Genomic DNA, 683129 nt, shown 5'->3' with positions numbered 1-683129 from the left:
GACATTTGTTTTATTCATTTTTTATCTTAAAATTAGATTATAATTTAATTTTTTCTCTATTTTGACATTAATTTTTTTGATAAATTAAAAATTGTTAATAATTGAAAGTTGAAGATTCTTTTAAAACAAAAAGAAATAGTTTTTTAAAACATTTTTTTAACAATAACTTTTTTTATTAATTAATAATTAATAATCAGGTTCTAATTTTTTTATTTTTTTTGGTAAAATATATTCTAGTATTTTTATTAGACACTAAGCAAAGGAGAATTTTATTATGAAAAGAACATATCAACCTAAAAAACGTAAACACATTAAAGTGCATGGTTTCATGGCAAGAATGCAAACTAAAAACGGACGTAAAGTTTTAGCAGCAAGACGTGCTAAGGGAAGACATAGATTAACTGTATCAGACGAAAAATAGTTTTGATACCTTTTTATTATTATTAAATTAAAAAAATATGAGTAAAAAAAATACTGTTAGAAAAAATTGAGAATTCCAAAAAATTCTTGATAATCACAATCAAGTCATTTCTAGAAATTTAATTATTTATTTTAGTAAATCCAACTATTTTAGAGTGGGTATTTCTATACCAAAACAATTTGCCAATGCGGTTAAAAGAAATCATTATCGAAACCAAATTAGAGCAATTATTAGAAACATGGATACTAGTAACATTAATTATGACACCATAATAATAGCTAGAAAAAGTTTTTTTGACCTTAGTTGAGATGAAAAAGTAAAAGCTATTCACAAAATATATGAAAGGATAACAGATGGCAAAGAATAATAGTTCTAAGCATTACGATGCGTTTAGAATGAATCAGTCACCTGATTCTAAACAACCAAAGTCTGTGTGAAAAAAGGTATGAAAATGAATTAAAATAGTTTTTATTATCTTGTTTATTTCCATTGGTTTAGTTGGTTGCGTGCAATCTATGACTGGTAAATCTGGAACTAAAGTTGGATCTGGTCAAGAAGTTTATTCAAAATCAGATTATGTTTCACCTAATATTGTTACAATGAGATGAAATAAAGCTAAAAACGAATTTTACGTTCCTAATATAAATGAATCGGCTGGCGTTATAGTTAATACTTACCTAGGTCTTGAAGATCCAGAACAAATTAAATTGTTAAAAGAACAAGATGCTAAAAATGGCGGCCAATATGGAATTTATGGTGGTTCTTCATTTGCGTTGCAACTACAAAAACCTACAAATTTGGAAGTTCCATTTGATGAAAAATCTAAAAATTGAACAAACATTTCAAAAATAGAAATAAAAAACGAGCCTGGTAAAAAAGGTGTAGTTTATGGAAATGGTAAAAACTACATATATATGAACTTTGGCAATGACAAAGGAGTAGGAAAAACTAAAACCTACACACCAGTAAATAAATTAATAGATGTGTATGTTCCTATATCAATTATTTTTGAAACTTATCAAAAAATACAAAAAGATCCAAAAAGTGGAAAAGCTACACCAATTCCACACAATGACTATACACATATGAAAGAAATGCAATTAGCTAAAACTTCATTAGCTTCTATAGGCGGTTCCGAAATATATAACACATTATTAGCTGATATTTTTAGTACTCTTTTAGTAGAAACTTTTAGCACATGATTAAATGATTCTAAAAATAGATCTAATTTTGCAAATGCAGTTTCAAAAAGAAATGGTAAAACTATTGCAGAATTAAAGGCGTTGCCTAAACATGAATTAGTAAATGAATGAAATAAATATATTCTTTCATTCAAAAACTTAATTGGTCCAGCACAAGGTTTAACTAAAGAAGAAGGTCAAGCTTTAAATACATTATTTTTATCAACAGCAGCAATGATGCAAAACTATTTATCTATTGCTTCTTTTAGTAAGACTAATTACAAGGTTATGGATGCTGAATATGGAAAAGAAATTAATACATATTATGTTTCTTCTATAAATAAAGCAGGTAACTATAAACCTGAAGCTTGAAAATATAGAATGTTTTCTAGTGATTCATTAGTGCCACAAAAACCTATAAGCACATATAAAGAATATTGACAACAAGGACCATTTTATGGTATGTTCGTGTATCCATTTGAACATTTTATGATGTCAATCATAAGAGGTTTAGGAACAACTGGATGAAGTATCATTCTTGCTTTATTTATTACTGTTATTATAGTTAGATTAGTAACCTTCTTTGTTTCGGCAAAAAGTATATTTAGTACTAATAAAATGGAAGAACTAAATCAAAAGAAAGCTAAAATTGAAGCAAAATACGAAGCATATAAATATGACAAGCAAATGCAACAACGTAAACAAATGGAAATTTCTGAATTATATAAAAAAGAAAATGTTTCGCCTTTAGCTCAACTTGTCAGTTCTCTAATAACATTGCCTATATTAATTGTTGTGTTTAGAATTGTTTCAACAGCTCCCGAAATTAAACAAGCTACATTATATTCAATTCAATTATCAGCAACATCTATAAGTAGATTATTTAAATTAGGCGAAATGCAATATCTACCAATAGTTATTTTATCGGCAGGAATTCAGCTATTAGCTCAATTTATGCCAAAAATTCTCAGAATGAAAAGAAAGAAATCTCTTCGAGCCGATGCTTATCAAAGAGCTGCTATGAAGAAATCAAACAAAAAAGCATTGTTAATTCCATTAATATTTGTTGTTATAGGTCTATTCTTTAGTGCTGGGTTACAAATTTACTGAATAATTGGTGGGCTTTTTACAATAGTACAACATATTGCTGTTCATTACATCCAAAAAACAAAATGATACAAAAACAAATTAGAACCTTTCTTGTTTAAAAAAGCTACTGCTTAGTTAATAAAAAATCTCGATTTAATTATTTCGAGATTTTTATTTTTTTATTTTTTACTTTTTTTGTTTTATTTCTTTTAAAGCTTATTTTATTTAATAATAAGGTGGCAGCTTGAAACCCTGAAAATAAAGAAAAAATAGGGATTATAAATATTGCTGAATACATAAATAATTTTTCTAATTTTTTATCATTTATTGATTTTGCATATTTAATACCAAAAATTGAATTAGTAATTAAAATTAATATAATAACAATAAACCACATAGTAATAAAAATATAAGCAAAATTAGATGTCCAAGTTATAGTTTTCTTATTTGGCAAATAAATAGCCAACAACACTCCAATAAAAGCAGCTAATAATGCAATAAAAAAACTGCCAAAAATAAATTGCACTAAACATAAAGCTTTTGCTTTTTTTAAATTATCATTTGCCTCTGATTCCATTTATAGCCTCCAATTGTATTTATATTTTTATGGCTTAATAATATATAATTTTATTATATTTAAAAAATCTAATTCTTATTTTTTAAAAAAGAAGGAAATATGAAATTAAAAGACCACATATCAATTTATTTTTTTAAAACAAAAAAAATAGCTCAAAAATTTCGCAGAAAAGAAATTGTAACATTACAGTTTTTTCAAAGACACAATAATGTAAAACTTTGTGGAATAAATGAAGTTTTAAAACTTTTATGCAAAAATACAGATACTAGCAAATATATAATAAGATATTTACCAGAAGGTTCTATTATAAATAATAGAGAAGTAGTGTTGGAATTAGAAGGTCACTATTATGACTTTGGTATTTGAGAAGGTATGATAGATGGAATTTTAGCAAGACAAACTTCAATAGCTACTAATGCCTATAATGTAATTAAAGCTGCTAATGGAAAAAATGTTGTAAGTATGGCTGATAGAGCCGATCACTATATAAATCAACAAAATGATGCTTATGCCTTAAAAGTGGGTGGTATATTAAATCATTCTACTTTATTAAGTTCTAATTACGATTTAGCAAGAACATTTGGAAGCATGCCACATGCATTAATTCAAATATTTGAAGGAGATGTTATAAGAGCAACCGAAGCTTATCATAAGACTTTTCCAAATGATAATCTTTATGCTTTGGTAGATTTTCATAATGATGTTATATCGGATTCATTAGCTTGTTTAAAAAAATTTGGAAAAACTTTAAAAGCAGTTAGAATCGACACTTCTAAAGCTTTGATTGATAAGATGTTCAAAGAAGGAGAAGCTGAATATGGTGTAACTCAAAACCAAGTCAAAAGATTAAGAGAAGCACTAGACAGAAATGGTGGAGAACATGTAAAAATTACAGTTTCAAGTGGCTTTAATGTCAAAAGAATTAAAGAATTTGAGGATGAAAATACACCTGTAGATACTTATGGTGTAGGAGCTTCTTTATTAAAAATATGAGTTAATTTTAGTGCTGATGCAACTAAATTAAATGATAAACTTATAGCAAAAGAAGGAAGAAGTTATTTAAAAAATGATAAACTAAAACAATTTAAGGGAGAAATTTTGTAATGGATCAAAAACAAATAAAAAAACAACAAACAAAAGAAAAAATGTTTAATATTTTGGGATTTATGGTTATTTTTGCTTTTTTAGTTATAGGAATAATTTTATTTCTAACTGGGGCACATGTATTTGGCAAAATTAATTTAGGCGGCACTATAGCTTCATATATTTTTGCTTCAATTTTTACAATTATTTTTATATTAATTATTATTAAAATTATATTAATTATAAAATCTGAAAATAAATATGCAAAAAGAGCAATTGATGTCAAAAAAATATTTGAGGAATCTAGCTTAACTGAGGAAGAAAAACAAATTAATGATTTGTTTAATGATAAATATAGCAACCAAACTTCAAGTTTAAATATTTATTTTGGAGTATTTGCTGATATTGAAGCAAAATATTACAAAAAAGAAGTAGATATCAACAGCGCAAAAGTAAGAATGATAATACAAAAAATGATAATAGAAACAACAAAAGAATTTGGAATATTTGATGTTTATATGGCAATTGATTTTTCAAAAACTATAAATAAAAAATTAGTTTGAAAAGGAGATTTTAAAAAGTATAAAACTTATTTTACTTATATTAGAGAATTATTTCACGCAGCAGATGATTATATATATGATAAATATTTTATTACAAAACCTAAAAAATAAAAATTGCCAAATTATTAAAAGTTTTATAATGCACAATTGTATTCAATTGTGTTTTTTTAACAAAAACTTATAGTAAATCATATTTTTACTCAATACCAGAATTATAATTTTTAATGTAAGATGATTTACATATTAGAAAAAAAATCACTTGATATATAAAAAATAATATGCATTTAAAAATATACAATTCAACGGGGTATGAGTATGAAAAAATTATTATTAAGTTTTGCAATTTCTTGTGTTGCTTTGTCACCTATTTCATTAGTTGCTTGCCAAAACACTTGAACTAAGGATTTTAACAATATTGCAGATAGTTGCTCAAAAACCAATTCTTTATTAGATGTGAAATTAACAAAAAATACCATTTTTAAAAATAATAAATTATTTAATGAAAACAATTTAAAAGAAGAAAGTGTTTATTTTAAATCAATAGCTCAAATTTCAAATGCTGATGTATATTGAAAAAGACCTTGTCCTATTAAAGAATATAATATATATAAAAATGAAAATTGAAAAGACCCAGATATTGATTGCCAAGATTATTATGATCATAGAGCAATATCTAAAAATGTTATAAACCAAATAAATGAACCTTATTGATTTATATTTTCAAAAAATGGACAAAATATTTTAACAAAAAAATTAAATGAAAAAGATGCTAATAAAAATCTTTTAGAAAAATATAAGTTTTTAAATTTTTTAATAGACAACAATAATGACATACAATATGAAAACTTTTTAAAAGAATTAAACAATAAATTAGATAAAAATAAAAATTATATTTTTGTTTTTCAACCTTCAATTTATTTTAATTATAAAAATATAAATGACAATATCTCGAAAAGTTCAATAGGTATAGAAAATAATAAAATTAGTATTGTTCAAAATTTATCTGTTTTAAATTTATTTTTAAAACCTAGTGAAGCATTAAAAGCATCATACTGATATAACTATAAGCTTGATATCAATGTATTTGAAATTAAAGATAATCAAATTAATGAAAATAATTATGAAGATTTTATAAATAAAAAATTAACAAAAAAATAGGTAGTGTTCAAAATTTAGGGGTTTAGAATATTTAACAAGCTAGAAAACAGCTTGTTTTTTATTTCTTTACATTTAGAAAAAATATTTAAGGAAAAAAATGAAATACCAGGAATTTAAAAATTGCATTAATCCTGGAGATAAAAGTAAATCAAGTTATACAGTAATTTCAGATATTATTTATTTAGTTTTAGTTGCTACAAAGAACACAAAACTTTTTGGAGCCTACATAGCTTTATGAAAAAGATTTAATAAATCACAAAATTCTTGAACTTTTAATGATGAAAATGGGATTTTTATAATTTATCCAGCTGAAGAGCTTGCAAAAACATTAAATGTTAGTATTAGAACCTCTAAGCAATATTTAACTGATTTAAAAAATCTAAAAATTATTGTCACTTCTAGTGAAGGCGTTGGTTATAAAAATAAAATTTATTTTAATAAACATGATTTTGTTTGAGAAGAACATATTGAAAATTCAGAAATTAAAGAAAGAATTAATGAATTAGAAATTAATAAGACTTTCGAAAATTTACTAAAGGATTATGAAAATGAAGAAACAAAAAAACGAGGGTATTAATTTTTCATTTTACTAAAGATCTGTTTTGAAATTTTATATTTTAGCGGGTTTTGCAAAAAGGCCAGGCTTACAAATTTAGTAATTTTGCCTACCAAAGCAAACATTTGCACTTGACTATGCAGACTTTTGCACTTGACTATGCAGACTTTTGCACTTGACAGGTGAAACTTATTGCACTTACTACCTTATTAGTTATTAATTACATAAGTTATTAATTACTTAGTTATTAATTACAAGAGTTAAATATATACATATACTTTAGTTTATTTAGAATTTATTAGTACATTAACAAATATTTGATATTTATAGAGTAAGTTTAAATATTTAGTAAGTTTAAAAAAAGAAAATAATACAAAAGAAAAAAGAAAGGAAAAAAAATGAAAATAAGCAAAATCAAATCAAATTTTAATATTTTTAAAAATTTAACTTCAGAAAGATATTACAACAATAAATAAAGTTAATTATTATGATTAAAACTAATTATAAAAATTGAAAAGATTTTGAAGAAAAAGCTATTAAATTAGTTAGAGTTAGTCCAATTTCAAAAATGGCTACTTGACAAATTTCTGTTGAAGGTATTAAAGACATAAAAAGTTTTTATAAAATTGTTCTTGATAAAAAATATTCTTTCATTAGGACTGCTAGAGCTGCAAAAGTAAGAGATGAATTTTTTACTTTTAAAACAATTCAAAAAGAATCGTTATCTAATTATGATATTTTTGAAATTGATTTATTAGGCGAAAAAGGTTTGAAAGAAAAATTTGATGAATTTTTATCTAATAACACTTTAGAAGAACAAATAGACAAAAACAATGAAGTTTTAAACACTAACGATGACACTAAAGAATTTTAATTTTTAATCTAATAAATTCAAAAATTAAGTATTTGTGCTAAAATGAAAATAAGTAGGATTTATGAAAAAACAAAAATTATTTTTAATGTTATCTCCTTTAGTCGCAACTATACCAACCTTACCGTTAATATCTGCAAGTTGTGATTGACTATATGCCAAACCATATAAACCTCAACCCAAAAAACCTGAAATTAAACTACCAAATGTCCCAAAACCAGATGAATCTAAAAGATTTGATACCAAATTGCTATATGAATGCCCTAAACCCTTGGCTTCAAATAATGATTGACCTGGACCTCATCAATTTTGACATTATTTTATAAATATCAACAAACTTAAAGTTTTAGACTCTTTGGGAAACGAAACTAGTGAATATGAATCTAAACAAAGAAAAATTGAACGTTATAAGGAAGCTCAAAAAGCCATAGACGATTTCTATCAAAGTATGACAGCAAATGATGCTTTACCTGAAGAATGAGCTCAATTAAAATTTCAAGCTATACAAAAATGAAAAGCTGAACTTTTTGAAAAAAATCCAGAATTATTACATGTTTCAGATCAATGAGAGAGTAATTATCAATTTTTTACCGAATCAAGACTTAGAGATAAAGACCCATATATCGCTTATTTTTCAAAAGATGCTATTGAAGAAATTAGAAAACAAAATATTTCTATTGTGCCTTTATGACTAACTTTTGAGGCTTATTTGCATTCAAAAAGTCAAACAGCTGCAATTAAGTTAGCAACTAAAAAAATTAATAAATTCTTTGTTTATCTTTTAGAAAATGTTAATGATGAATCTAAAACCTTAAAAGAACAATTAGATTTAATGCCAAAAGACCAAAAAGAAAATTTAAAAGAATTAATACAAATCATTTTAATAGATAAAATGTTAATAATTGATGTTAATATAGCTTTAGAATTGGAAAATAAACTTTATGCTTTTCCTGTTCCTATACTAGAGCATTTTTATGATCCGGCAAACCAATATAATAAAATTGTTAAGCTTTTAAATGAATTTTATAATCCCTTAGCTTACTTAATGGGTTTTAATACCGAAGACAATGATTTCTTTTTTGATAATAAAATTCCAAAATATATTTGAATTAAAAAATACTTTTTAAATAAAACAGAATATGGTTCAAATCCAAAAGGCCACAAGATTTTAGCTCTTAAAAAACACACTTTACAAAGTTCTATTAAAGCTTTGGAAACTTGATTTGACGAAAACAATAATTCCTTAAATTTAAAATTTAAATCAATTAATTAATTTTTTTCTAAATGTTAAAGTAAATAAAAAACAAGCACTATATCAAAATAGGGTGAACCCCAAAAGTTGGACTAAAAAAATTATTTTAAATTATTAAGCGAATGGCATCTATATTGTTTAGGTGTCATTCCTCTTAATTTTGTTATTATTCTATTTTCATTATAATACTTTATATATTTGTGCATTGCGTTTTCTAATTCATCTAATGACTTAAATTCATATTCATGACCGTAAAACATTTCATTCTTCATTGTTCCGAAAAAAATTTCAATTATACAATTGTCATAACAATTTCCTTTTCGAGACATGCTTTGCAGAATGTTTTTTTCTTTTAGAATATCTCTATATTCTTTCATTTGATATTGTCAACCCTGATCAGAGTGCAAAATTAAACCATTTAAATTTTTGTGTTTTTTAAAGGCAATTTTTAACATATCAATAGTTTGTTTAAAATTTGGACTTCTTGATATTGTGTAAGATATAATTTCGCGACTATTTGCATCTATAATTGGTGATAAATATACTTTTCCAGAAGCAATATGAAATTCTGAAACATCTGTACTCCAAATTTGGTTTATGTTGCTAGTTTGAAAATCTCTATTAAAATAAGTAATATTTTTATTCTTGTCAACAACTTTTTTTAATAAAAGATTTTTGCATATTTTGCCAATTTCGCCTTTATATGATTTATATTTAGCTTTAGGTTGCTTACCGTATATATTTAGCTCACTCATTAATCGTTTTACTTTTTTATGATTGATAATAAAGCCTCTATTTTTTAGTTCTAAAGTTATTCTTCTATATCCATACCTTGCTTTATTTTTATTAAAAATGTCAAGAATTAATTTTTTTTCTTTCTTGTTAGAATCCTCTTCATTTATATTTTTTAAAATATAAAAATATGTAGATTTAGCAATTTGAAAAAATAATAGCATTTTATTTAAAGGATATTTTAGCCTTGATTCATATACAACAATTACTTTTTCTTTTTTTGTTGCTCTTTCCTTTGTTGAACCAAGGCTCTCAATTTTTTTAGCAAATCATTTTCCATTTCAAGCTGAGCATTACGTTCTTCTAGTTCTTTTATTTTTTTATCTTTATCTGTTGTTGTTTCTTTTTCTTTAAGTTTTTTATTTAAATTCATTTTACATGGCCTTCCTATTTTTCTTTTAAGACCATTATAATCTAAATTTAAATATTTTTTTATTCAACTATAAATAACACCAGAATTTATGTTAAATTTCACAGCAATATCGTGAATAGAGCGACCAGTTTTAACTAATTTAATAATTCAAATTTTAAAATTAAAAGAATAGTTATTTTTTTTTGTTTTTGCTTAAGAAATCATATTTATGTATTTTATATAGAGATCTAATAGTCGCTATTGTAGTTTTGCTTACATTATACATTTCACATAAATCTTTAATGCTATAACCTTCATTTGAAAGTTTGATTATTTTTATTTTTTCTTCATTTTTTAATTTCATAATAAAAACCCCTAAAGTTATTCCGTTGTTTGGTCCAACTTTAGGGGTTCACTATACAAGACTAATCTACTTTTATTTGACATAATTTTTCTCCTATTTTAATATTGTTTTTTATAAAAACTACAATAATTATAATAAAAATTATGTTTCTATTTAAATAAATATAATTAAAATTTAAGTCTATTTTTTATTTTTGTGCTTTTTGAATAAAAATTAACAAGGTGGCGATTAAACAAATTAAGCTTACAACTATGTTAGAAGATAAAAGGATTAAAAATTTAATTATTTTTATTTTGTTTGCATTTTGTTTTTTTGTTGTATTTTAATGTGTATTTTAAATATTAAAGATATTTATAGCTTTTTGGTTATTTTTATAAATTATCAAGGTTTTTTAAAAAATTAAAATACAAACAAAACAACTAAAAATAGTCTTGAAAATAAGTATTTAGTTTTTTTGTAAAAAAAATTTTTTTCTATATTATAATAATCTATGCTAATCAATATGGAGGGGTAGCGAAGCGGCCAAACGCGGGTGGCTGTAACCCACTTCCTAACGGTTCGGGGGTTCGAATCCCTCCCCCTCCACCATATTGCCCTTTAGCCAAGTGGAAAGGCAGCGGTTTTTGGTACCGTCATTCGTTAGTTCGAATCTAACAAGGGCAGCCATATCGTTTTAAGCGATTAATAAATATGAAGAAATTTAACTTCATATTTTTTTATTTTTTTTATAAAAAAAATAGGCTAAGCCTATTTAATAATAATATTTAAGATTTTGTTTTCAATATATATGACTTTAACTATTTGTTTGTTTTCTAATCATTTTTTAATAGTTGGAATATTTTTAGCTATTTCTATTATTTCATCTTCATTTCACTCAGGCAATATTTCAATTTGACCTCTAACCTTACCATTAATTTGAATTCCAATTTGAACATTTTCAGAAATTATTTTATCTTTGTCGGCATATGGCCAATTTTGGTATTGCATTGATTTTTCATCAATTAATTCTAAGAATTCTTCAGATATATGAGGGGCAAAAGGAGATAATAAAATAGCAAAAATTTTAATAATATTCAAAGAATTAATTTTATTTAATGTTGACAAATAATTAGCAAAAACCATAAATTTACTAATAGCTATATTAAATTTATATTTTTCAATATTTTCATTTATATCTAATATTAATTGATTAATTTTACTATCTAATTTTGGGTTTTTTTCCGCTATATCTATATTATCCTTTAAATTTAATATTAAATTATAAATCTTATCTAACCATTTTCTCATACCATTTAAAGAGTCTGTATTTCAAGATTTAGAATCTGTTAAAGGCCCCATGAACATTTCATATAATCTTAAAGCATCTGCTCCATGTGATTCAACCAATCCATCTGGGTTTATTACATTTCCAAGAGATTTTGACATTTTTTGACCATCAGGACCTAAAATTAAACCTTGATTTATTAATTTAGCAAAAGGTTCCTTAGTATTGACTATACCCAGATCATATAAAAATCTATGTCAAAATCTTGCATATAATAAATGTAATACTGCATGCTCTTGACCACCAATATATAAATCTACAGGCATTCAGTTTTCAAATCTTTTTTTAGCTTCTTCACTATTTAAAGGAGTATAACTTCCATCTTCATTTTTTAATATATAAGCTAAAAAATATCAACTTGAACCGGCTCATTGTGGCATAACATTTGTATCATGTTTATATTTTTTATTTTTATATTCGACATTCATTCATTCTTTAACATTTGCTAATGGCCCATTAGTTGTACCTGATGGTTTTATATTATTTATTTCTGGTAATTTAACCAATTCTTTTACTAAATAAATATTATCTTCCTCATCAAATAAAACTGGAAATGGCTCTCCTCAATATCTTTGACGTGAAAAAACCCAATCTCTAAGTTTGTAATTTGTTTTCTTTTCAATTTTTTTAATATCTTTTAAAGCAAAATAAATTGATTCCTTAGCTTCTTCAATATTCAATCCATTAGCCATGTCAGAATTGATATGTTTTCCATCTTCTAAATAAGGTAATTCTTTGGTTTCGATAATAGGTTTTATGTTTAAACTATATTTTTTAGCAAAGTCATAATCTCTAGAATCATGAGCAGGAACTGACATGACAGCCCCAGTGCCATAAGTCATTAATACATAATCAGAAACCCATATTTGAATTTTTTCTTTTGTTAATGGGTGTATTGCATAAGTTCCTATAAACAAACCTGTTTTTTGTTTATTTAATTGTGATCTTTCTAAATCGTTTTTAGTTTTTGCTATTTCTATATATTCTTTAACTTCTTTCTTTTTATCTAAAGAAGTTAATTTTAATAATAATGGGTGTTCTGGACTTATTACTAAAGCTGAAACTCCAAAAATCGTATCTAATCTTGTAGTAAATGTTTTTAATGTTTTATCTGAATTTAAAATGTTTCATTCGACAACATGACCTTCTGATTTACCAATTCAATTTCTTTGTAATAATTTAAGACTTTCGGGTCAATCCAATTCATTTAAACCTTCTAATAGCTTATCAGCATAAGCAGTTATTTTTAAAACCCATTGTTTCATAGGTTTCCTAATAACTGGGAAATGCCCTCGTTCCGAAACTCTAATTCCATCGATTTCAATTATTTCTTCATTTGCTAAAACTGTACCCAAACCTTCGCATCAATTGACATCAATTTCCTCGATTGATGCTAAACCTTGTTTATATAATTCTTTAAAGATTCATTGAGTTCAAACATAAAATTTAGGATCAGTTGTATTTATTTCTTTTTTATAGTCATAAGAGAAACCTATTAATTTTAGTTGTCTTCTAAAGTTATCTATATTTTTTAATGTAAAAGAAGCTGGATGATTTCCTGTTTTTAAAGCATACTGTTCAGCAGGTAAACCAAAAGCATCCCAACCTATTGGATGCAATACATCATAACCATTTAATCTTTTATATCTTGAAATTATATCCGTTGCAGTATATCCTTCTAAATGTCCGACATGAAGCCCGGCTCCAGAAGGATATGGAAACATATCTAAGATATAAGATTTTTTATTATGTTTTTCAGTTGTTTTAAAAGATTCGTTTTTTTCTCAAAAATCTTGTCATTTTTTTTCAATTAATTTGTGATTATACATGTTATTAATTTTACATTAATAAAAAACTTTTTTTATTTTAAAAAAAACAAAATTTAAAAAAGCAATAATTAAATTTTTATCTAAAAATTAAAAGAATTTTTTCTAAACTAAATAATTATTATAAGCAAAGACATTTTTTTTAAACTAAATGTTGTAAAATTTATATATTATTTTTTAAAAATAAGATATAAGGTGATATTTATGGAAGAAAAAAACAAAGATTATAAAAATACATTATTAATGCCTAAAACTGATTTTTCAATGAAGGCCAATTTATCAGAAAAAGAAATTTTATATAGAAAAAGATGAGAAGAAATAAATTTATATAAAAGAGTATTAGAACAAAATAAAAACAATAAATCATTTATATTACATGATGGGCCTCCATATGCAAACGGAAACATTCATGTTGGTCATGCCTTAAATAAAATTTTAAAAGATATTATTGTTCGTTCTAAAAATATGCAAGGTTTCTACAGCCCTTTTGTAGCAGGATGAGATACTCATGGTTTACCTATTGAGCATAAAATGCTATTAGAAAGAAAAATGAGTGCCAAAGATTTTTCAATTTCTGAATTAAGAAAAGCTTGCGGAGAATATGCTTTAAGTCAAGTTCAAAAACAAAAAGAACAATTTAAACAATTATCTTTATTAACTGATTTTTCTGAAATTTATATTACTCTTGATAAAGAATTTGAAGCTGAACAATTAAAATTGTTTAAAAAAATGGTTTTTGATGGGTTGATATATAAAGATTTAAAACCTATTTATTGATCTCCTTCTTCACAATCAGCTTTAGCTGAAGCTGAGGTAGAATATGCAGATCATATTTCACCATCCTTATATGTTGCATTTAAAGTTAATATAGGAAATAATTTGGTTTCTAAAAATGACTTTATTTTAATTTGAACAACAACTCCTTGAACTTTAATTGCTAATTCAGGTGTAGCTATTAATAAAGATTTTGAATATATAAAAGTTAAAGTTAATAACAATAATTATGTAGTTGCAAAAGAATTATTAGAATCAATAGCAAACGCCTGCAAATGAGAAAATTATAAAATTATAGGTTCAAGTTTTAAGGGAAAAGAACTTTTGAATGTGAAATATGAAAGTCCAATTAATAAATTATTATGTCCAATAGTAGAAGGCCACCATGTTACTCTTGAAAATGGTACAGGTTTAGTTCATATGGCACCTTTATTTGGAGAAGATGACTTTATTATTGGTAATAAGAATAATTTAGAAAAAATAATGCATGTTGAAGATGACGGAACATTAAATGAAAAAGCTTTACAATTTAATGGAATTTTTTATGATGATGCAAATCCTTTAATAGGTAAATTTTTGGAAGAAAATAACTTATTACTAGGATTTAAGAAAATTAAACACTCTTACCCACATGATTGAAGAACTCATTTACCAATTATGTATCGTGCAACACCACAATGATTTGTATCTTTAAAACCAATTAAAGATAAAATTATTCAAGAAATTAATAATGTCAAAACATATAATGATTGGTCAAAAAATAGATTACTACTTATGCTAGAAAATAGAGATACTTGATGTATTTCTAGACAAAGATCATGAGGAGTACCTATAATTGCTTTTTATGATAAAAATAAAAAACCTGTTTTAAAAGAAGAAATTTTTGATTATGTAATTGATTTAGTAAAAAAACATGGCTCAAATATTTGATATGAAAAAACAGTTGACGAATTATTGCCAGAAAAATATAGAGGTTTAGGATTTTATAAAGAAAATGATATTATGGATGTCTGATTTGATTCTGGTTCTACTTCATTAGGAGTTAAACCTTCAAATATTGAAGCACCATTTGATTTATATTTGGAAGGTTCAGACCAATATAGAGGTTGATTTAATAGTTCAATGATTAACTCAGTAGCTTGAAGAAACAAAAGTCCTTTTAAAGCTTTTATTTCTCATGGTTTTACTCTTGATGGTAAAGGTAGAAAAATGTCTAAATCTTTAGGAAATACAGTGGATCCTCTTGAAGTTTCAAAAAAATATGGTTCAGATATTTTGAGATTGTGAGCAGCTAATTCAGAATATACAGCTGATATTACTATTGATAATAAAATATTAGACCAAAATGTAGAAATCTACCGTAAACTAAGAAATACAATTAAATTTATGCTAGGTGGTATTTCTGATTTTGATTTTAAAGAAATTAAAATTGATGGTATACATGCTTTAATGCTAGAAAAATTAAACAATTTAGAAGCAAAAGCAATTCACTATTATGATAATTATAGATTTGTAAATGTGGTTAAAGAAGTTAATAACTTTATAATTGATTTAAGTTCATATTATATTTCTATTACTAAAGATATTCTTTATTTGGATAGAGAAAATGATTTAGAAAGAAGACAAGTTCAAACAGTTTTTGCTAAAGTTTTAGAATCATTGATGCAAATTTTAGCTCCGATATTACCAACAACAATGGAAGAAGTTTATGAATTTTATAATGTTCCTTCTAAAATGCCTTCTGTTCATTTACTAAAATGAAATTTAGCAACAAAACAAAAAACTGATTTAGAAAAACAATGAGAAGAATTTTTTATTTTAAAAGATGAAGTTTATAGATTAATTGAAGAAAATATTAAAAATCAAGTTATGAAACGTCAAAATGAAGCTTTTGTAACTATAAAAACTGATTCTAAATTTATTAAATCTTTACCTTTAACTAAATTATTAATGGTTGCAAAAGTCGAATTTGGAAAGGAAACTAAAGTTTCAAAATTAGAATCTAAAAAATGTTTAAGATGTTGAAACCATTTTGAACAAAAAGATTTTAATGAAAAATTAGAAATTTGTAAAAGATGTGAGGGAGTAATCAATGGAAGATAAAAAATTAAAATATTTTTCAAAAGAATATTGAAAAAAATATTGAAAAATAATTGTTATTAATATTTCTATTTTTATTGGTGCTATGTTTCTTTTTGCATTAGTAGATTTATTGACTAAAGAGTTTCTTTTTAAATGAAAAGATAAAGCAAATTTAATAGTTAATGAAGATTATGCTATAGGAAATTCATTTATTATTTTTAAATCAATTCTTCATAAGGGTACAACAATAGGAATTTTTGAATCAAATATGACTATGCTTCACATAATAAGCTTTTTAATTATATTTGGAGCTTTGTTTGGAATTACTTTTATTAAAGATAAAAATTTTATTTCAGTATCGGTTTTTTTAAGTATGGTGGCCGGCGGATCTTTTGGCAATATGTATGACCGTTTTGCTTTCGGTGGAGTAAGAGATATTATTAACTTACCTTGAGCTAACTATGGAGTATTCAATTTTGCAGATGTATGATTGGTTGTAGGAGCTATTGGAACATTATTATCGATAATAATAACAATTAGTGTTGTATATGCAAAAAATAAAAAAAAGCAAGAAAATGACCAAAATTTTGAAAATGACTCTGTTTCATTTAACAGCCAAAACTAATGGCTGTTTTTTTCTTAATTTTTTCTTTATTTTTATATTTAAATTTTTATATTTGTTATAGATATTGGTGGAGGTAAATATGAAATTGCAAAAATTAAGTGAATATGAAGCTAATGAATTAGCAGGAGGAATGGCCATATCAGGAATTATTGGTTCTATTTTAAGCGCTCTTCCTATTGTGTTATCTGCTGTCGGTTCAACGGTTGGATTAATTAGAAGTGCAAGTTCCTCAAAAGGAGAAATTAAAACAAAAGATGGTTTTAACGCTAAATGAGAAGATTCAGACAATTCTATTGGATTTAATGTAGGGTTTCATTACTGCATTTAATAATAAAAAACTCAGGGTAAAACCTGAGTTATTATTTTCTGCTAATTAGAACTATTTTTTTGATTTTTCTAATATCTTATTAAATCTTTCTACACGACCACGAGCTTTAACATCTGTACGATTTCCTGTGTAGAATGCATGACAATTAGAGCAAACATCTAAAGTTACTTTTTCAGCAGTTGAACCAAAAATAAATTCTGAATTACATGATGAACATGTAGCTTTTATTTCAGCATATTTTGGATGAATTTCTTTTTTCATAGCATGCTCCTTTATAGTATAAGTTAATTAACTAGGTATTATTTTACCAAATTTTTTTTATTCGTTGATATTTTTTCATTTTCATTCAACAACTTCAGGCATATCATAACCATATTCACGTATATATTGAGTATGTTCTTCTAATTTTTTATCCATTAAGTCTAAAAATTGTTGTTCTTGTTTACCAAATAATTTAGCTATAGCATTTTTAGCAATGTGATATCTATCCATGTGGCTTAATTGCCTTATATCAAAACTGGTTGTTATATCACCATTTTCTCTATATCCATGTATTACTAAATTATGATTATTTCTACCGAAAAATATATCTCTTATTAATCCTTCATAGCCATGGAAAGCAAAAACTATTGGTTTATCTTTTGTAAATACTGCATCAAATTCTTCTTGACTTAATCCACGAGAATCAATTTTAGGAACTCTTAATTTTAATAAATCAACAACATTTACATATCTAATCTTCAATTTAGGAAAATATTTATTAATTATAGAAATGGCAGCAAGTGATTCTAAATTAGGTTCTACGCCAGAAGAAACAAATACAATTTCAGGTTCTTCTTTTTTATTAACATTAGAAGCTCAATCTATAATTTTATATCCTTTCTCAACTAATTCTTTAGCTTCGTTTTTGGTAAAAAATTGTTCTCTAGGTTGTTTTGATGCAACTATTAAATTAATTACATTTCTATCTTTTAAAGATTTTTCCATTACTGCTAATAATGTGTTAGCATCAGCAGGTAAATATTCTCTAATTAATTCTGGTCTTTTATCTGCTAAATGACCCAAAAGCCCTGGGTCCTGGTGAGTATATCCATTATGGTCTTGTTGAAAAGCGGTAGATGTTGCTATTATATTTAAAGATGGATAATCTTTTCTTCAAGGCAATTCTAGTGACTTTTTCACTCATTTCATGTGTTGAGTTAACATCGAATCCACAACTCTCAAAAATGATTCATAAGAAGCAAAAAAACCATGACGCCCTGTTAATACATAACCTTCTAAAAAACCTTCTGCTTGATGTTCACTTAATTGTGAATCTATAATTCTTCCTTCTGGAGCTACTCATTCATCATAAATTTCTGAAGCATTTTCCAATCATTGTCTTTTAGTAACATCAAATAAAGCAAATAACCTATTTGATTTAGTTTCATCAGGCCCAAAAACTCTAAAGTTTTTGGGGTTTCTAATAATAGTATCGGCCATATATTTTCCTAATTCCACCATATCTTGGGCTTTTTTAGAACCAGGATAATCAATATTTAAAGCAAATTTTTCTCAAGAACTTAAATCTAATACTTTAGAATTTATTCCTCCATTAGTAATTGGATTTGTTGCCATTCTAGAATCGCCTTTTGGAGCCAATGATCTAATTTCTTCAATTATTTTTCCGTCTTGGTCAAACAATTCCTGAGGTTTATATGATTTAAGTCATTTTTCTAATTCTTTAATATGTTCTGTTTTAAAGGCACTAACTGGCAATGGCACCTGATGAGCCCTAAAACTACCTTCTATAGCATTTTCGTCTCACTCTTTTGGGCAAGTTCAACCCTTTGGAGTTCTAACAATTAAAACTGGTCAATTAGGTCTTTTTGCTTTGGATGCACCCATTTTTTTTGCTTCTTTTTTAATATTAATTATTTTTTCTATTGCTTCATCCATTAATAAAGCCATTTCTTTATGTATTTCAATATTATTTTTTTTAGAAGACCAATTAAACACGATCGGATCTCAACCCATACCTTTAAAATATTCTTTTATTTCTGATTCAGGTTTTCTTGATAATAAAGTTGGGTTAGAAATTTTACCTCCATTTAGATGTAATATAGGCAAAATTACTCCATCATTTACAGGATTAATAAAAGAATTAGAAAATCAACCAGCACACAATGGACCAGTTTCTGCTTCTCCATCTCCTATTATAGTTGCAGCAATAACATCAGGGTTATCTAAAATTGCTCCTGTAGCATGAGACAATGAATACCCTAATTCTCCTCCTTCGTGAATAGAGCCTGGGCTTTCTGGCGCGGCATGACTTGCTGTACCTCCAGGAAATGAAAACCTTTTACACATTTTTTGCAAACCTTCAACATTTTCAGTAATTTCAGGATAAATTTCAGTATATGACCCATCTAAATATGAATTAGATATCATAACCTGACCCCCATGACCAGGTCCTTCTATATAAAACATATTTAAATCATATTTATTAATAACTCTATTTAAATGTACATAAATAAAATTTTGTCCCGGTATTGTTCCTCAATGCCCAATTGGATATAGTTTTATATCATTAGCACTTAATGGTTTTTGTAATAATGGGTTGTCTCTTAGGTATATTTGAGCTACACTCAAATAATTGGCTGCCCTAAATCATTTGTCCATCGATTCAAAGTATTTAATTTCATCATATTTATTTTTATTATTTAATTTCATCGCTCCTCTTTCTTTAATGTATTAATATTTTACCTTATTTCAATATTTAAAAATGATAATAAAAAAATGCCATAGGCATTTATTTATAAACCTAATTCTTCGTCTGTAGGTATTTTTAAATTTGAACCTACATATGCAAAAATTTCAGGGCTTTGTTTTAAATATTTTCCATCCAAAATTCTTTGAACTGATTTTACAGTATCTTCTAAAGATACATAAACTCCAGGGTTTTTAGTAAAATGCTCAGTCATAAAGAAATTTTGAGTGAAAAAGTTTTCTAATTGCAAAGCTTTTTTAACTGTATTCTTACTTTGGTCATCTAATTCATCAAAACCTAAAATCATAATAACATCTTCTAAATCTTTATATGCTTTTAGAATTCTTTTAGTTTCTATGATAGCTTCAAAATGTTTTTTTCCTATAATTTTTTCATCAACAGAATTAGATGAACTAGCCAAAGGATCAAAAGCGGGAAAAATATTTTTAGCTGTTTGATTACGAGATAAAACTAAATTACCATCCAAATGATTAAAAACTGCAACTGCTGAAGGATCGCTCAAATCATCCATTGGTAAAAAGATAGTTTGAAAAGAAGTAATTGATCCATTTTTATTTTTATACAATCTATTTTCAACATTAGCAATATCGCTTTCAAGAGTGGATTGATATCCTCCTACTGAAGGCTTTTTGCCTAAAGAGGCACTTACTTCATTTTCAGCTTGCACAAAACGATAAATGTTATCAATAAATAATAAAACGTCTTCTTTATCTTTATCTCTTAAATATTCTGCAGCTGTAATACCAATAGGAACTATTGACATTCTAGCTCCAGGAGATTCGTTCATTTTAGAAATATACATAACTGAGTTTTTCATTAATTTTGAAGATTCTAATTCATTAAATAATTCAATAGCTTCACGAGAACGTTCTCCAGAACCTATAAAAACATTTGAAGTTTTTTTAGATTCTTTATTAATGTTGAAAATTATTTCCTTCATTAAAACTGTTTTACCAACACCGGCTCCTCCAAAAATACCTAATTTATAACCTTTTATAATAGGTATAAAAAAGTCGATTGCCTTAATACCAGTTTCAATAATTTCTAATTTATTATCTAGGTAACGATCTTTATTAATTGTAGAGTTCATTTCTACATAATTTGGCATAGTTAATCTATTTTCTAAAAGTGGTTTACCTTCAAAAGAATAAATATTATTTTTAGAGTTCAGACCAACAGGAACCATAAAACTTTTTTTAGTATTAACTATTTCATCTTCCATTGTTATTTCTTTAGATGCATAAATAATTATTGCTCTTACTGTTTCTTCGTCTATTATTCTTTTAACTAATAAAAATGTTTTTCCTTTATTTGTAGTTAATAAATGATTAACTGAGGGCAAACCATTTTTAGGAAATTTAATTTCAACTATATCAGATCATAATTTTATAATTTTACCCATTATTTATCCCCTAACATTTTTGCTATTTTTTCTAAATAAGAATTATTAAATTCAACAAATTCATGTTCATAATCAGTTTTTCAACCTAAATTTAAATAATCTGAATATTGTTGCAATGCATAAGCAAAAAAGTCTTTAATTAAATCATCATCATAATTATCGCTAGTTTGAATTGTGTTATAAACTTTTTTAGCTTCTTCATTTGTATCAATTAAAGTATTTATAAATTCTAAAGCTTTTTGTTCATTTTTAATTCCTTTTAAAATTTTTCAAGAAATTAATTTTGACATTAATAAAACAAATTTATTTGAATATAAAGAATGCCCTTTTTGAATAAACATTTTATCAATCATTTTTCCCTTATATAAAAGTTCTGAAGTTTCTTTGTTTAATTCATAATCTAACATTGCTAATTTTAAATGTCTTTTATATTGTCTAAAAGTTTTTCCTACTTCAGAAGCAACTTTTGACATTATTCTATTTTGAACAGAAGAACCAGTTCTTGATACTGAAAGATTAATATTAACAGCTGGCAATATACCTTGTGAGAATAAACTAGCACTAGTTACTATTTGACCATCCGTAATAGAAATAACATTAGAAGAAATTAAAGATGTAATATCACCATCTATTGTTTGTATTATTGGCAAAGCTGTAATTGTTTTTTTATTAACAAATGATCCAGCTCTTTCTAATAATTGTGAATGCGCGAAAAATATATCTCCAGGCATTGCTTCTTTGCCAACTGGCTTATCAGTTAATAAAGCAATTTCACGAATTATATTAGCGTGCTTAGTTAAATCATCAAAAATAATAACCACATCTTCTTTTAAGGAAATGTTTTCTGCATGAGCCATTCCTACGTAAGGCGCTAAATATTGTTCATATGCACTTGTTGCAGGAGCATCTATAATTATTGTATTTTTTAAAGCATCATGTTCTTTTAAAGTGTTATAAATTTTTGAAATACTTTCTTTCTTTTGGCCTATTGCAACATATATACATTTAGTATTCGTCTTCGCTTGATTAAGAATAACATTGATTGCTATGTGTGTTTTTCCTGTTTGTCTATCACCAATAATTAATTCACGTTGCCCTTTACCAATAGGTATCAATAAATCTATTGAAGTAAAACCTGTGTACAATTGTTCATTTAACATTTTAACAGTCATTAAATCATGAGCTAATTTAAAAATAGGACTATGAGGGTCTTTAGAATTTATTTTTATTTCTTGATATTCAGGCAAAATAGCATTTCCAAAAATATCTATTACTTTCCCAAAATGTTCATTTGAACTATAAACATCGCTTCTTTCGATAGCTTTAATTGTGTCATTAATTTTTAATTCTTTATTATCATTATTAGCCAATAAAAATGCTCTATCCAAAGTACAGTTTATTAATATCATTTTAATAGATGAATCTCTTGTACATACAAATTGTTGGCCTTGTTCGTAAGTAAATTCACCCACAACTTCTACAATATATCCAAAAATAGAAACAATTCTAGGTTCTTTTATTGATTGTGTATTCTTTTTAGTTGGCATTTTTTTCTCCTTTAACCATATTTTTAAAATAGCTTGACATAATATATATTCTAAAATTACTAGAATCTTTGGTTTTATATAAAACTATATTTGGTAAAAATTCAACATAATAATTTTCTAATAAATTGTCAATTTCTAAATTATAAAAATTTTCAAAACCAGTAGTTGATAAAACATTTTTTAAATTAAAATTAATAACAGGGACTTTTTTGCTAATACTAAATTTCTTATCATTTTGAAAATCAATTGCGAAATTTATAAAATCTATTTTTTCAAAATTTTTTAAAGCATTATTAATTTTATTCAAAAAAGAAACAAAATCTTTATTATCTTTTGTTAAAGAATTAGTTAACAAGACAGTAGATAATAATTTATCAAAATTAATAAAGTTGCCTTTCGTTAATTTTTTTTCTAATCAAAATAAAATATCGTCTTTATTTGATTTTAATTCTAAATCAGTGTTTTTAAGCATTAGATCTTCCTTAAAATTTATTTTAAATGTTTATAAATTATAAACTTCTTTACCTTAAAATTCAATAGAAAATATTTTTTATTAAAATTTATTAGTTAATATTATTTAAAAATGCAAAATATATTTTTTTACCTCTTTCTATAGTTGCAAATTTCATTTTAAATTATTGTTTTTCACTGTATTGCTTTTTAAAAAAATATAGGCCAAACTTTGCTTCCAAAATACTTTTTTTATTTTTATCGCTATAGATATATAAATTTAATTCTGTTTTTTTCATAATAAATTTCTTTTTAATTTTTTAAATCTTTAATATTAACTATATAAAATCCATCACTAGTTTTTCTAGTGTTACCCACACCAACTAAAATCATCAAAAAAGATGGTTCTATGCTATTTTCAACTTTAATATTATTTTTAACTTTATTTAAAGATTCTTTTGCTTGTTCAATATTTTTTTCACTATCTGAAAGTTTAATTTCTACAAGTCCTCATTTACCATTTCTCAAAGAGATGGCGGCATCAATTTCTAATCCATTTGAATCTTTATATTTAAAAACTTCTCCATTTATACTTTGAGCATATACCCTTAAATCTCTAATACATAAGTTTTCAAATAAAAACCCTAAAGTATTAAGATTTTGTAGCAACAACTCTTCATTTAAATTAAGAGCTGCAACAGCTATAGAAGGATCAACAAAATATTTTGTAGGACTTGTTCTTATAATGCTTTTAGATCTTATTTTAATCGAAGTCCACGATTCTAATTCTTCAATGATAAATAAATTTTTTAAATAAGACAAATAGTCAAAAACAGTTGACTCTGATATTTTTATACTATTATTTTCTGAAACATCATTAATTAAAACATTTTTTGACGATTGAGATCCTATATTTCTAGAATAAGATTTCATTATTGCACTTACATAATTAGTATTCAAATTTTTTGAAACAAAATAATTAATGTCATACTTTATTAAATTATTATAATATTCATAAACATAATTTATTTTTTCTTTTGAGTTCATATCTAATGTTGCAGGTCAACCCCCTTCGCAAACATCAGAAATAACGTTTTTTATATTTACATCATTTTTATAATAAAATAATTCTTTATTTTCATTATAAAATAGAGATTCTAAAGAAATTCGTCCAGAAGATTTTTTTTGCTCTCATAAACTCATTGTGCGAAGAACAAATCTATTAATTCTACCAATACCTGAATGCATAATTTTGTCAATATTTTTTGGAGTAGAAGAGCCCGTTAATATAAACGCACCTTTATATTTATTTTTATCAATTTCATTTCTTAAATAATCTCATAATTGGGGAAGATCTTGTCATTCATCAAACAAAATTGGTTTATCAGTATTAAATATTTGACTTTTATCTAATACTAGTAATTCTTCAACATTATTTTTTTCGTTAGGGTCACTTAAAAAATACTTTGTTTTTGATAAAAAAGAAGCTGTTTCAGTTTTTCCAACACCTTTAGCTCCAGTTATAAGAATACCTCCACTTATTTTTAAAAGGTCTTCTAATATTTTTTCTGACACACGTTTTCTATAAGCCATTATCATTCCTTATCTTTTATATAAATCTTAGATATTTATTTTAAAATTATACAATAAGATATGATTTGTGACAAAAATAACACATGATTTGTGACAAAAATAACACATGATTTGTAAATTTTATACAAAGCCTTAAAATTTCATTTTAATTATTAATACAAAAAGACATTTAGAATTTTGTTAATTAATATTCTTATTCTTAAATTAATCTAATTTACTATTAATTAAATTGTAGACTTTAATATGTTGTTTTTACTTTTTTAGTTATAATTAATAACTATAATGTAATTAACAAGGGGGAGTATTAAAATGTTGGATGTTTGTGGGATAAGCAAAATTTTTCCAGACAAAAAACTTTTTAGCAATATAAATTTAAAGTTTTTACCAGGAAATGTATATGGAATTATAGGTGCTAATGGAGTAGGAAAATCAACTTTTTTAAAAATATTAAGTGGGGAAATAGAAGCTTCTGAAGGGCAAATTATTAAGGATAAAAATGCTAGAATGAGTGTTTTAAGCCAAAATCATGACGAATACAATGATTATAATGTTACTGATGTTGTCATAATGGGCAATAAAGAGCTTTATCAAATTAATTTAGAAAAAAACAAAATTTATGAAAACCCAGAAGCTACAATGGAAGATTATGAAAAAGCAAGTGTATTAGAACAGCAATATGGAGAAATGGGTGGATGAAATGCTGAAAATGATGCACAAACACTTTTATCTAATTTAGGCATAGAATCAAGTAAATGAAATCTTAAAATGTCAGAATTAAAAGCTAACGAAAAAGTTAAAGTTTTATTAGCTAAGGCTCTATTTGGAAACCCCGATATTTTAATTATGGACGAACCTACAAATAGATTGGATCTAAGGACAATAAAATGATTAGAAAACTTTTTAATGGATTACCCAAATATAGTAATAGTTGTAAGTCACGATAGTGACTTTCTAGATGCTATTTGTACTCACATAATTGACATTGACTATTCTGAAGCCAAATTATTTGTCGGAAATTATTCGTTTTGAAAACAAACTAGTCAATTATTAATAGAAATGCAACAAAAAACCAATCTAAAAAAAGAGGAACAAGCACAGAAATTAAAAGAATTTATTGCTCGTTTTTCTGCCAATGCTTCAAAATCTAAACAAGCTACAAGCCGTAAAAAATTATTAGAAAAAATTGTCATAGATGAAATTAAACCTTCTTCCAGAAAATATCCATATATTAAATTTGATTTAAACCGACTTCCTGGAAAACAAATTTTAAGTGTCAAAAATTTAACATATATAAATGATGCTGGTGACATCCTTTTTGAGAATGTAAGTTTTAGTTTAAAACCTGGCGATAAAATGGTAATTATAGGAAATGATGACATTGCTAAAACTAGATTATTGGAAATTTTAATTGGCAAAAGAAAACCTACATCAGGTATTGTAGAATGAGGTATTACAATAACTCCTAATTATTTTCCTTCTAATAATTCTGAATATTTTCAAGAATCAAAATCAATAATAGATTGATTGAGTAAATGACCTTTAAATAATACAACTCAAGAAACAAAAGATAATAGCGACGCTAGAATGAGAGCATTTTTAGGAAGAATGCTATTTTCAAATGATAGTGTATTCAAAAATGTTAAAGTGACAAGCGGAGGAGAAAAAGTTCGCTTAATGATGTCAAAATTAATGTTGGAAGAAAGTAACTTTTTAATTTTTGATCAACCATTAGATCATTTAGATTCAGAATCAATAGATAGTTTAATTGAAGCAATAAAAAATTATAAAAGTTCTTGTATATTTACGACATATAATAGAGCAATGATAAAAGAATGCGCTAATGTGTTATTAGAAATTAAACCTAAAGAAAGCTATTTATTTTATGGTAATCTTGAAGAATATGAAGAGGCTATGGGATATTAATTAATACTAATTTTAATAAGATAATAAGAGACTTTGTTCTCTTTTTTTATTTATATTTTTTTACTATTTAAAAAAATCTATAAAATTAAAAGTATAAATATTAAAGGAGTAAAAATAAATGGAAAAAATGAAAGCTTTTGTTGTAGAAAGCCCTAAAAAATGAAGTATAAAGGAAATAAATATTCCTGAACCAAAATATAAAGAAGTATTAATTAAAATGGAAGCATCAGGAGTTTGCCACACTGATTTGCATGCTGCAAATAATGATTGATTAATAAAACCAAAATATCCTTTGACTCCAGGGCATGAAGGAATAGGAATAGTTGCAAAACTTGGAAAGGGATGCACTAGATTAAAAATAGGTGATAGGGTTGGATTGGCTTGATTACATGATGCTTGCGGACATTGTGAATATTGTTTAAAGGGGAGGGAAACTCTTTGCGAAAATCAAAATATGACTGCATACACAAAAGACGGTTCTTTCGCAGAATATGCTATAGGTCATGAAGATTTTGTAGCAATTATTCCAGAAAATTTAGACATTATTTCTGGAGCACCAATCATTTGTGCTGGTGTAACAACATACAAAGCAATTAAAAAAGCGAATTTAATTGCGAATCAATATTGCGCAGTTATTGGAATAGGTGGTTTAGGACAACTTGCTATTCAATATGCAAAGGCAATGGGATATAAACCAATCGGAATAGATATATCAAATGATAAAGTTGAATTAGCCCTTAAATCAGGCGCTATAAAAGCTTATAATTCTTTAGAAAATTCCAATTTTATTGAAGATATTATTAAATATACAAAAGGCGGTGTTCATGCTATCATTAATACCTCAGTAGCATCAAAGGCCGCTTATCAGGCTATGAATATTTTACGAAAAGGTGGCAGGCAAGTTCTTGTAGGTTTACCATCAAAGGATGAAAACGGTAAGGATGAATTTTCAATTTCTATTTTTAAAACCGTTTTAAATGAAAGAGAGATTGTGGGTTCTATTGTTGGAACTAGACAAGATCTTCAAGAAGCTCTATTATTTGCCGCTGAAGGAAAAGTAAAATCAGAAATAACAAAAATAATTAAATTAGAAGAAGTTTCAGAAATTTTTAAAAAACTTGAAAAAGGTGAGTTTGTAGGAAGAGCAGTAATAGATTTTAGAAAAAAATAAAAATGCCTTTATTTTAGGCATTTTTTAATTATTTGCTTCAATCTATTTCTATATAATCGTACTTTTTATCTTTGGTTTTTTTAGAAATAACTTTAAAAGTAATTTTGTTGTTTAAAGTAAATTTTGCGTTTTTACGCAATGTATGATTCATTTTAAATTCCAATCATTCTGAAAGAGTTTGATTTTTTTCTTTATCGCTTAATGTATATTCTTCTAAATAGTCTTCTAATTCCAATTGTTTTCACAAAGTTTTCATTAAAACTGTTCCCTTAGCTTCAGACCTTTCAAGGCTTATTTCATAAATTTGTTCGTCATCATCGTACTCGTCATATATTTCGCCAACAACTTCTTCAAGAATATCTTCAATAGTTATAATACCTATTGCCTTATCATCATTATTATTTTCTGTAACAAAAGCCATTTGTGCTCTTGCTTGACGCATTTTTTCAAGAGCTACTGATAATAAAGAATGTGCTGAAACATTAGGAACTGTCTTAACATAGTTCATAATATTGCCTCTGGATAAAAAGAAAATATCTTTTAATAAAATAATTCCTATAAGGTCGCCATCTTTTTCTACTGGAATTCTCGAATAATTTGTTTCTTTAAACATATTAAGAGTTTCTTTCATTGTTGATTTTCAATTAATATAATCAACATTTTTTAACTTAATGTAATGCTGTGAAACTTTTGTTGAATCTAAATCTAATACATTTTGAGCCATTATTGATTCATTAGTTTCTAAAACTCCTTCATCATGAGCTATATTTAATAAACTTTTTACTTCTTCTTCGGTGTTGGTAATATAAATTTTTTTACCAATTTTTGAAATAGGATAAGTAATTGGAATAAATAACCAATACAACATTTCAATAAATCAATAGTAAGCCCTCACAGTTTTTTCTGGTCTAGATTTGGCTAATAATTTAGGTATAATTTCAGCAAATAAAACTATTATTGGTGTCATAACAATAGTAGAAATTAAGGAAGCTAAACCTGTTTTTTCCGGACCAAAAGCATTTGTTAGTAAAAAAACTAACAATGTAGAGGCTCCAATATTAACTAAATTATTTGCAATTAATATTGTTCCTAAAGTTCTATTAAAAAATTGATGTTGTTTTAAAATAGCTTTAGCACCTCTTACTTTTTTTTCAACTAAAGTTTCTATTTTTGCTTTTGATAAAGAAGTATAAGCTGTTTCTGAGGCTGAAAAAATACCTGAACAAATTAATAAAAATAATAATAGTATTGAATAAATTACAGTTTGCCAAACAGGTGTTTGCGTAATAGTTACTGTTGTGCCTGAATCATAATTGATAGCGAGCGATACATCCATTTCTAAAATCTTCTCCATTCATATATGCTTATGCATAAAGTATTATTAATTATAAACTATAAAAATGTATTATATATAAAATATATTAGTTTTAAACTTTACTAAGTAGATTATAAAAACTAAAAAACAAAATAACATTTATTAAAAATTATTAATTTATAATAATTACATGTATAAATTTGAAGATGTAAAATTAGTAGAACTTCCAAACGAAGTTTTACGTAAGAAATCATTAGATGTTGAACTGCCACTATCGGAAGAAAATATTAATTTAATAGAAAAAATGATTTACCACGTTTCTGATAGCCAAAAAGCTAATACAAAATTTAGACCGGCTGTAGGTGTGGCAGCAGTTCAATATGGAATATTAAAAAAAATTTTTTATATTTTAATAACAGATAACGAAAACAACATAATTTTTAATGATGTTTTAATTAATGCTAAAATGCTAGGACATTCAGATCATAAAATAGCCTTATCAGAAGGTGAAGGTTGTCTAAGCGTTAATGAAAAACACCCTAAACAAGAAGGTTTTGTTCCTAGATATTCTAGAGTTATTGTTGAAGCATATTCTTATTTTGAAAAGAAAGTTAAAAGATATGAACTATCTGGCTACCCAGCAATAGTTTGTCAACATGAATACGATCACTTGCAAGGTAATTTATTTATTGATAGAATAAATCAAAAAAACCCTTGAAAAAAAGATAAGGATATGAATATTTTATAAAAAATTAATATTAAAAAATGTATAAGCACTATATGCTAAACCTCCCTAAGTTATTTCATTGTTTGATTCAACTTTCAGGATTTAATATACTGCTCATACATTTTATTTTTTTATTTTTTTAAATTTTAATGGCACTTCAAATTCTATATCTTCCAATATGGGTTGAATATAAATTCCATATTCCGTTCTATATTTACCTAATTTTTCAGTGTTAGTTGATAATGTTAAAAGTTTTGCTTTAAATAATAGGGTTGTTCCCGTTTTTCAATCTGAATTATCTATATTTTTTATTTGAATTTCTGAGCTAAAAACTAAAGGAGAAAACAAATTATTAGTATCCGTTACTATGTTGGGTAATAATCTCATTTTGTCAATTTTATCAATTATTTTAGGTTCAGTTAATAACCAACCAAGATTTAAATTATTATATTTATTTGATTTAAATTTATCATTAAAATCTTTAATAAATTTTTTAAATTCATTTTTATATTTATTAATTGTTTCTTCTGAAAATGGTTGATTTAGATCTACTGGTAAAAATAAATTATAAATTAGTTTATTTTTTAAATTGTTAATAAATTCTTTATTAAATTCCTTTTGTTTTTTTTCTATTGATGATTGATCAAATTTAATAGTTTCTTTTGTAGTTTTAATAGGAAAATTTTTTAAAACAAAAGATACAGATTTATTATTTGGAACTTTAAATGCTAAATCAATATACAAAGTTTTCTTAGATACTGTATCAATAATGAAATTATATGGTTCGATAAATCAATTTTTGGTATTGTTTTCAAAAGTAACATAATCCTTTAATATTTTTGATTTTGTGACTTCTTTGCTTTCATTAACTAACTTAGTTAGTATTTCTTCAGGTGTGCCTTCTAAACCTTTTTTATTAAATATATTTATGGAAATGCCATGTTTTGATTGGTTTAAATCTTCAAGAACTATTTTAGGCACACTATCATATCAGTAAGTTAATAAAAACTTTGGTCTATTAACAGATACACCTATTGCCGCACCCAAGACTGCCACTAATGCTGAGCTTGATAAAGTTCAGAATAATATTTTTCTAATTTTTTTCGCTCTAACAGTTTTTTGAGCAAAATCTTTGTGCTTTAATTTATCTTCATCACTAATTTCTTTGTTAATAGAATCTTCTCAATCAAAAATTGGTTTTTTATTTTTTTTAGAAGCCATTTTATTCACTATCCTTATTATTTAATTCTGGCATATTTGTATCTTCTTCTTCATCTAGCAAATTAAAGTTTTTAATAATCTCTTCGGAATCGTCATTTAAAGATGGTAATGTTTCAATTTCTATTTTTTTATCATGCTCATTTGTATTATCGGCTATTGAAGGATCAATCTTATTTTTTGCTAGTATTTCATCAAAATCTATTTCGGTAGTTTTTTCTATGTCTATATTATTGTTATTAGTTTCAAAGTCTTCATTATCATTACTTATAATAGTAAACTCTTCAGTATTTTTTGAAGAAGCTTCATTTTCATTTATATTTAAGTTTTCTCGGTCTTTATCTAAATCATCTGAAACTAAATTATCATGTTTTGTGTCTGTATCTTCATCTTCCATTTCAGCAAAATTCATTTCATCAGAATTTTGAATTTCTAATTTTAATTCAATTTTGGGTTCATTTTTTTTGAAATTATTAGGTTCTGATAACATATCAATATCATCAATTTCAGCTTTACGATTTTCACCTAAATTTTGTTCTTCATATAAATCAATTTCTTTAGAGACAGATTCTTGATCTTCTATATAATCAACTGGGTAATCGTCTATTTCGTCGTCTTCTTTTATTTCTTTATTTGTTAATTCTGTTTTAGGTTTTGCGTCATTATTTTTTGATATATCATTTTCCTTTGTAAAACTTTCTTTTAAATCAATATCTGAAATTGAATCTTCCATTTTATAAGAAACATCATTAATTGTTAATTTTTTAGCAGTGTTTTCTTTTTCTCTTCTAAATTCTGCATTAATAATACTTTCTTCATAAATTACTCTTTTTAAATAAGAAAATATTTTATTTTTATTTATAGGCCATTCAATTTCTGAAATATAAATAATTGGATACTCTTTTGATTCTAAAAACTTAATAGAATCTCTAAATATTAAATATTTTTGATAATCATTTTTATAACTAAAAATGTCTAATATAAAACCTTGAACCATTTTTTTGTTTAAATTATTAACCAAAACAATATCAATAGTTTTGGTTCCTACTGAATAATTAACTTCAAATTTAAAATCAGGTTTATCTATAATTAATTGTTTTAAACTATCTAAAACATCTACTTTAAATTTCAAATCTTCTGGAATAACGTTGATTTTAGTTGCTAAATAATCGTTTGTTTCATCTAAATAATTTTTTTGGCTTTCTAATGGTAAATCTAAAAATTTTAACCAATCTCTAAACATAATCATGTCTGTAGTTGATTTGTCACTAATTTCAATATCATCAGCATAAATTGATTTTACTACCATAACCTTTTCACGAGCTCTTGAAATAGCAACATTTAAAGCATTTTTTCCACCATTTCTAGCAACATATGTATTTTGTAAAGAAGTGTTTTTGTCATAAACAACTGACATAATAACTAAATCTGCTTCATCACCTTGAACATTTTCTATATTTTTAATAATTATTTTTTCATTCATTAAAGCCTCTTCTAAGGCTGGTTCTAAACCAAATATTTTATTCATTAAATAATCTTGTTGTTTAGAGTTAAATAAAAGAATAATAATTTTATTGTATATTTTAATATTTTCGCGCGCTAATTCAATTACTTTTAAACCTTCTGCTTCATTCATACTATTATCCCAAGTACCATCAACTTGTATAACTTCTATTGCTTTGTCTTTTGAAAGGGATAATTCATAATTATCTATAACATCTAGCTTTGATTCATAAAAATGTTTAGAAGAAAAAGTCATCAAAGTAGCTTTTTTTGAACGATAGTTTTTATCTAAAAGAACAGAGTAAACTCCTAAAACCATAGCATAATCTAACAACGATTTTATATTGCCAAAATCGTCTTCTTCATCAAAACTATAAGATGCTGAAAACCATCTTGTAGGTTGCATTTGTTGATTATCACCTGCTAATATTTTTCTTTTTGCTAAATACAAAATTGGTATTCCTTTTTCTAAGAATACTTGTGACGATTCATCTAATATTGCATAATCAAATTCTTCTTTTGATCACATAGATAAATCTAATTCTGGGGTTGTAACAATTATTGGAAATAAGAATTTAATCATTTCTTTATGTTTGTGAAAAAACTTATATGGTTTTAAACTGCCAATTCTAATTGCCATAGCAAAAGAAGTATATTGCCTTTTTTGTTCTTCAGTAAAATTATTAATTTTTTCAAATGTTTTTTCTAAAAGGATTTTTGTTAATTTTTTATCATCATTTAATTTTAGAGTTTTTGAAATTAATATTTTTTTGTATTGTTCTGAGAATTTAACAATTTCTTCATAACTAACCGAATTAACATATTTTAAGGCTTCATCAATATCAATTGTAAATAAAGATTCGTCTTGAAGAATTAAATCTGCCATTCTTTTTATTTCGCCTGGTACTATTGTAAAAATAGTACGTCTTTTGTTATAGTTTGCTTCATATAATGTGTTAATTAACTCTTTTCGATCTTTTGTAATTTTTGAAAGATTATATTTTAAACTAGGATCAAGCAATTTTAAACTTTCATAAGTTTGATTATTGAAGTTTCCATTCATAATGGCTGCATAAAAATTTATTATATTTGATAAATTTGGAGTTTGTTTTATTAAATTTACATTATCAACATAATTTTTATCTTCATCAGAAAAAACACTGAAACCTTCTTCCATCTCTGATTTTTGATAATTTTCAATTAAATATATAAATTCTCTTAATGGTTCATAAAAAGTTTCTAATCTTAAGTTTTTATCATTTAAAGCAAATAAACAAAAAATAGAAAGTTTTTTCATTCTGTTTTTTAAAACATCTAAGGCAGCTTTTTTCTGACTTACAACTAAAGCTGTATATCCTCTTGCAATTATATTTGTAATTAAATTTGAAATAGTTTGCGATTTACCTGTTCCTGGTGGACCTCAAATAATTGTATCTTGGTACAACGATGAAACTGTTGCTACGTCTTGTGAATAATTGGTTTCTTGGATTTTAAAAAGTTTAAAATTATCATCAAAAATAACTTTTTGCACTTTTTGACGATATACATTCTTGTTTACATTTGGTTGTAAAATCTTATCAAATTCGTCGTTTTCTATAATTTTCTTCATTTGATTTCATAAATAACCTGAAGAAACATTAAAGAATCCTAATACTATTCCCGAGTGAAATAATATTGAAGTATTTTTTATATTATCAACATTTAAATTTTTAATTCCTTGTTTTAATGTTTCAGGCATAGAAAATAAAGGAGATCATATTTTTTTAAAACGTTCAAAAACCTCTCTAATAGATAAACCTGTAAAGTCAAAAGAATCAACATTTAATGAAAAACCTTCTTGATTTAAAAAAGTCACTAATTTACTATTAACTCTTATATCTGAATTAGAACTAATATAAACTAACGAATTTCTTACTTCTACAAGTATTTCTTTAAAAAACAAAGGAGCATAAATAGTTTTGTTTTCTGTTTTTATTGAAATATAAAAAAATCCAATATGTAATGGTCAAATATTGGTTTCAATATTAATGTTTTGAGCTTTGTTTAAGATTTTTTTTCATTTAACAATGGATTTTTGAAATTCTGTTTCTTGCTGCGAAATAATTATATTTTTTGCTTTATCTAAATTAGAAGACAACATCTTAAATATGTTGTCATCTAATCTTTTGTTGTATTCCTTAAAAATATTTACTATTTCTGTTTTATTGCGAGCCTCACTTACTCTTTCAGCGATTGTTCTATTAGCTGCTTCTGCTAAAACACAGTTAATATTAAATTTGTTATAAATTTCATTGAATGTGTCTTCACCAAAATTTTTATAAACATCAAAATATCGTTCGTTATCAATTGCACTATATAATGATGAATCATATGTATCAATGTTTAAAAGATTAGCCATTAAACTTTGATACTTTGTGTTATTTGAATCCATCTATTTTACCTCGTTTATTAATTCTTCAACATGTTTAGCTGTATTACCTAAAACTAATGATACGCTACCACTTTGTAATGCTATGCCACTTACTCCATCTAATTTTTTTAACTCTAAAGAATTAACTTTTTGCTTATCAAAGAAAAAAACCTTAAGAATTTTTTGAGTGGATGATAATGATTTGATATTATCCTTACCACCTAGATTTTTCAATAAATCTTCTAAATCAAAACTTATTTTTGTTTCTTTTGATAAATAATCTTTTTGTTTTATTTGTCTATATTTTTTCTTTCAATATATTAATATAAAACCAAAAGTTATTATTATTAAAAAAAAGTATAAAAATTTATTCTTACTATTCATTAAATATACTCCTTTGATTTTTTAGTTCATTTTAAATTATATTTTAATTTATAATTAAAACTATAAAAAGAATTATATATTAATGTAATGTTTCTCTTTATTTTACATATTTGTATTTGTTTTAATAAATTTTCAATTTATTTTTAGAATAAAAGACATAGCTAATAAATTAAGGATTAATATTACTTAATATTAATAATTTAATTTTAAAAAAGTAATAAAATTTATAAAGACTTTATTTTAAAAATAAGGAGAAACTAATGAATAAAAAAAGAGTATTAAGTGGAATTACAGCTACTGGCAAATTAACATTAGCCAACTATATTGGTGCTATAAAAAATATGGTGAAGCTGCAAGAAGAATATGAAAGTTATATTTTTATTGCTGATTTGCATGCGCTAACATTACCTATTGATCCAAAAGTTTTAGAAGAAAATAGGAAAAATATATATGCATTATTTATGGCTTGTGGAATTGACACAAATAAAACAACATTATTTTTTCAATCTGATGTAATGGAACATGGATTAATGAATTGATTAATTTTGGTAAATACAACGATTGGAGAATTGTCTAGAATGACGCAATTTAAGGACAAGTCTTCAAAAGTTAAATCTGCTAATGGCATGGAAACTATACCAACAGGTTTACTAATGTACCCAACACTTATGGTAGGAGACATAATTTTATATGATGCAGATTTAGTTCCTGTAGGAATTGATCAAAAACAACATGTTGAGCTAACAAGAAATTTAGCTCAAAGATTAAATAATAAATTTAATTTAGATTTTAAAATTCCAGAACCTTATATACCTGAAATAGGCGCAAAAATAATGTCATTAGCTGAACCAACTAAAAAAATGTCAAAATCTGACATCAATGAAAAAGCTTCTATTTATTTATTAGATGATCCTGAAAAAGCTTATAAAAAAATATTAAAAGCGGTTACAGATTCAGAAGGAAAAATATATTTATCTGATGATAAGCCAGGAATTAAAAATTTATTAACAATTTATTCAGTGCTTAAAGATATTTCTTTGGAAGAAGCAGTTAAATATTTTGAAAAGAAAAATTATGGAGAATTAAAACAAGAAGTTGGGTTAATAGTTAAAAGCTTTTTAGAAAAAATTCAAACTAATTACAAAAAAACAATTTTAGAAGTTGAAAAAGAAGCAAAAAAAGGCGCTTTAGTTGCATCTAAAATTGCAAGCAACAATCTTAAAAAATTAATGAAGGGACTTGGACTAAACAATGAAAGCAAATAGTAAATTAAATCACTCTACTAGTCATTTATTAGCAGCAGCTATTTTAAAATTATATCCAAATACAAAACTTGCAATAGGCCCGGCTATAGAAGAAGGTTTTTATTATGATTTTGAATTTGAAAACCCAATTCTAGAATCTGACTTACCAAAAATTGAAAAAACAATGAAAAAAATGGCAGAGCAAGGATATGAAACAAAAAAAGTTGGAATAGAATTTTTTTGTTTTGATAATCAACCATATAAAAAAGAGCTTTATGATGAATTTTTAAAAGAAAAGAAAGAAATAACATTTTTTCAATTTATTCATCCTAAAACAAATGAAATCTTATTTACTGATTTATGTGCAGGTGGACATGTAGATGATACTAAAGAAATTAAACACTTTAAGTTATTATCAATAGCGGGAGCATATTGAAGAGGAAATTCTGATAATAAAATGTTAACTAGAATTTATGGTACTTCTTGAGAAACAAAAGAAGAACTAGATAAATACTTAAATATATTAGAAGAAAGAAAAGAAAGAGATCACCGTAAATTAGGAAAAGAATTGAATTTGTTTATGTTTAGTAATTTAAGTGGACAAGGATTTCCTATTTGATTAGAAGATGGTATGAAAATACATAATGCAATTAGAAATTATGTATTAAAATTGGATAAGAAATTTGGTTTTACTGAAGTTTTAACTCCTCATTTTGGTGAAAAAAAATTGTATGAAATTAGTGGACATTGATCACATTATCAAGATACTATGTTTAAACCAATTAAAATGGATAATGAAACTTTAGTTGCTAGACCAATGACATGTCCTCACCACATTATTTTATTTAATTCAACAAGACGCTCTTATCGTGATTTGCCAATAAGATATTCAGAGCAATCTAGATTGTATCGTTACGAAAAATCAGGTGCCCTAAGTGGATTAGAACGTGTTAGATCTATGGATTTAACTGAAGGCCATGTTTTTGTAAGACCAGATCAAATTAAAGATGAATTTAAACACTTATATAAAATGATTTTGAAGGCTTTAAAAGATTTTGATATTGAAATAGATCACGTTTCTTTGTCTTTAAGAGACCCAAAAGATGAAGAAAAATTCTTTAAAGATGATGAAATGTGAAATAAAGCTGAAGACGATTTAAGAAAAGTTTTAAAAGAATTAAATATAGAATACAAAGAATTTGTTGGTGAAGCTGCTTTTTATGGACCAAAAGTAGACTTTCAAGTTAGAACTGTTCTTAATAGAATTATTACAATGTCGACATTACAATTAGATTTTTTATTACCACAAAGATTTGATATGAAATTTGTAGATGATAATGAACAATTTCAAAGACCTGTATTAATTCATAGAGGTTTAATTGGAACTTATGAAAGATTTATAGCTACATTGTTAGAGCAAACAAAAGGGGTGTTACCTTATTGATTAAGTCCAAGACAAGTTACTATATTACCTATTAGTGATGACCAGAATGATTACTGCCAAAAATTATATGAAGAATTTTTAGATTTAGATATTAATGTTAATATTGATTTAAGAAAAGAAAGAATAAACAAAAAAATGCGAGAAGCACAAATTCAAAAAACTAAATTTATAATTGTTATTGGCAAACAAGAAATTGAAAACAACACATTGGCTGTAAGAGAATATGGTAGCGATCAAACTAAAATTTATAATAAAAAAGAATTTATTAATAAATTATTTGAACTAAAAAGAAATTTAAAATAAAAATTCGGTTTCCCGAATTTTTTTATATCTATATATTGACAAAATTAAATTTTGTTTGTTAAACGAAGTATTAATAAAATTAAGTTAACAATAATTAAAATTGACAAAATTGTAAAGAATGTTCAGAATAATCTTTTTTGTCTTCTTCTACCATATGCTGGGCTTGTGTGGTGAGCGCATGCTACTTGTTTTTTAAAACCTGAAATTACATATTCATGTGCTTTTGAAGTTTCACCATCATGTTCCAAGTGATATGTTACAACAACTTTTTCTCCACTTAATGGAGTTACTTTTTCAATTACTGTTGTATATTTTGATTTTGATTTAACATCCATTGCAAAAACTTGGTTTGCAGTTTTTTGAGACATGTTTTCAACATAAAATGTTGCTTTTGATGCTTCTGAATCTAAGCTAAATGGAGCTTTCTTTTCTACAACTTTTTTAGTTGTTGTTGTTGTTTTTTTAGGTGCTGGTTTTTCAACTAAATTTTCTTTTTCTATAAATGTTATAGCATCTTGATTCTTAACATTTTTAGCTTTAATTCTTTCAACAATTAAACGGGCTTTATCAATACCAACGCTTCCACGGTATGCACCATCACGGTGGAATCATACACGTGTTTCATTTTTTGTTTTTTCACTTACTCTGATGAATTCTGAAACTGCATCAGTAAATTCTAAAAAGTTACCTGAAATTTTTTGGTTAGCTTTTTTAAAATTAAATGTTACATTTCTTTCTTTATCAAATTTTTCAGAGATGTAGTATTTTTCTAATGTGCTTTTTGCCATTTTTTTCTCCTAATTTGAATAATATTTTTTTATTCAGTATTTATACGTATACATTAATAATTTTAGATTAATAAAACTTTTTTTTATTAAAAAGAACAATAAAAAACGTATTTTTTACTAAATTCAATGTTTTTTAATCAATTTATACAAAAATACGCATAATTTTCAATGTTTTTCAATGTATAAGCAATATGTATTCAATGTCTTATCAATATATTAAAAAACATTGAATTACACTCTTTTTAGCTTTAATAATTTAATTATTTGTTGAACATTTTCGGCACTTAAAACCGGTTTCAAATTTTTCTTAATATCTATAAAAAATTCATAAAAATTTTCTAATGAAGTATATGATAAATGAGAAGGGACATTATCTATATCAAAATTATTAATATTATTAAAAGAAAGAATACCAATAACAGGTAAATTTTTAGGTAACATAGGAAGAAAATCTTGAATATTTTTATTTAACTTTCAGAATGGGTTATAAATATAATATTTAGCTTTTTCTTTAAAAATAAATCATTCCCTACTATTAAAACTTCCTTGTATGCTTTTGCCTTTATAACCAAACTCATTAATAACAAATAAACCATAACTATTAACTAGTATAGGCCCAGATTCAAAATTTTTAAAATTAAATGAATAAATTCCTTCCATCAGATAATCACAATTAGATACTATTTTTGAAATTTTAGACATTTCTGTTTCCAAATTAAGAAACTCTATTTCTCCTGTCTCTTCAAATTTTTTAAGTTTTTTGTTTTTGACTTTTTTTACAATAAGCAAAGCACTAACTAATATTAAAATAATACTAGATATCGCACTCACACAAATTATTGCAATTAATTGTGGTTCCATTTTATTCTCCTTATAAAATTTTAATCAATAATAAAATTATTTAATTTATAAATGCTTTCTTTATAATCGGGTATAAATTTTTTTACTATTTCTCAAAATCCTTTACTATGGTTATGTTCAATTTTGTGAGCTACTTCATGATAGGCTACATACTTTATTAATTTTTCTGAAAAATGCATAAGATCAGCATTAATGTTAATTGTATTAGAAAAAGTATTTATTGTTGCTCAAGTTAGCTTTTTTCTTTTAATTGTATAACTAAATTCTATTTTTTTGTTTAAGATAAGCAAACTAGCCTCGCTAGCATACTTACTAAAAATAGATAATAATATTTTTTTCATGTGATTCTCTATAAGCGAAATGACTTTGTCATTATTATTTTTATAAGGTTTGTTTATTTTGTCAATTAAATTACCTTTATTATCATAAATCCAAATTAAAGTATCATTAAAATCGAAATTAACTTTTTTTCCAAAATAACATAAGGTTTTTGTAATTAAATTAATTTCAATAATTTCTTTTTTGTTTGAAATTTTATTTTTTGATTCTTTTTTCAGTTGTTTTTTAATTGAATTAATTAAAAAAGTTTCAAATTTAGGACCAAATAAATTGTATACTGCTCCCCTCAAACTAAAAACGCCATTATCATAAGTTAAATAAACATTTTTAGCTTTTGTATAAAAAACTTGTATTTCATATTCCTTGTCATTTACAAATCTTCTAATTAAATCATCATACTTTTTCATATTTATTAATTTTATTGAATTAATTTAATAATACTAATAAAAAATAAAGTATTATTATGCTTATAGTTATATATTCATCAAAAATTGGATAAAAATAAAAAAAAATACTTTTTTTATGTAAAATTATGTATGCTAATTAATTTTTAGCAAGAAAGGCAACAAAATGGCAAACATTAAATCAAAACAAAAAGCAATATTATCTAACGCAAAAGCAAACGCACGTAACTCAGCTATCAAGTCAACAGTTAAAACAGCAATTAAAAAAGCTAAATTAGCTGCTCAATCAAAAGATGAAAAAGCTGCTGAATTAGTTGCTAAAGCACACCACGAAATTGATAAAGCTGTTTCAAAAGGTGTTTTACACCAAAATAATGGTGCAAGAAAAGCTAGCCGTTTAGATGCATTTATTGCTAAAGAAAATAATTAATTTCCTACAACTAAAAAATTAATATAAGCTAAATATAATAAAAACTCAGAAATTATTAATCTGAGTTTTTATTTTTTTTCAAATCTTCATATTTGTTAACTTTTATATGTTTTGGTTTTTTAATTCAAAAAACTAATGAAAACTCTCCTTTTAAATTTTCTTTATTTAACATTTTTTTAATTTCTAAGGGTTTCCCCGAAAATTCTTGCTCATGTAATTTAGTTAATTCTTTGCATAAATATAATTCAATATTATTATCAAAAACTACTATAAAATCATCCAATGTGGTTAATAGTTTATAAGGCGATACATATGCTACATAAATACCTTCAGATAAACTTTTAAGTTGGTTTTGTCTTTCGCCACTTTTATCTTTTAAAAATCCTAAAAAACTAAAAGTTGAACCAAAATTAGATTTTATAAAAGCATGGCTAAAAGCCGTTGGTCCTCCTATAATATCTATAAAAATCCCTTCTTTTTTAGCTTCGGTTATTAAATTAAAGCCAGGGTCCGAAATGCAAGGCATTCCAGCATCAGAGATTAAGGACACATTATTTCCTTTTATTATTAAATCAATTACTTTTTTAGCTAATTGCTTTTCATTAAATTTATGATAAGAAATTAATTGCTTATTTAATATATCATAATGTTTTAAAAGCTTTTGACTCACTCTTATATCTTCACATAAAATAATATTTGATTCTTTTAATGTTCTAATTGCTCTATAAGTAATATCTTCTAAATTGCCTATTGGTGTGCCTACAATTGAGATTTTATATGCCATAATATTTCTCCAACATTAACAATAAATTACCTTTTTGCAAATTAAAATTTGAGGCTTTTTTGAAATTGTCTTTTGTTTCTTTAATTAATTTAATTATTTTATATATAGGTACATAGTCAAATGCTTCTTCAGAAATTTTTTTGTTTTCCAAAACATTTTTAGCCTTTAAACCTTTTTTGATTGAATAAATATCATTAAAGGCTAAATTTAAAAAATTAAGTATTATTTCTTTATTATTATAGTCCAATGATTTTACTATCAATTTTAATAGTAATGAAGGATTTTTATAAGATTGTGCTATAGCTTCAGAATATTCATCAAACAAACTTACTAATTCTTCATTATATTCACTATTGGTTTCAATAAAATAATTGTGATAAGGCTTATATTCTTCTATTGATTTCTTAAAAGATTCATTAATTTCAATAATAAAAGCTCTAGATTTAATTGTTTTTAAAACTTGAGATATATAATTGCAAGTCATAAAAACAATAGTATTATATGGAGGGTTTTCTAAAAACTTTAATAGGCTATTTAAAGATTGCGCCGTTCCATTTTCTACATTATTTATTATTAATATTTTTTTCTTAATAGGGTCTAATATTGAAGTCTCTGAAACATCAGACATAGACTTTAATACATTTTCCTTATTTATTACACTATCCTCAGAACCGATTCAAAAATATAATTCTCCAAATTGAATATCATTAATTGAAGAATTATTTTCTTTGTTAACAGAATTTATAAAATATAAAATATATTCATCAAAAGATGTTTGCTCTTTTGATGCAATTAAATATACTTGGCTTAATTTATTTTCATTAATTGAATTATTTATAATTTTTTTATAAACATTTGAAATCATTATAAGACTTCTTCTTCTTTTAAAATTTTAATAACTTTTTCAAATAATTCTATTATTGAACAATTAGCATCCACTATTCTATATTTCTTAGGATTTTTTTGTATTACTTGTTTATAAGCTTTTCTTAAAGATACATAATAATCAATATCTGAAGTTTCTAAACGATCCATGCCTTCACGCATTTTAGTAATTCTTTCCACTGAAATAGCTGGCTCTAAATCAAAAAATAATATTAAATCTGGTTCAGTATTGCTAGTTGCTATTTTATTTATTGTTTCTACATTATTTAAACCAGCATCACCAAGAACTCCTTGATAAACATATGATGAAGTAGTATATCTATCTGTAATTACATGTTTGTTTTGCTCTAAAGCTGGCCATATTCCTTTTTCTAAATTTAATCTTCTACTTGTGGCAAATAATAAAGCATCAACCATCGAACTAAAAGAATTTTCATTATCTAATATCAGTTTACGTATTTTTTCTGCTTCTTTTGAAAAAGCAGACCCTGGTTCTCTTGTGAAAACAAAATTATCAATTATTTTCTTTGTTATTAATTCATTTTTTAACATTGAAATAATTGTTGATTTTCCAGAACCATCCATGCCTTCAATGGCTATAAATTTAGCTTTTTTCATATATTTTCTCCACTTTTTTAGATTTAATTTATTTTTTTCTTGTTTATAATAGATTGTTTTAATGTTATAGGGTCAACTACTTCTATTGACATGCCAAAAGGTATTCCAATAGATAATTGATAAACGTTGTTATATTTGACTTCATCTCTTAATTTCTTTTCAATATAACGCATAGTTACTTGACCATTAAAGTCTGAATTAAGAGCCAAAATTATTTCATCAAATTTACCACATAATGAAAATAATTTACTTATTTTTTTATCTATATCCAAATTAGGCTGTTTTAAATTAATTATGTCACTAAAAACAAAATACTTACCTTTTGGAATATCTAATGATTCAAATTTGCTTATATCTTGATTGTTTGAAACTACATATAATTTTTTTTGTCTAGTTTTATCTAAACATATATCACAAATTTCTTTATTAGAATAAGCTAAACATTGTTTGCATTTGGTAGTTTCTTTTTGCAATGATATTATTTCTTCAAATAGTTTTTTAGAAAATTCTATATCATTTTCGAGAAAAAAATTAATTATTTTATTAGCTTGTTTACTAGAAATTCCTGGTATTTTTTTTAACAAAATAATTATTTCTTGAATTTTTTTATCCATTAAAATGGCATTCCACTATTTGAAAACTTTTCAGAAATCTTATCATAGGCTTTTTGAACTTTATCAATAGCCTCATTTACTGCTAACATTACCAAATCTTGAACTAATTCAGGATCTTCTGGATCAATTAAGGCTTCATTAATAGTAATTTTAGTAATTTTTCTATCTCCATTCATTGTAACTGTTATACCTTGTTTTTCAACAACAAATTCTGTGTTAGCAACAACTTGCTCTTCTTTTTCCATTTCGCCTTGAATTCTTTTAGCGTTTTTTAACATTTCATTTATATTCATATATATCTCCTTATTATTTTTTTGGTTCTTTTACTATATCACCAAATATTTTTTTAGCATATTCTACAGAAGGACTTGTTTTATTTCTATATTTATCTAAACTCGGCAATTTTATTAAAGGTTGTTGTTCATTTTTTTTGGCTTTTCAAGTATTTTTGCAATTTTCAATAGCAATGTTAAGTTGATCTTGATTAATTGCTACAACATTTAAATAACGATTAAAAATATTAAATAATGCTTCCATTAATTCTGTATCTGTTCTTTTTAAATTTAATTGACGCACTTTTATAATATCTGCCGATTTTAAAACTATTAATTGATCGATTGAAAAAAATATTTTAAAACCTGATAATAGATCTTTTAAGTGTATAAATTTTGAACCTATTTTTTTATCTAGCATATTGTAATTCATCACATCTAATTCACTTTGTTTTTTGTTTCCATAGTTATAAATGTTTTGCTTTGCATATTGATAAATAAAAGCTAAATTATCAACTTCACTTTGACTTAATTCAGGTTTTAAGACATTTACATCATTTTTGGTCTCTGAAATATCGTTTGAAAACTCACTAGTTATTATTTCGTTCAAAATATCATCATTTTCATATTCTTTTGTAGCATCGGATATAAGAATTTCGGAAGTTTTTTCTAAAATTTTATCTAAATTTTCTTCTTTAAGACCAAGGCTTTCAACTTTAGCATTATTTTTATTTAAACTAATATCATTTTTTGTATTATATGAATTTGATATATTTGCTAAATTAAACACTGAATTAAAATCCTTAGCATTATTTTTATAATTAGTCTTTGTTTCTGTTTCGTTATCGTCCAATAGTTCTTTATTAACCAAATGAAAATCATCTTCTTCATTGTTTTCAGAATTGTTTTCAAAACCATATAACTGATCTTTAACTATATTGTTTTGAGAATTATTAGAATTAAAATTAATTTTTAAATCTTGATCTTGATTTTTAGATTTATTTGAAGCCATCTTCAATAAATAAATTTCCATAACCTGTCTTGGAAGATCAGAATATTGAATTTCTTTAATTGCTTCTGTAATTAATTCAATATATTTAAATAATCTATCATCATCTATATTTAATTCACTAATAGCTTGTTTTGAAGCATATTCCAAAAGTTTTTCATCATTAGTTTTTTTATAAATTGCATAATCTTTTAATGTTTTAAAAATTTGCAACGATAATTTTTCTATACTTGCTCCATTATCAACTAAGGAATTAAATTTATCTATTAACAATTTAAAGTCAGCATTATCTATTAATTTAATCATAGATCAAATGTTGTTAAAATCAACAATTCCATATAGATCTTCTATTGATTTTTTATTAATTAAATCATTAGCACAATAAATAGCCACCTGATCAGCAATACTCAAAGTATCTCTAAAACTACCATTGCCTAGTTCTACTATTAACTTAATAGCTTCATCATCGGCTTTAATATTCTCTTTTATAAAGATATCTTTAATTTGATTAAATAAAATTTCCTTATCAATTTTTTTGAAATTAAATCTTTGAACTCTGCTTAAAATAGTTAATGGAATTTTTTGTGGGTCTGTTGTTGCTAAAATAAAAATAACATGTTTAGGAGGCTCTTCAAGAGTTTTTAATAAAGCATTAAAAGCTCCTTTAGATAACATGTGAACTTCATCAATTATATAGACTTTATATTTTCCATTTGTTGGAAGTAATTTAATTTTTTCTCTAAGTTGTCTTATATCATCAATACCAGTATTAGAAGCAGCATCTATTTCTATAATATCCATATTTCTATCAATAGAAGCAATACACTCATCGCAAGGATTTTCTGATGTTCTATGAGAACAATTTATTGCATTTGCAAATATTTTGGCTGTTGAAGTTTTACCATTGCCATGAGGACCACAAAAAAGATAAGCATGCGTCAATTTGTTTTCTTTAATGATATTTTTTAAAGTATTAATAATATGTTCTTGACCTTTTACTTCATCAAAAGTCTTAGGACGGTATTGGCGATATAAAGCCAAATATTTTTGAGTTAAAGACATTATTCCTCCTAAATGTTATTTATATTTTACCAAATTAAATAAAGGCAAAAAATAAAACTTCTTTTTTTAAGTTATTAATGATTTAAAAACATAAAATCGCAAGTTTTTATATATTAATAATAATATGTTTTTAAACTTAATGAATAAGTATATAATAATTTATATGAATAAATTAAATCTTACTTTAAATGAAATAAAAAACAAAAATTTTTACACTCATTTTATTCTTACAATAGTTTCTTTAGTAGTTATTATTTTTCAATTTATTGCTATATTTTTTATTGCCCCAACGCAAAAACCAATAGTTTTTTATTCTATATTAACAATAATAATTTTATCTTCAATTATATTAGTTCTTTTAGCTTTTAGCTTTTTCAGTATATATAGAGATAGAGCTGATTATAAAAATAAAAAATTATTGAAAGTTAATTTTGGTTTTATTATTTCAATAATTGTTTTAGCTATTATTTTTATTACAACGGCTTTAATCTTTAATTCTTTTAAGCAAACAATTATTATTGCTTTAAGTAATAAAGATAACAATAAATCTTTAACATATAAAAATTATTTTTATATAGCAAAAAATATTTTTTATTTTTTGAGTGCATTAGCATTATTTAGTTTGATTATAATTTTGTCCATTAATATTGTTATTAAAAAAGAAATAAAAAAAGTATTAAATAAAAGGAGTTAAATATGAAACATGAAAAATCTTGTGGTGTAATAGCACTTAAAAATATTGAATCAAAGCTTTATGTTTTACTAGTGCAACAAACTGCTGGACATTGAGGTTTTCCTAAGGGTCATGTTGAGGGTAATGAAACAGAACATGAGACAGCAATTCGTGAAACTAAAGAAGAAACAAATATTGATGTTGAAATACTTGAAGGTTTTAGAGAAAAGAGTACTTATTCTCCATTTCCAGGTATAACAAAAGATGTTATATTCTTTTTAGCCATTCCTAAATCTTTTGATTTAAAAAAGCAACCAGGAGAAACAGATGTTGTTGAATGAGTAATTGCTAAGGAAGCTTTAGTAAATAAAATAACCTATGATGCTGATAGAGAAATACTTGAAAAAGCTATAGATTATTACATAAACCACCATTGAGAATATAAAAAATAATAATAAAAATCCTTAAGTAGCGACTGAAGGATTTTATTTTTATTTAGTTTCTTGTTCTGTTTTTTCTTTTTTGTTTGAGTTTACTATTTTTTCTAATCTTAATTTTAAATCTGCAAAAATCTCGTTTTTCTTAAATTCTATTTGCTTTTCAATTTCTTTTTCATCAATACCTTGTGAAATTAAATGTCTTCTTTCAGAATCTAATAAATAATTAATAAAATCATTAACTTGTTCTAAACTTGCTGTAGCATTATTATCTGAGTTATTAATTCATGGTAAATCAATTTGGCTATTTGAAGAAGGCAGGGCATCATAATTATTTAATAAATTAATACTACATTCTAAAGCTATTCTATCTGTTAGTTCTTTAAATTTTTTTGAACCTAATTTTGTATAAATTTGATATGGATTCTTTTGAGCATATTGTACTAAATGAGTGCTACGACGTAATTTATCCATTATATTAATATGATCTTGTCAACCATTATCAAAAACAGATAAAATTATATTTCTCTCTGAGTTAGCTAAAGCAGTAAGACCATATTTTTCAATAATATTTTCTCTTAAAATATCATATTCTTTATATCAAATTAAAACAATGTAATTAATAAGTTCTTCACGATCCATTTTTTTAATTTCATCAACTGTAAAAACATGTTTTGTTAATACCATAAAATTTTCATTTAAATGTCTAGTAAAGTTTTCAAAATCCATAGTATCATTTTTTTGAACAAAATAAGGATTATTTACAATTTGCTTAACTGCAACTTGAAACATTTTTCTAATAATTGAGCCCAGATCATCTCTCTCTAATATTAAATCACGTTGTTCATAAATTAAGTCACGTTGTTGTCTAATAACGTCATCAAAATTTAAAACACTTTTACGGTTGTCATAGTTAAAACCTTCAATTTTCTTTTGAGCTCTTAAAAAGGCTGATCTAATTGATTCACCAGGTATTGGATCTGAACCATATTCTTTAAAAATTTCTTTTCACTTATCTTGAACTGAAAACCTTAAAATTAATTGATCATCTAATGAAAGAAAGAATTTAGTATAGCCTATATCTCCCTGACGCCCTGAACGACCCTTTAATTGATTATCAATTCTACGCGATTCTGCTTTTTCAGTGCCCAATACGTATAAACCGCCAACTTCTAAAGCTTCTTTAGTAGGTTTAATATCAGTTCCACGGCCAGCCATATTTGTTGCTATTGTTACAGCACCTAACTCTCCAGCATGAGAAATAATATCTGCTTCTGATGCATCTTGTTTTGCATTTAAAACAGTGTGAGGTATTCCTTCATTTAATAAATATTCATGTAGAACTTCTGAATCTTCCACTTGTGCAGTACCTATTAGAATAGGCTGTTTACGTTGATAAGCTCTTTTAACTTCTTTCGTTACAGCTTGTCATTTTGAATGCATATCAACATATATTTCGTCTTTATCATCAATTCTTATAATAGGTTTATTTGTTGGAACAACATTAACACGCATATTATAAATATCAATAAATTCTTTTTCTTCTGTTTTAGCTGTACCGGTCATACCACTAATTTTTTTAAATAATCTAAAAAAGTTTTGATAAGTAATAGTTGCTAATGTTTTTGTTTCAGATTCAATTTCAACTTTTTCTTTTGCTTGAATTGCTTGTTGCAAACCTTCCGAATAAGCGCGACCTTCCATAATACGGCCTGTAAATGAATCAACTAATTCGATTTTATCGTCTCTAACTATATATTCAACATCTAATTTCATAACTTTATGTGCTCTTAAAGCGTTTTGAATACGATGAACTAATTCAGAATTTTCTAAATCATATAAATTATTAAAATTAAAATATTTATTGGCTTTTTCAATACCTTTATCAGTCAAATAAACTGATTTTGTTTCTTCATCGATGAAATAATCTTCGAAATTTAAAGTACGTACAAATAAATCAGCTATATTATACATTGAACTTTCTTCTTGATCTCCGCCCGAAATAATCAATGGTGTTTTTGCTTCATCAATTAAAATAGAATCGACCTCATCTAATAAAATAAAATCCAATCCTCTTTGAACTTTTTCTTCTTTGGACATAGCCATATTATCACGAAGATAATCAAATCCTAATTCTGAGTGAACTGAATAAACAACATCACAAGCATAAGCTTGACGTTTTAACATAGCAGGCATTTGTGCTTTATTAATACCAACGCTTAAACCTAAAAATTTAAATACTTGGCCCATTTCTTCAGCATCACGTTCAGCTAAATATTCATTAACTGTTGAGACAATAACACTAGAACCATCTAAAGTATTTAAATAAACAGGTGCTATAGAAGTAATAGTTTTACCTTCACCAGTTTTCATTTCCGCAACAGAACCCAAATCTAAGATAATTCCACCTATCATTTGCACATCATAGGGTCTTTTTCCTAATATACGTTTTGTTGCTTCGCGCGCTACAGCAAAAACTTCGGGTCTAATATCTTCCCGAGTTTCACCCAGTTTTAATCTTTCCTTAAATTCTATAGTTTTAGCCTTAAGTTCATCATCGCTTAATAGTTTTATACTATCTTCTAATTGATTTATTTTTTTTAGAGTGTGCTCTGCTATTCGCATTTCAGTTGATTTAAATTTAAAAAATTTCATAATTTAATATTTTATATTAAATTTCTTAAAAAAAGTCAAAATTAAAAAAGGCTAGTTAATAAAAACCGCCTTTTTTTGATAAAATATAAACTTCATTTTATCTAAATAAACGTAAAACATCTTGTGAGAATATATTATATACACCTACAATTAAACCATAGATAATAAAGGCTAACATTACTAAACCTACTATAGCAACCAAAGAAATTCCAATTATACTCAAAACTCTTTTTGCAATTCTCTTTTGTTTTGTTTTTGCTATTAATAAACTAAAATCTTTATTTTCCATATTCTATCCTTTTGTTGCATTTCCTTGTCTAGAAATTGCATTCATAATTCTTCTTCTTAGTATAAAGTATACTATTATCATAGGTGTTATGGCTATTAATGATGAAGCCATTCTAATTGATAAAACAACTTGTATTTCGCCTGGATTTACTTCAAATTTACCAGTAGTAAATAATCATAAGTTCATTGGAGCTCAATAACCCGCTGTTTTTCCAGGTGCAGAAGTTCATAATATTGCTGGTCATGTATATGAATTTCATGAAGCCAAAGTTGTTAATATAATAACTGTTCATGTTGTTGCTTTAACCATAGGTAAAGCTATGTTAAAGAAATATTTAAAGCCATTCGCTCCATCAAGCATTGCTGATTCTTTAACAGAATTAGGAATTGCTTCAAAAGCATTTTTATACATATAGGCTTGAAATATAGATGTTGCGAATGGTACTATCATTGCCACTATCTTGTAAGGACTATTATCACCAATTCAATTAGCTTTTGATACTAATGTATATTGTAGTGATATAAGTGTTATTTCAGGAATAACCATTAACGATAATAAGAAACTGAAAAAAGCATGTCTTCCTCTTCAATTTCTTAGTGATAATGCATAACCCAAAGTAATTGAAAAGAATAAACGAACCATAACTGAAATACTTGTATATCCAGCTGTAAATATTAAAGCTTGGAAATACCCTGCTTCAAAAGCACTTTTAAAGTTTTCAAAATGCAAACTAGTTCTTAAAAATATTGAAAAAGTTTTACCATTATTTTCATAATCTTTATAGTTAAATGGCCATCAAGCTATTTGATTTCCTGTTTGCCCTGAATAAAATCTAGCATCAACTAGTGATTGTTCAAACATAAAATAAAATGGAAGGATTATTAATATACTGAAAAATGTTAGAATTAAAATTTTAAAAACTCATTCAAAAACTCTACCAACCGTTTCTGTGGTTGAAAAAGGTTTTGACATCATCTCTTGTTTAGATTTTAAAACTGATAATTCTCTTTTGCGCCTGATTTTTAATCTTGTTAGCAACATTTTTTTCTCCTAAATGAATATATAATCTATAAGCTAATGAAACAGCTTTCTTTAATGAAAAAGAAATTGTTACACCTAATATAAATAGAAATACAGATGCAGCCATAGACCTTCCAAAACCATTGGTTGCAAATTTTATACTATGAAAAATATAAATTAATAATGTTCCTGCATTTTCTGCTATTGCTGTACTAGGATCATTATTGTATAAAGCTAATGGAAAAACCTTAATACCATTTATTATTCCTATAGTAAATAAAAATGAAATTGTTCTACGAATTGATGGTAAAGTAATTTTAAAAAATTGTTTTATTGATGATGCGCCATCAATGGCAGATGATTTGTATAAATCGGGGTTAACTGAAAGCATAGCTGTTGTCAAAATTAAAACCTGAAATGCTAAACCTCCTCATATACCACGAATTAGTATAACAAAGAATGGGTTTCAACTGTTTCCTGTCCCATAAAGCATTGGAAAAATAGCTCCTTCTGATGCTTTACCAAATAAGGCACTAAATGTTAAAGAAATTGCAACAGCTCCTGTCATATATGGAAGAAAAAATACTGTTTGTCAAAAACCACGTGCCCATTTTTTTACAATCATTGTAATTGCTGAACTAATTAATAAAGATGTTCCTAATCCTAAAGGCAAAGCAAAAATTGCATATATTAAAGAATTTGACATTGATGTTAAAAATTTTGGGTCGTAAAATATACCAACTTCACTACTTCCATCTCTAAAATAATTATCAAAAGATCATCCAAAGCGAGTAAAAGTTGTAGGAGCTCTAAACGAACCAATAATAACAAATATAAATGGAATTATAACCATAAATAATAAAGCTAATAAAGAGGGTAGAAATAATAAAAATGGTTTTCAGAAAGGTGTTCTAGTGTTAAGAACACTTAATGCTTGACCTGTTTTTTTAATTCTATATTTTTTTCAAAAATATGTTTTCATTAAACTCTTTCCTTAGTATCAACATCAAACATATGGTATAAATCTTCTCTTTTAATAGATAATTTAACTATTTCTCCTATTTCATATTTTGTTTTATTTGTCAAAAAAACATTAGCAATTTTATTAATTTCTTTAATAAAAATTTGGGCTTGAATTTCTTTACCTAAATATTCTACTAATCTAATATCTCCGACAATAACACCTTTTTCATCTTCGACTAATGATTCACCACGGAAGCCTAGATCTATTTTGTTTTTATTATATGTTTCTGGAACTTTAGTTAATTTTTTATTGTCATAATAAATATAGCCATCCTTAACATCAGCTTCAAAAACAGTCATTTCTGGCATTCCTAAGAATCTTGCTACAAATTCGTTTTTAGGTTTTAAATATAAATCCATAGGTGCACCAATTTGTTGAACTTTAGCCGTTGACATACAAATAATCTTATCGCTAATAGACATAGCTTCTTCTTGATCATGTGTAACAAAGACAGTTGTTATGCCTAATTCTTGTTGAATTGAACGTATTCATTTTCTTGTTGATATACGCAATTTAGCATCAAGATTAGATAAAGGTTCATCTAATAATAAAATCTTAGGTTTCTTAACAATTGCTCTAGCAATAGCAACACGTTGTTGTTGCCCTCCAGATAATTGGGTTGGTCTTTTACCAAGATTTTTAGTAATTTCAACTCTTTGTGCAACATCTAAAACATCTCTAACTATAGCTTCTTCAATTGTTAAAACATCTTTACCTATAACTTTAATTTTATCTTGCAAATCTTTTGGAAGAGTTGCGATTAAAAGATTTAAGTTTCTAACAGTATTATTAGTTTTTTGGATTTTTTGAGCTTCCATAATAGAATTTAAAATTTCTAAAACTGATTGCTTATAAACAATATCTGTATCTTTATCAATAGTTTTTAAACGAATTTTAACGTTTTTTATTTCTTGAACTAAAGGATGAGTTTTTTGTTGTTGTTTTTTAGTTTTTAATTCTTGTTTAGCCTGTTCAATTTTTTCTAAATATTCTTTTTTTGTTTCATAATATTTTGATTCATATTCTTTAACTAATTTTTCAGTCTTTTGGCTAAATTTTAACTTTTCTTCTCGAATTTTATCCTTTAAGTTTAAATCTATCTTTGCTATTTTTTCCTTATAATCTTTTTTAGCTTCTTCAATATCTTTTAAAACTTTTTTTGTTAAAGAAGAAAGAAGACCTGTTTTCTTTGTTAATAAGAAATTTAAATTATTTACTTCTTCTTCTATAAAATCATTAAATTCTGTTGTTAATTGAGTTAAATAAACTCTTGTTTCTTTTGGATTATCGATGTTATGATACAATTTTGTTCTTGTATCTTCTATTTTTTCTTTAGATACCCCAAAATGTTCAAAAATTAATTCAAATATTTTTTGTTGAGCTAATTTTGTTTTTTCGATAGTTTCTTCTTTTCAGTGTTTATCATTCATTAATGGAAAAGCAATGTTTTCATACACTGTCATATGAGGATATAAGGCATAGTTTTGAAAAACTAAACCTAGCTCTCTTTGCTGAGGAGAAAATTTAGTTACATCAACTCCTGAAAAAAATATTTTTCCACTTGTTGGGCGTAACAATCCCGAAATAGCATTAAGAGTCGTAGTTTTACCAGAACCTGAAGGGCCTAGTAAAGTTACTAATTCTCCTTTTTTAATAACAAAAGAAGCTTTATCAACAGCTAAAGTTTCACCAAAGTCTATAACTAAATTTTCTACTTCTATAGCTGGTATATTTTTTTTAGCTTGATAACGTTCTTTTGAAAAACTATGAATATCACTTTGAGTTAACTTGCTTTTAGCTATTTCATTACTAGCTAATTCACTTTTTGTTTTATTCATTATTTTTTTCCTTAAAAATTTATTTAAATATTAATTATTTTGTTTTTGTTTGTTGATTGTTTTTTAAAAATTCATATATGTTCATTTTTGGATTTCAATATGATCTGCTAATATAACTAGGATACATTATTCTATATCCATCCAAAATTAAAGTTTCTCCGTGAGAAAGATATTCTTTTGAAAGAGCTTGAGGATTTTTAAATTTAATATTAGTTTTTTTACCATTTAATTTGATGTTAACTCCATTTGAATTATAAAAACCTTTTTTATTTATAAAGCCTTCATTAAAAGCATGAGCAACAAAAGGCAATAAATAATCAGAAACTAAAGATTTATCTTTTTTATTATATTCAAACATAAAACTTTTTAAAACTCTTTCATTAAATCTTGGTAAAGTTCAACCATTTGCTAGCATACTAATACTAAAGTTTTTTTTGTATCCATCTCCATAGAATAAATAGCCAACACTTCTATCATAAGATTTGTTTATCCAACCATCATCAGAAATTAATCTAACTTTAGAACCAATAGGCAAAATACTTCTGGCGTATTCACTATCAAGGTGTGCTAAATTTTTTTCTCTCTCAGTAACATCTTCAGTATTTTCTTCAAGAGTATCAATTAATGGAATTCTAATTTTAATCAATTGTCCAATTTTTATAATTCCATTTGGTGAACCTTTGGTTACTTTTATATTAATTGTGTCTCCATCTGAAACCTTAGCAATATTTCCTTCTACAAGAGAAAAGTATTCTCATAGGGTTGTAGTTTTTTCTGTTTCTTCCCCCGTAATTTTGTTGTATTCAGAATATTTAATATTTCGATCGAACATAGTTCCCACATTATCAATATCCTTAATATCAATTGAATATGTTTTATTTAATTTTAAATCTTTATAATTGGTGCAAGAAATAGCAACAATGGGAAATGCAACTAATGGTGCACCAAGAATAAGATTTAAAAATTTATTTTTCTTGTTCATCATTTTTTTCCTTAGATAAAAACAACAAAAAATTAGTTATTTTTTGTCATTTTTTTTAAAAATTCTTACTTGAATGCTTTTTGGATTTCTTCTAAAAATTGTTCAAATGTAGGGTTTTTGTTAGTACTTACTTGAGTAGTCATTGTACTTCCACCTATTCTAATTGCATCTCTTAATTTATCAGATAAAGAAGAAGCAACATCTTCTGCAACTTGATATTCACCAGGGTTTTCAGCAACTAATTTAAAATTATTAAATGTAAGTTGTTCTGCTGGTGTTAAAGTTTTTATTACCTCTGCATTGTTAGGATCAAAGTATGAATCTGTTGGTGAAATATAACTTCCGGCTTGATTAAAGGCATCAACTGAATTTAAATTATTATATTTTTTATTTTTGATTTCTAATTCTGTGTGTTTATGTCTAAATAATCACTTTACTAATAATTTAGTAGCTTTATCTTCTTTTTCATTAGCATGAATTAATACTAATGATGGACCTTGTACAAATACTGATTTTTTATCTTCATGGGTTTTTCTCAAAGGAGCACTTATTCAATCAGCTTCGTCTCTATTTAAAAGTTTATTAGAATCTATTTTTTTTGATTGTACTAAAGATTTTTCAATTAAAACATAATTTGTTGAACTATTAGCAAAAACCTTGTTGCCCACATTAAATACTTTTTTAAGTTGTTCTGGACTTAAAATAATTTCGTTTCCCTTACTTGTTAATTTTGATTCTTTTTCTTTTAATTCAGCTTCTAATAAATCATATCCATCTTTAAATAAACTATTGAATTTATCTTCAGCTTCTTTTGAAGCGAATTGTTTATCATATTTGCCAATCTTGGTTCCTTCTTCAACCTTAGCCTTGAAGATCTTGTTTGTATAGCTTCCAGATTTTATATTAAATGCTATATTTTTATCAGTTTGTTTACTTAATTGACTTGGTCTTTCAACTTCTAATTTTTCATCATTAATATAGTAAATTGTTAAATCATTTTTAATAAATGTGTGATAGAAACCTGCTGTTGAACCTATACTAATAGCTAAATTGTGTCTTGTTAATAAATTTGAACCATATGAACCGGCTCCGCCAATTCAAACTGCTCCTGTTCTAATATCTTCAAAAACATTTTTAAGTAAATTTTTGAATAATTTATTTTGTTCTGTACCTTCTTTAACAAATGATTCATAATCAAAACCACCTGTTCTCAAATGTTCCTTTGAAGGGTTAATATATTGTTTTGATTTATTACCTTTTGTTACAGCATAATTCATAACATTAATTGCTGAAGGTAAAGAGTCAAATGCTAAAATATATTTTCCATTATCTTTAGCATATAATCTTTTGGCTGCTATTGAAAACTTAATCAAATTATCATATTCATAAAACATGTCATCGCTTAATGTTATATTCATTTCTTTAATTGCTTTTTTAACATTATCTAAATCTGTTCCTGTTACTTTGGCTTTGTCTCATTCTTCATCGACATATTTACTATCATCGCTTTTTTCTTTTTCATATAAAGCAATATATTTATTTATAGTCTTAAGTTTTTCAGAATTTGAATCTACATTTACACCATCTATTGCTTTAATTTCTTTTAGTAATTTACCTAAAACTACCATATCAATTGATGACATTTCTGAAGAACGTGAAAATGGAATAACCCATTTTTCTTTCTTTTCAGTGTTTCCACCAATACCATCATTTACATCTTTAAATGTCTTAAAAATGCCTAATTGTTCATATTCATCTGCTGGAAATGCTAAATTCATTTCTTTAGTAGCAAGAATTGAAGCTGCTGTAGGATAATTAATAAAAATATTTCAAAATTTATTTTTTTCCTTTGCTGCTAATTGAGTTGTTAAAGGACCAGTGCTATATCCATTAGGTAAGAATTCTACTTCTGTAGGTAAATATCCTTCTTCTTTACGTTGTTTTTGTTCTTCTGCTGTTCCTGATTTTAGTCAATTATTGTAAGCTTCAATAACACTTTTCATTGCTATACCTTGATTATTATTTTCAGAAAATCCAGTAGCAACTTTTAATTTTCCATCATAGTTTTGGTCAAATCTTCCTCCACCACATGAAATAGCTGCTAGTGGCAACACTAAAGCTGCTGCTGGTGTTAATGATAATAATATTTTGTTTGTTTTTTTCATAAATATTTTTCCTTTCTAAAAAATTAATTTAAATAATATAAAAATACAACAACAATTAGCGAACTAATTGTTGCTGTGGAGTTGTGAAAATAGAGTTTTGATTTGTATAATTCACAATATAATTTTATTGTATTTTTTTAAAAAATTAGAATTTTTATTAATAAAAAAGCTTATTAATATAATATTAATAAGCATTAAACCAAAATATTAAACTTTTTAAATTACCTTTTTACTAAAGAAGAATTTAAATATTTGAACTCAAAATTATTAAAAGACAATAAATAAAAATCATTAAAAGAAGAATAATTTTTAACTGAATTTAAAATATAAAATTCATATATAGTAATTGACAAGCCTAGTGAAAAAATAGTAGATATAAATACAATAATAATTCTTATAATAGCTGATAAAGTATCCTTATCACTTTTAGAAAAAGATATTCCAATTGCTATTCCTATTAAAATTAAATCAATTACAAGAGGAATCAAAATATCTAAGATTACAATTCTTATTATTGCATGTTTTCTTTGATTTTCATAATTTGGTTCTAAAAATGAATGAATAGCAAAATCAGTATCTATTTCATTAACTAAATTTTTATATTGAGGCGAGCTCAAACTATAATCTAAAATTTTAGCTACTAAAGAAATAAATGCACTTTTAGTTAATTTAGTTGCATCTTTTTTATAAAACTCCATAGGTATTTTAGAATCTTTAAAAAAAGTGTATTTAGATTTGTTTTTTAAAGAATTCAAATAACAATAATAAGTAAAATAATCCTTAATATAAGATCTTTTAATTAAATCTAAAAATATAAAAGCTAATAGTATAACTATTATTCCTGAAATTAGACCTGATATTATGCTTACAACTAAATCATTTGTTATTTTAAAAATACTATCTGATGAATAAATATTTTGAAAAATAGCAACTAAATATATAATCAATACTCAAGCTGCTGATATTGCACATAATGCTAATATCAAGTATCAATTAGAATGAATTTCGTGTTTCTTTATTTTTTTTAATTCTGCTTTTCTGTTATCCATTATATTTTCCTTAAAAATATATATCATAATTATAAATAAAAAAGCTCCTTATTTTTAAAAAGGAACTTTGAAAAGTGAAAAAATCATATGGTGCTCCAGACTGGACTTGAACCAGCACAGCTCTTAACCGGTTGATTTTGAGTCAACTGCGTCTACCATTCCGCCACTGGAGCATATTATAAATAGTACTAAAATTATAAATTATTTTTCAAAAAACTTTGTTTATTTAAAATAGGTTTTTATATTTAAATATTTTAGGTTTAAGTATTATAATTCTAATATTATGAAATTACAATTAATTTTTGATGCCCAAAAAAGATTAGATAAAGCTTTTAGTGATAATATAGATAAAAAAGAACGTGAATTATTTGATATTAAAATAGTTATAGCTTTGTTAGTTGAATTAGGAGAATTTGCTAATGAAGTTAAAGCTTTTAAATATTGAAAAAAAGATAAAAAAATTGATCGGCAAAAAATGTTAGAAGAATTTGCTGATGGAATTCATTTTATTACAAGTATTGCTTACCCTTTAAATGTTTCTAGTGAAATTGAGCCTGAAATTAAGTATGATAATTTTAATTTACAATTAGCATTAACCTATAAATTATTTTGTAATTTATTGGAAAATAAAAATAAAGAAAGTGTATTTGAAGCTTTTAAGGCTTATTTAGGTCTCGGTTCTTTAATGAATATAAAAGAAAATGAAATAATTGAGTCTTATTTATTTAAAAATCAAAAAAATTATCAAAGAATTAAAGATAAATATTAAAAAATAGGCACCGCGCCTATTTTTTTAAATAATCATTATTTTGCATTCATTTGTTCTGCAACTTCAGCAGCAAAATCAACACTTTTCTTTTCAATTCCTTCGCCAACTTCATATCTAATTGAATTAATTAATGATAATTTAGATTCTTCTAAATATTGAGCTACTGTTTTAGAATCTTCCATAACAAATGGTTGATATAATAAAATACCTTTTTCATTGAATTCTTTTTTTAATAAACCAGCTTTAATTGTTTGTTGAATTTTTTCTGGTTTATTTTTTAGCGCTGGACTTGCATCTAATTTGTCATGAATCTCTTTTAATTCTTCTACACTTAAATTGCTTTCACTTATATAAGATGGGTTCAATGCAGCAACATGCATTGAAACATTTTTAAGTGCTTCAGCATTTGATCCTTTAGCAATTAATATTGTAGCAACACGATTATTAGCATGAGTATAGCCTGCTACAACTTCATCATTTTTAGCAATAAATTTTTGAGCTCTTCTTAAAGAAATTTTTTCTCCAATTTTTGCTGTTAAGAAATTTGTTTGTTCTTCGATTGAAATACCATCAATTTTTAAAGCTAAAACATCTTCGATTGAATTAAAATCGTTTTCAATTAATGTTTTTGATATTTTATTTGCTAAGCTAATAAAAAGATCATTTTTTGCTACAAAATCTGTTTCCGAATTTAATTCAAAAATAACTGCAATATTATCTTGAATAGTAGCTTTAACAATACCATCTGCAGCAATTCTGCCTGCTTTTTTAGCAGCTTTTAAAATTCCTTTTTCTTGTAATCATTCAATTGCTTTTTCAACATCATTATTAGTTGCTTCTAAAGCATTTTTTACATCTAAGAAACCAGAATTTGTTCTTTCTCTTAATTCTTTAATTTTTTTCAAATCTACTGACATTGTTATAACCTCTCTTATTTTTATAATTTATGTATTATTCTGTTTGTTCTTTATTTTCAACAGATTCTTCAACTCTAGGTTTTCTTACATATTTTCTAGTTGGAGTTGATTCTTGCTTTTGTTCTTCTGGAAGAATAATTTCTTCATTTGGTTTGTAAGCAAATAATTGTTTTTCACCTCTAGCAGAAGCAATAGCATCAGCTAAAATAGTAGTAATTAAGGTAATTGATTTTACAGAGTCATCATTTGCTGGAATAACAAAATCAACTAAGTCTGGGTTTGAATTTGAATCTTGAATTGCAAATACTTTTAAACCTCTTCTTTTTGCTTCTCTAATTGCAATTTCATCTTCTATTGGAGATGCAACAATCATAACTTGAGGCATTTGTGACTTACCAGCTAATTTTCTAATACCACCAAGGTTTTTTTGCAATTTTGCAATTTTTTTGTCATTTAAAAGACCTTCTTTTTTGGTATATCCTTTATAACCATTTTTTTGAAGTTCTTCTAATCTTTCTAATTCTTTAACACTTCTAAAAATTGTTTGTGAATTAGTTAATGTACCACCCAATCAACGTTCAGATACATAAACCGAATTAGTTCTTGTTGCTGCAGATTCAATAGCAGCTTTAGCTTGTTTTTTTGTACCTACTCAAATAAATGAAATTGGTTTTTGAGCCATTTTATTTAATAATTTGTAAGCATATTCCAAAGTTTTTTGAGTTTTAGCAATATCGATTATATGAATACCTGATCTTTTTCCATAAATATATTGTTTCATTTTTGGATTTCAATGGCTTACTCTATGGCCAAAATAAACTCCAGCTTCTAAAAGTTTTTCTCTAGAAACTATTGCGGGTTCTGTATTAACTACAGTTTTTTGTTCTGTTTGTTTTTGTTCAGACATAATATTTCCTTTTTTTTAATTTAATTTTTTATTTGTTAAACTTCCTATTACTTCTAACAGCTTACACCTTAAAATATGTAAGGCACTTGCATCTGAATTCATAATAGTGCTTGATAAATTAATATGAATTGAATAATCTATCGATACTTGTTTTAAAGTACTTATATATTTTACCATAAACGATATTTTTTATAGATTTTTATAAATAAAAATATCCCCAGCAAAAATAGCTGAAGATTTTTAAATATATAAAATTAAATAATTTTATAGATAACTATCACTTAACATCTTTACGTGATAAAGGCATTGACATACAACGAGCATTACCCATACCTAATGATAATTGGTTACCGTGGAATGGAAGAACTTTAATTCCTGCAGCTTCTAAAGCAGCATTTGTTTTTTCATTACGTGCATAACCAATAACAACTCCTGGTTTAATAGCTAAGTAGTTTGTTCCATCAAAGTGTGTTTCTCTTTCGATTTCAATTTGTGAAGCATGGTTTCCTGCTATAGGAATTAAAACAGGTTTCTTGTTAATAATTGATTGTAATAAACCTTCTAATGGTAAACCATTTTCTTTTGGTTGTGGTTCTTCTCCACCGTTTACTAAATCATAATCTCAGAATTTAAATACATCGTTAGCAATTGGTGAATATAAGAATTTATCTTTATCCAACATTGTTAGTCATGTGTCTAGGTGCATTAAGTTTGTTCATTTAGGAACATTAATTGCAACAATACGTTTGAATTCAACTTCTTTATTTGCCTTAATGTTTTTAGCTAATAAAGTAATTGTGTCTAAGTCAGTTCTTTCTGAAACACCAACTACTAGTGTATCATTGTTGTAAATAAATACGTCACCACCTTCGATTGACATTTTCATTGCTGGGTCATAGTATCATGGGGTGTTAACTAGTTTAGGGTGATTTGAGAATACAAATCTTGAGAATAATGTTTCACGTTGTCTAACTTTGTAACGCATGTAGTGAATTGTAACACCGTTACCTACTGATGCAAATGGGTCACGTGTGAAGTATAGGTTTGGCATTGGGTCCACGATTAATTCGTGATCTGTTTCAATACCTAAATCATATTTTGTGATACCTGCCATCATAAATTCAACCATTTCTCTTGTTGATTTTCTTGATGTTAAGAATTTCTTAACAGCTACTTTGTGTTCTTTTGATAAAACAGGTTCTGAATCTTCTAAAAATTCTTCTATTAATTTTTCTTTTTCAGCTTGTGAAGCTAAATCATATGTTTCTGAAACTAAATCAGTTAATTCAACAACATTAATTCCGTTGTCTTTTAATTGTTTAACAAATGATTTGTGTTCTTTTCTTGCATCATGGCTTTCTAGAATAGCTGAGAATAATAATTCATCAAGTCTAGCTGGTGTAATGTAGTCAATTTCACGTCCTGGTTCGTGAACTAGAACTGTTTCTAATTCACCAATTTCTGAATAAACGTGAATTCCTTTAAATTTACTGTCAAATACAGACATTGTTTTTTTCCTTTCATATAAATCAAATAAATGATGTTATTATAATGCGTATAAATATGCTATGTTAGGTTTATATATTAAAAATCTTTAATGTAATCATTTTAACTTTAGTTAACATGTAATTTATACAATTATATTATACTATTTTTTTACTTTTTTGCTTCTTTGAATGACATTTTTAATAATAAGGTTAAAATTTTATATTTTTCGATTTATTTAAAAGTATAAATTTTTAATTTTTTCTTCTTAAAATAAGGAATTTTTAAATCATTTATTAAATAATTCTTTTTTTTATATAAAAAAGTGGTTTAACATAATATAATTTTTTATTATTAAAGAATTTGGTAAGTTTAAAATAACCAAAATTTAAAAAGTATTGGAGTTAATATGAAAGATACAGAATATAAAACATTATTAGACATCGCAGAAGATGTTTTAAAAGAAAAAGAATCTTTAGATTTTGCAACATTATTTAACAAAATTAAAGAAGTTTTGTTTAATAGATGAAGAATGGAAACTAATTTTAGTATTACCGATGAACAATTGTTAACTAAAAAACGGGGAGAATTGTACCGTTTATTAACAATTGATGGAAGATTTTTCCATAATATTGATGGAACATGAACAACAATTCGCCCAGAACATAATTAATAATATATGTCATTAGTTAATGCAAAAGAAATTTTAAAAAAAGCTTATATAAACAAAAAAGTTGTTTTCCATATTAATATTAACAATTTAGAATGAACTAAACAAGTTTTATTAGCAGCACAATTTACTAAAAAACCTATAATTTTAGGTCTAAGTCCTTCAGCAGCTGATTATTTTGGTGGTTATAAGGTAGCTTATAATATTGTTGTCTCATTAATAGAAGAATTAAAAATTAGTGTTCCTGTTTGTTTGCATCTTGATCATGGAAATTATGAAGACTGTTTAATGGCTATTGAATCTAATTTTAGTTCCGTAATGTTTGATGGTAGCAAGCTCCCATTTGAAAAAAACTTGGAATTATCTAAAAAAATAATAGATATAGCAAAAACTAAAAATGTATCTGTAGAATTTGAAACTGGAAGAATAGGTGGATCTGAAGATAATATTATTAGTGGAATAGTATATTCAAAAATAAACGAAGCTTTAAAATTTAAAGAAATTGGCGTTGATATGTTAGCTATAGGAATAGGCAATGTTCATGGCGAGTATCCTAAGAACTGAACTGGCATTAATTTTAAATTATTAAAAGAAATAAATGAAAAGCTACAAATTCCTTTGGTATTGCATGGCGGTTCAGGAATTTCAAAAAAAGATATTAAACGTTGCATTGAATTAGGAATAGCAAAAATAAATATTAATACAGATTTGCAAATTGCTAATGCTAAAGCACTAGAAGAATATATACAAAATAATAATATTATGGAAAATAAAAATTACAATCCTCGAAAATTATACAAGTTATCAAATCAAAGAATTTTTGACAAAACAGTAGAAATATTAAAAGAATACTAAAAGGATAAAAACATGAAAAAGAAAATACTTATTTTTAGTTTAATACCTCTATTGACAATTAGTTCAGTTGGTTTAGTTCAATGTGCTAATACTTACTCTATAGATTCATTAAAAAAATATAACGATATTAAAAATTTAGAAATAAAATCATATTCTATTTTAATGGAATCAAAAATTATTGAAGAAGCAAATTCTATTAAAAGCAAGCCAATTAGTAATTTTTATAACGAACAAGGAAACAAACATTTAGAAATCGTTTTAAAACTGCTAAAAATGGTGGAAAGCAAAAGCATTAACGAAATTTCTTTGTCTTCTACTGATTCAAAAATAAATGAAAAAATACAAATAATTAATGAAATAACAGAAACTTTAATAAATAAAGATAATTTTATAGATAACAAAGTTTTAGCGGAATATTTAATAGAATATTTTTATTTAAGAACATCAATAACTAATAAAAAAATTCATGACGAAGAATCTTTTAATGAAATAATTAAAAAAGCTATTATTTTAGCTAAAAAATTAAGAAATTTAATTTCTCAAGAATATGAAAATTTAAGTCCAACTCAAAAAGATGAATATAAAAATAATCATCCAAATTATAAATTTATTGATAACAAAATTAGCAATTCAGATTTAGATAAAATTTTAAATATAGAGCCAATAAGTCCAGATGATGATAAGCCTAAACCGGATGATGATAAACCTAACCCAGAAGAAGATGAACAACAAGAACCAAATAAAATTTCTTGAATAGATAAAAAAAATAATCAATTAATTTTAAATAAATATATTTATAAGTTTTCGAATGAATTTAAAGTAATGCATGCCACTAGAGTTATAACTTTAGAAAAAAAAGATGGAGACACAACTGTCTTTAAAAATAAAAACAATAATGAATATGGAAAATTTAGATATTCAGGAGTTGACACCCCTGAAACCTGAAAAAAAGTTAATGGACAATTCGTACCAACTGATGGGCTACAATTGAAGTATGGCACTATGGCTAAAAACTTTACTTCAAAAAATTTAGATGAAGCTAAAGAAATTTGGGTTATACCTCAAAAAACAATAAGCGATTATAACAAGGAAACAAATAAAGAGTATTATGACCATTATGGAAGAATTGTTGGAATAATTGTTGTAGTAAATCAAAAAGATGAAGTTTTTTGTTTGAATGAACAACTAATTTTTAATGGTTTTGCAAAAGTTAGCTATATTAGTTTAGACAAAAATAGCAAATATTATACAATAAATGAAAATTACTATCATTGAATTAAAGATTCAGAAAAAGAAGCTAGAAATAATAATAAGGGAATTTGGGGCGATGATATAAAACAAATATACCCTAAAAAGAATTAAAAGATTTATAAACAAAAAAAGAAACAATTTATACAGTTTCTTTTTTTTACTATTTTATTTTTTAATTTTTTAAGTATGTTTTTAGTATATAATAATACTTGCTAATGTGTACGGGTAAGTACTCAAGTGGTCGAAGAGGCGGTCCTGCTAAGACTGTAGGGGTGTTAAAGCACCCGCGGAGGTTCAAATCCTCTCTTACCCGCCATTTTTTTATTTCTTTTATTTATACATAAATAAAAATTATTATTTAATTTCTGTAATATCTATAGTTTGATAGGTATTATTTATTTTTAATTCTATTGTATAACCTATATAATTTTCTAATTTGTAAATTTCAATTGTAATAGGAATTTTTTTACTTTCTTCACCTTCAAAATAGTATTCAGAATTATTTTCTTCTTTATAATACTCATATCCTAAGCCTCATTTCAAATGAAAAGAATTATTTTTTGTATATTCATAAGGTTTGTTATTGTCTAAAAGGTAACATATTTTTAATTCTTTATTTTTATACTTTAATTTATCCTTATAAGGAATTAAGAAGTAAATTACTTTATCTTTTCCTTTTTCACCCTTTAAAATCCTTTATAGTTATAGATTGATAATTAGGATCAACACTCTTATCTTCTAAACTAAAAATGATATCATCTTTTTTATAAGCGGGTTCTTTTGATAATCCACCTGAAATTGAAACTATTTTTAAGCCTTTAATTTTTTCAATATTTTCATGTAATTCTTTTTTGTCATATTCTGGTAATAGGCCACAAGAAGCAGACACAATAGATATAGGTATAGTAGGGATTATTAATGAACTAAGTAGAAAAAATTTTTTCATTATGATATTATTCCTTTTCTTTTTAAAATTTGTTCAAAGTCTCATCCATCTATAAATTTATTATCATATTTGAAAAATTTATTTTGACTCATATTTGATCTTGATTTATCATTTATTGCGTAATTCATTCCGTGGCTAAATAATTCCTTAGTAACAAAAACCTGACTATCATTTACTTCTTTATTAAAATTTAAGTATTTTTTACTTAAAGGATTAACTTCAATTATTTTGCCATTTGCCAAACTTATTATTGAATATCCTTTATTTACATAAACAACTAGTAATGACCTTAATTTTTTATCAACATCTAAATATTTTGTAAATTTTATTTTAACATCTTTATTTCTAATTATATTTTTATAATCATTTAAAGCATTTTTTTGTGTTAATGAAATATCTATCTCATTATTTTTTTCTATTTTAGCGCTGACAATAGTAAAAGGCACACTTACTAAAGCACTCCCTAAAAATAAAATTTTTTTCAATCAATGTTCTCCTAACTTATTTTTTTATATATAGATAAATACACTCTATATATCTCAATTCTATCAATGAAAAAAGCAATTAAATAATTAATTATATAAAATCAATAAAAAAGCCTTAATTTTTAATACAACTTGATTTTTTGCTTATTTTTTAAAAATTAAATAATGTAATTAAAAAATAAAAATTCAAGCTTTTACAGATAATTAACTGTAATTAAACTTGAATTTATAAAACATTCTAATTATTCTAAATCTGCTTTCATATATTTTATAAAATCATTAACTTCATCAATATTAAAAAGCAATTTTAAAATTTCTAGGGCAAATTCCAAAGAAGCTGAGGGGCATTTCCCAGTTACTATTTTTCCATCAATAGTAACATTTTTTTTATTTCTTTTTAAACCATGCTTAAAATTAGAGCTTATTGGATAGGAACTATAATTAATAGAGTCATCTATAATATTATTTTCATATAAAACATTAGGAGCATCACAAATGGCAAATATATATTTGTTTTTATCTTTAAAATGTTTTATAGCATTTAAAGATTCTTTATCTTTTCTTAATGTTTGAGCTCCCTTGCCACCAGGAATAAAAATTGCATCATATTCTTCTATATTTATTTTATTTTCACAATCTAATTTTAAAACATTTCCTTGCCCCGTAACAGACTTTAAATTTTTGTTAGGATTAAAAATTGTTATTTTATCAAAGTGATTGAAATAATTAAATATAGAATATGTGGTTCCAAGTTCTATATTGTTAAAATCATTATGCACTAAAATTAATAATTTCATATTTTCTCTACATTCTTTCTGGAATATCAAGATCCATTAATTTCATAGCATCAGCTAAGACATTCTTAACCGCTAAAACTAAGGCTGCATAGCTTTCTTCATTTTTAGAATCAATAACCTTTACATTTGAATAAAATGAATTAAAAGCTCCGGCCAATTTTAATAAATAAGGAGGTAATAAATTAACTTTATATGTTTTAGCCATTGTAGATATTAAATCTGGGTATTCTTTTAGTTCCGCTACTAATTTTTGTGAATATTCATCACTCAAATCTTTGGCCTGTGGATTTTTATACGATAATTTTTGTAATAGTTGAACACAACGAGCATGAGCATATTTAATAATATACATTGAATTTGTTTCATCAGAACTGGTTACTTTTTTAATATCGAAATCAATTTTCGAATTATATGATCTTTCAATTAAAAAGAACCTAATTGCATCTTTACCAACTTCATCCATTAATTCTCTTAAGGTTAAAGATGTTCCAAGACGCTTAGACATTTTAATTTCTTTGCCATCCTTCATAACTCTAATCAATTGAAATAAAATTATTTCTAATTGATCTCTTCTATAACCCAAATCTTCAAAAGCAAACTTAACACGTTCAACATATCCAGAGTGATCAGCTCCTCAAACATCAATTATAATTCCTTTTTCCGGGTCTTCTAATTGTCTAAATTTTTGTTCATGATAAGCTATATCGGCACATAAATAAGTTGAATCACCGTTAGTTTTAATAATTACACGGTCTTTATCGTCCTTGCCGCCTTTTGTGGTTTGCAATCAAGTGGCTCCATCTTTTTTATATGTAGTTTTCAATCTTCTAATTGCAGGTCAAACTAAATCTTTTTCATATTGAGCTTTTTCTGATGTATATAAATCAAATCACACTCCAAATTTTTTTAAATCTTCTTCAATATTTTTTAAAGCAAATTCTCTACCAAATTGTCTAAATAATTTTTCTAATTCTGGTGTATATTCAGCACCTTTAAATTGTTCTTTATATTTTTCAAAAAATGCTTGAGCAAATTCTATAATATCTCCACCTCTATATGCATCTTCAGGTAGTTCATATTTTTTATCAAATATTTGTTGATATCTTGAATAAATAGAAATAGCTAATTTATTCATTTGATTTCCATAATCATTTACAAGATATTCTCTAACAACTTTATGACCGGCTTTTTCTAATATGTTTGACAGTGTTGCGCCAATTGCAGCATTTCTTGCATGACCTATATGCAAATAACCAGTTGGATTTGCAGAAACAAACTCTATATTTATTTTTCCTTTATTTTCTTTAGAACCGTTTCCATATTCTGAACCTAGTTTATTAATTAGATTTATAGTATCTGATATAACAGAATTAGATACTCAAAAATTAATAAAGCCTGGTTCTGCGACTTTAATTTCTGAAATTTCTTTATATTTATTTAAATCAATGTTTTTAACAATTTCTTGAGCTATTTCTGTTGCTTTTTTATTTAGTTCTTTTTGCAAAGTTAAAGCAATATTAGTTGAATAGTCTCCGTAGTTTTTTGCCTCCGTTAAAACTACTTTTTTATTAATTTTTAATTTTTCTAAAGCTTCTTCAATTGAGCTTATAATAATATCTTTTGCCGTTTTCATAATATTATAATTATATAATTAAAATTCAAAATGTTTGACTAGTTTTATTACATTAATAAAAAGATATAAAAAGGCAACTATTTACTGTCGCCTTTTTCTTTAGTAGTCTTTGTTGTTCTAGCATTTGATTTAAGTGCTTCATTAAAAATTGAAGCTAATGATGTTACTTTTGTTATTTCTGATGGAAGAATTAAGGTATTATTAGAACCATTTGCTATTTTTTTTAATGTTTCTAATGATTGAAGCAAAATAGTTTTATCATTTGGAACTGAACTATTTAATAATTGCATATATTTGTTTTTTGCTTCTGCTTCAAGAATTATTTCTTGCTTTTTAGCTTCAGCTTTTAATATTGTTGCAATTTTGAAACCTTCAGCTTTTGTTATTTCGCTTTGTTTAATTCCCTCTGCTTCTAAAATTCTTTCTCTTTTTTCCCGTTCTGCCCTCATTTGCTTTTCCATAGCATTTCTTATGTCTTTTGGAGGCAAAATATTTTGTAATTCAACGCGAAGAACTTTCATTCCTCATTTATCAGTGGCTTCATCAAGGACATCTCTAAGTTTTTCGTTAATAATGTCTCTTGAAGTTAGTGTTTCATCTAATTCCATATTACCTATAATATTTCTTAGTGTTGTTGCAGTCAAGTTTCTAACTGCATACATAGGTTGTTCTGCTCCATATGTAAATAGTTTTGGATCAAAAATTTCCAAATAAACAACTGTATCAATTTCCATAACAACGTTATCTTTAGTAATAACATCCTGTTTTGGGAAATCTAAAACTTTTTCTTTAAAAGTGTTTTTTTCAACTATCTTATCAAAGATTAATAGTTTTCAATGTAATCCACTTGTTCATGTTTTATAATATTTACCTAATCTTTCAATAATAAAAAAATCCCTATTTTTAACTACTCTAAGACCTACTAATAATAAAAGAATTATTATGGCTGATAAAGTGCCTAATATACCAAATACAATTCCTAAAATTTGTCCTGTGCTCATCTTATTTTCCCTAATATTTTGTATACTTATATTATAAAATATAAAATTTTTATTATTTAAAATAGCGTTAAATATTAAAAAAAATAATTTTATTTTCTTATTCTTAATAAACTACAATAAATTACTTATAATTTATGATTATGAATATGCAAAAAAAATATTATTTATGTGGTCCAACAGTATACAACTATCCACATATTGGAAATCTTAGACCAACAGTAACTTTTGATATCATGATTAGAGCTCAAAGATATTTAGGCGAAGACATTTATTATTTAAATAACATTACTGATATAGATGACAAAATTATTAAGAAAGCTATTGAAAAAAATAAAACAGAATTAGAAATATCTGAAAAATATTCAAAGTACTATTTAGAATTATTTGATACTTTTAATCTTCAAAAACCTACTAAAATTGTTAAAGTAACTGAGTCATTAAAAGATATGTATGAATATATACAATTAATGATAAATAATAAATCTGCCTATAAAATTGACGGTAATGTTTTCTTTGATGTAAGAAAATTTAAAGATATATATGGGTCAGTAAGCAACCAAAAAATTGATAATTTAGTTACTGATGAATCAAATGAATATGGCAAAAAAAATCCTGAAGACTTTGCTTTATGAAAATCAACAACAGAAGGAATTAAATTCGATAGTCCTTTTGGTTTAGGTAGGCCTGGTTGACATACTGAATGTAGTTGTTTTATATCAAAATACTTTAACGGAGAAACACTAGATATACATGGCGGTGGAATTGATTTAATTTTTCCACATCATGAAAATGAAAACATTCAACATTATTCAATATATAAAAAACCTATTTCAAAAAAATGAATGCATTTTGGAACCTTAAATTATAAAAACCAAAAAATGTCTAAATCAATAGGTAATTTAATTTTTCCACATGATTTTTTAAAAAAATATAGCACGGATACATATAAATTATTAATGCTAACAACAAATTATTCAAAACCTATTAATTTAACTGATGAATTATTAGAAGCAAATCAAGCTATAATTAATAAATTTATAGTTATAAAAAACCAAAATGAATTAAAAAACAATAATAACCCAATTGATGAACAAAAAATTATAGAAATAATAACTAACATAGCTAACTTAAATTTTTCTGAAGCATATAAAGAAATAATCAAATTATCAAAGCAAGAAAAAGATGCAAACACTTTTATTAAAACATTATCTATTTTAGGTTTTATTTTTACTAAAAATAAACTTAACAAAGAAGACATTGAAATATATAAAAAATGACAAAAATTAATAAAAGATAAAGATTATGAACAAGCCGACTCAATAAGAGATGAATTAAAGAAAAGAAACATTATATAATGAAAAACTTTATTTATGGAAAAAATTCAGTTCTAGAAGCACTCGAAAATAATTATCCTATTTTGGAAATTTATTTATTAAAAGGAACTGATAATAAAAAAATTAAATTTAATAAAATCTCTTATTTAAGTATGTCAGAAATGAATAAAATAATAAATGGCAACCATCAAGGATATATAGCAAAAATTGCCCCATTTCAATATTATGATATAGGAACAATAATAAAAGATAAACCTAATCATGTTTTAATTTTAGATCATATTCAAGATCCTCAAAACTTTGGTGCAATTATTAGGTCAGCTAATGTTTTTGGAATTAAACATATAATAATACCAAAAGATCGAGCAGTCGAAGTAACACCTACAGTTTTAAAAATATCTTCAGGCGGTTTTAAAACTATCAAAATTATAAAAGTTGCTAGTTTATTAGAATCAATTGAGTTTCTAAAAAAGAACGGTTTTTGGATGTATGCAACAGCCTTGAATGAAAAGGCTACAAGCTTAAATAAAATCAAATTTAGTAACCCTAGCGTTATCATTGTCGGAAACGAAGGAACAGGTGTATCTAAAACTTTATTAAAAAAATCTGATGAAATTATATATATTTCTCAAAAAGCAAATTCTGTTCAATCGCTAAATGTTTCGGTAGCAACAGGAATAGTTTTATATGAATTGACAAAAGAAAAATAAATAAAATCTCGGCACATTATGTACCGAGTTTTTTATATATAATTTAAAATTAGTTTAAAGTAACTTTTGTTCCGATTTTTTCGTCAATAATGTCTTCTAAATCTTTTAAATCACCGATGAATGCAGCTTTTCCGCCTTCTTCAACGAATTTAATTGCAGCTTGTACTTTTGGCAACATACTGCCTGGTGCAAATTGTTTTTCAGAAATGTATTTTTCTAATTCAGCTTTTGTAACATGTTTTAAGTCCTTTTGGTCTGGTTTACCAAAGTTTACTTTAACATAGTCAACAGCTGTTAGAACTATAAAATAATCTGCATTTGATAAGGCAGCCATTTTTGCTAATGCAAAGTCCTTATCAATAACACCATCAACACCTTCTATAAATCCATTTTTATCTTTAACTGTTGGGATACCACCACCACCACCAACGATTACAGTAGCACCTGAGTTAATGGCATTTTTAATTTGATTAATACCAACAAAGTTGATTGGTTTTGGTGAAGCAACAACTTTTCTAAAACCACGTCCAGCATCTTCAACAATAACACTGTTAGGGTTAGCTACTTCTGCTTCTTCTTTTGAACTAAAGAAAGGTCCTATTGGTTTTGTTGGATTTGAAAAAGCAGGGTCCTTTGGATCAACAATTGTTTGAGTTAAAATATATAGAACTTCATTATCTGTTAATCCTTCTTCTTTGAATGCATTGGTAATGGCATTAACCATGTGGTAACCAATGTATCCTTGTGACATAGCTCCAGCTTCTGGCAATGGCACTAATGGTGATTTTGAATTAACTGAAGCTGCGCTTACAAATCCATTAAAAATCATACCTACTTGTGGGCCGTTACCATGTCCAACGATAACTTCGTGCCCAGCTTTAACTAATTCAGCAATTTTTTTTGCAGGAATTTTTACTAATTCTTTTTGTTCTGCTGGAGTATTTCCTAAAGCATTACCACCTAAAGCAATAACAATTCTACTCATAATTAGTATCCTATTGTAGCTAAAATTACTGCTTTAATTGTGTGCATACGGTTTCCAGCTTGTTGAATTGATTTGTTGTATTTTGATTGGAATACTTCGTCGGTAACTTCCATAGCACCCGTTGCAACAACTGGGTATTTTTTACCTAATTTTTCTTTAATTTCTGATGAGAATAAAGTTTTATCATCATGGAATGCAGGTAAACAGTGTAAGAAAATAACACTTTCTTTAGCTGCCTTAATCATTTTCATATCAACTTGGAAATCACCCAATTCTTGAATACGTGACTCAAATAATTCAAATGGTTCTCCTAATGATACTCAAACGTCTGTGTAAATTGCATCTGCATTTTTAGCAGCTTCAATTTTGTTGTCTGAGAATGAAACTGATCCACCATTACGTTCAAATAATTTTTGAACAGCTTTGTAAACTTCTTTGTGGTCTGGTCCATTTTTAACAATATCTCATTGAGCTTTTGGTCCGCATAGAACAATGTTAACTCCAAAGAATGCAGCACCAATCATTAATGAACGAGCAACGTTATTTTTAATATCGCCAGCAAAAACAATTTTCTTGCCTCTTAGGTCTCCTACGTATTCTTTCATTGTTAAGTAATCAGCTAACATTTGTGTTGGGTGTTCAGCATCAGTTAAACCGTTTCAAACCGGAACTCCTGAATATTTAGCTAGAGCTTCAACATCTGATTGTTTGAATCCACGGAATTCGATACCATCATAAATTTCTCCTAAAACCATAGCTGTATCTTCAACTGATTCCTTTTTACCAAAGTTTGAACCTGTTGGTCCAATGTATGTACAGCTTGCTCCTAAATCAGCAGCCGCTACTTCAAAAGAACAACGTGTTCTTGTTGAGTCTTTTTGGAACATTATAACAATATTTTTTCCTACTAAAGGACGATTGTTAACATGTAATCCTTGCATTTTAGCTTTCTTTAAATCTAAAGAAAGATCTAATAAATAATTAATTTCTTCGGTTGTAAATTTTAGAGCTGTGTCTAAACTACGACCTTTTAAATTCATTGGCATTTTTTCTCCTATTTTGTTTATCTATACTCGTTTAAAAACAAGCATATTTATTTTTTAATATTTTTAGATAGACTTTTAGTGTTTTTATTTTATAAAACACTTTTAAATTATAACAATTTTTTTTAATTTATTATTAATGTAATTTATATAAAATATTAAACAAAATATAAAAATTAAATTTGCATTTTAATATAAAAAAGCATAATTACTCAAATTTTAAATAAAATGCTAATTATGCTTTTTGTTTGTTAAAATAAATTAGTTTTTAAAACCGTTTATTGAAATAGTAATGTTTCATATTTTATTTGAATAATTTAAAGAAACAGATAGTTTTATATTTACAATTCCTGTTGAATTAAATTTAGCGAATTCTTTGCTTTTAATTATTAAAATATCTTCTCCTAAAACAATTTCAAAATCTTCTTCATTTGTAGCTTCTGCTTGAATTGTGCTTTTGTCGCCTTTATAGTTAACATTTATTTTTGATTGAATTTCTGCTTCCGATCATTTGGTAGGCTCGCCAGTTTTTAAATTTGAAATTGTTATAGTTATATTTCCTAATAATTTTCCATAAGCAAATTGTTTGGCCACTATAACCGCAGTTCCCGCAGTTACATCTACTGTATTTGAAACAAATTCATAAGTATAATCTTCACTTTTTGAATTTAAATTGATTGGTAAATCTGTATCTCTTAATGCTTCAGCATAAATTTTTCCATTTATTTCAGTAGTTGTTTCATTTGTAATACCAAATGGCATTTGAACTAATAAATCATTTTGATCAAAAATAAAATCTTTTTTAAAACCTTTAATTGTTTTTTGGTGTCGTGTTATTGTTGAATTATCTTCGGCGTTTTTTTGAATATAATTCACAACTAATTCTCCAACTGTAGAACTATCAATACCAATTAATTGGTATGCATATTTTCCATTTAAACTTGAAAACTCGATTTCTTCTTCTTTTATAGACTTAGATGATCTAGTTATATATTGAGATTCCAATAAATTCTTAATAGTAATTTTGGCATCATTTTCATCTTCTGCTAATTGTTTTTTAAAGCCTTTTATAACTAAATAAGCTTCCTCGCCATTATCGTTGCCTTCTAAGTCTTGTTGTGTAATTCTAACTCTTAATGTTCCTTCTTGTAGATCCTCTACACTTTTTGAAATATAGTATTTGTATTTATTGCTTTTACTTTTACCTTCGTAGCTAAAATTATGCGAAGAATAGTAATTTGGATAATCTGCTTCTGTTAATTTTTTGTTTGACTCATCAGTTAATTCAACAATTACATCAGCCAATATTTCTGCTTCTGCTGAAATTTTAAAACCTGATAATTCTTTTGTAAAAGTATAAAACTTATCTTTTTTTGTAGATTTAATTGTTATTACCACAATATCGTCTGTAGCGCCCTTTACAAAGCTTTGAATTTCTCCAGCTCAACCTTCAGGGTTTGTAATTGTAAATTTTGTACTATCAATTTCTTTAAATAAAGTATTTTCTTTATTTGGATAATCAACTATTGTTTGTGTTTTAACTTGTTCTTCAGTTAATTCAGTTGAAGTCGGTTCTTCTTTAAACCCCGTTAATTCTTTTGTAAATGTATATTTAGTTGAAGATTTAGTTGCTTCAATAGTTAAAATTATTTTTTTATTAGTTGCATCTTTCTGAGCGGCCTTAATAGTAAAAGTTCAGCCTAATTTTGATTCAATAGTTACTTTGTTTTTATCAAAATTCTCTATTTTTACTTTACTGATATTAGGATAAGTTGGATTAGCAAATTTCTTTACCTCATCTTCTTTTTCGATTTTTTGACAACCTGCGGCAATCATCGTTGGAGCTATTGCTAACCCAGGTATAAAACCTAATAGCATTAAATATTTTTTGTTAATTTTCATTAATTTTCCTTTCTAAAAATTGTCTATATATAAAATGTTTTATATACCTTAATTTTAGCAAAGTTTAAAAAGAAAAAAATTTTAAGAAAATTTATTGCAAAAAACAAATATAAAATTTAATATTTTTTAACAAAAATGTTAATTTTGTTCTAAAAAATAAAAAAATACCTATTTATAATTAAAAACAGGTATTTAACAGTATTAAAAAATAAAAATAATTTTAAACATTGTCTCTATCTTGTTCAGAATATTTATAATATAAATTTTCGATTTCATTATATATTTCTTGTCTTAAAACTGCTCTATTATAAGCACTATTTTTATCTCTAACAGATGGGTATTTATTTTTTTAAAGTATCCTTTAACCAAATTTAAAAAAGAAGTGCCTTCAAGACTAATTTTCTTAGTTAAAAATGAATTATAAAGAAAATCATTTACATCTAATTCATTTAATTCATATTTTATACATATTCCGCTTAAATCTTTTTGATATTGTCGGTTTGTATTTTGCTCAAATTGCTTAATAATTTCTTGATCATGTCATTGAGAAATATTATTGTCCATTACAAATTTTAAAATAAGATCTTTTTTAGATTTAAGACCAATGTTACTATCGATTTTGTTATTAACTAATTCAATAAGTTTTTCTTTTGGTTCTTTTTTATTATATATGATAATTATTCCAATATGACATATTACAAAAAAAGAATTATAATAATAAATATAAAAAAGTTAAAAATGTTAAAAAGTAAAAAAATTTTTATAAATTAATAAAAAAAGCACCCCTAAATTAGCGTATTTAAATAACGTTCTTTAATTTAAATTTTATTTTCGGCTTCTATTAAAATTTCATTTAAATCATCTAAAAAAGGAATAAAATTTTTAAAATCTATATTTTCATAATTTTTATAAACATATTTAGCAAAAATGTTTTTGCTATAGGTTTTTATATAGTCAGTTTTAGATAAATCTGGGTATTTTCACTCAAATTTTTTTTCATTAATTGTTGTTTCTGTAGTTGTATCTAAAAATAAGTTTTCAATTTCTCAATTTTCCTTTTCTATTTTTTTATTTTTATGAACTATTCATATATATAAATTTTCATTTAAATTAATGTAATGATTTTCTTTTAATTTTTCAAATTTAGATTTATCTTTTAATTTATTATTTATTTTTCGCAAGGGTTTATCTTTTCCATCTTCATTATCTAGAAGCAAAATAACTGGATTTTTTGGCTTTTTATTTTTATTGACAATTCTATTTAGATAATTTCAACATCATCCTGTATTCTTATAGTTTTGAATGTCTGTATTGTATAAATTAATAATTTTTTCTAAATTAGAAGCCCCGAAAGAATCAATATTTAAAAAAGTATAAAAATTTATTTACTTTTTTTAAATTTGTTATTTTTATATTTTTATAAATATTTATAATTTCATTTCAAATTTCATTTAATTCTTTGCTAGTTTTTTTATTTACAATTTCTTCTCAAAAATAATTTAACTTTAATTTAATTTTTTCAAAACTTGTTTTATTCGCAACTATCTTAGATTTAAAAATTTCTTTAATTTTTTCAATAGAATCAATAACATATTGAATAATATCTTCTAGTTTTTTGTCATCTATATTTTCTATCACATCTTTTAATATAATTTCTATTTGTTGAAAATTTTTATCTAATCTTTCTTTATAATTTGAAAATTGTTTATTTTCTTTAGCTAAAAATTTGACTTTATATGAAAAAGTACCATTTAAATTTTTTTGTATTATGTTAGGATATTTTTCATAAAATTTTTTTAATGCTGCCTTAATATACAAAATATCTGTTTTCCCCTCAGTAATTATTATAGGCTTAGACGGATTATAAAAAAATTTATAAAATAAAAATAATTTATATTGTTTTTCCCTTGAATTTAAAACATAATAAAAATCTTTATTTTTATTTTCATACTTATTTGATTCTATATTGTTAAATTTATCTATTTGATTTATAAAGCTAAAGCGTCCTTCTAACTGGTTTAATTTTCCTATCTTGTCATTTATTTTGAAATATCCATTTCTATAGAAATTCAGGGCCATTGATTTAGTATTTTTATAAAATTCTCTACGGACAGATAATTTTTGGTTAACAACTAATCCCGTCACCCTTTGACGAGATTTATAAAATTCTATTTGTGTTTTTTTATCATTAATTTTAAATCCATTTTTATTTATGCATTCATTTAATTCTGATATAAAATTTTCGTAAGAATTTAAAAAATTGTTGTCGTTTGTAGAAAATGTCATATCGTCTGCATATCTTGTATATTTTAATTTATATTTTTTTGATAATTTTAATATTTCATAATCAATAGTTCTAAATATTAAATTGCTCAAAATAGGTGAGCATGGTGATCCTTGAGGCAAACATTGTTTATAGCAAAGTAAATTAGATATTAAAATAGAAATTTTTTTTACTGTATCATTATTTTTAGAATTAATTTTGAATTCTTTACTTTTCATAAAAAAACCACAAATTCTTCCAAAATGAAATGAATCAAAAAAATTTTTAATATCAACGTTTAAAACATATTTTTTATTTCTATGATTTTTTGCATTATCAATGATTCCGTTGTTTTTTTTAAAACCGAAAGATATTTTATCTTTTATTTTTTTCTCTTTTGTATAATTCAAATGACGATTCTTTAAAATAATAAACAGCTTATTCAATGCTTTTTTTAATTCTTTTTTTGGAGCATTAATAGTTCTTTCGCCGCCTAATTTTTTGGTTATAGTAAATTGTGTGTACAATTTATTTGGCTTGTTAGAATTATTAGAAAAATAATATAACTTATTTATTGTTATATTTAATGCTTTTGCTAGATCTTCAACTTTTTTAATTTCTTCAAATTTTTTCATAATAAAAAAACGCGAGCTATTACCTTTATATTTACTTGACATAGTCAATCATTCGTAACATATAGTGTTATCGAAGGAATATAGCAATTGTAGATTATTTCTACCATTTTTGTCTTAGTTTGAGATACCCAAACTTTTTCTAATTACTCGCTAATAAAATTATAGCATTATTATAAAAATTTAAAAACATATCAAATAATAAAAATTAGTTAAAAGTTTAGCAAAAACAAAAATTTTTATTTTTTATTTGAAAATATAATTATATTTTGCAAGATTTTATAAAAAATAATTACTTAATTTACTTTATTTTGTCTTTATTTTTTAATTTCATAATAAAAACCCCTAAAGTTATTCCATTGTTTGGTCCGACTTTAGGGGTACTATAGCTTACACAAATATTTTATTAATAAGGTGTTAAACTTAAATTTTTGATTTAGCAATCTAGAAAATTCTAACTTTCTATGATTTTTACTTATGTTTTTCAAACCTACTTTTTTATTATGATGCAAATTGTGAACTAGTTATTGTTTTTGAAATACTATTATGATTTAAAGCAACACCATCCACTTTTAATACAATAAGAATAACAAATTTATCGCTTTGTTTAGATACTTCAAAATAAGATATTTCTACTGGCAGAGTATAAGTGCCATTTAATTTACCTTTAATTTCATTTTTAAAAGTATTTAAAAAAGTTTTGTTTGAAGGATATTCTATGACTACATTTTCAAGTGCTTGTTCGGCAACATTAGCTCTTAAAATAGATTGAGAATACAAATCAGTCATTTGACTAATAATTGTTGAATCATCTAAGTCAGAAGCAAAATAATCAATATTGCCTTCTATTTCTTTTAATTTATCTAGATACGTTTTTTGTATATCTAAATATTTTTTAATTGTAGTATCATTTTCACCTTTATTTAAATTATTTTTATAAGAAGCATAAATATTAATCATTTTTCCTCTGTTTAAATTCAATAATTTAATCTTTGGTTCTAAATAATCAATAGCTTCTTGTAAAAAATTAAAATTATTAGGGTCTTTATTAAAAATTTTATATGCTTCTGTTTGATGTCTTATCATTCATTGTCCAACTACTGGAGGAGTAGACGAATCTATTTGACGTATTTTTTGAATATAACTTTGAAAAATCCTATTATATTCTTCTTTTGCACGAGCTTTTAATTCAGATAATCTTTCTTTAGATCTATTTAAATTTGTATTAAGTTGATCTAAATGTTCTTGTATTGGAGCTTTTTGATTAACATCAATATTATTTTGATTGTAAACATCTTGTATTTTTTGAATTATAGGCTCAAATTTTTCAATATTTTTTTTAGCCTCAGTTGGGTCTATTGAATTATTTGTGTATGTTTCATCTATTGCAGATTTTATTTTTTTATTAGCTTCATTTAAAGCGTTAATTACATTTTTCTGTCTTCTTAATTCAGCTTCATTCAATTTTTTATGTGCTTCTTTTGATATTTCATTATATTCATCAATTTTTAGTTTGAAATTGTCTAAAATCGGTTTCAAAAATGAATTTTTATCTAAAGCTAATTTCTCATATAAATCTGTTGCATTACTTATTGAACTATCTAAGTTTGGTAATGTATTTTTTAAATATTCAATATCATCTGGATTTTTATTTAATTCGTCAGCCTTAAGCTTCATATCATTTATAAGTTCTTCAATAGCATCTTGAATTTTTTGAATATAACTAGGAATAGAATTAGTATTTATTTCATTAACTAAATTTTGTAGTTCCAAAACTTTATCTTTTATTTCTTGTTTTGAATCTTCTGTTATTTTTTCAAAAGATTTTAAATTATTTTTTTGATTATTAATTTCATTAATTAAAATTCTTGTCTTATCTGTTAAGTTTTCAACTTTGTTTTGGTTATTTAAAACATCTTGATTTTTATTGTTGATTTCTTCAATGCTTTTGTTTATTAAATTTAAATTTTTAATATTTTTTAGGTCTTCTATTGTTTTTTTAGATTCATCTATTTTATTTTTTAAATTTTCTAAAGATGAATTAATATTAGTGTCTTTTTTATTTTCTTCATTATTATCTTTTTCATATTCTTTTTCAATTTCTTTAGTTTTATTTTCTAATGAAGATAATTTTTCATCTAATTTATTTAAATCATCTTTTGAATTTTTGGTTTTATCAATAACTTCATTTAAAATTAAAATTCTTTTATTAATTTCAGTAATTGTTTTTGCTTTTGAATCATTAGCGTCTTTTATATTTGAATCTGTTTTATTACTTTTTTGAGCTTTATTTTTGTGTTTCAAACCAAAATAAATAGCTGTTCCTGCCGCTCCTAAAACTGCAATAGTCCCCAGCATTGAACCTAATATAATTCCAGCTTTTTTGGCTTTTGGTTTTTTAACATTAAAATTGTTTATTTTTTTATCATTTGGGGTCAAAATTTTTCCTCTTTCTGCATTGCATGCTGTTAATCTAAAAAATTATACTAAATTTGTTTAAAATTTACAAAAAAAATACTAAAATTAAGCAAAAAAATAGGCCTAAGCCTTATTTTTTTATGAAGTAATAATTTATATATTATTTTTATTTTAATTGGATTAATTAAAATGCCTTTTTCATAATTCTTCTACTTCTTCGTATTCTGCTTCTTTATTAGATGAATTATGTCTTGTATAAATAGCATAAGAATATGTTTGGTCATATTTTTTTAACAAATAATATGGAGCATCTATATTTTTTTCTATATCAAGAACAAGTATTTCGATAGATTTATAGTAAATAGTTTTAACTTTAACTTTAGGAATTTTCTTTCCCGCAAAATCTTTTTCTTTTAAAAGATTGTTCAAGTATTCTTGATTCAAAAGTTTTTTATCTTTTTCTATTAAACCACAAACATTTCCTTCATCGTCCACACCATATATTAAATATGAATTATTTCTCTTTTTCGATTCATCATCTTTATATAAATTATTAGCCATTGAAATTATGTCTTTTAGAAGATCGCTTGTTTTATTTTTATTATCACTACTAAAATATTCTTTTTTATAATCACAAAAAGATAATTCTTTTTTATTATCTATTAGTTCAATAATATCCAAATTATTTTTTTCTAAATCAATTTTTTCGTTTCAAAAATTTTCAACTAAAGTTTGTAAATATATATCATATTTAGCTTTTTCACCATTTACTACAATTTTTGTATTACTCTTTTTATCAAAATGAACGTTTACAACAGCTTTTGAATTTTTAAAATTAATTAAATAATGCCATTCCGTCTTTTTAGTATTTTCTTTAATCAAATATCCTATGTTATTTAAGTTCTCTATTAGTTTCTTGATTTTTTCTTCTTGTTCTTTATTCATAATATTAAAATTATATGACTATATTTAAAAGAAATTTAAATTCCTGTTTTATGTTTTACTAGAAAATGCACAATAAGCACATTATAAAAAATTTTTAATATACTTTATTTCCATTGAAACAATAAAAAAATATTAAATTGAAAGTTATTTTTTATTATTATAAGCTAAGCTGGAAAATTTTATTATTATTTTTTAATGCTATGTTTTAATATTATTTTATAATAATTTTTTCAATCTTGTTTTTACAAAAATTCATGATATACCTTTTTATAAATAATTTTTGTTATTTGAACTAAAGTAATATATATACCTAAAAACATTGCAAGTCAAGCATAAAAAATAGGTGGCAATGGCGCTAAAGAAAGATAAGAATTCATTTTAGGAATATAAGGCATAGCAGTTATTATTCCAACACCTAAGATAGTAGAAACTATAACTGCACTTGAAGCATTGGATTTAATAATAGGCATTTGATTAGTTCTTAAAAAATGAATTACAAATGTTTGAGTTCACATTGAAGTAACAAGTCATCCTGCTCAAAATAAATGTTTAAATTGCATTTGTTGAAATGCATTGGTCAAATCTTTTCATTGACCTCCGACTTGATTAGGAACAAACACATAGAATAAAACGACAAAAGTAATAATATCAACTATAGATGACACTGGTCCGAACCAAAACATAAATTTAAGCATAGATTTATGATTTCATTGCCGTGGTGTTTTTATAAATTCTTTATCAACATTATCTCATGGTATTGCTCCACAACAAAAGTCATATATTAAATTTAAGAAAATTATTTGAACTGGAGCTAAAGGTATAAATGGCAACATAATAGAAGCTATTACAACACTAAATATATTGCCAAAATTTGAGGAAATTGTCATTTTTATATATTTATTAATATTAGCATGTGTTTTTCTTCCTTCAACTATTCCTGTTGCTAATACATTTAAATCTTTTTCTAATAAGATAATATTAGCTGATTCTTTTGCTATGTCAACAGCTGTATCAACCGAAATTGATACATCAGCTACTTTCATTGCTGGGGCATCATTAATTCCATCGCCCATATATCCTACAACATGTCCATTTTTTCTAAGAATAGTAATAATTCTAGCTTTTTGATCTGGACTTAATTTTGCAAATATTTGCGTTTTTTCAACCTCTATTTTTAATTCTTCATCTGAGAGTTCTGCTATATCTTTTCCAAGCAGGATTCTATCATAAGGAATACCGACTTTTGAACAAACGGCTTGAGTAACTAAAGGATTGTCTCCTGTTAGAATTTTTACTTCTACCCCTAAATTATGCAGTTTTTTAATTGCATCTTCGGCCGAGTCTTTAGGAGGATCTAAGAATGTCAAATATCCAATTAAAGTCATTTCTTTTTCATCGCGAACAGATAACTTTCCAACTGCTTGGATATTAGATTTTTTAGAAGCTACAGCAACAACTCTCATTCCTTCTTCACTAAATTCTTCTACTTTACGTAAAACTTTCTTTACTATTTTTTTATCTAAAGGAACTACTTTACCATCAAGATAAATCTTATTACATACATTAATAATTTCTTCTACTGCTCCTTTTGTTATCAAAGTAACCTTATCATTTTTTAAAGATTTAACTAGCACTGACATTCTTTTACGATTAAAATCAAAAGGTACTTCATCAATTTTTAAATAATGTAATTCTAGATTATCTAATGATTTTTCTTCATCTGCCAAATCAAGAGTTCTATTAATTATAGATTTGTCTAATAAGTTTTTAAGTCCTGTTTGATAATATGAATTTAAAAAAGCATATTTTAATACATGGGCATCTTCTTTACCATTTACGTCTAAATGACGTTCTAATATAATTTCATCTTGAGTAATAGTACCTGTTTTATCTGTGCATAAAATATCCATAGCTCCAAAGTTTTGAATTGAATTAATATTCTTAACTATAGTTTTAGCTCTGCCCATTGCTATTGAGCCTTTAGATAAACATGCTGTTACTATCATAGGCAGCATTTCAGGAGTTAACCCTACAGCTATAGATATTCCAAATAATAATGCATTAATTCAAGCATTTGCTCCTTCGGTTTTTTGATGCATTAAACCAACAATTAAAAATACCACAGGAATTACACATGCAATAATAATTGTTAGCATAATAGAAATTTTTTTAATTCCCTTTTCAAAATTAGAAGGTACTTGTTTTTCGTTTAATTTAGATGCAACATTACCAATAAATGTATCATTACCTACAGCTATAACTATTGCTTTAGCTGATCCTGAAATAATATTCGAACCCATAAATGCTAAGTTGTGTCTATCAGTCAAACTATCATAACTAGCTTTCATGTCAATTTCTCCATATTTTTCAATAGCATCGCTTTCACCAGTTAATGATGATTGAGAAACAAAAAGGTCTTTTGCAGAAATAATTCTAACATCTCCAGGAATAATGTCTCCAGCAGCTAAGTGAACAATATCACCTACAACTATTTCATCCATTGGTATTTCTTTTAAAACACCATTTCTTTCAACTAAACATGTGGTTTCAATAATAGCTATTAATTTATTTGCACTAGATGAAGATTTTTGTTCTTGTATAAAATGAATAATACTACTTGTAAAAACTATAACCAAAATTATAATCATAGTGACATAATTAGCTTCTTCCTTAGGACTTTTAGATAATGGAATAATAATATCAATTATGGCCGATATTAAAGCCAAAACTAAAAGAATAATATTAAATAAATTGAAAAATGATCTAACAAGTCTTTTTCCGACAGTGTCAGCACCTTTTTTTGAAATTTTATTTTCACCATATAGGTCACGATTATCTTCTATTTGATCTTCATCCTTAATACCATTTTTTGTACTATTATATTTTGTATATAATGATTCAAAATCACTATTAGAAGCTTCTATTAGTCTTTGATTGATTAAGTTTTTTCTTAATTCTTGTTTAGAAAGTTTTTGTTTATCTTGCAAAACAGTATTATTTGATTTATGTTTCATCTTATTTGCTCCTTATTTTTTTAAATAAGAGGCAGCTTAAAACAATTAAAAGATTGTGCTTATTGAAAACACAATATTCTTTTTGCTGCTGCGCTCACCACTTTGTAGTTCCATTAAGTCACCTTTCTTTTTTATGATATAAATTTTACCTTAAAATAAGTATTTTAAAACTAAAAAATAAAAATCATAGTAATAGCTATGATTCATATAATTTTTCTATTTCCTTTTGTGTTAAATTTTTAGGATTTCCAGTTTTCAATAATTTACCATCTTTAATAAGTTAAGTTTTTTATCAAATTAAAATTTTTTATTTTTTATATAACCCTATGCAATTCTTAAAATTTATTTTAGTTTTACAAAGATTCAAAAAATAAGCTCTTTTGCGGGGTTATTTTTTTTGTACAAAATCATTTGTTTCTTTCGTTTTAATTTTAATAGTTATTGGTTTATAGCCAAATCTTTTTGAGCTAATAGCTACAAAAATAGAAAAAAAGATAATTGAAGTTAATATTAGAACTAAAAACATTACTCAATCCGGCATGTTGTAACCAAAAAAATCTGTATTGTATGAATATTTATCTTTAAAGGCATTATATGTTGGCAAACTTTGAGTTTTAATTTTCTCTAATGTTCCATATAAAAAAACTTTTTTGAATAAGGAAGCAGAATAAAAGCCTGGAACAAATAAAACAAACTTTTGTAAAAAATCAGGAAGTACTCATAAAGGAATATATGCACATACTAAAAAGCCTATTGTTGATCCTATTATTGAACTAAAAATTGCCACTTGATTATGTTTAGTAAAAAAGCTAAGTATCAAAATAAACATCGTTGCTGAAGACAAAATTGAAATTATTATAATTAATATTCCATAAAAAACTAATGCTGCAGATATAAAGAAAGCTTTAGATATTGCTAAATAAGATAATATAACAAAATAAAAAACTAAATTAATTATAAATGAAGTAAAAAATGTGGCAAGAATGTAGCTAGCTATCAAAGTAGATTTTTTAATAGGAGATGCTTTAAATAAATAATCAACATTATTGATTTTGTCATCTACAATTCTTGTAGAAGCGCCTAAAGTAACTGTTATACATGAAACTGCAAGAATACCACAAGAAGCCCAAGACAAGGTTAATCAATTAGCATAGTTGTTTATTTCAGGAACTGAAGGAACCTTACTTATTATTTCATTCGTTTGAACCTTTTGCAAAAATAATAAAAACAATACCAAAACCAACAAGGGAGATAGTAAAGAAAAAAAGAATGAAACTTTATCTTTCATAAAAACAACAAAGTGTCTTTTAGATAAATGAAATAATTGTTTTAAATTTGTTTTAAAATTCATTTCTATATTCGCTTTCCTGTTACATTTAAAAATACATCTTGTAAATTACCTTTAATAATTTCTATATTTTTCATAATTTCTTTTAACTCTTTGTTTTCATATAATTTATGTACATTTTTAGAATCTTTTATTTTTATTAAATAATGGTCTTGATTATATTCATATTCTTTAAAATTCTTTTTTATTATTGCTTCAGTTTTTTCATTTTTTTCACAATAAATTTTTAAAAAATTGTAAGAATATTTATTTTTTAATTCAAGAGGCGTTCCTTCTGCTTTAATTTTACCTTTGTCAATAATTATTATTTTATTAGATGCTTCTGCTTCTTCCATATAATGTGTAGTTAAAAAAATTGTTATATTTTTTTCTTTAATTAAATACATAATAGCTTCTCATACTTTTTGCCTATTAACTGGATCTAATCCAGTTGTAGGTTCATCTAAAAATAAGATTTTTGGATTGTTAATTAATCCATGAGCAACATCAGCTCTTCTTTTTTGCCCACCAGACAAGCGATTGTATTTAGATTTTAATATTGGTTTTAAATCTAATATTGAATCTAAAAAATCAAGTTTATTTTTAAATTCTTTTTTAGAAATACCATATATATAGGCTTTTGTTTTTAAATTTGCTAAAACTGATAAATCTTTATCTAGGCAACTTCCTTGAAAAACTATTCCTATTTCTTTTTTTATTTCCAAACTATTTTTATCTATATTTTTATTTAAAATTTTTATTTCGCCAGAATCTCTATTTAAAACTTGACAAAGAATATTAATAGTTGTAGATTTGCCAGCGCCATTCAAACCTAAATAGGAAAATAAAGAACCTTTTTCAACATTAAATGATAAATTTGTTAAAACTTCCTTATTTTTGTATTTTTTATAAAGATTTTTTATTTCAATAGCATATTCCTTCATATTTTTGCCTCATTTAAAATAATAACAAAAAAATAAGCAAATGGCTTATTGAAAATTGGGTTTTATTTCTCTTATGTTTGAAGCGCTTTTAAACTTATTTATTTTATTTTTTTAGTAATTTATTTTCTAAAGAATAAATATAATAAATTCCCAAAAGCTAAACCAAAAAATAAAATAACTTTTGGGATTTATTATATTACTATGATTCATACAATTTTTCTATTTGCTTTTGGGTTAAATTTTTAGGATTTCCAGATTTCAATAATTTACCATCTTTAATAAAAATATAACGATCAAAAAATAATCTAATAATATTAAGGTCATGTATATTTACTAAAATGGTAGTTTTATGTTTTCAATTAATTTCTTTAATTAAAGACATAATATCTTTAGCGGTTTTTATATCCAAATTAGAAGTAGGTTCATCAGCTAAAATTAAATTTACATCTTTTAATAATAATTTAGCTATTTCAACTCGATGCTTTTGTCCACCTGATAATTCTGATACCCTAGTATATGCCTTATTTAATAAATCAAGTTCTTCAAGCAAATTAAAAATTTCTTCTTTTTGATTTTTTCTTAAAATTTTTAAAAAAGCAAAAAAAGGATTTGTATATTTTGGATAAAAATGTAATATGTTTTCATAAACATTTAGATGCTCAATTAAATTGGGTTCTTGAGACAAATAACCAACTTTTTTAATAATGTTTTTTCATTGTTTTTTTGAATAATCTTTAATATTTTTATCATTTATTAACAATGATCCATCTACAATTTCTAATTGTTTTAGTAAGGCATTAAATATTGTTGTTTTGCCTGCTCCTGATTTTCCAATAATAGCAATCATTTCTCCTTTAGAAATTGATATATTTATATTATCTAATATTGTTTTATTATCTTTTTTATATTTTGCTGTGTAATTATTGAAATCTATTTTTGTCATACAAAAATTATAAATAAAATATTAATAAAATCACCTATTAATTTAACTTTAATATATTTAAAAATTTAATTTTAAAAAGCTTAGTACCTTTTTTATTAAAAAAATGCTATAAATAAGGTGTTTTTTATGTTTACTTTACTGTTTTTCATTTATAATATAAAACAAAATGTATTTTTATATGAATGAAAGGTAAATAATTAAATGGACAACAAAAATAATATAAAAACGGCATTATCAAAACGTGCTCAAATTTTAATAGGCACTTTGGTACCCTCTGTTGCTATTTTAATTCCCGCAACAACAGTTGGTATTTATTACGCTGTTCGAAACAATAAAAGAGAAAATTCATTTTCTTATAAAATAGATATTTGAAAACAAGATATTCAAAGACATATTGAGGTTTGCAAAATATTAAAAGGTCAACAAAATATCGAAGCTATTGTTGCTTTTGATAATTCTTTAAAAAATATTAAAAAAGAAATACCCGAATTAGAATCAAAAGTTTCTTCTTCAAAAGAAAAAGATATAATTGCAAAATGAAAAGAATTTAAAGTTTATTTAAATAAAATTAAAAGTCATGATTTTGGAAATTTAAAAAATAAATGAAACGATAATATTGATAAACACATAAGCAAAATAAGAAATTCGCAAATTACTTTTAATGAAATACAAAAAGATAATTATGATTTATATAAAAAGGGATTAAAAGAATTTGAAAATATTGTAGAAAATGTCAAAAAATGATTTGACGACAATGGTCTAGAAAAATATACAAATGAATTTGCTTTTTTAACAATTAAGAGCCAAATACTTTTAGGTCTTATAAGAGATGAAAATAAAAAAATTGAACAAATTTATAAAATACACTTAAAAGAATTAGAAGATAAAGAATATTGGAAAGAGCAAGTTCAATATTTAAATTTATTAAGTAGTATGGAAGTTTTGGAATTAAAACATATAATTCAATTTGAAGTATGAAGTATTAACAAACTACCTTTAATTTTAGAAATTGAATCAAAATATTCAACAAAAAAAGAATTTCAAGAGTTATTGACAGAAATTAAGAATAAAAATAAAAATATTGCTAAAAAAGTACAAGAATTCAAAGAAAGAGAAAAAAGACAATTTGAGTTTTTTGTTAAAGAAATAAACAAAGAATATGACGAAGTTGTTAAAAACAAAGGAAATAACGAATATCAATCAAAAGTAGATAAATTTGTTTTTTCTTATAATATTATAAAAACTATTTACGAAGAAATTAATACGCCAGAGAATTTAGCTATGCAATTAAAATCTCCATGATTAAAAGAAATACTGGAAAAATATAAAAAAACATATGAGCATTTTAGAGATTTATACTTAAACATTATAAAAAAATAGACATTATTTGAAACCTAAACAATAATATTAGACACAATCATAAGAAATTGATTGTGTTTTTAATTTCAAAAAATAAAAAAAATAAGCTATTAGCTTATTCAAAATTTGGTTTTATTTCTAATTTTTGAAGTACTTCTAATACTGTTTCTTTCATTTCTTTTGAATAACTATCGAACATTATTTGTTCTTCTAGTTCAAGTCTAATTTTTGGTAAATGTCTATATCCGCACTTGCCCAAAATTACTGGAAGTCCAAAATAAATCCCACTATTAGTGTATTCTTTTGGCAATTTAACTCCTAAAGAATACACAGCTTGTCTATCGGTTAATATGGATTGAGTTATTTCGGCTAGATTTTCACCTATTCCAAAATTAGTTATACCTTTTCCGGTAATAATTTCAAAAGCTTCATCTTTTACTTTTTGATTCAAGTTATCTAATCATTCTTTAGTAATAGTTCCATTTGCTAATCAATCTTTTAAAGATCCAAGACCTATTCTCATTTTTGAAAAAGGTATTAAACAACGAGCTCCATGTTCTCCTATAACAAAACCTGTAATTGATCCCGCTTTTACATTTATTTTTTCTGATAAAAATTTCTTCATTCTTGCTGTTTCTAAAATAGTACCAGAAGAAATAACTTTGCAAGCTTCAAAACCAGTTACTTGTTCATAAACAGAAGCCATAATATCAACTGGATTAGATGCTATTATAGTTACTCCTTTAAAACCAGATTTTTTAACATTAAGAGCTATTTCTTTTATTAAATTTGCATTGTCTGTTAATAATTCAAGTCTATTTTTTAATGAGCCTTCTTTTGGTTTAACTGATGCAGTTATAACAATAATTTCAGCGTCTTTTAATTCCTTGTATGTTCCTGCTTTAAAAGTAGAACCATTATTAGTCATAGAACAAGCAGCATCGCTTAAATCTTTCGCTTGAGCTTTTGCATACTCAATAAATTTGTCTACTAAGATATAATCTGCTTCAATTCACTTATTCAAAGAAGCGTATAAAAATGCTGAACCAACTGCTCCTACCCCTATTATTCCAATTTTAGTCATTTTATTTTCCTCCCATTAGTTCATTAAATTTTTTTGTTAATTCTATATTATAAGTTCTTAACCCATCATCTTCAAAAGGGTCTATTTCCATCAAATATGCAGACATGATTGAGGCACGGTGTATAAAGGCGACCATTCAACCCAATGTTTTAGCATCTGAATCTTGAATTAATACTTTTATATTGGGAACTTCATAAGTAAAGTGGTTATCAAATACTGCCTTGCTAATTGTTTTACTAATATCATTATATGTGCGTTTAAATAAAAAACTAAATTCATCATCTTCAGATTCACTCATATAAGCGACATTATAATCTACTAAGGTATTTTTAAATATAAATTGTGTTTCAATTATCTTGCCTTCTTTTTCTGAAAAGAAATGCGATTCTATTTTAGCGTCAGATGGATAAACACCGCTTCTAACAATCATTCCTCTATTTTTTCTATAAGTTGTAACATTAAAATACATTGCTATTAATTGTGATAATTCTTTCAATGAATTAGAATTAACAATAACGTTTTCATATTTTCATTTTGCTTTATGTAATATCAATCTAGTTACAGCATAAAAATATGCAGAGTTATTTTTGTTTAGAGGTGTGGAAGAATAATAATCATTGGCTTCTCTTGCACCTTCCATATAGCTTTCGATATCTATTTTAGCACAAGCTAGGGGCAATAGTACTGCTGCCGAAAAATTTAAAAATCTATCTGTTGTATTATCCAACAATACTAAATGATTATATTTTTTAGATTGAACAATTTGAAATAATTTCCCATAATTATTATTTGTAGTTACAAAAATATATTGATTTGAATTTTGCTTTCCTAATTTGATATTTAATATTGAAACCAATTCTCTAAAAATAACTAATGATTCAATATTATCTCCACTTTTACTTATGACATTAATAGCAAATTTTCTATTTTCAAGATATTGGCATAACTGAGCTATATCCCTACCGTCTATATTTTCATCTATATATATAACCTCAATGTTAGATTTATTATATTTTCCAAAAACAAGATTTATAATAGCTTGCGATTGTAAACATATATACTTTGGAGCTATAACAACAAATACTTCTATTCCTTCATCGTTTAAATAATTAACTATTTTTTTTATTTTTTGTAAATCACCGGGTTGAACATTTTTTGTAACTTCAAAAAAACCTAAATGTTTTTGTCCTAATGCTTCTTTAGAATTAATTTTTGAATTCAATTCATTAGTAATATCTAAATATTTATCTTCTATTTTTTCTCGTTGCAAAATCATTGAACAATCAATTTCAATTCTGTTTTTAATTGCCATAATCTATTCCTTTATTTGTAAATTCTAATAAAGCCTTAAAATTTGTATTTTTCTTATCTAATTTAAACTTAAATGGATTTCTAAGTTCCTTAGGATGTATTTGTTTATATGAAACAATTAATGTTTTATTAGGCATTATTTCTAGAATAATTAATTCCTTTATATCATCTAATTTAAACATTAACTTTAGGTCTTTAATATAATAATCGCTAACTTCTGATATATTTAAATAACATCTAGTTAAATCCTTAGTAACAAAAGTTATAACATTTTTAGAAATACGTTGAACTTTGGCTTTAATTATACTTCCGACTGAGTATTCCATAATTTCTCCTTTTAATATATACTATTTAATTATATATTTATAACTACTAAAAATGGTTAATTGTGTAGTTTTTAATATATAATGTATTTTAATTTTAAAGAACAGGGGTGCTTAAAGCTGAGAAATACCCTCATTAACTGATCTAGTCAATACTAGCGTAGTGAGTTTCTTATTTTTAAGTATCTCTTTAAGGGGTATTTTATGAAAAAAATAAGTATATTTTTAAGTAGTCTATGTGCTTTTGGTTTGCCTTTGGCAGCTATTTCTTGTAATAATAAGAAAGGTTTATTTTTTGGGCTCAATTCTCCATGATATGGCAAAAAGAATGAAGATTTTTTTATAAAAGTTTTTGAACAATACAAAGAAAAAACAAATAACAAAAATTTAGAGTATAAAACTACTTTTGTAGCAGAAAATAATGATACAGTTTCATTGTTGAAAAAGGGAACCGTTAATATTGCCACTATAACAACTCCGCTTTTAATAAAACAAAAATCAGAAAATATTATTCCAATAATACAAACATTAACAAGAGCATTTAAATTTGATTTAAATGCCAGTGATTTATATTCAAATGGGTTAGAAAATGACAAATTAAGAAAAATAGCTAAAAATGTTCAAGAATTGTTTGATAAAAAACCTTATAAAGATTGAAGCGATGAAGAATATAAATGAAATGGTCATATTTATGAAACTTTTTATGCAAACAAGGACACACTTGTAGATTATTATCGAGGAATTATAATGATTCAAGGTAATGAAGAGCAACTAAAACAAATTAAAAAAGCTTGAGAAGAAAAAGATTGAAATACTTTTAGAAATTTTGGTATTGTTTTAGGAAAGGCAACAAGTGGATCTAAGTATATATTGCCAGAAGCATTATTTAAAAAACATTTTAATTTAGAAAATAATAAATTTACTTCTTTTGCTATTGACAGTTTAAAAAATTCAAAAAAATACTTAATTGAAAAAGCAAAAAATATAGGAAAAGGGTCTTTAAAAAATTATCATATTGTATTTGATGAAATGGGTTCTTTTGCTTATACAAATAATAAAAATGGAAATTACTACACTTTAGAAGATCCGAATTCAAAAATAGAGTTTCTAACCGCAACCGAACCATTAAAATATAATGTAATAGCAGTTAATAAAGATACATTTTCAGATGAACAAATTAAAATATTGAAAGAAATTATATTTTCATTGTGAAAGGAAGGAAAGGATAACTATGGACCAAGAGTGGGATTTAATGGTTATAAAATAATAAATGACATTAAAACAGAAGTAATTGATCCATATAATAATTTATTTAAATAATATGCATGCTACCAATGGACTTTTTAGAGAACAAATAAAAATTGATAATAATGCCACTTTGAAAAAAGGACCAATAAGGTCTTATTTAAAAGTGATTATTTGAATATTAATTATTGCTGCTTTTATAGGCTCAATTTTTATTATTAATTTTAGTTTTGCTAAAAATGGTTGGTCTTTATTTTTTAAAAATTGAAAAGATTTTTTTAGTCCTAGTTCTTTTAGTAATTTATATAAAGAAAATTTATTTTTAATATCAATTAAATTTCTTTGAAATAGTGTTAAAATAGTTTTTTTAAGCACAACCTTGGGTTTGTTTTTTGCTTTTATAACTTCTTATTTTGCAAATTATAAAACTAATTCAAAATACATTGCAATACCAGTAAAAATTTTAGTTATATTTCTAAGAATATTTCCTGAATTATTTTTTATATATTTATTTAAAGTGTCTTTTGATAAAACTCTAAGTATTCATTTTATTTTAACTTGATTTACATGATTATGATTACATGAATATTTTTCGCAAACAATTGAAAATGCAAATTTTAACATTTTTTATCATTTGGTTAAAATAAGAAATTCAAAATTTAAAGCTTTTTGAATTGAAATTTGGCCACAAATAAAAAGAAAAATTATAGGGTTCTTTTTTTATGCATTTGAATCTAATTTAAGATGAGCTACAATCTTAGCACAATTAGGGTATTTAGGTATAGGAATACTTACTAATCCACAACAAGAACCTATTGAATTTAATCAAATCCTGATACCTTTATTAATATTAGTTATATTTTTGGTAATAGTGGAAATTATAAGTCAAAATATTAATAAACTATTTTTTGAATCTAAAACTATTAATGAAATAAATCATAAAAAATACAAAGACAAAAAAATAATTAAACGTTTTTTTGGATGATTATTAATTATTAGCGCTTTAGTTATTTGTGGTTTTGGCATAGCAAGTTTAGTTGGACAAAAATTTTATGCTTCTGAAGTATCAAATTATTTTAAACAAATGTTTCAAGCTAATTGATCTCAAGTTCATTTAGATTTAAGCCAAGATGGTATCTTTTATATATTATTGCAATTGGGCGCTTTAGTTTTTGTTACTTGAGTATTGATATATATTATTTCATATTTTAGAATACTAATAATGACAAAATCTTTAGTTGGTTCTAAAATTAGTACAATTATAAAATATACAAATATGTTTATTAGGGCCATGCCTGTTGTGACAATTTTTCTTTTATTTTCAAATTTATTTAACGTATATGCAGCCGGGTTTGTTGTTGCCTTTGCTATACATGGTGTAACATCGTTGTCACGAAATTTAGCTCAGGCTACTAATGCAATTAGTACTGAAAAAATATATGAATTAAAAAAAATGAATTATAGTAATTTTTGAATTTATCGTCATTATATTAGACCTTTAGTTAGATTAGATTTTATAACATTGGGTAGTTTTCAAATAGAGAAAACAATACGTAATTTTATAACTTTCGGTTCATTGTCTTCTTCACTTCTGGGTGAACAAGCGACATTAAATAAGGTAAAAAAAATTTCTGATATAGCTCCTTATTTATGAATAGGTATGATAATAATCGCAGTAGTTAATTTAGTCGCTTATTTAATTAGAGTTAAATTTACTAAACAAAAATGAATATAAAAATATAGGAGTTTTTCTCCTATATTGCTGAATTGAAAATTCAAGTGCAACACTTTATTGATAAAATATTAGTGTGAGGTTGCTTGAATTTTTTTCTACTTAAAAAAATAAAAAAAGGCCTCACAAAAAACACCTAAGGAGACCTAATATGAATTATAAAGCATTTAAAAAATATTTTCACATTTCTTATGAAGAAAGATTTTTTATCAAAAAATTAATGGATAATGGCTATTCAATACGAAAAATTGCTAGACGATTACGCAGAAGTCCTTCAACCATTTCTAGAGAAATAAAAAGAAATCTTGATTTAACTGGAAATTATGATTCTTGTGCAGCAAATATAAAATCGTTTAAAAGACATTCTCATAAATATATGTTTAAATTTAATGTTAATTTTAGCTATAAAGAATTTACTAACATTTTTATTCAAAAATATGACAAAAAGTTTTTTGGTATAAAATCAACATATCACTATATTAAAACTAATTTTAAAATTAAATTACCATCACTAAGAACTGTTTTTAATTGGATAAAAAGCAATCAATGAACAATTAAAAAACATAATAGATTAAGGAGTTTTTATAAAAAGGGCGGCAAACGAACAGCTTCAGTTGTAAGCAGATTAGTTACAAGCGCTAGCTATGTTTTTCCGATTTGAACTAGACCTAAATCTATAGATTTAAGACAAGAATATGGTCATTGAGAAGCTGATCTAGTAATTGGCAAGCGCAGCACTGGTTTCAGAAATATTTTAACTTTAACAGAACGAAAAACAAGAATAGGCTTTGCAACATTTGTTTTAAGTAAATCAGGTTATGAAATTAATACTCAACTACGCAAGCTAATAAAAGAAAATAGTTTAATTGTTAAAAGTATAACAATTGACAATGGTATAGAATTTGAAAAAATAGGAATATTAGCCAAATGATTAAAAATAAAAATTTATCGAGCTGAACCTTATGCATCATTTCAACGTGGTTCAAATGAAAATTGAAATGGTTTAATTAGAAGGGAATATAAAAAAGGTTTTAACTTTAATACAATCAACATTGAAACATTACAAAATATTTCAAATAAAATAAATGAAATGCCAAGAGAAATACTTGGTTGAAAATCTTCAAAAGAACTATTTTTAAAAGAAAATTACATCTAAGCTAATAATTAACAAACAAATAAATTAGAATTTATTTCTACCGAATAAACGGTGTTTTTTGTTTATTTAAATTGTTTAAAAAATACATAAAAACAAAAAAACATATATTTTTACAAACTTTAAAATTTTAAATATATAATAAAAACATCAAGCACAATTATGTGTTGCACTTGATATTTCATTTAAGGAAGTGAGGTTAATTGCCTCACTTTTTGTATATTTCTTTTTGCTCATTAGAAAAATTATGACCTCGAACTTGGCTTTCATATTTTTCAGTTCTTGAAACAATATATTTAAAAGCTTTGTCAAAATCTTGAAAACAAAGTTTTCTAATTTTTTCAATACCTTCCCATTTCCGACCTTTGCTTATTTTATCGGCTACATATAATATTTTATCTAATAGATTCAATTCAAAATCTAAAGAAGTGTGTTTTTTAATTGCTTGTAAAACATTTTCATTATTATATTTATAAATATCTCTCAATCAAAAATAGGCGGTTGTTTGATGTAGTTTATATGGTTCAAGATTAGTTTCATTATACCCATATTTTTTTAAGAAATTATAAGATTCATTTATTGTTCAGTTTTTAGTAATATCATGAGCCAAACCTGCTTGATATGCATCTTTAATTTTGCAATTAAGATGTTTTGCTAAATTAGCTGCAAATTCAGCGGTTCATCCGAGATGAAAATATCTAAATTGTTTTTCTTTATCTTTTTTATCAAATAAAATACCTTTAGATATTTCATCAAAATATAAAAAGTTGTTTCCAATATATTCTTGAATTATTTCTGGAACTTGGTCTAAGTGCCCCTCTCTATATTTAGTAGATGAAAAATTATTAATAGGATTATCTAAAATTTGTACATTATATTTTTTTACATTTAATTTTGAAAATTTATTTCCTCTATTAAATGCAACTAATTTTACATTCTTAGATATTTTTTCAATTTCTTTTCATTTGTTTAGCAAGGGAATATTATCTGTTCCAATAAAAAATAAAATATCATCATTTGGAAACTTAGATCTAAAATACTTTACGGTATCGATTGTATATGAAACACCCCTTCTTTTAGTTTCAAATTCACTTACAAACATTTTTTCTTCTAAAATTAAATTAATCATGTTTATTCTGTGATTGTTATCGGCATAATGACATTCTTTTTTAAGAGGATTTTTATTTGTTGGAACAAAATATAAACTATCCAGTTTTAAATGTTTAATAGCATATTTTGCCAATTCAATATGTCCCTTGTGAATAGGATTGAAACTACCACCATAAATACCTATTTTCATTATTCCTCCAAATTGATTTTTTTATTATAAGGTTTTTTATTTTTTCTTAAAAATTTAATATTTTCTTGTTGAGCGCTTTTTTCTTTTAAATATTGTGCTCCTGTTTTTAATAAATTTTTTCCAAAACGATAATTACTATTATTTATTATTCTATCAATTTTAGATAATTTTTCTTGCTCAAAAAGGTTTATAGTTTTATTATTATCAAATATCGATTTTAAATAAGATAAAGACCCTCCGACACCTCTAATGTATTCATCATTCCATAAAGTATTAAATAAATTTAAAGCATATTGCCATAAAACCTCAAAGTCATTTGTTCAATTAGGAAGCGTTTTGCTCTTTTTTAATCAATTTTTTTCCTGCGTTCTTAATGATATAGAAATTTCTTTACATTCAAGATTTAAATCATTTGCTCTATTTACAATATTATTAATAATTTTTTTTAATTCATTTATTACAAATAAATAATTATTAGAATCATTAATCATAAAGGTTTCTGAATTGCTTATACTTTTAACTGTTTTGCTTAAAACATGTTGGTTTTTTTCGTTTTCTCCTTTTAAGTCTCCTATTAAATAATAATAATTTTTACCAAATATTTTTCTTAACAAAACATCGTTTTTGCAATTCAATAAATCTTCATATGTATAAATTCCTGCATTATTTAATTTAGGAGCATTTGCTCTGCCTATTCCAAAAATTTTGTTAATAGGTAAATTATAAAAATAAGAAGGTATATCCTCTTTTTTAGTTTCCACAATACCAAAAGTCTTAGCTTTATTTGTGGACATTTTTGCCAAAAATTTTGTATAAGAAATTCCTATTGAACATGGAATTTGAAAGTGTAAAAGTATAGACTTTTGAATTTCTTTAGCCATATTCTCAGGGCTTCCATATTTTTTATATTTTTGAGTAACATCTATATAACATTCATCTATAGAATATATTTCTAAATCTTTAGAAAAATTGTTTTCAATAAATTCAAAAATTTTAGTAGACATCATTGAATATAAATCGTAGTGAGGTTCAATAATAACAAGATCTTTTATTACTTTTTTTACTTTATAAAAAGGGTCTCCTGTTTTAAAACCCAAGTTTTTTACTTCATATGAGGCTGCAGAAATAATAGCCCTTTTTAAGTTTGATGCTATTACTATGGGCTTATTTATTAAAGAGTTATTTTTTGCTCTTTCACAACTTACAAAAAAGGCATCCATGTCAATATGAAAAATTATTTTAGCCATTAATACCCTTCTTAAAAGCTCTATAAATTATTGAGGCACATTCTAATCTATTTAAATGAGCTTTTACATTTTCAAAAACCAATAAATCATTTAATTCTATAGATTTATCATATTCATTTTGATTAATCATGTTAAAGTAATTATTTAAAATAATAGATATTTCTTTTTTTGATTTATTTAATAAATTTTTAATCATTATTTCAATACTTGAAATAAAAACTGCGCACCCAGTAGCAAAATACTTAGCCTCTATTAAATTATCATTTTTAAAATTTAAATATAAATTAATCTCATCAACACAAATAGATGAATGCTCTATAATCCCGCCTTCTTTTTTTTCTTTTAAAGAGTATTTAGGACTAGAATAAGCATTAAATATTACTTGTTGTTTTTCAATATTATTAAAAGATTTCAATAAAATTACCTCCTTTTTTTAATTCTTCTACCAATATATCTATATCTTTTTTTGTATTATACATAGCTAAAGATACTCTTACATATGAATTTGTTAATTTTTTTATTTCTTTAAATTTGTAGGCACAAAAAGCACCCGCCCTAACATATATATTTCTTTTGCCTAAATAGTAAGCAACTTCTTGAGAAGGAATGTTTTCTATATTAAATAAAATAATATTGTCTCCTCTTTTAGAATCGATTTTAATATTATTTACGGATAATAATTTATCATAAGCATAATTAGCTATCTCTTTTTCGTGATCTTTAATGCATTTTAAATCATAATTTGTAAAGAAATCAATAGCTTCGCCTAATTGCAAAATTCCGGCAAAATTAGCTGTCCCCGGTTCTCATTTGCCTATAGTATTTCTAGGATTTCAATTTCAAGAATCATAAATATCTTGAACTTGTCCGCCTCCTCATTTTTGTGGTAAAAGTTTATTTAACAATTCTTCTTTTATTATTAAAGCCCCTATTCCTGTTGGTCCGTAAAGTTTATTTCCAGAAAACACAATAACATCACTTAATTTTAAACTTACTTTTTCATGAACCACTGCTTGTGCTGCATCATTAATTAAAATGACATTGTATTTTTTACATTTTTCATAAATTTTTTTGAAATTATATTTCATTTGAAAATTATTAGTAATTTGAGGTATAACAACAATTTTGGTTTGAGAATTAATAGCATTAATTATTTCTTCTTCAGCAGAAAAATATAAAACTTTAAAATTTTTATTTTTAAAGTTTTCTAAAAAAGGAACAATAGCAGAAGAATGGTTATAATAACTAAATATAATTTCTCCTTCATTAAAAATATTTGATAACATTTTAGCAATAGTATTTAATCCTTCTGTAGAGCCAGAATTAAAAATAACTTCATTTGGTTTCGAATCTATAAAATTAGCTATTTTTTTTCTTACATCTAGTAAATCATTAGCCATTTTATATCCTAAAATTGAATCGGCGGTTCTAGTAGAAATTGAATATTTTTCATAAAATTCAATTCCTTTATTTATAACGCTTTTAGGTTTAAAAGCTAAAGCCGCGTTATCTAAATAAACAATCTTTTTATTATTTTTAAACATTGGAAATAAATTTTTAATTTTTTTAATATTCATTTGTATCTCCTTTTTGAAAATTTGCTAAATATTCAATGTTTTTTGATTTATCTCCCAGTATTGGGCTTTTTACAATAGGATTTAATAATTTAAAACCATAATTATTTGCATATTCTAAAACTCTATTAATAATAAAATTGTGGTGTTCTTCTTTTACAAAACCACCTTGTTCAACATATTTGCTACTTGCTTCAAATTGTGGTTTTATTAAAACAATAAGATTGTCAATTTTTTCAAACGTCTTAGAACAAGCTTCAAAAACATACTTTAAACTTATAAAAGACACGTCGCATGTAATTAAATCAATTTTTTCATTAAACATTGAAGATAATATATTTTTAATATTAGTTTTTTCATAAACAATAACTTTTTCATTAATTCTTAAAGAATAATCCAATTGGTTTGTTCCAGAATCTAAAGCAAAAACTTTAGAAGCCCCTGCTTCTAATAACACTTGAACAAAGCCGCCAGTCGAAGAGCCAATATCTAAACAAATTTTGTTATTAACATCTACTTTAAATTGTTTAAGAGCCTCTTTTAGTTTAAAAGCCCCTCTTGAAACATAAGGTATTTTATGGTTTATTATTCTTATTTTTACATTTTCAGGAAATTTAAGACTGGATAATAGTATTTTTTCATTATTTACTATTACTTTGCCTTGCATCACTATTGAATCTATTTCTTTATCATCTTCAAAATTAAAATTAAGTTTTAAAAGTTCTTTTAATGTTTTTTTCATTTTATTTATTTATTATATTTTTTGATACTAAATCTAATATTTTATTAATAAATTTATAATCTTCGTTTGGAGAAAATATTTTTGAAATATTAATCATTTCATTAATAACTATTTTTGGCTCATTATATGTCATTTCGTATATACCAAAAATTAAAATTGCTCTTGTTAATGGACTTATACGTTTTCATTCTCAATCTTTTGAAATATAATTTTTTGCAATATTACTAATAATTAAATATTTTGATTCTATTATTTTTAAGGTTTGTATTTCTTTGTTGTTTATATCATTTAATTCGTTATTTATTATTTCTTCTGAATTTAATTCCCTATCAAACAATTCAAATTGATAAATATAATTAATAATATTTTTTCTAAATTTATATCTTTTTCATAAAAAAAGATTTTTATTGTTTTCCTCCATTAATCCTCCAATATGTTAATTAATTTAATTTGTTTGTTGTTTTTGTTTTTAGTTAAAGTAAAAATTACTCCATTTAATTCACATTTGTTATCTGAAACCTTAAAAGGTAATTTTGAATCGTATCGCATTTTTTTATATACTTCTTCAAAATTAGATCCTATTGCACAGTCTCTTGGTCCACACATTCCAGCATCTGTTAAATAATAAGAACCTTTTGGCAATATTTTTGCATCATTTGTTTGAATGTGAGTGTGAGTACCAATTAAAGCATCAGCCTTACCATCAACATATAAACCAAATACTGATTTTTCTGAAGTTGTTTCGGCATGAAAATCTATAATATAATAATCTGCTTTATTTGATTCATACGCTTCATCAAATTTGTCAAAAAAGTTATTGGCCGAATCTTGTTTTCATGGGCTTAATAAAGGATTAAAAGTAATTCCCATAAAAGACATTATGGCTACTTTATTTCCTTTTATTTCAAAGATTCTAATTCCTTTCCCAGGATATCCTTCATTAATGTTGATAGGTCTTATTAAATCATCATTATTAATAATTTCTTTAATTTGTTCTTTGGCTCAAACATGATTTCCCAAAGTAAAAGCATTAATTCCCATAGATTTTAAACGGTTATAGTGTTTTGGAATAAAACCCTTTCTTCCTGAAACGTTTTCAGCTTGAGCAATAACAAAATCAATGTCATTTTCTTTTATTATTTTTTTAATTTGTTTTTCTACAAAAGTAATTCCAGGAGTTCCAAATATATCTCCCAAAAATAAAATATTTAAATTTTCTTTTTTCATAGTTTAAATTATATATAATTTATTTTTATTGTTTGCTATAAACAAAAATAAAGCAAAATAGAAATTATGCTTTATTATTAATTTTCATTTAGTTTTTCAATTACTAAATTATATATTTCATTATATAATTCTTTATTTGTTTGCAATAGCAAGGCAAGATTTACTTGTCCTTGTGCTATATTTTCATTATTATAACTATATCAAGAGCCCTTTCTATTGATAATACAAAATTCTTCTGCCATAGTTATTATTTCGGTAATTTTTGATATACCTTTAGAAAATACAATTTCAATTTGTGCCGTCTTATATGGTGGGGCTAGTTTATTTTTTACAACTTTACATTTTATTAAATTTCCAGTAATATCACCATTATATGTTATATTTTGTGATTTTCTTACTTCCAATCTTATTGAAGCATAAAATTTTAAAGCTTTTCCTCCTGATGTTGTTTCTGGATTTCCAAACATAACCCCTATTTTTTCTCTAATTTGATTTAAAAAGATTACTGAAGTTTCGTTTTTTGAAAGTGTACCAGTAATTTTACGCAAAGCTTTAGACATTAAACGAGCTTGAGCGCCTATTGTTTGTTCCTTAATTTCGCCATTTAGTTCAACTTCTGGTACTAATGCTGCAACTGAATCTACTACAATTAAGTCGAATGCTCCGCTTTTAGCTAGAGTATCTACAATCTCTAATGCTTCTTCTCCTGAACTAGGTTGTGATAATATTAAATTATTAATATTAACTCCTAAATTTTTTGCATAAATAGGATCGATTGAATGTTCAGCATCAATAAATGCTGCAACCCCCCCTTGTTTTTGAACTTCAGCAATAGCATGCAAAGCTAAAGTAGTTTTTCCACTACTTTCTGGCCCAAAAATTTCTATTACTCGTCCTCTAGGTCAACCACCTATTCCAAGAATATTATCAATTCACAAAGACCCAGAACTAAATGTTTTAGGAATAATATCTACACCTTCTCCCAAAACCATAATAGATTCCTTGCCAAACTTTTTTTCAATTTCTTTTAATGTTTCGTTTAATAATTTATTTTCTAATAAAAAATTATTTTCTTTTTTCTTTTCTTTTTCCATTTTTTATTCTCCATAAATTAACTATAAATATAATATTTTAATTTTTTTAAAATTTGAGAAACATTTAAGAAAACAACCATTAGTTTATTTTAATTTTTTTAAATATTTTTTTTGATTTTCATTAATTCTAAAACTTTCAATTGCTTTTTGAATTGTTTTTTTGTGAGTTCAATTATCAATTTTTTTATTTTCAATATAAGAAATAGTACTATTATATTGTTTTGCAAGGGCTGTAGCAAAATACCAAGCACGCATCATATTTATATAATAATTTGTAGATTTTATTGATAAAACAATATCTAAATGTTCTTTTTTGAAAGAATCATCTAAAAAATATGTCATAAGCATTTTAATTGCAAATCTAATTGTATAAATTTCATTTGCTTTAGTTCATTTTATAATTTGAATTTCTAATTTATTAATATTTTTAATAAAAGATTTTTTAGGATTTATTAAATCACAATTAGCTCAATTATTTACATAAGGCAAAAATATATTTAATTGCTTAATAACTTCATCGTAATTTTCCATTTCATTAATAATAAAGCCATGTATCGAATTCTCTTCAAAGTATTTATGTGGTAATTTAATTAAAAATTTTTTATATAAATTATTTTTAAAAAGATCTTTTGCAAATTTTCTTAAATTAGGAACTCTTACTCCTATAACTTCTTTTGCATTAATTTCTGGTATTAAATTACAATTAAATTTCTTGTATTTTAAATCCTGCATTAAAAATAATGTCTTTTGTATTTCTTCTATTTTCATAAAATTAATTATTGAAATCTTTATCAAATTGTTTAATTGCTCAATCTTCTATTTTAATTGATAAAGTTACTGCTTTTAAATTATCGGTTTTTTGATATACGTCAATAATTTTACATTGATGTATTCCAATTATATTTTTTAATTTTTGAATAGTGGAACTGATGCTTTCATTATTTTTTAATTCTATAGTAATATCTCTATTTTTTAATGGTTCATGGCGGTAATTTTTAAATTGTCTTGAAATATTTTTTATTTTGTTAAGTTTCATTTCAACAAAAATAGCATCGTTATTAATTAATTTAGGGTGTATTTTTGCTATATATCCTATTTTCTCATTATTCAAAAATATATCAGCTGAAACATTTGGATTAAATATTTCATTACTACTTTTTCTAAATTCTAAATTTTGATTAGTTAAAGATATAATATCTTTTTTAATTTCATTAAATTGCTTAGAATTAGAAATAATTCCTAAAACATCCATTTCTCTTCCAATCATTCCGATATCAAAATAAGAACCTTTGTCAAAACCTTGTTTTTTATTAAAAGTCAATATTTCATTTAAAGGTTCTATAAAAGATAACCTAATTTGAGAATGATCATAATTTTTTGAATCCTTAGCATTTAATGTTTCTTCAAAATTAAAAGGATTAAATTTATTATTTTCTGGTTTAATAAGTGTATATGTTCTTACATTAGAATAGTCTTTGTTTGCTAACATTTTAATAAAATTATAATTTTCATTTTTTTCATAGTTCAATCTTGAAAGTTTGGGTTGCTTTAAAGGAAAATTATTATATCCATAAAATCTAAATACTTCTTCAACAAAATCTTGAATACTTTCAAGGTCATAGCGATAAGTCGGAAAAGTTACTGCTGAAAAATCTGATTTAAATTTAAAGTCTAATGTTGCCAATTTGCCTAATATTTCATGATATTTTTTAGTTTTTGAAATACTAAAGCCAGCAAATTTTGTCAAATAAGCTTTATCAATTAATATAGTTTTTTTGTGTAATTTGGGAGCATTTATTTGAATTGAATAATCACTTAAATATTTAGCTAAAAAATTGTAAGCCAACACTACAGACCCATTAGAGATATCTCTACTTGCTCTTTGAGAAGCATCTGTCGTTAATTTAATTTGCTTTGAGTTTTTTCTTACATCTAAAATGTTAAAAGATGCAATTTCAAAAATTGCTTTTTGTGATTGAGGATTAAATTGTTTGTTTTGTAAACCAATTGTTGCTGCTAAAGAAACTGGTGTGTCACCATTTTTTACAACTAAAGCATTTTCCACTTCTATTTCTTTATTTCCTAAAATATTTAACTTACCTGTGTAATAATCAACACTAAATTGATTAGATTCTAAATCTTCCTTACTATAAACATGACAAGGTACTCCGGCAAATAGTAAAACTAAATTAGTCAAATCCACAGCATTTGAGAAAGTTTTAATTCCATGCTTTCATAAAAGCATTTTTTCCTTTAAGGATGTTTTTAAATTATTATTTGAAGCTTCTATCAAACTAAAAGCTTTAGTAGATTTTAAATTTGTTACTTCAAAATTAGATAATAAATTAGGGTTAGCTTTTCTTGGCCACTTTATTTCGGTGTCAAAATATGCGGCTAACTCTTTTGCCATTACTAAATATGATTGAGCATCTGCCCTATTTGATAATATAGAAACATCTATTAAATAATCATCTAAATCAAAATAACTAATAGGATCAATATTTAAATCAATTTTTTCAAGTTGAAAAATTTGGTCTTGAAATTCTTCTGGAATAACTTCAGGATCGAAACCTATTTCAGATAATCCAACAAACATTCCTTCTGAAACAATACCTTGCATTTTTCTAGGTTGAAAAATAGTTTTTTTGCTTCTTGAACCAGGAACAAATGACATAACATATTGTCCTTCTTTCATATTTGTTGCTGTTGTTTGAATAATAGCCTTATGACCATCGCCATATTCTACTTCGCAAACAGTCAAACGATCTGCTTCAGGGTTCTTATATGTTTTTAAAACATAACAAATTTGAATACCTTCTACATCAGAAAACTTTCTATATTCTTCCACTTCAAAACCTATTGAATTTATTGCTTCAACAACATCTTCTACTGTGTAGGTTTTTAGATTAGCCAAACTGCTTAATGTTTTATATGAAAAAATCATTTTCTACTCCTATCTAAATTGTTTTAAAAATCTTTTATCATTTGTGTAAAGTTCTCTAATGTCATCAATATCATATTTAATCATTGTTATTCTTTCAATTCCAATTCCAGCTGCAAAACCATTCATAGAATTAGTATATCCAGCTGATTTTAATACTTTTTCATGAAGCATCCCAGCTCCTAATACTTCAATTCATTTGTTTTTAAAAAATACATCTACTTCAACGCTAGGCTCAGTAAAAGGAAAATAAGAAGGACGCAATCTAATTTTTATTTTTTCTTCAAGGACATAAGAAAGCATTTCTTGCAAAGTGTACATTAAAGAAGCAAAAGAAACATTTCCAACGCTCACCAAGTCTAATTGAGTAAATTGATGAGTATGAGTTTTATCTTCTTCATCATTGCGATATACCTTACCAATTGTGAATTGAGAAAATTCTTGGTTAGCATACATTTCCAAGGCCCTTGCGCTAATACCAGTGTTATGAGTTCTTAACAATTCATTATCATTTAAATATAAAGAATCTTGCATATCTCTAGCTGGGTGTGATTTAGGTATGTTTAAATTTTCAAAATTATATTTGTCAATTTCAATTTCTGAATAATTTAATTCTATATAACCATTCATTATTAATCATTCTCTAAAACGATTTACAACAAGATTAATAGGATGTATGGAACCTTCATAATCTATAGGTGTTGCAAAATCAACAAATTCGTTTTGCAATTTTTTTTCAATTTCAAGTTCATTAATTTTATTTTTAGCGACTTCAAAAAACTCCTCAGCTTTGCTTTTTAATTCTTGAATTTTTTTTCCATAAAAAGCCTTTTCATCTTTATTAGCATTTTTTAATTTATTTATTAGTTCCTTAAGTTCCAAAGAAGACGAAAATTCATTTTTAGCTAATTTTAAGTCTTCAAAATTTTTTATTTTTTCTAAATCAAACATACTATCATTCTTCTTTCTTTATTTTATTTCAATATTCTTTAATTTTTTTCTCCATACCTTGATTTTGAAAATTAAATATTTCTTTATTTTTTAATTCATTTGGCAAATATTCTTGTTTTGTATAATTGTTTTCATAATCATGTGGATATTTATAATTTATACCTCTTCCTAATTTTTTGGCTCCTGAGTAATGTGAATCTTTTAGATGAATTGGAGGTTCATAAATATAACCATTATCAATTAAATTTTTTATTTTATTAATTGCCAAATAATTAGAATTAGATTTTGGGCTTAAAGCAACATTTAATATAGCAAAGCCAATTGGCAAATAGCCTTCGGGCATACCCAGTCTTTCATATGATTCAATAGCGCTTAATACTTGCTGACCCAATGCAGGATTGGCTAAACCAACATCTTCATAAGTGGCACATAATAATCTTCTAAATAAATTATCTACATCTCCGCTTTTTAAAATTAATAGTCCTCAATATAACGCTGCATCAGGATCAGATCCTCTTAATGATTTATGGAAAGCACTAAGTAAATCGTAATGTGCATCTCCATTTTTATCCGAATAAAATTTTATAGACGGTACTAAAAATTTGATTTGCTCTAAAGAAATTGTTTCTTTTTTTGATAACTTGTTTATTAATTCAACATTGTTTAAAGCTGAACGAAAGTCAGAATTAGATTGAATGGCAATAAATTCTTGAATATCTTTGTTTTTTAATCATTCAATATTGTTTTGAAAAGCTATTTTATTTAATTGAAATATGATATCTTTTGTGCTCGGAGATTCAATTTCTATAATATGACTACGAGATCTTAACGCTGGATTTATTTTAAAATAGGGATTTTCTGTTGTTGTACCATATATAGTAATAAAGTCATTTTCTAAATAAGGTAATAAAATATCTTGTTTATCTTTATTTAATCTATGTATTTCATCGATTATTACTATGTTATTATTTTTAATTTTAATTAATAAATCTTCTTTGTTATCAATAGCTGCATTAAAAAAATCATAACTACAATTTAAAGAATTAGCAAGAATATTAGCAATTGTAGTTTTTCCTGTTCCCGGTTTACCATAAAAAATAAAAGACGAGTAGTCTTTATTTTCAATAATTGATTGAAATAATTCTCTTTTTTGTGTAGAACAAACAAAATCATCTAATTTTTGTGGTCTTAAGGAATTTGCTAAATTTGCTTTCATGTATTAAATTATATAAGAATAATATGTTCTAAATAAAAATAGTTTCTTATTTTAATAAGAACTTATTCATTTTTGTTTTTTTGATCTAATTTGCATTTTTTAATTTCTCTGTAAACTAATATGCTTCCAGCAACTAAACTTAAAGTTTTAAGAAATAATGCACCACCAAGAGAAAATCAAAAAATTTTTTTATCTTCATTTTTTCAAGAATAATAAGAAATAATAATATTTATTGCCATTGATACTAAAAAAATGCATAAAAAAGTAATTAAAGAACCCAAAAATGCATTAGATAATTGTTTAAATTTTGCAGCTTCGCTGCTATTTAATGCTTTAATTAAGTCTTCATATTTCTTTAAATTATATTTAATAAATAATTCTGATTGGTAAGATAAATTTAAACATAAAGATGTAATAAAAAATATTGTTAGCATTATTGCTGAAACTGATACTACTATTTGAATAATTCCTATTTTTTTATTTTCCATATTTTCCCTTTAATAAAAAAATTATATTTTAATAAAAAAATAAATGCACAATTTTGTGCATTGCTGAATTGAAAATTCAAGTGCAACACTTTATTGATAAAATATTAGTGTGAGGGCACTTGAATTTTTTTCTACTTAAAAAAATAAAAAAGGCCTCGCAAAAACACCTAAGGAGACCTAATATGAATTATAAAGCATTTAAAAAATATTTTCACATTTCTTATGAAGAAAGATTTTTTATCAAAAAATTAATGGATAATGGCTATTCAATACGAAAAATTGCTAGACAATTACGCAGAAGTCCTTCAACCGTTTCTAGAGAAATAAAAAGAAATCTTGATTTAACTGGAAATTATGATTCTTGTGCAGCAAATATAAAATCGTTTAAAAGACATTCTCATAAATATATGTTTAAATTTAATGTTAATTTTAGCTATAAAGAATTTACTAAAATTTTTATTCAAAAATATGACAAAAAGTTTTTTGGTATAAAATCAACATATCATTATATTAAAAATAATTTTAAAATTAAATTACCATCGCTAAGAACTGTTTTTAATTGGATAAGAAGTAATCAATGAACAATTAAAAAACATAATAGATTAAGAAGTTTTTATAAAAAGGGCAGCAAACGAACAGCTTCAGTTGTAAGCAGATTAGTTACAAGCGCTAGCTATGTTTTTCCGATTTGAACTAGACCTAAATCTATAGATTTAAGACAAGAATATGGTCATTGGGAAGCCGATCTAGTAATTGGCAAGCGCAGCACTGGTTTCAGAAATATTTTAACTTTAACAGAACGAAAAACAAGAATAGGCTTTGCAACATTTGTTTTAAGTAAATCAGGTTATGAAATTAATACTCAACTACGCAAGCTAATAAAAGAAAATAGTTTAATTGTTAAAAGTATAACAATTGACAATGGTATAGAATTTGAAAAAATAGGAATATTAGCCAAATGATTAAAAATAAAAATTTATCGAGCTGAACCTTATGCATCATTTCAACGTGGTTCAAATGAAAATTGAAATGGTTTAATTAGAAGGGAATATAAAAAAGGTTTTAACTTTAATACAATCAACATTGAAACGTTACAAAATATTTCAAATAAAATAAATGAAATGCCAAGAGAAATACTTGGTTGAAAATCTTCAAAAGAACTATTTTTAAAAGAAAATTACATCTAAGCTAATAATTAACAAATAAATAAATTAGAATTTATTTCTACCGAATAAACGGTGTTTTTTGTTTATTTAAATTGTTTAAAAAATACATAAAAACAAAAAAAACATATATTTTTACAAACTTTAAAATTTTAAATATATAATAAAAACATCAAGCACAATTATGTGTTGCACTTGATATTTCATTTAAGGAAATTATTTTTAAAATAAATTTTATTTTATTTTTAATTTATCACTATTCTAAATAAAGTAAACAAAAATAAGAATTTAAAAACTTCTTTATTGGTTAAAAAAACAATAATTTGGAATACATATAAAAAAATAATATCTAAAATTTTTTTAAATTTTTTATATTATAATATATATATATATATATATATATGTGATTATTTGCGAATAAAAGAAATTACTTTTTATCTTAAGGAATTTTATGAATTTTGAAAATTTAAAATACATCGAACAAAAAATAAATGACTGTACAACTTTCGGTCAATTTTTTAAGATAATTTTAAAAGTATTAAATATTAATATAACAAAATTATCAATTGAAATAAAAGCCGATAGAAGAAAACTTATTAATCTTTTATATGACAATAAATCTGATGTTAGTTTAAATCTTATGCAAGATGTTGAGGATTATTTTAATTTAGAAACTGGATATTTAACTGATAAATGATACTTTTTTAAGAATAAAAAAATATATGATTATGATGAAAATAAATCTGAAAGTTTAATAAAAGTGTTTGGATGAGAAGTATTAGAAAAAAACCCATACATATTTAATACTTTGAATAATGTTGAACCCATCAAAGAACTCACAACTGAAGAAAAACTTAATTTAATTAAAAGGTTTTATGGAACTTTGGATCCCGAAGCATATCTTGAAGATGTACAAAAACATCTTTATATACATAAATGCAAAATATTTAAACCTTATCGTTTGCCCTTTATTAGATATTGCGAGTTATTTATTAAAGATTATTTTAAAGATTTAAATGGAAAAACTTTTAAATTGTCTAATAATTTAACTAAAAGTTTTATAGTAGAAATATTTGATATTTTATTCAGCAATAAAATGGAATTTAAAGACAAGTTTGAAAGGGCCTCGTTTTTACTATATCAAAGAGGAGTCGAAATAATTAAATTACCTTATGTAGAAAAATCATTTACAAGAGCTATTAGTTTTACATATGGTAAAAAGAAATACATTATTTTAACTGATATGTATAATTCAGAAATACTTATTTTGTTTGCTTTAATAAGAGAAATCATTTCGTGATTTTATCCCCTTTTAACAAAAGATGAATATTATGATTTGTTTAAAAAATATTATTCTTCTTGAAAAAATAAACATAAAGGAACTAAATTGGAAATGGCTTAAGATATTATCAAAGCAATTGATACAATTGGAACAATGGATCGAAATGACCAAACTTTTTATTCAAAAGTATCTGTAATTTATAGTGATTTGGCTAAAAAATATAAATTAATTAAGTTTGATTAAAAAGGAGAAAAAATGAATGACCAAAAAGAAATAAAAATTCCATCTCGTTATTTATATAATGGAAAACATTATTTTTTAGATGATGAAAATAAAGTAGTTAAATTAGAAGAAAATTACCATAAAAAATTATTAGCACATAAACCAGGCGCTTTTGGGGCTTTTAGAAAAATTACAGGTTCTGCTTTAGGAGACGTTTTAGAATTAACTAAATTTAATAGTCAATTTAGTGCTTTTGCCAGAATATCAGGCTTTGCGTTGCCCGTTTTAGATAAAAAATATGTTAATGCTGGTGTTAAAATTGAACCTAAAATTTTAGAAAAATTAGAAAATAAGTTTAATTTTAAAATTAAAAGATTTGATGCTAAAGAATATAATTACGATTATTTTAAAGAAAATGATCTTTTTGGGGGATTGCCCGATGGTTATTTAGAATCTGAAAACTTAGTTATAGAAATAAAAACAGCCGGGGCCAAAAAATTTGATTCGTGAAATAATGAAGGAATTAGTCCTAGTTACATAAAACAAGCTCAACTATATTCTTATTTAATAGGAGCTAAACGTTTTACAATAGTGGCTTGTTTCCTTGAGGAAGATGATTATAATAATCCTGAATGAGTAGATGTAAATAAAAGAATTTTAAAAAATTGATTTTTTAATGTTAATGAGAAACAAGTTGAAGATGATATGGAAACATGCCGTAAATGGTATGAACACTATACAAAAACAGGAATAAGTCCTAAATGAAATGATATGATCGATGGTGATTTAATAAAATATTTAAGATGTCATGATTCAAAAGAGTGAGAAGAATTATATTTAGAATGAGTTAAAGTGGGAAAAGCGGTTCCAGATTATGAAGAAAAATAAGAAATTTTATTCTTTTAATGATTTTGTAATTGCTAATACTACAAGACCTTGATTTATTTTTAATGATATTTCAACAGATTTTATTAATTTAAATCATAATGATTTAATTGAGAATATAAATGATTTAATTGAAGAAAAAAATGATAATTTAATTGAAGAAAGCCCCTTAGATTTATTAAATTTTAATATCGATGATATTGAATTGATTTTTGATAATTATATAAATAAGGAACTTAGCGAAGAAAACCAACAAAAAATTCAAAAAATTTCTACTTATGATAAGTTAGAGTTTTTAGAAAAAGAATTATCTAAAAATACTAAATTGCAAGAAAAATTTAATAAAGAAGATTTATATAAGAATATAAATTATTTATTTAAAATGTTTAATAATTATGAGTTATTAAATACAGGTTTAGATTTAGTTTCCAAACAAGGTATAGATTATTTAATTCAAACCTATAAAAATAATTATAAATTTAAGGAAGAAGAAATAATTTTTATTTCAGATAAACAAACAATTGAAACTAAAATAAAAGAAACACAAGAAGCCTTTAAAAAAAGCTATAAATTAATAATTAATCCTTGTCTTGAGTATAAAGGTTGCATATCTAAACCTATATTTATAGATATCCAAAATGGAATATTTGGTAATTTAAATTATTCTTCAAAAACAAAAAGAAAAAATTTATTAAAAGCATATTTTGATTATAAAATAATTTCTCAATATTTAGAAATTAAAAGCATAAAAATTTTAAGGCCTTTATACCAAAATAATAAAAACGTTAGAAAAGGTATTTTAAAATTTGAACTTTCAGAATATAGCTCGTTTTCAAAAGGTGGAGTTGATAGTAATTCTTTAAAAAATATACAAGCAGAAAGTGAAATTAATGCCAAATTAGTGTCTGATCCCAATTTTAACTATTCTAATACTAAAACTAAAAAAAATAATGTTACTATAATTGAACACGTTTTAAATGATTTAACTTCAGCGCAATATGATTTTAATGAAAAAAGGGTATTAATAGAAAAAACTAAATTAAGTAAATATACTTGTTCTTTTGATGAATTTTTATACCTTATAAAAAATCAAGATAATATAGATATAAATTGAAAACTTACTAAGGATGATTTTATTAATAATTTTGACAATGTTGGTTTTAATATTCTTATTAATAAAAATTATCCCCAATATCCTTTTGGTGCTAAAAAATTTTTTAAATTAATTTCAAATGAATTAATTAAAGAACCTGGTGATGATTTAAAAACACAAAAAGCAATCGAGTTTTTTACTAATAATTTAATATCTATTAATGAAAGCATAATTCAAACTGAAGAATATAAGGTTATCAGCGATACCAAAAGCAAAATTGCTTGATTTGATTTTGAAGGAGTTAGTTTACCTGTTCCTTTAGTAGATTATTTACGTCCTTGAAATCAAACAATATCTCAGACTTCGATTATTAAAACTCAAAATAATGAAATTTATGAGACATCTAATTATGTTTACGATCCATTAGAGTTAGGTTTAAATACTTATAAGAAAATAATTGATGATTTATACGATAATGAAATAGACTATTATATAGTTTATAATCAAAATTATGAAAAACCAAGATTAGAAGAAATTAAATTTAGATTAGGAATATATTTAGATAATAATAAAATTACTAAAAATGAATTTGAAAATTATGCAAATAAAATTGATTTCATAGTTAAAAGAATAGTGGACTTAGAAAAACTATTTTATAGTTCTAAAAATTTTGGTTGACCTATGGTATCAGATAGAATTATAAATATTGGATACATAAGGGATTCTTATTCAATAAAAAAATTAGAATATTTTGTTACTCAAAACCATATTTATAAATATTTAAAACATAAAATAACCCCTTATTCAGAATTAGAAGTAAAAAATGGAGCGTCTGCTCTATCCATAGCCACAACAAGAGCATTAAACGTTATAAAGGATAATGAATGAGCTAAAAAAGTAGAAGCTTTAAAAATTTATTGCCATAATGATGTTATGGCTATGCTTATGGTTGCTGATTTAGTTAAATTTTTAATGAAAAACAGTAAAGAATATTTTGATAATTTTAAAAAATACAATATTTAAAATAGCGAAAAAATAGGGAAAACAAACCCTATTTTTTGTGTTTTAATTTTAATATGAGTAGTTTACATAAAAATCGAGGAATGTTTTTGGAGACGATAATTAACCAAACCAAAGAATATTATTTAAAAAATAATATTTGTTTAATTCATAAAAAAAATTTAGATGTAACTTTTAGAAGCGTTGATTTAAATGATAAAAAATTAAAATTAAACGAAGCTCGTATAAAAACTAAAAGTTCAGTAGATTATTATGGAGTATATCAAGGAAAATTTTTAGCTTTTGAAGCAAAAAGCACAGAAGAAGATTTTTTACCTATAAATAATATAAAAAACCATCAAATAGAGTATTTAAATATAGTGGAAAAATATAAAGGAATATCTTTCTGAATTATCTTTTTTAAAAACCCAGGAAATTTTATTTTTATTAAACATAAAGATTTTGTTCAAATTTTAAAAAATAAAAAAGCAATCCATTATAAGGATGCTTTAACTATAGGAAAAAAATTAATTTTATCCTTTCCTGGAATTTTAAATATTGTGGAAAATATTATTTTTTAGTTTTTCTAAAAAATTCATCAACTTTTGTTTTTAAAACATCTGAAAATTTGAAACGTGGGTCCATTTTTTCAGGCACTTCTATGTTTTCTTTTGTAATATTGTGTTGTTGAACTTTGCTTGGAACATATTTAGAAGAAAAAACTCCAAAACCAGAAATTGCTACTTGTCTAGAACTTGCAATTTCTTCGATTATTATTTTAATCATCTCATCAAAGATAGATTCAATCATTGCTTGTTGAAATCCTGTTTGCTCTGAAGTTTTTCTAATTAATTCTTTTTTTGTCATGAGTTCTCCTTTACTAAACTCTAATCTGTAATTAGGTTTTTCATCAAACCTTTAATTATTTCTTTAGGGTTTTCTTTATTATATACTATTTTGTAAAGTCCATTAATTAAAGGTAATTTTATTTTATTATTGTCCTTATTTTGAGCATAAATATACTCTAACGCTTTTAAACCTTCAATTGTTATAGCATTTTCGTCAATTTTTTTATTAAAAAAACTTTTACCAAAACAATAATTTCTTGATTTATCCGATAATCCAGTTAGTATTAAATCACCTAACCCACTTAATTCATAAATTGTTTCTGGCCTCGCTCCCAAACTTAAAGAATATTTTTGCATTTCTTTTAAGCCTATTGTTAAGAGTGCTGCTTGAGTGTTTGTTGAATAACCTAAACCTTCAGCCATTCCTGAAGCTATAGCTATAACATTTTTAAAAGTAGATCCTACTTCCGCTCCAATAACATCATTATTAATTATGACTCCAAACCATTCATTTGAAAATAATTTTTTTACTTTTTTGGCTAATTGTATGTCCTTTGATACGCTATTAATTAAAGTAATATTTTTGTTTATTATATCAATAGCAAAAGAAGGACCTATCAAAGATACAATACCTTCTATATTAGGGTTTTCTTTTATTATTTTATCCATTTTAGTATGTATAAAATCGGTAGAATTTGGTCAAAAACCTTTAGACACATTTATGATTATTGTTTTATTGTTTATTTTTTTAACTAAATCAAAAAAAACATCAGGAATAAATTTGGTGGGTATTGCTATTAATATATAATTAGCTTCTTTTATTGCTTCTTCTAAATTTTTAGTCACTTCAAATTCATAAAGTTTTTTATTTTGAAAGTATTTAGAATTGTAACCTTTTTTTAAATCATCAAGTTCTTGATCATTTATCCCATATATAATAACATTTTGTTTATTTTCTTTTAATATAGAAGCACAAGCTGTGCCCATAGCTCCACTGCCTAATATTGCAATTTTATTTTCCATTATTTTTCCTCTCTTTTATTTTTATTTTTTAAAACTAATTGAATAGGAGTTCCTGAAAAATCATAGTTTTGTCTTATTTGATTTTCTATATATCTTAAGTAAGTAAAGTGAGCACAATTTGTATCATTAACAAAAAGCAAAAAAGTTGGTATTTTAGCTTCAATTTGTCTTGAAAAAGTAATAGATAATCTCTTACCTTTAATAGGTGAAGCAGGTTTAATCATTTGTGCTGTCATCATTAATGAATTAAGTTGATTTGTATTAATTTTTCTATTAATATTATTTTTTACTTTAATTATTTCATTTTTTAATTTAGATATTCTTTGCTTATTTTTAGCAGATATAAATACAACGGGAGCTCATTCTACAAATTTTAATTTTTTTGATAAAGATTTTTTATATTCATGCATTGTATTTGTATCTTTTTCAATCAAATCTCATTTGTTTACTATTATAATTAATGGTTTTTTTAGTTCGTAGACAATTCCTATTATATTTTGGCTAAAATGGCTAACTTCTTTTGTAGCATCTAACATCAATAAACATAAATCTGCTTCTTCTATTGAATCATTTGCTCTCATTAATGAGTAATGTTCAATACTATCAGTTAATTTGCTTTTTCTTTTGATTCCCGCTGTATCTATGATTTCAAATTCTTCTTCATTAATTTTTACAATAGTAGAAACAGAATCTCTTGTTGTTCCTTCTATGTCAGAAACTATAGATCTATTTTCATTTGATAGTGTATTTAATAAAGTTGATTTTCCAGCATTTGCGGGGCCGAGTATTGTTAGTTTAAAATTATTGTTAGTATTATCTTGGCTAAAATCTAAATTTTCAAGAATTTTATCTAAAAGGTTTCCAACACCATCGCCATGAATAGCACTTATTGGAAATATTTCTTTAAAACCAAGTTTATAAATTTGATTATCATAAACTTGATAATTTGTAGATTCCATTTTGTTTAAAACAAAAAGTATTTTTTTATTAGTTTTTCTTAATAAACTAGCTACAAAAAAATCTTCACTAGTTAAAGGTTGTCTTCCATCAACTATGAAAACAATAACTTTAGCTTCATTTATAGCAATTTCAGCTTGTTTTTTTATTTGTTCTTTAAAATCTTCATTTTCTTGTGTAATTCCGCCTGTATCTATAATTTTAAATTCATGACCAGATCACTTTGCGATGTCATAAATTCTATCCCTAGTTACTCCCGGAGTATCATATACTATTGATTTTCTTTTATCAATAACTTTGTTGAATAATGTTGATTTGCCAACATTTGGCTTTCCAATAATTGCAACAACATTTTTCATATTATTTTAACCTCTTCATAACTTCATCATACATAACTTTAAAATTTTCTTCAATACTTAAATTTGAGGTATCTATTTCTATGCTTCCCTCACTTACTTTTAAAGGATCAATGTCACGATGCATATCATTGTAGTCTCTTTCTTTTATTGATTGTAATATATCTTTGTAGTTTGAATTTATTCCTAATTCTAAATCTTGTTTAACTCTACGATCAGCTCTTATTTCTGGACTGGCTCACAAAAAGAATTTGACTTCAGCATTAGGCAAAATTCTATAGGTTGCATCTCTACCATCTACTATTATTCCTTTTTTATCTTCACCTAATTTTTGAATAAATTTGTTTACTTTTTCTCTAATAGAAGAAAATTTAGCTATACTTGAAGCGGCTTGTGATACTTTATCTTCTCTTATTTTTAAAGTTATATCTTCGTTATTTAAAATAATTTTGTCATCTTCAGTAATAAAAAGGTCCTTTATATTTCATGCTTTATTAATAGCTTCTTCATTAGCTAAATTAATATTGTTTTTTAATGCATTGTAGGCAATTGTTCGATATAAAGTCCCACTACTTATAAATTTATAACCTAATTTATTAGCTAGCATGTTAGCCATAATAGTTTTACCTACTCCTGAAGGACCATCTATAGCAATATTAATTTTTTTATTAGACATTTTAATCCTTTCAATCATCTTCAATTATTTTTTTAAATTTATCTTCTATGTTTATATTTTTCTTTTTTATACTATTTAAGTCCTCAAATTTACTCATTTTGTTTATTATTTTTTTTAATTCACCAGAAGCATAATGATGCCCTCTTTTTTTATTTTCTAAAAAAATTTTTAAATTATCAATATTTTTTAAATTATATTTTTTTGATAATTCAATTAAAAATTCTAATTCATTAATTGATTTTTTTCTAATATTTTTTAATTCAGTTTTTAATTCTTTATTATTACTTTTCTTATTTTTCTCCATCTTCAAATTCCAACGTAAAAATTTTAATTGAACCGTAACTTTCAATTTTTGGGTTTTTAATATTAACAAACTTAAATCTAATTGTTAATTCATTTAATCTTTTTCTAAAATTTCAAGATACATATTGATTATTATCATTAATTAAAGGCATTATTTTATATTCTTCTTTTTTATATATATCAGGGTAAGCTTCTGTTTTATTTATAACATCTGAAAATCAGCCAAATACTTCCTCTTGAAATTGTTGAGTTTTAAAGGTTTCATCTTTCTTTGCCTTTAATTCTTTTATTTCTAATTCTACTTGGCTTATTTTATTTATATCTTCAGAATTTTTATCTTCTTTATTCAAAAGAATTTCTAGTTCTTCAGTTTTTGATATTATTTCCTTGTCTATATTTTTATTAATTAATTGATATTTTTGAATTATTTTTTTTATTACTTTTTCATTAGTTGATCAATTATTAAAAAATAAAGTGCCAGGAGAAGTTTTTAATTCATTTGATAAAAACGTAGTATATTGAGTTGATTTATAATAATATTTTGATTCTGGAGTAGATCTAATTTTAGCTAATTCAAAACTGCCATTAGCATAAGTGTAATTTAAATAAACCTCAAAATGAATTTTTAATTTTTTGCTATCTCTTTCATCTTTTTCTAAATCAACAAATTTAAAATCTAAAAATTTAGTTTTTGTAAAATCTAAAAAATTATCAACATAACGACTAATAAATTCGTGAGAATCAAAAAGTTTAGGTGCGTTTTTTAGTATTTTAGATTTTTTATAACTTGATATATTATTATCTTTTAATTCGGGATGAGAATTTAAAAAATCTTGCATCTTTTTTTCACTCAATAACTTTTGAGCTTTAAAGTCTTTGTATAATGCTTCGGCCTCAATTTTTCCAATCACTTCGCTTTGTATTTTTATACTTTTAGCTGCTTTTTTAAACTGTTCAACTGATCAAAATTCTTTTTGTATACTTCTAGAGTTTTTAACAACATAATAAATTGCTCCGCCTATAGCAGGCAAAGTAATTGCAGGTACTAAAACCATTGTTAAAATTTCTGAAATTTTTCTTGCTCTTGATTTTTTATTTTTCATAGATACCATTTTACTTTAAAAATAATTTTTTAAAGCAAAAAACTAATAAAAAAGCTTAGTCTTAAGCGAGACAAAAGCTTTTTTATTGTTTTTCTTCTGTTTTTTTGTACTTTTTAAAAAAACGTTTTTTGGTTTTTTCTAAGTTTCTAATGTAATGACATTTAGGAAACGCAGAACATCCTATAAATTTTTGTTTTTTTATTTTTGTGTAACGATAAATTAGATTTGATCCACATTCAGGACATTTTTCATCTAATTCTTCACTTTTTAAAATGGTAATTTCTAAAGTACTTTCAATATCATCATATCTTTCATTAAAACTATCTCAGAATTTTTGCATAACCTTTTTATAATCTTCATTTCCTTCTGAAATTAAGTCTAATTTAGTCTCAATTTTTGCTGTATATTCTTCATTAATAGTTTTAGGAAAGCTTGTTAGCAATTTGTCTAAAACAACTTTTCCAAATTCTGTTGGATGTAAAGAGCCTTCTTTTGTTTCAACAAATAATCTTTGTTTAATAACAGATATTGTGGAAGCAAAAGTCGAAGGCCTACCAACTTTAATGTCATCTAATTTTTTAATTAAAGACCCTTCATTATATCTAGCTGGGGGCAGCGTTTCTTTATCTTCTTTTTCAAAATTATTAACTTTTATTTTTTGACCTTTTTTATAATCAGGAATATTAAGATCTTCAGTTTTACCAGAATAGGCATAATATCCATTAAATATAATTTTGCTAAACGATAATCTAAAGTTGTGCAATCCATTTATTAAATTAAAGCGATAAATTTCTTTAACCGGTGAAGCCATTAAAGACATGATAGTTTTATCATATATGATTTTATAAATATAAAAATCTATTTCAGAAAGTTTATACTCTTTTTTTGCTAATTCTGGAGTTAATTCAATTGAAGTTGGTCTTATTGCTTCATGCGCATCTTGCGTTCCGGCAAAACCCTTAACTTCTTTTGCAATATACTCTTGTCCATAATTATTAGCAATATATTTTTGAGCTTTGTCAATAAATGATTGGCTTAATCTAGTTGAATCTGTTCTTGGATAAGAAATTAAACCAGTTTCAAATAATTTTTGAGCTGAAGATTGAACTGTTCTAGAATTGTATTTTGCTTCTTTATATAAAATTGATTGTTTAAAAGGTGTATAAGCCGCTTCTTTTCTTTGGCTAATGGCTATATCATTTACTTCTAATTCATAATTGCTTTTTAAAAGTTCTTCATAAATGATTTGAGATTTTTCTCTTGTTAATCATGTATTATCCTCAAAATCTTTAGAATCTTTTAAATACAAAGAAGCTTTAAGTTCGTTTCCTAAATCAGCAAATATTTTTGAATAAATAATTGGGTTAAATTCTTCTATTTCTTTTTCTCTATCACAAACTAATTTTAATGCTATTGATTGAACTCTTCCTGCAGAGGGGTTTGTAGGAGTATTTTTAACTTTTTGTTTCATTAATTGTGATAATCTAAAACCAATTATTCTATCTAACATTCTTCTTGTTTTTTGTGCTTTTACTAAGTCATCATCTATAGATAAAGGATTATCTATAGCAAAATTTATTGCTTCTTCTGTTATTTCATTATATTTAATTCTTTTATATTTATCTTCTAATTTTAAAGTTGTTATTAAGTTGCTTGCTATAGCTTCACCTTCCCTATCAGGGTCTGTTGCTATTAAGACTTCAGAAGCATCTTTAGTAGTGTTTTTCAATTCCGTTATTATTGTTTTTTTTAAAGGATCAGGAATCATTTTTGGTTCTCAATTTTCAAAATCTATTCCCAAGTTATTTTTACCCGTTGTAGATAATTTTAAAATGTGCCCCACACTAGCTATAACTTTAATCTTATCTCCCACAATTTTTTGAATAGTATGAACTTTGTTTGGTGATTCCACTATCATAATTTTATTATCTGCCATAATGGATTCCTTTCTTTTATATAAGTATTTATTTTGAAATTTAAATTTAGTTTTAAAACCTAATTTATTGATTTATAAATAATAACATAAAAGAATTTAAATTAAAAAAAACGTTAGAATTGTTTTAACCAATCTTCACGTTTTTTATCTTCTTTATCTATCATTAAGTCCTTAATTTGTTTATTTTCATCTTTATTAAATTTAGGTATATAGACATCTAGTGAAACAATTAAATTACCTCTCCTTGATGAATTTTTATATGGATAGCCACAATTTTTAAAAACAAGAGGCTCATTTAAGCTTTGATTATTACTTAATTTTATTTGTTTTCTTCCATAAGGGGTAGGTATTTCTATAGTTTCTTCTAATAAAATGCTTTTTATAGATAAAGGCATTGTTATATATAAATCATTATTTTGTTTTTTATAATTTTTGCTTGGTTTTACTGATATTACGATGTATAAATCACCATTATTAGTTCCTGATGTTTCAGAAGGTAGGCCAAATCCTTGCAATTTGATGGTATCTCCGTTTTCAACTCCAGGCATGATTGAAAGTTTTTGAACAATATTCTTTTTTATTGATTTTTTACCATTACATTTATGGCATTTATTTCTAATAATTTTTCCTTGTCCGTTGCATGTTCTGCAAGGGGTTATTGTTGAAAAAATGGCTATTCTTTGTTTCACTTGTCCAGTTCCATTACAATCGTAACAAGTTACTATATCATTTTTTGATTCAGCACCATTCCCATTACAAAAATCACATTTTTCATACTTTTCTAAATTTAAATTAATTTCAGTTCCAAAAATTGCATCATTAAAGTCTAAATGCAATGCCATTTGCATATCGCTGCCATATGATTTTTGCTTTTGATTTCCAAATGAACCAAAAATATCTCCAAAAATATCTCCAGTTCCAAAACCAGTTCCAAAACCAGACCCAAAATTTTCAAAAAAGCTTCTAAAAATATCTTCAGAATCTCCGAATGAATATGAATTAGGATCAAATGCTGAATGACCATATTTATCATATTTTGCCCTTTTATCACTATCTGATAATATTTCATAAGCTTCTGAAATTTCTTTAAATTTTTCTTCAGCATCTGGAGAACTATTTTTATCTGGGTGGTATTGCATAGCTAATTTTCTATATGCAGTTTTAATTTCTTTTTCTGTGGCATTTTTATTTATGCCTAAAATTTCATAATAATCTCTTTTTTTCGACATAGTATATCAATTTTAGCACATTTTTAATTAGAGTGCTATTTTATTTATATTAAATTTTTATATTCAAAAATCGCTATTCTATTTTTTTTATTAATATCTTTTTTAAAAACCGTTTTTGGATAGTTTTTTTCTATTCATTTTTTTGAAAATTCATCAATTTCAAAAATTAAAAAACCACTATTTTTTAAGTATTTGCTAGCTTCATTTAATATTTTTTTATAAAAGTATAAACCGTCATCTTTTGCATATAATGCCTTTTTAGGTTCTCATTTTAATGATTTAGAAAAAATGTGCTTTTTATTTAAATAAGGCGGATTTGAAACTATTAGATCATATTTTTCTTTTATATTTTTAAACAAATTACTTTTAATTACTTTTAGATTGTCTAATTTATTTATTTTTGCATTTAATTTTGTTTGTTTTAACGCAAAAATAGAAATATCAGACAAGGTGACTTCACATTTTATATTTTTAGCTACAGCTAAACCAATAAAACCAGACCCACAACAAAGGTCTAAAACTTTCGAATTTTTATTAATATAATTATAAGATTCGATAATAACTTCTTCTGTTTCATATCTAGGAATTAAAACTTTGTATCTTATATCGATATAAACATTTTGCATTATTTGATATCCAATAATTTTTTGAACTGGATAATCTTTTTTTAATAATTTTTCTTCTTTTTTAGAGATAAAAAGAGGTTGCTCGTACCTTCTTTTTTCTTGTAGCAAAACCTCTTTTTCTATCATTATAAACCTGCCTCTTGTATTTTTTTAGCTTTCTCATCTGCTATCAAGGCTTCAATTATTTTATCTAAATCACCTTCTATAACTACTTTTAAAGAAGTGGAAAAACCTATTCTATGATCAGTTACTCTATCTTGAGGATAATTATAAGTTCTTATTTTTTCACTTCTATCCCCTGTTCCTGCTAATTTTCTTAATCCGCTTTCTTCTTCTTCACGTTTTTGAACTTCTATTTCATATAATCTACTTTTTAAAACTTTTAAAGCTGTTTCTCTATTTTGAATTTGGCTTCTTTCATCTTGAGAAGTTACTACTATACCTGTGGGTTTATGGGTAATTCTTACCGCTGAATCTGTTGTATTAACAGATTGCCCACCAGCACCCGATGATCTAAAAACGTCAACCTCAATATCTTCTGGTTTAATTACTATATTAACGTCGTCATCTATTTCTGGTAGTACTGTAACTGTAGCAGTCGAAGTATGGACCCTTCCCTGGGTTTCTGTTTGAGGAACTCTTTGGACTCTATGAACTCCACGTTCAAATTTAAGCTTAGAAAAAACTTTTTCACCTTTAATATTAAAAACTATTTGACTGTATCCTCCAGCTGAACCATATGTATAATCTATGATTTTTATTTTAAAATTATGATTTTCACAATATTTTTGATACATCTTAAAAAGGTCGCCTGAAAATATGTTGGCTTCGTCTCCCCCGGCAGCACCTCTTATTTCGACAATAACATCCCTTTTATCGTTTTCGTCTACAGGAACAAGCAATTCTTTAATTTTTTCTTCTAATTCATTCATTTTGGAAATTTGGTTATCAATGTCATTTCTGGCTAAATCAATAAGTTCGTGGTCCTTTTCATTAGCTAAAATATCCTTTGATAATAAATACAATTCTTCTATTTCCAAATACTTCTTAAAAGTAAAATAAATTTCTTCAATTTCTGCTTTTTCTTTAGAAATTTTTGTATATTGCTTAATGTCATTATATATTTCTGGATTATTCAGTTTTTGTTCTAGCTCTAAATATTGATTTAATATAGAACTTAAAGATTCGCGCATTGTTTTTTCCATGTATATAAGTATATTTTAAATAATCAAAAAATATAAAAAATAATATTCATTTTTTTATATAATATTAAACAAGCCGTCATAGCTCAGGGGCAGAGCACTTCCATGGTAAGGAAGGGGTCGCTGGTTCAATTCCAGTTGACGGCACCATTTATTTTTTAATACCATTCATTAATCTAGATTATTCTAGATTTTTTTATTATTAAAAAAAGTAGCTATGAAGCTACTTGATCTAATGTGATATGGCACGGGTAGCAAGACTCGAACTCACAACACACGGGGTTGAAGCCCGTTGTTCTACCATTGAACTATACCCGTATAAATGGTATGTTAATTATTTTACATTATTTTTTTTATTTTGTTTGTTTTTGTTCCAATATATTAACTATATCATTAACGGTTTTTAATTGCATAAGTTCTTCATCACTAATTTCTATTTTTAATTTTTTTTCTAAATCGGAAATTAATATAACTAAATCTAAACTATCTATTTTTAAATCTTTAATTAAAGTATTTAAATCAAAATTTAGTTTTGTATATCTTTTTAATTCCTTAAATAATATTTCTTTTAAATTCATGCTATTATTATAACTTATTTGTGCTAATCTTATAAGTTACTACACTTTTTTGCTTATCATTGTTCCATTTAAAAGTAATTAACAGATTTTGGTCATCTAATTGTTTATATGCATACTTAACTATTCCATCGGTGATTAACATTCTATTTAAAACATCCTTAATAATGTAAACAATCATATTTTCGTCAATTCATGCTTGACCATTGCGATAGTTCAACTTATTATAATAATCGCTACTTTGTATTTTTGGAAAAATGTTTGATCACTCAACTTCTTCGATTTTAGTACCCCCAATATCATTAGGATCAACTTCTTTTTCATTATCAATATTGTTTTTTTGTTTATCATTTTCGGTTTTATTTTCATTTTCTTTTTCTTCTTTTTTATCTTTATTATTATGATCTATTGTTTTTTTATTAATTTTTTGTTGCATTATAACAAAACCCGAACCTGCAGCAATTGATGCACTTAAAATTAATCCAACACTAGTTCACAAAATTATTTTTTTAGTTTTTTCTTTCATTATTTGATACCTATTTTTTCTATAGTTTCTAAATTTTCTGCATTTTTTATTATTTCAGTTATGTTTTCGTATTTTATTTTATGATAATTTTCTTGAGTCAACCATCCTTTAATATTTTTAACTTTCATTTTTATTAAACCACCATCTATACTAAAAAAGGGTTTTTCAATGTATTGAGGATAAGTCAATTTAAAATTTTTCAAATTTTTGCCTATATTAAAATTTAAAGTATGTCCAAAATCTCCTTTAAAATTTAATGGAATTAATAAACCTATTTTAGCTTGTGAGCTTGGTTCATCTATTTTTATTGAATCAGAATATTTATCATAATATGAATATGAATCTATTATTATTTGGCTTTTACCAAAATCTTCAAATTTTTGTTTAATATTATATTTTAATTTTGCATTGTTAAATAAAGAAATTGGGCTTAATTCAAAATCATAAATATCTGAATTAAGTAAATTCTCAATATTGTCATTTTTTATTTTGTAAATGTTTAAATCATATATTTTTTTATTGTGCTTACCTAATTCTAAAAATGTTGATTTAAATTCTAAATTTAAGTATTCAGTATTTACATTATGCGAAATTAAATGAGGATTAATTCTATCTGGTTTAGAATTTATTTCTATTTGACTTAATAGTTTAATATTAGTCTTTTTATTTACAATAATATTTTTAGATCTAGGATTATTTTTTATTCAATAAGTAAATCTTTGAACTTGATATCAATATCCATTAACTCTATAATAAATTTCAAAATTTATATTATTTATATCTTTAAATTCAAATTTATTTTTTGTATCTAAATCACTATTATATGTATTTATAAAAATGCTTTTATTATCATGATATATTGGTTTTATATCAATCAACTTGTTATTAATTAAAGCATTAATTTTAATTTCTTTAATTTCATTTAAACTATTAATATGTTCAAAAGTCAAAATAAAATTATCAGATTGAATAATTCTTTTTATTTTTAATGTTGTTAATTCATTCACAGTCAATCAATTATCTAAATATCTATTTCTTTTTGAACTAACTAAAAACTCTTCGACTCAAGTTTTAGATAGTTCGTTTATTTGTTTTTGTTCAAATTCTTGGTTATATGTAATTAACATACTCAATAAATAGATTAACCAAATAATTTAATTTTTTGTAATATGAATTTTTAGACCAATTATCCAAATATCAATATGGATTAGATTCCTTACGTATAAAATTTTCGTAAAATATTTTTTTATAATCTTCATCTAATGAATCTATAAAATAATCAATTCTAGATTTTATTTTTTTTGTTTCATTTGAAGTATATTTTAAATTTTTTAATTTGTCTAATAAGCAATATTTAGTAATAAAATCTTTTTTTCTTTGTAGACTCATTTTTTTTAAAATGTTTATTCTTTGTTCATTCAATTTTCCCTCCTCATTCTAAATGTAATAAAAAAATAAAACAAAAAATATTTAATGGAACTAAAAATTGAATAATATTTATATATAAATATTGTTTTTTAAATATTTTTATTTTTTGTATTAACTACATTGAAATAAATGTAAAATTTTAAGGGTTTTGCTACAATTATATCAATTAGAAAGTAAGGTAAAAATGGAAATAAAAATAAAGATTCAAAAAGCAATATCTGATTATGGTTATTGTTCTCGTCGAGAAGCTGAAAAATTAATAGAACAAAAAAGGGTATTTGCAAATAATATATTGGCTAAAATAGGCCAAAGAGTGTCTTTGGAAGATGAAATAAAAATAGATAATGAAATAATTAATAATAAAGATAAAAAGTTTTATATTTTATTAAATAAACCTAAAAATACTATTTGCACTTTAAAAGACCCTCAAGGAAGAAAAACCATTTATGAATGAATAAATATTGATAAATATTGTTATTCAATAGGTAGATTGGACTATAACACAACAGGAGTTATTATAATAACCAATGATGGAGATTTTGCTAATTTATTAGCTCATCCTTCTTCTAATATTGAAAGAGAATATATTGCTACTTTAGAAAAGCCTCTAAGTGAAAAAGATTTAAATTTCTTAAATTCTAATTTTGTTAAATTGAATGGAGTATTTTCAAAACAAAAAGTTACAAAAATAAATGACTTAGAATATTCGATCAAATTATTTGAAGGGCGAAATCACCATGTTAAAAATTTATTTTTATTAGTTAACAACTTTGTTAAAAAATTACATCGAAAAAAATATGGACATATAAGTGATTTTGGAATGAAAATAGGAGAATATAGAACATTAAGTTTAGTTGAATTAAATCAATTTAAAAAAATTACAAAAAATAAATAATGCCGATAGTTATTTATCGACATTATTTATTATTTTTCCTTTTTAATTATTTGTTTTATAGCTTTATCTACAAAATTAAAATCTGATTTTATTTTATTATTTGAGTTGTTTATATTTAAATTATATTTAGCATATTTCATTCAACCTTCATAAATATCTTTTGTAAAAGTTATCGCCATTTTTTTATTGTAATTTAATTTAGATAAATTATCATCGTTAGAAACCGAAATTAAATTTATATTATTTTTTTCAGCTATTTTGTAGGCTAATTGTAAATCACAACCTTTAGCCAATAATGTAAAATCTGAATTATTTTTTAAAATAAAATATGAGCCTAAAATAAAACTATGTTTTGAGGTATCTTTGCATAATCAATTGCTAGAAAGATTTGCTATTATTACTACCGGTCCTTGAGCTTTATTTAAATAAAACTCTATTGCTCCCAATAATTCATGTAAATCGCCGGGATATAATATTTTTAGACCTTCAATTGAATTCAATAATGATATTTGTTCTTCAGCTTGGTAAGAACTTTTTAAATTTTCAACAGTATTTATATCATTATTAAAGAAATATAGTAATTTCATTTTATCATCAATAGCTTTTCTTATACCTCCTATGAAAGAATCTGCATCTGAAAGACTATTAAATATAAAAGGTTTAATATTTGAATGTATATAAATACCATTAGCTATTAAACTCATTGAAGTTTTTTTCATTCCCAATAATAAGCTTCTACCCTCTGTGTTATTTTTGGCAAAAACACCATTAGAAGATTTTATTTTGAATAATGTGTTTATTAAAGAAGAAAGAGCAAAAGTATTTTTATATTTATCAAAAATATTATTTATTATTGCAAATAAATTTGTACTAATATCCTGAGAATTTGAAAGAAAATTGTCATTTACATTTTCCTTTAATTCTTCGTTTAAAAAGTCTAATAAACGATCCGAAGGAGTTCATTTTTTAAATAATTCATGATTCCTTTCAAATACTTTTTTATAAGAACTTTTTACTTCTGGGTAAATATCAAAAAAATCTGTTTTTTTAAAATTTAGAGTTTCTTTAAATTCATCAATTTCTTCGAAAGTTAAAATTTTGTTATTAGTTGAATAATTTTCTAATATGTTCAAATTTAATTCCCCTAAAGTAGTTTTAATTTCTATAAAATTAGGTTTTTTTGATTTTTTAGCTTTACTTATAGCATTGGAAATTGATTTATAATTTGTGCCATCTATTCTTTGAAAATTAAAACCATATGATTCATATATTTTTTTAATGTCTATTAAATCTTTTTTAGTTTCAATAGTATTACTTAACAATGAATTTGAATCATATAAAACTATTAATTTATTTAGTTTTAAACTGCCAGCGTATTGTAAAGCTTCATTTGCTATTCCAGTTTCTAAATCTTTAGATGAAACAAAAACATATGTATAATGAGAAATTTCGTTAAAATTAGAAGATAAATTAGCTTCTGCTATCGCTATTCCCACAGCTTCAGCCACACCTTGCCCTTGTCTACCTGAAGAAGTTTCAATTCCCAAGTTAGTATTCTTTTTTAAATAACTTTTAAAAGGATTTGAAGCTTTATTTATATTTTCTATTTCTTCTCTAGAAATTAAGCCCAATAAATAAAGCATTGAATAATATGTTGGTATAGCATATGCATCGCTTAAAATAAATCTATCTCTACAAATTCAGTCTGGATTTAGAAAATCAAATTTATAATGAAAAGCAAAAAGAGTGTGAAAAATTTTAGCTGCACTTATATTAATCGGAATGTTTCCAGATTTAGCGTTGGCAATTTGAGCTAAAGAGTTCATTTTTATATTATCAATTGCTATTTCATTTATTCTCTTATTTTTAAACATTTTCAATACCTTCAAAAATCAAATTTATATTAATTGGTTTTACATTTATTAATGAATATACTCTTTGTTCGATCATAAAAATTAATTGCTTAGTTTCAAAAGAGAGAGTTGTATTCTTTTTTAATTTATATGATATAAAAATTTCAGCATTATTTTTAGCAGCATTAATAACTATTTTTGGCTCACTAGTTAAAATTATATTTTTTTTAGTTTCAAATACTTGCTTTATGGTTGAAATAATTGTATCTAATTCAACTTTAAAATCAAAATTCATTTTTGTATTAACCGATATACTATTGCTCATATTAAGCTCTTCCTACATATTTTCCGGTTTCTGTTGAAATTAAAATCAATTCACCTTCTTTAATAAATAAAGGCGTTTCTACAACGTAACCAGTTTCTACTGTAACCTTTTTTTGAGCTGCTTGGGCTGTATTTCCCTTAACTGCATCTGGAGCTTCAGTAACTACTAATGCAACATTAGCTGGCAATTCAATATCCAACACTTCAGCTTCATATTTTCTAACTATAACTTTCATTCCTTCTTTTAAGAAATTTAGTTCTCATTCTAAATGAGATACAGGAATTTCTGTTTGTTCAAAAGTTTCTTGGTCCATCAATACAATACTTTCACCAGCATTATATAAATAATCCATACTTACTTTATCAATCATAGCTTTTTCAACTTTTTCTCCACCTGTAAATGATTTTATAGTTGTTGAGCCCGTTCTTAAATCTTTGGCCTTAGCTTTAACGTTTGCTTGTCCTCGACCTTGTTTTGAGTGTTGAGCCTCCAATACTACATAAATATTGCCATCTAATTTAAAAGTTACTCCTGGCTTTAAATCGTTAACATTAATCATATTTTCTCCTTAATTTTTTTATATTTTAAAAGTAATTTAATTATTACTATATTTTTTAGTGTTAATTAGTGATAATTTACAATAAATTATAAAAAAATTATAAATTATTAAAAATAAAATAAATATTATTTATTCATTTAAATAAAACTATAAAATTATAAGTATGCACAAATGACTAAATTTAAACATAACAGAAGAAGAAACAATCGTTTATAAAAATTTAATTAAAAGAATAAAAAGATGAATTTCTAAAAAAGTAAAGGATGCCAAATGCAATGGTGTTGTTTTAGGAGTGTCGGGCGGGATTGATAGCGCAACTTTAGCTATTATCTTAAAAGACATATTTGGAAATAAAAGTTATTTTTATTATTTAAAAACTTTTGAAGATAATGAAAATATCGAGCATATAAATAAATTAAATTCAATAATTAAAAATATAAAAATTATTGATTTAAGCAAAGAATTTAATTCATTTGCTAGCAAACTCAATTTAAAAGAAGATATTATAAAAGCAAATGCTAAGTCTAGATTTTTTATGAATTATTTGTATGCGCAAGCTCAAATAAATAATTCTCTTGTTATAGGCACAGATAATTTTAATGAGTATTATTTAGGTTATTTTACTAAATATGGTGATGGCGGATGTGATTTGCTACCTTTTGCCAATCTACTGAAAAGTGATATTTATAAGATAGCTAAAATAATTGGAGTACCAAAAGAAATTATAAATAAAAAACCTAGTGCCAATTTGCTATCAAATAAATCTGATGAAGAAGAATTAGGCTTTAGTTATGAAGAATTTGAAAATTATTTAAATAATTCAAATTCAGTTTCAAAAATTGTTAAACAAAAAATACTTAATTTAAACTTAAAAACAATGCATAAAAGATCACTGATTCCTAGAGGCCCAAAAAAACAACCTAATAAGAATTTAAATGATAAAAAAACAAAAGTTTTATCTTTTGTTTAGATGTTTGCAATTTTTTAATTTATTTTTTGAATAGCGTTATATTATTTAATAATTATAAAATTTTTGTTTGTCAATTATCATAATAGAGATCTTGATATTCTTTGGTAGTTTTTATAGCATCTACATTCAGTTTTATTAAGCCATTTTCATAGTCAAAAAGTTTATTTTCAAAAAAATCGTTATATTTTATTTCGTTAAAATTATTAATCATAGATTGTTCTATTTTATATTTAAATTCTAATTTTCCTAAATGGTTTAAGGGTATATGATACCCATTAAGTTTGGATTTTATTGCTGTTTTAAATTCTTTTTTATCATTATCTCAAACACAAGGATTATCAATATAATATTTTATATTATATTTAAAAGGATTTAATCTTGTGATTTGTTTAAGTAATTTATAATCTTTATTATTAATTGAATCATTAATATTTACTTTATTTAGAAATTCCAGTTGAAATTCTCTATCTGGTATGTAATATTTATTTTGAGTTTTTAATTCTAAATCTTGTTCTATAACTTTATGTACTAATTGGTTTTGTTTAATGTTATAAAACCTAAAATTGTAATATAAATTATTTATATAACCCGTATTATTTTCAAAAGGATCTATAGAACTTATTGAATCCTCTTTTATGTTAAAGTTAATAGATTCTATTAACTTAAATTTTAAATTTTTATTTCTAACATTTAAATTAGAAAAATTCATATTATTTTTGTTTATTTTAAAGTTTATTTTAAATCCTATATTTCAAAATTGATATTTTCTATATTTGCTATAAAAAGCAAACATTAATTCTTTTAAATTTTCAAATTTTATAAAAGTTCCGTCTTTAAATTTATTTATTCTAAATTTATATTTATTCTTAATATGTTCTTTTTGTTCTAAAAGAATTTCTTTATTATTAATTTTTATAAATTTAAATCTTGAATTATCGTATGCTTTAGTTTCGATGGAAATGTCAATAATTCAACAATTATTAGATAAATTTCGCAAAATTGAAACTTCAAGACTATTATTTTTTAAACTTTTATTTGTAACTTTTTTTCCATTATTGTCCTTTAAAGCTATAATTTTGGCATTTATATCTTCATTATAATATTCATATTGTTTATTATCTTCTTTGTATTCTCGCTGAACAGTATTATATAAAAACATTTGTTTTCCCTTCTTTTTTGCCTATTATTATGGCTTTTAAAGTACAACACATTTTTTAAGATATTTGTTTTAATTGATACTAAAAAATTTATTTATTAAAATAAAAATTTTTAAAAGTTTTATTAATCAATAGAAAAAAACAAATTTTTAAATTTGTAAGTTATTTAATTAATTGATATTTAAAAAATATTTATTCGAAAAAACATCATTTTATTATTTTTTCAATTAATTTTATTTTTCTATAAAAAGTAGATTTTGATATATTAAAAGTTTTTCAAGAAATATTGCTTAAATTCTTTTTAAATAAAATTGTTAAAAATATAGATTTTGCAACTGGTTCTAGATTATTTATTGTATTTAGCAACAAAGTTTTAAAATTTCTATTTATTAACATTTTTTGTGCTTTTAATTCTTCAAAATTTTTAATACATAATGATAATTCTTTTTCTAATTGTGAATTATCATTGTTCAAATCTTTTGCGCTAATTTGCTCATCGCTTAAATTATTGGGAAATTTATCTGAACAACCTTGTAATATTAAATTTATAAATGGTTTAAGAGAAATTAATCTTTTATATTTTTTTTGTGCCATAATTTTCCTTTTTTATTTTTATTTTAAAATAAATAAATTTCAATTTGGTAGAAAATGAAACTTAGAAAAACTCTATATATGAAATATATAAAAAAACAATAGTTTCATTAAAATCATCAATTTTACAAAAAAAATGCAGCCTTAAAAGGCCACAAATAATTAAATATATTTTTCGGGATGCATTTTTTTCATTTTTTTAATAAATTCTTCTTTATCTAATGAACCATATTTATTCATTAATTCAACACATTCATTGTATTCTTTTTGAGCTCATTCTATGCCTTCAAAACCAGTGACATCTGTTACATTAGGACCCTTAAAGAATTTATAATTTTTAAAAAATACTTCAACTGAATGTAATCACATTTTATCAATGTCTTCTAAATTTTTAATGTGATCTAAACGGTAATCATCAGCATGAACTGCTATTAACTTAGTATCTGTTTCACCCGAATCAATCATTTTCATTGCGCCGACAATTCTAACATCTACTGAAGTTCCTGGCATAAATTGTTCTGGTGAATAAACTAAAACATCTAGTTCATCACCATCTCAATCTAAAGCTTCTGATATATAACCATAATTGGCTGGATATTTAAATCCTCCTCTTAAAATTCTATCAACTTTAATTTTTCCAGTTTTTCTATCGTATTCGTATTTAATACTAGAATTCATAGGAATTTCTATATTTACTGTTATGTTTTTCATATTTAAATTTTACCAATTTTTAAAATTTCTCAAAAATTTCTTTGCTTTTTCTTCACTTTATTTTTTTTATGTTTGTTTTAACTTATATTTAATGTTGGAGGAAACGAAAATGACAATTTATTTATATGGAAAAATAGTTCATATTAATACTAATTATTTAATATTGGATCACAACGGGAAGGGAGAATTAATTTATGTTCCACAAATTAATAGATTTAAAAGTAATGAAAATAGAAAAATATTTATTTCACAAATTATTAATGAATATTCAAAAGTAACATATGGTTTTGAGAATTTTAAGGAAATGATAATTTTTGAAGACTTAATTAGTTTGCAAGGATTAGGTCCCAAAACAGCAATTTCAATTTTAAACCAAGGGTGGGAAAATATAATTTACTATATTGCTAATTCTAACAAAGAGGAATTAGTTAAAATACCTTATGTTTCAGTAAAAATTGCTAATGCCATTTTATTAGCTTTTAAAGACAAGTATTCTAAATTTGTTTCAAAAATGAGTGAGGAAGATTTAAATAAGTTTAATTCTAAGGCTAAAAGTTCTTCTAATTTAAAAGAATTTGAAGAAACTATGAAAATGCTAGGTTTTAAAAATAGCCAAATTAAATTGGCTTTAGATAATATGGAAATAACAAATAATATAGAGGAATCTGTTGAAAATGCTATAAAAATTATTAGTCAAAAACAAAATGAAGCAAGAGTATAGAGTAAAAACTTTTGAGGATTTTATTGGCCAAGAAAAAATTACTTCTACATTAAAAGTAATGATAAATTCTTCAATTGTCCAAAAAACTCCAATAGATCATATACTTTTTTATGGTCCACCTGGACTTGGTAAAACAACTTTAGCTCAAATTATAGCAAATGAAACAAAAACTAAGATAGTTTATGTTCAAGGACCTTTAATTCAGAAAAAAAGTGATATTTTAACTATATTTTCTTCATTAACAGAAAATGATATTTTGTTTATTGATGAAATACATGGAATTAATAAAAATGTTGAAGAATTATTGTATTCTGCAATTGAAGATTATGTAATAGATTTACCAATTGGAGTTGAAGGTGATATGAAAATAATGCGCCTTAATTTAAAAAGATTTTCTTTAATCGGGGCAACCACAAAATATAATTTAATATCAAATCCACTTAAGGATAGATTTGGGTACATAGGAAAATTACAAACTTATTCCATTGAAGATATACAGAAAATTATAAAAAATTCTGCTTTAAGAAATAAAATTGAAATAGAAACAAAAGCTATAAAATTAATTGCTCAAAATTGCAGGTCTACCCCCAGAATAGCTAATAATTTATTAAAAAGAGTTTATGACTTTGCAATATATAAAAATAAAAAAGCAATAACAGACTCTATAGTAAATGAAGCTTTTAATTACTTAGAAGTTTATCCTGGTGGTTTAAATGTACCTCAAGTAGAATATTTGCAAGTATTAAAAAAAGTTTTTAATAATAAAAGTGCTTCTTTAGATACTTTAAGTTCTATTATAAAAGATGATAAATTTACTATAGTTAACGAATTAGAGCCTTCCTTGTTAATTAAAAAATATATAGAAAAAAGTCCAAGAGGTAGAAAAATTACTAAAGAAGGAATTGAATATTTAAACATTTTAGAAATTCAAAAAAATTTTTAATTCTAGTATAAACATATATTTTTAAATATATTGTTCTTTAAATAGAAAAATTTAATATAATTTTAACCATGAATAAAAAAATAAGAATTAGTCCAGCTCTGAAATGAGTGTTTAGTATTTTTATTATTATAGCAATGATAGTTTCATTGATATTTGGTTCAATTTTTTATCTAGGGCCCAAATTAAAAAACAATAATTCTACAAATGAACAAATAGTGAGTTCAAAAGTAATTTTAAAAATAGATAAAGATAATAACCAAACAAGCTCTAAAGAAGATCTTAAACCAAACGAAATTGCTAATATAGTAAAAAGTTACTTACAAGAAAAAAATGATAAATTGACATCAAATTTTGATGTTAATTTATTGTCTAAAGATTTATTAGAAGTAAAAAGTTTATTAGCTACGAACGATGAAAAATTATCTTCATTAGTAGCTTCTTTGATTAAAAAACCATACCTAACAATTACTGACCATAATGGTAATCCTTTGTTTTATAAGGGTAGATATCAAGGATTAGAGGGTTCTTCTCATAATTTACAAGAATTAATTGCGGATGGAGCCCAAGATTTTAATATGGATTTAGATGCAAATCCAGCAACAGACAAAATACCTCAAGGATATGCTGATAGAATTCAAATTAAATTAAATGATTATGCATGAGATCAATTCACTCGTTTAGCTTTTGATTATTGAATTAAAGGTTTTCGTAGTCAAAATCCTAATCCTAATTTAAATAGTTCAACTAATAAAGTTTATTTTTGGTTAAATTTAGATGAATTTATTCATAATGCTATTAAAAATGATAAAGAAAATTGAGATAAGGCGGGTCACAATCCTGTTAAATATGCCTATGTAAATAATAAACCTGATGTAGATCAAACAAAAGATAAAGATGGTAAAGTTATTAATTCTATTAATCCAATATTAAAAAATTCGATTAATGCTCAAAAATACTTAATTTCAGCAACATCTCCCATATCTTTAATTTCTTCACAAAAAAGAGATTCTGTGTTTTATTTAATAAATAATAGTCCAAATGGTTATTCTAATAGACAATTAAAATCATTAATTAATTTTTCATACACCCCCTTTACTTTAACAAAACAAACAGCTTTTTTTGAAAATAAACCAGCATATAAGTTTGATTCATTTGTTTTGGCTATGGTAATTTTATTTGTAGCTATGTCAATATTTTTAATTGTAAAACATAAAACTTTAGGAGCTATATCTTCAATTACTATGGCTTTCTTAATATTTGTATTTATGTCAATTATTACTGCTTTTGGAGTATCTATAAATTCGTTAGTTGCTATATCAATTATGGTAGTAATATTTGTAATGTTTAATTTAATTGCTAAAAAATTGCAAATATTTAGTAAAGAAATCAGAGAAGGTTCTAATACAAATAAATCAATTAATAAAGCAACAAAAAAAACTTTTATTTCTGGTTTAGATGTAGTAGCAATAATGGGCTTGGGTTCAATATTAGCATTTTATTTAAATATAAATCATTCTTCTACTATAGGGGCATTATTTGGAATTGGAACATTATTAATTGCAATAATACTAATAGGTATTAATACATTAGTATTAAAATTAATGATTCAAACCGAAACTTTTGATAAAAAAATAGGCTGACTAATGTCAACAAAGGCAACTAAGTGCAAATTAATAGGAAAAATAGAAACTTTCTTTAAAACTAAATATTTTATAATACCAATTGTAATATTTGCTATTTTAGGTCTTATTGTTTATAGCACTTTTGCAATAAAACAACAAAACGCAATAGCTGGTTTTAATGTAAGTTCAGAAATTTATAATGATTATATTTATTCAATTGGAATTAATTTTAAAAATAATAGTAATTTGAATTTACATCAACAAATAATTAATGATTTAAATAATTATGTATCAAATAACAACAAAAATGTTTTAATTAGTTTATTACAAACTAATCAAATGGGATTTAAAGAAATTATTATAAATTCAAGAAGTAATATTGATAATTTTATTAATGTAGATTTGGTAAATTATTTTAATTCTAAAAATTATTTAGATGCAGAATTAATTAAGACATCTAACACATTAGGAGCAACCAATGTTGGTTATTCTTTAGGATGAACTACTTTATTATTGTTGTTAATAATGATTTCAACTGTAATATACATTTCATTTAGATATTCTTTCCAATCGGCATTTATCTTCCTAATTAAACAAATTATATTGTTTATTATTTTAATAGCTTCATTTGCAGCTTTCAGGATAAAATTGGATTCACAAATATATGATTCTCTAATTTTAATATTATTTATTAATATTTTTGATTCAACAATTAATGCTTCAAGAATTAAATCAGAAGTTAAAAAAGATTTAAATACTAAAAATTACATTTATACTTTAGAACAAACACATACAATTTTTAAATCTTTCATAGCGGATATATTACTAATTCAAAACATTAATATGATTTTAGGAATAGTTTTTATGGTTTCGGCACCTTTTCTATTAGTTACTATATCAATGGCACCAATAATATCAATAGGTTTAAGTTTTATATTACTTTGATATTTAAATCTATTTATAATGCCTAGAATTTGGGAATGATTAACTAATTTAAAATATACAAATAAGTTAAAAAGAATTAAAAATGATTTTTGAAATACAGAAAAAATTCAAGAACAAACATTTATAGGAATAAATGATTTTTCAATATAAAAAAAATAATGAGGTGAATTAATGTTTAATAGATTAAAGGGAACTAAAGATATATATTCTAATGAAGCCAGCATTGTAAGTTATATTCGAAAATCTTTTGAAAAGATTTCATGACAATATAATTATAAATACATTGAAACCCCAATAATTGAGGATTATAACTTATTTGTTAGGGCTACAGGAGAAACTAGCGATATAGTTACTAAAGAAATGTATGTTTTTAAAGATAAGGGCAATCGCATGGTTGCCTTGAGACCGGAAGGAACCGCTTCTACAATAAGAGCTTATATTGAAAATAAAATAAATAATTTAGATAATTCTAAACTTTATTATTTTGGTCCTATGTTTAGATATGAAAGGCCTCAAAAAGGAAGATATAGACAATTTATTCAAGGAGGAGTAGAGTTAATTGAAAAAAAATCAGTTTTAAGTAATTTTGAAATTATAAAATTAGCAAATGATTTTCTTAAAGAAATTAAAATTAATGATTTTGTTTTAGAAATAAATAATTTGGGTAGTTTTGAAAGTAGAAATAACTATATTAATAATTTAAAAAAATATTTTCAACAATATAAATCACAATTGAATGAAATATCAAAATTAAGACTTGAAAAAAACGTATTAAGAATTTTAGATGATAAAGAAGAAATAGAAAAAGATTTTGTTAAGCAAGCGCCTAAGTTAATTGATTTTTTAACAGAAAAAGAACAAAAAGATTATGAAGATTTATTAAATTTACTAAAAGAGTCTGGAATTAAATTTAAAGAAAACCCATATTTAGTGAGAGGTTTAGATTATTACACAGATATAGTTTTTGAATTTGTATCAACTTCCGAAGCTTTGGGTACTAAGTCAACCATTTTGGCAGGTGGCAGATATGATGGAATGATTAAGTCATTTGAAGGTCCTGATTTAGGTTCTATTGGTTTTGCTTTTGGTGTTGATAGATTAGTTGAAATAATTTCCTATAATATTGGTAAATATAAAGAAATAGATAATCAATTGCAGATCTTAGCAGCCTATATTAATGAAAAAGAAAGAAATGAGATACTTAAAATTGTATATGATTTGCGAAAGGAATTTAATGTAGAATTTGTTAATTCAAAAATAACTATTAAACAATTATTTAAATTAAATTTTAAAAATAAACCTAAAATCTTATTGTTTAAGGAATTGAATTCTAAACCAAATTACATTAAATTAAAATTTAAAGATAAGGAAATAGAATTTGAATATAAAAATTTAGAAGATTTTAAAAAGAAAGTACTAGAGGCACTATAAAATGAAAAAAAGTTATTGTTCTAAGTTAAATAAAAATAATTTAGGCGAAGCGGTAGAACTGTATGGTTGGATAGCAAATAAAAGAAAATTTAAAGGACAAATGTTTATAGATTTAAGAGATTCTAGTGGTATTGTTCAATTGATTTTTCAAAATATTAGTGATCCATTATTAACAAAAGAAAGTTGCATTAAAGCAATTGGAAAAGTTCAAAAACGTTTGGAGGCTAATAAAGATTTAGCTTCAGGAGAAATAGAAGTATTAGTTGAAAAATATGAAATTTTAAATTCTGCTAAACAAATTCCTTTTGATATTGATGATAATAGAGATAATTCTGCCAATGAAGATCTTAGATTAGAATATAGATTTTTAGATGTTCGTAATGAAAAAGTTTTAAATAATTTAAAAATGAGACATAAGTTATCGTTATTAATTAGAAACTTTTTTGATAAAAAAGGTTTTATAGAAGTAGAAACACCAATTTTAGGCAAATCTACTCCAGAGGGGGCTAGAGATTATTTAGTGCCCACAAGGCGTAAAGGAAAATTTTTTGCTTTACCACAATCGCCACAATTATTTAAGCAATTATTAATGGCTGGGGGTATTGAAAAATATTTTCAACTAGCAAGAGTGTTTAGAGATGAAGATTTAAGAAAAGATAGACAACCAGAATTTACTCAACTTGATATTGAAATGTCATTTGCTCAACAGCAAGATATTTTTAATCTTTGCGAGGAAATGTGAGTTGAAGTTTTAAATAAAATGGGATTTTCTATAAAACCTAATTTTCCAAAAATGGATTTTGATTATTCAATGCAACATTATGGTAATGATAAACCAGATACAAGATATGAATACTTAATTCAAGATTTTTCAAAAGAATTAAGTACTAAATTTAATAAAAAATATATTAAAGTGATTATTTTTGATAGAAATGTAGAATCACATTCGAAAGATATTAATGAAATATTTAAGAAAAATAACGGTGATTTTTTTGAAATATTAGATTTAAATAGTCCTAAATGCTATTCAAGCGAATATTTATCTAAAAATAATAATTGTAAATTTAAAGAATCTTATGCTTTAGTTTCTGCGAGTGATGATGAAGAAGACGCTTTAAAATCTTTAGGAGCAATAAGAACATTGTTAAATGAAATTTATCAATTAGCAGATCCAAATAAATTAAAATTTTTATGAATAGTTAATTGACCAATGTTTGAATATGACAAAGAAACTAAAACTTATGTACCCGCTCACCACCCATTTACTCAATTTGATGAAAATACAACTAAGTATTTAGAAACAAAAGAATTTTCTAAAGTTAGAGCAAAATCTTATGATTTAGTTTTAAATGGTTTTGAATTAGGCTCAGGATCAATTAGAATTTACGATTTAAAAACACAAAGAATGATGTTTGATATACTTAATATATCTCAAAAAGAACAAAATTCAAGATTTGGTTTCTTTTTAAAAGCATTTGAATATGGTTTGCCTCCACATTGTGGTATTGCTTTTGGTATAGAAAGAATATTAATGATTTTAACCAAATCATCTTCTATAAGAGATGTTATAGCATTTCCAAAAAATGCAAAAGGAGTTGATTTGTTAACTTCGGCACCTTCGGAAGTTTCAAAAGAACAACTATTTGAATATGGTATAGAAATTAAAAAATAAAGGAGAAAAAAATGAGTAGTACAGGTTTATGAATACTAATAAGTATTTTAATAATAGTTTCATTTTTTATTGTTGGAATATCTTTTATGATGGCTCCAGATTCAAATAGTTTTAGTGGAGCATTAGTTGGAAGTAATGATTTAGATTTATTTAAAGTTTCTAAAGAGCGTGGAATTAAAAAAGTATTAAAATGATCAATGATTTCTTTAGGGGTGCTGTTATTTATATTTGCTATAGTGATTAGAGTATTAGTTCAAAAAGGTTAATAATGAAATTTGAAAATAAAAAAAATTTAGACCCAACAGTAATTTTGAAATTAATTCAAAATAATAATTTAGGTCTAAATTTTTTACAAATTGCCAAAAAATTGCAAATACACCCATCTCAAAACAATAAATTGACTTTTTTATTAAAAAAAATGGTTGATGAAAACGAAATTGATATAGATAAAAATAATAATTACTTTCCTATATATTTTATTAAAAATATTGAAACACAAATTTCAATAACCAATAAAAGATTGGGGTTTATTGATTTTGACGAAGATAATAATTTAGAACACAAAAAATCAGCTATATTATTCCCTTTTCAATTAAAAAATATATTAGATGGTGATTTAGTATTAGCAAAGGTTTTTTATTATTTCAATGAAGAAAATCAAAAATTATATAAAGCTAAATTATTAAAATTACTTAAGCACAATATGTGTACTATTGTTGGAATATGAAAAAAATCTGATAAATTTAAATATTATTTCGAACCTTTAAATGAAAAAGATTCCGCTAGATTTGATATTTTAAACAAATGGCAAATTCCAAAAGATATAAAAGAAAATCAAATAATAAAAGTTAAAATTTTAGAACCTAATGAACAAGCAGTAATAGGTAAATATGAAGGTATTTTAACTTCTAAAGATGATTTTGAATACCCATTTAAAAAAATTTTTGCTGAAAATGAAGTGAATTTAGATTTTAATGAAGAAACTCACGAAGCGGCTCTAAATTTACCTGATTCAGTAAGTCAAAATGAAATAAAATCAAGAAAAGATTTAAGAAATTTATTAACTGTAACAATAGATGGTTTAGATACTAAGGATTTTGATGATGCTATTTCTTGTTTTGATTTAGATAATGGAAATAAAAAATTATTTATTCATATTGCAGATGTTTCTTATTATGTTAAAGAAGGAAGTCCCATTGATAAAGAAGCTTTAATTAGAGGAACTAGCATTTATTTACCTGATAAAGTTATACCTATGTTGCCTTTTGAGTTGTCCAATGGAATATGTTCATTAAATCCAAATGTTGACAGAAATACGCTTACTTTGGAATTAGAAATAGATTCTCTTGGCAAAAATGTAGATTTTAAGCTTTATGAAAGTGTAATTAATTCTAATTATCGTTTAACTTATAATGAAGTAAATGACTTTTATGAATCAAAAATTAAATTACCAAAAGAAATTGAAAATATGTTAAATGTATCTAAACATCTTTCCAAAATTTTAAGGCAAAGTAAATTAAATGATGGATATGTTAATTTCGATATTAAAGAACCAAAAATTATAATGAAAGATGGAAAAGTTATAGATATTGTAATAAGAGAAGAAGGAGAAAGTGAAAATATGATTGAAGATTTTATGGTTAGAGCAAATGAAACTGTTGCTTTAATTATGTTGAAAAAAAATATACCTTCAATATATAGAATCCACGATAAACCTTCATCTGATAAATTATTTGAGCTACAACAGCTAATTAATTTTTCAGGAATTAAAAATGTTGAAGTACCTTATGATGGTGAACCATTAAGTTTTGCTAAAATGGTTAATGAATTAAAAGAAAAAAGTTATGGTGAATATATGAAGAATGCATTTTTGCGAACTATGCAAAAAGCTATTTATTCTTCAGATAATATAGGGCATTTTGGGTTGGCTTCTAAACAATACTCTCATTTTACTTCTCCAATTAGAAGATATCCAGATCTTTTATTGCATAGATTGATTAGAAAGTATTTATTTAATCATGATAATAAAGAATATACAAATGAAGAATTACTAAATTTAAAATCAAGAATAAGTGAAATTGCTTCTCAAAACTCCGAAAGTGAAAAAACTGCTATGTCTATAGAAAGAGATATAGTTGATATTAGAAAAGCTGAATTTTTTGATTCTTTAATAGGCAAGGAATTTAATGCAACTTTAATTTCAATTGAAAAATTTGGAGCGTTTTTCAATATAAATAAATATCAAACAAGTGTTTTAATAAGATTTGAGAATTTAGAAGATAATATAATTAAAGTTTCCAATTATGAAGTTAAAGGCCAAAAATATAATCTTCGAGTGGGAAATGATTATAAAATTAAAATCACAAGTATAGAAAGAGAAAAAGGAAATATTAATGCACAATTGTGTTAGTATTTCTTTTTTTATACTTTATAATTTTATTTATGCCTAAATTAATAGTTAAAAACAAGTTTGCAAAATCTGATTATGAAATACACAGCACCTATGAGGCTGGTATTTCATTATTTGGGTGAGAAGTAAAAAGCTTAAGAGCACAAAATGTTAAATTAGACAATGCATTTTGTTATATTGATAAAGGCAATGAATTGTGATTGAATAATGTCCATATAGCACAATACATGTTAGTTAAAGGAGATTTAAATCGTTCTCGTAAACTATTAATGCATAAACGTGAAATATTAAGAATAAAAAATATAGTTGAACGTTTATCTTTGATTATAATACCCATTTCAATGTATTGAATTAATAATCATATAAAAATAGAAATAGCTCTTGCCAAAAAATTAAAAAAATATGATAAAAGAGAAAAAATTAAACAAGAAGATTTAAAAAGAAAAATAAACAATATGTATTAAAATATAAATATGGGGGTGTAATGGCTTCGACAGGCACTTAAAAGCTTTTGCTGCAGTGGTTTGGTAAACCTTAATACTTTCTAGGCTATTTAAACGCAAACTTAGAAAACAAAAAACAAAATGATTTTTTCATGGCAAATGCTATGATTAATCAAGCAAACCCAGTTTACGCTTAATTTGTAATTGGTCAAACTCCTTTAATTGCCCGGTTTAGGAATGTTTGTTGGAGGGCTTGATTTAGTAAATTTTAGTTTATAGCTAAATGACACTTTAAACTAAAACTTATTATAATTTTTGTTTATTTTAAAATAATAAGTAATATTAAAAATAAAACTAAACTGTAGATGCAAATTCAAGAAAGTGTGTGGACCGGGGTTCGATTCCCCGCATCTCCACCATATGTTAATTACCAAATCAGTGCTTATTTTAGCATTGGTTTTTTTAATAAATTATTTGTAAAATCAAAAAAAGATAAAAGTTTTAAAAAATACCCTTATTTTCTATTAAAAACAAAGAATTAACTTTATAATATATTTATAGTGTCTAAATATATAATTATGGAGGTTATGATGGCAGTTAGATTAGTAGTAAATCACCCAGATGGTTGAGCGGTTAAAAATCCTAAAGGAAAAAAAGCCTTAAGAGTATTTAAAACTCAAAAAGAAGCTATAGATTATGCGAGATCACTAAAAGATACAACCGGCACAAATGTCCAAAGTAAAACCGGGGCATTTAGAAAAGCTTAAAATGTATAAAATATTAGATGGTAAGAAAACTTCTGAATTAATTATGCTTAAAATTAAAAGAGAATTAAAAAAATTGGCAGATAATAATATGCCAATTTTAGGTATTTTGCAAGTTGGTAATTTAGAAGAATCAAACATTTATATAAAGCATAAACTAAGAGCAGCAAAAAATTTGGGAATAAAAACAAAATTAATTAAATTAGATAGTAGTGCTAAAGAAAAAGATATTATTAATTCTATTAATGAATTAGAAAAAAACACAACAGGTTTTATTATTCAATTACCAATGCAAACTAATAATAAAATTAATGTTGAAAATGTATTAAATAAAATATCTAATGTAAAAGATATTGATGGCTTAAATGATTTTAATCAAAAAGCTAATTATATTATTAATAAGAATGCTTATATTCCAGCAACTGATTTAGGAATTATTTTACTTTTAAAAGAATATAATATAGATTTTAATAAAAAAGAAATAGGTGTTGTTGGTCAAAGTAAAATAGTGGGCAAACCCTTATCTAATTATTTTGAACAATTGGGAAATGTGGTTCGTAGGTATGATAAATATAATTCAAAAACTGATATGCATTTAAACGACATTGTTATTGTGGCTACGGGAGTTAGAGATTGCTTGCAAAATATAAAATTAAAAAATAATGTAATATTAATAGATGTCGGCATTCATAGATTAGAAAACAATAAAATAACAGGTGACGTTAATATAGAAAATATAAAAACTCCAATATCTTATTGTACACCAGTTCCGGGCGGAGTGGGACCTATGACAATAGTCGGATTACTATTAAATTTAATTAAATCTTATGATATACAAAATAACACAACCATGTATTTTGATATTATTAATAAATAAAAATAGCAAAACAAAAAATCACCTTTAGAAAAGGTGAATAATTTTATTATTTTTTTTATAAAAATTGCAAAAATTAGATTAAAAAAATAACATTTTTTTATAAATAATTTTTTTTAATAAATTTTATTTTTTGCTTTAAAAAGTTTAGTAAAATAAATGAAATAAATTTTGGAGGAACACTTATGGTTATAGGAATTAGCGGTATGATAGCTGCCGGCAAAAGTTCGCTATCACAAAAATTAGCAAAATATTTTCCAAATTCATTATTGCTTCATGAATTTGAAGAAAATGATGAAGTTTTTAATACATTTTTGAAATGATTATATGAAAAAAAACCTAATCTTACTATTGGATTTCAAAGTTACATTATTGAAAATCACAGTTCTAAATTTAATGAAATATATGAACAATTAAAAAAAATGCCAGAAGAAAATAGACATTTATTTTTGGATAGATTTTCAATCGAGCATTATATTTTTGCAAAGTTAATATTAAAACAAAAAGAAGCAAAATATTTAGAAGGTTACGATGCTTTATTTTCAAAATTAATTACAAAAAAAGAATTACCTGATTTAGTAATTTTTTTAGATATAAGTTTTGATACTTTTAAAAAAAGAATTTTTGAAAGAGGCAGAAAAACAGAAATAGATAATTGGGATTCAAACTATGCATATTTTAAAAATTTGCATGAAAATTATTTTAAATTATTTAAAGAGTTAGCAGAAAAATATAATTTAAATTTTAAAATTGTAGATACAAATGATTTAACCGAAAATCAAGTTTTTAAAAAGGTTCTAACTATTATTGAGGAAGAACAAAAAAATGAAAAATAAAAAAATAGACAAAAGAATAGAAAAAGTACTTTTTACCCAAGAAGATCTTGAAAATAAAATATATGAATTAAGTCAATGAGTTAATGAAACTTATAAAAATTCTTCTGATTTAATAATTGTTGGATTATTAAAAGGAAGTTTGCCTTTTTATGCTCAATTGATTAAAACAATAGACATAGATTTTATTTCTGATTTTATGATAACTAGTTCTTATGGTGGCACTGATAAATCTTCAGGTAACGTAAAAATTATTCTTGATTTAGTTAATAATATAGAAGATAAAGATGTTTTAATAGTTGAGGATGTAATTGATACAGCTAGAACCATGACAAAAGTAGTTTCAATACTAAAATCAAGGAATCCTAAAAGCTTAAAAGTCTTAACTTTATTAAATAAACCTAGTGGAAGAGTTGTAGAATTTGAACCCGATAATTTTGGTTTTTTAATTAACAAAGAAGATTTTGTTGTAGGTTTTGGATTTGATTGGGATGAAAAAATGCGGCAATTACCCTATATAGGTACTATTAAAAAAAAATAAAATCAGGATTTTAAACCTGATTTTATATTATATATAAAAGAAATGAGAAACTTTTTTATTTAATTCAATTTCTTGTTTTTTATTAGAATTTATGTTTACAATTAACTTATAATTTAAACTAAATCATATTTTATTATCTTGTTGGCTTTCGAAAGTAATACTTTCAAAAACACAACTTAAATTTATTATTTCAAAAGCTTCCGAACCATCTAAAAGTAATAATTGTACATTTTCTTTAATACTTTCTTCAATAGGTCTTGAACCCAAATCTAATTTCAAAGTGGTATTAGTTCGAATTTCAATCTTACTATTAGATCCACTTCCTATAAATCTTAAAAAAGTAAATGTTTCGCCCAAGCCTCAATTCATTTCGATTCATTTTTTATTTAAAGAAAAATCAGGGCTAGGATTTTTTTGGTATTCATTTTTAATTTTTTCATAAAACTTTTTAGCATTAGTATTTTCTGTGTCAAAGCGAAGTGAAAACTCATTTATAACATTTTCATCTAAACTTTTGAAACCTTCAATTTTATAATTTTTATATTTTGAATTATATATAGTTCCATTTTTTTTCACTGATAAATTAAATGAAATTTCAATTTGTCCTAAATAATCATCAATTTTAATGGTTTCATTTGATAATTTTATTATTTCATTATGATTATTATAATAATCTTCCTGTTTGTTTGATAAAAATTGATTAATAATTTTTCCATTAGTATTTCTGAAATATTTTAAATATGTAGAAGCAAATTTTTTATTTTTGTTTTCCACATTTTTTTCTTCTAGCTCATTTTCAATAATGTAATCTAAAACATTTTTAACCGAAATTTCTTTGTCAATTATTTCCTTATTAATAATGGTTATTTTTTTGCTATTAGTTTTTTCCTCTTCAAATATCTTTTTGCTTCTATATTGAATTTCAATTTCAAAATCTACACTATTTTTTTTATGATTTGTAAATTTTAAATTCTGAGATAAAGAAAAATTTTTATTGTTTTTTAATAAATCTAATAAATTTAAATTTTGATTATTAGAATTCATAACTATTATTTTTAAATAATCTATTAAATTACTTTCATTAAGATCACTAACTTGTTTCTTTTCTTTAATTGCTTTTTCCTTATTGAAATATACATTAATATCTTTTGATTCAAACATTTCAATTTTTTTAAAACCAGAAATAGAACATAATTTAGTATCAATTTTTTTATTATCAATTTTTAAATTAAATTCAATTTTTAAATTTCCTTCAGTTGGGTCATAGGCTTTAAAAACTATGTTAGATACTTCGACATTGTTTTTAGATTTATTTTCTTTTAAAATTTCAATAGCCTGATCAATAAACATATTTGAATTTAAATCATATATTTCATTTAATTCAGAATACTTATCAAAAATTAAACCATTAACTTGTTTTGACTCTTCTTTTCAATTTGTTCCTTTGTTTTTTGTAAAATTGAATGTTCTTTTTTGTTCCTTGGAAATTAAAGAACCATTTTTTTCTTTAATTTTAAATTTTAATACTATAGAATTTTCAGATTCCTTTTTAATTTCAATTAATTCAAAAGAATATTTGCTATCTAAATTAAATTTGTAATTTTTTATATTTAAAGCTTCTTCAATAGAATATTTATTTTTATCTATAGTAATGTTTAAATTATCGGCTACTTCATTTAATTTTTCTTCTTCATGTTTTCTTTTCTTTTCTTTATTTTCACATTTTGCCGATATAGTTGCTAAAAATGGTATTAATAAAGTGCTAGAACTTATTAATAAAATACTTTTTTTTAATTTCATAATATTTTCCTTTAACCTTTAACTTTTTTATTTTACCTTTGAATTATATATTTTATTATTTTTTAAATAATCATTTTAATAAATAAAATTAATATACAAACCAACATTATACAAAAAACAACCAATTTGTTTATAAAAAAATAGCGAATATGTTTATATTTATATGATTATTAATAATTAAATATTTTTTTAACTTTATATTAAGTTTGAATTATCATGTTTGTTTTTTAATATATAATATAACAATATGATTGAAATAAAAAAATTAAGTTATAAATATCCCGGAGCATCTAAATTAGCATTAGATAACATCAATTTATCAATTGATGAAGGACAATATATTGCAATTTTGGGACATAACGGTTCAGGTAAAAGTACATTTTCTAAATTATTGGCAGCTATTTATAAAGCAAGCAGTGGGAAGATTCTTATTGATGGAATAGAGATTAATTCTGAAAATTTAAAAGAAATAAGAAGAAAAATAGGAATAGTTTATCAAAATCCTGATAATCAATTTATAGGCTCTACTGTGGAAGATGATATAGCTTTCGGTTTAGAAAATAAAAATGTGCCTCATGAAAAAATGGAAGGAATAATAAAAAACTATGCCACTGTTGTGGGTATGGTAGATTTTTTGGATAGAGAACCTCAGAATTTATCAGGGGGTCAAAAGCAAAGAGTGGCCATAGCTTCCACTTTAGCTTTGGACCCTAAAATAATTATTTTTGATGAAATAACATCAATGTTAGATCCAAAGGGTAGAGATGACATTTATAAAATTATTCATGAATTGCATTCAAAAACTCAAAAAACTTTAATTTCAATTACTCATGATATGGACGAAGCTTTATTAGCAGATAAGTTAATAGTTTTTTCAGGGGGTAAGGTTATTGCCGAGGGTAAACCAATTGATATTTTGAAAAATAAAAATATTATTGAAATAGCTAAAATTGATTCTCCTTTTATTTATAAATTAAGTGAAATGATAAAGGGAGTTGAACCTACTTATGATGGCAAGGAATTATTGGAGAAATTATGCAAATTAAAATAAATAAAATAACCAAAGAATATAATAAAAAATTGCCAACTTATATAAAAGTATTGGATCAAGTAAGCGTAACTATAAATGAAGGAGAAGCTATATCAATAATAGGTCCTACCGGCTCAGGAAAAACAACTTTAATAGAACATTTTAATGCGTTATTAATTCCAGATTCAGGTTCTATTCAATTTTGTGATGTGCCCTATACAAAAAAAATGGATAAACCTAAAAAACCAAGTTTTAGAAATTATAATAATGACCAAGACTATAAGCAAGATTATCAAAAATACTTAAATAAATTAGATGATTGAAAAAGAATACCAAAAAAAGAAAGAATTGAAATATTATATACTGATATCAATGTAAAAAAAACTAGAAAAAAGATAAAAAAAATTAAATCTTTAAGAAAACAAGTTGGAGTAGTATTTCAATTTGCAGAATATCAACTTTTTGAGTCTACTATAGAAAAAGATATTATTTTTGGTCCTGTTTCAATGGGGATTAAAAAAGATAAAGCAAAAAAATTAGCTGCAAAATACATAGAATTAGTAGGTTTACCGTTAGATTATTTAAATCGTAGCCCATTTAATTTATCAGGAGGCCAAAAAAGACGTGTAGCTCTAGCTGGTATATTAGCTATGGAACCTAAATTTTTAGTTTTAGATGAGCCTACTGCAGGCCTTGACCCTCAAGGAGTTGAGGAAATGCTTCAACTATTTTATAATTTATATAAGAATGGAACTACTATAGTAATTGTTACTCATGATCTTGATAACGCATTGAGATGAACAAATAGAACAATATTTGTTAAAGACGGAAAAATAATTAAAGATGGAAATACCTACGAGATTCTAAATGATAATCAATTTTTAATTGATAACAATTTAATACCCACAAAATTATTATCATATGTAGAAAAATTAAAACAAAAAGGTTTTAAAATTGATAAAGTGACTAGTCTCGAAGAATTAGCTAACAAGATTAATACGCAAATAAAAACTAAGAAAGGACAAAATAATGAATAAATCAATTATTGGTAAATATTTAAACATTAATACGCCTATTCATAGATTAGATCCGCGTTTAAAATTTTTAGCTAATATCTTATTTATAGTTCTTTTCTTTTTGGCTGAGCACTATTTAACTTTGTCAATTCTTGTAATTTTTTCAATGATTCTTTATGTTATTGCAACTAGATCTTTTAAATCTTTATTTCAAAAATTAAAATTACCTCTTTATATAGCTATATTTTTATTGCTAGTAAACATGTTAACAATAAAAGGCGCTGTTATGTATAACAAAGTAGACGAATATATTCCCTTAGCATCTGAAGCTAATGCTGATGCATATGTTATATATAGAGGAAAATTGATTGTAAATGTTTCATATTTTGCTCCATACAATGATATAAATTCAGTTTTTCAATTAACTTTATTTACAATACACCGAACTGTAACTATTTTTTTAAGAATTTACGGAGTAATTTTAATTACAACAATTTTGACAGTAACAACAAAACCTGTTTTATTAACTAGAGCTATAAATGATTTATTATATCCATTGAAATTAATTAAGATACCAACCGAAATAATAACTATGATTATATCTATAGCTCTAAGATTTATACCAACTCTTTTGGAAGAATCAAGCAGAATAATGAAAGCTCAATCAAGTCGTGGTATTGATTTTAAAAATGGAAGTTTTAGAGATAAAACAAAGTCATTTATTGTTTTAATGATTCCATTGTTTGTTTCTTCATTTAATAAGGCTAATGATTTGGCGGATGCTATGACTTCTAGAGGATATGAGCCATATTCTAAAAGAACCCATTACCGTATTTTAATGCCCAATTGAAGAGATGTGCTGTCAACACTTATTTTGGTAGGATTGACAATATTAATAATAGTAAGTAAAATTGATCAGGTTAATTTACCAAATTGATGATTAGTTACATTTCAAAGGGTATAAAAAATGGATGACAATAAAATTAAAATAAAATTAGAGATAATAAAGCTTCAAGAAAAAATAAGTAATTGAGATAAATATTATTATGATTTAGATAAACCTTTAGTATCTGATGCTATTTATGACACTGAATTTAATAAATTAAAGAAACTTGAAAAAGAGCATTCTTATCTTTTTAGCGCTCAAGAATTAGCTTTATCTCCAACAAATAAAATTAATGCTCACGCTAATAAAATTTTTAAAAGAGTAGCTCATAAAGTTCCTATGCTTTCTTTAAATAAGGCTTATACTATTGATGAAATAGTAAAGTTTATTGATAATATTAAAAAAATTACTAAAAATTATAGTTTTTTTATAGAACCTAAAATAGATGGTTTGTCAATAGGTATTAAATATAAGAATGGAAAAATTTTTCAAGCTTTAACTAGAGGCAATGGGCAAGTTGGGGAAGATGTAACTCAAAATATTTTGCAAATAGAAAGTGTTCCTAAAGTTATTGATTATAAAAAAGATTTAGAAGTTCGTGGAGAAATATATTTATCTTTGAAGAAATTTGAAGAAATTAATAATAAATTAACTTTAGAAAATAAACCTTTGATGGCAAACCCTAGAAATGCCGCTTCCGGTAGCTTAAGACAATTGAATCCAGAAATAGTTAAGGAAAGGGGTTTGTCTTCATTTCTATATTATATTGTCAACCCTGAAAACCACAACATAAAAACAATGTATGAATCTTTTGTTTTTTTAAAAAAATTAAATTTTCCAGTTACAAAAGAATCAAAACTAATATATTCTTTAGATGATATAAAAAAATATATAGAAGAATTTAAAAATATAAGAAAAAATTTAAATTATGAGACAGATGGTATAGTAATAAAATTAAATGAATTAGAATATTATGACAAATTGGGTTTTACTGCTAAATTTCCTCATTCTGCAATAGCTTTTAAATACGAACCGGATGTAGCTTCTACAATTTTAAAAGATATTTTTATAACGATAGGCAGAACAGGCTTAGTTACATATAATGCATCACTAGAAGAAGTTGAACTATCTGGAACAAAAGTTAGTTATGCCACCTTGAATAATTATCAATTTATAAAAGATTTGGGCATAAATAAAAATGATGAAGTTTATGTAAAAAAAGCTGGAGAAATTATTCCATGTGTTATAGGACTTTCTACTAAAAATAATTGAGAACCTTTTCATTTTTTTGAATTATGTCCTTATTGTAATTCTAAATTAGAATTTAATGAAACAGGATTAGAGCAATATTGTCTAAATAAGGATTGTCCTGAAGTCAAAATAAGAAAATTAATTCATTTTGCCTCTAAAGAAGGGTTAGATATTAATACCTTGGGCGAAAAAAATATAATTAATTTTAATAAATTAGGGTATATAAATAATGTAATAGATATTTTTAAACTAAAAAACTATAAAGAAGATTTAGAAAAATTAGATGGTTTTGGAAAAGTATCAATTGCTAAAATGCTTTCTTCAATTGAAGAATCTAAACAAAAACCTTTAGATAGATTAATTTATGCTTTAGGAATTCCATTAATAGGATCAAAAACAGCAAAATTTGTAGCTTCAAAATTATTAAAATTTGAAAACGTATTAAATTTTGATTTTAGTACATTTGAAGCATATCATGAATTTGGAGAAAAAATAACTTTAAATTTAGTAGCTTGATTTTCAAGCCAAGAAAACATAGACACAATTAATAATTTAATTAATTTGGGTTTAAATCCAATATATAACAATGAGATAATAAGCGATAAATTAAAAGATTTAAGTTTTGTTATAACTGGTAAATTATCTAAACCTAGAACTTATTTTGAAAAATTAATTACTAACAATGGTGGTCAAGTAATATCAAGTATTTCTTCTAATACTAAGTATTTATTGGCTGGCGATGATGCTGGATCTAAATTATCAAAAGCAAAAAAACTTTCTATCAATATTATTAATGAAGACGAATTAAATAAAATGCTTAATTAAACTTTTAACTTTTTAGTTGAAGGTTTTTTATTTTATATAAAAAAATAAAACCAAAGTGTAAAAATATACATATTTCATCTAAAACCTTAAAATTAATATAAAAACTTGATTTATTTAAAAGAGAAAGAAAATTATCAAAATAAATAATTATTTTTTCTATTAATTTGTTGGTTTTAAATAAAAAGATACTTAAAATAAAATTAATAGATATAAAAGGAGATATTAGTATTTGAATGAATATAGAAAAAAAATTATATTTTTCTTGAAAAGTGTGGATTATTAATGTTGATGAAAAATGTGCTATTAATATAATAAATATAGATTTAATATAAAAATTGAAATTTTTAAAAAGATTTATAGTAATAAGTATTATTAAGGTAATAACATACGACAATATAAATGAATAAGAAAGAAATAAATATGGATTATATATAACCATAATAAATGCACTAATCGATAATAATGATATTTTATTAAATTTATTATTTAAAAAATTTTTGTTTAAAAAAATTAAAATTATAAATAATGTAGCTCTTATAGCACTAATTTTAAATCCTATTATCAATAAATAAATTATTAAAAATAAAATAGATATTAATTCGTTGTAAGGCTGTTTAATTTTTATTTTTTTCAAAACAAAAGAGCTAAAAAAATAAATTAAATTAAAGTGAAAACCACTAATAGTAAAAAAATGAATAATATTTAGATCAAATAATTTTTTATAAATATTACTGCTATTTGTATATTTATTTAAAACTATAATATTTAAATATTCTTTAACTATATTATTTTTATGAAAAATAAAATCATTATTAACATAACTACCGACAAATTTAATTTCTATTAAATTTAATTTAAAAAATATTTGATTTCTATAATTAAACAAATTAGTGTTTTTTATTTTTTGTAAAATTCCTTTTATATAAAAAATATTTTTAAATTCTATATTTTGATTTATTTCAAATTGTTCTTTTTTATTATATATTTGAAAGTATATATTTTTGTGTTTGAAAATTAAAGTTTTAGATGTATTTTTAATTAATTCGTAATTACCGTTGACAATTGTATTTTGATGTTGTAAAAAAAATAAATTATAAATAACTAAAGCCAAAAACAAAATAGAAAAAAACAAAAACAAAAGAATCCAAAATCTATAATTTATAAAATTTATAAAACATACAACTATAAATAATGAAATTGTAATAATTAGATTTATTTTTAGAATAATTATCAATAATAAAAAACTAGATAAAATGCTATAAAATATAGAGTTTATATAGCTATTTTTTCTACTAATAATAAGTAGGTTTTTTCACCCACTCCAGGAATTTTTAATACTTCTTCTCAATTTAAAATATTATTTTTGCTTATGTAATTAAAAATCTTATTTGCTATATTGGGTTTTATTCCTATATTTATTAATATATCAGCATTTCTAATATCTGAAATTGTCAATTTTTTATTACTGTTAAATGGTATAAAGATTTTTTGATTATTTTCTAATTGTAAATTTTTATCAATATTATTTAAATATGCCCCAGACAATAGAATAGATTCTCTAAAAATATCGTTAAAAGTAGACCCTACTTTCAAGCAATAATCTCCGGGATATTTTACTGCTCCTCCAATGCTTATAGTTATATATTCATTTTTTGTATTTAAAGTTTTATTTGATTTAATTTTATTGTATATTTGAGTTTTAACAATAATTCCCCCAATTATAATAATTGAAGAAAATAAAAATAACCCTAATCCTAAAAAAACTTTCTTTTTATTAAATTTTATTTTCATAACTAAACTATATATTGCTAATATTTATTTCAAATAAAAAAGAGAAAAAAATAAGAAAAATAAAACCTAGAATTGCTCCTAGGTTGTATATTATTCTATTATGCTAGCATTATGTCAAACTTCTTGAATATCTTCATCATCTTCTAATAAATCAACAAATTTTTCAAGTTGTTCACCTTTTTCTGCATCTATTTCTACTTCTGAGTTAGGTATGTAAGTTACTTCTGCTGTTGAATAGTTTTCAATAGAAAATTTTTCATCCAAAGCTTGTTTAACTTTTTGAAAATCAGAAGGTTGTGTTGTGACTACATATAAATCATCTTCTATTTTAAAATCTTCAGCTCCAGCATCTAATACAGTCATCATAACTTCTTCTTCTGATGCTGTATTTGTAGGAAATTCTATTAAGCCTTTCTGGTCAAAAACATATGGTACTGTGCCTTGTTTGCCTAATTGTCCATTAAATTTATTAAAATAATGTTTAATGTTTGACGACAATCTATTAAAGTTATCTGTTAAGCAATTTACAACAAAATTAATTCCACCATATGCAGTACCTGCATATAAATAACTTTGAAAATTAGCACCTTCCTTTGATCCGCCCGAAACTTTTGCAATAGCTTTTTCTATATTTGCTTTTGGCATTGATTTTGCTTTTGCTTTTGCAATTGCTAATTTAAGGGCTGGATTAGAATCTGGATCTGGGCCTCCAATTGTAGCAGCAACAATTATTTCCTTTGAAAATTTTTGAAACATTTGTGCTCTTTTTGAATCCATCGCAGCTTTATGATTTTTAGTTGTAGCTCATTTTGAGTGTCCTGACATTTGTTTATGCTCCATTCTATAATAAAATCATTATTAATATTTGTTTATTATACCAAAATCTATGCTTTATACTATAATAAATAGCATAAGTATGTATTTAATTAAAGGTGATGAACAATATTTTATTGATGAAAAAATTAATGAAATATTAACAAAAGTAAAAATAGAATTTAATGAAGAAATAGAATTAATAAAATTCTATGATTTTTTTAGTTTAGAAGAATTTTCAGATGCTCTAAATAATTCAGGGTTATTTACAACTAAAAAAATTATTATTGTAAAAAATCCTTATCTTTTTAATAATAAAGCTAAATTTGTAAAAAGTTTAATTACGGAATTTATTGAATTAATAAAAGCAGGATCAAGAGACAAAAACATAATTTTAATATTTAGCCAAGAAATTTATAAATATGATAATAATTTTATCCCTTCGGCAGCATTCGTATTTGTTAATAAATCAAGTGAAATAATAGAGGTAAAAAAAATATTAGAGAGAGATTTATTTTCATATGTTTCGAAAATGTTTAAAGAAAAAAATGCAAGTATCTCTAATTTAGCACTAAGTCAATTTTTAGTATCTATGCCAAATAATTTAAGTTTAATTGAATCGGAAATTGATAAATTGCTCTTAATAAGCAAGAATGTGACTGAAAAAATGATTGAAGATAATAATTTTTCTATGTCTAACAACATTGATTTTGCGTTAACCGAAGCCATTTTAAAGTGGCAATCTGAAAAAAATATTGTTTCTAAAATATTAGAACAATTAGAATATGGAGCCGATTCTAATCAAATAATTTCTCAAATATCTTCAATATTAATTAATTCAAAAAATATTGCAATTTTAAAAAATAATAATTTGACAAATGAAGAAATATCCAAAATAATTAATATTCACCCTTATCGTGTAAAATTACATTCTGAATTTTTAAATAAAATAGGTATTAAAAAATTGAATAATTTAATTAAAAAAATATCTAAATTAGATACATTATTGAAGCGCGGAAAAATAAAAGAAGAAATTTTTATTGATTTAATATCAATGGAATTAATAAAATAAGGAGTAATTTATATGAATTCATTAACGAAAAGAATAGTTTTATATGAACTAAAAATTAGTACTTTTTTTGATAGTAATAATAGCGGCTATGGTAATTTTAATGGAATTTTAAAGCAATTAAATTACTTTAAAAAATTGAATGTAAATGTGTTGGCTATTGATAATGTTTTAAATCAATATCAAAATGGTTATGATCTTGATTTAATAAAAAATAGATATGGCTCAATAAAAGATTTTGTTAATTTAATAAAAGAATTTAGAATAAATGGAATAAATATAGCCCCTATTATTGATTTAGTATCAATTAAACAATCTTATATAAACTGGCGCAACATGATGAATTTATATAATTTGGAAGAAAATAAACTTTCAGAAAAATATTTAACTAAATTGGACCCTTTTTTAGTAAACAAAAATATAGAAAAAACTTCATTATCTGAAATTGCTAATTTTATTAGATATTTTGAGCAAGTTTTGGATTTTTATTTAAAATTAAATATTTCTGCTCTAGTATTAGACAATTTCGAATTTTTAATTAATAATAATTTAAAAGAAGAAGAAAAATTGCAATTTTTAGTTGACCTTTATAAGATAATAAAAAGAAAGAAACCTGAAATTCTAATTATTTTAAAATCTAATAATGACAATATTTGATTATTTAATAAAATTTTACACAATGAACAAGTTTGCCTAGATTACTTATACTTAAATTCAATATCAATCATTAATAATAAAGAAGAAATAAAACACAACAAAGAATATGGTTTGAACTTTAAATATGTTTACAAAATATTTAAAGATTTATCTAAATCTAGAAAAACCATAATTTCTTTAGGATCTGATCAAACAGGAAGACTAATTTCAAAATGAGGTGATGAAAAAGGCTATTATAATGAATCTGTTAAAACCTTGTTTAGCATTTTATATGCATCAAATAATTCTATAGGAATTTATTATGGGGATGAAATTGGAATTCTAAGGGCTAAAATAAATAGAAATTTTGATTTTAACAATGAAGACTACAATGAAGAAAAAAGATATTATCAATCTAAAAATATAGATGGAGATGAGTATTTTAATTATCAAAGTTATTTCAATAAATGAACTTCATATACATGAATGCCATGAAATGATAGTTATAATTCTGGATCTTCAAAAAAGTCTAATTCAAAAATTTATAATGCTTTTAAATATAAAGATATTAATGTTAAAAATCAAATTAAAAATAAAGATAGTGCTCTAAATTATGTTTATTTTCTAAATAAATTAATATTTAATTCAGATTATTCAGAATTTTTAAATAATGCTTGCGTTAATATTTCTTATAATAAAAAAGGTATTTTTAAAATAACAAAAAAATTAAATAAAAGAAAAATGGTATTTTTGATAAATATGTCAAACAAACATAGAAATATAATTCCTCTAAATGATTATTCAATTTTATCTACTTCGTATTCTAACAAATTTTATTCAGACTTGCCCAAAGAGCTTTCTCCATTTGAAAGCTTAATACTTTTTAAAGAAGATAAAATTTAAATATTATTTATATATTTTTTAATAATATATAATTTTTAGTATAAATAAAGGAGAATACATGCAGACATTTATTTACGTCTTGCTTTCAATTATATTGGTATTTATTATTGCTTATTTAATTTGAAAATTCACTAAGCCCAAATTTTTAAAGAAAAAGCAAGCTAAGATTGAAGCAAAAAAGATGAAAGAAACCTTATCCTTATATTATGAGTTTATTCTTACTTATAATTTAATTATTAATTATACTGAAAAACAATTAAAAAAATTTGAGGATAAAGCAACAGAATATAAAATGGGTCAAATAAAAAACGGATCTAAAAAATTGTTGAATATTTTAATTTCAAGAGAAGATTTTGCAGTTTCGTTTTATGGTGATAAAAGATATGAGGAGTTTGTTAATAATGCAGAATTAATAACAATTACTCAAGCGAACTTATGAAATAAAAAAATTCCAAATGTAATAGAATTTTTTAAGGAACAATTCAAACATGTTCCAGAAGGCGATAGAAAAGAAGAATTGCAAAAATTAACACAAGATTCTATAGAAAGAAAGTTTTATGAAGAATAAAGAAAAAAGAATAAAAATAAAAAATACTGAAAAAAAACCTATGTCTAAATTTGGTGTTGCTAATTGACTAACAGTTTTAAGAATGGTATTAATGATACCTTTTATAGCTTTGATGTCGGCTGCCTTTATTATTGTTATTAGATATGGTGGTGCATTTTGATACAACAAAATTAGTTTAGTAGGTGACCAAACATATAAAGTTGGTTTATCAGCCATTTATTGAGTAAATATTGCAATTTTTATTATTTCAATGATTACAGATTTTGTTGATGGTCATATAGCAAGAAAAACAAAAACTGTATCACAATTTGGTAAGATATTTGATCCTATAGCCGATAAAATAGCAACAACTTTAATGCTGATATTTTTATCGGTAATGAATTATAGTTATTTACCATTGGCAATATTATTTATAATTAGAGATATTTTAGTAGATGGGGCAAGAGTGTATGCTGTTAAAAAGGATATTAAAATATCTGCTAACTGATGAGGAAAAGTAAAAACAATTATAGTTTCTATTGCGCTAATTGCTATAGCTTTTGCTGGGCCATGAATGGCAAAAGAAGATTCTGGTAAATATATGAATAATGATTTATATATATTATATGTAAATATCCCCTTAATTATTGGTTTAATTTTATCATGAGTAAGTGGAATAATATATTTATCTAAATACTTAAAAGGCATTTCCAAACAATATAATATTGATATTGAAGAAGAAAAATTAAGAAATTCAACTAATTCAGAAGAAATTAACATAAATAATTATGATGAAAATAGTGATATTAAAATACAAACAAATGAATTAGAAAAAGATTCAAAAGATATTCCTAATTCTCAAAAAATAGAAAATGAAGAACCATTTTTTAAAAGCTAGATAAATTTCTGGCTTTTTTTATTTTAATTAATTAAAATAACAAAAATTATAAAATAAGATATTTCTGGTCTTTTTATAATATAATTTATAATTATTTTTAAACAATAAAAATTAAACATTTACATACTACATTAAGGAGGATAAAATGCCAAGAGAAGGTTTAACATTAAGATGTGAAAAATGTAAAATGGAAAACTACATTACAAAGAAAAATAAGAAGTTACACCCAGAAAAAATGGAAGTAACTAAATATTGCCCAAAGTGTAATGCACATACAGACCATAAAGAAAAAAAATAATTAAAATAAATTAGGAGATTTAAGATGTTAAGACAAGAATTAAACAAATTATTTGAAGATCTAAAATTAGATGCTGTTATATCAGAAGCTCCACAAACAAGATTGTGATATGCTAATGTTCAAACATCAGATGGTTTTTTAGTTATTGAAAAAGAAAAAGCATATTTATTTGTAGATGGTAGATATATTGAATATGCAACTAAAAATGCAAGAAATGTTGAAGTAATTTTATTAGAAAAAGACTCATTCGGAAAATTTTTATCAAAGAAAAACTATAAAACAATAGGTATAGAAGAAGATTACTTAAATGTTCAAACTTTAGAATACTTTAAAACACTTTTACCCAAAGCTACAATTAAAAATTTAAAAGCAAAACAATTTAGAATTAAAAAAGATGAAGAAGAATTTTCAAAAGTTCAAGAAGCTTGTTTAATTTCATTACAAGCTTTTGAAGAATTAAAGAAAATTTTAGCTGAAGGTATGACAGAATTAGAAGTATCAAATAAATTGGGATATTTAATGCGCTTATTTGGCGCTGAAAAAGAAAGCTTTGAAAGCATTGTTGCTTTTGGATCAAATGCTGCAGAACCACACCACCACCCAACAAATAAGAAACTAACAGATGGTGATATTGTAAAAATAGATTTTGGAGCTCAATTTGAAGGATGAGCTAGTGATATAACAAGAACTTTCTTTTTCGGAAAGCCTAAGTCACCAGAATTAGTTAAAATACTAGAAATAGTAACAGAAGCTCAAAGATTAGGTCGCGAAGCTGTTAAACCAGGAATAGAAACTTCTGAAATAGATAAAGTTTGCCGTGATTACATAGAATCAAAAGGTTATGGCAAATTCTTTACTCACTCTACAGGACATGGTGTAGGAATTGATGTTCATGAAATGCCTGGAGTAGGAAGAAGAGCTGGTAACGCAGTTCTTGAAGAAGGTATGATTATCACAGTAGAGCCAGGCATTTATGTTGAAGGCTTAGGTGGAGCTAGGGTTGAAGACACAATTCTTGTAACAAAAGATGGATCTAGAGTTTTAAGTCGTCCTGAGGATTATAAATAAAGCTATAAGAGTTAATAATTAAAATCAAGTGCTATAAGGTAAAACTTGATTTTTTTTATAAAAAAATTAACAATGGTTGGTGCATAAAAGTAAAATAAAAATAATTTATGATATAATGTTAAATTATGAAAAATATAGAATTAAAAAAATGAAACAATTGAAAAAAATCATATTTAGCTAATTCAATGTTTTTTATATCTCTTTTAGGATTTTTATTTTCAGCAGGTTTTTTAATTAGCTGTTTTATTAGAAAAAATTGATTTACTGACGATTCTTTAAAATGGGAATCATATCAAAAATACGTATTACCAATTTTTACTTCACTATTCTTTATATATTTTGTTTTATCGACAATATTTTTAGGTAAATATATGTCTTACGGAAAAGTATATTACGATGAAAATAAATTTGAAAAACTAGAAAAAAATTTAACCTCTAATAAAGAATATAAATTAAAATCTCCGAATCGAAATTTTTTTACTATTTTTGCAACAATAATTTTTATAACATTGTTTTCTTTAATTATGATATTAATTATTTTAGGTGCTAGTGGGAAATCGAATAAGAAATCATCTTCTTGAGGTTTAAGAAGAAGATCTGGATATAATACTGGTTTATTTTTAAGTTCTATTATACTAGCAAGTTATGTGAGTCAAGGTGCATCAACAGTGCCAACAATGAATAATAATTATTATCCATATATGGAAATTGCTCAAAGTAGAATAAAAGAATTATGACCTAAAGTATTTAAATTGTTTATTCTAACTTCAGTATTTAGTTCAATCGCTTTTGTTACTTCAATAGTTTCAGTTGTTAATATAATTGAAATTTGAAAAGCTATAAGCCACATATCTATATTTGATTTTAGTTTATTAGTGTTTGTCCCTTTGACTTTCGGATTTATTTCTATAATTACTTCTTTAATACTATCAAATTCACTAAGAAAGAAATCAATCGATTTTTTTGCTATGATAGCAGCAAGAACAATTACAGATAAAAAAACTTTTTCTGAATTTATTTTAAATTATTCAACTAATAAAGAATTAAAAAAAGATTATAAAACAACTTATGATAAAGCTTATAATGAAAAAGACGTTAATATAAAGTTGTAAAAAATAAAAGGTTTTTCTTTTATTTTTTTTATCTAATATATTAAAATATATTAGCAAAATTTATCTCAATATAAAAGGAGTATTTATGATAAATAAAATATATTTAGCAGGAGGCTGCTTTTGAGGGCTCCAAGCTTATTTTTCAAAAATTAAAGGAATAATTAAAACAACTGTCGGATACGTGAACGGGAATACAAATGATACAAATTATCAAAATATTAAGAATACCGACCATGCAGAAGCAGTTGAAATTGAATATAATGACAACATTATTAACATAGCAGAAATATTAGATCGTTTTATGTTATTAATAGATCCATATTCTTTAAATAGACAAGGAAATGATATAGGTCGACAATACCGAACTGGAATATATTATCTAAACGATTATGATAGAAAATGTGCTAATTTAACAATCAAAATATACGAAAAGAATCACAATAATAAAAAAACAGTAATAGAAATTCAAAAATTAGCTAATTTTATTAAGGCAGAAGATTATCATCAAAACTATTTAGATAAAAATCCAAATGGATATTGTCATATTAATTTAGATATTTTAAATCAACCATTAGCTAAATTTAATAAAATAAACAATGATGAAATACAAAAGTTAAATCTAGATGAACTTATTCTTAATATAATGTTAAATAAGAATACTGAAAAACCATTTAGTTCAATCTTAAATGAAAATACACAATCAGGCATTTATGTCGATATTATTAGCAAAGAGCCACTATTTTTAAGTGAAGATAAATACGATGCCGGATGTGGTTGGCCTTCATTTACTAAACCTATTATGACCGATTCAATAAAATATGAATTAGATAATTCTCATTATATGAATAGAATAGAAGCTCTTTCTAATATTCAAAATTCTCATTTAGGACATGTATTTAATGACGGGCCTAAAAATAAAGGATCTTTAAGATATTGCATTAATGGAGCAACATTAAAATTTATAAGCATAAAAAATTTGGAAAATTCTATTTATGAAAAGTATCTTCCATATTTTAAAGAAATTGTGAACAATCAAAAATAAAATCAAGTTTTTGTGAACTTGATTTTTTTAAAACAACGTCGGTTCTTGCTTATTTAATAATAAAGCAATTTCTTCTTTGTAAGGAGGTTTGTTACCAATATAAGGTGTTTCTAGAATAATAGGAATATTATCAAAGTCTTTATCAAAAACAAAATTTCTTAATGTATCTAAACCAATATATCCTTTATTAATATTAGCGTGCCTATCTTTTCTAGAATTTATATCATTTTTAGAATCGTTTAAGTGAATAACCTTAATAAGTTCTAAAAAATGGTTTTCTTTTAAATATTTTTTAAATTCATCATATTTTTTAATATTATAATTTGCATCTCAAACATGACAAGTATCAAGACATATAGCGACTCTATCGCTATTTACTTCTTTTATAATATCTCTCAAAATTTCAAATGTATTGCAATAATTAGAGCCATTACCAGCCATTGTTTCAAGTGTTATAATTACATTTTTAGTTTTATTAATAATACTTTTCAATGATTTAATTAAACTTTTTTTCGCTTCTTCAATAGTATATGTTGTGTGTGTGCCAGGATGCAATACTAAATATTGAGCACCTATGTAATTCATTCGTTCAATTTCTTTTACAAGAAATTCTATAGCAAAATTAGCTTTAGATGGATTGGAAGGATTTACTATATAAGGGGCATGAATTACAATATCTTCTGGTAGAATTTTGTTGGAATAAAGTCGCTTGTATTCTTCTAATCGATAATTTGCTTCTGAAACTCTAAATGTTGTTTGTGGAGCTCCTAAATAAATCATCATACAATTTGCTCCATTTTCTATTGATTCTTGAGCGGCCCCGGCTAGATAATTTGGTTTTGAAAACGAAATATGACTTCCTATTTTTATCATTTTTTCCTCGATTAATCTAAATCATAACTTTCATTCATAAAGAATTCTTTTAATTTTTTACGTTTTTGTGGGTGTTTTAATTTACGCAAAACTTTAGCTTCTATTTGACGAACTTTTTCTTTAGTAATACCTAATTCTTTAGATAATTCATCCAATGAGTGAGGTCTATATTGTTCGCCTTCAGGGTCTGCTACACCATATCTTTTTCTAATTAAAATACGATCTGATTCATCTGGTAATGAATTAATCATGTCATTTAATATAACGCTCAATTCTTCTTGACTTGCAAAATTGGTTGGGCTAATTATACTTTCATCTCTGACAAAATCAGAAAAACTTGAATTTTCTTCTTTGCCAATATTTTTATCCAACGAAATTGGATCAATATTAATTTTTCTTATATATCTAACTTTTTCGGGTGTAAAATCAGGTCCATAAGCTTTAGCAATTTGTTCATCAGTAGGAGGATAACCTTGTTCTTGTTGCAATTCTCTTTCAATTTTTAAAATTTTATTAATTGTTTCAACCATATGCACAGGAACTCTTACTGTTCTAGCTTGATCTGCTACTGCACGAGTTATAGTTTGTCTAATTCATCATGTAGCATAAGTCGAAAATTTGTAACCAGTCTTATAATCATATTTAGATACTGCTTTCATAATACCCAAATTTCCTTCTGAAATTAAATCTATAAAACTGAGCCCTCTATTCTTATATTTTTTAGCATTGTTAATAACTAATCTTAAATTTCGGTTTACTAATAAATCCCTAGCTTTTTTAAATTTATATTCATTGCCTGCTTCTTTTGCGTTTTCCATTTTTTCAGCTAAATCTCTTTCTTCTTTAGCCGTTAGCAATTTACCATATTTGCCAATTCATCTCATATATCATTTTACAATATCATTTGTTTCGGTTAAACGGTTTGATAAATTATTATTTTCGGGGCTTTTATTTATGCTATTAATTTTAATTTCTTGATTGTCATAATTTTTAAGAAGTTTTGAAGCCTCAAAATCATCAGAAGTTTTTTTGTTGGGTTTTCAAGGCATATCATCATAGTCATCATAGTCATCTAGATCATAATCATCGTATTCGTCATATTCATCATTCGGAGAAGATAATTTTAAATTATTAGAAATATAATCTTGGTCCTCGTCATAAATTTCTTCTTCTTTTGAAGTTTCAGGAGTATGATCATTATTTATCATAGTACTATCATCATATTCAGAATCAACATCTATTTCTTCATTATCTATTTCTTCATTATCAATATCTTTTAAATCTTTTTCATCTAGTTCTGCTTCTTCTAGTAAATCAATAACTTCATCGTTATCACCTTCATCAACTTCATTTTTAATAAGATTTTTTTCAAATAGTTTAGCCAAAAATAAATCAGCTTCTTCTTCATCAATATAAAGTTTTTTCTTATCGATAATATCAAAAACTTCTTCTTGAGATAAAACTTTTTTTGAAGGATCTTTTTTTTGAAGTTTTTTTATTTCTTTTTCTATTATTTGGACAGTTAATTCAATCGAATTCATTAAATCTTTTTCTTCCATACTTATTCCTTTCCTTTTTTTGTGATCAATTCTTTAGGGCTGTGATTGTTTTTTTGATCTACTAACTCTTTTATTTTCTGATTATATTTTTTTAATTCCAATATACTATCATTTCTAATAGTCATTTCCTTAATTAATTGAGCTTCTTCAAAATATTGTTCAAACTTCTTTTTTAATAAAGGCTCTTTTTCTTTATTGATGTCCTCTTTCAAACTATCTAATATATTATTAATACCAACTTTTTTGCCTTCTTTATTCTTTTTGACCACATAAGATATTAATTCTCGAGTTGGTTGAATATTATCATCAAATGTTAACGAATGAAATTGCTCGTTTTGAAACTGTTTGGCAAATTCAGGTTGTGATAAAGTGGCTAAAAGTATATCATTTAATAAAATTCAATGAGGACTTAATTGTTTCTTAAGAATGTTGATTTTATTTTTATTAGAATAACTGTTTTTTGTATTTTCCTGTTGATAACTAGTCAAATTTTTGCTTGATATATTATCGATTATTATTTGATTATTATCTATAAAAAAATTATTTTGTTCCTCAAGATGAGAATTCTCATTTATTTCATTTTTTCTTTGTTCTTTTACTTTCGAAGCAAATGATTTATCAGAAGGAAAATTAGGTTTTGAAAAATCAGCTAAATACGAATTAAATATATTTTCATTTAGAATATTATTATCATTTAATTTTTTTTGTAAAGTTAAAGTTAATTGTTTATTAACATAATATATATATTCAAATAAAATTTTATAGTTTTCAAATTTTATAGCTTCCGATGCTTTTGAATTGTGAACATTTTTAAATTTATTATATAAATATTCCACAATATCCATTTTGTTATTAATTGTATTTAACAAAGTTTTACCATTATCCAATTTATATAATTCATCTGGATCTTTATTTAAATTGTTTTTTATAATATTAACATTTAAGTTATATTTATTGGCATAATATAATATCATTTTTAAATTTTTTAAAGTAGCATTTATGCCTGCCTTATCATTATCAAAAAACAAATTAATTGTTTTATTAGATAGTTCTTTTAAATGAATTGGAGATAATGAAGTTCCCATTATTGCAACTGCATTTTTAATTTGACATTTATACAATGCTATGCAATCAAATTGACCTTCAACCAAATATACTTCATTAGTTTTCGATATTTCTTCTTTAGCATGAAAATAATTAAACATTACTTCATTTTTTTTAAATACTAAAGTTTCTGCACTATTTAAATATTTGGGATCTGAATTGTTTGTTATATCTCTACCTGAAAAAGCAACAACGTTTCCAAATTTATCATGTATTGGAAAAATTAATCTATCGTTAAAAAAATTTTTATTTTCATAAGAAGAAATTAAAGAAGAATTAAATATACTAAAAGTATCAAAATTTAATTCTTTTAATTTATTATAAATTATTTTTTCACTTGCTGCGTAACCTATTTCAAATTCTTTTATTATATCTTTAGTTAAATCACGTTTAATTAAAAAAGCTTCTAATTCTTTAGTTTTTTCAAATGTTATTTGATATTTAAAAAAATCTAAAGCAGCACTATTTAATTCAAAAAGTTTTGTATGTTCACTTGAAACGTTAGATTTATTCAAATATTTTCCAAAAGAGCTGATATCTAGATTAAGTTTTTTAGCCAAAAATTTTAGAGCTTCAATAGAACTTAAATTTTCTCTATATTCAATAAATTTAATTACATTCCCGCCTTTGCCACATCCAAAACATCTAAATATCCCTTTTTCCTTATTAACAACAAAAGATGGAGTTTTTTCTCCATGAAATGGGCAGCATGCCTTATAGTTTTTACCTTGTTTTTCTAAAGCTACATATTCCCCTATTATATTTACTATATCAGCATTAGATATAACATATTCTCAAACATTTTCTTTAATCATTACACCTAATTTCTTTTATTTACTATTTTTTATTAAATATTGTTCTATTTCATAAATAGAGATTGTATCTTGCTTCATATTATCTCTATTTCTTATTGTTACAGTATTTTTTTCAATAGTATCAAAATCAACAGTTAAACAATATGGAGTTCCTATAGCATCTTGTCTTCTATATCTTTTTCCTATCGAACCAGTTTCATCATAAACTAAACGTAAATTTGTTTTTTCTAATAAATTTTCAAATATTTTTTTAGCTGGTTCTGTAAGTTTCTTCATTAGAGGTAAAATAGCTAATTGATAAGGAGAAATTTTATAATCCAATTTCAAAACAACTCTTTCTTCATTATTATCTAATTTTTCAATTTCAAAAGAATCAATTAATAATGCAAATAGCAATCTATCTAATCCAATGGAAGGTTCTATTATATAAGGGATAATTTTTGTTCCATCTTCTTTTAAGTATTCTAGTGATTCGCCTGAATATTTCATATGTTGACTTAAATCATAATTTCCTCTATTAGCTATACCTAATAGTTCTCCTCATCCAAAAGGAAATAAATATTCGATATCACTTGTTCCCTTAGAATAATGACTTAATTCTTCTTTTTCATGTGGTCTAATTCTAATGTTTTCTTCTTTTAGGCCTAGACTTAAAACCAATTTTTTACATTTTTCTATCCAATATTTATAAAAATGATCACTATCTTTTTCTTCACAAAAGTATTCTAATTCCATTTGTTCAAATTCTCTTGTTCTAAAAATAAAATCTCTAGGAGTTATTTCATTTCTAAAACTTTTACCTATTTGACCTATACCAAATGGCAACTTAGCTCTTGTTGTACGTGTTAAATTCTTAAAATTTACAAATATACCTTGAGCCGTTTCCGGTCTTAAAAAAGTTTCAGAAGAGCTGTTATCAATGGCTCCCATTTGAGTTTTAAACATTAAATTAAATGGTCTAATAATTCCTCAATCTGTATTTGAACCGTCATATTTTTTAACTTTCTCTTTAATAATTTTTTCTAAGTCTTCAAAACTATATTTTTCAACATTTATTTCTGGAAAAAGATCTTTTACTATATGGTCTGCTCTATATCTTTTGTTATTGATCTTATTTTCTATTAAAAAATCAGAAAAATTATCAATATGCCCACTAGCTTTTCAAATATTTTTATGCATTATTATTTTTGAATCTATTTGATAATTTTTTTCTTTTCTAATAAAGTCATTAACTCATTGTTGTTTAATTTGAGACATCATAGCTGTTGCCAAAGGTCCGTAATCTCAAGTATTAACTACACCTCCATAAATTTCAGAATTTTGATAAACAAAACCTTGATTTTTTAAGTGAGCTATTACATCTTGAATATTTTTATTTTCATTATTAGCCATAATCCTCCAATTTGAATTCGCTTTTTAAAATAACTTTTAAAAGAATATAAAAAATTTTATCAAAAAAAGAAATTTATAATTGTTTTTAATATATTTTTATATTAAATTATTTAAATATTAGCCATTTTGCTAAAATAAATTTTATTTTTTATATTTTATTTTAAAAAATCAATATATCAAAAATTGATTAGTTTAATTATTAATAATTAAATACAACTTTGTTATAATATTTTCATGTTAGATTTTATACAAAGAAGAATGCAAAAATCAATGGATAAGATTAATAAAAAATTATCTATTAATGAAGAAGATATTTTAGAAGTATTAAGAGATGTAAAATTAGCGTTATTGGAGGCAGACGTTAATCTAGTTGTTGTAAAAAATTTTATTAAGCAAGTTAAAGAAAAAGCTATTAATAGTCAAATTATTGGTAAATTAAATCAACAAAAAACAGTATTAAAGATATTTAAAGATGAATTAACAAGTATTTTAGGAAATCAAAAAATAGAAATTAAACCTAAATCATCTTTAACAAAAATTATGATGGTAGGGTTGCAAGGTTCAGGAAAGACAACTACAGCTGCAAAACTTTCAGTATTTTTTAAAAAGAAGGATATCTTTAAAAATCCATTGTTAGTAGGCGATGACATTTATAGACCCGCAGCGAGAGAACAATTAGAACAATTGGCAAAACAAACGCAAACTAATTTTTATACACAAAAAGAAAATGATGCTGTTTTAATTGCTTCGAAAGCTATAGAACATGCAGAAAACAATAAAAATGATTTAGTAATAATTGATACTGCTGGTCGTTTAGCAATAGACGAACAATTAATGAATGAATTAAAAAATATTAAAAAATATACAAAACCTGATTATATTTTTTTAGTTGTGGATGCAATGAGTGGGCAAGATGTAATTAATACTGCAAAAACCTTTCATGAAGAATTACATTTAGATGGTACTATAATTACAAAACTTGATTCTAATGCAAGAGGTGGAGCCGCTTTAAGTATTACTCATTTATTAAATGTTCCAATTGCTTTTATCGGTGTTAGTGAAAAAATTTCTGGTTTAGAAATATTTTACCCTGATCGTATGGCTGATCGTATTTTGGGAATGGGCGATGTTTTAAGTTTAATTGAAAAAGCTTCTGAAGAAGTTGATGAAAAAATGATGAAAAAAATTGGCTATAAAATGATTAGTGGTAAATTTGATTTAACGGATTTAATGAATTCATTAGCCCAAATTAAAAAACTAGGTAAAATGAAGGCCATATTAAAAATGATTCCGGGAATGGCAGATAAAATTAACGACGAAAAAATAGATGAAGCAGAAAACAAATTTAAAATTTATACTTTTTTAATAAATTCTATGACTGAACTAGAAAAAAAGAACCCTAAATTATTAAAAAATTCCTCTAGAAAAGAAAGAATAATGAAGGGATCAGGAAGAAGCGCTAGAGAATATAACATGTTGATTAGTGATTTTGAAAGAATGTCGAAACAAATGAAAGAAATGGCTGCTAATCCACAATTAAAAAAAGGTATTTTAGAATAAAAAAAAATAAAAGAGCATCAAGATTTCGTTTAAATTATCTTGGTGTTTTTTATTTTGATTTTTTTAAATTTATACATAAATGTATAAAAAAATAATTATTGTTAATATTAAAATAAAATTTGTATAATTAAGCAATGAATGAAAATACAAAAATAATAGATAATAAAGAGTTAAATAAAAATTTAATTTTATATTTTGATGAAGAAGCGATTAGAATAAAAAAGAAAATTAAATTTATAACTATTTTTCAAATCTTATTAGGAACTTTAATATTTTTATTAAACTTAGCAATAGTGGGTTTAGCAATATACGCCTTAGTTCTTGGGCAAATAAAACTTGCTGAATCAAAAGGAAATATAAATTTATATAATGCATTTAAATCATCAATAACAACATCTATAATTGTTGCTTTTTTTACTTTATTATTATTTATGTTTGTTGTAGCTCAATCCATATATAAAATTTTGTCCAAAACTTATACTTATAAAAGAATTTATAAATCGTTAGAATATATTAAAAATTTATATATTTATGATAAAAACTTTACTGAAAGAGACTATGAAGAAAATTTAAAACAAATAATAAAAATTATAGATATTTCAGCTAGTGAAAAATTAAAAAAAGCTTTTTTAAAAACTTTGCAAGGGGAAAATAATGACTAAAAATAAGAAAAAAACTAATAATTTTTTAGTTGAATATGTTGATAATTTAGAAAAGACTTTAAAAATTAAATATGCTTTTTGAAATTTTTGATTTGGTATTTTTAATGTTGCTATTCTTACAGTAGCTATGATTTTATCTATTTTTAGTTCTATACAATTATTTTACGATTTTAAATGAGCTAAAGATTTTCAAAATTATTTATTAATAACTTCTGGTATTACTGCTATAACATCTTTTTTAACAAGTATAATGTCATTTTTTACCTTAAAGAAAAGAATTATTCAATATAAAGCAAGACTGGAAAAAATAAGAATAGAAAAGTTTTTGTTTAAAGAAAAAAATAGGTATCTATAGAGAAAGTATAAGAGATTTAAATTTATACAAAAAAGTATGTGAAATATGTGATCTAGATTATAAGGGAGTTGTCTATGGAACAACAAAATAAAGAAAAACAAATAGAAATTTTAAAAAAACATGAAGAAACTTCTAAAAAATACAGAAAAAAATATATTATTTCAAGATTCTTTTATATTTTTATTAGTTTAATTATTATGATTATTTCATCTTTGCAAATTATTTTAAACCTGTTTGCAATTAGGTGGAATAATGATCTAACATTAAAAACAATATTTTTATTTATAGCAATTTTAGCTGCTTTAATAGCATTTATTCAATCTATAATGTTGTTTTTTGATTTTAAAACCAATAAAGAAGAAAATAATATAAAACTAGAAAATCTTATTAATTTAAAAAACAAGTATATAGAAGATCCTAATTCGGTAAAAACAAGTAAATTAGCTAATGAAATATATGATATTAGTAAGGATAATAATTAATTATACAAAAATAAACAACCCTGTATTTTGCGGGGTTGTTTATTTATTCCAATTTATTTTTAGAAATAATAGATTGAATAGTTAACAAATGTTTTGCCACTTTTAAACCCACTATAAAGAAATTATTTAAAGAAATTATTTTGATTCATTTCATTTTTCTTTGCTTTTGCAAATTTTTTTTATTTTTAAATACTAAACCATATAATGATATTGATTTAATTTTATCTAAAATTCTTAAAAAGATATTGTTTAAATATTTAGGATTATTTTTAATAATGTTAAAAATACTTATAATAGAGTTTTTTAAATTTTTATAATCTTTTGCATCAAAACGTTGAAGTCTAATAGAACTTTGGATTGTTTGAACAACAAAATCTACTGTATTATCGAATTTATTTTCATCAGATATTTCTAAAAACATTTTATCAAATAAAAATAATAAATTATACTTATTTTTAATTATAAATGACGATCAAAATTCATCAAAAGTATTTAATTTAACATATATATCCGAATAATTAATTAAAGATTCCACTAAAAAATCTACAAATTCTTTAAATGAACTTAAGCTAGATAAATATTCTCTTACTTTTTGAAATTTTTTGTTGTTTTTAAAATTAAATAAATAACTTAATAAATCTGTATTTAAGCTTTCTTTAATACCTACTTCAAAAATTTCTTTTATCTCTTCTCTTGATTCATTAATTAATCCTGAACTAAAAAAGTATTTAAGAACATCATAAACCATATTTTGTTGATTTACAATTATATTGTTAAACTCTTTTTTCATATCACTAAAAGTAATGCCTCTAGACTCTAAAATAGATTTTTTTGATAATTCTTTTTCTAATATAAAAAGAATATTATCAATTTTTCCATCTTTTAATAAAGTTAGAGCAAACTCTTTTGAACGTTTTTCATTATTTAAAAAATCAATAATTTTATTTACTATTTCATATTTTTTTTCAGCAAAAGCAAATTTTTCTAAAATAATTCTTTTAAGAGTTGCACTAATTGGTGCTTTACTATATCTAATAAATAAAGAACTAAAATTTGAAAAATTTATTTTTGAATCTAAATAATTAGAATTATTTTGCTCTCTTTTGTTATATATATAAATATGTTCATTTTTATTTTTGCCATAAGTATTTTTAAATAATTCTAAATTTTCTTGATCATTTTTTAAAGAAGAATATTTATCAAAATTACTCAATCAATAATCTTTATTTAAAATATATTTTTTTTCAAAAGAATTAACATTTAAATCATCTTCAAATGTTTTTTTATTTAATAAAAGTTTTGAATAAATATCATATCCTATTTTTTTATATCCTTTTTCAGTTGGATATATAGACAAAATATTTTCGCTTAAATAAAATTTATTATTATCTCAAAAATCCTCATCGTTTACATTAATATATTCCACAGAATATTTTTTAGCTGTATTCATTATTGCATTATTTAACTTATTTTCAATATATTTATATAAGTTAAATTTATTTAATCTTGTAACATTTACAAATGTATTTATTGCTTCTTTTAAATGAATTAATAAACCTGCATAATTAGTTAAAACAATTTTAGCTTTTGAATTAATATTTTTGATAGTGCTAATTAAATTAAATAATTTTGATTCTACTTTAATTGCTAAAATTGATATTTCTTTTTGAATTTCTTCTAATTTTGCATCTCTTGTATCTCCTGTTAATTTATGAAGCAAAGTAAATTCATGATATGGCAATAAAGCTAAAAAATCATATAAACCTGCTGTCAAAGTAATTAAATTAGCTTCTTTTATTTTTTTACTATAAATTTCAAAATTATTGTTATTAATATTTCATTCATTAAAATATTTTGAAAAATGGTTTTTAAATGGATTTGGCGAATATCAATCTAGTGATTGCAGTAAATCTATTTTATTGTTATTTTGTTTTAAATCTTTTTTATTATTAGAAAAAAGAGAAGTTAAAAAATCAATAGAGCCACAAACAACACCTAAATTATAAAAACTATTTAATTCATAGTTTGGGTTTTGCTTAATTAAACAAGCTAAAGACGAAGGATAACCTAATCCAATAATTTGGCCATTATCATTCATATATCCATTAGTATTAAAACCTATTTTAGAATTATAACCAGCCACAAAGGAATCGCCTAAAGCTAAATAATTAATTTTTATTTTTTGATTAGTATTTTTTTCCATTTTATTTACCTTCTTCTATTAAATCAAAAATTACATTATCTATGTTTTTAAAATAATTTATTAATAAATTAATTGCTTTGTTAATATCATACACCCCATTTTTTATTAAAAAATTATTATTTTGTGCAAGTTTAGTTAAATTTTGATAAATATTGTCTTCCTCTATTGCTGGTTCTAAATTGATATCTATTAATTTTTGAGGATAATATTTTGTCATTAAACGATATAAAGTAATTATTAATTCATTTAAAGGTATAGCTTCTTGTCTAATAGATCCGACTAATGCTAATTTTGCTCCTATTTCTTCATTTTCAATTTTAGGCATCAATAGTCCCGGAGTGTCTAGCAACATATAGTTTTTACAGTTAATTCATTGCTCAGATCTAGTAACACCAGCCGTAGAACCCACTTTTGCCGATTTTGTTTTAGACATTGTATTTATTAATGTGCTTTTTCCAACATTGGGAACACCCAAAACCACACATTTTAAAGGAGGAGTTAATTTATTTTTGGCATCATTTTTTGCCTTAAATTTTAAATATTCCTTATTCAAAGCATTGTTGATTTTATTATAACTGTCACGCTTTTTTAAATTTGTTATTATTACTTGTCCACGTTTTTCATATCTAGATATGAATTTTTTTAATAATTGGATATTTGTTTTATCTGCTTTATTAAAAACAAATAAAATAGGTTTATTATTAATAATTTTATATATTTCTTCATTAAAGGAACTTAGTGGTATTCTTGCATCAAGGACAACAATAAAAAGATCGAAAAGCTTTTGCTTTTCTTGCAATAATCTAAATTGTTTGGCCATGTGACCAGGAAATCAATGAATCATAAGTGTCCTTTTTTATTAATCTTTTTTTAAAATAAAATCTTTTCCTTTTTGTACTTCATATAATGATAAGTCTTTAAAATCATTTTGTCTTAAAACTTCATATAGTACAATTGCAACTGAATTAGCCAAATTTAAACTTCTACACTTTTCATTCATTGGTATTCTTAAGCAATTTTCAATTTTGTTTTGCATTATTCTTTTAGGTATACCAGTGCTTTCAGTTCCAAACATAATCCAAATTTCATTATTATTTTTTAGTATTTCATTGTAATTAATTTCTGAGTAATTATGCAATCCATAACGAGTTACATAAAAAATATTTTTATCTGGATATTTTTTTATAAAATCATCATAACTATTATGAACTTCATGCTGAATTTCACTTAGAAAATGACCTGCCGCCTTTCTTTTTAATCAGTGAGGATGCAAATCGAAAGCTATTGGTTTAATAATATGCAATTTAGCCTTAGCAGCAAAAGAAGTTCTAATTATATTTGCTGTATTGGGACTTATTTCTGGTTGATATAAAATAATGTTAATCATAATTTATATATTATATTAAAAAATAATCTAATCTTAGTAAGATTAGACTATTAAAAACTATTTATTAATTAAAGTGTTTATAAATTTAAACATAGAAGGTTTATTATCATTAAATCTAAAACTAGATATTCTATAAATCGGATATCCTTTTACAGACATAAAATCTGTTTTAATTCTTTTTTGAATAAAAGTATCTAAATCTACATCATTAGAAGAATCATCTATATTTAAACCAACAATAAAATTATTTCTATTGTCCAAAATAGCCATATCTATGTTATATGAACCAACACAATAGTTTAACTCTATTTTAATATCATTAGCAAAACTTTGTTCGTTTAATCAAGCTTGAATTTCAAAAATAAATTGCGTTTTATCAGAACGATCATTATTGTTTGTATTTATTGAATCACTAATATATAGTTTTTGTTTATCAGATTTTAATTGAATGTAATTTAATCAACGTTTAAAAGTCATTAAATTCTCATTTTTAGGATCTATTTCATTAGTTTTTATACTTTTAATTACAATCATTTTATCTTTTGCTCTTGTTATAGCAACATTTAAGGCATTTCTACCTTTTTTAGAGCCTATGTAAGTAGAATGCAATGAGGTTTTAGATGTATAACCAACTGAAGCTATAACTAATTCCGCTTCATCACCTTGAATATTTTCTATATTTCTTAATATAACCTTATCTTCCAAAACTTCAAAAATCTTAGGAGATAATAAAGCTATTTGTTCACGAATGTAATCTTGTTGCTTGCGATTAAATGCTAAAAGAATAATTGAATTATATTTTTTTAAATTTTTTTCACAAATACTAATCATTTTTGCGCATTCAATTTCATTTTTATTATCTATTCATTCACCATCTACATCAACAACTTCAACACTAGTTTTTTCTTTCTTGCCATAACTATCCAACCCTTTTAAAGAAGAATCATAAAATTCTTTGCTTGAAAATAAAACTAGCTCAGATGAATTGGAACGATAATTCATTTCTAATACATATTTAGGTAAATGATTATTAATAGCTCAATCTAATAATGAGGTAATTTCTTCGTCACTATATTCATCTTCAGTCTCATCACGTGTGCTAAATCAATTTGAAGGTTGCATTTGTTGACTATCACCAGCCACTATGACTTTATCAGCTATAGAAATAAATGGTATAGCTTTCTCAATATAAATTTGACTAGCTTCATCAAAGATAACATAATCAAAATGATCTTTTTCAAAATCCACAAAATTTCCTAATATTTCGGGTGTTCCTACATATATATTGTAAACACGCTTAATAATATCTGAAAATAAAGAAGTAATAATATAGGGAGGAGTTATTTTTCTTTCTAATCTTCCTAAAAATCTATTTAGCTTTTGACGTTCTTTTTCTCCATTTTGACGATATGAATCTAAGCGTTCTTTAGCTAAATAGGCAGAATTTTCATATATCATTTCTAACATTTCAGGTGTTGTATTATCTAATTTCTTAAAATCTCAATATTTTGTATAATCTTTTTCTTTATCATCAAATTCAATAAAAGAATTTAAACGAATAAAGTTGGATAATTGTACTAAATCTTCTATATCGTAACGAGATAATTTTGCATTATAAAATTTAATAGCATTTTTAGCGTTATTATAAATTCTTATAAATTTAAGACTTGGGCTTTTAAAAATGGATGCATTTGGTTTTAAATAACCTAATTCCATAGCTATTTTTCTACGAGAAACTTTTTTATAATTCTTGAAAATTTTCAAAAAATCGTTTTTAGACTCCATCTTGTTATATAACTTATAAAAATGAGCAAAATTATTAATATTTTGAACTACCATTCCTCTATTTTTTATACCATTATATGCTTTTAAATCTCTTGAAAATATTTCTCCTAATTCAGATTTGGCATTTAAATAATTAAACTCATTTTTAGAGAAAAAACTAGAATTATAATTGTTTAGATCATTATATTTATAAGCAACATTTATTTGTTTAAAGTATTCTATTATAGGCTTATAAAAATATTCCTTCTCTGTTTGGTTAATTTTAGCTGATTCTGAAAATTGGAACATCATATTTTGATATTTATTTAAACGCTTTAAAACAACATCTAAAGCCACTTTTTTTTGCGAAATAAATAAAGCTTTTTTATTATTTTTGGCAATATTTATTAATATATTTGCAATTGTTTGCGATTTGCCCGTTCCCGGGGGACCTATTATTATTGAAGAATTATTTAAAGTTCCAACTATTGCTTTTTCTTGGCTAAAATCAGAAGCAGTAACTCTTGCTATATTACTCTTTTCTAAAGCTTTTTCATATGCCTCTTTACTGTAATCTCGCAAGTCATCTATACGAATTAAATTATCAATCTTATCGGCTAATATTAAATTAATCATAGCCTTACGCAATTTTGTTCCACCGGGATTAACTTCAAATAGAGTAGTACCAGGCAATAATTCAAAACTACCGTCATTTTGAAAATCATTTTTTGAGCATTCTATTAAACTTTCAAAAAATATATTTTCGTCATATTCGTTTGTAAAATTTAATTCTTTAATATTTTTAATGCTTTCTAATGCTTCTGAAATTGTTATTTCTTCACCATTGACTAAAATTGGCAATTTATTATCGCTATGTTGTTCAATTAAGTATTTAATTTTTTCATTAATAATAATATTTTGATCAGCGTTTTCTAAATAAACTGAATTTCCCGAAAAAGTTATTTTTGCTGATTTTAAAATGAAAGGAGCATATAAATAAACGTCATCTTTTCTATATCTTATAAATAAAGTACCTATAAATAGAGGTCATATACTTGTTTCTGCATATATTTCTTCTACTCTTTTAGCATTAGTTTTTCAGGTTTTAATAAAATCACTATTTTGATCAATAATTTTATTTTTATAAATAGGTAATCATCTATCTGGATTTAAATTTAAATTATCATGCATTTTCGGAGATATAGAATAATCATATTCTTTTGCTCATTGAATAAAATTATCAACATTGCGTATGTGTTTTAATTCTTGCAGTGTTTTGGAATCGAAAGAATTTTTTAAACTTATTTTAAAATTTTGGTTTTTAAAAATATAACGTAAATTTTTAATTCCAATTAATTTTTTAAGATCTAGACTTAAATTGGATGTCTTAAAAAAAGTAGCATTGTCTCCGCGACTTTTTATATCCAACAAATTATTAACTAATTTTAAATATTTAGATGAGTGAAGTTTTTTTAAATCTATTTTTTTTATAGATGTTGAATCTGGAACGAATATTTGTTTCATTTTTAGCCCCTTTTTAAATTTATAATAATCTATATTATACATTATTAAGTTTTTTGCTTTAATGATAAACTCACTTTAATATAAAAATTACTAAACATAAGATATAAAAGTTATTTTTATTCTAAATTCTAATTATTTTTTTAGCAATAATTTTTATTAATTAAAATAAAAAAAATGCCCTTTTTATAGGGCGCAAATATTTAAAGCTATTTTCTTATATTTAAAGCTTTAATGGTTTCTTGGTATAATGAATAGTTTTCCAATTTTAAGTGATTTAATAATGCTTTTCTATGGTTAACTTTTGCCATAAAACCACGCATTGAGTGTAAATCTTTTTTATTAACATTGAAGTGTTTTTTTAATGATTCAATATCTTCAGTTAATATAGCGATTTGTACTGGTAAATATCCTGTATCTTTATCGTTTCTACCAAATTGTTTTACTAATTCTATTTTTCTTTCTTTTGATACCATAATAAAATCCTTTCATAACCTAGCAATAATCGTAATTATTACCAAGGAATAAATAATATTCAAGAATATTATACATTAAAAATAAAAAACATGCTTAAATTGCATGTTATGATCAATTTCTTGAAATGGTGCGAACAAATGGACTTGAACCATCGACCTCACGATTATCAGTCGTGTGCTCTAACCAGCTGAGCTATGCTCGCATATAATGGGTTAAAAACCCATATAAGTATACCACAATAAAATTAACGTTTTGAAAATTGTCTTGATCTTCTGGCTTTTCTCAAACCAAATTTTTTACGTTCTTTAACACGGGCATCTCTTGTTAAGAAACCAGCATCTTTTAGTTTGTTGCGGTATTCATTATTCGAAGCTTCTAACAAGCTTCTTGCAATACCTAATCTGATGGCTCCAGCTTGACCTGTAAGGCCCCCACCATTAACATTTGCAAAAACATCAAATTGATTTGTTGTTTCTGTAATAGCAAAAGGGCTTAAAGCATCTTTTAATAAAATATCAGAATTTAAGTAATCTTTTGCTACCTTACCATTTATTAAGAAATTTCCCTTACCTGGAACTAAATAAACTCTAGCAACAGATGATTTACGACGTCCTAGACCATTATATCTAATTTTATCTGCCATATTATTTAACCTCGATTAATGTTGGTTTTTGTGCTTCTTGCTTGTGATTTGCATCAGCATATACAAATAAGTTTTTAAATTGTTTACGGCCTAAGGTTGTATGAGGCAACATACCTCTAACTGCTTTTTCTACAAGAGCTTGTGGTTTTTTAGCTCTTAATTGAGCTGCTGTAATTTGTTTTAAACCACCTGGATACCCAGTGTGGTGGTAATAAATTTTCTTTTCATCTTTTTTAGCTGTTAAAAGAACATCTTTAGCATTAATAACAACTACATTGTCGCCCATATCAACATTTGGAGTAAATGTTGGTTTATTTTTCCCGCGAAGGATTGAAGCTACAAGAGTTGAAAGTCTACCTAATGGTACGTTGGCTGCATCTACGATGTATCATTTTTTATCAACTAATTCTTTTCTAATAATTGTTGTTTGACGCATACTTTCTCTTTCTATGTATTTTTAATTTTAAATTGCAATTTAAATTTATGCTTATCAATTATAACAAAAAAACATTTTATGTTACAAAATTTTTGACATCATATATATTAGAGCTGTCTCAGCTCTTAATATTGTTTTTGTTAAACTAACAATCTGAATATTTTTTAGTTTAGCTTTAGCTATTTCTTGTTGTGAAAATCCACCTTCTGGTCCTACTATTAGAATAGCATCTTCATTAATTTTATTTAATTTTTGATCCTTTTCATTTTCATAAGCCAAAATTTTGTTTTTTATTGGGTAATTTATTAATTCTTCAAAGTTTAAGGTTTTTTCTAATTTTGGAATTATATTTCTAAATGATTGTTGAGAAGCTTCTTGAATTATTTTTTTAAATCTAAGAATTTTGTTTTCTATATTAATGTTTCCTTTGTCACAATATTCCGAAATAAAAGGAATTATTGTAGTTGCGCCCAATTCAACCGCCTTTTGTAAAGCTATTTCAAAATGGTTGTGTTTAATTAATGGAATGGCTACAACTATTTTAAAATCCAATTCATTATTAATATTTAATTTTTGTTTAATTATTGCCTTATTAGGAAATTCATAATTACATAAATAAAACTCATTGTTGTGGTTTATTAAAAAATCTTGATTTTTAATTCTAATTACTTTTAAATGCTTTTGTGTTTCTAAGTCTAATTCAAAAGCATTTCCAATTTTATTTTTGCTAAAAAATTTATACATAATAAGGAATTATATATTACATTAGTAAAAATAAATAAAAAAGAGGAGCTAAGTCCTCTTTAACTTTAATGAAATGTTTAAAAGAAATAAAACTTCTTACATCATCTTAATTTCTGCTTGTTTTAAACAATAATTCATTGTCGTCTGAATTGTAATCATCTTCTTTAGAATAAGAATTTGATCTATCAGAAGCTCCAATAGTTAAATATTCTTGGGTAGCATCTGAATTAGAATTTTCAATCCCCTCAATATTAGGTTGAAAATCATTTTTTGGTTTTCGTTTAATACCTGTTGCAATAACTGATACATAAACTTCACCAAGTTTTTCTGATTCTTCATTGGGTATATCAGTGACTCCAAAAATTACATTAACATCATTACCAGCAATTTGATTAAATTCACTAACTGCCTTATTAAAATCATTTAATGTAGTTTTTGTAGATGTTGAAAAGTATAGTATAGCATTTGATGCACCAACAATACTTGATTCTAGAATAGGGCTACTAATAGCACTTTTAAGCGCTTTAGAAGCAGCGTTTTCACCATTAGCACTTCCAATTCCAACAAGAGTTTCACCACAGTTTTTAATAACTGTTTCTAAGTCCGCTAAATCTAAATTAATTCTTCCCGGTATTGCAATTATATCCACTATAGTTCTAATAAATTGTTTAACAACATTATCAGAAACTCTAAAAGCATCATTAATTGAAGAATCTCCATATGCTTCTAATAATTTATCATTAGATAAAATTATGTAAGAGTCAACATGTTTTTTTAATTCTTCTATGCCTTCTAAAGCTATTTTTTTTCTTTTAGCACCTTCAAATGAAAATGGAGTTGTAACAATAGCTATAACTAATGAATTTTGTTCTTTTGCTGCTTTAGCAATTATTGGCGAAGCTCCTGTTCCGGTTCCTCCGCCCATTCCTGCTGTGATAACTACTAAATTTGCTCCTTTTATTCTTTCTTTAATTTCTTGCAAAGAGTGTTCAGCAGCTTTTTTTCCTACTTCAGGATTAGCCCCTGCCCCTATACCTCTTTTATCACCAAGAGCTAAAGTTAAAGATTTATCAAACTTATCTAGTATTTGCTTATCTGTATTTGCAACAATAAATTCTAAACCATCTATTTTTTTATCTAAAAGTGTTTGAATACTATTATTTCCACCGCCACCAACACCTATAACTTTGATGCTAGCAACTGAATTGTAATTATCACTATCTAACATGTTTTCTCCTAAATAAATAATCTATCATTTAATTATATAAATTAAATTTTTATTTTTTGTAATTAAAAGAATAATTATTAAATTGTTCTGTGTCTATTACAAATAATTCAGAAGTAATAGTCATTTCTTTGATAGTATTTGTAAAATGATTATCTAATAAATTAATTAATCCTAGCATTTCATAACTTATTAAGCTAGTTTTATTGCCCATTATTTTGTTATTAATGCCACTAAAATCTTCATTATTTAACAATATCTTGTTAAAGATATTAAACTCTTTTGATAAATTAACTTGAAGGTTATTTTTATCAATTTTAAGTTTTTCTATATTACTATTTATTGTATTTTTAATTAGTTCTAAAAAATTTGAAACCAAAGTATTAATTTTTAAATCCTCCTCTGCATGCAGATTATGTGATCATAAATTAAGTTTGATTTTAGCTTCATTTTCAGTTATTTTTAATTCTTTTGATAAAGCCTTAATTAAATAATTAATCCCGAAATCATATTTAAATTCTAAGAAATTAACATAATTTTTTGATACTTCTATTTTTAAATCATGGTTTGATAATTTTAAGAAGGTAGCTACTCCATTTTTAAAATTATTACCATTAGAAATATTTTCTAAAAAATCGTATTCATACATTCTTAAAACATTTAAATTGTTTTGTTTCATAAGACTAAATATCATTTTAGCTTCATTTCAATTTAATAAACTTAAACTAATTAAAGATTTTTTATCTATTTTTGAAAAAATTTCATAATCGAATAAGTAATAACCATTTTCTTTTTCTAAATAATAAAGTTTTTTAGCTATTTCATTATTTGATAAACCTTGAACATTATCTTTTGAAATAATTTTTTTAGAAATTGGATAGATTTGTGAATTTTTAACAATTATAACTACATCAGTTATTTTTGCTTTTATTGTTTTTTCTATTTCATATTTGGTTCTATATATAAAGTTATTTAAATAAGAAGGATTCAAATATAAGTTTGTTATTGTATTTTTGTAAGCAAGAAAAGATCCATAGTTAGTTTTTTCAACTACTTCTACAGAAATATTTTGATTATCAAATTTATATGCTACAATAATTCTTTTTTTCATATTATCCTATCTTTGTAATAACTCTTAATTTTGCGCTATGTGCTCTTTTATTGTTTTGTAATTCAAATTCAGAAGGAAAAATAATTTTTTGTTTTCATTCTTTGTTTATTTGAATTGGCAATTTATTTAACTTTGGATCGCGATAGTTTAAATTTTGAAAAAATTTTTTAACTTTTGCGTCCTCTTTACTATGAAATGTAATAATTGCTATTTTTCCATTAATATTTATCAAATCATTTAATTGACTTAATAAATCATCTAAAGCATTTAATTCATCATTAACTGCTATTCTTATAGCTTGGAATACTGCTTTTGAAGGATTTTTTTCTCTAACCACTTTGGCTGGCAATGCCTTTCTAATCACTTCATTTAACTCAAATGAAGATTTAATTGGACGATTTTTTACAATTGATTTCGCAACTAGCTTAGCTAGTTTTACATCACCGTATTCATAAAGAACTCGAGCTATTTCTTCTTCACTTCATTCATTAATTATCATTTCAGCATTTATTTTTGCTTCTTGGTCCATTCTCATATCTAATTTTGTATTCTTAGAATAAGAAAATCCTCTTTCAGTTTCATCTAATTGAGGACTAGAAACTCCTAAATCAGCTAATATTCCATCTACTTTAGTAATTCCTAATTTATTCAATTCTGATTTTAAAAATCTAAAATCGCTTTTAATTAAAGTATAAGAATTACTTATTTTTTTAAGGTATGGATCAGATTCAATAATTGCTTGATTATCTTTATCAAAACAAATCAATCTTCCCGAACCATTCTCTTTTATTTTTTTTAAAATTTCTTGACTATGACCTGCTCTACCTAAAGTTAAATCAACATAAATTCCATCTTTTTTAATATCTAAAGCTTTAATAACTTCATCTAATAAAACAGGAATATGCTTTTCTATAATTTAACTCCTTGTTCAAAAAGTTTTTGAGCTAGATCATCAATGTTTGTTTCATCTTCAAAATACTTCTCTTTTGCTTCATAAATTTCTTTTGCAAATAATTCACAAGTGTTACCTGTGCCAATGAAGATTACATCTTTTTTGATAGCAGCTTTTAAAGCTAAATGTTTTGGTATAGTTATACGATTAGATTTATCTGGATTAACTAATTCAGTATTAGCAAAAATAAATCTACTTAATTCTCTTAAATCTTTATTAAGCGAATTATTATCTTCTAACTTAAATTTCAACTTTTCGAATTCTTGCTTATCTCTAAGGATTAGTTGTTTATCAAATCCAATAGTTACAAAAAATTCCGATCCTAGATCTACCAATAATTTTGGCGGAACTACAACTCTATTTTTGTCGTCTAAGCTTCTTTCGTATTTACCATACATTTCCACTTCCTCCCACTATCACCCATATTTTAGCATTTTTTAGAGGCTTTAGATTAAAAAAGTTATTTTTTATTTAAAAATACGAAATATTTAATTTTTAAAACTTTCTTTTTTGTAAAAAATTGTCAATATTAACTATTTTTAAGCAAAGAATTTCTTAAAATAAGATATTTTTAAAAATTGCATATAAAAAATAAATTTATGAAGTCATTTATCAAATAATTTTGTTAAAATATTTATCAAGCTGGTTTAGCTCAGTTGGCAGAGCAATTGATTCGTAATCAATGGGTCAGGGGTTCGATCCCTCTAACCAGCACCATTTATGCTGATAAATAGACTTTTTTCGGTTTTTATTGTTGTGTTTTAATAAAAAAAATTTTTTTTAGAAAATAAATTATTTTTAGATTATAATAATTAAGCATTTCATAATAAATGCCGACTTAGCTCAGCGGTAGAGCAGCTGGCTGTTAACCAGTTGGTCATTGGTTCAATCCCAATAGTCGGCGCCATTTATGGCCCTATGGTGAAGTGGTTAACACATATGGTTTTCATCCATACATGCGTGGGTTCGAGTCCCGCTAGGGTCACCATTTTGGAGAATTAGCTCAGTTGGGAGAGCATTGCCCTTACAAGGCAAGGGTCGTGGGTTCGAGCCCCTCATTCTCCACCATTTGTATAAAGCACCAAATGCCAAAAGGCATTTTTTTTATTTTTTTTAATTTTTAAAAATATAAATAAAAAAAGGAGACTTTTAGTCTCCACAAATAAATGATATGGTACGCGAGGAGGGACTTGAACCCTCACGCCGTAAAGCATTAGTGCCTAAAACTAACGTGTCTGCCAATTTCACCACTCGCGCATGGTGCCGTTTATAGGACTTGAACCTACGACCTACTGATTACAAGTCAGTTGCTCTGCCAACTGAGCTAAAACGGCTTGTGCATATAATGCTTTATTATTATATATTAAAACTATTTTTTTATTACATTATTTTTTATATTTTTTCGTTAATTATATTTATAAAATTAATTTGATTTATAAATTTAAAAAAGTCTTTTTTTATAATATTTATTTAATAAGTTATTTTAACAATTGGTATAATAGTCCGGGAAGAAAGGATAATAATGTTTTATAAAATTAATAAACCAAAAGGCATTTCTAGTTTTTTTGCAATTAAAAAATTTGCTAAAGAAAATAATATCAAAAAAATTGGTCATGCAGGAACATTAGATCCTTTAGCTGAGGGACTTTTAATTGTGGCTACTAATGATGACACGAAAACTCTTTCTTATTTATTAAATGATACAAAAGAATACTATGTGGAAGCAACCCTGAATTGAAGTTCTGCGAGTTTTGATGAAGGAGAAAAAGTTAATATTTTATGAAATAAGCCTAAGATAAATAAAGAAGAATTATTAAAAGTTATAAAATACATAAAAAATACTAAAACTCAAATTCCTCCAGTATTTTCAGCTAAAAAAATTAATGGTAGAAGAAGTTATGAATTAGCTCGAGATAACAAAGAAGTAATTTTAAAAGAATGCAATATAAAAATTTATTATATAGAGTTAATCGAATTTAACTATGAAACTCAAAGATTTTGTTTTAAAACTAAAGTTTCAAAAGGCACTTACATAAGGTCTTTAGTTCACGACATAGGCTTATATTTAAATTCAGATGCTGTTGTTAATGTTTTAAAAAGAACTTCAATTGGAAATATAAAATTAGATTTTGATGGTTTTTATAAAAAAATAGTCAATTTAAATGAACTTTTTAATGTACAATTATATACACTTAATAGTGAAGATATGAAACTAATACAACAAAAGGAATTGTATTTAGATTCATTTAAAAATATAAATAATAAGGGCCTATTTATATATAATGAGCAAATAATAGGATGAGGAAAAATAAATAACGGTTTAATTACTTTTAAAAAAATATTAGGTAACCGTGTATTTTGTAACCTTAAAAAAGGAGAAAACAATGAGCAGTAAATACAAAATGGTGGTTTTTGATATAGATGGTACATTATTACCATTCGGAATTGATGAATTAAGCCCAAGAATGAGCGAAATGTTTATAAAACTAAAAGAATCAGGCTATGTTACTGTTCTTTGTTCAGGGAGAGACATTTTTACAGTAGGAAAACAAATAGATAACCCTTATGTTGATTTTTTTGTTGGAGCTAATGGTACTTTTATACTTGATTTAAAAACTAAGGAATATATTTTTGAACAAACTATTGAATATAAAGATTTTGTTAAATTTAGATCATATGCAGAAGAACATAAATTGCCTTTTTCTTTTGTTGGTGATAAATGAGGTTATTATAATGATTTATTTAATATTAATCATTGATTTTATTTACCTTATAAAGACAAATTTATTTCAGAAAAAGAATTTGAATCAAAGAATGATAAAAATTATTTAATAACTGTTAGCACAAATGAACCAGAAAAAGTTAGTGAAGAATTAAATAATTATTTTAAAAAAAATAATATGAATATGTGGGTATTATCATATTGAAGTGGTGGCGTATTTTTGTCTTCAAAAGGAATTACAAAAGCAACTGGTTTAACTATATTAGGTGATTTATTAAATATAAAAATGTCTGAAATGGTGGCTTTCGGTGACTCAGAAAATGATATAGAGATGCTTCAAGAAGTAGGTTTAGGTATAGCTATGGGTAATGGCGGAGAAAATACAAAAAGTGTAGCAAACGAAATTTGTTTGCCAGTAACAGAGGATGGACCATATTTCAAGCTAAAAGAAAAAGGGTTTTACGACTAAGTTCGTAAAATCTTTTATTAACTTTTAAATTAAAGTAAAATTATTATTAATATGAAAGTTTTTGAATGAAATTTTAAAGAAAAGTTTGAAATAAAAGAAAAAGTAATAATGATTTTAGGATCATTTGAAACTTTGCATTTGGGTCATTATGAATTAATAAAAGCAGCAAAAGACAAAAAAAATTCAAATCCTGAATACAAAATAGCTATAAGTGTTTTCAATGAGCCATATAAAAATAATAAAAATAATTTAAAAAAAGCATTTCAAGTAAAAACTAGAATTTATACTCTTTTTAATCTTGAAATAGATTATGTTTTTATAGCTCAAATTAATAAAGAAAATTTAAATATTTCGCACATTCAATTTATAAATAATTTAAAAGAAAACAATATTTCTGTGGTTGTTTGTGGCCAAGATTATAAATTCGGTTTTAGAAGATTAGGAGATTTAAATTATTTAAAAAAGCATTTTGAATTAATAGTAATCAATGAAAGAAAAATACATAAAAGAAAAATTTCTTCTACATTAATAAATGAACTGATAGAAGAAGGTAACATATCTGCCATTAATAACTTATTAATTGAAAAATATGCTTTTATTACTAATTTAGAGAATTTTCAATATGTATATCCTGCTAAATTAAATAAATTAAAATATGGCATTTACATAGTTAACGTAGTTATTGATAACATAGAATATCATGGTTTAACAAAAATAGGAAACAATAATGATATAAATAATGATAATGAATTATATTTATTCGATTTAAATGTAATACCTTCCAAATATCAAGAAATTTTAATTGAATTTGAATCTTTGATAAGATATATAAGGTCTAAGCATGAAAATAATATTTTAGAAAATGATATAGAAATAGCTAAATCGTGGTTTATAAGTAAATAAAGTTTCCTGTCACTTTGGGCAGGAAACTATTTTATTTTTTTTGCTAGTTGAACAAAATCCAAAGCGTTTAATGATGCCTTGCCCACTAAATAACCTGAAAGACCTTTCACTTTTTCTAGTAAATTTATACTATTTAAACAAACAGACCCGCCATATAAAATAGGTATATTTTTATCTGTTATGGAATGAATAAAATTTACTATTTTTTGTATATGTTCAACTTCTGGAACTATTCCATTTCCTATGCAATAAACTGGTTCATAAGAAATTATGATATTTTTGTAATCTTTAATTCCTTTTAATCCTTCTTTTATTTGTTTTTCTAAGACTTTTATTGTATTATTATTATCAAATTCTTCTTTTGATTCTCCAACACATAAAATAGATGTTATATTTTCTTTAGATAATTGATAAATTTTTTTGTTAATCAATTCGTTTGTTTCATTAAACATTCTTCTACGTTCTGAATGACCTATCAAAACAAAGTCAACTTTTGCTTCTTTTGCAACCCTTAAAGACATTTCGCCAGTATAAGCTCCACTTTGTTCATAAAATATGTTTTGCAAACCAAACAAAAAATTTCTATCTGGGTTTTTATATGATAAATAAGCGCTATCAAAAGAAGGAGCTATGCCTATTTTTATATGCAATAATTCTTTTTCATTTTTTTTAATAATATCTTGCAAAGAGCAAATATATGATTCCGTTTCAAAAAAGGTTTTATTTATTTTAAAATTGCCTATTAAATATTTCATAATAATCTCCTTCTAAGCATAATGTACTATTAATAAACCAACTGTCAAAGTTAAAATAGATATCGATATTAATAAATATGAAGATAAATTAGTTATTGGTTCAAGATTTCTTTTTAATGTTTTTTTGTTTAACTCATCATTATATTTTTGTCTTTCTCTAGTTAAAATTTTATCTTTTTCATGTTGAAGCATATAATTTGAATATTGTTTTTTTGCTCTTGAAGAAATCTTGACATTGTGATAAAAACTTGTAAAGGTTTTAAAAAGGCCTCTTCCCAACCCTTTTCTTATCATTACAACAAACAAACTTATAGTTAAAATAATAACTGTTCCAACGGTAATGGCGTTCGATCAACGAGCTGTGTAATTAATATTTTTTTTAAAAAATCCTGTTAATAATATAATAATTAACATGGCAATTAATGAAGTAAAAAAATAAATAATTGTAGCTTTGTTTCAACTATTTTTCCAATATGTTTTTGCTTTTGAAATATTTATGTTTTTATTCATTTTAAATTCCTTAAAAATTTTATATTAATTATACTTTATTAGATTATTTTTTAATACAAAACAAAAAGTAAAATATATATTTTTCAACTAATAAATGAAAATAAATTTAATTTGCATTTTAAAAAATACCAAACACTTTTTATATTGTGTTTGATATTTTATTTTATAATATCAAGCATTATTATTTATCTTGATATTTCATATATATTAATTATTTTTTGAAAATCTGTTTTGAGTTCATTTTTTCACTTGTTCTTTTGTTCCATATATATAATGATTTTCATCAACTTTAAACGTTTCTGGTATGTTGGGAAATTGTTGTTCATATATATAATCTAAATTAAATGAAACATTTTGAAATTTTTCATTAGCATTAGATATTTTAGGAATAGCTTTAAATAAGTTTATAGTATAAGGATGCAATGGCTCACTATAAATAGATTCAGTGTTACCACTTTCGACAATTTTTCCCAAGTGCATAATTTGAACGTTATCTGCAACATATTCAATCATACTTAAGTCATGTGCTATAAATATTAAACCAATGTTTTTCATTGTGCACAAATCTTTTAAAAGGTTAACAACTTGAGCTTGAATTGAAATATCTAATGATGCAATAGGTTCATCAGCAACTATAACTTTAGGTTCTGTAATCAAAGCTCTAGCTATAACAATACGTTGGAGTTGTCCACCACTAAATTCATGTGGGTATCGATAAGCGAATTGTTTCAATAAACCCACATCCTCTAATGCATGATAAATAGTTGTTTTGTATAAAAGTTCGGAAATTAAATATTTAGCCAAAATAAATGATATTTTATAATCAAATATATTAAACCTTTTAACTCATTTTGTATTTTTTGGAGATTTGTTTTCTTCATTTTTTCTATTTAAATTTAATTCAACTCATTTATGATCAATGCCTAGTAATAAATAAATATTTTTTATATCTTTATTTAAATATTTTCTTTCAATGTTAAATGATTTTAAAGTGTCTTCTTTTAAACTTATATCAGAATGATACATCTTAATTTTAGTAAGTAGTTCTTTTTTAGTTTGTGAAATTTTTAATTTTATTTTATTCAAATTTTTCTTATTAATAAGAATGTCTTTTTCTTCCTTTTGTTTTAAATTTAAAAGCAATTTAGATTTTTGGTTTTCCAATAATTCTAATTTTTGTTTATATTGATTTTTTACAAAATTAAAAAACTCTTTTTTGTATTTATTATACATTTCGTTGCATTCAGATTGCAAGCCAACTAAACTTTTATATTCAGCAATTTCTTGATTTATATTATGATATAAATTATCTATTGTTTCTTTATACTTAACCAAAAATTTAATTTTTCCTGATTCATATTTTATTTTTGCGTTTTTCAATTCGTTTTCAGATTTTAAAAGATCTTCTTTAGAATACTCCGGTTTTATTTTTTTTATTATCTCTTTATCTAAAGTTCTAATTTTGTTTTTTAAATCATTAAATTTTTTCATTCATTCTGATTCATTTTTTAACGATTTTTTTTGATACTCATCTATTTTGAAATTAAAATGTTGTTTTAAAGATGATTCTATATCTTGCTTAGAAGTTCGAGTATATTGTATTTTTAAAAGCTCTTTTTCATAAAAATCTTTAACATATTCTTCAAGTTCTTTAACTATTTTTTTAATATCTTCAAAGTCTAACAATTTTAAAGATTTTTGCATTTTTTTAAGAGTGCTAATTCTTGCTTTATATAAAAATTCATTTTTTAAATTGTATAAATAATAATCTAAATCTGTAGACATTAATTTTGAAATATTTACTAATGCTTTTTCGTGTTTGTTTTCAATGCGATAATTATAAAATGTGTTTCTTGATTCTTTAATTTTTTCTTTATAAATATTTTTAAGTTCTTTTAATTTTTTTAATAAGGTACTTTTCTTTTCTAAAATAATTTGTTGATTTTTAGAAATTTTACTTAATTTAACAATTTCTTTATGCTTCCTTAGTGCATTTTCATGTTCCAACTCTTCTTCACTTAAATCTTGGTTACGATATTTTTTTTGCATTTCATAATAAAATTCAATTAAAGAAGAAGAATTAGAATACATATTATTAATTATTGCGCTTTCCATTTGCTGTTTTTCTTCCAAATATGCATAAAAAGCAGAAAAATTGTCTTCTATACTTAAATCGTTATTAAATTCAAAATTATTAAAAAGAGATTTTCATTTATTAAAGAATGGATTAGCTAATTTATTGATTTCTTTATAATTTTCTAATTCTAACTTCATTGCTTGAATTTGAAATGTATATTTAAAATTATGCTTAACATCTAATCAATCTTTAAAAATATCATTAATTTTATTTTTCATTATTCCATTTACTAACAATGGTTCTTTTAAAATTGTATATATATTTTGTTGACCGTTTAAGGAAGCATGCGGATCTTGAAATATCATTTGTACATTTTTACGTAAAAATTTTTTTAAAGAATAACTTATATTCTTACCAGATATTATTTTATCTTCCAATCTAACAAAACCATTATATTCATCATACAATCTAAGAATAGTACGACCTACAGTTGTCTTTCCTGAGCCTGATTCCCCTATTAAACCAACAATTTCACCTTCATGTACATCAAAAGATACACCATCAACTGCTTTGTTAATGGTTCCTTGGTTAACGAAATATTTTTTAAGGTTATCTATTGATAAAATAACTTTTTTATTTTTATTATTTGTCATGGTTAAAAGCTTTCTTAAATAAATCTAAACGTGTTTTTAAATCTTTTGATATTTCAATTTTAGGAGCTTCGGGGCTTAAAAGTCATGTAGCTGCAGAATGTGTTTTTGTTATTGGGATTAATGGAGGTTCTTTTATAAAATCAATTTCCAAAGCATAGTCATTACGGGGAGCAAATGGATCGCCAACTGGCAAATTAGCCATATCAGGCGGTGTACCCTTAATATTGTAAAGTTTTTCTTCTTTAGATTCTGGTATAGCTGAAATTAATGCTCAAGTATAAGGGTGCGCCGGTTTAGTAAAAATTTCTTCTTTTAAACCTTTTTCAACTATTCTTCCGGCATACATAACATATATATAATCACAAAATTTAGCTATAACAGAAATATTATGACTTATTAAAATTATTGATATTCCCATCTCTTGTCTTATATTTTCAAATAATGCTAAAACACTTGCTTGAACAGTAGGATCTAAAGCAGTTGTAGGTTCATCAGCTATTATCAAATCTGGTCTTAAGGCTACAACCATTGTTATAACAATTCTTTGTTTCATGCCACCAGACAATGTATGAGGATAAGCCATAAATATTTTTTCAGCCTCTCTTAATCCAAATGTTTTAAGTAAATTTATTAAATATTCTTTTTTTTCTTTATATAATTTGTTTTTTCACTCTATATTATTATTTAAAGCATCTAATAATTGCAAACCTATTTTTCTAGTAGGATTTAAACTTGTTAAAGGATCTTGGGGTATATATCCAATTTTTTGTCCTCTTATATTTTCTCATAATTTTTGTTTTTTAATATTTGTCAATTCATATTCGCCAATTTGAATTTTGTCAGCTGATATAATGCCATTTTCATTAACATTAATTAATGTTTTTGAAGTAACAGATTTACCGGAACCTGATTCCCCAACAAGTCCAACAATTTGTCCTTTATAAACATCTAAATCTAGACCTCTAACAATATGAATACTTTTTTTTCTCCCTTGAGAAAAACTAACGTGTAAATTGCGCACTTCGAGAATTTTATCATCTTCTAAATTATCTACTTTTATAGAAATTAAAGCTTGTTCTTTTTTGTTATTAATTTTTTTATTTTGTTTGAATTTTGGAGATAAATTTTTGTTTTCTTTTTTATTTTTAAACATAAACTATTTCCTTCCTTTGCTCATTACTTTTGGATCGAGAGCATCGTGTACACCTAAAGCAATAAAATTTAAAGATAATGATAGCAATAATAATATTATTGTGGGCAAAGCAATAATTCATAAGTTAGAACCAGATTCAGAAGAAGCTTGAATTAACATTTGACCTAAATTTATATCTCCTGTTTCTTTGAAAAAACCTAAAAAAGCTAAAGAAGCTATTCATAAAATTACTCCTGGAACAGCTTTAACTAAAGAATTTGCAATTTTACCTATAATTCCTGGCAATGCATGAATAAAAATTTGTCTTCCGGTTGAAGCTCCTATTGCTTTAGCAGCCTTTATATATTCTTCATCTTTAATCGTGATAACAAACATTCGTGTAATACCAACAAAACCTGGTCAACCAACAATACTTAAAGCAAATATTAATGCTCATTGATTTGTTCCTAAAATTGAAACAAATAACAAAATTCAAATAAGTGTTGGAGGTGAAGAAAATATTTCAATTATACGCATACAAATTGTGTCAACTAATTTTCCTGCATGAAAACCTAAAAAAGCTCCAATCGAAATTCCTATTATACCTTCAATTAAAACCACAATTAAGGCTATTTTAATTGCTCTTCATGTTGCATATCATGATGTTACTCAAATGTCATAACCTATAGAAGAAGTTCCTAATAAAACATTTGAATAAATATTTATATATTTAGCCATTTCTTCTGCAATCATACTATCAGTAATCGTATTACCTAAAAGTATATTATCATTAATAAATTCGTTAATATGAGTAGCAAAAACAAAAAAATAAGCGTTATAAGTCATTTTAATGCTAGTTGTACCATTTATAAGTTCATAATTAACTGAATCCAAATAAAATTTAAGTCATTTTTTATACATGGGATTAGCATTAGCCTGACTTAGAACATTTTGATAAAACTTAAATATTTCTCCATCACTTTCAACAATTCTTGTTATCGTTGGTGTTGAATAAGGTGGTAAATATTTAATATAATCGGACCCTGTTATTTTTTCATTAGGTTTAAATTGCGATGTTGCAGGAATTAAAATAGAAAGCAAAATTATAGTTAGAAATACAGCTAATGAAATTATTACTATCGGATTAGTAAAAAATCTTTTAATTACCTCTATTCACATTTTTTTAGGTTTGCCGGCTATTGATGAAGTTTGAATTCTATCTTTTTCCGCTATAAAATTAAATTTTTTTGCCAAATTAGAATTTATTTTATATTTTTTATTAAATTCATTAATATTTTGCTCTGGCATAAGTTATTTTACCCCCTCTTTAAAGTTAGATGATTTATCTAGTGCTTGCATTTTAAATAAATCTTTTGCAAGTTTTTTTCTTTCCAAATATGCTTTGAAAAATAAAAAGTAATTTTTTCTACTTTTTGATACATATTTAATTTTAGGATCTAAAAATACAAATGAAATATCTATAATAATTTCTGCTATTAAAGAGATGAAAGTAAAGAAAATTGTTGAAAATAATACAATATACAACTCTCCAGTAGGAAAGGCATTAACTATAATACTAGATGTTCCTGGCACTTGTCAATATTTTTCAATTATTATTGATCCAGATAAAAGACCAATAAATGAACCAAATATCAAGCTAAAAAGAGGTATTGAAATATTTCTTAAAACATATTTAAAAAATATTTGAGTAGAATTTAAACCTTTTGTTTTAGCTATTAAAACATAATTAGATGTTAAAACTGTTATAACTTGATTTCTAGTATATGTAACGTATACAGCTAAAGAAGATAATGACATAACAATAATTGGAGGTAAATATGAAGTAAATAAAACTCCAAAACTTTGTTCACCTGCTTTTGGAACAACGGCCGAAATTCCTAATTTTATAGAAATGGCTATCGCTATAGGCGCAATAATAAAAGAAGGTACAGCTATAAAAACTAAAACAAATAAATTTGATGCTGTATCAAATCATTTTCCTCTTTTATAACCAGCAAAAACACCTATTATTATTCCAAGTATTGCACTAATCAAAAATGTAGGTACAGTAATTAACAATGTATACTTTAAAGGAGTGAAAAATAATTTTCAAATATTAGTGTAACTAGATGGATTGGGGTTATTTGTTGAATTAATTACAAAACCAAAATCTCATTTTGTAAAAATGTTGCCAATATACTTAAAATATCTTACGATTATTGGTATTAATTGTCCGTTAGAATATCTGATTCCATTTTCAATTTCTAATTCTTGCAAAATTATATCATAAGGCTTGCTGGCATGTCCACTTTGAAATTTTTTAATAGCCAAAGCTTCAACAGGATTGGGACCAAAGGCAACAACCATTACAAAAACAAAAAAAGATATAATAAACAACGTAAGAATAGCAAAAGCTATTCTTTGACGTATATATTTAAACATTTATTTTTTACCCTTATTTATTTTTCAATCTTGATATTGGAAATAACTAAGACCATCTACATCTGACAATTCATAGTGTTTATTTAACAGTACTTTTCCATATTTTTCTTTAGATTTTGATACATTATAAGTAAAGTTCACATTTGAAAAAGCAGTAAATTGTTCCATAAACTCCGCTAATTGTTCATTTGTTTTATTTTTATTAAAGTGCAATCAGAATTTAGCCGATCATTCATATGGATCTGTAATTGTTTTGCCAGCACCTGGATTAAAGACTTTCGGTTTGTTATTTTCAAATTGAAGTTCATATTTTCCATTTTTTAAAGCAAATTCAAAATGTGAAATAACATAAGAAAATAATTGTCCTGTCATTCTGTCTGATTCTAATTGATCTAATTTATCAAAAGGAACTGAAAAAGTAGTTTTATGTGTTTTTTCATATTCGAACAACTCATCAGCCAACTCTTTTAATTTTGGAAAATTATTTTCAATAGCTTGACTAGGATTATTCTTAATATTTACTAATGTAGGAATTAACATTCCTCCTCACGATAAACCATCATATCCCGAACCTATACCATTATAGTCATAACTTCAGGCAACATTATTTTCTCCATTTATAGTTTGGAATCTATATGGATTAAATAAAGGATCTTGATCGTTGTTAAAGTATTTCACTTGAATGCTTAATCTTGGATTTAATTCTTTAAATACTTTTTCTAGTTCTTTTCAAGCATTAATTTCTGTGTTTGAAGCATTTACAAATGGATATAAATAATAAATTTGAAATTCTTGATCTTTTAATGTAGGGTTTTCATTATCAAACTTGTCAATTAATTTTTGTAATTCTTCTTTAAGTTTATTAAATCCGGCTGATTTCAATCTATCAATTGTATTAGCTTTATTTTTTATTGCCTCATCATTTTCTGAAGGACTTAATTCTTTTCCTAAAGAACCTCCGAAATCGATTTTATTTCCATTTAAATCGATAGCATAAAGTGAATTAATTCTATCTAAAATATCTTCTGGGGTTTTCATTTTTGAAGTATCTTGGTCTTTTCCCCCGATCAAAGAACCATTAGCAATTTTTGCTATTCATGCATGGTTTTGATTAGATGAAAGAGAAGAAGCGTAGGTATTTCAGTTAATTGCCGCATTAATAATAGTTCTAAAACTTAATCCTGTGCCAGAAATATATGTTGAAGGATTAACTTTCCCCTGTTTTAATTCTTCTTTTGTTGCGCCTCACATCATTTTAGCATAAGCGTCACTAAAACCATATTCATTCTTTTTACCAGGGACAAAAGGACTACTAAACATACGATATAAAGGAGAATCTGAATTTAAAGACCTCTTTAATCTTAGACCATATTTATTAGGATTATTTGCTATTGTATTTTTTTGAGAATCAGATAGTTGAGCATAAGATAAATGAGAAGCTGTCCCTTGATTATATTTATTAAATACTGTATCTGAAAATATTTTTTGATCCAATGGAGTAGGTTGATATGTATGAACCATTTCTTGAATTGTAGTGTCGTCTTTAACTCAACTTTCATCTCAATAATGTTTATTTTTCGTTAAAACAAGTTGAGAATTACCAGCTTTTGAAACATAATAATGTCCAGCATATAAAGTAGTTTTAAATGAATTGCCATATCAATATGTACCGGTGAAATAAGCTTGCTTAGAGTGATCCATCAATTCTAATTTTTCTTTATATTCTTTTAATTCTTGTCCTGAAAGTTCCAATCCAGAATATTTTTCGATAGCTTGATTTTTAGAATTATTTAATTCATCAATATATTGTGAAGGTGCTGGTAATAAAGTGTAATCTCCAACAGCTCATTTTTCAAAAAAGCTTTTAAATTCTGTTTTTTCAGTAAGCGATATTGAACTAAAAGTTAATGACTCTTTATCTTGGTAACTTGGAGAAGCATTCGAAATTTTTGTAATAAAATCTGATTGATTAAAAAACTTATCTGCATCTACATTAAATAATCTATATACATAATCGTTACTAAATGACTCTTTATCAGTGAATGCTAAAGTGTTGTTCTCAGCCAAAAGTTCTTGAAATTTTTTATCCAATTCCTGAGAACCACCATTTTCATGTCTATAAACTTGATTTAATAAAAATGTTCTTAATCATGAATATCAAAAATCTTTTGCTACTATTTTATATTTAGTTTTTTCCCCTTTGCTATTAACTCAACTTTGATTTTCTCTTAAAACAATTTGAAAAGTTTTAGCTGAATTTAAAGATTCCTTAAATTTTTTACTATTAATTGATTTGTCATCACTAGATTCCAAAAACATAGTTGAATATTCATAATATTTTTTACCACCAGGACTAGTTAAGTTAGCTTCTGGAGCTGCATCAACCTTATCATTATCAAAAACAGTAATTTTTCCGTCTTTATCAGTTAAAACAATTGCTTGAGCTAATTCTAATTTATATTTAGCAAAAACCGGTTTAGAAGTATATACTTCTGTTTTAGTTCCTACTAATTCACTAAAGTTTTCAGCTTCATTTAATCCTTGAACTCTAAATAATTCCCCTCCAGTATATTGATTTGTATTCGATGCTAAATAAGCACCAAACATTCTTGACGCATCATATGCAAAGGCTTTAGAATCTAATTGAGCATTCCATTCAAAAACATATTTGCCCTTTTTTCACACTGGTGTTATACAAGACATAGCTATGAACGGCACCAATGCTGCTGCCGGAGTTGTTAAACCCAACAGTCAAAATTTTGATTTATTTTTCATTTTTTTAACTCCTTAATAAGTTATAAAGTATAGTATATTGTAATTTACAAAATTCTAATTTATATACAAAATAATTATAAATTATTTTTATATTTTATAAAGTAATTTTTGCTTATTCAATAATTTGAATAAAAATTTATTCATTTTTTTGTATTTTTTTGAAATTTTAAGTTTCTATTTAAAAAGGAATTTGATTTCAGCAAAATTTCCTTATTTTTTGCTTTTAATAATATACATGAATTTTAAGTACCTTTAAAAGCAATAAACCGTAAGATTTTTCTAATATTTTTATAAATTCTAGAATTATTAATATGAAATAATTTCATTCTTAACTTCCTTAAAATTGTTATATATTGAGCAAATATTCACAAAAATATAATCCTTTTTAATAAAGTTAAAAATTTCAATAGCGAAAAATCTAGCCATAGCTAGTGATAACATATTCATTAAGTATTTATTTCTTAAGTTTATGTTCATAATTTTTCCTCTAATACAATCTAATTTTACACACTTTTAAAAAAATAAATTAAATTTTATGAGTTTTTTTATTTTTAAGTTAGTAAAAAAAGTATTTATAATTTAGTTTAAATTTTTCAATAATATTAAAACATAAAATATATAAAGTGTTATAATTATAATAATTCATCTAAAAAAAGATGGATTAACATAGTTAATGTCTTATCCGAGCAAATTTATGCTTATTTCTCTGAATAATTAAAACAGGGTCTGCGGAACCTGATTTTTACTTTTTTTTATGATACAATATATTATTATGAATTCAAAAACAAAAAAAATTATATTTAATGAACATAAAGATAATATAAAATGAGAAATATATTTTATGGCTTTGGCTAAATTAAGTGCCTTAAGATCTAAAGATCCGACTACAAAAGTCGGAGCATGTATTGTGAGTCCTCATAATTATGTTGTTTCATTAGGATATAATGGAATGCCGACAAGTTTTAATAATTCGACATTGAATAATGATGAAATATTTCCATGAAGTAGACCTAATGAATCACAAGATGTGCTTAATTCAAAATATACATATGTTGTGCATGCTGAAGCCAATGCTATTATAAATGCCAATCTAACTAATTCTAAAATAGAATCTGGTTGTTCAATATTTGTAACTCATTCGCCTTGTTATCATTGTGCTAAGTTAATAGTACAATCAAAAATATCTAAAGTTTATTATGCAATAGCTTATAAAGAAGAATCTGACGATTTCAAAGCTTCGGAAAAAATTTTTCAAGCTTTTGGGATTGAATGTATTAAAATAAATAATGATTTTGATTTAGATTTTAAAATAAAAAAATAATATTATAAATAAAAAAATCAACGTAGCTATAAAAGGGCTACGTTTATTATTCTTTTAAAAGTTTATTGTGTTATTTTTATCTGCTTATTTAAGATAATTTTATATGACAATAACCATTCGGGTGTTTATCTAAATAATCTTGGTGGTATTCTTCGGCTTCATAAAAATTTTGTATTTGTTTTAATTCTGTAGCCAATGGTTTAGAATAACATTTTGATAATTTATTTAAAAGTTTTTTTATTTGAGCTTCGTCAGCTAAATTCTCATAATAAATTCCATTTCGATATTGAGTACCATAATCTCCACCTTGGTAATTTAATGCTGTAGGATCTATTACTGAAAATAATTTAGTAATTATTTCTTGCAAACTTAATATATCTGCATTGTAAATTATTTTTACAGTTTCAACTGCGTTTGTATTTCCAGTTTTAACTTGTTCATAATTAGGATTTTTTATAATGGAATTTGCATAACCTACAGTTGTATCTAAAACTCCATTTATTTTTTTAAAGAATGCTTCAGTTCCCCAAAAGCATCCGCCTGCTATATATATTGTTTTTTTATTCATTCTTTTCTCCTATATAAAAAATAATAAAATTTTACCAAAATTTTGTTAAAAATAATATTTTAAAACATGATATTTTGCTTTTTATTTAGATTGCTGATTTTTTAAAAAAAATCTATTTTTATATATAAATGAATAATCATGTATTTTAAAAATTTGTTCATTAACAGCAACATTTTCATAATTAAATATTAAAAAATAATAAAAATAATCATCAAAGTTTTTACCGCTAAGTTTAGAAAGTATCTTTTTTGGCTTATTAAGTTTTATTCTAAACATAGCATCATATTGACTAAATATAGATGCAATAAAAGTCATTTTTAAGTTTTGAAAGTCTTTAAACAAATTATAAAGTTCTTTACTATCATCACCGGTATCCAAATCTTCAAATAACTTATTATTTTCAATAAGTGCATTTTTTCTCTTTCAAACGTTTATTTCTTTATGAATTTTTTTTATTTTCCTATTTTTGATTTTATTAATCTAATATACTCAATATTTTAGACATTTATTAATATTTGTTAAATAAATTTAATTCTTAGTAAAAAAACAAAAAAATCCAATTAAGGATTTCATTTTACAATTACTTAACATTATATATTTGTTTTTTTATTTTATTTTCTATAAAAATTTTCTTGTTAAAACAAATAGCTATTGGGATATAGATAATCATTACTGTTACAAAATAAATAAAATATACAATAAAACTTCAATAAATTCAATCAGAAATAATATTAAAAGTTGCTGATATAAATATTGAAATTAATGCTAAATTTAAGACAACAAATAAAGAAATAAAATTTAATTTATTAACTTTTGGATTTTCATTGATCAAGATTAATTTATTTATAAAAAATAAAGAAAATAAACTTTTTAAAAAACTGTTTTTATTTTTAATAAGAATAGAGAATTTTGTTACTTGTAATAATAAAAATGAAAAATAAATTAAAGCAAATGAAATAGGATAAGTATTTTCTCAATGAATTCGCTGTTTAAATATTTTTTCTGAAGGAGGTAAAATTTCAAGTTCACTATTATATTTTTTTGCTAGACTCATATAAACAAAAATAAAAACTAATGACAAAATAAATACAACATTTAATAATAAATTAAAATTAAAAAAAATTTTTTTATATCTTTTGGCATTCATATATTTAGTTATTTAATAATAAATTGTCAATTTCTTTTCCAGTATATTTATTTCCATTATAAACAAAAGCTTTTCTAAAATTATTAAATTTCTTGTCTTGTTTTAATTTTATAGAAAAATAATATGATCCCCACACTTTTGTATAATAAGAATATAAAATACGATTTTCTTCCGGTATTCCGAAACAATTAGATGCTAAAAACATATTTGAGTCATCATCATATCCATAAACAATCATAGCGTGATTAAAACCACTAAGGGTAGCTACCCCTAATATAGCGGGTGTTCCGTTTTTTACAGATTGTCAAGCTCTATAATAGCCACCAAATTTGTGTGGAAATTCTAAATCATTCAAAACATTTTTATATTTTATAAATTTATTAACTATAATTTCATAATAATTTCCAGTTTTTAAATTTAAATACTCTCCTCCTAATTTAAAAAGATCATATGCTAAGCTTTTCTTATTTGAATCTGTATTATAATAATGATATCTAAACAAGGGAGACGATTTATATAAATCGTTTGAATTAGATTCTAATATATAATTATTATATTGGTCATAATCAAAAATATTAGGTCTAATAAATAATTCTGTATACAAAAGTAGTTGAGATAAAGCAACATATTCACATAAACCATCATTATTCAATTGATCATAACCTGAAGCATCGGTTCAATTTCTTGTAGCAAATCATCATGAATAAGGAACCTGTGTAGATACATCTAAATATCTAGAATCTTTTCATTTTGCAGATGGCCAAATAAATTCCTTATCGTTTCCTTTGCTTCTATATGAAATATTACTTTTAAAATTTTGTTTAATTATTTTGGATCTAACATTAAAATTTTTATGTTTCAAATTTTTTATTTCAGAATCTAAAATATTTATTGCTTTAGAAAAAGTAATATCTTCTTTTCTAATTTTTTTATTTGATAATACATTAATAAATATAAAATCATTTAATTTTTGCTTAAAATATAATTGGCCAAGTGATATGTAGAATATTTCATTTTTTCTTAAAATGTCTAAATTATATTTTTCAAAATTAATTTCTAAAGTTTGCATGGTTTCAAAGTCCACAAAAGAATTGCAATCGTCAAAAACCAATAGTAATATTTTTCTATTTTCTAAATCAGAAATAATTTTTGAAAAAATTAAGTTATTATCTTTTCCAGTTATTTTGTTAATATTTTTTCTTTCGCTTTCTATTAAGAATTTAAGATTTTTTTCTTCTATTTTATTTGATTCATCCTTTTTTTCTATCTTAAAAGAAATTAAGGGAGATGTTAAAGCAACTAATGGTATGCCTATAAATAATTTTGTAATATTTTTAAATTTCATAAAATACCCCTATTTTATATTATTATTTTTCAATATCCTTTATATCATAATTCTACATCTTTTTTAGTTTTAATATTTTTTATCATTAAAAAGTTAATAAAAAAATCCAATTAAGGATTTCATTTTAAAACTTATCCTATTTTTCTTTTTTTAAAATTAAAGATCAAATAAATAATTAAATTTTTGTTAAAATTTTTACAATTACTCAACATTATATGTTTGTTTTTTTATTTTATTTTCTATAAGTGTTTTTTTATTAAAACAAATAGCTATTGGGATGTATATGATCATTATTGTTATAAAATAAATAAAAAATACAATAAAACTTCAATGAATTCTATCAGAAATAATATTGAAAATTGCCGATATAAATATTGAAATTAATGCTAAATTTAAGACAACAAATAAAGAAATAAAATTTAATTTATTAACTTTTGAATTTTCATTAATTAAAATTAATTTATTAATAAAAAATAAAGAGAATAGGCTTTTTAAAAAACCGTTTTTATTTTTAATAAGAATAGAGAATTTTGTTACTTGTAATGATAAAAATGATAAATAAATTAAAGAAAATGAAATAGAATAAATATATTCTCAATAAATTTTTTCCTTAATTAATTTTGGTGAAAAAGGTAAACTTTCAATCTGACTATTATATTTTTTTGTTCAACTTATATAAACAAAAATAAAAAATAATGACAAAACAAATACAATGTCTAATAATAAATTAAAACTGAAAAAAATCTTTCTGTATTTTTTAATATTCACGTTTTTACCTTTCTTAAAGAAAAATTGGCAACTTATATTTATAACTAAATTTTATAACTTTTTTAGTCTAATATTTTATTTATTAAAAAAATAAAAAAAATCCAATTTAGGATTTCATTTTGAGGCTCATCGCATTTTTTTGTTCTCTGAAAACTGAATATCGATAAATAATTTAGATTACTTCTATAGAATCACTATTAAACCAATCAATTTATTAGTACTGGTCAGCTGAATGCATTACTACACTTACACCTCCAGCCTATCAACCTCATAGTCTATAAGGAATTTAATAGGGAATACTCATCTTTGAGGGGGCTTCCCGCTTAGATGCTTTCAGCGGTTATCCCTGCCGCACTTGGCTACCCAGCTATGCTCCTGGCGGAACAACTGGCACACCATCGGTGCGTCCACTCCGGTCCTCTCGTACTAAGAGTAGCTCTCATCAATATTCCAACGCCCACATCAGATAGGAACCAAACTGTCTCACGACGTTTTGAACCCAGCTCGCGTACCGCTTTAATGGGCGAACAGCCCAACCCTTGGAACCGACTCCAGCTCCAGGATGCGATGAGCCGACATCGAGGTGCCAAACCTTCCCGTCGATGTGATCTCTTGGGAAAGATAAGCCTGTTATCCCCGGGGTAGCTTTTATCCGTTGAGCGACGGCCTTTCCACGAAGAAACCGCCGGATCACTAAGTCCTGCTTTCGCACCTGCTCGACTTGTAGGTCTCACAGTCAATCACACTTCTACCTTTATGCTCTTTAATACGGTTTCTGACCGTATTGAGTGTAACTTTGAACGCCTCCGTTACCCTTTAGGAGGCGACCGCCCCAGTCAAACTACCCACCACACACTGTCCTCTTGCCAGATTATGGCAACAAGTTAGAAGTTCAACGTAACAAGGGTGGTATTTCAACGATGACTCCACTTGAACTAGCGTCCAAGCATCATAGTCTCCCACCTATCCTACACAAGTTAAATCAAACTCCAATATGAAGTTATAGTAAAGCTCCACGGGGTCTTTTCGTCTAGATGCGGGTCTCCGGCGTCTTCGCCGGAACCATAATTTCACCGAGTCCAATGTCGAGACAGTTAAGAGATAATTACTCCTTTCGTGCAGGTCAGTATTTAGCCGACAAGGAATTTCGCTACCTTAGGACCGTTATAGTTACGGCCGCCGTTCACCCGGGCTTCACATCAATGCTTCGCATAGCTAACATCTTTGCTTAACCTTCGGGCACTGGGCAGGAGTCACCCCATATACATCGTCTTACGACTTAGCATAGAGCTGTGTTTTTGATAAACAGTTCCCCCTTACTATTCACTGCGGCCCACTTTTTAGGGTGGGCATCCCTTCTTGCGAACTTACGGGATGATTTTGCAGAGTTCCTTGACATTGGTTTTCTCGCTCGCCTTAGAATACTCATCTTGGGGACGTGTGTCCGTTCTCGGTACGGGTTTCTATAAACTTAAGTTAGAAGCTTTTTTAAGAGGTATGGAATCATCCAATTTGCTACTTGGTTGCCCTTTCACTATGCATCGTAGTTCCCGGTTAAGCTGTGCGGATTTGCCTACACAACCCAGTTGCTACTTACCCCACAATCCAATAAGTGGTAGTACTATCCTCCCCCGTCACTCCATCACATTCATAGAAAGTACAGGAATATTAACCTTTTGTCCATCGGCTACGCCTTTCGGCCTCGTCTTAGGACCCGACTAACCCTGGGTGGACGAACCTTGCCCAGGAAACCTTCCCCAATAGGCGTCAGAGATTCTCACTCTGAATCGTTACTCATACCGGCATTCTCACTTGTAAGCGCTCCACCAGTCCTCACGGTCTGGCTTCAATGCCCTTACAACGCTCTCCTAACGCATTTTCATGCCCGTAGCTTCGGTATTGTGTTTTAGTCCCGTTGAATTATCGGCACAGAACCTCTCGACTAGTGAGCTATTACGCACTCTTTAAACGATGGCTGCTTCTAAGCCAACATCCTAGCTGTTTAAGAAATTCCACAACCTTTCTCACTTAACACAATTTTGGGACCTTAGCTGACGATCTGGGTTGTTCCCCTCGCGTGCATCGACGTTATCACCGATGTACCGACTGCATAGTAATTCATGATAGTATTCGGAGTTTGATTATAGTCAGTACGGCTAGGCGCCGCCATTCCATATTCAGTGCTCTACCCCCATCACTTAACACTACACGCTAGCCCTAAAGCTATTTCGGAGAGAACCAGCTATCTCCAAGTTCGATTGGAATTTCACCCCTACCCACAAGTCATCCGGGCACTTTTTAGCGTACTACGGTTCGGTCCTCCACTTAGTGTTACCTAAGTTTCAACCTGCTCATGGGTAGATCACCTGGTTTCGGGTCTATATCAACATACTAAAGCGCCCTATTAAGACTCGATTTCTCTACGGCTTCGCTTTAATCCACTTAACCTTGCATGTTGACATAACTCGCCGGTCCATTCTGCAAGATGTACGCCATCACCCATTAACGGGCTTTGACTAACTGTAAGTAATTGGTTTCAGGATCTATTTCACTCCCCTCCCGGGGTTCTTTTCACCTTTCCCTCACGGTACTAGTTCGCTATCGGTGTCTGGTTAGTATTTAGCCTTACCGGGTGGTCCCGGCAGATTCAGACAGGGTTTCACGTGCCCCGCCCTACTCAGGATACTACAAAGAGATTTACATATTTCGCTTACGGGAATTTCACCTTCTATGTTTAAGCATTCCAACTTATTCTGCTATATGTAAAATTTGTAACTCTAAAATGTAGTCCTACAACCCCAGCAACGAATGCTGGTTTGGGCTTTTCCCCGTTCGCTCGCCACTACTGAGGGAATCATTCTTTATTTTCTCTTCCTGCTGCTACTGAGATGTTTCAATTCACAGCGTGTCTCTTCATTCGACTATGGATTCATCGATATGATAATTGAGGATTAGCTCAATTAGGTTTCCCCATTCGGAAATCCCCGGATCACAGCTCATTTCCAGCTAACCGAGGCTTATCGCAGGTAATCACGTCCTTCTTCGACTTCCAGACCCAAGGCATCCACCAAAAACTCTTATCTTGTTTAATAGTTTTATTTATTTTTATGTATGACCTATTGTTTGTCTTTTTATTATAGATGTTTATATTCTATAGGTTGATCTAAACTTTGAAATATTAATAATTTAATTTTTCAATGTCGATATTCAGTTTTCAAAGAACAGAGAGATAAATCTCTCAAAACTGGATACAAATAATTTTTCCATAACAATTGTGTACTCCGTAGAAAGGAGGTGATCCATCCCCACGTTCTCGTAGGGATACCTTGTTACGACTTCACCCCAGTCACCAGTCCTACCTTAGGCGGTCGCCTCCGAGGTTAGCAAACCGACTTTGGGTATTACCAGCTCCCATGGTGTGACGGGCGGTGTGTACAAGACCCGAGAACGTATTCACCGCAGCGTAGCTGATCTGCGATTACTAGCGATTCCGACTTCATGGAGTCGAATTGCAGACTCCAATCCGAACTGAGATCGGCTTTTTGAGATTTGCTCCATGTCGCCATATTGCTTCTCTTTGTACCGACCATTGTAGCACGTGTGTTGCCCCACTCGTAAGAGGCATGATGATTTGACGTCATCCCCACCTTCCTCCCAGTTACCCAGGCAGTATCTCTAGAGTCCTCGACATGACTCGTTAGTAACTAAAGATAGGGGTTGCGCTCGTTGCAGGACTTGACCAAACATCTCACGACACGAGCTGACGACAACCATGCACCATCTGTCACTTCGTTAACCTCCACTATATCTCTATAGCTTTGCGAAGGATGTCAAGAGTGGGTAAGGTTCTCCGCGTATCTTCAAATTAAACCACATGCTCCACCGCTTGTGCGGGTCCCCGTCAATTCCTTTAAGTTTCACTCTTGCGAGCATACTACTCAGGCGGATCATTTAATGCGTTAGCTGCGTCAGTGAATCCTCCACCGACTAATGATCATCGTTTACAGCGTGGACTACCAGGGTATCTAATCCTGTTTGCTCCCCACGCTTTCGTCCCTCAGCGTCAGTATAGACCCAGTAAGCTGCCTTCGCCTTTGGTGTTCTTCCATATATCTACGCATTTCACCGCTTCACATGGAATTCCGCTTACCTCTATCTAACTCTAGTTTACCAGTATCCAAAGCGAGCCGGGGTTGAGCCCCGGGATTTGACTCCAGACTTAATAAACAGCCTACGAACGCTTTACGCCCAATAATTCCGGATAACGCTTGCGACCTATGTATTACCGCGGCTGCTGGCACATAGTTAGCCATCGCTTTCTGACAGGGTACCGTCAGCTTGGAAGCATTTCCTCAACCAAGTGTTCTTTCCCTATAACAGCACTTTACAATCCGAAGACCTTCATCGTGCACGCTGTGTCGCTCCATCAAGCTTTCGCTCATTGTGGAATATTCCCTACTGCTGCCTCCCGTAGGAGTTTGGGCCGTATCTCAGTCCCAATGTGGCCGTTCAGTCTCTCGACCCGGCTAAACATCATAGTCTTGGTAAGCCATTACCCTACCAACTAACTAATGTTCCGCACCCTCATCCTTTAGCGGAGCTGTAAAGCTCCTTTCACAACGGAACCATGCGGTTCCATGCGTATCCGGCATTAGCCAATGTTTCCATTAGGTATTCCAATCTAAAGGGTAGATTAAGCACGTGTTACTCACCCATTCGCCGCTAGGCTTCAAAAGAAACCTCGCTCGACATGCATGTATTAGGCACACAGCCAGCGTTCATCCTGAGCCAGGATCAAACTCTTAAAAATTTGATTTTGGTTATTATGTTTTTTTATTTTGTTATTTAATTAAAATTAAATTGACGTTATGGTATTCGTATCCAGTTTTCAAAGAACTATCTCAATATAGCATAGCAATTAAAAAGTTGCTACATTTAGTATTATACACATTTAATTTTTTTTAGTTAAAAATAATTAATATTTTTTTGTGTATTCTATTTGCTTATTATAAATTGAAGTTCAAAAGCACTAAAAAATTAAAATAAGCCTTATTATTATATAAAAAAGTTTTATATTGTGTTGAAAAAAAATAAAAAAATAACAGGCAAACCTGTTATCCTTAAGCTAAATTATTTAATCTTATCGTTAATAGCGTTTTTAATAACCTTTTCTTCTTTATAAAATCCACAATATTTACATGCTTGGTGAGGAATAATTAATTGTTTACAATGCTTACATTCAACTAGTGTTGTTGCAACTAAAGCATGATGACTTCTTCTTAAATGTTTTCTTTGTTTTGAAGTTTTTCTCTTTGGTACTATAGCCATTTTTTTCTCCTAACCTATACTAATTTAATAATAGCCATCTTAGCATTATCGCCTGCACGGTTATTAATTTTAATAATTCTTGTATATCCACCATTTCTATTTGCATATTTTGGTGCTAATACATCAAATAAATATTGTAAAGAATCTTTATTTTCATGTTTTGAAGGAATAAGTCTTAAAAACTTAGCTGCTTGTCTACGAGTAGCAAGTGTATTTTTCTTACCTAAAGTAATTATTTTTTCAGCTGTTGATCTAATTCTTTTTGCTCTTTCTAAAGTGGTTTTTAATTGCCCATTAATTAATAAATCTGTAACCAATGATCTTTCCACATGGTTTCATCATTCTGTATTTCTACGAAATACTTGTTTTGGATTTGCCATTATTCATCTCCCTCTGGTTGATTATTTAATTGATTAAATGATTCTATTATGTCGTCATTGTTTTCTACTTCTTGACCTGTTCTTTCTAATCATTCATTTCTCTTTTGAATGATATCTTCTATAGATTTTTTACCCAAGTTTTTAATATTAGATAAATCTTCATCTGTAAGTTTCATTAATTCGTCAACTGTATTATATTTTGCTCTTTTCAAAGCATTTAGTGATCTAATTGTTAGTCCTAATTTTTCTATTGAAATTGAAGCCTTAATATCTTTTTGTTGCTTGTCTTTATTATCATCAAATAATTTAATAGTTTCTAAAGCATCTATATTACCAATAATTTGGAAATGGGCAACAATAATTTTTGCAGCTTGTTCTAAAGCATCTTTTGCTTCCAATGTGCCATCGGTTTCTATTTTAATTTTTAATCTTTCTTCTATTAATTTAGATGAACTATTTAATTCTTCCGAAAAAATTGCACATTTTTTAATTGGACTAAAATCACTATCCATAGCTAAGAATTGACCTTTTGCTATACTTGATTCTAATCTTGGACCATATTCACTAATTACTTTTTTATTTTCTTCAAAATCAACAAAGCCACGTCCAGTTCTTAAGAACAAATCAAATTCTAAAGAACCACCTTTAGCAATGTTAGCAATATATTGATCTTTATTTACTATTTCTAAACCAGAAAGATTAGTAATGTCAGAAGCATATACTTCTCCTTCTTTGTTGGTTTTAAATGAAACTTTTGCTAAATTATTATTTTCAAAAATAGCAGGTTCATATACAAAACGAATATTTCTAATATTTCTAACTAAAGTAATAGCATCTTCTTTTAAACCATCAATTGTTTGAAACTCATGTTCAACGTTATTAATTTTAATTGCGAATGGTGCTACCGAAGTTATCGAAGACAACAATGTTCTTCTTAAAACAGTACCCATTGTACTTGAATAGCCGCGAGCTAATGGTTCAATTACAAATGTTGTATTAAAATCATTAACTTTTTCCGCAATTAATTCTTTATATGTTATTTTTTGAATTTTTTCCATAATATCCTCTCTTTATCCTTTTTAATAATTTCTATGCTCTCTTAAGAATTTTCTTTGGAGGACGTGTACCATTATGTGGAGTAGGGGTTACATCTTTTACTTCTTTAATGCTAAAACCACTTGTTTCAATTTGTTTACGAGCTGTTGATTTACCTGGACCAACACCCTTAACTAAAATAGATACTTCTTTTAAACCAAATTCTTTAGCTTTTTCAACTGCCGCAGCAGCAGCAAGACCAGCTGCATATGGAGTTTTCTTTTTTGTGCCTTTATATCCAATTGCACCTGATGATGATCATGCAAAAACATTACCCTTTAAATCTGAGAAAGAAACAATTGTATTTTGGTATGTTGAATGAATATGAGCAACACCTTGGCTAACCACTTTTTTATTTTTCTTAGCCATTATTATTTACCTTTCTTTCCTGCAATAGTCTTTCTTGGGCCTTTTCTTGTTCTTGCATTTTTCTTTGTAGATTGACCACGAACTGGTAATCCTTTTCTATGTCTAATACCACGATATGATTTAATTTCCATTAATCTTTTGATATTTAAGTTAATTTCTCTTTTTAAATCACCTTCTGTGGTGTATTTTTTAGCTTCATCTCTGATACGTGTTAATTCTTCTTCACTTAAATCTTTAACTCTTTTTTCACCGTCAACTTGGGCATCTGCTAATATTTTTTTAGCTATTGATGGACCAATACCAAAAATATATGTTAATGAAATACGAGCTTTTTTATTATTTGGAATTTCTATATTTAAAACTCTAGCCATATTCTATCCTTGTCTTTGTTTGTGTTTTGGGTTTATACAAATTACTCTATTAACACCGTGTCTTTTGATTATTTTACAATCTTTGCAAATACGCTTGATTGAAGCTCTTACTTTCATAATAATCTCCTTAATAATTATTTATGTCTGAAGACAATTCTACCTTTTGTCATATCATATGGACTTAATTCAACATCAACACTGTCGCCAGGTATCATCCTTATATTATGTAAGGACATTTTTCCTGAAATAAATGCTTTAATTTCGATGCCGTTTTCTAATAAAACATCATAATCTTTTGTTGAATGCATTTTGGTAATCTTGCCTTTCATTCTAATTGCGTCTCTTGCCATTAAATGTTATCTCCTGATAAAATGTATGCTTCTCCATTATCTATTAATACTGTTTGCTCATAATGAGATGTATTGTATCCTAATGGATCAATCACAGTTCAATTATCTTTTTTTATTATTACTTTTTTTGATTTTTGTAAGATCATAGGCTCAATGCATATAACCATACCATTTTTTATAATAGGTCCTGTATTTGGAAGGCCATCGTTAAACACATATGGATCTTCATGTAGCTCCCTTCCTATTCCATGACCACAAAATTCATCCGGAGTATAATATCCTTTTTGTCTGATATAGTTTCCTATAGCAGCTGATACATCTCCAATTCTTTTACCAACTTTAATTGCGTTAAAGCCGGCATAAAAAGCGTCTTTAGCTACTTGAATTAATTCTTTATCTTTTTCAGATATATTGCCAACACCTTTTGTAAAAGCGGAATCAGAATAATATCCTTCTCATATTACTCCAGTATCAATCTTAACTATATCACCATCTTTAACTATATAATCAGAAGGTATACCGTGAATTAATTCTTCATTAACAGAAATACAACAAGTTCCAGGAAATCCATATTGTCCTAGAAATGCAGGTTTTCCATTTCGTTTTTTAATTTCTTTAAAAGCGACACTATCTATTTCTTTTAAAGAAACGCCTGGTCTTATAAAGTCTCACAAAATTGTTTTAACTTCTGCCAAGATAGCACAGGCTTTTTTGATTTTTTCAATTTCCATTTGGTTTTTTATTTTAATCATTTTAAAGCCTTCTTTACATCTTCATAAACTTTGTTTAATTCTTGATAACTATTTACTGCAACTACCAAGTTTTTTTCTTTATAAAAATCAATTAAACATTTAGTTTGTTCATCATATATTGCTAAGCGTTTTAAGACAACATCAGCTTCGTCGTCAGGTCTTTTAATAACTTCTGCATGACATTTTTTGCAATATTTGTTGTCAATTGGAGGGTAAGAATCTAAATGATATATTTTTTTACATGAAGGACAAACTCTACGTTTTGATAAACGTTCTATAATTTGTTCTTTTGTAATTTCCAATAATAAAACTTGATTAATAACAATTCCTTCTTTTTTTAATTGTTCTAAAAAAATCGCTTGATCAATTGTTCTCGGAAATCCATCTAAAATAAAAGGTTTTTTATTTTTAACTAAATCACTTAATCTTTTTTTAACTAGTTCATTAGTTATACTGTCATCTACATATTTTCCGGAATCTAAAATATTTTTTATTTTTAGTCCTAATTCTGTTTTATTTTTAATTTCTTGACGAAACATATCTCCAGTTGAAAGTTGAAAGTATCCAAATTCTTTAACTATTAAACTAGCTATCGAACCTTTTCCAGCTCCAGGGGCTCCTATAAAAATTAAATTAGGTTTACTAAAATCTTCGCATCTACAGTTTTCTTTTTCATTAAAACCTTGATTTATCATATTAAATCTTCTTCCTCTCCATATACTTCTTTTAATTCTTTTATCATTCTTCTTTTTCTTGCAAGTTCTTGAGATTTATATCTTGCTTGAATTTGTTGAACGGTTTCAGTAGCTGTTGAAACAAGAATCATTATTGATGTCCCACCAAAAGCGATAGGAGCTGGCATGCCAAACATTTGTTGAATGAATTGTAATGCCCCCAAAATTATTAAATAACCAGCCGAAAAGAAAGATAATCTTAAAACTGTATTCAATAAATAATCTTCTGTTTGTTCTCCAGGTCTAATTCCTGGAATAAACGTACTACTTTTTGCAAAATCTTCACTTATTTTATCTATTTTAGATTGTTGTATACCCATTAATATGGTTAATCCAAATGTAATAATTACAAATAAGAAGAAACCTAGTGGTTGTGTTAATTGAAGATTTGCATAAACTCATTGATAATATCTACTAGTATTAGGATCAAATAACCCTGCTATCATAGTTGGTAATGATAATACCATCATAGCAAAAATTACTGACATAATTCCTGCCGGATTAGCTTTTATAGGCAAATAACTCAATTCTTTTTCTGACTTAGAAAGACCTGCACCAACTTGTTGTATTGGAACCTTTCTTTCTGCTAAAGAAAATATAGTTACAATAAATATTACTAATAAATAAGCTAATAAATAAACAACAAAATCCAATGTTTCTTTTAAAACTACTGAACCATTATTTTTAACTGATGGCATATAGTATTCAAAAGCATGTCTAAATGTTGGAACCAAAGCACTAGCAATACCAACAAAAATTAATAAACTAGTACCATTACCTACACCTTTATTTGTTATTTGTTCAGATAGGAACAATGAGAAAAATGATCCAGCAACTAATAACAAAGGAATTATAAATCATTGATATACACTAGCTCCTTTTGCTCCTAATATTTTTGATAAATTTGAAGAAAATACAATTCCAAAATTATCTGTAGGATTAACAAGTGCTCTTGTAATTAAGATAGCTTGAAATATTGAAAAAAAGAATGTTATTGTATATGTTATAAAATTGATTTTAATTCTTCCTATTGGGCCTGATTGACTTAATCGATAAATAGCAGGGAATGCTTTAGTTTGTAATATCATCATTACCAAACTTGATGATATAAAAGGCCCTATTCCTAATGCAACAATGGAGAATCTACGTAATCCTCCACCACCTACTAAATTTAATATACCAAAGAAATCACCTTGGTTCAATTTATTTTGATTAGCTAATTCGACTCCTGGTAAAGTAATAGTACCAGCTGCTAAGAAAAGGGCAATAATGAACAAAGTAAACAAGATCTTCTTAAAAAGATCATGATTTTTTCATCACTCTGTTCAAGTATTACGTTTTTCCGCAAAAAACTTGTCAATAGCTAATTTACGTTCAAGTCTTTTGTTATATGTATCCTTTTCTAATTTTGTTTTTTTAGCCATTATTGAACCTCGATTTTTCCTCCGACTTTTTCAATAGCTTCTTTAGCTGATTGTGAAAGAGCGGGAATTTGAACTATTAATTTTTTACTTAAAGTCCCATTTCCTAAAATTTTAACAGGTAAAGTTCCTTTAATTAAGTTCTTTGCTGTCAATGTTTCATACGAAACTATATCATTAGTAGAAAATCTTTCTTCTAAATCTTTTAGATTAATCACTTGATATTCAACATGGTTAACATTATTAAATCCACGTTTCGGTATTCTTCTGAATAATGGTAATTGTCCACCTTCAAAACCTAGTCTTACTGTACTTCTTTTCGTTTGACCACTTTGTCCTCTACCAGCTTGCTTTCCTTTTCCTGCTGCATGTCCACGACCTACACGATGTTTTTCTTTACGAGCACCTGGGGTTGCTTTTAAATTATGTAATTTCATAACAATCTCCTTTATATATAATAAATTATTTATACTTTTAAATTAATAAATAACACTATTTTGCTAATAAATGTTTAACATCTATGTCACGTAATTTAGCAATTTCTTCTACTGTTCTAATTTTCTTTAAAGCATTTACAGTTGCATGAATAATATTTTGTTTTGTTCTTGAACCATAAGTTTTTGTAGAAATATCAGTATATCCTGCTAATTCAATAACAGCACGAACTGTATTAGAAGCAACTATACCAGTACCTTTAGGAGCTGGACGTAATTGTACTTTTGAAGCTAGGAATTTTTCTCTAATTTCATGTGGAATTGTTCCATTTACAATTGGAACTGAAAAAATGTTTTTTTGAGCATCTTTAACTGCTTTTTTGATTGCATCTTGTACTTCATTTGCTTTTCCGTGTCCAAAACCAACTTTTCCTTTTTTATCGCCAACTACAACATAAGCTGAGAAAGAGAATCTACGTCCACCTTTAACAACTGTTGTAACTCTAGCAATATCAATAACTTTTTCTTCAAATATTTTTGCAGGTGCTGAATTTAATTGTCTTCTAGGACTAAAAGTTTTTCTTTCGCTTGATGATTTAGAATTTTCTTTTTTATCTTGTTTTTTAACTGCTGAAACTACTTTTGTAGCATTTGTTTTTTCAGCTTCTTCTTTTTTAATTTCTTCAGCCATTAGAATTTAATCCCTTCTTCTCTTAATGTATCAGCAAAAGCTGCTAATTTGCCATGGTAAATATAACCTGAACGATCAAAAACAATTTCAGAGATTTTTGCTTTTTTTAGATTTGCTGCAAAATCTTTTGCAACTAATTTAACTGATGAGATATTATTTCCGGGTTTAGATAGTTGTCTTGTAGAAGCTGATGTCAATGTAGTATGAGTTAAATCATTAACAGCTTGTGCATAAAAATTATGTAAAGATTTAAATACTACTACACGAGGTCTTTGCGCTGTTCCCTTAGCTAATTTATTTGTAATTTTCAAATGTTTAGCTTTACGTTTTTCATTTCTAGATAACATATAATCTCCTATTTATTAAACTACTTAGCAGCAGTTTTTCCTTCTTTACGTCTAACAACTTCATCTTTATACATAATACCTTTACCTGAATAAGGGCTTGGACGTCTAATATCTCTTAAGTTTGCTGCAAATTCCCCAACTACTTGTTTATCAATACCTGAAATAACAATATTTGTAGGTTTTGGTACTTCAACTTTTAGGTTTGATGGTATTTCTTTATTTACTGTATGTGAATATCCAGCAATAATTTCTATTGTATTTCCCTTAAGTGTGGCTTTATAACCAACACCTTTAATTTCAATTTCTTTTTTGTAACCTTTTGAAACTCCGATTAACATGTTATTAATGTTTGCATTTGTTGTTCCATGTAATTGTTTTGTAGATTTTTCTTCATTAGCTCTTAATGTTTTAATTTCATTGTTTTCAATAACAACTGAAATTAAAGGTGAAAATGTATATTCCAATTGTCCTAAATTACCTTTTATTATAATGTGATTATTTGATACTGTTGCTTCAACTCCGGTTGGAATTGCTAAAATTCTTTTTCCAATTCTTGACATATTCTAACCTTAAATTATCATATGAAAGCAATAACTTCGCCACCTAAGTTAGCTTTTCTTGCTTCTTTATCTGTTAATAATCCTTTTGAAGTTGAAATAATTGCTGTACCATATCCACTTAATACACGAGGTAATTTGTCTGATGATGAATATACTTTTAAACCTGGTTTTGAAACTCTTTTAATATCAGTAATTGCAGATTGATTTTGATTCATTCCTTTGTATTTTAAAGTAACTTTTAATTCTTTAAAACCTTTTTCTTTTGGTTGTACAACTTCATAAGAAGCAATGTAACCTTCTTTTTGGAAAATTTCTAAAATCTTTTCTTTTTTATTTGAATGAGGTAAAACAACTTCATGATATTTTCTTGAAATTGAATTTTTAATTCTAATAAACATATCTGCTATTGGATCTGTAATAATAGCCATAATTATCAGCTCGCTTTCTTTACACCAGGAATTTTTCCTTCATGTGCTAATTCTCTAAAACAAATTCTACAAATTTTGTATTTACGTAAAACTGCATGAACTCTACCACATATTTGACAACGAGTATATTTTCTTACTTTGAATTTTGGTTCACGTTCAGCTTTAACCATTAATGATTTTCTTGCCATGTATAATCTCCTTAATTATTGCTTTTTGCAAATGGAATTCCAAGTCCTTTTAATAAAGAAAATGCTTCTTTATTTGATTTTGCACTAGTTACTAAAATAATATCCATACCTTTTAATTTACGAATTTTATCAAACGAAATTTCTGGGAAAATAATTTCTTCTTTAATACCAATAGCATAATTGCCACGGCCATCAAAACTTTTTGTGCTTGTACCATTAAAGTCACGAACACGAGGCAAAGCAACATTAATTAATTTTGTTAAAAATGATCACATTTTTTCCCGTCTCAATGTTACTTTTCCACCCATTGGCATTCCTTCACGTAATTTTCATGAAGCCAACGATTTTTTAGCTACTGTTTGATATGGTTTTTGGCCTGTAATTTGAGCTAGTTCAACCATTACTTCTTCAATGGCTTTAGAGTTTGATACTTCATTTCCGGCTGTCATATTAATAACAATTTTTTCTAAACGAGGAGCCTGCATTATTGATGTGTAACCAAATTCTTTAACTAATTCTGGACGCACTTTTTCTAAATATTTTTTTTCTAATTCTAATTTAGCCATAATAAAACTCCTTTCTAAATAACCTTATTAACTTTTTTCATAACTCTTTGTTTTTTACCGGTTTTTGCATCAACTTTTCATCCAATTTTTGTTCCAATTGATTTTTGGCCTTCAGCTCCTTTTTTTGCTAAATAAGCAACATTTGAAACATGAATTGGATATTCTTTCTTTTCAATTTTTCCTTCTGTATTTTCTTGAGAAGGTTTGTGGTGTTTTGTTTTCATATTAATTTCTTTTAGAATTACGGTGTTATTTTTTGTATCAGTAGATAAAACTGAAGCAAACCTACCTTTTGCTTTACCAGAAATAACTAAAACGACATCATTCTTTTTAATTTTTGATTGTGCCATGATTATAAAACCTCCGGTGCTAATGAAATTATTTTTAAATATCCCTTGTCACGCAATTCTCTAGCTACTGGGCCAAATACCCGTGTCCCTCTCATAGTTCCATCTTCTTTAATTAAAACTACTGCATTATCATCAAATCTAATGTATGATCCGTTATCACGATTTAATCCTCTTTTTGATCTAACAATAACAGCTTTTAAAACTTGACCTTCTTTAACAGCAGAATTAGGCATAGCTTTTTTAACTGTAACAACTACAACATCTCCGATATTTGTACTTTTTACAATTGATCCACCTAAGTTTTTAATAATCATAACTTCTTTTGCGCCTGAATTATCTGCTACATTACATCTTGAAAATTCTCTAAGCATTTTCATTTCCTCCAATGGCATGAGATTTAATTTCAACTAATCTAAAGTGTTTAGTTTTTGAAAGTGGTCTTGTTTCTTGAATTTCAACAACATCGCCAATTTTTGCCTCATTTTTTTCATCATGAACAGCAAATTTCTTCGATTTTTTGAAACGTTTTGAGTATAATGGGTGTTTTTCATATGTTTCAACTATAACAGTAATAGTTTTTTCGTTTTTGGTACTAATTACAGTTCCAACAAGTTTTTTACGACGATTTTCTCTTACTTGTTCCATTATTTATCTCCTTCTTGTTTTTTTACATTTAAAGCTGTTAGGGCTCTTGCAATATCTTTTTTAACTAAATTAATTTTATGAGTTTGATCTAATTGACGAGTTGCATTTTTGAAACGCAATGAGAATAATTCTGCTTTTAAATCAGCTAACATTTTATTTAATTCTTCAACTGATTTTTTTGATAGTTCAGCATATGTCATAATTATTCTTCTCCTTTAATTTGTTCTTGAGTTTCTTTTGCAACTATTTTTCATGTAACTGGTAATTTGTGACCACCTAATCTTAAGGCATCCTTCATAACATCTACTTGGTTACCCAATACTTCAAACATAACAGTTCCTTCTTTAACAACTGCAAATCATTGATCTGGGCTACCTTTACCAGAACCCATACGAACTCCGATTGGTTTAGATGTTTTTGACATGTGTGGGAATATTTTAATAATAACTTTACCTTCACGACCCATACGACGAGTAATCGCAATACGGGCAGCTTCGATTTGTCTAGCACTTATCCATGAAGAAGAAGTTGATTTTAAACCAAATTCTCCAAATGAAACAGCGTTGTTTCTGTGAGCCTTTACCTTATCGTGACGGATACGAAACATTTTTCTATGCTTAGTTCTCTTTGGTTGAAGCATTTCTTTCACCGCCTTTTCTTGGTGCTCTTGGTTTTCTTTCTGGTTTTGATTCTAAAGCGCTAATTTGTGTTTTACCGTTTTCCAAAATTTCACCTAAAGAAACTCATACTTTAATTCCTAATATACCATATGTTGTTTTTGCTCTAGCCATAGCATAATCAACATCTTGTCTTAGTGTATGTAATTTCATTTCTCCTTCGGTGTATCCTTCAGTTCTAGCCATATCAACACCATTTAAACGACCAGCAACTGATGTTTTAATACCTTTAGCTCCGGCTTTCATAGCGCTTTTAATTGCCATTTTTTGAGCCATTCTAAAGTTTCCACGATTTTCTAGTTTAATTGCTATGCCTTCTGCAAGTAATCTAGCGTTTAAATCTGGATTTTTTAATTCAATAACTTCAATATTAATATTTAAGTTTTTGTTTTTTAGTTCTTTTTTAAGAGCTAAAGTTAAAGCTTTAACGTTTTCTCCATTTGTTCCTAATAGAGCAGCTGGTTTTGCTGTATAAACGTAAACTATAACATTTTGGTTTTGATTTCTTTTAATTTGTACATTACCAATTTGATATTCACGCACTTTCTTATCAAAGAAATCATAAATTTTTTGATCCTCTAACAATAAGTTAGCAAAATCTTTTTTATCTGAATATCAAGTTGTGTTGTGAGATTTTGTCACACCAAAACGAAACCCATTTGGGTTAACTTTTTGACCCATTATTTTGCCTCCTTATTAATCATTTCATTAGAATCTAATTCTGCTAATTCAATATAGAAGTGACTTGTTCTTTTTAAAATTGGATAAGCTCTACCACGTGAGTGAGGTTGAAATCTTTTTAGAGTTGGACCATCGTTAACTAAGATTTTTGTAATAAATAATTTTGTTGCATCCATACCATTATTATTAGTTGCATTAGCTATTGCTGAATTTAGAAGTTTCAAAAGAATTTCTGAAGCTTTTTTATTTGTTGTTTGTAATATTACCAAAGCTTTTGTAGCTGATTGATAACGAATTAAATCTGCAACTAATCTAGCTTTTCTTGGACTAATTCTTTGCATATTTACTGATGCTTTAACTACTTGTTTCATATTATTTCTTTCCTTTAGCTTTATCAGCACCATGTCCATTAAATGTTCTTGTAGGCGCAAATTCGCCTAATTTATGTCCAACCATATCATTTGTAACAAAGACATCTATAAAAGCATGCCCATTGTGTACTTGAAATGTTAATCCAATAAAATCTGGATATATTGTTGAACGTCTTGATCATGTTTTAATAGGACGTTTTGGAACTTTATTTTCAATAATAGCAACAACTTTTTTCATTAAATGATCATCAACAAATGGTGCTTTTTTTAATGAACGAGACATTATTTAGCTTCCTTTCTTCTTCTAATAATAAATTGGTTAGATGATTTCTTAGTTGCTCTTGTTTTAACTCCAAGAGCTTTTTTACCTCATGGTGTCATAGGTGATTTTCTACCAATAGGTTGATGACCTTCACCACCACCATGTGGGTGATCATTAGGGTTCATAGCAGAACCTCTAACAGTAGGCCTGATTCCTCTTAATCTATTTCTACCTGCTTTACCAATATTTACTAATGAGTGTTCTTCATTACCAACTTCACCAATTGTGGCACGACAAACACCTAAAATTTTTCTCACTTCTCCTGATTTTAGTCTTAAGATGATATATTTTCCTGATTCATCTTTACCTAATATTTGGGCCGAACTACCAGCTGAACGAGCGATAATTCCACCTTGTTTTGGTTGTAATTCAATATTATGAACAAATGTACCTTCAGGAATATGTGCAAGAGGTAAATTATTACCTATTTGAATATCCACATTTTCTCCTGAAATAACTTTTTGTCCAACCTTGATACCTTTTGGGCTGATAATATATCTCTTTTCCCCATCACGATATACAATTAAAGAAATGTTTGCTGATCTATTTGGATCATATTCAATTGTTTTAACTGTAGCTTCGATTCCATCTTTGGTATATCTTTTGAAATCGATGATACGGTAAAATCTCTTTAATCTACCACCATGATGACGGGTTGTAATTTTACCTTGATTATTTCTTCCTGAATGTGTTGGAAGCACAACAAGCAATGATTTTTCTGGTTTATGACCAGATAAATTAGCTTGATAATCAAGAGAAGACATATTACGACGACCATTAGTATATGCTTTAAACTTTTTAATAGCCATGTTTTGTTTTCTCCGTTCTTAAAAATATTTTTTTCTTTTAAGATAATTTGTTTTTTATATTTTAAGATTAACCTTATAAGTTTTAATATGTTTTTCAAGGTTAATTATTCAGCTTTTTCCTTAGCTTTTGTTTTAGCTTCGGCAGCTTTTTTGATTTTTTCTGCAGCCTTCTTTTCAGCTTCTGACATTTCTTTTAGTTCATCAGCTTTTTCTTCTTTTTTAGCTTCTTGGGCTGCTTCTTTTTTAGCTTCCTTGGCTTCTTCGGCAAATAAAACTATTTTTGAATCTTTATCCAAATATACAATAGCTTTTTTAATAGCGTTTGTAAATCCAGAAAATCTTCCTAATTTTGCTGGTTTTTTATCGTAATTAATAATGTTGATTTTATCAACTTTAACATCAAAAATAAATTCAACAGCTTTTTTAACTTCAATTTTATTTGTTCTTCTATCTACAACAAATGTATAAACATTTTGATTTGATCTAGCAATTTCAGACTTTTCTGTTAAAATTGGGTATTTAATAACTTCATTTATATTCATTATTTAGCCATCCCTTCTAAGAATTTAATATCTTCATTGCTAATTACTAATACATCTGCAGCAACTAACGATTCAATTGATAAAGATGTTACTTTTGAAACATTAACATTTGGTAGATTTCTTGCTGATTTAAATAAAATTTCATCAGAAGAAACAATTAAAATATTCTTTAAGTTAATTAAGTTGTCTTTATTTAATTCAACTAGAAGTGCTCTTGTTGAAATTTCTTTTAATTTATAATCTCTAACTAAAATTGATTTTGCATTTGCTAGCATTGTTAGTGCTGAAAATAATGCATTTTTTCTAGCTTTTTTATTAATTTTTAAGTTGTAATTTCTTTCAACTGTAGGACCAAATGCTCTACCACCACCAACGAATATTGGACTTCTTTGTGAACCAGCACGAGCATTACCTGTATGTTTTTGAGGTCATGGTTTTTTACCAGTTCCACTAACTTCTCCACGTGTCTTCACTTTATGAGTTGCAAAACGTTTCGATCCTCTTTCAGCTAAAATAGCATCAAATACAGATTGAGTATGAATTTTTTCTAATCCAAATACAGATTTTGGTAAATTGCTTAAATCTTCTTTTTTAGGTTTTGAATTTTCAGTAGATTTAACTGTTTTAACCACTTTAGGAGCTGGCTTGTCAATTAAATTTTCTTTTTCTATATATTCAATAGCTTTTTCATTTTCAATTTTTGCTTCTGAAACTCTATTAGCAATAATTATTGCTTTTTCTAAATCGACACTACCACTATATGCTCCATTTCTATGGAATCATACACGGGAACTATTTTTCGATTTTTCACTAACATTAATAAATTCATTAACTGCGTCTAAAAAGTTAGCAAAATTTCCCGAAATTTTTTCTTTAGCTTTTTTGAAATTAAAAGAAATGTTTCTATTTTTATCAAATTTTTCAGAGATATAGTATTTTTCAACAACTGATGTCATAATTATTTATCTCCTTCTTCTTTTGAATTTTCTTGCTCTTGAGCAGCTTCTTCTTTAGCTGCTGCTGCTGCTGCTTCTTTAGCTATAGCTTCTTTTAAAGTTGCTTTCATTTCTTTTAATGGCATTTCCATATTTAATTCAAGATTATATTTTTTAGCTTGTTCAAAAATTTCGTTTTTAGCAAGAGCTTCTTTTAAGTTTACTAATTTAATTTCTTCTTTCTTTTGAATTGATTTTTTAGCATTCTTAATAACTATAAAAGCTCCCTTAGCTCCAGGAACGCTTCCCTTAACTAGTAATAAGTTATTTTCCGCATCTGATTTAACAACTTCAAGATTTTGAATTGTTACTTGTTCCGATCCTAAATGTCCAGGCATTGTCATACCTTTTCAAACTCTGTTACCAGAGATATCACCAATAGAACCTGTTTGTCTAATAGGTTGCGAACCACCACCACCACCATGTGACTTAGGTCCTATGTGTTGGTTTCATCTTTTAATGGCGCCGGCAAAACCTTTTCCTTTTGAAATTGCCGTAACATCTACAACGTCTCCGCTATCAAAAACCGAGGCATCTAATGTTTCACCTAAACCAAATCCAGACATGTTACGGATTTCTTTTACGAATCGCTTAGGTGTTGTATTTGCTTTTTTAAAATAGTTAATTTCTGGTTTCTTAATTTGAGATTTTTTCTTATCTTCTAAACTAAGTTGAGTTGCAATATAACCGTTTTTTTCTAAAGTTAAAACGTTAGTAACAACATTTGGTTTAACTTCAACTATAGTTACAGGTATTAATTTACCTTCTGAAGTAAATAGTTGAGTCATTCCAACTTTTCTTCCTAAGATTCCTTTCATATTCTTCCTTTCAATAATTTTTTTGTATTAGTATTACAAGTTGTTGTTCTTGTGTTTTTTTTAATACATATATACGCACAGACGTATGTATTTAAAAATTAAAAATAATAATCTGTATTAAGCTACAGATTTAACACTTATTTGAACACCAGCAGGTAATTCTAATCTTTTTGCTTTATCAATTAATGTTTCAGAAACATTTGATAAAACAATTAGACGTTTGTGTGTTCTTCTTTCGAATTGTTCACGAGATTTTTTATTAACGTGAACTGATCTTAAAATGGTAACAATTTCTTTTTTTGTTGGTAAAGGAATTGGTCCACTTACTGTTGCTTTTTCTGTTTTAGCTAAAACTACAATTTTTTTAGCCGCATCTTCAACTAACTGAGCATCAAAAGCTTTCACTTTAATTTCTAATTTTGACATATGTTTGTTCTCCTTCTTCATATTTGAAGTACTCCACATAAGTTCTCAATATCCGAGATGAACAACTAAGCTCGGCATATCGTAACCTTATGTTTCTTTGCATAGTTGCTAATTAATTATAACAAAAACAATTTTTTTCAACTATTTTTATAAATTTTTTTATTTTTAATTTTTAAAATAATAGCTGACATCTTATAAACAAAAAATATTAAAATTTTTTTATAAATCAATTTTTATTAAATTTATACAAATTTGAGCAAATTACTTGTTAATAAATATGCTTATAAATAAAAAATAAAAGTTATATATAATTAAATTCTTATAAAATTAAAATATTTTTTAAAATAATATTGGTTAAATAAAATTTTAATCACAATTTTAAAAGGAAAAAATGAAAAAAACATTAAAAATTAAAAAAGTTTTAATTGCTATGAGTATTGGCACCCCAATGTTGATTACACCTTTCATAGCAATTTCATGCGACAATAGACAAATTAAAAAAGATTCTAAAAAATTAGTTTTAGAATTTGAAGGTAAAAATGAAATAAAAGTTTTAGATTTTATTGATTATGCATTACAATCTAAATTGAACTCAAAAGAAGCTAATAAACTAGCTGATAAATATGAATATAAAGTTTTGGAAATAATTAACACCGATAATAAAAACGGAAAAATAATTGCAAAAATTGAAATAACAGAAAAATTATCAGAAGAAGATAAAAAAGCAAAGAAAAAGGCCGAAACTTTAGTTGTTATTAAAACTTTTGATGGTTTTAAAAAATTAGAAGGCAAAGAATTAGAAAAACAGAATTTAAAAAAAATAGCTAGAGAAGAAGCAAAAGTTGTTAAACTAACAATTAAGGGTAATTATTCAAAATTGCTTTCTAGTGAATTTCTAAGAGTTGGAAATAGTTTTGTTTGACAATTAAGCAAACTACAATCTGATAAACTTCAAATAAAATACATCACAGCGACAAATATTAATGATGATAAGGGAGAAATTACAATCCTTTTTGATATTTATGATAAATCTACAAATGAAGATTATGCAAGAGGATCAACAACAATATCTGGTTTTAAAAAAACAACAGATCCTGTTCCCGAAGATCCAGAACTAGCCAAAAAATTAAATACAAAACTAAACGAAGTAAAAGTAGAATTAAAAGATCCGGAATTTTTAAAAAAAATTTCTACTTCAAATTTTGCTGTAAATTTTAAATCTTGTTATTCTTTTAGTAATTTTGACAATAAAAAATATGTAGTAGATTATAAAATAAATAAATTTACTCATAAAGAATTTGAAGATGGGACGATAAGCTTTGAATATTGAATAAAAGATTTAAATACTGGTTTAAATTCTTCAGAACGCAAGACTTTTAATGTAACTGGACTTAAAACGTTGCGCGAAATAGCTTTAGAATATTCTTCGCCAAAAAAATATAAATATATAATTTCTGATATTGCTAAAAACCATAAAGTTAGCGAAATTACAGAAGAGAATATAGATCAATTTTTTTTAATTGATAATAAAAAACTACCATCAACCTTTCAATATTATTTTTTATTTGGAAAAAAGGTAATTAAAGATCGTAATTTTAGCTTAGGCCAAATAACGGTTACAATTTCTATTCTCGATAAAGAAAACAATAAACAATTATCAACAGTAGAATTTGTAATAAGTGGTTTTAAAATAGGCTAATAACTATTATTAAACATTTAAATTTAAATAAAATTTCAATGTTGCTGAATTGAAAATTCAAGTGCAACACTTTATTGATAAAATATTAGTGTGAGGTTGCTTGAATTTTTTTCTACTTAAAAAAATAAAAAAAGGCCTCACAAAAAACACCTAAGGAGACCTAATATGAATTATAAAGCATTTAAAAAATATTTTCACATTTCTTATGAAGAAAGATTTTTTATCAAAAAATTAATGGATAATGGCTATTCAATACGAAAAATTGCTAGACGATTACGCAGAAGTCCTTCAACCATTTCTAGAGAAATAAAAAGAAATCTTGATTTAACTGGAAATTATGATTCTTGTGCAGCAAATATAAAATCGTTTAAAAGACATTCTCATAAATATATGTTTAGATTTAATGTTAATTTTAGCTATAAAGAATTTACTAACATTTTTATTCAAAAATATGACAAAAAGTTTTTTGGTATAAAATCAACATATCACTATATTAAAACTAATTTTAAAATTAAATTACCATCACTAAGAACTGTTTTTAATTGGATAAAAAGCAATCAATGAACAATTAAAAAACATAATAGATTAAGGAGTTTTTATAAAAAGGGCGGCAAACGAACAGCTTCAGTTGTAAGCAGATTAGTTACAAGCGCTAGCTATGTTTTTCCGATTTGAACTAGACCTAAATCTATAGATTTAAGACAAGAATATGGTCATTGAGAAGCTGATCTAGTAATTGGCAAGCGCAGCACTGGTTTCAGAAATATTTTAACTTTAACAGAACGAAAAACAAGAATAGGCTTTGCAACATTTGTTTTAAGTAAATCAGGTTATGAAATTAATACTCAACTACGCAAGCTAATAAAAGAAAATAGTTTAATTGTTAAAAGTATAACAATTGACAATGGTATAGAATTTGAAAAAATAGGAATATTAGCCAAATGATTAAAAATAAAAATTTATCGAGCTGAACCTTATGCATCATTTCAACGTGGTTCAAATGAAAATTGAAATGGTTTAATTAGAAGGGAATATAAAAAAGGTTTTAACTTTAATACAATCAACATTGAAACGTTACAAAATATTTCAAATAAAATAAATGAAATGCCAAGAGAAATACTTGGTTGAAAATCTTCAAAAGAACTATTTTTAAAAGAAAATTACATCTAAGCTAATAATTAACAAATAAATAAATTAGAATTTATTTCTACCGAATAAACGGTGTTTTTTGTTTATTTAAATGGTTTAAAAAATACATAAAAACAAAAAAACATATATTTTTACAAACTTTAAAATTTTAAATATATAATAAAAATACCAAGCACAATTATGTGTTGCACTTGATATTTCACTTAAGGACACCACCAAACAAGGTGGTGTTTTTTGTTAAAAAAACCAAGCTATAAATGCTTGGTGTTGAACTATATTGCACTTAGATTATTTTTTGTTAACTTCAAAAAATAAACCTAATAAATTATTAAATCTACTTCAATGATTAATATCAAAATCTTTTAAAACATATTCAAAAACATTTTCCTTAAAAGCATATTTGTTTTGTTCTGTTGTTTTATCTTCTCTATTTGATAAAAAGAAAACGGGTTTTTCTTTGTCAAAAAAAGCAGTGTCCATTATTTTATTTACATCTATAAACTCTATTTTAATATTTTTACCATAATCATTAATATTTATATTATTAAAAATTTCATAATAAGAAATTACATTAAATGAATCACTTCTATTAAATGCCGCTAGCGCTATATATGGTTGGCCCTTATCTACAAAAGGACAAAAAGCTGTTGAAATATATGTAGTGTTATAAATATTTTTGTCATTATCAATAGTTAACTTTATAAAAATGTTTGTTGTTTTAATTTGACTTAAGTATTCTCAATCTTTTTTTGAAGGTTTATATAGAAAAACAAAATCAAAGTTTTGTAGTTTTTGTTTTTGAGAATCTAAAAAATAATTAAATGATTCTCTGTAATTGTTAATATTGAATAATTCTTTTTTATTTTCAAAAGGTTCAAATTCTCCAAATTCTATTTTTGAATATACAAAAGCATCTTCTACTATGCTATTATTGTCTTCTAATAAAATATTAACTGGAAAACGATCATATTTTGGTAATAATTTTCACTTATCAACTAAAAATAATTGTTCCTTAGTTATTTCAAATAAAGTGCCTTTGACAAAACTATTTTTATCTTTTTTTATAAAGACTTCACTAGATGGATTAATACATTTTATAAATCCATTTAGTCGTGCGCTTTTGTTTATCACCCCAAGACCAAATAATTTTCCAAAAAAGTCTAAATGTTCTAATTCATCATAAGCAAATAAATAAATTTTTTCTTGTTTCATGGCGTATCCTTACTATACAACTTTTAATATAAAACAAATTTTCTAATAATGTTCTATATATAGTTGAACTATTATATTATATAATATAATTATTTCAAATAAACTTAATCTTATATTATGTTTTAAAGGTTAAAAAGAATAAAAATATCTTATTTTTTTCATCTTTTCGTCCTTATTCTAATAATAAAAGGTTAAAATATATATAATTTTTAAAAGTTTATTTAAAAGGAGTTACTTAATGCGATATAAGTACAAAAGAGTTTTAATAAAATTATCAGGAGAAGGATTAGCTAATAAAGAAAAACATTTAGCTATTGATTATGAGCTAGTTGATAAATTTGCAAAACAACTTCAAATTATTATTCAAAATAAAGTTGAAGTAGCAATAGTAGTTGGTGGAGGGAACTTTTGAAGAGGTACAAGTGCTGCCAAAAATGGAATTCAAAGAGTTAGAGCAGATTATATTGGTATGCTCGCTACAACAATGAATGCATTAGCCTTACAATCGGGCTTTGAACATAATGGTTTACATTCAAGAGTTTTATCATCTTTAACAATGGATCCAAAGGTATGTGAAGTATATATTAATGAGAAAGCAAAAAAATATTTAAAAGCAGGAGAAGTAGTAATATTTGCTGGAGGAACTGGTAGACCTTTTTTTACAACAGATACAGCTTCTACTCTTTATGCTTCAGAAATTAATGCAGATGCAATATTAATGGGCAAGAATAATATCGATGGTGTTTATGATTCGGACCCCAAATTTAATAAAAAAGCAAAAAAATTTGATACATTAACATATGATGAATTATTAGAAAAAGATTTAAAAGTTATTGATCAAACTGCAGCTTCAATGGCAAAGGACAATAACATTGATATTATAATATTTGATATTAATGAACAAAATGCTTTATTAAGAGCTATTGAAAATAAAATACCAAATACATTAATTACAAAACAAAAATAATGGGAGAAATATTATGGAATTAAGTTTTTATCTTGAACAATTAAAAGAGCAAGTTGAAAAAGCTATAGAAAATTATCAAAATCAAACTTTAAAATTTGCAGTAGGAAGAGCGAATCCTGCCTTAATCAATAAAATAAAAATTAATTATTATGAAACTTGAATGAATTTAGATGAACTAGCATCAATTAGTTCACACGGGGCTTTGGAATTATTGGTTAAACCATATGATATGGCAATTTTAAAAACTGTGGAAAAAGCAATAACAGATCAAAAATTAAATATTAATATTGTTAATCAAGGTCATCAATTAAGATTAATATATCCTCCAATAACTACAGATAAGCGTGTTGAAATGACCAAACAATTAAGTCAAACAACAGAGCAAGCTAAGATTGTTGTAAGGCAAATTCGTCAAGATTTAAATAAACAAATTAAATCTGACGATAGTTTATCAGAAGATCTAGCAAAAAATTATTTAGATCAAATTCAAAAAGAAATCGATAAAGCGATGGAAAAAATAGCAAGCATAGCTTCAGAAAAAGAAAAAGAATTATTAACTATATAATTAAAAAGCAAAAAGCCAAACTGGGCTTTTTTTGTTATTTTTTTTAAAAAAATAGAGCTATTAATTTTAGCAAAAAAAGCATTTTTATATAAAATATAAAATATTTTTTTATATCTAAAAATACTTCTAAAAGGTATATATAATATTAATTATGAAAAATATTAGAACACGAATAAAATCCGCACTTATATTATTCTTTACAATAATACCCTTCTTTTTTATTACTTATTTTGGTAGAACGCCTGGGAAAATAATTGGTTTATCATTTTTTGCGTTTTTATCTGCTTGAGCTACATATGAAGTTTTAAGTCATAGTGTGTTACAAAGATGAGAAAATATAATTATTACTTTATTAACAACTTTAATATGGGCAATGCCTCTAGATTGATATAATGCTCAAGACCCTAACAATATATTTATTAAGCAGGGCAATGCTGTAGGACTTAATATTAATTTGTTTATTGAGCAAATAAAACACGTAATTTTCTTTGGAAAAGACACTTTAACAAATTTTGCAGCTCTTCAAATAATTTCAATTACAACAATAATTAGCATTATTTATTTTATAAATATTTTTGTAATAAAAGAAGCAAAAGACAAAATAAAAAAAATAATGATCTCTTATTTTGTCGCAATTTTTGCAACTATTTTTATTCCCATAGCTTTTAAGGCTTTATTTATATATAATTGAGCAAATTTATATTTTATTTTTGCTGTATTTAGTATTCCAATTGTAACTGATACTTCAGCGTATTTAGGAGGTTCTATTTTAGGCAGAAAAATTATTAAAATTGGTATGGCTCCTAAAATAAGCCCTAAAAAATCTTGAGAAGGCGGAATCATTGGTTTTCTTTTTGGAGCATTATTCGTGTTTATAACTATGTATTTAGGAAAATTGACAAATAATGGTGCATTTACTATTTTTACAAATTGAAAACAATTATTAGCTGGAGTAATTTTATTACCAGTTGTTTCAATAGTAGGTGATTTAGCCTTTTCATTAATTAAAAGATTATATGATATAAAAGATTTTTCAAATTTAATTCCTGGTCATGGTGGTTTTATGGATAGATTTGATTCTTTATCTTTTGTAGTTGTAATTACATCAAGTATTTTATTAATAAAATAATTAAAAAAGGAAGTATATATGCGTGAAAAAGATGCTCAATTTTTAAATTTATGCAAAGAAATAAATTTTAAACCTAACGAAAGTTTTAATGGCGTGAGAGTTTGTGAAGTTACACCTAGTTTGAATTTTGCAAACTGAATTTTTGATTTTCAATTTGATGAATTAATTGATATTAAAGATTATAAGAATTTTCAAAAAGCTTTAGAAGCAAAGTTTCCAAAATGTAAAATTAATTTGCGAATTCAAAATTTAATTTTAGATAAAAAAATAATATCTGAGTATCTTCAATATGTAATTTCAAAAAAATATGTAGTCTTAAAAGAAGTAAGCAGTTTTTTTAGTTCAAAAAATATTGAATTAATTGATCAGGAAATAATATTTAATTTACCATCTAAAAGTGTATATGAAACTTTTAAAGAAAACGATAATTGTATTAAAGATGCTTTATCAAAAATTGGTTATGATTTTTTAGTACCAATTTATAAATTAGAAGAACAAGAAATTAAAATTCAAGGTAAAAAAACCTTGGAAAAATTAATTGGTTCTGTTAATACAATCAAACAAAAAGCTAATATAGAACAAGAAAATTATGAATCTAAAAATAGCAGAACATATAACAGAGGTTTTAGGTCTAGTTATAAATTAAGAGAAATGACAATAGCTGAAGCTCTTAACACTTTTGAACCAGTGCGCGTTATGGTAAAAGGAGAAGTGTATTTCTCAGAATGAAAAAACACAAAAAATGGAAAAAGTATTTTAACAGTTAAAATAGCGGATTATAATGAAGCTATAACTGTTAAACATATTCAAAATGCCGAAGAAGAACAATGTAAATTAAATGAAGGGGACACTATTATTGTTCAGGGAACTTTAGGCGATGATATGTATACAAAAGCTAAATATATAATGGCATCTGGTAAAGATTGATATAGACTAACAGATTCAATCATTAAATTAGATGAAGATAATGAAGAAGAAAAAAGAATTGATTTAGCAATAAGAACTAATATGAGTGTGCAAGATGGTATGGCTTCTGCAGAAGAATATATAAAAGCAATAAAACACTATGGTCATGAAGCAATTGCTATAACAGATCTAGATAACATACAAAGCTTTCCAGTTTTTTATAATTCTTTAAAAAAAGATTCAACTATTAAACCTATTTATGGTGTAACATTATCAACTATATCTAATAAAAATACAATGTTTATTAATTATCAAAAACCATTTTATTTAAAGTCAGCTGAATATGTAGTATTTGACTTAGAAACTACAGGTTTATCTCCAAGGTTTGAAGATATAATAGAATTTGGTGCTTCAATAATACAAAACGGAATTCAAGTAGAAAAAATTCAATTCTTTTTACAAACAAATAAAAAACTAACAGAAAAAATTAAATCACTTACAAATATAAGTGATGAAATGCTAAAAAAAGGTATACCTCAAGAAGAAGGTCTACAAAAAATTTATAATATCTTAAAAGGCAGAATAGCAGTAGCTCATAATGCTTCTTTTGATATGGGCTTTTGTTTTCAAAAATTTAGAGAACGTGGTTGAAATTTAAAAGAACTAATGTGTATTGATACTTTGCATGTTTCTTATTTTTTAGATACAGATGATAGAATTCATAGATTAGAAAAAGTATGTAAAAGACACAACATTGCTTATGACGTTAATGTTGCTCACCGTGCTGATTATGATGCCAATGTTTTGGCTCATGTTTGACAAAAAATGATATCTAGATTGTCTCAAGAACACAATATAAATACTTCTGAACAATTATTTAATACTAATACAAAAAAATGAGCAAAAAGAAAAAGACCTTCAGTTATTAGAGTATTAGCTAAAAATCAAAAAGGTTTAAAAGAAATGTTTCAAATTGTTTCTAATTCTTTAACTAACAATTATGCTAATGGTCCAAAATTCTTTATTGAAGATAAAGAAAAATATCAAAATTTGTTTTTTGGTTCGGCTACACATGAATCTAAATTATGAGAAAAAGTATTATTTGGAACAGATAAAGAAATTAATGATGAAATTAAAAATTATGATTATATAGAATTACCACCTATTAATAGTTTTATATATGAAGTTAAAGATCAAGAAATTACTTGAGAAAATCTTAAAAAAGCTTATATTGATTTAATAGAAAAAGCTACAAAACAAAACAAGCTATGTGTCGCTACTTCAGATTCTCGTTATGTATATGATTATCAAAAGTTATTTCATGCAATATATATAAATGCTCCGACTTTAGGTGGAGGAATGCATTGACTTAAAAATAGAGCACAACCTAATTTTAAATATTTAACAACAAGACAAATGCTAGATGAGTTTGTGTTTTTAGGTGATGAAAAATTAATAAAAGATATTGTAATTAGAAACCCTAAAAAAATTGCTTCACAAATTGAAAAAGTTGAAGTTATTAAAGATAAATTGTATGTTCCAAAATTTGATGATTCTCCAACTAAACTTAGAAATTTAGTGTATCAAAATTTAAAAGAACGTTATGGTGATAATCCTGATTCTTTAATAGTAGAAAGAGTTGAAAAAGAATTAAATCCTATTATTAAGTATGGATATTCAGTTATTTATTGAATAAGTCATAAATTAGTTAAAAAATCTAATGAAGAAGGATATTTAGTTGGTAGTCGTGGTTCTGTAGGATCATCTATTGTTGCTAATTTAGCAAACATTTCAGAGGTTAATCCTTTAGCTCCTCATTATTTATGTCCTAAATGTAAATACTTTGAATGAAATAAAAACCCTAATGTTTATTCTGGTTGAGATTTAGAAGATAAAAATTGTCCTAAGTGCAATACTTTATTACTAAAAGATGGTCATAATATACCTTTTGAAACATTTTTAGGTTTTGAAGCAAATAAAGTACCTGATATAGATTTAAATTTTAGTGGTAATTATCAGCCAACTATTCATAATCTAGTTAAGGAATTATTTGGAGAAAATCATACATTCAGAGCGGGAACTATTTCTAAAATAGCAACTAAAACAGCTTTTGGTTTTTGCGAAAAATATATGCATGAAATTCGTAGTGGTGAAGAACCATGATCTAGACTATATCTTGATTTTTTAGCTCACAAGTCTGAAGGAGTTAAAAGAACAACAGGGCAACACCCCGGAGGAATTATAATCATACCAAAAGAGTTTGATGTTGAAGATTTTACACCCGTTAACTATCCAGCTAATGATATAAATAGTACATGAAAAACAACACATTTTAATTTTGAGTCAATTCACGACAATGTGCTAAAACTTGATTTATTAGGTCATGATGATCCAACAACTATAAAAATGTTGGAAGATCTAACTCATACAAAAGTTAAAGATATACCTAAATCAGATCCAGAAGTTATGAAATTATTTTATACAACAGAATCATTAGGTATAAAACCAGAAACGATAGGTGGTGAAACTACTGGAGCTTATGGTTTGCCAGAATTCGGCACTAATTTTGTTAGAGGTATGTTAAAAGAAGCTCAACCTCGTACATTTAATGATTTAATTTTGTTAAGTGGTTTGAGCCATGGAACAGATGTGTGAGCAGGAAATGCACAAGAACTAGTTAAAAATGGTTTTAGATTAAAAGATTGTGTATGTTGTCGTGATGATATTATGCAAGGCTTAATAGAAAAACAAGTAGACCCCTTAATATCTTTTGAAATAATGGAAAAAGTTCGTAAAGGTAAAGGTTTAAATGAAGAACAAGAAAAATTATTATTAAATAATAAAATTCCAGATTGATATATTAAATCTTTAAAAAAGATTAAATATATGTTTCCTAAAGCACACGCTACAGCATATGTAATTATGGCTTGGAGAATAGCTTGGTATAAGTTATATTACCCATTAGAATTTTATGCTGCATATTATAGTATTAGACCTGATGCGATAGATATTGAAACAATGTCTGCAGGATATAATAAAGTAAGTTTATTATTGGAAGAATATAAAAAACGCAAAAACGACAGAAGTAATCCATTGAGTACAAAACAAGCATCAATGATTGGTACTTTTGAAATTACTAAAGAACTTTATGTTAGAGGATTTAAAATTCAAAAAATATCATTAAAAAGATCTCTAGCTACCGAGTGAATTATAGATAAAGAAACTAAATCATTGATTCCACCTTTTGTTGTTGTTGATGGTTTAGGTGACACTGTTGCAGAAGCCATTGTAAAAGCAAGAGAAGAACATTATTTCTTATCTATTGAAGATTTAATTGAGCGTGGAAAGGTTAATTCAAAAATTTGCACTGAAATGAGGAAATTAGGTGTTTTAAATGATTTGAATGAAACCAACCAAGTTGAATTATTTTAAAAAAGGAAAAATATTTATAAAATTAAAGTTTAAACAATATTTTGTTTGGATTAAAATATAGAATTTTCTATATTTTAATTTTTTTTTCATACTATAATTAATCAAGGAATATAATACATGATAAGGAGAAAGTCATTGTATGGAAAAAGAAATTAAATTAGATCAATTTTATACAAATCCTATTATTTGTGATTCTTTAATTGAAATTGTGCAATCTTTAATTCCTAGTCAGTTGCAAGATGAAATTTTAGAACCCTCTGCTGGAACAGGAAATTTTATTGATGCTTTAGTTTCGGTGGGAGTAAAACCGGAAAAAATATTAGCTTATGATATTGATCCAAAATCCCATGAGATAATTAAACAAGATTATTTAAGTGTACATATACCTTTTAGTGAAAATAGGTTTATAATAGGAAATCCTCCATTTGGTTATCGTGGTAAGAAAGCTTTAGAGTTTTTAAATAAAGGTTTAACAGAAGCTAATTATGTTGCTATGATATTTCCAAATATATTTAAAAGATATTCAATTCAAAAAAAAGTGTTACCTGAAGCAAAATTAATTTATTCTTTGAATTTATTAGAAAAGTCTTTTATACTAAATGATAAACAATATGGTGTTAAATGCGTTTTTCAAATTTGAACTACGAAAAATACATATGCTAAAGATATTAGAATTAAAAATCAACCAATAATACGTCATAAAGATTTTCAAACATTTATTTATAATAATACCCCGCAAACACTAAAATATTTTGAAAAAAACATTTATAAATGAGATTTTGCTGTTCACAGACAAGGTTATTATGATTACAATTTGAAAATAGTTAATCCTAAAGATTTAAAACCTAATAGGCAGTATTTTTTTGTTAAAATTTTAAATAAAAAAGCCAAAAAAATTATAAATAAAATTAATTTTGAAAAATTATCAAAAAACAATACTCAGGTTTTCGGGTTTTCCACTAGTGATTTTGTGGAAGAGTATATGAAATTAAAGGGAGAAAAATAATGCTAACTGAAATATTTGAAAACATTATGGAAAAAAGAAGTTTTTATAGTTCCTCAACAGAAGGCCAAGAATTTGAACAAAAATTTAGAAATTTAATTAAAAAGTCGTATAGTGAAATAATTCCAGGAGAATACTTTAAGAAAGGACTTATTGAAATAACAAATTTAGAAAATAATTCTAATAGCATTAAAATTGCTAATCAATTGCCAAAAATTAAAAATAATATTTTGTCTAAGACTTCTATTGAGTTAGTTTCTAACCCATTTGAAAATGTAAAAAGTCATTTTGTTTATCAACCATATGGTTCTCAAAATTTTCCTGATTTTTTAATTTTTACTGAAAAATATATAATTCCAATAGAAACAAAATTTAGCAAAAACGAGAAAGGAAATAAAGGCATTGATTCTTCAAGGCCTATGTGAAATTCAAATATCCCCAAAATGAATGCTATATATATTTATGGTGTTTCAAATTTGGACACCACATTTTTTAAAGGATCAGACATTCTTAATATTGATACAAATAAAATTTTAATTAACTATTTTGAAGAATTAGATAAAAATACTGAAGCCTTAGATGAAAGTTTGCTAAATCAAAAAAATAATTTTGGTATATACCCCTATATTAGAAAAGCATATGAACATAAAGCAGATAAATCCACATATCTAAAAAATGGGAAAAGAACTATAGAAAGTTATTTTTCTGAAAATAGGAAAAATCGAGAAGAAAATGTACTTAATTTTCTTAGGGAAATAGAAAAATAAAAAACTTCTTAATTTTTAAAGATGCATTTAAAACTACAATTTTGCTATTTTAATTTTTAAACAAAAAAGCTGAAATTAACCAGCTTTTCTAAACATTAGTTTTTTTATTGAGCTATTTTACTTAAAACTAATTCTCCTACAACTAATCATGTAGGTATAAATATAAAACTTGACATAGTAGACAAACTACTTACTTGTGATGTATATTTATCATGATTTTTAAAGTGTTGTGAGTATAAAACAATTGTTGTTCCTGGAGGAACTGCACCAACCATTACCAATACAGCTCCCACGCTTACGGGCAATAATTTTTTAGTCACAAAGAACATTACAATTAATAATATAAACAAAGGAACTAAACCTGATTTATAAAATAAAAATAATCAATTTTCTTTTTTTCTAAACATTTCCTTTAAATTAGTTTTGGCCAAACTAGTTCCTATAACTATCCAAATTAAAGGACTAATTAAACTCACCAAAATATTAACTGGTTTAGCCAAATATGGCATAGTCACATTTCAATCAAATCATCCTGTTGGTTTTCCATTGTAAGGAAATCATAATTTTTTTAAATTATCATATCTAAATCAATTAATAATTTTTTTAGTTTTTAAACCATCTAAAACAGTTATTTCTTGTCCATATAATGTACTAAAATTTGGACCAAAAGTTCCTTCTTTAGTAAATATATTTGAATTACCGCCAGAATTTAACAATATTTTATTTGTGTCTTTAATTGTTGAACCGAATCTAGGTATATATTGTGTTGCTCATAACCCTATAGCTATAAGAACAACAATAAATGCAGGATTTAAAATAGCTTTTTTCAATGTGTATTTGAATTCTTTTTTAGTAAATTTAACTCCAGATAATAAAGAAAAAGATAAACCAAAACCACCAATATAATAAAGAATATTTCAAATACTTAATGATCCTAATTCGGGTCCATTAGGAAATACACCCAAAACAATTGGAGTGGCAAATAAAATATTTGATCCATAAATACACATTAATCAAGTCACTAAATGTTTTCTTTGCAATTTTTCTAAATAAGCGCCTTGATTTCAAATTTGTTTTATGTCAAATTCAACATTTGCTTGATATTCTTCAAAATCTTTTTGAGCTCTTTTTATAATCCTCTTAGGAATTAAGTGAGGTAAAAATTTTGTTCATAATATTGCTATTGTTGTCAAAATAATATAATAAATGGCACTAAGTCCAAAAACTATACCATATGTTTTTAAATCAGCTTTATCAGCATTTTTCATAAATGAAAAAAAAGATAAAAATGGAATAATAATATTAATTATTATTTTTTGAATTGCTGTTGTAGCATTATCATTTAAAATTTTAGTTTTAAATAAAACAAAACCTAAAAAAGTAATAAGTAATGTCGAAATTATGGCCCCTCAAAGTCCTGTATTGCTAATAATGCTACCAAATAACTTTCCAGAGCTCATATTACACTCCTAATTTTTCTAATGCATCTATTGCTGCATTAGTTTCAGCATCTTTCTTAGATTTTCCTATTCCTTCGCCATATTTTACATTTTCAAACATAACAACTGATCCAAATTGTGAATTGGCTAAAATTTCAGTTATATATTCAATTTTTGAATTACTTGATTTTTGGAAATGTTCTTGCAATAAATTTTTTGGATGATTGTGTTTCACGTTTAATGCTCTATCAAAAGTAGGCTTTAAAGTAATATTAGTAAATTCTCTTACTTTTGATAAACCATAAACTATATAAATTGCTCCAACAAATGATTCATATAAGTTTGATATTGTTTTTTTATTTAAACCATTGATAAAGGCCGTTTTAGAATGCCTTAAATACTGCATTAACTTAAATTTAGTTGCAATATTAGCTAAATTTGTTTTGTCAACAACAGAACTGCGTAACTGAGTTGCCAACCCCGCTTTTCATCATTTCTTTTTAGAAGATATTCAATCAGTCAAAATAAATTGCAAAATACCATCTCCTATAAATTCTAAATAATCATTGTCTTTGCAATCTTTATGCTCGTTTGAATAAGATTTGTGTGTAAAAGCTGTAATTAATAATTCTATTTCTTCTTGTTTTAATTTTTCTGTTGGTAAATTAAATGATTCTAGCAAAGCTCTTAATTCTTCTCAAAATAATGTTTCTTTTTTATTCATTATTTATAGCTCCCAAATTTGATTTTATGTCCTCAATAAAATTATTTTTTTCTAATAAATTTTTAATTTGATTTAAAGCATTATAAAAAGCTATTTTATCAGAACTACCATGTGCCTTCACTACTACTTTTTCCAGTCCTACAATATATGCTCCACCCACATTTCTATAATCAAATCTTTGTTTCATCTTTTTTAATTTTGGTTTTAAAAATAAACCACCAATTTTAGATATACAACTTGACATTATTGTTTGTTTTAAAACCCTACCAAAACCTATAAAAGAAGATTCCAAAGTTTTTAAAAATATATTTCCTATTTGGCCTTCTGCCAAGACAATATCCACTTTTCCTTCAATCGCATCTTTAGGTTCAATAAAGCCCTGATAATTAATTAAAGTATTATCTTTAAGCAAATGATTTGCCTCTTTTATATTGTTGCTTCCCTTATATTCTTCTGTTCCTATATTTAATAAACCTACTGTTGGTTTTTGTATATTAAAAATTTTTTTATAATATTCTGTAGCAACTAAAGATCAATTATTTAAATATTCAGAAGGTGTTTCAACATTTGCCCCAGCATCTAAAAGTAAAATATATTTATTATTAATTGTTGGGATCATAGGCATAAATGCAGGTCTTGCTACATTTGGCAACCTTTTTACTTTTAGGCTTGATAAAGAGATTAAAGATCCACTATCTCCGCTGCTTAGAATTGCGTCATATTCATTTTCATTTAAAAAATTAAAAGCATCTAACATAGTAGATTGATTTTTTAAAATTTCACGAGGAGAATTTTCAATATGAGCCAACCCATTTGAATCAAAAATTTCAAATTTATTTGTGTTTTTTTTCAAATATTCTTTAATTATATTTGCAGGTCCAACTAAAGTAAGTTGATAATTAGGGTTTTCATTTTTAAATTTTAAAGCAGCATCTAAGGCTTTAAAATGTCCGCCATCATTATTTAAAATATCAAAAACAATTTTTTTCATAGTTTACTCCGCTGCAATTAAATAAGGATAAATAGTTTGGCCGCCATTATATACATCAACACTAACACCAAAATTTACTTCAATATAATTTTGTAATTCATTTATATCGGCTTCAGTCACCCCTTGGCCATAAAACAATGTAACAATTTGTGTATCTTCACTTACTAATTCATTTAATAGTTTTATAGCGGCTTCATTAAATGTTTTGGCTGTGTTGGTTAGTTTGCCTTCTTTAATAGTCATAAATTCGCCAGCCTTGACTTTAATTCCATCTAATTTTGTCGTTTTAATTGAAGGAGCAACCTCACCATAATGAATATTTGTTAAAGCATCACGCATTAATTGGTGGTTTTCTTCTACTGAATTATCTTTACTAAAGTTATACAATACGCTTAATGATTGAGCTTGAGATTTTGTTGGAATAATAATAATTTTTTTATCTTTAACAATAGTAGATGCTTGTTGTGCTGAAAGAATAATATTTGAGTTATTAGGTAAGATAAAAATTGTTTCAGCATTAACTGAATTAATTGCATACACTATATCGTTAATTGAAGGGTTGTTTGTTTGGCCACCTTCGACAATGTAAGATACTCCATTTTCTTTTAAAGTGCTAATAATACCTGCTCCAGAATTACATGATATTATAGCTGATGCTTTTCTTTCTAAACATTTTTCATCATCTTTGTTGCATTCTGTTTTTTTAGTTGAAGTGTCAGCATTTTTTTTACTATCATTTGCTTGCAAAGTCATATTTTCAATTTTAACCTTAATAAATTGACCTAAACTATTAACAGCATTTAAAACTTCTCCTGGTCTTATGGCATGAATGTGTACTTTTAAAATTGAATTATCTTGAACAACAACCATTGAACTTCCAATTTTTTCTAATTTATTAATTAAAAAATCTCTATTAAACTTCTTTGGTTTTTTTAATTCAAGTATAAATTCTGTGCAATAACCAAACTCGCCTTCAAAAACTTCGGTATCTGATATAAATTTATTTACATCATCTTCTTTATTTAGTAATTGAATAGGAGAACCTTGAAAATATGCAAGCATTCCTTCTAATACTGCATATAAACCTTCTCCTCCAGAGTCAGTAACTTCTACTTCTTTAAGTACTTTTAACAAATTAGGAGTATTATCACAACTTTTTCTTGCTAAACCTAAAGCTATTGTAAAAACATCCTTAATGTCACTATCAATAAGAACATTGTCTATTAGTCCTTCTGAAGTTTCTCTTATAACTGTTAAAATTGTACCTTCAATAGGTTTTAAAACAGCCTTGTAAGCAGAATTGGACGCTGATTGAAAAGATTTAACTAAATCATAAGAATTGATTTCGGTCTTATTATTAAAGCCTAAGGCAAAACCTTTAAAAATTTGACTTAAAATTACACCTGAATTACCACGTGCAGAAAACAACATATCTTGAGCCATTTTTGTAGCCACTTCTGAAATATTTGTATTTTCTTTTTCATTTCCATTAATGATTGACATAATTGTTGAAGCCATGTTTGAGCCAGTATCTCCATCAGGTACTGGAAAAACATTCAATGCGTTAATTGAATTTTGTTTATTTTTTAAATTATAAGCACCCGATGTAACTGCTTCTAATCATATTTTTCCATCTATTTTTCTCATTATTTTGTTCCTTTAATGTATACACATATTTTTCCAATTTTTAAGTCTTGATCCTTAAGGTTATAGTTGATAATTTGGTATATTTCTTCAACAATATTTTTAGCACTAATATTTACTAAAATTATTAAACCAATACACAAATCTAATAAATTTTTATTTTTCTTATTTTTTGTTATTACCAATCCATCGTTGTCAAAATCAATATCATTTTCTTTTGTTAAAGTTTTAAAATCGACAACACCTGCTATTGATGAAATCCAATTTTTAATTTTGATAATTAAATCCTTGCTAATCATAAATTCTCCATTTTATTTTTTAATATAGTTTCTTTTTATTGGAAACATTGAAGTTAGCTTGGCTACTTCTTTTTTTATTACTAGTTTCAAATTTTCATTTTGAGGATCTCTTAAGCACTTATCTATTAAGTTAGCTAAAATAATAAATTCATCTTCACAAAAACCACGAGAGGTCATAGCGGCTGAACCTAATCTAATACCACTGGAAATCATTGGTGATTCTGTATCGTTTGGAATTGAATTTTTATTTACTGTAATATTGCATTCTTGTAATATATTTGAAGCTTCTTTGCCAGTTAAATTATAAGAAGTCTTAACATCGATCATAAATAAATTGTTTGCAGTTAAACCCGATATTATTTTTGCGCCTTTATTTATAAATGTTTGACAAAAAACTTTTGAATTTTTTAAAAGTTGATCTTGATATTCTGCAAATTCAGGTTGTAAGGCTTCATAAAAAGAAGCTGCCTTAGCTGCTATTTGGTGAAATAAAGCACCGCCTTGATACCCTGGAAAAACAGCTTTATCTATTTTTTTAGCTATTTCTTCATTATTGCTTAAAATTATTGCTCCTCTTGTCCCTCTTAATGTTTTATGAGTTGTTGTCATTATTACATCAGCATAAGGAACTGGAGATGGATGTAATCCAGCTATTATTAAACCTGAAATGTGTGAAATATCAGCTAATAAATAAGCCCCCACTTGATTTGCTATTTCTCTAAAATTATCAAATTGAATTATTTGAGAATAAGCTGAGTATCCACAAATTATTAATTTAGGCTTTACTTTTTTTGCAATTTTTAAAATATTATCATAGTCTAAAAAACCATTTTCATCTACAGAGTATGAATAAGATTCATATAAAATTCCACTAAAAGAAATTTTATAGCCGTGAGTTAAGTGTCCACCCGAATCTAATGATAAACCCAAAACTTTATCGCCTGGGTTCAATAGAGCCAAATATATTGCTGCATTTGCTACAGAACCTGAGTATGGTTGAACATTAGCAAAATTAACATTAAAAAGTTTTTTAGCTCTTTCTTGTGCTAGCATTTCTATTTGATCAATATATTCACAACCACCATAATATCTTTTATTTGGGTATCCTTCCCCATATTTATTAGTTAAACAAGATCCTGCAGCTTTTAAAACATCTTCTGAAACATAATTTTCCGAAGCAATTAATTCAATATGGTCTTCTTGTCTTTTGCATTCATTATTAATCATTGTTTCTAATTCTTTGTCAACTAAAGAAATTTTTTTATACATAGTAACCTCCTTATTTTTTTGTATAAATAAAATAAATTAAAAAACTAAACTAAATTTGCTTTAGTCTAGTAAAGATTTTTTAGCTCTTTCTTCTTTTTCAATTTGGGTTTTCAATTTATCTTGTTTTTTCTTTTCGACATGTTTAACTATTAAAAGGATGGGAATTGATAAAAATGCTAAACCAATAGCAGGCAAAACTCTATATGGTCATTCTGAAACTCCAGATGATACTAAAAAAGAATTCATAGCTATAGCAACGGGTACTAAAAATATAAATGCGCTTAACTTTAATACTTTAAATTTAAGAGCCAGAAGAGAAACAATTGATATTTGCACAACAGCTATTGCTAAGGCAATTGGCAAGAGCACTGATCATCTATTTAAGGTTTTGGTAGATGATATAATTCAACCATCTTTACCTGCTAATAAAAATATTAAAAATGATGGAATTGCAATTAAAAATAATCCAGTTAAGGCAACCCTTCATGAATTAGATAAAGTACGTTTTTCTTTTTGGACTTCTAAAGTCTGATAATTATTAATATTTACTTTTTTATTTTTTCATTTTTTATTATTTGACATTATTATTCTCCTCTTATGTTATAAGACATTAATAAATTTTATCAAAAATTAATTATATATTGCAAAAGCAATGCTTAATTATATTTATTAAATAAATAAATATATTAAATTGCATTTAAAAAACATTTAAATAATTTTAAAAAAAATTTAAATAAAAACATTTCAAACTTTGTATTTAATTATTTTTTTGTCTTAAATTAAGACTTTTTATTGAGTTTTAAATTTAATTTTTGTTTTAAAAAATAACAAAGCAAAAAAATAAATTTAATAAAAAAAATAAAACAGAAAAAGTTTAAAAAAAATTTAAAATTACCTAAAAATAGTATTTTTAGTATCTGTTTATCTTTTTCTTTTATAATGTATTAATACGCATTTGTGTATTTTAGCCTCGAAAGGAAGATAATGAAACTAATACAAGTTGAAGCTCATGGTTTTAAATCATTTGCTGATAAAGTATCATTAAAATTTGATGGTGGCGTTGTCGCTATTATTGGTCCTAATGGTTCCGGAAAATCAAATATTAATGATGCTATAAGATGAGTTCTAGGTGAAACTAGTTCCAAGGTTTTGCGTGGAGATAGCATGGAAGATGTTATTTTTGCCGGTTCCAAAACAGAAAAAGAAATGAATAAAGCAGAAGTTATTTTAACTTTTGATAATAGAGATAGAGCAGTAAGCATACCTCATGATTTTTTTACAATATCTCGTGTTTTAAATAGGGGAAAAGGTGCTAATGAATACTATATTAATGGGGGAATAGCTAGACAAAAAGATATAAAAGAAATAGCGATGCAAAGTGGAATTTCAAAATCATCTTTAGCTATAATTGGTCAAGGCACCATATCTGATATAGCAGAAGCAACACCTGAAAGACGTCGTGAAATATTTGAAGAAGCTTCTGGTACTTCAATGTATCGTTCTAAAAAAACTGAAGCAATGAGAAAATTAGAAAGAACAGATGAAGCTTTAGAACAAATTGAAATTATAGTCCAAGAATTAGAAAGACAAATTAAGCCCTTACAAAAGCAAGCTGAAAAAGCCAAAATATTTAAACAAAAATCAGAACAACTTAAAGAAGTGGAAGTTTCCTTATTAGTTCATGATTTTATGTCTTATTCAGAAAGATTAGAAAAATTAAATTCAGAAGGCTTAGCATATAACCAACAAAAAGAAGATCTTGAAATAAAACTAAAAATGTATTCTGAAATTACTAATCAAAAGCAACAATTAATGGTCCAATTGGATTCTTCAATTGAAAAGTTAAAAACTAGAATTGATGAAATAACTTCAAATATATCAAATTTAGAAATTAGATCAGCTCGTGAAGAAAAACAACGTGAAATGCTTATTAATGGTGAACTAAAAGTTACTGAAGAACAAAGAATTGAAGCTTTAAAAGAAGAATTGAGTTCTTTAAATACTAAAATTGAATCGTACAAAAAATATATTGCTACACAAAAAGATAAATTAGAAAATATAACACAAGAAATTACCAATTTATCAGCTTCTAATAACAATGCTAAAAGAGACGTTAATATTGAAAAAGAAAAACTACATAAAATTAACTCTAAATTAGACATTATTGAAGAAATGAGACATTCTAAAACAAATCTTCAAAAAGGAACAAAACATATTGTTGAAAATGCCCATATATTCAAAGGTTATAAGGGACTAGTATCTGATATTTTGAAAGTAGATTCTAAATATAGTCTTGCTATAGAAACAGTTTTATCTAATGCATTGCAACACATTGTTGTTGATAATTCAGAAACAGCAGTTAAAGCAGTAGAATTTTTAAAACAAAATAAAGGTGGAAGAGCTACATTTATACCATTGGGTTCAATAAAACCAAAATTTGTTTTTGAACAACATATAGTTGTGGCTCAAACTCAAAAAGGTTTTTTAGGTGTAGCTTCTGAATTAATTGAAGTTGAAAAAGAATTTGATATTTTAAGAAAATTCTTACTAGGAAGTATATTAGTAGCAGACACAATAGAAAATGCTAATAAAATTTCTTACTTGTTAGAAAAAAGATACATGATTGTAACTTTAGAAGGCGACATTATTAGAGCTGGCGGCGTTATTACCGGTGGTCAAAAGAATGAATCTGCTAATATATTAGATATCGAAGAGCAAATCAAAAAATTACAAGATGCCAAGCCATCTTTAATTGCTTTCATTTCAGCAAAAGAAAAAGAAATTAATGAAAATGATCAAAAATTACAACAATTAAGCGCATTATTTTCAAATCTAACTTTAGATAAAACAAAACAAGAAAATAGTTTAAAAGAAGCTTATGTAAAATTTGATGAAATTAGAATTAAATATGAATCTATTTCCAAAGAAAAACTTGATAATCTAGAAACAGTAGACATTGCCTTAAAAATTCAAAAATTAACTTTAGAAAGAAGTGAATTAAACGCAAACAAAACTTCTCAATCTGAATTATTACAATCAGCTAAAAGAGAATTTACAGATGCAAACACAAAATTAGCAGAAGCTAATAATGAACTAAATACTTTAATTTCTGATAATGCTATGAAAATAGCTGAAAAATCTAAGGCTGAAACAGCAATTGGCTATGTAAAACAAAGATTATCTGAACAATATAATATGTTGTTTGACACAGCAAGAGAATTTTATAACCCTGAAATTGATTTTGAAGTAGCTAGAAATCTTGTGCGAGACTTAAAAAATGATATTAAAGATTTAGGACATGTCAATTTAGATTCTATTGCTCAATTAGAAGAAACAGAAAATAGATATAATGAAGTTAAAAAACAAGAGCAAGATATAATAGATGCTAAAACCACAATTGAAGAAGTTATTGCTGAAATGGATAAAATTATTATTGAAAGAATAACTAATACAGTTACTTTGGCCAACAATGAATTTAAATATGTTTTTTCAAAAATGTTTGGTGGTGGTATGGCTGAAATTAAATATACTGATCCAGAAAATTTATTGGATAGTGGTATTGATGTTATGGCACAACCTCCTGGAAAATCTATTAAGAATTTAAAACTATTTTCTGGTGGTGAGAAAGCTTTAATTGCTATTTCATTGTTATTCTCATTATTAAAAGCCAAACCATTACCTTTATGTATTTTAGATGAAGTTGAAGCTGCACTAGATGAAGCAAATGTTATTCGTTTTGCAGAATTTTTACAAAGTTTAAAAGAAAATACACAATTTATAGTGATTACTCACCGTCAAGGAACAATGGAAAGAGTTGATAAATTATATGGCGCTACTATGCAAAAACGTGGAGTTACTACATTTTTTAGTGTTAATTTAACTGAAGCAAAACAACTAGTGGATTAATATAATTAAAATGTTGAGACATAAAACTCAACATTCCTTAAATGAAATATCAAGTGCAACACATAATTGTGCTTGATGTTTTTATTATATATTTAAAATTTTAAAGTTTGTAAAAATATATGTTTTTTTTGTTTTTATGTATTTTTTAAACAATTTAAATAAACAAAAAACACCGTTTATTCGGTAGAAATAAATTCTAATTTATTTATTTGTTAATTATTAGCTTAGATGTAATTTTCTTTTAAAAATAGTTCTTTTGAAGATTTTCAACCAAGTATTTCTCTTGGCATTTCATTTATTTTATTTGAAATATTTTGTAACGTTTCAATGTTGATTGTATTAAAGTTAAAACCTTTTTTATATTCCCTTCTAATTAAACCATTTCAATTTTCATTTGAACCACGTTGAAATGATGCATAAGGTTCAGCTCGATAAATTTTTATTTTTAATCATTTGGCTAATATTCCTATTTTTTCAAATTCTATACCATTGTCAATTGTTATACTTTTAACAATTAAACTATTTTCTTTTATTAGCTTGCGTAGTTGAGTATTAATTTCATAACCTGATTTACTTAAAACAAATGTTGCAAAGCCTATTCTTGTTTTTCGTTCTGTTAAAGTTAAAATATTTCTGAAACCAGTGCTGCGCTTGCCAATTACTAGATCAGCTTCTCAATGACCATATTCTTGTCTTAAATCTATAGATTTAGGTCTAGTTCAAATCGGAAAAACATAGCTAGCGCTTGTAACTAATCTGCTTACAACTGAAGCTGTTCGTTTGCCGCCCTTTTTATAAAAACTCCTTAATCTATTATGTTTTTTAATTGTTCATTGATTGCTTTTTATCCAATTAAAAACAGTTCTTAGTGATGGTAATTTAATTTTAAAATTAGTTTTAATATAGTGATATGTTGATTTTATACCAAAAAACTTTTTGTCATATTTTTGAATAAAAATGTTAGTAAATTCTTTATAGCTAAAATTAACATTAAATCTAAACATATATTTATGAGAATGTCTTTTAAACGATTTTATATTTGCTGCACAAGAATCATAATTTCCAGTTAAATCAAGATTTCTTTTTATTTCTCTAGAAATGGTTGAAGGACTTCTGCGTAATCGTCTAGCAATTTTTCGTATTGAATAGCCATTATCCATTAATTTTTTGATAAAAAATCTTTCTTCATAAGAAATGTGAAAATATTTTTTAAATGCTTTATAATTCATATTAGGTCTCCTTAGGTGTTTTTTGTGAGGCCTTTTTTTATTTTTTTAAGTAGAAAAAAATTCAAGCAACCTCACACTAATATTTTATCAATAAAGTGTTGCACTTGAATTTTCAATTCAGCGTTGTGAGTAATCACAACTTTTTTGTTAGTAATAAAAGATAAAAAAAATGGGGCGTTCGAAGGGGATCGAACCCTCGTATGCCGGAGCCACAACCCGGAGCGTTAACCACTTCGCCACGAACGCCATATAATAAGCCTTATTATTTTAGCATAAATTAAAAATAGAAAATAAAAAAAGTTATTAATAGTTATATTTATAAATAAAAAAATAGTGGAAGGTCTAAAAGCTTCCGCTATTTTAAAATATGCTATTATTTTTTTATTGTTCTAATTGAATATAATATGGGGTAGTTTTGTCACTTTCAAACATAAATACAATATTTAATTTACCATCCTTAAGAGTAAATTCTAGTGCTTTTCTATTAGCTTGTTGCCCACCTTTTTTAAAGGCTCTAACTATTTTTTTGGTTTTAATTGCTTGAATAAAATCTTCATCTCAAGTAATTCCAGTAAAATCTTTTTTAGCTTTTTTACTACTTGGCCCATATTGAATAGTTTTATTATTGTCTTTTATATAACCAAATACTTTTTCATCAATTCCATTTTTAGCATTTTCCTTATAAGCTTTAATTTCTGCTATAACGGAAGCATCTAGTTGACCTGTAAAAATGGTTTTATTTGCAATTTTGTCAATTATATTTTGCTTTAAATCTGCTTCTGAAAATATCTTAAAACCTTCATATTCAACTTCTTTTGTATAAGAATAATTACCATCATAACTTTCAAAAACAAAAGATATTAAAACTTTTCCTTCTTGTTCTAATTTAGAAGTTGTTTTATTACTTAGAGTTTTAAATTTAATAAATTCTGGCTTTGTAGAATCATTTTCATAAATAAATTTTCCGCCTTCTTTAGCTAAATCAAAACTCTTATAATTTATTGATTTAGGTAAGGTATTTGGCTTATCTATATCGCTTTTAAGTTTCGGATTTAAAACTGTAAATCATTCTTCAATATTTGGAGAATCAAACTTAAATATTGTTGAAACAGTATACTTTTTATTCTCAATTGATAATTCAGCGGACATTGTTTTAGTGCCTAAATCTCATTTTACTGAATATAATTTATTTTCAACACTTTGTGATGAAAGACCTTTTTCATTTAGTAAATCAATTGTAAAAACACTAGATTTTATGTGATCTTCAAAATCTTTGTATGAACCAGTTGCGCCCTCTTCCATTAAATATAGTATTTCTGAATCTAAGTTTGTTTTGTCAATTTCTGTAATAAATTTATTATTATTAAAACGTAATTTTTGAACTAATTTATCTGCTTCATTGGCTCTTTCTTCAGAAACTTTTGTTTTAATTTCTTCCAATTTATTTTCTAAATTGGTCTTAGCTTCATTAATTTTTTCAGCTGTCGCATCAGATGCTAAAGCTACATTTGTATTATTTGCAATAACTTGTTCTAACTCGCTTTTTAAATTAACTAAATAATCATATTTTAAGTCTTGTAATACATATTTTTCTACTTGAGATTTAACAGTATTAAATTCTTTTAATGCTTTTTGCTTTGGTGTTTCTTCTGGTTTTGATAGTATTTTTTCATAAGAAGTTTTTAAAACTGATTTAGCATCTTTATATTCTTTTTCTGTTCCATTTTCTTTTTTATAAGTTTCTTCAGCTTTTAAAATGGCTTTTTGAAGGTCTTCTTTTTGATCTTCTCTTAATTCATTAGAAGTTAGTTTTGTTTTTAATTCTTCAATGTATGCGTTTAATTCTTCCTTTGCTTTTTTAGCTAATTCCTCTGGTGTTTGAGCGTGAGGATCGGGAAGATTTTTTATTTCGTTAAAAGAATTTTGAAGAGCTTCTTTAGCTTGTTTTGCTTCTTCTGCAGTTACACCTGTTTTATTTAAAATTGCTTCTGCTTTTTCAATTTCTACTTTTAATTTTGTTTTTTGATCTTCTTTTAATTCTTCTGAAGTTAATTTTGTTTTTAATTCTTCAATGTATGTGTTTAATTCTTCCTTTGCTTTTTTAGCCAATTCCTCTGGTGTTTGAGTGTGAGGATCGGGAAGATTTTTTATTTCGTTAAAAGAATTTTGAAGAGCTTCTTTAGCTTGTTTCGCTTCTTCTGCAGTTACACCTGTTTTATTTAAAATTGCTTCAGCTTTTTCAATTTCTACTTTTAATTTTTCTTTTTGGTCTTCTCTTAAATCTTTACCATTTAATTTGGTTTTTAATTCAGCAATTGTATTGCTTAATTTTTTAACTTCTTTATTTTCACAAGAAATTAATGAAAATGATATAGGCACTATAGAACTTAAAGCGCCTAAAGCAGTTAATATTTTTAGTGATTTCTTCATATTTTCTCCATTTTTTTATTCTAATACATTTATAATTTTAACAAAAAAGTATTTATAACTAATTTTTAGAAGAAAAATATATTAAATTTATAAAAAAACACTTAAGAATTTTTCTTAAGTATTAATTTAATATGTAATTATTTGTTTTGTTCAGCGATACGTTTTTTCAAAACTAATTCTTCAATGACAGTATATTTCTTTTGATCATTTTGCTTAAATTTAGCCTCTAAATCAAAAGGTTGAACATCTATATGATTAACTATCAAAGATAATAAATTATTTTTAAATTCTGCAATACCTCGATCAATAAAAAATACCTTATGTTTTGTTTCATTTATAGGCTTTATTATTATTTGCGAAGGAACTAAGGCTGCCATAAAAGGTATGGCTCCATTCATCAAACCTATTTGACCTTCTGTGGTAGAAAAAGTTGCTATTGAAGCTTTGGATTCATAATATATTCCTAAAGGAGTTGTAATAATAACATCTATATTTTTATTTGACATATTTATTTTTCAAACTTGTAACCTAATTTTTTAGCTTTTTCAATAACATCTTCAATTGTTCCCACATATAAAAATGCCTCTTCTGGTAATTCATCATATTTTCCACTTAAAATTTCTTTAAAAGAATGAAGAGTATCTTGCAATTCTATATATCTTCCTGGGATACCACTAAATTTTTCTGCAACAAAAAATGGTTGAGATAAAAAACTTCTTATTCTTCTAGCTCTTGCTACAACTTTCTTATCTTCTTCTGATAATTCATGCATACCTAAAATTGCTATAATATCTTGTAATTCCTTAAATCTTTGTAATATATTTTGGACTTCTCTAGCTGTATTATAATGTTCTAACCCTATAATGTTGGGGTCCATCATTCTTGAATTTGAACCTAGCGGATCTATAGCAGGATAAATACCTAAAGCTGCAATATCACGATCTAGAACTGTTTTGGCATCAAGGTGAGTAAAAGTTGTTGCGGGAGCAGGATCAGTTAAGTCATCAGCAGGAACATAAACAGCTTGAACTGAAGTAATAGAACCTTTATTAGTTGAAGTTATTCTTTCTTGTAATTGACCCATTTCAACTGCTAGTGTGGGTTGATAACCAACAGCTGAAGGCATTCTACCTAATAAAGCCGAAACTTCTGATCCTGCTTGTGTAAATCTAAAAATGTTATCAATAAATAATAAAACATCTTGACCCATTGAATCTCTAAAATATTCAGCCATTGTTAGCGCAGTAAATGGAGCTCTCATTCTTGCTCCAGGAGGTTCATTCATTTGTCCGAAAACTAAAGCGGTTTTATCCAAAACTCCACTAGCCTTCATTTCATGATACAAATCATTGCCTTCCCTTGTTCTTTCACCAACTCCAGCAAAGACAGATAATCCTCCATGTTGTTTTGCAATATTATTAATTAATTCTTGAATTAAAACGGTTTTACCAACACCGGCTCCACCAAATAAACCTATTTTTCCACCTTTAATATAGGGTATTAAAAGATCTATAACCTTTATACCAGTTTCAAATATTTCTAAAGTTGCTTTTTGTTCTTCAAAACTTGGTGCAGGTCTATGAATTGGCAAACGATTTTCAAATTTACCACCTTGTAAGTCTATAGGCTCACCTAAAACGTTAAACATTCTAGATAATATTTCTTTTCCAACTGGGGCTGTGATAGGGCTTTTAAGGTCTAAAACTTTCATTCCTCTTTTTAATCCAATTGTTAAACTCATTGCTATTGTTCTAACTGTATCATTACCTATATGTTGAGCTACTTCCAAAAGTTGTTGATTTTCAGGATTTTTTTCATCAATAACCATTAAAGCATTCAACATTTTTGGAGCCTTGCCTTCATCAAATCTGACATCAATAACCGCTCCTAAAATTTGCGTTATAACACCATAATTTTTTTCTTCTTCTTGTTTTTTTTGTCTTGGCATATATTTGCTCCTTTCTAAGAACCTGCTCCATTAACAATTTCAGTAAGTTCTTGAGTAATTTTTGATTGACGAGAACTATTATATTTTATTTTAAGCTCATTAATTAAATCTTCGGCATTATCACTAGCTTGCTCCATAGCAGTTCTTCTTTGGCTTGTTTCAGCTAGTTTTGCATTTGTTAGAGCATTAAATATAGATGCTTCAAAAAATATTCTAAATGAGTTTTGCAAAATTGTTTCTGGGTTTGGTTCAAAAATAATATCTTCCTTATATTCTGATTTATTTTCATTTTCATATTTTTCAATCGTTTTTTTTGAAATAGGAAAAATTTCTTTTACAATAGGATCGGCTTTTAATGGATTTTCATAATATGTGTAAATTAAATTAACTGATTCTAAAAGTGATATTTCTAAAACATCATATATTTTATTTGCAACCACTTGAGCAACCTCAAAAGTTGGGTTATCACCAATTTGAGTTAAGGTTTGAATAATATGATATTTTTTATTTTTGTCAATTAAACTCAATAATTTAGATCCTACTACAATTAATATATCGTCTCCACTAACAGTTTCACATATTTTTTTGTACATTTCAGAATTAAAAGAACCGCAAAGTCCTAAATCGCTACCAAAAACAATATATAAATTTCTTTTTGAAGCAAATTTTCAAGCATGTTTGTTTAATAATTTATCAATATCTTGGTGTGTATTTTTAATTAAACTTAAAAATATTGATTCTATATTTTTGTAATATGACCTAACACTATCTACTTTATTTTTTATTTTAGAAAATTTAGCTGTGGCAACTAATTCCATTGCCTTAGTTATTTTTTTTGTTGAATTAATTGAACTAATTCTTTGTTTTATTTTTTGTAAGCTTTCCATGGTAATTCAGGCACCGGTTGATATAACTCTTCATTGTATAATGGAATTGTTTTTATAAACAAATCATTAAACAACATTATTTGTTTATATATAGCTTCTATTAATTCATTAGTTCAATCAGCAGCTTCATTTAATTTTCTAAATACTTTTGCAGCATTTGTATTAGTTGAAAAGTAAGTTAAAATATCTTGACGATATTTAATTATTTTATTTTTTGGTATAACATTTATCAAACGATATTTAGCACAGAATAATAATATTATTTGTTCTGATGGAGAATATGGAGAGTATTGTGATTGTTTTAGTAATTCATAAACTTTTGAACCATGTTCTAATATAGTTCTAGTGTTTTGATCCAAATCAGACCCAAATTGAGCAAAAGCTTGCATTTCGTTATATTGTGCTAATTCTAGTTTTAAACTAGAAACTATTTTTTTAGTTAGTTTTGTTTGAGCGGCTGATCCAACCCGGCTAACAGAATAACCTATATCAATTGCAGGTCTTTGTCCAGAATTAAATAATGATTCTTTGGTAAATATTTGACCATCTGTAATGGAAATAACATTTGTTGGAATATAAGCTGAAATATCTTCTGCTTGAGTTTCAATGATTGGTAAAGCAGTAATTGAACCGCCTCCATAATTTTCATTTAAACGAGCAGATCTTTCTAATAATTGTGAGTGTAAGTAAAAAACATCTCCGGGATAAGCTTCACGTCCAGGAGGTCTTCTTAACAATAAAGACAATGTACGATAAGCTACAGCATGCTTAGACAAATCATCATAAACTATTAAAACATTTTTCCCTCTTGCCATTCATTCTTCTGCTATTGTAACTCCTGTATAAGGAGCTATATATTGTAATGGAGCACTTTCAGAGGCAGATGCTGCAACAACAGTTGTATATTTAAGTGCATCATGTTTTTCAAGTTGATCAACAATTTGACTTATAGTTGAATTCTTTTGGCCTATTGCAACATATATACAATAAACATCTTTACCTTTTTGATTTAAAATTGCATCTATAGTTATAGCAGTTTTACCTGTTTGTCTATCACCAATTATTAATTCACGTTGTCCCTTACCTATAGGAATCAATGAATCTATTGCTAGTATCCCAGTATGTAGTGGTTCTGAAACTTCTTTACGAGTCATAACGCCTGGAGCTATCTTAAAAATAGGACGATTAATTTCGCTATCAATTTTGCCCTTACCATCTATTGGATTTGCTAAGGCATCTACAACTCTACCTAATAAATTATCACCGACTTTAATAGATATAACATCATGAGTACGTTTAACATGAGAGTTTTCTACTATATTTCTATCGTCTCCCATAACAACAATACCAACCAATTCTTCTTCAAGGTTTAAAGCCATACCAACAATTCCACAATCAAATATAACTAATTCGCCATATTCAACACTGTTTAAACCACTAACCATTGCTATGCCATCTCCGACAGTTATAACACGGCCAACTTCTTCATAACTTACAGTTTCATTAAAATCTTTAATTTGATTTTTAATTATTGCTGATAAATCACTTGGTTTTAATGCCATTTTTTCTCCTTTCTTATACTAATTTTTTTATTTTTTCTAATTTCCCTAAAACGGAATTATCTATTAAAAATTCATCTACTTTAATTCTTATTCCGCCAATTAAATTGGTATCTATTTCATTGGTAAGTTTTACTTTAGAACCTAAATCAATAGACATCTTTTTTTCTAATTTATTTAAATCTTCTTTTGATATTTTTTTAGGTGTAAAAACTATCCCATATTTTATATTCATTTTTTCATTTGATAATTCTATAAATCTATGAAAAATTAAATCTAAATATTTAGCAAGATGCCTTTTTGTAGCTAATTTAATTGTATTTAAAATATAAGGGTGATAAGAATTAAATGCTTCATCAATTAAAACATATTTTTTTTCTTCATCTATATCAAAAGAATTCAGCATTTTTAAATACTCTTTATTTTCCTTTAGTACTTTTAATATTTTTGCACTCTCATTCGTTATTTTAATTATTTCATTAGAACATCTAGCAAGATCAAATAATGCAAAAGATCAATTATTTACAATTTGATTAAGATCCGTCATAGACTAGTTACCCATCACTTCTTTTATCATTTTAATATTATCTGCTTCTTTTATTTCACGGCCAATTATTTTCTTTGCTAATTCGACTGCATTTTCCATAATAATTTTCTTTTGTTCCTTGCTAAATTCGGCCCTTTTTTTGTTTATTAAAACTTCTGTTTGACTTAACATCATTTCGGCTTTTTTCTTAGCCATAGCCGAACCACTATTTACAATTCTTTCACTTTCGACTTTAGCGTTATTTATTATGGTTGCAGCTTGATTTGTTGCCTCAATAATTTTTTTATAATGTTCTTCTTGTGCTTTCAAAGCATCATCTTTTGCTTTAATTGAAGCATCAATGTTTCCTTGAATTAAATCTTGACGTTGTTTTACCATTCTTTTAATTGGCTTATATACCAAAAAAGTGATAATAACAGTAATCAACATTAAAACAATTAAAGAAAAAACAAATAAAGGTCAATTAAATGATAATCCTGAGAAAGTGTTTTGTAACTCTTCAGAAATTGTTCCGTTTCCTGAAGACATTTTTGAAACTATATTATTCATAAATATCTAAAACACTAGCTAAACAAATATTAGTAGCAATGAAATAACTAAACAATAAATTGAAGCAGTTTCAACAATAGCCAAACCTAAAATTAATAATGTACGGACTTTTGACAATGCTTCTGGGTTTCTTCCTATCGCTTCACAAGCTTTTGCAACTGCAATACCTTGTCCAAGTGAAACTACACCGGCTCCACAAATAGCTAAACCAGCTCCCAACATTGTTAACCCATAAGCAAAAGGATAATTAACTCCAGTATTAGTTCCTGCTTTAGAAGGATCGAATTTTTGAACTATTTCATTTAATTTATCTAACTTATCAATCATGATTTCTCCTATATATAATTTTTATTTTAAATTTTTTGTATATTTTTTTCTTGTTCTTTTTCTATTGACTAAGCATTAATATCTTGAGAATTATGTTTATTTTCAATTATTTTCTTTTTTCAATCTCTAATTTTCTTCTTATGTTTTTCTTTAATATTAACTTCCGCTGCTTGAGATCAATAAGAAATAGTTAATACAACAAAAACAAAACCTTGAATAGCTCCACCAAATAAATCAAAATATAAATTAAATGCTGGTAAAACTAAAACTCCAAATGGATTAAATGTTGATGCTGCAGAAGTTATTTCAACACCAATTATTTTTGCTCATATGTTGTTTAAAAATATTGATGTTAAGAAAAATAACACAACTCCTCCAATAATATTTCCATAAACCCGGAAAGTCATAGAAATAATTGGCGAATAATTTGAGGCAAATTCCAATGGATTTAAAAGCTTAATAACATATTTAATCTTATTATAAGCTATACCTACCCCTGCTGTTCCTAATCATGTTACAACTGTTGCGGCTAAAATTGCTGACAAACTGGTTCCTATTGGAGCAAATCCAATTAAAGATAATATATTTCCAAAGAAAATAAAAACAAATAAAGAAATTAAATATGGATTTGCTTTATCAAATTTCGATTCATGAGTTTCACTAAAAAAGTTATCTCCACCAATTACAGCGGTTTCAACAAGTAAAATTGCAGCATTAGGTGCTTTATTTGCTTTTTGTCTTTTTACGGCAACATAAATTAATACCGAAAGAATTAAAACTATAAAAACTAAAGCTATCATAGAAAAAATTTGATTTGAATTTATTTCTGATGAACCAAATCAATTAATTTTTAGTAATTTGTCCATAATTCTCCTTTCTTTTTTTAATTTTAGATTTAATTAATGCACTTAACACTCATATTATTAAATATATTGACAATAATAAATATGGTGCAGTCATTGTTATTACATTAAATGGAAAAAATGCTATTGGTTTATTTAATTTGAATTTTGTATGGTAATGAGTATTTAATCATATAAAAAAACCAAAAAGTAAAGCATTTAAAATTAATAAAACAGCAAAAATTAAAATGCTAATAAACTTATAATTCTTAACATTTTTTTGTTCTTTAATATTATTCATTGTTTTTAGAATCATAAATAATGAACCTAAAAATAATAAAAAACTAACTATGCCCACAAAATATCCTAATATAAGTGAATAATCAAAAGGTGATAATGAAGCAAATACGATAAGTAAAGCTGCATTTAATGTGGCATAAGTTATTCAAAATTTTTTTCCATTTATGTTTTCCATGCTCAAGCGGTTATAAAATAACCTAAAAATATTATATTACTTTTTAACTTTATAATTTACCATAATATTAATTAATTAATATTTAATTTTCCACAGCCAAAATTTTTAATTTTTTTAGCACTCTTTTATAGCAAGTGCTAAAAAGTGCTATAATATTAACGTTAGGAGGTAAATATGGACGCATCATGAACACCAGCAGAAGACAATAAAGATCCATTAATTAAGTATGGAAGAGATTTAACAGAACTTGCAAGCCAAGGAAAGTTAGAACCTGTTATTAACAGAGATGAAGAAATTAGGTCTTTAGTTAGAATTCTATCTAGAAAAACTAAAAATAATCCAGTACTAGTTGGAGAACCAGGGGTAGGTAAAACTGCTATTGTTGAAGGTTTAGCTAGAAAAATAGTTGAAAACCAAGTTCCTCAAAATTTAAAATCTAAAAAACTTTACGAATTAGATTTGTCTTCAATAATTGCAGGAACTAGTTATAGAGGTCAATTTGAAGAAAGAATTCAAGCTATATTAAAAAGAATTGAAAATTCAAATGGAGAAATTATTTTATTTATAGATGAAATTCATATGTTAGTTGGAGCAGGGGCATCTGGAGAAGGTAATATGGATGCAGCTAATATGCTAAAACCAATGATGGCTAGAGGACAACTACATTTAATAGGTGCAACAACTTTGGATGAATATAGAAAATATATTGAAAAAGACTCAGCTTTAGAAAGAAGAATGCAAAAAGTTTATATAGCTGAACCTTCAATTAATGATACTATTACCATTTTAAGAGGTATTAAAGAAAGATTTGAAGCTTTTCATGAAGTAAAGATAGAAGATGAAGCTTTAGTAGCGGCAGCAAATCTATCAGCCAGATATATTTCTGATCGTTTTTTACCAGATAAGGCTATTGATTTAATTGATGAAGCTGCTTCAAGCATAAAAACAGAAATGAATTATATTCCTGAACCTATAGAAAAACTTAACTATGAAATAGCAAAACTAGAAATAGAAAAAGTGGCTCTTGAAGACCCAGAAGAAAAAAATATTAAAAAGAATGTTGCTCGTGTAAAAGAAATTGAAGAAATTTTAAACAAATTAAAATCAAAACGTAAAACTTTACAAGATCAATGAGATGAAGAAAAACAATTAATTGCAAAATTATCTTCATTTAAGGATAGCATAGAAGAAAATAAAAGACAATTAACCGTGCTTCAATCTGAAGGTAATTACATTCAAGCTTCTAAAATAATGTATGGATTATTACCTGAATTAGAAAAATCAAAAAAAGAAGTAGAACAATCTTTAGAAAAATTAAAAAATCGATTAATTAAAGAAACTATAGACACCGAAGAAGTTGCTACTATTGTAAGTAAATGAACAGGAATACCGGTAAATAAATTATTAGAAACTCAAAGAAATAAACTTCTAAATTTAAGTGCTAATTTAGAAAAAAGAGTTAAAGGACAACCAGAAGCAATAAATCTTGTCTCAGAAGCAATTAAAAAGGCTAAGGCTAATATTAATGATCCTAATAGACCAATTGGTTCATTCTTATTTCTCGGACCTACAGGAGTAGGAAAAACAGAATTAGCTAGAGCTTTAGCAGCTAATTTATTTGATGATGAAGATCATATGATTAGACTAGATATGTCTGAATATATGGAAAAACACACTGTATCAAAATTAATTGGATCGCCTCCAGGTTATATTGGATATGATGAAAATGGTGGACAATTAACTGAAAAAGTAAGACAAAATCCTTATTCTATTATTCTTTTTGATGAAATAGAAAAAGCTCATATTGATGTTTTAAATATATTACTTCAAATAATGGATAATGGTACTTTAACTGATATTAAGGGTAGAAAAATTAATTTTAGAAATTCTATAATTATTTTAACTTCAAATATAGGTTCTGAAAAAATCATGGAGCATAAATTATCTAGAGAAGAAATAAAAGAACTTTTATTAAAGAAATTCAAACCTGAGTTTATAAATAGAATTGATGAAATAATTCCTTTTAATGCTTTGAGCATTGACATAATAGAAAAAATAGTAAAAATCGAACTTGAGAAACTTAACAAAAGATTAAATGATAATCATGATTTGGAATTATTCGTAGATAAAAAAGTATTTGAATATATTGCCAAAAATTCTTATGACCCAGCTTTTGGGGCAAGAGTTATTAAAAGATATATTCAAAATAATATAGAAAATAAAATAGCAGATTTAATTATAAAAAATGAAACAAAAAATGCTTCTTGTATATCAGTTAATGTTATAGATGATCTATTAGAAGTAAAAATAGAATAGTATAAAAAAAGACAAGTTTTTTTAGCTTGTCTTTTTTATATGGTACATCCTGTGGGGCTCGAACCCACGACCCAGGGATTAAGAGTCCCTTGCTCTACCTACTGAGCTAAGGATGCGTGTTTAGCAAAAATAATTATAAACTAATTTTTTATTTTAAATAATAAAAAGAAAAAAGCAAAAAATAATTATTCTTGTTTTTAGTGAAAATTTTATATTAATTTTGAATATAAAAAAATCAAGTTGTAACTCAAATTAAAATTGTATTTTAATTGTGTTAAACTCGAATTTTATTTATAAATATATTTATTTCTTTTGTGTTTTTTTAGTTAATTCTGAATTTAGTTTTTGTAATTCGGCTAGAATTAATTCTTCAGTTGTTGGAACTGGTTCTTTTTCTGGCTCAATTGGCAATTTTTTAGCTTTGTTATAGTCAGCTAAATTTTTAATACCAAATACAATGATTAGACCTAAAAAGATAAATGTTGCAACTATAATAAATTGTAATAGTGCAGCTAAAAATTTACCAATTAATATAGGCCCAACTTTTCATGAAGATAAATCACTAACACTAAATACTGAAGCAATAGCTGCCATAATAACATCATTTGCTAAAGATGAAACAACTGCACCAAATGAAGCTCCTAATAATAGCCCAATTGCTAACATAAACATATTACCACGTAACACTACATTTTTAGCATCTTTAAATGTCTTCTTTACATAATGTTTTTTTTGTTCTAATTCTTTTTTTGTCATTCTATATAACTCCTTAATTTCTAATTATCATTTTACACAATAAAATTTAAATTGTTTTAAACTTCAATTGTTTTTTCTTTTCTTTTAGCAATAATAAAAATATTTCCTATTCAAGATATTGCTCATAATGGAATAGGCAAAATTGTAGCTACTAACAAAATAATTTTACCTGCCGCTTGAGAACTTCAACTTGCCATTGATAAAATAACAATATCAAAAACATAAGTTAAATAAGCTAAAATTAAACCACTAGCTGCTAAAAATAAATATTTTTTATTTACATTAAAAAACACCTTAATATCTTGTAATAATACATCTAAATTAGTTTCATCATATGACTTATTATTATCTTTAACAAATTTTAAAAATAAACTTACAAAATAATATACTCCAACTGCAATTAAAATAATAGCTGCTGTTTTAAATAATAAGTTTACAATTGAAAAACTTCTTTCTCCTGTCATGTGCTCTCCTAAATTCATTTATAATATTTAATAATATAATTATATATTTTGTTAAAATAATTAAAGCTAATATCTTTTATTTTTTTTATATAATACACAAAAACGGAGGAATATTATGAAACCAACAAAAATTTTTGGTTTAGGCGGAATGCAGGAAATAGGTAAGAGCACACTTATTATAGAGTACGATAAACATATTTTTATTATTGATACTGGAATTAAGTTTTGTGATACCTTTGTTACAGGTATTAATGGTTCAATACCTGATTTTAGTTATTTAGCTGAAAATCAAGATAGAATAGCTGGGTTGTTTATAACACATGGGCATGAAGACCATATTGGAGGAGTACCATATTTAGTTCAACAAGTAGATGTTAAAAGAATTTATGCACCTCGTATTGCAATTCAATACTTAAAATTGAAATTTGCTGATATGAAAATTAAAACAAATGTTGAATTTATTGAAATTAACAAAGATTTAAAAGTAGATTTTAATGATTGTTCTGTGGATTGATGAACAGCTCAACACTCTATACCAGATGCTTTTGGTGTAAGAGTAAAAACACCAAATGGAAATTTAATGATGACTGGAGATTTTAGATTCGATTACACTCCTATCGGAAATCTAACAGATTTTAGCAAACTAAAACAAATAGGTGATGAAGGATTAGATGTTTTATTTTCAGATTCAACTAATGCTATGCGTCCAAATCACTCTCCATCAGAAAGTGATATATTAAAAGATATTAAAAAATATATGTTAGAAGCTGAAAAGAAAATTATAGTTACAGCTTTTGCTTCTAATTTAACAAGAATAAAAGCAATAATTGAATTAGGAGCTGAACTAAATAAAAAAGTTATAGCTTTCGGTAGATCAATGGTTGATAATGTTGATATTGGCCGTAGATTGGGATATATAAATGCTCCAGATGAAGTATTTATTGATAAAAAAAATATGTCAAAATATAATGACAATGAGTTGCTTATTTTAACTACTGGATCTCAAGGTGAAGAAATGGCTGGATTAGCTAAAATGTCATTTGGTAAACATCCTAATGTAACTATTAAACCAAAAGATACAGTTATATTTTCATCTAGTCCAATACCGGGTAATAGATCTAAATGTGAATTGCTAGTTAATAGATTATATAAATTAGGAGCAATTATAAGAGAAAATGGAGTCGATGGATATTTGCATACTTCAGGGCATGCATATAAGGATGAACATAAAAGAATTTTCGAATTAACAAGACCTAAATATTTTATTCCTTATCATGGTGAATATAGAATGAGTGTTGTTCATGGCTATACTGCTATTGAAAGTGGACTAGAACCAAGCAATGTAATTGTAGCTAATTTAGGAGATGTTTATTATTTAGAAAATCATAAAATTTCATTAGCAGATGAAAAAGTTTATTTTGGACCAGTTTTTATTGACGGAAATGTTTTATCTAAAACTAATTCACAAATTATGAAAGAAAGAATGGAACTAGGCCAAAATGGTTTTGTTCATGTAATTATAGCTATAAACAAAGAGAAAAAATTAATTCTTGGAAAACCTAGAATAGTTTCGAGAGGCGCATTTTTTGTAAAAAATTCTTTACACTTAATTGAGGAAGCAAAACGCTTAGTTCATGGAGCTATTTTATATACAATAAAAAATGAAAAAGAATGAACTATACCTCAATTAAAACAATTAATTATTGATAGATTAGACCCATTTTTCTATAAAAATAAAAGACGTAATGTTGTTATAATACCAACTATATTATTGGCAGACGATGCTAAAGAAGATACCAAATCGAAAAAAGAAGATAATGCTAAAAGAAAAAATATTTCAATAAAGCATAAGTCTACAAAACAAAATATTAGAAAAGAACAAATTAAAAAAGAAGTAAATAAAAAAAGAAGAATGAAAAACAGTAATTCTATTGAAAATTAAGAATAAAAAAATCCTTGTCTAAAATTTGGCAAGGATTTTAAATTATGTTTTTCAAATAATCTAATAACATTATTTTAATTGTTTTTGCTTCTAAATCTTTAACGTTTTTTATAAATGGATTAAATCCTTGATTTAATCAATATAAAGATCTAAGTATTTCCACGCTTTTATTATTCTTCGAATGATTTGAACATAAAAATCCACCTTTATAAAATTCAAAATCAATAATATTTTCAGTGTTACTGCACTCTACACATTTATTAAAAATAGGTTTTAGTCCATTTATTTCTATTATTTTTAGCAAAAATAAATCAATTGTATGATTTGGGTATTTTTCTATATTATCTAAACATTCTAAATAAAAATTCATAAAAGAATTTAATTGATTGCTTCTTAATTGTTTATTCAAAAAGTATTTAACAGTATTGTATTGATCTTGCAAAATCTCATTAAAAGGAAATGATTTTATTATTGTTGCTCTCTTTAAAGTTTTAATGCCCGTCGATATTTTGGGATTTATTATTTCTAAATTAACTAAACTCAGAATTTGAAGATTGGCTCTATTTTTAGATTCTGCTTTTTGAATTCCTCTAGCATATAAATATTCAATGCTATTAGGTAATAAAACCTTAACTAACCCATCATTTTCTTTTGTATTCTTTATATCTAAAACAATACCTAATGTTTCATATTCTTTTAAATTCATATTAATATTTTACTTCAAAAAGAATATAAAAAAAAGCAACGACCTATTTTCCCTAATGGTATCTTCGGCACTGAAGGTCTTAACTGCTGAGTTCGGAATGGAATCAGGTGGGCCCCTTCGTTATGGTTGCTATGTTTAATATTATATATTAAAAAAACTTTTTTTAATAAAATAATATTTTTTTATATTTTTTTGTATTTTTCAACTATTTTTTTTAATTTTATTAATGCATGATTTAAAGATGACTTAGATTTAATTATATTTTCATTAGTTAATAATGTAACTAAATCTGATAAACTAGAATCTAGGTTTTTCTTTTTTAATTTAAAAAACTTAATTTCTTCTTTTGAAAAATATGACGTCAATTTATTTTTAATAATAAAATCAAAATTTTCTAAAAATAAAGTATTAGCATTTGCAATTCTTTGTTGATTATAAATATCGAAATTAGTTATTCTGTTTATATTATTAAAATAATCTCTTTCAATTTTATATTCTTCAAGTTTAAAATAAGAATTTATAGCTTCTATAGCTTTTAAAAAATCGCATATATTTTCAATTTTTTTAATATATATAATATATCTATTTTGACGGACTATTATTTTAAAATTTAAATTATATTTATTTAAAATATCAACGCTTTCTATTGCTTTATCATGATTATAGAATTTTAATTCAAGATGATTAAAAGATGTTTTAAAATCTGATACCGATCCACTAGACAAAAATATTCCAGAAAAATAATCTCTTTCCATTTTAAGTTTTGGATTATTAAAAGATTTTATTTTTATTAATAACTCATTTTTACGTTCATTATAAAATTCAACATTAAATTCTTTTAATAATTCAATTATGAAATTAAAAAGTTCCTTATTATTAAAAATTAATAAATAATTTTCATTATCTATTTTGGAAGTAGCAAAAATACCACTTAAAAGATTTAATTTTTCTTGTTTTTTAAGAGGTCTTCTTATTATTTCTTCTTTAATGGTTAGGGTAAATGTTTTATTTTTCATAAATTCCTTGTTTGTTATATATATTAGCATAAATAATAGTGTTTAATTTAAATAATTAAACAAATTAAAAAGCACGCAATAAATCGCCTGCTTTTAAATTATTATTATTTTAAATCTTTTAATTGAGGGAATAAAAGAATATCTCTAATTGAATCATTTTGAGTTAACAACATAATTAATCTATCGATACCAATTCCACAACCGCCTGTTGGAGGTAATCCATATTCTAAAGCGTTAACAAAATCTCAATCTATTTCATTTGCTTCTTCATTTCCGTTATTTCTTTCTTCTAATTGAGATTCAAATCTTTCCAATTGATCAATAGGATCGGATAATTCGGTAAACATGTTAGCAAACTCTTTTGTGCCAATAAACAATTCGGCACGTTGTGTAAATCTTTCGTCTTCTAGTTCTTTAAATGCTAATGGACTAATTTCAATTGGATGGCCATAAACAAATGTAGGTTGAATTAATGTTTCTTCTATATATTTCTCAAAAAGATCATTTATAACATGTCCTAATTTGTAATATTTTTCAGTTTTTATACCATGTTTTTTTGCTAACTCAATAGCTTCTTGATCATTTAATTTTCTAACATCAATACCAATTTTTTCACTAACAGCATCTACCATGTTAATTTTTGCAAAAGGGTATTTAAATTCAATATCATAACCATTAAACTTTACTTTATCAATTCCAAGTTTTTTAGTTAAATGTTTAAATACACCTTCTGTTCTTTCCATCATTCCTCACATATCTGAATATGCTTCATAGAATTCAATAGAAGTAAATTCTGGGTTGTGTGTACTGTCAACACCCTCATTTCTAAAAATACGTCCAATTTCATACACTCTATCTAAACCACCAACAATACATTTTTTTAAAGGCAATTCAGTTGCTATTCTTAAATAAAAATTACTATTTAATGCATTATAAAAAGTCACAAATGGTTTTGCAGCTGCTCCCCCAAGAATTGGTTGTAATACAGGGGTGTCAACTTCTAGATATCCAAGATTATCAAAAAATTCTCTAACCCCTTTAATAATTTGAGTTCTCAAAATAAAAGTTTTACGTGACTCTTCATTTACTATTGTATCAACATAACGGTGTCTACGTCTTTCTTCGGGATCAACTAAACCGTGATATTTATCAGGCAATGGTTTTAGAGCTTTAGTTAATAAAGTTAATTTAGATGCTTTAATCATTAAAGCTTCTGTATGAGTTTTAGAAACTAACCCTTCAATACTAATAATATCACCTAAATCAAGTTGTTTTAAAACTTCTGTTGATATCTCATCAAGAATTTTTTTGTCCACATAAATTTGCATGTTTCCATAACGGTCTTGTAATACTAGAAATGGCCCTCTTTGAGCTATGACTCTACCATTAAAAATAACAAATTTCTTTTCAGAGTCAATTTCATCACGAGATTTAGATGAATATAAATTATTAATTTCATCAGATGAAATAGTTGGTTTAATAGTTGAATTAAAAGCACGAATATTTTTATTAGCCAATTGTTCAATTTTATTTCTTCTAATCTGTTCTTGTTCTGTATATTTTCTTTCCATATAAAATCTTTCTATTATTTAATATTTAATTACTAATCATAATAAGGAATAATATGAATGTGAGTTCTAAATATAGCTTGACCAGCACTTTCATTATTATTAATAATTAATTTAAAGCCAGTAGCATTTAACTTTTCAGTTTGTTCAATAGCTAATTCTCTTGCTTTTTTAATTAACTTAATTAAAACTTCGTCTTCAATATCATAAAGGTTTTCTGAAAATTCTTTTGGTGAAACTAGAAAATGACCTTTTTCTTCTGGGTCAATATCTAAAAAAGCTATAACATCTGCATCTTCATAAATTATTGTTGCAGGTATTTCTCTATCTATAATTCTCTGAAATGTATCTTTTTCCATTATAACAATCCTTCTGTTTTAAATAATTCTAAAACCGTTTTATTTAAGTTTTCCAATTTAAAACCTAAGTGGTCTAGTATATATTTATTTACTTCTCTAAATAAAGTATTACCCTTATTTAAAACAATTGTGTTAGCTAAAATATCTTGTTGTTCATTAGAATTTCAAGGTGTTTGTTCTAAAGTAAATACTTTTTTATCTTCATTTTCACCTTTTAAATTCTTGATAGTTTTTTTAATATAAGAAGGAGCTATTTTAACAACATAAGAAGCATCGATTTTATTATCTTTAATCATGTCAATAAATGTTGGATATTTATCTAAATTGTAGTTTTTGCCTTCTGTTTGATCTATAAAAGCTTTTGATTTATATTCTAATTCTGAATTAAAATCATAAAAATGTCTTGCTCCAAGTTCTTTAACTGATAATGTCATTGGTACTCTTAAAATTTCACCACTAAATGTAATAGTATCTCTAACTTTAAATTCAAGAGTATATTGTTTAGAATCAACAGTAATTGTTTTTGTAAATAGTTTTTCATCTTTTGGATCTCTATTTAAACCATCAAATTCTATGTCCTTAGCAGTTATTGATTTTAATTTATCTTCTTGGCCTTGCTTTTGTTTTAATTGTGCCGAAGCCTTTAAAGCTGGTAACTTATCTTCTTGTTTAAGAATTTTACTTAATTTAAAGTGATCTTGATCATAAACTCTTTTTGTTTTTGGGTCTATAAAACCAAAAACTGGTGATTTTTGTCTTCTCATTGCATACAATGAATTAGATAAATCTCCTGAAGTTTCAACATTAGATAAAATACCTTTATAAGCTTTTAAAAGTTTTATATCAAAACCTTCAGATTCGCCTGTATTTAATAAATATTCTGGGTGTTTTGCTACTGTATTATAGTCATATTTTGGTTTTCCTGAAGAGTTATAACTTGCTAAAGTATTAAAATCATTAAAGTTACTTACATTTGCTTTACCAATTCTTAAATTCATATCTTGATCATCGGTAAAAGATCATTTTTCAATTAATGGACTTTCAATTAAATACTTAATTAAGTATAAATTAGAAGCAGAAAAGTCCAAAGAATCATAAGTATCTTTTTTTAATGAAGAAGTTGAATCTTTTTTCATTTCTTTTTCTAAACTAACTTGTCATTTATCTAAACCTTTATCATTAACTGAAAGTTTTTTAAATTCGTCTCTAAATTTTAATAAATAAATTTTTGATATTAATAATTTTTCTATTTCTAATCTTATGTTATTAGCTAAAAATTTAGAATTTTTCATTAAGAAAATAAAATTATCTTCTGTTGGTAAATTAGCAGCAGCTGGTTCATATGAACTAACATCAATATTTAATTTAATAAAATTTTGTCTTAAATTTCAGAAAAATTGTGGATCTGAATCTAATTTTGCATTTGCATAAAATTTAAATAAGTTATATAAATCTTTATGAAATTGTGAATCTTTCTTTTCAATTAAATAAAGTAATTTATCCTTATTATCTTTCGAAACACTTTTAACTTCATTATCATAGAATACTTCTAAATATGTATTTATTACAGAAAGAATAATTTGATTTTTTGATGTAATTTCTTTTAAAAAACCAATTTGATAACCAGGGGTTTCTTTTTTAGATTTTGATGAAGAGTTATTGCAAGCAACTACAAGAGGAGCGACTGGCAATACACTTAAAGGCAATGCGCCTGTTAATAATAATTTAAATCTTTTTTTCATATTGTTAACTCCTTTATTTCTTGTTTACAACATAATCAGTAATTATTTTAAATAAGTAACTAACTATATCTCCAGTATGTGGAACTATTTTGAAAATATTATTTGATTCATCAAATTTAAAATCTTCAATTAAACCATCATTTGATTGTTTTTTAACATAATCTCTAATTTGGCCAAATTTATTTGAAATTAAAGTTGTTTGGCTACTTTGTTCAATTGTTCTTATATAATCTAAAGCTCCTGATATATCAGCGTCATCAAATTTCTTTTTAGTATTTGAATCGATTGGTGTATATTCTTGTTCTTTAACATATTTTTTAAAGTCTGATTGTGATAACAATTCTTCTAATTGAAATGAAGAATTTAAAATACCTGAAAATATCTTAGTTAAGTCAAATAATTCAGATGTAAATGTTGGTGAATAATTTGCTTTTGATTTAATTGTTAAGTCTTTAACTATCAATTTTTTAATTTCTTCTTCATTATCTAATTTATGAAGATTTTGAATTAAAATCCCCTTAGGTCCAACTGTTACAAAATTTTCTCCAACTTTATATATTGCATTAACTTTATTTCCTGGATTTGAACCTGTAAATGCAGTTTTGAAAGCATTTCCAAATAATCTATTAAAATCTTTATCTTGTAATTCATCAATAATTTTTTTAATAGAATCATTATATTTAGCATACTCAGCTACATAATTATCACTTTTATTTTTTGTTGCTGGATTAGCTTGTAATGCTGCTAATAATTGCCCTTTATAGGTTGATTCTAAATCTTTAAAACTTTCTAACTCTTTTAATACATTAATTAAAGAAGTTTTTAATGTATCAAATAAATTATTTTCTTCTTTATATTTAAATACTCCTTTATCTGATGTAGCATCACCTAATAAAATAGATAATAAATTTAAATATGTTGTTGGTTCGGATGAAGAAATTGTTTGTTTTAAATTAACAAAACCTTTTGATCCAAATTTACCTGCATTTGTTTTGTCTGAAGATAAAAAATTAATTAATTGTTTATCATTTGTGGCTTGTCTTTCATCTTCCTCTGTAATTGGGCCTGATTTAATTAAAGTTCCAAATCCCTTAAATTGTTTCAAACCATCGATACCTAATTTTAATTCGATTTCGGTTTTAGATTTTTCATATGAAGAAAATTTTAAAAGATTTATTATTTCTTCTTTAGTTACTATTCATGGCTTTTCTGCGCCCTTTTGATCTTGATGAGCAGATAAAGAAAATTCAGATAAAATACCTTGTTTTTTTGAAATTCAAGGTTTAATAAATCTTGTGGCATCTTTATATTGTTTAACAAATGATTTAGTTACAAACATTGGTATTTTTATAGAAGCCTTAGAATCGGTATGCGATTCAACTGAATCTTCTTTAGGCAAAACATAGTTTTCATTTTCTTTAGCAAAAGATAAAATTATTTTTTCGCCTTTTTTAGCTATTTCTATTTTTTTACCCTTATATTCATAATAAACATCTTTATTGGCTACAATACCATCTTTTAAATCTTTAAATGTTCAATCGGTATTGACTTCTGTTTCAAACCTTCTAAAAGCTTGTCTTTTAATTTCTTCATTAACTTTATGTTCTATTGCTTCATTTTCATTTTTTGATGAACCTCATTCTTTACTATTTAGTTTTTCTAAGAATTTTTCTTCTCATTTCTTTTCTAAACCATATTGTTTTTGGTATTGTTTTTTAAGGTCATCTATTTGTTTCTTAACTTTTTCTTTTATTTTTTCTACTGAATCTAAAGCGAAGGTTTTTTCATCTGCTTTTGCTTTATTTGCATTATAAACTGCTTGATATCATAATGAAGATTCATATTCTTGTTCATATAAATATTTAGCAATTGTTTTTTCAATAGAATCTGCAATATTTTTATTTTTATTTGGTAAAACAGGAGCTTTATCTATTTCTTTATATTTAAGTTGTTTTTTACCATTCGGAGTGTCGATTTCTAAAACTGAGCTATCTGGTTCTAGTGTATCTGTTGGGCTTGGCAAAGACTTAGATGCTTTAACCAAAGGTATTGCTATACCAGCAGCTACTGTCGCTGTTACAGCTGTAGCTCAAAATGTTCCTCAAAGAACTCTTTTTCTTTTTGTCTTTTGTTCAGTTGTATTAGTTTTTTTAACTTTATTTGACATTATTTGCCTTTCTTAAAATATTTTCTAATTCAATTATATTCATATTTAATATATTAAATAAGAATACAAATATTTTACCACTTTTTCATTTTTTTTCATTTAGTATAAATTTAGGCAAAAATATAAAAAATTTAAAATTAAAAAAAAGTCTAAAAATTAGTTGAAAAATTAGCTTTGTTGTTAATTAAAAAAAACATTTTTTTTAAATATTTAATTTTTTAATGTATTAAAACAAATATTAATTATAATATTTTAATATGAACAACATTTTTGAAAACAAGTTAAATATTTTAAAAGAATTTATGGAAATTTGCAATGAGAATTCATTGTGATATAGTTTAGATTCTAATACTTTATTGGCTTTGGTGAATAATTTAAGTTATTGAGATCAAATAGATCATTATGATGTTATGATGACCTTTGATTCTTATGAAAAACTAAGAAACTTATTCCCTAATAAAGTTATAGATTCGGTTAAACACTCAGATTATTTATCTTTACAAAATAAATTTGTTTTTGATGTATCAAAAATATATGAAGAATGCCCTTTTGTTAATATTAATTTAGTTATACCTACCACAACTAAAAGAGTAAAAAAATATTTAAAATATAAAAATAGAATTAAAGCTTTTGTAAATCATTTTTCAACAATGAATTTAACAAATATATCTAAAATTAAGAGTAAAATTAGAACTGCTAAATTCTTAAAACCTGTTGTAAAAGGTATTAATTATAAGGATATTTATAATATTTTATACGATGAAGAAAATGAAGGTTTTTTAGTAACTAGCCCTCTAATTAATAAGAAATCATTAAAAAAATGAATTACTAATATAAGTTATAAATTAATTAATATTGAAAAAAATGATTTGAAATTTAAGGCTATATATGAATATGATTATTATTTAAAAAGTCACTATGGTAGAAATTGATCAAAAATAGAAGAAATTGAAATTGACTATTTACATAAAAATGTAATAGACATAGACAAGTATGAAACAATAATTGACGAAAATAATATTTAAAATAAAAAACATCGAGCATCGTAGGGTGAACCCCAAAAGTTGGACTAAAAAAATTATTTTAAATTATTAAGCGAATGGCATCTATATTGTTTAGGTGTCATTCCTCTTAATTTTGTTATTATTCTATTTTCATTATAATACTTTATATATTTGTGCATTGCGTTTTCTAATTCATCTAATGACTTAAATTCATATTCATGACCGTAAAACATTTCATTCTTCATTGTTCCGAAAAAAATTTCAATTATACAATTGTCATAACAATTTCCTTTTCGAGACATGCTTTGCAGAATGTTTTTTTCTTTTAGAATATCTCTATATTCTTTCATTTGATATTGTCAACCCTGATCAGAGTGCAAAATTAAACCATTTAAATTTTTGTGTTTTTTAAAGGCAATTTTTAACATATCAATAGTTTGTTTAAAATTTGGACTTCTTGATATTGTGTAAGATATAATTTCGCGACTATTTGCATCTATAATTGGTGATAAATATACTTTTCCAGAAGCAATATGAAATTCTGAAACATCTGTACTCCAAATTTGGTTTATGTTGCTAGTTTGAAAATCTCTATTAAAATAAGTAATATTTTTATTCTTGTCAACAACTTTTTTTAATAAAAGATTTTTGCATATTTTGCCAATTTCGCCTTTATATGATTTATATTTAGCTTTAGGTTGCTTACCGTATATATTTAGCTCACTCATTAATCGTTTTACTTTTTTATGATTGATAATAAAGCCTCTATTTTTTAGTTCTAAAGTTATTCTTCTATATCCATACCTTGCTTTATTTTTATTAAAAATGTCAAGAATTAATTTTTTTTCTTTCTTGTTAGAATCCTCTTCATTTATATTTTTTAAAATATAAAAATATGTAGATTTAGCAATTTGAAAAAATAATAGCATTTTATTTAAAGGATATTTTAGCCTTGATTCATATACAACAATTACTTTTTCTTTTTTTGTTGCTCTTTCCTTTGTTGAACCAAGGCTCTCAATTTTTTTAGCAAATCATTTTCCATTTCAAGCTGAGCATTACGTTCTTCTAGTTCTTTTATTTTTTTATCTTTATCTGTTGTTGTTTCTTTTTCTTTAAGTTTTTTATTTAAATTCATTTTACATGGCCTTCCTATTTTTCTTTTAAGACCATTATAATCTAAATTTAAATATTTTTTTATTCAACTATAAATAACACCAGAATTTATGTTAAATTTCACAGCAATATCGTGAATAGAGCGACCAGTTTTAACTAATTTAATAATTCAAATTTTAAAATTAAAAGAATAGTTATTTTTTTTTGTTTTTGCTTAAGAAATCATATTTATGTATTTTATATAGAGATCTAATAGTCGCTATTGTAGTTTTGCTTACATTATACATTTCACATAAATCTTTAATGCTATAACCTTCATTTGAAAGTTTGATTATTTTTATTTTTTCTTCATTTTTTAATTTCATAATAAAAACCCCTAAAGTTATTCCGTTGTTTGGTCCAACTTTAGGGGTTCACTATATCGTAACTCGATATTTTTTTAAATTATTTATTATTTTTATTTGTTTTACTTCTTTGAACATTCATTATGCCGGCAATCATAAAAATTACACTTGAAGCAATAATAAATATTAATAATATTATTGATATAGATAATCAAGTATAATCACCTACCCTAGCCGAATTAACAAGTAATGATAATTCATAAACAGAAATAGGTAATAGACCTGATAAAGCACAATATGCTACTCTATGAAATACTCTTTTTAAATTTTTTGTAAATAAGATTATTCCTATTGTAAATATATAAATAGAAGCCATGAAACCTATTACTACAAAAAATATTCTAACAAAATTTTCCATATATTATTCCTTCCTTGCACTATTTGATTCTTTTTCAATTAGTCATTTTCTATCTTGTAAAATTATATCTTTTATTTGACCTAATTCAAGATAAATAACCTTATCTGCCATAAGAGCAACATCAGGATCGTGGGAAACAATAATAATTGTTGTGCCATATTTTTGATTTATTTCTTGAAGTATTTTTAAAACAATTTGACCAGTTTTTTCATCTAAAGCTCCAGTTGGCTCATCGGCTACTAAAATATCAGAGTTTTTAGCTATTGCCCGCAATATTGAAACACGTTGTTGTTGACCGCCAGACATTTGTGAAGCATATTTGTACATACATTCTTCAAGATCGAAATCTTTAAACAATTTTTTAATATTTAAATGTTTAGATTTATCTTTTTGTAGATAAGAACCAGTTTCCACATTATCATAACTATTTAAATTTTGTAATAAATTATAGTCTTGAAAAATAAATGATATATTATCTCTTCGAAAATATGTTTGCTTTGAATCACTTAAATAAGGTAAATTTACATTATTAACTATAACTTTACCACTGGTAGGTCTATCTAAAGCACTAATTATATTTAAAAGTGTGGATTTACCAGAACCAGATTTTCCATAAAGAATAGCAATTTCTCCTCTTCTAATTTTAAAAGATACTCCTTTTAAAACTTCTGTTGCTACATTACCTGATAAATAGGTTTTTTTAACATCTTCTACTTCCACTATATAATCTTCAGTATTAACTTCCTTTTCTAAACCATCTTTTTTACGTGGTTTATTATTAGCTAATTTATATTTTTTTAATGTATTAGGATCTAATACCTTTACAGTCAAACCATCATCTTCTATTTCAAAAGGTTTATCATGTTTTTGTAATTCAATTGGATTTAAAACATTAATATCTTTTGTAGTAGATATTTTTTTAGATTTTGATGTTTTTTTAGTTTTTTTAGTAGATTTTTTTATTTCTTCTTGAGACATTATTTTCCTTTCAAGGCATCGACTGCTTTTACTTTATTTAAACTCTTTCATGTAGCCATAGATGTTAATATAAACACAGCTAAACAAATTGTTGCAGAGATTATTATAGTTGAATAATTTAAAACTAAAGGTAATACTATTTGTGATGTTGCCATCATAAATGCATTAAATATAGAAATTAGTAGAAGTGTTGCTGGAATCATAAATAGGCAAGCTAATATAATTGCAGGAACAAAGTTAGCAAAGAATAAAATTGTTTTTTCTCTATTTGTATAACCTAGCACAGAGAATATTGCTATTGCTCTTTTATTTGAGGCTATCATAATGTTAGTAATAACAATTAAGATAATAATAGAAATTGTTAATGACATGATTATAAAAGTAACTAAAATAGTATTAACTGTGTTAGAAATACCACTAATGAATCCTGCTTCTATATCCTTACTATTAACATCGAATGAAGCTCCATACATTATATTTTTACCATATATAGTATTTGACTGAACTCCATAAAAATCAGTAACAGTTTTTCTAGCAATTTGTTTAAATTCTTCATTAGCATTAGGTTCTTTTACAATCTTTTGAAATTGAATTTCATTAATATTTAATAATTTAAATAAAACTTCTTTATATTTCAAATTAGTTCCAGGATGTGCTTCATTATAGGCATCAATATTATTTTCATAAACCGATTTATATTTTAAATCCTTATTAGATATAAATATTCTCTTAAAGAATTCTCAAACCGCTTGATCACTCGCTCCATCAACTTCAAATGAAGAAGCCGCTCCCCAAAAACCTGTTGAGGAATAAGTTGTTAAAGTGTCAATAGTTTGAACTGGTGTTTTATCATTTGAAAGAACTCCGTTAAAGGCATCATATTTTCTATCAAAAGCTTTTTGAATTTCTTCTTTTTTATCAGGGTATAAAAGAAGAACATTTTGCAATTCTTTTATTCTAGAATCTTTTAATCTTTTTGATAAGGTGTCATATCCAAGAATTTTATCCAAAATATCTTTTCTAGTAGTTAGTTCACTATTAATATAGGTTTCAGAAATTCCGATAACCTCAAAATTATATTTTGTTTTTGGAGCTTTTTGATTAAGAGCTCGATAACTAAATCTATCAACGTGATTTAATAAATCAACTTCAATTACTGAACCTATTTTTAAATTATATTTTTTCTGTGTAACTGTATTAATAATTAAAGGAATATTTGTTGTTTCATTATATTCATAATTATTTAGTCTTTTTTGCAAATCATTTCCTTTATCATCATGCATAGAAATAAATTTACTATCATTGTAATAACCATATATTCTTGTTTCTTTGCCATCTAGTAATGCCTTAGCATAAGTATATTTTTCATTTGTAGTGTCATTTCAATACACTCCACCAAATGAAACAAAGAAATCTAATGATTGAACATTCTTATAAGCATTTACTAAAAAGTTTCTATACTCTTGTCTAAAGCGTGAAGTTGAAACTATTTTTGGTTTATAGTAAACTTCATTGTTAGGATCTCATTCAACAAATTTAAATTGTTCGGCAATACGTTGCTCTTCATACATATTATAAGTTGATGAGTGAGTAAAATAGAAGAAACTAATTCTATTGGATATGTCTTCTGGTTTTTTGTCAGCCAAATCTTTTTGAAATTTTTTAAGATCTCTTACAGCAATAATATTGTCAACTGATGAATATCTAGTATCCATATAATCTTTTTGGCCTGCTCTAACTTTGGCGATATCAATTAAATATTGAGTGTTTTGCATTTCTAACGAAACACGTTTAAATATTTGAGAAACTCTTGCTCTTTGGGTTTCTGGCATATTTGCATATGTTATATCCCAAGGACTTATTTCAACTGATAAATCTAATAATAAATCTAATGAAGATTTTGTTAACACTACAGGATTGTAGGGTCTATGAACAATATCGGTATTAAATGAGCCTCCAGGTCTTAAGAAATTAGGATTATTATAATCTAATTGGCTGCCATTAGATGATGAACCTGCTAAGTCATTAGGTACATACAACAACGAATTTATATCATTTTTATTATATGTTACATATGGCCCGCCTTCAGTAGTAGGGCTTTCTAAATCCAATTTATATCTATATAACCTATCCTTATATGTTTTTGTTATAGCCTTATTAAAAATATTGTTTGATGATAAGAAAAACATTGAAATAAGCGATGTTGTTGAAAAAGCCAAAAATAATGAAAACATTTTTCAAAAATTATTTAAAGCCATAGAAGCGATAAACCTTGTTTTAATTGGTAATTTTCTAAACATGGATGAAACACGTTGAGCAAAGTTTCCAACATTTAATTCTGTCAAACCACTCATTAATTCAATAGGTTTTTTTCTAACTAATAAAGAAGTTATTATAAATATTAATAAACTTACAAATAATAAAGGAACAAGAATTGTAGAAAGCATAGAAAATGCATGCAATGGAATAATATTATTTTCTAGAGTTCAATAAGAAGAAAGAACTCCCATCGCCGGTTTTTGCAAAGCAAAACCTAAAATATATCCAAGAATGCCGCCTACAGCAGCAGGTATTCAACCAAAGGCACAAAATGCAAAAGCAATTTTTGGTGTTGTATAACCTTGAGCCCTTAAAATACCTACTACTTTATTTCTGGCCTCAATGTATCTTTTAATAATAAAGTAAACTATAAATGCAACTAAAACGGTTAAAACTGAAATTAAGTAGACGGTTGCATTTTTAATCGAATTAACAATCGATCTAATAGTTGTAATTCTAATTTTTCTTTCAGGGTTAATGTTATCTAATTCATCTTGTAAATAAACTTTTTTAAATGAATTTGGATTAATTTTTTCAATTTCTTTAATAAATTTAGATTGCAATTCTAGTGGTGATTTGCCTGGTAAAAATCTGTTTTTAGCATCTCTAGGAGCTTGAACTAAAGCATAAGTTTTTAAGGCAAAAGTTGGATAAGCCGAATAAATACGATCAAAACCTTTTGAATTAACATATACTATGGCTTGAGTGGTAGTATCAACTTGAATGTTTTCTTCATTAACAACTGGATATAAATAATCAGCAGTTGAATCTATTCCAATAATTAAATATTCTTGAGTATTAATTTTAATTTTATATTTATCATCTAAAGAAGAAATAAATAATTTCATTGCATAAGGGTTAGATAAATATTTTGAAATATCTCCAGTATAAGCTTCCTTATTATTTTTTGAAGCATATCCATAATTAACTTTAGCTAAATAAGAACCGGTATCAGAATATGAAATTAGATTTGCAATTTGTATTGGTTCAATAACCTTAAATAAAGCTTTTTTCATTGATTTAGTTATATTAATACCGAATATTTCTAATTCATTACCATTTGTATCTCTTAATAGTTTATTAAAAATATGATTAAATTTTGAAATATCTAAATCAACTGAACTATCATTTTTAGATTCTATAAATTTAGTTGAACTTTCGAACACTTGAGTTAATGCTTCAATTTGATATGTAATATCCTTAACATTTGATAATTTTAAATTATTTAGCATTTTTTTAACTATGTAAGCAAGGTTTCCTTGATTAGGATCTGGGCTTAATGTATAGTATAAAAGAATTTGTGGAAAACTCATTATAGTCAAAGGATTTAATAAATTTTTAGGTATATTTATTAATGAAAGCTTATTAATTAAAGCCGAATTTTCAATTGCCATTTTATATGCTACATCTAAATCGTAATCATCATTAATAAGAGCTTTGATATCTCCGTCTCCTTCAGATTTTATAAATGAATTTAAAAACATTTTTAAAGACTTATTATAAAACGTTGACATTTGGGATGCAGATGCTATATAACCAAAGTTATATGTTATTTCATTTGAGTTTTTAATTAATAATTTTTGAATCTTTTTAACAATAGAATTAGAAATTCCTGAAGATTCTAAATTATTTGAAAATGTATTAAAGGCATTAGAATTTTCTAATAATTTAATAACTTCTCGATTGGCTAAATTAGTGTGAGCATGTGCATAAGATATTTTCAATAGTGTTGCTCTATATTCACTATCACTTCCTAATACTCCCATACTTGGAATTGGATTAACTACATTATTATAGTTTTGTAAAATTTTAATAAATTCTGGTTCTTGAGATAATTTATATATTTCTTTAAGTACAAATTTAATTTGACTATAGGTAAGTATTTTTTCGTACTCTTTTTGAAGAATTTTATTGCCTGTAGATTTATCTATTATAATTTTTTCTTTGACATCGCCTAATCTATTTAAAAAATAAGCAAATTTTATTCAAAGGCTATACAAGATAAAATGGTTATTAATTATGTCATCTTGACCCTTATTCATAAATAAAGTGGCAAAATTTTCAGCTAATAATGTATAAATTGTTTTTAACACTTTAATTTTGTCTTGATTGCTTGGATCATTTTCATTTAATAAAGCTGAATAATAAGCTAAATCACCGTACGTTTCGGGATTAATGTTATTTAAATTTGAAACCTTAAAATCATATATTCCATTTTCTTTTTTAAAACTCTTAAGTTGAAGTTTTTGAACGAAATTGTAGTATTTTATTAATTTTGATTTTAATTCTTCTAAATTATTAAGTTCGACTTCATTAATTAAAGCTTGTTCAGTTATAAACTTATATTCATTAGCTGTAAGTTTTATTGTAGTTTTTTGATTAATAGAAGTTTCAATTTTTAAAATAATTTTTTGAATATCAGACAAATCATATCTATTAATAGGTAAGTTAATAGAACTATTAGAAGCAGAATTTTTTAAAGTTTTTGGAAATGCTAATTTAGGAATTATAGCCAAATCCAATAAACTTATTTTACCCTCTTCAGGGGTCGGAAAAGTTATATTCAAGTCTTGAATAATATTTGAAGTTTTGTTTGATAGATTTAACATTAAAATTAATGCATTTTGAATTTGATTAACTTTTCCTGAAGAAATTTCTCCTTTAGAAGAAGAATTTAACGAAGACATAAATGCTGCAAGTATATCAGTTTGAGATAAATACTCTGTATTGTAATCATTATATATTTTGTTGTTTGCAGTAATAGAATATTTCACTTCTTTAATTAAACTTGATAGTGATTCAGTAAATTTTTCTATATTTATATTTGAAATTATTTTAAATAGACCTTCATTTATATTAGAATAACTACCATCTTTTTTAGCATCTAAAGCTTTAAAGAATTTTTTAGCGTGAACTTTTGTTTCGTCTGATAAATTTTCTTCTGAAAATTGATATGCACTAATTCATTTTGCATAATAACTATTAGTATAATCCGGATTTAATATTTTAGAAAAATCTACTTGATTAATTAAGGTTTTAATTCCATTTTTAAATTTATTTTCATTAACAGAACTTAATAAAGATATAAACATTCTTTCGTGTGCCATGCTTCAATATGTATCATTAATTGAAGTAAAAGGTTTGTAGGGGTGTTTTGCATATCAACTATCAATGGTTGAAGAAAATTTAATGAAATCTATTGAACTAATAATTTCTGATAAAATATCAAATATTTTAGCTTTGTTTTTAATAAGAGATAATAAATCGCTTAAACTTAAATTCAATTGCGGAATAATATATATTTTCGAAAATCCTAATAATCCACTTAATTTATTAATTTCTTTAATTAAATAAGCATCTCTTTCTTCTTCAGTTGTACCTGAATTTAAATATTGTTTTTTAAAGTAACCTAAAATGTTATTAAAGAAATTATGGAAAAATGAATTAGCATTAACATTTGTAAACTCTAAATTCTTGTTATTTCCTTGGTCAATCGGTTTAACTAAATATTTAATAACATCTAAAATGGTTTTTTCTAAAATAAATTGATTTGTTTTACCAATTGCTAATAATGAGTGCAAGTTATTTGCTTCAATAGAATCACTAATAGCTTTAAATAATCTATAAATATCATTTTTATCAAATAATTTAGCAAAATCTGTATCTATAAAAACCGATCTAGCTCTTTCGGCTAATTTTTTAATAGTATTTTTTTGAATAATTTCTTGAGTTAAATCATTTGAAATAGAACCAAAACTTACTGGTAAACTAATTGAATTTTTAAATTGCGGATTAACCATAGCTCATCCATTTGGTCCTATATCTCCTCTAATTGTATAATCTTGCGAAACGCAATAGTTATATACTTCATCTAAAGATAAGTATTCTTTGTCATTAATTAAAACTTTGTTTCAAACAATTTCAGAAGAAAACCCTTCTATACTGCTTCTTTTTAGAAAAATATATTTTCCTGGTTTTGGCATAGCAATGGCACCAACTATAGTACTTCCAGATGATGTTTTCTTCTCGGTACTTGCTATAGTTAATAATAAAATCTTACCATTGGTCAAATAAGGAATTCTTGTGTTCGAAAGAAAATCATAATAATTTTCAAATCTAATGTCAGCATTAAAATAATTTATATTAGGGGTAAAGTTATGAAAAATTAAATCTATTATCTCGTGAGTATATACTGATGGAATTTTTTCAATATCAGTTGAATTTGGTTTTGGTTTCAATATAAATTTATTAACATTATCATCAGAAATACTTTTATGCAACAGACCAGGATTTAATGTTTCATTATATAGTTTTCCAACGTTATTTTCTATTCCTAGAATCTTACGTTGTCTATCTCCCATATCAACAAAATGAAAAACATTTTTCTTGCCGTTATCTTCATTTACAGTTTCGACAGTTACTGTTTTTCTAATTCCAATATTTTCTTTTCCAACACTATTTTCAATATCTTTTAAAATAGATGTTCTAGCAAAGTTAATTGCACCATTTCTAATAATTGCTTGATATTGATTTAATTTTTCAACATTAGAAATATCAAGAAATTCTTCATCTGTTAATTCTTCGGTTGAATTTTTATTAAATTCAATTTGCTTAATGTTTCACAATTTTCTTGGCTCTCCAATTTTGTTGGGGGGAATATGATTGTTATTTTTATTACCACCCATTCAATAGGTTTTAAAATTTCCATTGTCTCCAATAACATCATTCTTTTCTAATGGTTTTGTTTGAACAATAGTTTGAGTGTATTTATCTCCAATTGAATATTTTGTAGTTATAGTTTTATCTCAATATGAAAAATATAAATTCTTTTTATATTCATCTGGTTTGTTTTTAAAAAAATCATTTATATATTTAAAATAAGAACCTTTTCAATTTGATTTATCTTCATTCAAATCTTCATTTCAATTTAAAACAAAACGATATCAATTGTATGTAATATTTTGTTCCGTTTTTCTAATTCAATCTTTATGTAGTTTATAAGTTTTATTAGATTCTAAATCTATATATAAAGGTGAATTTGTTTCAAGATTAAATTTATTAGCAAAAGTACCCAACTGAAATTCAGATTTTAAAATGTCATTATTATTAATATTAAAATCTGTTGTTTTTTTATCTCCGGCTATTTTTAAGGGACTAGTAGCATATTTTGTTTCATTAAAGTGTCACTTATTTGATTTAGTTTCTTTTTCAAAACCTAAAAGGTCTAAAACGTCTTCAGATTTTATTATAGCTAATACATTTTGAGCTTTTCATTCATCATAATCTGAGGTTAAAAAAGATGCTTCTTTTGTTAAAGTATTTATAAATAAAGGGGAAGATTCAATGATTGAATCTTTTATTACTTGTTGTCCAAAAGGCCCTTTTGGCCCATAAGATATTGAAAAAATATCTCCTAATTTAAATGTTGATTTAAATTTAATGTTATTAGTTGATAAAATTTTATAATTTTGAGTTATAGGCACTATTTTGCCATTTAGTTTTTTATAAACTTGAAATTTTCTATTTGCACCTGCAAAACTAAATTCACGAATTTTAGAAGGGTCAGGATTTTTTTTGTTTATTTCAAATTGTACACTTGTTATTTCTGATTTTAATTCTTCATAATATAAACTCATTAAATCTACTGTTGAAATATAATAAGAAGAATCGGCATTTCAATTTTCTATATTATCTACAATATTTACATATTGTTGATTGTCTTTTGATAAGTTAATAGTATATGAAATCATAGAACCATTTTTTGATGATTCAAATTTAATTGGTTTATTTGTAATAGTTAAGTTATCTTTATCTATTTGATTGTACCCATGTCTTGGAATAATACCGGAAGGATTAATATCTAAGTCAACCGTTAAATCGTGTAGTCTAGAAACCTTATCGTAAGAATTTATAGTTCTAGAATAAGATGTTTTGACATCATTTAATAAAGTAAATAAAAAAGTAGTTAAAAATATTAATATGGTTAAACATATTAAAGTGACTTTGTTTTTTGCTAGAGATTTAAAAACCTCTTTAAATAATCTTCTCATATTTGTATTTCCTTTCAAATAGGTATTACTATAGTAATAAGAATAATTATATATTCTAATAAATATTTTTATTTAATAAGTGTTTTTATAGAAAATATAACTATAAAAGCCAAAAAAAGTATAAAAAATATCTATTTGGCTACGAAAATAGATAAAAATATTAATTATTTTTTTAAATTATTCTTTATAATGGTTGATCATTTTCTAGGTATACCATCAGGAGTTTGAATGCTTTTTTTGTAATATATTAATACATTATTTATATTAAAAAACTTACCAATTTCTATTATGTTAAAATCAATTTTTAATAATTTTGAAATGTATTTAGCATTTTCAATTTCTCTTTCAAAATTGTTTGATTTTAAAAAACAAAAAGTTCCATTTATTTTTGACAATTTATGAGAAATTTCAACTAAATTTTTTAATTCTGAAACAGCCCTAGCACTAATAAAATCAAATTTTTCATAATCTTTTGATTCTTCGGCTCTTTGTTTTTTTATGACAACATTTTTTAATTGGCATTTTTCTATAACTAAATTTAAGAAATTCACTCTTTTATCCATTGGTTCATAAATAACTAAATTAAAGTTTGGATTAAATATTAAATAAGGTATTATAGGAAAGCCTGCTCCTGAGCCAATATCTAAAACTTTTTTATTTTGAAGATTAATAATTTTATTATTAATCTCTTTAAATATTAATATTGATTCTATAATTCCTTCTTTAACTAACGTTTCATTATAAAAACCTGTTAAATTATATTTTTGGTTTTCTAATTCTATTAAACAGTAATAATCTCATAATTTAGATAAAACTTCTTCTGTCAAATCGCCCAAAAATTCTTGAGTAATTTGCTTAAAATTATCTTTTGCTATAATCTTCATATATATCACTAATTGAATTATTATTCATATTAGCTTGAATTACTAAACCTAAAAATTCAGCCATTGATAATTCTTTTAATTTTTTAAAATGTGATAAATGAGAATGATCTATTGAATTTGTAATTATAACTTCGTTAATTATTGGGTTGTTTTCAAACATTTCGAATCCCCTTGAAAACAAACCATGAGTAGCAGCAATAATTATTTTTTTTGCTCCTTGTTCTTTTAGAGTTTTAGCTGCATGTATTATTGTTCCACCAGTATCTATAATGTCATCATAAATTATGACATTTTTATCTTTTACATTTCCTAAAACCCCCATAATTTCAGATACATTGGGTCCCGTTCTTCTTTTATCAATAATTGCTATTTGTTCATCGTCATTTAACAACTCAGATAATTGTCTTGCTCGAACAGCTCCGCCATGGTCTGGAGAAACAATAACAAATTTTTCTTTTCTTTTTCTAAGCTCACTCGAAAAAATAAATTGTCCTCTTAAATCATCGACAGGAATGTTGAAAAAACCTTGAATTGAAGCATTATGCAAATCAATAGTAATAAGTTTTGTTATCCCCGCTGTTTCCAATAAATCTGCTACTAGTTTCGCTGTAATAGGTTGTCTTCCTTTTGCTTTGCGATCTTGTCTAGCATAACCATAATAAGTTAAAACACAAACAATGCTTTTTGCATTTGCTCTTTTTAAGGCATCTACAAAAATCATTAAATCCATTAAATTATCATTAACTGGTTTACCAGTATTACAAATAATATAAACATCACGATTTCTAACTGTAATATTAGTTGATAAAATTCTTTCCCCATCGGCAAAAACAGTTTTATCTACTGGTTGTATTTCTTGTTTTATAAATTTTCCTATTTGCTTTGCTAGCTCTAATGAATTATCCATTCCAAATATTACAAAATCTTTATTATCTTTCATCTAAAATATACTCCTTAATCTTTTTTTAATTTTTGTTTTAATTTTATGTTGATTATTTAATTTTACTTTATTTTTTAATTTATTTTAGATAAACATATTCTAAGAAAAGAGAAAGATAAATAATTTCAATAAATTAAAATAGTATAGCACTAAAACACTGGAGCTATAGCAATAAATTTAGCTTCTCTTTTGTATTGCTTAAAAATAGTATAGTACTAAAACTTTTGTCCTAAATGACGTGCTAAAAATCGCATGTTTTGTATTGCTTAAAAATAGTATAGTACTAAAACGAATATGACGCTAAAATTAAGGATTGAAACGTTTTGTATTGCTTAAAAATAGTATAGTACTAAAACTATACAAAAATATATATGGACGTAATATTTGTTTTGTATTGCTTAAAAATAGTATAGTACTAAAACTCATTTCATCATAAAGCTTGTCCCCGTATTGTTTTGTATTGCTTAAAAATAGTATAGTACTAAAACAATTGACTTAAACCACCAATAATACTTAGAGGTTTTGTATTGCTTAAAAATAGTATAGTACTAAAACTTATGAAAGCGTCTTGTGTAGTACTTATTAAGTTTTGTATTGCTTAAAAATAGTATAGTACTAAAACATAATTTAGACAACACCACAACTTCATTTGGTTTTGTATTGCTTAAAAATAGTATAGTACTAAAACTAGGGTGAACCCCAAAAGTTGGACTAAAAAAATTATTTTAAATTATTAAGCGAATGGCATCTATATTGTTTAGGTGTCATTCCTCTTAATTTTGTTATTATTCTATTTTCATTATAATACTTTATATATTTGTGCATTGCGTTTTCTAATTCATCTAATGACTTAAATTCATATTCATGACCGTAAAACATTTCATTCTTCATTGTTCCGAAAAAAATTTCAATTATACAATTGTCATAACAATTTCCTTTTCGAGACATGCTTTGCAGAATGTTTTTTTCTTTTAGAATATCTCTATATTCTTTCATTTGATATTGTCAACCCTGATCAGAGTGCAAAATTAAACCATTTAAATTTTTGTGTTTTTTAAAGGCAATTTTTAACATATCAATAGTTTGTTTAAAATTTGGACTTCTTGATATTGTGTAAGATATAATTTCGCGACTATTTGCATCTATAATTGGTGATAAATATACTTTTCCAGAAGCAATATGAAATTCTGAAACATCTGTACTCCAAATTTGGTTTATGTTGCTAGTTTGAAAATCTCTATTAAAATAAGTAATATTTTTATTCTTGTCAACAACTTTTTTTAATAAAAGATTTTTGCATATTTTGCCAATTTCGCCTTTATATGATTTATATTTAGCTTTAGGTTGCTTACCGTATATATTTAGCTCACTCATTAATCGTTTTACTTTTTTATGATTGATAATAAAGCCTCTATTTTTTAGTTCTAAAGTTATTCTTCTATATCCATACCTTGCTTTATTTTTATTAAAAATGTCAAGAATTAATTTTTTTTCTTTCTTGTTAGAATCCTCTTCATTTATATTTTTTAAAATATAAAAATATGTAGATTTAGCAATTTGAAAAAATAATAGCATTTTATTTAAAGGATATTTTAGCCTTGATTCATATACAACAATTACTTTTTCTTTTTTTGTTGCTCTTTCCTTTGTTGAACCAAGGCTCTCAATTTTTTTAGCAAATCATTTTCCATTTCAAGCTGAGCATTACGTTCTTCTAGTTCTTTTATTTTTTTATCTTTATCTGTTGTTGTTTCTTTTTCTTTAAGTTTTTTATTTAAATTCATTTTACATGGCCTTCCTATTTTTCTTTTAAGACCATTATAATCTAAATTTAAATATTTTTTTATTCAACTATAAATAACACCAGAATTTATGTTAAATTTCACAGCAATATCGTGAATAGAGCGACCAGTTTTAACTAATTTAATAATTCAAATTTTAAAATTAAAAGAATAGTTATTTTTTTTTGTTTTTGCTTAAGAAATCATATTTATGTATTTTATATAGAGATCTAATAGTCGCTATTGTAGTTTTGCTTACATTATACATTTCACATAAATCTTTAATGCTATAACCTTCATTTGAAAGTTTGATTATTTTTATTTTTTCTTCATTTTTTAATTTCATAATAAAAACCCCTAAAGTTATTCCGTTGTTTGGTCCAACTTTAGGGGTTCACTATAAACACCCATATGGTAAAACAAGAGATAACTACGGTTTTGTATTGCTTAAAAATAGTATAGTACTAAAACAAGGGTCTTCAATAGGTTCATCTATAACCAGTTTTGTATTGCTTAAAAATAGTATAGTACTAAAACACTATTCTTTGAATTAATTTAATTTTTAGAGGTTTTGTATTGCTTAAAAATAGTATAGTACTAAAACGGTCAGGATAACTTATAAAAATTACAAAAGGTTTTGTATTGCTTAAAAATAGTATAGTACTAAAACCATAGAAGTAATTATTAGGTTTATTATCACGTTTTGTATTGCTTAAAAATAGTATAGTACTAAAACTAAATCAAATTTAACACATATACCTACATTGTTTTGTATTGCTTAAAAATAGTATAGTACTAAAACGATAAAATAATGCTAGATTTTGGGTATTTAGTTTTGTATTGCTTAAAAATAGTATAGTACTAAAACCTTTAATCATTTGACTAAAACGAATATTGGGTTTTGTATTGCTTAAAAATAGTATAGTACTAAAACAGCTTTTAAATGTTTTGAAAATAGTGATTAGTTTTGTATTGCTTAAAAATAGTATAGTACTAAAACTAGCTTTATATTTTTGTAAAGTTGAATTTGGGTTTTGTATTGCTTAAAAATAGTATAGTACTAAAACAAGCTACAACCTTGATTATTTAAAATATATGTTTTGTATTGCTTAAAAATAGTATAGTACTAAAACTAGAGAGGGTTTGATAAGAAAAATAATATTTGTTTTGTATTGCTTAAAAATAGTATAGTACTAAAACAAAGATTTACATTAAAAGGACTGATTGAACGTTTTGTATTGCTTAAAAATAGTATAGTACTAAAACTAGCTATACTAGAACATTTTTACGATCCGGCGTTTTGTATTGCTTAAAAATAGTATAGTACTAAAACTGGATTAATTCTTTTAAATTTTCTTTTTGAGTTTTGTATTGCTTAAAAATAGTATAGTACTAAAACAAATAAATTATTTAGATATTAATATGTAAAGTTTTGTATTGCTTAAAAATAGTATAGTACTAAAACATATTGATCTTCCTAAAATAGAAAAACTAAGTTTTGTATTGCTTAAAAATAGTATAGTACTAAAACGTCAAATTGTTGAAAAAATAAATAATTTGACGTTTTTTTTATTAAAAAAGTTGTTTTTTTAACATCAATTGTTTAAATTTGTCTTCTTTCAATATATTAAAATAATCATCATCAGAAAAATTGTTAAGTTTATATTCTTCCTCAAGCCACATTTTTATAGTATTAAAAGATTCAAAAGTAATTAATTTATTGTTTTTTTCAATAGAACAACATTCAATTTGATTAGGTTGGTCAATAATAGAAAAAATATTATTTGTTATAATTAAAAAATTAAATTTATTAATATATTTTATTAAAGTGCTGCACATTAAGTTTGTATTTTTTAAAATAATAAGCGGTTTAGTTGAACTATCAAAATTAATTAATCATTTTTCAAAACTTTTTATATCTATAAATGCATCTTCATCTATAGTTATTAAATTTTTTAACATTTTCATTTTATCTAAATTAATATCTAAAAAACTACTGTTTATTATATTATTTAATTTTTCTAATTCTTCTAATATTTTATTGGTAATAAAAATGTTATTAATATCGAGTTTATCATTATTGACAATTCATTTTGTAAGTATATTTTTAGTTGATAAATTATATAAATCGCTTAATTTAGTCAACGGTGATATTAAAACAGTATTTTTTATAGAAATATTTGATTTATTTATACAAAAAACTTCTTCTTTATTGTTTATTTCATATTGATAAAAACTAAGCAAAAGATTGTCTATATTTTCAGTTTCAATTATAAATATTCCTTCATAATCGATGATATTAAGCGATTGCAAATTTTTTATTTTTATCATTACAATTCAATATATCTTTCTTTTTCATTACAATATTCATTTAAAGATTTTTCACCCATTAAAATATCCATATTGGAATATTGATTTTCTGTTACCAACAAAACTCTAACATTTGATTTTTTAGGAATTATTTTCATTAATTTTTCTTTTTCATAAGGATATAATGTTTGAAACCCTATAGTTTTCACATATATAGAATATTGAATTCTAAAATACCCTAATTTAATTAATGAATTTCTAAACTTATTATATAAGGTTAAATTGTCTTCATCCATTGAAACATCATACATTAATATAATTTTCATATATCTATTTTGAAATCCATTCAATTTCTAGCACCTTAATATCTTTATTCTCCAATAAACCTTTAATTACATAGTCAATATAATCAATAATTTTCATTCTTTTTGAATTAACAATAATATGATTTTCAAAACTTTCAAATAATTCTTTTTTAAAATCTCTAAAATCTATTTTTATAAATTGCATTTTTTTAAGCATCATTTCATAAGCAACCTTATCAACAATGCACCTTAAGGGCTCAACTAGATCACAAGCCAAAGGTATATTATTGTCAAAACTTTTATGAAATATGCTTATTCGATTATCATATCCCTTAGAAACTAATGAGCGGCTTACATAAGCGATCAAAACACTATAACCATAATTTAAGTATAAGTTTAAATAATCATCAACATTATTTTTATCTCTTATAAATTCTTTTCCAAATAAAGATTTAAAATATACTTTAGCAGCGTGACCTTCTCGATTTGATAAATCCATAAATTTAACATTTTGATAATATTTATTTAAATTACTTATAGAATCTAAATTATTTGGCGTTAAATACTCAATTAATTTTTTTGAATTGATAATTTTTAATTCTATTATTAATTTTCAAGTCATAGCTTTGTAATGATTATCTCAATTTAGTTGATTCATGAATACCTTATTATCAAAATAACCATTAAAGGGAATTATTTGGGCAATTGGTAAATGTCTATAATCACAAAAAATAATATTAACTTTTTTTTCAATTAAACTATTTATTAACGGTATGCTTATAGACATTTTGTTATTTTCAAAAATAATTGTTTCAATATTATTTGTTGGAATAATAACCTTGCCTTGTTCTTTTTTAACAATAAGATTACCTAAAAAAAGAGAAAAATATTCGCTTTGCGAAACATCTAAAATCTTCTTCATATTTTCCTCTTGCCAGAATTTCTTCTGGCTTTAGATATATCTATATTCTATCATACTAATAAAATAAGAAAAAATAAATGAACTATTAAATAAAAAAACGGAACTTTAAACAAGAACAAGAAAAGTTAACAATTTAAGTATTGCTTAACATCATAGCATATTACTATAGTGTTTTTCAATTTAAATTTAATTGTATTCTAAAATTGTTATATTAATTAATATAACTTTTTAATTCTTTAAATGTTATTTGATTGTAATCTAAACTATTTAAGCATTCGCTTTTTAGAATAAAAAATCAGTATTCCGCCTCCAGGTTTTTTATTTTAACCTTTTTTATATAATAGTTTTTTTCCATACCAATAATTATAATAGTTAATAATTTTTCTTATTCTTGCTACAACACTTTTTTTAATTAAAAATTTTGTTTTGGCAAAATTTCATTTATGTAAAATATTGTTCTTTTAAACCTAAATTATTATAAATTTTATAAATTGTATCAAACTCTTTTTTATTAAAATGTTTGACACATTTTAACCTCAATCTTATTGTTTTGTTGTTACTTAATTTAAAAAAAGTTAACACTTAGTAGGGTGAACCCCAAAAGTTGGACTAAAAAAATTATTTTAAATTATTAAGCGAATGGCATCTATATTGTTTAGGTGTCATTCCTCTTAATTTTGTTATTATTCTATTTTCATTATAATACTTTATATATTTGTGCATTGCGTTTTCTAATTCATCTAATGACTTAAATTCATATTCATGACCGTAAAACATTTCATTCTTCATTGTTCCGAAAAAAATTTCAATTATACAATTGTCATAACAATTTCCTTTTCGAGACATGCTTTGCAGAATGTTTTTTTCTTTTAGAATATCTCTATATTCTTTCATTTGATATTGTCAACCCTGATCAGAGTGCAAAATTAAACCATTTAAATTTTTGTGTTTTTTAAAGGCAATTTTTAACATATCAATAGTTTGTTTAAAATTTGGACTTCTTGATATTGTGTAAGATATAATTTCGCGACTATTTGCATCTATAATTGGTGATAAATATACTTTTCCAGAAGCAATATGAAATTCTGAAACATCTGTACTCCAAATTTGGTTTATGTTGCTAGTTTGAAAATCTCTATTAAAATAAGTAATATTTTTATTCTTGTCAACAACTTTTTTTAATAAAAGATTTTTGCATATTTTGCCAATTTCGCCTTTATATGATTTATATTTAGCTTTAGGTTGCTTACCGTATATATTTAGCTCACTCATTAATCGTTTTACTTTTTTATGATTGATAATAAAGCCTCTATTTTTTAGTTCTAAAGTTATTCTTCTATATCCATACCTTGCTTTATTTTTATTAAAAATGTCAAGAATTAATTTTTTTTCTTTCTTGTTAGAATCCTCTTCATTTATATTTTTTAAAATATAAAAATATGTAGATTTAGCAATTTGAAAAAATAATAGCATTTTATTTAAAGGATATTTTAGCCTTGATTCATATACAACAATTACTTTTTCTTTTTTTGTTGCTCTTTCCTTTGTTGAACCAAGGCTCTCAATTTTTTTAGCAAATCATTTTCCATTTCAAGCTGAGCATTACGTTCTTCTAGTTCTTTTATTTTTTTATCTTTATCTGTTGTTGTTTCTTTTTCTTTAAGTTTTTTATTTAAATTCATTTTACATGGCCTTCCTATTTTTCTTTTAAGACCATTATAATCTAAATTTAAATATTTTTTTATTCAACTATAAATAACACCAGAATTTATGTTAAATTTCACAGCAATATCGTGAATAGAGCGACCAGTTTTAACTAATTTAATAATTCAAATTTTAAAATTAAAAGAATAGTTATTTTTTTTTGTTTTTGCTTAAGAAATCATATTTATGTATTTTATATAGAGATCTAATAGTCGCTATTGTAGTTTTGCTTACATTATACATTTCACATAAATCTTTAATGCTATAACCTTCATTTGAAAGTTTGATTATTTTTATTTTTTCTTCATTTTTTAATTTCATAATAAAAACCCCTAAAGTTATTCCGTTGTTTGGTCCAACTTTAGGGGTTCACTATAAAATAGTGCCTTTTTTCTTTACAAAAATTTCAAGGAGGAAAAATGCCTGGCGGAGCAGATACAGATACACTTAAAAATGCCTTAGGCACTTTGTTAGATTCTATAACACCTTTTATATCTTTGATTGCAGGTTATGCGGTTGCGGTGTTTGCGATAATTGCTATAGTAATGACTTTTGCTGCAACAGCATCTTTGAAAACTGCAAAAACTCAAACTGCTAAAAAAGAAGCAAAATCTAGAATAGTTTCTGTTTGATTATCGTTTGGTTTTATTATGCTTTTTGTCATTTTAATACCTGTGATTTTAAAAGTTGCAGCAGTTTTCTTAAAATAAATTAAAACAATTAAAGGAGAAAAATATGTTTCATTGGTCTTTTTATGTATGTATTGCAATAATACCAATTTTAATTTCATTATTTGCTATCGAAATTGTTCTTTTTAGCAAAAGAAACAAAATTAAAATAAAAAATGAAAACAATATTGCAAAATATAAACTTGATCCTAAATACAAAAAAATACAAAAAATATTAAGTGGGCTTTTTATATTAACAGTAATAATAGTTATCACTGCTATAGTTTTTGCTTTTATAGGATTTGGAAATGCATATTTTAAGAGTAAATAAAGAAAAATAAATATGCTTAGCAATATTATAAAAATAGCAATTTCACCAATACTTTATGCAATTTTCAGCCTTTTTTGAGGCATATTTATTAGCTTTCCATTTCTTATTTTACAAGGTTTATTCAAAGCAGCAAGATTCTTTGGTTTTGAATTAATTAATATAATAATTTTTAAAGCAGAACCAGGCGATTATTCATTTAAATTATCAAATTTACCAATTGCTTTTTTAGCATTTTTAATATATGCTTTAGCTTTTACAATAGTATTTATTTTAATTTCATTCGCTAAATATCATGTTAGAAAAAGGAAAAACGGAAATACCGAACATTTAAGATTTAAAAATGTTTTAAGACAATCAATGGCTGCATTTTTATGAGCCTTGCTATTACCATTTTTAATTTTTGTTATAAACATCGTTCTTTCGATTGTTTTTGAATATTTTGGAAAAGTTTTGGAATTGCAAACTAATAAGAATTTTGATATAGCCGAAAGTTTATATGTAGCTTTAAACAATAATGCTTCTTGAGCAATTAATTCGGTTCAAAATCACCAATTTTTGCCAATGCCTTATATTGAATATTTATCTCAATCGATTTCTTCTTCAATGAGTATAGGTCTGATTTTTATTAAGAATACTGTTGTAGCTTGAATGTGTGTAATCTTTTTAGGAGCTATTCTTGTTGATATAGTAAAAAATTCTTTAATTCAATTCACTTTATTTATTATTTCTCCATTAGTGGCTGCTAAATCAATAGATGATAATGGAATTGCAATAGTAAAATGGAAAAACTCTTTTACCAAAAGCTCTATTAGTATTTTTATATCTTTATTATCATTACATTTTTTTGTTGTTTTTATTTTAATTTTAAGTCCCGCAAAAGAAAAACTCAACAATTTAGGCACAGCAGTGGGTCTTGTTGCAGATTTAATAATATATATAGGAGCGGCTTATTCGGTAAAATCAACTAATAAATTAATTTCATATTTATTAGGAATTGAACTATCTGATTTCTCTTTTAAAAAAGCTGGCCAATTTATAAAAAGAACTGTTGGTTTTGGCAAGCAAGCTGCAATTGCTGGCGCTGCTGTTGCAACAGGTGGCGCTACATTGGGTGCCACGCTTTCTAAAGGAGGATTTGCTAACACTTTGGGTGGGCTTATAGGTAAGGCATCAAACTTATCAAAAGTGTCAGCTAATAAAAACCTTGCAAAAAGTTTGGGAATGTCAAATAATTTTATAAAATCATCATTTTCTAATGTGGGATCTAATCAACCTTTAAAACAAAGAAGAATGCTTGATATTTATAAAAAAGCTGCTACAGATTTAAAAACAGGAACCATTAACAAAAAAGCTTTAAATGATTATGAATCACTTAAAAAATACAATAATTATCAAATAAATTACCAAAAAGAAATGCTTAAAAAAAATAAATCAATTGATAGCAATTTAGATAATAAATGAGCATTATTTGGAGAGCAGGAATTAAAGCAAATTCATTTAAAAAATAAAATTCAACAAAATGAATATAAACAAAAAATAGCAGATTTAGAAAACAATTTAAAGCTATTAAATAATTACGATGAGAATATTAACAATTCAAATGATGAAAAATAACTCAAAAAAATAAAAATCTTAAAAGTTTAGAAATAATAAAAGGAAAAAACATGGATAGAAGCGATATAAAAAGTATAAATATAAAACTAAATAATAAAAATGTATATAGATATAGTTTTAGAGGGGATAGTATATGTGAATGGCCCTACCATCCATTAAATATAGCAATGAGTTGTATAGAAGGGGATTTGGAAACATTCAAAAAACATTTTAAATATGAATTTCCAAAACAAAACTTAATTAAAATTTGGTTTAAACCAAACAAAAAATATGCTCTAATAAGCGGAAGAAATAGAAATTCATTGCAAGTCTATTTAAATGAGGAATACACTATTACCATAGATAAAAGAAAACATTTTTATAAAGAATGAAACCAAGAATTTAAAAAAACTTTTGAAAGGTATGAAAATTATTTAGATTTCATTACTAAAAATAGTGATAAAAAAATGAACTTTTATGAATATAAAGAGCAATATCTAAAAAATAAATAAAAATAGCAAAAAAATATTAACAACTCAAATAACTGAAAAGAAATAAAGCAAAGATAAAAAAATTTTAATCCAAAATACAAAAGAGGTAATAACATTATGGTCGAAAAAAAATTAAGATTAATTTAATATCAACATTTGAAAATACATCTAAAAACATAGAAGTTGATGCTATGGAATTTTCTTTTTTTAGTGATGTTGGATCATTAAAAATCAATGATACCTATATAAGCCATAACAATGGTGATGGACAATATATTTTTTATGTAATAAAGGGCAATTCTTGACAGTATGATTTAATTGATATGTGTGTATGATTTAGAAATTTTGTTAGAGTTTACACTTATGATTGCGATGATTCTTATGGCTGGATTGATTTAGAAAATAAAAACGGAATAATTACTTTAGCAAAAGATAAAGAAAATAGAATTTATATATTTTTAGAAAAATAATAAAAAAATATAGTGAAAAACAAATTTAAATTTTTTTTCTTTAGTTGGTTTGGAATAATTTTTAGTTTTATTGTTATCTGTAGTTTTGTTACTAGTTTATTATTAATAGAAAATAAAAATTTAACTTTATTTATTTTAGGACTATTAATTTTAACTTTTAATCTTATATTGATAATCAGTTTAATAACCTATGCGACTGTTATTCTTCGTCATAAAAAGAAATAGAAGGCGCACCATTTGATTTCTCTTTTTCTAAATGCGATTTAATGACATAAGTAATGGTGGGTATAACAAGATTTCCAACCAATATTGTAAATAATGTTGTTTTAAAAACAACACTGTCTAATATATTTTTTAATATATTTCAATTTAAAATTCTTGAATTCAAAATTTTTATTTCATTTTTATAGAAAAAAATCAAAATAAATAAATATGTTAGCCAAGAAATTGTTGTAATCAAGCCTTGAACTATAAATCATGTCCTTATTTTTTTAAATTTATTTCTATTTTTTAAAATAATCCCTATCACTATAAAAATTACACTAGAAATAATAGCTAATCAAGCAAATTTAAAAAAATATTTAGTCATTTCCATATATTCAAATTATAAAAAAAATTAAACTAAATTTAAAACTAGGAGAATATAATGAACAAACTAAATTTGAATGCAAAAAAACAAGGTAATTTATTTGAATTTAAAGAAGCAATGAAAATGCTTGGCTTTACTAGCAAACAAATAAATAAGTCACTTGAAAAATTAGAAGTGACCGATAATGTTGAAGAAATGGTAAATCAAGCAATTATTTTTATTGCTTCTAAAGCAAAAAAGTAAAAATTTTTTGCTTTTTTAACTGATTTTAAAATTTTAAGAACAAAAAAGGAAAGGAAAAAATGCTTCAAAATAAAAAATTAGCAGACAAAAAAACAAGTATTTGAAAATCTTTTACAATAATTGACTTTTTAGTTTTATTGTTTTTGATATTTATGTCTTTAACTTTAGCTATTCCAACCAATAATTTTGATTGAAAATTTAAGTTAGGATTATTTTTAATCATTCTGGGCTCAACTTTTTGAATTCTTCTTTTTTCTAAAAAACATAACTGTCGATTTTATGTTTTAGCTTTTCGGGCTTTTAAATTTTTTGTTGGTGTAAGAAAATATTCTAAAAAAAATAAAAATGACACGCATTTTTTAATTCCTTACCAAGAATTAATAGAAAATGATATTGTAGCTAATAGAAAAAACAATTTTGGTATTTTTAATCATTTTAGTATTATACAAATAAAAGGTTTTAATGTTTTTATCAATTCTGAAACTGATATTGAATTAGAAATAAATAAATTTATAGAAATATTAAATTCTATTGAAGACAAAATAACAATAATAAAAAGTTCTTCGCCAATAAATCTAAGCTCTAATTTAAATAAAATAGATACCAATGCTAACAAAGATTTATTAAAAACAAATGTTAATGCAAAAAAATATTGTGAAGCTAATTCTTTTGATTTGGAGGCTTTAAATTTAACAAATAAAATATCAAATTACTATTTTGTTATTTATGGAAATTCAGTAGAAGATTTAAAAGAAAAAAGAAATAAAATTTTTTATAGATTATCTCAAACAAAATTTAATCCAACAATTTTAAAAGACAAAGAAATTATAAAAGTCTTAAATTTAATATTTGACATTTCTTTAGAAAATAAAGACTTTAGTAATTTCGATTTTAAGGAATTGGCTCCTAAAAATGTTGAATTTTGTAAAAAATATTTAATAGCTGATAATAAATATATTAGTTTTCAAAGTATAAATGATTTTAGCTCTTTTGAAATTCAAACAAATTGAGTAAACAAACTTTTTTCTAGCGAATCAACTGTTATTTGAAATTTGAGTGCTTATGATTCAACTTTGAAGGACCAACTTTTGGATAAAGCCGATTCTTTAGTTAAAATAAATAATAATTCTAAATCTAAAGTTAAAACCTCCAAATCTGCAATTGAAATTGCAGCTATAGAAAACCTAATCTACTTAGCTAACGTAAAAAATTCTAATATATTTAATAGTAATTTTATTTTTATTAATAGAGGAAATGATCTTAAGGAATTGCTTGCTCTTGAATTGGAAAATCAATTAAACGCTTCAGAAGTTAATGCTAATTTAAACCCATTATTATTTTTACAAAAACAAAGCTATGTTAACAGTTGCTTAATTAATAGTGATAATTTGCATAATGATATTGAAATGGTAAGTGATAATGTTGCTTGAGGTTGAGGTTTTATTAATTCTGATTTGAACGACAATAATTCTTTGCTTTTTGGTTTTGATAAAACAACAAACTCTCCACTTTTATTTGATATCAAAACAAAAAATTCAAAAAGATCTTATTCTAATCTTTTAATCACAGGTATTCCAGGTTCAGGCAAAAGCACTATAATTAAAAAACTTTTAATGCACTATTTAGTATTTAATACAGAAATAATAGTTATTGATCCGCAAAGAGAATATAGCAAACTAGCCAATATATTTGGTGGAAATATTTTTGAAATGGGAACAGGCATTAATACATTAATTAATCCGTTACAATTAGATTTACAATTAAATGAAGATATAAATAATGTAAAATTAAATAAAATAATTTTGGCAAATAATATAAGAAAAGTGCAAAAATTTTTGAAATTAATGTGTAACTTTAATGATTTAGAAACCCGCTTTATTAGTAAGTCCTTATCTGAACTTTACAATAAATGAAAATTTTATGATCCAAAAATTAATTTTTTTGACTTAAAAAATGAAGACTACCCAACAATGTCGGATTACATAAATTTTTTAGAGAAATATAATTTTTCAAATCAAAATGATGAAGATGTATATTTAAATTCAAAAAAATTAATATTAGCTACATTAAAATCAGAATTTGAAAACAACTCTCCTAATAAAGACCTTTATAATGGCTATACAAATATTAATTTAACTTCAAAATTTAGTGTCTTTGACACCTATAATTTATCTACAAAAGACGATTCACCTTCATCTAAAGCGGGATTATTTTTAATATTATCATTTATACAAAACAAAATAGCTAGTAATTATTTTGCAGATAAATCTGGAAATAATTGAATTATGTTAGTTATTGATGAAGCTCATAAGTTTATTGATCCAGTAAATCCTATAGCATTAGATTTTGTTTGGGATACAGCAAAAACAATTCGAAAATATAGAGGTATGTTAATTTTGGGTACACAAAATTTTATGGATTTCAACCAAAATATAAACATTTCTTCCAAATCAGCTGGAATAATGGAAAATATGCAATATACAATTACTTTGAAATCAAATTCTAAAGACCTCGAGACTTATAAATCTCTTTTCATAGATAGAATCCCCTTAACGGAACAAGAAGCTAAATTTATTGCTACGGCTCCTGTTGGAGAGGGCATTTTATCCTTAGATAATACAACAAGATTTCAATTTGATGCATATTTTAATGAGTTTGAACAAAAAATTATATTTAAAGATGGTGATTTAAAAAACAAAGAATAGGAACAAATATGAAAAAATTTACAAAAATTTTAATAGCTATTTTAACAGTAGTCGGAACTTCTGCTATTGGTTTGGGTATAGGTGCATGTCAAAGAAATATTGAAAAGAAATTTGCATCAACACATCATTATAGAAGTGAGAATGTTTGAATTAATAAGTTTGAAGAATATTTAACTGCTCGACATTATGTTACAGTGCCATTTAACAAGTTAAAAATTTACAATAAAAATATAGATATTAATACGGTTATAGGACGACAAAATATAACTCCAACTACAAAAGAAATAATTTCATTAATGGACAATAGTGCAAAAAGGGAAATTGAATCATGGCTTTATTTAGAAATTGAAAATTACATAAAAAATTTTTTAAACATTAGGACCCCATTTGAATTTTCATTTGTAGATGATTATAGCAATAATAGTATTTCTTTTTTGGATTTATGAAAATATAAGTTAAATTTTAAAAATAACCCCTCAGCTTTTACTTGAGATCTTCATTATAGCTCCAGGCTTGTAAAGTCTAGTGGTAAAGACGGAAGAATTAGAGAATATGAATTTAAAAATTATTTAGCAAATTTAAAGCTTAATAAAAACTTAAAAATTCGAATTAAGGTTAAGTCTAAAACTCAAGCTGAAGCTTTTAAATATTTTCATAAAGAATTAAATAAATTTATAACTCCTAATCAACCTATAAATTTAACAACCGACTATTTAAGGAATACAATTGATGATTTTGAAATACCAAAAAATGAATTTGAATCTTTTAAATCTAATAATTACTATTTTCTTGAATGAGCCAAAAGATTGGATAAATTGAAATTTTCTTTAGATAATGAAGTTTGAAAAATTAAATATGAAATTACTGAAGATAAAAGACACATAAATATATATATGTCTAATAATTATTATAAAAACCCAATAATTCAAAATCAGAAAATTAATTTTGTTGGTTCAAACAAATATGATGCATTAAACATAATATCTAAATTTCAAATTTCAGAAAGAGGTCAATACTTATCCTTTGATAATTATAACAGTTCAAATCCAACAGGAATGTCTGAAGATAAAGAAAAAAGAGTTGAAAATGATAAAACAATAGGACTCAATGGTTCTAATTATTATCTAGGAACTTATATATTGCACACTCCTTCTAAATTTACCTTTAAAGCTCCTAATGACAATTATGTTGTTAAGGTTAATGGCAAAAAAATTGATGTTTTAAACAATAAATTTGATATAGAATTAAAGGATAAAAGAATAGATGCCAATGATGATTCCAGAGAGTTTGATGAGGGTGCCGATAATAGCAAGCCAAAAAACCAATCTAATTCACACAAAAAAAATGAGTATACAATTACAATCGAAGAATATGAAAACATTAATATCAATTCAACGCCAAAAATAATTTATACAAAAAAATACATTATCGAATCTAAAACAGGTGCCTTAGATTTTAAATGATATGCTTGGGACCCAAAAAACAATTCAAACCAAAGAAAACTAATTGAAAAATTTTTAAAAGACGAGGAAGGTCAAATTAAATTAGACAAACAGGGGAACCCAATATTAAACCCAAAATATGATCCTTTAATAGATAAAAATACTGGAACTAAAAAAGAATTAATTTGAATAGATACACAAAATATAAAATTTAACGATTCCATTATTTCAGAAAAAACTAATTTTGAAATTAATTATGCTAAAAAAACAGGATTGCCTTTTTTTGCTTATACACTATTTAATTCTAAGGGAGAAACCATTAGAGATAAGGGTTTTATTGCAGAGGCTATTGTTTTATCAAAGGCAGCTTTAAAACAATTATCTGGTATTACTAAAGAATATTATATGCTTAAATTAACTGATTCTTTGGGTTGAAAAAACAATCAAGCTAATAAGTTTTGACCTGAACCAATTAAATTAGATAATGTTGTTTCAGAGAATAGTTATTTATCTAATGAGGGAACCTACTTATTCTATTCTAGAAGTTCAAAAGATACAGTTAATAATTTTAAAATCGTGTTAATAAAAGACAATGAATCAGTTTTAAATAAAACATTTACAGAAATAAATGATATTAATATTTTTAAAAATTTGTGGACAACAACAACTGGTAAGTTTTTTGCAAATTTTTTGGAAATGAAACACAATATAATAAAAACACAATTGCCCTTTATAAAATACGAAGAAGCAAAAGAATATTGAAATGAATACATAACTTATTTGGCAAAAAATAAAATAGAACAAATAAATATATTACCAAAATTAGATTTTTCAAATGAAAACAATAAATTTGATAATAAAGAACTTTTCATCAATTATTTAAAAACTAATAAAATAGATTTAATTGAGAAATATGGTAAATTTAAAGGTAAGGAATATGTTGGTGTTAGTCATTATGAATTCGTTGACAAAAACACTATTAAAATATTCTATGATTTGAAAACAGCTGATGATAGGTTTAAATTATTAGCAGATAACCAAGAATATACACTATCTTTTAAAAATGCTGCAAATAAAGAAATAATCTACCTTAATTGAAATTTAGATTTAATTCAAGAAAAAACAACTAGCATTTCTAGAGAAATTTTTATAAAATGATTAGAAAACAATTATTTTTTATTATTAACAAATAATGAAAATACAAAAAATAAATTAGAATTTAGTTTTAAATTAATTAATAATCAAATTTCATTTATATATGATCTAAAACCACAATTTAAAAATAATTATCAACTTCAAAATAGCCAAATAACTTTGAATGCCAATTTTTTTAGCTCTAAGTTATTTGATGCTTTGGAAATTAAAGATATTAATTTAATGGGCGAAAACAGAGAAGAAGAAATAATTAAAATTATAAAAAATGAAATAGTAAAACAAATAACCAATTATTTGAAAAGTATAAATATTCCTTTTTCAAAAGATGAAATAATAATTGAGAATTTTTCAAATAAAATAGATATCTTAAAAACTATTTTTATTAATATGGAAGAGGCTATCAAAAATTTAACTAAAATTAAAGTAACTGTACAAAATCAACAGTTAGTTTTTAAAGTCATTAATTTTGCAAACAGTATAATTACACAACCTATAGATTTAAGCAAAATTAATTTAAACCTTATAGATATAAATTTTGATGCAAGTTTTAAATCAGAACAAGAATATAAAATTAAAAAGAAAAAAATTTTTCAATTATTAAAATCTCATATTCAAAGCAAATTAAATGATATAAACAATGAACTTCTTGTAGATGTAAATGTTATATTTAATCAAACCGACTTAGAAAAAGCTCTAAATAATTTGTTTTACAGAAATATAATAACTAAAATTAAATTATTGCCTAACCACCCATTAATATCTAATTTTGCAAATATTGAAATTGTAAATTCTAACTCAAATAGTGAAGCTTTAGATTTAAATTTTTTAATTATTAATGAGCTTAATATTAAATTAAAAAAATATAGTGATATAAGGCAAGCGATTATTTTATGAATTGATAAACAAATTAAAGAAGTTAATTTAATTAATAATATTGTTTTTAATGAAGATTATACAATAGATAATATTGATGATAAAAATTTTATTCGTAAATTAATATTTAAAAAAGGTGTTAACAAAATTACACTAAAAATAAAAGCAATGGGTCAAAAGACTAAAAATTCTTTTGATTTGCTAGTTAAGAATGACTATGATGGCAATTTAACTAAAGATGAAATTAGGGATTGAAAAAATAATAATAATTGGGTATTGACAATGTCTATAACTATATCAATAACAATTATTTTGGTTTTAATAATTGTATCCTCTATATTAATCTATAGAAAAAAGACTACTAAAACAAAATAAAAAGGTCAGTTGTTAGACCTTTTTTTCTTCTTCAAAACCAAACACTTTTTTTAATATTTTTTCTAATACTTCACTTTTTTTTGTTTTAGTTTTTTTTGCTAGTTCTAAAAGCCTATCATCTATTCTTTTTTCAATGTAGTAACCAAAAGTTTTTTTCTCAAATCTAGGAATAATTGAACTAGAAATGGATTCTATAGCATCTTCAGTAAAAAATAATTCACTATTTATATCGATTTCTGCTTCTTCTGAATTCTGTTCTGATAAAGGCTTTTCTTTTTTTATGTCTTTCTTTACTAGCAAAGTATTTAAATCGAAATTATTATCTTTTTTATCTTTCATTATTTTCCTCCAAAACTCCAAATTCTAATAAATTTACTAATTCTTCATATGCCTTTGTTAATTTATTTTTTGTTGTTAAATATACTGGTAATTTTTTTAAAGTAACTGAACTAGCTCCTGTGGTAGAATGCGGGATTGATATATTACATAAACCTGGTTCTGGAAATTTGGAAGATTGTTCCTTAATGATTTTTTCCATTTTTGATCTTGCAAATGTTTTAGTTGCAACCAAAGCCTTAATTTTTAAATTTTTATTAGCTTCTTTAGCCTTATTAACATATTTATACATCTCTGTTAAAGCTTGAATACCAAAACTTTCTAATGTAAAGGGAATAATTATTTCTTCAGTGGCTAACAAAACACTAAAAGTATTAGCAGATTTTTTCGGTTCAGTATCTATTAAAACGTAATCATACTTTTTAGTTTTCTTAATATCTTCTAATATATTTTTTATACTTTTAAAATTTTTTTCATAAATAAACCTTTTGGTTGCTTCTGTATCAAAATCCTGTCATTCTTGTGAAGAAGGAATCACGTCTATATTTTCAAAAACATTAATAATTGCATCATCAATTTTTTTATTTTTAAAAACTAAATCATAAATGCTGTAATTTGAAGGATCTAAAACAATATTATTAAAACTAGCTAAAACGTTTGATTGGCTATCTGTATCAATTATTAAAACTTTATATCCTTTTTTAGCTAAAACGCTAGCGTAATTAACTGTTAATGATGTTTTTAACACTCCCCCTTTATTATTTGCAAAAGCAATAATTTTCATATGCACCTCCTTGTAAAATATTCTTTTATATTAAAATAATATCATATTTAGTTAATAATTATTAAATTATTCATATCCAATTAATAAATTACTCATTAATAACTAATTAGTAATTAATAACTAACTAATTTTATTTTTTTTATTTTAATAGTGTATTAATTTTTAAAATAAAATTTAATTATGGAAATATTAGAAATTATAAAAAATAAAATTATTAGTGAAGATAACAATTTTTATTTATCCACAAAAAGAAAACAAGAAAAATGAAAGGTAAAGGATCGAATAACTAGAAAACTTTGCTTTGAGTCTGGCAAAATAATTGTTCAAATAAGGCGTTATTATAAAGAAAATGATTCTAAGAAAGAATATTTTAATGTAATTAATAGTCTGTTTAAGGATAATAAAAATAAAAATATTGATTTAGAATTAAAAAACAAGTTGATAAAACTTTGTTTAGGTGGGTTAAGCTATAGAATAATAGCTAAAAATTATAATATTGCTCATTCATCAGTCTACAATATAATTCAAAAAAATTATAATAATACTTTGAATCAAATGAAATTTAAGAATTTTCAAAATCTTTCAAAAGACAAAAAATTTATTTATATTTCAGTAGATGATACTTATTTTAATGTAAAAAAAATAAAAAACCATATTATAAAATTAAAGTGTCGTATGATAAACTTATTTTTATTAAATAAAAATAAAAAACCTATAGCTAAAAACCATTTATTAATTTTTTCAAAACCAAATGATAATATTAAAACTGAAGAACTAGCAACAAAAATATTAAATATAATTAATTGTTTTTACTCTAAAGAGTTAAAAATAGTTGTCACCGGGGATGGTGCAAAATGAATTAGATCATTAGCTAAAAAGCTTAAGGCTAAATATGTTTTATGTAAATTTCATTTATTTTCCAAATTAAAAGTTATTTTTAATAATTCATATGAAGTTAAAATTCAATTAAAGCAATTAGCCAGTATTATAAAAGTTGATTTGCAGCAATATATTTATGAATGCATTAAAAATCATAAATATGAAGAAATTTACAAATTCATATCTAAAAATTGAAATGAAATATACCAGTGTTTGAATCACAATAGAGCACTACTTTTACATAATTTTGGAAATTATATAAAACTAAACATTTTTGGATTAGAAGATCAGGAGAACGGGTGATATTATGGAAATATTGCAGAAGCATATGTTTCTCATTTAATTAAATCACAAATTAAAAAGCATTATTCTATTTGAAATATTAGAACAATAATTCAAAAAATACTAAATCCACATAGTCATATACAAAAAAATATAAAAGTAGAATTGTTTAATATTAAGTAAAAATTTTGAAAATAAAAAAAGAACTTAAAATAAGTGTTTTTTTGTATTATTATTTTTGAAAAAAATTTTTTTGTGTTAATAATTTTTAAAATAGTATAATAAAATTGTAAAGAAAAAAGCTAGTTAAATTTTTCAAAACCCCTAAAAAATGTACACCGCCAAAAAATAAATGTAAATAAAAATGTGTTTTTTGAAACTAAAACTTCTTTATTTTTAGAATATTATAAAAAATACGGACATGATAAACTAATAAAGAAAATAAAAGAAGCTGAAAAAGCTTTATTTAATACAAAATAAAAATACAGAAAAAACTCTATATTATTTTCTGTTTTTTTATGTTTAGTTTGTGAATTTTAAAAATTATTTTATTTTAAATAAGAGAGTGTTATCTTTCTTGCTAAATATTGAATTATTTTTAGAATAAAATTTAGCGTTTTCTTTATCTACTGATATTTCTTTTAAATAATTATTTATAAATGTTTCTTTTTCGTCAAATCATATGGTTTCTTTTGGCAAAATAAATTTTGAATCTTGTTTATTTTTAGGATAACAAAGTATTTCTTTTAATCCTTTTGTATATAATACTCCATTTTTTGATTCATAGAAATCATTGTTTTTATCAATTAAAAATGATTTGAAATTGATGCTGCTTTCAGCATTACGTACTTGGAATTCATCCCCTTGAGCATTAACTACATTAGCAGTGCCTATAATCATTCAAATATTGTTAGATACAACTAATTCTTCTATTGAATTATTATTTAAAATAAATTCATAATCGAAAGAAGAAATATTAAAACCTTTAAAGTTAGTAGGTATTATTACTTTTTTATTTGGTTTATCAATATTTTTAATTGACAATCCATAATGAAAATCAAATTCATAGTTTTCTTCGTTAAATCTAGCATTTAATAATTGTGTACTATAATGGTCTTTAGAAAATTGTTCAACAGATTTATCAAAATTATTTATATCAACAACTCCTCAAGTTGAATCAGAAAAGAACCATTCATTTCCATCATATACTAAATTTCATGCATGTGCTCCTTTTTTTGTAAAGCCTATAACAATTGCACTTGGAATACCAATTGAATTAAGCATTGCTTTGTAAAGATTTGAATAACCGTGACATATTGCTACCTTGTTTATAAAAACATCAATTGGTTTTAAGAATGGTTGAGTATTGGTGGCATATTTAATATTTGTAACTACTCAATCATATATTATTTTTGCTTTTGCTTTTGTTGATTTAGCTTCCTTAATTCCATCCAAATTTTCTACAAAATTAGTTATAGTTTTTTTATCTTCATCAGAATATTCGGTTAATTTATCTTTTCAAACTAAAAAATCATCTGGTTTTAATAAATTTATATATCTAATTGCATTTTTATTGCCTTTTAAATATAATGTTTCTCTACTATCATTTTTTAAATGAATATTTTGATCATCAATTTTATTATATTCAAAATTTGGGTTATTTAAATTTTCGTCCTTCTTATTATTTTCGCCCTGATTTTTGTTTTCATCATTTTTATTGTTTTCACTTTTATCATCATTTTTTTGTTGTTTTGTATCATTACATGACACTAATAAATATGAAATTGGTAAAATAGTTGATGCTCCCAATATAAGATTTGTAACAATTATTTTTTTATTTTTTTTCATTTTTGTCCTTGTTTTTCATATTATATATGAAAGATTACTAATTTTATAAAAAAAATACCCTTAAATTTTGGGTATTTTAATTATTTATTATCGTAATTTTCTAAAATTGTAACTTCTTTTTCAAGGTCTTTTATTATTTGGGAAATTAAGCTTTCATCATGAATTTGGGCTCCTGAAGCTCTATGGTGTCCACCACCACCTCATTTAATAGCAACGTTTCTCACACAAGCTCCTGAAGACCTAAATTCACATCTAATTTGGTCTTTAGCTTCTTGTGTAAAAAAGACTCAAGCTTTATTATCATCTATATTTGCTAAACTAAACGGTCTGTTTGCTTTTAAAGGATCATTAATACCTAATTTATGCTGATCTTCAAGTGTGAAATAAAATGAAACAACTTTGTTTTTTATTTGCATATTTTGTTGAATGAAAGCATTAACTTTAATATCAGCTAATGACTTCTTAGCCATTTCAGAATAAATCAAATCTTTTTTAGCTCCTTTTGAATATAGTCAAGATACTAAAAACATTGTTTTGTCATTAGTTAAATTTGTTGTTAATCTAACTGAATCAGTATAAATTCCTAAGAATAAATAAGTGGCTGCATCTGGATTCACTTTTCAATTCAAAGCATAAGCTATTTCTGCTATTTGTTGTGCTGCTGCTGGAGACAATGGATCAACTCAAACTAAAGAAGCATTTAAATCATCATCATTAGGGTGGTGATCTATTCTAATAACTTCGCTAAATATATTATTATCTAAATATTCTCTACATTCTAAACGCTCTTTAAAATTTGCATCCACTATAATCGCAAGAGAATCATCTAATGGTTTTATTTCTAATTTATCCATGCTAAAATCTAAATAAGAATAGCTATCTTTAGAATCTCCTATAGCATAAACATTTTTATCTGGAAAATTTTCCTTAATTAAATTCTTCATACCAAATTGCGAACCTAAACAATCACCATCCGGTCTTATATGATGAAAAATTACAATATTTTTATGATTCCTTATTTTAGTTTCAATATTTTTAAAAATCTGTAGTCTATCATCACTAATCTTTATCATATTTAGCAACCTCAGCTTTTAATTCATTAATTATTGATTTCATATCTGCTTTGGAATGACATGTAGCGCCGGCTGCCACTTCATGTCCACCACCTGGTTTATATTTTTCACATATATGATTAATTCAAATTCCATTTGATCTTACTCTTGCTCTTATTGTTCCATCGGCTTGATCTATGAATAAAACCCAAACCCTGCAATCTCCAATGTTAGCCAAAATATTTACGTCATTAGCTTCATTTTCTGATAAATTAAATTTCTTTTGAATTTTTTTATTTACATAAAAATATAAAACTTTGCCTTCTGATTTGTAATTTAAAAGTACATATGCTGCAAAGCGCACTTTTCTTTCGTCTCTCTTTGATAATTTAAGATTAATATCTCAAACTCTAAAATCGTTATCTTTATGTAAATATGACATTACATCAAATGTTCTTTGTTTTACATTTTCATATTGAAATCTACCAGAATCTGTATTAATTCCTAAATAAGTATATTCTGCTGCTTTTTTTGTAATTTTTCATTTCATTTTCATTGCAATATAAGCAACCTGTTCAGCAGCTGCCGCAAAAGTAGCGTCCTCCCAAGTATAATCATAATCTATATCTGGATCAACGGGGTGATGATCAATTCTTAGCATATGTGTAAAACTTTTGTTTAATATATATTCTGCATATTGAATACGGTTCGATGAATTAGCATCAACAACAACTCCTAATGAATTTTTAAAATGCACTTTAGGAACATTTTCAAATTTATCAAAATCTCATACCATAAATGGAAAGCTTCCTACTGCATCCCCAAAAACATAAACATTTTTATTAGGATAATTTGTTTTAATTAATTCTCTTAAACCAAATTGCGAACCTAAACAATCGCCATCTGGTCTTATATGATGAAAAATAAATATATTGTCATGTGATTCTATTGCTTCTTTAGCAATACTTCAAGTATTTTTTGCCATTTCTCTCCTTATTGTTTTTTGAATAAAATAAATGTTTTTTTATAATTTATTTATTATATATGTTAATAATTATAATATTAAGAAGTCAAAAGTTATTTATTTAAAAAAGTATTAGGAGTTTTATGAAATCAGCTAAAAATAAATTTATTTGAAAATCAATAATATATTTAGGTTCATTATCAATACCAGTTTTCGCTTTAACCAGTTGCAATAATTCTAGAAAAGAAACTAATAAAGATAATACTATAAGTCAAAAAGAAATTGATAATCAATCTGTTTTAATTAATGTTAATGAAAATGAATTAAAACAAATGAATTTAAAAGATATAAAAAAAGAGAATATTAAATTTAATCAATATGACAAAAAAATATATTTTATTGAGATTATTGATTTAATTAAAGAAGAAAAAAATAAAACAATAAAAATAAAATATAAATTACAAACTATTGATAAAAAAGTCTTTTCTTTAATAAGAACAAAGGAAATTAATAATATTGGCATTAACAAACAATTTATTAATAATTTATTAAACGATAAAAATTCAACATTTAAAATTATAGATTTTGAAGAAGAAGAAAAAATAGATTTTTCTAATTTAAATACACAAGATTTTTTAGAGCCAGAAATACCTGGAAAATATGGAATTAAAATAAAAAATGAAAATATGTACATTCCAGAAGATTTAATTATTGAATTTGAATATAAATTCAAAGAACAATTATTTGATGGAAATTTGTATTTAAAATTACAAGGTAAAATTAATGACAATATAATATCAGATAAAATTAATAAAAAAATTGAAGCCAATCTTTTACCAGGTGTTTCCATGGATTACTTAATTAAAAAAAGCAATTTAAAAATCTTTTTTGAAACCCCAGAAAATTATAGTTTTGCTGATTTTAAAATAAATGAACCATTAAACAGAGAAAAAATCGAGCATTTAATTTTTAAAATTAATAAAGAAAAAGAAGATGGAATAGAATTTTTAAAAAAATATAATTTAAAAATAAAAAAGGTATTACCAACTAGTTTTATTTTTAAAAATAAAACAATTAAATTTAACGTTTACTTTGAAGATAATCCTTTAATCATAAAAGATGAAGATGAAGAAATAAAGATTTCTTTTGAAACTAGCAATTTTAATAAAGAAACACTAATTTCAGAAAAAGAATTTGAAAATTTTTTAGATAAATTAATAATAGAAAATAGATTTTTTGAAGATGAAATCGAACTAGACAATTCAATTTTAAAAAATGCTGTTTTATATTATTCTGAAAACGGCCAAATTGACGAAAACTCTATTATTGTTGAAGAAAATTTTTTAGCTTCTAAAAATATTAATTATTTTAATAATGAGAATTTATTTTCGGTAAATTTTAATAAAATTACAAAAAATATTGAAGCAGATATTAACATTTTCAAAAATAAAGAAGATAGCCAACCCAAAAGAAAAGTATCTAAAGTTTTGAACGAAAAAATTAATGATATAAATTGAGACAATTTAATAAGTTTTGAACTTAGAAACAAATCAAAAAACAAACCTATAGACAAAATAAAAGTGAATGATTTTATTTTTAGGCCAAAACGTGATGAATCAGTTGGAAATTTTAATTTTATAACAGTATGAACTATTTCTTTAAAAGACGATTTTTTAGATGAAGAAAAGGAATTGATGAAAAATAACAAAAGAACTATAATATTTAGTTTAAAAAATAATGTATCGCAAAAAATTTACAGTTTTACTAAAGTTTTTGAATTAAAAAAATAGCTTAAAACAAGCTATTTTTTATATACTCTTATCATTGCTTGTCTTGGATTAGGAAAATCATAAGAAAAGTTTTGTTCTTCTATAATTTCTAATGCAACATGTCTTATAATTCCCTGTCCATTGCCAACCACAATATCAACATAATCATATAAATCGCTACTTTCTAAAGAAAATAAAGCATTTTCTACAACGGCCGTTGCCTCTATGCTATCTTTGCCGTGTAAATCAATTTGAAATCCCATTAATACTCCTTTTGACAGTGAGGGCATATGTATGTGCCTCTACCGTTTAGTTTAATTTTAATTATTTCTGTTTTGCAACTTAAACATTTTTTAATTTTATCACTATGTATTTTTAAATAATTTTGAAATTCTCCAGTCTTATTATTTAAACTTTCATAAGTGTGAATAGTTGATCCTCCTAATTCAAAACTTTTATCCATAATTTTTTGCGCGTTAGTTAAAATTTCTAATAATTTCTTTTTTGATATATTTTTAGAAGGACTTATTGGACTGACTCCTGAAGCAAATAAAGCTTCATCAACATAAATATTTCCTAATCCAGCAACTAAAGTTTGATCTAATAATTTAGTCTTTATAGCTGTTGTTGTTTTTTGCAATTTATCATATAAATTATTTACATCAATATCTTTTGGTTCGTTCGCTATTTTAGATAAAGGCAATAATAAATTGTAATTTTTATTTGTTCTCAAATGAAAAGTTCCAAACATTCTACTATCTAAATAATGTAATTCACTTTTATCATCAAAAATAAACTTCATCATTAAATGTTTATGGTTTTCGGTTGATTTATTATAAAATCTATATTTCCCTTCCATTCTAAGATGAGAAATTAAAATAGTATCATTATTAAATTTAAAAATGATGTGTTTTCCTTTATTTTCTATATTTTTAATAGTCGCATTTTTTAAAGCTAATTTAAAGTCATCTATTGAATCCTCTTTAAAAAGTTTAGGTTTTAAAACAATAATATCTTTAATAATCTTATTTAACACCTTTTCTTTTAAAGCATTAACTACAACTTTAACTTCTGGTAATTCTGGCATAGTATTATTATATAACTTTTTATACTTGGTATAATAATAGTATGGCTAATAGATACAATAAATTGTTTATTTCGACAACAGATACTGTTTTAGGAATTGGAGGTCCTGTTGACAGTGAAACTGAAGATCTTATTTATGAAATTAAAGGAAGGGACAGAAATAAAAAATTAATTATTCTTGTTTCATCTATTGAACAAGCTAGAAACTTTCCCGAATGAAATTCAGAGGCAGAAAAATATGCTAGAAAATATTGGCCCGGAGCCACTACTTTAATAGTAAATGATCAAGGTTTTAGAATGCCTAATCAACCTGAACTATTAAATTATTTGAAAAAATTTGGACCCGTATATATGTCAAGTTGTAATTTATCAAATGCTCCTGTTTGCAAAACAATAGAAAATGCTAAGGCTATTTTCCCAGAAATAAGAAATGTATATAATTTTGGTTCTATGTCTCAGGTTCCAAGTCAAATTATAAGAATTGAAGACGGAAAAATATTAAGGGAATAAAAAATATGAATATAAAAATAACAAGTGACCATGGTGGTCATGATGCTAAAGTTGAACTAGCAAAAAGATTAACAAATGAAGGCTATAAAGTTCAATTATATGGTTCAAAAGACGCAAATACTTCTATATCTTATGCAGATGTTGCAATTGATTTTGCAAAAGAGTTAAAAAAAGACCCAGAATCAAATAAAACTAAATATGTTGCTTTTTGCGGATCTGGAATAGGTATTTCTATTGCTTTAAACAGATTTAAAGATATTAGATGTGCTCGAGTAACAAATGAAGAAGAAGCTAAACTAGCTAAATCACATAACAATGCTAATATTTTATGCATGGGCGGAAGATTACTAGATAACGACACAATTGAAAATATTTTTCACGCTTGAGAAAAAGAAGCTTTTGAAGGTGGAAGACACGTTGTAAGAATCAACAAATTAAAGGAAACAGGTCAAGAGTAGCAAAAGCTACTTTTTGTTTTTTATTATTTTTAATAAATTAAGGGATATGAATATAAAATAAAAAATATCTAATGTGTATTTTAAAATTGGCATTAGATATTTTAAATTATTTTTTATCCGTTTCGTTAATTAATTTAGCTATTGAGGGAGCATTCTTTGTAAGTTTTTTGACAGTAATATCATCAACTTTTCCATTAGCAAGAGATAGCTGATATTGTGTTTTTAAAAGACTTTCTTTTGTCTTTTGCAAATTATTAATAGATTTATCTATTTCACTAACAACATCGTCAAAATGTTTTTTTGCCTTGTCTACATTTTTTGTAAAGCCTTCTTTGGCAATTCTTAAATTTTCAGCAAAGTTTGTAAAATCCAAATTGGTTTGTTTATATTCGATAATTTGTCTTTTATCTTCAATAGATTTTAGTGCTATATTTCTTAATAAATTAATTATTGCAATAAAATTGTTAGGTCTTATTACATATAAATTGGGCATATCTTTTGTAGAAGCATCGTAAATTCCACTATTATATGTATCATTTTCAGGTTCTAACATTGAAACTAAGACTGCATATTCACAATGTTTCTTATTTCTATCATTTGAAAGTTTTTTAAAGAAATCTTCATTTTTCTTTTTATTAACACTATTTTCACCTTCATTTTTCATTTCAAACATAATGGAAACAAATTCTATACCATCGTCTGTTAATTCTCTAAAAATAAAATCACCTTTAGTACCTTCAACAACATCATTATCTTTTGCAAATGTTGCATTTCTAAGATTAGGTCTTAAATATTGATTGTATGCATTCAAACAATGTTGTTCTAAGTCCTCACCAATAAGTTTTATAGACAAAGAAAGTTTGTGTTCTCTTAATCTATCAATTTCTTTTTGCAAATCATCTTTTTCTTGTTTAGATTTTTCTTTATTAAAATTAAATTCAGTCATAAGTTGACTATATTTTTGATCAGAAATATTTTTTTGTTTAGTGATTTCTAATTCTTTAGATTGATCATAATTTTGAATTTTTAATTCAAGTTCTTGGATTTTTGCTTGTTTTTCTTGAATTGCTTTGTTGAATTTGTTTTCTGTATCATTTAATGATTTTGTATTTTGTAATTCAAGTTGTTGAATTTTATTTTCTTTTTCTTGTAATTTTTGTTTAAAAGAATTTTCTCGATCATTTAATAATTCTTTATTTTTAAGTTCAAGTTCTGTTTTAATTGTTTTAAGTTGTGCTTCAAGGCTAAAAATATTTTGTTGATATTCTTTTGCAACACTTTGCTTTGCCGCATCTATTTTATTTTGATTTTCCTTTTCTAAAAGCTCGATTTCTTTTTCATGCTTTTTAGTTTCTTCATCTATTATTTCTTTTTTAAAATTTTTAGAAACTTGAGAAACTATAGACTCGTAATGATCTTGTGTAATTTCAAATTCTTCACCACATTTTGGACATTTAATTTTGCTATTCACTTTTGGCATCTCCTTTGTTTTTATTTATATTTTAAGATTCTACTTTTGAAGTATTAAATTTACCTATTATATTATGAACTCTAGTAACTGTCATTCAGGCTGAGGGATCTACTAGCAAAACTTCATTCTTAATTAGACTTTGTTCTAAATATAAAGCAAAAGTTTCTATTTTAATTGTTTCAGTGTTAGTATAACCTCCTATTAATTTAGCAATATTGTATCCATGCCAATATTTTATATTTTTAAAATGTTGAATAATTTTTTCGGGGTTTTTAGTATATATAGAAATCTGAACTTTTCTATATTTAGGAAATATTAATTCAATAAAAGAAGTATAAACAAACACATAAGCTATTGAGCATAAAATCCTTAACAGTAATCCTGCTGCATTAAATGGTCTATTATAACTCAATCCAATTAATTCTACGATTGCTATTAAAATAATAGAAAATCCACCGAAAAACAATGCAACAATAGTTGATATATGACCCACTCCTTTTTGTTTTACACGTGAAATATAATATACTATAAAATCTCCGCCAGCAGTTGAAGCCGAATTTTTTCAGGCTATCCCACCAGCTATCCCAGCCATTGTTGCTCCTATTAAAGCATAAACAATAATTGGTCATGTAGGATTTGAAAAACCTTTATCAAAAATTTCCATAAATGCTTTTAATTGTAAGAATTGAGATTCGTTTATAAATCTATAGCCTAATTCATTAGCAGCTTGATTAGATAAAGTATAGAAGCCATCCACATTTCTTGCTGGATTTGATTTAATTCATTCAAATAAGTTGCCATAAGAAGTTCCATAACTTCCATATGCTTCTCAAGGTATTAATGATTTAAAGCTATTTTGATATGCTAATTCTCTAGAAGGTGAAACTCAATTTACATAAAAAATTGATATTTTATTAAAAGTATGTCCGACTGGACCAATTAATAATATTGATTGAAATAGCACTTGTCATAATAATCAATATGTTGTCAATATCATAAATAGTCTTGAATTCTTTTTTCAATAAAAAATAATTAAGGGTAAATTAAGAGCAAAATATATGTAAGCAAAATAAGGTGCTGTTGATGAAACAGTAAAGGTTAAAGCTTGAACAATTGCTGATACTCCAGTTGCAACTGTAGCTGCTTTAGCTAAAAATGTCGCAATAGCAATATTATATAAAATCGCTGATATAAAAACAAAAGCCATTTTTTTTGGAAATTTTTTCCAGACATTAAAAAAATTAACGTTATATGGATTTAGATCAAAAACAGCATTTGGTTTTTTATCTTTTGATTTGAGATTTTTTCTTGCTTTAGCAAGAGCTTTATATTCTTCTGATTTTATTTGGTTCTTTTTTTCAATATCCATATTTTTAAGAACTTCAGGTTTTATTTCTACTGGCTGATCTTTTTTTGGTTCTAATTCTTTTTCAGACATATATTTTCCCTTCTAATTATTAAAAAAATAATAACACAATTTTTTATTTTGTTTTTATTATGTTTAATTTTTTAAATTAAAAAAATAGTACCCAAATTTTGGATACTAAATTATTATAATTATTTAGAAGATAAGGCTTTTTTAGCTGATTCTACTATTGTTGCAAATGATGTTGGATAGTTGATAGCTAATTCAGAAAGCATTTTTCTATTAATATTTATGTTTGCTGCTTTTAGACCTTCAATTAATCTAGAATATGTGATACCGTTTGTTCTAGATGCAGCATTTATACGTGCTATTCATAATTTTCTAAATTCACGTTTTACTTGTTTTCTATCTCTGAAAGCATATGTTCATGACTTAACAACTGCTTGTTTAGCTACTTTGTAACCGATTGACTTGTGTCCTCAGTAACCCTTAGCTAATTTTAATCATTTTCCACGTCTTCTTCTTGTAACGATTCCGCCTCTTGTACGCATTATATTTCCTTTCTATTTCTAATTAAATTAAATTAATTCTTTATATCTCTTGAAATCTGATGCTGATAATGTAGAAGATTTACGAGATTGACGTTTTTGTTTTGTTGTTTTATTTTGTGCTAAATGTGAACGATATGCATTTCCACGTTTTACTTTACCGCTTGCAGTTATTTTAATTCTTTTTTTCAAACCGCTTTTGGTTTTCATTTTTGGCATGTTATTCTCCTTGTGTATTTGAAGGTTCGTTATTTTGTTTGTTTAAAGCTTCAACTTTACGCTTGTCTTTTTCGATATACATATCTAAAAAACGTTCATTTACCAAAGTTGCTTCTTTTGAAATCTTTGCAACATCCTCAACTAGTGCATAAAATTTCTTTAAAATTTCTTCTCCTAGTTCAATTCTTGCGCGTTCTCTACCTCTAAATTTAACAGATATTTTAATTCTGTTACCGTCTAATAAAAATTCTCTTGTTTTACGTGCTTTAGTTTCTAAATCGTGATCCCCAATAAGAGGGGTTAATCTAATTTCACGATTAATAGTTACAGATTGTTTCTCTTTTACTTCTTTTTGTTTTTTCTTTCTATCATATTTAAATTTTCCATAATCTAAAATTCTAGTTATTGGTTTATTATTTTCAATCGATATAAGAACTAAATCCATATTATATTCAGCTGCTTTATCCAAAGCTTCTGCCTTAGATAAAACTCCTATTTTTTCATTATTTGGACCTAAAACAAAAACCTTTTTGTAAGGTATAGCATTGTTTACAATGTGTTCGGATTTCGGACCTTTTTGGTTGTTTGCAAAGTGCGAGTTATTTTGTGATATAACTTCCTCCTTAATAAAATAAAAAAGTGGGTTAATCCACTTCCCAAAAACTACAAAATAAATATATAAGTTCTTTATTGTAGCGACCCAGCAAAAAATCACTTAGGTGAGAAATGAATCTTCTTGTTGCTATTAAAAGCCCTTTAATTATACATAATTTTTTTATTTTTGATAATTATTTATATAAATATTTGTTATTCCTTAATTAGTTCTTTTATTGTTTCTTTAGAAAAATTATTAACTAAGTAAGAACCTACAACAGCAACATCAACTCCTGCTTCAAAACATGAATTAATGTTGCTTTGATTAATTCCTCCATCTATTTCTATTAGAGTTTTTAAATTTGTATCTTGAATATATCTTCTTAAATTGGCTACTTTATTTAAAGAATTTTCAATAAAACTTTGTCCACCTTTTCCGGGATGAACACTCATTACTAAGGCTAGATCTAAATGTTTAAGATAAGGAAATAATACTTTTTCTTCAGTTTCAGGATTAATTGCAATACCTATTCTTTTTTTATCTCTTTTGGCTTTTTCTATAATATTAAGTATTTGTGTTTCATTCATAGCTTCATAATGAAAAATTAGTAACCCATTTGTTTTTGAAAAATAATCATAATAAGAAATAACATCTTTGACCATAAAATGAAATTCCATGTCATGTATTTTTGTTTTTTTCATAGCTTCAGAAATTAAATCATCGCTTATTCCTTTATTAGGGACAAAAACACCATCCATTATGTCGTAATGGATTTTTGTTACATCTCAATCTATAAGAGAATTAATATATTCAGTAAACTTTGCCTCGGGTACATCTAACACTGATGGACTTATTTTTTTCATAATAAACTCCTTAATAAATTGGTCCTAGCATTCTTTTTAAAAAATTGACATAGTTATCATATCTTTCTTGTTTTATTATGCCGCTTTTTACTCTTCTTTTAACTTCGCAATCTTCTATTCTTTCTTGATAATGTTTGCAACTTCTATATTTGCATAAATGAGCAGCTTCTCTAAAAGAATTAAAAGCAGTTGGCATTTCGTCAATAGTTAAATCAAATTCTATTGAAGAAAAACCTGGTGTATCTATTATCTCGCCGCCATTAAAATCAATTAAACTAACTTCTCTTGTGGTATGTTTTCCTCTATTTAAAGCTTTAGATATGGCTTGAGTTTCAAAATTTGTATTAGCTAAATAATTAATTAATGTTGTTTTGCCAACTCCGGTTTGGCCAACAAAAAAACTTGTCTTATGTTTAAACAATTCCTTTAGCCCTTCGAAGCCAGTGTTTGTTTCATAATTAATTTCGAATACTTTGTATCCTTGGTCTTTGTAAAAATTAATTTTAGAATTTGATGTTAAGTCTTTTTTGGTTAAAACTATTATAGGTTCAACCCCTTTGCTTTCAATAATAATTAAAAACTTATCAACTAATAAAGAACTAAACTCGGGCTCAACCAATGACATTACCACTATTGCTTGATCAACATTAGCAATTTTAGGTCTAATAAAGAAATTCTTACGACCTAAAATATGGTGTATAAAGCCTCCTTTTTTGAATTCTACATTGTCTCCTACAATTGGTTTCATATCAAGTAGTCTTAGTTTTCCACTTCCACGAACTCTATAAGTTTTTTTGTCTTCAAAAGATTTAATATCATAAAAACCGGCTACCGATTTAACAATTTTTCCTATTTCCATAATTTTTATCCTTATTAATATTATATATTAAATAGTCCCAGTAAATACAAGAGCTAATACTGTTGCAACTATAGCTACCGATAATAAAATTATTATTATTAATGTAACTTTTAAGGACAGGGATTTCTTTTTGTTTTTAGAATTAGTATTTTTAGATTCCTTATCTAATTTTAGTTTTTTTTCTAGACTGGCTTGAGGACTTAAACATTTTTTTAAGTCTTTTAAAATATCGACGCAATTATCATATCTTAAATTAGGGTTTTTTGCTGTGCAACGGATTATTATGTTTTCTACGGCTTGAGGAATAGAAACTCCGACACCTTCTAATGGAGGTAATTTTTGGTTAATTTGTAAATATAAAATAGATTGTTCTTCATTGGCTTGGAATGGTGGATGGCCGGCCAACATTTCATATAAAATCATTCCAAATGCATAAATATCACTTTTTACTGATGCTCGTGCAGTTCTAGTTAGTAATTCGGGAGCTATATATTGGATTGAACCTACTACTTTATTATCGGCAGTTACTCTAACGCTTTCTTCACTAATTGAAATTCCAAAATCAATTAACTTTATAGTATTTGTTATATTTTGAATAATAATATTGCTTGGTTTTAAATCTCTATGTATTACATTGACTAAATGTATATCAATTAATCCTTGACATATCTCTTTGGCTATCCTTATAGCTTCATCGGTAGGAATTTTAGTGTTCTTAGCTATTAAACTTTTTAAATCAATACCTTTAATTAATTCCATTACATAATATGATTCATCGTTAGAAGAATAATAGCCTATCATTTTAACTACATTATCAGATCTAATCATGTTCAATACTTTACACTCGTTTTTGAAACGTATTTGATTAGTAACTTTTTTAGTAATATCAGGTACAGTTAAAATTTTAATAGCAACCTTTTTACCAGTCTTAACATAGGTTGCAGAATATACTTCTCCATATCCTCCCCGACCTATCAATTCAAAGTTTTCAAAATATTTATTTACGTTTCTATATTTTCTTAATTTTTTTTCCATTAGTTAAACTCCATTATTACCACTGTTAAATTATCTTTTGATAAATTTTTCTTAGCCACACTAATCATTTTATTTGCTTTTTGTTCAATGTTTAATTTAGCATCTTGTAAAATTTGTTCAAGTGTGGGCTTTTCAATATAATCATGAACACCATCAGAAGTTAATAATAAATATTGAACATCTTCATTACTTTTTAATAAAAACCCATCACATTTCATTATTTTATTAGGTCCTAAACAACTAACAAGTTTATTTGCATCTGGGTGTAACTTAGCTAATTCAAGACTTAAAATTTTATGTTTAACTAATTGATGTAATAAATTTTGGTCTCGAGTTATTTGATATAAATAGCCATTATAAGCATATGTTCGAGAATCACCAATATTAAAAATATAAGTTTGCTTATTTGAATTAAAAACCAGGGCAGCAGTTAATGTTGTCCCCATGTCAGAATAATCTTCATTTTCTTTAGCTATTTCATTAAGAGATTTTTTTATATAACTCAATGCATTGTTAAATCATTTATTAATTAATTTTTTATCATCATAATTAACTTCAGGATCAAAATTTTGTTGAAAATATTTAAACAAAAACTCAATAGATTTTGTAGAACAAACTGAGCCACCAAAATGACCACCCATTCCATCGCACAAAACAGCAAGAGTTCAATTTCCTAAAAAAGAAATTGAAGCATAGTCTTGATTTTCTTTACGATATTTTCCTTTATCTGTTTTAACAATGTAATTCATTAAATTTTAGGCCTTTCTTCCTTCTTCACCTTTATTATTATCTTCTAACATTTTAGCAAAATCTTTTTTAATTATTTTTTTAATATTTAAAACTGTTTCTTCAATAGAATTATTTGTAATAACATAGTTAAATGATGAAGACATTTGAATTTCTTCTCTAGCTTTTTGCAATCTTTTTAAAATTAAATCTTCGGTTTCTGTTTTTCTACCTTCAATTCTTCTTTCCAATTCATCTAATGAAGGAGGCATTAAAAATATAGAACAAATTTCCGCTTCACGACCTTCTTTTTTATACTTTTCAATAATTTGATTTGCACCATTGGTTTCTATTTCTAAAAATGGAATTCTGCCCGATTCATAAATATGTAGTATTTCAGAAAGAAGGGTGCCATAATAATTATCAAAATGTTTTGAATATTCTAATAACCTATCTTCTTTTATAAAAGTTTGAAACATTTCAGGAGAAACAAAATAATAATGAACTCCATCAATTTCCCCTTCTCTCGGTTTTCTTGTGGTTATAGAAACTGAAAGTTTTAGTTTTAAATCTTTATCATCAAACAAAGGTTTTTCAACAGTTCCTTTTCCAACTCCGCTTGGACCAGTAAAAATTATTAACTTCTTTTCCATAAAACTTACTCCTTAAAATAATGCAAATTACATTTTTATACTTTTTTTAATATTAATTGTAAATAAAATTCAATTTTAATTTTAAATTTAATTATTAATAATTAATTATAAACTAATTTGCAATTTCAATAAAGTAAATATAAATTTTTCCATATTTCTTGTTTTTGATCAATTTATAATTATTTTTTTCATAATTAAAATCTTTTCAATCAGTTTCAATTATAATTTTCCCATTCAAATTTAACATGTTATTCGAACTAATAATGTCTATACATTTTATTAATAAATCTTTTTCAATAAAAGGGGGATCTAAGTATATATAATCATATTTTTTATTTAAATTTTTATTCAAAAATGTTAATGCATCAATATTAAAAACATTTAAATTATCTTCTTTTAAATTATGCATATTTTCTAAAATAATTTTATAAGCTAGTTTATCTTTTTCTACACTTGTTGCTTTTTTAGCTCCTCTCGATAGAGCTTCTAAACAAAAAGAACCAGACCCTGAAAATAAATCTAAAAACTCCTTATTTTCAATAAAAAAATGAATAGAAGAAAAAATAGCTTCTCTAGCTCTATCAGTTGTAGGGCGGGTTGTTTTTTCAGATGGTTGTTTTAATAATCTTGAACGATATTTTCCTGCTATTATTCTTAACATAATTAAATATTATAAAGATTTATCATTTTTTGTTATACTCTTTTAGTTAAAAGATAATAAGTTTTTTGTTTTTTAATTATAAATAGTATAACATTAAATTATTAATAATGTGGGGGGTTATAAATATGCAGCAAAATAATAATAAAACAAAAGCAGGAAAAATATTTTTATCAATAATTCTAATAATTTTAACTCTTGGCGCTATTAGTGTTGGGGGTTATTTTGCTTATAAATTCCTTAACTCTTCTATAAACCAAAAAATTAATAATATAGGTTCCGATTATTATGAAGAATCAAACGATTCTTCTGGAGCATTTAAATTTTTTTATGATAAAGATAATAATTTAATTTTTAATGCTAAAAAGACTGAAAAAAGTGGAGAAATTAAATCTTCTTTTAAATATGGCAATTTGACTATAATGGAAAAGCCAGTTTATACTGATGGTAATAAAAAATATTACTATTTAGGAGAAAAAGGTATTCAGCTGCTGAATACTATGTTCAAAAAAAGAGCACTATATGGACCAGAAATAAATGCTCTAAAAAGCATAAAAATTGGTTTTCCTTCAAAAGACAACAAAAATAATTCTGCCAACGGTTTATATTATCCAAGTCTTAGAGAAATATATATTTTTACTGATGGACCTTTGAATAATAATTTAAAATTATTGAATCAACCAGTAGCCAAAAGAGTTGAAATTATTTTTGGAACAATAATGCATGAATATACTCACCACATAGATAATATGTATAATAAATCAATAAAAGAAACGGATGAATTTTCTGATAATACTCTTATAGAAGACAATGGAGATGGCCATGAACATGGTGGAAATTCACATATAATTAAAAAAAGACAAATTAATAATAAAAAGTTTTTAAAAGAATTTAGGTTTAATTTAAATTATCATGATATTCCTTTGGCACAAAAATCAAAATATATAAGAAGAGAATCCGATTTTGAATACATAAAAGGTAAAATACCTGTTTATAAAGATTTTAGTTCAAATGATTTGTTTAGATTTGTTAATTTGGATATTAGTGAATTTGAAAAAGAAAATTATAATAAAATGTTTGATAACAAACATTATTTTAATAATAATAAAAACCAAGAAATTAATTTTGCTAACCCTATTGAATCAAAGTCTTTAAAATACTTATTTTCTTTTGCAGAATTAATTCCAAGAGAATTAGTTAAATTATCGTTAGGCCCAAATTCAACATTTTATGTTGATAAGAATTATAAAAGCCTTGAAAACTTTTTATATTTTGCTAAAGAACGAAATGATTTATTTGGTAATATAGAAGTCATTTTTAGTTCCACAGGTGATGATATTTTAAAAACAATATCAAAAGCAAAACATAAAACAACTTGAAAAGATATATGAGCTTATGCTCCAAACTGAGTTTTCAGAAAACAAATTGAAGAATTTGTAAGCAATAAATGAGACAATGATAATTTTGAATATGAGAAACCTTTTAAGAATGTGGGAGACACAAGACATAAAGGTTTGTTTAAGGCTTATGTTGATTTAATGGGCTGAGGTCAATTAATTAGTTTTGCTCATTACAATATAAATAATGACAGTGGTAATTCTTTAAATTTTGGAGGATATTTTCAATTACCAAAAAATAATACAGAATATCAAAACAAAAAAATGAAGCTATTACTTGTTTCAAAAGACAATAATAAAAAAATAATTGAGTCTAATATAACTTTGCAAAAATACAATTTAATTACAAAAAAAGAATGAGATTCTAAATATGAGTCTTCTTTACCAGAAGGACAACAAAAAAATTATTGAACAGAAAAATGAATATATCCAGAATTATTCAAAGAAAATTTTTATTATGTATCTTATATAGCAAGAAATATAAACAAGCCTAATTTTAATAAAATTATAGGAAACAATGCTTTTGACATTAAATTATGAATAGATCTTAATAATGATGGCAAATATGATTTAGAAGACATAAATCAAAAAGAAGTGTTTTCACTATTGAATGATGATAAATTTAATAATAAAGGTAAAAACTTTTTTGATAAATATGTTAATGATCAAAGAAAAACTACAACATATAAGATGTATAGTTATCGAGATTCTTTAGCTGAATGATTTGAACTAAAAAAGGACACAAATAATAAATATTATTATTATTTAAAACCTTATTAAACCAATCTAGTATTGGTTTTTTATTTTATATTTATAACTTTATTTAGGATAAGTTATAATTTTTTTATGTCAAAAATTAAATTAATATTAGCAGGAACCGGAGATTTTTCACAAAAAATTTTTGAGTCATTAATAAAAAACGAAAACTTTGAAATTTGTGCAATTATTAGCCAACCAAATAGAAAGTTAGATAGAAATAAAAATATAATTAATACAGAAGTAGCTTTATTAGCAAAAAAACATAATATAAAATTATTTCAACCAATAAAAATCAAAGAACTATATAATGATTTAAAACAAATAAATTTTGATTTTTTTATAACTATCAGTTTTGGGCAATTAATACCTAACAATATTTTAGATTTAGCCAAAAAAGCAAGTATTAATGTTCATGGTAGTTTATTAGAAAAATATAGAGGGGCAGCGCCTATACAACATGCATTATTAAATAATGATAAAGAAACAGGTATTTCTTTAATTTATATGATTGATAAAATGGATGCTGGAGATATAATTTTTTCAAAAAAAATTTTAATAGAAGAAAATGATACGGCATTAGAAATTTTTGATAAGTTAGCTAAAGTATCTATTGAGAATTTAGCTAACTGAATTATAAAAATTTTTAATAATGATATATCTCCTATTAAACAAAAAGAAGAGTTAGTTACTTTTGCTCCAAAAATTAAGAATGAAGATGCTGAGCTTTTTTTAAATGATACAAAAGAAAAAACTTTGGCCAAAATAAGAGCCTTTAATGACCAGCCCGGAGCTTTTTTGATTTATAACAATAAAAGATTAAAAATTTTTAGAGCTTCAATTAATAAAGTTAAAACGCCATTAAATATAAACTTTTCTAATGGAAAATTATATTTAATTGAATATCAATACGAAGGTAAAAAAAGAGTAAAACATGAATTTTAATTTTGATATTTTTTTAGAAAAACAAAAAGAAAAAAACTATTTTAAAAATTTAATAAGCAAATTAGAAAAAATAGGTTATGAAAATATTTTTCCTAAAAAAGAAGAAATATTTTTTGCTTATCAAAATTTTGATTTTAATAATTTAAAAATTATTATTATAGGTCAAGATCCTTATCCAACAAAAGGTGTTGCAAACGGTCTTGCATTTTCTACTAGTAGAACCAATTTAAAAACTCCTGCTTCATTAAAAAATATATTTAAAGAAATTAAAAACTCATATCCCAAATCTCAGTTTTTAACAAATGATTTAAGTTATTGAAAAAATCAAGGAGTACTATTAATAAATAATATTTTAACAGTTGAAGAATCTTTGCCTTTAGCACATAAAAATATGGGATGAGAAAACTTTACTTACGAATTTCTTAAAAAAATTACAAAAACAACTAAAAACATAATATTTTTAGTTATGGGAAACTATGCATTAAATGTTTTGAAAAAAATAGATTTAAATAATCATTTTGTTTATATTGTTTCTCACCCATCCCCTTTAAGTTGCAATAAAAACTTTTTAGGTTCTGATGTTTTTAAAAAAATAAACAATAAATTAAGGGAATTAAATAAAAAAGAAATAGATTGAAATACAAAATAGTTTATACTATTTTTAAGTGAAAAATAAATTTAAAAATTGAAATTAGAAGAAGGCAAAATGTCAAAATTTAAAAATATCTTTAAGCACATTAGTTTTAGAATGTTTTTTGCTTTATTATTTTTCGGATTATTGCCAACTATATATAATACTATTAGAATATATTAAATTGGCCAAATCCCAAATACATGAAGTTTTTCTATTGCTTCGCAAATGCAATGAGTTTCGCTTTTTTATGAAATTATGCAAGAAGCGTTTTTACTACCGTTATTCTTTTTTATAGGAGCAGTTATAAACGATAAAGAAGAATTAGAAAATAGATTAAAAACTGGATTATTATTTACATTTTTAATATATATTGTTTTAACTGTATTTATTATAGCAGCAGCAAGACCTCTTACAATTTTAATGGCTCAGGATAAAAGTATAATTAATGAAACAGTAAATTATATTAGGTTAGAATCAACAGCTAATATTATTAACATTTTATTTAAATTTATATTAGTAGCATTGATAACTATAAAAAAAGATAAAAATATTTATATCCCTCTTTTAATTCAACTTATACTAATTATTATATTAGATATATTTTTTATTTCTAATTTAAGCGTTTCTTTAAAATTAGGAGTTAATGGAATAGCTTATACTAACATTATTGTTTCTTCAATATTATTAATTACTAGTTTTATACTATTACACATAGAAAAAATCAATATATGAAAAATTAAAAAATTAAATTTTAAGTGATTTAAATCTTTTTTTAGAATTAGTTCGATTTCTGGCTTAGAAACTTTAGTAAGAAATTTGTTTTTTATGTTTATGATTGTAAAAATGGTAAATGCTGTCGGTGGATCTGGAGATTTTTGACTAACAAATAATTTTATATGAGGTTGACTATTATTGCCTATACTTCAATTAAGCGAAGTTGTTAAGGCAGATATTGGCCGAGATGGACATAAAGCTATAGAAAAAATACGCTTGGATACTTTTTTATTGTAACTCTTTTGGTATTAATATGATTTATAACTATACCAGGATGAAAACCATTTTTTAATAGTGTTTTAAAATTAAAAAACGGAAATACAATTTATTACTTATCAATAATAAGTATTGGGTTTTATGTAACATTTGCTTACAATTCTATAATTGATAGTATTTTTTATGGATTGGGCAAAACAGAATATATGTTATATCAATCCTTAATTGTAAATATTGTATTATTTGGAATAATGTTTATTTGTTATAAAACTGGCGCTTGAATTCCAACATTGAATTCAATCACCTTATTGTTTGCAGGAGCAATAGCATTTGACTCGGTAATTACATATTTATTATTTATATGGATTTTAAAGAAAAATAAAATAAATATTTTTAGTGTTTTAAAAAACAAAACTTTTATTGATCAAAATAATAAATTAGAAGAAGGCAAGGATAAAGAAATATCAAATTTAGTTTCTTAAATGCTTTTTTATATTCAAAAACAAATAATTTGGTTTTTGGTTTTTTAAAATTTATAATTGTTTTATAAAAAACAAAATCAATAATAATTTAATACTATAATAATACTATTATTATAAAAAAGGAAGGATAATATGAGCATAAAATATAACAATGTTCGTAATAAAGATATGCTTTTAAAAGCAGCATATGAAAACACAGAGATGTGTTCTAATATTGCTAAAGAAGCTAATTATATTACAGAATTTTTTGAAAAAAATGAAGCATATATTTTTATATCAAAGGAAGTAAAAGATTATTATCATTTTTTAAAGGTTGTTGATTCAATAGCTTTGGCTAAAAGAAGAGATTATCAAATAGATATAGCATCTTTTGTTAACAAAAATATTTCAATAGAAGAAGTGCTTAGAGCTTTTATTTCTAGAGTAGCTTTTCATGAAGCTAAATTATTTACACAAAAAGAAAAAACTAAAGATGATAAGGAAAAACAAATTAAATTATCTTTATTTTTAGAAGATAAAAATTACTCAGATTTGGTTAAAAAATTAACAACAATTTCTGAAGCGGTTTCTAAAACTCGCGATTTACAAATAACACCTCCAAATATTGCAACAAGTGAATGAATTGCAAAAACAATAAAAAAAGATTTTGAAGATGTTAAGGGGTTAAGTGTTAAGGTTTTGACAAAATCAGAAATTGAAAAATTGGGAATGGGATTATTATTGGCAGTTAATGCTGGTTCATCTTACCAACCAAGAGTAGTTATAATTGAATACAACGGAAACCCAAAAAGCAAAGAAAAATTTGTTTATGTTGGAAAAGGTATTACTTTTGACACCGGTGGTTATAATACAAAAGGATACCACATGGATGGTATGAAGTTTGATATGTCTGGATCAGCTATTGTTGCATATGCAGTTAAGGCTATTGCAGAATTAGAAATTAAATCTAATGTTGCTGCTGTTATGATGTTAACAGATAATGCTATAGATACACATGGCACTGTTCCAGAATCAGTTGTTAAATCAATGAGCAGCAAGACAGTGGAAATTACTGATACAGATGCTGAAGGCCGTTTAGTATTAGCTGATGGTTTATATTATGGTGCTACAAAATTGAATGCTACTTTATTAGTAGATGTAGCTACTTTGACTGGTGCTATGATTAGAGCACTTGGAAAAACTTATTCAGGTATTTTTTCAACAAAAGATGAAAGATGAAATGAATTTAGTGAAGCGGCTAAAGTTGCTCATGAAAAAGTTTGAAGATTGCCTATGCATGAAAACTTTCACAAAACAAACAAAGCTTCTTTAGTAGCAGACTTAAATAATTACAATAATAGTGCAAAGGCTGATTCAAACTCGGCAGCTATGTTTTTAAATGAATTTACAAATAAAGTTGACTTTATTCACTGTGATGTTGCAGGAACAGCTGATCAAAAAGGTATGGGTCTTGGAGTTTTAGTATCTACATTAGTAGAATTGGCAGAAAGACAAAAATAAGGAGATAAATTATGGAATTAATAAAAAAATTAGAAACAAAACGTAATGATTCAATCTTATTAAGAGCTATTTACAAAAATGAAAAGAAACTTGCTAATGTTATTGAAAAAATAAAAGTTATTACCGAAAATTTTTCTGAAAAAATAGCTTATATATTTATGGGAGAAAAAGAAGAAGTAAATTATGATTCAGTTTATGAATTGGCCAGAGATTTAGGACTTAATGCAGCTAGAAATTATCAAATTGATTTAGTGAGTTTTGTCAATACAAAACTTTCTTTAGAAGAAGTTGTTGATGCTTTTGTTAAAGGTATTAATTTTTCGGCTGCTAAATTATTTAATAAAAAAACCATTTATAAAAAAGAAAATAAAAACCAACTTTCTTTATATGTTGAACAACCTTCAAAAGATTTATTGTCTGCTTTTGAAAAAGCAATGATTTTAGTGGATGCTCAAAATTGAGCAAGAAATCTAGGACTAACCCCTCCTAATGAATTAAACTCAGAACAATTAGCTGATATAACAGAAAAAGATTTAAAACAATTTAATAATCTTTCAATAAAAGTTTTAAATAAAAAAGAAATTGAAAAATTAGAAATGGGACTATTGCTATCAGTTAATAGAGGTTCTGTTTTTGAACCAAGAGTTGTTGTAATTGAATATAATGGTAATAAAAACTCTAAAGATAAAACAGTTTTAATTGGAAAAGGTATAACATTTGACTCTGGTGGTTACAACATTAAAACAGGTCGTTATATGAATGGAATGAAATATGATATGAGTGGTTCAGCTGTGGTTGCTGCTGTTATGAAAGTAGTAGCTCAACTTAAACCTAACACAAATGTTTCAGCTATTATGTGTATAACTGACAATAGAGTAAATGGGGATGCTTCATTGCCTGATTCAGTTTGAACATCAATGAGTGGTAAGACAGTGGAAGTTAATAATACAGACGCTGAAGGACGCTTGGTAATGGCTGATGGATTATATTATGGAGCAACAAAATTAAATGCAACAAGATTAATCGATGTGGCAACTCTAACTGGGGCAATGATTATGGCTTTGGGCGATACTTATACAGGTGTTTGATCAACTACAGAAAAAGGGTGACAAGATGTACAAGAAGCCGCCGATATTCAACATGAATTAGTATGAAGAATGCCTTTAGATGATGAATATTTAGAATATATGAAGGGTTCTCTTGTAGCTGATTTAAAAAACACCGATTTTACAGGTAATGCAGGTTCTTCTTCGGCCGCAATGTTTTTAAAAGAATTTACAAATGAAATAGAATATATTCATTTTGATATAGCAGGAACCTGTGATGTAGATGAAAAGCCAATGTTTGCTATGGTAAAAACTATTTCAGAATTAGTTTTAAAATAATTTATTTTATATTAAAATAATCTTTCGAATTTATATTCTAAATTCGAAATTTTTATTTATAAATAAAATTATGCAAATTAGTCTAAAAAAATTCATTTTTATAATAAAAAAGCTTTTAAAAGTTCTTAATTTTTAATTTTAGTATAATATTTTAATTATGAAACAAACTAGCAAAGAAGTAATTAATGAAGGTGTAGTAATTGAAATTAATAATTTTTCAAAAAAATTTAAAAAATTTCAAGCTATAAAAAACATAAGTTTTAATATTAAGCAAGGTAGTATACATGGTTTTATCGGTCCTAATGGATCAGGCAAAACAACAACCATAAAATCAATAATTGGAGCTTATCGTTCATTGCCAGGCCAAATAAAAATTTTAAATTTTAAACCCGGAAGTGAAAAAGCTAATAGATTAATAGGGTATATTCCCGAAAAAGCAAGTTTTCCAAAACACTTAAATACAATTGATTATTTAATAACAATGGCGACTTTTAGCGGCATTAAATTAAAAGAAGCTAAACAAAAGGCTTTGGATATATTAAAAAGCATTGGCTTAGAACAACATAAAAAAAGAAACCCAAACGAATTTTCTAGTGGAATGAAAAAGAAAATATTATTAGCCCAAGCTTTAATTATAGATCCTAAAATTCTTATATTGGATGAACCTGCAGCTAATTTAGATCCAGACGCAAGAAAAGAATTATTTGACAGTTTAATCGAACTTAGAAAACAAGGAAAATCTATTTTTATTTCTTCTCATATTTTAAGCGAATTGGAAAAAATTATTGATAGTGCAACTTTTATTTATAATGGAGATGTTTTATTTAGTGGAGAATTAAAAAATATATCAAAGTCTAAAAATAATTTATATATTAAGACTTCCAATAATTTAAAAACAAAAAAACTTTTAAAAGAAATTTTAAAATTAGAATCAGAAGGCGACTCAAAATCAGAGATTATAATTAAAGATGTTAATGAAAAACAAAAAAACGAAATAATTCAAATAATTTTAGAAAACAAAATAGTTTTACAATCATTAAGACATAATGATTTGCAATCATTTTATGATAGTTTAGTAGAACAATCACAAGGAGAGAGAGATGACAGTAATTTACAGAGATCAAATGCTGAAATATCTTAAGTCAATATCTACTTGAGTAATATCAGGAATAGGAATCTTGATTGTTGCAATGCTAACAGCTCTGGTGCCTTCCTTGGCAATAAAGGTAGGAACACCAAACGCGGAAATCAAATATTTAAGTATTGTAAGTGTTGTTCCGGTAGTAATGCTTTCATATTTAACAACATTTGTTACAATATATTCGGGTTTAAAGGCTGCAACAATGTGTAAGGACGAAATAGAAAATGGTAGTTTTTTAACAATAATTTCAAAGCCTATTTCAAGAACAAAAATTATTTTAAGTAAATGATTTGCTTTAATAACAATGATTATTGTTCATTTATTAATAGTTGTTGGAAGTTACGTAATTTTCATATATGCTTTTGATTTGGGTAAGAATTTTAAAGAACAATTAAGTATTATTAACAAAAAAACTTTAACTGATAACGTTTGAATAGACGCTAGCAAATTGTTTGGAATACTTTTATTATTATCAATGTTGTTTAGTTCAATAACATTATTAATTACAACAAAAGCTTCTTTATCGGCATCTATAGCTTCAACTGTTTTTATCGGTATTGCAATACCGATAACATCTGTTTTTGGGTCTTTTACACAAAAACAAGAATACAGAAAATTAAATAGTAGATATTTAGATAATATAAAGTTTATTATCTCTAATGCTAACAAAGAAATAGAAAAATCAAAATTAGGTAATGATAAATTTAAAATAGATAAGAATTCTGAAGTTTTTAAATCTTTTAAAAACTTGGGAAATGAAATAAATAATTATAAAACAATAGAATCTAAAAACTTTAAGAACAATTTATCAGAAGTAGGTTTTTTTACCAATGAAACCAACCCTTTTCATGTTACTAAATTTTTGGATTTAAATTATCAAAACAGAGTGCTTATAAAAAGTGCAGAAGACGAAGCGACATTTGGAACATCTTCCTTTATAGATAATTTAAGGGAAAACTTTGAAGCAAAAAATTATTATTACAAACCTATCAAAGAAGACAATTTATTTAAAGCTAATACTGAGTTAACAAAAGATATAGCCTTTAAAGAAAAACTTATTTCTTCTTTAAAAGATCTAGATAGTTTAAGAAACGCAGGATACAATCTATTATATAATTTTTTAAAAGAGTTATTTTCTCAAATACCTAGTGTGGCTTTAAATCTTATAGAATTAAATATAAACAAAGAAAACCTGTTATATATTGCTGCCACAATTGAAAACTATACCTCAGCACTTGCAACACCGGACCCAGATTTGAGCCAATCATTAATTGCAATAAAAAAAGCAGCAAATAAAAAAGAAGAAAATAAACTTACATTAAAATCGTTTTTACCTATATTTAAAACTTTTTTTGATAGTTATGAATCTAAAACAAAAAGTTTAAATACATATTTAAAAAATGTTTATGAAAACAAAGAATTGAATTATACAGCTATATTTTCTGTTTTGTTTGATAATTTATTAGAAAACAATTATGATGAAAATTTTAAAATTGATTCAAAATATAAATTATTGGTTAAAAATCTTTTATCAACATATTACAAATTAGAATCTCCTATTTCTGGTATTTTGTTTGATGATTATACTATTGAAAGCATTTCAAGAATATATAAAGTATCAGCTAAAAAACATCATTTTAATAGTAAAATTGACGAATTTATTATCACATCAAAAGATGACAAAATATTAAATAAAATTTATTCATTATATCAAACTAAAAATCATCATTTAGCAAAATTAACAAAAGAAAAATATATGAACAGAACAGTTAATTTAATTGTATACTCATTAATTACATTAATATTCACTTTTACAAGTGTATATATAATCACAAAACAAGATTTTCAATAATTTTTTAGAACAGCTTAGCTGTTCTTTTTTTGCATATAATATATAGAAATAATTTTGTTATAATTTTTATATTATTTTTTAAAAAAGGGGGGTATTATGATAATAACTTTTTTTCAAAGAATGAAAAGAAATATAAAAACTAAATCTTATCGTTTTTCAATATTTGAAATATCGCTTTTTGGTTTGTTGCTTGCTTTATATATTATTGCTTCTGTTATTGAAAGATATGTTTTTGTAGGAGCTTTCAATATTAGCATAACTTATGCTTTGTTTATAATTTTTGGATTAGCTTTGGGCCCATGAAAGGGCGCTTTTTTAGGAATTTTATGTGATACTATTAATCAAGTTATTTTTGGTATAAGTACTTGAATGCCCGAATATGCAATTATTCCAGTTCTCATAGCATTTTTATCTGGATTTTTATTTTTAGGTTTAACTAAAAATGAAAAAAATACTTGAATTTTTGGTTTTATTTTTTTAAGTCTATTAACAATTATTTTTATTGTCATATTAGCAACAAAATATGATTCTATACCCATTAGAGAAACTTCAATAAAAAGAAATAAAAATTTTAGTTTACAAGCGATTATAGCAATAGGATCTTTAGGAATTGGTTCAATATGACTAAGTGCCTTAGTATTTGTTATTATTTATAAAAAAACAAGAAGTTTAAAATCAAAATTTTCGGCACAAATATTATTTTCAATTTTGTTGACAGTTTTTGGAATTTTAATTATTACGAGATGGTTTTGAGGTCCTTTTGCGTATATAAATTACCATAATAGATTTAGAAGCGGAACTTGAACTTACCAAAAATATTATTTCTTTTTTATGATTCCAATAGTTTTTAAAAGTTTAATAGAAATACCTATATATACTGTAGTTATTTTTGCAATATACCCCGCAATAGTTATGCTGCGCCAAAAAATTGCTTTTAGTTCAAAAAGAACTCATACATATTTATAAATAAAAAGCTGAAAAACCCAGCTTTTATTTATTTAATTTTAAAATGTACTCAAAAGTTATTTGAAATAATTCCGTTTTTCTTATAAGATACAGGAACTAATCATTCTGTTTTTTTCTTATTAAATTCTGCTTTTGTAGGCTTAATTAATTCAAAACCTTCTGGTAATACTGAGTGATATTGCAATTTTGATAAATCAAAATTTTCTTTTGTATATTCGCCTTGATATGTTGGATTTACATGAAACCCTTTTAATTCTATTTCTTTATATAACTCATAACTTTTGAGTTTATTTTCACCATATTCATTTTGAACTAAATTTATTCTTGTTGAACTAAGTTTAGAATAATCCTTAGCCGCAATGTCGCTTAAACTTCCAAGAATTAATTTAAGAGATTTAACTTTTCCATCTTCTATAATTGGATTTGATAAAATGAACACATTTTGTGTATCTCTAAATGTTTTAGAAAATTGATATATAAATAACTCTGATTTTGTTTCATATTTTTCTTCATCATATACAAAATGTTGAGCTTTTAAAAAATTACTATTTTCAGAAATAATTAAATCTTGCACTTCTTTATTTAACAAATATGTTTTTGCTTTTTTAATTTGGGCTAAAAATCTTATATGATGGGGTGCACTTTGCGCAATATACTCATCTGAAGGGGTTGGAACAAAATCTACTAATTGAATTTTTTCATATTCTTTTTGGTCTGGTAAAGTAGACTCTGGGGCTTTTTGATCTTCTAGTGGTTCTTTACCTGCTTTTTTTCTTATTTCATTAAGTTCATCAATCCCAAGTTTAGCTAAGTTTATATTTAATTCTTTTGTTAATTTTGGACTTTCTGGTCAATTTTCAAATTTTACTTCAACCATAACTTTATTTTGGCCATCTTTTTGTTCAACATCTTTGAATACATATATTAATTGATTATTTTTTTTAGATAATCAATATGACTTATTTGTAAGCTTATGGTATTCTTTTCTTTCAATAAATGTTTTATCTTTTGAATAATAAGGATAAATTTCTACATCTTTTAATTGTGCTTCAAAATATGATATTTGTGCAGCTTCATCTAAAGAGTGAGGGTTAATAAAACCTTTTTTACCATATTCATTTTTATCGATTAAAACTTCTTTTGATTTTTTTAATTCTTTGTTTAATTTAAGAGATAAAGTAACATTAACTTTATATTCATTTTCATTTACTTTAATAAGGTTTGACAATTCATATTTGTAATTGTCATTATTATAATCTGTAACAACAAAATTTGGTTTTTGTTCGTAATTAAATAATTTGTTTGTTTCTAAAACATTTTGATATGCTTTCTCATCTAGAAATTTTACTTTTAAAACATTTAAATCATCTTCTAATTGTTTAAGTTGTTCTTGTTCTTTTTGAATTTGAGCATCTGTCTTTTTTCAACCTTTAAGTTCAAAAAATTGATTTTTACTATGTTCAAATTTTGTTTCTTTATTTCTTAATTTATAAATTATTGTAATATCCTGAGTTTCTTCATTTTTAACTGCTTTATAAAGTGAAAACTCGTATTCTTTAGCTAATTTTTTTTCTATTAAATTAATATCTGCTTCTGCTAATTTTATATTTTTAATATTTGGGTAGCTAAAAACTAATAATTCATTAGCTCTATTTAGTTTTTCCAAATCACTCAATGATTTAACATCATTTTCTTTTTTTTGTATTTCTTTTATAGCACTATCTAAAATATTTATAAAAGATTTCTTTTCTTCTATTGATTTAGATTCTTTAAAATATTTTTTAGCATTTTTAACTAAAACATCATAGTCTCCAATGTCTTTTTTAGTCAAACTAATTGATTCTTTGTTTATATTAAATAGACTTTCAAATTCTTTTATTTTAGTATCAAATTCTTTTTGTATTTTTTTATCTTCTTCACTTTGACAAGAAATAGCTATTATAGGCGATACTAATGTAGGCATAACTAAACCCACAGTTAATAAAATTTTTTTGTTTGTTCTCATATGTATAAATCTCCAAAATAAAAAAGGCTAACAAAAATGTAGCCTTCTTTGCTTTTCTTCTATATTTAAAATTTTTATAAAATTTTTGTTTGTTCTCATTTTTTCTGTTTTATTATAACATATTTTTAAAAAACAAAAAAACAAAAAAGCCTGTTTTGGCTTTTTTAATAAAACAACTATGCTTGTATTCTTGTAACAACTTTTTGGTGTTTAATTGAATACAATAAAATTATAATTTATTTAAAAATAGTTTTAGTTATTTTTTGAATTTTATTATTCTTCACTATCTTCTTTATTATTTTTTTGTATGTCTTCAATATTATATTCTCTAGTTACTTCTTCAATTTCGCTAGCTGTTAATTCTCTGTCTTCATTTTCTTCTGATTGATCAATAATTTTGGCAACCCCGACAATTGAAGCGTTACGTTTTTTAAGGTTAACCAATTTTACACCCTTTGTATTTCTACCAGTAACACTTACTTGATTTAATGAAAATCTAATAGTTAATCCGTCATCAGTAATAATAATCAAGCTTTCATTTCCTTTTACTAAACCTGAGTATGCCATTTCTCCGGCTTTAGATTCATTCAAAGCAATTACACCACGAGAATTTCTTCTTGTTTTTCTAAAATCACTAGCTAAAGATAATTTACCAAAACCATTAGCTCCAAGACTAAATATATATTTACCTTCTTGGGAAGTTGAAACAGAAACAACTCTTTCTTTTTTATTTAATTTAATACCAATAACACCTGATGCGCGTCTACTTTGTGCTGTAATATCAGAAATATCAAATCTACATACTTTAGAATTACTTGCAGCAATATATATTTCTTCGTCGTTGGTTGCAACTAAAGCATCAACCATTGAATCGCCTTCTTTAAGACCAAATGCAAATTTACCATTTTTATTAATTAATTTATATTGATTCAATCTAGTTTTTTTAACAATACCATTTTTAGTTACTGTCAATAGATATTTTTCTTGATCATAATCGTCATCATCAACACTTAAAACTTTAATAACTTTTTCATTTTTTCCTATTGCACTTATTATGTTGACAACCGGAACACCTTTTGATTGTTTTGTTCCTACAGGAATTTCATAACCCCTAACTCTATAAACTCTAGCATTTGAAGTAAATATCAATAAATCGGTATGTGTATTGGCTACAAGAATGTCTTGAATATCATCATCTTGGTAGGTTTTAGCAGTAGAAACACCTATACCGCCTCTTGATTGCTCTTTATATTCATTAATATCTAATCTCTTTAAATAACCTTTAGATGTGATTGTAATTACAACATCTTTCTTAGGTATTAAATCTTCATTATCAATATCAGACATTTCGTCTCAATTAATTTCAGATTTACGTTTATCACCAAAAGTTTCTTTAATTTCTTGTAATTCTTTAATTATTAAATTAATAAGTTCTTCTCTACTATTTAAAATTCTTCTATATTCAGCAATTCTTTCATGAACTTGTTCTAATTCTTCATTCATTTTTTCAATTGCCAAGCCTGTTAATCTTCCTAATCTCATGTCAACAATAGCTTTTGTTTGAATTTCTGTTAAACCAAACTCTTTTGCTAATGTTGTTTGGGCTTCTGTATCAGTTTTAGAATGTTTAATAATTTCAATAACTCTATCGATGTTTTCAACACAAATTTTTAGTCCTTCTAAAATATGTGCACGTGCTAAATCTTTTTCTAAGTCAAATTGCAATCTTCTTGTAACTACATTAATTTGGTGATCTAAGTAAACTTGTAAAGCAGATTTTAAATTTAATCTTTGTGGTTCATTATTTACCAAAGCCACCATATTAAATGAAAATCTAGTTTGAAATTCGGTTAATTTAAAAATTTTATTTAATATAACTTCTGGAACGTAAGTTTTTTTAACATCAATTACAACTCTAATTCCATCACGGTTAGACTCATCTCTAAAATCAGCTATACCTTCGATTTTTTTATCTTTAACTAAATTGCTTACACTTTCAATTAAACTAGATTTATTTTTACCATATGGTATCTCAGTTATTATTATTTTAGATTTACCATTATTCATTTCTTGAATTGTTGCTTTTGAACGAATTGTAACTCTACCAACTCCTGTTTCATAAGCTTTAATCAATCCTTCTTTATCAAAAATAATTCCACCAGTAGGAAAATCTGGTGCTTGTATATAGTTCATTAATTCACTTACTGTTATATCTGGATTTTTTGCTAATGCACAAACTCCATCAATAACTTCACCTAAGTTGTGTGGTGGTATGCTAGTTGCCATACCAACTGCAATACCATATGATCCAGAAACTAAAAGATTAGGAAATCTTGAAGGTAAAACAACTGGTTCTTTTTCAGTGCCATCATAATTATCAATAAAATCAACAGTATTCTTTTTAATTCCATCAACCATTGAACCCGCTATTTTAGACATTCTAGCTTCTGTATAACGCATTGCAGCAGCTGAATCACCATCAATAGAACCAAAGTTACCATGACCATCAATTAGTGGATAACGTAATGAAAAATCTTGTGCCATTCTAACCATTGCTTCATAAACAGAACTATCACCATGTGGGTGATATTTACCTAAAACATCCCCAACAATACGAGCAGATTTTTTATGTTGAACATTATAAAACATGCCAAGTTCGCTCATACCATATAAAATTCTTCTATGTACTGGTTTTAAACCATCCCTAGCGTCTGGCAAGGCACGAGCAACAATAACACTCATAGCATATTCTAGAAAAGAACTTTTCATAACAGTAGCTAAATCTGCTGGTTTTAAACCATCTTTTTCACTATCAAGTACCTGATTTTCAAGAATATAACCTTCTTTTTCTTGAGGAATTTCTTCTTCGTCTTCGTCTTTTTCTTCTATAGGATTGTCATCACGAAATACTCTTTCTATTTCATCTTCGACTTGGTAATAAATACTATCATCGTCTGTTTTAGATTGATTTTCTTTATTTTCTTCTTCGTCTTCTAGGTCAAATTCTTTATCTTCATCTAAAAGCATATATCCTCCAAAATAATATATTACAAAAAGTAATATATTAATTATACCAAAAAAATATAAAAAAGGCTTTTATAAGCCTATATAATAAGTTAAATTTTAAAAAACTAATTATTTAAATAAGATGCTTATTTTAAAAAGAAAAAGCTATAAAATAAATATTTTTACCTTCTTTTTTAAATTTTTCCTCGTAATCAGTTAAATAATTTTTAACAGGATAGTTAGTATCATAGAGATCTTTTGTTTGATATAAAATTTTTGCCTTATATTCTTTCAATTCTTCTAAAGCAAAATTATACAATCCTTCATTATCACTTTTAAAATAAACTATGCCATCTTTCGCTAAAATACTTTGATATTTTTTTAAAAAATCTCTATAAACCAATCTTCTCTTAAAGTGTCTTTTTTTAGGTCAAGGATCTGAAAAAGTTAATCATATAGTTTTTATTTTACCTATAAATATTTTGTCAAGATCATTAGCATCTGCAACTATTATTTGCATATTATCAATTTTTTTATTTTCTATTTTTTTTAATGCCGATAAAGCTGGAGTTGAATATTTTTCAATACCAATATAATGCTTTTGGGGATTATTTTCTGCTAACTCAGAAAGCATTTTCCCTTTGCCCATACCAATTTCTATAATATAATTATCATTTATTTCAAAGGGAAAATTTTGAATAAAAAAGGGACTTTTTTCCAATATATTAATAGCATTTTTATTATGTCTTAATCTCATATTTAAATATTTTATAGTATTGTTATGAAAATTATATTTTTTTTGTTTATAAGTATTTTAAACCATATACTTAGTTTGGGTTATAATTAAATTAGTAATTAATTAAATTAACATTTAATTTTTTATAAATTTATATATTATTTAAAAATATGGAGAAACATGAATTCCGATAAACAAATTAGAAGTTTTCATGATTTAATAGAACAAGAATCCACATATAAAAAAGAACTTCGAAAACCTAGAAAATTATTTGAAATGGGTCAAATTACTTCAATTCAAGCTTTTAAGTATGATGGAACGCTTTATCGACAGTATGAAGGTTGCAAAATTATTGCAAACCTAGATGATTTTGTCGTAGCTTTATTAATGAAAACTAAAGTTCAAGAAACTAATATTAATTGAGTAGTTTCCATACCTATGTTATTTTTCTTTGCTAAAAATAGATTTTACAATGCTTCAATTACATTAAATGAAAATGGATTAAATCATATTTATATAAACCTAGCTAGTCCTTTCTATATAGATAATCAAGTTATTAAATATATAGATTTTGATTTGGATATCAAATGCTATAACGAAACGGATTTTAATGTAATAGATTGACAAGATTTTAAGCAATCTATTACAAATTACAATTATCCATTAAAACTAATATATCGTTTGTATAATGAATTAGATTTTCTAGAAGAGCAAAGAAGACTAAAAAGAGGTATATTTTCAAAGAAACTTATTCAAGATATTAAAAAAATATTAATAAATTCAGGTGATATTTAAACCTGAATTTTTATATAAAAAAAGCAAACTTAAGGTTTGCTTAATTAATTATTCAATTGTAACTACAGTTGAAACTTCTTCAGTTCCTAATTTATGATTGCCAGTTTTATCGTATAAAGCACCTTTATATTTTAATGTAACTTTAATTTTTGTTCCTTCTTCAACAACTTCATAATCAATTTTTGAATTTATATATGTTTTATTATTTTTTTCATAAGTATTTTCAGTTGAATTCATTAATTGATATTTTGAAAAAATAGATTTGTCTTTTGGGCTAAAAATTCTATCAGCACTAGGTAAGTTTTTTCAATCTGGAAATTTTCCTGTTAAAACTCTTATAATATCCTTATTCTTATAGTCATAATATAAATCAATTTTTTTATTTTTAAAATCGCCTTTTAATGCTGTTTTTAATTCTTCTGTATTAATTGTAGATGAAATTTGATATTGATCTACTGTTGTTTTGACTCAATCATTAATTTCCTTAATTTCATTTCCTGCAGGTGGATTTTCGGGACTTGGGGTGTCTTTAGGAACAACTGCATTTAAAGTAACTTTAGATTGACCTACTTTGGTTGAAATGGTATGATCGCCATCTTTGTTATATGTTGCTACTTTAAATTTGATGGTAACTTCTAATTCTATTTCTTTATTGTCACCATTTATTGTTTCTTTTTTAACAACTGTTTCAAATTCTAATTTTGTTGATAGATTTGTTTTCCCATCTTTTTGCCATGTTGGATTAGTTGGATTTACTAATTGTGTTCCACCAATTTTTGCTTTAGCTTCCTCTTTTAAAGTAAATGCTACATCCTTATCTGTTAATTCTTTTCATTTTGGATTTTTACCACTTTCAGTTTTAATAACTCTTTTATTCGTTCTGTCATATCACAAATCAATTTGTTTTTTAAATATTGAAACAGAATTTTCTGCTAGTTGATTTTGGGCATTATCAGCTACAAAAATATCTTTTAACTCTTCAACTATTTTATCTTCATTAGATTTTTGAGTGTCTGTTTTTCCATTTTTTGCTTTAATATCTGCAACGGTTTTGTTAAATGTTTCTCTAATTTTTTTAAAGTCTTCGTTTGTTGTGGCTCATAGTTTTGCTTTTTCTGCTGTGGCTATAGCTTCATTTATCGCAATTTTAGAAGCATTTGTTACATCTTTTTGATTTAATCATTCTTTAGCAGATTTAATATCAGCTAACAATTTTTTTCTTCGGTATTTGTACAAGATATGGCAACTAATGGAGTTGCTAATGCTAATGATCCTGATAAAGGTAATAAAATTTTTAAACTTTTTTTCATATTTCTCCTATTTTTATCTTTTGGTAAAATTATTTAACTATAACTTTTTTTACATATAAATTATATAAAATATAATAATATATTAATTATTAAATAAAAATAATTAAAAGAAGAAGAAGAAAATTTTTACAAAAAAATAGGGTTAAACCCTATTCCTTAAATGAAATATCAAGTGCAACACATAATTGTGCTTGATGTTTTTATTATATATTTAAAATTTTAAAGTTTGTAAAAATATATGTTTTTTTTGTTTTTATGTATTTTTTAAACAATTTAAATAAACAAAAAACACCGTTTATTCGGTAGAAATAAATTCTAATTTATTTATTTGTTAATTATTAGCTTAGATGTAATTTTCTTTTAAAAATAGTTCTTTTGAAGATTTTCAACCAAGTATTTCTCTTGGCATTTCATTTATTTTATTTGAAATATTTTGTAACGTTTCAATGTTGATTGTATTAAAGTTAAAACCTTTTTTATATTCCCTTCTAATTAAACCATTTCAATTTTCATTTGAACCACGTTGAAATGATGCATAAGGTTCAGCTCGATAAATTTTTATTTTTAATCATTTGGCTAATATTCCTATTTTTTCAAATTCTATACCATTGTCAATTGTTATACTTTTAACAATTAAACTATTTTCTTTTATTAGCTTGCGTAGTTGAGTATTAATTTCATAACCTGATTTACTTAAAACAAATGTTGCAAAGCCTATTCTTGTTTTTCGTTCTGTTAAAGTTAAAATATTTCTGAAACCAGTGCTGCGCTTGCCAATTACTAGATCAGCTTCTCAATGACCATATTCTTGTCTTAAATCTATAGATTTAGGTCTAGTTCAAATCGGAAAAACATAGCTAGCGCTTGTAACTAATCTGCTTACAACTGAAGCTGTTCGTTTGCCGCCCTTTTTATAAAAACCTCTTAATCTATTATGTTTTTTTAATTGTTCATTGATTACTTTTTATCCAATTAAAAACAGTTCTTAGCGATGGTAATTTAATTTTAAAATTAGTTTTAATATAATGATATGTTGATTTTATACCAAAAAACTTTTTGTCATATTTTTGAATAAAAATGTTAGTAAATTCTTTATAGCTAAAATTAACATTAAATCTAAACATATATTTATGAGAATGTCTTTTAAACGATTTTATATTTGCTGCACAAGAATCATAATTTCCAGTTAAATCAAGATTTCTTTTTATTTCTCTAGAAATGGTTGAAGGACTTCTGCGTAATCGTCTAGCAATTTTTCGTATTGAATAGCCATTATCCATTAATTTTTTGATAAAAAATCTTTCTTCATAAGAAATGTGAAAATATTTTTTAAATGCTTTATAATTCATATTAGGTCTCCTTAGGTGTTTTTTGTGAGGCCTTTTTTTATTTTTTTAAGTAGAAAAAAATTCAAGCAACCTCACACTAATATTTTATCAATAAAGTGTTGCACTTGAATTTTCAATTCAGCAATAGGGTTAAACCCTATTTTATATAATTATTTTTTGTCGCTTTTTTTATCATCTTTTGACTCATCTTCGTTTGAATCTTTAATAGAGTGTTTTTTTAATTCAGAATCTAAATCTTTTTTATATTTATCTTTAGTAATTTTCTTTTTGCCAGATACTTCATTAAATAAAACATCAAAATCTTGTTCAGAATATTCTTCTTTTAATGATTCTTTTGTTTTGGTAATAGCTTCTGGTAATTTCATATTTTTTGCTATATATTCAATTTCTTCAGCTACTATAGTTTCTTTAATAATTAAGGCATCTTTTATTAATTCTAATAACTCACGATTTTCCGAAATAATTTGATGTGCTTTTTTCTCGGCAGTTAAAATTATTTTTCTAATTTCTTCATCAATTTCTTGACCAACCTTGCTTGAAAATGAAGCATTTTTCATATAGTCTCTACCTAAAAATGGATTAGAAGTATCTTCTTCATATTTAATAGGACCTAAATCAGATAAACCTCATTCAGTTACCATTCTTCTAGCTAAGGTAGTTGCTCTAGAAATATCATCACTGGCTCCAGTTGAAACATTATCTTTTCCATAAATAATAGCTTCGGCAACTCTACCACCCATAAATGAAGTAATAATCGCAATTAATTCAGATTTTGAACGATTATATTTCTCTTCTTCAGGCATCATTAAATTATAACCACCTGCTTGTCCACGAGGTATAATGGTAATTTTTTGAACCTTATTACCACCTTTTAATTTAATACCTACAACAGCATGCCCGGCTTCATGGTAAGCAACAGCAATGTTTTCTTTTTCTGAAATTGTTCTAGATTTTTTAGCTGGGCCTGACATAACTCTATCTATTGCTTCATCAATTTGTTCTAATGTTATAAATTTAGATCTTTCTCTAACACTTAACAATGAAGCTTCATTTATAACATTTTCTAATTGAGCACCTGAGAACCCTGGTGTTCTTCTTGCTATTTGGGCAAAATTAATTTTTGGATCGATTTGTTTGCCCCGAGAATGTAATTTTAAAATTGCTTCTCTTTCTTTAATATCTGGTAAAGAAACAGTAATAATTCTATCAAAACGTCCTGGTCTCAATAAGGCCGGGTCTAATACATCGGATCTATTGGTAGCAGCCATTATTAGAATGCCGCTATTTTCCTTAATACCATCCATTTCAACTAATAATTGGTTAAGTGTTTGTTCTCTTTCATCATTTCCACCACCAATACCAGCTCCTCTAGATCTTCCAACTGCATCTAATTCATCAATAAAAATTATTGCGGGTGCGTTTTTACGAGCTTCTTCAAACATGTCTCTAACACGCTTAGCACCTAACCCAACAAACATTTCCACAAAGTTTGAAGCAGAAATAAAGAAGAATGGTACGTTTGCTTCACCAGCAGTTGCTTTAGCTAATAAAGTTTTACCTGTTCCTGGAGGGCCACCCAATAAGATACCTTTAGGTATTCTAGCTCCTGCAGCGTCATATTTTTTAGGATTTTTTAAATAATCAACTAATTCAATAACTTCTTCTTTAACTTCTTCATTTCCAGCAACATCTGAAAATCTTTTATCTGTATAAACTCTTTGAGCTAAAGATTTTCCACCAAAACCAGTTAATTCTCCTCCCAATCCTCTCTTTGAATACATTCTTAAGCTCATAAGAAGAGCAATAATTAAAACTCCAAAGAAAACAAAGCTAATAGCTGGACTTATATATTTATCATAAATTCCTGCTTTTGGAATAGGAGTTGCACTTATTATACCTTGGCCTCCTGTATGTGTTGCAGCATTCTTAAGAACTGTAAGATAATCTATTGCTCCGCCTGCTCATCCAATTATTGCTTTAGGTAATTCTCTTTCAATTAATCCACTGACATTAACTGTAAAGGAATAAGTTGTGTAAGGATAATTTATATTTCCAATTAAACCTTGCAATTCAGCCTGAGTTCCATTAATTGTAATTGAAATTGTGTCACCATAAGTATTTTCTATTCATTGTGAAATATATAATGAATCTGTTGTACTTTTTGTAGTTTCTTTAATTACTTTTTCTAAAAATTGCAAATCTTGATACTGTATAGAAGCAGCTCTAATTTGATCAATTGCTATCATTATTAAAACAATAAGTGCAACAATACCAATAAAAATACCAACAATACCTAAAAGACCAAGTCTTCTTTTTTCTTTTGGTTGTTTTGGTCTATCGTTTTTATCCATAATATGGTCCTTTCTTAATAATATGTATTTATTAACTTATACTAATCGATAATTTAATAATAATAAATTATAAATAAAAAATTAGTTTTCTTTAATTTTTAATAAACTGTCTTCTTTATAAACAAAGGCATGATCAGACAGTTTAAACATTTTATAGTTTTTTTCTGAATTTATAAATTTTTTTAGAAGTTCTATTTTATTATGGCTCAAAGTTATGTTTTTTGTATTTTTATGTATAAATAAAAATAAAATTTCATTTATATACTTATGGGTTAAATTAATTTTTTTATAATTAAAATTATTTTTAGCAAATTTGAAATATTCTTTATCAATTACTAAAAATTTTTCTTTTAATTTATTATTAATATTTATCATTGAATTAAATAAAATATTTTTTTCTTCAATTGTATTTTTTTTCAATTGAATTCTTATTTTGTTTCTAGTATAAATTGGTTGGTCGTTTGTAGAATCTATAGCATATTCAATTTTGTTTTTATCACAAAAATCTTTAATTTCGCTTTTATATCACAAATTAATCATTGGTCTAAAAATATTCATTCCACTTACTTGAGAATTTATTAAAATGCCATATTGTCTAGGTTGTCTATTAGATTGTTTTTGAAACAAAAAAGTTTCTAAACTATCATCTTTATGATGGGCTAAAATTAAATAATCAACACCATATTTATCATATAATTTTTTATAAAAATCATATCTTTCAATACGAGCTATTTCTTGAAAATTACCTTTTTGGTTTTCTTCGTGTTTTAGAACTAAAACTTCATAATTTATTTTATTTAATTTACAATAGTCTTCTACAATTTTTTGATCTTTTCAAGCATCCTCTCTTTTATTATAGTTAACAGTTGCAACATAAATATCTAAATCTTTAAGTAAGCTTAAAAGCCACATTGAATCTGGGCCTCCACTTACTCCAATAATAAATTTTGAATTCAAATTGATTTTATATTTTTCAAATTCTTTATAAAGTTGTTGTTTTAATTTTAGAATATTATTGTTCTCCATATTTTTTATTAGAATACTTATTCATTACATAACGAATGTCATTGTTTATATATTGAATAATTGCTTCTACTACCTCATCTATTGCTTTTTCTATAATTTTAGAATCTTCAAAACTAAATTTACCTAAAACAAAATTTATTAAATTCTCGTCTCTTCCAATACCCATTTTTATTCTTTTAATTTCATTGGTATCAAGGTTGTTAATAATACTTTTTACTCCATTATGGCCGCCGGCTGAACCTTGTTGACGAATTATAATTTTGCCTAATTCAGTATCTATATCATCATAAACTAGAAGGATATCATCAACATTTATATTGTAATAATCAACAATATCTTTAACAAATTCACCGCTATTATTCATATAAGTTAATGGCTTAGCAAGTATCATTTCCTTGTCTTTAAAATATATACCATTAAATTTTTTAATAGTCATTGGAGCTTTTAATTTCTGAGAAAGTTTATCCAAAACCATAAACCCAACATTATGTCTAGTTTTTTCATATTCTTTTCCAGGATTACCTAAACCTACAATTAATTTCATATTATTTCCTTCTTTCTCACAAATATTGAATATTAGTTATTCTTTTAGAATCATCATCTTTTTCTATACCAAATCTTAAAGCGTTTTTTTCGCCAATAATAACACTGTATTGTTTTGCTCTTGTTATTGCTGTATATATTAGTTTTTTGCTTAATAATTTTTTTGCTTCTGAAAATAATACTACAATAACAGCCTTACACTCACTACCCTGGTACTTATGCACACTTGTGCAATAAGCGGGATAGGTGTTTTCTAGAAATTCTGCTCTTGAATAAACTACTGTTTTTTCATCGCCCTCAAAATCAACTGATATATGAGTTAATCTTTTTTCACTAGAAGTTTCTGCTTTTGAGAATGTAAACCTAGAAATAAAGCCTATTTCTCCATTAAAGACTTTCATTTTTGAATCATTAATTAAATTGATTACTTTGTCACCTATAGAAAAAGAGTGATCTTTATATTTTATAATTTCAGCTTGTTCTTTTTTTCTATAAAAACTATTTAAAGCATTATTAAGTTCATCTATGCCTGTATCATATTTATACATTGGGCTTAACACTGCTATATCTTGTTTATCAAAACCTTTTTCTAAAAGTTCTTTTACTTTTTTTAATAGTTCGTCCTTTAAATGTTCTCTTTTACATTCTATTAGTTGGGAATTAGAACCTTTAAAACTAGGCATTTTTCCTTCATTAATTTTTAAAGCATCACTAACTATTTCATAATTTTCTGATTGTCTATATATTTTTGTTAAAGAGATAGTTTTAAATATATTTGATTGAATAAAATCATTAATTAAATAACCACTACCTATCGCAGGCAATTGATCTTTATCACCAACTAAAATTATTTTTTTAAGTGACTTACGAGTTATTCCTCTCATTAAAGAATAAAACAATTCAAGTGGAACCATAGAAAATTCATCTATTATTAAACATTCTATAGAAATTGGATTTTTTTCATTTACATAAAACTTATTATTATCTGGGTCTCATTGTAACAAACTATGTATTGTTTGGGCTTTTGTGGTATTTTGCTTTGCATTAATATTAATTGTAGCTCTTCCTGTTGGCGTCAAAACTGCAATATCTTCTTTTTGATATTTAGTTAGCAAATGATTTATTATTTCATTGGTTATTAATGTTTTTCCCGTACCAGGGTTACCTGTTATTAATACCAATTTGTCATCTAGTGCTGCTTTTATTGCCTCAGCTTGAATTTCATGAAACGCCATAGAAGGAGAATAATTTATATTAAAAGATACCTTTAAATCTTCAATATGGCTTAGTCTTTTAATAATATACTTTTCCATATATATTAAATCTCTAGTAGTTAAATAAATCCCATCTTCATATTCTAATTCTATTAAAAGTCTTTGCTCTAACAACATGTTTTTAGCTTTTTCAAACTCTTTTTCTTCCTTAATTAAATTAATATCAAAACTAGAATTTATTATTTCATGAAAAAAATTTTCTTTTTTTATTCTAGTATTACCAGTATTAAAAAAATATTGTTGAACAAATTGATATAAATAAGTAGAATCTTTATGTTTTTTAGCATCTTTATTAAAATAATTTACTATTTTATCTAGATCAGACAATCTAACTCTATATTCTTCATCAACATCAAAATAATATTGATAAGGATTAGATTGATATTCTTTTAAAAATTCTTCTAAGTTACTAAATTTTTTAGTGATTCTTTTATAAAAAACTAAACTTACATTTATTTTAAAAAGCAGGGCTACATCTTTCAAATAATTTAAATTATCTTTAATTATCGATTTTATTAAAACTCATTCCTCGTTTTTAATACCATAAGTCTCGCCTTGAACAATATTTTTTGAGTCAATTATTTTGCCAAAAACATCTTCTTTAAGTTCAGATACTAATAAATTTGCTTTAGAATCTAATAAATTTTTAAACATAGGCAATTTTAAAACTTTTACTAAATAGTTAAAATTTTCTGAATTTTCTTCTTTAGCAGGCAAAATGGCTACATTATAATCTATGTTGTAACTATCTTGATATTTTGATAAATTATTTTTAAGGACAAAAATTTCATATGTTGCATCATTTAAAATTAAACTCAAACCTTTAAAAAGATTGTCTCTTAAAGTTATTGATATTGAACCATATTTATTTACTTGAACAGGTCTTAAATCATCGTTTTTTATAACAAAAAAAGCAGCAATTATAGTTTTGCTATCTTTAGATTGTCATAATATTTTGGTAAATTTGCCAGTTATTTTCGATGATTCATTTTCCATATCTTTTAAATTGTAACACAAACACTAATTTACTAACATTATTAAAAGAATTGATTGTTTGAGGTTTATAATTTTAACAAGTTTGTGGTCGCATAGCTCAGTGGATAGAGCATCAACCTCCTAAGTTGAGGGTCGTAGGTTCAACTCCTACTGCGATCGCCATTTTTTTATTTTTTAAAAACTTCTTAAATTAAGTTGAAAAATTTGATTAAATAATTTTTAAAACTTTTGTTAATAAACAAAGAGTTACTTTTTATAAAAAAAAGTATAAAATTATATTCGATTAACAAAAGGGAGCACTTATGCTAGATTTAAAATACATTTTAAAAAATAAACAAGAAGTAATTAAAAAACTTTCATCAAGAAATTTTGACCATTCTGCGCTAACTAGAATATATGAATTAGGTGATAAAAGAAATGAACTAATTCATAACCTTGAAATTTTGCAAGCAAAAAGAAACAAATTAAGCGAAGAAATAGGTATTAAAAAACGTAATAAAAAAGACGTTAATAACGAAATGGAAGAAGTCAACACAATTAAATCAAAGATTGACAAACTTGAAAAAGAAACTAATGAAATTATAACTTTGGTAGATGATTTAAGATTACAAATTCCTAACATTCCTTATGATGATGTTCCTATTGGCAAAGATGAAAATGATAATATTTGCATTTCTGAACATCCAAAATTAGGACGTGGATTAGTTAAAGGAGTCAAGCCGCATTATGAAATAGCTAATGAATTAGAAATAGTGGACTTTGTAAGAGCTGTTAAATTAGCTAAAACAAGATTTGCTTTATATAAAAATGATGGTGCAAGACTAGTAAGAGCATTAGAGAACTTTATGCTTGATACACATATTGCTAATGGATATAAAGAAATTATGCCTATGCATTTAGTAAATTCAGCTATGCTTTATGGTACTGGACAATTACCAAAATTTGCGGAAGATTTATTTAAAGTAGAAAATGAAGATTTATGATTAATTCCAACAGCAGAAGTTCCTGTTACAAACTTTCATTATGATGAAATATTAAATCTTGATAAACCTATTAAATATGTTGCTTATACTAAATGCTTTAGATCAGAAGCAGGTAGTGGTGGAAAAGATACTAAAGGATTAATTAGACAACACGAATTTCACAAAGTCGAATTGGTAAAATTTACAAAAGAAGAAGACGGATTAATAGAATGACAAAAGACCGTTAATGATGCTAAAAATATTTTAGAATTACTTGAAATTCCATATAGAGAATTGCTATTATCAACAGGAGATATGGGTTTTGGATCTGCCAAAACTATTGATCTAGAATTATGAATTCCTTCTGAACAAAGATATCGTGAAACCAGTTCAATTTCTATATATAAAGATTTTCAAGCTATTAGAGCGAAAATAAGATATAGAACTAATGATAATAAAACAAAGTATGCTTATACAATCAATGGTTCTGGTTTAGCGATTGATAGAGTAGTAGCCGCTATTCTAGAAAATTATCAAAATCCAGACGGCTCAATTAGTGTTCCTAAAGTTTTGATTCCATATATGCAAAAAGAAATAATTAAATAAATATCAAGCCAACAATAATTGTGCTTGATATTTTTTTGTTGTATTAAATTTTAATTTGTAAAAATATTAAAAATGGTTTTCTAGTTCTTTTGCTGCATTTATAGATTTATTTAAAGCTTCTATTTTTGTTTTTATGTAATTACTATATTCTTCACCAGATTTAGAATAATTATTAAAATCATCATTTAATGTTTTTAGAAGATCAAGGCTAGAATTTTTAGATAAAATCAAAAATTCTTTTATTGGGGCAATTTTATTTTCTGTTTTAGAGCAAAGTTCAATGATACTATCTAATTCTATTTTTCTTTTGTTTAATAAACTTATAAACTCGGCGTATCTAAATAATTTATCAAATAATGGTTCATTGTGAAATATCATTTCTATTTCTTTAAACGAATTTGTATTATCTTCAAATTTTAAAGATAATTCTTTCATTTCTTCTGTTGATATTTCTTTTATTTTGTAATAAAAATCATCTTTAAAATAATTTTTAATAAGATTAAATTTAATTTTTACTTTTTGTCATTCAATATTTAAATTTTTAACTTCTGACAAGTTTGCAGCCAAACCAAATTTATAAAACTCTTTAATTTTTGTTAATAATTTAAAAATACTATTATAGTTTTCTTGTATATTTTGATCTAATGCTTCTTTGGTTTTTCAATCTTTTCCGTATATCATATAATCAAAAGTTTGAATAGCAAATTCTTTATAAAAATCAATATAAGAAAAATCTGTTAAATAATATAATTGTAAATCCTCTCTCTGTAAATAAAAAATGTTAATATTTTGAACTGCAAATAAATAATCAAAAGTATTTTTATAAAAATCTCATGTTTTTGATTGTTTATCTACAAACATATTTGTTGTTTTACTTAAACTTAGTAAGTATTGTTGATCATCTCACAATGATATTTCTTTTAAAAAATTGTTAAAAAAGTTTTTATTATAGTTATCCACTTTTTCATTTAAGGAATGTAAATATTCTTTTTGTTTTGATATATTTAAAGTTATTGCCTTAGTTAAAGTTACATTATCATCAATTTCTTTTATACTTTGATCATAATTAGTTAAAGATTTAGGTAAATTTTCTTTTAAATATACAAGTTTAAAATTAATAGTTTCAATTAGAACGCCATTTTGTATTAATTCTATTTCATAAAAATTAAAATCATTTCTTAAAATTGTTTGTTGCGATTGGCTAATTTGATCTTTTAATTTTAATATTTCTTTATTAAAAGTTGAATCATCTATAATGCCATCATAAATATTTTTTAAGCTTTCTTTTCATTTTTTCGACAACTCTTCTATATAAGTATTTATTTTTTCTATTTTTGGTGGAATAGTTGAGTCTGCAAAACTTCATTTTTTAAAAAAAATAGCAAGAGTTTTTAATTGAATTATTCATTTTGAAAGTTCTTTTTCAGCAATGTTTATATCAGTAAACATTTTTTCGCCTTTTAATATTGATTTTATTTCTGGTTCTATTTGTTCAAATTGTTTATCAAAATCATATATGTCTTTGTGTTTTTCTAAAGATCTAAACCTACCTATAGAATTTAATATTCACTCATTACTTTCCACTATTCATTTTAATTTTTCTATTTCTTTTTTTATAAATTCATTATTTTGGTTATTTTCACAATATTGCAAAATATCTGGATAATTTTGAGATATTTTAGTTGATAAATCTTTTATTTTTTCTGTATTTTCAGTTTTTAAAGAATCATATATTTCTGTTTTGTCTTTTTCAATATCTAATAATTTTTTTATTGTTTCGAACAAAGAATTTATATTTTCAGATTTTTTTATTATAGTGTCTAATTTTAATATCTCATCTTTAGATTGTGATTTTTCTAATTTTGTTTTTAATTCTTTTGCTTGTTTAATAGATTCTTCGAATTCTTTACTTGCTAAATTTAATTCTTGCTCCGATTTAGAATTTCTTATTTTATTTATTGCGTTTTCTGCTGAACTAACAATTTTATCGACTCTCCTTCTTTCTTGACAACTAGCCGATAATGCAGTAACTGCAACCATTGGAATCATCGGAATAACTATTCTAAATAATTTAATTTTTTTATTCATTTTATTTTTTTCCTTTCAAATATTTTATTTTCTAATATTTAATATTCATGAAAAGTAATATTCATACTGTCAACAACTATAAATTTATCACCTTTTTTAGCTCCATAAGATCCTAAAACTTGACGCCCCGCATCATGATTATATTTAATCAATGCTCTAACTGCTTCGGAATGTTTTTCACAAAATATTCCAGCAGTAATTCCATAACTTCAAACTAATTTATCATCACTAACTACACCAATTATATAAGCATTTGGTCTATATTTTGCTACCTCTTTCAAAAGTTTTCCACTATGACTTAAAACAATAGCATATTTGTATTCACCTTGTTGCAAAATTGAGGCTACTTCATAAGCAATAAGCATTCTTGAATTTTGATCATTAGCAACTTTTTGAATTTGCCTTTCATAAAATAATTCAGTAAAATATTCTTTTTCTGCTCTCTTAGCTATTTGAGACATTGTTTTTACTGCTTCTATTGGATATTTTCCACTTGCCGATTCGCCAGAAAGCATTGTTGCATCAGCGCCCAATTCCACTGCATAATAAACATCTGTTACCTCTGCTCGAGTTGGTAATGGATTGTTTTCCATTGAATCTAGCATTTGAGTTGCAACTATAACTTCTTTGCCTTGCACTCTTGCTGCCCGAATAATTTTCTTTTGTCAATATGGAACATCGTAATATGGAATTTCTAAACCTAAATCACCACGAGCTACCATTATTCCATCTGAAGCTCTAATTATTTCATCAATATTATTAATTGCCATTTGTGATTCTATTTTTGAAATAATTTGAATATTTTGGCCATTATTTTCATCTAGAATTTCTCTAATTTGTTTTACTTGTTTGGCATTGTTAACAAAAGAAGCCGCTATATAATCAACTTTATATTTAGCACCTCATTTAATATCTTCAATATCTTTTTCACTTAAAAAAGGTAATGAAAAGTCTACACCTGGTATATTGACTCTTTTATTTGTTTTTAATTTGTGAGAATTAATTGTTTCAACAATTACTTCAGCTGGCCTTATTTCCCTTACTATAGTTACTAATTTACCATCGTCTAATAAAACTTTATCCCCTTCAGCTACGTCTAAATCCATGCGATATGAAACACTTATAGTGTTTTCATCGCCTTGTAAATTTTCATAAGAGTTTTTATCAGTTTTAATTAAAAGATTGTGATTAGCAGGAATGCTACAAATATCATTTTGTATTTTTCCGACTCTAATTTCCGGACCTTTAGTATCTAACATTAATGATATTGGCCTATCTATTTCAGCGGAAATTTTTCTTGCTAAATCAAATTTATGCTTATGGTCTTCTAAAGTGCCATGAGAAAAATTTGCCCTTATAGTTGTCACTCCAGCTTCTATTAAAGCTCTCATTGTTTTATAGTTATCACTTGACGGGCCTATAGTGGCAACTATTTTTGTTCTTTGTTCATTAAATTTCATTTTAAGCCTTTCAACTTATTTTTTATATAAAAATTTTACAACAAAACAAGACTTATTCCTTGCAGTTTAAACGAACTAACTTATTTAAACAAAAAATAATTTTAAATTGCAATTTTATTTAGCATTAATACAAAATTCTTTTTCTATAAAAAAATAAGAGGAAAACATCTCTTATTCTTTATAATCGTCCAAATTGATTTTTTTAGGAACTCTTAAATAAAATTCTTCTTCAGATCATTTACCAGATTGTAATTTTTTATCACCTTGGATGTTAATTAAATAACTTATAAATTCCGGCTCCATATCATTTCCATATTTTTTTAAATTCTCTTGTTTTAATTCTCCATCTCTCCCATTTCAAGCTTTAAATATAGAATTTCAAAATATATAATCAGAACGATAATAAGAAATAAATGAAAACTTAGTTGAGCCATCATTATATGCGTTACTATCGTCTAAATTTCCTTTGAAAAAAGGTTTAGGAATAGCGCATATTTTTTTATATCTTCGCGTATTCTATCGTCTTTATTATCTCAAAATCCTTGCAAAGTAATATTTGAATAATAATTTTTAAATTCAAAATTAGCAAACTCTTTTTGTCATTCATCAAAAAAATATCTATAATCCAAAAAAGAACAATTTAATTTTAAATTCGGTATTTTGAACAATTTTGCTAGTAATTTTACAATTAAATAATCATCAATTGCGTTTTCAACTCCTCTGCCTAAAACTTTTTCAAAATCAATTTCTGTTTCTTTAACATAATAAAGTTTAATATTTGAAAACTCAGAATTGTTTTTATTCGTATATGTTCTTGAATTTGTTTTACTATATTTATCAATAACTTTTTTAAAAATGTTGAATTTAAATTCGAATTCTTCAAACCATTTATCAAAATCTACAAAAATAGCTTTTTTTTATCTGAAACCACACTTTTAAAAGAATATACATTTTTTACTGATAAACCTTTTTTATTTATATTATTAGGTTCATTAAAATATTCTTTTTTTATTTTTATTTTTCATTTTTATCTCCTAAATTGTATGGTTTAGCTTTTTTATTTATATATAATCAACTTTCTATTTCATTTATTAAATTTTATTTTAAAACTTTCAACTTATTTTTTATATAAAAATTTTACAACAAAACAAGGCTTATTTCCTTGTAGTTCAAACAAACTAACTTATTTAAATAAAAAATAGTTTTAAATTGCAATTTTATTTAGCATTAATACAAAATTCTTTTTGTATAAAAAAATAAGAGAAAAACATCTCTTATTCTTTATAATCATCCAAATTGATTTTTTTAGGAACTCTTAAATAAAATTCTTCTTCAGATCATTGATCTAAATATACATGTTTTGCACCTTGAATGTTAATTAAATAAGATAAAAATTCTGGTTCCATATCATTACCATATTTTTTTAAATTTTCTTGTCTTAAGTTTTCGTCATTCCCATCTCATGCAATAAAAAGAGAATTTCAAAATGTATAATTTGAACGAAAATAGGATTTAAAAGTTAATTTAGATAAATCGTCGTTATAGGAATTGGTATCAATCAAATTTCCTTTAAAAAAAGGTTTTGGAATAGCAAATAGTTTTTTCATATCTTCATATATTCTATCATTTTTATCATCTCAAAAACCTTGCAAATTAATACTTGAATAGTAATTTTTAAATTCAAAATTATCAAACTCTTTTAACCATTGACTTGTAAAGTATTTATAATCCAAAAAAGAACAATTTAATTTTAAATTCGGTATTTTGAACAATTTTGCTAATAGTTTTACAATTAAATAATCATCAATTGCGTTTTCAACTCCCCTGCCTAAAACTTTTTCAAAATCAATTTCTGTTTCTTTAACATAATAAAGTTTAATATTTGAAAATTTGAGATTATTCTTATTTGTATATATTTTCAAATTTTTCTTGTTATATTTATTAATAATCTTTTTAAATACATTAAATTTAAATTCAAATTCTTTATATCATTTATCAAAATCATCAAAAATAAATTGTTTATTTGCGTTTGAATCAATACTTTTGAAAGAATAACCTTTTTTTACTGATAAACCTGGTTTATTAATATTTTCAGGTTCATTAAAATACTCTTTTTTTATCTTAAATGGCTCAAAATCATCAAACACATATCTATTTTGATCAATATATCTTTTCTTATATTCAAGTGTTAATTTTTCTTCACGAACTAGTTTTTCAATTATTTCTCTTTTTATTCTTTGTTCTTCTGTTTCCTTGCAGCTTATTGATAATAATGGTAGGGTTGCTACAGGTAATATAGTGGTTAAATAAATTGTTTTATTTTTAGTTTTCATTTTTATCTCCTAAATTGTATGGTTTGGCTTTTTTATTTATATACGATTCAATAAATGCTGCTATTTTATCACTATCTTCAAAATAGTATTTTTTATTATCTAATTCTATATTTCATAAATTAAAGAAATTAGAATTTAATATATAATATTTACCATTTTCTAAGTAATATATTTTTTCTGTAGAAGGCAATATTAATTTTTGCAAAATGGCTCTATAATTTTCTTTTATAGTTTTTTTGTCATTAAAATTTATTTCATTTAATGGCAATTCAATACCATGAGCTTGTAGTTTTTCTTGAAGACCGGAAATTACATATCTACTTTCTGGTCTTAGTCCATAACTTTTTAATAAATCAATATATTTTAGTCTGTCTTGTTCACTTCTAAAGGTCTTTTCTTCGTTATAAGAATTGTTTAATCTAATATAATTTTCATTATTAATTTTTTCTTGTTGAATAAAATTTAAAAATGTTTTTGGTCCAATATTATTTAAATAAAAATAATTTGATGATTTATCAAAATACTTATATTTTGAAAATTTATTTTTTTGCTTTTGTAATAAACTTAAAAATTGCTCTTTTTCAACATATTCTCCTAAGTTTATAGTTACTAAAAAATCATTAAAAACACTATTTTTATAATTTGAAACATTGTGTTTTTGTTTATTGTTATTAAATATAATGGGTTGCTTGTTTAATAATATAATATTTTTTTTATTTTCTGCAATTTTATCAATAATATTTTTTGATATTGAAAGTAAATTTGCAGTCAAATTAGAACTTTCTTTCTTAAAATGACTATTACGCACCGAATTTCTTGTTAGTTCTAAATTTACTTTAATATTTTTTGCTTCGCTAAAAATATTGTTCTGAAATTTGTTTATTATTTCTTTGAATTTATTTATTAAAAAGTTTCAAATTATTTTATTATTATTTTTTATTAAACTTAAAGAATTTATTATACTATTTTTTGTATTAATATTTAAATTGAAAGTGTTTATAGCATCTTTCATAAATTGAAAAAAGTCTAAATTATTTTTTTTGTATTTTATTTTTTCTAACATTCTCTCTTTATCAAAATAAGAAGATATTTGAAGACCAAAAGAATTACATTCTGCAAAATCTAAAATAGCTATGGTTTTATCAAGACCTAAATTTTCTTGCAAGTTAACACCATTATAAGTTTTGTTTTCATTATCAACTATAAAAGTGTCGGTTTTCATTTCTAAATTATCAAAATCTAAAAATTTTTGACTAGATTTTAAACTAAGCAAAAATTCTCTATACTTAATATGGGCTCTTTTACTAAAATAATACACATTTCGTCTCTCTTTTACTTTCGTTAATCAACCTGGCCCATAATATTCTTCATTTGTAAATTGACCTTTAAATTTTTGTTTAATTCAATTATTTACTAATCAATATTTATTTCTTGATGGAAAATTTAAATTTAAGGCAGCATTAGAAAAATATTTATTAAATCAATTATAATCAACATATTTATATAATTCTTTTCCATCATTTGAAGTTTGTCATTTATAAGTTTTTCTATTATTTATATAATCCTCACTAGAAGACCAATATTTAAAATAAGGTCTTGCAAAAACTTTATTATTTAATGAAAAAGCATTAATAAAATTTATTTTTACAAAAAAGTTGTTTTTTATATCATTATCACTCACAAAATTAGTAAACATTCTTGTAAACAATTCTGAAAAAAATTTTCCATCGTTTAGGGTTGAATAAAGAATATAACTTTTTGGAATTTTATTTTTTAAATAATTGATTTCATATGCTTCAACCTCTTGCTTTTCTTCAGAAATTTTAAGTTTATCATTAGTAAAATCTCTAATAAATTTCTTTATATCAGAACTAACTAAAGGGTTGTAGTATCTTTTAATTCCCTGTTTGTCTTCTAATTCATAAAATAAATTTTCAACTATATCTTTATCAATATTATTAGAAATGCTATTTTTTGCATCTTCGGGGTTATCAAACTCCCTTCCTGCATGATCGAAATATTTTTCAACAAAAGCATAATCTGGCAAATATGAATCTATTGCCAATTTTTGACTAGTAACTGAATTACCGTTCGCATCTTTATATAATGGTTTTATTTTAGAATAATCTACTTCATTAAGTAAGTTAGAGTCCATATTTATTTGCCAATCAAAATTACTATATTCTTTCTTGCCAACAAAGCGATTTATTTTTATCTTATTTGTTAAATAATCTTGAATTTCTGATTTTGAATTAAATATAAGTTGTTTGCCATCAATTTCTATTGTATATTTAGTATTATCATGTTCTTCACTATTGCTTTTTAAATTAATGTTTTTTTGAGAATTATTTGCAGAATAATGATTAAAAGATAATACGGCTGTTGGTAATAATATAGATAATCCAGAAGATAATCCTAATAATAGTTTTTTCATTATTTTTCTCCTTTGTCTTTTGTTTCTAATGATTTTTCATATTCTTCAATGCTTTTTATAAATTTTTTACAATATTCATAAACTTTAGATATGCTATCAAACTCTTGGTTGTCATATATAATAAGCGTTTTTTTAGGTCCTTTATATTTTCTTTCTTCAATTGCTAAAAATTCATCTTTAACTAAATACTCAATAGCATTTTTTAAATTTGAAAAGTAAAATAATCTTTTTTTATTGTCAATAATACTAAATATTTTTCTTTGTTCTAAAACTTTTAAATCGCTATATTTTTTATTTATTAAAAATTCTTCTCGAGATGCTAATTTGAAGTTAACAGTTATTCTGCTCATAAAAATTTTATTAACTTTATTATTAAATTCTAAACTATTATAAAATATTTTGTTTCCTTTATTATTTTCAAGATTTGTATCAAATATAATAAAATTTGTGTTTTCTAGTAAGTCGTTATTATCATTTATCCTATTAATTTCTGATATTAAATTTTTTAATTCATCATCGGGTTGAGAATCTTTTATAGAATGATTTGTAATTTCAGATTTCTTTTTAGGAACTTGAATTAACAAACTAGGGTTTAGATTTTTTATAATACCCTCTTTTAGAGCTTCTATAAGTTGCGTAGCTTTTGTTATTATTAATGATTTATTAAAAATATTTATATGTCTAACAGGCAAAACATAGTTTTGCAATTTTTTATTAAAAATCATTTGATGTTCTAATTGTTGTTCACTATCAAAATAGTTGTCTTCTGATTCATCGGGTGTGTCTTCAAAAGAATAAACTATTTTAAAATTATTTGATTTCATAAAATCTTCATCGTTAGAAATAATTGAATTAACAACAATATCATGATTTAATTTAGATAACATGTTTGAAGCATACTCTTTTCCATCGTAGTAATAATAATTTCTATTTAAACTTGGAAAACATTCTACTGGACTCAATATATTCGCATCATAAATTGTTTTGTCTTTGGTTTGACTAAAACCTCAAAATCTTGTTGTAGTTATTCCACCATCCCAAATATAATGTTTGCCTTCAATACCAGTATCGGTATAAATATAATCGCTTTTATTTTTCTTTCCAATAAATTGCAATGCTATGCTAAAGAGCATATCTATAGCAGAAGACACAACAGCAACCATAGGAAAGGCTGCTCCAATAGCGCCTAGTATTCCTCCAACTATTTTTTGTGTAGCTTCAACAATATTCGCAACCTTATTAATATCTGAATTTGAACATGCCACAACCATCTGCATTATTCCCATTCCCATTTCTGAAAGCCCACCAACCGATTTGACTACATTTGAAACTCTACTCTTAATTTCATTAATTTTTTTATCTCTTAATAAATCTTGTATTCCATACTTATGTGCTGCTACAGCTTTAAAATTAAATTTATTATTAAAATAGTTTTTAAATTTGCTATTTGAAGATAAATTTTTAAACTTTTTAATTCCGTTTTTATTAAAACTTGTGTTTTCTATTTCTGAAATACTAATTCCTAGAGAAGTTATCTCTTTTTCATTAATAGAATAATAATTAATTAAAGATTGCTTATAATAACCAAACAAGGCATCTTTATCTTCTTTTAAATTAGAAACAGATGAGTTAACCAAAGCATTTTCTAAAATATCCAACCCTTTATCTTTGAATGTTTGCAAAGCGCCTTTTGTTGCATTAATAACTATGTTTTGATAAATTCTATCTCCTTTTTTTACATCTTTTGCTTTTTTAGAATTTTCTAATTCAAGATTTTTCTTTAATTGGCCATCAAAATCAAAGTAAAATAACGTATCTTTATTTTTTAAAGAATAATGATCATAAAGTTTTTTATATTTATCTAAATTAATACTATTTGGTTTTAAAAAAACTTTATCTGAAAATTCTAACAAACCACCAGAAGAAGTTGCATTTACAAAAGCAGAATTAATAGTAGCAATTGCATTAACAACTGCATTAGAATCTGATAAATATGATATAAAATAATTGTCATTAACATTTATATCTAGATTATGGTCATTAAGTTTTAGTCCTTCTCATAAATTAATTTTATGTCCGTTTTTATCTAAATATAATTCCCCTAAAATATCTTCAAGAGAAGAATTTAAATCATTAAAAACCAACTTAAAATATTCTTTAAATAATTTTATTGTACTATTAGGTGCTTTTGCTTCCGCCATAAAAGCTAAACCAGAAAAATAAATAATGTTTAATTGATTAAAAAATGTTCCTCTTTTGCCATTATTATTTAAATCAATAATTTTTTCAAATCTTTGTCATAAAGTTTCATTTGAATTAATTAAAACTTCTTTTAAGGCAATTTTTAAAATTTCAGATTTTTCCTTAAATTTTAGCAATTTGAATACTGATAAATTCTTTAAATAAATGTCTTGAAGTTCTTTTAATAATTTTTTATCATGTTGTTCATCATTTGTTTTCTTATTTATATATTCTTTTTCTAACTCATGATGATTGGAAGCTAACAATATTTGTGAAACAAATTTATTAATAATACTTTTTAATTGAGAGTGTTCAAATTTAACTAAATTTAAATTTTGTCCTTTTTCACTTCAGTTTTCACGATTAATAATATTTTCAATAGAACTATCTTGAGTTTCTAAAATATAATCACCATAAAAATTACAATCTTCTTGTTTGCCAACATCTACCAAATATTTTCGGTTATTTTGGTTTGATGTAATTTTAATAGCAGAAGAATTGATAAAGCTTCTATTTGTTAAACTATATTTAATAAACTCATCAAAAGTTGTAATTTGTCATTGCCCACTATCATCTTTAAATTTAATATACTTTTTATGATTATTTTTTATAAATTCTTTTGTGGCCTCATTATTAAAGGAATTATTAACATTTAATTTTGCATTAGATACAATGCCATTTGGCGCCTTATATCTTGGATAATCATCATTGTTATCAACTATATTTTTTCTATAATCTAACTTAATATTGTATTTATTCAATAAATAATCTATTTTTTCATTTTCATTTGTAAATTTGTTCAAAGTATTTAAATCTAATATTATATCGTTTGTAATTCTATCTTTATTTGAATAATATTTACCCCCAAATTTATATATTTGGGCCTTATTAATATATGATAACTTAGCTTCTTCTTCTGTAGCATATGCAGCATCGCCCTTGCCTTGATACACAGTTATATTCTCATCTGATTTTGAATTACCATTATCAACAAATTGCATATAAGCTAATTCCTTCGAAGTTAAAGGAAATATTGAATTATCGTCAAATTTATTGTGCTCACTTGACACAATAACATTATGAGATTTTATTTTACTATATAAAAATTTAGTCAAATCTGATTTATCATTAAATTGTTTATTTAATGTTTTTAAATAATAAATTTTTTTATCTAGAGATTCTTCTTTTCTAATAAAAATATCTTCTTTAATTTTTTGTTCAAAATCTGCTTGGCTTTCAAAAAACTGATCTTTGTAATAAAAACCAACATTTTTAGGCTTGTTTAAAACATAAGCCATTGAAATTGCAATAGGTAAAATAGTAACTGGTAATAAAGTTGCAATACTTATTGAAATAATTTTATTTTTTTGCTTTTTTGTCATTATACCCTTCCTTTTTTAGATCAAATAATAGATGTTGGTATTAAAAATAAAGTTATTATTATAATTAAAAACACATTTATTATATTTGTATTTTTGCCTAAAATACTTTTATATTGAATAACATTGTTATAATATTCGCCTATTGATGCATTAGGTTGAAATGTATATTTCAATACTGAATTATTTTCATCGCTAAACAAATAAATCTTGTCCAAAATATTCTGAATTTTAAATAGTTGAAATTTGTTTTCGTCTATAAAACTAATTCATTTATCTTGACTAGTAATATTAGAAAAAACTTTTCTAAATTCTAAAAGACTAATAGAGAATACTTTTGAAGAATTCAAATTAAAAAACACTTTTTCATCTGTTATTTGAAGAAAATTATTTTTTATATATTTTTCATCAATTTCACTAATTTTGTTTTCCAAATTATAAGTATCATTAATTTCTATAGATTTTTTAAAATAAAATTGTCCGTTTTTAGCATCTACATTACTAATTGAATTAAATTCATATGTGTCATAGAAATTATTTAAAAGTTCTAAAAAATTTAATCCGAAATTTTGTTTTATAACATTAATTAGTTGAGAATTATTATATTTTAAAGCCTTTCAGTCTCGGCGCAAATATTGGATTTTCTTATTTTTTACTCCCGAAATTAATTCAATTATTCTTTGTTGTTCTATTGGAATTTTAGATCTTTCCCAGTAAAGTTTTTCTATTATTTTTGATACTATTTTTATATTATTTTTATTTTCGATTTTTGAATATAGATTGTCATTAATTAGTTTATTAAGTTGATCATTTGAATAAGAAATCAGAGGTTCATCATTTATTCCATAAATATAAAAATTACTATCTTTATTTCATTTTTTTTGAATCAATTTATTTTCTGTACGATACAAAGCAAATCTTTCATCGTTTTCTAAATTTGAACTAATTCTAAAATTTATATTTAAATTTTTATTTTCAAATAAATTAGCTATATATATTGGTAAAAAATAAAAAGAATCCACTAAATCTATATAAAATTTAGTGTCTTCTTGAGTCTTTATATAATTGTCTCCTGGTACATATTGCACATTAAAACTATTGTTTTTCGTTTTTTCAACAATTTTATATACGTTTTTAAATTTGTTTTGATAATTAGATTTTGATACAAAACTTTTTATTAATATTGGAGTCGATAAAACAACAATTGCTGTTAAAGATAATGCTATATTTTTGTAAATTATGTTTTTTTTAAAAGACATAAAGAACATAAACAGTCAGAATAAAATATTCATCATAAAAAATGTTGATAGCATTAACAATATAAAATATATAAAGCCAAACATATTATTTTTATAATTAATAAACATAAATGATGTTGGGACTATAGAAATTAAAAAACTAAAAATAGAAAAAATTGTTAATAAAAATAAATATTTCGAAATCAGAATCTTTAAACCACTTGAATACATGGAACTTAGAAAAGTATCATATTGGTTCTTTTTTGTTGAAATAAAAAAGTAATAAATCATAATAAAAATAGAAAATAATGATAAAACAAATAAAATGAAATAAATTATTCAATTAAAATTATTTTTTAAATTATCAATTATAAAAAATGGAACAACAGAAAAACTCATCAATCCAAAGATTAATAATAAAAAAATAATAGGTTTGTTTTTAACAAAATAAATAAAGTGATTTTTAAAAAGAGTTTTCATCTTGATAATCCTTTCTTATTTTTTCATATATTTGGTCAAAATCGCTAGGTTTGCAAATTTTAGAGCTTTTTTTAATTTCGCCGTCCCTTAAAAAAGTTACATAATCAATATAATTTTTTATTTCTGAAGTAATATGACTAGAAACAAATATGGAGCTCCCTTGTTTAGATATTTTTTGAAGTCTAGCATATACAAATTCTCTTACTTCTGGGTCCAAACCAGAATCTGGCTCATCTAAAAAAACTAATTCAGGTTTAATTAATTCAATTAATAAAACTATTAATTTCTTTTTTTCTCCCGAAGAAAAAGAATTAGGTTTTGTTTTTAGGTTATGAAAAAGCTTATATTGTTTAAATAAAGTTATGATTTTATCTGAAGAAGGAAATTCTTGATTATAAAAATATGAAAAATTTTTAACATATTCAAAAGCGTTTCATGATATAGGAAAACTTAAATCATTATTAAAAAATAAAAATGATTTCTTACTTTTTATGTTGTTAATTAATGTATTTTTAAAAAATACTTGACCTTCATAATCCTTGTCTTCGCCTGCACATATTTTCATAAATGTTGATTTCCCTGAACCGTTTGGTCCAATAAATGCATGGAAAGAATAAGTATGCAGTTTTAATGACACATTTTTAATAACAGGGTTATTAGAAAATTTTTTAAAAATGTCTTTAGTTTCAAAAATAATCTCTTCTTTAATCATAAATATTTGTTTTTATTTTATAATAAAAAACAATAAAAAAATAAAACTGTGCTTTTTTTAAATTTTTATTAAGTTTTTTGAGATTTTTTTGTACAAATTATGTACTTTTTTAAAATTTTCATTTAAAAATTAGTTATTTTTGATATTTAGATTAATTGAACTTTTGTTTTTTAAACTATAATAATAATTAATTTAAATCTTTAATTAAAATCAATAGGGGGATCTAATGAAAATAGGTTTTGATAATGAAAAATATATTAACCTACAATCAAAAGAAATTGCAAAAAGAATTAATGCTTTTGGTAATAAATTATATTTAGAATTTGGTGGAAAGCTATTTAATGATTTTCATGCTACAAGAGTATTGCCAGGTTTTAAACATGATTCAAAGTTAAGAATGCTATTAAAATTAAAAGATCAAGCAGAAGTTATGATTGTAATTTCTAGCCAAGATATAAAAAATAAAAAAATTAGATCAGACATTAATTTAACTTATGAAGAAGATGTTTTTAGAATAATAAAAAAATTTAAAAAATACGAATTAAATGTTAATAGTGTTATTGTTAGCCAATATGAAAACAATAAGGAAGTTAAAAGCTTTATTCATAAAATAGAAAAACAAAATATAAAAGTTTACAAGCAATATAAAATTAAAAATTATCCTCAAGATATAGATAATATTATTTCCGAAAATGGTTTTGGAAAAAATGAATATGCTAAAACAGAAAAAAAATTAATTATTGTTACCGCGCCCGGACCAGGCTCTGGCAAATTAAGCACTATTTTTTCGCAATTATATTTTGACAATAAACACAATATAAAATCAGGATATGCAAAATTTGAAACTTTTCCTATTTGAAATTTAAAAATAAATCACCCTGTAAATTTGGCTTACGAAGCAGCTACTATCGATTTAAATGATTACAATGCAATTGATTCATTTCATAAAAAAAGTTATGGCATTGAAGCCGTTAGTTACAATAGAGATTTGGAAGCTTTTCCGATTTTAAATAGTTTGTTTAATAAAATATATAAAACTTCGCCTTATAAGTCTCCAACAGATATGGGTGTAAATATGGCCGGTTTTTGTATTTTTGATGATGAAATAGTAAAATTAGCTGCCAAAAAAGAAATAATTAGACGTTATTATCAAACAATTATTAACTATCAACAAGACAAAAATCCTAAAATTTATGTAAAAAGATTGTATAAGATTATTAAAGAGAATAAAATTAATAGTAGCCTTGTAAAATCTATTAGAGTTGCTAATGAGTACAGTCAAGAAAAAAATATTATATGCTCAGCTATTGAAATTAATTCAAAAACAATAATAATAGGCAAGGAATCAACGCTATTAAACTCAAATAGTGCGATGATATTAAATACACTAAAATATTTTGCAAAAATTGATAAAGATATAGATGTTTTAGATCCGAAAGCTATTGCTTTGGCGCAAAATTTAAAAAATGAATTACATTATAATAATCTTGCTCTTGATTTAAAAGAAACTCTTTTTGCTTTAGCAATAAGTGCTAAATCTTCTAAAAATGCAAAATTAGCTTTTGAACAAATTAATAAATTATCTGGTTTATATGTTCATAGAACTGCTTTGTCAAGTGCTTCTGATAAAGAAACATTTAAAAGCATGGACATTCAATTAACTGAGCAAACTAATGAGTTTAAATAGAAAAGAGGGGATAATATGAAATTTAAACGTATATTTTTTATAGTCACAGACGGTTTAGGAATAGGCCCTGAACCAAGACAAGAAGAATTTGGTGACAAAGGAGCTAACTCACTTTTGCACGCTTCTGAAGCTTTACCTTTAGAAATTCCAACATGAAAATCTTTAGGTATAACAGAAATTGCTAAAATTTCTGGGCATGTTGCAAGAAATAAACATCCATTAGCGTATATGGCTAAAATACATGAAATGTCAAATGGGAAAGACACATTAACAGGGCATTGAGAAATGATGGGTATATATACCGAAACACCAAACCCTCAATTTACAGAAAAAGGATTTCCAGATGATTTAATTCAAGAATTGTCAAAAGCATTTGATGGAAGAAAAATTATTGGTAACAAAAGTGCTTCCGGAACTGTAATTTTAGAAGAGCTTGGTCATCAACATATGGAAAACGGGGATATAATAATTTACACTTCTCCTGATTCCACTTTGCAAATTATTGGCGATGAAAAAACGCTAGGAGTAGAAAAATTAAATGAATATGCTAAAAGAGCACGTGAAATATGTTCTTCAAAACCAGAATGAAATGTGGCTAGAGTTATAACAAGACCTTTTGTTTATGATAATGGTGAATTTATAAGAACATTTAATAGACATGATTTTGCTAATAAACCAACTGGTCATATTATTTTAGAAGATTTACAAAAAGCAGGAGTGGAAGTTATTGCTGTTGGTAAAATTAACGATATTTTTGTTAACGTTGGAATAGACAAAATTTTTGGTCCTGCCTCAGATGACGAAAATATGGATATTGCAATTGATATTGCTTCTTCAAATTCGGAAAAACAATTTATTTTTATAAATTTAGTTCAATTTGATAGTCATTATGGGCATAGAGAAGACCCTGTAGGATATAGTGAAAATATTTCTAGACTAGATATTAAACTATCAAAACTAATTAATGCTATGAAAAAAGATGATTTATTAATTATGACTTCAGATCATGGAAATGATCCAACATATGGTCCTGAACATACAAGAGAAGCTCTACCATTAACAATCTTTTCTAAATTATTTACTAAACCTAGAGTACTAGGTACTTTAAGGGGTCTAGGCACTGCAGGTAATATAGTAGCAAGAAATTTTGGAGTTCCAACCATTAAAACTGGTGAAGACATATTTGACGATTTAATTTAACAAGCCGCCCTTGTTTTTTTATTTTTAAATAAAATAACAAAAAATAGTTAAAATTATTAAATATGAAAAAATTAGAAAAAATTACAACACAAGAAGAAAACTTCGCTAAATGATATACAGATGTTATACAAAATGGTGATTTAATGGCATATGGTTCTTCAAAGGGCTCTATAATTTTTAAACCATTATCATTTGGGATTTGAGATAACATAAGAAAAAATTTAGACGTTAAATTTAAAAAACTGGGTGTTCAAAATGTAAATTTACCTCTTTTAATACCAGAATCTCTTTTAAACAAAGAAAAAAAACATGTAGAAGGTTTTAATCCTGAATTAGCAACAGTTACTGAAGTGGGCGGAAAGAAACTTAATGAAAAGTTTTATATTAGACCTACAAGTGAAGTTTTGTTTGGAGAATTTTTTAAAAATGAGATTGAATCTTATAATGATTTGCCACTTATTTATAACCAATGAGTAAATGTTTTAAGATGAGAAAAAACTACTAATCCGTTTTTAAGAACTAGAGAATTTTTGTGACAAGAAGGACACACAATACATGCAACTTCAAACGAAGCTAAAGAATTAACTCAAAATTTGTTAGATGTTTATAGTGATTTTGTTGAAAGCTTTCTTGCTATACCTGTAATAAAAGGCCAAAAAACAGACCATGAAAAATTTGCTGGAGCTGATTACACTTTTACAATTGAAGCTATGATGAAGGATGGAAAAGCTTTACAAGCTGGTACTAGTCATTACTTAGGGCAAAATTTTACAAAAGCATTTGATATTACTTTTAAAAACAAAGACAATAAATTAGAAAATGCTTATGGTACATCTTGAGGAGTATCAACAAGATTATTAGGAGCGCTAATAATGACACATGGTGATGATAGGGGAATTATTATTCCACCAAAAATCGCGCCTTGCCAGGTAGACATTATTGAACTTTTTGCTTCTAAAGAAAAAAGAGTTCATGAAGAAGCATTAAAAATTTTAGATTTATTGTCTAAAAACAATATTGATGCTAAAATTGATGCTTCAAATAAAGGCGCAGGCTTTAAGGCAGCTAATTCTGAAATTCATGGAACTCCTTTAAGAATAGAAATTGGCCCAAGAGATCTAGAACAAAATAAGGTGTTAATTGTAAGAAGAGATACATTAGAAAAAACTTATGTAGCTTTGGAAGAAATAGTTATAAAAGTTCAACAAATATTAGAAGACATTCAAAACAATTTATTAAATCAAGCAAAGCAAAGATTAATTAATAATATTTTTGAAGTTGAAAATTATGAGTCTTTTAAAGAACATATTTCTAAAGGACATTGAGTTATAACTAAGTTTGACGGGAACGGTGAAGACGAAGATAAAATTAAAGAGGAAACAGGGGCTTCTAGCCGTTGTATACCATTTAATTTAGAATATAAAATGCATTCTAAAAACTGTTTTTATACTAATAAAAAAACAAATAGAGTTGTAATTTTTGCTAAGGCATATTAAATATAAGAAAGGAGATAATTATGTACAAAAAATTATCAAGTAAAGAATTAAATAATCAACATTTAGAAGGAAAAGCAATAGTAGCCTTTAGAGCTGTGTGATGTCCACCTTGCCAAATGATAGGACCAGAATTAGAAAGGCTTGCTTCTGAACATGATGAAATTAATGTTTTTGATTTAGATGTTGATCAAAACATAGATTTAGCTCGTGAAATGGGGGTTTCAAGTATTCCTGCTTTATTCTATTATTTAGATGGAAAAATTGTTAATCTATCAAAAGGTTATTTACCAGTAGAAGAAATACTAAAGAACTTTAATAAATAATTATGATAGATTTTAAACCTAAAGCCTATTTTAGTGACCTCGATGGAACGCTTCTAGATTTACCAAACAAAGCAGAAAAAATAAGTAAAGAAAATTTAGAAATAGTAACCAAAATGAATGATGAAGGAAAACCTTTTATTTTTGCAACTGGCCGTTTTCCTTCGGATTTTGTTTTAAATTTAGCTAAAAAAACCAATTCTCCATATGTTATATGTCAAAACGGAGGTTTAATTGTTAATCAAAATGGCGATGTTTTAATTAAACATGAAATAAAAAAAGATACTGTTATGTCAATAATAAACATATTGAAAGAAAAAAAATTATTTTTTATTTTTAATAGTGGTGACACAATATATGGAACAGCAGCAAAATTAAAATTATTTAGGCCATGAGTAAAACATATGATTCAAAAAACATATGAAGACGTCCCGCAAATAACAAATTCAACTAAAATCATTACTTTTGGTACTACTAAGAAAAAAATAAAAAAATTAGTTGAAGAGTTGGAAAATAAATTTAATAATCTTTCCTTGCATATTGTATCTAAAGGATATGCAATAGAAATAAACAACATTAATGCGACTAAGGGTAAAGCCATTGATTATGTATCTAGATTAATAGATATTAATCCAAGGGAAACCGTACATTTTGGAGATTCTGGAAATGATACATCTGTTATACCTTATGTTGGTGCTTTTATAGCTATGAAGAATTCTTTGAAAAATATTAAGAATGTTGCTAGCTGAGTAACAGGTTCGTACAAAAGACATGGTGTAGCAAAAACTATTAAAATTATTGAAGATCTAAATTAATTAGAAAAGACCCATTGTGGTCTTTTTTTTATCAAATATTAATAAAACTTAGAGCGTAAAAAAATACCAAGCTTTTTTAAGTTTTATCCTATTAAGCTTGATATTTTTTTATTTTAATGAATTTATAAAATCTATTACTTGATTTATACTTTCAGAGTCTTTTTGAACAAAACCGGAAGAATTTAAGTGCCCGCCGCCACCAAAATTATTAGCAACTCTAGAAACATCATATGTTGTTTTTGAACGTATCTCGCAACGATAATCTCCTTCTTTCCGTTTTAAATAAGCTAAAGAAACTTCAGTATTACTTAATTCAACAAATCTTGCCACAAGTGGTCGAACAATATCATTAGAAACAATTTCATCAACAATAATATAAGAAACATTATTTTTAATTTGAATTTGCTTAATTGCTTTGTAAATAATATTATTTTCTTTGTTATTTAATTGCATTTTTTTGAGCAAGGCATTGTAATTTAAACCTTTTTCTAAAAGAAACTGCATATCTAAAAATGTTTCTGCATTTACATTACGTTCTTTAAAAAATTCTGTGTCTGTAATAATTGCTACAGCCAAACCTTCAAGAACTTGGTTATTAATTTTTAAATTTAATTCTCTTACCATGTTTGTTATTAGCTGTCCGGTTGCAGGCCAGTGGTCACCACCAATTTCAAACAATCATTTACCCTCATGAGGGTGATGGTCTATTTTTAATGATTCTTCTGTGACTACTCTTTTATCAAATATTCTTCTTTTCGTTGATGTATCAACAACTACTTTTAAAGAATTATCAAAATAGCTTTGATCTACTAAATCAATTGGCTCATCTATTAAAAATTCTAAATTTCTAGGGTAATCTCCTCCAGAAATTTTTACAGCTATATTTTTAGAATTTAATAAAATTAAATGTTTTAAAGCTATTGCACATCCTAACGTATCTCCGTCAGGTTCAACATGAGTACACAATGTTATATTTTTAGAATTATTAATATGCTCTCAAAATAGATGAAAATTCTTTGTTAAGCTCATTTATTGAAAGATTTCCTTTCTCTTCAAAATAATTATCTACAGCAATTTGTGCAGATTTTTGCGCAACCTTATGCTTTTTAATAGCATTTCGTTCATTTTTTTGATTATTTTTTGTAATTTTATACATGTTCTTGTATATTTCAGTTATTTTTTGTTTAATCAATATAATCAAAGTTTTTAAAGTTTGTTTATAAGTTACTTTATTTTTTATAAGCATTTCTCATGTTTCTTTATTAGGTAATATTTTATTTTCATTATAGTATTTATAAAGGGCTAAATTATTATACTTGTGAACTGCCAATAAATATTTAGCATTACGTGATTCATGTGAAAATTTTTTATTTAATAAATAACTAATAGCCAATGCCTTAATAAACATTCTTTTTTTCATTATTTTTTTAAATCAAACATCTTGACTAAAGAAATAACCTGTCATTAATTTTGAACGAACAATATTTGAAATTTGTTCAATGATTAATAATATTACTATTGTAAAAATAACATATGAAGACAGTTTGTCTCAATTGTTATAATCAACAGAATAAGTAGTAATTTGAAATCCAAAATTACTTGCTCCTATTGCACCAATAACTACTGTACTTTTAAAGTTAATTTCAACTCTATATAAAAAATTTGATAATGCTTGAGGTAGTATTGATTTTACAACTATAAACTTTACTTTTTGAAATCATGTAGCGCCTAAAGAATCTAACGATTGAAAAACTTTGTTAGGAATTTTTTCAATTGATTCCATTATAAGTTTGCCAAGCATTCCGATTGAATGTATCCCTAAAGCTAAAACTGCTGCAAATAACTTTGAATCTTTAGAAAGAATCATAAATAACAATGCAAATGTAAAGGCTGGTATTGCACGTAAAACTATAATTACTAACTTAAATATATATGAGAAATATTTAGTTATATTTTTAGAAGCTAGAAGGCCTATAAAAAAAGCAAATATTAAACCAATTATAGAAGAAGCGATAGCAACCAACAATGCTTCCAATCCTAAAGGAAATACATTTGTATTAGATCCAGATCAAGTTCCTCGAAATAGACTTCAATCTGGGTTAAATAGTTTTTTGATTCCTTCTTTAAATTGGTATATTTTCGTTGAATTCCCAATTGTTCATTCTATTTGTGTCAAAGAAGCTATTATCATTGCGCATATAAAAACAATAATAACTATTTTAAATATATAAATTTTGGATTTTTGTTCTTTTAATTGTTCAAGTTGTTTTTTATAAGGTAATTTTTCGTCAATGATTGGATGTTTTTGTGAATATTCTAAAATATATTTTTTTATTAGAAAATTTAATCCTTCGATTAATATCATTAAAGTTATCAAAGTTCACAGAGCTATAGACATATGTGAAAACTTATCATCTGTAGCATATTGATCAGCCAACAATTGACCTATTGTTGAAATACCAACAATAGATAAAATAGCCGCAAACCTAACAACCATTTCAAATGAATAAAAACCATAAGATACAATACGTTTAATCAAATAAGGAAAAATAGCTGTTTTAAATGCTGTTAATTTTGTGTTACCAATTGCTTGTGCCCCCTGGTATGAACTTGTATCATATGTATCTAAATCTTCATACAATCATTTTGTCATTATTGAACTAACAAAAATTGCTATTGATAATGTTGCTGCTATACTTTTAGAAAATAAGAAAAAGAATATAAAAGCAAAAATAATTGGTGGTACTGCTCTAATTACAGACATTATTGCTCTAAAAGGAAAATATATTCATTTATTTTTAATAAAATTTTTAGAACTTAATAATGCAAGTGGCACTGAAATAATTATTCCCAGTATTGTACCTAATATTGAATAAGAAATTGTTGTTCACAACAATTGCAAACTACGTATAAAAGTTTCATATGGTGTAAAGAAAGAAGAACCTATTTGTATTGTTTTGTTTGTATCAAAAAAATGACCTACTGAAACCCAAAATTTATTTCAATTTTGAAAATCTGGTTTTATTAATATAATAATTCCAAGAATTATAGAAAAAATTAAGATTGTTCCAATTAATTTATCTCATGGAAATTTTTTAGTTACTTTTTGATTATCAATATCAATAAATTTAGGATTAAAATAATTTAAAAATCGTTCACCAAATAATTTACTTTTAAGATTTTTTTCTAATTTTGGTTTTTGAAGGGATTCTTTTAGTTGTTGTGATTGGTTTTTCATTTATATGTTCCATTTTATTGATTTTTTTAATTATTTCACTTTGAACAATTTCTCTTTTTCTTCTATTTTCCTCAAACTGTTCTTTATCAAATTGTTCTAATTTTTCACCATAAATTTCTTTTAATTTTTCAAGATTAACTTTATCTCAACTATCATTAAAAATGATTTTACCTTTCTTAACACCAATAATTCTATCTGCATATTGCAATGCTAGATCAACATGGTGTAAATTGGCTACTATGGTAATTTTTTCTGATTTATTAGCAATTAAAAAACCATCCATTACACTTTTTGCCATAATAGGGTCTAATGCCCCAACGGGTTCGTCTGCTAAAATAATTTTAGGTTTTTGAGCTAATGTTCTTGCTAAAGCAACACGTTGCATTTGACCGCCACTTAAATCTTTTGCCATATCGTAGGCATTTTCCAAGATGTTTACTTTCGCTAAACATTGATAAGCTAATTCAACATCTTTTTTACTATAAATTCCAAAAAAAGCCCTAAATTTATTCATTTGAGGCAATCTTGCCGAAAGAACATTTTGAATAACTGAAATATTTTCGACTAAATTATAGTTTTGAAAAATAATTCCAATTTTTGTTCTAAATTCTCTTAATTTATTACCCTCTAAATCATTAACAATAAAGGGCCCCACCTTTAGTGTCCCTGAAGTTATTGCACTTATTTTATTTACTGTCTTAATTAATGTTGTTTTCCCTGCTCCCGATAAACCTATAACAGCAACAAATTCTCCTTGTTTAATAGAAAGATTGACATCAGTCAATCCTTTTGTTCCGTTAGGGTATACTTTAGAAGCGTTTTCTCAAACTATATCTCAGTCTTTATTGATATCCATAGTCTGATTTTTTTGTTTCTTCTTGTTTTGAGACATATAAAAATATTTATGTGTATTTTTAAAATTATTTAAGAAAACTTGTAAAGCCTTTAAAGTGTTTTTTAAATCATTGTTCAGGGTATGTAAATGAAGAGGCTGAAGTAGTTGATGTATAACCGTAAATAACTTCTTCTTTTACATCTTTTCAATTTAATGTTCAATTTGAGCCTTGTTCCTTAAGAGCTTTTGAAACAATTTCATAAATTTTTGAATCTTTATTTACAAAAATGTATGCACGATAAAAACCAACTTTTGGTAAATCCGCTCCAGTTTTTGCTAATTCATCAATGTGATTTTTTAAATCTTGTGTATAGCCTTCTGAAGTTTTGTCTGGGTTTTTTGTTTTATCTTTGTTAATATATAAAGAATCCTTGTTAAATGTTTTGTAATTATTGAAAGCTTCTACCAACATTTTTTCATCTGAAAATTTTGGTTGTGAAGTGTTGTCTAGAGATACATAAGGGTCAATAATTTGAACATCTCTACCTGCTTGTAAAATAAAGCTTGAATCGCCAGATTGTGTTGCTCATGTATCAATAGGTAAGAATGCAATATCAATAGAACCTGATTTCAAGAATGAAGCTGCTGCATTATAATTGCTTGATACAGCTATATCAATATTGTCTAATTTTAATTCTTCTTTAAAATATTTTGAAAGCTTTTCAGTTGCTTTTTAAACTAAAGAAGCATCTGAAGAAGGAATAAATTGTATTTTTATTTTTTTAGTTCCAACTTTTGTAAAGGTTTTTGTAGCTGAATCATATTTAATATATTCGCTTTCTCCTGTTGGAGTATTTTTATAAGCTTTTTTCTTATCACCTTTAATATTATATGTAATTTCTGAATCATAACCTACAGGTGTATAACCGTCATGATTGTAAATTTTAAAAATACTTTGTATTTTGCCTTGAGAATCAATATAGGTTAAATTGCCTTCTTTATTTGATTTCTTTTGTGCAGCTGCTTCATTAACAGCTTTAATTAATAATTGTTGCATAGCTTCAATATCGCCTTTTTTCAAGTCTTGTCTTGCCTGAACTCCGTCATTTGAAATAAATTCTGTTGCTCCAACAGCAATTAAATCTTTAGCTTTTTCTCCAGCATAAAATCTAGCATCAGATCATGCTCCTGCTACAGTAATAGATTTATTTGCTAATTTTTGCATTGAATCAGCATATCCTGTAGTTTTAACAACATCAAAATTTGATTGACATTTAGCAGCTACTAAGCCAATAGAAACTGGTGCTACTATAGCTGATAAAATAGATGGTATTAACAATCTTTTTTTGTTAGATAATTTCATATTTTTCTTCTTCCTTATTTTTTAATTTTTATTGATTATTTTTTTTATGTGCTTATTATACATATACAGAAAAACAATATAAAAAAAACAGACCAAAAAACTTGTTTCTTGGCTGTTTTTACATTTTAAAAATGTTAAAAAATTTATGGCTCAATTATTATACATAATTATTATTTCCTTGTTTTATTTTTCATATTTTTTTATTACAAATTTAAAAACTTTAAATAAAATAAAAATTTTTAATTAATTAATAAATAATGTAAAATGAAAATATGAAATCAAAAAATAAAAAAATTCCCGGTTTGTTTTGAGGTATGTCCTTTTTGACTATAAGTTGCTCTTTTGTTGTTTTTAGTTGCAAAGAAACAAAAAATAATAATTCAAAAAAACATTATATTGAAGCCACAAAAGACACTAAAGTTCCTTATTTGGATAATAATTGAGTTTGCACCTGAGCAGATGAATTTGATAGTAATATATTTAATGAAAATAAATGAGAGCAACAAATAAGAAAAAATAATTACAACAATGAAGCACAATACTATACAAATAAAAATATAAGTATTTCTAATTCAGTTTTATCTATATTAGCTAAAAAAGAAAATTATGATGGCAAACAATATACTTCTGGCAAATTAATTACAAAAAATAAAAAACGTTTTAAATATGGACGTTTTCAAATCAAAGCAAGAAACCCGAAAGGTAGAGGAACTTGACCCGCATTATGAATGATGCCTGCGGAAAATAAATATGGAAAGTGACCAAAAAGTGGTGAAATAGATATTATGGAGTATGTGGGATATGAAAATTCTAAAATTTTTCAAACTATTCATACCGAAAAATATAACCACAAAAATAAAACTATGATAGGATCAAATTATAAAATTAATTCTTATGATGATTTTGTAATTTATGATTTTATTTGGTATCCAGATAAATTAGAATGATATACTAATAATAAAAAAATATTTGAAACCAAATATCTTGCAAACAAAACAAAAGACGTTGAACAAGAGTATTTTAAAGTATTCCCATTCGATAAAGAATTTTATTTGATAATTAATTTAGCAATAGGAGGCGATTGAGGAGGAAAAAAGGAATAGATGACTCAATTTTCCCTGCCTCATTTGACATAGATTATGTAAGATATTATGAATTTGATTATCAAAAAGTAGACAAAGAAACACCTAGCACAATTAACCAAATATTTCAATCTCAAAATAAAAGATTTTTATATTGAGAAAAACCAAAAGATGATTATGAAATAGAAAAATATAATATTTATATTAATAATAATTTTTATAAAAGTGTATCTTTAAATCAATTTGATCTTCATAATATAAAAGAAAGTGGTCAACACATTATACAAGTTTCAGCAGTAGATTTTACTAAAAAAGAAAGTCCTTTAAGTGTAAAATTTATTTACAATAAATAATAATTTAATTAATAACAAAAAAGCTTTTAATTTTTTGCTTTTTTTTATTTATTTTTAAAATTTTTATTTTTATAATATTTTTTTTAATTTCTTTTAATTTTTAGAAGAAAAATATAAAAAACTGAATATTTTTAAAAGAAAAGTGTATTTTTGTACATTTTTTTTGACAAAAAAGGGCCTTTTGTGATTAAATTAAGGACAAAAAATCTAAAAATAAGATATTATGTATATTTCAAAATAAAATTATCTTATATTTAAAAAAAATAAATTATAGAAAGGAAGGGGGGAATATGAAACAAACAGTTGATATAAGTAAAACAAGAATTTATAATGACTACAATCCTTTTTTCTTAGGACGTAAAAACAACCTTACTGTTAGGATTTATAAATATGTTCTTTTATCAATACTAGCTTTAGGTTTAATTTTTACTTTAATTTTTATAAAAAAAACTTTTTTTGCTAGTCAAATGTTTACAAGTTGAACTGTTTTGGATTTTTTAAATTTTGAAACTCCTCAAAACCAACAAAGAAACACGTTAATATTATTGCGTTTTATTATCTTAATGTTTATATTCATTTACACAATTTGAAAAAATTATGTAAACATTTATTTTCAAAAAGAAGCAATTAAAAAATATTGACCTTGATTTACTTCATATCTAGTTTTTTCAGTAACAGCATTTATTATGTTGTTTACTTTCTTTGACAACAAACCAACAAATATTGCGTATTTGTATTTCTTTTTAATACCTTTATTTGTTCTTAACTTAACATATTCAATTTTGAATTACAAATTAAAAACAAAAACAGATCCTAATTCACACAATAACAAAATTTCTTTAATTGTTGGATTAGTTTCGCAATTCTTATTATCAGCAGTAGTTATTATTGCTTTACTTTTATGAGTGTGAGGAGCTAATTCTAAAACATCTATAAAAGAAAATTTATTTGTAAACAATACTTTTTATGAATATTGAAAACAATTAGCTAACGGAGAAAAATCTGGTGCTGTATTTATTATATTTGCGTTTACCTTATTAGTATTATCTTTAATTATAGGGTCAAACTCAAATGCTATTTCATTTTTAGCATTTAAACAAAATAAACAAGATTATTTTAAAAATTCTATTATGTTTTCAATAATAATATTTGCAAGTATTATTGTTTGAACCATAAGAGTTTTAACTATACAATGAGACAATACGTCTGTTTTAGGTTATACATTAAACAACTATTATTTCTTATTTGAAATTTTATTTGCTGTTTGTGTAGTGGTTGCATATATACTATTCCAATATTTAAATAGATTAAAATCTAATAGCCACATTATAAATACGATTAGCTTATCTTTTGCACAAGCAACTTTATGAGCTTCATTATTGTTAATTACAGTTTTAAGCAAAAACAATGATTTTGTTAATTTGATTAACTTATTCTTTGTTTCTGTATCGTCTTTAGTTATTTTAGGTTCTTATTTTATAAAAACCATTAATTATAATATAGCTCTTTCAATATTTTTAAAATTTGGAATAATTTCAATAACTATTGCAATTATTGTATTTAACTTAAACCACATATTATTAGCTAATAACAACCAAATTTTTCAAATTATAAATTCAAATCTAGAATTAACACAATTCTTTATGTTAATAGTATCAACAATTTGAATCATTTTCTTAATTTGAACAATTGTGTGATTAATTTTTGTAGCCAACAAAATTACTTTTTTCAAAAATAAAAGAAAAAAAGAAGAAATTCTTATAGAAATAGAAGGGAGTGTAAGTCCAAATGAAGAAAAATAAAAAAATAAGTCCAGAATTATTTGATGTATATACCGATTATAAGGACTCACAAAAAAAAGAAAATTTAACAACCTATAATCAATTAGTTGCTTCGGCTTTATTTAAAAACAATTTAGGTTTTAAAAGTGAATTATATTTAAAATTTTTAGATCTACTAAATGAAGCATTGAAAAAAAGACATGATATGGTATTTGAAGACTTTGTTGTAACATTCAACATTAACCCAAAGTTTAGCCAAAACATATTAGTTCCAATGATTTCAAATGTCGAATCTTCCAACACGGAAGCTATTAATTTAAAAGATTCCTCAAAAAGTGAAATATATAATCAATTTTTGCAAGACTTTAACGAAGAAATTTCAAAAGCTTTAAATGCAGGCAATTATGTAGAAATTATTCCAAATTTCTTATTATATATTTCACCAAATACAAATCAATTAAAGCTTTTATTTAGTGAAGAAATAGTAATTGAAATAGAAAATGCTAAATAAAGGAGGCATCGATGTATTTAAAAACACTAGAAAAAAAATTATCGAACCTTAATAATATTAGAATGAAAGTAAATAATGATAGAAGTGTATTATTAATTTCGATTATGAAAATGACAAAAAAGTTGCGTTTTTATATTAATGATGCTGTGCTTAACAAGAAATTAATAGTTTCATTAAATCAAAAATATGATCTTAATGATTCTGTTATTGGCTCTGAACTAAAATTTTTAGATGGTGAAGAACACACTAAAAAGAAGAAAAAGATTACAAGAGGTCATCAAATATGAATCTATTTAACAGAAGAACAAAAGTATTCTACAGATTCATATTCAAGATATGAAGAAAAAATGCTTGAAATGACCAAGAAAGAAAAAGTAGATTTTATTACTATTGGTGAACAAGCAGCAAACTTCTGTAAAAAAAATAAGTTTAATGTTTTGTTTCAATTTAGTAATAATGATTTAGACATAAATTTTCCATCAAAATTGGTTAGAGTAATTAAAGCATTATATGTTGAATCTAATTATACAAAGGTTTATTTCGTAATTAACACTAATAAAAGCTATAATGAACCTTTTCAAGTTTTACCAATTCAACAATTTAACTTAACAAAATTAGCTAATATAGATGAATCTAAAAATGTTGTCGATCTTACTAAATTTAAAATTTATCCCAACATTGAAGAATTTATTGATGCCCAAATAAATATATTTTTGGAAAACTCAATCCATTCATTAATTATTGAATCTTCATTCTATAAAGCTAAGACCGGTTTGGTTATTACTAACAAATCAATAAATAAATTAGATGAAACTATTACTAAATTAAAGAAAAAACTAAAATTAATTAAACAAGAAAATGAAATAGAAGAGATTGTTATGTTGACAAGAAAAATGACTTCTGATTTTGAAGAGACAGGAGATGAAGATGAACAAATATAATGATCAAGAAAGTTATGATATAGAAATTAATTTTTTAGGTGAAAAACCATATCTTTTAAAAAGAGGGTTAATTTATATAAATATAAATAATGAAGATGCTTGAGAATTAATTGAAAACCAATCAATAGCTAGTTATCCAAACACAATTATTAAAATTGTAGACTTGGTGAATAATGAAACTTGATTTATGTTTTTAAATAATGCAAGTATTTTTGTTGACAATAACAAAATAGAGATAAATAGTTTTTCTAAATTTAACCGTTATACACTAGCTAAAAAGAATGTTAAAGATAATTCATTATTAAAAGAAGTAACAAAAGAAATTGAATATTTTGATGCTAGACAAAACTTTGGATTAGATTTTAACCAATTTGTTTGATTAAATAAATTAAAAGATCAACAATACATTCAAAAAATGATTTTATTATTGAATTTAATAAAAGGCGAAAGGGAGTGAAGATAATGGCAAAAAGATTAAAATTATTATTATCACTTTCAACAATTTCTACATTTGTGGCTGGCCCATCAATTGTACTTATTAGTGGAAAACCAAAGGAAGTTGATCCTAAATTTGACACCTATTTAGCAATTGCTAAAACAGAAACTAAAAAAGCTATAGAAAAAGCTATAGAAAATGCAATTATATATTTAGAAGCAAAATTAAAAGAAGTATCAGAAAAAGAATCAGAAGATGTTTCTGCATTACCAAAAAGAATGTATTTAACTCAAATTGTTGATTTTTATAAAAATAACAAAGCAGATATAATTGACAATCCACAAAATTATGGCATTAATACTGTTTTACCTTTTGTATTATCTAAAGATAGAAAATTATTAGTAGTTAAAATTACATACAATGGTAGAGTTTATGATGGAGTTAAAATTGGTCAATCTGAAATAGCTAGTTATGAAGAAAAAATTAAACCAGATGGAAAAATTGAGGTTATTAAAGAAATCAATAATACTTTAACTGAAGTCGAGTTTAAAACTGCTTTAAAAAAATATACTGATGATTTAGTTGCCAATTTTAATAATATGGTATATCAACAAGCCGACACACCTAATTTTAAAATTGTATTAAAATTTAAATTTGAAGACGGGCAATGAAAACCATATTTAACTATTACTCCTCCTGATGGTTTTACATCATGAAAAGATGCTATTATAAATTCAATTAAACCAAGATTTAATGAATTTGATATAAAGCATAGCCAAGGAACTGATTTTATTCAAGAAGAAGATGAAAAACCTGAAAAACCTGAAAAAGTTCCACTAGTTCCTGGAGATAAACCAAAACCTATAGAAAAAGATGATATAGATGCACTGCCAAATCTAGAACCATTAATTAGATCAGAAAATTTAAGTACTAATATAGACGATTTAATTAACAAATTTATTAGTTTAAAATCAACTGAAAACATACAAAAAGCTAATGAATTATTTTTATTTCAAAACCCTATAAATACTCGTTATTTATATGAAGTCGAAGAACTTAAAAATGAAGCTGGGGTTTTGAAAGCAAAAGTAAGATTATCAGACAGTGTAAAAACTGATAAAAATAGAATATATAATGCTGTTATCAATTTAAATCCTTCTTTACAATTTAAAAAAGAAAGAATGATTCTTGAAAATCAAATTGATGAAGTAAAAATAAATTTTAAAAGATTTTTAGAATCTTTAGGTCTAAATGAAAAAATAGATTATGACGATTTAGGAAATGATAATTTACAACAAACGTTGTTTACAATGGTTGAAATTGCTGGTAAATTAATAAATACTCCTGACTTTGGCAAGGGATTTAAAGAACTTTGAGAAAAAGACACTAAAAACTTTGCTAATAATTTATCTAATGACAAAAACTTGGATGCTTCTATTATTAAAGAAGCTAGAACAAGTATTAAAGAGTTATTTTTAATAACCTTAGCAAATACAATAATTCATTTAAATTATAAAGTTGGAGACAAAACAATAGTTGAAAATTACAACTATTGACACTCAATCACTAAAGCATACGAACAAGTTTTTAAACAATTTGAGGAATCTATTCATAAGAATAAAACAGTTATTGAAAACAATTTTAAAGTTAATTCTTTAAAACCTAGAGTGCTTGAAAATCTATATGAAAAAATTAGAAGAGATCTTTTAAAATTAAAAGCTGAATCAACACAAAGAAATCCATTATTTGTTGAAAAATGATATAGTGATTATTTAAAACTTGTTAAAGAAATAAAAAGTGAATTTAACATACTCAGAGATTTAGCAACAATCAAAGTGGCAGATTCTTCAAACAAAGAAGAACAAAAGAAATTTACTGAAGCATATAAATTAGCTCAAAAAAAAATAGAAAATCAATTCTTTGCCCAAAATAAATTAAAAGTTATTTGAGGTTCTGTTTTATTAACTATTGGAGCAATAAACACAATTATTTCATTGTTATCAATGCTTCTTAAATTTAAAACTAATAAGAAGAGAAAAGTTATTATTGTTTATTTATTAATTTTAATTATATCTCTTGCTATATTAGCATCTGGTATAACAATACTAGCACTAGGAATGAAAGGAATTTAATATGCCTAAAGAAAAGAAAATAATTTCAGAAGAAGTTGTAACTACAACTACAACAAGAAAATATGCTGATAGTTCTAAAAAAGGTACTAAAAAAGAAACAGCTGCTAAAAAAACTACAAAAACAATTAAAGCAGCTAAAGCACCTAAAAAAACTACAGCCAAAAAAACAGTTAAAGCTAAAAGCAAAGTTCAAGATGTTGATAAACTATTAGAGAAAATGGAAGTAAAATCTAAAAAAACTACTAGCACAAGAAAAACTAGAAAATCGAAATCTTCTAACCCAAAAGTGGTTTCAATATTTGATTATATTGTTAAGGTTGAAGGTAATTTTGAATATGAACAAAAACAAATGTATACTTTAGCAAAAAATCCATTAATTAAATTTATATTAATTAGCGCTACAAAAGATTCTGGTTTTCTATTATCTAACTCAAAAGATTCTAAAATTGGTGATGAAGTGGTTTTAGTTGATAAAAAAACTGATATATATACAAGCCCAGAACATTTTGGAAAAATAATTAATATTTTTGGAGACATTATTTTACCTGAAAAAACAAAGGTAAAAATATCAGATAGTTTACCATCAACTTCAATTTTTAAATTAGCTACGAATTTAATGTCTGTAAAAACATTAAATGAACAACTATATACTGGAATCACTATTGTGGACTTACTAATACCTATTGGTAAGGGACAACGTGAATTAATTATTGGTGATAGACAAACAGGAAAAACACATATAGCTTTAAATACAATAATAAATGCAAGTAAGAATGGTATTAAATCAGTTTATGTTGCTATTGGGCAAAAAAGAGAATCTATATCTAGAGTATATAAAATGCTAGAAGAACATGATGCCTTAAAAAATACAATTATTTTATATGCACCTGGTACTAACGTTTATGAACAATATTTAGCTCCTTACATTGGTATGGCACACGCAGAAAACATTTCAAATGAAGATGATGTTTTAATTGTGTTTGATGACTTAACAAAACATGCTAATATTTTTAGAGAAATAGCTCTACTAACAAACAAACCTGTAGGTAAAGAAGCTATGCCAGGTAATATGTTTTTTGCTCATTCATCTTTATTAGAAAGAGCCGGTTCTTTTGAACATAGAAAAACTATTACTGCTTTACCAATTGTACAAACAATTGATGGAGATATAACTAGTTTAATTTCATCAAATATAATATCAATTACTGATGGACAAATTGTTACAAGTACAGAATTATTCTCAGCTGGAAAACTACCTGCAATTGATATCAATTTATCTGTGTCAAGAACTGGTTCTATGGTTCAAGGTAGAACAATGGCAAGAGTTGCTACTGATATTGGAAAAACATATCACAAATTTAAACACCATTTAAAACTAGCAATGCTAGATTATGATTTTAATGAAGAAACAACTCAATTGTTATATAAAGGAAAAATGATTGACAAAATGTTTTTACAAAGAGGTTTTTCTCTTTATTCACAACGCTTTCTATTATTAATGTCTAAATTAATTTCTTGAAGTATACTTAATGGAATTAAAGATGAACAAAAAGCCTTAGAGTTTTTAAATGCTCTAATCGACACTAATGAAGAAGCTAAAAAAGCCTTTGAAACCATTAAAGAAACAGCAGATTATGATGATAATATAATGCGTGGATACTTTGCTTATGCTTTACAACAATATTCAGATTATATGAAATTAGGATGAGTAATTAAATTAGATCATAAATATGTAAATTTTGAAGACTCATATTTAGAAGAATTAGCACATATTTTAGGAGATAAATAATGACTGGAACAATTACAAAATTTTGATCAGATATTGTTGAAATAGAATTTAAAAAAGGTGATTTGCCAAAAATCGACCAATTATTAACATTACACAATGAAAAAAGTTTTTTATTGGTTAAGAGAATTATCAATAATACAACAATTAGAGCTATAGTGATATACACAGATAAAGATATAAATATAAATGATGAAGTAAAAAGTACAAACCAAAGTTTTATGGTTCCTGTAGGACACAATTCAAAAAATAATATTTATAACTTTTGAGGAGAACCACAATTACCAGTAAGAGGGTCTTCAATTAAAAAAGTTGAAATGAACTCAACTATCAACAACACTAAATTCTTAGATAATGAACTAGAAATTGTTGAAACAGGTATTAAGGCAATTGACTTTTTCATGCCTATTATAAAAGGTTATAAATTAGGTATTTTTGGTGGGGCCGGTGTTGGTAAAACTGTATTAATGAAAGAATTAATATTTAATGTTAACCGTAAAGATGAAAAAACTTCTAACATTTTTATAGGTTCCGGAGAGCGTTCTCGTGAAGCTATCGAATTATTTAATGAATTAAAAGATTCAGATTTAATGAAAAACTCAGTTATGTATATTTCTAAAATGAATGAATCTCCTGGGGCTAGAATGTCAATAGTTCCTATTGGGGTAACAGCAGCTGAATATTTAAGAGATGTAGAGAAAGAAGACGTTTTATTATTTGTTGATAACATGTATCGTTTTGTACAAGCAGAAAATGAGGTTAGTGCTTCTTTGGGTAAAAGACCATCAATTGGTGGATACCAATCAACATTAGAAAGTGATGTTGCAACTGTTGAAGACCGTCTATTTAAAAACGAAAAAGGTTCAATTACTTCATTTCAGACAATATTTTTACCAATGGATGATTTAAGTGACCCTTCAGCTGTAGCAATCTTTAATCACTTGGATGGTAATTTAGTTTTATCTCGTGCACAAACAGCCAAAAACTTATTTCCTGCCTTTGATCCTTTAGCTAGTTCATCAAACTCAGTTGATGAAAAAATTATAGGTAAAAGACACTTTAATGCAATAATAGAAGCTAAAAAAGTTTTAAATGAATATAAAAATTTAGAAGATGTTATTTTAATTTTAGGTTTCGATGAATTGGATGCCGATAGTAAAATAGTGGTTAAAAAAGCATTACAATTAGAAAATTTCTTTACACAAAATTTCTTTATGACTGAACAATTTACAAAAGCGCCAGGAACTTATGTTCCTTTAGAAGAAACAGTTGAAAGTGTTATTAGAATTTTAGAAGGTAAATACATTAAACAAAGCCCCGAAATATTCTTATATGTTGGATCAAATTTAGATATTCCTACAGACGAAGAATTAGGTTTATAATTTATAAAAAAGAGTTGCTATAATACTGCTTCTCTTTTTTTATTTATCTTGCTTTAACTAAGTCTAATAAAATTGTTTTTAATGTTATAATTTATTTGTATATTTAAACTAAAAATTAATAAAAATATTAATTTAAAAAAATGGAGAAAATATGAAAACAAAAATAGCTATAAATGGTTTCGGCAGAATTGGTCGTTTAATTTTTAGAGAAATATGAAATGACAAAAATTTAGAAGTTGTAGGGATTAATGATTTAACTGATGCTAAAACATTGGCACATTTATTAAAATATGATACAGCTCATGGAACATTTAAAAATGAAATAAAAAATACAGAAAAATCTATTATTATTGACAATAAAGAATTTCCTATTTTTAGTGAAAAAGATCCTTCACAATTACCATGAAAAAAACTAAATGTAGATATAGTAATTGAAGGCACTGGTAGATTTTTAACAACAGAATTAGCAGGACTACATATAAAAGCAGGAGCTAAAAAAGTTTTAATTACAGCCCCTTCAAAAAGCCCTGAAGTGAAAACAATTGTATATTCAGTTAATGAAAATACTCTTGACAAAAACGACGTTATTGTATCGGGCGCCTCATGTACAACCAACTGTTTAGCACCTGTTCTAAATGTTTTACAAAATAATTTTGGGATTGTAAAAGGTTTTATGACTACAATACACTCATATACAGCAGACCAAAGACTTCAAGATGCTCCACACAATGATTTAAGAAGAGCAAGAGCAGCAGCATCAAATATGATTCCAACTACAACAGGAGCAGCTAAATCAATTGGAAAGGTTATTCCTAGTTTAAAAGGAAAAATGAATGGTATTGCTTTAAGAGTACCAACAATAACAGGTTCTATCATTGATGTAACATTAGAATTGGAAAAAGATACTACTGTGGAAGAAATTAATAAAGTAATGAAAAAAAGTGCTTCAGAATCGTTATTTTACACAGATGAACCTATTGTTTCAAGTGATGTTATTGGTTCTAATGCAGGCTCAATTTTCGATTCTCTTTTAACACAAGTTTTGGAAGTAGATGGCAAAAAACTATATAAAGTATATGCCTGATATGATAATGAATCTTCATTTGTTAATCAATATATAAGAACTTTAAAACATTTAGCTAACCTTAAATAAAGAAATAATTTTTATAAAAAGATAAAACAAAAAAATACAGCTTTTTTCGCTGTATTCCTTAAATGAAATATCAAGTGCAACACATAATTGTGCTTGATGTTTTTATTATATATTTAAAATTTTAAAGTTTGTAAAAATATATGTTTTTTTTGTTTTTATGTATTTTTTAAACAATTTAAATAAACAAAAAACACCGTTTATTCGGTAGAAATAAATTCTAATTTATTTATTTGTTAATTATTAGCTTAGATGTAATTTTCTTTTAAAAATAGTTCTTTTGAAGATTTTCAACCAAGTATTTCTCTTGGCATTTCATTTATTTTATTTGAAATATTTTGTAACGTTTCAATGTTGATTGTATTAAAGTTAAAACCTTTTTTATATTCCCTTCTAATTAAACCATTTCAATTTTCATTTGAACCACGTTGAAATGATGCATAAGGTTCAGCTCGATAAATTTTTATTTTTAATCATTTGGCTAATATTCCTATTTTTTCAAATTCTATACCATTGTCAATTGTTATACTTTTAACAATTAAACTATTTTCTTTTATTAGCTTGCGTAGTTGAGTATTAATTTCATAACCTGATTTACTTAAAACAAATGTTGCAAAGCCTATTCTTGTTTTTCGTTCTGTTAAAGTTAAAATATTTCTGAAACCAGTGCTGCGCTTGCCAATTACTAGATCAGCTTCTCAATGACCATATTCTTGTCTTAAATCTACAGATTTAGGTCTAGTTCAAATCGGAAAAACATAGCTAGCGCTTGTAACTAATCTGCTTACAACTGAAGCTGTTCGTTTGCCGCCCTTTTTATAAAAACTCCTTAATCTATTATGTTTTTTAATTGTTCATTGATTGCTTTTTATCCAATTAAAAACAGTTCTTAGTGATGGTAATTTAATTTTAAAATTAGTTTTAATATAGTGATATGTTGATTTTATACCAAAAAACTTTTTGTCATATTTTTGAATAAAAATGTTAGTAAATTCTTTATAGCTAAAATTAACATTAAATCTAAACATATATTTATGAGAATGTCTTTTAAACGATTTTATATTTGCTGCACAAGAATCATAATTTCCAGTTAAATCAAGATTTCTTTTTATTTCTCTAGAAACGGTTGAAGGACTTCTGCGTAATCGTCTAGCAATTTTTCGTATTGAATAGCCATTATCCATTAATTTTTTGATAAAAAATCTTTCTTCATAAGAAATGTGAAAATATTTTTTAAATGCTTTATAATTCATATTAGGTCTCCTTAGGTGTTTTTTGTGAGGCCTTTTTTTATTTTTTTAAGTAGAAAAAAATTCAAGCAACCTCACACTAATATTTTATCAATAAAGTGTTGCACTTGAATTTTCAATTCAGCAATACAGCTTTTTTCGCTGTATTTTGTTTTTTTAATTACTAAATAATTCTTTAAATATTTCTTCATAATATTTAACAGGAATAAATGTTACTTCTTTTTTGACTTCTTCAGGAACATCTATTAAATTTTTCTTATTATCGAATGGAATAAATATTTTCTTTATTCCAAATTGAGCGGCAGCAAGAGATTTTTCTTTTAATCCACCTATTGGTAATACTTTTCCTCTTAAAGTAATTTCTCCTGTCATACCTACGTTAGCAGGAACTGGTTTTTTAGAAAGGGCACTAATAATAGAGGTAGTAAATGTTACTCCGGCAGATGGACCATCTTTAGGTATTGCTCCAGCAGGGACGTGAATATGAATTGAATTGTTTTCAAAATTAAAATCTATACCAAATTTTTTAGCATTTGCTCTAACATATGCTAAAGCTATTTGAGCAGATTCTTTCATAACGTCTTTTAATTGTCCTGTTAGTTTTAAGCCGTCTTTTCCTGGAAATTGAGTTACTTCAATTGCTAATGTAGAGCCACCAAAACTTGTATAAGCCAACCCATTAACTACACCAATTTGATCTTTATTTTCATTTTCATCATCTTCAAATTTAATTGGGCCTAAAAATTCGATTGAAATATCTTTTGTTACAACAAATTCATCTTTTATTTCTTTATCTAAAATTTTAACAACAATTTTACGCGCTATATTATCTAAAATACGTTTTAGTTCACGAACACCACTTTCTCTTGTATAAGATCTAATAATAAATTCTATTACATCATCAGAAATTTGTATTTGTTTTTTTGTTAAAGCATTTTGATCTAAAACTTTGGGCATTAAATGACTTTTTGCAATTTCTAATTTTTCTTTTGTTGTATAGGTTGATAATTCTAATAATTCAACACGATCAATTAAAGGCGCAGGAATTGAATCATAACTATTTGCTGTAGCTATAAATAGCACTTTTGATAAATCATATTCTAAATCCAAATAATGATCTTGAAAATTTGCATTTTGTTCAGGGTCTAAAACCTCAAGCATAGCGCTTGTAGGATCTCCTCTAAAATCAGAAGACATTTTATCAATTTCATCAAGCAAAATTACAGGATTTGATACTCCCGCTTTTTTTATTGCAGAAATTATTTTGCCCGGCATTGCTCCAACGTATGTTCGTCTATGCCCTCTAATTTCGCTTTCATCTTTAACTCCACCTAAAGAAACTTTTATAAATTTTCTTTGTAAGGCTTCTGCAATAGATTTGGCCAAAGTAGTTTTACCAGTGCCTGGAGGGCCTATTAAGGTTAATATTGGAATATTATTAACTGGGTTATTAAATGTATCGCCCGTCTTATTAACAAATAATTTATTATCAATAAAATTATCGTTATCACCTTTGATAGGAGTATATTCTTGATCAACATTTTTAGTTTTGGTGTGAGTTAAAACAGAAATAAATTCTAAAATTCTTTCTTTAGGTTTTTCAAGGCCAAAATGATGTTTATCCAAGATCTCTCTAACCCTATTAATATCAATTAATTCTTTACTTACTTTTCTTCAAGGTAAAGTTAGTATTAAATCAATATAAGTTTTTGAAACGTTGGCCTCGGGACTAGAAGCCATCATGCTAGCCAATCTAGATTGTTCTGCTCTTAATGCATCCAAAACATATTTTGGATATCTTTTACTTTGTTCGGGATCTTTTTCTAGATTATCTACATTATCGGCTTTTTCATCATTTAACATGCTTCTTAGTTGCTTCATTTTTTCTCTTAATAAAAAGTCTCTTTGAGAACTTTCCATTTCTTCATTTAATTTTTTAGTTAATTCAAAATCAACTTGATTAGAAGCCACTTTTAAAGAAATTTTTTCAATTACACCTTTAATAAGTTGTTCGGCAGTAAAAGGAAATAAACTTAAATGTTCTTGACGAGAAAATGATAATTTAATTTTTGCTAGTATGTTTCAAAAATTAATATCAAATTCTTTATACGAATCCAAAATATTTAATGTATCTACAAGTTTTTGTCATTCGTTTTGAAAATAAACTATATCTTCTTTTGATCCTAAACTTTTTGACACGATTGAAGGATATGATCCTATACTATTTTTCAAGTCTAATAATTTTTGAGTTAAAGTAAAAATATAAGGATTCAAAACTTTTAAATCAATTTTTTTGTTATTTTCTATAACATCATAATCTAAATAAATATAAGGTTTTTCTTCAACGTTGTCGTCTTTTGGTTTTTCAGATTCCAATTTATTTATTTTAATAGGTTCTAAAGTTTCTAAAGATAATTTGTAAATGCCTTCTGAATTGGGAACATTTTTTGTTATTTTTGCGATTATTCCATATTCTTCTAATTGATTAACATTGTCAATATTAGTATTGTTTTGAAATTCTTCCTTAATAAAAGCAATAACTATTTTTCTTTTGTGTGATGTTGATTTAATTGATTTTTCCATAGCTAAAATCGAATTAGGTTTTCCAACTCTAATTTCGTCTTGATTATATGGTAAAATAATTTGTTTTTTAATTGGTATAAATGGTAATTTCATTGTATCTCTTTTCTATATTAAGAATAATATTGATTATTTTATAAAAAAATATAAATTTTAGGAAAAAAATAAGATTATTTTGAAACTATTACTAATGCTGGCTTAATAACCCTATCATGTAATCTATAACCTGTATTTTTAACTTCAAGAATTGTATCCTTCGGCATATCTGAAGCTACCAAATCATAAATTTGGTGTATATCAGCATCAAATATATCTCCTACTTTTGGTTCTATTTTTGATAAACCAATATCTATAAACTTGTTATAAATTTGATTATATAGCATTTCAAAACCTACTATAAAATTATTTAAAATTGGGTTATCCCCTTTTTTTGCCGCTTTTATAGCTAATTCAAAATTATTAAGTGGTTGCAATAAATCTTCAACAAAAGATTGCAAAGCATATTTTTTAATTTCACTTATTTGATTTTCTTGATGTTCAGAAGTTTTCTTTTTGTGGGCATTAACCATTTCTTGTGCTTTTGATTGAATATTAATAACTTCTGTTTTATATTTATTTGCATCTTCAATTAATTTTAAATTTAAATTGTCAATTTCTGAGCGCAAGGAATTAATTATATTTTTATCTTTTTTTGAAATTTCTAACAATTCTTTTGTGTTAACTTTTAAATTTTCTACATCTTGTATAAGTCTTTGAGCATTTTTATCTAGTTGTTCTACTGATAATAATTCAAGTATGTATTTTTCTTTTTTAGAAGAATAATACAATTCTTTTTCACCTGCTTGTTTGCCTTCTTTTATTATTTTTAAAATTATTTCTTCTGGTTCATCATAATCTCATATATAAGAGTATTTTTGTTGAACTTCTTCTGAATTATTTTTTGATTTCTTTCTTATTTTTAGTAACAAATTTACTAAATCATGTTTTTTAAATACTCACATTATTTACATCCTTTCTTAACTAGTTTCTCCAATACTGTAATAGCTTCTAACCCTTCTTCAATATCGATATTTTTAGGGCCTACTATTGTTATTTCTTTTATATTTTTATCATTGTCAAAATTTATTTTTTTACTAATTATATTTAAATTAGGCCTTGAATAATCTAGTTTTATGTTATTATCTTCATCAATATTGTTTTCAATAGTTTCTCAAACTGATTGATGTTCAATAAGGTCTAAAACCTTTACTATTTCTGCTCTAGAAATATTTTTTGAAAGTATTATTGCATTTTTGTTATAAGTTTTGTTTTCTATTTTTTCTTCAAATGTAAAAATTGTTTTAATAAACTTTTGAAGAATTATTTCATAATTAACTATTTTTTCCTTAAATAAAGGGATAAGGGCTTGTGTTTTTGTAGCTAATTCTACCAAAGGAGTATCAATTAATCTTTCTTTTAATAATCTTATAGCTATTCTTAAATCATTCAATTCTATATTTTTTTCAAAATTAAAAATTTTATTTTGAACATTACCGCTACTTGTAACTATAACAATTACAGCTGATATTTCATTTAAAGGTATTAATTGAATACTTCTTAATCTTTCACCTTGATTATTAGAAGAAGCAACAACTGTAAAATGAGCCATTTTTCCTATAAGATTTGCAGCCTCGTCTAAAGTTGTATCAATATTTAATCTTCTTTTAGCTAACAAATCTTCTAATTTTTGATTTCAAAATTTTTGTGGATCATAAGCTATATTCAAAGTATAAAATTCTAAACCTTTGGTTGAAGGAATTCTTCCTCCAGATGTATGTGGCTTTTCTAAAAAACCTATTTCTTCTAATTCAGCCATTATGTTTCTAATTGTTGCTGAAGAAAGTTTTAATTGTTTAGACTCTACCAATTTTTTAGAGCCAACCGGTTCGCCTGTTTCAAAAAACACTTCAACAATCATTTTAAAAATATTCAAATGCCTATCTTTTAAAACTGGGGTTTTTTGTTCATTATTATCCATTTGCCCTCCGTATTAATAGAATAATTTTAGCACTAAATTAGCACTTTATGTGTTTAATTGCTAAAATTATAACCAATTTAGGGTTGCTTACATAAAATAATTTTTTTATTTTAAAAAAATTCAAGGCCGCAATATTGTGTTTTAATATAAAGCTGCACTTGAATTTTTCATTTTAAATATTATAATTTTTTTAAAAATTAATTTTTAATGGCAAATTATGGTCTGATCTATATTTTTCTCTTATATCCGAAATAGACACATTATTTCCATTTCTATTAACAAATAAATAGTCATAGGCATTCACTCTATTTTTTTTGTTCATCATAACAGAAGCAATTTCGTGCATGGAATCAATATTACCATTATATTCTAATTGCCCTTTAATATTTACTAATCTAGCTTGTTCTCCATTTTTGTGTATAAAAAATTCATTTAATTCTAAGTACCCCTCTTTTATAAGGTCTTCCATTTTAACTTTTCCTGGTTTTATATCAAGAATACCTTTCTGAATATCGTTAATATTAACTCTGGCTTTGTCTAATCTTTTTTGGCCATATTTTATATATCTAGGTTCCCTTTCAATTAAAGTATAATTTCTGCCAGCTTCCTTTGCAACCACGCCTGTAGTCATTGTTCCTCCAAAGGGGTCTAATATTCAATCTTCTTGTTTGGTAAACAAACTAATAATTCTATCCATAAGTTTTTTAGGTTTTTGAGTGCTATGGACCTTAAGATTATTTTCATCTTTTAATCTCTCATTCCCAGAACAAATCGGTATTTTCCAAATTGACCCCATTTGCTTACCACCATTTAAAAACTTCCCTGTTTTGTAGTTGAAAGTAAATTTAGATTTCTTAGATTTTGCGGCTCATATTATTGTTTCATGGCTATTATTAAGTCTAGTACCGCCAAAATTTGGAGTAGGATTTGTTTTTTGTCAAATAATATCATTTATTATTCAAAATCCTAATTCCTTTAAAATATTCCCAATTTCGTAAATAGATTGCATTCCAGAAATTACACAAATTGTCCCATTGGGTTTTAAAACTCTTTTTACTTCCGAAAGCCATAATCGGGTTCATTGTTTATATTCTTCCATTGAAGAAAATTTATCTCAATCATCATCGCAACCATTATACTTAGAACCCTCAACTCTATAAAGTTTTTTATTATTATCTATTTGTAAAAAATATGGGGGATCAGAAAAACAAAAATCAAAAGTTTCGTTTGGAATTTTTGAGAGTTCTTCAATTGCGTCTCCTTTTATTATTGTATTTTTAATATTCATTTTTTTCTCCATTTTTATTTATGTTCTTAATTTTTGTACTTTTTTCAATAAATTATCATCCTTAAATAAAGATTTTCGAAGAATTATATATTTTTGATCATTTGATATCAATTTATTTCAGTATTTATTGGGTAACTTTATCATTGCATTATATATTTCTTCGTTATTATTAATGTCAAATATTTTTAAATTTTTTACTCGCGTGTCATTTTTGTATTTTTCAATGTAGGAAACTAGTTCATTTCATGGTTCTTCATTATTAAATATTTCAACAAAAATTTCTTTCCCATAAAACAAATAAAAAGAGCAATTTTCGTTTTTTTCTTCAGTCATTTTTGATAAATAATATTTTTTATTTTTTATTAATAAAGGATCAACAAACCACATTATTGCATTTATTTTTAAATTATTATAATTTTTTTTAGCTAATTCAACCTTTCCTCTAAAGTTAGAGTATTGACCTCTTTTTTTCGAACTATCATGGTCATCTCTTATTTTCATTTCAAGCAAGAAGAGTTCATCATTAAACAAGAAAAGATTATCTACTCAAAAATCTTCTTGTTTTTCGTTCTTGCCAAGATGTTGTTTTAAAATCTTTCCTCCAATTTTTTCTATATATTTAGAAACAATAGATTCAATAAAGGCACCAAATTTAATTTCTTTACTTTGAGAAACATTTTGTATAATTTTTTCGTTTAATGTTGTTAATCTAAAATGACCTAAAAATCTAGAAGGATTATCTATCATCTTTTTTAATAAATTTAAATAAAAATCTTGACCCTCGTCTATAAAATGAATAATTAAATCACAAAATTCTTCATATTTTAAAATCATTTTTCTCCTTTTTTATTTTATAAATATTTTTTCTTTATTGTTTTCACTTATATATAAGTATATCATTTATTAATATTTATAAAATATTAATAAGAAAACTTAAAGAAATGTTACAAAATTAATAAAATTATTATTTTTAGTTTACATTGAAAAATTCGCTTAATATTTACATAAAATAATTTTCTTTTCTTCATGATTTGACAATCTAATATAGTTTGGAATATGCTTTAAAAGAATTATAATAGACGCAAATATTAAAATATAACTATGAGACCATAGAGGAACATTGTGATTAATAAATGAAAGCGCCCAAGTCGAATAATATAAGGGAATAAAAGAAATAAATGCAAATGTTATTGCTGTTATTACTGAACAGATAGAAATATATCTAATAGCTAGCACTAATAATATATAAAATAAGGCTAATCATAAAAATGTTGTTAAATCAAAAGCTAATATTAACCCAAAAAATGCTGCAACTCCTTTTCCACCTTTAAACTTAAAATAAGTAGGAAAAATATGCCCTATAAAAGCACCCAAACCAGTAAAAAAAGGAATAATATATAAATTATTTGTAAAATATTTAACAATAAAAGTAATCATAGTCGGAATAAAGGACTTACACAAATCAAAAATAAAAACTAAAGATGCAAATTTAAAACCAAATACTCTTAATGCATTTGTAGCGCCCGCATTTTTTGAGCCTTCTTTTCTAATGTCTCTATTTTTTAATTTTGAAATTATTATACTTATACTAATAGAACCAATAAAATAACCTAATATTAATAGTATTAAATTTATTCACAAATATTCTCACTTAAACATAATTAAAATGATACATTAATTTTACCGTTTTGAAAAATAAAAGCTTGGCCGATTGCCAAGCTTATTTGGATTCTTTAATTATAAAAGAAGCTGTATTTCTAACAATTATGTTTTTATTTTGCAAAAAATCATAAGTAAAAGTAATTATTTGCGAATCAATATGAACATTTATTAAATAAACTTCTAATTCAAATACTTCTTTTTCTGATAATTTAAATTGATTACGAATATAAGTATTTTTTATCATATTTAAATTTTGATTTGAATATGAAACCCTAATTTCATCTAATGAAGCTTTCAAAACACATTTCATAAGTTTATCATCAACAAATTCTATATTAATAAACTTGCCATCAGTGCTTTCTATGTAATCAACATATTTCGTTTCAATAATTGTATTTTTTTCGCCATCTATTTCTGATTCTAATTTATATTTTAGTTGCACTTTAATAGTCTTTCAAACACTATTTCTTTGCCAAATAAATAAATTGCCTTAGCTAATTCGGGACCATGTTCTTCATAAGTAGTTGCTATTCTTATGGGCATAAACAATTCCTTGCCCTTTAGCTTTAGTTCTTCTTTTGTTTTATTTATACAATCTTGAATGCTATCTATATCAAAATTTGATTTTTTTAAGTAATTAAAAAAAACTTGAACTACTTTTTTATTTTCAATAACTAAATCGTTTTTTTTCTTAGGATTCGTATAAATTAATAAATCTTTACGAATTTGATCTATTGTAGGTGACGACTGTTTATAAGTTTCAACAAATAAATTGTTTCACTCTAAATCAAAGGGAGAATTAATTTGAGAAATAATGTCTTTATTATCTTTTAATTTCATATATTGTTTAGAGAATCATTCCATTTTTACAATATCAAATTTTGAAGGTGATTTTGATAGTCTTTCTGGATTAAATTTTTCTATTAATTCTTGATGTGTCATTATTTCACTATTATCGCCAGAAGTCCAACCTAATAATGCTAAAAAGTTAAATATAGCATTTGGTTCATATCCTTCATTACGATAATCTTCAATAAATTGTTTTAAAGTTTTATCTCTTTTAGATAATTTTTTACCTTCCATATTGGTAATAATTGTTAAATGTCCGAAAACTGGAGGAACTCAATTTAAAGCTTTATAAATTGCTAATTGTTTTGGTGTATTGGTTATATGTTCTTCCCCTCTTAAAACATGCGTTATATCCATTTGATGATCATCTATTACAACAGCAAAATTATATGTTGGATATCCGTCGCTTTTCATAATAACAAAATCACCAATATCATTGCTATTTACTTCTATTTTTCCTCTAACCAGGTCTTCTCATTCATATATTCAATTCTTTTTTAATTTTAATCTAATTGAATATTCGTGAGCAGCATCTCTTCTATTTCTTTCTTCCTCAGATATTTTTAATCATTCGGGGTTATATCTAAATGAAGCTATCTTAGCTTCTTCTTGTTCTTTACGTTGTAAATCCAATTCTTGTGAGCTGTCATAAGCTCTATATGCTAAACCCTTATCAACTAACTTGTTTGCAAAGTCTTGATAAACAGATAATTTCTCAGATTGGCGATATACTCCATATTTTTTATTAGGGTTTAATGGGCTTTCGTCTGGAACTATACCTAATCATGCTAAGTTATTTAATTGGCTAGCTTCTCCTCCTTCTACATTTCTAGCTACATCTGTATCTTCTAATCTAAATATAAAACTTCCATTGTAATGCTTTGCAAATAAATAATTAAATAATGCAGTTCTAGCTCCCCCAATATGTAAATAACCGGTTGGGCTTGGTGCATATCTTGTTCTTATGGTTTTCATTAAACTATTCCTCCTCAAATAATAACACTAGTGGTTCTGAAGCATCCTTTCAAAAACCTTTTAATTTTGGAGATATATCTCTTAAAAAAGGTCATGGAGCCTCTTCAATTGGATATGAAGATGTTTCTGTAAAAATTGCTTTTGAAGGCGCTATAATATCAGCATCAAAATTTAAAGCAGCTTCTGTTGTTTTTTGAACTCAATATAAAACAATGAATACTGCTTTTGAATTATATTGGTATTTTGTGTATTTACTTTTGCTAGCTACCCCAGGAATGTTAGCGACTAAATCATCATATCTAAAAGAAAATAATCTATAGTCATATGGACCAGTTAAATTTTTAAAATTTAAAAAATGAAAAAGTGGTTTAATCTCGTAAATGTGGTTCGGATCATGAGTATTATTAATTTCCAAATTTGATTTAAATAAGCGATAAGTCTTGTCTGTTGAAGCAACTGGATTAAAAATAAATTTTGAATTGGTTTCATAAAAAGTTTTGGCGCTACCCTTAATAACTCTTTCCCCATCTTTATTTAAAAAAGTATAATTAGAATCTAATGATATATTAATGTCGGGTAAATCATGACTACAAGAAGCAGCCACCATGGAAGGGGCAGCAATTGCTATACTAGTTGATATTGCACTTAATGCTAATAGTGCTTTTTTATATTTATTATTTTGCATAATAGAAATTTTATACAAAATTTATTTTTTATTGCATATCTTATTAGAATTAACAATTTTTTCTTAAATTTTTCTTTCTTTCAACATATTTTGCACAAATAAATAGAAAATTTTTTTATGAAGATAAGAAAACAAAAAGACATTAAAGATTGCGGGATATATGTAATTCAAGGCTTATATAATTTTTTTTATAAGAAATGAATTAACATTAATCAAATTAAATATTTAGCTGAATATGAAAAAGATGGAATTTCTATTTCGTCTTTTTCTAAGGTGTCACAAGAACTTAGAATTAGCATAGAGAGTTATAAAACTACTTGAAACGATTTTTTAAATTTTAATTTTAATTTTCCTATAGTTACTCTAATAAAAATAGATGATTTTTTGCATTACATATGTATTGAAAACATAGCAAAGGAATATATAACTATTAATGATTCTATCAATGGAAAAAGAAAAATACACTTAAATAGTTTTAAAGAACTTTTTATAGGTATAGTATTACTAGCCAAAAAAGATCCCGCTAAGCATATTGATTCTTGTTTTTTTCAAAAAAATAAAATTATTATTTCAGCAAAAAGCAGTTTATGAATTTTAAATGTTGTGCTTGGTTGTATTATGCCAATAATGGGTTATTATTTATCATTCATTAACAAATCTTTATTTCAATACATAGAACTTCACATAAGGGGTTTTTCTTTACAATATTTGATATTGTTTGGTTGGTCGTCCCTTGTACTAAATTTATTAAAATTTTTAAATAGTTTTTGTATAAAAAAAATTAAGCTGAAATTAGCCAAGTATTTAAAACAGATGTTTATAAATAAGTTAAAAAATGCCGACCAAAAACAATTGGATAAGATAAACAAAAATGAAATTTTAATCAGATATCATTTAATAGATTTTGTTTCTGAGTTTTTAGCTAACAAATTTTATTTATTTTCCAACTTATTAGTGTCTTTTGCTTTGTCTTTCTCTTTATTCTTTTTTATCAAAATTAAAATAATTCTGTTTTTATTAGCGCTATATATTATTAAGATAATTTTAGCTATCTTTATTGATACAAGAATAAAAAACCTAAATAAAACAATTATTGAAAATAACATTAAGGAAATTAATGATATTTCTTTTATTTCTTACTATTATGATTTATACAATTCTTATATTTGAAACAATGTACAAAAACATAATTTTAATCAACACTTATCTTTAAGTGCCTTTTGCGAAAACAAATTACAAAATTGAATAAATTTTAAAAGCTTATTAAATTCTATTTTATTTCTCATATCTCAAATTACTATTTTTTTTATCTTTATAAATAGTTCCCCAAATCACTTATCTAATTTGTTTTTTATTATTAGTATACAGAGTTTACTCAATTCACCAATTATGATAATCCAAAATTATTTAACAAATAAATCTATTTTTAGTATATATTTAGAAAGAATTTTATTTATTTTAAACATTCCACAAAATTTTTTGAAATCTTTAAATTATAAAATAGAAACTATTCAAAACATTTCTGTAAAAAATTTATCAATTAAACATGGGAATAAGTGAGTTTTTAATAGTTTAAATTTAAATATTAAACACAATACTAAAATTTTAGGTAATAATGGGGTTGGAAAATCTAGTCTATTAAAAGTTTTTGCCGGTTTTTTTAAAGATAAGAAAAATTGCGTTTTTTATAACGAAATTAATTTAAAAGATATTGATTCTCTATGAATTGAAAACAATGTTTTTTATGTTGATAATAATTTTAATTTTCCAAATATTGATTTATATACATATTTGTTTGTTAACATAAATAGTAAAGTTGTGAGTGAAATGTTAAAAAACAATATTTTTCTAAATTTAATAAAAAGCTTAAATTTAGAACTTTGTTCAAATCTTAAATACAATGAAAATAAACTTTCTTTAGGCCAAAAACAGATAATAAAATTATTACCTTTATTAATTAGAAAATACAAATTAGTTATTCTTGATGAAAGTTTTGAATATTTATCTAAAAAGATATTTAAAAAATTTAAAAAAATAATATTAAATTTTCAAACAAAAGCGTTAGTATTAGAAACCAGCCATTCAAATAGGTTTTTGTATAAAAATTCAGATAAATTTTGCATAAAAAATATTTAATAATTTTTTAGGATTTTTTAACTTTAATTTATAATTAGTTTTATGAACAAATTAACCATTAAAAACAATAGTTTTTCTTTGTTTCAATTTAGATCAGATTTTTTAAATATTTTAGAAGCAGCTAAGTTGGAATTTAATAGCGAAAAAGATCTTTGTGTTGACCTTCTTTTTGTCAACAAATATAAAATGAAAAAATTGAATAATATGTATAGAAATAAAAACTATACAACTGATATACTAAGTTTTCCGTTGGAAGCATCTGAGGAATTAAAATTTCTCGATGAAATTCAATTAGGACAAATTATTATTTCACCTTGAAAAATAAAAAAGCAAGCCAAGGAGTTTAATCATAGTTTAAGAAGAGAATTTTGCTATATATTTGCTCATGGGATAGCTCATTTGTTTGGTTTTGACCATATTACTGAAGAAGAAGCAAAAATAATGAATTCTCACGTTGACAATATTATGAATTCTTTAAACATTAAAAGACAATAGGTGGCTATATGAAAAAAATTTGTTATGTAGGTCTAATCGGAAGACCTAATGTCGGTAAAAGCACATTAGTTAATAATGTTTTAGATTTTGAACTATCAATAGTTTCTAATTTAGCTCAAACCACAAGAGATAATATAAAAGCTATATATAATGACGAAGAATCGCAAATAATTTTTATCGATACCCCCGGAATTCATAAAGCTGAATATTTATTATCTAAAAAACTTAATGAAAAAAGTTATTCTACAATAGAAACGGCAGACCTTGTTTTATTTTTAAGTCCTGCTAACGAAGAAATAGGCGCAGGAGATAAATTTATAATTAATAAAATTAATGAATTTAACATAAAAAATAAAATAGCAATAATAACAAAAGTAGACTTAGTAGATAATCAAGAAGTTCTAGATAAGAAAGCCAAGACACTTAAGGAATTAGGATTTAATATTGTGCTTGGTGTTGGAATTAAATATAAACAAACTTATTTCAATTTAATAAAAGAAATTAAAAACTATGCTTATGAAGCAGAAGCTCCTTATGAAGAAGACCAATTATCTGATACTAGTTTAAGATTTATGGCAAAAGAAATAATAAGAGAAATAGCTATTAAAAATTTATATGATGAAGTTCCTCATTCTATAGCTATTTCGGTTGATGAATTTAAAGAAGATGAAAATGATAATTTTAGTCCTATAATAATACAAGCAACTTTGTTTGTAAAAAGTAATTCTCAAAAGGGTATTGTTGTGGGTAAAAATGGCTCTAAAATTAAAACTATATCAATGAATGCTAGAAAAAAAATGTCACATGTTTTTGGTAAAAATGTAAATCTTTTTTTAAGAGTAAAAGTCGACCAAGACTGAGTTGATAATGAACAAAAAATTAAAAAGGCAGGATACTAATGAAAACTAAAAGATTAACACACCATTTAAAAATTCTTTTAATTTCAATATTTACTTCTATACTTTTTGTGACTATTTTAATTGTTGGAATAATTAAATTATTAAGCCCTTTCAAAGTAAGTGTTTATAATTATGAATCATATTTAGATAAAAAAATAATAAATAAAATTAAAAAAGATTACTCATATCATGTGTTTACAAATTTAGACGAATTTACTAAAGCTATTAAAAATAAAAAAGCTGTAGCCGGAGTGAGTTCCGATTATCAAATAGCTGAATTAATTTTAGAAAACAAGATAAAAAAAATTAATTTTGAAAAAGCCTTTGATTTAAAAGATCTTAATGAAGAAAAAATAATGAATTTATATTCTAGGGATACCAAAGAACAATTCGACTATTTTGATTGGTGAATTATACAAAAAATAAAAGAAAAAAACCCTAACAATATAAAGGCTAAATTAGATGAAAATAAAGACATTTTGCCTTACATATATTATGAAAAAGATGTTCCGGTCGGTTTTGAAATCGATGGAAAAACAGGTATCGATAAATTTTATCAATTTTTAATTCCATATTTTACATTAGACAAGATGGTTGTTTATAACACGGAAGATAGTGAAATATACAAATCTACAAGAAATAATATTAAAGAAAATGTGAATTTTAATGACATTAAAGATGGTTTGTCATGAGAGAAAACTATTAGTATGTTGGTTTCAAAATATAAAAAACCAAAGGTGTACTGAACAAATTGATTTCAAGATAACTTAATGATAGGACAATTTCATCAAAAAGAATCTGAAATTCCGGGACCAGATTTAGAACATTTTAAATGAAAATTAGTAAACAAAAAAAATTATAAAAATTTAATTAATTCTTTTAGTACATTTGTTGAAAAATCTACAGGAGCAACGATTAAAAATTCTAATGTGAACAAGTTAGTAACGGATGGGCAAGAATTAGTATCAAGCATTATTGAACCTAAATCGGGAAAGGCGGATATAGCAATTATGTATAATGGTGATGCTTTAGATGCTTACTACGGAAGAGATAATTTTATTCAATTAAATGAAAAAAATAATATTTCTTTTGTAAGACCAAAATATTCTTATAAAAATATAGATGCTTGAATTATCTCGAAGGATACTAGAGATTTCGATTCAGATTTATTATTGGACAAATTAAATAAAACAATTTTTTCAGATGTAAAACTAACATTAGAAGCAATAGAAAAATTATATATTGAAAATGTTTATAATCTATTAATAAAAAATGATAGTAATAAGAAATTAGAATATGATACAAATTTGTTTAAGGATAACCTAGCAAACAACACAAAGGAATATAAAAATTTAAGTGAAATTAATGATTCTTTTTTTAAAGAAAATTACGGTTGTTTTAAAAAAGCCTTTCAAATTGAAAATTTAACTAACATTATGAACTTTAATACAATTAATTACACACCTAGTTATAAAACTATTAAAGAATTTATTAGAAAATGATATTTTTTAGACAAAAATAAACAACCAGATGAAAAAGCAATATCAATTTTTGATTTAAACACAGCAAAAAATACTATATTTAGACCTTATCAACCTTTAGATTTAGAACTTAGAACTAAATTGATAGATTGATATTATGAAAAAACAAAATCTTAATAGGAGTTATAAATGGAAAATAAAAAAATGCAAAATGATAATTCTCCAATAATAGAATTAGTAGATGTTGTAAAAGAATTTGAAGATAAAACTGTTTTAGATAATGTTAATTTAAGCATTAAAAAAGGGGAATTTATAACTTTGTTGGGTCCTTCTGGTTCAGGTAAAACTACAATACTTCGTATTATTGGAGGGTTTGAATGAGTAACTAGAGGTGAGGTAAAGTTGCATGGAAAAGATATAAAAGATTTGTCTCCACACAAAAGAGATGTATCAACAATTTTTCAAGATTATGCTTTATTTCCTCATTTAAATGTTGAAAATAATATTAAATATGGCTTGAGATTACGTAGGATTCCAAAAACCAATATTCCAAAATCTTTTGAATCTAAATTAAACACTCAAAAGAAAAAATGAGAAAAATATGCAATTCAAAAAATGAAAAATTTAGACAAAGAATTTGAATTATATGAAAAAGAATTAAACACAAATTCTCAACTATCACAAAAGAAGAAAAATAAGTATCAAAAATGAATAGATGATATGGATTTTACATATTCATATTGAGAAAATTATGTAGATTTGAAAACTGAGGCTTATGAAAAACGTTATTTAACTAGAAGAATTAATAATGATGAAATGGATGCAGAAGTTAAAAAAATAATGGGCTTAGTTGGCTTGAGTGGCAATGAAAAGAAAAATGTAAACTTTCTTTCAGGTGGAATGAAACAAAGGGTCGCTTTAGCTAGGTCTTTAGTTATTGAGCCAGAAATTTTGTTACTAGATGAACCATTAAGTGCGTTAGATGCCAAAATTAGAGAAAAAATGCAATCTTTATTAAGAGATATTCAACAACAATTAGGTTTAACTTTTATATTTGTTACACATGATAGAAACGAAGCCTTACAACTTAGCGATAGAATAGCTGTTATAAGAGATGGAAAAGTTGAACAATTTACAACTCCAAAAGAATTATATGACTATCCTATAAACAAATGAGTAGCTAATTTTATAGGAGACTCTAACTTTTTTGATGCCACATTTATTAAAGACAATAAAGTAAAATTTTTATCTAAAACATTTGATACCATTCACACTGAATTTAAACCAAACGAATCAGTTGACGCTTTGATTAGACCAGAGGACATTGTAATAACTAGAATTAAGTCAAAAGCAAAACTATCAGGAACTATTGTAAAATCAACTTATGGTGGAAGTTATTACAATTATGATATAAATGTAAAAGATAAAATTATCCATGTAGAGACTTCTTCAAAACACAATGTTGGCAAAGAAGTTTATTTAGATTGAGATATAGATTCAATTCATTTAATGAAAAAAGATAAAAAAATGGAAGCTTTACAAAAGGAATTGGAGCAATCTAATGAAAATTAGAGAAATTTTAAAAAATAAACATAGAATTAAAAAACCAAAATTTTTTGCTCCTATGTCTAAATTACAAATTTCTTTATTAATTCCTTATATTCTTTTTTCAATATTGTTTATTATATTGCCCATGGTTTTTGTTTGCATTTACGCTTTAAAACCTTTGCAAAACCAAACAACTGCTGAAAACTGAGAAGTAGCTTTTAAGCCTTCGACATGAATCATTATTCTTAGATCTTTAGCAACAGGAATATTTGCAGCTTTATTTTCATTAATTATCGGTTTGCCTTATGCTTATATAGTATCTAGGTCTAAATCTAAAACAATTAAAATTTTAGGATTAACTTTAATTTTAAGCCCGCTCGCTATATTTACTATATCTAAAGCTTTAGCAATTAGAGGGTTGTTTTCTGCAATATTTGATGAAGATATGTTGAATAATAATTTCTTTATGGTTTTTGGTATGGTTTATTTATATTTGCCTTTTATGGTATTACCTTTATACCAAGTTTTAAAAGATATGCCCAATAACATTTTAGAAGCTTCAGAAGATTTAGGATATTCTAAGTTTAAAACTATATTTACAGTTATTATTCCTTATTGTTCTAAAGCTATTTTGAGTGGTTTTGGTATTGTCCTAATGATGTCAGCCACTTCTATTATTATTTCTGACAAATTATTACCAAATGGTTCACAAAAACAATTAATTGGTAATTTAATAAACCAATTTGCAAACACTGCAAATCCTTATGACTTGGCAAACTCATCAACTTTAGTTATTATTACTTTAGTGGTATTATTATCAATTTATGCTGTTTTATATGGTATTCCATATTTAATTGCTAAAAAAAGACAAGGGGGTTCTTATGAGTAAAATTAAAAACTTCTTAAAATATTCATATGTATTTTTAATTCTTGCCTTTTTATATATTCCAATTCTTTTTGGAGTTGTTTATAGTTTTAATGCTCCTTCTGATAAGGGTATTTTTTCGGTAACCACTTGAAATAAATTTTCTTATGAAGCTTATACCGAATTATTTTCTAAATCCCATGGTTTAGCATTTGTCAATTCTTTTTTATTAGGAATGATTACATCTATTCTAGTTATATCAATATCTTTATTGACGGTTTTTTCTTTATGAAGACATAAAAATAAATCCGCTAGATCATATGTACAAGCCACTTCTAATGTACCAATGATTAACCCCGATGTTATAACCGGTTTAACTTTAGCTATAGTATTGAATTTTATATTTTTTGGAACTTTAAAGGCAACTAGTGAAGGCTTTTTTAGATCTATTATTGGACACACAGTAATGTGCTTGCCTTATGGAATTTTAATAATGCTTCCAAAAAGCGATAAATTTTCTAAAAATATATTTGAAGCAAGTCAAGATTTGGGTTATTCAAAATTCCAAACTTGATTTAAAACATATTTTGTTTATATGTTGGGATCTATTGGGTTTACTTTTGTTATGACAATGACTTTATCTTTTGATGATTTTATAATAACTAGAATTGTTTCTAATACCGAAACTTTAGGAACTCAATTATATGCAGGTCAATTTCAAGCCTGATCACTAGCTATAGGAGCAATATCTTTATTATTTGTTATACTTGGAAATACTATTTATATAGTACTTAAAACTTCCCAAAATTCAAGAGCTAAAAAAGCAATTCAATTATCAAAAAAACAATCTCAAAGAGATTTCTATAAGGAGGCTTTATAAATTGAATAAAAGAGTTTTAAAACTTGTTTTAATATGAATTGGTTTAAGCTTTATAGCAATCATGTTTGGTCTTGCAATAATATTTAAATTTACTAATCATTATAGACCTAGTATTTATAATTATGAATCTTATTTGGCTCCTTCTATTATAAATAAATTAGAAAAAAATTACAATTACAAAGAGTTCAAAGAAATAAGTGAATTTACCCAAGCATTAACTCAAGATAAAGCTATAGCTGGAGTAGGAAGTGATTTCCAGGCTGCACAACTTATTTTGGATAAAAAAATTAGAAAAATTGATTTTAGTAAAGTGTTAGGGGAAGAAAACAAAGATTGAACTAAAAGAAAAAAATTATACACACAAAATGTTCAAGATCACTTAGAAAGTTTTGACTTTTTAATTTACAATAAGTTAGAAAAAATGAGTGAAGAGGAAAGAAAAAAGCGTGGTTTTGAAATTAATAAAAATTTAAAAAGATGAAGATCTATAGACAAAAATAACCAAACTGAATGAGACCACTTTTATGATTATATAATTCCTTACTTTGCACAAGATAAGGGTATAGCATACAATATAAACAAGACTTCTAGACCACATTTAAAAGTAGATTCTCCCGAAATTCAAGATTTAGAAAACAAAAGTTTAGAACTTGATTGAATGCAAATTTTTTCAGTATTAAAAGAAAATAAATATGAAAGAGTTGCTTGAACAAATGCTTATGTTGATAATTTAATGATTGGGGCTATTAATTATATGTATGAAAAGCCCGATGAATGAAAAAAAGTGTTTACTACTGATAATGGCAAATTATTTGAGTTTACAGAAGACAATTACAAAATTGCAATAGACTCATTTATACATTTTGTTGAAAAGGTTTCAGGTGCCTCTATAAAAGATACTTCGCACAACTTTTTAAGTGGAGACGGTTTAGAATTATTGAATCATGTTATTGAACCTAAAAGTTCAAGATCTGATTCTGGAGTTATATATAATGGTGATGCTCTTGATGCTTATTATTCTGAAGATAATTACTCAAGTGTCGAAGAAGGAACTATTCGTTTTATTAGACCTAAATTTAATTATGTTTTAGTAGATTGCTGAATAATTTCGCACAAATTGAGCGATGAAGATACTGATAATTTCTTAACTTCTTTAAAAGAACATGTATATTTTAACAATTCGCACTTCCTAAATAACAAAAGCATTCAAGATGGGTTGCATGACTTAGAAAAAGATTTTTTTGAAGTTTTAAAAGAAAACTTAAATGCCGAAGTAATTAGCAACACCAAAAAAGTTTTAAAATCTATTTTTGATAATGAAAGGCAAGGTGTAATAGAAGCATTAAATAAAAACGATAAATTCAAATTAGTAAATTGAAATGATTTTTTTAATTGAAAAAATCAAATAAATAAATTTTTATCAAATGATACCATTGGAGATTATTGAACTTGGTTAGAAATTGTAAGAAATAACTCTGATGAAGGATATGCATTATTTGAAGATGCTTTTAATGATACATTTACAAATTACCATTTTGCTGAATTGGCAAACTTTGATTACATATCATACACTCCTGCAGATAAATTAACTTATAAATTTATTGAAAAATGATATTTTGGAAATGACGAAATAGCAAAATCTATCTATTCACAACCTGCTGCAAGTTCAACATACCAACTATTTACATACCCTATAATTGATAATAATTTAAGAACAAAAATAGCAGCTTATTATTATGAAAGAACACGTTCTTAGAATTATTAAAGTGCTTAAATAGCACTTTTTTTGTTTATTATTTTTTTTACTTATAGCTTTATTTTTAAGCCTTAAAATTACAACTTATTAATTATTTCTATAGTTATTTAAAGTATAATTATTAGATATATTTAAATTAAGCGAAAACATTAAATTTTTATTAACAAGGAGCGCTTTATGACACTTAAACAACTGATAACAAACAAAGAAGAAATAAAAGAAAATCTAGATTACCAAATAGAAGGTTGAGTTATATCTAATAGAGGTAATGATAAAGTAAGATTTTTAACTATTAATGATGGTAGTACAGTTTCAAATTTACAAGTAGTTATTAAGGGTGAAAACATTCAAAATTGAAATATAGAAAATATTTCTTTAGGTTCATCTATTATTATAAAAGGAAACCTACATTTAACTCCAGAAGCCAAACAACCTTTTGAATTGTTGGCTTGTTCTTTAGAAGTTTTGAATAATGTTGATTTAGATTTTCCAATTCAAAAAAAAGAAACTACTTTAGATTTTTTAAGAGAAATTCCTCATTTAAGACATAGAACTAATTTATTTAGATCTGTTATGATAATAAGAAACTCTTTAACTTTTGAAATTCATAAATATTTTCAAGAAAATGGATTTTTAAATATGGCTTCGCCAATTATTACTTCTAATGATGGAGAAGGGGCAGGAGAAACTTTATTAGTTGACGATGAATCTAAAGACTTCTTTTTCAAACAAAAAGCATTTTTAGGGGTAACTGGACAATTACATGCTGAATCTTATGCAGCAGGTTTTAAAAAAGTTTATACATTCGGACCAACTTTTAGAGCGGAAAATTCTCATACTTCTAGACATTTGGCGGAGTTTTGAATGATAGAACCTGAAATAGCTTTTTATGATTTAAAAGATGTAATAACTTTAGCAGATGATTTATTAAAAACTGTAATTAAAAACACAATTAATAATTACCCTGATGAAATGAAATATTTGAATTCACAAAACCCCAATCTTTTAGATACTTTAGAAAAGTTTTTACACAATAAATTGACAGTATTAGATTACAAAGATGTAATAGAACAATTAAAAAAATATAAAGATAATTTTGAAGAAAAAAATATTTTCTTTGGTATGGATTTGGCTTCAGAACATGAAAAATTTTTAGCCGAAAAAATAGTAAAAGGACCTGTTGCTGTAATTAATTATCCAAAAGATATTAAAGCTTTTTATATGTATCAAAATGAAGATAACAAAACAGTTAGAGCCTTTGATTTATTGGTGCCAGGAATTGGGGAACTAATAGGCGGAAGCCAAAGGGAAGCAAGTTATGACAAATTAGTGAAAAGAATGAAGGATTTAAAAATACCTACTGAACCACTTCAATGATATTTAGATTTAAGACGTTTTGGATATGCACCTTCAAGTGGTTTTGGAATAGGTTTTGAAAGATTGGTTATGTATGTTACAGGCATTTCAAATATTAGAGATGCAATTCCATTTCCTCGTGTTGCTGGCCAAATTAAAATGTAGGACTTTATGAAAACAAATTTAACTATAATTATCCCAATATATAATCCAGTAATACCTTTATCTAATATTCTTAGCAACATATACAAACAAAAAAGCCAAAACTTTAATGTTATATTAACGGTTGACAGACCTAAAGATGAATATTTCTTTGAAATTGATGAATTACAAATGAAATTAAAAGAACGTTTAAAGGTTATTTTTAATACTTCGCACCAACACATTGATTTAGTTATAAAACAAGCGCTTGATTTAGTTGACACTCCATATGTATTTATTTATTATTCATATTGCAATATTAAAAGTGAATTTGTTAAAAGAATAGATACCTTTTTAGACAAGTTAAATATAAAACCAGATTTTGTAGAAATGCCAGGTTCTGTAAGAGGAATATCTAACTTTAGCACAAGGTCCGAATTATTACCTTCTTTAGGAGTTGTAAATTTAAAAGAAAATAAGGAACCCTTTCTTCTTGTTACACCTTTTGTTTTTAATTATTTTATTAAAACTAAAGTTGCTTATAAAATTTTTGATTCGCCTAGAATTAAGGACTCTAATTTAGAATATTCACCTAATTTTGTTTATAGAGCACTTTTAAATTCTGAAACATTTGCATATTTTAACGATACCTGAATAGAAAATTGAAATTATAGTTTTTTGGCTTTTAATCCTAAGTCTTTAACGCGTTGCTGAAATTCAATTTTTAGTAGTTTTAATGATATTGATGGGGAAACAAAACAAGCCTTGGAATTCGCTAAATTTATGAATTATTGTTATTACGTTTGTGGTTTTATTGGTATTTTTAAAACTAAAAAAGATTCATTAGAATCTAAATCATTACTAAATATCAAAAATTCTTTATTGAAAGAAATTGAAACTTTTAAGTCAGAATGAGAAAAACAAATTAAAAACAATAAATATTTTATTAAATACAAAATTGAAGATTTAAAAAAATTAACTAATGGTTTTAAATCAAAGTGAGAGTTAATATTTAAAAAGTTTTTATGATAGTAACTATTAATAAAAAAGCTAATTTTTGAATTAGACTTTTAGCAACTATAATTGATTTAATTTTGTTTGTTGTTTTTGCACTAGCAACTTCTTTTATAGTTTTTAATTATAAAAAAGCAGATTTTTATACTAATCAACTTCTTTATAAAGAGTTAATTTATCGTTTTTGATTACTAAGTTTAATTTTGTTTTTAGTTTTAACTTATATAGTTTTTCCAATACTTACCAAAGGCAAGACTATTGGTATGCTCATTTGTAAAATAAAGGTAATTTTGACAAATAAAAATATAAAACTTTCGAAAGCTATTTTTGATCGACAAAGGTTATTTTCTTTTTTATGAATTTTTGTATTTATTGCATTTATGTTGATGTCTACTGATGCTTTTTTAAAAGCAACAAGAGGTAAAAATTTAAATAATGTTGAAAAAGTTGTATTCGCATTACCAGTAACTTTGGCAACAATAGCCTTAGGTTTGGACTTATTTATGATAATTACTGGTGCCGGGGCAACTAGAGTTAGTTGAAATGATAAATTTTCACAAACAAGAACAGTTTGAATTAATAAATTTGAAGAAATTATTGAAGAAGAAAATATTAATAAAAAAATATATCCAAAAAAACGAGAATTACCTAATATAAGTATTTTATAAAAGACCTGTTTTGTGTGTCTTTTTTATACTTCCAAAGAATTATAAAAATTTAATAAGGTATAATTATATAAGGTAATTTATATATTTATATAAAAATATAGAAATAAGGGGTTAAAATGCTTAATTTAGATAATTTAAATGAACAACAAAGAAAGGCTGTCGAATATAACGATGGTCCTTTAAGAATAATAGCAGGAGCGGGTTCGGGAAAAACTAGAGTTTTAACCTATAAAATTGCATACTTAATTGAAAAGTTAAATGTTAACCCTTCAAAAATTTTAGCTTTAACTTTTTCAAACAAAGCTGCTAATGAAATGAAACAAAGAGTTAGCACAATGTTAGACAATCCAGATAAATTGCCTTTAATTAGCACTTTTCATGCTATTTGCGCAAGAATTTTAAGATATGAAATTCACTTACTAGGATATAATAACGATTTTCAAATTATTGATGAAATAGATCAAAAAGCTATTTTAAAATCTGTGTATACTGAATTGCAGATTTCACATCTTGAATATAGTTATAGTTCAATGTTAAGTTATATACAAAATAAAAAAAATTCTTTATTTGATTTTTTAAATGTTATTGATGAAAAAATAGATAACTCTCTTTCTCCATTGGAAAGAAGAATAATAGAAACCAAAGACAACATTTATAAACACTATCAAGAAAGACTCCAAAGATCTAAAGCCTTAGACTTTGATGATCTTTTAGTTTTTGTATATAAATTATTTTATGATCCGGAATATAGCAACATTGCAAAAAAATGAGGTCGCCGTTTTGATTATTTACTTGTTGATGAGTTTCAAGACACAAGTATTATTCAATACAAGATTTTACAAAAGCTTTGCTCTACTGATAAACTAACCATTGTTGGAGACCCAGATCAAACTATTTATAGTTGGCGTAATGCAGACATTAATATAATCATTAATTTTCACAATGATTTTCCAAACACAGTAACAGTTAAACTAGAAGAAAATTATCGTTCCACCAAAAAAATTCTTAATCATGCCAACAAATTAATTTCTAAAAATAAAATTAGGCTAGAAAAAGATTTATACACTCATAATGAAGACGGAGAAGATGTTGAATTTTATTGTGGGCACAATGAGGAAGCTGAAGCAAGGTGAATAGCGCAAAAAATATCAGAACTAAAGAGATCCAGAGTTCAATTAAAAAATATTGCTATTTTATATCGTACTAATAGCTATTCAAGAGCTATTGAAGAAGCATTAATTAAAGAAAACACTATATATAAAATATTCGGTTCTATTAAGTTCTACCAAAGAGAAGAAATTAAAGACGCTTTAGCTTATTTAAGAGTAATACATGATGGTAGTGAATTGATGCTATTAAGAATTATTAACAAACCAACCAGAAAAATAGGGGATATAACAATTGACAGATTAATTGATTTTGCCAGATCTAAAAAAACAGATTTATATGATGCAATTGAAAGAAATTTTGACGATATTAGAAGCGAACTTAAAGTTTCTAATATTACTATAGAAAAACTTGCCAAATTAATCAATGCTATAAGATGGGCTAGAGTTGCTTTGAAAACAAATCCTATAAGTAGTACATTAAAAGAGTTTATGATGAACACAATAGGATATTTTGAAATATTCAAAAGTTCCGAAGAAGAATATGAGGCTAAGAAAGAAAACTTTTTAAGTTTAATAAGCGCAATAGAAAACTGAGAAAAAATACACACCCATGGAACAATAGATGAGTATTTACAAGAAATTACATTAATAACAGATAGAGATGTAGAAGATGACGCAACAAGTTTTGTTTCATTAATGACCGTCCACAATGCTAAGGGATTAGAATTTGATTATGTTTTTATTTGTGGTTTGGCTGAAGGAATATTTCCTCTTAGAAGAGCTATTTCAATAGCCCCTAATAAAGATTTTACTTTTTTAAATAATTCAAATACAAAAGAAGAAAATGTTGAAGGGTTAGAAGAAGAAAGAAGATTAGTTTATGTTGCAATAACAAGAGCTAAAACAAAATTATTTTTATCATTTGCTATAAATAAAAGTGGCTATACAAAAAGCAGCAGATTTTTGAAAGAGGCCAGCATTCAAGAACAAAGTTCAAGCATTAATTTAGCTAACGACTTTTCTTATGCAGAAGAAAACCAAAATAATAATAGCGATTTAATTGTCGGTGATGAAATTATGCACCAAACTTTTGGTAAGGGTACAATTATTGATATGGTTGGAACGATAATAACAATTAAATTTCCAAATTTAAAAACTACAAAACAGTTTGAAAGATCACATCATTCTATAAAGAAATGGGAGACTAAAAATGACGGAAAGTAGTATAAGAATTGTTTGGGTTATTTTTCTTTTATTATCAGTAATTTCGGCAGTAAGCTTAATAGGTTATTTTGCATATAGAGCTAGAATAAAAACATCTAACAAAAACGGTTTTTCTAATTTTTTAGTTGACACCGAAAAAGAACGTATAAGAATTAATATTCATATAAAAGAAGTATGAACTCAACCTTCTTTTATTAAAAAAGTAAATTTTGCTCATAATAAATGAAGAAAATTAGATGACTTTTTAAGCCTTCTTGATAATAAATCTAAAGCTATGTTTATTAGTGCAATTAAAAACAAAGAACTTGTGGGAATAAATACTATTATTGCTCACAATAAAAAATCGTTTGTAAATACAAAAGTGAACATTACAATAAATTCATTTGAAAATAATTTAGTTTATTTTACTTTAAATTGAATTGAAAACGACGCTAGAGAAGATAGAGTATTTGAATCAATAAACATAAACACTGATTATTTGCTAGATAGAAGCAGCGAATATTTAGCATATTGCTTTATATTAAATATAAAAGAAATTGGTAATGTTAATAATTTTGTATCGCTTTTTAAATTGAACTGTGTTAAAAAAAAGATGTATAATATTAAAGTGTTTTTAGATTGAAATAAATTGTTTTTTGTAGTACCTTTTTCAAAAATAATGGAAAAAAGAGCTTCACAATATATAAAAAATTTTGCTAAGTGATCATTATTATATAAACACTTATTTATTAAAAGTTTTTGTTTCAAACACACCTTATTAATAAAAAGAGAAGTTAATACTTACCAAACGCTTTTTGATTACATAAAAGCTAATAATTTTATTTTAACAGATAATTGTTTTCTAACTGATAAAATTTATGAAGACATTTCTTTTTTAACTTTTAAAGAAAAATATGAATATGTATTAAGCGAAATTAATAATAGTTATTCTGTTGACTTGAAAAAGATTAATATTTTTAATTTTGAAGACAAAAAGTTTAAAATTAATTTAATGCGAACAGATTTAAAATTTGATGTTCTTAACATTAAATCCGATTTTGAACTTTCTAGTTTAGATTTGTATAAAAATCTTTATTTAAATGTGTTTAATAATCCAGATGAATTTCAATTAAATGGAAAATTATTATTTATTAATGATTTCATTTTTAACTTAATAGAAAATAAAAAAATTGAAAATTGTTTACTAAACTTTAAATCTTTTCAACCAATAATATCAGCCAACTCAGAAAAGAGTATATTCAGAGCAAAAAAGAAAATAGAAATTATTCAAAAAAACAATGCAAATGTTGGAGTTGGTCTTAAAATTAGCAAAATTAATAATGATTTAATTTCACTAATTAACAGTTGAATAAAGATAATATGAGTGGATAAAAGTTTTGTGGACAAATTAAATAACCCAGAAGTTCTTTTATATATAAGTATGATATATAGAAAAGCAAGACAATACAATATTCTTATATTTTTTGAGGGTTTAGATATAAAAAATTATAGGAAGGTTTTACAAACAGACGACTTAGAACTTTATTACACAAAACAATCAATTTAAGGAGAAATAATATGAATAAAAAATTAATTAAAGATAACTTTTTCGAAGCCGTTAATGGCGAATGATTATCTAAACACAAAATTCCAGATGATAAATCTGGCACCGGTTCTTTTGAACGACTTGATGAAAAACTAAATAAATTAAAAATTAAATTATTAAACAAGTGGTCTAAAGAAAGCAATGAAATTCAAAATAACCCAATTCTAATAGAATTGGTAAAGTTTTATACAATGGCTAATAATTGAAATGATCGTAAAAAACATGGTATCAAACCTGTTTTATCAATTTTAGATAGAATAACTAGTTTTAAAAGTTGGAGTGACATTCAAGATAATTATTCATATTTAACTTTGCATAATTTATCAGCTCCAATGCCTTTTTTTGTTGAAACAGATTTTAAAAATTATGAAAAACAAGAATTATATATTTCTTGTCCAAATGTTATTTTGCCAGAAAAAAAATATTATTTAGACGAACAAAAAAAGATTTCTTTGTATAACTTATGAAAAGAAATGGTAACAAAATTATTAAAAAAAGTAAATAAAAATGAACAATGAATAAGTAATTTAATAGAAAAGGCTTTAAAATGAGATACCGAAGCAGCTAAATATATTTTATCTGCCGAAGATTGGGCGATTATTTCAAAAATTTATAACCCAAAACAGGTATCAGAATTTGATGAAAAAGTAACAAATTTTAAAATGTCAAAAATTATAGGAGACCTTTTACATAAAAATGTAGATAGAGTAATAGCTGTTTCTGATGATTTGATTGAAAGTTATTCAAAATTAATAACTAAAGAAAATTTTGAAAATTATCAAGCTTTCTTATATATTGATACCCTTCTTTCTTTAGCTGAATTTTTAGATTATGATAGTGCTGTAATAGCGGGTGAATTTAGTAGAAAATTAAAGGGACAATTAAAACCTTTGAGCAAAACCCGCTTAGCAATGAAATTGAGCGCTGACGGTTATTATAAAATGGCGTTCGGAAAATATTACGGAGAAACTTATTTTGGCAAAGCAAACAAGAAAAATGTTGAACACATGATTCAAAAAATGATATCTATTTATGAAAAAAGATTAAGTGAAAATAATTGATTATCGCAAAAAACAAAAGAAAAAGCAATTTTCAAATTATCTAAAATTGGTGTTTATGTTGGGTATCCTGATATTATAGATAATTTCTATAACGATTTAAAAGTAACAAAATATAACGGTTATGATGATTTTATAATGAATGTTTTGAACTTTAATGCTATTAAAAACAAAAGTAAATTTGAAGAATATGGCAAGAAAAAAAATAAAGACCTTTGAAGTATGACACCTGCCATTATAAATGCATATTACAATCCTACAAGCAATATAATTGTTTTTCCAGCCGGTATTTTACAAGCTCCTTTTTATAGTGATAAGCAATCTTCTTCCTCAAATTATGGGGGTATTGGAGCAGTAATTGCTCACGAAATATCTCATGCATTTGACAATAATGGATCTAACTTTGATGAAGTCGGAAATATGATTAATTGATGAACAGAAGAAGATAAAAAAGAATTTGATTTAAGAGCACAAAAAATGATAGATTTATTCGATGGTAGAGAAACAGAGGTTGGCAAATGTAATGGTAAGCTAACTGTATCGGAGAATATTGCTGATGCCGGAGGGGTTTCTTGTGCACTAGAAGCAGCAAAAAGTGAAGACGATTTTAATGCTAAAAAGTTTTATATATCATATGCTACAAATTGAAGAGCTAAGTATAGACCAGAATTTCAAAAACTTTTATTAGATGTGGATGTTCATGCTCCGGTTATTCTAAGAGCAAATGTTCAAGTACAAAATTCTGATGATTTTTACAATACATTTAAAATAAAAAAAGGCGATAAAATGTATTTAAGCCCAGAAAAAAGGGTAAAAATTTGATAATAAAAAAGCAAAATTTTGCTTTTTTATTTTTTCTTTTTTTGCTTCAAAACATATAAATAGACTCTTTTAATTCTAGAATTTGTATATCTTTTCGAAGTACAAGCGCTAATAAACTCATCATAATTTTTAGCACTTATATTTTTTTTAAATAAGTTTTCCATTCCTTCGGACACAAGTTGTATATTAGAGAGGTCTTTGGTTGTTTTTTTAGTTACTATTTTTTGAAACTTTTTATAAGTATTTTCTATTCTTTTAACTTTTTTTAGTTTTATTGGCGAATACTTAGAAATATCTTTCCTTTCTTTTATCATTTTTCTTAGTTGGGTTCCTGATGCATAGATAGATTCTATTTCATCCGAACTATGAGAAACCGTTCTTTTTATGCAATTAAGTTTTATATTTAAATTATTATTCACAATATATTTTGTATATTCAAAACCTAAAACATCTTGAGGTATTTCTTCTTCTTTTATAATATGTTTTAAAGCCTCATAACAAGAAAATATAAAAGATCTTCCTGTTTTCATTATTTCTTTAGCTTTTTTATTATAAAAATCGTAATTTTCTTTCAATGCTTTAGCTGCGTTTATATATTTATTTATGTTTTCGGTGTCAGATGCACCAAAAACTAAAACATTTATGCCATATTTATTCAAAACATCAATCGACCCTTTAGCAAAAATATGAGCAGCTTGAGTAGAAGTTTCAAAACTTAATTTCAAAACTTTATCAACACCATATTGTTTGGCTATTTTTTTTCTTTGAGAAAATGTTTGACAAGCAATTTCTCCTCTTTGTGTATAATTGGAAGATAAAGCCACTATTAATTTTGATTTAGGATAAATTTCTTTTATTTTTTTTATCAAATAAATATGCCCATTATGAAATGGGTTAAATTCGGCTATTAATCCTATTTTAATCATTTTTCTTTTTATCTTTCTTTAATTTAATCTCTTGAAAATCAATTAAGTCTTGGTTTTTTCATATTTCGATTTCGCGAGTTTGTTCTACTTCACATTCTTTGTGATAGTCCTCAAAATTTTTAAAATCTACAAAACCGTTCTTCTTTTTTTTAATAGATTTATTCTTCTTTATCTTTTTGCTTTCTTTTTTTAACATTTATACCTCTATTTACTATTCATTTTAATTATATATATTAAAAAAATAATTAATTAACTATTATAAAACAATCTACAAAAAACACTTTTAAACTAGGTTAATTTTTAAAATTTTTTTATTTGTTTTACAGTATTGTCAATAGTTTTGCATTAAACCGGTTGTTATTAACACTATTTTTTTGAAAAAAATTCCTTAATCTTAGTTGAATTTAAAGTTATTAACTTAACAACATTCCTTATTATTATATTTAATTTAAATAAACCTATAAACCCCTAAGATTATTTTTACTTTTATGTTTATTAAATTTATTAAAAACTTATTTATTATATATAATATAATAACTATTATGTTGAACAAAAACTATATAAATGATACTATTGCAGCAATATCTTCCGGAAATATAAATCAAGCTATTTCTATTATTAGACTTTCTGGGCCAGAAGCAATAGAAATAATTAAAAAAATATATAAAGGTAAAATAGGCAAAGACAAAACAATAACATATGGTTATATTGTAGATCCTTCTAATAATAAAATAATTGATGAAGTATTAGTTAATTTTTTTATAGGCTCAAAAAATTATATTGGTCAAGACACAGTTGAAATTAATGCTCATGGTGGAATTATAGTAACAAATAAAATTTTAAATTTAATTATTGCAAATGGAGCTAGATTAGCTGAAAGAGGAGAATTTTCAAAAAGAGCCTTTTTAAATGGAAAAATTTCCTTAGATAAAGCTGAAGCTATTAATTCTTTAATACATGCTAAAACAAATATTCAAACAGAAATAGCTATCAAACAATTTGATAATAAAGATGATTTAATAATTGAAAAATTAGAGCAACAACTTTTAAATATTATTTCAATTATAGAAATTAATATTGATTATTCTGATTATAATGATATTGAACAAATGAATTCTAATAAATTAATAAAATTGATAACAAATTTAAAAAATAATATTGAGCAAATAATTAAAAAGTCCGAAAATGCTGTAGATGTTTATAATGGTATAAAAGTAGCAATTGTCGGTAAGCCAAATGTAGGTAAATCATCTCTATTGAATGTTTTACTAGGCAAAGAAAAGGCTATCGTTACTGATATAGCTGGAACAACTAGAGATATTGTTGAGGGAGATTATGAAATAAATGGTATTCCATTTAAAATAATTGATACTGCCGGGATAAGAAAAACTAATAATAAAGTTGAATATATAGGCATTCAGAGATCAATTGAAACAATAAATGAAGCCAAAATTATAATACATTTATTTACACCTGAATTAAAAGAAAATGAAGAAGATAAAACTATAAAAGAACTATCAAAAAACAAAATTTACATACCTGTAATTAATAAAAGCGATTTACTAACGAAAAAAGTTTCAAAAAATTTTGTTCAAATATCAGCAATTAATAAAAATATATGAGAATTAAAAAATGCTTTAATTAAAAATTATTTAAACCTAGATTATAGCGATCCAGAACTAATTTACAATACAAGAAGGCTAGGATTACTAAAGCATGCTAATAACTGCTTATATGACGCTTTAAATGGCTTAAAACAAGGTTTTGGACCTGAGGTAGTCATATTAGATATCAATAAAAGTTGATCATTGTTAAGAGAAATTTTAAATAAAGAGTATGACAATGAAACACTTCTAGATAATATGTTTAGTAAATTTTGTTTAGGAAAATAGGTAAAATAAATGACGAATAAAAAAATAATTTTAGAAAAAGATTTAATAATAAAGAAAGTAAAAACAGAAGTTGAACCTTTTTATTGTGGCTTGTCATATCAAGCTCTATGCGTGAATAGAGATTTTTCAATTCCGATTTTTATATATAATTTATTACCTAATGAAGAAGCGGATATTAAAATTACTTATTATTCTAAAAAATGTTGCTTTGCCGAAGTTGTTAAATATAGGAAATTATCACCCTTGCGTTTAATTTTAAACAAGAATGAGGAAAAATTATATATAACAGGTTCTGCTCCGTTAATGAGTTTAGATTATGAAAACCAATTAAAATTTAAACAATTTTTAATAAAAAGTTTGTTTGAAAGAAATTTGAAATTCGCAAACGTTTCACCCATAATATCTTCGAATTGTAAACAAGGGTACCGCAACAAGATTTCAATTCACGTTGATTACCAAAAAAATAAACCCATTTTAGGTTTTTATAAAAAATATAGTCATGAGTTAGTTGAACAATTTGATATTTATTTAGGTGTATATGCGATTAGAGAATTTTATAAGAATGTTTTGCATTCGCCTACAACTGAATATAACAAACAACTGAACAAAGCCATATTTAATTTAAAACCAAAGCAAATAGTTTTGAGAGCACCAAAAACCTCTCTTGCAACAATCGAAATAATTATTGATACGGAAAATAAATTTAACAGAAAACAAATAGATAAATTGGAAGAATTAAATAAACAAAAACCAGTTTTTAAATTTAGTATATTTCAAAATAAAAAATGATTAAATATATTAGACCACAAAGGTATTGATTATGAAATGGAAAAATATATTTTTAGTGTTCAAAATGATAGTTTTTATCAAATAAATGAAGGAATAACTAATTTAATATATAACCAAATATTAGATTGAATACCATTACAGAACTTAATTATTTGTGATGCTTTTGCGGGTGTGGCTACAATCGGAACATACATCTCAAGCAAAGCGAAAAAAATTTATTCAATAGAAACTAACCAAAATTCGATTAATAAAGCTATTGAAAATTTAAACAAAAATAATATAAAAAATATTGAAGTAATAAAAGAAGATGCTAATGATTGAATAGTAAAAAATAAAGAAAAAATAGATATTATTATTTTTGATCCACCAAGAAGTGGATTAAATTTAAATACATTAGAATCTATTAATAAGTCAAATATTAAAACAATAATATATTTAAGTTGTGATCCCAAAACTCTTGTTAGAGACTTAAGAGAATTATCTAAATATGATTATCTTATTAAAGAAGTTATACCATATGATATGTTTCCTCAAACTTATCATGTGGAAACGCTAGTAATGTTAAGAAGACAAAAATAAAACAAAAAAAAGATATGAAAATATACAGTTTTTAAAGATATTACAAAAAAACGTAGCATGGCTAAATCCATGCTCTTAATATTTAGATTTTATTCCTATTTATCTAGTAATTACATATTACATAATAAAATTCTTGAATTGCTACTAAATAAATTAAAAGTTTGTTAAACAATAAAAAATAAAAAACAAGCAAAAGAGTTAAGTATAAAAAGAATAAAGTAGCTTTGGTTTATAAATAATATTAAATTTTTAATAACACTACCATTTTTTTATTTGATATATAATAATTAAGTGGTTTTTAAACCACAAAAAACAATTATCATTTATTTTAAAGTTTCTATCTATAAAATTTTCATATATAAAACAGCTTACTGTTATTTGATGTTAGATCTCAAATATTTAACTCTATTTATTTATTTATATCTCTTTACAATCTTTTATCGTTCCTTTCTGGTGATAACCATTTTTAAAAACAGTAAGTCATTTAAAACCTCCTTTTAGAAAAAAACAATAATAAAAAATAGCAAATTCGTTTGCTATTTTTTTATAAAACATTTTGTTAAAAACTTAGGTTTCCATTGTTGCTTTGAAGTACTATGTCCATGAATAAACGCTCTCTATGAACTGCATTTTGGCTATCTCCTACTAAGAATAATCTAGCTCTATTTCCTCCATGGTTTTTTGTACTAGGATCTTTTGCAGAATATAGACTAACAAATTGGGTTTTCATTTCACCTATAACCTTGTTTTTAAATTGTTCATAAGTCATTTCTTTTTTATAGAAAATTTTATAAGGAGCTTCTGTTTGTATAACCCCAAATTGGTCATATACGCCAAAATCCTTAATAGCATGTAAAACAATTCTCATTATACCAACACTATTCAAAACTTTGTATACATCATAAATTTGTTGATAAGTAATTGCTTCATTTGTTTGGATAGTGCTTGTTTTTTCATCATAAATTAATGTACCATCTTCTTGCCTACTAATGATAATTTTAGTTTTAAAATTAGGTATTTTAATTTCAAAATTAGTTTCACTGGTTTGAATTGAATTATTGATTTCAAAAGCATTTTCTAACATATAATTATCTCATTCTACCACTTCATTTGTAGCGGTTAATGCTTGTAAGTATTTATAAATTAAATTATCTGCTTTGTTTGTTGTTTCAACAGCTAAAGCTTCAATTCTTCTTGATATTGCTCAAACTTTATCTTTTCCATATATATTGTAAGGTGCTCAATTAAAATGTCTTTGTCTTGTAGCAAAATCACTTTCTGCATAAAAAAAGTGATATAAATCATTAACAGATAAGTTTTCTTTAAAACCTAAATGTGTAGGGTGTGATAGTTTTTTAAATCCACTAATTTTTGTTTCACGAATAATATTAGATTTTATATTTAATGAAGGATGAATAATTTTATATTTTAAAGTTAATTCACCGGTTTGATCATTTGGCGAATAATGAACAAATTCAATATTATATTCGGTGCCCAAAGAAGTTGTTATATCAATAGAATCTAAGTTTTCACCAACTTCTGAAGCTAAAGAATTTTTAGTTGATGCATCAACATCCATTGTTGTATCTTTAAAATTGTTTGGATTATCTAGCTCAGCTTGTTTCAATTCCTTTATCTTTGCAGAATAATCAGCGGTTATAGTTTCTGCTTTTTGTGTTTCTAAATTTTCTGTTGTTTGTACATAATCTGTGGCATTTGCCAAATTAGGTTTTAAAACAGAAACTTTAAATGAAATTGTGTTGTTAGCTGTATCAATAACTAAGTTTGATAATTTAACAACTTCATCACTATCTAAAGCTTTATTTTGGTTATTTAAAGTAAAGTATTTATTTAAAGTATTGTAAGCATCATCTTTGTTATTGTTTAAATCATCATAAACATTTTGAAGAGTTTGACCATTTAATTCTTTTAAAGAAATCGAATCAAATGTTCATGGTTGATAAGCCACTAAATTATTTCCACTTTTTTCAATAATTACTTTTTTGTTACCCAAATCTAAATCTGGATATTTAATTGAAGATACTTTATATTCAACATATAATTTTGGTGTTTTGTCATTTGCAAAAGTATTTATAATTTCAAAATTAAATAAACTGTTATCTAAAATTTGAGTTGGATCATTTTTGTCAACAATTTTAAAATTGTTATTTTGCTTTGCAATGTTTGAAGGTAAAGAGTCTTGTACATTTAATACAAGTTCATAATTATTTAATTGATCTAAAATAGAAGCTTTCAATTTAGTATTTGAGTTATTTAAAATAACATCTAAATTACTTTGTAATTGATTAATTTCGGTTTCTTTATATTTATATTTAGTGCCTTCTGCTTTAAGAGAATTAATAAAAGTTTGAATTGTCTTAGAATCTTCTAAAACTTTTTCAATTTTTGCTTGGTCTGAGCCGGCAATGTTTAAGTCATCGGTTGCTTTATCGATTTTAGATTGAATATCTTGAATAGAAGAATCAATTTCTTGTTTTTTATTTTCCATTTTTTGAGTTTCTTCTTGCAATGTAGTTTTAGCTAATTCTACTGTATTTTTTAATGTATCAAATTCTGCTTGCACTTTAGTTTTTGTAATGCTATCAATAGAATTTAATTTTGCTTCACTATCATTTATATCTTGTTGTAATTTTGTTAAATCAACAGGCTTTTGAACATAATCAATGTCTTCTTTAGCTTTATTTATAGAGGTAATTAATGTGCTATTTAAATCTGTTAATTCTCCCTTTAAGGTATTGAATTCGGCATTTAATTTATCATCAATAGCCTTAATTTTATCATTTACTATTTTTAGTTGGTTATCGGCTGTAGTTTTTTGATTAGCATAATCTTTATCTAATGCTAATTGAGAAGAACTTTCTAATTTTGCTTTTGAATTTTCTAATAATGTTCTAGCTTCTCTTAATTTTGTCTTATCATTACCCGCTAAAGCTGTGTCAGCTTTAGAAAGAGGAACTATTGTTTCATTTTTAGCTACTAACACTGCATTTTCAACTTCTTGCTTACTTGCATCTAAATTTGCTTTTAAACTTGTGTTTGTTGTCTTGGCTAGTTCCAACTTTTCTTTAAGTTCTGTAATTAAATTTTGAATTTCTACAATTCCGTCATTTTTAACTTCATTTTTAGCTTCATTATGTATTAATTCATTTGATGCTATTTTATATTCTAAGTCGCTTAATTTTAAAGTTAAAGAATCAACTTTATTTATTTTGCCATTAGCTCCTTTAATTGCTTCATTTAATTCTTCAATAGCTTCTTTTAATTTAGATTTTTGAAGTTTAATTCTTTCTTCTTCAATTTTTTCTAATTCTTGAATTTTGGTTCTTAATTCAGCAAGTTTAATTTCACCATTAGAAATTGGGGCTGTTAATTCATTAGCTTCACTGTCCAATTTTAAGTTAGTTGCTTCTTTTTGAATATCTTTTGCTTTTAAAATTTCTTGTGATAAACCTTTTTCTATTTTTGCTAATTTAATTATATCTAGAGGAGTTTCTGATAATGCGTCGTTAGCTTGTTGAATAAGAGTATTAATATTATTCTTTACATCTAGAATTTGTTGTTTTACTATGGTTTTTAATTTATCATCAATTTCAACTTCTTTTTCATCTATTGATTTTGAATCCTCTTTTAATTTATTTTCTATTTCTTTTTCATTTAATACTTTAGCTTTTTCTGTAATTTCTTTAGCTAATTTGTTTACTTCTTCTAATTTTGTTTTGGCTTCTGAAAGTTTTTGTTTATCATTTGTTTTTAATGCTTCGTTTGCCTTTTGTTTAGCTTCTTTAATAAGCTCATTTAAGTTTTTAATATCATTTTCTAGTTTTTGTTTTGGACTTAAAGTTTTATTTTCTTTTTTTGCTAATAAAACTGCTGTAGTAGCACCAGCTACTGTTATTCCCATAATACCTAATGAAATTAAAACTATACTTCTTTTTTTGGATGAATTCATGTGGTCCTTTCTTATTTATTACCTTATAATTGTATCAAAAAAATCCCCAAAAACAAGTTTATAACCAAAAAAACTCTAAAAATAAGTAGAAACTTGTAAAAAAATATTAATTTATTAAAAAGTTTGCATTGTACTGATATAAAGTAATACAAACAAAAATTACAATAATGTGTAAGAAAATACCTTATTTTAAAAATTAACTTATAAATTTAAAAAACAATTTTGATAGCATAGCCAAAACCACTAAAAAATGATTTATTTTTTCACAATTATTATGTTATGTAAAAAATATTAAACAGCTTTTTGTTTTGCAATTTATATATTGTTTTAAGAGTGTAAAAAAAACCTTGTTTAAACATTAATAAATTTTACCGTTTTTTATTTTATTAAGTATTTAAATTACTTAACAAAAAAAACTTAAAACAATATTACCAATTATTTAAAAAATTAAAAACCAAACACAATTTGTGTTTGATTAATTATAAAATTTTAATTATTTGTTTTAATACAGAGCAAACTTGTTATTTTTTAAAATTTATTTTATCAAGTTTATTATCTCATTTAATTTTCAATATCTTCGGTTCGAAAAATTCTTCCTTTATAGTTTTTTTCTTCACGCAGCCACTTGCCTCATATTTCATATGAAAACATTTTATTAAACAACCCTGTTTTTCAACATAATTGTCCTAATTGATCTATTGTGACTGAATGTCTAACATTCTCAAATTGTTCGTGATTGACATCAACGTAATATCATTCAAAAAAAGCTTTAAATTTTGTTTCAAATTCATTATTCAAAGTCTTGCTTATAATTTTTAGTCATTTTTGAGTGTAATTAATTTGTGTCGATCTTAATTCAGTTGCAGTTATCATATCTTCTATTGTTTTTAATAAATTTTTTCTATAATTTCCATAATCTTCGACTTTCGAATATGTCATATACATTACTCAAAAATCATTATTATATTTTATAATTTCTTGTCAATCTAAATAGTTTATTGATAAAGGATATTCTTTAGATGCTTCATAAATATAACCCATTTTGTTTTTACCTATAATTGTTCTTATTCCATAAGTAAATTTTACACAGGTTCCGTCAAAACTCACGTTGTATATTTCAAATTTTTTAAGCAACTCTAAATTAGACTCAATTATAAAACCTTTATTTGAGAAGGGGCTAAAAAGTTTTTTAATAACTTCAAAAGAAGTGTCTCCTTCAATAAAATTATCTAAATCAGTTTTCTTTATAAATGGAGAATTTTTAAAATTGAAAATAGGACGATATTCTAAATTTCTATGACTTTGTTTATTAAATCCCGTTATTTCTTTTTCTAATATTTTTTTAGACTCTAATCCATAAATATTGTCGCTATATTTAAGTTCAACTTGAATTTTAATAATGCCTGTTTTATCATTTGGTGAGTGATCAATTATTGTAAAACTATGGTTTGGAGATAAGGAACCGTCCAATTTAGTTTCATGAATATGATTTTTGCCAAATTCTGATGGAAGCATATTTTTAAAATTATTAGGAACAGATAAAGAAATGTTTGTTGTGTTTGTTAAATTTTGAATAATTAAGCCTATTACATTGTTTTCAACTATTTCTTTATAAATTTCATTAAATTTTGTTGGATTAGTCATTTGGTTAAATTTATTTTTTAATGGGTTAATTAATTTTTGTTCATATTTACTTTGGTCTTTTATTTCTATGCTTAATTTTTTTAATTCTTTTTGAGATATTTTATTTATTTCTCTAAGAACTTCTTTTTGTTTATCTGCATAAGGTTTTAGATAATTTTCATATTCACTTTTTGTTTCTAATTTATAAAATGGTTTATCGACTAGTATTTGATCTAATTGCGATGTTAATTTATTTATTTCAGAATCATCAACTTTTAAAGTTCCATCAGAGTTAAAGAATTTTGAATAATTAGAACTTGTTGTTTCTGTAACATTGTGCAATTGATTAGATACTTCGCTATAGTCTATATCAATTGAAAAGTAGCCATGAAGTGGAGAATATAAACCTACTAATGAAACATATTCAGCAGGAATATTCAATGTTTCAATGTTTCAACTTTTAATCTGTTCTCTTTTATCAATAAAGAATTTTGCTTTTTCTAAATAGGTTTTTCAACCTTTGGCCAATTTATGTTTATTTTCTACTATTTCTGCAACTTTTAATAAAACATCTTTTTCTCCTTGTTTTCCTGGAACTGTAGTAGTATCGTTAATTGTGCCCATATATATTGAATGTGCTGTATTTTGAGTGTTCTTATCAGTTGTTCATACATGCTTTAAAGTTTCATCTAATTTAATTTTAAAACTATCTAAATTTGTGCCATTTCAATGCATATTATCAACTTGAGCTTGCGTATAAATATAGTTTAAACGTTCTAATATTTTATTTATAATAACTAAATTACTATTAGCTTCTTGTTTTGCTCTTTCAATTATATCCTTAAAGTCTTGCTCTGTATTGGTTTGGACATTTAAATTTTTAATTTCTTCTCTAAATTGATTTCCTTCTTTTCGATAAATAAATGTCAAAATATATTCATTTTGTAACATATTTAAATATTTTTCTCGATATTCTTCAAAATGTAATCTATTTTCAATATCCGATTTTAATTCATTTGTTTCATCAATTAAAGAATGAGAGTTTGTTTTACCTTCAGCATAATCGAAATCTGTAGCTTTTTGTAAAGCTTTTTGAGCATCTTCTAAAATACTTTCAAATAATGTTAATAAAGACTCATATTTAGTTTTATCTTTTGAATTTTTATCAGTTTCATATTGTGATTTAGCATTGTCAAAAGCCTCTTTGGCTTTGTTGTATTCAGTTTGGTATTCTTGCTTATTTTCTTCTAACTTTATATTCAACTCATGATTGACTTTATTTTGTATATCGCTAATTTTATCTTGTAATTCTTGCAATGCAGTTTCAATTTCTGGTTCATTTTTAATTGCTGCATCAGCCGAAATATTATTGTGTAAATTATTTGCGTTATTTAATTCTGAATTTAATAAGTCAATTTTAGCCTTTAATGGGTCTATTTTATTTAATTGTAATTTTGCGTTGTCGTATTTATCATTTAATTTTTTAATTTGTTCTTTAATTTTTTCTTTAGCTTCATTAATTTTTTCTAATTTTTCATTTAAAGCTTTTTGAATTTCTTTTAATTTTTTGTCATAGTTTTCAATTAATTCTTCTGCTTTTTGTTTTGCTTGTGAATATTCTTTGTCTTCAGCTTGTGTTTTTGCATGTTTTAGAGCTTCGATCATAATGTTTAAATCATGATCAGCTCGTTCTAATTTAGCTTTAATTTTATTGTTCAGAGCTTCGTTGATTTCATCTACTTTTTCATTGTAAGAATTTTCTTGTTGTGATATAGCGTCATCTATTGCTTTTTTATCATTATTTAATTTAGTTGTTAATTCTTCTTTCTTTGTGCTAGCTTCATTTAAAGCTGTACTTAAATTACCAATTAATGTTTGAATTTCGCTAATATTACTATTTTTAGGATCATTTGCTGCTTCATCATGAATTTTTTGTGCATTTGTAATTTCTAAACCTAAAGATTCTAAAGAAGCTTCCAAAGAATCGATTTTTTCTTTAGCGTTTTCTGCGCTTTGTTTTTTAGAATTTAGGTCTCTAATAGCATTTTGCAATTTTGTTTTTAATTCAGCTATACGCCTTTGTTCTTTTTCGGTTTCTGTTTGTAGTTTTGTTCTTAAGTTTTCTAATAAAATTTCGATATCTGAAATGTTATTTTCTATTAAAGAATTTTTTTCGTGGTATCCTTCGGCATTTGCTTCTGTTTTAATAGTTTCAAATTTAGGTTTAACTTTTTCTAATAATTCAATAGCTTCTTTTATTTTAGGAATTTCAGTTCCACAATTTTCAGCTTTTTTCTTAGCAGTTTTATAATCGACAGAATTTAAAGTATTATATTTTCCGTCATATTTATCTTTTATAACTTTTGCTTTTAATTTTGCTTTATCAATAGAAGTTTGTGATTGATCAAGAAGGCTCTTTAAGTTGTCTAGTTCATTTTTAATATTAGCAATAGCTTGATTTGTAGGCTTATTATATTCATCATAAACTTTTTTTGCTTTTTCTATTTCAGCTTCTAGTGTTGATATATTAGATTTTATTGAATCGTATTTAGTTTGTGCATCTAAGTTATCTTTTTTAGGTTTTAAAGCATCATGTGCTGCTTTTAAAGCTTTAATAACTTCTTCAATTCTTTTTTCTTCAGTTTGTAATTTAGCTTTTAAATTTTTAATTAATAATTTGATATCAGCTATATCGGTTGTTATTTCCGAATCTATTTCATGATATTCTTTTGCGTTTGCATCAGTCTTGATTTGTTCTACTTTATTTTGAGCTGTTTCCAAAGCAGTAATAGCATCATTTATTTTTTGAACATTATTTCCACTATCTTTTTCAAGATCTTTAGCGGTCTTATATTCTTCTTTCTTGAATTTAATATATAATGCATCATATTCTTCTTTTATGTCTTTTGCCTTATTTTTAGCATTTTGAATAGAGTTTTTTGAATCATTTAAAAGACTATTTAATTTATCTAATTGTTCTTTAATTCTAGGTATACCTTGATTTTTTGTATTATTATTTTCATCATATACATTTTTAGCATTATCAATTGCTGTTTCTACAGTACCAATGTTTGAATTTATAGAATTATATTTATCTTTAGTATCAAGAGCATCTTTTTTAGGTTTTAAATCATTATATGCATCTTCTAAAGCCTTAATAACACCAGTAATTCTTTCTTCTTCTGATTTTTGAGCATCTTTTAAAGTTTTATTAAGTCTTGTTAATTCTGTTTTTATATTATTTAATAAAGCTTCTGCTTCGGTAACTTTAGAAGAATAGTGTTTATTTGAAGCGTTAGTTTTTACCGCTGTGGTATCGGTTTGGATTTTTTCCAATTTTGTAATAACGCTTTGCAATTTAGAAATTTCTTTAGAGTTTAAAGCTTCTATAATTTCTAAATTAAGTGAAGCAAAAGCATCTTGTTGAACCTTTAAGGCATCAACAATTTCTTTTTTATTTCTTTCATTTTCCTCATTTAATGTTCTATGAGTTTCTGTTGCTTGATCTGTTAAAGTTTTTAATTCTTCTAAAGTAGATTTTAAACTATTGTGTTTAGTATTTTTTTCAATATTTTCTAGATTATGTTTTGCAATTGCGGCTGCATTTTTTTGATTTAAAATAGGCAATTTTAAATCTAAATCATCAATGTTGCCTTGAGCATTAGTTGCTGCATCTTTAGCCGCCTTCAATTTTTCAATTATTCTATTTAATTCAGTTTTAAGAGCTTCTACTCTAGCATCTTCACCTTTTGCTTTTTCTAAGTCTTCTTTAATTTTTTCAATCTTTGTATTTATTTCATTAATTAAAGTTTGAGAATCTTCGACATATTTATTATATTTATTAACAGTTGCTAAATTTTTAGCAGCCTCTGCTTCTTGCAACGCCTCTTTTAGAGCATCTAAAGCAGATTGTAATTTAGTTGAATCTTCTCCTGCATTTTGAGCTAATGTAAAAGCACCTTGTTTTTTGTTATTAGCTTCATTATAGATATTTTTGGTAGCTTCTTTTTTATTATCTCTTTCTTTAGTTTTTGTTGTCTTAGTTTGTTGTGCTGCTTTAATAGCAGTATCTAGAGCATTTAGTTTTTCAGGAACAGAAACTTTATCTTTATATTCATTTTTATTATATTTGTTATATGTTGATGTAGCATTAGTAATTTCTGTTTCTAATAATGGAAGTTTTGTAGTTAATTCATCAACGCCAGATAAATTATTCACTTCTGAAACTAAATTTTGTAATGCTAGAGTAGCATCTTCTATTTCTTTAGCAATTTTCCCATCTAATTTATTTGTAATTTCAGTTAATTTATTTGTAATTTCAGTTAATTTATTTTCTGCTGTTTCTTTGGATTTTGAATCGCCTTTTTCATTTGCTTTATTTTTAGCTTGTTCTAAAGCTTCTTTGGCTTTTTCAAGAGCTTCTTTCGCTTCTTCTAATTTAGTTTTATCGGTTCCGGCATTATTAGCTTTTTCAAGAGCATCTTTGGCTTTTTCTAATTCTTTATCTAGCGCTTCTTTAACTTCTTTTTCATTATTTTTTTGAATATCTTCTAAGTTTTTTTTGAAATCATTATAGCCATTTAATTCAGCTTCTAAGGCATCTAATGCTTGTTTAAGTTCTGGAATTGATTGATTTTTAGTTATATTATGTTCAGTAAATTTAGCTTGAGATAAGCCGTGTTGAGCTTCTAATTTAGTAAGAGCTTCTTTTAATTTGTCTATATTATTTGAATTATTTGTAGCAGCTTCTTTGGCGGCATGCAATTTATCTTTTGCTTCTTCTAATTCAGTTTTAACTTGCTCAATTCTATTAGTTTCAGCATTTAATTCATTATCTACTTCATTATTTTTATCAGAAACATTTTTTAATAACTCTTTAGCCTTATCTGTTTGAGTTTTATAACCCTTAGGTTCAATTTCAGAAACTAAAGCTTCTAATTTAGTTTTTAAATCGTTAAGTTTTGATAATGATGATTGTAAGTCGTTTTTATTTTTATTTGAAATAGCACTATCAGCTTCATTTAATGCAGTTTCGGTTTCTAATTCTAAAGCTTTGACTTTGTCTTCTATATTTTTCTTAGAATTTGCAATTTCTGTTTCTTTAGTTTGTTTTAAAATTGTAGCTTCATCATATTTTTGTTTAAATGCTTCATATTCTGTTTTAACGTTTTGAGTTTTATCTATATCCGCTATATTAGTATTAGGATTTGCTTCTTGAATTTTTTGAATTAATTCATCTAATTTTTGTTGTTGTTCGTCTAAGCCTTGAGCATTATTAAGGTTTTGAATAGCTGCTTCTAATGATTGTTTTGAAGCTTGCAATTTTCTTTTCAACTCTTCAATTCTTAGTCTTTCTTGTTCGGCAGCACTTTCTAAAGCGGATTTTTTATTTCTTGCTTCTGTTAATTTTTGTTCAATTTGAGTTTTTAAATTTTGTGCCTTACTTTTTAATTCATCATATTGAATTTCAGTTGCTTTTTCAATCAATTTATTTATATTTTCTAAATCTTTTTCAAGTTTTGGTATAACTTGAGTTACTTTAGATAAATCATTCTTGTTTGTTTCAAATTCATTAGAATTTGTATCAAAAGAATTCTTGGTGTTATCAAATTGAGAATCAGCGTCTTTTCTTTCTTGAACAATTTCATCCTTACGAGTTGAAATAGATGCTTTCTTATCGTTGGCATCATTTATTTTATTTTTTAAATTATCAAATTCTGTTTGATATTTAGCTTGATTAGATGCTAAATTATCTTTTGTTTCATTAGCTTTTTCTAAAGCCAATTTAATATTATCTAAGGCTTGAGTCGCTTTTTCTAAATTGTGTTTATTTTCTTCTTTTAAAGCTTCATTAACTTCATTTATAGCGGCTTCAAGATTACTAATTTCGTCATTTATCTTTTGTTTATTAACTTCTATATTTTTAGCTTCTTCTTCAGCAATTTTGTCTTTAACTTGTTGCTCTAAAACTTTAGCTTCATCTATTTTTTGTTTTAATTCTTCAGCTAAAGTAGACATGTTATTATCAGTAGCTTTATTTTTTGCTTCTTCTGCTTTTTGAATTGCATCTTTTAATTTATTTTGCGATTCTTTTAGGGCATCTAAATCATTATTTTTTAAAGCCTCGTTAGCAGCTTCAGTAGCTTCTTTTAGTGATTTTTTAGCTTCATTTGCTTCGGTAGTTATTTCTAATTCTTTATTTTCAATGTTTTGGATTGCTTCTTTGGCTTTATTAAATGCATCTTCTGCGGCATCAATTTTATTTTTTAAATTTTGATTATCTTCTGTTAATTTGGCTTTATCTTTATTTTTTTCATATAAAGTTTTGGCCTTGTTCATTTCAGTTTCTAAAGCATTTTTGGCATTTACAATCAAATTTTTATCATTTGAATTTAGTACATTAGTAGTAGAATCAATTTTTTCTTGCAAATCCTCTATTTGTTTTTTAATTTTTTGTTTTTCTTGTTCCAGTTGTTCATTTTCCAATTCAATTTTTTGTTTTTGGTTATTAATTAGTGTTGTTGCATTATTTACTTCTTGTAATTTTTGATCTAACTTATTAATATTTTCTGTATCATTTACATTTTGCGCTAATGTCTTAACATTTTCAAGTTCAGTTTTAGCTTTTGAAAGTTTTTCTAATGTTGAGCTTAAAATTACTAAATCTTCACTTTCTTTATTTGCATTTGCCTCAGAAATGGCAGCATCTGCTTTTTGAATAGCTGCTTTTACTTTTTTATCTAATTCATCTTTAGCGTTTTTTAATTCATTTAATCTCGTTTGGGAATCGATTGATTCTTGTTTTGCTTTTTCCAAAGCCTCTTTAAATGTATCATATTCTGCTTTGAAAGCATCTTTAGAAATATCATTTTTTAGTTGGTTATCTAAATCATTTGATTGTGAAATAATTGCATTAAGCTTTTGCAATGCTTCAGTTAACGAAGTAATATCTGTTTTAGTTTTTGTATTCAAGGTTTCTTGGTTTAATTTATTGGTGTTTTCAATTAAACTATTTTTAATTGCTTGAATTCTTTCTTTTTCTATTTTTAATTTTTCTTGAGTTTGTTTTAAAATGTCTGCAGCTCTATTGATTGCAGATTCTAATTCAGTTTTTAATTCATCTAATTTAGCTTTAATTAATTTTTCTTTAAGTTCATTTGCTTTTGTAATAGCTTCTTCTAAATGAGCTATTGCTAAATTCATTTCATTAATTGATTTTGCTTTCTTAGCTTCTTCTATTGCTTTGTTTAAAGCTTCAATAGCGGCGGTTGTTTCTTGTCTTAATTTTTCTTCTTCTTCTTGCTTTTGTTTCAATTTAGTATCAAGATCTTTTGTTTGATCTTTAAGTTCTTTTAAAGTTTCATCAATTGATTGCTTAATATCATTTAAATTTAATTCATTAGCTTTTTTAGAAGCTTCCTCTCCAATTTTGATAAGAGAATTAATATTGTCAATTGCTAATTTGAGTTCTTCTATTGATGAAGCATTTTTTGATTCTTCGATTGCTTTTTTTGCATCTTCTTTAAATTTATTAGCAAATTTCTTTAAATTTTCTTTTTCTTGTTCTAAAGTTTGAGAATTTAATTTATTTTTTAATTCTTTTACCGCTTCTTGTGCTTTATCAAGCGCTTCTTTTAGTTGATTTGATAAATTAGTTTCATTAAATAAATCTAATTTTTCTTTAATAATATTCCCTGTACCAATAAGAAGATTTAATGAATTTATAAATTCTTCAAATTCCGCTTTAATTAAAGCTCCTTTAGATTTTTCAACTTCACTATTAATTTTTTCAATTAACTTTTTGGCTTCGTTTTTAACTTTTTCCACTTCTTTTAATTTTTCAGCTAATTTTGCTTTTCCTTGATCCAAAGCATCCTTTGCTTTTTCAAGAGCGGACTCTAAAGCTTTTTTATCTTGACTTAAAGTGTCATGCTTATCTTTATTAGATTGAAGTTTTTGTAAGCTTTTGTTAATAATATCAATAGTATCAATTCCAAAGCCAACGTGTTTTTCTAATTTTTCAATTTGTTCTTTCAAATCTTCAATCGATAAAGATTTTTTAATATTGCTTGAACCTATATTTAATGCTTTAATTAGTTTTTCAATATATTTACGCAATTCTTTGTAATCTTTATCAACTGTTGCATCTCAAGTACTTGCTTTTGAATGTTCATTATCAGAAATATTGGTTTCTGGGTTTTGTATTTTTTGATCTTTGTCTGTTCCACTTTTTCTTTTTCCATATTTTGTTGCTATAATAGCAGCAACACCAGCCGAAACAGCTAGAGCACTAAAAGTGGAGCCTAAAATAATGGCTAATTTTTTCTTTTTTGTTGTTGAACTCATACAACCTCTTTTCCTTGTTTTTTATAATAGAATTATAATTCTCTACCTACTTAAACATAGATATTAGCATTTTATTTTATAGATAAAAACCCATTTTTGGATTTTTTTATATAAAAAATATACAAATTTGCTATAAATCAAGGTATTTTTATTTCTTTAATTAGTTTTTTTATGCAAAAAAGATTTCTTAGTTTTAATCTATGTTAATTAATTTAAATAAATTAACACTTTTTTAATCATTTCAACCTAAAAAAATATCATTTTCCAAACCTTCTTTTTTTATTTGTTCATTTAATAATGCTTTAAGCTGATTCATAATTTTTTCTGCTTTTGTTTGAAAAATTTTATTCATAAGATTATTATTGTCTTCTAATTCCATTTCATTTTCAAATAAATCAATTAAAAATTTATAATCTGATTCATAGTTTCTTTGTCCTATGTTATCAACAACATTTTTCTTAAATGTTGCATAATCTTTTTTAAACTCGTTTAATTGATTAATATCTAAAACATTCTTTTTTAATAATAAATGCCAAAGACCCATTTCAAACATTAAATTTATTATAGCGTGAGAATGAGAATGAGAATTTTTATCTGATTCTATATTAATTTTTTCTAAATCTTCTTCTTTAGAAATTTTGGCTTTATTATATAAGTGATTTTTTAAAAATTTTCATGATGAAATAATTGCATTTTGAATTTCACCTTGCTTTATATCAATTCCGCTTTCTCTTTGATCCAAAACTTTAATAAATTTTAAAAATTGTTGATTATCAAAAACCAAATTAACATCACTTAAAACTGCATCAACATCTTGAAAAATTAATTGATATTTATTAAATAATTTAGCTAATTTGCATCTATCTTTTCCATCCTCCAATAATCATTTATTATAAAATTTTTCAATTTCGGCAGAATTTTCTGGTATTCCTTGTTCAGGAATTAAGGCTTCAACTTTTTTAGACAATGATTTTAATTTTCTATTAATATTAAAATATTTTGTTCGGTAATTACGATATTTTTCCTTAACTTCTAAAAAAAGTTCACTTATGGAATTTCCATATATTTCTTTTATTTTTTTTGGAATTTCATGATTAAAAATAAAATCTTTTGTTTCATCTTTATTATCAATAGATCCATCTAAATTAATATTTTCTTTATCGTTTGGGTATTTAATACAAGAAATGCTAAAAAATGGTACCAAAACAATGCTTAAAGTGCTTGCATATTTTAAAAACATTTTATTTTTTCAATTCATATTAAAACCTTTCATATTTTTTAAGAGTAAAAGTGTTTATATCATCTTGTTTATTATAACCTTTAAAATAGTTTCAATAAAGCTCTGCTCTTGCTATTTCTTTTTCATTTTTAGATTTAAAATTCCTATCTTTATCATCACTGAAACTCATAAATTTTAATTCAAAATACAATCTTCCAACTTTATTTTTTTCTGGCTTTAATTCAATATCAATTCTTTTGACTCCACTTAAAGTTTTTTTGGATTCGTTTTCTAAAGCATAAGCTAATAAATAATTATTTAAATAAGAATTAAATACTTGAATTTGATAAGAATTAGTATTTAAAAGTGATGGTTCAAAATGTTGTCTACTATCATTATTTCAATAATTAAATAAATTATTCATCTTGTCTGAAGCTCTATTTAATGATTGCATAAAAGCACTATTTTGGTTTGAATTAACAAAATCATCAAGAGAAATTCCTTTAATTATCCCTTTATTATCCGGTTTAAACGAATAAATATCATTAGGGCTCAAATTCTGCTCATTAACATTATTAAATATTAAACCCTTAAACCTATGACCGTGATCATCGAAGTTAGAACTTAGCCAAATATAATCTTTATAAGTTTGATCTTTTTTTATTACTCTAACAATAGCTTTAAAAATTTGATTTGTATCAAAATAATCACTAAATTGGAAATCAATTATTTTATATTCTAAATCTTCATTTTTTTTATATTCAGGAATATCAATTTGAAAAATTTCATCTTTAAAAGTATTAAATAAATACATTAGTCCCTTAACATTCCAATATTCGGGAGAAGTAGATGATTTTATAAAGTGGTTAATGTTATCAATTATTGTTAAATATTGCTTTCCATCCATCTTCAAAAGTGGATTTTCAATATAGTCTGTAAACAAGGGCAGATTTTCTTTTAAACCTTTATTCCCAACACCAAATTTACCATTTGTTTTATATGTTCTAAAACCATTCAAATAATAATGTTTTTGTTTGTTTTCTTGAGACATTAATTCATTACCATTTCAGTCCCTTATACTTTTTATTTTAAATTTTATATAGTCTCCATTTTCCGAATATGACTCAACTATACTTGTATCATTTCAATCTATTTCTAAACTGCCAACATTAACATTAAACTTATTTAAATATAACTTTAAAATGTTGCTAAAAAGCTCTCTTTGATTTTTATGTTCGTTCCCTAAAAAAGCTGCAGCTTGAATATATTGAGGCTGAATTCAACTTGAGTATAAAGTTTTTTCTTTTTTAGAATTAATTAAATATTTTCTATTCATTGTTGAATAATTTAATTCGATATCTTGATTTAAACGAAAAATTATAGTTTGCATATCTTCAAAATAAGGGTCGCCATTGCGACGATTAAAATCCTTTCCCTTTAAAATTGATAAATTACTAAATCATTCATCATTAAAAGTTCCGGCAGAATCTATTATGTCAAAATCATATTCAACTAAAAAACTATTAATATCACTATTTTCTTCAGAATCAAAAATAGTTATATTGTTATTTTTTGAAATTTTTTGCTTTCAATTGTTTCTTATTGGATAATCAGGTTTATATTCTATTCATGTATTATTTTTTTTCAAAAACATTTTATTATTTTCAATTTTTACATCTTCAAATTTATGTTTACCATTTTCATCAAAATAATAAAATATTTTTTCATCTTTTTCAATAGAAGCAATTTGATTTAAAGATAATCTATTAAGAAATACTCTAGATATTTTATTAATATCTAAATAAACATCTTTTTTAAATTTTTTATTATAAATACAACTAATCGGAATTAATGAAAAAGCAATGGGGCTTATGACTCCAATTATTCTTAATATTTTGTTTTTCTTTATCATAACATATAAATTTTATCATTTTTTTTATTATTATAGTTATAAAATTATTGTATAATATTGTAGTTAGGTAAAAAGAATATAAATATATTTATATAACTCTCAATTATATTAATTTAAGGAGAAAAATGATAATAACTAGAGAATTGCCCGGTTTAGCAAGTGCAAATCTTTATCTCTTATTATTTCTAAATTTATTAGTATATATACCAATATTAGTAGCTTTACCTTTATTACTAATGGGTTTATTATCTCTAATAAAAACAGAAAAAATAAGAAATAATAAAAACTTTTTAATTTACATTTATGCTTTTTCAACAGGAATGTTTTTAATGCTTGGAGCTTTTGGCTTTTTAAGAGAAGGGTACGACATAGCCAAAAGCTATACGCACGGTGGAACTTTTGTTCAAAGTTCAGAAATAATTAGAACTTTAACAGTGGTAGGCATTATGGGTATAAGCGCTTTAATTGGATTTAGTTTAGTAATAGGCGGAAGATACTTATTTATAAAAAAAGCTAAAATAGATCCTCATACAGAACATGAAGAACATAATCACTCAGATCACTTAATTTCTTTTAAAGATATAGATAATCCCAAGGCCGCATGATTAGCAATTCTTTTATTATTAAGTCATAGAGTTATAGATGGTTTTTTTATTGGATATACAATTTTTAAAATAATCGTATCTAAAAATACTTTTTCTAGTTCTTTAATGTTATTAATCACTTTTACATTGCATATTTTATTTGAAATTAGTATAGTCTACTTTAGACAAATTCAATATGGAGAAAAAAAACGCAAAGCTGTTATGTATAACTTTTTAACTTTTATTTTAATTATTCCTTTTATATTTATGGGCGCTTTTTTCGGAACATTTTTAGGAGGAACTTTAAAATGAATTCAATCTGGAATATTAACAATGGGGGGGGCAATTATTGTTTTTACTTCTGTATTTGAATTAATACCAGAATTTATTCATATTAGAAATAAGAATACAAAAACTTTATATTCTACTTTTATAACATTTAGTGCAGCTATAGTAATAACAATAATACTACTAAGCTTTCACACACATGTTTAATAAAATTTTGAGGGGATAAGATGAAAAAATTATTACTATTAAGTTCTTCAATGGTTTTAATGCCTTTATGTACAATTTCTTGCATAAAGAATAATTTTAATAGTAATAAATACTCATATGTTGAAAAAAATAACTATGCAAATGATTATGGAGATTTTGCATATTTAAATAATAATTTTCTAAGTGAAAATATTAGAAAAATTAATTTAGCCACTTCAGCAAAACTTTTTAGAATCAAAAGTTCTCAACAACCATTAATTGATTTTAGGGATAATATTGTGCTAATTCCTTCTTCCATTTCTTACAATTTTGAATGAGCTAAAAAAGTAAAGGTTGTTTCTAAATTAAATTCTTATGAATTTGATAATGATATGATAGATATTGTTGAATACAACCCAGAAAATAATAACGAAGAAGCGGGTATTTTTAAGCCTAAAAAAGATAAAGGCAACGGCTTTAATAGCGCTTTCTTAAATATACCTTCTTCTGATCAAAAATCTATAAATAACAATAATTTTAAAAAATCTTTAAAGGAAGCGAAGTCGTTTGAAATTTTTGTTCACGAAATGCCTAATGTATGATTAAATTATCAAGGCATTAAACAAAAAAATAGTTTTATTAATATTAAATCTTTTAAATTGGGGTTATTTGCTTCATTATTAAAAAACAAAGATTTTAGAAAAAATTATGCTAAAAAACACAACATAGCATTAGGAGAAACTAATAATAAAAATGAAGCTTTTAATGGTTTTGATTTATATACATTTTTAAGAAACAATAAAATTAATGTAGAAAAATTATTAAGTTTAGATACAAATAGTTTAACAATAGAAACTAATGATAATAGTTTTATTGACTTAAACAATATTTTTGAAAATTTATTTATTATACAAAACTATTTTGATGCAATTCCTTTTGAAATAATTGAAAAAAAATATGGTAATCCTTTTTTAAATATTAAATGATTTTTTGAATATGGAAAAAACTATAAAAATCGTTATTTTGCTGGATTTTATTATATTTATTCATCAAATTCGAATGAAGTTATTTTAGAAAAAAACAAATTTTATATAAAACCAATAAAAAAATCCTTAAGGCAAATAAAAATTGAATATAATCCATTAAAAATATCAGAAAATACTTTTTCTTCTCAAATTACTAATGCTTTCAAACAAAACATTGTTTCAAAAATAAATTATGAACAATTATCTTTAGATGACAAGAATTATATTTTAAAGAATTACAAGAAATATAATTTTTCTTATCAAAAAAATTTTAATAGATATAGATTAAATAATTCAATAATCATTAATCATAATCCAAACATAAATACACCTTATATGAATAATAATTTTTTAAAAATTTATTATGGTTTAGACAATAATTTGCATTACAGTTTAACAGCTAAAAATTTAGCATTTCAAAGCTTATTTAACAATATAATTAATCAATATGCATTAATTGAAGATAATAAAGATATATGATTATCTCAAGCACCACAAAACCTTTTATTAACAGCTTCCACAAATGGTTTAAATTATGCAGATTTAAAAGATGCTTTTGTGAATATTTCTAATCCTATTATTTTAGATTTTAATTCTCAAATAATAAATAATACTTTTCAATTTCAAAACAAACAAAAACTTTCAAATCCTTATATTATTAAAATAAGCAAAAAAATAGAATCTGCATGGTTTGAAAAAATAAAAAATGAATTAAATTTAATTATTGAAGATTTTTATATCAAAAAACCTTCAAATAAGTCTATCTATATTAATATACCAGTCTTAATAAATAATAAAAATCAATTTGTTTTAAGCAGAATAAATTGATCTAAAAAAATTTTAAATAGCATAAATCCGAAATTGGTAGTTGATATAACTCTAATAGATGATTATGAAAAATATAATGAATTCTTTAATAAAAACAAATCAATTTATAAACATAATAAATTCAATATTTTTGAAGGCACTTCTAGCGAATATTTACTATCAATTTTAACTAACAAAAACAACAATATTATAAATCTTTCTAAAACAATAAAAGATTTAAATATACAAGATAAAAATGTTTATGTTGAATTAATTAATTATCAAAAATTTATAGAATCTAAAAATATTGATAATAATAATATTCAACTTAGTGATAATTTATTGAAAATTGAGAATTATATTAATAAATTAAATTTAGAAAGTCAATTATCTTTAATAAATGAACTTAATAATTTGCTAAGTTATACTTTAAATTTTAATAATCAAATAAATATTAACAACTTTTCAAAAATTGTATATCAAAAACATATTGTTAAACCGCTAAGTCCTAACGATTTGAATTATTTTCAAGATATTCTAATAAGAGGTAAATAAAAAAGGAGAAAATAAAATGAAAAAAACAAAAAAATTTTTATGGTTAATAGGAATCATACCAATAATAAGTCTTCCAGTAATTTCTAGTTCTTGTGATATTAGTGAAAAAGACTTTCAAGAAAAAGACGTTCCTTTATTAACCGATGGGCAAATTCAAACTATAATTGATGCCTTCGAATTCAAATTAACTGCTGAAGGCAAAAAATTAATGCAAGAAAACAAATTGCTAGAAAAATGGGATAAATTTGTGCGCATGCGTGAAAACAAACAAGAAATAGCAGAACAAATAATTAATTACAATATTGAATTTAAAAAATATTTTATTTTTAAATATCACCCATTAACAGGTTTTGGCTCAGCACATAAATACAATTTTAAATTAGGCTATAATGATAATAATAAAATAGTAATTAAATATCAAATACTATGTATAGATAGAAATGATCAAATAGAAAAAGCAAGCGAAGTTAAATTGGATTTAAATTAATTTCGCTTTTTTATTTATATTTTTAAATATAAAAATGTATTAAAATATATATATGAAAAAAAATAAATTAGTATTGAGCATTTTATCTTTATCTAGTCTGCCAATCTTACCTATGGTGGCTGTTTCATGTAACAATTCTTTAGATGATGGTGATGGTGATGGATGAATTGATCCAGCTCCAAATCCAAATACTAAACTACTAAATAGTTCTCAAATAAAATTAGTTGTTGATGCTATTTCTTTTACAAAGACAAAAGAAGCTAAAAAATTATCAAATGATGAACTTATACAAATAATTAAAAACATTAGGTTAGATTATTATCCTGAAGATAAGCAAATAGAAAATAATATTGATAAAAAAATAAAATTTGAAAATGCTGTTAAAGATGGAAGATTTAAAAAATATTTCAAATATTCTGCACCTGATGAAAGTGTTTTTCCTTTTTTAAATGGTCATATTTTAGAAATGGAAATAGTTTCTTCTTATGAAGGCAGGAGATTGCCAGGAATAAGATTTAGTATTTTGTGTCCAGACAAAATATATAAAGGAAAAATGTCTTCAGAAAAAGACGGATTTGTTCCATTAGATGACTAAAAAATAAGATATACAACTCAAAAATAATTGATTTAGTATATCTTATTTTTTTATTTATTTTTAAAAGATACTTTAGGATATTTTTTAAGTACTTGCCTCGTAATATCACAAACTTCTCCCTTATATTCGATATGTTTAATAATAGAACAATTCTCATGAGCTATAATAGCATCATCTAAACCCTTATATTTTATTTTTGTTTTTGATTTAAATTCTCGATATGCCTTAGAATATATTTCATCAATTTGATTTTCATTTGATTTTATAAAAAAACAATGAGTAATTTCATGAAGAATAGATCTGAAAATAAAAGCTTCACATTCAAATATATCTGAAACAAAAATAAGCCTTCTAGCTCCTTTTTGAAAGGCAATACTTTCAATATTACTATTTTCAATAAAAGGCATTGTTATTAATATCATTCCTTTAGTTAATAAATAATCTTTTAATTCTTTTATTTTTTCTTCAAAATTAAGATTATCTTGACATATAGTTTTAATGGTTTTTCTAAAAACTAAGTTAAAACTCGTTTTTCTAAAAACACCTAAATTTTTATTGTTAATTGATTCTGGTATAGATAATTCACAAAATCTTATTCAAACCTTGCTGTTTGGATTTTGATAAACTTCTTCATCTGCAATGGCATTTTCTTTTAAATAATCTTGGTAATATTTTAAATCTGAAACTCCATAAAATCTATTCATAGTCATTAATTTTTTACTTATTGGCATTTCTTTTAATAATTTTAAATTACTTGCCAAAGGCAAATTAGGGTTTTGAATTAAAAACTCTTCGCCATATTGGCTTAATAATTTTTCAATATTTTTGTCATTAGATTTTTCTTCATTTGCATAAATAGAATATACTTCTGATAAAGTTCCTAATTCAAGGTTAAATACATTTTCCAAGCCTTCAATAATAGATAAGCTTAAATTTACATTTTCTTTACTGTTAATTATTATGTACACATATTGTGTACTTATTCCTAATCTTTGTGATAATTCTTTTTGAGACATAGAATATTTATTTAAATAATAATTAATTTCTTCGCCAAAATTCGAACCATGTAATTCAATATGTTTTAGATCACAAATATGTTGTTTTGTATTGTCCATAAATTAAAAAATTACCTTTCTATTTAATAGTTATATCTTCTTCTTTTACTCCATTTGGCAAAATATCTTGAATATAAAAAACTTTTTCTTCCTTTAAATCTGTTGAATACAATATTATCTTTCCATTAGATTTCAAAAATTGTGACATCACTTGTCTACATGCGCCACAAGGATATAAAATTTTATTTAAATTACTAATAATGTGAATTTCTTTAAAACTACCCACTTTTGCACCATAAGCTAATGAGCCAAATAGCGCAGATCTTTCTGCACATAAACCACTGGGAAAAGCTGCATTTTCACAATTAACACCATAATATTCATTTCCCTTATCATCAATGGCTAAAGCTGCGACCTTCACTTTAGAATAAGGAGAATAAGAGAAATTTAATTTTTCTTTTAATAATTCTTTTGTCATATTAATATATTTTACCATGAATAATTTTTAACAAAAATTTTAAAACAACAATTTAAAAAAAATGCAATTAAAAAAGTGTCAAGTATTTTTGCTTAACACTTATTTTTTGTGGTAAAATAATATCATTCTTTAAAAATATAAAGAAAACAACATACACTTAGAATTTATAGAAAGGAAAATCATGGTTAAATTAAGACTAAAAAGAACTGGTAAAAAATTCCATGCTGTTTACAAAGTTGTCGCTTCTGATGCGAGAGCTCCACGTGATGGAAAATTTATCGATGAATTAGGACACTATGACCCTCATACAAAACAACTAGTACTAAATGAAGAACTAACAACAAAATACCTAAACAATGGTGCCAGACCAACCGATACAGTTAGAACTCTACTAAAAAGAAATGATTTCTACAAAAACTATGTAGCAAACAAAAATAAATAATTATGAAAATAAACATACTCACATTATTTCCGGCTTATTTTGAGGCATTTAAAAACCAAAGCATGATAGCAAAGGCAATTAAGCTCGGTCACATTGAATTAAATATAATTGACTTTAGAAAATTTTCAAAAGAAAAAAGAAACAAAGTTGATGATACAGTTTATGGTGGCGGTGATGGAATGCTTTTACAAGTAGAACCTATTGATTTAGCATTAGAAACAGTACCTAATAGTCATAAAATTCTTGTAAGTCCGCAAGGCCAAAAATTTGATCAAAACAAAGCTCATGAATTATCTAAATATAATGAAATTACGCTTGTTTGTGGTCATTATGAAGGTTTTGATGAACGCGTTTTAAATTTCGTGGACGAAGAAATTTCAATTGGCGATTATATTCTTACCGGAGGAGAAATACCCGCTATGGTTATTTCAGAAGCGGTAGCTAGATTAGTTCCAGGAGTGCTAAGAAAAGCAAGTCACGAGAATGAAAGTTTTGAAAATGATGGTTTATTAGATTATCCACAATATACAAAACCAGCTATTTACAAAGGATTAAAAGTCCCTGAAGTATTATTATCAGGTAATCATGCTTTAATAAAAAAATGACGTGAGGAAAATGCTTATTTAAAAACCTTAAAAAATCGAAAAGATATAATTGAAAGGAAAAAAAATGAGAACTAAATTATTAGAATTTGTAGAAAAAGATCAAATTAGAACAGATCTTCCAGAAGTTAGAGAAGGTTATAATGTTAGAGTTCACGTTAGAATTAAAGAAGGCGATAAAGAAAGAATTCAAGTTTTTGAAGGATTGGTTATCGCTTCTTATGGCGAAGGTATTAATAAATCAATTACAGTTAGAAAAGATTCATATGGTGTTGGTGTTGAACGTGTATTTAAAGTTAACTCACCTTTAATTTCAAATATTGAAGTTAAAAGAAAAAATAAAGTTAGAAGAGCTAAACTTTACTACATGAGAGGCTTGAAAGGTAAAAGCACTAGATTGAAAGAAATTAAAAGAAAATAGTTTTCAATTTAGAATAAAAAAATGCAAACGAGATTGCATTTTTTATTTAACTTTTTTGACAACATAAAAGTCACAACTTTTAGAATAATCTTTAACTCATTGAAATTCTTCAAACTCGTTTCTATTTTTCTTTTCTAAAATTTGAAAATTCGCTTCTTTTAATTTTTTAACAATATCATCGTTAGTATAAAAATGATGAAATATACTGTTTTTATTTTTTTCTTGTATTTCTAAAGTTTTATTTTCTCAATTATTATTTTTGAATAATCTTTCATTCCAAAATTCTTGGAACTCTAAATTAGAAAAAATTTCATGTATTGTAAAAATAAATATTCCGTCTTTTTTTAAGTAACTATTTATATTTTTTAGAGCTTTAATGACTGCGCTTTCCTCAATTATATTTTCAAACCCGTTAAACATAAATAAAATAACATCAAATTTATTATTTAAAGTATTCTTATATTCTGTAATATCCAATAATTCATGTTTTATATCCATATCTTTAGGAAACCTATCAAGCATATCTTGGGAATAATCAACAGCCAATATATTCAATTTAGGAAATATATTAAATAAATTTGTTGATACTCTTCCAGTTCCTGTTCCTATTTCCAAAATAGTCTGATTAGGTTTTAAATATTTTTTAAATATTTCTATTTCAGATTTTCATAAACCTTTAAGATTGGTTTTTTCATATTGTATTGCTTCTTCTTTATAATGTTTTTTATTTATTTTATCAATTTTATTCATTTGCTAATTATAACAAAGTTTTAACTTAATAATCTAGGAATTTATTTTTCAAATTCTTTTTTTACATATTTAGAATTAAACAAATACAATAAACTTCCTCAATCTAAATTAAATTTTATAATATCTCCGGCTTTATAAGTATTTTTGCTATTTTGGGCATTAATAATCATATGATCAGAAGAACCTCCTAATATTACTAAATCCTTATCATATGGTATCATTGCATCAAACATAGTATCTAATTTTCCTATAGCCAAAAGAATTCTTTTAATGTCTCCTATATCATCAAAATGTGGAATATGGCCAAAAGCATCTACACCACAAGCTCCTACTGGTAAGGAAGATTTATAATCAACTTCTATTACTTCAGCTTCACATCTAAAGGCATCTCTATGCATACCTTCTATAGTTTTTCTATACATATCTTCAGTTCCAAAAATCATAGCAAAACCCATACGCAAGAAATTAACTTCCTTGGGCATTCTATTTTCTCAAACCATATGCAAGCTTAAAGAATTTCCTCCGGAAATGTGAGTTAATTTAATATTTAATTCTTTTTCTATTTGATGTTGTAACAAAACAAATTGCGCCATAGATTCATCAGAAGGTATTCTTGCTCCATAACAACCAAAATTACAACCCAAACCAATAAGTTTAACACCTTTTAATTCTTGAATTTGTCTTGCTATATATAATGTTTGTTCAGGAAGGCAACCTTCTCTTCTATCTCCTAAATCAACCATCAAAACAATTTCATGAACTTTTAATTTTTTTTCTAAAACATAATCACTAATTTTTTTTATTACTTCAATATCGCCATTTAAAGAAGAATCGCATAATTTTAACATTTTAGGAATTTCAGAAATCATAGGTATTCTAAGCAATTGTTTATGCCCTGGTATATCTTTATATATTTCAAAATTTTCTAATCTAGAATCTCCAAAATATTTAATTCCTGCTTCATAATATAATTCAGCCATTCTACGATTACCGCAAAAACCTTTAGTTACTGCTAAAACTTCAATATTTTTTTTCCTGCAAATTTCTATAGCTTTTTTAACATTGTTTTTAAACTTAGTTTCATTTATTACAATTTTAGGAAAATTCATAATGCTCCTTATTTTAAGAATTTTTTTTATTTTCTAAAATATAGAAATCTTTTTTTCCTTTTCTTAGCAATGCATATTTGCCTTCAAAAGTTGAAAATTTAATTATTTCTTCTTCAGATTCTATAACTTTATTATCTAATAAAAATGACTTTTTAGAAAGAAATTCTCTTGTTTCTCTATTTGAAGAAGTTACATTATTATTTTTAATTAAATCAATAAATTTAATATTTTCCTTAACATCAATTAATGGTATTGAATACTTTACCATTTCAATGTCATTTAATGTAAGAGAAGAAGAGTCTTTAGAAAATAGAACTTCACTTATTTTTTTAGCTTGTTGGGCCAATTCTAAAGAATGGACATTTTTTAAAACCTCAAATGCTAAAGTTTTTTGAGCTATTCTTTTAAACTTAGCTTTATTATGTTCTTCCATAATTTTATCAATCTCATCTAAGCTTAGAAAAGTTAAAGTTTTTAAATATTCATCGACCTTCTCGTCAGCTTGATTTAAAAGGAATTGATACATTGCATAAGGACTAGTCATTTCTTTATTTAGTCATAAAGATCCGCCACCGGTGGATTTTCCAAATTTCACTCCATTTTCATCGGTCAATAAATTAATAGTAATAGCTACTGCATCGGCATTTTCTCCATGAATTTTTCTAATAAATTCAAGACCAGTTGTAATATTGCCTCATTGATCAGAACCACCTGCCTGAATTTTAACATTATGCTTTTCAAACATATTTTTAAAATCCCAACCTTGAATCAACTGATAACTAAATTCAGTAAAACTTAACCCATTATTTAATCTAGTAGCTATGCTTTCTTTTTCAAGCAAATAGTTGACATTAATCATTTTTCCAACATCAGTTAAAAATTCAATTAATGTCATATTTTTATAAAAATCATAATTATCAATTACTTCTAGTCCAAATTTTTCTAATTGAGCTTTTATTGCCTTTTTGTTTTTATTTAATGTTTCTTTATCTAAAAAGTTTCTTTCAGTGCTGCGAAAACTTGGATCTCCTATCATCCCAGTTGTTCCGCCTAAAATAGCGTAAGGTTTATAACCTGCTTTTTTAAATCTTAATAAAGTTGAAATTTGTAAATAATTACCCAAGTGCAAACTTTGAGCAGTTGGATCAAATCCAATATATACACCAGCCCCCTTTTTAATTTTTAAAAATTTTTCTTCACTTGAAATATTATTTAAAATTTTTCTTTCTCTTAATTCTTCTAAAAAGCTTAAGCTCATTTTTTCTCCTTAATTATTGAATTTTATTTCTAATAAATTATATTATATAAGTTAATTATTGTTCGTGTGTTTAGTTTAAAAGTTTCTACAATTTTTAAAAATATAAATATAATATAATCTTAGTCTATATAATATGATTATCAAAAATTTAATAAAACCAGGAGAAAACAAATGAAAATAAAAATTATAGTTGACTCATCATGTGGTCTTAATGAAGATCAAGCGAAAGAACTTGGGTGAGGCTTTATTCCATTACAAGCGGAAATAGACAAAAATACATATCAAATAGGTCGCAATATACAAATTTCACATTATGCAAAAATGTGAAAAGAAAATAAAAAAATTGATGCTAAAACTTCTGCTTCATCTTTAGGTGAAAATGAAAAAATAGTTTCAGAATATATAGATAAATATGATAAAGTTGTAATTTATTGTATTTCACAATTTTTATCTTCTCAAACTTCTTTTGTAACTAATCAATTTAAAGATAATGATAAAGTATATGTAGTTCAATCTAAAAAATTATCATTTTTAATATTGAGAGATTTACTTATTTTTGAAGATGATATTAAAAATGGAATGAGTTTTGAAGATGCAACTAAAATTTTTAATGAAAATAATGAAAGATTAATTTTAATTCCTCAATTTAATGATGCATTAGTAAAAGGCGGAAGGTTGTCAAAAACTGCTGCTGCTATAGCAAAGTTATTAAAAATTGTTCCTATTATTAAGTTTGATAATGGGGTTCTTGAAAAAGATGGTATTGGCAGAATTTTTGTTAAATCATTAGAAAAAGTTGTTAATGAGATGTGACAAAATAACAAAGAAGAAACGAAAGACAAATATTTTTTAATAATTCATGCAGAAAGTGAAATGTTAGACGAATTAGTTAATAAATTTAAAATCATTATAAATAATGAAATTCCAGTTTATTCTTTTGCAATGCCTGTTGATATAGCAATACATACTGGTATTGGTGCTATATGTACAACAATTGCAAAAATAAAACCAGAAATAGCAAAAGATTTTTTAAAATTTGCTAAAAAATGATAGTAAAAATATAATTCCTTTAATAAAAGGAGTTATTTTTTTATTAAATTTATTAATAAGTGTAAAATATACCCATTATTTAATATTATTAGAATAAAATAATTAATATATATTATTATGGAGTTGAAAATGGAAAATGCAAAAATAGAGCAAAAAAAAATATATGATGATTTCGAAACTTTAGCAAACAATAAAAAAAGAAATTCCTTAACTATAATTTTTAAATCTATATTATTAAGTTTTTTTGCTATAAGTTCGATATTATTATTGTTTTTTTCATCAAGAACTTTATTAGCTAATAAACTTTTTATAAATAAAGATTTACAGTATTTTTTAGTTTTTTCTAATTTAACTACAGAAAGACTTAATTATATTGTTCTATTTAGGTTATTTTTTTTGGCAAGTATTTTTATTTATTCTATTTCAAAAAACTATTCAAATGTTATTGATAATAAAGTTTATACAAAAAAATATATTCCTTGGTTTATTACTTATTTATTATTTTCTTGTTTGGCCTTTATTCTTCTATTTACTTTTTTTAAATTAGACACACTAGATTACTATTATTTATCATTAATTTGTTTGCCATTATTATTTTTAGATATCGCTTATTCAATTTATTCATATAAAATAAAAAAGAAAACTAATCCAATAGTATATAGCAATAACAAATTAACAATTATTTCTATAATTTCTAGAAGCTCATTCGTATTAGCATTTTTTATTACTTTAACAATATGAATATTTAGCATAAAAGGTGATAAATTTGATTTTTTAAACAACAATATTATTCACAATTGATTTGTTGATATGTTTTCGAAAAATGATATAAAAAATTTATTTTTTGTAATTTTGTTTTTTGCTTTTATTCTTTTATGTTTTTTTGGAACTAATATAGAAAAAATAGCTGATATAAGTTCTAAAAAATATAATTTTAAATCAATAAAAGAAAAATTAGTATTATGATCTATTTTTGGTTTTAGTACTATTGTTTGGTTTATAAGAGTTTTATTTTACAAAAACTCAAGCAATGTAATAGGAAAATTATATAGTTCAAATAACTTTTTATACTTATTGGGTTTAATACCAATTATAGGAATTTTTGTATTCTACATGTTGTTTTCTTTTGTTAAAAAAATGAAAATGAAAAGTACATTATCTAAAAATATTATTTTAGGCTTCTGCTTATCCATTGTTTGAATAACAATAGCTATAATTACTTTAATTAGCAAAAGCACTTTAGTTAATAATATTTTATTATTAATAGCAGCTTTAAATTCTATTACAATGATTCTTTTATATAGATTGCAAAACAATTCAGAAAATGTTTATGCAACTATATTTATTCAAATAATAACACTATTTATAACAATAACTTTAATACTTAATGGTCTAAATGCTTTGTTAATTTCACATAACAATGAAGCTTTTTATAATATTGATTCTCCTTTATCATTAAACTTAATATTTATAATTACAACTTTAGCATTGTCGATTGGCTTTAATACAATTAGTTTGATGCAATTAGGCATTACTTTATTTAGACTAACAAAGAATAAAAAAGAATTAAGCGAGGCTAAATAATGAAAAAAAATAATAATGAAAGAAAGAATTTAATTGAATCACTAAAAGAAATTGAAAAAATGAACAATATTTATGAAACCCTACAAGATAACAATAAATTTATTTCATTTTATAAATTGATTTCTACAGTTAATTTAAAATCTTTTAATGGTTTGCAGAATTCTTATACTGATGAATTAATTAAAAAAATAGAAGATGCCTTAATTAATAGATTTGATGTTATATATGATAACTTTATTATCAAATATAAATTATCAAAAAAGTTAAATGATTATTTTTTAGTACCAACTCTTGAAAATGCAATAACTACAAATTTTGAATCTATTGATTTAAGATCTAAAAATGCAACATTAAATAAAAAAACTTTGGAAATATTAAATTTAGAAATTAAAAATTTATTATCTAATGGTTTTGTAGTTGAAATTATGAGCGGGATAGCAATAAGACTAAGACAAAAACTAGAAATTTATTTTAGCAAAAAAAATGTAATAAGGTGATAAATATGCATTTAAAAAAATGAGAAGAAAAACTACACAATTTGAAGAATATATTAACGAAAGTCAATAGTACTAAAAATATTCTTCTTATTAACATAATGAAATTGACTAAAAAACTAAAATTTAATATTTCTAATGCTTTGATTAATATAAATTTAATAAATTCAGTATCTCAAAAATATGCTATAAAAAATAAACTTATTCATAACAAAGTGTTTAAAAATAAAATGATAGAAAAAATAAATAAATTTTTGAAAAAGAGATCAACTTTATGAATTTATTTAACTGAAAATCAAAAATACTCAACAGATTCTTATAGTAGATATGAAAAAAATCTTTTAAATGTTATTAATAAAAAACATGATGATTTTATAGCTATAGGACAAAGAGCAAATGAATTTTGCAATCAAAATAATTTAAACATTATTAAATCAATAACCGAAGAAGAAAAACAAACAAAAAACATTCCTTTAATTTTAAGTCAATTTATAAGAATTCTTAGCATTGAAAATAATTATGCTGAAGTTAACTTTGTTTTAAATACAAACAGAAATTACAATGGTTATTTCACAATCCTACCTATTGATCGTTTTGATGTAAATAAACTAGTAAATCATGAAGAAATAAATTCTTATTCATTTGATATAACTAATTACAAAATATATCCTAAAATAGATGACTTTATTGATAATGAAATAAATATATTTTTAGAAAATGCTATATATTCATTAATAATAGAATCTTCATTTTATAATGGTAAAAACGATTTAGTCACAACAAACAAAATTATTAATGAAATAGAAGAAGAAATTCAATCAATTAAAAAGAAAACTATTAGAATCAAAAGAGAAAAAGAAATAGAAGAAATTGTATTGTTGACTAGATCTAATCAAAAAAATGGAGGTGTTAAATAATGGATAATAAAAACACTTCATTTAAAATAACAATAAACTTTTTAAATGATAAAAAAATAATAATTCGAAATGGAGAATTATACATTAATATTGATGAAGAAGATGATTGACTTTTAATTAATTCTAATTCTATTATGGCTTATGATAATACAATAATCAAAATAAAAGATTTAGATGAAAATAAAGAATTTTATTTATTTTTAATAAATACAAATTTAATAGTTTCAGACAATGTTGTAACAATTAATACTTTCAATAAAGAGAACATTTATAAAAAAGCCACAAAAAGAATTAATAATAAAGAAGAAATAAAAGATTTAGTTAATAAAATAAATTATTATAATTCATTGCAAAAAATAGGGTTGTCTTTGGATCAGTATATAGAAAAAAATTCTTTAAATCAAAAATTATATATCGAAACTTTAAAACAAAATTTACAACTAATAGGAGATAGAAATTATGAAGATAAAAAATAGTCTTTTAATTTTAAGCGCTATACCATCAGTAGCGTTAATACCTACAGTTGTAATTTCTGGATCTTTAAATAAGAATTTTGAAAATAAAAAGCAACCTGATGTTGCAAAAGATTTTGATGATTTTGAAAAAATAACTAAAGATAGTATAAAAAGCGGACTAGAACCAATAGTTGATTTTACAATTAATTATTTTGAGAATGAAAAAAATAAATTGATTAAAGATTTAGAAAAAGATTTTAAGAGTAATTTAGAGAAATTAATTTATACACAAAATATAATACAATTTTTGAAAAAAAATAAAACTGAAATTTTAAAAAATCCATCAACTGCTTTTGGTTTCAGCATTGTTTTTCCATTTGTTTTGGCTAAAAATAAAAAATATAATATTTCAGAAATATCATATGAAAATAAAACTTATGAAAATATAAAGGTTGGCTTAAATGTTGAAACAAATTATGAAGAACAAATAAAACCTAATGGCAAAATAAAAAAGAAAAATGAAGAAATTAACTCTATAGAAAAAAAGAGATTAGAAAAATTAACAAATGATTATTTAAAATCATTGAATAAAGAATTGCCAAAAATGCTTTTTAATGCTGACGATATTCCAAAAATTGGGAAGGACATAAAAATTAGTTTTGGTAGTTGACAAGATAAGGAAAATGTAATTAATGGAATGAGTTTTAGTGTTCCAGAAGGCTACAAAAGTTGGGAAGAATATATAATCAAAAATTTTCATAAAAAGTTTGTAAATTTTGATTTAGAACAAAACAAAAATTTTGTATTAGATGAAAAACAACAAAACAAAGATGATGATCCACTTGCAAAACCTGATTTGGTTCCTGGAGACAAGCCAAAGAAAAAATTTGATTCAGAAGAACAAATTCAAGCTTTACCAAATCTAATTCCAAATATTTCAAGTTTACTTACTACAAAAAATGCAGATGAATTAATTAGTTATTTTAATTCGGCTGATGAAAAAAATAAATCCTTAGTTTTTTTCTTTAATAATCCAATAAACACAAGATATAAATATATTGTTGATAGTTTAGAAAAAAACGGTCAAAAAGTATTGGCTAATGTCAAAATTTTAGACCAAGTAACTAAAAAATTTAGACCTTATAAGGCAGAATTAATTATTAATACAAGCCCAGAACAAAAAGCTTTAAATTATGTTTATGAAAAAATAATTAATGAAAATCAAAAAATGTATTTTAAACTTATCGATGCTTTAGGTGTAGATGAAAAAATTAATTATGAGTTATTGCGAAATGATGTTCTAAGAGACGCATTATATAATTTAATAAATGCTGGAGTTACCTTAACAAATAGTGAAAAATATATTAAAAAATCTAATGATATAATTTCCGCTACAACAACAAATTATTTAAAAAATAATTCTAATTATATAGTTAATAGTGGAATACATGAATCTAAATATTTATTATTGACAAGTTTATTTTCTTCATCTATAAATAGCAATGATTATTTTTACTATCTATCGAATTCATTGAAAGATGTTTTATTAAGATTTAAAGCTATTATTAAAATTAATGAAAAAATCATAACTGAGAAATTTAACAAAAGCAATTATAGTTTATCAACAATTAATAGTTATTATAATTTAATAAATATGCAAATATCAAGATTAATTGCTTCTACAAAACCTAGAACATTTGACATTTTTAATTGATATGATTATTATGTTAATGAAATTAAAAATATAATGACAAATTTTGAAACATTATCTTTACTAGTTGATAATAAGCCACTTAGTGACGCGAAGTATAAACCACAATTTGAAAAAGCTTATAAAATAGCTAATGATAAAATTAAAATTAACAATAAGAAAAATAATAAAATAATAAATAAAGTAGGTTATGTATTATTAGGATTATCAAGCTTGCTTATTTTATCTTCAATAATTTTTATTATTATAAAAAGAAATTCAATAAAGAAGCTTAAAATAAATAAACTTTTAATTACAAGTACCTCAATTATTTTAGCTATTATTATTTGCTCAATTATAATGATTGTTTTATAAAAAATACTTTAATGTTATGCAAAGCTGGCATTTGTCAGCTTTTTTGATTATCGATTAAACAAAAAAGATTATTATTAGTTATAATATTAAAAATTTAATAATAAAGGAAATAAAATGAGTGTTTTTTGAAATATAAATAATGATAATAATAAGTTGTATTCATTTTTTTCTTCTTTTAATTTTGAAGAACCCAATTTTTATGGTTGATTTCATTTAACATATTTAATTATTTTTTTAAAAATTTCAATTTTCCTTGTATCTATAATTAAAAAACCTAATTCGTTGCAAACTAAACTAGTGTTTTTAGTATTGTATATTCCTTTGTTTTTTATAGAATTATTAAAGCAAATTTATGCAACTGGTAGTAATTTTGGTGAATATAAAAACAACACTTGAGCCTTTCCAATGGTTTTATGTTCTATGCCTTTATATTTAATTCCTATTTATTTAGCTATACCATCAAAACATAAAATAATAAGCAATACTTTTCTTTCCTATTTAAGTATTATGAATTTATGATCAGGGTGTTTTGTTATGTTTTATCCTGGTGATGTTTTTACTAAAAATGTTTTTATATCAAACCACACAATGATTTATCATGGAATACTATTAGTTTTGGGTATTTGAACAGTTTTGAGCCAAGCAATTAAATATAATTGAAAAAATATTTTAAGTGGGTATATATTGTTTATTATTATTTTTATACTAATAATAATTGGTAACGAAATAATTTACCAATTAGATATAAATAATAAAACTGATTTTGAACCTAATTTATTTAATATGTCGCACCGTTATGGGTCTCCTTTAATTTCAAACATACCTGTTTTTAAAAAATTAAAACCTTGAATTCCGACTTTGGTATATCCATTTTTTACTATATTAGGTAGTTTTATAATATATACAATTTTTTGAGGTTTTTCAATAGCTATACTCAAAATTCAAAAACAAATTATAGATAAAAAATTAGTTAAAGAAAATAAAAATAGCATAAAAAAATTAGCAAAAAGCTAATTTATTTTTTTTCTTGATGTTTTTCTTTATTTATTGATACTATTGATCTTGTGCCTTTTTCTTCATAATCTTCTATTTTCTTAATAGCATCTCTATAAGTAGATAAATGTTCTGAATCATTTAATTCAGCTAATTTTTGATATATTAATTCTGATAATTTTTGTTGTTCATATCTTTGTAAAGTAAAGAATGATTTTATTTGTTCTAATCCTATTGAATAAATACTTGAAAGTTTTTCTAATTCTTTGTTATATTGTTCTTCACTTACTTTTATTTTTTCAACATCAACTATTTTTCCTAATAAAAATGATTGTGATAAGTTTTTAGTTGCTTCTGTTGAATAATTATCAACTATTTGATCTTTTGTAGTTCCAGTAAATTCCAAATAATCTTTTTCAGTAATACCTTGTTGGCTTAAACTTTGTAAAAAGTTTTTGTAATATTTTTCAGCTTCTTCTTTTACTATAATTTTTGACATTTTAATTTCTGAATTCTTCATCAATTTTTCAATTGCTTTATCCATAAATTCTTTTACTAATACTGAATACTTATTTTTCAAAGCATTATGTGCTAAAAATTCATCATAACTAGCTTTGTCTTTAACTAAAGAATTGATTTGAACCTCTTTTAAAAATTGTTCATTAACTTTTGGATAATCTGGTGTTTTAATTGAATGAATAGTAACTTTAAATACAACATCTTTTCCTGCTAAATCTTTTACATGATAGCTTTCTGGAAATTTTAAATTTAAATCTTTAGATTCATTTTTCTTTAACCCTATCATTTTTTCTTCAAAGCCTGGGATAAATTGTTTTGATCCAATTTTTAAATTAAAGTCATTTGCTTCTCCACCTTCAAATTTTTCTCCATTAATAAAGCCTTCAAAATCAAATACTACTTCATCATTAAGTTTAATTGGCCCTTCTGAATCTAGCATAACAACATATTTTTCCAAAATTTCTTTTTCTGTATTTTTTAAATCTTCATTTGTTATTTCTAATTTTGGCAATTTAATTTCTAATTTTTTATAATCGCCTAATTTAACAGAAGGAAATAAAGGAAAAGTAAATTCATATGTTGCTTTTTCTAAAGATATTTCTTTAAAATCTAAAGAAGGAGAATAATCACTTAAATTATCTTCATCTTTAACTTGTGTTAAAATATGTTCTTTATATACATTTTCTAAGTTATTTCTAACTGCTTTATTAATTAATTTAGAGTAATCGATATGTTTTTCAGCTTCACGTAGAGGAGCTTTACCTTTTCTAAAACCTGGAACAGTAATTTCTTGCACCATTTTTTGCTTTGCTTTAGCTATTGCCTTAGCTCATTCTTCACCTTCTAAAGTATAATCGATTATTAATTCTGTTTTATCATTGTTTAATTTTCTTGACATTGTGTCTCCTTGAATAAAAAATTATGTAAATATTATAACATTATTTATTTAAATAATGCATATAAGATTTTTTCAGATTCATTTAAATCTTTTTCTTCTTTTTCATTGAATAGAACTGCTGTTACATTTTCAATAATTTTATGGTCTTCTATAGTTTTATTTTTCAATATATCTATTCAATTTTGAAATAAATAAGCGCTAAAAACTTGACGCGCTATTTTACTTTTGGCTATATCTTTATTAAACGATTCTAATATTTCTTTTTCTAATTTTGCAATTGATGGATTTTTTAAAAATGAGCCATCTTTTTTAGGATTTATAATTTCATTTTTAACTTTGTAATCATAATCTACATTTTTAGTTTGTAATAAATCATATATAAGGGTTTGAAAACCAGAATTATCAAAACCTTTTCCTTCAAAAAAATGTTGAAATTCTGAAAGATATTTTGATATATCTCGTTTTTTTAGTTCATTATAATTCAACATAAAAATGTAATCCATTTTTTTGTTTTTTAATGAGTTAATTAAACTTAAGGTATCTAATGATGTTTTAGTTATTAAATTGTTTTTCTTTAATTGAAATGTAATTGAGTTTCTTATTGCTTCTATTTCCTTTTGCATTGCGCTAATTGGAAATTGTTTTTGACCTTCGTCCAATAGATAAATTGCTTTTAGGGGATCTTCTAAGCGAATTTCCATTATGTTATCTATGAATGAATTAAATTCTTTTTCTAATAAATTGTTCATAATTAGAATTTTACACTATTTTAAGATCAATAAAATACATTAATAATTTATAATTTTATATATATATCTATTACAATACCTAAAATAAAACATGGTATTAAATTGAGGAGATAAGTTATATGTCAAAAATTAAAAAAATATATGCTTATGAAGTGCTAGATAGTAGAGGAAATCCTACTGTTAAAGTTGAATTAAGCACTAAAAAAGCTTTTGCTGAAGCATTAGTTCCTTCAGGTGCTTCAACAGGTTCTAAAGAATCTCTTGAATTAAGAGATAAGGGAACTAAATATGAAAATAATTGATTTGGGGGTAAAGGTGTTCAAAATGCCTGTAACCATATAAATAATGAAATAGCTAACTTATTAATTGGCAAAGATGTTAAAAATCAAGAACTAATTGACCAATTAATGATAGAAGTAGACGGAACAGAAACTAAATCTAGATTTGGAGCAAATGCAATATTAGCTGTTTCGCTAGCTGTAGCTAAGGCTGCGGCTATGGAAGCCAAAAAGCCTTTATATGAATACTTAGCTTCGTTAAAAAAACTTAATACATCTAAATTTTATTTACCTGTACCAATGTTAAATGTTATTAACGGTGGTGAACATGCTTCTAATACAATTGATTTTCAAGAATTTATGATTATGCCAATAGGAGCAAAAACTTTTAAAGAAGCTCTTCAAATGGCTAATAAAGTTTTTCATACATTAGCAAAATTATTAAAAAAAGCAGGGCATGGCACTCAAGTTGGTGATGAGGGCGGATTTGCTCCTAATCTTCATACCCATGAAGAGGCTCTAGATTTTTTAGTTAAAGCAATTAAAGAAGCAGGGTTTAATCCTGCTACAAGCGGAGAAAATTCTATTGCTATTTGCTTGGATGCAGCTAGTTCGGAAATATATAATGAAAAAACTAAGAAATATGTTTTTAAAAAATTTAAGAAAGCTATTGATGAAAATCGTGAGGGTTTTTCAAAATATGCTAAAAATAAATATGAATTTAGTAGTGATGAATTAGTTAAATACTATGGAAAATTAATTAATAAATATCCTATCATTTCTATTGAAGACTCTCATCATGAAGATGATTGAGAAGGCTTTATAAAAATGAATAAAGAATATGGAAATAAAATTCAATTAGTTGGGGATGATTTAATTGTTACAAATCCTAAATATATTCAAATGGCGATTGATAAAAAAGCCATAAATGCTTCTTTAATTAAAATTAATCAAATAGGTTCTTTAACTGAAACTATAAAAGCAATTAGAATGTCTCAAGAAGCAAATTTAGTTCCTGTTATATCTCATAGATCAGGAGAAACAGAAGATACTTTTATAGCTGATTTAGCAGTAGCTTTTAGTACCGGAGAAATTAAAACAGGTTCTATGTCAAGAACAGATAGGATCGCCAAATATAATCGTTTAATTAAAATTGAAGATGAATTAAAACAAAAAGGTATTTATCCAGGTCTAAAAGCCTTTAATAATATTAAATAATAATAAAAAATCCGGTACTCCGGATTTTTAAAATATTTTTATTAATCAAGTTTAACTTTAACAGACGCACCCATTGATGTTGAAACAACTATGTTTAAAACATATGTCCCTTTAACTGTTTGTGGTTTTAATCTCTTAATTGTTTGAATTAAAGTTTCTGCATTTTGAACTAATGCTTCTGTGTCCATTGATTTTTTACCAACTGAAGCATGAATGATTCCACCTTTGTCAGCACGGTAATTTGCCTTACCTTTTTTTAATTCTTCAACAGCTTTAGCTGGGTTCGTTGTAACTGTTCCAGTTTTAGGGTTAGGCATTAAACCTTTAGGTCCAAGTTTTTTACCATATTTACCTAAAACTAACATCATTTTAGGATCAGCAACTATAACATCAAAGTCATATTTGTCTTGATTTAAAATTTCTGGTAATTCAGCAGATGAGTATACTAAATCAGCGCCAGCTTCCAAAGCAGCTTTTTGAGCTGTAACATCATCTGTCGCAACTAGCACTTTAACTGTTTTTCCTGTACCATTTGGTAAAACAACAGCTCCACGTAATTGTTGATCTGATTTTCTAGTGTCTAAATTTAATCTAATTGCTATGTCTAATGATTCATCAAATTTAGCGAAAGATGCTTTTTTTGCTAAATTAATAGCATCTTCTAATGAATAAACATCTTTTTTGTTAACTAATGTTTTTAAAACTTTAGCATTTTTTGTAATTCTTTTAGCCATTAGTTAGCACCACCTTTTAATCATTCTTCATAACCTTCAACTGCAATGCCCATATTTTTAGCTGTACCAGCAACTTGACGCATTGCTGATTCAATTGTATTTGCATTCATATCTGGCATTTTATATTCTGCAATTTCTTTTAATTGATCAATTGTTATTGAGCCAATTTTTTCTTTGTTTGGTACTCCACTACCTTTTTTAACTTTAGCTGCTTGAACTAATTTAAATGATGTAGGTGAAGTAAATAATTTAAAATCAAATGATTTGTCTTTATATACTGTTATAAGAACAGGAACTGGTTCAGCCCCTCTTTCTCTTGTTTGGTCATTAAATGCTTTTGTAAATTCAGGCATATTAATTCCAACACCAGCTAAGGCTGGACCTGGTTTTGCTTGTCCGGCCATAAATTGTAATTTAGCTTTTTTTGCTATTTCTTTTGCCATTTTAAAATCCTTTCGATAATTGTGGTGCAAATGAATTTATTTATTAAAATTCTCCCACTTGCTAGAGGCAATTAATATTGCATTCACAATTATAGCATAAAAAAAATTATTATATTAAATAATAATCATTACTAAGTTATAGTAGCGTTTAACTTATTTTTAGTCATAATAAAAATTAAAAAATTGGATATTGTAAACCCAATTTCAATAATCAAATAATTAAAAATTTTTTGCATGTTTTTCTAATAATTTTATATTGTCTTCAACAATTTCTTGTGGTTGCATTTCAAAATAAGGTTTTACTTTAGTTCCTGCTACTAAAATAGTCGGACTTAATTTAGCTCCAAAGAAATTTCATATTCCTTCTAAAAAAGAAGTGTGACCTGCTCATTGATATCATCCTTCAGGTGCTCCTTGAGTGGCAATTATTTTTACTGTTAGATTATCTAATAAACCAATAGATCCGCCTTTAGCAGAATATTTATAAGAAAATGTCTTATTTGCTACAGCTATACGATCTAAAAAATTTTTTAGTACTACTGGGACATTAAAATTAATCATTGGACAAGATATAATTAACTTGTCAGTTTCTTTTAATAAATTAATATATTTATTTGATAATTCCTCTGAATATGTTTTAGGCATATTTTTCGATGTTTGAGAAAGTCTTGCCATTTCTAATTCATTAAGATCTAATTCTTTTATTTGATCATTTTCATTATTTTTTTTATATAATTCGACAAACTTTTTAGTTAATAAAGTTGAAATCGATTTTTCACTTTGTATCGGTGAAGAATATAAAACTAAAACTTTTGACATATAAATCTCCTTTTATTTTTTTATTAATTATAATAATAAATAAACCATGCAATATAAAAATATAAAAAATTTTATTAATATATTGTTTATTACTATAAAAATAAAAATTTAACCAAATAATATCATAATAGTTAACGAGAATAAAATTAATCCAAAGGGAATAAATGAATAAAATGCTATTTTTAAAAAATTATGTTTTGTTCTACATATTCTAGAATTAATTTTTATTTGATCTACAATCATATCGTCGTTTTCATTATATTTTTTTATAGACTTTTTTAAATTCTTTTTATCTAATTTAAAAACATCCATATAATAGTTTGGATAAAGCTTTTTAATTTTTTTAGTTCTTGGTCATATAACCAATATAAAGAAAATTATTATTAAAATTGAAGAAATTGTAAGAAGAATAAATAAAACTTTAAAAGAAATTATAAAAATAAAATTTTTATCTAAAAATCATTTTTCATGAAATACACCATATAATGAAGAAAAAAAACTAAAAAAGATACTTATAGCAAGTAGATAAAAGCTAGCTTTTGTATCTATAGAAGATATTTGCTTTTGTATTCCATTTAGAATTTCTTTACTATTTTCTATCTGCTTTTGATTATTTAAACTATTTTTCATTTTTATTAATACTTTCGTTTATTCAATTTTCAAAATCTTTAATTGTTTCATCACTATGATACACCTTAGTATCATCATTTAATATTTTTTTAATTTCTTTTTCATCTAGTTGTTTAAAAATATTTTTATAACAAGAATCTTTTTCATCTTTTTGACTAATTTTTATTCAATCATTTAATTTTAAATCTTTAATTCTATTAAAAAATTCCTGGTCTATTACTATAGTTTTAACCTTAAAATCTAGTTTCCTATTTCCTATTGAAGATAATTTAGAAGCATTTACTACAGAATTTCCTATTCATACTTTACTATTGATACCTCTTTTTTTACTTTTTGTTCCAGCTTTTACTATTGTGGTTTCTGAACATCCTATACCAATTCCTATTTCAAATGTTGGTTGTTGTTTTTTCTCTAATATTTTTTTAAACATTTTATGAAAAGTATTTATTACTAAGGCATTATGAATTATTTTATCAAAAACATTTTCTTTCTTAAGATTTACACTATATATAGCATAAACACAATCCCCTCTTATTCCTATTTCTTTATAATCTTTATTAGATTTTAAAATAGATACTATTTCTTTGCAAAAAGCTTTCATTATTCTACCGATACGTTCGGGTCGTTTTTTTTAAATAAATTTGTTGAATCTACTATATCGATAAAAATTGAAGATACTCAACCTCTATAACTATTATTATCTGTAAATTGAGGATTATTTGGTATATTATCTACTTGGTTTACTTTTAACGGCGTATCAAGAATTTTATAAACTCTTTCCTTAGAAGCTTTATAATCAAAATTATTCATTATTACTCCTTCATGTTATTAATTTAATTTATAAAATTATAGTACTAAAAAAATAAATTAAAAATAAACCCAAAATTAATTAGGTTTATTTTTTGATGTATTTAAACAAATGGTGCGGATGAAGGGAATCGGACCCTCGTATTCAGATTGGCAACCTGATGTTCTACCATTGAACTACATCCGCAAATGGTGCAAGTGATGGGAATCGAACCCACGTATTCAGCTTGGAAGGCTGAAGTTCTACCATTAAACTACACTCGCAATTGCTTAATTATTATACTATTAAACTAAAAATTGTTTAATTTTTTTTAAAAAAAATAATAACAAAAAAGTTTGTTTAAAATAACAACCAAACTTTTTTGTTTTATTCAGTTTTATTTTAGAATCTTAGAGATAGACAACTTAAACCACCATCTAATTTTTTGTATTCCGATGTATCACAAACAACAACTGTATAAGGTTTACCGTCTGATTTTTTAAGAGCTTTTACTTTTGCTAATAGTTTTGGATAACCTTCAGGAACTATAACTGTGTCATTTACTCAAATACAGTTTGCTGCATAACCTTCATCAGGAGTAACAACAACTTGGTTAAAGTCTTTAAATGTTGGATATTCTAAAAATTCACCTGAAATTAATAGGTTGTTGTGTTCTAGATAATTAACACCAGTTTTTAAATGCAACATTTCTGTCATAGGAACTGGTACGCATTTTTTTCCAATACTTGCTAAAATATTGTGAAATTGTCTAATTCCTTCACGATTTGTACGATCTGACATGCCAACATAATATGTATCTCCTACCATCATAACATCTCCCCCATCTAAGGTACCAGGCGAAACAATTTTTTTAATTTTGTCATCCGGGAAATATTCTTTTAGAATAGGTAACATAAATTCTTTTTCACCGTTTCTTGTTTTTGCTCCTGGATTAGTTAAAATTGCTAACTCACGACCAGGAACAATAACAGCTGCATCTTCTACGAAGCATGAATCTGGGAATTGTTCTAATTTTTCAGCTACACGAACTTTTAATCCTGCATTTTCTAATGCTTTAATATATTCTTTGTGTTGTTTTTTTGCCAATTCATAGTCAGGCTTTCCTAGTTCTGGTGCAGAAGTAATTCCGTTTACCATTGAACTAGCTGGTGTTCTAACTATAATGTCATTAAATTTTTTTAAAATTGCCATTTTTTATCTCCTTAATTTTTGTTATTACTAACACTTTAATTTTAAAATACATTTATTTCAAAAATAATTTTTTGCATAAATTTTTATTTTTTATGCTTTTTAAATTTAACAAAATTGTACATTTAATAAAAAAGATAAAAAAGAGAATAAAAAAATGGCGATCGTGGCAGGATTCGAACCTGCGACCACATGCTTAGAAGGCACGTACTCTATCCCCTGAGCTACACGACCGTCGCAATAAATATTTTAGCACAAAAAAATTTTTAAGTCGTTTTTTTAAAAATTTTTCGAAACTAATTAGTGTATTAAAATTTATATAATTAGTTATATAAATAAATAATATAATTATATTAGTTAATTGCACTTAATATAGCGGTTAACATGGAGAAAAAAATAATATGAAAAAGAAAATTTTAGCAATTAGTTTATTAAGTTTATCGGCTTTACCATTGATGTCTTCATCATGTTTTAATGTACCTTGAAATTTATGAATGTTAAAGAATAATAAATCGTCGTTTTTAATAAAAGAGACCCCATTTAAAAACTTAGCAAATAACCATTACAATATAAATTCTAATTCAATTAAATTATATTTTAAAGCTAATGAAAAACAACCTTATGTTTCTATCGAAGAAATGATTAATAAATTATATGGCTTATTTAATACTAGATCATTAATTAAAAAGCATTATAACACCAATCCTGAAGTTAATTACATTAATCCTTATGGAGAAAGAATGGTTATAAATTATCAGAATGATTATATTAAATTATTAAGCGACGATTTTTTTTCTTTTGTTAAAAAATCTGATTCAACCAATTATTCAAGACATTTAAATTACCTAGGTTTTAATATAAACAACAAAGAAAGTATACCAAAAACTATAACTTTAGATTTGGCTAAATATAATATAGATATTGTTTATGAAAACAACAAAATTTTAATTCCTCTAAGTGTTTTTAATACTTTATTTTGTAGCCAAAATTATTACAATTTATACTACAATGGCAGTACCATTTTTGGAACATTTTTTGATTTAAATGATAAAGTTCCACAAATTGAATCTCTTAAAATAGGAAATTGAAATAATGAAAAAGAAAATGATATAGACAGAATTAATAATTATAATAATCTTCTATTTACCCTAGATTATTTTTACGGTTTAAAAGATTTTAAAAATATAAAATCATTTAAAGAATACATAAGTCCAGATTTGAAAAGCAAATTATTATCTTTAGACCCAGAAGAGTATAATCAAGGGTATAGCGATTTATTTTACAAAAACTTAAATGAATTGCATACATCAATGAGAATGTTCGGTTTTTTTACTAATAACATGAAAAAAATTTCTATGGAAGTTTTAGATAAGAGCACTACATTAAAACAATATAGAACTTTATTAAAAAAATTAAAAGAGGATAGAGAAAATCTAAATAAAGAACATGCTAAAAAAGGATATATTGTAAAAAATAAAACAGCTTATATAATTTTCAATAGTTTTGATAGTGCAACGAACGAAGAACTAAAACAAAAAAAATATGAAAAAGATAGTTTTGAAAGCATCAGACAAAAATTATATTTAATTTCTAATCAGCATCCAGAAGTCAAAAATGTTATTTTAGATATTTCTCAAAATGGTGGTGGCAATTTAGGGGCAATGATTAGAGTTTTAGGTTTATTAACAAATAAAGATATTCAAACTAATAATTTTAATACTTTATCAAGAGCTGATATAACTTATAAATACAAAGTTGATGCAAATAAAGATAAAAATTATGAAGATAAAGATGCTTTTGATAACTTTAACTACTTTATTTTAACTGGAAAAAATACTTTTAGTGCTGCCAATGCTTTTGCAGGAGTTATAAAAGAATTAAAAATTGGTAAAATTATAGGTCAAAAATCAGGGGGTGGTACTTCATCAATTATGCCAATAGTAATGCAAGATGGAACCTCAGTTATTATAAGTTCTCAATCAACTAGTTATTTTAAAAATAATGATAAAAATATAAATCTAGAATTAGGAGTTCCTGTGGATATTGAGATTGAATATAACAATTTTTATAATTTAGATTATTTAATTAGTAAAATTGAAAATTAAAAGAGGGCTTTCCTCTTTTTTATTCTTTTTAGCTAAAATAAGATTTTATTTTTTTAGCTAATTTTACACTTATTATTTTTGATAGATCTTCTATTGAAGCTTCAATTATATTGTTATAAGTTTCAAATTTATCCAACAATTTATTTATAGTTTTTTCTCCAATTCCATCAATATTTTTTAATGGGTTGTTCAATAATTTTAATCTATGCCTTTTGTTAAAATATGTTTTAGCATATTTATCAACTTCAATTTGTATATGAGTTAAAAAATTGAATACGTCTTCATTTAAAATTTCTATCTTTTTTCCATTTTCGTCTATTAATTGATCAGTATTATGTTTTAAATTTTTAATTAAGCCAAATATTTTTTTATTAATATTTAATTTTTTTATTACTTTTTGTACTTCTTTAATTTGATTTGCATTACCATCTACTATTATTACGTCTATTAATTTATGATAATTTGATAAAAATTTTTCTGCATTTTGGTGTATGTATTCAACATCTGCATTTCGATTTTTATTTTTTTGCAGTTTAAAAGATCTACTTAAAGAAGTAACCAGTTTTCCATTTATATAAACACAAGCCTGACCAACTACATCTTCAGTGCCTTTTAAAAAAGAATTATCAAATATAACTAATCTTTTTGCATTAGAATTCAAAATTAAAGATAAGTTCTCTATTGTTTTTTGTAGATCTTTTTCTTTTTTTATAAATTTAGTTATTTTTTTATCTATTTCATTTTTAGCATTTTCATTAGCTATATCAATTAAAATTTGAAATTGCTTAGTTATATTTTTTTTAACTAAATTTAAAACATCTAAATTAAAAGATAAATATTCATTAGGTATTAGTATAAAATCTGGGACATTATTAGAATAATAATGTTGATTTAAAAATTCATTAATTGTTGATTCTTTTGAAGTTTTAATTTCGCATGCAAAATCAAGTTTGTTTATTAAACTAGAAGATCTATAGTTCATTATTGAAATAAATAATATTGAATCTTTTTCATAAAACCCAAAAACATCAAAATTTTGGTTTGTTTTCAATTCTATATTTTGATAATCATCTTTTTTTGATATTAATTTTAAAATTTCATTATATTCTTTTGCTAAATCATATTGCCTATTAGATATAGCTTCAATAATTTTGCTATCTAATTCTTTTTTAAAATTCTTATCAAATTTCATTATTTTTTTTGCTAACTCAAATTTTTCTTCTATAAAATCTTTTGTTTGCTTTTTTATTATTATTCCCTCTTTTGATAAAAGCAAATGTATTAAATACTTTTCAAGAGGTTTATATGAAACATTAGACACTAAAGGACCATAATAAATAGTATCTTTTGATTTTTTATATTTAGACACTATTTTAATAGTTAATTCATTTTTTGTTTTTCTTATACACAAATAAGGAAATGTGCTTTGAGAGGGATATAAAACATTATAAAAAGGTTGATATTTTATAATACTATTTCTTTCAAACATTAAGGCTTCTTTTTCTGTGTTTAAAACTGTAATTTCAAAAGATGCTATTTCTTTTAGCATCTTAGGGGTTTTATATGAGTTTAGCATTTTAGGATCAAAATACTGGCTCATTCTTAATTTTAAGTTTTTAGCTTTTCCAACATAAATAACTTGATCGTTTTTATCTTTTCAAAAATAAACACCAGGTTTTGTTGGAACATTAACAATTTCTTTTTTTTCTATCATTTTGTAATTTTTTTAAATACTATGTTTTTTTATTATTTCAATTAAAGTATTAAGTCTTTTAAGAGGGTCTATATCAAAATCTAAAACTAAATATTCAAATGATTTATCATTATAAGCTCCAAATAAAGGCAATTTTCTAGTCAAATCTCATCTTAAATTAATGTATTTATATGGAGTAGACTTTGCTAAAAAACTAGCATCAAATTCATATAGTGGTTTTCATAAAATATTAATTGAAGTATTAAAATCCTTATTTTCTCAAGCATCATAATAAAACTTACTATTTAAATTCTTGTTTTGTCCAAAACTAATCATTAGAGCAAATTTTTCGTTTTTTAATTCCAAAGGAATCATAGCATAATGTTCAAATAAATAATTTTTCTTGACAACATCTTCAATAATTAACACTAAATATGGGTGCTTTAAATTCTTAATTTTATTAAATTGTTCTTCATTAACTTTATATAAAATAGCGTTGTCGATTATAGGAAAATTTTTATTTAATTTTTCTATTTCAATAAAAGAATTCATTTCATTTTCATTACGATATATTGTTGTAAGAGTGGGTTCATCTTCTGGGGCTAAATAAACCTGACCAAATTCTAACTTTGTATATATTTGAACATTTTCAATCATTTCATTTGTATCCAAAGCCATAACATTAACAATATGTCTTTGATAATGAGGAAATTTATTTCAACGATCAAGCATAAACAATTCTTCTTTAGTTATTTCAAAAACAAAGCCATTAATTTTGTTTGAATTATCTTTTTTTATTAATAAATTGCTTTCTGAATCTATGCATTTTGCATAACCATTTAGAACAGCTGGTCTTTTTGTTTTTCAATTAGATAATAAGTTTTCATAAAACAAGGGATCTTGTATGCTTGCATAAGCAAAGACATAAATTTTTTGATTATTCATTTTATTCTCCTAGGACTATATAATAAATAAAATATAGTTTTATATTATTAAAAAAATTATATCAAATTTAACAGCTTACTTTTTTAAGAAAAAAATAATTAAATTACAAAAAATAATTATATTTTTCAATCTTAATTTAATTACTAAAGTTTTTAGACTAATCATTTTAAATATAAACAGTTTTGGTATAATTAAAAGATAAAAAAATAAGAAAGGTTTTTATAATGATAAATGAAAAATTATTAAATAAATTTAATAAAAAATATAATTCTGATCCAACAAATAAAGCAGTGGAAAATGCTGTTGCTAAAGTAGGGATTAAAGAAGCTTCTATTAATCAAGATGCTATAAGAAGACATAATTTTAAATTTTCACATACTACCAAAAAAGGTGATGTAACAGAACAAAAACAAAGTGGAAGATGTTGAATGTTTGCAGCATTAAATACCGCTAGAGTCGACACAATGAAAAAATATGATTTAAAAACAACAGAGTTTTCACAATCATATACATTATTTTGAGATAAATTAGAAAGATCAAATTACTTTTTTGATGCAATAATTGATACAGTTGAAGAAGATTTAGATTCAAGAGTTGTAGCGCATTTATTAAAATCACCATTAGAAGATGGCGGACAATGAGATATGTTTAGTGCTTTATTGGATAAATATGGAATAATTCCAAAAGACCATATGCCAGAAACATTTAGTTCTTCTAGCACATATACAATGGATACACATTTAACTTCAATGTTAAGATATTTTGCATTTGAATTAAGACAAGAATATTTAAAATCAAAAAATATTAAATTATTACAAGACAAAAAAGAAGATTATTTATACAAAATTTATAACATTTTAGTTAAATCTTTAGGTTTGCCTCCAAAAGAAGTAAATTTTGAATATGAAGATAAAGAAGGAAAATATCATAGACTTCCATCAATGACTCCACAACATTTTTTTAAAGAAGTGGTTGGTTGAAATTTAAGTAATAAAGTTAGTGTTATTAATTCACCAACAGATGATAAACCATACAATAGAATCTACACTATTAAATATTTAGGAAACGTCGCTGGTAAAAAAATCAAACATTTAAATTTACCTATAGAAGAATTGAAAAGAATGGCTATAGAGTCTATTAAAGCAGGGGAACCTGTATGATTTGGTTGTGATGTTGGAAAAATGAGCCAAAGTATAGTTGGTATTATGGACCATGAAATGTTTAAATATGAAGAAGTTTATGGATATAACCCAAAATGAACTAAAGGTCAAAGATTACAATATGGCGAATCTTTATTAACGCATGCAATGGTATTTACTGGTGTAAACTTAGACAAAGAAGGTAATCCTATTAATTGACAAGTTGAAAACTCATGAGGTACTAAAATAGGTCGTGATGGAGTATTTTCAATGTCGGATAAATGATTTGATGAATTTACTTATCAAATTATGATAGATAAAAAGTATTTATCAAAAGAAGCAAAAGACGTTTATGAAAATTCAGAAATTATTGAGGTTGCTCCTTGGGACCCGATGGGTGCTTTAGCTAAATAAAAAAAATCAGACTTACAAAAAAATGTCTGATTTTATTTTGCATTTTTCATTGAACGCATAACTTGTCTAATTTGAGCTTCTGAAGCTTTACGTCCCATTTGTTGAAACATAACCCTAATCATTTTTTCATTAATAGGGGGATTTTCCCTTAATTGTTTTTCAAATTTCTTTTTAGTAATAAATATTGCAGCTATAGCTCCAATAGCAGCAAATACTAAAGGTAATACTACTAATAAAACAATTCCATAAACAGGCATATCTTATTTTCCTTTCTTAACAACTTTTTTAACAATTAACAATGTAATAATGGGTATAACTAATACTACTAGAATACTAATAAAGAATACTTTTGCTCAAAATTTATGAGCATCGCTTCTTTGTTTTGATAAATCTGTGTAATTCATTACTTCTTGTCCAAAGAAATTTTGAATATCTACCATTCTCTTTTTACGATAGATAGAATTAACAATAAATAAAATTACAACCGTTATTAGTATACCACAAAGAATATAAACTACTAAGTCTGGATTTGAAAAACTATTTAAAATTCACTCTTTAAATTTAAAAACCTTTCAAGATGTATCTTTAATAGCTCAAAAAATTAATGTAAATAAACCGACATAAAATAATATAGAGACTACCAATCATGTACGTCTAACTTGTTTTTTCATTAGTTTTTCATATAATATTGCTACAAAGGGAGGCGTAAATGATTCGCCTTCTGATATTCTTTCCCTATAATGCAAAATTGATTTTTTTATCCCTGATAATTCAATTGATTCAAAAGTTAATACTACAATTGATATGGTTCCTAAAAGGACAGGTATAATATATCATCCCCAAGGTACAGCCTTAGAAGGATCTTTTAAAAAATTTATAAAAGATTTTGAACTAAAAGCAAATAATAATATCAATATCAATGAAGTTAAAAAAACAAGAGATAAAAATATTATATTAATAGTTTTGATTGTAGTTTCCGATTTAAAAACTTTATATATACCATTAGGAATTACACCTTCAGGATCCAATGTTCTTGATGGCTTGTATATATTTTTGGTTTTAATATCTTGATCAGCCATGTGATTTGTAGCAGTGGCTGTAATGGCCATTTGGTTATTTGAATTAGCTTCCAATGAACCAGTTATAATTGGTTTGATATCCATTCTACCCCTTTTTTTGTGTATCAGTTTTTAAAATAGCCAAAAATGCTTCTTGTGGAACTTCTACACTTCCGATTTGTTTCATTCTTTTCTTACCGGCTTTTTGTTTATTTAGTAATTTTTGTCTACGAGTAACATCGCCACCATAAAGCTTAGCAGTAACATCTTTACGATATGCTTTAATTGTTTCTCTTGCTATAATTTTACCCCCAATTGCTGCTTGAACTGGAATTTCGAAATTTTTTCTTGGAACTACTTGTTTTAGCTTTTCTGTTAATTCACGACTCTTTGCATAAGCAAAGTCCCTATGAACTACTAGAGCAAGTGCATCAATTTTTTCACCATTTAGCATAATATCTACTTTAACTAAATCACTTTCACGTAGCCCAATATGCTCATAATCAAAAGAAGCATAACCCTTTGAATAACTTTTCATTAAATCAAAAAAGTCAAAAATTGTTTCATTTAATGGAAGTTCATAAATTAAACGTCTTCTTTTATCATCTAAATATTCAATATTAATATATTTCCCTCTTTTAGATTGGCATAATTCCATAATTGGACCAATATATTCCTCAGTTAGCATAATTGAAGCTCTAATATATGGTTCTTCAATTGATTTAATTAAACTACGATCAGGGAAAAGTGATGGATTAGTAATATATTCAATATCACCATTTGTTAACGTAATAACAAATTCTACTGATGGAGCTGTAGCTAAAATATCTAAATTAAATTCTCTTTCAAGTCTTTCTTGCAAAACATCCATATGTAAAAGACCTAAAAAACCTATTCTAAACCCAAATCCTAAAGCTTTTGAAGTTTCTGGTTCTCAAACTATAGAAGAATCTGATAAACTAATTTTTTCTAAAGCATCTTTTAAAGCATTATAATCTCTAGTGTCAACAGGATAAAAACCTGTATAAACAACTGGCTTCATTTTCTTATAACCAACTAATGGCATGGCAACAGGATTATCTAATTGTGTAATAGTATCACCGACAGCGACATCTTTTACATCACGAATAGATGCTGCTATCCATCCTACTTCTCCAGCTACAAGTTCATCTCTTTTTTCTTCATTAGGATTTTTTACTCCTAATTCTGTAACTGTATATGATTTTTTAGTTTGCATAAAATATATTTTGTCGCCAACATTTATTTTTCCATTAAAAAGACGAGCATAAATAACTACCCCTCGGTAATTATCAAAATAACTATCAAATATTAGAGCTTCTAAGGGTTTAGAATTATTCGCTTCCTTAGGAGCAGGAATACGATTAATTATTGCTTCAATAACTTGATCTATATTTATTCCAGTTTTAGCAGATATGAGTATAGCATCAGAAGCATCTATTCCAATAATATTTTTTATTTCTTCTTTTACTCTTTCTGGATCAGCACTAATTAAATCTACTTTATTAATAACAGGAACTATTTCCAAATTGTGTTCAATTGCCAAATAAACATTAGCTAATGTTTGAGCTTGAATGCCTTGCGTTGCATCAACTAAAAGTATTGCTCCTTCACATGCAGCTAAACTTCTACTAACTTCATATGTGAAATCAACATGACCGGGGGTGTCAATTAAATGAAAAATATAATCTTTATATTTAATTTGAATAGCGTTTAGTTTAATTGTAATTCCCCGCTCTTGCTCTAAATCCATAGAATCTAAGATTTGAGGTTTTGCTTCACGAGCTGAAACTGTATTAGTAAATTCTAAAATACGATCAGCCAATGTACTCTTGCCATGATCGATATGAGCTATAATTGCAAAATTTCTTATATTTTTTTTATTCATATTTTGTTAAATTATATTTTAAAACGCGCTTTTTTTAATTAAAAAAAAATTAATTAACATATTCAATAAGCATAAATTGTGTCTTTTTTTAATCTTATCTTATATAATAATATTCTATGCTATATGTTTTATATAATTTACTATCCAAAAGTGGGAAAAATCCAAGAAAACTTTTTAATATTGTTTCTAAAACAGTTAATACTTTTAAAAAAGATAATTTAAAAGTAATTGACATTACCAAAATTCAAGATTACAAAAAAGAAATTGATAATGTCAAAAAAGAAGACACAATTGTAATAATAGGAGGGGATGGCACTTTAACTCACATTACTGATAAATTAAGACATATAAAAAATCTACCAGATATTTATGCCTATAAAGCGGGTACTGGTAATGATTTTATTAGAAATATAAAAGCAACTAAAGAATACAAAGTAATTAAAAGAAAATTTTATAGAATAAATGAATATTTGCATAAATTACCTATTATTAAATCTGGAAATTTAGAACGAAGTTTTTTAAATGGGGCTGGCTTTGGTCTTGATGCCATGATAGCAAAGGCAACAAATGATAAAAAAAATAAAGATGGAAAAGCTTCTTTTTTTAAGGTTAGTTTAGATTGTGTAAAGAAATTTAAACCTATGGATAATATAAAATTAACTATAGATGGCAAGGAATATATATTTAATAAAGTTAGTTTAATATCAGTAATGAATGGTCCATATTATGGAGCTGGAATGAAAATAGCACCAAAAGCTAATATTAAAAAAGATTATTTAAGTGTAACTATAATTTCAAATATTAAAACTATAAAATTATTATGTGTATTTAGTTTAGTATATTCAGGTTTACACACTAAAGTAAAAAGTGTAACTCAACTATTTGGAAAAAATATTAAAATAGAAAATATACCGAATAATTTTTCTCAAATAGATGGAGAAATATTCGAAACAAACAATAGAATAGAGATATACAAAAAAAATGCAGATTAATGCATTTTTTTGTTTATTTTTTATTAATTTGCTTTATTTCTTTAGGGCTTAATATCATTTCAAATTCTTTAATTTTTTTAAATTTATTATTCTTTTTTTCAATTGATAATAAGATTATTTTATGAACAAAATATATTGGTATTAATATTAATGGAATACCCAATCCATAAGCTATTAAAATAGGAGAATTAGATAATTGCTCATGGCCTTTAAACACTTTTGCAATAGGATTAACAAAAGCTACTAATAATAGAAATATTAAAGAAAATATGACCGAACTATAAACTTTTCAATAAAAAATAGGGTTAGACATTATAGCAGGTTTTTTAGACATTAAATTTATTGAATTAAATGTAGCAGTAATTCCTAATACTAAAAATGCTACTGTTGAAGCGGCTCCAAGAATATTATTAGGATCATTATATTTAGCTCATAAAGCACCCAAATAATATGCTACCATGGACATTATTCCTATTAGAATTCCTTGCCATAAAGTGTTTATTCCCATATAATTAGCAAAAATAGATTCATACTTTGAAATTGGTCTTTGATTCATATAATTTTCTTTTGAATCTTGCAATCCCAAAGCTATAGCAGGAAAACCATGAGTAAATAAGTTAATTCACAGCAATTGTGTTGCTGATAATATATATATTTCTTTTCCAGCTAATTCTGTTCAACTATTAAATATTAATTTAAAAATAATTAAACCAAAAAATACAAGAATAATTTCAGCTATTGAAGTAATTAAAAGGTTTTGAATAACATTTTTTATTTTTTGATAAATCGAACGTCCATTTTTAACTGCGCTAACAATTGTTGAAAAATTATCATCTGCTAAAATCATATCAGCTGCCTGTTTTGAAGCTTCAGTTCCTGTTATGCCCATAGCACAGCCTATATCTGCTTTTTTTAAGGCCGGAGCGTCATTTACACCGTCTCCAGTCATAGCTACTACTTGATTACGTTTTTGTCAAGCATTTACTATTCTTAATTTATCCTCAGGTTTAACACGAGCATATACTGAATACTTCTCAATACTATTAGCTAAATCTTCATCCGATATTTTATCTAATTCTATTCCTGTTATGGTTTTATCACCGTCTCGATATATATCTAAACTTTTTGCTATTGCAATAGCTGTATTTATATTATCTCCAGTAATCATAACCGGTTTAATTCCAGCACTTCTACAAATAGATATAGCGTCTTTTGCTTCTTGTCTTGGAGGATCAATCATTGCAACTAAACCGTCAAAATTCAATTCTTTTTCTAAAAAAGCATTTTTTTGATTTGAATTCAATTTTTTAAATTTATCTAAATCTTTTTTAGAAATTTCTTTAGAAGCTATTGCTAGAACTCTATAAGCATTATTTGCTCATTCATTATTCTTTTTTAAAATTAAATCTTTTTGTTTATTATCTAAAAAAGATTTATTAATTAAAACATCTGGAGCTCCTTTTACTATAACTAAATACTTATCATTAATTTTATTAATAGTACTCATTAACTTTCGATCTGAATCAAAAGGTAAAACACTTATTCTATGATATTCATTAATTAAATCGGCTTTAGTTTTATATTTAGAAAATTTTTCTAAAGAATATAAAAAGGCAACTTCCGTTGGATCTCCAACAGGTTTATATTCTCCATCTTCAAATACTAAATTAGCTTCGGAACACAATGAACCATATTCAATTAATTTTAAAAAACTATTATCTATTTTTAAATTACTTAAATTGTCTATTTTATTTGTTTTAAAATCATATAAATTTACTATAGTCATTTTATTTTGAGTTAATGTTCCTGTTTTATCTGAACATATAATTCCACAACTACCCAATGATTCAACGGCCATTAATCCTTTTACTATGGCATTCTTTTTAGCCATTTTTTGAATTCCTATAGCTAGAATTATTGAACTAAAGGCTATCAAGCCTTCTGGAATGGCAGCAACTGCTAAAGATACCCCATTTACTATTACTGTGCTTCAAAAATACATGTCTTTAAAATGGGCTGTATTTGGAATTGCAAATAATAATTGCATCAATATACTTGCTAAAAATAAGGCTATTCCAACATATCCAAAAATTTTTCCTAATCTATTAATTTTAATTTGTAAAGGACTAAGAGATTGCTTTTGTGAACTTACTAAAGAAGATATTTTACCTAATTCTGTTTGAGAACCAATTGCACTAACAACGTAATATCCTGTTCCTGTTGCAATTATTGAAGAAGAATATAACATAAATTTACGATCACCAAGAGCTAAATCAAAATCTCTTTTTGCCATATAATCTTTATAGGCAGGTTCACTTTCCCCTGTTAAGGAGCTTTCAATAGCTGATAAATTAGAAGAAAATAATAAATATCCGTCAGCAGGAACAACATCTCCAGCTTCTAAAATTACAACATCTCCTATAGTAATTTCAGAAGAATTTAAATTAATTAAAGAACCGTTTCGCATAACTTTTGCTTGCAAAGGATTTAATTTGCTTAAAGCATCAACTGCTTTTGCACTTTTTATTTCTTGAATGGCTCCTATTAAGGAATTTGATAAAACAACAAACATTATAATAGAGGGTTCTACAAATTCAACCACTAATTTTGAATCAAAATTTCAATTATTTCTTACGCCACTTATTATAGCAAAAATATAAGACAATAAAGAAGCGAACATTAAAATGATTACAAGAATGTCTTTAAATTGTGATAAATAAACTAAAAAAGGATTCGCTTTTTTTGTTTTATTTAATTCGTTTTTTCCAAAAGTTTTATGTCTTAAACTAGCTTCTTCATTATTTAAACCTAATTTCATATTAGTATTTAACATTTCATTTGTTATTTCTGGCAAAACTTCTAATTGTTTTTTCATTTGCTCTCCTTTAAGTTTATAACATTATATATTTTATTAAAAATAAACCTTTAATTTCAATAATAAAAAAGAAACCAATACCAAAATTGGTATTGGCTATTAAAAGTTATCAAATAATTATGATAAACGAGCTGATGCATATGAGTGTAGAACTAAATCATTTAGTTCTTTAGCTTCTCTAATATCTGCAATTTTACATGGGCAGTATTTATCAGCTTCACATTCACAGTATTCACCATTTAAAATTCTGTCATATTTAACTTTATTTGATAATGCTATTCTTCTTTCGATTGGAGTAGAAGCAAACATGATTACCATGTATAGAATGAATAATCCTGATGTTGCTGAGTAAGCAATTAAGTCAGGTTTTAGAGCATTTAAGTCTGCTCCTGGAGTCATATATCTACCTAATGTTATACCCAATGAAATAAATGGATCTAACATCTTAATAATCATTGTTATCATAACCATAAATATAGCTACATAACCTGCTCATACAGTGTGTTTATTTTCTTTAACTGCAATGAAGTGTTTCTTTCTGTTTTCTAGAACACCAATAATTGAAAATGCAATGAATGCAAATGCGAATACTGCCATTCAGTCAGCCATTAAGTCTGAGAACGATAATAATCTACCGATGTTTCATCCATATACAGTGTCAGCTGGAGTTGCACCATCAACACCTCAGAAGTCTAGATATGCATAAGCACCTATAACTGTAAATACAATCATAAATGGTAATGATAAAATTAAACAGAATAATGTTCCAATAATTGGAGTGTTTGAGTGTTTCATGTATCTATAAGCTTTAGCAGGAACGAAAATTTCTCCTTCCTTAATTAAGTCTTCAACGAAACGTGTTGCTCACATTGAGAAACCGTTTAAGATACCGATAACACCAATTGCTATCATAATGTTAATAGCACCAAAAGCTCATCCATGACCACTTTTGCTTAATAAACCACCAAAGTCATAGAATCCACCTGATTTAGCACCCAATGACATAGCTGCTGCAATTAGTATATAAATACCTGTCATTGTGAATAAACCAACAACTAAAGCAGCAGGAGTTTTTTCTGGGTTTTTCATTTCAGATTGAATACCAGCTGAAACATAGAAACCATCAAAAGCAAAGAAGATACCTGCTAATGATCCGAAAATTCCTAATACTGGAGTTAATCTTAAGAATGAGTTTGAACTCTTGTCAAATAAATTATCAACTGTAATTGGAGTTCAAACTGAATCTGATCCTCCTAAACGTTGAGTAGCGAAGTAATAGAAACCTACAATAACAATAGCTACTAAAGGAATAAACTTAACTGATGTAATAATTAAGTTTTGAATATTTCCTGCACGTCCACTTAGACCTGCTGAAAACAACATTCAAAGAGTTAATACTAAACCAATTAAGAAGTAGAATCATGGAGCTGATTCTGAATTTCCAAATGTAGTTGTCATGCCAAAACCTTGAAATCCATCTTGGAATTGTACGATTACATAGTAAGGCATGAAAAAGTATGTAAATGGAAGATATAGATAAGTCATAAAGAACTTATTAGCTTTATAAATATACAATGTATTAAAAGCTTTTGTTCAACCAATCATACCTAAGTTGTCGTTACGTCCTGAAGCTACTTCAACTAGTGCTAGAGCTAAAGTAATTACAGCAAAACCAGCGATCAATCATGTTGCTAAAGCTAAAGCAATATTTCCTGCTGAGTATTCTAGAACTGATTTAGATCTTAGAAAAATCCCAACACCGATTGATGAACCAATAACAACCATGATGGCTGCAAAGAAACTAATTTTTTTCTTTGTGCTTGAAGTAACAACCATTTGTTCTTCGGCCATAATATTTCCTTTCATATAAATTCAATATAAATAAAATTCGAACTTTAGATACACCCACATTTATATGCATTAAATATGTCCCACAAAAGATGTATCCTTTAAAATTATAATATTTTAAAATAAATAATTATTTTTTATTATTGAATATTCCTTTATTTTTCAATATTTTTTGCTTTTTTTATGCTTGAAACACATAAAAAAATGTATATTGAAAAGTCTTTAATATTGACATTGAAAAAATATCAATATTGCTTCAATGTAAATTTAATAAAAAATAAAAAAATAAAGCAGTATTTTTTTTGCTTTATTTTTAAAATTTTTTGACACAAAATTTAAAAATTTTCAGAATTTCATATAAATTCATAATCCTTAATTTTTATTGTGTCTCCATCTTTAACTTTTGAATTTTTAATTAATTCAAAAACACCCAATGATTTTAATTTAGCATTAAATCTTCACAAGTTATCTTGAGAAATTACAGGTACTTTATCATAAATTTTACAAACCTCATCCCCTATTATTTCATAAGTACCATTTGAAAGTTTTTTTATTTCAATAGGATTTTTTGCTAACTGAATAACAACAACATCTTCATTATTATCTTTAATTCGATCTAACATTGAAGACTTAGATTTTTCTAATGAATTTCATAATTCTTTTTTAATTTCTTCAATGTTAGAATTTATAAATGCGGAATTTTCAATTAATTTTAATTTTGGATATTTTTGTCTAAATTCTTTAATATGAACACCAAAATATTCTAAATCTTTTTTATTAGCAATAATAACCTGTGGTAATTTTTCTAATTTAAGATTGTAAGATTTTAATTCCTTATTTATAACTTCATAATCTTCAATAGGATTTTTATATTTTGAACCAAAGTCAATAATATGACATATTAATCTACAACGTTCTATATGTTTTAAAAATTGAATACCTAATCCCTTTCCTTCTGAAGCTTTTTCAATAAGGCCGGGAAGATCGGCTACAACAAATGATTTATCATAATATTTCACTAAACCTAATTGTGGAACGAGGGTAGTAAAATCATAATCTGCTATTTTAGGTTTTGCATTTGAAATCATTGAAAGCAATGTACTTTTACCTGCGCTTGGTTTGCCTAAAAACCCAACATCAGCTAAAACTTTTAAAGTCAGGTGTAATTCTAATTTTTCACCAGCGGTTCCATTTTCACAAATTCTTGGTGCAGTGTTTCTTGAAGATTTAAATCTTAAATTTCCCTTTCCGCCTTCTCCGCCTTTAGCAATTAAATATTTTTCTTCAGAAATTATATCAGCTATTAATTGACCGTCTTTGTAAACCATTGTTCCTAATGGTACTTTTATAATTGAGTCTTTTCCTCCTCTACCATAAGCATTTTTAGGTTTACCATTTTCTCCATCTTCAGCTTTTATTTTATTTTGATAATAAAAAGGTAATAAAGTGTTTTGGCCAGGATCTCCTTGAAAAAAAATTGAACCTCCGTTACCTCCATCACCTCCATCTGGACCACCTTTATCAACATGGGCTTCACGACGAAAACTGATGATGCCGTCACCACCTTTTCCTGCTATTGCTATAATATTAACTTCATCTATAAATTTCATGTGCTAATTTTACCAAAAAAAGAGAATAAAAACTCAGATTGTTAATCTGAGTAGTAATTATTTTTTATCTATTCTTGCAAATAAAATTTTATTTGCATTAGGATTAATATTATCAAATTTAGAAAAATTAGTTATATCTTCTTTTTTTAGATTTTTTTGATTTAAAAATTGTGATATTGTAGCACACTTATTAGGCATTACAACTGAAAACATTAAGGTTACTACATAAATACCATTTAATAAAGTGTTTAAAACTACATTAAGTCTAGTTAAATTTTCTTTTAATAATCATGGCTTTGTTAAATCTATATATTCATTTAATTTTGAAGATAAAGCAATAGCTACTTTTAATGCTTTATCAGCTTGAAAATCATTAAAATAATTTACATATTCATTATATATATTAGATAATTCTAAAAGAATACTGTTATCAATTTCTTGAATATTTTCATGTATATATTTTGTACCATTATCAAAATTTTGATTAATCATTTTAATAGTTCTATTTACCAAATTACCAAAATTATTAGCTAAATCGGCATTTAAAACATTTATTAAAAGTTCTTCACTAAAAGAAAAATCATTATTTATATTAACTTGTGAACTAAAAAAGTATTTTATTTCTTCTGGCCCATATTTTTCAATTAAGGGAATAGGTTCAATAACGTTTCCTTTAGATTTCGACATTTTGCCTTCAGGAGTAATTATTCAAGAATGTACTACTTCTTTTGTTGGTAAATTTATATCTAAAGATTTTAAAAATATTGGTCAATAAATAGAATGGAAACGTGAAATTTCTTTAGCTAAAACATGTACTCTTTCATTTCCATTTTCTCAATATTTAAGATAGTTAGAATTGTCATTAGTTTGATAGCCTAAAGCTGTTAAATAACTAAACAAAGCATCTAATCACACATAAATAACATGTTGCTTTTGATCATTATAATCATTCTTAGGAATTTTAATACCCCAATCAAAAGAAACTCTAGTAATTGATAAATCTTCTAATCCCTTATTTAAAAAATTATTTAATAGTTCTTTATGAGTACTTTTATTAGTTAAAAAATCAGTTTCTTTGTTAAAAAATTCTTTAATTCAAGGTTGAAATTTTTTCATATCAAAAAAATAACTTTCTTCCTCTATTTCTTGAAGTTCATGGTTAGAACTTGGATGATAGTATTTATTATTTTTAAAAACAGCTTGTGTTTTAGTAAAAAATTCTTCATCACTTACTGAATACAATCCAGAATAACTATCTTTATAAATATAACCTTTTTCATACATTTTTTGAAATACTTTAATTATTGTGTTTTCATGATCTATATTAGTGGTGCGACTATAATAGTCATAATCTATATTTAATCTATTTCATAAATCTTCAAATTTTTTAGATTGCATATCCACATATTTTTGAGGGTCTAGATTACTTTCTTCAGCCTTTTTTTGAATTTTTTGACCATGTTCATCTATGCCAGTACTAAAAAAAGTATCGTATCCTTGAGTTTTTTTAAAATTACGATATACTCAAGCTAAAGTTGTAGTTAATAAATGTCCTATATGAAGATTACCACTAGGATAATAAATAGGAGTTGTAATGTAAAAAGTTTTTTTATTAGTATTATTCATAATTATTTTTCTCCTTTAGCTTTGATAGGAACATATAACTTTTGAGTTTCTAAACGATAAGAATGATCATTTATATCTTCATTGTGTAAATATATATTTGGTTCAAAATATGTTCCTCAACCTGAATTAAATCTTGCTTCAACTAAACAAAATTTAGGTTGACTATTAATTCTAGTATAAACCAATTGTACTCTTTTAGGTTCAAAATTATATTTTCTTAATAAGTAAATTAAATCAATATATCTAGCCATAGGTAAAACTATTGTTAAATAACCTTTTTGTTCGATAATTTTTGAAGATAAAGATACTAATTGTTCTAAATTTAAATTTATTTCATGGGTAGCTAGTTTTTGTTCATTTGTACCAGTTGTTCTAGTCTGATTATAATTTTCATTATAATAAGGTGGATTGGCAACGATAGAAGAATATTTTTTAGCTAATTTATTTCCACATTTAAAAGCGTAATCTTTTGCATATTCTTTAAAATCTGCTTCTATAATATTAATTTGATTATTAAATTTATTTAAATTTATATTTTTTTTAGCTAGTTCAACTGCTTTTGATTGAATTTCAATTGCATCTATTTTTATTTTTTTTGATCGAGCAGCAATAAAAATAGAAAGAGCTCCATTATTTGCGCCAATTTCCAAAATATTAGAAACATTGCGATTAATAGCTAAAAAATTACCCAATAAAATTGTATCTACCGAATAATTAAACATACTTTTATCTTGGTATACAAATAAATCTCCACCATAACCTAAATTATTTTTAATAATTTGCTCTTTTTTCATAGTTATTAATTATAAATGATAAACAGTTGATAAATTATTTTTTTATTTTAAGTAATCTTAAAAAAATAAAAAAATCCAATTAAGGATTTCATTTTGCGGCTCATCGCATTTTTTTGTTCTCTGAAAACTGAATATCGACAAATAATTTAGATTACTTCTATAGAATCACTATTAAACCAATCAATTTATTAGTACTGGTCAGCTGAATGCATTACTGCACTTACACCTCCAGCCTATCAACCTCATAGTCTATAAGGAATTTAATAGGGAATACTCATCTTTGAGGGGGCTTCCCGCTTAGATGCTTTCAGCGGTTATCCCTGCCGCACTTGGCTACCCAGCTATGCTCCTGGCGGAACAACTGGCACACCATCGGTGCGTCCACTCCGGTCCTCTCGTACTAAGAGTAGCTCTCATCAATATTCCAACGCCCACATCAGATAGGAACCAAACTGTCTCACGACGTTTTGAACCCAGCTCGCGTACCGCTTTAATGGGCGAACAGCCCAACCCTTGGAACCGACTCCAGCTCCAGGATGCGATGAGCCGACATCGAGGTGCCAAACCTTCCCGTCGATGTGATCTCTTGGGAAAGATAAGCCTGTTATCCCCGGGGTAGCTTTTATCCGTTGAGCGACGGCCTTTCCACGAAGAACCGCCGGATCACTAAGTCCTGCTTTCGCACCTGCTCGACTTGTAGGTCTCACAGTCAATCACACTTCTACCTTTATGCTCTTTAATACGGTTTCTGACCGTATTGAGTGTAACTTTGAACGCCTCCGTTACCCTTTAGGAGGCGACCGCCCCAGTCAAACTACCCACCACACACTGTCCTCTTGCCAGATTATGGCAACAAGTTAGAAGTTCAACGTAACAAGGGTGGTATTTCAACGATGACTCCACTTGAACTAGCGTCCAAGCATCATAGTCTCCCACCTATCCTACACAAGTTAAATCAAACTCCAATATGAAGTTATAGTAAAGCTCCACGGGGTCTTTTCGTCTAGATGCGGGTCTCCGGCGTCTTCGCCGGAACCATAATTTCACCGAGTCCAATGTCGAGACAGTTAAGAGATAATTACTCCTTTCGTGCAGGTCAGTATTTAGCCGACAAGGAATTTCGCTACCTTAGGACCGTTATAGTTACGGCCGCCGTTCACCCGGGCTTCACATCAATGCTTCGCATAACTAACATCTTTGCTTAACCTTCGGGCACTGGGCAGGAGTCACCCCATATACATCGTCTTACGACTTAGCATAGAGCTGTGTTTTTGATAAACAGTTCCCCCTTACTATTCACTGCGGCCCACTTTTTAGGGTGGGCATCCCTTCTTGCGAACTTACGGGATGATTTTGCAGAGTTCCTTGACATTGGTTTTCTCGCTCGCCTTAGAATACTCATCTTGGGGACGTGTGTCCGTTCTCGGTACGGGTTTCTATAAACTTAAGTTAGAAGCTTTTTTAAGAGGTATGGAATCATCCAATTTGCTACTTGGTTGCCCTTTCACTATGCATCATAGTTCCCGGTTAAGCTGTGCGGATTTGCCTACACAACCCAGTTGCTACTTACCCCACAATCCAATAAGTGGTAGTACTATCCTCCCCCGTCACTCCATCACATTCATAGAAAGTACAGGAATATTAACCTGTTGTCCATCGGCTACGCCTTTCGGCCTCGTCTTAGGACCCGACTAACCCTGGGTGGACGAACCTTGCCCAGGAAACCTTCCCCAATAGGCGTCAGAGATTCTCACTCTGAATCGTTACTCATACCGGCATTCTCACTTGTAAGCGCTCCACCAGTCCTCACGGTCTGGCTTCAATGCCCTTACAACGCTCTCCTAACGCATTTTCATGCCCGTAGCTTCGGTATTGTGTTTTAGTCCCGTTGAATTATCGGCACAGAACCTCTCGACTAGTGAGCTATTACGCACTCTTTAAACGATGGCTGCTTCTAAGCCAACATCCTAGCTGTTTAAGAAATTCCACAACCTTTCTCACTTAACACAATTTTGGGACCTTAGCTGACGATCTGGGTTGTTCCCCTCGCGTGCATCGACGTTATCACCGATGTACCGACTGCATAGTAATTCATGATAGTATTCGGAGTTTGATTATAGTCAGTACGGCTAGGCGCCGCCATTCCATATTCAGTGCTCTACCCCCATCACTTAACACTACACGCTAGCCCTAAAGCTATTTCGGAGAGAACCAGCTATCTCCAAGTTCGATTGGAATTTCACCCCTACCCACAAGTCATCCGGGCACTTTTTAGCGTACTACGGTTCGGTCCTCCACTTAGTGTTACCTAAGTTTCAACCTGCTCATGGGTAGATCACCTGGTTTCGGGTCTATATCAACATACTAAAGCGCCCTATTAAGACTCGATTTCTCTACGGCTTCGCTTTAATCCACTTAACCTTGCATGTTGACATAACTCGCCGGTCCATTCTGCAAGATGTACGCCATCACCCATTAACGGGCTTTGACTAACTGTAAGTAATTGGTTTCAGGATCTATTTCACTCCCCTCCCGGGGTTCTTTTCACCTTTCCCTCACGGTACTAGTTCGCTATCGGTGTCTGGTTAGTATTTAGCCTTACCGGGTGGTCCCGGCAGATTCAGACAGGGTTTCACGTGCCCCGCCCTACTCAGGATACTACAAAGAGATTTACATATTTCGCTTACGGGAATTTCACCTTCTATGTTTAAGCATTCCAACTTATTCTGCTATATGTAAAATTTGTAACTCTAAAATGTAGTCCTACAACCCCAGCAACGAATGCTGGTTTGGGCTTTTCCCCGTTCGCTCGCCACTACTGAGGGAATCATTCTTTATTTTCTCTTCCTGCTGCTACTGAGATGTTTCAATTCACAGCGTGTCTCTTCATTCGACTATGGATTCATCGATATGATAATTGAGGATTAGCTCAATTAGGTTTCCCCATTCGGAAATCCCCGGATCACAGCTCATTTCCAGCTAACCGAGGCTTATCGCAGGTAATCACGTCCTTCTTCGACTTCCAGACCCAAGGCATCCACCAAAAACTCTTATCTTGTTTAATAGTTTTATTTATTTTTATGTATGACCTATTGTTTGTCTTTTTATTATAGATGTTTATATTCTATAGGTTGATCTAAACTTTGAAATATTAATAATTTAATTTTTCAATGTCGATATTCAGTTTTCAAAGAACAGAGAGATAAATCTCTCAAAACTGGATACAAATAATTTTTCCATAACAATTGTGTACTCCGTAGAAAGGAGGTGATCCATCCCCACGTTCTCGTAGGGATACCTTGTTACGACTTCACCCCAGTCACCAGTCCTACCTTAGGCGGTCGCCTCCGAGGTTAGCAAACCGACTTTGGGTATTACCAGCTCCCATGGTGTGACGGGCGGTGTGTACAAGACCCGAGAACGTATTCACCGCAGCGTAGCTGATCTGCGATTACTAGCGATTCCGACTTCATGGAGTCGAATTGCAGACTCCAATCCGAACTGAGATCGGCTTTTTGAGATTTGCTCCATGTCGCCATATTGCTTCTCTTTGTACCGACCATTGTAGCACGTGTGTTGCCCCACTCGTAAGAGGCATGATGATTTGACGTCATCCCCACCTTCCTCCCAGTTACCCAGGCAGTATCTCTAGAGTCCTCGACATGACTCGTTAGTAACTAAAGATAGGGGTTGCGCTCGTTGCAGGACTTGACCAAACATCTCACGACACGAGCTGACGACAACCATGCACCATCTGTCACTTCGTTAACCTCCACTATATCTCTATAGCTTTGCGAAGGATGTCAAGAGTGGGTAAGGTTCTCCGCGTATCTTCAAATTAAACCACATGCTCCACCGCTTGTGCGGGTCCCCGTCAATTCCTTTAAGTTTCACTCTTGCGAGCATACTACTCAGGCGGATCATTTAATGCGTTAGCTGCGTCAGTGAATCCTCCACCGACTAATGATCATCGTTTACAGCGTGGACTACCAGGGTATCTAATCCTGTTTGCTCCCCACGCTTTCGTCCCTCAGCGTCAGTATAGACCCAGTAAGCTGCCTTCGCCTTTGGTGTTCTTCCATATATCTACGCATTTCACCGCTTCACATGGAATTCCGCTTACCTCTATCTAACTCTAGTTTACCAGTATCCAAAGCGAGCCGGGGTTGAGCCCCGGGATTTGACTCCAGACTTAATAAACAGCCTACGAACGCTTTACGCCCAATAATTCCGGATAACGCTTGCGACCTATGTATTACCGCGGCTGCTGGCACATAGTTAGCCATCGCTTTCTGACAGGGTACCGTCAGCTTGGAAGCATTTCCTCAACCAAGTGTTCTTTCCCTATAACAGCACTTTACAATCCGAAGACCTTCATCGTGCACGCTGTGTCGCTCCATCAAGCTTTCGCTCATTGTGGAATATTCCCTACTGCTGCCTCCCGTAGGAGTTTGGGCCGTATCTCAGTCCCAATGTGGCCGTTCAGTCTCTCGACACGGCTAAACATCATAGTCTTGGTAAGCCATTACCCTACCAACTAACTAATGTTCCGCACCCTCATCCTTTAGCGGAGCTATAAAGCTCCTTTCACAACGGAACCATGCGGTTCCATGCGTATCCGGCATTAGCCAATGTTTCCATTGGGTATTCCAATCTAAAGGGTAGATTAAGCACGTGTTACTCACCCATTCGCCGCTAGGCTTCAAAAGAAACCTCGCTCGACATGCATGTATTAGGCACACAGCCAGCGTTCATCCTGAGCCAGGATCAAACTCTTAAAAATTTGATTTTGGTTATTATGTTTTTTATTTTGTTATTTAATTAAAATTAAATTGACGTTATGGTATTCGTATCCAGTTTTCAAAGAACTATCTCATACACTTAAGTTTGTAAAAGTGCACTTATAGTAGTATATACTAAATTTTAAAAAAAAATTAAAATTATAAAAAAAATTAAAGTTGCATAAAAAAAACAAATATTTTCTTTTAATTTTTAAAAAACAAAAACAAGTTTAGATTTAAAAAATATATAAAAACAAGGCATATTGATTTTAGATTAACCAAAATTAGCCTATGTTATTTATTTTATAAATTTATATACTAATTAAAAACTTTTAAAACTTTTTAAAGGAAAAAAGAACAAAGGAATAAAAGATAATAAATATTTTAATTTGCTTTTTTCTTTTCTATATACAACTATAATTGTTATTAAATTTATTAAATAAAACAATGGAATAGAACAATAAGCTGCATACAATAAAATAAGAGAATTTCAATCACCAGAAGCGTTGTAGAATATTCAAAAATAATCTATAATTAATAATAAAAATATATAGAAAAATATAAAAATATATAAAACTAAACGGTTTATATAATTACTTAATTCAGCATTTATTTTTAGTTTATCAGTTTTTTTAAATATATTAAAATAACTAAAAATACTTCCAATAATGTCAAATAGAAAAATTTTTAAAATTAAAAATATTGCTAATCAACTTAATTGTTTAAAAAGTTCTATTTCAGTTAATTTTAGAAATGGTAAAAATGAAAAAGAAAAATAAAAAATAAATAGAATGTTATTTATGACTTTATTTAAAGAAATGATTTTATTAATTTTTATTTTATTTAACAAGCAATAAATAATATAAGATCCTTCAAAATTTAAATATTTTATAGAATCAGAATTCAAATTAGCAATTTTTTTTGCTAAAAAATTATTAATTATTAAAGTAGCTGATAAATAAAAGCTTGTTAATAAAAAGAGCTTTATTCCAAAAAATACTATATTTATTTCTTTTAATATATTGAACTTGATGAAATAATATGTTAAAGCATCTAAAAATAGAATTAAACACAAAAATATTTCTACAAGTATTCCAAAATATAAATACAATTGAATTTTAATATCTTTGTTTTCTTTTTTGCTTAAATTTAAGCCTATCAAAATTTTTATACACTCTAACAAAGAAAACTTTGTTAACATTTTTAATTTTCTCCTACAAATATTTAAAAGGGTAATCATTATTTTTATAATACATTTAAAAATAGTTTTACCCTATAAATAATTTTAAACAAAATTTAATTCAAAAATTGGTTTTGAAATTATTTTGAAATAAATATTTATTTATTTAATAAAAAAAGTGAAGCAAGTTTAATTGCTCACTTTTAAATTATTTTATTTAATATATTACTTCAATTCTAACTTTATATTTTTTTGGTCCTTCAACTTCTACAATATCATCTACTTTATGATTTAAAATAGCCTTTGCTAATGGTGAGACGTTTGAAATATTGCCTATAAAAGGATCGGCATTTAAAGCACCCACTATTTTAACATCTAATAGTTCTTTAGTATTTAATTTAAATAATTTAACTGATGAACCTAATTGTACAATATGAGAACTTTTAGAGTCTGTTTTAATAATTGAAGCATTTTCAATAATATGTTGTATTTTTAAAATTTCAGCTTCAATTGCGGCTTGTTTATCACGCGCTGCATCATATTCAGCATTTTCTGATAAGTCACCTTGATTTCTAGCTTCTTTTAGTTCTTCAATAACTAAAGGCCTTGCTTCTTCTTGTAAATAAACTAATCTTTCTTTATATTCTTTTAAACTCTCTTTAGTTAAATAAATTTTTTCGTCATCCATAAATTATTCTCCTTTTTCTATTCTATTTTTAATATTACCTTTGGCTAAAAGTATAACACTTTTATTTTTAAACTTAAGTGTTTCATATCTCAAATCATATTCTTTTAACAAATTTTTATAATTTTTGATTGATTTAAAATTTTTAATTAAAACTATTGCCATACCTTTATCTGATAATAAATTTAATTTGTTGTCTATTATATTTTTTATATTTGATTCCTCTTTAAAAAAAAGCATAAAATCATTTACATTTTGAGATTTTGATACAGTTTTTATATTTTCAAAGTTTAGCTCTGGATATTTTTCAATAATATCTTCTCTAATTTTTTTATCAAAATATCCATTATATTCTACATCTATTCCATTAACTAAATTTGCTATTGAAATAGCTAAATAATCATTATCCGATTCAAGATAAACTTTTTTATATTTATTTATATATATAGTATTAATTAAAAAACAAGTTAAAAAATCATTTATATAATCTTTATATAAAGGTTGAATTCCATTAAGCACAACTCCATAATTAGGATTATTTATTTTTAATTTATTTATTTCTTCTTGCTCAATGGGCGATAAATATTTTTTAATTGCTTTCTTTTTATATCAAAAACTTAATATTAAAACAATAATAGCTATCAATAAAACCAAGACAATCGAAATTATTAATCCTAATCTAGTTTTAGGTGATATTTTAGAAGTACCCTTAATTAAAGAATAGTAAGTGCTATTATTCATTTGTTTCCTCAGAATCTAAAATTAATTTGTCCATAATACTATTACCATCTTTATCCACTAAGATATTTTCATCTAAAAAATCACTTAATAAATCTAAAAGTATTTCTATTTCTCCAGAATCTTCTAATTCTTCTAATCTATTATTTACTTCTTTAGTAAATATAAATGCTTCGCCATTAGTTAGAACTAAAAACTTTTCTCCATTTTCTATTATTTCAAACAAAACGTAGGCTTTAGAATTATCTTCTAAAATAATTTCTCTATCTTCAGAAAAAATATATAGTTTTTTTGGACTTTTTTTAATTTCAATGTCTTTATTCATTTTTATTCCTTTTTAAATAATCTTCTAATATTAATTGAGCTGCTAATGAATCTTTTTTGCTTTTTCTTTTTTTGCCATTATAGCCTGCCTCAAACAATATATTTTCAGCATTTATAGTGCTTTCTCTTTCATCTTGTAAACAAACTGGTATAGATAAATTCTCTTGTAATCGTTTTTGAAATTTTTCTACCATCTTTGTTCTTGAACTTTTTTGCAAATCCATTCTTAAAGGATATCCTAATATTATTGCATCAATTTCATTTTTATATTCACTATCATTTAAATAATAAACAACTCTTTTAATTACATCAATAAAATGTCATTCTTCAAATCTTAATGTCTCTAAACCACTAACAATAATCTCATTTAGATCTGATATTGCAAATCCACAAGTTTTTGTACCTAAATCAAGTGCTAATTTACGCATTAATTAGTCCTTTTATTTTTGTAATAATATTTTTATCATTCAATTTTGTATTAATTGATCCTTGAGAAACAATTTTATTTCCGCCGCCTTTTCCATTCAATTCTTTTATTATTAGTTTAAAAAATTGAAAAGCATCGTATTTTTTTGAGGCTACAATTAAAAAATAATTATTATCTTTTATTTGCGAAAAGCCAATAATTAAAGAATTAGGTTTTGCTTCTCTAATTTGAATAATTGCTTTTTTTAATAAAGAATTATCATGTTCGTTGATAATATAAGTTTCAATGTTATTGATTATTTCCGAAGAATAATTATTTATATCAACCTCTTCATTTTGTTTTTGTTTTAAAAACTTTTTATAATCATCTCGTATTTTTTCTTCTATTTCATCATATTCATCTAATAATTTTTCTTTTTCAAAACTCAACTTTGGTATTTCTGTTGAAAAACTATATTCATAATTTTCATTCAAATGTTTATTATTTTTAACTAAAGATAATAAAAGTTTTTGTTTTTCAAAAATTTCTTCTTCAAGATATTTATTTACCAATTTATTAGAAGTAACAACTCTTAAACGATAAATACCGGTTCCTTTTGAATCAACAGATACAATTTTAAAATCTTCAATTACACTAGAATTATCAACGTGAGTTCCTCCACAAAGATCTTTAGTTATATTTTCAAATTCTACTACTCTAACATTATTAGCATCATGATATTCTGACTCTTCAATAGTCATATAAGCTCCCATTTCTTGAGCTTTTTTTACTGAAGTGATAATATAAGTTCTTTTAGAAGACATAGCTATGTATTCACGCATTATTTTTTCAATGTTTTTTATTTCTTTTTTGGTTGGACGATGATCTAAACCAAAATCAAATGTAAAATATTCAGGGTGAATATTCGAACCTAATTGTTCTATTATATCATTACTATAAGTTTTACGCAAAGCATGAAACATAATGTGCGTAGAACTATGATTTCTTGCATAATTTAATCTTTTGTCCTTATCAACAAAACATTGAATTGGATCTTTTTTATTAATTGTACCCTTAATTACATGAATAGGGTTTCAAAATTTATCTTTAAAAACATCTAATACTTCAATTTTATTATTATTTTGAATCATATATCCAAAATCATGATTTTGTCCACCACTTGTTGCATAAAATGGAGTTTTGTCTAAAACTAGATAAGATATATCTTCATTATTATTTGTTTTAGAGATTTTTTCTTCTTCATTTAATAAATATAGAATATTTGAAGTGCTTTCTAAAAAATCATAGCCAATAAATTCCGAAACTTTCTCTGGTATAAAAGATAAAGAATTAATTACTTTTTGCATACCAGCTTCTATATTTCCTCTTGAACGTTCTTGATGTTCTTTTAAAAACTCATAAAATTCATTTAAATCTATTTTAATACCTTTTTCTTTTAATATTTCTTCAGTTAGTTCAATAGGAAAACCATAAGTATCAAACATTTTAAAAGCTGTTTTAGCATCAATGAAACCATTAATTTCTAGTTCTTTTTCTAAAAGTTTTTCTCCTTCTTTAATGGTTTTGGCAAATAGTTCTTCTTCTTGTTTTATTATTTTGGATACTTCTTTAACATTAATATCATAAATTAAGGAGTCTTTTACAACTTTAACTAATTTATATAAAAAAGATTTTTCTTTTATTCCTAAAGAGAGTCCAGCACGATAAGAACGTCTTATTAAACGTCTAATAATATATCCTCTTCCAACATTTGAAGGGCTAACACCATCACTTATAGCATTAACGCTAGCTCTAATATGATCAGCTATTATTTTAAAAAGTGTGTTTATTTTAGTTTGTTTAGGTTCCTTAGTAAAATAATTATTAATATCATAATGGTAATCTGTTTTTGCTTCTACTTCTTTTATTATTGGTAAAAATAAATCAGTATCAAAATTGGTAGGTGCATCTTGCATTATTGATGTAATTCTTTCTAGACCAGCACCAGTATCAATGTTTTTAGTAGCTAATTCAGTATAATGATTTTCACCATCATTATTAAATTGTGAAAATACAATATTTCATATTTCAATATACCTATCATTTTCAATATCTTTAACTAGTAATTCGATTCCTCTTGAATCATATTTAGGTCCACGATCGTAAAATATTTCTGTATCTGGTCCACAAGGCCCTTGACCTACATCTCAAAAGTTTGTATCCCTTGAACCTTTAATAAGATGACTAGGGTTTACGCCTAATTCTATTCATCTATCATAAGTTTCTTTATCTTCTTCATAATATGTTATATAAATTTTTTCTTTATCAAATTTTAAAACTTCAAAGATAAACTCATAGCCAAAAGCAATTGCTTCTTTTTTAAAATAATCACCTATTGAAAAATTACCTAACATTTCAAAAAATGTATGATGTCTAGCGGTTATTCCAACATTTTCAATATCATTAGTTCTTATTGACTTTTGAGAATTTGTAATTCGCTTAGCAGGAGGTATTTTTTTTCCGCTAAAATAGTCTTTTAAAGTGGCAACTCCTGAATTAATTCATAATAATGAAGGGTCATTTTGTGGTATTAATGATTTTGATTCAACCACTAAATGTCCTTTCGATTTAAAAAAATTAATTCACATTTCTCTAATTTGTTTTGATGAAATCATTATTTCTTCTCCTTAAATTTATTAAATTATAAATTCTATATGTTATAAAAAGTCCTTTTGCAACCCTTTATAAAAAATTTTATCAATTATTGCTCCACCAACAACTTTTTGATTGTCATAAATAACAACTTCTTGCCCTGGTGTAACTGCTTCCGTGTCTTTATAAAAAACTTCTATTTCTTTATTATCTTTAATTTTTATTGTGCAAGGAATATCTTTTTGACGATATCTAAATTTAGCAGTCAATGAATTAGGATTATAATTTTTAGCTATTAAATTAAAATTTGTAGCAATTAATTTATCAGACAACAAATATTCTTTATGATCATCATTGGTTACAAATATTATTTTATTTTTAACATCATGTCCTACTACAAAATAAGGTTTTTCAAATCCGCCTAAATTTAATCCTTTTCTTTGGCCTATCGTATAATACATTGCTCCATTATGTTTGCCAATTATTTTTTTAGTATGAATATCAACTATATTACCTGGTTGGGCTGGTATATAATTTTCTAAAAATTTAGTAAATCTTCTTTCACCAATAAAACAAATTCCAGTAGAATCTTTTTTTGAAGCTGTAGATAATTTTAATTTTCTTGCAATTTCTCTTACTTCATTTTTATTAAGTTTAGCTAATGGAAAAAGTACTTTTGATAATTGAGAATTATTTAATTGAGCCAAAAAATAAGATTGATCCTTGTTTTCATCTTGGGCCCGATATAATTCACCATCAATAGCATTGGCATAATGGCCCATTGCTATATAATCTGCTTTTAAATTGTTAAAAGCATAATCAGCGAAAGCTTTAAACTTAATATATTTATTACAAAAAATATCAGGGTTAGGTGTTCGACCAATTTTATATTCGTTTATTAAATACAAAAAAACATTATCTCAGTATTCTTTAACAAAATCTACTCTTTCAAGCTTAATTCCCAAAGAATTAGCAACAGATTGAGCATCTAAATAATCTTGCTCTTGCGGACAAATATCTTGCTGAATATTTTCATTGCCTAAAAAATCATTATTTAAAAAAGAGTCTCAATTACGCATAAAAAGACCAATTACTTCATAACCTTGGTCTAAAAGTAAATGTGCACAAACGCTAGAATCAACTCCTCCGCTCATACCCAAAACAACTCTTTTTTTCATTTTACTCCTTTAACAAAATATATAAATTATAAATTTTTTTTAAAAAGATTTTTTATTTTAATAAAAATGCTTTTAAAATTAAGGTTTTTTTAATAAGTTAAAAATTATGTAAATTAAAAAAATCTAAATAAATAAAACAATGATAGAATTTAAAATATGAATAAGCAATTACAAGAAAATATTGAAAATGCAAAAATACTATTATTTAAATGAAAAAATACTAGATGAACAATATCTTGATTAGTTTTTAAAAATTTTATTATAGCAATAATATGCGCATTAGTCATAACTGGTTTATTTTTTTTAAAATCCTCAAACAATCAGAAAATTATTAGAACAACAACATTAACAATAGTGTTAGTAATTTTAAATTTGTACCTACCTACAAAAATAATATTGTTAAAAAAACTTATAATTTATAAAGACATAAATAAATACAAATTTTTAAAATATTTATTTTTCTATTTTTTTCTAAATTTTAATTTTTCTTATTATAAAGAAATAAGACAGAGCTACTTTAATTCGATAATAAAATTAAAAAAGCAAGATAAAAAAATAAAAAAAATAGCCAAGTATTTTGATTATTATAAAACAATAAATTACAAGGCAATATTAGAATTTTTAGAATTAAATAATATGAGTGTTAATAAATACAATATTGCTACATATTTGATAAAACAATATAAATCTAATAGTGATTATGAAACAATAAATATATTTTTATGCTTAAACAATATTCAAAAAAATCAACTTGCAAAAATAATTAATAATGATACTTTTGATTTAAAGAAGTTATCGTTAGAAAATTTCAATTTATATTCAATTAAAAAAATTGAAAACATATATGACAATAGCAAATTAATAAAAATTCAAAAAACTGCTCTTGCATTTAATATTTTAAGTACAATATTTTTACCTCTTTATTTTTTAATAAATTTAACATTGATATTTGGCTATATAACCGGTTTTACAATAAGTTTAAATAGTTTTAATTTAGTAAATCATGGTTTAGGGTTTGATGCTATAACTTTTCTTTATTTATCTTTACATTTAGCTTGAATTTTACCGCTTATAATAAATACAATATCATTTGTAATAACATTATTTAACAAACAAATAAAAAAGAAAGAAAAAATTGTTTACTCTTTAGTATTTGTAATATTAGTTATTTTTAATATAAGTATGGCTATTTTTAATGAACTGTCTTATATTTGATATAAAAAATATGAAACTGGTTTTATAATATCTGGTCTAATATTTATGCTTATTATTACAATTCCTTTTGCTTTTTATCTAAAATCATTAATTAATGTAAATATAAGTTGATATGAATGATATTACAAAATAGAATTTAATAAATAAAAAAAATAAAAGCAATACATTAACAAAGTATTACATTTATTTTTTTATAATTTAACTAATAATTTCCTTTATATTTTTTAGTTTCTTTTAATCATTTGCCAAAATTTTTATCTATAAAATAAATTGAAAATTTATTAATTTCTTTAACATATTCAATTGTTTCGTTTAATAAAGGTATATCTATATCTGTTTCAAAATTTTTATGTTCAACATTTTCAACATATCCCTCAAATCATTTTAAAAATACTTGTTGATATTCAGGATCTAAATTCATAACTAATAAAGAGAAAAATAAACTTGTAATAGTTTCATCACTTATCCCAGTTGGTGTGTTAATAGTTTGAATTGAAACTTCTTTGAATTTATTAAATAAAGCATCATATTCTTTGTTTGAGTTAGTAGTATCTAAACTTCTATTTTTATATAATTTTAAAAATATTACAAAGTCGTTTTTAGCTCTAATTATATTTTTAAATTGAACTATATCTAATGCAATGTTTTTAATTTGATCATCATGATTGTCATAAATATAACCATTATCATCTTTTCCAATAATAGTTGGTTTTGGTTTATATTTAAATTCTAATTTTGTTGAATCTTTATTTAATTTGTTGTCATAAATTTCCATAACTTCTAATGGATCTTTTTCATAATCATAAATAGAATCTGCTGAAATTACTAAAGAAAATAATTTTTGAACTTTATTAGAATCTATATTTCCATTTGCAAATTCATAGATATCTGATTCCTTAATTAATTTTTCGTGATTAAATGAAAATAAAAGTTTATATTTATTTGCATGGTCATCAATCTTAAAATTCGTAATTGATTTTTCTAAATTAAAACTTGTTTCTAAATGATATTTAGTATTAACAATTTTAAATTTAATTTTTAAGATTCCTTCTTTATCATTAGGTGAAGAACTGATAATTTGAAATATATAATTTTCAGGTAAATTTGGACTTATTTTTATTTTATCTAAATTATATTTTTCAAAATAAGAAGGTAAATTATCTTTTAATATTTCGGGCGCTTCAAAATTTAAAGAAGTGAAATTATCTTTATTATTTAAATAATCTTGAGTGTTTTTTTCCTCAATTTTTTCAGTAATTTGACTTATCTTTGGTTCTAGTTCTTTTAATTTATTATCTACAATTGTTTTTTGAGCAGCATAATCTTTAGTTTGAGCCTTCAATATTGCTTCTTGAACTTTTTTCTTAGCATCTTCTAATAGCTTTTTCACTTCTGATAATTTTTGATTATCAGATATAGCTTTATTTGCTTCTTCTATTGCTTTATTAGCTTGTGTTGTTACATCTGATACTTCTTTTTCAACTTCTTGTTTTGTTAATAATAAATTAGTTTTTAAATCATTTTTTAAGGTATTGCTTTCATTTATTTTTGATTGTAATTGTTCGATCAAAGTTTTCAATTCTGAAATTTTCTTAATACTTTGATTTGTATTGTATTCATCTAAAACCTTTTGACTTTCTATAATATTAGCTTTAAATAAAGTCAATGTTGCTTCCAAAGAATCAACTTTGTTTTCTTCAGTTTTTGCTTTATTAGATAATTGTGTAAGATCATATATGGCTTTATTTAGTTTTGCTTTAATTTCAGCAATTTTGGCATCATCTATAACTTCTAATTCTTTTATTTTTTTAGAAATTTCTGTTAATTTTAATTCACTACTTAAAACTATTTCATTTAAATCACTAATTTCATTTTCAAAACCCAATTCTTTAGCTAATTTAATAAGTTCATTAGCTTTGTTAATACTTTTTTCTAAACTTTGTTTAGATTTTTCCAAATTTTCTAATTTTAATGGGTTTTCATTTAAACTAGAATTTACTTCATTTGTAGCATCAGAAATATCTTTTTTTGCTACTGAAACATTTGATTTTATACTTTCTTGAATTTTTGATTTTAATTCTATTAATTTACCATCAATTGATTGAAAATCTTTATTAATTTGTTCTTCTAATTTTTTATCTTTTATTTGCTTTGATTTTTCTAATAATTGTTTAGCTTTTTGTTTTGCTGAAATTATTTCATTTTGAAATTTTTGCAATTTATTTATATCATTAGAACTCATTATATTTGGAACTTTTGATAATATTTGAGAAGTTAAATCATTTAATTCTTTAATTTCCTTTTGAAGTTCTTTTTTTGTTTTATTATTATCATTGCTTTTCTTTGCTAAAACAACGGCTGTAGCTACAACGGCAGAAGTTACAACTACACTCCCTAAGCCAGCTAAAATTATTTTTGTTTTTCTTGATAGACTCATAATAATATTAATATCTCCTATAAGTGTATTAATGTTTAATTTTGTTAATGATTAATTTTTAATTTAGAAAATTATTGTTTAAATAACTTTGTTTAATTTATAACTAATCAACATAAATTATATTAATTTCATATTTTTTGATTATTTTTTAATATTTATTTCTTTAAATTTAATAAAAATAATGAAATATTAAATTTTTCTTTGCATTTTTGATAAAGAAATTTTTTTTAAAATTTTAAAATACTAATAACAAAATATAAAAATGCACGCCTTGGTTATAAGCGTGCTAGTATTTTATTTTTTTAGATTAAAAACCTCATTTTTCAACAAATTTTTTTCATTCTTCTGAATCTTTGTTATCTATATCTACAAAAGGAGCATCTTCTTTTGATAAATCGATACCAGCCATTACAACATCATCAATTTTATTAAAACCATTTTGAAGTCCTTTAAAAGCAGATGTTGCATAATGACAAGAAGCTCATTTATGAATTTTAACTTTATCACCTTCGTTAATGTGATTAGTAGTAATTTCTTCTGATTGAATTTGATTATTTAAAATAATAATTTGGTCATTATTATCAAGTTTTATTGTTTCTCGTTTCTTAGAATAAATATTAAAGTATTCAATTTCTTTATATTGATTTACTTTATCTTTTAAAAATTGATCTACAGTTATATGGCCTGGGTGGCCTTTATAAATAATATTATATTTATTTTTATATTTTTTATATAAGGATAGAATATGATTCTTTTCTATAGTAGGACTATTACTTCCTAAATAAATTAAATTCTCCTTATTGTTTTTATCCATAGCATCTTTAATTTTTTTAACTTCAGTTTTTCAGTTATTAGTTGTAACTTCACTTCACCAAGTCATCGCTAATCTTTTGTTATCTTTATCACGAGCATTAAAAAATTCGTTTTTTATTTCATATTCTTCTTTATATGAAAATGGATAAATATCAGCTCCATATTTTCTTAATTCTTCAACACCTTTTTTATCATGATAAAATTGATAATAATTTTTATAAAAATTAGGTATTAAAATATACTTTTCTTTTCACCAAAATGTTTGTGGTTCAGAATTATTTTCCGCATTTTCTAAATCTAAATAAGTTTTTAAATTAGAAATTAATTCTGTTTTTCAATTTCTAATAATTGAATTACTATCATTAATGGCCAAAACTTTAACATTTTTAAAAGTAGACATATTTATTCATAATTTAGATTTGGCATGATAAGAATTAACTCAAACATTTATTTTTTTATTAGTATTTTCTTTAATTAAATTAATAATATAATTTGGAATTTTATAAAGTTGATCTAATAAATTAGACGAAGATATTCTATAAACATTAGAAGCTTTTTGTAGTTTCTCTATTTCTTGCTTTTCTTCAGTTGTTTTTCCTATATTTTTTCTATTGTTTTTTAAAAAATCTAATAGTTTTTCTTTAACAATGCTATCTTGATATACTAAATCAGAAATATTAGGAGAATAAATGTATTCTACTTGTTTATGCGACATCATTGCTAATTTTAAAGAATCATTAAATGGTTGAACACCAGGACAATAAAATACTTTTAAATCGGCTTGGTCTAGCAAGGAATCAATACCGTCATTTGATCCCTCAGTAGGTAAAATTAAATTATCATAATTCATTTTAGTTTCATAATTTGTATAATTCTTGTTATTTCTATTTAAAACAGCATATGTTATTCCTGCAGTTGAACCAATTAAACCAATTGGTATCAAAATTCCCATCAAAATTTTTGCATTTTTTTTCATTTTATACCCCTATAAATAAAAATTTTATTTATGCGTTATTTTATCTTTATTCAATATATATTATAAATTTTATTTTTTTATATTTAAAATCTTGCTTAAAATTAAGATAAAAAACAAATTTAAAAGTATTGTTTATGTATTTTCTATAACATATAATTTATATAAACAAAAAAATCACAAAACTTTTAGTTTTTATTGTGATTTTTATTAATTTAATTTTAATCTACAAAAGAAGTATCAAATTGTCCAGAAACGCCGTGAATATTTGACGTTGTAATCCATGCTGTTTTATCCACTTTTTTAACTTGTTCTAAAATTAAGTCTTTTTCTAAAAATAGTGCTACTGTTTCTAATTTACCAAACTCGTCGTGGCTAAAACCTCCAACTCCCTTAAAAATATTAAATGGATGAACATACCCGATTTTTTTAAATTGCTCAGCAATAAGTTCTGGTTTTTTTGAATAAATTTCAATTTTAATTTTTTTGTATTTTGGATAAAATTTATTAACCAACATTGAAAATACTAATAAATAAGCAACGGTTCCCATTATTCTAACTAAAAATAAATCAGCTTGTCATACGTGACCATTTATATTTTCTGTATATTCTAATGACCCTATCACTATTGTTGAAACAGAAGAAAAACAAATTGCTACCATTAAAAATACATTTCCAACTGGTTTTTTATTTCTATAAGCTATATAATTAGATATAACCGAAGTTCCTCCAATTGAACCTCTTTGTCTTCAAGCTATGATTGAAGCAAAACCTTCTGAAGCTCCACCAATAATAGCATATGCTAAAACCGGTCATGTTTGTCCATCATATACACCATATATTTTTGTTCCATTTAAAACATTTGGTATAACATTAGTAACATCGTAAGTCTTTAAAATTCCAGGGCTAGTTTCTAAAAATTTAATATTATTCTTAATCATTAAAAATTCTTCTAAAGAAAATTGATTGCTGAAATATCTAGCTATTTGTAAATCTTGGCCAATTAAACCCGAATCCTTATTTTCTAAAATTTTTTGAGATCCATTTAAAATATTTTCTCATTGATCAGAAGCAAATAACTTAGAAACATTTCTAGTATCCAAACCAAAAGGATCTCAATAATAATAACTAGTGCTTGTTGGATTATAAAAGGTTATTCTTTGATTTATAAAATTAACAATTGGATTAGATCCTCTACCATTATATTCAACAAAAATTAATTGAACTATAACTTGAAATAACATTCAATAATAAGTTAAAACCATAAACATTCTTGGATTCATTCGCCAAAAAGCAAACATTAAGGGCAAATTGACCAAAACATAAAACAAACCATAAAATTGTGCAGTTGTCGGCGCTGTAAAAGTAATAATTTGAGCTAAAGAAGAGGTGCCTGATGCTATAGTTGCAGCTTTTTTTAAGAAAACTGTAAGAGCAATGTTATATAAAAAAGCACTAACAAACATTCATAAAACTTTTTTAGGATATTTTTTTCAAATATTAAATAAATTAATTTTTTGAGGATTAAGTATTGCCATTTTTTGCTCTTGTTTTTTCTTTTTTTGAGCTCTTTTTTTTATCTTGATATCAATATTTGTTTTCATTTCAGACATCTAATCCTCCTTTATCCTTTCAATTCCATCCTCTTTAGTTTTGGCTTCTCTTAATTTATTTGCGTCATAAATAAATCTATTAATTTCAGGATAAAAAACTAATTGAACAATTCCGGTTGCTCCGTGACGGTTTTTACCAATTATAATATTAGTTACAGAAGCATGTTGGTGAATATTTTCGTCATTATTATTGGTTGAATCATCTGTAGTTTTATTATAATCACGTTTATTCTTATAATATTCAGGACGATGCAAAAATATTACTCTATCAGCATCTTGTTCAATCCCCCCTGATTCACGCAAATCTGACATAATAGGAGTTTTATCTTCTCTTTTTTCAAGATTACGACTAAGCTGGCTCAATGCTATAACAGGACAATCTATATCTCTAGCTAATTGTTTAAGAGATCTAGAAATTGTTGCTATTTCTATTTGTCTGCTTTCTTGTGAACGATTAGAAGAAGTGCTTATTAATTGAAGATAATCAATAACAACTAAATCAACTTTATTATTATTGGCGAATCTTTTGCAAGCAGTTATAATGTCTGATATAGTAGATGTCGAACGTTCATTCAAATAAACTTTTCAGTTTTTCATTTGTTCCACAGTTTGAATTAGGGTATTTTGGTCATTAACTGTTATGTTTTTATTTTTTAATTTTTTAATGGGAACAAGGGATTCGATTGACATCATTCTTTGAACCAATTGAGCATTAGACATTTCTAAGCTAAAAAATAAAACTGTTTTATTTTTCTTAGCTACATTATTTACAATATTAAGAGCAAATGCCGTTTTACCCATTGCTGGACGCGCACCTATAATAACTAAATCACCTTTATTGATACCCAATAATAAATCATCTAACTCAGGAAACCCTAAAGAAAGACCAACACCAATTTCATCATTATTTTCTCTTTTCAAAATTCTATTAAGAATAGAGCTGGCAGTTTGTCCTATTTGATCATAGCTAGAATTAATTTCTGAAATATCAATATTTAATAAATTGATTTGCATTTTAGACAACAAATCAGATATTTCAAATTTTTTATTTTCTATTATGTCTTTTGCATTTAATAATAATTCTAATAATTTGTCAGTTTTATATTGCTTGATTATATTTTCTTGATACGTCTTTATTTCTGAAATATAACCAGCATTTCTTGTCAAATAAGGAATATACTCGTTTGCTTTCATGCCGAAAGCACCAACTGAATCTGTTAACTTATTTTTATCTAAATAATTTCATAAATTAGTTAAATCAAAAGTTTCAGAAGTATTGTTAACAGCACTAATTGCACTATAAAGCACTTGATTACTCTTAAAATGAAACATTTCTGGTTTTATTTGTTCAGAAATACTTAAATAAGATTCTTGTGTAGGCTCTGATAATAGAAGTCCCAACAAAGCTACTTCATTATTAGCTATACTAATTTCATTATCGGCTAAATTAGTATCATTATTTGCTTTTTTTTGAATACTTGACATTTTTATCCTTTCATAATTTTGATTTAACTAAATAATTACTATTTTTCTTCAAAAATTTCTATTAGCAAAATAGCTGTTACCTCTGTATGTAATTTTACATTTATATAATGCTTTCCAAAAGTATTATAAGAGTCCTTAGTCAACGCATAAGGACTTATTTTTATCCCTTTTTTAGATAGTTCTTTTTCAATTGCTTTATTTGTAATAGAGCCATGAACTATATTGCCATTTGATTTTAAAAAGAAATTTAAAGTAATTTTTTCTATTTTATCTTTTAATTCTTTTGCTTTTGAAACTTCCAAAGCATAATCCTCCGCTATGTTAGTTTTAACTCTTTCTAAATTAGCTAAAGTTTGTTTATTAAGTGGTTGAGCAAAACCTTTTTTTATTAAAAAGTTTTTAGCAAAACCATCGTTTACTTCAATTATTTCATTTACTTTATATTTTTCATATTGTTTAATTATTATAACTTTCATTTTTCACACTCACTATTGCTTGTTTAATATTGTCAACAAATAATTCCATATCTTCTTCTGTTTCAGCAGCAGCTGAACCAAAATGTCCTCCACCATTAACAATTTCAGCTATAACTTGAACATTTGTATTAATTCCCCGAGCAGACATTTTACATCTATTTGATTCAAGTTTTCCTACCACAAATGCTGCCTTACGATCACTAACCCTTAAAATTTCATCGGCTGCCATTGATATAATATCAGGAGAAACTATTATGGAGTTGTTATAGGCTAAAAAATAACCAGGTTTAACTTCTGCTAAATTTGATAATAATTTTTTAATTTTCCCATAAACTTCACTATTCATTTTTAAACTTTCAACTGAAATACTAATTTTAGCTCCTCAAGCCTGCAATAAAGCTGCAGCTGAAAAAGTTTTTGAAGAAGTTTGTTTTTGAAAATTGTTAGTATCTAAATAAATTCCATCCAATAAATGTTGAGCCGCTGTTTCATCAATTTTATCTTTATTATTTGACAAAGCAATAATTTCAGTAACAATTTCTGAAGCAGAAGATGAAGATGAATCAATATATAAATTCTCCCTAAAAGCATATTCGGGATTAAGGCCAATTCTATGGTGATCTATAACTATTATGTTTTCTTTTTCTATTTTATTAAAAGCTGAAGTATTTTCAATCCTTGTTTCATCTGATGTATCACAAATAACCACTAATGTATTCTTATCATTTAATGAAGTTGCTTCATCTGGGCTTATAAATACTTGCTTTTCTGCATTAGACATTTGATTATATATTTTTTTAGTTGTTTCATCAAAAGTCTTATTTTGAATATATGCAGTTTTATTATAACCTTTAGCTAATTTATAAATTCCTCAAGTCGAACCTAAAGCATCTAAATCCGCTTGTTTGTGTCCATAAACTATTACTTTTTCTATATTTTCAGAATTTAGTTTATTTATTAAAACATTTGTAATATATGCCACATTAGTTCTTGACATATTAATATCAATTTCAGAAACTGAACCATAAAATCTAGGTTTTTCATTCTTTGTTAATACTGTTATTTGATTTCCGCCACGTGTTTTTGATTGAAGCAAAGCATCTTTTGATAATTTATCTAATGTTTCAAATTTAAAGCTTCCATAAGAAAAGCCACCTGATAGCGTTAAATTTAAACCTTTGTGTATTTTTTTATTACCCACTTCTAGAAAATCTTTAAAACCGTTTTTTTCAAATATTTCTAAAGTTTCATGAGTAGTTAAAACAAAGAAACGACCATTATCATATTGATGATAAATAATGTCATATTTTTTTGCTATTTCGTCAAAAAATACTCCTAACTTTGAATATATTTTATAAATTTCTTCTTGAGACAATGTCATTTGATATAAATTTATATTATCAATATGTAATTCTCCAAATACCACTCTTTGACTCTTAAAGTTATTTAATAAATTAGCTTGGACTGTAATATCTTTTACACTCAAAACATTCTTTTCAAAACTTACATGAACTTCATATTCATACTCGTCTTTTTTATAATTAAAATTCTTTTGTATTGAATCTAATTCATTAATTTGAAAAACGTCTCTTATATTTTTGCCTATAACCGAATCTCCAAAACGGCTTAAAATAAAGTTTGTTGCTCAAGTTATTTTACCATTATTCAAAAAAATCATGGTTCCAATTCCATATTGGCTTACTTCATTTTGAATATATTGATTTAAAGTTCTATTAGACAAAGAAGTATTTTTTAAATATTGCTTTATTATGAAAATTAGATATGCTCCTAAAGCTATAATCAAAATTGAATAAAGAACAATAACTGCTATTTTTGCTTTTTCTGGAAATTGAAAAATACCTACAAAAAAAACAATTGTAGGAAGAATAAATAAAGTAAAAATTTGTACTATTAAGAGTGTTATCTCTCTTTTTTCATTTTTCATATTTAAAATTATACAAAAAATCAATAAAAAAGAGGAGTTTTCTATTTAGAAATAGAATAAAAATAAAAAAACTGTAGATTTGTTTCTACAGTTCATAAAAATTATTAATATCTTCTAAACCTACTTTGTTTTGCGATGAAACCATAAAAATATTAATTTCGTTTCTAAAAGTTAATGCTTGAGTTTTTACCTTGTATTTTTGTGATTGATTTGCCTTATCTATTTTTGTAATTATTATGTCAAAAGCCAACCCTAAAGAATTAATATATTCAATCATTTCCAAATCAATTGCCGTAAATCCAATTTTGGCATCTATTAAAAAGCATATTTTTTTATTACTTTTAGAATTTCTAAAGTAAAAATCAATAATTCCTGCTATTTTTTGTTGTTCTTTTTTTGACATACTAGCATAACCATACCCAGGCAAATCCACTATAATTTTATTATTAGAACTTTGAAAATAATTAATTAGTCTTGTTCTGCCCGGTGTTGAAGATGTTTTTGCAATTTTAGACTTAGCTAGTGCATTTATGAGTGAAGATTTTCCTACATTGGATCTTCCTCAAAAAACTATCTCATCAAAAGAAAAATCTAATCAATTTTCTTGTGATGTTGAACTTTTTAAAAATTTTCACATATTATTTCCTTAGTTTTTCATATGTTAATCTAGCTATCATCATAGCATTATCTGTTGTATATTTCATATCAGGTAAATATACATTTTTATGTAATTTTAATACCATATCCCTAATAGCTTTATTAGCACTAACCCCGCCAACTAAAGCTATGCATTTTGGTTTATATATTTTTATTGCTGCTTCTAAATGGTTTTTTAAATATAGAATAATGGTATTTTGAAATTCAGTAGCAATTTTTGAAACATTAATATCTTGTTTACGATTAACTAAATTGTTTACGTTATTAATAACTGCTGTTTTTATTCCACTAAAAGAAAAATTAAATTCTTTTTCTGTATGCGGAATACTAAAATGATTAGTATACAAATGTTTATTATCATTTCATATTTTATCAATTAAGGGTCCTCCAGGAAAACCTAAATTAAGTTTTCTTGCAACCTTATCATACACTTCTCCCACAGCATCATCTTGTGTTTGACCGATTATTTCAAAAGTATCTTTATTTTTATATAACATAATTTGAGAATGGCCGCCTGAAACCAATAATGCTAAAGCTGGAAATTCTAATTCTTTTTCAATAAAAGCTGAATAAAAATGACCTTCTAAATGATCGAGTCCTAAAATGGGAATTTTATAAACTCTTGCTAGTGTTTGTGCCACTATATAACCTATTTGTAAAGAACCTATTAATCCTGGTTCTTTGGTATATGATATATAATCAATATTTGAAAATAAATTCAATGAAGAATTTGCAAATTCGTCTAATAATAAGCTTATATTTTGAACATGTAATCTACTTGCGATTTCAGGAACAGTGCCACCATATTTTTTATGTACTCCTGTTTGAGATATAGTTTTCATTCATATTGGTTTATTATTTTCCAAAATGGCAAAAGAAGTATCATCATGTGAACTTTCTATAGCAAAAATTCTCATTATTGTCCTCCTATTTGTGGCTCGCTTGCATAAACTAATTCTTCAGATAATAAATTATTGCTTTCTTTAAATGCTTTTAAATATTTTTTTGGATTTTCAATAAAATCATTGTAATTAAATTTATCTAAAAATTCTTCACTAGCATCTATAATTTCTATTTCAATTTTATTTTTTAATTTATTAATTTTGTAAGATTTATATTTATTTGCTTTGATATAAACTGTATTTTCTTGTTTTTGAATAAAAAATAATTCATAGGTTGGAGATAATTTTAATTTGATAAAATTATTTGCTACTTTAGGTTGAACTTGAGCATTTGTACGAGCATAACTAAAACCTAATCTTGCACCTGTAAAGCTTCCGGGCCCTGTAGTTGTATATATTTCATCTATATTATTTATATCTAAGTTATTACGATTTAAAATATCATCTAATACATTAAAAAAATAATCTGTTTTTTTTATTAAATCTTTTTTTATTACATAATCTATTACTCTATCATCTTCTAATATAGCAACAAAAAAGTCTTCTAATGAAGTTTCAATGAACAAACTTTTTTTACATGTTTGTTCTACTATACTAAAAACATGATAAACTTCCTCTTTTATTGTTTCTAATGAAACTTTTATCTTAAGATATTTTTTAAAATTATGTGTAATATTATCTGATCATTCAATTATTACCAATTTATTATCAAAATACTCTTCATATGCAAATAAATCGCCTTTTAATTTATAAGCATCAATATGAACAATTTTATCATATATCAAAATAGTATTAAATGTGGGTGAAATAATAGTTTTATTTTCGCCTAAAGTTTTTGCAATTTGTGAAGTTAAAGTTGTCTTGCCTGCGCCCAATTCACCATTAAGTAATATTGCTTCAACATTTTTAAAAGATAAAATGTAATCAACCAAAGATTTTAATGATTGATTTTCTTTAAAATAAAATTTTTTAAACATATTATCCTTTCTAAAAAACAAAAAAAGGTAATTAATTACCATCAATTATTTTTTGTTTTGCTTCTTTATATTTTTTTAGCAAATTGTCTATTCTAGTTTTAAATTCTTTTCTTTTTATTTCATCGAATTTATGAATTTCTATTTTTGATAAATCAGCTCAAACAGCATTATAATCAGCTACTATTTGTTTTTTTAGTTCATTAAATTTTTCTTCAGAAAGTTCTTCAGCAGCAAAAGCTTTTAAATCATTATAAAGGTTAATCGCTTCTTTGTAGTATTCTCCATATTTTTCGGTTGTTGTTTTATTTTCTTCAAGAATTTTTTCGATATTTTTTTCAAATTCTAAAAGTGTATTTTTATAATCTTCTTTAGTAGCTTTTTCATCTTTTAAAACTTTTTCAGCCTTAACAATTTCGTTTAAATATTTATCTTTATAATCTTTTACAAAAACTGCAAGTTTAGATTTTTGTTTTGCATCATTAATTTTGTTTTGTAAACTATTTTTATAATTAGTGCAAGAAACAGCAAATAATGGAAATAAAACTGATGATGTTGAAGCTGTTGCTATTAATAATTTAGATACTTTTTTCATGTGCACCTCTTTTACTTATATTTAACTTTTTATATTTATAAAAGTTAATGATATTATATATAATTTTAATTAAAATTTTTTGAAAAAAAATATGCTTAACTGCATATTTCTAATTCTTCATAAGAAAATTCAGTAGGTGTTTTTCTTCCAAATAACTCAATATTGACAAAAGCTCTACTAGTAATATCATTATTTTTAACTATTTCACCTTCGCTACCTTTGTATTCGCCTGAAATTACTCTTACAAAAACCCCTTCTTTAAAAGGTGTTTCGATATCTCCGGCATCAAATTTTTCTCGCAATGCTTTTTCTTTTTCAACCATTTTTATAAAAGTTTTTTCGCTTATTGGTGTTGGTTTAGCTCCCTTTCCAGAAGATCCTATTAGACCAGTTACATATTGCGTATTACGAACTAAATATCAAGATTCATCAGTCATTTCCATTTGGATGAAAATATATCCTTTATAAATATTTATATATTTAACATTATATTCCTCACCTTTAGTTTTCTTTTCCAGTTCCTTGGCTGATAAATGAGGCATTTTAAAAATTTTTATATTTTTAAAATATTCTGTCTTATTTTGAGATGAAATCTTATTTCATAAAGCTTCAACTACATTATCTTCTTTTCCTGAAACCGTTGAAACCATATATCATTTACAATTTGCACTCATACTTCCTCCTTAAGATTTTATACCAACAAAATTTCATAAACTACTAAAGCCTAAAGAAATTAAAAAACAAAATAAAGCCATCAAAATTAAAAAAGCAATAGTTATACCAAATCATTTTCAAGTTTTAACGTGTTTTGGTCACACAATACGCTTGATTTCTCTTGCAAAGTTTCTAAAAGTATAAAGTTTTGTTTCTTTGTTTTTTAATCTTCTTTGTTCTTTTTGCTCTTTTTTAAAATTTTTTTGCTCTTTCTTTTCTAGTTTTATTTCTTCTTTTGTTTTTTTAGTAATTTCCTCTTGCATTATTTTTCCTCTTTATGTAAAGTTTGAGCATTGCAAAACTTACAAAATTTTTTTATTTCTAATCTTATTTCGTTGCTTTTATTAACTGAGTAGTTTTTTCTAAAACATTCTTGACAAGCTAATGTTACTTTTTTTTGTTTTTTCATATTTTTAATATTATATATGCTTTTTTAGTTATCTATAAATAATATTTATTTATTTTAATAACATTAATTTGAACTAATAAATTATAATTTAAAATTATGTTAAATTGAAAAACAATTATTTTAATTACAATTGGGTGCTTTATTTTAGCCTTTTTTATATTATTATTAACTTTTTTTTATTTTAAAAAATGAGCTCCAATAATAATGCTAAAAAATCTTTACAATAAAAAAGAGCAAATAAATAAAATGTCTAATAAACTAGAAAAATTTAATAATCAGTTTTTTGAGTTGGCAAAGAAAGAAAGAAAATATAAACATTTTGAAGAAAAAATAGCCTCTGTAATAATTGAAATTGAAGATATGACTCAAGTATTTGAAAATAATATTATGGAATTTGAAAATGAATATAAAAAACAAGGAAAATCACTTTTAAGTTTTGATAAATATTTATTTTTAAGATCAATTTTTAAAAAAGCAAAAAAAGAGAAATCGAAAATAAAAAAAATTTTTAATAAAACAAATAAATGAGCTTCAATAGAAAGTTCTAATATAACTAACATAATTAATTTTGTTCTTAAAATAAATAATTCTTTTAAAGAAATAAACGAATTTTATAAGGAAAATTTAAATTCTTATTTTTCTAAATTTTTATCTTCAAAAAAGAAAAAATATGAAAGAAAAATAATAAACATTATTAATTGATTTCAGAATGATAAATATTTAAACAAACCAAAAAAAGAAATAAAAAGAAATAGACAATTATTAGTTTTATGAATTAAGGAATATACAATTTTAGTTGTTAAAGGTATTAAATATTTCAATTTTATCAGTTTAGAAATAGAAGATAAAATCTTTTATGCAATGAATGTTTATAATGACAATAAAGAAAAAATAAAATTTTTATATTCAAATTATTGAATTAAAAACTTTTGTTCAAATATAAAAATTAAAATTAAAGAAATTAAAAATACTTTGGCGTTGGGAAAAATAAATAATTGAGATGAAAAAATTGAAAAAGAATTGATAAACATTAATTATGAAATAGAGGAAGTAATTATTAATTTATCAAAAGAGGTTTTTGCTTATAGACAAATTAATGAAAATAAAAATGAAATATTAAATATACTAGATTTAATGTCTAAAATGGATAAAAAATTACAAAATTATAAAATTAATGATTCTTATAAAAATGAATATTCTAATTTTATGAAAGAAGATTTAAAAACACTATCTATTTTAGAAAAAAATAATATGTTTGAAAAAGAAAAAATATCTTATGCAATAAAACTAGGAGAATTGATTTTTAGCCTTAAAAAAATGTTAAATATAGTTTATATTCAAGAAAATATTTTAACTAAGAAAAAATGAAAACTTTTTGATGAACTTAAAAAAATACAAAAAGAAAATACCACTATATATAATAATCATGATTTTGATTATCCTTTATCTAGCGATATTCAAACTACGCAATCAAATTTCAATAAAGAAATAAAAAGAATAAAAAAAGATAAAATACTTAATAAAAAAGAATTAGAGAATCTAAACTTATATAATCAAATACTGAATTGAAAAATTATTATTTTAAATTCAGAAATTATTGTCTCAAAACAAATGTTAGAGAATTATCCAACAATAATTCCTTCTAATAACTTTGAAGAAGATAATTATTTGATATTAAACAATTTATTTTATAGTCACAAATACAAAGAAGTTATTGTTAAAATAATTGAACAAAAAAACAATAAGGAGTAAATTATGGATGATAAAGAAATATTAATAAGATATGGAGAATTAACTTTAAAAGGAGAAAATAAGAAAGACTTTATCAATCAACTTAAAAAAAATTTAGAATACCATATACCAAAAGAAGAAATTAAAGTGGAATATGATAGAGCATTTTGTAAATATTCCGAATCAAATTTAGAATGTTTGAAGTATATTTTTGGTATTTCTTCTTATTCGATTGTTTATAAAACAACAACTAATCTAGAAAATATTGAAGAAATAGTTAAAAAAATAATAAGTGAAAAACAGTTCGATTCTTTCGCTATAAAATCTCGAAGACATAATAAAAATTACCCTTTAAATTCTTCTGAACTAAACATTCATTTTGGGGGTATTGTATTAAAGAAAATGCCTAACAAAACCGTAAATTTATCAAACCCAGATTTATGTATATATATTGAAATTAGAGAAAAATATAGTTATGTTTTTAGTGATTATATTTATGCTTTAGGAGGAATGCCTGTAGGTTCTTCTGGCAAAGCATTGCATTTAATTAGTGGAGGCATTGATTCTCCTGTAGCAGCAAATTTATTACAAAAAAGAGGATTAAAAGTTGCCTTTTTAAATTTTATAACTCCTCCGCATACAGATAAAAAAACAACAGATAAAATAGAAAGTATTATTAAAATATTGACTAAGTATCAAGGATCTGCAACTTTATTTGAAGTCAACTATACAAAAATAATGAATTATATTGGTTTGATTTCTAACCAAAAATATAAAATAACTTTAATGAGAAGAAGTTTTTATCGTATAGCACAGAAAATTGCTAATAAATATAATATAAAAGCAATTTCTAATGGTGAAAATTTAGCTCAGGTAGCTTCGCAAACATTAGAATCTATTTATACTATATCAGAGGTTTGTAATTTACCTATATTTAGACCTTTATTATCATTTGATAAAAACGAAACAATTAAATTAGCAAAAGAATTAGGAACTATGGATATTTCAATTCAAAAAGCTTGCGAAACGTGCGAATTATTTGCGCCAAAATTTCCTATAACTAAACCGAATAGAGAAGAAGCTCTTAAATTAGAAAAAGAATTAGACCAATTAGAAAAATTAGAAGAAGAAATAATTAAAGAAATAAATATTAAAAAGTTTGAATAATAAATAATTGTTAATTAATTTATATTTATTAGTAAATATAATAAAATTTTGATATAAGGATATAAAAATGGATAATAAGTATAAAAAGTTTTTTTCTGCTTTCAACATAATGTTTGATATTCTATTATTATTAATAGTTGTTTTTCTTACTTTTTCAGCCTTTTATGTTGATCATCTAAATAATCTAATTAGATTAGATACTGAAAGTAGCATACCATTGTATAAAAGACTAATTAGTTGAGATATACAAGTTTTTTCTTGTTTTGTATCGGCTTTTATTTCAATTTTTATTGTTTGATTAACAAGATTTATTATTTTATTAATAAATAAAAATTTTATTTTTTATTGTATATTTCCTATTTTTAATTTAAAAGATATTAAATATGAAAACAAAAGTATTGAAATAAATCGACAAAACACAATTTCTTTTATAGTGGTTCTATGCATAGCGTCTACTTTTATGATAATAAATTCATTTTTTTGGGTTTTTATTAATATTAATATTTAAGATTGGAAATATTATAAATATTCTATATGCTATTTTATTTTTAAGTTCTTTGCAACCATTATTTATGATTTTAAAAAGCATAAATTTAAAAATTAAACAAGCAACTAAACAACAAATTAAAAATTAATTAAAAAAAATAATTCATATAAACATAGTTGAGGCTATGTTTTTTTATTTGCTAAATTTTTATTATTTTTTTATTAAATCTTAATGTTCTTGTTTAAATTGTGAATTAAAATGTATATAATTAAACAATATGAATACAACTAATTATGAAGCAAAAGATTTAAAAGTTCTTAAGGGACTAGATGCAGTTATAAAAAGACCAGGTATGTACATAGGATCTACAGATTCTAATGGTCTACATCATTTAATATGAGAAATAGTTGATAATGCAATAGATGAAGCATTAGGTGGTTTTGCTAATAACATTAAAGTAGTTTTGAAAAAAGATGGTTCAGTTATTGTAGAAGATAATGGACGTGGAGTACCAATTAATAAACACGAATCGGGAAAAACAGGAGTAGAATTAGTTTTTACTGAATTACATGCAGGTGGTAAATTTGGAGACGGGGCTTACAAAACTAGTGGAGGGTTACATGGAGTTGGTTCTTCAGTAGTAAATGCTTTAAGTTCAAAAATGGAAGTTAGTGTTTATAGAGATAAAAAAGAATATTTTACAGCTTTTAAACAAGATACCATAACACAAAAAACAACTATGATAGGTGGAACTATAAAGCAAGGAACCAAAGTTCAATTTTGACCTAACTATGAAATTTTTAAAAAAGCAAAATTTTCTTCGGATACTGTTAAAGAAAAATTAAGAGAAGCAAGCTTTTTAATTTCTAATTTAAAAATCCATTACATAAATGAAATAACTGATGAAAATATTATTTTTCAAACAAATGAGGGTATCAAAGAATATATAAAATTTGTTGGTGAAGGAAGAAACTTTATCAGCAGAACTTTTTATGCTTCAGGAATGGCAAAAAATGGCATTAGTATTGAAATATCTTTAGCTTATACAGACAGCTATAATGAAACAATATATAGTTTTGTTAATAATGTTAAAACCAGAGATGGTGGAACTCATGAAACAGCATTTAAAGCGTCTTTAACAAAAACAATTAATGAATGATGGTCTAAAAACAGTCCTACAAAAACTAAAATTAATTTTGATGGTTTAGATGTCAGAGAAGGAATAATTGCAGTTGTTTCTTTAAAAGTACCAGAAAATATTTTAGAATTTGTTGGGCAAACAAAAGACAAACTTGGAACAGCCGAAGCAAGAGAATCAGTAGAAGATTTTTTCTCTGAAAAATTCATGTTTTATTTGAATGAAAACAAAGTAGAAGCTGATAAAATTATTGAAAAAATTAAAAAAACCTATGAAGGCAGAATGGCAGCAAGAAATGCTAGAAATGAAGCCAGAAAAGTTAAAAATAAATTAGATACTAAAAAAATATTGTCAGGAAAATTAACTCCAGCACAATCAAAAAACCCAAAAGTTAAAGAGCTTTTTTTAGTTGAAGGTGATTCAGCTGGTGGATCAGCTAAAATGGGTAGAGATAGAGTTACTCAGGCAATTTTGCCCTTAAGAGGTGTTGTAATGAATACAGATAAGGCAAAATTGTTAGATATATTGGCAAACGAGGAGCTTGCAACAATAATTAATACGATAGGCGCTGGAATAGGCGAAGATTTTAATGTTAAAAATTCTCAATATGGAAAAATAATAATAATGACTGATGCCGACGTTGATGGAGCCCACATTCAAATGTTATTGCTAACATTTTTTTGAAGATATATGAAAAATCTTATTGAAGCAGGTATGGTTTATATAGCCTTACCTCCCTTATACAAAGTAACTATTAAAAATAGCAATAATAAACATTTCTATGCTTGGGATGAAGAAGGACTAAGAGAAATAACTTCACAATACTCAAATTATGAAATTCAAAGATACAAAGGTCTGGGTGAAATGAATGCTGATCAATTATGAGAAACAACAATGAACCCAGAGACCAGATCAATAGTTAGAGTAAATATTGATCAACAAGGGCTAACAGAAAGAAATGTAACAACTTTTATGAGTGATAATTCAGAAGCTAGAAAAACATGAATAAACAATAATATAGATTTTTCAAGCATTGATGAATTTGATATTACTAAAAATAAGTAGGGCAAAATGGATAAAAAAAATAAAAAAAATTTGGATGAAGTTATTGAAAATATAATAGATAAAAATATGGTTGAAATAATGAGCGATAGTTTTGCTCGTTTTTCAAAATATGTTATTCAACAAAGAGCTATTCCAGATGCAAGAGATGGCCTTAAACCTGTTCAAAGAAGAATTTTGTTTTCAATGTGAAATTTAAAATTAAGAAATAAAGATCCATTTAAAAAATCTGCTCGTATTGTTGGAGATGTTTTAGGTAAATATCACCCTCATGGCGATAGTTCTGTTTATGAAGCAATGGTTAGAATGGCTCAAGAATGAAAAAGTAATTATCCACTAGTGCAAATGCATGGTAATAAGGGTTCTATCGATGATGATCCAGCAGCCGCAATGCGTTATACAGAATCAAGATTAGAAAAAATTACGGAATTAATGCTTAAAGATTTGGAACGAAAAGTAGTTCCAATGACACCTAATTTTGATGATTCTGAATATGAGCCAGTTGTTTTACCTAGTTTATTTCCAAATCTATTAGTTAATGGAGCCATTGGTATTGCTTCAGGTTTTGCAACTCAAATACCTCCGCATAATTTAGGAGAATTATTAGATGCAACTATAGCGCTGATTAAAAAACCGAATGCTAAAATTGAAGATTTAATGAAATATGTTAAAGGCCCCGATTTCCCTACTGGCGGAATAATAAATGGTACTAAAGGAATTAACCAAGCATTTAGAACTGGCAAAGGGAAAATTGTTTTATCTTCAAAATATAAATTTATTTATGATAAAAAAGATAATATTATTGGAATTGAAATAACTGAAATTCCGTTTGGAGTTATTAAATCAAAAATGGTATTTGAAATAGATTCTATAGTAGCTTCAAAGACTATATCAGGAATCAAAGAAATTAGAGACCAATCAGATAGAAACGGTTTATCAATTTATATTGAACTTGAAGAAAACGCTAATGCTGAAGCTATTTTAATTTATTTAATGAACAAAACAAAATTAAGAATTAACTATGATTACAATATGCTTGCTATTCATAAAAATGCTCCTGAATTATTATCTTTAGACCGAGCTTTATTTGCTTATTTAGAGCATTTAAAACTAGTTAATATAAATGGAATTAAATATGATTTACAAAGATACAAATTAAGACATGAAATAGTTGAAGGTTTTATAAAAGTAGCAGATATTTCAGACGAAGTTATAAGAATAATTAAAGCTAGTGATAATTCAAAGAAGGGAGTTATTTTAGCTTTGATGCAAGCTTTTGGGTTTAGTGAAATTCAAGCTACAGCAATAGCAGAATTAAGATTGTATAAGCTTTCAAGAATGGACCAAATACAATTTCAAGAAGAAAAAAATAATTTAGAGATTCAAATAAAAAGATGTGAATTGTTGTTAAATGATTCTTATGAATTTGATAAGTTCTTAATAGACCAATTAAAAGAAATTAAAAAAGAGTATGCAACACCAAGAAAAACTGAAATTACAGACCAAGTTGCAAACAAAGAAGTTGACCATAAATTATTAACTAAAAATGAAGATTTTTATTTCTTTATATCAGAAGAGGGATATATAAAGAAGATTAGCACAAAAATTTTTAACTCAAATGAATTAAATACTTATAAGCTTAAAGATAATGATGCAATTAAGTATTATGATAAAATTAATTCTTTGTCTAAATTAATATTTTTTACAAATAAAGGTAATTTCTTTATTTTAGAAGCCCATTCTTTTAAGGATAATTCTTGGAAAGAATTAGGCACTCACGTTTCTTCTTTAGTGGCTTTAGACGTTAAAGAAAGAATAGTGAGAGTTATGGAAATAACTTCATACAATTCATATGTTGATATTATTTTATTATCTAAATACGGATATGCTAAAAAAGTTAAGATTGCAAACTTTGATTCAAAAACTATTAATAAAAAACGTATTTGTATGTCCTTTAAAAATAAAGATGATGAATTAATTGATGCTCAAATTGGCAATGGAGAAAAAGATTTATTTATATTATTAAATAATGGATTTTATTTCTTAATTAATGAATCTGTTTTTAGTACAGATTTAACTTTAAGAGCCCAAGGAATTAAATTGCTCTTAAAATTGCAAACTAAAAATAATACTTTTGTTTCTGCTTTTTGTACTTGTTCAAAATTTAATAATGTAACTATGCTAACTCAGGATGGTTTAGCAAAACAATGAAATATGAGAGAAATTGAATACACAAATCGAACCAATAGAGGCTCAAGATTATTTAATGTTTTAAGAAATTATAATTGTAAGCCTAAATCTTTAGAAGTAAATACCAGGGAACTTGAATTTTTATACACAAATAATCAAAATGAAGTAGAAAAACTTGATTTAGAAAATATAACTAAAGATCGTTCAAAAATGGATAAACTAATAAATTTAAATTATTCAAAAAATAATAGTGGAAATTTGATTCAACATATTAAAATTAATGAATTATTAGATGCAGATAATAATGAACAAGAGAAATTAAAAGAAGAGTTCTTGGAAAGACAAAATAGTGATAAGAATATTGAACTTACAACTGAGACTTCACTATTAAAAAGATTTTATTATACTCAAGAAAATAATGAAGATTTATCTGATGAAGATAATGATAAAAATGAAGATTTAAAAGAACAAGTTAATTTATTTGAAATAACTTCTGATTTTAAAATTGTTGACAAAAAAGAATTAGAAAAAGAATCTAAAAATAAAATCAAGAATTTGACTTTCGAAGAAAAACTTGCTGCAATGAATAATATTAATATAGATGATATTGAAAAAAAAGTTAAACAAATTAAGAAAAAATAGTTATAATTATTTTTCGAAACTTAAGTAAATATTAGATCTAATTTTAACGAAAGGAATAACTATGAGAAAAGATGTTAGACTAGCTAATAAAGTTAAAGCTGAAAAAAGAGCTCACAAATTAGCTAAAGAAAAAGCTCGTGATTTAAGAAGAGCTGCTAGAAAAGCAGAAACAAAATCAGAATAAAACAATTAATTAGCGTATAAGTTGTTACTTATACGTTTTTTTATTTTTATAGTAGAAAGTCTAATTAGTTATTTTAGTTAGGTTTTTATTATAATATAATAGTTATATGCATTAGCAATAATGTTAATATCTAGGAGAAATATGAAATTTAAAAGAAAAAGTAAATGATTAGTAGCGCTAAGTGTAATTAGTTTAATTCCAATAGTCCCCTTAATTTCATCAAGTTGCAAAGATAAAAAAGATATTCATTATAAGGAATATTTGAATAAAAAATTAGAAATTTTAGAATCTATAAAAAAGATTAATGATAATAATTTTAAAAACATGGTTTTTCAAGAATTTACCGAAATGAATAAAAATGAAGATGAAAGTAATAAGGATAATTATAAAAAATTATTATTAATTTCAATTGACTTACTGACAAAGATTGCTAATCAATTAATTATTGAACAATCAAATGATAATATACCAAACCCAGACCCAAATCCAAATCCGAACCCAAATTTAGAAGACAAAAAATCTTATCCCAATAGTGTTGCGCCAACAATTAATTCTGGTTTTAAAATAGAATATGATAATTCTAATTCATTTTATGAATCTTTAAATGGTTTAAGCGGTCAGATTTTAAAAGATAAATTATTTGAATTACAAAGAAAGCATAGAAATAGCACTGGTGATTATGGGCAATTGCATGTAACTTATAGGGATTCTTTTGTTGATAAATATTATGAAAATGACAAAACAGTTTTAGATTTATATACCGAAATTCCAAATGGAAAAGATAAATATACTTTCGAATTTGGAAAATATGCAGACATAGGAAATTCAGAAGGCCAAGGGATGAATAGGGAACATTTAATAGCTCAATCTTGATTCGGCAAACAAAGTCCAATGAGAAATGATGCCCATCATGTTTGACCTGGCGATAAATATGTAAATGCTAGACATGGAAATGTACCATTCGGAACTGTTACTAAAGCATTTTATATGTCAAGCAATGGAACAAAAGTGGGTAAGGGGCAAGAAGATGGGGGCGAAGTAGCCGAACCGATAAATGAATTCAAAGGAGATGTTGCAAGAGCTCATTTGTACTTTGCTCTAACATACAAAGATAAGAGTATTACAAACAATGGTTCTTCAAAAAGATTTTTTGATAATTACAATAATATTCGCCCAGCATTTTTAAAAACAATGCTTGAATGAGCTAAAAGGGATAATATTTCACAATTTGATATAGATAGAAACAATGGTATATATATACATCAAAGAAATAGGAACCCATTTATAGACTATCCAGAATTAATAAGAGTTTATTTTGAAAACGATAATGATTTTGTTTTTGTAAATAAGGGAATAGCCAAAAAGCTAATTAAAAATAGTTAAGGGTTATCCTTTTTTTATTTAAAAATATTAATAAAAAGGGAAATGTAATGATTATGAATAAATATATAAAATACAATCAAAATGAAAAAGAATTTAAAGAAATGATAAATCATATGGCTAATTTATGCAAAATACCATCAATAAGCATAGAAGAAGCAGGTAAATATCCTTTTAGTAAAAATGTAGATAAAGCTTTAGAATATGCTTTAGAATTAGCTAAAAGTTTTGGTTTCAAAACTTATAAAGATTCACAAAATAGATACGGATTTGCAGAAATTGGAAATGGTAAAAAAATTTTAGGAATTTTAGGCCACTTAGATGTTGTGCCAGCTGGTGATGAAAATCAATGAAAAACAAGTGCTTTTATTCCTGTAATAACAGAAAATGAAATTATTGGTAGGGGTTCTCTAGATGATAAAGGTCCAACAATAATTAATTTATATGCAATGAAATACATAAAAAACAACAATTTAATTAGTAAAGATTGAACAATAAGGATAGTATTTGGAATTTCAGAAGAAACAACAATGAAATCTATGAAATATTATTTAAAAGATTTTGGAGATCCTTATATTTCTTATACACCAGATGGAGAATGACCTTTAATTTTTGCAGAAAAATTGATATATCAAGCAAACATAATATTTGACAAAATAGAATCATTAGAAATTAATGCAGGAGAAGTTGCTAATCAAATACCAGACAAAGTAACATATAAATATAAAAATGTTGAATATACAATTTTAGGCAAGGGTGGACATGGTTCGACTCCAGAAAAGGGTGATAATGCTATTATTAAATCGTTTTTGGAATTATCTAAAAATAATATAGATTTTAAAAATAATGATATATTTAAATTTATTGAGGAAAATTTGGGAAATAAAGTTTATAAAATGAGTAAAATATTTCCAAATTTTGACGATTTTAGTGGTTCCTTATCTGCTAATTTAGGAATAATTAAAACTAATGAAAAAAGTCATATTTTAACATTTGATTTTAGAGTTCCTGCAACTAGAAGTGTAGATGATGTATATTCAGCTTTAGATAAATATTTAAAAAATAATTTCCCACACGCTAAACATAAAATTGTTGGAACAAAAAATTCTATGTATATAGATCCCAATTCTGATTATGTAAAAATATTGATGGCAACCTACAATGAAGGAATGAATTTAAATGAAAAACCTTTAGCTATTGGTGGGGGAACATATTCAAGAATAGTAAAAAATTGTGTTGCTTTTGGTTCAACTAAATATATGCATTTAATGCATGGACCTAATGAATATTTTACATTTAAAGAAATTAAGGAATCGCTTGAAATTTATATTAATGCTTTAATTAGAATACAAGAAAAAATGTAATGAAATATAGAATAGAAAAAATAATATGTTTAGTGTTAGATATTAGTCGATCTGAATGTAAAAAAGTTTTAAAATCAGAAAGAATTAAAATTAATGGAATAATTATTAGTAAACCACGCGTAATAGACATAAATAAAGATAATATTGAAATTGATGGTGAACTAATACAATATAAAGAATTTCAATATTTTATGTTTAATAAACCTTCAGGATTAATTACGGCTAACTATGATTTAAAACAAAAAACAATATTTAGTATATTAAATTTAAATTCTAATAAGTTTTTTGCAATAGGAAGATTAGATAAGGACACAGAAGGATTATTATTGATTACAAATGATGGAGAAATGGCACACAAGATATCTAATCCTAAATACAAAATTCCTAAAAAATACTATTTTGAATTAAATAAAGAAATGACTACTAATATAAAAGACCATATACCTAAACCAATAATTCTATTAAACGGATATCAAGTAAAAGAATATAATTTTGAATTTTTAGACTTAAAATCAGGTTATTTAACAATTTACGAAGGTAAATTTCATCAAGTAAAGGAAATGTTAAATTTTTTCAATTATGAAATAACTTTTCTAAAAAGAATAAGCATTGGAAAATTAGAATTAGATTCAAAACTTGAAATTGGAAAAATGAAAGAATTAGAATTAAAAGATCTTGAATTGATTTTTAAATAAAAAATAGCAAAAAACTTGCTATTTTTTTAATCTTCAGAAAAAGAAGAATGATATAGTTTTTCATAAAATCCTTTTTTGTCTAAAAGTTCTTTATGTTTGCCTCTTTCTATTATTTGACCATCTTTAACAACTAATATTTGATCTGCATTAACTATTGTTGACAGTCTATGAGCAATAATGAATGAAGTTTTACCTTTCATTAAATTTAACATAGCTTTTTGAATAATTTTTTCTGTTCTTGTGTCAACATTAGAAGTTGCTTCATCTAGTATTAAAATACTTTTATTAGCTATAATTGCCCTTGTAATAGCTATTAATTGTCTCTCTCCTTGAGAAAGGTTAGATCCGCCTTCCTCTATTATTTCTTCATATCCCTTTTCTAATCTTTGAATAAAATCATCAGCTTTTGTAATTCTAGAAGCCTCTAATATTTCTTCATCGCTAGCTTTTAAATTTGCATACCTCAAATTCTCCATTATTGTAGTTTTAAATAAAAATGTATCTTGAAGAACAATAGAAATTTGATTTCTTCAGCTTTTTTCATTTATTTCCGAAGATTTAAAATTATCTATTTGTATTGTTCCTTTGTTTGGTAAATAAAATTTACTTAATAAATTTATTATAGTTGTTTTTCCTGCTCCTGTTGGGCCGACAATTGCAAAAACCTGACCTTTTTTAGCATTAAATGAAGCATCCTTAAGTTGTAATAAATTAGAATCTCCATTATAAGAAAAACTAACATTATCAAACTTAACATTTCCTTTTATTTTATCAATATTGTTAAGTTTAGATTCATCTACTACTGGTTTAAAATCAATAACATTAAAAATTCTAATTGAAGATACTATCATCATTTGCACTTGTGCTATATTTTCAAATAATCTTGTTATATTTCCAGACATTAATCTAATATATAAAACAAAAGACATAACAATACCTGGACTAAATGTCTTATTAGAACCGGTTCCTATATTTGCAGTAGCAAAACTTGCTGAAATAATAACAATAATTAATTGTAAAAAATTAACAACAATGTTACTATATGGTCACATTAATCCTGTATATAAATTTGCCTTAAATGAAGATTTATACAAAACATTATTTCTTTTATCAAATTCTTTATTTACACTCTCGTTGAAATCAAGAGATCTAATTAAATGATGGGCTGATAAATTTTCTTCTATATAACCATTTAAGTCTGCTAATTCTTTTTGTTGTTTTTGAAATTGAGGCATTGCTTTCTTCATTAACACAAAAACAAGCGATAGCATCAATGGAAATAAAACTAAAGTTATTAAAGCTAAATAAATAGAATAATAAAACATAAACCCAAAAGATACTATAGATACGGTTGCTGTAGTAATTATTAAATTTAAGCTTCCGGATAAACCATTTGAAATATTATCGACATCATTTGATAAAATTGACATTAACTCTCCAGTATTGATAGAGTCAAAAAATGATATAGGCATTTTCATAACGGATTTATAAGCATCTAGCCTAATTATTGCCGATGATAAAACACCAGCTTTAACAGATAAATGGTTGGATGTATATGAAAAAATTTGTTGAAATATATAAACTACAATTAAAAGAAATATATTGCCTATAAATTGAAATTCATTAAAGTTTTCTTTATTAGTTATTGAATTTTTACCTAATAAAAAATCATAAGTTAAAAATTGGTCCATTATATAACCTAATAAAAATATACCTATTGTTAAACAAAGAGCTGCTAATATAGATGTGGCCACTATTCAAAAAGCTATACCTTTTTTATAGTTCACATAAGTTAACAATCTTTTAAAACTATCTCTTTTTAATTCTGCATTTTTTCTTTTTAACTTTTTCTTTTCTTGTAATGATAATAAATTTAAATCTTGATGAGATTTAAGAGGATCTAAATTATACATTGTCACCCCCTAATTGAGATTTTGCTATTTCTTTATATAAGGCACATTTTTTAATTAATTCTTCATGTTTTCCACTATCAATTATTTTGCCATTATCAATAACTAATATATTATCCGCTGCCATTATGGCTGATATTTTTTGAGCTATAATCAAAGTTAAAATATTATTATTTTTATATTTATTTTTAATATTTTTAATTACTTTTGCTTCAGTTTTAGCATCTAAGGCTGAAGTTGAATCATCTAAAATTAAAATCTTAGGGTTTTTAAGTAAACCTTGAGCAATAGATAATCTTTGTTTTTGACCTCCCGACAAATTTGAACCTTTTTGCATTACCGGGTGCTCAAATTTGTCTTGCAAATTATTTATAAATTCAAAAGCACAAGCATTTTTGGAACTTTCTATTAAATCCAATTCACTAGCATTAGGGTTAGCCATTAATAAATTGGATTTAATTGTTCCACTTAAAATTGAAGGCTTTTGATAAATAGTTGCTATGTTTTGTCTTAAAGATTTTGTATCGATTTCTTGAATATTGTTTCCATCTATCCTAATAGAACCATAACTAATTTTATAATCATTATTTAAAAGTCCTGCTATAGTTGATTTACCGGATCCTGTTGGACCAATTATACCAATAACTTCTCCTGGTTTTCCATTAAACGTTATATCTTCTAAAACGTTTTTTTCTGATTTTTCATAATATCTAAAAGAAACATGATCAAATTCAACAAATCCGTTAGTAATTTTTTTATCTGATTTGATATAAGAAATATCTGAAGTTTTTTTAAAAATTTCATTAACTCTTTTAGAAGATATTGAAGCTCTAAATAACATAAAAATAACAAAAGTAGACATAACAACACCAATAGTTATAAACATTACGTAATTTGTAAAAGTTGTTGCATTAGATATTAACTCTTTAAAATCACTTGGAGCTGAATTATTTTTTCTTGCTATATATCCAGTCACCAATAAAACCAAGGCTGTTATAACATTAGCAAATAAATTAACAAAAGCAAATGTTATGTTGTATGAATTTCAAGTTTTTTTCGAAATTGATAATCAATTTTTATTTTCTTTATCAAATTTAGAACGTTCTAAATCTTCTAAATTATAAGATTTAATTACTTTTGCACCTAATATGTTTTCACGTGATTCATTATTGATTTTATCATATGCTTTTTGTTCTCTAGAAAATAAGGGAGCCATTACTATTCCGCCAATTATCATAGTTAGCATTAATACAGGAATTAAAATTCCCAACGTTATTGATAATTGTAAATCTGTTAATAAAGCAAATACTAATCCAAATATTAAATTAAAAGGACCAATTATACTTAATCTTAAAAAAGCGTTTATACCCATTTGAATTCTGCTTATATCTATAGTAAATCTTGTTATTATTTTTGAATGATTAAATTCTTCAATATCTTTTTCAGATAAATCTCCAATATGTTCTCATAATTTTTGTCTAATTTGCTTAGCTCCTGCATTAGAAACGTATGAACCTAAAATGGAAGCTGTAATTGTTGCAATAGTTCCAGCGATTAAAGCAACGGCAAAATAAATCGAAAATTGACTAATCGATTCCGAAATAGTGCCTTTTACAACAAACATTTTTAATATTGTTACTTCTGAATAATCTGGAATACCTAAGGACGGATTAGCTTGTGTATATGCCCTTAAAGATATAAGAGATGATATTTGTCCTATAAATATAGGAATAAATAAAAATGCTATAACTTGAAAAATAGTTAACATAATTGTTAAAAAAGAAAGCCATTTAAACTTCTTATTCATATATTTATACAATTTAAACATGTTGTCCTCCTTAGTTTCTTAAAATTTCATTTTTATATGTTATAACTTTAGAGATTACTCTTTGTTATATTATTTTATTATTAAAAATAGAAAATTATAAAAAAATATAGATATTTAAGTTTGAAACAAAAATTAAATAAAAGAAATTTTTAATATATAATTTTACAACTTCAAGAGAAAAGATTAGGAGGAAAATATGAATAAAAAAACTAAAATTATTTTTGGAATAAGTTCTATAACAAGCATACCTGTAATAGCCTTAAGCTTATCAAGTAAATGTACAACTGATTTTGTTAAAAAATTATCAACAGATCAAGCTTTAGAAATGATTAATAAAAATAAAACAAATAAAGATTTTGTATTATTAGATGTTAGAACTGAAGGCGAAATCAATGAACAATATATAGAAGGAATGTCTAATGTTAATTTTAAAGATCCTAATTTTAAAAACGAAATAAATAAATTTGATAAAAATAAAACATATTTAGTATATTGTCGTACCCAAAATAGATCACAAGCCGCTGCAAAAATAATGAAAGAGCTTGGTTTTAAATATATTTATTGAATGAATGGCGGAATTACTCAATGATTGAGAGAAAATAAGCCAGTTATAAATGTTAATTCACATAAGAAAAATTTATTAATTAATTCAGAAAAAAATATTTTTAAAGAAAGCGAAGACATAACTTTTTCTGTAAAATTAGAAAATTTTAATCAAGAACATACTGTATTTAGTTTCGAATTAAAAAATGAAGACAATATTCTTATAAAGAAGGAAAAAATTACAAAGAAAATTAATTTTGTTTCTTCTATCAAATCTATTTTTGGCAATGATTTAGTTTTAGAAAAAGAAAAACAATATTCTTTATGAATAAAGTGTGAAAATGTTTCTAATGTTAATGAAGCTTCATTTAATTTTAAAATTTCAAAAAATAATATAAATTTGAAAGATTTAAATTATTACAAATTTAAAGGTGCTTATTCGCATATAGCAAAATATCCTTCTAATGAAATTAATGAGAATTTCATTAATAAAAATTTTGGTCACAATATGTATCAATATAAAGCATCAAATATGGAAAAAATAACTAAAACTATTGATGATTTAGTAGACCACACCAAAAAATCAATAATTCTTTTTGCTTCTCCTACATGTTTATCTTGCATGGAATATTTAGTGTGATTAGACAAGCTTAATTTAGATAAATTTAATTTTGTTAAAATTCTAACTTCTGTAAATGACAATGTGGACCAATACATAGATTCAGCTAAAGAGACATTTAAAGAAAAAAATATAGAATCGCAATTACCAGATTCCTTATTAGATAATAAAGATTTAATTTGAAAAACAAAGTTATCTTTTAACACAACTCCAAAAATTTTATTAGTTGATGAATTTGGAAAAATAGTCAATGCTATTGATGGTTTAGATAAAAATAATTTTAACAATGAATTTATTGATGTTGTAGATAAAACATTTGATGAAAAGATAGTTGAAAAAACAAATGATAATACAAACCCTAATCCAAAACCTGAAAATCCTATTCCAGACAATCCAAAGGATGACAAAGGTAAATTTGAAAATGAATATAGAACATTTGAACAAAGAAAAAGAACAGAAAAAAATGAAATTAAATACTTAAAAGAAAAAGACTGAGAAATAACAAGCAAAATATATGGTTTAAATGTTTCAGAATTTAGAGTTTGAAAAAATGATAATACTGACATAAAGTTAAAAGATGTTTTAAAGAAAAACGGAAAACCTACAATTGTTTTTTACGGAGCTACATACTGTGGAGAATGTGCTAATGCATTAAAATATTTAACTAAAAATAAATTAGAAAATGCCAATTTTATTGAACTTTTAAGAGGAAGTAATGATTGAGAAAATTTTATTGAACAAAATAGTTCAAAAAGTAAAATTGATAAAGAAATTTTTAGACCTTCTACTGATTGAAAAAAGATTACAGAGAATTATGGTTTTATTCCACAAGGCTTTGTTTTAGATAAAGAGCAAAATGTAACATACTTTTTTGGATCTAATTATTTTTTAGCTCAAACATTAGTTAACGTTGTTAATAATACAATTTCAACAAATGATGAAAGCAAAACAAAAAAACAGGAATCTCAAAGTAGCAAAGATTTTTATAATGGAGAATATGAAAAAATTAAACAATTTTACCCAAATGACGAAAACAATATAAATGAAACTCAACATAAAAATTGAAGTACAATAGAAAATAATTCTTATGTTAGAAAATCACAAATAGGTGATAAAGAAGCAGAAATAAACGAACTAAAAGATATTTATAATGATTATGTTAATAGTTTAAATAAAAACATATTAAATTTATATAAATATAATTTTAATGCAAGATACTTATCTGAAGCAATATTTAAATGAGCTCAGGAAGATTGAATAGACCACGCCTATATACATTTTGGAGGATTTCCAATCGTTCCCTTTACTGAAACATATCATTTTGATGATTCCACTAAAAAAATAAATGATCAATTTATTAAATTAGCATATTTATCAAAAAATTGAAGGCAAGGTATTTATTCAGTTGATAAAGAAATTATTACAAATAATGAAATAAAAACTAAATTTATTAATTTTGTAAAAGATGCTTTAGACTTAATTAATGACAACATGGATGAACAAGAAAAAATATATGTAATTATGCAATATGTTGCAGATAGATATACATACTATGATGATGCATGAAAGGTTAATTTATCTGAAACTATTAGAAGAGATTTTTATGGGGTTTGTCAACAATATTCATGAATGACAGCTTTATTATTAAATATAATTGGCATTCCAGCATTTCCTAAATTATCTGATAACTACAGTCACCAATTTGTTTGAGTAAAAACAAAAACTAAAAATGATGAAGAACCAAAATGATATTATGTTGATTCTTTACATTTTGATACTGAAAATGATAATACTCATAGATACCCTTCAGGAATTTTGAAAAATGTTAATTTTAAAAATGGTTATTTACTAAAAATTAATACAGATATTTTAAGTATTCCTAATAAAAATATTGATGCAATGCATTATCCTGGCTATCAAATTTTTAAAAATAAACTTCCTATTGATTATTTGTTTACTGAAAAACAAATGGCTAAAAATAGTTATTTAGAATACACAATTTTAAATGACTCAAAAAAATCAAAAAACGGCTTAATTTTAGGTAAACAAAGTAGATTTTTTAAATACAAAAGTAATTGATATACTTTTGCAGCGTATATAGAAAATAATAGTGATGATTCGAAAAAACTAGGTTTATTTAAATCTAATTTTCATGCTGGCTCTAAAGAATTTGTTTTAGTAGCTGATAAAAACAAAATTGAAAATGATGAAATAGGTAAATTATTTAATACTTCTTTCTTTAATATAAACGGTTACGAATCAGTTCCCAAAGTATTTATGGTAGGCAATGTTGCTTTTGTTTATAAATACATTAAAAATACAAAAAATCATGAATTATTTGCTTTAAATTTAAAAACAGGTCAAAAAATTGATTTACAAAATTATTTTAATAATACCATAAGTGACAAAAATGAAGAGTATGATATTTTTTCTTATGATCATTCATTGTATATAAAAAAAATGTTTGTTAAAAAAAATGAAGCTATATTAAACAACAACATATTTAAAATTGATTTAAATCAATTTACTGAATTAAAAGAACTTATAAAAAATAAAAACACAAAATTTGGAATTTATAAAAAAATTTTGGCATATAGATTCGAAGCCGGAACATATATGTATAAAGATTTAAACATTATTCAAGAAGAAAATGGAATTGTATTTAAATCATTGATCTTAAGAAAACAATTTAATGAAAAAATAAAAGAATTTATGGATTTATATAATGATAATAATTCAACATTAAATCAATTAATTTCTAAAGAAAAAGAAATAAAACAATCTTTAAAAGAAATTACAAAAAAATAGATATTTAATAAAAAAACCGACTGCTAATTTTGCAGTTGGTTTTTTAAAAACAAACAAACTAATTTTGTTTCATGGTAATAGCTTCTTTGGCTATAAACATTTCTTCTTCCGCTCTTATAACATAAATTGGTATAACACTATCATCTGAAGATATTATTTTATAATCTCCAAAATCACGACCTTTGTTTTTTGATTCATCTACTTTTAAATTAATTAAATTAATTTTTTTAATAACTTGTTCTCGCACTAAATGATCGTTTTCTCCTACACCAGCAGTAAAAACTATTGCATCTAATTTATTTTTTATTTTATTAATATAAGTAATTAAATAATCTGCTATTCTTTGAGTATACAAATCCAAAGCAAATGCAGCTCGTAAATTTTCTTTTTTAGCTTTTTGAACATCTCTAACGTCTGAAGAAACATTAGATACACCTAACATGCCTGATTTTTCATTTAAAATTTTAAAAATTTCATCTACTGTGAAGCCTTTATGCTTAATTATATAGGGAATTATTGAAGCATCTATATCGCCTGATCTTGTACCCATCATTATACCTGCCAATGGAGTAAAACCCATTGATGTATCAATAGATTTGCTATCTTCTACAGCGCAAAGGCTTGCGCCATTTCCTATATGCATAATAACTACATTAATTTTTTGTTTATTAAATAATTCTTGACATTTTTCAGTTATATAATGATAATTCAAACCATGAAAACCATATTTTCTAATATTTAGTTCTTTTGCTAAATCACTATTAATGGGATATGTATAAGAAACTTTTGGTAATGTATTATGAAATGAAGTATCAAAATGCATAGACATTGTAGCATTTGTAAATAATTCTTTAAAAGCTATTATTGCTTCCAATGCTCCTGGGTTATGCACTGGAGCCAAATCAATTGATTCCTTTAGCCAATCTATTGTTTGTTCATTTACATATGTTGTAGATTGCAATTTTGGCCCACCATTAACTACTCTGAATGCTACCTTAGATATATCACTATAATCATGAATAATACCATGTTCTTCTCACAACTCAACTAATTGCTTAACAGTTTCTAAAAAAGAAGGAAGAAAAATATCCTTTTCTATTTTTGATTCTTGATAATTAAGTGTTAATTTACCCATATCCATTTTTATACGTTCTGCAACACCCTTGGCTTCAATATGTAAATTTTTATTAAACAAAGTTCATTTAATTGAACTAGATCCCGCGTTAATAACTAATATTTTATTCATAATACTCCTAACTATAAAATTAAATTTTCTAAATTATATTATAAAAACTAATGTTCTTTTATATTCTTTAAAAAGAATATAAAAAAAGCAACGACCTATTTTCCCTAATGGTATCTTCGGCACTGAAGGTCTTAACTGCTGAGTTCGGAATGGAATCAGGTGGGCCCCTTCGTTATGGTTGCTATGTCTAATATTATATATAAAAAAATTTTTTTAGTTAAAAATATTTTATTTTTATTTTGAACTATTAATTTTAGTTAAAGCTGAAAACAAATCATTTTTTAAAGTTTTATATATTTTTTGATTGTAGACATCAATTAATGTTGTAAAAGGCGAAATTATTTTTGTTAATGAATCATATAAATCATTGCTCTCATTTTCATTAATGTCATTGCTTAAAACTAATTGTTCTAATTTAAATTTGAGATCAATTCTATTTTCAAAAGTACCATCAGTATTTTTATTTAAATACTTTTTAATATAAAATTTTTCAGTGTCAAACAATATGTTTCATCCCCCTCCAAGTGTTAACTGAATTTTTCCAGCTCTTCTATTTTTTGTATCAAATGGAGTGTCATCATATAAGGGTTGTGCAGGCTCTGCTCCATGAATTAAATAATTTCATTTTAAATTAGTGAAGTAATCAACTATAAATTTTAAATGATTAATAGTTAAATCTTTAATTTTGTTATATTTAGAATTATTGTCTTTTAAAAAAGTTTTTTGTTGTTTTAAATTAAACAATAAAATGTTTATTAATTCAGTAAAATCGCTAAATCCAATACCAACATTTTCAAATATTTTTTGGGCTCAAACTCCTGTTGTAGCGGCAGTAATTTGACGAGAAATAATATTTTTAAATGCTAAAAATCCCTTTTGCTTTTCATCTTTTGCTGCAAATAATAAATTATTTAATAAATATTCATTTGTATTAATTAACATATTATTTAAATGCTTATAAATTTTTGTGATTAATTCTGTATCTTGTGAAAATTGCATAAAAATTTCAATTGAAGTTTTAGCTGACTCTAAAAAAGTTTTTTCTATACTTTCACTTAATTTTTTATATTCATCTTTTGTTGCTTTTATAACTTGTTCTTTATTTTTAATTATGTTTTTTAATTCTTCATCTATTTTATTTGATTCTAAATTATCTTTAATTTTTTGTTGATAATTTTTGAATTCTTGTGAGTTAATAAATTCGTTATATAATGATTGATAAAATAATTCTTTATCTTTAGCGAAGCCGCCTATAATAAATGTTCTAATAGTTTTCGTTTGAATCTCTTCTAATCCCTTTTTAGTAGATCTTAAATATAGTTTAAAAGTGAGAGTTCCCTTAAACTTATCATAAACAGAAATTTCAGATTCTACTATTTGTGCCTCCGAATTAGAAGATAAATTAGTTTTAAAATCATTCAATCTAATATCATCAATGGGTCTACTTAAGGAATCATAGCCATCATATTCAAAAATTAAATTTTCCAATAATTTTTCTAATCTATTAAACTCATTTTCTTTTTCTTGTTTTATTCTTAATTCTCTTTTTTGTATAGTTTCAAAACCAAAAAATTTTTTATTTATGATTTTTGAAGTTATTTTAGTTTTCAAATTAGTATAAGACATTTCTACATTAATTGTACCTCTGTTATTATCTTCATAAAATTTTGTATTAAATTGAAATTGTTTTGATATATTTTTAAAAATAAAATTATCTAGATTTTTTACAAATTCGGAAGGTAATTGTTTTTCTTTTTGGTCCTCACTAATTTCCAAAACTACTTTATCTATTTCATTATTTAAATCGGTATATAAATTTTTAAACCCTCTTATTGTTTTTGAAAAAATATCAGTTTTAATTCAATTTATCTTTTTACTATTATCAACAAATTCAAATTCAAAATAATAATTTACTGTTAACTCACCTTTAATATCATTTGCAATTAAAGGGCCTTTTGTCCTTAAGTAAGTTTTATCAGGCAATGAATTAAAATATATATCATTAAAATTAACTTTTGAAGGAAGAATATGATCTTTTTTTATGTTAGATTTCAAAATAGGTTTTATTAAACTGGTTTTTTTTGTAATTTCTTTTTTTAAATATTTAATTTTTTTGCTATCATTGCATGATATTAAAATGCTAGGTAAAATAACTGTGAAAGAAGTCAAAACAGTAGACAATAAAATTAATTTTCTTTTCTTTTTCATAATTCTCCATATACATATCTTTAATATTAAATATATTAAATTAACAAAAACATAAAGGCATCCATATACCCCTATGTTTTATTTTTATAATAACTATTTTAAAGTTTCAAGAACTTTGGCTAAACTCTTTAATGATTTTTGAAATAAATCAATTGAAGAATTTAAACCTGTTTGTAACATTTCATAATAAGGTTTAATCTCACTTTTTACAACTTCTATTTCTTCTTTTGATAATCCAACAGAGTTTAAAACATTAATTGCATCTTGTTTAGCTTCTGTAATAATTGCAACTAATTTTTTAAAAGTTTTTTCATATCCATGTAATTCCACACTACTAAAATCAAATTCTTTCAATTTCTTAGATGATTGTACAAAGACATTGTCTTTTCCTGTAAATTTTTTATCTATAGCCTCAATTAAATCATTAATTTTGGTTATTTTTTTTGTTGATTCTTTTTGTTTTAATACATTAAAAATTGTTTTAGCGTATCCACCAACTTTTTTACCAAATTCCACAACAAAATCAGCTATTCCATTCTTAGATCTAACTATTTCTTGTAATTTTTCTTTTGTTAAATATTTTTTTAATGCTGCCAATCCATCTGAAATTTTGTTTTCTTTTGGATTTGTTTTATAAGCTTTTAATAAATTTAATTGTATGTCAACAATAATATTTGATAAAACATCCAAAGCTTCTTGATAATATTCTTTAACTTTTGCTTCTTCTGCTTTTCCAATAGCGTCCATTAATTTTTTGTCACTTAAGATTTTTGTGATAATTTTTGAACTATCTTTTTTGTATTGTTCTTTAAATTTCTTATCTTCTTCGCTAAAACTTTTTTTAACTTTTGCATCTGCTATACCATTAGCTAATTTATTTAATTCTATATTTTTTTGTTCAATAGGTGATTTTCTATTTTTATTTATTTCACGTTGAACAATATAAGGAATGGTAGCTAAACCAGCAACTACTACTGCTGTACCTAAAACGATACCTGTAATTTTTAAAGCTTTTTTGCTCATAATAATTTCTCCTAATTAAATATAAATATAAAATGTTTTTTGTTTTTTTAATTTTGCTTATATTATATAATTTTAAAAATTTTTTAAATTATTTTTAAAATATTTAATTTGACATTGAATATGTAAAATCAATAGCAAATTCTAGGCCATAATAATGAATATCACCTCTTATAATAACAATATTTTTTTCTTCATTAATAGAAACTATTGAATAATCAATATTTTTATTAAGCTCTTTGTCAAAAATAAAGCGTTCATTTAATTCTATATTTGCTTTAAAGAAAACATTAAATTCGGCTTGCCCCTTTTTAAATTGTTCTTTTAGTTTCGTATAATTATTATTTAATTCATTTTTAAATGAAAAGGAAATGGAAGATTTTAAATTTCTTAAAATATTTCTTTTAGTCATAATAGTTTTTATTGAAATTTTGCCTTCAAAATCTTTTGATTCTATTTTTTTATCTTTTGATAAAAGAGAAAATCTATAATCTATGGTGTAATTTCCTTTATCAAAAATGTATCATAATTTTTCAAAACTCATTTTTTTGATTTTTAAAATGTAATTATTTTCTTTGATAAATTGAAATATATTTAACATTTTAGCTGCTTCATCAGTATTTCAAAAAATACTTTCAACTTGTTCTCTTGTGTAAATACCAGGTTTAATGTATTTAGAATTTAAAGGAACTTTAAGTTTATTCATGTTATAAATTATTTTTTCATCATTTGATAATAATTTAATTTTTTTAGTAATTATTTCAGAATGAATCGTTTCAATGTTAGGCAATTCTTTTTGTAAATAATAAGAAAAGTCAATACTATCTTTATTTATATTTAAGCTAATTATAATTAATTTTACTTTGGCAATTTTTTCTCCTTTATTTGGATTAATTACAAAATCATCTTTTGTTATTTGATTAATATTTTTTTCATCTAAATTTTCAATATTGTTAAGTATAACTATATCATCATCTTTGTTCAAACTATCAATAATTTGTTGTTCTTGATTTTTAAGAGCTTTTTTTGTTGATAAAAGACCTGAAATTGTAAAACTTATTGTATTGTATGTAAATATATTTTCATTTAATTTATTATCATGCATATTTACACTAAATTCAACTCTAAGAGTTCCTTCTAAATCATTTGGATATAATTGTATTTTATATAATGAATATTTTTGTTCACTAAAAGTTATATTTAAATATTTATTTTTTATTGCAGAAGGTAATGTATTTTCTTTGTTCTTATCTATATTTTCATAAAGTTCATAACTATAAGATATTGAATTATTATTTATTTTCTTTTCTAATTCCCTTTTAGTATCATCTAAATAATTAGATGCATTATAAGGAGTATAGAATCAGAATCCATATTCTTTTGAATAAACATTTTTAAATTTATATTGTTTTGATTTAACTTTAAATTTAACTCATAATCAACCTTTATAATCATTCACATCAGAAAAACCTATTATTTCGACTTCACTATTATTATCTTTATAAATATTAAAGTCTTCTTTTGTAATTTCTGAAGGAAGTTTTTTATATGAATATTCATTTTTTAAAGAAAAATGTTTTATTGAATTTTTGCCTAAACCGTTCAATCTCTTTTTTTCTTTACTTTCGTCATTAATTTCAAATTTTTTATAACCACTGATTTTATAAAATTTGGTTTTTATTGAAGTTTTTTTAGTTCTTTTATCTTCTAAATATACTTCTATATTTAATTCTCCATCAATTTCATCGGGAATAATTTGTTTAATTTTAACTACCACATTTTCATTTTCGTTATTTATATTTAAATCTTTTAGGTCTTTAACTTGACTTGAATAGCGGCTTGATTTAGTAAAAGGATTTTTATCTTCTATATCTATGTATATAGATGACAATATAGAATCTAGGTCTTCTTGATTTTTTATTTCTAAATCCCTATCATAATAATTTTGTTTTTTAAAACCATAAATATAAACATATTTAGTTTCTGTTTTTAAATTTTCATATCCTTCTTTTAAACTTCTAAAATAATATCCAACATACAAATATGGATCTTTTTTATTATAAAAAGTTAATTTATCTATTACCAATTCAGCTTGATCTAATGATATAGAAAAATCTTCTTTCTTAATTTCAGAAAATAATTTTTCTTCTTTTCTTACATGAAGCATATCATTTATGCTATATTTTTCAAATTCTTCATTTATTCTTTGTTGTTCATTTCGAACATTTCTAGTTTTTAAATCATCTAAATTTTTAATTTTTTTAGTTATTAAATTCGATTGTTTATTTGTTCTTTTATCTACATAATAATATTGAATTTCCAAAGTGCCTTTTGCATCATCATCTTTAACATTATAATTAAATTCATAATTTAAATCAAGACCCAAAAAAGCTTCTTTTGTAATCATTTTTTTATATTCTGACGGCAAATATTTTAAATTTGATTCATTTAAATCTTTTAATTCAACTTCATCAATAGATTCGTTAATTACATCTAAATCATTTTTAAAGCCATTAATTATTAAAGAACGTCTTAGTCTTAATTAATGTAGAAACACCTAATGAATCTATATATTCGGCTTGAAAATAATATTTAATAAGTATACTCCCATTTGCAACATCTACTTGTAAGCTATAAATTGGAACAATTTTTGAATTTTCTAATTCCTCAGAAAAAAATAAATCTTTTGGGCTAATTTCTGAAGCTAATATTTGTTTTTTTACTATTTCTTTATTTATTGAGGGTGTTATTCTATTAGTTTTTGTTTCAACTAAAGAATTAAATTGTTCTAAAGTCAAGTTTTCATATTCATTTTTAGGTATTGCAAATCCAATTATTTTTATAATTTTTGGTGTTTTGGTTGTAATATCTTTTTTATTCTTTAGTAATTTCTTTAGATTAAAAGATACAATAATTTCTCCTTTTTTAATATCCTTTTTAAATTTATAATTAATAACTTCAATTTCAGTATTTAATTTTAAGGAAGAAATAAATTTCCCTTTAAATTCATTTTCATTAAAATTTTCTAATGTTTTCTTTTTATTTAAAAATAAATTTTTTTCATTAATTATCAATTGTTGCAAAAAAAGATTCTAGATTCTTGGTTTCCTCAGCTTCATTTAAATCATTATTGTGTTCATCTTCTTTTGAATCATTTTCATGATTGTTTTGATCATCTTTTTTATTATTGTCTTCCTTATCTTTCTCATGGTTATTTTTATTGTCTTTGCCACTATCTTTTGGTTTTTTACAAGATACTGATAACATTGGTATTATTGTTGCCATAGGGGTCAATAACCCTAAACTAATTAATATTTTTTTACTTTTTTTCATAATTCTCCTATTAATTAACTACATAATAATTCATTTAATTGCATATTTATTAAAAAAATTATAGCACCTTAAAATTTGATTTATATTTTAAGGTCTATTAATTTAATACTTGATATTTAAATTAAAATAAAAAAATAATTGTTTTCATTTCTATAACATTTAAATAAAATTACAAAAATTAATACATAATACAAGTACAATGACAAAATAATTTATTAAGCTAAGTATAAATAAATTAAATTATCATAAAATATTTATAGTATAATAATTAAGCCATGAGAACAGCAACCTTGTAAACTGGTCAGGATAGAAATATAGCAGCCATATCGAGAAGTGCAGTGTCTTGTGGTTTTTATTTTGAGGTGATATATGCTTTGCACAAAATTATTAAGTCCAATAGACGAATTAGACAATTTTTCAATTATACCAATGGTTGATATAGGAGATTTCGTTTTATATAAAAGAATTTCGAATAAAAAATTTTTTAATTCCATTTCTTTGGCTGATTATTTAAAAAAAGAAGATGAGAAATTACAAGATACTTATATCGAACCTGGTGAGTTTTTTATAACTTCAAATAAGCTTTTTAAAGAAGAATATAATAAAGAAGATGAGATAATAAAATCAATAATAAATTCTTCATATTTTAGTCAAATAAAACTTAAAGAATTAAAAAATTTAATTCAAATAATAAATAAAGATGGTTTAGGTGGTTCTTTGATTACATTGAATAAAAATATAGATAACACTTTTGAGCCTTACTTTGTTTTTGTTGATCCTTATATAGCAGAAAAAGAATTAAATTATTTATTAAATACACCTTTAATTAAGGGTAATTTAGGAGCTATTGCTAACCTATATGAAAATATGATAATTAATTTAAAAAAAGCAAATGAATCATTTTTGGATAAAAACTCACACACACATTTTTTTGTTCATAATGTACTAATAACAAATATTGAAAAAGTTATTTTTGATATTGAAAATTCTAATTAAAAAAAGTAATAAAAAACTTCCCGTTTGTTTGGGAAATTTTTTTTATACAATTAACGTCTGTTGTAGTATTCAACAATTAATGATTCATCAATTTCTTTTGCAAATTCATTTCTTTCGGGTAATCTAGTAAAGGTTACTTTATTATTTTCACGACTTAATCATTGAGCAGTTTGCATTACTTCTAAAGCATCTTTAACATTAGCATTATTTTCTAATGAAGCTTTAATTTCAATAACTGATCCTGGTTTAATAAGCATTGATGGAATATTTGCTTTATGTCCATCTACTATAACATGATTATGATTAACAAATTGTCTTGCTTGTGCTCTTGTACGAGCAAAACCAGCTCTAAAAACTAAGTTATCTAATCTTGATTCTACCAATTGTAATAGATTAGTACCTGTAACACCTTCTTTTCTAACAGCAATATTAAATAAATTTTTAAATTGTCTTTCATTTAAACCATACATAAATCTAACTTTTTGTTTTTCATACATATGTAATTGGTAGTCAGAAGGTTTTGATCTTCTAGCTCCATGTTGCCCTGGTGCTGTTGTTCTTTTTTTGCCTTTTGTAAATTCCTTATTGTTTTCTAAAAGTGATGTTCCATATCTTCTTGATTTTTTGAAGATAGACCCTAAAAATCTTGACATATTTTTCCTTTCAATATGCAAAGACAAATTAATAATTCTTACCTATATTTTTTTCTCTAATGATTTCGGTTTACAGCTTACTTACTCTCAAATTTAGCCGCAAAGAAAAAACTTTTAAGCAATATTATTATGCTGTGTCAATGCCTTACAATTATAACTTATTTTTAAAAAAATAAGAAAAATAAACAAAATATTTATTTTTCAACTAAATACTAGCATATTTTAATATTTTTTAAATTACTAAATTAAGTAAACACATTTAATAAGATTATTAAATATTCTTAATTATTTTCATTATCATTATTATTTAAATGAACATCTAAATTAATTTCCTTTTTAGATTTTGATTCTAGCTCTATTTCCTTTGATAATTTTTCAAGCATTAATCTACTTTTTAATTTATGAGAGATGGTAAGTTCTATTAAAAAATCAAATAAAATAGAAAATAATGCCAATGATACTGCTGTTCCTATAATACCAACTATTATAGCAAGTACTATTTTTGCTGCTTTTCCTGATGGTGAATTGTGTGTTTCAGAAAAATATATGCTTGATGCTATTGTGATAGCAAGACCACCTAAAGCTATTATTACCATTAAAATTATTTTTCAAGTAATGCTTTGGGCAATATGTATTCTAATGTTAAACATTATTCTTTGCTTTAATGTATGAATTTTACATTTATTTTTTTCTCGATTTTCCATTTCTAAAATTCCTATCTAATATAATTCTTAGTTTTTTAAATATAATTTTCTTATATCATAAAAGAACACTTTTATTTAGTTTTATTTATTATTATAATATTTTGTCTAAACTAAATATATCAAATAAATTATTAAATAAATTATAGAATAAAGTGTTTTTATATATCCAATAGTGGCACTACATATTTTTTAGTAAATCTAGACATGTATTTTTTAATTTTTTTTGCCATATTACCTTTAGTGCTTATTGTTTCTTGAATTGTGAAAATAATTTTCTTATTTTTAAAGTCATATTTAAGGCCCATTCATTCTTTTTCATTAAAATTAAATTTAGCAATATATTTATAATTGTCTTTATAGTAATTTTTTATATCTTCAATTGATAAAACTTTAATTTGAGCAATACTATCTTGAATAAATAATTTAGTTTCAAAATCTGAAACATTTGTAGTATCACAGTCATATTCAAATTCTGTAATTATTAATTTGCTAATTAAATCTAAATTTTGATCTATTATGTCGTTGTAATGCATATCTTGGGTTTTATAATAATTAAACATATCTACAAACACAGATAATAAAACAAAAGCATCATAACCATAATTTTTAGTATTTGTAATTAATAAATGATAAGCTTCATCAAAATAAATTGCATCATTATTTGGATATATATTTTTAAAATTAACAATTCATTTGTTTGCATATTCTAGTTTATACCTAGTGCAAACACTTGATAAATTTTCTTTTTTTACAAAATTAGAACTAAATACTTTACTTAACTCAGTAAATTCTTGATTAGTATTAACATAATTATTTAAAAAAGATAAATAATTTACAACTAAATCGGAAATATCTAAAAGCTCATATTCTATGGTTATTTTTTTACTATAATTTCTTTTATAAATATATAGTTTTCGATAATCATAAGAAAATTTAAAAATATATTCTATGTTTTTTAATACTGATAAATAAACTAAGGAATATTTAATTTTTTTAGGTTTATCTTCTTTTAATCTATTATTCAAAATTGTATAAGCAATATCATTTTTGCCTAATATTTTTTTTACAAAAGAATTTTGAAGTTTTGTATTAATAACTCCAATTTTTAAAACGTGATTAGCGCCTGAAGTAAAATTCTTTTGTAATACTTTTTTGGTATATTCATTTAAAACTTTTTTAAAATCTAGTTCCTCAGGCTCATCGTCAAATTCCACCACATCAGAAAATTCTATTTTTTTATATTCTTCGATTACATTTTTTAAAACTTCATTTGGAACAAAATCATTATTTTTATTAAAAAAACTTAAAGCATATTTTTGCTTATCATATTTTCTTAAAAATATTGAAATTGAAAAATCATCTGTTAAATCAGCACTAAATTTTAAAAAAGCCTCATGAATAGGTTCGTGTTTATTAAAAATATAGGCTTTATTTTCTTGGCATGAAATTACATTAGCAATATTTTTCTCTAAAATAGGCATATATTTATTAGAACCATCATTTGCTATTAAAAATTTTAAAAACTTAAGATTTTTTGATTTAAAAAAATTTATTAGGGCTTGAGATATAAGTTTAATAGTTATTTCATTAAACTTGTCAAAGCCTGTGCCTATTTCAGCAATAATGCTATTATTTTCAATAATAAATTTTATGTTGTTTTTTTCCTCTAAAAATAACATAAAATTTGGGAATAATTTTTGTTGTTGATTTTTCATATAACCTACTTTATTAAATTTAATAAATATTTTAAAAATTTTTCAATAGCTAACTTTGTTTCAAGATTTTCTTTAGAACTTGGTATCAAAGAATTGATTATTGATAATCTTAAATAGTTTCTAAAATTAGAACTAGAAGAATCAACTAAATCCAAAAAAGGAACAAGTTCATTATTAATTATATTATTTAAAGCAAGATTGTTTGCTTTGTTATTATTATTTTCATATTTCTCATATATTTTTTTAAATTGTTTTGTTGGAAAAACATAACCCATTTTTAAACTTAAAAACTCTATTGGAGTAGTTTTTATTTTTTTATTATCTAATTTTCAATAATGAATATTTTTTTCATCATACAATCAAGAAATAAATTTTTTAACAACTTCATTTTTACTTTTGATGCTTGAAGATATAGCAGAAAGAAATTGACCTTGTAGAAAATAAGAGCCTTTTGTTTCATGTTCATTATACTTAAAGGGAACACTTTTAAAAATTAAATCTTTATTTTTCTTTTGAAAAAAATCTTCTTTAAATTTATAAATCCTAGATGTTATGATTGTGAATAATTGTTTATTAATTTGTTCTATAGGAGTAGTAATATCATAATTTTCTAAATTAAAAGTTTTGTCTTTTATTTTTTCATAAAAAGCAGAAATAGCATTTACAAATATTTTATTTTCTCTAGTATTTTTTTGAAATATAGATTTATAATCAATTTTTCTATTATTAATATATTTTAAAAAATACCCAATATACTCCGAATTGTTAGCTTTAAAAATAGTTTCATAAATGTAATTTTCAACATGCTTTATAAATATAAGATCAAATTTTCTTTTTTTTAAGGTTATATTTATTAAACTAGAAAATTTTTCTAAATTACTTTGATAATTAAAAATATTTTCATCAATTACTATGTTTCATTTTTTAACTTGTTCTAAATTAAAATCTAACAAAGGGGAAGTTATATTTTTTAAACTATAATATTGTTCAATAATAGACTTAATATAAGTTGATTTATCAATATTTAAAATAAAATTATTTTTAATATTATTTTTTATTGTAAAGCAATAAAGTGAATATAAAAAAGTGGCCAATATTTGTTTATTAATTATTAATACTTCAGAGCTCAAACCCATTGGTAAGCTATAAATTTTTTTATTGTTTTCAATACCCAAACGATTATTAAAATCTAATATGTTTTGAGAAATTGAACTTTTATTGGCAATTTCAGTTAAATCTATTAATCTATTATAAAAATTAATAAGAGAAACAATTGAGGGGTAAGCAACTATAATTGAGGGTGTATTGTTGTCTTTAATTTGCAATTCTAAATTTAGTTTATGATTTATATCTCTTTTATTGAAAGTGGTTCTTAAAACTAATTTATTTTTTTCATATTTTTTATCTAATTGATTATTAAATTTTTTAACTACTTCTTGAAAACCATTAAAAATATCATTTTTATCACTTTCATTAAATGGTATTAATATACTAACATTATTATCTTCTTGTTTTTGACACGAAAAAGTAAGCGCACTTAATGCTGTTGCACTTAATGGTATTAGAGTTGACAAACCATTTTTCTTAATCATAATTTATTTTTTTATCCTTGATGATATAGTTTTTGCAACAACAGTACCATCATTTGTAGCAGTAGTAATTTGTCTAATATCTTTTGCTATTACATCTCCTATTGCAAAAATATTTTTTTCTTTTGTTTCCATATTTTTATCGACAATAATAAAACCCTTATTATTCAAAATATTTTTATTACTAATAAAAGAAGTTGAAGGCTTAAAACCTATATAAGGAAAAACACATTTAATATTCATTTCTTGAACTTTTCCATTTATATCCACAATAATACTTTCCAATTTATCTTCTCCTATTAATTTTTTAATAACAGAATTTTCATGAATAAATATATTTTTATTTTTTTTAGCATCTTCTACTAATTTGGCTTCTGCAATAATTCCATCTCTTACAAAAATATGTACTTCAGACGCAGTCGAAGCTAAATAAGTAGATTCTTCAAAAGCCGAATTTCCGCCACCAATTATGGCACAGGGTTGATCTTTATATAGCGCTCCATCACAAATAGCGCAATAAGATACTCCTTTTTTGTTAAATTCTTCAATATTTTCTACATCTAATGGAACTAAATTTTTCATTCCTGTTGCAATAACAACTGTTGAAGCAAAGTATTCTTCTCCATTTTCTAAAGTTATTTTTTTTTCATTTTCTTTTAAACTTTCGATATTAATAACATTGCCAAAAATTTGCTTAGCCCCATTTTTTGTAGCTTGATTAAGCATTTTTAATGATAAATCAATTCCAGATACATATTCAAAACCTGGATAATTTTCAATTTTAGATTGTAAAACCATTTTGCCACCAGGAGCATAACCTTCAACAAAAGCGACATTAAAATTATTTCTTGATAAATAAATAGCAGCTGTTAAGCCTGCTGGCCCTCCGCCAATTATTAATACATCATATTTATTTTGCATAAATATACCTCCAATTTTAAAAAAGAAACATTAGCAATTAGGCGCTAACGTTTGCTTTTATTTCATCTTGTTCTTTAATAGACATTTTTTCCAAATGTTTGCTGCCCAAAAACTTATTATTCTTTTTTGGTTCATAAACTATAAAGTAAAATAATTTATGAGTAGATTCATTTTGATATTTATAAACTTTATAAACATTGTAATTTAATTTAATAATAAATTCAAACATTACCAACAAGACTATTCCAACTATTATATATAATGCTGATATTACTTTATAAATAGCATAACTATCTTGACGTAGCGGTTCCATTCCAAAACGAACTATACCATAGTATAAAATATATAGTGATCCAGTTGTTCCAGGTCTTAATCAATTGTAATTATTCAAAATCCAAACTAAAATTATGTATCCAATTATATTTGCAATTGATTCATACAAGAATAATGGTAAACGATATTTTCCATTTATAAACATATGTTCTCTTATTAGTTGTGGCAAAATTTTAAATGCTAATGAATTTTCAGTCATTACTCCACCATAAACTTCATGGTTTGCAAAGTTTCCTCAACGTCCTATAGCTTGTCCTATCAAAACTGCTGGTAAAATTATTGAAAATGCTTTTTTCAAGTCAATTTTTTTTGGGTTTTTTGAAAAAATAATGTACATAATACAACATGTTGTTGCTGTAATAACCCCACCATGAATTGATAATCCACCTTCTCATATATAGAAAGCATGATATCAAGGCCCATTTGCTCATCCCTTGTGTTCTATTAATTGTTGTATAACAAAAACAAATCTAGCCCCAATTATAGCTGTAGGCAATGCTATAAAAATTAAAATAGATAGCTGCTCAAAAGAATATTTTTCACGTCTTCAAAAATATAATACTGTTAAAATAGCACTAATTATTCCAAGCATCATTGTTAATGAATAAATATGAATTGGCCCTAATTGAAGACTTATTCCATTTCAATCTTTTGGTTGCATCTTCACCTCCTTATTTATAAAGTTTTATAAAACCAAAAATTTATAATATAAATTATATTTTAAAAAATTAATTATTTAGTATTTTTTTAATGTATTGGCCTGTATATGAATATTCTACCTTAGTAATTTGTTCAGGAGTGCCTGTTGCTACGACTTGGCCTCCTGCTTTTCCACCATCTGGGCCTAAATCTATTATATAATCAGCACATTTTATAACATCTAAATTATGTTCAATTACTATAACTGTGTCTCCATTGTCAACAATTCTATTTAAAACATTTAAAAGATTTTGAACATCATAAGAATGCAACCCAGTAGTAGGCTCATCTAAAATATAAAGAGATTTACCTGTAGGTTTCTTTTGCAAATATGTAGCTAATTTAACTCTTTGAGCTTCTCCACCTGATAAAGTTGTTGCATTTTGTCCTAGTTTAATATAACCTAAACCAACATCCATTAAAGTTTGCAATTTTTCTCTAATTTTAGATCTTTGAATAAAAAATACATAAGCTTGCTCAATAGTCATATTTAAAACATCACTTATATTTTTTCCATGATATTTTACTTCCAAAGTTTCATAGTTATATCTTTGACCATCACAATGATCACATGTGACATAAACATCTGGTAAAAAATGCATTTCTATTTTTAAAACTCCATCTCCATCACACTTATCACATCTTCCACCAGAAACGTTAAAAGAAAATCTAGATTTACTAAAGCCTCTAATTTTGGCTTCTTCTGTGCTAGCAAAAATTTCTCTAATATCATCAAATACACTAGTGTAAGTAGCCGGGTTGGATCTAGGAGTTCTACCTATAGGACTTTGATCAACTTTTATCAATTTATCTATATTTAATTGACCTGTAATTTTTTGTTCATCTCGAAAATCATATTTGGCATTATTTAAAAATTGATTAAGACTTGAAGCTAATTCTTGATTAATTAAAGAAGATTTTCCAGAGCCAGACACTCCTGTAACAACAATAAATTTTCCTAATGGAAATTTTACTGTTATTTTTTTTAAATTATTTACACAAGCATTCTTAAGAGTTAGAACTTTTCCACTCCCGCTCCGTCTTGTTTTAGGAACTTCTATTTTTAAATTACCTGACAAATATTGCCCTGTAATACTATTTTTAGTATTTATAATATTTTCCAAAGAACCAGCGCAAACAACTTCGCCCCCATGTTCACCTGCTTTAGGACCAATATCAACAATAAAATCTGCTTGTCTTATGGTATCCTCATCATGCTCAACAACAATTAAAGAATTTCCAATATCAACCATTTTTCTTAATGAATTAAGTAATTTTTCATTGTCTTTTTGATGCAATCCTATTGAAGGTTCATCCAAAACATATAAAACACCAGTCAAATTTGCTCCAATTTGAGTTGCTAATCTAATTCTTTGAGCTTCTCCGCCTGATAGTGTTTCCGCTTTTCTATTAAGAGTTAAATATTGAAGACCTACATTTATTAAAAAATCTACTCTATGTTTTAGTTCAATTAAAATTAAATTACTAATTTCTTTTTCTATATCTGTCATTTTTATATTATTAAAAATTTCATTTAATTCTTCAATAGATTTGTCACACATTTCATAAATATCTAAATTTTCAATTTTGGTGGCCAAAGCATACTTATTTAATCTTTTACCCTTACATTCAGGACATTCAGCATCAACTAAATATTTAGAAAAATAAATTCTATTTTCATTTGAAGAAGTATCAAAGTATTTTCTTTCAATACGTTCGCAAATACCTTCAATATGTTTTGATCTTTCATATTTATTTCCTCTCTCAGAAATAATAGAATAAGTTATATCTTCGGCAGAACCATATTTTAATATATTCAAATCAAATTCACTTAAATCTTTAATTGGTATTTTTCTATCGATAGAATAAAAATTTAATAATTTGTCAAATTCTTGTCATTCCAAATTTGAAGTATACATAAAATTTTTAAATAACAAAATAGCCCCATCATCTATAGATAGATTTTTATCTGGACATATTAAGTCTCAAGAAGCTTTTTGCAATTGTCCTAAACCTTTACAATTTGGACACATTCCATTAGGAGAATTAAAAGAAAATAGTCTAGGCTCAATTTTCGGCATATCAAAATCGCCATGTTCACAACTATGGTGGATAGAATAAGTATTTTTTGATTTGCCCAAAACATCTATTGTTACTAAACCATTAGATTGTTCAAGGGCTATTTCAATAGCTTCTGCTATTTCTGATTTTTTTTCTTCAATATTATTTAATGTAAATCTATGAATAACTAAATCTATATTTCATTTTTTATTTTTATCAAGTTGAATATCATTTTTTAATTCAAAAACTTCGTCATTAATTAATACTCTTAAAAAATTATCTCTTTTTAAGCGGGATAAAATAGTTGCATGTGAACCTTTTTGATTAATCACAATTGGAGATAATATATAAATTGTTGACCCCATTTCTTGCTTAATAACATGATCAATAATATCTCGACTTTTTTGCGCTGTAATTTCTTTTTTATGAGTTGGACAATACGGTTTACCAATTCTAGCATAAAGAAGTCTTAAATAATCATATATCTCTGTAACAGTTCCAACAATACTTCTTGGATTATTATGCACAGTTTTTTGTTCTATAGAAATGGCTGGGCTTAACCCTTCAATACCATCTACATCTGGTTTTTTAGTGCCGCCTAAAAATTGCTTTGCATAATTAGATAGACTATCTACATATCTTCTTCTTCCCTCTTCATAAATTGTATTAAAAGCAAGAGAACTTTTTCCTGAACCAGATAATCCGGTAAAGACAACAAACTTATTTCTTGGAATTTCTAAATTAATATTTTTTAAATTATTTTCACGAGCACCTTTAATTACAATATTTTCTTTCATAAATAAAATTATATTGAAATAATTCAAAATAATATAAATGTTTCATTTATATAAAACTAATATTAATATTATTTTTAAATTTAAAAAATATAACTCTTGATTTTGAGTTATAAATTTATATATATTCTTTTTCTATTAAAATCTCTTTAAAAACGTTTAATTGTTTATCAAATATTTCTTGAACTTTATTTAAATATTTTAAATTTAAATTAATACGAAAATCATTTTGAAACTTAAATTTTTTTAGTTTTTCATACCATTTGGCATGTCTAGGTTGTACATTATCCAAAAATTGCTCTTTAAAACTGTTATAAAGCTTTGGTTTAATATTTAAATAATTTTCTAAATATACTAAAGAAGCAGAACTTTTATATAAAGGATAATCAAAAACTAAAGATTTTCCATTATCAAATATTGGTGCGTTATCTATCTTAGATAAATTATTATTATCAACCAAAATTCCTATATTTCCTAAATGTCTATCAATATTTAAAATAATAGCATCCAAAATCATTAAATCTTCTAATTCATCATTACCATAAATTTTCTTCATTTGATTTATTATATTAACTTTATTGGTTTCATCATAATTTATTAGTCATGATAAGGGAATAAAAGAAGTGTTTTCATTTGTAAAAATTTTACTTATTGAATATAATTCATTTTTATTTTTTCTAAGTTTATATTCAATAATTTTTTGTTTTTCGCCAGAAAATACTTCTTTTATAACTTGATAAGCTAAATATTCACTTTGAACATCATATGATAAGGGTGTTCCTTTTTTTGCTAAAAATAGTTCCCCCTTATCAAAAAATCAAAATTTTTCCATTTCACCAACAGTATAAATATTTGGTGAGGGATAAATATAGGTATTTAGTAATGCTTTTGTAAAATCTAATTTATATTTATGAAAATAATTGTTTTCTTCTCATTTTAAATCTTGTTTATCATATGGTAAAATTCAAAAAGCATTATTTAAATTTAAACCATAGTCATTTAAATAATAATTTAATGAATTTTTGTTAATTGTTTGAATTTTTTTGCTTCTTTGTTTTGGCAAAATATTTTCAAAAAGAATTATGCTATTTAGTTGTGCATCATTTTGAAATAATCTAAATTCTTTTAAAAAAGAAAATTCTTTTGAAAAAGTTATATTTTCAAAAGTTTCGTTTATTTCATTTCAATCTAAACTAAGAACTAGTTTGTTTTTTAACTTAATAGAAAATTTTTTCATTAATTAGTTAATTTCCCCGTCATCTTCTTTATCTAGTTTCTTATTTTTTTTGCTTTTATTATTAGATTGTTTTTTTTCATAATTATTAAGCTCTTCGTCATAAACTTCTAACATAGCAGATAAAATTTGTTCAGCATCCTGTTCGCCAAGATTAGCTCCTGCTGCTTTAGCTTCCTTATAAAATTCTGTTAAATGTTCTTTTAGTATTTCTTTAACTTCTTCCATTGTAAGACCTTGTTCTTTGGCCATTACAACTATTTTTTTTAAAAATTCTCTTTGACTTTTTTCTATGCCTTTAAATTGTTCTTTAAACTTTTTAGCAAACTCTATTAATTCTTCAGGAGACATTTGATTTAATATAGGATTTTCTTGCTTTACTATATCCATATTTAATAACTTGTAAACATCATCTATAGTAGGATCAAATTCTTCTAAATTATTATCTGAATTATTTTCTTTTTCTTCATCTTCTTCTAGATATTTTACCATTTCAACTTCTTCTGGGTGTTTTCTAGTTTCAAAAATTTCTAAGTTTTGAGGAATAGAGCAAAGATCTGGTCTTTCTAATAAATCTAAGTATTCGCCGCTTGGTCAAGAAACAGTAGAAAACAATGGGGCTCTTTCCTCTTCGCTTATAAGTTTAAATAATTTTTTATCTAAAATTTGGCTTAATTCTTTCCCTATCTTAGCAGTCATTGCTTGGTTGTCAATTAATCATTCATCATTATAAGTAGTTTTAAATTTTTTCAAAGCCATTAAAGTAGCAGATTTTAATTCAATACCATCTACTTTAAAATCTATAAAATTAGTATTTTTAATTTCTTGTATTTCGATTTCAAAAGATATAATTGAAAAATCTACTAAAATTACTGAAAGAATAAAACTTTTATTCATTTTTATTTCATAGTTTAAATAAGGATAAATGGGCGAATCCAAAATAATGTTATTTCTTTCTTTATTTATCCAATCACGACAAACAATTTTATTATCTAAATTAAATCAAGGAATATTAACATAATCTTGAAAACCAAACATACCTAATATACATGAGGCAATTTCTCCAAAGCTTAAATTGTCACTAAAAAATAAAACTAAATCATTTTTTTCTTCTACTATTTTAACTAAATCTATTTTCTTATTAGTTCTAGGATCCAAAGCATAATCTAATGTTTTAGCCTTAAGAACATAATTTTTTCCTAATCGTGAAAGTATCATTTTATTTATCTCCTTCTAAAAATTCATGCAGCATATGCTTTCTTGCTAAATTTTTGTATCTATATAGGTAATCAAGAATAGCTTCTCCTAACCCGTTTTGTATTACATCACTTGTAAATAATTTTGCTACTTCTAAAGGCAGCTTAGTTGAATTAGCCATAGCATAAGAATAATTTGTTAATTTAAGCATAGGAACATCATTATTACTATCGCCTATAGTCATAATATCATTAATATTTATTTTTTCATCACTATATATATTTTCAACCAATCATTTAACAGCTAAACCTTTATTTACATTTTTTGCATTTATTTCTATATTGCAAAATGTAACTATTACTTCTATATTTTTTATATGTTTTATATATTTAAACATTTCTTGGGGATAAGTGTTTGAAAGAGGATGTTCTATTGAATAAAGTTCAATTTTAATTGGATTAATTTTTTCTCCATTTCATTTTTTTGGAATAGTATCAATATTCTTTTGGCTTATGAAGTGATATTTAAAAATATCTTGATTAAATTCTTTTAAATCTTTTAAATAAAAATAATCATTTTGATCCCAAAAAATAACTTGAATTTTTTGATCTTTAATTGCTTCTAATATATCTTTTAAAAAATCATATTTAATTGTTCAAGTTTTTAAAGTTTTTTTAGCTTTAACATCATATATTTCTCCACCTGAAGAACATAATAAATATCTCGCACTCATTTTTTTTGATAATTCTAAAATTCTTTCTTGCATTGGGTTTCCGGTGCATATATTAAAATCTGCTCCATTCTTTATAGCAAATTTAACATCATCTAATGTTTCAGGTTTTAATTCAAAGTTTTTATAAATTGTTCCATCCACATCTGAAAAAATTACGGGTTTTTTATCATTTGACAATCTATACATTATTTTTTATCCTCTCTTTTAGATTTATTAATTTTAAAAGTTTTTTTTCTTTTAATAAGTAACATTATAACTACATACATTATTAAACCACCAATTGCTATAGAAGGCACAACATAACTTAATATTTTTCAAACCTTATTATTTTTTTTAGATTTATCATATTCTTCATTATAAAATCAATGCCCATAAATCGGTACTTTAAGAGAAGAATAATATTTTAAATCTTGAATTTTTCCAGTATTATTTAAATATTTTTTTTCTGTTAATCAAACTCAAACTAATATAGCACTTTCTGGAGGAGCTAATTTTTGAGACCTTAATATAATTATTAATTTATTATCTTCAGATTTGTCTTTATTATATAAATCAATAAGGTCGATAATATCTTTGTTTAAATATTTAGATGCTGTTTGGTATTTATCTATATTTTTTGATTCTATACTTTTAAGATTTTCTGTTTTTTCATTTATTTCAATATTGTTAAGAGCATCTAACCCATCAATGCTAAATTCAAAAAAAGTTTCATATGTATGATCCTTATAGTTAATGTTTTTGCTTTCCATTTTTTTTGCTAATAAAAAATTATTTTTTCAAGTTAAATTATCTATTTTATTTTTTACATTATAAAAATCTTGAGATTTGTTTTTAGAATTAATTTTGTTTTTTGAACAAGAAACAACAGCTATTGAAGTAGCTATTAATGGAAAAGTTGTGATTGCACCTAATTTTAGTATTTTTTTAATTTTATTAATCATAATTACAATTAATTTTATAATAATTAATCATAATATTATCAAAGAAGCGAAAACTTTGTGTAAAGAATTTTATAAATTTTAATATTTATAAAAAAGAAAAAATGAGCAAACCTTAAAAATTATTTTAATAAAAAATACAACTTTTTTTAATTAAACTAATAATGCATACTAAAGTTTATATTGTTAAATAAAAAATTAATTTTTATAAAAACAATGAAAATTAAAATAAAAATGAAATTTTAAAATTAAAAAAAATTATAAAAAACATACCGTTTTAAAACGGTACATTTTTTGGATTTTCTAATTATTTTAAAATCTTTGTAACTGAACCGGCACCAACTGTTCTACCACCTTCACGGATTGAGAATTTGGTTCCTTCTTCAACGGCAATAGGAGAAATTAAAGTAACTTTTAATTCTACGTTATCTCCTGGCATAACCATTTCACGTTGTCCAATAAATTCAATTCCACCTGTTACGTCTGTTGTACGGAAGTAGAATTGTGGTTTATAGTTATGGAAGAATGGAGTGTGACGTCCACCTTCTTCTTTTTTAAGAATATAAACAGTAGCTTCGAATTCTGTGTGAGGAACGATTGTTTTAGGTTTTGCTAAAACTTGTCCACGTTCAATTTCTGATCTTTCAACACCACGTAGTAATAAACCAGCATTATCTCCAGCACGAGCTTCTTTTAGATTCTTTCTAAACATTTCAATTCCAGTAACAACTGTTTTTTTAGTTGGTTTTAGACCAACAATTTCAACTTCTTCGTTAAGGGTTAAAACACCACGTTCAACTCTACCTGTAGCAACAGTTCCACGACCTGTAATTGTGAAAACGTCTTCGATAGCCATTAAGAATGGTTTGTCTGTTTCTCTTTTTGGTTCTTCAATGTATGAATCAACTGCATCCATCAATTCCATAATTTTTTCTTCGTAAACTGGGTCTCCTTGAAGAGCTTTTAAAGCTGAACCAGCAATAATAGGAGCATTGTCACCATCAAAACCATATTCTGATAGTAGACCACGTACGTCCATTTCTACCAATCCAACCATTTCTTCTCTTTCATCTTCTTTAAACATATCAATTTTGTTTAAAAAAACAACAATCTTAGGAACACCAACTTGTTTTGCTAAAAGAATGTGTTCACGTGTTTGAGGCATAGGTCCATCTGTTGCCGCAACAACTAAGATAGCTCCATCCATTTGAGCAGCGCCTGTAATCATGTTTTTAACATAGTCAGCGTGACCTGGACAGTCAACATGAGCATAGTGACGAGTTCCTGTTTGATATTCAATATGTGAAGTATTAATAGTAATACCACGAGCTTTTTCTTCAGGTGCATTATCGATAGAAGCATAGTCTCTAGCTTCTGATAAACCTTTTTTAGATAAAACTGTAGCAATAGCTGCTGTTAATGTGGTTTTACCATGATCAACGTGTCCAATTGTACCAATGTTAACATGTGGTTTTGAACGGTCAAAATCTAATTTTGCCATATTTAAATTTCCTTTCTTATAAATTTATAATTTATATAAATATTTAGTTTTATATTTTTTTAAGATTAATAAAATCTTGATTAAACGCGTTTAACCACCATAGCATAGCCTTTCATCTATGTCCTGTCCAATTGCGTTTTTTTATATACTAGTCAATAGAAACAATTTTAACAAAAAATAAACATTTTTAACTAAAATTTTTTATTTTAATACTTTGAATATTAAGGAACACAAAAACAAACAAAATATAAAGAATTTATTATTTTTTATCGTCTTTTATAATTCTTCCTAAAGTATCTTGCAAACTATCGATTGGTACTTGTTTAAATTCTCCGGTTTTAGCTACTGTTACACCACCATTTTCTTCACTTACAATAATTGTAGTAGCATCTGAGCTTTCTGATATCCCCATACCTGCTCTATGTCTAGCACCATATTTATTATTAATTGACTTCTTTGTTATTTTATAGTATGTAGCAGCATAATATATTTTATTATTTCTAATAATAACAGCTCCATCATGTAATGGACTTTGCTTATTAAAGATAGAAATTAATAAAGCGGCGGAAATGTTTGCATCAAGAATAACTCCGTCTGTTCTTAAATTATCTAAATTATCGTTATTTTCAATAGTTATAAGAGCTCCAGTTTTAGTTCTTGAAAGATTTTCTATAGCATCTTTTAATTGAAAGATTATCCTAATCCTTGTGGAATCACCTAATGCCTTTTTGTTTGATCTATTTTTCTTAATCATATTAAATAAAACTATTGAATAATTAGCTACAATAGTTATTGTAATTAATATAACTAATGCTAAAATAGCATATACTATTTTTTCCATAAATAATATCTCCTATCACCACTTGTTTAATCCAAGAATAATTAACAATAAAATTATTATTAATAATATAAATGAAGCAATAATTAAAATTCTTGCCCACATTGGCAAAGGTTTAGCTTTATCTGCTAATGGGGAATCTGACCATTTTTCATAATCAACATAACTTGCATATTTTAACTTAATTTTATTTTGTCTTTTTCTAGCCTCTTCAATTAAATCACTATTTTTTTCGTCCATAGTTTTCATAAATCTCATTTTTTGAAAAAACGAAAAAATTTCCATTTCAGAATAATCTTTATAAAATTTAGCTTTCTTTTTATAATCTTGGAATTCAACAATAATTTTTGAAATACTATCGCTTTCTGGATCATATTTTAAAGTTCTAGTATCTTTTTGTTTTTGAGCACCTAAAAGTTTAAGCATTTTCCCCCCATCTTTTAATAATTTTAAATATTTTCTATTAAAATAATTTTATTATAATTAACTATATCGTTAAAATTTTATATTAAATCAGGAGATAAAATGAAAAAAACAATCAAAGATATTGAACTAAAAGGTAAAAAGGTAATTTTAAGAGTAGATTTTAATGTTCCTTTAGCAAATGATGTTGTAATGGATACTAAAAGAATCGATGCTGCAATTCCTACAATTAAATATATTTTAGAACAAGGTGCTTCTTTAATTATGCTTTCTCACCTTGGAAGAATTAAAAAAGAAGAAGATAAAATTGGAAAATCCTTAAAACCAGTAGTAGCTAAATTTTCAGAAATTTTAGGTAAGGAAGTTAAATTTATACCTTCAACTAGAGGAAAAGAAGTAGAAGACGATGCTAAAAATTTAAAGCCAGGGGAAATTATTTTCTTAGAAAATACACGTTATGAAGATTTAAATAACAGAGCAGAATCAGACAATAACGATGATTTAGCAAAATATTGAGCTAGCTTAGGAAATGTCTATGTAAATGATGCATTTGGAGCTTCGCATAGATCTCACGCTTCAACATCTGGTATTCCTAAATTTGTTAAAGAATCAGCTTTAGGATTCTTAATGAATAATGAAGTAGCTCACTTAGAAAAAATATTAGATGGTTTTGAAAGACCATTTGTTGCTATTGTAGGCGGAGCGAAAGTAAGTGATAAAATTAAAGTTTTAGAAAAACTTTTTAATGTTGCTGATAAAGTTTTAGTTGTAGGCGGTATGGCTTACACATTTCAAAAGGCTTTAGGTCATAAAATTGGAACTTCAATTTGTGAAGATGACAAATTAGAAATGGCAAAAAACTATTTAAAACAATATAAAGATAAAATTGTTTTACCAATTGATAATGCTTACACTGATGAATTTGCTGATAAAAAACCTCAATTCACAACTAAAGACAACATAGATATTCCTGATGGATACATGGGATTAGATGTAGGCCCTCAATCAGTTGAATTATTTAATGAAATTATTGCTTCAGCTAAAACAGTTTTTTGAAATGGACCTGCTGGAGTTACTGAATTCAAAAATTTTGAAAACGGAACAAAAGGTATTGCTATTGCAATAGCTAACAATCAAAATGCATATTCAGTTGTAGGTGGAGGAGATTCTGTTACAGCTATTAATAAATTAGGATATCAATCTAAATTTAGTTTTATTTCAACTGGTGGTGGAGCTTCTATTGAATTTATTCAAGGAAATAAAATGCCAGGATTTGAAGCAATTCAAGATAAATAATATTATTAAAAACACCAAGCTTAAAATTTAAAATAAGCTTGGTGTTTTTCAAATGTAATATCAAGCGCATTATGTGTTGCACTTAATATTTTTTTAAAGTTGAATTTTTAAATCATAAACCGTTCTTTGTTTTTGTTTATCTTATAATTTTTTTTATACTTAAAATTTAAGTTCTAAATATTTAATTAAGTTTTTTTATCAAAAATATTTAAAAATTTTTTAATTGCAAAAATGTTTAAAGTTTTATTAATAGATTTTGTTAAAATTCTAAATATGAAAAAAGCAAAATTAAACTTAAAAGAAACACAATATGCAATAGAAATACTTAAAGATACTTTTTCTAAAAAATTAAGAAAGAGTTTAAATTTGATTAGAGTATCAGCTCCTTTATTTGTAAGATCTACTAGTGGGCTTAACGATGGATTATCTGGAGAAAAACCGGTTTCTTTTCAACCTATATCAATAAATGAATCTTTAGAAATAGTACATTCATTAGCAAAATGAAAAAGAGATGCATTGCATAGATATAATTTTGAACTTTATCATGGTATATATACAGACATGAATGCTATTAGACAACAGGAAACCATTGATAATACTCATTCTTTTTATGTAGACCAATGAGATTGAGAAATGATTATTGATAATAAGGATCGTAGTATTAGTTTTTTAAAAAAAATAGTTAATAAAATATATAAGTCATTAAAATACACTGAATATAAAATAAATAAAATTTATAGTTCTTTAGTTTCTAAATTACCAAAAAAAGTTTTTTTTATTAGTTCTTTAGATTTATATAATAGATTTCCTAATTTAAATGCAGAACAAAGGGAATATGAATTAGTTAAAGAACATGGAGCTATTTTTATATATCAAATTGGAAATTTATTACCTAGTGGTTTGCCGCATTCAAAAAGAGCAAAAGATTATGATGATTGACAATTAAATGGTGATTTAATTGTTTATGATAAGAATAATGATATTGCTTTAGAATTAAGCAGTATGGGAATTAGAGTAAATTCAGAATCATTAATAAAACAATACAATATGGATAAAACTGAAATAACAAAAATAAGTCCTTATCACAAAGCAGTTATTGAAAACAAATTGCCTTTAACTATAGGTGGTGGAATTGGACAATCTAGAATTGCTATGTTTTTATTAGAAAAAAAACATATAGGCGAAGTACAAGTAAGTGTTTGAGATGATAAAACTATACAAAACGCTAAAAATTCTGAAATTATTTTGTTATAATATATAAATATTAAAAATACATATAGAGTTGTTTAGCTTGACAGCAATGAAACATGCCAACCTGTTTTTATTAAAAAATAAGGTGGATAGTCAGAGATATTATTATCTAACATGTATCATAAATATCAATTTTAAAACAACTCAATAATTAGAGTTGTTTTTTTATGTTTTTTAGTATAAAAAAATAAATATTTTATAGGAGAAAAAATGAAAAAATTATTAACTTCAGAAAGTGTAGGGGCAGGACACCCCGATAAAATTTGCGATCAAATTAGTGATGCTATTTTAGATGCTTTATTAAAAAAAGATCCTGAAGCAAGAGTTGCTTGCGATGTGTTAGCAAATAACAATATTATTTATATTGGCGGCCAAATTACTACCAAGGATTATGTAGATACTATAAAAGAAGCTTGAAAAGTTCTAAAACCATTAGGATATAGTGAAAGTGATTTTAATATTATAAATGGAATTTATCCTCAAAGTCCGGATATAGCAATGGGGGTAAATAAATCTAAAAACAAAGAAATAGGTGCAGGAGATCAAGGTATATTATTTGGTTTTGCTACAAATGAAAATGAGTATTTTATGCCTTGACCAATTGTTTTAAGCCATGAACTTGTTAAAAGAGCAGAAAAATTGCGTAGAGAAAATAAATTTCCTTATGCAAAAAGCGATATGAAAAGCCAAGTAACAGTTGAATATGATGAAGAAAATAATAGCATTTTAGTAAAAAAAGTTTTAATGTCAATTCAACATTCAAATAATTTTAATGAACAAGAATTTAAAAAATTTATAAAAAACAAAATTATTGATTATGTTATGAAAAAACATAATTTTAATTTAAACTATGAAATTTTAATAAATCCAACTGGGCGTTTCGTAATCGGGGGACCTGTAGGAGATACAGGTTTAACCGGAAGAAAAATTATTGTTGATACATATGGTGGTTTTGCTCACCATGGTGGAGGTGCTTTTTCTGGAAAAGATGCAACAAAAATTGATAGATCTGCTGCATATATGGCTAGATACATAACAAAAAATCTTGTTGCTGCTGGAGTGGCTAAAAAATGTGAAATTCAATTATCATATGCTATTGGTTTGCCAAAACCTCAAAGCATTTATGTTAATACTTTTGGGACATCTAATTATTCAGACGAACAAATTATAGATTTAATTAATAATTTATTTGATTTAAGTGTTGAAGGAATAATTAAAACTCTTGATTTATTAAAACCAATTTATTTACAAACAGCTACTTTTGGTCATTTTGGTAGAAATGATTTAAATTTACCATGAGAAAAATTAGATAAAGTTTCATATATCAAAAAAGAATTAAAAATTAATTAATTTTATTTATTAGAGCTAATATTTTTTTAGCTTTTTTTATGCTTTTTTTTAATTTGAATACGCTAAAATTGATATTATGAAAAAAATTAAACTATATGAAATGTTTGCGGGAATTGGCAGTCAATATAAAGCTTTAAAAAATATATCTAAAACATTAAATCTTGAAGTTGAAAGTTTAGGGTCATGTGATTTTTATATTGATGCTATTATTGCATATATGATAATACATTATAAAAAAGTCAAACCTGAAACAAAATATTCAAAAAAACAAATGGAAGATTTACTTAATTCTTTTGCCTGAAGTGCAAATAGTAAAAATGTTATAAAAAATAATTATTTTTCTTCTATGAATGAAAAAAAACTAAGAAATATTTTTCCATATTTATTTGGATATATAAATAATGATTATTTTTTTAATAAATTTAATATAGACAAGAGAGAGAGAGAGAGAGAGAGAGAGTCAAACTGATATAACAAAGTTTAATAAATTACCAAAAAATATTGATATTTTAACTTATTCTTTCCCCTGCCAAGATATATCTCAACAAGGATTACAAAAAGGTCTTAATAATACTAGAAGTGGTTTGCTTTATGAAATAGAAAGAATATTAAAAAGCAATAAAGATAAATTACCAAAAGTTTTACTATTGGAAAATGTAAAAGCCTTAATGTCCAAAAAATTCATTAATCAATTTCAGGATTGAATTAAAACATTGCAATCTTTAGGATACAAATCTGAATATAAAATAATAAACTCAACTGAATATGGCAGCTGCCAAAATAGGGAGCGAGTTTTTTGTGTTTCATGATTAGACCAATCAAAGTCTTTTTCATTCCCTAAACCTTTTGAACACAAAAATAGTTTAGATAAAATTATCCAAAACAAAAACATGAATAGTTTTAATCATTTATTAAAATATAAATTTGATAATTTTAAAAAAACAAAAAATAATATTTGAAAATCTAAATTATTGAACTATACAAAATTTAACTCAGAAGCCTATATTTATTTGCCCAAAAATTATGGGCCAACTTTAACAGCAAGTGGAGCAAATAGCAGACTAAAATTTTATTTTGAAAAAGAAAATGAAATTAAAAATATTAATGCTTATCAATCTTTTTTATATATGGGATTTGATAGAGATGATTACAAAAAAATAAAAAAATCTAATTTATTAAGTGAATCTAAAATTATTTATTTATGTGGTAATTCTATAAGTGTAGAGGTATTAGAACAAATTTTTAGTGAGGTAATTAAATGTCATCTTATTTAGAAAAATATAGACTATACTTTATTACCAAATCCTTAAATAGCAAGGAATCCAATTCTGCAAAAGCTAGAGGATATATTGATATTTTTATGGAAGATAATGATTGATTAATAGAAGGTATAAATATTAATTTTGATTACTTAGAAATTGATCAATATACAACACCCTCTTGATTTATTAAAAAAAATATTAATTTTAAGACAAGGGAAAAACTTTTTTCAAAAATTAATTTAAAACAAGAAAAAAGACCAAGCACTTCTTCTAATAAAACAATTATTTTAAATAAAGAACAAATTAATATTGTTAATAAATTTTTTAATGAAGATTATTTTTCAAACAATAAAACAATTAAAAATATTATTTCAATACTTAAGGGCAATAATGCTGGTGGATCATTAAAGAATCCAAAAAATGCAGAAATGATAATTGATTTGAAATATAAAAGAAACATTTATAAATATGAAAAATATAAGTTTAATTTATTTATGGTTTTAGATTTAATTATAAAAAATCAAAAACATGAAAAAGAAATAAGACATGAAAATTATAAAATCTATAATGAAAATTTAAATGAAAAAGACTATTATGATTTTTTGGATAAATTTTTTAATGAAACAAACTTTAGTTATAACAGTAATTTTAAAAATTTTAAAGAATTAATAGAAATAGCAAATATTCAGAATAAAAATGAAGTAGAAAATAATATTTGAATAAATAAATGTGAAGAATTAAAAAAGCTTTTAGGTTCTTTTAAAAATTTTAGAGAAAATTACATAGACAATAAAATTAATACTCTTAGAGCTAAAGCAAGTCAAGAAAGAATAAATGTTTTTGAATTTGAAAATAGTTACAGAAAAAGAAATTTTGAAACACAAAATGCTCATATATATGATGTTAAGTATATTAGACAAGATTTAGAAGAATTTACTATAAAAGAAAGAAAAAAAGAACCTAAAATAACTAATGAAAAAATAGCAAATAAATTTGAATTCAATGAAATACTAAGCAAAGTATGCAATAAAAACAATTTATTAAATTTATCATTAGAAATGCATTGGGAATTTGATAAAAATAGTTTTACTTACCAAGAAAATGGAAAAATAAAAATATTAAAGCAAGATTTCATATTAGAAGAATATGAAAAGTGTTTTAGTGAAATACCTAATAATAAATTAAACAAAGAAATGATTAATTTCATAATTCAAAGAAATCAAAAAAGACAAAATAAATAGAGCCATATTGGCTCTTTTTTTACCTTTAAGGATATGGCAGGGGTTAAAGGAATCGAACCCTTACAAATAGTTTTGGAGACTATGGTACTACCATTATACTAAACCCCTAAAATATAAGGTTAGTTAAATTATAAACTATTTTGCTATTTTAAAATAACAAACGTCTCCATCTTGCATTATATAGTTTCTTCCTTCTAAAGACATTTTGCCAGCTTCTTTAGCTTGTTTTTCTCCACCACAAGTAATATAATTTTCATATTTAATAACTTCTGCTTTAACAAATTTCTTTTCAAAGTCAGTGTGAATTATTCCAGCACATTCAGCAGCGTTCATTCCATTTCTAAAAACTCATGCTCTTGCTTCAATCTCACCTGCTGTAAAATAAGTTGATTGATCCAATAAATAAAAACTTTTAGAAATAATTGTATCTAAACCCGATTGTTCAATATTATATTCATTTAAAAACATTGTTTTTTCTTCGGGACTAAATTGACTAACTTCATACTCTATTTTTATACATATAGGAATTACAATTTCGTTTTGTTTTTCTAAATATTTTTTCAAATTTTGATAATGTACAGCATTATTTATATTTTTATATGATTCAACATCTAGGTTTGCAACATAAATTGTTGGTTTAATTGTTAAAAACTGATAATTTTTAATTAGTTGTAATTCTTCTTCGTCAAAATCTGCATTTTTTAAAATTGTTTCATTTTGTAATAATTCTCTAATTTTTAAAAGTAATTCAAATTCTTTTTTTAGTTCTTTATCGTTGGAATTTTGAGCTCTCTTGCCAATACGATTAATTATGTTTTCTGTTGTTTGTAAATCAGCTAATATAAGCTCTAAATTTATAATTTTTAAGTCTTCAATAGGATCAATTTTATTTTTAACATGAACTATATCTTCGTTTTCAAAACATCTAACAACATGAACAATCGCATCAACTTCTCTAATGTTTGCCAAAAATTTATTACCTAAGCCTTCACCTTTTGAAGCTCCTTCAACAAGTCCGGCAATATCCACAAATTGAAAAGTAGCTGGAACAATTTTTTTAGCTTTAACCATATTCGCTAATTTATACAAACGATTGTCTTCTAAATTAACTATTGCAACATTTGGTTCTATTGTAGTAAAAGCATAATTAGCTGATTCGACTTCATTTAAAGTTAAGGCTGAAAAAAGAGTACTCTTGCCTACATTAGGTAAACCTACGATACCTGCTTTTAATGACATAATTATTCTCCTTAATAATAAAAAAATATTATTTAAAATATATAAAAAATTATATTATAAATTGTTATTATTATTACATAATAAAATATTAAAGTAGTATGGATGGTTTTTATGTGTGTTGAATGTTCAAAAGGATCGATAGAAATTATTACTGGACCAATGTATAGTGGTAAAAGTGAAGAATTATTAAGAAAATGTAGAACATTATTTTATATGGGTTTTAATACCTTAATTATAAAACCTGAATTTGATAATAGATTTTCTGATGACGAAATAGTTAGTCGAAGTGGTTTAAGAAAAAAAACCACTTCATTAAGTGATATTAAAAAGGTATATGATTTATTAAAAAAAGAAAAATATGATGCAATATTAATTGATGAAGCACACTTCTTTAATAACGATATTGTCGAAGTAGCTGATGATTTAGCTAATAAAGGATATTTGGTAATCATAGCAGGTTTAGACCAAGATTATTTACATAAACCTTTTGGACCTATGCCAGCCTTAATTGCAATAGCTGAAAAAGTTACTAAATTGCAGGCAATTTGTGTCGTATGTAAAAATCCAGCTTCAATGTCTTATAGAAAAATAAATAGTGATGAGCAAAAACTATTAGGCGATTATAATGAATATGAACCTAGGTGTCGCAAATGCTATAATTTAGGAAAAAATGCAAAAAAATAAGTTGTGAGTAATCACAACCCTTAAATGAAATATCAAGTGCAACACATAATTGTGCTTGATGTTTTTATTATATATTTAAAATTTTAAAGTTTGTAAAAATATATGTTTTTTTGTTTTTATGTATTTTTTAAACAATTTAAATAAACAAAAAACACCGTTTATTCGGTAGAAATAAATTCTAATTTATTTATTTGTTAATTATTAGCTTAGATGTAATTTTCTTTTAAAAATAGTTCTTTTGAAGATTTTCAACCAAGTATTTCTCTTGGCATTTCATTTATTTTATTTGAAATATTTTGTAACGTTTCAATGTTGATTGTATTAAAGTTAAAACCTTTTTTATATTCCCTTCTAATTAAACCATTTCAATTTTCATTTGAACCACGTTGAAATGATGCATAAGGTTCAGCTCGATAAATTTTTATTTTTAATCATTTGGCTAATATTCCTATTTTTTCAAATTCTATACCATTGTCAATTGTTATACTTTTAACAATTAAACTATTTTCTTTTATTAGCTTGCGTAGTTGAGTATTAATTTCATAACCTGATTTACTTAAAACAAATGTTGCAAAGCCTATTCTTGTTTTTCGTTCTGTTAAAGTTAAAATATTTCTGAAACCAGTGCTGCGCTTGCCAATTACTAGATCAGCTTCTCAATGACCATATTCTTGTCTTAAATCTATAGATTTAGGTCTAGTTCAAATCGGAAAAACATAGCTAGCGCTTGTAACTAATCTGCTTACAACTGAAGCTGTTCGTTTGCCGCCCTTTTTATAAAAACTCCTTAATCTATTATGTTTTTTAATTGTTCATTGATTGCTTTTTATCCAATTAAAAACAGTTCTTAGTGATGGTAATTTAATTTTAAAATTAGTTTTAATATAGTGATATGTTGATTTTATACCAAAAAACTTTTTGTCATATTTTTGAATAAAAATGTTAGTAAATTCTTTATAGCTAAAATTAACATTAAATCTAAACATATATTTATGAGAATGTCTTTTAAACGATTTTATATTTGCTGCACAAGAATCATAATTTCCAGTTAAATCAAGATTTCTTTTTATTTCTCTAGAAATGGTTGAAGGACTTCTGCGTAATCGTCTAGCAATTTTTCGTATTGAATAGCCATTATCCATTAATTTTTTGATAAAAAATCTTTCTTCATAAGAAATGTGAAAATATTTTTTAAATGCTTTATAATTCATATTAGGTCTCCTTAGGTGTTTTTTGTGAGGCCTTTTTTTATTTTTTTAAGTAGAAAAAAATTCAAGCAACCTCACACTAATATTTTATCAATAAAGTGTTGCACTTGAATTTTCAATTCAGCAATTTATTTTAAAAATAATTTTTTTAATTTTTTAACAAAAAAAATAAAATTATAATAAAACTTTTTGTGCTATAATAATGGCATAAACACAATAATTAAGAAAGGTTTAAAAAAATACTATGAAAAAGAAATTAACAATATTATCAATTTTAGCTCCTATTGGATTAATAGCTACAACTCCAATAATAGCTGCATCATGTGGCAAAAAAACACAACAAAAACAAACAGAAAAAGCTAATAAAATTGTAAATCTTACAAAATCTTTAGAAGAATATAAAGAATTTTCTGATTCTGCTACTGTAGATAAAATTAATAAGTTTGTTGAAGAAGCTAAAAACTTAAATGAAAATTCTAAGGCAGAGATTTTGGATAGTTTTATAGAAAGAGCCAATGAAGCTTTAATAAATTTAAAAAATTTAAACACAACAGAATTGCATGGAATGAAAGTATTCAAAATAGCTTTTGGGCAAAAAAATGAATTAGCTAGCCATGTAGTTAAGGCTATAAAAAGCGCTAAATCATGAGAAGCAATAAAAACAGTTTTAAAAGAACACTCAATTAAAATCGAAGAACCAAAAGATAAAAAAATTGAATTGAATTCAACAACCCATGCTCATGACGAGGAAGGAATGATTCACCTTGATTTGTTTATTGGAGAAAAAAAAGAAAAAGCAAGATTTGAAATTATAGGATTTAAAAAACAAGAAGCTGCTGTTAATATTAAGAATTGAAAATTCCATCTACATGGTTTAAAAGGTAAGAAATTGCCAACTCAAGATGAATTATTCAAAGAATTAAAAGCTGCTCAAGGAACAAATTTTGAAACTCTTTTAAACAAATTAAAAGAATACATTGAAATTACTACAATAGATGAATCAAATAAAGACATGGAATTTAAAATTAACTTCGAAGATACAGAACACACAAAGATTCATGAAAAAGATCTTTTATTGCAAATTCAAGTTTACAATAAATCACAACCTGATACAATATTAGAAACTAAAAACATTGAAATAGAATTTGGACATCATCATCACCATGATGGAGATAGATAATTAAAAAAATTAGGAGGCAAATATTATGAATAAGGCTTTTGTTAACTTATTTAAAAATATAGCCTTCTATTTTTTTATTTTTTTTATTTCCTTAATCATAATTTTCTTTGCCATAAATGTATTAATAGAACCACAAATCAAAAAAAATATAGCTACATATAGTCAAATTTCACCAAACTACTTTGACAGACTTGGAATATTTTTAAAAAACTTATTTACTTTTAATCCTGGAAAAATTTATTCATCTGAACTAGCTTCAGCAGAATCAAATATAATGCTTTTATATTTAAAACAATTTAAATGAACAATTTTAATTAGTTTATTAATTTTTGTTATTAGTTTTTTTATAGGAAACATTTTAGGAATAAGCTCAGCTTATAAATTTAATAAATCGTACGATGTTTCAATGTCATTATTAGTTTCTTTTTTAGGTTCTTTGCCTTTGTTAATAATTGCTGTTTTAGCTTTAAGCAATTCTAGTATATTGGGTTATCCTTCACAATTTATAAATAATTCAAAATTGACTATAGTTTCTTTGCTTGTTCCTATTTTAATATCTTCTTTTTCAACAATTGCAATTTTCTTTTCGAAAGCAAGAAAAGTTACATTTGAAACGCTAAAGTCAAATTATTATTTATTTGCAAAAACTCAGGGATTAAATAATGCACAATTACTTAGAAAAATTGTAATTAAAGATGTTATAGCCTCGGAATTAAACTTATTTTTTATGGTTTACATTTTGTTATTCATCATTTCTATTTTAATTGAAAGAATATTTTCAATACCTGGACAAAGTATTTTAATTTCTTTTGCATTTAAAAAAGGCGAAATAGATATTATTATGTTTTATTTTACTTTTAATTTTATATTAATTTCAATAATGCTTTTACTTAATAATTTTATAATTATTAAACTAAACCCTGCCTTAAAAAAACAAAATACGTTTCCTTTTATTTTTAAAAGAAAAAAAAGGAGTCAAAATGCATAATAATCCTTTTTCTTTTGCAAAAAATAAGATAAGTACAAATTCTCAATATATAAGACACCAAACTCAAAGAAAACAATATTGAAAAAGATTTTTTTCTAATAAAATCAACATTGTATGATTTAGTTTATTTGTATTATTAGTGATTACATTAATAATTTCTAGTTTTTTTATTAAAAATAGTCCAACAAAATCTATTGATAGTTCAACTAATTTGGTTAACAATTTGCCTTCTTATTTAAATGAAACTATTAGAAGAGATCTTAATAGAGGAGAAGAATTAGAATTTATAAGAAATATAGCTCAAATTGAAGTTATAAATGCTTTGAAAGAACATAGAAATCCTATATTTTATATTATTTTTGACTCTGCCAAACATTTAGGAGGAGATCAAACAATACATACAGATATTGTAACTCTTGTATATAACCCTTATAAATTAATTGAAGCTATTAATCATATAAATTTAAGCTCAAAAATTATTATTCCAAATGGGCTATATTTAGGAACCAATAACTATGGAATAGATATTTTTGCAAGGTCTATTTCTTCTATATGAATAACAATAACTGTCATTATTGCGGCTATTATTATTAATATTTTTATTGGATTTAATTTAGCATTATTAAACAATTTTTATACAAATAACATATTTGTAAAATTTATAGATAAATTAGTAAATTCAATAAGTGTTATACCAGAAATTATTTGAGTCTTTTTATTATCTATTTTTATAGGAACGGAGTGATATTCACTATTTATTAGCTTATCTTTAGTATGTTGAATCTCTTATTATAATTTTGCAAAAGAAGAAATTAAAATTTTATTAACAAAAGAGTTTATTATTGCCACCATGGCAATAGGAACTTCTAAAATAAGATTAGCTTATGTCCATATTTTTAAAAACTTGTTACCTAACTTTTTTATTTTATTGGTAGAAAGATTTTCAATAAATATTTTAATTGCTTCTTCCTTAGCTTTTTTAGATTTTATTAATGAAACTAATAATTTAAATATTGGTTCTATTTTAAAGGAAGCTATTGGTTTGGCTCCAAACAATCCTAGTTATTTAATTATTGTTTCTATTTATATAATAGCATTTAGTTTAACCTTAAAATTATTATCAAGTAGTTTATCCAATAGTTTTAATCCTAAAATTAATTAAATATTAAAAAAATATTATTTATTTTAAAAAATTTTTAATATTTCTTATTTTTTAAGTAGAAAAAAATTCAAGCTACTTTACAACTCAATTTCTATAGTTGTTTTGTGCTTGAATTTTAATTGTCCGTTTTTTGGTTTACAAAAATGTACCAAGTTTAAAATAATTAAATATATGAAAATTTGCTCTAAATTGTAAAATTGCCATAATTATTACTTGTAATTAATTTGCCAATTTGATGATAATAACTAGGATATTTAAACAAATAATTATTTCAAAATGAACCTATTTGATCTCCCACATGTTTTTTAGCACCAGGGGCTCCTAAATCATAATCTCTTATAAATATATTTTTATATACATCAAATCATTGTTCTTTGAATTCTTTAATCATATCCTTAGACATTAGACAATTATTTCTATATTTGGTTAAAATTTGATTGTATTTGTTATTCATATTATTGTAGACCGATTCACCATATCCATGTCCTCCAATTTTATATTTAGACATAGCATGAAAACCTCTACCAAAAATATTTCTTGAATTAAGATATTTAATGAAATTAGATAATATTTTTCAATCAATTATTTTATAATCAACAAATTCATTAAAATTACCAGGACTAGGTTTTAAAGAAAAATTATCATAAATAAATTCTCCGGATTGCTTTCTACCCACAATAATTTTTGAACGAAGATTTCAAATTCTTAAAAAAGTATAGCCATCCAAAGAATTCGGTTCAGTTAGAACTTCTATTTTATCATATTCAATATTATTCTTTGGCAATTTAAAACTTAATGGTAAAGCCTTATTATAATTGTCATTATCATAATAAGCTAAATAATCTTTTATTATTTTTTTACTAATATCTGCGTCAAAAACATAATTTATAGCATTTTTTTCTAGATTTCATTTTCAATTTTGTATTTTTCCAAATATCTCAAATGCTAATGCTTTACCATTTATAATGGTAAAATCTTTGGGATGCATAACTCTTTTAAAACTCAAAATATTTGTTTTAAAATCAAAATTAAATTTTCCTCTAGCTTGAACGGTTACTTCCAAACTTCCTTGAAGATCATTTGGACTCATATGATCAGCTATAGTAATATTGTGATTGCCTAAAAAAGATGATGGTTTTATTTGAATTTTAGATTTTTTTACATCTGAAGCATAAATATTTTCTTGACCTTTAATATAAAAGCTAATATTTTGAATGGCATTAAGGTCATTATTTACATTTTGCATATCTTGTTCTAATGCATTAATTTTGTTTTTTATTTGTTCAGATTCATTAATTTTATATTTATTTTCTTGTGCTTTATCATGCAATGATTGAGCTTCTGGTTTTGCATTGTTTATATCTTTATAATTTTGAGAATTGTAAACATTTATTATTTCAGAAATATTATTAGATGAACTTACTTCATCAATTTTATTTTTAATTCTATTATATAAACTTGTTAGTCTATTTAATTCATTGTCAATATTTGTTTTTATGTTTGATATTAATTTTTCATTTTCTTTTTTGATGTTTATTAAACTTCTATAATTACCATTATCTGTTTCGGAATCTAATATACTTTTGATTTCAGAATTCATTTGCGATTCTTCTTCTAAGGTTTTAGCAAAATCGTCCCATTCCTTAAGAGCTGAATCAATTTTTTTATTAAACTCTTCTAATTCCTCTATAGAATGGGTTTGATTACCTCATGTATTTGCAGATACATCTTTTAATTTAGAAGATTTAGTTCATATTATTTGTTTGATTTGTTCAATAATATTTTTTATTTTATCCTTTAAGACTTCTATTTGTTCTTCTAACCATTTTTTAAAATTCAATATATTGTTAGCTTTTTCTTTATAATCTACATTAATAAAATCTTGGTGCAATATTAAATATTTTTCATTTTGAACTAAATTCTCAATTTCTCGCTTAATTTCTGTGACCTTTTTCAATTTATTACTACTTATTGCTTCTTGCAATTTTGTTTCTAAATCTGTTTTTTGTTGTTCAAAAATTTCATATTTGCCATCATATTCTTTTTTAAGAGCTTCATACTGAGATTTATATGTATCATAATCATTTTTATGAGATTGGATTTGATTATCAAATAAAGCAACCTCATCAGACAATTCTTTATTAACATAAGAACCATCATTTTTAATAGTTCTACTCAATTCTTTGGCTCTTTCAATTGTTCTTAAAAGATTCTCAATAGGATGTTTAGAACTATCTATTTTTCCTATTTTATCTTTTACTATATTTTTAGCATCTTCTATTTCTTTAAGCCTATTTTTCATTTCTTGCTTAAAGCGAGCAATGTTGCCTTGTTGTTGTGCTATTTTTGAATCTATTTCCTGAATTTTTTTATTTATATCTTTAATTATTTCCTCAATAATAGCCTTTTTTGCATTATATTCCTTAGCATTAATATCAGTTTGTGCAAGTTCGGCAATTGCTTTTGCGCTTTGCAATTTTTGTTTTGCTAAAATTAATTTTTCTATTTTATTATTTGAATTAGATAATTCAGTCTCACCTTGTTGTTTTTGACTTTGGGTTGTATTTATTAAATCATCAATTACTTTTTTAGCATCTCTAAGACTTTGTTTAGAAGTATCAATTTTTTGTTGAGCTTCATTTGCTTTTTGTTTTGCTTGTTCTAACAATTGCTTTAAACTATCATGCTTTAAATTTTTAGGATTATTTTCTATGCTAGCTATTAAAGAATTTAAATCGTTTAATTTTGTAGTTGAATTATTTATTGCTAATTCTAAAGGATCAATTTTATTCTTATGAGTTTCCAATGCTTCTATAGGATTTTCTAAATTACTAATTGCATCATTTAATTGAGAAATCAGTGCATCAATTCTTTGTTGCTCTTGACCTTCTAGAGTTTGCAAAATATTATTTATTTGATTTAAATATAATTGTAAAATTCTTTTATTTCCTTCAATTAAAGTATTGTTATCAGTATACCCCTTATTATTTCCTTTTTCAATAAGAGCTTCAGCTTTTTCAATGGCTAATTTTAAAGCCTCTTTAGCTTCTTTGGCTTTATCTAAGTCATTATTGTGGTTATTATATTTATTTTCTGCATTTTTATAATCAACATCTTTAAATGTTTTATATTCATTATCAATTTCATCTTTTATTGCTTTTGCTTTTGCTTTGGCTGCTGTTATTGAAGTTTTTGAATGATCAATTAATTGTTTTAATTTATCTAATTCTTCTTTAATTGAAGCAATAGTCTCATTTTTTTCATTGTTATGACTATTAAAAGTAGATTCAGCTAAAGTAATAGCATTTTGAAGATCTAATATTTTTGAATTTATTGTATTATATTTGCTATCATTTTCTAAATTGTTTTTCTTTGGTTCCAAATCATTGTAGGCTTGTTTTAAAGCTTCAACAACTATTCTAATTCTCTCTGTTTCATTTTGTTCTGCTTCTAATAAGCTGGCTTCTACTTCTTGCAATTTTGATTCAATTGAATTTATCAAATTCTGAGAAGTAGCAACAATAGCCCCATATTCTTTTTGAGTAGCAAAATCTTTTGAATTATTAGCAAGATTTTTCGTATCCTCTAAATCTGTTTTAACTTTTCTTAAATCTTCTAAATTTTTATTCAATAAGGCATTTGTAATGTTTGTTTGTAATTCGTCTCATTTTGTTTTTGCTTGATTATATTTAGATTCTACTTCAGATTTTAAAGTATTATTAGCATCTAACAATTCATTATACTTAGGAACTGATGCATCAGTTATGTTTTTTAGTTCTACCAATTTATCTTGTATTGAACTAATTGCGTTATTTTTAGTATCGCTTTTAATTTCAGTATATTTTGTAATAGCATTAGTATTAGTAATATTTAAATTGTTTAATTTGGTTAAAGAAGAATCATACTTGCCTTTTGAATCTATTGCTTCTTGTTGAGCTTGAGTAACTGCATTAATTTGATTTTGAATTTCAACTAGTAAAGCACTAATTCTTGCTTGCTCACCTTCGGCTGCCTGTTTATCATCTTTAGCTTTTTGTAAAGCTACATTTATAGTATTAATAATGTCTTGTGCAATTTGTTTAACTGAACTATAATCATTAGAAGTAGCACTAGAAATAACTTCATTTATTTTTGTTTTTGCTTCTTCTAGTTTGGTAATAGCATTTGTTAATTTTGTTATATCACTTCCAGCATCCTTAGCAAGTTGCAGTGCAGGTGTAGATAATTTTTGAGCATCTTCAAGAAGTTTATCAACTAAAGCTTTTTTATTATCTCTTTCTTGCGTTTTTGTTGTCTTAGTTTGTTGTGCTGCTTTAATAGCACTATCTAGAGCATTTAGTTTTTCAGGAACAGAAACTTTATCTTTATATTCATCTTGATTATATTTATCATATGTTGATGTAGCCTTAGTAATTTCTGTTTCTAATAATGGAAGTTTTGTAGTTAATTCATCAACGCCAGATAAATTATTCACTTCTGAAGCTAAGGTTTGTAGTGCTAAAGTAGCATCTTCTATTTCTTTAGCAATTTTCCCATCTAATTTATCAGTAATTTCAGTTAATTTATTTGTAATTTCAGTTAATTTATTTTCTGCTTTTTCTTTGGATTTTGAATCACCTTTTTCATCCGCTTTATTTTTAGCTTGTTCTAAAGCTTCTTTAGCTTTTTCAAGAGCTTCTTTCGCTTCTTCTAATTTAGTTTTATCGGTTCCGGCATTATTAGCTTTTTCAAGAGCATCTTTGGCTTTTTCTAATGCTTTATCTAGCGCTTCTTTAACTTCTTTTTCATTATTTTTTTGAATATCTTCTAAGTTTTTTTTGAAATCATTATAGCCATTTAATTCAGCTTCTAAGGCATCTAAAGCTTGTTTAAGTTCTGGAATTGATTGATTTTTAGTTATATTATGTTCAGTAAATTTAGCTTGAGATAAGCCGTGTTGAGCTTCTAATTTAGTAAGAGTTTCTTCTAATTTGTCTATATTATTTGAATTATTTGTAGCATCTTCTTTAGCGGTATGCAATTTATCTTTTGCTTCTTCTAATTCAGTTTTAACTTGCTCAATTCTATTAGTTTCAGCATTTAATTCATGATCTACTTCATCTTTTTTATCAGAAACATTTTTTAATAACTCTTTAGCTTTATCTGTTTGAGTTTTATAACCCTTAGGTTCAATTTCAGAAACTAAAGCTTCTAATTTAACTTTTAAATCATTAAGTTTTGATAATGATGATTGTAAGTCGTTTTTATTTTTATTTGAAATAGCACTATCAGCTTCATTTAATGCAGTTTGGGTTTCTAATTCTAAAGCTTTGACTTTATCTTCTATAGTTTTCTTAGAATTTGCAATTTCTGTTTCTTTATTTTGTTTTAAAATTGTAGCTTCATCATATTTTTGTTTAAATGCTTCATATTCTGTTTTAACGTTTTGAGTTTTATCTATATCCGCTATATTAGTATTAGGATTTGCTTCTTGAATTTTTTGAATTAATTCATCTAATTTTTGTTGTTGTTCGTCTAAGCCTTGAGCATTATTAAGGTTTTGAATAGCTGCTTCTAATGATTGTTTTGAAGCTTGCAATTTTCTTTTCAACTCTTCAATTCTTAGTCTTTCTTGTTCGGCAGCACTTTCTAAAGCGGATTTTTTATTTCTTGCTTCTGTTAATTTTTGTTCAATTTGAGTTTTTAAATTTTGTGCCTTACTTTTTAATTCATCATATTGAATTTCAGTTGCTTTTTCAATTAATTTATTTATATTTTCTAAATCTTCTTCAAGTTTTGGTATAACTTGAGTTACTTTAGATAAATCATTCTTGTTTGTTTCAAATTCATTAGAATTTGTATCAAAAGAATTCTTGGTGTTATCAAATTGAAAATCAGCGTCTTTTCTTTCTTGAACAATTTCATCCTTACGAGTTGAAATGGATGCTTTCTTATCGTTGGCATCATTTATTTTATTTTTTAAATTATCAAATTCTGTTTGATATTTAGCTTGATTAGATGCTAAATTATCTTTTGTTTCATTAGCTTTTTCCAAAGCTAATTTAATATTATCTAAGGCTTGAGTTGATTTTTCTAAATTGTGTTTATTTTCTTCTTTTAAAGCTTCATTAACTTCATTTATAGCAGCTTCAAGATTACTAATTTCGTCATTTATCTTTTGTTTATTAGCTTCTATATTTTTAGCTTCTTCTTCAGCAATTTTGTCTTTGACTTGTTGTTCTAAAACTTTAGCTTCATCTATTTTTTGTTTTAATTCTTCAGCTAAAGTAGACATGTTATTATCAGTAGCTTTATTTTTTGCTTCTTCTGCTTTTTGAATTGCATCTTTTAATTTATTTTGCGATTCTTTTAGGGCTTCTAAATCATTATTTTTTAAAGCCTCGTTAGCAGCTTCAGTAGCTTCTTTTAGTAATTTTTTAGCTTCATTTGCTTCGGTAGTTATTTCTAATTCTTTATTTTCAATGTTTTGGATTGCTTCTTTGGCTTTATTAAATGCATCTTCTGCGGCATCAATTTTATTTTTTAAATTTTGATTATCTTCTGTTAATTTGGCTTTATCCTTATTTTTTTCATATAAAGTTTTGGCCTTGCTCATTTCAGTTTCTAAGGCATTTTTAGCATTTATGATCGGATTTTTATCATTTGAATTTAGTACATTAGTAGTGGAATCAATTTTTTCTTGCAAATCCTCTATTTGTTTTTTAATTTTTTGTTTTTCTTGTTCCAGTTGTTCATTTTCCAATTCAATTTTTTGTTTTTGGTTATTAATTAGTGTTGTTGCATTATTTACTTCTTGTAATTTTTGATCTAACTTATTAATATTTTCTGTATCATTTACATTTTGCGCTAATGTCTTAACATTTTCAAGTTCAGTTTTAGCTTTTGAAAGTTTTTCTAATGTTGAGCTTAAAATTACTAAATCTTCACTTTCTTTATTTGCATTTGCCTCAGAAATGGCAGCATCTGCTTTTTGAATAGCTGCTTTTACTTTTTTATCTAATTCATCTTTAGCGTTTTTTAATTCATTTAATCTCGTTTGGGAATCGATTGATTCTTGTTTTGCTTTTTCCAAAGCCTCTTTAAATGTATCATATTCTGCTTTGAAAGCATCTTTAGAAATATCATTTTTTAGTTGGTTATCTAAATCATTTGATTGTGAAATAATTGTATTAAGCTTTTGCAATGCTTCAGTTAACGAAGTAATATCTGTTTTAGTTTTTGTATTCGAGGTTTCTTGGTTTAATTTATTGGTGTTTTCAATTAAACTATTTTTAATTGCTTGAATTCTTTCTTTTTCTATTTTTAATTTTTCTTGAGTTTGTTTTAAAATGTCTGCAGCTCTATTGATTGCAGATTCTAATTCAGTTTTTAATTCATCTAATTTAGCTTTAATTAATTTTTCTTTAAGTTCATTTGCTTTTGTAATAGCTTCTTCTAAATGAGCTATTGCTAAATTCATTTCATTAATTGATTTTGCTTTCTTAGCTTCTTCTATTGCTTTGTTTAAAGCTTCAATAGCGGCGGTTGTTTCTTGTCTTAATTTTTGTTCTTCTTCTTGCTTTTGTTTCAATTTAGTATCAAGATCTTTTGTTTGATCTTTAAGTTCTTTTAAAGTTTCATCAATTGATTGCTTAATATCATTTAAATTTAATTCATTAGCTTTTTTAGAAGCTTCTTGTCCAATTTTGATAAGAGAATTAATATTGTCAATTGCTAATTTTAGTTCTTCTATTGATGAAGCATTTTTTGATTCTTCGATTGCTTTTTTTGCATCTTCTTTAAATTTATTAGCAAATTTCTTTAAATTCTCTTTTTCTTGTTCTAAAGTTTGAGAATTTAATTTATTTTTTAATTCTTTTACCGCTTCTTGTGCTTTATCAAGCGCTTCTTTTAATTGATTTGATAAATTAGTTTCATTAAATAAATCTAATTTTTCTTTAATAATATTCCCTGTGCCAATAAGAAGATTTAATGAATTTATAAATTCTTCAAATTCCGCTTTAATTAAAGCTCTTTTAGATTTTTCAACTTCACTATTAATTTTTTCAATTAACTTTTTGGCTTCATTTTTAACTTTTTCCACTTCTTTTAATTTTTCAGCTAATTTTGCTTTTCCTTGATCCAAAACATCCTTTGCTTTTTCAAGAGCAGACTCTAAAGCTTTTTTATCTTGACTTAAAGTGTCATGCTTATCTTTATTAGATTGAAGTTTTTGTAAGCTTTTGTTAATAATATCAATAGTATCAATTCCAAAGCCAACGTGTTTTTCTAATTTTTCAATTTGTTCTTTCAAATCTTCAATCGATAAAGATTTTTTAATATTGCTTGAACCTATATTTAATGCTTTAATTAGTTTTTCAATATATTTACGCAATTCTTTGTAATCTTTATCAACTGTTGCATCTCAAGTACTTGCTTTTGAATGTTCATTATCAGAAATATTGGTTTCTGGGTTTTGTATTTTTTGATCTTTGTCTGTTCCGCTTCTTTTCTTGGCATATTTTGTTGCTATAATAGCAGCAATACCAGCTGAAACAGCCACCGCACTAAAAGTTGAGCCTAAAATAATGGCCATTTTTTTCTTTTTTGTTGTTGAACTCATACAACTCCTTCCTTTTTTATAATTAAATTATAATTTTATACCACTTAAATTCTATTTTTGGTGTTTTTTGTTTTGTGTAAAATAAAAAAATAAAGTGATTTTGTAAAAAAAAGTAAAAAAAATGTGCTATTTTGCTAATAATTGGTTGAAACGTCTATAAACAATTAACCCAAAAACAAAAATATTTTAAGTTAATTACAAATTTAAAACAATCAACAAAACAATTTTTGTGATTTATTTAATTTCAATATACTTAATATTTTAAAATAGTTATAATGTTTTTAAAAAATTGGTTGATTATTTCTAAAGCTCTAAAATGTATGCTACAAAGCGTGGCATAACACTTGATTTGTAAAAAATGTTTATATTATTTATTACGTATAAGTTGAATGCGTCTTTAAACTTCTTATTTTTATTTTGTCGAAAATATGAAATTAAAGTTTTTTGGCATATTTTTCTCAATATTCAGAATTTCAGCGAGTGTAATATAAAATGGTTCTAAATAAAGGGTCCGCCAGAGCTAAAGCACTTAAAGAAATTAAAAATAACCCATTAGAAAGATTAGCGCCCTTAAATAAAATTAATATATAAACTAAAGATATTTGTAGTCCTATCATTGTTAATAATGAAATTAAATTAGGCATTCAAACATCGTTTGCTCCTCACAAAGCTCTTAGCAAGGTTAATGGCCCGACATCTAAAATAGCTTTTATCATAAAAATACCCATTATAAAATAACAATATTTATTAATTAATTCATCTTCGATTGAATAAATTTTTAGTAATGGGTGCGTCAATAATATTCCCATTAGTGAAAAAATTAATTGTGATATTAAACCTATTTTAAATGAAAGATTACCAATATTTTTAGCTTTTATTATTTGTTTTTTGCCTATTTCTGTAGCAACTATAGAAGAAGTTACAAAACTAAGAGCTAGTAAATAAGCCCCAAAAATATCATATAAGTTGTTTATAGCTCTTCACAAACCTATAAATTTATCACTTAGTTTAGCATCAGGAATAGCTTTTGATAAAAGATATTGAGATATAAATCAAATACCAGTTTCTAATGAAATAGGTACACCCAGTTTTATTATTTCTTTAATATACTTATTATTTCACGTTTCTTTAAATTTAATTGTACATTTATTAAAAACAAATTTATTAACTAATATAGAAGAAATAATTACATTAACAACTGATCCTAAAAGTATTTCTAAAGAAGCCAATAAAGCAAAATTAGCTGCAAAAAGAATACTAAAAGTTCATAAAAGTCTTAACAAAGAGCCGGCTATTACACCAATAATAGCAAGTTTATTTTTCTTAATTGCTTGTAATAAAGAATTAAGAATAAATGCTATAGAAGATAGAAATATATCCGCACTTGATAATCTTAAAAATTGTACCCCAAAAGCGTTTTCATTTAGTACCTCTACATAAAGATTTGTGTTTTCAAATATTTGAGAACCATAAATACCGCCCTTAAATATATAATGGTTTAGTGGAAGATTCGAAACATCTTTGATATTAGCTAATTTTATATTATTTTGAAATTTTTGAAAATCATCTAATGTTTTTCAACTCAATATACCATTATTTTTAGCTCCTGCAGATTCTAACAATTTAGCTGCGCTAAAAAAAATAATCAAAAAAGCAACGCCATTTATAATAAAAGAAATATAAAAAGCCGATCACATTAGTTTAATCATTTCCTTTTGTTTGTTTTGCCCAAATAGATTAGAGGCTACTACTAAAACACCCAGTTGATAAATTAATGGTAAAAAAGTAATTATTTTATAAACAACAAAAACTTTGGCAAATAAATAAAAATAATAACCATTATAAGATCCATCTAAATGATATACACGATTATAAAAAGTAGTAGCTAGTGATCCGACTATAGTAAAAATTGCAAATAAAAAAGTTTGAATAAAAATTGGAAAAGAAAGTTTAAGCAAATACTTAAACTCTTTTTTTCAATCAAATTGTTCATTAAAACTTTCTATACTTAAATTTTGTTTCATTTTATCAATTTTACTAATTTAATTAATGTTATTATAAAATTATATAAATATATGTTGCATAAATGTTGGTGAAGAAGTATAAAATAAGGATTATAAGGAGATATAATGGGGTTTTGAGCTAATTTAAAAGAAAAACTTTTTGGTACAAAAGAAGAAAGAATAGCTAAAAAACAAGCTAAACTAGAAGCAAAAGAAAAAAGACAACTTGAAAAAGAACTTAATAAGTCAAATAAAATAGATAGTTACATAGCGGGTTTGTCAAAATCAAACTCTTCTTTTGTTGAAAGTATAAAACAACTTCAAAATCAATATAATAAAATTGATGAAGAATTTTTTGAAGAATTGGAAGAAATTTTAATAATGTCTGACATTTCAATGAAGCTAGTTCAAATTATTATTGAAGAATGTAAAAAAGAAGTCAAGAATGAAAATATTGAGGACCCAAAATTAATTAGTGAAATAATTGCAGATAAATTATTTACTATTTATACATCTAATTCAATAGTGGACACAAGCTTAAATATACAACCTAATAGAATTAATGTGATTTTAGTTGTTGGTGTGAATGGTTCTGGCAAAACAACCTCTATTTCAAAAATTGCGTACAAATTAATTCAAGATAATAAGAAAGTTTTAATAGCAGCAGCAGATACATTTAGAGCTGCAGCGGTGGAGCAATTAGAAATATGAGCAAATAAAGTAGGAGCAGATATTGTAAAACCTTTGAACAACGAAACTGATCCTGCTGCTGTAGTTTATAGAGCTATTGATAAAGTTAAAAATGAAAATTATGATGTTTTAATAATTGATACAGCAGGTAGATTACAAAATAAAGTAAATCTAATGAATGAGTTAGCCAAAATTAATAAAGTATTGCAATCAAAAATTGAAGGTGCTCCTCATGAAAGTTTATTAGTCTTGGATGCTACAACGGGCCAAAATGGTGTATTACAAGCCAAAGCATTTGGCGAGATAACACAATTAACTGGAATTGTTTTAACCAAAATGGACGGTACCTCAAAAGGGGGAATTGTTTTAACTATAAAAGATGAAATTAATTTAGCAGTCAAACTAATTGGTTTGGGAGAAAAAGTTGAAGATCTAGTGGAATTTGATTTGGAATCTTATATTTATGGATTGATGAAGGGCATTAATGAATAATGGAAAATATAGAAGAAAGAAATAAAATAATAGATTTATTTGATAAATATGGAGAACTATTAGCTCAGTCCCAAAAGCAAGCACTTTACCTTCATTTAATTGAAGATCTTTCTTTTTCAGAAATAGGGGTTGAACTTGCTATGACAAGAGCTGGCGCTTATGATGCTGTCAAAAAAGCAAAACAAAAATTATTACTATTTGATAAAAAAATTAATAAATAATTAAAAAGGTTTTTAAAACTAAATATTTTTGTTCGCAAAAAAATAAAAAAAGTGCTAATATATTATAGGTCAAAAAAATTTAAAAATATTCCCCAAACTTTAAAAAATTTATAAAAAAAATAAAAATATAGAAATCTAATTACAAAAAAATAAATCAGCAAATTAGGTTTCTATTTTTTTTATTATATTTATAATAAGAAACCAAATTATAAAAAAATTACAAAAAAATAAAAAAAAATATTAATATAAAAAAGCGGAGGACACATAATTAATGAAAAAATCAATTAAAACTAAATTGTTAACTACAATTTTACCAATCTCTACTGGATTGATTACACCTGTTGCCTTATTATCAGCAGGTTGTCAAGATCCAAAATTAAAAAAACAACTAGAAGATACTAAAAAAGAACTAGAAAACAAAAAACAAGAACTTGATAAAACTAAAAAAGATTTAGAAGAAAAAAATAAATCTTTGGACGACGCTAAAAAAGAAATTGACAAACTAAAAGATCAACCAAAAATTGATCCTAAAAGCGATGCAAAAACTGAATTAGTAGTTAAAAATCATACTTTTAAGAATTTTAATGAAGAATATACAATTGCAGATACAAATGTTAAATCATATATTGTAAAAAACCATGATGAAGTTGTATATGTAGATGTAGACGAATTTTTAAAAGCCTTGGATGGATATGTTGGACTAGATTTATTTACAACTATTGTTGATGAAGCCAACAATAGAAAAATTTATCGTACATTTGATAAAAAAGGGAATCTTTCAAATCAATTAATTTTTAACTGAGATAAAAACCTAATTCATACAACAAGCACATCAATTTTTTATGAAATTTTAAAACCACAAGAATTAACAGATGATAGTCAATTCTTAGAAACAGAATATGAACATAAAAATGAGGATGACAAAGGTGTTACTTTTGATTTAACAAAATACAAAATGGACATTTTATACAAGGATGGAAAATTATTATTACCATACACTGTGTTTAACACCTTATTTATGAGTCAAGGGTTTACCAACTTATATTTTAATGGCGAAACTTTTACAAATGTATTTGCAGGTATGGACTCATTTGGAGCAACGCCAGATGCCGCTAGAGAAAGAATAAGAAAAAATGCAGCTTTAAATGGTAAAAAAGCTACAGTTGCTCAACGTGAAGCTAACTACAACCATATGATTTTTACAATGGATTATTTTTATGGTTTAAGATTCCACAAAAATATTAAATCTTTTGATGAGTATATTGGTGCTGAAGAAAAAGCTAAACTATTATCAACAGATCCTAAGGTTTACAATCAAGCATATGTTAATTTATTCCACAAAAAACTAAACGAACTACATACAAGAATGAATTCATTCTCTTATTATGAATCAGATTGATCTACAAAATTAAGAAACGTTTTAAAATCTCCTCAAGATTATGGAGAATATCGTGATCAATTCAATAAAAATAGAGCTATGCTTGTTAAACAATTTGAAACAAAATTCGGTAAAAAAATCGATGATTTTGGACCAGATGACTATATTAGATACCACGGAAACACAGCAATAGTTACATTGTTGGGTTTTGAAGATGGTACTAAAGAACAAAACCAAGGCCCAGATGCATGGAAATATGACACTTACTACTTAATGAGACACTTAATGGCTGAAGTTGCTAAAAAACCAGAAATTAAAAACATAGTTTTAGATTTAGCAATTAATGGCGGTGGAAGTGTAAGTTCAATGGTTAGAACACTTGGATTTATGACAGATAAACCTATTTTAAATCGTGAATATGATATTTTAAATAGAAGAGGAGATCTAAGTAAATCTAAAGTTGATACAGATGGTGATGGCAAATACGATGGCGATGCATATGAAAAATACAATTGAAGTTTATTAGTAAGTTTGAATACATTTAGTGCCGCAAACCAACTAACAAGTATAGTTAAAGAAATGGGTATTGCTAAAATTATTGGTAAGAAAACCGGGGGAGGCATGTCAGCTATTATGCCTATTGTTTTAGCTGATGGTACAACAATAACTATAAGTTCGCCAAACAATGCTGTTTTTGGACCAAACAACGAATCTATAGAAGATGGTGTACAACCAGATATTAATTTAGAATATAAAGATTTCTATAATGATGAAGCTATTGATAAGGCATTATCAAATTCTAAATAATATTATAAAATTGATTTTTACAAACACCACCAAACAAGGTGGTGTGCTGAATTGAAAATTCAAGTGCAACACTTTATTGATAAAATATTAGTGTGAGGCCACTTGAATTTTTTTCTACTTAAAAAAATAAAAAAGGCCTCGCAAAAACACCTAAGGAGACCTAATATGAATTATAAAGCATTTAAAAAATATTTTCACATTTCTTATGAAGAAAGATTTTTTATCAAAAAATTAATGGATAATGGCTATTCAATACGAAAAATTGCTAGACAATTACGCAGAAGTCCTTCAACCGTTTCTAGAGAAATAAAAAGAAATCTTGATTTAACTGGAAATTATGATTCTTGTGCAGCAAATATAAAATCGTTTAAAAGACATTCTCATAAATATATGTTTAAATTTAATGTTAATTTTAGCCATAAAGAATTTACTAAAATTTTTATTCAAAAATATGACAAAAAGTTTTTTGGTATAAAATCAACATATCATTATATTAAAAATAATTTTAAAATTAAATTACCATCGCTAAGAACTGTTTTTAATTGGATAAGAAGTAATCAATGAACAATTAAAAAACATAATAGATTAAGAAGTTTTTATAAAAAGGGCGGCAAACGAACAGCTTTAGTTGTAAGCAGATTAGTTACAAGCGCTAGCTATGTTTTTCCGATTTGAACTAGACCTAAATCTATAGATTTAAGACAAGAATATGGTCATTGGGAAGCCGATCTAGTAATTGGCAAGCGCAGCACTGGTTTCAGAAATATTTTAACTTTAACAGAACGAAAAACAAGAATAGGCTTTGCAACATTTGTTTTAAGTAAATCAGGTTATGAAATTAATACTCAACTACGCAAGCTAATAAAAGAAAATAGTTTAATTGTTAAAAGTATAACAATTGACAATGGTATAGAATTTGAAAAAATAGGAATATTAGCCAAATGATTAAAAATAAAAATTTATCGAGCTGAACCTTATGCATCATTTCAGCGTGGTTCGAATGAAAATTGAAATGGTTTAATTAGAAGAGAATATAAAAAAGGTTTTAACTTTAATACAATCAACATTAAAACGTTGCAAAATATTTCAAATAAAATAAATGAAATGCCAAGAGAAATACTTGGTTGAAAATCTTCAAAAGAACTATTTTTAAAAGAAAATTACATCCAAGCTAATAATTAACAAATAAATAAATTAAAATTTATTTCTACCGAATAAACGGTGTTTTTTGTTTATTTAAATGGTTTAAAAAATACATAAAAACAAAAAAACATATATTTTTACAAACTTTAAAATTTTAAATATATAATAAAAATACCAAGCACAATTATGTGTTGCACTTGATATTTTACTTAAGGAATGCACAATTTTGTGCATTTAAATTATTAATTTTACTCAGTTGCTTTAGATGTTTCAACAACAGGTTTTAATTCTTTAGCAACTTCTTTTTTAACAAATTCCTTTTTTATTGTTCCTATATAAGGAAGAATAGCAACTAATCTAGCTCTTTTAATAGCTAAAGCAACTGCTCTTTGGTGTTTTGCACATGTTCCGGTAATTCTTGAAGATAATATTTTACCTTGTTGGTTAACTAATTTTGATAACAATTCTTCATTTTTATAATCAACATAAACAACAGGATTTTTACTTAAACAAAATTGACATGGACGTTTACGAATAAATGGTTTTTTACGAACTATTCTTGCCATAATTTCTCCTTAATTATTCATTATCTCAAGTTAATGAATCATACACTTGGTCTATTTCATCATCTTGATTTTCTTGTTCTTTTGCTGGTGAGAAATGTTTTTCTTCTTCGGAAATATTAAATTCTTTTGAAGTATTATTTTTTCTTCTATTTTCTGTCACTTCTCTAGTTTCAAGTGATTGTATTCTATCTGCACTAACAACATAATTATTTATAGGTTGTCCATTTTGATCAGTTAATCTTGAAGATTGAAAACTACCTTCTACTGAAATTAATGAACCCTTATCCATATATTTATTTATAAAAGTTGCATTAGTTCTTCAAGCAATACATGGTATAAAATCAGAAATTGGATCTGAATTTGCAGGTCCAAATGGTCTTGTTACCACTATTGTAAATCTAGAATACTCGATATTTGAAGATGTAATTCCCTTGTATGGTTTTGAGGCCAAACGGCCTATTAAAATAACTTTATTCATTTCTACCTCATTAAGTTAAAACTAATCTTGTTCTTTTTTTTCTACGCTTTTTTTCGTAAATTTTGGTTTCTTTTCAATCTTGTTTTCTTCTGTTGCTGTTTCTTTGTTTTCTTTGTTATGTGATTTAACATAAGGTTTTTTATTATCAAAATTTCTTCTTGAGAATTTTTTTTGTTTTCTTGGTTTTAGTCCTTTTTCTGAATCAAGGTTAATAATTAATGTTCTTAAAATTGATTTATCAATATTTAATTTTCTTGTTAATTCTTTTAAAGAACTTGGTTCAGCTTTTGTTAAAACTAAAAAATAAGAAGCGTGTGTTAATTTGTTAATTGGATATGCTAATTCTGTTCTCTCTAATCTTTCGATTTTAGTGTTTTCTTTATTTAGAACTGAAAATAACAATTCTTTTACACTTTCCTCTTTAGATGTAGGGTTAACTAGAATCATAATTTCGTAATTTGACATATTAGTTCTCCTTTTGGACTTTTGGGTCATTATTGACCAAGGAGTCAATTTCCTTTGTTAAATTTATTTAAATTATTAATAATTTTAACTAATTAATTATATATTAATTAAGTATTATTTTTTTCTATTTTTTGTTATTAAGTAAATAGAAAATAAAAAATAGCCAAAAAAGGCTATATTTTAGAATTTTTTTATGTTAATAAATACTAATTTATTTTATTTTTTGCTTTTTCTGTTGTTTTAAAAGATACTTTAGCAACATTATATAATTCTTTTTCTCCATATTTTTTTATAAATTCTGCTGCTATATCTATTATTTGGTTGCTAGCTCCTAATTTAAAATTAAATCCATTATATTTCTTTTTTTGTTCTTCCATAATATTTAAAAGTATATATCTTGCTAATATAGAAGCACAAGCAACACTTAAATACTCATCTTCAGCTTTTGTCTCTAAAATTAATTGATAATCATTTATATTTACATCTAAAAAAAAGTTTTTTTCTTTTAGTTTTAAGTTGTGTTCTTTAATTTTATCTAAAGAAGAATATTGATCTATTACTATTGGTAAATTCTTTTTTAAAGAATTAACTAGTCTACTTATAGAGTTAAAATGAATTAATGTTTTTACAGCATTGTTGTTTATATTCATTTTAGTTAAATTGTTGTAACCCTTTTGACTTAAAATAGTTTTTCTATAATAAACTAATTTTTTGTTTTCAATTTCTTTTGCAATTTCTATAATTTTTTTATCAGTTAATTTTTTACTATCTTTAATTCCAAGTGCTTTAATTTTTTCAATGTTATAATTAGGAATATAACAAGCAACAGAAACAACTGGTGTAAAGTAATCACCAACGCCAGTTTCATCTACCCCAATATATTCAGTATTTATTTTTGCCATAATTATTCTTCTTCATTATAAAAATTATCTGCTTTAACTGTTTTTAGTTTTTTCTTAGCTTCAAATTTTCTAGCTTTTGCTTTTTCAATATACACATCTGGGTTATCTAAAAAATCATCTATAAAATAACCAACAGCACCTTCTTTGTTTGTTTGTTTCATAACTACTGTTGAAGCTTGTTTAATAGCCTCTTCAGCATTAGCTGGGCAAACTCCGACATTGCCAATTTCATACATACTTAAATCATTGTACGAATCTCCAATAACAACAGTGTCATCAATATCTATATTGTAATATCTCATCATTAAAGAAATTACTTTTCCCTTATCAACACCTATAGAAGTTATATCAAAAACGGGGCTCAAGCCTTGACCTTTTGATCAAGATGAAAATTCTCCTAAATCACCATATCTTCTTTTTAGATAAGTTAGTAAATCTAAAACGTCTGTAGTTGGTTGACAGTCAAAAACTATACCCGTTGGTTTTAAAGGTAGTTTTTCTAAATTAATAAATTCTCTAAATTTTGTTGCTTGATTAAAACCAAAAACTTTTTCCAAATTAGGATCTCTATGCATTAATTGGACTCAATCAGGTCCTTCAATAGCATAGTTGGAAATTTCTTTTTTAACTTTTTCATCTCCTAAAATATATAAAACTTCATTTAGGTCTAGATAAGTAATTGTTGGTATAAAAAATGGATCTGCAGGATTATGTATATGAGCCCCATTATAATTTCCAACAATTGCATTAAGTCCTAATTTTTGATAAACTGGCATTGTACTTCTTCAAGGTCTACCTGTTATTATTGAAACAATGTGGCCTTCTTTAATTGCTCTTTTAATTGCTTTTTCTGTTTTTGGATGTATTGTTCCTGCTGCAGAATCTGCTAGTAATGTTCCATCTAAATCTAAAGCAAAAAGAAATCTTCTGTTATTTGATTGTTTATTAAAAGCCATTTTTATCTCCTTTCTTTGTATTTTAATTTATTTTATGAGGTAATTTTTATTAATTTTCATTTTTTTATAAAACTCTCATAATGTGACTATATTTTACTATATCTCTTCTAATAATAAGATTAATTTTAAAAAAACGAGCTTCAAGCCCATTTTTTATTTTATTTTAGTTCCAAAAATACGGTCTCCTGCGTCTCCTAATCCTGGAATAATATAATTGTTTTTGTTTAATTCTTTATCTTGAGAAGCAAGATAAATATCAACATTTTTGTGATTTTTCTTTACTTTATTTATACCTTCTTCAACTCCGACTAAACAAATCAATTTAATATTACAAAATCCTAAGTGTTCTAATTTTTCAATAGCGTCACAAGCTGACGTTCCTGTTGCTAGCATTGGATCAACAATAATAATATAACTATCTTTTGGAACATCTGGAATTTTAAAAAAGTATTCTACAATTGATTTTGTTTCTTCCACTCTGTACATTCCTATATGACCCACACGAGCTTGTGGGACAAGATCTAATATTCCATTAACCATTCCTAGTCCTGCCCTTAAAATAGGCACAATTACTATTTCTTTATCTAATTGTTCTCCTACAAATTTAACTCCAGTAGGACTTTCAATTTCTAAAGGTTTCGTTTTGTAATCTCGCAACATTTCATAAACCATTAAAGAAGAAATTTCATTTAAATTTTGTCTAAATTCATTATGAGTTGTGTTTTTATCTCTCATTTTTGTTAATTTAGCATTAATAAGTGGGTGTTGAAAAATTTTTACCATATTTATTCCTTTTTATATAAATTTAGTATTTAGAACTATTATCTGTTTTACCTTCCATAATTGCAACTGATTTAGAAGTTCCTAATCTATTAGCCCCTAATTCAATCATTTTTAAAGCATCTTCTTTTGATTTTATTCCTCCAGAGGCTTTTATTTGCAATTTTTCTCCAGCAATTTCTTTCATTATTTTAATATCATCAAAAGAAGCTCCTCTATATGAAAAACCAGTTGAAGTTTTTATAAAGTTTGCACCCGATTGCATAACTATCTCAGTTGCTTTAGCTATTTCTTCATTAGTTAATAAAGCTGTTTCAACAATCACTTTTAAAGTTTTATTTCCACAAACTTCTTTAATTGCTTTAATTTCATTTAAAACATATTCATATTGTTTATCTTTGAAACGTCCTACATTCATTACCATATCAATTTCGTCGGCTCCATGTTCAATAGCAATTTTTGTTTCAAAAACTTTAACACTAGTTACATTATATCCTAACGGAAAACCAATTACTGTGCAAACAAGAATGTCAGTATTTTTCAGTGTTTCTTTAGCATATTTTATATATGATGGCGCTATACACACAGATTTAAAATTGTATTTTTTAGCTTCCATAATAAGTTTATCTATATCTTTTGTTGTTGCAGATTGAGCTAAAAATGTGTGGTCAATCATTTTATTTAACATAATTTCTCCTTTAAATAAATTTATATTTTATTTCGTATAAATTATAACAATTTAGCCAAAACTTCATTAACTTCAAAAGGTTTTGGACTAAATTCAACAACATTTAATAAATCTTGAGACAATGTTTGATCAATAGGCTTTGAAGAATATAAGGTAAAAAGTATGTCATCAATTTCAACAAAATCATTAGTTGACTTATTTAAATAAATACCAGCCTCATAATCTATATTATCTTCTTTTGTGTTTCTACCAGCTCCTAATTTCATAGCTACTAAACCAAATTCTATAGCTGAATTAATTTTTAAAAATCCTCGTTCTTTTGATTTGATTAAATATTTATATTTAGGTGCGAATCAATCATTTTTATAAATTTCTTCTACTTTACCACCCTGAGATCTAATTCATTCATCAAATTTTTTTAAAGCCTTGCCATTATTAATATTTTGTTTAATAAGTTCTCTTGCTTCTTTTTCTGTTTTTGCCATTTTAGATAATATTAATAATGTCGCCCCAGATGAAAAAATAATTTCAGTAAAATCCTTTGGCCCTTTTCCCTTAAGGGTTTCTACTGCTTCCAAAACCTCAATTTTATTTCCAATTGCTCTACCAAGTGGTTTTTCCATATTAGTAATCTCTACCGCAACCTGTCTACCCAGTCTTTTACCAATTTTAATCATTAAATTTCCAAGTTCTTTAGCTTGATCAAGATTTTTCATAAAAGCACCATTTCCACATTTTACATCAAGTAAAATACAATTAGAACCCGTTGCTAATTTTTTAGACATTATAGAAGAAGCGATTAAGGGAATTGATTCAACAGTTCCTGTTACATCTCTTAAAGCATAAATTTTTTTATCGGCTGGAACTAATTTTTCATTTTGGCCTACAATCGCAATATTATGCTTTTTTACATTATCTTTAAATTCTTTATCACTTAAAGAAATTTTGTAACCCGAAATAGATTCTAATTTATCTAGAGTGCCACCGGTATGTCCCAATCCTCGTCCCGACATTTTTGCCACTGTTAATCCTAAGGATGCTAGTATAGGACATAATGCTATACTAACTTTATCTCCTACTCCGCCAGTAGAATGTTTGTCAACTATAGTTTTATTTAAATAAGACCAATCAATTACATCACCTGAATGCATCATAGCATCAGTTAAATAAGAAGTTTCTATCTCATTTAAAGAATTAAGTCTTATAGCCATTAATAAAGCGGCAGCCTGGTAATCAGGAATTGAACCATTTACATAATTAGTAATAAAAAAATTTATTTCTTCTTTAGAAAGTTCTAGTTTTTCAGCCTTTTTATTAATAACATCTATTATTCTCATTATTGAAAATCCTTTGCTAATGAAAGAGACAATTTCATCATTTCATTAAACGAATTTTGTCTTTCTTCACTAGTTGTATATTCATGAGTTACTAAGTTATCTGAAATAGTTAGTATTGTTGCTGCTTTTTTATTTAATTTTTCAGCTACCGTGAACAAACCGTAGGCTTCCATTTCGACACAAACAGCTCCACCAGATTTTGTTACTCTTTCTTGTACAGTTTGATCAGCATAAAAAGCATCTTCACTTAAAACACGATCAAAATGAATATCCATTTTTAATTCTTTGGCTCTTTTTAAAATTAATTCATTTAGTTCGTGGCTAGGTGTTGCAATGTTATTATTATCACCTCTAATAATAGAATTTCTAAAAGTAGAGCTTGCACTATATGCAGAAGATGCTAAAACCATTTCATAATTTTTTATATCTTCTCTAAATGAGCCGGCTGAGCCTATTCTTATAATAGCTTCTACTCCATATTGGTCAAATAATTCATATGAATAAATACCAATAGATGGTACTCCCATTCCTGATGCACAAACAGAAATTTTGTTTCCTTCATAATATCCAGTATACATTAGCATATTCCTTACATTAGAAACTAATTCAACTTTTTCTAAGTAATTTTCAGCTATATATTTTGCTCTTAGTGGGTCTCCAGGCATTAAAACTAATTTAGCAAAAGCGCCTTCTTTTGCGTTTATATGTGGTGTCATGTTACTCCTTCAAATTTATATTTTTTTATAATTACATTAAAATTTTATTACAAATTTGGTTATTTATAATGCTTTTATGACAACCTTAAACTAACTAATTAACATATTGGTTTATTTTCAGAAACTAGTTCAGCTCCTTGATTAATTAGATCTATATTTTGATCATTTTCTAAATGATCTTTAAATAGTAAGCATTGTATATCTTTCCCTTGGTCTAAAAATTCATTAATTATATTATTGTATTTATATTCTAAAGAAGAAAGTAAAATCATTTTGTGGCATAGACCAGCATTTATTCTACTTCTAGCGCTATAGGCTATTTTGGTAATGTGGTATTCATTAGGATATTCTGATAAAAATAAGCAATTTTCATCTAAATAATAATTTAAATTTAAATTTTTTATTGCTCAGTTTATTCCACAAGGCAAAATTACTATAACTTTTACTTGTTTATTTAACAATTGTTTTAATATTGATTGTTCAAGACCGTTCCAATAAAGATTAATAAAAGTAGTTTCAAAATCCCTTGAAATTTTATTTACATATTTATTAATATTTAGAGTTTCATAACTACCAGTTAAATAAACAATTTTTTTCGCTTTTGTCAAAATCTCTAAATTACCTTTATAATGTAAAACAAAAGGCGGCTTTCTGTTTGCTAATAATTTTTGTGGATAATCACTATCTAATATGGTTATATATTTCTCATTATTTGTGTTTATTTGGTTTATAAAATTTTTATAATCTTCCTCTTTTATTTGTTCTTTTTGCTTTATAGCATTATAAATTTTGTTTCAATCCCCTTTGTATTTATAATTAAAATATAATAATAATTCATTCATTGTTTTCTCCCTTATAAATATTATTTTTAATTTATTTTTTATATATAAAGTTTTTAAGAAAAATAAAAGAAAAAAAGACGAAAACGCCTTCTTTTTACACTATAAACCGCTTTTTGTACTATATTACTATAGCGCCAACTATTTATCTAAGTTATAAAACTTCCTAATTTTAATTCATTTATCTCTATTAGGTTCCCCTACCAAAATTTGGGTTTCTAACTCATGGAGTTTACATCGTTGCACCTTAACTAAATAAGCTCGTCTCTGTTGCACTTGTCGTCAACCACAATTGTGGCTGCCTAGGCTTATTTGGCCTAGCATGATCACTACTCGCATCGCAGCGAGTGCTAGAGCGGATTTTCCTCTACGTTTTAACCGCAGCAGTTGGCCGTGCATGTATTATTTTACAACAAATTTAATTTATTAATTAAATAAGTTGATATATAAAACTTGATGCCTAATTTAGACACCAAGTTTATTTTTAATAAAATTCACCTTCTTTAACTTTGTTTAGACCAGACCAAATAGATTTAGAAGTTTTGTTATTTATTGCCATAAATTTACCATAACCACCTTCTTTAAGAGTTAAAAGAATATATTCTTTTTTAGATATAGCATTCTCTTGGCCATCTTCAGTTACTTTATATTTAAAGTTCTTTAATTTAGATTCTTCACCTTCATTATATCCTGAACTAACAATAATATAATTAATTGATTCAGGTCCATAATTTTTTTCTTCAAAGAAAATATATGAGCTAAAAAATAAACCTTTTTTCTCTTCAATTAAATAATTAGTAAATTGACGTAAATGATCTGTTGGTTTGAAAAACCTTTGCATTCCAGAAAACTTACTTGCAATACCTGGAACTAATTTTAGATTTGTAGCTTCTTGTAATTCTCATAAAATTGCTCTTCCACCAGAATATAAATTCAATTCAGTAAAACCACCGTTTTCACGTTGTTTTTCTAAAGTTTCACGCCCGAACATTTCAAATATTGCAAAATTCATAGCAACTTGTATTCTATAAACCGCTTTTCATTCTTCTGTTTGTGATCTTTTCTTGAAACTTAAACTATCATTTTTAGCATCACTAATTGAATATTGATCCCATAGTAATGAGAAAATTGAATTTAATAAAACCAAAGGATCTAAATCTGGGCTTATATTATCAGGGTCATCTGCAGCAGGAGGAGTTGGTTGTGTATTTAAGTTGTTTATAGAAGCCATTTTTCTTAGATCTTTCATAGTTGTTCTTTTTGTCTTATCTTCATTCATATTTATATTTCTTAAGGAATTGTAAATAAATGAATTTTCAAAATTACTTTTTCCAAAAATTAAATTAACTAATTTAACTAATCTTGGGCCATTTATTGCTTTAGTTTTTCCTATAAATTCTCCAATTATTTTAGCATCTCCCAATCCAAAACCAAGTTTGATTTTTTCTAAAGCATCAGTTAACCATTTTGTTGGTTCTAGAATTGAGAAATTCTTACTGAAGTTTGTAAAATGATCAATTGTTCTTTTTATTATTTTCTTCTTGTAATAATCAGTTTTCACTAAATCATTAAATATATCAACAACAACATCTTTTAATAATTGTTTGTCATCTTCTGTAACATTTTCTAATTTTAAATATTCAACCATGCTATTAATAATAATCTTCATGATTTCATTATCTTGAATTAATTCTTTAAATATTTTGTCAATATTTTCTTTTAATTTTTCTGATAATTTAGCTAATGTTTTATTAATTGCTTCTCCAGCAGTATTAGTGTTTGCAATTTTTGAACCACTTAATATTTCTATTATTAAGTCATTTAAGGTTTGTTTAAATGCAGGTTTTTCGATAAAAATGTTTGCAATTTTTTTCAAATCTTCTTTTGGGACTATTGTTTGTTTTAATGCTTCTCAATTAACTTTCTTAATTTGATCTTTAATAATGCTATTTGCTACTTCAATAACTGATTCTTTTGCATTAATATCGCTAGGTTCTATTGAACCATTTAAACCTATTAATGCATTTTGAATAATACTTTCTAATTTTAATAATAATTGTTTGTTTTCTTCATTATTATTTTGAGAATCATTTGGATTTTCATTATTTAATTTTGGAATGTTTCTAGTTAAGTAACTATATAAAGATTTTAATTCTGTTACTATTGTTTCCTTAGTTAAATCTTTAGATAAGACACTTTTTATAATTTTTTCAAATATTTCAGGTTTAAATATTGATTTATAATCTAAATTGCTTAATATTGAAATAATTTTTTTGTTTAATGTTTCTTTATTTATAGTACCTTCTAAAATGAATATGTTAGCATCTAATATTTTTTCTATAAAATCAAAACCAAAATCAGTAATTATATTTTGTTGTTGATTTTCTAAAGTATTAATAACTCTTATTAAAAGAGAACTAATATTTTTAATTTCATCGCCAATACTATCAAATTTATATTTTTTATTCAATTGACCAAATACAAATTCTAAAAGTTTATTTATATATTGATTGTCTTTTAATGTTTCAACAAATGTATTTTTAACATAGTCTTTTAAACTTTGCTTATTTGTATTAAAGAATGTTTTAATTAGTATATTAATATCGCCAATTGATTCTAAAGCATTTTTATCTAAATCAATAGCAGAAATAATTAGTTTTTCAAATGTGTCTTTAGATTTAGAACCTTCAAAAACAATTTTAATAATTTTATCTATTGTTTCCTTAGCAAAATCTGTTGCTTGAGAATCAGATTCTAAAATAATTTTTTCAACAAATTTTAATTTATCTTTAGCAAAATTTTTAATATTTTCAGAAGCTAATATTTTTTCAACAAAACTTGGAATTAATAATTTAATAGCTTGTCTATCATTGCTATCCAAAACAGAAAGACTAGTTTTAATAAATTTAAATATAGATTCTGCTGGTAAACTAATAGGTTTTTTAAATTGAACTATTTCCTTATTAATATTTTGTTCATTGTTTCCAGATGAATTTTCTGGTAACTTAAATAATTTGTCAAATTCTTCAAATTTATTTATAAATAAGTAAACAAATGAAAATAATTCTTTTGATTCAATACTGTCTATAAATTCAACAACTTTATTTATATTCAAACCGTTTATAATATCGCCAATTTCAATTAAGCCATTAAAGTTATATTCTTTAAAATTCAAATTATGTTCATTTAAATTTTTAATTAATAAATTCATTGAAGAATTAATTATTTCATTAGTAATTTCTCAAGTTGATATAGAGTTAATTAATTTTAATGTAGTAGATTCCATTTTTTGTTTATATTGGTCTTCAATGTTTAAATTGTTTAATTTTTGGGCCATTAATCCAATTAGTAATTTTGCTACATTATTTTTAATTGGTTGTATTTCTGATAAATCCATTACTTCTTTAAAAATAGAATTTGCTTTTTGTCTTAATCATTCTTGATTAATTTCAAAGGCTTTTTTAATTCATGATTCAAAATCATTTGATTCATTAATTACTTCTGGTAACAATAGTTTTTCTATTAATTCATTAAGATTATTTTTAATTAAAACATCAAATTTTGCTGTAATTAAGTTTTTAATTCCATCTATTATATTTCTTAAATAATTTTTGTTTTCTTCATTTAAACCTAAATTATTTAAGTTTACATTACTTAAAGCATTTGAAATTATATTAATATCAAACTTTTGTCATGCTAAATCAATAATTGCTTTTTTAGAAAGCATTATTTTTAAAACTTTAAATAATTTTTGTTCATTTTCTTTATCATTTTGTCCATTTTGTATTAATACTAAATTCAATATATCTTTTATTTGTTTAGAATCTAATGTAAAGAAATTGGTTATATTTTTAAATAATTTAGTTTTAAAATCTTTAAATGAAATTAAATCATTTTGATTTTCTAAGAAAGAATAAACATGTTTTTTAAATTTATTAAATAGTTCTTTTCCTTTTAAATTAGACATAAAGGACTTTAAGTAATCTGCAATTTGATTTTTTTCTTGTTCTCCAAATGTAACATTTAGTTCTTTTTCTATCATTAAAGTAATTGCGTTACCAACTGTAATAATAATTTCTTCGTCATTTAAGGCTTTGTCAAAAACTTTATTAATAAACTCGTCAGTTTTGTTTGTTTTTAAAGATTTAAATAATTTTAAAACAATTGATTTAGGACTTAAATCCACTGTTTGTTCAGAGATTAATATTGTTTTTAATATGTTTGTAAAATAATTCTTGTTTTCCACTTCAAGAACATGTTCATAAACTTTATTAATAATTATAGTGGCTAATTTATTTGCGCTATTTTCTGTTTGATTTGTAATTTTATTTAAAATTGCTTCATCAATTTTCTTAATTTCTTCTTTTAAAATTTGTATTATTAATTTTTTGAAATTCTTATTTTCTTTTATTTCAAATATAGCATCTGATAGGTAAGGTATTAATTCATTTCTATCATCAATTGATAATTTATTAATAGCTTTTGTTACAATAGCAAAAATCTTTTCTAATTCAATTTTTGATTTGGGACCACTTTGATCTTCATTTTTTTTATCTGGAATAATTTGAGATAAAATAAGTGGAACATTAATTAAAGCTGTTTTTATTACTATTTTAATTTCATCTTTTGATAAATTGTTATCTATGAATTCATTAGCCAATTGATAAATATCAAAATTCTTAAACTCAATATTCTTTGTAAAATCTGTAAATTCATATTTTTTAAAATTCATTCCATGTTTTTTCAGGTTTGATTCTAATAAAATAAATAAACCGTCAATTACTGGAGAATATAGTTTTTTATTTTGTGCAAAATTGATAGTCTTTTTCATGAAAGATTTTAAATTATTTTTTTCAACTTCACTTAAATTGTTGTAATTCATTTTTTGACTTAAATAATGAATTATTATGTTGATAATACTATTTTGATTTTCATCTGAAGACAATAATGTTTCATTTAATGTTTTTTCAGTTAATTCTTTAATTAGTAAGCTATTTTCTGATAATATCAATGATATAAATTCATTAATATTTTTAGCTTTTTTAATTTCTTCTTTTTCTACTGAACTTTTAATTAATTCTTTTAGTTTAGGTAAAAATAAATCATCCCATTTTTCAGTTACATTACTTAAGGTATTTGAAAGAATCAATTTAATTTCATTTCTAATTTCTTCAGGGAAAGCGTTTACATTGATTGAATTTTTTAAATTACTAATTTTGTCTTTAATGTTTATTTTTTTAATTACTAAATCGACAAAATTTTCATTTTTTAAAAATATTGTTATTACATTTAAAAATTTATTAAATTCTTCTGAGTTATTTGTGTTTTTTAAACTTATTAATTCTAAAATATTTTGAATAAAATCTGGGTTGGTTGAAATTGAAATAAAGTTTGATAGTTCTTCCTTTAAATAATTACCTAATTTTTCAAAATTATCTATTTTAGATTTGTTTATTTTTTGTATTGTTGAAATAAAATATTTTTCAAAATTATTATATAAGTTTGAATGTTCTATGCCTTTCAATAAATCTTCAATATAAGAAGAAATTAAGGTTATTTCTTCTGGTTTAAGTTCGAATGAAAAGTAAGAAACCATATATGTATTTACAATATTTGCTATAAAATCGGTATTTTTTGGAATAGCTATTTGTTTTAAAATGGTTTTAATAATATCTAAAACACCATTTTCATCTGCCCTCGCCATTATTGAAAGAGTAAATTTGTATATACTGTTTTGGTCATATCTATCACCATTATCAATTACATCGTAAACAAATGATTTAATTTTTTCAATAACTATTGGGTTATTAACGGAATTATAAAGATTTCTATATCCATCGCGCACAAAATCTTCTAAAGTTTTATATTTTGGATTAGCTTTTAAAATTTTGTTTTCTAAACCATATTTTCTTAAATAATTAGTTAAAGGATGAATAACAATATAATCACCCAAGCTATCTAAAAGTTGGTTTAATAAACTGTTGTTTTGGGTTACTTCATCAATTAATAAAAAGGCAATAGCTTTTAGTTGAGTTTTTCCTCTTTCATTTAGTTCATTATTATAATTAATTGAAATGTTTTTTAATAGTTTTAAAATAGAATCACGAGCTTTTTCATCTGCTAAATTTTTAATTTTGTCAATACTCATAAAGTTTTCAATTTGTATTAAACTAATAGCAAAATATTGCAAACCTCGATCGAATTTTGCTAGATCTAAATTTTCAATATTTGGCTTGTGACTTATTAGCGCAAAGAAAACTTTATTATTTTTGTTTAATTTAGAATTAGAAGTATTAAATAGTAGATTTGAAACAAAAGATTTTAATAAATTTTGATCTTTAAGGTTTTTGTTTGAAATTGCAGTTTCAATGTGCAATTCTAAAAATTCAGAATTATATTTAAAATCTTTTAAGCTTAAAATAATATTTTTAATAAAGTAATTTATATCTTCCAATCTATTGTCAGGAATAGAAAACATTTCTTTCATGCTTAATGTCAAATTATTAGAAATTAAATTAAATTCTTCTTCATGCTTAATTAAGTAATTTATTATAGATTTAAAAAATGTAATTGTTTCTGCTCTTGAACCTTTTAAAATTGAATTTAAAAAGCCTTCTAAATCTGGTTGCTCTATGTGTTTTTCATAATTTCTTAAACCAGAATCAACAAATTTATTAATCAATAAATTTAGTTTTTCTTTAACTTCTTTATCTTCTTTTGATTTATTTCAAATTTCAATTAATTTTCCTGGGAAAAGTTTGCTTACAATTTTATCTGAAAATAATATTTTAATTAAAGAAGGCAACTCTTCTTTTAATAATTTTTTATTTTCTAAATTAGAAACAAATCCTTTGCTTAAAACATCTTTAATAATTTTGTAAATATTGTTTTTTTCTCATAAATTATTTTTAAAAATAGATTTTATTTCTTTGATACTAATATTTCCATGTGATTTTTTATTTATTAAATCAATAATTTCAAAGTTAGACTTTGTTAATATTTTTTCGATATTATTTGAAGATAAAATTTGATTAAATAAATTAATAATAATTTGTTTTTTATTATTCTTAATTAATTTGTCTACTAAATTAGAAAATCAAACATTAATATTTTCATTTTCAATATTAAGAAAATTAAATATAGTTTTGCCTACTTCTTTAATGTTTTCTGGCAATTGATTATCACTAGTAAGCAAATTAGTTTTAAATTCTAATAATAATTTATACATAAAATTATTATTTGATTCTGAGCTTATTATTTCTTGATTCTTCTTAATTTTTTCAAATTGGTATTCACGTTTATATGTATCAGTGTTTAAACCGACCAAACCTACAATATTAGATTTAATTAAACTTGCTTTTTTATCAAATTCTAAGGCTATTAAATGTTCAGAAGCCTTTTTAGGATTAAATAACTTATTATAATCTTGCGATGAAATAGACATTTTAAGAAAAATGTCTTGCGCCAATTTTTTATAAGCATTATTTGTCGGATAAATGTTTAATAAATCTTTTGAAAAATCTTTTGGATTTTTTAAAATATATTCTTCATTATTAAAGGAATAATAATTAACTTTGGTTTCTTTTGCAACACTTTGAATTGCATTATTTAATTCTAAAATTATTGAATTAAAAGTATTTTGATATTCCTTTGTAGAATTAATTAGTAAAAAATGTAAGAAAGGTGAAATATATCCAGTTAAATTTATATTTACATTTTTATTTAAATTCCTAATTTCATTAATTATGTTTAAATAATTTGATTTTAAATTTTGAATTCTATTTAAACTTATGGCCCTGTATTTAACTAAAGCATCTTTAAGTTCCTTTTCATTTTTATAATCTTGAAAAATTAAACTTAATAATTCATCTTTTTTATAAATGTCATTAAAACCTATTGATAAAGTTAATAAATTTGCCTCTTTAATATTTTTTAATAGTTTATTGTTTTTATAATTTTGAAAATCACTAAATAAAGATTTTATTCTTTCTTGATTTTCTGAACCCAATTCTTTATTAAAATTAATCATATTTTTAAAATTAATAGAACTATATTTATCTGGGTTTAATAAATATAATCAATCACTTGATGTTGATTGTTGAAGACCAAAATTATAATAAGATTCTAATTGAGTTTTTTCGTCATTAAGTAATAAAATTGAATTAGCTAAATAAGAAGCATATGAAAGCCCATTCACTTCTTTTGTATTTGTATCGTAAAAATTATTTTTTTCAGCATTATCGCTATTATTATTTCCTATTGCATAATCATCACCTATTGCAATATACTTTACTTTTCCTTTTACAGGAGCTTGCAAATTAGGTTGAATTTTGTTTTTATCTGTCTCAGGGTCTTTGTTTTTTTTACCACAAGCGGCAGAAATAATTGGAGTAGCTAGAATAATAGCTAAAGCTGGTGTAATTTTAGCAATATTTTTAATTGCCTTATTTGTTTTCATGGTGTCTCCTTAACCAATTGACACATCTTCATATATGTATTGATAATGTTCTGATGCAGGTTTCACTCTTCCAAAAATTTTTATAGTTTGTGGAATACCAAATTGACCTATAATCATCATTGATATTAAGCTTAATTTTCCAACAACATGTAGATTTCTAGCTGAACCTGAAAGTCCTGTACTTAGTCCTGTATTACCGAAAGCAGAACATGTTTCAAAGACAACGAACAATAATGGGTAATTTTGTGTATTTATCATTTTTGTTTTATCTGGTATTGTAGCATAAGTAGTTATTGTAAATACTAAAATTAATAATATAGCAATTGCAAAAACGTTAACTGCTTTAATCAAAGTTTCCTTGCCAATTTGTCTTTTAAAAGCATTTATCCTTTTTCTTTCAGACATCATAGTTATTACACTTAAGAAAATAACTGCAATGGTTGTATTACGAACCCCACCTGCTGTTGATACTGGTGAAAATCCTATAAACATCAAAACACTATGTAATAGTATTGTAGATTGTGTAAAATTGTAGTAATTAACTGTTGAAAACCCAGCCGATCTAGTTGAACTAACTTGGAAATATAAAGCAAATATTTTTTCTCCAGCATTTCCGTATTCATTTTGGTATCAGAATGAGCCTTTAGATTTTGAAAAATATTCTAAAATAATACTTAAGCCAAAACCTAACACAGTTGTTACTATATAAGTTATTATTGTAAATTTTGTAAATAATTGAAATCTATGATTCGGTTGTGATTTTCTAGCACTTTGTATTTTTTTTCAGACATCATAAATAACTGGAAAACCAATACCACCAATCAAGAAAACAATTATTGTAATGCTTTGAAATGCATAATCATGATAAAACGGTTGCAAACTTTTATTTCCGAATAAGTCAAAACCAGCATTATTAATTGAGCTAATTGCATGAAAAATTCCTAATTTTATAGCTTGTCCAAAATTCATATATGGGTTTTGTTCTTGAGTCATTATTACTCTAGGGTCAAATAACATTTTATTTGCCTTAGGGCTAAAATCACTAGGAATAACAAAATTAGGGTTTTTTGTAAAATACAAAAGCATTGTAAAAATAAATGATGCAATTATGGTTGTAATTATTAGAAATGAAATTGCGATTTTTATCATTTTTCTTGTTTCACTAATAGTAATTGATCCGCGCTCTGTTTGCGAAACCATATTACTAAATAAATTTGATTTTATTTTTAAAATTGATTGAAATATATAAACTTTAAAAGTAAATATACCTATCCCACCGACGACCATACTCAGAGCAATTAAAAATTGTCCAAAACTATTAAAAGTTTCAGAAATAACAAGTGGAGTTAAACCTGTATCACTAAAAGCAGAAGCTGATACAAAAAGAACATCTATATATCTAGGTTTTGTTATACCTTCATTATGACTAGCATTTCAAAATAATAATAAGGAAATTAAAATAGTAAATAAAATATATATAATGAAAATATATCTTACGGCACCTAATTTCCGTAAAAATCTAAAAATAATGTTAGTTTTTCTAGAAGTTCTTCTTTTGTTTTTCATTTGCTAAATTATAGAGCAAAAATAAAAAAATATTATTTATATAATATATTCATGTTGGAAAAAAGCTTTTTTTATCAAAAATAGTTAACTTTTTATGTTAATAAAAACATAAATTAACTATAATCAAATATAGTGGTAAAATTTATATATTTATAATATCTGAAGGGAGAAAAACATGAAATTATTTAAGAAAATTAGAGAAATTTGCATTATTGGTGTGGGTCGTTTTGGGCAAGCAATAGTTCAAAAATTATTATCAGATAGAGAAAATAACATTAGATTAGTTATTGTTGATCAAGAAGAAAAACCACTTTTACAATTTAAAGATGAAGTAGATAGTATTTATATTGCCGATTGTGCTGATAGAAGAACTCTTGAGTCAATAAACATCAAAGAATTTGATGTTGTGATAGTCGCAACTTCTGATAACATTGAAATAGTTGCCGCTTTATCTGAGATGGGCGTTAATACAATTATAGCCAGAGCTTCTAACCCAAGACATGCTAGAGTTTTAAGACAAATTGGAGTTACTTATATTGTTTCTCCTGAAGAAGAAGCGGGGAAGAAAACTGCTATTTTAGTTTCAGATAATGCATTAACTCATTTTTCAGAAAATATAGTTGAAATTCAAGACGAATTTGTTAGTTCTTCTATTTATATAAAAAATCCTGAACTTTTTAATAAAAAAATTGGAGAACTAGATTTAAGAAATAAATATGATGTTTCAGTATCTTTGATTAAAAGAAATTCGAAATTCTTTTTGCCAAGTGGGAACTTTGAAATTCTAGAAAATGATTTAATTACCTTTATAGGAAAATTGGAAGATATTATAAAAGTTACACAATATTGCACAAAAGAAGCAAAAAAATAAGGAGACTGTATGGATAAACAAATAACAAAATCACAATTAGAAAAATATGAAAATAATTATGAAAAAAATTTATCAAACAAAATAGTAGAATCATCAATATTTAAAAATGGTTTAGCAAATAGTTCTATAAATAATGAAGTAATTAAAAAACATAATTTTGTTTTTTCTAACGAGACAAAAGTTGGAAGTATTACAAATCAAAAAAATAGCGGTAGATGCTGAATATTTGCGGGTTTAAATTCAATTAGAACAAAATTAATGAAGGATTTAAAAATTGAGTCCTTAGAATTATCACAAAATTATGTTCATTTTTTTGATAAGTTAGAAAAAGCAAATTATTACTTAAATTGAGTTGAAAAAAATGGTTTACAATTAGATAATGATGATAGACTTTTTAGACACTTTAATGAAGCTCCTATTTCAGATGGAGGTTATTGAGAATTTTTTGTTAATTTAGTTAAAAAATACGGAATTGTAACAAAAGATGCGATGAATGAATCTTATAGTTCTGAATCAACAAATGAAATGGTTACACAAATAAATTGAAGGCTAAAAGCTTATACAGCAAGAATGAGAAAAACTTTTCAAGAAACAAGGGATTTAAATAAGGTAAATTTATTAAAAAATCACGCTTTAGAAGATGTTTACAATATATTAGTAAAATCTTTAGGGAAACCTCCTAAATCATTTAGATTTGAATATATGAATAAAGATAAAAAATATGTTTCTTTGGAAGAAATGACTCCAATAGAATTTTTTGATAAATATATAGGAGATTATATTGAAAATAAAATAGATTTGGTGTCTGATCCTAGAAATATACATCCATATAATTCATTCATAGTATCACCTATTTCTAATAACATGGTAGGTGGTAAACCGTTAACAATGTTAAATGTAGATATTGAAACAATGAAAAAAGCTATGATTGAGCAAATTAAAGATGATGAGCCTGTTTGATTTGGTTGTGATGTTTCAACTTTTTCAAATAGGGATGGTATTATGGATTCTGAATTATATAATTATGATATAACTTTAACCAAAACACCAGAATTTTCAAAAGCTGAAAAATTTGAATCAAGAGCTTCAGTAATTTCTCATGCTATGAATATGGTGGGAGTAAATTTAGATAAAAAAGGCCTGCCAATAAATTGAAAAGTAGAAAATAGTTGAGGACCAGATAAAGGAAATAAAGGTTTTTGATCTATGAGTGATCAATGATTTACAGATTATAACTATATGGCAATTGTTGATAAGAAGTACTTACCTAAGGACGTATTAGCAGCTTATGAAAAACCATCTATTGAAATAAGTCCCTTTGATCCACTATGTTCTGAATAATTAAAAATAATTCTTAAATTTAAGTGCAAAATAAAGCACTTATTTTTTTAGTTTTTATTAGTTTTGAAGCAAATAATTATAATTATTTTATAATTAATACATTATTTACCAAGGAGAATTATGATTTCAGTTGATTTAACTAAAATAAAAAGATTTAAAAGAATATCGAAAGAAGCTATTAAAAAATTTCTTCATCCAACTGAAATAGAAAAATATCAAAAATTAAATAGGCCTGAAAAAGCCATATTTTTAGCTACTAGATGAGCTATAAAAGAATGCTTATTTAAAATAGATAACTCACTTTTTCAATATAGAGAGATATTAATTGAGAAGAACGAATCAGGTAGATATATATATAATGATTTTCAACTATCAACAACAAATGAAGATGGTTATGTTGTTGCTGTTGCATTTAAAAATTAAGGAGAAAAAATGAAATTACGTACAAGAAAATTTTGAAGATTTTTACCTCTTATACACAATATTTTAACTTTAAATAGTAAAGCGGATAGAAATAGAAGAATGCCAGAATATTATAAATTTGGTGAAAAACAACATTTTTTTCAAAAGTATGGTTCAAATATATTAAAACATTTAAATATTGAAGTTAAAGTTGAAGGTTTTGAGAATATACCAAGCGGGCCATGTTTATTAACACCTAACCATTCTACATATCTAGACCCATTAATTATTATGTCTTCTTTATGAAATCATGGAGATGGTTCTAAAAAAACTAGATATGGAACCTTTGTAGCTAGATCAGAAGCTAAATCTAAAAAAATTGTTTATAAAATTAGTGAATTAATAGATACATTTTATATTGATTTATCTAAACCAAAAGAAACACTTGCAGTTTTAAAAGAATTTGGTCAATATGTAAAAAGAAACCAAACTTGTGGAGTTATTTTTCCAGAAGGTACAAGAACCAAAAATGGAAAATTAAATGATTTTAACCCTGGAGTATTTTTATTAGCACAGTCTGCTTATATTCCTTTGGTTCCTGTAACTATAAATAATGCTGCAAATGCTCTTGATAATAATAGAAATGGTAAATTAACTATTACTGTTAAATTTCATCCAGTTATAAAACCACAACAATTTCAAACTTTAGATAAAAAAGATTTTGCTTTATGAGTTCATGATATTGTTAAAAAAGACTATATTGAACAAACGATAACTTCTAAAGAAACAATAAATAACACTTTCACTAAAAGAAAAAACAACAAATAGTAATCATATAAAAATAGATAAAGTAAGGTAATTAAATTTTATGAAAGAACTTAAAAAACCAGTAGTAAATGAAATTTCTTTTGAAGAAGCAGAAGAAATAATTAAGGGCGAAGATGAATATGATGATAGACATATTTTTAAATTAGCTAATTTTGATGGTCCTTTGGATTTGCTTGTAACTTTAATAAAAGATAAAAACATAAGCATTTTTGAAGTGGATTTATTTGATTTAGCTACTCAATATTTGGAAATTATCAGGCATCTTAAAAGTTATGAAATTGATATAGCTTCTGAATATTTAGTAATGGCAGCCACATTGTTGCAATTAAAGGCTAGAATGTTGTTGCAAGACCCTGAAGTAGAAGAAGAAATAAAACAGGAAAAGAAAAGATTGCTTGAACAAATTGCTGAATATGAAAAGTTTAAAGAAATATCTATTCTTTTAAGAGAACAAGAAGAAAAACGCCAATATTTATATTCAAAAGAACCAGAAGAAACTGAAGGGTTTGAAAGAGAATTGGACACTTCAATTTTAGATGGTCATTCAAATAGTTCAAAATTAGTTATTACATTAAGAAAAATGTTTGAAAGAACATATTCAGAATTAGTTAGAAATATAACTATTTCAACAATTGCTGTGAGTCCGGAAGAACAAAAGAAAAGAATAATTGGTTTATTTAAATCAAAAAACATATTAACTTTTCAAGAGGTGTTTCATGTTCCGACAATGGGTCATTTTGTTATAACATTATTAGCTGTTTTAGATCTAGCAAGACAGCAAATTGTTGTATTGGAACAAGAAGAAGATGAAGGAGATATTATCTTTAAAAAAGGAGTAGAGTATGAAGAATAAAATTATTGAAGCCTTATTATTTATCCAAGGTAGCGAGGGTGTTAGTTCGGAACAAATTAAAGATGTTTTTAAATTAAATACTATACAAGAAGGTAGAAAATTATTAAAAGATTTTAAACAATATTTTAATAATTTAGACCGTGGAATAAAAGTTCATGAATTTAATGATGTATATAAATTTTTAACCGTTGAAATAGCTAAAGATGCTATAGCTGATTTAGTTACAATAGTTAGAAAGCAAAGGTTGTCAAATGCTGCTATTGAAGTAGCTGGTATTGTTGCATATAAACAACCAGTAACTCGTTCTATTATTTCTAATATTAGAGGTGTTGCTAGCGATGGTATTGTTGCTAGTTTATTAGAAAAGGGAATTATAGAAGAAGTGGGCGTTGCTTCAACCCCCGGCAATCCTATTCTTTATGGTATTACTAATAAATTTTATGATTATTTTAAAATAAAAACATTAGCAGAATTACCCCCATTTCCAGAATTTAATCGTTATTCAGATATAGATGAAGAAATGGTTGATAAGGATTTCAATTTATTTGATTCACAAAGAAGCGATACAAATAATGATGGTGTGTTTATAGAGGAAGAAGAATTCGATGAATAATAAGTTTAAAGCAAAAAAAGACGACGTAGGTCGTATTTTATATAAGTATTTAATAAAAGTTTGTGATAATGTGCCTAAATCTAGAATTGAAAAAATTTTTAGAGAAAAAGATATTAAAGTTAATGGTGTCAGAACAAATGATAAGCAATATAAAATTCAATTAGGTGATGAAATTATTGTTTATGGAATTTCTGAAGTTTCAAAACCTCAGAAACAAAATACAGCAAACATAAACTTTAAAGTTATTTATGAAGATAGAAATATTTTAATTGTAGATAAAGCGATTAATGTTGCTATGCATTCAGAAGAAAATTCTTTAGATGATCAAGTTCATAAATATCTAAATTTTAAAAAAACTTCCTCATTTGTCCCTTCTTCAATAGGAAGAATCGATAAAAAAACTAGTGGTTTAGTTGTATATGCTAAAAATTACAAAACTTTAGTTGTATTTGATGAATTTCAAAATAATTTTGAAAGAGTTTATCAATTTGTATCAGATTTTAACCAAGATAAAATTGATATAACTGTTCGTCTTGAAAAAGATATTAAAAATGAAAAAATGAAAGTTAATCCCGATTTCGGAATTAAAGCTAGAACTATTTTTTATAAAGAAAGAAACAGAAATTTTGCTCAAATAATTACAGGTAAAAAACACCAAATTAGAGCAACTCTAGAATATTTACATTGTCCAATTTTGGGTGATACTAAATATGGAGGCAAAAAAGCTCGAAGACTTTATTTACATTCATATTCAATGAAATTTATTGGATTGCCTGAAGAATTTTCAGAATATAATGACCAAATTTTTATTTCTCAACCAAAATGATAGGAGATTTCTATGACTAAAACTAAAATGAAGGAACTTGCTAATAATTTATTGTTAGAACCAACAGAGGATATTTTTGAAATGGTAAATAAATTATTGTCTTCAATAGATAGTGAATTAAAAGATTTAGACGAATATGATTTAAATCATATTAAAGCTTTGTCGCATATTAATGAACAAAAAGTATCTTTTTTTAAGTTGCGTGAAGATATTCCTAATGATAATACAAAAATTAATAAACAATATATATTAAAAAATGCAGCAACAAGTGATTCTGACTATGTTACTATAAAGAAGGTAATAAATGGTGACTAAAAATATAAAAAAGATAATTCAAAATTTAAAAGAAGATCAAAATAATGCCATTGCTTATGTTTTTGAGAATGCAAAATTAAATTCAAGTGGTTTGCTAGCTAATACAGTTTTTAGTATTAAAGATAACTATGCTGATATTAATGTTAATGCTAGAGCTTCAAGCAAGTTTTTAGAAAATTTTAAACCTCAATATAAATCAACAGTTATTAAATTGCTAGAAGAAGAAGGATCGACTTGTGTTGCTAGAACAAACTTAGATGAATTTGGTCTAGGCGGATCGGGTGAATATTCTGCTTTTGGTCTAATAAAAAATCCATTAAATACAAAACATTTAGTAGGAGGATCTTCATCAGGTGCTGCTGCAACTTTTAGTAATGATATTGATTTTGCTATTGGTTCTGATACGGGTGATTCAGTTAGAAAGCCAGCTTCAAATATAGGAAAAATTGGATTTAAACCATCATATGGAGCTATAAGTAGATATGGTTTATTTGCTTTTGCTACTTCGTTGGATACCGTAGCTTATTTTAGTCATTCAGTTAAAGATCTTATAAAAATATCTTCAGTTTTATATAAGCCAGACTTTGAAAAAGATATGACTTCTATAGATTTAAGTTTTGATTATAAAAATATAAAGGAAATAAAACCTAAAAAAATTGCTTATTTAAATTGTTTTGATAAATTAAATCCTGATATTTCTATAGCGTATAAAGAATTTTTAAATAAATTAGAAAAAGAAGGTATAGAACTTATTAAAGTTGAAGAAAACTTAAAAATTTTAAATTCTATTGATGTAATTTATAAAGTTATTGCTTTTTCTGAAGCATCATCTAACTTATCAAATTTAACAGGTGTTCATTTTGGGCAAAGAATAGAAGGAAAAAATTGAATGGACTCTTATACTAAAACTCGTTCTATAAATTTGGGAAAAATGGTTCAATCTCGTTTAATTTTGGGCTCATATTTTCTTGAATCAGAAAATCAAATAAGATATTTTGTCAAAGCTAAAAGAATGAGAAGAATTATGAAAGAATATTTTGATAAAATACATGATTTAGCTGATATATTTATTTACCCAGCAACAAATGATATTGCTCCAGAAATTGGCAAAGAATCAAAATATAATTCTTATTTAAATAATATTTTAACTTATGCAAATTTGGTTGGTAACCCCTCATTAACAATGAAATTGAAAGAGGATTCAATAAAAAACTTACCCTTTAATATTTCAATTGATGCAAAAAGAAACAAAGATACTAAATTATTTTCTCATGCATTATATTTAGAAAAAATTTTGGGAGGCAAATATGAATAATTGAGAATTAGTTATAGGAATTGAAATTCATTTGGAATTAAACACAAAAACAAAAATGTTTTCTTCTCAACCCAATTTGTACACAAAGAACGCCAATATATATGTTTCTCACATAGATTTAGCTTATCCAGGGTCTCTTCCTTTAGTAAATAAAGAAGCAATTATTAAAGGCATTAAATTGGCAAAAGCTTTAAACATGACAATAGATAGAAATATAAGATTTGATAGAAAAAACTATTTTTATCCAGACTTAACTAAAGGTTATCAAATAACCCAACAATTCAACCCAATTGGAAAAGAAGGTTTTACTAAAATCAAAGTTGATAATAAATGATTTCAAGTTCCTATAGAAAGAATTCACTTAGAAGAGGATACAGCGAAATCATTACATGAAAAAGATTTAACTTATTTAAATTATAATAGGGCAGGCATACCTTTAATCGAAATAGTTTCTAAACCTGCAATGCATTCTGCTAAAGAGGCAGTTGCATATGTTGAATCGATTAAACAAATAGCTCTTGCTTTAAATATTTCTGATGCAAAAATGAATGAAGGTAGTTTAAGGGTCGATTTAAATATTTCAGTTAGAAAAAAAGGAACTCAAGATTTGAATACTCGTGTCGAAATTAAAAATTTGAATTCTACATCCAATATAGAAAAAGCAATTGAATATGAATTTAAATATCAAGTAGACTGTTATGAAAATAATAGATTTTTTGCTCAAGAAACAAAAAGATTTGATGAGTCTAAAAATATTACAGTTTCAATGAGATCTAAAGCAGATTCAATTGATTATAAATACTTTCCTGATCCTAACATCCCATATATTGAATTACCTGAAGAAGTTATAGAGTCAATTAAAATTGAAGAATTACCTTATGACAAAGAAAAAAGATATGAATTAAATGGATTGAATAATGTACAAATATCCCAACTAATAAACAATGTACATTATGCTAATTTTTTAGATAATTTAAAAACAAGCAACTTTAAAAAAACAGCTAATATCTTTTTTTCTGAAATTGTATCTTTTTTAAATTCAGAACAATTAGAATTAAAAGGGTTAGAATTAGATAATGAACAAACATCACAATTAATTGAATGAATTATTAAAGGAGATATAAATAAAAACAATTTAAAATTAATTTTAAAGAAGCATTTAGAACAACCATCTTTAAAATTAAAAAATTTGATAACTCAAAATAATTGGTTTATAGAAAAAATAGAATTTTCTTTGGATAAAATTATTCAAGAAATTCTAAGTGAAAATGCAAATTTAAAGGAAGAATTTAAAATTAACCCAAACAGAGCTTCTAAATTTATGATGGGGCAAGCCATGAAAAAAACAATGGGTAAAGCTAACCCCATTGAGCTAAACAAAAAAATAAAGGAATTATATGAAGCGTAAAAAGAAAGATATTTTGCAAACTGGTTGAGATAATAACAATGATGACGATAAAGATGATGTAAAAAAACAATATAAGTCAAATTCATTATCTTCAAAACAAATTGTAAAAAATAAAAATAAACAAAATATATTAGAAAGAATAGTAAAGTGAGTTATTTATGCTATTCTATTTATAGCTATGCCCAATTATATTAAAAGTTCTAAAACTAAGGGTAAAGAGATTGTCAATTCTGCTTATTCAAAAATAAATTCAAATGAGTTTGCTTTTGTGCCAGCTGGATATGCAATGTATTTGTTTTTATCATTTATTCCAACTTTAGGATTAGCTGTGGGAATTATAGGTGCTATAAATGAAAGTTACGAAACAGTTATTAATGTAATAATATTAGGGCAATTGATACCTGGTATTAAGGAAGTTATGCCAGCCTTTAGTTTAATTTGACAAAGTGCCGGCGGAATAACTGCTTTTATATTATTAACTTTGTCAATATTATGATTAGGTTCAAAAGGGTATGCTAAATTTATTTTATCCTTTGATGCACTTTATGAACACAAATCAACTAATTTAGTTTGAAGAACAAGAGTAAAAGGATTTTTAACAAGTATTTTTATTACATGTTCTTTAATAATAGCTTTATTAATTGCGTCTTCTTTTTTGAATTTTATATTAAAGAATGGTTTTGGTGTTGTTGTAACTGACAAAATTGAATTAAGTAATTTGCCTTGAGAATTTCAATTAATTTTTTGATTACCTACAATAATTTTTCTCCCCGCAATTACTTATGCTTCATTTTTATTATTCTTTAAATTTTCTCCAAACTTTAAATTAAAATTTTCTCATGTTAACCCAGGCTCTTTAATTGCAGCAATACCTACTTCATTTTATATATTAATTTTTGGTTCTTTAACTTCGTTAATTAATTATAAAAAATTTGGTGTCGTAGCTTCTTTTATGTACATCATATTATTGCTAAGTGTTATGTCATATTTTATATATAGTGGAGTAATTGTTAATTCGAGTTTTTATAAAACATTTGTTAACTTACCAACAATACAAAAACAAAGTATTTTTAATCGTAAAAGAGTGTAAAAATGATAATAAAAAAATATTAATATTAAAATGTAAATTTTAATTATAAAATATTAAATATATTAAAAGGAGAATTATGGACTCAAAAATGCCCGGAGGTTTAACCCACTATTTGCATTGGCTTAGATCTCAAACAAATATATCATATCGTAAATGAAACCCTAAGAAAATAGCATTTGTTGGGGTTTTGATAGCTATATCAGTAGTTTTCTTTTTAATATCTGTTAGAATTTTGCCTATTAGTGCCTTACCAGCCTTTAAATTTAGTTTTATAGGGTTACCAATAAAAATAACAGGTTTTATATTTGGTCCAATAGTCGGCTTTATTACAGGGGTTTTAGCAGATTTTATATCATTTGCATTGGTTCCAACATATTATAATTTTTTATATACTTTAGCAGTAGCTGTTGCAGGTTTCATACCAGGCATAGCAGCTTATTATTTCTTTAACATCAATGAATTGTTTTTTTCTAGAAATTATAGAATTTTTAAATACAAGCAAAGAGTTGAATTTTTTAAAATTCAATTTGCAGAAGCTCTAGCAAAAGGAAATTCTCTTGATTTACAATACTTTTCGGAAAAAATAGCTTTTTATGAAGTTAAAATAATTTTGCTAGAAAATAAAAAGAAACCTACAGCCATGGTAAACTTTTCTTTTATTTCTACAATATGTTTATTAGTTGTACAAATTGTATTAATTATAGCAATATTTTCTAAATTGGATAATTCAATTTTTGAACACAACCGTTTTATTAAAAATAGAAATTTTTATATGATTCTTACAACTTCAGGATTTATGGCAATGGTTCTTTTTGTGGTTTTATATAGATTTTTATTGCGTAAAAAATTTCAAACTTTTATTGAAGTTATGGCAATAATCACTTTTTGTGCTGTACTAGAGCTTATAAATACTATCTTATTAGCTTGAGCCGATACTTCTACTTTAAAAACAGATTTTTGAGTAAACTTTACGGCCCAAACGTTAACAAGTCCTATTAAAATATTTTTTAATTTAGCCATTATTCTTGCTACATATAAAGTTGTTTCCTCTTTGGTTAGATCAAAAGAAGGAGATAGATTCTAATGGGAGATAATAAAATTGTTGCTTTACGTATTATTGATTTAAAAAAACGCGTTAAGCAAACAGAAAATAATATTATTAAATATAAAATAGCAATTGAAAACGTAAATTTATTATTAAGCAAGAGTTCAATTTTAGGTATTATCGGTAGCAGAAATGATTGAGCTATTGATAATATTTTTACGTTGTTAATTGATAATAATATAAGTCCTAAAAAATATCAAGGCTTTATAGAATATAAATTAGATAATGAAAACAAATTTATTCCTATAAATAAAAGAATAGACTATCAAAAAAATTTAGCCTTTGGTTTTGATAATGAAAATATTTTTAAATCAAAAACAAATGAAACGGTTTTTTCTTATTTAGAAAAATATATAAAAAAAAGTGAAGTGATAGCCGCCTTAACAAAAGTTTTTGACAATAATTGAAATGATATTTATCAAGATTCAAGGTTTCATCTTGGGGCCGAATATTTTAAAAATAACTTTAATTTGCAACAAGAAATTTCTTCTATTATTACAGAATTGAAAGAAAAGATTGCTTCTTTTGACATAAAAAATTTAAAAACAATGTCAATTGGTCAAAAAATATCATTTATTTCAGAAATTAATAATTTACAAAAAGAAATTATTAAAAAAATTCAATATAATGAGAAAGAATTTTTTGCCTTTTTAGAAAAAACTATTGAAAATTATCATAATGGTGATTCATTGCTTCAATATAAAGAATATAGGCAAGCCAAAAAAACATATTTAGAAATGTATAATAAAAAAAATGTTATAAAATCTAGGGCGAATACTAATATATTTTTTAATAAAATAAAAAGTCATATTGAAAAATCGTTAATTAAATTAAGCAAAAAGAACGAAATTAGAAAGTATTTTGCAAAAATAAAAAACGATTTTGCGCAAGAAATAAAATTTACAAAGTTTGAATTATCTAAAAGGTTAAGAGGTGATTCGTTTTTACATCATTATTCTCATTATTATATAAGTAAGATTTATTATAAATTTATTAAAAAATATCATTATCAAATAATGTCATTAGATCAATCTAATTTTATGAATTTTGTTGAAGATATTTATACTTTAAGAGACTTAATGATTTCAGAAATACAAACCTCTGTAGGTTCAAGCAAGTCTAATATGAAAATCAAAAGAGAAGTAAAATTTGTGGCAAATTCAATGTTTTTAAAAAATTCAAGAATGTATATTGATAGATTTAAATATTATAAGAAAGATGATGATGACAAAATTACAAAAGAAATTATGCTTAAAAATAATTCTTTAAGTAATACTACTGACAACTTCTTGGATATAGCTCAATTAAAACAATATGAATATAATTTTTTAGAAAAACAAGCTGAATATCATTGAAATGTAGATACTGAAGGTAAGAAAATTAGAAATCAAGCTAAAAAATACTATTCAGATACAGTATCAACATTTATAGATAATAATAAAAATTTGAAAATTATAAAAAGCAGAATTTATAGATTTTTAAAGGAAATTTTTTATTTAGAACCAGAATTACTTAAACAAATTAATGAAAATGAATTAATTTCGACAAATCTATTGGTAAAAGTTATATATGATTTAAGAGAACTTAGTGTTTTACTTTTTGATTTATTTAATCAATATCACGACTATAAAAAATTTATTGAAGGTTCTACAAGAAGACATTCAAGCACTTTTTATAAGTTAATTTTAAAATCAAGTATTTATAAAATATTAGATTATTCAAAAATTCCATTGGATAAATTAACATTGAATTTGCCTCATTTGTCACAAGAAGAAAAAGTTGAATTAGAATTGCAAAAGATTTTAATTAATAAACCAAGTTTAATTATTTTAGGTCCTAAAATTCATAATCTAAAAAAAGAATTGCAAATTAGCATTATAAAAAGATTAAATGAATATACTTTGGATAATGAATGTTTAGCTATTTATTTTTTAGATGATATAAATGTTGCTTCTAAAATAACAAATGATATTTATATAATTAATGGTGCAAGAGTTATTGAACAAGGTAAAACAAATAAAGTATTGGAAAATCCTATTAATCCCTTATCTAAGGTAATGATGGGCAAATTAGATGGTAGTAATCCACAATTTACTGATTACATCAAAAGTTCTAAAGAATATATGAATGTTTTTAAATATGAAATAGAAGAGGATCACATAGTTTGATGTAAATGAGATGAATTGTCGAAATGAGCTAAAATTGAACAAATAAGCAATCAAGAATTAAAGAAAATATTTAAAATAGAGAATGCTTCACATAGCGAAAATAAAGAATTTTTAGATAAGTCTACATTTTCAGATTTTGAAATGTTAAGTTTTAATAATTTAAATAATAATAGAAAGGAGAAAAAAATGGATAAATCATTTGATCATAATATTGTTGAAAAAAATAGAAATCAAAAATGAATAGATATGAAAGCTTTTTCAACTCATGATTTAGTAAAACCTCCATTTACAATAATTTTACCTCCTCCTAATGTAACGGGTAAACTTCATATTGGGCATGCTTTAGATAATTATATTCCCGATACTATAATTAGATATAAAAAAATGAAGGGTTATGATGTTATGTGAGTTGCAGGTAAAGATCATGCAGGCATAGCAACCCAAGCTGTAGTTGAAAAGAAATTAGCAAGTGAAGGAATTAACAAATATAAATTAGGAAGAGATAAATTTATTCAAGAAATTTGAAAATGAAAAGAAGAGTATTCAAATAATATAAATAAGCAATGAGGAAAACTTGGTTTAGCTCTAGATTATACTTCAGAAAGATTTACTTTAGATGAAGGTGCAAATGAAGCTGTCATGAAAGTATTTATAGACTTATACAATGAAGGATTAATTTATCGTGATACAAAACCTATTAGTTGAGATGTTAATTTAAAAACAGCATTATCGAATATTGAAGTTATTTCAACAGAGATAAAACAAAAAATGTATTATGTTAAATACCCTATCAAAGATACTGAACAATATTTAATTGTTGCAACAACTAGGCCAGAAACTATGTTTTCTGACGTTGCCTTAGCTTTAAATCCACAAGATGAAAGATTTCAGATATTAAAATCAGCCAAAATTATTCATCCTCTAACTCAAAATGAATTGCCAATAATTTCTTCTGAATCAATAGATCCAAATTTTGGAACTGGCATTATGAAAGTATCAGCGCACGCTATAGATGATATTGAAATAATAAAAGAAAATAATTTAGAAATTAGAGAATGTATAGATGATGAAGGAAAAATGAATGCAAATGCGGGGGCATTAAGAGGAACAGATAGATTTGAGGCTAGAGAATTAATAGCATATACCTTAGAATCTAAAGGGTATATTTCTAAAATAGAAAACATTGTTTCAAATGTTGGGTATAGTGAAAGATCTAAAACGCCAGTAGAAGTATTGGTGAAAAAACAATGATTTGTGAAAATGAAAACTTTTTCTGAAGATTTATTAAAAAATCTTCAAAGTGCTAATGGAGTAAAAATTAAACCTATTAGATTTGAAGAAAGTTTAAAAAAATGAATGGAAAATGTTTACGATTGGACGATTAGTAGACAAATATGATGAGGACATAGAATACCTGCATGATATAAAGATAATAAGGTTTTAGTTCAAATTGAAAACCCAGGCCCAGGATGAAAACAAGATCCAGATGTTTTAGATACTTGATTTAGTTCAGCATTGGCTCCTTTCGCTTTTTTAGGATGACCTAAGAATGATACAAAACTAAAAAGGTATTTTCCAACTAACCTTTTAGTTACTGGCTATGATATTATTTTCTTTTGAGTATCTAGAATGTATTTTCAAAGTTTACATTTTATGAATGAAAAACCATTTGATGAAGTTTTATTGCATGGTATTGTTCGTGATTCTCAAGGCAGAAAAATGTCTAAATCTTTAGGCAATGGTATTGATCCAATTAGTTTTATTGATGAACATGGTTCAGATGTTTTAAGAATGTCTTTGGTATTTAATTGTACTCCTGGCCAAGATATAAACTTTAATAATGAAAAAATACAAGCTTCGAGATTGTTTATTAATAAGTTTTGAAATATAGCAAGATTGATATCAAATATTCCGGTGAATTTATCTGAAAAATTAGATATAAATTCTTTAGATCAATATGATTTATGAATATTAAATGAATTTAATTATATGAATAAGAATATTTATGAAGCAATGAAAAATTATGAATTTACTGTTGTTTATAAATATATTCAAGATTTTGTTATAAATAAATTTTCTTCTTGGTATTTAGAATTTTTAAAATTTAAAAACAATAATTTATTTATACATTATTTATTTAGAGAAATATTGATTACTTTACATCCTTATATGCCTTTTTTAACTGATTATTTATTTGAAACAATTTATAATGAAGAGCTTTTGGAAACTGACTTAAACAATTATATTTTGTCTGAGGATTATGATTCAAAAGAAATAAATAACTTAATAGAATTAATTACTATATTAAGAAAATATAGAGAAGATAAACAAATTTCAAAAGCTCAAACTTTAGGATATTCTATTGAAGAAGAAGCTTTAAGCAAGTCTCAAGACATTATAGTTCAAAAATTATCAAATTTTGTGTGAAAAGAAAATAAAGATTTTTCTATTCAATCTTCTTTTGGAAAAATTTATATTGAACAAAGATTAGAAGATAAAGAAAATGAAATTATTGAACTTCAAAAATTAATTAAAACAACAAAAGCAGAAATTGAGTTTAATGAAAAATTTATCAATAACCCTAAATTCATAGAAAAAGCAAGTCCTGAAAAAGTTAAAGAAAAAAGAGATAAATTGGACCTACATAAAAAGAATCTTGAAATTTATCAAAAGCAATTAGATGAAAAACAAAAATAATAATAAAATAAAGTTTTATATATGAGAAAATGCTCTTAAATAAAAAAAATGGGCATTTTTATTTTTTATTTTATTTATTAGTTATTTTATTTATTTATAATTTTATTTATGAAGAGGCAAAATCCTGAACCAGAACAAAAAACAATATATAGAGCGAAAATAAAACAAAAATTGTTACGTTTTGGTTCAATGTATAGAATTAAAAATGTAAAAATACAAATATTATTAACTGTAATAATTGGGTTACTATTTGGTTTTACTCAATACTTTTTTATTCAAATTACAGGACTTTATGAAATGGGTATAGCGGCAGTTTCTCAATCTGTAGCTAGATTTACAAATTATTTTATGGTAACAAAAAACATTGCCGGAGCTAAAATAATTTATAATTTAATTTTTTGATTATTAAATTTATTTGCGAACATACCATTATTTATTTTGTCTTATAAGAAAATAAGTAAAAAATTTGCTGTTTTAACAATAATTTTTATGGTAGCTGTATCAGTAGCTGGTCTTATTATTAGTAATATACCAGGAACATCAAAATTATTAATTTTTGGAGGTGATAATATTAGCCTCCTTACAATAGGAAAAGCAATTCACGATACTGGCAAAGTTTCTGAACATGGACTTTTAACTTGAAATAATATTCAACCTGGAGGGTATGCAATATTCTTTTATGCTTTGGTATGAGGCGCATTGCAAGGTATATTTACAAGTTTGCTTTTAATTATTGATGGTTGTTCTGGTGGTTTTGACATGCTAAGTGTATATTTATCACTAAAGAAATATAAGGATGTTGGCGCTATATTAATGATGTTACATTTAGTTTCATTTTTAATTGCCAACTTCTTTGGTAGCTATATGCCCTTTGCTTTGCAACAAAAAAATTGGAATTTACAATTTTATTTTTCACCTGCTTTTGTTGCAGGACTAATAATGGTTTTATTTAATGGTTGATTATTGTCATATTTATTTCCTAAATTTAAAATGGTTAAAGTTGAAGTTATTTCAAGTCATTGACAATTAATTTTAGAACATATAAATAAACTAACTGATCAAAAATTTTCAACTAGTATAACAGATTTTGTAGGAGGATATAGTAAAAAACCACAAAAATCTTTATTAATAGTTTGTTTATATATAGAAGCCGCTAAATTATCACAAATAATTGCCAAATACGACTCTCACGCTTTCATTGTTGTTACAGAGTTAAAAAAAGTCGAAGGTTATATATTTTTATCAAAATAAAAAATTTGGTTTGCGCCAAATTTTTAATGCAACATTTTGATTAAACTAGAAATTTTTTGTTTAATTGTATTAAGTTGATATTTATCTAACAATTTTATTGTTTCCTCTTTTAATGAGAGTTTATAAATAGACATATTATCTAAGTTTAAATTTGGAATTTCAAAATTAGTTACTAGTCGAGCAATTGTTTGATCTCTAAAAGCAATACTTTTATATTCTTGAAATTTTTCAGCTCAAATTGGTTTTATATTTTCTAAATTAGCATAAATATTATCCAAAGAACCATATTCTTTTAATAATTTAGCTGCAGTTTTTGGACCAATGCCTTTTATTCCAAAAAAGTTGTCACTATTGTCGCCAACTATTGCTTTGTAATCAACTACTTGCCACGGTTCAAAATCATAAATAGTAGAAAAATTTTCATTATTTAAAATAATTATTGAATTTTTATGCTTTTTAATAATGTTAGTATTTTTATCTATAAGTTGATTTAAATCTTGATCGGCAGAAAATATTAATTTATAATTAAATGGATAGTGTTTACAAACATTAGCTATAATATCATCAGCTTCAAAACCTTCAACTTCATAATGAAAAATATTAATATTTGTCAATAAATCCTTTATTAAATTAATTTGATCATAAAATTCTTTTGGCATTTTAGCTCTACCATCTTTGTATTTGTCATACATTTCATGTCTAAATGTTTTTCCTTTAGCATCAAAAGCAACAAAAACATATGGAGTTCTATGTTCTAATAACAAAGTAAATAAGGTTCTAAAAAATAATAAAACAGTATTAGTTGAAAAACCATCTTCGTTTTTTAATATTACTCCCGTTTTATTCATAGCAAAAAAAGATCTATATGCTAAATATGTTCCATCTAATATTAAAATTTTCTCTTTCATATTAATTAATAACCTTTCATTCTTTCAGTTTAATTACATTGTCATATCTTCTTACAAATTTAATTTTTACTAATTTATTTTTTAAATCTTTTAATGAATCTTCTTGTGAATATACAAAAGCCACTACTTTAAAACTTGAATCTTGAAAATCTAGCTTTTGATACATTCTTCCTTTTTTATCAGCGCCAAAAGAATAATTTGTACATTTGCTTATTAATATATATTCATTATTAAATCTTGTATCTATTAATCTATTACCATCAATTTCATATTTAGAGGTAGGAGAATGATTATAAGATTGCCCTAATAAATCTAATTCATTTTGTTCTAAAATTGTTTCATCATCTTCTAAAATATTTTCAGGGTTATAAGCAAGAATTTTGTCAATAATTTTATTAGCTTCTATTTGAATATTTTGTTTTATAAAAATAATTGAATCTGATTTAGCATCAATTTCATTTAGCATTGTATTTTGACTTAATTTAAAATCTCTTAATGCTCCTGATTTTATTAATAATTCTAAAGTAGATTTTCCTATTGATTTAATTTGTGACAAACAAAATATGCAATGTAAAAAGTTTTTATATTTTCCATTTTTATTTCTGTTCTCAACTATTAATTTTACTATCTCAGGACCCAAACCTTTTATTAAACTTAATGGAAGAATAATTTCATTATTATAAATATTTGCTTGGGTTAATGATAAATTAATATTGGGACTTATAATTCTTATTCCCATTGTTTTAGCTTCATTAACATATTTTCCAACAGTTGCTTGAGCTCCATTTGCCGAACTTATACAAGAAGCATAAAATTCTAATGGGTAATTAGCTTTTAAATAAGCCATTTTAAATGTTAGCATTGCATAAGCAATAGCATGCGACTTATTAAAACCATAATCCGCAAATTTTGAAATGTTGTTAAATATTTCTTTTGCCACACTTAATTTATATTTATTTTGTATAGCTTTTGAAATAAAATTTTCTTCGACTTGAGCCATTTGATTAGCCTTTTTCTTGGAAATAATTCTTCTTAGCATATCTGCTTCTTCAAAAGACATATTTGCAACTTTTTGAACTATTTCCATAATTTGCTCTTGATATATTATAATTCCATAAGTCGAAGCCACTATTTTGTCATATTCAGTTGAGATTAATGGAGTCTTTTCAATTCCAAATTTTCTTTTTGCATATTCTTTAATATGAGCCATTGGCCCTGGTCTATTTATAGAAATGATAGAAGCAATATCATCAAAACAATTAACCTTAATTTCTTTTAAAGCTTTTATCATTATAGGGCTTTCCACTTGAAAAATTCCAGCAGTATTACCATTTGATAATAGTTCAAATGTTTTTTTATCATTAAAATTTATTTTATTTCAATCTATTTTGGAATTAATTTTACTTTCTATATTAGATTCTATTTCTTTTATTGTTGTTAAAGTTTTTAATCCCAAGATATCCATTTTGATTAGGCCATAGCTCTCTAAATATTCCATACTAGCTTGTGTTTGTTGAATATGATCACTTGTTTCAAAAGTTGGAATAGATTTTATTATTTCTTTAGAATTAAGAACAATTCCTGCTGCATGTGTCCCAGTTTGCCTATAAAAACCTGAAATTCGACTGGTTTCCTCAATAATTTTATTTTTAAAATTTGAATCATTAGGATTTAATTGGTCTAATTCTTTAATAAAATTAATGTTCTTAGTAGACTCTTCTTCTAGACTTTCATCATTTGAAGATAACAATTTTGATATTCTATTAATTTTAGTAGGACTAATTTCATATGCTCGCAAAACATCTCTAATAGCTGATTTTTTTCCCAAAGTTGAAAAAGTAACTATGTTTGCAACATTTTCAAAACCATATTTTTTTATTAAGTATTGAATAATTAAATCTCTTTTATCATCTTGTACATCAACATCAATATCGGGCATATTAACTCTTTTTGGATTTAAAAATCTTTCAAATATTAAATTATATTTAATCGGATCTATTTCGGTTATACCAAGTAAGTAGCTAATTAATGATCCGGCAGAAGAACCTCTTCCCGGCCCTATAGAAATATTATTATTTTTAGCTCAGTTAATTCAATCTTGAATAATTAAAAAGTAGTCTTCAAATTTTAAAGAAGTTATAATAGAAAATTCGTGTAAAAGTCTTTTTTTATATACTTCATTTCAATTTTCTGGGTTAATTTTGTTTAAATTCTTTGTTATTAATTCTTTTAAATAATCTTTCGAACTTATTTTTTTCTCATTTGGGAATTTAATTAAATTATAAGATTCAAAATTTATTGGAAAATACAAATGTTTTATAAACTCATTAGTTTTACTTACTAAATTTATTATTAAGGGGTCTTTTGTTTGGAATTCAAAATTCAAAGGTTCTTCTATTATTACTTTTTCATTAGAATTATTCATTTTATTTAGTAATTGTAAAATAGAATAATCTGAGTAATTTAAAGTATTAAAATTTTTAAAAATTAAAAAATTAGAATAATTAAGTTCTAAATAATCTTTATAATTTTTTAAATCATTTAAAGAAAGACCAATATAGTAATTATCTTTTTTTATTATTTCATTAGTTAATTTAAAGTAACTATAATTAGGATTTTCTATAAAAAATAAATTACTATTTTCTTCTATTGTTTTTTTAATATCAATTTTTTTATTAGAAAGCAAGTCATAAGAAAGTTTTTTAAGTTCTATAAAAGAATCTTTGTTTTTGGCAAATATATTGTATCTAATTTCTTTTTCATTTAAAAAACTATGAACTTCTAAACCGAAAATTGGTTTTATTTTGTTATCTAAACATTTTTTATTAGCTTCTGCCAGACTAAAAAAATTATTTTTTTCACTAAAAACAATATATTCTACACTAGAATCCAAGGCCTTTTGAATAGCATTTTCAACTGTTATTGTGCTTTCTTGAAAAGAAAAAGTAGTATTTAAGTGTAAGTTTAATAATTTCATATTTTAATTATAAATAAATAATAATTTTAAGGTTATAAATATAGTTATAAAAAAGAGAAATAAATTAAAGATTTAAAGATTTAGTTTAAAAACAAAACACTTTAATTTTATGAAATATAAGGTTTTCTTCTTATTTTTTAAAGAATATTTTAAAATTATTAATTTTTATTGACAAAAGCAAAAAAACTACTTAAATTTATCAACATTTTTATGTAGAAAACTTATTTTTTTTTTAAAAAAATTCTTAAATTTAAAAGATAAAACAATTTTGTTTTGTTTATAACATATATTATTTTTTTAATTATTTTCTAAAAAATAAAAAAACGAAACTTTTAATTGAATTAGTCTCATAAAATAGTAGTTACCAAAACAAAAAAAGGGGTTAAATAAAATGAATCAAGTTAAATTTTTTATTGATAATTCAGAAGATGTATCTACAAAAGATTTAATAAATATAAGAACATTTTATTCTCCTATTGTAGGAACTCAAGGTATAAGCTTGTATCACTACTTTTTTGATTTATATAATACAAATAATATCGAAAAATATGATTTATCCGAAACTTCAGAATTTTTAATTTTAAGTATAGAAGAAATTGAAAAAGCAAAACAAAAATTAGAAGGAATAGGTTTAATTAGAACCTTCCAGGATGAAAACGGGAATTTATTGATTAAATTAAATAAACCATTAAATGCAAACGAAATAGTTAAAAATTCTTTAATATCAAATTTATTAATTTCTAAAATAGGTAATTATAAATATCAACAATTAATAAAAAATAATGCTGTGTATTCTCAAGATTTTTCAAATTTAAATGACGTATCTAAAAACTTTTTTGATGTATATAGTGAAGAAAATCTAATTTTGGAACAAAGTGATGATAATATTTTTGATTTTACCTTAGTAGATGAAGCACATTTGCTTTCTAATCTGAAATCCGAAGAATATATTCATTATTTTACAAAAAAAGAACTTAGTCCTAGTCAAATACTAATGTTAAAAAAAATAAAATTATTAAAATTTAAAGATAAAGCAATAAATGCGTTTATAAAATATTCAATAAATGTTAATAATTCTATAGTTTGCAACTATATTGAAAAAATTGCTAATGACTTTGCTAAAAGAAATTTATTTGAAGCCGCTTTAATTGATAGTGAATTAAATGAGATAGCTAATTTTAAAAATAAAAATGGTTTAACTAATAAAATAAATAAAGTAAAAAATAACACATTAAACAAATATGATGATGGGTTAAAATGAGATGACTAGGAGTAATAAATGATTGATCAAATGTCTAAAATTAAAATTGATGATTTTGAAAATTCAGAAATTGAGGCAAAACAATTAACACAAAAAGTTTTGTCTAAAAAATTTATAAAAGACGAAATCAAAAAACTAAATTTAAACGAAGAGCAAATTAAAAAAGGAATGATTATTTTACAAAGATATCATGACTATTATGTTCAACATAATGAAAAACCAAAATATAAGCTTTTTGTTGATAAATATGGTTTTTTGGCAGAAGATATGAGTAGTGACCCAAATTTTGATAAAAAAAAGAAAGCTGAAAATTTTTGATTTACAGATATTAGTCCTTTAGATCCAATAGTTCGCAAATACTTTGAAACTAATGCTGAAAGGTCTGTATTTCAAAATTATAAAAAATCATTAAAGCAGTTTTTATCTAATCAAATTAAAACAAACGAATCTGAAAATATAAAAAAAATAATTAATGTAGCTCTTTCTAAAGGGGTATTGTTTGATAATTTATGATTTTATGATCAAAACAACAGTTTATCTACTGATTTTATAAAATATATATCTATATTGAATGCAATAAATTTTAATAAGTCAGTAGCTATAATAAATGCAAATGACTTACAAAGATATTTAAAATTTCAAAAAGAGGATAGAAATATTATTATTTCTCATTTGAATAAAGTTGATATACTAACAATTTATAATGTTACATTTGGTCAAAAAGATGAATGATTTTTAGAGTTTTTATTAGAAGTATTTGATTCTAGAAATAATAATAATCAGCCTATATTGCTTTCTACAAACAAAGATGTAGGCAGTCGTAATTCTAAATTTTTAATAAGATATTATTATAATAACAATACTAACAATAATGATATTGAAAACTCTTTCAAAGACTTTATTATTAATAATTTCATAAAAATAGTAGTTAATTTAAAAAAATAGACTTAATTTATTAATAATTTCAAAAAAATAAATTAATGTATTATAATATAAACTATATTCCAAAAATATATTAACATGCAACCCACAAGCATGTTTTTTATTTTAAGCCTTTTGTTTTTATAAATTATATTAATTTTTCATTTTATAAAAAACAAAAAAAATTGTCGTATAATTTATAGGCAATTATAAATTAGTGTTGCCACCATAGCCAAACGGCCAAGGCATAGGTCTGCAACACCTTGATTACCGGTTCGAATCCGGTTGGTGGCTCCATTTTTATATGCGCCCGTAGCTCAATTGGACAGAGTGTTTGGTTACGGCCCAAGAGGTTGCGGGTTCGACTCCTGCCGGGCGCGCCATTTCATAAAATTGACCGTTTAAGGAAATGCTTAGTGCATTTCTTTTTATTTTTTATATAAAAACTGTCAACCAAGTCAACAGTTTTATTTTATCAAATTTTTTCCAGTCATTTCTTTTGGTACATTTATTTTTAGATATTTTAATATTGTAGGAGCCACATCACAAAGAGAGCCATTTTTTAATAATATTGTTTTATCACTACATATGAACATAACAGGATTTGTGGTGTGCTTAGTTGTTGGTTTATTATTTTCATCTTCTGTTAGTTCAGCATTTCCATGATCGGCTGTAATAAATCAAACTACATTATCATTGTTTTGAATGTATTCCAATATTCTTTTAAATTGAGAATCTAAAAACTCTATAGCTTTTATAGTGGCCTTAAGATTGCCAGTATGACCCACCATATCTGGATTTGCATAGTTCATTATAACAAAATCTACATCTTTAATATATTTCAGTAATTCATCTGTTATTTCTTTTGCTGACATTTGTGGATAATCCGCAAAAGATTTAGCTTTGATGCTATTTACCAATATTCTTTTTTCATTATTATATTCAATATCAATTCCGCCATCCATAAAAAAAGTCACATGGGCATATTTTTGAGTCTCAGCTAATCTAAGTTGTTTTATTTTATTATTTTCCAAAACTTTACCTAATGGGTTTTCTATTTTCATTTCTTCAAAAGCTATTAACGATTTAATACCTTCATATTTCATTAATGAGCAAAATAGATTTATTTTTATCTTATTTTTAGGTTTATATTCATATAAATTACTATTTAAAATTAAATGACTTAGTTGTCTGGCTCTATCTGGCCGAAAGTTAAAAAATAATACATTATCATTTTCTTTTAAAAATAAGCCATTTTCATATTGAGCAGGAATAAAAAATTCATCATATATTTTTTCATTATATTGGTTATCGACATATTCATTTATATCTTTAAATATATTTTTAGATTTTCCTAATATAGCTTCAAAAGCTAATTCGTTTCTTTCAAAAACTTGATCTCTATCCATTGCATAGTATCTTCCAGAAATACTTGAAATTGTGTATTCAAATTTTTTTGTTAATTTTTCTAATTCATTTAATGATTTTTTAATTGATTGAGGTTTAACATCTCTGCCATCGCCAAAAATGTGAATAGATACTTTTTTTAGGCCCCTAAAGTTTGCTAATTTAATTATTTCAAACAAGTGTTTGTCATAAGAATGAACTCCCCCATCACTGAGTAGACCTAATAAATGCAAAGTTTTTTCTTTCTCGATTGCGTCTTCAATAATAAGATTCAAAGCTTTATTTTTTTGAAAAGTATTATTTTTAATTTCTTGATTAATTAAAGACAAGCCTGTATATACTATTCTTCCTGCTCCTATATTTAAGTGTCCAACCTCAGAATTGCCAATTTGATTATCTGGCAATCCTACAAATTTTCCAGATGCTTCCAAAATTGAATTAGGGTATTCATTTAACAAAATATCAAAAGTGGGATGATTTGACAAAGCAAAAGCATTGCCTTGTGTTTCTTTTCTTATTCCTAAACCATCTATTATTGTGAGTATTATTTTTTTTTTCATATTTCTCCTAGAAATTTCCATAAATTGTAATAATTTGTATTTTTTAATCATAAATAATTATAGTATTTAATAAAGTAAAATCTTTATAATAAGCTTAAAAATTAGTGTATTTTTATTAAAATTAAAATTGAAAAGCAAAAGTGTTATAAAATTTAATTACGTAACATATTTTTTTGTTACGAAAAAATTTTTTAAATTTAAAAAAATATTATTAATATTAATAAAAAAAGGAATTAGTAAATATGACTCCAAAATCAAAAAAAGCTTTACTTATTTCTGGAATTGCGATAGGTGGTGCAGCAGTAGTTGCCGGGTTACCTCTTATTGCTTACGGAATTCAAACAGGTGTAAATAAAGCAAAAGAAAATAGAACAAAAGAATTAATTAATGAATATACAAAACAAAAAGAAGCAGCAGAAAAAGCAAATAAATCGGCTAAAGAAGCTATTGATGCTAAAGATGATGCAATAATTAAATTAAAAGATGAATTTGAAGATATTGTGGATAAAACTAGTCCAGAAGCTATTGCAAAGGCTGGCGTAATAAAAACAGCAGAAAAAGAATTGCAAGAACTTAAAGATGCTTATCAATTGAAAATTGATGAAGCAGTATTTAAAACATTAAAGAATGTTGCTGAAAAGTCAGAAGTTGCAAATGATGAAGTTATTGGTTTAACAGCTCATTATGTAGTTTTAACTTACAGACAATTTTTAGTAGCTAAAAAAGAAGCCGAAAAAACATATGATTTTGGCTATCCTTCAAGAGAAGAAGTTGAAAAAATTAACGAATTCTATCAAGGTTGAATTAGCAAATTAGAGGCAATTAATAAAGATAACTTAAATGTAACATCATTAGCATGAGTGAGTGGTTTAGAATATGATTGATCTATAGCTAAATCAATTTATTCATCACATTCACGTTTAGTTGGTACATATTTAGGATGAGGTGTACCTTATGCATTTCCCGCAAATTCGTTTTATGGTACAATAAATTCTATTAAAGGTAAAAAAGCTAAAAAGGTTCAAGACAACTTAAAAGAAGGTATTGAAATAGGTGTTACTTTATCAAAAGTAGTAATTAAGAGCAATATTAATTCAATTTTGGCAAAACAATATGCAGAACAATTGAAAAATTTTGCTAAAGGTTCAAAAAATGAAAAATCTGTTTCAGAAATCATTGAAGCTAATACAACAATTGATGCTGATACCAAAGCATTTCACAAATTCTATGTTTCAGAATACTATAAAGCTGCAAAACATGGCTTAGGTGAAGATATTAAAGAATTAAAAGTTTCTAAAACTGATACAGTAAAAGAACTTGAGAACACAATAGAAGTTTTTGATGGAACAACAGTTTATAAAGTTTATGGTTTAGGCTATACTCAAAAAGACTTAGATGCTAAAAATGTTGGTATAGGACATATGCAAACTACTGCCGGTTCCATAACAAATGGCAAGAAAATTTATGATTCAATTCTAAAAATTTCGACAACTTCAGATGATACAGCACAAAATGTTTATGATTCGGGATACAATACAACTAAAACAGCTGCTAATAATATGTTATTAACAGCTAAAGCAGTTGCTAAATTAATCACAGGTTCCGAAACAACAAGATGAGCTCCTAAAATTAAATATGATGTTGATGGTGTTGGACCAGAAGCTGCTAAAGATGTTAGAGTAGTAATTCGTGACAAACATGGAAATGTTGATTTAAAAGAATTTAACAAATGATTAAATCAAGAAAAATTTTTCTTTGGTCGCGAAGATAGTTCATACTATACTTCTAAATTAATTGCTAAGTTAGATTCAGATGTAGATCTTAAAAGTGCTAGAAAACAACTAGAAGACAATGGGTATAATCTTCTTAAAGATTCTGCAAATGCAGACAAAGCATATGGGTCAATTACAAACAAACAATTTTACTATGGTGCTTTATAAGCATTTAAAGGATATAATCAATTCAGAAATGCTACAATAGAACATGGTTTTTCATATTTTGCAAACCAAGTACCAAGATATGGAATTAGTACATATTCATATGCTGATCGTGGTTCAGAAGGTGTTGGCGCATACAATGAATCAGTTACAGTCGAAGAAGGTACAAGAGGATCATTCCAATTTAACTGTGACCCATACTACTCTTTACCAAAATGATCAGTAACCTCTTTTGCAAACCATGAAAGCGTTATGGGTCACCACAACCAAATTTATTATGCAAAACAATTCTTAAAAACAATAAATGATGAAACAATTGGAGATATTTTTAGTTATACTTCTTATATTGAAGGTTGAGCATTATTTACAGAATGATTTGGAATTGAATCTGGTTGATATGGAACTCCTGATTATGAAAGCAAAGACTATTATGCTTTACCTGTAAGTTTCAAAAAATCAGCAGGTATTACAAGTTTTATAAAAGCTGAAAAATCTGAAGATGTTACAGATGAAGAAATTAAAGAAATGAAAGAGTTGCATGGTGGAGTTTACTGAGATTTAGTAGCTTCAGTTAATCCAATTGACAATGATAAAGAACATACTTTAAAAGCTGCCGAATTAACAAACATGTTACAATACTTTGGTGCCTTAAATGAAGCTCAATTACGTAACATGAGAAGAGCAATAGATACAGCATACCATGGCGATTTAGAAAAAGCTGAAAAAGATTTACCAGCAGGTGCTTCAATTTCCGAAGTTAGAGCTTATATGCAAGCTAATTCAGCTTTAGGTATTGGAGATATAACCTCTGAATCTAAACGTTACTTAAATCTACCAGGTCAAGCAACATCTTATAATTCAGGTAAAGAATTGATGTTAGATTTATATGATAAAGTACGTAATTCAAAAGGATTATCAAGAAAAGACTTTGTTGAAAATAAAGAAAACATTAAAGAGTTCTTTAATGTATTACTAGAAACTGGTGCATTACCTTTAGGCACATTAACACAAGTTGTTGAAAAATATTACAAATTATAATTAAAACAACAAAAATAATAACTCATGCATAACGCGTGAGTTATTTTTATTATAAATTTGTAAAATTTATAATATATACAATATAATTAAAAGTTAATGAAAACCAAAAAATATAAATATTTAGCTATAGGTGATTCTATATCTCAAGGATTTAATTCAAAAATTGGGTGTGGAACAGCGGGGTATAAAACTTCAAAAGAATTTGTCAAGGGATATTCATATGCCGATTATTTTATGGAATTTTATTTGGATTATATTAGCAAAAGATATAATGACAATTGAGAAGAATATTGACAAAACATCGAAATGGAAAATATATCTGCTTCTACATTAAGAATTTCAGATTTAAATAGTTTAGTTGACAGTAAATTGAATTTAAGTGTACTTAATGTAGCAGAAATTAATAACGAACTATATAAACGTTCAAATTTAGATCTAAAGCAAGAATTTTGAGAACATAATCATAATTTAGATGAAAACGAGCAATTTCGTGAGTTATCAAAAAAATTTATTGCAAAAATAAAAGAAGCAAATTTTTTGAGTATATCGATAGGGGGGAATGAATTTCAAAGCTCATATCCATTTATTAAATTTCGTAATTTAGTTTTAGAAAAAAATTTATATAAACAAAAAGAAATAAAATTAGATATATTAAATCATTTGAAAACTTTAACTTTAAGGACAGAACAAGAGTTAGATAAATTTATTAAAAATGTTAAAATTATAAATTCTGAATTAAAAATAGCCTTAGTTACATATACACCACCTTTTTTGCATTATTATTTATCTTATGAAAAATTTTTAAGATTTAAAAATCCTGAAATATATAATGATTTTTTTAAAAAAAATTTAGGTATTTTTGAAAAGATTTTTGAAAATGTAGCACAAAAAAATGAATGTATTTTAGTTAAAAGTTTTAATTACAAACAATGATTTAAGAATTCGCGAGTGTTTGCTGAAAATATGATTGACGTTCATCCGACTGAATTAGGGTATCAAGAAATGGCTAAAAAATTATTTGTAGCTTTTTTAGAAAACCAATGCCAATTTAAAGATTATGATAAAAAAATGCTTAAAAAACTTAAAAAATTTAGCATATCTTATAGTAAAAAAATAACAAAAAGAAATAAGCATAAAATTAATAGAAATTTATTTTTGTTTGAAAAAAGAGTTAATAGAATAGTTAACATTTTATCTGTTTGATGTAATCAAAAAAATGATGTTCAAAACCCATATTTCGCTTTATTAAAAACCAATATACAAGAAAGCAAAAATACAATAGTCAAAAGAGAACAATATGCTTCATTATATACAATTCTTTCTGAACAAATGATTTTTATTTTAGATTTTTTTGATAATAAATCAGAACGATATTTATTTTTCAAAAATAAGTTTATAACAAATAATAATATATTAAAATTTTTGGTTTCTATTTTAGAATCTGAGGCCGTTTTAAAATTTTTATTATTAGCTGAACAAGAAAGTGCTCGAAAACCAAAAATAGCTATTACTAAATATATAGAAAATGTTTTAAATAAAAATAGAGCCGCAATATATGAAATTTTTCTTGAAATAATAAATAAAGATGTTTATTTTTATAATTTATTATCTTCTTTTTTGGAAGCAATTTTAAAAGATTGAAAAAATGGTTATTTTTTTAATAAATTGTCAGATACAGTTTCGCAAATAGCTAAGGAAATTTTTAAGGATAAAAAATTAATTGAAGAAATAAAATTAATAGGAATAAACTTTTTATCTTATATTAAAGAAAAAAGAGAAATTCAAAAAGTTTCAAAATTTTTTAAAATTTTTTTAAAATCTCAATTTGAACATTTAGAAAATATTATTGAATTGTTTTTATATAACATTTATCTAATTTTTAAAGATGATGAAAAAAATGCAGTTAATACTATTTTAGAAATACTTAAAATAAAAGCCTCAAGTTTAAAATATAAAAATTGAAGAACCTTAGAAAAAATAGTAGCTAAAATTTTAAAAAATATTACTAAAAAAAGTTTTGTTAAGTTTTTAGCTACTTTAGTAATTCAAACAATAATTAATTTAAATTCAAAAATTAATTTAAGAAAATCTTATAAACAAGTATTTTGAATTAAAGTTGCAAAAAGCTTTTTTAGACAAATAATTAAACATCCATTTAACAAAAACGCTTATATATTAATTTTTATTTTGATTAAATTAGCAAAATTAAAAATTAAATTATCATTAAAAATATTCGATAAATAAAATAAGAAAGGAAAAAAATGTTTGAACCAATAGAACCATACAAAACAAATTATTTAAAAGTAAGCGATATTCATAGTTTATATTATGAAGAAGCGGGCAATCCAAAAGGAGAACCGATTTTGTTTGTTCATGGAGGACCCGGTGGGGGTATATCAGAATCTAATAGACAATATTTTGATCCTAAACATTATCGAATAATTCTTTTTGACCAAAGAGGTTGTGGAAAATCTATTCCCTCAGCTGAAATAAAAGAAAATACCACTATGAATTTAATTAGTGATATTGAACTTTTAAGAAAAAAATTAAATATTGAGAAATGAATCTTGTTTGGCGGTTCTTGAGGGACTTGCTTAAGTTTGATTTATGCTATAAATTATCCTAATAGAGTTAAAGGATTAATATTAAGAGGTATATTTTTAGGACGTCGTGAAGATGATTATTATTTATATCAAAAAGGTGCCTCTCAATATTTTCCTGAAGCCTATAAAGAATTTTCTTCTTTTATTCCTAAAAACGAGCGTGGCGATTTAATTAAAGCATATTCTAAATATTTAAATCATAAAGATATTAATATTGCATATAAAGCAGCATATCATTGAGCTAAATGAGAATTAGGTCTAATAACAATGAACCCTTTACCTGATATTGAAACAATATTAGAAAACAATAAAGCCAATTTGGAATTAGCTAGATTAGAAAATCATTACTTTGTGAACCATCTTTTTTTAGATGATGATAATTACATTTTGAATAATATAAAAAATATTGAAAACATACCAACAATTATAATTCATGGAAGATATGATATGGACTGTCGTCCAGAAGGCGCTTATTTATTGCATAATAAATTAAAAAAATCTAAATTAAATTTTGTAATAGCTGGTCATTCATCAAGGGAAATAGAAATAGCTAATGCTTTAGTAGAAGCCACTGAAGAATTTAAAAGTAGCAAATAATATAATTAAATTATAATTTTAAAATAAATTTGACTTCTCAATACATAAGCGTCAAATTTATTTTTTAATTTGTATTAATTTCAATATAAAATATTTAAAATTAATTCTTTTATATTGAAACGAATTAAAAATTTTGCTTTTGGATTGTGTTAATAATATTTGTCTTTTTTATTTTGTTGACCAACAATGTTACTCCAATAAATCCAAAAATTGAAGTAACAAAATTTAAAACTAAGTTTATAACATAAATACTACAAAAATTTTTCTTAGGTCAACACTTACAAATGTAATAAATATTATTATGTAAAAAAAACTATACATGAACTTACTATAAGTATCGCCTCCAGGTTCTTTGTGTTTTTTAACTGATAAACCTCTTAAAATTAAATTTAAAATATTTGAAACAAAACCAATAATTATTATTGTTATATTATATTCTGAAAATTCATATATTCATTTTAACAATTGTTCTTGTGATAATAATGAAGTTGGCAATTTATACATTACAAAAACAAATATTATTGTCAATGCAAAATTTAATACATTAAGAATTATTAATATTAAATTAAATACATAAGTAGTTCTTACAATAGATTTGTTTGAAATTTCTCTCCTTGATTTTAATCTATTGTACAACTTCTATCATAAATAATTATATTATTAGCACTTTAATTGAAACAAAAAATAATAAATATTAAGAAAATTGATATATTGCTTTTTAAGCTGAATTATAATTTATCTTAATTTATTAATACTTCTAAATATAGATAAAGCAAATTGCTTCATTCTTTTAGTATATAATTATTTTTAGGGAGAAGAATGATGGAAAAAGATAAATTGGCAACTCCAACTTTAACTATGAATGCTATAAAAGTTGCTATGGAAATAATTTATATTATATTGACAACAATTTTTATATCAATTGTACTTTATCCAGTATTAATTGCAATTGGAAGCAACCCAAGCGAGAATTTCTTTAATTTATTTAAAATTGAGCTAGCTAATAATCTATGGTTGTTTTCACTTTGTTTAGTTTTTTCAAATATTTTAACAATAATTAGCATAGTAACTTTAGTTTTTAACATTTTAGTTACTATTAAGTTATTTAGAAATAAAAAAACAAATTTAGCAATTTTATTTTTAATAGGCATTCTTGTAATATCAATAGTTGGTCTTATTGCTTCAGTTAAGTATTATAAAGAAAACACAAAATTTAATCAAGATGAAAATGTAAAACCAACAACAAAAACGATTTAACATTATGTTTAATTCAAAATATTATTTTGAAAATCGAAAATTCAAAGTAATATTTTTTTATTTAAAATTACTATTTTTTAAAATATAATATAATTATTAAAAATAGAAAGGAACATATGAAATTAGCTAAATCTATTATGATTGCAAATATAGTATCTTTTGCAGCAGCAATTTTTTCATTACCATTATTTATTGTTATTGCTATTGCATTAGGTGCTGCTGGCAGCGGCATAGGGAGTAGTTATACATTATTAGGACTAAGCTGAGGAACAGGAGTATTTGCAATCTTTTACTTTATTTTTTTAGGAGTAGCATCACTTGTAGCTTGAATTTATAGCATAGTGGGTTGTGCAAAAGCATTTCAGGATAACGAAACAGTAATTGGTGTTTTATTCTTAATTGGTGTTTTAAGCTTTCCTTTATTGTCATTTATAGCATCAATACTATACTACAAGGCAAGCAAAAATACTCAAAATTCAAATAATTCATATAATTTAAATAATACAAACTCTGTCAATATATAAAGTTTATATATAATTTAAGCAAGTAATTTTACTTGCTTTTTTTAAAAATCATTTTAACATTAATCTTTAAAATATATTTTAAAAAATAAATAATTTATAATATTAGAAAAATTAATATGGAGCAAATATGGATATATCTATTAAGAACGTTTCTAAAAAATTGAATATAAGTCACGATCAAGTGCAAAAGACTTTAAATTTATTAAAAGAAGGTGCCACAATTCCTTTTATTTCTCGTTATAGAAAAGAAATAACAGGTGGTTTAGATGAGGAACAAGTATCTAAAATTAATGAATACTATGCATATGATGTGGAATTGCAAAAGAGAAAAGAATATGTAATGAGTATTCTTGAAGAAAAAAAATTATTAGATGAAAAAACAAAAGCCAAAATACAAAATGCAATTACAAAACAAGAAGTAGAAAATATTTATGAGCCATTTAAAGTTGGTAAAAAAACAAAAGCCACTGAAGCTATAGCTTTAGGTTTAGGACCCTTGGCAGAATTAATACTTAAAAACAAAGATGAAAGTTTCGATGTTTTTAATGAAGCTAAAAAATATATTAATGGAGATACTTTAAAGGACGTTGATCAAGTTATTGAGCAAACAAAATTTATTATAGCTCAAAATGTATCTCAAGACATAGTTGCTCGTGAATATATTAAGTCTCAATTGTATAATTTTGGTACTATTGTTACAAAGAAAAAAAATACTGAAGATGATAAAGAAGTATTTAAGCTTTATTATGATTTTTCTGAAAGAGTAAAAAATATTCCTAATCATAGAATTCTTGCAATAACTAGAGCCGAGGACAAAAAAATTCTTTCTTACACTATTCAGTACAATGAAAAACCCCTTATTTATTATTTAAATAATAAATATTTTATTAATAAAAGAACAGCTAAAATAACAAATGAAGCTATAAAAGATTCTTTAGATAGATTAATAATTCCTTCCATAATAAGAGAAATAAAAACAGATTTATTTGAAAGGGCTGAAAAAGAAGCTATCGAATTGTTTTCAAGTAATTTAGAATCTTTATTATTGGCTCCTGCTACAAAAAATAAAAACATTATGTCAATTGATCCAGGATATTTGAATGGATGCAAAATTGTAATTTTAGATAAAAATGGAAATTATTTAGAAGGTTTTGTAATTTATCCTCATATCGGAAATAAAGAAAAATTTATTCAAGCAGTTAAAAAGACCCATGATATGTTAAATAAATATCCTATTGATTTAATTGTTATAGGAAATGGAACAGCCAGTCGCGAAACAGAAGAATGAGTAGATAAATTATTAAAAGTTAGAAGAGAAAAAGGATATAACGTTGATACCAAATATGCAATAGTAAGTGAAGTGGGCGCTTCTGTGTATTCTGCTTCTAAAATAGCTCAAGAGGAATTTCCAGATTTAGAATTAGAATATAGATCTGCTATAAATATTGGAAGAAAATTTCAAGACCCTCTTAATGAATTAATTAAAATTGATCCAAAATCTTTAGGAGTTGGGCAATATCAACACGATGTTAACCAAAAAGAATTAGCGCAAAAATTAGCTTACAAAGTTAATAAAGTAGTTAACTTAGTTGGAGTTGATTTAAATACCGCAACTAAATTTATTTTAGAATATGTTTCAGGCCTTTCAAAATCTATTGCTCAAAATATAGTGGATTATAGAAATGAAAATGGTTTATTTCAAGATAGAGAGGAACTGAAAAAAGTAAAAGGATTAGGACCTAAGGCCTATGAACAATGTGTTGGTTTTTTAAGAATTTATGATTCTAAAGAATTTTATGATCAAACAAATATACACCCTGAATCATACAAGTTAGCAGATAGGGTTGTATCAATATTGAACATTGATTTAAACAATATTGATAAAAATATTTTGAAAAATGCAAATAGAGACGATTTGGCCAATAAATTAAATGCAAGTAGATATGATATAGATTTAATTGTTGATTCTTTAATAGCTCCTGGAAAAGATATCAGAGAAAATAAAGCCGGTTTTATTGTAAATGACCAAATTTTAAAATTTGAAGATATTAAAGTGGGCCAAGAAATTATTGGTCAAATTCAAAACATTACTAATTTTGGCGTATTTGCTTATATTGGTTTAAAAGAAAATGTTTTAATTCATATTACAAATATGAAAAAAAATGATAATCAATTTATAAAGCACCCAAGCGAGTTGGTTTCTGTTGGTGATAATTTAAATATAAAAATAATTGATCTTGATAAAAAAAATGGCAAAATACAAGGAAAAATTATTTGATAAAGTTATAAATTATGCATTTTTGTTAAAAAAACAAGAAAATATATTAAAATAAGTACATACTATTTTTAATTGAGATTAAAAAGGGTTGGCCTAGTGCCGATCCTTTTTGCATAAATATATACTATGAAGGAGTAAAGATGAGTTTCAAAAGTAGCAATGATACTTTAAAAACAAAACAAATTTTTGAGGCAATTTACAATGTTGCTCAAATAAAAAAAATTGACGAAGATGTGGTTATTGATTTATTTAAATCTGCTGTTGAGCAAGTTATCATAGGACAATATGATAGGGATGCTGAATTAGAATTTATTATTGATAAAAATAACAAAAACTTTACTGTTATTAACCATACAAAAGTAGTTGTATCAGAACCAAAAACTGATGATGAAATAGACAACTTTTATCCCTGTATTGAAATAACTTTAAAAGAAGCGCAAGCATTGGACCCTAAAATAAAAGAAAAAGATATAATTTCTGCTGAAATTGATTTTGAAAGATTTCGTAAAAAAGATTATCAAAAAATATTAAGTATTTTCAATCAACAAATTAGAGAACTAGAAAAACAAAAAACTTTTGAAAAATATCAAGTGTTAATCGGTACAGTTGTGAAAGCTAGAATTTTTAATATTTCAAAAACTGGCACATTGTTGGAATTATATGATGGAACTCCGGCTTATATGTCGCCTTCCACAACTAACCAAAGATTACTATCAAATTTAAAACCTGGAGATGTTCTAGATGTTTATATTGAAGATGTAAAACCAGAATCAAAAAATGCACAAGTATTAGTTTCATCAGTAGAATCAAAACTTATTAACAAACTTTTTGAACAAGAAATTCCCGAAGTTTCACAAGGTTTTATTGAAATTGTTAAAGTAGTTAGAATTCCTGGAGAAAGAGCTAAAGTCGCAATAAGAAAAACTGAATTGGCTCCTTTTGCATTAGAAGAATTAGGAACAGTTATTGGTAAAAACTCAGAAAGAATTGAAGCTATCTCTCGTCAAATTAATAATGAAAAAATTGATGTAGTTTTATTTGATGAGGATAAAAAGAAATTTGTTATGAATGCAATAAGCCCTTCTAGAGTTATTGATATTATTGAAAAAGAAGATTCATTGACTCAATTTCCTAGTTATACAGTTATAGTTCCTAATTTTCACCATACTTTAGCAATTGGCAAAAAAGGTCAAAATGTTCGTTTAACTTCAGAATTAACTAAAACAAGATTAGACATAATTAGCCAAGATCAAGCTGATAAAATGGGTATTCAATATACATTTGACAATGCCAATATAACTGAAGAACAAGCCAAACTTAAATATGAGGGCAAAAGAATTGATTTATCTTCTAATACAAGAAGAAAATACAAATCTAATAATTCTTATCAAGAAAATACATTTAACATTGCAGAGTTTGATGCAGATTTAGCAGAACTTAGACAAAAAGCACAAGAAACAGACCATTTATTTGAAAAGCAATTATACGAATCTAATATTGATGACGATATTGAAAAAGCCTTACAAGAAATAGAAAATATGGCTGGAGCAAATGATAATGATTACGATATATATTCAGGAGATGTAGAATCAAGAAAACAAAAATTAAGAAATAATAAGGAAGAAGAAGATTATGAAAAAATAACTTCTACAAAATTAAAAGATTTCAAAAAAGATGAAGATTTGAGTGCTGGGTTAGAAGATTTAGATTTAAGTGATTTAGACAATGAAGATTGATAAAAATTATTTACGTAAATCAATAGTTGATGGAAAAATTTATCCAGTGCAAGAATTAATAAGATTTGCAAAATTTAATAACAATTTTTACTTTGATCCAAATTTTGAATTAGGTGGCCGTGGTGCATATTGTTTAAAATCAAAAGATCAAATAGAGACTTTGTTTAGAAAAAAACTTTTAAATAAAGCATTTAGACAAAATATAGATCCAGAAATTTATGAAAAATTAAGAAAAGAGGTGAATTTATGGGTAAACAAAGAAATAGTAAAAGAACATCTAATGTAAGTAGCATTAAAGAGAAATTAAATACAGTAGAAACTAAAGTTCAAGATGGAGTGTTTATTTTTAGTGGTCCTTTAACAATTGCAGAATTTAGTTTAAAAATTAAAAAAAATTCAGCGGAGATATTAACTTATTTTTTTAAAAAAGGAATTATAAAAACTATCAATACTTCTCTTAACGAAGAAGAAATAGCAGAACTATGTTTAAATTATGATTTAGACTTTAAAAAAGAAGAAGTAGTGGATGCTGAAAATCTTTTTGACAAATTAGAAGTTGCCGATGATCCTAACGATCTATTTCAAAGATGTCCTATTGTTACAATAATGGGGCATGTTGATCATGGTAAAACAACATTAATTGATCAAATTAGAAAAAGCAATATTTTAGCTTCTGAATTTGGCGGAATTACTCAACATACCGGTGCATATCAAGTTGAATACAACAATAGAAAGATAACATTTTTAGACACACCAGGTCATGAAGCTTTTACTGAAATGCGTTTAAGAGGAGCTAAAGTTACAGATATAGTTGTAATAGTTGTCGCTGCTGATGATGGTGTTAAACCACAAACAATTGAAGCTATTGATCATGCTAAAGCAGCAAATGTTCCAATAATTATATTTGTAAATAAAATGGATAAACCAGGTGCTGATGTTGAAAAAATTAAAAGTCAAATGAGCGAACAAGATATTATTTGTGAGGAATGGGGCGGACAAAATCAATTTATTTATGGGTCAGCTATTAATAATCAAAATATTGATAAATTACTTGAAGCTATTTTCTTACAAGCAGACTTGTTAGATTTAAAAGCTAATTTAAATAGGGACGCTTTTGGAACAATTATTGAATCTAAGATTGATAAAGGTCGAGGATCTGTTTCTACTGTTATTGTTGAAAATGGAACCTTAATGCCTAGAGATTTTATTGTTGCTGGCGGTCAATATGGTAATATTCGTAGTTTATTATCAATAGAAGGCAAACCATTACAAAAAGTATTACCTGGAACTCCCTGTGTAGTTACAGGTTTAAATAAAAACCCTCTTTCTGGAGATAGATTTATTGTTATTAGTGATGAAAAATTTGCAAAAAAATTAGCGGATGAAAAATTATATATTGAAAAACAAAAAGAATTAAATGAAAAAAATGCCTTTACATTTAAAGATGGTAAAAAAACGTTAAATATAATTATTAAGACTGATGTTCAAGGAACGGCAGAGGCTATAAAGCAAACATTATTAAAAATAGGCAATGAAGAAGTTTCAGTTAATGTTATAAGAGCTACAGCAGGTGAATTAACAAGAGCAGATTTATTGTTAGCTGACACTTCAAATGCCCGAATATATTCGTTTAACATTAGTGTTCCTAACGATATTAAAAAAATGGCAGAAACAAAAGGTATCAAAATTGTTTCACACAATATTATTTATAAAATAGTTGAAGAATTAGAATCAATAGTAAAAAATTTAAAAGAACCAGTTTACGAAGAAAAGCAAATTGGCTTAGCAGTTATTATTCAAAAGTTCTTTTATTCTAAGGTTGGAGCTATAGCTGGATGCAAAATGTTAGAGGGTCAAGCCAAGGAATACTGCAAAGTGGAAATTATTAGAAGAGGCAAAAGTATATTTAAAGGTAATATAGATTCTTTAAAAAGAGAAAAAAATGATGTTAAAGTTGTAGAAAAAGGTTTCGATTTTGGCACACACATTAAAGATTTTGATAAAATAGAAGTAGATGATGAATTAAAATTTTATGAGGATGTATTAGTTTAATATGAACACAATTAATCACGAAAGAAAAACTCAACTATTATTAGAATTAATCGGTAATAGTTTTTATGAATTAAAAGATTTTGACGTAGCAAATATTGCTATAAACGATGTGATTTTATCAACAGATGGATCGCATGCAAAAGTATTTATTACTTTATTTAGAGATAAAGAAAGATATTTTGAAAAAATTACAGCAATGGCTCCATTTATACGTTCAATTGTTGCTAAAACCTGAAAGTATAAAAAACTACCAGAATTGGTGTTTATGATTGACACAGTTGAACCTTCAGCTGCAAAAATTGAAAAAATTTTAAAAGAAATTAAATAGGTATAAAAAAATGATTAATAAAGAGTATGATGCCATTGTAATTGGTGGTGGTCATGCTGGAATCGAAGCAGTTTTTGCTTTAGCAAAAAGAAATTTAAAAGTTGCCCTAATTACCTTAAATATAAAAAGATTAGCAATGTTACCTTGTAATCCTTCTATTGGTGGATCTGCAAAAGGGATAATTACCCGAGAAATAGATACACTTGGAGGAGTCCAAGGTATTTTTGCTGATAAATCTATGATACAAATTAAGATGCTAAATACATCTAAAGGCCCAGCAGTTTGGTCTTTACGAGCTCAAATTGATAAAGAAAAGTATTCAGAAATTATTTTAGAAGCAATTCAAAAAGAAAAAAACATAACCTTAATTGAAGATGAAGTTGTTGATTTAATTGTGCAAAATAATAAATGTTTAGGAGTAGAAACATTACAAAATAATGAAATTCATTCAAAAGTAACAATAATGACAACTGGAGTTTATATGAACTCTAGAATACTTAGAGGAACAGATATAAAGAACGATGGACCAGATGGAGAAAAAAACAGTTCAGTTTTATCTCAAAATTTGGCTAAATATGGTTTTGAAATTCAAAGATTAAAAACTGGAACACCTTGTCGTATATATACTGATAGTATAGATTTTTCAAAAGTTGAACAAGAAGTATTAGATAAAACTGAATTACATTTTTCTAAACACTCTAATATAAGGTTAGATGAACAGACATCTTGTTTTTTAACTCACACTACTCCTAAAACAAAAGAAATAGTTTTAAAAAATTTAGATAGAAGTTCTTTGTATTCAGGTATTATTGTTGGAATAGGTCCTAGATATTGTCCAAGCATTGAAGATAAAATAGTTAGATTTCAAGAAAAAGAAACACATCATGTATTTTTTGAACCAGAAACATCTAGAGGCGATATTATGTATATCAACGGTCTTTCAACCTCAATGCCAGTAGATGTTCAGGATGAAATGATAAGATCTGTTCCTGGATTAGAAAATGCAAGAATTCAAAAATATGGTTACGCCATTGAATATGATGCAATTAATCCTCTTGAACTTTATAAATCTTTAGAATCTAAAGTTTTAGAAAACTTCTTTTCAGCTGGACAACCTAATGGTACAAGTGGTTATGAAGAAGCTGCAGCCCAAGGTTTAATAGCTGGTATAAATGCTGCAAATAAAATTCAAAATATGCCAAGTTTAGAAATAAAACGTTCTGATGCTTATATTGGAGTTTTAATTGATGATATTGTAACAAAAGGTACTTCTGAACCATATAGAATGCTAACTAGTAGAGCAGAATATCGTTTATTATTAAGAAATGATAACGTGGACGAGAGATTAGTTCAATATGCTTATGATAATAAAATGATATCTAAAACAGAATATGAAGAAGTAATTAATAAATATAAATATATTCAAAAAACAATTGAGGAATTAAAAAATAAATTTATTTCTTCAAAAAGTGAAATTGGTATTAAGTATAATGTAGTTAATGGAATTTCTTATTTAAAATTATTGGCCAACCCTGCTGTGGACCCTATTGATATTTTGGGAACAAATTATCCTTATATTGATGAAATAACAATTCAAGTTAGATTATTTGGTTACTTAAAAAAACAAGAAACAGCTGCAGAAAAAATGATAAGATTAGAAAAATTGAAATTGCCAAAAGATATTGATTATTGAAAAGTTGAAAATTTAGCAACAGAAGCAAGACAAAAATTGAATAAAATTAAACCTTCTACTATTGGCCAAGCCACAAGAATTAGCGGAATAAATCCAGCCGACATTCAAATGCTTATGTTTTATTTAAATAATAGGAAAAAATAATGAAAATTAATATAATTGCAGTAGGGTCATTATCTAGCGAATATAAAAAAATATATGATCAATACCTTAAAAAAATTTCTTTTCTAGCTAATTTAAATTTAATTGAAATTAAAGAAGTAATCAATGAAAATATTGATTTAAAAATTGCAAAAGAAACAGAAATGATTTTTTCTAAAGTTCCAAAGAATTCAAAAATTATATATTTGTCTTTAAAAGGAAAACAAATGTCGAGCGAAGAATTTTCAGATTTATTTGTTGAAGATAATATGACTTTTGTAATAGGTGGCTCTAATGGAGTTCAAGAAGATAAATTTCAAAATAAAATTAATTTTTCAAAAATGACTTTTCCTCATCAACTTTTTAGAATAATGTTAGTTGAACAAATATATCGAAGTTTAGCGATTAAAAAAAATATTAAATATCATAAATAAAGATATTTAAATATATATTAAAACAATATATAATTTTTATGGTTTATGGGCAATTACCCAAGAGGCTGAAGGGGACAGTTTCGAAAACTGTTAGAAGTCAAATAGACTTGCAAGGGTTCAAATCCCTTATTGCCCGCCATATCTAAAAATTAGTAAAATATTGAGCATAACGCCCAATATTTTTTTATTTTATTTTTATTCCTGCATTGTTCATTAAATTTAAAGCATTGTTATGATATTCAATTCTATTGTGATCTTTTGAATTAAAAGTATCTACCAAATTCTTAAAAACAACTACATCCTTATTAATATTTTTAAAATTTAAATAAGTTTTTAATGTTAGAGCAAATTGTAATATGCAAATATCTGTACAACATCCTATAATCTCAAAAGTATCAAATTCTTCAAAAATACTTTTATTTTCTATAGCAAAAAAAGAATTAGTTGTATTCTTTTTTATTATTGTTTTCGCATAAGGTTTTAATTCTTCGACAACTTCAGATTCTTCAGTACCACTTAAGCAATGTAAAGGATAAACTTCCATTTCAATATCATTTTTTGAATGATTATCATTTATAAAAACAATTTTATTTTCTTTATTTTTTTCTAAATAATTTTTTATATTAGGAACAATTTTATTGATATCAGAACTAGCCAAATTTCCTTTTATACAAAAACCCTTAACCATATCTATAACAAAAATTATTTTTTTCATTACAAACCACCTTATTTTTTTATTTATTATTAAATATAATAACAAATATTAAATCTTTATATAATATTAAATTGCTAATAAATAATTTTGTGTTTAATTGATACTATAAAATTAATAAAAAAATTAACAAATAAAAAAAATAATATATAATAATAAAGCATTTAAGCAATTAACACGTGTGTGGAGAAGTAGCTCAGCTTGGTAGAGCACTTGACTTGGGCTCAAGCGGTCGCAGGTTCGAATCCTGTCTTCTTCACCATTTATGGGGGGGTAGCTCACCTGGCCAGAGCGCCTGCCTTGCACGCAGGAGGTAGAGGGTTCGAGTCCCTTCCTCTCCACCATTTATGGCACTGTAGCTCAGTTGGTTAGAGCGTCCGGTTCATACCCGGAAGGTCAAGAGTTCGACTCTCTTCGGTGCTACCATATGCAAAAACCCATACGGGAAAAATAGTTAGGACCCATAGCTCAATGGTTAGAGCAACCGGCTCATAACCGGTCGGTTACAGGTTCGAGTCCTGTTGGGTCCACCATTTTGGGCAATTACCCAAGAGGCTGAAGGGAGCAGTCTTGAAAACTGCCAGGGGCTTCACGGCCCGCGGGGGTTCAAATCCCTCATTGCCCGCCATTATATAGCGGAGTAGAGCAGGGGCAGCTCGTTGGGCTCATAACCCAAAGGTCATTGGTTCAATTCCAATCTCCGCAACCACGGTCCAGTGGTAAAGTGGTTTAATACGCTTCCCTGTCACGGAAGAGATCGCGGGTTCAATTCCCGTCTGGACCGCCATTGGCTCTGTAGCTCAGTTGGTAGAGCAACGGACTGAAGCTCCGTGTGTCGCTGGTTCGATTCCTGCCGGAGCCACCATTTCAGAAATGACTTAACACCGAAAGGTGTTTTTTTTATTATTTAAATAATAAAAAATAGCAATTTTAGCTAGTTGTCAATTACTGTTTATTATAAATAAATTCGTCACTTAAAAAACTTTCCTTGCCACTGAAATCAACAGCAGAAATTTGAATAGAATAATTTCCGTTATTTTTTATTTCTTCAAATTTAAACTGATTTAAAGAAACTGTTTTAAATAATTTTTTATTTAAATAAATATTGTATTTTTCAATTTCATAATCATCTTTTGGTTTATTTCAATAAAGAAATTTACTATTTTTTGATTTAAATATTTTATTAATTTTTTCCGGTATTATTTTATCTACTTTTTTATAATCAAATTCATAATATCTTACATAATCAACATCAAATGAAATAGGAAAAATATTTTCATCTATACCTTTTTTGCCTGCTCAAGTTCCGCCGATTGCTAAATTAAGTATTAAATAAAATTCTTTGTCAAATGGAAAAACTTCTTCATAGGCTCTTTCCACATCCCTTTCTTTATTTTTTAAATATTTTGTTTCAAAAATTTTTGTGTTGTCAACATATCATTCCAATCTATCGGGATATCAAATAAATTCATAAACTAAAAAGCGATCTGATGAGTTTATTAAATAACTAGAACCAATTTGAGTCTTATTTTTGTGATTATGCTGACCTGTATGAATAGTTTGAAAAATTTTAGATTCGTCAAAACCGACATATTCCATTATATCTATTTCACCATAATGTGGCCATTCAATATTTTTTTTATTCACAGGCAACATTCAAATTGCAGGCCAAGTACCTCTACCTTTTGGGTTTTTAGCTTTAATTTGAAGACGCCCATATTTAAAAGATTTTTTATCTTTTGTAATCAGTTTAGCTGAAGTATAATGTTTTCCATGATATTCTTCTTTTTTAGCTATTAAAGAAAGTATCGAGTCTTTTATAATAATATTTTTATCAGTGTAATATTGTTTTTCATTGTTATGATTGTTTTTTCTTATTTGTTGTGTCCACTTATTTTCATCCAATTTATTATTATCGAATTCATCAGCTCATGTGCAAACTCAATTATTATCTAAGTATGGAACCTTAGCATTAGCCAAAGGTTCAATAAAATTATTTTCTTTTTTTTGACAGCTAACTAAAGTTGAAATGCATGCTATTGGTAATGCTGTTAAAAAGGATGATAGACCCAACAATAATTTTTTCATTTTTCTTTTCATAATAATCCCCAATTCATATTTTATTTTATATTATTCATATAATAATAGAAAAATAAAAAATAAAATTTTAAAAACGATTATTTTTTTGAATAATTTTATTAAAAGTAGTGTATTGTGCCAAAAATAGAAATTAAAAAAATATTATTATATAATAATAAGGCTTTTAAATTTAAATAAGAAAGGGGATTTATTATGTCAATTGCTGCGCAGGTGTTTGGATATATTGGTGCGATTATTACAGTTGGATTAGGTATTCCTCAATTGGTTTATCAACTGAAAGCAAAGAAAACAGGAAAAGTTAATTTTTTTTCTTTTTGAATTTTTTACATTGGTTTGTTAATGTGAACTGCTCTTGGAGTATGACATAATAATGACGCAACTTCAATTAGTATTTTTGTTTCAAATTTTATTTGTGGCATAATATATACTTTTACCATGTATTTTTTATATCATTTTTATTCTAAAAAAACAAAACATATGATGACTGGTGTTATTTCTTCAATATCTACAATAGCTGGTATTTATTTAATTTTATTTATAGCTTTTATATTAAGATGAACAATACCTACAAAATTTGCTAAATTAGACGGGGTAAATGCTTTGATTATTTCGTTGATAGCTCCAGCTTTTACTACATTGGCCTTTTTACCTCAATTTATTACAGGGATGAGAAAAAAAGACTTTCATGGAGTAAGCCCTTATATGGCTTTATTGTTTTTATTTAATTGCGTTGTATGATTATTACATTTTATTTTTTCAGTGGTTTCAAAAGATGCTGAATTAATTAATGTAGTTGGTATGATTGTTTGACAATGCATAAGTTTTACTATAAATTCTTTACAATTTATTTATATTAAAAAATACAGTAAAGGCGAAGAAAAAAATGAAACAATTGAAATGCAAAAAATAGATGAAAAAACAAAAGAAGTTTTATTTCAAAAATAAGTGGTTTTTAAAAATCTAATAATAAAAAAATAATGTAGGATATTTTTTTATTAAAATAATAGTTTTCCTGCTTGCAAATATGCTCTTAATAAATTGCTTTTTCCTAATTCTATACCTCCAAAGTATCTAACTATAACAATTAATTTATTTATTATTTTTTTGTTTTCAAGTAAATTGTACAAGGGTCTTCCTGCGACTCCCTTTGGTTCATTATCATCGCTGAATCCGCTTAAAATAGTGTTATTTTGTTCAATAATAAAAGCATATACAACATGTTTAGCTTTTTTATGCTCTTGTTTTATTTTTAAAATAATTTGTTTTACTTCTTCTTTAGATGAAACATTAAACAAAAAAGGATAAAATTTGGATTTTTTTATTTCTAACAACTTCATATAGATAATTATAGCAAAATGTTATAATTTAAAGATTATGGTAAAACTAATAGCTACTTATTCAGAAAGAATAGATAAATATATTACAAACAATTCAACAATAACTAGGAATGATATTCAAGAATTAATATCTCAAGGAGCTGTTTTTGTTAATGGTATAAAAATAAACAAAAATAAATATATTGTTAAAGAAAATGATGCAATTGAAGTAACTAAATTATTAGATAAACAAACAACTGTAGAACCCCAAAATATAGATATTGATATTATTTTTGAAAATGAAGACTATTTAGTAATAAATAAACCTTCCGGAATGACTGTTCATCCAGCTCCAGGACATTATGATAATACTTTAGTTAATGCTCTAATGTATCATTTTAAAAATAATTTAAGCGATGTAAATGGTTTGTTAAGATTGGGTGTAGTTCATAGAATCGATAAAGATACAAGTGGTCTTTTGATTATTGCCAAAAACAACGCAACACATAATTATTTTGCTTCTTTATTGAAAGAACATAAAATAGATAGAACATATATTGCAATAGTTGATGGCAAAATTGCTAATAAAAAAATGCATATTGATTTGCCAATAGCAAGGGATACTAAAAACAGACAAAAATTTACAGTTTCGCAACAAAATGCTAAAAATGCCTACACAATGATAGAAGTTTTAGATTATCTAAAAATAGATAATAAAGAAAAAACTCTTATTAAATGTAATTTAAAAACAGGGAGAACACATCAAATACGCGTTCATTTAAACTATATAAAACACCCTATTTACGGAGATCCAATATATAATAAAAAAATAGATGATTTTAATCAAAGGCTGCATGCTATGCAACTCGATTTTGTAGATAATAAAGGAAAAATAAAGCATTTTGAAGCCCCAATTCCTAATATTATGTTAAAAGAAATTGAAGTCAATAAATTAAATTAACATATAATATATAATTTATATTATAAAATTTTACCAAAAGGAGGGTATTATGAGAGACATAGATTTGACAACTTATTCAACAACTGATCAATTGTATGAAGATCATAAGAAAAAGTTTAGTATAAGATGAATTCTTTTTACTATATTTTTATCAATTGTAACTTTATTGTTGTTAACTATTTTTATTGAATATGCAGTTAGAAAAGAAAGTTATATTCAGAACTACCTTGTAGCTATATCGCAATCAAATTCCAAATTAACTCCAACAGAAGTTCAAGGCTTTGCAAGACAAACATATGTAAGAACATTTATTATTTCTTTATTTAGTATGTTATTAGGAATAGCTATATTAGCATTTCATTTAGTATTTTGAATAAAATCATTAAAAGCGAAGGATTTTAGTGTTTATTCGCCTTGGCTATCAAGCATATATGCTTTTTTAATTTTTATAGTTGCAATTAATTTATTTTGAGGTATAGGTAGTTTATTTAACATACAAATTTGAAATATAAATAGAATATTAAATTTAGTTTACACAATTGCCTTACCAATAGGTTATTTTGTTTTTTATTGACCGTGTGGAAAAATTATTAAAATGTTTAGATATGTAAAAATTCAAGCACAAATGCAAAATTCTGGGGCACCAAACTTTGAATCATTTGCACAAATGATGCAACAAGAAAATTCTTCAAAAATTTCTAATAATATCGATCAAGCATTTATATCAACACAAGCAGATATAAATCAAAAAAATAATATTAATTATCGTGATCAATTAAATAGTTTAGATAATGAAAAACTAATTTTAATGGCAAATAAATTAAACATTTTTGGAGCAGAAGATTTGCCTAGGGAAAAATTAATTGACAAAATAATATTAATATTTGAAACAAACGAACAAAATAAAAATTCGAATTTAAACAAAAAAAATAGCATTGAAAAAAATTTGAATAAAGATTTAGAAAATTTAGATTCTTCTAAATTAGACGATTAAAAAAATGAAAGGAAGTAACATGAACGAAATTTTATATGATACAAGTTCAAGTGCTACAAGCACACAAAAAGCTTCGGGTTCATTTTTATTGTTTTCAGCTATTGTTACACTATTGATGATTGTTAATATGTATTTGTTGATTAAATATTTCATAAACTACAAAAGAACTATTGATAAAACTCAAAAAGTTTTGAGCGAGTATCTTGTTAAAGATTATATTCAAGGCCTTAGTTTTAAAAGTAATGCATTTTTTAATATTATAATAATTGTTTTGATTATTTTTTCTCAAGTATTTATTTCTTTATTTGCATTAGTAAGGGTATACAATAGTGGCAATGTCTCGTATGCACCGGTTTTTATAGCAGCTTATGAAATTGGTTTAATAATGCTTGGTGCTTTTGTAATATCTCATTTTGTATTACGCTATGTCAAATTTAATTATCCTCAATATAAGAATACAAATGAAGATGTTTATAATGAGCTTGTTTCCTTAAAAGAATTGAAAAAGGAAGCATTAGATAAAAATTATCCTAAAAAAATTAGTATTGATTTGAAGAAATTAAGGTCATCAAATGTGTTATTACCTAATGTTTTTTCGAAATGAATTGGTTTTTATAATGATATGAGTGAAATTGAATTTAAAAAACAATATCCTTTGTTTTTAAGCCAACTTTTTAAAATAAAATATTTTGCAGAAGTTAATGAAAGTATAGAAAAAGGTAAAAGTCTTAATATTGAAAGTGAAAAAAATAAATTAACTGTAGAACCTGCTAATTTAACAAAAATAGAAAAAGAAGTTCTTTGAATGGAACAAGCAGATAGAAAAGCAAAAATATTAAAAGAGACTGAAGATTTATCAAAAATGTCTAAAGAAGAATTTAATAAAAAATATGAAGAATATGTTTATTCTGCTCGTACAATTGATCCGCTTTATCAACCTGTTTCTAAAAATTCATGATTATTTTATCGTGATGCAGAAATTGAAGATTTATTTTACAATACAAATGTGTCAATTACTTACACAATGGATGAAGGCAAAAAAATAAATGAAGATATGCTTCCAGATTTTTTAATAAAATATCAAGATTATTTAATATCTAAGTTTTTATTAAATATAGAATAATAAGTAAAAATAATATTATGAAAAAAAATATTAAATGATTGCCTTTATTAGCTTTAAGCCCGCTGTTTGTGGCTCCTATGATGGTTTCTTGTGTTAAATTTGAAAATTTAAAGTATTCACTTTTAAATTATGTAAAAAATAAAGTATTTAATACAATTAAAGATGTAGATAATTTTTTTCCAAACACAACTGATCAGGATGTTATAGCTTTAAAAAATGACTTAAATGCTTTAATACAAGACTTAAAACAAAAACGCATTGATGAAGTAAATACATTTGAAAAACTAAAAGAAGAAGCCGAAACAAGAATTTCTAATATTATTAAACGTTTTAGTGATATTAAACAACAAAAAATAGATATTATTTCTCAATATTTAAAAAATATTAATGATTTCTCAGTTTGAACTTTAGCTAATATAATAAATCCAAAATATGAAGTTTTAACTAAAGAAATAGAAGAATATTTAAAAACGGAAAATAATATAGATTACAATCTCACTATTGAGGAATTAAAAAATAAAAATATTTTATTAGAAAAATTTATTAAAGAAATTAAAGATAAAAAGATAAAAATAGATAAAAAACACCTTAATTTAAGTGGCTAAATTACCACTTTTATTTTTTAACTTTTTAAAATATAAAAAATTTATAAAAAAATATGAAACACCGGTTTAGTTGTTGTATAATTTATAAGTATTTTTCAATTTAGTTAGAAAATACCAAACATTATTAAAAAAATTATTTTAAAAATAAAGAAAGGAAAAAAATGCCTACAGTTGCTCAATTAGTTAAACAAGGCCGTAGAGATAAAACTACAAAATCTAAAGCTCCTGCTTTAGGAAAAATGTATAACTCTTTACTAAAAAAAGAAAATGCAATTCCGGCGCCATTTAAACGTGGTGTATGTACTCGGGTTGCTACAATGACACCTAAAAAACCTAACTCAGCTATTCGTAAATATGCCCGTGTTAGATTATCAAATGGACAAGAAGTTACAGCTTATATTCCAGGAGAAGGTCACAATTTACAAGAACACTCAGTTGTTTTAATTCGTGGAGGTAAAGTTAAAGATTTACCCGGAGTAAGATATACAATTGTGCGTGGAACACAAGATGCTGCGGGAGTTAATAACAGAAAACAAGCTCGTTCAGTATATGGTACAAAGAAACCAAAAAGTAATTAATTAAAAAGTTAAATTAGAAAGGAAAAAATATGTCAAGAAAACATAAAGCACCAGTTAGAGATGTCTTAGCAGATCCAGTTTTTAACTCAAAGATTATTACTAAATTAATTAATACCATTATGTTAGACGGGAAAAAATCTGTTGCTGAAAATATCTTATATAACGCATTTGAAATTGTAAAAGAAAAAACAGGAAAAGATCCATTAGAAGTATTCAATATTGCTTTAGAAAATGTAAGTCCTCAACTTGAAGTTCGTTCAAGAAGAGTGGGTGGATCAAACTATCAAGTTCCATGTGAAGTTAGTGCAAAAAGAAAACAAACTTTAGCTCTAAGATGAATAATCCAATATTCAAGATTAAGAAACGATAAAACTATGGAAGAAAAGTTAGCACATGAAATTATTGATGCTTCAAATAAAATGGGTGGCGCAATTAAAAAGCGTGAAGATACTCATAAAATGGCTGAATCAAACAAAGCATTTGCTCACTTTAGATGATAATAATTTTATCAATTTATAAGAATAGGAAAAAATATGTCTAGAGAATATAAATTAGAAGATTATCGTAATATTGGAATTATGGCGCATATTGACGCTGGTAAAACTACAACCACAGAAAGAGTTCTATATCATACAGGTAAAATTCATAAAATAGGTGAAACACATGAAGGTGCTTCACAAATGGATTGAATGGCCCAAGAACAAGAACGTGGTATAACAATAACCTCAGCTGCTACAACAGCTTATTGAAAACATAAAAGATTAAATATAATTGACACCCCGGGCCACGTTGACTTTACTATTGAAGTTGAACGTTCACTACGTGTATTAGATGGAGCAGTAACTGTTCTTGATGCACAATCAGGTGTCGAACCACAAACTGAGACAGTTTGAAGACAAGCAACAAACTATAAAGTGCCTAGAATTGTTTATGTTAATAAAATGGATAAAATGGGTGCAAATTTTAAAGCATCAATTGAATCTTTAAGAAAATTATTAGGAGCAAATGCGCATGCAATTCAATTAAACATTGGAGAAGAAGCTCAATTTATGGGTGTTGTAGATTTAGTGACTATGAAAGCTTATGAATTTGATGGTTCGGTTGATGAAAATGTCAAAGAAATTGAAATTCCAGATCATTTAAAAGATGAAGCACATTTATTGCGTGCTTCGCTAGCAGAATCATTAGCAGATTTTGATGAAGAAATTATGGAATTATTATTAACTGAACAAGAAGTTTCTGCCGAATTGCTAAAGAAGGCGATTAGAAAAGCAACCTTAACATCTACATATTTTCCAGTAGTATGTGGAACATCATTTAAAAATAAAGGTGTTAAATTTATGTTAGATGCTGTTGTGGATTATTTGCCTAGCCCATTAGATATTCCAGCTATGAAAGCTTATAAAGGTGATGAAGAAATTAATATACCAGCTTCTGACGATGAATTCTTTTCATCATTAGCATTTAAAGTTATGAATGACCCATTTGTAGGAAATTTAACATTCTTTAGAGTTTATAGTGGAGTTATTACAAAAGGCTCTTATGTTGCAAACTCAACAAAGGGCGAAAAAGAAAGATTAAGTCGTATTTTATTAATGCATGCCAATTCAAGAACTGATATTGATGAAGTTAGAACAGGGGATATTGCTGCAGCTGTCGGATTAAAATATACAACAACTGGAAATACATTAATTGATGATAAACATAAAGATATAGTTTTAGAAAATATGAATTTTCCAGAACCAGTTATATCTCAAGCTATTGAACCTAAAACAAAAGACGCTTCTGAAAAATTATCTTTAGCATTACAACGTTTAGGAGCTGAAGATCCTACATTTAAATACTATACAGATGAAGAAACAGGCCAAACAATTATTGCTGGTATGGGAGAATTACACTTAGATATTATTGTTGATAGATTAAAACGTGAATTTAAAGTAGAAGTAAGTGTTGGAGCACCTCAAGTTTCATATCGTGAAACGATTACTAAATCAGCAGAAGTTGAAGGTATTCACAAGAAACAATCTGGTGGTAAAGGGCAATATGGTCACGTATGAATTAAATATGAACCTAATCCAGATGGAGGTTTTGAATTTGTTGACAAAATTGTTGGGGGTAAGATTCCTAAAGAATATATCAAGTCAATTGAAAAAGGTCTTAGAGAAAAAATGGACATTGGTATTCTTGCGGGGTACCCAATGATTGACATTAAAGCAACATTATTTGATGGTTCATACCATGAAGTCGACTCTTCAGAATTAGCATATAAAATTGCTGCTTCTAAATCGCTTACAAAAGGTCGTGAACAATTAGGAACAGTTTTATTAGAACCAATTATGGATGTAGCTGTTGTTGTTCCTGAAGATTTCTTTGGAGATGTTATGGGTGATATTTCAAGAAGACGTGGGCAAGTTCGTGATAACGAAACAAGAAATGATGGAGCACATGTTATTAAATCTTACATTCCTCTAAGCGAAATGTTTGGTTATGCAACTCAATTGAGATCTATGACTACAGGTCGTGGAACTTACCAAATGTGATTTGATCATTATGAAAAATTACCTCGTAATTTAGCAGATGAAATTATTAAAAAACGTGGTGGAAAAGTTTCATCTGATGAAGAATAATTTAAAATAATATATTAGAGACGCAAACATTTTGTGTTTGTGTTTTTATTTTTTAAGTATAATTTTTTTAAAAGGTAAGTATATGGAATTAACTAAAATTAAGAGAAGATTATTGCTTTCATTTGGAATTATAATTTTGTTATTAGTTTCTATTTCATTTGTTGGCGGATGATTTTCTATATCTAATAAAATGACAGAAGCTTTGTCTAAATTAACACAAAAAGAAAAGGAAAGAATTTTTAATTTAGATTTATTGCCAACTGTTTCAGGGGCCTTTTTTCAAGTTAGATTTACTTTTACATATGTTTCAAATATTCTTTTAGGCGCATCATTGATTTTGCTAGCAATAATGCCAAAATATGTTTGAATTAAAAGACTATTTTTCTTTTCAATAGTTTATATAACTATTACATTTACTATTTTTTGATTTATTATTGTTCCATATGTTTATTTCTTTGTTAAAGAAAGTAATAAAATACCATTAATTGAAATAATTCTTACATTTTTAGTTCATTTAATTAATCCTATTATCGGAATATCATTTTTTATTACTACTAGAAAAACGATAGTTTTAAATAAATATGATTTATATTTGTCTTCTTTGTTTTCATTTTTTTACTATTTTTTTACTGTAGCCGTTTACTTTGTTGGTATTAAGGTAGTCGATGAATTTTTGACTAATTTTAAAATATCTGAAAAAGAAAAAAACGGTTGGGATATATATATAAAACTTCAAATTACAATTTATCCAATGATGAATTTTAGAGAACCATGGGGTTATTCAGGTGATAGTATATTTTTAAAAGTTTTATTAAACTTAAGTTTTCCATCATTGTCTGTTTTGTTTACTATTTCAGTATCATGGTTTTGAAAAAGTGTATGTAAAATAAAACTTTATAATGAAAAAATAAAAAAAGATCAAGATTTTCTTAAATATAATAAATTTATAAAATTGTAAATTTTAAGTGAATTAATTAAAAACAAAATTTGTTTTTTTGTTTACCAAAATATGCAAAATAATTTGCTTTTATTGCATTTTTAAATACAAAAACAATTTTTTATAGGATTTTTCAATTTTTAAGTTTTAAAAGTATAAAATTAAATAAATTGAATTGCTTTTGGAACGAATATTTTAATTATTAAAATTAAAATAATGAAATATATAAAATGGGTAGGATGATATTATGTCTTTAATAAAGAAAAAAAAATATAGAATAACTTTACTGGTACTAGGTTTTTCTGGTTTGGGAGCCATAGGTATTGGTTCCGTAGTATATGCTTCTAATAAAAAAAATGCCAATGGAATAAGAATTAATAATTATAATGGAGCTAATCCAAATATTTTTGATAAAGGTATTGCTGATACAGACAATGCCAATGTTTCTTCATCAGATCAAAAACTAAAAGAAGCCCCAAAACCTCCAATTACTAAACCTGAAGATAAATTAAAACCACCTGTAGTAACACCAACTCCTACCCCTAAACCTAAACCTGATCCAAAACCTAAACCCCAAAACCCTGGTACCCAAATTATAACTATTGAAATTAATGGAGTTAAAGTATTAGCTGAAGTTACATCTCCTCCAAGTCGACCATTAGATGAAAGAGATATTAAAGCTGGTATTACAAATAGAAACCCTTATATTAGTACAATAGTTGGTGACATCAAAAATATTAAAGTTACCGATGAATTACGTAATGCCACTATGAAGAAATTAATTAGTTCTCCTGGAGCTGGGTTAAAAAGCTATTTTCCAAATTTTGTTGAAGATTTAAATTTAAAAAAAACAGAAATGTTTGACCCTGAACAACATATTAAAAATAATCAGCTAATTTGACAAAAATTGTTAGATAAATTTAAAAGATTACTTGATAGTCCTAAGGTAGTGAATTTTTTATTACCTGAAGCAAAGATTGAATATTTAAAGCCAAAGCAATTTTCAAGTGAAAATATTAAATATGCTTGATTAATTAAAAATTTAGATTACTCAAAATTTACGAAGTTAAGCAAGGGCGCCGAAGATAATCTTAAACAAGGATTTACTGCTTCGCCAGACAATGCTTATATTAATGAAAATGGAGAATTGGATTCTTATTCATATTCTCCGGCCCCAGGTTTTAATAAAGTTACTTCAAAATTAGAAAGAGACAATAAAGAAAGAAGAGTCTTTGGAATAGAGGGTTATTTTGGAAGAAGTCCTGATGATATATCTCAAGGTATTTATAAAGGCTGAAAAAAAGAAAACGCAACAAATGATCCTAAATTTAGAGAGTTTAATATAGGAAATGCTGATGGTATTTTAATTTCTAAATTGACAAGAGAAAAACCAATTGAAGGCAAATTAAATGAGGGCTATGTTATAGAAATAGATGCTGCAAATTATAGTGGTTATTTAAAAACAAAGGACTTAATAGAAGGTTTGAAACGTAAGGGGGTTAAAATAACTTCTTATCGTATTAAAAATATGGGTAAGAAAGATGCTAACCAAGAGTTTAAAGAAATATTAAGAGCCTTGCCTAATGAGTTACCACAATTAGAATTATTCTTTGATCATAGAGCAACTAATACTTCTTCATTGGTAGAATTAGAAAACAAACATATTAAGGAATTATCATTATTTACTTTAGGAAATTCTTTATTAGATGATTGATCAATAAACCCTTGAGCTCTTAAAAATGTTGAATGAGTTAATACAATTGATTATAACGTTAGTTGGGAAAATAAACAAGGAGCAGATATAGCTTCTAGAATCACTTTTAACACTTTAGCATTTGAAGAATCAGATATTTTAAATGGACCTGATAAGTATTCAAGAATTAATAAAGGGTTAAGAATGGCTTATTATGTAAGAAATAATGAAAGCGTATTTCAAGGTGGAATGGGACCAGGTTTAAATCCAGATAATAACGAAGGCGGTAATAGTTATCCAACTAGACTAGATCTTTCACGAGCACAATCTATTAGATCCTTAAAAGGATTGAAATTTTATGATTATATCAAATCATCTAATCAAAGACGTAAATTGAAAAATCTAAAATTATTTAGTAATAAATCTTATTATGAAATAAGTGGGAACGATCTTGATGGAGGACAATTTGATTCTGTTATGGCAATTGGCGAACCAGGAATGCCACCAACAAAAATTGAATTTAGTAATGGGTCAAATACTATAGGCGTTGCAATTACTAGTTCTCAAAGATTGTCATCATCTGCTTTATCAAATTTAAGTTATTTATTTAATTTATCTAGACTTGATAGAAAAGTTAAGGTTCCAGTAGGAGCTTTTGAATTAAAATCTCAATTAGAATTAAAAGGTTATAGTGTTTCATTTAATGATGGCGCTGAAGATACATTTAACTAATGTATACAAAAGAAAAATAGGTAATATATGAAAATAAATAAAAAAACAAAATTATTTTTAAGCTCAATAGCAGGTGTAGTAATTTTTGCTTCTCCAATTTTTTCGCTTATCTCTTGTGAAAATAAAAATAGCAATTCAAAAATATCGGTTGAAACACTAAAATCTAAAGTTGAAGATTTAAAGAAAAAAATACATGAATGACAACAAAAAGACAATAATGCTATTAATGAAAAATCATTTGTAGAAGCTCAAAATCTAATTGCCGAAATAGAAAAAAATATTAAAAATAAAGATTTAAAAGAAGAAAAAATTAAAAATTTTGATAAACAAATTGATGAATACAAAAAAAATATTGATAAAAATATTAATAATTTAGACAATATTGATCACAATACTGGTAAACCGAAAGCAGATAAAAATTTAGACTATTCAGATAAACAATTTGAAGAAGATATAAAACAAATAGCGCCTTTATCAGAATTAGAAGAACATTTTATTTTTTCTTTTGATTTATCAGGAAACAATAAAAAATCAATTTATCCTTCTCAATTGCAACGAAACATTTCAAGCTTAATTTTAAAATTCAAAAAAGATGATTTAAATGCAAAAATAGAATTAAATGTTGATAATGTAATTTTAGAAGATAATGCTAATATGACAGGGAATGCGAAATTTAATATTGTATTAAGAAACAGGGCTACCAATACTACTAAAAATTTAAATATTTTATTATCTGGCTTAGCTAATAATCCTGCTAATCAAGATTCCGAAGGGAATTATCCCAACTATAAACAAGGCAATAATTCAAATATTAATCAAAATGAAACAAGTAAATATATTGCGATGGACCAAAATAAACGTTTTGAATATGATAATAGCAACTATATGCAAGGCTTGAAACAATATTTACAACTTTCTGGCATTAATTCAATCAATGATTTAAGACCTTCTTTAAATGCTACAGAAGAACAAAAAAAGATTTTTAATGATTTAGCAGCTACTGTTAATCAAGATTCATATGATAATGCAGCATATAAAGGTTTTAGTTTAGTTTCTTATAAATCAAATGGCCAAATAGATGGTATTGAAATTAAAGATGGACCCGAAATGGGGAAACAGGGTTCTTGAGTTGATAAATTAGGTCAAAAAGACCCTAATAAAATTAATGGTTTAGCTAGAATGATACTAAATGACCATTATTTAAGAATGGCTATGCAAACATTTTCAATTTCTTTTTCTAATTTTAAAGATTTTAAAGAAGATATTAGTAAACTACAAAAAACTATTGAGTACTGAAAAGATCCTAATAATAAAAATGAATATGATAAGCTTGTAGCTCAAAAAATAAAAGATCTTGAAAAAAACAAGGAAGAAGTTAGGGCAGAATGAGATGATAGGATTCATAACAATAAAGATGTTCATTTAATAGAAGGATTAAAAAAACAAAAACAAGAAGCCTTAGAAGAATATGATAAAGCTATTGCAGATTATAGATCTCGCAGTCCTCAAGATGAAATTAAATTGTTAGAAGCTCAAATTAAAGATTTTAAAAAAAGAGCACAATCCAAAAAAGAAATGACAACAGAATCGGGAACAATGTGAATATTAGATTACCAAATAGATGATTCTAAGAAAAGCGATTCAAATTGATATCCAACAAAATGATATTTTGGTACAAATTCACATGTTGCTAAAGCTATTACTAATAATTTAAATGGTTTTTCAATTACTAAATTAAGATCAGATATTAAAGTGGGTCAAAAACTTCGTATATCACAAATGGATGATAATATTGTAAATTATAACTTTAATGATACTGGTGCAATTAGAAAAGTATTTGATGGTATTGATTATTTACAAACAAGCCCCTCTATGTATTTAACTGAAAAACAAAAAAACGAGTTATCTGATGTTGAAGAATTTGCTGATTTTGCTGTTTTGGAAATTGATTTTTCAAAAATTAAAGATTATTCTGCATTATCTAACGACCTTTTAGTAAATGAATTTGATAAAAACGATTTTAACTTTGCTAATAAAATTGCAAAAACAATAACAAATGATTATGCAAATGAAGAAAATAAATTAAATCATATTAAGTTTAGAAAAAAATCTTATTTAACAGATTACAAAGCGATAGATTTTCCTCTTAAAGGAAATATAAATGACTTAGACCTTCTTTATATTTTAGGTTGACCTTCTTCAAAAGAAGATTATTATTTAGAAAAATATATAGATGATGATCAAAGAAATAGAGAATTTCAATCAGGCGGAAACTTTAGTTTGTGAACCAATAGCCAATCTAAATATTATGGTATTAAAATTAACGACGGTTCTTATTCAAAAGAACAACTTGATCGAGGAGACTGACTATCGTATCAATTAGGATATAGAACATTTACTAATATGCCAGGGATAATTGACACATTTATAGGAGTTCCAAAGTTAGGAAAAGACTTTTATTATGTAGATGGCAAAAGATATGTCAATATGGCCTTAGCTTATAGTCCTCGTCGTTATGCACCAATTGGCGGGGCCTCGGGTTCTTCTGTTAGAAATCAAAATAATGAATTGATGGCTGTATATTATGGTTCAAATAAATTTATAAATGCAGGTTTAGCAGTAGCACTAAGATCAGAAGGTTTTGATTATAAAGGTTTATATGGAAGATATAATTTACCACAATATGACTTGATTTATGGTGGTGGTAGGGAACAAAAAAATTCTTATAGACAAGCTTTAAAAAACTTATATGAATCTCAAAATATTAAGACAAATCTTTTTAATCAAGGTTTGGAAGAAGAATTTGTTCCTGAAGATTTCAAATTCTAATTTAAAACGACAATAACACAATCTAAAATGGTTGTGTTTTTTAAATCAAACTTTTAAATTTAGGCTTTAATAAATAATTATCAGAAATTTATATAAATATATAAAATTAAAAAATATTTTTGTGGTAAGATATTAGCGCAATATATTAAGACAGTAACGGCATAAGCTTAATAAAGTTACCGAGTATGTTTACTTTTTTACATATTGCATAATCAAATATAGGAGGAAAAATGAGCGCTTTAAAAGATGCTAAAGTTTTAGTTGTTGATGAAATTTCTAAACACTTAAATGAGTCAAAAGCTTTTTATGTTGTTTCATATAAAACATTAGATGTTGTTTCATTACAAGTAATTCGTAGAGAGCTTGCTAAAATAGGCGTTTTATTAAAAGTTTATAAAAATCGTTTAGTAAAACAAGCTTTATTAAAAAGCGAACAAGCTACATTAAATGATCATTTACTAGGCCAAAACATTTTTGTTTTTGCTAAAGAAGATGACCTAAGTGCACTTAAAACTTTAGTTAAGTTCAAAAAACAATTCCCTGCCTTTCAATTAGTGGCTGGAATTTATGAAAATAAAGTAGTAGATGCAAAAGCATTAAACGAAATATCACAACTTCCTTCATACGAAGAATCACTTATGATTCTTGGAAATTCATTGCTTACACCAATTAAAAACTTAGCAATTGGGTTAAATGAATTAGTTAAACAAGGAAAAGTATCAGAATAATTAAACTATTAAGGAGAAAAATATGGCTAAATTAACAAAAGAAGAATTCGTTTCAGCACTTAAAGAAATGAATATTAAAGAAGTTATGGAATTAGTAGAAGGATTAAAAGAAGAATTTGGAATAGATCCTACCGCTATTGTTGCTGCCGCTGCACCAGCTGCTGCCGGAGAAGCTGCAGAAGAAAAATCAACATTTAACGTAACATTAAAATCAGATGGTGGTAATAAACTTGCTGTTATTAAAGCAGTTAAAGATTTATTAGGCTTAGGATTAATGGATGCTAAGAAATTAGTAGAATCAGCACCAGTATTATTAAAAGAAAACGTTAAAAAAGAAGAAGCAGAAGAATTAAAAGCTAAATTAACAGAAGTTAAAGCTGAAGTTGTTTTAGACTAAAAAATAATATAACAAAAACGGGCTTAATTAAGCCGTTTTTGTGTTTTTATTATATATATAACGCACATATGCGTTATACTACAAAAAATATAAATTTATACAAAAAATATAGATTATAAAATTATAAATTATTAATGAGGTTAGATATGATGAGAAAATCACAATACGTTTTAAGAAAATTTGGTCCTATTACAGAACGTAGAGACTATTCAATTAGTCAAAAGAAATTTGAAACCCCAGACTTTTTAAAAATGCAAAGAGATTCTGTTAAGGATTTTTTAGAAAAAGGTGTTGAAGAAGAATTAAAAAATATATATCCAATTGAAGCACATGGTAAAGTGAGAATTGAGTATGTTGAAGGTTCAGCCAAATTTCAAATACCTAAAAAGTCGGAGTTTGAATGTATTAAAGAGGCAAAACAAAAAGGGTCATCATATCAAGGTAAGTTAACAGCTTTATTAAAACAAGTTAATGAAGAAACTGGTGAAGTAAGTACAGCTGAAGTTGTTTTTGCTGAAATTCCTATTATGACTTATGGAGGATCGTTTGTAATAAATGGTTCGGAAAAAGTCATTGTGTCTCAATTGATTAGATCAACTGGAGCTTATTTTGGAGTTGGTGTTAGAAATAAACAAGCTAATGATTTATTTAATAAAGTAGAAATTATTCCTCAAATAGGTTCGTGAGTTGAATTTTATCATAAGAACAGTCAAAATATCATTGATACAGTTAAAGTTCATATAGATAAGAATAAATCATTTTTATTGACTACTTTTTTAAAAGCTCTAGGTTTTACTGAAAAGGGCATTAAAAAAATGTTTGGAGAAATTCCTCAATTAAACGAAACTTTAAAGAAAGATAAAACTTCTGGTACTTCTGATGAAGAAATAACAAAAGATGCTCAAGAAACTATTTATCGTTTAATTAGAAAAGGCGATAGAATGACAGCTGATTCAGCTAGAAATTTAATTCCATCAACATTATTTAATGAAAAAAGATATAGTTTAACTGAAACCGGTCGTTTTACATTAAACCGTAAATTAAATATAGCCGAAAGACTTGCTAATTCATATTTAGCTGAAAATATTGTTGACAAAGATGGAGAAGTAAAATATGAAAAAGGCTTATTTATTACATGAGAACTAGCTAGAAAAATAGCTGATGAGTTTAGATTAGGCATTTTACCTTTGTGAAAATTGCCAGATATAGATTCAACTGTTTATGGAAATCAATTACAATTAAAAGAAAATGAAGGGTTGGAAAATCGTTTATATGTTTCACGTGTGTGAATTTATCCTACAGAAAACGATTTAATTAATGATACTAATAAAGTATTAGTTTTAGGTAATGATCCAAATTCAACTGAAAACTTTTTATTAATACCAGATTTAATAGCTACAATTTCTTATTACTTTAATTTACTATTTCATATAGGTGTTGATGATGACCCTGATTCATTAGTAAATAAAAGAATTGTAACAATTGGAGAATTATTACAAAATCAATTTAGAATTGGCTTGATAAAATTAGAAAAAAATACTCGTGAAAGAATTTCGACAAAGGAAACGGTTAAGATTACACCAAAGAATGTTACGAATAATAAACCAATATTTAATCAATTTAAATCATTCTTTAATACTTCTAAACTTTCACAATTTATGGACCAGTGTAATCCATTAGCAGAAATTTCAAATAAGCGTCGTATTACTTCATTAGGACCTAGAGGTTTAAATCGTGATACAGCTCAATTTGAAGTTCGGGACGTTCACCCAACTCATTATGGGCGTATTTGTCCTATTGAAACTCCAGAAGGTCCAAACATTGGGCTTATTCTTAACCTAGCATCATTTTCGGACATAGATAAATATGGATTTATTAAAACCCCATACTTTAGAGTAAAAAACAAAAAAGTGGATTTTTCTAAACCTGAATATTTAACAGCAATTGAAGAAAATGGATATACATTTGCACAATCAACTGTTAATATTGAAAATGATGTAATTGTTGATGAATTAGTAATGGTTCGTCGTGATAATGAATATTTAGAAGTTCCAGCTTCAGAAGTAGATTATGTAGGTGTTTCAAGCCGTCAAATGACTTCTATTGCAGCTTCTGCTATACCATTTTTGGAAAATGATGACGCCAACCGTGCCCTAATGGGATCTAATATGCAACGTCAAGCCGTGCCCGTTCTTTTTCCAGAAGCGCCTTTAGTTGCTACAGGGGTAGAAGCAGATATAGCTAAATATTCGTCGACAAATATAGTTGCGAAATATGATGGGGTTGTAACTTATGTTGATGCGGCAGTTGTTAAAGTAAAAAGAGAAGGTTCAAAAACTATTGATTCATATTATTTAAGAACTTTTGAAAGATCAAATCAAGGAACTTTAATTCATCAAGTTCCTTTAGTAAAACTAGGTCAAGAAATCAAAGTTGGAGATTTATTAGTAGATGGTCCATCAATGAAAAATGGAGAAATGGCCTTAGGAAAAAACGTGTTAGTTGGATTTACAACTTGACATGGTTATAATTATGAAGATGCAGTTGTGTTGTCTGAAAGACTAGTAAAAGACGATGTTTATACTTCTATTCATATTGAAGAACAAACTATTCAATTTAGACATTCTAAGGCAGGAGAAGATATATTAACCACTGAAATTCCTAACGTTTCAAACTATTCAAAGCGTTTTCTAGACGAAAACGGGATAGTAAGAGTAGGTTCAGAAGTTTCAGCTGGAGATATATTGGTTGGTAGAACGTCTCCTAAAGGAGAAGAAAACCCAACTCCAGAAGAAAAACTAATGGCAGCAATTTTTGGTCAAAAAACAGCTTCAAGAAAAGATACTTCATTAAAAGTAAAACACGGTCACAATGGAACTGTTGTGGATGTTGAAGTTTTAAGTCGTGAATTTGGAGACGCCTTAGAAGATGGAATTGAAAAAATAGTAAAAGTATCTATAGCTCAAAAAAGAAAAATTAGAGTTGGTGACAAAATGGCTGGACGCCACGGTAATAAAGGTGTTGTATCTATAGTATTGCCTGTTGAAGAGATGCCTTATTTGGAAGATGGTACACCTTTAGATATTTTACTTAACCCACAAGGGGTTCCTTCTCGTATGAATATTGGTCAAGTTTTAGAATTACATTTGGGTCTTGCGGCTAAAAAATTAAATACTAAATTTGTTACACCAATTTTTGACGGTATAACTCATAATCAAATTAAAGAAATTCTTGAGGAAGCAAATATAGATTCATCAGGAAAAACAGTAGTTTATGATGGAAGAACAGGCGAAAGATTTGACCAACCCATATCAGTCGGTATTATGTATTATTTAAAACTTTACCACATGGTAGACGACAAGATGCATGCTCGTTCAGTTGGTCCATATTCATTAATAACCCAACAACCATTAGGAGGTAAAAGCCAAAATGGTGGTCAAAGATTTGGTGAAATGGAAACATGAGCAATTGAATCATACGGAGCAGCTAATTTATTACAAGAATTATTAACCTATAAATCAGATAATATTAATGGACGTAATCAATTATATAATTCGTTAGCAAGAAGAACAAAATTGCCAAAACCAGGCATGCCTGAATCATTTAACGTTCTAGCTTACGAATTAAGAGGGTTAGGAATTAAATTGGAAACACATGATAATACATACAGCGAAGATGATTTAGAAGCTGAAAGAATTGATACTAAATATCAACAAGATTGAGATGGAGGAGCAGAATAATGAAAAACAATTTAAAATATGATCTATTAGATGAATCAAAAATTGCAAAAATTTCCTTATCTTTAGCAACCCCTGAAGATGTTGAAAGTTGATCACATGGAGAAGTAACTAAACCAGAAACTATTAACTATAAATCATATAAGCCAGAACGTGGTGGTTTGTTTGATGAAATTATTTTTGGACCAATGATAGATTATCGTTGTCCTGTTTGTGGTCATAAATGAAAAAAAATTAATGAAGGTTCATATTGTACAAGAACTGAATTATGTAAACAAGAAAAAGTACAAATTTTACCTAAAATAGCTCGTAGAAATCACATGGGTCATATTAAATTAAATAGTCCTGTTGTTCATTTTTGATATTTTAAAGTAGATCATTCAATTTTATATAAATTACTAGGTTTAAGAATTTCAAGCAATTCATATAGTAAAATAGTTCGTCGTGAGGAATTAGAGAATTTAATTTATTATAAAAACCATATTGTTGTCGAAGACGGAGGCTTAAAGTCTTTACCTAAAAATTTAATTATTGAAATTAATGATGCTGGTGTTATCTATAAAGAAGCTTTAGAAGAATTATTAACTCGTTTTGATCCAAACAAAAAAGAAGATAAAGAAGCGTATGAAGATATTCAAGACACAATAAATGAATTGGTCGAAAAAGCTACTTCAAAAATTGGTCAGGAATATGGTATTGACTTTTATGAATTAAATGAAGTTATAGAGCATTATTCAGATGCTAAAATTATGACTGGCGCTTTAGCTATTGAATATTTATTAAAAAAACTAGATTTACAAGCGGAAAAATTATATGTTTCTAATCAAATTAAAGAATTAAATGAACAAGAAGCAAAAAACCCAGATAAATTTGCAACAACCACAAAACAAACAAGAGAAAAATTATATAAAAGATTGCAAGTTATTAATGCTTTCATAGAATCAAAACAATCTCCTACAAATATGTTAATTTATAACTTGCCTGTAATTCCGGCGGATTTAAGGCCTTTAATTCAATTAGATGGTGGTAGACATTCAACATCAGATATTAATGAGTTATATCGTAGAGTAATTATTAGAAATAATCGTTTACAACAATGACAAGAAAAAGATGCTCCTAGACTAGTTATTCAAAATGAATTGCGTATGATCCAAGAAGCAGTAGATGCTTTAATTGATAATCAAAGAAGAACACCAAATCCTGTTTTATCAAAAGACAATAGACCATTTAAATCTATATCTGATGCTTTAACTGGTAAAAAAGGTCGTTTTAGACAAAACCTTTTAGGAAAACGTGTTGATTATTCTGGTCGTTCAGTTATAGTTGTTGGTCCGAGTTTAAAAATGCATCAATGTGGAATTCCTCGTGAGATGGCTGCTAAATTATTTGAACCATGAATAATAGCTCGTTTAATAGAAAAAGAAGTAGCTACAACTATTAAAAATGCTAAAAAAATAATTGAAGACCAAAACCCTATTATTTGACCTCATGTAGCTGAAGCTATAAAAGGAAGATTAGTTTTATTAAATCGTGCTCCTACCCTACACCGTTTATCAATTCAAGCCTTTGAACCAGTATTAGTTCGTGGAAAAGCTATAAGATTACATCCATTAGTATGTACTCCTTTTAACGCTGACTTCGATGGTGACCAAATGGCTGTTCATGTGCCTATTTCTGAACAAGCTTTATTAGAAAGCCGTGAATTAATGCTTGCTAATAAAAATATTTTAGGTCCTAAAGATGGTGAACCTATTATCAATCCTTCACAAGATATGATACTTGGTTTATATTATTTAACTTTAGAAGATAAAAACGCTAAAGGCGAAGGAAGGGTTTTCGATAATTTAGATCACTTATTACGTGCATTAGAAACCAAAACAGTTGGTTTACATTCTCGTGTTGCTTTACCAGCCGAAGAAGTAAAGAGTTCAAAAGTATTTTCATATCACGATACCGATAAACAACTATATGTTATTTCTACAGTAGGTAAATTCATTTTTAATAATGTTTTTCCAAAAGATTTTCCATTTATTTTTGATAATAAAGTAACAAAAGCAATTAACCTTGAGGAATACAAAAAACAATTTAATGAAAAATATGTAGTTGAGGCTGGAACAAATATTCCTGAATATGTTAAAAAACTAGAAACTCAAGAAGCTTTCAACAAGAAAAATATTGCCAAAACCATTCGTTATATGTTTGATAATTATGTTTCTACAATTAGCATTGCTGATGTTGCAAGTGTAATAGATAAAATTAATGATATTGATGATGGCGATATAGTAGTTGAATTTTTAAAACTAAAAACTTATAAAGGGCAACCTTTAGATAAATCACATGCCGATTTATTATCTGAATTTACAATAGAAGAAAAGAAAAAAATAATGGATTCAGATGAGCAAAGAGCAAATGATAAATTAATACCTTTAAGTGCCAAAGAAAAAGCGCATTTATTAGATACAGTTTGATTTAAATATACAAATATTGTTGCTTCTATTCTTGATAATATAAAACAATTAGGATTTGATTATTCAACTACTTCTGGAATTTCAATTTCATTTTCAGATATTCTTGAAACTCATAAGAAAAAAGAATATATAGCCGAAGGTGATGAATATATTAGTAAGTTAAAAGAATTCTATAATTTGGGTTATATAACTGATGATGATAGATATTCATTAACTATAAAAAAATGAGCTGAAATTAAGGAAGATATACAAGAAGAATTAGAAACAATAATAAAAGAAAATCCAAGAAACCCAATTATTACAATGATTAATTCAGGAGCTCGTGGTAATATTGCTAACTATGTTCAACTAGCAGGCATGCGGGGATTAATGGCTAACAATACCAAAACCACTAAGGCTGATGCTAAAAATGACCGTGTTGTTCGTTCAACAGTTGAAGTTCCGGTTAAATCATCATTTATCGAAGGGTTAACAGCTTTTGAATTTTATTCATCAACCCACGGTGCTAGAAAAGGTCTTACAGATACTGCTCTTAACACTGCTAAATCAGGTTATTTAACAAGACGTTTAGTGGATGTTGCTCAAAATATAGTAGTTAGAGAAGAAAATTGTGGTTCTGAATATGGATATATAGCAAAAAATATTATTGATACTAAAAACAATCAAATAATTGTGTCATTAAAAGAAAGAATTGTAGGCCGTTTTTCAAACAAACCAATTTATGATAAAAATGGTATTTTGATTTGTGATAGAAATGCTTTAATAACAAATAAAATAGCTCAAAAAATAATTGACTCTGGTATTGAAGAAGTGGAAATAAGATCTATTCTTGGATGTAACACACGTAATGGCGTATGCAAAATGTGTTTTGGAAATGACTTAGCTACAAACCGTGTTGTTAACATAGGAGAAGCGGTAGGAATAATAGCAGCTCAATCTATAGGAGAACCTGGTACTCAATTAACAATGCGTACATTTCATACCGGTGGGGTTGCAGGCGTCGAAGATATAACTGGTGGTTTTACTCGTTTGATTGAATTAATTGATGCCCATGAACAACCATGAGGCAAACAAGCAACTATTTCGCCTTATCAAGGTAGAATTTCGAATATAGAAAAACAAGAAGATAAAGAAAACAATTATACTATTACTATCGAAACCTTAAACAATGAAAATGAAATTGTTAAAAAGCAAGTTTCAGTAGAAACTAATAAAAAGTTAAGAGTTGAAAAAGGCCAAGAAGTAAGAATAGGTCAAAAGTTATCAGAAGGTCCTATTGTTCTTAAAGAATTGTTAGCATTAACTGATGTTATAACAGTTCAAAATTATTTATTAAAAGAAATTCAAAGAATTTATCGTATTCAAGGTATTGCTATTAGTGATAAATACATTGAAATTATTATTAGACAAATGATGTCTAAGGTTGTAATTAGTGACCCAGGAGAATCTAAATTCTTTGCCGGAGCTATAGTTGATATTTTTGATTATCAAGAAGAAAATGCCCAATTATTATCAGAAAACAAAAAACCAGCTTTTGGTAACGTTGTAATTAAGGGGGCTAAACAAGTGCCTTTATTGTCAGATTCATTTTTATCAGCAGCTTCATATCAAGAAACTTCAAAAATTTTAGTTAATTCTGCTATATCATCTAGAATTGATAATTTAAGTGGATTAAAAGAAAATATTATTCTTGGTAAAAAAATACCTTCAGGAACAGCATTAAACACTTTTGAAGAACATTCGAAATATGATATTAAACCTTCTATTAAATATTTTACAAACTTTGAAGAATCAGAAGAACTAGAAGAATCAAATATTGATGAAGAAAATGTTATTGATATAGATGCATTAACTCAAGAATATATCGAAGATTCTCAACACATAAAAGAAATTGAAGATGAAGAAAATGATCTATTATATGAAGAAGAATTTGATGCAGAAGATATCAAAGATAACTTTGAAGAATAATAATTTATAAATTAAAATGCAAGTCTAATTTAATTATATTAGTTATAGGTTATAGACTGCATTTTATTTTTATAAGTTATTTTGGAAAATAATTAATTACAAAAAAATAAAATAAATGTTATTTATAATTAACTAATAAATTTAAAGTTTAAGAAAAGGAAAAATATGAAAAAATCATTAAAAGTGAGAAATGCTATGATTACAATAGGTTTTATTAGCCCAATTTTATTTACACCTATTTTAGCTATTTCTTGTGAAAATACACAAATTAAAAAGGATGCTCAAAAAGTAGTTATTAATAATTTAAAAAAAGCTACAACCAAACCTTCAGAATTAGATAAAAACTTAGCTCAAGAATGGTTGAATGATGAAAAACAAAATGAAGTAGCAAAAAAATATAATTTTGAAGTTTTAGAAGTTATCAATGTTAACGATAAAGAAGGAAAGTTAACTTTAAAAATTAGAATGACTGAAAAACTTTCTGATAAAGATTTAAAATCAGGCAAAAAACCCGCTATCTTAGAACTAAAAAAAGATTTTGTAGGATTTAAAAAAATGCCTAATTCTACAAACGAAAATTTAACTATAGAACAAGAATTAAATAATGAATTGCAAAAAGTTAAAGTTAATAGAACTGAAAAAAAATTAAAAAAAATCAGAGCTACAGCTTTAGAAAGTAATTTTAATGAATATTTTAATTTTAGTAATTTTGATCAAACAAAATTTGAATTACTTTACAAAGTAAATCAAATTACACAACAAAATAAAGAAGACGGTACAGCTACATTTGAATATTGATTAAAGAGCTTAAATAGTTCAATAGAATCAGAACATAAAACATATTCTGTTGAGGGTTTAAAAACCCTTTCAGAAGAAGCACAAAATGAGGCTGGTCTGTTGACGATAACAATAAAAAATAAGGAAACCATTGCTGTTAAGCAAATTCAAGATGAGCCTCTAAAATATATAATTTTTAGTGAGTTTAAGACTAAAAATCATTTATTTAAAATTGGAAAAGTAAAAACTTTAGATTCTAAACCGAATAATGGTGAAATATCCATAAGTGTTGAAATCCAAAATGTAAAAAGTGAAATAGTATATTTAGAAAAAAATTTCAAAATTGAAGGACTTAAAAAAGTTAGTGAATAATATTTTTTATTTATATTAACACTGGAAAAATATATTTCTAGTGTTTTTTTTATCTTTTTTTGATAAAAATTTTTTATTTTTTGTAAAAAATAACCCTGTAATAGCATTAATATATCAAATATAAATTATAAAAGTCAATTTAAACATATAATTATTGTAATCAAAAAATTTGATTAAAACATATTAGAAAGAGGTTATATGAATAAAAAAGCCAAAATCATATTAGGTTTATTGTTAGGAGGTGCTTTGGCCACCGGTGCCGGGGTAACTGCAGCATTTTTAGCATCAAAACCTAAAAATAAACAAATGGCGAAATATCCAGATTTAGGTATTACTAAATCAGATGAAGAAAAAGCTAAGAAATTAGATGTAACAAAAGATAAGGACAATAAAGCTTTAAAAGATTATATCGATAGTGTTATAAACGCATTGAATAATGGAGCTGAAAATGCTCCTAAAGCAAAATCAGAACAAGAATATAAAATAGCTAATGATTATTTAGAAAAATCTTTAGAATTTGGTGAATCTGGCAAAGAAATACTAAAGCAATTTTTAGATAAACTTCCTTCCGATTCTCCCAAAGCAAAAGAAAACAAAGAATTAAAAGAAAAATTGGAAAAAGCATTAGAGGATGCAAAAAAAGCGAATAAAGAACTAAAAGATAAATTATTAGTAAAAGAAGAAATAAAATCAATAAAATTAAAAACAAATGAAGAAATAAAAAATATTGAAGATTTGATTATTTTAGCTGAAATAAAGCAAAAATTACAAGATTTAAACAAAATATTATCAGAATTAAATGCAGCTAAACAAAAAGTGGAAACACTAAAATTAGATGAAGAAAAACAAACAATTTCGAAAATAAAGGAAACATTAGATAAATCTATAGCTGAATTAAAAGTTAAAGAACAAGCTTTAGAAAATGATCCAGAAACTCAAAAAAAGGCAATTAAGGATTATTTAAACACATATAAAAAAGATGTTAAAGATGCTGTTGAAAAATCTCAAGCTACAACAACCATTGATTCTATGGAAAAATCTGTTGAGAAACTAGATAAATTAGTAAAACTAGGACAAAAGATTGTTATAGATGCTAATAAATTAGGTTTAACAGCAGAAAAAACTGAATATGAAACAGAAAAAGAAAAAGCTAACACTGAATTAATGGCTTTAAAAGCAAGATTAGAAGCTAAAAAATTAGCAATTCAACAAGCAAAAGAAGCGGCAGCCCAAGCATTACAAAAAGCAAAAGACGCTATAAAAGCAGCTAGAGATTCAAGAGATGAAGCTAGTTTAGAAAAAGCAATAACAGATTTGAATGCAGCTATTTCAGAAATGAATGATGCCAAGACAAAAACAGAAGATCAAAATTTAGATAAAGAAACAAATGAATTAAAAAATGCTTCTTTAGAAGCAAATTTAGCATTAAATGTAGCTAAAGAAAACAAAGAAAAAAGAGCAAAAACTAAGGGTTTCATTAATGATTTAGATGTAAAAATTACAAATTTAACAAACGCTTTGGCAACTAATAATAAACAAAATATTCAATCAGCTAAAGAAGAATTAAAATTGGCTTATGATAAAGCCAAAGAGTTTTATGATACAAATAAAAATAATGAAGTTATTTCTAATGATTTAGGTCAATTAAATCAAAAATTAATTTTATCTAATACTCTTGATGAAGAAGCAATTGGCAAGATTGAATTATTAAAACAAAAAGAACAACAAATAAAAGATGACATAAATAAAGCTAAAAATGATTTAGCAACAGCCCAAGCAGAAGCGACACAAGCTTTAAAAGGAAATGATATCAATGCTCTAAAAGGGGCTAAAGAAAAATTGGCTAAGGCAATAGCGTTTGCCGAAGAAACAGAAACAAAAGCTAGAAATAATAATTTTGTTACAGAAGCAGATGAATTGAAGGAACTAATTAAATCGGCTAAAAATAAGAAAATTGAAATTACAGATAAAATTAGCGGAATAGAATTAGATACTCTTCAAGCTAAAAAAGATAAATTTAATGAATTAACTACAAAATTACAGTTAGCAATTCAAAAAGCAGAAGAAGCTTTAAAAGATGAAAATAAAAATAATTTAGAATTATCTAAAGAAGCGTTGGAAGAAATAATAAAGGTTTTAAATGAATCAAACGATTTAAAAGAAATATTTAAAAATCAACACAATGATTTTAATATGGAATATGATGCTCTTTTAGCAAAAATTGATATTGCAAACCCATTAAAGAATCAATTGTTAATTTTGAAATTAAAAATTGAAGAAGAATTAAAAACCCTAGAGCAAAAATTAAAAATTGAAGAAAAAAATATTGAAGATAATAAAAAGCTTTTTGAACCAAATAAAAATAATTTGGAAAAACTAAAAGAAATTAAACAAAAAATAAGTCAAGTTCAAGCTAGATTAGTTCCTTTAGGTTCTAAAGTTAATAATGAATTTAGCAATCCTCAATATAATAATGTTAAAAATTTATATGAAAAAATAAAAAATGAGGCAAACTTATTTAATATTAAAGTTAAAGAAAAAATAGAGGAATTAGAAAAAGAAATCAATAAATCAAAAAGTAAAATTCAAACAGCTTTAAACGAATTACAAGAGGGTCTTGTAAAAACAGAGAACGACAAAGGAACTTTAAGATTGGATGGATCTACAGGTTCAATTCAATTTTTAGAAGACAAGATAGCATTGGCTTTGAAAACAATGGAAGAGGAACAAAAAAACAAAGATGAACTTGAAATTAAATTATTACTTGATAATTTAAAATTAAAAATGGAAGAAGCAAAAAAGAAAGTTAAAGAATATAAAGAATCTTTAACAGAAATAAAGGCAAAATTGGATGCTGAATTTGCTGCCATTAAGCAAAGAGACAATGATATAAAAGGAATTTATGAAGAACCAATTGGTGAAATTTCAACAGCTTCTAATACTTATATAGGATTACAAGGAAAATACGAAGTGATTATTTCGGATTGAGAAATCTTAAAAGAAAAATATGGGTCAAGCGAATACAACAAAACTGAAATTGAAAACTATGATAAAAAATTAAAATCATTTTATGAAAATATTAAAAATAGAAAACAAGAAATATCAGATATAATGGAATTAAAGGTTAGCATTAATAATAAAGAATCTAAATTAGCTTCTGAAATTAATGTATCTAATATTACTATAGAAAACCCGGTAAATGGATTTAATTTTACTTTTGAAGAAAAAGATCTAAAACCAAATGACGAAAGTGGGAATCTCGAATTAACAATTAATATAACTGGAAAATTTGAAGCTATACACAAAATAAATAATATTTCAGGTTTTAAAAATATTACTATCCCTAAAAGTGCTAGAATAAAAAAAGATAAATATTTTGATTTCGTTTTATTCTTGTTTAATAAATCGAAAGAAGATACTAGCGGAGCTAATGTTGAAGAAAAACTTTTAAAAGCGCTTAATGATAATTTCTTACACATAAAAAAGAATTTTATGGAATATAAAATAAATTTAAAAGATTATGTCGGATGAGATAGTTATATTTTTACTAACAAAACAAAACATCCTTATATAAATGTAAGTTTCTCAGAAGGAATTAATAAAATTTCTACTAGTGAAAAAAGCATTGAAATGGCTATTATTACTGGCAAAAAACCTGATGGAAGCTTTGTATACAAAACAATAGATGATGTTTCTTTACAATATGAAGATATTGTGATTACGTTTTTCCAAACAATGGGCAGATATTTTAATTCGTTAAATATAATGAAGAATATTTATAAATTTGCGAATATCGAATTAGCAAAATATTCTAATAAAGTTAGTGAAATTGAAGAAGATATTCAAAATACTGTTAACAAATTATTTGAAAATAATTTTAGTCATGATGCTGATGTTGAAAACTTATGATCAAAATGAAAAAATAATATAAAAATAGATTACAATCAAATTTCTCAAGAAGAAAAAATCAAAGTTGGTAAACATTTTACTGAGAGCGATTTTCTAATAGATTATGCTATTATAGGAATTGAATTTTATTTAGATGAAACTAATAAAAAACAAATATAATGATTAACATTAAAAAAATATCAAATTTTATATAACAACCCCAAAAGTTGGTCTAAAAAAATATTTTAAATTATTTAGTGAATGGCATCTTATTGTTTAGGTGCCATTTTTTTAATTTTGCCATTATTTTATTTTTATTATAATACTTTATATATTTGGCGTTGAAGACTTTACACAAAATTCTAAATAGCGTTCTTAAATTGTTAACTTTTTTTGTTTTGGTTTAAGAATTATTTTTTTATTTCTTGTTAGAATCTTCTTTATTTATATTTTTTAAAATATAAAAATATGAGATTTAGCAATTTCAAAAAATAATAGCTTTTTATCTAAAGGATATTTTAGCCTTGATTCATATAAAACAATTATTTTTTCTTTTTTTGTTGCTCTATCCTTTGTTGAACTAAGGCTGTCAATTTTTTTAGCAAATCATTTTCTATTTCAAGCTGATCATTACACTATTCTAGTTTTTTTATTTTATTATTTTATCTATTGTTGTATTTTTTCTTTAAGTTTTTTATTTAAATTCATTTTACAAGGCCTTCATATTTTTGTTTTAAGAGCTTTATAATCTAAATTTAAATATTTTTTTATTCAACTATAAATAACACATAATTTATGTTAAATTTTATAATAATATCGTGAATAGAGTGACAATTTTCAACTAATTTAATAATTCAAATTTTAAAATTAAAGGAATAGTTATTTTTTTATTCTTGCTTAGGAAATTATATTTATGTATTTTATATTAGAGATCTAATAGTCACTATTGTAGTTTTTGCTACATTTATATTTCACATAAATTTTTAATGCTATAACTTTTAATTGAAAGTTTGATTATTTATATTTTGTCTTTATTTTTTTAACTTCATAATAAAACCCCTAAAGTTATTTTGTTGTTTAGCTCAGCTTTAGGGACTATATTTTTGATAGTATTTTTTATTGCTAAATAAAAATATTTATTTATATTAAACTTAAATTGAATTAAATGTTTTTGTTATAATATTAGGGTTACTTATAGAGTAACCATTCTGAGAAGGCTTAAACTTTTTATAAAGTGCCTTAAAGATGTGACAAAATATAAGGAGGCTTAAATGTTTGCTATTATCGAAACAGGTGGAAAGCAACTAATCGTTAAAAAAGGCGACGTTATTTACATCGAAAAAGTAGAAGGCAACGAAGGTGATTCAATTACTTTTGATAAAGTTTTAGCTATTAAAGATAAAATTGGAACACCTTATTTAGAAAAAGCTTCTGTTTTAGGAACAATTGAAAAACAAGGAAAAGCAAAAAAAATAGTAGTTTATAGACACAATGCCAAATCAACACATAAACGTAAATTAGGTCACCGTCAACCTTATACAAGAGTACAAATTACAGAAATTAAGGAGAAATAAGACATGGCACATACGAAATCTGGTGGAACAACCTCTAATAGTAGGGACTCGGCTGGTAGAAGATTAGGCGTTAAAGCTACTGATGGTCAATTCGTAACAGCAGGTAGCATTATCTATAGACAAAGAGGAACTAAAATTTTCCCAGGACAAAATGTAGGACGTGGAAAAGATGATACTCTTTATGCTTTAATTGATGGAGTTGTTAAATTTGAAAACAGAATTAATAGAAAATTTGCTTCAGTTTATCCAGCTGAAACAAAATAAAATATATATAAAAATGATTGGTTAATGCCAATCGTTTTTATATATAAAAAACTCCCGTAAGGGAGCAAATACGGCAGCCATAAAGGCGCCTTATTTTAGTACATACTATTCTTAAGCAATACAAATAGATTTATTAGTACCTCTTTTATTATACATTAATAAAAAAAATATTAAACTAATAATAGTTAATTTTTATTTAATTTGGAAAAAATATTATTTTAAGGAGTTTGAAGTGAAAAATAACGAAAAAAAGATTGATGTTAGTTTAGGATTTGATTTAGGAATAGGTTCAGTTGGGTGGGCTATTATAAATAATTATAATAATGAGGTTTTAGAATTAGGATCTAGATTATTTAATGAACCACAACTAGCTTTAGATAGAAGAGAAAAACGGTCTATAAGAAGGTCCCTAAGAAGAAAAGCTTATAAAAATTTACAATTTAAAAAGTTGGTTTGAAAATATAAAGAATTATTTGGAATTAATTTATCTTCACTAGAAGAAGTAGATGAAATTTATTTAAAAATGTCTAAATTACATTCTAATATTCTTCATTTAAAAGAAAAAGCATTAAAAGAAAAAATAACAAGTGAAGAAATGATTTGAATATTGCATGATTATCTACAAAATCGGGGCTTTTTTTATGAAGTCATAGATGAAGAAAGTGAAAACAAAAAAAATATAGAAGTAACTATCTTCGACACTAAAAAATATAAATATCCTACATTGTTTCAAAAAGAATTTTATGATAAACATGGTTGATATAATGGAATTGAGTCATTTGAAAATGTAAAATTTTCTCATAAGCATTGAAAAGAAGAAATAAGTTATTTATTTTTAATTCAAGAACCACAATATTCGAAAGACAAATTAGAAAATTTTAAGAAGGACTTTTTTAAACTTTATGACTTTATAAGAAATTATGAATTTGGTCCGGGAAGCATAAATAGTTATAGTCCTTATGGTATTTATGAATATGATTCCAATAACAAATTGATTCAAAAATATAATTACATTTGAGAAAAAACTATGGGTAAATGTAGTATCTTTTCCGATGAATATTGCGCTCCTAAAAAGTCTCCTAGTGCAGAATTATATGATTTATTATCTAATTTCAATAATTTGCGCCACTCTAAGGCTAATGATTGATATTTAACAGTTGAAGATAAAAAGGACATTATAAACAAATGATTAGAAAAAATAGTAAGTTTTGATAATGATTCTTCTAATAAAAAAATAAAAATGCCTATTTTAAATTATAAAAGTATATTAAAATATCTTAAAGATGCTAAACCGGAAATAGCTGATTTATTAAAAGAGGAAGATTTTAAAAATAATGATTTAGAAATAACAAAACTCGAATCTTTATTTCAATTTTTATTAATTTTTAAAAAAAATAATGCTAATTTAAAAAATTTAAATGTAAATAATATTTTTAATTTTGCTAAAAAACTTGATCTAATCTTTGATGATTTAGTTAAATTTAAAGATATAGATAAAAGATATTTGAAAGTGAATAAAAAATTTATAGATTTTTTTAAAGAGTATTTTTCTAATCAAGAAGATATTCAAACCACTATTTTAGAAATAATAAAAAATTCAAAATTCAAAACAATCAAAAATCATTCTATTTCCTTGAAAGCCATTTATTTAGTTTTAGATGATTTATTAAATACAAATAAAAATTTATCAAATTTTAAGTTTGATAAAAGTTTTAAATTATATAATGCTATTTTAGAAAATGAAAAATTACTTCAAGAAAAAGGATTATTAAATTCAAAAATAAAATCTAAATACTTAGATAGTTCGTTTTTAAAAGATTTAGTAGCGGCTCCAGCTGTAAAAACGTCTATAGCAGAAACCATCAAAGTATTTAACCAAATAATTAAAGAATATAAAAATAAATACAATATTTCTAAAATAGGTATTGAAATGCCTAGAGATAATAATTCAGATGAAGAAAAATTAAAAATAACAACTCAAAATAAACTAAATAAAAAG

571 protein-coding genes, 31 tRNA genes, 6 rRNA genes, 3 other RNA genes, 1 pseudogene, 2 CRISPR repeat arrays and 1 riboswitch (1 of these 615 only partly in view) are annotated in these 683129 nt (G+C 25.0%); of the genes and pseudogenes, 251 read left to right on the top strand and 361 right to left on the bottom strand.

Annotation, left to right across the window (positions count from 1 at the left end; genetic code table 4):
- Positions 1-274 precede the first annotated feature (274 nt).
- Genes rpmH through yidC form a run of 3 tightly spaced genes read left to right on the top strand, consistent with a single transcriptional unit; the run spans position 275 to position 2826 of the window.
- Entirely contained in the window at positions 275-421 is a 147-nt protein-coding gene (gene rpmH / locus DMC14_RS03255) for a 50S ribosomal protein L34 (RefSeq protein WP_116171784.1), read from the top strand.
- A gap of 37 nt (positions 422-458) precedes the next feature.
- Complete coding sequence (gene rnpA / locus DMC14_RS06615; protein WP_116171783.1) at positions 459-788, top strand: ribonuclease P protein component; 330 nt, start codon at positions 459-461, stop codon at positions 786-788.
- A complete protein-coding gene (yidC, locus tag DMC14_RS03245; RefSeq protein ID WP_116171782.1) occupies positions 775-2826 on the top strand; it encodes a membrane protein insertase YidC in 2052 nt (683 codons plus the stop codon). The genes rnpA and yidC overlap by 14 nt, the downstream gene beginning before the upstream one ends.
- A 22-nt stretch (positions 2827-2848) precedes the next feature.
- On the opposite strand, the gene DMC14_RS03240 is transcribed toward yidC, so the two are convergent.
- Positions 2849-3268 carry a hypothetical protein gene (locus tag DMC14_RS03240; protein WP_116171781.1) on the bottom strand — a complete coding sequence of 140 codons (420 nt, stop codon included), beginning with the start codon at positions 3266-3268 and terminating at the stop codon, positions 2849-2851.
- A gap of 75 nt (positions 3269-3343) precedes the next feature.
- On the opposite strand from DMC14_RS03240, the gene DMC14_RS06610 reads away from it, so the two are divergent.
- The 6 genes from DMC14_RS06610 to DMC14_RS06590 all read left to right on the top strand — a co-directional run bounded on the left by DMC14_RS06610 (position 3344) and on the right by DMC14_RS06590 (position 8772).
- Positions 3344-4372, top strand: coding sequence for a nicotinate phosphoribosyltransferase (locus DMC14_RS06610; protein WP_277870960.1), 1029 nt, complete (start codon positions 3344-3346; stop codon positions 4370-4372).
- On the top strand, positions 4372-5025 hold the full coding sequence (locus DMC14_RS03230; RefSeq protein WP_116171779.1) for a hypothetical protein: 654 nt from the start codon (positions 4372-4374) through the stop codon (positions 5023-5025). The genes DMC14_RS06610 and DMC14_RS03230 overlap by 1 nt, the downstream gene beginning before the upstream one ends.
- Before the next feature lie 204 nt (positions 5026-5229).
- Complete coding sequence (locus DMC14_RS06605; RefSeq protein WP_116171778.1) at positions 5230-6072, top strand: hypothetical protein; 843 nt, start codon at positions 5230-5232, stop codon at positions 6070-6072.
- Positions 6073-6169: 97 nt separating this feature from the next.
- A complete protein-coding gene (locus tag DMC14_RS06600; protein ID WP_116171777.1) occupies positions 6170-6649 on the top strand; it encodes a helix-turn-helix domain-containing protein in 480 nt (159 codons plus the stop codon).
- 466 nt (positions 6650-7115) lie between these two features.
- Positions 7116-7502, top strand: a complete 387-nt coding sequence (locus DMC14_RS06595; protein WP_116171776.1) for a hypothetical protein — start codon at positions 7116-7118, stop codon at positions 7500-7502.
- A 61-nt stretch (positions 7503-7563) separates the two neighbouring features.
- The gene (locus DMC14_RS06590) at positions 7564-8772 is read left to right on the top strand and encodes a variable surface lipoprotein (RefSeq protein ID WP_116171775.1); all 1209 of its coding nucleotides are present in this window, start codon (positions 7564-7566) and stop codon (positions 8770-8772) included.
- 80 nt (positions 8773-8852) lie between these two features.
- Here DMC14_RS06590 and DMC14_RS03205 read toward each other — a convergent pair whose 3' ends face one another.
- The 3 genes from DMC14_RS03205 to DMC14_RS03195 all read right to left on the bottom strand — a co-directional run bounded on the left by DMC14_RS03205 (position 8853) and on the right by DMC14_RS03195 (position 10259).
- Positions 8853-9749, bottom strand: a complete 897-nt coding sequence (locus tag DMC14_RS03205) for an IS3 family transposase (protein ID WP_277870957.1) — start codon at positions 9747-9749, stop codon at positions 8853-8855.
- Positions 9749-10018, bottom strand: coding sequence for a hypothetical protein (locus tag DMC14_RS06585; RefSeq protein ID WP_116171530.1), 270 nt, complete (start codon positions 10016-10018; stop codon positions 9749-9751). The genes DMC14_RS03205 and DMC14_RS06585 overlap by 1 nt, the downstream gene beginning before the upstream one ends.
- A 70-nt stretch (positions 10019-10088) precedes the next feature.
- On the bottom strand, positions 10089-10259 hold the full coding sequence (locus DMC14_RS03195; protein ID WP_116171529.1) for a helix-turn-helix domain-containing protein: 171 nt from the start codon (positions 10257-10259) through the stop codon (positions 10089-10091).
- A gap of 504 nt (positions 10260-10763) precedes the next feature.
- Between DMC14_RS03195 and DMC14_RS03190 the strand changes: the two genes are divergently transcribed.
- Both DMC14_RS03190 and DMC14_RS03185 read left to right on the top strand, forming a co-directional pair.
- Positions 10764-10847 (top strand) — tRNA-Tyr (locus tag DMC14_RS03190).
- A 3-nt stretch (positions 10848-10850) separates the two neighbouring features.
- A tRNA-Gln gene (locus tag DMC14_RS03185) sits at positions 10851-10925 on the top strand.
- An 81-nt stretch (positions 10926-11006) separates the two neighbouring features.
- Here the strand turns inward: DMC14_RS03185 and leuS are convergent.
- A complete protein-coding gene (gene leuS, locus DMC14_RS03180) occupies positions 11007-13412 on the bottom strand; it encodes a leucine--tRNA ligase (protein ID WP_116171774.1) in 2406 nt (801 codons plus the stop codon).
- Positions 13413-13613: 201 nt separating this feature from the next.
- Between leuS and ileS the strand changes: the two genes are divergently transcribed.
- The 3 genes from ileS (at position 13614) to DMC14_RS03165 (ending at position 17218) form a co-directional block, all read left to right on the top strand.
- On the top strand, positions 13614-16286 hold the full coding sequence (gene ileS / locus DMC14_RS06580; RefSeq protein ID WP_116171773.1) for an isoleucine--tRNA ligase: 2673 nt from the start codon (positions 13614-13616) through the stop codon (positions 16284-16286).
- Complete coding sequence (locus DMC14_RS06575) at positions 16276-16890, top strand: signal peptidase II (protein WP_116171772.1); 615 nt, start codon at positions 16276-16278, stop codon at positions 16888-16890. The genes ileS and DMC14_RS06575 overlap by 11 nt, the downstream gene beginning before the upstream one ends.
- A 79-nt stretch (positions 16891-16969) precedes the next feature.
- Positions 16970-17218: a hypothetical protein gene (locus tag DMC14_RS03165; protein ID WP_277870937.1), complete on the top strand. Its 249-nt coding sequence runs from the start codon at positions 16970-16972 to the stop codon at positions 17216-17218.
- Between the two features lie 51 nt (positions 17219-17269).
- Here the strand turns inward: DMC14_RS03165 and rpmE are convergent, their stop codons facing one another.
- From rpmE to DMC14_RS06570, 6 genes are all read right to left on the bottom strand, one after another.
- A complete protein-coding gene (gene rpmE, locus DMC14_RS03160; protein WP_045434127.1) occupies positions 17270-17479 on the bottom strand; it encodes a 50S ribosomal protein L31 in 210 nt (69 codons plus the stop codon).
- Positions 17480-17536: 57 nt separating this feature from the next.
- On the bottom strand, positions 17537-19930 hold the full coding sequence (locus DMC14_RS03155) for a phosphoketolase family protein (protein ID WP_116171771.1): 2394 nt from the start codon (positions 19928-19930) through the stop codon (positions 17537-17539).
- An 83-nt stretch (positions 19931-20013) separates the two neighbouring features.
- Positions 20014-21393, bottom strand: a complete 1380-nt coding sequence (locus tag DMC14_RS03150) for an MSC_0618 family F1-like ATPase beta subunit (protein ID WP_116171770.1) — start codon at positions 21391-21393, stop codon at positions 20014-20016.
- A complete protein-coding gene (locus DMC14_RS03145) occupies positions 21390-22937 on the bottom strand; it encodes an MSC_0619 family F1-like ATPase alpha subunit (RefSeq protein ID WP_116171769.1) in 1548 nt (515 codons plus the stop codon). The genes DMC14_RS03150 and DMC14_RS03145 overlap by 4 nt, the downstream gene beginning before the upstream one ends.
- On the bottom strand, positions 22927-23409 hold the full coding sequence (locus DMC14_RS03140; RefSeq protein ID WP_116171768.1) for an MSC_0623 family F1-like ATPase-associated protein: 483 nt from the start codon (positions 23407-23409) through the stop codon (positions 22927-22929). Before DMC14_RS03140 ends, DMC14_RS03145 begins: the two co-directional genes overlap by 11 nt.
- A 290-nt stretch (positions 23410-23699) precedes the next feature.
- Entirely contained in the window at positions 23700-24980 is a 1281-nt protein-coding gene (locus DMC14_RS06570; RefSeq protein WP_175393448.1) for an ATP-binding protein, read from the bottom strand.
- A gap of 309 nt (positions 24981-25289) precedes the next feature.
- Here DMC14_RS06570 and DMC14_RS03130 point away from each other — a divergent pair, with 309 nt between their 5' ends.
- Together DMC14_RS03130 and adhP are read left to right on the top strand one after the other, a co-directional pair.
- Positions 25290-26903 carry an ABC-F family ATP-binding cassette domain-containing protein gene (locus DMC14_RS03130; protein ID WP_137412676.1) on the top strand — a complete coding sequence of 538 codons (1614 nt, stop codon included), beginning with the start codon at positions 25290-25292 and terminating at the stop codon, positions 26901-26903.
- Positions 26904-27030: 127 nt separating this feature from the next.
- Positions 27031-28074: an alcohol dehydrogenase AdhP gene (adhP, locus tag DMC14_RS03125; protein ID WP_116171808.1), complete on the top strand. Its 1044-nt coding sequence runs from the start codon at positions 27031-27033 to the stop codon at positions 28072-28074.
- 28 nt (positions 28075-28102) lie between these two features.
- Here adhP and DMC14_RS03120 read toward each other — a convergent pair whose 3' ends face one another.
- The gene (locus tag DMC14_RS03120; RefSeq protein WP_277870934.1) at positions 28103-29428 is read right to left on the bottom strand and encodes a hemolysin family protein; all 1326 of its coding nucleotides are present in this window, start codon (positions 29426-29428) and stop codon (positions 28103-28105) included.
- Positions 29429-29579: 151 nt separating this feature from the next.
- Here DMC14_RS03120 and def point away from each other — a divergent pair, with 151 nt between their 5' ends.
- Positions 29580-30137 (top strand): peptide deformylase, encoded by a 558-nt coding sequence (gene def / locus DMC14_RS03115; RefSeq protein WP_116171764.1) that lies wholly within the window; start codon positions 29580-29582, stop codon positions 30135-30137.
- Positions 30138-30239: 102 nt separating this feature from the next.
- Here the strand turns inward: def and DMC14_RS06565 are convergent, their stop codons facing one another.
- Genes DMC14_RS06565 through DMC14_RS06555 form a run of 3 tightly spaced genes read right to left on the bottom strand, consistent with a single transcriptional unit; the run spans position 30240 to position 35631 of the window.
- On the bottom strand, positions 30240-31337 hold the full coding sequence (locus tag DMC14_RS06565) for a hypothetical protein (RefSeq protein WP_116171763.1): 1098 nt from the start codon (positions 31335-31337) through the stop codon (positions 30240-30242).
- 1 nt (position 31338) lies between these two features.
- Complete coding sequence (locus tag DMC14_RS06560) at positions 31339-35268, bottom strand: DEAD/DEAH box helicase (RefSeq protein WP_116171762.1); 3930 nt, start codon at positions 35266-35268, stop codon at positions 31339-31341.
- Entirely contained in the window at positions 35269-35631 is a 363-nt protein-coding gene (locus tag DMC14_RS06555; protein WP_116171761.1) for a PTS sugar transporter subunit IIB, read from the bottom strand.
- Positions 35632-35891: 260 nt separating this feature from the next.
- Here DMC14_RS06555 and trpS point away from each other — a divergent pair, with 260 nt between their 5' ends.
- Positions 35892-36896: a tryptophan--tRNA ligase gene (gene trpS / locus DMC14_RS03095; protein ID WP_116171760.1), complete on the top strand. Its 1005-nt coding sequence runs from the start codon at positions 35892-35894 to the stop codon at positions 36894-36896.
- Positions 36883-38622 carry a threonine--tRNA ligase gene (thrS, locus tag DMC14_RS03090; protein ID WP_116171759.1) on the top strand — a complete coding sequence of 580 codons (1740 nt, stop codon included), beginning with the start codon at positions 36883-36885 and terminating at the stop codon, positions 38620-38622. Before trpS ends, thrS begins: the two co-directional genes overlap by 14 nt.
- A 44-nt stretch (positions 38623-38666) precedes the next feature.
- Here thrS and DMC14_RS06550 read toward each other — a convergent pair whose 3' ends face one another.
- The 3 genes from DMC14_RS06550 to DMC14_RS03075 all read right to left on the bottom strand — a co-directional run bounded on the left by DMC14_RS06550 (position 38667) and on the right by DMC14_RS03075 (position 41017).
- A complete protein-coding gene (locus tag DMC14_RS06550; RefSeq protein ID WP_116171758.1) occupies positions 38667-39410 on the bottom strand; it encodes a hypothetical protein in 744 nt (247 codons plus the stop codon).
- A 231-nt stretch (positions 39411-39641) separates the two neighbouring features.
- Positions 39642-40271, bottom strand: coding sequence for a hypothetical protein (locus DMC14_RS06545; protein WP_116171757.1), 630 nt, complete (start codon positions 40269-40271; stop codon positions 39642-39644).
- A 20-nt stretch (positions 40272-40291) separates the two neighbouring features.
- The gene (locus tag DMC14_RS03075; RefSeq protein ID WP_116171756.1) at positions 40292-41017 is read right to left on the bottom strand and encodes a M48 metallopeptidase family protein; all 726 of its coding nucleotides are present in this window, start codon (positions 41015-41017) and stop codon (positions 40292-40294) included.
- Between the two features lie 163 nt (positions 41018-41180).
- Here DMC14_RS03075 and rpsT point away from each other — a divergent pair, with 163 nt between their 5' ends.
- Positions 41181-41444 (top strand): 30S ribosomal protein S20, encoded by a 264-nt coding sequence (gene rpsT, locus DMC14_RS03070; protein WP_116171755.1) that lies wholly within the window; start codon positions 41181-41183, stop codon positions 41442-41444.
- Positions 41445-41499: 55 nt separating this feature from the next.
- On the opposite strand, the gene rsmI is transcribed toward rpsT, so the two are convergent.
- Genes rsmI through dnaX form a run of 6 tightly spaced genes read right to left on the bottom strand, consistent with a single transcriptional unit; the run spans position 41500 to position 46688 of the window.
- A complete protein-coding gene (gene rsmI, locus DMC14_RS03065; protein WP_116171754.1) occupies positions 41500-42228 on the bottom strand; it encodes a 16S rRNA (cytidine(1402)-2'-O)-methyltransferase in 729 nt (242 codons plus the stop codon).
- A complete protein-coding gene (locus DMC14_RS03060) occupies positions 42218-43093 on the bottom strand; it encodes a DNA polymerase III (RefSeq protein ID WP_116171753.1) in 876 nt (291 codons plus the stop codon). The genes rsmI and DMC14_RS03060 overlap by 11 nt, the downstream gene beginning before the upstream one ends.
- Complete coding sequence (tmk, locus tag DMC14_RS03055; RefSeq protein WP_116171752.1) at positions 43093-43731, bottom strand: dTMP kinase; 639 nt, start codon at positions 43729-43731, stop codon at positions 43093-43095. The genes DMC14_RS03060 and tmk overlap by 1 nt, the downstream gene beginning before the upstream one ends.
- Positions 43732-43754: 23 nt before the next feature.
- Positions 43755-44345 carry a toprim domain-containing protein gene (locus tag DMC14_RS03050; RefSeq protein WP_116171751.1) on the bottom strand — a complete coding sequence of 197 codons (591 nt, stop codon included), beginning with the start codon at positions 44343-44345 and terminating at the stop codon, positions 43755-43757.
- Positions 44345-44638, bottom strand: a complete 294-nt coding sequence (locus tag DMC14_RS03045) for a YbaB/EbfC family nucleoid-associated protein (protein WP_116171750.1) — start codon at positions 44636-44638, stop codon at positions 44345-44347. The genes DMC14_RS03050 and DMC14_RS03045 overlap by 1 nt, the downstream gene beginning before the upstream one ends.
- 13 nt (positions 44639-44651) lie before the next feature.
- A complete protein-coding gene (dnaX, locus tag DMC14_RS03040) occupies positions 44652-46688 on the bottom strand; it encodes a DNA polymerase III subunit gamma/tau (protein ID WP_116171749.1) in 2037 nt (678 codons plus the stop codon).
- Between the two features lie 163 nt (positions 46689-46851).
- Between dnaX and DMC14_RS03035 the strand changes: the two genes are divergently transcribed.
- On the top strand, positions 46852-47382 hold the full coding sequence (locus DMC14_RS03035; RefSeq protein ID WP_116171748.1) for a hypothetical protein: 531 nt from the start codon (positions 46852-46854) through the stop codon (positions 47380-47382).
- 2 nt (positions 47383-47384) lie between these two features.
- A complete protein-coding gene (locus DMC14_RS06540) occupies positions 47385-47813 on the top strand; it encodes a bis(5'-nucleosyl)-tetraphosphatase (protein WP_116171747.1) in 429 nt (142 codons plus the stop codon).
- Positions 47814-47852: 39 nt separating this feature from the next.
- Here the strand turns inward: DMC14_RS06540 and secA are convergent, their stop codons facing one another.
- From secA to DMC14_RS02985, 9 genes are all read right to left on the bottom strand, one after another.
- A complete protein-coding gene (secA, locus tag DMC14_RS03025) occupies positions 47853-50453 on the bottom strand; it encodes a preprotein translocase subunit SecA (RefSeq protein WP_116171746.1) in 2601 nt (866 codons plus the stop codon).
- 97 nt (positions 50454-50550) lie between these two features.
- A complete protein-coding gene (locus DMC14_RS03020; protein WP_116171745.1) occupies positions 50551-50742 on the bottom strand; it encodes a hypothetical protein in 192 nt (63 codons plus the stop codon).
- Between the two features lie 3 nt (positions 50743-50745).
- Entirely contained in the window at positions 50746-51783 is a 1038-nt protein-coding gene (locus tag DMC14_RS06535) for a carbohydrate ABC transporter permease (RefSeq protein WP_116171744.1), read from the bottom strand.
- The gene (locus DMC14_RS06530) at positions 51725-52744 is read right to left on the bottom strand and encodes a carbohydrate ABC transporter permease (RefSeq protein ID WP_116171743.1); all 1020 of its coding nucleotides are present in this window, start codon (positions 52742-52744) and stop codon (positions 51725-51727) included. Before DMC14_RS06530 ends, DMC14_RS06535 begins: the two co-directional genes overlap by 59 nt.
- Positions 52744-54624 (bottom strand): ATP-binding cassette domain-containing protein, encoded by a 1881-nt coding sequence (locus DMC14_RS03005; protein ID WP_116171742.1) that lies wholly within the window; start codon positions 54622-54624, stop codon positions 52744-52746. Before DMC14_RS03005 ends, DMC14_RS06530 begins: the two co-directional genes overlap by 1 nt.
- 34 nt (positions 54625-54658) lie before the next feature.
- Positions 54659-55606: a hypothetical protein gene (locus tag DMC14_RS06525; protein ID WP_116171741.1), complete on the bottom strand. Its 948-nt coding sequence runs from the start codon at positions 55604-55606 to the stop codon at positions 54659-54661.
- Positions 55607-55671: 65 nt separating this feature from the next.
- On the bottom strand, positions 55672-57771 hold the full coding sequence (locus DMC14_RS02995) for a P68 family surface lipoprotein (RefSeq protein ID WP_137412675.1): 2100 nt from the start codon (positions 57769-57771) through the stop codon (positions 55672-55674).
- Positions 57772-57992: 221 nt separating this feature from the next.
- The gene (locus DMC14_RS02990; RefSeq protein ID WP_116171807.1) at positions 57993-58820 is read right to left on the bottom strand and encodes a hypothetical protein; all 828 of its coding nucleotides are present in this window, start codon (positions 58818-58820) and stop codon (positions 57993-57995) included.
- An 88-nt stretch (positions 58821-58908) separates the two neighbouring features.
- Positions 58909-58993, bottom strand: a tRNA-Leu gene (locus DMC14_RS02985).
- Between the two features lie 110 nt (positions 58994-59103).
- Between DMC14_RS02985 and DMC14_RS02980 the strand changes: the two genes are divergently transcribed.
- Positions 59104-59589: a dUTP diphosphatase gene (locus DMC14_RS02980; protein WP_116171739.1), complete on the top strand. Its 486-nt coding sequence runs from the start codon at positions 59104-59106 to the stop codon at positions 59587-59589.
- Between the two features lie 35 nt (positions 59590-59624).
- Here DMC14_RS02980 and tsf read toward each other — a convergent pair whose 3' ends face one another.
- The 3 genes from tsf to arcA form a co-directional block, all read right to left on the bottom strand.
- On the bottom strand, positions 59625-60506 hold the full coding sequence (gene tsf / locus DMC14_RS02975; RefSeq protein ID WP_116171738.1) for a translation elongation factor Ts: 882 nt from the start codon (positions 60504-60506) through the stop codon (positions 59625-59627).
- Positions 60507-60540: 34 nt separating this feature from the next.
- The gene (gene rpsB, locus DMC14_RS02970; RefSeq protein ID WP_116171737.1) at positions 60541-61413 is read right to left on the bottom strand and encodes a 30S ribosomal protein S2; all 873 of its coding nucleotides are present in this window, start codon (positions 61411-61413) and stop codon (positions 60541-60543) included.
- A 274-nt stretch (positions 61414-61687) separates the two neighbouring features.
- The gene (gene arcA / locus DMC14_RS02965; RefSeq protein WP_137412674.1) at positions 61688-62920 is read right to left on the bottom strand and encodes an arginine deiminase; all 1233 of its coding nucleotides are present in this window, start codon (positions 62918-62920) and stop codon (positions 61688-61690) included.
- A gap of 387 nt (positions 62921-63307) precedes the next feature.
- Here arcA and rpoE point away from each other — a divergent pair, with 387 nt between their 5' ends.
- From rpoE to DMC14_RS02945, 4 genes are all read left to right on the top strand, one after another.
- Entirely contained in the window at positions 63308-63571 is a 264-nt protein-coding gene (gene rpoE / locus DMC14_RS06520; RefSeq protein WP_116171735.1) for a DNA-directed RNA polymerase subunit delta, read from the top strand.
- A gap of 6 nt (positions 63572-63577) precedes the next feature.
- The gene (locus DMC14_RS02955; protein WP_116171734.1) at positions 63578-64423 is read left to right on the top strand and encodes a class II fructose-bisphosphate aldolase; all 846 of its coding nucleotides are present in this window, start codon (positions 63578-63580) and stop codon (positions 64421-64423) included.
- Between the two features lie 12 nt (positions 64424-64435).
- Positions 64436-65785, top strand: a complete 1350-nt coding sequence (locus DMC14_RS02950; RefSeq protein WP_116171733.1) for a thermonuclease family protein — start codon at positions 64436-64438, stop codon at positions 65783-65785.
- Between the two features lie 112 nt (positions 65786-65897).
- Positions 65898-65990 (top strand) — tRNA-Ser (locus DMC14_RS02945).
- Between the two features lie 38 nt (positions 65991-66028).
- Here DMC14_RS02945 and DMC14_RS06515 read toward each other — a convergent pair.
- The 6 genes from DMC14_RS06515 to DMC14_RS02915 form a co-directional block, all read right to left on the bottom strand.
- On the bottom strand, positions 66029-66217 hold the full coding sequence (locus DMC14_RS06515) for a hypothetical protein (protein WP_116171732.1): 189 nt from the start codon (positions 66215-66217) through the stop codon (positions 66029-66031).
- Between the two features lie 121 nt (positions 66218-66338).
- Entirely contained in the window at positions 66339-66620 is a 282-nt protein-coding gene (locus DMC14_RS02935) for a hypothetical protein (protein WP_116171731.1), read from the bottom strand.
- Positions 66620-67105: a hypothetical protein gene (locus DMC14_RS02930; protein ID WP_116171730.1), complete on the bottom strand. Its 486-nt coding sequence runs from the start codon at positions 67103-67105 to the stop codon at positions 66620-66622. The genes DMC14_RS02935 and DMC14_RS02930 overlap by 1 nt, the downstream gene beginning before the upstream one ends.
- 242 nt (positions 67106-67347) lie before the next feature.
- The gene (locus DMC14_RS02925) at positions 67348-67902 is read right to left on the bottom strand and encodes a DJ-1/PfpI family protein (RefSeq protein ID WP_116171729.1); all 555 of its coding nucleotides are present in this window, start codon (positions 67900-67902) and stop codon (positions 67348-67350) included.
- Between the two features lie 7 nt (positions 67903-67909).
- Positions 67910-69535 (bottom strand): arginine--tRNA ligase, encoded by a 1626-nt coding sequence (gene argS, locus DMC14_RS06510; RefSeq protein ID WP_116171728.1) that lies wholly within the window; start codon positions 69533-69535, stop codon positions 67910-67912.
- A 77-nt stretch (positions 69536-69612) separates the two neighbouring features.
- Positions 69613-70536, bottom strand: a complete 924-nt coding sequence (locus tag DMC14_RS02915) for an SPFH domain-containing protein (protein ID WP_116171727.1) — start codon at positions 70534-70536, stop codon at positions 69613-69615.
- Positions 70537-70676: 140 nt separating this feature from the next.
- On the opposite strand from DMC14_RS02915, the gene cysS reads away from it, so the two are divergent.
- Both cysS and rlmB read left to right on the top strand, forming a co-directional pair.
- On the top strand, positions 70677-71891 hold the full coding sequence (cysS, locus tag DMC14_RS02910; RefSeq protein WP_116171726.1) for a cysteine--tRNA ligase: 1215 nt from the start codon (positions 70677-70679) through the stop codon (positions 71889-71891).
- Positions 71891-72580: a 23S rRNA (guanosine(2251)-2'-O)-methyltransferase RlmB gene (rlmB, locus tag DMC14_RS02905; protein ID WP_116171725.1), complete on the top strand. Its 690-nt coding sequence runs from the start codon at positions 71891-71893 to the stop codon at positions 72578-72580. Before cysS ends, rlmB begins: the two co-directional genes overlap by 1 nt.
- A gap of 49 nt (positions 72581-72629) precedes the next feature.
- Here rlmB and arcC read toward each other — a convergent pair whose 3' ends face one another.
- From arcC to DMC14_RS02845, 12 genes are all read right to left on the bottom strand, one after another.
- Complete coding sequence (gene arcC, locus DMC14_RS02900) at positions 72630-73565, bottom strand: carbamate kinase (protein ID WP_116171724.1); 936 nt, start codon at positions 73563-73565, stop codon at positions 72630-72632.
- A 2-nt stretch (positions 73566-73567) separates the two neighbouring features.
- Positions 73568-74611: an ornithine carbamoyltransferase gene (argF, locus tag DMC14_RS02895; protein WP_116171723.1), complete on the bottom strand. Its 1044-nt coding sequence runs from the start codon at positions 74609-74611 to the stop codon at positions 73568-73570.
- A gap of 258 nt (positions 74612-74869) precedes the next feature.
- On the bottom strand, positions 74870-76510 hold the full coding sequence (locus tag DMC14_RS06505; RefSeq protein ID WP_116171722.1) for a lipoprotein 17-related variable surface protein: 1641 nt from the start codon (positions 76508-76510) through the stop codon (positions 74870-74872).
- Positions 76511-76801: 291 nt separating this feature from the next.
- Positions 76802-77182 (bottom strand): type I restriction endonuclease subunit R, EcoR124 family, encoded by a 381-nt coding sequence (locus DMC14_RS06500; RefSeq protein WP_277870959.1) that lies wholly within the window; start codon positions 77180-77182, stop codon positions 76802-76804.
- Between the two features lie 146 nt (positions 77183-77328).
- Positions 77329-77727: a hypothetical protein gene (locus DMC14_RS06495; protein WP_116171720.1), complete on the bottom strand. Its 399-nt coding sequence runs from the start codon at positions 77725-77727 to the stop codon at positions 77329-77331.
- Positions 77728-77848: 121 nt separating this feature from the next.
- Positions 77849-79408, bottom strand: a complete 1560-nt coding sequence (locus DMC14_RS02875; RefSeq protein WP_175393447.1) for a reverse transcriptase domain-containing protein — start codon at positions 79406-79408, stop codon at positions 77849-77851.
- Positions 79409-79906: 498 nt separating this feature from the next.
- Positions 79907-81844, bottom strand: coding sequence for a coiled-coil domain-containing protein (locus DMC14_RS02870; protein ID WP_116171718.1), 1938 nt, complete (start codon positions 81842-81844; stop codon positions 79907-79909).
- Positions 81845-82003: 159 nt separating this feature from the next.
- Positions 82004-82768 carry an ATP-binding protein gene (locus DMC14_RS02865; protein WP_116171717.1) on the bottom strand — a complete coding sequence of 255 codons (765 nt, stop codon included), beginning with the start codon at positions 82766-82768 and terminating at the stop codon, positions 82004-82006.
- 242 nt (positions 82769-83010) lie between these two features.
- Complete coding sequence (mgtA, locus tag DMC14_RS02860) at positions 83011-85782, bottom strand: magnesium-translocating P-type ATPase (RefSeq protein WP_116171716.1); 2772 nt, start codon at positions 85780-85782, stop codon at positions 83011-83013.
- A gap of 388 nt (positions 85783-86170) precedes the next feature.
- Complete coding sequence (locus DMC14_RS06490) at positions 86171-87133, bottom strand: ABC transporter permease (RefSeq protein WP_116171715.1); 963 nt, start codon at positions 87131-87133, stop codon at positions 86171-86173.
- 2 nt (positions 87134-87135) lie between these two features.
- Complete coding sequence (locus tag DMC14_RS06485) at positions 87136-88053, bottom strand: ABC transporter ATP-binding protein (RefSeq protein ID WP_116171714.1); 918 nt, start codon at positions 88051-88053, stop codon at positions 87136-87138.
- Between the two features lie 199 nt (positions 88054-88252).
- A complete protein-coding gene (locus DMC14_RS02845; protein ID WP_116171712.1) occupies positions 88253-88996 on the bottom strand; it encodes an ATP-binding cassette domain-containing protein in 744 nt (247 codons plus the stop codon).
- A gap of 201 nt (positions 88997-89197) precedes the next feature.
- On the opposite strand from DMC14_RS02845, the gene DMC14_RS06480 reads away from it, so the two are divergent.
- On the top strand, positions 89198-90376 hold the full coding sequence (locus DMC14_RS06480; protein ID WP_116171711.1) for a hypothetical protein: 1179 nt from the start codon (positions 89198-89200) through the stop codon (positions 90374-90376).
- Between the two features lie 94 nt (positions 90377-90470).
- Here the strand turns inward: DMC14_RS06480 and DMC14_RS06475 are convergent, their stop codons facing one another.
- From DMC14_RS06475 to DMC14_RS02825, 3 genes are read right to left on the bottom strand one after another with little or no spacing between them, the layout of a single operon-like run.
- Complete coding sequence (locus DMC14_RS06475; protein WP_116171710.1) at positions 90471-91439, bottom strand: lactate/malate family dehydrogenase; 969 nt, start codon at positions 91437-91439, stop codon at positions 90471-90473.
- Between the two features lies 1 nt (position 91440).
- Positions 91441-92751, bottom strand: coding sequence for a glucose-6-phosphate isomerase (locus tag DMC14_RS06470; protein WP_116171709.1), 1311 nt, complete (start codon positions 92749-92751; stop codon positions 91441-91443).
- The gene (locus DMC14_RS02825; RefSeq protein ID WP_116171708.1) at positions 92741-93076 is read right to left on the bottom strand and encodes a S1 domain-containing protein; all 336 of its coding nucleotides are present in this window, start codon (positions 93074-93076) and stop codon (positions 92741-92743) included. The genes DMC14_RS06470 and DMC14_RS02825 overlap by 11 nt, the downstream gene beginning before the upstream one ends.
- Positions 93077-93169: 93 nt before the next feature.
- Positions 93170-93257, top strand: a riboswitch (TPP riboswitch).
- A 20-nt stretch (positions 93258-93277) separates the two neighbouring features.
- On the opposite strand from DMC14_RS02825, the gene cypl reads away from it, so the two are divergent.
- From cypl to DMC14_RS02810, 3 genes are all read left to right on the top strand, one after another.
- A complete protein-coding gene (gene cypl, locus DMC14_RS02820; protein ID WP_137412673.1) occupies positions 93278-94393 on the top strand; it encodes an ABC transporter thiamine pyrophosphate-binding lipoprotein p37/Cypl in 1116 nt (371 codons plus the stop codon).
- 1 nt (position 94394) lies between these two features.
- Positions 94395-96053, top strand: a complete 1659-nt coding sequence (locus tag DMC14_RS06465; protein WP_116171806.1) for an ABC transporter permease family protein — start codon at positions 94395-94397, stop codon at positions 96051-96053.
- Positions 96054-96201: 148 nt separating this feature from the next.
- A complete protein-coding gene (locus DMC14_RS02810) occupies positions 96202-97206 on the top strand; it encodes an IS30 family transposase (RefSeq protein WP_137412672.1) in 1005 nt (334 codons plus the stop codon).
- 196 nt (positions 97207-97402) lie between these two features.
- Here DMC14_RS02810 and DMC14_RS02805 read toward each other — a convergent pair whose 3' ends face one another.
- From DMC14_RS02805 to DMC14_RS02745, 13 genes are all read right to left on the bottom strand, one after another.
- Positions 97403-98503: a nicotinate-nucleotide adenylyltransferase gene (locus DMC14_RS02805; RefSeq protein WP_116171705.1), complete on the bottom strand. Its 1101-nt coding sequence runs from the start codon at positions 98501-98503 to the stop codon at positions 97403-97405.
- Positions 98503-99750 carry a Y-family DNA polymerase gene (locus DMC14_RS02800; RefSeq protein WP_116171704.1) on the bottom strand — a complete coding sequence of 416 codons (1248 nt, stop codon included), beginning with the start codon at positions 99748-99750 and terminating at the stop codon, positions 98503-98505. Before DMC14_RS02800 ends, DMC14_RS02805 begins: the two co-directional genes overlap by 1 nt.
- Positions 99743-100165 (bottom strand): iron-sulfur cluster assembly scaffold protein, encoded by a 423-nt coding sequence (locus DMC14_RS02795; protein ID WP_116171703.1) that lies wholly within the window; start codon positions 100163-100165, stop codon positions 99743-99745. The genes DMC14_RS02800 and DMC14_RS02795 overlap by 8 nt, the downstream gene beginning before the upstream one ends.
- Positions 100152-101327 carry an aminotransferase class V-fold PLP-dependent enzyme gene (locus tag DMC14_RS02790; protein ID WP_116171702.1) on the bottom strand — a complete coding sequence of 392 codons (1176 nt, stop codon included), beginning with the start codon at positions 101325-101327 and terminating at the stop codon, positions 100152-100154. Before DMC14_RS02790 ends, DMC14_RS02795 begins: the two co-directional genes overlap by 14 nt.
- The gene (locus DMC14_RS02785) at positions 101317-102066 is read right to left on the bottom strand and encodes a TlyA family RNA methyltransferase (RefSeq protein ID WP_116171701.1); all 750 of its coding nucleotides are present in this window, start codon (positions 102064-102066) and stop codon (positions 101317-101319) included. Before DMC14_RS02785 ends, DMC14_RS02790 begins: the two co-directional genes overlap by 11 nt.
- Position 102067: 1 nt before the next feature.
- Entirely contained in the window at positions 102068-102487 is a 420-nt protein-coding gene (locus tag DMC14_RS06460) for a transcription antitermination factor NusB (RefSeq protein ID WP_116171700.1), read from the bottom strand.
- Positions 102487-103293 carry a TIGR00282 family metallophosphoesterase gene (locus DMC14_RS02775; RefSeq protein WP_116171699.1) on the bottom strand — a complete coding sequence of 269 codons (807 nt, stop codon included), beginning with the start codon at positions 103291-103293 and terminating at the stop codon, positions 102487-102489. Before DMC14_RS02775 ends, DMC14_RS06460 begins: the two co-directional genes overlap by 1 nt.
- Positions 103294-103370: 77 nt before the next feature.
- Positions 103371-104387 carry a recombinase RecA gene (recA, locus tag DMC14_RS02770; protein WP_116171698.1) on the bottom strand — a complete coding sequence of 339 codons (1017 nt, stop codon included), beginning with the start codon at positions 104385-104387 and terminating at the stop codon, positions 103371-103373.
- An 84-nt stretch (positions 104388-104471) separates the two neighbouring features.
- The gene (locus tag DMC14_RS06455) at positions 104472-105155 is read right to left on the bottom strand and encodes a DNA alkylation repair protein (protein ID WP_175393446.1); all 684 of its coding nucleotides are present in this window, start codon (positions 105153-105155) and stop codon (positions 104472-104474) included.
- A gap of 4 nt (positions 105156-105159) precedes the next feature.
- Positions 105160-107331: a phenylalanine--tRNA ligase subunit beta gene (locus DMC14_RS02760; RefSeq protein ID WP_116171697.1), complete on the bottom strand. Its 2172-nt coding sequence runs from the start codon at positions 107329-107331 to the stop codon at positions 105160-105162.
- A 9-nt stretch (positions 107332-107340) separates the two neighbouring features.
- A complete protein-coding gene (gene pheS, locus DMC14_RS02755; protein WP_116171696.1) occupies positions 107341-108279 on the bottom strand; it encodes a phenylalanine--tRNA ligase subunit alpha in 939 nt (312 codons plus the stop codon).
- A 1-nt stretch (position 108280) separates the two neighbouring features.
- Positions 108281-109495, bottom strand: coding sequence for a replication-associated recombination protein A (locus DMC14_RS02750; RefSeq protein WP_116171695.1), 1215 nt, complete (start codon positions 109493-109495; stop codon positions 108281-108283).
- A 62-nt stretch (positions 109496-109557) separates the two neighbouring features.
- Entirely contained in the window at positions 109558-109983 is a 426-nt protein-coding gene (locus tag DMC14_RS02745; RefSeq protein WP_116171694.1) for a hypothetical protein, read from the bottom strand.
- A gap of 182 nt (positions 109984-110165) precedes the next feature.
- On the opposite strand from DMC14_RS02745, the gene DMC14_RS02740 reads away from it, so the two are divergent.
- The 5 genes from DMC14_RS02740 (at position 110166) to recU (ending at position 116208) form a co-directional block, all read left to right on the top strand.
- Positions 110166-111170: an IS30 family transposase gene (locus DMC14_RS02740; protein WP_137412671.1), complete on the top strand. Its 1005-nt coding sequence runs from the start codon at positions 110166-110168 to the stop codon at positions 111168-111170.
- Positions 111171-111597: 427 nt separating this feature from the next.
- Complete coding sequence (locus DMC14_RS06450) at positions 111598-112548, top strand: hypothetical protein (RefSeq protein ID WP_137412670.1); 951 nt, start codon at positions 111598-111600, stop codon at positions 112546-112548.
- A 135-nt stretch (positions 112549-112683) separates the two neighbouring features.
- Complete coding sequence (locus DMC14_RS06445; protein ID WP_116171691.1) at positions 112684-113538, top strand: MAGa7180 family putative nuclease; 855 nt, start codon at positions 112684-112686, stop codon at positions 113536-113538.
- A complete protein-coding gene (locus tag DMC14_RS06440) occupies positions 113525-115651 on the top strand; it encodes a UU173 family protein (protein ID WP_116171690.1) in 2127 nt (708 codons plus the stop codon). The genes DMC14_RS06445 and DMC14_RS06440 overlap by 14 nt, the downstream gene beginning before the upstream one ends.
- Before the next feature lie 53 nt (positions 115652-115704).
- Positions 115705-116208, top strand: a complete 504-nt coding sequence (gene recU / locus DMC14_RS02720) for a Holliday junction resolvase RecU (protein ID WP_116171689.1) — start codon at positions 115705-115707, stop codon at positions 116206-116208.
- Here recU and DMC14_RS02715 read toward each other — a convergent pair.
- The 10 genes from DMC14_RS02715 to prfA form a co-directional block, all read right to left on the bottom strand.
- Positions 116198-116494, bottom strand: a complete 297-nt coding sequence (locus tag DMC14_RS02715) for an HU family DNA-binding protein (RefSeq protein ID WP_116171688.1) — start codon at positions 116492-116494, stop codon at positions 116198-116200. The genes recU and DMC14_RS02715 overlap by 11 nt on opposite strands.
- Before the next feature lie 20 nt (positions 116495-116514).
- Entirely contained in the window at positions 116515-117498 is a 984-nt protein-coding gene (locus tag DMC14_RS06435; RefSeq protein ID WP_116171687.1) for an NAD(P)H-dependent glycerol-3-phosphate dehydrogenase, read from the bottom strand.
- Positions 117498-118814: a ribosome biogenesis GTPase Der gene (gene der / locus DMC14_RS06430; protein WP_116171686.1), complete on the bottom strand. Its 1317-nt coding sequence runs from the start codon at positions 118812-118814 to the stop codon at positions 117498-117500. The genes DMC14_RS06435 and der overlap by 1 nt, the downstream gene beginning before the upstream one ends.
- Position 118815: 1 nt before the next feature.
- On the bottom strand, positions 118816-119487 hold the full coding sequence (gene cmk / locus DMC14_RS02700) for a (d)CMP kinase (protein WP_116171685.1): 672 nt from the start codon (positions 119485-119487) through the stop codon (positions 118816-118818).
- A gap of 1 nt (position 119488) precedes the next feature.
- Entirely contained in the window at positions 119489-119791 is a 303-nt protein-coding gene (locus DMC14_RS02695; protein WP_116171684.1) for a hypothetical protein, read from the bottom strand.
- Positions 119778-120893, bottom strand: coding sequence for a hypothetical protein (locus DMC14_RS06425; protein WP_116171683.1), 1116 nt, complete (start codon positions 120891-120893; stop codon positions 119778-119780). Before DMC14_RS06425 ends, DMC14_RS02695 begins: the two co-directional genes overlap by 14 nt.
- Positions 120894-120975: 82 nt before the next feature.
- Positions 120976-122829 carry a type I DNA topoisomerase gene (topA, locus tag DMC14_RS02685; protein WP_116171682.1) on the bottom strand — a complete coding sequence of 618 codons (1854 nt, stop codon included), beginning with the start codon at positions 122827-122829 and terminating at the stop codon, positions 120976-120978.
- A 113-nt stretch (positions 122830-122942) separates the two neighbouring features.
- Positions 122943-124058, bottom strand: a complete 1116-nt coding sequence (locus tag DMC14_RS02680; RefSeq protein ID WP_116171681.1) for a DnaJ C-terminal domain-containing protein — start codon at positions 124056-124058, stop codon at positions 122943-122945.
- A gap of 44 nt (positions 124059-124102) precedes the next feature.
- Complete coding sequence (locus DMC14_RS02675; protein ID WP_116171680.1) at positions 124103-124810, bottom strand: peptide chain release factor N(5)-glutamine methyltransferase; 708 nt, start codon at positions 124808-124810, stop codon at positions 124103-124105.
- Positions 124810-125889 (bottom strand): peptide chain release factor 1, encoded by a 1080-nt coding sequence (gene prfA / locus DMC14_RS02670; RefSeq protein ID WP_116171679.1) that lies wholly within the window; start codon positions 125887-125889, stop codon positions 124810-124812. The genes DMC14_RS02675 and prfA overlap by 1 nt, the downstream gene beginning before the upstream one ends.
- A gap of 72 nt (positions 125890-125961) precedes the next feature.
- Between prfA and DMC14_RS02665 the strand changes: the two genes are divergently transcribed.
- Positions 125962-126036: transfer RNA gene (locus DMC14_RS02665), tRNA-Thr, on the top strand.
- A 93-nt stretch (positions 126037-126129) separates the two neighbouring features.
- On the opposite strand, the gene DMC14_RS06420 is transcribed toward DMC14_RS02665, so the two are convergent.
- The 5 genes from DMC14_RS06420 to DMC14_RS02640 all read right to left on the bottom strand — a co-directional run bounded on the left by DMC14_RS06420 (position 126130) and on the right by DMC14_RS02640 (position 128409).
- Positions 126130-126204: transfer RNA gene (locus DMC14_RS06420), tRNA-Trp, on the bottom strand.
- 35 nt (positions 126205-126239) lie between these two features.
- On the bottom strand, positions 126240-126464 hold the full coding sequence (locus DMC14_RS02655; protein WP_116171678.1) for an acyl carrier protein: 225 nt from the start codon (positions 126462-126464) through the stop codon (positions 126240-126242).
- 7 nt (positions 126465-126471) lie between these two features.
- Positions 126472-126987, bottom strand: coding sequence for an MHO_1590 family protein (locus DMC14_RS06415; protein ID WP_116171677.1), 516 nt, complete (start codon positions 126985-126987; stop codon positions 126472-126474).
- Positions 126987-128114 carry an MHO_1580 family protein gene (locus tag DMC14_RS06410; protein ID WP_116171676.1) on the bottom strand — a complete coding sequence of 376 codons (1128 nt, stop codon included), beginning with the start codon at positions 128112-128114 and terminating at the stop codon, positions 126987-126989. The genes DMC14_RS06415 and DMC14_RS06410 overlap by 1 nt, the downstream gene beginning before the upstream one ends.
- On the bottom strand, positions 128098-128409 hold the full coding sequence (locus DMC14_RS02640) for a hypothetical protein (protein ID WP_116171675.1): 312 nt from the start codon (positions 128407-128409) through the stop codon (positions 128098-128100). The genes DMC14_RS06410 and DMC14_RS02640 overlap by 17 nt, the downstream gene beginning before the upstream one ends.
- 190 nt (positions 128410-128599) lie before the next feature.
- Between DMC14_RS02640 and DMC14_RS02635 the strand changes: the two genes are divergently transcribed.
- The gene (locus DMC14_RS02635) at positions 128600-129310 is read left to right on the top strand and encodes a pseudouridine synthase (RefSeq protein ID WP_116171674.1); all 711 of its coding nucleotides are present in this window, start codon (positions 128600-128602) and stop codon (positions 129308-129310) included.
- A 29-nt stretch (positions 129311-129339) separates the two neighbouring features.
- Here the strand turns inward: DMC14_RS02635 and DMC14_RS06405 are convergent, their stop codons facing one another.
- Genes DMC14_RS06405 through efp form a run of 3 tightly spaced genes read right to left on the bottom strand, consistent with a single transcriptional unit; the run spans position 129340 to position 132047 of the window.
- Positions 129340-131184 carry a transketolase family protein gene (locus tag DMC14_RS06405; RefSeq protein WP_116171673.1) on the bottom strand — a complete coding sequence of 615 codons (1845 nt, stop codon included), beginning with the start codon at positions 131182-131184 and terminating at the stop codon, positions 129340-129342.
- Positions 131177-131488 (bottom strand): MMB_0454 family protein, encoded by a 312-nt coding sequence (locus tag DMC14_RS02625; RefSeq protein WP_116171672.1) that lies wholly within the window; start codon positions 131486-131488, stop codon positions 131177-131179. The genes DMC14_RS06405 and DMC14_RS02625 overlap by 8 nt, the downstream gene beginning before the upstream one ends.
- A 1-nt stretch (position 131489) precedes the next feature.
- Positions 131490-132047, bottom strand: coding sequence for an elongation factor P (efp, locus tag DMC14_RS06400; RefSeq protein ID WP_116171671.1), 558 nt, complete (start codon positions 132045-132047; stop codon positions 131490-131492).
- A gap of 163 nt (positions 132048-132210) precedes the next feature.
- Between efp and nadE the strand changes: the two genes are divergently transcribed.
- On the top strand, positions 132211-133017 hold the full coding sequence (gene nadE, locus DMC14_RS02615) for an NAD(+) synthase (RefSeq protein WP_116171670.1): 807 nt from the start codon (positions 132211-132213) through the stop codon (positions 133015-133017).
- 52 nt (positions 133018-133069) lie between these two features.
- Here the strand turns inward: nadE and DMC14_RS06395 are convergent, their stop codons facing one another.
- The 3 genes from DMC14_RS06395 to DMC14_RS02600 form a co-directional block, all read right to left on the bottom strand.
- A complete protein-coding gene (locus tag DMC14_RS06395; RefSeq protein ID WP_116171669.1) occupies positions 133070-134176 on the bottom strand; it encodes an MHO_1580 family protein in 1107 nt (368 codons plus the stop codon).
- A 190-nt stretch (positions 134177-134366) separates the two neighbouring features.
- Positions 134367-134768, bottom strand: a complete 402-nt coding sequence (locus tag DMC14_RS02605) for a hypothetical protein (RefSeq protein ID WP_116171668.1) — start codon at positions 134766-134768, stop codon at positions 134367-134369.
- Positions 134769-134927: 159 nt separating this feature from the next.
- Positions 134928-135476 (bottom strand): inorganic diphosphatase, encoded by a 549-nt coding sequence (locus DMC14_RS02600; protein WP_116171667.1) that lies wholly within the window; start codon positions 135474-135476, stop codon positions 134928-134930.
- Between the two features lie 109 nt (positions 135477-135585).
- On the opposite strand from DMC14_RS02600, the gene ruvA reads away from it, so the two are divergent.
- The 13 genes from ruvA to hpt all read left to right on the top strand — a co-directional run bounded on the left by ruvA (position 135586) and on the right by hpt (position 148675).
- Positions 135586-136197, top strand: a complete 612-nt coding sequence (ruvA, locus tag DMC14_RS02595) for a Holliday junction branch migration protein RuvA (RefSeq protein WP_116171666.1) — start codon at positions 135586-135588, stop codon at positions 136195-136197.
- Positions 136181-137140 (top strand): Holliday junction branch migration DNA helicase RuvB, encoded by a 960-nt coding sequence (gene ruvB, locus DMC14_RS02590; RefSeq protein ID WP_116171665.1) that lies wholly within the window; start codon positions 136181-136183, stop codon positions 137138-137140. The genes ruvA and ruvB overlap by 17 nt, the downstream gene beginning before the upstream one ends.
- Positions 137141-137208: 68 nt before the next feature.
- Positions 137209-139857 (top strand): protein translocase subunit SecDF, encoded by a 2649-nt coding sequence (gene secDF / locus DMC14_RS06390; RefSeq protein WP_137412669.1) that lies wholly within the window; start codon positions 137209-137211, stop codon positions 139855-139857.
- A gap of 21 nt (positions 139858-139878) precedes the next feature.
- Entirely contained in the window at positions 139879-141138 is a 1260-nt protein-coding gene (hisS, locus tag DMC14_RS02580; RefSeq protein WP_116171663.1) for a histidine--tRNA ligase, read from the top strand.
- Position 141139: 1 nt separating this feature from the next.
- The gene (gene aspS, locus DMC14_RS02575) at positions 141140-142810 is read left to right on the top strand and encodes an aspartate--tRNA ligase (RefSeq protein WP_116171662.1); all 1671 of its coding nucleotides are present in this window, start codon (positions 141140-141142) and stop codon (positions 142808-142810) included.
- An 11-nt stretch (positions 142811-142821) separates the two neighbouring features.
- Positions 142822-143076 carry a preprotein translocase subunit SecG gene (gene secG / locus DMC14_RS06385; protein WP_116171661.1) on the top strand — a complete coding sequence of 85 codons (255 nt, stop codon included), beginning with the start codon at positions 142822-142824 and terminating at the stop codon, positions 143074-143076.
- 2 nt (positions 143077-143078) lie between these two features.
- On the top strand, positions 143079-145220 hold the full coding sequence (gene rnr, locus DMC14_RS02565) for a ribonuclease R (protein ID WP_116171660.1): 2142 nt from the start codon (positions 143079-143081) through the stop codon (positions 145218-145220).
- Positions 145221-145252: 32 nt separating this feature from the next.
- Positions 145253-145684, top strand: coding sequence for an SsrA-binding protein SmpB (gene smpB, locus DMC14_RS02560; RefSeq protein WP_116171804.1), 432 nt, complete (start codon positions 145253-145255; stop codon positions 145682-145684).
- An 11-nt stretch (positions 145685-145695) separates the two neighbouring features.
- Positions 145696-146082: a transfer-messenger RNA gene (gene ssrA / locus DMC14_RS02555) on the top strand.
- 171 nt (positions 146083-146253) lie between these two features.
- Positions 146254-146430, top strand: a complete 177-nt coding sequence (locus tag DMC14_RS06380; RefSeq protein ID WP_116171659.1) for a DUF2188 domain-containing protein — start codon at positions 146254-146256, stop codon at positions 146428-146430.
- 1 nt (position 146431) lies between these two features.
- Positions 146432-147304 (top strand): bifunctional 5,10-methylenetetrahydrofolate dehydrogenase/5,10-methenyltetrahydrofolate cyclohydrolase, encoded by an 873-nt coding sequence (locus DMC14_RS02545; RefSeq protein ID WP_116171658.1) that lies wholly within the window; start codon positions 146432-146434, stop codon positions 147302-147304.
- 182 nt (positions 147305-147486) lie between these two features.
- Positions 147487-148137 carry a deoxynucleoside kinase gene (locus tag DMC14_RS02540; protein WP_116171657.1) on the top strand — a complete coding sequence of 217 codons (651 nt, stop codon included), beginning with the start codon at positions 147487-147489 and terminating at the stop codon, positions 148135-148137.
- Positions 148127-148675: a hypoxanthine phosphoribosyltransferase gene (gene hpt, locus DMC14_RS02535; RefSeq protein ID WP_116171656.1), complete on the top strand. Its 549-nt coding sequence runs from the start codon at positions 148127-148129 to the stop codon at positions 148673-148675. The genes DMC14_RS02540 and hpt overlap by 11 nt, the downstream gene beginning before the upstream one ends.
- Positions 148676-148702: 27 nt before the next feature.
- Here hpt and DMC14_RS06375 read toward each other — a convergent pair whose 3' ends face one another.
- Complete coding sequence (locus DMC14_RS06375) at positions 148703-150475, bottom strand: hypothetical protein (RefSeq protein ID WP_116171655.1); 1773 nt, start codon at positions 150473-150475, stop codon at positions 148703-148705.
- A 247-nt stretch (positions 150476-150722) separates the two neighbouring features.
- Between DMC14_RS06375 and DMC14_RS02525 the strand changes: the two genes are divergently transcribed.
- The 4 genes from DMC14_RS02525 to ligA are packed head-to-tail and all read left to right on the top strand — an operon-like array spanning position 150723 to position 155483.
- Positions 150723-151526 (top strand): energy-coupling factor transporter ATPase, encoded by an 804-nt coding sequence (locus tag DMC14_RS02525; protein WP_116171654.1) that lies wholly within the window; start codon positions 150723-150725, stop codon positions 151524-151526.
- Positions 151511-152542 (top strand): ATP-binding cassette domain-containing protein, encoded by a 1032-nt coding sequence (locus DMC14_RS02520; RefSeq protein ID WP_116171653.1) that lies wholly within the window; start codon positions 151511-151513, stop codon positions 152540-152542. Before DMC14_RS02525 ends, DMC14_RS02520 begins: the two co-directional genes overlap by 16 nt.
- Positions 152535-153485 (top strand): energy-coupling factor transporter transmembrane component T family protein, encoded by a 951-nt coding sequence (locus tag DMC14_RS02515; RefSeq protein ID WP_116171652.1) that lies wholly within the window; start codon positions 152535-152537, stop codon positions 153483-153485. The genes DMC14_RS02520 and DMC14_RS02515 overlap by 8 nt, the downstream gene beginning before the upstream one ends.
- 3 nt (positions 153486-153488) lie before the next feature.
- Positions 153489-155483: an NAD-dependent DNA ligase LigA gene (gene ligA / locus DMC14_RS06370; RefSeq protein WP_116171651.1), complete on the top strand. Its 1995-nt coding sequence runs from the start codon at positions 153489-153491 to the stop codon at positions 155481-155483.
- Positions 155484-155487: 4 nt separating this feature from the next.
- Here ligA and DMC14_RS02505 read toward each other — a convergent pair whose 3' ends face one another.
- The 3 genes from DMC14_RS02505 to DMC14_RS02495 form a co-directional block, all read right to left on the bottom strand.
- Positions 155488-156831, bottom strand: coding sequence for an MAG0480 family ComEC-like protein (locus DMC14_RS02505; RefSeq protein ID WP_116171650.1), 1344 nt, complete (start codon positions 156829-156831; stop codon positions 155488-155490).
- A complete protein-coding gene (locus DMC14_RS02500) occupies positions 156756-157274 on the bottom strand; it encodes an MAG0490 family ComEA-like DNA-binding protein (RefSeq protein ID WP_116171649.1) in 519 nt (172 codons plus the stop codon). Before DMC14_RS02500 ends, DMC14_RS02505 begins: the two co-directional genes overlap by 76 nt.
- Positions 157275-157364: 90 nt before the next feature.
- Positions 157365-158099 (bottom strand): YebC/PmpR family DNA-binding transcriptional regulator, encoded by a 735-nt coding sequence (locus tag DMC14_RS02495; protein WP_137412677.1) that lies wholly within the window; start codon positions 158097-158099, stop codon positions 157365-157367.
- A gap of 91 nt (positions 158100-158190) precedes the next feature.
- Here DMC14_RS02495 and holA point away from each other — a divergent pair, with 91 nt between their 5' ends.
- The 8 genes from holA (at position 158191) to msrB (ending at position 165660) form a co-directional block, all read left to right on the top strand.
- Positions 158191-159159 carry a DNA polymerase III subunit delta gene (gene holA / locus DMC14_RS02490; RefSeq protein WP_116171647.1) on the top strand — a complete coding sequence of 323 codons (969 nt, stop codon included), beginning with the start codon at positions 158191-158193 and terminating at the stop codon, positions 159157-159159.
- Positions 159160-159171: 12 nt separating this feature from the next.
- Positions 159172-160695, top strand: a complete 1524-nt coding sequence (locus DMC14_RS02485) for an alpha-amylase family glycosyl hydrolase (protein ID WP_116171646.1) — start codon at positions 159172-159174, stop codon at positions 160693-160695.
- Between the two features lie 58 nt (positions 160696-160753).
- A complete protein-coding gene (locus DMC14_RS06365) occupies positions 160754-161263 on the top strand; it encodes an MHJ_0274 family protein (RefSeq protein ID WP_116171645.1) in 510 nt (169 codons plus the stop codon).
- A complete protein-coding gene (pgsA, locus tag DMC14_RS02475) occupies positions 161253-162140 on the top strand; it encodes a CDP-diacylglycerol--glycerol-3-phosphate 3-phosphatidyltransferase (RefSeq protein WP_116171644.1) in 888 nt (295 codons plus the stop codon). The genes DMC14_RS06365 and pgsA overlap by 11 nt, the downstream gene beginning before the upstream one ends.
- 145 nt (positions 162141-162285) lie before the next feature.
- A complete protein-coding gene (gene rpmG / locus DMC14_RS02470; protein ID WP_116171643.1) occupies positions 162286-162438 on the top strand; it encodes a 50S ribosomal protein L33 in 153 nt (50 codons plus the stop codon).
- Between the two features lie 24 nt (positions 162439-162462).
- Positions 162463-163506, top strand: a complete 1044-nt coding sequence (locus tag DMC14_RS02465) for an aminopeptidase P family protein (RefSeq protein ID WP_116171642.1) — start codon at positions 162463-162465, stop codon at positions 163504-163506.
- A 125-nt stretch (positions 163507-163631) separates the two neighbouring features.
- A complete protein-coding gene (locus DMC14_RS06360; RefSeq protein WP_116171641.1) occupies positions 163632-164618 on the top strand; it encodes a hypothetical protein in 987 nt (328 codons plus the stop codon).
- 85 nt (positions 164619-164703) lie between these two features.
- Entirely contained in the window at positions 164704-165660 is a 957-nt protein-coding gene (gene msrB, locus DMC14_RS02455; protein ID WP_116171640.1) for a peptide-methionine (R)-S-oxide reductase MsrB, read from the top strand.
- 27 nt (positions 165661-165687) lie between these two features.
- Here the strand turns inward: msrB and DMC14_RS02450 are convergent, their stop codons facing one another.
- The 4 genes from DMC14_RS02450 to DMC14_RS06345 are packed head-to-tail and all read right to left on the bottom strand — an operon-like array spanning position 165688 to position 171403.
- The gene (locus DMC14_RS02450; RefSeq protein ID WP_116171639.1) at positions 165688-166533 is read right to left on the bottom strand and encodes a deoxyribonuclease IV; all 846 of its coding nucleotides are present in this window, start codon (positions 166531-166533) and stop codon (positions 165688-165690) included.
- A gap of 11 nt (positions 166534-166544) precedes the next feature.
- A complete protein-coding gene (locus DMC14_RS06355; RefSeq protein WP_116171638.1) occupies positions 166545-168092 on the bottom strand; it encodes an RNA polymerase sigma factor in 1548 nt (515 codons plus the stop codon).
- Between the two features lie 2 nt (positions 168093-168094).
- Positions 168095-170011: a DNA primase gene (gene dnaG / locus DMC14_RS06350; RefSeq protein ID WP_116171637.1), complete on the bottom strand. Its 1917-nt coding sequence runs from the start codon at positions 170009-170011 to the stop codon at positions 168095-168097.
- Positions 170012-170026: 15 nt separating this feature from the next.
- The gene (locus DMC14_RS06345) at positions 170027-171403 is read right to left on the bottom strand and encodes a glycine--tRNA ligase (protein ID WP_116171636.1); all 1377 of its coding nucleotides are present in this window, start codon (positions 171401-171403) and stop codon (positions 170027-170029) included.
- A 234-nt stretch (positions 171404-171637) separates the two neighbouring features.
- Between DMC14_RS06345 and ffh the strand changes: the two genes are divergently transcribed.
- From ffh to DMC14_RS02415, 4 genes are all read left to right on the top strand, one after another.
- A complete protein-coding gene (ffh, locus tag DMC14_RS02430) occupies positions 171638-172963 on the top strand; it encodes a signal recognition particle protein (RefSeq protein WP_116171635.1) in 1326 nt (441 codons plus the stop codon).
- A gap of 134 nt (positions 172964-173097) precedes the next feature.
- Positions 173098-173625 (top strand): hypothetical protein, encoded by a 528-nt coding sequence (locus tag DMC14_RS02425; protein ID WP_116171634.1) that lies wholly within the window; start codon positions 173098-173100, stop codon positions 173623-173625.
- Positions 173618-173980, top strand: a complete 363-nt coding sequence (locus DMC14_RS06340; RefSeq protein ID WP_116171633.1) for a DUF4231 domain-containing protein — start codon at positions 173618-173620, stop codon at positions 173978-173980. The genes DMC14_RS02425 and DMC14_RS06340 overlap by 8 nt, the downstream gene beginning before the upstream one ends.
- A 74-nt stretch (positions 173981-174054) precedes the next feature.
- Positions 174055-174462 carry a DUF4231 domain-containing protein gene (locus DMC14_RS02415; RefSeq protein WP_116171632.1) on the top strand — a complete coding sequence of 136 codons (408 nt, stop codon included), beginning with the start codon at positions 174055-174057 and terminating at the stop codon, positions 174460-174462.
- Positions 174463-174505: 43 nt separating this feature from the next.
- Here the strand turns inward: DMC14_RS02415 and DMC14_RS06335 are convergent, their stop codons facing one another.
- The 13 genes from DMC14_RS06335 to DMC14_RS02350 form a co-directional block, all read right to left on the bottom strand.
- Positions 174506-176665: an SGNH/GDSL hydrolase family protein gene (locus DMC14_RS06335; RefSeq protein ID WP_116171631.1), complete on the bottom strand. Its 2160-nt coding sequence runs from the start codon at positions 176663-176665 to the stop codon at positions 174506-174508.
- A gap of 1 nt (position 176666) precedes the next feature.
- The gene (gene ylqF, locus DMC14_RS06330; protein ID WP_116171630.1) at positions 176667-177509 is read right to left on the bottom strand and encodes a ribosome biogenesis GTPase YlqF; all 843 of its coding nucleotides are present in this window, start codon (positions 177507-177509) and stop codon (positions 176667-176669) included.
- A 15-nt stretch (positions 177510-177524) separates the two neighbouring features.
- Positions 177525-178052, bottom strand: a complete 528-nt coding sequence (locus tag DMC14_RS02400) for a tRNA (cytidine(34)-2'-O)-methyltransferase (protein ID WP_116171629.1) — start codon at positions 178050-178052, stop codon at positions 177525-177527.
- A 57-nt stretch (positions 178053-178109) separates the two neighbouring features.
- The gene (locus DMC14_RS06325) at positions 178110-181340 is read right to left on the bottom strand and encodes a DEAD/DEAH box helicase (RefSeq protein ID WP_116171628.1); all 3231 of its coding nucleotides are present in this window, start codon (positions 181338-181340) and stop codon (positions 178110-178112) included.
- A gap of 206 nt (positions 181341-181546) precedes the next feature.
- A complete protein-coding gene (rpsO, locus tag DMC14_RS02390; RefSeq protein WP_116171627.1) occupies positions 181547-181813 on the bottom strand; it encodes a 30S ribosomal protein S15 in 267 nt (88 codons plus the stop codon).
- 126 nt (positions 181814-181939) lie between these two features.
- Positions 181940-182016 (bottom strand) — tRNA-Ile (locus tag DMC14_RS02385).
- 42 nt (positions 182017-182058) lie between these two features.
- Positions 182059-182457 (bottom strand): 30S ribosomal protein S9, encoded by a 399-nt coding sequence (gene rpsI, locus DMC14_RS02380; protein WP_116171626.1) that lies wholly within the window; start codon positions 182455-182457, stop codon positions 182059-182061.
- A gap of 1 nt (position 182458) precedes the next feature.
- The gene (gene rplM, locus DMC14_RS02375) at positions 182459-182893 is read right to left on the bottom strand and encodes a 50S ribosomal protein L13 (protein WP_116171625.1); all 435 of its coding nucleotides are present in this window, start codon (positions 182891-182893) and stop codon (positions 182459-182461) included.
- Between the two features lie 81 nt (positions 182894-182974).
- On the bottom strand, positions 182975-183637 hold the full coding sequence (locus DMC14_RS02370; protein ID WP_116171624.1) for a 16S rRNA (uracil(1498)-N(3))-methyltransferase: 663 nt from the start codon (positions 183635-183637) through the stop codon (positions 182975-182977).
- A 106-nt stretch (positions 183638-183743) separates the two neighbouring features.
- Positions 183744-184865 (bottom strand): cell division protein FtsZ, encoded by a 1122-nt coding sequence (gene ftsZ / locus DMC14_RS02365; RefSeq protein WP_116171623.1) that lies wholly within the window; start codon positions 184863-184865, stop codon positions 183744-183746.
- A 49-nt stretch (positions 184866-184914) separates the two neighbouring features.
- Entirely contained in the window at positions 184915-185973 is a 1059-nt protein-coding gene (locus DMC14_RS06320) for a hypothetical protein (RefSeq protein ID WP_116171622.1), read from the bottom strand.
- Position 185974: 1 nt separating this feature from the next.
- A complete protein-coding gene (rsmH, locus tag DMC14_RS02355) occupies positions 185975-186889 on the bottom strand; it encodes a 16S rRNA (cytosine(1402)-N(4))-methyltransferase RsmH (protein ID WP_116171621.1) in 915 nt (304 codons plus the stop codon).
- On the bottom strand, positions 186883-187323 hold the full coding sequence (locus DMC14_RS02350) for a division/cell wall cluster transcriptional repressor MraZ (protein WP_116171620.1): 441 nt from the start codon (positions 187321-187323) through the stop codon (positions 186883-186885). Before DMC14_RS02350 ends, rsmH begins: the two co-directional genes overlap by 7 nt.
- Positions 187324-187566: 243 nt before the next feature.
- Here DMC14_RS02350 and DMC14_RS02345 point away from each other — a divergent pair.
- The 4 genes from DMC14_RS02345 (at position 187567) to DMC14_RS02330 (ending at position 187993) form a co-directional block, all read left to right on the top strand.
- Positions 187567-187642 (top strand) — tRNA-Thr (locus tag DMC14_RS02345).
- Positions 187643-187757: 115 nt separating this feature from the next.
- Positions 187758-187832 (top strand) — tRNA-Asn (locus tag DMC14_RS02340).
- 5 nt (positions 187833-187837) lie between these two features.
- A tRNA-Glu gene (locus tag DMC14_RS02335) sits at positions 187838-187913 on the top strand.
- A gap of 4 nt (positions 187914-187917) precedes the next feature.
- A tRNA-Val gene (locus DMC14_RS02330) sits at positions 187918-187993 on the top strand.
- 104 nt (positions 187994-188097) lie between these two features.
- On the opposite strand, the gene DMC14_RS02325 is transcribed toward DMC14_RS02330, so the two are convergent.
- Positions 188098-188182, bottom strand: a tRNA-Leu gene (locus DMC14_RS02325).
- A 1-nt stretch (position 188183) separates the two neighbouring features.
- Positions 188184-188259: transfer RNA gene (locus DMC14_RS02320), tRNA-Thr, on the bottom strand.
- Positions 188260-188447: 188 nt separating this feature from the next.
- Between DMC14_RS02320 and truB the strand changes: the two genes are divergently transcribed.
- The 3 genes from truB to DMC14_RS02305 are packed head-to-tail and all read left to right on the top strand — an operon-like array spanning position 188448 to position 191019.
- Complete coding sequence (gene truB, locus DMC14_RS02315; RefSeq protein ID WP_116171619.1) at positions 188448-189320, top strand: tRNA pseudouridine(55) synthase TruB; 873 nt, start codon at positions 188448-188450, stop codon at positions 189318-189320.
- Positions 189310-190116 (top strand): YcsE-related riboflavin metabolism phosphatase, encoded by an 807-nt coding sequence (locus DMC14_RS02310; RefSeq protein ID WP_116171618.1) that lies wholly within the window; start codon positions 189310-189312, stop codon positions 190114-190116. Before truB ends, DMC14_RS02310 begins: the two co-directional genes overlap by 11 nt.
- Positions 190117-190167: 51 nt before the next feature.
- On the top strand, positions 190168-191019 hold the full coding sequence (locus DMC14_RS02305) for an FAD synthase (protein ID WP_116171617.1): 852 nt from the start codon (positions 190168-190170) through the stop codon (positions 191017-191019).
- 26 nt (positions 191020-191045) lie between these two features.
- Here DMC14_RS02305 and DMC14_RS02300 read toward each other — a convergent pair whose 3' ends face one another.
- The 8 genes from DMC14_RS02300 to DMC14_RS06300 all read right to left on the bottom strand — a co-directional run bounded on the left by DMC14_RS02300 (position 191046) and on the right by DMC14_RS06300 (position 201840).
- Positions 191046-191774, bottom strand: coding sequence for a triose-phosphate isomerase (locus DMC14_RS02300; protein WP_116171616.1), 729 nt, complete (start codon positions 191772-191774; stop codon positions 191046-191048).
- Positions 191775-191786: 12 nt separating this feature from the next.
- Positions 191787-192284 carry a hypothetical protein gene (locus DMC14_RS06315; RefSeq protein WP_116171615.1) on the bottom strand — a complete coding sequence of 166 codons (498 nt, stop codon included), beginning with the start codon at positions 192282-192284 and terminating at the stop codon, positions 191787-191789.
- Between the two features lie 207 nt (positions 192285-192491).
- The gene (locus tag DMC14_RS02290; protein WP_116171614.1) at positions 192492-195014 is read right to left on the bottom strand and encodes an ATP-binding cassette domain-containing protein; all 2523 of its coding nucleotides are present in this window, start codon (positions 195012-195014) and stop codon (positions 192492-192494) included.
- Entirely contained in the window at positions 195004-196167 is a 1164-nt protein-coding gene (locus DMC14_RS02285) for an ABC transporter ATP-binding protein (protein WP_116171613.1), read from the bottom strand. The genes DMC14_RS02290 and DMC14_RS02285 overlap by 11 nt, the downstream gene beginning before the upstream one ends.
- A gap of 3 nt (positions 196168-196170) precedes the next feature.
- Complete coding sequence (locus tag DMC14_RS02280; protein ID WP_116171612.1) at positions 196171-197454, bottom strand: ABC transporter permease; 1284 nt, start codon at positions 197452-197454, stop codon at positions 196171-196173.
- A gap of 3 nt (positions 197455-197457) precedes the next feature.
- A complete protein-coding gene (locus tag DMC14_RS06310) occupies positions 197458-198588 on the bottom strand; it encodes an ABC transporter permease (protein WP_116171611.1) in 1131 nt (376 codons plus the stop codon).
- Positions 198589-201363: an OppA family ABC transporter substrate-binding lipoprotein gene (locus DMC14_RS06305; RefSeq protein ID WP_137412668.1), complete on the bottom strand. Its 2775-nt coding sequence runs from the start codon at positions 201361-201363 to the stop codon at positions 198589-198591. It abuts the gene before it with no gap.
- Positions 201364-201669: 306 nt separating this feature from the next.
- Positions 201670-201840 carry a hypothetical protein gene (locus DMC14_RS06300; protein WP_175393444.1) on the bottom strand — a complete coding sequence of 57 codons (171 nt, stop codon included), beginning with the start codon at positions 201838-201840 and terminating at the stop codon, positions 201670-201672.
- 295 nt (positions 201841-202135) lie between these two features.
- Here DMC14_RS06300 and DMC14_RS02265 point away from each other — a divergent pair, with 295 nt between their 5' ends.
- Positions 202136-202684: a deoxycytidylate deaminase gene (locus tag DMC14_RS02265; protein WP_277870930.1), complete on the top strand. Its 549-nt coding sequence runs from the start codon at positions 202136-202138 to the stop codon at positions 202682-202684.
- Between the two features lie 88 nt (positions 202685-202772).
- Here the strand turns inward: DMC14_RS02265 and msrA are convergent, their stop codons facing one another.
- The 37 genes from msrA to rpsJ form a co-directional block, all read right to left on the bottom strand.
- On the bottom strand, positions 202773-203252 hold the full coding sequence (msrA, locus tag DMC14_RS02260; protein WP_116171609.1) for a peptide-methionine (S)-S-oxide reductase MsrA: 480 nt from the start codon (positions 203250-203252) through the stop codon (positions 202773-202775).
- An 81-nt stretch (positions 203253-203333) separates the two neighbouring features.
- A complete protein-coding gene (locus tag DMC14_RS02255; RefSeq protein ID WP_422385896.1) occupies positions 203334-203723 on the bottom strand; it encodes an MAG0920 family protein in 390 nt (129 codons plus the stop codon).
- Positions 203724-203832: 109 nt separating this feature from the next.
- Positions 203833-204399 carry a hypothetical protein gene (locus DMC14_RS06295; RefSeq protein WP_116171607.1) on the bottom strand — a complete coding sequence of 189 codons (567 nt, stop codon included), beginning with the start codon at positions 204397-204399 and terminating at the stop codon, positions 203833-203835.
- A gap of 4 nt (positions 204400-204403) precedes the next feature.
- On the bottom strand, positions 204404-205744 hold the full coding sequence (locus DMC14_RS06290) for a putative cysteine peptidase (RefSeq protein ID WP_116171606.1): 1341 nt from the start codon (positions 205742-205744) through the stop codon (positions 204404-204406).
- A gap of 201 nt (positions 205745-205945) precedes the next feature.
- Positions 205946-206512, bottom strand: a complete 567-nt coding sequence (locus tag DMC14_RS06285) for a hypothetical protein (protein ID WP_116171605.1) — start codon at positions 206510-206512, stop codon at positions 205946-205948.
- A gap of 193 nt (positions 206513-206705) precedes the next feature.
- Positions 206706-209604 (bottom strand): 23S ribosomal RNA (locus DMC14_RS02235).
- A 195-nt stretch (positions 209605-209799) separates the two neighbouring features.
- Positions 209800-211322, bottom strand: a 16S ribosomal RNA gene (locus DMC14_RS02230).
- The 16S and 23S rRNA genes sit together here, the layout of an rRNA operon.
- Positions 211323-211642: 320 nt before the next feature.
- Positions 211643-211840, bottom strand: coding sequence for a 50S ribosomal protein L32 (gene rpmF, locus DMC14_RS02225; RefSeq protein WP_116171604.1), 198 nt, complete (start codon positions 211838-211840; stop codon positions 211643-211645).
- A gap of 14 nt (positions 211841-211854) precedes the next feature.
- Positions 211855-212220 carry a 50S ribosomal protein L17 gene (gene rplQ / locus DMC14_RS02220; protein WP_116171603.1) on the bottom strand — a complete coding sequence of 122 codons (366 nt, stop codon included), beginning with the start codon at positions 212218-212220 and terminating at the stop codon, positions 211855-211857.
- Entirely contained in the window at positions 212220-213278 is a 1059-nt protein-coding gene (locus DMC14_RS02215) for a DNA-directed RNA polymerase subunit alpha (protein WP_116171602.1), read from the bottom strand. Before DMC14_RS02215 ends, rplQ begins: the two co-directional genes overlap by 1 nt.
- Before the next feature lie 31 nt (positions 213279-213309).
- On the bottom strand, positions 213310-213684 hold the full coding sequence (gene rpsK / locus DMC14_RS02210; RefSeq protein ID WP_116171601.1) for a 30S ribosomal protein S11: 375 nt from the start codon (positions 213682-213684) through the stop codon (positions 213310-213312).
- Between the two features lie 2 nt (positions 213685-213686).
- Positions 213687-214055, bottom strand: a complete 369-nt coding sequence (gene rpsM, locus DMC14_RS02205) for a 30S ribosomal protein S13 (RefSeq protein WP_116171600.1) — start codon at positions 214053-214055, stop codon at positions 213687-213689.
- Positions 214056-214058: 3 nt separating this feature from the next.
- Complete coding sequence (rpmJ, locus tag DMC14_RS02200; protein WP_002881082.1) at positions 214059-214172, bottom strand: 50S ribosomal protein L36; 114 nt, start codon at positions 214170-214172, stop codon at positions 214059-214061.
- 17 nt (positions 214173-214189) lie between these two features.
- Positions 214190-214405, bottom strand: a complete 216-nt coding sequence (infA, locus tag DMC14_RS02195) for a translation initiation factor IF-1 (protein ID WP_116171599.1) — start codon at positions 214403-214405, stop codon at positions 214190-214192.
- Positions 214405-215157, bottom strand: a complete 753-nt coding sequence (map, locus tag DMC14_RS02190) for a type I methionyl aminopeptidase (RefSeq protein ID WP_116171598.1) — start codon at positions 215155-215157, stop codon at positions 214405-214407. Before map ends, infA begins: the two co-directional genes overlap by 1 nt.
- Positions 215145-215852 carry an adenylate kinase gene (locus DMC14_RS02185; protein ID WP_116171597.1) on the bottom strand — a complete coding sequence of 236 codons (708 nt, stop codon included), beginning with the start codon at positions 215850-215852 and terminating at the stop codon, positions 215145-215147. The genes map and DMC14_RS02185 overlap by 13 nt, the downstream gene beginning before the upstream one ends.
- The gene (secY, locus tag DMC14_RS02180; RefSeq protein WP_116171596.1) at positions 215846-217315 is read right to left on the bottom strand and encodes a preprotein translocase subunit SecY; all 1470 of its coding nucleotides are present in this window, start codon (positions 217313-217315) and stop codon (positions 215846-215848) included. Before secY ends, DMC14_RS02185 begins: the two co-directional genes overlap by 7 nt.
- Entirely contained in the window at positions 217315-217749 is a 435-nt protein-coding gene (rplO, locus tag DMC14_RS02175) for a 50S ribosomal protein L15 (protein WP_116171595.1), read from the bottom strand. Before rplO ends, secY begins: the two co-directional genes overlap by 1 nt.
- A 55-nt stretch (positions 217750-217804) precedes the next feature.
- Complete coding sequence (gene rpsE, locus DMC14_RS02170; protein WP_116171594.1) at positions 217805-218437, bottom strand: 30S ribosomal protein S5; 633 nt, start codon at positions 218435-218437, stop codon at positions 217805-217807.
- On the bottom strand, positions 218437-218784 hold the full coding sequence (gene rplR, locus DMC14_RS02165; RefSeq protein WP_116171593.1) for a 50S ribosomal protein L18: 348 nt from the start codon (positions 218782-218784) through the stop codon (positions 218437-218439). Before rplR ends, rpsE begins: the two co-directional genes overlap by 1 nt.
- Before the next feature lie 20 nt (positions 218785-218804).
- Positions 218805-219344, bottom strand: coding sequence for a 50S ribosomal protein L6 (gene rplF, locus DMC14_RS02160; protein ID WP_116171592.1), 540 nt, complete (start codon positions 219342-219344; stop codon positions 218805-218807).
- A gap of 14 nt (positions 219345-219358) precedes the next feature.
- Positions 219359-219772, bottom strand: coding sequence for a 30S ribosomal protein S8 (gene rpsH, locus DMC14_RS02155; protein ID WP_116171591.1), 414 nt, complete (start codon positions 219770-219772; stop codon positions 219359-219361).
- 2 nt (positions 219773-219774) lie between these two features.
- The gene (locus DMC14_RS02150; RefSeq protein ID WP_116171590.1) at positions 219775-219960 is read right to left on the bottom strand and encodes a type Z 30S ribosomal protein S14; all 186 of its coding nucleotides are present in this window, start codon (positions 219958-219960) and stop codon (positions 219775-219777) included.
- Between the two features lie 11 nt (positions 219961-219971).
- Entirely contained in the window at positions 219972-220526 is a 555-nt protein-coding gene (gene rplE / locus DMC14_RS02145) for a 50S ribosomal protein L5 (protein WP_116171589.1), read from the bottom strand.
- Between the two features lie 14 nt (positions 220527-220540).
- Positions 220541-220876 carry a 50S ribosomal protein L24 gene (gene rplX / locus DMC14_RS02140; protein WP_116171588.1) on the bottom strand — a complete coding sequence of 112 codons (336 nt, stop codon included), beginning with the start codon at positions 220874-220876 and terminating at the stop codon, positions 220541-220543.
- A 2-nt stretch (positions 220877-220878) separates the two neighbouring features.
- A complete protein-coding gene (gene rplN / locus DMC14_RS02135) occupies positions 220879-221247 on the bottom strand; it encodes a 50S ribosomal protein L14 (RefSeq protein ID WP_116171802.1) in 369 nt (122 codons plus the stop codon).
- A complete protein-coding gene (rpsQ, locus tag DMC14_RS02130; RefSeq protein WP_116171587.1) occupies positions 221240-221521 on the bottom strand; it encodes a 30S ribosomal protein S17 in 282 nt (93 codons plus the stop codon). The genes rplN and rpsQ overlap by 8 nt, the downstream gene beginning before the upstream one ends.
- Complete coding sequence (gene rpmC, locus DMC14_RS02125) at positions 221521-221721, bottom strand: 50S ribosomal protein L29 (RefSeq protein ID WP_116171586.1); 201 nt, start codon at positions 221719-221721, stop codon at positions 221521-221523. Before rpmC ends, rpsQ begins: the two co-directional genes overlap by 1 nt.
- A 2-nt stretch (positions 221722-221723) precedes the next feature.
- Positions 221724-222161, bottom strand: a complete 438-nt coding sequence (gene rplP, locus DMC14_RS02120; RefSeq protein ID WP_116171585.1) for a 50S ribosomal protein L16 — start codon at positions 222159-222161, stop codon at positions 221724-221726.
- Positions 222139-222879, bottom strand: a complete 741-nt coding sequence (gene rpsC, locus DMC14_RS02115) for a 30S ribosomal protein S3 (protein WP_116171584.1) — start codon at positions 222877-222879, stop codon at positions 222139-222141. Before rpsC ends, rplP begins: the two co-directional genes overlap by 23 nt.
- Positions 222879-223250: a 50S ribosomal protein L22 gene (gene rplV, locus DMC14_RS02110; RefSeq protein WP_116171583.1), complete on the bottom strand. Its 372-nt coding sequence runs from the start codon at positions 223248-223250 to the stop codon at positions 222879-222881. Before rplV ends, rpsC begins: the two co-directional genes overlap by 1 nt.
- A gap of 1 nt (position 223251) precedes the next feature.
- Positions 223252-223533, bottom strand: coding sequence for a 30S ribosomal protein S19 (gene rpsS, locus DMC14_RS02105; protein ID WP_116171582.1), 282 nt, complete (start codon positions 223531-223533; stop codon positions 223252-223254).
- Complete coding sequence (gene rplB / locus DMC14_RS02100) at positions 223533-224381, bottom strand: 50S ribosomal protein L2 (RefSeq protein ID WP_116171581.1); 849 nt, start codon at positions 224379-224381, stop codon at positions 223533-223535. Before rplB ends, rpsS begins: the two co-directional genes overlap by 1 nt.
- A 104-nt stretch (positions 224382-224485) precedes the next feature.
- Entirely contained in the window at positions 224486-224923 is a 438-nt protein-coding gene (rplW, locus tag DMC14_RS02095) for a 50S ribosomal protein L23 (protein WP_116171580.1), read from the bottom strand.
- Positions 224923-225879: a 50S ribosomal protein L4 gene (gene rplD / locus DMC14_RS02090; protein WP_116171579.1), complete on the bottom strand. Its 957-nt coding sequence runs from the start codon at positions 225877-225879 to the stop codon at positions 224923-224925. Before rplD ends, rplW begins: the two co-directional genes overlap by 1 nt.
- Before the next feature lie 2 nt (positions 225880-225881).
- Positions 225882-226736: a 50S ribosomal protein L3 gene (rplC, locus tag DMC14_RS02085; protein WP_116171578.1), complete on the bottom strand. Its 855-nt coding sequence runs from the start codon at positions 226734-226736 to the stop codon at positions 225882-225884.
- A gap of 117 nt (positions 226737-226853) precedes the next feature.
- On the bottom strand, positions 226854-227162 hold the full coding sequence (gene rpsJ, locus DMC14_RS02080) for a 30S ribosomal protein S10 (protein WP_137412667.1): 309 nt from the start codon (positions 227160-227162) through the stop codon (positions 226854-226856).
- A 391-nt stretch (positions 227163-227553) separates the two neighbouring features.
- On the opposite strand from rpsJ, the gene DMC14_RS02075 reads away from it, so the two are divergent.
- Both DMC14_RS02075 and DMC14_RS02070 read left to right on the top strand, forming a co-directional pair.
- Positions 227554-228861 (top strand): lipoprotein 17-related variable surface protein, encoded by a 1308-nt coding sequence (locus tag DMC14_RS02075; RefSeq protein ID WP_116171576.1) that lies wholly within the window; start codon positions 227554-227556, stop codon positions 228859-228861.
- Positions 228862-229026: 165 nt separating this feature from the next.
- Positions 229027-230031, top strand: a complete 1005-nt coding sequence (locus DMC14_RS02070; RefSeq protein WP_116171706.1) for an IS30 family transposase — start codon at positions 229027-229029, stop codon at positions 230029-230031.
- Between the two features lie 267 nt (positions 230032-230298).
- On the opposite strand, the gene DMC14_RS06280 is transcribed toward DMC14_RS02070, so the two are convergent.
- Entirely contained in the window at positions 230299-231222 is a 924-nt protein-coding gene (locus DMC14_RS06280) for a gamma-glutamylcyclotransferase family protein (protein WP_116171574.1), read from the bottom strand.
- A gap of 238 nt (positions 231223-231460) precedes the next feature.
- On the opposite strand from DMC14_RS06280, the gene pyrH reads away from it, so the two are divergent.
- From pyrH to DMC14_RS06265, 6 genes are all read left to right on the top strand, one after another.
- The gene (pyrH, locus tag DMC14_RS02060; protein ID WP_116171573.1) at positions 231461-232189 is read left to right on the top strand and encodes a UMP kinase; all 729 of its coding nucleotides are present in this window, start codon (positions 231461-231463) and stop codon (positions 232187-232189) included.
- Between the two features lie 13 nt (positions 232190-232202).
- The gene (locus DMC14_RS02055) at positions 232203-232754 is read left to right on the top strand and encodes a ribosome-recycling factor (protein WP_116171572.1); all 552 of its coding nucleotides are present in this window, start codon (positions 232203-232205) and stop codon (positions 232752-232754) included.
- Positions 232755-232905: 151 nt separating this feature from the next.
- Positions 232906-233883: a phosphatidate cytidylyltransferase gene (locus tag DMC14_RS06275; protein ID WP_116171571.1), complete on the top strand. Its 978-nt coding sequence runs from the start codon at positions 232906-232908 to the stop codon at positions 233881-233883.
- Positions 233884-233901: 18 nt separating this feature from the next.
- The gene (locus DMC14_RS02045) at positions 233902-238221 is read left to right on the top strand and encodes a PolC-type DNA polymerase III (RefSeq protein WP_116171570.1); all 4320 of its coding nucleotides are present in this window, start codon (positions 233902-233904) and stop codon (positions 238219-238221) included.
- 139 nt (positions 238222-238360) lie between these two features.
- Positions 238361-239227, top strand: coding sequence for an SAM-dependent methyltransferase (locus DMC14_RS06270; protein ID WP_116171569.1), 867 nt, complete (start codon positions 238361-238363; stop codon positions 239225-239227).
- Positions 239227-239991, top strand: a complete 765-nt coding sequence (locus DMC14_RS06265) for a type II restriction endonuclease (RefSeq protein ID WP_116171568.1) — start codon at positions 239227-239229, stop codon at positions 239989-239991. The genes DMC14_RS06270 and DMC14_RS06265 overlap by 1 nt, the downstream gene beginning before the upstream one ends.
- A 104-nt stretch (positions 239992-240095) precedes the next feature.
- Here the strand turns inward: DMC14_RS06265 and DMC14_RS06260 are convergent, their stop codons facing one another.
- The 7 genes from DMC14_RS06260 to DMC14_RS06250 are packed head-to-tail and all read right to left on the bottom strand — an operon-like array spanning position 240096 to position 246939.
- Positions 240096-241451: an AEC family transporter gene (locus DMC14_RS06260; protein WP_116171567.1), complete on the bottom strand. Its 1356-nt coding sequence runs from the start codon at positions 241449-241451 to the stop codon at positions 240096-240098.
- Position 241452: 1 nt separating this feature from the next.
- The gene (locus DMC14_RS06255; protein WP_116171566.1) at positions 241453-242154 is read right to left on the bottom strand and encodes a ribonuclease III domain-containing protein; all 702 of its coding nucleotides are present in this window, start codon (positions 242152-242154) and stop codon (positions 241453-241455) included.
- A complete protein-coding gene (plsX, locus tag DMC14_RS02020; protein WP_116171565.1) occupies positions 242147-243145 on the bottom strand; it encodes a phosphate acyltransferase PlsX in 999 nt (332 codons plus the stop codon). Before plsX ends, DMC14_RS06255 begins: the two co-directional genes overlap by 8 nt.
- A 3-nt stretch (positions 243146-243148) precedes the next feature.
- Complete coding sequence (locus DMC14_RS02015; RefSeq protein ID WP_137412666.1) at positions 243149-244792, bottom strand: DAK2 domain-containing protein; 1644 nt, start codon at positions 244790-244792, stop codon at positions 243149-243151.
- Positions 244792-245088, bottom strand: a complete 297-nt coding sequence (locus DMC14_RS02010) for a hypothetical protein (protein ID WP_116171563.1) — start codon at positions 245086-245088, stop codon at positions 244792-244794. Before DMC14_RS02010 ends, DMC14_RS02015 begins: the two co-directional genes overlap by 1 nt.
- A 12-nt stretch (positions 245089-245100) precedes the next feature.
- Positions 245101-246357, bottom strand: coding sequence for a serine hydroxymethyltransferase (gene glyA, locus DMC14_RS02005; RefSeq protein WP_116171562.1), 1257 nt, complete (start codon positions 246355-246357; stop codon positions 245101-245103).
- Positions 246358-246417: 60 nt separating this feature from the next.
- The gene (locus DMC14_RS06250) at positions 246418-246939 is read right to left on the bottom strand and encodes a hypothetical protein (RefSeq protein ID WP_116171561.1); all 522 of its coding nucleotides are present in this window, start codon (positions 246937-246939) and stop codon (positions 246418-246420) included.
- A gap of 402 nt (positions 246940-247341) precedes the next feature.
- On the opposite strand from DMC14_RS06250, the gene DMC14_RS01995 reads away from it, so the two are divergent.
- On the top strand, positions 247342-250263 hold the full coding sequence (locus DMC14_RS01995; RefSeq protein WP_116171560.1) for an AAA family ATPase: 2922 nt from the start codon (positions 247342-247344) through the stop codon (positions 250261-250263).
- A gap of 224 nt (positions 250264-250487) precedes the next feature.
- Here the strand turns inward: DMC14_RS01995 and DMC14_RS01990 are convergent, their stop codons facing one another.
- The 12 genes from DMC14_RS01990 to DMC14_RS06240 all read right to left on the bottom strand — a co-directional run bounded on the left by DMC14_RS01990 (position 250488) and on the right by DMC14_RS06240 (position 261056).
- Positions 250488-251492 carry an IS30 family transposase gene (locus DMC14_RS01990; RefSeq protein ID WP_116171706.1) on the bottom strand — a complete coding sequence of 335 codons (1005 nt, stop codon included), beginning with the start codon at positions 251490-251492 and terminating at the stop codon, positions 250488-250490.
- A 170-nt stretch (positions 251493-251662) separates the two neighbouring features.
- Positions 251663-251738, bottom strand: a tRNA-His gene (locus tag DMC14_RS01985).
- A 135-nt stretch (positions 251739-251873) separates the two neighbouring features.
- Positions 251874-253922, bottom strand: a complete 2049-nt coding sequence (locus DMC14_RS06245) for a hypothetical protein (RefSeq protein WP_137412665.1) — start codon at positions 253920-253922, stop codon at positions 251874-251876.
- Positions 253923-254059: 137 nt separating this feature from the next.
- Positions 254060-254428, bottom strand: a complete 369-nt coding sequence (locus tag DMC14_RS01975) for a F0F1 ATP synthase subunit epsilon (protein ID WP_116171557.1) — start codon at positions 254426-254428, stop codon at positions 254060-254062.
- A 2-nt stretch (positions 254429-254430) separates the two neighbouring features.
- The gene (gene atpD / locus DMC14_RS01970) at positions 254431-255870 is read right to left on the bottom strand and encodes a F0F1 ATP synthase subunit beta (protein WP_116171556.1); all 1440 of its coding nucleotides are present in this window, start codon (positions 255868-255870) and stop codon (positions 254431-254433) included.
- A gap of 14 nt (positions 255871-255884) precedes the next feature.
- Positions 255885-256757, bottom strand: a complete 873-nt coding sequence (gene atpG, locus DMC14_RS01965; RefSeq protein WP_116171555.1) for an ATP synthase F1 subunit gamma — start codon at positions 256755-256757, stop codon at positions 255885-255887.
- Entirely contained in the window at positions 256736-258319 is a 1584-nt protein-coding gene (atpA, locus tag DMC14_RS01960) for a F0F1 ATP synthase subunit alpha (protein WP_116171554.1), read from the bottom strand. The genes atpG and atpA overlap by 22 nt, the downstream gene beginning before the upstream one ends.
- A 13-nt stretch (positions 258320-258332) precedes the next feature.
- The gene (locus DMC14_RS01955) at positions 258333-258863 is read right to left on the bottom strand and encodes a F0F1 ATP synthase subunit delta (RefSeq protein WP_116171553.1); all 531 of its coding nucleotides are present in this window, start codon (positions 258861-258863) and stop codon (positions 258333-258335) included.
- A 3-nt stretch (positions 258864-258866) separates the two neighbouring features.
- Positions 258867-259412: a F0F1 ATP synthase subunit B family protein gene (locus DMC14_RS01950; RefSeq protein ID WP_116171552.1), complete on the bottom strand. Its 546-nt coding sequence runs from the start codon at positions 259410-259412 to the stop codon at positions 258867-258869.
- An 18-nt stretch (positions 259413-259430) separates the two neighbouring features.
- A complete protein-coding gene (gene atpE / locus DMC14_RS01945; protein ID WP_175393443.1) occupies positions 259431-259739 on the bottom strand; it encodes an ATP synthase F0 subunit C in 309 nt (102 codons plus the stop codon).
- Between the two features lie 68 nt (positions 259740-259807).
- Complete coding sequence (locus DMC14_RS01940) at positions 259808-260605, bottom strand: F0F1 ATP synthase subunit A (protein ID WP_116171551.1); 798 nt, start codon at positions 260603-260605, stop codon at positions 259808-259810.
- Complete coding sequence (locus DMC14_RS06240; protein WP_116171550.1) at positions 260583-261056, bottom strand: hypothetical protein; 474 nt, start codon at positions 261054-261056, stop codon at positions 260583-260585. Before DMC14_RS06240 ends, DMC14_RS01940 begins: the two co-directional genes overlap by 23 nt.
- 174 nt (positions 261057-261230) lie before the next feature.
- Between DMC14_RS06240 and DMC14_RS01930 the strand changes: the two genes are divergently transcribed.
- The gene (locus DMC14_RS01930; RefSeq protein ID WP_116171549.1) at positions 261231-263372 is read left to right on the top strand and encodes an ATP-dependent Clp protease ATP-binding subunit; all 2142 of its coding nucleotides are present in this window, start codon (positions 261231-261233) and stop codon (positions 263370-263372) included.
- A 40-nt stretch (positions 263373-263412) separates the two neighbouring features.
- On the opposite strand, the gene DMC14_RS01925 is transcribed toward DMC14_RS01930, so the two are convergent.
- The 3 genes from DMC14_RS01925 to DMC14_RS01915 form a co-directional block, all read right to left on the bottom strand.
- Positions 263413-263488: transfer RNA gene (locus tag DMC14_RS01925), tRNA-Lys, on the bottom strand.
- Positions 263489-263675: 187 nt separating this feature from the next.
- Positions 263676-264128, bottom strand: a complete 453-nt coding sequence (locus tag DMC14_RS06235; protein ID WP_116171548.1) for a large conductance mechanosensitive channel protein MscL — start codon at positions 264126-264128, stop codon at positions 263676-263678.
- Positions 264129-264184: 56 nt separating this feature from the next.
- A complete protein-coding gene (locus tag DMC14_RS01915; RefSeq protein WP_116171547.1) occupies positions 264185-264592 on the bottom strand; it encodes a hypothetical protein in 408 nt (135 codons plus the stop codon).
- A gap of 115 nt (positions 264593-264707) precedes the next feature.
- On the opposite strand from DMC14_RS01915, the gene DMC14_RS01910 reads away from it, so the two are divergent.
- The gene (locus DMC14_RS01910; protein ID WP_116171546.1) at positions 264708-266534 is read left to right on the top strand and encodes a ribonuclease J; all 1827 of its coding nucleotides are present in this window, start codon (positions 264708-264710) and stop codon (positions 266532-266534) included.
- Between the two features lie 37 nt (positions 266535-266571).
- Here DMC14_RS01910 and recO read toward each other — a convergent pair whose 3' ends face one another.
- The 7 genes from recO to DMC14_RS06225 form a co-directional block, all read right to left on the bottom strand.
- The gene (recO, locus tag DMC14_RS01905) at positions 266572-267240 is read right to left on the bottom strand and encodes a DNA repair protein RecO (RefSeq protein WP_277870928.1); all 669 of its coding nucleotides are present in this window, start codon (positions 267238-267240) and stop codon (positions 266572-266574) included.
- A gap of 30 nt (positions 267241-267270) precedes the next feature.
- A 5S ribosomal RNA gene (gene rrf, locus DMC14_RS01900) occupies positions 267271-267374 on the bottom strand.
- A 48-nt stretch (positions 267375-267422) separates the two neighbouring features.
- Entirely contained in the window at positions 267423-268256 is an 834-nt protein-coding gene (gene whiA / locus DMC14_RS01895) for a DNA-binding protein WhiA (protein ID WP_116171544.1), read from the bottom strand.
- A gap of 104 nt (positions 268257-268360) precedes the next feature.
- A complete protein-coding gene (gene lysS, locus DMC14_RS01890; protein WP_116171543.1) occupies positions 268361-269827 on the bottom strand; it encodes a lysine--tRNA ligase in 1467 nt (488 codons plus the stop codon).
- 32 nt (positions 269828-269859) lie between these two features.
- Positions 269860-270183 (bottom strand): histidine triad protein HinT, encoded by a 324-nt coding sequence (gene hinT / locus DMC14_RS01885; RefSeq protein ID WP_116171542.1) that lies wholly within the window; start codon positions 270181-270183, stop codon positions 269860-269862.
- Positions 270183-271925, bottom strand: a complete 1743-nt coding sequence (locus DMC14_RS06230) for a HinT-interacting membrane complex lipoprotein P60 (protein WP_116171541.1) — start codon at positions 271923-271925, stop codon at positions 270183-270185. Before DMC14_RS06230 ends, hinT begins: the two co-directional genes overlap by 1 nt.
- Positions 271926-271938: 13 nt before the next feature.
- Entirely contained in the window at positions 271939-274092 is a 2154-nt protein-coding gene (locus tag DMC14_RS06225; protein ID WP_116171540.1) for a HinT-interacting membrane complex protein P80, read from the bottom strand.
- Between the two features lie 257 nt (positions 274093-274349).
- Between DMC14_RS06225 and DMC14_RS06220 the strand changes: the two genes are divergently transcribed.
- The gene (locus tag DMC14_RS06220) at positions 274350-275117 is read left to right on the top strand and encodes a LicD family protein (RefSeq protein WP_116171539.1); all 768 of its coding nucleotides are present in this window, start codon (positions 274350-274352) and stop codon (positions 275115-275117) included.
- A 53-nt stretch (positions 275118-275170) separates the two neighbouring features.
- On the opposite strand, the gene DMC14_RS01865 is transcribed toward DMC14_RS06220, so the two are convergent.
- The 17 genes from DMC14_RS01865 to DMC14_RS01785 all read right to left on the bottom strand — a co-directional run bounded on the left by DMC14_RS01865 (position 275171) and on the right by DMC14_RS01785 (position 295488).
- Complete coding sequence (locus tag DMC14_RS01865) at positions 275171-276067, bottom strand: IS3 family transposase (RefSeq protein WP_277870957.1); 897 nt, start codon at positions 276065-276067, stop codon at positions 275171-275173.
- A complete protein-coding gene (locus DMC14_RS06215; RefSeq protein ID WP_116171530.1) occupies positions 276067-276336 on the bottom strand; it encodes a hypothetical protein in 270 nt (89 codons plus the stop codon). The genes DMC14_RS01865 and DMC14_RS06215 overlap by 1 nt, the downstream gene beginning before the upstream one ends.
- Before the next feature lie 70 nt (positions 276337-276406).
- Entirely contained in the window at positions 276407-276577 is a 171-nt protein-coding gene (locus tag DMC14_RS01855; protein WP_116171529.1) for a helix-turn-helix domain-containing protein, read from the bottom strand.
- A gap of 79 nt (positions 276578-276656) precedes the next feature.
- Positions 276657-276974: a hypothetical protein gene (locus DMC14_RS01850; protein ID WP_116171538.1), complete on the bottom strand. Its 318-nt coding sequence runs from the start codon at positions 276972-276974 to the stop codon at positions 276657-276659.
- A gap of 3 nt (positions 276975-276977) precedes the next feature.
- Positions 276978-277952, bottom strand: coding sequence for an ABC transporter ATP-binding protein (locus DMC14_RS01845; RefSeq protein ID WP_116171537.1), 975 nt, complete (start codon positions 277950-277952; stop codon positions 276978-276980).
- On the bottom strand, positions 277952-286321 hold the full coding sequence (locus DMC14_RS06210) for an ABC transporter permease (RefSeq protein ID WP_137412664.1): 8370 nt from the start codon (positions 286319-286321) through the stop codon (positions 277952-277954). The genes DMC14_RS01845 and DMC14_RS06210 overlap by 1 nt, the downstream gene beginning before the upstream one ends.
- Before the next feature lie 164 nt (positions 286322-286485).
- On the bottom strand, positions 286486-287205 hold the full coding sequence (gene rsmG / locus DMC14_RS01835; protein ID WP_116171535.1) for a 16S rRNA (guanine(527)-N(7))-methyltransferase RsmG: 720 nt from the start codon (positions 287203-287205) through the stop codon (positions 286486-286488).
- Complete coding sequence (locus DMC14_RS01830; RefSeq protein ID WP_116171534.1) at positions 287183-288145, bottom strand: ribose-phosphate pyrophosphokinase; 963 nt, start codon at positions 288143-288145, stop codon at positions 287183-287185. Before DMC14_RS01830 ends, rsmG begins: the two co-directional genes overlap by 23 nt.
- Before the next feature lie 186 nt (positions 288146-288331).
- A CRISPR array of direct repeats spans positions 288332-288833; the repeat unit is 36 nt; unit sequence GTTTTGTATTGCTTAAAAATAGTATAGTACTAAAAC.
- A gap of 32 nt (positions 288834-288865) precedes the next feature.
- Complete coding sequence (locus DMC14_RS01825; RefSeq protein ID WP_277870957.1) at positions 288866-289762, bottom strand: IS3 family transposase; 897 nt, start codon at positions 289760-289762, stop codon at positions 288866-288868.
- On the bottom strand, positions 289762-290031 hold the full coding sequence (locus tag DMC14_RS06205) for a hypothetical protein (RefSeq protein WP_116171530.1): 270 nt from the start codon (positions 290029-290031) through the stop codon (positions 289762-289764). Before DMC14_RS06205 ends, DMC14_RS01825 begins: the two co-directional genes overlap by 1 nt.
- A gap of 70 nt (positions 290032-290101) precedes the next feature.
- Complete coding sequence (locus tag DMC14_RS01815; RefSeq protein WP_116171529.1) at positions 290102-290272, bottom strand: helix-turn-helix domain-containing protein; 171 nt, start codon at positions 290270-290272, stop codon at positions 290102-290104.
- 89 nt (positions 290273-290361) lie between these two features.
- A CRISPR array of direct repeats spans positions 290362-291457; the repeat unit is 36 nt; unit sequence GTTTTGTATTGCTTAAAAATAGTATAGTACTAAAAC.
- Between the two features lie 41 nt (positions 291458-291498).
- Positions 291499-292257, bottom strand: a complete 759-nt coding sequence (locus tag DMC14_RS06200) for a hypothetical protein (RefSeq protein WP_116171533.1) — start codon at positions 292255-292257, stop codon at positions 291499-291501.
- Entirely contained in the window at positions 292257-292562 is a 306-nt protein-coding gene (cas2, locus tag DMC14_RS01805; protein ID WP_116171800.1) for a CRISPR-associated endonuclease Cas2, read from the bottom strand. Before cas2 ends, DMC14_RS06200 begins: the two co-directional genes overlap by 1 nt.
- A gap of 4 nt (positions 292563-292566) precedes the next feature.
- Positions 292567-293463: a type II CRISPR-associated endonuclease Cas1 gene (gene cas1, locus DMC14_RS01800; protein ID WP_116171532.1), complete on the bottom strand. Its 897-nt coding sequence runs from the start codon at positions 293461-293463 to the stop codon at positions 292567-292569.
- 618 nt (positions 293464-294081) lie between these two features.
- A complete protein-coding gene (locus DMC14_RS01795) occupies positions 294082-294978 on the bottom strand; it encodes an IS3 family transposase (protein WP_277870957.1) in 897 nt (298 codons plus the stop codon).
- Positions 294978-295247 carry a hypothetical protein gene (locus DMC14_RS06195; protein WP_116171530.1) on the bottom strand — a complete coding sequence of 90 codons (270 nt, stop codon included), beginning with the start codon at positions 295245-295247 and terminating at the stop codon, positions 294978-294980. Before DMC14_RS06195 ends, DMC14_RS01795 begins: the two co-directional genes overlap by 1 nt.
- Positions 295248-295317: 70 nt before the next feature.
- On the bottom strand, positions 295318-295488 hold the full coding sequence (locus tag DMC14_RS01785; RefSeq protein ID WP_116171529.1) for a helix-turn-helix domain-containing protein: 171 nt from the start codon (positions 295486-295488) through the stop codon (positions 295318-295320).
- A 98-nt stretch (positions 295489-295586) separates the two neighbouring features.
- Between DMC14_RS01785 and DMC14_RS01780 the strand changes: the two genes are divergently transcribed.
- From DMC14_RS01780 to DMC14_RS06185, 5 genes are all read left to right on the top strand, one after another.
- Entirely contained in the window at positions 295587-295877 is a 291-nt protein-coding gene (locus tag DMC14_RS01780; protein ID WP_116171528.1) for a hypothetical protein, read from the top strand.
- A gap of 25 nt (positions 295878-295902) precedes the next feature.
- Positions 295903-296166: a hypothetical protein gene (locus tag DMC14_RS01775; RefSeq protein WP_116171527.1), complete on the top strand. Its 264-nt coding sequence runs from the start codon at positions 295903-295905 to the stop codon at positions 296164-296166.
- A gap of 12 nt (positions 296167-296178) precedes the next feature.
- A complete protein-coding gene (locus DMC14_RS06190; RefSeq protein ID WP_116171526.1) occupies positions 296179-297780 on the top strand; it encodes an Mbov_0396 family ICE element transmembrane protein in 1602 nt (533 codons plus the stop codon).
- A 50-nt stretch (positions 297781-297830) separates the two neighbouring features.
- Positions 297831-298271, top strand: a complete 441-nt coding sequence (locus DMC14_RS01765; RefSeq protein WP_116171525.1) for a hypothetical protein — start codon at positions 297831-297833, stop codon at positions 298269-298271.
- Positions 298272-298441: 170 nt separating this feature from the next.
- Complete coding sequence (locus DMC14_RS06185; RefSeq protein WP_116171524.1) at positions 298442-298720, top strand: hypothetical protein; 279 nt, start codon at positions 298442-298444, stop codon at positions 298718-298720.
- 199 nt (positions 298721-298919) lie between these two features.
- Here the strand turns inward: DMC14_RS06185 and DMC14_RS06180 are convergent, their stop codons facing one another.
- Positions 298920-299315 (bottom strand): hypothetical protein, encoded by a 396-nt coding sequence (locus DMC14_RS06180; RefSeq protein ID WP_116171523.1) that lies wholly within the window; start codon positions 299313-299315, stop codon positions 298920-298922.
- Positions 299316-299366: 51 nt separating this feature from the next.
- Between DMC14_RS06180 and DMC14_RS01750 the strand changes: the two genes are divergently transcribed.
- From DMC14_RS01750 to DMC14_RS06175, 3 genes are read left to right on the top strand one after another with little or no spacing between them, the layout of a single operon-like run.
- Positions 299367-299552 (top strand): hypothetical protein, encoded by a 186-nt coding sequence (locus tag DMC14_RS01750; protein ID WP_116171522.1) that lies wholly within the window; start codon positions 299367-299369, stop codon positions 299550-299552.
- Positions 299553-299611: 59 nt separating this feature from the next.
- Positions 299612-302257 carry an Mbov_0397 family ICE element conjugal transfer ATPase gene (locus DMC14_RS01745; RefSeq protein WP_116171521.1) on the top strand — a complete coding sequence of 882 codons (2646 nt, stop codon included), beginning with the start codon at positions 299612-299614 and terminating at the stop codon, positions 302255-302257.
- Between the two features lie 8 nt (positions 302258-302265).
- The gene (locus tag DMC14_RS06175; RefSeq protein WP_116171520.1) at positions 302266-306102 is read left to right on the top strand and encodes an Mbov_0399 family ICE element protein; all 3837 of its coding nucleotides are present in this window, start codon (positions 302266-302268) and stop codon (positions 306100-306102) included.
- Positions 306103-306114: 12 nt separating this feature from the next.
- Here the strand turns inward: DMC14_RS06175 and DMC14_RS01735 are convergent, their stop codons facing one another.
- Positions 306115-306441 carry a hypothetical protein gene (locus DMC14_RS01735; RefSeq protein ID WP_116171519.1) on the bottom strand — a complete coding sequence of 109 codons (327 nt, stop codon included), beginning with the start codon at positions 306439-306441 and terminating at the stop codon, positions 306115-306117.
- Positions 306431-307222: a ParA family protein gene (locus tag DMC14_RS01730; RefSeq protein ID WP_116171518.1), complete on the bottom strand. Its 792-nt coding sequence runs from the start codon at positions 307220-307222 to the stop codon at positions 306431-306433. Before DMC14_RS01730 ends, DMC14_RS01735 begins: the two co-directional genes overlap by 11 nt.
- A 180-nt stretch (positions 307223-307402) precedes the next feature.
- Here DMC14_RS01730 and DMC14_RS06170 point away from each other — a divergent pair, with 180 nt between their 5' ends.
- On the top strand, positions 307403-308566 hold the full coding sequence (locus DMC14_RS06170; protein ID WP_116171517.1) for an Mbov_0401 family ICE element transposase-like protein: 1164 nt from the start codon (positions 307403-307405) through the stop codon (positions 308564-308566).
- A gap of 360 nt (positions 308567-308926) precedes the next feature.
- Here DMC14_RS06170 and DMC14_RS06165 read toward each other — a convergent pair whose 3' ends face one another.
- From DMC14_RS06165 to nrnA (DMC14_RS06160), 3 genes are all read right to left on the bottom strand, one after another.
- Positions 308927-310231, bottom strand: a complete 1305-nt coding sequence (locus DMC14_RS06165) for a transglutaminase domain-containing protein (protein ID WP_116171516.1) — start codon at positions 310229-310231, stop codon at positions 308927-308929.
- A gap of 80 nt (positions 310232-310311) precedes the next feature.
- Complete coding sequence (gene nrnA, locus DMC14_RS01715) at positions 310312-311304, bottom strand: bifunctional oligoribonuclease/PAP phosphatase NrnA (protein WP_116171515.1); 993 nt, start codon at positions 311302-311304, stop codon at positions 310312-310314.
- Entirely contained in the window at positions 311291-312268 is a 978-nt protein-coding gene (gene nrnA, locus DMC14_RS06160) for a bifunctional oligoribonuclease/PAP phosphatase NrnA (protein WP_116171514.1), read from the bottom strand. Before nrnA (DMC14_RS06160) ends, nrnA (DMC14_RS01715) begins: the two co-directional genes overlap by 14 nt.
- A 122-nt stretch (positions 312269-312390) precedes the next feature.
- Here nrnA (DMC14_RS06160) and DMC14_RS01705 point away from each other — a divergent pair, with 122 nt between their 5' ends.
- Positions 312391-314037, top strand: coding sequence for a hypothetical protein (locus DMC14_RS01705; protein WP_116171513.1), 1647 nt, complete (start codon positions 312391-312393; stop codon positions 314035-314037).
- A gap of 11 nt (positions 314038-314048) precedes the next feature.
- Here DMC14_RS01705 and DMC14_RS01700 read toward each other — a convergent pair whose 3' ends face one another.
- Complete coding sequence (locus DMC14_RS01700; protein WP_175393442.1) at positions 314049-314279, bottom strand: DNA mismatch repair protein MutS; 231 nt, start codon at positions 314277-314279, stop codon at positions 314049-314051.
- On the bottom strand, positions 314279-315103 hold the full coding sequence (gene mutM, locus DMC14_RS01695) for a DNA-formamidopyrimidine glycosylase (protein WP_116171511.1): 825 nt from the start codon (positions 315101-315103) through the stop codon (positions 314279-314281). Before mutM ends, DMC14_RS01700 begins: the two co-directional genes overlap by 1 nt.
- 41 nt (positions 315104-315144) lie before the next feature.
- Here mutM and DMC14_RS01690 point away from each other — a divergent pair, with 41 nt between their 5' ends.
- The gene (locus tag DMC14_RS01690; RefSeq protein WP_116171510.1) at positions 315145-315612 is read left to right on the top strand and encodes an L-threonylcarbamoyladenylate synthase; all 468 of its coding nucleotides are present in this window, start codon (positions 315145-315147) and stop codon (positions 315610-315612) included.
- Between the two features lie 5 nt (positions 315613-315617).
- Positions 315618-316070 carry an RpiB/LacA/LacB family sugar-phosphate isomerase gene (locus tag DMC14_RS01685; protein ID WP_116171509.1) on the top strand — a complete coding sequence of 151 codons (453 nt, stop codon included), beginning with the start codon at positions 315618-315620 and terminating at the stop codon, positions 316068-316070.
- A 106-nt stretch (positions 316071-316176) separates the two neighbouring features.
- Here the strand turns inward: DMC14_RS01685 and DMC14_RS01680 are convergent, their stop codons facing one another.
- The 11 genes from DMC14_RS01680 to rsmD all read right to left on the bottom strand — a co-directional run bounded on the left by DMC14_RS01680 (position 316177) and on the right by rsmD (position 325066).
- Positions 316177-317541 (bottom strand): DUF2130 domain-containing protein, encoded by a 1365-nt coding sequence (locus DMC14_RS01680; RefSeq protein ID WP_175393441.1) that lies wholly within the window; start codon positions 317539-317541, stop codon positions 316177-316179.
- Between the two features lie 31 nt (positions 317542-317572).
- Positions 317573-318979 (bottom strand): DUF2179 domain-containing protein, encoded by a 1407-nt coding sequence (locus tag DMC14_RS06155; protein WP_277870925.1) that lies wholly within the window; start codon positions 318977-318979, stop codon positions 317573-317575.
- A gap of 119 nt (positions 318980-319098) precedes the next feature.
- Complete coding sequence (rplT, locus tag DMC14_RS01670; protein WP_116171507.1) at positions 319099-319458, bottom strand: 50S ribosomal protein L20; 360 nt, start codon at positions 319456-319458, stop codon at positions 319099-319101.
- A 27-nt stretch (positions 319459-319485) separates the two neighbouring features.
- A complete protein-coding gene (gene rpmI / locus DMC14_RS01665; RefSeq protein WP_116171506.1) occupies positions 319486-319674 on the bottom strand; it encodes a 50S ribosomal protein L35 in 189 nt (62 codons plus the stop codon).
- Position 319675: 1 nt separating this feature from the next.
- A complete protein-coding gene (gene infC / locus DMC14_RS01660) occupies positions 319676-320230 on the bottom strand; it encodes a translation initiation factor IF-3 (protein ID WP_422385895.1) in 555 nt (184 codons plus the stop codon).
- A gap of 251 nt (positions 320231-320481) precedes the next feature.
- Positions 320482-321132: a ribulose-phosphate 3-epimerase gene (locus tag DMC14_RS01655; RefSeq protein ID WP_116171505.1), complete on the bottom strand. Its 651-nt coding sequence runs from the start codon at positions 321130-321132 to the stop codon at positions 320482-320484.
- Positions 321133-321142: 10 nt separating this feature from the next.
- Entirely contained in the window at positions 321143-321991 is an 849-nt protein-coding gene (gene rsgA, locus DMC14_RS01650) for a ribosome small subunit-dependent GTPase A (protein ID WP_116171504.1), read from the bottom strand.
- Between the two features lie 27 nt (positions 321992-322018).
- Positions 322019-323026 carry a serine/threonine-protein kinase gene (locus DMC14_RS01645; protein WP_116171503.1) on the bottom strand — a complete coding sequence of 336 codons (1008 nt, stop codon included), beginning with the start codon at positions 323024-323026 and terminating at the stop codon, positions 322019-322021.
- Positions 323026-323775 (bottom strand): PP2C family protein-serine/threonine phosphatase, encoded by a 750-nt coding sequence (locus DMC14_RS01640; protein ID WP_175393440.1) that lies wholly within the window; start codon positions 323773-323775, stop codon positions 323026-323028. The genes DMC14_RS01645 and DMC14_RS01640 overlap by 1 nt, the downstream gene beginning before the upstream one ends.
- A gap of 6 nt (positions 323776-323781) precedes the next feature.
- Entirely contained in the window at positions 323782-324405 is a 624-nt protein-coding gene (gene gmk / locus DMC14_RS01635; RefSeq protein ID WP_116171501.1) for a guanylate kinase, read from the bottom strand.
- 112 nt (positions 324406-324517) lie between these two features.
- A complete protein-coding gene (rsmD, locus tag DMC14_RS01630; protein ID WP_116171500.1) occupies positions 324518-325066 on the bottom strand; it encodes a 16S rRNA (guanine(966)-N(2))-methyltransferase RsmD in 549 nt (182 codons plus the stop codon).
- Between the two features lie 125 nt (positions 325067-325191).
- Here rsmD and DMC14_RS06150 point away from each other — a divergent pair, with 125 nt between their 5' ends.
- The 10 genes from DMC14_RS06150 (at position 325192) to DMC14_RS06135 (ending at position 337111) form a co-directional block, all read left to right on the top strand.
- Positions 325192-327240, top strand: a complete 2049-nt coding sequence (locus tag DMC14_RS06150) for an MYPU_1760 family metalloprotease (RefSeq protein WP_116171499.1) — start codon at positions 325192-325194, stop codon at positions 327238-327240.
- A gap of 66 nt (positions 327241-327306) precedes the next feature.
- Entirely contained in the window at positions 327307-328161 is an 855-nt protein-coding gene (fmt, locus tag DMC14_RS01620) for a methionyl-tRNA formyltransferase (RefSeq protein ID WP_116171498.1), read from the top strand.
- Positions 328151-328810: a uracil-DNA glycosylase gene (locus DMC14_RS06145; protein ID WP_116171497.1), complete on the top strand. Its 660-nt coding sequence runs from the start codon at positions 328151-328153 to the stop codon at positions 328808-328810. The genes fmt and DMC14_RS06145 overlap by 11 nt, the downstream gene beginning before the upstream one ends.
- Positions 328811-329050: 240 nt before the next feature.
- On the top strand, positions 329051-329806 hold the full coding sequence (locus tag DMC14_RS01610; protein WP_175393439.1) for an MATE family efflux transporter: 756 nt from the start codon (positions 329051-329053) through the stop codon (positions 329804-329806).
- 5 nt (positions 329807-329811) lie between these two features.
- Complete coding sequence (locus DMC14_RS06140) at positions 329812-330267, top strand: MATE family efflux transporter (protein WP_116171495.1); 456 nt, start codon at positions 329812-329814, stop codon at positions 330265-330267.
- A 132-nt stretch (positions 330268-330399) separates the two neighbouring features.
- A complete protein-coding gene (locus DMC14_RS01600) occupies positions 330400-331767 on the top strand; it encodes a M17 family metallopeptidase (protein ID WP_116171494.1) in 1368 nt (455 codons plus the stop codon).
- A gap of 11 nt (positions 331768-331778) precedes the next feature.
- Entirely contained in the window at positions 331779-333152 is a 1374-nt protein-coding gene (locus DMC14_RS01595; RefSeq protein ID WP_116171493.1) for a M17 family metallopeptidase, read from the top strand.
- A gap of 157 nt (positions 333153-333309) precedes the next feature.
- Complete coding sequence (locus DMC14_RS01590; protein ID WP_116171492.1) at positions 333310-334293, top strand: ABC transporter ATP-binding protein; 984 nt, start codon at positions 333310-333312, stop codon at positions 334291-334293.
- Positions 334253-336145 carry an ABC transporter permease gene (locus DMC14_RS01585; RefSeq protein ID WP_116171491.1) on the top strand — a complete coding sequence of 631 codons (1893 nt, stop codon included), beginning with the start codon at positions 334253-334255 and terminating at the stop codon, positions 336143-336145. Before DMC14_RS01590 ends, DMC14_RS01585 begins: the two co-directional genes overlap by 41 nt.
- A 96-nt stretch (positions 336146-336241) precedes the next feature.
- Positions 336242-337111, top strand: a complete 870-nt coding sequence (locus DMC14_RS06135) for an ECF transporter S component (protein ID WP_175393438.1) — start codon at positions 336242-336244, stop codon at positions 337109-337111.
- Positions 337112-337139: 28 nt separating this feature from the next.
- Here DMC14_RS06135 and DMC14_RS06130 read toward each other — a convergent pair whose 3' ends face one another.
- From DMC14_RS06130 to trmB, 3 genes are all read right to left on the bottom strand, one after another.
- Positions 337140-339116 (bottom strand): V-type ATP synthase subunit I domain-containing protein, encoded by a 1977-nt coding sequence (locus DMC14_RS06130; protein WP_116171490.1) that lies wholly within the window; start codon positions 339114-339116, stop codon positions 337140-337142.
- A gap of 273 nt (positions 339117-339389) precedes the next feature.
- Entirely contained in the window at positions 339390-342143 is a 2754-nt protein-coding gene (gene gyrA, locus DMC14_RS06125) for a DNA gyrase subunit A (protein WP_116171489.1), read from the bottom strand.
- 130 nt (positions 342144-342273) lie between these two features.
- A complete protein-coding gene (gene trmB, locus DMC14_RS01565; protein ID WP_116171488.1) occupies positions 342274-342879 on the bottom strand; it encodes a tRNA (guanosine(46)-N7)-methyltransferase TrmB in 606 nt (201 codons plus the stop codon).
- Positions 342880-343038: 159 nt separating this feature from the next.
- Here trmB and DMC14_RS01560 point away from each other — a divergent pair, with 159 nt between their 5' ends.
- A complete protein-coding gene (locus DMC14_RS01560; RefSeq protein WP_175393437.1) occupies positions 343039-343653 on the top strand; it encodes a DUF402 domain-containing protein in 615 nt (204 codons plus the stop codon).
- 48 nt (positions 343654-343701) lie between these two features.
- Here DMC14_RS01560 and DMC14_RS06120 read toward each other — a convergent pair whose 3' ends face one another.
- The 7 genes and pseudogenes from DMC14_RS06120 to DMC14_RS06110 all read right to left on the bottom strand — a co-directional run bounded on the left by DMC14_RS06120 (position 343702) and on the right by DMC14_RS06110 (position 352502).
- Positions 343702-344865, bottom strand: coding sequence for a hypothetical protein (locus DMC14_RS06120; protein WP_116171487.1), 1164 nt, complete (start codon positions 344863-344865; stop codon positions 343702-343704).
- The gene (locus tag DMC14_RS01550; RefSeq protein WP_137412663.1) at positions 344859-344963 is read right to left on the bottom strand and encodes a variable surface lipoprotein; all 105 of its coding nucleotides are present in this window, start codon (positions 344961-344963) and stop codon (positions 344859-344861) included. The genes DMC14_RS06120 and DMC14_RS01550 overlap by 7 nt, the downstream gene beginning before the upstream one ends.
- A gap of 343 nt (positions 344964-345306) precedes the next feature.
- Positions 345307-346312 (bottom strand): annotated as a pseudogene (locus DMC14_RS06620) (IS30 family transposase).
- 149 nt (positions 346313-346461) lie between these two features.
- Positions 346462-348663, bottom strand: coding sequence for an ATP-dependent zinc metalloprotease FtsH (gene ftsH, locus DMC14_RS01540; protein ID WP_116171485.1), 2202 nt, complete (start codon positions 348661-348663; stop codon positions 346462-346464).
- A gap of 81 nt (positions 348664-348744) precedes the next feature.
- On the bottom strand, positions 348745-349689 hold the full coding sequence (gene tilS, locus DMC14_RS06115; RefSeq protein ID WP_116171484.1) for a tRNA lysidine(34) synthetase TilS: 945 nt from the start codon (positions 349687-349689) through the stop codon (positions 348745-348747).
- A complete protein-coding gene (gene pth, locus DMC14_RS01530) occupies positions 349676-350233 on the bottom strand; it encodes an aminoacyl-tRNA hydrolase (RefSeq protein WP_116171483.1) in 558 nt (185 codons plus the stop codon). Before pth ends, tilS begins: the two co-directional genes overlap by 14 nt.
- Before the next feature lies 1 nt (position 350234).
- Positions 350235-352502 (bottom strand): ATP-dependent DNA helicase, encoded by a 2268-nt coding sequence (locus DMC14_RS06110; protein WP_116171482.1) that lies wholly within the window; start codon positions 352500-352502, stop codon positions 350235-350237.
- Between the two features lie 86 nt (positions 352503-352588).
- Between DMC14_RS06110 and DMC14_RS01520 the strand changes: the two genes are divergently transcribed.
- Positions 352589-352664: transfer RNA gene (locus DMC14_RS01520), tRNA-Arg, on the top strand.
- Positions 352665-352804: 140 nt separating this feature from the next.
- On the top strand, positions 352805-354070 hold the full coding sequence (gene serS / locus DMC14_RS01515; protein ID WP_116171481.1) for a serine--tRNA ligase: 1266 nt from the start codon (positions 352805-352807) through the stop codon (positions 354068-354070).
- A gap of 66 nt (positions 354071-354136) precedes the next feature.
- On the opposite strand, the gene DMC14_RS06105 is transcribed toward serS, so the two are convergent.
- The 8 genes from DMC14_RS06105 to DMC14_RS01480 form a co-directional block, all read right to left on the bottom strand.
- Positions 354137-356158 carry a hypothetical protein gene (locus DMC14_RS06105; RefSeq protein WP_116171480.1) on the bottom strand — a complete coding sequence of 674 codons (2022 nt, stop codon included), beginning with the start codon at positions 356156-356158 and terminating at the stop codon, positions 354137-354139.
- Between the two features lie 38 nt (positions 356159-356196).
- Positions 356197-357618, bottom strand: coding sequence for a pyruvate kinase (gene pyk, locus DMC14_RS06100; protein WP_116171479.1), 1422 nt, complete (start codon positions 357616-357618; stop codon positions 356197-356199).
- 171 nt (positions 357619-357789) lie between these two features.
- On the bottom strand, positions 357790-357921 hold the full coding sequence (locus tag DMC14_RS06095; RefSeq protein WP_277870924.1) for a hypothetical protein: 132 nt from the start codon (positions 357919-357921) through the stop codon (positions 357790-357792).
- A gap of 971 nt (positions 357922-358892) precedes the next feature.
- Positions 358893-359951, bottom strand: coding sequence for a hypothetical protein (locus DMC14_RS06090; RefSeq protein WP_116171477.1), 1059 nt, complete (start codon positions 359949-359951; stop codon positions 358893-358895).
- Positions 359941-362385, bottom strand: coding sequence for a hypothetical protein (locus tag DMC14_RS06085; protein ID WP_116171476.1), 2445 nt, complete (start codon positions 362383-362385; stop codon positions 359941-359943). The genes DMC14_RS06090 and DMC14_RS06085 overlap by 11 nt, the downstream gene beginning before the upstream one ends.
- Positions 362385-366008 carry a hypothetical protein gene (locus DMC14_RS06080; protein WP_116171475.1) on the bottom strand — a complete coding sequence of 1208 codons (3624 nt, stop codon included), beginning with the start codon at positions 366006-366008 and terminating at the stop codon, positions 362385-362387. The genes DMC14_RS06085 and DMC14_RS06080 overlap by 1 nt, the downstream gene beginning before the upstream one ends.
- Complete coding sequence (locus DMC14_RS06075) at positions 366008-367723, bottom strand: proton-conducting transporter membrane subunit (protein ID WP_116171474.1); 1716 nt, start codon at positions 367721-367723, stop codon at positions 366008-366010. Before DMC14_RS06075 ends, DMC14_RS06080 begins: the two co-directional genes overlap by 1 nt.
- Positions 367707-368435, bottom strand: a complete 729-nt coding sequence (locus tag DMC14_RS01480) for an ABC transporter ATP-binding protein (protein WP_116171473.1) — start codon at positions 368433-368435, stop codon at positions 367707-367709. The genes DMC14_RS06075 and DMC14_RS01480 overlap by 17 nt, the downstream gene beginning before the upstream one ends.
- Positions 368436-368661: 226 nt before the next feature.
- Between DMC14_RS01480 and DMC14_RS01475 the strand changes: the two genes are divergently transcribed.
- The 5 genes from DMC14_RS01475 to DMC14_RS01455 all read left to right on the top strand — a co-directional run bounded on the left by DMC14_RS01475 (position 368662) and on the right by DMC14_RS01455 (position 373953).
- Positions 368662-370122, top strand: coding sequence for a DUF1846 domain-containing protein (locus DMC14_RS01475; protein WP_116171472.1), 1461 nt, complete (start codon positions 368662-368664; stop codon positions 370120-370122).
- Between the two features lie 15 nt (positions 370123-370137).
- The gene (locus DMC14_RS01470; protein ID WP_116171471.1) at positions 370138-371322 is read left to right on the top strand and encodes a phosphopentomutase; all 1185 of its coding nucleotides are present in this window, start codon (positions 370138-370140) and stop codon (positions 371320-371322) included.
- A 62-nt stretch (positions 371323-371384) separates the two neighbouring features.
- The gene (gene proS / locus DMC14_RS01465; RefSeq protein WP_116171470.1) at positions 371385-372818 is read left to right on the top strand and encodes a proline--tRNA ligase; all 1434 of its coding nucleotides are present in this window, start codon (positions 371385-371387) and stop codon (positions 372816-372818) included.
- A gap of 20 nt (positions 372819-372838) precedes the next feature.
- On the top strand, positions 372839-373141 hold the full coding sequence (locus DMC14_RS01460; protein ID WP_116171469.1) for a thioredoxin family protein: 303 nt from the start codon (positions 372839-372841) through the stop codon (positions 373139-373141).
- 2 nt (positions 373142-373143) lie between these two features.
- Positions 373144-373953 carry an HAD family hydrolase gene (locus DMC14_RS01455; protein WP_116171468.1) on the top strand — a complete coding sequence of 270 codons (810 nt, stop codon included), beginning with the start codon at positions 373144-373146 and terminating at the stop codon, positions 373951-373953.
- Between the two features lie 108 nt (positions 373954-374061).
- On the opposite strand, the gene DMC14_RS06070 is transcribed toward DMC14_RS01455, so the two are convergent.
- From DMC14_RS06070 to DMC14_RS06055, 5 genes are all read right to left on the bottom strand, one after another.
- Positions 374062-374982, bottom strand: a complete 921-nt coding sequence (locus DMC14_RS06070; RefSeq protein WP_116171467.1) for a DHH family phosphoesterase — start codon at positions 374980-374982, stop codon at positions 374062-374064.
- Positions 374939-377191: a PhnE/PtxC family ABC transporter permease gene (locus DMC14_RS06065; RefSeq protein WP_175393436.1), complete on the bottom strand. Its 2253-nt coding sequence runs from the start codon at positions 377189-377191 to the stop codon at positions 374939-374941. Before DMC14_RS06065 ends, DMC14_RS06070 begins: the two co-directional genes overlap by 44 nt.
- Positions 377127-378083 (bottom strand): phosphonate ABC transporter ATP-binding protein, encoded by a 957-nt coding sequence (phnC, locus tag DMC14_RS01440; RefSeq protein WP_116171466.1) that lies wholly within the window; start codon positions 378081-378083, stop codon positions 377127-377129. The genes DMC14_RS06065 and phnC overlap by 65 nt, the downstream gene beginning before the upstream one ends.
- A 28-nt stretch (positions 378084-378111) precedes the next feature.
- Positions 378112-378660 carry a hypothetical protein gene (locus tag DMC14_RS06060; RefSeq protein ID WP_277870954.1) on the bottom strand — a complete coding sequence of 183 codons (549 nt, stop codon included), beginning with the start codon at positions 378658-378660 and terminating at the stop codon, positions 378112-378114.
- 99 nt (positions 378661-378759) lie between these two features.
- Entirely contained in the window at positions 378760-379389 is a 630-nt protein-coding gene (locus DMC14_RS06055) for a hypothetical protein (RefSeq protein ID WP_277870953.1), read from the bottom strand.
- A 272-nt stretch (positions 379390-379661) separates the two neighbouring features.
- Between DMC14_RS06055 and DMC14_RS01430 the strand changes: the two genes are divergently transcribed.
- The 10 genes from DMC14_RS01430 to gap all read left to right on the top strand — a co-directional run bounded on the left by DMC14_RS01430 (position 379662) and on the right by gap (position 390946).
- The gene (locus tag DMC14_RS01430) at positions 379662-380492 is read left to right on the top strand and encodes a glycoside hydrolase family 16 protein (protein ID WP_137412662.1); all 831 of its coding nucleotides are present in this window, start codon (positions 379662-379664) and stop codon (positions 380490-380492) included.
- A complete protein-coding gene (locus DMC14_RS06050; protein ID WP_116171463.1) occupies positions 380471-380824 on the top strand; it encodes a hypothetical protein in 354 nt (117 codons plus the stop codon). Before DMC14_RS01430 ends, DMC14_RS06050 begins: the two co-directional genes overlap by 22 nt.
- Positions 380825-381114: 290 nt before the next feature.
- Positions 381115-382626, top strand: a complete 1512-nt coding sequence (locus tag DMC14_RS06045; protein WP_116171462.1) for an MSC_0624 family F1-like ATPase-associated membrane protein — start codon at positions 381115-381117, stop codon at positions 382624-382626.
- Entirely contained in the window at positions 382613-383116 is a 504-nt protein-coding gene (locus DMC14_RS01415; RefSeq protein ID WP_116171461.1) for a DUF2714 domain-containing protein, read from the top strand. The genes DMC14_RS06045 and DMC14_RS01415 overlap by 14 nt, the downstream gene beginning before the upstream one ends.
- An 11-nt stretch (positions 383117-383127) precedes the next feature.
- The gene (locus DMC14_RS06040) at positions 383128-384057 is read left to right on the top strand and encodes an MSC_0622 family F1-like ATPase gamma subunit (protein ID WP_116171460.1); all 930 of its coding nucleotides are present in this window, start codon (positions 383128-383130) and stop codon (positions 384055-384057) included.
- Entirely contained in the window at positions 384044-384520 is a 477-nt protein-coding gene (locus tag DMC14_RS06035) for an MSC_0621 family F1-like ATPase epsilon subunit (protein WP_116171459.1), read from the top strand. Before DMC14_RS06040 ends, DMC14_RS06035 begins: the two co-directional genes overlap by 14 nt.
- Positions 384520-386625 (top strand): MSC_0620 family F1-like ATPase-associated subunit, encoded by a 2106-nt coding sequence (locus tag DMC14_RS06030; RefSeq protein ID WP_116171458.1) that lies wholly within the window; start codon positions 384520-384522, stop codon positions 386623-386625. The genes DMC14_RS06035 and DMC14_RS06030 overlap by 1 nt, the downstream gene beginning before the upstream one ends.
- Before the next feature lie 217 nt (positions 386626-386842).
- Positions 386843-388414: an MSC_0619 family F1-like ATPase alpha subunit gene (locus tag DMC14_RS01395; RefSeq protein ID WP_116171795.1), complete on the top strand. Its 1572-nt coding sequence runs from the start codon at positions 386843-386845 to the stop codon at positions 388412-388414.
- Complete coding sequence (locus DMC14_RS01390) at positions 388414-389793, top strand: MSC_0618 family F1-like ATPase beta subunit (RefSeq protein ID WP_116171457.1); 1380 nt, start codon at positions 388414-388416, stop codon at positions 389791-389793. Before DMC14_RS01395 ends, DMC14_RS01390 begins: the two co-directional genes overlap by 1 nt.
- A 151-nt stretch (positions 389794-389944) precedes the next feature.
- Complete coding sequence (gap, locus tag DMC14_RS01385) at positions 389945-390946, top strand: type I glyceraldehyde-3-phosphate dehydrogenase (RefSeq protein WP_116171456.1); 1002 nt, start codon at positions 389945-389947, stop codon at positions 390944-390946.
- A gap of 245 nt (positions 390947-391191) precedes the next feature.
- Here the strand turns inward: gap and DMC14_RS01380 are convergent, their stop codons facing one another.
- The 10 genes from DMC14_RS01380 to DMC14_RS01335 form a co-directional block, all read right to left on the bottom strand.
- A complete protein-coding gene (locus tag DMC14_RS01380; protein ID WP_137412661.1) occupies positions 391192-392196 on the bottom strand; it encodes an IS30 family transposase in 1005 nt (334 codons plus the stop codon).
- A 153-nt stretch (positions 392197-392349) separates the two neighbouring features.
- Positions 392350-394869, bottom strand: a complete 2520-nt coding sequence (lon, locus tag DMC14_RS06025) for an endopeptidase La (RefSeq protein ID WP_137412660.1) — start codon at positions 394867-394869, stop codon at positions 392350-392352.
- 74 nt (positions 394870-394943) lie between these two features.
- Positions 394944-395774 carry a nucleotide exchange factor GrpE gene (locus tag DMC14_RS01370; protein WP_116171453.1) on the bottom strand — a complete coding sequence of 277 codons (831 nt, stop codon included), beginning with the start codon at positions 395772-395774 and terminating at the stop codon, positions 394944-394946.
- On the bottom strand, positions 395774-396790 hold the full coding sequence (gene hrcA, locus DMC14_RS06020; protein ID WP_116171452.1) for a heat-inducible transcriptional repressor HrcA: 1017 nt from the start codon (positions 396788-396790) through the stop codon (positions 395774-395776). The genes DMC14_RS01370 and hrcA overlap by 1 nt, the downstream gene beginning before the upstream one ends.
- Before the next feature lie 190 nt (positions 396791-396980).
- Positions 396981-398078 carry a DNA-methyltransferase gene (locus tag DMC14_RS06015; RefSeq protein ID WP_116171451.1) on the bottom strand — a complete coding sequence of 366 codons (1098 nt, stop codon included), beginning with the start codon at positions 398076-398078 and terminating at the stop codon, positions 396981-396983.
- An 18-nt stretch (positions 398079-398096) separates the two neighbouring features.
- Entirely contained in the window at positions 398097-398912 is an 816-nt protein-coding gene (locus tag DMC14_RS06010) for an HpyAIV family type II restriction enzyme (RefSeq protein WP_116171450.1), read from the bottom strand.
- A gap of 159 nt (positions 398913-399071) precedes the next feature.
- Entirely contained in the window at positions 399072-399737 is a 666-nt protein-coding gene (gene plsY, locus DMC14_RS01350) for a glycerol-3-phosphate 1-O-acyltransferase PlsY (protein ID WP_116171449.1), read from the bottom strand.
- A 61-nt stretch (positions 399738-399798) separates the two neighbouring features.
- The gene (locus DMC14_RS01345; RefSeq protein ID WP_137412659.1) at positions 399799-400182 is read right to left on the bottom strand and encodes a hypothetical protein; all 384 of its coding nucleotides are present in this window, start codon (positions 400180-400182) and stop codon (positions 399799-399801) included.
- Positions 400173-401564 (bottom strand): glutamate--tRNA ligase, encoded by a 1392-nt coding sequence (gene gltX, locus DMC14_RS06005; RefSeq protein ID WP_116171447.1) that lies wholly within the window; start codon positions 401562-401564, stop codon positions 400173-400175. The genes DMC14_RS01345 and gltX overlap by 10 nt, the downstream gene beginning before the upstream one ends.
- A 4-nt stretch (positions 401565-401568) precedes the next feature.
- Positions 401569-402249 carry a hypothetical protein gene (locus DMC14_RS01335; protein WP_116171446.1) on the bottom strand — a complete coding sequence of 227 codons (681 nt, stop codon included), beginning with the start codon at positions 402247-402249 and terminating at the stop codon, positions 401569-401571.
- Between the two features lie 117 nt (positions 402250-402366).
- Here DMC14_RS01335 and DMC14_RS06000 point away from each other — a divergent pair, with 117 nt between their 5' ends.
- The 14 genes from DMC14_RS06000 (at position 402367) to DMC14_RS01265 (ending at position 421289) form a co-directional block, all read left to right on the top strand.
- Positions 402367-404385: an Mbov_0121 family peptidase domain-containing ABC transporter gene (locus tag DMC14_RS06000; RefSeq protein WP_116171445.1), complete on the top strand. Its 2019-nt coding sequence runs from the start codon at positions 402367-402369 to the stop codon at positions 404383-404385.
- Positions 404386-404427: 42 nt separating this feature from the next.
- Positions 404428-404880 (top strand): rRNA maturation RNase YbeY, encoded by a 453-nt coding sequence (ybeY, locus tag DMC14_RS01325; protein WP_116171444.1) that lies wholly within the window; start codon positions 404428-404430, stop codon positions 404878-404880.
- 8 nt (positions 404881-404888) lie between these two features.
- A complete protein-coding gene (gene era, locus DMC14_RS01320; protein ID WP_116171443.1) occupies positions 404889-405779 on the top strand; it encodes a GTPase Era in 891 nt (296 codons plus the stop codon).
- Complete coding sequence (locus DMC14_RS01315; RefSeq protein WP_116171442.1) at positions 405779-407437, top strand: type 2 periplasmic-binding domain-containing protein; 1659 nt, start codon at positions 405779-405781, stop codon at positions 407435-407437. The genes era and DMC14_RS01315 overlap by 1 nt, the downstream gene beginning before the upstream one ends.
- Before the next feature lie 12 nt (positions 407438-407449).
- A complete protein-coding gene (locus DMC14_RS01310; RefSeq protein WP_116171441.1) occupies positions 407450-408832 on the top strand; it encodes an ABC transporter ATP-binding protein in 1383 nt (460 codons plus the stop codon).
- On the top strand, positions 408822-409697 hold the full coding sequence (locus DMC14_RS01305; protein WP_116171440.1) for an ABC transporter permease: 876 nt from the start codon (positions 408822-408824) through the stop codon (positions 409695-409697). The genes DMC14_RS01310 and DMC14_RS01305 overlap by 11 nt, the downstream gene beginning before the upstream one ends.
- Positions 409690-410553, top strand: coding sequence for an ABC transporter permease (locus DMC14_RS05995; protein ID WP_116171439.1), 864 nt, complete (start codon positions 409690-409692; stop codon positions 410551-410553). Before DMC14_RS01305 ends, DMC14_RS05995 begins: the two co-directional genes overlap by 8 nt.
- A 1-nt stretch (position 410554) precedes the next feature.
- On the top strand, positions 410555-412309 hold the full coding sequence (locus DMC14_RS05990; protein ID WP_116171438.1) for a hypothetical protein: 1755 nt from the start codon (positions 410555-410557) through the stop codon (positions 412307-412309).
- Positions 412310-412486: 177 nt separating this feature from the next.
- Positions 412487-413830, top strand: coding sequence for an asparagine--tRNA ligase (asnS, locus tag DMC14_RS01290; protein ID WP_137412658.1), 1344 nt, complete (start codon positions 412487-412489; stop codon positions 413828-413830).
- Positions 413831-413836: 6 nt separating this feature from the next.
- The gene (locus DMC14_RS05985) at positions 413837-414838 is read left to right on the top strand and encodes a glycosyltransferase family 2 protein (protein ID WP_116171436.1); all 1002 of its coding nucleotides are present in this window, start codon (positions 413837-413839) and stop codon (positions 414836-414838) included.
- Entirely contained in the window at positions 414832-415488 is a 657-nt protein-coding gene (locus DMC14_RS05980) for an RDD family protein (RefSeq protein ID WP_116171435.1), read from the top strand. Before DMC14_RS05985 ends, DMC14_RS05980 begins: the two co-directional genes overlap by 7 nt.
- A gap of 116 nt (positions 415489-415604) precedes the next feature.
- Positions 415605-417821 carry an ATP-dependent helicase gene (locus DMC14_RS01275; RefSeq protein WP_116171434.1) on the top strand — a complete coding sequence of 739 codons (2217 nt, stop codon included), beginning with the start codon at positions 415605-415607 and terminating at the stop codon, positions 417819-417821.
- Positions 417808-419367 (top strand): MHO_4530 family protein, encoded by a 1560-nt coding sequence (locus DMC14_RS05975; RefSeq protein WP_116171433.1) that lies wholly within the window; start codon positions 417808-417810, stop codon positions 419365-419367. The genes DMC14_RS01275 and DMC14_RS05975 overlap by 14 nt, the downstream gene beginning before the upstream one ends.
- Before the next feature lie 11 nt (positions 419368-419378).
- Positions 419379-421289: a M13 family metallopeptidase gene (locus DMC14_RS01265; RefSeq protein ID WP_116171432.1), complete on the top strand. Its 1911-nt coding sequence runs from the start codon at positions 419379-419381 to the stop codon at positions 421287-421289.
- A 23-nt stretch (positions 421290-421312) separates the two neighbouring features.
- Here DMC14_RS01265 and DMC14_RS01260 read toward each other — a convergent pair whose 3' ends face one another.
- Positions 421313-422212 (bottom strand): nucleotidyltransferase, encoded by a 900-nt coding sequence (locus DMC14_RS01260; RefSeq protein WP_175393435.1) that lies wholly within the window; start codon positions 422210-422212, stop codon positions 421313-421315.
- Complete coding sequence (locus tag DMC14_RS01255; protein ID WP_116171431.1) at positions 422205-422408, bottom strand: hypothetical protein; 204 nt, start codon at positions 422406-422408, stop codon at positions 422205-422207. Before DMC14_RS01255 ends, DMC14_RS01260 begins: the two co-directional genes overlap by 8 nt.
- A gap of 346 nt (positions 422409-422754) precedes the next feature.
- Between DMC14_RS01255 and mnmE the strand changes: the two genes are divergently transcribed.
- Together mnmE and rlmD are read left to right on the top strand one after the other, a co-directional pair.
- On the top strand, positions 422755-424104 hold the full coding sequence (gene mnmE, locus DMC14_RS01250) for a tRNA uridine-5-carboxymethylaminomethyl(34) synthesis GTPase MnmE (RefSeq protein ID WP_116171793.1): 1350 nt from the start codon (positions 422755-422757) through the stop codon (positions 424102-424104).
- A gap of 9 nt (positions 424105-424113) precedes the next feature.
- Positions 424114-425472, top strand: a complete 1359-nt coding sequence (gene rlmD / locus DMC14_RS01245) for a 23S rRNA (uracil(1939)-C(5))-methyltransferase RlmD (RefSeq protein WP_116171430.1) — start codon at positions 424114-424116, stop codon at positions 425470-425472.
- Positions 425473-426031: 559 nt separating this feature from the next.
- On the opposite strand, the gene DMC14_RS05970 is transcribed toward rlmD, so the two are convergent.
- From DMC14_RS05970 to DMC14_RS05960, 4 genes are all read right to left on the bottom strand, one after another.
- Entirely contained in the window at positions 426032-429442 is a 3411-nt protein-coding gene (locus tag DMC14_RS05970; RefSeq protein ID WP_116171429.1) for a coiled-coil domain-containing protein, read from the bottom strand.
- A 561-nt stretch (positions 429443-430003) separates the two neighbouring features.
- Positions 430004-439411, bottom strand: a complete 9408-nt coding sequence (locus tag DMC14_RS01235) for a hypothetical protein (RefSeq protein WP_137412657.1) — start codon at positions 439409-439411, stop codon at positions 430004-430006.
- A 232-nt stretch (positions 439412-439643) separates the two neighbouring features.
- Positions 439644-440669, bottom strand: coding sequence for an HxHSH motif-containing lipoprotein (locus DMC14_RS05965; protein WP_277870952.1), 1026 nt, complete (start codon positions 440667-440669; stop codon positions 439644-439646).
- Between the two features lies 1 nt (position 440670).
- Positions 440671-442542, bottom strand: a complete 1872-nt coding sequence (locus DMC14_RS05960; RefSeq protein WP_137412656.1) for an MAG3240 family lipoprotein — start codon at positions 442540-442542, stop codon at positions 440671-440673.
- 125 nt (positions 442543-442667) lie between these two features.
- On the opposite strand from DMC14_RS05960, the gene DMC14_RS05955 reads away from it, so the two are divergent.
- From DMC14_RS05955 to DMC14_RS05945, 4 genes are read left to right on the top strand one after another with little or no spacing between them, the layout of a single operon-like run.
- On the top strand, positions 442668-443621 hold the full coding sequence (locus DMC14_RS05955) for a ZIP family metal transporter (protein WP_116171424.1): 954 nt from the start codon (positions 442668-442670) through the stop codon (positions 443619-443621).
- 20 nt (positions 443622-443641) lie between these two features.
- Positions 443642-445987 carry an OppA family ABC transporter substrate-binding lipoprotein gene (locus tag DMC14_RS05950; protein ID WP_116171423.1) on the top strand — a complete coding sequence of 782 codons (2346 nt, stop codon included), beginning with the start codon at positions 443642-443644 and terminating at the stop codon, positions 445985-445987.
- A gap of 16 nt (positions 445988-446003) precedes the next feature.
- Complete coding sequence (locus DMC14_RS01210; protein WP_116171422.1) at positions 446004-446474, top strand: variable surface lipoprotein; 471 nt, start codon at positions 446004-446006, stop codon at positions 446472-446474.
- A gap of 52 nt (positions 446475-446526) precedes the next feature.
- Entirely contained in the window at positions 446527-447069 is a 543-nt protein-coding gene (locus DMC14_RS05945) for a variable surface lipoprotein (RefSeq protein ID WP_127922961.1), read from the top strand.
- Between the two features lie 50 nt (positions 447070-447119).
- Here DMC14_RS05945 and DMC14_RS05940 read toward each other — a convergent pair whose 3' ends face one another.
- Complete coding sequence (locus DMC14_RS05940; RefSeq protein ID WP_116171420.1) at positions 447120-448184, bottom strand: helix-turn-helix domain-containing protein; 1065 nt, start codon at positions 448182-448184, stop codon at positions 447120-447122.
- A 19-nt stretch (positions 448185-448203) separates the two neighbouring features.
- Positions 448204-448602, bottom strand: coding sequence for a cytidine deaminase (locus DMC14_RS01195; protein ID WP_137412655.1), 399 nt, complete (start codon positions 448600-448602; stop codon positions 448204-448206).
- Between the two features lie 181 nt (positions 448603-448783).
- On the opposite strand from DMC14_RS01195, the gene rpsP reads away from it, so the two are divergent.
- The 3 genes from rpsP to rplS are packed head-to-tail and all read left to right on the top strand — an operon-like array spanning position 448784 to position 450067.
- A complete protein-coding gene (gene rpsP, locus DMC14_RS01190) occupies positions 448784-449044 on the top strand; it encodes a 30S ribosomal protein S16 (RefSeq protein WP_116171418.1) in 261 nt (86 codons plus the stop codon).
- A 2-nt stretch (positions 449045-449046) separates the two neighbouring features.
- Positions 449047-449724 (top strand): tRNA (guanosine(37)-N1)-methyltransferase TrmD, encoded by a 678-nt coding sequence (gene trmD / locus DMC14_RS01185; RefSeq protein WP_116171417.1) that lies wholly within the window; start codon positions 449047-449049, stop codon positions 449722-449724.
- Positions 449714-450067 (top strand): 50S ribosomal protein L19, encoded by a 354-nt coding sequence (gene rplS, locus DMC14_RS01180; protein WP_116171416.1) that lies wholly within the window; start codon positions 449714-449716, stop codon positions 450065-450067. Before trmD ends, rplS begins: the two co-directional genes overlap by 11 nt.
- A 42-nt stretch (positions 450068-450109) precedes the next feature.
- Here the strand turns inward: rplS and DMC14_RS01175 are convergent, their stop codons facing one another.
- The 3 genes from DMC14_RS01175 to tyrS are packed head-to-tail and all read right to left on the bottom strand — an operon-like array spanning position 450110 to position 453184.
- Positions 450110-450817, bottom strand: coding sequence for a class I SAM-dependent methyltransferase (locus DMC14_RS01175; RefSeq protein ID WP_116171415.1), 708 nt, complete (start codon positions 450815-450817; stop codon positions 450110-450112).
- A gap of 41 nt (positions 450818-450858) precedes the next feature.
- The gene (locus DMC14_RS01170) at positions 450859-451926 is read right to left on the bottom strand and encodes an alanine/ornithine racemase family PLP-dependent enzyme (protein ID WP_116171414.1); all 1068 of its coding nucleotides are present in this window, start codon (positions 451924-451926) and stop codon (positions 450859-450861) included.
- Positions 451927-451939: 13 nt separating this feature from the next.
- Positions 451940-453184 carry a tyrosine--tRNA ligase gene (gene tyrS, locus DMC14_RS05935; protein ID WP_116171413.1) on the bottom strand — a complete coding sequence of 415 codons (1245 nt, stop codon included), beginning with the start codon at positions 453182-453184 and terminating at the stop codon, positions 451940-451942.
- 171 nt (positions 453185-453355) lie between these two features.
- On the opposite strand from tyrS, the gene DMC14_RS01160 reads away from it, so the two are divergent.
- From DMC14_RS01160 to DMC14_RS05915, 7 genes are all read left to right on the top strand, one after another.
- Complete coding sequence (locus DMC14_RS01160) at positions 453356-454237, top strand: DegV family protein (protein WP_116171412.1); 882 nt, start codon at positions 453356-453358, stop codon at positions 454235-454237.
- A gap of 126 nt (positions 454238-454363) precedes the next feature.
- Positions 454364-455818: an MSC_0624 family F1-like ATPase-associated membrane protein gene (locus DMC14_RS05930; protein WP_116171411.1), complete on the top strand. Its 1455-nt coding sequence runs from the start codon at positions 454364-454366 to the stop codon at positions 455816-455818.
- Positions 455818-456318, top strand: a complete 501-nt coding sequence (locus DMC14_RS01150; RefSeq protein ID WP_116171410.1) for an MSC_0623 family F1-like ATPase-associated protein — start codon at positions 455818-455820, stop codon at positions 456316-456318. The genes DMC14_RS05930 and DMC14_RS01150 overlap by 1 nt, the downstream gene beginning before the upstream one ends.
- Before the next feature lie 2 nt (positions 456319-456320).
- Positions 456321-457229, top strand: a complete 909-nt coding sequence (locus DMC14_RS05925) for an MSC_0622 family F1-like ATPase gamma subunit (RefSeq protein WP_116171409.1) — start codon at positions 456321-456323, stop codon at positions 457227-457229.
- The gene (locus tag DMC14_RS01140) at positions 457229-457705 is read left to right on the top strand and encodes an MSC_0621 family F1-like ATPase epsilon subunit (protein ID WP_116171408.1); all 477 of its coding nucleotides are present in this window, start codon (positions 457229-457231) and stop codon (positions 457703-457705) included. The genes DMC14_RS05925 and DMC14_RS01140 overlap by 1 nt, the downstream gene beginning before the upstream one ends.
- A complete protein-coding gene (locus tag DMC14_RS05920) occupies positions 457689-459749 on the top strand; it encodes an MSC_0620 family F1-like ATPase-associated subunit (RefSeq protein ID WP_116171407.1) in 2061 nt (686 codons plus the stop codon). The genes DMC14_RS01140 and DMC14_RS05920 overlap by 17 nt, the downstream gene beginning before the upstream one ends.
- Positions 459750-459863: 114 nt before the next feature.
- Positions 459864-460763 (top strand): TMEM164 family acyltransferase, encoded by a 900-nt coding sequence (locus DMC14_RS05915; protein ID WP_116171406.1) that lies wholly within the window; start codon positions 459864-459866, stop codon positions 460761-460763.
- Position 460764: 1 nt separating this feature from the next.
- Here the strand turns inward: DMC14_RS05915 and tig are convergent, their stop codons facing one another.
- Together tig and DMC14_RS01120 are read right to left on the bottom strand one after the other, a co-directional pair.
- On the bottom strand, positions 460765-462159 hold the full coding sequence (tig, locus tag DMC14_RS01125; protein WP_116171405.1) for a trigger factor: 1395 nt from the start codon (positions 462157-462159) through the stop codon (positions 460765-460767).
- A gap of 44 nt (positions 462160-462203) precedes the next feature.
- Positions 462204-462908: a hypothetical protein gene (locus tag DMC14_RS01120; protein WP_116171404.1), complete on the bottom strand. Its 705-nt coding sequence runs from the start codon at positions 462906-462908 to the stop codon at positions 462204-462206.
- 119 nt (positions 462909-463027) lie between these two features.
- Here DMC14_RS01120 and eno point away from each other — a divergent pair, with 119 nt between their 5' ends.
- Complete coding sequence (gene eno, locus DMC14_RS01115) at positions 463028-464404, top strand: phosphopyruvate hydratase (protein ID WP_116171403.1); 1377 nt, start codon at positions 463028-463030, stop codon at positions 464402-464404.
- A 41-nt stretch (positions 464405-464445) separates the two neighbouring features.
- On the opposite strand, the gene rplA is transcribed toward eno, so the two are convergent.
- The 10 genes from rplA to DMC14_RS01065 form a co-directional block, all read right to left on the bottom strand.
- Positions 464446-465138, bottom strand: a complete 693-nt coding sequence (rplA, locus tag DMC14_RS01110) for a 50S ribosomal protein L1 (RefSeq protein WP_116171402.1) — start codon at positions 465136-465138, stop codon at positions 464446-464448.
- Entirely contained in the window at positions 465138-465581 is a 444-nt protein-coding gene (gene rplK, locus DMC14_RS01105; protein ID WP_116171401.1) for a 50S ribosomal protein L11, read from the bottom strand. The genes rplA and rplK overlap by 1 nt, the downstream gene beginning before the upstream one ends.
- A 219-nt stretch (positions 465582-465800) precedes the next feature.
- Complete coding sequence (locus DMC14_RS01100; protein WP_116171400.1) at positions 465801-466400, bottom strand: FMN-dependent NADH-azoreductase; 600 nt, start codon at positions 466398-466400, stop codon at positions 465801-465803.
- 108 nt (positions 466401-466508) lie between these two features.
- Positions 466509-467030, bottom strand: a complete 522-nt coding sequence (locus tag DMC14_RS05910; RefSeq protein ID WP_116171399.1) for a Pycsar system effector family protein — start codon at positions 467028-467030, stop codon at positions 466509-466511.
- Positions 467020-467631, bottom strand: coding sequence for a hypothetical protein (locus DMC14_RS05905; protein WP_116171398.1), 612 nt, complete (start codon positions 467629-467631; stop codon positions 467020-467022). The genes DMC14_RS05910 and DMC14_RS05905 overlap by 11 nt, the downstream gene beginning before the upstream one ends.
- On the bottom strand, positions 467631-467840 hold the full coding sequence (locus tag DMC14_RS05900; RefSeq protein WP_116171397.1) for a hypothetical protein: 210 nt from the start codon (positions 467838-467840) through the stop codon (positions 467631-467633). The genes DMC14_RS05905 and DMC14_RS05900 overlap by 1 nt, the downstream gene beginning before the upstream one ends.
- Positions 467841-467950: 110 nt before the next feature.
- Positions 467951-468024: transfer RNA gene (locus DMC14_RS01080), tRNA-Gly, on the bottom strand.
- A 3-nt stretch (positions 468025-468027) separates the two neighbouring features.
- Positions 468028-468101 (bottom strand) — tRNA-Gly (locus tag DMC14_RS01075).
- A 118-nt stretch (positions 468102-468219) separates the two neighbouring features.
- Positions 468220-469029, bottom strand: coding sequence for a dimethylarginine dimethylaminohydrolase family protein (locus DMC14_RS01070; protein ID WP_116171396.1), 810 nt, complete (start codon positions 469027-469029; stop codon positions 468220-468222).
- A gap of 155 nt (positions 469030-469184) precedes the next feature.
- A tRNA-Arg gene (locus DMC14_RS01065) sits at positions 469185-469260 on the bottom strand.
- Positions 469261-469427: 167 nt separating this feature from the next.
- Here DMC14_RS01065 and DMC14_RS01060 point away from each other — a divergent pair.
- Complete coding sequence (locus DMC14_RS01060; RefSeq protein WP_116171981.1) at positions 469428-471131, top strand: S41 family peptidase; 1704 nt, start codon at positions 469428-469430, stop codon at positions 471129-471131.
- Positions 471132-471159: 28 nt separating this feature from the next.
- On the opposite strand, the gene DMC14_RS01055 is transcribed toward DMC14_RS01060, so the two are convergent.
- Positions 471160-472845, bottom strand: coding sequence for a GIY-YIG nuclease family protein (locus tag DMC14_RS01055; protein WP_137412654.1), 1686 nt, complete (start codon positions 472843-472845; stop codon positions 471160-471162).
- Positions 472846-472857: 12 nt separating this feature from the next.
- Entirely contained in the window at positions 472858-473769 is a 912-nt protein-coding gene (locus tag DMC14_RS05895; RefSeq protein ID WP_116171979.1) for a gamma-glutamylcyclotransferase family protein, read from the bottom strand.
- Between the two features lie 224 nt (positions 473770-473993).
- Between DMC14_RS05895 and DMC14_RS01045 the strand changes: the two genes are divergently transcribed.
- Positions 473994-475322 carry a C1 family peptidase gene (locus DMC14_RS01045; RefSeq protein WP_217495061.1) on the top strand — a complete coding sequence of 443 codons (1329 nt, stop codon included), beginning with the start codon at positions 473994-473996 and terminating at the stop codon, positions 475320-475322.
- 32 nt (positions 475323-475354) lie between these two features.
- Here DMC14_RS01045 and DMC14_RS01040 read toward each other — a convergent pair whose 3' ends face one another.
- From DMC14_RS01040 to lepA, 3 genes are read right to left on the bottom strand one after another with little or no spacing between them, the layout of a single operon-like run.
- Positions 475355-475579, bottom strand: a complete 225-nt coding sequence (locus DMC14_RS01040; RefSeq protein ID WP_116171977.1) for a YneF family protein — start codon at positions 475577-475579, stop codon at positions 475355-475357.
- Between the two features lie 3 nt (positions 475580-475582).
- A complete protein-coding gene (locus DMC14_RS05890; RefSeq protein WP_116171976.1) occupies positions 475583-476485 on the bottom strand; it encodes an MSC_0882 family membrane protein in 903 nt (300 codons plus the stop codon).
- A 1-nt stretch (position 476486) separates the two neighbouring features.
- Positions 476487-478286, bottom strand: coding sequence for a translation elongation factor 4 (gene lepA / locus DMC14_RS01030; RefSeq protein ID WP_116171975.1), 1800 nt, complete (start codon positions 478284-478286; stop codon positions 476487-476489).
- 116 nt (positions 478287-478402) lie between these two features.
- Here lepA and DMC14_RS01025 point away from each other — a divergent pair, with 116 nt between their 5' ends.
- Positions 478403-479278 carry a diacylglycerol kinase family protein gene (locus tag DMC14_RS01025; RefSeq protein WP_116171974.1) on the top strand — a complete coding sequence of 292 codons (876 nt, stop codon included), beginning with the start codon at positions 478403-478405 and terminating at the stop codon, positions 479276-479278.
- A 13-nt stretch (positions 479279-479291) separates the two neighbouring features.
- On the opposite strand, the gene DMC14_RS01020 is transcribed toward DMC14_RS01025, so the two are convergent.
- The 14 genes from DMC14_RS01020 to mnmA all read right to left on the bottom strand — a co-directional run bounded on the left by DMC14_RS01020 (position 479292) and on the right by mnmA (position 499975).
- The gene (locus DMC14_RS01020; protein WP_116171973.1) at positions 479292-482153 is read right to left on the bottom strand and encodes a cation-translocating P-type ATPase; all 2862 of its coding nucleotides are present in this window, start codon (positions 482151-482153) and stop codon (positions 479292-479294) included.
- A gap of 117 nt (positions 482154-482270) precedes the next feature.
- The gene (locus tag DMC14_RS05885; protein WP_277870951.1) at positions 482271-484019 is read right to left on the bottom strand and encodes an APC family permease; all 1749 of its coding nucleotides are present in this window, start codon (positions 484017-484019) and stop codon (positions 482271-482273) included.
- Between the two features lie 317 nt (positions 484020-484336).
- Entirely contained in the window at positions 484337-485611 is a 1275-nt protein-coding gene (gene obgE / locus DMC14_RS01010) for a GTPase ObgE (protein WP_116171971.1), read from the bottom strand.
- A 57-nt stretch (positions 485612-485668) separates the two neighbouring features.
- Positions 485669-487237 carry a methionine--tRNA ligase gene (gene metG, locus DMC14_RS01005; RefSeq protein ID WP_116171970.1) on the bottom strand — a complete coding sequence of 523 codons (1569 nt, stop codon included), beginning with the start codon at positions 487235-487237 and terminating at the stop codon, positions 485669-485671.
- Positions 487238-487239: 2 nt separating this feature from the next.
- A complete protein-coding gene (locus tag DMC14_RS01000; RefSeq protein ID WP_116171969.1) occupies positions 487240-488031 on the bottom strand; it encodes a tRNA1(Val) (adenine(37)-N6)-methyltransferase in 792 nt (263 codons plus the stop codon).
- Between the two features lie 167 nt (positions 488032-488198).
- A 23S ribosomal RNA gene (locus DMC14_RS00995) occupies positions 488199-491096 on the bottom strand.
- Positions 491097-491291: 195 nt separating this feature from the next.
- A 16S ribosomal RNA gene (locus DMC14_RS00990) occupies positions 491292-492814 on the bottom strand.
- A 320-nt stretch (positions 492815-493134) separates the two neighbouring features.
- The gene (locus DMC14_RS05880) at positions 493135-494013 is read right to left on the bottom strand and encodes a hypothetical protein (protein ID WP_116171968.1); all 879 of its coding nucleotides are present in this window, start codon (positions 494011-494013) and stop codon (positions 493135-493137) included.
- Positions 494014-494209: 196 nt separating this feature from the next.
- Positions 494210-494680 carry a transcription elongation factor GreA gene (gene greA / locus DMC14_RS00980; protein WP_116171967.1) on the bottom strand — a complete coding sequence of 157 codons (471 nt, stop codon included), beginning with the start codon at positions 494678-494680 and terminating at the stop codon, positions 494210-494212.
- 3 nt (positions 494681-494683) lie between these two features.
- Positions 494684-495418, bottom strand: a complete 735-nt coding sequence (locus tag DMC14_RS00975; protein WP_116171966.1) for a BC85_0335 family putative methyltransferase — start codon at positions 495416-495418, stop codon at positions 494684-494686.
- Positions 495411-495740 (bottom strand): hypothetical protein, encoded by a 330-nt coding sequence (locus DMC14_RS00970; protein WP_116171965.1) that lies wholly within the window; start codon positions 495738-495740, stop codon positions 495411-495413. Before DMC14_RS00970 ends, DMC14_RS00975 begins: the two co-directional genes overlap by 8 nt.
- Positions 495733-496167 (bottom strand): Holliday junction resolvase RuvX, encoded by a 435-nt coding sequence (gene ruvX / locus DMC14_RS05875; RefSeq protein WP_116171964.1) that lies wholly within the window; start codon positions 496165-496167, stop codon positions 495733-495735. Before ruvX ends, DMC14_RS00970 begins: the two co-directional genes overlap by 8 nt.
- Positions 496160-498820, bottom strand: a complete 2661-nt coding sequence (gene alaS, locus DMC14_RS05870) for an alanine--tRNA ligase (protein ID WP_116171963.1) — start codon at positions 498818-498820, stop codon at positions 496160-496162. Before alaS ends, ruvX begins: the two co-directional genes overlap by 8 nt.
- Positions 498821-498862: 42 nt before the next feature.
- Positions 498863-499975, bottom strand: a complete 1113-nt coding sequence (gene mnmA, locus DMC14_RS00955; RefSeq protein ID WP_116171962.1) for a tRNA 2-thiouridine(34) synthase MnmA — start codon at positions 499973-499975, stop codon at positions 498863-498865.
- A gap of 156 nt (positions 499976-500131) precedes the next feature.
- Between mnmA and DMC14_RS05865 the strand changes: the two genes are divergently transcribed.
- Positions 500132-501337, top strand: a complete 1206-nt coding sequence (locus tag DMC14_RS05865; protein WP_116171961.1) for a hypothetical protein — start codon at positions 500132-500134, stop codon at positions 501335-501337.
- 55 nt (positions 501338-501392) lie between these two features.
- On the opposite strand, the gene DMC14_RS00945 is transcribed toward DMC14_RS05865, so the two are convergent.
- The 13 genes from DMC14_RS00945 to rpmG (DMC14_RS00885) all read right to left on the bottom strand — a co-directional run bounded on the left by DMC14_RS00945 (position 501393) and on the right by rpmG (DMC14_RS00885) (position 515183).
- Positions 501393-503627 carry a coiled-coil domain-containing protein gene (locus DMC14_RS00945; protein ID WP_116171960.1) on the bottom strand — a complete coding sequence of 745 codons (2235 nt, stop codon included), beginning with the start codon at positions 503625-503627 and terminating at the stop codon, positions 501393-501395.
- A gap of 307 nt (positions 503628-503934) precedes the next feature.
- Positions 503935-505416 carry a hypothetical protein gene (locus DMC14_RS05860; RefSeq protein WP_116171959.1) on the bottom strand — a complete coding sequence of 494 codons (1482 nt, stop codon included), beginning with the start codon at positions 505414-505416 and terminating at the stop codon, positions 503935-503937.
- Between the two features lie 218 nt (positions 505417-505634).
- Complete coding sequence (locus DMC14_RS05855; RefSeq protein ID WP_116171958.1) at positions 505635-507026, bottom strand: YitT family protein; 1392 nt, start codon at positions 507024-507026, stop codon at positions 505635-505637.
- Complete coding sequence (dnaB, locus tag DMC14_RS00930) at positions 507027-508511, bottom strand: replicative DNA helicase (RefSeq protein ID WP_116171957.1); 1485 nt, start codon at positions 508509-508511, stop codon at positions 507027-507029.
- 38 nt (positions 508512-508549) lie between these two features.
- A complete protein-coding gene (gene rplI, locus DMC14_RS00925; protein ID WP_116171956.1) occupies positions 508550-508987 on the bottom strand; it encodes a 50S ribosomal protein L9 in 438 nt (145 codons plus the stop codon).
- Complete coding sequence (locus DMC14_RS05850; RefSeq protein WP_116171955.1) at positions 508968-510932, bottom strand: GGDEF domain-containing protein; 1965 nt, start codon at positions 510930-510932, stop codon at positions 508968-508970. Before DMC14_RS05850 ends, rplI begins: the two co-directional genes overlap by 20 nt.
- 85 nt (positions 510933-511017) lie before the next feature.
- On the bottom strand, positions 511018-511569 hold the full coding sequence (yihA, locus tag DMC14_RS00915) for a ribosome biogenesis GTP-binding protein YihA/YsxC (RefSeq protein WP_116171954.1): 552 nt from the start codon (positions 511567-511569) through the stop codon (positions 511018-511020).
- A 1-nt stretch (position 511570) separates the two neighbouring features.
- Positions 511571-512506, bottom strand: coding sequence for a tRNA (adenosine(37)-N6)-threonylcarbamoyltransferase complex transferase subunit TsaD (tsaD, locus tag DMC14_RS00910; protein WP_116171953.1), 936 nt, complete (start codon positions 512504-512506; stop codon positions 511571-511573).
- Positions 512506-513468: a tRNA (adenosine(37)-N6)-threonylcarbamoyltransferase complex ATPase subunit type 1 TsaE gene (gene tsaE / locus DMC14_RS05845; RefSeq protein ID WP_116171952.1), complete on the bottom strand. Its 963-nt coding sequence runs from the start codon at positions 513466-513468 to the stop codon at positions 512506-512508. The genes tsaD and tsaE overlap by 1 nt, the downstream gene beginning before the upstream one ends.
- Before the next feature lie 31 nt (positions 513469-513499).
- The gene (locus DMC14_RS00900; protein WP_116171951.1) at positions 513500-514060 is read right to left on the bottom strand and encodes a hypothetical protein; all 561 of its coding nucleotides are present in this window, start codon (positions 514058-514060) and stop codon (positions 513500-513502) included.
- Between the two features lie 95 nt (positions 514061-514155).
- Complete coding sequence (gene nusG / locus DMC14_RS05840) at positions 514156-514734, bottom strand: transcription termination/antitermination protein NusG (RefSeq protein ID WP_116171950.1); 579 nt, start codon at positions 514732-514734, stop codon at positions 514156-514158.
- Positions 514735-514743: 9 nt separating this feature from the next.
- The gene (secE, locus tag DMC14_RS05835; RefSeq protein ID WP_277870950.1) at positions 514744-515037 is read right to left on the bottom strand and encodes a preprotein translocase subunit SecE; all 294 of its coding nucleotides are present in this window, start codon (positions 515035-515037) and stop codon (positions 514744-514746) included.
- Complete coding sequence (gene rpmG, locus DMC14_RS00885; protein ID WP_116171949.1) at positions 515037-515183, bottom strand: 50S ribosomal protein L33; 147 nt, start codon at positions 515181-515183, stop codon at positions 515037-515039. Before rpmG (DMC14_RS00885) ends, secE begins: the two co-directional genes overlap by 1 nt.
- A gap of 246 nt (positions 515184-515429) precedes the next feature.
- On the opposite strand from rpmG (DMC14_RS00885), the gene DMC14_RS05830 reads away from it, so the two are divergent.
- From DMC14_RS05830 to DMC14_RS00845, 9 genes are all read left to right on the top strand, one after another.
- Entirely contained in the window at positions 515430-516935 is a 1506-nt protein-coding gene (locus DMC14_RS05830) for a hypothetical protein (protein WP_127922953.1), read from the top strand.
- Between the two features lie 3 nt (positions 516936-516938).
- On the top strand, positions 516939-518081 hold the full coding sequence (gene thiI, locus DMC14_RS00875; RefSeq protein WP_116171947.1) for a tRNA uracil 4-sulfurtransferase ThiI: 1143 nt from the start codon (positions 516939-516941) through the stop codon (positions 518079-518081).
- A 67-nt stretch (positions 518082-518148) separates the two neighbouring features.
- Complete coding sequence (locus DMC14_RS05825; protein ID WP_116171946.1) at positions 518149-518589, top strand: hypothetical protein; 441 nt, start codon at positions 518149-518151, stop codon at positions 518587-518589.
- A 256-nt stretch (positions 518590-518845) separates the two neighbouring features.
- On the top strand, positions 518846-520771 hold the full coding sequence (locus DMC14_RS00865) for a DNA gyrase/topoisomerase IV subunit B (protein ID WP_116171945.1): 1926 nt from the start codon (positions 518846-518848) through the stop codon (positions 520769-520771).
- 6 nt (positions 520772-520777) lie between these two features.
- On the top strand, positions 520778-523600 hold the full coding sequence (locus tag DMC14_RS05820; protein ID WP_116171944.1) for a DNA topoisomerase (ATP-hydrolyzing): 2823 nt from the start codon (positions 520778-520780) through the stop codon (positions 523598-523600).
- Between the two features lie 61 nt (positions 523601-523661).
- The gene (locus DMC14_RS05815; RefSeq protein ID WP_277870949.1) at positions 523662-523784 is read left to right on the top strand and encodes a hypothetical protein; all 123 of its coding nucleotides are present in this window, start codon (positions 523662-523664) and stop codon (positions 523782-523784) included.
- A 141-nt stretch (positions 523785-523925) separates the two neighbouring features.
- The gene (locus DMC14_RS00855; RefSeq protein ID WP_277870948.1) at positions 523926-525167 is read left to right on the top strand and encodes an endonuclease; all 1242 of its coding nucleotides are present in this window, start codon (positions 523926-523928) and stop codon (positions 525165-525167) included.
- A 47-nt stretch (positions 525168-525214) separates the two neighbouring features.
- Positions 525215-526528, top strand: a complete 1314-nt coding sequence (locus DMC14_RS05810) for a M20/M25/M40 family metallo-hydrolase (RefSeq protein ID WP_277870947.1) — start codon at positions 525215-525217, stop codon at positions 526526-526528.
- On the top strand, positions 526528-527223 hold the full coding sequence (locus tag DMC14_RS00845; RefSeq protein ID WP_137412653.1) for a pseudouridine synthase: 696 nt from the start codon (positions 526528-526530) through the stop codon (positions 527221-527223). The genes DMC14_RS05810 and DMC14_RS00845 overlap by 1 nt, the downstream gene beginning before the upstream one ends.
- Positions 527224-527249: 26 nt before the next feature.
- Here the strand turns inward: DMC14_RS00845 and DMC14_RS00840 are convergent, their stop codons facing one another.
- Positions 527250-529136 (bottom strand): ABC transporter ATP-binding protein, encoded by a 1887-nt coding sequence (locus DMC14_RS00840; protein WP_116171942.1) that lies wholly within the window; start codon positions 529134-529136, stop codon positions 527250-527252.
- On the bottom strand, positions 529129-530961 hold the full coding sequence (locus tag DMC14_RS05805; RefSeq protein ID WP_116171941.1) for an ABC transporter ATP-binding protein: 1833 nt from the start codon (positions 530959-530961) through the stop codon (positions 529129-529131). Before DMC14_RS05805 ends, DMC14_RS00840 begins: the two co-directional genes overlap by 8 nt.
- 196 nt (positions 530962-531157) lie before the next feature.
- On the opposite strand from DMC14_RS05805, the gene DMC14_RS05800 reads away from it, so the two are divergent.
- Positions 531158-534931: a rhodanese-like domain-containing protein gene (locus tag DMC14_RS05800; RefSeq protein ID WP_116171940.1), complete on the top strand. Its 3774-nt coding sequence runs from the start codon at positions 531158-531160 to the stop codon at positions 534929-534931.
- A 58-nt stretch (positions 534932-534989) separates the two neighbouring features.
- Here DMC14_RS05800 and DMC14_RS00825 read toward each other — a convergent pair whose 3' ends face one another.
- The 7 genes from DMC14_RS00825 to DMC14_RS00795 form a co-directional block, all read right to left on the bottom strand.
- Positions 534990-536177: an acetate/propionate family kinase gene (locus DMC14_RS00825; RefSeq protein ID WP_116171939.1), complete on the bottom strand. Its 1188-nt coding sequence runs from the start codon at positions 536175-536177 to the stop codon at positions 534990-534992.
- A gap of 82 nt (positions 536178-536259) precedes the next feature.
- Positions 536260-536363 (bottom strand): 5S ribosomal RNA (rrf, locus tag DMC14_RS00820).
- A 48-nt stretch (positions 536364-536411) separates the two neighbouring features.
- Positions 536412-538385: a hypothetical protein gene (locus DMC14_RS05795; RefSeq protein ID WP_175393434.1), complete on the bottom strand. Its 1974-nt coding sequence runs from the start codon at positions 538383-538385 to the stop codon at positions 536412-536414.
- Positions 538386-538478: 93 nt separating this feature from the next.
- Positions 538479-539408, bottom strand: coding sequence for a hypothetical protein (locus tag DMC14_RS00810; protein WP_116171938.1), 930 nt, complete (start codon positions 539406-539408; stop codon positions 538479-538481).
- A gap of 103 nt (positions 539409-539511) precedes the next feature.
- A complete protein-coding gene (locus DMC14_RS05790) occupies positions 539512-541812 on the bottom strand; it encodes a lipoprotein 17-related variable surface protein (RefSeq protein WP_127922954.1) in 2301 nt (766 codons plus the stop codon).
- Positions 541813-541918: 106 nt separating this feature from the next.
- Positions 541919-542488, bottom strand: coding sequence for a hypothetical protein (locus tag DMC14_RS00800; RefSeq protein WP_137412652.1), 570 nt, complete (start codon positions 542486-542488; stop codon positions 541919-541921).
- Positions 542469-542738, bottom strand: coding sequence for a hypothetical protein (locus DMC14_RS00795; RefSeq protein ID WP_116171935.1), 270 nt, complete (start codon positions 542736-542738; stop codon positions 542469-542471). Before DMC14_RS00795 ends, DMC14_RS00800 begins: the two co-directional genes overlap by 20 nt.
- A 265-nt stretch (positions 542739-543003) precedes the next feature.
- Here DMC14_RS00795 and ffs point away from each other — a divergent pair.
- Together ffs and DMC14_RS00785 are read left to right on the top strand one after the other, a co-directional pair.
- An RNA gene (gene ffs, locus DMC14_RS00790) (signal recognition particle sRNA small type) lies at positions 543004-543099 on the top strand.
- Between the two features lie 8 nt (positions 543100-543107).
- A complete protein-coding gene (locus tag DMC14_RS00785; RefSeq protein WP_116171934.1) occupies positions 543108-543734 on the top strand; it encodes a hypothetical protein in 627 nt (208 codons plus the stop codon).
- A 50-nt stretch (positions 543735-543784) separates the two neighbouring features.
- Here DMC14_RS00785 and rpsD read toward each other — a convergent pair whose 3' ends face one another.
- The 14 genes from rpsD to DMC14_RS00715 all read right to left on the bottom strand — a co-directional run bounded on the left by rpsD (position 543785) and on the right by DMC14_RS00715 (position 560070).
- Positions 543785-544387 (bottom strand): 30S ribosomal protein S4, encoded by a 603-nt coding sequence (gene rpsD / locus DMC14_RS00780; protein ID WP_116171933.1) that lies wholly within the window; start codon positions 544385-544387, stop codon positions 543785-543787.
- A gap of 281 nt (positions 544388-544668) precedes the next feature.
- Positions 544669-545091: a hypothetical protein gene (locus DMC14_RS00775; protein WP_116171932.1), complete on the bottom strand. Its 423-nt coding sequence runs from the start codon at positions 545089-545091 to the stop codon at positions 544669-544671.
- A gap of 158 nt (positions 545092-545249) precedes the next feature.
- On the bottom strand, positions 545250-546806 hold the full coding sequence (locus DMC14_RS05785; RefSeq protein ID WP_116171931.1) for a hypothetical protein: 1557 nt from the start codon (positions 546804-546806) through the stop codon (positions 545250-545252).
- Positions 546807-546811: 5 nt separating this feature from the next.
- Positions 546812-548398, bottom strand: a complete 1587-nt coding sequence (locus DMC14_RS05780; RefSeq protein ID WP_116171930.1) for a hypothetical protein — start codon at positions 548396-548398, stop codon at positions 546812-546814.
- A 3-nt stretch (positions 548399-548401) separates the two neighbouring features.
- Positions 548402-549316, bottom strand: a complete 915-nt coding sequence (locus DMC14_RS00760; RefSeq protein ID WP_116171929.1) for an NAD(P)/FAD-dependent oxidoreductase — start codon at positions 549314-549316, stop codon at positions 548402-548404.
- Between the two features lie 37 nt (positions 549317-549353).
- Positions 549354-550310 (bottom strand): prolipoprotein diacylglyceryl transferase, encoded by a 957-nt coding sequence (gene lgt / locus DMC14_RS05775; RefSeq protein ID WP_116171928.1) that lies wholly within the window; start codon positions 550308-550310, stop codon positions 549354-549356.
- A 67-nt stretch (positions 550311-550377) separates the two neighbouring features.
- On the bottom strand, positions 550378-553206 hold the full coding sequence (uvrA, locus tag DMC14_RS00750) for an excinuclease ABC subunit UvrA (RefSeq protein ID WP_116171986.1): 2829 nt from the start codon (positions 553204-553206) through the stop codon (positions 550378-550380).
- 115 nt (positions 553207-553321) lie between these two features.
- Positions 553322-554440, bottom strand: coding sequence for a HipA domain-containing protein (locus DMC14_RS05770; protein WP_116171927.1), 1119 nt, complete (start codon positions 554438-554440; stop codon positions 553322-553324).
- Between the two features lie 3 nt (positions 554441-554443).
- A complete protein-coding gene (locus DMC14_RS05765; protein ID WP_116171926.1) occupies positions 554444-555655 on the bottom strand; it encodes a hypothetical protein in 1212 nt (403 codons plus the stop codon).
- A 1-nt stretch (position 555656) separates the two neighbouring features.
- Entirely contained in the window at positions 555657-556553 is an 897-nt protein-coding gene (locus DMC14_RS05760) for an HAD-IIB family hydrolase (RefSeq protein WP_116171925.1), read from the bottom strand.
- Positions 556553-557308, bottom strand: a complete 756-nt coding sequence (locus DMC14_RS05755; protein ID WP_116171924.1) for a hypothetical protein — start codon at positions 557306-557308, stop codon at positions 556553-556555. Before DMC14_RS05755 ends, DMC14_RS05760 begins: the two co-directional genes overlap by 1 nt.
- Before the next feature lie 304 nt (positions 557309-557612).
- Positions 557613-558806, bottom strand: coding sequence for an elongation factor Tu (tuf, locus tag DMC14_RS00725; protein WP_116171923.1), 1194 nt, complete (start codon positions 558804-558806; stop codon positions 557613-557615).
- 259 nt (positions 558807-559065) lie between these two features.
- A complete protein-coding gene (locus tag DMC14_RS00720; protein WP_116171922.1) occupies positions 559066-559647 on the bottom strand; it encodes a diadenylate cyclase in 582 nt (193 codons plus the stop codon).
- A gap of 12 nt (positions 559648-559659) precedes the next feature.
- On the bottom strand, positions 559660-560070 hold the full coding sequence (locus tag DMC14_RS00715; RefSeq protein ID WP_116171921.1) for a hypothetical protein: 411 nt from the start codon (positions 560068-560070) through the stop codon (positions 559660-559662).
- A gap of 99 nt (positions 560071-560169) precedes the next feature.
- Between DMC14_RS00715 and DMC14_RS00710 the strand changes: the two genes are divergently transcribed.
- From DMC14_RS00710 to DMC14_RS05740, 6 genes are all read left to right on the top strand, one after another.
- The gene (locus DMC14_RS00710) at positions 560170-561363 is read left to right on the top strand and encodes a phosphoglycerate kinase (RefSeq protein WP_137412651.1); all 1194 of its coding nucleotides are present in this window, start codon (positions 560170-560172) and stop codon (positions 561361-561363) included.
- Between the two features lie 273 nt (positions 561364-561636).
- Positions 561637-562617 carry an aspartate--ammonia ligase gene (asnA, locus tag DMC14_RS00705; protein ID WP_116171985.1) on the top strand — a complete coding sequence of 327 codons (981 nt, stop codon included), beginning with the start codon at positions 561637-561639 and terminating at the stop codon, positions 562615-562617.
- Between the two features lie 207 nt (positions 562618-562824).
- Complete coding sequence (gene metK, locus DMC14_RS00700; protein ID WP_116171919.1) at positions 562825-563964, top strand: methionine adenosyltransferase; 1140 nt, start codon at positions 562825-562827, stop codon at positions 563962-563964.
- A 76-nt stretch (positions 563965-564040) separates the two neighbouring features.
- On the top strand, positions 564041-564448 hold the full coding sequence (dcm_N, locus tag DMC14_RS05750; protein ID WP_175393433.1) for a DNA (cytosine-5-)-methyltransferase N-terminal subunit: 408 nt from the start codon (positions 564041-564043) through the stop codon (positions 564446-564448).
- Positions 564435-565238, top strand: coding sequence for a DNA (cytosine-5-)-methyltransferase (gene dcm / locus DMC14_RS05745; RefSeq protein WP_217495063.1), 804 nt, complete (start codon positions 564435-564437; stop codon positions 565236-565238). Before dcm_N ends, dcm begins: the two co-directional genes overlap by 14 nt.
- Positions 565223-566467: an MAG4270 family putative restriction endonuclease gene (locus DMC14_RS05740; RefSeq protein ID WP_116171918.1), complete on the top strand. Its 1245-nt coding sequence runs from the start codon at positions 565223-565225 to the stop codon at positions 566465-566467. Before dcm ends, DMC14_RS05740 begins: the two co-directional genes overlap by 16 nt.
- 34 nt (positions 566468-566501) lie before the next feature.
- Here DMC14_RS05740 and DMC14_RS00685 read toward each other — a convergent pair.
- A tRNA-Trp gene (locus DMC14_RS00685) sits at positions 566502-566575 on the bottom strand.
- Positions 566576-566602: 27 nt separating this feature from the next.
- On the bottom strand, positions 566603-567706 hold the full coding sequence (ychF, locus tag DMC14_RS00680; RefSeq protein ID WP_116171917.1) for a redox-regulated ATPase YchF: 1104 nt from the start codon (positions 567704-567706) through the stop codon (positions 566603-566605).
- Positions 567707-567817: 111 nt separating this feature from the next.
- On the opposite strand from ychF, the gene DMC14_RS00675 reads away from it, so the two are divergent.
- The gene (locus DMC14_RS00675) at positions 567818-568390 is read left to right on the top strand and encodes a thymidine kinase (RefSeq protein WP_116171984.1); all 573 of its coding nucleotides are present in this window, start codon (positions 567818-567820) and stop codon (positions 568388-568390) included.
- 206 nt (positions 568391-568596) lie between these two features.
- Here DMC14_RS00675 and DMC14_RS00670 read toward each other — a convergent pair whose 3' ends face one another.
- Complete coding sequence (locus DMC14_RS00670) at positions 568597-569601, bottom strand: IS30 family transposase (RefSeq protein ID WP_116171706.1); 1005 nt, start codon at positions 569599-569601, stop codon at positions 568597-568599.
- A 241-nt stretch (positions 569602-569842) separates the two neighbouring features.
- Here DMC14_RS00670 and DMC14_RS05735 point away from each other — a divergent pair, with 241 nt between their 5' ends.
- Genes DMC14_RS05735 through DMC14_RS05730 form a run of 3 tightly spaced genes read left to right on the top strand, consistent with a single transcriptional unit; the run spans position 569843 to position 572928 of the window.
- Positions 569843-570778: a Vmc-like lipoprotein signal peptide domain-containing protein gene (locus DMC14_RS05735; RefSeq protein WP_137412650.1), complete on the top strand. Its 936-nt coding sequence runs from the start codon at positions 569843-569845 to the stop codon at positions 570776-570778.
- 25 nt (positions 570779-570803) lie between these two features.
- A complete protein-coding gene (locus DMC14_RS00660; RefSeq protein WP_116171915.1) occupies positions 570804-571766 on the top strand; it encodes an ABC transporter permease subunit in 963 nt (320 codons plus the stop codon).
- Positions 571759-572928 carry a peptide ABC transporter permease gene (locus DMC14_RS05730; RefSeq protein ID WP_116171914.1) on the top strand — a complete coding sequence of 390 codons (1170 nt, stop codon included), beginning with the start codon at positions 571759-571761 and terminating at the stop codon, positions 572926-572928. The genes DMC14_RS00660 and DMC14_RS05730 overlap by 8 nt, the downstream gene beginning before the upstream one ends.
- Positions 572929-573112: 184 nt before the next feature.
- Here the strand turns inward: DMC14_RS05730 and DMC14_RS05725 are convergent, their stop codons facing one another.
- Both DMC14_RS05725 and DMC14_RS00645 read right to left on the bottom strand, forming a co-directional pair.
- Positions 573113-581530, bottom strand: a complete 8418-nt coding sequence (locus DMC14_RS05725) for a hypothetical protein (RefSeq protein WP_137412649.1) — start codon at positions 581528-581530, stop codon at positions 573113-573115.
- Positions 581531-581964: 434 nt separating this feature from the next.
- The gene (locus tag DMC14_RS00645) at positions 581965-583554 is read right to left on the bottom strand and encodes an MATE family efflux transporter (RefSeq protein WP_116171912.1); all 1590 of its coding nucleotides are present in this window, start codon (positions 583552-583554) and stop codon (positions 581965-581967) included.
- A gap of 105 nt (positions 583555-583659) precedes the next feature.
- On the opposite strand from DMC14_RS00645, the gene ftsY reads away from it, so the two are divergent.
- The 4 genes from ftsY (at position 583660) to DMC14_RS00625 (ending at position 588303) form a co-directional block, all read left to right on the top strand.
- Positions 583660-584715 carry a signal recognition particle-docking protein FtsY gene (gene ftsY / locus DMC14_RS00640; protein ID WP_116171911.1) on the top strand — a complete coding sequence of 352 codons (1056 nt, stop codon included), beginning with the start codon at positions 583660-583662 and terminating at the stop codon, positions 584713-584715.
- On the top strand, positions 584715-584936 hold the full coding sequence (locus DMC14_RS00635; RefSeq protein ID WP_116171910.1) for a hypothetical protein: 222 nt from the start codon (positions 584715-584717) through the stop codon (positions 584934-584936). The genes ftsY and DMC14_RS00635 overlap by 1 nt, the downstream gene beginning before the upstream one ends.
- Before the next feature lie 271 nt (positions 584937-585207).
- Positions 585208-587121 carry a S41 family peptidase gene (locus DMC14_RS00630; protein ID WP_116171909.1) on the top strand — a complete coding sequence of 638 codons (1914 nt, stop codon included), beginning with the start codon at positions 585208-585210 and terminating at the stop codon, positions 587119-587121.
- A gap of 165 nt (positions 587122-587286) precedes the next feature.
- Complete coding sequence (locus tag DMC14_RS00625) at positions 587287-588303, top strand: IS30 family transposase (RefSeq protein ID WP_137412648.1); 1017 nt, start codon at positions 587287-587289, stop codon at positions 588301-588303.
- Positions 588304-588512: 209 nt separating this feature from the next.
- Here the strand turns inward: DMC14_RS00625 and rpsR are convergent, their stop codons facing one another.
- The 13 genes from rpsR to DMC14_RS00560 form a co-directional block, all read right to left on the bottom strand.
- Positions 588513-588830, bottom strand: coding sequence for a 30S ribosomal protein S18 (gene rpsR / locus DMC14_RS00620; RefSeq protein WP_116171907.1), 318 nt, complete (start codon positions 588828-588830; stop codon positions 588513-588515).
- A gap of 13 nt (positions 588831-588843) precedes the next feature.
- Positions 588844-589308 (bottom strand): single-stranded DNA-binding protein, encoded by a 465-nt coding sequence (locus tag DMC14_RS00615; protein ID WP_116171906.1) that lies wholly within the window; start codon positions 589306-589308, stop codon positions 588844-588846.
- A 21-nt stretch (positions 589309-589329) separates the two neighbouring features.
- Complete coding sequence (gene rpsF / locus DMC14_RS00610; RefSeq protein ID WP_116171905.1) at positions 589330-589773, bottom strand: 30S ribosomal protein S6; 444 nt, start codon at positions 589771-589773, stop codon at positions 589330-589332.
- 206 nt (positions 589774-589979) lie between these two features.
- The gene (locus tag DMC14_RS00605; RefSeq protein ID WP_116171904.1) at positions 589980-590675 is read right to left on the bottom strand and encodes a ribonuclease HIII; all 696 of its coding nucleotides are present in this window, start codon (positions 590673-590675) and stop codon (positions 589980-589982) included.
- 2 nt (positions 590676-590677) lie between these two features.
- Positions 590678-591631: a Cof-type HAD-IIB family hydrolase gene (locus DMC14_RS05720; protein ID WP_116171903.1), complete on the bottom strand. Its 954-nt coding sequence runs from the start codon at positions 591629-591631 to the stop codon at positions 590678-590680.
- A 153-nt stretch (positions 591632-591784) separates the two neighbouring features.
- The gene (upp, locus tag DMC14_RS00595; protein WP_116171902.1) at positions 591785-592414 is read right to left on the bottom strand and encodes a uracil phosphoribosyltransferase; all 630 of its coding nucleotides are present in this window, start codon (positions 592412-592414) and stop codon (positions 591785-591787) included.
- Between the two features lie 22 nt (positions 592415-592436).
- Positions 592437-593099, bottom strand: a complete 663-nt coding sequence (gene deoC, locus DMC14_RS00590; protein WP_116171901.1) for a deoxyribose-phosphate aldolase — start codon at positions 593097-593099, stop codon at positions 592437-592439.
- Positions 593100-593140: 41 nt separating this feature from the next.
- On the bottom strand, positions 593141-594436 hold the full coding sequence (locus DMC14_RS00585) for a thymidine phosphorylase (protein ID WP_116171900.1): 1296 nt from the start codon (positions 594434-594436) through the stop codon (positions 593141-593143).
- Complete coding sequence (deoD, locus tag DMC14_RS00580; protein WP_116171899.1) at positions 594436-595152, bottom strand: purine-nucleoside phosphorylase; 717 nt, start codon at positions 595150-595152, stop codon at positions 594436-594438. Before deoD ends, DMC14_RS00585 begins: the two co-directional genes overlap by 1 nt.
- Before the next feature lie 98 nt (positions 595153-595250).
- A complete protein-coding gene (locus DMC14_RS05715) occupies positions 595251-595994 on the bottom strand; it encodes a DNA-processing protein DprA (protein ID WP_116171898.1) in 744 nt (247 codons plus the stop codon).
- Between the two features lie 97 nt (positions 595995-596091).
- Positions 596092-596390: RNase P RNA component class B (gene rnpB, locus DMC14_RS00570), an RNA gene on the bottom strand.
- Positions 596391-596475: 85 nt separating this feature from the next.
- Positions 596476-604449, bottom strand: coding sequence for an SGNH/GDSL hydrolase family protein (locus DMC14_RS05710; protein WP_137412647.1), 7974 nt, complete (start codon positions 604447-604449; stop codon positions 596476-596478).
- A gap of 9 nt (positions 604450-604458) precedes the next feature.
- A complete protein-coding gene (locus DMC14_RS00560; protein ID WP_116171896.1) occupies positions 604459-606015 on the bottom strand; it encodes a TrkH family potassium uptake protein in 1557 nt (518 codons plus the stop codon).
- 175 nt (positions 606016-606190) lie between these two features.
- Between DMC14_RS00560 and DMC14_RS00555 the strand changes: the two genes are divergently transcribed.
- The 14 genes from DMC14_RS00555 to DMC14_RS00490 all read left to right on the top strand — a co-directional run bounded on the left by DMC14_RS00555 (position 606191) and on the right by DMC14_RS00490 (position 623098).
- A complete protein-coding gene (locus DMC14_RS00555; RefSeq protein WP_116171895.1) occupies positions 606191-606886 on the top strand; it encodes a potassium channel family protein in 696 nt (231 codons plus the stop codon).
- A 9-nt stretch (positions 606887-606895) separates the two neighbouring features.
- Positions 606896-608227 (top strand): C1 family peptidase, encoded by a 1332-nt coding sequence (locus DMC14_RS00550; protein WP_116171894.1) that lies wholly within the window; start codon positions 606896-606898, stop codon positions 608225-608227.
- A 120-nt stretch (positions 608228-608347) separates the two neighbouring features.
- On the top strand, positions 608348-608650 hold the full coding sequence (locus DMC14_RS05705) for a 4'-phosphopantetheinyl transferase superfamily protein (RefSeq protein WP_116171893.1): 303 nt from the start codon (positions 608348-608350) through the stop codon (positions 608648-608650).
- Positions 608651-608659: 9 nt separating this feature from the next.
- Complete coding sequence (locus DMC14_RS00540; RefSeq protein ID WP_116171892.1) at positions 608660-609457, top strand: lysophospholipid acyltransferase family protein; 798 nt, start codon at positions 608660-608662, stop codon at positions 609455-609457.
- 40 nt (positions 609458-609497) lie between these two features.
- Positions 609498-610310: a segregation/condensation protein A gene (locus DMC14_RS00535; protein ID WP_116171891.1), complete on the top strand. Its 813-nt coding sequence runs from the start codon at positions 609498-609500 to the stop codon at positions 610308-610310.
- Positions 610300-610923 carry an SMC-Scp complex subunit ScpB gene (gene scpB / locus DMC14_RS00530; RefSeq protein WP_116171890.1) on the top strand — a complete coding sequence of 208 codons (624 nt, stop codon included), beginning with the start codon at positions 610300-610302 and terminating at the stop codon, positions 610921-610923. The genes DMC14_RS00535 and scpB overlap by 11 nt, the downstream gene beginning before the upstream one ends.
- Entirely contained in the window at positions 610916-611752 is an 837-nt protein-coding gene (locus DMC14_RS05700; RefSeq protein ID WP_116171889.1) for a pseudouridine synthase family protein, read from the top strand. Before scpB ends, DMC14_RS05700 begins: the two co-directional genes overlap by 8 nt.
- Before the next feature lie 9 nt (positions 611753-611761).
- Positions 611762-612064 (top strand): glutamyl-tRNA amidotransferase, encoded by a 303-nt coding sequence (locus DMC14_RS00520; RefSeq protein ID WP_116171888.1) that lies wholly within the window; start codon positions 611762-611764, stop codon positions 612062-612064.
- On the top strand, positions 612054-613379 hold the full coding sequence (locus DMC14_RS00515; RefSeq protein ID WP_116171887.1) for an amidase family protein: 1326 nt from the start codon (positions 612054-612056) through the stop codon (positions 613377-613379). Before DMC14_RS00520 ends, DMC14_RS00515 begins: the two co-directional genes overlap by 11 nt.
- Positions 613372-614787, top strand: a complete 1416-nt coding sequence (gene gatB, locus DMC14_RS00510) for an Asp-tRNA(Asn)/Glu-tRNA(Gln) amidotransferase subunit GatB (protein ID WP_116171886.1) — start codon at positions 613372-613374, stop codon at positions 614785-614787. Before DMC14_RS00515 ends, gatB begins: the two co-directional genes overlap by 8 nt.
- Complete coding sequence (locus DMC14_RS05695; protein WP_116171885.1) at positions 614777-615877, top strand: YhjD/YihY/BrkB family envelope integrity protein; 1101 nt, start codon at positions 614777-614779, stop codon at positions 615875-615877. The genes gatB and DMC14_RS05695 overlap by 11 nt, the downstream gene beginning before the upstream one ends.
- Before the next feature lie 76 nt (positions 615878-615953).
- A complete protein-coding gene (locus tag DMC14_RS00500) occupies positions 615954-616961 on the top strand; it encodes an ECF transporter S component (RefSeq protein WP_116171884.1) in 1008 nt (335 codons plus the stop codon).
- Positions 616961-621847 (top strand): valine--tRNA ligase, encoded by a 4887-nt coding sequence (locus DMC14_RS03610; RefSeq protein ID WP_277870944.1) that lies wholly within the window; start codon positions 616961-616963, stop codon positions 621845-621847. The genes DMC14_RS00500 and DMC14_RS03610 overlap by 1 nt, the downstream gene beginning before the upstream one ends.
- Positions 621848-621955: 108 nt before the next feature.
- Positions 621956-623098 carry a YitT family protein gene (locus tag DMC14_RS00490; RefSeq protein ID WP_116171883.1) on the top strand — a complete coding sequence of 381 codons (1143 nt, stop codon included), beginning with the start codon at positions 621956-621958 and terminating at the stop codon, positions 623096-623098.
- A 23-nt stretch (positions 623099-623121) separates the two neighbouring features.
- On the opposite strand, the gene DMC14_RS00485 is transcribed toward DMC14_RS00490, so the two are convergent.
- Both DMC14_RS00485 and dnaE read right to left on the bottom strand, forming a co-directional pair.
- Positions 623122-624006 carry a 5'-3' exonuclease gene (locus tag DMC14_RS00485; RefSeq protein WP_116171882.1) on the bottom strand — a complete coding sequence of 295 codons (885 nt, stop codon included), beginning with the start codon at positions 624004-624006 and terminating at the stop codon, positions 623122-623124.
- Position 624007: 1 nt separating this feature from the next.
- Entirely contained in the window at positions 624008-626983 is a 2976-nt protein-coding gene (gene dnaE, locus DMC14_RS00480) for a DNA polymerase III subunit alpha (RefSeq protein ID WP_116171881.1), read from the bottom strand.
- A 391-nt stretch (positions 626984-627374) separates the two neighbouring features.
- Here dnaE and DMC14_RS05690 point away from each other — a divergent pair, with 391 nt between their 5' ends.
- The 4 genes from DMC14_RS05690 (at position 627375) to DMC14_RS00460 (ending at position 629548) form a co-directional block, all read left to right on the top strand.
- Positions 627375-628253: a DnaD domain protein gene (locus tag DMC14_RS05690; RefSeq protein ID WP_116171880.1), complete on the top strand. Its 879-nt coding sequence runs from the start codon at positions 627375-627377 to the stop codon at positions 628251-628253.
- A gap of 9 nt (positions 628254-628262) precedes the next feature.
- Positions 628263-629189, top strand: a complete 927-nt coding sequence (locus tag DMC14_RS05685; protein WP_116171879.1) for a primosome protein — start codon at positions 628263-628265, stop codon at positions 629187-629189.
- A 198-nt stretch (positions 629190-629387) separates the two neighbouring features.
- Positions 629388-629462, top strand: a tRNA-Cys gene (locus tag DMC14_RS00465).
- A 9-nt stretch (positions 629463-629471) separates the two neighbouring features.
- Positions 629472-629548: transfer RNA gene (locus DMC14_RS00460), tRNA-Arg, on the top strand.
- A gap of 84 nt (positions 629549-629632) precedes the next feature.
- Here DMC14_RS00460 and gpmI read toward each other — a convergent pair.
- Entirely contained in the window at positions 629633-631132 is a 1500-nt protein-coding gene (gene gpmI, locus DMC14_RS00455) for a 2,3-bisphosphoglycerate-independent phosphoglycerate mutase (RefSeq protein WP_116171878.1), read from the bottom strand.
- Positions 631133-631374: 242 nt separating this feature from the next.
- Here gpmI and DMC14_RS05680 point away from each other — a divergent pair, with 242 nt between their 5' ends.
- From DMC14_RS05680 to pip, 4 genes are all read left to right on the top strand, one after another.
- Positions 631375-633072 carry a ribosome-recycling factor gene (locus tag DMC14_RS05680; protein WP_277870942.1) on the top strand — a complete coding sequence of 566 codons (1698 nt, stop codon included), beginning with the start codon at positions 631375-631377 and terminating at the stop codon, positions 633070-633072.
- Positions 633073-633321: 249 nt separating this feature from the next.
- Positions 633322-634107, top strand: coding sequence for a DUF885 family protein (locus tag DMC14_RS03575; RefSeq protein ID WP_277870941.1), 786 nt, complete (start codon positions 633322-633324; stop codon positions 634105-634107).
- A 96-nt stretch (positions 634108-634203) separates the two neighbouring features.
- On the top strand, positions 634204-636351 hold the full coding sequence (locus DMC14_RS05675) for an SGNH/GDSL hydrolase family protein (RefSeq protein ID WP_116171876.1): 2148 nt from the start codon (positions 634204-634206) through the stop codon (positions 636349-636351).
- Between the two features lie 17 nt (positions 636352-636368).
- Entirely contained in the window at positions 636369-637307 is a 939-nt protein-coding gene (gene pip / locus DMC14_RS05670) for a prolyl aminopeptidase (RefSeq protein WP_116171875.1), read from the top strand.
- Between the two features lie 237 nt (positions 637308-637544).
- Here the strand turns inward: pip and DMC14_RS05665 are convergent, their stop codons facing one another.
- Complete coding sequence (locus tag DMC14_RS05665; RefSeq protein ID WP_116171874.1) at positions 637545-637943, bottom strand: hypothetical protein; 399 nt, start codon at positions 637941-637943, stop codon at positions 637545-637547.
- 183 nt (positions 637944-638126) lie between these two features.
- Between DMC14_RS05665 and DMC14_RS00430 the strand changes: the two genes are divergently transcribed.
- The 10 genes from DMC14_RS00430 to DMC14_RS00385 all read left to right on the top strand — a co-directional run bounded on the left by DMC14_RS00430 (position 638127) and on the right by DMC14_RS00385 (position 647889).
- Entirely contained in the window at positions 638127-638564 is a 438-nt protein-coding gene (locus DMC14_RS00430; protein ID WP_116171873.1) for a hypothetical protein, read from the top strand.
- 116 nt (positions 638565-638680) lie between these two features.
- Positions 638681-639088 (top strand): hypothetical protein, encoded by a 408-nt coding sequence (locus tag DMC14_RS05660; RefSeq protein ID WP_116171872.1) that lies wholly within the window; start codon positions 638681-638683, stop codon positions 639086-639088.
- A gap of 127 nt (positions 639089-639215) precedes the next feature.
- Complete coding sequence (locus tag DMC14_RS00420; RefSeq protein WP_116171871.1) at positions 639216-641369, top strand: helix-hairpin-helix domain-containing protein; 2154 nt, start codon at positions 639216-639218, stop codon at positions 641367-641369.
- A gap of 137 nt (positions 641370-641506) precedes the next feature.
- Entirely contained in the window at positions 641507-643105 is a 1599-nt protein-coding gene (nusA, locus tag DMC14_RS00415) for a transcription termination factor NusA (RefSeq protein WP_116171870.1), read from the top strand.
- Positions 643092-643388, top strand: coding sequence for a YlxR family protein (locus DMC14_RS00410; RefSeq protein WP_116171869.1), 297 nt, complete (start codon positions 643092-643094; stop codon positions 643386-643388). Before nusA ends, DMC14_RS00410 begins: the two co-directional genes overlap by 14 nt.
- Positions 643349-645154: a translation initiation factor IF-2 gene (gene infB / locus DMC14_RS00405; protein WP_116171868.1), complete on the top strand. Its 1806-nt coding sequence runs from the start codon at positions 643349-643351 to the stop codon at positions 645152-645154. The genes DMC14_RS00410 and infB overlap by 40 nt, the downstream gene beginning before the upstream one ends.
- Position 645155: 1 nt before the next feature.
- Positions 645156-645482, top strand: coding sequence for a 30S ribosome-binding factor RbfA (rbfA, locus tag DMC14_RS00400; RefSeq protein ID WP_116171867.1), 327 nt, complete (start codon positions 645156-645158; stop codon positions 645480-645482).
- Between the two features lie 10 nt (positions 645483-645492).
- On the top strand, positions 645493-647319 hold the full coding sequence (gene mnmG / locus DMC14_RS00395; RefSeq protein WP_175393432.1) for a tRNA uridine-5-carboxymethylaminomethyl(34) synthesis enzyme MnmG: 1827 nt from the start codon (positions 645493-645495) through the stop codon (positions 647317-647319).
- Positions 647319-647750, top strand: coding sequence for a 23S rRNA (pseudouridine(1915)-N(3))-methyltransferase RlmH (locus tag DMC14_RS00390; protein WP_116171866.1), 432 nt, complete (start codon positions 647319-647321; stop codon positions 647748-647750). Before mnmG ends, DMC14_RS00390 begins: the two co-directional genes overlap by 1 nt.
- A 47-nt stretch (positions 647751-647797) precedes the next feature.
- Positions 647798-647889, top strand: a tRNA-Ser gene (locus DMC14_RS00385).
- A 45-nt stretch (positions 647890-647934) separates the two neighbouring features.
- Here DMC14_RS00385 and DMC14_RS00380 read toward each other — a convergent pair.
- Positions 647935-648465 (bottom strand): cysteine hydrolase family protein, encoded by a 531-nt coding sequence (locus DMC14_RS00380; protein WP_116171865.1) that lies wholly within the window; start codon positions 648463-648465, stop codon positions 647935-647937.
- 182 nt (positions 648466-648647) lie between these two features.
- Between DMC14_RS00380 and DMC14_RS00375 the strand changes: the two genes are divergently transcribed.
- The 8 genes from DMC14_RS00375 to DMC14_RS00340 all read left to right on the top strand — a co-directional run bounded on the left by DMC14_RS00375 (position 648648) and on the right by DMC14_RS00340 (position 649327).
- Positions 648648-648724 (top strand) — tRNA-Pro (locus DMC14_RS00375).
- Between the two features lie 5 nt (positions 648725-648729).
- Positions 648730-648806, top strand: a tRNA-Ala gene (locus DMC14_RS00370).
- Between the two features lie 5 nt (positions 648807-648811).
- Positions 648812-648888 (top strand) — tRNA-Met (locus tag DMC14_RS00365).
- A gap of 31 nt (positions 648889-648919) precedes the next feature.
- Positions 648920-648995: transfer RNA gene (locus DMC14_RS00360), tRNA-Ile, on the top strand.
- 4 nt (positions 648996-648999) lie between these two features.
- Positions 649000-649090, top strand: a tRNA-Ser gene (locus DMC14_RS00355).
- 6 nt (positions 649091-649096) lie between these two features.
- Positions 649097-649171, top strand: a tRNA-Met gene (locus DMC14_RS00350).
- A 1-nt stretch (position 649172) separates the two neighbouring features.
- A tRNA-Asp gene (locus tag DMC14_RS00345) sits at positions 649173-649249 on the top strand.
- A gap of 2 nt (positions 649250-649251) precedes the next feature.
- A tRNA-Phe gene (locus DMC14_RS00340) sits at positions 649252-649327 on the top strand.
- A gap of 80 nt (positions 649328-649407) precedes the next feature.
- On the opposite strand, the gene DMC14_RS00335 is transcribed toward DMC14_RS00340, so the two are convergent.
- Positions 649408-650562 carry a glycoside hydrolase family 16 protein gene (locus tag DMC14_RS00335; RefSeq protein ID WP_116171864.1) on the bottom strand — a complete coding sequence of 385 codons (1155 nt, stop codon included), beginning with the start codon at positions 650560-650562 and terminating at the stop codon, positions 649408-649410.
- A gap of 192 nt (positions 650563-650754) precedes the next feature.
- Between DMC14_RS00335 and DMC14_RS05655 the strand changes: the two genes are divergently transcribed.
- Positions 650755-651507, top strand: a complete 753-nt coding sequence (locus DMC14_RS05655; RefSeq protein WP_137412646.1) for a PQ-loop domain-containing transporter — start codon at positions 650755-650757, stop codon at positions 651505-651507.
- A 50-nt stretch (positions 651508-651557) separates the two neighbouring features.
- On the opposite strand, the gene DMC14_RS00325 is transcribed toward DMC14_RS05655, so the two are convergent.
- The gene (locus DMC14_RS00325; RefSeq protein WP_116171862.1) at positions 651558-651899 is read right to left on the bottom strand and encodes a YigZ family protein; all 342 of its coding nucleotides are present in this window, start codon (positions 651897-651899) and stop codon (positions 651558-651560) included.
- Positions 651900-651936: 37 nt separating this feature from the next.
- On the opposite strand from DMC14_RS00325, the gene DMC14_RS00320 reads away from it, so the two are divergent.
- From DMC14_RS00320 to cas9, 19 genes are all read left to right on the top strand, one after another.
- Positions 651937-652839 carry an RluA family pseudouridine synthase gene (locus DMC14_RS00320; RefSeq protein WP_116171861.1) on the top strand — a complete coding sequence of 301 codons (903 nt, stop codon included), beginning with the start codon at positions 651937-651939 and terminating at the stop codon, positions 652837-652839.
- A gap of 49 nt (positions 652840-652888) precedes the next feature.
- Positions 652889-653833 carry a hypothetical protein gene (locus DMC14_RS05650; RefSeq protein ID WP_116171860.1) on the top strand — a complete coding sequence of 315 codons (945 nt, stop codon included), beginning with the start codon at positions 652889-652891 and terminating at the stop codon, positions 653831-653833.
- 19 nt (positions 653834-653852) lie between these two features.
- On the top strand, positions 653853-654956 hold the full coding sequence (locus tag DMC14_RS05645) for an ABC transporter permease (RefSeq protein ID WP_116171859.1): 1104 nt from the start codon (positions 653853-653855) through the stop codon (positions 654954-654956).
- A 17-nt stretch (positions 654957-654973) separates the two neighbouring features.
- Positions 654974-655561 (top strand): hypothetical protein, encoded by a 588-nt coding sequence (locus tag DMC14_RS05640; protein WP_116171858.1) that lies wholly within the window; start codon positions 654974-654976, stop codon positions 655559-655561.
- Positions 655562-655722: 161 nt separating this feature from the next.
- Positions 655723-656139 (top strand): 30S ribosomal protein S12, encoded by a 417-nt coding sequence (rpsL, locus tag DMC14_RS00300; protein ID WP_116171857.1) that lies wholly within the window; start codon positions 655723-655725, stop codon positions 656137-656139.
- A gap of 29 nt (positions 656140-656168) precedes the next feature.
- Entirely contained in the window at positions 656169-656639 is a 471-nt protein-coding gene (gene rpsG / locus DMC14_RS00295) for a 30S ribosomal protein S7 (RefSeq protein ID WP_116171856.1), read from the top strand.
- A 33-nt stretch (positions 656640-656672) separates the two neighbouring features.
- A complete protein-coding gene (fusA, locus tag DMC14_RS00290) occupies positions 656673-658766 on the top strand; it encodes an elongation factor G (RefSeq protein ID WP_116171855.1) in 2094 nt (697 codons plus the stop codon).
- Between the two features lie 82 nt (positions 658767-658848).
- Complete coding sequence (locus DMC14_RS05635) at positions 658849-659724, top strand: MAGa3780 family membrane protein (protein ID WP_116171854.1); 876 nt, start codon at positions 658849-658851, stop codon at positions 659722-659724.
- Between the two features lie 226 nt (positions 659725-659950).
- The gene (locus DMC14_RS00280) at positions 659951-662128 is read left to right on the top strand and encodes a putative immunoglobulin-blocking virulence protein (protein WP_116171853.1); all 2178 of its coding nucleotides are present in this window, start codon (positions 659951-659953) and stop codon (positions 662126-662128) included.
- A 27-nt stretch (positions 662129-662155) separates the two neighbouring features.
- Positions 662156-664957, top strand: a complete 2802-nt coding sequence (mip, locus tag DMC14_RS00275; RefSeq protein WP_116171852.1) for an Ig-specific serine endopeptidase MIP — start codon at positions 662156-662158, stop codon at positions 664955-664957.
- A gap of 230 nt (positions 664958-665187) precedes the next feature.
- Positions 665188-665685: a 50S ribosomal protein L10 gene (rplJ, locus tag DMC14_RS00270; protein ID WP_116171851.1), complete on the top strand. Its 498-nt coding sequence runs from the start codon at positions 665188-665190 to the stop codon at positions 665683-665685.
- Between the two features lie 22 nt (positions 665686-665707).
- Positions 665708-666082 carry a 50S ribosomal protein L7/L12 gene (gene rplL, locus DMC14_RS00265; protein WP_116171850.1) on the top strand — a complete coding sequence of 125 codons (375 nt, stop codon included), beginning with the start codon at positions 665708-665710 and terminating at the stop codon, positions 666080-666082.
- A gap of 146 nt (positions 666083-666228) precedes the next feature.
- Entirely contained in the window at positions 666229-669822 is a 3594-nt protein-coding gene (gene rpoB, locus DMC14_RS00260; protein WP_116171849.1) for a DNA-directed RNA polymerase subunit beta, read from the top strand.
- Complete coding sequence (gene rpoC / locus DMC14_RS00255) at positions 669822-674255, top strand: DNA-directed RNA polymerase subunit beta' (protein WP_137412645.1); 4434 nt, start codon at positions 669822-669824, stop codon at positions 674253-674255. The genes rpoB and rpoC overlap by 1 nt, the downstream gene beginning before the upstream one ends.
- A gap of 165 nt (positions 674256-674420) precedes the next feature.
- On the top strand, positions 674421-675404 hold the full coding sequence (locus tag DMC14_RS05630; protein ID WP_116171847.1) for a lipoprotein 17-related variable surface protein: 984 nt from the start codon (positions 674421-674423) through the stop codon (positions 675402-675404).
- 198 nt (positions 675405-675602) lie between these two features.
- Positions 675603-679472: a coiled-coil domain-containing protein gene (locus tag DMC14_RS00245; protein WP_137412644.1), complete on the top strand. Its 3870-nt coding sequence runs from the start codon at positions 675603-675605 to the stop codon at positions 679470-679472.
- A 1091-nt stretch (positions 679473-680563) separates the two neighbouring features.
- Positions 680564-680866 carry a 50S ribosomal protein L21 gene (gene rplU, locus DMC14_RS00240; RefSeq protein ID WP_116171845.1) on the top strand — a complete coding sequence of 101 codons (303 nt, stop codon included), beginning with the start codon at positions 680564-680566 and terminating at the stop codon, positions 680864-680866.
- 3 nt (positions 680867-680869) lie between these two features.
- Complete coding sequence (gene rpmA, locus DMC14_RS00235; protein ID WP_116171844.1) at positions 680870-681130, top strand: 50S ribosomal protein L27; 261 nt, start codon at positions 680870-680872, stop codon at positions 681128-681130.
- Between the two features lie 232 nt (positions 681131-681362).
- Positions 681363-683129: the 5' end (the start) of a type II CRISPR RNA-guided endonuclease Cas9 gene (gene cas9 / locus DMC14_RS00230; RefSeq protein ID WP_116171843.1), read on the top strand. 1812 nt of this gene lie beyond the right edge of the window; 1767 of the gene's 3579 nt are visible here — the first part of the coding sequence; its start codon is at positions 681363-681365; its stop codon lies beyond the right edge, outside the window.

This window comes from Metamycoplasma phocicerebrale (assembly GCF_003383595.3).
GTDB lineage: Bacteria > Bacillota_I > Bacilli_A > Mycoplasmatales > Metamycoplasmataceae > Metamycoplasma > Metamycoplasma phocicerebrale.
The sequence above is the reverse complement of the archived record's forward strand: the minus strand, read 5'-3'. Positions and strand labels throughout refer to the sequence as shown.